The sequence below is a fragment of the Actinopolymorpha cephalotaxi genome (assembly GCF_013408535.1).
GTDB lineage: Bacteria > Actinomycetota > Actinomycetes > Propionibacteriales > Actinopolymorphaceae > Actinopolymorpha > Actinopolymorpha cephalotaxi.
Genome location: NZ_JACBZA010000001.1, coordinates 3,441,954 through 4,364,699, shown reverse-complemented (window position 1 = coordinate 4,364,699; position 922,746 = coordinate 3,441,954). Strand labels below are relative to the sequence as shown.

Genomic DNA, 922,746 nt, shown 5'->3' with positions numbered 1-922,746 from the left:
GAACGATTGCCGGAGGTACGCCGAGGGTTGTTCGGCCGGGGTGTGGTCGGGGTCGGCGAACGCGGGTACGAGCGGCTGGCCGCCCTGCCGCGGGTGATGGCCGACGACCTGGCCATGTCCCAGGCGTTCGCTCCCGGGGAGCGGACGGTGGTGCCGGACGCGAAGGTCGTCGTCCACCCGCCCGGCACCTGGCAGGACCTGGTGCGGCGGCGGGTGCGTGCGGCCACCGGGGTGACGCAACTGGAGAGCCTCGGCCTGGACCAGGCCGGGGGATCGGCCCGCACGCGGTATGCCGACCTGCTCGGCATGGCTCGACGGGAACCCCACCTGGTCGGTCCGCTCGGGGTGTTCGTCACCGTGGCGCTGGTCGCCAAGTGGCGCGCCCGCACGGCCGACACTTCCGTGTGGCTGCGCGACGAGAGCAGCCGCGCCTGACGGCCCGCGCGCCCGACGGAGCGTAGACCGCCTACCAGCCGCGGATCCACTCCCGGCGGCGCGTCCACAGCACCCGCCACAGGTCGGAGTCGACGGTCGGGCGGCCCTGGCGTTCCGGCCGCGCCCGCGTCACCCGGCTGAGCACGGCGCGCAGGCCCACCCCGGTCAGCAGCAGTGCGAGTCCGATGCGGCGCAGACCGCGGGGCAGGTGCCTGCGGACGATGGTCGCCTTACCGGTGAACAGCATCAGGTGCTTGCCCGCGCCGGAGGACGAGGCCCCACCCGGGTGCTGGTACACCGCCCGCCCGGTCACCGTCGGCCGGTAGCCCAGCCGGGCGGCGCGCAGGCACAGGTCGACCTCCTCGCCGTACATGAAGAACGCGGTGTCGAGCCCTCCCGTGCGTTCCCACAGTTCGTGGTCGACGAGCATCAGCGCGCCGGCGACGATCGGCACCTGGCGGACCTCGTCCGGCGCCGACCACGGCTGCGGCGTCTCGGGGTCGAACACGGTGCTCCCCGGCCGCAGGGTGGTCGCCAGCGTGGCGAAGCAGAACAGCGACCACAGCGTGGGCCGCCCCCACCACGACCGCGGGTCGTCGGTGCCGTCGGCCTGCACGCAGCGACCGCCGACGATGCCGGCGCGGGGGCTGCTTCGCGCGGCGTCCAGGAGGGCCTCGACGCAGCCCGGTGCGAGCTCGGCGTCGGGGTTGAGGAACAACAGCCGGCGCCCGCGAGCACGTGCCGCGCCGGCATGGCAGCCGAACGCGAAGCCGCCGTTGCGTCCGCTCTCGACGACGGTCGCGTCCGGGACCGCCGCGCGGGCCGCGTCCGCGGTGCCGTCACCGGAGTCGTTGTCGACGATGATCAGCTCGGTGGGTACGGCCGGAAGGGCCTTCCGCAGGGCCTCCGCGCAGCCCGCGATGTGTTCGGCGTTCCGGTACGTCACCACGATCACCGAGACGCCGGTCTCGCGCAGAGTCGTCCCGTCGTCCTCGTCGGTGACGAAACGCGTTGCCGCGCAGGGTTTTCGGTGTAGCTCGGACGTCATGATGCCCCCCGGGTGATGAGTACTCGCTCATGCTAGGAGAGGCGATAGCTGCCCGGGCGTGATTCCCGGACGACCCCGATGCGGCGGGCGAGCACCTCGAACGGGTTCCGCGGTTCGTCGGCCGAACGCCCGAAGACGTGCACGTGGACATGAGGCGTTTCCTGGCCCGCGCGAGCCCCGTCGTTGAGGAAGCAGCTCAGCCCGGTCGCGCCGAACCTGTCGCCGAAGTGGGCGCGCACCTCGCGCAGGCGTTCGGCGTACGACACGACCTCGGCCGGCCGCAGCGAGGCCGGACTCACCACGTGGCGCATCGGGAGGACGAGGACGTTCGCCTCCGTGAGTGGCGCGCGCGGCCGGATCACGCGTACGCCGTCCGCCCGCCATAGCTCCTGGTCGCGGGCAACCTCGGGTCCGCAGCCGTCACAGCCCGCCGGGTTCGGGTCGCTGTCGGGGCGGGGCGCACCATCGGCGTGGGCCGCGAACGCGCCGGCCAGCCGGCGGTCGAGCCGCGTCCGCTCGGAGGGCCGCATGGCCGCGGGGCGTGCGTGCACCGGCTGCGCCATCACCCGGACGGGCTTCACCCGCTCGTTCGGCGTACGCCCGAAGACGTGGATCGCCGGCTGCCCCCACTCCGCGCGCGGCTCACCGATCCCGTCACCGGCCGGGACCCACGACCAGGCGAAGCTCACCCCGAACCCGTCACACCCGAGCACCGCGCGCAGACCCGCGCAGGTGGTTCGGTAAGTGTGGAGCAGGTCGGCCGCGACCTGCGGGTCGTCGATCGCAGCGCCGACGTTCAGCCGCAGCGCCACGTGCCCATCGGTGAGCGCGTGCCCGGGCCGCAGGATCTGCCAGTACGCCGACTCCGCCAGCACCGCGTGGTCCGTCACCATGCTCACCGTAGGCGGTCCAGGGGATAGCGGCCCATCAGTGCGTCCCTGCGGGCCGCCTTGTCCGCGGCCCACTCGGGTTGCCAACTCGCTCCGGCGAAGTGGACGACCTGTTGAGTCGACGTGACCCACACCCGGCCGTGGGTCCTCATCACCTGGGTGAGGAGGCCGAAGGTGTCCCAGAACATCCCTCCGCGAACGCACTGGGTCATCGCCGGCGAGAGGCCCAGCAGCTCGACCGTCGTGCGGAACGGTGCGTCGTTGCGTACCAGCACACAGAACGGATGGACGCGGTCGCCGTAGTCGACGTCGAACTCGTACGGCTCGCCCCAGTCACCGCCGGCGAACCGCACCGACTCCCGAATCCGGCTCCTGCCCATCGGCGGACCGGCGCGATGGTGGAAGACGGTACCGTCCTCGTTCGCCCAGACGGCTTCGACGGCGAACGCGCCGGGATTCGCGGCGAGTTCGCGCGCCATGGCGCCGACGGTGTCGTCGGTGACGAAGCACACGTCGCTGTCGGCGAAGAGGTACGCGTCGCAGTCGGGTTCGGCGAGCACGGCGGCGCGGAGGACCTCGCCGTGGGTGTTGACGGAGGCGTCGAGCGACCAGCCGGAGGCGCGGATGCGGACGCCGAGCGCCCTGGCCCAGTCCAGCCGGTGCACGTCGCCCGACTCGTTGTCGAGCACAAGGACCGCCAGCTCGGAGCGGTCGGGATGGTGGGCGAGCAGCGACCGCAGGAACAGGTCGGCGTACTCGGTGGTGCCGTGGTTGACGGTGACGACCTGGACGCGCATGGTCGCGAAACTACGGTGTTCCCGACGAGCGCTGCCAGCGATTTCTACGCGTGGGGTCGCTGGTGGAGGACGGCGCGGTGCCGGGTGACCGGCGGGTTGGCCAGTGACCGCTTGGCCGACGTCGCCGGCTGGCCGGCGTTCGCCACCGACCACAGGTGAGCCGACAGCCAGTCCAGGGAGGGCGGCATCTCGCCCTTCCAGGCGCCGAAGTTGTGTCCGCCCGAAGTGAGGATGATCGACGACGCCCGCATGGGCGGCTTGACCATCGACAGGAACTTACGGGTGTCCGGCAGCACCTGGGTCTCGGTCCGGCTGGTCGTGACCAGAACCGAGACCGGCGGCGCCGGCCGGTGGCGCAGCATCCACTCGGGATCGTTCATGTGCTGCAGGTGCCGATTGCCGCCGAACAGATCCCCGGTGGTGAAGTCCATGATCGCGTGGTAGTAGCCGGACAGCGACACCGCCGAAGTGAACCGGTGCGGGTAGTTCATCGCCAGCTTCACCGCACAGAAGCCGCCGGTGGAGTCGCCCATCAGTCCCCATCCCGCGCCCGGCCGGTCGACGCGGAACTTCGCCGAGATCGCGTCGGTGAGGTCGCGCGCGAGGAACGTCTCCGCCTTGGGGCCGTGGGCGACGTCGGTGCACTCGGTGTCCCGCGGCGGGGTGACCGTCTCGTTCGTCATCACCAGCACCATGGGCTTTGCCCGGTGGTGCTTGATCTGCGACTCCATCGCCCATGGATAGTTCATCCGCATGATCAGGTTGGACGCGGTGCTCGGGTAACCGGGCATGACGACCAGGCCGGGCATCCGCCTGTGGGCGTAGGCGGGGGAGAAGTACGCCGGTGGGAGATAGACGAACGCCTGCGAGCTCAGTCCCGACTTGGCGCCCCGCACCGTGGTGTCGAGGATCTCTCCGGACGTCCTGGCCGTCGCCGCCGGAAGGATGCCCGAGTGGATCTGTACGGAGTCGTACGGCTTGCCCTGCTGGCCCTTTCCGTTCGTGACGGGCGGCTGGGGGTCGACACCCTTGACCACCACGTTGTCGGCGTTGTTGGCCGTCCCCGTGATGTCGGACACGGAGGTGTAGAACTGGAAGTTGTCGTTCACGGCCACCGCGACCATCGCGAGCGCGGCAAGTTGGGCGGCGACCAGCACGCCCAGCCGGGCGAGCAGCGGACCAGGGCCGCGGCCACTGATCCGGCTCAGCGCCCACAGGGCGAGGCCGATCACGACGAGCCCGAACGCCACGCACAACGCGAGGAACCCACTGCTGGTCAGCCCCATGACGATCTCCGTTTCCGCGGCGCGGGGTGCGCCACCACTTCAACGGACATACGCGGTCCCCGGCTCCCGGGTTGGTCCATTCTTGACCGTTCGCTGACCGGTGCCGTGGAGGCTCCTCGCCGGGGTTCGGAACGCGGGCCGGCGCTTTGTCGTTTCGGGAAGGTAGCGGGAAGACGCGCCGGGAGAGCCTTTGCCGTTCGCAGACGGAGGGGCTGACCTATCGTGGCTCGCAGAAGGGCACCGCAGGGACGCCGACCGAAGGGGAGCCGCCGGCATGGGGAAGACGCAGACAGCGAAGGGCGAGGCGTGGCCGAGCCTGCGCGTGGACGACTGGACCGCCACCCGCGACACCCTGCACATGTGGACGCAGATCGTGGGCAAGATCAGGTTGACACAGGCGCCGTTGCTGAACCACTGGTGGCAGGTGACGTTGTACGTCAGCCCGCGCGGGCTGACCACCGGCAGCATTCCGTACGGTGACAGGCTCTTCGACATCGAGTTCGACTTCTGCGACCACCAGCTGGTGATCCGGTCCAGTGACGGCCGGGCCGAGAACGTCACCCTGGAGCCGAAGTCGGTCGCCGACTTCTATGGCGAGACCATGCGGGCCCTTGGCCGGCTGGGCTTCGACATCCAGATTCAGGCCCGGCCCAACGAGGTCGAGCCCGCGATCCCGTTCGCCGAGGACACCCAGCACGCCGCCTACGACGCGGACGCGGTCCACCTGTTCTGGCGCCAGCTCGTCCAGGCGAACCGGGTCATCGGGGAGTTCAGGTCCCACTTCGTCGGCAAGGTGAGCCCGGTGCACTTCTTCTGGGGCGCGCTGGACCTGGCCTGCACCCGCTTCTCCGGGCGCCCCGCACCCGAGCATCCCGGCGGTGCGCCCAACTGCGGCGACTGGGTGATGGTGGAGGGCTACTCCCGCGAGCTCAGCAGCTGCGGCTTCTGGCCCGGCGGCGGTGAGGAAGGCGCCTTCTACGCGTACGCCTATCCCGAGCCGGACGGCTTCGCGGACTATCCCGTCGAGCCGGAAGCGGCGCAGTACAACGCGCAGTTCGGCCAGTTCCTGTTGCCGTACGAGGCGGTGCGGACCGCCGACGACCCCGACGAGACGCTGCTGCGCTTCCTGCACACGACCTACGCGGCGGCGGCCGAACGCGGCAACTGGGACCGCGCAGCCCTCGAGGCCGACCCCTCCCGCTGGGACGACTACCGCTAGGCAAACGTCATCGGTCGGTGAGCCCCTGGTTAGACTTGGTCAATCCAAGGTTCAGGAGTTGATCGGGTTATGGGCTGCGACCCGGCTGAGGACGACGTGAACGGTCGTCGCACTGCAGGGCCGCAGGCTTGGCGCATCCACGGCGAGCGCACGATCTATGACAACGAGTGGGTCCGGCTGGATCTGGTGGATGTAGAGCCCCCCGGAGTGCGGCGGTTCGAACATCACGTGGTTCGGCTCGGTCGTGCGGCGGTCGCCGTTGTCGTGGACGACGACGATCGGGTCCTCATGCTGTGGCGCTACCGGTTCGTCATCGGGCGATGGGGTTGGGAGCTGCCTGGTGGGCTGGTAGACGAAGGTGAGGACGCGAAGGACGCCGCGGCGCGGGAGGTCGAAGAGGAGACCGGGTGGCGGCCACACTCACTCGAGCATGCGATCTCATACCAGCCTGTCGTCGGAATGGTCGACGCCACTCATGAAATCTTCATCGGGCGGGGAGCGACCTTCGTCGGGGACCCTGTCGACCCAGAGGAAGCCGGGCTGGTGACATGGATACCGCTGGCAGATGTCGGGGAACTGATGACGCGTGGCGAACTGCTCGGCTCGGGCACGCTGATCGGCCTACTGCACTTGATGGCACTTCGGCATAGCTAGGTGTTGTGGCTCATGAGGTTGTTGACGGTGGTCGGGGTGTGAGGGAGGGGTAGATCGCCGGTCGGCAGGATGGAAGTGCGACCAACCGTCCTCCGAAAGGGATCTACCCCTCGTGTCCCACGCTAGCGCCCCGTTGACTGCTGCCGGCCGGCTGCGTCTTGTCACCCGCTGCCAGACCCGCCCGATCGCCCACGTGGCCGCCGAGGCCGGCGTGTCGCGGCAGTGTCTGTCGAAGTGGGTGAACCGCTACCGGGCCAGCGGCGACGCCGGTCTGCTCGACCGGTCCTCCGCGCCGCATTCCTCCCCGTCCCAGACCCCGGATGGGGTGGTGGAGCTGATCGAGACCTGGCGCCGGGAGCACAAGTGGTCCGCCCGCAAGATCGCCGCCGAGCTCGCCCACCGCGGCCACCGGGTCTCTGTCGCCACCGTGGGCCGGTGGCTGGCCCGCCTGGGTCTCAACCGGCGCCGCGACCTGGACCCCACTGGCGCGTCGAACCGGCGGCCGGAGCGGATCACCGCCCGCTATCCGGGGCACATGGTGCACCTGGACGTGAAGAAGGTCGGCCGGATCCCCGACGGCGGCGGCTGGCGGGCCCACGGACGCGGCAGCGACGCTGACCGAGCCGCCCAGCGCGCCAAGGCCAAGAAGAAGGGCGCAGCCAAGGCTGGCTACGTCTACCTGCACTCGGCGGTGGACGGGTTCTCCCGACTGGCCTACACCGAACACCTGACCGATGAGACCGCGAAGACGTCGATCGGCTTCTTCCACCGGGCCCGTGCGTTCTTCGCCGACCACGGCATCGTCCGGATCACTCGCCTGGTCACAGACAACGGTGCGAACTACCGGGCCGGGGCGTTCGTGCGGACCGCGACAGCATTCGCCTCACGTCACCAGCGCACCCGCCCCTACACACCACGCCACAACGGCAAAGTCGAGAGATACCAGCGCACCCTCGCCGAAGAACTCCTCTACGCCCGGGTGTGGACCAGCGAAACCCAACGCGCACAGGCGATCCAGGTGTGGAACATCCACTACAACTACCATCGAGCCCACACCGCCGCCGGCGACCAACCACCCGCCTCACGCCTCCGGCAGACCGTCACCAACGTCATGACCCGCAACAGCTAGGGTCAGGATGCGGTAACGGTGAGACGGTCGATCCGGCGGCGGTGGCGGACCGACCCGGTACGGCTGGTGACGAGCCGGGCCACGGACAGGTGATCGGCTGCATCGTCATACTCCCCGCGAGCCATGTGCGCTTGCGCCAGATCGCACCGCAGCCCGGCTTGCGCTCGTGTGAACGACGGGTCAAGACCACTGAGCGCGTTGTACAGGTCCGCTACGGCATGGTCGTCGCCGATGAGAGCCAATGCGTTTCCGCGCCAACGCGTGAGGTGGCTCGCGTTCAGGAAAATGCTTGGTACGTCTTCGTCACGTGCATCCTCGCCGGGCGGCAGCAGGTGGTCTGCCCGATCCAATGCCCGTAGGCAGTCGTCCCGCATCCCTGCATGCGCACACAGTTCTGCTTCTGCCGCTGCGACCCACGCCATCAGCTTGCCCGAGGCAGCTCCGGCCCCGACGCGCGCGGCCTCACGTACCAACTCCACTCCCAGCCCGGGTTCTCCCGCCTCAGCGAGGACATACGCCTGCTCACCCATCGCATAGGCCAGGTGCTCTGGCGCGTCAGCGTCCCGAGCAGCGTTCTTGGCTAGTTCGTACTGCCGCCAGGCTCGGTCCGCAGCACCGGCGTCCAAGGCCTGCCAAGCTGCGAGGGTCGAAGCGCTGCCAAGCGCGAGGGCCAGCGGCTTTCGGGAGGCAGGCAGGACCGAGAAAATCAATGCGTCCTGGATCATCGCGAGGTGCGACTGCATCTGATCGACGAGTTGAGCAGCGCCGAGTTGCCTGTCCAAGCCGCGCAGGAGCTCAGTCTGGGCCATGAAAGTCGCCACGACATCGCTGCCGAGACCCCGGGAAGTTCGCACCCTGCTCGCGAGATCTTGGTATCCGTCCGCCCAGGGGAGGGGGGAGGATGATTCGTCGCTGGGGGAGGCCAGCTCGTTGTCGGTGAGTCCCAGAAGGCGCCGCAGAATCCCGGCGTACGGCGGGGATATGCGGCGCCGCCCGTTTTCCCACTCGGACACGTACACCCGAAGACTGGCCGTCGCAGCAATCTGGATCGCGTGGCGTCGTGCGTAGGACTCCATACCTGCGATGAGTCGGCTCTGGGACCAGCCTCGGGCGAGTCGTGCCTGCTTCAGCGCGGATGTGGTCATCGGTCCTCTCGCGTGAGCGCGAACAGGTTTCCGCCAGGAGTTGTAGGCGCCCTAACACGAGGAGGTTAACACCCGTTAACTCCCGTTCGCGCCGCACTTCCGGTTGGCTCAGAGGTGAGACGTCGGGCGCGACAAACCGCGTCCGTAAGCACACCAAGGAGGGAGCGGTCGATGCGCCTAACTACCTCGACCTCGCTGCCAGATGACTGGCAGTACCGTCCGTGTCTTGGTACACCGATGGAGTTGTGGTTCGGCCCAGAAGATGATTCCACTGAAGAAGTAGGTGAACAGGTCAGACGGGAGAAGATCGCGGCGGACTTGTGTGCCGGGTGCCCGTTCAATGCTCAGTGTCTCGCAGCCGAGCTGTCGCGCCCCGCATCCCACCAATGGGGCGTACGGGGCGGACTGACAGCCCGGCAGCGGAAAGCGATGGTGCATGCCCGCCGGCGCGCGGAGGTCAGTACCACGGCTGCGTGACGGGCTTCGCCGAGAGTCAGGGACCGGTGGTGCCGTCGACGCGTTCGCGGAGGAGGTCGGCGTGCCCGTTGTGCCGGGCGTACTCCTCGATCATGTGGACGTGGAGCCAGCGCACGGACGCGCGTTGCCCGTCCCACATCTGCACGGTGAACTCGTCGTCCAGGCTCATCGTCGCGACGACCTCGCGGCTGGCCGCCATCTGCGCCAGCAGGGTGGCGTAGTCGGCCTCGGCGTTCTCCGGCGTGGCGGCGTCGAAGTCCGCGCCGCCGGAGGGATGGACGCGGGGTACGTCCCGGCCGGCGAGCAACCGCTGGAACCACGAGCTCTCGACCTGGGCGACGTGCCGGATCAGCCCGAGCAGGGAGAGGTTCGAGGGCGGTACGACCTGCCTGGCGAGCTCCTCACCGGTGAGGCCGGCGCACTTCGCCAACAGCGTGCTGCGATGCCACTCCAGCCGGCCTTCGAGGATGGTTCGCTCGTCACCCAGCAGGGGATCGGAGTGTCCGTGCCGGGTCACCTCGGGTGCGGTCCACATCCGGACCATGGTGCCGGGTGACGCGCGGTCGCGCCAACTTCTGGGACAGAGCCGTTGATCACCGCACCGCACTCGCGCCGACTGCTCGGAATGTGCATGGAAATACGTGTTTCGTGCATGGCGACAGTTCGGACTCTGCGAAAGGCTTCGTGGGAAGAGACCTGGATTCCGGACGCCGTACGACGGCAGACGACGGCAGAGGACGGCAAGGAACATGGACATGGAGACGGCGCTGAGCGAGCTCGGCGTGACCGACGACCTGCTCGACGCGAAGACGAAGGCCCAGCTCGACAACGACGGGTTCGCGCCACTTCCGGGGATCCTGTCACCGGAGCAGGTGGCGGCGTTCGGGGAGCGGCTGGCCGAGCTGTCCCGCATCGAGGGGAGCCGCGCGGGTGCGGAGGTGCACCAGGAGGCCGGCACCGACCGGCTGTCGGACCTGGTGAACAAGGACCCGATGTTCGAGGTGTGCTTCACCCATCCGGTGGTGCTCGCGGCCATCCGCCATGTGCTCGGTGAGTTCAAGCTTTCCTCGCTGAACAGCCGGGCGGCGCTGCCCGGCCGGGGTCACCAGGGCCTGCACGCGGACTGGGGTGTTCTGCAGGAGGGACAGGGCTACCAGGTCTGCAACTCGATCTGGCTGCTCGACGACTTCACCGCCGACAACGGCGCGACCCGGGTGGTGCCCGGCTCACACCTCAAGCGTGGCGTCGGGCCGGCCGACGAACTCGACGGCGACCCGCAGGCCACCCACCCGGACGAGATCCAGCTGATCGCACCGGCCGGCACCGTGGTGGTGTTCAACAGCCACCTCTGGCACGGCGGTACGCGCAACAACAGCGACCGCCCCCGCCGCGCGCTGCACTCCTACTTCACCAGACGCGACCAGCCGCAACAGCTCGACCAGGCCGAGTACCTACGCGTCCGCACGCGCGACCGGCTCAGCCCCGCCGCTCTGCACGTCCTCGGTGTCCTGGACGAGTTCGGGGCGCGCTCATGACGAAGGCGATCTCGCCGGTGCGCGCGGACGGGCAACCTGACCTTGACGACTGGATCGAACGCTTCCACCGCGACGGGTTCCTGGTGGTCGAGAACGCCCTGCCGGACGATCTCGTGCGCGAGCTTCGTACCGACCTCGACGACGCGATCGGCGCGGAACCCAACGACGCCGGGCAGGTCGAGATCCAGGTGCGGATGTTCGAACGCAGCAAGGCGAATCTGCGGCTGTTCGACCACGAGCCGATCGTCACGTTCGCCGAGCAGCTCATCGGGCGTGACCGCCCGGGCGCCGGTCCGGACAACGTCCACGTCGTACACAACAACGCGTTCCGTACACCGACGCAGGCAGGCATCTCCACCTGGCACCAGGACGACCCGCCGCACTACCTCGTGACCCACGGCGAGCCGCCGGCCAACGTGCGCCTGCCCGTACTCCTGTTCACCTGCAACTACTACCTCACCGACGTGACCGAGCTACGGCACGGCCCGACGCAGTTCGTGCCCGGCTCGCACCTGTTCGGCGCCCACTGCCCGCCCACGCTGGAGAACACGCGGTGGGAGCAGGACGTGGTGACGGCGTACGGCAGGGCGGGTACGGCGATCATGTTCAGCTGCAACGTCTGGCATCGTGGCCATCCCAACGTCAGCGAGCGGACCCGCTATGTCAGCCAGGTCTCGTACGCACACCGCCTGATCGGGCATCGCTACTTCCCGTTCATGAACTACGTGATGCCCGAGCACGTGTACGCCGGGGCCGACCCGCGGCTGCGACGGCTGCTCGGCTTCCTGCCCACAGGCGCGTACGGATAGTCAGCGACCGAACCGGACCGACTCGTGCACGACCATGCCGGTCGCTCCGCTCGCGTCACGGGCGCTGCTGAGCCAGCGGGTCTCGTACGACGGGCCGTTGGCGACCCGGCTGCCCCACCGCTCCCAGGGGTCAGGGAACCGGTCCGCGTCCAGCGGCTCGCCCTCGTGCAGGACCCGCAGCGGTTCGAGGTTGACCGGACCGCCCGGTGCGGGGACGGTCCAGGCGTCCAGGCCGTCGGCGGGCCCGTCGGTCCGCGGCGCGCCGTCGATGACGAGCTCGACCGGATCCCCACCGATCGGATCCCCACCGACCGGACCTGCGCCCACCCGCCACTCGGTGACCCGCGTCCATCGCAGGCCGTTCGACCGGTCGACGGTGTTGAACACGATCGTCCGCCCGGGCAGATGGATCCGGCCCCACCGCAGCCAGCGCAGCCCGAGCAACCGGGGCGGCAGCCGGAGCCACACCCAGTCGGAGTACCCCGTCCCGACGAGTCGTGCGGCCCCGGCGTCGGCGCCCGGGTCCGGACCGGCACCCTCCCAGGAAGCCTCGGCCCGCGCGTACGGCACGGCGACGTGCCAGTGCATTCGTGGGCTGATCTGTGGGTCGGAAGGGTGCCAGGCGGGCACCGGCGCATGGTGGACCAGCCTCAGGGTGCGCCCGTCCCGGGTGGCGATGGAGTACTCCATCCCGCCGTCCCTGCGCCGTCTCGGTGAGCCGGCGATCGGGCGTCCGCGCAGCACCTCCCGGCCGCCGCCGGCGGGATAGCGTTCGACCACGGCGTAGGGCGTGTGCACCCCGGCGACGCGCAGCCACGCCAGGTGCGCGACCAGCACGTCGCCGTCGTCGCTGACCACATCCGCGTGCAGCTTGCGGAGGAGAAATCCCCGGCGCACCAGCATGCGGCTCGCGGACGTCCCGGTCAACGCGCGGCTCACGGCAGTCGCCCCCGAAGCGAGATCCGCCGCGAGCCCGGCAGCACCGACGCCGGTGCGGTCGCGTTCCTGTTCCTCGTCAGATTCGGCCACGTCAACCCCCAGCCCCCGGTTGAACCACGTACGGGACCGACCGCACTACGCCGGTCCTGCACGTAGTTCACTGTCGTCGCAGGGGCGAATCAAGGCCCCTGGGCCAGTGTTCGCGCGGTCAGCGTGCGACGGGCTCCGAACCGGTCGCGTAGTACGCCTTGCAGACACCGTCGCTGTCGTAGGCGGTGGCGATCTCCAGCAGCCGGGTGCCGTGCCGCACGGTCAGCAGCGGTGAGCTGTAGTTGGGGCAGTAGTTGTCGTACGGGTCGGGCACGCTCACCGGCGCCGGGATCGCCCGCCACGGCCCGGCCGGTCCGTGGTCGCTGACGAAGACCGTGTGCCCGTTGCCCTCGGCGACGGTGCCGTCGGCGGCGTAGAGGATCTGCCCGGTCAGGAACAGCCGGCCGTCACGGCCGCGGCCCGGCTCCCATGTGATCGTCGGGGTGTGCCGGAAGTACGTGCCGTCGGTCGCCCGGACGGTCGGGCCGAGGTCGCTCGGGTCGCCCCACCGGGCTCCGTCGGGCGACTCGCGGTAGTGCACCTTGCAGTCGTACGACGGTCCGCACACCTCGTAGGTCATCAGGTAGTGACCACCGGCGATCCGCCGGACGATGGACATTCCGGGACGCGCGGCCGGGTCGCTGCTCGCCACCACCGGCACGCGGCCGGTCCAGTGCACGCCGTCGGCCGACGACTGCGCGACCAGCAACTGGCTGTGCGCGGGCTGGTCGGTCTCGTCGGAGTAGAACACCATGAGCCGGCCGTCCCGGGTCACGGTGAACTCCGGCTCCCACAGGCCACCGGTGTTCTGGGCGACCACCGGGGTGGCGAGGTGGGACCACGTACGGCCGTGGTCGCGGCTTGCCCAGACCTGGATGCTCATCTGCCGCGGGTTGGTGGACTGCCCGGCCGAGGACGCCCACAGCAGGGTGCCGGCGGCGAGGTCACCGACCCGCCGCGGCAGTTCGTACAACGTCGCGCAGCACAGCCCCTTGCCGTTCGCGCTGGCTGGGTCGGCGACCGTGCCGATCTGCTCGAACGACCGGCCCTCGTCCTTGCTGGCGTAGATGGCACCCAGCCCGGTGTTGCCGTCGAACGTCACCACGCTGCCCAGGATGGTGCCGTTGGCGGGTCCGGAGTGCTGGAGGCGGACCAGGCGGGGGTAGAGGCCGACGTTCGGGCGAAGAAGTGTGCCCGAGGCGCCGTTCGCTTCAGTGGCGCGAGTTGCCGCCTGCGCGGCGGGACCGGTCGTCGTACTCACAACTGCTCCTGCGACGAGCACCGCGAGCGCGGTCAGCAGGAGCCAGCCCCTGCGGCGTCGATGTGCGGCCATCCCGAAGCCTCCGTTCTCGGTGGTGTACACCCCGTGTGCGGGCGGCTACCCACCCTGTCACGGAGGACGGCCGCCTGTGACGGACGAAGTCCAGGACTGGTCGGACATGCGACACCGGTGGGATTCGCGTGCTGGGATTGGGCGATGGACACACCGGTTGCGGGCGTACGAGGAAACGCGGTGCGGGAACTGGCGCTGGCCGACAGCGAGGTGGAGTTCTACCACCAGTACGGCTACCTCCCACTGCCCGGTCTCGTCGACCCGGCCGCGGTCGAGGCGCTGCGGACCGAGACCCTCGACGTCCTGGAAGCGAACGGCGTCTCCCGCGCCTCGCTGGAGCGGGCCAGCGGGATCGGCGACAAGCTGCGGCAGTGCTCCACCTACGTCGCCGGATCGGGGCTGGACGAACTCATCAACTGCCCGGCGACCCTGGCCGTCGCCTCGCGCCTGATCGGTGGCCGCGCGGTGCGCTATCTCCCGTTCACCGCGGTCAAGGCCGGAGGAGGCGGCGGGACCTTCCATCTGCACCAGGACAACAGCTACACCCGGCACGACCCGGCGATGGGGTCGATCAACATCTGGGTCGCGCTCGACGACATGACCCCGGACAACGGCTGCCTGCAGGTCGTGCCGCGATCACACCTGGGGGAGCAGTTGCAGGCGCGCGGCAGCGACGACGGCGACTCGCACCGTCAGGTGGACGTCGACCCGGCCACGGCTCTGCCGGTCCGGATGCGGGCCGGTGATGCGGTCGCGTTCTCCCGTTGGACCGTGCACGGCTCCGGGCCCAACCACACCGACCTCCCGCGGGTGGCGTACGCGCTGCAGTACCACCGCGAGGACGTGCGGTGGCTGGACGCGCAGACCGGTGAGTGGCACCTGCTGACCGACACCCCGCGGACGAACACCGAACCCGTTGCCCGCCTGGACGGCCGCACGACCTGACGTTCGCGAGTTCCAGGGCTTCTTGCCTGCCTGTGGATTGTGGGAACGGGGAAACGCGGAAACCTCCTACGCTGGCTGCTCGCACCGAGTGACAGGACGAGCACGCGAGGGAGTTTGATGGCGGATGACCGGGAGGGCATACGCCCCCGCCTTCTGCAGACACGGCCGATGCCGGCTACTAGCGATGGCATCCAAGTGGCCGGTAGGTGGCGATCTGTTGGGGCCGCGGTCCTTGCGGTAGTACTTTCCGCCGCGATCAGCAGCTGCGCGCTGTTGGGATACCCGGCCGTCGAACTCGGTCATGACCCGAAGCTGGACGCCGGACTGGGCAGGCTCTCCGACAATGCCACCGGAGCACGGCTCGCCGACCTGACCGACTTCGAGTGGGACATCGTGTACGTCTTCGGAGAAGGCGATCCCGCTGACGAGATCAACCACGCGGCGGGGATGAAGATCGTGCGGCGGGGCCGGTTCGTCGAGGACTCGGTGTGCCTGTTCATCTTCAAGCTCGATGGCAAGGTCGTACGACACCTTCGCGCACCCCAGATCGTGCATCCCGGGATGGGAGATAGGGACGTACGTGTGGAACCAGCCCGGACGTCCCCGAAGCCGGTCAGCCTGGAACTCGTCTACCCGGACAGGTGAAGGTGATCGGGAGCCCTACGCGTTCGGCGCGCGACGTGCGCGGGAGATCCGGCCGGCGGTGTCGTTCATCGAGGCCAGCTTGTCGATCAGTGCACCGGTCCGTGTCGCCGCCGCCTGCTGCAGTGCGATGAAGCGCGTCGGATCCCACGAGGAAGCCGCTTGGGCACGGGCGTTCTCCCGCACCGTCGCGGCCAGCGCGTCCCATCCGCGGTTGACGGCGACCACCACGGCCGCGGACAGGTCCTCGGCCGGAAGGCGTACTGCCTTCTGGCTGAGGTCGACGCCCGCAATCCGGCCTTCCGACGTCACCGTCGCACGAACGAGGCCGTCGTCGTCGGCGCCCTCGGCGGACACCACCTCGGCCTCGGCCCCGTCCTGCCCAATGGCGCGCAGGTGCGTGGCCACGGCGTCGCGGGCGATGTCCAGCACTCCGCCGAAGTCCCGCGCGGTCACGTGGGGCTGATCTGTCATCGAACGACCTCCGGACGGTTCAGCCGAGCAGGGCCTCGATGACCTTGCTGAGCGCGAAGTTGATGGCCAGCCCGCACAGCTTCTTGGCCACCGGAATCCACAACAGGGAGGCGCCGAACGTGGCGACGGCCGCGGCGATCGCCTCGGCGATCTGGATGACCAGCAAGGTCAGCTGGACGATCACGGCGATCTTCAGTGCGAGGACGAGCCCGGCCGCGACGAACATCGCCGGACCGATCAGCGTCGCCCCCTGACTGCCGTCCTTCAGCACCATCGGACCGCGGTCGGGATGGGTGAACTGCTGGGAGAACGCGTCGACGTCTCGTCCCTTGTTCTGGCTGGTGACGGCCTGGAACGGCGAGGTCGTACGACCGTGCGTGGCGGAGGCCTGGGAGCCGAAGCCCACCCAGGCACCGCCCAGGTCGAACATCTTCACCTCGTCGGACTTGGGCCAGATGTAGCCCAGCTCGTTGAGGAAGTCGGCTCCCCAGCCGGGCAGCATCAGCGGCGACCCGGCCATCAGACCTGCACCCCGCCGAGCGTTTCGTCCAGGTCGGACAGGGCCTTCGCGTTGCCGTGTTCGGTCCGCTCGTTGTTGTCGCCGGCGTACTTGAGTCTCTCGCCGAACCCGATGATGTCGTCGTGGGAGCTGGTGAACGACTCGTCGGCCAACGCGAAGACGGCCCCGTAGGCCGCGCCGATCAACCCACCCACCAGGTCGTCGCCGAAGATGTCACCCATGCCTTCGGACTTCTGCTTGAGGGCTGCCCAGGCCGCGTGGCCGTCGTCGCCGACCCGCATCAGGTCCTTGCCGCTGTTGCGCAGCGCCTCCGGGTCGTTCTGGCGTTCGTCGGACATGCTCTACCCCTCCTCGGCCTGGCGACGGAGCTGCGCGATGGCGTCGTCGTAGCGCTCGGTGAGCGACGCCACGTGCTCGGTGAGTACGTTCTGCACCTGGTCGAGGTCCTCGGCGATCACCCGCGGGTCGACGACGGTGTCCTGGCCGGTCGTCTGAGCGGCTTTGGAGCGCAGGTCGTCCAGCGCGGCGTTGATCGACTCGGTGAACTGCTGCCCGAGCTGGTCCGGTGCGCTACGTAACGCTCGTGGATCGAGATTGATCGACTCGAGTCGACCACCGACACCGACGGTCGCCACGATCCGTCCGTCCGCGGCCTCGCCCACTCCGCGGAGCTCCTCGCCTGCGCCCTCTTCGGAGTCGGTCTCGGGCGCATGGCCGGCCAGCAGGTCGTCCAGCTGCTCACGCGCGGAGGCAAAGCCCTGATCGAACTCGCCCTGGTCGGTGAGTTCGACCTCGTCGTCGTCCAGGGGACGGCTCATGTGGTGCCCCTCCTCCCGCTCCGCTCAGTCGGCGTCGGAATCCCACACGAGCCTGAAGTCCAGCCCGGTCAGATCGAGGGCGCGCAGATCGCGGACCACGGGTTCGGTGTAGAAGACGGAGAGGGTCTGCTGCGGGACCCTGAACACGGCACGCTCGGGGATCAGGTCGGGGGAGAAGACGTACTTCTCGATCGTCATGATCCGCCCGCTGCTGGGAAACCGCACGATCCCCGATCGTTCCTCGTCGACCGCGTCGAGGACGTCGACGGCGTTGAAGCACACGACCTTCGCGTCGTCGCACGTCAGTGGCAGGAGCTCACCGAAGGGGGCAAGGACGGGCCCGGCGAGATCGATCGCCCGGTCGCGCAGCATCAGCGCCCAACTGGCGAACCAGGGAAAGTCCGCCCGCAGCAGCGGCTCACCGGTGTCGACGTCGGTGGTGAGAATCCGCACCGGAATCGGCGTCCACGCGTCGCCCTGCCGTGCGCCCTCGAGGTCGGCCAGCCGTTCGAGATCGTCGTCGTCGACGGGTGCGAGGTGGTCGTACTCGCCGACGGGGTACAACTCGAACACTCTCACAGCGGATCTCCATCTCCTGCTCACGGCCAGATTCCCTTGTCGAGCTGGGCGCGGACGTAGTCTAGGACATCGGCCGCCTCGTCAGCGGTCTTGCAGGGCTTGAGCAATTTGTAGAGCGCTTCGTAGTAGGCATCCCGGTGAGTCGCCTGGTGTGGTGACTTTCCCAACGGGTTCGGATACTTCACCGGGTCCCGGCCGTGGGGGAGCCAGCTCCCGTTCACCGGCTCGTCCAGGTGGATGTTGAACTTCTTCAGAATGCCCTGTGAGAGCTTCGCGAAGGGCCTCGTGGCGCCCTTGGGTACCAGGTGCGCCGCATCCTCGACGAGCTTGCCGTTCACCTTGAGCCCGTGGCGTCCGGCCACCTCCAGGTTGTGGCCGAGGTTCTTCGACGACGGCTTCGCCGCCAGCCGCAGCAGATCCGCGGCTGCACGCGTGATACGTGCTCGTTTCGCGGCTGCGACAAGCGCTGCCTTCGGTACGGTCGCCATCCCCCTGCCCCCATGTCACCGGTGCCTGTTCCGATTGATCTTGGGATCGATCGAGTGTGGCAGGTTTTGCAGGTACCGCGGGGAACGCCTGTGGACAACCTCGGCCGAGCCCGGCCGGTGTCTCTCGGGAGCCGTCGGCGTACGTCAGTGGTCGGAGGAGGGCTCGAGCCGTGCGGACGGTCGCTGGTACAACGCGCCGGACCTGCGCGGCGGCGTGACGACGGTGCCGACGCGGGCGAAGCCCCGCCGCTCGTAGTAGCGCTGGAGTCCCGCGTTGTGCCGGTGTACGTCGACCCGCAGCCACGACTTCCCAGCCTGGGCGGCCTGGTCGGCGGCCCAGGCCAGCAGGCGGTCGCCCAGGTGGCGGCCGGTGACCCGGCCCGCGATCGCGAACCGGTAGATGTAGAGCGCGTCGCTTGGGCCTCCGGGCCAGCCGTGGGCGAAGTCGGCGTCGGCGTGCGGGCTGAGCGTGATGGTCGCGACGTACCCCTGGTCGTCGGAGCCGAGGTAGAGGTGGCCGCCGGCGACGTACCCCTCGATCCGCCGGGCCCGCCAGCCGCCGTCGCGTTCGAACCGCGCCGGCCACTGCTCGACACCCTGCTCGGCGAGGCGTTCGGCGGCCTCGGTCAGCAGCGCGAACACCGCGGGCAGGTCAGCCTCGGTCGCCCGCCGCATCGCCGGCAGCGGGGCGGCGTCGGGCTCGGGCTCGGGCTGGGAGTCGGACTCGGTGTCGGGGCTCATGGCCGTAGGAGCCTGCCCGTCAGACCTCCCGCTCAATCCCGGCGCTCGACCTCCTCGAAGAGCCGGACGAGCGCGCTGGTGTCGAGTGCCCCGAGGCCGGCCGCGCGGCCCTCCTCGTTCAGGCCCACCACGGCCCGCGCGACCGGCGCGGTGATGCCGGCCTCCTCGATCACGGCCAGCCCGAGCCGGTTGTCCTTGGCGAGCAGGTCGACGGTGAACGCGGGAGCCCAGTCCCGGTTGGCGATCTTGGGCGCGATCTCCCGGAACAGGTTGCTCACCGACGCCGCCCCTGAGTCGGCGAGCGTGGAGTAGTACGTCTGCGGGTCCAGGCCCAGGCGTTCGGCCGCCGCCATCGTCTCGGCGGTGATCGCGTTGATGGCGCCGAACATCAGGTTGTTGAGCAGCTTGAGGGTGCTGCCGGCGCCGGCGTCGCCGACCCGGATCACCCGGGCCGCCACCTGTTCCAGCACCGGACGGGCGAGCGCCAGGTCGGCCTCCGTTCCACCGACGGGGAGGGTCCACGCGCCGCACCGGTGCGGGCGGCCCAGCACCGGCGCGTCCAAGTAGCCGACGCCGGCCTCGGCGGCCGCGGTCGCCATCACCCTCGCCGTCCCGGGGTCGACGGTGCTCAGGTCGGCGACCACCCGCGGGAGGGTGGCCGCCGCGAGGACGCCGCGCTCTCCGGTGATCACGGTCCGCACCACGTCCGGGCCCGGCAGCGACAACAGGACGACGTCGGCCTCGGCGGCGAGCTCGGCCACATCCCTCGCGACGGCGGAGCCAGCCGCCTCCTGCCGTCGTACGCTCGCCTCGTCGACGTCCCACACCACCAGCCGGTGGTGCTGCCGGAGTACGTCGGCCATGGCCGCGCCCATCGTGCCGGTGCCGACGATCCCCACGGTGCCGACCCTGCCGACCCTGCCGACCCCGCCTGCGCTGTCCGCACTGCCTGTCTCCTGGACCATGCCGCGTCCTCCTCGTCGAACGTCCGCGAACCGCGGCCACTATGGTGCACGAAGTCCCGGTGAGGAGGATCAGGTGCAACACGTACGCCTGGAGTACGGCGACGGCCACCTCGACGTCGACCTGCCCGACCACGCCACGGTGGTGCGGTCCGGCGGCGCGGCGCACGAGCCGGCCGGCCTCGCGGACCCGGTCGCCGCGACCCGCGAGGCGGTCCGGAACCCGCAGGGCAGCGAGCCGCTGGCGGCGCTGGTCAGGCCCGGCTCGCGGGTGACCATCGCGTTCCCCGACCGGGTGAAGGGCGGCGCGCACGCCACCGCCCACCGCAAGGTCGCGATCCCGGTGGTGGTCGAGGAGCTCGAACGCGCGGGCGTACGCCGACGCGACATCACCCTGGTCTGCGCGACGGGACTGCACCGCAAGAACACTCGGGAGGAGTTCGCGGCCTACCTGGGCCAGGACGTGCTCGATCTCTTCGAGCCCGGTCAGATCGTCAACCACGACGCCGAGGACCCCGACGGCATCGTCGCCCTCGAACCCTCCGCGCTCGGCGACGTGGTCGAGGTCAACCGCCGCGTCGTCGAGTCCGACCTGACCGTCCTGATCAGCCATGCCGCGGGCAATCCGTACGGCGGGTTCTCAGGCGGCTACAAGATGCCCGCCACCGGGCTGACCACCTGGCGGTCCATCCGCTGCCACCATACGCCGGCCAGCCTGCACCGCGACGACTTCGTGCCGATCTCGCCGCACAGCCACTTCCGGCACCAGCTCGCCGCGATCGGGAAGCGGATCGAGGAGGCGCTGCCACAGCCGTTCTTCACTGTCGACGCCGTGCTGAACGCCCGGTCCGAACAGGTCGCGGTCCTCGCCGGCGCCATCCCCGCCGTGGAGAAGGCGTCCTGGCCGCCCGCCACCCGCCGGACCGAGCTGACCCTGCCCGGCGAGCCCGCCGACGTACTCCTCCTCGGGATGCCGCGCAGTTTCCACTACGGCAACGGCATGGGGTCCAACCCGGTGCTGATGATGCAGGCGATCGGCGCGTCCGTCGCCCGTGCCAAGGCGGCCTTGACACCAGCTCCGGTGGTGATCGCCGCGTCGGTGTGTGACGGGTGGTTCAACGACGCCGAGTTCCCTTCGTACGAACGCACCTACGAGCTACTGCAGACCGTGCAGCGGCCCGCCGACCTGGCGAAGTACGAGGACGAGCTCTGCACCGACGCGGGCTACCTCGACCGTTACCGCAACGCGTACGGCTACCACCCGTTCCACGCGTTCTCGATGGCCTACATGGGCGGGCTGGCACGGGAGTACGCACAGGCGGTCTACGTCGCGGGCGCGGTCAGTCCTGGTCACGCCCGGGGTATGGGAGCGATCCCGGTGTCCACCGTCGACGAGGCGCTGGCGCAGGCGCGCCGGCACGTCGGAGCCGACCCTCGTGTGCTGGTCGTGCCGAGTTTGTCCAAGCCCGCTTACCACCTGCGCAGCGAACGGCAGACCGGCTGACCGGCTGACCCGCCGCCCGCTGCGCTCAGGGCGAACCGGTCACGCCCTGAGCAGGGCGTTCATCGTCTTGGAGTGCAGCGGCGAGGTCACCGCGCCGTCGACCAGCGGGTCCTTGGTCCGCGTCATCCACTCCGCCAGCTTGGCCGACAGTTCGGCCACGACGCCGGCGTGGTCCGGATCGCCCACCAGGTTGGTGAGCTCGGCCGGATCCGCCGCCAGGTCGTACAACTCCAGCGACGGGTGGTAGGACGCCGGGCCCTCGGTCTGCACCTTCGGCCGGCACCGCCGCATCCAGCCCTGGCTGGGATCCATGAACGCGGGTGCGGAGCTGAAGTTGGCGATCAGCTTGTGGCGTTCGGTTCTGATGCAGCGGCGCGGGTCGTAGTAGTCGTGGTAGGTCATCTCCCCGAAGATCTCCTGCCGCCGCGGGTGCTCCTCGCCGTTCAGCAGCGGAAGGAAACTGCGCCCGTGCACCTCGTCGCCGGCCGCGGAGCCGACGGCTGCCAGCAGCGTGGGCAGCAGGTCGACGTGGGACACCAGCGCGTCGTGCACCTGCCCGCCGGTCCAGCCGCCGTCGGGGTAGCGGATGATCAGCGCGGTCTCCAGCCCCGGGTCGTACAGCGAGCACTTGGCCCGGGGGAGGGCGAGCCCGTGGTCGGTGGTGAAGACCATGATCGTGTTGCCGGTCGCGCCCAGCCGGTCCAGCTCGGCCAGCACCCGCCCGGCGGCCTCGTCCATGTGCCGGACCGCGCCCTGCAGTTCGGCGAGCTCGGTGCGTGCGGACGGAGTGTCCTGGAGGTACGCCGGGATCGCCACGCCCAGGCTGTCGTCCGGCTCCAGGTGGTTGCCGAGGAAGCCCATCACCCCGGGCTCGTCGCGGTCCCCGGGCATCCGGTGCGGCTCGAGGAACCCGACCTGCAGGTAGAAGGGCCGGTCACCCTCGACGAGCTGCCCCAGGTGGTCGACCGCGGCCTTCGACACCGGCTCCGCCCGGGTCATGCCGGCGTCCACGTGGTCGAAGCCGAGCCGGGCGGCGAGCTCCTCGTCGGTCCGGGCCCGCGACTCGTGCTGCACGCCGATCAGCGCGGTCCGGTACCCCTGGTCGCGCAACAGGCCGCCCAGGTGGCGTTCGCCGGGGTGCAGGTCCCAGGCGAAGTCCTGGTGCGTCAGCCCGAGCACGCCGTTGACGTGCGGGTAGCGGCCGGTGAACAGCGAGGCCCGCGACGGGCTGCACTGCGGCGCGGTGGTGAACGACCGGTCGAAGCGCACGCCGTCCGCGGCCAGCGCGTCCAGATGCGGGGTGGCGACGGTCTCGTTGCCGTAGCAGCCGAGGAACCGGCCGAGGTCGTGACAGTGCATCACGACGACGTTGGGACGGCTGGAATCGTGCAGCGTGGACTCGTGCCGGGCGGGGCCGGACTGGGGCATCGAAGATCTCCTTCGCCGGAAACGCGTTCCGAGTGGCTTCGACGCCCCAGTCTGCCCGGCTGTGTTCGGTGGTCGCCGAGCGGCCTACGTGGTCCTACTGAGCCAGGTGCTCAAAGTCGATGGCGAGGCAGTTCACCTCGTCCACCGGCCGGTGTTCGGGAAGCTGCGCCACCAGCACGCCGCCGGCCTGCTCGAACGGCACCTCTCCGCCGCCGAGCAGCCGCACCGAGCGGGCCCGGTCGTCCGGACGGAGACTGTGGATCACCGTACGGCCGTCCTCCGGCCACCGCATCTGGAACGCGTAGAGCGTGTTTCCCTTACGGGTGAAGCGGAGGTCGGTGCTCGCCCACTCCACCGCGTCCTCGCGGAAGCCCTCGATCCGGACCGCGCTGCCGCCTTCGCCGGACACCCGGAACGGCCGGGTGCCGTAGATGCCCTCACCGCACACGTCGATCCAGCGCCCCATGGACGTGAGGAGGTACGTGCACTCGTCGTCGAGGGTGCCGTCGGGCCGCTGCGGGATGTTCAGCAGCAGGTTGCCGTTCTTGGACACGATGTCCACCAGCAGCTCGACCACGTGGCCCGCGGTCTTGTAGACGTCGCGGACGTTGTAGAACCAGTCGCCCACCGAGGTGTCGGTCTGCCAGGGCTCGGGTTTGATGTCGGGTTCCTGGCTGCGCTCGATGTCCATGACGCCGACGGAGTAGATCTCCTGGCGGCGGTCCTTCTGGTTGTAGACCGCCTGGTTTACTCCACCGTTGCGGGCAGCACTTGCGTTGTAGAGATAGGAGATCGCCTCCAGGCCGATGTCGTAGCCGTTCTTCTCGCCGAACGGCACCGGCCCGTCGGAGTACAGCAGCTCCGGCTGGTAGAGGTCGATGATCTCCTTCATCACTTCCAGCCAGTGCTGGTGCCACTTCTTGTTTCCCGTGTACCAGTTGGCGATGTCGAGCTCGCCGGCGCGGGCCGGGTCGTAGTGCTCGCGGTTGGGCAGGTAGAGCTCCTCGTACGCCGGGTCGTTGCCGTCGTAGGGCACTCCGGCGTACGGGCCGGCCTTGTCCGCGCCCTTGTTGGTGTTGGACCACGAGAACGCCGCACCATGGTGTTCGGTGAGCCCGAACTTCAGGCCCCGTGCGTCCGCGGCGTCCTTCCACAGCTTGGTGATGTCCTTCTTCGGGCCCATCCGCACCGAGTTCCACCGGTGGATTCGCGAGTCGTAGTTGAAGAAGTTGTCATGGTGGGTGGCCTGGCCGACGAAGTACTTCGCGCCCGCCGCGGCGTAGAGGTCCATCAGGCCCTCGGGGTCGAAGTTCTCCGCCTTCCACCGCGCCACGATGTCCTTGTAGCCGACCTTGGACGGGTGGCCGTACGTCCGCAGGTGGTGGCGGTACTGGTCGTGGCACTCGATGTACATGTTCCGCGCGTACCAGTCGCCGTACATCGGGACCGACTGGGCGCCCCAGTGCGACCAGATGCCGAGCTTGGCGTCACGGAACCAGTCCGGGCACTCGAACTGACGGAGGGAGTCGAAGGTGGCCGCGAAGGGCGCGGCGGTGCTGTCGGTGGACATCGCGGAACGGCGCTCCTACCTACGGCCGGAAAGATCGGATGTTTCGTAACCGTAACGGCGCCGGGGAGTCTGTCAAGAGGTCTGCGCGCGGTTCGCGTCGAGCACCTGGCGCAGCCAGATCTCGGTCGAGCGGACGTGCAGCAGGGCCGCGGCCTGTGCGGACGCGCTGTCCCGGACCTGGAGTGCGGCGTAGATGCGTTCGTGTTCGGCCATGGTGCGCTCGGAGGCGTCGGCCTCGAGGATGTCGCGCCACACTCTGGCGCGCAGTGACCGGCTGGACACTCCCCGCACCATCGACGCCAGCGTCTCGTTGCCGGACGCCTCGCCCACCAGGTCGTGGAACTCCGCGTCGAAACGTACGAACTCCTCGTGGCCGTTGGCCTGGCGCATCCGGCCCAGGCTGTCGCCGATCTGCTGCAGCTGGTTGGCGGTGGCCCGGTCCGCCGCCAGCGCGGTGACCGCGGGCTCGAGCACGCGCCGGACCTCGATGAGCTCCAGTGCGGAGTCGTCCCGCATCAGCTCGACCGCGAACCCGATGCCGTCAAGGAGAAGTTGCGGTCGCAGACTCGTGACGTAGGTGCCGTCACCGCGGCGTACGTCGAGAACCCTGGCGGTGACCAGCGCGCGCACCGCCTCCCGCGTACTGCTGCGGGAGACGCCGAGCCGCTCGGCCAGGGTCCCCTCGGGAGGAAGGCGGGAGCCCGGTCCGAGTTCGCCGCCGATGATGAGTTGGCGAACCTTCTCGATCGCCGCCTCCGTCACCGGAGCTGCCACCGGATGATCCTTTCGCCTGGGCCCGCGGACGCGGACCTGATCTCCCCCCATATTTCTCGCATGCGCGCGGGGGTCAACACAAGACTTATCTTTGCGCATCCGCTGCACCAGACTCAGGGGCCATGGACGAGCTTGAGTACGCGGGCACTCCCATCCTCATCGTGATCAGCGGTCCCGCCGGTTTCGGGAAGACGACCCTCGCGCACGCGGTCGCGCGGTCGGTCGGCTGCCCGGCGATCTGCCGGGACGAGATCAAGGAGGGCATGGTGCACGCCCACCCCGAGTTCGACGGGGCCACGGTTGGAGATCCACTGACCCAGCGGACCTTCCCGCTGTTCTTCGAGGTTCTCGAACTCCTGTTGAAGTCCGGCGTCACCCTGGTCGCGGAGGCGGCCTTCCAGGACTGGAACTGGAAGCGCGGGCTGGAGCCCCTGCAGGAGATCGCGGACATCCGCATCGTGCAGTGCACGGCCGACATCGAGGCCGCCCACGCCAGGAACCTTCGCCGGTTCGCCGAGACCCCGACCCGCCGCGCGCACGCGGACGCGCAGGGGCCGCAGACGCTGGAGGAGGCGAGGACGCACTACGAGTCGTTCGTACGACTGTCCCTGCCGGTGCCGACGATCACGGTGGACACCACCGACGGCTACGACCCGGCTCTGGAGGAGGTCGTCGCGTTCGTCGGCCGGTGAGGGGAGCGGTTCCCACCCTGGGTTTGCCCGGTCAGAAGCGGTAGCGCGTCCGGCTGTAGACCAGGCCCTCGCCGAACGCGAACCCTGGTCCCATGGACAGCGGCTACGGCTGCAGGTGAAAGTGCGGGACCGGACAGCATGAGGACCTCCCGGCAGATGTGAGGTTGATGGGTGCCCACACCTGCCAGGAGGTCCGCGTGCGGCCTGCTGGCTAGCGCTCTGCTGACCGAGTTGACTCGGCCTGGGACGACTCCACGTGTCGTCGATCATGGCCGGAGGCTGCGCCATGATGCGGCGTGGTTCCAGAAGTGGATGACATCATCGTCCGCCCGGGTTTGTCGCTACCGACCTTCCCCTTGTGCGGGGATACCTTGTGCGGGGATACCTTGTGCGGGGATGGTTGACCTGTCCACCCGGTCGCCTCCCTGCCTGGACCAGACGCCCCCGGCGAACATGTTGTCGGAGGGACGATCGACTGCCTGTCCGTGCATCCGCTGACTGGCGTGGGCGAGCAGTTCGTGGGTGTGTTGCCCCGGACGACGGAGTTGCTCAACGTGACCGCGCCGGCGCCGGCCTCGTTGTCGATTCCCCCGGGTGCATTGTTGGAGGTGTTGTTGTTCACCACGCTCTGGATGAGCGACACCGTTCCGGGGCTGAGGTTGGCGATCCCGCCGCCGACGTTGTCGGCCACGTTGCTGTTGACCGTGGTTCGAGTGACCGTGAGCCTCCCGTCGTTGGCCAGACCTCCGCCCTTCTGGCCGGCATGGTTGTCGGTGACAACGGTGTCCGTGAGACTCATCGTGCCGTCGTTTGCAGCACCCCCGCCGTTTACCAGGGCGAAGTTGTTCTGAATACGGCTACGCGAAACGGTGACGATGGTGCCGGAAACCCCGCCGAGCCCGCCGGAGAAGTTGCCCCTGTTGTTCTGGATGGTCACTCTGGTCAGGTTGGTTGTACCACTGAATACCGCGACCGCCCCTCCAAACCCCCCTGGAGAGGCGCTTGCGTCGCCTCCCGCGAGTGTCACTCGATCGAGGTTGAAGGTGCTGTTGACGGTGAAGAGACGGAAGGGACTCGCGCTCGGATCACGCTGTATCGTGCTACCGAACCCGTGAATGGTCAGCGGCACGCTGATCTCCGGAAGGGCCCCCGTGGAGTCGTTCAATATGTAGTTGCACCCGGCGGCCAGATTGAGCGTGTCACCTGGCGCGGCATTGTTGATGGCGTCTATCAGCGCGGCGCTGTCGCATGACACGTCCGTCGTCGTGTCTGCGTTGGCCACCACCGGCACCGCTGCGGCAGCCAGACCGAGAACGCCGGCCACAGCCGCATGGCGAATGCGTATCTTGCGCATTTTCCCCCCTGATTGGTTTGACGCAGACGTCGGCGGAGAGGTCGGTCGTCCGGATCCATGCGACGTCCAGCCAGGCTGGAAACCGTAATCTCGTCCCGATGTCTGCTGCTGATTTGATTTCACCAAAAGAGAAACTCTTCGGTCTTGCCCTGTGGGGGAGTACCCGGACACCCGAAGTCTTACTCGCAGGCTTGGCTGAGGATTAAGACGAAGAATATTGGATTCGGGGCGACGTGTAATCAGAGCATCCAACCAGAATGGCGCGGCGCGAAGGGCGCGCCGGCCTCTACGAGCTTCTCATTCGTGCGGTCGTGGCGATTCGTTCTGAGCGCCATCGGATCGGACACTGCGGACCGACACGCCAACGCTTTCCGAATATGTCCATCCCGTATACCGCCTGCCCCTGGTGTGAATGAGTGGCCTGACCTGTCATGTCCCACCTGGGGTGAACGCGGCCTCGTGTCCTCCGGGTGGCCGGCCGAGCGTGCTCGGAGTGGCATTGAGCGACTGATGTCCGATAGCCCAGGCGCCTTCTACGGGTAGCGGCGTTGCTGCGTAGCTCCCGAGAGATCGTCGACCGGCTTCGACCGGGCTGCGTGGCGATTGGCGAACTCCGGGCCCGCCGCCATCAGTAACGCGACCTCCTCGCGTTCTGCGAATGCAGGCACCTACCTGACGGCTGGTAACGCTGATCGGGAGCATGGCGCCGCCTTTGCGAAACCTCCGTCATGCAAACGACACCGACACGACGCATGCAATGGCCGCATCCGCACTCGACCACCCCTTTCGCAATTCGGCACCAGAACCGTCGTTGAACCTCCCGAGGCGCCGAGGGTTTGCGACGACCTAAGGAATCTCCGGTGCGGGCGTGGCACGGCGCGGCCCGGGGTGCCGAGGCACTACGAGTTCGGGGTGTGCACGCAGACGCCCGGGACGGTGCCAACGTCGGCGGGCTACGCGATGTACGTCGAGCACGACCTGTCGGCGCTCGAATCCGCGGACACCGCGATCATCCCGGGGTGTAAGCCGGTGGAGGAGCCGCTGTCGGACCCCGTGCGCTCGGCACTGCTGGCAGCACACGCCCGTGGGGCGCGGCTGGCCACGATCTGCACGGGAGTGTTCGCGCTGGCGCGCACCGGGCTGCTGGACGGCCGCTCGGCCACCACGCACTGGGCGAACGCCGGCTGGCGCGGGAGTTCCCGCGGATCCAGGTGCAGCCGGACGTGCTCTACGTCGACCACGGTGACGTCGCCACCAGCGCCGGTGCGGGTGCGGGCGTCGACCTGTGTCTTCATCTCGTACGCCGGGACCACGGCGCGGCGTACGCGGCGCGCTGCTCGCGCGGCTGGCCGCGCACCTCAGCGTCTCGCCGCGCACCCTGGCGCGGCGGTTCGCCGACCGGCTCGGCACCAGCCCGGGAGCGTGGCTGCTGTCCCAGCGGGTGGTACGCGCACTGCTGGAGGAGACCGACCTGCCGGTGGAGACGATCGCCACCCGCGTCGGCCTCACCTCGGCGGTCAACCTGCGCCGCCGGTTCCGCGACCAGGTGGGTACGACACCCGGTGGCTACTGGCGGGCGTTCCGCGTGCCGTAATGATCTTCAGTCGCCGGTCGTCCCGTCGACGAGCTCGCGGATGATGTCGATGTGCCCGTTGTGGCGGGCGTTCTCCTCGACCAGGTGGTTCAGGATCCAGCGCAGGTTGAACTCCCGCCCGTCGCGGAACTTCTGGGCGGCCACCATGTCGAGGTCCCAGCCGGCGATCAGCGCGTCGTGCTCGCGGGCCATCGCCTCGTAGTCGGCGATCACCTCGGCCAGCGGCATGGTGAGCCGGTAGTGGAACTCCCGGTCGGGGTCCTCGTCGGTCCAGGGTCCCTCGTCCTCGTGGCCGAGCAGTCGGCACTGGATCCAGGAGTACTCCACCCAGCGCAGGTGACTGATCACCCCGGAGACCGTCATCAGTGGCGAGGTCGGCAGCGGCGCCTTCGCGGCGTCGGCGTCGGAGAGGCCCTCGGCTTTCGCGATCGCGGTCTTGCGGGTGTAGTCGAGCATGGTCAGCAGCACCGAGCGCTCGTCGAGGGCAGGGGGTGTGTCGTCCCGTGTAGTCGTCATGCGCTGATCCTGCCTGCTGCCACCGACACCGGACAAACCGGTTTCCTCTTGTATCAGTCAGTTGACACAAGTGCCTCGGTGAGGGTTATGCTCCGCTTGTATCAGGTCGTTGACACAAGGAGAGCTGCCGTGGCCGGTGGTTTCGTATTCGCCCTTCCGCTGCTGGCGTTGGTGGCCTGTCTGGCCGTGGTCTGGTGGGTGGTGCCGCGCCGCCGGGCGCTGGTAGCTGTCGACGAGGCGGCACATCCGGGACTCGCACGCCTTCGCCGCTCCACGTTGGTCGGACGCCTGCTGGCCTTGGTGGCCGGTGCGACCGCCGCGGTGGTGACGGCCTCGACGGGTGGGCTGGGCCGCGGGTTTGCTCTCGCCCCCGCTGCGTTCGCCGCTGTTCTGATCGTCGGGGTGCTGGCCGCCGACCTCGCTGCCCGCGACGACGCTCGCACGCCGGGGACGGCCGGTCTGGAAGTCCGGCGGGTGCGCGACCTCCTGGCCCCGGGGCTGGTGCGGCTCGCCGCCACTGTGGGTGTGGTGCTGGCGGTGTTCCTCGGCTGGGCAGGAGTGGTGGCGGTGCCTGATGATCTCGGCCGGGCCGGCCGTGCGCTGACCTACAACTGCGTCGAGGGGTGCGATTTCGGGACGCTGAGTCCCTGGCCGGGTTCGTACTACTCGGTCCCGATGGCTGCCGCGTTGCTGGGGGTGCTCCTGCTCGCCGGGATCGCGGTCGGTGTGACGGTACGACGGCCGCGCAACGGTGCCTCGCCGGAGATCGTCGCGGTCGACGACGTGGTCCGCAGGCGTTCGGTCGAGTCCGCACTCGCAGCGGTGGGTGTCGCGTTCACCGGCAGCCTCGCGGGTACTGCACTGCTGTCGGGTGTCCGGCTGGCAGGCCTGGGGCCGGACCGCGGTCCGGTCGCACTGCAGGTCGCGGGCTGGGTCCTGCTCCTGGCCGGCCTGGCCGCGCTGGTGTGCCTGGTGTGGTGCCTGGTCGTGCTCCTGCTTCCCGGCGCGAGTGCGGGTGCGAAGCCGTCCGGCCGTTCCCTGGCCGCCGAGCCGGAGCGTGCGCACGGATGACCGTCGAGCTACGCGTGGATGGGAACGATCCCACACCGCCGTACGAACAACTACGCCGTCAGCTGGCCACCCTGATCGAGGCCGGCACACTCGCCGACGGGACTCGGCTGCCACCGGTGCGCCAGCTCGCCGCGGACCTGGCACTGGCCACCGGCACCGTCGCCCGTACGTATCGCGAACTGGAGAAGGCGGGGCTGGTCCGGTCGCGCCGCGCCGCCGGTACGACGGTCACCGCTCGGCGCTCGGAGCTGTCCGGAGCGGGTCGGCGGGCTCGGCTGCAAGAGGTGGCGTCGGCCGCAGTCGCGCAGGCCCGCCACCTCGGGGCGAGCGATGCCGAACTGCGCAAGGCGATCGACGCAGCGCTTCGCCGAGCGCCGGGGTAGAAGCCAACGCTCACAACAAAACTGATCGACCGGCCACGGCGTTCCACCTAGGGTGTGCGGGTGCCTCACTACACACACGTACTCGGATGGCTGCTGGGCCTGGAAGGCATCGCTCTCCTGCGCGCCCAGGCCGGTGACGACCTGGGGCCGGACACCGGGTTCGTGCAGGCGCGCCTTGACGAGATCCGCGAGATCCTCGCCGACCCGGACCTGTCTGCGCGGCCCGGCGGGACGGTCGGTGAGATCGGCACCCGCGACGGCTACGCCGAGTGGGTCCACTCCTACGACGACGGCGACAACCCGCTGATCGCGCGGGAGGAGCCGGTGGTGCGTCCGTTGCTGGACGCGCTGAAGGTCGGCCGAGTGCTGGACGCCGCCTGCGGGACCGGGCGGCATTCGCAGTACCTTGCCGAGCTCGGCCACGAGGTGGTCGGGGTCGACTCCTCGCCGGAAATGCTCGCGCGTGCCCGGGCGAAGATCCCGGCCGGCGACTTCCGGCAAGCCGACCTTGACGACGTGCCTTTCCCCGACGGGAGTTTCGACTCCGTCGTCTGCTCGTTGGCGCTGACCCACCAGCCGCGGTTGGAGCCGGCGCTGGAGGAGTTCGCACGGGTCGTGCGGCCCGGCGGCCAGGTGGTCCTGTCCGACATCCACTGGCTGTCGCTCTACCTCGGCGGAGTTGCGGCGGTCGCCGGACCGGACGGAGTGCTGGCGATGCCCGCCAGCCGGTTCCTGCCGTCGGACTACCTCACGGCCGCACTCGCGTCCGGTTTCACGGTCCGCGCCTGTCACGAACCCCGGTGGGGAGACGTTCCGGGCGGGCACGGTGGTTCGGACGCGCAGCGCTACTGCCCCGAGGCGGCGCGAGCGGCGGCCCGCGACACCCCGGCCCTGATCGTGTGGCACCTGGAGCGGGCCGCGTGACCACGGGATCCGAGGAGCCTCGGTTGGTCGAGTTCACCGACGACGCGCTGTCGACCGGGCAGGCGGCGCTCGTCACCTTCCTGTCGGAGAAGGGGATCCGCGGCCGCGAAGCGCTGAGCCGTTCTCCGCTGAGGCTTCGGGACGAGGTGTGATGCGTAAGCCGGATGTGGACCTTCGAGCGCTGAACGCGTTGCTGGTCGGGATCTTCGGATCGCAGCAGGAGCTCAGCTGCCGGCGTACGCCGACCGGATCCTCCACCCAGGTCTACCGGATCGACCGGGGTGCGGAGACCTTCTATGCGCGGATCGCGGAGGAGGAGCAAGCCAGCCTTGCGCCGGAGGCCGAACTCCATCGCGCCCTCCTAGCGGCCGGGGTACGGGTCCCCGCGGTGGTGCACTACGAGCCGTTCGACCAGTCGCTGGCCCGCTCGGTCATGGTGACCACGGAGGTGCCCGGTTCGCCGCTGAGCGCCTCCGGTGACAGCTCGACCTTGGCGGAGATCGGCCGGGCGGCGGGCCGCGACCTGGCCCGGATCCACGGCGTTCCGGTGCACGGTTTCGGCTGGGTTCGCCGCGAGCACGACCAGCCCGGCTGGCCGCTACGTGGAGAGCATCGCACGTACGCCGAGTACGTCGACCCGCCGGCAGTCGCCGCGCCGCTCACCGGGGTCGGGCTGTCCGCCGGCCAGGTGCGTACCGTCGAACGGTTGCTGCAGGAAGCTGTCGAGTCCGGGCCCGCCGGGGGAGTCGGATCGGTGGCGCACGGAGACTTCGACGCCGGTCACATCTTCGAGCAGGACGGCACCTATACGGGGCTGATCGACTTCGGGGAGATCCGGGGCACCGACTACGCCTTCGACTTCGCGACGATCTGCCTGAACGTCGAGGAGTTCCCACCGGCGGCACAGCTCCTCCGCCTTGTGGAGCAGGGGTACGCCGAGGTGCGCGCGCTCCCTGACGACCATCCTCGCCGGCTCTACCTGGCCTGCGTTCTCAGCGCCGCGCATCGGCTGTCCACCTGGTACAAGCGTGACGGCGAGCGCGCCTTCGACGGGTGGTTCTTCCGGTGGATCCGGGACAGCCTCGTCGGCATGCTCGAGTCGGGACGACTGCCAACCGCGGGTTGACAGAGAACCTAACCGCCAGGCGCGCGGGCTTCGAGACCTACGTCGCGACCTTCGTGAGGAACGACAACGCCACCTGGGCGACCTCTTCCCAGCCGTGGTCGATCACCAGGGAGTGGCCGCGTTCGGGTAGTTCGGCGTATTCGGTGGTGCCGGGATTCCTGTTCTGCAGCTTGAGGATGGCCTTCTGAATCGCCGGCGGCGTGGTGTTGTCGCCCACTCCGGCGATGATCAGCAGCGGGCCGCGGGCCGGATTTCTGGAGTCGACCTTCGCCTCGGTGAACGGATTGAGGTTGGCGGTCGCGGCCTGGAACAACGGAGTACCCGGGGCAGGCACGTGATACTCGTCGTACAGCCGCCGGGCCTCGTCCTCGTCGACGTGGTTGGCCCAGCCGAACCGAAACTGCTCGAAGGTGAGACTGACGGCTTTCCTGCGGTTGCGAGGATCGCGCAGCACGGGGGAGGCCGACTTGAGCGACTCCCTCGGCAGCGGCAGGACGCCGCGGAACGGCGCGCTGTCGATCGCGACCGCGCCGTCGGCGGCGCCCACTCCGGCGATCTTCATCGTGATCAGCCCGCCGAAGGAGTGGCCGACGACGGCAGGCCTGCGGTCGAGCTTCGCGATGGCTTCCAGGTAGTGGTCGGTGACCTGCTGAACCGTCTTGCGGGCGAACACCTCGGGACTGCGGCGGGCTTCCTGTACGGTCTCCGGGTCGTCGGGCCAGCCCGGGGCGAGGCCGACGTAGCCGTTCTCCTCGAACAGTGCCTTCCACCGGTCCCAGCTGCTGGGCAGCAGCCACAGGCCGTGGACGAAGACGACGGGCTTCGCGCCGGACGCGTTGGCCCGGTCGATCGCGTTCTGCTCGTGTGCGGTCAGCATCAGGAATGCTCCCGTCTCCCGGCGAACCCCACAGGTGGTCCCGATACCAGGTGGGTGTCGCGCTCCTGCCCGCACAGTAGTCGAGGCCGTCAGCGCCGGACATCGTTCAGGTTCATCCGCGCCGACCCTCGGTCAGGTCCGCGTGGACGTGGCCGTCGTCGGCGCGCGCAGTGCCTGGTCGAGCCAGCCGAACACCGGCGCGAGACTGTCCGGCGCGGACCATCCGTTGATCGTGGCGAGTAGCTGGAGGTACCGCTCGCGACGCGGATCGTTCACCGCCTCCAGCCAGCGCAGCAGCTCACCGCGAACGTCGGTCCCGCCGGTCCCGTCGGCGTCGTCGATACCGAAAGCGCGTGCCCACCGCTCGACCACCTCCGCGACCACCGGCGCTGCCTGCGGCGAGGTGGGATCGATGCCGGTACGCACGGCGGCACCCACGAGCTCCTGAATCACCGCACCGAGGTCCGGTCGTACGCCGGCGTCGGCGTTCCGCGACCGCTCGGCCGCATGGTGCTCGGCCAGCAGGCGCAGCCCGGCCCGGAACGCCGCGTCGCTCGTCTGCTCCGCCAGCTCCACCCACGCCTCGACCTGCGCGGGCTCGGGGTCCTCGGGCAGGCGCGGAGTCATCGTGCCCATGGCCGCCCCGAACTCGTGCCCGGTGCCCAGGCCGCCGAAGGTGGAGTCGAGGAACTCCTCGATCAGTCGCCGGCGTTCGTCCTCGGTGAGTTCGGCCAACCTGTGCATGAGATTCGTCTCCTCCGGAGTGGAGCCCCGCCTGGCCACCGTCGTCAGCACCGCCTGCCGCAGGCGCAGCAACCGGATCTGCGCGGCGAGCGCGTCGGCGTGGGCCGCGGCGATCTCTCGAAGCGAGACCTCCTGCTCCACGACTCTGCGGATCGTGTGCAGGTCCAGCCCGAGGGCGCGCAGGGTCCGGACGAGTTCCAGTCGCGCGAGGGCGTCGGCGTCGTATCGGCGGTAGCCGGCAGGGCTACGGTCGGTCGGCGGCACGATCCCGCGATCCGCGTAGAACCGGATGGCCTTGACCGTGAGCCCGGTCAGCCGCGCCAGTTCGCCGATCGTGTAGAGCATGCCGTCGTTCATGACCCGACCTTGGTGCCTCCTCCTACGGGAGGGTCAAGCGCGCCGCTTCTGCCGGGGCGGGCGGTGGAAGAGCACCAGGTCCCGGACGTACGCCGGAAGGGCGCGCCACGGAAGGTCGTACTCCTCCCCGGAGTCGGCGAGGACCAGGGTCCTCTCGTCCCGTACCGCGCACATGACGGCGACCCCGCTGCCGGTGGCGAGCTCGACCAGGACGTCGGTCCGGTCGGGAAACGCCGGCGCGGGGCGTACGACGATCTGGTGGGTCACTCCGGCGAGCTCGAGCCGTCGGGAGATCTCCGCCGACAGCCGGTCGATCCGCCGGGCCAGCCGACGTCGGTCCGCGCGCTCGTGGCTTTCGGTCATTGCTGGGCCTCCGCCGCGACACGTGGGACAGGGCGTGGCCGGGGACGTCCGACCACGAAGGTCCGACCCTATCCCGCGAAGGCCCGCACTCGCTGACGCGCGGCGACGGGCCGCGGGCCGTTGTCCCACACCACCAGCACGCACGGTCGACCGCGGATACTGCCCGCGGGTTCGCGTCCGAGTCGGGCCACTTCGCTACTTATGGTCTTGACCGATATGCCGGTCCGGCTGACACTGATCATCGGTTCGCCGGGGGGACCCTGCCAGTGACGGGCGAAGGAGTCGATCGGACATGACAGCAGCACGCGCGGGCGGACCCGAACGCAGAACCCTGCTGAAGTGGGGCGGCGGCACCGCCCTGGGAAGCTGGCTGCTGTCCGGGTGCGACCTGCTGTCCACCGACCCGACGGGCAAGAAGCCGAGCGGCTCGAAGGGCGCGGCGGGTTCGGGCAGCAGCGCCAAGGAGGCGCCTTCGCTGGCGGCGAAGGTCAAGCAGGGCAAGCTGCCTCCGCTCGCGCAGCGCCTGCCGAAGAAGCCGGCGGTCGTCAAGCCGCTGGAGCAACTCGGCAACTACGGCGGCACGATCCGGATGGCCACCACGGTGCAGTCCGGTGCGCACTTCCTCATCATCGCGCGGGAGGGCCTGGTCGAGTGGGCTCCCGGCTCGACCGACGTCGTGCCCGGCCTGGCCGAGTCGTGGGACATCACCGAGAACGGCAGGGTCTACACGTTCCACCTCCGCGAGGGCGCGAAGTGGTCCGACGGTCATCCGTTCACCGCCGACGACCTCGTCTTCTTCTACGAGTCGATCCTGTCCAACAAGGAACTCACGCCCGTCTTCCCGACCTGGCTCACCATCAACGGCAAACCGGGCGTGATCTCCAAGGTCGACGACCACACGGTGAAGTTCGCCTTCGACGGACCGCACGGACTTCTCCTTCGCCAGATGGCGTTCCGGGGTGCGTTCCAGGGCAGTCTGCTGACACCGAAGCACTACCTCAGCCAGTTCCACGTCGACCACACACCGAAGGCCCAGGTCGACAAGCTGGTGAAGGCGGCCGGGCTGAAGACGTGGGTGGACCTGTTCGCCGCGAAGGCGTCGCCGGGTGACAATCCCGACCGGCCGGCGATGGGGCCGTGGAAGCTCACCCACGCGCTCACCGCCAGCGACAACCGCTTCGTCGCCGAACGCAACCCGTACTACTGGAAGGTCGACACCAAGGGCCGCCAGCTGCCCTACGTCGACACCATCACCCAGGCCGAGCTGAGTCCGGAAACCATTGCGCTGCGGGCGATCGGCGGTGAACTGGACATCCAGTTCGAGACGCTCAACGTGCGCGACCTGCCGGTGCTCGCCGACTCCGCGAAGAAGAACGGCTTCCGGCTGCTGCGGTGGGCCAGCGACGCGCCGTGGATCGCGATGTACATGAACCAGAGCGACAAGGACCCGGTGCTGCGCGGGCTGATGCAGAACGTCAACTTCCGTGCCGGGCTGTCCCACGCGCTCAACCGCGACGAGATGAACAAGATCCTCTACGCGGGTGCGGGCGGGACGCGGCAGCCGTGCGCGGTGCCGCAGGACGACTACTACATCAAGGGTTCCGGCAACCGCTTCACCGCGTACGACGTCGGCAAGGCCAACGCCTACCTCGACAAGGCCGGGTTGACGAAGCGGGGCGGCGACGGATTCCGGCTGCGACCCGACGGTGAGCCGCTGGAGCTTTCCATCACCACGTTCACCTTCGAGTACGGCGGGACGGCCGACGCCTCGGACGCGTACGAGATCGTCAAGGCCAACTGGCAGAAGGTCGGGGTGCGGACCAACTTCCAGACCGTCAACGGGCCCCTGTGGTCCGAACGCGCCACCGGCAACCTGCTCGACATCCCCGGCTACACCGTCGCCGGTCTGCTGTGGGACGTGGACCCGGTCTGGTATGTGCCCACGTCGAGAGCGTCCTACTGGGCGCCGGCCTACGGCGAGTGGTACGAGACCGGCGGCAAGAGCGGAGTGGAGCCGCCGCCGCACATCCGCCGCCTGCAACGGCTCTACGACCAGATGGCCGGGGAGGTCGACGACCAGAAGCGGCTCACGATCGGCCGGCAGATCCTCAGGACGCACGACGAGAACGTCTTCATGATCGGTACGGTCACCGCGCCGTTCGCCCCGGTCGTGGTCAGCTCCGACCTGGTGAACGTGCTCAGCGACGCGGTGCTGAGCTACCGGTTGCAGTTCATGGCGACCAGCGCGATGGAGCAGATGGCGTACAAGAACCCCGACGACCACTGAAACCTGGACGACCACTGATGCGGCCGCACGCGAAGCGGGCAACGGGCTGATGTCGTACCTGTGGTACTGGCCGGACGGAGGCTGGGACTTCGCGGCCTGGAAGGCGCGCCAGTCCTGGGAGCCGGTGGTCAGTGAGCAGTCCGGCGCTGCCGATCCGCTGCCGCTGCTGCCCGACTGCGCACCGGAGGAGCGGCTCGAGCGGTGGGAGCGGGCGCGGTCCGGCTGGCAGGCCGTGTCCGCGCAGATGCTGGGCTCGGTGACCGACGTCCCGCCCGCAACCATGGTGTGGGAGCACCTTGGCGACGAGTTCGTGGTCTCGCCGCCGGCGCCAGGTCACGCGTACGCGATGCGCAGGCTGCGCTACTCGCTGACCGACGAGGAGTGGGGCTACGCCTGGCTGCTCACGCCGTCGGATGCGGCCGCGCCCCGGCCCGCCGTCATCGCCCTGCACCAGACCACGGCGTCCGGCAAGGCGGAGGTGGTCGGCCTGGAGACGACCGGCGACGTGAGCCACGTGCAGTACGCCGCCGAACTCGCCGCCCGGGGATTCGTCGTCCTCGCGCCGGACGCGATCGCGTTCGGGGAACGCCAGGCCGGCCACGCCAACGCGCGCTACCGGTCGGCCGCGGAGTTCTTCGCCGCCCACCCCGACGGCTCGGTGATGGCGAAGATGGCCTTCGACGTGTCCCGGGCGGTCGACCTGCTCCACCTGCTGCCGCAGGCGGACGCGAGCAGGATCGGCTGCATCGGTCACTCCCACGGCGCGTACGGGACGTTGTTCGCCATGCTGGCCGAGCCGCGGATCGCGGCCGGTGTCGTCAGCTGCGGACTGAACTTGCTCCGGCGGGATCCGTCGCCACACCGCTGGTGGAGCCAGACCGCACTGATCCCGCGGCTCGGCCTCTACGCCCCGGCCGTCGAGCAGACCCCGCTGGACTTCCACCACTGGCTGGCGCTGGTGGCGCCCAGGCCGCTGATGGTCGTGGCCGGCACGCGGGACGCGATCTTCCCCGACCTCGAGGAGGCGCGATGGCTGGACGGGGTGCGCGAGGTGTACGCGGCGTACGGGGCGGAAAGTTCGTTCGTCCCCTGGGTTTTCGACGGCCCGCACACCTTCCCGCCCGCCGCCCGGCACCAGGCGTACCGCATGCTCACCGACGCACTCGGCCCCACCGACCGGCGGGTGTGACGAGATGGCGACTGGCCGGAGTCGGACATTCGGGTGCCGCTTCCGGAATACGGCCGCGAGCCGCCGGTGTTGCACCCGCCGATGACCGGACGGTACTTCTGGCGGCGCCTGCACGTCGATCTGCGACGGCAGGCCAGCTGTGCGTGTCGGTACTGCCCAGCGCTGTAGTACGCGCCTGCCCGCGATCCCGCCATCTCTTTCCGCCTTTACTTCCGGAGGCTCCGCACCATGGTCGACTCGGCCACCGAAACCCGCGCGCCCAGACGGCGCATCTCCGTACCCTTCTGGGCGCAGGTCCTGCTCGGCCTGGCGCTCGGCCTGATCCTCGGCGGCATCGCCCGCGGGTTCCAGGTCAACTGGCTCGCGGAGACCCTGACCCAGATCGGTTCGATCTTCGTGCAGTTGCTGAAGATCACCGTCGTACCCCTGATCTTCACCGCGATCGTCGCGAGCATCGCCAACCTCCGCGAGGTCCGCAACGCCGCCCGGCTGGCCGGGCAGACCCTGCTGTGGTTCATGATCACCTCCCTCATCGCGGTGGTCATCGGGATGACGATCGGCCTGATCACCAACCCCGGCGCCAACAGCGGGCTGACCCCGGCAGGAGCGTCCTACAAGGGCGGAAGCGGCACCTGGCTGGACTTCCTGAGCGGCCTGGTCCCGGCCAACATCTTCGGCCTCACCGCGAGCACCGAGACCGGTGACGGCGGAACCACCACGTCGCTGGACTTCAACGTCCTGCAGCTGGTCGTGGTCGCGGCCGCCATCGGCATCGCCGCGCTGAAGGTGGGCGACAAGGCCGAGCCGTTCCTGGCGTTCAACCGTTCGGCTCTGGAGATCGTGCAGAAGGTGCTGTGGTGGATCATCCGCCTCGCGCCGCTCGGCACGCTCGGCCTGATCGGCAAGGCGATCGCGACGTACGGCTGGAACCTCCTCGCCCCGCTGGCGGTGTTCACCGTCGACGTGTACGTCGGTTGCGCACTGGTGCTGTTCGGCGTGTACGCGATCCTCGCCCGGGCACACGGGCTTTCGCCGCTGAAGTTCTTCTCCGGCGCATGGCCCGCGATCCAGCTGGCCTTCGTGTCCCGGTCGTCTGTGGGAACGATGCCACTGACCCGCCAGGTCGCCATCCGCAACCTCGGCGTGCCCGAGTCGTACGCGTCGTTCGCGGTGCCGTTCGGCGCGACCACCAAGATGGACGGCTGCGCGGCGATCTACCCCGCGCTCGCGGCCATCACGGTGGCGCAGATCTTCGGTGTGCCGCTGGGCATCAAGGAGTACCTCCTGATCGCGTTCGTCTCGGTGTTCGGCTCCGCCGCCACCGCCGGGCTCACCGGCGCGATCGTGATGCTGACGCTCACGCTGTCGACGCTCGGCCTGCCCCTCGAAGGCGTCGGCCTGCTCATCGCCATCGACCCGATCCTGGACATGATGCGGACCGCGACCAACGTCGCCGGACAGGCGCTGGTGCCGACCCTGGTGGCCAAGCGGGAAGGCATCCTGGACGAGGCGATCTACAACTCCGAGCGCGTCGACCTGGTCAACGAGCCGGACGAGCCGCAGCCGGAGCGGGAGCGCGTGCCCGCGACGGCCTGACCCGCTACTGCGACCGCGCGAAGTCGCGGCAACTCACGGCGACGCCCCTGACCTCTCCGGAGGTCGGGGGCATCGCCGCTTCTTTGGGAGGCCGGGTTAGTCGCTGCACAGGAAGGTCGTCGTACGTGCCCGTGGCAGGCGCGTCACGGTCGATGCCCACGCGGGAGAACGACACGTGGTCGAGGGGACGGTCCCGGCCAGGGAGGTTGCGCGCGGATGAACGATCACCTAGCTTCGTGATGATCGTTTGCTCGGCGCCACTCGTACGGCTCGGACGTTCAGCGTCCCTTTCAAAGGAGAAGGCATGCCGCAGGATCCCTCGTCCCCGTTCACCGGCCGGCTGAGCCGACGCGCCCTGCTGGCGGTCTCCGGCGGTGCCGCCGCGGCAGTCTTCATGGGTGACACCGCCAACGCGGAGTCTCGCGGATACCAGAACCCCGTCGAGCCGACGAACCATCCCGACCCGGCGGTGCTGTTCGCCGACGGCGCCTTCTACCTGTACTCCACCGCCGGCAGGATGGGCGCGATGCCGGTGCTGACCTCGCCCGACCTGGTCGACTGGACAGAGGTCGGCAACGGGATGCCGGTGATCGCGAGTTGGTCGGTGTCCGGCCGGCACTGGGCGCCGGAAGTGATGCGGGTAGGGGATCGTTACCACTCCTACTACACCGCCCGCCGGGCCGACAACGGACAGCAGGCGGTGTCGGTGTCGGTTTCGGACTCACCCGCCGGTCCGTTCGTCGACCACCGCTCCGCGCCGCTGGTCGGCCAGGCCGACGAGGGCGGCAGCATCGACGCGTCGCCGTTCCGCGACACCGACGGATCGCTGTGGCTGTTGTGGAAGAACGACGGCAACGCGGTCGGCCTCCCGTCGTACATCTACCTGCAGAGGCTGACCGACGGCGGCCTGGAGCTCCAGGGCGAGCCGCAGCGGATCATCGGCATGGACCAGCCGTACGAGAAGTACACGATCGAGGGCGCTTCGGTGATCGTGTACCAGGGCGCCTACTACTGCTTCTACTCCACGGGTGAGTACTGGAACGACAGCTACGGCGTCTGCTGGGCAACGGCTCCGAAGGTCACCGGACCCTGGACCAAGCAGGGCAACGGGCCGATCCTGTCGGGCAACGACGTGGCGTCCGGGCCCGGGCATGGCATGCCGATCAAGGTCGGGCCGCACTGGTGGTACGTCTACCACGCCTGGGAGCCCGACGGTCAGCCCTCCGGTCGGCTCGTCTGGTTGTCCTGGTTGAAGTTCGGCGACGACGGGCCGGTCATCGACGGACCGCGCGTGGAGAACCCGTTCGGCCCCGCCGTCCCCCGCCGCAGTTGACCCTTCAGCCTGGCCTGACCTTCGCACCACCGGCTGTGCGGCGTGCGGCGCGGCGGGCGACGTAACGCTCGATCTTCTGCGCCTTGCCGCAGTCGTTCATGTCGCACCAGCGGCGGCTGTGGTTCTTCGAGGTGTCCAGGAACAGCCAGGGGCAGCGCGCACAACGCGAGACCCGGTGCAGTTCGTCGCCCACCAGCAGGTCGGCCGCGGCGACCGCGACCGGGTGCAGGATCACAGCCAGGTCGTCCGACGCCGGCCACGCCCATCGCAGCAGGGGTGACGCGGGGCGCGGGCCGGAGCGGCCGCGGCCGCGGTCGTGGTCGTGGTCGTGGTCGTGGTCGGCCAGGGTGGCTGCCGCCATCGCTTCGGTGACGAACGGGCGTAGCCGGGTCCAGTCCTTCGCGGTCCGCGTGGCGCCGGGCCCGTCCTCGGCGATGCGGCCGAACAGGTCGTTGAGGGTGTCGCGGAGGTCGTGTGCGCGCTCGACGGTTCGCGCGGCGTAGCCGGTCTCGCGCCGCGCCAGCCGGCGCAGTCGGCCGGCCTGGGTGTCGCTGATCGTCTCGACCCTGGTCGACCACGCCACCAGGTCGTCGTAGGTCGCGGCGTGGTCGTGCCGCTCCGGCCCGAGCGGGTCGTCGACGGTGTTGGCGAAGTCCAGCGCGAGGTGGCCGCCGATGATCGGCAGCTCCCTCGGGCGGGACAGCTGGGTCGTAGGTGTTTCCATCAAAGTCAGTTTTACCAGTTGCGAGCCGGACGTGCACCTGGCATGTTTCCAGTGTGACTGATTTAGCCGGTAACACCCGGGTCCAGAGCCGCGGCGAGGAGACCGGGTCCGCTGCGGCCGTCGTGGTCCTGTGCGGGGTGCAGTTCGTCGACGTGCTCGGTGTGACGGTCGTGGTGACGGCGCTGCCACGGATGCTGGCCGACCTCGGTGGGACGGCCGCGGCGGGCACCCTCGTCGTCACGGCGTACGCGATGTTCTTCGGCGGCCTGCTGATGGTGGCCTCGCGGGTCGGTGACCGCCTCGGCCACCGCCGGGTGGTCCTCGGGGCGCTCGCGTTGTTCGCCGTCGCGTCCGTTCTGGGCGCGCTGGCGGAGTCGGTGTGGATGCTCGCCTCGGCGCGGGCGTTGCAGGGCGCCGCGGCCGCCGCGTCGGTTCCGTGCGCGCTGAGGCTGCTGACGACGGTCGTGCCCGAGGGGCCGGTACGCCGGCGCGCGGTCGCCGGGTGGAGTGCGGCCGGTGCCACCGCCGGGGCGTCGGGGTTCTTCGTCGGCGGGGTGCTGACCGAGATCGTGTCCTGGCGGGCGGTGTTCTGGCTGGACATCGTGCTCGCCGCCGTACTGGCCGCCGCCATTATGGGAACGATCCCACGCGACCACGCCGACGCCTCGGGAGTACGCGTCGGCTGGCGGTCGTCACTGCTGCTCATCGGGGGAGCGATGGGAGTCGTGGCCGGTACGACGATGCTCGGTGAGGACACGTGGCGCGTGCTCGGCACCGTGGTGACCGCCCTGGGCCTCTTGGCAACCGGGGGTTTCGTGATGCTCGAACGCCGGTCCCGCCATCCCCTGGTGGAGCGTGCGGCCTGGCGCACTCGCGGACTGCGCTGGGGTGCGTTCGGGTCGTTCTTTGCCACCGCGACGACGAGTTCGTCGGTGATCGTGGCCACGTTGTATCTGCAGGACAAGCTGGGATTGACACCGCTGCGTGCGGCCATGTTGCTGGTGTCGTTCAGCATTCTCGCCGTGGTCGGCTCGGCGCTCGCACCCCGCCTGGTCGCGATGCTCGGCTGGAGTCGCAGCATGGGTGCCGGCCTCGGGATCATCGCCGCGGGCACGCTTGTGTACGCCGTCTGGCCGCAGGTGGCCGGGATCGGTCTCGCCGCCGCGGCCGGCGGTCTGGGGATCGGGATCACCTCGGTGGCCGCGAACGACATGGGCACCACCGTCGACGTACACCTGAAGGGAACCGCGGCCGGGGTGCTCAACACCGCCGCCCAGCTCGGCGCCGCGGTCGGCGTGGCCGCGATCGGGCTGGTCGCCACCGCCACACAGCCGAGGGTCGCGTGGCTGGTGGTGGTGGCATTCGCGGCGGGTGCGGCCGTTGCCGCGGCCGCCAGTAGGGTCGGCGATCGTGAACGAGATCCTGCCCGGCGGGTTCCACTCCGCCCCCGTCCGTAGGGGCGAGGTCGTCGAGCGGCGCGCCGGACCCTGGACGCGCAAGGTGCACGCCCTGCTGCGCCACCTGCGGCAGGCCGGGTTCGCCCAGGTGCCCACGCCGGTCGCGATCAGCGAGGACGGCCGGGCCGAGACCCTCCGCTTCGTCGAGGGTGCTGGCGGCACCTATCCACTGAACGACGTCCAGCGCTCCGACGAGGCGCTTGTCAACGTCGCGTTGGCAGTCCGCGCGATGCACGAGGCGACGGACGGATTCGTCCCGCCCGACGAGGGTTCCTGGCAGGTTCGTACCAGCGTTCCCACCGAGATCGACTGCATCGGCCACAACGACCTGGGGCCGTACAACATCGTCTATCGAGGCGCCGAGGTCGCCGCCGTCATCGACTGGGACTTCGCCGGCCCGTCGTCGCGGGCCTGGGATCTCTGCTACGCCGCGCACCGCTTCGTACCGCTGTCCGCCCCACGCTCCGCGCGCGCGTTCGGATGGGGTCCGGTGCCGGACCAGGCGGCGCGGCTGCGGACGTTCGCGGCGGCGTACGGCGGAGACATCCCGCCCGCCCAGCTGCTGGACCTGCTGGTCGTCCGGCTGGGGTCGATCGCCGCCACGATCGAACGCGAGGTGCGGGCCGGCAATCCCGCGTACGACCGGCACCGCGACGAGCGGCACACCGACGGCTACCGCGAGGACATCGCGTACATCCTGGCCAACCGTGCGACGCTGCTCGGCTGACCGGGGGGCCCCGGGAAGCTGCCCGGAGGAGTCTGGCCGTATTCGGCGGCCGGACCCGTTCTCCTTGACCGCTCCTCACGGGCCGGGGTTACGTGGACGCGCGGCGTCCGTCCGCGACCCAGCAATTCCAGGAGGCCAGCGATGCACGACGCGATCGACCTGCGCGACCTCGCCGAGTGGGAGCTCCGCCAACTCCGCGAGACCGGGTTCGACGTGGGCGAGGAGGAGCGCCGGCTGGCCGAACTCGCCGACGGCAGCGCGGCCGAACTCGGCGCGCTGCTGGACGACCTGGCGAAGAAGGAGGCCACCGGCGACCGCGCCGGGTGGTCCTACGTCGAGCCCACCGACTGGGACGAGCTGACCGCGACGCTCACTCAGCCGAAGCCGTCCGCGCCGCCCACCGGTGACGACCTCGCCAACCGCATCCACGGCGCGTGGCTGGGACGGGTCGCCGGAAACATGCTGGGTAAGCCGGTCGAGTCCGGTGACCACTGGACGCCCGAGCACCTGCGCTCCTACCTCGAGCTCGCCAACGCGTGGCCGCTGGAGGACTACATCCCGCTGATGGATCCGGTGCCCGAGGGATACCGGATCCTGCCGAACGCCTCCCAGACCACGCGCGGGAACGTGCACGGCAGCTCACGCGACGACGACGTGGACTACACGGTGCTCGGGCTGCACCTTCTCGAACAACATGGCATCGATCTCACACCGCACCACGTGGCGGACGCGTGGCGCCTGCTGCTGCCGCTGCACCAGACCTACACCGCCGAACGCGTGGCCTACCGCAACCTGGCGATCGGCCTGCGCGCACCGACGACGGCCGTCTACCGCAACCCGTACCGCGAGTGGATCGGCGCGCAGATCCGCGGCGACGCGTTCGGCTACGTGTTCCCCGGTGACCCCGCGTCGGCGGCCCGGCTCGCCTACCAGGACGCCGTGCTGTCCCACGTCGCGAACGGTGTGTACGGCGAGATGTGGGCGGCGGCGGTGGTGGCCGCCGCGTTCACCGCGGGCTCGGCCCGGGAGGCGCTGGAGGTGTCGTGCGGCGTGGTGCCGCCGGAGTCCCGGCTGGCCGAGGCGTTGCGCGACGTGCTGGACCTGCACGCCCGCGGGCTGACCTGGGAGGCCGCACGCGCCGAGATCGGGCAGCGGTACGGCCACTACGGCTGGGTGCACACGATCAACAACGCCGCCGTGGTCGCCGCCGGGCTGCTGTGGGGCGACGGCGACTTCACCCGGACGATCGCGCTGACCGTGCTCGGCGGCTGGGACACCGACTCCAACGGAGCGACCGCGGGGTCCGTGGCCGGCGCCCTGGTGGGTGCCGCCGCGATCCCGGCGCACTGGGTCGATCCGCTGGAGGACCGGTTGCGCAGTGCGCTGTTCGGCTTCGACGGGTCGCGCATCTCCGACCTCGCCGCGCGTACGACCCGGCTGGCCGAACGCTTCCGCGCCGGTTGAGTGTGAGCTGACAACGGGCTGTGCGGGGGGTACGGGAGGACACGACGTTGGCATCGACAAGTGCACCCAGTCGCCGGGACGTCCTGCGCCTGTCCGCCGTCACGGCGGTCGCCGCCACCCTCTCCGCCTGCTCGTCGGCGGGGGAGGGCGGCGGCTCGGGCGGAGCCGGCGACAAGGCGGCCGGGAAGACCCCGGCGGCGGCAGGTAAGGGCTCGTTGACAAAGCCGCCGAAGGTTCCGGGCACGCTGAAGGAGGCCCCGGCGCTGGCGAAGCGGGTGCGGGCCGGCGACCTGCCACCGCTGGCGAAACGCCTTCCCGAGCAGCCCTACGTAGTACCCCACCGGTGGTTGTCGCCGGGGAAGTACGGCGGTGGCCTGCTGATGATCGGCACCAGCACCGAGGACGGGTCGAACAAGGAGTTCATGTACGGCCACTCGCTGCTGCGGTGGCTCAACGACGGGCTCGACATCGGCCCGGGTCTGGTGCACAGCTGGGAGCCGAACGCCGATTCCACCGAGTGGACCCTGCACTTCCGCAGGGGCATGCGCTGGTCCGACGGCGAGCCGTGGACGACCGCCGACATCATGTACTGGTGGCAGGACCTGGTGCTGAACAAGGAGCACCCGGAGGTGCCGCCGGACGACGTGCGGTCGGGCACGGACACGCTGGCGAAGTTCACCGCGCCCGATGACCACACGCTGGTGCTCACCTTCGACGCGCCCGCACCCGTCCTGCCCGAACGCCTTGCCGCGTGGGTGAACCGTGGCAACGGTGCCACCTGGATGCAGCCCAGGCATTACGTCTCGCGGTTCCACCCGAAGTACAACAAGGCGATCACCGGCAAGGCGTGGTTCAACACCCACGACGACAAGGCCAACTGGGCCACCAACCCGGACTGCCCGACGATGACCGGGTGGCGGCTCGCGACCTACCGCGAGGGCCGCGCGGTGACGTTCGAACGCAACCCCTACTACTGGGCCGTCGCGCCCGACGGCTGCCAGCTTCCCTACCTGGACACGCTCACGTTCACCACCGTGGTCGACCCGCAGGTGCGCAAGCTGCAGGTGACGGAGGGAAAGGTCGACTACTGTCACGGGCCGTTCGTGGGCATCGGCCTGCCGGACGTGTCGTCGCTGAAGCAGTCGTCGAAGCGCAGCGGGATGCAGGTCCACCTGTGGAACTCCGGTTCGGGCACCGGCACGTTGTTCTTCTTCAACTACGACCATCCCGACGAGAAGCTGCGCACGCTGATCCGCAAGCCCGCGTTCCGGCAGGCGCTGTCCCACGCCTACGACCGGGAGGAGGTACGCAAGTCCGTCTACTTCAACACCGGCGAGAAGACCACCGGCACGACCCACCCGACGGCGTACGAGTACCTCGTCGACGACACCGGGCGGAAGACCTACGCACGCTGGCGTGACTCCTATCTGACGTACGACCCGGAGAAGGCGAAGTCGATGCTGGACGAGCTCGGCGTCGTCGACCGGGACGGCGACGGCAAGCGGGAGTTGCCCGACGGCTCCCGGCTGCGGATCACCCTGGACTATCCCGCGGACACCGACCGGACCAACATCGTCAAGAACGACGTGATCAAGAAGAACTGGCGCGCCGTCGGTGTCGACACCGAGCTGAACCCCGTCCCTCCCACGACGTTCGGGGAGCGGTGGGACGCGGGACGGCTGATGTCGTACACCACCTGGGAGGTCAGTGACACCCCGCTGATCTATCCGGCCCCTGTGGTACCGGTCCCACCCGCGCACTGGGCACCACTGCATGCGCAGGGTTTCGCCCTGCAGACAGCGGATCCGGGCAAGCTGAAGGCGCAGGCGGGCGAGGATCCGTGGAAGCGGCAACCACCCTGGCTGCTGGCCGAGCCGGACACCCCGATCGACCGGCTGTGGAAGCTGTACCGCAAGGGCCGGGTCGAGACCGACCGGATGAACCAGGTCCGGCTCCTGTGGGAGATCTACAAGGTGCACATCGAGGACGGGCCGTTCCTGATGGGCTGCGTGGCCGACGCGCCCCAGGTGACCGTCGTGCACAAGGACCTGCGCAACGTGCCGGCCCGGGAGAGCCTCGCCGCCGGCGGCTGGGTGAACGCCTGGACCCACCCGACCCCGGCGGTCTACGACCCCGAGGCCTTCTACTGGGCCAACCCCGACCAGCACACCTGAACCCATCCAGGCTTGGCTGTCCAGCAGATTCGGCCGGTCGCCGTCGTACAGGACGCGGGTGCGAGGGTAATCGCCGGTTTCGCATCGCACCTGCGCCCGCTATGGTGTGGGTGTGACAGCGTTCCGGATCAGTGAGGCCGCCGAGCTTCTCGGCGTCAGCAACGACACCGTACGTCGCTGGGTGGACGCCGGCCGGCTCGCCGCCGACCGCGACGGGCAGGGGCACCGGGTGGTGGCCGGGCAGGACCTGGCCGCGTTCGCCCGCGCGCAGGCCGGTGAGCCGGACGCCGACGGCACCGGGTTCTCCTCCGCCCGCAACCGGCTGCGCGGCATCGTCACCGCCGTCGCGAAGGACACCGTGATGGCCCAGGTCGACATCCAGGCCGGGCCGTTCCGGGTGGTCTCGCTGATGAGCCGGGAGGCGGTGGACGAGCTGGGCCTGGAGGTGGGTTCGGTCGCGGTCGCGGTGATCAAGTCCACGAACGTCGTGGTCGAACGCGGGGGCAGGTCATGAGTGCACGGTTGCGTACCTCCATGGCTGCCGTCGTCGCGGCGACGCTGCTCGCTGTCGCCGGTTGCGGGAGTACGACGAACTCCGCCGGCGACGACTCCGCCAACAAGGTCGGCAAGAGCACCACCAGCGCGGCCACGAAGTCCGGCACGCCGAAGGTCTCCGGGACGATCACGGTGTTCGCCGCGGCCTCGCTGACCGAGTCGTTCACCACCCTGGGCAAGGAGTTCGAGGCGGCTCATCCCGGCGTGACGGTCCGGCTCAGCTTCGGCGGCAGCTCCGCCCTGGCCACCCAGATCAACCAGGGCGCGCCCGCGGACGTTTTCGCCTCCGCCGCACCGGCCAACATGGACAATGTCACGAAGCAGGGCCACGCGGCCGGCAGCCCGACGACCTTCGTTCGCAACCAGCTGGTGATCGCGGTGCCGAAGGGAAACCCCCAGCAGGTAAAGGGATTGGATGATCTGACCAAGCCGGGGACGAAGGTCGCGCTGTGCGCGGAGCAGGTGCCCTGCGGAGCGGCGGCGAAGAAGGCGTTGGCCGCCGCGCACGTCAAGCTCACCCCGGTGACGCTCGAGCCCGATGTCAAGGGCGCCCTGACAAAGGTAAGGATCCGCGAGGTCGACGCCGCCCTCGTCTACCGCACGGACGTACGGTCGGCCGCCTCCGACGTCGACGGCATCGAGTTTCCCGAGTCGGCCAAGGCGATCAACGCCTACCCGATCGTCGTACTGAAGACCGGCCGGAACGCGAACGGCGGTAGGGCCTTCACCGACTTCGTGTTGTCCGCTCGTGGACAGTCCGTCCTCACCCGCGCGGGGTTCCAGACTCCGTAAAGTCCTTCCGCATGACTGCATTCGGTTCCGGCTTCGTTTCCGGCAGGGAGCTCAGTGCGCGGTTCTACCACGAGGCGGTGCGCCCGGTCCTGGACGCGCGGTTCCCCGGACTGCCGCACAGCGCGGCGCTTCTCGGCCGGGGCTCGGAGGTGCTGGGCTTCGACGACGAAATGTCGGCGGACCACGACTGGGATGCGCGGGTTCTCCTCTTCCTGCGGGAGGAGGACCACGCCCGGCACGGCGAACCAGTCGAGGACGCCCTGCGGAGCGCACTGCCCGCTCGCTTCGGAGATCGCCCGACGAAGTACGAGCTCCATACTCTGCGCGGCTACGTCCTTACCCACCTGGGGTTCGACCTCGGCGACGAGCTCACGGCGCACGACTGGCTCACCTTTCCCGAGGACCGGCTCCGGATGCTCACCGCCGGCGCCGTCCACCACGACGACATCGGCCTGCAGGCAGTCCGTGACCGGTTCGCCTACTACCCGCACGACGTCTGGCTCTACCTCCTGCTGGCCGGCTGGTGGCGGGTGCACCCGGAGGCCAACCTGGTGGGCCGAACCGGCTTCGCGGGTGACGAACTCGGGTCGGCGCTCATCGGTGCGCAACTGGTGCACGACCTGATGTCCCTGTGTTTCCTGATGGAACGCCAGTACGCGCCGTACTCCAAGTGGTTCGGCACCGCCTTCTCCCGGCTGGCCTGCGGCGCCGACCTGTCTCCCGTACTCACCCGTGCTCTTCGAGCCGAGGCCTGGCCCGAACGCGAGGAGGCGCTGGCGGTGGCGTACGAGAAGGTCGCGGCCCTGCACAACGCGCTCGGCGTCACCGATCCCGTTGCCACCGAGGTGCACCGGCTGTGGAACCGTCCGTTCAAGGTCGTCTGGGGAGACTTCCCGGGTGCGCTGCGCGCGCAGATCCGGGACCCGGCGGTGGAACGCATCGCGCGACGGTGGCCGGTCGGGCGGATCGACCAGGTGCGGGACCTGCTGCCGGTGGCGCGCCGTCGGCAGGAGTTGCTGCGCCTGTACGACGAACCCGACGCGGGGTAAGTCGTTCGCGCCCGCGGACGAGTGCGGCGTAGGGTCGCGCAGATGAGCGAACTGGTCCCGGTGCTGTGGATCTGCGGACCGCCCGGAGTGGGCAAGTCGGCGGTCGGCTGTGACCTCTACACCCAGCTGGTCGGCGCCGGCGTGCACGTGGGTTATGTCGACCTGGATCAGCTCGGCATGTGTTACCCCGAACCCGCGAACGATCCCGGTCGGCACCGGATGCAGGCAGCCAACCTCGCCGCGGTGGTGGCCACCTACACGGCCGCCGGCGCCGCATGCGTGGTCGTCTCCGGTCTTCTCGACCCGCATCACGACGAACCGGTGAGCCCGTTGCCGCGATCGGCGGTGACCGTGTGCCGGCTGCGCGCCGATGCCGACGTACTCCGTGCGCGGTTCGCCGGCCGGGGCGCTCAGGTGGAGCTGGTGGAGGAGGTGCTGCGGGAGGCCGCGGCGCTGGATGGCAGCGACGTCGCCGACGTGTGCGTGGACACCACCGGCCTGCCCGTCGACGAGGTGGTACGCCAGGTGCGGACGCATCTGGGAGAGTGGCCAGCCCCCGACGCAAGGGCATCGCGTGCCGACCTTGCGCCCCGGCGGATCAGCCACGCACCCGGCCCGGTCCTGTGGGTGTGCGGCGCCACCGGGGTCGGCAAGTCAACCGTGGGTTGGCAGCTGTTCGAGCACGCCCGAGCCACAGGCGTACCCGCGGCGTTCGTCGACCTCGACCAGCTCGGCCACCTCCGGGTCGGCGGCACGGGGCCGGCCGTCCACCAGGTCAGGGCGGACAATCTCGCGGCGGTGTGGGACACCTTCCACGCCAACGGCGCGCGGTGCCTGGTCGTCAACGGCCCGGTCGACGACCCGGATGCCGTACGCACGTACGCGAACGCGCTGCCGGCCGCGACTCTGACCGTCTGCCGGCTGCACGCCGGCCGGGAGGAACTCACCCGCCGGATCCAGGCGCGCGGCCAGGGCGGCAGCTGGTGGCAGCCTGGCGATCCGCTGAGAGGACAGCCGGACTCGGTGCTGCGGCAGGTGGCGGCCGACGCGGCAAGGGTCGCGACGGGCCTGGAGCAAGCCGAGGTTGGCGACCACCGGATCGACACCGACGGGCGTACGGTCGACGAAGTGGTGCAAGCCGTCCTTGCCTCGACCGGCGGCCGGCCGGCTACGGCGTGACCGTCTGCTTGTCCCTGGCGGCGGTGATGCTGGACACCGCGACCGCCGCCACCATCAGCGCCGAACCCAGCAGCAGCCACCGGGTTGGCATCGGCTCGGACGGCACCAGGGCGTCCAGCACGATGCCGCAGACCAGCTGTCCGGACAGGGCTGCCAGCACCGTCCGGAGCACGCCGATGGAGCGGGCGGCGATCATGTTCGCCCCGGTGACCACGAGCGCGAGCACGCCACCGAGGTAGGCCCACCAGGTCGCAGGCCACCCGGCGAACGGCAGCGCCCCCGCGGCAGCGAGTACCCCGGCACCCAGTCCGAGTGCGAGCGTTCCCACCGTCGCGTTCACCAGGGACGCCGCACCCACGTTGCGGGCGACCGCCGCCAGCCTGGCGTTCAGAGCGGCCTGCACCGACCGGCCCATGCCGAGGACCAGGACGAACGCCATCACTCCGAGCGCCACGCCGGCCGCCGCATGACCGACCTGCGCGACGGCCACGGCGACGACAGCCAGTGCGGCCCCGGCCACCCGCCCGGCACTCACCGGCAGCCGGGCCGCGGAGCCGAGCCCGGCACGGTCGGCGGCGAGTCCGCCCACCCCGGTGCCACAGACCGACACGACGGTGAACAACGCCACGCCGAGGATCGGCGCCGCGAACGCCGTACCGGCGACCGAGACCGCTCCGATGGCGCCGCCCAGGTAGCTCCACCACGGCAGTCGTTCGCGAAGGACGCGGCGCAACGACGTTCGTACGGCCGGGGAGGCGACGGCGATCAACAGCAGGAGCGCGGTGGCGAGTCCGTTGCTCACCAGCGCCGCTGTCACCGGCGTGCCGAGGCCGGTGGCCAGCCGTCCGTTCACCAGCGCCTGCGCGGCCGAGGCGGCGCCTCCGGTGACCGCGACGGCGACCGCACCTGCCTGGCCGACGACACCGGACAGCAGTCGCCGGTCGGGTGCGGATCCGTCGGACGGCGCGCTCGTGTTCGGCGGGCAGGCGGAGGACGTCACCCCCACTCGAAACCGGGCCCCTGCGGTGCGAGCGCGCAGCCGTTCTCGAGTCGTGGGTACGCCGTCGGCGAGGACTGCAGGCCGGTTTCCAGCCAGATCGCCGTCGGTGCGCACAGCAGCAGGCTCAGCGCCGCGGGCCCGCCGCCGTGCGAGGCGTACGGGACGCCGAACGCCGAGGCCAGCGCCCCGACCGCACGGATCTCGGTCGGCCCGCCCGCCCGGCGAAGGTCGGGCTGCACGATGTCGCAGCCACGGCGTTCGAAGAATTCGCGGAACTGGCCGGCACCGTAGAGGTTCTCACCGGCGGCGACCGGGATGCGCAGTCGGCTGGTGAGTTCTGCGTAGCCCGCGAAGTCCTGTGCGGGCAGGGGTTCCTCGAACCACGTCACGCCCAGCTCGCCGAACGCCTCGCCTCGGCGCAGCGCCTCGCTGAGTGTCAACACCTGGTTGGCATCGACCATCAGCGCGACGTCGGGGCCGATCTCGGACCGGACCGCCTCGATCCGGCGTACGTCGTCGTCCAGATCCCCGGCGCCCACCTTGATCTTCACACCGCGAAAGCCCTGCGCGACCGCCGCACCACACTGTTGCCGGAGTTCGTCGAGGTCGTAGTTGGACCAGCCGACCATCGCGTACGCGGGAACGCGGTCGCGGTGCGCGCCCCACAGCTGGTACGTCGGCACGCCGTGGGCCTTGCCCAGCAGGTCCCACAAGGCGACGTCGATCGCGCTGATGCCGAACGTCGCGAACCCCGCCGTGCCGTGGTACTCGGTCTCCACCTTCAGCGACTCGACGATCGCGGGGATCTGGGTGGCGTCCCGACTCACCACCAGCGGAGCCAGCACCTCGTCGATGTAGACCGACAACGCCTTCGGCGCCCCGTCGATCCGCCCGAACGACGACGAGCCACGTCCGACCAGGCCGTCCTCGGACTCGACCTCGACGTCCACCGAGCCGCCACCGGTCAGGGTCTGCAAGGCGTCCCTGATCGGCCGGGCCGCGTGCGGGCGCACCGAGTAGGTCGTACGTACTTCCTTCACCCGCATGGGCTTTCCTTCCCCCCGGATCGTCTCGACTCGTTGCGTTGCGCTCCGCAGTCCCCGCGTACTCACCAGTCGGAGACGGAGTTGTCCTCGCGGTGGAGGATGTGCGGACCCGCGAGCTGGTAGGGCTCGGCGAGCGCGGCCTCGTCGTTCAGCTCCACGCCGAGGCCGGGGGAGCCGCCGCTGTAGAGGTTGCCGCCCTCCAGCCGCATGTCGGTGGTCACGATGTCGGCGAGGATGTCCGGCCGCCAGGTGAGCTCCTGGACGGCGAACAGCGGTGTGGACAGGTCGAAGTGCAGGCAAGCCGCGGTTGACACCGGCCCGAGCGGGTTGTGCGGGACCTGTTCGATGTAGTGGGCCTCGCACCAGCCGGCGACCTTGCGGGCCTCGGTGAGCCCGCCGCAGATGCACAGATCCACCCGGCAGTAGTCCATCAGGTCGCGTTCGATCAGATCGCGCCAGTCCCACTTGCTCGGCAGCTGCTCGCCGGTGGCGATCGGCACCGAGATGTGATGGCGCAGGTAGGCGAACTCGGCGGGGTTCTCCGCCCGCAGCGGGTCCTCGATGAAGAACGGCCGCATGGGCTGGAGTTCTCGCGCCAGTTCGATGGCGTACGGCGGGGTGGTGCGCTGGTGGAAGTCGACGCAGATCTCGATCTCCGGGCCGACCGCGTCCCGCAGTGCGCCGAACGCCTCCACGGTCCACCGCACCGCGCGGGACTGTTCGTAGATGCCCTCGGCGCCTTGCCGGCTGCCCTCGCCGGCCCCGAACCGGATGAACTGCCAGCCCTGCTCGACTTGGCCCTTGGCGTAGTCGACCATCGCGTCGATGGCACCGCGCGGGCCGTGGCCGACGCCGGGTTGCTGCACGTGGCAGTAGCAGCGCGCGTAGTCGCGGGTACGCCCGCCCAGCAGGTCGTAGACGGGGACGCCGAGCACCTTGCCGCGCAGGTCCCACAACGCGATGTCGATGGCCGCGACCGCGGCGGAGTGGACGTGCCCACCGCGGAAGAAGTGGCCGCGCCACAACGTCTGCCAGATGTGCTCGATCCGGGTCGGGTCCATGCCGCGGAGGATCGGTGTGAAGCTCTCGACCATGCCGCGTACGGCCAGCTCACGACCCGTGACGCCGGCCTCACCGAGGCCGGTCACACCCTCGTCGGTGTAGATCTTCACGAACGTGTAGTTGCGGGTCGGGCGCTCGCGGTCGTGGACGAGGAAGGTCTTGACGTCCGTGATCTTCATGAGTCTCCTCATGGACAGACGGTCCGGCGGGACCGGCGCCCACCGTGATCTTTCACTCGATCCTAGGGCGAACCAGGCGCGGCCCGACCGGCGGGCAAGCGCTGTCCGCTAACGGACAACTATCCGGTGGGCGTGTTCACGCGGGCAGGTTGCTCGCGGACGGCCGGTCGACGGCGCGTCCGGCCGCTGTTCAGGCGGGCAGTTATCACGTTGGGGTCCCAGCCGCATGCAGGCGCAAGTTGATCTTGCCTGAGATAGTTCGCGCTTTGAAACGTTGCACAGGACGCTGCTAGCGTGCCGCGGTCCGGAAACGGCCTAGGAGGACTATGAGTTCAGATACATCCGCCAGTCCGACCGTGGAAGAAGAGCAACCATCGGGGGTGTTGCGCAGAGCGATCGCCGCGTCGGCCATCGGGAACGGAACCGAGTGGTTCGACTACGGCATCTATTCGTACGGCGTCATCTACATCTCGGCCGCGTTCTTTCCGGGTGACACCCAGAACGCGACGCTGTTTGCTCTGCTGACGTTCGCGGTGTCGTTCCTGGTTCGCCCACTGGGCGGTCTGATCTGGGGACCGCTGGGGGACCGGCTCGGCCGCAAGCACGTTCTTGCGCTGACGATCCTGCTGATGTCGGGTGCGACGCTGGGCGTCGGGCTCATTCCGAGCTACCACTCCATCGGCCTGTGGGCGCCGGCGCTGCTGGTGATCCTGCGGATGGTCCAGGGGTTCTCCACCGGTGGCGAGTACGGCGGTGCGGCGACGTTCATGGCGGAGTACGCACCGAGCCGGCGTCGCGGCTTCTTCGGCAGCTTCCTGGAGTTCGGGACGCTGGCGGGCTTCTCGCTCGGTGCCCTGCTGATGCTCGGCTGCTCGCTGGCACTTGGCGACGACACCATGCACGCGTGGGGCTGGCGGCTGCCGTTCCTCGTGGCGGCACCGCTCGGTCTGATCGGCGTCTACCTGCGCTCCAAGCTGGAGGACACTCCGGTGTTCCAGGAGCTGGAGGCGTCGGGTGAGAAGGAGAAGATCCGCCACCCGTTCCGGAGCCTGATCACGGAGTACTGGCGGCCCATCCTGCAGCTCGGCGGTCTGGTCATCGCGCTGAACGTCGTCAACTACACCTTGCTGACGTACATGCCGACCTACCTCAAGACCGAGATCGGGCTGAGCGCGAACTGGTCACTGATCGTCCCGATCATCGGCATGCTGGCGATGATGGTGTTCGTGCCGTTCGCCGGTGCGTTCTCCGACCGCTTCGGCCGCAAGCCGATGTGGTGGCTCTCGCTCGGCGGACTGTTCATCGCCGTCGTGCCGATGTTCTTGCTGATGGCGACGAACGTGGTGGGTGCGGTGATCGGGTTCGCCGTCCTCGGCCTGCTCTACGTCCCGCAGCTGGCGACGATCTCCGCGACGTTCCCGGCGATGTTCCCGACGCACATCCGGTACGCCGGGTTCGCCATCGCCTACAACGTCTCGACGTCGTTGTTCGGCGGTACGGCACCGGCTGTCAACGACTGGCTGACGGCGAAGACCGGTGTCGCGCTGACGCCGGCGTTCTACATGATGGCTGCCTGTGCGATCGGTGCCATCTCGCTGATCCGGATCCCGGAGACCAGCCGGTGCCCGATCAACGGCACCGAGGTGCCCGGCACCGAGGACGCGCCGCCGCCGGTGGCGCTGGACCCGGAGCCGGTCGGCGCCGCGCCCGCCGCGGCCCGCACCACCTGAGTGCCAGGCCAGGCATGCTCGGCTGATCCGGCCTGCTGAAGTCAGTTCCTGCCCCGACGCCATTGGCGTCGGGGCAGGACTGCGTCGATGGCACACTGTCCGGCCAAGTCGAGGGGAGGGGGTGACCGTCAGGGGCGCACCGCAGTTGACGTCGCTTCTAGTGCCCCGCGTGGTTAGTTGTTTGACGGTGTGAGAGCTGTGACGATGGTGTCATGGCGAATCGTGCTGCTCCGGCGCTGATGCTGGGTGAGGGCGACCGGGAGCAACTGAGACGGTGGGTGCGGTCCTCTTCGGTTCGGGCCGGTATCGCGCAGCGGGCGCGGATCGTGTTGCTGGCGGCGGAGGAGCGACGAACACGGCGATCGCCGAGCAGGTCGGGGTGTCCCGCCCGACCGTGATCGCCTGGCGAAATCGTTACCAGAGCAAGGGTCTGGACGGACTCTTGGACGCCCAGCGGTCCGGTCGGCCTCGCCACATCGACCGGGCGAAGGTGATCGCGGTGACGTTGACGCCGCCGCCGAAGAAGTACGGCGTGAGCCACTGGTCGAGCCGGCTGCTGGCCCGCCATCTCGGCATCTCCGACCACGCAGTGGCCACGATCTGGCGCGAGTACGGGGTGCAGCCGTGGCGGGCAAGGTCGTTCCGGTTCTCCACCGACCCGCACCTGGAAGCCAAGGTCGTCGACGTCGTAGGGCTGTATCTGGATCCGCCCGGCGGCGCGATCGTGTTGTCGGTGGATGAGAAGTCCGAGATCCAGGCCCTGGACCGCACCGCGCCGGTGTTGCCGATGCAGCCGCACCTGATCGAAGCCTGTTCCCACGACTACGTCCGCCACGGCACCTCGACCCTGTTCGCCGCGCTGGAGGTCGCCACCGGCAAGGTGACCGCCGCCTGCAAGCCGCGGCACCGGCACAGCGAGTTCCTCGCCTTCCTCAAACAGATCGCCCGCGCCTACCCCGACACCAGCGACGACACCGGCGACAGCACCGGCGAGGGCGCCGGCCTGCACCTGATCATGGACAACTACGCAGCCCACAAACACCCAAGGTCCGCGACTGGCTGGCCGCCAACCCCCGAATCCAGGTCCACTTCACCCCCATCCACGCGTCCTGGATGAACCTGGTCGAGTGCTGGTTCTCCATGGCCGAACGCCAGGCCATCCACCGCGGCACCTACCGCAGCGTGCACGACCTCAACACCAAGCTCCGCGCCTACGTCGACGGCTGGAACGAACGCGCACACCCCTTCACCTGGACCAAGACCGCGCAGCAGATCCTGACCAAGGCGAACCGTAAGAAAACCTCAAACGCAGAGCACTAGCGAACCCATCCACCACTACAGAGTCGGGGCGGGGTCAATTCCCTGTGCGGAGTCTGTGATCGGCGTATAGATAGCCGGATTCGCTCTTGGTCCCGGAGGCCGACTCCTCTTCTGGACTGGGAGCTGATTGCAGTGCCATAACGGATATCATCAGCACGGGGAGGTACATCATGCCTATGAACGGAGCGTTCGGCTCCATCAGTGCGAGAGTAGCTAAAGCGACAACGATTCCATAACCGGTGGCCATTTGAGGCCCGCACATGAGTGGGCGGCGCAGCAGAAGGACTACTAGACGGGCTAGCAGAACGAGGGCCAGCAGGCCACCGACAACTCCAGTCCCGAGCGCGAAGAATAGTGGCGTTGTATGCGCGGTCAAGCCGTAGCTAGCATAGAAGTTTGATATTCCCGGCCCAAAGACCGAGTGCGCGGCAATCACCCGAAGCGACTCGATGTTGACTTCCAATCGGCCATTGGTGATGCCTCCCACGTAGGTGGAACTACCGCCGATCGTGCCGCCGGAAAACCGGGCGATGGTGTAGAGCTCAACGCCTACTCTCGACGCCATCCACAAACCCGCGCCCAGTAGCAGTCCGCCAACTACGACATGGGCCGGCCGCAACGTGCGGGGGCCTACCGCAAGCGCGGCCAAGCCTAGACCGGCTGCAGCCATGCCACCACGTCCGCCGCTGAGCACCAGTCCTGCAGTGGACACCGCTAGCCCGACGAACGCCAGCCAGCGCCTACTTCCCTTGTTTTCTCGGTTCACGACGAGTACGCAGCAGATCACCGCAGCAATCGCCAGCGCGTCACCCATGTACACCGTCGTACTGGCGAGTCCCGGTTTCCGCATGATGTCACCAGAGGACGCTGCAGGATTCGGCAAACCTAGCGCCTGCAGTACGACCACCAAACCACTGATTGTTGCACCGACCGCGAAGCCCATCAGTATATGGCGGTGCAGCACGCGCCGGTGGGCGATCACCCAGCTGGCTAATACCGACAGGACCATCGTGTAACCGCTAACAACGCCTATCTGGTCATCGCGGACCAGGGACATGCCCAGCAACAGCAACGCGAGGGCAGCCAGTGGTATGACCCATGAATGGATCACCTTCGCGGAGGGCTCGTTGGTGTCGCGACGCGCTCGGAGCAGCAAAACCCCGAGCATGGTGATTCGCATCAGGTCGAACGCGGCTGGTGGAACACCCTGAACGGTCCAGATTGGTAGCGCCAAACCCCATAGCCATGCCAGTGCTGGCAATGGTAACGCCAGAAACAGGTACAGGCCCATCACTCCGAGCGGTACCAATACGGCAACAGGAGCGGGCAATGCCGCCATCAGCCCGCCCGCAAGCCCTATTGCAAGCACAACAAGGATGGGGAACCGGATCTCGGACCAGTTGGCGGCCAGTCGGCCGAGGGCAGCAGACGTCATTCTTCGAGCCTAATGGACAACCCCTGAGCACGGGTGAAGACCTCGAGCTCCCAGCAGCTGTAGGTTGGGTTGGTTGGTCGTTCGCCTAAAGGATGGGAGTTGCGTTTGCTTTCTCTTGGGCGTCGTAGCGAGACAACCGATTGTGGGTGAACTAGCGCAGCGGTTCTAACTCTGACTCGCATTGGGGATATTGTTAGCATGGGTATACCGTGGTGTGTACTGGCTCGATGCGACGTAACGCTCGTCCGGCGACGGTGAAGCGACCAAGCCGGGGACGCGTGGATGCCCGCCCGCCACCGAGTCAGCCTATTCAAGGCATGCCGGAGTGGGCAGGGCGCTTCGAAAATCGAACGTTGTGATCGAAGACCGTCCTCGTCGAACGACACGTGCGCATGCACCTCCCGCTTTCGCGTCAATCCTTACCTCGCGCGCAAGCTGCAAGGATCGGTTAGTCGATGGATGCCAACTCAATTACATCACGAACTGGGCCAACGAGCCTAGTAAACGTGTAGTTCCAGCCATCGATCTTGGCTAGGGTGTAGCCAGCTGCGCGCAACTGGGCTGCCGCCCTAACTGTTCTTTTGAGAGGCTGCGGTTGGTCGAACTCCACGCACACGACGCTGGGCGAAATGCCATCACGAAGAAGTGATTCAATAACCTCATACTCGGCTCCCTCGATATCCATCTTAAGAAGGTCTATGTGATCATCTCGCAGTTCCGTCATTAGAGATCTTACAGTCTTGACTGGAGCTTCGAACCACGTGCTGGTTTCCTGCAGATTTACCGCTGAATGTGATACATGGCGTGTGTCTTTTGGTGCATAGAACCGCAAGACTCCATCATAGGACCACACGCCAACCGGAATGAAGGAGAAGGACGCATCAGTTGGCGCAACTTGCCGCACATGTTCAATCGCTCTGGGAGTAGGGTCGAGTGTGACGACTCGACATCCAGCCTTATGTAGCGCTAGGTCGAACGTAATGTCCTCGCCTGCCCCTGCGCAGTAGGCGACGGTGCCCGGGCGCAAAAGTGATCGAGGAACCCACCAGCCTCCATAAGTACTTCCGAGTCGTATTAGACGGTCGCCAGTTGCCGGGCGCAGCCAGAAGGCAAGTCCGCCTCGAGCAAGGCGATTTCTCGCGCGGCTAATTAGTCCGTTCATTGGTTGCCGGCATCCCCTTTTCATTCCTGTCTTCAGATTCTTATCTGACGCTCCCCTGGGCGAGGCCGTGAGTGCGCAGCTGAAACCTGCACGTGAAGGGCTGGATAGGCGATGGTTTGGAATCCCTGCAGTGCCGTCTGGTGCAAGGGTCAACCACGCACGGGGCAACGCGGATGCATCGGTGTGCGAGGCCGTTGACCGCGAGAAGGTCATACGTAATCCGTCTCGAGGGGTGCACGAAGGGATGGGCCGGTGCTCTGAAGCTTTAAAACAGCCACCCACGATATTACGAACGTGGCCAGCGCCCCTGCCAGGGAAGCTATGGCTGCCCCCGCTCCACCCCTGCCGGACGTCAAGCAGAAGACTCCCAGGAGCGTGAGAACTCCTGCAACTTGTGCCCAGGTATACGCACTCAGCGTGCCGGATGCCTTCAGCGCGGCCCCGAGGCACTGAGCGCCGATTCGCACGACGGCGGCCAAGAGAAGAATTGTCAGTGGCTTCAACGCCCCCAGAAACTCCTGGCCGTACAGGAGTTCGATCGCTGGACCAGCCATCGGAACCAGCGCAAGAGAGGCCAGGAGCCCGGCGCCCATACCGCCCGCAACAGCCTTTGCCAGGGCGGGGCGAGAGAACTGTCCCGCGCTGAACCTCGGGAAGAGTACCTGGTCGAGGCTGGTGCCAATCATGAGTACGACCGCTGCGATCGAGGTCGCGACTGAGTAGACACCGAGGACGGCCGGGGCAAGGAACAGCCCTAGCAAGAGCTGGTCCAGTTGTGGACCGATCCGCTGGGGCAGCGTTGCGAGCACTAGCCGCCGCCCGTAGGAAATCGTTACCCGTTCCTCGTCGGGCGCAAGTCGTGCTCGACCATCACGCCGAGCCAGGACTACAAGAACCAGCGACAGCAGAAGTCCACCGACCAGGTACGCCACCAGCGTGGAGAGCACAGTGAGAGTACCGCTCGCCCAGAGCAACGCTGTGCCGAGGGCGTAGGTAACCGGCCGCATGAGGCGTACCAAGTTCCACGCCACTATGCGCTGGCCGGCACGCAGGGGAACGATGCTGAGGAGAGTGAACGTGTTCAGCGGAACGACCATTGTCGCCGCGGCAACGTACACCCACGTGATGGCGCTGTCGGGTTGCACGATGTAGTACGCGGCTCCCAGAAGGACGAGGCACCCGAGGGCGGCCTGTACGACTGCGTCGCGCGCTACCGCCGCTCTGAGGGTCCACGCGCGTGACGACGAACCACCGGACTGAAAGATTACGGCCTCGTCGGCGCCGACCAGCGACATTGTTGCCACCGCTTGGGACCACACCAGCAGGGACACGAGCATCCCACGATCCTCGGGCCCAAGGCCCCGGGAGGTGACGACGCTGCTTACGATTCCGAGAAGCATCGTAAGGGCATTGACCGCGCCTGTGCCCACTAGTGCTCGGGCGGCGCTCGATTTCGTAAGGCTGATCAGCCTCGCGTCACCGAACGCACCAACGCCGCGACCGTCGGGTGCGCGATGAGCGCCATAGACTCTCGCGCGCTGATGGTCCCGGTCGCTCGTCTCCCGATCAGGCACTGCCGACCTCCCGGCACACGCGTTCCACGACCTGCGCCTGATGCTCAGGCGTGTACAGGCGCGTCACGGTGTCCAGAGCCTTCTCCCGTACATCGACGACACGTGGGTCGTTCTTCCTCTCGATGCATTGGAGTATTGCCCTGGCCAGATCGGCTGGGTCGTCCTTCGTGAAGAACTCCCCGGTTACCCCAGGCATGATCGCTTCCACCTCGGGCATGTGGTCGTCGAGGTTGGAATGCGCGACCACTGGAACCCGCGCCAGCAGGCTCTGGATGACGGCCAGGCCAGCTCGGCCCGGCAAAACGCACACGTCGGCACGTTCATAGGCCTCGTCCAGGAGCTTCTGGTCGTAGATGGGCCCATGGAACTTCGCGTCCACTCCGAGGTCGCTCGCGAGCTTCTTGAGCCGCTCTTCCTCCGGCCCGTCGCCGATCAGGTTGATGGTTGTTCTCGAACCCTGCGCGTCCAACAGGCGGGCAGCCTGCAGCAGCACCTCGACACCCCGCTCCTTGATGAGGCGGGATACGAGGATCACCTCTGTCGAGGATCCCGGCCGAGAGGATGTCTCACTTTTTCCGACAGCTTCGCGCCGAGGACGCCCGACGCTGTTGTACACGACTGTCATTCGCTCTCGGGGAAAACCCATCTTGACGCCGATGTCCGCGGCGCGGTGCCCGTACAGAAGCAACCGGTCCGCGAGACGGTAGAACGAGACGCGGACGAGCCTTTTCAGGCCTGTCTCCTCCGCCAACCAGCCCTGTGTCCAGAAGAGCACTGGTCGGTTAAGGGCGCGTGCGAGCAGGGCCGCGATCCAGGTCGAGAGGTAGTAGGCGCTCCCCACGAAGATGACCACATCGGGCCTGGAGCGGAGGAGGTTGCTGATCAGCCCAGACTGCCAGACCCAGTTGCCGTGGGAATGGTTGCGGAGCCGCACGAACTCCTTGAGGTCTCCCTGCCCCGCGGTCAGGACGGACTCCGTGCCCTCGGTGTCGGCCCAGAAGGAGAAGCGGAACGCGTCCGACCGTTCGAGTTCATGGAACACCGGCAACCGGTAGTGCGCTACGCACAAACTCACAATCGCCACGTGTGGGGATCGGCTGCTCATGATTCCCGGCCCTCACGTCCGCTCATCGAGGGCGCGACTTGGCCATAGAAGTCCAGCACTCTTCTTAGTGACGTCTGTGCTTCGAACCGGTCGATGGTTACTTCGATGTTCTGGTTCCGCCTCTCGGCGGGGGTGTCGAGGGCATCGACGATGGCTTTCGCCATGGCTCCTTCGTCCCCCTGGGGAACGGTGTATCCGAGCATCGGAGGCTCCAGCACCTCCACCAGTGACACCAGTTCGTAGACGACCACGACCGCTCCGAGCGCGGCCGCCTCTATGACGGAGTTCGGCAGACCGTCCGTCCTGCCGGGCGAGACCACGACAGCCGCTTCGGCGAAGAGCCGCCATAGGTCCTTTTGCGGAACCTGCTCCATCAGGGTCACCGAACTGCCGAACGAGACGGCCTTCTGTGCAGCCTGCTGGTTCCTGCCGAGGCCGATGCAGACGACCCGGGCGTCGGGACGTAGCTCGAGCACCCGGGGGATGGCGTCGACGAACGTCTCGTAGTCGATATAGGAGCGTGCGCCTCGGGGAAAGACCACCAAGGGGGCACGGTCCCCTTTGGAGGAGGTCGAGGACGCAGCCAGCGCGGCGCGCAAATCTGCGGTAGCGAGCCCCATGTTCCCGGGCACGACGAGACTCGGGGTCGTCTCGGGAAGTCCGAACTCCTTTGCGAGACGTACATCCGCGTGATTGTCCGCCATGAAGCCGTCGCAGGACCGCAACGCGTGGCGGGCGTGGTCGAGAACCGACCCCTTCGCCTGTCCCTGGAAGTCCTGCCCCCACGTACTCACGATCGTAGGGGCATCCAACCGCGTCATGGTGGCGGCGATTCCCTCGAACGGTACCCGCAGCGCGTGAACGAGTGCAGGGCGCTGCCTGGATGCCAGCCTGGCGAGACGGCGGGACAGCCTGCGAGTCGCCCACAGGTCGAGGGTGTTTTCAACTCGGTGCGCGCTACCCCCGGCACCCGCGTCCGCGCGGCGAGCGTTGGCCGAACGAGCGAGGAGCCTGCGAGAAATGGCCTCGAGGCCGCGCCTGCCGGTCCCTTCCAGGAGCAGACTGCGGCTCCGGTTCCACAGGTCGGTCGGTTCCACGAGCTCGAATCCCGCGCACGACGACGCCCAGGTTGACCGTTGTGTAGCGTCGAGCCGGCGGGTGGAGAACGCGAGACCGGTGACGCCCGCTCTGGTCAGATGCATTGCCCATCGCACCGCGTGGACGCTTCGGGCGTCGACAACCAGCCAGACCGGGCTCGGCGCAGACGGCGTAGTACTCACTTCGGGCCCCTGGCGCTGCGCAGGCCAGACCACGTGCCGTGTCGGGCGCAGGTGGACAGGATCCACATCGACGTGCGATGTGCGCAGTCCTCGACGGCGTACTCGAATGGAATCTGGTGGGTGTTGGGCTGCCGTGCCACTTCCATCTGAAGCTGGATTGCGTGCCTGACGTCAGCGGATGACAGTCCGGTCATCACGATCGAGCCGGCGTCGAGCGCTTCGGGTCGTTCGATGGATTCCCGCAGGGTCACTGCCGGGAAGCCCAGGATCGCCGACTCTTCCGAGATCGTCCCGGAGTCGGAGAGCACGCACGCCGCGTTGGTCTGGAGCTTCACGTAGTCGAGGAAGCCGAAGGGCTCGTGGAAATCCACACCTTCCGGCGCGTCCCACTCGGCGAGGTTCTCGAGCCGCTTGCGCGTGCGCGGGTGAGTGGACACGAGCACCGGCAGCTTCCAGTGGTCGCGGACATCCACGATGCACTCCAGGAGCATGCGAATCCGCTCCGGGTCGTCGACGTTCTCTTCGCGGTGCGCGCTGACGAGGAAGTAGCCGCCGTCGTGAAGTCCCAGTCGGGCTACCACGTCGGACGCCTCGATCCGAGGGCGGTAGTGGTCCAGGACCTCACGCATTGGCGAACCGGTCAGCAGGATTCGCCTCGGCTGGAGGCCTTCAGCAAGGAGGTTCCGCCGGGCGTGCTCGGTGTAGACGAGGTTGAAGTCGGCCACGTGGTCGACGAGCCGCCGGTTGGTCTCCTCCGGGACGTTTTCATCGAAGCACCGGTTGCCCGCCTCCATGTGGTAGACGGGGATGTGCATTCGCTTGGCCATCAGTGCCGCGATGCAGCTGTTCGTGTCGCCCAGGATGAGCACGGCGTCCGGCCGCTCGGCGCGGAGCACCTCCTCAGTTTTGATCAGCGTCTCGCCCAGGACGTGGCCAAGCGACGAGGTGTCGACGTCGAGGTAGTGATCGGGAGCGCGCAACTCCAGGTCGTCGAAGAACACCTGGTTGAGGGCGTAGTCGTAGTTCTGGCCGGTGTGGACGAGAACGTGGTCCATCGTCCGGTCCAGCGTGGCGATCACTCGGGAGAGCCGGATGATCTCCGGGCGGGTGCCCACGATCGTCATGACCTTCGTCATCCGCGCTTCTCCTCGGCTCCGGGAGCCACCGGCTCGGCGTATGTGTCGGGGTTGTTCGGGTCGAAGACCGAGTTCGTCCAGAACAGCGTCACGAGTTCGCCACCGCCGATGTTAGTGATGTTGTGCACCCACATCGTGGGCATGTCGATGGCAGCAGGGGAGTCGCCTGACACGCGGAAACGGACGACCTCGTCGGAGAAGAGACGCCGCAGTGCGATCTCGGCCTCACCGCGGAGTACGACGAACCGCTCGACCTTGCCGAGGTGGAAGTGCTCCCCGCGAGTGATTCCCGGCACCGTGCTCGAGACGAAGGTCTGACCTGCTCCGCCGTGCGCTCGTACGCACTCCACGAGCTCGCCACGGGCGTCGGCCCGCTTCGGGAACCTGATCGGGTAGTGATCGGGGAACAGCGCCGCGCGGTAGGTGTTGAACAGGTCCACGTCGAACTTGTTGGCCAGCGGCGGAATGTCGCCCGTGCTGTAGAGCGTATGGAACTCCCGCAGGGTGGCCAGGACCCCGCTGACGCGGTGTGGCTCACCCACCGGGGTCAGTTCCTCGGCAGCATCAGTCGGACCACAGGCGTCGACGAGGACGCGGGCGGCGTCCTGCGCGTGCAGCAAGGAGACCTCGCGATCGTTGACCTCCGGCGTCCGACCACTTGCGACCTCGTGGCAGAAGGTTGCCACGAAGGAGTTGTAGTGCGGCCGGCCGTGCTCACCGAAGAGATTCGGCAGCCGTACATCGACGATGCCCGCACCGGCCTCGGACGCCGCCTTCCTCAGCGTGTCCGCCGCGGCAGACTTGCCGTCGCCGTAAGACGTTCCGTTGCCTGCCTGGATGCTGTTCGCGTAGACCACCCGCACCGGGCGCTCGGCACGGATGACCGCATCCCCCACGGCCCGGGCCAGTTCGACGTTGCCGTCACGGAGGTCCTCGGTTTCCGACCTGTTGATCCCGGCCAGGTGGATCACCGCGTCGGCGTCGCGAACGACCTTCGCGAGGCCTGGCATCGCCGACCGGTTCACAGGCACGACCTCGTGCTCGGTGAGTGCCCGTAGGCGGCTGCGGACATGCCAGCCGAGGAAGCCATCGGCTCCGGTCACCGCAACCTTCATGCCGCCGCCCCCTGGAGTACGCGCTGCATCTCGGGCAGGGTCAGCAGAAGGGTCTGCACCTCGTCGACATCGAGCCGGCGGGTGTTGTGCGATGTGTAGTCGTCTGTCTCCCGCTCCTCTGGCATCCCCTCGTCGAAGAAGAGTTCGTACTGCAGGGAACGCGCGTCCAGCGGCACGCGGAAGTAGTCGCCCTTGTCCAAGGCGCGCACCCGCTCCTCACGGCTCAGCAGGGTCTCGTACATCTTTTCTCCGTGACGGGTGCCGATCACCCGTATCTCGGGCTCGTCGACCTTCAGGAGCTTGGCCACGGCGCGAGCCAGGACCTCGACGGTGCAGGCCGGCGCCTTACGGACGAAGAGATCGCCGTTGTCGGCGTTGGCGAAGGCGTACTCCACCAGCTCCACGGACTCCTCCAGGCTCATCAGGAACCGCGTCATCTGCGGCTCGGTGATCGTGAGCGGCTGGCCGTTGCGGAGCTGTTCGACGAAGAGCGGGATCACCGACCCCCGGGAGTACATCACGTTCCCGTAGCGGGTCACCGAGATAGTTGTATCCGAGCCTGCGCTGTTGCGGGCTGCAGCCTGCGCGACCTTTTCCATCAGCGCCTTCGACATGCCCATCGCGTTGACCGGGTAGACGGCCTTGTCCGTGCTCAGGCAGACGACTGACCTGACCCCCCCTGCGGTCGCGGCCTCGACGACGTTGGAGCTGCCCAGGATGTTGGTGCGCACTGCCTGGGTGGGGAAGAACTCGCAGCTCGGTACCTGCTTCAGTGCGGCGGCGTGGAAGACGAAGTCGGCCCCGCGCACCGCGTCCCGCACGCTGTCGAAGTCCCGGACGTCTCCAAGGAAGAACCGCAGTCGGTCGTCCGAAAGCCGGCGGCGCATGTCGTCCTGCTTCGCCTCGTCGCGGCTCAGCACCCGGACCTCGTGCACTCCGGTACGCAGCAACCTGCGCACCATGGTCGACCCGAACGAACCGGTACCACCCGTCACGAGTACACATCCGGAGTCCACCGGTGACTGCGCTTGCTGCCGGCCCTCGTTGAGGTCGGTCACGACCCTGCCCCCTTCGAACTCACTGCTTCTGCTGTCCGAACTTCACCGGCGCGCACTGCCGCCACGGCTGCCGCGAGCTCCTGCCAACCCTCCGGACCGACGGGAGGACGCCAGCCCTTCGCTGTCAGCCACCCACTGTCTTGGTCCTGGCCGAACCACACCATCTCGAGTCGTCGAGCCTGGCCTGCGATCTGGAGATGATGTGTTCCAGCCCATCTGGCTGCGAGGACCAGGCTGCGGGCAACACTGGTTGGAACGTGACGCGGCTCTCGACCCCCCAGGATTCGGAGCAGCTCTCCCGTAGTTAGCCCTTCCCACGGCTGCAGGATGATTTCCGGCGGCGTGTCCGTACAGGTGGCGACGAACGCGACGGCTGCACCGACGTTGTCCACTTGGACCTGCGGTGTTGGATTCTCGCCCTTCCCAGCCACGGAGGTGGCCTTGGAGGACGCCAACCGGGCCAGGCGTCGTGTGACCGAGCGGTTGGGTCCATGGACTGAGGTCGGCCGGAAGAGCACCGTGGATGGTCCGGAGTCCATGCGCTCCAGGGTCTCTTCAGCTAGCGCCTTCGACCGGGAGTACGCAGAGAAGGGATACCGCAGCGTCGACTCGTCCAGCCGACGGGTTCTTCCTTGGACGGCGGCCGAACTTACGTGGACGAACCGTTTCGTTCCAGCGGCGCGGCAGGCGAGGTGTACAAGTATTGGGAGGAGCGCATTTGCCCCGCACAGCGCAGGCCAGTCCGCCCCCGTCGCGTCAGCGATTCCGGCAGCGTTGACCACGCAGTCCGCGCCGGCGACTGTCTGGCTGAGTTCCTCAGTCAGGTCATCTCGGAGAGATGCCTGCATGAGCAGAGCTTCGCAGTTGGCACCGCTGAAGGCCACTCGGGGCGCTGCCACTTCGCGGACATCGAATCCTGACCTGCGTAGTTGTGACGAAATCGCAGCGCCGACAAAGCCACTCGCGCCGATCACGGCTACCTCAGCCATACCAACTCTCCCGGGTCGTCCGCTTGAGAATGTTTGGACGACGATCTGCGCAGGCCCTGGCAAGGATGTCCGCCAGGCGTGCGGCTCCAACAGATCGGGACAGGTTGCGGTTGTAGTACGCGAGACCATTGCGACCCATGACCGCGCGCTTCTCCTTTGAAGCAGCTGCCATTCCGGCGATCGCGCCCGCCAACGCGGATGGTCGGTCCGGCTCCACTGCGATCCCGGCGTGGGCCTGCGCTACGAGCTGTGCGGCTGCACCAGGCGCAGCACAGATGATCGGAGCACCACACGCCATTGACGCTTGGAGCTTGCTGGGCAGAGTCGTGGCCAGAAACGAGTCACCCCGCAATGACACGAGCTGCGCGTCCGCCGAGGCGATGACCCCGGCCATGTCAGCCGTAGTCCGTGGAGGACAGAATCGGACTGAATGCTCTAGGCCAAGTTCGGCGACCCGGCGGCGCAGTCCCGGCTCCGCAACACCCCGGCCGACGAAAGTCAGCCGCACGTCATCGCGGTCACGCAAAGCGTTCATCGCCTCGATGGCATTTTCGAGGCCTTGAACCTCGCCAATGCCGCCCGCGTACATGAGTTCGAATCGCGAGGAGTCACTGTTCGAGCGCGGTGCTGGTTTGAAAACACTTTCGTCCACCCAGTTGTAGACGGTGGCGACTTTGTGCTCGTCCACACCTCGCGCCCGGAGCAGGTCGCTCATGGCTGGTGAGATGCCCACGACAGCGCTGGCGCGGCGGTAGATACCGTTGCAATAGCGCGAAAGCTGGCGGGCCATGAAGTGGTTTCCGCGTGGGTTGCTCACGAACCCACTCGCAGTTACCGAGTCTGGCCACAGGTCCTGCACGTACAAGACGAATGGCACCCCCGCAAGCGCGTTGAGGACGACTGCGGGAATGGCTACCGTCGCCGGCGTGCAGTAGACGAGGCAAACGTCGCACCCGGCCAGTGCTGCGGTAAAAGCTGTCGTGGAAGCGGCGAAGGACATGTAGCTCGCGATCCGCTTCGCGGCGCTGTCGTCATGGCTCGGGTAGTGCAACACCCTCGTCAGGCGAACCCCGTCGACCGTCTCGCGCCGGAGTGGTCTGCGAGGTCGGGGATCAAGGAAGCGACCGGTTGGGTAGTTCGGGAACGAGGTCAGGGCGGTCACCTCATGGCCCGCGTCAACTAGTGCGTTTGCAACTGCGGTCGGATGCGCCGCGGCGCCAGGCTCGGGGCTGTACCACTGGGTGATGAATCCGATCCTCACTCGCTCACCCATTCATGCGTGGCCGGATGCGGACGAGGCTGGACGGTTCGGCCGGCCCTCGATGGATTTCTGGGCGCCACGACGGCGCCCTCGGCGGCGTGCCTCCGGCCGGGCGCCTGGAGTCGGGCTGATGCTGAGTCCCCGTGGATGGTCTGAGGCAGCAACAGATAGCACCCGGCGCCGATCGCCAGAAGAAGCACACCAACAATTGGTCCGACAGTCTCGGTGACCAATGCCGCGGCGCAACACCCAACCGCAGCGAAGGCCGACACCATCGCGGACCGTGCGTGGCTCCATCCGCCGGCCACGAGCCGCTGATATATGTGGTCTCGATGCGCCTGCTTCCACGGCTGACCGGACGCGACGCGTCTCGTCAAGGTCCAGCTCGTGTCGACGACATACACCAGCAGCGGTGCCAACGCCGACCAGAGCGGTACGCCTGCAGCGGCTGCCCACAGAGCAAGACCCGCAAGCGCCATCCCGATGGCGTAACTCCCTACGTCGCCGAGGAAGACGCGAGCTTTGGGAAAGTTCCAGGGCAGGAAGCCTGCAGCCGCCCCGGCGACGGCGAGGCCGAGCGTCGTCAGGTTGTCGACACTCCAGTGCCAGCCAACGTACGCATACCAGGCGCCGGCCACTATGGCGTTGAGCGCGGAGATCCCGTTCACGCCGTCCATGAAGTTGAAGGCGTTGGTGAAGCCCGCCAGCCAGATCGTAGCTACTGCGGCGGCGAGAACGAGGCTGATCCCGCTCAGGGCAGTCCTGGTCTCAAGCATCCACAGCGCAAGGCTCAACCCCAGCACCAGTTGGATTCCGAGCCGGGGCAAAGCTCCCAGCGTCCACATGTCGTCCGCCAGCCCGAGTGCCGCGGACAGAGCCAGCGCCATCACGACAACGGACCATGGGACGGGCGCCGCAGCCAGATACCCAGCTACGATCCCGAGCCAGATGCCGGCGACGACCGCGAGCCCGCCTCCGCGGGCGGTCGGCATGGCATGCGATGAGCGGTTGTTGGGTATATCGACGACGTACCGTCGAAGCACGGGCAATAGGACGCCCTGCAACCCTAGGCTTGCGAAGGCAGCCGCCAGCACTACTGCCGGCATGGTCACGGAGGTCCTCCCTCGGTGCAGGTTCAGTGGCTGATCGCCCGAGGGGCACAGCCAGACGTGTGACGATCAAGATTCGTCAGGCAGATTCGCGCTCAGGTACGGCTCCTCCTCCAAGTCGGCAGTTCCTCGGATTCAGACTGCCGTGGTCTGCCAGGCTGTCCCGAGCGCGGAGAACGTACGGGTTGATGGGCGACCTCACCGACCATGTGCGCGCAGATGTCCCTCAGCGCGTCGGTCACCTGACCACGCCTCGACCACAGGTCCACGGAGTAGACGTCGGCGGGCCGTACGGCCGGTACGGAGATGTGCGACACCAGCGGATGCACGGGACGATGGTCTGGCTCGCCGTCCCCGAAGAGCTCCTCGTGCAGCTTCTCGCCTTCGCGCAGGCCCGTGTATACGACCTCGATCTGCTTGCCGGACATGTCGATCAGGTTGCGGGCGACGTCATCGATGGAGACCGGCTTGCCCATGTCGAGCACGAGGGCTTCACCGTCACGCCCGATCGCAGCCGCCTGGATCACCAGCTGGACGGCTTCCTGCACGGTCATGAAGTAGCGCGTCACCTTGGGATCGGTCACTGTAACCGGCCCACCGGCCTCGATCTGGGACGTGAACGCCGTCAATACCGAACCCCGGCTGCCGAGTACGTTGCCGAACCGCACACTGAGAAAGGTGCCGCTGGCCTCGCGCGCGACTGTGGCCGTGAGTCCCTCCGCCAGGCGCTTCGTGTAGCCGAGAACGCTGCAGGGGTTGGCGGCCTTGTCCGTGGAGATGTTCACGAACCGGCTCACACCTGTGCGTTTGGCAGCCTCGAGCACCGCATGGGTGCCCCAGACGTTGGTCCTCACCGCCTCAGCCGGGTACTGCTCCAGCATCGACAGGTGCTTGAGCGCCGCGGCGTGGAACACGACATCCGGACGTCGTTCCTCGAATACCTGAAGGATCCGTTCGGTGTCTCGGATGTCGGCCAGCACCAGGTCGGGGGAGTCGAGCATCGCGCGTCCATGAATCGACAACTGGACGGCGTGCAGAGCCGACTCGTCCCGGTCGAGCATGAGGAGTTCGGCCGGTGCATACCTCCAGATCTGCCGGCAGAGCTCTGACCCGATCGACCCGCCGGCGCCCGTCACCAGCACGACCCGTCCGGTCAGGTAGTCCGCAACAGATGCCACATCGGTGTCGATCTGGTGCCGGCCGAGTAGGTCGCTCATCTGTAGGTCGCGGATATCGGACACCGCGACCCGCCGGTCCAGCAGTTCGCCGAGGCTCGGCAGCACCTTCAGATCGATGTTGAGACTTGCCGCGCGGCGCTCCATGGTTCGCAGCAGTTCGGCACTCGCGCTAGGAATCGCGACGACGAGCGTTCGGCATCCGGTCTCCGCGACCGCCCGCGGAAGGTCCTCGCCGGTGCCCAAAACCGGAATGCCACGCACCCGGCGATGTCGCAAGTTGAGTCGGTCGTCGAGTAGGCCGACCGGCCACCAGCCGGCGCTGGGGTCCCGGAGCATCGAGTCGACGAGCTGACGGCCACCATCACCGGCGCCGAAGATCAGGACCGGCGTCATTCCGTCGGTCCGTTCCGCTGTGCGGTACTCGTGTTCATGCAACCGTCGCCAGGTGGCGCGCAGCCAGGCCACCAGGGCCATCGCCATGAACGACGCGCCGACCGGAACCGTCCGAGGCACCAGCGGCGGCGAGAGTAGTGCGTTGAGTACCGCGGCCACTAGCCCGACGGACACGGTTACCCCGCCAAGAAGGATCATCTCCTCGAAGCTGCCGACCGCGGCTCGCCCGTGGTGCAGCCGCACCACCCAGCCGAAGCTGACCTGCAACACGGCGGCGATCAGCCCAAGTGCGAGCGCACCCATCCACGGTGTCACACCGCCGGGCGCTCCGACGCTCGCGCGCAGGACCGAGAACGTTGCCATCGCCAACAGCCAGGCGACGCCATCGCACAGAGCCAGCACCACGAGTCGGTGGCGACGCAAGACGGGCTCGACACGGCCCGTCACCCGCACTCTCCCCAAGACATCACGGTTGTTCCCCCCGGAACCTCTGCGCGGAGCACGACCGCTCACGATTGCGGCCAAGTGGCAGTATGAAGGCATATTAATCTGGATGGCAAGGCATGATGGGAGCCACGCCTCGGGCCTCGTCGCCGCGCGGGACAGCGCCGGCCATGGACGAGCAGTGGACCGAGGAGACCGGCGACAACGAAAGTGACTCAGTGAACCTGCGCGACTACCTCAAGGTGCTCCGCCGCCGCTGGCGGTGGCTGATCCCCGGCGTCCTCGTCGCCGTTGTTGCCGCGGCCGTCGTCACCTTCCTCACGACTCCGCAGTACGCCTCCACGATCCGCCTGTTCGTCTCCACGCCCGAGACGAACACCACCGCTGCGTATCAGGGCGGGCTGTTCTCGGAGCAGCGGGCCGCGTCCTACGCCGACCTGCTGACCGGCCCGGAGGTTGCGGAGCGAGTCGTGCACGCGCTCGGTCTGCACGAGAGCCCGTCCGCACTTCAAAAGCACGTTACCGCCAGTGTCGTACCGAACACGGTTATCCTTTCCGTGACCGTGACCGACCCGAGCCCTGGCCGGGCAGAGCGAATCGCGAAGGCGTACGCCGACCAGTTCAAGACCTTCGTCGAGCAGATTGAGGCTCCGTCGAAGAAGTCCGGCTCGCCGATCACGACGAGCGTCCTCGGCACGCCGGACACCACGAGCAGCCCTGTTTCGCCGCAGCCGGTGCGGAACCTAGGGCTCGCAGCGGTCCTCGGACTCCTGCTCGGAATCGGCGCCGCCGCTCTGCGGGAAAGCCTCGACACCTCGGTGCGCCAGGCGGAGGAACTCGCAGCTCTGGCCGCTGCGCCGGTGCTGGGTTCGGTCGGCTTCGATCCGAACGTGGACAAGAGGTACACCATCGCCTCCGCCGGGCGCTCTGCGCCGCGGGTCGAGCAGTTCCGTGTCCTGCGGACCAGCCTTACGTTCGTCGACGTGGACCAGCCGAGCAAGGTGTTCGTCATCACTAGTGCGGTCGAAGGTGATGGTAAGACCACCACCGCGTCCGATCTCGCGATCTCGCTGGCCCAATCCGGTAAGCACGTCCTCCTGGTCGACGGCGACCTGCGCCGTCCGAAAGTAGCTTCCACGTTGGGATTGGAGCAGGCAGTTGGCTTGACCACGGTCCTCATTGGTCAGGCGGCACTGTCCGATGCCATTCAGGAGTGGGGCGACGCGGGCCTTGCGGTTCTTGCCAGTGGGGGTCTGCCACCGGACCCGGTCCAACTGTTCCAGTCCCGGGCGATGTCAGACGTACTCAGAGATCTGCGTCGGGCGTTTGACGTCGTGCTCATCGACGCGCCGCCTCTGTTGCCGGTCGCCGACGCGACCATCCTTGCCAGCCAGGCCGACGGAGCCCTCATGGTCGTCCGGTACGGCAGGACCACCCGAGAGCAGGTACGTGCCGGGGTGGAACGCCTCACCTCCGTGCATGGCAGGCTCACCGGCACCATCCTGAACTGGTGTCCGCGAAGCGAAGCCAGCATGACGTACACCTATCACCCCGACGCGGTCCCGGACTCAACTCTCGTCCAGCCGGGGGCCGCCGGTCCACCCTCCAACGGCGGTGCGGCCCCGCACGCCAACGACGCCGCGCACACCAACGGCGCGGCCCGGTACAACCAGGGTGCGGTCGAACCGGCCGGCACCTACGAGGGTCGGCGCCGCGCCAACCGTCTGAGCTGATCGCGGACCGGCGCCTATGAAGGTACTGATCGTCGGGGGCGGGATCGGCGGACTGACCGCTGCGCTGAGCCTGCACGCGGCAGGTGTCGACTGCGAGGTCGTCGAGTCCGTTGTGGTTCCCCGGCCGCTCGGCGTGGGCATCAACCTTCAGCCACACGCCGTCCGCGAGCTCGTCGAACTCGGCCTGGGCGAGGCGCTTGCCGACCTCGGCATCCCGACCAGCCGGATGGTGTACACCGACCGGTTCGGCGGCACGATCGTGGCGATCCCTCGGGGGCGGTTCGCAGGTTACGACTGGCCGCAGTACTCCATCCACCGCGGTGAGCTGCAGATGATGCTCCTCGAACGCGTACGCGAACGCCTGGGCGGCATCTCGACCGGGCTGGTCCTGGAGGACTTCGAGCAGGGCGACGCCGGCGTCACGGCTCTGCTGCGTGACGTACGGACGGGGGAGCGGGTGCCGCGGACGGGCGACGTCCTCGTCGGCGCGGACGGCCTCCACTCGACCGTCCGCGCGCAGCTGCACCCCGGCGACGGGCCGCTGCTGTGGAGCGGGATCCGGGTGTGGCGAGGGACGGTGGAGGGTGAGTCGTACCTCAACGGCGCCACGATGCTCGTCGCCGGCTCCAACCGGTCGGTGAAGTTCGTGGTCTACCCCGTGTCGGCCCGCGCCGCTCGGGCCCAGGGGAGAGCGCTGCTCAACTGGGTGGCCGAGGTGACGCTCGCCGCCCCGGGCCCGGTCCCGGACGCGGACCTGTCCCGGCGAGGACGGCTGGAGGACGTACTCCCGCACTTCGGCGGCTGGCGGCTTACCAGCCCGGACATCGCCTCGATCATCTCAGGTACGGAACGGATCCTGGAGCACCCGATGGTGGACAAGGACCCCTTGCCCAGCTGGGGGACCGGCCGGGTCACGCTGCTCGGGGACGCCGCGCACCCGATGTACCCCGTGGGCTCCAACGGCGGCTCGCAGGCCGTGGTGGACGCCCGGGTGCTGGCGAGGGAGCTGGCTGTGGCCGCCGACCCGGTTGCTGGGCTGGCGGCGTACGAAGCCGAGCGCAGACCGGCCACCTCCGAACTCGTGCTCGCCCAGCGCGAGCTGCCCATGGAGGCGACCATCGCGCTGGTCACCGAACGCGCGCCCGAGGGGTTCGACGACATCACCGACGTGCTGACTCCGGACGAGCTCGGCACCATGCGCGAGGCGCAGCGGCGGCTCAGCGACATGGACGTACACGCGCTCAACAGCCGTCCGTCGTGGAACGTCGTACGGCAGAATGTGTGAGGGTCGATCCGCCGTCCGGAGTCGACGGGGGATCAGCGACTAAGGTCAGCTTCCGTGATCTCCATAGTCATCCCCTTTGTCCGCGCGTCAGCCGAGCAGAGCCCGAACATCAGGGCGGACAATCACTTGGCGACCTATTACCGGGCAATGGTGGTGACGTTCGCGTCGGTGCGGCGCTGGAATCCGGACGTCGATCTGATCCTTGTGACCAACCATACGGCGCCCGAGGAGTTCGCACGGCAGTTGCATGGCCTCGGCGTATCGGAGCAGTTGGAGCCATTCGCTCACGAGCCACCTGCGGGGTTCAACAGGAGTTTCGCGGCGTCGCTCTACATGCTCGACGCGCTGGGCCAGCCAGCCGCGGCCAAGCAGGTTCTCTATGTCGATCCGGACGTGCTGTGCGTCCGGCCTCTGGGTGACATGCGTGCGGCGTGTGGGGATGCGGTCGGAGCGCTCCCGTTGAGCTATCCCGTGGACCATGATGTGAACGGGTTGACGCGAAGGCAGGCCGCCGAACTGCACACCGAGCTCGGTGAGGCGACAGACTCTCCTCCCCAGCACTTCGGTGGCGAGTGTTACGTCGTGCCTGCCGGGCTCGCTCCGACTCTGATCGATCGCGCCGAGTCGGCATGGCGGCTATCGCTGGATCGTTACGAGCGCCACGAGTCGAGGTTCACGACCGAGGAGCACATCATGGCTTTCGCATTGCGGGGTGTGCCCGTAGTGAATCTGTCGCCGTTTGTGCGTCGGATCTGGACTGCGGCCCGTCACCGCACGGTCGATGGCTGTGAGCCCGAGTTGACGCTTTGGCATCTGCCCGCCGAGAAGGATCGCGGGTTCGCCGAGATGTATTCGTTGGCGACGGACCGCGACTCGTGGTTCTGGCGCGCGGGTGCAGATGAGTTCACGCAGCGTGCAGCGCGATCGATGGGATTGTCGAACCGCCGCCCATCGAGGTTCGTCCGCGACCTGGCTGGAGCGGTGTACTCCCGCGTCCGCAGGTAGATCACGCCTCTGTGGACGCTCGTCCAGCTCGAGTGGTTGAAATGCGTGGACCTGGCGCGGGTCAGAGCCAGCCGGCGTCGTGGGCGGCGCGGAACGCCTCGGCCCGGGTGCGTACGCCGAGCTTGGTGACCGCCGCGGCGAGGTAGTTGCGGACTGTGCCGTGGGAGAGGTTCATCCGGCGGGCCACGACCGTGAGCGGGGTGTCGTACTCCGCGAGGCGAAGCACCTCCAGCTCACGTGGGCTCAACGGGCATTCGGGGGCACTGAGCGCGTCGGCGGCCAGCGCCGGATCGACGTACCGGCCGCCGGCCGCCACCCGCCGGATCACCTCGGCGAGCGCACCACCGGGAGATCCCTTGGGCAGAAAGCCTTTCGCGCCGGCGGCGAGTGCCTTCTGCAGATGTGGTGGACGGCCGCGGCCGGTGAGGATGACCACCTCGCAGGACGGGAGGACGCGCCGAAGCTCGGCGGTGACCTCCAGCCCGTCCAGGCCCGGCATCTGCAGGTCGACCACGGCGACGTCGGGCCGGTGCGCCCGGGCCGCCTCGACCGCTGCGGTGCCGTCGGGTGCCTGGGCGACCACGTCCAGGTCGGGCTCGAGGTCGAGCAGCGCAGCGAGCGCGGTACGGATGAGTTCCTCGTCGTCGGCGAGGAGTACCCGGATCACTGGCCGGCCGGCGTGGTCGTCGTTGCCGGCCCGGTCGCCTCGGCAGGCAGGGGCGCTGTCGGCACGGTTGCGGTGAGCGTGAACACGTCGTTCACCTCCTCGACGTGCAGCGAACCGCCGAGGTCCGCGAGCCGGTCGGCCACCCCGCGCAGGCCGAAGCTGTGCCGGTCGGGGCCGGACCGGTCCGCGCCGTCGTTGGAGACGGTGAGCGTCGCCTGGTTCGCGGCACGGGCGATCTCGATCGTGGCCCAGGTGGCCCGGCTGTGCCGGAGCACGTTCGTACCCGCCTCCCGCAGGGTGAGGGCGAACGCGGTGGCGACTTCGACCGGCAGCTCGCCGGCGGAGTTCGTTGCCGTACAACGGATTCCGGACGAACGCAAGACCGCGTTGACAGCGGTCAGCTGATCGGACAGGTCGACGGTTCGGTAGCCGTGCACGGCTTCACGTACCTCCGACAACGCTGTGGCGGCGAGATGTTGCACCTGCGCCGATTCCTCGGCCGCCCGGCCGGGATCGGTGCCGGCCAGCCGGGCGGCGAGCTCGGCCTTCAACGCGATCACGGCGAGCCGGTGGCCGAGCAGGTCGTGCACGTCGCGGGCGAACCGCAGGCGTTCCTCGGTCACCGCAAGCCGAGCTTGCGCGTCGCGCCCTGCTCGTGCCTGCAGGAGCAGGCTCCACAACCAGAGCTGCAGCCCGCTCAGAGCCGCGACGGACACCGCGAGCGAGACGGTCACCACCAGGAACGCCCACACCGCGGAACCCGTCGCCAACGCCACCGCGGTCGCGCAGCCGAGCACCGCGACCGTCACCGCCAGCGCGTACCGCCGGCTGGTGAGCATCGGCGAGAAGCCGGCGATCGTCCCGCCGAACCACGCCCAGGTCAGCCACTCGCTGCCGCCGACAGGGGCGACCAATGGCACCGACCCCACACAGGCGGCGCCGAACGCGACCAGCAGCCACCGGCGGGTACGGGCGGCCAGCCACGGTGTCGCGGTGGCGTAGAGGCAACCGGCCAGCGTGATCCCGAACGCGGTGGTGCCCACGGCGCCGAGGACGGCCCACGTCGGGCGCTGCTCCCTGATGACGGCGAGGTACGGCATCGTCATGCAGGCCAGCCAGCCCGCGGCGAGCGACCCGACGGTGGCCCACCGGGCCCGCCGCAGCGGAGGGTCCGCGGCGTCGGCGGGCTCGCCCGCGGCGGTCGTGCTCAGCGTGGTCACCTCTCAGATCCTAGGGTCGCGGACCACCCGATCGCCCCGTCCGGCGCCGGAGCCGCGACAGGACGTGGGAAGTGCACGGGCAGCCGATGACAATCCGCATCTGGGGACTGCGCCCGCCCGGCTCCACGCTCGACCCATGACGACACAACAGCTCACCAACACCGCTCCGCCCCGGCGCCGGGACCGTCCACTGTGGATCGCCGGTCGGCACTACCTCGAGATGGTGGTGGCCATGGTCGCCGGCATGATGCTGCTCGGCCCGGTCTGGACGACCGCGACGGTCGTTCTCGGTGGCCGGGAGATCCTCGGCCGGGTTGACGCCGGTGCCCTGGTGATGGCGACCAACATGGCCATCGGGATGGCGATCTGGATGCGGTACCGGGGGCACGGCTGGGTCCCGATCGCGCAGATGAGCGCGGCGATGTACGTGCCGTTCCTGGCGTTCCTCGTGCCGTACTGGCTCGACGCCGTCTCCGGCGACGTCGTGATGCTCGGCGGCCACGTGCTGATGCTGCCGGCGATGGCGGTGGCGATGCTCGCCCGGCCGGGGGAGTACACGCGCCATCACCACCGTCGGGTACCGGCTGCCGAACCGAGCGGTGGGCTGCGGCGCGGGCTGCGGCGCGTCGGCGCCGCGGTCGCGCACCGGTGGCCGAGCCTGCTCGGCCTGGTGGTAGCCGTGGGCGCCTGGGTGGACAACCCGATGCCGGACTTCATGTGGGTGATGCTGGTCCTGCCCGTCGCGTACATCGTGATCGGGTTCTGGCGCCGGCAGTTCGGAGACCGCCGAGTGCTCGCGATCCAGCTCGGTGGACTGGTCCTCTACGTGGTTCTCTTCCTCGCCGCGCTCGGCGCCCACGAGCGGCTCGCCGCCATCCTCGTCGGCAGCGGCTGGTTGGTCCACGCCGGTTGGGACGTCGCCCACCACCGCGCGAGGTCCGTGGTGCCGCGGGCGTACGCCGAGGCGTGCGCGGTCTTCGACGGCGTCATCGGGCTCACCATCATCCTCGCGCTGTGGCCGCGATGAGAACGACGCCATGTCGTCAGTGCTGAACGATGTTGAACGACGCTGAAAGACTTTGAACGGTGGTGGACAATGCTGGACGTGCCGGACCGGCTGCGGACAGTGATCTGGACACCGTCCGACCGGCAACAGAGGATGCGTGGAACCGCCCGCGTTCCGCTCGCGTGTGTTCCGCCCAACCTCTGTGCCGGAAGGGACCAGGATGGTCGCGCCCCACATTCGCGCGGTCCCGCGCACGGCTCGGCCGCGCCGGCTGCGGTCACCCCTGCTTCTCGCGGTGTCGCTGCTGCTGGCGCTCTCCGGCGCGGCCTGCGCGAGTGGCTCCGATGACTCGACCGGCGGCGACGGCAAGCTCACCATCACCGTCGAAGGACCGAACCAGTGGAACGACAGCGGTTCGTCGTTCGGTAAACCCTGGGAAGATCTGGTCGCGGCCTTCGAGAAGGCCGAGCCCGACATCAAGGTGAAGACCGTCGTCCTTCCCCTGAACAGTTTCAGCCAGACGATCTCGACCCACCTCGCCGCCGGGACCGCGCCCGAACTCGTCTTCAACCAGGCACCGCACCAGCCCTACATGGTGACCTCGCTGGACGACTACCTGAAGAAGCCGAACCCCTACATCAAGAGTGGCCCGGGCAGTCGACGCTGGCTGGACGTCTTCCGGAAGCGGTACTACGGAATCGGCAACCCGGCCAGCCGAAACGCGGACGGACACGTGGAGTTCGTCCCGTTCAACCTGGTCGGCACCGGCATCTTCTACAACCGTGAGGCCTTCGACAAGGCCGGGCTCAAGGCACCCGTACGGACCTTCGAGGACCTGGTCGGCGCGTGTGGACGGCTGAAAGCCGCGGGATACACGCCACTTGCGATGGACCGCTCAGACCTCGGCCCGGGCTGGACCATGGCCACGATCAGCGGGATGCTCCTCGACAGCTGGGTCGACAAGCTGAACGTCTACACCGTGGACGGTAAACCGGGTAAGGCCGCCTCCTCCACCGGTGCGCCGGTCGTGGCCGGGAAGTCGATGGCGAAGGCGGTGCTGACCGGAGAACTCACCACGAAGACGCCGCCGGTGGTGGAGTCCCACAGGCTTATCAAGCGGATGTGGGACGCCTGCGTGGACAAGGACTGGTCCGGCAACACCGAGGGGCTCAACGGAGCGGTCGTCGGCCTGCGCGACTTCGCATCCGGGAAGGCCGGCATGGCATGGGGCGTGAACTTCGGGGTGAGCGCGCTGAAGGACGTGAAGTTTCCCTTCGCCAGCATGCCCTTTCCGCAGGTCACCAGGGAGTCGACCCCGCTGGCGACGGGAGCGCCGGCCCGCTTCGGAGCCGGAGTCGGCGGCACGAGCTACATGATCCCGTCGACCATCAAGGGCGACAAGCTGGCCGCGGCGATCAAGTTCCTGCAGTTCGTCAGTACGCCTGCGAACATCCAGCCCTGGCTGTCGCGGACCGGGGGCATCTCCGCGGTCGAGGGTGCCGGCGGTGCGGCGGCCACGAAGGCTTTCGCCGACGGCACCTGGGGCGACTCGATCCCGTTGGCCGTGCCGGGCGGGCCACCGGGGGTGACCACCCTCAGCCTGTACGAAGGCTGGCTGCTGGGCACGAAATCCCTGTCCCAGCAGGAGTCCTACCTGCAGGACATGTGGACCAAGGGGCAGCGGCAGGCCGTCAAGGACAACAAATGGGACAAGGAGCCGTGGGCGAAATAGCGACCGCGGCGGTCGAGGACCGGCGCGGCGCGCAGGGCCGTGGACGCCGGCTGGGTCCGGACAGCCGGACCGGTCGGCACGGTCAGGACGGTCGCCGGCGACGGCGTACCCGCTTCCCGTGGTACGCCTACCTCGCGCTCACGCCGCTGTTCGCGACTCTCGCCCTCTTCGCGTACTACCCGGCGGCCAGCGGTATCTGGCACTCGTTCTACGAGTGGCGCCCCGGGTTCGACTCACCGTTCGTCGGGCTAGGCAACTACGCCACCATGATGGCCGACGACCTGTGGTGGAAGTCGTTCCGCAATCTCGGCTTCATCTTCGTGTTCGGTGTCACCATCGCCTGGGCGCTTCCACTGCTGGCAGCCGAGCTGATCATCAGTCTGGACAGCAAACGCGCGCAGTTCACCTTCCGCACGTTGCTGATCGCGCCGATGGCGTTCCCGGGTGTGGTCACGGTGTTGTTGTGGGCGGCGATGTACGAGCCGGGTAACGGTGTGATCAACCGCGTGTTGCGCGGCACTGGTCTGGGCTTCCTGGCGCAGAACTGGGTCGGCGACCCGAAGTACGCGCTGTTGTCCCTGCTGTTCATCGGCTTCCCCTTCGTGGCCGGCCTGCCGTTCCTGGTCTTCCTCACGACATTGCAGAACGTCTCCGCGGAGATCTTCGAGGCAGCCGAACTCGACGGCTGTGGCCGGCTGCGCCGACTCGTCGCGATCGACCTGCCGCTGATGACCGGGCAGTTGAAGCTGCTGGTGTTCCTGGCCACGATCGGGGTTCTGCAGTACGGCTTCGCGGCGTACCTGCTCACCGGGGGAGGACCCGACAACGCCACCCAGGTGCCGGTCCTGCGGATGCTGGGCGTGGCGTTCCAGGGCAGCCAGTGGGGCTACGCCGCGGCACTGTCCACCACGCTGTTCGCGATGACCATCGCGCTGAGCGTCGTGATCGTGTTCGTACGCAGGAGGGGCGACGCCGATGTCCGTCCGCTCTAGACGTCACCGCCGGCGCCGGCAGGCCGCGATCAAGGCCGTGCTCAGCCTGATCGTGTTCGTGGGGCTGTTCCCGTTCCTGTTCATGGCGGTCACGTCCTTCAAGACCAACCAGCAGTACTACGAGTCCTGGTGGCTTCCGACCCTCCCGCTGCACCTGGAGAACTACACCCGGGCCTGGACCCAGGTCCGGCCGTACTTCGTGACGTCGGTGGTCGTGGCGGCGGCGGCCATCGTCGGTGCGCTCGTCCTGTGCACGGTCGCGGCGTTCGTCTTCGCGCGGTATCGGTTCTTCGGCCGCAACGTGCTGTTCGGGCTGGTCGCCGCCCTGCTCATGGTGCCGGGCATCGCGAGCCTGATCCCGATGTTCGTGCTGATGCGTGACCTCGGCCTGCTGAACACCCGGGTCGTCCTGGTGATACCCCACCTGGTCGGCGGAGCGGTCCTCGGAACCCTGCTGATGAAGACGTTCGTCGAGCAGTTGCCGCAGGAGTTGTTCGATGCGGCCCGGGTCGACGGTGCCGGAGGGCCACGCCTGTTCGTCTCGATCGCCCTGCCGCTGTCACTTCCGGTGGTCGGAACCATCGCGCTGGTCACGGTGATCGGCGTCTGGAACGACTTCTTCTGGCCACTGCTCACCGTCACCGAGAACGAACTGCGCACCGTGTCCGCCGGGCTGCAGTTCTTCCAGACCCAGAACGCCACGGAGTACGGCCCGTTGTTCGCGGGGTACGCGATCGCGAGCATTCCGTTGCTGGTGCTGTTCGTCTTCTTGTCCAAGTACTTCCTCGCCGGCCTGCAGGGCGGACTGCCCGGAGCGGGCGGCAACAAGTGAGGTCGACCGAAGCGGTGACGCCTGGTGCGCCACCGAGGACAACCCTGTGGAGGTCCGCGATGCCCGGGCGGTTACGCAGCCGGAGCCTGTTCATCCTCGCATCCGCGCTCGCCGGACTCCTGGCGGTCGCCATGGGCGTCCCGGCGGCCGCGGTCGCCTCACCCGGGGCCGGTACGGCCGGGACGGCCGAGATGGCCAAGCAGGTGAACGCCGCGCGGGCGAACGCGACGGACGGCATCACGGCGGTGTCGGCCCACGACACGACTGTCGAGGTCAGTGGGGCGGGGACGGAGGCCGCTGCCCAGGTGGCGATCTACGTGCTCGGCGCCGAGGCGGACGCGGCCGACTACGCCGACGGCGAGGTGGTGGCGCGGACGACCTCCGGCGCCGACGGCAGCTTCACCGCCTCCTTCCCGCGTACCGACTCGGCAGGACACGACCGGCTGTACGACCAGTACGTCGCGGTGGCCGGGTCGGGCGCGGACGCGAAGGCCGTCGGCGGCCCGAGGTATGTCGACCGGCTCGACTTCACTCCCGCACGCGACTTCGACTATCCGAACGCGGCCAGCAAGAAGGGCCTGCAGGTCGAGATGACCGACGACGCGGAGGAGCTCGGCGTCCAGCACGCCGGCATCAACGTGGCGTTCAACGAGCTGATGCGCAACGGGCCGGGCGGTGACCCGTCGAAGGTGGTGGCGTTCGAGTCCGGAGGACGGACGTTCTACTTCGACGCGGACGCGGTCGCCCGGCTCGACGGGCAGATCAAACCCCTGTCGGACAACGGGATCCTTGTCAACCTGATCTTGATTCTCTACCAGAGCGGCGACCCGAACTCCGCCTGGCCGATCCTGCACGACCCGGACGCCGCGGTCGGGTCCGGCACGGTCTACGCGTTCAACACCCGTACGGCAGAGGGTGTGGCGTACTTCACCGCGGCCATGGAGTTCCTCGCCGACCGCTACACCCGCGCGGACCAGGCACACGGTCGGGCCGTCGGGTACATCGTCGGCAACGAGGTGGACGCCCAGTGGGTGTGGGCGAACTCAGGCGACAAGCCGCTGAGCGAGTTCCTCACGACGTACGCCCGGGCGGTGCGGATCGCCTGGCAGGCGACGCGGAAGTACTGGCCCGGCGCCCGTACCTACGTCTCGCTCACGCACTGCTGGATGACCGTGTGCGGCGCCAATCCCGACCCCGCGAACCCGACGAGGTTCTATGCCGGCAAGGACGTCATCGATCAGCTGAACGCGCTCACCAAGCGCACCGGTGACGTGGGCTGGAACGTCGCCTACCACCCGTACCCGCAGGACCTGTTCAACCCCGCGTTCTGGAACGACCAGGCGGCGACCCCGAGCTTCGACACCGAGCAGATCACGTTCAGGAACATCGAGGTACTTCCGGACTACCTCGCCCAGGACGACCTCACCTACGCGGGGACGAAGCGGCGGATCATCCTGTCCGAGCAGGGCTGCAACACCCCGGGCGACACCCCGGACGCCGAACGCCTGCAGGCCGCATGCTACGCGTACGCCTACTACAAGATCCGCTTTCTGGACGGCATCGACGCGTTCATCCTGCACCGGCACGTCGACCACCAGCAGGAGGGCGGGCTCCGGCTCGGCCTGTGGACCTGGGACGTCGACCGGTCCGAGGCGGCGATGCCCGGCCGGCACAAGGTCAGCTACGACGTGTTCGCCGGCATCGACACCGCGCGGTCGCTGGAGGTCACCGACTTCGCGAAGTCCGTGATCGGCATCCAGGACTGGGCCGACGTCATCCCCGGCTTCGATCCGGACAGGCTCACCGAGCGCACGCCGCCCACCCAGGTCGGCACCGGTGTCGGTGCGAGGCCGGTACGGCCGCACGTCCTCGCCGACTTCGAGAACGGTCCCGACGGCTGGCGCGTCTCCGACAACGCTTCCGCCGTGGAGACGGTGGCCGGCGGCTACCACGGACGGCGGGCACTGCGGGTGCGGTTCGACGCGGCCTCGCTGCCCGCCTGGTCCAGGGACGCCAAGACCTGGAAGGGCGCCGACGTCGTTCTCCCCAAGCCGGTGGACGCGAGCGCGACGCCGCACCTGAGTCTCGCCGTACGCGTGCCCAAGCCGGCGGCAGGGGAGTTCAAGGCCGGCAACGTCTTCTACGCCAAGGTGCGCGCGTACGCGGCCGACGGGCAGGTGGCGTACGGTCTGGCCCGGCTCGACCCGCAGCTCGGCTGGAACGTGCTGTCCCTGAACCTGTCCGGTTGGAAGGAGCGATCCCAGCTCGCCCGGCTGAAGGTGTGGGTACGCGGCTCCACCGACGACGACTGGCGGGGCAGCTTCGACCTGGACGACGTGGCGTTGTCGGGCGAGGTGGCTGCGGGCGCGGCGATCCCGAACGTCGACGTCTCGGCGACGCTCGCCGAACACCATCCGGTCGGTTCGAAGCTGTCGGTCTCGGTGACCAACAACGACGTACGCCCGCTGGCAGGCAAGCTCACCTTGCGCCCCTGTGACGGCGTGGCCGCCACACCGGACACGCTGGACGTCGACGGCATCGGGACCGGCGATGAGAGGACGTACGACACCACCGTGACGGCCTTCGACCCGGCCGACGCCGACCACCCGGTGATCTGCGCGGCGTACGACGGACTGGTGCTGCCGGTGGAGTTCACGGTGCCGCCCGCCACGCCCACGTCGCTGTTCACCTTCGACGACGGGGTTCAGGGTTGGCAGGCAGGAGGGAACGTGACGTCGGTGGCGAGCGTGGGCGGCTTCGCCAACGGGCCCGGCTCTCCCCACGGCGGGGCCGGCGCGCTGGAGGCCACCGGAGCCGCGGCGCCTGCCTCGGCGACGAGGACCGTCGCCGTCGATCCGGCGAACCCGCTCGACCTGTCCGCCGCGAGGACCGTCGTCGCCTGGGTGGACTCCTACGGCGGCGCACCCGGAGCAACCGGCTACGAGGCCACGCTGACCCTCGTCGGCGGGACCGAGCGCCGGTCGGCGACGCTCACCACCTTCACCCCGGACAGGTGGAACGAGCTACGGGTGGACGTCGGCGACTGGTCGCCGCGCAACAAGGTGACCCGGATCGAGGTGAGCTTCCGGGCGATCGGGTCGGACACCCCGTGGAGTGCGAGGTTCCAGGTCGACGACGTGGCCTACCTCGACTGACGGTGACGCGGCACTCGGGCGAGAGTTCGCCTACACGCCGGTTCTCTCGTAATGGCCTTCGTAGCCCGCCTGCTGGGGAATCCGGGCCTGCTCGTGTTCTTCGCCAAGCTCGTAGCTGCGCAGGCCGTTTCCCAGCGCGAAGAAGGTGGGGGCCCACTCACCGACGAAGATCCCCCACCGGTCGGCCCGGTCGACGCCGGCGTGTTCCTTCCGGTTCGAGACCAGCCAGGATGCGACCGAAAGCCCGATACTGGCGAAGCCGGCGATGTATGCGTGCTCCGACCTGATTCCGACCTCGTGCAGCTTTCGTAGCATGGGACCTCCTCTGTACGCAGCATCGGCAGGGCCAACCGGACGGTCGGCGTTCACCCGAGACCGGCGAAACCCGCCGACGGGCGCGCCGCCGGACACGTCGACGTTCGCAGCGTAGGCACGGTAGGTCGGTGCGGGCAGGAGACCGGTGGCCCATGCGGGCTAGGACCCATGCGGTCCCCCGACCGACGGAGAACCGCAGCCCTGATCCGCGGGACGGACCCCTACGTGAGCAGGAGGACGGCGTACGCCGCGAGCCAGTGCTCGACCATGTAGTCGCTCCCGGCGACGTGCGGCAGCGCGGCGTCGGCGTGGCGCCGCATCGCCGTGAGCGCGACGCCCACCCGCGGGTCGTTCTCCGGAAGGGACTCCGCGATCCGGCGCCAGCACCACGCGCGGCTCGCGTTCAGGCCGTGCAGGTGCGCGATCTGGCCGTCACTGGCGTCGGACACGATCGCCGGGGTGAACAGGGCCGACGGACGTCCGTCGGCGAGCCCGGGCAGGAACCGCTCCAGCCAGGCAGGGAACTCCTCCGCCGGCACCAGCTGAGCCATGAGTTCGGCCTCGGTCAGCGCGGGGGAGAGGAAGTCGGTGCCGGACGGCTCCCACGCGCCCGGGTAGTCGCGGTCGTCACCGAACCACCGGTGCGTGGCCGCGACGAGTGCGTCCAGCAGGTCGGAGTCGCCGTCGGCCGCGCGGGCTCGGGCGTACGGCAGGGTCAGGGACACCGCGAACGCGCTGTTGGTGTGCATGCCGTACCGCACCGGATACGTCGCATTGGGCAGCCAGCGAAGGAAGTTCCCGGTCAGCGTCTCGGCGAGCGGGGTGAAGCGTTCCGCCCACCGCCTGGCGTCCGGGTCGTCCCAGCCGGCCAGCTCGTGCGCGAGCCGCAGCGCCCATCCCCACCCGTAGGGGCGCTCCCGGCGGCCGCCCACCCGGTCGACCATGAACGCGGCCTCGGCGGCCAGGCCGTCGGCGCTGAGGTGACTGTCGAGGGCGGACCGGATCTCCGCCTCCGGCAGCGGGCCGACCGGTGCGCCCTGGTTGGCCGTCGTGAGCAGTCGTACGAGCAGCCAGTACATCTCCACGCACGAGTGCCAGTCGAAGCTGCCGTAGAACACCGGATGCTGTGCGCGCGGCCGGTGCGGGAAGTCGCCCGGCTCCCGCATCGTGTGCGGGACGGCGTACGGGAACTCCCGGTCGATGTTGTCCAGCGCCACCCGCGCGTAGCCGGCGGCGTTCGCCTCCAGCAACGCCCGCTGGTCCAGCCGTTCGCGCCACTCCTCGCCCACCGGGCATCGCTCCTCTGCGCTCGACGTCGACCGGGACGTCCCGACCCTACTCAGTGACCGGGGGGTACTCCGGTGCCGGCGGCGTGCCGGTGTAGCGGTGGCCGGGGCCCAGGTAGCTCATGGTCACCGCGCGGCGCGGGTCGCCGGAGGTGTTCGCCGCGCTGCCGTGCAGCAGCAGGCTGTGGAAGAACAACGCGGAGCCGCGCCGCATCGGCACCGGCACCAGCGCCGCCTCGTCGTAGTGCTCGGCCGGCACCACGAAGTCGTCCTGGGTCTGCACGTGCGGCAGCGCCCCGCGCCGGTGACTGCCGGGCACGACGGTCAGGCAGCCGTTGTCCAGGGTGGCGTCGTCGAACGGGATCCAGCACGACCACAGGGACATCGGCGCGATCGGCCAGTACGGCGAGTCCTGGTGCTGCCCCTTCTCCGAGCCGACCGCCGCGGGTTTCATCAGTGCGGTGGCGCGGAACAGCCGCGGCGGCTCACCGACCAGCGCCCGGACGAACCGCAGCACCCTCTCGCTGGTGATCAGCCCGTGCAGCAGGTCGTCGTGGAACAGCCCGTCCACCTTGCGGATGTCGCCGCCGTCCGCGCGCACCTCACCGGACCGGTCCAGCGCGGGCTCCCGCTGCAGTCTGATGCCGTCCGGAGCCGCCAGCCGGCCACTGGCTACTCGTTGAGGCGGGCGCCGAAGCGCGCGCAGTCGTCCTCGCCGACCAGGTCCTCGACCAGGAAGAACCCGTCGCGCCCGGCGTGCTCGCCCACTCCGCGCCGCTCGGCGTCCAGGTCGCTCACCATCGCCGTACCTCCCCGTCGTCGCAGGCTACGTTCGTGCGGTCTCGTCGAGCAGTTCGTCGATGAGGTACGGACGGTTGTCGGCCACCGAACGCCAGACCGCCTCGCCCATCGCCACCGCCAGCGCACCCTCGCGGCTGCCGGCCGGGATGCGCAGGTCCAGCGACTCCTTCGACGGGCCGAGCAGCAGGTCCCGCCGGATCAGCGGGTCCGCACCGCCGTGCCCGCCCTCGCCGCCGGCGATGTCGTACCGCCGTGCCGATTCGAACATCGGGTAGTGCACGATCTGCCCGGACTCGGGCGTCTCGCCCTTCCCGTCCCGGAAGTCGACGCTGCACGCCTCCAGCCGCCCGTGGGTGCCGTTGATCGCCAGCCGGTAGCCCTCCCAGGCGCCGGAGAACAGCACCGAGTAGCTCAGGCTCGCGCCGGAGCGGTAGCGGACGACCGCGGAGTAGGTGTCCTCGATGTCGATGGCCTCGTCGTAGATCCAGTTCTGCCGGCCGGGTGGGTACTGCACGGTGTACGGAAGGCCGCCGAGGCCGGTGCGCGGCTTGAGGTGGTCGTCCTCGGGGACGTCGCCGTCGCCCTGCCAGCGTTGGTGGTACGGGCATCCGCGGCGCGGGTCGTCGGTTTCGTCTCCGTCCACGCTGCCGGTCTCCGGACGGTGCGGGCTGTTCGGCCCGTAGTAGTTGAGCGCACCGTAGGCGAACACCTGCTGGGGCACGTCGCCGACCAGCCAGTTGACCATGTCGAAGTGGTGGCAGGCCTTGTGGATCGACAGCCCGCCGGAGATCCGGCGCTCGCGGTTCCACCGGTGGAAGTAGCTCGAACCGTGGTAGGTGTCCACGCTCCACGTCAGCTCGACACTGGTCACCCGGCCCACGGCACCGTCAAGCAGCAGTTGCTTCAGCTGCCGGTTGCGTTCGGTGTAACGGAGGTTGTGCGCCACCCGGATCGACCCGCGGCTTGCGCGTTCGGCGGCGAGCATCTCCCGCACCTGCGCGCAGCTTGCCGCCATCGGCTTCTCGGTGATGACGTCGCGGTCGCGGCGCAGCGCGGCGATCGCGTAGATGGCGTGGGTGGCGTCGGGGGAGGTGACGAGCACGACGTCCGGGTCGGCCTCGTCCACCATCCGGTCGAAGTCGGCCGGGGCGTAGTACGGGACGTTCGTGGCGGTCAGCTCGCCGAACGCGCGGACCCGCTCGGCGTCCACGTCGAGGATCGCCACCAGCTCGCCGTGCTCGGACAGGTCGGACAGGTCGGAAAGATCGGAAAGCTCCGACGGCTCGGCCGGCCGGGTGCCGCCGGCGTCCAGGCCGAGCAGGGGCAGCGCGAAGAGCGACAGTCCGCGGTTGGACAAGCCGCAGAGGGCATATCTCGTACGGCCGGAACGCCGGCCCGCTCGGTCCGCCGGGGTGCCGCTCATCGGACGGCCCCGAGGTGCCGGGAGAAGAACGCCACGGACCGGTTGCCGCCCCAGCCGTGCCCGCCGGGGAACAGGTCGAGCTCGAGCAGGTCCACCGCACCCGCCGCGCGGTAGGTCTCGCGTACCCGCTCGTGGCAGGCCATCGCCGACTCCAGCCGGAAACACTCGTCGTAGGCACCGATGTCAACCAGCAGTGGACGCGGTGCAAGCAGTCCTTGCAGGTCCGGCAGGTCGACGAGAGTGAAGAGGCCGGGGGTGATCTGGGAGCCGCAGTAGTTCAGGTCGCGGAACGCGAAGACGGAGAACAGGTCGCTGTAGCAGATGATCTCCGCCGCGCGCAGGCGTTCGTCGGTGAGCGCGCTCCACAACGTCATCGTGCCGCCGCCGGACAGTCCCATCACGCCCAGCCGGTCCGGGTCCACGAACGGCAGCGTGGCCACGTGGTCGACCAGGCTCCGCCCGTGGGCGAGGTTGATGCCGAGCGGGGTCATACCGAGCATCGTCGCCTGCAGGTAGTAGAGGTTGCACCAGTCCCGGTCGCCGGCCACGTCGTGGTGGTGCGGCTTGCGCCGATCGTCCTGGTCGCCGTACCCCATCCAGTCGATCCCGAAGGTGACGAACCCGTCCTCGGCCATCCGGCGGCCGTAGGAGGTGTGCGTGTCCAGGTCTGCGTCGCGGTACTCCGGGGAGGAGGCGTTGCCCATGATGACCTCCTTGCCGCCGGCGGAGTGGCCGTGCCAGCACAGCAGCGCCGGACGTTGTTCGTCCGGCGCGAGGTCGGCGGGGCGGTTGACGTAGGCGTAGGCCTCCAGGTGTTCGCTCACCGACAACAGCCAGCGCTGGGTGACCACCGGGCCGTCCTGCCACTCGGCCACCAGGTCGGCCCGCGGCTGGGAGGGCGCCGCCGGTGGGCGGCCGAGAGTGGCCAGCACCTCCGGCAGAGCCCGCGCCCGCCAGGCGGCGACGTCCTCGCCGGGCCGGTAGGCGTGCTTGGGGTGGTTGTGGTCGGCGAGGGTCCGGAACATCTCGTACGGGCTGGTGTTGCCAGGCTTGCCTGGTCCGTGCTGCATGTCCTGGGACGCTAGTGCAGGCGCCGGTGGCCCGTCCACGCTCACCGGGCGGGGTGCCCGGGGTCGGCCGTACCCGCGAATGCGGCCAACGCCCGGCCTCTACGCCATTCCGGCACGCCGCGGGGTAAAAAGGGCGGCCCAGTTTGTTGAGCTCTCAGCACTTGAAAGTTCAGTTCATAAAGCCAGGTCATCACTTGAATTCAATGCTGTCCGAAGCTGGCCACCGAGCTAGCCGTGCAATGCATCACGTCGTACGCTCAACGCCTCCGACGGCGGATTCGTGTGTGTCGCGTCAACCGTATTTCCATCAGTAGAAAAACGAACTGCCCGATTAAGTGGTTGGTCGGTACGGTTCGGCGCTTTCGAAAGGCTGGTGAAGATGGCGTCCTTGACCAGAAGGGCACTGCTCAAAGGTGCTGTAGGGGCTGGAGCCGCCGTTGCCGGCGGCTCCGTTCTGGGTGGTTGCGGGCAGGCGCCGAACCAGAATCGGGGGGCGAAGAAGGTCCTCAATTTCTGGGCATTCACCGACACGCGCATCGCGTGGCAGAAGAAAGCGTTCGAGCGGTACAAGAAAGAGAAGAATCCGGACTTCGAGATCAACTGGCTCATCCTGCCGTTCACGCAGATGCACGACCAGTTGCTCATCACCGCCCAGGCCGGATCCGGCGGTCCTGACATGGCCGACGTCGAAATCAGTCAGTTCCCCCGTTTCATCAAAGGGAGCGTGCTGTTCGTCGATCTGGGCGCAAAGCTGCGGCAGATGGGTGAATGGGACAACCTCTACCATCCGTCCGCGACCGACCCGTGGACCTGGCGGGGCCGCACCTACGGCATCGGCAACGAGCTCAACGCCTGCCTGCTCAGCTATCGCCACGACGTGTGGAAGAAGGCGAAGGTCGACACCAACGTCACCACCTGGGAGCACTTCGTCGAGGAGGCGAAGCGTTTCCACCGCGACACCGGCAGCTACCTGATCGACCAGGCCTACCTCGACTGGAGCCAGTGGTGGATGCAGACGCTGCAGCAACGCGGCGGCTTCTTCCGCCCGAACGGCGCACCCGCACTGGACACCCCCGAGGGCATCCGCACGCTGGCGTGGATGCAGAACGCGATGAAGGACGGCTGGTCGACCCTGCGCCCGGCCGGCCAGTCGTACAACGTCGCGCTCGAGCAGGGCAAGATCGCCTCCCTGCTCGGCCCCTCCTGGCAGTTCAGCGGGTTCGTCCAGCAGAACATCCCGCAGACCAAGGGCAAGTGGCACCTGATGCCGTTCCCGCGATGGGAGGCCGGCGGCGCGCGCACCGCGACCTGGGGCGGCACCGGAGTGACGGTGCTGAAGACCGGGAAGTACCCCGAGGAGGCCCGCGACTTCGTGCTGTGGGAGCACACCAACTCCCAGGCGCTGCTCACCGACTTCGGCATCCGCCAGGTGTGGCCGACCTACAAGCCCGCGTTCAAGGACAAGCGGCTGTCCGAGCCACTGCCGTTCTTCGACAACCAGCGGGTGGGCGCCATGATCCAGGCGGTGTCGCCGGAGATCCCCACCGCCTACATGTCGCCGTACTGGCCGGAGACGACCAGCACCTTCGTACGGGTGGGCCTCACCCCGCCGATGCAGAACCTGCGGATGGCTCCGCGGTCGGCGCTGACCAAGGCGCAGCGCGAGTCGATCGACACCATCAACTTCGTGACCGCGTGAGGGTCGTGGATGCCGTGAGAGAAGGAGAGGTTGCCTGATGGCGACGTCGACGTTGGGCGCGCGCCTGTCCGCGCCGCTGGAACCGGCGCGAACCTGGTGGTGGCAACGGCAGCGGAAGGTGTCGCCCTACCTGTTCATCGCACCGTTCTTCCTGCTGTTCCTGGTGTTCGGCCTGTATCCGATCATCTACTCGTTCATCCTGAGCTTCACCAAGGGCTTCGGGTTCGAGAACCGCACGTTCGTGGGCCTGGGCAACTACATCCACCTGATGTCGGACCCGCGGTTCCTGATGGCGCTGCGCAACACCACGATCTACGCACTCGGCAGCGTCGTGCTGATCGGCGGCCTGTCGCTGCTGATCGCGCTCGCCATCAACTCCAAGTCGGTGAAGTGGAAGACCTTCTACCGAACGGCGTTCTTCTTCCCGGTGCTGACGTCGGAAGTGGTCATCACCGTCATCGCCGCGCGCATCCTGGACGAGCAGTTCGGCCTGCTCAACGCCGCACTCGGCTGGTTCGGGGTCGGCCCGTTCGCCTGGCTGACCGATCCGAAGCTGGTGATGTTCGCGATCGTGCTGATCGGCGTGTGGACGTGGACCGGCATCAACGCGCTGTACTGGATGGCCGGCCTGAACGGCATCGACGAGGACTTCTACGAGGCGGCCGCGATCGACGGGGCCAGCAGCTGGCAGGCGTTCCGCCACATCACCATGCCGCTGCTGCGGCCGATCGCGTTGTTCGTCGTCCTGCAGGCGATCATCGGTTCGTACAACCTGTTCGCGCTGCCGTTCCTGCTCACCAACGGCGGGCCCTCCGACGCCTCGCTCACGGTGACGCTCTACATCTACAACCAGGGCTTCCAGTTCTTCAACGTCGGCTACGCGAGCGCGATCGCCTACGTGATGACGTTCTTCCTGCTGATCGTGTCGTTGGTCAACATCAAGGTCTTCCGCGGTAGGTCCGCGCCCGGCGAGTGAGGTGAAGTAAGTGGCAGTCATTCACAAGGCCTATACCAAGGTATCCGCGCGCTCACAGGCCGACACCGCGCCCATGGCGGGGACGAAGCGGCGCTGGCCGATGGTGTCGTTCGTCGTCGTCAACGTGCTGTTGCTCATCGGCGTCCTGGTCGAGGTGTTGCCCTACCTCTACATGGCCTTCAGCGCGTTCAAGAGCAACGCGGAGATCTTCGGCGTCCCGCTCACCCTGTGGCCGCGGACGTGGACGTTCACCAACCTGGCGCAGCTGTTCCAGGGCTTCCCGGTGGCGCGGTGGATGCTGAACACCGCGATCGTGGCGGTGGTGGGCACGTTCCTCGCGGTGATGCTCGCCTCGCTCGCGGGGTTCGCGTTCGCCAAGCACGACTTCAGGTTCAAGACCCCACTGCTGTTCCTGATGCTGGCCACCATCCTGCTGCCCAGCCAGGTGCTGCTGGTCCCGCAGTTCCAGATCATGCGGACGCTGGACTGGTTCAACACCTACCAGGGCCTGATCATCCCGCGGGCGGTGACGGCGTTCGGGATCATCCTGATGCGGCAGTACACCCTGTCGATCCCGAACGAGCTGCTGGACGCGGCCCGGGTGGACGGCGCGACCGAGTTCGGCATCTGGTGGCGGGTGGTCGTGCCGCTGGTGCGGCCCGGCCTGGCGGTGCTCGGCATCCTGACGTTCCTCGGACTCTGGAACGACTACTTCTGGCCGCTCATCATCACCACCGACCCGAAGATGTTCGTCATGAACCTCGGCATCTCCTCGCTGATCGGGCCGTACGACTTCCGCTACGGGATGTTGCTGTCCGGCGCGCTACTGGCGTCCCTGCCGGTGATCCTGGTGTTCATCTTCTTCCAGAAGCAGTTCGTCGCCGGGCTGACGAGGGGCGCCCTGAAGTAGGCATTCCGGCGCGAAGCGTGCGATCTCGTCGTACGTTGTGAGTCGTACGTTCGGAGTCGTCCGCTTCGTCCCCAGGAGCAGCCCATGACGGCGAACCCGCGAGGTATCGCACTCGACCCGGCAGCGCAGGCGTTCGCCGAGGCGACCGACGCGCCGCCCTACCTCTACGAGCTGCCGCCCGAGGATGGCCGGGCAGCGGTGGACGAGGTGCAGTCCGGTGACGGCGTCGAAGCGCCCGAGGTGGACGAGCAGTGGGTGACCGCACCCGGCGGGCCGACCGGGTCCGTGCGGGTGCGGGTCGTCCGCCCACCGCGGGCGCGTGGCCTGCTGCCGGTGATCGTCTACGTGCACGGTGCCGGCTGGGTGTTCGGCAACGCGCACACCCACGACCGGCTGGTCCGCGAGCTCGCCACCCAGGCGCACGCCGCGGTGGTGTTCCCGGAGTACGACAGGTCACCGGAAGTGCGCTACCCGGTCGCGCTGGAGCAGTGCTACGCGGCGGCGCAGTGGGTCTGCGCGCAGGGCGCCCTGCAGGGACTGGACTCCTCCCACATCGCGGTTGCCGGCGACTCCGTGGGTGGAAACCTGGCGATCGCCCTTACCCTGTTGGCGAAAGAGCGCGGGGACGTGCGGTTCGCCGCACAGGTGGAGTTCTACCCCGTGACCGACGCGGCGTTCGGCACCTCCTCCTACGAGGAGTTCGCCGAGGGCTACTTCCTGCGCCGGGACGCGATGCGGTGGTTCTGGGACCAGTACACCACCGACGAGGGCGAGCGCGCGCTGGCCACGGTGTCCCCGCTGCGCGCCGGCCCGGACGACCTTCGCGACCTGCCGCCGGCGCTGGTGATCACCGCGGAGGCCGACGTGCTCCGCGACGAGGGCGAGGCGTTCGCGGTCAGGTTGCGCCAGGCGGGGGTGTCCACGACCGCGGTGCGGTACGCCGGGGTGATCCACGACTTCGTGATGCTGGACGCGCTGCGCGACACCGGAGCCGCCCGGGCCGCGGTGACGCAGGCGGCGACGTGGCTGCGGGAACACCTGAAGGCCTGACCGGGGGACAGCTCAGGCCCTCAGGTTGCGCGGGCCGCGCGGTCGTAGGCGGCGCGAGGGATCTGGGTGGCGAGCTTGCCGCCGCTGACGTCGATCAGCGTGCCGGTGACGTACCCCGCCTGGTCGGAGGCGAGGAAGCAGACCAGGTTGGCGATGTCGTCCGGCGTACCCCAGCGGCGGATCGTCAGCAGGTCCAGCAGCCGGTCCTGTTCGTCCGGTGAGCGTTCGGCGAAGTGGTTCATCTGCGTGGGCACCATGCCCGGGGCGTAGGCGTTCGCGGTGATGTTCCAGGGGCCGAGCTCGCCGGCGAGGGCGCGGGTGAAGTGCGCGACCGCCGCCTTCGCCGAGGCGTACGCCGAACCGCCCGCGGTGGGCACGATCGCGGCGAACGACGAGACGTTGATGATGCGCCCGGACCGCTGCTCCTTCATCACCGGCACCACGGCCTTGCACATCAGGAACGTCCCGGTCAGGTTGACGTCCTGGCAGCGGCGCCAGCTCTCCTCCGACAGGACGTCGACGGGCCCGCCCGCGACGATGCCGGCGTTGTTGACCAGGATGTCGATGCGGCCGTGCCGGCGTACGGTCTCCTCGACGACCTCCTGGATGCGGGCCGAGTCGGTGACGTCGCAGACGAACTGGCTCGCGGGCACGCTGCTCTCGGCGTCGAGTTCGGCGCCGAGGGAGTCCAGGTCGTCGGGGTGGACGTCCAGCGCCACCGTGGTGACCCCTTCGGCGGCCAGCCGGCGCACGAGTTCACGGCCGATTCCACGCCCGGCCCCGGTGACGATGGCTACCCGTCCGCTGAGATCGATGTGCATGGACGCCAGCCAACCACGGCATCGGACGGTCGGGCGGCGAGCTGTCCGGCCATGGTCTGCGCCGTCTCGCCCACCGGTCGGGTCGGCTCGTCCGGGCTCAGCGCACGCCGCGTGGGCGGAACTGGATGCTGATCCGCGGCCCGACCGCTCCCTTGCTCTTGGGTACGCAGTGCTCCCAGGTGCGCTGGCAGGAGCCACCCATCACGATCAGGTCGCCGTGGCCGAGCGGATGGCGGATCGTCTCCCCGCCGTCGCGCGGCCGCAGCAGCAGGGAGCGCGGGGCGCCGAGGGAGAGGATCGCCACCATGGTGTCGTCGGTGCTGCCGCGGCCGATCCGGTCACCGTGCCAGGCGACGCTGTCACTGCCGTCGCGGTAGAGACACAGGCCGGCGGTACGGAACGGCTCGCCCAGCTCCTCGGCGTAGTAGCTGTCAAGGGCGGCTTTCGCCTGATCGAGCAGCGGGTCGGGAAGGGGAACGTCCTCGTCGTAGAAGCACAGCAGCCGCGGGACGTCGACCACCCGGTCGTACATCTGCCGCTTCTCGGCGTACCACGGGACGATCTGCGAAAGCCGCTCGAACAGCTCGTCCGAACCGCGCACCCAACCGGGCCGCAGGTCGATCCAGGCTCCGTAACTGAGCGGCACCCGGCGGACGGCGCCGGCGAGCTCGGCCAGGCCCGGCTCGTCGGCGAAGTCCAGCAGGGAGCCCTGGAACGCCGAAGTCACAGCCCCGACCCTACCCGATGCTTCGAACAGGCGTTCGCCGCACACCCGATCACGAACGTCCGCGCTGAACTGCACCAGGGAATTGTCGCGCCGTCGCGGTCGACGGTTCAATGGCGGTCACGTGACAGCGAGTTCATGGAAGGGGGCGGGGGATGAGCCGGCATCGGTTCCACGGTGACCCGGCCCGCTTCGAGGTGGTCGCCGCGTACGTCGGTGAGCGGTTCCCGACCGCGAAGTACGTCGCGGACGTGGCCGGTGGCCAGGGGATGCTGGCGCGGCTGCTGCGCAAGCGGTTCGGCATGGAGTGCGAGGTGGTGGACCCGCGCGGCTGGACGCTGAAGGGCGTGCCCGGCCGGGCGGAGGAGTACTCCGCGGGGATGGCCGACTTCTACGACGTCGTGGTCGGGCTGCATCCGGACGAGGCGCTGCGGGAGGTGGTCGACTCGGCCGTCACCCGTCCTGTCCTGGTGGTGCCGTGCTGCAACTTCTGGGATCGCTCCCACAAGTTGGGCCAGGCCGAACTGCTGGCCGCCGTCGCCGGGCACCACCGCGGGCTGGGTGGCGTGTGCGAGTCCGTACGCCTGGACTTCCGCGGCCCGAAGAACCTCGGCCTCGTCCTCGAACCGCCTGTGCCTGACCTGTGAGTTTCGCGTATGCCCGAATTGTCTTGTGCGACTGTCCTTCCGGCGGCCAGGATCGGCTGGTGACCGCAGAACGCAGGTTCGCCGACCCCGAACACCTGGCAGCGCTCGCCCGCGCGGCGTTCGGCCACGGCCGCCGGTTGGTCGCCACCGAACCCCTGGCCGGTGGCACCAAGAAGGGCGTGTACCGCCTCGCGTTCGACGACGACAGCACGGCGATTGTCTACAGCTGGGACCCGGACTCGCACGCCTCCGGCTTCGAGTTGTTCGAGGCCGCGCGCGCCCACCTGGACGCGGTGGGGGTGCGCAGCCCGCAGGTCTACCTCGCGGACCGAAGCCGGGCGCACTTCCCGGCGGACGTCGCGGTCGTCGAGGATCTCCAGGGGCCGAACCTGGAAACCCTGCTGGCAAGCGATCCGGCGGCGGCGAGCGCGGTCATGGACCGGCTGAATGCCGCGCTCGGCCGGATGCACGCCGACCTCGGACCGGCGTACGGCAAGGTCGCCTTGGTCGACGCCGGCGATCGACCGATCGGTTCCTCGTGTGAGCAGGTCGTCCTCGACAACGCGCTCGCCGATCTCGCCGGCGCCGCGTCCCGTGACCGGCGCGTGGCGAAGGCGCACGACGAGTTCGCCGACGTCCTGCGGCTGCTGGCGAGTGCTGTCGGCTCTCGTACCGCGTACGGCCTCATCCACGGTGAGCTGGGACCGGATCACGTCCTGGTCGACTCCGACGGTGCCCCGGTCCTCATCGACATCGAGGGCCTGATGTTCTTCGACGTCGAATGGGAGCACGCCTTCCTGCGGATCCGCTTCGGTAAGCACTACGCGGCCCTTCGCCGGGAGGACCTGGACAGGCAGCGGCTCGCGCTCTATCGGCTTGCTATGCACCTGTCGCTCGTCGCGAAGCCGCTGCTCATGCTCGACACCGACTTCCCCGACCACGAGGGCACGCGGATGATCGCCGAGGCGAACCTCGTGCAGGCGTTCGGCTTCCTGAGCTGACGGTCTGTCGGCCGGACAGTGAAACGGCCGAACGTGGACGTGGATCGGCCGAGGGCTGTCGTGGGTGCCGATTCACAATTACAGTCCGGACCGAAAACTTTGACTGGTTTCCCGTCGTACGCACTGCGCGGACGCCACCTCGTTCGGATCGGACTGGAGGGCAACCGATGACGACGCCCGAACGCGCACCCGAGGGCATCTCCAGGCGACGACTGCTCGGTGCGGCCGGGGCAGCCGGTGTCGGCGCGGTCGCGGCAGCGCTTCCGGCCGGCGCGAGGCCCGCGCACGCGTCGGCAGCAGCGCCTCAGGTCGCGCCGACGATCACCGACCTCGGCCCGGCGTCCGAGGTCACCGTCCTCAACGGATCCGAGCCGATCGGCGACCGCATCTACGTCAACACCGGCGGGGTCAGCCCGACCGTCGTCGGCGCGTACGACCCGGCACAGAAGCGGGTCACCCAGCGGTACACGTTGCCAACCGGGCAGGGCGCGTGGGCGACGACCGCCGTGGGCGCCGACCTCTACGTCGGCACGTACGCACCTGGCGACCTCTACCGCGTGGACACGACCGGCACGTCGGTCACGAAGGTCGCCGACGTCCGGCCGGACGACTTCATCTGGGCGCTGGACACCTCACCGGACGGCAAGGTCTACGGCGGGACGTACCCGCGCGGCCGGGTCTTCGAGTACGACCCCGCGACCGGCGCGAAGCGCGACTACGGAACGGCGGTGCCGGGCGAACAGTACGTCCGCAGCATCGCCGTCGACGACACCACGATCTACGCCGGCGTCGGGGCGCACGCACATCTGATGGCCATCGACCGGGTGACCGGTGCCGGCAGGGACATCCTGCCTCCGGAGTTCGCCGACCGTACGTTCGTCGCGACCCTCGCGTTGGAGGACGGCCTCCTCGCGGCCGGACTGTCCGCGACCGGCACGATGCTGCTGATCGACACCGCCGACCCCACGCACTACGAGGTCGTGCAGGCGCCGAACGACTCCTACATCACCGCCATCACCATCGACGCGGCGAACAACGACGTCTACTTCGGCACCCGCCCGTCCGGCACGCTCTACAAGTACGACCGGGACACCGGCTCGCTCACCTCGCTGCTGGTTCCCTACGACGGCGCGTACTTCGGCCGGATCGTCCTCGACGGACGCGTTCTGCGCGGCATCCTCACCAGCAACGTGGTGAGCTACGACCTCGACACGGGGGAGTACGACGGGGTCGACATCACCCAGGCGGGCATGCCGCCGGCACCCGAACTCGCGATGGCGATCGCCACCGACGGGCCCCGCGTCTACGTCAGCGGCAAGGCCGGAGTCCAGGTGCACGACCTGGCGACGGGCACGTCGAAGCGGGTGTTCCTGCCCGGTGAGGCGAAGGCGATGACGCCTGTGCGCGGGCAGGTGTGGCTGTCGGTCTACACGCTGGCCTACCTGTTCCGGATGTCGCCCGGCGCAGGGCCCGTCCGGGTGACGACCCTCGGCAACGACCAGACCCGTCCCCTGGACGCGACGTACTCACCGAGCGACGGGCTGCTCGCGGTCGGAACCCAACCGGAGTACGGCAGGTACGGCGGCGCGCTCGGCCTCTACGATCCTGTCGGCGGGCACCTGTCGGTGTACCGCGGCGTCGTGCCCGACCAGTCGGTGCGGTCGGTCGCGATCAAGGACGGAACGGTCTTCCTGGGCAGCAGTATCCGCAACGGGCTTGGCACGACGCCGCGGGCGCCGGAGGCGAAGCTCGCGGCGTTCGACCTGGCCTCCCGCTCCGTCACGTACGAGCTCGTTCCCGTGCCCGGCGCCAGGGAGATCGTCGACCTGGTGGCCACCGGAGACCGGGTGTACGGCGTGACCGACACCGGGCTGATGTTCGAGTACGACCCGCGGCGTCGGCAGGTGCTGCGGACCGCGCAGGTGGCCACCGGCGCACCGGCACTGGTGCTGGTCGGGCGGACCATCTACGGAGCCGACATCCGCCACGTGTTCCGGGTCGACCGGTCCACCCTTGCGACCATGACGGTGGTCGACGACCTGCACACCGAAAGCTACAGCGGCGCGATGATCGCGGCCGCACCCGACGGCTCCGCGTTGTACGCACTGCGCGGACGCAACCTCGTCCGGATCGGACTGGAAGGCTCTCGATGACCACGCCCGAACGCAAACACGACGGCATCTCCAGGCGACGACTACTCGGTGCGGCCGGGGCGTCCGGGGTCGGCGCGGTCGTGGCGTCGCTTCCGGCCGGTGCGATGCCCGCACACGCCACCTCGACTGCACAGCTGGGGGCCTCGCCGATGATCACCGACCTCGGCCCGGCGGTGCTGGGCGCTCCGATCGTCGGGGCGACGGTCGCCGGTGACAGTGGCTTCGTGGTGACCCGCGGCCTCGAGCCACCGATTCTCGCCGAGTACGACCTGCGCACCGGGAAGGTGGTTGCCAACCACGAGTTGACAACCGGACTCGGCGGCTGGGGCACGGCGGCGGTCGGCGGATCGGTGTACGCGGGGATGTACTCCGTCGCGGACATCCACCGGCTGAACCTCGCCACCGGTGTGGTGGAACGCCTTGGCCGGTTGGGGAACGAGCAGTACGCGTTCGACCTGACCGCCTCGCCGAGCGGGAAGATCTATGCAGGTACGTTCCCGGGCGGCAGGGTCTATGAGATCGATCCCACGGGCTCCGGTAGCCCTGTCTTCCGCGACCTCGGTCAGGCGGCGCCAGGTCTGCAGTACGTCCGCTGTGTCGCGGTCGGTTCGGACGGCACCGTGTACGCCGGGACCGGCACGTCCGCCCGGCTGGTCGCGATCGACCCGGTGACCGGCACCCGGACCGACATCCTGCCGGAGTCGTTGCACAGTGAGTCGTTCGTCTACGACGTCGTGGTCGGCGCCGACCACGTGGTGGCCGGCACCGAGCCCCACGGTCAGCTCGTCGTGATCGACCGTGCCGACCCCGCGCACCACACCGTCGTCTCCACCGGTGAACGCACGATCGACGCGATCACCATCGACGGCGACACCGTGTACTTCACCGCCCGCCCGAGCGGCGCGCTCTACGCGTACCGGCTGGACACGGGCACGCTCACCCGGCTCGCCGTCGCTGTCGCCGCGGAGGAGACGCGTGGTGTGTTCGTCCGCGACGGTGTGGTGCGCGGCGCCTCCGGTGCCGGGCTGTGGTGGACGTACGACGCTGCCGGGGCTGCCAACGGTGGCGGGGTGAACGTCGTCGACCTCGTTGACGTCGGCCTGAGGCCCGGGCCCGAGCCGCCGCAGTCGGTGTCGTACGTCGACGACGACGGGCCGGGCCAGGTGCTCGTCGGTGGCAACTTCGGCTTGCAGGTGCACGATCTGTCCCGGGACACGAGCCGGCGGCTGCGGGTGGACGGTGAGGCGAAGTCGATGGCCCCCGTACGCGACCGGACCGTGATGGCGATCTATCCGGGCGCGCTGGTCGACGCGTACGACCACCGCTCGGCGAGTGTCGTCAGGATCGGCGAGATCGGCGGCCTGGCCAACCGGCCCCGCTCGATGCGTCTGCATCCGCCCGGTCGGCTGCTGCTGATCGGCGTACGCAATGAGTACGGCATACCCGGTGGTGCGCTCGCCGTCGTCGACGTGCGCTCGGGTGGGATCGATCGGTACGACGACCTCGCCGCCGGGCAGTCGGTCGGTGCGGTGGCGAGCCATCGCGACCTCGCCTATCTCGGCACCGACACCCGGGTGGACGGTGCGCCGCCGGTGGCGAAGGAGGCGGTGCTGCTCGGCTTCGACCTGACGTCCCGCCAGGTGGTGTGGACATGGACCGCGGTGCCCGGCGCCACCGGGTACGTCAGCCTGGTGCACCATCACGGGCTGCTGTACGGCGTCACGGCGCAGGGCGTGTTGCTGGTGGCGGATCCGGTCGCCCGCACAGTGGTCGGTTCGGGCCGGATACCGGCCGGGGGTCCTGGTTACCTCGCGGTGCGGGCCGGCTCCGTGCTCTCGGTGACCACCCAGGTGCTGGCCCGGGTGAACCCCGACGCCACCACGACGACGTTGGTGTCCGGACTCGCGGGGGACTGGTACAACGAACCGCAACTCGCGGTTGACGAGGACTCCGGCGACGTCTTCACCGTGCGCGGCCGCAACCTCGTGCGCATTCACTTCCCTTCCTGATGTACGACTGGCCGGCTGGTGCCGCTCCATCAGCGGTACCAGCTGACAACCATGTCTTGACGGGCGGCGGCAGGTCGTCCTGGGCCTTCATCTGACCTGGTGCACGGCTCGATGAGTTGGACAAGAATTCCTCGATTTTCGTTGTGAGTAAGCGATTTCCCGCTAGAGAAAGCCGATCTTGTCCGGTAGACTCGAACACATGAGCGATGACGGTGAGTGCTTCGACGGCCACCCGGGTGAGGACCTGGGTGGCCGTCGGGTGCTGCCTGCGGGGTTTGAGGATTTGCCGGGTGGGCCGGAGTTGGCGGTGGCGATCGCTTCGGTCGACCTGGCCGCGTGCAACGGGTGGGAGCTGGAGGAGTACGTCAAGGGGACCCGGCGGCTGGTTTGCTGGGCGGAGTCCCGCTGTCTGACGGGGGTGAACGAGCTTGCCCACGCCGATCCGGGTATGCGTACCGATGCGGCCGGGCGCAGGTTCACCGCGGACTCGATGACTCCTGTGCTCCTGGAGCCGTTGCTGGGGTGGACCGCCTACCGCGCGTCCCAGTACGTGGCGATCGCGACCACCCTGCCCAGGCTGCCGCGGGTGGATGAGGCTCTGGCAGGCGGACTTCTGGAGTTCGACGAGGTCCGCGTCATCGTGGACCGGATCACCGACGCCAAACCCGACCTGTGGGATGGGATCGAGGCCGCCCTTTTTCCCAAAGTCCTCGAACTACGCGGCGGGCTGCTACGGGCCAAGGTCGAGGCCGAGACCCTCAAGGCCGACCCCGACGCCGCGGCGAAACGGCACAAGGCCAAGAGGTCGGACCGTGACGTGGCGATCTGGCCGTCCGTCGACGGTGTCGCCGACCTCGGCATCCGAGGACTGTCCGCGGACCAGGCCGCGGAGGCGTACGGCAACATCGACGCCATCGCGCGTGCGGTGAAGTCCGGCGGCGACCCTCGCAAACTCGGCCAACTCCGTGCCGACGTCGCTGCCTCCCTGCTCACCGGCATGGCCGACATCGTCGACTGCTCCGCCCCCACAGCCACCGACAACCACACCGACCAAGACCGGGCGCAAGACGAGGCCGCGCAGGACCCAGGCGGCCCAGGAAGAGTCCGAGCAGACCGAGGACGAGCAGGGTTCGTGTGCCGTTCACCGGTATCCCGACCACGACCTGCACCGCGCCGCCTGTGACTGCGGTGACTGCGCTCCCGCCGGGACCGCGAACGCCACAGCCGACTACACCCCCTGCAACTGCTCCACCGTGCACGACACCGCCGCACACGAAGCCGGTGAGGAAGCAGCCGGAAAGGGACCAGCCACCGAGGAGGCGACCGCCGCCGACAGTGCCGCTCCGGCCGCCGGTCAACAAGCGGCGGGGCAGATCCCCGAGCAGAACCGCCGACCCGACGAGCCGGTCGACCCGCCCGTGGACGATCCGACAGCACCACCACGGCCGCCCTGGTCGTCCTCGCAGCCGAGCTGGGGGCCGATACGAACGCGCTCGAAGGTCCAAATGAACATCCCACTCACCACGCTGATGGGACTCTCGACCCGGCCCGGTGAGCTCGGCGGGTTCGGCCCGATCATCACCGAGATCGCCGAACGCATCGTGGCGAACAACCTCACCAACCCCGAAGCCCGCTTCAGTGTCGGGGTCACCCACCCCGTCACCGGACGGTTACTTCACCTGCATCCGATCCCGGCGAGGTTCCTGCGCGGACTACAGGCCGAGCTCGTCCATGCCCGCGACCAGCGCTGCGTGTGGACCACCTGCCGAAGACCCGCCGCGACCTGTCACCTCGACCACAACACCGAGTACGCCGACGGCGGAGAAACCTCCGTCGACAACATCGCGCCACTGTGCCCACGCCACCACAAGGCCAAAACCGAACGCGACTGGAAACTCCAGCAGACCGGCCCCGGCGAGCACACCCTCACCGACCCGTTCGGACGCCAGTACGTCAGCGGAGCACCCTCCCTCACCGACCCGGTGGTGCCGGCCGAGCCGGAACCCGCCACCGCCGGAGCACTGCTGGCCGAGGATGACCTGCCACCGTTCTGACAGCACGCCCGGGCAGTCCCGGGTAACCAGACGGATTCAGGCCTGGTCGAGTGCGAGCAAGGCTTCCACGACGGCGGGCAGGTCCGGGCCGGTGACGTCGGGGGAGAGGAAGACGGCGGGGAACGGCGTACCGGACCGGTCGATCCATGCGCTGGTCAGCCCGGCGCGAGCGGCGCCGTCGGTGTCCCACGGATGAACGGCGATCAGTGCCGCGCGGTCAGCGGGCACGCCGCACTCGCCGACCGCCCAGAGGTACGGCTCGGGGGCGGGCTTCCAGCGGCGCGGCTCGCTCACCGACAGCCGGCGTTCGAACAGGTCCAGGACGCCGGCTCGCTCGAACGCACCGCGCGACAGTTCCGCCGACCCGTTCGTGAGCGTCACCAGCCGCACCCCGGCCCCGTGCAGGCGGCGCAGCCCGGCCGGAACGTCCGGATGTACGTCGAGAGCAGGGAAGCCGGACAGAACCTCCGCCACCGCCTCCTCGCGTTTCGCCTCGTCGGCGAAGCCGGCGCCGAGACCCGCCAACGCGGTACGCAAGGCCGCCTTGGCGACGTCGGCGAAGTCCGCGTACGCACCCACACTGGTGAGCGCGAACCCGTCGCGCAGGGTCGCGGCGAACCACGAGTCCAGCAGGTGGCGCGGTGCGCTCACCGACTCGAGCCGGTCCCGCAGCGGGGAGAGGTCTGTCAACGTCTCGTTGACATCGAACACGACGAGCTCGGGGCGGTGCGGCACGTCAACTCCTCGATGAGCGCGGGCTCCTCAGGAAGCGAAGGAGTCCAGCAGCGGGCGGTGGCCGGCGATCGCGTCGTCCAGCAGCGCCTTCGCCACCTGTGGGCTCGGCACCAGTGGGTCCAACGCCAGCGCCTGCACAGCCAATTCCCGGGATCCCTCGATCGCCGCCCGAACCGTGAGTTCCTGCTGGAGGCTGCGCTCGGTGAGGACGGCCGCCAGCGCGGGCGGGAGGTCACCCACCGCCAGCGGGGTCACGCCGGCCGCGCGGACCACCGCGGGCACCTCGACGACGGCCTCGCTCGGGAGGTTCGCGATCGCGCCCGCGTTCGGGACGTTGACGGCAAGCTCGAGGAGCTCGCGACCGGTGAACAGCGCCTCGGCGATCGCGACCAGTCGTTCGGCCTCCTGACCCTCCGACACCGCGTCCAGCGGCATCGCGCCGGACGCCTGCGCGTGCAACTTGTCCCACAGGTCGGACTTCTCGTCGATGTAGGAGCGGGTGGCGTCAAGGCCGGGTTGCAGCCCCCACGGCAGCTCGCCGGACGGGCTCGCCGCCTCACCGCGCAGGTACCACCCGAAGAACTCCGCCACGTGCCGGTCACCGGGCGCGGGATACAGGCCGAAGACGTCCAGCAGGTCCGCCGTCACCGGTTCGCCCAGCGGGTGGTCCCGGTCGCCCTTCGCGGCGACCTCCTCGACCATCGTCCGCAACCGGGGAAGGAGGTCCTCCCGGCCGTGGCGGAGTTCCAGCAACCAGCACAGGTGGTTGAGCCCGGCGAAGACCGCGGTGACCTCCTCCCGCGGCACCCCGAGCACCCGGGCCAGCATGGACCGGGTGTGCATCGTGCCGTGGCACAGGCCGATGGTGCGCGGGTGCGCCCAGCCGGTGATCGCCCGTACGTTGGCGGTCAGCGGGTTGGCGTAGTTGACCAGCCAGGCGTCCGGAGCGAGGTCGGCCACGTCCTGGCCGATCCGCACCAGCTCGGGCACCTGCCGGAACGCGCGCAGCACCCCGCCCGGCCCCACCGTGTCGCCGACCGTCTGCCGGATGCCGTACCGCAGCGGGATGTCCAGGTCGGCCCGCCATCCGTCCGCACCGCCGACCGCGATGGTGGTGGCGACCAGCGTGGCTCCGGCAAGCGCCTCCCGCCGGTCGACGTGCGCCTCGACGGTGAGCCGGGCCCCGCGTTCGGCGGCGATGCGCCGGCCGAGCCGGGCCATCGTGGTGGCCGCGTCCTCCTCGATGTCGACCAGGTGCACCTCGGCGCCGTCGAACACCGGCGAGGCAGCGAGGTCGGCCAGCAGGCCGGGTGTGAACACCGTGCTGCCGGCGCCGATCAGCACGACCTTGATCCCCGACATGGACGACGCCACCCGCCTCACTTGATCCCGGCCTACTTGATTCCGGTCAGCACGAACGCGTTCACGATCCGCCGCTGGAAGAACAAGAAGACCACACAGACCGGAACGACCGCCATCGTGGCCGCCGCCATCACCAGGTCCGAGCGCTGCGCGTGCTGGCTGTTGAAGTACGTCAGCGCCAGCGGGACGACCATCTTGTCCTGGTCGTTGATCACGATCAGCGGCCACAGGTAGTCGTTCCACGAACCGAGGAAGGTGAAGATGCCGAGTGCCGCCAGGGCGGGTCCGGTCAGCGGCAGGATCACCCGCCAGTAGATCGCGAACTCGCCCGCGCCGTCGAGCCGGGCCGCGTCCACCAGGTCGTCCGGGATCGCCGCGATGAACTGCCGCATCAAGAAGATGCCGAACGCGCTCACGATGCTGCCGACCACCAGCGCCCACAGGGTGTTCAGCAGGTGCAGGAAGTTCATCACGAGGTAGCTCGGGATCAGCAGGACCGGCGCCGGGATCATCATCGTGGACAGCAGCACGACGAAGAGGACGTTCTTTCCGGGGAAGGCGAACTTCGCGAAGATGTAGCCCGCGATCGAGCTTGTGAACAACGTCAGGGCGGTCACCGCCACCGCCACCAGCAGGCTGTTGCGATACCAGATGAGGTACGGCGAGTTCTGCAACACGAACGCGAAGTTCGCGAACGTCGGGTGCTCGGGCAACAGGCTCGGCGGGACCTGGATGATCTCCTGCGCAGTCTTCAGCGAGTTGCTCACCATCAGCACGAACGGCGCGACGAACCCGATCGCCGCGATGCTCAGCACGACGTACAGCACGATCTGCCCGGGTCCGCCGAAGCGGCGACGGGGCCGCCCGCCCCGGGCCGCCGCGGACGTGGAAGCCGGGGTGGGCGACGCCGCCGGGACGCGGCTGGTCAGCGGACTCGCCATCAGTACTCCCAACGGGAACGCAGGATGCGCATCTGGACCAGCGCGATGACGAGGATGATCAGCATCAGGATCAGCGACATCGCCGTCGCGTACCCCAGCTGGAAGTCGCCGAAGGCACGTTGGTAGATGTGCAGGACGACGGTCTCACTCGACCGCAGCGGCCCGCCGGCGGTCATCACCTGGATACGGGTGAACTCCTGCAGGTAGCCGATCGTGGTCAGGCAGAAGACGAACACGAACGTACGCTGCAACAACGGAAGCGTCACGTGCCGGAAGCGGGACACCACCCCGGCGCCGTCCACCTTCGCCACGTCGTAGAAGTCCAGCGGGATCGCCTGCAGCCCGGCCAGGAACACGATCACGTTGAACCCCAGGTCCTGCCACACCGAGGTGACCATCACCGACCACAACGCGGTGCCCGGGTCGCCGAGCCAGGACTTCCCGGACAGCCCGAGCAGGTTGAGCACCGCGTTCAGCCAGCCCGCCTGCGGGTCGTAGATCGGCACCCACACAAGGGATGCGGCCACCGCGGACGCGATCGCGGGAAGGAAGAAGACCGTGCGGAACAACGCCCGCAGCCGGGTGATGTGGTTGAGGGCGAGCGCGACTGCCAGCGAGAGCACGATGTTCAGCGGTACGGCGACCAGCGCGTACTTCCCGGTGACGGCGAGAGAGTTGAGGAACGCCGGATCGTCGGTGAAAGCGTAGGTGAAGTTGCGCAGGCCGATGAACGGAGAGACCGGCGCGAGCTGGTTGTACCTGTGCAGGCTGAGCCAGACCGCGATGCCGATCGGGACCAGCGAGAAGACCGCGAACAACGCGAGGATGGGCGCGAGCCAGCCGTACACGAAGGCAAGCTGGCGCCGCCGCCCGGGCAGGCTGGTCGTTGTACGCGAAGCCGCCGGGGGTGTGGTGGTGGGCGTGGTCGTGGCCGCCATGTCAGGGCCCGATCTTCTCGTCGATCATCAGGTTGATCTGCTTCTCCGCCTCGGCGATCGCGGTCACCGGGTCCTGCCGGTGCAGTTCGACGCTGACGAACGCGTCGTGGATGTAGGTCCAGAACTCGTCCCGGTCGTGCACCCGGCCGACCCACCTCCCGTGCGGCAGGACGCCGAACGGCACCTTCAGGTAGGGCGCCTTGGCCAGCATCTGCTTGTCGTCCTGCAACTCCTTCAGCGCCGGGACGGTGGCGGAGGTGAGGTTCCAGATCCGGGCGTTGTCCGGGCGGGCCATGAAGCCGACGAACTTCCACGCCGCCTCGCGTACCTTCGGGTCCGCCTTCGCGTTGACCACCTCGCCCCAGCCGGACTCGGCGGCGAACTTCAGCGTGTCACCGGCGTAGGGCGGCTCGGCGATGTAGGCGAGGTCGGTGAACTTCGGGAAGTCCGCGCGCCCGGACGCCACCACCCACGGGCCCTGGTGGGCCATCGCCGCGCGGCCGCGGAAGAACATCGTGTACGGGTCGCCGGTGTACCACGTGGTGTTGTCCACCTTGTGTTTGGTGACGAGTTCGGTCTCGTCAATCCACGCTTTACGCGCCTGCGGGCTGTGGAAGTCGACGTGCACGCCGTCGTCGGCCCAGAAGTCGCCGCCGAGCTGCAGGATCATCGACAGGAAGGTGAACGTGATGGAGTCGTTGCCGGTGAAGGCGTACCCCACCTGGTCGGCGCGTCCCTTCGAGTCGATCCTCGTCAGCCGTTCGCCGGCCTCCACCAGGTCGGCCCAGGTCGCGGGCGGCTCGGTGATGCCGGCCTTCCGGGCCAGCTTCGGGTTGTAGAGGATGCCGCCGTTCTCCAGGTTGTACTCGTGTGGAACGCCGTACAGCTTTCCCCTGTGGGTGTAGGCGCCGACCGCCGCGGGCCAGAACCTCGACGTCGGCTCGCTGCCGGACAGAGAGGACGGAACCTCGTCCAGCAGTTGGTTCACGGCGTACTCGGTGACCCAGGTGCCGAACATCTGCTGGATGTCGGCGACGTTGCGGGCGCGGTAGGCGGCCTGCAGCTTGCGGGCCAGCACGTCGTACGGGAAGTACTGGTAGACGATGTGGATGCCGGGGTTCTCGGCCTCGAACCGCTTGATCATCGTGGTGTTGGCGGTGACGAAGCTCGGGTTGTTGTGGCTCCACCAGGTGACGTTGAGCTTGCCGTCGACCGGCTTGGACACCACGGTCCCCTCGGGGGCCGAACCCGAGGAACACCCGGCCAGCACGGAGCCGGCTGCGACCGCCGACAGGCCCGCCGCGGAACGGCCGAGGAAACCCCTGCGGCTCAACGTCATCTGGGAAACCGTCCCTGCGAACGAGCACCACTGCCGACGTCTGCGCAACGTATTCACCGCACCTGCCCGGGTCAAGCCGGTGTGTCCGCCATCTGCCACCGCCTGCCGTACCCGGTCACCGGGCCCGCTGCCGCCCGACCGCGCGCAGGCGGTTCGGTTACGCTTCGCCGATGCCCGAACCCACCGAGGTCCTCGTCGTCGGCGAGCTCAACGTCGACGTGATCGTGTCCGGCGCCGACGCCGTCCCGACGTTCGGCCAGCACGAGCAGATCGTGGACGAGTGCCGGGTGACGCTGGGGTCGTCGTCGGCGATCTTCGCCTGTGGCGTACGCCGGCTCGGGCACGCCACCACGATGGTCGGCGTGGTAGGGGCGGACATGTTCGGCGAGGTCGTACGAGACGCCCTGCGTGAACGGGACGTGGACACCTCCGCGGTCGTGGTCGACCCGGGCACACCCACCGGTGTCACGGTGATCCTCAACACCGGCGCCGACCGGGCGCTGCTGACCGCGCCAGGCAGCATCGGGGCCACCCGGCGCGCGCACGTGCCGGCGGAGCTCCTGCACGGCGCCCGGCACCTGCACGTGGGCAGCGTGTTCCTGCAAAGGGACCTGCGCCCGGAGCTCCCGGCGCTGTTCGACGACGCCCGCGCCGCCGGGCTGACCACGTCGTTCGACCCGAACTGGGACCCCGCGCAACGCTGGACCGACCTGTTGCCACTGCTGGGCCACGTCGACGTGGTGTTCGTGAACGAGGCCGAGGCGGAGCACCTCACCGGCGGGCTGCCGGCGTTCCGCGCGGCGTACGCGCTCAGCGACCTGATGCGACCGGGCGGGACGATCGTCGTCAAGCGCGGCGAGCACGGCGCGCTGGCGGTCCGCGACGGCAAGGACACGGCGGTTCCGGCGTACGACATGAACGTCGTCGACACCACCGGCGCCGGTGACTCCTTCGACGCGGGATTCGTGCACGGCCTGCTGAACGGCGCCGAGCTGGGGGAGTGCCTCGCGCTGGGCGCCGGGTGTGGCTCGCTGTCCACCCGGACAGCCGGTGGGACCGACGCCCAGCCCGACGCCGGTGAGCTCACGGCGCTTCTGGGTCAGGTCGCCTACGGAGCCTGAGGGGCCGACAGGTAGTCGCTCGCGACCTTCTCCAGTACGGCTTCGTCGCCGGCGTAGATGCCCTCGGGCCGCGGCCAGTGCACCACCACGTCGGTGAAGCCGCACTCGGCGGCCCGGCCGGTCGCGTCGGCGAACGACTCCACGCTGGACAGCGCGAAGCGGTCGTCGCTGTCCAGGGACAGGTAGCGGTCGACCGTGGCCGGGTCACGGCCGCTCTCGGCGAGGATGTTGTCGAAGCGGTCGGCCAGCTCCGCGACCCCCCGCCACCACTGCGACGGGCCGCCCTGACCGCCCTTGCCGTAGGTGATCCAGCCCTGGCCGTACCGCGCCGCGAGCCGCATCGACCTGGGGCCGTTCGCGGCGACGAGGAGCGGAAGCCTCGGGTCGTGCAGGCTGCCGGGTCTCGTGCGCGCGTTCACGGCCGTGAAGTAGTCGCCCGTGTAGCTGACGTCGTCCTCGGTCAGCAGCCGATCCAGCAACTCCAGGAACTCTCCCAGCCGCGCGACCAGCTGGGGCGGGGACAAGGTGTCGTGGCCGAGCACGGTGGCGTCGAAGCCGGTGCCGCCGGAGCCGAGGCCGAGGAGGAACCGGCCCGCGCTGATGTCGTCCAAGCCGAGGACGTCGCGCAGGAACGGCACCGGATGCCGGTAGTTGGGGGAGGCGACGTAGGTCCCGAGCCTGATCCGCGAGGTCACCATCGCTGCGGCGGTCAGGGTCGGGACGGTGCCGAACCACGGCCCGTCGGCCAGGCTCCGCCAGGCGAGGTGGTCATAGGTCCAGGCGTGGTCGAATCCGTACTCTTCGGCACGTCTCCACCGCGGGGCGGCCTCGGACCAGCGGTGTTCGGGCAGGATCACGATGCCGTGGCGCATGAGGCCCCACTGTAGGGGACAACGTGACAGTCATTCGGCCACGTTGAGACATGGCCTTGTCACTCAGCGCGCCGGTCCCTAGATTGATCACCTTCCATGGCCGAGGTGTCCCTCCTCGTGTCCTGAGTGCTCCACCTACCGGTGTCTTGAGGTACGCATGCGACGCAAACTTCAAGCAGGACTCGTGGTTCCGCTCGTCGCGGCGCTGGCCGCCGTCGTCGGTCCGTCCGCATCCGGGTCGCTGACACAGGCGAGCGACCCGCGCGAGGACAACCTGCCCACCCCCGCCTCGGTGCTCGGCTTCGAGCCCTGCACCGACTACAAGCTGGCCACCTACGAACAGATCACCGGCTACTTCGGTGCGCTCGACAAGGCCAGCGACCGGCTGCAGATGATGAACATCGGCAAGACCTCCGAGGGCCGCGACCAGGTACTGGGCATCGTGTCCGCGCCGGACAACCTCACCCCGGACAACCTGAAGAAGTACCGCGACATCGCCGAACGCCTGGCACACGCCCGCGGGCTCACCGACGCGCAGGCCAAGGACCTCGCCGCGGAGGGCAAGACCGTCGCCTGGGTCGACTTCGGCATCCACTCCACCGAGGTCGCGCCGACTCAGACCGCGCCGAAGTTCGCCTACGACCTGGTGCGCAGCGAGACCGCGGAGGCGAAGTCGATCCGCGACAACGTCATCACGTTGTTCAATCCGAACGTCAACCCGGACGGGACGACGCACGTCTCCAAGTGGTACATGGACCACGTGGGCGGGCCCTACCAGGACTCGAGCTACCCGGAGCTGTACCAGAAGTACGCCGGCCACGACGACAACCGCGACTGGTTCATGTTCAACCTGCAGGAGACCCGCAACCAGGGCAACGTCCTGTGGCACCAGTGGTACCCGCAGATGGTCTACAACACCCACCAGACGGCGGCCTACCCGGCGCGGATCTTCATCCCGCCGTTCAAGGACCCGAGCAACCCAAACATCCCGGCCGAGGTGATCCGCGGCATCAACCTGATGGGCGACGCGATGACCCAGCGGCTGGACCGCGAGGGCAAGGTCGGCGCGGTGTCCCGCCAGCAGTACGACCAGTGGTGGAACGGCGGACTGCGTTCGGTGCCGGCGTTCCACAACCAGATCGGCCTGCTCAGCGAGACCGCGCACGCCTCGGCGACGCCGAAGTTCGAGGACCCGGCGAAGTTCCCGAAGGAGTTCCCCTACCAGGGTGTGTCGACGTCGGAGCCGTCGGCGTTCTACCCGAGCCCCTACAAGGGCGGCTGGTGGCACCTGAAGGACAGCTGTTCCTACATCGAGTCGACCGGCTGGGCCTACCTCAACACCGCGGCCACCGACCGGGAGGGCTGGCTGTACGGCGCCTACCGGATGGGGAAGCAGGCCATCGAGGCGGGCGGCAACGTCGCGTACGTCATCCCGGCCGACCAGACCGACTTCGCCACCGCGGCCAAGATGGTGAACGTCCTGCGCTGGGGCGACGTCGAGGTCGAGCAGGCGGAGAAGGCGTTCAGCGTCGGCGACCGCAGCTACCCCGCGGGCAGCTACATCGTGCGGGAGGCGCAGCCGTTCCGGCCCTACGTCACCGACCTGTTCAACCCGCAGACCTATCCCGACCGGCGCAACCCCGACGGCACACCGGAACGCCCGTACGACATGGCCGGCTGGACGCTGCCGTACCAGATGGGCGTCGACGTCGACAAGGTCGACGCGAGGATCGACGTGCCGTCCCGGCAGGTGACGTGGGCGAACGTGCCCGCGCCGAGGATGCCGAGCAGCACGCCGGGCTACGCGTACGCCCTCGACCCGCGGGTCAACGACTCCTACACCGCCGCGATGAACCTGCTGCGCTCCAACGAGAAGGTGACCCGCACGACCGAGGCGGTGCAGACCGACCAGGGCAGCTGGCCGGCGGGCACGTTCCTGGTCCCGGCCGGCCGTTCGAGCGAGGCGAAGGTGCGCGGTCAGGCCCGCGGCCTCGGGCTGACGGTGGCCGGCGTCGACACCGCGCCCGCGAAGACCGTCCCGGTCACCCGGCCCCGGGTCGGGCTCTACCACGGCTGGGGCGGCAACTCCGACGAGGGCTGGACCCGTTACGTGCTGGAGCAGTTCAGGTTCCCGTACGCCCAGGTGCACGACGCCGACGTACGCGCGGGCTCGCTGGCGGACAAGTACGACGTGCTGGTGCTGCCGGACGCGACGTACTCCCGGATGCTAAACGGCCTGCGCGCGGGTTCCCTTCCGGCCGAGTACACCGGCGGCATGACGGCCGCGGGGGTGGCCAACCTGAAGAAGTTCGTCGAGGACGGCGGGACGCTCGTCACCGTCAACGACGCCGCCCAGCTGCCGATCCAGGCGTTCGGCGACTTCCCGGTCACCGACGTCACCGAGGGAGTGCCGTCCACGAAGTACTACTCGCCGGGTTCGGTGGTGGCGACGAACGTGCAGCCCACCACGCCGGTGACCTGGGGACTGCCGGAGAAGCTGGACGCGTACTCCTCGACCAGCCCGGCGTTCACGGTCACCGGTGACGCCGGATCGGTCAGCACGCCGGTGACCTACCCGCAGGAGAAGATTCTGCGCAGCGGCTGGCTGCTCGGTGAGGATCTGATCGCCGGCAAGGCGGCCGTGGCCGACGTGACGTACGGCAAGGGGCGCGTGGTCCTGCTCGGCACCAGCGTGCAGCACCGGGCGCAGGCGCACGGCTCGTACAAGCTGCTGTTCAACTCCCTGCTGCTGGGAGGGGAACGCTGACCGCGAGAGGTCGCTGAGCCCACGTGGCTCACGTGCCTGGATTCCGGGCCTGGTCCCCGTGCTCCGTGGCGGTCGCCGCGGTGCACGGGGACCTTCGCGTTCTCGGTGCCTGCGGGTGATGTCGGCGCGTCCGGGTAGGTTGGCCCGAACGTCATGGACGCGGTACGTCACGCAAGCAGGAGGTGCGCATGGCTGGAGAAGGCGGTTGGACCGAGGGGGAACCACCGCGGCAGTTGCGGATGCTCTGGCCTGCCGGGCAGTTACCCGGTGCCGAGGCCGGCCGGCTGCCGGACGGGTACGTCCTCCGCCACGGCCATCCTGACCAGGACGTTCCCGCGTTCCGGGAGCTGATGGCACGGGTCGAGCTCGGCACCTGGGACGACGGCAAGCTCGGCGAGACGCTGGAGACCGTCGTCCCCGACGGCTGGCACCTGGTGGTGCACGCGCCGACCGGCACGGTCGTCGCGACCGGCATGTCGCAGCGCAGGCCGGTGCCCGACCTCTATCCGAACGGCCACGAGGTCGGCTGGATCGCCGCGCATCCGGACCACCGCGGTCGCGGACTCGGACGCGCGGTCACCGCCGCCGCGACCGCACGCCTGGTCGAGGTCGGCGCGAAGTGCGTCTATCTGCAGACCGACGACCACCGCCTTCCGGCGCTGCACACCTACCTCCGGCTCGGCTTCCGTCCGCACCTGTGGGCGGCCGGGATGGTCGAGCGGTGGCGGGAGATCTGCGAACGCCTGGGAGCGCCGCTCCAGCCCGCCGAGTGGCCGGTCGAGGGCTGACCCGTGCCGAACGCGCGTGGCCGGGCCCGGCTCACCGAACTCCCCCTGGGTGCGATCCGGCCCCGCGGCTGGCTCGCCGACCAACTGCGGCTACAGGCCGACGGCCAGACCGGGCGGCTGGAGGACGTCTGGCCCGACGTCGGACCGGACAGCGCCTGGCTCGGCGGTGACGGCGAGGGCTGGGAGCGCGGGCCCTACTACCTCGACGGGCTGATACCGCTGGCGTACGTCCTGGACGACGCCGAGCTGAAGGCCAGGGCACAGAAGTGGATCGAGGCGATCCTGGCGAGTCAGCGCGACGACGGTTCCTTCGGCCCATCGGGTGACGACGACTGGTGGCCGCGGATGGTGGCGCTGAAGGTCCTCACGCAATACGGCGACGCGACCGGTGACGACCGCGTGCCGCCGTTCCTGCACAGGTACTTCACGTTCCAGGCGCGGGCACTGCCGGAGCGTCCGCTGCACGGCTGGGGACGCGCGCGCGGCGCGGACAACGTGCTGTCCGTCATGTGGCTGTACGACCGGACGGGGGAGGAGTGGCTGCTCGACCTGGGCCGGCTGCTGGCGGCCCAGACCCACGACTGGGCGACGTTCCTCACCCGCGACCTGCCCGCCGGGCCCGCTCCGGCGTTCCGCCACCTGACCCACGGGGTCAACGTCGCGATGGGGCTGAAGACGCCGGCCGTCGGCGCGCTGGTCGACGGTGGCGAGGATGCCGCTCGCCGGAGTGCGGAGCAGACGCGGGACATGCTGGCCAACCTGATGCGGCTGCACGGGCTCGTGCACGGCTGCTTCTCCGGCGATGAGTGGCTCGGCGGCCGCGAGCCGCACCACGGCGTGGAGACCTGCCTGGTGGTCGAGCTGATGTTCAGCCTCGAGCAGGTGGTGCGGATCCTCGGTGACGGCAGCCACGCCGACCTGCTGGAGCAGACCGCGTTCAACCTGCTCGCGGCCTCCAGCGACCCGCGGATGCTCGCGCACCAGTACCACCAGCAGGCCAACCAGGTGCTGGTCTCCTTCGCCGACCGCGACTGGAGCTTCAGCGGGCCCGACGCCAACGTCTTCGGCCTCGAACCCCACTTCGGCTGCTGCACCGCGAACCTCCACCAGGGCTGGCCGAAGTTCGTCCGGTCGCTGTGGATGCTGGGCGACGACCAGACCCTGGCCGCGGTCTCCTACGCGCCCTGCCAGGTCGACGCGGAGGTGGCCGGCCATCCGGTGCGGCTGGACGTCCGTACCAGCTACCCCTTCGACGAGGTGGTGGAGATCGGGGTGAGTACGCCGGTGGCGCGGGAGTTCGCGCTGCGGCTGCGGATCCCTGGCTGGTGCCGGGATCCGAGCCTGACCGTGGCGGAGGAGCCGATGCCGGTCACGCCGGACGAGGACGGCTACGTCACCGTGCGGCGGGCGTGGGCCGACGGCGACGTGGTCCGCCTCCGGTTGCCGATGCGGGTGCGGACCGTGCCGCGGGACAACGGCGCGGTCGGCTTCCGGCTCGGCCCGCTGGTGCTGGTGCACGCGATCGGTGAGATCTGGCGTCCCGTGCCCGACCATGCCGGGCTCGCCGAGTGGGAGATCATGCCCCGTACGTTCTGGAACCTCGGTGCCTGCGTGGACGACCCCGCCGGCACCAACGGCATCGACTCCTGGCCGGTCGAGCGCCGGCCGGTCGGCGCGGTGCCGTTCGCCGCGGACGCGGCTCCGGTGGTGGTGCACGGACGTGGCGCCCCGCTGCGGCAGTGGCGGATGCGGGCCAACTCCGCCGGCCCGCCACCGGCCGGCCCGGTGCCCACCCGGGCGCCGGTGATGGAGCTGCGGCTGCTGCCCTACGGCTCGGCCCGGCTCCGGGTGGCCGAGCTGCCCACCGTCACCGTGACGCCCGAGCCCACCGACGACTGAACCCAACCGGGCCCGACCGTCAGGGTGCCGCGAGGAGCGGTTGCAGCAGCGGCGACGTCCGCATGGCACTGGCCAGGGCGGGCGCGAGCTGGCGGGCGAACGTCGCGGTGAGGTGGGAGTGGTCCAGGTAGGCCAGTGTCCCGTCCCACACCGCCGGGCAGCGCCCGCCCGGACACAGGGCGCCGTTCAGGTCCACCACCGTGGTGCGCGGGTACCACCCGGCCCGGAGCAGGTTCGCGGCCGGGTCGGGCAGCACCGCCTTCGACGCGCCGAACGCACACGCGTCCCAGTCGTCCAGATGCGCCGACACGCAGGTGGGGATGTCCTTGCCCGGGTAGGGCGTGTCCCGCAGATACACCATCGGCACGCCGAGCACCTTGATCGCGTCCAGGGTGGGTGCCCAGGCGGTCTTCAGGACGTCCGGGGCAGTGGCGTACCGGCCCAGTTGCGCGAGGACCACGGCGTCCGGCCGCACCTCGTGCATCCGCCGGAACGCCGACCGCCGCCACACGTCGCACGCGTCGTACGCCCGGCCGGTCTTGGGGTTCCTCACTCCGTGCAGCATCGCCGCCGGGCAGCCCTGCTTGGTCAGCACCAGCAGCCGCCACCGGTGCGCACGGGCGATGATGTCCAACGTCGGCACCCACTCGAAGGCGTGGGAGTCGCCGAGGAGCACGACCGTGTACCGGAATCGCTGCGCGCCGTACCAGCAGCCGGTGGCGGTACGGACCGACGGCCCCGCCAGGCACTTCTCCGAGCGCTCACCCCAGTCCTCGCGTGCCTGGGCAGGCCCCGGCGTGACCGGGCCGGACTGCCGGACCCCGGCGCTGAGCTTCGCCGGCCGGGCCGGGAGCACCCGCTGGGCTTCCAGTTGCGCGTCGACGGCCGGTGCCAGCGCGTTGACCGCCGTGTTCGTCAGGTGGGAGCCGTCCCGGTACAGCAACGTCGTTCCGCGCACGACCGGGCACTTCGGCCCGGGTGGGCACAGGAAGTTGTTGACGTCGACCAGGTGTACGCCGGGCTGCCGGCCGGCCCGGATCGCCTCCGCCAGCGGGTCCGGACGCAGTGCGTCCGCGCGCGGGAACGCGCACCGGTCCCAGCGGTCGAGCGTGCCGGACACGCAGGACGGCACGTCCTCGGCCGGAAACGGTGTGTCCCGCAGGTAGACCAGCGGCATGTCGAGGGCGCGCAGCGGCTTCAGGGTCCTGGCCCAACCGCGCAGGAGCCGGTCGCGGTCGGTGGTGTAGCGGTTCAGAGTGGCGAGGAAGACCAGCTTGGGACGAGGCCCCTGCCGCAACCGCTTCAGCGCATGATCCCGCCAGGTGTCGCACTCGTGGAACGTCTGCCCCAGTTGGGGACTCGACACCGAGATGGTCGGCAGGGGACAGCCCGACTTGTTGTACACCTCCACGGCCCAGTGGTGCTCGGCCGCGATCGCGGCCACCGCGCCGTACCACTGCCCGGCGTGGGAGTCCCCGATCAGCACGACCCGGCCGTCGGCGTCCGCCGGGCCGAGGAGGCAGGGCGGTTCGGTGATCTCCTTCGGTGCCAGGATGCACCGTCGCGGATAGTGCTGGTTGTCGGTGCGCGCCCGGCCGGGTGAGGGACGGGTCGGTCCGCCGGTGCGATCCGAGCCGGACGACTCGAACGGGTCCGCGGACAGGTCCGGCCCACTCAGCCGCAGGCCGGTGCGCGGCGCCGCGGCGGCCACCGGCGTGTTCGTCAACGTGTGCAGGGCGGTGGCGCCCAGCAGCAGCGCCATGCACACCGGCAGGACCGTCGCGGTGAGGCCGACGGACAGGCCGCGCCCGGGCCGGGCGGTGACGACGGGGGAGAAGCGGATCGGCGTCTCCAGCAGCCTCAGGCCGGCCGCCGCGGGGATCGCCGAGGCCGCCACCACCGCGAGCCGGACCGGCCAGGTCAGTGGGCCGGTGACCGCCTGGACGAGGACGAGCACTGGCCAGTGCCACAGGTACAGCGAGTACGACAGCCGTCCGGCGTACCGCATCGGCCGGGTGGCCAGCGCCCGGCCCGGACCGAAGCGACCCGACCCCGGCGTCCCCATCCCGGCGGCGATCACTGCGACCGCGCCCAGGGTCGGCACGAGCGCGCCGGTCCCGGGCCAGTTGGTCGTGCCGGCGACGGTGACCACGGACCAGCCGATCGCGGCCACCCCGGCCCAGCCGACCAGCGCCGGCAGGGGGAACGGCAGCGACCGGCCGTGGCGGACGAGCAGGGCCAGCCCGGCGCCGAGCGCGAACTGCCACGCCCGGGCCGGAGTTCCCATGTAGGCAAGGGGTCCCGTCGAGTGCGTCCACACCAGCGAGACCGCGAACGACCCGGCCGCGACGAGGACGGTCACCACCGCGACCATCGTCCGTACGCCCCGGACGCCGCGCCCGGTCCGGCGGGCGAACCAGCCGGCGCCGATCAGCAACGCCGGCCACAGCAGGTAGAACTGCTCCTCGACCGACAGCGACCAGTAGTGCAGCAGGGGGCTGGCCTCCCGGCCGGCCGCCAGGTAGTTGGTCTCGGTGCCGACGAAGTGCCAGTTCACGACGTACGCCGCCGAGGCGAGCGCGTCGTGGGCCACGTCGACCACCCGCAACGGCGGAAGCACCAGCCAGGACACCACCGCGACCACGACGATCACCAGCGCGGCGCCGGGCAGGATGCGGCGGGCGCGCCGGGCGTAGAACTTGCGCAGCGACACGCGTCCGGTGCTCTCGAGTTCGGCGAGGAGCAGCCCGCCGATGAGGAACCCGGAGATGACGAAGAAGACGTCCACTCCGACGAAGCCGCCGGCGAGGTGCGGGACGCCGGCGTGGAAGAGCAGGACCGCGGCGACGGCAACCGCGCGCAGCCCCTCGATGTCGGGCCGGAAACGGGGGGATTTCACGGGGCTCCTCGAAGGTGCGGTCAGCGCCGCCACGGCAGCATCGGATCGATCCAGCCGGAGGCGAGCAGGGCCACGGCGAGCAGAAGTACGGTGATCGCCACCGCCTCCGGCCAGGCAAGGCTGGCCGAGGTGGGCGGGTCGTCCGAAACGTCGACCGGCCGGAGGTCCTGCGTACGGTCCGCCAGGTGGCCCTGCGTACGGTCCATCAGGTGGTCCGGCATGCGGTCGGCACTCATTCGGCGGTCCTGTCCACGGTCACGGCGCCGGTCACGGTGCTGTGAGCGGTCAGCACGGGCGCCGACCGCCGAGCAGACGGTGCGGCAGCCACCCGGCGGCCGGCGGGCTGTCCGGTCAGCAACCGGATGCCGTCCAGCACCAGGGGGACGACGAGGTAGGTGTAGCCGGCGACGAACGCGGCCATCAGCCAGAAGGCGTCCAGCCCGTACGTCATGACGCCCGCGACGATCCCCACCCACGCGGCGATCGTGTAGCCGCCGAGCCACACCACGGCGACGATGGTGATGGTCCTCGCCAGCCGGGCACCACTGCCGCCACCGTTGCCACCGCCGCCACCGCTGCCACCGCTGCCGGCGCCGCCCGCGCCGAGAGACCCCGTCGGCACCCAGCCGGCCGTACGCCCGCGCAGGACGTGCCAGATCGCGACCGCGTGGGCGAAGCTGTAGACCATCTGGACCCGCAGCACCTCGAACCTCCACCGCGAGCGGAACACCACCGGCAGCAGCACCAGCCACACCCAGGCGGCCGGCAACAGGACGAGGAAGTGGCTCGCGCGGATGTCCTCGGGGTAGCCGAACTCCATCACCAGGCCCGGAAGGTGCAGCAGGAAGACGTTCACCGCGGTGGAGACGTAGTAGAGGAAGCCGCTCCAGAAACAGGCCCGCTGCCGCCAGGTGAGCGAAAGGCTGTGGAAGTCCTTGCTGGCCAGCAGGCTCATCGACCCGGTGCACCAGCGGTACTGCTGGTTGCAGAAGCCGGCCAGGTCGTCCGGGCACATCCCGCGGGCGATCTGCACGGGCACGTAGCGGGTGACGTACCCGCCGGACAGCAGCTTCACGCCGGTGTGCACGTCCTCGGAGTGCTCGATCAGCGCGAAGCCGCCGACCTCGGCCAGCGCCGAGCGCCGGTACACCGCGCAGGTGCCCACGCAGATCGGCGCGCCGGCCGCGTCACGGGAGGGCTGCACCCAACGGTAGAAGAGTTCCTGGGTGGCGCCCGCGGTCCGCTGCAGCCAGCCCATCTCCGGCCTGGTCTCGAAACACTGCGGCGACTGGGCGATCCCCACCTTCGGGTCGTCCAGGTAGGGCACGAGGTGGAAGAGGTAGTCCGGGCGCGGGCAGAAGTCCGCGTCGAACACCGCGATCAGGTCACCGTCGCTGTGGTCGAAACCGAACCGGAGGTTGCCGGCCTTCTTCCACTGACCCCGGTCGGGACGGCTGAGGTAGGTGAAGCCGGCGGCGAGGGCGGCACGTTCGACCTCCTCGCGGGCACTGTCGTCCAGGACGTACACCCGCAGCGTCCCCGGCCAGGACATCGCGGCGACGTGCGCGTAGGTGTTGGCGAGCACCTCCAGCGGTTCTCCCGCGGTCGGCAGGAACACGTCCACGGACGGGATCCGGGCGGGGTTCCACAGTCCGGTGAGGCTTTGGTGGGAGACCCGGGATATCCGGCGGGTGTTCTGCCCCGAACGCAGGGAGATCACCGTGCAGACGGCGTTCAGCGCGAGTACGCACAGAAACGGCGCGAGAATCCACTGGTGGGTGGAGAACCTGAAAAGGCTGATCGACGCACACGCGAAAGCGCCGGTCATCACCAGCAGAACCCATCTGCGTTGCGGACCGAGATATGCGTAGAGTTCGGCGTCGGAGGGTGCGGTGGGCAGGAAGAGTTCTCCTCCGGTCGGCTTTGTCTGGCGAACCGGAGCGAGCAAGGCTGGCACGACGGTGGTTTCCCCTTGTGTGATTGGGACACGCGCCGCCTCTGCACATCCCCCTGGCGGCGGCAACTGCTCGGGCTGAAGCCCCGCGCGTGAGAGACGCAAGCGGTCGCAGAACGCGACCGCAAGGCCCTCACGCGTGAGAGACGTTAGCCGCAGGCCACCGCGAAGTGCGGAATTTTGTCCGGCTTTTCGTCACACAATTAACCACCGGGAAATGAGGATTTTCTCATCCTCGCGCGAATCCCCTGGTCAGGCGGACCGATCTCTCGGACCGATCTCTCGGGCCGATCTCTCAGACCGTGAGGGACAGCCAGACGTCCGGCGGAATCTGCGGCTTTCCCGGCACCGGGCGGCGCTCCTCGGTCCACCTGTCTCCGGCCACCTCGGTCGCGATCCGCCGCCAGAACCTCGCCGCCCCGGGGTTCTCCTCCTGGAACGGGATCTCCCACCTGCCGGGGTGCAGGCGCAGCAGTTCGAGCGCGACGTCGTGACCCACCCCACGGCGGCGTACCGCCCGGACGACGAAGAACTCGCCCATCAGCCGGCTGTCGTCCTTCAACCCGCGTACCAGCGCGAACCCGGCCGGTGCGCTGCCGTGCAGGACGAGGTAGCCGCACCTGTCCGGGTCGTCGAAGTAGTCGGGAACCCGGGTCCACTTGAACAGGCCCGCGGCGTCGGGCATCGTGCCGCGGAACTCCGACAGGTCGTGCGCGTACAACTGCCACAACCGGTCGATCAGGGGCCGGTCCGCGTCCGTCATCCGGTGCAACGAGGTGGTGGTGTCGGTCACCGGGTCACCATACGAAAGCTTTCCCGGTCGCGGGTGCCGGCCTCGACGTCGGTCCCGGGTGTCGTCGGCACCGACGGTGTGTCGGCGGTCGCTGCTATACCAGGGTCGCCATGGTTCGCCGGCCATGGTTCTCCTGCCGATCACGGAGGAACCGATGAACGGACCGCCGGACACGCCGCCCACCGAAGGGGACTCCGTCGACCGGGCGCTCGCCGCGCTCGGGCCCAACCTGCCGGTCGCGCTCGGCCGGGTGCGCCGGCATCGCCGCCTGGCCGGAGGCGCTTCCGGTTCGGCCGTCCACCTGCTGTCCCTGGACGGCGGCCGGGAGGTCGTCCTCAAGGTGACCGGCGGTGGTGACCGCGCCCGACGGGAGCTCGGCTTCTACCGCGAGGTGGCCGACAGGCTGCCGGTGCGCACGCCGCGGTTGCTCGCCGGTGCCGAGACGCCGGATGGGCGGACCGTGCTGCTGCTCACTCACGCGCGCCCCGCGCCGCCGCCGGACCGGTGGTCCGCGCGCGACTGGGACGACGCGGCGGCCCAGCTCGGCGCGCTGCATCGGCCGGAGGTCCTGGAGAGTGCCGCCGGAGGTGGCCGGCTGACCCGCGGCGACGTCGGCGGCGCGGCCGCGGCTGCCCACGGTGTCCGTGCGGCCTGGCGGCGGCTGGGCCGGGAGCGGCTCGCCGAGCCGTTGCTGGACCAGGCCGCCGAGTTCGACGCCGCGCTGTCCCGGCTGCCGGCCTGTCTGTGCCACGGCGACTGGCATGCCGACAACCTGCTGCGCGACGCCGATGGCGAGTTCGTGTGGATCGACTGGCAGGAGGTCGGCCTGGGCCACGGGCCGGGAGACCTGGCGTTGCTGTGGCAGCGTGCGGAGTTCGACGGCGCCGAGCCGCCGCGGGAGGCCATGCTCGCCGCCTACGCGCGGGCGCGCGGCATCCCGCTCGACGCGACGCTTCGGTCGGCGACGGTGGCCGCAGAGCTCCGGATGGTTCTGTACGGCTGGCCGGACCACCTGGGGGGCGTCGACGTGTCCCGCCGCGACATCGTCCTCGGCCGGTTGACCCGGCTCGCCGAGGAGTGGGAGACGCTCGCCCCGGTCACGGCGACGCCGGCTCGGCCGCGGCGCGGTGGCGGAGCAGGCGTACCTCCGGAAAGTCCTTCGGGTGCGGGGCGGTGAGCAGCGGCCGGGTGGAGCCGTGCACCACGTGGTCGAGGAACGCCACCAGGTAGGCGTTCTGCACCTCCAGTGCGCGGTCGCCGTCTATGGACCCCAGCGCCAGCAGCGCGTGCAGTGGCCACGCGAGGTAGTACGCCCCGTAGTCGGTGAAGTTGAAGTGCCGCGCACCGGTGATCGAGTACGCATACTCCTCGCCCGTGCTCGCCGCCAGCAGCGAATGCGCGGCCGCCAGATCGCCGCGGTCGCCGCTGCTCGCGGCCGAGCAGGTGCCGGTGATGCAGGAGTTCTCGCTGCCGAGGAGCATCAGCGGCGCCCGCAGCCCGGTGTGCACGACGGGGCCGAACTCCCTGCCGTCGAGGTCGACCGCTCCCGCGCAGGCTGCGTCGGCTCGGCAGGCCTCCAGCGACGCCGCCCCGCCGAAGGAGTGCCCGGCGTAGGCGACCCGGCCGGTGTCCACGTGCCCGCGGAGGTCAAGGTCGCCGCCAGGCCTGTCCATGGCGCGGTCGAGGGCGGCCACCCGGCGGGCGGCAAACTGCGCGTCGGCCGCCCACACGCCGACGATCCTGTTCGCCGCGGCGACGGCCCGCGCGGAGCCGCCCTCCAGGTCGTTCGGGTTCCCCGCGTCGGTCGACCTCACCGGCCTGCCGTGCACGACGGTGAGGTTGGCGCTGTAGGTCGGTGTGACGCCCGCGACGAGGTAGCCGTGGCTCGCGAGGTTCTCCGCGAGAGTGGTGTACTGCGGCGCGGCGAAGCCCAGGCCGGGCTCGAGCACGACCACCGGGAACCTCCCGTTCGCGACCGGTTCGCCTTCGCGCGCATGGATCCGGAGCTTGCCGAAGCTGCTCTCGCCGACCCCGACGAGACCCGGGAAGTGCAGGTTGCTCCACGCGCCTGGCGCGTAGCCGGCGTGGTGCCCTCGCCAGGCGTCCGCCCGGGAGACGGGGTACCACAGCCAGACCGACAGTTCGCGGGCCGCACCGGGGTGTGGTGCGAGCGGGTCGGCCCGCCCGGCGTCGGTCCAGTCGTAGGTCACGCGTCCGACGGCGTACCTCCCGGTGGGTGCGGGAAGGGTCACCGGCCGGGCGCCGCGGACCGCGACGTAGCCGACGTACGCCGCGCAGATCACCACCACGGCGAGGAGGACGGTGACTACGACGGTGAGCGCCCGGCGGAGTGGCCCACGCCGGCGTCGTTCAGCCCTGGCCATGACCGCTCCGTCGGTTCGGCGTGGCGGCTCGCAGGCCCCGCACGCAGGACGTCGCCGCCACCACCAGCGTGAGCGCCATCCCGGCGCCGTAGGCGAGGAGCGGCCCGGGCAGCCCGCCCGGCGCGGAGGGTCCGGTGACAGCCGGGACGACCACGGCGGCCAGGCCGCTGCCGGCCGCGGCGGCCATCGAGACGACGGCGACCGCGCCCGCGACCACGGCCGCCACGAGCGGCCGCCCGGTCACCGGCGTACGCCGGAACGCCGCCGCCGGTCCGGACGCCGCCGTGAGGGCTGCCACGGCACCGACCGCGGTCAACGCGAGAAACCACGTCGTGCCGATCCCCACCCCTGGCCGGGGAGAGTGCGGCACGAGCCGGGTGACCGCCACCGCGACGGCGAGGAAGCCCGCGGCCGCGACGACGGGTACGCCCAGGGCGGCGACGGTCCGGACGCGGCGGCGGCCGGCGCGCACGACAGCACCCGCCAGCGGCAGCCCGCCCAGCACCAGCGCCACCGTCGACGCCGCCGCGCAGGCGACGTACACCGCGCGCAGTCCACCGCCGGCGCCGCCGGGCACGGAGTCGTCGTGCAGTTGGCCGAAGACGACGGTGCCGGCGGTGAGCGTGACCCAGGCGAACAACGTCATGGTGACGCTGGCCCGCATCCGGGCGGCGCGGTCGTGCAGGTGCGCGGCCGGCCGGATCCACGCGGACGCCGCCGCCGGAAGAACGTCCAGGACCTGGCGGAGGTGAACGCCGGTGTCCTCCAGGAGCGCCGCGAACTCCTCGCCGTACCTCTCGCGCCAGGCCGGGGGATACAGCGCGACCAGCGCCCTCGGCCTCACCGCGCTTCGGCCGTTCGCAGCCGGCGGGTGCCCAGGTCGGCGACCAGCCGCATCTGGCGTAGCTGCTCGGTGAGCGCCTCCGCCCCGGTGGCGGTGAGGCGGTAGGGGCGGCGCCGGGCCTGGGCCGGCAGCGCCTCGATCAGGCCGCCTTCCTCCAGCCGGGCGAGTACGCCGTACAGCGTGCCCGGTCCCAGCGTCACGCCCACCCGCTCGGCGATGTCCTGGGTGATCGCGTACCCGTGCTTCTCGCCTCCGGCGAGGCTGGTCAGCACGAGTACCCCCGCGTCGGTCTCCGGCGCCACCGTTCCTCCTCCGCCGTCCACGGACCCTTTACTACGCCGTACGATACATCGGCTGACGTAGTAGTCCAGTGGTTCGGCGGTTACGGTGACGCCCGCGAGTCCCGAGAGGATCCGGCCCGGGTCCGCCTATCCGGCCGGGGCGCTCGCGCGCACCCGGGCCGCCAGCCGGTCGCGGGTCTCGGTGAGCCGGGCGATCTCGGCGTCCAGCGCGGCCAGCCGGCGTTCGGCGATCCCGGCCCGCTCGCTGGTCTCCGCGGTCGCCGCGCACCGCTTCGGCAGACCGTCGGTCGCCGCCTCGTCCAGCCAGTCCCCGCAGCCGCGCACGTCCTCCACGGTCAGGCCCAGGGCGAGCAGTTCCCGGACGAGCCGCACCCGGGACACGTCGCGGTGGGTGTACTCGCGGTATCCCGCCACCGTCCGGGTCGGTTCGGGGAGTAGTCCGCGTTGCTCGTAGAACCGCAGTGCCCGTGCGGTGGTGCCCGCCGCCGCGGCCGCGTCGCCGATTCGCATGTCGCCTCCGTCGAGTTCGTGGGCCCGCGGGCGTCTCACAACGCCACGACCACCGTGCCCAGGTGTTTGCCGGCTGCCGCGTCGTACAACGCCCGCGGGGCGTTTTCGATGCCCTGGATCCGAACGTGGGGGAAGGTGATGTCCCCGGTGCGCAGCCATCCGGCGAACTTCTCGGCCCATTCCGCCCGTACCGACGGCGTGGTGTCCAGCCCGCTGAACCCCTGGATCCGCAGCCGCCTGAGGATCACCGCGAACGAGTCGATCTCGACCGGTGCGTGCGGGCTGGGCCGGTCCGGGGAGAGCTGCGAGGACAGCGCGCCGACCAGGACCAACCGCGCTCCCGGACGGGCCGCCGCCACCGCCGCCCGCAGTTGCTCGCCGCCCACGTTGTCGAAGAAGACGTCGATTCCGTCCGGCGCGGCCTTGGCCAGTTGGTCGGCGATCGGGTCCTGCTCCGGGCCCCGGAGCAGGACGGCGTCGTAGCCCAGGTCCGCGACGAGCCGGTCGGCCTTCGCCCGCGTACTCGTACTGCCGACGACCCGGCCAGCGCCGAGCAGCCGGGCGAGCTGACCGGCCATCGAGCCCAGCGAGCCGGCCGCGCCGGAGACGAACACCGTGTCGCCGGGGCGTACGCCGGCCGCGTCGGTGAGCGCGCCGTAGGCCGTCGATCCCTGCGACAGGTGGGCGATCGGATCGGGGAGCACGTCATCCAGGGGAGCGCATTCGGACGCGGCCACGACCGCGTACTCCCGCCACCCCTGCGCGTGCGAGACCAGGTCTCCCGGGCGCAGCGTGGAGCCGGCCGGTGCGGAGACCACCTCCCCGATCGCCCCGCCGAACAACGTGTCACCCGGGCGCAGCGGCGTCAGTGGCGCGTCCGGCACGCCGTCGCCCATCACCGTGCGCAGGGCGGGAAAGACGTGGAAGAACCGGTTGCGCAGCAGCACCTCGCCGGCGCCGGGGACCGGGGTGGCAGTCTCCACGACGGACAGGTTCTCCGGGCGCGGAAGTGTGTCGGGTACGGAGACGAGCCGGACCTCGCGCGACGTCCGCGGCGGCGTGGGCGCGGGCCGGGTGTCCGTGGTGTGGGTGTCCGACGTGGGCTGGGGGCTGGTCACGGAGGCTCCTCGGTGTGCGGGTGGCAGGCGCCGGCGAGCGGGTGATCACCCGGCGCGCCGCGACGCTAATCCCTGACCCGCACGTCAAGGTCAAGCCCGATCCGGCCGAACCCCTACTTTCGCGGTTCCACCTCGACGTCGCGGAGGCTGTGCCGGAAGGAGAGTTGGCGTCCGTCGTCGCGGATGCCCCCGTCCCGGCGCCAGCCCATCGACTCGTAGAACGCCTGGCCGCGGGCATAGCCGGTGACCGTCCACAGCACTGCCTCCCGGTAGCCGGACTCCGCCAGCGACCTGAGCGCAGTGAGCATCAGCGCGGTCCCGACGCCGGCGCGCCAGCAGGTGGGGTCGACGGCGATCGTGTCGAGTTCGCCGAGGTGGGGGTCGATCGGGTCGCGGCTGGGACCGGCTCCGGCCAGCCCGACGATCCGCCCCGCTCTCGTTGCGTTCGCGCCCGCGTCCTCGTCCGGGTCCTCGGTGATCTCCGCCACCCACCAGCGGGTCCGGCCATCGGTGAGGTCGTGCTCCCAGCGTCGGATCCGGGCTTCGTCGAGGCTGATCCTCCCCATCAGGTGCCCGAACCCGGCGTTCCACGACTCGACGTAGATCCGGGTCACCCGCGCCGCGTCCTCGCCGCGCGCTTCGCGGATGCCGATCACCATCCGGTCAGTCATCCGGTCAGTGTGCCGAGGTGGCGGATCATCCGCCACTTTCGAACGCTCGCGTCGGCGCCGGGGTGGGCGCACACTGTGCGCATGCCGGACCAGGACCGAGCAGGCACGGGGCATCCGCGCGACGACACCGCAAGGCGCGCCCCGAGGCGTAGCACGAGGCGCGCTCTGCTGTCGGCCGTCGCCGCCGCCGTGCTGGTGGTCCCCGGCGTCGGCGTCACCGCCGCGGCCGCCGGCGACGCGCGTGACCGGGCCAGGAGCGCCCGGCACTACCCGAGCCTGGGGCTGGACCTCGTCCCCGCGCCGGCTGGAACCGTTCCCACACTGTCCGCCGGCGACGCGGTTCAGGCGTACGAACAAAGCCAGGGGCGGTCGACCTGGCAACCACCCCGGCGGCCGCGCACAGAAATGATGCTCGCCAGCACGACAGGTTCGGTCGGCATCGGGGATCCGGGCCGGCCGGCCGACCCGTTCACCCGGCGGCTGGTGTGGGAACTCACCTGGCGGGACATCGACGCGACCCTGCACGGCCCGGTGTCCCTGACCAGGGCCGAACGCGAGGCGATCCGGGCGCGGATGCGGTTCGACGGAATCGCCGTCGTGGACGCCACGACGGGCGAGGTTCTGTTCCTCTTCGAGGAAGGGCACGACCGGGGTCGGCCGGTCTGATCGAGGTGATCGCCTTCACGGGCGGGAGATCGGCGTGTTACCTGTCGGACACAGGTGACCCCGAAAGTTGGTCTTGCATCGCCCGCATCCGCAGCCCTCGAAGGAGATCCATGCCACCCACCCCACCGACCGACGCCGAGTTGGACGTGATGATCCGGGCCCGACTCGCGTCGCTGGGAATCGACCTCGACCAGCTTCCGGCCGGCACCGACCCGGACCCGCGGACCGGCGCACCCGGCCGCGACGCCGCACTGGCGTCGTTGCGTTCGTTCGTCCGGGGGACCGTCGGAACTCTTGCCGGCTACCAGCTTCCGGCACCGGCCGGCGCCGACGCGGACACCGCGAAAGCGCTGTCGCAGCAGCACGCGCCGATGCTCTATCCCTCGATCAGCACCGAATGGCGGCAGTGATGGCGAACGAACCCGTCGACCGGCGCGTGGATCGCCGGGTGTTCCTTGCCCGCTCCGCCGCCCTGGCCGCTGCCGGTACGGCCGGCGCGATGGGCGCGGTCGCCCTGCCCTCGACCGCCGGCGCGGCGACCACTACCGCAACGACGGCCGCGACAGCCCTGACCAGCAGACCGGGCCGGCGCGATCCGGACCTCGACCAGCCGAACGCCTACGTCCGGCCGCGTCCGGAGGCGATGGCCGACCCGACCGAGCTCACCCTGGCCGAGGCGGCCTGGATGATCAGGGAGCGTCGGCTCACCCCGGAGCGGCTGCTGGAGGCCTACCTCGCCCGGATCGGCACCTACGACGCGACCTACCAGGCGTTCAACGTCGTCCTGGTCGGCCAGGCGATGGCGGCCGCGCGGGCCGCGGGAAGGTCGCGGCACCTCGGGCCGCTGCACGGCATTCCGCTGGCCATCAAGGACAACTACTACACGCGAGGCGTGCACACGACGGCGAACTCCTACCTGTTCGAGGACTTCGTTCCGCCGTACGACGCGACGCCGGTGGCCCGGCTGACCGGCAACGGCGCGATCGTGCTGGGCAAGACCCAGATGGGTCCGCTGGCGACCACCCGGGCGACCACTCCGGCGGGTGTGGTCACCACCGTCAACGCCTGGGCGCCGGCCAACCCGCGCGTCGATCCCGGCGGCTCCTCCACCGGCACCGCGACCGCGGTCGCCGGGCGGATGGCGACCGCGGGTACGGGCACCCAGACCGGCGGCTCCATCACCGCGCCGTCCAATGCGCAGAACCTCACCGGCCTCAAGCCGACCATGGGCAGGGTGTCCCTGCACGGCATCATCCCGCTCACCTACACCCGCGACCATCCCGGACCGCTGGCGCGGGACGCGAAGGACGCGGCCATCATGCTCACCGCGATGGCGGGGGAGGACCCGCAGGACCCGCGTACGCAGGGACTTCCGCCGGTGCCCGACCTGATCACCGCCGCCACCCCCGTACGCCGCGCAGGCAAGGTGAGCTTGCGGTGGCAGACGAGGATCGGCATCCTGCCCGGCTTCGCCGACGGGAGCTCGGAGACGGCACAGGCGCGCAAGGCGTACTTGACGAAGCTGGCATCGATCCCAGGTGCGCGGCTGGTGGACGTGCCGTTCCCCGACGAGTGGGACCTGCTCACCGGCAACGAGTTCAACAACGTCCGGTTGCCCGAACGCAGTGAGCCGTTCATGCCCTACCTGCGTGAGAACCTGCAGGGCTTCGGGGTCTCGGTGCTGGGCTGGCTGCAGGGCGCGCTGCTGGGCGGGAACGAGTTCCTCACCGGCCAGCGGGCCAAACTTCTCCTGCTGGAACGCGTTCTGGACCAGATCTTCGACCACTGCGACGTGGTGGTGCAGACCGGCCCGGTGCCGTTCGACATCCTCGGCCTGCCCGAGATCGCGTTCCCGATCGGGTTCACCGGCGCGGGGTTGCCGATCGGGACCATCCTCGGCGGACTGCCCTACGGCGAGGACCGGCTGGTGTCGGTCGTCGCGGCCTACCAGGCCGTCACCGACTGGCAGTGGCGGCGCCCCGCGGATCCGCCGACGACGACCGCGGACGCCCGGCGCGGCGAAACCCTGGCCGGCCGGGGAGTGGTCCGGGCCGGTGCCGCCGACCCGGCGCGAGGCCGGATCGGCGCCGACGAGGTGGCCGCCACCATGCAGTGACCTCGCACGCTGCAGACGTCACGAACGAGGGATCGACAGCTTGCCCTCCACGACCTCGACGGCCACCTCCGTGAGTTTGCGGCGGTGGCCGCGGGCGTATCCGCGCAGAACCGTGAACGCGCCGGCCACGTCGATCCGATGGCGTTCGGCGATCACTCCCTTGGCCTGTTCGATGACGATGCGGCTGTTCAGCGCGGCCTGCAGCTGCCCGACGAGGACGTCGTTGTGGCGGACGGCGCGTTCCTGCAGGATGCCGATGGTGGCGATGTCGGCCAGCGCCTGGCCGATGCGAAGCTCGTCCGACTCCAGCGGCCCGGCCTGTTCGTTGAACAGGTTCAGCGCGCCGATCGTCTCCTCGCGCAGTCGCAGGGGCACCGCGTGCACCGCGTGGTAACCGGCGGCCGACGCCTGCTCGGCGAACCGCGGCCACCTGCTCTCCCCGGTCAGGTCCGGGACGGCCACCTGCCGGCTCGTACGGAAACAGTCCATGCACGGGCCCTGTTCGGCCTGCAGCTGGAAGAGTTCGAGCAGGCGGGCCTGCGCACTCGAGGAGGACACGAGGTGGAGGGTGCCGCGATGGTCGGACAGCATCAGCCCGGCGGCGTCGACCGGCAGCAGGTGCACACACTCGTCGGTGAGCCGGTGGAGCAGTTCGATGACGTCGTAGTCGTCGACGAGGGAGTCGGCGAGCGTCACCAGGACCTCGGCCAGCTCGCGCGCTCGGCTGCGATGCACGTCACTCACGGCGTTGACACCTCCCTCGGGTCCGTTCGTCATGATGGTCCTCCTGCGAACCGCAGTCGTCGTTCGACGACGTCGCGGGCGACCTCGTCGATGGGGCGTTCGTTGGCGAATGCGTAGGCCCGGAGCATGGCCAGGGCCTGCTCGGCGGAGACATTCGCCTGCGCCAGGATCACGCCTGTCGCCTGGTGGATCTCCGCCCGGTGCAGGGGGAGGTCGGTGAGTCCGTACATCACCTCGGCGTCGTGGCCGAGCGGTCCCCCATGGTCCTCGCCGCGCCGGTCGAGCAGCGTCCACATGGCCGCGTCGGCCATCCGCAGCGCGTTCGTCAGGGCTCTCAGCGGCAGCCCACCGGGAACGAGGCTGTAGAGGTCCATCACGCCGACCTTGATCGCGCCGAGTTGCAGGGGGAGTACGTACAGGCCACGGGCGGCGGTGCGCTGGGCGTGCAGCGAGAACACCGGCCAGCGGCGGTCGATCCGCTCCTGCAGGTCCGGGATGATGACCGGACGGCCGGACGCGAAGGCCTCCATGCACGGCCCCTCGCCGAGGGTGAACTGCAGCTCGTCGATGCGCCCGGCGACCTCGTCGCTGGCACAGACCGGTTCCTGGCGGTCCAGGGCGGTCATCATGGTGATGGCCGCACCGTCGATCGGCAGCGCCTCGACACCCGCCTGGCACACCCGAAGCGGCGCCGCGCCGCCACCTTCTGCGACGATCGCCGCCAGGGCGTCGCCCAACGGGTCGTCAGCCATCGCCGACATCCGGGCCGACGCCCAGGCGGACGGCTGCTTGGGTGCGAACAACCAGATGCCGGCTCATGCATCGCCCTTCTCCCCTGGGACAGGAACGGGCCGCACTCGTCGGTTCCCCCGCAGGTCGGATCGACGCACCGATGCAGTCACGGTCTCAGGTGCACCAGAGTACGCAGATCGGGGTTTGACACAACCCGCGTGGCCCGTCGTCGAGCACGGCGCGGCAGACCCGGAGGTGACCGGTCCCTGGGCGCGACCGCGTCGCGAACCGGACTTCCGGTCCCGGACTGAGAACCCCTCGACCGCCGGTGTCAGCGCTACGTTGACGCGGGCAGGAGGCGCCGCACTCAGCACCGCGGCGTAGGTGTCACCGACGAGGAAGGTTCGCGTTCATGGGTCTGGAGTCGTTCGAGCTCGGCGGCCGGGTCGCCCTGGTCACCGGCGGGAACCGCGGTCTGGGGCTGGTGATGGCCAGGGCGCTGGCCGGCGCCGGCGCGGACGTCGCCGTCGTCAGCCGGCAGCAGGCCCAGGCGGAGAAGGCGGCGGCCGACATCGGTCAGGAGACCGGACGGCGCACGCTCGGCATCGGCGCCGACGTCACCAGGGCGGCCGACGTGAACGACGCCGTGGCCGCGACGGTGGAGGAGTTCGGGCACCTCGACATCCTGGTCAACAACGCCGGGGTGAACATCCGCAAGCCGGTGGAGGAGTTCGACGAGGAGAGCTGGGACCTCGTGCAGGCCACCAACCTCAAGGCCCCCTACCTGTGTGCCCGGGCGGTCTCCCCGCACATGAAGGCGCAGGGGTACGGGCGGGTGATCAACGTCGGCTCCATGCTCGGCGTGTCCGCGCTGCCGGACCGGTCGGCGTACTGCTCCAGCAAGGCCGCGGTCATGCAGCTGACCAAGGTGCTCGCGCTGGAGTGGGCCGGCCACGGCATCACCGTGAACGCGTTGTGCCCGGGGCCGTTCGCCACCGACCTCAACATCCCGGTGATCGAGAACCCCGAGACCAACAAGTACTTCGTCGACCGGATCCCCTTGGGGCGTTGGGGAAACCCGGAGGAGCTCGCCGGCGCGGCGATCTTCCTGGCCTCGGCGGCGTCCAGTTTCATGACCGGCTCGACGCTGGTCGTCGACGGCGGCTGGACCGCCCAGTGAACGCCACGGAGGGCACCGGCACCGGCACCGCGCCGCTTCGGGTCGGCCTGTCGGTGTACGGAACGACGTACAGCATGGGCCTGCATCCCAAGGCGGGCCGGACACCGGTCACCGCGCGGGACGTGATGGACCAGGCGGTGCGGTTCGGCCTGGCGGGAGTGGAGCTGCCCGCGACCATGCTGGCCGACAGCCCCGAGGACCTGGGGGAGTACGCCGCCGAGCACGGGTTGTTCGTCACCGTCGACACCGCCGGGTTCGACCCGGAGGCGCTGGGCCGGGTGTTCGAGCTGGCCGTACGCGTCGGCGCCCCGGTCGTGCGTACCGTCATCGGCGGAGCGAAGATCGGCGGCGACCGGCGCCCGCTCGCCGGCCGCTGGCAAGCGTTCCTTGACGACGTGTCGGTCAAGCTGCACGCGGCCACCGAACTCGCCGAGCAGGCAGGTGTCACCCTGGCCGTGGAGAACCACCAGGACCTCGCGTCGGAGGAGCTTCTCGGCCTGTGCGAGTCGATCGCCTCGGCCCACTTCGGGATCAACCTCGACACCGGCAACCCGCTGGCCACCGCGGAGGAGCCGATCGACTACTTCCGCCGGGTCGCGCCGTACGTGAAGAACGTGCACCTGAAGGACTACTGGACCTGGCTCAGCGAGGAGGGCTACCGCCTGGTGCGGTGCCCGCTCGGCCAGGGGCTGACCGACTTCCCGGCCCTGCTCGGCATGCTCGCCGAGCACGCGCCCGGAGTGAGCATGGCGATCGAGCTGGGTGCGCTGGAGGCCCGCCACATCCGGGTCCTCGCGGCGGACTTCTGGCCGGACTACCCGCCGCGGACGTCGGCGCAACTGGCGCAGGCGCTGGGTGTCGTGCAGGCGAACGCACGGCCTTCGGGTGGCGACTGGCGTACGCCGTTCGAGCGGGGTGAGCCGGTGGAGGAGATCGTGGCGTACGAGGAACGCCAACTGCTGCAGAGCATCGCCTACGTGCGCACCCTGCAGGACTGGCACGGAGGGCAGAAGTGACCGCCGAACAGACCCCCCAGGCCCAGAGCCAGAACCCGAACGAGGACCTCGCCGGAAGGGCGGCGCTGGTGACGGGGTCGAGCCGCGGACTCGGCCGGCACTACGCCCTGCACCTGGCCCGGCTCGGCGCGGACGTCGTCATCCACGACGTGGACGCCCGCGCGGCGGCGGAGTTCGGCGAGGCGGAGTCCGGTGAGGCGGTCGCCGAGGAGGTGCGTGCCCTCGGCCGGCGGTCGGTGTTCGTGCCCGCGGACCTGACCGACCCGGCCGCCGCCGAACGTCTCGTGGCGCGAAGCGTCGAGGAGCTCGGCCGGCTGGACATCGTGGTGAACAACGCCGGCGGCGACATCGGCGCCACCGGTCCGCGCCCGGACCCCAACGACGCCCTCGATATCGACCCCGAGGACATCCGCGCGGTCGTCGAACGCAACGTGCTCACCACGATGTACACCTGCAAGTTCGCCGGCCGGCACATGCGGGAACGGCGTACCGGCAAGATCGTCAACGTGGGTTCGGTCGCCGGGCACGTTCCCGCCCGCAACGGCATCATCTACGCCGCGGCCAAGGCCGCCAACTCCCACTACACCCGCTGCCTGGCCGAGGAGCTCCGGCCCTTCGACGTCAACGTCAACTGCATCGCGCCCGCGCCGACCTACACCGGCCGGTTCCTCGCCACCAGGAACGTCGCGGACCAGAGCGACCGGTCGCGTCTGCAACAGGTCGCCCAGCCCGACGACATGGCCTCGATCGTGGTGTTCCTGGTGAGTGCGGCCTCCGATCACCTCACCGGGGAGACCATCGTCTGCTGGTGACCGGAGCCGGGGTCGACGTCACCGGCGCCGGTCCGCCCCCGGCCCGCCCGCAGCGACATGAGGACCCCGGCGACCACCCACACCAGGACCACGACCGCCGCGGTGTCGGTCAGCACGTCCGGGTGCATGATCGACTGCCCGCGCAGCGCCTGCCAGGTGAGCAGGGCCAGCTCCGCGACATACGCCGCGACGATCACCACGAGCAGCCGCAGCCGGACGGTCGGCACCCGCAGCACAGGCAGGCCACGGGCCAGGAACTCCAGCGCCAGCGCGGCCAGCGGGATCAGCTGCAGCGCGTGCATGCCGACGAAGTGCGGGATTCGCAGGTCGCCGCCGACGGTGCTCCAGCCGAGCAGCGGGAGCCCGGCGCCGCCGTCGGCGAGCCCGACGGTGTGCGCGCCCATGATGTCGGAGTCCGACGCGAGCTGCTGCGCGGTCGGCACCACCATCAGGAAGCCGATCGCCATGCCCAACAGGGCGACGAGCGCGCCGGCCCGAACGGCCAGGGCGCGGGCGCGGTCCTGGCCGGGGTTGCGGAACAGGATCACGCAGACGACCAGCGTGGCCACCCACACGAAGACGATCGAGATGCCCATCGCCTTCCACAGCGCGGCGTTCAGCGGAGTGGTCTCGTTGAAGTGGCTCGTCGTACCCCGCAGAACCTGGCCGACGATGACCACCATCTCCACGGCCAGACCGGTGGCCGCGACGGTGCCCATCCACCAGGCCGTCCGGCGCAGGTGCCGGAGCTGGGAGATCAGCCACGCCCAGGTGACGGAGTAGATCAGGATCGAGACCGCGAACTTCGTCGGCTTGGCCCAGATGGGCATGCCGGTAATTACGCGGTCGTCGGCGAACAGGCCGACGACGCCGACGACACCGACGACCGCCATGGCGACGGCCAGGAGCATCAGCGGGCGGTGCCACCGCAACGCCTGCGAGAAAGTCACGCCGGCGAGGCGGTCGCGGCGCTCGCGGCGTTCTCGGTGGTCGGGTGTCGGTGCGGATCGTTCGGGTACGGCAGTCATGGAGTTCCCCCGGTTCGGATGGTGCGCGCTCGGCGCGGTCAGCGCGGTGGTGTGCGGTAGCGGCTGCCGGAAACGTGTTCCTGCGCGAGCCGGCGCAGGGCGGCGAGAAGTGCGTCGCCGAGGACGGTGCCGACCAGCGCGGTCTCCACGAGTTCGTCCTCGTCCTCGATCCCGGCGAGGACGTCGAGGTCGTTGGAGGCGGTGAGCTCGGCGGCGTCGGCGTAGCCGTCCAGCGCGGCGATCACCCGGTGGTGCCCCAGCCGGTCGAACCTCGCGAGCACCTCGGCGGCGGCGGCCCTGGCCGGGCTGGTCTCGTCGACGCGCCAGCCGCGGCGCTCGAGCAGGTCGTCCACCGTCTTCGCCGCCTGGGCGTGCTCCTCGTCCCGGTCGGCGCCGCCGGAGTCACCGGTCGCCTGGATGTCGCCGAGCGAACCGATGGTGGCGCCGAGCTTCTGCCGGACGGTCCTGTCCGGTGCGTCGATCACCGAGAGCACGACGCGGGCGGTGGCGATGGACATGCCGCCCACGTCGGTCAGGGCCCGGATCAGGGTCAGCCGCCGGACGTGGGACTGGTCGTAGCTGGCCTGGTTGGGCGGGGCGACCTGCCCGGCGGGGAGCAGGCCCTCCCGCAGGTAGTACTTGATCGTCGGGACCGGTACCCCGCTCGTTCGGCTCAGCTCTGCCATCCGCATGCAGATAGCGTAACTATCCGATAGTGCCGGTGCCTATAGTTTCCCGAGATCTCCTCGGATCAGTCCTCGTCAGTTCTCGTCAGTCCTCGGCCAGCGCGTCGCGCCGGCGGCGGGCCGTGCTGGCGGCGCGGCCGGCCTTGGTGAGGGCGCGTTCCAGCGAGCCGGTCCGGTGCTCGGCGCGTTCCAGCTCCGCCCGGACCTTCTCCAGCTCGTCGGTCAGGCGTTCGACCGCGGTACGCATGTCCTCCACGTGATGCTCGTTGGCGTCCAGCTCGGCCTCGGCCTGCTCGCGGGCCTTCTCGGCCTCGGCCAGCTCCGCCTCCGCCCGTTCCAGCTTCTCCCGGGCCTCCTTGCGCCGGCGTTCCTCCGCACGCTTGTCGGCCTGGGTCTGCTTCTTCGCGGTCTTCGCGGTCTTGGTGGTCTTCGTGGTCTGCCGGCCGTTCGTCCGGCGGTCCCGCGCGGTGCTGATCGGGGTCACCTCGGCCGGCTCGCCGGACTCGTCGACCACGCCGAACCCCACGTGCCGCAGCGCGCTGGTCAGCCGGCCCGTACCCAGCAGCCGCGCGGCGTCGGTGTCGACCGAGGCCGCGTCGAGGGTCTCCGCGAGCCGGTCGCCCACCGTGTCGGTCACCTTGCGGCCGGACTTCCTCGCGAGGTCGCGGGCGGCCCGGCCGAGGTCGCGGACGAGGGAGATCCGCTGGGAGGTGAGCTCCCGCATCCGGTCGCCGTCGCGGGAGGCGTGCGCGTCGCGCAGGTCGTCACCGAGTTGTACGAGCTCGTCGATGCGGTCGGCCTCGGCGCGTACGAGCTGGTTGGCGAGCCAAGCGGCGAGCGTAGGTTTCTTCAGCTCCCTGATCGCCTTGCCCGCCGCGGCGTCGCCGTCGGCCCTGGCCTGGTCGGCCAGCTTGTTGCGGGCCGAGGTGAAGTCCTCCGGTGCCAGGCCGTACAACTCCCGCGCCGCTTCGTCGAGGTCCACTCCCACATCATGGCGCGGACGGCGTACCGGCGGCACGACGCGGACGCCGACACCCGGGCAGGGGGAGGATTTTCGCATTCGGGCTCTGTTCACACCCGCGGGCTGAACAATGGCTCCGCACCGCGTGGCCTGAGGGGCCGGGCGACCAGGCCGGCCGGCTCGCGGGAAGGGAGACCGCCATGTCGGTCCAGGATTCCGGGCAGGCGTCGCGCCGCGAGTTCGTCCAGGCCGGTCCGCTCGGCAGCGAAGTGCTTCCGTCCGCCGACCGCGACAACCTCGTCGCACCGGACGCGACGCCGGCGCACGCGCTTCCGAAGAACACCGAGGTGGAGACGGTCCTCGCCAGGGTCGAGGACCTGATCGGCCGCGGCCATCTCGGCGCGGCGCTGAAGGCGGCCGCCGGCCTGCCCTCGGGTGGGGTGCTGGCCCCGCACTACGAGTTCCTGCGGCAGGAGAAGCTCGCCCGGGCGCACGTGGGCATCGCCGACAGGTACTTCCTGCGCGGTGACGCCGCCAATGCCCGGATCTTCTACGAGCGCGCGGTCAGCCCGCAGACGTCCGACCCGACCGTACGCACCACCATTCAGTTGGCCGGTCAGGTCTTCGACGAGCTGGGAGCCCGGCGGGCGGCTCTCCTGGACCGGCTGACCGCGAGCATCGGCAAGGACGACTACGCCACCTGGTGTGCCGACCACAGCGATCTCACCCGGCTCACCCTGCTCGACGTGGCCGCGCTGCGGGAACGCATCTCGCCCGACTTCCGCCTCGAACCGGCGCTGGGTGAGCGGCCGCCGATCGACCCGGATCCGGGCTACGTCGACCCGCTGCCGGCCGAGAGCGAGCTCGTCGACTTCGAGCCCGCCGTACCCGCGACCGTCTTCAGCGCCCCCTCGACCGGCGCGGTGTCGGTGGACGTCGGCCCGCGGGCCGCCGACGGCCGGCTGCGGGCGTCGGTGGCGATGCCGCTGATCGCCGGCGTGTTCACCGCGAAGGCCCGGCTGCTCGCCCTGGACGCGCGGCTCACCCCCACCGGCCAGTCGCCCGCGTCGGTTCCGTTGTTTCGCTACGAACACCTGCGTGACCAGGCCGCGCGGATCGCCGACCGGGTGCGGCAGGTGGAGTCGCGGATGCTGCCGATCCAGTTCGAGCTGGACGACTTCGCGCAGGTGGTCGACGCCGTACGCCGTCCGCTGGCCGAGCAGGAGGCGGAGCTGGTCGCGATCAACCAGCGGATCGCCGACCTGACCCAGGGGATGGCGGCACTCGCCCAGGCGGAGAAGGCGGTCGACCAGGTGGTGGTCGCGCTGGACGCCGTGGAGGACCAGTGCGACTGCGACTGGTGGTGCTGGCTGACCGCCTCGTTGTGCTTCCTCTTCGCGGCGGCGATCGTGGTCGCGACGAGCATCGTCGCGGCCCCGCTGACCCCGCTGGAGCTGGGCTTCTTCCTGGCGCTCGCGATACCTCTCGACGTCTTCGTCGGCGACTCCCTCGTGCTCGCCGGGGTGAACACGATCAACTGCGACAACGTCGGCGAGATCACCACCGAGTACAGGACGACCCTGGCCGCCATCCGGCAGGGCATCACCCAGACCCAGGCGGAGCTCTCGCACGCGCTGACCACCCGGGACGCGCTCGTCGCGCAGATCAACGCGTTGTCGGACCAGCTGTCCGCGGTGTACGCGAGCAACGCGGCCCGGCTGCTGGACGCCAAGACGCTGGACGCCATCCAGTCGCAGTACAACGCGATCCGCCAGTCGCTGCTCACCCGCGCCCAGGCCGTGGCCAAGCTCGCCGAGGACGCGTTCAACTTCGAGCGCGACGCCGACGTGCACGTCGTCCAGGACGCCTACTACGACGACGCCCGCAAGGGCTACACCTCGGCCGAAAGCCTGCTGCACGACCTCGGCGGGTTCGACTACATCGACCTCACCGGCCGTACGCAGAAGGCGATACAGCTCAGCCACACGGTGTCCCTGGCGCGCCACTACCCGATCAGCTTCGTCGCCCTGCGGACGACCGGAAAGACGAGGTTCACCACCAAGCTCGCGGAGTTCGACCGGTGGTACCCCGGCACCTACCAGCAACGGATCAAGGAGGTCGGCGTCGAGGTCCTGGTCGACGGAAAGGCCCACCCCGCGCGCGGGTACCTCTCCAACGACGGCGTCTCGCTGGTGCGCTTCGTCGACTCCGGGAACAAGCGCCCGGTCGACGACGTGCAGGTGTTCGCCGAACCCGATCCCGACCTCGTACGCCTGTGCTACAAGAGGTTCCGGCGTCAGCGGCACGTCGACACGATGGCGTTCCCGGCGTTCTCGTCCTACCTGCACCGGGACCGGATGCGGCAGCTCCAGGCACGCGAGCGCAACTTCTTCGAGAACGTCGGCCTGGAGAGCAGCTGGGTGCTCGAGCTGCTGCCCGACCAGCCGTTCGACCTGTCCCGGGTCACCGACGTGCGGGTGTCGTTCCAGTACGAAGCGATGTTCGACGACAATCTCAAGCGGGTGCTGGAGAAGAAGCGCTACGCCGGGCGGAAGGAGACCGCCGCACTGTCGGCCCGCAAGCTGGGCGAGGCACGCGGTACGCCGCCCGACTTCACCGGCACCTTCGGGTGGAAGGTGGGCCCGGACCTGTTCGAGGCGTCGGTCCTGGAACGCACGATCGTCAACGTCGGTTTCCTGGTCTCGGCCAAGGGGCTGTCCTCGCTGCCGGGCAAGGCGACCCTGGAGATCTCCTACGAGGGCGCCGCGCCGGTCCAGGTGGTGACGAACGACAGCGGTGTGGTGGCCACGGCGTCCGGAACTCCGGCCGGTTCCGGCCTTGCTGCCCTGGAGACGATGGCGCACGGCAGGCCGATCACCGGATCATGGACCGGGCGCGTTGTGGACCTGCCGGCCGGCGTCTCGCCCGGCGACGTCGACGACGTGCTGTTGCTGCTGAACTACGAGTACGCCACCTGACCGCACAGCCGAAGGGAACCCCGGGCGATGAGAAGCGAACCCGAACGCTGGCGGACCGACTACGCCCGGGACGGCTACCTCGTCGTCGAGGACTGTCTTGACAAGGAGACGTTGACAGCGTTGCGGGAAGCCGTCGGCCGGATCGTCGACGACCCCGACGCCCTGCCGCCGCACCTGCGCGGGCACGTGCAGCTGGAACGCGAGTACGCCCGCCCCGACGGCGCCGAGGACCGCGACGTGGCCCGGCTCGGCCGGGCGGTGCGGCTGGTGATGGAGCTACCGGAGTTCGAGCCGGTGTTCGCCGAACTCATCCGCCACGAACCGCTGCTGGACGTCCTGCAGGCGTTGTTCGACAGCACGGAGTTCCACTTCCACAACTACAAGTGCGTCAACAAGGCGCCCGGCGCCAGCGGTGCCTTCGTCTGGCACCGCGACCTTCCGTACCTCTACCACTCCACCCCCAACCTGCTCACCGCGATGCTGTGCCTGGACGACATGACCGAGGAGAACGGCGCCACGGTCGTCCTGCCCGGCAGTCACCTGCTGGCCGACGAGAACGTCGCGGTGGGCGACCAGAACATCCGTGAGGAGGACCTGCCGCCCGACCTCGAACGCCGGACGGTCACCTGCCCGGCCGGCTCGGCGGTGATCTTCCACGTCAACATCCTGCACGGGGGCGGCGCCAACCGGTCGAGCTCGCCGCGGCGCAACGTCATCGGCATCTGGGCCGGGCCGGACACCTATCCGACCGGCTCGGCCCGCTACGCCTACCAGGGGCTGTATCCGCGCAGCCAGGACCCGGCCCGGCGGCGGCAGCTGTCGATGGCGCTGGGCGATGCCGATGCCAGGGTCAGCCCGCTCCGAGCAGCGGCAGGCACGGGGTGAGGCCCTCGATGCTCACCGGAACCTTCCGGTGGCGTTCCCAGCCGTCCCGTGTCAACCGCAGCCTGCGCTCGATGCCGAGCTTCCCGCCGACCGCGTGCCGCTGGGTCCCGTCGTCGGCGTAGCCGAGCTTGCGGGACACCGCGTACGACGTCGCGTTGTGGTCGAAGGCACCGGACAGGGCTTCGTCCGCGCCGAGCCCGGTGAACGCCAGGTCGAGCACCGCCGCGCGCATCTCGGTGCCGATGCCCTGTCCCTGGTGGCGGCGGCCCAGCCAGGATCCGGTGCTGACCGTCCTCGTGACGGCGAAGTCGGAGGCGCCGATCGTCTGCAGGCCCACGACCCGGCCCTCGCTGAAGACCGTGAGGTTGAGCGACCAGGACTGCGGTGTCCAGCCGCCGAGTCGCAGCCAGTGGTGCAGGATGACGCCGCGGGCGACGTCCGCCGGCGGCCGGTCGGTCCAGGGCACGAGGAACGGCATCACGGCCGGGTCGTGGATGCCCTCGGCAGCCTCGTCGGCCAGGTCGGCGAGCTCTTCGGGCGTGGGCAGCCGCAACTCCAGCCGGGGCGTCGTGAGGCGCAGTCCCACCAGGGGAAAGTGATCAACGAGCATGCCCTCGATTCTGGTCGCCGAACGACCGGCGCGGCATCCCGTTTTCCGCGTACGCTTCCGTCCACCCGATCTCCCGGTGACCTCACCTGATCCTCGAGGAGCGCCATGTCCGAGACCGCCGACCCCGGCGACGCCGCCCGGACTGAGCCTGGTCGGCTGGCTGGTGGCGTCGGCGCTGATGTGGCAGCCGCCGTCCACCGAGCACCCAATCGAGTGAGGTCGCGACGGCGCGGACACACTGCGTGCGGTGGGTATATTCGGCGGGGATACTCGCGGGGGATCGGTGTGCTGAACCCAGGGATGTGCGCATGGCGGAGTACGACGGACGTGGCATCCACGGGCACACCGTCGAGGTGATCGGCCGCCGGATCCTCACCGGCGAGATCGCCGAGGGCGCGACCATCGACGGTGTCGCCCTGGAGTCCGAGCTCGGCATCAGCCGCACCGTCGTCCGCGAGGTGTTCCGGGTGCTGGGCGCCAAGGGCCTGGTCACCGCACGGCAGAAGCGGGGCACCTACGTCCGGCCGCGTGCCGACTGGAACCTCCTGGACGCCGACATCCTGCGCTGGCAGTTCTCCGGCCGCTCCGACATGGCGTTCTTCTCCAACCTGCACGAGATCCGCGGCATCGTCGAACCCGCGGGCGCTCGGCTCGCCGCCGAACGCCGTACCGACGAGGACCTCGCCGCGCTGGACGCGGCGCTGGCCGCGATGGCGGCCGCCGGCGACGATCCGGACGCGATGACCAGGGCCGACCTCGCCTTCCACCGTGCCCTGCTGGCGGCCGCGCACAACGAACTGCTGGAACGCATGGAGGTCGTGATCGAGGTCGGCCTGTCCGTCCGCGACCGGCACATGCACGGGTCCGGCGCTGCGGAGGACTCCGTGCCGGTGCACCGGTCGGTGCTGGCCGCGGTCCGGCGGGGGAGCCCGGAGCGCGCCGAACGCGAGATGCGCGCGCTGCTCACCCGGGCGGTGGACGACCTGTCCCATCTTCGGCGTACCCGCCGGGGAGCCTGACCTCAGCGGATTCCCGCGCTGCCCGCGCCGAGGTTGACCTCGTAGATGTGTTTCTGGCTGAAGAAGTAGACCGCCACCATCGGCAGGGTGAGGAAGAGCGCGCCCACCATCACCAGGTTGTACGGCGGGGTCTGGGCGTTGGTGGACGTGCCGGACAGGAACTGCACGCCGAGTGCCAACGGGTACCTGCTCTCGGTGTTGAGGTAGATCAGCGGGCCGAAGAACGACCCCCACGACGCCGAGAAGCTGAACACCCCGACCGCCACGATCACCGGCCGCATCAGTGGCAGCACGATCCGGGCGAAGATGCCGAAGTGGCCGAGGCCGTCGACCTGCGCGGCCTCGTCGAGCTCACGCGGGATGCGGGTGATGAACTGCCGCATCAGGAAGATGTTGTACGCCCCGCCGAAGAGGTTCGGCACGATCAGCGGCAGCAGGGTGTCGATCCAGCCCAGCCCGCGGAACAACACGAACTGCGGGATGATCGTCACCTCCATCGGCACCATCATCGTGGACAGCAACACCACGAACAGCGCCGAACGCCCGGGCGCCCGCAGCCGGGCGAACGCGTAGGCCACCATCGCGCTGACGAACATCTGTCCCAGACAGGCGAACGTCACGATGACCAGGCTGTTGAGGATCCACCGGGCCATGTCGGCGTCGGAGCCCAGCACGCGCACGAAGTTGTCGAGGTGGAACTCCCGCGGCAGCAGGGTGAACGCCACCTTCTGCACGGTCACGTCGGAGGACAGCGCGATCGACACCATGAACACGAACGGCGCGGACAGCACCGCCGACACGACGGTGAGGACGCCGTACGACACCGCCGCCTCCCGCCGGCCGTGACTGCCGACCGGCCTGCTCCGCCGTCCCCGGCCCGCGTCCTCCGGAAGGGCTGTCTCCGCGAGTGCCGGCGCGGTCATCGGTGTACCTCCGACTCGTAGAAGACCCAGCGCGAGGACGACCGGAACACCACCGCCGTGCAGACCATGATGACCGCGAACAGCAACCAGGACAGGGCCGAGGCGTACCCCATCCGGTAGTTCTTGAAGCCCTCCTCGAAGATGTACGGCACGAGCGTCTCGCTGGCGTTGTTCGGACCGCCGCCGGTGAGGATGTAGACCTGGCTGAACACCTGGAACGCGCCGATCAGCCCCATCACGACGTTGAACAGGATGACCGGCGACAGCATCGGCAGCACGATCCGGAAGAAGCGCTGGCGTGGGCCGGCGCCGTCGATGGTGGCGGCCTCGAGGAGTTCGGACGGGATGCCCTGCATGGTCGCCAGCAGCAGCACGACGCCGGTGCCCACGCCCCACAGGGACATCAGCACCAGCGCCGGGATGACCCACGCCTCCTCCAGCAACCACGCCGGGCCGTGTACGCCGACGAGCGCAAGCGCGCGGTTGACCAGCCCGGCGTCGGGAGCGAGCACCCAGCCGAACAACATCGCACTCGCCACCAGCGGCACCAGGGCCGGCAGGTAGACGATCGTCCGGTAGATCCGCATCCCCGGAACCGGCTTGTTCAGCAGGGCCGCGAGCGCGACGGAGGCCAGCGTCGACAGCGGGACAGCGAGGAACGTGTAGTACGCGGTGTTACGCAGAACCTTCCAGAACAACGGGTCCTGGGTGAACATCCGCACGTAGTTGGCCAGGCCCACCCAGTGCGGCGGGGTCAGCAGGTCGTAGTCGGTCAGGCTCAGGTAGGCCGAGGCGAGCAGCGGCCCGGCGAGGAAGACCACGAACCCGACCAGCCAGGGCGAGACCATCAGGTAGAACCACAGCGCCTCGCGGCGGCGTTGCGTCCACCGCGGGCGGGAGACGGTGTTGGTGCTCACCGAGCGCTCCACCGACAGCTCAGCCGCCCTGCTTCATGACCGGCCCGAGCCGCTGCTGGATGGTGGCCAGGGCCTTCTCCGGCGTGACCTTGTTGTTCATCATCAGCTCGATGTTGTCGGTGAAGACCTTGAGCATCTCGTTCCACTGCGGGGTGAGCGGCGGCACGAAGATCGCCTCGGCCGAGTCTCCGAACGCGTCCATGTTGACGTCGCGCTTGGCCCACTTCGGCTTGAGGAACGCGTCGCTGCGCTGGACGAGCACGTTGGCCGGCGCGTCCTCGGCGTTGTCGATGATCGGCCGCTGACCCTCCTGCCCGGCCATGAACTCGATCACCTTCCACGCGTCGGCCGCGTGCTTGGAGCTGCGGGACACCGCGAGGCCGTTGAAGAAGGCACTGGTGGCGGGCTTCTTGCCGTGCCAGAGCGGGGAGATGTCCCAGTCGAGGCCCTTGACGCTGTTGGCCGCGGAGATGTTCCAGAACCCGGTGATCTCCATGGCGAGCTTGCCCTGCGCGAACAGCTGGTCGGGCCCGACGCCCTGCCCGTAGTTGGCGAAGTCGCGGGGCGTGGGGGAGACCTTCTCCTTCCAGGCAAGGTCGTTGTACCACTTCATGGCCGCGACGTTCTCCGGTGTGTTCACCACCGGCGCGCCCTTGTCGTCCAGGATCCGCCCGCCATTCTGGTACATGAACGTCATCCAGTACGGCCACCAGGAGATGGTGGCGAAGCCCCACTGCTTCACCTTGCCGCTCTCGCGGACGGTGAGCTTGCGCGAGGCCGCCAGCAGGTCGTCCCAGGACCAGTCGGCGGTCGGGTACTTCACACCGGCCTGGTCGAACAGCTTCTTGTTGTAATAGAGAACCATCGCGCCGGAACGATCCGGGATGGCGTACTGCTTGCCGTCGTACTGGAAGATCTTCGGCACCGTCGGCCCGAACATCCGCGTCAGGTCCAGCTTGCTCGCCTGCACCTTGTCGTCCAGCGGCAGGATCTGGTTCTTGGTCGCGAACGCGGACGTCTGCTCGGCGAGTTCGAGGATGTCCGGGCCCTTGCCGCCGGCGATGGCGGTGGAGATCTTCTGTGAGTAGTCCTCGCCGCCCGGGGCCATCTGCAGCTTCACGGTGATGTTCGGGTACTTCTTGTGCGCCAGGGCGAGCCGCTGCTCGTAGACCTTCTTGTCCACGTCGCCGCCCCACGCGCTCATGGTCAGCGTCACCGGGCCGGCGGACGGCTTGTCGGAGCCGGATGAGCCGCAGGCGGCGACCATCGGGACGGCCGCGACCGTGCAGGCGAGAGCGACCGCGACCGAGCGCAGCTTCCGAGCAGAGGGCATGGGGTGCCTACCGATCCGTGTGATCGCAGCCGACCGTGTGATCGCCACCGGGTGATCGCCGTGGGGTGATCATCCATGGGCGAGCACACATTAAGTCATATTTCATCCTCCTGTAAACGGCGCACTGCAGAGCGTCCTGATGTGGAAGCGGGAGCGGCCGGTCAGGCGTCCGAACCGGTCTGGCGGCTGATCTCCCAGTGGTGCCCGGACGGGTCGGCGACGCGTCCCACCCGCCAGCCGTGGTCCTCGTGCACCTCGGCGATCGTGGTGGCGCCGGCGGCGACCGCCTGACCGAAGAGCCGGTCCGGGTCGGCGACGGTGAGAATCATCCGCACCGGCCCGCCGGACCCGTGCGGCATGCTCGCCGTCGGGCTGTTCTCGGGGTCGTCCTGGATCCAGAACGCCGCGCCGTCGACCGCCAGCTGTGCGACCACCGGCCGGCCGTCCTCGCCGTCGAGCCGGTAGAGCTCGACCGCACCGAACGCGGCCCGGTAGAAGTCGACCGCCGCCTGCCCGTCGCTGACGGCCAGCCACGGCGCGATGCCGGTGCGGGTCGAGTCAGTGCCGCCAGTGCCGCCAGTGCCGGCGGCGCTCTCGGTGCTGTCGTTGCTCATCGCGCGGGTCCCTTCGAAGGCGTGTGGGGTGACCATAGGGTGCCCGGGTGGAGTACGGCGAGAGTGCGACAGGTCCGGCGTACGGCGGTGAACGGGCGGACGTGCTCGACGACCTGGCCGGGTTGCTGGCAGGTCGGGAGGTTCCCCACACGTTGCGGGTCGCCGTGGACGGCCCGGACGCCGCCGGCAAGACGCGGTTGACAGCGGACCTGGCGGCCGCGCTGGCGGCCCGGCACCCCGCCGTCCCGGTCGTCCGGGTGAGCATGGACGACTTCCACCGGCCGAGGGTGCAGCGGCAGCAACGTGGACCTCTGTCCCCGGAGGGGTACTACCTGGACGCCTTCGACCACGAGGCGTTCGTCACCGGCGTACTCCGTCCGCTCGGGCCTGGCGGCGACGGGTGGTACCGCACCGCCGCGCACGACCTGGCGACCGACCGGCCCGTCGACGAGCCACCGCGCCGGGCCGAACCCGGATCGGTCCTGCTCGTCGACGGCGTCTTCCTCCTCCGCCCCGAGCTGCGGGACCACTGGGACTGCGCGATCTACCTCCACGTGGAACCGGCCGAAACGCTGCGCCGCGCGCAGGTGCGCGACGAGCGGGTGTTCGGCTCGCGGGAGGCGGTCCGCGAGCGGTACGCCGCGCGCTACCTGCCCGGCCAGGAGCTCTACCGCGCGCGGGGACGGCCGCTCGAACGCGCCGACGTCGTCCTCGACCTGACCGATCCGCTGCGCCCCGCGGTCCTGCGCCGGCCGGAGCGAGGCTGACCTCCGCCGCACTACGCGGGCGGCACAGGTGGCGCGGTCAGCGCGGCCGGCAGCAGGTCGGTCGCGCGCAGGTCGTCGTACAGGCTCACCGCCGCCGATCCCGGAGCATCGGGTACGTCCGGGTGGCCGGCCACCTCGGCCAGCCAGGGCAGCGACTCGAACGCCACCACCACGCGGACCGTACGCAGCTCCGCCCACGCCCGCGCCTCGTCCAGGTGCTGCCCGGTGAACTCCCGCAGCGCGCCGAGGTACTCCGCGAACAGGTCCGGCTCGCTCAGCCCGGTCAGCGCGGCCAGCGACCCCAGGACGGTCGCGATATCGGTGAACCGCGGCCTGATCGCCATGGTCTCCAGGTCGAACACCACCAGCGTCCGCGCGTCACCCGCCCCGGACCAGCCCACCTGCTGGAAGCCCAGCTCGCCGTGGTTGAGCGCCGTCGGGCAGGTCGCCACCTGCCCGGCCGCCAGCCGGTACGCCCGCATCCACCGGTCCACCTCGACCGGCGGCGTCGTCCGGTGGTCGTCGGCGAGCCGGCACAGCGCCGCCTCGACCAGGGCATCGAACCGCGCCTGCGGAAGTCCGGAACCGGCCTCGAACAGTCGCAGGGGCGGCCGGTCCACGGCGTTCACCCGGGCGATCAGGGAGAGGAGGTCGCCGGCCTCGGCGGGCTCGATGCCGACAGTCGGGAGGAACTCCAGTACGACGACCGCCCCTCCGCGTGGCGCTGCCAGCAGCCGCGGAGTCGGCACGCCGTGCCCCGCCAGGTACTCGTACCGCGCGCCCTCACCGACGACCGCTTCGACCCCTCCGAGACCGCTGGCCCCGGCCTGCTCGCCACCGGCCCGCGTGACGAAGACCGTCGTGTCCCGGCTCTCGCCCACCACGTCGGTGTAGCGCAGTGTGAGGATGCGCGAGTTCGAGCCCTTGTGCAGGCCGCGCCGCTCGTACGACTCCCAGGCGCGCGCCCCGTCGGCCGTGCCGAAGCCGGGCAGGGCGGGTGCGAGGTCGTCCCAGGTCAGGTCGTACGGCAGCGGGCACGGCCGGGGAGCGACCGGTCGCGGGGAGAGTTCTGCCGGAGTGAGTCCGCGCGGCCGCCGGTCCACCACGCGTGCTCAGCCGGAGCGGTCGGAGTGGCCGGAGCGGCCGGTGCCGGACCGGCCGCGGCGGAGAGCCCGGCGCCACCAGGCCGGACGGCTGTCCGCCGTACGCGCACCGGTCCCGAACCGCCCCCGGCGCGCCCTCGCCGGCGCCTGCCCGGCCGGGTCGGGGTCACGGGCGGGATCAGGGTCGGAATCGCCGATGTGAGGGATGTCTCTTTTTTGCGCCGCCCGCTCGGCCCGCCAGCGTTCCACCACCTGGTCGGCGTTGGCCGGACGAACCGGGATGGGCGGACCGAGTGGTGCCCGCAACCAGGCGACGATCCGGAGGTTGAGGTCGGCCACGGCCTCGCGTACGTCACGCTCCGTACGCAACTTGCGGACCGTCTCGGGCAGCCGCTCGACCTCCTTGCGCAGCTGGAGGGGCAGCGGCAGCAGGTCCTCGGTCGAGTGCCCTTCCTTGTGCAGATGGCGCATCACCCACACTTCGTCGTAGGGCTTGTCCAGGTCTGCGAGCGGTTTGCCCGTCCCGGGCAGGTTGTCGAACTCGCCACGCTCTGTCGCCTCGCGGATCTGCTGATCCACCCACGACTCGAAGCCGGTCCCCGGCGGCTTGCGCTTGGTCATGGGGTCGATTGTCCTGCGGCCGGACGGCAGTCCGCCACCTCCGAACAGGGGCCGAGAGACACGATCTTGGGTCTGGAAGCGGAGGCGTGCGACGAACGGATCACCGGCGTGCTAGTCTCATGGCTTGAGTTGCAGTTGTGGTACCCATGAACGTTTACGCGCTCGTCGGTTGCGACCGCCGGGCGCTTTGTTTTCCGGACTTACTCCGGAGGGGCACTCGTAGCGGCGACTCCGATCCGCACACACGGTGTGGATTCGGCAACGCATCCCTGAAGGAGCAAGCATGGCGACTGGCACGGTCAAGTGGTTCAACTCGGAAAAGGGCTTCGGCTTCATCGAGCAGGACGGCGGCGGCGCCGACGTTTTCGCTCACTACTCGAACATCCAGTCCACGGGTTACCGTGAGCTGTTCGAGGGCCAGAAGGTGGAGTTCGACGTCACGCAGGGCCAGAAGGGCCCGCAGGCGGAGAACATCCGTCCGGTCTGAGCCGGAGCTGAAGGCAACGCCTCTTCCGAGCGTTGACCGTTAGGGGACTGAGCCCGCACCCACGTGGTGCGGGCTTTTTCCTTGCCCGCATCCGTTTTCCCGCCCGCGTACGCTCCCTGCGCGCCCGTTCCCTTCGCGTGCGAGATTCCACATCTGCGGGATGATGGCTGCCGCGGGTCCCAGCCGATCTTGGAGGTGGCGATGCCCGACGCATGGGGGATCGAGAGCCGGTACGTCGATGCGACGGACAAGGAACAACAGGTCCCTCCGGAGGTCGTCGAGCGCCTGCGGGAGATCATCGGCACTCCGACCGGGGACGCCGGGCCGCTCATCGTCGGTGAGGATGAGCAGACCCACATCGGACCCGGCGAGGTCGTGCTGGAGGACGGCCGTACCTTCGCGGTGCGGACCGGGACGCCCGCCGGCCTTCCCCTCGGCTACCACACGTTGGTCGACCCGTCCGGGACCGAACGCCGGCTGATCGTCACCCCCCGCCGCTGCCACCTTCCGGAAGGCCGGCGGTCCTGGGGATGGGCCACCCAGCTGTACGCCACCCGGTCGAGGCAGAGCTGGGGAATGGGCGACCTCGCCGACCTGGCCCGGCTGGCCCGCTGGTCCCGGCAGCGTGGTGCGGGCTTCCTGCTCGTCAACCCGATCGGCGCCGTCGCGCCGTCCCTGCCGCAGCAGCCCAGCCCGTACTTCCCGGCGAGCCGCAGGTTCCGCAACCCCCTCTACCTCCGCGTCGAGGAAGTCCCCGGCGCCGAGCTCGCGGCCGACGACGTACGCCGCGCCGCCACCGCCGGGCAGGCGCTGAACGACCGCCGCACCATCGACCGGGACGCGGTGTGGGAGCTCAAGCAGTCCGCACTGGAGGCCATCTGGCGGGCCGGCGGGGCGAGTGCCGCGTTCGATCAGTGGTACGCCCACCAGCCGGACTCGCTGCGGCAGTTCGCCACCTGGTCGGTGCTGGTCGAGCGGCACGGCGCCGACTGGCAGGAGTGGCCGGCCGAGCTGTCCCGTCCGCAGGGGCCTGCGGTCGCCGAAGCCGGGAAGCAGAACGCCGACCGGGTGCGCTTCCACGCCTGGCTGCAGTGGCTGGTGGAGAATCAGCTCGCCGCCGCCGGGCGCGACCTCGCGGTGATGCAGGACCTGCCGATCGGGTTCGACCCGCACGGCTTCGACGCCTGGGAGTGGCAGGACCTGGTGGCGCTGGAGGCGTCGGTCGGCGCCCCGCCGGACGAGTTCAACCAGCTCGGCCAGGACTGGGGGCTGCCGCCGTTCATCCCGTGGCGGCTGCGGGCGGCCGGCTACCAGCCGTTCATCGACACGATCAGGGCCGGCATGTCCGCGGGCGGCGGGCTGCGGGTCGACCACGTGATGGGGCTGTTCCGGCTGTGGTGGATCCCCGACGACAGCGGACCGGCCGGCGGCGCCTACGTGCGTTACCCTACCCGCGACCTGCTCTCGCTGGTGGCGCTGGAGAGTGTCCGCGCCGGTGCCGCCGTGGTCGGTGAGGACCTCGGGACGGTCGAGGAGGGTGTGCGCGAGGAGCTGTCCGAACGCGACATCCTGTCGTACCGCCTGCTGTGGTTCGAGGAGGACGACCCGACCACCTGGCCGAGCAAGTCGATGGCCGCGGTCACCACGCACGACCTGCCCACGGTCGCCGGACTCTGGGACGGCAGCGACCTGGAGAGCCAGCGGCGCCTGGGCCAGCAGCCGAACGAGGAGAGCACGGCCGCGATCCGCGACCGGCTGGCCAGGACCGGTGGGCTGGACGAGGCCGCCGACTCCGGCGCCGCCGTGGTCGCGGCGTACGAACTTCTCGCCCGGGCACCCGCCACACTGCTCACCGCGACCCTTGACGACGCGCTGGTGGAGCCCGAACGCCCGAACATGCCGGGCGCCGACGAGGACCGCGACAACTGGTCGCTGGCCCTGCCGGCCACCCTGGAGGACCTCGAGTCGCACCCGACGGGCGACCGCATCGCCGGGATCCTCTCCGCCGGCGTCGGTGACACCGTGGCCACCTGAGTCGACGAGCGGCCGGTGGTTACCCGGGCTCGTGCCGGGTAGGCGCATGGCGCGTCCACCCAGCCACCCGCCCCGACAGGAGGTCGCAGTGTCGGGAACCCCGCCCAGCGACAGCGGACCGCTCGACCGGCCGGCGCCCGGCCCGTCCGCGCGGGCCGAAGGCGGCGACATCGCATCCGCCCGCCCGCCCTACGACGGCACCGGCCGGTCGATCCTCGCGGGTGTGCTGATCGGGATGGGCGTCGCGGCGTTCGTCGACGAGACGCTCTTCCACCAACTGCTGCACTGGCACCACTTCTACGACCGCTCCACCCCGACCGCCGGGCTGGTCTCCGACGGCTACTTCCACGCGGCCGGGTGGCTGGCGATCGTCGGCGGGCTGTTCATGTACGCCGACCTGCACCGGCGGCAGGCGACGGTGCCGAAGCGGGTGTGGGCCGGCGGCCTGCTCGGCTGGGGCGGCTTCCAGGTGTACGACGGGCTGTTCCAGCACAAGGTGCTCGGCCTGCACCAGATCCGGTACGGCGTCGAGACGCTGCCGTACGACCTGGTCTGGAACCTCACCGGCATCCTCGGCATCCTCGTCGGGCTGGTCCTGCTCCGCGGTGCGCCGCGCGCGATCGCCGACCGATGAGCGGGCACGCGATGAGCGGGACCTGGCCGGCGCTGGTCCCGCTGGTCGCCGGCGCCGTCGCGTACGGCAGGGCGGCCGGCTGCGGGCTCGCGGCGTCCGGTGGCCGTGGTGGCGTACGGCGGCGGCCATGGCGGGGCTGGCCGGCCTGCTCGCCACCATGACCCCGGTGCTGACACTTACCCCGTTGACCCCGCTGATGCCGCCGGAGGCGACGTTCCCGGCGCACGTGGTGCGGCACCTGGTCCTCGCCATGCTCGCGCCGCTGCTGCTGGCGCTGTCCGCCCCGGTGACGCTCGCGCTGCGAACGCTCACCGCGGAGGCGCGGTTGTTGCTGCTCGCCGTCCTGCACAGCCGGGTCGTGCGCGTCCTCACCCGGGCGCCGGTCGTGCTCGTGCTCGAGGTCGGCGGGATGTACGCGTACTACCTCACCCCGCTGTTCGCCGCGGCCGGCCGGCAGTCTGCCCTCGGCCTGCTGGTCGACGTCCACATGGTGCTGGCCGGATGCCTGCTGGCGTGGTACGTCGCGGGCCGTGACCCGATGCCCGCCGGCCCTCCACGCGTACCGCCGCGGTCGTGCTGCTGCTCGCCGCCGGCAGTCACGACGTACTCGCCAAACTGATGTATGCCGAGACGTTGCCGCGTGCTGCCGGCGACGCCGAGCAGGTGCGGCTCGGTGCGCAGGTGATGTTCTACGGCGGGGACGTGGTGGAGGTGTCGCTGGCGGTGGCGTTGCTCGCCGGGTGGTACGCCCGAGGTGGCCGCCGGTTGCGGGCGGAGCCGGCGGGCGGCCGGTCAGGCGTCGGCGGGTTCGGTTCTGGTCGGCGCGGAACGCAGCGCGTCGTCCAGGGTGGGGTAGACGTCGAACACCCGGTCCAGGCCGGTGATGTGCAGAGCCCGGCGCGGACCGCGGGCGGGTGCGGCCAGGCGCAGCGTGACGTCCAGTGCCTCGGCGCGGCGCTGGACGGCGAGGAGCGTGCCCAGGCCGGTGGAGTCGAGGAACGGCACCGCGCTCAGGTCGACCACCACGACCGGCGGGCCCTGGTGGATGAGCGGCAGCAGATCCGAACGGACCTGCGGGGCCGTGGCCACGTCGACGTCACCGGTCAGGGTGACGACGAGATGGCGGCCGGTGTCGGCGGTCCAGGAGATCTCGACGGCTGGAACGAGGGTTCCGGCCGCGGGGAGGTTCTCACGGAGGTTCCCCGAGAAGGTGTCGGAGAAGTTGCCGGAGACGTTGTCAGAGAGCTTGTCGGAGAGGTTGTGAGGGGGGCTGCCCGGAACGACGTCCGGAGAATCGCAGCGTGGTTGGAGGGTCGGAGTCGGCTTGGTCATGGCCGTCCTTCGGCAGGGGTGCACGGATGCGGCCTTTCGGCCACCGGCTGTTTTCCCAACCACCAGCCACTGTAGCGCCGAACTCAGCGTTCGAAAGGCCGGGGAGGAACGGGCGGCTTCCCGCTGACCCGGTTGATGAGGTCGGTGGCCACGTCGCGTAGCCGCCGGTTGTTGTTCTGCGAGTGCCTGCGGAGGATGTCGAACGCCTGGTTGGCGTCGCAGCGTTGCTGTCCCATCACGATGCCGACGGCCTGGTCGATGTAGGTACGGGAGACCAGGGCCTGTTCCAGCTGGGAGGTGAGGTCGGCCTGTTCGGTGTGACGCACGGTGAGCGCCAGCGCGGTCGACGCCTGCGCGGCGAACGTCTCCGCCCGGGCGCGCTGGTCGCCGTCGAACGCGTGCGGCTCCTCGAACACGTACAGGTTGAGCGCGCCGAGGGTCTCGTCGTCCACGGACAGGGGGAGGCTGAGGGAGCAACGGACGCCGAGTTCGGCCGCGGCCGGGTTGTACTTCGGCCAGGTCATGTCGGCCGACTGGTCCCGCACCTCGATGATGTCGCCGGTGTTCAGCGTGTCGATGCACGGGCCCTCGTGGAAGTCGTACTGCTTCTGGTCGACCAGAGCGGCCCGGTCGTCGCTGGTGGCCACGGTGACCGGCTCCCCGTCCTGGTGCACGGTGATGCCGCACGAAGCGGGCGGATTCGTGATCGCGGAGGCCAGTGAGGCCACTTTCCCGAGGAACTCCTCCAGCCGTGGGCCGGCCAGCAGCAGAGTCTGCAGGGAGCCCAGCAGGCCGCTCAGGTCGACCGTGGGCGGGTTGGGCTGCGCGCGCTGAGTCATCGGTGTCGGTCTCCTCACGTCTGGTTGACAGCGGGCGGAGGCGACCGGTCGCACCTACGGGACCGCCGGGCGCCCACCGTACGTGAATCGGCGCGAACCTGCCGGGGAGCCTCCGCGGACGATCATCGCGGGCGGCGCACAGGAACCTACGGCGTGGCTGCCGGGTCCAGGACCACCGTGTCACCTATCGTGATCGACCCCGCCGCGGCGACCGTGGCGAGTACGCCCAGGCAGTTGTCGTGTGCGGCCGCGATCGCGCGCAGCACGTCGGAGGAGTGCGGGAGCGAGGGCTGGGCCGCGTTGACCATGACGCAGCGTTCGCAGGACCGTACGAACGTGAGCCCCACGGTGCCGATCCTGGCCTCGCGGCCCGACCAGCCGTCCTCGAGGAACGGCGGGCAGCCCGGAGGTGTCCGGACCAGCAGGTTGGGCCGGAAGCGCCGCTCGTCCACCGGGACGTCGGGCACGGCGGCCCGGATCCAGTCCAGCGTCGCGGTGGTGAGGACGCTGACCGGCAGCTCGTCGAAGTGGGAGATCTCACCCTCGCGGGCCAGTTCGACGTCGTCCCGGTTCAGGTAGGTGCGCAGGAACTGGTTCGCGTCCGGGACCGGCGTGCCGTCCACGTCGAGCAGGACGGGTTCGTCGGCGCCGGGAGACAGCCGCGAGCCCAGCTGGAGCAGGCCGTCCATCCTCGTGAACCGCCGGGTGTTCTTGCCCGACCCGAACTTGCCCCGGGCGTCGCGGACGGCGAACCGGCGGTCACCGACCAGCCCGCGCGCCTCGACGTCGGCCTGGCGCAGGGATTCACCGCCGACCGACTTGATCGGATACCGCCAGACGCGTTCGATGACGCCGATCTCCTCCACGCCGCGACCGTAGCGTGTTCGCGAGGGAGAAACGCCTTACTCGCTGGGCTGGCTGAACATCCAGCGGTGACCTTCGGGGTCGGCGGCCCGGTAGAGGATCCCGTGCCCGGTGTCCGCGACCTCCGACAGCATCGTGGCCCCGCCGGCCTTGGCCCGCTCGAAGTGCGCGCGCACGTCGTCGACCTGGACGAACACGCCGTTCACGATGTACGGGGTGTCCATCCAGCGCCGGGCGGCCTCGCAGGTCCGCACGTGCGTGGCGGGACTTTCGTAGCCGTTGCCGAAGTCGACGAGCATGATGGCGCCGTCGCCGTCCTCGCCGCCCCCGCCGCCCCCGCCGCAGCCGAGTTCGGCGTGGGTGATGCGGCCGTCGTCGTCGGTGAACCGGAAGTGCTCGGTGAAGCCGAACGCGGTGGTGAGGAACTCGATCGCGGCGGTCGCGTTCTCGTAGGCGAGCATCGGAACGACGGTGGGGAGCTTCGTCTCGGTCATGCGGCGCAGCTTGCCAATTGTTATCGGAAAGTGCAACTATTTCGCCGTGGGAAAGGATATGGAGACGCGGGTGGACGAGGCGTTCGGCGCCCTGGCCGACCCGACCCGGCGCCGCGTGGTCGAGCTGCTCGGCGCGAAGCCCTACCGCGCCGGCGAGCTGGCCCGCGAGCTCGGCACGTCCGCGCCGGTGATGAGCCGGCACCTGCGGGTCCTGTTGCGGGCCGGCCTGGTGACCGACGAGCGGCCACCCGACGACGCCCGCGCGCGGATCTTCTCCCTCCGTGCCGACCAGCTCGCCGCGGTGTCGGCCTGGCTGGACCAGGTGCAGGCCCACTGGACCGAGCAGCTCGGCTCGTTCCGCCGTCACGTCGAACGCCGGAGCCGCTCGTGAGCCGTTCCACGAACGACACGTCCGCGCAGGCCAGCGTGGAGGTCGACGTCGACCGGTTCACCGCGTTCGCCGTGTTCACCGAGGAGATCGACCTGTGGTGGGTACGCGGGCCGATCAACCACCACGACAGCTCCCGGCTCGCCGAGCTGCGGATGGAGCCCGGCGTCGGCGGCCGCGTACTCGAAATCTACGACGAGCCGGCCGGAGACGTGCTGGAGACCGACCGGATCACGGTCTGGGAGCCGGGCGCCCGGCTGGTGCTGCGGGGCAGCGTGCAGGACACCGAGACCGACGTGCGGTTCGAGCCGACCGGGACCGGCGGCACCCGCGTCCGGGTCTCGCAGTACCTCCGTCCCGGCGGTGACCCGGCGACCGTCGGGTTCGGCTGGGCCAACATGCTCCGCACCTTCCGGGCGTGGAGCCGGCGCCGCCACACCGCGCCGCGTACGCCTCGCGAGGTCGGCCGGTTGGGGCTGGCGCTGTACTACGAGGACCCGCCGGCGGCGGCGCGCTGGCTGCGCGAGGTGTTCGGGCTGGGCTCCTGGGACGTGGACCGGGCGCCGGAGGAGGGCGAACGCCCGGGCTGGATCGACTTCCACGTGGGCGACAGCCTGGTGATGCTCTTCCGGCAGGAGGGCACCGAACCCGTCCCGGCTCGGCGTACGCACGTTCCGTGGGTGCACGTGGACGACCTCGATGCCCATTTCGCCCACGTCAGGGACCACGGGGCGCGGATCGTCAGCGCGATCAGTTCACACGCGGCCCGAAGCTACGTCGCCGAGGACCTCGAAGGGCACCAGTGGGTCTTCGTGCAGGCCCGGCCCACCCAGCGCTGACCGGCGCAGCGCTGCGCCCCGAGAAGGCGACGGCCCGCCGTCGCATGGTTCGGGACCGGCCGAAGGGTCGGCTGTCTACAGTCCTCAGGTGAGTTCGACCGAATCCTCCAGCGTCCCGTCCACGTCCCGAACCTCGACCTGGCTGCCGGTGGTCGCCGCGGCGACCACCGTGGTGTTGTGGGCCTCGGCGTTCGTCGCGATCCGCCACGTCGGCGCCGAACTGTCGCCCGGAGCACTGTCCCTCGGGCGGCTGCTCGTCGGAAGCGTCGTGCTGGGCGTGGTGATGCTGACCCGGCCTGCCCCCTGGCCCGCGCGGTCGCTGTGGCCCCGGCTGGTGGTGTGCGGCGTGTTGTGGTTCGGCGTCTACAACGTCGCGCTGAACGCGGCCGAACGCCGGGTCGACGCGGGCACCGCGGCGATGGTGGTCAACGTCGGGCCGATCCTGATCGCCCTGCTGGCCGGTGCGTTTCTCGGCGAGAGGTTCCCGGCCTCACTGCTGCTGGGCAGCGCGGTCGCGTTCGCCGGCGTGGCGGTGATCGGGGTGGCGACGTCCGCGGGGTCGGCCGCCGACACCGTCGGCGTGCTGTTGTGCCTGGTCGCCGCGGTCGCCTACGCCGTCGGGGTGGTGGCGCAGAAGCCCTTGCTCGCGCGCCTGCCGGCGTTGCAGGTGACCTGGCTGGCGTGCGTGATCGGGACGGTCGCCTGTCTGCCGTTCGGTCCGGAGCTGGTACGCGAGACCGCGGCGGCCCGGCCGTCCACTCTGGGCTGGGTGGTGTTCCTGGGGGCGTTCCCCACCGCGGTTGCGTTCACGACCTGGGCGTACGCCCTGTCGCGGACGAGCGCCGGCCGGATGGGCGCCACGACGTACCTCGTGCCGCCGGTGGCCATCCTGCTCGGCTGGCTGCTGCTCGGCGAGGCACCGGTGCCGTTGGCGTTCGCCGGGGGAGTGCTGTGCCTGGCCGGGGTGGCGCTCACCCGGCGCCGGGCGCGGACCCGGGCCGGGAACGGGGCCGGTCAGGCAGGCGTGGCTGTGGTGTCGACGTCGACGGGCTCGGAGGCGGGAGCGCCGGACGCGGCGGCAGCCTCGTCCCCGTACGACCGGAGGTGACGGAACATCACACCGGACACGACGGCGACCGCCGTCAGGACCACAGCACCCACGACCGCGGCGATCGCGAGGCCACCGGTGAACGCGCTGCGAGCTGACCCGAGGAGCGCGGCGGCCAGTGGCTCGGGCAGGCCGCCGGCGGTGACCACCGCGCCGGGCAGGCTCTCCCGCGCCGCGTCGGCCGCCGCGGCCGGGACGCCGGCGGGGACGTCGACCCGGGCGACGTAGAAGGCCGCGGCGATGCTGCCGAGTGTCGCCACGCCGAGTGCGACACCGAGTTCGCCGCTGGTCTCCGACATGCCGGACGCGGCGCCGGCCTTCGTGGGCGGCGCCGCGCCGACGATGAGGTTGACCCCGAGCGCGGACGGCGCGGCGATGCCGACACTGGTCAGCGCGAAGCCCACCAGCAAAGCGGCGAGTCCGTACGACCCGGCAGAACCACCGGCCGCCAGCGCGACCACCACCAGGCCCAGCGCCGCGAGGGCGAACCCACCCGCGGACACGACGGCCGGCCGGAACCTACGGGCCAGTTGCGGGGTGAGCATCGAGCTGATCGCCATCGCGACGTTCACCGGGACGGTGGCCAGGCCCGCGCGCAGCGGCGACATGCCGGCGACGAGCTGGAGGTACTGGCTGATCAGCAGGAACGTTCCGGCCATCACGATCGCGCCGCCGAAGTTCATGCAGAGCGCGGTGCTGAACCGGCGGGAGCGGAAGAGCTCCAGGTCCAGCAGCGGGTCGTCAAGGTGGACTTGACGCCGGCAGAAGAGTACGCCGAACACCAGGCCGACCAGGACCGCCAGCGCGGGACCGGTGTGCCAGCCGCCGTGGGCGAGTTCCTTCAGCCCATACACCGCGGGCAGCACAGTGGCCAGCGACAGGGCGACGCTCGCCAGGTCGATGCGGCCGGCCTGCTCGTCCCGGAACTCCGGCAGCAGCGCGGGCGCCGTCGCCAGCAGGAGCGCCATCACCGGAACGCCGAGCAGGAACGCCGAACCCCACCAGAAGTTTTGCAGGAGTACGCCGCCGACCAGCGGCCCGACGGTCATGCCGACCATGAAGCAGGTCATCCACACCGCGATCGCCACGCCGCGCTGGTGCTGGTCGCGGAACATCGTCCCGATCAGCGACAGCGTCGACGGCATCAGGGTGGCTCCGGCGACGCCGAGCAGGGCGCGGGTCGAGATGAGCATTTCCGCGGAGGTGGAGTACGCCGCGAGCACGGACGCGACCGCGAACGCCGTACCCCCGATCATCAACAGCCGCCGGCGGCCGATCCGGTCGCCGAGGGTGCCCATCGTGACGAGGAAGCCCGCGATCATGAAGCTGTAGACGTCCATGATCCACAACTGCTGGGTGGCCGTGGCGCCGAGATCCTCGCTCATGTGGGGGAGGGCGAGGTAGAGGACGCTCATGTCGAGTGAGAGCAGCAGTGTCGGCAGTGCCAGCACGGCCAGCCCGATCCACTCTCGTCGGCTCGCGCGGGGGCCAGGTGCGGTGGACTGCGATGTCACGACGTCCCTTTCGGTTGTCCTGCCGGCCGTGCTTCCCGGGGGTGCTTTCGTAGTGCCCGTGGTGCCGGGTGGTGCCGCCGCGCAGCGAGTACGACGGTAGGCCCAGGGGCCGGGCGGAGAACAACCGGATTGTGTCCTCGGAAGGGACTTCGTGACGGCCGGAAAGTCATCGCCCGGAAGTCATCCCCGGAACTTGTGCCGGCGGTGCCGGGGACGTTCCGGTGAACACGGACAGGCCTTGACGGTATATAACCGAGACGGCATATTAGTCGGCGCAGGAGGTTGCCGAGTGGCCGACGCGATGTCCGCGCCGCCGGTTGCGCACTTCCCCCGTACGTACCGTCCCCTTGTCGAGGAGTGATCGATGAACAGGTCGGCGTTTCGACCCAGCCCGCCTGCCCCGGTGGAGGCCAACCGTGAGGACGACCGCTGGACGGTCGTCCTCGTCCGCGAACTCCGCCACTCGCCCGAACGCGTGTGGGCGGCGCTGACCGAGCCGGACCAGTTGCGCGAGTGGGCGCCGTTCATTCCCGACCGCGACCTCGGCCGGCCCGGTGAGGCGACGCTGACGATGGTCGACGGTGCCACGTCGGAGGACCTCGTCTCGACCGTGCGCCGGTCCGAGCCGCCTCGGCTGCTCGAGTACACCTGGGGTTTCGACCTGTTGCGGTGGGAGCTCACCGCCCAGGGGACGGGCACCCTGCTGACGCTGCGGCACACGGTGGACGACCAGGAGATGCTGGCCCGGGTCGCCGCGGGCTGGCACCTGTGCCTCGACGTGGCCGAGCACCTGCTCGACGGAGATCCCGTAGGTCCGATCCGGGGCATGGAGGCGGTCGAGTTCGGCTGGAACGACCTTCACGACGCTTACGTACGGAAGCTGAAGAAGCGCTAGCCGACCTGAGCAGGAAGTGCCTCGTACGAGAGGAAGTGCCTCGTACGAACTGCGCAGTGCCAGGTTTCGTCCACAGGTAGCGGATCGGCGCTGTTTCGGGGTCCCTTTGTGGACAACGGGTTCCTGTCGGTGGTGGTCGGTAGCATTCGTGCATGAGTTCGACAGTGCAGGATCCTCCGGGCTGGGACGGCGGCATCGACGCCGAACAGCGGCTGGAGGCTGCGCTGCTCGAGGTTCACGCCGTTCTCGGTGACGCATTGGCCGCGCCGAAGTTGTCGTTGCGGGCCGAGCGGATGGGCCGGTTGTTCGACCTGCACAGCGCCGACGAGGCGATGATGTCCGCGCTGAAGCTGCAGCTGGTCCGCCAGGCCGAGGCCTGTGACATCGGCAAGACCACGGGTGCGGCGACCACGGCGGCGTGGCTGCGGAACGGCCGGCGGATGGGCAAGAACGACTCCTACGCCACCGTCGCGCTGGCCCGTGACCTGGACCGCACCATCACCCTCACCGCCCGCGCTCTTGCCCGCGGAGAGTTGTCGTTTCGGCATGCGCAGGTCATCGCCGGGGCCATCAAGGACCTGCCCAAGTGGGTCAGCCTCGAACAACGCGCGGCGGCCGAGGAGTACCTGATCGACGAAGCCAGGCGGCGTAACCCCGACGACGTGCGGATCCTCGGCCGCCACCTCCTCCAGGTCATCGCACCGCAGGAGTGGGAGGAGCGGCTGGGCAAGGAACTCGACGACGCCGAACGCGCTGCGGAACGCAGCCGGTCGCTGTTCTACCGGCCGAATGGTGTTCCGGGGTCGGAGACGGTGGTGATCAGGCTGCCGGTGCTGGAGATGGAACATCTCCGCAAGATCATCGAAGCGCTCGTCGCCTCCGACAAGCGTGCCGAACCCGACGACCGGCCGCTGGACCAACGCCGTGGGGACGCGTTCGCCCACCTCATCGCCGCGATGGCCGAGTGGGAGGCATCGCCCAACCGCGGCCGCGGGCGGGACTGCGTCACGGTGCTGATCCACCTGCAGCAACTCATGAACGGTGTCGGGTTCGGCAGCATCGACGACCTCAACCCCGTCCGCCCCATGCCGTGCGGCTGCCAAACCCCCGACGCGAAACGCCAGAACGCCAAGCGCAAGGCCCGCAAGAACGCCAAGCGCAGCGAGACTTCTGAGTCCGGCGAGTCCGGCGAGTCCGGCGAGTCCGGCGAGTCTGGGCGGGGCGCGAGTCGCGGCGGCACGACACCCGCCGAACCCGGCGAGCGTGCCGGCGATGCCGAGAGCGCCAAGCCCGACAAGGCCGAAACCACCAAGCCGGGTGAGAATTCTGACGGCACCGAGGCCGCGACGGCTGAAGGCGCCGAGCCCGGCAGCAACGGCGAACCCCGTGCAGACACCGGCAAGACGCCTGGCACCGACCTGCGCGAGGCCAAGGCCAGCGAGGACGCCGACGACACCGGGCCTGAAGCCCGGCCAGGCCAATGTGTCACCGACCCGGACGTGACGGGCGGCCCCGGCGAAACCTCCGAGCGTGCCGACGTCGGCGACCCGGATGTGACAAGAGACCCCGTCCAGCCCAACACCCACGCCGGCACCGGCGCACCGACGTCGGCTCCCGCAGGCACGGAGATCACGACGACCGCCTCGAGAGGTCAACCGGACAACGAGAAACCACCGCTTGGTCAGCCGGACCCGCCGGCCGGGGCGGCGGAGCGGATGTCCGCACCGCGAGAACCCGGCCAGCCCCCACAACCGAACACCGCCACCGGAACCGCCTCCCAATCTGAACCGGGTCACCGATGGGATCCGGAGCCCGAACACGACGGGGATCCGGAACCACATACCGGACCCGAGGACTGCGACCTCGGACCGGAAGCCGACGACGCCGAACCCGAAGAGGGCGCGGCGGGGCGGGAGGCTGCCCTCGACCCGGATGCCGCAACCGACCCCTACGACCGCGACGACCGCGACCAGCCCATTGATCCTCACGACGGGTGTCAGAAGTGCGGCGGTGGCGGATCGGCCCGCATCACAGGCCTACGCGGGGAGCCGGTCTCGGTCGCCACGATCCGGAGGATGGCGTGCGACGCGAACATCATCCCCGTCGTACTCGGCGGCAACGGAGAGGTCCTCGACGTCGGGATGGCTGACAGGTTCTTCACCGAAGCGCAACGCCGGGCCCTCGCCGTCCGCGACGGCTCCCACTGCCACTTCCCCGAATGCCGGGTCCCCGAGCGGCGCTGCGTCGCGCACCACATGACGGCCTGGGACGACTTCGGGCCGACCGACCTAGCGAACGGAGTCCTCTTGTGCAAGTCCCATCACACGTTCGTCCACCACAAGGGCTGGCAGGTACGGATGGGCAGCCACGGCCACCCCGAATACATCCCGCCCGAGTGGGTGGACGTCCACCAGAAAGTGCAACGACCGTGACAGCCGTCCGAGTACCGCGGAGTCGTCTGTCGTACCGCGTCGTTCCCGCGACCGGCGTGGTTCCGCCTATCGTGAGCCCATGTCGAAGTCGCAGGTCCTGGAAGTGGCCGGACGTGAGGTGACTGTCACCAACCCGGACAAGCTGGTCTTCCCTGCCGGCGGTCACACCAAGCTCGACCTGGTGCGCTACTACCTCGCCGTCGCCGACGGAGCCCTGCGCGGCATCGAGGGCAGGCCGATGATCCTGAAGCGGTTCGTGAAGGGCATCGAGCAGGAGGCGTTCTTCCAGAAGCGGGTGCCCGGCAACCGGCCGGACTGGTTGGAGGTGGCCGAGCTTCACTACGCCTCCGGGCGTTCGGCGGAGGAGGCCGTGGTGCGCGATGCCGCCGGCCTGGCGTGGGCGATCAACCTCGGTTGCGTCGACCTCAATCCTCATCCCGTACTCGCGGAGGACCTCGACCACCCCGACGAGCTGCGCATCGACCTCGACCCCGTTCCCGGCGTGGAGTGGAAGCAGATCCTCGACGTCGCGCTCGTCTCCCGGGAGGTGCTGGAGGACCACGGCCTCACCGCCTGGCCGAAGACCTCCGGTTCACGCGGCTTCCACATCTACGCGCGGATCGAACCTACCTGGACGTTCCGCGACGTACGCCTCGCCGCGGAGACCGTCGCCCGTGAGGTGGAGAACCGCGCGCCCGACCTCGCCACCAGCAAGTGGTGGAAGGAGGAACGCCAGGGCGTCTTCGTCGACTTCAACCAGAACGCCAAGGACCGCACGGTCGCGTCGGCGTACTCCGTGCGGCCGACGGCCGACGCCCGGGTGTCCACGCCGCTGCGGTGGGACGAGGTGCCCGACTGCCGGCCCGAGACGTTCACCCTGTCAAGCGTTCTCGAACGCTACGACGCGCTCGGCGACCCGTGGGAGGGCATCGGCACGGCCCACGGATCCCTGGAGCCCCTGCTCGACCTCGCCAGGCGACTCGGCCCCGCGGAGAAGCCGCCCAAGGGGACCGGCCGCCGGCAACAGACGATGCCGCTGGTCGAGATAGCCCGGGCGAAGACGAAGGAGGAGGCCCTCGAAGGGCTGGAACGCTGGAAGGCCAGGCACGAAGCCGTGGTCGGGCACCTGCAGGCCGCCGACATCCTGGTCGACGGTATGCGCGGACGAAGCTCGGTGTGGTACCGCATCCGGGTCAATCTCCAGCACGTGCCCGAGGCGCAGCGCCCACCGCAGGAACCCCTCGAGGTCGACTACGACCCGTGGGCGAACACCCCGTGGGCGCAGGAACGGGACAGCCGGTAGAGACCGGGCGGTACGCCCAGGCAGGCAGGCAGTACGGTCCGGGCAGTACGTCCGGCTCCGCACCACGGCGTACGGACATCCGCACCCGGAGCGGACACCGCGGGCGTCACACGTAGAGGCTCCCAGGTGCCCGCATGAGCGGCACCTCGGCCGTGACGCCGGGTCCAACGGCCGGAAAACCGCGGCCGCAGCGGGCAGGATGGCGGGCAGGTCGGCCATGCCCGGTAAGGCATTCCTGCCTGCGCGTAACGGTGGAAGCCCGGGACCCCGAAGGACCGATGGTGGCTCGCGGTGACGACTCCGGCCTCGGCGCGCGCGAGGATGGGGAAGAGAAGCGAGGTTGTACAGGTGACTCTCATCGCGAACGAGCGAGTACGGGGATCCTTGGAACGGATCGCCGAAACCGCCGCCGCGCTCACCCTTGCGGAGTATTCGGGCATCGTGCTGGTCGACGGCGAAACGCCCGAACTCGCGGTGTCGCGCGGCCGGCACCACGCGACGTACGACGCGCTGTTGCTCGGCGCGGAGTCGGGCGTGCTCCGCCGGGTACTCGACAACGACGGACCCACGCAGGTCACCGACGTCCACGCCCTGCCCGTGCCCCGGCAACGATCGCGCGGTCGCCGGCCGGCCGGAGCCGGCAAGGCCCGAGGAGCGGGAGGGGGCGGAGGTCAGCCGACGACGCCGACCGCCGGGTTGCTCGGCGACCGGATCCTGTCCCCGGAGTGCGGGGACCTGTGCGGGGCGCTGGTCGTGGCCGCCAAGCGCGGTGACGGCACCTTCTCCGCCGACGACGCGGCCGCGGTGACCGTGCTCGCCGACGCGGCCGGAGCGGCGATCGAGCAGGCCCGGATCGCGGCCCGCGAACGCCGACGCCAGCACTGGCTTTCCACCAGCGCCACCGTGACCAGCCTGCTGCTGAAGCACGTCGACCCGAAGGAAGCGCTGCGCGAGATCCTGCGGGGCGGCTTCCGGGAACTGTGCGGTGCCGACGTCTGCACGGTGATGTGCGCCGACCCGACCCGGCCGACCGTTCCCCTGATCATCGCCGTGGACGGCTTCGGCATGGACGACATCCCGGTGACCGAGATGTCGCCGGACAGCCTGACCGGCCGGGTGCTTCGTACCGGCGACGAGATCATCAGTGCCGACCTGTCCGCGGTCGAGGGGTACAACCCGCCGCCCCCGTGCGCCAGGCGGCTCGCCTCGATGGGGCCGGGGATGCTGCTGCCGTTGCAGGCCGGGGACCGGATTCTCGGTGTGCTGCAGGTCGGCTGGCACCGCGGCTCACCGCAGGGCCTGGCGGCGCTGGAGCAGGGTGAACAGGTCGAGCTGGTCCGCAGCTTCGCCCGTCAAGCCGCGCTTGCGCTGCTGCGCCTGCACTCGGAGGAGGACCGCGACCAGCTGCTGCTGTTGCGGGAACGCGACCGGATCGGTGCCGAGCTGTGCGGAGGCATGATCGAACGCCTGTCCCAGTCCGAGCTCGACCTGCACAGCGCGCTCGGCCTCACCCGGCAACCCGAGGTGCGCAGCCGGTTGCGGTCGGCCGTCGAGGCGATGGAGGACTCCGTACGGGCCATGCGGGAGACCGTGTTCCAGACCCAGGAGGAGTCGGACCCGGACGTGGCGTCGACCGCCTGGCAGCCGCTGCTGGACGAGATCGACTCCGCCTGCGCTGCGGCCGGTCTGCATCCCCGGCTGGTGCTCGCCGGGCGGCTGGACCGGACGAGCCTGGCCAGGTCGGTGGGCGGCGAACTCGCCGCCGCCGTGCAGCATTCGCTCGCGCTCACGCCCCACCTCTCGCCGACCGCGGTGGAGGTGTGCGTCGAGGTCACGGTGGACCACCTGGTGCTGACCGTCTCCGACCAGGCCCCGCCGGCGGCGGCGACCATCGAGGCCGAACGCATCTCCTGGCTGGAAGAACGCGCCCGGGAACGCGGCGGCCGGGTCGCGGTGTCGCAGAGCGAGCACAACACCCGCATCGAGTGGCACCTCTCCACCTGAGCGGGCCGCCGCATCCCCTGGGTGAATCCCGCATCCCGCCCGGCTCCGTTGCCGGACGGGTGCGGACGACCCCGCCCGCGAACCCTCAGGCGGGGTCGATCACGGACACAGCTCCGGAGCCGTGGGCGTGGGCCGGTTCGACGCCGGAGTACACCCGCCACAGCTGCGCGTACCGGCCGTCGGCTGCCACCAGCTCCTGGTGCGTACCGTCCTCCACCACCTGGCCGTGGTCGACCACGACGATCCGGTCGGCGCGTTCGGCGGTGGTCAGCCGGTGCGCGATCAGCAGCGTGGTCCGCTGCCGGGCCAGCGTCTCCGTCGCCTGGATGACGAGCGCCTCGGTGCCGGGGTCGAGGGCCGCGGTCGCCTCGTCCAGCAACAGGATGTCGGGGTCGACGAGGTACGCCCGGGCGAGTGCGAGCAGTTGCCGCTGCCCGGCGGACAGGTTGCGCCCGCGTTCGCCCACTGTGTGCAGGTAGCCGTCCCGCATCCGGGCGACCGCCTGGTGTGCGCCCACCGCGCGTGCCGCCGCCTCGACCTCGGCGTCGGTGGCCTCCGGCCGGCCGTACGCGATCGCGTCGCGGACGGTGCCGGGGAAGAGGAACGACTCCTGGGGTACGTAACCGAGCCGGTGGCGGTACCCGTCGAGGTCGAGTTCGCGAGCGTCGGTACCGTCCACGCGGACGGCACCCCCGGTCGGGTCGTAGAACCGCGCGACCAGCTTCACCAGCGTGGTCTTCCCGGCTCCGGTCTCGCCGACGAGGGCAACCGTCTCGCCCGCCCGCACCCGCAGGTTGATTCCCTGCAAGGCGTCGCCGGCTGCGTTCTGGTAGTGGAACCGCACGTCGTCGAAGACGATCTCGCCGGTGAGCCGGCCGACCTGCTTGGGGTGCTCGGCCTGCGGTGTCGTGGTGGGCGTACGCAGCAGCTCACCGATCCGGCGCAGGCCGACCCGCGCCTGCTGGTAGCCGTCGAAGACCTGGGAGAGCTGCTGGACGGGGGAGAAGAACAGGTCGAGGTAGAGCAGGTAGGCGATCAGCGCACCGGCGGTGAGGCTGCCGTTGTGCACCAGGCCGGCGCCGACACCGAGGACGACCGACGCCGCGGCCAGGTTGAGGAACTGCACGAACGGGAAGTACGTGCCGATGTAGCGCTGGGCCCGCAACCTGCTGACCCGGTAGGCGTCGCTCTTCTCCTCGAACCGGTTGGCGTTGTGTTCCTCGCGGCCGAACGCCTGCGCCACTCGCATGCCGGCGACGTTCTCCTGCAAGCTGGTGTTGACGACACTGATCCGCTCCCGCGCCTCCTGGTAGGCGACGGAGGACTTGGCCCGGAAGATCAGCGTGGCGATGATCAGCACCGGCATCAACGTGAGCACTGCGAGAGCGAGCTCCCAGTTGATCCACACCAGTGCGACCAGAACACCGACGAACTGCAGGATGGCCACCACCGCGGTCAGCAGCGAGGTCTGCAGGAACGACGAGAGCGCGTCGATGTCGGTGGTCATCCGGGTCATGATCCGGCCACCCATCTCGCGCTCGTAGTAGTCGAGCCCGAGCCGCTGCAGATGGGCGAACAGCTTGACCCGCAGGGAGTAGAGAACGCGTTCGCCGGTACGGCCGGCCACCCTGGTCTGGCCCATGTTGATCAGCCAGTCGGTGATCACGATGCCGAGCGCGACCGCCGCGGCCACCAGGACGACCGACACCGCCTGCCGTTGCACACCGGCGTCGACGCCGTGCCGGATCAGCAGCGGCAGGCACAGCGACGCGATCGCGTCCGCCGCCACGAGGATCAGCGCCAGCAGCAGCGGCCGGCTGAACGGCCGGAGCGTGCGCGGCAGCGTGAAGCCCGGGTCGGCCTGCTGCGCCTCCTCCGTGTCGACCTTTGGAACGTCGCGGGCCGGCGGCAGTTTCGCCACCTGGGCCAGCACTTCCGGGGTCGGCGGCATGCTGGCCAGCCAGCCACCGCCCATGCCCCCGCCACCCCCGCCGCGGCCTCCTCCGCCGCCGAAGCCGCCGCCGAGTCCGGTCGCCTCCTGCACCCGGGTCAGGTGGCTCGGGGTGCCGTCGTCGTTGCGGCGTACCCACAACTCCGGCGTGATGCCGTCGACCTGGCTGTCAACCTCGGCTTGCGGGGTGTCGATCTCGGCCTCGCCGGCCTCGATGCCCTCGGCATCCTCGCCCGGTCCGGACAGCAACAACCGGTAGAGCGCGCACCTGCCGGTGAGCTCCTCGTCGGTGCCGAAGTCGACGACGCGTCCCTCGTCGAGCACCGCGATCCGGTCGGCCAGCTGCAGGGTCGAACGCCGGTGGGCGATGATGATCGTGGTACGCCCGGCCATCACCTGGCGCAGGGTGGCGTGGATCTCCGCCTCGGTCTGGGAGTCGACCGCCGACGTCGCGTCGTCGAGCACCAGCAGGGTCGGGTCGCTGAGCAGCGCCCGGGCCAGCGCGACCCGCTGCCGCTGCCCGCCGGACAACGTGAGCCCGCGTTCGCCGACCACGGTGTCGTAGCTGTCCGGGAGCGCCTCGATGAAGTCGGTGGCCTCCGCGGCCCGGGCGGCGGCACGCACCTGTTCGTCGGTGGCGTCGGGGCGTCCGTAGGCGATGTTGGACCGCACGCTGTCGGAGAAAAGGAAGCTGTCCTCGAACACCAGGCCGATCCGGGCCCGCAGCGAGCTGAGGGTCAGGTCGCGGACGTCGTGCCCGTCGACCAGGACCGAGCCCTGCTGCACGTCGTAGAAGCGGGGCAGCAGTTGGGAGATCGTCGACTTGCCCGACCCCGCCGTACCCACCAGGGCCACCGTCTCCCCGGCGTTCACCTTCAGCGAAAGGCCGGACAGCACCGGGTCGGAGGCGAAGTAGCCGAACGACGCGTCGCGCAGCTCGACCGCGCCCGGACCCACCGGGAGGTCGATCGCGTCCGGCTTCTCGGTGATCATCGGCCGGGAGTCGATCACCTCGAACACCCGGATGACGCTGGCCCGGGCCTGCTGGCTCATGACCAGGAAGTTGGACAGCATCCGCACCGGTGCGACGAGCTGGCTCAGGTAGCTGGAGAACGCCAGGAAGGTGCCGAGGGTGATGTTGCCGCGTACGGCGAGATACCCGCCGAGGGCGAGGATGCCGACCTGGCCGAGCAGTGGAACCGCCTGCAGCGTGGGCCCGTAGCGGCTGGTCAGCCGGATCGCCCGCAACCGGGAGCCGAAGAGGTTGCGGGCCTGGCGTTCGAGCCGGCCGAGCTCGCGGCGTTCCTGCCCGAAGCCCTTGACGACCCGTACGCCGGTGACCGCGGAGTCGACGATGCCGGCCACCTCGGCCGCCTGCTGCTGGGCGTCCCACGTGGCCGGGAAGAGCCGGCTGCGGCTGTGGTAGCCGATCAGCAGCAACGCCGGCGCCACAGCGAGCGCGACCAGGGTGAGCAGCGGCGACAGCCACACCATGATGGACAGCGAGATGACGAACAGCAGGATGTTGCCCAGCATCATCGGCAGCATCTGCAGCAGGCCCTGCACCATCATGATGTCGCTGATCGACCGGCTGACCACCTGCCCGGTGTGCAGCTCGTCCTGGCGGGCGCCGTCCAGCCGCGACAGCGCGCGGAACAGGTCACCGCGGATCGTGTGCTGCACGTCGAGCGCCAACCGGCCGCCGAGGTAGCGGCGTACGAAACCCGCGCCGAACGTCGTCAGCCCCAGCGCGAGCATGACGCCGATCCACGGCAGCATCGGCGCGCTCCGCGCAATGATCACGTCATCGACGATCTCGCGCTGCACCAGCGGGACGAACGCGCTCGCGGCCATGGCCACGATCGCCCCGCCGAAGCTGGCGAACACCAGTGGCTTGGACCGCCAGCAGTAGCGGGCCAGGCGACGTACCCACCTGTCAGCGGACGACTCGCCGGGGGCTCCGGCCGGGACCGAGTGCCCGGGCTGGTCGGGCCGGCCGGGCTGGTTCGGCGGAGCGGGCTGTTCGTGCTGTTCGGGCTGATCGCCGGCGGAGGTGCGCCGGCCCGGCTGCGGGGAGCCGTTGGAGGAGCTTGTCGTGGCGGCGGTCATCTGGTGGCGGGCACCTCGGCTTCCGGCGACGGTGGGGTCTGGAGGTCTGTGGGTTCCTTCGGCGCACGGTCTTTCGGTGCGGTGCGGTCCTTCGGGGCTTGGTCCTTTGGTGCACGGTCCTTCCCGGCGGGGGAGTGCCGAGCCCAGCGCGCGTCCATCGCGTCGTCGACCTCGGCGAGCTGGCCGAGCAGGGCGTCCGGGGCGGAGATCTCCGCCAGCAGCGGGCGCAGCCGGTCGCCGTACGCGGTCTCGGCCCGGGCGAGTGCTTGCCGGCCCTCGTCGGTGAGGGCGAGGCGGACGACGCGACGGTCACCGGGTTCGCCACGTCGGGTGAGCAGTCCCGCGGCGACGAGGCCGTCGACGACGACGGTGATCGCGGGCTTGCTGGTCGCGAGGCGGGTGGCGATGTGGGTGGACCGCTCGGTCCCCCGGGACACCAGCTCCAGGATCCGGAACTGCGCCAGGCTCAGCCCGGCGTCCGCGCGTTCCAGCAACCGCGCCAATCGGACGACGGCCCGCACGGCACGCTCGACCGAAGGTTCGTCATCTTTCACAGTTAAGGAGGCTAACCGTTAGGACGGCGAATGTCCCACCCGTCCGGCCTGATCCGGCCAGTCCGGGACATCCCTCCCACCGCGCCACCCCTGTCAACCGGACGTTTCCCGGCCGCTCCGGGTGGACGCCGTGCTAATTTGGGCGAATGACCAAATCTGCGCAACGGCCCCTCGCGGGTGAGGCAGAGCCGTCATGAAGGTGCTCGACGCCCCGCAGCCGCCGAGCGGGCTGCGCCGGCTCTTCTTCCGGGCGCCCATCCACCTCTACCGCGCACACCTCGGCCGGCTGCTGGGCGGCAGGTTCATGCTGCTCACCCACACCGGCCGGGTGTCGGGAAACCCGCGCCAGGTGGTGATCGAGGCGATCGACCACGACCCGCGCGACGGGAGCTACGTCGGGCCGTCGGGGTACGGCCGGCGCTCGGACTGGTACCGCAACATCCTCGCCAACCCCGACGTGACCGTTCAGGTCGGCCGGCAGGTGCGGGCGATGACCGCGACCCCGCTGCCGCCCGCCGAGGGTGGCGAGATCATGGCCCGGTACGCCGTACGGTATCCGCGGCTCGCCCCCAGGCTGGCGCGGTTCATGGGGTTCGAGGTGGACGGCAGCAAGGACGACTACCGCGCTGTCGGTGAGCGAATCTCGTTCGTCCGCTTCACTCCTGCCCACCTATCATCGCCGGGTGACAAAGGGACCTGAGCTGAAGACCGAGCGGTTGCTGTTGCGCCGGTGGCGGGAGAGTGACCGCGCGCCGTTCGCGGCGATGAACGCCGACCCGGCCGTGATGGAGCACTTCGTCAGTCCGTTGAGCGAGGCCGACAGCGACGCCTTCGTCGACCGGATGGAGGCCGCCTTCGAGCGCGACGGCTACGGCTTGTGGGCCGTGGAGGTCCGCGAGACCGGCGACTTCGTCGGGTTCACGGGCCTGTCCCGCGTGACCTTCGACGCCCCGTTCGTCCCGGCGGTGGAGGTCGGCTGGCGGCTCGCCCACCACGCGTGGGGACGCGGGTTCGCACCCGAGGCGGCCAGGGCGGCGCTCGGGTTCGCCTTCGACACGGTCGGCCTGGCCGAGGTGGTGTCGTTCACCGCACCGGTCAACGAGCGTTCGCAGGCGGTGATGCGCAAGATCGGCATGCGCCGGGACCCGGACGGCGACTTCGACCACCCGCGCGTGCCGGAGGGACACCCGATCCGGCCGCACGTGCTGTGGCGCATCGGCGTGCACGACTGGCGTAGGGCGTGAGTGCCGCCGATGTGGCGGGCGTGACCGCGGGTCAGGTCGCCGAGGCGTTCGACCTGGGTACGCCGATCGAGGAGCTGGATCTCGTCCAGCACACGGTGTCCCGCACCTGGCGGCTGACCACGAGCGCCGGGCGCTTCCTGGTCAAGGAACTCTGGCCGGACGAGGACCAGCCGTGGGCGCACCAGCTCAACTGGCGAAGGGACTTCGAGGAACGCGTCGCGGCCGCGGGCATCCGGATCCCGTCCCCGGTGCCGCCACCGGCCAGGGCGTACGGCTGGACGTCGCGGGTCGCCGGTCGCGGCGCGTACCGCGTCACCGAGTGGGTCGAGCACCGCAAGGTCACCGCGGACGACGACCTGAGCGACTGGCTGGGGCGCACGCTCGCCGTCCTGCACAGCTTCGAGCCCTACCGCAGTGACACCGCCGATCCCGGTGAGCTGGAACCCTTCTACTACGTGCATCCGGCCGACCGGTGGCACGAGTGGGCCGCGCTGGCCCGGAGTCAGGGCCGCCCCTGGGCGGCGGAGTTCGGCGCACGGCTGGACGCTTATGTGCGCCGGACCGAACGCCTGCGCACGACATACTCAGGCATCGGCGACCACGTGCTCACCCACCGGGACATGGTTCCGTTCAACGTGCTGATGACGCCCACCGGTCCGGTACTCACCGACTGGGACGTGATCGGACCGGACAGCGCGAGCCTGGAGACCGGGTTCGCCGCGGTGACGTTCGCGTTCCGCGACCCCCGCCGCGTCCGCCGTGCGCTGGCCTCCTACACCGCGCACGGCGGCGTGCTCGTCGACGGCCTGGGCGAGGATCTGTTCGCGCACAAGCTCGGCAGCGAGCTCGGCCGGCTGGCGGTGCTGGTCGACCGCGTCGTCACCGGCGTTCCGCTGACCGGATGGATGACGCGGTACGCCGACCCGGACACGGGCGTGCGGGCGGCGATGGCGGAGGTGGCTGCGGCCGAGGAGAGGCTTCGCCGGCTGGCCGCGGACCTCGACCTCTGACCGGGACGGCACGCCCTCAGGGTTTGAGGGGCTCGCGTCGCAGCGACACCCGGCGGTGGGCGATCCGCCAGCCGTCCGGTGTACGCCGCAGCAGGTCGGCGTAGACACCGCTGCCGACGGATCCGTCGCGTCGTACGCCGAGGAACTTCGACCGCGCGGTGACCTCGCCGTCCTGCTCGGCCACGACCGTGTTCGTCACGTGGTGGGCAACGGGATTGCGGTCGCCGAGTTCCAGTGCCGAGGTGCGCATCGCCTCGACACCGTTGAGAACGGCACCGCCCATCGGGGTCAGGTCGTAAGCGACGTCGCCGGTGAACACCTCGCCGAGGCGGTCCAGCGCGCCGTCGTCGACAAGATGGCCGTGCTGGGCGATCAGTTCGTGGATGGCGAGCCGGTCCTCCGTGGTCAGGGTCATGGCCCGATCCTGCCCCGGTAAGCCGTACGGGATCGCTCCTGGGCGCCACCATGGCGCGCCGCATCGCCGACCGCTTCGGCGTCGGCAGGACGCTGGTGGCCGGGGCAGTCCCCATCCGCTGGTGCTCGCGACCCTCTGCGTCGCGCTGGGTACGGCACTCGGAGTGCGCGGCGGCCTGTGGATCGCGACGGTGGGCGCCACCGCCGGGGTGCTCTGGCTGCTGACCTCGCCGATCCCACGGCTGCGCCGGATCCAAGACGGTCATTGACGCGGTCGGGTCGACACGCCGGGGGACGTGGCCCGGTGGAAGAACCGCGCTCGCAGGGTGGTTGGCTCAAGGAGTCCGCCACCGATGTGGCGTGCCCCGCGACGGAAGGAGTTGCCGTGCCGAAGCCGCCCGTGCCCGCCGACATCGAGGAGATGCTGAAGAGGCCCAACCCCGCCGTGATGGCCACGGTGCGCCCGGACGGAACCCCGGTGTCGGTGGCCACCTGGTACATCTGGGACAACGGCCGGGTGCTGCTCAACCTGGACGCGACCCGCAAGCGCCTGGAGCATCTGCGCGCCGACCCGCGGGTCTCGCTGACCGTGCTGGACGGCGACTCGTGGTACCGCCACGTGAGCCTGCAGGGCACGGTGACGCTGGAGCCGGACCCGGAGCTGGCCGACATCGACCGGCTGTCCAAGCACTACGGCGGGAAGCAGTACCCCAACCGCGACAACCCCCGCGTGACGGCCTGGATGGACGTCGAGCAGTTCCACATCTGGGGTTTCTGACGATCCGGAGTTTCCGACCACCCTGGAAGACGAGAGCCCGAACACGCAGAACGCCCGGCGGTCGGTGACCGCCGGGCGTTCCTGCGTACGTCCGAAGGAAATCAGCCCAGAATCAGCGCAGGGAGAGCGCCCTCAGCGCGGTGTCGATCTCGGCCATCTGCTCCGCGGACAACGGACCGTGCTGAAGCGCGCCGGCGTTGTCCTGGGCCTGGGCCACCGTGCGGATGCCGGGAATCGGCACGAACGCCTCGCTGCGGGCGAGCAGCCAGCCGAGTGCGCCCTGGGCGAGGGTACGGCCGCCGGAAGTGAGCACGTCGCGGATGTGCTCCAGCGCTTCCAGCGTGCGCCCCTCCTTGCCCGCGAAGTCGAACCGCCGGCGTACGTCGTCGTCGGCGAACTTCGTGTCCCGGTTGAACTTTCCGGTCAGCGCGCCCATCGCCAGCGGCCCGCGGTTGATGCCGGCGAGGTTCTCCGCCTCGATCAGCTTCACCATCTCGGGGTTGTCGTCGATGACGTTCGCGTGCAGCTGGATCGCGGCGCAGTGCTCGCTGCGGGCGAACACCGCCGCCCGCTGCGGGTCGTCGGTGCTCCAGCCGAACGACCGGATCTTGCCGAGCTGGACCAGTTCCTCCAGCGTGGCCACGACGTCCTCGGCCTGCTCGAGGTCGTAGTCGCCGATGTGGAACTGGTAGAGGTCGATCACGTCGGTGTCCAGCCGGGCCAGGCTCTCGTCACACTGCTCCCGGATCGAGGCGGGGGACGCGTCCCGGCCGATGGCCTGCTGGGCACCCTCGTCGATCAGGTTGCCGAACTTCGTGGCGATCACCACGCGGTCCCGCTTACCGGCCAGTGCCCGGGCGAGGACGCGTTCGCTGTGGCCCGCGCCGTAGACGTTCGCGGTGTCGAAGAAGGTCACCCCGGCGTCCAGGGCGGCCTCGATGGCGGCCACCGACTCGTTGTCGTCGACCTTCCCCCAGCCGATCGGGTTGCCGTCGCGGAACGCCGGCCCGCCGATCGCCCAGCAGCCGAAGCCGATCGGGCTCACGGAGATGCCGGAGCGGCCGAGGGTACGTGCGGGGATCGTCATGTCGTCTCCATCGGTGCGGTGGTTCGTTGCTCGTGCGTGCGGGTTCGTTGCCTGCCTACCAGGTCATTGCCGATCCGGCACCGGTCCGAACCCGCGACGGCGTCCGTTCCCGGCCGTGCCGGACGTACGCCGTGCTCACCGGCAGCTTGACCGGCACCGGTCAGCTGTCCTCATCCGGCCGAACCTCCCGGCGCTCAGGGCTCGCGCCAGTTGGTCAGTCCGGCGCTAGCCTCGCCTACGCCCGGGGCCTCGACCTACCCGAGGAGTGTCAGTGGAACCACGACAGGCGCGCGGTGAACACGAGCACCACCACGAGCAGGACGGCGGCGAACCGGCCGACGGCACCATCAGCCGGCAGCAGTGGACCTGGTCGGTCCTGGCCGGGATGGCGTCCTATCTCGACGCCGGGTCGATCGTCGCCCTCGGCGCCGGGCTCGCGTTGTTCCAGAGCTACCTGCACCTGAGCAGCGGTGCGGTGGGAGCGCTGGCAGCGATCGGGCCGAACGCCATCGGCTGCGCGATCGGCGCGTTCATCGGCGGCCGGCTCGGTGACAAGCTCGGCCGCAAACGCATCTACAAGTACGACCTGCTGGTGTACGCACTCGGCATCGCGTGCATCGCGCTGGCGTTCAACGCACCGATGCTGTTCGTCGGGACGCTGGTGGTCGGCATCGCCGTCGGCGCGGACGTGCCCACCTCGCTCGCCCTGGTGGCGGAGTTCTCCCCGGCGAAGGCGCGTGGCAAGCTGCTCGGCTTCACCCAGGTCGCGTGGGGAGCCGGTCCGCTGGTCGTGCTGATCCTCGCGTACCTGCTGGCACCCCTCGAACTGCTGGGTATCCGGATCGTCTTCGCGCACCTGTTCGTCGTCGCGCTGGTCACCTGGGCGCTGCGCCGGCGGCTCACCGAGTCGCCGCGCTGGCAGTCGGCCTCCGAGGGCGCCAAGGACGGCAAGGACGGCAAGGCCAAACCGCAGGTGCCGCCGCACCACCGGGTGCGGGCGTTGTTCAGCGGCGCCAACCTGCGCGCGCTGGTGTGGACCGCGACGATCTACGTGTTCTGGAACATCGCCGCGGGCACGGGCGGGATCTTCACGCCGTACATCATCAAGACGCTGAACGCGGGCAGTCAGGCGGCCAGTGTCGCGTTGTCCGCGGTGGGTTTCGCCATCGGGATGATCGCCACGCCGTTGCTGTTCATGAAGTACGCCGACCACTCCCACCGGGTGCGGCGGATCATGTGGGGTGTGGGCGGCGTCATGCAGGTGGTGGCGTACGGCGCCTATCTGGTGTTCCCGTTCACTGTGACGGTGATCATCCTCAACATCGTGTTGTTCGCGGTGGGTGGTGCGCTGGCCGGCGAGGCGTTCTACAAGGTGTTCAGCCAGGAGCTGTTCCCGACCATGCTGCGGGGTACGGCGCAGGGCTTCACGTTCGGCGTCGCGCGTACCTGCCTGGGGGTGTGGAGCCTTTTCGTGCCCGCACTGGCGAGTGCGGGGATCCGGCCGGTCGCGGCGTTGCTGTCGCTGTTCTTGTTGATCAGTGCCGCCGTGGGGTTCTTCTTCATGCCCAACACGTCCGGGAAGTCCCTGGAACAGATCGAGTCCGAACGCTCGGCCATGTCCGGTTAGCGGCCGGGCCCGGTCGGGTCGTATCCACGCCCGCGTCCACCTCCGTGTCAAGGCGCGGTTGCGGTGCCGGGAAGGGCTGCGCTTTTTTACAATCGTCGCGCCGGTCCCGCGGTCGATGATGGGCGCATGACCTACCAGAACCTGTTGCCCAGGCTGATCGTTTCCGACGCGAACGCGGCCATCGACTTCTACCGCAAGGCGTTCGGCGCCGAGGAGATCGCCCGGTTCGCCGGCGACGACCAGAAGATCGTGCACGCCGAACTCCGGTTCGGTCCGGTGGCGATCACCCTCAAGGACGAGGAACCCGGCACGCCCGACGTGGGACCGGCCGCGCTGGACGGCTCGCCGGTGATCCTCACGCTGTACGTGTCCGACGCCGACGAGGTGTCCGCACGGTTGGAGGGCGCCGGCGCCACCGTGGTCCACCCCGTCGGGGACTCGCCGTACGGCCGGATGGGCCGGCTGCGGGACCCGTTCGGCCATGTGTGGATGCTCCACCAGGACGCACCTGCCCTCACCGGCTGACAGCTCGGGGCCTGTCCTGGCTCACACCTTCGGCGGCCCCGCGAGGATCGCGTCCTCGATCCGGGCGGGGTCGCCCGGCGCCAGCCAGCGTCCCCACCAGGTGGCGCCGGCGTCGGCGAGGGCGGCGATCCCGTCCGGATCGTCGACGCCGCTGACCTTCACGTCGAACCCCTCGTGGTTCCCGCGTTCGCGCGCGACGAACGCGAGCAGCTCCCGGACGTCCGCGGGAGTGATCGGCCCCTCGCTTGCCTGCGGTGGACCCTTGTAGGCGCAGCAGCCGTCCCAGCGGGCGATCCGGCGGCGAACGCCCGGAGCGAGCAGGTCGCCGCCGATCCAGATCGGGATGCGTGGCCGCTGGACCGGAACGGCGGCGTAGCGCAGACCGTCCACCCGGTAGTGCGCACCGTCGTGGTGAACGGGACGGCCGGTCCACAGGCCCGCGATGATCGCCAGCCCCTCGTCGACCCGTTCGGCCCGCTCGCGCGGGTGGACCGGCTCTCCGACCGCCCCGAAGCCGGGTTCGTTTCCGTCGCCGCTGCCGACCCCGAGGATCAGCCGGCCGCCGGACAGCACGTCCAGCGTGACCGCCTCACTGGCGAGCTTCCACGGCCGGCGCCGGGGGAGTGGCGTGACGGTCGTGCCGAGCCGGATCCGGCTCGTTGCCACCGCCATCGCGGCCAGGCAGACCCATGGATCGTAGGTCGGCACGTCCGTCCGCCCCTGGTAGACGAGATAGTCCTCCAGAAAGAACGCATCCCAGCCGGACCGCTCGGCCAGCGCCGCCAGCCGGGCGAGGCCGGCCGGGTCGAGTCCGGGCCCGGCCGCCCCTGTGGTCACCGAAAACTGCATGTGTTGAACGTAGCGGCCACGTCGTGCCGCCGCCGGTCCAGCTACGGCCAGCACCCTGGACAGGTGGAGAGCGGCCAACGAACAGTTGCAGCGTGACAGCTGACCGCATCGTCGACGTCCGTACGTCGTTCGTCCGCACCGAAAGCACCGACAGGTCCGAGCCCGTTCGCCACGACGGTGGTGACCGGGAGCCGGTCCGGCGCGACCACTGGCTGGGCGGCAAGGTCGCCAACCCGATGACGAAGTACGCGGAGTTCCGGGACAACCGCGACGCGGGGATCGGTGCCGCGGACGGTGGCACGGTCGTGGTGGAGGTCGAGTCGGAGTCCGGCGCGGTCGGTGTCGCCACGACGGCCGGACTGGCGACCGCGGCGGTGATCCGGCAGCACCTCGCCCGGCTGGTCCTCGGTGAACGCGCGAGCGCGCACTCCCGCACGTGGGACCGGATGTTTTCCAGCACCCTGCGGTACGGCCGGAAGGGCCTTGTGCTGCACGCGATCTCGGCGGTCGACCTGGCGATCTGGGACCTGCACGGCAAGGTGGCCGGCGAACCCGTGCACGCTCTGCTCGGTGGTCGGATCCGCGACGCCGTGCAGGTCTACGCGACGGGACCGCGGCCGGAAACCGCTGCCAGGTTGGGATTCGCGGGTGCGAAGCTGCCGTTGGTGTGGGGCCCGTCGGAGGGCGAGGCGGGCTTCCGGAACAACGTCGCGCTGGCCCGGGAGGCCCGCGACTCGGTTCCGGCCGACTTCCCGTTGATGTACGACTGCTGGATGGCGCTGGACGTCGACTACGCCGTCCGGCTCGCGCACGCGGTCGAGCCGCTCGGCTTCACCTGGATCGAGGAACCGCTGCCGCCCGACGACTACGCGGGCCTGCGCCGGATCCGGGACCGGATGCCGCCGGCGATGACGCTGAACACCGGCGAGCACGAGTACACCGCGAACGGTTTCCGGTTGCTGTGCGAGGCGGGGGTGGACGTGATCCAGCCCGACCTCGGCTGGTGCGGCGGGATGACGGAGGTGCTACGGATCGCGGCCGTCGCCCGCGTGTACGGCGTACGGGTGATACCGCACACGTGCGGGATGCCCAACTACCACTTCGTGGTGACCCAGCCGGGTGGCGACCTGGCGGAGTTCCCGGTGCTGTCCGCCGACGGTGAGCAGCTGGCACCCCAGCACGCGCCTCTGTTGCTCGGTGAGGACGTTCCTGACAAGGGCTGGTTGACAGTGGGTGAGAAGCCCGGTTTCGGGCTGGAGCTCGGTCCCGACGTGGAACTCGTTCCGGCCGTGCCCGACCTGCCCGGGGCGGCGCGATGACCAAGCCACGCGTCGGGGTGGTGGGCACCGGCTGGTGGGCCGGCACCGCACACCTTCCCGCGCTGGCCGGCCACCAGGGTTCCCAGCTGACCGCGATCTGCGAGCCGAAACCCGAACGGGCACGGGAGGTCGCCGCGCGGTTCGGCGTACGCCACGTCTTCGTCGACCTCGACGACCTGCTCGCCGCCGATGTCGTCGACGGCCTGGTGATCGCCACTCCGCACACCACCCACCACGCGCTCGCGAAGGCCGCGCTGGAGGCCGGTGTGCACGTACTGGTGGAGAAGCCGCTCACCACCAGCGCGCCGGACGCGTTCGAACTCGTCGACCTCGCGGAGTCCCGCGGGCTGCACCTCACCGTCGGCTACACCTACCACCACACTCCGGCCGCCGCGTTCGTGCGCGACGCGGTCCGGGAGGAGATCGGCGAACTCGTCTGCGTCGCCGCGCAGTTCACCTCCGCCACCCAGCCGTTGTTCGGCGGCGGCGACACCCCCGGCGAGGACCCGGACGAGGCGGACGTACCGCATCCGACGACCTACGCCGACCCGGCCAGGTCGGGCGGCGGCCAGGGCCACACCCAGGTGACCCACCTGATGGGCGCGGTCAACTGGACGACCGGCCGGGAGGTCGAGGAGGTGTTCTGTTACCAGGACAACCGCGGGCTGCCGGTCGACCTGGTGGACGTGATGGCGTTCCGGTTCGCCGGCGGTGGCCTGGGGACCGTCACCTCGACCGGGACCGCGGTGGACGGCCAGCCGCCCCGGCACCGCATCCACTACGACGGCACCCGCGGCACGGTGTTCCACGACCTCACCACCGGCGCGGCCACCCTGGTGCGCACCGGTGGGCAGCGGGTGGAGTGCCCGGCGCCCAGCGAGGGACCGGCGTATCCGGTGGGTGCGCCGGCGCGCGCGTTCGCCGAACTGCTCGCCGGGCGCGGTACCAACCGCGCACCCGGAGACGAGGCGGCCGCCACCGTGGCCTTCCTGGACGCGGCGTACCGTTCGGCGGCGACAGGGCGCGCCGAACGCGTGCCACGCCGAGGAGACGCCGCCCACTGACCACAGCCACCGAGCAGGCTCACCGAGCACGGCCGCACGGTCACTGGGCACGGCGTCCGGGACAGCCCTGGGAGCGACCATGTCCTACGCCGACGGCCGACGTCCGCACCACGACGGCTCCGAACGCTACGTCAGCGACGAGGCACCGAACGTCGGCGACACCGTGACGGTGTTCGTGCGTACGTCCGACAACGAACCGGCTGCCCCGGCTGCCCCGGCCGGCCCGGCCGAGCGCGTGCACGCCAGGGTCCTCCGCGACGGCGAACCGGCGTACGTCCAGGCCACGGTGGATCGTCGCGCCAACGGCGTGACCTGGTGGCGGGCGGACCTGCCCGTTGTCAACGAGACCTTGCGGTACCGCTTCTGGCTGGGCGACTCCCGTGGCCGCGGCCGCTGGCTGAACGGCCGCGGCACCAGCGTGCGCGACGTGGACGACAGCGCCGACTTCCGGATCAGTACGGCGTCGGCGCCACCGGCGTGGGCCGCGGACTCGGTGGCGTACCAGATCTTCCCCGACCGGTTCGCGCGGTCGGCCGCCGCGGACGGCCGGGAGCTGCCCGACTGGGCGGTCCCGGCGACCTGGGACACGCCTGTCCTGGCAAGGCATCCCGACGCCGTTCGGCAGGTGTACGGCGGGGACCTGGACGGCATCGCCGACCACCTCGACCATCTCGACGCGCTCGGGGTGAACCTGATCTACCTGACGCCGTTCTTCCCGGCCCGCTCCAACCACCGTTACGACGCGGCCGGCTTCGACCGGGTGGACCCGCTGCTCGGCGGTGACGCGGCGCTGGCCCGCCTCACCGAGGCCGCACACCGGCGGGGGATCCGGGTGATCGGCGACATCACCCTCAACCACGTGGGTGCCACGCATCCGTGGTTTCGTACGGCGATGGCCGAGCCGGGCAGCGTCGAGGACGGCTTTTTCCACATCGACCGCGCCACCGGCGGCTACGCCACGTTCGCCGGGGTCGAGTCGCTGCCCAAGCTCGACCACACCAGCGCGGAACTGCGTAGCCGCCTCTACGCCGGCCGCGGTTCGGTGGTCGACCGCTATCTGCGGGAGCCGTTCGGGCTGGACGGCTGGCGGGTCGACGTCGCGCACTCCGCCGGGAGGTACGGACGCACCGACCTGGGTGACCTGGTGGGCCGGACCACGCGGGCGACCGTCGAGGCCGCCCGCCCCGACGGGCTGCTGCTGGCCGAGGACCAGTTCGACGCCTCGGCCGCGCTGCAGGGGCCGGGCTGGCACGCGACGATGGACTACGCCGGGTTCACCCGGCCGGTGTGGTCGTGGCTGGTCGACGACATCGGCGAGGAGACGTTCTGGGGTACGCCGGGACCGGTGCCCGACTACGACGCGAGCGACCTCGCGGCGGTCATGGACACCTTCCACGCGGTGACGCCCTGGCGCAGCGTGCGCACCAACCTGACCCTGATCGACTGCCACGACACCGGACGTTTCCGCTCGTTCGCCGGACCGGAGCGCCAGCTCGTGGCGGCGGCGCTGATGATGACGCTGCCGGGGATACCGATGGTGTTCGCCGGGGACGAGGTGGGCGTGGAAGGTGACCACCTGGAGTCCGGGCGGGCGCCGTTCCCGTGGGAACGTTCCCAGTGGGACGACCGGACGTACGCCGCGTACCGCGAACTCGTGGCACTGCGGCGCTCGCACCGGGCGTTGCGGCACGGTGGCCTGCGCTGGCTGCACGCGGCCGGCGACGTGGTCCTTTTCGAACGCGAGAGCCTGGACGAGCGGTTGCTGGTCCAGGTCTCCCGCGCCGCGCACCGGCCGCTGACCGCACCGTTCACGGCAGTGGGACTGACGGGCGCTCCCGACGTCCGGGCCGGTGAGGCGTTGCCCGGCGACGGTCCCGCCCACCACGTCTGGCGGGTGGAGCCGTCCTAGATCGTGTTGTCGTAGTTCAGCCGGCGCGGTGTAGCTGCGTGGTGTAGCTGTGCCGAACGGCTGAGCCGGCCGGCGTTTCGCGGCACCGGGTTCGGTCCTTCGGCTGATCCGGCCGCCGGTGCACGCGACGACGATCGAACCCATGAACACTTCTGCGACGCAAGTGAGAGTTGACAGTCGACCGTCGCTGTGGGCGCGGTGGCCGGAATGGGTGGGGTGGGCCGCGGCGGGATGGTCGCTGGCGTACGGCCTGCTGGGGGTGTACTGGGCGCTCGGCGGTGCGGGCTTTCCGTTCGGCGCCGAGGCCGACCCCTACAGCGTGGGGGTCTCGCCGCTGGAGAACGCCCGGGCGCAGAGCCTGGCGCCGGTGATCGCCGTCGTCTGCCTGCTCGGCGCGGCCGGGGCGGTGGCGATGGCCCGGGTCCGGCGGCGGGGCGGGACGGGGGCTGGTGCGGTGGGTGCCGCAATGATCGGATTCGGCTGGGTGCTGGCGATCCTCCTCACGGTCGGCCTGCCCGACGTGCGGCCGCTGATGGGGGTGGCGAGGCTGCCGCTGCTCGCGGTGGGCGCACCGTTCGGCTGGCCCGAGGGAGTCAGCGTGTTCGGGCCGGGCATGTTCACCTGGCCGGTGCTGAACGAGCTGGTGCTGATGCTCGGCGGCCTCTGCTGGGCGGCCGCCACCCTCGTCTACCAGCGGCGCCGGCGGGACACCTGCGGGCACTGCGGCCGGGGGCGCGGCGCCGCCTCCTGGACGACGCCGGCTGCCGCTGCCCGCTGGGGCCGGTGGGCGGTGGGGATCGCGGTGGTCGTGCCGCTGTTCTACGCGGCCATCAGGTGGTCGTGGTTCCTGGGCATTCCGTTCGGCGTGACCACGGAGTTCCTGCGGGTGGAAGCCGTGGACACGCCGGACATCTGGCTGGCCGGGGCGATGGAGGGGACGCTGGCGATCGGTGGCGCCGTACTCACCCTCGGGCTGGCGCAGCGATGGGCTGAGATCTACCCCGGGTGGATCCCGTTCCTGCGCGGCAAACCGGTTCGGCCGCGCACCGCCGTCATCCCCGCCACCGCGGTCACCCTGCTCATCACCGCCGCGGGGCTGGGCAACCTCCGGGCGCTGGCCGACGGGGCGTACCCGGCCGGCGTGGGGGAGAACTGGGGGACGATCGCGCCCGGCCTGTTGTGGCCGCTGTGGGCGGCCGGCCTGGGCGCCGCCACCCTCGCCTACCACCTGCGCCGGCGTGGACGCTGCCGATCCTGCGGGGCCTGACCGGCCGACGGACACGGGCATACTTGCGCGATGCCAGCCGCCTCCCGTGCCTCGTACGCGTCGTTCACCGCCGGGGACGACCTGCTCCTGGAGTTCCGCAAGTGGCCCGCGTCCCTGCACTACCGGGTGAGGACGGTGTTCCTCGGCGCGGACGAGGACGGCGCCTGGATCGGCGGACGGAAGGGCCGCGGTGTGGACCGCGGGCCGGGGCGGCGCCCGAACGTCGTGTCGGAGGACTGGGTTTCGTTCCTGCCGTACGGGCAGGGCTGGGCGGCGCGGTGGTACGCCAGGCAGGCGGCCACCGGGCGGGCCTCGCGCTACTCCTGCTACGTCGACATCACCACCCCGGCGCACGTGGACCCGGACGAGCAGGGAGTGCCCTCCGTGCACCTGGTCGACCTGGACCTCGACGTCGTACGCACGTGGGACGGTGCCGTGGAGGTCCTGGACGTGGACGAGTTCGAGGAGCACCGCCTCGCGCTCGGCTACCCCGGGGCGGTCGTCAAGGACGCCTTGCGCTCGGCCGCGGAAGTGCGCCAGGCCATGGCCGCCGGCGCGCATCCCTTCGACGGGAAGCAGGCCGGCAGGAGAGTTTCGTCATACACGGCGTACGACGAATTTCGGCTGGGACACTCGGACGCACGGCTGTCACAACGACCTGGCTGAGGTTGGGATGCCCAGAATGCGTACGGTCTCCAGGCGAGTCCGGGCACTGTCAATCGCGGCTTGTCTTCCCGCCGTGGTGCTCGCCGGGGCGACGATCGCCCCGCCGGCGGCCGCGACACCCTCCACGGCGACACGCTCCGCGGTGCCCACGCCGGCGGCGACAGCCACGCCCACACCTCCCGCGGTGGCGGCGCCGAATGACTTCAACGGCGACGGCTTCGTCGATCTCGCCCTCGGCTCGTCGGCGACCGTCAGCGGTTTCCCGTTCGCCGGGCTGGTTCCGATCGTCTACGGCACCGGCAGCACTCTCGACCCCGCCAACCGGCAACTGGTCGACGAGTCGCTCGACTGGGTTCCGGGTTCCCCAGACCACGACGAGGCATTCGGGTCGACGCTCGCCTCGGCCGACTTCAACGGCGACGGGTTCGCCGACCTGGCGGTGTGCGCGCCCACCGAGGTCGGCCCCTCCTTCACCGGTATCGGCGCCCTCTACGTGCTGTTCGGCACCTCCACCGGTCTGCGGAGCGGCCTGCGTACCGTCTCGAACTGCGACGAGGTGACGACCGGAAAGTTCAACGGGGACGGGCTTCCAGACCTCGCGATTCTCGGTGACCAGCCGCACGTGATGTACGGCAACGCGGCCCTGGGACCCGGTGGCATCGGCATCCCGCTGCGAAGGTTCGGAGCCATCAGCGAGGAGTTGTTCGCGCGGTCCGCGCTCGCCTCCGGCGACATCGACCACGACGGCTATGCCGACGTCGTCTACGCCGTCTCCCGCTCGGGCGGGGTGGTCCTGCAGGTATACCGCGGCGGCACCGGCGGCCTCGGCACCACACCCTCGCAGCAGATCCCCACGTCGTTGTCCACGTCCGCCTCGATCGGGGACATCAACGGCGACGGCTACGCCGACCTGGCGGTGGGCAGCCCGTGGGACAGTGTGGGCGCGATCGCGCTGGCCGGGCAGGTGCGCGTGTGGTACGGCAGCGCGACCGGCCTCAACCTCACCCGCGGCGTCACGGTGATCAACCAGAACTCACCCGGGGTGCCGGGCGGCCCGGAGGCGGGCGACTACTTCGGCTTCAGCGTCGCCCTCGGCGACGCCACCGGCGACGGCAGGGCCGACCTCGCGATCGGCGTCCCGTTGGAGGACATCTACACGACCCCCGACGCGGGGTACGTCACGGTGATGCTCGGGGCGGCCGCCGGCCTGAACCTCGCCTCGTCCAAGGCGTTCCAGCAGGGCGCCGGAGGTGTGCCGGGCACTGTCGCGGCGAACAACGAGTTCGGCTGGGCGCTGATGTTCCGGGACTTCAACCGCGACAACCGCGCGGACCTCGCGATCACGGCGGTTGGCACGAACGCCAACCAGGGCCTCGCCCTGGTGCTGACCGGTTCGGCCACCGGGGTGGGGCGGGTCCGGTGTGTTCCGGTGCTGACGCCGCAGGTGCTGGGCTTCCGCGTGACGGCGCTGGCCTTCCTCGGCGTGTCGGTCTCCAGATAAGTCGTTCCAGATAACTGTCGGTCTCCGGACAACTGTCACAACGAGTTTGGTGGGGTTGAGATGCCCAGGATGCGTACGGTCTCCAGGCGAGCGCGGGCGGCGTCAATCGCGGCTTGCCTGCCCGCGGTGATACTCGCGGCGGCGACGATCGCCCCGCCGGCAGCGGGCTCGACGACCGCAGCCACGACGGCCGCCACACCAGCGGCGACACCCACGACCACACCGACGCCGCCTCCGGTGAAGACGGCCGCACCGAACGACTTCAACGGCGACGGGTTCATCGACCTCGCGCTCGGCTCGCAGGCGACCGTCTCCGGGTTCCCGTTCGCCGGCATGGTTCCGGTCGTCTACGGCACCGGCACCACCCTCAACCCGGCGAAGCGGCAGCGGATCGACGAGTCGCTCTCGTGGGTGCCGGGGGATCCGCAGCAGGACGAGGGTTTCGGGTCGGCGCTGGCCTCGGCCGACTTCAACGCCGACGGGTTCGCCGACCTCGCAGTCTGTGCGCCCACCGAGACGGAGAACGGATTCGGAGGAGTCGGGGCGCTCTACATCCTGTTCGGCAGATCGGTGGGGCTGCAGTTCGCCGTGCGTGCCGCCACGAACTGCGACGAGGTGGCGGCCGGGAACTTCAACGGGGACAAGTTTCCCGACCTCGCGATCCTCGGTGACCAGCCGCACGTGGTGTACGGCAGCGCGACGCTGAGCCAACCGGGTGGCCTCGTACTCCGGAACTTCGGGGTCGTCAGCGAGGAGTTGTTCGCGCGGACCGCGCTCGCGGCCGGCGACCTCAACCGCGACGGTTACTCCGACGTCGTTTACACCGTCTCGCGTACGCGGGGTGTGGTGCTGCAGGTCTACTTCGGCGGCGCCGGCGGCCTGGGCTCCACGTTCTCCCAGCAGATCGCCACGTCGCTGTCCACCTCGGCCTCGATCGGGGACATCAACGGCGACGGGTTCGGCGACCTGGCGGTGGGCAGTCCCGCGGACACGGTGGGCGGGTTCGACCTGGCCGGGCAGGTGCGCGTGTGGTTCGGCAGCGCGACCGGGCTCAACCTCACCCGCGGCGTCACGGTGATCAACCAGGACTCACCGGGTGTGCCGGGCGGCCCGGAGGCGGGTGACTACTTCGGCTTCAGCGTCGCGCTCGGCGACGCCACCGGCGACGGCAAGGCCGACCTGGCGATCGGGGTGCCGTTCGAGGACATCGGTACGACCCTCGACGCCGGCTACGCGACGGTGATCCTCGGTACCACCGCCGGCCTGAACCTCGCCTCGTCCAAGGCGTTCCAGCAGGGCACCGGAGGTGTCCCGGGCACCGCCGCGGAGGGCAACGAGTTCGGCTGGGCGACGGTGTTCCGGGATTTCAACCGGGACAACCGTGCCGACCTGGCCATCACGGCGGTCGGCACGAACGCCAACCAGGGACTGACGATGGTGCTGACCGGTACGGCCACCGGGGTGAACGGGCCAGGGGTGTTCCCGGTGCTGACGCCGCAGGTACTGGCGTTCCCGGTGCCGGCTCTGGCGTTCTTCGGCGTCTCACTGTCCAGGTAACGAGTCCGAAAGCACGGAAGCCACCACAGGTAACGAGGGTAGGAGATGCCCAGAGAACGTACGGACACACGGCGCATGCGCGTGGTGTCAATCGCGGCTTGCCTGCCGGTGCTGATCCTCGCACTGGCGGCGATCGCCCCGCCGGCCACAGCGACCCCAGGAACGGCCATGACTTCCGGGCCGGCGAGGACTTCCGGGCTGGCCGCGACACCCACACCCGCGGCGACGTCTCGGCCCACCGCGGTGGCTGTCCCGAACGACTTCAACGGTGACGGATTCGTCGACCTCGCGCTCGGCTCGCAGGCGACCGTCTCCGGCTTCCCGTTCGCCGGCATGGTTCCGATCGTCTACGGAACCGGTACGACGCTCAACCCGGCCAGGCGGCAGCGTATCGACGAGTCGCTGGCCTGGGTGCCGGGCACACCTGAGCAGGACGAGGGGTTCGGGTCCACGCTCGCCTCGGCCGACTTCAACGCCGACGGGTTCGCCGACCTGGCGGTGTGCGCGCCCACCGAGGCCGAGGGTTCCTTCGGCGGAGTCGGGGCGCTCTACATCCTGTTCGGCACCTCCTCGGGTCTGCAGCGGGCCTCGCGCGTCGTCTCCAACTGCGACGAGGTGGCGACCGGAAGGTTCAACGGGGACGGCTTCCCCGACCTCGCGATCCTCGGTGACCGGCCGCACGTGGTGTACGGAAGCGCGACGTTGAGCAACCCCGGCGGGATCGTGCTCCGGAACTTCGGGGTGGTGAACTCCGACCTGTTCGCGCGGGCCGCGCTCGCGGCCGGCGACCTGAACCGCGACGGCTACTCCGACGTCGTCTACACCGCGTCCCGCTCGCGGGGGGTGGTGCTGCAGGTCTACTTCGGCCGGGCCACCGGCCTCGGCACCAGCTTCTCCCAGCAGATCGCCACGTCGCTGTCCACGTCCGCCTCGATCGGGGACATCAACGGCGACGGCTACGGCGACCTGGCGGTGGGCAGTCCGTCCGCCGTCGTGAGCGGGCACGACCTGGCCGGGCTGGTCCGCGTGTGGTTCGGCAGTGCGTCCGGGCTCAACATCGGGCGCGGGGTGACGGTGATCAGCCAGGACACGGCCGGGATCCCGGGTGGGGCGGAGTCCGGTGACTACTTCGGCTACAGCGTCGCCCTCGGCGACGCGACCGGGGACGGCAGGGCCGACCTGGCGGTCGGGACGCCGTTCGAGGACATCGGCACCGCCCTGGACGCCGGCTACGCGACCGTGGTGCCCGGTGCCGCCGCCGGCCTGAACTTCGCCGGGTCCAAGGCGTACCAGCAGGGGACCGGTGGTGTGCCGGGCACGGTCCGGGCCGGCAACAGGTTCGGCTGGGCGATGGTGTTCCGGGACTTCAACCGGGACCGCCGTGCGGACCTCGCCATCACGGCGGTCGGTACGAACGCCAACCAGGGGCTGGCGATGGTCCTGACGGGGAGGGCCGCCGGGGTGGGCGGGTCCGGTGTGTTCCCGGTGCTGACCCCGCAGGTGCTGGCGTTCCCGGTGGTGGCCCGGGCGTTCCTCGGCACCTCGCTCTTCCGGTAGCGGCGGCCGTCCCCTCACTCGGCGGGCTCGAGGTGCCCGGCGCAGGTCTGTGGTTGCCCGGACGAGCGTGAGCCGTCCGGGCACACCACGTCCGACCACACCGTGTCGGTGAGGTCGGCGTCCTCGAGCCGGGCGCCGGTGAGGTCGGAGTCGACCAGCCGGGCGCCGGACAGGTCGGCGTCGCGCAGGTCCGCACCCGTCGCGTCCGTCCGGGCGAGCACCGCCTGGCTCAGGTCCGCGGCGGAAAGGCGCGCCCGGATCAGTCCCACCGCGGACAGGTTGGCGCCGTGCAGGGCGGCCCGGCGCAGATCCGCGGCGCCGAGGTCGACGCCTCGCAACGTCGCGGTCTCCAGGACGGAGTCGGTGAGGTCGGCGCCGGACAGGTCGACGTGACTGAGTCTCGTCGCGGCCAGGCTCGCCCGGTGCAGGTTGGCCCGGCCGAGGGTTGCCCGGCTCACGGCCTGGTCGTCGAGAGTGACACCTTCGAGGTTCGCGCAGCGCATCTTTCGGCGGCTGAGCGAGGAGCCGGACAGCGTTCTGCCGGACAGATCGGGGCCTGCCTGGGCGCGGGGACAGTTGCGCCCGTGGGTGTCGGACCCACAGGCCACGAGCCCTCCGAGCAGTGCCGCGAGTACGACACACAGCACCGCCGTACGCGTTCCCCCGTACCGCACCCGACCAGTATCGACGCCCCGCTCGGACCCGTCACAACCTCGCCACGAAACCGTCCACGGTCCCCACCACCTGGCGGAGGATGTCGGCCGAATTGACCGGATCGTGCTCGGTTTCCAGGCCGTGGTCGGCGCCGGGGATCTCCAGCACCTCCGCCTTCGTGGACCGGGCCAGGTCGCCGTTCCAGGTCGGGTCGCCGGTGCCGCCGACCAGCAGCGTCGGCGCGGTGGCCGTCGTCAGCGCTCCGGTGACGTACCGCTCGCCGCACAGTGGTGTCAGCCAGATCGCCGGGAGGTCTCGTTCGACCGCGACCGGAGCGGCGAACGTGCCGAGCGACTTGCCCACCAGCAGCAGGCGTTCGGCCTTCTCCCGGTCCAGCGCCGCGGTCGCCTGGTCGCACACCCATCCGGACACCGCCGCGCGGTCGGACAGGGCGGGCGGTTCCCACCACACCTCCTGCACCGTCCAGCCGTGGGCGTGCAGCACCCCGCGGGTGAAGTAGAGCAGCGGGTGGGCGGGGGTGTAGCGGGCACCGGGCAGGACGATCGCGACCCTGTTGGGGTCGGCCTCGTACCGGTTGTGGTCAGCCATGCCCCATTGTCGCCACGGCGGTCGCGTCGACCGGTCACTCTCGCCGGGCATCGGCGTATCCGAGTCCGGCCAGTTTGGCGGCGATGATCTTGTGGCGTACGCGGACGCGGCCTAGGTTCGCCAGGACCGCTCCGCGTCCTGCCCTGGAGGCTCCGTGTCCAGAACACCGTCCCGGTCGTCACACCTGCTGCCGCGGGTACTGGCGGCGGCCGGCACGCTCGCGCTCGGCTTGGGAGTCCTGACCGGCACCGCGGCGGCGGCGCCGCAGCCGGTCCGCGTCGCCCCCGCGCACCCGGCGGCCACGGGAGCCGCACCAGCCGCGGCCGTCTCGGCCGCCAGGCCCGGCGTCGCGCCCGTCGCCGCGCCGGTCTGCGGCACGCTGTGCGACGGTGCTCCGGTGAGCGAGGCACGCGAGGACCGGCTGGCCGACGGAACGACCATCTACGGACGCTCGATCGAGTTGCACCTGTCCGACCTGGACGCGATGGGCTGGGCGAGCATCAACAACGGCGACCCGACCGACGAGGTGTGGCTGGACCGGTCCTACGACGGTGGGAAGACGGTCACCGACACCAAGCTCGGCGACGCGACCATCCCCGCCGGCAGCCGCGGCACCACCACCGCGATGTTCAACGTGAACGACCGTGACAACCAGCGCGCCGGCGTACTCCGCGCCTGCGGCAAGGCCGGCAACCGCGACGACGTGGTGTGCACCGCCTGGACCGGCGTGGAGCGGCCGAACCTCGAAGGAACGCCCACCAAGCGGGCGGTGGAGGCGCTGGTCAAGCTCTACAACAAGGACACCGGGCTGTGGAAGACCACCGGCTGGTGGAACTCCGCGAACGCGCTGACCGCGGTGCTCGACTACGAGCTGGCCACCGGTGACCGCTCCTACGACTGGATCATCGCCAACACCTACGACAAGAACCTGCACGCCCAGCACGGCAACTTCACCAACGACTACATCGACGACACCGGCTGGTGGGCACTGGCCTGGATCAGGGCGTACGACCTGACCGGACAGCAGCGCTACCTGGACACGGCGAAGTTCGACGTCGACTACATGTGGAGCACCCACGACGACGTCTGCGGCGGCGGCGTGGTGTGGAACGTCAACCAGCGTTACAAGAACGCCGTCACCAACGAGCTGTTCGTCAAGGCGGCGGCGAGCCTGCACAACCGCATCCCCGGCGACACGCAGTATCTCGACCGGGCACTGAACATCTGGCAGTGGTTCAGGGCCAGCGGGATGATCAACGCCGACAACCTGATCAACGACGGCCTGAACGGCACGACCTGCCAGAACAACGGCGGTACGACCTGGACCTACAACCAGGGCATCGTTCTCGGTGCGCTGACCGAGCTCGCGGCGGCGACGAAGGACACCTCCTACCTCGCCCAGGCGCGCGTGCTCGCCGACGCCTCGACCGGTAGCGAGTACCTCAACCCGGGCGGTGTGCTGACCGAGCCGTGCGAGCCGAACGGCTGCGGCGGGGACGGACCGACGTTCAAGGGCGTCTACGTGCGCAACCTCGGCGAGCTGAACGCGGTGCTGCGCGGCCGGCCGTACCAGCGGTACCTGCAACGGCAGGCGACCGCGTCGTACCTGCGCGACCGCAACCGCTTCGACCAGTACGGCGTGCACTGGGCCGGTCCGATCGAGTCGATCAGCGCGGCCACCCAGCAGAGTGCGACCGAGGCACAGATCGCACCGCTGTGGGGGCGCGGGCCCAACCAGGGTTGACGATCCGGCCTACACGGCCTACACGGCCTACACGGCCCACTCCGGAACGCGTCCGGAGTGGGCCGGATCGAGAGACTGTTCAGTCGTCGAGGGTCTGGTAGACCGAGGTCCAGAAGTCGAGGTAGACCTCCGACAGTTGCGGGAACCCCGACCGCTGGGTCATCAGGATCGCGGTGAGGCCCTCGCGCGGGTCGGAGTACCACGACGTGCCGAGGCCGCCGTCCCAGCCGAACTGCCCGGGCACCGCCGACGGGGAGTCCCGGCGGGTCACCACGGCCAGGCCGAATCCCCAGCTCCTGCTGTCGAAGTAGCCCGGGAAGAAGCCCGACTCCTCTTTCACCCGCGGCGTGAGGTGGTCGGTGACCATCGCCTGGACGGTGGTACGGGACACGATGCGCTCGTTGCCGGACCGCCCGCCGGCCAGCATCATCTGACCGAACGCCGCGTAGTCGTCGACGGTGGAGACGAGCCCGCTGCCGCCGGCCTGGAACGCGGGCGGACTGGCCCACTGGCCACCGGCGGCCGGGTCGTACACCCGCAGCGCACCGGTCTCGGGGTCGGGCTCGTAGCTGGTGGCGAACCGGTTCAGCTTGTTCGCCGGGACGCTGAAGGCGGTGTCCTTCATGCCGAGGGGTTCGAAGATCCGGCGGCGGCAGAACGTCTCCAGCGACTGACCGGAGGCGCGTTCGATCAGTACGCCGAGGAGGTCGGCGCCGGTGTTGTACATCCACCGCTCGCCGGGCTGGTGCATCAGCGGCAACGTGGAGAACCGGCGCAGCCATTCGTTCGGCCCGGGCAGCGTGGCCGGCTGGGGCGGGCCGTCGCCGATGCCCGCCTCGGCGATCGCGTCCTGGATCGGGTAGGTGCCCGGCGGTGCGAAGAGAACCCCGAAGCCGAGCTGGAACGTCAGCAGGTCGCGCACGCTGATCGGCCGGGTCGCCGGAACCGTGTCGGTGACCGACCCGTCGAGCCGCCTGAGCACCTGGCGGTCGGCGAGCTCGGGCAGCAACGTGTCGACCGGGTCGTCAAGGCGGAGTTGGCACTCCTCGACCAGGATCATCGCGGCCACCGCGGTGACCGGCTTGGTCATCGAGGAGATCCGGAAGATCGTGTCCCGCGCCATGGGGCTACGGCCGTCCACCTCGGTGAGCCCGATCGTGTCGACGTGGGTCTCACCGCGCCTGCTGACCAGGGTGACCAGGCCGGGTGCGGTGCCGCGCGCGACGTGGGCGGCCATCGTGTCGTGCATCCGGGCCAGGCGTGCCTTGGACAGGTTTTCGGTACTCATGTGCGGCCTCCTCGTGCCATCTGCCGGACCATTGTGGTGGGTACGGCGCCGATGTGGCTACCGAAGCGCCGCCGACCGCTCAGCCTGATTCGCGGAAGGCCGGGTAGAGGGGCACCGCCGGCACGTTCGGCCAGCGTCGGCGCAGGGCGTCGGCAAGCTCTCCGAACCAGCCGGCCAGCGACTCGAGCGTCCGGAGCGGTGCGCACAGGTGAGGAAGATGTCGATCGTCGCGAGCACCCTTGCCCGCTTGGAGAATCCCATCCCGTGCGGGGAGTAGGTGCCGTCGTACTTCTGTGACTGGCCTGCCAGCTGGATGGTCTTCGCCGCGGCCGCGACGGTGCGGGCGGCGGCGAAGCCGACCTCGTCCAGCACCGCCGGACACCGCACCGCGAACTCCTTGCGGTACGCCACCTCGAGCCGGTCGCTGATCTCCTCCGGGAGCAGCGACCAGCAGGGGCAGCCCGGGAAAGGGAAGCGCAGGCACACCGCGTCCAGCAGCGCGTGCTGGAAGCAGGCGCTCTCGAAGTCGAAGAAGCGCACACCGGTGCGGTGGCCGTCGTCGGTCAGCCGGCAGTTCTGCGGGCAGCTGTCGCCACCGGAGAAGACGAGGTGGTCACCGGGCGCGGACAGCGTACGGAAGATCTCGTCGAGGTCGTCGTCGATGCCCACCGGGTCGGGCAGGCCGGGTGCCGACGCGGCGTAGGCGAGGAGCCGGTCCCGAGGCCCGGCGAGCGGGAAGCCGCCGCAGCTCACCAGGTCCAGTGCCGGGTCGACCGGATTCCGTCCATCTGCCGCCGACGTCGCGGTCCAGTTGGGGTTCGCAGGAGAGGACGCGCACCGGCGTGCCCGCGGAGCGCGACAGGAGGCGTTCGAGTTGGCCGACGGGAGGGGGAACGGTCACAGGCGGCACGGTCGGCGATCCTGCCACGATGCGGCCGGTCGGACGCCGCCTCGGCGAAGTGCTGGGCACATCCGGCCATCGGGAGCGCGTGGTGCGAGTTCGTGACCTGAGTTCGTGACATGAGTCCGCGGCCGGATCCTGCCAGGTCTGCCTACCGGTCGGACGGGCGGGCACTGTGATGTGACATGGTACTGCGGTGGCTGATCTTGGACCGCCCGCCGACGTGGTGATCGTCGGCGCCGGAGTGGTGGGCGCTGCCTGTGCCTACTACGCCGCTCGGGCGGGGCTGCGGGTGGCGGTGGTCGAGGCCGGCGCGATCGCCGGCGGCACCACCGGATCGGGCGAGGGCAACCTGCTGGTTTCGGACAAGGAGCCCGGCCCCGAACTCGACCTCGCGCTGGCGTCGTTGCGGCTGTGGCACGAGCTCGCCGAGGACCTCGCACCGGCCGACGTCGAGTACGAACCCAAGGGCGGGGTCGTCGTCGCCGAGGCGCCGGAGTCCCTTGCGGCGTTGACGAAACTGGCGGAAGCGCAACGTTCGTACGGAGTACGCGCCGAGCGGGTGGACGGCGCCGGCCTGGCCGAGCTCGAACCCCACCTCGCACCCGGTCTCGCCGGCGGGATGCACTACCCGCAGGACGCCCAGGTCCAGCCGATGCTGGCGGCCGCGTGCCTGCTGCGCCGGGCCCGCGAACTCGGCGCCCGGGTATACACCGGCGTCCGCGTCGTCGACGTTGTGGCCACGGACCAGGGTTCGGAGGGTCGGATCACCGGAGTCGTCACCTCCGCCGGGAGGCTGGCGGCCGGCGCCGTCGTCAACGCCGCCGGCACCTGGAGTGGCGAGGTGGCCCTGCTCGCGGGGGTCTCGCTGCCGATCCAGCCGCGCCGCGGTTTCATCCTGGTCACCGAGCCGCTGCCACCGCTCGTACGCCACAAGGTCTACGACGCGGGCTACGTGGCCAACGTGGCCAGCAGTTCGGCGGGACTGGAGACGTCCACGGTGGTGGAGGGGACCCGCGGCGGCACCATCCTGATCGGTGCGAGTCGCGAGCGGGTCGGCTTCGACCGTACGCTGTCGGTTCCGGTGCTGGCCCGGCTCGCCGCCCAGGCGGTGCGACTTTTCCCCTTCCTGGAACGGGTTTCGACCATCCGGGCGTACCGCGGTTTCCGGCCCTACCTGCCCGACCACCTGCCGGTCATCGGTCCGGACCCGCGGGTGGAGGGGCTCTTCCACGCCTGCGGGCACGAAGGCGCGGGGGTGGGCCTGGCGCCGGTCACCGGGTCGCTGGTCGCGGCGGCGCTCACCGGTGCCGAACCCGCGGTGGACCTCCGGCCGTTCCGGGCGGACCGGTTCGACGACCCGCCGACGCCCGCAGACCAGCAGCACGCGGAACAGCCGTACGCGGAACGGCCGGGGGAGGTACGCGGATGACCGGTGACAGCGGAGCGCGGGCAGCCGGTAAGTCCTCCGAGCACCTGGTCGTGGACGGGCAGTCGGTGGCGTTCGAGCACGGGCAGACCATCGCTGCCGCGCTGCTCGCGGCCGACCGGACGTCGTGGCGGACGACCCGTACGGGCCGGCCGCGCGGGATTTTCTGCGGCATCGGGGTCTGCTTCGACTGCCTGGTCACCACGAACGGCCGCCGGGTGCGCGCCTGCCTGGAACCTGCCCGCCCGGGCGACGTGGTGACGACCGGGCCGGTGAGCACCGACGTCACCGAGTCCCCGCGCGAGTCCCTGCGTGAGTCCCCGCGTGAGGTGCCGCACGAGCCAGCGGTCCGGACCGGGCCGGCGCTGCCCACCAGGTGTGACGCCGTGGTCGTCGGTGCGGGGCCGGCCGGCCTCACCGCCGCGAACGCGATGGCCGAGCACGGGCTGTCGGTCGTCCTGCTGGACGTCGGGGAGCGGCCCGGCGGGCAGTACTACCGGCACTGCGTCGGTGGCGGCTCGGGCGCGGCCGCGAGCCCGCGCTTCCGTACGCTGCGGGCCGAGTTGGACCGGCACGTGGTCGCCGGGCGGGTCGACTACCGGCCGCGTCACCAGGTGTGGACGCTGGAACGAACGACGCCGCCCATTCCCGCGCCTGCCGCCGCGCCGCCGGCCGACCCGGTGTGGACGGTGCACGCGGTGGCGGAGGGGCCCGAACCCAGCCCCGTCCAGGTGCTCGCGCCCGCGGTGGTGGTGGCCACCGGCGGGTACGACCGGCAACTTCCCTTCCCTGGTTGGGATCTGCCCGGTGTCGTGGCGGCCGGTGGTGCCCAGGCGCTGCTCAAGGGAAGCGGCGTCGCGCTCGGTGGTCCCGGTGGTCCCGGCGGCCGGGTGGTGGTCGCGGGCAGCGGGCCGTTCCTGTTGCCGGTGGCCACCGGGCTGGCGCAGGCCGGGGCGGAAGTCGCCGGGGTGTACGAGGCGAGCCGGGCACGCGACTACCTGCGCCATGCGCGGACGCTGGCGAGGCAGCCGGGCCGGTTCGGCGAGGCCGCCGGGTACGCCCGCGACCTGGCCCGGCATCGGGTCCCGTACCGCACCGGCCATGCGGTGGTCGCCGCACACGGGGACGAACGGCTCACCGGCGTCACGGTCGCCCGACTGGACGGGCAGCGTCGCCCGATCCCCGGCAGCGAACGGCGAGTCGAGTGCGGCACGCTCGCGGTCGGGTACGGCTTCACCCCGCAACTCGACCTGCTGGTCGAGGTCGGCTGCGACGTGTCGACGGGCACCGGCGGCTCCACTGCGGTGCTGGTGGACGCCGACCAGGCAACGACGTGCGCGGGGCTGTACTCCGCCGGTGAGACGACCGGCGTGGGCGGCGCGGCCCTGGCCCTGGCCGAGGGGGAGCTCGCCGGGCTCGCGGTGGTGGCGGCGACCGGCCGTCCGGTCGAGGAGCAGCGCAAGGCCGGGTTGACGCGGCGCAAGGACAGCTTGCGCGCCTTCGCCGACGTGCTCGACGCCGTACACCCCCTGCCCGTGGGCTGGTTGGACGACCTGCCCGACGAGACGGTCCTGTGCCGGTGCGAGGAGGTCCCGGTCGGGGCGGTCCGGGAGGCGGTCCGCGACCTCGGGGCCGGTGATCCCCGCTCCGCGAAACTCCTCACCCGGACCGGGATGGGCTGGTGCCAGGGACGCACCTGCGCGGCGGCCACCGCCGCTCTGGTCGGCCGGCTGACGGGTTCGCCGCCGGACGGCACGGACGCCGCCGCACTGGCCCGCCGGCCGGTCGCCCAGCCGGTGCCACTCGGCGTACTCGCCTCCCTCGCCGACCTCCCACCCACGCACGTCATGGACAGCGACGAACCCTCCGGAGGAACAGCCCGATGACCACGCCGACCCAGCCGCAGGCTCAGCCCACGATCCAGCCGCAGCTTCAGGCCGACCCGCCCAGCAAGCCCTGGCACGGCGTCCTGGTGGCGACCGCGCTGCCGTACCACGACGACCTGACCGTGGACCACGACCGGTACGCCGAGCACGTGCGCTGGCTGGTCGACAACGGCTGCGCCGGAGTGATCCCGAACGGCTCGTTGGGGGAGTACGCCTCCCTCACCGACGAGGAGCGTTCGGCGGTCCTGCGTACCGCGCTCAAGGCCGTGCCCGACGCGGCGGTGGTCCCCGGGGTGTCCGCCTACAGTGCGCAGGCCGCCCGGCGCTGGGCCGAGGACGCCGCGGAGGCGGGCGCGCCGGCCGTGCTGTGCCTGCCGCCGAACGCCTACCGTGCGGACGACCGGATCGTGCTGGCGCACTTCGCCGAGGTGGCCAAGGTGGGCCTGCCGGTCGTCGCGTACAACAACCCCTACGACACCAGGGTCGACCTCACCCCCGAACTCCTCGCCCGGCTGCACGGTGAGGGTCACATCGTCGCGGTGAAGGAGTTCAGCGGCGACGTGCGGCGGGCCTACCAGATCGCCGAGCTCGCACCCGACCTGGACCTGATCATCGGCGCCGACGACGTGGCGCTGGAGCTCGCCGTCGCCGGCGCGGTCGGCTGGATCGCGGGCTTCCCGAACACCTTCCCGGCCGAGTGTGTACGGATGTACGACGCGGCGCGGGCCGGTGACCTGGCCACCGCCCTGCCGCTGTACCGCACCCTGCATCCCTTGCTGCGCTGGGATTCGAAGGTCGAGTTCGTGCAGGCGATCAAGCTGTCCATGGACCTCGCGGGCCGTTACGGCGGACCGTGCCGGCACCCGCGGCTGGAGCTGACGGCCGAGCACGAGGCGGTCGTACGGGCCGCCACCGAGCAGGTGGTGGCCGCGTTCGGGGCCATGCCGTCGGGCGGGCCGCGACCATGAGGACCCGGCACGTCTTCCACGCCGTCGACTCCCACACCGAGGGGATGCCGACGCGGGTGATCACCGGGGGAGTGGGCGTGATCCCCGGGGCCACGATGGCAGCACGCCGGCTGCACTTCGTCGAGCACCTGGACCACCTGCGTACGTTGCTGATGTACGAGCCGCGCGGCCACAGCGCGATGAGCGGGGCGATCCTGCAGCCACCCACCCGGCCGGACGCCGACTTCGGCGTGCTCTTCATCGAGGTGTCCGGCTGCCTGCCGATGTGCGGGCACGGGACGATCGGGGTGGCCACCGTCCTGGTGGAGACCGGCATGGTCCCGGTGGTCGAGCCGGTCACGCAAGTACGCCTTGACACTCCGGCGGGGCTGGTGGTGGCCGAGGTCGCGGTGTCCGACGGTGTCGCCCGCGGTGTCACCCTGCGGAACGTCCCGGCGTACTCCGCCGGGCTGGACCTGTCGGTCAAGGTGCCGGGACTGGGCGAGGTGCCCTACGACCTGGCGTACGGCGGAAACTTCTACGCCATCGTGGAGACCGACCGCGTCGGGCTCGGCTTCGACCGCTCGAACAAGCAAGCGCTCCTTGACGCCGGGCTGGCGATCATGGCGGCGATCAACGAGGCCGCGCCGCCTCGCCACCCGGAGAACCCCGACATCGCCGGGTGCCACCACGTCTACCTCGCCGCACCCGGCTCGGACGCCCGCCGTTCCCGGCACGCGATGGCAATTCACCCGGGCTGGTTCGACCGTTCGCCCTGCGGCACCGGGACGTGTGCCCGGATGGCGCAGTTGCACGCCCGCGGCCTGCTCGAACTCGAACGCGACTTCGTCAACGAGTCGTTCATCGGTACGACGTTCGTCGGCCGGCTGCTGGCCGAGACCACTGTGGGCGACCTACCCGCGGTGGTGCCGACGGTGACCGGGCGGGCCTGGCTCACCGGTACCGCGCAGTACTTCCTCGACCCGGAGGATCCGTTCCCGCACGGGTTCTCACTGTGAACGCCGGGAACGCCGGGGACGTCGCCGGGAACGCCGCGAACGGGAACGCGCCGGATCTCCCGTCCCTGCGAGGATTCCGCAGTCTGCGGGACGAGGTGTCGGACGCCCTTCGGGCGGCGCTGGTGTCCGGCCAGATGCGCCCGGGCGTGGTCTACTCCGCGCCCGCGCTGGCCGCGCGGTTCGGGGTGTCCGCGACGCCGGTGCGGGAGGCGATGCTCGACCTTGCCCGCACCGGGCTGGTGGAAGTCGTACGAAACAAGGGGTTCCGGGTCACCGAGGTGTCCGACGCCGAACTGGACGACATCACCGAACTCCGCGGGCTGATCGAGGTGCCGACCGTCACGAGGCTCGCCGGCGAGGTCCCGGCGCAAGCGTACGCCGAACTCCGGCCGCTCGCCCAGGCGATCGTGGACGCCGCCCGGGCCGGTGACCTGATCGGCTACGTCGAGGCGGACCGGAGGTTCCACCTCGACCTGCTGCGGCTGGCCGGGAACGCCGCCCTCGTGGACACGGTGGCCGAACTCCGCGAACGCACCCGCCTGTTCGGGCTGGGCCGCCTCGCCGAACGCGGTGTGCTGGAGACCTCGGCCCGCGAACACCTCGCGCTGCTCGACCTGCTGGAGGCCGGCGACGCCGAGGCCGTACGGAAGTTGATGCGCCGGCATCTCGGTCATGTCCGCGGCACCTGGGCCGGCCGCGCCGAGTAGAGCCGGTCCTGGCCCGCCGGGGGAGCTTTGGGCTACCCGGCCCGCAGCGGTTAACCGCTCGCGCCGAGGTCGCAGCCGCTGCCAGTATCGGGGGATGGCATCCGAGCAGGACGGGCCGCACGCCGAGACGTTGCACGGACGCGGCGGCAACCGGCTGCTGTGGCCGGACCTTCCGGACGGGCTGCGTGCCGAGATCGAAAGCAGGCTTGGGAGTCCGGTCGTCGCGGCGGCCAGCAAGGCGGGCGGCTTCTCGCCCGGACTGGCCTCCGTGCTCCGGCTCGCCGACGGATCGCAGGTGTTCGCCAAGGCGGTCAGCTCGGCACCGAACCCGATCTCGCCGAGCATGCACCGCCGCGAGGCCACGATCGCGGGCCGGCTTCCCGCGTCGGCTCCCGTCCCGAGGCTGTTGTGGTCACACGACGACGGTGACTGGGTGGTGCTGGTGTTCGAGGCACTGACCGGTGTCCCGCCCACGCTGCCGTGGGTACCGGCCGAGCGCGACCGCGTACTCGCTGCCCTGACCGACCTCGGCGCCGCGTTGACCCCGGTGCCACCCGAGCTGGACCTACCCCCGGTCGACGTCCTGGACGAGGACTTCTCCGGCTGGCGCGGCCTGCTGGACCGGCCGGATCCGCGGCTGGCCGAGGTCGACCCGTGGGCCGCCGGGCGGCTCGCCGACCTGGCGGTGTGGGAGACCCGCTGGCAGGCGGCCGCGCAGGGCGACACCCTGCTGCACGGAGACCTCCGCGCGGACAACCTCCTCCTCACCGAGGATCGGGTCTACTTCGTCGACTGGCCGGCCGCGTTGGTCGGCGCCGCCTGGGTCGACCTCGTGCTGATGCTGCCGAGCATGGCCATGCAGGGTGCGGGTGATCCCGAGGAACTGCTGGCCGGCCACCCGCTGGCCCGGGACGCCGACAAGGACGCGGTCACCGCCGTGATCGCGGGGTTGGCGGGCTACTTCGTGTCGAGGTCCCTGCAGCCACCGCCGCCGGGAATCCCCACGGTCCGGGCGTTCCAGCGCGCGCAGGGCCTCGCGTGCCTGCACTGGCTGCGCCGGCGAGGGCTGTGACCGATCAGTTCCTGTTTCCGTGCCGGTTCTTCCACCACCAGTACGCGGTCAGCAACCGTGCTTCGAACATCACCGCGAAGAGCCCCAGGACGAGACCTACGACGAATCCCCACCAGATTCCGGTGACAGGGACCCTCAGCAGCAGCCAGGGGTCCTCGTGCGCGAAGCCGGTCCGGGCCCAGGCATAGAGCGAGCCGAGCACCCACAGGACGGCGGCCGCCAGCCTGGCCAGGGTGTCGGAATCCTCGGGGGTCATCGCCGGCGGACAGCTCATCGCGGTGTCTCTCGGTGTGCGGACGCGGGGAACCCGGTCCAGGTGCCGCTGTTATCGCCCAGGCCGGCCGGTGCTGTCAAGCAGGGGAGGCAGCCGGGGCACGGTCAGGCGGCGTGGCGGAGGTCCTTGCCTCGTGCGGCGAGGGCGGCCAGGCGTTCGTCGCGGAGCTTGTCGTGCCAGGTGTCGTCCAGCGGCTCGAGGGACTCCCGCCCGGTCGCCCACCGCAGCACCAGGTCGGCGAGCGCGGGGTTGCGGGACAACGCCGGCCCGTGGGCGTACGTCCCGATGAAGCCCTTCGTCCAGGCGCCCTCGGTGTGGCCGTCGTTGCCGACCCCGACCGAGACGGTGGCCAGCGGCCGCACCCCCGGACCGAGGTGGGTACGCCCGCCGTGGTTCTCGAACCCGGTGAGCAGCGGCAGGGCGAGGGCCGGGTCGACCGGGCCGGCGAGCTCGCCGACCGCCCGGCTCGGCCCGCGGTCCGAAGTCAGGTCGAACAGGTCCAGCCCGGCGTACTTCCGTCCCTGCGCCGCGAACGCCGAACCCACCAGTTGGTAGCCCGCGCACACCGCGAACACGATCGCGCCGTGCTCGACCGCCCGCCGCAGACCGCCGTCGTCGAGCATGCGTTCGGCGGCCAGCGTCTGCGGTGCGTCCTCCCCGCCCGCGAGCAGGTAGATGTCGGCCTCGGCCGGGATCGGTTCGTCGGTACGGATCTCCTCGGTCCGCACGGGAATCCCGCGCAGGCGGGCGCGCTGGGCGAGGATCAGCAGGTTGCCCCGGTCGCCGTACGTCGACAGCAGATCGGGGTACACCCACACGATCCGCAGCTCACTGTCAGTCGACACGATTCAGCTCCGCTCTGATCTGCTGGAAGGCGGTGTAGTTCGCGATCACCTCCGTGCGTCCGTCCGGCATCGCCGCGAGCGCGTCGGTGAAGGAGCGGACGTGCACGAAGTCGACGCCGTTCACGGCCAGCCGGACTCCGAGGTCGTACGCGCGGTCGCCGCTGATCAGCACCCGGCGCCCACGCAGGGGCGCGAAGTCCACGTCGAACAACCAGGACGTGTCCAGGCCGTCGGGGTCGCGGGCGTTGATGCACAGCAGGGTCGGCGCCTGCTCGGCCATGTCGAAGGCCTCCAGCCAGCCGGCCGGGTTCTTCGCCAGCAGCAGCCGGATGGCCTTGCCGTCGCGTTCCACGACCGCGTAGCGCCCGGCGACCGAGGTGACCTCCGCCAGCCTGGGCAGGGCGTCGTTCGGGCGTACGCCGAACCGCGCCGCGACCGCCAGCGCCATCGCCGCGTTCGCCCGGTTGACCCGGCCGGGCAACTGCAGCTTGACATCGTGGCGGTTGCCGTCCGGATCGATCACGGCCTCGCCGTCAAGCGTCCATTGCGCCTGCGGCCGGGCCAGCGCGCAACCGGTGCACCGCCAGTGGGTCGCCGTCCCGTCGGCGTGCGGGACGCGTTCGATGGCGCTGCCGCACTCCGGGCAGACCGCGGAGTCGTCGTGCCAGCGTTGGCCGGCGGCCACCCAGCTGACCTCCTCGGCCGCGTTCGCCGCCCACACCACCATCGGGTCGTCGGCGTTGGCCACGACATGCAGGTGACGCCCGCTCACCGTGTCCCGCCACAGCTTGGCGATCATCGCCACTTCCATGGCCCGGTCGAGTTGGTCCCGGGTGAGGTTGAGCATCGCCATCACCTGGGGCCGGGCGGCGTCACACACGTGCGGGAGGTAGTGCTCGTCCACCTCCAGGACGGCGTACTTCGTGTCCGGGGCCAGGGCCAGCGCGGACACGTGGCCGTTCGGCAGGTTGGCGCCGAACGGGTTGCTGGCCACCGGGCCGAGAACGCCGATGGCCGCCGCGGTGAGCCGGGTGGTGGTGGTCTTTCCGTTGGTGCCGGACACCACCGCGACCTGCCGGCCGGCCGCGAGCCGGTGGAGGAGGCGGGGATCGAGGCCGAGGCCGACGCGGCCGCCGATGACCGATCCGTCACCGCGTCCGGCGGCCCTGGAGACGGCGGCCACGCGACGGGTGACCCTGGCCGCGAACCTGGCCCGCACTGGCAACTGTGTGCTCACGACTGGTGACGCTAGTCGCACGGCACGTCCTCGGAGAGCCTTTTTCCGTTGCACACAAGGGCTCAACGGCCGCGATCACACGTTACCGATGACAAAAACCGGGAGCCCGCCGAACGCCGTTTCGTCGTGACAGATCCGCACGAGTCCGGTGGTGCATCGGGAACGAAGGCCGCGAACCGGACCGGGCTCAGGTGATGATTTTCGGCCTACTCCGGGTCGTCGAACACGCTGGCCTGCCCGCCGTCGTAGACGAGCAGCCCGTCGGAACGCACCCGCACGCCCGGACCGAGTTGGTGCGGGGCCACCGACCCGTCCGGGAACAGGTGCCGCACCCGCACGCCGCGCACCAGGTGGAGGAAGTCGGCGATCATCCGCCGGTGGCACCGCCACCACAGGCTCTCGCTGCACATGATCGCGGTCGGCCCGAAGCTGTCCTCGTCGCCGGCGGGGGCGTCCTGGAGGCCGGCGAGCAGGTCGTCGATGCCGGCCAGGAACTCGGGCGTGCGCATGTGCCCGGCGTACCCACGGAACGCGTCGTTTCGCCAGGCCGAGTCCGGCGAGTCGGCGGCCACCTTGCGGAAGCCGCCGAGCCGGCGGTCCCAGCGGTAGCCGATCCCGAGCTCGGGCAGGTGGCGTTCGAGCTCGGCCCGGGAGAACTGCGGGTTGCGGCGGCTGCCCGGCGCGGTCCGGACGTCCACCACCATGGAGATCCCGGCGCCACGCAGCAGCTCGACCGTGGCCTCGGCGCTGGCGGTGCCATGGCCGAAGGTGGTGACCGAAAGCGCCGGGATCGTCGCGGGTGCCGGCGTCGATGTCGTCGTCGGTGGTGTCGGTGGGCTCGTCGGGGTCATCGTCTCGTCGTCTCGCTCGGGGGACTGGCGCGGTGGAGCCGCCCGTGTGTACGGTGTGGTCGCGCGTCGGGGCGCATCCGGTCCGCGGGAAGGGCACAGCCCACCTGAGTTGGTCTCCCAGCCGAGGTTCCTCCTTTTCGGCCTGATCATGCGGACATCGGGCGTTCAGAGAAGGAGGCCGTCGTGCCTGCTCGTCCGCTCCCCGACAACCCCAGTCTCGAGCATCTCAGGAACCAGGCCAGGTCGCTGCAGCGCAGTGCGCGGGCCGGTGACGCCGAGGCGCTGGCGGTGTTCCAGGAGTTCGATCCCCGCCGTGACGTCTCCGGCGGATGCACCCTCAGCGACGCACAGCTCGTGGTCGCCCGCAGCTACGGATTCCCCAGCTGGCAACGGCTGCGGACCCATCTCGACGTGGTGGCGGAGTACTCGTACTGGCCGCGGCCGGTGGACGACACGGGTGACATCGGTGACATGGCTGACACGGCCGACGCCGACTTCCCGGACGGCCGGGACCTGCCTGCTCTGGCCGACCGCTTCCTCGACCTCGCCTGCCTCAACTACACCCGCGACACCCCGCACCGGCCGGCCCGGGCACGGGAGCTCCTGCGGGCCCACCCGGAGGTCGCGAGGTTCTCCCCGCACACGATGGCGGCCGCCGGCGACGCGGCCGGGCTGCGGGAGGCGCTGGAGCGGGATCGCTCCCAGGTCGACCAGGGCGGCGGCCCGTACGGCTGGCCGCCGCTCATGTACCTGACGTACGCCCGGCTCGACGCGGGCTCACCGGTCGAGGCGGCGGAGGTGCTGCTGGCCGCCGGCGCCGACCCGAACGCCGGCCGGCTGTGGCAGGGGATGACGTCGGCGTTCACCGCGCTCACCGGAGCGTTCGGCGGCGGCGAGCAGGGACAGCCGCCGCACCCGCGGGCGGTCGCCCTGGCCCGGGCGCTGCTGGCGGCCGGTGCGGACCCGAACGACAACCAGGCCTTGTACAACAGGCAGTTCACGCCTGAGAACGACCACCTGGAGGTGCTGTTCGAGTTCGGGCTGGGCAAGGAGTTCGACAGTCCGTGGCGCCGGCGGCTGAGCCACACCTACCCGTCGACCACGGCGATGGTGGAGGAGCAGCTTCGGGTGGCCGCCGACCACGGGTTCGCCGCCCGGGTCAGGTTGCTGCTGGACCACGGTGTCGCCGCCGACGGCCCTGGCTACCACCCGAACTACGGCGACCTCACCGCGTTGCAGCTGGCCACGCTGGCCGGCGAACGCGAGATCGCCCGGATGCTCCTCGACGCCGGCGCCGATCGCGGCCGGGTGAGCGCGGTGCAGGAGTTCGTGGGCGCGTGCGCGGCCGGTGACCGGGCCGAGGTGGAACGCCTGACCGCCGTCAACCCCGGCTTGCCCGCGCACGTGCGGGAGAAGTTCCCGGACGCCGGTGTTCTGGTGGCCCGCTCGGGCAGGGTCGAGGCGATGAGGCTCCTGCTGGAGCAGGGGTTCGACGTGAACGCCGGTGCACGCGGCGGGATGCTCGGACCACACCTGCGGCGCACCGCGCTGCACGAGGCAGCCAATGCAGGACACCTCCCGCTCGTACGGTTCCTGGTGGAGCAGGGCGCGGATCCCCACCTCCGCGACGCTTCCTTCGGCGGAACGCCGCTCGGCTGGGCCGAGCACGGCGGCCAGGAGGAGACCGCGGCGTACCTGCGCGGCCTCGCCTGACAGATCCTCGTACAACAAGGGCGGCCGGACCATTCCGGTCCGGCCGCCCCTGCTCACACTGTTTGGATCAGTCGACGTTCGGATCAGTCGACCTCGACCACCGCCTGGGCGAACTGCGCGGCGTACAGCCGGGCGTACGCACCGTCGGCGGCCAGCAGCTTCTCGTGGTTGCCCTGCTCGACGATCCGGCCGTTCTCCATCACCAGGATCACGTCGGCGTCGCGGATGGTGGACAACCGGTGGGCGATGACGAAGCTGGTACGCCCGGCCCGCAGCGACGTCATCGCGTGCTGGATGAGCACCTCGGTCCGGGTGTCCACCGACGAGGTGGCCTCGTCCAGCACCAGGATCGACGGCTCGGTGAGGAACGCGCGGGCGATGGTGATCAGCTGCTTCTCGCCGGCGCTGACGTTCCCGCCCTCCTCGTCCATCACCGTGTCGTACCCGTCCGGCAGGGTCCGGATGAACCGGTCGGCGTGGGTGGCCTGCGCGGCCGCCACCACCTGCTCCCGCGGCACGTCTCCGGCACCGTAGGCGATGTTGTCAGCGATCGTCCCGCCGAACAGCCAGGTGTCCTGCAGGACCATGCCGATCCGTGCGCGCAGGTCGTCCCGCGACATCTCGGTGACGTCCACCCCGTCGAGGGTGATCCGCCCGCCGGTCACCTCGTAGAACCGCATGAGCAGGTTGACGAGCGTCGTCTTGCCGGCGCCGGTCGGGCCGACGATGGCCACCGTGTGGCCGGGTTCGACCACCAGGGAGAGGTCCTCGATCAGCGGCTTGTCCGGGTCGTACCGGAACGACACGTGCTCGAAGGCGACCTTGCCGGTCACCTGCGCAGGCCGCCGCGAAGGCGACGGGTCGGCCTGCTGCTCCTCGGCGTCGAGCAGGTCGAAGACGCGCTCGGCCGAGGCGACGCCGGACTGCAGCAGGTTGGCCATCGAGGCGACCTGGGTGATCGGCTGGCTGAACTGCCGGGAGTACTGGATGAACGCCTGCACGTCGCCCAGCGACAGCGTCCCGGAGGCGACCCGCAGCCCGCCGATCACCGCGACCAGCACGTAGTTCAGGTTGCCGATGAACATCATCGCCGGCTGGATCGTGCCGGAGATGAACTGCGCCTTGAAGCTGGAGGTGAACAGCGCCTCGTTCTCCTCGGCGAAGGTCTGCGCGGCCTCCCGCTGCCGCCCGAACACCTTCACCAGCGCGTGCCCGGTGTACATCTCCTCGATGTGGGCGTTCAGCGTTCCCGTGGTCGCCCACTGCTTGATGAACTGCGGCTGGGCGCGCTTGCCGATCACCGCGACGACGAGCACCGACACGGGCACGGTGACCAGCGCGATGACCGCGAGGAGCGGTGAGATCCAGATCATCATCGCCAGCACGCCGATGATGGTGAGGACGGAGGTGACGATCTGGCTGAGCGCCTGTTGCAGCGTCTGGGCGATGTTGTCGATGTCGTTCGTCGTACGCGACAGGACCTCACCGCGCGGCTGCCGGTCGAAGTAGCCGAGCGGCAGCCGGGAGAGCTTGGTCTCGGCCTGCTCACGCAGCCGGAACGCCAGCTTCTGCACCACGACCGCTGTCAACCTGCCCTGGACAAGGGCGAACAGCGACGCCACCACGAAGATCCCCAGCGCGGCCATCAGGACCATGCCCACCGCGTTGAAGTCGATGCCCTGTCCGGGTACGACGTCGACCGTGCGGAGCAGGTCGGCGACGTCGCCCTGCCCGCGTGCGCGCAGGCCCTCGATCGCCTGTTCCTTGGTGATCCCGGCCGGAAGCTGGCGTCCGACCACCCCGGCGAAGATCAGGTTGGTGGCGTGGCCGAGGATCTTCGGCCCGAGCACCGACAGCCCGACGCTGATCGCGCCGAGCACGAGGACGCCGAGGACCACCGGACGCTCTGGTCGCATCATGGCGATCAGCCGCTTGCTGGAGCCGCGGAAGTTCATCGCCTTCTCGGTGGACATCCCGCCGCCCATCATCGGGCCGTGGCGACGGTCCGGCCCCATCCCGCGTTTGGGTGGGCTGGCCGGCTTCACCTGCGTGCTCATGCGGCCTCCTGCTCGGTGAGCTGGGAGAGCACGATCTCCCGGTAGGTCTGGTTGCCGTCCATCAGTTCGGTGTGGGTCCCGATCCCGACGACCCGGCCCTCGTCGAGGACGACGATCCGGTCGGCGTCGCGGATGGTGGACACCCGCTGGGCGACGATGACGATGGTGGCGTCACCGATCTCCCGGTGCAGGGCGGCCCGCAGGGCGGCGTCGGTGGCGTAGTCGAGAGCGGAGAACGAGTCGTCGAAGAGGTAGACCTCCGGGCGGGCCACCAGCAGCCGGGCGATCGCGAGCCGTTGCCGCTGCCCGCCGGACACGTTGCTGCCGCCCTGACCGATCGGCGCCTCGAGCTGTCCCTCCATCGCCTCCACGAAGTCGCGCGCCTGCGCGATGTCCAGGGCGTTCCACAGGTCCTCGTCGGTCGCGTCGGGGTTTCCGTAACGGAGGTTGGACGCGACGGTGCCGGAGAAGAGGTACGGCTTCTGCGGCACCAGGCCGACGGTGCGCGACAGCAGCGCCGGGTCGAGCTCGCGGACGTCGACGCCGTCGACCAGCACCTGGCCGCCGTCGGCGTCGAACAGGCGGGGTACGAGGTTGAGCAGGGTGGTCTTGCCCGCGCCCGTACTCCCGATGATGGCGGTGGTCTGGCCCGGCCGGGCGGTCACGTCGACACCGGCGAGGACGAGCGCCTCCGCGCCCGGGTAGCGGAAGTCCACACCCCGCAGGTCGAGCTGACCGTGCCCGTGGAGTCGGCGTACCGGCGAGGCCGCCGGCCGCACGCTGGTCTCGGTGTCGAGGACCTCGCTGATCCGCTCGGCACACACCGACGCCCGCGGGACCATGACGAACATGAACGTCGCCATCATCACCGACATCAGGATCTGCATCAGGTAGCTGAGGAACGCGGTCAGCGCGCCGATCTGCATCGAACCGCTGTCGATCCGGTGCGCACCGAACCACATGACGGCCACGCTGGAGAGGTTCATCACGACCATCACGATCGGGAACATGAACGCCATCAGCCGGCCGACGCCGAGGGAGACGTCCATCAGCGAGTTGTTGGCGACGGCGAAACGGGCCTGTTCGTGGCGGTCGCGGACGAACGCCCGGATCACCCGGATGCCGGTGATCTGCTCGCGCATCACGCGGTTCACGGTGTCAATGCGTTCTTGCATCGAACGGAACAGCGGGTGCATCCGACGGATGATCATGCTCACCGCGAGGATCAGCACCGGCACGACCACCAGCAGCAGCGCCGACAGGGGAACGTCCTGGTTCAGGGCCATCAGCACCCCGCCCACACACATGATGGGTGCGGACACCATCAGGGTGAGCGTCATCAGGACCAGCATCTGCACCTGCTGGACGTCGTTGGTGGTGCGGGTGATCAGCGACGGCGCCCCGAACTGCCCGACCTCGCGGACGGAGAACTGCTGCACCCGGTCGAAGATCGCGGCCCGGACGTCGCGGCCGAGGGCCATCGCCGTACGCGCACCGAAGTAGACCGCGGCCGCGGCGCACAGGATCTGCACCAGGGTCACCGCGAGCATGATGCCCCCGGTGGACATGATGTAGCCGGTGTCGCCCTTGACCACGCCGTTGTCGATGATGTCGGCGTTCAGGCTTGGTAGGTACAAGGTGGCGAGGGTCTGCACGAGCTGCAGCACCACGACCAGGGCGATGGGCCTGGTGTAGGGGCGCAGGTGGGCGCGCAGGAGACGGATGAGCACGCGGGCCTTCCTGGGGTCGGGTGGGTGCGGGTCGGGGAGTGACCGGGTCTCGGGCCGGATACCTGGCCGGTGCCGGGCGGGATCGGCGGCGGGCGCGCCCGGTGCGGTCGGTGTCGCCCCCGGCAATCTAGGTGGTCCCGGATCGCCCGTCGAGACGAATACCGAGCGTTGACACAGTACGGTCCGCCGCCGTCCACCCCGGCCTCACCGAGGATGAACCCGGCCGCTGAGAGAGCCCGCACAGATCACTGTCAGGCCGCCCTGTCAGCCCGCGCTGTCACCCCGCACCGTCAGCCCGCACCGTCAGCCCGCACCGTCAGCCCGCACCGTCAGGCCGGGTCGGTCCCGCCGTCCCGACCTCCGGTGAAGGCGGCCCGCCGGCCGGCCCGGCGCAGGGTCGCCAGCACCGGCCGCCCGGCGACCAGGACCAGGACGCCGCCCAGCAGCGCCCGCGCGGTGTCCCAGCCGAGGGAGGTGGTGGCGTAGAAGACGGCGTAGTGGTGCAGGTTGGTGCCGAGCGAGGCACCCGGCACGTACGACGCACCGTCGGGCAGGTACGCCGCGGCCGGCCAGAACCACAGGTTGAGCAGCGCGCCGTAGCCGAAGCCGCTCAGCCCGGCGTACGCCGCGAGCAGCCCGCGCTCGGCCCACCCGGAGGCGGCCGGCAGGCAGCCGGCGAGTAGCCCCACCCAGGCCAGCCCGATCATCTGGAACGGCAGCCACGGTCCGGCCCCGCCGGTGAGCAGGGAGGTGGCGAGCATGGCCACCACGCCGAGCGCGAAGCCGAAGCCCGGTCCGAACACCCGTCCGGCGACGACCAGCAGGAAGAACGCCGGGTCGAACCCTCCGGTGCCCGGGCTGAGCGTCTGCAGCCCGGCGCCCGCGGCGGCGAGCACGCCGAGCATCGCCACCGCCTTGACGTCCATGCCTCCGTCGCCGAGCTCGGCCCAGACCAGGCCGAGCAGCAGCGGCAGCAGGGCCACGAAGAGGTACGCCGCGTCCTGGCCGTGGGCCGCGCCGGTCCCGCCGGGCGTCACCGCCAGGAACGGCCAGCCGAAGCCGGCCAGGCCGACCACGGAGGCCAGCGCCAGCACCAGCGCGCTCCGGGGCCGCAGCCGGACCGGTGCGAAGGAGGTGCTGGCTGACATGTCGGCTCCCAGAGTGGGTCGTGCGTGGGCGGTGGGTCGTACGGCGGTGGGGCGTACGGCGGTATGGCGTACGGCAGGAGGGGCGGTTCTCACGCCGAGGACAGGAGTACGGCGGCAAGCAGGCCCGCGGCCGCGCCGAGCTCGACGACCGAGCCGAACACGTCTCCGGTCACCCCGCCGAGTCGGCGGACGACGTGCCGGCGCCAGGCCACGGCGGCGCCGAGCCCGACGGCCAGGGTGGCGACGAGCGCTCCGGCGAGCCGGGGCTGGTCCCACCCGAGCGGTAGCAGGCAGCCGGCGGCGACGGCCGAGGTCAGGAGGAGGTGGGCGGGCCGGGTCGTCGTACCGGCCACCAGCGCGCCGAACCCGCCGGGCCGCGCGGAGGCCACGCCCGCTCCGGTCGCCCACACCACGCCCAGGCGTCCCGCGCCCTCGGCCGCGGCGAGCGCGAGCAGGGCGGCCACCGGCGCCTGGTTCGCCAGTGCCGCCAGGGCGGCCACCTTCACCAGCAGCAGGAGTACAACGGTCACCACCCCGAACGGCCCGATGTCCGGCTGCCGCATGATCGCCAGCGCGCGGTCGGCCGGCGCGGAACTCCCCAGTCCGTCCACGGTGTCGGCCAGTCCGTCCAGGTGCAGGCCGCGGGTGACCAGCGCCAGCGTGGCGACGGCGAGTGCGGCGCCCAGCAGCGCGCCGGTGCCGTCGGGTACGAGTGCGGTGACGGCGAGCAGTGGGAGTCCGGCGAGTGCGCCGAGGAGGGCGCCGACGAACGGCAGCCAGCACACCGCCCGCCCAGCGGTGCCGCGGTCCACCGGCGTTCCGGTCCACCTGCCCGGCACGGGCACGGCGGTGAACATCGTCACCGCCAGCACCAGGCCGCGTCCTCTCGCCGCGCCCTCACGAGCACCTCCGCCCGCCCCCGCGAACGCATGGCCGCCCGCACCCTCGCCCGGCGCGGCGCTGTCCGCGCTCCTCACCGCAGCCGCTGGGGGATGCCGGCGGTGAGGAGCCACACCTCGTCGGACGCGGCGGCGATCCGGGCGTTCAGCACACCGAGCTCGTCGCGGAAGAGCCGGCCGGAGGAGGTGGCGGGCACGACCCCGCCGCCGACCTCGTTGCTGACCGCGACGACCGTACGGGTTGTCGATCCCCAGGCCGCGACCAGCGCGTCCACCTCCGCCGCCAGCACGGCGGCCGGGTCCCGCACCTCGTCGCCGGGCGGGCCGCCGGGGGAGTGGTGCTCGGTGCCGAAGCAGCCCGCCGCGTCCATCACGCCGGTCAGCCAGGTGGACAGGCAGTCGATCAGCAACGGTTCCGTACGCTCCGGGTCGTCGGCCTTCAGGTGCGCCACCAGGTCGGAGGTCTCGACCGTGGTCCAGTCCGGCGGCCGGCGTTCGCGGTGGGTGCGTACGCGCTCGGCCCACTCCGGGTCGCCGGCGGTGGGCCGCGGGCCGGTGGCGAGGTAGGTGACCGGCCCGCCCGCCCCGGCCAGCCGTTCGGCGGTCGTGGACTTGCCCGAGCGCGCTCCGCCCAGCACCAGGATCCGCCGCGGTCGCCGGGCGCTCCGAGCGTCCGCTCCGCCCGCGGCCACCTCGTCCAGGGTGGCGACCTCGCTCAGGACGACCGCCGCGGCCCGGACGACGGGCAGCGCCAGCACCGCGCCGGACCCTTCGCCGAGCCGCAGGTCCAGGTCGAGGACGGGCCGCAGCCCGAGCTCTGCCAGCGCCAGCCGTGCGGCTGGTTCGGCGGACACGTGACCGGCGACGAACGCGCCCACCGCGTCCGGCGCGAGCGCCCGGGCCACCAGCGCGGCGGCCCCCGCGGCGATGCCGTCCAGTACCACCGGCACCCGGGCGGCGGCCGCGCCCAGCAGGAAGCCGACGGTCGCGGCGTGTTCGAGGCCACCGAGTGCGGCGAGGACGCCCAGCGGGTCGGCCGGGTCGGGGCGGTGCAGGTCGAGGGCCCGGCCGACGACCGCGACCTTGGTCGCCCAGGTGGCGTCGTCGATCCCGGTACCGCGGCCGGTCACCAGCTCCGGCGTACCCCCGGTGAACGCCGCGACCAGGGCCGCCGCGGGAGTGGTGTTCGCGATGCCCATGTCGCCGGTCAGCAGACAGCGGCACCCCTGCGCCACCAGGTCGGCGGCGACGTCGATGCCGACCTCGACCGCCGCGACAGCCTCGGTCCGGCTCATGGCCGGCCGCTCGCTGAGGTCGTCGGTGCCCGCGCGTACCTTGCGGTCCAGCAGGCCCGGCGCCGGCGGGAGGTCGGCCGCCACCCCGACGTCGACGACCCGCACGCGCGCTCCGGCCTGCCGGGCGAGCGCGTTGACGACCGCGCCGCCGGACAGGAACGTCGACACCATCGCGGCGGTGATCTCCTGCGGCCACGGCGAGACGCCCTGCCGGTGGACGCCGTGGTCACCGGCGAAGACGGCGAGGCCGGCGGGCTCGGGTACCGGCGGCGGGCAGGTTCCGGCCAGCCCGGCTAGTTGTGCGCCGAGGTCCTCCACGACACCGAGTGCGCCGCGCGGCTTCGCCAGCGCGTCGTGCCGGGCGCGGGCCCGGGCCACCGCGCCGGCGTCCGGTGGACGGACGGCGCGCAGCGTACGGTCCAGCACCGAGCCGGAAGAGCCGACTGGGCCGACTGGTCCGACTGGGCCGATCGAGCCGTCGGAGTTCGACGGGCCGGCAGAGTTCACGGCAGCCACGAGTAGTCCCTCCACAGGAGTCCGCGCCCTGGATGGTCGTACCGACGAACGGAGTGTCCTGGCTCCCAGATCGTGGCTTCCGCTCCGGCCTTCCCACCGCTCGCGCGGCAGTGGCCTCTGCGTGGAGAGGTCGCTTCCTGGTGACAGTGGCGGGACCGCCCCGGATTCGCACCGGGTTCCTCCCTGTCGTCGGCGACCAGAATGGCACATGATCACGAACGGGCCGATGCGACCTGTCGGCCGGACGGACGGACGGTCGGCGGGGGAAACGGAGGCGGCGATGGAGTACACCACTCTCGGCGGGACCGGAGCGAGGGTCTCCCGGATCGGGTTCGGCGGCGCGACCCTCGGCCTGACGAACTACCTCGGACGGTTCGACCCCGACGACGCGGGCGACCGGTCGGCGATGTTCGCGGCGATCGAGGTGGCGCTGGACGGCGGCATCAACTACTACGACACCGCACCCGGCTACGGCGGCGGCGCGAGCGAGCGGGTGCTCGGCGAAGCCCTCCGCGGGGTGGACTCCAGCGGCGGCTGCCCGTTGTTCGTGGCCACCAAGGTGCCGTTCAGCATGGACAGTACGGATGCCACGCACGTGCGGGCGTCGCTGGAGGCCAGCCTGGAACGCCTCGGCCGGGACCATGTCGACCTGCTGCAGATCCACGGCGACTCGTTCACCACCGAGCAGACCGACGCCATCCTCGCACCCGGCGGCGTAATCGAACAGTTACATTCCGTCAAGTCTGAGGGCTTGACCAGGCATGTCGGCTTCACCACCGAGGACAACAACGACTCGGTCTACCGGCTGATCCGCAGCGGCCGGTTCGACACCGTGCAGGTCTGCTACAACCTCCTCTTCCAGCACCCGTACGACCCCACCCGGCCGTTCGGCAGCCTGCTCGAGGCCCGCCGGAACGGACTCGGCACGGTGACGATGCGCACCACCACCTCCGGGACGTTCCAGCGCTGGGTGGCGATGGTGAACCCCGCCGGCACCTTCGACTACTCGAGCGCGCTGGTGCAGTTCGTGCTGTCGAACCCGCACGTCGACGTGGCGCTGGTGGGGATGCGGGACCCGGACGTCGTACGCGCCAACCTCGCCGTCGCCGACGACCTCGCCGGACGGATCGACCTGACCGCGCTGCACGAGCGGTACGTGTGATGAAGTGACGCCATGGCAGTCTCGGCGACCTTGGCCATCAACCAGCTCACCTCCGAACGGCTGGCGGCCGGGCGGCCCGTCCTGCCCCTCGGGTTCGGTGAGGCCGGACTCCCGGTGCACCCGGACCTGGTGGCGGCGCTGACCGCGGCCGCGGCGGCCGGATCGTCGGGGAGCTACGGACCCGTCGCCGGACTTCCCGCGCTGCGCGAGGCCGCGGCGGGCTACTGGCGACGGCGGTGCCTGCCGACGACGGCCGCGCAGGTGGTCGCGGGCCCGGGCAGCAAGCCCCTGCTGTACGCCGTACTCCGGGCGCGCGCCGGCGGGGTCGCGCTGCCCCGGCCGAGCTGGGTGACCTACGCCGCACAGGCCCAGCTCCTCGGCCGCGAGGTGCACCACGTGCCGGCGCCCGACGGGCAGGGCGGCGTGCCCGACCCCGACCTGCTGGACGCGGCCGCCACCGCCGCGAGAGCCGCCGGCCGCCCGATCGGGCTGGTCGTGCTCACCCTGCCCGACAACCCGACCGGGACGCTGGCCGGCAGCGGCACGATCCGGGCCGTCGCCGACGTCGCCCGCCGGCACGACCTGCTGATCGTGTCCGACGAGATCTACCGCGACCTCGTCCACGACCCGATCCGGGAGTTCCTCAGCCCGGCCGAGCTGGCGCCCGAACGCACCGTCGTGACCACCGGCCTGAGCAAGAACCTCGCCCTCGGCGGCTGGCGGATCGGCGTCGCCCGGATGCCGGAGGGGCCGCTCGGCGACCGGCTCGGCGCCGAGGTGGCCGCCATCGCCAGCGAGGTGTGGTCCAGCCCGGCGAACCCGGTGCAGCAGGCGGCCGCGTGGGCGTTCGAGGAGCCCGACCAGCTCACCGAACGCATCGCCGCCAGCCGCTCCCTGCACGCCCGGGTGGCCCTCGCGGTCGCCGACCGGTTCGCCGCGGCGGGGGCGGCCGTGCACCCGCCGGCCGCGGCGTTCTACCTCTACCCGGACTTCTCCGCGTACGCCGGCCTGCTCGCCGAACGCTGGTCGGTCGGCACCGGCACCGAGCTCGCGGCCCTGCTCCTGGACTCCTTCGACGTGGCGACCCTGCCCGGTGCGGCGTTCGGCGACCCGGACGAGCGGCTGAGCCTGCGGGTCGCGACGAGCATGCTGTACGGCGAGGGCGAGCAGCGGGACAAGGCGCTCACCGCGGCCGACCCGGTGGCGCTGCCCTGGGTCGCGGACCGGCTCGACCGGCTGAGCGCCGCGCTCGGCCGGCTGCTCGACCGTGCCTGACCAGCTGTTCCTGACCAGCTGTGCTTGACCCACTGCGCCTGACCAGCTGCGGCGGATCCACCGCGGCCGATCCGCCTGCGGCCCTGATTCGTCTGATGGGTGGTCCCTCGGGGGTGGGCTGTGCGAGCCACGCGTGGCACGATGTCCTATGCGCTTCACCTACTCGGTGCGTACTCACGTCGGTCTGGTCCGCGGCAACAACGAGGACTCCGCGTTCGCCGGGCCACACCTGTTGCTGGTCGCGGACGGGGTCGGTGGGCACGCCGCGGGTGAGGTCGCCTCGGCGAGCGCGGCGCATCTGCTCGGCGCGCTGTCGCTGGTGCCCGACCCGGCGTCCGGCGAATCCACGACTTCCGGCGACGACCTTCCCGACGTCCTGCGCGCGTGGGTCGACCGCGCCCACCAGCTCCTCGTCGAGGGCGTCGCGGCCGACCTGGAGCGCGCCGGAATGGCCACCACCCTCACTGCCGTCCTGACCGACGGCCACATTTTCGCGATGGCGCATGCCGGCGACTCCCGGGCGTACGTCCTGCGCGACGAACGCCTGCGGCAGGTGTCCGTCGACCACACGCTGGTCCAGTCGCTGCTCGACCAGGGACGCATCACCCCGGCACAGGCCAAGGCTCATCCGTACCGCTCCGCCGTCACGCGGTTCGTCGACGGGGGCGACCGCCCGGACCCCGACATCGTGCTGCTCGACCTGCGGCCGGGTGACCGGCTGCTGCTGTGCAGCGACGGGCTCAGCGACTTCGTGGACGAGGACGAGGTCCGCTCGCTTCTGATGGGTGGGACCCCGGAGGAGGCCACCGACAAGCTTGTGCGGGCGGCGCTGATCGCCGGCGGCCGCGACAACGTCACCTGCGTGGTCGGCGACGTCCTCGACGGCGACCTGATGCCCTGGCACCGGCGGCCCTACTTCTGCCGGATGGAGGGCGCGGTCACCGACCTCGCCAACATCGTCGACCCGGCCGGTCACGGCCACGCGGCCTAGGTGGTGTCTCGATGACGCTGCAGGTGATCGGAGCCGGCTGGGCCCGTACGGGAACCACCTCCATGAAGCAGGCGCTGGAGACACTCGGGCTGCCCTGCCACCACATGCACGAGGTGTTCGACCACCCCGAGCAGGCCGACCTCTTCCGCGAGGCGGTCAAGGCCGGGCCCGACTTCGAGTGGGAGCGGATCTACGCCGGCTACTCGGCCACCGTCGACTGGCCGGGCAGCGTGTTCTGGCGCGAGCTCGTCGCCGCCTATCCCGAGGCGAAGGTCCTGCTCACACTGCGCGACCCGGAGCGGTGGTTCACCAGCTACCACGCCACCGTCTACCGGCCGATCGCCCTCGGCTTGGACGACCCGAGCGCGGAGAAGTGGAACGCCATGGCGCAGGAGGTGGTCGTCCAGCGCCTCCTCGCCGGCGAGCCGCACGACCGTGAGCGGCTGATCGCGGCGTTCGAACGCCACAACGAGGAGGTCCGGACGACGGTGCCGGCGGACCGGCTGCTCGTCCACCACGTCGGCGACGGCTGGGAGCCGTTGTGCGCGTTCCTCGACCTGCCGGTCCCCGCGGAGCCCTACCCGCACCTGAACGACAGCGGCAGCTGGGGAAAGCGGGCCGCCGAGTAGGGCCCGCTCCGAGCGTTCCTGCGAAGCGGTCTCACCGGTGCTAGCGTCCGATGGCCGCACCGGCGCGGCCGCAGCTGGCTGTGTCCTGCCGGTGACCGAACGACGCACTCTCCTGCGGGCCACTCGGCAACGGTGCGCGGGCAGATGGGCCGAGCGCCCGAACACCGGAGGTTCAGATGGGCACAGGCATCGTCATCGCCGTGATCGTGGTGGTCGCGCTGATCATCGTCGGCGTGGCCGTCGCGTTGCGCGCGCGGGCAAAGAAGCAGGAGGAACGCCGGATCGCGGCGCAGGAGGCCCGCGACCGTGCGGTGGAGATCAGCCGCCAGGCCGCGGTCCACGACCGGGAGGCCGGACAGCTGGGTGACCGCGCGCAGGAGGTCCGCACCGCCGCGGAGCAGCAGCTGGCCGAGGCCCAGCGGCTGGAGGAGGAGGCCCGGGTACGTGGGGAGCGCGCGCACACCACCCGCGCCGAGGCCGAGGAACACCTGCGCCGGGCCGACGAGATCGACCCCGACCTGCGCGACGAGGACCGTACGAACGACCGGGCTGACGACCGGACCGACGAGCGGGTTGGCGACCGCGCCGACGACCGCGCCGACGACCGGACCGGCACCCTCCCCGGCGGTGAGCACCAGCCGCACGGCGACCACGTGGCTGCCGGCCCCGTCGACGAGGGCGACCAGACAGTGACCGGCGACGAGCGTCACCGGGGTCCGCGCGGTTCCGTGGAGCACATGCGCGGAAGCGACTACGCGCAACCGGGCCACGCCGGCTCAGGTCATGACCAGGCGGGTCACGAGCAGGCTGGGTACGACCAGCCGGGTGGCGACCTGGCCGGGTACGACCAGGGTGCGTACGAGCAGGGTGGTCACGACCAGCCGGCCGCCGAGCGCCCCACCGCCCAGTACGGCGAGGAGCAGGCCCACGACCGGCCGGGTGACCAGCAGGCGTACGGCCAGAACCCCGACGAGCGGGCGTACGGCCAGAACCCCGACGAGCGGGCGTACGACCGGAACCCGGACGAGCGGGCGTACGGCGAGGCAGGCGACGTCGACTCCGACGGCCGCCGGGAGCGCCGGGCACCGCACCCCGACCAGCCCGCCTGAGGTTTCACCGGCCGGCGACGGCTTCAGGCTCTTCGCCGGCCACCCGCGTCCTCGCGCCGCTTCGTCGCGGCGCGAGGACGCAGCCGGATCGCTCGGTTACGGTGAGTCGTGAGCTGAGGTGATCCGGCCCGGCTCGCCACCCCGCCGGGTGAGGAGACCGGGATGAGCCGAGCAGATCCCGACGTTTCGGGCGCCTCGAGCGCGGGCGGCACCGGCCACACCGTGCTGGTGGCCATGGTCGCCGCCCTCGGTGGGTTCCTCTTCGGCTACGACACCGCGGTCATCAACGGCGCGGTCGCCGCGGTCCGGGACACCTTCCACGCCTCACCCGGTGTGCTGGGGTTCGCGGTGGCCGCCGCGCTGCTCGGCTCGGCGCTCGGTGCGTGGTTCGCCGGGCCGCTGGCCGGCCGGATGGGCCGGATCCGGGTGATGGTGATCGCGGCCGTGCTGTTCCTGGTGAGCGCCGTGGGGTCCGGGTTCTCGTTCTCGATCTGGGATCTCGCGGTCTGGCGGTTCGTCGGCGGCATGGGTGTGGGCGCGGCCTCGGTGATCGCACCGGCGTACATCGCGGAGATCTCACCCGCCCGGATCCGCGGCCGGCTCGGCTCCCTGCAGCAGCTGGCGATCGTGACCGGCATCTTCATGGCGTTGCTGGTCGACTTCGGGCTGGTCGCGGCGGCGGGCGGCGCGACCAGCGAGCTGTGGTTCGGGCTGGACGCGTGGCGCTGGATGTTCCTGTCCCTGATGATCCCCGCGCTGGCGTACGGCATCCTCGCGCTGCAGATCCCGGAGTCGCCGCGCTACCTCGTCGCCCGCAAACGGCTGACCGAGGCGCGGGAGGTCCTGGTGCAGTACGTCGGCGGCGACGTCGACGCGAAGATCGTGGACATCCAGCGCACCCTCGGCACGGACCGGCGGTCCCGGCTGGGCGACCTGCGCGGCCCGCGGCTCGGCCTGCTGCCGATCGTGTGGGTGGGGATCCTGCTGTCGGTGTTCCAGCAGTTCGTCGGCATCAACGTGATCTTCTACTACTCCTCGGTGCTGTGGCAGGCGGTCGGCTTCAGCGAGCAGGACTCGCTGGTCATCACGGTCATCACCTCGGTGACGAACATCGTCACCACCCTGATCGCGATCGCCACCATCGACCGGATCGGCCGCAAACCGCTGCTGCTGATCGGCTCGGCGGGGATGATCATCACCCTTGGTACGTTGGCGTTCGCGTTCGGGACCGCGCCCGTCGTGCACGGCAAGCCTGTGCTGGAAGGCGTGATGTCGCCGCTGGCACTGGTCGCGGCGAACATCTACGTCGTGTTCTTCGGCCTGAGCTGGGGGCCGGTGGTGTGGGTGCTGCTGGGGGAAATGTTCAACAACCGCATCCGTGCGCAGGCGCTGGCCGTCGCGGCCGCCGCGCAGTGGCTGGCGAACTTCGCGGTGTCGACGACCTTCCCGGTGCTGCAGCAGATCGGGCTGGGATTCGCGTACGGGCTCTACACGTTGTTCGCGATTCTGTCGTTCCTGTTCGTCGCGCGTGCCGTACGCGAGACCAAGGGCAGGGAGCTGGAGTCGATGTGACCTGCCGGCTCGCCTGCCCCGTTCAGGTTCCGTGGTTCAGGTCGCTCGCTTTCCTGCGGGGGTGGCGATTCCGGCGTCGAAGAGCGCGTTCGCGACCTTCTCCAGCAGCCGCCAGTCCTCCTCGAGCGGACGCCGCAGCGAAGGGCTTTCCAGAACGGTGTCCAGCGTGACGTACTCCGCGCCGAGGTCGACGAGGTCGGTCACGTCGGCCAGGATCTGCGCCATGGTGCCCTCGCCGGTCAGCCGGTCGGCGTCGTCGCGCCGGGTGTCACTCGGGTTGGCCCGGATCCGCACCGACAGCATCGGCACGTCGCGGCCGGCGGCGTCGGCCTCCTCCCGCAGGCCGGGCATTCCGGTCGTACGCAGCCAGCCGGGACGCGGGTTGATCGGGTGCCACGCGTCGCCGTAGGTCACCGCCCGCCGCAGGCCCGCCCGGCTGGCACCGCCCACCCAGATCGGCGGGTGCGGACGGCGTACCGGCGGCGGGCCGCTGTACACGTCGCGGAACGACACGAACTCGCCTTCGTACGTCGCGCGTTCGGATGTCCAGAGCGCCTTGACAGCGGCGAGGTACTCGTCGGTGACGTCACCGCGGCGCTTGAACGGCGGGGCGTTCAGGGCGGCGAACTCCGGCTCCGACCAGCCGACACCGACCCCGAGGATGACCCGCCCGTTGCTGAACTGGTCGATGGCGGTCGTCATCCGTGCTGTCAACAGCGGGTTGCGGTAGGGCGCGACCGCCACGGAGGTGCCGAGTTCGAGCTGCTCGGTGGCCCCGGCCAGCCAGGCCATCGCGGTGAACGGCTCGTAGAACGGCTCGGGATACAGGTCGGCGACGTCCTGGGTGACCGCCGCGTGGTCGGAGATCATCCCCAGCGAGAAGCCCGCACCCTCGGCGAACCTCGCCCAGCCGAGCAGCGCGTCCGGGTTGGTGCCGTCCCCGAAGTTGATGATGTTGACGCCGAGTTTCACCGGCCCTCACTCCTTGCCGCGAGCACTGCCAGGTACCGGTCGAAGGGTTCCCGCGCACCGTCGACGGGCTGGTGCTCGACGGTCTCCGGTGCGGCCTCCCGCAGGATCCCCTGCAGCCGGGTGAGGTCCGGTCGCGGCGTACCCCCGAAGTCCGGGACGTACTCTTTCGGTGCGGCGTACACGATCCTGGTCGCGCCGGCCACCAGCGCCGCGGTGTGGCACATCGCGCAAGGCTCGCAGCTGGACACCACGACCGCCCCGGTGAGGTCACCGTCGCCGAGCTTCCGGCCGGCGTCGCGTACCGCCTCGACCTCGGCGTGGGCGATCGGGTCGGAGTCGCGGACGGCGGTGTTGACGCCGGTGCCGAGCACCTTCCCGTCGCGGACCACGACGGCGGCGAACGGCAGCTGACCCGCGTCCGCGTTCGCCGTGGCCAGGGACAGGGCCTGGCGCAGATAGGGAAGCAGGTCGTCGTCGGACCCGTGCTGGGGTTGGCCTTGAGGTTGGCCGGGGGGAAGGTCAGGGAACGCCGGTGTCGTCGTCATGGGCCAGACGCTAAACCGTGACGTCGGTGAGAGGGTCAAGCCCGTTATCGGGGCTACCCTGTCCCGCATGCGCATCGGAGAACTGTCCAGGCGGAGCGGGGTCAGCGTGCGCGCCCTGCGCTACTACGAGGAACAGGGCCTGCTGGCGTCGCGGCGCTGCCCGAACGGCTATCGGGAGTACGACGAGTCGGCGGTCGCCCGGGTCGGCCAGATCCAGTTGCTGTACTCCGCGGGCCTGTGCAGCTCGAAGATCGTCGAGCTGTTGCCGTGCATCCGCTCCGACGGCGAACGCGTGATCCCCTCCGCCGGCCTGGTCGGCGACCTGCAGGTCGAGCGCACCCGCATCCTGCGCCGGATCGAGGAGATGGCCGCGTCGCTGCGCGTCCTGGACGGCGTGATCGCCGCCGCCGAGCCGAGCGAGCCCTCGCCCGTCGCGGCCTCGCCCGTCGCAGCCTCGCCTCTCACGGCCTCGCCTGTCGCGGCCTCGGCCGGCTGACTCACCGGCGTGACACGATTGAAGGACGGCCGGACGCTGCCCGCACCGCCGATCGGGTGATTCGCTCCGGATGTCGGGTCCGCGCCGGATGACGTACGACCGCTGACGACATCGCGTCGAGGGGGAGTCATGGGGGCAAACCACTGGGTGTTCGAGCCGGGCCACACCGGCGCGGAGTTCACCGCGAGGCACATGATGGTCGCCTACGTGCGGGGGCAGTTCAAGGACGTGCACGGGTCGGTCGTGGTCGACCCGGACCACCTCGACCGTACCCGGATCGAGGCGATGATCGACGCCACCAAGGTCTACACCGGTGAGCCGGCGAGGGACGCGCACCTGCGCAGCGCGGACTTCTTCGACGTCGAGAACCACCCGACCTGGACGTTCGTCGGAGGGAAGGTGGAGCGGATCGGCGCCTCGGCGTTCGAGGTGACCGGCGACCTCACGATCCGCGGCGTCACCAGACCGGTCACGTTGCACGTCACCTACCTCGGTCAGTGGGACACACCGTGGTGGGAGGACGGACGTGACCTCGGCCCGCGCCGCCGGGCCGGGTTCGTCGGGCGTACGAGCATCAACCGGCACGACTTCGGAGTCAGCTGGAACGACTCGGTGGACCGGGGCGGTGTGGTGGTGAGCGACGTGGTGGAGGTCACCGTGGACGTCGAGGCGGTACTCCAGCCCGAGCTCGCGGGCGTCTGAGCGTTTGAGCGTTTGAGCGTTTGGGGGTGGTCGGGCTCGACCGGGTCGCCGATGCCCAAACACCAATGCCCGTTGATGTCTGACCATCGTGCGAAGCTGGTGGCATGCCTGCTTACGTGATCTCCGAGGTCGACATCGTCGACCGGGCCGCCGCCGACCGCTATCGCACGCTCGCGGCCGAGTCCATCGCCCGCCACGGTGGCCGCTACGTCGTGCGGGGCGCCGAGCCGTTCGTACCCGAAGGAAAGTGGCCGGAGTCGGCGCGGGTGGTCGTGGTCGAGTTCGCCTCGATGGCGCGGGCACGGGAGTGGTACGACTCCGACGACTATGCCGAGGCGCTGGCGATCCGCCGGACCGCACTGGACCGCCGGTTGCTGTTCGTGGAGGGCGTGGAGGGCGTGTGATCGACTAGCCTGCACGCCATGCCGACTTCCATGCCGTACGTCGTCGCGGTCGACGCCGGTGGAACGCAAACCAGGGTTGGTTGTTTCGGTCTCGAGGGTTGGTTGCTGGCCCGGGCTGTCGGGGCAGGCGGGTCGCCCTCTCACAATCACGCCGCCGCCGAGAACGTCTGTTCCACGATCGCCGCGGCGGTGACCGAGGGCGGGCTCGCGGTCGAGGACGCGGTCGCGATGGCGGCAGGCGTGGCGGGGTACCCGATCGACGGTGAAGCGGACTGGATCGGCGCGTTCTTCGACGGATCCGCGCTGACCTGCCCGCGGCACGTGGTCAACGACGCGGTCATCGCGCATCGCGGCGCGCTCGCCGGAGCGCCGGGAGTCATCGTCGTCGGCGGCACCGGTTCGATGGTCGCGGCGATCACCGCCGACGGCACGGTGCTCGCGAGCGGCCGGTTCCAGCACTACGCCGGTGGTGCGCGGCACCTCGTCTTCGACGTGATGCACCGCATCCTGCTCGGCGAGTACGCCGACGCCGATCTGACATTCGTCGGGACGGTGCTGGCCTGGTGGGGCGCCCGCGACGTCGCGGACCTCCGGCGGATCGTTCTCGGGCTCGGCGGCCTGGACCACAACGACGTGAAGCGCCGCTACGGCGGACTGGCGCCCGCGGTCACCGCTGCCGCGGGCACCTCCCCGCTCGCCGACGCGGCGGTGACCCGGCTGGCCGAGAAGACCGCGGCCGGCGTCCGGCTGCTGGCTCCGTTGGTCAGCGACGTCGCCGTGCCGGTGGCGTTGGCGGGCGCGCTGGCCACCGCCCCCGAGTTCGCCGACCGGATCGGCCCGCTTCTCTCCGCTGATTCCGCGCCCACGGTCGGCGTCGTGACTGCCGCACTCGACCCGCTCGGCGGTGCGGCGCTGACGGCGTTGCAGTCCGTCGGCGTACCCGTCACGCCCGAGATCCTCGGCCGGCTTCAGGTCTCGACCGTTCATTGAATCGAGGTTGGCGGTCCCCTCGCGGGGGAGGGCGTGCCAGCTTTTTGTCCACAGGTGGCGGATCGGCTTGCCCTTGTGGACAACGGGTGAGGTGTCGGTGGCAGCCGGTAGAGTTCGAACATGCATTCGACGACGCAGGACCTTCCCGGCAGCGGTGGCAGTGGCACCGTCGCCCGGTTGAAGGCTGCGGTCGGCATGTTCCGCGCCGGACTCGACGACGCCCTGGCCACCCCCACCACCTACGTCGACGCCCGCGCCCTCGGTGAGCTGATCAGCGAACTCACCGTGGAGGAGTCCCGGTTCGACGCGCTGAAACTCGGATGGGTACGTCAGGCAGAGGCCTGCGACATCGGCAAGACCACCGGCGCGGCGACCACGGCGGCCTGGCTGCGCACCACGCAGCGGATGGGCATGAAGGACTCCTACGCGACCGTCAACCTGGCCCGCGACCTGGACCGGACCGTGACGTTGACTGCCCGCGCCATGGCACGCGGGGAGGTCTCCTTTCGGCACGCTCAGGTGATCGCCGCCGCGATCACCGATCTGCCCAAATGGATCAGCCTCGAACAACGGGTGAAGGCCGAGGAGTACCTGATCGACGAAGCCAGGCGGCGTAACCCCGACGACGTGCGGGTGCTGGGGCGGGCGCTGCTGCAGTACCTCGCACCGGAGGAGTGGGAGAGACGGCTGGGCAAGGAACTCGGCGATGAGGAACAGGCCGCGCAGTGTGCACGGTCCCTGAAATACGTCCCGAACGGCAGCCCGGGGTCGGAGACGGTGGTGATCAAGCTGCCGGTGCTGGAGATGGAACAACTCCGCAAGATCATCGAAATGCTCGTCGCCGCCGACAAGCGCGCCGAACCTGACGACCGGCCGCTGGACCAGCGGCGCGGGGACGCGTTCGCCGAACTCGTCGCCGCGATGGCCGAGTGGGAGGCATCCCCCAACCGCGGCCGCGGCCGGGACTGCGTCACCGTCCTGATCCACCTGCAGCAGCTGATGGCAGGTGTCGGGTTCGGCACGATCGACGACCTCAACCCCGTCCGCCCCATGCCCTGCGGCTGCCAGACCCCCGACGCCAAACGCCAAGCACAGCGCAAGGCCCGCAAGCGCGCCAGCACCAACGACGCCACCGCCGCGACGGGCACCAAGCCCAGCAAGAAGGCCGAGACTGCCCAGCCGGGTAAGAATCCTGGCGGCACTGAGGCCGCCATGCCTGAGGACGCCGAGCCCAGCAGTTGCGGCGAGCCCAGTGCAGACACAAAGCCCAGCGAGAACGCCGACGACACCGGTCCCGACGCCCGGTCTGGCCATGCAGTCACCAACCACGACGACGCCGACGACCCGGACGTCACGAGCGGCCCCACCGCCGAGCCTGCTGACGCCAGTGAACCCGGCGACCATTACGACGCCGGCGACCCGGACGTGACGAGCGACCCCGTCCAGATCAAAAGCGCGGCCGGCACCGGCGACCCGGCGGCGGCTCCCACTGGCGCGGAGACCACAGCGACCGCGCCGAAAGGTCAACCGGACAACGAGAAACCACCGCCCCGTCAGCCGGACCCGCCGACCGGGGTCGCGGAGCGGATACCCGCACCGCGAGAACCCGGCCAGCCCCCACAACCGAACACCGCCACCGGTACCGGCCCCGAAGCTGAGCCGGGACCCCGATGGGATCCGGAACCACATACCGGACCTGAGGACTGCGACCTCGGAGCGGATGCCGACAACGACGCCGAACCCGACGAGGGTGCGGCGGTGCCGGAGGCTGCCCTCGATCCCCACGACGGGTGTCAGAACTGCGGTGGCGGCGGTTCAGCTCGCATCACCGGACTGCGTGGTGAGCCGCTGTCGGTGGCGACGATCCGGAGGATGGCGTGCGACGCGAACATCATCCCCGTCGTACTCGGCGGCAACGGCGAGGTCCTCGACGTCGGAATGGCCGACAGGTTCTTCACCGAAGCCCAACGCCGCGCCCTCGCCGTCCGCGACGGGTCCCACTGTCACTTCCCCGAATGCCTGGTACCCGAACGACGCTGCATCGCGCACCACATGACGGCGTGGGACGACTTCGGCCCGACGGACCTCGACAACGGGGTGCTGTTGTGCCGGACGCATCACACCTTCGTGCACCACAAGGGCTGGCAGGTGCGGATGGGCAGCCACGGCCACCCGGAGTACATCCCGCCGGAGTGGGTGGACCCGCACCAGAACGTGCGACGGCCATGAGTCCCACGAGAGGCCAACGTGCGCGGTGCCGGATGGACGGAGAGGGCCGGCGGGTCACCGGGTGCCGGCCAGTGAGCGTTCTTGAGTGTCAAGAGGGGCTTGACGGCCTGGTGACGGACCGTCGAATCCTACGTCGTGGGCCGAGACGTCCTGCGGTCCGCGGCGTACAGCGCGAAGACGGCATCGTCGTGGACGCCCTCGCGGCCTTCCACCAGACCGGGCGAGGTGAACTCCCGGACGAACCCCATACCGATGCGTTCCATCACCGCACGCGACCGGAGATTGTGCCGTTCGGTGAACGCCACCACCTCGTCGGCGCCGAGTTGGTCGAACGCGAACGCCATCCCCGCCCGGCCGATCTCGCTCGCGTATCCCTGCCCGCGGAAACGGTCCCGCAGGTTCCAGCCCAGCTCGAGGCACTCCGTGCCGTCGACGACGGCTCGGGACAGCCCGCCCCGGCCGATCAGCTCGTCCCGCTTGGCCGGCCCATCGTCGGTGCGGGCGTACGCGACCCACTTGTGCACCCCGTCGCGTTCCCATGCCGCGCCCCACTCGGCCGCGTTGGCCCGCGCGGCCTCGATGGTCCACCGGCCGCCGTTCCACTCGGCGACCGCCGCGTCCTGGTGCATCGTCCACAGATCCTCGGCGTGCTCAGGGCCGACGGGTTCGAGCCGGAGCCGGTCGGTGAACCTGGTGCGAATCGCCTTCGCCACCACGTCCCGCAGCCGCCGGTCGCCGTCGGTACGGTCGACCATCATCAGATCGAGGTCGGCGGGTCCCACCCAGGCGTAGGCATCGTGCTTGCCCTCCTCCAACCGGGGAGAGGTGAGGTCTCCGTCCACCTCGACGAGATAGTCGAGCTCCCGGCGTACGACACCTTCGTGGGACCACTCCCAGTCGGCGACCACCGCTTCGACGCTCCGCAGCCGCCAGCCGGTCTCCTCCTCGACCTCCCGGGCCAGCGCCTGCTCCGGCGTCTCGCCGGCCTCGACGTGCCCGCCCACGACATCCCAGATCCCGGGCAGCAGCCGACGGTCCGGGCTCCGGCGCTGGGCGTAGACCCGGTGCTGGGAGTCACGGATGAGGGCGCCGACACAGGCAGGTTCACGCATCCCGCAAGGCTATCCAGCCACCGCCCGGCGAACGCAAGTCAACGACGTCGCGGACGCGTGCCATCAGCCGCGACCTCGAGACCACGGCGCCCGTCGAACCCGGCGTCGAACTTGGCGCAGCTACGGCACCCGCCACTCCGGCGCGGGCGTGCCCGTCGTCCTCTACTGTCGCGGCAGTGGGTGCGGCCGCAGTCCGCCGGCGCAGGACGTGGAGGGTGCCTGGTCGCGGCCGACGACGACGGACTGCCCGAGGTCGTTGTAGCCGGTACGCGAGTCCCACACGCCGGTGTTGGCGAGCTGGATCGCGTACGCCGCGTGGTAGCTCGTGTCGGTGCCAGGGAGCAGAGCCTGCGACCGCAGCCGGTGTTCGGGCGAGGGCAGGTCCAGGGACAGGGCGTACCGCCCCGGTGGGAGGCTTGCGCAGATCCGGGAGTTCAGCTGGATCGGCGTGCCCGGCTCCCAGCGGCGCGGGTCGGCCGGCAGCGGAACCTCGTAGGACCGGTGTGCGCCGGTGAGCACCAGGCGGACCGAACGCGGGTTGTACGGCGCGGCGAAACCGTCGTTGCGCAGGCCCAGATTGGCGGTGAACGAATGCCCCGGCCGCACGCCGTCGGAGAAGTCGCCGGTGGTGAGCCGCAGCCGGTAGCCCAGCCGCTGCCGGGCCTCCTCGATGTTCGCGCCCCAGCTGCCCAGCACGTCCTTGTTGTAGTCGGAGTTGAGGTAGCTGTAGTGGTAGCGCTCCATCTCCGCGACCGCACTGGGCCATTCCGAACGCGGCGGGTTGACGTTGCACGTCTCGCCACCGACCGGGACGAACCTCGAGTCCTGGGCGAGGTACTCCTGGTCCAGCGTGATCGGGTCGGACAGGAAGGTGCCGAAGTCGTCCGGGCTGGCGAGGAAGCAGTCGTTGTGGTGCCCGATGCGCGCGACGGGCGTGCCGTTGAACGCCTCCTCAGGCGTGAGTGCTCCATCCGCCCCGGTGGGCCGGTCGACCGTCTTCTGCTTCATCAGCATCGTGCGGACCTGGATGGTGCGGCTGGCCGGCAGCGCGCGCAGCAGGGCGAGGAACACCTCACGCCGGTTGGCCCAGTCCTGCGGCGTGACGTTCTCGGGGTGGAGGGGGTCGGCGACGAAGTGGTCGGTGTAGTAGCCCTCGCCCCACAACCCGATGAAGCCGGCCTGCACGGTGGCGATCACGTCGGCGTTCGCCCGCAGGACGGGCGCGAGCTGAGCGATGTGGCGCAGGACGCGATCCTTCGGGGCGTCGCCGTACGGCGGCTGGTAGGGCCAGTCGTCCTTCGGCTGCGCGTACGCGAACCGCACGATCACCTTGACGCCGGCCGCGCGGGCGGTGGCGAAGTCGGCCTGGACGCGGGCCAGGTAAGCCGGGTCGATCGTGTCGGTGCCCGCGAACTTCTCCAGGTAGAAGACCCGAAGGATCTGGGTGACGTGCTCGCGTTCGCGCCAGCCGCGCAGCGTGGCCAGGTCCAGCGGCTCGTACCCCGAACCATCGGCGCGGAAGTGCGTCTCGGTGTGGTGGTAGAAGCCGCGCTCGGGGTTCGCGATGGTCTGGTCGCTCGGCGCGTAGGTCCGCTCGGTGCGCTGCCCGTCGCCGGGACTGGAGTGACGAGTGGCCGCGGACGACGTGGAAGCCGGTGATGCGAACGCGGGCAGGGCGGGTAGCAGGGCCAGGCCGCACACGAGCGCGACGGTTGCGGACAGTCTCCTCGGCACGCGTGCCTCCTGCGAAGTCCTTGCGCGGCTGATGACTCCGCACGCTACCCACGCGACCGCCCTGATGACGGCAAGCGCATGCGCATTGGCCACAACCGGCTCCGCCGCGCGTGTTCGGCCCCACGGCGGGAATACCTCCTCGCTCGCACCCTTTGCAAGGTCACGGATGGCGCGAGACGATCACGCGAGCGCCACAGGGGGAGTGTGTCCGTCGTCGGCTCTTCGGCGCGGACGTACGTCGCCGGTCACGCGCCGTGCCGCTTCGTCGGTACGGCATGAGGAGGACAAGCATGGGGTTTCCACCCGTTCGAGGTCGGACGGCGCTGAGCGCGGTCGCGAGCCTGGTCGCCGCCGGACTGGTCGCTGCCGCCGGGCCGGCCACCGCCGCCACAGTGCCGGCCGCGCCCGCCAAGGTCACGCCCGCCACGGTCACATCCGCCCGGTCCGCGGACACGAGGGCGGACACGTCGCGAGGGACGCCGGTCGACCTGGGCGCGCTGTTCGTCGGCGCGCACCCCGACGACGAGTCCGGCGCGCTGTCCACGTTCGGGCAGTGGGGCGAGGACAACGGCGTACGCACCGGCGTCATCACGGTCACCCGGGGCGAGGGTGGCGGCAACGCGGTCGGCCCGGAGGAGGGCCCCGCGCTCGGCCTGATCCGCGAGGCGGAGGAACGCCGCGCGGTCGGCAAGGCCGGCGTCACCGACGTGTTCAACCTGGACAAGGTCGACTTCTTCTACACCGTGTCCGCACCGCTGACCGAGAAGCTGTGGGACCAGCAGGACGCGCTGGCGAAGGTGGTCCGGATCGTCCGCCAGACCAGGCCGGAGGTCCTCGTCACGATGGACCCCGCTCCCTCGCCCGGCAACCACGGCAACCACCAGGAGGCGGCCCGGCTGGCGATCGCGGCCTACCACGCCGCCGCCGACCCGAAGGCGTTCCCCGACCAGATCACCAAGGAGGGGCTGAAGCCGTTCGCGCCGGCGAAGGTGCTGCTGAGCCGGGCGCGCGGCACCGGGCCGGTCGGCCCGTCGTGCGTGAACACCTTCACCCCGGTCGACCCGTCCCAGGACATCTACGGCGTCTTCTCCGGCAACGTCTCCCGCGCGCAGGGCAAGACCTGGGCGCAGATCGAACGCGAAGCTCAGCGCGAGTACGCCTCGCAGGGCTGGGCAGGCTTCCCCGACCCGTCCTCCGACCCGGCGCAGCTGGGCTGTGACCGGTTCACCCAGGTCGCCTCGCGGGTGCCGTACCCGGAGGTGGGTACGGAAGCCGCGGCGCAGCCGGACGCGATCCTCGACGGCGCGCTGACCCGGCCCGACGGCACCGTCCCACTGGGCACGCAGCTGACGGTGGACAGCGACTTCGACGTACGCCCGGGCAAGCCCACCACGGTGAAGGTGCACGTCACCGCACCGCGCGGTGCGAACCTCGGCCAGTCCTCGGTGGCGCTGCGCGCGCCGGACGGCTGGAAGGTCGAGGGCGACGGCGCACTCGGCCGGGTGCGCCCCGGCGGTTCGGCGACCGTGACGTTCACGGTGACCCCGCCGGCGACCCAGCCCGAGGGCGACCCGGTCAGCGCGCGATCCCGGCTGGAGGCGTTCCTCACCACGATGGCCGGCACGGGGTACGCCGCGGCACAGGTCCAGCTGACCCCGGACGTCGCGACCCAGCAGCAGCTCCTGCCGCAGGTCTCCTCGTTCGAGGCGTGGGCCCGGCAGGTCGGCGCACCGCAACTGCGCGGCTTCGTCGTACCGGTCCTCACCATCCCGTCCGGCGGCGAGCGGGCGATCGACTACACCGTCACGAACAACTCCGACACCACCCGGTCCGGCACCGTCAAGGTGACCTTGCCGGACGGGTTCGCGGCGGACGCGGCGCAGAAGCCGTTCACCGACCTGGCCGCGGGCGCCAGCACGAAGGTGACGTTCCCCGTACGGAACACCGACGCCTCGCTGCCCACCTCCAACGCGGGTGGCACCCAGGGCGCGGCGCCCGGCGACTACGCGTACACCGTCACCACGACCACCGCGGACGGCGCCACCTCGGTGAGCAAGCCGGCGCTGGAACTCGTGCCGGCGACCACGGTCGAACCCGCCGCGGCCGCGCCCGCCGTGGACGGCAAGGTGAGCGCGGGGGAGTACCCCGGCGAGGCACTGGACATCTCCCGGCTGTGGGAGGGCTCGCCGTGTGACTCCGCCGCCGACTGCTCGGGCACCGCGCACGTCACCCGTTCGGGCGACACGCTCTACGTGGCCGTCCAGGTGCGCGACGAGACCAGGGGCACGCCGCTGGCGACCAGCGACTGCAAGCGGCACTGGCGTACCGACAGCGTCGAGATCGGCCTGGACCCGCGCGGCACCAGCGAGAACACCGCCTCGACGTTCAAGCTGGCCGTGCTGCCGTTCACCGCGGAGGGGCCGGCGTGCGCACTGCGCGACGCCGACAACCACCAGGGCCCGATCGCGCAGACGGCTCCGGGTGTGAAGTTCGCCAGTACGGTCAGCTCGCCCTACGCCGGATACACCGTGGAGGCCGCGATCCCGCTGACCGAACTCCCCGCCTCGGTCGACCCGGACAAGCTGGGCCTGAACGTGCTCGTCTACGACTCCGACACCCAGGACAAGACCGGCCAGACGCGGATCGGCTGGTCCACCTGGGGTGGCGTGCAGGGCGACCCCTACCGCTGGGGGCTGGCGCGACTCGCCGGCTACCAGCCGCCCGCGGACCGGCCGACGGCCGACCCGGTGGTGCCCAACACCGCGCTGCGCAGCGTGGAGTCGCCGCAGACGGTCGAGCAGTCGGTGCGGGTCAACGTGCCGCTGTCCGGCGGTACGGCCGCACCTCTCGCCGACAGCGGCTGGCTGGTCGGTGCCCGGTGGAGTCGTGGAACGGTGATCGCCGACCTGCGCAGCACCGGTGCCGGTGAGGCGCACGTGTTCGTGGTGGACGACAAGGGCACCGCCGGTAGCGCGGTCGTCTCGGTGAATGGCGCCGGGCGGACCGCGGTGAAGGTCCCGCTGGACCGTGCGCTGTCCGCGCACCCGCGGGTGCTGGCCGGCTGGGAGGCGACGTCGGGTGCCGGCACGCTCGCGTCGAGGGTGCCGCTGCGGAAGTAGCCGGGTTTCGGGGCCGGACCACGGTCCGGCCCCGAACCGGCATCGCAACCTGGTGTACCCGAATCCGCAAGTGGTTCCGCCCACGGCGTAGCCCGATCGCCGTCGGCGGAATCCGCTGGCGCATCCGCCGCGGGATCGGCCACGCTTCCCGGAACCGCGGTGTGCAGGGCCGGCGTTCCTCTCCGGTCGCCACGCGACGACGAGGAGGAGGCCCGATGCGGATCCTGGTCCTGGGCGGAACGGTGTTCCTGTCCGCGGCGGTGGCCGCCGAGGCGGTGGCGCGTGGCCACGAGGTGACCTGCGCGGCCCGCGGCACCAGTGGTGAGCCACCGGCCGGAACATCGTTCGTCCGCGTCGACCGCGACGACCCCGACGGGCTGGCCCCGCTGGCCGGCCGGGAGTTCGACGCGGTGGTCGACGTCGCCCGGCTGCCCAGTCAGGTCGCCCGGGCGGTGGCCGCGCTCGGCGACGGCGTACGCCACTGGACGTTCGTCTCCTCGATCAGCGTCTACACCGACAACTCCACTCCGAAGCAGAACCCGCACACCGGTCCCGTGCACGACCCGCTGCCCGACGACGCGGACGAGGGCGACGTGGCGAACTACGGGCCGGCGAAGGTCTCCTGCGAGCAGGCCGTGCTCGCCTCCCTCGGCGACCGGGCCAACGTCGTGCGCGCCGGGCTGATCGTCGGGCCGGGCGACCGGAGCGACCGGTTCACCTACTGGCCGGTGCGGCTGGCGCGGGGCGGCGAGGTGCTCGCGCCGGGGGCGCCCGACGAACCCGTGCAGGTGATCGACGTACGCGACCTCGCGGCCTGGATCGTCCGGTCCGCGGAGACCGGAGTGGTCGGCGTCTTCGACGCCACCGCTCCCGCCGTGGGGCGCGGTGAGTTCCTGGACCGCGTCGCGGCCGGGGTCGCCGACGCCATGATGAAGGCCGGAGCGGACGTGGACTCCGTCGCCGGCGCGGACACCGAGCCGAAGCTGACCTGGGTGGACCAGGAGTTCCTGACGGCGCAGAAGGTCGACCCGTGGGCGGGGCCGCGGTCGCTGCCGGTCTGGCTGCCGCTCCCGGAGTACGCCGGGATGCTCGATCACGACGTCAGCGAGACGCTGGCCGCCGGGCTGGCCGTCCGCGACCTCGCCCAGACCGCCCGCGACACCCTGACCTGGGCCCTGGAGACCGGCCTCGGCCAGGCCGGCTCGGCCGGCTCGGGCGACGCTGCCGGCTCGGCCGGCTCGGCCGGCTCGGGCGACGCTGCCGACTCGGCCGGCCTGCGCGCCGGGCTGACCGCGACGGAGGAGGCTGACGTCCTCGCCGCCTGGCACCGGCGTTGAGCAGGCCCGCACCGAGCAGGACCGCACCGAGCAGAACCGGCGTACGTGACAAACCCTGGCGCCGCCCACCCCCGACAACCTAGGGTCTCCCCATGAACTGGCCTCGTTGAGCTTCCAGCCGGTCCCGCCGCCGCGCGGCGGGGCTCGAACACTCGCCTGATCCACCGGCCGGCCAGGCCTGGCGGATCGGCCGGCTGTTCGTCGCGTTCTCCGCGCTGGACGACGCGATCTTCCTGTATCCGCTGTACACCCTGCTGTTCGCCGACACCGGGCTCTCCACCGGCGAGATCTCGTTCCTGCTCGGCCTGTGGGCAGGTGCCGCGTTCGTCCTCGAGGTGCCCTCCGGCGTCCTCGCGGACCGGCTGTCGCGCCGTCACCTGCTCGCCGTCGGCGCGGTGCTGCGCGCCGCCGGGTTCGCCCTGTGGATCTGTCTGCCGTCCTTCCCGGCCTTCTCGGTCGGCTTCGTGGCGTGGTCCGCGCAGGGCGCGCTGAAGTCCGGGACGCTGCAGGCGCTGGTGTACGACGAGCTTGCCGCGGCCGGCGCCGAGTCCACCTACGACCGGTTGCTCGGCCGGTCCGCCGCCGCCGAGGGGGCCGCCGGACTGGTCGCGACCGCGCTGGCGGCCCCGCTCTTCGCGTTCGGCGGCTACCAGGTGGTGGGGTGGGCCTCGGTGGCGATGGGGCTGGCGCAGGTGCCGGTGGCCCTGGCGTTCCCCGCCGTGCCCCGCACCGGCGTCGAGTCCGAGCCGACCGGCATGCGCGCGTACGTCGCGACGTTGCGGGCGGGCGTTGCCGAGGCGGTCCGCGACCCGGCCGTTCGCCGGCTCACGTTGCTGACCGGCCTGCTGCCCGGGCTGGTCGCCTTCGACGAGTACCTCCCGTTGCTGGCCCGGGCAGTCGGCGTTCCCGACCCGTACGTCCCGCTGCTGATGGTCGTGCCCGGGGTGGCCATGGTGGTGGCGGCGATGCAGGTCGCCGCCCGGAGGTGGCGGTACGTTGTCGCACCGGTCGCGCTGGCCGTGGCCGCCTTCCTCGTCGGCGCCGGGGCGGCCGCCACCTCCACGCTCGGAGTGGTCGCGATCGGTGCCGGCATCGGCGCCTTCCACCTGGCGAGGCTGCTGCTGGACGCGCGACTGCAGCACGCGATCACCGGGCCGGCCCGGGCCACCGTGACGTCGTTGTCCGGCGTGCTGTCCGAAGGTGCGGCCCTCGCGGTGTTCGCGGCGTTCGGCGTCGGCTCGGTGTGGCTGCCGATGGGCTGGCTGTTCGTCGCCGACGGGTTGCTGGTGGCGTTGTGCGCGGCGTACGTGACCGTTGATGTCGTACGCGGGAGAAGGGCGTGCGGCCCGGCACGGGTCAGGCCGGACCGTCGCCGTTTCCGCCGCTCACACCACCGCCCATACCGTCCATACCGTCCCCGCCGGCCGCGCCCTGGGGAGCGCGCGGGCGGAGGTCCCAGGCGGTGACGTCGACCACCCGGTCCGCGCGGTCGATCCCGGCCGCCACCAGGTCGGCGTTGCGCTGGTCGGAGCCGGTCGCGAACGCCTGTGCCACCGCCGGGCTCCGGCCGAACTCGCGGTGCCGGCGGAGCAGCCGGTCCATCCGGACGTCGTGCTCGGTGAGCACGAACCAGCACGCGTCCAGCAACGTACGGACCTGCCGCCACGGCCCGTCGGTGAGGAGCAGGTAGTTGCCCTCGGTCACCACCAGCGGCGTGTCCGCGGGAACCGGCAGCGAACCCGCCACCGGTTCCTCCAGGACGCGGGAGAACGCCGGCGCGTAGACCGTGCCCTCGGCCGGGTCACGCAGCCGGCGGAGCAGGGCGAGGTAGCCCGCGGCGTCGAAGGTGTCCGGCGCGCCCTTGCGGTCGGCCCGTCCGAGCCGTTCGAGTTCGGCCTGGGCGAGGTGGAAGCCGTCCATCGGCACGTACACCGCGGCCGGTGCGAGGTCGGCGACCAGGCGTTCGGCCAGGGTGGACTTCCCGGCGCCGGGCGCGCCGACGATGCCGAGAACCCGCCGCCGGCCGGAGGTGGCGAGCGTGCGTGCCTCGGCCAGCAGTTCGTCGTACGTCACCCGACCGACCCGCGCAACCGCCACACGGTGACGTGCCCGTCGACCGGGCCGCCCGCGCCGGCCGTGACCCGCAGCGTCCACGGCGGCGGCGCCTGCGGGTAGAAGCGGCAGGTGAGCGCCTGGCCGGCCGCGAACAGTTCGCCCACCGACCCGTCCACCAGGAACCGGAGCCGGACGCTCGCCGGACCCTCGGCGGCTCCGGCGTCCCTGCTTTCGCCGGCGTTCTCGCCGGGCGCGGACGCCACCGCGTCCGTGATCGCGAAGGTGCCCCGGTGTGACCTCGGGTCCCGGCTCGCCGAGTCCCGGTCGACGGCCACCGCACCCGCCTGCCAGTCGACCAGCAGGTCCAGGTGCTCGTCCTCATCGGCACTGCCGGCCACCAGCCGTACGCGGGTGGGTTCACGGTCGGTTCCGGACGTGGTGAGCTCGAGGTCGAGCTCGAACCGCGCGGGCACGTCCGGCACGTCCACGGAGGAGCCGGCCTCCAGTGGGCCCTCGACGGAGGCGATCGCGCCGTCGCGGAGCGCGGCGAGTTCGGCCGGCGGATGCCAGCGCGGCTCGCCCTCCTCGGTCACGGTAAGGACGCGGGGGAGGGTGAGCATCCCGGACCAGTCCGCCTCGATCGAGGCGGAGGCGTCGCGGCCCTCGGTGACCCAGCCCCACACCAGCACCCGCCCGTCCGGGGCGCGCATCACCGACGGGGCGTAGAAGTTCGGCCCCTGGTCGATCCGCACGGCCGGGTCGGGATCGGCGAGCCGGTCGGCCTCGTCCCGGCCTGTCAGCGCGAGCACGTGGGTGATGCCCTCGTCGCGGTCCCACGCACCGACGAGGAGTACGCCCCACTCACCGAGAGCGGCGTACTGCGGGCACTCCCACATCATCCCGGTGTCGTGGCCGGTGCCCTCGTCGGTACGCCGCCGGCTCGCGAACGGCCCGACGTAGGACCACTCCGCCAGGTCTGCCGACTCGTACAGCCTGGCCTGGCCGAGCGCACGGCCGTCGGCGTCGTCCCCGGCGAGCCCGGCGCCGACGAGCATGCACCAGCGGCCGTGGTGCCACCACACGAACGGGTCCCGGAACTGCACCGGCCGCTCCGAGGCGTCCGGCGCGTCGACCATCGGGATCGACCCGGTGAACTCGAAGCCGTCCGCCGACTCCGCCCGCCGTACCGGCTGGAACGGGTTCCCTGATTCGAACGCGGAGTAGAACGCGTACAGCCGGTCGTCCGCGGCCACGGTGTTGCCCGACCAGCAACCACCCTCGTCCGGCGTGCCGGGGCTGGGGGTGAGCGCGGGTCCGTGCAGCGTCCAGGTCACCAGGTCGGTGCTGGTCGCGTGGCCCCAGTGCACCGGCCCGGTGCGGGGAGTGTCGAAGACCTGCTGGAAGTAGAGGTGGAAGGCGCCCCGGTAGTGGACCGGGCCGTTCGGGTCGTTGACGTAGCCATCCACCGACCGCACGTGGAAGTGCGGCGCGTGGTGGTCGTGGGGAAGTGCCGGCACCGTGCCAACGATGGTGCCCGGAGATCGCCGCGGTCAACTTCGCGTCCGGCTTGTCGATCTGTCGTGGCTGAAGCCGGACATCGGCCTCGGCCGTGGCGGGTGGAGCGGCCATCCTGGTCGCGGACCTGCATTGGTACTCACCATTTCGTACCTCCGATCTCTGTACGCCCCAACTCCGTACGCGCATTCGTACGTACGCCCCCGAGGAGCCGGCATGTGGTCACGATCGAGGTTCTCTGCCGGAAGGTTCACGTGGCTCACCCGGCGCCCCCGTACAGCGTTGGCCGTTGCCCTGCTCGCGGTGGCCGGCCTGTTCGCCGGACTGGTTGCCGGGCCGATGGCGCCGGCCTACGCGAGTGGACTGCGCGGCGACTTCGTGGTGACACCGGACGGCAGCTACCTCGCCGTCGCGGGATACGACCGCACCCGTGGGGCCGACCAGCTCATCGTCTACACCCCGGCGTGGGGTGAGTCGACCAGGCAGAACCAGTGGGGTGCCGAGGCGGTGGTCGACGACGGCGTCGTCACGAAGCTCACCGCTCCCGGCGTCGGTGGAAACGCACCGATCCCCGCCGGTGGGTACACGCTGTCCGGGCACGGGCTGGCCGCCACCTGGATGGGCGCGCACCTGCGCGTCGGCATGCGGGTCGAACTCCGAAAGAACGCCATCATGGCCACCAGCCACACCGCCACCAGCACCGTCACCAAGGTCGACCCCGCGTCGCCGTGGGAGTTCCCCGGCGGCCGCGGACCCGACGAGCTGGTGGTCTACACCCCGGCGTACTCCGAACCGACCACCGGAACCAACCAGTACGGCGTGGAGGCGGTCGCCGAACGCGTGGGCTCCGGCTACCGCGTCACCGCCGTCGGCGGCAACGACTCCACCATTCCCGCCGACGGCATCGTCGTGTCCGGGCACGGCACGATGCTCGCCTGGATCCAGCAGAACGTCATCCCGGGCACGCTGCTCACGTTGTCGGGAACCACGGCGGGCGCCACCCTGTCGGCGACGATCGACGCCACGTCGTACCTCTACGCCGGGCAGCTCGCCGTCGACGCCGCCAAGGATCGGATCGACACCGCGCGGGCGTCCTTCGCCGACGCGCCGCTCGACCGGGCCGCCGACACGCTGGCCAAGGCACGCGCCCAGCTGGCCCAGGCCGGCGCGAAACACGAGGCCGGCGACGACCGGGGTGCGATCGAGACCGCCGACCAGGCCGCGTCGACCGCCGTCGAGGCCGGAGAGCTCACCGCCGAGTCCGACGCGGTGGAGGCGCGCGCCGTCTGGCACCGGCCGACCGAGACCGGCCCGGCAGCGGTCGACGCCACCGTCGCGGCGATGGCGAAGGCCGGCTTCAACCAGCTGTACCTGGAGACCTTCTGGGGCGGCCAGACGATCTACCCGAGCGCCTTCACCGACCAGAACCCCGCGTTCGCGGGCTGGGACCCGCTGGCGGCCTACGTCGCGGCGGCGAACCGGTACGGCGTCCACCTGCACCTGTGGATGCACAGCTTCTTCATCGGCTTCACCGGTGGTGACGCGGGGGCCGGGCCGGTCGTGCGCGACCATCCCGAGTGGCTGGTGAAGGACCGGGCGGGCCGAGTGGTCAGTACCACCGAGCCGGGCTACTACTTCCTCGACCCGGCGATCCCGGCCGCGCGGGCGTGGCTGCTGAAGGTGTTCACCGAGGCCGCGGGCAAGTACGACGTTCCGGGCGTACAGCTGGACTACATCCGCTACCCCTCCCAGGGGTCGAGTCCGGACCAGGTGTCGTCGTACAACGACCTGGCCCGGGCCCGGTTCGAGGAGCGCTACGGCGCCGATCCGGCCCAGCTGCACCCCGGTGACGCGCTCTACCAGACCTGGCTGGACTGGCAGACCGAACAGGTCACGACCTTCGTCCGGGAAGCACGAGCCGCGCTGCCGAAGGGCACGATCCTCTCCTCGGCGCTGGAGACGACCGACAACGCCGCCGACGTGGCGAAGTTCCACCAGGACTTCGCGTCCTGGGTGCGGGCGAGGCTCCTGGATGTCGTCGTACCGGAGGTGTACTCCGTCGGCACCGGCGACGTACGGGACCGGTCGGCGGAGTTCGTGGCGCAGGTCGGGACCGACGCGTTCACCTCGATCGGCATCGCGCCGTCGTTCCTCGCCGCGCCCGCGGAGTCGAGCGTCTGGCAGGTGGTCGCCGCCCGGCAGGCGGACGCGACCGGACAGGCGCACTTCGTCTGGCACTCCATGGACGCCGAACACCAGGCGGCGCTGGCCCGGTCGGTCTACCGGAGGGAGGCGTTCGACCCGCAGGCCGACCCGGTGGGCGGTGCCGCGGCGGAGGTCTCGGACCTGCTGCGCCGAGTGAACGGGGTCTACGCCGCCGCGGTCGACCGAGAAGACCGGGACCGGCTGGTCGCGACGCTCACCCAGCTACGGCGCGACCTCACCGCCCGCCGGATGGCGCCCGCGGCCGGTCACCTCGCCGTGGCCCGGCACGCGGTGGCCGCGGTGGACGTTCCGGCGCCGGTACGGGAACACCTGCGCGCCGACCTGGACCTCGTCCAGCGGATCCTGGACACGGCCCGCCCGGCCGGCTGGCCGACCGGGCGGTCCTGATCGGGCGGTCCTGATCGGGTGCCCTGGGGTCAGAGCCGTACGACCTGGCCGGAGGTGACGCTCTCGTGCACGGCGGCCACCACGGCGGTGACCGCGACGCCTTCGGCCAGGGTGGGTGCGGTCACCGGCTCGCCCCGTAGCAGGCCGGCGAAGTCGCGGGCGATCTCCGCGGCCACACCGACCAGCCGGCCGTCGCGCTCCACCGTGGAGTGGTGCAGCCACTGCAGTGACGGGCCCGCGAAGTGCACGCCCTCGTCGGATCCGTCCACCCGCACCGCGGCCCGGCTGCCGACGAGCTCGTACCGGAAGTCGAACACGCTGGGATAGGACTCGGGCAGCACCCAGTGCGACTGCAGCGCGAGGGTGGTGCCGTCGTCGAAGGTCACCAGCGCGTGGACGCCGTCGTAGGTGTCGATGCCGTCCCGGGCCAGCTCGCGCCGCAGGCCGGTCGCGTAGACGGAGCTGGGAGTACGCCCGGACAGCCACAGCGCCAGGTCGACCGTGTGCGGCATCAGGAACCACGCCGGGGTGGTTCGCGCGGCCCACGACAGCATCCGTTCCGGCACGAACCTGGTGTCGTTCAGGTGTGCGCACTGGAAGAGCACGTCGCCGACGGCGCCGTCGGTGATCTGGCGCCGGACGGTGACGAAGCGCGGGTTCCAGCGGTTCTCGAACGCCACCATCGCCGGGCCACCGCCGCCCTCCACCGCGGCCTCGATCTCCCTGGCCTGCTTGACGTCGGTGGCCAGCGGCTTCTCCACCAGCAGGCCGATCCCTGCGCGGGCGACGGCGACCGCCGCGTCCCGGTGCGCGAAGTCCGGGGTGGCCACCACGACGCCGGCGAGGTCGTGCGCGGCGAGCAGATCCTCGTGGCCCGCGTGGGCGGCGGCGCCGAGCTCGGCCGCCAGCTCGGCTCCGGCCGGCGTCGGGTCGGCGACCCCCACCACGCGCACGTCCGGGAGCTGACCGAGCGCCTGCGCGAACATCCGGCCCCGGATTCCCGCGCCCACCACCCCGATGTCAAGCACCACGTGCCTCCTCCGTTCGATGGGCCTGTCAACGCCCGCTGTCAACGCCCGCTGTCAACGCCCGCTGTCAACCCTGGCTTGTCAGGCCTCCGGGGAATCCCGGTCAGGTCCCGAGCAGCGTCGTCCGCTCCCGCGCCGGCCGCAAGCACCGCCGACCGCACCGGCCGGACCTGGCCGCACCGACCGATGGGAGGTCAGCGGGCCAGCAACTGGTAGGTGACGGCGAACAGCGCCGCCGCGAGGACGACACAGAAGACCAGCACCGGCACGGTCGGCACCTCCCGGCCCGGGCGGTGCAGGTGCGGGTCGTCGGCCAGGAAGCGCCCGAGCTCGCGGGCGAACTCCGCCGCAGTGCCCGGACGTTTGCCCGGGTCCCAGCTCAGCGAACGGGCGAGGAGCCGGTCGAGCTCGGCGGGCCGGCCGAGGCGGGCCGCCACGGGTGGCGGTTTGGTGTCGGCCCGGCGGTCCAGCACCGCCGCCGGACTGTGGTCGGAGAAGGCGGGCTGCCCGGTGAGCAGGTGGTAGGTGACCGCGGCCACGGCGTAGACGTCGGCCCGGCCGTCGAAGCCGTCGGTCTGGTGGATCTGCTCCGGCGCCATGTAGCTCGGGGTGCCGGTCGTGACGGTGAAACCGGAGGCCTCGGCGAGCACCTTCGCGCTTCCCAGGTCGGAGACCACGAGCCGAGGCGGCGTACTGCGGTCATCGATCAGCAGGTTGCTCGGTTTGACGTCGCGATGGACGATGCCGGCGTCGTGCAGCACCTGGACGGCCTCGCCGGCCGCCACGCCGTACGCCAGTGCCTCCCGCGTACTCAGTGAACCGATCCGCTCCGTGAGCGTGCCGCCGGGGATGTACTCCATCACGAAGTAGGGACGCGCCTCGTCGTCCTCGCTCTCCCCGACGTCGAAGACCCGCACCAGGCGGGGGTCGTCGACCCGGCGCAGCAGCCGCGCCTCCGCCAGGAACCGCTCCCGCACGTCCGCGTTGTTCGCCCAGTTCTCGGCGAGCACCTTGATCGCCACGTGCACCTCGAGGGCCGGGTCCTCGCCCAGCCACACGGTCGCGAACGCGCCGGAGCCGAGTACTCGCCGCATGCGGTAGCGCCCGACCTGCCTCATGGGGACAAGATTGTCCTATGAGCTCCTTCGCGGATCCGGCGCCGCTCTCCGAACTGGTGGCGCGGGCCCGTTCGGGCGACGCGGACGCGCTCGAGGAACTACTGGGCGCCATCCGCCCACTGCTCGTCCGGCGGTGCTCGCGCTTCCTGCCGCACCTCGACGATGCCGAGGAGGCCGCCCAGGACGCGCTGGTCTCGATCGCGCGGAACATCGGCGGCTTCACCGGCAGCGGCTCGTTCGAGGGCTGGATCACCGTGATCGCCTCCAACAGCGCCCGGATGACCTACCGGCGGCTGCGCCGGCGAGCGGACGAGAACGGCGCCGCCGAGCTTCCCGAGACGGCCGACCCGCGCACCACGAGCGTGGTGGCCGGAACCCGCCTCGACCTGATGGAGGCGCTCTCGGAGCTGGAACGACGCAAGCCGCAGGTGGTGGAGCCGTTCGTGCTGCGCGACCTCGGATCACTGCCGTACGAGGAGATCGCCGCGATCACCGGCACCTCGCTCGCCACGGTCCGCGACCGCATCCACGTGGCACGGAAGTTCATGCGGTCCGCGCTGACGGCCAGGCTGTGACCCGCTCATCACGTACCACTCTTCACATCCTTTTCCGGCCGACCGCCAACGAACTGAGCCGAGGGCGCATCGAAACGAGTGAACGGCGGGAACAAACCCGCCCAACTCCTCACGGGGGACACCATGAAGCTCGCCAACGCGGCGCTGGCCGTGCTCGCGGCTGTGATCACCGGCGTCGGTGGTGGTGCCGGCGCCGCCCAGGTCGCGAACGCCCACGACCAGAAGGCCGCTCATTCGCCGCCCTCGACCACACCGACACCATCGACACCGACTGCGCGGAAGACCACCACGCCGAAGCCGACGCAGTCGGCCACGCCGAAGCCGCAGGACGCCCTGTCGGAGGAGAACGTCGTCCGGGAACGCCTCTACTTCGACGTGACCGGCCACTCGTTCACCCGGACCGAACCGGACCCGGCGCAGACCCTGAGCCCCTGCACGGGCGAGAAGAAGTTTTCCGACGTACTGCCGAGCAGCGGAGTGACGAGGATCAGCTCACAACTCGTCGACCCCTTCCACACCGGTCACCAGGTCGTCGAACAGGTGGCCCAGACGCGGACCGCGCGCGAGGCGAGGGCTACCGCGGACAGGATCGTGACGCTGGTGGACGAATGTGCCGCGATCTCCGGTGGTGACTTCGGCTACGGGGCCGCGGTCACCGTGGAGTCGAAGCTGAACGTCACCTACTTCCCGGCGTACGACTCCGACACGCCCGCCGGTGGGTACATCGTCTTCTCCGTGGGCACCCGGGTCGGCTTCGTCGACGTCGCCGACAACGTGACCGAGGCCGAGGTCGACCACCTGGCGAAGGAGGCCGCGAACATCGCCGCGGACTGAGCGTTCCGGCACGAGCCGCTACCTCCGCCGGCGGAGCGGCGTTTCATCCGCTGGGGTGATGCGCCGCCCCGGCCGGGTGGACCATCCTCGGTGCACATTCTCGGTGCACATTTCTCGGTGCACATTGCCAACGAGGGCAGGAGGACGACCGCCGTGTACGACTACGTCATCGTCGGTGCCGGGTCCGCGGGATGCGTACTCGCCAATCGGCTGTCGGCCGACCCGGACGTGCGGGTGCTGCTGGTCGAGGCCGGCGGGTCCGACCGCCATCCGCTGTTCCGGGTGCCGAAGGGGTTCGGGAAGCTGATGGACGACCCCGGCAAGGCCTGGCACTACCAGACCCGGCCCTTCGGCCCGCGGGCCCGGCCCGAGGTGTGGCCCCGGGGAAAGGTCCTCGGCGGTTCGAGCTCGATCAACGGCCTGGTCTACAACCGCGGCGACCGCCACGACTGGGACAGTCTCGTCCGGCTCGGCATCCCCGGCTGGGGCTGGGACACGATGCTGCCCGTCTTCAGGGGCTTCGAGGACAACATCCTCGGTCCGTCGGACAGCCGGGGCGCGGGCGGGCCGCTCGGGGTGTCACCGCCCCGGCGGCCCGATCCGCTGTCGGTGGAGATGGTCGAGACCGGCCGGTCGGTCGGGCTCACGCCGGTGCGGGACGTCAACGACGTCGACGATGCGGCGGAGACCGGCGGCGAACGCATCGGGCACACCATGGCCACCATCCGCGACGGCCGCCGGGTCAGCGCGGCCACCGCGTTCCTCCGTCCCGTACGCCGCCGCTCCAACCTGACCGTGCGCACCCGGACGACGGTCACCGGCCTGCTGTTCGGCGGCGACAAGGTGGTCGGGGTGCGTGCCCGCGACGCCGCCGGGGCCACCGCCGAGTTCCGGGCTGCGCGTGAGGTGGTGCTGGCCCTGGGCAGCCTCGGTACGCCGAAGCTGCTCCAGCAGTCGGGGATCGGCCCGGCCGACGTGCTCCGTGCGGCCGGTGTCGACGTACGCCTGGACCGGGGGCTGGTCGGCGCGCGGATGCGCGAGCACAGGTGCCTGCCGCTGAAGTTCCGGCTCCGGGAGAACCTCGGCACCAACCGGATGCTGTCCTCACCGGCCCGGCAGGGGCTCACCGCGCTGAAATACCTGGTACGCCGGGACGGCCCGCTGGCCACACCGGCGTACGACGTGATCGCGTTCCTGAAGAGCCGGCCCGGCCTGGACCGTCCGGACGCCCAGGTGCTGACGGGGCCGTGGTCCGTCGCGACGTACCAGGCGGGAGAGGCGGTCACGGTCGAGCGCGAGCCCGGCCTGTCCGCCGTGGCGGAGATCCTGCGCCCGACCGCGGAGGGGAGCGTGCGCATCACCTCCGCCGACCCGGACGCGCCGATGGACGTCGACCCCCACTACCTGGGCTCGGAGCACGACCGCCGGATCGCCGTGGACGTCCTGGCCCGGATGCGGGAGTTCTTCGCGCACGAGCCGATCGCCGGGCGGCTGTCGGCGGAGACCTTCCCCGGTACGGGCGTACGCACCGACGAGGACGTCGTGGACACCATGCTGGACTCCGGCTACTGCGGCTACCACGCCATCGGCACGTGCGCGATGGGCCCGAACGACGAGGACGTCGTCGACTCCCGCCTGCGGGTCCGGGGAGTGGACAACCTTCGGGTCATGGACGCCTCGGTGCTCCCGGCCATGGTCTCGGGCAACCTGAACGGCCCGGTGATGGCGATGGCCTGGCACGCGGCCGACCTCATCCTCGACCGGGCGTGAGCCGGTCGGTCGCCACCCGGACGTAGGCCGGCGCGGTGGACGGCAGCACCTCCCGCACCAGACCGGCGGCGACGTCGAGTCCCTGGTCGCCGTTGGTGAGCACGACCACGCCGACGTCCGCGGCCGGCGAGCCGGCGGCGAACGCCTTGTAGCCGGGGTTGTCGCCCCACTGCCAGAACATCCGCTCCTTGGTGGGGCCACCTTCGAGGATCAGGCCCCAGCCCAGTCCCCAGGCGAGCGGCGGGTCCAGCCGTACGTGCGGCGCCAGCATCGACTCCACTCCCTCCGGCCGCAGCGGCCCCGCCGGAGCGGTGGGAGCTACGGCGACCGGAGAGACGGCGTCCGGCGTGAGAGTGACCGGAGAGGTGGTGGGGGAGAGGAAGCAGGCGAGGAACCGGGCGAGGTCGGTCGCGGTGGTGTGCAGGGACGAGGAAGCGACCGCCTCCTTCGGCTGCTGCCTGGCGAGGACCTCACGGGCCGCCGTGTGGCCGAGGGCCACCCGGTGCCCGAGCTCACCGTCCCTGAGTTCACCGTCCCCGAGGTTGCCGGACCAGGTGAGCGCGCTGTCGGTCATCCCCAGCGGCGTGAGGACGCGTTCGGCCAGGAACGTGCCCAGCGGCCGGCTGGTGAGGTGCTCGACCACCCGCCCGACCTGGACGTAGCCCTCGCCCGAGTAACCGAACCGGGCGCCGGGGGAGTGCGTCAGGGTGAGCGGACGTCCGGCCGGCCGCCAGTTCGGGTAGCCGGTGGTGTGCCCGAGCACCATCCGGGCGGTGATGCCGGCCGCGGCGGGTTCGTCCGGCAGGTACGGGGCGGGGAGGTAGGAGTCCAGCGGACGGTCGAGGTCGAGGCGGCCCTCCTGGACGAGGAGGAGGACGGCGTACGCGACCACCGGTTTGGTCAGCGACGCGGCCTCGAACACCGTGTCCGTACCGACCGGTGAGGGGGCCGAGAGGTCGGTGACGCCGTACGCCGAAGTCCAGACGGGCCCGGTGTGGTCGGCGAGCGCGATGCTCAGACCGGGGACCACGCCGGCTCCGACGGCAGCTCGGGCGAGTGCGTCGAGGCGACGGGAGATGGCGGTGGCGGGAGCGGGCTCGACCGAACCGACGGGCATACCGCCGATGCTCCCAGGGGCGGGCCGGCGTTCTCGGCCGACCCGCCCAGGGGATCCTGCTTCGAAGTGGTCGCGTCAGGCGCTGATCTTCTGGCGCTCGGTGGCGCCGCTGATCTGCACCTTGCGCGGCTTGGCCTGCTCGGCGACCGGCAGCTTCACGGTGAGTACGCCGGCTTCGTAGTCGGCTTCCATCCGGTCGGTGTCCAGCGTGTCGCCGAGGAACAGCTGCCTGGTGAAGGTGCCCTGCGGCCGCTCGGCCACCAGCGTCTCCACCTCCTCGCCCTGCGGGCCGTGCCGCTCGGCGCGCACGGTGAGGACGTTGCGTTCGACGGTGAGATCGACGTCCTCGACGCGTACGCCGGGGAGGTCGAAGTGAACGTAGAACGTGTCGCCCTCGCGGTAGGCGTCGATGGGGACGGCTGTCGGCCGGGCCGCGGAGGTCAGCAACTGCTGGCTGAGACGGTCGAGCTCCCGGAACGGGTCGGTACGCATCAACATCGTGACTCCCAGAAAGCGTTCAGAAACCTACGATCCTGATCTGTCTCGTCTATCTGATCTGTCTCGCAACAACTAGCTTGAGTCCGCTCGACTCAACTAGCTCCTTATTTAGCGCGCGTCCCGGAAGGCGTCAAGCGCGCCTCGCGGGGACGGCACTCGCTCGGGACTCGCTCGGCACTGGTTCGGCACTGGTTCGGCACTGGTTCGGTACTCGTTCGGGCTCATCCGAGTTCGGGGAGTCGCCACTACACTGCTCGCTGAGTTGGAGGGGAGTACTCCCACGCGGTGGTGTCGTCATCACGGCTCGTCCACGACGGGCCCGGGGCCACCGGTCCAGGACGCGGCGCGCCCGGGCGGAGGAGACCTCCGGCGTAGACGTCCGTCCATCGCCGGAGGTGTTGCGTGCACGTGCCGTTGTGGATCTGGGTGGTCACCGTTCTCGGGATCACCGCGATCATCGTCGCCGACCTGGTCTGGGCCGACCGCCGGCCGCACACGGTGAGCATGCGCGAGGCGACCCTGTGGGTCCTGCTGTACGTCGGTCTCGCCGGCGCGTTCTGTCTCGGCCTGCTGCTCACCGCGGGGTCCCGGCCGGCGGGTGAGTTCCTCGCCGGCTACATCACCGAGTACAGCCTCAGCGTGGACAACCTGTTCGTCTTCGTCATCCTGCTGTCCCGGTTCGCCGTACCCGCCGTCAGCCAGCACAAGGTCCTGCTCATCGGGATCGCGATCTCCCTGGTCCTGCGCGCGGCGTTCATCGCCGCCGGCACCGCCGCCGTGAACGCGTTCGAGTGGGTGTTCTACATCTTCGGCGCGCTGCTGATCTACACCGCGATCAAGCTGGCGGTGCAGGGCGAGGAGGAGGAGAACGACTTCCACGACAGCCGGATGGTCCGGCTGATGCGGCGGGTCGTACCCACCTCCGGGGAGTACGACGGGTCGAAGCTGACCACCCGGGTCGACGGCCGCCGGATGTTCACCCCGATGGTGGTGGTCGTCCTCGCCATCGGGGCCGCGAACGTCGTGTTCGCGCTCGACTCGATCCCCGCGATCTTCGGCCTGACCCAGGCGGGGTTCCTGGTGTTCACCGCCAACGCGTTCGCGCTGATGGGACTGCGCCAGCTGTACTTCCTGCTCGGCGGCCTGCTCGACCGGCTGATCTACCTCAGCTACGGCCTGGCTGTCGTCCTCGGCTTCATCGGCGTGAAGCTGATCCTGGAGGCGATGGAGAGCGAGGGGCTGAACGATCTCGGCCCGCTCCACCTGCCGCACATCGGGATCGTGGCGTCGCTGGCGTTCATCGCGGCCACGCTCACCGTGACCAGCGTGGCCAGTGTGGCGGGCTCGCGGGCGCGGACCCGCGAACCCGAGCCGGCGCGCTGGAACGACTGACCCGCCGGATTCCGGGGCCCCGGGGCCGGGTCCGCAACGATTACCTGCCCCGGACTGCATCCGCCGTCGCTCCCGTGGACGTAGGAGAGGGAAACCGATCCACGGCACGAAGGAGTGACCATGAGAAGGAGTCGGCTCGCCGCCGCTCTGGCTGGTTCGGCCGCGCTCGCGGCCCTGGGGTGGGGGACCCCCGCACACGCCGCCGAGACCTCGAAAGTCTCGGTCGTGCACGGCATCCCGGGTGCCACGGTCGACGTGTACGTCGACGGGAAGCGTGCCCTGGACGACTTCAAGCCCGGGACGGTCGCCGGCCCGCTGGACCTGCCGGCGGGCAAGCACGACCTCAAGGTGGTGGCCGGTGACGCCACCGACGGGAACGCCGACGCGATCGTCGAGGCCAACGGCGTCACGGTCCCGGCCCGGAAGAACATCAGCGTCGTCGCCCACCTGGACGCCGACGGCAAGCCCACGTTGACGCCGTACGTCAACGACGTGAGCAAGCTCGGCGCGGGCCACGCCCGCCTGGTCGTACGCCACGACGCCGCGGCCCCGGCCGTGGACGTGCGGGCGAACGGCAAGGTGGCGTTCTCCGACCTGGTGAACCCGAAGGAAGCCAAGGCCGACCTGCCGGCGGGCACGATCAAGGCCGACGTGGTGCTCGCGGGCACCGACACGGTGGCGATCGGCCCGGCCGACCTGAACCTGGCCGAGGGCACCTCGACGATCGTCTACGCCGTCGGCTCGGCGGAGAAGAAGGACCTGACGCTGGTGACACAGACGATCTCCGGTCTGCACTCGGCGCCGCACGGCGTCCCGGCCGGGTTCGGCACGCCGGCGCAGACCGCCGGTCCGGGCACGCTCCCGGTCGCCGCGGGTCTTGCCGGGGCGCTGGCCCTGGTGCTGCTGGGCGGCGGGACCGTCCGACTGGTGCGGGCGCGCCGGTAGTCGGCACATGAGGGCGGCGGGACCTGGCCGGTGCGGGCCGGGTCCCGCCGCCTCCGGCCGGAACCTGCGGGGCCCGCAGGTTCCGCTCAGGACTCCCAGCCCCGGCCGGTCCCCGGCCGTGGTGATCACACAGAAAGGCCCGAACCAGGCGTGGGAAGGTCGCGACACCGATCCCGTCCCGGGCCGGCGCCCCTGCTGGTCGCCGGTGTGTGCTGCCTGCTGGTCGCGCTCGGCCTGTGGTCGTGTTCCGCCTCCGGTGGGCAGAGCCGAACGAGTGCCGACGCCGCAGGCCAGGTGGCGACCGGCACCCCCTCCCCGGACGCTGCCCGCCCGGCCGGAGCGCCGGGCGTCCGGGCCACCCGTCCGGCCGCCGTGCCGGAGGCCGCTGCCACCGCGCGGGTCGCGCCGGTCCGTGTCCGGGCCGCCCCGGTGGGTGTCGACGCCCGGGTCGTCCGGGTGGGCGTGGACGATCGCACCGGTGAGATGGAGATTCCCAGAACTCCCGGGAAAGTAGGGTGGTACGAGTTCGGGCCCGGCCTCGAGTCCCCGACGGGAGCGGTGGTGATCGGCGGTCACGTGGACACCCTGCGCGGCGGTGCGGGACCGTTCGCCCGCCTCGGCGAGCTGCGGCCGGGTGCGAGGGTCACGATCGTGGGCGCCGACGACCGCAGCCGCACCTTCGAGGTGACCGACCGCGAGGAGTTCGTGAAGACCGACCTGCCGGTGGAGCGGATCTTCGCCCGTACCGGCCCGCCCGTCCTGCGGCTGATCACCTGCGCACAGTTCGACCCGGTGGCCCGGCACTACCGCGGCAACGTCGTTCTCACCACGGTGGAAGTACGCCGATGAGCGGTGACCGCGCCGTCCAGTCCGACCGCGACGGGCCCGACCACGGCGGGCCGGACCGCGGCGAGGCCGAGCTCGCGGCGCGGTTCGTCGCCGGCGACGAGTCCGCCCTGCGCGAGGCCTACAGCCGGTGGGGCGGAATGGTCTGGCGGCTCGGCATCCGCACCCTCCCGGCAGAGGTGGACGCCGACGACCTGACCCAGGCCACGTTCGTCGCGGCCTGGAAGGGCCGCGGCACCTTCGACCCCGCCCAGGGGCGGCTCGGGCCCTGGCTGCTCGGGATCGCCCGTCGCCAGCTCGCCGACCGGCTGCGGGTGCTGCACCGGGAGCGGCGTACGTTGCAGGCGGTGACGGCGACCGCTCCGGCCTCCGCGTACGACGGCAACGACGCCCATGCCGACCGGGTGCTGGACCGGCTGGTGGTCGCCGACTCCCTCGCGCGGCTCGGCGACGAGCAGCGCATGGTGGTGCGACTCGCGTTCTACGACGATCTCACCCACACCCAGATCGCCAGCCGGACCGGCCTGCCGCTCGGCACCGTCAAGTCGCACCTGCGACGCGGGATCGAACGCCTGCGGGAGCACTGGGAGGAGGTGGATCGTGCTGCACGTCGACCGTGAGCTGCTCACGCTGCTGGCACTCGGCGAGTCCGTCGACGACGAGACCGGCGCGCACCTCGGGCGCTGCGCCTCCTGCCGGGACGAGCTCGACTCCCTCCGTACGGTGGTCGGCCTCGGCCGGGAGGCGCCTCCCGAGGCCGAGACCGAGCAGCCGCCGGAGCGGGTGTGGGAGGCCATCGCCGCTGAGATCCACGCCGGTACGCCGGAGACGCCGGACGCGACCGCCCCGGCGGAGCAGCCGCGACCGCGGCGAGCGGCGAGGACCGGCTGGGCCGGTCGCCGCCGCGGCCTGGTGCTCGCCGCCGGTTCGGCTGCCGCCGGGCTGGTCGTCGGCGCGGTCGCCGCTCTCGGCATCTACGCCCGCGCCCAGGAGCCGCCCGCGCCGCAACTGGTCGCCTCCACCGCGATCCGGCCCGTCGGCGAGGCGGCGTCCCGTGCCGGTGGTTCGGCGGAGCTGGTCCGCCACGACAACCGGCTCAGCCTGCGGATCGACGCGCACGACCTCCCGCCGGTGAAGGGCTACTACGAGGTGTGGGCCTTCGTCCCCGGCACCACCACCATGCAGCCGATGGGCACCCTCGAACCCGGCCAGGTCACGACCCTGGCCGTGCCATCCGGCATGGACGTCGGCAGGTTCGCGGGGATCGACGTCTCCGCCGAGCCGTACGACGGCAATCCGGCGCACTCCGGAAAGTCGGTACTGCGCGGCCGGCTCACTCGCTAGGGAAGCGCCCCGGACCTGGCCTGGAAACCTTTTCGTACTTCTCCCGGCTTTCGCCCAATCCGCTTCCGCGCGTGCCTCGAACCATCTGCAGCGGGGCAGTCGTCGGGGGGCGACGGCGCGGCACGCGGGCCGGTCGAGGGGTGCGGCCCGCGTGCACGCGCGAGCAGCGCGCCGGAGCCAGGGGGCCTCACGGTCCGGGGACGCAGGGATGGCCGGGTCGGCCGGGGCGTCCCCGGACCAGCACCAAAGCAATAGGCAGCAGCACCAAGCACCGGCAACGGGGAGCAGCGGGGCCGTGGGTGGGCCGCGACGGGGGTGGCCCACCTCGCGACATCGCGGACATCGCGGACACTGCGTACGAGCCGACGTGATCGGATCAGGCTAGGCTCCCTCCAGTGATCGAACGACCGCGTGGGGGCGCTGTGGACGAGGAACACGGCCTGCGGCAACGACTCGACGCGTTCAGGATGCTGCATCGGGTCAGCCGGGAGCTCAGCTCCGCTCGTGACCTGTCCGCGACCCTTCAGTTCCTGGTGGACAGCGTGGTGAGCAGCCTCGGGTTCGGGGTGGCCGCCATCAACGTCGTCCACGACGACAGCCTGCGGGTGGCGGCGGTTGCCGGTCCGCCCGACGTCCGCGCGGCGCTGGAAGGTCAGAGCGGCCCGCGTGACGCGTGGGAGAGTCTGCTCGCCACCGCCGTGCCCTGGGGCACGCTGCGGTTCGTTCCGCACGGGGTGGAGGTGCCGTCGGAGGTGCCGGTGTGGGTCTCCGGCGACGCGAGCGCGGCGGAGACACCGGGAGCCTGGCACCCCGAGGACGCGCTGGTCGCCCCCTTGTACGCACCTGACGGTGAACTCGTCGGCGTCCTCAGCGTCGACCTGCCCACGGACGGCCGGGTCCCCGGCGAGCTGCAGCGGGAGCTGCTGGAGATGTTCGCCGCCCAGGCCGCCGTCGCCGTCGACAACGCCCGGCTGCACTCCGAGGTGCTGACCACGATGGAGCGGCTGGAGCAGGAGCACCGGGCCCTGCAGGTCAGCGAGGAGAGCTTCCGGCAGGTCTTCGAGAGCGCGCCGAGTGGGATGGCCGTGGTCAGCCTGGCCGCCGCGGACGAGGGTGCGCTGCGCCGGGTGAACGCCGCGCTGTGCCAGATGCTCGACTATTCCGGCCCGGAGCTGCGCCGGCTCGGGCTGGCCGAGGTCACCCATCCGAAGGACCGGCACCTGTGGTCGAACGCCCGCCGGACCTACCGCGGCGATCTGCGGATGGTGCGGCGCGACGGCCGGGTGGTCTGGGTGTCCACCAACTGCTCGGTGGTGGCCGACGCCACCGGCGTACCCGACTTCAAGCTCGTCCACCTCGAGGACGTCAGCGAACGCCACGACCGTGAGGAGCAGCTGGCCCACCTCGCCGCCCACGACCCGCTTACGGGCCTGTCCAACCGCGCCGAGCTGCGGTCCCGGCTGCACCAGCTGGTCGCCGAGCGCCGCGACGTGTGCGTGCTGTTCTGCGACATCGACCGGTTCAAGTACATCAACGACCAGTACGGCCACGAGGTCGGTGACGTGGTGCTGGTCGAGGTGGCGCGCCGGCTGCGTGCCCACGTCCGCAAGCACGACGTGGTGGCGCGGGTCGGCGGCGACGAGTTCGTCCTCGCGCTGCGCGACACGACCGAGCAGGAGGCGGCCGGCCTGGCGCGCCGGCTGGCCGCCGACGTCCGCCGCCCGGTCCGGTTCGGTCAGCGGGAGGTCCGGGTCGCGGTCAGCATCGGGCTCGGCGCGTCCACGGCCGGGACGAGCAGCGTGGACGAGTTGCTGCGTACGGCCGACCAGGCGATGTACCGCGTGAAGCTGCTGCACACCTACGGAGGCGTCGACGCGCCCGGCACGGACTCCATCCACGCTTCCGACGGCGACCGCCCGGCCGGCGACGGGTCCCCTTCCCTCGGCGTACGTGAGTACGACGCCGCCGCTCGGCAGGCGCCTGCCCCACCCACGGAGATCGCAGTACCCGCGACGACCGCCGTACCCGCGGCCCAGCAGGCTCCCGCGACGACCGTCACATCCGCGGCCCAGCAGGCTCCCGCGACGACCGTCGCATCCGCGGCCCAGCAGGCTCCCGCGACGACCGCCGCACCCGCGGCAAAGCAGGCTCCCGCGGCGGGCAAGGTCGTCGCGTTGGGCGGCCCCGTCGTTCGGGGCGGTGCGACCGGCCCGCGGACGGTGACTCCGGCGGTGGGCCCGGTCAGGGACGGCAGGGACGGCAGCGACGACAGGGACACAGTGGACGATCTTCGGCCTCGACCCAGTGCGGGTGCGTCGCTGCGGCAGTGAGATCGTTTCGGCGGTGATGGGACATACGCACGCCGTCTGTGGGATGGCCGTCGGTGCCGTGGCCCTGCCGCTGGTACCCCTCGACCGGATGGCCGGTCAGCTCGCCTGGGTCGCCTGTTGCGGCGGCATGGCGCTCCTTCCCGACCTGGACCATCACTCCTCCACCGTGACCCGGATGTGGGGTCCGCTGTCCCGCGCCCTCGGTGTCGTCGTCTGCTGGCTCGGGCGCGGACACCGCGGCGGCACCCACGACTTCCTCGTCGCGCCGCTGTTCTGTGCGCTGCTGGTCTTCCTGGCCGGGCTGAACCAGTGGGCCCTGATGGCCGTACTCGCCCTCGCCGTCGGGTTGGCCCTGCGGGCGTGCCACTTCGTGATTCCCGGCCAGTACGAGAAGTCCTGGCCGGTCAACCTGCTGGTCTCCGCCGGCGCCGGCTGGTGGCTGGTCCGCAACGGCGCGGCGGCCGACGCGACCTGGCTGCCGTTCGCCGCGATGGTCGGTGTGCTGGTGCACATCGGTGCGGACGCCCTCACCGTCGGATCGATCCCCAAGCCGTTCAGCTGGCTGGACGGGCGGCCCAACCGGATGGGGAGAGGCCCGCTGACCACCGGGCGGTGGTACGAACACGTGCTCGCGGTGGCCATGGTGGTGGTGACGTTCGCCGGGTTGTACACCCACGTGCCGCGCGTCACCGCGCTCGTGGACCGGATCGGCGGTTCGGTCGCCACGACGATCGGCGCGGCGCCGGGTCCCCGGTTGCCGGGTCCCCGAGCGCTGGGCCCCCAAGCGCCGGGTCCACAGTCGCCGGGTCGGCCAGAGTACGCCGGCGCAGCCAGGTGACCACGGCGGTCGCCGTCATCAGCACGCAGCCGAGGACGTACAGCGACCAGGGGCCCCACAGCCGTTCGAGCGCTCCACCGGCGGCGCTGCCGGCGGCGGCACCGAGCAGCGAGGCCGCGACCGTCGTCGTGTAGGCCCGCGCCAGCGCGCCGGGGGGAGCGAGGTCGTCGAGCACCGCCGAACTCGCGATCGCCACCGGCGCGTTCACCGCACCGACCAGGAACATCAGCGGAAGCATGCCGACCGGCGCCTGCACCAGCAGTCCCTGCAGGCCGATCGCCGCGCCGAGCACGAGCCGGCCGAGGACCAGTTGCCGTGCGTACGGCAGTCGGGACGGCCTGCCGCCGTAGACGACTCCGCCTCCCAGGTCGCCCAGGGACGAGGCGGAGAACAGCAGACCGGCCAGTGCCGGGGAGCCGGCCGCCACGCAGGCGGCCGGGACGCCGACGGTGAGCAGACCGTTCGCGAAGCCGCCTCCGGCGTTGGTGACGACGACGGTGGCCAGACCCGACCCGCGCCACGAGCGCCACGTTCGCGACGGGGACGGCGCCCGGGCCGGGGCCTGGGGCCGCGGCGCCGGCTGCCAGCGCCGGGAGGCCGCCGTCATGGCGAAGACCACACCGGCCATTCCCGCCAGACCGGCCGCGGACCACACCACGGCCTCCGGACCGGCCAGCAGCAGGAGCGCCGAGGCGAGCAGCGGCCCGGTCACCATCGCGACCTGGAACTGCGTGGCCACGAGGGCGTACGCGGTGGTTCTCGACTCCGGCGGCATCGGCAGGTCCGCGAGCAGGACCCGCAGGCTGCTCGTCGTGGCCGGGATCCCGGCGCCGGCGAGACCGGCACACAGACAGACCAGCGGCAGGGGTGCGTTCGCGTGCACCAGGGCAGTGAGCGCGGCCAGCGCGGCCACGCATCCGAGCCCGAACCCCACGAGCACCCGGGTCTGGCCGGCCCGGTCGATCAGCTGCCCCTGCGCCAGCAGGCCGAGCGCGTTGCCCGCGCTCAGCGAACCGGTGACGAGGCCGGCTGCCGCGAACGAGCCGGTCCCGGACCGGACGAGCATGAGCACGCCGAGGGACAGCATGCCGATGGGAAGCGCGCCGAGGAAGCCGGCGGTGAGCAGGACGGGGACGCTGGGCGTGCGAAGCACGCGAAGATACGGACGGAACACGACACCTCCAGGTGTGTGTCCCGCCCGTCGTCCCTGTGCGTGATGCTGTTCGGTTGTTCGGCTCAAAGCGAGCCGCAAGTTTGGTGAGCCGAACTAACCGTCCGGCTCGAAAATGATGCTAGCCCCATCCGGCCGTTACGTCGATGGGTTGTCCCTGACTTGCCGACAACCGACAGCCGGTACTTGGCGAGCGGTAGCCGGTGGGCCGCTGTGCACCCTCAGGCGACGACGAGTTCCACCCCGGCGCCGGTGCACTGCCGGGCGAGGTCGTCGTGGTGCCGGTCGGTGACGATCGCGTCCACCCGGTCCAGGTCGCAGACCTTCCGGAAGTCGTGAGCGCCGACCTTGGTGTGGTCCATCACCACGACCACCCGGCGGGCCTGGTCCATCACCGCGTTCTTCAGCTCGGCTTCGGCGACGTCGGACACGGTGAACCCGACCGTGGACAGCCCGGTCACCCCGATGAACGCGGTGTTGACGGTGAACTGCCGCACCGCCTCCAGGGCGAGCGGGCCGACGAAGCAGCCGCCGAGCGTGCGGTAGTGCCCGCCGAGCACGGTGTGCCGGATGGTGGGTACGTCGGCCAGCACCTGCGCCACACCGACCGCGTTGGTGAGCACGTTGACCTGCCGCGGGTGACGGCCCTCGGCCGGCTCACCCCGCTCGCTCGCCGGCCCGGTGAGGGCCAGCCGCAGCTCTTCGGTGAGCGCGAGGATCGTGGTGCCGCTGTCGAGGTAGACGGCGTCCCCGTCGGAGATCAGGCCCAGGCACGCCGTCGCGATGGCGCGCTTGCCCTCGACGTTGTGCCGGGCCCTGGTGGCCAGCTCCGGGTCGTAGGTCGGGCGGATCGCGAGCGCGCCGCCGTGCGTACGCCGGAGTTTGTGCTGGCGGTCCAGGTCGGCGATGTCCTTGCGGACGGTGGGTTCGGCGACTCCGAGCAGGTCGGCGAGCTCGGCCACCCGCACCCTGCCGCGGGACGCGACCAGCTCCAGGATGTGGGTACGGCGTTCCTCGGTGAACACCCTGCTGCCGGGCCCCGTCATCGCACCGGCCCGTGGGCGCGCAGGAAGTCGCGTACCCGCGGCACGTCGTCCTCGGTGGCGTCCTGGACGATGACCGGCACCCGGCGGGGGAGGGTCGCGTGCAGCGCGAGCACGAGGTCGTAGTCGAGCAGCCCGGTGCCGGCCGCGGCGTAGCCAGAGGTCACCACGTCCTTGGCGTGCAGGCACACGACCGAGTCGCCGAGGGCGTCGAACGCCGCGGTGAGGATGCGCTTCTGGTCACCGGCCGTGGCCGGGTCGAGAAGGTTCGCCGGGTCGAGCACGATGCCGACGAGGTGGGCGTCGGAGCCGAGCTCGGTCAGCAGCCGGCCCGCCCGGCCGGCGTCGGTGACGACGTTGCCGGGTTCGGGTTCCACCCCGAGCCGGACGCCGGCCCCTTCCGCGGCGGGCAGCAGGACGTCAAGCGTCTCGCGCAGGTCGTGCCAGGCCGCCGGCTCGTCGTTGCCCGGGTGCCGCCGCCAGATGTCGTCGGTGTCCCGGGTGCCCGTGCACAGGGTCACCACCTCCGCGCCGAGCTGTGCGGCGTACGGGATGAACGCGGCCGCGGCGGCGGTCCGCCGGCGCCGGGTGGCGACGTCGGGGTGGATCGTGTTGTACGTCGCGGACACGCCCCAGACGCGGACACCCGCGGCGGCGAAGTCTGCCCGGACCCGTGCGTGGTCGAGCGGCCCGTCCGGGTGGGTGGGGTCGGTCGGCGGATCCGGGATGGTCGGCCGGCCGAACGCGGAGAGGTTCAGCTGGGTCGTGGTGAAGCCGTGCTCTGCGACGGCGGCGGCGACCCCGGCCGCGGTCGGGCGGGAAAAGACCCGCGCGAAGATGCCCAGCTCGGCCGGCTCGCCGGCGGAGCGGCTCGCCGTGTCGGGGGCGGTTCCGCTCACGGGGTCACCTCCTTGCCGTCGGCGGCGGCGCTGTCCCGGACCGCCTCGATCAGCCGCAGCGCGGTCACCCCGTCCGCGCCGGAGGGGTCGACCGGCCCGTTCGTGGCGATCGCGGCGGCAAACGCCTCGAGCTGCAGCTGATACGGATCGGCGGCGCCGAACACCGGGACGCGGGTCTCGCCGTCGCGTTCCAGGTGTACCCGCACGGTGCTGGCCTGACGGAAGAACGGAAACGTGGACCGGATGCTGACCTGGCCGTACTCGCCGTGGAGGTCCATGCCCTCGGCGTAGTCCGCGTGGATGTCGGCGGTGATCTCGAACGACGCCAGCCCGCCGCCGGGCAGCCGCCCGGTCCCGTGCCAACTGCAGTCGCGTCCGTGGCCGGCGAACTGTGCCCGCACCGACGTGGGCACACCGGCGAGGTTGGCGAGGCCGTCGAAGACGTGCGCGCCGTGGGTGTTGAGCAGGTAGTGCGCCCGGTCGGCCTTGAACTCCGCCTCGGTCCGGCGTACGTCGTCGTCCACGACCATGGCGGGGAACAGCGCCGCCTCCGTCGGGGGACGGAGCCGGGACTGGATGCGGTACCAGCTGCTGACGCTGAGCAGGGCGCCGAGCCGGGGCACGGCCGCGCGGGCGTACGCGATTCCCGGGTCGTGCCGCCGCATCGCGCCGACCTGCAGCTTGAGCCCGCTGGCATCGGCCAGGTCGGCGAGCTCCGCGGCCTGGGCGCTGGTGGCCGCCGCGGGCTTCTCCACCAGGACGTGCGCTCCGGCGTTCAGCGCGGCGGTGACCACGGGGTGGTGGAACCGGTCGGGTACGGCGACCAGCACCGCGTCCGGGTGCGCCTGGCCGAGCAGCTCCTCCACGGTGGCGAAGGCGGGGACGTCGTACTTCGCCGCCACTCCCTGCGCCAGCTGAGGGCTGGTGTCCCCGACGCCGACCAAGGTGACCGCGCCGGTCTTGGCGATCGCGGGCAGGTGGACGGCCTGGCTGATCCGCCCGCATCCGATCACCCCGAGCCGCAGCGGCGGGCGGGGGGACCCGGAGGTGGCCGGGGGCGGCGGTGGTGCGGCGGGGCTCGACATCGGGGTACCCTTCGGTTCGGGTCGCTTCGATCGGCTTCGGTTACGAACTCGAACCGAGTCTAATCGAAGGTAGCAGGTGTCGACGACCCCCGCCGGACGAGGCGAAAGCCGCCCTCGTCGTCCCGCCCCCGCTCGCCGAAGGAGCTTCCGTGGAGGCCTACGTCTCACTCTGGTCCGCCGACCTGCTCGACCTCGGTGCCGCCGTCGACCGGCTCGCCGGCGTCGCCGACGGGTTCCACCTCGACGTGTTCGACGGGCACGCCGTGCCGGACCTGCTCTTCGGCCCCGACCTGGTGGCCGCGCTGCGCGACCGCACCGACGCGACGCTCGACGTGCACCTGATGGTCGCCCGCCCCGACGACTGGATCGACCGGTTCGCCGACGCGGGTGCGGACCTGATCACCGTGCACACCAGCGCCTGCCCCGACGTCCGTACGACTCTGCGGAGCATCCGGTCCCGCGGCGTGCGGGCCGGGCTCGGACTGGAGACACACGAACCCACCGGCCACGCCGTCGCGCACTTCGACGACGCCGACCGGGTGCTGGTGATGGGCACCGTGGTCGGGGTGAAGGGCTGCGAGCAGGACCCCGCGACACCGGCCCGGGTCGGGGACCTGGTCGCGGCACGTACGGCGGGTCGCGCCCAGGGCTCCGGCTCCGCGCCGCGGATCGTGGTCGACGGCGGCATCCGTCCGCACACCGTCCCCGCCCTGGCGCGGGCCGGTGCGGACGGCGTGGTGCCCGGCTCGCTGGTCTTCGGCGCCGGCGATCCCGCGTCGGCGGTGCGGTGGCTGCACGACCTGCCGGCCGGGACCGGCGACGAGGCCGGCGACCTGGCGGGTGCCACGAAATATTCACCCTCGGTGGGGGATGTGCCGTCGAGGGGGTAAAGGGACTCTCGGCCGAAGTCCACGGGGGTGCCGTGGTTTCTCGAAGAGAGGTGCACGATGGGGTCCAGGTCCCGGATGAAGGACATGCGCGGCGGCGTTCGCCGTCCGCGTCGCGCCCTGAAGGCGATGGGCATGGTGGCCGGTCTGATCTGCGTTGCCGCCGCCACCGCGGCGATGGCGCGCCGCTCGAAGCACTGAGCCGCCGGTCTACTCGGCGCGAGCCGCCGGCCCACCGGATCCGCCTCGGCGCGCCGGGCCGAGCGGGTCCGGTGATCGGCCCGGCGCCGTGCCGACCTGTGGCCGACCGGTCCTGACCGGTGGCTGACCGGTGGGTGCCGACCGGGTGAGGCTCGCGGCTCCGGGATTCGCCGAGGGTGCCAGTCCCCGACCCCGCCAGTGGTTCGGGACCTTCGGCGCACCTCGTTCGGCCGGAGACACCCGAATGCCTCACTGGACGTTCGCGGTCGGTGTCGGACACTGTTGATCGGCACAGATCGGCGGGCCCCGCTCGTTCGGGCCCGCTTCGCCATGTCCGGCAACCGGCAGCCCTGCCAGGAGGACTCGTCCGATGCGTACGCCCGCCCTTTCCCACGACGACCACACCGACGCAGGGGGCAGGCACGAGACGCCACCCGTCCTCGTCGTCGCCCACCGCGGCGCGTCGGGGGTGGCACCGGAGAACACCGTCGCGGCGATCCGCGCGGCCGCGCGGGAGGGTGCGGACTTCGCCGAGGTCGACGTGGTGCTGACCCGCGACGGAGTTCCGGTCCTGTTCCACGACAACACGTTGGTACGCACCACCGACGCCACCACGGTCTTCCCCGACCGGGCGCCCTGGCAGCCCGGCGACTTCACCCTTGCCGAACTGCGCCGGCTCGACGCCGGCTCGTGGTTCGCCGACAGCTTCGCCGGTGAACGCATCCCGACCCTCGCCGAGGCGCTGGCGGCGTTCGACGAGTACGGCATCGGCCTGTGGGCCGAGCTCAAAGGAGCGAACCGGCATCCGGACTTCGTGGCGGCGGTCACCGAGGTGCTCCGCACCATCCCTGGCGGCTGGCTGACCGCACCCGACCGGCACCGGCGGTTCGTCGCCACGTCGTTCTCCTTCGACCCGCTGGCGAAGTTCGCCGCCGAGATCGACCACGCGGTTCCGCTCGGCGGGATCGTCGAGGCGGTGCCCGGCGACGAGACCCTGCGCCAGGTCGGCGGCTGGATGGACTACTTCATCCCGAACTTCCGGCGGCTGCGTCCCGGTGACCTGGTGCGCATCCGGGCGGCCGGGATGCGGCCGGCGTTCTGGTGCCCGAACCACCCGGCGGCGGTCGCCTCGCTGGCCGCGCAGGGCGCGACCGCGGTGATCCAGAACTACCCCGGGGTGGCCCGGGCGGTGCTCGACGGGCAGCCGGCGTTCCCGGCGCAGACGGTGGTCGTCGAACGCGTCGCGGACGGCCCGGCGGACGCCTCTGCCGGGACCGCCGGCGGCGGCCGGTACGCCGTCCTGCGCAACCTGACCGGCGAGCCGGTGGATCTCGGCGGATGGTACGTACGCGACGATCCGGGCGTACGGCTGTCGATCGCGCCCGGCGTGACGATCCCGGCGCGCGGGACGCTGGAAGTGCACGCGGCGCCCGGCCAGGACGGTTCCCGCGACGGTGCCCACGACGGCGCCCGGGCTGCCCGGGATGGGTGGCAGGACGGGTCTGCCCGCTCTGCCGCCCAGCCCTCCGGGCCCGGTTTCGCCCGCGGCCGCAACAGCGTCGCCCTGCACCGGCCCGACGGGGTGGTGGTCGACGTCGCGGGCGACGAGCCGACCGCGTAAGGTATCCCCGGCTGCCGAGGGAGATCGAAGCCCGGCGGGCCGGCGACGCCTGTTGCCGGTTCGGTTCGCGCGGTCTGAGCGGGAGGTGACCGAAAGGTCATGTCGTGCCCGGATCGGGTGGCTCGCACCAAGGACACCGCTTCGGTGGTATCCCGGTGTCGAGGGGGTTCGGGGCTCTTGTATTCTCGGTTGTCGCTCGCCCCAATAGCTCAGTCGGTAGAGCGTCTCCATGGTAAGGAGAAGGTCTACGGTTCGATTCCGTATTGGGGCTCTGTGGCCGGAGCCGCCCGCTCGGGCGGCCAACCGGTCCGGCGGCGGTGTAGCTCAGACGGTAGAGCAAGCGGCTCATAATCGCTGTGTCGCCGGTTCGAGTCCGGCCACCGCTACGACCGCGGCCAGCCGGTGGGAGACCACCGGCGGGGCCGTTCTTGCATGACTGCGTACTATTGCAGGACCGACTGTCCCGACGGATCACAAGAGGCATCCCGTGGCTAGCAAGAGTTCCGACGTCCGCCCCAAGATCACCTTGGCGTGCACTGAGTGCCGGGAGCGCAACTACATTACGCGCAAGAACCGTCGTAACGACCCCGACCGGCTCGAGATGAAGAAGTTCTGCCCGCGCTGCCGGACCCACCGGGCGCACCGCGAGACTCGATAGGTTCTCGACGCTTCGCATCGATTGGGCCGCCCCACCGGAATGGTGGGAGCGGCCCTTTTCGCGTGCCCGAGGTGCGCACGGAGTGTGCCCGAAGGGGGACGTGGACGCCGCCCCGAGCGTGCCCGGGCGTGCGCCGAGACACCTGACCGGGCGCGCGGACTTCGGTCGGTCGGCTCCGGTACGGTCGCGTACATGCCCGTCGACTCCACGCTGGTCGGCCGAACCTACGCGACGAAGACGCCGTACGAAGTCGGCCGAGAGAAGATCCGCGAGTTCGCCGATGCGGTCGGCGACCCCAGTCCCGCCTACCGCGACCCCGACGCCGCCCGCGCGCTCGGCCATCCCGACGTGGTGGCCCCGCCGACCTTCCCGATCGTGGTGGCGTTCCAGCTGCTGAACGAGCTGTTCGCCGACCCCACCACCGGGCTCGCGCTGCACCGGGTCGTGCACGCCGACCAGAAGTTCGCCGCCGACCGGCCCATCCACCCCGGCGACGAACTGGTGGCCACGCTCACCATCGAGAACGTCCGCCAGGTCGCCGGCACCGATCTGATCCTCACCCGCACCGACATCCGGACCGCCGACGGCGCGCCCGTCTGCACCGCGCGCGCGAGCGTGGTCCACCGCGAGGAGGCCGCATGACCGCCGAACGCGTTCCGGCGTACGACGAGGTGGAGAAGGGCACCGAGCTGCCCTCGGTCAGTGTCCAGGTGCGCCGGGAGGATCTCGTCCGCTACGCCGGTGCCTCCGGAGACTTCAACCGGATCCACTGGAACCCCCGGGTGGCCCGCGAGGTCGGCCTGCCCGACGTGATCGCACACGGCATGCTCACGATGGGCGCCGGCGCCCGGGTGCTCACCGAGTGGGCGGTCGACCCGGCCCGGGTGGTGGAGTACTCCGTCCGGTTCACCCGTCCGGTGACCGTCCCCGACGACGACGAGGGCGTGACGGTGACGTTCGGCGGGAAGGTCGCCGACAAGCTGCCCGACCGCGTGGTGCGGGTCGACCTCACCGCCGTCGCCGCCGGCGAGAAGGTCTTCGGCGCCGCCCGGGCCATGGTCCGGCTGGACTGACCGTGCCCGACCACCTGCCCGTGCCCGAACGTACCAACGTCCCGCTCGCCGAGCTGACCACGCTCCGCCTCGGTGGCCCGGCCAAGCGCCTGGTCGAGGTCGACGACGAGGCCGCCCTGCTCGAGACGGTGCGTGCTGCCGACGCGACGGGCGAGCCGCTGCTGGTCCTCGGCGGCGGCAGCAACGTCGTGGTCGCCGACGAGGGCTTCCCGGGGACCGTTCTGCACGTGTGCACCCGGGGCGTACGAGTGGAGTCCCAGGACGCCTGCGGCGGCGCCGTCGTACGGGTCGCGGCGGGGGAGAGCTGGGACGGCTTGGTCGCCCGCGCCGTCGCCGAGGGATGGGTGGGCGTCGAGGCGCTGTCGGGAATTCCCGGCCTGGTCGGGGCCGCGCCGATCCAGAACGTCGGCGCCTACAGCCAGGAGGTTGCCCAGACCCTCGCGCAGGTGCGGGTGTGGGACCGGGAGGACGCAGCCGTACGCACGTTCGCCGCGCAGGAGTGCGGCTTCGGCTACCGCGCCAGCAGGTTCAAGCGGTCACCGCAGCGGTACGTCGTCCTCGAGGTGGCGTTCCAGTTCCGGCTGGGGGAGCTGGGCGCGCCGGTGCAGTACGCCGAGCTCGCCCGCACCCTCGGGGTCGAGGCCGGCACGCGGGCACCGTCCGCGGATGTCCGGGCCGCGGTGCTTCGCCTGCGGGCGGGCAAGGGCATGGTGCTCGACGCCGCCGACCACGACACCTGGAGCGCGGGGTCGTTCTTCACCAACCCGGTGATCCCGGCGGAGGCGGCGGCCGGGCTGCCCGCGCTGGCGCCCCGCTTCCCGGCAGGCGACGGGCAGGTCAAGACGAGTGCCGCCTGGCTGATCGAGCATGCCGGGTTCGGCAAGGGGTACGGCACCGGACCGGCCCGGCTGTCGAGCAAGCACACGCTGGCCCTCACCAACACTGGTTCCGCCTCCACCGCCGACCTGCTGGCGCTGGCCCGGGAGATCCGGTCGGGCGTCCTCGGCAGGTTCGGCGTCGACCTCGTGAACGAACCCGTCCTGGTCGGCTGCGAGCTGTAGACCGCGGTCCGACTGTGATCGGGGCACCCGGTCACAGGCCGAGGGCCGCCCGCAGGTCCGCCCGGCGCAGCTGGTCCGCGCACCAGGCGAAGTGCCCGTCGCCGCCGTCCGGGTCGTAGGCGTTCGCGCCGGCGATCGCGTAGCAGGCGCGGTAGAGGTGCAGCAGCGAAGGCGGGTAGCCGAACTCCGCGACGATCCATCCGCTCAGGGTCCGGTCGATCTCCGCGGCCCGCGGGCTGTACATGTCGAAGAAACCCGCGGCCAGGCCGGCGTCGAACGCCGGGTCGCCTGCCGTGGTCAGGAAACCCCAGTCCAGGACGCTGGCCACCCGCAGGCCGCCTTCGCCCACGGGCTCGACCAGGACGTTCGGTGGGCACAGGTCGCCGTGCACGATCGCCGTCTCGCCGTCGGGCAGAGCTCGAAGTCCGGCTCGGACCCGCTCCAGCAGCGTGTCGAACGCGGGCACCGCCGACCGCAGCACGGTCCCGTACGCCTCGGCCCTGCGGTCGACCAGCGCGCGCAGCGCGGTCGGCCAGGACGAGCCGGCGTCGCGGTAGAAGGCGGCCGGCTCGGCCATCACCGGCAACGCCCGGGCCGACGGGCCACCCTTGGTGTCCCGCAGGGCGGCGAGTACGTCGACGAACGTACGCAGCGCCGCCTCGGTCGGGCCGTGCGCCGTCACGAACTCCGACAACGTCCGGCCGTGCAGCCGGCGTTCGATCGTGACCGGCGTACCGTCGACGACCCGGACGGCGTGGATGCACGGCGTCGCGAACGGCAGACCGGCGGCGTCCAGGTCGGCGTAGAAGTCCCGCAGCCGGTGCAGGGCGGCCGGTGAGTGACGGAACCAGACCTTCGCCACCGTGTCGTCGTCCACGGCGTAGACGACGCCGTCCATGCCGGCGCCGAGGGTGTCGTCGACCGGGAGGCCGAGCGCCTGCAGCCGGTCGATCCACCACCACTGCGGCTCGCCGGCGTCGGACGGGGGAGCGCCGCCACCCGCCCGGATCTGCTCGCGTTCCGGCCGTTCCGAGACCTCCGGCCGTTCCGAGACCTCCGGCCGTTCCGAGACCTCCGGCCGTTCTGAGACCTCCGGCCGTTCCGAGACCTCCGGCCGCTCGCCGCCGGCGATCCCGTCCGCCGGTTCGGCCAGCCAGCGGTCCACGCCGCCCAGCAGCCGGTCCCGCACGGGTGCCGGCGCCCTCGAGGCACGCACCGACATCCGGGCCAGCTCGGCGAGTTCGGCGTCGGTGAAGCCGAGCCCTCTGGCGAGTTCGTACTGCCCGACCAGCCGCACCCCGAACAGCAGCGGGTCGTCGGCGCCCAGCGCGATCCGCGCCCCCGCGTCGAACAGCTTCCGCAGCGGCACCACGTCGGCCTCGGGGTAGACGCCCAGCGCGACGTTGGACGCCGGGCAGACCTCCAGCGGCACCCCGGCCTCGGCTACCCGGTCCAGCAGCGCGGGGTCCTCCACCGTGCGCACGCCGTGGCCCACCCGGGTCGCGCCGAGCAGGTCCAGGCACGTGCGCACGCTGTCCGGGCCGCACAGCTCACCGCCGTGCGGCATCGAGCCGAGTCCCGCCTCGGTCGCGATGGAGAACGCCCGGGCGAAGTCCTCGGTCCGCCCCCGGCGCTCGTCGTTGGACAGCCCGAACCCGACCACGCCGTGCCCGGCGTACTGCGCGGCCAGCCGGGCGAGCGTCCGCGCGTCCATCGGGTGCCGGGTGCGGTTGGCGGCGATCACCAGCCCGACGCCCACCCCGGTCCGGTCGGCGGCCTGGCGTACGGCGTCCAGGACGAGCTCGGTGAACGCGGTGATGCCGCCGAACCGGTTCGCGTAGCCGGAGGGGTCGACCTGGATCTCCAGCCAGCCCGACCCCTCGCGCGCCTCGTCCTCGACGGTCTCGCGCACCAGCCGGCGTACGTCGTCGGCGGTGACCAGCACCGACCGGGCGATGTCGTACAGCCGCTGGAAGCGGAACCAGCCCTTCTCGTCGGTGGCCAGCAACCGCGGCGGCCACTCGTCGCGCAACGCGTCGGGCAGGTGGAGGCCGTGCTGCCCGGCCAGCTCGACCAGCGTCCCGTGCCGCATCGACCCGGTGAAGTGCAGGTGCAGATGCGCCTTCGGCAGCGTGCCGAGCGGGCGTACGCCGGGGCGGGCTCCGCTCACCTCAGTTCTGCGCCTCGGACAGCAGCTTCTGGATCCGGGTGACGCCCTCCACCAGGTCGTCGTCGCCGAGCGCGTACGAGAACCGCAGGTAGCCCGGCGTGCCGAACGCCTCGCCCGGAACCACCGCGACCTCGACCTCCTCCAGGATGAGCTCGGCCAGCTCGGCGGAGGTGGCCGGCCGGCGGCCGCGGATCAGCTTGCCCAGCGCGCCCTTCACCGACGGGTAGGCGTAGAACGCGCCCTTCGGCGTGGGGCAGGTGAAGCCGGGCACCTCCGAGAGCAGCTCGACGATGGTGCGCCGGCGCCGGTCGAACGCGTCCCGCATCTCCGCCGCCGCCGAGAGGTCACCCGACACCGCGGCGAGTGCGGCTCGCTGCGCGACGTTGCTGACGTTGCCGGTCGCGTGGGACTGCAGGTTGACGCCGGCCTTCACCACGTCGGTGGGGCCGATCAGCCAGCCGACCCGCCAGCCGGTCATGGCGTACGTCTTGGCGACGCCGTTGACCACGATGCAGCGGTCGGCGAGCTCGGGCACCAGCACCGGCAGGGACGCGGACTTCTCGCCGTCATAGGTGAGGTGTTCGTAGATCTCGTCGGTGATCACCCACAGGCCGTTCTCGGCGGCCCAGCCGCCGATCTCGCGCAGCCGCTCGACGGGGTAGACCGCGCCACTGGGGTTGGAGGGCGAGCACATCAGCAGGACCTTGGTCCGCGGGGTGCGGGCGGCCTCCAGCTGTTCGACGGTGACGAGGTAGTCCTGGGTCTCGTCGGCGAGCACCGGCACCGCCACGCCGCCGGCGAGGCCGATCGACTCGGGGTAGGTGGTCCAGTACGGCGCGGGCAGCAGCACCTCGTCGCCCGGGTCCAGGAGCAGTGCGAACGCCTCGTAGATCGCCTGCTTGCCGCCGTTGGTGACGAGCACCTGGGCCGGCGTCACCTCATACCCGGAGTCGCGCTCGGTCTTCGCCGCGATCGCCTTGCGCAGCTCGGGCAGTCCGCCGGCGGGGGTGTAGCGGTGGTTGCGCGGATCGCGGCAGGCCTGGGCGGCCGCGTCGACGATGTAGTCGGGGGTGGGGAAGTCGGGCTCGCCGGCGCCGAACCCGATCACGGGACGCCCGGCCGCCTTCAGTGCCTTCGCCTTTCCGTCGACCGCCAGCGTGGCCGATTCGGCGATGGCCGCGACCCGGGCGGCGATCCTGGCCCGGTCGCTCGCGGGTGCTGCGAGGGACTCGTCCACGGCCGGCGTGGACTGCCCGCTCCTGGGGCTGGTCTCAGGGCTCGTCTCGGGGCTGGTCTCGGGGCTGGTCATGACAGTTATCGTGGCACCTCGCGGGCGTACGCGCGGTGGCGGGGCGAGGGTGTCGGCGAGTCTCCGCCGGATCGGGGGGGTGGTACAAACCGCCCGGGTCGGTTCGACCTTCGGCGCCGCCACCCCGTACACTCTTCCATCGGTGGTCTGAGGACCTCTCCGAAGCGTGCCCAGGACATTGTGCTGGCGCGCGCCACGTGGAGGCTTTCCGATCTCCGTAGGGCAGTGGCTCAATTGGTAGAGCACCGGTCTCCAAAACCGGCGGTTGGGGGTTCGAGTCCCTCCTGCCCTGCAGGCCTCGGCCGGTTGGCCGAAGTCGCGCGCGTCGCCCCCGGCGGACGATGCGTGGGTGGTAGCACTAACGGGGACGTTCGTTCGTTCCTCATGTAGTGCGACCGCCCAGCCCGGGCGGAGTGTCCGGCCGGGCCAGAGACCGGTGAGGACGAAAGTGACGGAGACCCGCGGATCCACCGCGACCCCGGAGCGTGCTCGCCCGGACAAGAAGGGCGAAAGCGGCGGTAGTCCCGTCGCACGCGTCAGCCTGTTCTACCGCCAGGTGGTTGCGGAGCTTCGCAAGGTCATCTGGCCCACGCGTGACCAGCTGACGACCTACTGGTCGGTGGTGCTGGTCTTCGTGCTCGTGGTGATCGCGATCGTCTCGCTGCTCGACCTGGGCATCGGCCAGCTGATGTTCAAGATCTTCGGCTGACGGCGCGTACGCCGCCCGAGAGCCCCGTACCACCGCCGGACGATCAAGAAATCGCTGAAGAAGACGGAGTACCAAGAGTGTCCGACCTCGACGACGAGATCCGCGACCTGCAGCGCGCGGATTCGGAGCAGGCAGCTGCCGACGCCGACACCCCGGCCGGCGAGCCTGCCGACGAGGCCTCGGCCGACTCCGAGCAGACCAGCCCCGAGACGAGCCCGGAGATCAGCTCCGAGGCCGGTGCCGACGAGAGCGACGCGGCCGAGGCCGGCGCCGGCGAGGCGACCGAGGACCTGACCGCCGACGACTCTGGCGACACCGCGGCCGAGCCCACCGAGGACGCCGAGCCCACCGCGGAGGACGCACTCGCGGAGTTCCAGGCGGCCCTGCGGTCCAAGCCCGGCGACTGGTTCGTGATCCACACCTATTCGGGCATGGAGAACCGCGTCAAGACCAACCTCGAGAACCGCATCCAGTCCCTCAACATGGAGGACTACATCTACGAGGTGGTCGTTCCCCAGGAGGAGCGCGCGGAGATCAAGAACGGCCAGCGGCGGATGGTGCGGCGCACCGTCCTCCCCGGCTACGTCCTGGTCCGGATGGACCTCACCGACGAGTCGTGGGCGGCCGTCCGGCACACTCCTTCGGTGACCGGCTTCGTCGGCCACGCCCACCAGCCGGTGCCGCTCGGCCTCGACGAGGTTGAGAAGATGCTGGCTCCGGAGGTCGAGGAGACCAAGGGGGAGCCGGACAAGAAGAAGAAGGCCGAGGTCGTCGACTTCGCGGTGGGCGACTCGGTCATGGTGGTCGATGGGCCGTTCGCGACCCTGCACGCGACGATCACCGAGCTCAACCCCGACGCACAGAGGGTCAAGGCCCTCGTCGAGATCTTCGGCCGGGAGACTCCGGTGGAGCTGTCGTTCACGCAGATCCAGAAGGTCTGACGGCCCGGCCGACCCTCGCCCGCTTTCACCACCCAAGAGGACCCGAACACCTATGCCTCCGAAGAAGAAGATCGCCTCCGTACTCAAGCTCCAGCTGCAGGCTGGCGCCGCCACCCCCGCCCCGCCGGTGGGTACGGTGCTCGGCCCGACCGGCATCAACATCATGGAGTTCACGAAGGCCTACAACGCCGCGACCGAGTCCCAGCGGGGCAACGTCATCCCCGCCGAGATCACGATCTACGAGGACCGGTCGTTCAGCTTCGTCACCCGGACCCCTCCGGCCGTGGAGCTGATCAAGAAGGCCATCAGCCTCGACAAGGGCTCGCCGACCCCGCACACCGCGAAGGTCGGCACCATCTCGCGCTCCCAGGTGCGCGAGATCGCCGAGATGAAGATGCCCGACCTGAACGCCAACGACATCGACGCCGCCATGAAGGTCGTCGAGGGTACGGCGCGGTCGATGGGCGTCACGGTCTCCGAGTAGCCCGTACGGCAGCCAGAACTATTCAGCCGGACTCCGGTCCGGTGTCCGTGGGAGGGCCCGCGCTGGCCCGCACCACGACTCCACCAGCGATCGCAAGGAGTGATCATGAAGCGCAGCAAGTCCTACCGCGCCGCGGCCGAGAAGGTCGACCAGGCCGCCCTGCACGACCCCCGCGAGGCGGTGGCGCTGGCCAAGCAGAACGCCGGCAAGAAGTTCGACGAGACCGTGGACGTCGCGATGCGTCTCGGTGTCGACCCCCGCAAGGCCGACCAGATGGTGCGCGGCACCGTCAACCTTCCGCACGGCACCGGCAAGACCGCTCGGGTCCTGGTCTTCGCCACCGGACAGAAGGCTGAGGACGCCATCGCCGCCGGCGCCGACCACGTGGGCTCCGACGACCTGATCGAGCGGATCCAGGGCGGCTGGCTCGACTTCGACGCCGTTGTCGCCACGCCGGACCTGATGGGCAAGGTCGGCCGGCTCGGCCGGGTGCTCGGCCCCCGCGGTCTGATGCCGAACCCGAAGACCGGCACCGTCACCCCGGACGTCACCAAGGCCGTGACCGACATCAAGGGCGGAAAGATCGAGTTCCGCGTGGACCGGCACTCCAACCTGCACTTCATCATCGGCAAGGCGTCCTTCACCGAGGACCAGCTGGCGGAGAACTACGGCGCCGCCCTCGACGAGGTGCTGCGGCTCAAGCCGTCGGCCTCGAAGGGCCGCTACATCCGCAAGGTCACGATGTCGACGACGATGGGCCCGGGTGTTCCGATCGACCCGGCCAAGACCGTCTCGACCGCTGAGGCCCAGGCCTGACGCTCGACCGTCCGGAACGCCCCCGCACCACTCGGTGCGGGGGCGTTCTGCTTTCACCGCACGACGTGCCGGAAGTCGTCGCCGTGCCGGGGCAACGCCCGGTGACATTTCTGCGTCAGACCTTCGTTCGGTGCTTCCGGGTGCTGATCACGCGCGGTTAGGATGTGGACGCCTCGTCCCGGACGGGTGACGAGGCGACGGGCTACGGGGGTACTCGGTCTTGCGGTTCACAGGTGGGCTGACCAACGGGCGTGCGGCGACCAGGATGGTCGCGGTCGCCGCGGGTGTCGTTCTCGGACTGTCGGTGACGGCGTGTGGTGGAGACTCTCCGCAGCCGACGACGTTGGACACCCCGACCGCCAAGCCCACCCCCTCGAAGTCGGCCACACCGACCCCGACGCCCTCGGACAGCCCGGCGAAGCCCGGCAGGATCGAGACGTTCGGGCCGACGCCTACCGGCCCGGACGCCGCCGCGGTCAAGGGCTTCGTGACGCAGTACGTCGGCGCGGTCAACAAGGCGATCGAGAACGGCAACGTCTCAAAGCTCCGCCAGATGTACACCAGCGGATGTCTGGACTGCGTGCAGCTCGTCGCCAGTATCAGGTCCACGTACAGCGGTGGCGGGAAGTTCGTCGGAGGTCTCTACACCCAGAACCACGTCGAGGTGTTCTCCGAATCCGGTGGGACCTACATGGTGCGCGTACGTTCCCTCTCCACCGCCTGGAAGCAGTACAACTCCGCCGGCTCGGTGATCAACCAGGGGCCGGCCGAGCGAGTGACGTACACATACGGCGTGCGGAAGATCAGCGGCAACTGGCAGTTGACAGCCGGGGGGAAGTCGCAATGAGGGCAACGAGGAGAGGCATCGGCGTCGCGCTGGGCAGTTTTCTCCTGCTGGCGTTCGGGCTGGTGGCCCCGGACGCGCACGCGGACATCCCGCGTGGGGACGTCGGCTGGCAGTACAGCGAGTCCGGGAAGGGCTACTACCAACCGCCCAAGGGCACGCCCACGCCTTCGCAACCACCCGGTCCGAACGACTGGGTGCAGGAGGTCCTGATCAACCAGCCGGCATGGGACTGCCAGGGTGCCGGGATCGGTGACTGCGACCCGCTGGCGATCTGGTGCAACCCGGACCTGTCACCGAATCCGCGAGAGCCGATCTACGTGCGCTCGGTCGTCCGCTATCAGTGGAAGGACCGCGGGGACCGCTCGAAGTGGCACGGGACGGCAGACTGCTACCCCACCCCGGAGTGGGTTCCGATCGAGCAACTCAGCTACGACTTCAAGTACGAGATCCAGCGCAACCTGCCCAAGCCGAAGATCTCACTGCATCCAGCTCCGAAGACTTTGGTCAACCTGCCGACGATCGTCTCCGTCGACGATCCCGGAACGCAGACCTTCGACATCACGGTCCCGCCATCGCAGGGACGCAGCTTCGAACTACACGGCCAGATCACCGCCACACCGGACTACACCTGGACCTTCGAGGACGGCAACGGAGCCAAGCACACCGTCAAGGGGGCGGGGCGAGAGTTCGACGGCACACTTCCATATGGCCACCCCGGCTACTACGTGACGAACACCTTCGGGATGGCCGGCCAGGGCAAGGTGCATCTGCAGGTGCGCTGGACGGGAACGGTCGTCGTGGACACCGTCCCGCCACAGCCGATCGTTCCGGTCACCTTCGACGTGGACGCGGGCGTGCAGGTGGTCGAGTCCCACCCGGTGCTCCGACGGTAGGTGGAGACGCGCCAGGATCGCCGATGGCCTGATGTCCCCAGCATCGGCTCGGTGATCGCGACCCTGGTCCTGTAGCGGGAAAGATCGCGTTCTTCCGGGGGAGAATCGAGCGATCCCCGGACCTGGGTGCGGACCGACACACGCCTGAGGGTGAGGCCGATTTGGCGGCCGGGGGAGGTGTCCCGTATTCTGGCCGCTGCCGAAGACCGCTGGTTTGCCTCCCTCCGGGGTGGCTGAAGGTCCCGCACGTCGGGCGGCCCGCGCAGGCGTCACGTGGTTACGAAGTCAAGATCAGGTTTCCGGGTCGCGGGTCCACCGCGAGCGGAGTCCTGGCCCTCGAGTTCGTGTTCGCCCCGTACGCATGCGTACGGGGCTTTTCGCATTGTGTGGGTTCCTTCGCGGGCCGCGGTCGCAGGCCCCCCGAGGAAGGAGATCCATGGCGAAGCCGGACAAGGCAACCGCCGTCGCAGAGCTCACGGACCAGTTCCGTGACTCCGCCGGCGCGGTCCTTACCGAGTATCGCGGACTCACCGTGAAGCAGCTGCAGGAACTGCGGCGCTCCATCGGTGACAACGCCAGTTACGCCGTGGTGAAGAACACGCTGACCAGGATCGCGGCGAAGGAGGCGGGAGTCGAGATCGCCGACGAGCTTCTCGTCGGTCCCTCGGCCATCGCGTTCATCAGCGGCGACCCGGTCGAGGTCGCCAAGGGTCTGCGTGACTTCGCCAAGGCCAACCCCAATCTCGTCATCAAGGGCGGTGTGCTCGAGGGCAAGTCCCTCGCCGTCGACGAGATCACCAGGCTCGCTGACCTCGAGTCCCGCGAGGTCCTGCTCGCGAAGCTCGCGGGCGCGATGCTGGCGTCGCTTTCGGGCGCCGCCTCGCTGTTCCAGGCCCCGCTGTCGCAGGCCGCCCGGCTCGCCGAGGCGCTGCGTCAGAAGGTCGAGGAGGAGGGTTCGGCCGCAGGTGCCGACACCGCCCCCGAGGCCGACGCCGAGGCCGCACCGGAAGCCAGCTCCGACGCGTCGGACGCCGGCGAGTCCAGCGAGTCCTGACCTGACCAGGTCTGACCGTCACCACTGCACGACACACGGAAGGTACGCCACTCATGGCTAAGCTCAGCAACGACGAGCTGCTCGACGCGTTCAAGGAGATGACGCTTCTCGAGCTCAGCGAGTTCGTGAAGCAGTTCGAGGACACCTTCGGCGTGACCGCGGCCGCTCCGGTCGCCGTCGCGGCGGGCCCGGCGGGCGGCGGCGCCGCTGCCGAGGCCGAGGAGGAGAAGGACGAGTTCGACGTCATCCTCGAGGCTGCGGGCGACAAGAAGATCCAGGTCATCAAGGAGGTGCGCACGCTCACCAGCCTCGGCCTGAAGGAGGCCAAGGACCTGGTCGAGGGCGCGCCGAAGCCCGTCCTGGAGAAGGCCAACAAGGAGACCGCGGAGAAGGCCAAGGAGTCCCTCGAGGCCGTTGGCGCCAAGGTCACCCTGAAGTAAGCGACGCATCGCACGCGGCCCACGCGGCCGCGGTCGTACGTCCGCGAAGAGGGCGGTCACCCCAATGGGGTGGCCGCCCTCTTCGCGTCCCCGGACCGGAAATTTTGTCGTCCGCGCGGCCGTAACCTCCCCAACTTCGGCTCGTTGAGGGGGGCGTGCGTATCGGTCGCCGCCACCGGGGGGTCTGCGGCGGCCGGTACGCGCCCCAGCCAGCAGTGAGGAGTTCTGGTGGGCGTCGAGATCCGTGTGGACGGGCTCACCAAGTCCTTCGGTGGGCAGCCGGTCTGGCGCGACGTCAGCCTGACGCTTCCGTCCGGTGAGATCAGCGTCCTGCTCGGGCCCTCCGGCACCGGGAAGTCGGTCTTCCTGAAGTGCCTGGTCGGGCTGCTCAAACCGGACCGGGGCCACATCCACATCGAGGGCCACGACATCGCCACCTGCCGGGAGCGGGAGCTGTACCGCGTCCGCCGGCTGTTCGGCGTCCTCTTCCAGGACGGCGCGTTGTTCGGCTCGATGAACCTCTACGACAACGTGGCGTTCCCGCTGCGCGAACACACCCGCAAGTCCGAGAACGAGATCCGTTCCATCGTGTTGTCGAAGATCGAGATGGTCGGGTTGCTCGGCGCCGAGCGCAAGCTGCCCGGCGAGATCTCCGGCGGGATGCGCAAGCGGGCCGGGCTGGCCAGGGCGCTCGTCCTGGATCCGGAGATCATCCTGTTCGACGAGCCCGACTCGGGCCTGGACCCGGTGCGGACGGCGTACCTCAACCAGCTGATCGTCGACCTCAACCAGCAGACCGGCGCGACGTTCCTCATCGTCACCCACGACATCAACACCGCCCGCACGGTGCCCGACAACATCGGGTTGCTCTACCACCGGCACCTCGCGATGTTCGGTCCGCGGGAGATGTGCCTGTGCTCGCAGGAGCCGGTCGTACGCCAGTTCCTCAACGCGCAGCGGGTGGGCCCGATCGGCATGTCGGAGGAGAAGGACGCCGACGAGCTCGCCGCCGAGGCCGCGGCCGGCGCCGAGCTGGCCGCGCTGCCGCCGATCCCGCTCCAGCTCGGGCCGTCCGACGGTGCACCGAGGCCCAGTCAGCGTCCGCCCGGCCAGTGGTGTGCCGCCAACGACGTGACCCCGCCGCCCGGGTCGTTCGAGGGGTGCGACCCGGGCGCGCCGGCGGTCACGGCGCCACCCGTACCGGCCACGTCGGATGGTGAGCCGGCGGCGCCGGCTGAGGCCGCCGCCGGGGCCGCCGGGGGAGACGGGCCATGAGCCGGCAGCTGACGGCACCGCTGCAGGCGAGCGGCCGGCTGTTCGCGTTCGGGCTGGACGTCGTACGCGGGCTGCCGCGGCGGCCGTTCCAGTGGCAGGAGTTCGTCCGCCAGGCGTGGTTCCTGGCCGGGGTCACGATCGTGCCGACGGCACTGGTGGCGATCCCGTTCGGCGCCGTCATCGCCTTGCAGGTGGGCGGCCTGATCAGGCAGTTCGGCGCCCAGTCGTTCGCGGGCGCGGCGATGGTGCTCGCGGTGGTGCGGGAGGCTGCGCCGATCGCGACCGCGCTGCTGATCGCCGGGGCGGGCGGGTCGGCGATCTGCGCCGACCTCGGCTCGCGCACGATCCGGGAGGAGATCGACGCGATGCGGGTGCTCGGCATCGACCCGCTGCACCGGCTGGTCGTACCCCGGGTGCTCGCCGCGATGTTCGTCGCCGTCTTCCTCAACGGCCTGGTGAGCGTGGTCGGCGTGATCGGCGGCTACGTGTTCAACGTCGTCCTGCAGGGCGGCACGCCGGGTTCCTACCTCGCGTCGTTCACCGCCCTGGCGCAGCTGCCGGACCTGTGGGCCGGTGAGGTCAAGGCGCTGGTGTTCGGTCTGGTCGCCGCGGTGGTCGCGTCGTACAAGGGCCTGAACGCCGGCGGCGGGCCCAAGGGTGTCGGCGACGCGGTCAACCAGACCGTGGTGATCACGTTCATGCTGTTGTTCTTCGCGAACTTCGTGATGCAGGCGGTCTACTTCCAGGTCGTCCCACCGAAGGGCGGCTGAGGTGGGAACCCCGTTGCGCGGCCTGGACACCCTGGGCGACCAGCTCGCCTTCTACCTGCGCGCGGCCGGATGGATTCCCGCGACCTGCCGCCGGTACCGCCGCGAGGTGTTGCGGTTGCTGGCCGAGGTGAGCTTCGGCACCGGGGCGCTGGCCGTCGTCGGCGGCACGGTCGGGGTGATCGCGTTCCTGGCGTTCTTCACCGGCACCGAGGTCGGCCTGCAGGGGTACGCCTCACTCGACCAGCTGGGCACCTCCGCCTACGCGGGCTTCGTCTCGGCGTACTTCAACACCCGCGAGATCGCCCCCCTGATCGCCGGCATCGCCCTGGCGGCGACGGTCGGCTGCGGCTTCACCGCCCAGCTCGGCGCGATGCGGGTCAGCGAGGAGGTCGACGCCCTGGAGGTGATGGCCGTCCCGTCGCTGCCGTTCCTCGTCAGCACCCGGATGGTCGCCGGGCTGCTCGCGGTCGTTCCGTTGTACGTCGTCGGGTTGTTCTCGTCGTACGCGGCGACCCGGCTCGTCGTCACGGCGGGCTACGGGCAGAGTGCCGGGACCTACGACCACTACTTCCGGCTCTTCCTGCCGCCGCACGACGTGCTCTGGTCGTTCGGCAAGGTGCTGATCTTCGCGGTGGTGATCATCGCGATCCACTGCTACCACGGCTACCACGCCACCGGCGGTCCGGCGGGAGTCGGCGTGGCGGTCGGCCGGGCGGTGCGTACGTCGATCGTGGTCATCAACGTCGTCGACCTGGCGCTGTCGATGGCGATCTGGGGCGCGAGCACGTCCGTACGGCTGGCGGGGTAGGCGATGGCCGGTCGGACGCGGTTGGCGCGAGTGGCCGGGCGGCTGCGTCGCTCGGAACGGCTCGGTCCGCGGGCGCTGGGGATCGTCTTCCTCGCCCTGCTGGTGGGGTTCGGCGGCCTGACGTACGCGTTCTTCACCCAGGCGTTCACCGACACCGCCGAGGTGACCCTGGAGACCGACCACGTGGGGCTGGAGCTGAACCGGCAGGCCGACGTGAAGGTCCGCGGCCTGATCGTGGGGGAGGTACGCCACGTCGCCTCCGACGGCCGGCGGGCCCGGGTCGACCTCGCGCTGGCGCCGGACAGCCTGGCCGCGATCCCCGCCAACGTGACCGCCCGGATCGTGCCGAAGACGCTGTTCGGGGAGAAGTACGTCGAACTCGTCCTGCCGCCCACGCCGGCGACGCGCAGGCTCGCGGCCGGCGACGTGATCGGGCCGGACCGGTCGAGCGTGGCGATCGAGCTCGCCGCCGTACTCGAGGACGTCTACCCGCTGCTGCGTACCCTCCGCCCGGCCCAGCTGAACGCGACGCTGGCGGCGCTCGCCACCGCGCTGGAGGGGCGCGGGGACCGGATCGGCGGCAACCTCACCCGGCTGAACGACTACCTCGGCAAGCTCGACCCGCACCTGCCGCAGCTCACCCACGACGTGTCCGCCCTCGCCGACGTCGCGGACGTCTACGCCGACGCCACCCCCGACCTGGTGCGGCTGCTGCGCAACGCCACCAAGACCGGGAACACCGTCGTGGTCAAGCAGCGGGTGCTGGAGGACTTCCTCACCGACCTCGCCGGCACCAGCGCGTCCACCCGGCGGTTCCTGGCCGACAACGAGGCCGGCCTGATCCGGGTCGGCGAGGTGAGCCGGCCCACACTGGACCTGCTGGCGACGTACTCCCCGGAGTACTCCTGCCTGCTGGAGGGCCTGGCGAACTGGGTGCCCCGCATCGACGACGCGTTCGGCGGCGGCGAGCACTATCCGGGCAGCGCGCCGTCGCTGCACATCACGCTGGAGCTCGTCGACCAGCACCGCGGGTACGGGCCGCGGGACCGGCCGGCCTACGACGACGACCGCGGGCCGGGCTGCCGTTCGCTGCCGGACCCGCCGTACTCCCAGGCCCATCCGGCGCCGGGCAGTGGCGTACGGGAGGGAGTCGAGGGGCCGGGTTCCAGCTCCGGCGCGACCGGCCCCGGCGCCGCTCCGGTGTTCGACCTGTCCAGCGGGTACGCCGGAACCGCGCGCGAACAACGGGTGGTGAACGCCCTGGTGGCACCGGTGCTGCGTACCCCGCCGGAGGACGTGCCCGACGTGACCACGCTGTTGTACGGCCCGCTGCTCCGCGGGACGCAGGTGAGTGTCGGATGAGCCGATCGTTCCCGCGCCGCGCGCGGATCCGCTCGAAGATGTCCGACCGGACGACGGCGGCCGCGGCGGCCAAGCTCGCCGTGTTCGTCACCGTGACCACGCTGGCCACCGCACTGCTGGCGGTCACCATCGCCAACGTCGGGCTCGGCGCCACCCGGGAGTACCACGCGGTGTTCACCGACGTGACCGGCGTGGAGAAGGGCGACGACGTACGCATCGCCGGCGTCCGGGTCGGCGAGGTGCGCGCGATCGACGTGCTGCCCGGGCGCGGCGGCGACGGCGCGCTGGCCCGGCTGACGTTCACCGTCGCCGCGGACCAGGTGCTCGCCCGCAGCGTCCTGGCGACCCTGCGGTTCCGCAACCTGGTCGGGCAGCGCTACGTCGCGTTGACGGAGGGAGCGGGCGGCGCCGCACCGCTGCCGGCGGGCGGCACCATCCCGGTCGCCCAGACCCGCCCTGCACTGGACCTGACCGTGCTCTTCGACGGCTTCAAGCCGCTGTTCGCCGCACTCTCGCCGCAGGACGTCAACCAGCTGGCGTACGAGATCATCCAGGTGCTGCAGGGCGAGGGCGGAACGGTGGAGAGCCTGCTCGCGCACACCGCGTCCCTCACCAGCACCCTCGCCGACCGGGACAAGGTGATCGGCGACCTGATCGACCACCTCGACACCGTGCTGGCCACCGTTGCGAAGCGCGACCAGAAGCTGTCCGACCTGGTGGTGCAGCTGCAGCGGTTCGTGTCCGGGCTGGCCGAGGACCGCAAGGCCATCGGCGACTCGCTGGGCTCGATCGTCGCGCTCAACCGGCAGACCGCGGGACTCCTGCGCGACGCCCGACCGGACCTGCGTACCGACGTCACCCAGCTCGGCCGGGTGGCGGGCACCCTGGACGACAACTCCGCCCTCGTGCAGCGCACCCTGCGGCGGATGCCCGGCAAGCTCGACCAGCTGACGAGGACCGCGACGTACGGCTCGTGGTTCAACTTCTACCTGTGCGACTTCGACGGCCGGATCGTGCTGCCGTCGGGTCAGGCGCTTCCGCGGGCTGGCCTGCACGTCACCGACGCGAGGTGTCAGCGATGAGGTGCCGGCGATGAGGTCACGGACGCCGCGCTACTACACCACCGTCGGCACGGTGGGCCTGCTCGTGCTCGCCGCGCTGGTCTACGTCGCGTTCCACGCCGCCGACCTGCCGCTGATCGGCGGTGGTACGACGTACGCCGCGCGGTTCGGGGAGGCCGGCGGGCTCCGGGCCGACGACGAGGTCCGGGTCGCGGGAGTGAAGGTCGGGCACGTCCGCGCGGTCGAACTCGCCGGGTCGCACGTGCGGGTGGAGTTCCGGATCACCGACGACCGGGTGCGGCTCGGGCGCGAGACCGGCGCGGCGATCCGGATCCGTACCCTCCTCGGCCGCAAGTACCTCTCCCTGGTGCCGTCGGGGCCGGGCAGGCTGGACCCGGCGACGGAGATCCCGCAGTCGCGCACGGTCTCGCCGTACGACGTGGTCGAGGCGTTCGGCGACCTCGCCACCACCACCGGCCGGATCGACACCGCCCAGCTCGCCACCGCGCTGGACACGCTGAGCACGACGTTCGCGGGCACGCCGGCAGAGGTCCGCGGCTCACTGGACGGCCTGTCCCGGCTGTCGCGCACCATCGCCTCGCGGGATGAGGAACTGCACCGGCTGCTCGCGCACGCCAACCAGGTGTCCCGGGTCCTCGCCGACCGGGACACCGAACTCGTCGCGCTGGTCCGCGACGGCGACCTGGTGCTGCGCGAGGTGCGCGCCCGGCGGGCGCTGATCCACCAGCTGCTGGTCACCGCGCAGGAGCTGTCGGCGCAGATCAGCGGCCTGGTGGCGGACAACCAGGCCCGGCTGGAGCCGGCGCTGAAGCGGCTGGCGTCCGTGGTCGGCATGCTCCGCGCCAACCAGGACAGCCTGGACCGGAGCATCCGGCTGCTGGCGCCGTTCCTGCGGGTGTTCACCAACACCCTGGGCACCGGGCCGTGGTTCGACACCTACATCCCCAACCTGGTGCCGCTTCCCGCCGCACCCCGGCTCCCCGGAGGCGGCCGATGATCCGCGTGCTCACCAGGCTGCGTGCCACAGTGCGGGCGGCAGTGCGGGCAACAGGGCGTACGACGGCGCGTACGGCGCGGACACCGAAGCGCGGGTGGGAGTGGACCCGGACCCGCGGCCGGGCCGTCGCCGTCGTACTCGCCCTGGCCGCCGTGGCCGGGCTCACCTACGCGGTGTGGCCGGAGTCGCCGCGCAGACACCTGGTGGCGCACTTCCCGCGTACGGTCGGCCTCTACGCCGGCTCCGACGTACGCATCCTCGGCGTTCCGGTGGGCCGGGTGGACCAGGTTCGCCCGGAGGGCACCTCGGTGCAGGTGACGATGTCGTACGACGCGAAGCAGAAGGTGCCCGCCGGCGCCCGGGCGGTGGTGATCTCGCCGTCGCTGGTCAGCGACCGGTACGTCCAGCTCACCCCGGTCTACCGTGGCGGCCCCACCCTTGCCGACGGCGCCGAGATCGCGCTCCCGCGCACCGCCGTACCCGTCGAGCTCGACCGCATCTACCGGAGCCTGGACGACCTGACGGTGGCCCTCGGCCCGAACGGTGCCAACCGGAACGGCTCGCTGTCTCGGCTGCTCACCGTCGGCGCGGACAACCTGCGCGGGCAGGGCGGGAAGGTGCACTCCACGATCGGCGACCTCGCCGACGCGACGCAGACGCTGTCCGGCGGGCGGCAGGACCTGTTCGCGACCGTACGGCAGCTGCAGAAGTTCACCGGCGCGCTGGCGGAGAGCGACACGCAGGTCCGGGCGTTCAACACCGACCTGGCCGGCGTCGCGGACCAGCTCGCGGGGGAGCGGGGCGACCTGCGGGCCGCCCTCGCCCAGCTCGCCGCCGCCCTCACCGACGTGGCGGCGTTCGTGCGGGACAACCGCGCCGAGGTGCGGGCCAACGTGCACGGGCTCACCGAGCTGTCGAAGACGCTCGTACGGCAACAGGACGCCCTGCGCGAGGTGCTGGACACCGCGCCGGTGGCCCTGTCCAACCTCGACCACACCTACAACCCGCGTACGGGCACGCTGGACACGCGCAACAACTTCGCCCAGACCGACGACCCCGGCGCCTACCTGTGCGCGCTGCTGCGCCAGTCCGGTCAGCCGAAATCGGTGTGCGACGACCTGACCAAGGTCCTCGACGACCTGCCGTTGCCGCAGGTGCCGGGCGGCCCGGCGGCAGACGGCACGGCCGGAACGGGCCCGGCGGGAACGGGCCCGGCCGGGCAGCCCGCGCCGGCCAGTGACCGCACCCTCGGCGGGATCCTCCGATGAGCGCCGCGCCCGCCGCCCCTGCCCGGCTCGGCCGGTCCGGAGGGTTCGCGACCGTACGCCGGACCGCCGTACTCCTTCTCGCCGGCGTCCTGCTCACCGGCTGCGGCTTCACCGTCTACGACCTGCCCCTTCCCGGGGGCGGGGCAGCGGGGGGAAACGCCTACGAGGTGACGGTGCGGTTCCGGGACGTGCTCGACCTGGTACCCCGCTCGGCGGTCAAGGTGGACGACGTCACGGTCGGCGAGGTGGAGAAGATCCACCTGGACGGCTACACCGCCGACGTGCGGCTCCGGCTCGCCCGGACGGTGCGGCTGCCCGACAACGCGACCGCGCGGATCCGCCAGACCAGCCTGCTCGGGGAGAAGTTCGTCTCCCTGTCGCCGCCCGCCGGCCAGGCCGGGTACGGACGGCTCGGCGACGGCGACGTGATCCCGCTCGCCCGCACCGGCCGCGACGTCGAGGTCGAGGAGGTGCTCTCGGCGCTGTCGCTGCTGCTCAACGGCGGCGGCGTGGCCCAGCTGAAGACCATCGAGGTCGAGCTGAACAAGGCGATGTCGGGCCGTGAACCGGACGTACGCCGGCTGCTGGCCAACCTGAACACCTTCCTCGGCCAACTCGACGCCCACAAGCAGGAGATCACCCGGGCGATCGAGAACCTGGACCGGCTGTCCGCGTCGCTGGCCGCGCAGAAGACGACGCTGGCCGCCGCGGTGGATCAGCTGCCGGCCGCCCTGAAGGTGCTCGCCGACCAGCGCCGGGACCTCACCCGGATGCTGGTGGAGCTGTCCCGGCTCGGCGACGTCGGCGCGCGGGTGATCGTCGCGTCCCGCGAGGACCTGCTGGCGAACCTGCGGGCGCTGGACCCGATCCTCACCGAGCTGGCCCGCGCGGGGGACAGCCTGCCGAAGTCGCTGCAACTGCTGTTCACCTATCCGTTCTCCGACGCGACGGCGAACGCGGTCGCAGGCGACTACACCAACCTCCAGCTCACCCTCGACCTCGACCTGCAGGACCTGCTGACCGGTCGTACGCCGCTGCCGGTGCCGCCGCTGCCGCCGCTGCCCCGCGTCCCGCTCCCCACGAAGGCGCCCACCGCCCTGCCGACCGTGCCGGTCCCGACGGCGCTGCCCACGGTCCCCCTGCCGACGGCGCTGCCGACCTCGCTGCCGACGTCCCTGCCGACGCTGCCGGCCCCGCACCCGAAGAGCCCGGCGCCGGGCTGCCTGCCCCCGCTGACCTGTGCGAACGGCGCCGCGTACGTCGCACCCGCCTACGACCCGAACCTCGGCCGCCTGCTGATCGGAGGTGTGCTGTGATCACCCGCACCGTCCGGATCCAGCTGGTGGTGTTCCTGGCGCTGACGCTGGTGGGCACTGCCGTAGCCGGCATCAGGTACGCCGGGCTCGGCCGGTCGCTGCTCGGCGGGACGTACGTCGTGCATGCCGACTTCGGCGACGCCGGCGGGATCTTCACCGGGGCGGAGGTCACCTACCGCGGCGTCGCCGTCGGCCGGGTCGACCGGCTGCGCCCCACCAGGTCCGGTGTCGACGTGGCGCTCACCCTCGACGCCGGCACCCGCGTACCCGCCGACACCCTCGCCGTGGTCGCCAACCGCTCGGCGATCGGCGAGCAGTACGTCGACCTGCAGCCCCGGCGGCGTGGGGAACCGTACCTGCGCGAGGGCACCCGAATAGCCCGCGCCGACACCCGCACGCCGCTGCCCACGACGACGTTGCTGCTCGACCTGGACCGGCTCGCGTCGTCGGTGCCGAAGAAGGATCTGGTCACGGTCCTGGACGAGCTCGGGACCGCGTTCGCCGGCACCGGCCCGGATCTCGGCCGGCTGGTCGACGCCGGCAACGCCCTGGTCGAGACCGCCGACGCCAACCTCGCCCAGACCGTCGACCTGATCGACCGCGGCGGAACCGTCCTCGACACCCAGCGGGACTCCGGCAGCGCGATCCGGAGCTTCGCCGGCGACCTCGCCGACCTGTCCGACACCCTGGTCGAGGCGGACCCGGACGTGCGGGAGGTGCTCGCCTCCGGCGTCCTGACCGCCGAGCAGGTGCAGGGGCTGGTGGACGAGAACGCCGGCGACGTGCCCGTACTCCTCGCCAACCTCGCGAGCACCGGGCAACTCGTCCGGGTCCGGCTGCGGGGGATCCAGCAGGCACTGATCCTCTACCCGTATGTCGTCCGCGGCGGCTACACCGTCGTCGCCCGCGACCCCGGCACGGACCACTACACCGCGCACTTCGGGCTCCAGCTCGCGACGTCGCCCGGGTCCTGCCGCAAGGGCTACCAGGGGACGAGGCGGCGAAGCCCGCAGGAGCTGGGGCCGACACCGGTGAACACCGACGCGCGGTGCACCGACCCCACGACCACCGAGCGCGGTGCCCAGAACGCTCCGGGAGCGAGCGGAGGTGGGCCGCAGGCTCCGCGGGCTCCGCAGCCGGGAGGACCGCAGTCAGGTGCCGGGCAGTCATTGGCCGGGCAGTCAGGTGCCGGGCAGTCAGGGTCCGGGCGGTCGGGGGTACGCCCGGCGGCGTACGACCCGTCGACCGGAGTGGTCCGGCTCCCAGGGGGAGAGCCGGCCCGGATCGGCTCACTCGGGGGAGAGCAACGTGCCTTCGGAAAGGAGTCGTGGAAGTGGCTGTTGATCGGACCGATGACGCGATGACGAACGTGCTGGACGAGACACCGGACGAAGCGGCCGACACCCGCCATACAGTCCACCCAGCCCACCCGGGCCACGACGGCCCGGCGGAGGGGAGCCGGACGGACGACGGCCCGGCGCGGCCGCGGTCACCCGGCCCGGCGCTCGCCGTACTGGCTGCGCTGCTCCTCGCCGGCCTGGTGGCCGCCGGCTTCCTCGGCCACCGGGTGCTCGCCGCCCGACAGGAGGACCGCTCCCGTGCGCAGGCGCTGCACACGGCCCGGCAGCTCGTGGCCGACTTCACCACCGTCGACTACCGGAAGTTCGACCGGCAGTCGGGAGAGGTGCTGAACCTCGCCGCGGGCGACTTCCACAGCCAGTACTCCCACGCGTCGAAACAGCTGCGGACCCTGGTCACCCAGAACCGCACCGTCTCGCGGGGGCAGATCCTCGAGGCCGGGATCACCAGCCTCGACCAGGACTCCGCCCGGGTGCTGGTCGTCGCCGACGCCGAGGTGACGCACGTCGGTGCCGACAGGCCCGAGCTCCGGACGTACCGCCTCCAGCTCGACCTCAGCCGGGAGAAGGCGGGCTGGCGGGTGGTCGAGCTGCAGTTCGTCGGCTGAGTGCCGAGGGGAGCGGGGGAGCGCGGGTGAGATCAGGGAACGGGGAGAGCGGGAGTACCGAACGATGAGCGTGGAAACGAACGTGACGGACCCGAACGCAGTCGACGTGAGCCCGCCCGAGCAGGCCGGGGCGCAACCCGGGGCCGAGGCAGCCGGCACCACGGCGGCCAGCGCGAAGGCGACGCGCCGCCGGCGCACCTGGCCGGTCGCCGTCCTCGCCGGCACCGTGGCCGTCGTACTCGCTGCCACCGCGGCTCTCGGCTACCGCGCGAAGGTGGCGGGCGAGGTGGAGTCCGCCCGGACCGGAGCCTCCGGCGCCGCCCGGACCGCGGCCCAGGTCGTACTCGGCTACGACTACCGCCACCTGGACGCGGACTTCGGCCGGTCCCGGGCCCTGCTGACCGGCGACTTCCGGGACAAGTACACCCAGACCGCCACGAGTCTGGTCAGGCCGACCGCGACGCAGACCCACGCGGTCGTGGTCGCGGAGGTCCGGTCGGTGTCGGTGGTGTCCGCCACCCCCGACCAGGTGGTCACGCTGCTGTACGTCAACCAGACCACGACCAGCAACCGCGCGGCCGAGCCCCGTACCGACCTCAACCGCGTCCGGATGACCATGCGCCGGGTGGGCGACCGGTGGCTGGTCAGCGGGATGAAGGGCCTGTGATCTGCCGGTTCGTCCCGGGAAAGATCACCGAACCCCACGTCACCTCCTTGACTCGGCCCCGTGCTCGGTCCATGCTTCCGGAGAGGCCGTGCGGGGGCTGGCCGCGCAAGAGGTTCGCCGATGGCGATGGAGCTTCGGCGGCAAATTCTCCGCGTAATCCGAGGTACTAGACAGCAGTGCGCCAGCGGGCTACACTGTCGCTTTGCCCTGCCTTCCGACCGTGCCTGGGTTCCCCCTGAGGTCGGTCCGGCATGTGAGAGACGAGTCCGCAAGCCTCGGAAGGACCCCTCTTGGCCGCTTCGCGTTCCACTGCGTCCACCACGTCCGCCCGCACGTCCACCTCCGATCGCGTCGCCGCGCCACATCGCGTCTCGTTCGCCAAGATCAAGGAGCCTGCCGAGGTTCCCGACCTGCTCGCGTTGCAGGTCGAGAGCTTCGACACCCTGGTCGGCAACGAGCGGTGGCAGGCCCGCTCGGAGAAGGCCCTTTCAGAGGGCCGTCACGACGTTCCCGACCGTTCCGGTCTGGAGGAGATCTTCGAGGAGATCTCTCCGATCGAGGACTTCTCGGGAACGATGTCCCTCTCGTTCCGTGATCACCGGTTCGAGCCGCCGAAGAACTCCGTCGACGAGTGCAAGGACCGCGACTTCACCTACGCGGCCCCGCTGTTCGTCACCGCGGAGTTCATGAACAACGAGACCGGCGAGATCAAGTCCCAGACGGTCTTCATGGGCGACTTCCCGCTCATGACCGACAAGGGAACGTTCGTGATCAACGGCACCGAGCGTGTCGTGGTCAGCCAGCTCGTGCGTTCGCCCGGTGTCTACTTCGAGCGCTCGCTCGACAAGACCAGCGACAAGGACGTCTTCACAGCCAAGATGATCCCCTCGCGGGGCGCCTGGCTGGAGTTCGAGGTCGACAAGCGGGACACCGTTGGTGTCCGGCTCGACCGTAAGCGCAAGCAGAACGTCACCGTCCTCCTCAAGGCGCTCGGCTGGACCGACGCGCAGATCCTGGAGGAGTTCGGCGACTACGAGTCGATGCGTCTCACGCTGGAGAAGGATCACACCTCCGGCCAGGACGACGCGCTGCTCGACATCTACCGCAAGTTGCGTCCCGGCGAGCCCCCCACGCGGGAGGCGGCGCAGGCGCTGCTGGAGAACTACTACTTCAACCCGAAGCGGTACGACCTCGCCAAGGTCGGCCGGCACAAGATCAACAAGAAGCTCGGGTTGACGCTGCCGCACGACCAGTCGGTGCTCACCATCGACGACATCGTGGCCGCGATCCGCTACCTTGTCGCGCTGCACGAGGGACGGACCGAGCTCGACGCGCCGCAGGGTCAGATCGTCGTCGAGGACGACGACATCGACCACTTCGGCAACCGCCGGGTGCGCACGGTCGGCGAGCTGATCCAGAACCAGCTCCGCACCGGCCTGGCCCGGATGGAGCGGGTGGTTCGCGAGCGGATGACGACCCAGGACGTCGAGGCGATCACGCCGCAGACCCTGATCAACATCCGTCCCGTGGTGGCGGCGCTGAAGGAGTTCTTCGGCACGTCCCAGTCCAGCCAGTTCATGGACCAGACCAACCCGGTCGCCGGGCTGACGCACAAGCGTCGCTTCTCGGCGCTGGGCCCCGGTGGTCTGTCCCGTGACCGGGCCGGCATGGAGGTCCGTGACGTCCACCACTCCCACTACGGCCGGATGTGCCCGGTGGAGACGCCGGAAGGGCCCAACATCGGCCTGATCGGTTCGCTCGCCACCTACGGCCGGGTCAACCCGTTCGGGTTCGTGGAGACGCCCTACCGCAAGGTCGCCGACGGCCGGGTCACCGACGAGGTGGAGTACCTCACCGCCGACGAGGAGGACCGCTACGTCATCGCCCAGGCCAACGCGGTGCTGAACGACGACGGAAGCTTCGCCGAGGACCGCGTGCTGGTCCGCAAGCGGCACGGTGAGGTCGACGCGATCGCCCGCGACGAGGTCCAGTACATGGACGTCTCGCCCCGGCAGATGGTGTCGGTCGCCACGGCGATGATCCCGTTCCTCGAGCACGACGACGCCAACCGCGCGCTGATGGGTTCCAACATGCAGCGCCAGGCGGTCCCGCTGATCCGTTCGGAGTCGCCGCTCGTCGGCACCGGAATGGAATACCGCGCCGCCGTCGACGCCGGTGACGTCGTGACCACCGAGAAGGCCGGTGTGGTCCGCGAGGCCTGCGCCGACTTCGTGGAGGTCGCGTGCGACGACGGTACGTACCAGACGTACCGGCTGGCGAAGTTCCGCCGGTCCAACGCGGGCACCAACATCAACCAGCGTCCGCTCGTCTCCGAGGGAGACCGGGTGGAGGTCGGTTCGGTGATCGCCGACGGACCGTGCACCGACAACGCCGAGATGGCGCTCGGTCGCAACCTTCTGGTCGCGTTCATGTCGTGGCAGGGCCACAACTACGAGGACGCGATCATCCTGTCCCAGCGGATCGTCCAGGAAGACGTCCTCACCTCGATCCACATCGATCGGCACGAGGTCGACGCCCGCGACACCAAGCTGGGGCCGGAGGAGATCACCCGGGACATCCCGAACGTCTCCGAGGAGATGCTGGCCGACCTCGACGAGCGGGGCATCATCCGGATCGGCGCCGAGGTCGTCCCCGGCGACATCATCGTCGGCAAGGTCACGCCCAAGGGCGAGACCGAGCTGACGCCGGAGGAGCGGTTGCTCCGGGCGATCTTCGGTGAGAAGGCCCGCGAGGTCCGCGACACGTCGCTGAAGGTTCCGCACGGCGAGAGCGGCACGGTCATCGGTGTCCGCGTCTTCGACCGCGAGGAAGGCGACGAGCTGCCGCCGGGCGTCAACCAGCTGGTCCGGGTCGACGTTGCCCAGAAGCGCAAGGTGCAGGATGGCGACAAGCTCGCCGGCCGGCATGGCAACAAGGGTGTGATCGCCAAGATCCTGCCCGTCGAGGACATGCCGTTCCTCGAGGACGGGACCCCCGTCGACATCATCCTGAACCCGCTCGGCGTGCCGGGCCGGATGAACGTCGGCCAGGTCCTCGAGACCCACCTCGGGTGGGTCGCGAAGGCCGGCTGGAAGGTCGACGGCGACGACGAGGAGTGGAAGACCCGGCTGTCCGGAATCGGTGCCGGCGAGGCGGATCCGGGCACCAACGTCGCGACTCCGGTCTTCGACGGTGCCCGCGAGGAGGAGATCACCGGCCTGCTCGCCTCGACGTTCCCCAACCGGGACGGCGTCCGGATGGTCGGCGCGGACGGCAAGGCGCCGTTGCTCGACGGCCGCAGCGGCGAGCCGTTCCCCGAGCCGGTGGCGGTCGGCTACATCTACATGCTGAAGCTCAACCACCTGGTCGACGACAAGATCCACTCGCGGTCGACCGGCCCCTACTCCATGATCACCCAGCAGCCGCTGGGTGGTAAGGCGCAGTTCGGTGGTCAGCGCTTCGGTGAGATGGAGGTCTGGGCCCTGGAGGCCTACGGCGCGGCGTTCGCGCTGCAGGAGCTCCTCACCATCAAGTCCGACGACGTGACAGGCCGGGTCAAGGTCTACGAAGCAGTCGTCAAGGGCGAGAACATCCCTGAACCGGGTATCCCGGAGTCGTTCAAGGTGCTCGTCAAGGAAATGCAGGCGCTCTGCCTCAACGTCGAAGTGCTCTCCAGCGACGGCATGGCCGTGGAGATGCGCGACAGCGAGGAAGACGTCTTCCGCGCCGCGGAGGAACTCGGAATCGACCTGACCCGGCAGGAGCCGAGCAGCGTCGAGGAAGTCTGAGGAAGTGTGGGTGCGGTCCGTTGATCCGGACCGCACCCGCTCACCCCGAATCTGAGTAGGCCTTCAACAACTAAGGGGTTCGAGAACACAGTGCTCGACGTCAACTTCTTCGACGAGCTTCGAATCGGCCTTGCGACGGTCGACGACATCCGGCAGTGGTCACACGGAGAGGTGAAGAAGCCGGAGACCATCAACTACCGCACGCTCAAGCCCGAGAAGGACGGCCTCTTCTGCGAGAAGATCTTCGGGCCGACCCGCGACTGGGAGTGCTACTGCGGTAAGTACAAGCGTGTCCGCTTCAAGGGCATCATCTGCGAGCGCTGCGGCGTCGAGGTCACCCGCACCAAGGTGCGCCGTGAGCGGATGGGCCACATCGAGCTGGCCGCGCCGGTCACCCACATCTGGTACTTCAAGGGCGTGCCGAGCCGCCTCGGCTACCTGCTCGACCTTGCCCCGAAGGACCTCGAGAAGGTCATCTACTTCGCGGCGTACATGATCACCCGGGTCGACGACGAGGCCCGGTCCCGCGACCTGCCCTCGCTGGAGGCGCGGATCGACGTCGAGCGCAAGCAGATCGAGCAGCGCCGCGACAACGACGTCGAGACCCGGATGAAGAAGCTGGAAGAGGACCTCGCCCAGCTCGAGGCCGAGGGCGCCAAGGCCGACGCGCGCCGCAAGGTCAAGGAGTCCGCCGAGCGTGAGATCCGGCAGACCCGCGACCGGAACCAGCGTGAGCTGGACCGGCTCGAGGAGGTCTGGACCCGGTTCAAGAACCTCAAGGTCCAAGACCTCGAGGGCGACGAGATCCTCTACCGCGAGATGCGGTCCCGGTTCGGCAAGTACTTCTCCGGCAACATGGGCGCCGCCGCGATCAAGGAACGTCTGGAGTCGTTCGACCTCCAGGCCGAGGCGGTCAACCTGCGGGAGATCATCCGCAGCGGAAAGGGACAGAAGAAGACCCGGGCGCTCAAGCGCCTCAAGGTCGTCTCGGCGTTCCTGACCACCAACAACAACCCGCTGGGCATGGTGCTCGACTGCGTCCCGGTCATCCCGCCGGACCTGCGCCCGATGGTGCAGCTCGACGGTGGCCGCTTCGCGACGAGCGACCTGAACGACCTCTACCGCCGGGTGATCAACCGGAACAACCGCCTCAAGCGGCTGCTCGACCTCGGCGCGCCCGAGATCATCGTCAACAACGAGAAGCGGATGCTGCAGGAGGCTGTCGACGCGCTGTTCGACAACGGCCGCCGCGGCCGTCCGGTCACCGGACCGGGCAACCGTCCGCTGAAGTCGCTGTCCGACATGCTCAAGGGCAAGCAGGGCCGGTTCCGCCAGAACCTCCTCGGCAAGCGCGTCGACTACTCCGGCCGTTCGGTCATCGTGGTCGGCCCGCAGCTGAAGCTGCACCAGTGCGGCCTGCCGAAGGGCATGGCGATCGAGCTCTTCAAGCCGTTCGTGATGAAGCGGCTGGTCGATCTCAACCACGCCCAGAACATCAAGAGCGCCAAGCGGATGGTCGAGCGTGCCCGCCCCGTGGTGTGGGACGTGCTCGAGGAGGTCATCGCAGAGCACCCGGTGCTGCTCAACCGGGCGCCGACGTTGCACCGGCTCGGCATCCAGGCGTTCGAGCCGCAGCTGATCGAGGGCAAGGCCATCCAGATCCACCCGCTCGTGTGTTCGGCGTTCAACGCCGACTTCGACGGTGACCAGATGGCGGTGCACCTGCCGCTGTCGGCCGAGGCGCAGGCCGAGGCCCGGATCCTGATGCTCTCGACCAACAACATCCTCAAGCCGGCCGACGGCCGGCCGGTGACGATGCCGACGCAGGACATGATCATCGGCATCTTCTTCCTCACCATGGCACGGGACAACATGCCCGGTGAGGGACGCGCGTTCGGTTCGGTGGCCGAGGCGCTGATGGCGTTCGAGCGGGGCGAGATCCAGATCCAGAGCAGGATCAAGATCCGGCTCAAGGACATCGTTCCGCCGCCCAGTGCCACCCTGCCCGAGGGCTGGGAGCCTGGTCAGCCGATCATCCTCGACACCACGCTCGGCCTGGCGCTGTTCAACGAGGTGCTGCCCGCCGACTACGCCTACGTCGACTACGAGGTCGGCAAGAAGCAGCTCGGCGTGATCGTCAACGACCTCGCGGAGCGCTACTCCAAGGTCGACGTGGCGGCGTGCCTGGACGGCCTGAAGGACGTCGGGTTCCGCTGGGCGACCCGTTCCGGCGTGACGATCTCCATCGGGGACGTCATCACGCCGGCGCGCAAGCCGGAGATCCTCGCGGGCTACGAGGAGAAGGACGCCCGGGTCCAGAAGCAGTTCGAGCGTGGCCTGATCACCGACGACGAGCGTCGCCAGGAGCTCATCGAGATCTGGACGCAGGCCACCAACGAGGTGCACCGCGAGATGGAGGAGGGGTTCGACAAGATCAACCCCATCTACATGATGGTGCACTCCGGTGCCCGCGGAAACATGATGCAGGTACGCCAGATCGCCGCGATGCGTGGCCTGGTGGCCAACCCCAAGGGTGAGATCATCCCGCGCCCGATCAAGTCCAACTACCGTGAAGGCCTGTCCGTGGTGGAGTTCTTCATCGCCACGCACGGCGCCCGCAAGGGTCTTGCCGACACGGCGCTGCGGACGGCGGACTCGGGTTACCTCACCCGGCGGCTGGTCGACGTGAGCCAGGACGTGATCGTCCGCGAGGACGACTGCGGCAGCGAGCGCGGCCTGATCAAGAAGATCGCCACCCGCCAGCCCGACGGGACCCTCCGCAAGGAGGAGAACGTCGAGACCTCGGTCTACGCGCGGGTGCTGGCCGAGGAGGCGACCGGTGCCGACGGCCAGGTCGCGGCTCCGGCCGGTACCGTCCTGGGCGACCAGGTGATCGAGCGGCTGGTCCAGGCCGGTGTCGAGCAGCTGCGGGTGCGCAGCGTCCTCACCTGCGACTCGCGGGTCGGCGCCTGTGCCGCCTGCTACGGCAGGTCGCTGGCCAGCGGCAAGCTCGTCGACATCGGCGAGGCGGTCGGCATCATCGCCGCCCAGTCGATCGGTGAGCCGGGTACCCAGCTGACCATGCGTACTTTCCACACCGGCGGTGTCGCGGGTGAGGACATCACGCACGGTCTGCCGCGTGTGGTCGAGCTGTTCGAGGCGCGCCAGCCCAAGGGGAAGGCGCCCATCTCGGAGGCCTCCGGCCGGGTCCGGATCGAGGACTCCGAGAAGAGCCGCAAGATCGTGGTCATCCCCGACGACGGCAGCGAGGAGACGGCCTACCCCGTCTCCAAGCGGTCCCGCCTGCTCGTCGAGGAAGGCACCCACGTCGAGGTGGGCCAGCAGCTCACGCACGGTACGCCCGACCCGCAGGACGTGCTCCGCGTCCTGGGTATGCGCGCCGTCCAGCAGCACCTCGTGGACGAGGTCCAGGAGGTCTACCGCTCGCAGGGTGTGGCAATCCACGACAAGCACATCGAGACGATCGTCCGGCAGATGCTGCGGCGGGTCACCGTGATCGAGTCGGGCGACTCCGACCTCCTTCCCGGCGAGCTGGCCGAGCGGATGCGGTTCGAAGAGGAGAACCGTCGCGTCGTCGCCGAAGGCGGCACGCCGGCCTCCGGTCGTCCGGTGCTCATGGGCATCACCAAGGCGTCGCTGGCGACCGACTCGTGGCTGTCGGCCGCGTCCTTCCAGGAGACCACCAAGGTCCTCACGGAGGCCGCGATCAACGGCAAGAGCGACTCGCTGCGGGGTCTGAAGGAGAACGTCATCATCGGAAAGCTCATCCCGGCTGGTACCGGCATGGACCGTTACCGCAACATCCGGGTCGAGCCGACCGAGGAGGCGAAGGCCGCGATGTACTCCATGGTGGGCTACGAGGGCTACGACGCCGACTACTCGTTCGGCGCGGGCTCCGGCGAGGCTGTCCGCCTGGAGGACTTCGACTTCGGCGGCTACACCAGCTGACGGTTCGATCCGTCCGATCCACCCGACTCGGCCCCTGCCGGCCGGGTCGGGTGGATCGGTCCGGGTACCGGCGGGGTCGGCCCGGTTGACCCGGGTTCGCCCGGACCGCAGCAGCAGAACCATCCAGCGTGACGTCGCGGGCGGCGTCCGGGCTCGGCGACGGGCCGGACGACCGCCCGCGACGCGCGTCCGGCGACGTGTCCGGCAGGCCGCCCCGACCGGTTGCAGCCGGTTCGGGCCCGGCCCGCGCTCCAGTCGGTCCGCCGGGGGAGCGAGGGCCTGTCCGCCGGGGAGCGGAGGACCGGTCTCCCGGGGGAGCAAGGGGCCGGTCGGCCCGGCGCGGCGCGTGACGCGTAACATTCCCGGGGTGTGTAGGGTGTGCGACGGGGCCGGGAACGATCCGTTTTGACCTTCCAGGGCCATGCGGGTAATGTTCGACCTCGTGCCTGGCTGTAGCTGGGCATTCATGTGTGCCCTTGACGGGTGTGCGTGAGGTCTTCAGATCCCGTCGTTCGAGGCGATCTCGGCGACTGGGCCCCGCGGCGACACACCCGACCGCGGGGGTCGCGCGGTGAGCCCAAGAGACGTCGCCGCCGCGAAGACAGTCACACCGGAGAGACAGTCCACCGAGCAGAAGAGGGAACGACGCGGTGCCCACGATCCAGCAGTTGGTCCGCAAGGGCCGCAAGGACAAGGTGTCCAAGAACAAGACGCCGGCGCTCAAGGGTTCGCCCCAGCGGCGTGGCGTGTGCATGCGCGTCTACACCACCACTCCCCGTAAGCCCAACTCCGCTCTGCGCAAGGTCGCCCGTGTGCGGCTGACCAGCCAGATCGAGGTCACGGCCTACATCCCCGGCGTCGGCCACAACCTCCAGGAGCACTCGATGGTGCTCGTGCGTGGTGGCCGGGTGGCGGACCTCCCCGGTGTCCGTTACAAGATCGTTCGCGGCTCTCTCGACACCCAGGGTGTGAAGGGTCGCAAGCAGGCCCGCAGCCTTTACGGCGCCAAGAAGGAGAAGAGCTAATGCCGCGCAAGGGTCCGGCTCCGAAGCGCCAGCCGATCGTCGACCCGGTCTACGCGTCGCCGCTGGTGAGTCAGCTGATCAGCAAGATTCTCCGGAGCGGCAAGAAGCAGCTCGCGCAGCGCATCGTCTACACCGCGCTCGAGGGCTGCCGCGAGAAGACCGGCACCGACCCGGTGATCACTCTCAAACGTGCGCTCGACAACGTGAAGCCGGCGCTCGAGGTCAAGAGCCGCCGCGTTGGTGGCGCGACCTACCAGGTGCCGATCGAGGTCCGCCCCGGCCGCTCGACGACGCTGGCCCTGCGCTGGCTGGTGAGCTATTCCCAGTCCCGGCGCGAGAAGGCCATGTCCGAGCGCCTGATGAACGAGATTCTGGACGCCTCCAACGGGCTCGGCGCGGCGGTCAAGCGTCGTGAGGACACCCACAAGATGGCGGAGTCCAACAAGGCGTTCGCGCACTACCGCTGGTAGACCAGGCGCCTGCTACGGGCAGGACGCGCCGACACCGGCCGCACCTGCTCCCATCTGCCGACTGAACTACCGAGACCCGAGAGAACCGACTGCCTGATGGCGACCAACCTTCGCACCGTTGATCTGGCCAAGGTCCGCAACATCGGAATCATGGCCCACATCGACGCGGGCAAGACCACCACCACCGAACGGATCCTGTTCTACACCGGCATCACGTACAAGATCGGTGAAGTCCACGAGGGCGCTGCCGTCATGGACTGGATGGAGCAGGAGCAGGAACGCGGCATCACGATCACGTCCGCCGCGACGACCTGTCACTGGAAAGACAACACGATCACGATCATCGACACCCCGGGACACGTCGACTTCACCGTCGAGGTGGAGCGCAACCTCCGGGTGCTGGACGGTGCGGTCGCGGTGTTCGACGGTGTTGCCGGCGTCGAGCCACAGTCTGAGACCGTGTGGCGGCAGGCGGACCGGTACAAGGTCCCGCGGATGTGCTTCGTCAACAAGCTGGACCGTGTGGGCGCGGAGTTCCACCGCTGCGTCGACATGATCGTCAACCGGCTGAACGCCGTCCCCGCCGTGCTGCAGCTCCCGCTGGGTGCGGAGGCCGACTTCATCGGGGTCATCGACCTCGTGGAGCAGCGCGCCCTCACCTGGCGCGGCGAGACGCAGAAGGGCGAGGACTACGCGATCGAGGAGATCCCGGCGTCCCACCAGGAGGCTGCAGCCACCTGGCGCGACCGCCTGATCGAGACCGTCGCCGAGGCCGACGACGAGATCATGGAGCTGTACCTCGAGGGCGAGGAGCCCTCGGTCCCGCAGCTCAAGGCGGCGATCCGCCGGGCGACCATCGCCGACAAGATCACCCCGGTGCTGTGCGGTACGGCGTTCAAGAACAAGGGCGTGCAGCCCCTGCTCGACGCCGTGATCGACTACCTCCCGTCGCCGCTCGACGTCGGCGCCGTCCAGGGGCACTCGCTCCGCGACGAGGCCGAGATCATCGAGCGCGAGCCCGACGAGGACGGCCCGCTGGCCGCGCTGGCGTTCAAGATCATGAGCGACCCGCACCTGGGCAAGCTCACCTACCTGCGCATCTACTCCGGCACGCTCACCGCCGGCACCCAGGTGCTGAACAGCACCAAGGACCGCAAGGAGCGGATCGGCAAGATCTACCGCATGCACGCCAACAAGCGTGAGGAGATCGAGAAGGCGTCGGCCGGGCAGATCGTCGCGGTGATGGGCCTGAAGCAGACCACCACCGGTGAGACGCTCTGTGGCCCGGAAGCTCCGGTCATCCTGGAATCGATGAATTTCCCGGCTCCGGTGATCTCGGTCGCGATCGAGCCGAAGACCAAGAGCGACCAGGAGAAGCTGTCAGGCGCCATCCAGCGGCTGGCCGAGGAGGACCCGACATTCCAGGTGCGCACCGACCAGGAGACCGGTCAGACGATCATCTCCGGCATGGGCGAGCTGCACCTGGACATCCTGGTCGACCGGATGAAGCGGGAGTTCCGCGTCGAGGCCAACGTCGGCAAGCCGCAGGTGGCCTACCGCGAGACGGTCCGCAACAAGGTCGAGAAGGTCGAGTACACCCACAAGAAGCAGACGGGTGGCTCGGGTCAGTTCGGCCGCGTCATCATCGACCTGGAGCCCACCGGCGGCGAAGGCGACGGCGGGTACGAGTTCGTCAACGCGGTCAGCGGTGGCCGGATCCCGCGGGAGTACATCCCCGCGGTCGACGAGGGCATCCAGGAGGCCATGGAGTTCGGCGTACTCGCCGGCTACCCCATGGTCGACATCAAGGTCACCCTGCAGGACGGCGCCTACCACGACGTCGACTCCTCCGAACTGGCCTTCAAGATCGCCGGCTCGATGGCGTTCAAGGAGGCGGCGCGGCGCGCCAAGCCCACCTTGCTCGAGCCGATCTTCAAGGTCGAGGTCACCACACCGGACGACTATCTCGGTGAAGTGATCGGTGACATCAACAGCCGTCGTGGGCACGTCCAGAAGATGGACGAGTTCAACGGCAACCGGGTCATCACGGCGCTTGTTCCGCTGTCGGAGACCTTCGGGTACGTTGGCGACCTGCGAAGCAAGACCCAGGGTCGCGCCGTGCCCCACATGGAGTTCCACTCCTACGCCGAGGTTCCCAGGACCGTGGCGGAAGAGATTGTGAAGAAGGTACGGGGCGAATAACCCGCCCACGCCATCAGTCCGTATAGTTCCGCGCCTAGTCCGAACGGCGTAGATAGCAAGAAACCAGGAGGAGCCCGAAGTGGCGAAGGCGAAGTTCGAGCGCACTAAGCCGCACGTCAACATCGGCACCATTGGGCACATCGACCACGGCAAGACGACTCTCACCGCGGCGATCACCAAGGTGCTGCACGAGAAGATGCCGGACGTCAATCCCTTCTACGCCTTCGACCAGATCGACAAGGCGCCGGAAGAGAAGCAGCGTGGCATCACGATCACGATTGCCCACGTCGAGTACCAGACGGAGAAGCGGCACTACGCTCACGTCGACTGCCCTGGTCACGCCGACTACATCAAGAACATGATCACCGGTGCGGCGCAGATGGACGGCGCGATCCTCGTGGTCGCGGCGACCGACGGCCCGATGCCGCAGACGCGTGAGCACGTGCTGCTCGCCCGTCAGGTCGGTGTTCCCTACATCGTGGTCGCCCTGAACAAGGCTGACATGGTGGAGGACGAGGAGATCCTGGAGCTCGTCGAGCTCGAGGTTCGTGAGCTCCTCTCGTCGCAGGAGTTCCCCGGCGACGACGCTCCCGTGGTGCGGGTCTCGGCGCTGAAGGCGCTCGAGGGCGACCCGGAGTGGGCCGACAAGATCATGGAGCTCATGGCGGCCGTCGACGAGTCGGTGCCCGAGCCCGAGCGTGAGATCGACCGGCCGTTCCTGATGCCGGTGGAGGACGTCTTCACCATCACCGGTCGCGGCACGGTCGTCACCGGCCGGGTGGAGCGCGGTGTCCTCAAGGTCAACGAGGAGGTCGCACTCGTCGGTATCCGTCCGGGTACCGCCCCCAAGTCGACGGTGACCGCGGTCGAGATGTTCCGCAAGATCCTCGATGAGGCGCGAGCCGGCGAGAACGTCGGCCTGCTCCTGCGCGGCATCAAGCGCGAGGACGTCGAGCGCGGCATGGTCATCACCAAGCCGGGGACCACGACTCCGCACACGGATTTCGAGGCCCAGGTCTACGTGCTCTCCAAGGAGGAGGGTGGCCGTCACAAGCCCTTCTTCAACAACTACCGCCCGCAGTTCTACTTCCGGACCACGGACGTCACTGGTGTCGTCCACCTTCCGGAAGGGACCGAGATGGTCATGCCGGGCGACAACACCGAGATGCGCGTCGAGCTGATCCAGCCCATCGCGATGGAGGAGCAGCTGCGCTTCGCCATCCGTGAGGGTGGCCGCACCGTCGGTGCGGGTCAGGTCACCAAGATCATCAAGTAGCACCACCAGTAAGCGGGGTGGACCGCTCCCCAGCGGCCCACCCCGCTTGCTGTGAGGCCCCGATTTGGTCAACAAACGGGGACTCTGGCATACTGCTGCAGTTGCCTACGGCTGGCCGCCGTGGCGTGTTCTGCTGGGAGTTCTCTCCTCGGACACAGCCGACACGGAGGTCTCGCCCCTAGAGGGTGCCTGGCACCTTGGTCGCAGCCCGACCGAGGTGACGTGGAAGTCGCAGGGCAATGTTCGCGCTCGGCAGGTCCGGGCCTTCGAGATTCCCCAAAGTGGGTCGCCTTTATGGGATTCATGCGGGCAGGGTGTGCGACACACCCGACCGCGGGGGTCGGAGGACCGGCAGTCGGCGCGGGCCGTAGGGCTCCACCCGGGAGCCTGGCGGCGCAGCATCGGGCCGCGGCCAACCGGAGCGAAGCCGGAAAGGCATCTCGGGGGCGAACGGCTCCCGGCGTACGAGAGAAGGACGCGAACCAGCCATGGCGGGACAGAAGATCCGCATCAGGCTCAAGGCCTACGACCACCAGGTCATCGACACATCGGCGCGCAAGATCGTCGACACGGTGACCAGGACTGGCGCCAAGATCGCCGGCCCGGTGCCGCTGCCCACCGAGAAGAACGTCTTCTGCGTCATCCGCTCGCCGCACAAGCACAAGGACAGTCGCGAGCACTTCGAGATGCGGACGCACAAGCGGCTCATCGACATCATCGACCCAACGCCGAAGACGGTCGACTCGCTGATGCGACTCGACCTTCCGGCCGGCGTCGACATCGAGATCAAGCTCTGAGGGACGCACCTATGAGCAGCGTGAACATTGTGAGCCAAGGCGCGGCCCGTGAGGTACGCGGCCTGTTGGGCGAGAAGATCGGCATGACGCAGGTCTGGGACGACCAGAACCGCCTCGTGCCGGTGACCGTGGTCAAGGCCGGCCCGTGTGTGGTCACCCAGGTGCGCACACCGGACCGGGACGGCTACGCGGCGGTCCAGATCGCGTACGGCGCGATCGACCCCCGCAAGGTCAACAAGCCCGAGCAGGGCCACTTCTCCAAGGCCGGTGTGACACCGCGCCGATACACGGTCGAGCTCCGTACGGCGAACGCGGCCTCCTTCGACACCGGCCAGGAGATCACGGCCGAGGTGTTCGAGGCGGGCGAGGACGTCGACGTGACGGCGACCAGCAAGGGGAAGGGTTTCGCGGGCGTCATGAAGCGGCACGGCTTCCACGGGCTGAAGGCGAGTCACGGTGTGGAGCGCAAGCACCGCTCCCCGGGCTCGATCGGCGCCTGCGCGACTCCCGGTCGCGTCTTCAAGGGCGTCCGGATGGCCGGCCGGATGGGCGGCGTCCGGGTGACCACCCAGAACGTCACCGTCCACGCGGTGGATGCCGAGAAGGGTCTGGTGCTCCTCAAGGGCGCCGTCCCCGGCGCCCGCGGTGGTCTGGTGCTCATCCGCAACGCGGCGAAGGGAGCGGCCAAGTGACGGCGACGAGCATCGATGTCGTCGACCACACCGGCGGCACGACCGGTTCGGTCGACCTGCCGGCGGAGATTTTCGACGTCCAGGTCAACGTGCCCCTGATCCACCAGGTCGTGGTGGCCCAGCAGGCGGCGGCCCGTCAGGGTACGCACGCCGCGAAGACCCGCGCGCAGGTGTCCGGTGGTGGCGCGAAGCCGTACCGCCAGAAGGGCACCGGCCGGGCCCGGCAGGGCTCGCGGCGGGCGCCGCAGTTCGCCGGCGGCGGTGTGGTCCACGGGCCGCAGCCGCGGTCGTACGACCAGCGCACGCCCAAGAAGATGAAGGTCGCCGCCCTGCGCGGTGCCCTGTCCGACCGGGCGCGTCATGGCCGTGTGCACGTGGTGAGCTCGCTGCTCGAGGGCGACGTTCCGTCCACGAAGGCGGCGGTGGCGGCGCTGGCGAAGATCGCCGGCGGGGCGCAGCTCCTGGTCGTGGTCGACCGCGAGGACGCGCTCACCTGGCACAGCCTGCGCAACGCGCCGAGCGTGCACCTGATCGTGCCGGACCAGCTCAACACCTACGACGTGCTCACGTCGGACGAGGTGGTCTTCACCAGCGAGGCGTACGCCACCTTCACCGGTGCGAACGCAGGGGACACCACGACTGACGCAGGGGAGGACTCGTGAGCAACCTGCACAAGGACCACCGCGACGTGCTTGTCGCGCCGGTGATCAGTGAGAAGAGCTACGGCCTCCTCGACCAGAACAAGTACACCTTCCTGGTGAGCCCGGGCGCCAACAAGACCCAGATCAAGATCGCGGTCGAGAAGGTGTTCGACGTGAAGGTGACCGAGGTCAACACGCTCAACCGGCAAGGCAAGCGCCGCCGTACCCGCTACGGCTGGGGTCAGCGGGCGAGCACCAAGCGAGCGATTGTCACCGTGGCCGACGGCCAGCGGATCGACATCTTCGGCGGACCGGTTTCGTAAGGCGAGGACTGACGAATGGCTATCCGTAAGTACAAGCCGACGACACCCGGTCGTCGTGGCGCGAGTGTCGCGGACTTCGCGGAGATCACGCGCACGACGCCCGAGAAGTCGCTGCTGCGCCCCCTTCCTAAGAAGGGCGGCCGCAACAACACCGGCCGGATCACGACCAGGCACCAGGGCGGCGGACACAAGCGCGCCTACCGCCTGATCGACTTCCGGCGCTACGACAAGGACGGCGTGCCGGCCAAGGTCGCGGAGATCGAGTACGACCCCAACCGCACCGCCCGGATCGCGCTGCTCCACTACGTGGACGGCGAAAAGCGCTACATCCTGGCTCCGGCCCGGCTCCAGCAGGGGCAGCGGGTCGAGAGTGGGGTGGGCGCCGACATCAAGCCCGGCAACAACCTGCCGCTGCGCAACATCCCGGTCGGCACCACGGTGCACGCGATCGAGCTGCGGCCCGGCGGGGGAGCCAAGATCGGTCGCTCCGCAGGTGCCAGCGTCCAGCTGGTGGCCCGCGAAGGTGCGATGGCGTCGCTTCGGATGCCCTCCGGTGAGATCCGGATGGTGGACGTGCGCTGCCGCGCCACCGTCGGCGAGGTCGGCAACGCCGAGCAGAGCAACATCTCGCTCGGCAAGGCCGGCCGTAACCGCTGGAAGGGCAAGCGGCCGTCGGTGCGCGGTGTCGTGATGAACCCCGTCGACCACCCGCTCGGTGGTGGCGAGGGCAAGACCTCCGGTGGCCGGCACCCGGTGTCGCCGTGGGGCAAGCCCGAGGGTCGCACCCGCCGCAACAAGCCAAGTGACCGTCTGATCGTCCGTCGCCGCAAGAGCGGCAAGCGGTAAGAGGGAGCCTGAACGATGCCACGCAGCCTCAAGAAGGGCCCCTTCGTCGACGACCACCTGATCAAGAAGGTGGACGCCCAGAACGACAAGGGGAGCAAGCAGGTCATCAAGACCTGGTCGCGCCGCTCGATGATCGTGCCGGCGATGCTGGGTCACACGATCGCCGTTCACGACGGACGTAAGCACGTGCCGGTCTTCGTGACCGAGGCGATGGTCGGGCACAAGCTCGGCGAGTTCGCCCCGACGCGGACGTTCCGCGGTCACGAGAAGGACGACCGAAGGAGCCGGCGCCGGTGACCGCCACAGTCAGGAGTGACGCCATGGAAGCGGCCGTGGAGGCCAGGGCCGTCGCGCGATTCGTCCGCATCACGCCGAGGAAGGCCCGCCGCGTCGTGGACCTCATCCGCGGCCACCGTGCCGAGGACGCGGTCAACCTGCTGCGCTTCGCGCCGCAGGCGGCCAGCGAGCCGGTGCTGAAGGTGCTGGAGAGTGCGATGGCGAACGCCGAGCACAACCTGCAGCTGAACCGCGGCACTCTGCGGGTCGTTCGGGCGTACGTCGACGAGGGCCCGACGATGAAGCGCTGGCGTGCCCGCGCTCAGGGAAGGCCCGGACCGCTGGAAAAGCGGACCTGTCACATCACCGTGGTCGTGGAGCCGACAGACGAGCAGCCGGCCGCCGGCCAGCAGAGGAACAGGAGGACCCGCTAGTGGGACAGAAGGTAAACCCGCACGGGTACCGCCTCGGGGTCACCACAGACCACAAGAGCCGGTGGTACGCCGACAAGCTGTACAAGTCCTACGTCGCCGAGGACGTGGCGATCCGGCGCCTGCTCACCAAGGGCATGGACCGGGCCGGCATCTCCAAGGTCGAGATCGAGCGCACCCGTGACCGGGTTCGCGTCGATATCTACACCGCGCGTCCGGGCATCGTGATCGGCCGGCGTGGTGTCGAGGCCGACCGCATCCGCGGCGAGCTGGAGAAGCTCACCGGCAAGCAGGTGCAGATGAACGTCCTCGAGGTGAAGAACCCCGAGGTCGACGCGCAGCTGGTCGCCCAGGGCGTCGCCGAGCAGCTGGCCAGCCGGGTCGCATTCCGGCGGGCCATGCGCAAGGCGCTGCAGAGCGCCAACAAGGCGGGCGCGCTGGGAATCAAGGTCCAGTGCTCGGGTCGCCTCGGCGGAGCCGAGATGTCGCGGTCGGAGTTCTACCGCGAGGGCCGGGTTCCGCTGCACACGCTGCGCGCCGACATCGACTACGGCTTCTACGAGGCCCGTACGACGTTCGGCCGGATCGGCGTGAAGGTCTGGATCTACAAGGGCGAGGTCCCGGTGTCCCGGGCCGAGCGCGAGCAGAAGCAGATGGAGGCCCGTAACGCGGCCCAGCGTCGTCCCGGCGGCGAGCGTCCGCCGCGTGGCGGCCGGCGTGGTGGCGCCGGTGGCGCCGGTGGCGAGCGGCGTGATCGTCGCGACAGCGGGCGGCAGCAGCAGCCCGCCGCGGCGAGCACCGAGGCGAGCGCCCCCGAGTCCGCGGGTGCGGCCTCCGGCACGACAAGTACCGGACAGGAGGGCTGACGATGCTGATCCCGCGGAAGGTCAAGCACCGCAAGCAGCACACCCCGAACCGGCGCGGCATGGCCAAGGGCGGCACGTCGGTGGCGTTCGGTGAGTACGGCATCCAGGCCCTGGAGAGCCACTTCGTCACCAACCGGCAGATCGAGGCGGCTCGTATCGCCATGACCCGGCACATCAAGCGTGGTGGCAAGGTGTGGATCAACATCTTCCCCGACCGCCCGCTGACCAAGAAGCCTGCCGAGACCCGGATGGGTTCCGGTAAGGGTTCGCCGGAGTGGTGGATCGCCAACATCAAGCCGGGCCGGGTGATGTTCGAGCTGGCTTACCCCAACGAGCAGGTCGCTCGTGAGGCACTGCAGCGGGCGATTCACAAGCTGCCCATGAAGTGCCGCATCGTGAAGCGTGAGGCAGGTGAAGGCTGATGGCCACGACATCGAAGGCCACTGAGCTGCGCAACCTCGGCGCGGACGAGTTGGCGGACAAGCTTCGCGAGGCGAAGGAAGAGTTGTTCAATCTCCGCTTCCAGGGTGCGACCGGCCAGCTGGAAAGCCATGGCCGGCTGCGTACCGTGCGGCGGGAGATCGCGCGGATCTACACGGTGATGCGGGAGCGCGAGCTCGGCATCACCTCCGCGGTCGAGTCCGATTCGACGGCGGAGGGAGCCGCATGAGCACGAACGAAGAGGTGGGATCGGTGTCCGCCGCGCAGACGGGTGCTACGACGACCGAGCAGAAGCGTGGCTTCCGCAAGACCCGTGAGGGCCTGGTCGTCAGCGACAAGATGGACAAGACCGTTGTGGTCGAGGTCGAGGACCGCGTGAAGCACGCCCTGTACGGCAAGGTCATGCGCCGGACCAACCGGCTCAAGGCCCACGACGAGGCGAACGCGTGCGGCGTCGGCGACCGGGTGCTCCTGATGGAGACCAGGCCGCTGTCGGCGACGAAGCGCTGGCGGATCGTCGAGATCCTCGAGAAGGCCAAGTAAGAGTTTCTAGCGGCATCATGCCCGCGAAGACCAGAGCCGATCGGCCACGCCGGTCGACGAAGAAGTTGGACAGCCGGCGGTGCCGGTTGGGTCGTCCGACAGGGAGACTGTGGTGATTCAGCAGGAGTCGCGACTAAAGGTCGCCGACAACACGGGAGCCAAGGAAATCTTGTGCATCCGCGTCCTCGGCGGCTCCGGTCGGCGGTACGCCGGGATCGGCGACGTCATCGTCGCCACTGTGAAGGACGCCATTCCCGGTGGCAACGTCAAGAAGGGCGAGGTCGTCAAGGCCGTCGTCGTGCGCACCGTGAAGGAGCGCCGGCGCCCGGACGGGTCCTACATCCGCTTCGACGAGAACGCCGCGGTTCTGCTGAGGAACGACGGCGAGCCCCGCGGGACCCGCATCTTCGGGCCGGTCGGGCGTGAACTTCGCGAGAAGCGCTACATGCGGATCATCTCGCTCGCTCCGGAGGTGCTCTAGACCATGGCGAATTCGCTGCACATCAAGAAGGGCGACCTCGTGCGGGTCACCGTCGGCCGCGACCGTGGGGTCGAGGGCAAGGTGATCGACGTGGACCCGGCCAAGGGCAGGGTCTTCGTCGAGGGCGCCAACCGCGTGAAGCGGCACACCAAGGTGGTCCAGGGCGGCGGTCGTCAGGGCACGACCGGCGGGATCGTGACGCAGGAGGCCTCCATTCCGGTCTCGAACGTCACCCTGCTGGTCGAGGTCGACGGCAAGAAGGTGCCGACTCGGGTGGGCTACGACCGGCGTGAGGTGGAGAAGACCCGCGCCGACGGTTCGACGTACAAGGCTTTCCGCAGCGTGCGTATCGCTCGGAAGACCGGCGAGGAGATCTGATGACCGCAGCGACCGAGGAGCGCGCACAGCCTCGCCTCAAGGTGCGCTACCGGAGCGAGATTGCCGCCGACCTGCGCAAGGAGTTCGGCTTCGCCAACCCCATGCAGGTCCCGACGGTGACCAAGGTCATCGTCAACATGGGTGTCGGTGACGCCGCGCGCGACTCCAAGCTGATCGACGGTGCGGTGCGCGACCTGACGGCGATCACCGGCCAGAAGCCGGCGGTCACCAAGGCCCGCAAGTCGATCGCGCAGTTCAAGCTGCGCGAGGGCATGCCGATCGGCACGCACGTGACGCTGCGCGGGGACCGGATGTGGGAGTTCCTGGACCGGCTGCTCTCGCTGGCCCTGCCCCGCATCCGTGACTTCCGGGGTCTGTCGCCCAGGCAGTTCGACGGCCGCGGCAACTACACGTTCGGCCTCACCGAGCAGGTGATGTTCCACGAGATCGACCCCGACCAGATCGACCGGTCGCGCGGAATGGACATCACCGTGGTGACGACCGCATCGAACGACCAGGAGGGGCGCGCTCTCCTCCGGCACCTCGGTTTCCCGTTCAAGGAGTCCTGACGTGGCTAAGACAGCCCTGATCAACAAGGCGAAGGCCAAGCCGAAGTTCGGCGTGCGCGCCTACACCCGTTGCCAGCGGTGCGGCCGGCCGCGTGCGGTCTTCCGCAAGTTCGGTCTCTGCCGGATCTGCGTGCGCGAGATGGGACACCGCGGCGAGCTGCCCGGTGTGACCAAGAGCAGCTGGTAAGCCGACCGCAGGCATCGCCTTCCCAACTAGTCACCTCAGGTCCGGAGCCCCGGAAACCGTGGTGAGAAAGTGGCCAGACCTATGAGCATGACCGACCCGATCGCAGACATGTTGACTCGTCTGCGCAACGCCAACCGGGCGTATCACGACACCACTTCGATGCCCTACAGCAAGCTCAAGGCGGGCATCGCCGAGATCCTCCAGCAGGAGGGTTACATCGCCGGCTGGCGGGTCGAGGAGCCGGAGGCCGGTGAGGTGGGCAAGACCCTCGTGCTGAAGCTGCGTTTCGGCCCCAGCCGGGAACGTTCCATCGCGGGTATCCGGCGGATCTCCAAGCCGGGCCTGCGGGTCTACGCGAAGTCGACCGGCCTGCCGAAGGTTCTCGGCGGACTCGGCATCGCGATCATTTCGACGTCGCAGGGGCTGCTGACAGACCGGCAGGCCACCCAGCGTCGCGTAGGCGGCGAAGTCGTCGCCTACGTGTGGTAACGGGAACGGGAAGGAGGAAGGACACCGCATGTCCCGCATCGGCAAGCTCCCCATCCCCGTGCCTTCGGGCGTCGACGTGGCGATCGATGGCCAGACGGTCACTGTGAAGGGGCCCAAGGGAACCCTGGCGCACACCGTCTCGGTGCCCATCACGGTCGTCCAGGACGACGGGCAGCTCGAGGTCAGGCGCCCGAACGACGAGCGCAAGAACAAGGAACTCCACGGGCTCAGCCGCACCCTGGTCTCGAACATGATCGTGGGTGTGACGCAGGGCTACGAGCGCAAGCTGGAGATCGTCGGCGTCGGCTACCGCGTCGTGCCCAAGGGCCCGACCCAGCTGGAGCTCTCGCTCGGTTACAGCCACTCGATCACGTTCGACGCCCCCGAAGGGATTTCCTTCGCGGTGGAGTCGGCCACGAAGTTCTCGGTCTCCGGGATCAACAAGCAGCAGGTCGGTGAGGTCGCCGCCAACATCCGCAAGCTGCGCAAGCCGGAGCCGTACAAGGGCAAGGGCATTCGTTACGCCGGCGAGCAGATTCGACGCAAGGTCGGAAAGGCGGGTAAGTAGGCGATGGCCGCCAGTCTCAGCAGCCACAGGACCGCCAACGCCAAGACGCGCGCGCGACTGCGCCGCCAGCTGCGGGTGCGGAAGAAGATCTTCGGCACGCCCGAGCGTCCCCGCCTGGTCGTCACCCGATCCGCTCGCCACGTGGTGGCGCAGATCGTGGATGACACCGTGGGCCGCACGCTGGCCTCGGCCTCCACTCTGGAAGCCGACCTGCGTGCCTCGGACGGCGACAAGACAGCGCGGGCCCGTCGGGTCGGCGCGCTGGTCGCCGACCGTGCCAAGGGCGCCGGCGTGTCAGCGGTGGTGTTCGACCGCGCCGGCAACCGGTATCAGGGGCGCGTCGCCGCGCTCGCGGACGGAGCCCGCGAAGCCGGGCTCGAGTTCTGACGTTCGACCAGGAGAAGAGAGGTAACCATGGCTGGACCCCAGCAGCGCCGCGGTAGCGGCACTGGTGACCGCCGGGACCGCCGGGACGAACGTCGGGGCGGTTCGGCGGCGGAGAAGACCGCGTACATCGAGCGGGTCGTCTCGATCAACCGTGTCGCCAAGGTCGTGAAGGGTGGCCGGCGCTTCAGCTTCACCGCGCTGGTCATCGTGGGCGACGGTGACGGCACCGTGGGCGTTGGCTACGGCAAGGCGAAGGAAGTGCCCTCCGCGATCGCCAAGGGCGTCGAGGAGGCCAAGAAGCACTTCTTCAAAGTCCCCCGTATCCAGGGCACCATCCCGCACCCCGTGCAGGGCGAGAAGGCGGCCGGTGTCGTCCTCCTTCGTCCGGCTTCGCCCGGTACCGGTGTGATCGCCGGCGGACCGGTGCGGGCCGTGCTGGAGTGCGCGGGCATCCACGACATTCTGTCCAAGTCCCTCGGGTCCTCCAACGCGATCAACATCGTCCACGCGACGGCGGAGGCGCTGCGGATGCTCGAGTCGCCGGAGCAGGTCGCGGCGCGCCGCGGGCTGCCGGTCGAGGACGTCGCTCCGGCCGCGTTGCTGCGGGCCCGGGCGGAGGTGAGCGCGTGATGGCGCAGCTCAAGGTCCGCCAGGTCCGATCGAAGATCGGCCGCAAGCAGAACCAGCGGGACACCCTCCGGTCGCTCGGGCTCAAGCGCCTGAACGACGTGGTGGTCAAGGAGGATCGTCCCGAGATCCGGGGCATGATCGCGACCGTTTCCCACCTGGTCGCGGTCGAGGAGGTCGACTGACGATGGCTAACCAGGCCAAGAACACCACGGCCGAGCGGGAGACGGGCGGCACGCCGCTGCGCGTCCACCACCTGCGGCCCGCGCCGGGTGCCAAGACCGCCCGTACCCGCGTGGGACGCGGTGAGGGCAGCAAGGGCAAGACCGCCGGGCGCGGCACCAAGGGCCGCAAGGCACGTGGCAGCGTTCCCGCGACGTTCGAGGGCGGCCAGATGCCGCTGCACATGCGGATGCCGAAGCTGAAGGGCTTCACGAACCCCTTCCGCACCGAGTACCAAGTGGTCAACCTGGACAAGATCAGCGCGCTCTACCCCGACGGCGGCAACGTCACCGTCGAGGCGCTGGTCGCCCATGGCGCGGTTCGGCCGGACCGCCCCGTCAAGGTGCTCGGCACCGGCGAGGCGTCGGCGGCGTTCGAGGTGACCGCCCACAGGTTCTCCCAGAGCGCCCGTGACAAGATCACCGCCGCGGGCGGAACGGTCACCGAGCTGTAGAAGTTCGTCACACACGCGACAAAGTGGGGCGCCGCTGGCGGTAAGGTTCCAAGGAACCCCGCCAGGGCGCCCCGTGCGGCGTCGCCGGCCCGAGCGGGCTGTATTGTCCGAGGGAACGTCAGGGCTCCGGGGCGGCGTCGCGTCGGTTCCCAGTGGTGTCCACCGATCACGAGGATCCGCCGTCAGGCGGTACGCAGGAGGACTGGGTGCTCACCGCGTTCGTCAACGCGTTCAAGACGCCGGACCTGCGCAAGAAGCTGCTGTTCACGCTCTTCATCGTCGCGTTGTTCCGGGTCGGTTCGGTGCTACCCACACCAGGGGTGGACGCCGCGGCCGTACGCCGTTGCCTGAATCCCGCGCTGTCGGGTGGCGGCAACAACATCTACGGGATGCTCAACCTCTTCTCCGGCGGCGCGCTGCTGCAGCTGTCGGTCTTCGCGCTCACGATCATGCCGTACATCACGGCGAGCATCATCATCCAGCTGCTCACGGTCGTCATCCCACGCCTGGAGACCCTCAAGAAGGAGGGGCACTCCGGTACGCAGAAGATCACGCAGTACACCCGTTATCTCACCATCGGCCTGGCCATCCTGCAGTCGACCACCATCGTGGCGCTGGCGCGGTCGGGCCGGATGTTCCAGGGCTGCAACGAGACGATCATCCCGAACGACAGCATCCTCACCCTGGTGACGATGGTGCTGACCATGACCGCCGGCACCGGCGTGATCATGTGGTTCGGCGAGCTGATCACCGACCGTGGCGTCGGCAACGGGATGTCGGTGCTGATCTTCGTGTCGATCGCGGCGGGCTTCCCGACCGCGCTGTGGGGGATCCGCCAGCAGAAGGGCTGGGTCACCTTCCTCGCGGTGATCGCGATCGGCCTGGTCATCATGGGTGCGGTCATCTATGTCGAGCAGGCCCAGCGCCGGATTCCGGTGCAGTACGCCAAGCGGATGCTCGGCCGGCGCGCCTACGGCGGCAGTTCGACGTACATCCCGCTCAAGGTCAACCAGGCCGGCGTCATCCCGGTGATCTTCGCGTCCAGCCTGCTGTACGTGCCGGTGCTCGCCGCGCAGTTCAACCCCAACGCGCCATGGGCGCAGTGGATCACCACCAACATCTCCCGGGGTGACCACCCGGCCTACATGCTCGGCTTCTTCCTGCTGATCGTGGCGTTCACGTACTTCTACGTGGGCATCACGTTCAACCCGACCGAGGTCGCGGACAACATGAAGAAGCACGGCGGCTTCATCCCTGGCATCCGTGCCGGCAAGCCCACCGAGGACTACCTGCAGTACGTGCTCTCGCGCATCACCGCACCGGGTTCGCTCTACCTCGGTGTGCTCGCGCTGATCCCGCTGATCGCGTTCGCGCTCATCGGGGCCAACCAGAACTTCCCGTTCGGCGGCACGTCCATCCTGATCGTGGTCGGGGTGGGTCTCGACACGGTGAAGCAGATCGAGAGCCAGCTCCAGCAGCGGCACTACGAAGGGTTCCTGCGTTGACGCGCCTGCTCATCATGGGTCCACCCGGAGCGGGCAAGGGCACCCAGGCGAAGAAGATCGCCGAACGACTGCACATTCCGGCCATCTCGACCGGCGACATCCTTCGGCAGAACGTGGAGGACCGCACGCTCCTCGGCCGGGAGGCGGCCCGCTACCTCGACGCGGGCGAGCTCGTCCCCGACGAGATCATCAACGGCATGGTGCGGGCCCGGCTGGACGAGCGGGACACCGAGAACGGCTTCCTGCTCGACGGCTACCCGCGCACCCTCGCCCAGGTGGGCACGCTCGACGACATCCTCGCCGACGAGGGGGTGTCGCTGGAGCGCGTGCTGGTGCTCACCGTCGACCCCGACGAGCTGGTCAAGCGGGTGCTCAACCGCGCCCAGGAGAGCGGCCGCAGCGACGACACCGAGGACGTCATCCGGCGCCGGCTGGAGGTCTACTCCGAGCAGACGGAGCCGCTGCTCGACGTGTACGCCGGCCGTGGGTTCCTGGTGCCGGTGAACGGCATGGGCGAGGTCAACGAGGTGACCGAACGGGTGCTGTCCGCGCTCGCCAAGTAAGCGGGGCGACAGGAGGCACCGTGTTCTCAGACCGCAGGCTGCACCTGAAGAAGCCGGCCGAGATCTCGCTCATGCGGGCGGCGGGCCTGGTGGTCGGGCAGACCCTGGAGGCGCTGCGCGCGGCGGTGGCGCCGGGCGTCACCACCGCAGACCTCGACGCGCTGGCCGAGGAGCGGATCCGGGCGGCCGGAGCGGTTCCGTCCTTCCTCGGCTATCACGGCTACCCGGCCTCGATCTGCACCTCGGTCAACGACGAGGTGGTGCACGGGATCCCCGGCGGCCGGACCCTGCGTGAGGGCGACCTCATCTCCATCGACTGCGGCGCGATCGTGGAGGGCTGGCACGGCGACGCGGCGATCACCGTCCCGGTGGGGGAGGTGGAGCCGCGACTGCTCGAGCTCGCCCGGATCTGCGAGGAGGCACTGTGGCGGGGACTCGCCGCGGTGCGCTCCGGGGGACGGCTCAGCGACGTCTCCGCCGCGGTGGAGACCCACGTACGCGGCAACGGCGACTACGGCATCGTCGAGGACTACGTCGGGCACGGCATCGGCACCCAGATGCACATGCCGCCCAACGTCCCCAACCTCGGCAAGCCCGGCAAGGGCCCGCGGCTGCAGCCGGGGCTGACGATCGCGGTGGAGCCGATGATCACCCTGGGCTCCCAGGACACCGACGTCCTCGACGACGACTGGACCGTGGTCACCCGCGACGGCGGCACGGCGGCGCACGTGGAGCACACGGTGGCGTTGACCGAGAGCGGCCCGTGGGTGCTCACCGCGCTGGACGGGGGAGCGGCGAAGTTCGCCGAGCTCGGAATTTCCGTCGGCGGGCACGGCCACCAGCCCGTCGGGTAGGAGCAGACTCCTGGGTACGCCGTACCAGCGGACCGGGTAGGAACGCTGGTGCGTCGGGTAGGGCAAACCCCACGTCGTCCCGGGGGAGTACTCCCTTCCCTCTGGGGGGTCATCCCGGATGCGGTCCCGGGTGTGGGCGGGCAGACTGTCCTCGTGCCATATGGACCGGACATGCGCGCCTCCGACGGCGACCGGGAGAAGATCGCCTCCCGACTGCGCGACGCGCACGCGGAGGGACGGCTGTCCCTCGGGGAGTTCCAGGACCGCCTGGACGCGCTCTACTCCGCGCAGACCTACGGCGAGCTCGAGCCACTCGTACGCGACCTCCCGGTGACCCGCACGCCGCGGACCCAGGCGGTCGTGCCGGACCGGTCGGGGCCGACGGCCGACCACCCCGCCCGCCCAGCCCGCCGGGACAAGACCATGGCGGCCATGTGGACCGTCTGGGCCGCGGCGGTCAGCGTCAACCTGGTGGTCTGGATGCTGGTGACGGTCACCAGCGGATGGACCTACTTCTGGCCGGCCTGGGTGGCCGGCCCGTGGGGCGCCGTCCTGGCCGCGATCACGGTGGGCCGGCGGTACTCCCGGGACTGACCGGCCGGGATCTTGCGCGGCCGCCGCGTCCTGCGTCCGGTCACCCAGCCCAGTCGCCCAGTCCAGACGTCGAGCCCAGCCGTCGTGGTCGAATCGACCCGGTTCGGGGGGATTTCGGAGGACGGCACGGCTCGCCCGGGCGTCGGTTCGATGCCGGTTTCGCATCCTGCCCACCCGTGACGTAAACTCTGACGTCGGTCTCTCCCTGCCCTGCGGCTGGTCGATTGTGCGTGGGCGGGCACAGACGCGGGTGGGCAGTGACCAGGACATACGCTGACCAGGACATACGCCCGCGACGTTCACACAAGCCAGGCGAAGTGCGGAGGACATGCCGAAAAAGGAAGGTGTCATCGAGATCGAGGGCACGGTTGTCGAGGCGCTCCCCAACGCGATGTTTCGCGTGGAGCTCCAGAACGGCCACAAGGTCCTCGCGCACATCAGCGGCAAGATGCGGCAGCACTACATCCGGATCCTCCCCGAGGACCGCGTGGTGGTGGAGCTCTCACCCTACGACCTGACTCGTGGACGGATCGTCTACCGCTACCGCTAGCAACAGCGGGGGTGCCGCCCCCGTGGAGCCGACATTCCCGTACGCGGGGCCAGCCCGCCGAGTGGACTGATGGGAGCAGCGCTCCCGTCCGGAGAAGAAGTCATGAAGGTCCAGCCCAGCGTCAAGAAGATCTGTGACAAGTGCAAAGTGATCCGGCGGCACGGCCGGGTCATGGTGATCTGCGAGAACCCGCGGCACAAGCAGCGCCAGGGCTGAGCTGAGCCTGGCGCGGTTCGCCAGCGGGTGCGGGTCACCTCACCCAACCCAAGCGTGACCGCTCATCGGTGCATCCGCACCGGTGTCACCCCCGGCGGAGGCCGGGGCCCGGTCGGAACGCCCGAGTCGGAACGGCTCGGCGGTCCAGGGCAGACCGGGACGCGGCACGTGAGCAGACCTCCGCAAACCGAAAGGAACCTGCCCCACATGGCACGACTCGTCGGTGTCGACCTCCCGCGCGACAAGCGCATCGAGGTCGCACTCACCTACATCTTCGGCATCGGTCGCACCCGCGCCCTGGCGACGCTGGACGGTACCGGGGTCAACCCCGACCTCCGCGTCCACCAGCTGGGCGACGAGGAGCTCGTGAAGCTCCGCGACTGGATCGAGGCGAACTACCGGACCGAGGGTGACCTCCGTCGTGAGGTCTCCGCCGACATCCGGCGCAAGATCGAGATCGGTTGTTACGAGGGCGTGCGGCACCGCCGCGGTCTCCCCGTACACGGTCAGCGCACGCGTACCAACGCGCGCACCCGTAAGGGCCCCAAGAAGACCGTCGCCGGGAAGAAGAAGGTCGGCCGGAAGTAGTCCGCCGGCCCCACCCAGCCCGCATCGTCAACCGAAACCGGGACGTCGTTCCCGCCTCGACTTCAGGAGTTTGCCGAGCTCATGCCTCCCAAGAGCAGGACCGCCGGCGCCGCCAAGAAGGTGCGCCGCAAGGAAAAGAAGAACATCGCCTTCGGGCACGCGCACGTGAAGAGCACGTTCAACAACACGATCGTGACCGTCACCGACCCCAACGGTTCGGTGATCGCCTGGGCCAGCGCCGGCACCGTGGGCTTCAAGGGCTCGCGCAAGTCGACGCCGTTCGCCGCGCAGATGGCCGCCGAGGCGGCCGCCCGCCGGGCGATGGAACACGGCATGAAGAAGGTCGACGTCTACGTCCGCGGACCGGGTTCCGGCCGCGAGACCGCGATCCGCTCCCTCACGGCCACCGGCCTCGAGGTGGGCACCATCCAGGACGTCACCCCCGTGCCTCACAACGGATGCCGGCCGCCGAAGCGGCGTCGCGTCTGATCCGGTCTGCGCGTATCACGAAGGAGTAGGACTCAACCATGGCCCGTTACACCGGACCGATGAGCAAGAAGTCGCGCCGACTCGGAACCGACCTCGTCGGCGGCGACAAGGCGTTCGAGCGCCGTCCGTACCCGCCCGGCCAGCACGGCCGCGGCCGCATCAAGGAGAGCGAGTACCTCCTGCAGCTGCGGGAGAAGCAGAAGGCCCGCTTCTCCTACGGCATTCTGGAGAAGCAGTTCAGCCGGTACTACGCGGAGGCCCACCGCCGCGCGGGCAAGACCGGTGACAACCTGCTCCAGCTGCTGGAGTGCCGGCTCGACAACGTGATCTACCGCTCCGGCATCGCCCGGACCCGGCGGCAGGCCCGGCAGCTGGTCGTACACGGCCACTTCCAGGTCAACGGCCAGAAGGTCAACGTGCCGAGTTACCAGGTCAGTGCACACGACGTGATCGACGTGCGAACGAAGTCGCGTGAGTCGACGCCGTTCGTGATCGCCCGCGAAACCCACGGCGAACGACCCGTTCCCGGCTGGCTGGAGGTTCTCCCCGGCAGCCTTCGGGTCCTCGTCCACCAGCTCCCGGTCCGGTCCCAGATCGACATCCCGGTCCAGGAGCAGCTGATCGTCGAGTACTACTCGAAGGTCTGATCCAACCCCCGGGGGCCACGTGCCCCCGGGGCATCACCCATTCGCGACGTCATATGGCGGATGTCGCGGAAAGGAACGAACATGCTCATCGCACAGCGCCCGTCCCTGACCGAGGAAGTCGTCGACGAACACCGTTCGCGGTTCGTCCTCGAGCCCCTCGAGCCCGGCTTCGGCTACACGCTCGGCAACTCCCTGCGGCGCACGCTGCTGTCGTCGATCCCCGGCGCGGCGGTCACCAGCGTCAAGATCGACGGTGTCCTGCACGAGTTCTCCACCATCCCCGGGGTGAAGGAGGACGTGACCGAGGTCGTCCTCAACCTCAAGGAGCTCGTCGTCTCCAGCGAGCACGACGAGCCGGTGACGATGTACCTCCGCAAGCAGGGCCCCGGTGACGTCACCGCGGCCGACATCGCGCCGCCGGCCGGTGTCGAGGTGCACAACCCGCAGCTGCAGATCGCCACGCTGAACAGCAAGGGCAAGCTGGAGATGGAGCTGGTCGTCGAGCGCGGCCGCGGCTACGTCTCCGCCGTTCAGAACAAGCGTGCGGACGCCGAGATCGGCCGGATCCCGGTCGACTCGATCTACTCGCCGGTCCTCAAGGTCACCTACAAGGTGGAGGCGACCCGGGTCGAGCAGCGCACCGACTTCGACCGGCTGATCGTCGACGTCGAGACCAAGCCGAGCATGCGCCCGCGCGACGCGGTGGCCAGCGCCGGCAAGACCCTGGTCGAGCTGTTCGGTCTGGCCCGGGAGCTGAACGTCGACGCGGAGGGCATCGACATCGGCCCGTCGCCGGTGGACGCCCAGCTCGCCGCCGACCTGGCGCTTCCGGTCGAGGACCTCAACCTCACCGTCCGGTCGTACAACTGCCTCAAGCGCGAGGGCATCCACACCGTGGGTGAGCTGATCTCGCGCAGCGAGCAGGACCTGCTGGACATCCGCAACTTCGGCGCCAAGTCCATCGACGAGGTGAAGCAGAAGCTGGTCGGCATGGGCCTGTCCCTCAAGGACAGCGCGCCCGGGTTCGACCCGACGGCGGCGGTCGACTCCTTCGACGAGGAGGAAGAGAGCTACGCCGAGACCGAGCAGTACTGACGTACGACGTACGCACGTACTGCCTGGTCGCAGTGACCCCACCCACCCGCGGGCGAGACCTCCGCGTACTCGCCCGCACTGCCACCGGTACCTGATCCGGCCGGTGCAGGAAGGAGAACCTGTTCGATGCCTACTCCCACCAAGGGCGCCCGTCTGGGCGGCAGCCCTTCGCACGAGCGGCTGATGCTGGCCAACCTCGCGACGGCGCTGTTCAGCCACGGCCGTATCACCACGACGGAGACCAAGGCCCGTCGGCTGCGCCCGTTCGCGGAGCGGCTGGTCACCAAGGCCAAGCGAGGTGACCTGCACGCGCGTCGGCAGGTGCACGCGGTGATCCGCGACAAGCAGGTCGTGCACACGCTGTTCGCCGAGATCGGCCCGGGCTTCGAGAGCCGTCCGGGCGGGTACACCCGCATCACCAAGATCGGCCCGCGCAAGGGCGACAACGCCCCGATGGCCGTGATCGAGCTGGTCGAGAGCGGCCCGCTCACCTCGACGTCGACCGGCGGCGGTAACCGCACCGCCGCGACGACGCCGGCTCCGGCCGCGGCTGCCACCGAGGAAGAGACCACGACCGAGGCGGAGGCCCCGGCGCAGGACACCTCGGCGGAGACCCCGGCGCAGGACTCGGCCGACTCCAGCGGCGCCGAGCAGGCCGGTGAGGGCGACCAGGACGGTAAGTCCTGACGGCCGACCGTCCGCCTACGCACGACGAGCCCGCTGTGCCTCCCACCCCGGAGGCCGGCGGGCTCGCGTGCCTTCCGGGCGAGCGGCGTGATCCTGGGGAGGGTGCAGAGCCGGGGGAGCGGGACGAGCGGGTCGTACGCCTGCGGCTGGACGTGGCCTACGACGGCACCGACTTCGCCGGCTGGGCCGCCCAGCCGGGTCAGCGCACCGTGCAGGGTGAGCTGGAGGAGGCGCTGGTGCGGGTGCTGCGCCTGCCCGGGCCGGCCGCCGTCACCTGCGCGGGCCGTACTGACGCCGGGGTGCACGCCCGCGGCCAGGTGTGTCACCTCGACGTACCCTCCACGTCCTTCGCGGCGGCGTCCGGCCGTTCCACCCGAAGCCCCGAGCGTGCGCTGACCACCCGGCTGCTCGGCGCTCTCCCGCCCGACGTCCGCGTCCGGGACGTGCGGGTGGCGCCACCCGGTTTCGACGCGCGCTTCTCCGCGCTGTGGCGCCGCTACGCCTACCGCGTCTGCGCCGACCCGGCAGCGGAGGACCCGGTGCGCCGGCACGAGGTGCTCCAGCACCACCGCCGGCCGCTGGACCTGGCCGCCATGAACGCCGCCGCCGGCCTGCTGCTCGGCGAGCACGACTTCGCGGCGTTCTGCCGGCGGAGGGAGGGCGCCACCACGATCCGGCGGCTGCTGGAGCTCGGGTGGGACCGCGAGCCGTCCGGGATGCTGGTCTGCCGGGTGGTGGCGGACGCGTTCTGCCACTCGATGGTCCGGGCGCTGGTGGGTGCCCTGCTCCGGGTGGGTGAGGGTGGGCGTCCGGCCGAGTGGCCGGCGCGGGTGCTGTCCGGGCGCGTCCGCGACTCCGGCGTACACGTCGTGCCCGCGCGTGGGCTGACGCTGGAGGAGGTCGGCTACCCGCCGGCCGCAGAACTCGCCGCCAGGGCGGAACAGGCCCGCCGAAGGAGGACACCGGCACCGTGAGCGACCACTACTTCGCCGCCACCCCGGTATCGAAGGCGACGCCCCGGACGGTGACGTTCTCGGCGTACGGACAGACCTACACGCTGGGGTCCTCCAGCGGTGTCTTCTCGGGGGACCGGCTCGACCTCGGGACCTCCGTGCTGTTGCGGGAGGCGCCGGCGCCCCCGCGGCCGGGCACCTTCCTCGACCTCGGCTGCGGCTGGGGGCCGATCGCGAGCGTGCTGGCGAACCAGGTTCCCGGCGCGACCGTGTGGGCGGTGGACGTCAACTCCCGGGCGCTCGACCTCACCCGCGACAACGCCGCCCGGCTGGGCGTGGCCGACCGGGTCCGGGTGGCCGTGCCCGAGGACGTACCCGACGACGTCCGTTTCGACCAGATCTGGTCCAACCCGCCGATCCGGATCGGCAAGCCGGCCCTGCACGAGTTGCTGGAACGCTGGCTGCCCCGGCTCGCCCCCGACGGGGTGGCCTGGCTGGTGGTGGGCCGCAACCTGGGCGCGGACTCGCTGCAGCGGTGGCTGACCGAGCAGGGCTGGCGGTGCGATCGGCACGCCAGCGCCAAGGGTTTCCGCGTGCTCACCGTACGACGTCCCGCCTGACAGCAAAGCCCGCCTGACGGCAACCGGAACGAACCCGGCGAACTCCGGCATCCGCGGAGCCGGGTGGCCCGACGCGAAAACGGGTTCGCTCCCGGCGGGGGCCACCCGTCACACTTGGGTCCCGTGGGACATGTGGATGTGGCCGGGATCAGGTACGAGCTCCCCGACGGCAGGGTGCTGCTGGACGACGTGTCGTTCCGCGTCGGCGAGGGCGCCAAGGTCGCCCTGGTCGGTGCGAACGGCTCGGGCAAGACCACGCTGCTCCGGATCGTCGCCGGTGACCTCGCCCCCCACGACGGCGCGGTGACCCGCGGCGGCGGCCTGGGCGTGATGCGGCAGTTCGTCGGCAGTGTGCGCGACGCCACCACCGTTGCCGAGTTGCTGCTGTCGGTGGCGCCGCCGCGGATCCGCGACGCCGCGGCCGCGGTCGACCGGGCCGAGCTGGCGATGATGGAACACGACGACGAGCGGACCCAGCTGCGGTACGCGCAGGTGCTGTCGGACTGGGCGGACGCCGGCGGGTACGACGCGGAGGTGCTGTGGGACGTCTGCTGCACCGAGGCGATCGGCCTGCCCTTCGACCGGGCGCGCTACCGCGAGGTGCGCACGCTGTCCGGTGGTGAGCAGAAGCGGCTGGTACTGGAGGCGCTGCTCCGCGGACCGGACGAGGTGCTGCTGCTCGACGAGCCGGACAACTACCTCGACGTACCCGCGAAGCGCTGGCTGGAGGAGCGGCTCAGGGAGAGCCAGAAGACCGTGCTGTACGTCTCCCACGACCGCGAGCTGCTGGCCAACACCGCAACCCGGGTGGTGACGGTCGAGCTGGGGGCGGCCGGCAACACCGCGTGGACGCACCCGCAGGGGTACGCGACCTACCACCAGGCACGGCGGGACCGGTTCGCCCGGCTGGAGGAGCTGCGCCGGCGCTGGGACGAGGAGCACCAGAAGCTCAAGGACCTGGTGGCGTTGTACAAACTCAAGGCCACGCTGAACGACGGCGCGGCGGCGGCGTACAAGGCGGCACAGACGCGGCTGCGGAAGTTCGAGGAGAAGGGGCCGCCGCAGGCGGTGCCGCGCGAGCAGAACGTCAAGGTCCGGTTGCGCGGGGGGCGTACCGGCAAACGGGCGGTGGTGTGCACCGACCTGGAGCTCACCGGTCTGATGAAGCCGTTCGACCTGGAGGTGTGGTACGGCGAACGCGTGGCCGTGCTGGGCTCCAACGGCTCGGGCAAGTCACACTTCCTGCGGCTGCTGGCCACCGGCGGCACCCTGCCCGAACGCGAGCACCTGCCGGTCGGCGACGCGGTCATCACCCCCGTTGCGCACAGCGGACGCGCGAAGCTCGGCGCCCGGGTGCGACCGGGCTGGTTCGCGCAGACGCACGAGCATCCCGAACTCGTGGGCCGAACCCTGCTGGAGATCCTGCACCGCGGGGACGAGCACCGTGCGGGAATGCCGCGGGAGGAGGCGGCCCGGGCGCTGGACCGGTACGAACTCGCCGAGGCGAGTGAGCAGACCTTCGACTCGCTGTCGGGCGGCCAGCAGGCACGCCTGCAGATCCTGCTGCTGGAGCTGTCCGGCGCGACGTTGCTGCTGCTGGACGAGCCGACCGACAACCTCGACGTGGCGTCGGCGGACGCGCTGGAGGAGGGGCTGGCGTCGTACGCGGGGACCGTGCTGGCGGTGACGCACGACCGGTGGTTCGCGCGCGGGTACGACCGGTTCCTGGTGTTCGGCGCCGACGGGGAGGTCTACGAGTCCGACGAGCCGGTGTGGGACGAGGGCCGGGTCCGCCGGGCGCGGTGACCCGGCCCGGGCGACACGGGCCCTTCCTCGGACGGGCCCTAGACCGGTTGGACGCTTTCCACCAGCAGGTCGGAGACGCAGAACCCGTCGGGGGAGAAGTCGTTCGTCCAGCCGTCGCGCAACAGCGTGTCGCGCAGGACGTCGGCCGACGCGCGGTAGTCGACCGCGACGGTCGAGGCGAGTGCCACCAGGGTCAGCTGCGGCAGTGTCGTGCGGACGATCGCGGCCAGCCCGTCGGTGACGAACGCGAGCGGAAACAACGCGGAGGCGATCGCGGTGGCCTCGCCGTTGCGGACGACGATCCACTCCTCGTCCGGTGGCTCGTAGGCGGTGAGGTTCAACCCGTACGCGCGTACCAGGGACCGAAAGGCCGATCCGGCGCTCTCTCGTCCCCAGGTGGGCAGCGGTGTCTGCCAGGGCGTGGTGCCTCGCCAGGGGCGGAGCACGGGGTCAAGGTCGATCATCGCAGGCGATGATTCCCCAGGTCGGGACGTGGAAACGAGCCGACGGACGCTTTCCGTCCGACAGCGACAGCCGGTGCTTCGGTACGCCATCGCCACGTGACCTCGCGTGTTCGCCCGATCCGTCCCGTCGGTCACCGCATCGACCTGTTACGTCGTTGCGTCGTCAGCGGCTCATCGGACTCGGCATCGGACTCGGCATCGGACTCGGCATCGGACTCGGTGTCGGGCTCGGCATCTGGCTCGGCATCTGGCTCGGTGTCGGACCGGGCGTACCACCGGCGTCGCCGACGGCACCCGGCAACGCGGCCGGGCTCAGGGTGAGCCGGATGATCCGGTCGTCGTCGGCCACCGGCTGGTTGCGTCCGTCCCGGTTGGACGTGGTGAGCCACACGCTGCCGTCGGGTGCGCGGATCGCCGCCCGCAGCCGGCCGTACTTCCCGACCAGCGCCGCCAGCGGCCGGCCCAGCACACCGGCCGCCGGCCGCCACCGGATGCTCGCCTCGCCCGTGCCCGCGCCGACGATACGGGTGCTGGCGAAGTCGATCGGGCGGCCCAGGTCCACGAGATAGATCCGCTGCCCGCGCAGGCAGGTGATCAGCGCGGCGTGCCCGAGGACGACGATGCCGTTGGTCACGCCCACCTCGGGCCGCCACACGGCGAGTGGGTTGGTCATGCCCGCCATCCGGCCCATGCCCTGCACCTTCGGCCAGCCGTAGTTGCGGCCCGGCTGGATGAGGTTGAGCTCGTCCCACATCGCCTCGCCGATCTCGGCGACGTACATCCGGCCGCTCGCGTCCCAGGCCATCCCCTCGGGGTTGCGGTGGCCGTAGGACCAGACCAGCGAGCCGGGGAACGGGTTGCCGGGCGGGGGCCTGCCGGCGGTGGTCATCCGCAGGATCTTCCCGCCGAGGTTGGCAACGTTCTGGGACGCGCCCGCCCGGGAGGCGTCGCCGGTACTGGCGTACAGATATCCGTCCGGGCCGAACGCCAGCCGGCCGCCGTTGTGGACGCCGGCCAGCGGGATGCCGGTGACGATCGCCTCCGGTTCGGGCCGGGGGCCGACGAGGCGCAGCCGGGCGATCCGGTTGTCCAGCTTCGTCGTGTAGTAGATGAACACCGTCCTGTCCCGGGCGAAGCGGGGGGACGCCGCGATGCCGAGCAGGCCGCCCTCGTTGTTGGCGTACACGCCCTCGATCGAGGTCAGCGGGCGGACGGTCAACTCACCGCTCGCGGCGCGCCCCGGTCCGACCCTGAGGATGCGGCGCTTGGCGCGTTCGGTGACCAGGGCGCTGCCGTCGGGCAGAAACGTGACTCCCCACGGAATGTCCAGCTGGGTGACGAGTGTCCGCTGGGACGCGATCAGGCTGTCGCCCCGCCCCACGTTTCGGGGAGCGCGCAGATACGCGAAGCTTGTCGGCTTCGGGCCGTTGAGCACGGTGGGGGTCGGCGAGGGCGCGGGAGAGGGTGCCGCGACCGGCAGCACCGCGCATGCGGTGACCAGGCCGGCCGGCACGACCAGGCCGGCGACCGCTCGGGTCGCGGTCGTCACAGGTGTCCCGGCGCGGCGACGACGAGCGGGGAGCACCGCCTCAGCCTAGTTGCCGAAGGTACGCGGACGGCGACCGTTCGTGTGCGCCCGGAGTGCGTACGGATCCGGGCGAGCGGGGTATCCTGCTCGCCGGAGCCGAGCCCGGGCGGCGGCCGGGGTCGTTCCCGAGCCCACTCTCGGGGCAGAACCGGACCCATTTTGACCAGTCCGCCGAGCCCCGAGTATTCTGGGCGGTCGTTGCGCCTGCTGGCTGCTGCCATGTGCGAGCGCACTCTCCGTTCCGGAGAAGTTCGACACCAGACCAGCCGTGTCGCCATGGCACGGCTCACCCCGACGATCAGCGAAGGTCGACGACTGTGCGCACCTACAGCCCCAAGCCCGGCGACGTCCCACGCGAGTGGCACGTCATCGACGCCTCCGACGTCGTCCTCGGCCGGCTCGCGAGCCAGGCGGCGACGCTGTTGCGCGGCAAGCACAAGCCGACCTTCGCGCCGCACGTGGACACCGGCGACTTCGTCGTCATCGTCAACGCGGAGAAGGTCGCGCTGTCCGGCAACAAGCGTGAGACCAAGTTCGCCTACCGGCACTCCGGTTACCCGGGCGGGCTCTCCGCGGTTCCTTATGGCGAACTGCTGGAGAAGGACCCCCGTAAGGCGATCGAGCGGGCGGTGTGGGGAATGCTTCCCAAGAACCGCCTGAGCCGGAAGCTGCTGAAGAAGCTCAAGGTCTACGCGGGCCCCAACCACCCGCACCAGGCCCAGCAGCCGCAGACCTACGCCATCACCCAGATCACCCAGATTTCGCAGTAACCGACTGCGCCGAAGTGAGGAATCCCGTGGCTGAGTCCACCACCACTGTCGAGGCCGAGGGCGCGACCGTCGAGGGCGCCGCCGGCCAGACCGAGGGCGACGCGACCGTCGCCTACAGCTCCGAGAGCGCACCCGAGGCCGCCTCGGCCGCGCCTCGCCCGGCTGCCATCGGCCCGGCCGCCGCGACCGGTCGTCGCAAGGAAGCCGTGGCGCGGGTGCGGGTCTTCCCCGGCAGTGGCCAGTGGCGGATCAACGGCAAGACGCTGGACCAGTACTTCCCCAACAAGGTCCACCAGCAGCACGTCAACGAGCCGTTCGTCCTGCTCGACCTGGACGGCCAGTACGACGTGATCGCCCGCATCGACGGCGGTGGGTTCACCGGCCAGGCCGGTGCGCTGCGGCTCGGCATCTCCCGGGCGCTGAACGAGGTCGACGCCGAGGCCAACCGCCCGCCGCTGAAGCGGGCCGGCATGCTGACGCGTGACCCGCGGGCCAAGGAGCGTCGCAAGGCCGGGCTGAAGAAGGCCCGCAAGGCTCCCCAGTACTCCAAGCGGTAAGTCCTCACCGTGGGCCGGCTGTTCGGCACCGACGGAGTGCGGGGGCTCGCCAACGGCGAGCTCACCGCCGAACTCGCTCTCGACCTGTCGGTCGCCGCGGCGCATGTGCTCGGCGAGGTCGGTGCGTTCGAGGGACACCGGCCTCGAGCAGTGGTCGGGCGTGATCCGCGTGCCTCCGGGGAGTTCCTGGAGGCCGCGGTCGTGGCCGGCCTGGCGGGCGCGGGCATCGATGTCGTACGTCTCGGCGTCGTCCCCACGCCCGCGGTCGCTCACCTGACCGACGCCATGGGCGTCGACGTCGGCGTGATGCTGTCCGCGTCGCACAACCCGATGCCGGACAACGGCGTGAAGTTCTTCTCCAAGGGCGGGCACAAACTCGACGACGCCCTCGAGGACCTCATCGAGGCCCGCCTGCGGGAGCCGTGGCAGCGGCCCACCGGCGCGGGCGTGGGCCGGGTCACCGACGACCGGGACGGGTTCGACGCTTACGTCGCCCACCTGGTGCGGTCGGTGCCCAACCGGTTCGACGGACTCCGGGTGGTGGTCGACTGCGCCAACGGGGCCGCCTACCGCACCGCTCCGGAGACTCTGGGCCGGCTCGGCGCGACGGTGATTCCCATCCACGCCGAGCCCGACGGCCTGAACATCAACGACGGATGCGGATCCACCCATCCGGAGTCGCTGATCGCCGCGGTCGCCGCACACGGCGCCGACGCCGGCATCGCCCACGACGGTGACGCCGACCGGTGCCTGGCGGTCGACCGGTTCGGCAACGTCGTCGACGGCGACCAGATCCTGGCGATCCTCGCCCTCGGCCTGCGCGACGCGGGCCGGCTCGCCTCCGGCACCGTGGTCGCCACGGTGTTGAGCAACCTCGGGTTCTCGCTGGCGATGCAGCGTGAGGGCATCGCGGTGGAGCAGACCAAGGTCGGCGACCGGTACGTCCTGGAAGCCATGAAGGCCGGCAAGTTCAACCTCGGCGGCGAGCAGTCAGGGCACGTCGTCCTGCTCGACCACGCCACCACCGGCGACGGTGTGCTGGCCGCGGCGCACCTGCTGGCGCGGATGTCGTCCACCGGCCGTCCGCTGGACGAGCTGGCCGCGGTGATGACCCGGCTTCCGCAGGTGATGGTCAACGTCCGCGGCGTCGACCGCACCAGGGCCGACGCCGATCCCGACGTGGCGGCCGCGGTGACCGCGGCGACCGCCGAGCTGGGGGAGACCGGCCGGGTCGTACTCCGGCCTTCGGGCACCGAGCCCGTGGTGCGGGTGATGGTCGAGGCGCCGACGTTCGACCACGCGCAGCAGGTGGCGGACGACCTCGCCCGAACCGTCCAGCGCGCGCTGGCGCTGTAACCCCGCGGAAGCACCACGCTCGACGGCCCGCAAGCGCTGAACGGCGTGGTCGTGGTCGAGCTGTGATGCGCTGACAAAACGCCGTTGCGGGGTGGGAGTGCTCGTGGCAGGCTCCCCGCGTGCGCGAAGACAACGACGTCCGGCAGCAGCCGACCCCCGACGTGGCCCCGCGGCCAGGCAACGAACCCGGGGCGAAGGTCGCCCCGAAGGTGACGATCTCCACCGTCGACCCTGCCGACGAGGCCGCGCTCGCGCGCTGGCACGCGGCGTTCCACACCGGCCTGGTGGCAGGCCTGCCGGACCCGCCCGCCTGGACCCTCCAGGAGGTCCTGGTCCTCTACCGCGCGCCCGACTCCAGCATGCGCAGGGAGGCGTTCGTCGCCGTCGACGACAGTGGCGAGGTCGTCGGTGCGGGCGAACTGACGTTCCCGTTGCGGGAGAACCCACGGCTGGCGATCTGCGAGATCGGCGTACCGCCGGAGCACCGGCGGCGAGGCGTGGGCAGCGCGCTGTACGGCCACGTGGTCGAGCGGGGGCACGCCGAGGGTCGCACCAGCCTGCTGACCGAGGTCAACGTCCCCGACGGCACGCCGCAGGAGGAGTGGCCGGGGGTGGCGTTCGCCCAGAAGGCCGGCTTCACCCTGCGCAACACCGAACTGCGGCGTCAGTTGCGACTGCCGGTCGAGCCGGTGCACCTGCGTACTCTCGCCGGCAAGGCCGCCCAGCGCGCGTCGGACTACCGCCTGGTGTCCTGGTCGGGTCCGTGTCCCGCGGAGTACGCCGAGCAGTACGCCGAGCTGAAGGGCCGGCTCTCGGCCGACGCACCGCTCGGTGACATGGACTACGAGCAGGAGGTCTGGGACGTCGCCCGGCTGCGGGAGACCGAGGACCGCGCGGTGGCACAGGGCCGGACGCTGCACACCACCGTCGCCGTCGCGCCGGACGGAACCCTCGCCGGCCACACCCAGCTCGCCGTACCCCGGCACGAGCCCGGACGCGCCTACCAGTGGGACACCCTGGTGCACGCCGCGCACCGCGGCCACCGGCTCGGCCTCGCGCTGAAGGTCGCCAACACCCAGGCGCTGTCCCAGGCACACCCGGAGGTGGCCCGCATCGACACCTGGAACGCCGTCCAGAACGGCCCGATGGTGGCGGTGAACGTCGAGCTCGGCTACCGGATCATGGACTACTGCCAGGAGTGGCAGCGCGACCTCCAGCCCCTGTAGCCCCTCGCGTCGTAGCCCCTAACGTCGTAGCCCCTCGCGTCGCGGCGGACGGGCCGCTCGCCTCGGCTGCTCAGATCTTGCGGAGCCGCACCCGGGTCACCGAGTGGTCGGCGCCCTTGTGCAGCACCAGCCTGGCCCGTCCCCTGGTGGGCTGGACGTTTCGCTCGAGGTTGGGCCCGTTGATGGTGTCCCACAACCGGCAGGCGCGCTCGACCGCCTCGGCGTGGCTGAGGTCGGCGTACCTGCGGAAGTACGACTCCTCCTCCCGGAACGCCGTCTCCCGCAGGGCCAGGAACCGCTTGACGTACCACTCCCGCACGTCGACGGGCGAGGCGTCGAGGTAGATCGAGAAGTCGAAGAAGTCGCTGACCGCGAGGCCGCGCCGGCCGTCCTCGTGCGCCCGCGCCGGCTGCAGGACGTTCAGGCCCTCGATGAGCAGGATGTCCGGTGCGTGCACCTCGAGGCGCTTGTCCGGAACGATGTCGTACTTCAGGTGGGAGTAGACCGGCGCGGTGACCACCGGGACGCCGGACTTCACCGCCACCACGAACCGCAGCAGCGCCCGCTGGTCGTAGGACTCGGGGAAGCCCTTGCGCTGCAGCAGGCCCCGGCGTTCCAGTTCGGCGTTCGGGAGCAGGAAGCCGTCCGTGGTGACCAGCGACACCCGCGGGTGGTCCGGCCAGCGGGCGAGCAGCTCGCGCAGCAGCCGGGCCACCGTGCTCTTGCCCACGGCGACCGAGCCGGCGATGCCGATGACGAACGGCGTACGCCCGGCCGCCGGGGCGGCACCACCGTTCGTGCCGGTTCCGCCGTTCACATCCGGCTCGCCCGGCTTGCCCGGATGTGGCGGCTCGCTGGTCAGGAACGTCTGGGTGGCCTGGTGCAGCGCACTCGTGGCCCGGACGTAGAGGTTGAGCAGCCGGGTGAGCGGGAGGTAGACCTCGCGGACCTCGGTCAGGTCGATCTCGTCGCTCAGGCCGCGCAGGCGTTCGACGTCCTCGGCGGTGAGGGGGAGCGGGGTGGAGGCGGCCAGCCGGGACCAGGCGGCCCGGTCGAGTTCGACGTACGGCGTGGTCGTGCCGTTCACGAGGCGGGCCTCCCGGATGCGCTGCATGTCCCCGATTCTTCCCTGACCTCCGTTCGGGCCGGTCACAGGCGGTGCTCGTAGGGCCTTCTCTTGCCCGATGGTCGCCCGGCGTTCACCCCTGGTGGCTACCCTGAGCTTCCATGTGCGGAATCGTCGGGTACGTAGGTTCGGGTTCGACCAAGGGTGTCGACGTCGTGGTCGAGGGCCTGCGGCGGCTGGAGTACCGCGGGTACGACTCAGCCGGGGTCGCGGTCGCCGACCGCGGCGGGGTGCGGGTCCGCAAGCGGGCCGGCAAGCTCGCCAACCTCCAGGCGGCGCTCAGCGAGGATCCCCTGCCGGCCAGTGGTACGGCGATGGGCCACACCCGCTGGGCCACCCACGGGGCGCCGACCGACCCCAACGCCCACCCGCACATCGACTGCGCGGGCCGGCTGGCGGTGGTCCACAACGGCATCATCGAGAACTTCGCGGCACTGCGTGCGGAGCTCGAGGCGCAGGGTCACCAGCTGACCTCCCAGACCGACACCGAGGCGGTCGCCCATCTGCTGGAGGACGCCTGGGAGGCCAGCGGCCACGACCTCGCCGAGGCGATGCGCCGCGTGTGCCGCCGGCTGGACGGCGCGTTCACGCTGGTCGCGGTGCACGCGGAGGCCCCGGACGTCGTGGTCGGCGCCCGCCGCAACTCCCCGCTGGTCGTGGGGCGCGGTGAGGGGGAGAACTTCCTCGCCTCCGACGTGGCGGCGTTCATCGAGCACACCCGCAACGCGGTCGAGCTGGGCCAGGACCAGGTGGTGACGATCACCGCCGACGCGGTGACCGTCACCGACTTCGCCGGCCAGCCGGCACCGACCCGCGACTACCACGTCGACTGGGACATCTCCGCCGCCGAGAAGGGCGGCCACGACTACTTCATGCTGAAGGAGATCGCCGAGCAGCCCAAGGCGGTCGCCGACACCCTGCTCGGCCGGCTCACGCCGCAGGGCCGGCTCCGGCTGGACGAGATGCGGCTGTCCCACGACGAGCTGCGCGAGATCGACAAGATCGTCATCATCGCCTGCGGCTCGGCGTTCTACGCCGGCCTCACCGCGAAGTACGCCATCGAGCACTGGACCCGCATCCCGTGCGAGGTGGAGCTGTCCAGCGAGTTCCGCTACCGCGACCCGATCCTCGACCGGGCCACGCTGGTGATCGCGATCTCGCAGTCCGGGGAGACGATGGACACCCTGATGGCGCTGCGGCACGCCCGTGAGCAGCGGGCCCGGGTGCTCGCGATCTGCAACACCAACGGCTCGACGATTCCGCGCGAGTCCGACGCCGTGCTCTACACCCACGCGGGCCCCGAGGTCGGGGTGGCCGCAACCAAGACGTTCCTCACGCAGGTTGTGGCCTGCTACCTCATCGGCCTGTACCTCGCGCAGGTGCGCGAGTCGAAGTTCGGGGACGAGGTGGCCGCCGAGGTCGACCAGCTGGACCAGATGCCCGAGGCGGTGCGAACCGTGCTGGGGACGATGTCCGACATCCGGGCGCTGGCCCGCGAGCTCGCCACGGCGAAGTCGGTGCTGTTCATCGGCCGGCACGTCGGTTATCCGGTGGCGCTGGAGGGTGCGCTGAAGCTCAAGGAGCTCGCCTACATGCACGCGGAGGCGTTCGCGGCGGGCGAGCTGAAGCACGGGCCGATCGCGCTGATCGAGGAGGGGCTGCCGGTCGTGGTGGTCGTACCCCCGCGTGGTCGCGACGTCCTGCACGACAAGATCGTCAGCAACGTTCAGGAGATCCGGGCCCGTGGCGCCCGCACCATCGTGCTCGCCGAGGAGGGCGACGAGTCCGTCGTCCCGTGGGCGGACACGCTGATCAGGCTGCCACGAGTGCCCACCCTGTTGCAGCCGCTGGTCGCGACGGTTCCGCTGCAGATCTTCGCCTGCGAGCTCGCGATGGCGCGGGGCAACGACGTCGACCAGCCGCGCAACCTCGCCAAGTCGGTGACGGTGGAGTAGGCGGGCCCGGCCTTCGGGGCTGGATCAGGCGGGGGGGGGGGCATCACTGTCAGATGCCGACGCCCACCAGGTGGCCGACGACGTAGGTGACCACCATCGCCAGCGCGCCGCCGACGACGGTGCGGATGGCGGCCCGGCGGGCCTTGGCGCCGCCGAGGCGGGCGCTCACGGTGCCGGTGACCACCAGTGCGACCACGACGGCGGCGAAGGTGACCGGCACCCGCAGGCTGGTGGGGGGAAGGATGATCGCCGCCATCGGCAGCAGGGCGCCGACGGTGAACGCGACGAACGACGCGAGGGCGGCGTGCCACGGGCTGGTGAGCTCGTCGGGGTCGATCCCGAACTCGATCTCCGCGTGCGCCCGGAGCGCGTCCCGCTCGGTGAGCTCCTCGGCGATCTTGCGGGCCAGCTCCGGTGAGATGCCCTTGGCCTCCCACATCCTGGCCAGCTCGTCCAGTTCCTGGTCGGGCATGTTGGCGAGCTCCCAGCGCTCCTTGTCCAGCAGCGCCTTCTCGGTGTCACGCTGAGTGCTCACCGAGACGTACTCACCCGCGGCCATGGAGAACGCCCCGGCCAGCAGACCGGCGATGCCGGCCACCAGGATCGCCGACACCTCGGCGGTGGCCGCGGCCACGCCCACGACGATGCCCGCGACGGAGACGATCCCGTCGTTGGCACCGAGGACGCCCGCACGCAGCCAGTTCAGCCTGTTCGAGACGCTGCCGATGCCCTGGCCCGCGTCGTTCTCGTGGATCTCCTCGGTGCCGGTTTCGGTCCGCGCGTCGCTCATGGGGGAACGCTAGCCAGTACGACCGACAGACGGTAGCGAGGACAGCCTCACCGACCCCGAGTCGCGCCGCCGCGGCCGGTGTGCACGTAACGTGACGAACCAGTCCTGTCGGGGACCCCTCGGGCGGACGGCGCCGCGCTACGGTTCGCGGGAGAGACCTCAGGCCGCCGGCCCGGCGGCCCGACCCCGGGGACCGGCGGATGAGCGGACCAGCCAGCCAGATCGCCGAGGCGCCGACGGCGGCGCCTCCCCGCCGGCTGGCCGCGATCTTCACCGCCCTGATGCTGGCCATGCTGCTGGCCGCCCTCGACCAGACCATCGTCGCCACCGCGCTGCCCACGATCGTGAGCGACCTGGGCGGGCTCACGCACCTGTCCTGGGTGGTCAGCGCGTACCTGCTGGCCTCGACGGTCTCCACGCCGCTGTGGGGGAAGCTCGGCGACCAGTACGGCCGCAAACGCCTCTTTCTGGCCGCGATCATCGTGTTCCTGGCCGGCTCGGTGCTGTGCGGACAGGCCCGCTCGATGGGCGAACTGATCGGTTTCCGCGCGGTGCAGGGTGTCGGCGGCGGCGGGCTGATCGTGTTGACGATGGCGCTGGTCGGCGACGTGGTGAGCCCTCGCGAGCGCGGCCGCTACCAGGGGATCTTCGGCGGGGTGTTCGGGATCGCGAGCATCGCCGGGCCGCTGCTCGGCGGCTTCTTCGTGACCAACCTCGGCTGGCGGTGGGTGTTCTACGTCAATCTGCCGCTGGGCGCGGTCGCGCTGGCCGTGGTCGCGGTGGTGCTCCCGGCCCGGCGGGCCGGTCTCGCGGGCGCGGGAGCGCGGCACCGGATCGACTACCTCGGCGCGCTGACCCTGGCCGGAGCCGCGACCTGCCTGGTGCTGGCCACGTCGTGGGGCGGTACGCAGTACGCCTGGACCTCGCCGGTGATCATCGGATTGTTCCTGGCCTCCGTCGCCTTCGTCGGTGCGTGGCTCGCGGTCGAACGCCGGGCGGCCGAGCCGGTGCTGAGTCCCCGGTTGCTGGCCCTGCCGGTCTTCCGGGTCGGCGCCGCGATCGGCTTCGTGGTGGGGTTCGTGATGTTCGGCGCGCTGGCGTTCCTGCCGCTGTTCCTGCAGGTGGTGCACCAGGTCAGCCCGACCCTGTCAGGGATCTACCTGCTGCCGATGGTGCTGGGGCTGCTGGCCACCTCGGTGGTCAGCGGGCTGGTGGTCAGCCGTACCGGCCACTACCGGATCTTCCCGCTGGTGGGTACGCCGACGATCGCGGCCGGGCTCTTCCTGTGCTCCCGGCTGGACGAGTACTCCACCACGCGGGCGATCACCGGCTCGCTGCTCGTGCTCGGCGCCGGACTGGGGCTGGTGATGCAGGTGCTGCTCACCGCCGTGCAGAACGCCGTCGACTACTCGGACCTCGGGGCGGCCACGTCGGGGGTGACGTTCTTCCGGTCGATCGGCGGCGCGTTCGGCACCGCGGTGTTCGGCGCGATCTTCTCCAACCAGCTGCTCGGCAACGTGGCCGGCGCGCTGCACGGCCGGCCGCTGCCCGGCGGGTTCGACCCGGCCACGATCGCCCGCGAACCGGCCCGGATGGCCGCGCTCCCGCCGGAGGTACGGGAGGCGCTGCTGCACGCGTACGCGGTGTCGATCCACTCGGTCTTCGTCTGGGCGACCCCGGTGGCGCTCGCGGCGTTCGTGCTGGCGTGGTTCCTGCGGGAGCTTCCGCTGCGGGCGACGGCCGCCACCACCTCCACCGCCGACTACGGCGAGGGCATGCCCGGCCGGACGACCGTGTGCACGTCGCAGGAGGAGATCGAACGCGCGCTCGGTCTGCTGGTACGCCGCGACGACCGGGCCCGCGGCCTGTACCAGCAGCTCGGGCAGGCGGCCGGGGTCGCACTGCCGGCCGGCTCGCTGTGGGCGCTGTGCCGGATCGCGCGGGCCGGCCCGGTGCGGGCCGCCGACCTGGCCGCGGTGGCGCGGGTACCGCCCGAGCGTGCCCGGCCGCACGTCGACACGCTGCTGGCCGCGGGGTACGTCACCCGCGAGGGCGACAGCCGGCTGGCGGTCACCCCGTCCGGGCTGGCGGCGGTCGACCAACTGGTGGCCACCCGCCGGGCCGCGCTCGGACGGCGGCTGTCCGGCTGGCGGCCCGAGGAGCATCCGGAGCTGTCGGCGTTGCTGCAGCGCCTGGCGTCCACGTCCCTGGGTGACGAGGCGGACCGTGAGGTGTTCGGTTCCGCCCGCCCGCCGACCCGCCGTGACCGGCGCCCGTGACCGGCGCCCGTGACCGGCGTCCGCGTCCGGTCCGGGAGGCGGCCCGCCTCACGCATCCGGTGGGAGCGATGCGCAAGGATGGACCGATGATCGTCGGGCTGGGAATCGACGTGGTCGACGTCGAGCGATTCGAGGCGACCCTGGACCGTACGCCCGGGTTGCGCACCCGGCTGTTCACCGAGGTCGAGCGCACCCGCCCGATCGCGGGGCTGGCCGCCCGGTTCGCGGCGAAGGAGGCGCTGGCCAAGGCGCTCGGCGCCCCGGTGGGCATGCGCTGGCACGACGCCGAGGTGGTCACCGACGACGACGGCCGGCCCTGGCTGGAGGTCCGCGGCACGGTGGCCACCCAGGCCGAGAAGCTGGGCGTCACCTCCATGCACCTGTCCATGTCGCACGACGCCGGGATCGCGTCCGCGGTCGTCGTACTCGAGAGGGGCTGACCACAGCCGATGCGCACCGCGCACACCGTCGTCCAGGTCAGGGCCGCCGAGGCCGCGCTGATGGCGACCGTTCCCGACGGCACGTTGATGGACCGCGCCGCAACCGGACTGGCGCACGCCTGTGTGGACTTCCTGGGCGGCACCTACGGCGCCGACGTCGTGATCGTGGCGGGGTCGGGCGCGAACGGCGGCGACGCGTTGTACGCCGGAGCCCGGCTCGCCCGGCGCGGCGCCCGGGTGGCCGCGATCCTGCTGAGCCCGGACAAGGCGCACGCCGGTGGCCTGGCCGCGCTGCGTTCGGCCGGCGGTCACGTCGTACCCGCGAACGAACGCGAGGACGCCGTGGCCCGCGCCGATCTGGTGCTGGACGGCATCGTCGGCATCGGGGGCAAGCCCGGCCTGCGCCCGGACGCGGTCGCGGTGATGGACCTGGTCCGGCGCCACGACGTACCCGTGGTCGCGGTCGACGTGCCGTCCGGCATCGACGTGGACACCGGCGAGACGCCCGAGCCACACGTGCGCGCCGACGTGACGGTGACGTTCGGCACCCACAAGGTGGGCCTGCTCGTCGACCCGGGCGCCTCCGCTGCCGGGGTGGTGCACCTGGTCGACATCGGGCTCGGCCCGTACCTCCCGGATCCGGTGGTGGAGTCACTGCAGGCCTCGGACGTGGCCGCCCTGCTGCCGGTGCCGGACCGCACCTCGCACAAGTACACCCGCGGCGTCCTGGGCGTGGTGGCCGGTTCCGAGCAGTACACCGGCGCGGCGGTGCTCGCGGTCAGCGGCGCCCTGGGCGGGCCGCTCGGCATGGTCCGCTACGTCGGCCCGGACGAACCCGCCCGGCTGGTCCGGGCCCGCTGGCCCGAGGTGGTGGCGGGTGAGGGCCGGGTGCAGGCCTGGGTGGTCGGGTCCGGCCTGGGCGAGGCACCCGAACGCGCCGAGGACGTCGCCCGCGCGCTGGCCGCGGACGTACCCGTGCTCGTCGACGCGGACGGGCTGCGGCACGTGCTCGGGCGGTGCGAGGGCGAGGTGCTGCTCACGCCGCACGAGGGCGAGCTCGCCCGGATGCTGGAGGTGGAGCGTACGGACGTCGCCGCCCGCCGGCTGCACTACGCGCGGGCGGCCGCCGACCGCTGGAACGCCACCGTGCTGCTCAAGGGCGCGACCACGGTGGTGGCGCCGCCGACCGGGCCGGTCCGGGTCAACTCGGTGAGCACGCCCTGGGTGGCGACCGCCGGGTCCGGCGACGTGCTGTCCGGCATCTGCGGTGCGCTGCTGGCCGGCGGGCTCTCACCGCTGGACGCGGGCAGCGTGGGCTGTTTCCTGCACGAGACGGCCGGCATCCTCGCCTCGCGCGGCGGCCCGATCGTCGCCGAGGACATCGCCGCCGCACTGCCGGACGCCTATCGGTTCGTACGGGGGGTCGGCGAGGGCGAGGACGCCGAGCGCGGCTGAGCCCGAAGGCGGACGGGAGGTGGCCCGCGCGAGAAACGTCCGCCAACACCGGCGAATGTTCACCGGTTCTGTCGGCAGACCGTAGTAATCTCCCGCGTGGTCACGTGCACACCGCGCGCGACCGGGCGAAAGGAATGCGGTCGTGCGTTCGCGTTCGTGGCACAGGCGTTCGTGGCATTGGCGTTCATGGCACAAAGCGGTGCTGTCCTCGGTGGTCGTGCTGGCGCTCGGACTCGCCGGCACCGCGTGCGGCGGCAACGGCGGCACCGACTCGTCGTCCGGCGGTGGCGGCGGGAAGACCGCCCGGCTCTACGTCGGCGGTGACGTCAACCTCCGGGACATGTGGCAGAAGTCCCTCATCCCGGCGTTCCGCAAGGACAATCCCGGCTACGACGTCAAGCTGACGTTCTCCGAGCACGGCGTCAACGACACCACGACGCTGGCCAAGCTCGGCGCCGCGGTCAAGGGCAAACAGGACCCCGGCTTCGACCTGGCCGAGAGCGGGTTCATCGGCACCGCCGCGCTGTCCGGCCTGCTCACCAAGGTGAGCACCAAGCAGGTGCCCAACCTGACCAACGTCGACGCGGGCCTGCTCACGCCGGTGAAGCAGTCGGCGGTTCCCTACCGCGGCTCGTCGGTGGTGCTCGCCTACAACGCCGAGCACGTGCCCGACCCGCCGAAGACCCTCGACGACCTGCTGGCCTGGATCAAGGCACACCCGGGGAAGTTCACCTACAACTCCCCGCCCACCGGCGGGTCCGGGCAGTCGTTCGTCACCACGGTGCTGGACAAGTACGTCCCCGCCGGTGACCGGCAGAAGATGGTCACCGACTACGTGCCCGACCTGGAGAAGGACTGGGACCGCGGGTTCGCGGAGCTGAAGGGCCTGAACGGCTCGATCTACCAGCACGTCTATCCCAACGGCAACCAGGACGTGCTCAACCTGCTGGCCAAGGGCCAGATCTGGGTCGCCCCGGTGTGGTCGGACATGGCGCTGTCGGGCAAGCAGACCGGGCTGCTGGGCAAGGAGATCAAGCTCGCCCAGATCAGTGAGCCGTCGTTCACCGGTGGCGCGGTCTACCTCGGCGTGGCCGCGAGCGCGCCCAACAAGGACGCGGCGTACAAGCTGCTCGACTGGCTGCTCGAGCCGGCCCAGCAGAAGAAGGTCGTCGACGTGCTGGCCGGCTACCCCGCGGTGTCGCTGGACAAGCTGCCCGCCGACGTGCGCTCGAAGTTCGCCGGCCTGGACACCCAGCACCTGCGCCAGACCTACTCCCAGAAGATGACCAACGACCTGAACAACCTCTGGCAGCAGAAGGTGCCGGGTTGAGCAACCGCCTGCGCGGCCTGCTGATGGCCGCACCGCCGGTGCTGGTGGTGGCGCTGTTCGTCGGCTTCCCGGTGGTGGCCGCGGCGATGTACACCCTCGGCCACACCGGCGGGCCCAACTCCGTCATCGCCTCGATCGCCCAGCGCCAGTACCCCGCCGACCACTGGTGGGGCACCACCGCCGCCTACTCCGAGGTGTTCGCGAGCGGGCAGTTCCGCCGCAGCGTGAGCGCCTCGGTGGTGGTCACGGTGGTGGCGGTGGTGGTGACCGTCGTGCTGGCGTGGGCGATCGGGCTGTACGTCCGGCTGTCCGGGAGCCGGCTGGCGAAGGTGTTCTCCGCTCTCGCGGTGGTGCCGTTGTTCATCCCGGTGGTGATCGCGTCGTACGCCATCCTCACCTTCTACGCCCAGGACGGCTTCCTGCGCACGGTCGCCCATCTGGTCGGCTGGGAGTCCGCGCCGACGCTGAGCTACACGATGGTGGCGGTGACGATCGGGCAGATCTGGGTCAGCCTGCCGTTCGGCGTGCTGATGATGACCTCGGGCCTGAACGCCGTACCCACCGTGCTCGTCGACGCCGCCCGCGACGCGGGTGCCACGCTGCCCCGCGCGGTGTGGTCGGTGATGTTGCCGATGAACGTCGTACCCACCGTCATCGTGGCGACGTTCACCGGCATCTCGGTGCTCGGCAGCTTCACCGTGCCCTACCTCACCGGGCCGTCGGCGCCGAACATGCTCGGGCCGCAGATGACGAACACGTTCGGGTCGTTCAACCAGCCCCAGCAGGCGCAGGTGATGGCGATGGTGGTGTTCGCGCTCGCGGCGGTGATCGGCGCGGTCTACGTGTGGGCCAACTTCCGTACCGCCAAGCGTTCGGGGGCGGTGCTGTGACGGCGCCGGAGGTCCCGGTCGTCCGTCCGGACGACCTCGACGCGCCGCCGGTGCCCGACGTCGCGCCGCCGGGCGGGCTGGTCGGCCGGGTGGTTGCCCGCGTCCTGCTGGCCGCGTTCGTGCTGGTGCTCGGCGTGTTCGTGATGGGGCCGCTGGTGTGGCTGGCCGTCCGGGCGTTCAGCGGTGCGTGGACGTTCCCTTCGCTGCTGCCGGGGGAGTGGACGCTGCACTGGTGGCGGCAGGTGCTGTCGGACCAGACACTCGGCAGTTCGATCCGGCTCAGCTTCACGTTCGCGCCGGTGGTGACGGTGGTGTCGGCGGTGATCTGCCTGCCGGCGGCGTACGCCTTCTCCCGCTACCAGTTCCCGGGCCGGCGGGTGCTGCTGATCTCGCTGTTCGCCACCAACGCGTTCCCCAAGATCGGGCTGTTCGTGTCCATCGCCGGGCTGTTCTACTCCCTGCACCTGATGGGCACGTTCGTCGGCGTCGTGGTGATCCAGGTGCTCGGCACGGTGGTGTTCATGACCTGGATCCCGGCGGCGGCGTTCGCGTCCGTGCCGCGCAGCCTGGAGGAGGCGGCCCGCGACGTCGGCGCCCGGCCGCTGACGGTGTTCTTCCGGGTGACGTTCCCGCTGGCCGCGCCGGGCATCCTGGTGGCGATGATCCTGTCGTTCCTCGCGTCCTTCGACGAGGCGCAGGGCACGTTCCTGGTCGGCGCGCCGACGTACGTCACCATGCCGACGGAGATGTACACCCTCGTCCTCAACTATCCCGAGCAGGCCGCGGCGGTCTTCTCCATCCTGTTGTCGATTCCCTCGGTGGTGCTCATGCTGCTGGTCCGCCGGCACGTGATGGGTGGGCATCTGGCCGAGGGCTTCCAGCTTCGTTAGGGGCAACGCCATGGCCGAACCCACCTCCGCGGTCAGCGACCGGCAGGGCCCGGACGACCCGGCGAACGCCGCGACGGGTGCCGCCGGCGCGACCGGCACGGCCGCGAGTGCTGGGGGCGCGGACCGCGACGCCGACGCCGGGCTGGTGCTGCACCAGGTGGCCAAGACGCTCGGCGGCCGGCTGATCGTGGACAACCTCGACCTGCGGGTGCGGCGCGGTGAGCTCGTCTGCCTGCTCGGCCCGTCCGGCTGCGGCAAGACGACCACGCTGCGGATGATCGGCGGCTTCCTGCGGCCCGACGCCGGCCAGGTGCTGATCGGTGGCCGCGGCTACACGACCACCCCGCCGGAGCGCCGCCCGACCGCGATGGTGTTCCAGAACTACGCGCTCTGGCCGCACATGAACGTCTTCAGGAACGTCGCCTTCGGGCTGCGGCTGCGCAAGCTGCCCAAAGCCGAGATCGCCGAACGCGTCGAGCGCACTCTCGCCCTGGTCAACCTGACCCACCACATCCGCAGCTTCCCGGCGCAGATCTCCGGCGGCGAGCAGCAGCGTGTCGCGCTGGCCCGGGCGCTCGTCCTGGAGCCGGAGGTGCTGCTGCTGGACGAGCCGCTGTCCAACCTGGACGCCAAGCTGCGGGTCAAGGTGCGCGAGGACATCAAGGAGATCCAGCAGCGGGTCGGCATCACGACGGTCTTCGTCACCCACGACCAGGACGAGGCGCTGTCCATCTCCGACCGGATCGCGGTGATGAACGCGGGGAGGATCGAGCAGTACGCCGGCGCGCACGACCTCTACCGCGAGCCGCGCACCCGGTTCGTGGCCGACTTCGTGGGGACGATGAACTTCTTCGAGGCGCGGGTGCGCGAGGCTCCGGCGGGCGGGGCAGGCGGGATCGGCCGGGTGGCCGGCCCGGGCGCCGTGGTGGAGGTCGGCGACGTCGCGGTGCCGTGCCAGGCGCCGTCCGCCCTCACCGAGCAGCCCGGCCTGGTCGGGGTCCGCCCGGAGGACGTGCGGGTCGGGCAGCCCGGCGGCGTGCCGGCCCGGGTGGTCCGGGAGGTGCCCCGTGGCCACTTCACCGAGTTCGTCCTCGAGCTCGGGCCGCTCACCCTGCGCGCCTTCGTCGGCGCGGACACCCCGGTCGGCCAGGAGACGGTGCCGGTGACGTTCGGGCGGGCGCTGGTCTACGCCGACGGGAAGCTGCGGTCCGAACGCCCGGTCGGCCGCGCGGACGGATAACGGTCGAGGTAACCCGGCAGGTCCACGGCGGGCGTCCGCACCCGGGTGGCGGCGAGGATCGCGTCCACCATCGCGAGCGTCACGGCGTCGGCGGCGGCCGCCTGCACCGCGGCCGCGCCACCGATCTCGGCCGCACCGGGCCAGGACTCCGGCGCGGCCGCGACCACGTCGGCCGTGCCCGTGGCGAGGGCGAAGATCGTGTCCCCGTCGACCAGGGTGTGCACCGGCCGGACCGACCGGGCCAGGCCGTCGTGGGCCGCCGCGGCCATCCGCTGCGTCTGCGGGTGGGTGAGCCGGGCGTTGGTGGCCACGACGGCGAGGGTGGTGTTCAGGACGTCCGGTTGCTCGGCCGGACCACCTCTCCGCGCCGCCGGGTCGGCCTGCGCCCGGGCGTGCTCCGCGGGCGACGGGACTCCGGGCCGCAGGGTCTCGTCGGTGACGTACTGCGCGGCCAGCAGCGCACCCGTGTCGTCCAGGCAGGGCGAACCGTAGGCGTTGGCCACCACCAGCGCGCCGACCACGATGCCGCCGGGCAGTCGCACGCTCGCCGTACCCACGCCGCCCTTGAGCCGGGGGAGGCTGAACGACGCGCCGGTGCCCGCGCCCACCGAGCCGGTGCGCACCACGCCGGCGGCGGCCTCGGTGGCGGCGGCGTAGCCGAGGTCGGCGTCCGGGCGGTTGCGGAGGTCCCCGCCCTTGCCCAGGTCGAAGACGATCGCGGCCGGGACCACCGGCACCACGGCTTCCGGGCCGATGGCCACGCCGCGGCCCTGCTCCTCACACCAGCGCTGCACGCCGGTGGCGGCGGCCAGCCCGAACGAGCTTCCGCCGGCCAGCGTCACCGCGTCCACGGTGTCGACCAGCGTCCCGGGTGCCAGCGCGTCCGTCTCGTGCGTACCCGGCCCGCCCCCGCGGACGTCGACCGCCCCGATGGTCCCGGACGGCGGGATCACCGCCGTGACGCCGGTCAGCCAGCCGCCACCGACCCGCTCGACCTGGCCCACCAGCACGTCCGGCACGTCTGTCAGCGCGCCGTACGGGTTGACCAGCACGTCCGCGATCTGCTGTTCGTCCACAAGGGCCGAGCTTAGGGGCTTCGGTCATGAATCCTGGCGTTCAGACCGGCTTCGACCAGGTCCGAGGGGGCCGTCCGGCCGCCCCCGGAGGCGCGGGACCGGCCGGCGGCCCGCCTGGGCCGTCCCCGGGAGTGCGCGGGCAGCGTGGCGACCCTGCCCGCACCGACCTTGGGGGTGCGGCCTGGAACACTGGAGCCGTCGTGAACGCGGTTCGCCGAAACGCGGGCCGCCGCCCGGGCAACAGGTCGAGCGCACAAGACGTCGAGAAAGACACCAGGCCAAGAAGGACGCCAGGTCGAACGAGCACCAGGTCGAACGGGCAGAGGGATGGACACAGGCAGAACGCACTCACCCCGCGTCGCCGCGGACCGGCAGGGCGCGGACGGCACCGCCGCGCGCGCTGCCAGCCCCGAGCACGGCAACGCCCCCGGCCGCGCCGAGGCACGGATCGACCTCGCCGCTATCCGCGCCAACGTCGAGGCGATCCTTGGCCGGGTCGGTGGCGCCGCCGTGCTGGCAGTGGTCAAGGCCGACGGTTACGGCCACGGCCTGGTGCCGGCGGCCCGGGCCGCGGTCGACGGCGGGGCCGGCTGGCTGGGCGTGGCCACGGTCGAGGAGGCGCTGGCTCTGCGGGCGGCCGGGCTGACCGCGCCGCGGATCCTGTCCTGGCTGGCCTCGCCCGGCGAGCGGTGGCGGCCGGCGCTGGCCGCGGACGTCGACGTCGCCGCCTACTCCGCCTGGCAGCTGAACGAGATCGCCGAGGCGGCCGAGCACACCGGCACCACCGCGCGGGTGCACCTGAAGATCGACAGCGGACTCAACCGCGGCGGCGCCGGCCCGAAGGACTGGCCGGCCCTGATCGACGCGGCGCTCAGTGCCGAGGCGGAGGGCACGGTCCGGGTCGCCGGGATCTGGTCCCACCTGGCCTGCGCCGACGAGCTCGGCCATCCGTCGGTCGACCGGCAGCTCGCGGTGTTCGAGGAGGCGCTGGCGTTCGCCGAGCGGGTGGGGGTCCGCCCCGAGGTACGCCACCTCGCCAACTCCGCCGCGACGCTCACCCGGTCCGACACCCACTTCGACCTCGTACGCCCCGGCCTCGCCGTCTACGGCCTGTCCCCGGTGCCCGAGGTGTCCTCGCCGGAGGAGCTCGGCCTGGTCCCCGCGATGTCGGTGCGGGCCCGGCTGGCCCTGGTCAAACGCGTGCCGGCCGGCGAGGGCGTGTCGTACGGCCACCGGTACGTCACTCCCGCCGAGACCACGCTCGGCCTGGTGCCGCTCGGGTACGCCGACGGGGTGCCGCGGGCGGCGAGCAACGTCGGGCCGGTGTGGGCCGGCGGGCGGCGGCGTACGATCGCCGGCACCGTGTGCATGGACCAGTTCGTTCTCGATCTCGGCGACGACGCCACCGTCGCCGGAGACGAGGTGGTGCTGTTCGGCGCGGGGACCTCCGGTGAGCCGACCGCCCAGGACTGGGCCGACGCCACCGGCACGATCTCCTGGGAGATCGTCACCCGCATCGGTGCCCGGGTGCCCCGGCACTACGTCGGGGGGAGGGCCTGATGGCAGGTGAGCTGAACCGCGTCGGCCGCGCCGTCGATCGCGCCGCTCAGGCGGGCAGGCTCGGGCGCCCCGCTCGGGGCTCCCGGATCTCGCAGGTCGCGAAGGCCGCCAGGGCAGCGCGGCCGGGCCGGTCGGACGGCGCCGGCCGGACCGACGCCGCGGATCGGATGGTCGAGCTGCTCGGTAGCCGCACCGGTGTTCTCGGTGCCGCCACCGGCATGCTGGCTGCCGGTGCCGCCGCCGGGATCGCGCTCGAACGCTACGTCGTGGGCCGGCGCCGCAGCGCCGACCTGCGCGACGACGGGCCGCTCGGCATCCGGCGCGGCGACCCGACGATCGTGAAGACCACCGACGGCCTGGAGCTGTACGCCGAGGTCGACGAGCCGAACCCCCGGGTGGCCGACCCGCTCACCGTGGTCTTCTGCCACGGGTACGCCCTCAACCTCGACTGCTGGCACTTCCAGCGGTCCGCGCTGGAGGGTGAGGCGCGGCTGGTGTTCTACGACCAGCGGTCCCACGGCCGCTCCGGCCGCTCGCCGAGCGACCTGTGCAACGTCGACCAGCTCGGCAAGGACCTCGGCGAGGTGCTCGCCGCCCTCGCCCCGGAGGGCCCCATCGTGCTGGTCGGCCACTCGATGGGCGGCATGTCGGTGCTGGCGCTGGCCGACCAGCACCCGGAGATCTTCGCCGAGCGGGTCGTCGGTGTCGCGTTGCTGGCCAGCAGCGCCGGCGGCCTGGACTCGGTGACGCTCGGGGTGCCGGGCCCGGTGGGACGGCTGGTGCACCGGCTGACCCCCGCCGCGGTGGCCGCGATGTCCCGGGCGCCCGGCCTGATCGAGCGGGGCCGCAAGGCCGGCAGCGACGTGGCGTACTTCCTCACCAAGCACTACTCCTTCGGCTCGAGGGTCTCCCGGGCGCGCGTGGAGTTCGTGGCGGAGATGCTCGCGGGTACGCCGATCGAGGTGGTGGCGGACTTCTACCCGGGGTTCGCCCAGCACGACAAGTTCCACGCGCTGGAGGCGCTGCACGGCGTGGAGACGCTGGTCATCGGCGGCCGCGAGGACCTGATCACTCCGGTGGAGCACAGCCGGGAGATCGCCGAGCGGCATCCCGCCGCGGAGTACATCGAGCTGTCCGACAGTGGGCACATGTTCCTGATCGAGCATCCGGACGTGGTCAACGCCGCGCTGCTGGACCTCCTCGGCCGGGCCGCCACGGCGGCGGGTTCGATGACGGAACGACCGGTGGACGAGACCGGCTGACCGGCTACTGGACCGGCCGGATCGAGGACGAGCGACCGTACGAACCAGAACCGTACGAACCAGAACCACCGTACGAACCAAGACGACCGAACGACCGAACGAGTGGACGAAGCGGAGCGCACACGGTGACCGACCTGCACGTCGTCGAGGCCAAGCCCACGGACGCGGCTGCCCTGGTGGGCGTCATCCACGCGGCGTTCGGCGCCCGGCCGCCGCTGAACCCACCCGGCACCGCGCTGCGGGAGACGGTGCGGACGGTGGAGGACGCGGTGCGTTCCTACGGCGGGCTGCTGGCCCAGGTCGACGGCCGCCCCGCCGGCGCGATGCTGCTCGCCGAGAACGACGGGTGGCTCGACCTGCGCCGGGTGTCGGTACACCCGAGGTTCCAGCACCGTGGCGTGGCCACCGCGATGGTCGGCTGCGCGGAGGAGGTCGCGGCCGACCACGGGCTCGCCGGCGTACGCCTGGTCGCCCGGGCGGAGCTGCCGGCCACGCTCACGTTCTGGCGGCACCGCGGTTACCTCGTGGCCGGCGAGGACGGGCCGAACATCCACCTGGCCAAGCGGCTGCCGGTGGAGGTGACCGCGGTCAGCGTCGAGGACACCCAGGAGGTCGGCCGGCGGCTCGCGACGATCCTGCGCGCCGGTGACCTGGTGCTGCTGACGGGTGAGCTCGGTGCCGGCAAGACGACGTTGACGCAGGGAATCGGCGCCGGGCTCGGGGTCCGCGGCCAGGTCACCTCGCCCACGTTCGTGATCTCGCGTGCGCACCCGTCGACGGTCGGCGGCCCGCCGCTGGTGCACGTCGACGCGTACCGGCTGGGCGGCGTGGCCGAACTCGACGACCTCGACCTGGACACCTCCGTGGACGACGCGGTCACGGTGGTCGAGTGGGGTGAGGGGCTCGCCGAGGGCCTGGCCGAGGACCGGTTGGAGGTCGTGGTCAGCCGGGGCGTGGGGGAGGACGCCACGAGCGAACGCGAGGACCGGTCCGCGGACGAGAGCGCCGGCGCGCCCGAACGCACACCCGACGGCGCACTCGACAGCGAACCCGAGGACGAACCAGAGGACGAACACGCGGATGTCCGGCAGGTCCGGGTCGTCCCGGTCGGCCGGCGCTGGCTGGACGTCGCGGTCCGCGACGCGCTCGCCGACGGTCTCGCGGCCGACGTCAGGTCCGTCCCGCACTGACCTTCGCCACCGGCCCGGGCTAGCCTGACCAACGTGCTGCTCCTCGCGTTCGACACGGCCACCCCGGCGATCACGGTCGCGCTCCACGACGGTACGTCGGTGGTGGCGACGTCAACGGTCGTGGACGCCATGCGTCACGGCGAGCTCCTCGCCCCCGGCATCGCGGCCGTACTCGACCAGGCCGGCGCGGACCGGACCGACCTCACCGACATCGCCGTCGGCGTCGGCCCCGGCCCGTTCACCGGGCTGCGGGTGGGGCTGGTGACGGCCCGGACGCTGGGGCATGTCCTGGACATTCCGGTGCACGGCGTGTGCACTCTCGACGTGCTCGCGGCAGCCGCCGAGATCGGCACCGGGCCGTTCTGCGTGGCGACGGACGCACGCCGCAAGGAGGTCTACTGGGGGAGGTACGCCGACCGGCACACCCGCGTCGACGGACCCCGGGTGGACCGGCCGGACGCCCTCGCCACCGCGGACCCCGTGGTGGGGCGTGGCGCGACGCTGTATCCCGCGGCGTTCCCGACGGCGGCCGGCCCGCTCGACCCCGACGCCGCGGTGCTCGCCGACCTGGTGGCCTCGGGTACGGCGAAGGTCGTACCCGCGACACCGATGTATCTGCGCCGCCCGGACGCGGTCGAGCCCCGCACCCGTGGCAAGCGCGTCCTGACCACCCGCGAGGAGCGGGTCCCGACATGATCGCCATCCGGCCGGCTCGTTTCGAGGACCTCGTGACGTTGCGCGCGCTGGAGACGGCCTGCTTCGGCCGGGACGCCTGGGGCGAACAGGCGCTGGAAGGCGAGCTCGCCGGGGTGCCCGACACCAGGTGCGTCCTCGTGGCCGAGGACGCCGGCCCTGCCCGCACCTCCGAGGACGGCCACGTCGTCTGCGACATCGACGCCGGCGACGACGTCCACGAAGTCAACGACGTCCACGAGGTCGACGACGTCCACGAAGTCGACGACGTCGACACCTGCTGGGGCACCGGGACCGGCACGGGCACCGGCGAGTCCGCGATCGCGGGGTACGCGTCCCTGCTCGCGGTCGCGGCCACGGCCGACGTACAACGCATCGCCGTACGACCGGATCGCCGCCGGGAGGGGATCGGGCGGGCGCTGCTGGACGCGCTGCTCGACCAGGCCCGGGAGCGTGGCTGCGCCGAGGCGCTGCTGGAGGTGCGCCACGACAACGCCGCGGCGCTGGCGATGTACGAGGCGATCGGCTTCGAGCAGATCGCCCGGCGGCGCGGCTACTACCACGGTGTGGCCGACGCCCTGGTGCTCCGGCTGGCCCCGCTGGAGCAGTAGCTCCGGGCCGTCGGCAACGCCCTCGTTTGCCGGTCCCGGACGATCTTGCCGCAATTTCTTGACGCGCCTGTGGTGGCCTCTTACGGTCGTGCGGGAAATCGATTGCTCGCACGCTTTCTCCGTGCGTTCGACGCCGGCGGCTCTTGGTGAGGCGCACCGCCGGTCGGGAGGGAAACCATGAACGACCGACTCGGCCTGAGCCGCCGCGCCCTGCTGCACCTGTCCGCGGTCGCGGCCGGCAGCGTGGTCCTCGCGGGATGTTCGGGCGGCGACAACCAGACGGAGGGCGGCGGCCCGAAGGGCGGCGCCAAGCCGACAGCGCAGGCCCGCAAGGGATCGCGCGTCAAGCCGGTCGCGGTGCCGGCGAAGCTGAAGGAGTCGCCCGAGCTCGCCAAGCTGGTGCAGGCCGGCAAGCTGCCCAAGCTCGAGGAACGACTGCCCAGGAAGCCCTACGTCGTACCGCACAACTGGCTGACGCCGGGGAAGTACGGCGGCGTGATCAGCACCGTCACCTCCGCCAGTGACTCCGGCACCCATGCGGAGTACATGTACGGCCACTCCCTGCTGCGCTACCTCAACGACGGCCAGGACATCGGCCCGGGCCTGGTGGAGTCGTGGGAGTCCAACGCCGACGCCAGCGAGTGGACGCTGCACTTCCGCGAGGGGCTGAAGTGGTCCGACGGCCAGCCGTGGTCGACCGACGACATCATGTTCTGGTGGAAGGACATGGTGCTCAACACCGAGCACAGCGAGGTCCCTCCGGACGAGGCACGCTCGGGCAAGGGCACCGTGATGACGATGACGGCGCCGGACGCGCTGACCATCTCGATGAAGTTCGACGCGCCCGCCCCGCTGACCGCCGACCGGCTGGCCATGTGGGTCAACCGCGGCAACGGCCCCGGCTGGATGGAGCCCAAGCACTACCTCAAGCAGTGGCACCCGAAGTACAACAAGTCGGTGGGGAAGGACTGGGCCACCGACAAGGGCCTGTTCGACCAGAAGCGGGCGTGGATCCGCAACCCCGACTGCCCGGTGATGACCGGCTGGAAGTGCCAGTCCTACAAGGACGGCCGCCGGGTCGTCTTCGAACGCAACCCGTACTACTGGTGCGTCGCGCCCGACGGCGCCCAGCTTCCCTACCTCGACGCGCTGAACTTCAACGTCGTCCAGAACCCCGAGGTGCAGAAGCTGCAGGCCGTGGAGGGGAAGCTGAACTTCCTCTTCGGCGGGTTCACCTCGCTGTTCCTCAGCGACATCTCCTCGCTCAAGCAGTCGCAGGCCAAGACCAAGCTCGCGGTGGTCCTGTGGGACGCAGGCGACGGCAGCGGTTCGCTGGTGTTCTTCAACCAGGACTACTACGAGCCGAAGATGCGCAAGCTGATCCGGACCGCCAAGTTCCGCCAGGCCCTGTCGCACGCCTACAACCGGGCCGAGGTGCAGAAGGCGGTCTACTACAACACCGGCGAGCTCACCACCGGGACGATGAGCCCGAAGGCGATCGAGTTCCACGTCAACGACGAGGGCAAGAAGGTCTACAGGTCCTGGCGGGACAGCTACATCAAGTACGACCCCGAGCTGGCCAAGAAGATCCTCGACGAGATCGGCGTGGTGGACAAGGACGGCGACGGCAAGCGGGAGATGCCCGACGGCTCCAAGCTCGTCGTACGACTGGACTACCAGGCCGACACCGCTCCGGAGCACCAGCACAAGAACAACCTGCTGAAGAAGGACTGGGACGCGATCGGGATCGACACCCGGCTCAACCCGGTCCCGCCGGACGGCTACGGCGACCAGTGGCGGTTCGGCAAGCTGATGACCAACACCACGTGGGAGACCGGCGACGGGCCCAACTGCCTGGTCTACCCGCAGTGGCTGGTGCCGATGGAGTCCTCGCGCTGGGCGCCGCTGCAGGGTGAGTTCTACAACCAGCGCGGTGGGCCGAACGAGAGGAAGCAGCTCGACGTCGACCCGTACAAGCGCACGCCGCCACGGATGGACGCCGAGCCGGGTGGCCCGGTCGCCCGGCTGTGGAAGATCTACGACCAGACCAAGATCGAGCCGGACGAGCTGAAGCGCCACCAGCTCGTCTGGGAGATGGTGAAGATCCACATCACCGACGGCCCGTACCTGCTGGGCGTCGTGGCGAACACGCCGTACATCCTGCTCGTGCACGCGGACATGAAGAACGTCCCCGCGCGGAACGAGCTGGCCATGGGCGGGTTCGCCGCACCCTGGATCCACCCGACGCCGGCGGTCTACGACCCGGAGACGTGGTTCTGGACCAACCCGGACCAGCACACGATCTGACCGTACGACGACAGCAACGAACGCCGACCGCGAGCTCGGCCCGCCACGGTGGCGGGCTAGGCTCGCGGTCGTGCGCTGGGTGAACCGTGGTGTGAACGAGGAGCGGGCCGGGGTGGTCGCGTGAGCGACGAGCCGTTGGTGCTGGGCATCGAAACGTCGTGCGATGAGACGGGTGTCGGAATCGTCCGGGGTGGCACCCTGCTCGCCGACGCGGTCGCCTCCAGTCTGGAGGAGCACGCGCGGTTCGGCGGCGTGGTGCCCGAGGTCGCCAGCCGGGCGCACCTGGAGGCGATGATCCCGTCGCTGGACCGTGCCTGCGAGACGGCCGGGGTCCGGCTCGCCGACGTGGACGCGATCTCGGTGACCAGCGGGCCCGGGCTCGCCGGAGCCCTCCTCGTCGGCGTCGCCGCCGCGAAGGCGCTGGCACTGGGGCTCGGCAAGCCGCTGTACGGCGTCAACCACCTGGCCGCCCACGTCGCCGTGGACACCCTCGAACACGGCCCGCTGCCCGAGCCGTGCGTGTCCCTGCTGGTGTCCGGCGGACACTCCTCGCTGCTGCTGGTCGAGGACGTCACCGACACCGTGGACCCGCTCGGCTCCACCATGGACGACGCGGCGGGCGAGGCGTTCGACAAGGTGGCCAGGCTGCTGGGGCTGCCGTTCCCGGGTGGGCCGTACGTCGACCGGGAGGCGAAGGCCGGCGACTCGGCGTACGTCCGGTTCCCGCGCGGGCTGACCGGTCAACGTGACCTTGCGCGGCACCGGTTCGACTTCTCCTTCTCCGGTCTGAAGACCGCCGTCGCCCGCTGGGTGGAGACCAGGGAGCGTGCCGGTGAGCCGGTGCCGGTGGCCGACGTGGCCGCGTCCTTCCAGGAGGCGGTGTGCGACGTGCTCACCCGCAAGGCGGTGGACGCCTGCCGCAGCAGGGGTGTGGACGACCTGCTGATCGGTGGCGGGGTCGCTGCCAACTCCAGGTTGCGGGCGATGGCGCAGGAGCGCTGCGACACGGCCGGGATCCGGCTGCGGGTGCCGCGACCCAAGCTGTGCACGGACAACGGAGCGATGGTGGCCGCGCTGGGCGCGCAGATGCTGGCCCGCGGGCGGACCGCGTCCCGGCTGGACCTGGTGGCCGACTCCTCGCTTCCGGTCACCACGATCGCCGGCTGACACCGGGTTCCCCTTCGTACGTTGGGTTCTGAATTAGTTCGAATTAGTTCGAACTAGTTTGGACCGGCCCGCAGTAGGACGAATCGGGTCGATCGTCACGGTCGAACCGGTCGCCGGTCGGCTTACCGGCTCGGTGTCAATGTCAGCTTGCGCCCGCTCGGTGCCGGGGAATTCCGGTCGCACGATTGGCGGGACGGGTGAGCGGATAGGAGGCGGGTAGGAACGCGCCACAGCTCACCGGAGCCGCCATGACCACTCGCACCGAGACGGGGTCCGGCGTCGTCCCCGGAGACGAGCCCGGCGGCCAGGAAGGCGGTTCCGGCCGGAGTCGGCTCAGAGGTCAGCTCACGGGTCAGCCCTCGGGCCGGCTCAACGGTGAGCTCACGAGTCAGCCCAGAAGCCAGCCCAGGAGCGAGCCCAGAAGTCAGCCCAGCGGGCGGCATCGCAGCGAGACCTCGACCAGGCCCGGAAACCGGACCCGTGCCCGGCCCGGCAGGCGGATGGTGTGGGTGCCCGGCGGCACGTTCGCGATGGGCAGCGACGACTTCTACCCCGAGGAGCGCCCCGTCCGCACCGTCGAGGTGGCCGGCTTCTGGATGGACGAGCACCCGGTCACGGTGGCGGAGTACCGCCGGTTCGTCCGGGCCACCGGCTACGTCACGGTCGCCGAACGCCACCTCGACGCAGGCCGCGCTTCCGGCAGCGCTTCCGGCGTGGACCCCCGGCCGGCGACGCCGGGCTCGCTGGTCTTCCGTCCCACGCCGGGGCCGGTGGACCTGTCCGACTGGGGTAGCTGGTGGTCCTACGTTCCGGGCGCGTGCTGGCGCCGGCCCGAGGGTCCGGTCAGCGCTCCGCACGGACGTGAGCGCCACCCGGTGACGCACGTCGCCTACGAGGACGCCGAGGCGTACGCCGCCTGGTCGGGCAAGCAGCTTCCGACCGAGACCGAGTGGGAGTACGCCGCGCGCGGCGGGCTGGACGGCGCGGTCTACGCCTGGGGCAACGACTTCAGCCCACGCGGGCGGCTGATGGCCAACGTCTGGCAGGGCGACTTCCCGTGGCGCCGCGCGGGGCTCGGTCCGTACCGGCGAACGTCACCGACCGGACTGTTCCCGGCCAACGGGTACGGACTGCTGGACATGACCGGCAACGTGTGGGAGTGGACCAGCGACCTCTACCACGCGCCGGAGCCGGACCGCGCGGCCAAGGCGGTCTGCGTACCGGTGCCACTCGTCGTACCACTCGACCGGTCGGGACCGCTGCCCCGGCAGCGCGCGGCCACCGACGACCCGTCGGGCACCGAACTGCCGGCGGACGGCAGCTACGACGTCGACCGGGTGGTGCGGGTGGTCAAGGGCGGCTCGTACCTGTGCTCGGCGACGTTCTGTCTGCGGTACCGCCCGGCGGCCAGGCAGCCGAGCGACTCCGTCACCGCGACCTGCCACGTCGGGTTCCGGTGCGTCGTCCACCCCCGCTGAGACGCACGTCGAGCGGATCCGGCCGGGGTCAGCCGAACCCGAGCACGAACAGGCCGAGCACACACGCGGCGATGAACGCGATGGTGGCGAGGTAGAGCCCGGCCACACCCGGCGTCGCGGTGTAGGGCCCCATCAGGTCACGGTCGCGCGAGATGCCGTACATGAACCCCAGCAGGGGAAGCAGGAGCACGGCGTTCAGCACCTGCGTCAGCACCAGGATCGGGATCAGCGGCGCGCCCGGCACCAGCACGACAGCCGCCGCCACACCGGTGACCAGCAGGTACGTCAGGTAGAACAGGGAGGCGTCGCGCATGCTGTCGTCCAGCGCGGCCTCGTACCCGGTGAACTCGCACACCGAGTACGCCGTCGACAGCGGCAGGATCGCCGCCGCGAGCAGGCCCGCGCCGATCAGTCCGATGCCGAACAGCCCGCTGGCGAGCTGACCGGCGACCGGTTCCAGCGCACGGGCGGCGTCCGCGGCGGTGTCGATCCGGACGCCCCTCGCGTGCAGGGTGCTCGCGCAGGCGACCACGACGAACGCGCCGATCACGCCGGTGAGCACCGCGCCGGTCACCACGTCGACCCGTTCGTAGCGCAGGTCGGCCGGCCGCAGCTTCTTGTCCACCGCGTAGGACTGGATGAAGCTCAGGCCCCACGGCGCGAGCGTGGTGCCGACCGTGGCGGTGGCGATCAGCAGCGCGTCCCGGTCGAACGGCATCGTCGGCACCACCATCCCGCGGGCGACCTGCCCCCAGTCCGGATGGCCGAGCAGGCCGGCCGCGACGTATGCCACGAACACCGTGGCCAGCGCCATCAGGATGTGCTCGACCCGGTGGAAGCTGCCGCGCAGGACGAGCAGCGACACCACGACGGCGGCCAGCGGGACGGAGACGTACCGGCTGACGCCGAACAGCTCGAAGCCGGCCGCGATCCCGGCGAACTCCGCGCAGGTCGTGCCGACGTTCGCCACCACCAGGGCGAGGACGGCGAGCCCGGCCGCGCGCACGCCGTACCGCTGGCGGATCAGGCCGGTCAGGCCCTGCCCGGTGACCACGCCCATCCGGGCGCCGAGGTTGTGGAAGACGACCAGCGCGACGGTGGACAGCAGGAGCACCCACAGCAGCTGGTAGCCGTGGTCGGCGCCGAGCACGGAGTACGTCGTGATGCCGGCCGGGTCGTCGTCGGACAGTCCGGCCAGCAGCCCGGGCCCGAGCACCGAGACCAGCGCCAGCATGCGTACCCGCCAGGCGGCCCGGGGCGGCGCGGCCCGGTCACCGACGCGGGGGGTCACGGCGCGCCGTCTTCCCGCGGCCCGCGCTGGTCGCCGTGGTCGCCGTGGTTGCGCTGGTCGCCGTGGTTGCCGTGGTTGCCGCCGGGTCGCCGGCCGAGGTGCCGCGGCCGGTGCGTACGCCAGCCGCGCAGCCGGAAGAACCGCCGCCTGGTCAGGGGAGACCGCGACCGCAGGACGTGGCGGTAGTGGTGTCCGGCCTCCTCGGGAAGCTGGTCGAGCACCCGGCCGGCGTCCTCGGAGCCGAGCGCGAGCATCAGCCGGCCGCCGACGTCGGGATGGGTGGCCGCGACCGCGTTCGCCGCGCGTTCGGGGCCGACGGTCCGCAGCACGTCGGTGGCGCTGTCCACGTCGAGCCGGGTGAGGAGTTCGGCCAGCCCGCGGGCGTCCAGGCGGTGCACCGCGGCAGCCGTGGTGGCGAGCTGGACGAGGTGCCCGCGGCTCGACGTCAGGTGCAGGTCGCGCCAGTCGACGGCGCGCTCGGGCAGCCGCTCGCCGAGGAGCCGCAGGCCGAGCCGGCGGCAGACCGCGCCCATCCCGACGTCGACGGCGGCGACCTCGAGGCGCTGGTCGGGCAGCCGGGTGAGCAGGACGTCGGCCACCCGGGCCAGCCGGTGCCCCACGACGTCGACGATCTGGGTGTCCAGGACGTCGCGTACCAGCAGGAGTTCGTCGTCGCCGAGCTCGAAGCCGTCGGCGTACGCGGAGATCGGTTCGGCGTCGCGCAACTGGACGCCCGACCGCTCGAACGACGCGACCTCGCTCCAGGGCACCAGGTGCGTGGCCCGGTGGCGGGTGCCGACCAGCAACCGGTGTACGACCGGATGCGGTGAGCCGATCCGCGCGGTGAGGTCGCGCAGGTGGCCGACGGTGGTGCCGTCGGCGGTCCGGACCGGCTGCCCCGTCTCGCCGGTGAGGGCCAGCATGAGCCGAGCGTAGGACAGCACGGACCCGTCGAGAACCCACGAACCGCCGCCTGCCCGCGCGTCGTTCAGTCGTTGTCGCCGGTCCCGCCGGTCCTACGACCGGGTCGCCGCCAGGGCCACCACCGGCGGCGCGATCGGGGTGAGCGGACGCGTTCGCCGGGGTCGGAGCCGGTACGGGTGGGCAGGCCGGCCGCCGCCCACGCCTTGGTGCCGCCACGCAGGGACACCGCCGGTCGGCCGAGGCGGGCCAGCCGCTCCGCACCCTGCCGCGACCGGGTGCCGAGCGAGCACACCGTCAGCACCTGGCCGGGTGGCAGCGTGTCGAGGACGAACGGCAGCCGGTCCAGCGGGACGTTCACCGCGCCCGCGACGTGGCCGGCGGCGTACTCCTGCGGGCTTCGTACGTCGACCACCGGATCGCCGGCCGCCCACAGCGCCCGCGCCACGGTCAGGTCGACCTCCTCCGCCTCCGGTGGAATCGCCGTCATCCGGCCATCCTCCCCGGCCACCGGTCAGGCCGACGTGAGACCCCGGGCGAACGCGCTCACCGGCCTGGTGGTCACAATCGACGGTGGCCACGAACTCACCCGATCGCCCAATGCCTGCCGTGGGTCAGGCGGGTCCTACGGAGGTTTGGCACCATGAGCGGATGCTGGCACGCCGATGGCGGGCAAGGACGGCTCGCGCCGTCGCGCTCGCGCTCCTGCTGATCATGTCCACCGCCTGTGGTGGAGCCGGTGACGACGGCGGCGGTGACGGGCCGGGGAGCGCGGGCCGGGGCGCCCGGGCCGACCCGAAGGCGACACCGGCGAGCAGCCCGAGCCGGCCCACCGCCACCCCCGCGCCGAGCCCGGACCGGAAGCTGTCCTGGGGCCCGACCGAGGCGGAGTGGCGCCGCGCCCAGCAGACCGTTGCCGGCATGACGGCCAGCCAGAAGGCCGGCCAGGTGATCGTGGCCGGCTTCCAGGGGACCGAGGCGCCGATCGAGTCGCTGCGCAGGTACCACGTCGGCGGCGTGATCGTGATGGGGTACAACGTCGATTCGGTCGCGCAGGTGAGCGCTGTCAACGCCGCCCTGCACGCCGAGGCCCGCAAGGAGGGCCGGGACTGGCCGCTGCTGGTCGGCGTGGACCAGGAAGGTGGGCTCGTCGCCAGAGTCAAGGCGCCGTTGACGGAGTTCCCCGCGTACATGACGCTCGGCGCCGCCCGCGACCCGAAGCTCGCCCGCCGCGTCGCCCGGGCCAGCGGGGAGGAGCTGCGCAAGCTCGGCTTCACCATGGTCTTCGCGCCGGACGCCGACGTGACCACCGGCCCGGACGACCCGACCATCGCCAGCCGCTCCGCAGGTGACGACCCCGAGGAGGTCGCCGCCATCGTCAAGGGATCCTTGCGGGGGTACGCCGACGCCGGGATCCTGTCCGTTCCCAAGCACTTTCCCGGGCACGGCAGCGTTCCCGCCGACAGCCACGTCAGCCTGCCCGTCCAGCACGCCTCCCTGGCCACGTTGAAGCGCCGCGACCTGGTGCCGTTCGCCATGGCGGTCAAGGACGGTGCGTCGGCGGTCATGGTCGCCCACATCGACGTACGCGCGGTCGATCCGGGCACGCCGGCGTCGGTGTCGAAGCCGATGATCGACGGCGTCCTGCGCAGACAGCTCGGCTTCCAGGGTGCGGTGTTCACCGACGCGCTGGAGATGGCCGCGGTGGCCGACAAGTACGGCAGCGCCGAGGCAGGCGTACGCGCCCTGCTCGCCGGCGCCGACGTGCTCCTGTTGCCGGCCAGTGCGGCGAAGACGCACGACGCGATCATGGCGGCGCTGCGTACGGGCCGGCTGCCGCAAGCGCGGCTTGACGAGGCTGCCGCGCGTTCGATCGCGTTGATGCTGCACGCGAGGTCGACCGCGCAGAAGACGCCGTCCCAGGTCGAGTTCGGCGGGGCGAAGGACCTCTCCTACGCCGCCTCGCTGCAGGGACTCACCGTGGTGTCGGGCAAGTGCGAAGGACGCCTGGTGGACAAGCGGATCAGCGTCGTCGGTGGCCGGTCCGAGGACCGTGCCCGGCTCACCGAGGCCGCCCGCAAGGCAGGCTTGACAGTGGGCGAGGGCGGCGACGTCGTACACCTGCTGAACCGCGGCGAGGCGGGCTCGGGCGCGGTGGTCGTCGCCCTGGACACCCCTTACGGCCTGGCGCGCAGCTCCGCGTCCACGGCGCGGATCGGGTTGTACGGGCGTACGCCGGAAGCGTTCCGCGCCTTGGTCGACGTGCTGACCGGCAAGGCCCGCGGCGGCGGCCGGCTTCCGGTGCACGCCGGGGACCTGCCCGCGCAGCACTGCCGCTAGCGCCGCATCGCTTTCCCGTACGCGATCCGGCCCGCGTCTCTGCAACGAGATCGCGGGCCGGAACGCGTGCGGGGGACGGGGGAGTGCGGGTCAGGACCGCAGCGCGGCCACCACGTCGATCTCCACCAGGATGTTGTTCAGCTGGGACCCCACCGTGGTGCGGACGGGGTAGGGCGCCTCGAGGAACGACTCGTACACCCGGTTGAAGTCCGCGAAGTCGGCCAGGTCGGCGAGGTGCACGGTGGCCTTCACCACGTCGTCGAAGGTGAGGCCGCGCTCGGCGAGCACCGCGGCGACGTTGCGCATCACCTGTGCGGTCTGCTCGGCGACACCGCCCTCCACGAGCTCGCCGGTCTTCGGGTCGGCCGGGCCGAAGCCCGCGGTGTAGAGGAAGCCGTTGGCCACGATGCCCTGGGAGTAGGCACCGGCCGGGTTGGGCGCCTGGTCGGTCCGGATCGCTTCCTTGGCCATGGAGGTCCTTCCACTCGGTCGGCTGCGGCCGGTACTGCCGCAAAACGACACTAACGGGTACGCCCGGCTCGCTCGCCCGGGGCGTCGGCACGCGTCCTCACGCGGCCGGGGGTTCCCCCGGAGGCGTCACCAGCGGCGTCACCAGCAGGGCGACGCTACCGCCGGCGGTCCTGGTCACCACCAGCGTCGCCGCGGCCGACCCCCGCGGGGCGAGGCGCTTGCGGAGGACGTCCGGGTCCACGTCCACGCCCCGCTTCTTCACGGTCAGGGCGCCGACGTCGCGGGCACGCAACGCGCGCCTGAGCACCTTCACGTCGTACGGCAGCACCTCCTCGATGCGGTACGCCGTGGCGAACGGCGTCGGCACCCATCGGGCGGAGGTGAGGTAGGCGATCTTCGGGTGCACCAGCGCCCCGTCCACCAGCGGCGCCACCGCGGTCACCAGGCCGGCGCGGATCACCGCGCCGTCGGGTTCGTAGAGGTAGCCGAGCGGTTCGCTGACCGGCGCATCGCCCGGATCGTCGGCGTCGGTGAGGGCGGTACCCGCCGGCAGCACGGTCGCGCGCCGGCGTACCGGCTCACCGGATCCCTCCGCCCGCGACCTCAGGGCACCCGACCACAGGGCCGCCTCCTTCACCTCGCGGCCCTCGCTGACCCACTCCGCCTCCACCTCGGCGGGAATCAGGGCGTGGGGGATGATCGGCGCCGTCTTGACGCAGGCGGTGCCGGTGAGCAGGTCGGTCACGAACGACCAGGGCGGTGAGTAGTCGGCCGGGTCGAAGACCCTGCCCCGGCCCGAGCGCCTGGCCGGGTCGGCCACCACCCCGGCGTAGGGGGAGCGGTCCACCTCGGTGACGTCGGCCACCTCGACCCGGGCGTGCGCCTGGACACTCCGGCCGGCCGGATCGCCGGAGCCGGCCGGAGTGGCCAGGTTGGCCAGGTCGGCAAGGTTGGCCCGCGCGATCTCGGCGGTCAGCGGGTCCCGGTCGAAGCCGGTCACGGCCAGGCCGGCCCGGGCCAGCGCCAGCAGGTCTCCGCCGATGCCGCAGCACAGGTCGGCCACCCGCGCGGGCTCGGCCCGTTCTGCGGCGCCACCCGCCGGGCCGCCCTCGTCGGCGCCGAGGACGGCGGCGATCCGCCCGGCCCGGTGGGCCGCGACCCCGGCGGTGGTCGCCTGCTCCAGCCCGTCGCGGGTGAAGAACATCCGGTCCGCGTCGGCTCCGAACTTGGTCCGGGCCCGCCGGCGCAGGGCGGCCTGGGTGAGCGCGGCGGCCACCAGGTCGGCGGGGTGGTCGCGGCGCAGCCGGGTGGCGAGGGTGATCGCGGCGCGCTCGTCGTAGGCCGCCTGCGCCTCGGCGAGCAGGTCCTGGCCGGCGGGTCCACGGAGCGCCCGGAACACCTCGAGGTCCATCGGCTCCTCCGCCCCTCCCGTCGGTCCGGCTCCTCCGGCCGCCGTCCGGAGGTCGCGGTTTCCGGGTCCGGTTCCGACCCGCCTGGCACTCAGGTTGACCGAGTGCTAACAACCGCATAGATTCGGCTTTGGCACTCTCGACCTTAGGGTGCCAGCAACAGCCCGCGACGAGGCGGCCGGCACCGCGACGACGGCTCGCCAGCGTCGCTCCACAGGTGAAAACAACTCACGAACTCGTGTTCACCGTGACATCCCGTGAAGGGGGAGGTCAGTAGTGTCGGTCTCCATCAAGCCGCTCGAGGACCGCATCGTCATCAAGACCCTCGACGCCGAAGAGACAACCGCGTCGGGTCTGGTGATTCCTGACACCGCGAAGGAGAAGCCCCAGGAGGGCGAAGTCGTCGCGGTCGGTCCGGGTCGCATCGACGACAACGGCAACCGGGTCCCGCTCGACGTTGCCGTCGGCAACAAGGTGATCTTCAGCAAGTACGGCGGCACCGAGGTGAAGTACAGCGGCGAGGAGTTCCTCATCCTCTCCGCGCGCGACGTGCTCGCCGTCGTCGAGAAGTAGCCAACACGCCGCCCGGCAGGAGGGTGGGCCACGCGCCCGGACCCCCGGCGGGCGCGACCCGCGACCACCTGGTCGCGACCGTGTGGTCGCGTCGCCACCACCCTCCTGCCGCCGGCTCGTGCCGCCCCGACCCGGTCCTCCCGGCCTGGTCGCAGGCGGCAACAGACGTACACGTTCGAGGGACGACTGACGACCGGCACCAGCCGGGCCCGGCCACCGCCGGAGGACCCGGTAGGGCGTCGTGGAAGGACATTTACACCCATGCCGAAGATCCTGGAGTTCGACGAGAACGCACGGCGCGCCCTCGAGCGCGGCGTCGACGCCCTCGCGAACACCGTGAAGGTGACGCTGGGCCCCAAGGGCCGCAACGTCGTCATCGACAAGAAGTGGGGCGCCCCCACCATCACCAACGATGGTGTGACGGTTGCCCGCGAGGTGGAGCTCGAGGACCCGTTCGAGAACCTCGGCGCCCAGCTCGTCAAGGAAGTCGCCACCAAGACCAACGACATCGCCGGTGACGGCACCACCACGGCGACCGTGCTCGCCCAGGCGATGGTGCACGTCGGGCTGCGGGCGGTCGCCGCCGGCGCCAACCCGATGTCGCTGAAGAAGGGCATCGACCGCGCGGTCGAGACGATCAACACCTTCCTCCTGGAAAAGGCCAAGTCGGTCGACACCCGGGAGGAGATGGCCCACGTGGCCACCATCTCCGCGCAGGACGCGCAGATCGGCCAGCTGATCGCCGAGTCCTTCGACAAGGTGGGCAAGGACGGTGTGATCACCGTCGAGGAGTCCAACACCCTGGGCACCGAGCTCGAGCTCACCGAGGGCATGCAGTTCGACAAGGGCTTCATCTCGCCGAACTTCGTGACCGACGCCGAGCGCCAGGAAGCCGTCCTGGACGACGCGTACATCCTGATCCACCAGGGCAAGATCTCCTCGATGTCCGACCTGCTCCCGCTGCTGGAGAAGGTCGTTCAGGCCGGCAAGCCGATGGTGATCATCGCCGAGGACGTCGAGGGCGAGGCCCTGGCCACCCTCGTGGTCAACAAGATCCGCGGCATCTTCAACTCGGTGGCCGTCAAGGCTCCCGGGTTCGGTGACCGCCGCAAGGCCATGCTCGAGGACCTCGCCGCCCTCACCGGCGGGCAGGTCGTCGCGCCCGAGATCGGGCTCAAGCTGGACCAGGTCGGCCTCGAGGTGCTCGGCACCGCGCGCCGGGTCACGGTGACCAAGGACGACACCACGGTCATCGACGGCGGCGGCTCGTCCGACGACGTGGCTGCCCGCGTCTCCCAGATCAGGGCCGAGATCGAGAACACCGACTCCGACTGGGACCGCGAGAAGCTGCAGGAGCGGCTCGCGAAGCTGGCCGGCGGCGTGTGCGTGATCAAGGTCGGCGCGGCCACCGAGGTCGAGCTCAAGGAGAAGAAGCACCGCATCGAGGACGCCGTGTCGGCGACCCGCGCGGCGATCGAGGAGGGCATCGTCACCGGCGGTGGCGCCGCCCTCGTGCACGCCGCCACGGCGCTGGACAACCTGTCCGAGCTGACCGGTGACGAGAAGATCGGCGTCGAGCTCGTACGCCAGGCGGTCCGCGAGCCGCTGCGCTGGATCGCCGAGAACGCCGGCGCCCAGGGCTACGTCGTCGTGGAGAAGGTCCGCGAGAACGGCCCCGGCAAGGGCTACAACGCCGCCACCGGCGAGTACGGCGACCTGGTTGGCCAGGGCGTCATCGACCCGGTGAAGGTGACCCGCTCGGCGCTGGCCAACGCGGCGTCCATCGCGGCGATGCTGCTCACCACCGAGACGCTCGTCGTCGACAAGCCGGAGGACTCCGAGGAGACCGCCGGACAGGGCCACGGCCACGGCCACGGTCACTGATCCGGCAGCCGGCTGACACCGGCCGGCTTCGGCGCAGGCCGCTGACTCCGGCGTACGCCGGACAGCACGCAGCACGCAGCACGCAGCAAGGCCGAGGGGCCGGGACTTCCTCCACGGAGGAGTCCCGGCCCTTCGGCCGTTTCCTGTGTGGGTTGGGGGACGGGAGTCAGTTCCCGGCCGCACCGGCGTCCCCCGCGTTCCCGCCGATCGCCACGTTCCCCGCGGCCATCGGGCCGAAGGTGGTCGGCAGCACCGGGCCCGCGCCTGCGTGGGGGATCGGGCGTACGGGCGTGGCGAGTTCGCACCGCCCGGAGAGCGTGCAGCGCACGAGTGCCGCGCGCGGCCCCTGGGTGACCCGGGCCAGGAACGCACCGTCCCCGCCGCCCTGGCCGTCCGGCTCCACGACCGGGTTGCCGGCCGAGGCCGCGTTCAGCCGGTGCTGTGCTCGTTGACCAGGACGCGGCGCACGTACGCATCGACCGCCTGGACCCCGCGGATGCGGTGCCAGGCGAGATAGGTGCGGGTCAGCGCGGACTGAACCAGGTCCTCGGCCTCGTGCAGGTTCCCGGTCAGCAGGTACGCCGTTCTCACCAGCGCGCGCTGGCGCGAGGCGACGTAGGCCTGGAACTCCTCCGTGACATCGGAGACATCGCAGACATCAGGCACCGGCGAACCCCCGTTCTGCTCGTGCCGGATGGATATCACGCTCATGTCGACCTCACGCCGACACTCGTACGGACCTCATACCGACACTGACGTCGCGGAGCCCGGATCCCTTGCATGCCTCCCGGCCGACGGTGCCCCGGCGCGTCCTGGTTGCCGACCCGCGCGAATCGCCCGAACCCGGAACGGGCGACAATAGGTCTGATGTCCACCCAGGTCACCCTCAGGTCGCTCGGCGTGCGGGTGTATCTGCCGTCCCTGCTCTACGGCGTCGGGCAGGGTGCGATCGCCCCGATCGTGGCGTTGTCCGCGCGCGACCTCGGCGCCTCGGTCGGCTCCGCCAGCCTGGTCGTGGCCGCCGCCGGCGTCGGTCAGCTCGTCGGGGACCTGCCGGCGGGAGCGCTGGCCGGACGGATCGGCGAACGCCGGGCGATGCTGGCCGCGTCCGCTCTGGTGGTCGGTGCGCTCGGCGCCTGCATGCTGGCGTCCACCGAGTGGCTGCTCGCGGTGGGCATCTTCTGTACCGGTCTCGCCGGCGCGGTGTGGGGCCTCGCGCGGCAGGCGTACCTCGCCGAGGTGGTGCCGTTCCACCTGCGCGCCCGGGCCATGTCGACACTCGGCGGGGTGCAGCGGATCGGGATGTTCATCGGGCCGTTCCTCGGCGCGCTCGCCGTCGGCGTGTGGGGAACGGACGGGGCGTACGGACTGCACGCCACCACTGCGGTGCTCGCCGGCCTTCTCCTGCTGGCCCTGCCCGAGCCCGCCCACGCGGGCAGAGCCGCGCCGGCCGGCGGCCCGGTCCGCACGATCGACGTGGCCCGCAGCCACGCGAGCGTCCTGCGCACGCTGGGCATGGGTGCCCTGCTGGTGGGTGCGGTCCGGGCATCCCGGCAGGTGGTCATCCCGCTGTGGGCGGACTCCATCGGCCTGGACGCCGCGTCCACCAGCGTGATCTTCGGGATCGCCGGCTCGGTGGACATGCTGTTGTTCTATCCGGCCGGACGGGTGATGGACCGAAAGGGCAGGGCGTTCGTGGCCGTGCCGTCGATGGTGATCCTTGGACTCGCGCACCTGCTGCTCCCGATGACCAACCACGCGGTGACGCTGGCCGGGGTCGCGGTGCTGATGGGATTCGGGAACGGCATCGGCAGCGGCATCATCATGACGCTCGGCGCCGACGTGTCCCCGCCGGTCGGGCGGACGGCGTTCCTCGGCGCCTGGCGGCTGTGCGCGGACGCCGGCAACAGCGCGGGGCCGCTGGTGATCGGCGCGGTGAGCGCCACGGTGGCGCTCGGCCCGGCCGTGCTCCTGATGGGCGGGGTGGGCCTGGTCGGGGCGGTGCTGATGGGCCGGTGGATTCCCCGGCACCCGCCCGGGCCCGCGCCCCAGCCGGTGCCGCACAGCCCCTGACGCCGGAACCCTGCCGGACCGCACTCGCCCCTGACGCCGGAACTCCGGGCGTACGGGAAATGCCGTACATGACACACCGGCCCCGCGTCGTGGGCCCACCCGGACGCCTCGCTAGCATGAAGGGACGTTCGCGACCGGAGGAAGCATGAATCTTGATCCCCGGGCAGAAGACGGCGACGTCACCGGCCCCTTCACCACCCTCGGCCTGACCTACGACGACGTCCTGCTGCTGCCAGGCGAGTCCGACGTCATCCCCAACGAGATCGACACCACCAGCCGGATCTCTCGCCGGATCAGTGTGCGGATCCCGTTGCTGTCCAGCCCGATGGACACCGTGACCGAGGCGCGGATGGCGATCGCCATGGCGCGCCAGGGCGGGATCGGCGTCCTGCACCGCAACTTCTCCGTCGAGGACCAGGCCCAGCAGGTCGACCTGGTCAAGCGTTCCGAGGCCGGCATGGTCGCCCAGCCGATCACCATCGGCGCGGACGCCACCATCGGCGAGGCGGACGCCATCTGCGGGCAGTACCGCATCTCCGGCGTGCCGGTCGTCGGCCCCGACCAGAAGCTGCTCGGCATCGTCACCAACCGCGACATGCGGTTCGAGACCGACCAGTCACGGCTGGTCCGCGACATCATGACCCCGATGCCGCTGGTCACCGGCGTGGTCGGCATCTCCGCCGACGAGGCGATGGGGCTGCTGCACAAGCACAAGATCGAGAAGCTTCCGCTGGTCGACGACGCCGGCCGGCTGCAGGGCCTGATCACCCTGAAGGACTTCGTCAAGCGCGACCAGTTCCCGCACGCCACCAAGGACGACACCGGCCGGCTGCGGGTGGCCGCGGCGGTCGGCTTCTTCGGCGACGGGTGGAAGCGGGCGATGACGCTGGTCGAGGCCGGCGTCGACCTGCTGATCGTGGACACCGCGCACGGCCACACCTCCGGCGTGCTCGACATGATCCGCCAGCTCAAGGCCGACCCGGCGGCGGCGCACGTGGACGTGATCGGCGGCAACGTCGCCACCCGGGCGGGCGCGCAGGCGATCGTGGACGCGGGCGCGGACGGCGTGCGGGTGGGCGTCGGGCCGGGCTCGATCTGTACGACCCGGGTGGTGGCCGGGGTCGGCGCGCCGCAGGTCACCGCGATCCACGAGGCGGCCCAGGCGGCCAAGCGGGCCGGCGTACCCGTGATCGGCGACGGCGGGCTGCAGTACTCCGGCGACATCGCCAAGGCGCTGGTGGCCGGGGCGGAGTCGGTGATGCTCGGCTCGCTGCTCGCCGGCTGCGAGGAGAGCCCGGGCGACCTGGTGTTCATCAACGGCAAGCAGTACAAGTCCTACCGCGGCATGGGGTCGCTGGCCGCGATGAGCTCCCGGGGCAAGAACCGCTCCTACTCCAAGGACCGCTACTTCCAGGGCGACGTACCCTCCGACGACCAGCTCGTCCCCGAGGGCATCGAGGGGCAGGTGCCCTACCGCGGGCAGCTCCGGGCCGTCGCGCACCAGCTGGTCGGCGGCCTGAAGCAGTCGATGTTCTACGTCGGCGCCCGGACGGTGCCCGAGCTGCAGGAGCGGGGGAGGTTCGTGCGGATCACTCCCGCCGGGCTGAAGGAGAGCCACCCGCACGACATCCGGATGACGGTCGAGGCGCCCAACTACTGGGGCCGCTGACCGATCCGGGGGGCCTGACCGCCGCCGCCGCGGCGTAGGGGAGAATCGGGGCCGTGACCGAGATCGAGATCGGCCGTGGCAAGCGCGGTCGCCGCGCATACTCCTTCGACGACATCGCGATCGTGCCCAGCCGGCGCACCCGCGACCCCGAGGAGGTGTCGACGGCCTGGCAGATCGACGCCTACCGCTTCGAGATGCCGGTGATCGCCGCGCCGATGGACTCGGTGGCCTCACCGAGCACGGTGATCGAGCTCGGCCGGCGCGGCGGGCTCGGCGTCCTCAACCTCGAGGGGCTGTGGACCCGCTACGAAGACCCCGAGCCGCTGCTCGCGGAGATCGCCGAGCTGGACCCGGACGCCGCCACCGCGCGGATGCAGCAGATCTACGACGAGCCGATCAAACCCGACCTGATCACCGCGCGGCTGGCCGAGATCCGCGCCGCCGGTGTCACCGTGGCCGGCGCGCTGTCGCCGCCGCGTACCAAGCAGCTGTGGAAGACCGTAGTCGACGCCGGCGTGGACATCTTCGTGATCCGCGGTACGACCGTCTCCGCCGAGCACGTCTCCTCCCAGATCGAGCCGCTCAACCTCAAGCAGTTCATCTACGAGCTGGACGTGCCCGTGGTGGTCGGCGGGTGTGCGACGTACCAGGCGGCGCTGCACCTGATGCGGACCGGCGCGGCCGGGGTGATGGTCGGCTTCGGCGGCGGTGCCGCGCACACCACTCGCAGCGTCCTCGGCGTCGCCGTACCCATGGCCTCCGCGGTGGCCGACGTCGCCGCGGCCCGCCGCGACTACCTCGACGAGTCCGGTGGCCGCTACGTCCACGTGATCGCCGACGGTTCGGTCGGCCGGTCCGGTGACCTCGCCAAGGCCGTCGCCTGCGGGGCGGACGCGGTGATGCTCGGCTCGCCGCTGGCCCGCGCGCAGGAGGCACCCGGGCACGGGTTCCACTGGGGCCTGGAGGCACACCACGGCGAACTGCCGCGGGGAGCCCGGGTGGAGGTGGGCACCATCGGCACGCTGGAGGAGATCCTCTTCGGGCCGTCCCGGCGTTCCGACGGCACCATGAACCTCGTCGGCGCACTGCGCCGGGCGATGGCGACCACGGGCTACACCGACCTCAAGGAGTTCCAGCGCATCGAGGTCGTCGTCCAGTAACCCACGAGCCCCACAAGCATGCGAGCCGCCCCCGACCTGAGCGATGGTCGGGGGCGGTGCTGCGTTCGCCTGGTGCCTCGTCCGCAGGCCGGACTCGTCGGGCAGCCGAAGTGTCTCCACACTTCCCGACCGGGACCAGGGCCGAGTTGGAAGCGTGAAGCCGTACGGTGGTTCCGGCCACCCGGTCTCTTCACACTTCCACCTCGGACCGCACCGTGAGCCTCAGTGCGCCGCCAGGCCGGGCATTCTTCCGCGGAAGAATGCGTCGCCTCCCTGCGCTGACCGGTGCCGGATTCTTCCGCGGAAGAATCCGGCACCCGGGAGGGCCGGGTCAGCGGTCGTCGGCGGAGGGACGGTTGTCCGGCTCGGAGGGAGCCGTACGCACGATCACCTCGACCTGGACCCGGACCGGCTCACCAGGTCCGGCACCGTCCGCCGACGGGGGCCGGTCGGCGTTCACCGTCGTGACCGCGCTGCCTGCCACCGCACCCGCCGCACCCGACGCACCGCCGGCCATTGCCGCTCCGGAGGTGCCGGCCGGAGCCGGCGAGCCGTTCCCGGTTCGGCCACCCGCCGCAACGCCGTTGGCGTGCATGGCCGCTTCCTCGCCGCCGTGCTCGCCGTCGTACTCACCCGAACGCTCGGCCAGGTGGCTGTGCGCGGCGTGGTGGTGGGCCGCCGCCTGCGTGCTGCGGAGGTGCCCACCGGCGTGTCCACCGGCGTGTCCACCGGCGTGTCCACCGGCGTGTCCACCGGCACGTGCGTACTCGCCCTCGTCGGCGTACTCCTCCTCGCGCGCCTGTTTGGCATGGGCGCCGTTGCGGCGCGGCGTAGCGTCCAGCCGCGCCACGTCGCCCTCGCCCTCGCGGGTGTCGGTTCCCCGGCGCCGGCGGCGGCGTTCCTTGAACTCCTCCACCAGCGTGTAGAGCGTCGGCACCAGCACCAGCGTCAGCAGGGTGGAGCTGACCAGGCCGCCGATCACCACGATCGCCAGCGGCTGGGAGATGAACACCCCGCCGCCGGTGAGGCCGAGCGACATCGGCACCAGGGCGCAGATGGTCGCCAGCGCGGTCATCAGGATCGGCCGCAGCCGCCGCCGGCCACCCTCGATCACCGCCTCCCGCACACTCATGCCTCGGTCGCGGTACTGGTTGATCAGGTCGATCAGCACGATCGCGTTGGTGACCACGATGCCGACCAGCATCAGCATGCCGATCAGGGCGGGTACGCCGAGCGCGGTGTCGGTCGCCAGCAGCAGCCCGAGCGCGCCGGTGGCCGCGAACGGCACCGACACCAACAGGATCAGCGGCTGCACGATGCTGCGGAAGGTCGCCACCATGACCAGGAAGACGATCGCGATCGCGGCGAGCATCGCGATCCCGAGCTGGCCGAACGCGTCGCTCTGCTCCGAGCTCACCCCACCGAGCTTGTAGCTCGCGCCACCTGTCAACTTCAGCTTGCCCAGGGCGGTTTTCAGGTCGGTGGACACCTTGCCCACGTTGGAGGTGTTCGGGGTGGCCGAGATGGTGGCGGTGCGCTGACCGTCGGTCCGGGTCAGCTGCGCGGCCTTGGCGACCTCGGACACCTTGGCCACCGAGTCCAGCCGCACGGTGGTCCCGAGCGGTGTGGGCAGCGGCAGCCGGCGCATGGCCGCGAGGTCCTTGGGCGTCGTGCCGGCGTACAGCATCACGTCGCTCTGCTCGGAGTCCAACGTGACGGTGCCCGCCTGCTGCCCCTCGAACGCCTGGCGTACCGCCTGCCCGATCTGGGCCTCGGACAGCCCGGCCGCGGCCGCCTTCGCCCGGTCGACCTCGACCTGGACGGTCGGCCGCTCCGAGCTGAGGTTGTTGCTCACGTCGGAGGCGCCGTCGACACCGCGGACGGCCTTCTCCACCTGTGCCGCGGCGGTCCGCAGCGCCCCGGTGGTGGGCGCGGTGACCTCGACCTCGAGGTTGCTGGAGCCGGGCGGACCGGACTGTGCGCCCTCGACGGTGACCGTCCCCACCCCGGTGAGGCGGTCGAGGTCCTTGCGCAGCCGGTCGCGGAACACCGTCTGGTCGAGGCCATCCTTCGTGGTGAGGGAGAACGTCGCCTGGTTGGTCCGGCCGCCGGTGGAGAAGCTGCCGAACTCCGCCGTACCCACGGTCGTCTGGTACGACTCCACCTCGTCCAGGCCGGCGATCACCTTCTCCACCTTCTTGGCCGCGGTGTCGGTGGCGGCCAGGGAGGAGGAGACCGGCATGGCCTGGTTGACGGTGACGGTGTTCTGCCCGCTGTCGTCGAGGAAGTTGGTCTTCAGCAGCGGTGCGGCGCCGATCGTCCCGGCGAACACGAGCACGCCGACCAGCAGGGTGACCACCTTGTGCCGGGTGGTCCAGCTGATCACCGGGACGTACGCCCGCTGCAGCGGGTTGCGGCGTTCCTTCGCCACCGCCTCGGCCCGCACTCGCTCCTCGTCGCTGGGGTCGACGTTCGGGCGGCGCAGGAACCAGTACGCGAGGACGGGGATGATCGTCAGCGACACCAGCAGCGACGCGGCCAGCGCGATGCTCACCGTGACGGCGAACGGCCGGAACAGCTCGCCGACCTGGCCGCCCACGAAGGCGATCGGGGCGAAGACGCCGACCGTGGTCACCGTGGACGCGGTGACCGCGCCGGCCACCTCGCGTACGGCGTCCAGGATCGCCCGGAGCTTGTCCTCGCCGTAGGCCAGGTGACGTTTGATGTTCTCGAGTACGACGATCGAGTCGTCGACCACGCGGCCGATGGCGACGGTGAGCGCGCCCAGCGTGAGGATGTTGAGGGAGTAGCCGCCGGCGTACAGCCCGAGCATCGCGACCAGCAGCGAGAACGGGATGGAGACGGCGGTGACCAGTGTCGACCGCAGCGACAGCAGAAAGACCAGGATCACCAGGACGGCGAACAGCAGGCCGATCGCGCCCTCGGTCGTGAGCCCGTCGATGGACTCCTCGATGAACGGCGCCTGGTCGAACACCACCGTCAGCTTGGCGTTGCCGCCGATGGAGGTGCGCAGCTCGTCCAGCCGGTCCTGGACCGCGTGGGAGACGGCGACGGTGTTGCCGTCGGCGGTCTTGGTGACCGCGATGCCGAGCGTGGGCCGGCCGTTGGTGCGGGTGATCGAACTCGTCGGTGCCAAGGTCTCCTTGACAGTGGCGACGTCGGAGAGCTTCACCGGTGTCGGCGCGGCCGGGGCCGCCTGACCGGCCGCACCCGCGGACCCGGCGGACCCGGTGGACCGGGAAGATCCGGTCGCGGAGCCGCCACCCGGCTGCCCACCGGAGGTCTGTCCGGCACCACCCGCACCCGCCGAACCACCCGCACCCGCCGAACCACCCGCACCCGCCGAGCCCCCGGCACCGGCGGCACCGCCGCCCGGCAGCACCGGCAGGTTGCGGATGTCCGCGACCGAGGTGAACGGCGACCCCACGGACACCGACAGCGAGCGATCTCCGGAGTCGAACTGCCCACCCGGCACGTTGACGCCGTTGGCCTGCAGCGCGCCGACCACGCCCTGCAGGGTGACCCCGCGCGCGGCCGACTTCTTGTCGTCGAGGGTGACCGACACCTGCCGGTCGCGCACCCCGGTCACCGTCACCTGGCGTACGTCGGTGAGCTTGTCCAGCTCCGGAACCACCCGGTCGTCCAGTGCGCGGGCGAGGTCCTGCTGGCTCTGGTCGGAGCTGACCGCGAGCAGGACCACGGGCAGGTCGTTGAAGCTGCCGGCCTGAACGGTCGGCTGGACGTCGTTGGGGAGCTGCCCGGACAGCCGGTTGATCGACTGCTGGATGTTCTGCACGGCCCGGCCGATGTCGGTGCCGTAGGTGAAGTCGGCCTGTACGAGGGAGAAGCCGTCGCTGGAGGTGGAGGTGGTCTTGTCCAGGCCGTCGACGCCGGCGACGGCGGACTCGATCGGCTTGGTGACCTCGCGTTCGACGATGTCCGGCGAGGCGCCCGGGTAGACGGTGCTGATGTAGGCGCCGGGGATCTCCAGGCTCGGGATCAGCTCCTGCTTCAGTGCGCCGGTGGCGACCAGGCCGAAGCCGAGGATGGCGATCGAGACCAGGGCGACGAGGCTCCGGTAGGCGAGACTCAGTCTGGCCAGTCTGGACATGGGTTCCCCTCGGACTAGCTGCCCCGGCGGGCGCGACGTGCTGGTGGGCGGCCGGTTCCGACCGTTGCCGAGAATACTTCGCCTCGAACGGAATATCGTCGTCAGACGAGCTATTTCAGGGTCTTACCGGAGAAGATCCTCCGTAGGGACGAGAAGGGGTACGCGGCGTGGAGGACAGGGCTGGGCTGATTGCCCGGATCGAGGCGGCCGAGGACGATTTCCGTCAGTCCCTGCTGCGACTGTGTGGGGCGGACCTGTTCTCGGTCGACCTTACGATGACCCAGCTGCGGGCACTTTTCGTTCTCGGCGCGTCCGGGGCGCTGTCGGCGCACGACCTCGCCGACGCGCTCGGCGTGGGGCCCACCACGCTCACCGGGATCGTCGACCGGCTGCAGGTACGCGGCCTGGTCCACCGCATTCAGGACGGCCACGACCGGCGGATCCGGCGGGTGGATCTCACCGACGCCGGGCGGACCCTGCTGGGGGACGTGGACGAGGTGCGCCGGGCGTACCAGCGCAGGATGTTCGCCCGGCTGGACGACGACGTTCTGTCCGGGATGGCCACCGCCGTGGAGGCGCTGGCCAGGGTCTGCGCCGAGGAGGTGGCCGCCGAGCGCGGCGCGGGCGGCGGTGACTCCGGCGGTGACCCTGATCACCCGCTCGCCCGGTCCGCACCATGATCCGCGCCATGATCGCCCCGCCCCCGCCTAGGCTGGCACCATGACTGAGCGGGAACTCACCTCCGGCCGGGTGGCCGAGCTGACCGGCCGGGTGTTCGCCACCTCGGGGGAGACCCTGGACGCCGTCTCGCCCCTGACCGGCAAGCCGCTGGGCCAGGTGCCGGTGTCGAGCACCGACGACGTGGCCGAGGCGTTCGCCCGGGCCCGCGCGGCGCAGGCGGAGTGGGCTCAGGTGCCGGTGGCCGAGCGCACCGACCTGCTGCTGCGGGTGCACGACCTGGTGCTCGACCGTCAGCGCGACCTCATGGATCTCGTCCAGTGGGAGTCCGGCAAGGCCCGCAAGCACGCGTTCGAGGAGCTGGCGGACGTCGCGAACACCGCGCGCTACTACGCCCGGGTCGCCCAGCAGCACCTGTTGCCGACCCGGCGGGCCGGCATGTTCCCGTTCCTCACCCGGGCCACCGAGCTGCGCCACCCGAAGGGGGTCGTCGGCGTCATCGCGCCCTGGAACTACCCGTTCACGCTGGCGATCTCCGACGCGCTGCCCGCGCTGGTCGCCGGCAACGCGGTGGTCACCAAGCCGGCCAGCCTCACCGCGCTGTGTGCGCTGGCCGCTGCCGAACTGGTCGCCGACGCCGGCCTGCCCCCCGACCTGTGGCAGGTGGTGGTGGGCGCGGGCTCCTCGATCGGGAACGCCCTGATCGACCACTCCGACTTCGTCTGCTTCACCGGCTCCACCGGGACCGGGCGCTCGGTGGCCGCCCGGTGTGGTGAGCGGCTGATCGGCGCCACCATGGAGCTGGGCGGCAAGAACGCCATGCTGGTTCTCGACGACGCCGACCCGGACGTGGCCGCCGAGGGCGCGGTACGCGGCTGCTTCTCCAACGCCGGCCAGCTGTGCATCTCGATCGAACGCCTCTACGTCGCGGCACCGGTGTACGACGAGTTCGTCGACCGCCTGGTGGCCCGGGTGGAGGCCATGCGGGTCGGCCCGGCGCTGGACTTCGGCCCGGACATGGGTTCGCTCATCTCCGCCGACCAGCTCCGCACCGTCACCGCGCACGTGGAGGACGCCAGGGCCAAGGGCGCGCGCGTCCTCACCGGTGGGGTCGCCCGGCCCGACCTGGGGCCCCACTTCTTCGCGCCCACCGTCCTCGCGGAGGTGACCCCGGAGATGACCTGCTTCGCCGAGGAGACGTTCGGCCCGGTGGTGTCGGTCTACCGCGTCGCCGACGAGGACGAGGCGGTGACGCGGGCCAACGACACGACGTTCGGGCTGAACGCCGCGGTCTACGGCCGCGACGTACGCCGGGCCTGCGCGGTCGGTGAACGCCTGCGCGCCGGCACGGTCAACGTCAACGAGGCCTACGCCGCGGCGTGGGGGAGCGTGGACGCGCCGATGGGCGGCATGGGCGACTCCGGGATGGGACGCCGGCACGGCGCCGAGGGGCTGCTGAAGTACACCGAGGCCCAGACCATCGCCGTGCAACGGATGCCGATGGCGCCGCCGGGCAGGGTGTCCCACGACGCGTTCGCCCGCGGGCTCACCGTCGGGTTGCGGGCGCTGCGGAAGGGGGGCCACAGGTGATGGGCCGCCGTCGGCGCCGCGACCCGCGGATGCCGCACTACGACGTCGTGGTGGTGGGTTCCGGGTTCGGTGGAAGTGTCGCCGCCCTCCGGCTCACGGAGAAGGGCTACCGGGTCGGCGTGCTCGAGGCGGGTGCGAGGTTCGCCGACGCGAGCACCGCCGACCACGGCGTCGAGGGCTCGCGCGGCGCCGGCGGGGGAGTCGCCGGAGCCCCGGAGGACGACGGCGTACGGAAGCTGCCGCGGACGTCCTGGCGACTCCGCGACTTCCTCTTCGCGCCCCGCCTCGGCTGCCTCGGCATCCAGCGAATCACCTTGCTGCGTGACGTTCTGGTGCTGTCCGGGGCGGGGGTCGGTGGTGGCTCACTGGTCTACGCCAACACGTTGTACGAACCCCTGGCGGAGTTCTACGACGACCCGCAGTGGCGCGGGCTGACCGACTGGCGGGCCGAGCTCGCTCCCCACTACGACCAGGCCAAGCGGATGCTCGGCGTCACCGTCAACCCCACCATGACGCCCTCCGACGTGGTGATGCGCAAGATCGCCGAGGAGATGGGCGTAGGGGACACCTTCCGGCAGACGCCGGTCGGGGTCTTCTTCGGCCGGCCGGGCACGCCGCCGGGCACCGAGGTCGACGACCCCTACTTCGGTGGCGCGGGGCCCCGCCGGCGTTCCTGCATCGAGTGCGGTGAGTGCATGACCGGCTGCCGGCACAACGCCAAGAACACCCTGACCACCAACTACCTCTACCTCGCCGAGGAGGCCGGCGCGAAGGTGCATCCGCTCACCACCGTGACGGCGGTACGCCCGTTGGCGGGCGGCGGGTACGCCGTGGACACCGAGCCGACGCGCGGCGGGCGGCCCCGCCGCGACCGGCTGCGCGGCGACCGGGCGCGGCAGACCTTCCACGCCGACCAGGTGGTGTTCGCCGCGGGCGCGCTCGGCACCCAGCGGCTCCTGCACCGGATGAAGGCCGAGGGCCGGCTGCCCCACCTCTCCGACAGGTTGGGCGTACTCACGCGGACCAACTCCGAGTCGATCCTGGGTGCGATCGCCAAGGGACGCGAGACCGACTACTCGCGCGGCGTCGCGATCTCCTCGTCGTTCCACCCCGATCCCCACACGCACATCGAGCCGGTGCGGTACGGCAAGGGCAGCAACGCGATGGGGCTGCTGCAGACGGTACTCACCGACGGCGGAGACGGCAGTGCCGGCAGTCGCCGCTGGGTGACGTGGCTGCGCCAGGCGGCCCGCCACCCGGGTGACCTGGCCCGGCTGGCCAACCTGCGGCACTGGTCCGAACGCACGGTCATCGCGCTGGTCATGCAGTCGCTGGACAACTCCCTGACCGTACGGCTGCGGCGCGGTGTCCTCGGCTGGCGGCTCACCTCCCGGCAGGGACACGGCGAGCCCAACCCGACCTGGATCCCGGTGGCCAACCAGGTGGTCCGCCGGCTGGCGGAGCTGGTGGGGGGTACGCCGGGCGGGACGCTCGGTGAGGTGGTCGACATGCCGATCACCGCGCACATCATCGGCGGGTGTGTGATCGGCGCGGACGCCGGCCGTGGTGTCGTGGACGGTTACCAACGGGTGTACGGGCACCCCGGGCTGCACGTGCTCGACGGAGCCGCGGTGTCGGCCAACCTCGGTGTCAACCCGTCCTTGACAATCACCGCGCAGGCGGAGCGGGCGGTGGCGTACTGGCCCAACCGCGGCGAGGCCGACCCGCGACCGGAGCTCGGTGGGGGCTACCAGCGGATCGAGCCGGTGGCACCGCGGCGCCCGGTCGTACCGGCGAGCGCGCCCGGTGCCCTGCGCCTCACCTCGCCGCGGGCAAGGCGAGGTTGACACCTGCCCGCGACGCCGAGATGTCTTACAGGCGTACGACGTCGAGATGCCTTACGTGCAGACGGATCCGGACTGCGCCGCGCCGTCGCCGCCCTTGCGCAGGGTGGACGCCGAGCTCATCACGTCGTTCATCAGGTCGAACAGGTCGCGGTAGGACTGGTCGGCACCCTTGATGTCCTCGTAGGAGATCTGCTCCTCGCCCACGGTGAGGTAGAGGTGGATCGCGTCCGGCGTGGGCGTGTGCAGCTTCTTCTTGTTCTCCTGCGCCGCCTTGGGCCGGGGGGCCTTCTCGGCCCGGTCGGCGGTCGCGGCGATCCGGGTCATCGTCGCCGACTTCACGCTGCACGTGAAGGGCTCCTTGCCCCGGCTGGTGAGGGTGGCGCTGCCGTCGGCTTCGACGACGAGCTTGTCGTTGAAGCCGGCGACGCCTCCCGTGCGGTGCAGGGAAAGCGAGGAGTTCATGGTGGGTCCCGGGGTCGGGTGCGCACTGTTGGTGGGCGTGGACGTTGCCTGTGCCTCCGTGGTCGGCGCTCGCTCGGTCCCGCATGCTGCCATGCCGAGAACGAGAACCCCCATGAGTGCGGCCAGCGGCGCACCGCGTCGAAGTACGGAAAGCATCATGCCGGTTCAGACGTCTCGTTTCTGGTACGGGTTCCGTTTCGGCGGCGCTGATCATCTGCCCGGACATGTTGCGGACAGGTCGAAGGACCCGGCTCCAGCAGGCGGGGAGCCGGGTCCTCCGGTGCGACGGTCCGCGAGGCCGCGAGCGGTGCCCGTCGCACTGACGGCGTTGTCCGGTTGCCCGGAGTCGCACCGTTCTGTGTGGATGAACGACCGAGTTCACATCCGGTTACGGCCTGGAACGCGGGAGTTGCCGGGCGAAGCGGTCAGTCCGGACGGGGTGCGGGGTCGGCCGTGACCGCGCGCAGGAACGGCCGGCTCAGCTCGCTGGCGCCGATCACCGCGACCAGGCCGCCGAGCACGGTGAGAGCGAGCGTCGTCAGCCCCTCGGGCCGTACCGGGTTGGCCAGCGCGAACGGCGCGGCCATCACCATCCCGGTCACCAGTGCGCCGCCGCCCATCACCACCAGCGGGATGAGCGTCTCGCGGCGCCTGGCGGCGTCCAGCACCTTCAGCGGCGTACCCGCCAACCGCAACAGTGCGAACGTCTGCCGCCGGTCCAGGATCGAGGAGACGCCGGTGATGCCCGCGCTGACCGTACCCAGCAGGAACGACGCGATCAGGACGGTGCGCGCGCCGGTCTGGATGTCGGCCAGCAGCTGCTCACCGCCGAGGTCGGCGTCCGCCGGGCTGGCGAACGGCCGGCCGGGCACCAGCCCGGCGAGCGACGTACGCACCTGGTCGGTTCGGTCCTGCCCACCGGGCACCCTGACGACCACCGAACGGTAGGCAGGTGCGCCGCTCCCGGACTTCACCGGATCGGCGAGCCGCACCCGAACGCCCGGAATGCCGGCCAGCCGCTCCCGGGCGCCGGCGACCACGGCGGACGCGTGCTGGGCCGGGACCCGGGCCCGCAGGTCATCGTCGTGGCCGAGCCCGCCCGGTCCGGGGTTCAGCAGCACGGTGAACCCGGCGACGAACCCGGTCAGCGCGATGCCGTTCACCGTTCGCCAGGCCGCGCGGGGGTCGTCCACGAGCCGGCGTCCCGCGAGCAGCCGGGCCGGCCGGCGAGCACCAGCGGCCGCGATCCGGCCGATCAGCCCGACCACCCAGGGCCCGACCAGGTTGAGGGTCCAGAACCCGACGGCGAGCATCACCACGATCACCGTGAAGACGGTGGCCATCGAGCCCTGCAGCAGCTTGCTGGCAAACAGGAATCCCAGCACCGCCGCCACGAACGCGAGGACCCGGACGGCGCGCAGGGCCGGAGGCGTCTGCCGCCGGGCGACACCCAGCGGACTGACGACGACCCGGCGCAGGCCCGCCACCGCGCTCACCCCGACCAGCACGACCACCGCCGCCACGACGGCGAGGATCAGCGGCACACCGACCCAGAGGTCGCCGGCCGCCCAGGTCCCGCCGGAGATCGAGATCCGGGTCAGTCCCGGGATCATCGCGACGTACAGCAGTGCTCCGGCGAGGGCGCCGGCGAACGCCGTCACCATCGACTCGGCCACCGTCATCGCCACCACCTGGCCCGGCGTGGCACCGACGAGCCGCAGGGCCGCGAGCCGCTGGTCACGACGGGCCACGGTGAGCCGGGCGGCGGCGCCACCGAAGACCAGCAGAGGTACGCCGAGCAGCACGGTGGCCAGCCCGGTGAGGATGCGGTAGAAGCCGGCGGCGTGGTTGGGCCGCCCGTCGTCGAAGGACGCGATCGGAGTCGGGCTGGAGGCGTCCGCAAGGTCGGTGCGGTCGCCGTGCATGGCCGGGTCGTCCGCGTGCCGGCCGACGACCGCGACGAGTTCGTCGCCGTGGACGAGTGCGTCGTCACCCAGCAGGCCGGTGGGAGTACGTGTGGGGAACCGGTCGGCGAGCCGGCCGGGCGGCAACGAGGCGGCCAGCCGGGCGAGCGCGGGTGACATCCAGACCTCGCCCGGTGCCGGGAAGCGGGGCATGCCGGGCGGTGCGGGCAGCGCGCCGGTGCCCGCGGAGGTGTCGGCGCCGCGGAGGGCGGCCAGGTCGACCACGGTCATCACCTGCCCGCGTACGTAGTCCAGGCTGGTGCCCTCCAGGGCCACGGCTCTCGCCGGCGCGGCGGCGTCGCCGGGATGGCGCCAGGCGTCCCGGTCCGCGCGGCCGGCGAACGCGACGTTGGCGGCGACGGCGGCGAGCAGCAACGCCGTGCACACCGCGACCGCGCCGGCCGTCAGGCCGACGGCGAGCAACCCGCGCCGGCCGCCGGCCCGCAGCAGGCGCAAGCTGAGGTTGACACTGGTCATCGGTACGCCCCCGTCCCGGAGCGGGCGCCCGCCGCCGAGCCGACCGGCGTCAGCAGCCGGCCGTCGCGTACTTCCACGACCCGGTCGCAGGCGGCGGCGACGTTCGGGTCGTGCGTCACGACCACCAGGGCGGCGCCGTTGGCCCGGCTGGTCGACACCAGCAGCCGCATGGTCTCCTCGCCGGTCGCCTGGTCCAGGGCGCCGGTGGGCTCGTCGGCGAACACGACGGCGGGTTCGATGACCAGGGCGCGGGCGAGGGCGACGCGTTGTGCCTGACCTCCGGAGAGCTCTCCCGGACGGCGTTTCTCCATGCCGGCCAGGCCGAGCGGCTCCAGCCAGGCGTGCGCGGTGGCGACCGCCGCCCGCCGGGGCGTTCCGCCGAGCATCAGCGGCAGGGCGATGTTCTCCTCGGCCGGCAGTTCGGGCAGCAACTGGGCGAACTGGAAGACGAACCCGAACCGCGTCCGCCGCAGTCGGCTTCGTTCGCGTTCGCTCATGCTGTCCACCCGCCGCTCGCCGGCCCCGCTCTCGCCGCCGCTTCTCCCGGTCCGGCCGGCGTCGTGCAGGACCACCTCCCCGGCGTCGGGCCGGATGATCCCGGCCAGGCAGTGCAACAGGGTGGACTTGCCCGAGCCGCTCGGGCCCATGATCGCCACCGACTCGGCCCGGCCCACGGTGAGGCTCACGTCGGCCAGGGCGACGGTCGTACCGAATCGCTTCTCCAGGCCGTGGCCGGACAGCGCCGGTACGAACGGCGGGTGTGGCGGCCTCTGCCGGCCGGTGCCGCCGGTGCCGCCGGGGATTTCGCCGGGGCCGGAGGACTGGTTCATCTGCATGCCGGCAAGTCTTTCGGCGGCGCGTACCCCGCCGCGTCGTCGGCAAGGTGCGTCTGGGTAGCGCCGGATGCGCGTACGGTCGCCCCGGTCGTCATACCTCCGGCGTACGGGATCGCGCTCCGCCCCGGACCACGCCGGAGCCGCACCGGAGCCACACCGGGCCGCCGATCACCTCGCACCCGTGATCGCCCGAGTGCCCCACTAGACTCGCGGAGGTCAGTACAGCCGGTGCAGCCGGCGCAGTCGATGCAGTTGGTGCACGCCCGTACGAAAGGCCATCGTGACCGATCACGACCTCGTTCTCGTCGTCGACTACGGCGCGCAGTACGCCCAGCTCATCGCCCGCCGGGTGCGCGAGGCGCGGGTCTACTCCGAGATCGTTCCGCACTCCACGCCGGTGGCGGACATCCTCGCCCGCAAGCCGAAGGCGATCATCCTGTCCGGTGGCCCGGCGTCGGTCTACGCACCCGGCGCGCCGCAGGTCGATCCGGCGCTGTTCGAGGCTGGGGTGCCGGCGTTCGGCATCTGCTACGGCTTCCAGGCGATGGCCCGCAGCCTCGGCGGGGAGGTGGCGCACACCGGTGCCCGCGAGTACGGCCGTACCCGCGTCGACGTCACCGAGCCCGGCACGCTGCTCGCGGACCTGCCGGCCGAGCACACGGTCTGGATGTCGCACGGCGACTCGGTGACCGCGGCGCCCGCGGGCTTCGACGTACTCGCCGCGACCGCGACCACGCCGGTGGCGGCGTTCGAGAACCTCCGCCGCGGCCAGGCCGGCGTGCAGTGGCACCCGGAGGTGCTGCACACCGAACACGGTCAGAAGGTGCTCGAGCACTTCCTGCTGGAGATCGCCGGCTGCCAGCCGACCTGGACGATGCTCAACATCATCGACGAGCAGGTCGAGCTGATCCGCCGGCAGGTGGGCGAGGGACGCGCACTGTGCGCGCTGTCCGGAGGCGTCGACTCGGCGGTCGCCGCCGCGATCGTGGAGCGCGCCATCGGCGACCGGCTCACCTGCGTGTACGTCGACCACGGGATGATGCGGCTCGGCGAGACCGAACAGGTCAAGCGGGACTTCGAGGCGGTGTTCAGCGACCTGGACGTGGTCGACGCCTCCGACCAGTTCCTCGGCGCGCTCGACGGCGTGGCCGACCCGGAGCAGAAACGCAAGATCATCGGCCGGGAGTTCATCCGTACGTTCGAGGCCGCCGAGGTGCGGGTGTTCGGCGACCTGTCCGAGGGCGAGGCCGCGGTGGCCTTCCTCGTGCAGGGCACGCTCTACCCCGACGTCGTAGAGTCCGGCGGCGGAGCGGGCACGTCCAACATCAAGTCCCACCACAACGTCGGCGGGCTTCCCGACGACCTGCGCTTCGAGCTGATCGAGCCGCTGCGCACGCTGTTCAAGGACGAGGTACGCGCGGTCGGCGAGCAGCTCGGCCTGCCCCCGTCGATGGTGTGGCGCCAGCCGTTCCCCGGCCCGGGCCTCGGCATCCGCATCATCGGCGAGGTCACCCGCGAGCGCCTGGACATCCTTCGCCGGGCGGACGCGATCGCCCGCGAGGAGCTCACGGCTGCGGGGCTGGACCGCGACATCTGGCAGTTCCCGGTCGTGCTGCTGGCCGACGTGCGCTCGGTCGGCGTGCAGGGCGACCAGCGCACCTACGGCCACCCGATCGTGCTGCGCCCGGTCACCAGCGAGGACGCGATGACCGCCGACTGGGCGCGGCTGCCGTGGGACCTGGTCGAGCGCGTCTCGACCCGGATCACCAACGAGGTCCTCGAGGTCAACCGGGTCGTGATCGACGTGACCAGCAAGCCGCCCGGCACCATCGAGTGGGAGTGAACGGCTAGGTGCGCGCGGTCTGGTACGACACCTTCGGCGGGCCGGTTTCCGTACGCGAGGTGTCTTCGCCGCGACCCGCGCCCCACGCCGCCGTGGTCGAGGTGGCCGCGACCGGGGTGTGCCGCAGCGACTGGCACGCCTGGCAGGGACACGACTCCGACGTACGCCTGCCGCACGTGGGCGGGCACGAGTTCGCGGGCGTGGTGGTCGAGGTCGGGGCGGACGTCCGTGGCTGGCGGCCGGGTCAGCGGGTGACCGCGCCGTTCGTGCACGCCTGCGGCACCTGCGCGCAGTGTGCCCGCGGCGACCACCAGATCTGCGCGCGGCAGACCCAGCCCGGATTCACCGGGTGGGGTTCGTTCGCCGAGTACGCCGTCGTCGACCACGCCGATGTCAACCTCGTGTTGCTTCCGGACGCGCTGGAGTTCACCACCGCGGCCGGGCTGGGCTGCCGGTTCGGTACGGCCTACCGGGCGGTGCTGCGTCAAGGCCGGGTTGGCGCGGGCGACTGGGTGGCCGTGCACGGGTGCGGAGGCGCCGGGCTGTCCGCGGTCGAGGTCGCGGTGGCGGCGGGCGCCAGGGTGGTCGCGGTGGACGTCTCGGCCGCGGCGCTCGACCTCGCCCGTGCCCTCGGTGCCGCGGAGGTGGTGGACGCCTCCGTCGACCCCGAACCCGCCGCGGTCGCCTCGGTGGTGCACGACCTGACCGGTGGAGGAGCACGGGTGTCGCTGGACTGCCTGGGCTCACCGCGCACGTGCGAGGCGTCGGTGCTCGGCCTGGCCCGGGGCGGCCGGCACGTCCAGGTGGGGTTGCTGCCCGGTGGCCCGACCCCGGTGCCGATGGACCGGGTGGTGGCGTACGAACTCGACGTCGTGGGCAGCCACGGCCTGGCCGCCCACGAGTATCCCGCCATGCTCGACCTGGTGGCGGCGGGCCGCCTGCGGCCGGACCGGCTGGTGGGCACGCTGATCGACCTCGCGGACGTGCCCCATGCGCTGGCGGCGATGAGTCCGGGCGGCGTGCCCGGCGACCTCCCCGGTGTCCCCGGCGTCTCCGGTGCGGGAATGACGGTGGCCGTACTCCACTGAGTGCCCGGGCTGCGTCCGGCTCGGTGCCGCGGATTCTTCCGCGGAAGAATCTCCTCGCGCCCGCGCGGCTCACGCGCTCGACCTCCGAGCCGGCCGGAGCGTGAAAACCCGCGGTGGTCAGGGCCGCCCGCGGTCTTCACGCTTCCGCGCGCGGTCGGTGGGGCCGGCCGGAGCGTGAAAACGCGCGGTGGCTTGAGCCGCCCGCGGTCTTCATGCTTCGGAACGGCGCCAGGCGGCCGGGCCACGGTGGGAGTCTCCGCATCGATTCTTCCGCGGAAGAATGCGTCCCGGCGTCGGACGCCGGGGGAGCGATGGCGGGCTGATGCCGCGCGGGGAACACTGGGGGCATGCCCGAAGACGCCAGCAGCACCCAGAGCCAGAGCGGGACGAGCCGGGACGGGGGACAGGGGACCTCGAGCCAGGCCGGCGCCGCGCAGTTCGGCCGGGAGGCCGGAGCCCGCGGTGAGTTCGTCCGGCAGGCCAACCGGTTCACCGGGCGGATCACCGCCGACGGGTCCTCCGGACTGCCCGCGGAGCCCGGACGCTACCGCCTGGTGTGGTCGAAGGCCTGCCCGTGGGCGCACCGGTCGGTGATCGTCCGCCGGCTGCTCGGTCTCGAGGACGCCATCTCGCTGGCGACCGTCGACCCAATCCGCGACGAACGCGGCTGGAGGTTCACCCTCGATCCGGACGGACGTGACCCGGTGCTCGGCATCGAGTTCCTCGCCGAGGCCTACCACGCCACCGACCCCGGATTCCAGGGCCGGGTGACGGTGCCCTGCCTGGTCGACGAGCGTTCCGGGCAGGTGGTGACCAACGACTATCCGCAGATCACCCTCGACTTCTCCACACAGTGGAAGGCCTTCCACCGGCCGGACGCGCCCGACCTCTATCCGCAGGACCTGCGGGCCGAGATCGACGAGGTGGCCGACCTGGTCTTCCACGACGTCAACAACGGCGTCTACAAGTGCGGCTTCGCCACGTCGCAGGAGGCGTACGAGGCGGCGTACGACCGGCTGTTCGCCAGGCTGGACTGGCTGGAGGACCGCCTGCGCGGCCAGCGTTACCTGTGCGGTGACCGGCTGACCGAGGCGGACGTACGACTGTTCACCACGCTGGTGCGTTTCGACGCCGTCTACCACGGCCACTTCAAGTGCAACCGGAACAAGCTCACCGAGATGCCGGTGCTGTGGGCGTACGCCCGCGACCTGTTCCAGACCCCGGGCTTCGGGGAGACCGTCGACTTCGACCAGATCAAGCGGCACTACTACGCCACCCACCACAAGATCAACCCGACCGGAGTCGTGCCCAAGGGGCCGGACCCGTCCGGCTGGGCGGAGCCGTCCGGGCGAGGCTGACGGCACCACGTCGGAACGCGACAACGCGGGCTCCTCGGCGAAGAGCCCGCGTTGTCGTCGTGCTGCTGGGGAAGCCGCCGGGGATGATGGGGAAGCTGGTGGGGTACCGGCGGTGGGGACCGCCGGTGGTCCGCTTGCTCGGCAGGTAGCCGGTGTGGCGGTCACGCCGTCGCCGGGTCCTCCTCGGGGACGATGATCCAGGCCGCGATGTAGAGCACGACGCCCGCGCCGCCGAGCAGGATCGAGGCCGCCAGCGCGAGCCGGATGATGACCGGGTCCAGTCCGGCGTAGCGCGCGATGCCGCCGCAGACACCGGCGATCATCCGCTCGTCCTTGGTCCGGACCAACTTCTTCTGAGTCGAGATCTCGTTCATGGGTCAACCCTCGCGGACCGGAGCGGGCGGGACGATCCGGAACGGTCCCGACCGCCCCCTGAGCCGACCCCGACCTCGTTCCGGGTGCGCTGCCGGGCCGCCGTCGGGGTCGGCCCGCGCGCTCAGTGCGTGCGCTGGGGACGGCGCTGCCGCCGGCTGCGCCGGATGGAGAGGAGGACGCCGAACAGCCCGGCGCCGATGAAGATGATCGGCATCAGCCAGCCGAGGTCCCGCAGCCCGATCCTGCCGGCCGAGACCAGCAGCCAGCTGAGTGCGATCCCACAGCACACCAGGCCGGCCACGAGGGAAACGACGTTGGTACTGCGCCGTCGAGGGTCAGCCACGGTTCACCTTCAGGTCTCCCGCTCCGAGATCGACCTCGAGCCACAGGTCGCCGCCGCCCTTGCCGTCGGTGCCCAGGTCGGTCGCCTTCAGGGTGTTGCCCGCACCCCCGAGGATCCGGTCGAATGCCCTCAGCCTGCCGAGCCCCACGTCCGCGTCGAGGTGTACGTCGACCCGGGGCGGCACCCTGACCACGAGCTCACCGGAGCCGAGGTCGACACTCGTGTGGACTTCCTGACCGTCCCGCAGGGGCAACCGGGTCAGGTCCAGCCGGACCTGACCGGTCGGGTAGTCGTAGCTGCGCCGGACCTGTTCCAGCGAAGTGGGCCGCACCCGGTGTTCGTGCGCGGTGGCGATGTCGTCGAAGTCGGCAGCGGTCACGGGTACCAGCGCGACGGCGAGGACCGTACCGACCGCGATCAGGCCGCGTGACCGCCCGAACCACGTGCCGACGATCAGCCCGAGACCGACCACCGCCAGCATCGCGGCGACGTACGCGCCGGCCGGGACGGTGACGGCGTACCCGCCGTCGGGCAGCCGGCTGTTCTCCTGCAGTCCGGCCAGTGCCGCGCAGACCAGCAGCGCGGTCAGCATCGTCACGAGGAACAGGACGAAGCGCCGCCGCCGCGGGGGAGCAGGGGGTGGTACGGCGGGGGTGCCGGACTCCGGCCGGGTCGCCGGACCCCCGCCCGGGCGGCCGTCGGCCTCGGTCGTTCCGCCGAGGCCGAGCGGGTCGGGCTGGTCCCAGAATCCGGGTGGCGTCGGCTGCGCGGCCCGCCACGAGCCGACCTGGAGCGGACGGGTGTGCGGGTCGTGGTCCTGCGGGCCCGGTGCCTCCGCCGGGTGACCGGGGGAGGCCTTCGATGCGGGCTCGCCGGCCGACGGCGATGGCGTGGTGGCCAGCGGCCGGGTGACGTGCGAGTCAGAGTCGTCGGCGGCGTCGGCAGTCTGCTCGGCGTGGGCGGCGTCGAGGTTGTCGGCGACCTCCGAGAGGGGCCGGGTCATCGCCGTGGTGGGCGCGTCCGCGGCCACCACGGGACGAGAAGCCTCCGTGACGGGCAGGCTCGCCGTCGCCGTCGCGGTCGCGTCGGCAGGTACGCCGCCACCCGGCGGGACGGGTCCGCTCGGCGGCGCTGCCGTGCCCGGTGCGGCGGCCTCAGCGGTGGCGTCGGGGGCCTGGGCGCGGTCGGACTGCCGGCGCAGCAGCGCGACCAGCCCGAGCACGCTGAGCACCAGCAGCGCGGGTACGTGCCAGGGGAGCCCCCACCAGGGAATGCTCACCACGACCAGGCCGATCACGACCAGACCGGCCACGAACACCGGACCGTCGGGCTTGCCGTCGCGGCGCCGGCCGAGCTGCTGCTCCAGGATCGAGCGTTCCTCGCCCACCCGGGGGATCAGCACCCAGCCCGCGGCGTACAGCAGCAGGCCGACCCCACCGAACGGCGCCAGCACCGCGAGCACCACCCGCAGCAGCACCGGGTCGACCTGGAGTTCGCGCCCGAGCCCGGCGCACACGCCGCCGACCACGCGGCCCTCGTCGCTGCGGTGCAGCCGGCGCAGGTCGCGCACCATGCCGTCGGTGCGCCGCGCGTCCCGGTCGTCACGTCCGAGCGACTCGCTCTCGTCGCGATCCTGGCCGCCGCCCTCGTCGTTCGGCGCCGTCCCGCCGGAAATGCCGGACCCGCCCGAGGCGTCCGAGGCGTACGAAGCGTCCGATGCGCCCGCCGTTCCCGATTCGCCCGGCTCGGTGGGCCCACCACGCTGACCGGATGCTCCGGCCCCGCCGGAAGCGCCGGCCGCGCCGGACGCGCCGGCAACGCCGTCACCGGGCGCGGGGTCTCCGCCTTCCGCGGGCGGAGTCGTGTCAGCCATCCTTAGATCCTTCGCCGTGACCGTCGCAGCCGCATCCGGGATGTCCCTGGGCTTGCCCCCTCGGACCTCCGGAGCCGACAGGGGGCGTCCCGGTGGCTCCGCGGGCCCGACTCGTGTGACCATCGTCGGGAGGACTGCCCGAGGAGGACCCCATCTTCACCGACCCGAGTGCCGGAACGCTCGGTACCCCCACCATGGCGGGCGTGCCCGACGCGCCACCTCGCTGTGTGCGGCGTACCGACGGAAAGGTCATGGGCGGGGTCGCCGGCGGGCTGGCCGACCATCTGGGGCTGCTGCCCATCCACGTACGACTGGGCTTCATCGGGCTGGCCATGATGGGTGGCTTCGGCCTCCTCCTGTACGCCGCGCTGTGGGTGGTCCTTCCCCAGGACACCGCCGTACGCACGGGTGAGCAGCCGGCCGGGGTCGAGGCGGCCACCCGGCAGGGCAAGCGCACCGAGGGACCACGCCGCCACCGCGTGCAGGACGCCGGGCAACTGGTCTCGATCGCCGTGCTGGCGATCGGCGTGATCGCGCTCTTCCCGCACCTGGGCGGGGTCTCCACGAAGGTGTTCTGGCCGCTGCTGGTCGGCGGCGGCGGCCTTGCGTTGCTGTGGCGGCAGGCGGACGAGTCGCAGCGGGTGCGCTGGACCTCCTCGGCGCCGACGAAGCTGCGCTGGCTGTGGCCGTTGTTCATGACCGGCGGCTGGGTCACCGTGCTGCGTACCGGCGTGGGTCTCCTCCTCGTCGTGGTGGCGCTGACCTGGGGTGTGTCCTCCGCCGCCGGGATGGACGCCGTCAACGCCGGGCTCCCGGTCCTCCTCGGCGCCGTGATCGGGCTCGTCCTCATCGCCGGTCCGTGGATGTGGCGGATGGTCGGCGACCTGTCCGAGGAACGCCGGGAACGGATCCGTTCACAGGAACGCGCCGACATGGCCGCGCACCTGCACGACTCGGTGCTCCAGACGCTCGCACTGATCCAGAAGCAGGCGCACGACCAGCGGGCCGTGGTCCGGCTCGCGCGGTCCCAGGAACGCGACCTGCGCCAGTGGCTGTACGGCGACCAGGAGGACGCCGACGCCACCCTGCGCAGCGAGTTGCGGCGGGCCGCGGCGGAGGTGGAGGACAACCACGGCGTCCCGGTCGAGGTGGTGATGGTGGGCGACGCGCCCCTCGACCCGGCGCTCACCGCGGTCGTCCGCGCCGCGGGGGAGGCGATGGTGAACGCCGCCAAGCACTCCGGCGCACCTAGGATCGACGTCTACGCCGAGGTGGAGGACGACCGCGTGGAGGTCTACGTCCGCGACCGCGGGGTGGGGTTCGACCCCGACCGGGTGGGCGAGGACCGGCTCGGTGTCCGCCGGAGCATCTACGAACGCATGGAACGCCACGGCGGCCGGGCGCAGGTGCGCAGCGGCCCGGGCGAGGGCACCGAGGTGCGCCTCGTCGTGGACGACCGCGACGTCCACGGTCCGTCCCCCGGTGAGGGACGCGCCCGCGGCCGGGTCCGTACCTGAGAAAGAGCCCGCCCGACAGCCCGCCCCGAGAGCCCGAATCGACCAGACCGGTCGAGGTGAGAGGAAGAACCGTGAGCACGAGCCCCGACAGCAGGCGCCGTATCGTCCTGGTCGACGACCACGCGATGTTCCGTACCGGCGTACGCACCGAGATCGGTGCCGCCGTGGACATCGTGGGGGAGGCCGGTGACGTCGACCAGGCGGTCAAGGTGATCCTCGAGACCAAGCCCGAGGTCGTCCTCCTCGACGTGCACCTTCCCGGCGGCGGTGGCGCCGAGGTGGCCCGCCGGGTGCTGGCCACCGAGCCGGACGTGCGCTTCCTCGCGCTGAGCGTGTCCGACGCCCCCGAGGACGTCATCGGGGTGATCCGGGCCGGCGCGCGTGGCTACGTCACCAAGACGATCACCGGCGAGGAGATCGTCGACGGGGTACGCCGGATCGCCGACGGGGACGCGGTCTTCTCGCCGCGGCTGGCGGGCTTCGTGCTGGACGCGTTCGCCGGCGCCGTCGACCCCGGCAGCATCGACGAGGAGCTCGACCGGCTGACCCAGCGGGAGCGCGAGGTGCTCCGGCTGATCGCCCGCGGCTATGCGTACAAGGAAGTGGCGAAGGAGCTCTTCATCTCGGTGAAGACGGTGGAGACCCACGTGTCCTCGGTGCTGCGCAAGCTGCAGTTGTCGAACCGCTACGAGCTGACCCGCTGGGCGACCGACCGCCGCCTGGTGTGACCCCGCGCCGACGGGCCGCTATTACTACCTGCTGTAGTATCGCGCACGCACGTCGCCGTCAGCGCAGGAAAGGCAGGCACCGCCACCGTGGAGTTCCTTCGTCATCTGCTCCTGTTCCTCCACTTCGTCGGACTGGCGAGCCTGCTCGGCGGGCTGCTGGTGCAGATGAAGGGGCCCGAACGCCGGATCCTGCCCGCGATCCTGCACGGAGCGCTGACCCAGCTGGTGACCGGCATCCTCCTGGTCGGCGTCATCCAGGGCGGCCTCGGCGAGCACGTCAACAACCCGAAGATCGGCGTGAAGCTGGTCGTCGTCCTGGTGATCACCGTGCTCGCCTGGGTCAACCGCAAGAAGCCGACGATCGCCGCCGGGTTGTTCTTCGGGCTCACCGCGCTGACACTGCTCAACGTCGCGGTCGCGGTCTTCTGGCGCTGACCGCGCCGGCCCTGGTGACCGCGCCGACCTCGCGTCGGCCGGCCGCCGCCGGTCGTCAGCCGGTCTCCACCACGAAGTAGCCCTCGGCGAGGTGGCCCTGCGGCAGTCCCGCCGCGGCGGCAACCCGGCCGAACCCCTCCCGCAGCCGCGGCTCGAGCTTGTCCGGCTCGGGGTGCTGGCTCCGGTGGGCGTACAGCGCCGCCATCTTCTGGTCGAACGTCTCGGTGATGTCGACGACGTGGTTGGTGGCCGGGTGGCCCGACAGCCACACCTCCCGGACCGTCCAGTCCGCCAGACCCTCCTCGGCGAGCTCGGGGAAGGCGTAGGGGTTGCGGGCCGCGGGGTAGACCGCGCGCACCGCCGCCTCGCCGGCCGCCAGGTGGTCGGGGTGGCTACGGGCGATGAACGACCAGTCGCGTTCGGGGCTCTGGGTGAGTACGCGGTCCGGGCGTACCTCGCGAATGACCCGGGTGAGCGCGCGAACGAGGTCGGCGTTCACCTCGAGTTCGCCGTCGACCAGACCCAGGAACCGTACGTCGTGCACGCCGACGCGCCGGGCGGCCTCGACCTGCTCGGCTCGCCGGATCGAAGGGATCTCCGAACGCGGCACGTCGTCCTCGAACCCGCCGGCCTGGCCGTCGGTGCAGATGCAGTAGACGACCTCCAGCCCGGCGGCGGTGAAACGGGCGATCGTGCCGGCCGCGCCGAAGTCGACGTCATCGGGGTGGGCCGTGATGACGAGTACGCGGCTGATCTGGGAGTCGGGGAGGACGAGGGTCACCTGCGAGAACCTACCAAGCCCGCGCCGGAACGTCCGACCGCACCGGGAGCGTGGTCGGCACCAGCGCGATCCGGTAGCCCACACCCCGGACCGACGCGACGGCCAGCTCCGAGGTGACGTCCTGCAGTCGCCTGCGCAGCCGTTTCACCGCGGAGGCGACCGCGTCGACGTCCCCGACGTAGGGGCGCCGCCACACCGTCTCGGTGAGTTCGGCGAACGTCCAGACGCGGTTGCCGGCCCCGGCCAGGGTGGCGAGCAGGTCGAACTGCCGGGCCGACAGCTCGATCGGCCGGGTGTGCCAGAACGCCTCGCGGACGTCGTGGTCCAGCCGCAGCGGGCCGAACTCGACCACTGGCTGAGCCTTCGATCCCGGCTCGCCGCCCGTTTCCGGTGGTAACCCCCGGCCGCGCGCGGCTCCGAAGGTGAACGGTCGCCGGGCGGGGTGCTCGCCGTGGTCGCCGTGCCTGTCGTGCCTGCCGTGCCTGTCGTGTTCGGCAAGTCCGTCGGATGGCCGGCGGCCCGAAAACTGTTCGGGGAGCACGCCGCCCGATGCGAGCACCCGCAGCGCGCTCTCGGTGTCGGCGACGACCAGGACTGCGGTGCCGGCGTCCACGCTGCGGATGATCGACGACCACTGGTCGGGGTCGAGGCCGACGCACAGGACGAGGCCGGTGCCCGGCGCCGAGGCGGCCCGCGCCTGCTCGGAGATCGCGTGGTCCGGTGACGCCGACGCGGGTGGGCGCCCGCCACCGTCCGTACCACTCAGGTCGCTCAGGTCACTCGGGTCGCGCACGTCACCGACGTAGCTCACGTCGACCGGTCCGGTCGCCTGACCGGTCGGGTCCGAGGCGTCGAGAAAGAGGTTCTGCACGTTGCTGCACCCCCCCGGGTGTCGGGTGCCACCGACCGGCAGGCGCAGCCGAAGAATCTTCGGATCACACCCCCGTCCGCAGAAGTCTGGCATGTACGGGTCTGCCTGCGTAAGGGAGGGAACGCGGTCAGTGACTCCCCGGCCTGCCGTACGGCGCGGAACGTGAGTACGCGGTATCACGCGGTCCCGGCCGGAAACGGCCGGGAACTGGTCGGCGACCCGGAAATGCCCCCCGAGCGACCCCAACGCGCCCTGTCCCGCCCGACCGTTCCCGAGTTCTCTGCGCAGGAACGCAGGTGCCCATGGCGGTCAACCCCGTCCGCCATGTCCTCCCTGACCCGTCCCACTTTCGGGCCGGACGCTCCCGAGTCCCCACCAAGGAGGGGTACGTGTTCAGACGTAGGGATCGAGCAGGCTCACCTCATCCGGTGAGCCGCCCGCCGGGCCGTCGCTCGGCCGCGCGACGGTCGCTGGTGTTCGCCACCGGTGCCGTACTCGCCGTACTGGCCGGGCTGTTGGCGCCGGCCGCCGCGGTGGCCGGACAGCCACCCACGGCGAAGGCGGCGAAACCCGCGCCGATCAGCAAGGCGGTCCAGAGCACGCTTGCGGCCAAGGGCTCGGCGGACGTGTGGCTGGTCTTCTCCCAGCGCGCGGACCTGAAGCAGGCCGCCAAGGTCAAGGACTGGGACGCCCGTGGCGCCGCGGTCGTGAAGGCGTTGCAGGCAACGGCGACGAAGAGCCAGGCGCGGGCGAAGAGCACGCTGAAGGCCAGGCGCGCCGACTACACGGCCTACTGGGCCGCCAACCGGATCCTGGTGCGCGGTGCGACGTCGAGCCTGACCCGCACCCTCGCCGCGCTGCCCGGCGTACAGAAGATCACCGAACCCCGGACCTGGAAGCTGCCGCCGGCCAAGAAGGTGAACGGCAAGAAGGTGGACGCCGTCGAGTGGGGTGTGGCGGCGATCAAGGCCGACAGGGTGTGGAGCGACTACGGCGTACGTGGTGAGGGCATCACGGTCGCCAACGTCGACACCGGTGTGCAGTACGACCACCCGGCGCTGGTCGGGAAGTACCGCGGCAACCGGGGAGACGGCACCTTCGACCACAACTACAACTGGTTCGACCCGGCCAACGTGTGCGGCAGCCCGTCGACCGCGCCGTGCGACAACGTCGGTCACGGCACCCACACGATGGGCACGATGGTCGGCGACGACGGCAACGGCAACGAGGTCGGCGTCGCGCCCGGTGCGAACTGGATCGCCGCCAAGGGGTGCGAGAGCGACTCCTGCTCCGACACCTCGTTGCTCGGCGCGGGTCAGTGGACGCTCGCGCCCACGGACCTGTCCGGTGCGAACCCGCGTCCGGACCTGCGCCCCAACGTCGTGAACAACTCCTGGGGCGGGTCGAACGGATCCGGCGTGGACCCGTGGTTCGACGAGATCGTCCAGGCGTGGACCGCGGGCGGCCAGTTCGCGGTGTTCTCCAACGGCAACGACGGACCCGGCTGTGACACCACCGGCTCGCCGGCGGACTCGCCGTACGCCTTCGGGGTCGGCGCGTTCAACGAGGCCGGCCAGATCGCCGACTTCTCCAGCCGCGGCCCGGGCGCGAACGGAGAGATCCGCCCCAACGTGTCCGCGCCCGGTGAGAACGTCCGGTCGTCGGTCCCCGGCAACGGCTACGACTACTACAGTGGTACGTCGATGGCGGCGCCGCACGTGGCCGGGACCGTCGCCCTGCTCTGGTCGGCCGCACCGGCACTCGCCGGCGACATCGACGCCACCCGCGCGCTGCTGAACGAAACCGCGGTCGACGTCGACGACCAGACCTGTGGCGGCACGGCCGGGAACAACAACGTCTGGGGCGAGGGCAAGGTCGACGCCCTGGCCGCGGTCGACGCCGCACCGCGCGGCGACACCGGAGTGCTCACCGGCACCGTCACCGCCGCCGACGGCGGAGCGCCGATCGCCGGTGCCACCGTGAAGGTGGAGGGGCCGCTGTCGCGGACGACCACCACCGGCGAGGACGGCACCTACCGGCTCACCCTGTCGGTCGGTGACTACACCGTCTCGGTGCACGCGTTCGGCTACGTCGACCAGACCGCGCAGGTGACGGTCGGCAAGGACGACACGACCACGAAGGACTTCGCCCTCGTCGCCGCGCCGTCGCACTCGCTCAGCGGCACGGTGACGGACGCGCGCGGCCAGCCGGTCGTGGGCGTCGAGGTCACCGTGGAGGGCACGCCGTTGCCGCCGGCCACCACCGACGAGCAGGGGCGCTACTCCTTCGACGCGGTGCCGGAAGGCAGCTACACGGTCACGGTCGCGGGTTCGGGCTGTATGGCGAAGGAGTCCGAGGACGTCACGGTCGACGGGGACAAGGTGGTCGACTTCCGGTTGGCCGACCGGACCGACGACTACGGCTACCGGTGCGTGGTCGAGTCCGCCGACTACATCGAGGGCGACACCAACGTCGGGCTGGTCGACGACGACGCCTCCATCCCGATCGAGCTGCCGTTCCGCGGCGTGCTCTACGGCGCGGGCTACACCGAGGCCTACGCCTCGACGAACGGTCACCTGACCTTCACCTCGCCGAGTGACTCTCTGGAGAACACCCAGATCCCCAACCGGGCCGAGCCGAACGCGGCGATCTACGCGTTCTGGGACGACCTGGTGCTCGACGACGAGGCGGGTCTGTACACGGGCACCTCCGGCTCGGCGCCGAACCGTACCTTCGTCGTGGAGTGGCGCAACGCGCTCATCTACGGCAGCGACACCGGGGCCCGGGTGGACGCCGAGATCGTCCTGCACGAGAACGGCGAGATCGTCCTCAACTGGCGCAACATCGACGAGAACGACCCGCTGGAGCGGGGCGCGTCGGCGACGACCGGCATCGAGGACGCCGACGGCACCGACGGGCTGCAGTACAGCTACAACTCACCTGTGCTGGCGAACGGCAAGTCCGTGCGGTACACCCTGCCGCCGAACGGATTCGTCACCGGCAAGGTGACCGACAGGAACGACGGCAACCCGGTCGCGAACGCGACCGTCGAGGTCCTGGACGGAGACACCGTCGTACGTCGGCTGAAGACCGACGCCGACGGGACGTACTTCGGCCAGGTCTGGGTCGGTGACTACACCCTGCGGGTGAGTGCCACCAACTACGTCTCGCAGACAGCCCAGGTGTCGGTCGCCGAGGGCCGGACCGTGAAGACGGAATTCGTCCTGCGAACGGCCCGGGCCGAGGTCGACTCACCCGACCTTTCGTGGGTCCTGCCCGAGGGGGTCACGCAGCAGGCCACCTTCACCATCTCCAACACCGGTTCGGCTCCGCTTGCGTGGGAGGCGCTGGAGAGCGGCGGCCAGCGGACGGCGGCCAAGGCGGCGAAGGTCGCCAAGGGCAAGGCGAAGCTGAGCGCTGCGGACAGGAACGCCAACGCGAGGACCGCGGTCGGGCGCTACACCAAGGCCGAGCGTGAACGGGCCCGGCCCACCGCCGCGGGCGACGTGCTCGCGTCGTGGCCAGTCCAGGGCGCGGACGTCGCCTGGGGCGTGGGATTCGACGGTGACGTCTGGATCTCCGACCCGCCGAACAAGACCAACAACGAGTTCACCACCGCCGGTGACCCCGTCAAGACGCTCACCGCCGACTGGGCCGGCGAGTGGAACGGCGACATGGCCTACGACACCCGGCGGGGCCGGATGTGCCAGGTCGACGTCGGTGGCGACAACGGCATCTACTGCTGGGACCGGGCCTCCGGTGAGGTGGAGTACTCACTCACCGGTTCGCCGTGGAGTGGCATCTCCCAGCGTGGGTTGGCCTACCGGGCCGACGACGACAGCTTCTACATCGGCGGATGGAACGAGGACGTCCTCTACCACGTCGCCGGGGCGTCGTCGGCCAACCCGGGCGAGGTGCTCGACCAGTGCGCCCTGCCGGACAGCTCGATGGCCGGCCTGGCGTGGAACTCCACCGCCGGGGTGTTGTGGGTGACCACCAACTCGCCCACCGACGACATCCTCGAGGTCGACCCGAACGACTGCAGCATCGTCACCACGCTCGGGTTCCCCGACGGTGACGGGTTCGTCGGCGCCGGCGCCGAGCTCGACTTCGCCGGAAACCTGTGGGTCACCTCGCAGGCGTCCAACAAGGCGTTCCTGGTCGAGACCGGGGTGCCGCAGGCCTCCGACGTGGCGTGGCTGTCGGAGGAGCCGTCGAAGGGCACCATCCCGGTCGGCGGCGAGCAGGACGTCACCGTCACCGTCGACACCACCGGACTGGAGCCGGGTGTCTACCGGGCGAACGTCATCCTGGACACCAACAGCGGACGGCAGCGGATCGTGCAGCTGCCGGTGCAGGTGGTGGTGTCGGGCTACTGGAAGGGCGTGAACGCGGGTGGCGCCGCCTACACCGACACCCAGGGCCTGCCGTGGGTGGCCGACCAGCAGTATCGCTCCGGCCGGTTCGGCTGGGTCGGTACGTCGACGGTGAACGCCGTCGGCCCACAGGTGGACATCCGGGGAACCGATGACGACCCGCTCTACCGCGACCAGCGGCAGGGGATGGAGGCCTATCGGTTCGACCGGCTGCCGGCCGGCAAGTACGAGGTCACGATGGACTTCGCCGAACTCACCCGCTCGCCGCGGGTGGACTGGCGGATGTTCGACGTGGACGTCGACGGCCAGTGGGCGCTGGTGGGCTACGACATCGCCGACGAGGTGGGCGGCCGCCGGGCCGACAGCCACTCGATCGTGGTGGACGTGCCCGACGGCGGAACGCTGCAGGTGACGTTCCACCCGCGGCGTTCGTACAAGCCGCCGGTGATCAACGCGCTGCGCGTGGTCCAGCGGCCCGACCTGTAGGCCGACGATCCGTCGACCTGCACGGCACAACTGAAAACTGCCTGACAGAAGGCGGGGGCGGCTCCGGGTTTCGTTACCGGGCCGCCCCTGGTCGTGGGTGAGTGCGCGCCGGTCGTCAACCACAGCTTGTCACTGCCCGTTCTGCCCCCTTTCTCGGCACCGTGTACCGCTGCGGAGGTTTGCGTGTTCGCTCCCTGAGGGAACGGGTTCGTTCCGACCGGCTCGTTTCGGGTCGTTGGTCCGGATCCCCTGGAGGGCTGAGTGTTCACGGGTGGGAGTAGAGGGCGGCGGCGCTCGCTGGTGCTGGTCGCCGGCGCGACGCTGGCCGTCGTTGCGGGACTACTGGCCCCCTCGACGGCGGCGGCGGTCGCGGGTCAGCCGGCGAAGCCCGGCCCGGGTGGCCCAGGCAGCTCGGGTGCCACCGGTGGCTCAGACGGTTCGGCGCCGATCGTCAAGTCGGTGCAGGATCGGCTGAAGTCCAAGGGCTCGGCCGATGTCTGGGTGGTGTTCGGCCAGCGTGCCGACCTCGACGGCGCGGCGAGGATCAAGGACTGGAACGCCCGCGGTGCCGCGGTGGTCAGGGCGCTGAAGGCAACGGCGAACCGGAGCCAGGCGCACGCCAGGGCGACTCTGCGGTCCGCGCACGCGGACTACACGGCGTTCTGGGCGACTAACCGCATCATGGTGCGGGGAGCCACGCCGGAGCTGACCCGGAAGCTGGCGGCGCTGCCGGAGGTGAGGCGGATCGCCGGAACGCGGGCGTTCAAGGTGCCGGCGCCGGCGAAGAAGCGCCCGGCCCGCGGCCGGATCTCCACCTCGGAGTGGAACATCGCCGCCATTCACGCCGACCGGGTGTGGCGCGACTTCGGGGACCGTGGTGAGGGGATCACGGTCGCGAGCATCGACAGCGGTGTGCAGTACGACCACCCGGCGCTGGTGAACCAGTACCGCGGCAACCTCGGCAACGGCAGGTTCGACCACAACTACAACTGGTACGACCCGTCGAACATCTGCGGAACCCCGTCCGCTCCGTGCGACAACGTGGGCCACGGGACCCACGTGATGGGCACCATGGTCGGCGACGACGGCGCCGGCAACCAGATCGGTGTCGCGCCGGGTGCCACCTGGATCACCGCCAAGGGGTGCGAGAGCGACTACTGCTCCGACTTCGCCCTGATCGCCTCCGGCCAGTGGATGCTCGCTCCCACCGACCTCGACGGCCAGGACCCGCGTCCGGAGCTGCGCCCGAACGTCGTGAACAACTCCTGGAGCACCGACAACGGTCCCGAGATCGACCCGGGGTACGACGAGGTCCTGCAGGCGTGGACAGCGTCCGGAATCTTCTCCACGTTCGCCAACGGCAACGCGGGACCGGAGTGCGACACCACCGGTTCCCCGGCGGACTCTCCGTACGCCTACGGGGTCGGATCGTTCAACCAGGCGGGCGCCATCTCGGTCTTCTCCAGCCGTGGACCCGCCGGCGACGCGATCCGGCCGAACCTCGCGGCGCCGGGGGAGGGCATCCGGTCCTCGTACCCGACGAACTCCTACGAGAACCTCAGCGGCACCTCGATGGCGGCCCCGCACGTCGCGGGAACGGCAGCACTGGTGCTGTCGGCGGCACCCGCACTGGTCGGTGACGTGGCTGCCACCCGGGCGGTGCTGAACGAGTCCGCCACCGACGTCGACGACGAGAGCTGTGGCGGGACGCCCGGGAACAACAACGTGTGGGGCGAGGGGAAGGTCGACGCCCTGGCCGCGGTCACCGCCGCGCCGCGCGGCGACACCGGTGTGCTGCGCGGTACGGTCACCTCCGCCGGCGACGGTACGCCGATCGCCGGCGCCACGATCCAGGTCGAGGGCCCACTGAGCCGGACGGTCACCACCGACCAGGACGGCAACTACCAGCTGACCCTCTCGGTGGGGGACTACACCGTCTCGGCACACGCGTTCGGCTACGTCGGCCGGAGCGCGCCGGTGACCGTGAGCCGGAACGAGACGACCACGCGGAACTTCGCGCTCATCGAAGGTTCGCCGCACTCCTTGTCCGGCACGGTCACCGACGACCGTGGCCGGCCGGTGACCGGCGCGCTCGTCGCCGTGGACGGCACGCCGTTGCCCGCGGTCACCACCGACGCCCGGGGGCGCTTCGCCTTCGACGCGGTGCCGGCGGACTCCTACACCGTGACCGTGTCCCCCAACGGCTGTCTGGCCGAACAGTCCAAGGACGTGGTGCTCGACTCCGACAAGGTGGTCGACTTCGAACTGGAGGGCCGGACGGACAGCTTCGGCTACCGGTGCGAGGTGGAGCCCGCGGACTACGTCGAGGGCGACACCGACATCGGGCTGACCGGCGACGAGGGGTACACCACGATCGACCTGCCCTTCCGGGCGCTGCTGTACGGAACCGCCTACCAGCAGGTGAACGTGACGGTCAACGGCTTCGTCAACTTCACCGATCCCGTCAACAACTACGCCAACGTCGCCGTCCCCAACCCGGACCAGCCGAACGCGGCGATCTACGCGTTCTGGGACGACCTCACTCTCGACGACCTGTCCGGTGTCTACACCGGGGTCAGCGGAACGGCGCCGAACCGGTCGTTCGTCATCGAATGGCGCAACGCCAACTTCTGGCTCACGGACCTGCGGATCGACGCGGAGATCGTCCTGCACGAGAACGGCGACATCGAGTTGGCCTGGCGCAACATCGACCCCACCGACGCGCAGGAACGCGGAAACTCCGCGACCACCGGGATCGAGAACGCCGACGGCACCGACGCGTTCCAGTACAGCTTCGACCGGCCGGTGCTGTCCGACACCCAGGCGGTGCGGTTCGTCCTGCCGCCGGCGGGGACGGTCACCGGGACGGTGACCGACAGGAACGACGGCAACCCGATCGCGAACGCGACGGTCGACGTGCTGCGGGCCGGCACCGTCGTCAAGCAGCTCACCACCGATCCCGACGGCGTGTACTTCGGCCAGCTCTTCGCGGGCGAGTACACCCTGCGGGCGACCGCGGAGAACTACGAGTCCGCCGAGGACACCGTCTCGATCAGCGACGGCGCGACCGAGACCAGGAACTTCTCCCTCGCCTCCGCGCGCGCGGAGGTGGAGTCTCCGGACCTGTCGTGGGTGTTGCCCGAAGGCGTGTCGCAGCACGCCACCTTCACGATCACCAACACCGGTTCGGCGCCGCTTGAGTGGGCGGCGCTGGAGGGCAGTGGCGGGCGCTCGGCCGCGAGGCCGGCGAAGGCCGCCAGGGCCAAGGTGAGCGCGAGCGACAGGAACGCCGCGGCCAGGACGGCGATCGGCCGCTACACCAGGGCCGAGCGGAAACGGGCCCGGCCCAGCGCCGCCGGTGACGTGCTCGCGTCCTGGCCGGTCCGGGACGTCGACCTCCCCTGGGGCGTGGGCTACGACGGTGACGTGTGGATCTCGGACCCGGCGCACATCACCAACCACGAGTTCACCACCGCCGGTACGCCGGTCAGGACCCTGCCGGCCCCCTGGGCAGGTGACTGGAACGCCGACATGGCCTACGACTCGCGGCGGGGCCGGATGTGCCAGGCAGACGTCGGCGGCGACAACGGCATCCACTGCTGGGACCGGGCCTCCGGTGAGGTGGACCACTCACTCACCGGTTCACCGTGGGGTGACATCCCCCAGCGTGGGTTGGCCTACCGGGCCGACGACGACAGCTTCTACATCGGTGGATGGAACGAGAACGTCATCTATCACGTCGCCGGTGAGTCCGACTCCAGGCCGGGCCGGCTGCTCGGTCGCTGTTCCCTGCCCGACTCGGGGATCGCCGGCCTGGCGTGGAACTCCACGGCCGAGGTGTTGTGGGTGACCACGAACTCGCCCACCGACGACATCTACGAGGTCGACCCGGACGACTGCGGTGTCATCACCACGCTCGGATTCCCCGAGAGGGGCGAGTTCAACGGCGCTGGTGCCGACCTCGACGCGGAGGGCAATCTGTGGGTCACCTCGCAGACGTCCAACACTGCGTACCTGCTCGAGACCGGGGTTCCGGAGGCCACCGACGTGCCGTGGCTGTCCGAGACCCCGGCCGGCGGCACGATCGCGGTCGGTGAGTCCCAGGACGTCACCGTCACGGTGGACACCACGGGCCTGGCGCCGGGGGTCTACCGGGCAACGCTCATGCTCGACACCAACAGCGGCCGGCAGCGGCTCGTGCCGGTGCCGGTGCAGGTGGTGGTGCCGGGCTACTGGAAGGGCGTCAATGCCGCCGATGGTGCCTACAGCGACACCCGGGGCCTGCCGTGGGTGGCTGATCAGCCCTACACCCCCGGCGGGTTCGGCTGGATCGGTGCGTCGACGGTGCACCGGACCAGTCATCGGGTGGACATCGCGGGCACCGGGGACGACCCGATGTACCGGAACTACCGCCAGGGGATGACCGACTACCGCTTCGACGATCTACCGGCCGGGAAGTACCAGGTGACGCTGGACTTCGCCGAGCTCGGCCGGTCGCCGCGGCCGAACACGCGGATGTTCGACGTGGACGTCGACGGTGAGCTGGTGCTGTTCGAGTACGACATCGCGGCCAGGGTCGGCGGCCGGCGCGCCGACAGTCACAGCTTCGTGGTCGACCTTCCGCGGGGCGGCACGTTGCAGGTGCACTTCCACGCCCGGCGCTCGTATCGGCCGCCGATCGTCAACGCCCTCCGGGTGGTGCAGCGGCCGGACCTGTAGCCAGGTTCCTGTCGTACAGAACCGAACAACGTCCGACACTGATCGGGGCGGCACCGAGTAACGGGCCGCCCGATTCCCAATCCTGTAGGGGATCTGACCGGTCGGTGGTCCCCTGCTCACGGGACCCGCCGGGACTGTGAACGCCTCGCCTCCTCCTTCACGCTGGCAGTGACTCGGGGGAGTGATGGGCGATGGCTGGAACGCGAGCTGCCGTGCGCCGGCGCGGTTTCGCCGGACGGATTTCCGCACTCGTGACCGGCCTCTCCGGCAGGCGAGCCATCGCCGGCTCCCTGACCGGCCGGGCCCCCACCATCCGGTTCCGGCGAACGGCGACCGCGGCGGGAGTCATCGTCGTCGGGCTCTCGCTGGTCAGATGCGCGCCGTCTGCGCCGGAGGACGTTTCGTCCGACCCGCGCCTTCCGTCCGCGAGTTCGGTTGCCCGGGGCACGCCGCCGAGCGGACTGCCCCAGCAGACGTCGTCACCGTCCGGTGCCGCCTCACCGGGTGCATCGGCCGGTGAGGCCGCCTCCCCGGTGCCCACCTCGAGCACGGGGACCACCCGGCCGACCCTGCCCGGTGACTCCACCGTCGGCACCCCGGACTCGCCGTCGACTCCGGGACACACCGTGGAGCCGGGCGTTCCGGGAAGTTCGGGAGATCCGGGTGCGACGGTGGGCCCGAAGGTTCTGTATCTCACGTTCGACGACGGTCCCAGTGAGTGGACGCCGAAGGTCCTGCAGGTGCTTGCCCGGCACAACGCGAAGGCGACGTTCTTCCAACTGGGCCAGCAGCAGAAGGAGTTTCCGGGGTTCGCCGATCAGGTGCGCAAGGCCGGGAACACGATCGGCAACCACACCTTCGACCACGCGTCCCTGCCGGCGAAGTCGTGGTCGGGGATGCGGGAGGAGATCGAGGGCGGTCCGGCCTCGAAGTGCCTGCGGCCGCCGTACGGCGCGGTGAACTCCGGCGTCCGCTCGGTCAGCGACGAGCTGAACCTTCGGGTCGTGCTGTGGGACGTCGACACCCTCGACTGGACCCGGCCCGGCTCGGCGGCGATCGAACGGCGGGTCGTGAAGGGTGCGCGTCCGGGCGCGATCGTGCTCATGCACGACGGCGGCGGCGACCGCCAGGAGACCGTCGACGCGCTGGACGGTGCCCTGAGCACGCTGGCCAAGCAGGGGTACGTGTTCCGCGCGCTCGACTGCTGACGCCGGATCGCCGCGCGTCGTGGGACGCCTTGCCCCGTTGGGTTTTGGGTTCATGATCTGAACGGATGGATGTCCGATCCCGGCCGTGACCGATCCTGGTCGCCCAGGGGTTGTCGACTGTCCGCCATCCGGCTCCGACGCTGTCCATGATGGGCCTTCCGGACCTGGCAGTGGCGAGGGTGTGTCCGCGCGCCTTCACTCGCCGGGTTCCCTGGCCGTGCCGAAGCGGAGCGCGGCTTCGTTCGCAAGGAAGGTGTGACCGATGGTGCATGGCAACGGCGTCAGCAGGCGCGGTTTTCTGTACGGTTCGGCGGTGGCCGCCGGGTCGCTCATGCTGGCCGCCTGCTCTGGCAACGACTCCACCGGCGGGAACGGTGGGTCGGGCAAGAAGGCCGCGGGCGGCGGAGGGGGTACCGGCTCGACTGCCAAGGGGTCGGTGAAGAAGCCGCTCGCCCCGCCGAAGAAGTTCTCCGAGGCGCCGATGCTGGCCGAACAGGTGAAGGCGGGCAAGCTCCCGCAGATCGACAAGCGGCTGCCCTCCTCGCCGTACGTCATTCCTCACCGCTGGGCCGAGCCGGGCAACTACGGCGGCCAGATGCAGATGGTCATCGACGCGAGCAACTCCGGTGCCATCAAGGAGTACATGTACGGCCACTCGTTGCTGCGGTTCCTCAACGACGGCCTGGACATCGGCCCCGGCCTGGTGGAGAGCTGGGAGTCCAACGCCGACGCCTCGGACTGGACGTTCCACTTCCGCAAGGGCCTGAAGTGGTCCGACGGTCAGCCGTGGACGACCGCCGACATCATGTACTGGTGGAACGACATGGTGCTCAACACCGAGCACCCGGAGGTGCCGCCGGACGACGTGCGGTCCGGCCGCAACACCATCGCCACGTTGACCGCCTCCGACGACTACACGTTGCGGATGAAGTTCGACGCACCCGCACCGATCACTCCGGAACGCCTCGCGGCCTGGGTCAACCGCGGTATCGGCCCGCAGTGGATGGCGCCCAAGCACGTGCTGAAGCAGTACCACCCCACGTACAACAAGAAGATCAAGGGCAAGGACTGGTACGTCAAGCACGACTTGCACCTGGACTGGCAGATCAACCCGGGCTCGCCGGTGATGACCGGCTGGTACACCAAGACCTACGACGAGGGCCGCAGCGTCGTCCTCGAACGCAACCCCTACTACTGGGTGGTCGACAAGGAGGGCAAGCAGCTGCCCTACCTCGACCAGGTCCGGTTCACCGTGGTGAAGGACCCGCAGGTCCAGAAGCTGCAGATGAGCAACGGCAGGTACGACTACGTGCACGGCGGCCACACGGCTCTCGTGCTCGGTGACATCTCCGGGCTCAAGCAGGCCGAGAAGCGCACGGGTGTCCAGGTCACCTTCTGGGACAGCGGATCAGGCACCGGTTCCATCTGCTTCCTCAACTACGACTACCCCGACGACAAGATGCGCGAGACGATCCGCAAGCCGGAGTTCCGGCAGGCGCTCTCCCACGCCATCAACCGGCCGGACGCCCGCAAGGCGATCTACTTCGACACCGGTGAGGTGACCACCGGAACGCTCAGCCCCAAGGGGCAGATGTTCACCATCAACGACGAGGCGAAGCAGCATTACACGCAATGGCGGGACGCGTACGTGAAGTACGACCCGGACAAGGCCAAGTCGATGCTGGACAAGCTTGGCCTGAAGGACAAGAACGGCGATGGCAAGCGGGAGTTGCCGGACGGCTCCAAGCTGCAGATCTCCCTGGACTACCCGGCCGACGCCAGCGCCGAGCACGTCCAGAAGAACAACCACCTCAAGCGGGACTGGGAGGCCGTCGGCATCAAGACGGTCATCAACCCCGTGCCGCCGGAGGCGTTCGGCGACCGCTGGGGCCGCGGTGAGCTGATGACCACCACCGCCTGGGAGGTGGGCGACTGTTCCCCGCTGATCTACCCGGGCTGGGTGATCCCGGTCGAGACCGGTCACTGGGCACCGCTGCACGGACAGGCGTTCATCATGCAGACCGGCGACCCGAAGAAGATGAAGGAACAGGCCAACCTCTCCCCGTGGAAGCGGACGCCGCCGTGGATGCTGGCGGAGAAGGGCGACCCGATCGACCGGCTGTGGAAGCTGTACGCGCAGGCCCGGGTCGAGCCGGACAACATGAAGCGGATCCAGATCATGTGGGAGGTGCAGAAGATCCACATCGACGAGGGACCGTTCTTCTTCGGCATCGTCGCCAACTACCCCCGCATCGTGCTGACCCGCAAGGGCCTGCACAACGTTCCGAAGAAGGAGAACCTCGCCCTCGGCGGATGGGTGAACCCGTGGATCCTGCCGTCCCCGGCGGTCTACGACCCGGAGCTGTACTTCTGGGACAAGCCGGAGGAGCACAAGGTGTGACGCGACGACGCTGACGCGCGGGACAGCCCGCCACTCCCACGGCCGGTGACGCCACCGGCCCGGGCGTGGCGGGCTGTCCTGTGTCGGTGGGGTGCCCGAGGATGGCGGCATGCTGATCCGCCACAGAGGGGCCGGGCCGATCGTTCACGAGTCCGCCTACGTCGCCCCCAACGCCACCCTGGTCGGCCGGGTCGTCGTCGGCCCGCGGGCCAGGATCATGTACGGCGCCGTGCTGGATGCCGAGGGTTCCTCGGTCGAGGTGGGGGAGTCCTGCGTCGTCGCCGAGCATGCTGTCCTGCGGGCCAGCGCGATCGGCGACGAGGAACGCCCGGTCCGGCTGGCCGACCACGTGTTCGTCGCTCCGCACGCGACCGTGCTGGGCTGCACGGTGGAACGCTGCTGCTATCTCGCCGCCAACGTCACGGTCCTGCACGGGGCCCGGCTGGGTCCGGGAGCGAGCATCGCGGTCGGCGCCCTCGTGCACGCGCGGACGGTCGTACCCGACGGGTTCTTCGTACCACCGCACACCCTAGCGGCCGGCGACCCCGCCCGGGTGATCACGCCCGACCAGCGGGACGAGGCCGCGGCCGCGGTGCGCGACGCCGACTTCGCCGCCGCGGCGTTCGGGGTGAGCGCCGAATGGGAGGACCGGGTACGACGGTACGAAGCGGCCGCCGAGGCACGCTCGGCGGAGTTCGCCGCCCACCTCGACGACGAGCCGTCGACACCGGACATGTCCGGCCTGTCGGGTGGCGGTGTCGGCGGGCACTCGTAGGCTGGGCCACACGATGAGCGCCCTGTCTTCGCACACCCACCCGATGACCGATTCCAACGAGGCTTCCGACGCGAAGTCCACCGGCGAGAGATCCGCCGCCGACCTCGGCCGAGCCGAAGGCCGCCGAGGCGGGCCCGGCTCGACCGCGCCCGGCGACGACGCGTCGACCCGCCGTCCCGGCCACGACCCGGAGACCCTGCTGGAGGGGCTCAACCCGTCCCAGCGGGCGGCGGTCGTGCACGAGGGACACCCGCTGCTCGTGGTGGCCGGCGCGGGGTCGGGCAAGACCCGGGTGCTCACTCGCCGGATCGGGTGGCTGCTGGCCGAGCGGGGCGCGCGGCCGAGTTCGGTGCTGGCGATCACCTTCACCAACAAGGCGGCGGGGGAGATGCGCGAACGCGTCGCCGAGCTGGTGGGGCCGCGGGCGGCGGGGGCGATGTGGGTCTCCACGTTCCACGCCTCCTGCGTGCGCATCCTGCGGCGGGAGATCAAGCGGTTCGGGATGTCCTCGTCGTTCTCGATCTACGACGACGCCGACTCGCGCCGGCTGATGACGCTGGTGTGCCGCGACCTCGACCTGGACTCCAAGCGCTACAACCCGCGCTCGGTGCTCAACTGGGTGTCCAACTGCAAGAACGAGCTGATCGACCACGAGGAGGCGGCGCGGCGCGCCGAGAACCACCTCGAGCGCACCTTCGCCGAGTGCTACGGGCTCTACCAACAGCGACTGCGCGAGTCCAGCGCCCTCGACTTCGACGACATCATCATGACCACTGTGCACCTGCTGCAGGCGTTCCCCGACGTCCGCGAGCACTACCGCCGCCGGTTCGCGCACGTCCTGGTCGACGAGTACCAGGACACCAACCACGCGCAGTACGTCCTGGTCCGCGAGCTGACCAGCGCCGACGGCGACGAGCCGCACGGCGAGCTGATGGTCGTGGGCGACGCCGACCAGTCGATCTACGGCTTCCGCGGCGCGACGATCCGTAACATCCTGCAGTTCGAGGAGGACTTCCCCGACGCCCAGGTGATCCTGCTGGAGCAGAACTACCGCTCCACCCAGACGATCCTGACCGCCGCCAACGCGGTGATCAGCCGCAACGCCGGCCGCAAGGCCAAGAACCTCTGGTCCGACGCCGGCTCCGGTGAGTCCGTGGTGGGCTACGTCGCCGAGGACGAGCACGACGAGGCGCAGTTCGTCGCCGAGGAGATCGACCGGCTGGGCGACCTGGGCGCGGCCCAGCCCAAGGACGTCGCGGTGTTCTACCGCACCAACGCACAGAGCCGGGTGTTCGAGGAGATCTTCATCCGCGTCGGCCTGCCCTACAAGGTCGTCGGCGGGGTCCGCTTCTACGAACGCCGGGAGGTGCGGGACGCGCTCGCCTACCTCCGGCTGCTCGCCAACCCCGAGGACACCGTGTCGTTGCGCCGGATCCTCAACGTCCCGAAGCGGGGGATCGGCGACCGCGCCGAGGCCTGCGTCGAGGCGTTCGCCCAGCGCGAGCGGACCACCTTCTGGCAGGCACTGCGCCGCACCGACGAGGTGCTGGGCCTGGCCACCCGGTCGGCCAACGCCATCCGCGGGTTCGTGACGATGATCGACGAGCTGGTGGCCGCGGTGGCGGAGGGGATGCCCCCCGCCGACCTGCTGGAGCAGGTGCTCCACCGCAGCGGCTACCTGAAGGAGCTGGAGAACTCTCCCGACCCCCAGGACGAGACCCGGGTGGAGAACCTCTCCGAGCTGGTGGCCGTGGCCCGGGAGTTCACCGAGGGAGCGGTGGCGGAGGGAGTGCCGGCCACCCTCGCCGACTTCCTCGAACGCGTCGCCTTGGTCGCCGACTCCGACCAGATTCCCGACGGCGAGGACAACGGCGGCGTGGTCACGCTGATGACCCTGCACACCGCGAAGGGGCTGGAGTTCCCGGTCGTCTTCCTCACCGGCCTGGAGGACGGGGTCTTCCCGCACCAGCGCTCACACAGCGACGCCAAGGAGCTGGAGGAGGAACGCCGGCTCGCCTACGTCGGCATCACCCGGGCGCGCAAGCGTCTCTACGTCTCCCGGGCCGTGGTCCGCAGTGCGTGGGGAGCGCCGCAGCACAACCCCGCGTCCCGCTTCCTCGACGAGATTCCGGCCGAGCTGGTGGACTGGCGGCGTACGGAGGCCGACCAGATCTCGTGGAGCTCGCAGTCGGTCAGCAGCCGACGTACCGACCGGCAGGCCGGCCGGACCGCCCAGCGGCCGATCGTCGCGTTGTCGGCCGGCGACCGGGTGGTGCACGACACCTTCGGCATGGGATCGGTGGTGGCCACCGCCGGCCAGGGCGACAACGCCGAGGCCACGGTCGACTTCGGGTCGGAGGGTGTCAAGCGGTTCCTGCTCCGCTACGCGCCACTGCAGAAGCTCTGACGTCGGACCAGCAGAAGGCCCCCGCTCCGACGTGAGGTCGAAGCAGGGGCCGACTGTGGCTTCTGGGGCCTACCGACGTCGAGCCGGCCGCCGGGTCAGAGAAGACCCTTCTGGCGCAGCCAGGGCATCGGGTCGATTGCCGTACCCCCGGCGGGGTGCACCTCGAAGTGCAGGTGTGGTCCGCTGGAGTTGCCGGTGCTCCCGACGTAGCCGATCAGCGTGCCGGCACGCACCGGGCCGCTCCGGAGGGCGATCCGCGACAGGTGGCAGTACCACGTCACGGTGCCGTCCTCGTGCCGCACCTGGATCCGGTTGCCGAACGCGCTGTACGCGCTCTCCCAGCCCGCGCCGATGATCTCGCCGTCGCCGACGGCGTAGACGGGCGTGCCGAGCGGCGACGCGAAGTCCAAGCCTGTGTGCAGGTGGCTCCACATGGAGCCGGCCCGGCCATAGCCCGCCGACAGGCGGAACTTGCGTACCGGCAGGGTCCACTCGATGGAGCGTTCCATCGTCTGCCGCCCCGAGGCTCCCGCCGCGGTGCGTTCGATCGACCGGATCTCCTGGCTGTGCTCCGCGGCCCAGGCCGCTCGCTCCTGGTCGGCGGCCGCTCGGGCGCGGTGCGCAGCGGCCAGGTCGGCGGCGTCCGCGGTGGGCTTGGCGGTGCGCTTGGACCGGTCGGATCGCCTGGCCGCGTCCTCACGGGCCTGCTCGACCTGGCTCACGCTCCGGGCGATGCTTGCCGGCAGCGCGCGTTGGACCGTGGTCTCGCCCCGCGCCAGCGCGTTCGAACCCACGAACACGGCGCCGGACGCGACGGCGAAGGTGGCGACGCCGGCGAGGACCGGGACGGTGGGGAAACTTCGCCCGGTCTCGGCCCGGCGGTGCCCGACCTGTCGTGTCCCCGGCTGGGTCTCGGCCTGAGTCCCGGACGAGGGAAGCCGGAGAGTCGAGGGGGTCTGGAGGACCGGAGCGGCGCCACGTGACCTCGCCGGGGTCACCGGACGGGAGGTCCGGGAAGCCGACGTGTCTCGCGACGGTCGAGTGCGGCCCGCCGATCGGTCACGGCGGTGCTTCGCGGTCTCGGCCACTAGTGAGCAACCTTCCTGAAGCGGGGTCTGCCGATCTCGAGTTCATCGTTCTTTCGGCAGCAAACGCGCCAGACGATAACGGATTGGTGTCAACGGGCCAAACAACTCGTACCGACCAGGCCGGAAACGGACCCCCGGATACTACAAGTCGGGCATTCCAGACAGCCCCGGGACACGCGGCGTGACCGGTCCGGCGCGGCAGGACACCCGGCGTCACCTGTCTGCCGGACGAGAAACACCGCGGGTCACCGGAATCCGGGTCCGATGCCATAAGTTCGGGGCAGAAGTTCGAGGCGGTCGCCGAGCCGGTTCCCGAGGCCTCGCCCCGGTCTTCCCGCGAGATCTCGCGGGAAGTTGGCGAGAATGTCGGCGCGGCGCCGGTGTGGTGCCGGCTGAGTCGAGAGGTGCGTGGGTGACGTGCAGGCAGAACAGGTGCGTTCGCCGATCCGGGTGGTCGTCGCCAAGCCCGGGCTGGACGGCCACGACCGGGGAGCGAAGGTCGTTGCCCGTGCGCTGCGCGACGCCGGCATGGAGGTCATCTACACTGGCCTGCACCAGACTCCGGAGCAGATCGTGGAGACCGCGATCCAGGAGGACGCCGACGGGATCGGCCTGTCCGTACTCTCCGGTGCGCACCTGACGCTGTTCCGGCGGCTGACGGATCTGCTGCGGGAGCGGGATGCCGACGACATCGTGGTGTTCGGCGGGGGGATCATCCCCGAGGCCGACATCGTGACGCTGGCGCGGATGGGAGTTGCCCGCGTCTTCACTCCCGGCGCGTCGACCCAGGAGATCGTGGGCTGGGTCAGCACCCACCTCGGCGACCAGGCCGAGGGCGCGGAGGCGTCGGTGGCACAGACCGCACAGGCCGCGCACACCGGAGAGAGCGCCCACACCGGCGAGAGCGTGGAGGGTACGGAGGCGTCGCCGGCCTGAGCGTCCTCCCGGCTCCCGCCCTTGTCCGCTGCCTTGTCCGCTGCCTGGACCGGCGTCTCGCCGGCGGCCTGGTTCGCAGGTCAGCGCCCGTGCGCGGGTGACGGGTGACGGCTCCTGCGCCGCGTGCCCCGCTCGCGGCGCGCCGACCCGGCGGCGTTAGGCTCGCGGCCGGGCCTTCGTACGGCCCGCCAGCCAAGGCGTCTGCGAACCGACCAGGAAGAGCGCGCTAGTGGACCTGATGGAATTCCAGGCGAAGGAACTCTTCGCCAAGCATGGCGTACCCGTCACACTCGGGCGGGTCGTCGAGACAGCGGGCGACGCCCGGCCGGCCGCCGAGGAACTCGGTGGGAAGGTCGTCGTCAAGGCCCAGGTGCTGACCGGCGGCCGGGGCAAGGCCGGCGGGGTCAAGCTCGCCACCGACCCCGACGACGCGGTGACCAAGGCCGAGGCGATCCTCGGTATGGACATCAAGGGCCACGTGGTCCGCCGCGTTCTGGTGGCACCGGCGGCGTCGATCGCCGAGGAGTACTACTTCTCGTTCCTCGTCGACCGGTCCAACCGTTCCTACCTCTGCATCGCCAGCGCCGAGGGTGGGGTGGAGATCGAGGAGGTCGCCCACACCAACCCCGACGCCGTGGCCAAGGTCGCGATCGACCCGGTGGCCGGCGTGGACGAGGCGAAGGCCCGCGAGATCGTCGCCGCGGCCAACTTCCCCGCCGACGTCGCCGAGGCCGCCGTGCCCGCGATCCTCGCGCTGTGGAAGGCGTTCGTCGCCGAGGACGCCACGCTCGTCGAGGTCAACCCCCTGGTGAAGCTGGCCGACGGCACCATCGAGGCGCTCGACGGCAAGGTCACCCTGGACGCCAACGCGTCGTTCCGGCACGAGGACCACGCCGCGTTCGAGGACAAGGCGGCCACCGACCCGCTGGAGCAGCGGGCCAAGGACAAGCACCTCAACTACGTCAAGCTGCAGGGTCAGGTCGGCATCATCGGCAACGGCGCTGGCCTGGTGATGAGCACGCTCGACGTGGTGGCCTACGCCGGTGAGGAGTTCGGCGGCGTGCAGCCGGCCAACTTCCTCGACATCGGTGGCGGCGCGTCCGCCGAGGTGATGGCCAACGGGCTGGAGATCGTCCTGTCCGACCCCGACGTCAACGCCGTCTTCGTCAACGTCTTCGGCGGGATCACCGCCTGTGACGCCGTGGCCAACGGCATCGTCGCGGCGTTCAAGCTGCTCGCCGACCGGGGTGAGGCGGTCTCCAAGCCGCTCGTCGTCCGTCTCGACGGCAACAACGCCGAGCTCGGCCGGCAGATCCTCGCCGACGCCGCGCTGGACGGCGTCGAGCAGGTCGACACGATGGATGGCGCCGCGCGTCGCGCGGCCGAACTGGCCGCGGCGCGGTAAGGAGACTTCACACATGGCGATCTTCCTCACCGAGAACAGCAGGGTCATCGTGCAGGGGATGACCGGCTCGGAGGGCATGAAGCACACGACGAAGATGCTGCGGGCCGGCACCAACGTCGTCGGGGGCACCAACCCGCGCAAGGCCGGCCAGAAGGTCGAGGTCGAGGGCCGATCGCTCCCGATCTTCGCCACCGTCGGCGAGGCGATGGAGCAGACCGGTGCCGACGTCAGCGTGGTGTTCGTCCCGCCGGCGTTCACCAAGGCCGCCGTCAACGAGGCCGTCGACGCGGAGATCCCGCTGGTCGTGGTGATCACCGAGGGCGTGCCGGTCCACGACACCGCGGACTTCTTCACCCGGGCGCAGGCCAAGGGTGGGCGTACCCGCATCGTCGGGCCGAACTGCCCGGGCGTCGCCTCGCCGGGCAAGTCCTACGCCGGCATCATCCCGGCCGACATCACCGGCCCGGGACGGATCGGGCTGGTGTCCAAGTCGGGCACGCTGACCTACCAGATGATGTACGAGCTGCGCGACCTCGGCTTCTCCACCGCGGTCGGCATCGGCGGTGACCCGATCATCGGGACGACCCACATCGACGCCCTGGCGGCATTCGAGGCCGACCCGGAGACCGAGGTCATCGTGATGATCGGTGAGATCGGCGGGGACGCGGAGGAGCGGGCCGCGGAGTTCATCAAGGCCAACGTCACCAAGCCGGTGGTCGGCTACGTCGCCGGCTTCACCGCGCCCGAGGGCAAGACGATGGGCCACGCCGGCGCGATCGTGTCCGGCTCGTCCGGCACCGCGCAGGCCAAGCAGGAAGCGCTCGAGGCCTGCGGTGTGCGGGTCGGCCGCACCCCCAGCGAGACCGCCCGGCTGGTACGCGAGGTCGTCGAGGGCCGCGGATAGCCCAGTCCCGCGCAGTCCCGCCCAATCCCGGCCTGACAGGTCGGGTACGCGAGGGCGAGAAACAAGACAGGCCAGGAACAACGACGAGGCGGGTCCCGGCCGGGACCCGCCTCGTCGGCTGTCGGCAGGGTCCGGCTTGCCGGCGCTCAGCCCGACCTCTCGTCGTCGTCGCTCAGCTGCCGCCGCTGGTCGCCAGCCGGTCGGCCGTCGCCATCAACGTGGCGGCCATCGGGTCGGCGCCGTAGCTGAAGTCCTGGCCGTCCTCGTGCCAGACGACCACCGACAGCTGAGCACCGGTGCGCACCAGCCCGACCACCTCGATCTGGCCGGTGCCGTCGCCGTTGTCGTGGCCGACCCACCACCAGCCGGCCTGGTCGCCGGCATCGGAGCTGGTCGGGCCGTGTGGCTGCCCCCAGCCGCAGGCGGTCAGCCAGCCGCGGAACGTGTCGTACGCCGAGACCGCGTCCGCGTCGGTCCCGAACCGGCCGACCACGTTGGTGCCGGTGACGGTGCCCTCGGCACCCCAGGTGAAGTCGCGGCGCACGGCCTGCACCGCGCCGAGCCCGGCGAGGTCGCCGGACTGGCAGTGCGCCGCCGCCGACCCCTCGGCCGCGCTGGTGCCGGCGTCGGCCCAGCTGGACCCGGAGTCGTTCACCGTCGGCATCTCCGCCGCGCTCAGCAGCGCGTCGGCGGTCAGCGGCGGGGCCGACGGGGCCGGAGGAGCGGTGGTCGGAGTGGGTTCGGGAATCACCGGCGGAGGGGCGGTGCCGGTGGAGGAGGCCGTGGGGACGGACGGAGGGGGCGTGGACGACCTGGTCACCGGCCCGTGCTGCCGGTGCTCGGGTGGTGCGTGGGTGGGCTTCGGCCGGGCGTAGCGGGACGCCGCGCCGCCGGCGGTGAGCCGGGCGCGCGGGGGTTCGGGGTCGATCCGCAGGGCGGTGCCGAGGATGCCGGTGGGCGTCGGCCGCGGCATCCCGGGCAGCGTGGCGGGCGGGTCGCTGACCGGGGTGAGGTGCTCGCTGGGGATGCCGGCGATCACGCTGTAGCCGAGCAGCCCGACCCCCGCGACGACGGCGATGCCGGTGCTCGCGGCGCGCTGGACGTGCCGCCGGACGCCGCGCCGGCGCAGCTGGCCGGGGTCCGCCCAGTCGACGATGCCGAGGTCGGAGCGCAACCGGGTCAGCTGGTCGTCGACCCGGTGGTCTGCGTCAGCGGGCATGCTCGGTCTCCTCCGTCGCACTCTCGGCCCGGGGATCGCTCTCGCGCAGAAGTGCGGCGAGTGCGGCGCGGCCCCGGGACAGTCTGGCCTTGACGGTGCCGCTCGGAACGCTCATCTCCCGTGCGACCTCCTCGACCGACATCCCGACCAGATGGTGGAGCACGATGGTGCGCCGCTGCGCCTCGGGGATCTCCTTGAGCGCGGCGACGAGTGCGACGTTGTCCGGACTGGGCTCGGGTGCGTGCGACGGCGGGCCGTGCCGGGCCATCGCGGCGACGCCGTTCTTGATCTTGCGCCATCTGCTGGCGGCGATCCGCCAGGCGACGGTGCGCAGCCAGGCCTCGGGGTTGGCGTGGGAGGCCACGTCCGTCCAGTGTTGCCAGGCTCGGGCGTACGCCTCTTGGACACAGTCTTGAGCATCTGCGAGGTTTCCGGTCATCGCGTACATCTGGTGGAGGAGTCGTTGCCGGGTGGCGTGGTAGAAGGCGTCGAAGTCGTCGGCTTCCGCCATGCGCCCTCCGCCACCCCCGCCGACTCTCTCCAGATGACACCGCACCCCGGCCGGTGGTTGCAGCGTTGGTGCCCTCGGATTGGGCAAACTTCGGCCGCGACCCACGGGTGTCAGGACGAACATAGTCAAACCGGTCCGGGTACGGCTCCGCATACCGGCCGATCGAGAAACATCTGTGACTTTTCCGGTGCGAATCCTCCCACGCCGTTTCGGATCTTTTGCCGGTGGTGTGCCCGTGCGGCGTGTCCGAGGCGGCACGAACCCGGCTCGGCTGGGACGATGTCTGCGATGACCGACCTGCTGGCGCGTTCAGTCGCGCGCGTACCAGGACGCCCACCCGGTGGTGGGCACCCCAGGCCGGCGCCCGTGGGGGCGCTCCTGGCGGCCGGCTGGGCGGTGCTCGCGGGGGCGTTGCCGTGTGCGGCGCTCGCCGTCGTGGGCTGGTTCGCCACGACCGGGGGCACCGCGTCGTGGGCCTTCCGGATCGGTGTGGACGCCTGGCTGGCGGCCCACTGGGTGCCGATCGCCTTGTCCGACGGCCGGTACGACCTCGCGCCGTGGGGCCTGACCGCGTTGCCCGTCCTGTTGCTGTGGCGGGCGGGCGGCTGGGTCGCCCGCACGGCCGAGCTGCGCGGCGCGCGCGACACCTGCCTGGGGGTGGGCTCCCTGGCGGTCGGCTACGGCGCGCTGGTGACGCTCGTAGCCCTGGCCACCCGCGCCGACGAGGCGGCACCCGACCTCGTTCGGGCGTTCGGCTACGCCACTGTGCTCGCCGCGGTGGTGGGTGGCGCCGGGACGATCCGGGAGACCGGTCACGCGAAGTCGTTCTGGGGGCGACTGCCCGAGGGGGTGCGGGCCGTGCTCTACGGCGGGACTGCCGGCCTGGTCGCACTGCTGACCTGTGGCACAGCGCTGGTCGCGGTGTCGCTGGCCGTGCACGCCGGCCGGGTCGCCGACCTCACCGGGTCGCTGGCACCCGGTCCGGTCGGTCTGGTGCTCCTGCTCGTGGCATGCCTGGCCTACCTCCCGAACGCCGCGGTGTTCGGTGCGGCGTACGCCCTCGGCCCGGGTTTCGCGGTCGGCACCGGCACGGTCGTCGCACCGTCGGGAGTCCTGCTCGGCACGCTGCCGGCGTTCCCCCTGCTCGGCGCTCTCCCGGTGACCACGACGCCACCCGGCTGGCTGGCGGCGGTGCTCGTGCTGCCGATCGCGGCCGGCGCGGTGGCGGGACTGGCGGCCGTACGGCGGTATCCGGAGTACGGCGTGGAGACCGCGGCGGCCCGGGCCGGACTGGCCGGGGTGGCCGGCGGGGTGATGTACACGCTGGTCGCCCTGCTGGCCGGCGGCTCGGTCGGGCCCGGGCGGCTGGCCGACGTCGGGGTGCCGGCGGCCCAGACGGCGCTGATAGCCGTCAGCACGCTCGGGATCGCCGGGGCGGTCGCGGTACTGGCGAGCAGGGCGGTGGCTCGGTGGAACCCGCGGCTCCCCGGCCGGTCGCGCGGTGACGCGGACGGCTCGGCCGCGGCCGGGGAGGACTGAGTGTCAGGACTGAGTTAGGACTGAGTTAGGACCGGGACGGCGGCGAGAGCCGGTCGAAGATGCTCTTCTCGAACGTCGTCTGGCAGTTCTGTCGCGCGGTCTGGGTGTTGGCGCCGGACACGCACTCCTGGTAGTCCACGATCTCGCTCCAGAAGACGGCCCACACCACCGACAGCACGAGGCCGATCGCCACCGCCACCACGCCGAGAACCAGCCCAGGTCCGGCGCCGGGGACCGCCCGGCCGGCCCGGCGCCCCTTGCGTCGTCCGGCCACCCCGAGCCCGATCGCCACACCGCCGGCGAAGATGCCGAGCGGGGGAACGAAGATGCTCGCCAGCAGGCCGAAGATGCCGAGCATCAGGGCGAAGCGACCGTAGACGTTCACCTGACGGCGCTGGTCCTCGGACTCGGCCGGTCCGTGCGTGCCGCCCGGTTGTCCGCCGGGACCGCCGGGACGACCGGGACCGCCGCTCCAGCCGCCGGTCGGGCCGCCCCAACCGCCCCCTGACGGGGAGCCACCCTGCTGAGCGCCGCCGGGACGGGCGCCCGCCGGGCCGTTCCCGCCCTCACCTCCGCCGCGACCACTACCGCTCCCGCCGCCGTGCCCCGAGCCGCTACCGGACTCGCCCGGGTTGTCGCCGGTCGGCATGATCCGCGCGTACGGCGTACCGCTGCGCGGCCGGCCGAAGACCCGCTCGGTGTCCGCGGGAGCGACGGTGCCCTCGGGCGGGATCGGGGCAAGTCCGGAGTCGCCGGATTCGTCCGCACCGGTGGTCGTACCTGTCCCGGCGCCCGGGCCGCCGCTCCTGCCCGTCGCCGTACCCGCCCGGGCACCCTCCAGGGGCGTGCCGGTCGATTCGTCCTCGCGACGGCCCTCGGGGGGATTGTCGGTACTGCTCACAGGGGCTTCTCCCGTCGTTCGCGCGTCTACCGCTATCGTGACGGAACGTCGGACTCGAAGCGAACGTGCCCCGGGTAGGTCGGCGGCGTCGTCCAGTTCGTGCGTCCGCGGCCGACCGACCAGCGAGGAGCTCATCCTGTCCGCCCGCCTCGTCGTCCTGCTCTCCGGCTCGGGAACCCTCCTGCAGGCTCTGCTCGACGCCACCCGCGATCCGGCGTACGGCGCCACGATCGTCGCCGTCGGCGCCGACCGCGACGGGATCGAGGGGCTGGCCCGCGCCGAGCGCGCGGGCGTTCCGACGTTCACGTTGCGGGTGCGCGACTTCCCCGACCGTGCCGACTGGGACGCGGCACTCACCGCGAAGGTGGCCGCCTTCGAACCCGACCTGGTGGTGTCGGCCGGTTTCCTCAAGCTGGTCGGCACGTCGTTCCTGACGGAGTTCGGCGGGAAGTACGTCAACAGCCACAACTCGCTGCTGCCGGCGTTCCCCGGAATGCACGGGCCGCGCGACGCCCTCGCCTACGGCGTCCGGCTGGCCGGCGCCACGTTGTTCGTCGTCGACGAGGGTGTCGACGCCGGTCCGATCATCGCCCAGGTCGCCGTGCCCGTGCGCGACGACGACACCGAGGAAACGCTGACCGAACGCATCAAGGTCGCAGAGCGCCGCCAGCTCGTCGACATCGTCGGCTCGATGGTGCGCGAGGGCTACACCGTCTCGGGCAGAAAGGTCACCATCCCGTGAACGACACCACCAGCACCACCACCGGGCCGGCCGCCGCCGACGAGGGCCGGCGTCCCATCCGCCGCGCGCTGGTCAGCGTCTATGACAAGTCCGGGTTGACAGAGCTGGCTCGCGGGCTGGCCGACGCCGGAGTGTCGATCGTGTCCACCGGCTCCACCGCCGCGACCATCGAGGCGGCCGGGATCGCGGTGACCCGGGTGGAGGAGCTGACCGGCTTCCCCGAGTGCCTGGACGGCCGCGTCAAGACGCTGCACCCGCGGGTGCACGCCGGCCTGCTGGCCGACACCCGTAACCCCGACCACGTGCGCCAGCTCGCCGACCTGAACGTCGAGGCGTTCGACCTGCTGGTGTCGAACCTCTATCCGTTCGCGGAGACGGTCGCCTCCGGCGCCGGTCCGGACGAGGTGGTCGAGCAGATCGACATCGGTGGCCCGGCCATGACCCGTGCGGCCGCCAAGAACCACGCCAGTGTCGCGGTGGTCACCTCTCCGCAGCGGTACGCCGACGTGCTGGCCGCGGTCGCCGCCGGCGGTTTCACCCTGGACCAGCGGCAGCGGCTCGCCGTCGAGGCGTTCGTGCACACCGCCACCTACGACGTGCAGGTCGCGTCCTGGCTCGGCAACATCGTGGCCCCCACCGACGAGGGCACCGGCTTCCCGGCGTGGTTCGGCGCCACCTGGAACCGCCAGGCGGTGCTGCGGTACGGCGAGAACCCCCACCAGCGCGCCGCGCTCTACTCCTCCGCCTCGACCGCGCCCGGCCTCGCCCAGGCCGAGCAGCTGCACGGCAAGGAGATGTCGTACAACAACTACGTCGACGCCGACGCGGCCCGGCGGGCGGCGTACGACTTCGCGGTCCCCGCGGTGGCGATCATCAAGCACGCCAACCCGTGCGGCATCGCGGTGGCCGCCGACCTGGCCGAGGCGCACGCGAAGGCACACGCCTGTGACCCGGTGTCGGCGTTCGGCGGGGTGATCGCGACCAACCGCCCGGTGACCGAGGCGATGGCCCGGCAGGTCGCGGAGGTGTTCACCGAGGTGGTGGTGGCGCCGGAGTTCGAGCCGGCGGCGCTGGAGATCCTCACCCGGAAGAAGAACATCCGGCTGCTGCGCTGCCCGGCGCCCACGGGCGCCGGGGTGGAGATCAGGCAGGTCTCCGGCGGTGCGCTGGTGCAGACGGTCGACGCGGTGGACGCCCCCGGCGACGACCTGCTCGGCTGGCGCCTGGTGGCCGGCGACCCGGTCGACGACTCGGTGCTCGCCGACCTGGTGTTCGCCTGGCGGGCGGTGCGGGCGGTCAAGTCCAACGCCATCCTGCTCGCCAGTGGCGAGGCGACCGTCGGCGTCGGCATGGGCCAGGTCAACCGGGTCGACTCCGCCCGGCTCGCGGTGGCGCGGGCCGGTGAGCGGGCAGCCGGATCGGTGGCCGCCTCGGACGCGTTCTTCCCGTTCGCCGACGGGCTGCAGGTGCTGCTGGACGCCGGCGTGCGCGCGGTCGTGGAGCCGGGTGGTTCGGTCCGCGACGACGAGGTGATCGCGGCGGCCCAGGCGGCCGGGGTGCCGTTGTACTTCACCGGAACCCGGCACTTCTTCCACTGAGCGCGTACGACCGAGGCGTTCTCCCCCGCGCGGGTGACACCGTGGCCCTTCGCGGGGGAGGGGTCGGGGCCTCAGGCCCCCTAGCGTCGGTGCCATGACGACTCCGGTGCTTCCCGGGAGTACGCCGAGGCTGACGGTGGCCCGTAAGGCCGCTGCCTACTTCGCCGCGCTGGCGATGCTTCCGTACTTCCTGCTCAAGATCTTCTGGGTACGCGACGGCCTGCGCGGTGGCGGTCTGCACACGGGAGTGTGGAAGGCGCTGGACTGGGCGGCGATCAACGCGATGACGGTGGCGATGGCCGGCGCCGCGATCCTGCTCGGGCTGGCGCTCGGGCAGCGGTGGGGTCTGCGGATCCCGGCGTGGCTGCTGCTGCTCCCCGCGTGGGTGGGGATGGGGTTCCTGTGCTCGATGCTCCCGTTGATTCCCGTCTTCGCCATGCTCCCGGACGTGGGCGCGGACCCGGCCGGGCCGAAGCTTCCGCTGGCGTCCTGGGAGGTCGAGATGATCTCGGTGTCCTTCGCCGGGTTCGGGCTCGGCCTGGCCGTGGCAATGCCGCTCTACGTGCGGGAACGCTGGCCGGCGTTGTTCCGGCGCGGGGACGGGCCGGAAGCCCGCTCCGCGGACGCCGCCGGGCCCGGGACGCCCGACCACACCGGTGAGCTGCGGGTGTCGCTGGCGAGGATCGCGGCGGGTGTCTGCGCGGTGCTCGCCGCCGCCCAGGCGTACTGGGCGTTCGGTGGAACGCTCGCACTCGACCCGCACGCGCTTGCCGCCCGTGACCTGCGCTGGTTCCTGCTCACCGGCAGCAACGCCTGCTGGGCACTCGTCGCCGCCTGGGGCGCCGGCCGGCTCGGGCGTCGCCGGAGCGGCCCGCCTTCCCGGGGAGCGCTGCTGTTCACCTGGGTGGCGTCGGGCGCGCTGTTCGCGTGGGGATCGTGGCGCGCGACGTTCGTGTTCGCGGTGCCGTCGGCGTACTCCGCTCCGGAGTTACCCGCCGTGCAGGCCCTGCAGAACCACCTCGGTGCACTCGCCGGGCTGGTGATCCTCGTCCTCCTGCTGCTCACCGTCGCCGGGCCCGTACACGCGGCCGGTCACCGGTCCGGCAGCCCCGGTGACGTCCCCGGCGCCGCGTAGCTCACACACGTGACCAAGGTGCCCGTCCAGCCCTCCCATCCAGGGGTATCCCGCGCATCCTTCCCGCCGCGTTGCCGGCTGCGCGGCGAGGTCGGCAGAGTGGGAACGTGACGACACTGCTGCTGGTCCATGGCGGCCTCTGGGAGGACATGGACGCCGAGCGGTTCTGGCACGAGCCCGGGATCGTCGCCGGTCTGGAGGAGCGCGGCTTCACCGTGCTCGCGCCGGACCGGCTCCCGCGGGCGCGCTCCTGGCCGGCCGAGGTCGAGCACCTGGTCCCGCTGCTGCCGCCGGGCCCGGTCTGTGTGGTGGCCGGGTCGAACGGTTGCTCGGTGGCCGTCCGGTTGGCGCTGACCTGTCCGGAGCGGGTGGACCGGCTGGTCCTGGCATGGCCCGCGACGGTCGGCGAGCCCGTGGTGGACGTACGCACCCGCCGCGGCCTGACCGAGCTCGGCGCGTCGCCGCGGATCATCGGCGACCTGCTCTCGGGCGAGGTCCTGCGCGGGGTCGCCGAGAGTGAGCTCACCGGGATGAAGCTGCCGGTCGGGGTGCTCCCTTCGGCACCGGAGAACCCCGTCCACCGGCGCCGTACGTCCCTTGCCCTGTGCTCCCTCCTGCCGCACCCGTCGGAGCTGCCGGGGACGCCGGAACCGGTACGCCGGGACTTCCGGCCGTACCTCGGCTCGTTCCTCGCCAGCGTCACCTCCTTCGCCTCCGAGGCGCTCTGACCCGGTCTCCGGGGTGCGCCGGCAGCCCGCCGGGCGGACCTGGCGTCCGCGACGCACCGGGGCCACCCGGGCGGTTGCGGGCAGCCGCCGCACCCGGGGCGAGTAGCCTGCCGTTCTGCGAGGAACCCACGGAGTCCCAGGAGAGTCCCAGGAGGGTGGTCATGGTCGACCAGCCAGGCGGCGAGGCAGCCCGGCCGACCTCGGCACCCCCTGTCGAGGCCGCCGGGGGAACGCCCGCCGACAGGCAGGCGTTCTGGAAACGTTGGGGTCGTCCACGGGGCCGCCCACTTCCACCGATTCGTCCCTGGCCGCGCCGGCAGTGGCCGCTGCTGGTGGTTCTCGCCGGGGTGGTCGCCTCCCTGGTGGTCGTGGTGGTGGTCGACTTCCGGCCCGGTACGGCACTGTTCGCCTGCTCGGTCCTGTTGGCGGCGGTGTTCCGGTTGGTGCTGACCACCAGGCGAGCCGGCCTGCTGGTGCTGCGGAGCCGGATGACCGACGTGGTGACGCTCGCGATCATGGGAGGTGCGGCTCTGGTGCTGGCGCTGGCCGTGCCGGACATCCGATGAGTCCCGAATGACCCCGAACAGCCGTGGGGACGGCTGCTCGGTTAGGCTTCGACAACTATCTCGACGCCAAGACATATCCCGAGAACGCCGAGAACGCTGAGTCCGACGCCGCACATCCGGGCGGCACTTCCAGGAGGCGAGCACACATGGCGCGTAACGGCAAGGTTGCTGTCGTCGGTGCGGGTTTCTACGGGTCGACGACCGCGCAGCGACTCGCCGAGTACGACATCTTCGACGAGGTCGTCCTCACCGACATTCTCGAGGGCCGGCCTGAGGGGCTGGCGCTCGACATCAACCAGTCCCGCGCGGTCGAGGGCTTCGAGACCAAGGTCACCGGCCAGACGACCGGTCGCGACGGCGGAGGCTACGAGGCGATCGCCGGCTCCGACATCGTGATCATCACCGCCGGCCTGCCGCGCAAGCCCGGCATGAGCCGGATGGACCTGATCGAGACCAACGCCAAGATCGTCCGGCAGGTCGCGGAGAACGTCGCCAAGCACGCGCCCAACGCGGTGGTCATCGTGGTGTCCAACCCGCTGGACGAGATGACCGCGCTGGCCCAGCTGGCCACGCAGTTCCCGCGCAACCGCGTGCTCGGCCAGGCCGGCATGCTCGACACGGCGCGGTTCACCAACAGCGTGGCGGAGAAGCTCGGCGTCCCGGTGGGCGCCGTGACCACGCTGACCCTCGGCTCCCACGGCGACACGATGGTGCCGGTCCCCAGCAAGTGCACCGTCGAGGTCGACGGCGCCACCAAGCCGCTGACCGAGCTGCTGTCCGCCGAGGACATCGAGGCGCTGGTGGATCGCACCCGCAACGGCGGGGCGGAGGTCGTCGCCCTGCTCAAGACCGGCTCGGCGTACTTCGCACCCTCGGCCGCGGCGGCCCGGATGGCCAAGGCGATCGCGGAGGACTCCGGTGCTGTCATGCCCGTGTGCGCATGGGTCGACGGTGAGTACGGCATCGACGGCGTCTACCTCGGCGTCCTCGGTGAGCTCGGCAGGTCCGGCGTACGCAAGGTCGTCGAGACCGACCTCACCGACAGCGAGCTGGCCGCGCTGAAGGAGGCGGCGGAAGCCGTCCGCAGCAAGCAGTCCGACGTCCAGAACCTCTAACCCCACCCTCGACGTGGGTGGCCGGCGGGGTTGCCCCCACCCCGATCCACGTCCTGGCCGGAGGAGCCCCCTTGTCAAAGATCAGCGTGAAGAACCCGATCGTCGAGCTTGACGGCGACGAGATGACCCGGGTCATCTGGAAGGACATCAAGGAGCAGCTGCTGCTGCCCTACGTCGACCTCCAGCTCGACTACTACGACCTCGGCATCGAACACCGCGACGCCACCGACGACCAGGTGACGGTCGACGCCGCGAACGCGATCAAGCAGCACGGCGTGGGCGTGAAGTGCGCCACGATCACCCCCGACGAGGCGCGGGTCGAGGAGTTCGGCCTGAAGAAGATGTGGCGTTCGCCGAACGGCACGATCCGCAACATCCTCGGCGGCGTCGTGTTCCGCGAGCCGATCATCATCGACAACGTTCCCCGCCTGGTGCCGGGCTGGACCAAGCCGATCATCATCGGCCGGCACGCCCACGGCGACCAGTACAAGGCCACCGACTTCGTGGTGCCGGGTCCGGGCAAGCTCACCGTGACCTACACCCCGGCCGACGGCAGCCAGCCGATGGAGTTCGAGGTCGCGGACTACCCCGGTGGCGGCGTCGCGATGGCGATGTACAACTACGACGACTCGATCCGCGACTTCGCCCGGGCCTCGCTGAACTACGGCCTGCAGCGCGGCTACCCGGTCTACCTGTCGACGAAGAACACCATCCTCAAGGCCTACGACGGCCGCTTCAAGGACCTGTTCGCCGAGGTCTTCGAGACGGAGTTCAAGGGCAAGTTCGAAGAGGCCGGCATCACCTACGAGCACCGGCTCATCGACGACATGGTGGCGCAGGCCCTGAAGTGGGAGGGCGGCTTCGTCTGGGCGGCCAAGAACTACGACGGTGACGTGCAGTCCGACACCGTCGCGCAGGGCTTCGGTTCGCTCGGCCTGATGACCAGCGTGCTGATGACCCCGGACGGCCGTACGGTCGAGGCCGAGGCGGCACACGGCACGGTGACGCGGCACTTCCGGCAGTGGCAGAAGGGCCAGAAGACGTCGACGAACCCGATCGCGTCGATCTTCGCCTGGACGCGGGGCCTGGCCCACCGCGGCAAGCTGGACGGCACGCCGGAGGTGTCGGCGTTCGCGCAGACGCTGGAGCAGGCCTGTGTGGAGACCGTCGAGGCCGGCAAGATGACCAAGGACCTCGCCCTGCTGGTCGGTGACGACACCGAGTGGCTGAGCACCGACGACTTCCTGGCCGCGCTGGCCGAGACGCTGAAGGCGAAGGTGGCCAAGCAGTAGGTCGTTCTTTCGTTCGGCCACGACGTACGTCGTGATCGTCGCCCACCCAGGTCGGCTCAGGCCGGTCGGGTGGGCGACGTCGTCCCGGCCGCGTTTCGTGATCGCCGTGCGCGGAAGGATGGATCCGTGGCCACCACACTCAACAAGAGCGCGTTCGAGCACGCCAGGCGGCTTGTTCGGGACGGGAAGTTCACCACCGACGAGCGGGACGACTGGAGCGAGCACCAGCCGTCCGCGGCGGACGAGAACGCCTATCTGGACAAGCACGGCTACGAGGAGTACGGCCTCTGGTACCTCGGCGTCGACGACGAGCAGAACCCCGAGACGAAGTCGCACTACAAGTTCCCGTACGGCGACTTTGCGAAGGTGCACCGCTGCGGGGTGATCAGCGCGGAGTCCCGGGCCGGCCAGAACGACTACGACGACATCGAGTCCGCCGCCCTGAAGCTGCGTGAGCTGATCGACGAGCAGTGACGCGATGGCGCTCGCCTACGTGTCCTGGACTCGGCCCGGGTCGCGCAGTGTGCAGCCGCCGGCGGTGGGTGGGCCCCTATCGGCTGGACACTTCGTGGTGGGCGTCGCGCAGGAATTCCGGTGTGATCTCCACGCCCCAGCCGGGCGCCGTCGACACCTTGACTCCGCCGTTCTCCAAGCGGAGTTCGGGTTCGTAGACACCGCGCGTCCACGGCGTGTCCTCGATGCCCCACTCGTGGAACTGGTGACAAGCCGGCATTGACGCGGCGAGGTGCAGCGTGAACACCTGTAGCATCGAGGTGTTCGAGCAGTGCGGCGTACACGGGATTCCCGCGTCCTCGGCCATTCTGGCCACGCGACGGGCCCGGGCGACGCCGCCGATGTAGCCGATGTCGGGCTGCACGATGTCCACCGCGTGCGACTCGATCATCCGGCGGAACTGCACCAGCGAGTTGTCCTGCTCGCCGCCGGCCACCGGGATGTCGAGGGCCGCCGCGACCTGCGCGGTGTTCTCCAGCAGGGGATACGGGCAGGGCTCCTCGAAGTGGCCGTAGCCGTGGTCCTCCAGGATCCGTCCCACCCGGATCGCGCGGGACACCGAGAAGCCGCTGTTGGCGTCGGCGTGGATGGTGAAGTCGTCGCCCATGACCTCGCGGATGTGCGGGATCAGCTTCTCGGTCCGGCCGGGGGAGGCGTCCCGGTCCGCGCCCATCACGTCGCCGATCCGGACCTTGGCGGCGCGGAAGCCGTACTCCTCGCGCAGCGCGGCTAGCCGCTCGGCCTCGGCCTCGGGGGTGATCGACCGGCTCATGCTGGAGGCGTACATGGGTACGAAGTCGCGCACCTGACCACCGAGCAGCTTGTGGACCGGCTGGCCGGTCACCTTGCCGAGAAGGTCCCACAGTGCGGTGTCGATGCCGCACAGCGCGCGGTAGAGGAAGGTCGAGGGAAACTTGTACTCCTTGCGCAGGCAGCGTTCCACCAGCGCCTCGAGGTCCCACGGGTCCTGGCCGAGGAAGTGCGGTGCGGCCATCTCGTGCAGCAGCCGTACGGACAGGCCGGGCCGGAACGGCGACGTCTGCCCGATCCCCTCCGCCCCGTCGTCGGTGCGGATGCGGACGATCGCGATCTGGTCGGCCAGGAACGTCTCGATGGTCTCGATCCTCATCGGACCATTCGAGCCGACGCGGACGGTCGTACGGAAGGCACTCGTCCCGGTCCGGTCGGCCGACCCCGGCGACGCCTCGGCGCCTGGCCCCCGCGGCCGGCGATTCTTCCGCGGAAGAATCGCCGCGAGTACGAGCCGGGAAGACGTGTGGGTGCTCTGGGCCCCACACGTCTTCCCAGTTCGTGGTTGCACGTCGCGCAGGGGCGTCGGCGGAATCGACCGGTGGAGCGTGAAGAGTGCGGGTGGCTCCGGCCACCCGGAGCGTTCACGCTTGCCTCGGACGGGTCGGCCGGCTCGGCAGTGTGAAGAGTGCGGGTGGCCCTGACCACCAGGAACTTTCACGCTCTTGCTCGCGGACCGAGCCGAGCCGATTCAGTACGGGATTCTTCCGCGGAAGAATCCCGCGCCGCCCGAGCCGCCCGCGCCGCCCGCGCGACGCCGGCCCGCGCGCCGCCGGCCGCGCTTCAGGCAGGTTGGACGTCGACGTCGAACGGGCGGCCGGTCAGGCCCCACGACGGGTCGAGGTCGATGCCCAGGGCGGTCAGGACGTGCGGGTGGATGTCGGCGTGGGCGAGTCCCTCCGGCGGTGTGGCCGGCACCGTGGGGCCGGATGCCGCGATCCAGGCCGTGCGTTCCTCGGGGGAGTCGCCACCGTGACCGCCCTCGTCGCGGTGCCCGTGGTCGGTCACCACGACGACCGTCCACTCCTCGGTGGCAGCTGTGGCCCGGGCCCGGATCGCGGCCAGGATCCGGCCCATCCGCGCGTCGGTGGCCTCGATGGCGTGGACGTACTCCGGGCCGGTGCCGAGTTCGTGCGCGACCGCGTCCGGCCCGACGAAGTACACGAACGCCGCGTGCACGTCCTGGCGGCCCAGCACCTCGACCGCGTCGTCGGCGAGCTGGTCCTCACACTGCTCCCAGGTCGCCAGGCCGTGGTGTTCGGTGCCGCCGGGCGGGATCAGCCGGCCGCCGGGGAAGATCGGGCCGCCGTGGTCGGTGGTCACCAGCGGCGGCCAGTCGGCCAGCGCGAAGGTGCGCGCTCCGGGCCGGGCGTGTTCGACCCGGGCCAGGAAGGTCGGATGGGCCGCCAGCTGGTTGCCGTGCAGGTCGTTGTCGAAGATGCGGTGCACCGGCGGGAGGACTCCGGTGGCCACCGTCGCCCAGACGGGGCCGGAGATGGTCGGCCCGCTGGGATCCACCTGGATCGGGGCGAGGAAACGTCGGCCGCGATGGCGTCCAGGTGTGGTGTGCGGGCGCGGCGCAGAACATCGAAACGTACGCCGTCCATCCCGAAGACGACGGCGCGGCGGGTGGTGGGAGAGCCGGCGAAGGAACCCGTTGTGTCCGGCGTGCCCGGCGTGTCCGGCATGGTCTGCTCCTGGAACTCGGCGAACTGCTGAGGGCAAGAGCCCGGGTCGGGCCTTGATCAGGGTAGATCCGCCGCGCAGCGGAAGCCGAGGTTGCCGCTGGAGCTGTCGGGGGTGTTGCTGGTGCGCGCGGCGACGCGGTAGCGGTTGCAGTAGGACGCGTGGCACAGGTAGCTGCCGCCGCGCATCACCCGGGTGTCACCCGCGGGTGGCCCGGCCGGGTCGACCCGCGTCTCCGGCCGCTCCTGCGCGTGCCAACTGGTGCTCCACCAGTCCGCGCACCACTCCCAGACGTTGCCGGCCACCTCGTACAGCCCGAAACCGTTCGGGGCGTACGACTTCACCGGCGCGGTCCCGGTGTGGCCGTCGTCGGCGGTGTCCACCCGCGGGAAGCGGCCCTGCCAGATGTTGCATCGCCAGCGGCCCCGCGGGGTGAGCTCGTCGCCCCAGGCGTAGCGCGCGCGGGCGAGCCCGCCACGGGCGGCGTACTCCCACTCGGCCTCGGTCGGCAGCCGCTTGCCGGCCCAGCGGGCGTAGGCGTTCGCGTCCTGCCAGGACACGTGCACCACCGGGTGCTGCGGACGGGTCCGGACGTCGCTGCCGGGACCTTCGGGCGTACGCCAGGTCGCCCCCTCCACCGCCAGCCACCACGGGGCGCCCGGCACGCCGGCGTCCTTGACGTGGGCGCGCTGACCCGGCCCGACGAACAGGTGGAAGACGAACGACCAGCCGTAGCGTTCGGCCTCGGTGACGTAGCCGGTGGCCCTGACGAACGCGCCGAACTGACGGTTGGTGACCGCGGTCTCGTCCAGACCGAACGCCGACACCCGCACCTGGCGGACCGGGCCCTCGCCGTCGTCGGGGAAGGCGTCCTCGTCGGCGCCGCCCATCGCGAACTCACCCGCCGGCAGGGAGATCATCCCGCGGGCCACCTCGCGCGGGTCCCGGTCGGGCACCTCGAAGGGCAGGTCGTACGGCGCGGCGGGGGACGGGCCCTGGTCGGAGGACGGACGGTGGCCGGGGGAGGAGTGGCCGGCGGCGGGGCTGCAGCAGTTCGGCATCGGCGCCTCGCTCAGCGGATCCGCCGGGCACCCTGGCTGGGCTCGGCCACGAACGACGACGGCGCGCCGAACCCCGCGGCCGCGAACGCCTCCGCCACCCGGCCCGCGACCGTGTCCGCGGCGTCGGCCTCGACCATCGCGATCACGCAGCCGCCGAACCCGCCGCCGGTCATCCGCGCCCCCAGCGCTCCGGCGTCCAGTGCCGCGTCGACGGCCTTGTCCAGCTCGGGCACGGTCACCTCGTAGTCGTCGCGCAGCGACTCGTGCGAGGCGGTGAGCAGCGGGCCGATGTCGCGGGGGCTGCCGGTACGCAGTCGCTCCACGGTGGCGAGGACGCGGGCGTTCTCGGTGACGACGTGGCGTACCCGCCGCGCCATCACGGTGTCGCCGAGGGAGTCCATCGCGGCCTGCAGGCCCTCGACGTCGCGCAGGGCGCGGACGCCGAGCTTCGCCGCGGCCTCCTCGCAGGTACGCCGGCGGGCGGCGTACTCCCCGTCGACCAGGCGGTGCGGCGCGCGGGTGTCCACGACCAGCAGCGCCAGCCCGTGCCCGCCGAGGTCGAACGGCACCTGCTCGGTGGCGGAGGTGCGGGTGTCCAGGAACAGCAGGTGCTCGCGGGTGCACAGCAGCGACGCGGACTGGTCCATGATCCCGCAGGGCATGCCCACGAAGTCGTTCTCGGCCCGCTGGGCCAGCCCGGCCAGGGCGGTCCGGTCGATCTTCACGCCGAACAGGTCGGTCACCGCGAGCGCGGTCGCGCACTCCAGGGCGGCAGAGGAGGACAGGCCGGCGCCGAGGGGTACGTCACCGTCGACCAGGATGTCCAGCCCGCCGACGTCGTGCCCGGCCTCGCGCAGCGACCACACCATCCCGGCGACGTAGGCGGCCCAGCCGTCCACCGCGCCGGGCTTCAGCGCGTCCAGGCGGACCTCCACCCGCCCGTCGGCCTGCCGGGACGCCATCCGGACCAGGCCGTCGGAGCGGGTCGCGGCGGCGGCCGCCACGCCTTGGGGCAACGCCAGCGGGAGGACGTACCCGTCGTTGTAGTCGGTGTGCTCCCCGATCAGGTTGACTCGCCCGGGTGCTGCCCAGATGCCGGCCGCCGAGCCGTCGAACACCGACTCGAACTCGGCGTCCAGTGTGGTGCGCGCGTTCATCGCGTACGTCCTCCGTCTGCTCCGTCGTGGTCAGGGCGCGGTCCGGGTGGTTCAGCTGCTCGCGTGCCGCTGCCGGTAGCTCCACGCGTCCGCGACCATCGAGTGCAGGTCGCGCCGGGGCTTCCAGCCCAGCTCGGCGGTGGCCCGGTCGTGCGAGGCGACCAGGGACGGCGGGTCGCCCGCGCGGCGCGGCGACTCCTCGACCGGCACCTCGTGCCCGGTGACCTCCCGGACCGCGGTCAGCACCTCGTGCACCGTCGAGCCGGTGCCGGTGCCGAGGTTGCAGATCAGGTGCCGCCCGGGGGTGGCCGCGGTCAGCGCGCGCAGGTGCGCGTCGGCCAGGTCGACGACGTGGAGGTAGTCGCGGACGGCGGTGCCGTCGCGGGTCGGGTAGTCGGTGCCGAACACCTGCGCGGCCGGGCGCTCGCCCGCGGCCACCGCGAGCAGGTTGGGGATCAGGTGGGTCTCCGGGTCGTGCCGCTCACCGTGGCCGGCGTACGCACCGGCGACGTTGAAGTAGCGCAGGCTGACCGCCGCGAGGTCGTACGCCTGCGCCTCGCTGGTCAGCATCGCGTCCACGGCCAGCTTGGACGCGCCGTAGGGGTTGGTCGGCTGCGGCGGGACGTCCTCGGTGATCGGCGTCGTCTCCGGCGCGCCGTAGGTGGCGGCGGTGGAGGAGAAGACGATCCGGCGTACGTCTGCCGCCCGCATCGCGTCCAGCAGGGCGAGGGTGCCGCAGACGTTCGTACGCCAGTACAGCTCGGGCCGGCGCACCGACTCCGACACCAGCGACTTCGCGGCGAAGTGCAGCACCCCGTCGAAGGACGGGTCCAGCACGTCGGCGGCGTCGGTGATCGCGCCCTGGTGGAAGGCCGCGCCCTCCGGCACACCGTCGCGGTGTCCGGTGGACAGGTCGTCCAGGACCGTCACCTCGTGCCCGGCCTCCAGGAGCAGCGTCGCGACGATCCCGCCGATGTAGCCGGCGCCGCCGGTGACCAGGAGCTTCATCCACGTCCTCCCTCGTCGACGAGGGCGCGCAGCCGGGCGGCGACGTCCTCGGGGCGTCCGTCGTTGATCCAGACGCCCATCGCGGACTCCGAGCCCGCCAGGTACTTCAGCTTGTTGGCGGCCCGGCGGACCGAGAACACCTGCAGGTGCAGGGCGGCCAGGTCGCGGTCCGCGTGCACCGGCGCCTGGTGCCACGCGGCGATGTACGGAAGGGGCAGGTCGGGCCCGCCCTCGGGCGCGAAGTAGCGGTCCAGCGCCCGCAGCACCCGGAGGTAGAGCGGGCCGAACTCGGCGCGCTCGTCCTCGTCCAGCGCGGCCAGGTCGGGCACCCGGCGGTGCGGGTGGAGGTGCACCTCGACCGGCCAGCGGGCGGCCGCCGGCACGAAGGCGGTCCAGTGCCTGGTCTGCGCGACCACCCGGACCTGTGCGGAGCGCTCGGCGGCCAGCACGTCGGCGAACAGGTTGCCGCCGGTGCGCTCGGCGTAGGAGCGGGCAGCCTCCAGCATCCGCCGGGTGCGCGGCGGCACGAACGGGTAGCCGTAGATCTGCCCGTGCGGGTGGTGCAGGGTGACGCCGATCTCCTCGCCGCGGTTCTCGAAGCAGAACACCTGCTCCACGCCGGGCAGGGTGGAAAGCTCGGCGGTCCGGTCGGCCCAGGCCTCCATGACGGTGCGGACCCGGGAGGGCGACAGCGCCCCGAACGCGCCGCCGTGCTCGGAGGTGAAGCACACCACCTCACAGCGCCCCACGCCCGGCCGGCGGGCGAACAGGTCGGCTCCGTCGGCCGCGTCGGCCCCGAGCTCACCGACACCGGCCGCCCCGGCCGCGCCGGGACCTCCCGAGAACGATGGGAAGCGGTTCTCGAAGACCGCCACGTCGTAGCTCTCGGCCGGAATCTCCGAGGGATGCCCCGGCCGGGACGGGCACAGCGGGCACTCGTCGGCCGGCGGCAGGAAGGTGCGGGACTGCCGGTGCGCGGCGACCGCCACCCACTCGTCGACCAGCGGGTCGTAGCGCAGCTCCGACGCGGGCGGGCGCGCCGGGAGGTCCCGGCTGTCCACGGCGTCGCGGACGGCGCTGTCGGACTCGTCGAAGTAGATCAGCTCTCGCCCGTCGGCCAACCGGGTCGCGGTTTTCTTCATGTCACGTCCGTCTCCGGGCCGCGCCGACTCCGCGCGGCCGTCGCCGACCGGCGTCTCGACCACAGCGCCCGCGGTGAGTTTCGTCCGGCGTACGCGCAACCGAGCGGGTGGCGCGCACGTCAGAGGAACCCTAGCGGGAACCACCGCGCCGTGATCGACCGAGCCGACCGCCGCGGGGTGCCCGGAGCGGCCGGCGAATGTCGGGGAAGGAAGTCGTTACTCTTGGGCGCATGGCGACAACCAGCGGTCCGGCTGGCCATAGCGCTCGTACCAGCCAAATCCGGCGTACGACGCGAAAACCGGCAGCCGGGCCCCTCCTGACCACCCGGTGACGCTTCCATGAACGCCGTTCTGGCCAACATCGGGCTGGCCCTGATCTTCGTCCTCATCGGCGGCGTCTTCGCCGCGGCCGAGATGGCGCTGGTGTCGTTGCGCGAGGGACAGGTCAAGTCCCTCGCCCAGCGCGGCCGGCGCGGCGAGGTGATCGCCCGGCTCACCGCCGACCCCAACCAGTTCCTGTCCGCCGTGCAGATCGGCGTGACCCTCTCCGGCTTCCTGGCCTCGGCGTTCGCCGGCGCCAACCTGTCCAAGTACCTCGCACCGGTGCTGGTGAACCTCGGCGTGCCTCCCGGCGCGTCCGAGCCGATCGCCCTGGTGCTGATCACGATCGCGGTGTCGTACGTCTCGATCGTGCTGGGCGAGCTGGCGGCCAAGCGGCTCGCGCTGCAGCGGGCCGAGGGGATCGCGTCCGCGCTGGCGCCGATGATCGCCTCCATCGCGACCCTCGCCCGGCCGGTCATCTGGTTCCTGTCCAAGTCGACCAACGTGGTGGTCCGCCTGCTCGGCGGCGATCCCAGCGTCGGCAGGGAACAGATGAGCGACGAGGAGCTGCGCGAGCTGGTGTCGGGACACCAGACGCTCGGCGAGGAGGAGCGGGCGATCGTCGACGAGGTGTTCGACGCGGGCACCCGGCAGCTGCGTGAGGTCATGTTGCCGCGTACGGAAACCGACTTCCTGGACGCGTCCACGCCGGTCTACAAGACGGTGAAGGAGGTCACCGCGAGCCCGCACTCGCGCTATCCCGTGGTGCGCGGGTCGACCGACGACGTGGTGGGCTTCGTGCACGTCCGCGATCTGCTCAACCCCGAGGTGGCCAACCGCTCGGTCCGGGTCGGCGACCTGGCCCGGGACGTTCTCTTCCTGCCCGGCACCAAGCGGGTCCTCCCCGCCCTGTCGGAGATGCGGTCGACCAGCCACCACCTGGCGATCGTGCTGGACGAGTACGGCGGCACCGCGGGCATCGTCACCCTCGAGGACCTGGTCGAGGAGCTCATCGGGGACATCCGTGACGAGTACGACACCGCCGCGGAGGCGGCGTCGCGCCGGCTGGTCTCCGGTGAGGTCGAGCTGGACGGCCGGATCGGGCTGGACGACGTGGCCGACGAGACCGGGGTGACCGTGCCGGACGGGCCGTACGAGACGGTGGCCGGCTTCGTGGTGTCACTGCTCGGGCACGTGCCGTCGGAGGGTGAGTCGGCGGAGTTCGACGGCCACGGGTTCACGGTGATCGAGATGGACGGGCGGCGGGTGGCGCGGCTGAGGTTCACTCCCCGGCCGCCGGAACGCCCCGCGGTCGAGGCGGCCGGCGACCAGGCGTCCTCCGGTGGCACCGGCGGCGCCCACAGCACGGGCAGCGTCGACGGTACGGACGAATCCGAGGGGTCGGGTGGTTCCAACGGCTCGGGCGGCTCGGGCGGCTCGGGCACCGTTGTGGGCGCCGATCACCGCTCCGGTGCGAACGGCTCCGGCGAGCGGTCCGAGCAGTCGGGGCGGGCCGCACCCTCCCGGCCGGCCGAACGGGCCTGAACCGGGGCGATCGGGCGTACCCGCCGATCGCGGTGATCAATCAGTATGCCGTACCCCCGCCCGGGTCCAGGTGTGGACGGCGGGTCGGGGCCCGGCGACAGGGCTGGCACAATTCAGAGCATGTCGCGACCGCGCGTGTTCTCGGGCATCCAGCCCACCGCCGACTCCTTCCACCTGGGCAACTACCTCGGGGCGGTCCGGCAGTGGGTGGGCATGCAGGACGAGCACGACGCCTTCTACTGCGTCGTCGACCTGCACGCGATCACGATGGGCCACGACCCGGCCAAGCTGAGGGAGCGCAGCCTGCGCTCGGCGGCCCAGCTGCTGGCCGCGGGCCTGGACCCGGAGCGCTGCACGCTGTTCGTGCAGAGCCACGTCGCCGAGCACACCCAGCTGGCCTGGATCCTCGGCTGCCTGACGGGGTTCGGTGAGGCCGGCCGGATGACGCAGTTCAAGGACAAGACGCAGAAGCAGGGCGTCGAGGGCGCCACGGTCGGGTTGTTCACCTACCCCGTGCTGATGGCCGCCGACATCCTGCTCTACCAGACCGACGCCGTGCCGGTCGGTGAGGACCAGCGCCAGCACCTCGAGCTCAGCCGCGACCTCGCGCAGCGCTTCAACGCAAGGTTCGGCAAGACCTTCCGGGTGCCCGAGCCGTTCATCCTGGCAGACACCGCCAAGATCTACGACCTGCAGGACCCCACCGCCAAGATGAGCAAGTCGTCCTCGTCGCCCAACGGCATCATCGACCTGCTGGACGACCCGAAGACCTCCGCCAAGCGGATCCGCAGCGCGGTCACCGACTCCGGCCGGGAGATCACCTTCGACCGGGAGAACAAGCCCGGGGTGTCCAACCTGCTCACGATCCTGTCCGCGCTCACCGGACGGCCCGTGCCCGAGCTGGTGGACGCCTACGCCGGCAAGGGGTACGGCGACCTCAAGCGCGACGTGGCCGACGCCGTGGTGGAGTTCGTGACGCCCTTCCGCGAGCGCACGCTGGCCCTGCTGGAGGACCCCGAGAGCCTGGACAACATCCTGGCCCGTGGGGCCGAGCGTGCCCGGACGGTCGCCGCGGAGACGCTGCGCGAAGTCGAGGACCGGCTCGGTTTCGTCGTGGCGAAACGATAGGCGGCGACTCCCGTGCGCACGATCGGTGTCGCGGTCGCGATCCCCGAACCCTACGGCGGAGAGCTGCAACGCTGGCGGGCCGCGTTCGGCGACCCGCTCGCCGACGCCATCCCCACCCACGTGACGTTGCTGCCGCCCACCCAGGTCGACAACGACGCCATGGACACGATGGACGCGATCGAACGCCACCTGCTGACGGTGGCGGAGTCCGCGCAGCCGTTCACGATGCGGCTGCGGGGGACCGCGACGTTCCGGCCGGTGTCGCCGGTGGTGTTCGTGGCGGTCGCGGAGGGCATCTCGTCCTGCGAGCTGCTGGCCGAGGGCGTGCGCAGCGGGCCGCTGCGGCGCGACCTCGCGTTCCCGTACCACCCGCACGTCACCGTCGCCCACGACCTGCCCCACCACGTGCTCGACAAGGCGTACGAGGCGCTGGACACCTACACCTGTGCCTTCACCGTGCAGACGTTCAGCCTGTTCGAGCACGGCACCGACCTGGTGTGGCGGCCACAGCGGGACTTCGCCCTGGGCGGGCCGCTGCCCGGGCCGGTGCCACCCGACGAGTCCTGAGGTGGCCCGTCCGCCTGCGTGAGGCGATTCGGCGCGGCGTAGGCGAAGGTCCCGTCTGATCGTCCCCGGCGGGGCACACTGATCTTGCCGTCCGGAGCGGGCAGCTTTCGGTCAGCCCGCTCACGGTGCCGGCAGGCCGCACGGGGAAGGGACGTCGGCATGAACGTTTCGCGGGTGCGGCAACGGCTGGACTACAAGGTGGCCCGGCTGCGGGTGCGCTCGAGGCTGGTCGACCACCTGGCCCGGGCGCTGGCCCACTACAACAAGGTGCTCGGGAGCCAGCTCGCCGCGTCGGCGACGTACTTCGCCTTCCTGTCCTTCTTTCCGCTGGTCGCGCTGGTGTTCGCCGCGGTCGGCTACGTGGTGGAGTACGTCCCCGGCGCGAGGGACGCGGTCACCTCGGCGATGTCGTCGGTGCTGCCCGGGATGATCGGCACCGGTAAGAACCAGCTCGACGTCGAGGCCATCGCGCGCAACAAGACGGGGGTGGGCATCATCGGCCTGGCGGTGCTGCTCTACTCCGGGCTGAACTGGATCTCCGCGCTGCGCACGTCCCTGCAGGCGGTGTTCGCGGCCGTCGCCGAGGACGGCCGCAACTTCGTGCTCAACAAGGTGTTCGACCTGGTCGTGCTGGTCGCGGCCGGCGCCGTCCTGCTGGTCTCGGTCGGGGTGAGCACGGCCGTCACGGCGTTCGCCGACTTCATCTTCACCCTCGCCCACCTGACCAGGGTTCCCGGAGTCGGCGTCTTGTTGTGGGCGGTGGCGGCGGCGGTCGGCGTGGCGGCGAGCTCGGTGCTGTTCTTCACGCTCTACCGGCTGCTGCCCCGGCACGACGTACCCGCTGCGAAGCTGTGGCGCGGCGCGCTGCTGGCCGCCCTCGGGTTCGAGGTCCTCAAGCAGATCGCGGGTCTGGTGCTCGGCACGGTGACCGGCAACCCGCTCTACGGCGCGTTCGCGGTCCTGGTCGCGCTGCTGGTGTGGATCAACTACTTCGACCGGCTGACCGTGCTCGGCGCCGCGTGGGCGGTCACCGGTGTGCCGGTGGAGAAGATGACCCATCCGGAGAAGGCCGGAGGGGTGCGGCGCGTACGCCCGCAGGGTGAGCGGCCGGGTGACGGTGCCGATGGGGGCGCGGGGCTCGCCCCGGCAGGGGGACGGGCCCGGCGAATCCGCCGCGGGCTGTCGGCGGCGTTCGGTGCGTTCGCGGGCGGCCTCACGGTCGGCTGGCTGGCCAGCCGGCGGCGGCGCCGCGAGGCCGAACCTCAGCGCCGGGAGCGTACGTAGCTGAAGACGCGCAGGCCCGCGAGCCCGAGGAACACCAGCAGCATCAGCCACAGCCAGACCGGCAGCCGCGGCCACGCGGACTCCGCCGTGGCGATGGTCACGCCCGGGTCGTCCGGCCCGCCCGCGCCGGGGGCGAGGGTGGGCCTCGTGCTGGGACTGGCCGCCGGGCCGGCCGGCCGGGTGGCACCGGGCTTCGGGGTCGCCGCACCGGGTGCTCGGGCGGCCGCGGCCCGGGCCACGTCGTCGCTGCTGACCAGGTTGCCGACGGGCTTCGCCTTGGCGCCGGCGGTGAAGCCCCAGTCCAGCAGGGTGGCAGCGCGGGTCCAGTACGGCGCCTTGGAGCGCATGATCACCACCACCAGCCGGCGGCCGTCCTGCTCCGCCGCGCCGACCAGCGTGCTGTGCGCCTGGGTGGTGTAGCCGTTCTTCACCCCGATCGCGCCGGGATAGTGGCCGAGGAGCTTGTTGAGGTTCTGGATCTGGAAGCTCTTCCTGCCCTTGCCCGGGAAGTTGTAGCGCAGGGTCGTGACGTAGCGGCGGAAGTCGGCGCGGGCCATGCCCGCGCGCGCGACCAGCGCCAGGTCGTACGCGGACGACACCTGGCCGGGTGCGTCCAGCCCGCTGGTGTTGACCGCGTGGGTGTCGAACGCACCGAGCCGGCGGGCCTCGGTGTTCATCATCTCGACAGCTGTGCGGGTGCCCCCGGCGGCGTTGCCCAGCGCACTGGCGGCGTCGTTGCCGGACGGCAGGAACATGCCGTAGAACAACTGGTCGATGGTGTACGCGCGGCCGTTCTCGATCCCGACCCGGCTGCCCTCGACCCGGGTGTCGGCGGGCACCGCGGTGTAGCGGGCGCGCTTGTCCAGCCGGGGCAGCAGAGTGACCGCGGTGAGGGTCTTGAGGGTGCTCGCCGGGGGAAGGCGGAGATGGGCGTTCTTGGACGCGAGGACCTGACCGGTGTCGAGGTCGGCCACGACGTAGGACGCGACGTCGACCTTCGGTGGCGCGGGCGTGGTGTTGCGGTCCACCACCACGCCACGGTGCCCGAGTGCTGCGCCGCCGACCGGCCCGGTGAACGGGTTGGTGGTGGGAACGGGCGTCGCGGTGGGGCCCGGCACGGGCGGTGGCTCCGTGGGCGTCGGCTTGGCCCCGGGCGCGCTGCCGGGCGCGTTGCCGGCCGCACCAGCGGGGACGACGGTCAGGCCGAGGGTGGTCGCCACACCGAGAACGAGGACGCAGACCAGGCGGGCGATCCGGGCGGCCGAACCGGCCCGGCCGATGGCACGCACCCGGCGCTCTGGGCGCACTGGTCCCACGGTCAGGCCGGCCCGTTCACGGGGGCTGGGATGATCGGCTGGGGGCATGGTTCGGACAGGGTAGTACCTGACGCTGGGGAAGGGAGCGTTCACCGGTGGGGATGTCAGCGGAGCGAGCGAACCCGAACGACGACACGGTGAACGGCACGGACGACGACGTGGACGACGACGTGGACGACGACACGGTGAACGGCGTGGCGGACGACGGGCGCGGAGCCGACGCCTTCCGGCTGCCGGGCGAACGCGAACTCACCGCCGCCGCGGAGCGGTTGCGCGGACAGGTCCGGCGTACTCCCGTGCTGGAGATCGGCGGCGCCCAGCTCGGCGTGCGCGCCCGGGTCCTTGTCAAGCTGGAGTTGCTTCAGCACACCGGTTCGTTCAAGGCCCGTGGCGCACTCAACACCCTCCTCGTCCGTCCGCACGCCGACGACGGTGTGGTGGCGGCCTCCGGCGGGAACCACGGCGCCGCGGTCGCCTGGGCGGCCGCCCGGGTGGGTGCACCCGCGCGGATCTTCGTCCCGGCCACGTCGCCGCCGGTGAAGGCCGAACGTGTCAGGTCGTACGGCGCGGAGGTGGTCGTCGTCGACGGCTACTACCCCGAGGCGTTCGCCGCCGCCGAGCGGTGGTCGGCCGGGCGTTCGGTGGTGCGGGTGCACGCGTACGACGCACCGGAGGTGGCGGCGGGTCAGGGCACGCTCGGCCTGGAGGCCGCCGAGCAGGTGCCGGACGTGTCCACCGTGCTGGTGTCCTGCGGCGGCGGAGGGTTGTACGCCGGAACCGCGCTGGCGCTGGCCGGCCGGGCGGTGGTGGTGCCGGTGGAGCCGGAGCGCTGCCCGTCGCTGTCGGCTGCGGTGGCGGCCGGGGGACCGGTGCCGGTCGAGGTCGGCGGCGTGGCCGCGGACAGCATGGGAGCCGGGATGGTCGGCCGGCACGGGTATGCCGTCGCCGCGCGCACCCACACCTCGCCGCTGCTGGTGTCCGACGAGGCGATCGCCGCCGCCCGGGCCTTCCTCTGGGAACGCTGCAGGGTCCTCGCCGAGCCCGGTGGGGCGACGGCGCTGGCGGCCCTGACGTCCGGCGTCTTCACGCCGGCGGCCGGGCAGACCGTGGTCGTGGTGGTGTCCGGCGGCAACACCACCGACGTGCCGACCTGAAATCAACCGGTCGGAGCTCGGCCGGTTGGAGTTCGACCGGTTGGAGTTCGACCGGTCGGGGCTCAGCGGCCGGCGGACACCTCGTCGCGGCCCTGACCGGGCCCCGCCTCGCCGGCCCGCTCCGCCTTCTCCGCTTTGAGAGCCTGCCAGCCGATCCGGCCCAGGACGACCGCTATCGCGAGGTTGACGACGATCAGCACCGTGTGGGCGACGTAGTAGCCCGTCGGGCGCCCCTCGGTCTTGGCCAGGTTGCGGATGAACGTGGCGTAGGTGACGACGTTCCAGCCCGCCACGCCGAGCAGCAGGGCGGAGATCTTCCTGGTGATACGCACCAGCCCAGTATGACCAGCCAACCTGGACGGGCAGGCCCGCGCCTGCCGGACACGCTGCCGCCGGGCTCACAGGTGCCGGGCTCACTGCTGGATGCCGAACGGCGGTTCGACGAGCTCCTTCACCCAGGCGATGAGGTTCTCCAGGTCGTCGGCGTCGGCGACCGGACGGCATCCGGTCCGGCGGAAGACCCACCGGCCGTCCCAGCGGTCACAGCGCAGGACGACCGAGATCTCCGGCAGCGAGGGGTAGGGAATCTCGATGCCGTACTGCCTGCCGGCCATGCCGACGCGGGGATGAGCGCGGTAGCCGGCGGACCTGAGGGCGATCCGCGCGGACTCGATCAGCTCCTCGCGTTGCCGGTCGTCCGACGGCGGGGCCTCTGTTGTCATGGGCTGCTTGCCTCCTTGTGATCGCGGGTGGGGCGCTGCTCAAGCATTCGGTGGGAGGGCGTGACCAGGCGAGGTCCTACGCCGGACCTGTGGCGGACCTGTGCCGGACCCGGATGGCACCTGGTGGACCTGTGCCGGACCTCGTTCGGGATCCGCGCGCTCGGCGTGGCCGTAGGTCGGTGCCTGCCGGTACAACTTCGGGAAGCGTTCGGGGGCGAGCGTTCCGACCGAGGGTGCCTGCCCACCAGGAGGAGTGGATGACGGGGAGACGAGACACCGCCCCTCGCACCATGCTGGAACACCTGATCCGCCAGCGGGACCAGACCTACGACGAGGTGGCCGGGGCGTTCGAGACGCTGGCCCGGCAGACCGGTGAACGCGGGGCGAGCATGTCCGCGCGTCACCTGCGCCGGCTCGCGTCCGGTCAGCGCACCGGCATGACGCCGGTCACCCGGCGGGTGCTGCAGGCGATGTTCGGCCGGTCCGCCGCGGAGCTGGTCGCGCCGTACGCCACGACCGGCCCGGCGCTCGGGACCGGGCCCACCGCGGCAGCCTGGCCGACGACCGGGACGGCGACCGGGACGGCCGAACCGGCGACAGGGCTCGGCGCCGGGCCCGGCCGCGCCGACGCCTTCGCGCAGGACCCCGGCGACCTGGACATCCTGGAGCGGTCCGCCCGGCGGGCGCGCGGGTTCGGGCTGCTGGTCGCCCGCACCTCCCTCGGCGAGGAGAGCCTGGGGCAGGTCTACGCCGAGGTGCGCCAGCTCACCTACGCCTACCAACAGCGGCCGCTGCCGCGGCTCCTGGGCACTCTCGCCACCACCCAGGACCTGCTGTTCACCCTGCTGGAGGGTCCGCAGCATCCCGCGCACGTACGCCGGCTGCACTTCGCCGCCGCCCTGGTGTCCGGGATGCTGGCCAAGCTCGCCCACGACCGGGTGGACGCGCCGAACGCGATGGCGCACGCGTACGCCGCGTTCGTGTGCGCCGACCTCGCCGACCACAACGGCCTGCGGGCCTGGGCACGTGGGCTGCAGTCGGTGGTGTCGTACTGGATCGGCCGCCCGCAGGACGCGATCCGCTACGCCCAGGCGGGTGCCGACTACGCCACCACCGACGGGACCGAGGTCTGGCTGCACGCGAGCGAGGCACGTGCCCTGGCCGTCCTCACCCGTGCGCGCCCGGCGGAAGGCCGGCAGGGGTTCTACTACGCCGCCGACGCCATGGCCTGGCTGCCCACCGACCTGCGCGAGCACGTCGAGGTGCTCCACCGCGACGCGTCGGCATGGGAGGACCCCGCTCGTGGATATCCTCGTCGCGGAGGCGAGAACCCATGACAGATCCCGCTGCGTCGAAAGCTTCCCCCTCGCGCCCGGCGCGGGTGGGGGAGTCCGGCCTGCCGATCAAGCCCGTCTACGGACCCGACGACCTCGCCGGGTGGACGCCCGCGAGCCGGTTGGGCGAGCCGGGCTCCTATCCGTACACCCGGGGTGTCTACCCGACGATGTACACCGGCCGCCCGTGGACGATGCGGCAGTACGCCGGCTTCGGCACCGCGGCGGAGTCCAACCGCCGTTACCACCAGCTGATCGAGGCGGGCACCGCCGGCCTGTCGGTGGCCTTCGACCTGCCCACCCAGATGGGGTACGACTCCGACGCGCCGATCGCGCACGGCGAGGTCGGCAAGGTCGGGGTGGCGATCGACTCCATCGAGGACATGCGGCTGCTCTTCGACGGCATCCCGCTGGACCAGGTGTCCACGTCGATGACGATCAACGCGCCGGCCGCGGTGCTCCTGCTGCTCTACCAACTCGTCGGCGAGGAACACGGAGTCGACCCCGGACGGCTGAGCGGGACCATCCAGAACGACGTGCTGAAGGAGTACATCGCCCGCGGCACCTACATCTATCCGCCCAAGGCCTCGCTGCGGTTGGTGTCGGACATCTTCGCCTACTGTCAAGCCGAGCTTGCGCGGTTCAACACGATCTCCATCTCCGGCTACCACATGGCCGAGGCGGGTGCCACGCCCGCGCAGGAGATCGCGTTCACGCTGGCGGACGGGATCGAGTACGTCCAGGCCGCGATCGACGCGGGCCTGGACGTGGACGAGTTCGCGCCGCGGCTGTCGTTCTTCTTCGTCGCCCGCACCACCCTGCTGGAGGAGGTGGCGAAGTTCCGCGCCGCCCGCAGGATCTGGGCGCAGGTGATGCGCGACCGGTTCGGCGCGCGCAACCCGAAGTCGCAGATGCTGCGGTTCCACACCCAGACCGCGGGAGTGCAGCTGACCGCGCAGCAGCCGGAGGTCAACCTGGTCAGGGTCGCCGTGCAGGGCCTCGCGGCGGTGCTGGGGGGTACGCAGTCGCTGCACACCAACGCCTACGACGAGGCGATCGCGCTGCCCAGTGAGAAGGCCGCCCGACTCGCGTTGCGCACCCAGCAGGTGCTGGCGTACGAGACCGACGTGACCGCGACCGTCGACCCGTTCGCCGGCTCCTACGCCGTTGAGGCGATGACCGACGAGGTGGAGCAGGCCGCGCGGTCGCTGATGGAGACGGTCGAGGACCTCGGTGGCGCGGTGGCCGCGATCGAGAAGGGTTACCAGAAAGCCGAGATCGAGCAGGCGGCGTACCAGATCACCCGCGACATCGACGGCGGCGAACGCGTCGTGGTGGGCGTCAACAAGTTCGTCGTTCCCGACGACGAGCGCTACGAGCCGCTGCGGGTCGATCCCGCCATCGAGGAGGGCCAGCGCGACCGGCTGGCCGCCCTGCGCGCGAACCGCGACGCCGCCGAGGTGCAAGCCCGCCTTGCGGAGCTTCGGTCGGCGGCCGAGGGGCCGGACAACGTGCTCTACCCGATGAAGCGGGCGCTGGCCGCCCGGGCGACCGTCGGCGAGGTGTGTGACGCGCTGCGGGAGGTGTGGGGCGTCTACACCCCGGCCGACGCGATCTGAGGCCGCGAAACCCCCGTCGCCAGTTGGGTTTTCGCTGCCCGCCCGGGCGGCGGCGGGGCGAGACTGAGGGTGAGGAGCCGGGAACCCTACGGTGAAAGCAGGGTGGGCGTGCGGGACAAATCGGGCGGGGTGGACAATCGCAAGGTGCCCCTCGACTCAGCTGTCGTTGCCGAGGTGGACCGGCTCGCCAAGACCTACACCGACGAGCTGATCGCCTTCCGACGTGATCTTCACACCCATCCCGAACCCGGCCGGGAAGAGTTCCGGACCACCCGGGTGGTCAGCGACCGCCTGGAAACGGCCGGCTTCGCTCCTGTCCGCCTGCCCGTGGGCACCGGGCTGCTGTGCGACGTCGGCGGCCCCGGCCTCGGGCCGGTCAAGGCCGCCTTGCGCGCCGACCTGGACGCGTTGCGGGTGGTGGACGAGAAGACCGTTCCCTATCGTTCCAGCCGTCCGGGCGTGTGCCACGCCTGCGGCCACGACGCACACACCGCGATCGTTCTCGGCGCCGGGCTGGTGCTCGGCGAACTCGCCACGGCCGGGCTGCTCGGCAACCGCGTGCGCCTGGTCTTCCAGCCCGCGGAGGAGATCATCCCCGGCGGCGCGCTGGACGTGCTCGCCACCGACGGCGCCCTGGCCGGGGTGGAGCAGATCTTCGCCGTGCACTGCGACCCGCGGCTGGAGGTGGGCACCGTCGGCCTGCGGGCCGGGCCGATCACCTCCGCCGCCGACCGGGTGCACGTACGCCTGACCGGCCCCGGCGGGCACACCGCCCGGCCCCACCTGTCCGCCGATCTCGTACACGCCCTGTCCACGTTGGTGAGCCAGCTTCCGCTGGCGCTGAGCCGGCGGGTCGACCCGCGCGGTGGGCTGACCCTGGTCTGGGGACGCATCCAGGCCGGCGCCGCGGCGAACGCGATCCCCATGGAGGGCGAGGCCGAGGGCACCCTGCGCTGCCTGGACGTCAGCGTCTGGGAGTCCGCCGCCGAACTCGTTCCGGTGCTCGCGCACCAGATCGTGGCGCCCTACGGCGTGAGCGTGCAGGCCGAGGTGCACCGCGGCGTACCACCTGTGGTCAACGACCCGTTCGCGATCGGCCTTCTCCAGCGGGCGGTGGAGGCGACGATGGGCCGCGACGCCGTGGGCACGACCGAGCAGAGCCTGGGCGGTGAGGACTTCGCGTGGTACCTCACCAGGACCCGGGGAGCCCTTGCCCGCCTGGGAGTTCGGCCGACCGGCAGCACCCGGCCGTTCGACATCCACCAGGGAACGTTCGACATCGACGAGCACGCCATCTCGGTCGGCGTACGCACTCTCGTCGGCGCAGCGCTGCTGGCCAACGACGACGACTGAGCCGGCGACCGAGCCGGCGATCGACGCCTCAACTCACAGAACCCGCGGCCCGGTTGGCGGTTCACGACCGGTGTAACAGCCTCATAACCGGCGAATGAACTCCGGCAAACGCGCCGACCCGGACGAGCTGTGCCGGACGAGACGGATTCGCCCGTATCGCCCATGGGGCGGAAGATGCTGCGGCCTTCGGCCAAGGTCACGGGAGGATCACATGGTCGGGATCCGAAGCCGCGGTTCTTCACCTTCTGTCGGCGCGCCTTATAGTCACCCATGCGCATCGCGCGGCGTCCTTCGTCGACGCCCGTTCGCGTGCGCGGGTACCCCACCCGATCGGGCACGCTGAGGAGGCGTAGTGACGAAGTACCTGAAGGGCCTCGCGGTCCTTGGCGCGGTGGCCCTGGTGGTCACCGGCTGTGGAAGCAAGCCGACCGAGAGCAACTCGGGTTCGGGCGGGAACGGCTCGAAGTCCAACACGGCGGCGAAGGACTTCCGCGCCTGCATGGTTTCCGACTCCGGCGGTTTCGACGACAAGTCGTTCAACCAGACGTCCTACCAGGGCTTCACGGACGCCGCGAAGGAACTGAACATCAAGACCTCGACCGCCGAGTCGAAGTCCGACAGCGACTACTCCAAGAACGTCGGCGGCATGGTCGACGCGAAGTGCAACGCGATCGTGACCGTGGGCTTCAAGCTCGGTGACCAGACGGCGAAGTCGGCCGCGGCCAACCCGAACATCAAGTGGGGCATCGTCGACTACGACATCGCCGCCACCGACCTGAAGAAGACCGGCCTGAAGGAGGTGCCGAAGAACGTCAAGTCGCTGCTCTTCGACACCGCCCAGTCCAGCTTCCTCGCGGGCTACCTCGCCGCCGGCATGACGAAGACCGGCAAGGTCGGCACGTTCGGCGGCCTGCCCATCCCGACCGTCACGATCTTCATGGACGGTTACTGGGAGGGCGTGCAGTACTACAACAAGGTCAAGAAGAAGAACGTCCAGGTTCTCGGCTGGAGCGAGCAGTCCCAGAAGGGCCTGTTCACCAACGACTTCGAGAACAAGGCGCAGGGCAAGAACACCGCCAGCAACCTGATCAGCCAGGGTGCCGACATCATCTTCCCGGTCGCCGGCCCCGCCGGTCTGGGTGGCCTGCAGGCCGCGAAGGCCTCCGGTGGCAAGGTGAACGCGATCTGGGTGGACACCGACGGCTGCAAGAGCGCCGCGGAGTACTGCGACGTGCTGCTCACCAGTGTCTACAAGGGCATGGACGTCGCGGTGAAGGATGTCGTGACGACCGCCGCCGACGACAAGTTCGACAGCACCGCCTACGTCGGGACGCTGAAGAACGACGGCACCGGCCTGTCGCCGTACCACCAGTGGGACAGCAAGATCCCGTCCGAGCTCAAGGACGAGGTCACGCAGCTGAAGCAGGACATCATCGACGGCAAGATCACGATCAAGTCGAAGGCGCAGCCGCAGTCGAAGTGACCGCGGCGCGACTCCTGTCAGCCGTGGGGGAGGGCCGGTGCACCGCACCGGCCCTCCCGCCGCACGGATGCGCATCTTCAGGCTGGAGCAGTGCATGAAGCTCGAACTCCGCGGGCTCACCAAACGGTTCGGGTCCCTCGTCGCCAACGACCACATCGACCTGACGTTCGAGTCCGGGCGGATCCACTGTCTGCTCGGCGAGAACGGCGCCGGGAAGAGCACGTTGATGAACATGCTCTTCGGGTTGCTGCGTCCCGACGAGGGCCAGGTGCTCGTGGACGACGCCCCGGTGGCGTTCGGCTCACCGGGTGAGGCGATCGCGGCCGGCATCGGGATGGTCCACCAGCACTTCATGCTGGTGCCCGTCTTCACCGTCGCCGAGAACGTCGTCCTGGGCCGCGAACGCACCCGGGGTTTGGGCCTGCTCGACCAGCGGGCGGCCCGCTCCCTGGTGCGCGACCTGTCCGAGCGGTACGGCCTGGCGGTGGACCCCGACGCCCGGGTGGAGGACCTGCCGGTCGGAGTCCAGCAGCGGGTGGAGATCCTCAAGGCGCTGGCCAACGAGGCCAGGGTGCTGATCCTCGACGAACCCACCGCGGTGCTCACCCCGCAGGAGATCGACGAGCTGATCGAGGTGATGCGTGCCCTGCGGGAGAACGGCACCACGGTCGTCTTCATCACCCACAAGCTCAAGGAGGTGCGGGCGATCGCCGACACCATCACGGTGATCCGCCGCGGCGCCGTGGTCGGCACGGTCGACCCGGACGCCTCCGAGGCCGAGCTCGCCGAGCTGATGGTCGGACGCCCGGTGCAACTCCAGGTTGACAAGGTGCCGGCCGCTCCCGCCGAGCCCAAGCTGACGGTGCAGGACCTGAGCGTCGTGGACGGCCAGGGCCTGGTCGCCGTCGACGACGTGTCGTTCGACGTGCGCGGCGGGGAGATCCTCGGCATCGCCGGCGTCCAGGGCAACGGCCAGACCGAGCTCGTCCAGGCACTGGTCGGGCTGGTCGACGTGGCCGCCGGCTCGGTCCGCCTGGGCGGCCGGGAGCTGGTCGGCACGTCACCGCGCCGGCACCTCGCCGCCGGGATCGGTTACATCCCCGAGGACCGCTCCCACGACGGGTTCGTCGGCTCGTTCTCGGTGGCGGAGAACCTCATCCTGGACCTCTTCCGCGGCGCGCCGTTCGCGCGCAGGGGCGCGCTGTCCCAGGCCGCCGTACGCGACAACGCCGACCACCGGGTCGAGGAGTTCGACGTCCGCACCCAGTCGGTGGACACGCCGGTGAGCGCCCTGTCCGGCGGCAACCAGCAGAAGGTCGTCCTGGCCCGGGAGCTGTCCCGCCCGCTGGAGCTGCTGATCGCCGCGCAGCCCACCCGCGGCCTGGACGTGGGGTCGATCGAGTTCGTCCACCGCCGCATCGTGGCCGAACGCGACCAGGGCACGGCGGTGGTGATCGTGTCCACGGAGTTGGAGGAGATCGTGGCGCTCGCGGACCGGATCGCGGTGATGTACCGCGGCAGGCTGGTCGGCATCGTCGGCCCCGACACGCCGTGGGACCAGCTGGGCTGCATGATGGCCGGCGTCCCGGTCGAGGAGGCCGCACAGCTGGCGCAGGCCAACCCGACCGCACTCGGAACGCTGGAGGACGCCTCGTGAGCGCCACCCGTCCGGCCTGGGCGCGCGAGCTCGTGGTGAGCGCCGCCGCGGTCGTGCTCGCCCTGGCGGTCGGCGCGGTGCTGATCATCGTCAGCAACGCCGAGGTCCTGTCCACCTGGACGTACTTCTTCTCCTACCCGCCCGACGCGCTGTCGGCGTCGTGGTCGGCGGTGGCGGACGCCTACGGCGCGTTGTTCTCCGGCGCGTTCGGCGGCTGGAAGCAACTCGCCGAGACGCTGGTGCAGGCGACCCCGTTGATCTGCGGCGGCCTCGGCGTCTCGCTGGCGTTCCGGGCCGGGCTGTTCAACATCGGCGCCCAGGGCCAGCTGATCATCGGCGCGCTCTGCGCCGCCTGGGTCGGCTTCACCCTGCACCTCCCGCCCGGCCTGCACGTGCTCGTCGCGCTCGTCGCCGGCGTGCTCGGCGGCGCGCTGTGGGGCGGCATCGTCGGTGTGCTGAAGGCCCGCACCGGGGCGCACGAGGTGATCCTCACGATCATGCTCAACTACGTCGCCCTCTACCTCCTGCAGTGGCTGCTCACCACGAACGCCTTCCAGCGCCCGGGCCGCAACGACCCGATCAGCCCGGTGGTGGACGGCTCCGCGCAGTTCCCGGCGATTCCGGGCACCCGGCTGCACCTGGGCTTCCTGGTCGCGCTGCTGGCCGCCGGCGCGGTGTGGTGGCTGCTCACCCGGTCGACCACGGGCTTCCAGCTGCGGGCGGTGGGCGCCAACGCTGACGCCGCCCGGACCGCCGGCATGAGCGTCGGTACGGCGTACACGCTGGCGATGCTCGGTGCCGGCGCGCTGGCCGGCCTGGCCGGCGTCCAGCAGGTGCTCGGCACCAACGCACCGCTGACGGACGGGATCGCCGGCACCGTCGGTTTCGACTCGATCACCGTCGCACTGCTGGGCCGGGCGTCGCCGGTCGGCACGGTCGTCGCCGGGCTGGTGTTCGGCGCGCTGAACGCCGGTGGCCTGCAGATGCAGCTGCAGACCCAGACACCGCTCACGCTGACCACCGTGCTGCAGGCAACGATCGTGTTGTTCATCGCCGCGCCGGCACTGGTCCGCGCGGTGTTCCGGATCCGGGGCGAGGGCGCGGGAGCCGTGCTCGCCAAGGGCTGGAACGCGTGAGGGACGAGGAGCCGACCCGATGACCACGACCCTCACCCGGCCGCAGGCGAACGCCGCGATCGAGTCCCCGGAGGAACGCCGCCGGCGGATCCGGACCGGCATCCTCGCGCTGGTGCTCGCCGCGCTCGGCGTACTCCTCGCGGTGTTCACCGCGCCGAAGACCGCGAAGTTCGGCCTGTCCGACCAGTTCGCGGCCGCGCAGCTGCCCGACATCTCCCTGCCCGCGCTGCCGGTGGCACTCGCGCTGGCGGCGTACGCGCTGGTGCTGGCACTGACCCAGCTGTTCCGCGGGGTGCGCGGCCGCTGGGCCAGGCTGTTGTGGGTGGGCTTCGCGCTCGCCCTGGTGGTGACGTTCCTGTGCTGGGCGGCGGCGGGCAAGACGTTCCCGCTCACCAACCAGCTGCAGGGGACGCTCAACCTCGCCACCCCGCTGATCCTCGGCGCGCTCGCCGGCGTGCTGTGCGAGCGCGCGGGCGTCATCAACGTCGCGATCGAGGGGCAGTTCCTCTCCGGGGCGTTCGCCGCCGCGGTGGTGACCTCGGCCACCGGCAGCTTCTGGGCCGGCGCGTTCGCGGCGATCCTCGCCGGGGTGCTGATCGCGGCGATGCTCGCGGTGTTCGCCATCCGCTACCGCGTCAACCAGGTGGTGCTGGGCGTGGTGCTGGTGGTGTTCGCCTCCGGCATCACCGGCTTCCTGTTCGACCAGTTCGTGAAGTCGGACTCCCAGCGCTACAACAACCCCGGCGTGCTGCCGAACGTCCCGATCCCCGTGCTGTCGGCGATCCCGGTGATCGGTCAGACGTTCTTCGCCCAGACCCTGCTGGTGTACGCGATGTACGTCGCGGTGGCGGTCGTCACCGTGGTGTTGTTCAAGACCCGCTGGGGACTGCGGGTCCGGTCGGTGGGTGAGCACCCGCGCGCCGCCGACACGGTGGGCATCAACGTGCTCCGCGTCCGCTACCAGGCGGTGCTGGCCGGCGGGATCGTGGCCGGCCTCGGTGGTGCGTTCTTCACCATCGGCTTCACCGGCAGCTTCGACAAGGACCTCACCGCGGGCCAGGGGTTCATCGCCCTGGCGGCGCTGATCATGGGCCGCTGGAACCCCCTCGGCGCGACGGTGGCGGCGTTGTTCTTCGGCTTCACCCAGCAGCTGCAGGGTCAGCTGCAGATCCTGCAGACACCCATCCCGGGGGAACTGCTGGTGATGGCGCCCTACCTCGCGACGGTGGTCGCGGTGGCCGGTGCGGTCGGCCGGGTGCGGCCCCCGAAGGCGGACGGCGAACCCTACGAGAAGGGCTAGGCCCGGCGGGAGCAGTCCCGGGCCGGGGTGTGCCGGACGGGTGTGCCGGAGGCCCGGCGCCGGGCATGAGTGGGGGACACGAGGACGTGGGTACGAACGTGGACGGTGACGTGAGCGGTGGCGTGAGCGGCGACCAGGTGGACTGGGCCGAGCTGCGGGCGGCGGCCCGGGAGGTGAGGGCCGGGGCGTACGTGCCCTACTCCCACTATCCGGTCGGCGCCGCGGCGCTCGTCGACGACGGCCGGGTGGTGGCCGGCTGCAACGTCGAGAACGCGTCGTACGGCATGACGTTGTGCGCGGAGTGCGGCCTGGTGTCCGCCCTGCACGCCTCCGGCGGCGGCCGGCTGGTCGCCTTCACCTGCTGCGACGGGCAGGGTGCCCTGCTGATGCCCTGTGGCCGGTGCCGCCAGCTGCTGTGGGAGCACGGCGGCCCGCGCTTGCTGGTGGACACCCCGCGCGGTGTGCTGCCGATGACCGAGGTCCTGCCCGACGCGTTCGGGCCGGACCACCTGACCGAGTACCAGAGCGGAACCGAGAGCGGAACCGCCGAAAGCGAGAGCCGCCCGTGACCGAACACTTCGACGCCGTCGACGTCATCCGCGCCAAGCGGGACGGCCACCGGCTCGCGGACGCGCAGATCGACTGGGTGGTGGACGCCTACACCCGCGGCGTGGTCGCCGACGAGCAGATGTCGGCGTTGCTGATGGCGATCCTGCTGCGTGGCATGGAGCCGGCCGAGATCGCCCGCTGGACCCAGGCGATGATCTCCTCCGGCGAGCGGCTGGACTTCGCCGGCGTCGGCCGCCCGACCGCCGACAAGCACTCCACCGGCGGCGTCGGCGACAAGATCACCCTGCCGCTGGCCGCCGTGGTCGCCGCCTGCGGGGTCGCCGTACCCCAGCTGTCCGGGCGCGGGCTCGGCCACACCGGCGGCACCCTGGACAAGCTGGAGTCGATCCCGGGCTGGCGGGCGTCGTTGTCCTACGACGAGATCGTGGCCCAGCTGCGCGACGTCGGCGCGGTGATCTGTGCGCCCACCGACACGCTGGCCCCCGCGGACCGCAAGCTGTACGCCCTGCGCGACGTCACCGGCACCGTCGAGTCGATCCCGCTGATCGCCAGCTCGATCATGAGCAAGAAGATCGCCGAGGGCACCGGCGCGCTCGTCCTGGACGTGAAGGTCGGCACCGGCGCGTTCATGAAAAACGCCGAGGACGCCCGCGAGCTGGCCGCCACGATGGTCGAGCTCGGCCGGTCCGCCGGGGTGCGGACCGTCGCGCTGCTCACCGACATGACCACCCCGCTCGGGCTGACCGCCGGGAACGCGCTGGAGGTACGCGAGTCGGTGGAGGTGCTGGCCGGCGGCGGGCCGCGCGACGTGGTGGAGCTCACCGTGGCGCTGGCCCGGGAGATGCTCACCGCCGCCGGCGCGGCCGGTGGTCCCGACCCGAGCGACGTCCTCAAGGACGGTACGGCGATGGACGTGTGGCGTTCGATGATCCGTGCGCAGGGCGGCGACCCGGACGCGGCCCTGCCGTGGGCCGCGCACACCCTCGACGTACCCGCGCCCGCGGACGGTGTGCTCGTACGACTGGACGCCTACCAGGTCGGGCTGGCCGCGTGGCGGCTCGGCGCCGGGCGGTCCCGCAAGGAGGACCCGGTCTCGGCCGGTGCCGGGGTCGTGCTGCACGCCAAGCCGGGTGCGCTGGTCCGCGCCGGGCAGCCGCTGCTCACCCTGCACGCCGACGACCCGGCGAAGTTCGCCCGGGCGCAGGAGGCCCTGGAGGGTGCGGTGGAGATCGCGCCGAGGGGTGCCCGCACCGGCCACCAGCTGATCCTCGGCCGGATCGACTGAACGGCCACCCGAGTCGCGCCGAGCAACCCGAGTCGCCCCGAGTCGCACCGAGTCGCACCGACCAACCCGAGCCGCCCGAGGAGACCATCCGACGATGAAGATCACTCCCGAGGAGATCGTCCGCGCACCGAAGGTGCTGCTGCACGACCATCTGGACGGAGGGCTGCGTCCGGCGACGGTGGCCGAGCTCGCCCGGGAGATCGGCCACCAGCTTCCGGCCGCGCCCGAGCGGCTCGGCGAGTGGTTCCGCGAGTCGGCCGACTCGGGTTCGCTGGAGCGCTACCTGGAGACCTTCGCCCACACCGTCGCCGTGATGCAGACCGCCGAGTCGCTGACCAGGGTGGCCACCGAGTGCGTGGAGGACCTCGCCGCCGACGGCATCGTGTACGCCGAGGTGCGCTACGCGCCGGAGCTGCACCTGTCCGGTGACCTCGACCTGGACGCCGTGGTGCGCGCGGTCGGGGCGGGCTTCGCCGAGGGGGAGCGGCGGGCGGCGCAGGCGGGCCGGCACATCGTCGTACGCCAGATCGTCACCGCGATGCGGCACGCCGCCCGGTCGATGGAGATCGCCGAACTCGCGGTCCGCTACCGCGACCAGGGCGTCGTCGGCTTCGACATCGCTGGCGCCGAGGCCGGCTACCCGCCCACCCGGCACCTGGACGCGTTCGAGTACCTCCAGCGGGAGAACGCGCACTTCACCATCCACGCCGGCGAGGGTTTCGGGCTGCCGTCGATCTGGCAGGCGATCCAGTGGTGCGGTGCGGACCGGCTGGGGCACGGCGTACGCATCGTCGACGACATCACCCACACCGCGGACGGCGACGTCCGGCTGGGCCGGCTCGCGGCGTACGTCCGGGACAAGCGCATCCCGCTGGAGATGTGCCCCTCGTCGAACGTGCAGACCGGTGCGGCGCCGTCGCTGGCCGAGCACCCGGCCGGGCTGCTGACCCGGTTGCGGTTCCGCGTCACGATCAACACCGACAACCGGCTGATGAGCGGTACGTCACTGTCGCGGGAGTTCGCCGGACTCGCCGACGCGTTCGGGTACGAGCTGGCGGATTTGCAGTGGTTCACCCTCAACGCCATGAAGAGCGCGTTCCTGCCGTTCGACCAGCGACTGGCCCTGATCAACAACGTGATCAAGCCTGGGTACGCCGCGCTCGGCGCGGAGCGGGCCTTTGCCCAGATGCACCAGGGGACCTTCTGACCTCGCCTCCACCTGTGCGTCCCGGGAAGGTTGGAGCATCCTGTGGGGGCACACCCAAGGCACGGGCCGGGCCTGCGAGGAGGTCGTGCCGTGGCCGACGAGCGAGGGCAGTCAGCGCTGGGCCCCGTGCTGCGCCGCTGGCGGGAGGCCCTCGAACGCTGGTGGAAGGGCGCGGACGGCCGCCGGGACCCGCTGGAGCGCTGGTGGGACACGGTGGACTCGGGCCAGCTGCCGGCCGGGCCGCCGATCGAACGCCTCGCCGCCGACCTGCGCCGGCTGGCGGGGGAGAGCGTCCGGCTGCACGCCGACCGCCGGGTCTCCGCGCGGGCGTTCCACCTGCACGTCACCGAACTCGCCTACGACGAGACGCTGCTGCTCGCCTGCGGCGCACTCGGGGTGGAGACCGGAGCCGCGACCGCGCCGCTGGGCAGCACCAGGCGGCTCGAGCTGGAGGTCGAACTCGCCCGCCGCGGCCTCCAGTGGTGAGTCACCCGGCTCGCGGACTCTGTGGCAGAAGCGTGAAGCCCAACGGTGGGCAGAACCACCGTCCGTCTCCACACTTCACCAGGACAAGCTGTTCCGATGGGGAAGCGTGAAGCTCCGTGGTGGTCATGACCACCTGGACCTTTCACGCTTCACTGCTCGCCGCCCGCCCGACAGGTGAGCACCCCGGTCTGTCGGCGAAGTGGTGCTCAGATGGGGCGGGGCCGATTCTTCCGCGGAAGAATCAGGCGTCGGCATTGGGGAGCAGGATCCACAGCGCGACGTAGGCGAGGATCTGCGGCCCCGGAAGGGCGCAGGACAGCACGAACAGCACCCGCACGACTCCGCGGGACAGTCCGAAGCGCTGCGCCAGGGCCGCGCAGACCCCGGCGATCATCCGACCCTGACGTGGGCGTTCCGGTGCTCCCATGAGCCGTCCTCCCGGTGGTGATCGGTTCGCGTGCCCGGCCATTGTGCGCGAAGCCCGCACCGATCGCACGTCGGTACGGGCTCCACTTCCATCAGGTGGGCGGCGTCAGGACCGCTGGTCCAGACGCGCGGTCAGGACGGGTACGACAGCCCGCCAGCCGGCCGCGGCCGGCTCGGTGTCGACGGTGGCCAACGCCTGCGCGGCGCCGGACCGGTCCTGGGCCAGGTCGAGCGCGCAGGACACCATGAACGCGCCGGCGGGGGAGGTCGGCCCGAGGAGTTCGGTGACGTCGCCCCAGCCGCCCCACGCGGCCAGCCGCAGCACCTCCGACCACGCGCTGACCAGCCGGTCGGCGGCGTCGGCGTCCATCTGCGGGCTCACCGAGTCGGCGAGCTCGACCAGGTCGAAGATGTTGTCGTCGTGCGGGGTGAAGCTCACGTCGTCGCGGGCCGCGACAGTGACGAGGTCGAGGCCGCTCACCTCACCGGCCGACCCCTGCGCGACGTCCGCCTGCATCCGGTCGACGTCGGTCCACACCGCCAGCCGGGCGCCGTCGGGTGAGGGCGTACCGAGGTAGTCGGGGTGGCCGCCGGTCAGCGCGGTGCCGCGCAGCGCGTAGAAGCCCTCGTCGGCGAGCCCGAACCACAGCGTCAGCGCCGGTGCGGCGTCCTCCAGCGGAACCGGCCCGTCGGAGGGGGCCGTGCCGTTCACCGCACCGCGTGCGCCGGCCAGCGTCGCGCCCGGCCCGCCGGTCCCCGCCGCCCCACGACCGGCCGGACCCTCGGGAAGCTTCGGTGTGGTCACCCGGCGGGACACCTCCGAGACGCACTCCGACCAGTTCGCGTCCAGCAGCTCGACGACGTGGTGGCGGTGGTGCGCGGCCCGGAACACCGAGAGGACCTCGTCACCGGAGGCCAGCTTGGAGATGTCCTCGTCGTCGTGCAGCGCCTGGGAGGCCTCGGTCTCGACGTCCATGTAGTCGAGCAGGTCGAGCATCAGCGCCAGCGTCGATCCCAGCCCGGCCTGCTCGTCGGCGCTGAGCTCGCCGTCGGCGATCTCCGGCAGCCGGGTCAGGTCGTAGACGCACAGCCGCCGGCTGTATTCCTCGGTGGTCCAGATCCGCAGCCCCTTGAAGTGGCTGCTCGGCGTCAGGTCGTTGGCCGCGCCGGAGTCGACGAACTCCACCAGGTCGTCCAGGCTGGTGAAGCCGTAGAGCTGCTTGTTGGCGCCGAGGAACCCCGCGGAGCCGTCGTCGGCGGTGTACCAGCCGGGCTGGTAGAGCGTGTAGCGCTTGCCGATGCCGAGCGTGAGTTCGAGGGGCACGAGCGGGTCGGCAACGAATTCTGTGGTCATTCCTCAGATCCCCATCGGGTGCCAGACGGTCTTGGTCTCCAGGAACGCCGTCATCCGGTCGATGCCGGGCGCGGCGGTCCAGTCCTGGGTGTGGTCGGTTACGCGGACCAGGCGCTTGAGGTTGTCGGCGGCGGCGCGTTCGAGTTCGGTGGCGAGCTCGCGATCCTCGGTGCCGGTGAGATCGAGGGCGTTGACGTCCGAGTGCGCGGCCAGCCACGGCGCCACCTCGGGCACCTTGCCGGTGAGGAGGTTGACCACGCCGCCGGGCAGGTCGCTGGTGGCCAGCACCTCGGTCAGGGTGACCGCCGGCAGCGGGCGGTCGGCGCTGGCGAGGACCACGCAGGTGTTGCCGGTGGTGATGACCGGAGCGAGGACGCTCACCAGTCCGAGCAGGCTGGACTGCTGGGGAGCGAGCACGGCGACGACGCCGGTCGGCTCGGGCATGGAAAAGTCGAAGTAGGGGCCGGCGACCGGGTTGGTGGAGCCGAGCACCTGGCCCACCTTGTCCGCCCACCCGGCGTACCACACCCAGCGGTCGATGCTCTCGTCCACGGCGGCCTCGGCCTCGGCCCGGCGCAGTCCCTCGCCGGCGGCCACCTCGTCCACGAACTGTGCCCGGCGGCCCTCCATCACCTCCGCCACGCGGTAAAGGATCTGGCCGCGGTTGTACGCCGTGCGCGCCGACCAGCCGCCGAACGCCTTCCGCGCGGCGACCACCGCGTCGCGGGCGTCCTTGCGGGACGCGAGCGCGGCGTTGGCGAGGAACTGTCCCTTGGCGTCGTGCACGACGTAGCTCCGCCCGGACTCGCTGCGCGGGAAGGCCCCGCCGACGTACAGCTTGTAGGTCTTGCGAACGGCGAGGCGTTCGGTCGGTCGCGTGCTGCTCATGCCGCCGCCCCCTTCAGGTAGGCGGCCAGGCCGTGCCGGCCGCCCTCGCGGCCGTGGCCGGACTCCTTGTAGCCGCCGAACGGCGAGGTCGGGTCGAACTTGTTGAAGGTGTTGGCCCACACCACCCCGGCGCGCAGCCGGTCGGCCATCCACAGGATGCGCGAGCCCTTCTCCGTCCACACCCCGGCGGACAGGCCGTACGGGGTGTTGTTGGCCTTCTCGACCGCCTCGGCGGGGGTGCGGAAGGTGAGGATCGACAGCACCGGCCCGAAGATCTCCTCCCGGGCGATGCGGTGGGCCTGGGTGACGCCGGTGAAGATCGTGGGCGCGAACCAGAAGCCCCGGTCGGGCAGCTCGCACGGCGCCGACCAGCGTTCGGCGCCCTCGGCCTCGCCCACCTCGCTGAGGGTGGCGATCCGGCGCAGCTGCTCGGCGGAGTTGATCGCGCCGACGTCGGTGTTCTTGTCCAGCGGGTCGCCGACCCGCAGGGTGGCCATCCGGCGCTTGAGCCGGTCGAGCACCTCGTCGTAGACGTTCTCCTGCACCAGCAGCCGCGAGCCCGCGCAGCAGACGTGGCCCTGGTTGAAGAAGATGCCGTTGACGATGCCCTCGACGGCCTGGTCGAGCGGCGCGTCGTCGAACACCACGTTGGCGGCCTTGCCGCCGAGCTCGAGGGTGACCTTCTTGGGGGTGCCGGCGACCGAGCGGGCGATCGCCTTGCCCACCTCGGTGGAGCCGGTGAACGCCACCTTGTCCACGCCGTCGTGCTCCACGATCGCCTGCCCGGTCGCGCCCGCGCCGGTGACGATGTTGACCACACCCGGCGGCAGGTCGGCCTGCTGGCAGATCTCGGCGAACTGCAGCGCGGTCAGCGGCGTCGTCTCGGCCGGCTTGAGGACGACGGTGTTGCCGCAGGCCAGCGCGGGGGCGATCTTCCACGCCAGCATCAGCAGCGGGAAGTTCCACGGGATGATCTGACCGGCGACGCCGACCGGCCGGGGATCGGCGCCGAAACCGGCGTGCTCCAGCTTGTCGGCCCAGCCGGCGTAGTAGAAGAAGTGCGCGGCCACCTGCGGGATGTCGACGTCGCGCGACTCCCGGATGGGCTTGCCGTTGTCCAGCGACTCCAGCACGGCGAGCTCGCGGGCGCGTTCCTGGATCAGCCGGGCGATCCGGAACAAAAACTTCCCGCGATCCCGGCCGGACATCGGGCCCCACACCGAGTCGTAGGCGGTACGGGCGGCGCGGACCGCGCGGTCGACGTCCTCCACCCCTGCCTCGGTGACCTCGGCCAGCACCTCCTCCGTCGCCGGGCTGACAGTCTTGAACATCCGCCCGTCGACGGTGGGCACGAACTCGCCGCCGACGAACAGGCCGTACGACGACCTGAGGTCGACGACGGACCGCGACTCCGGCGCCGGGGCGTACTCGAACTTGCCTGCGGACAACGGCTCTCCCTGCTTCCTGCTAGTCCAGCGTGAAGTAGTCGGGTCCGGCGTAGTGGCCGGTACGCAGCTTCGACCGCTGCATGAGCAGGTCGTTGAGCAGGCTGGAGGCGCCCAGCCGGAACCAGTCGGGGTCGAGCCAGTCCTCACCGGCGGTCTCGTTGACGAGCACGAGGTAGCGGATCGCGTCCTTGCTGGTGCGGATGCCGCCGGCCGGCTTCACCCCGACCTTACGGCCGGTCGCGGCCCGGAAGTCGCGGACCGCCTCCAGCATCACCAGCGTCACCGGCAGGGTGGCGGCCGGGCTGACCTTTCCGGTGCTGGTCTTGATGAAGTCGCCGCCGGCGAGCATGGCCAGCCAGGACGCCCGCCGGACGTTGTCGTACGTCGCGAGCTCGCCGGTCTCCAGGATCACCTTGAGGTGGGCGGATCCGCAGGCCTGTCTGACGGCGACGATCTCCTCGAACACCTCGGCGTACCGGCCGGAGAGGAACGCGCCGCGGTCGATCACCATGTCCACCTCGTCGGCGCCGGCGGCCACCGCGTCGGCGGTGTCGCGCAGCTTGACCTCGAGGCTGGAACGCCCGGACGGGAACGCCGTGGCCACGCTCGCCACCTTGACCGAACCGCCCGTCAACGCGTCCTTGGCGACCGGCACCATGTCGGGGTAGACGCAGATCGCGGCCACCGCCGGGCACTCCGGGTCGGCCGGGTCGGGCCGGCGGGCCTTGGCGCACAGGGCGCGCACCTTGCCCGGGGTGTCCTGGCCTTCCAGGGTGGTGAGGTCGATCATGGTGACGGCGAGGTCGAGGGCCCAGGCCTTCGCGGTGGTCTTGATCGACCGGGTGGCCAGGGTGGCCGCGCGGGCCTCCGCGCCCACCTGGTCGACGCCGGGCAGGCCGGCGAGGAACCGGCGCAGGCTGGCGTCGGAGGCGGTGATCTCGGCGACCTGGCCGGGCGGGATCGCGGCACCCGCCGAGCCCGACCCGTTGGTCGTGGCCGGGGGCTTCGCGGAGGCTGCCGTGGTCGTCACCGGGCCAGTGTAGGGCGTGCCCTCCGGCGTACGCCGGACGCGACTGAGGGCGTACGCGGGAGGCTGCTACCGCCGTCGGGCCGGAGCAGGCAGAATCACAGGTTCACGACGTCTGGAGGATCACCGGTGGCCGGGTTGACGCGCAGGGAAACCGATGGGTCGCGCACAGTGATCGAACGCTTCGCCCCGATCGGGGGGAGGGTGCTCGGCTACGTCACGCTGGCGATCGGCGTGCTGATCCTGGTCGACATCGTGGTGGAGTGGCGCACGCTGTCCGGGCTGAGCACCGCCGGCATCGTGGTCGCGGTCTGCGCGCTGGTCTGGCTCAGCCTGTGCCGGCCGGCGGTGGTCGCGTTCGAGCGCGAACTGGTGCTGCGCAACATCCTCAGCGACATCCGGATCCCCTGGCACCTGGTCGAGTCGGTCCAGGTCGCGCCGGTGCTCACCCTCCCGGTCGGTGACCGCACCTATCGCTCGTCGGCGGTCGGGGTGACCGGGGCGGACCGGCGGGCGATGCGCAAGTCCAGGCGCAACGCGGTGGAGGCCGCGATGTCCGGACGCCCGACGGGCGGTGAGACCCCCGGCCAGCCGGACGCCGCGAACCTGTCCGGACTGTCGCCGGCCAACTACGCCGTCCGCCGGCTGGAGATGCTGGCGAACAAGTACGCCGATGCGTCCCGGGGCTCGACCGAGGTCGTACGCCAGTGGCGGTGGCCGGAGTTCGCGGTGGTCGGCGCGGGCGTCGTCCTCGCCGTGGTCGCCAAGCTGGCGAGCTGACCCGCCCACCGCTTCTGCGGGCCGCGCCAGTTCACCGGGCCGCGTCAGCCGCCAGGTGGCGTCAGGCGACCAGGGTGGCGAGGTCGGCGAGCAGCGCCCGCATCCCGGCGTCGGCGTCGGCCCGGGCACGCGCCAGGTCGGCGCCCGGCTCGGCGACGACGACCTCGAGGTAGCACTTCAGCTTCGGCTCGGTCCCGCTCGGCCGGATCACCACCCGCGCGCCGCCGGCCAGGACGTACCTCACGCCGGGTGTCCCGGGCAGGCTGTCGGCCCCGGGCTCGGACAGGTCGTCCACCCGCTCGACGGGGCGGCCGCCGAGCACCTCCGGTGGGTGGGTGTGCAGCCGGTGCAGCGTCGCGTCGATCTGGCTCAGGTCGCTCACCCGGACCGAGTGCTGGGCGGTGACGTGCAGGCCGTACTCACGGGCGATGTCGTCCAGCAGGTCCAGGAGAGTACGCCCGGCCTGCTTCTGCGCGGCGACGAGTTCGGCGACGCGCAGCAGCGCGGTGATGCCGTCCTTGTCGGCCACCGCCGCCGGGTCGACGCAGTAGCCGAGCGCCTCCTCGTAGCCGAACGCGAGCCCGGGCACCCGGCCGATCCACTTGAAACCTGTGAGCGTCTCCGCGTACGGCTCGCCCCGGCGGGCGGCGACCACCCCCAGCAGCGACGAGGAGACGATCGTGGTCGCCAGCGTGCCCCGGGCACCGGAGTCGAGCAGGTGGACGGCGAGCAGGGCGCCCACCTCGTCGCCGGTGAGCATGCGGACGCCGTCCGCGGTGGGTACGCCGACCGCGCACCGGTCGGCGTCGGGGTCGTTGGCGAGCACCACGTCGGCGCCGGTCCGCCCGGCCAGTTCGAACGCGAGGTCCATCGCGCCCGGCTCCTCGGGGTTGGGGAACGCCACGGTCGGGAACGCCGGGTCCGGCTCGGCCTGCGCGGCGACGACCTCCGGCTCGGCGAAGCCGGCCCGGTCCAGGGCCGCGCGCACCACCGCGCCGCCGACGCCGTGCAGCGGCGTGTACGCGATCGAGACGTCGCGCGGGCCCGGGCCCAGCAGGCCGGCCGCCCGGTCGAGGTAGGCCTCGAGAATCTCCGGGCCGAGCGTCTCCCAGTTCTGCTCGCGCGGGACGTCGGCCAACGGGCCGACCGACGCGATGGCGGCGGCGATCTCGATGTCGGCGGGCGGGACGATCTGCGAGCCGTCACCGAGGTAGACCTTGTAGCCGTTGTCCTGCGGCGGGTTGTGGGACGCGGTGACCATCACCCCGGCCACGCAGCCCAGCTGCCTGATCGCGAACGCCAGCACCGGGGTGGGCAGGGGCTCGGGCAGGACCAGGGGACGCAACCCGGCACCGGCGAGGACGGCCGCGGTGTCGGCGGCGAAGATGTCGGAATTACGGCGGGCGTCGTACCCGATCACCACCGCGCCGTCGGTCGCGCCCTCGGTTCGGAGGTACGCCGCGAGCCCGGCGGCGGCCCGGATCACCACCGCGCGGTTCATCCGGTTGGGCCCGGCGCCCAGCGCACCACGCAGCCCGGCGGTGCCGAACGTCAGCGGCCCGGCGAACCGGTCGGCCAGCTCGGCGAGCGCCGAGAACCGGCTCCCGTCGTCCCCGTCACCGGCTCCGTCCCTGGCCCCGTCCCCGGCGTCGGCGGCCGCGATCAGCTCCGACAGCTCGGCGCGGGTCTGCGGGTCGGGATCCTCCGCCAGCCAGGCACGGGCCTGTTCGAGCAGGTCGGGACGGGTTTCGGTGGTGGGCACACATCCTCCTCGCGCCCGGCGACGCAAGGGGTGGGCCGCCGGAGCGCCCAAGCTATCCGATGGGTTCGCCGGTGGTTACGCCGTGCGGGCCGCCACGTCGGCACCGGATTCGCCGAGCTGCCCGGGACGGCCGGGCCCGCCGAGCTGCCCGGGCCCGCCGGAACGCGCTCCGGTCCCGCCCTGGGCCGGCCAGCGCAGGCTCGGGTCGCGCAGCAGCGCCTGCGCGGCGGCGCTGCACCGGCGGCCGGCGGCCACCGCGACCGCGGTCTGCCAGATCGGCACCGGCGCCTGCAGCGGGACGAACCGGGCCCGGGTCTGCTTGCCGGTGAAGCTGTGCGGGACCAGGGCGATACCGAGGCCGGCGCCCACGAAGTCCAGCAGCGAGTGGACGTCGTTGACCTCCAGCGCCACCCGGCGCTCGATCCGGGCGCCGGTCAGGGCATGGTCGGTGACGTCGCGGGTGATCCAGCCGGAGTGGAAGTCGACGAACGACTCGTCCTTGAGATCGGCGAGGGAGGCCTGCTCCCGCGCGGCGAGGCGGTGACCGGGTCCGCAGGCGAGCACCATCGGTTCGCTGGACAGGGGAGTGAGCACCACGCCGGCCGACTCGCCCGCGGGCGGCACGGACACGATCGCGACGTCCATGTCACCGGCGCGTACCTGCGCCAGCAACTCGTGGCTGCCGCCCTGGCGCAGCCGGATCTCCACGCCGGGATGCTCCTGGTGGAAACGTGCCAGCAGGTCGGGAACGCTCAGCGCGCCGAGGCACTGCAGCGTCCCGACGACGAGCCGGCCGCTCAGCAGTCCCTGGACGGCGGCCACCGCCTCCCGCGCGGCGGCCAGGTCGTTGAGGGTGTGCCGGGCCTCGACCAGCAGGGCCCGCCCGGCGTCGGTGAGGTCGACGTTGCGGGTGCTGCGGATGAACAGCTCGGCACCCAGCTCGCGTTCGAGCGTACGGATGGAGGCCGACAGACCGGACTGCGCGACGTGCAGGCGCTGGGCGGCGCGGGTGAAGTGGCGCTCCTCGGCGACCGTCACGAAGTACTCCAGCTGACGGATCTCCATACACACCTGCCCGGGGGGTCGAGGGGGACGTTCACGGTACGTGGGCGCAGAACCCTCGTCGGCGGTCCCGGCGGCTACCCCGTCGGCGACTCAGCGGCGACTCATCGTCACGACTGATCGACGAGATCGGTTTCTGCTGTTGGACAGCTTAATCGCTGCTCGGCATGGTGGGTGGTGCAGCGATCTGAGGAGGTCCCACCATGGAATACCGCACGCTCGGCAAGACCGGCACGCTCGTCTCCACCCTGTGCCTCGGCACGATGACGTTCGGCAGCGAGAGCGAGGAGTCCGTCTCGCACGCCCAGCTCGACCGGTTCGTCGAGGTCGGCGGCACGCTCGTCGACACCGCCAACGTCTACTCCGGCGGTGTCTCGGAGGAGATCATCGGGCGCTGGCTGGCCGCCCGGCCCGGTGCCAGGGAGCAGATCGTGCTCGCCACCAAGGGCCGCTTCAGCCGCGGCGGCAGTGGCAACGAGCTCGGGCTGTCCAGGCTCAGCCTCACCCGTGCGCTGGACGCGAGCCTGCGCAGGCTGGGAGTGGAGACGATCGACCTCTACCAGGCGCACGCGTGGGACCCGCTGACGCCGATCGAGGAGGCGCTGCGGTTCTTCGACGACGCCGTACGCGCCGGCAAGATCCACTACGTCGGGGTGTCCAACTTCCTCGGCTGGCAGCTGCAGAAGGCGTCCCTGCTCACCCAGGTCAACGGCCTCGCGCCGATCGTCACGCTGCAGCCGCAGTACAACCTCCTGCAGCGCAGCATCGAGCTGGAGCTGACCGACGTCTGCCGCAACGAGGGCATCGGGATCCTGCCGTGGTCGCCGCTGGCCGGCGGCTGGCTCACCGGCAAGTACCAGCGCGACTCCACCCCGAGCGGCGCCACCCGGCTTGGCGAGGACCCCGACCGCGGCATGGAGGCGTACGCCAAGCGCAACGCCGAGGAACGCACCTGGCGGGTGATCGACGCCGTACGCAAGGTCGCCGACGGCCGCGGCGTCTCGATGGCACAGGTCGCGCTGGCCTGGCTGGCGGACCGCCCGGCGGTGACTTCGGTCATCCTCGGCGCCCGGACGGTCGAGCAGCTCGACGACAACCTCGGCGCGGCCGGCCTGCACCTGTCGGAGGAGGAGACCGCGCTGCTCACCGAGGCCAGCGAGCCGATCGTGGACGACTACCCGTACGGCGTGGCGGGTGCCAACCAGCGCGACCGGAAGGCCTGAGCCCCCCGGGGCGGCCTTCCGGCCGGCCTCCCCCGGTCGGCTCGGAAGCTACTCGGCCTGGAGCCGGCTGAGGACGGAGGCGAGCAGGCCGCCCATCCGGGTGGCCGCCGCCCGTCCCGCCGCCAGCACCTCGGCGTGGTCGAGCGGAGCACCGGTCATCCCCGCCGCCAGGTTGGTGACGAGGGACAGGCCGAGCACCTCGGCGCCGGCCTCGCGGGCCGCGATCGCCTCCAGGGTGGTCGACATCCCGACGAGGTCGGCGCCGATCGTGCGCAGGTAGCGGATCTCGGCCGGCGTCTCGTAGTGCGGGCCGGGCAACTGGGCGTACACACCCTCGTCCAGCGTGGGCTCGACCTCCCGGCACAGCGCCCGCAGCCGGGCGGAGTACAGATCGGTGAGGTCGACGAAGTTCGCGCCCGTCAACGGCGACTTGCCGGTGAGGTTCAGGTGGTCGCCGATCAGGACGGGCGTGCCGGGGATCCACTCCGGCCGCAGGCCGCCGCAGCCGTTGGTGAGGACAACGGTCCGGCACCCGGCGGCCGCCGCGGTCCGCACCCCGTGGACGACCGCGTCCACGCCGTGCCCCTCGTACAGGTGCGTACGTCCGAGGAACACCAGGGCCCGCAGGTCACCGTCACCGATCCGCACGCTGCGCAGCGTCCCCCCGTGGCCCTCCACGGTGGGCGGCGCGAACCCGGGCAGGTCGGTGAAGGCGATCTCGCTCGCGGTCTCGCCGATCAGGTCGACCGCGGGGCGCCACCCCGAGCCCAGCACGACGGCCACGTCGTGGCGCGGAGCGTCGGTCACCTCGGCCAGCCGGGCCGCGGCGTCGCGGGCGGCGGCGTAGGGGCCGGCGTGCGGGTCGGGGAGTACGTCGTTCACGAGAGGCGACCCTAGGCCATGCCCCGGGCCGTCGCGCTCACTGGCCGATGCCGCGGCAGGGCCGGCGGCGAAGGGCGGCGGTGTAGTCGGCCGGCGCCCCGGCGAGGTCGGCGGCGTCGGCGAGGATGCCGAGGTAGCGGGCCGACGGCAGGCCGCCCTCGAACGCGTCCAGCACGTAGCTGGTGGCGGACGCACCGCCGTCCAGGGTCTGCACCCACACCCGCACCTTGCGGTAGAGCCCGAGGGTGGCGCCCTCGAACTCGTCCAGCCTGGCCTCGTCGGCGGGCGCGAGGTCGTACAACGCCACGAAGACCTCCGAGACCGGATCCTCCACCACCGTGGGCAGTGCGCCCTCCCAGCCGTGGTCCTCCCCGCCGAACGTCAGCCGCCAGCCGGTCATCCAGCCGGTGCCGCGAAGGGGAGAATGCGGGCATCGCACGGCCATCTCCTGGGGGCTGAGATTGGCCGCGTAGGCGGCGTACAGGGTCACGGATGCCGAGGGTACCGGGCGCGCGAAACGGCGTGGGGGAGAATAGGGCCCCGTGACTCGTGTCGTGATCGTCGGAGGCGGACCGGGTGGCTACGAAGCCGCCCTGGTCGCGGCCCAGCTCGGAGCCGAAGTGTGCGTCGTCGACCGGGACGGCCTGGGTGGCTCGGCCGTGCTCACCGACTGCGTGCCCAGCAAGACGCTGGTGGCGACCGCGGAGGTGATCAACCAGGTCCGCGAGTCCGGTGAGCTCGGTGTCCGGATCGGCCGGTCCGCGCCCGATCTGGGCGATGCGAGCGATGTGAGCACCGACATCGCCACGGTCAACGCCCGGGTGAAGGCCCTGGCCCACAACCAGTCCGAGGACGTCGGGCGCGGCCTGCAGCGCGAGGGTGTGCGGGTGGTGCGCGGATCTGGCCGGATGGCGGGCCCGGACCGGGTGGTGGCCACGCTGGCCGACGGGGGTACGGAGGAGCTGGCCGCCGACGTCGTACTCCTGTCCACCGGTGCCCGGCCGAGGATCCTGCCCGACGCCGAACCCGACGGCGAGCGGATCCTGACCTGGGACCAGGTGTACGAGCTGGACGAGCTGCCCGAGCGGCTGATCGTGGTCGGCTCGGGCGTCACCGGCGCGGAGTTCGCCGGCGCCTACAACGCCCTCGGTAGCGACGTGGTGCTCGTGTCCAGCCGCGACCGGGTGCTGCCCACCGAGGACGCCGACGCGGCCACCGTCATCGAGGACGTCTTCACCCGCCGCGGGATGACCGTGCTGTCGCGTTCCCGGGCGGAGCGGGTGGAGCGGCGCGGCGACGGGGTTGTGGTGACGCTCACCGACGGCCGGGTCGTGGAGGGTACGCACTGTCTGCTCGCCGTCGGCTCGATCCCGAACACCGCCGACCTCGGTCTGGACACGGCCGGGGTGGCCACCGACGAGCGCGGCTTCATCGAGGTGGACAAGGTGTCCCGGACCACCGCGCGGGGCGTCTACGCCGCGGGGGACTGCACCGGCGTGCTCATGCTCGCCTCGGTGGCGGCCATGCAGGGCCGGATCGCGATGGCGCACGCGCTCGGGGACGCGGTCTCGCCGCTGGACCTGGAGGAGGTCGCGGCGACCGTCTTCACCGCGCCGGAGATCGCCACCGTCGGCTGGTCACAGCAGGACCTCGACAGCGGGCGGGTCCAGGCCGTCGGGATCAAGCTGCCGCTGACCCGCAACCCGCGGGCGAAGATGCAGGGAATCCACGACGGGTTCATCAAGCTGATGTGCCGCCCGGGGACCGGGATCGTGGTGGGCGGAGTGGTCGTCGCGCCGCACGCCAGCGAGCTCATCCACCCGGTGTCGATGGCGGTGTCCTGCCGGCTGACCGTCGACCAGCTGGCGCACGCGTTCACCGTGTATCCGTCACTGAGCGGCTCGATCGCCGAGGCGGCCCGCCGGCTGCACGTGCGTGGGCAACAGGCGCCGCGTCAGGACAGCTGACGCGGCCGCGGGGACCACGCCCCGGCTCCTCGCCGGTGCGCCGGCACCGCGGCCGCGAACGAGATGAGATCGCCTTCTTCGATATCGGTGTTCCTGATCGGTTTCTCGGTCGGTGTTCTTGCGAATGTGGCGGTCGTGCCGGTCAGGTGCGCTCGTTCTTGCGGCGCATCATTCCCGAGCCGAGTACGGCCATTCCCAACAAGAACAACGCGGCGCCGCCGATGACGTTGCACAGGACGACCCGCAGGCTGTGGTCGGCGTTGTACATCACCCAGGGTGCGAGAATCGTCCACACGCCGAGCAGCGGCACCACCCAGCTCAGCCCGTGGGTCGAGCGGAACGACGCGGCGAAGCCGAGTGCGAGGGCAACCGCGGTGAGCCCGATGACCAGGTTGTTGACCGCGAGCGGCGTGGACATGGCGAATCCCGCGATCCACGGCGACAAGGCGACGAACAACCCGGCCAGCACGATCAGTCCGGCGCCCATCTGGACGGCGGGCTTCTGGCCAATTCTTTCGTAACGTCCCTGGAGTTCGGTTATATCCGGGTGCTCCTCAATAGGGAGCCGCTGGGACGACATTTCCGTACCTCCCGTCGAGGGAATTCGAGGGGAGAAAACACATCCCCCTCACTCGCCGAGCGTAACGCGAGGAGGGGGATTGTCGAACAGCCCGTCAATCGGGCCGCCGATATGTCACGAACTCAGAAACCGAAGTCTCCGCCGCCGAAGTCTCCGCCGCCGAAGTCGCCGCCTCCGTCACCACCACCGAAGTCGCCGCCGCCGTCGCCGCCGTCACCGCCATCTCCGCCGTCACCACCGTCGCCGTCGCCGAAGCCACCGTCGCCGTAGCCACCGTCGCCGTAGCCACCCCACATGCCGCCCATCATCGAGCCCATGAGGAACGCCGGCAGCAGGCCGGAGGTGGCGTAGCCGGCGAAGTAGCCCTGCATCGCCGGTGCGTAGGTCGGGCCGCCCTGCCAGTAGGGAACCCGCTCGCCGTCGACGGTGACCTTGCGGATGTCGGGCTCCGCACCCGCCTTGACCCGCTCGGCGTCGGCGGCACACACGGGCACCGTGCGGTAGGCGCCTCCGGCCGGTGCCCACTCCACGTCCTCGAAGGACGGGCCGTGCTGGGGGTTGAAGAAGCACGGCGGGCGCCGCTGCGGAAGCGGCTCGCCGTTGATCCGGGCCCGCACGCAGGCGACGGCGTACTTGCCGTCCTCCAGGATCGTGGTGATCTGCTTGATGTCCTCGGGCCGGGCGGCGGTGTCGACGGCCTTCTTCGCGACGTCGTACTGGTCCAGCGCGCGTTCGTAGTCCTGCCGGGTCGCCTCGTCGAGCTCGTGCCCGGCGACGTCGGTGTCCAGCCGCTGCAGCTCCTCGCCGAACTTCGTGACGTCCTCCTCGCCGAAGGACTTCACCTTGGCGAGCTCGGCCGACTCGACCTCCTGGCGCCGGGTCTGTGCGCGCCGGTTGGAGACGAACGCGACGACTCCGATCACGACGACGAGAATGATCAGGATCTCCACGGGGTGCCCTTTCTTAGGTTGCCCTCAGCGTAGGAGACGTCCGGGCGGGCGCGTGCGTTCCCGGTCCGTCCGTTCGATCCCGATCGCCCCTGCCCGCGATCGGTGGCGTCAGGGCTGCCGTCAGGGGTGGCGTCAATCCTTGATCTCGCAGAGCGCGGCGCCGGCCGTCACCGTGGCGCCGACCTGCGCGGACAGCCCGGCCACGGTGCCCGCCTTGTGCGCGTTGACCGGTTGTTCCATCTTCATCGCCTCGAGTACGACGATCAGCTCACCGGCCTGCACCGCCTGGCCCTCCTCGACCGCGACCTTCACCAGCGTCCCCTGCATGGGAGAGGTGAGGGTGTCACCGGAGGCGCCGGCACCGGTGCGGGTGCCGCCGCCCCGGCGCGGTGGCTTGCGGGTGCCGCCGGCGGGAGCCCCGCCGTTGGCGCCGAGCCCGGCCGGGAGCACGACCTCGAGCCGCTTGCCGTCCACCTCGACGGTGATGCGCTCGCGCTCGGGCGCCTCGGCGGCCTCGGTGGGGCCGTCGTAGGGGGCGATGTCGTTGTCGAACTCGGTCTCGATCCAGCGGGTGTGCACCGCGAACTTGCCGTCGGCCGCGGTGAACGCCGGCGACTCGAGCACCGCGCGGTGGAACGGCAGCACGGTGGGCATGCCGTCGGCGACGAACTCCGCGAGCGCCCGGCGGGACCGCGCCAGCGCGTGCCCGCGGTCGCGACCGGTGACGACCAGCTTGGCGATCAGCGAGTCGAACGCACCGGGCACCGTCTCGCCCTGGTCGTACCCCTCGTCCAGTCGTACGCCGGGACCCGACGGCGGGTGCCAGCGGGTCAGCGTGCCGGGTGCCGGCAGGAAGTTGCGGCCGGCGTCCTCGGCGTTGATCCGGAACTCGATCGAGTGCCCGCGTACGACCGGGTCGTCGTAGCCCAGCGGCTCACCCGCGGCGATCCGCAGCTGCTCGCGTACGAGGTCCAGCCCGGTGACCTCCTCCGAGACCGGGTGCTCGACCTGGAGCCGGGTGTTGACCTCGAGGAAGCTGATCGTGCCGTCCTGGCCGACCAGGAACTCGCAGGTGCCGGCGCCGACGTAGCCGGCCTCGCGCAGGATCGCCTTGCTGGCGGAGTAGAGCGTGTCCAGCTGCCCGGGGGACAGGAACGGCGCGGGCGCCTCCTCGACAAGCTTCTGGTGGCGGCGCTGCAGCGAGCAGTCACGGCTGGACACCACCACGACGTTGCCGTGGGTGTCGGCCAGGCACTGCGTCTCCACGTGCCGCGGCCGGTCGAGGTAGCGCTCCACGAAGCACTCGCCGCGCCCGAACGCCGAGACCGCCTCGCGCACGGCCGAGTCGAACAGCTCCGGAATCTCCTCCTCGGTGCGGGCCACCTTCAGGCCCCGGCCACCGCCGCCGTACGCCGCCTTGATCGCCACCGGCAGGCCGTGCTCGCGGGCGAACGCCAGCACCTCCTCGGCGTCGGCCACCGGGTCGGCGGTGCCGGGGACCAGCGGAGCGCCGACCTTCTGCGCGATGTGGCGGGCCTTGACCTTGTCGCCGAGGGCGTCGATCGCGGCCGGCGGGGGACCGATCCAGGTGAGGCCGGCGTCGGCGACCGCGGCGGCGAACCCGGCGTTCTCGGCGAGGAAGCCGTAGCCGGGGTGCACCGCGTCGGCACCGGCACGCCGGGCGACGTCGACCAGCTTGTCGATCGCGAGGTAGCTGTCCGCCGGGGTCGCGCCGTCCAGGGCGTACGCCTCGTCGGCGACGCGGACGTGCAGCGCGTCCCGGTCGGGATCGGCGTACACGGCGACGCTGGCCACGCCCGCGTCCCGGCACGCCCGCGCGATCCGGACGGCGATCTCGCCACGGTTGGCGATGAGCACCTTGCTGATGGTCGACACCCTGTGGTCCTCCCTCCGCGGGTCGCGGCCCGACGCGCGGCGCTCGCCGCCGTCGCCCCCTGCCCGCGCGACCCCATGACTTCCCGGAGTCTAGGGCGTTTCCCGTGGATCAGGCGGCGAAGGGCCGGGCGATCAGGAGGGTGACCAGCCGACCAGGACCGCGAACCGCAGGTGGGCGTACGGGCAGGCCGCGTCGGCGAAGCCGGCCTCGCGCAGCCAGTCCACCTGGTCGGCCGCCGTGGCCGGCCGGTCGAACGCCATCCGCGCCCGGGCGGCGGCGAGTTCGGCGGCGCCGGAGCCCCGGGCGCGGGCGTCGTCCTCCCACCAGCTGTCGTACAGCTCGTCCAGCCGGGGAGTGGGGCCGGCGACCTGCTCGGCGTTGACGAAGACGCCGCCGGGAGCGAGGACGGCGAGGACGCGGCGGTAGAGGTCGCGCTTGCCCTCGTCGTCGAGGTGGTGGATGGCCAGGGCGGAGATCACCGCGTCGTACGGGCCGTGGGGGAGCGGCTCGGCGAGGTCCTGGTGGCGGACCTGGTGGGCGACGTCTCGCGCGGACAGCGCGCTCGTGGCTTCGGCCAGCATGGGTGCGGCGTTGTCGATCAGGGTCAGGTGGGCGCGCGGCCGCACTCCGGCGATCAGCGCGGAGAACAGGCCCGTTCCGGCGCCGAGGTCGAGGATCCGCGGCGCCTTCGGCAGCCCGAGGGTGGCGAACCGCAGCGCCGTGCCGTAGAAGTCGTCGAAGCAGGGCACCAGCCGGCGCCGGGCACTGTCGTACGTCCCGGCGGCCGCGCCGAACGCCGCCTCGATCGTCTCGAACTCCGAGATGTGCGTCTCGTTCATCGGACGATCGTAGCGGCGGTCCGGCGTCCCTGCCTTCCGTCCTATGGCGTGAGCCGGACGCGGCGGAGCAGTTGGGCGTTCAGCGCCACCACGATCGTGGACACCGACATCAGTACGGCGCCGACCGCCGGGCTGAGGGTGACGCCCGCCCAGGCCAGCGCGCCCGCGGCCAGCGGGATCGCGACGACGTTGTAGCCGGCCGCCCAGCCGAGGTTCTGCACCATCTTGCGGTACGACGCACGGGACAGCCGGACCACGCCGGCCACCGCCCGCGGGTCGGAGGCGGCCAGCACCACCCCCGCGGACTCGATCGCCACGTCGGTTCCGGCCCCGATCGCGATGCCGACGTCGGCCGCGGCGAGCGCCGGTGCGTCGTTGACGCCGTCGCCCACCATGGCGACCGTCAGCCCGCGCTCCTGCAGACGGGCGACCGCGCGCTGCTTGTCGGCGGGGAGCACCTCGGCGAACACCTCGTCCTTGCCGGGAACGAAACCGAGATCCGCCGCGACCGCCTCTGCGACCGGACGGGCGTCGCCGGTCACCATGGCGATGGTGGTGACGCCGAGTTCGCGCAGGTGCGCGATCGCCTCGCGTGCCTCCGGTCGTACCTCGTCCTCCAGCGCCAGCGCGCCCAGCACCCGTGCGTCTCCGTCCTCGTCGGAGCGCACCAGGTGGAGAACGGCGGCGCCCCGGCTCTCCCAGCCGGCGACCGTGTCGCGCAGGTCGTCCGGAACCGGCGTACCGAACTCCCGCAGCAGCGCGGGTCCGCCGACGGCGTACGACCTGCCGTCAACCCTGGCTTGCACTCCACGGCCGGTCAGCGAACGGAAGTCGCTCGCCGTCGCCGGGGTGGTGCGTTCCTTCGCGGCATTGACGACCGCGCGCGCCAGCGGGTGCTCGCTGTCGGCCTCCACCGCCGCGGCCACCGCGAGCAGCCGGTCCTCCGTCAGCGGGGACTCGCCGGCCAGGGTGGCGGAGGTCGTGGCCACCGCGACGACCTTGTGCTGCCCCTTGGTCAGCGTGCCGGTCTTGTCGAACAGAACAGCGTCGACGGTACGCATCCGCTCCAGTGCCAACCTGTCCTTGACAAGGATGCCGGAGCGGGCGGCCAGCGCCGTGGACAACGCGATCACCAACGGGATGGCCAGGCCGAGCGCGTGCGGGCAGGCGATCACCAGCACGGTGACCGTGCGCACCACCGAGTTGTCCAGGTCGCCGAGCAGCCACCAGACCGCGAACGTGACGACGCCGGCAGTGACCGCGACGTAGAACAACAGCGCGGCGAACCGGTCGGCCAGCGCCTGCGCCCGGCCACCGGAGGTCTGCGCCTGGGCGACCATGCGGGCGATCCCGGCCAGCGCGGTGTCCTCGCCGACCGCCTGCACCTCCACCCGGACGGCGGAGTCGGTCGCCACGGTGCCGGCGACCACGCGGTCCCCGACCGTACGCGGAACCGGGCGGGACTCCCCGGTGATCATCGACTCGTCGACCTCGGCGGCGCCCTCGACCACGCGGCCGTCCGCGGGCACCCGTGCGCCCGGCCGGACGAGCACGACGTCGCCGACGGCCAGCGCGTCGACCGGCACCCGCTCGGTGCCGTCCGGTGTGATCCGCTCGGCGTCGTCGGGCAGCAGTTTCGCCAACGCCGCAAGGGCTCCCTGCGCCTGGCCGATCGCCTTCATCTCCTGCCAGTGGCCCAGCAGCATAATGGTGATCAGCGCTGCCAGCTCCCACCAGAACTCCAGGTCGAACCACCCGAGGCTGCTGGCCGCGGACGCGACGTAGGCGACGACGACCGCGAGCGAGATCAGCAGCATCATCCCCGGCGCCCGGTCGCGAAGCTCGGCGACGGCGCCCGCCAGGAACGGCCATCCGCCGTAGACGAACACGACCGTGCCCAGGACGGGACCGACCCAGGCGATCCCGGGGAAGTCCAGCGAGTAGCCGAACCACCGCATGACCATCTCGCTGGTCGCCACGATCGGCAGGGTCAGCAGCAGGCTCAGCCAGAACTTCCGGCGGAACATCTCCGGATCGTGGCCCGCGTGCTTGTCGTGCCCGGCGTGGTTGTCGTGCTTGCCGTGGTTGTCGTGCCCGGTCTGTTCGCCGTGCCCACCGTGCCCCATGTGGCTTTCATGCCCGCCTGGTGTGGCATGTGCGGCGCGGCCACCATCCACCGATCCCACCTTCTTCATGTCGCACACCATACCCCCCTACGGTATATGCGCAAGCGCCCGGCCGCACGGCTTCCTTGGCCTCTTCGCGGAGGCGCCCTTCGTGCGGCTGTTGGCGAGCTGGGGAGACTTACGGGTGTCATGGGCCCCGTAAGTCTCCCCAGCTCGCAGGTGCGGCTACGGGAACGCCGGTGACCGCGGCTCCCAGGCAAAGCGTGAAACGTCGCGGTGGTCGGAGCCGCCGCGAGGCTTCACGCTTCTGATCGCGGCGCCCGCATCTCGGCAACCGTGAAAACAGGCGGTGGTTCTGGCCACCGTGAAGCTTCACACTTGCCGGGGGCAGAACCGCATCGGCATTCTTCCGCGGAAGAATCCACCTGGCTCGTTCCTCGCCGACCGCTTCGCTCACTCGGCGCCGAGCCGCTCTGGCCCCGCTGGTCGCGTTCGGCTTCTCGTTCGCTGCGCGGGCGGCTCGTTCCTCGCCGACCGCTTCGCTCACTCGGCGCCGAGCCGCTGCAGGTCCTCCCGGCAGCGGCCCTCCACCTCCGCGAGTTCGGCGAGGGTGGTGTCGATGTCGCGACGGCGCTGCTCAAGCTCCCGGCGACGCGAGCCGATCTGCTCCAGCAGGTAACGCAACTGGCCCAGCTCGCCCGGCTCCGCGTCGTACATCCCGATGATCGTCTCGATCTCCCGCAGCGAGAACCCCAGCCGCCGGCCACGCAGCACCAGCCCCAGCCGCACCCGGTCCCGCGCATGGAAGATCCGCTGGCTGCCCCGCCGCTCCGGCGCAAGGAAACCCTTGTCCTCGTAGAAGCGGATCGTCCGCAGCGTCACGTCGTACTCCTCGGCGAGCTGCGTGATCGTCCAGGTCGCGGAGTCTGTTCCCGGCATGTCCTTCGTCCCCTTGCGCGGATCGACGGCATCGGCTTACGTTTACGTAAGCGTAAACCTGCGAGCTCCTGGGAGCCCACCATGACCTTCGAGCTCTCTCCCGAGCACGAGACCTTCCGCGCGGTGGTCGGCGACTTCGCCCGGGCCGAGATCGCCCCGCACGCCGCCCGGTGGGACGAAGCGCACCATTTCCCCGTCGAGGCCGTTGCCGCGATGGGGAAGCTCGGGTTGTTCGGCCTGGTGGTGCCGGAGGAGTACGGCGGAAGCGGCGCAGACTTCACCAGCCTGTGCGTGGCGATCGAGGAGATCGGCCGGGTCGACCAGTCGATGGGGCTCACCCTGGAGGCGGCGGTCGGGCTCGGCATCGGCCCGATCCTGGCGTGGGGCACCGACGAGCAGAAGGCCCGCTGGCTGCCCGACCTCGCCACCGGCCAGGCGCTCGCCGGCTTCGGCCTGACCGAGGCCGAGGCGGGTTCGGACGCCGGGGCCACCCGCACCCGGGCCCGCCTGGACGGTGACAGCTGGGTGATCGACGGCGGCAAGCAGTTCATCACCAACTCCGGGACGCCCCTCACGTCGCTGGTCACGGTGACCGCCCGCACCGGCCAGGCCGACGACGGCAGCCCGGAGATCTCCGCGATCATCGTCCCGTCCGGCACGCCCGGCTTCACCGTCGAGCCCGCCTACCGCAAGCTCGGCTGGCACGCCTCCGACACCCACCCGCTCTCCTTCGCCGACTGCCGCGTCCCGGCCGACCACCTGCTGGGCGAGCGTGGCTCCGGATTTCGGCAGTTCCTGGCGACGCTGGACGAGGGCCGGATCGCCATCGCCGCACTGGCCACCGGGCTCGCGCAAGGCTGTCTTGACGAGGCCACGGAGTACGCCAGGACGCGGATCGCGTTCGGCCGCCCGATCGGTGTCAACCAGGGCTTGTCGTTCCAGCTCGCCGACCTGCGGGTGGCGGTGGAGGCCAGCCGGCTGCTGACGTACAAGGCGGCGGCGATGAAGGACGCCGGGCGACCGGCCGCCGAGCTCAAGCAGGCGGCGGCGATGGCCAAGCTGTTCGCCACCGAGGCCGCGGTGACCGCGACCCGCACCGCCACCCAGGTGTTCGGCGGCTACGGCTTCATGGAGGAGTACCCCGTGGCCCGGTTCTACCGCGACGCGAAGATCCTGGAGATCGGCGAGGGGACCAGCGAGATCCAGCGCATGGTGATCGCCCGCTCGCTCGGCCTTCCGGTCGCCTGAAACATGCCCGGGCGCAGGTTCGGCAGGACACCCGGGGCATGGCCTAGCCTGCGGGGGATGGCTGTGCGAAGTCGGCAGAACGGGGAGTTGGCGTGAGTGATCAGCCCCTAGGACCGGGTGAGCCCGTCCGGCCGGGTGCGCCCGTACGCACGAGCGGCGCGCGCGAGTTGGCCGCCGCCCGTGAAGCCACCCTGCGGCCCACCGAGAAGGGCGCGGCCAAGCTCGCCGACCAGAACAAGCTCTACGTCCGGGAGCGGATCGCTCTGCTCGTCGACGAGGGCACCTTCGTCGAGGACGGCCAGCTCGCCAACGCGCTGGCCGACGCGCTGCCCGCCGACGGCGTGGTGACCGGGCGCGGGCTGGTCGACGGCCGGCCTGTGCTGGTGGTCGCCAACGACCCCACGGTGAAGGCCGGATCCTGGGGCGCGCGCACGGTCGAGAAGATCGTGCGGGTCACCGAGGTCGCCCTGCGCGACGAGCTGCCGATCTTCTGGCTGGTCGACTCCGCGGGTGCGCGCATCACCGACCAGGTGGAGCTGTTCCCCGGCCGCCGGGGCGCGGGGCGGATCTTCGCCAACCAGGTCGCACTGTCGGGCAAGGTCGCCCAGATCTGCTGCCTGTTCGGGCCGTCGGCGGCAGGAGGCGCGTACATCCCGTCGTTCTGCGACCTGGTGATCATGGTGGAGGCCAACGCCTCGATGTACCTCGGATCGCCGCGGATGGCGGAGATGGTCGTGGGGGAGAAGGTGTCGCTGCAGGAGATGGGTGGCGCGCGGATGCACACCACCGTCTCCGGGTGCGGCGACCTGCTCGCCGCCGACGACGAGGAGGCGATCGAGCTCGCCCGGGAGTACTTCTCCTACCTGCCGGCCACCTGGCGGGACCGGCCGCCGGAGTTCGACGCCCGCCCGCCGGCCCGGCCGTTCACCGCCGACCTGGTGCCCGCGCAGGACAGCGCGGGGTACGACATGCACGCGTTGCTGGACGCGTTGCTGGACGCCGACAGCTTCTTCGAGGTCAAGCCGCTCTACGCCGCCGAGCTCATCGTCGGGTTCGGCCGCCTGGAGGGACAGGTCGTCGGCATCGTCGCCAACAATCCCGCGGTGCGCGGCGGCGTGCTGTTCGTGGACAGCGCGGACAAGGCGGCCAGGTTCATCTGGCTGTGCGACGCGTTCAACGTTCCGCTGGTCTATCTCGCCGACGTGCCCGGCTTCATGATCGGCAGCGAGGTCGAACGCCAGGGCATCATCCGGGCCGGCGCGAAGATGATCACCGCGGTGGCCGACGCGACCGTCCCCACGGTGTCGGTGATCGTACGAAAGGCCTACGGAGCAGGGTTGTACGCCATGTGCGGGCCGGGCTTCTCCCCGGACGCGTGCATCGCGCTGCCGACGGCGAAGATCGCGGTGATGGGCCCGGAGGCGGCGATCAACGCGGTCTACTACAACCGCATCGCCCAGATCGAGGACCCGCGGGAGCGGGCCGCCTACGTCGAGCGGCTGCGGACGGAGTACGAACACGACATCGACATCCTCCGGCTGGCCGCGGATCTCGTGATCGACGCCATCGTCGAGCCCGCCGACCTGCGCGCGGAGATCATCGCCCGGCTGGCCGCGGCGCAGACGAAAGACCGGCGTACGCCGGACAAGCGGCGCGGCGTCCCGCCGATGTGACCACGCTGTCCGATCCCGGACGTCCGGCGGGATCGGTTCGGTGCGGACGTGAGCGGCGACAGGGCCGCTGACCTGGGCGGCCTCTGGCGGACGCCACGTCTCAGGCACTGGGACGCTGGACGAGCCCCGGGGCGGCTGCGGCAGGATGGTGCCGGACTGTCCCGACCCGGGCGTCCAGTCCGGCGTTCGATCCACCCGTTCGATCCACAACGGAGCGTGAAGATATGGCGACACCCCTCGCCCTGCAGTTGTACACCGTGCGCGACGCGATGGCCGCCGATCGCGGTGCCGCCCTGGCCAGGGCCGCGGAGCAGGGCTTCCGGGCCGTCGAGCCGTTCGGTATCGGAAACCCCCAGCGCCCGCTGGAGGAGCGGCTGGCCGACGCGCGGGAGTTCCGCTCGCAGCTGGACGCCAACGGCCTGAAGGTCGTCGCCGTCCACGGCTCGGTCTCCGCCGGCGATGAGGCCGACGGTGTCTACGACGAGCTGGAGATCCTCGGCACCGACCGGCTGGTCGCACCGGTGCCCGGCGCGGTCGCGGGTGTGGGTGGCGGCATGGGCAACGACGTGCTGGCCAAGGCCGACGGCGTGAAGCTGCTGGCCGAGGGCCTGAACGCCGCCGCCGAGCGGGCCGCCGCGCGCGGTGTCAAGGTCGGCTACCACAACCACGACTTCGAGTGGGAGCCCGTCGAGGACGGCACCCCGGCGTACGACATCCTCGTCGGCCACCTCGACCCGCGGGTGTTCCTGGAGGTGGACGTCTACTGGGCGCACACCGCCGGGCAGAACCCCGCCCAGGTCATCTCCTCCTACGTCGACCGCGTCTTCACCCTGCATGTCAAGGACGGCCCGGGTGTGCGCGGCCAGCTGCAGACGGCCGTCGGCCAGGGGGCTGTCGACAACCCCGCCGCGATCGCCGCCGGCACCAACGTGGGCTACCACGTCATCGAGCTCGACGAGGCGCCCGGCGACCCCTTCGACGTCTCCCGCACGGGTGCGGAGTGGCTGATCGAGCGCGGCCTGTCCAGCTGGAGCTGACCCATCCCACCGGCGCCGGGACGTGCCTGCCGGCGCGTCCTGGCCGCCGGTCGGTCCCCGATGTTCGTGACGGCACCGCTTCCGGCGGCGATCAACCGGTGAGTCGCCGAAGCGGTGCCGCCACCACGTGCGACGTCTGCCGAGACGCCGCGACAAGGAGGCACGTACGTGCAGTTGTTGCGACTTGGCGCCCCCGGCGCAGAGCGGCCCGCGGTCCGTACCGACGACGGCCGGCTCCTCGACCTGTCCCCGGTGACCAACGACATCGACGGGGCGTTCCTCGCCGGTGACGGCATCGCCACCGCCCGCGAGGCGGTGGCCTCCGACCGGCTGTCCCCGATCGACGACCCGGGAGACGGCAGCGGGCTGCGGGTCGGCCCGCCGATCGCCCGGCCGGGAGCGGTCCTGTGCATCGGCCAGAACTACGCCGCGCACGCGGCCGAGTCCGGTGACCCGCCGCCGAAGACGCCGATCCTGTTCTTCAAGCACCCCAACACCGTCGTCGGCCCGTACGACGACGTGGTGGTGCCGCGCGGTGCGACCCGGACCGACTGGGAGGTCGAGCTGGGTGTGGTGATCGGCAAGACCGCGCGCTACCTCGAGTCGCCGGAGGTCGCGCTGGAGCACGTGGCCGGCTACGTCGTGTCCAACGACGTGTCCGAGCGGGCCTTCCAGATCGAGCAGTCCGGCGGCCAGTGGTCCAAGGGCAAGTGCGCGGAGACGTTCAACCCGCTCGGGCCGTGGCTGGTGCCCGCGGACGACGTCGACCCGCAGAAGCTGCGGCTCGCCTCGTCGGTCAACGGCGAGGTCCGCCAGGACTCCACCACCGCCGACATGGTCTTCGACGTGGCCTACCTCGTCTGGCACCTGTCGCAGTACCTCGTGCTCGACCCGGGCGACCTGATCAACACCGGCACCCCGCAGGGCGTCGCGCTGTCCGGGCGCTTCCCCTACCTCGGCTCCGGTGACGTGATGGAGCTGGAGATCGACGGGCTGGGCCGGCAGCGGCAGCGGCTGGTCGACGCGTGACGAGTGGCGACGAGGGACGCGTGAGGACGAACGAGGGGAGCGGTTCGATGGGTGAGTTCGACGGATTGGTCGCCGCGGTCACCGGTGGCGCGTCCGGCATCGGGCTGGCCGCGGCGGGCCGGCTCGCCCGGCTGGGCGCCCAGGTCGCCTGCCTGGACCTCAAGCCCGACGACGTACCCGCACCGCTGGTCGGTGTGGCCTGCGACGTCACCGACGACGCGTCGGTCACCGAGGCGATCGCCTCGGTCGTGGACAGGTTCGGCAGGCTCGACGTGCTGGTCAACAACGCCGGCATCGGCGCGCAGGGCACCGTCGCGGACAACGACGACGCCGAGTGGCACCGGGTGTTCGACGTCAACGTGGTCGGCATCGCCCGGGTCAGCCGGGCGGCGCTTCCGCACCTGCGGCAGTCTCCGTCGGCGGCGATCGTCAACACCTGTTCGGTCGCGGCCACCGCGGGCATCCCGCAACGCGCGCTCTACAGCGCGTCCAAGGGAGCGGTGCGGGCGCTGACGTTCGCGATGGCGGCCGACCACATCGAGGACGGCATCCGGGTCAACTGCGTCCACCCCGGCACGGCGGACACCCCGTGGGTGGGCCGGCTGCTGGACAAGGCCGACGACCCCGACGCCGAGCGCAGGGCGCTGGAGGCCCGGCAGCCGATGGGCCGGCTGGTGTCGGCCGACGAGGTGGCGCAGGCGATCACCTATCTCGCCTCGCCGGGCGCCGGTGCCAGCACGGGCGTCGAGGTGTGTGTCGACGGTGGCATGCAGAACCTCCGGCTGCGCCCGAAGTCCTGAGTTCGACGGGCCTCACCCCAGGGGGGCCGGCCGCGTCAGTGAACGGTTCCAGAGTTCGGGCCAGGTGACGTCGAGGTCGCGCAGCAGGCTGCGCAGCAACGGCAGGGAGACTCCCACGACGTTGTGGTGGTCACCCTCCACCCGTTCGACGAACGCGCCACCGAGCCCGTCCACGGTGAACGCCCCGGCCACCGCCAGTGGCTCGCCGGTCGCGACGTACGCCTCGATCTCCTCGTCGGTGACGTCGGCGAACCACACCGTCGTGGAGGCGGTGCCCTGGGCGATCCGGCCGCTTTCGGTGGAGATCACACAGTGGCCGGTGTGCAGGACGCCGCTCCGGCCGCGCATGCGCAGCCAGCGGCTCCGGGCCTGCGCGGCGGTCTCTGGCTTGCCGAACGTCTCGCCGTCGAACTCGAGTACGGAGTCACAACCCAGGACCAGCGTGGACGTGGCCACCAGGCCGCCGGCCCCACCGGTGCCGGTCCCACCGGTGCCGGCCTCACCCCGGCCGAGGTCGGCGGCGACGGCCTCGGCCTTGCGGCGGGCGAGGACGAGTGCGTGCCCGGCGGTGTCGGTCGCGCCGGTGTCCACCGTCTCGTCCACGCCGGACACGATCACCTCGGGTTCTATCCCGGCGGCTCGCAGCGTGGCGAGCCGGGCCGGTGAAGCCGAGGCCAGAACCAGCCGGATCTTGCCGTACGAACTTGCGGTCATCGGCGCATTCTACGAAGGTGCCCGGCCCGGGCGGCCGCGGCAGGTGGAGGCCCGCCGTCGTGACTGCCCGCGGTTGTGAATGCCCCGGGTCGTGGCGATCATGGGCCGCTATCGGACCGGCGGCAAACCGAACCGAGCTTCGCGTCGGACCATCACCGCACGCTTCGAGCAGCTTTCGGCCCGCCGGGCGGGCGGCGCCCGCACCGGCCCCGCACCGGCATCAGTGTGAGCCGAGGTGAGCAGAAGTGAGCCGAGGTGAGCCGCAAAGGACCTGGGAGGAGAGCCCGTGGCAATCGAGTACGCCAGCCTGCCGACCGTTCTCGACCACGAACTCGCCCAGCGGAGCGAGTCGGGCTACGACGTGTCGGCGGTGACCGCACAACTGACCGGCCCGGCTCGGGAGGTGGCGCCCGACCGCGCCCGGTCCCTGCTCGAGGAGTTGGCGGTCGCGCCCGAAAGGCCGGACTGGCCCTACGTCGAGCCGTCCACCCTCCCCGAGATCCTCGCCGAACTTCCGTCCGCCACCGGCACGCCGGTCCGGACGATCGGCGCGGCCGATCTCCGGGACCGGATCCAGGCCGCCTGGCTGGGCCGGTGCGCGGGCAACTGCCTGGGCAAGCCCGTCGAGGACGGTGAGTTCTGGACGCCGGAGCGGCTGCGTTCCTACCTGGAGCTCACCGGCAACTATCCGGTCCGCGACTACGTGAGCCGGCTCCAGCCGATGCCGGACGGCTACGCGCTGCACCCGTCGTGGGCGGAGAGCACCAAGGGCCGGATCCGCTACGCCCCGCGCGACGACGACCTCGACTACACGCTGCTCGGCCTGCACCTGCTGGAGAGCAGGGGGTTCGGCTTCACCACCGCCGACGTGGGGGAGGAGTGGCTGCAGCGGTTGCCGTACCACCTCACCTACACCGCCGAACGCGTCACCTACCGCAACCTGGTGTGCGGCGTCGAACCGGTCCGAACGGCCGTGGTGGACAACCCCTACCGCGAGTGGATCGGTGCGCAGATCCGCGGCGACGTGTTCGGGTACGTCTGTGCCGGCCGGCCACGCGACGCGGCCGTCCTCGCGTTCACGGACGCCGCGCTGTCGCACGTGGCCAACGGCATCTACGGAGAGATGTGGGCGGCGGCCCTGGTGGCCGCGGCGTTCACGGCAGGCTCCCTGCGGGAGGCGGTCGAGGAGTCGATCCGGCACGTCCCGCGGCGTTCCCGGCTGGCCGAGGCCCTGCGGTGGGCGGTGGGGGCGCGCGACAGCTACACCGACTGGCACGACGCGGCCGCGGAGCTGCGGAAGCGGTACGGCCACTACCACTGGATCCACACCATCAACAACGCGGCGGTCTGCGCGCTCGCCCTGCTCTACGCCGGCGACGACTACGGCTCGGCGATCGGGCTGGCCGTCCAGGCCGGACTGGACACCGACTCCAACGGCGCGACGGTGGGGTCGGCCGCCGGGGCGTTCGCCGGGCGGGGCGGGATCCCGCGGCACTGGACCTCGCCGTTCGGCGACGTGCTGCGCAGCGCGCTGTACGGGTTCGACCGGAGCAGCATCCGCGACGTCGCCGAGCGCACGTTCACGCTGGCCCGCACCTACGCCGTCCGGCACCCCGCCGGTGTGGGCGGCTGAGCCGGATCGTGGGTGGGCCGAGGCGAGGTCCGTGACCCGGTGGTGAGCCGGGTCCGTGTGGTCGGCGAGGAATCGGCGGGCGAGCCTGGGTCAGGTGTGGTCGGCGAGGAGCCGGCGGGCGAGCCTGGGTCAGGTGTGGTCGGCGAGGAGCCGGCGGGCGAGCCTGGGTCAGGTGTGGTCGGCGAGGAGCCGGCGGGCGAGCCGGAGCAGGCCGGCGCGGGCGAGTGGTTCGTGCGGGTCGTCGGTGGCGTGGGCCGTCCGGTAGGTCCGGGGAGGTATGCCGTAGACCGTGCGGAAGCGTCTGGAGAAGTGGAACGGGCTGCTGAAGCCGCACGCGTTCGCGACCGCCGCGACGGTGAGGTTGCTGCGCTGGAGCAAAGTGGCGGCCCGGGCGAGGCGGACGAGTTCCATCGCGGCGACCGGGCCGACGGAGTACTCCGCCCGGAAGAGCCGGCTCAGGTGCCCGGGCGAGACGCCGGTGGCCGCGGCGAGCTCGCCGAGGGAGAGCGGGCGGGTGCCGTCGTCGCGCCAGGCGGCGGCCACCGAGTCGGCCAGCCTGCGCAGATGGGGCGACAGCCCGGCGTCGGCTGCCACGCCGTCGGGCACCGGCCCGCGCACGAACAGGTCCAGCAGCCAGCCCAGGACCTCCGCGGTCCGGGCGAGGTCGGGGTTCGGCGCGCCGCCCGCGAGCCACAGCGCGTACCCGCACAGGGCCGCCATCGGGTCCGCCGGTGACAGCGCCCTGGTGAGCGGCCAGCCTTCGGGGTCGCCCAGACTGCCCGCGTCGGCGACGCCGAAGTGTGCGTACGCATGGGCGGAGGGGTGTTCGGGATCCCAGCGGAAGTGGTCGCGCATGCCGGGCCGGGCGAGGAGCAGGGTGCCCGGGTGCAGGTCGATCCGGTGCTCACCGCACTGCCAGTGGGCGCTGCCGCGCAGCAGCCAGACGAACTCGAAGTCGACGAGGGTCCGGGGACCGAACGTCGTCCTCGGCGGGTACTCGGCGATCTCCGGGCCGGTCCGCAGGATCAGGATGGGTTGCGAGGCGTGCTGCGCCACGCTCAGCAGGGTAGGCCGTCGGCCGTCACCCGGTGGGGGCGCGGTCCTTGCCGTTCGGTGCCGGTCCTGTGCCGGCCCTGTGCCGGTCCTTGCTGACCGGTCCCGTGCGGGTCCGTGCCGGCGCCGCTGGTGCTGAGCGGCACCGGCACGACCGGCTTCAGGTGGGCAGCGTGGCGCGGACCCTGCGGGTGGCCTCGACCAGGTGCCGGAGGGCCGGCTCGACCTCGGCGTAGGTGCGGGTCTTCAGGCCGCAGTCGGGGTTGACCCACAGCCGGTCCGGCGGCACCGCCTCCAGCGCCAGCCGGAGCGCCTCCTCGATCTCGGCCACGGTGGGTATCCGCGGGCTGTGGATGTCGTACACCCCGGGGCCGATGCCGCGCCGGTAGCCGGCCTTGGCCAGGTCGGTGACGAGTTCCATCCGCGACCGTGCCGCCTCCACGCTGGTGACGTCGGCGTCCAGGGCGTCGATGGTGTCGACGATCTCGCCGAACTCGGAGTAGCACATGTGCGAGTGGATCTGCGTGCGTTCGCAGACGCCGGAGGTGGCCAGCCGGAACGCGCCGACCGCCCAGTCGACGTAGGCCGGCTGGTCCGCCGCCCGCAGCGGGAGCAGTTCCCGGAGAGCGGGCTCGTCGACCTGGATGTAGCGGATGCCGGCCGCCTCCAGGTCGCGGATCTCGTCGCGCAGGGCGAGCGCCACCTGCCGTGCGGTCTCGGCCTGTGGCTGGTCGTCGCGGACGAAGGACCAGGCCAGCATGGTGACCGGCCCTGTCAACATCCCCTTGACAGGCTTGTCCGTCCGGGACTGGGCGTATTTCGTCCACTCCACCGTCATCGGCTCCGGCCGGGACACGTCGGCGTGGAGGATCGGCGGGCGGACGTAGCGGGTGCCGTAGGACTGCACCCAGCCGTGGGAGGTACTGGCATATCCGGACAGGCGCTCGGCGAAGTACTGCACCATGTCGTTGCGTTCGGGCTCGCCGTGCACGAGCACGTCCAGGCCGATGTCCTCCTGCAGCGCGATGATCTCGTCGATCTCGGCCCGCATCCGGGTGTCGTAGGTGGCCTGGTCGATCCGGCCGGCGCGCAGGTCGGCCCGCGCCCGTCGGATCCGCGCGGTCTGCGGGAAGGAGCCGATCGTCGTGGTCGGCAGCGGCGGCAGCCCGCCGGTCTCGGCCTGCAGCCGGGCACGTTCGGCGTAGTCGCGCCGGTCGGTGCCCGTACCCAGGCTGGCGAGCCGGGCCCGGACCCGGCCGTCCACCGTGTCCGTGGCAGTGGCGATTGCCGCCGACGACTCGGCGAGTTCGCGTTCGACCCCGTGGTGTCCCTCGCGCAGGGCACGTCCGAGCAGGACCACCTCGTCGACCTTCTGCCGGGCGAAGGCGAGCCGGTCCCGCAGCCTGTCGGGGAGGTCGTCTTCCAGAGTGAGGTCGAGCGGAACGTGCAGCAACGAAGAGGAGGTGCCGACCACCAGGTCACCGACGGAGCCGAGCAGGGACGCCGCGACCGACATGGCGCGGGACAGGTCGGTACGCCAGATGTTCCGGCCGTCGACCAGCCCGGCCACCAGGGTGCGGTCACCGAGCCCGGCCGCGGCGATCCGGTCCGCGTCGGCCGCACCGGCCACGAGGTCGAGGGCGAGGCCGTCCACCCGGGTGCGAGCCAGGACGGGCAGGGCCGGGCCGATCGGGCCGAAGTACGTCGCCACCAGCAGCTTCGGCCGGTGTGCGGTCGATCCCAGCCGTTCGTACGCAGTCCTCAGTGCGGACAGCTCGGCTGCGTTGCGGTCGGCGGCGAGCACCGGCTCGTCCAGCTGGACCCATTCCACGCCGGCGTCGGCCAGCGCGTCCAGCAGTCCGACGTAGGCGTCCAGCAGGGGTTCGAGCAGGTCCAGCGGGCGGAAGTCCTTCGGCGCGTCGGCCGCGGGCTTCGCCAGCAGGAGAAAGCTCAGCGGGCCGAGCAGGACGGGCCGGGTGGTGACACCCAGCGCGGCCGCCTCGTGGTACTCCGCCACCGGCCGGGACCGCGCCCCGGCGGTGCGGAACGTGGTGTCCGGCCCGAGTTCGGGGACGAGGTAGTGGTAGTTGGTGTCGAACCACTTCGTCATCTCCAGCGGCGGTACGCCCTCGGCGCCGCGGGCCATCGCGAAGTACCGGTCCAGGCCCTGCAGCCCGGCGAACCGGCGGGGGACGGCGCCGAACAGTTCGGCGTGGTCGAGGACGTGGTCGTAGAGCGAGAACGTGTGCGACGGGACGAGATCGACGCCGGCGACGCGCAGGGTCTCCCACGTGTCGCGGCGCAGCGCGGCGGCGGCCTGGTCCAGCGCCGCGGCGTCGATCCGGCCGGCCCAGTAGTCCTCGGTGGCTCGCTTCAGCTCACGGCGTGCCCCGATCCGGGGGTAGCCGAGGACGGTCGTACGCACGGTTTCCATGGAGTCCTTCCCTCGGGAACTCGGACGGCCCGGGGCGGACGAGGTGAGGACAGGTCGAACGACTGGCGCCATGACGCCGGTCGTCCGATCGCCTTCCCTCGAGGCCACGGACCACCGTGGGCCGGGTGGCCCACGCACGGATGGCAGGTCTTCGGACTCGTGGGCGTACCGGCAGGGTCGTCGCCTACCGGTGGTTCCTACTGGCCGTCGCTTCCCAGGTGGCTGATGATGCCGCCCAGTGCGATCTCACGGCGTTCGTTCCCACTCACCGCTGCGGGGCAGTCCCGGACTCGCACCGGGTTCCCTCTTGCCTCACCGGACCGAGCGAGCAGACCGGTGAACCAACCGCACCGCCGACCTTAGCCCCCCGGGATCGGGTGGGCCGGGCACCCCGCCGGTGGGCCGGGTCCGGTCGCGGGGGGCCGGGCATGGCCTACCGCGGTGGTGTCTCCGGTAGCGTCGTCGCCGATGTGCGCGATGCCGACGCCGGTACCTGTGCGGGCCGTCGTCGGTCGCGTCGACGAATGCGTGGAAGGAGTCCGCGGGTGAAGATCACCGGCCTGACGACCTATCTCGTGGCGCCCCGGTGGTGCTTCCTGCGAATCGACACCGACGAGGGTGTGACGGGCTGGGGCGAGCCGATCGTCGAGGGCCGCGCGCACACCGTCGCGGCGGCGGTGGACGAGGCGGCCGACTACCTCGTCGGCCAGGACCCGCTGCGCATCGAGGAGCACTGGCAGGTGCTCAGCAAGGGCAACTTCTATCGCGGCGGCCCGGTGCTTTCCAGCGCGGTCGCCGGGATCGACCAGGCCCTGTGGGACATCGCCGGCAAGGTGTACGGCGTGCCGGTCTACCAGCTTCTGGGCGGCCACGTGCGCGACCGGATGCGGGTCTACGGCTGGATCGGCGGTGACCGCCCGGACGTGGTGGCCGACGCCGCGAAGAACATGCAGAACCAGGGCTTCACCGCGATCAAGATGAACGGTGGCGGGGAGATGCGCCGGGTGGACACCGCCGCGCAGTGTCTCGCCCTGGTCGACCGGGTGGCGGCGATCCGGGAGGCGTGCGGGCCGGAGTTCGACATCGCCATCGACTTCCACGGCCGGTTCACGATGGCCATGGCCCGGCGGACCCTGCCGCTGCTCGAGCCCTATCTGCCGTTCTTCGTCGAGGAGCCGCTGGTCCCGGAGCTGACCGACCAGATCGGCCAGATCTGTTCGTCCACGTCGATCCCGATCGCCACCGGGGAGAGGTTGTACTCCCGCTGGGACTTCAAGGACGTGCTGTCCGCGGGCATCGCGATCGCGCAGCCGGACCTCTCCCACGCGGGTGGGATTTCGGAGGTACGCAGGATCGCCGCGCAGGCAGAGGTGTACGACGTGGCCCTTGCGCCGCACTGTCCGCTCGGGCCGATCGCCCTGGCGGCCTCGCTCCAGGTCGACTTCGCCAGCCCCAACGCGCTGATCCAGGAGCAGAGCCTCGGCATCCACTACAACGAGGGCTCGGACCTGCTTGACTACCTCGTGGACACGTCGGTGTTCGGGTTCGCCGACGGCTACGTCACCCGGCCGACCAAGCCTGGGCTCGGCATCGAGGTGGACGAGAAGGAGGTCGCGCGGGCCGCGGAGGTGGGTCACCGGTGGCGTACGCCGACCTTCCGCCGCGACGACGGCTCGCTCGCCGAGTGGTGAGCCGGCCGCGTTCCACGACCTCATGAGGCCTCCTCGAGGTCGTCGTTCTCGGTGAGCGACGCCAGACAGGCCTCTCCGGCGGCGGCCTGTGCCCCTCGCTCGTCGTCGGACAGCTGGGTGTACCAGTCGAGGAAGCCGCGCACGTGGGTGGTGAACTCCTCCGTGTAGGCGGAGGAGGCAGCGGCCTCGGCCAGGCCCATCCGCCCGTGGCGTACGTCCTCGGCGAAGTCGCGCAGCACGGGACGGCTCCGGTCACCGGCGAGGATGTCGAGTGACCGACGGAGGAGACGCTCACGGCCGGGATCGTCGGCGAGCCGCCGAAGCTCTGCGAACTCCTTCTCGTAATACGACTCCGACGGCGGGCCCGGGTGCTCCTCAGAACCCATGGCCATGTGTATTCCAGTCACCAGTCGGGGGAGCCGTGGATAGCCCCGGACTCGCCGGTGGCTGCGGAAGGTGTTCTGCGACAAAGCGCAGTTCGGCGACGACACCACCAACCCCGAAGACTCCTGCTTCAAACACTGTCAGGTAGTCCGCGATCTTGTCCCACACTCGAATCATTCGGGTGGCCTGCAGGGCGATGATCGCAGCCGCTACTGCTGGTCCGAACCCGGTGCCGGCCGTGGCGCCGCCGGCAGCGGCGGCAATCGCCATGGTGAGCGCGAGGTCTATCAACGCTTGCAGCCCGGCGCCCAGGCCCTTGACGGCGTACCAGACCAGCAGGGTCAACCGCTCGTACTCTTTCGCGCACCGGTGCAGGGTGTTGCCCATCGCGTCGAGATGGCCTGTCAGGTCGTGGAAGTAGGCGAAGGCGGTGTCGGCGGCGCGGCCGTTCCAGGTTTGGTCCAGGACAGCGTTCCCACGTCGCAAGTTCGTGGCGATGGCCCGGTGAGTGTCACCCAGGATGCGCCAGAGGTCGGCACAGTCGGCGAAGTAGTTCCAGTCTCCGCCTAGACGTTTGACCACTTCCTGGAACGGATCGACCGCAAGAGTTCCGTAGACGATCTCAAGGATCCACGCCGACGGACTGACCAGGGACATGATCTGGTCCACAGAATCGAGGAGAGTCTCGGAGTATCCGTTGATGCCGTTCGGTGTGACGAGCATTGAGGTGGGCTCGACGGCATCGGAGAAGGTACCGCTGTGCGGCTTCGAAGCTGGATTGGAGTTCACGAGTGTGGCTCAGCGAGTCGCTGGGGGTAGGGCAGCGTCAAGCCGGGCAGCCGCCGCATCGTCGACCGTCCGATAGCTTGTCGCGGCTGAGTGAACCTGGGTACGCGCGGCGTCGAGCAGACGGGTCAGGGTGAGAGCGTGACTGGTCAACGCGTTGACCAGATCCTGGTGGGTTCCGCCGAAGATCAGGGCTGCACCCTGCGAGGCGGGCGGGATCTCGCCGTACCGTCGAAGGTGAGCGTGAAGTGCTTCGGCATCCTCACCTGCTCGCCTGAGCAGGTGAGCGAAGCCGTCCAGGTCGTCCGGGGCAACACTGAAGCTCATGGAACCTTCTTTCGGCGATGGGTTCTGGTTCGTGGAAGCCTACGAAGTCATGGCGCCTCCAATCCGGACAGCAACCTCGCTCTGTGGACAACGATGCCGATCGACTTGCTGTGGACAGGTTCTGACCAGGTCTGTGGACGACATGGACGTGTGTTGTCGCGAGATGACTAGGCTTCCCCGGAGCCAGCGACTAAATGGGGAGAGCGAGGGAGACGATGGGTGTCCTCACAGGCCTTCGTGAGGTACTCGACAGGTTTCTGTCGTTCTCGGACAGGGTTTTCCGGAACGGACGCATGCGCAAGAGCATCGCCGATGTCGAACGTGCCGAGGAGGAACGCGGCTCGGTGAAGTCTCCTCGCCGGAAAGCATCCCGGCGCGCACTTGGCATCCAGTCGGCGGACAGCCTCCGGCTTCACGTCATGACGCTCACGCTGGCCCTCGCGTTGGTCTCACTAGCTTCCGTGTACGCAAGGCTGAGGAACGGCGTTGACAACAAGGGGTCGTCGATCGCGGTGAGCGCTCTGGCACTGGTGGCCTGCTACTTCGGCTGGAAGGGTTGGTACAAGGCACAGTGGAAGTACCGGTGGTATCCGCTGTTCGCGGTAGCGGCGATAGTCCTCACCTACGTGCTCATGTACTCCGCCGCGTAAGAAGTGCGTAGGCGGTGGGTGTTCGACAAGGCACATTCGCTGCTGAGTAAGGTGCTTCGCACTCGCAGAATGCTCACCAGCATCGAGGAGCGTGAGTGGTTCGAGCGTGCCTGGCTGCCACAGGCGTCTACTTCGGCTGGACGGGCTGGTACAACGCGCAGTGGAAGTACCGCTGGTACCCGCTGTTCACCATCGTGGCTCTGGTCCTGACGTTCAGCACCCTGTACATCGTCCGGCCGGAAACCTTACGTGGCGATTCGTCTCAACGTAATGCTTGACAATTTCCTGTTGACGATGGGCAAGGTCTATCGATACGGCCGGATGCGCAGCAGCATCGAGGAGCTCGAACGAGCCGAACGGGAAAACGGCGAGGATCGGTCTCCCCGACGAGCCGCGTTCCGGCGAGGACTCGGATATCGCTCCTTCGACGACCTACGTTTCTTCGTGATGTACCCGACGGTTCTCGGGTTGCTGATCGCCGTAATCGGGATCTGGTTCAGGCTGCAGCGCGGTTTGGAAGCAGCGGACTGGGGTTTCGGGGTGATGACTCTGTTAGGGGGCCTCGCCTGCTATTTCGCGTGGACGGGCTGGTTCGCCGCGCAGTGGAAATACCGCTGGTATCCGTTGTTCGCCTTGCTGTCGGTGGTCCTGGAATTCGGTGTTCTGGCTCTGACGGCGAGGAGCGGCGCCAGTTAGCCGGCGCATTCGCCCCACGGCCCCGAGCCTGGACGGTCAGCGATGCCCGCATCCGCAAGATGCCGAGTCCGTGGCCGGCCCTACTCGGCGTCCTGTGCCTCGCTCAGGTCGAGGTCGCGGACGCAGAATCCGTGGTGCTCGAAGGTCTCGTTGAGCACCGTGCGCAGGCACTGCCGGACCGAACGGCCCCTGGCGTACGGCGGCCAGACATCGTCGTCGGGCACCGGCGCTCGCGCTGCGAGCTGCTCGGCGGTGACCTCGTCGAGCCAGGCCTCCAGCTCGGCGGCCTGTGCGTCCCGCACGCTCACGATCTCGTCGAGGGCCGGATCGAGCGAGAGATCAAGCCCGTGCGATCCACGGTAGGGCTCGACGGTCGTCCCGATGCCCATCGGCGTGAACAGTTCCGTCGACCCCAGGCAGCAGCGGCGGAACCACGAGTCGTGGACGAAGACCAGGTGGCGCATCGTCTGCAGCGCCGACCACTCGTCGTTCACGCTGCGGTGCTCGATGCCGGACGTACGGCGGATTCGCTCGATCGTGGCGGCCCAGCCGGCACGGAGCTGACGCGATGCCTCGCGCAGATCGGCAGGTTCCTCGGAGCGGATCAGCACCCGCACCGGATGACGCCGGTCGAGCTCTGCCTCGACGTACTCGGTGACCTCGACACCGTTCACCACGAGGTTGGTGATGAGCCCGTCGATCACCGCATCCTGCATGACGACGCCGATCAGGCGTGCCCCGGTCAGATCGCACTCACGGAACTCCGCACCGCGCAGATCCTCGTCGTCATACCGCGTCATGCTCCGCACACTAGGCCCGAGCACCGACAAGCCGGCTTCCGGCTTGATCTGGCCGCTTAGGTTGCTGCGGAACGGCGCGATGCGCGCCGCCGGGAATCAGAGGCGGGCGAGAGAGTCCCGCAGCGGGTCGAGGCCGAGCGAGCCGAGGTCGAGCGCCGCGCGGTGGAACTCCTTCAGGTCGAACGCCGAACCCTTGCGTGCCCTGGCGTCCTCACGAGCCGCGAGCCAGATCCGCTCACCCACCTTGTACGACGGTGCCTGTCCCGGCCAGCCGAGGTAGCGGTTCACCTCGAAGCGCAGGAAGTCCTCGTCGATCCGGGTGTGGGCCAGCATGAACTCCAGCGCCACGTCGGGTGTCCACCGCTCGCCGACCCGCCAGCCGGACGCGTTCGGCGGGATCGGGTAGCCCAGGTGCAGGCCGAGGTCGACCACCACCCGCGCGGCCCGGAACGCCTGCGCGTCCAGCATGCCGAGCTTCGCGCCGGGTTCGTCGAGGTAGCCGAGCTCGTCCATCAGGCGTTCGGCGTACAACGCCCAGCCCTCACCGTGCCCGGAGACCCAGCACAGCAGGCGCTGCCAGCGGTTGAGGAGGTCCTTGCGTACGACGGTCTGCGCGACCTGCAGGTGGTGACCGGGTACGCCCTCGTGGAAGACGGTGGTCACCTCCTTCCAGGTGGAGAACGTCGTGACGCCCTTGGGCACCGACCACCACATCCGGCCCGGGCGGGCGAGGTCCTCACTCGGCGCGGTGTAGTAGATGCTGCCGTCGCTGGTGGGCGCGATCCGGCACTCGATCCGGCGGATCTCCTCCGGGATGTCGAAGTGCACACCGGCGAGTTCGGAGACGGTGTGGTCGGCGAGCTCCTGCATCCATTCGCGGAAGGCGTCCTTGTTCGCGATCCGGCGCGCGGGGTCCGCCTCCAGCGCGGTCACGGCGTCCGCGACGGTGCCGCCGGAAACGATCCGGTCGGCGACACCACGCATGTCCGTCTCGATCCGGGTCAGCTCCTCCCAGCCCCACGCGTAGGTCTCCGCGAGATCGACCCGGGCACCCAGGAAGTACCGGGAGGCAAGGGCGTACTGCGACTCGCCCACCCCGTCGGTCGCGTGTCCCTTCGGCGCGAGCTCGTCGCGCAGGAAGCGTTCGAAGTCGGCCACCGCCTGCCTGGCCACCTCCGCGCCCCGGGCGAGATCGGCCCGTAGGCCCGCACCGACAGTGGACCCGGCGGCGACGCCGCCCTCGCCGTCAACCTCGGCTTGCGCGACCAGCGTGCCGAAGAAGTCGTCCTCGGGCGGCAGCCAGGACCGGCACTGGTCGGCACAGGCGTCGATCTGGCGACGGGCCGAGACCCGGCCGTCGGCGGCGGCCTCGGCGAGCGTGCGCCGGAAGCCGTCGAGCGCTTCGGGAACCCGCGCCAGCCGGGCCGCCACCGTCGCCCATGCCGCCTCACTGTCGGTGGGCATCAGGTCGAAGGCGCCGCGGACGTCCTGCAGCGGGCTCGCCACGACGTTGAGGTCGCTGGTGGTGACACCGGCGTCGTGGCGTTCGAGCTCGAGACCGAGGCGTTCGAGCATGGCCGCCCGGGCGACCGTCTCCCGCTCGTCCAGTGGCTCGGTCCGCTCGAGTTCGCGGACCGCCGCACGGGCCAGCTCGGCCCGCCGGTCGAAGCCCTCGGGGGAGTAGTCGGTGAGCTGGTCGTCGTACCCCGCGATGCCGGCGAACGTCGCGCTCACCGGATCGGCGGCGGCGTAGTCGTCGACGTACCTGTCGGCAATCTCGTCTGTGCGCCCCATGGGCCCTGAGCCTAAGGTGTCGAGCATCCTGGGGCACGGACCTGTGCCAGCGTTCCACTCGCATGTCCACCCGAGTCGCTATGGTCGACCGATGACGACGGACTGGCAGAGTGTCATCGCCTCCGGGCTGGAGATTCCAGAGGACGCGAACGTCGACGATCGGGTCTGCGAACTGATCGAAGCTCTGCGGTCGCCGGATCCGACGTTGAGGGACGACCAGGCGTACGTCGTACTGGCCAACTGGATTCTGCGGGGCGTCGTCGACGACATGCTCGTCGACATCGGTGAGCGGATGTCCAGCCGTTTTGCCGACGATGAGATACAGGCACGGACGTTCGCGCCGCTGATCCTGGTCGCTGCCGTCCGGCGCGACAGCATGCAGGACGTGCTCGACGCTCGGCTCGATCGCCGACCGGATCGAACACCGGGACCAGGCGACGGTCGAAGTCTGGCTTTCCAACAGCGTGCGGACTCTCCGTGCGCTGTACGTCCTGGCTGACCGCGGCATCCGGACCTATGTCAACGGCTCCTGGACAGCGCCACGACCGATCCCACACGACCAACTCGTGAAGGACTCCATCGCCGAGGTCCTTCGTATCGGGAACCCCAGCGCACCCTGACGGTCCGCGTTCAGGTGAGTGCTAACGGGGGAGGGCGCTGGCCCGCCAGGCGCCGGGACCGGGACGCATCGGCTGCGGAGACGTCCTGCGCCAGTACGCCGCCCACCCGGACTTCGCGCCGCGCCGTCCACGTTGCCTGTCGTCGGCAGCCGCCGCGGCCGCGGCCCGCTGCTTGGCGGTCACCACCGCCACCAGGGCGGCGAACTCCGCGGGCGTGGGGTTGCCCTTCACCACCCGCAGCACGGGCTCGGGCAGACCCGAGGAGTCCACCGAAGCCGCGCCAGGGTCAGGCGTACCGCTCGATTCACCGGTCATCGCGTGGTCCTCCTCCGCCTGCTCGTCGGTCCGCCAATGCGTCGAGATGTCAACGGCGCCTTTACACCGGGATACAGCGGGATCACAGCGGGATGTTGCCGTGCTTGCGCGGCGGCATGGTCTCCCGCTTGTTCCGCAGCAGCCGCAGCGCCCGGATGATCTCCACTCTGGTCTCGTGTGGGCGGATCACCGCGTCGACGTAGCCGCGCTCGGCCGCGACGTAGGGGTTGGCGAGGGTGTCCTCGTACTCCTGCACGAACTTCGCCCGCTGGGCGTCCGGATCCTCGGCCTTGGCCAGCTCCCTGCGGTAGAGAATCTCCACCGCGCCCTGCGCGCCCATCACCGCGATCTGCGCGGTCGGCCAGGCGAGGTTGACGTCCGCGCCGAGGTGCTTGGACCCCATCACGTCGTACGCGCCGCCGTAGGCCTTGCGGGTGATGACGGTGACCAGCGGCACGGTCGCCTCGGCGTAGGCGTAGATCAGCTTCGCGCCCCGGCGGATGATGCCGTTCCACTCCTGGTCGGTGCCCGGCAGGAAGCCGGGTACGTCGACGAAGGTGAGGATCGGGATGTTGAACGAGTCGCAGGTGCGCACGAACCGCGCCGCCTTCTCCGACGCGTCGATGTCCAGGCAGCCCGCGAACTGCAGCGGCTGGTTGCCGACGACACCGACGCTGCGCCCGTCGACCCGGCCGAAGCCGCAGACGACGTTGGGCGCGAACATCGGGTGCAGCTCGAGGAACTCACCGTCGTCGACGATGTGCTCGATCACGGTGTGCATGTCGTAGGGCTGGTTGGCCGAGTCGGGGATCAGCGTGTCCAGCTCGCGGTCGACGTCGGTCACCTCGGTCACCTCGGGCACCGCGGCGGCCGGCCCCTCGTCGTAGACCGGCGGCTCCTCGAGGTTGTTCTGCGGGAGGTACGACAACAGCGCCTTGACCCAGTCGACCGCGTCGCTCTCGTCGGTGGCGAGGTAGTGCGCGTTCCCGCTCTTGGTGTTGTGGGCAAGGGCCCCGCCCAGGTCCTCGAACGACACGTCCTCACCGGTGACGGTCTTGATCACGCCGGGCCCGGTGATGAACATGTGCGAGGTCTGGTCGACCATCACGGTCACGTCGGTGAGCGCGGGGGAGTAGACGTGCCCGCCCGCGCACGTGCCCATGATCATCGAGATCTGCGGGATCACCCCGGACGCGAGGGTGTTGCGGCGGAAGATCTCGCCGTACAGGCCGAGGGAGACCACGCCCTCCTGGATGCGGGCGCCGCTGCCCTCGTTGATCCCGATGATCGGGCAGCCGGTCTTGAGGGCGAGGTCCATCACCTTGACGATCTTCTCGCCGTACACCTCGCCGAGGCTGCCGCCGAAGACGGTGAAGTCCTGGCTGAACACGCACACCTGGCGGCCGGCGATCGTGCCGAACCCGCTCACCACGCCGTCGCCGTAGGGGCGGTTGCCGTCGAGGCCGAAGTTGGTGGACCGGTGCCGGGCGAACTCGTCGAGCTCGACGAAGGACCCCTCGTCGAGCAGCAGCTCGATTCGCTCGCGGGCGGTGAGCTTGCCGCGCGCGTGCTGGCGTTCGATCGCCCGCGCCGAGCCCGCGTGCACGGCCTGGTCGAGCCGGCGTTCGAGGTCGGCGAGCTTGCCGGCGGTCGAGTGGATGTCGATCGCGCCGTCGCGGTCGGCGTCCGCCGGGTCGCTGTCCCCGGCGCCCTGCTCGCGGGCCCCCTGCTCGCGGGCGCTGTCCGGTTGCCCGGCTGCCATCGATCCTCCCCAACCCCAGCTCTTTCGGTGCGGCCGAGACTCTACTCCGCCGTCGTCGCCCGGGCGGTGCTCCGGCTCGTGGCCAAACCCTGAAATGCCCCGCACAACCGGCCGACGTCGCGCAGGGCTACGCAGGACCGCACAGGACCGCGCAGGTCCGGCCAGGCCGACACCTACCCTCGGATACCACCCGGATGCGGAACGACAGCCTCCGAGCCGCCCGAAATCCGAGCCGCGCCGTGGCCGTTTCGTGGTCGTACCGGCGCGCCGAGAGGCTCACACGCGGGCCGACTACGCTTGCCAATATGCCCACGTCCCAGGCTTCCCGTGTCCATGCTCGTTTCGAGATGCCGGCCCCGCTGCGTGCCGACGTCCGTCTGCTGGGGGAGCTGCTCGGCACGGTGCTCAAGGAGTACGGCGGGCAGGACCTCCTCGACGACGTGGAGAAGCTCCGCGAGCTGACCATCGCCGTCCACGACGACGACCACGAGCGCGCCGACCAGGCCGCGGCGGCCTGCGAGGAGCTCGTGTCCTCCTGGGACATCGAACGGGCGGACAACGTCGCCCGGGCGTTCACCTGCTACTTCCACCTCACCAACCTGGCCGAGGAGTTCCAGCGGGTTCGCGCGCTGCGTGAGTACGACACCGGCGAGGCGCCGGTCCGCGACTCGGTCGCCGCCGCGGTCGCCGAGGTGACCGCGCAGTACGGCGAGGAGGAGGCGGTGGGCCTGCTGTCCGGGCTGGAGTTCCGCCCGGTCCTCACCGCGCACCCGACCGAGGCCCGCCGGCGTGCGGTGTCCTCGACGATCCGCCGCATCTCCACGCTGCTCGCCCAGCGCGACGACACCCGGCTCGGCGCGGGCGAGTTGGCCGAGAACGAACGCCGCCTGCTGGAGGAGATCGACGTCCTCTGGCGCACATCCCAGATCCGGGTGACCAAGCCCGGCCCGCTGGACGAGGTGCGCACGGCGATGACGGTGTTCGACGACACGCTGTTCCAGGTCCTGCCGCAGGTCTACCGCCAGCTCGACGACCAGATCGCGGGCGCCAGGGCGGGCACCCAGCCGCCGCGGGTGCCGGCGTTCGTCCGGCTGGGTTCGTGGATCGGCGGCGACCGGGACGGCAACCCGTTCGTCACCGCGGCGTTCACCCAGAAGGCGATGGCCATCCAGGCCGACCACGTGCTCCGTGCGCTCGAACGCGTCTGCGAGCGGCTGGGCCGGGCGCTGACCGCCGACGCCGAGACCACCCCGCCGGCCGCCGGCGTGCGCCGCATCCTCGCCGACGCCCGCGCCACCTTCCCCGACCTGGCCGAGGACGTCGCCACCCGCTCGCCGGGCGAGCCGCACCGGCAGGTGCTGCTGCTGGCCGCGCGCAAGCTCGCCGCGACCCGGCAGCGCGACGCCGACTTCGCCTACGCGGACGCCGGTGTGCTGCTGCGGGAGCTGCGGACCGTCCAGTCCTCCCTCGACGCGGCCGGTGCGCCGCGGCAGGCGTACGGCGAGCTGCAGCACCTGATCTGGCAGGTGGAGACGTTCGGCTTCCACCTGGCCGAGCTGGAGGTACGCCAGCACTCCAAGGTGCACGCGCGCGCCCTCGCCGAGCTGCGCGCCGGTGACGAGCTTTCGCCGGAGACCGAGGAGGTGCTCGCGGTCTTCCGGGTGATGGCGCAGATCCAGCAGCGGTTCGGCGCGGACGCGTGCCGGCGCTACGTCGTGTCGTTCACCCAGTCCGTCGACGACCTCGCCGCGGTGCCGGAGCTCGCGCGGTACGCGCTGGACGGGCGGCCGCTCGCCCTCGACGTCGTACCCCTCTTCGAGACCGAGGACGACCTGCGCGCCTCGATCGGCATCCTCGACCGGGCGCTGGAGCTGGAGCCGATCCGCAACCGGCTGGCCGAGACCGACCGCCGCTTCGAGGTGATGCTCGGCTACTCCGACTCCGCCAAGGACGCCGGCCCGCTGTCGGCGACGCTCGCGTTGTACGAGGCGCAGGCCGCGCTCGCCGCCTGGGCCGAACGCAACTCGATCAAACTCACCCTGTTCCACGGCCGCGGCGGAGCGCTCGGCCGCGGCGGCGGCCCGGCCAACCGCGCGGTGCTCGCACAGGCGCCGGGGTCGGTCAGCGGCCGGTTCAAGCTCACCGAACAGGGTGAGGTCATCTTCGCCCGGTACGGCGACCCGATCATCGCCCGCCGGCACATCGAGCAGGTCGCGGCGGCCACGCTGCTCGCCTCCACCCCCGCGATGGAGAAGCGCACCGCCAACGCCGCGGAGAAGTTCGCCGGACTGGCCGCGACGATGGACGACGCGGCCCGCGCCACCTACCACCGGCTGGTCCGCAGCGACGGGTTCGCCGAGTGGTTCGCCCGGGTCACGCCGGTGGAGGAGCTCGGCCAGTTGCCGATCGGCTCCCGGCCGGCGCGCCGCGGGCTCGCGCTGTCCTCGCTGGAGGACCTGCGGGCCATCCCGTGGGTGTTCGCCTGGACGCAGGCGCGGGTCAACCTCACCGGCTGGTACGGCGTGGGCGCCGGGCTGGAGGCGGTCGGTGACCTGGACGCGCTGCGGGAGGCGTACGCGCAGTGGCCGTTGTTCGCGGTGACGCTGGACAACGTCGAGATGTCGCTGGCCAAGACCGACGCCCGGATCGCCCGCGGCTACCTCGAGCTCGGCGACCGGCCCGACCTCGCCGAGCAGGTGCTGGCCGAACACGCCCGTACGACCGAGTGGGTGCTGAAGGTCGCCGGCCACGACCGCCTGCTGGAGAACCGCCGGGTGCTCGGCCGCGCGGTGGAGCTGCGCAACCCCTACGTGGACGCCTTGTCCTACTTGCAGTTGCGGGCGTTCCGGGCCCTGCGTACGCAGAAGCTGTCCGAGGGCGAGACCGAGCGGCTGCGGCGGCTCGTGCTCCTCACCGTGAACGGCGTGGCGGCCGGCCTGCAGAACACCGGCTGAGTCACGGCCCGGGCACGCAGCGAGGGTGCCAGGTTTCGGTCAGGGCTAGTGCTTGTTCGGCCGGCGGGTGCGTTGGTAGACATCAGACCTATCGACCACCCGTCGTCCGTCGCAGGAAGGCCGCGCCATGTCGGCACCGCAAGCATCAGTTGACAAGCTCCGGGCCCGCAGGTTCGGGCTCTTCGTGCACTGGGGTCTGTACGCCCTGCCCGGCCGGCACGAGTGGGTGAAGAAGCGCGAGCGGCTCACCGACGAGCAGTACCAGCCGTACTTCGACCACTTCGACCCCGACCTGTACGACCCTCGGGTGTGGGCGAAGGCCGCGGCCGAGGCCGGCATGAAGTACACCGTCCTCACCACCAAGCACCACGAGGGTTTCTGCCTGTGGGACTCCGGTCTCACCGACTACAAGGCGACCAACACCCCCGCCGCCCGCGACCTGGTGCGGCCGTTCGTGGACGCCTTCCGTGCCGAGGACCTCGGGGTCGGCTTCTACCACTCGCTGATCGACTGGCACCACCCCGAGTATCCCGTGGACACGCTGCACCCGCGGGTCGACGACGCCGACTTCCGCGCCTCGCAGGCGGGTAAACGCGACATCGAGAAGTACCGCCGCTACCTGCACGGCCAGGTCGAGGAACTCCTCACCCGGTACGGCGACATCGACGTGATGTGGTTCGACTTCTCCTACCCCGGCATGTCGGCGTACGACCTTCCCGGCAAGGGCCGCGACGACTGGGACTCCGAGGCACTGGTCAAACTGGTCCGCGGCCTGCAGCCGGACATCCTCATCAACAACCGGCTCGACTACCCCGGCGACTTCACCACGCCGGAACAGTTCCAGCCGGCCACCCCGCCCACCATCGACGGCCGCGAGGTCCCGTGGGAGGCCTGCCAGACGCTCAACGGCAGCTGGGGTTACGACCGGGACAACCTGGACTGGAAGTCGCCGGACCTGCTGGTGCGGATGCTGGTGGACTCGGTCTCCAAGGACGGCAACCTGCTGCTGAACGTCGGCCCCACCGGGCGCGGCGAGTTCGACGAGCGGGCCCTGGCGACGCTGACGGACATCGGCCGCTGGACCCGCCGGCACGGCCGGTCGATCTACGGCGCCGGACCGTCCGCGTTCACCCCGCCGCAGGACGGCCGCTACACCCAGCGCGGCGACCGGCTCTACCTGCACCTGTTCGGCTGGCCGTTCCGGCACGCGCACCTGCCCGGGCTCGCCGGCCGGATCAAGTACGCCCAGCTGCTGCACGACGCGTCGGAGGTGAAGTTCCGGGAGTACGCCGGGGAGGACACCGACTCCAACATCGGCGTGAAGGGCGTGCCCGATGGAACGGTGACGCTGGAGCTTCCGGTGCAGCGGCCGGACCAGCTCGTCCCCGTGGTGGAGATCTTCCTCAAGTAACCCGCGGCCCGAGCTGGGCACCCCGCTTCCGGTCCCGGCAAGCCGCCTAGGCTGGCGGGATGCCGTCCCCGTACGTCGACCTGGACCGGCCGCCCCTCGCGGCGGGCGGTCTGCGGGCGACGCTGGTCAGTCCCGGCCGGCTGGTCACCGACCTGCGGGTGGTCGCCGAGACCGGGTCCACCAACGCCGACGTCCGGGCGCTCGCCGTCGCCGGCGCGCCGGAGGGGACGCTGGTCGCCACCGACTACCAGAGCGCGGGCCGCGGCCGGCTCCTCCGGGAATGGACCTCTCCGCCCCGGTCCGGGCTGATGTTCTCGCTGCTGCTGCGCCCGGTCGAGGTGCCCGCCCAGCACTGGCCGTGGCTGCCGCTGCTCACCGGGTGCGCCGTGGTCGAGGCGCTGGAGTCGGCGGCCGGCGTACGTCCACGGCTGAAGTGGCCCAACGACGTACTCCTGGACGACCGCAAGGTGTGCGGCATCCTGCTCGAGCGGGTGGAGACCCCGACCGGCCCGGCCGCGGTGGTCGGTGTCGGGCTGAACGTCAGCACGACCGCCGCCGAGCTTCCCGGCAGCCACGCCACCTCGCTGCGCCTGGCGGGCGCGGCCACCACCGATCGCGGCACCCTGCTGGTCGCGGTCGTCCGGACGCTGGAGGCGCTGTACGCGGCGTGGCGGGCCGGTGGCGACGTGGCCGCCGACAGGCCCGACGATCTGCACGGCGGGCTCCGGGCCGCCTACCGCGCCCGTTGTGCGACGGTGGGCCGGGACGTACGGGTCCAGCTCGCACCGGACCGCTGGCTCGAGGGACGGGCGGTGGACGTGGACGAGGGAGGCCGGCTCGTCGTACGGACCACCGACGGTGACCACGCGCTCGGCGCCGGTGACGTGGTGCACGTGCGCTGACCGGTATCGGTCGGGCATGATCGGAGGTCAGGACCCATTCGGTCGGATCCTCATGGGTTCGGCCGAGTTCGTGAGCCCGGCCGACCGAGCAATCCGGAGGAAGCTCCGGTGCGTCCGGCAGGTCGGGTGAAGTGAGGAGCGGTGATGGGCATCCCGTCGAAGATGCTGGGCGACGGCGAGCAGGTCTACCTCAGCATGCGCACACACTGGAAGATCATGATCGGGCCGGTCGTGTTGTTCTTCCTCACGCTCGGCGCGGCCCTGGTGCTGGTCTCGCTGGTGCCCGGGGGTGCCTACCAGCCGTTCGTCCAGCTGTTCATCGTCGCCGCGGCCGTGGTGGGTGTGCTCGTCTACGCCGTCTGGCCGGCGCTCAACTGGCTCTCCTCCACCTACGCCGTCACCGACCGGCGGCTGATCACCCGTACCGGCGTCATCACCCGGAACGGGCGCGACATCCCGCTCACCCGGATCAACGACGTGTCCAGTGAACGCGGCCTCACTGACAGGATGCTCGGCTGCGGCACCCTCGTCGTCTGGTCGGCGGGAGAGCAGGGCCGGGTCACCCTGCCCGACGTGCCACACGTGGAGACGGTCCAGCGCACGTTGTCCGAGCTGGTCTTCGCCCGCGAGGACGACGATGACGAGACCCCGACCCGGCGGCAGCGGACACGCTCGGACGGGCCCCGTACCCGTCGCGACTACGAGCGGCCGTACTGACGTCTCCCGAGGCCGGGCTCCGGAGGTCCGCGGCACCTGGATGTTGGGACCCCGGAATCCTACGCTCGGCAATGTGACGAAGGACGGGGCAGCGCGGACCTGGCGAGTCCGCGGTTGGATACGCATCGCCGGCGTCGTCGCCATCGTCCTGTTGGGGATTCAGCAGGCTTCCGTCATTCACTTCGTGCGTGCCGGTCAGATGGACCCTCGGGAGATGGGCGATGGCTTCGTGTTCATCGGAATGGTGGCCCTTGTCGTCTGGTTCCTCGCGTTCAGGCCGAGAGTACGGATCGATGCCAACCGGATCGTCGAGATCCGCAACCCCCTCAGAACCACTCGGTTCAGTGCTGCCGACGTCGTGGAGTGCCGGCCGACAGATCTTGGGCTTCAGTTCCGCCTGCGCGATGGCTCGACGCCGTGGAGCATCGTGTTCCAGGCCACGGCGAGCTTCGGCGAGCCGCGATGGTTCGACGTGGCCGAGGCGGTCACCGGCAACCGCCCGACATTGCCCGACGGCGGCGAGGACAACGGGTAGGGACAGGCGTCACTTCCACCCGCTCGGCATTGTCGGCGCGCGGCGATGCGGACCCGCTTCCGCGGAAGAATCGCGGGCTCGCCCCCTAGGGCGTGTCCTGCGGATCTTGTGTCGGCTCGCGTGCCCCCGCATCCCGGCTGGCGGCGTTGTCGTCGTCGCGCGTAGAACACCGCTACGCGCTCCTCCTCCGCCTTGCCAGCCGGGCGCGGATGGCCCGCTCACCTTCGCCGCCTGATCCGCAGGACACGCCCTAGGCTTGCCGGCATGTCCTCGACGTCCAAGGGTGTCCAGGTCCGCCGGGTCGACGACGCGGGCCACGTGGCCGAGTTGTCCCTCGACCGACCCGAGGCGCTGAACGCCGTTTCGACCGCGCAGGCCGAGGCGATCATCCGGGCGGCCACGTCCCTGTCCGCCGACCGGCGGGTCCGGGCGGTCGTACTCTCCAGCGCCTGCGAGAAGGCGTTCTGCGTGGGCGCCGACCTCAAGGAGCGCAACGACTTCGACGACCAGGACCTCTGGCGCCAGCGACCGGTGATCCGCCGGCTGTTCGGGAGCATCCTCGACCTGCCGATGCCGGTGGTCGCCGCGGTCCACCGGTACGCCCTGGGCGGCGGGTTCGAGCTGGCTCTGTCGTGCGACCTCATCGTCGCCGACGAGACCGCGGTGTTCGGGTTGCCGGAGGTCTCGGTCGGGCTGGTCCCCGGCGGCGGTGGCACCCAACTGCTGGCCCGCCGGGTCGGCTGGTCCAGGGCGGCCGACCTGATCCTCACCGGCCGCCGGGTCGAGGCGGCCGAGGCGGACCGGCTCGGCGTGGCGGACCGGCTGGTGGCACCCGGCCGGGCCCGGCAGACGGCGCTGGACATCGCCACCCAGATCGCCGCCAACTCACCCGTCGGTGTCCGGCAGGCGAAGCAGGCACTGCGCCTCGGCGCCGACGCCGCCCTCGCCGCCGGGCTGGCGATCGAGGACGCCGCCTGGCGGGCCACCGCGTTCTCCCCGGACCGGAAGGAGGGCATCGCGGCGTTCAACGAGAAGCGTCCGCCGGTCTGGCCTGGGGAATGAGAGGGGCACCGGGGGAATGGGGAAGGCATGAAGGTCTATCGGGGCTGGGGTACCTGGGCGGAGGCCTCCCGCGTTCTGTCGCGGTACCTCCCGACCGGCACCACACCGCACCTTCGGCGAGCGGTCCGCTTCGCCGACCACTGGGGCGGCCGCCCCACCCGCTACGAGGTGGCGGAGCTGCTGGTCCGGGAGTTCGGTGTCACCGAACTCGGCCTGCTGACGGCCGGCCTTCTGCACCACCTGGCCGAGGACTATCCCTGCACGATGGAGCACGTCGAGGAACGCTTCGGTACGCGCGTGGCCGGACTGGTGGATTCCCCGATGGTGCGGCTGGCCGGGAGGTACGCCCTGGTGCAGCGGCTGCACACCTACCCGACGGTGGAGTCGCAGCGGGAGATCTACCACGAGACCTGTGAGCGGTTCATCCCGCTGGCGGTGGCCACCGAGCCGGTCTTCGACGAGTTGTTCTCCTCCTGGCAGCACGCGTACGCCTATCTCCGCCAGCCGGTGGACCATCTCGGCGCGGCGCAGCAGCTGGTCGCCGTGGTGCACCACGACCGGTACGACCCGTCCGGGCGGCCCGCGGTGGAGCACACCCGCGCGGTGGCCCGGCTCACCCGCGACGGCGGCGGCACCCCCGAACAGCAGCTCGCGGCGCTCCTGCACGACTGCGTGGAGGACACCGAGCTCAGCCTGGCCCAGCTGATCGACCTGGGTGTCCCGGCCGACGTGGTGGACATGGTGGACGCGCTCACCCGCCGGTCGGGGGAGTCGTACGAGGATCACCTCGACCGGCTGGTGGAGACGCCGCCCGCCATTCTGGTCAAGCGCGCCGACATCCGGCACAACCTCGGCCCGGCGCGGCTGGCCCGGCTCGACGACGCCGCCCAGGAGGCCGTGCGCCGGCGGTACGCGTACGCGCTCGTCCTGCTGGACCGGGCGAACGGCCCGGGGCCGACGTGGGAGGTGCCCAGCCCGGAACCCAGGTCCGAGAGCAGCCGCGGGAGCACCCGGGAGAGTACGCCCGGCGCCGCACCGGACGCGGGCCCGGACGCCGACCTGCCGGCGGGGCACCCGGGCATTCCCCGGCAGACGCGCGGCGAGGCGGACCCGGCCCGGGCGGACGCCGCCGCCGACTCCGACGAGGGGGCCTCGGTGATCCCCGAATCGGCGCCGGAGGCCTGAGCCAGCCGCGTGCGCCACACTGGTGGGGGAGGTGGCCACGATGCAGGTGCCCAGCCGGGTCTGGTTGCGGGAGGTCGGTCCGCGCGACGGGCTGCAGAACGAACCCCCCGTACCCACCGCGGGAAAGATCGAGCTCCTGGACGCGCTGTCGAAGACCGGCCTGAGCCGGATCGAGGCGGTCAGTTTCGTGCACCCGAAGGCCATTCCGCAGATGGGCGACGCGGCGCAGGTGTGGGCGGCCGCGGCGAAGAACCCGAACGTCACCTACTCCGCGCTGGTGCCCAACCTGGTCGGCGCCCGGCGGGCGGTCGAGGCGGGCTTCACCGAACTGGAGGTGGTGGTCTCCGCCTCCGACACGCACAACCGCGCCAACCTCAACCGCACCACCGCGGAGTCGCTCGCCGAGCTCGGTCCGCTGGTCGAGTACGTCCACGGCCAGGGCGCGCGGTGCCAGGTCATCGTCGCGACATCGTGGGGTTGTCCGTACGAAGGGGACATCCCGGTCGAGCAGACCGTCGGCGTGGCCCGCGCGGCGGTCGCGGCCGGCGCGGACTCCCTGGCGTACGGCGACACCACCGGCATGGCCACGCCCACCCGGGTCGAGGATCTCGTGGGCCGCACCCGGGAGGCTTTCCCGGACACCTCGCTGGCCCTGCACTTCCACAACACCCGGGGCACCGGCCTGGCCAACCTGCTGACCGCGCTGTGGCTCGGCGTGACCGACTTCGACGCCAGCGTCGGCGGCCTGGGCGGCTGCCCGTACGCGCCGGGGGCGAGCGGCAACATCGCCACCGAGGAGGTCGTGCACATGCTGGCGGACATGGGCGTGGAGACCGGGGTCGATCTCGACCTGCTGCTGGACGTCGCCGCGACGGCCGAACGCCTGGTCGGCCACCAGGTGCCGTCGCAGGTGCTGCGGGCGGGTCCGCGCAGTCGCACCGTCCCCACCCCGGCGAACCTCCGGCCGGGTCAGTAGCCCTGGTAGTGCGACTCCTCGGTGGTCGTCGGTGTCGGCGTCTGCGAGGGCACCGTGCCGAGGGTGGTGACCACCCACCAGGTGTACTTCCGGCCGTCGAAGTCGACCTTCGACCCGTTGCCGCCGACCGACCCGTCCACCCGGTCCGCGGCGTAGCGGTACAGCGGCCTGCCGTCCAGCGCCAGTTGACGGGTCCGGTCGGGGCGGCGGACCACACCGAACGTGCCGTTCACCCCGGCCACCTTCGAGGGGACGGTGACCCCCGCGGGGACGAGCACCGGCGGCCAGGCACGGGCGCAGGCCCCGACACAGCGGATCCTGGCGGCGGTGTCCAGGGAGTTCCGGTAGAGCGGGCGGCGGCCGGGACCCACGACCACGTCGCTGACGCCGGTCGCTCCCACCCCGTCCGCCTCCATCGTGCCGATCATGGGCGCGGGAGTGGCGGCCGGCGAGGGGGAACTGTCCGACGACGGCGAGGAACCCGAACACCCGCCGGCGAGCGCCGAGGCGGTCACGGTCACCACCGCTGCCACCGTCGTCGCCGTGGCCCTGCCCCGGACCGGCGCGGACCCGGAGCGGCCACGCGCGCTGGGAGGCGTCGACCTCATCACGCAGACCCCCTGCCACCCGGGCGCTCCGTAGGCGGGGCCCGCCAGGTCGCGCCGGTGACGACCTACCCAGGCGCCTCGGCGTGCTAACCAGGGCTCAGGGCAGGCCCGGAGGGACTGTTCCGAACGGCCGGGGCCGCGGCGGGATTCTTCCGCGGAAGAATCCCGCGACTCCGGACAGCCCGGTCCCGGGCCGGCTTCTCCGCGGATGAACCGGCCGGCACCTCGGACATCCCTCTCGATGGGTGACGGCCCACCGCAAGTCCACACAGAACGCCCACCCACAACCCCACCAGGAACGTCACGCCCGGAACTCGGCCCGGTCGAACGCGGTCCGCGGGCGGGTGAGCGGCGACGCGGTGTGGTTGCGGTCGTACGATCGGCCCCATGACACGGAGCGCGTCTGTGGTGGGCGAGCAGAGTGGGCGGCGCACCCTCAACCGGCCGCCGGGTGAGCCCGGCGCCGACAGTGAGCACACCGGCGTGAGCGGCACCCTGGTGAACGACGGCCCCGGCCGGCACGCCCTCCAGATCCTGCTGGCCGAGGACGATCCGGCGATCTCGGACCCGCTGGCCCGCGCGCTGCGCCGGGAAGGCTACGAGGTGGAGGTCACCGGCGCGGGGGAGCCGGCGCTGGCGATCCTGTCCGGCGGCTCGTTCGATCTTGTGGTGCTAGACCTCGGCCTGCCCGACGTCGACGGCCTGGAGGTGTGCCGCCGGCTGCGGGTGGACGGCAACCGCGTCCCCGTCCTCGTGCTGACCGCCCGTGCGGACGAGGTGGACACGGTGGTCGGCCTGGACGCCGGCGCCGACGACTACGTGACCAAGCCGTTCCGGCTGGCCGAGCTGCTGGCCCGGGTGCGCGCGCTGCTGCGGCGAGGCAAGCCGGAGGGCTGGTCGGACGGATCCGCCGAGGAGGGCGCCGGCGTACGCATCGACGCCGAGTCCCGCCGGGCCTGGCTGTCCGGTGAGGAGCTCCACCTGACCGCGAAGGAGTTCGACCTGCTGCGCGTCCTGGTCCGCGAGACCGGCCGGGTGGTGACCCGGGACCAGCTGATGCGCGAGGTCTGGGAGACCACCTGGTGGTCCTCGACCAAGACGCTGGACATGCACATCTCCTGGCTGCGCAGGAAGCTGGGCGACGACGCGTCGGACCCGAAGTTCATCACCACGGTGCGGGGCGTCGGCTTCCGCTTCGAACGCGGCTGAGCGGCCGAACGGCTGAGTGGCTGAGTAGGGCAGGGTCGGATGCGTCGCCGGTTGGTCATCACCACGGTCGTCATCGCCGTGGTCACGGCGACGTTGTTCGCGTTGCCGATCGCCGCGTTCAGGGGCCACTACTTCGGCGCCGGCTGGACCGAACGTCTGACCCTGGTCGCCTTCGGGGCGATCGCCGTGCTGGTCGCGATCGGCATCGGGGTCTGGCAGGCGCGCGGGATCTCGCGTTCGCTGGAGGAGCTCGCCGCCGCGGCCGAACGCCTGGGCTCGGGCGACCCGCGCCCCCACCGCCACCGGTACGGCCTGCCCGAACTCGACCGGGTGGCCGGCGCGCTGGAGAAGAGCGCCATCCGGATCACCGACCTGCTGGCCGCCGAACGCCAGCTGTCCCAGGACGCCTCCCACCAGCTGCGCTCGCCGCTGACCGCGTTGTCGATGCGGCTGGAGGAGATCCTCGCCACCAAGGACCCCGAGGTGGTACGCGAGGAGGCCGGCATCGCGCTCGGCCAGGTCGAACGCCTGTCCCACGTGGTGGATCGGCTGCTGTCGCAGAGCCGGGACACTCACGTCGCGCAGCGGACGCTGGTCGACGTCGACCATGTCGTACGCCAGCAGGTGGCGGAGTGGCGGCCGGCGTTCGACCGAGTGGGCCGGCGGATCGACGTGACCGGCGTGCCCGGCCTGACGGTGAACGCCACCCCCGGGACGCTGGGACACGTGCTGGCGACGTTGCTGGAGAACGCCCTGCACCACGGCGGCGGCACGGTCGTGGTCCGCCGCCGCACCACCGGCCCGCCGCCCAGTGGCTCGGTGGTGGTCGAGGTGTCCGACGCCGGGCCGGGCGTACCCGCGCAGCTCGGCCAGCGGGTCTTCGAACGCGCGGTCAGCGGCCGCAGCGGCACCGGGCTGGGACTCGCCCTGGCCCGCGACCTCGCCGAGGCCGGCGGTGGGCGGCTGGAGATGATCTCCCGCAGCCCCGCGGTGTTCGCGGTCTTCCTGCCGCGCGGCGGTGCCGGCCAGTCCAACAAACAGTCCAACCAGCAGGCCGGCAAGGCCGGTGAGCAGTCCGGCAGCCGGACCGGAGATCAGACCGGCGAGGACAGCCGCGGGTCGGGCTCGCCGTCGGCGTTCACCGCGACCGGCGCGCGGAAGACGAAGCGACGGTAGGACCAGAACCTCATCAGCGTGCCGAGGCCGATCCCCACCAGGTTGGCCACCAGGTTGGACAGCGGGTCGTGCAGGCCGAGCACGTAGTTGGCGAACCCGAGGATCGCCAGGTTGACCACGAGTGCCGCGAAGTTCAGCAGGAAGAACAACGCGTACTCATGGTGCGCGGCCCGGCGCGGACGGTCCTTCCAGGTCCAGTGCCGGTTGCCGAAGTACGCCACCAGGGTGGCGAGCACCACCGAGATCGTCCGGGCGGTCAGCGGCTTGTGCTCCAGCGGCCCGTGGTGGTCCAGGCCGTAGCGCAGCAGGTTGAACCCGCCCAGGTCGACGACGAACGCGACCGCGCCGACGGTGCCGAACTTCGCCAGCTCCTCGGCGAGCCGGCGAACCCGGGACTGGAGCGCGTCGAGCGGTTTCACCCGGGGGAGGTTACCGGCATCCACACCGCCCGCCCGGTCAGGGCACGCCCGGCGCCGCCCGGTAGCCTCGCGGACGTGTCCAACCTCGTGGGTGTCCCGACCGTAGGGATGATCGGCGGCGGCCAGCTGGCCCGGATGACGCACCAGGCCGGGATCGCGCTGGGGGTGACGTTCCGGGTGCTCGCGGAGGGCCCGGACGTGTCCGCCGCCCAGGTTGCCCGGCACGTCACGGTCGGCGACTATCGCGACCTGCGTACCCTTCGGGACTTCGCGGCCGGCTGCGACGCGATCACCTTCGACCACGAGCATGTGCCCACCGACCACCTGCACCGGCTGGTGGACGCCGGGGTGGCCGTACGACCCGGACCGCACGCGTTGCTGTACGCCCAGGACAAGGGCGCGATGCGCGAACGCCTGACCGCGCTCGGCGTGCCCTGCCCCCGCCACGCCACACCCAAGGGGCTGGCCGACCTGGAGGACGTCGCGGCCGAGCTCGGCGGCTGGCCGCTGGTGCTGAAGACGACCCGCGGCGGGTACGACGGCAAGGGCGTCTGGGTGGTCGACGACGCGCGCGCCGCCGAGGAGACGGGGGTCTTCGACGCCGGCATCCCCGTCCTCGCCGAGGAACGCGTCGACTACGCCCGGGAGCTTTCCGCGATCGTCGCCCGGTCCCCGTCCGGGCAGGCGATCGCCTACCCAGTGGTCGAGTCGGTGCAGCGCGACGGCATCTGCCACGAGGTGATCGCGCCCGCGCCGGGCCTGCCGGAGGAACTCGCCGTCCGCGCCCAGGGGATCGCGCTGCGGATCGCGGGCGAGCTGGACGTGGTGGGCCTGCTCGCCGTGGAGCTGTTCGAGACCCGCGACGGCCGCATCCTCGTCAACGAGCTGGCCATGCGCCCGCACAACACCGGCCACTGGAGCATCGAGGGCGCGGTCACCAGCCAGTTCGAGAACCACCTGCGCGCCGTCCTCGACCTGCCGCTGGGTTCACCCCAGGCGCGGGCACCCTGGACGGTGATGGTCAACATCCTCGGCGGCGCTTACCCCGACATGCACCGCGGCCTGCTGCACTGCCAGGCCCGCGATCCCGCGCTGCGGGTACATCTGTACGGCAAGGAGGTGCGTCCGGCCCGCAAGATCGGCCACGTGACCACCTTCGGCGACGACCTGGACGACGTACGCGCCCGTGCCCGGCACGCGGCCGCCTATCTCACGGGAGAGATCGATGAGTGAGGGAACGCCCGCGGACGCCCCGGCCGCCCGGCCGGTGCCGGCCGAGGAGGGCCCCGCGGTCGGGGTCCTGATGGGGTCTGACTCCGACTGGCCCACGATGGAGGCGGCCACCAAGGCGCTGGAGGAGTTCGGCGTCACGTACGAGGTGGACGTGGTCTCCGCGCACCGGATGGCGCGGGAGATGATCGACTACGGCGAGCGGGCCGCCGACCGTGGCCTGCGGGTGCTGATCGCCGGCGCCGGCGGCGCCGCGCACCTGCCGGGGATGCTGGCCAGCGTGACGCCGCTCCCGGTGATCGGCGTTCCGGTCGCGTTGAAGCACCTGGACGGACTGGACTCCCTGCTGTCGATCGTGCAGATGCCCGGCGGCGTGCCGGTGGCCACCGTCGCGGTGGGCAACGCCCGCAACGCCGGGCTGCTCGCCGTCCGGATCCTGGCCGCCGCCGACCCGGACCTGCGGGAGCAGATGAAGGCGTTCCAGGCCGACCTCGCCGACCAGGCACGGGCCAAGGGCGCGGCGCTGAAGTCCCGGCGCGGCCGCACCGTCGGCTTCCGCTGACCGTGCCACGCCGGCGGCCGGCACCGGTCAGCCGTCGGCCAGGTCGTTCGCGGCGTTGCGCCCGGCGGTCGCGGTTCGCCGGAGGAAGTCCGTGATCAGTTCCAGTTCCTCGTCGCTGTAGCCGGCGCACAGCTCGTCCATCGAGGTGTTCATCCCGGCGAGGTGCCGGTACAGCTCGGCGTTGCGGGTGCGCAACGGCCGGACGAGTACGGCGCGCCGGTCGGCCGCCTCCGGGTCGCGTTCGCGCACGACCCATCCGCCGCGCTGCAGTCGGTCGAGCACGCCCGTCATGGTGGCCGGGTGCAGGTCCGCGTGCCGCGCGAGGGCACTCGGGGTGAGCGGGCCGAGCCGGTTGAGGAGCTCCAGGCAGTCGTAGTCGACGTCCTTCAACGCGACCTGGCCGCCGACGTGCCGGTTGAAGACCGACAGTGCGCTGTTGAGTTCCCGCAAGGCCTCCTTGACGGCGTTCGTCAGCTTCCGGTGGCGTCCTCGTTCCGCCGCGGCCGAAGATCGTACGGAATTCATAGTGAATGCACCTCAAACCAATAGTACGATTTTCGTATCGTATTCCTCCCGGGGTCCATCGCGGTGGTCGCCGCCACGTTGGTGATGGGACTGGTCGCCTCGTAGGGCGGGACGCTTCCCGGGCCGTCGCTGCTGTACGTTCGTGCGGTCCGGCCCGCCCGAGACCGCCCGCCTCGACACCGCGGAGGAATCCCCATGTCGCCGAGCACGCTGACCCCCGTGACGCTCGGCGAGGGCGTCCGTACCGACGGACCGTCCGAGGGGCTGCAGGTTCGTGGCCACATGCTGCAGCACGAGGGCACCGGCGTGACCGAGGCCTGGGTGGAGGTCACCAACGGCGGCGACCGCGACGTCGTGGTCGACCGGCTGGACTCGCTGACGCTCGACCTGCCCGCGCCGCCCGCGGACGGCTACGAGCTGAGCTACTACACCAGCGGCTGGGGCCAGGAGTTCGGTCCAGTCGAGGAGCCCCTGCGCACGCCGCGGGTGCTGGAGTCCCTGGCCGGGCGGTCCTCGGCCACCACCCACCCCTGGTGCGCGCTGCGCGGCCCGGACGGCGTGGTCGTGGTGAGCGTCGCCTGGTCGGGCAACTGGGTCCTGCGGTTCGCCGAGGGAGCCGACGGCGGCGTACGCGTCACCGGCGGGCTGCACGACACCGGCTTCGCCAAGACGCTCGCGCCCGGGCAGAGCGTGCGCGGCCCCCGGGTGGTGGTGGCCACCGGCGCCGACCTCAACGACGCCTCGGTCCAGCTCGCCGAGGTGGGCCGGGTGCAGTGGTATCCCCGCAACGAGTTCGCCGAGTCGCTCCCGCTGGAGTGGAACCACTGGTGGAGCTATGAGGACCACAGCATCGACGAGGACGTCTTCCGCGCCAACGCCGACGTGGCCGCCGAGCTCGGGTTCGACATCTGCACGCTGGACGCCGGCTGGTTCGGGCCGTCCGACCCCGAGACCCACTGGGAGGACTACCGCGGCGACTGGCACCTGGTCAACGCCCGCCGCTTCCCGTCCGGGTTGCGGGCGCTCGCCGACCACGTGCACGGCAAGGGGATGCGGTTCGGGCTGTGGTGTGAGATCGAGGCGCTCGGCCCGAAGGCCGCGCTGGCGCAGGAGCGTCCCGAGCTGGTGGCCCGGCGGGAGGGCGAGCCGCTGGGCTACGTCTGCTTCGGCAGCCCCGCCGCGCAGGACTGGGCGTACGACACCCTCACCCGGCTGGTCGCCGAACACGGCGCCGACTGGATCAAGCTCGACTTCAACCTCGACCCCGGCCTCGGCTGCGACCGCACCGACCACGGCCACGGCGCCGGTGACGGCCTGTTCGAGCACTACACCGGCTACTACGCCGTGCTGGAACGGATGCGGGCCGAGCACCCCGAGGTGGTGCTGGAGAACTGCTCCTCCGGAGGCCTGCGCGTGGACCTCGGCCTCGCCCGGCAGACCCACCTGACGTTCCTCAGCGACCCGGACTGGCCCGAGCACGGCCTGCAACTGCTGTGGGGCGGGTCCACCATGCTGCACCCGTCCCGGATGCTGCACTGGGGCTGGTCGCAGTGGTGGAAGTCCGACCACCCGCACCAGAACTTCGACCCGGCCGCGCCGGAGCTGACCGGCGACCGGCTCGACTACTACCGCCGGATCGCCATGGTCGGCGCGTACGGCCTGTCCTGGAAGCTGCCCGAGACACCCGAGCACGTACGTGAACGGCTGCGGGCCCTGCACGAGGAGTACCGCCGGACGGTCGCGCCGTTCGTCGCGGAAGGGGAGCTGCGCCGGCTCACCGGGCAGCCGCAGCGCTTCGGCGGTGGGCAGCGGTGGGCCGGATTCCAGTACACCCTGCCCGCGCCCGCCACCGGCCCGGCCGACGTGACCGGCGACCTGACCGGGGAGGTGGCCGCGGGTGGCCCCGGTGCGGGCTCGGACGACCATCTGCTGCTGCTGTTCCGGCTGTCCGGCGGGGAGCCGACGCGCACGATCCGGCCGCTGGCGCTGGACCCGGAGGCGGAGTACGCCGTGGAGTGGACCGGTCCGGTCGACTCGGACGCCCCCGACAGTTCCGACCGGCGTACCGGCGCGGACCTGCTGGCGTCCGGGTGGACCGTGTCCCTGCCCGAGGAGGGGTCGGCCGTGGTCGTCCTGCGCCGCGTCCCGGCCGAGGGGGAGGAGCACCGATGACCCCGCCGGTGGTCGAGACGATCGACTTCTTCTACCTGTCGATGCCGCGGATCGAGGACATCGGCGACGGCAGCCAGGACATGCTGCTGGTCCGGGTGCGTGCCGGTGACCACACCGGCTGGGGCGAGTGCGAGGCGGCGCCGCTGCCCACCATCGCCGGCCTGGTCTGCCCGATGTCGCACAGCGCGTGCAAGCCGGTCGCCGCGTCGGTGCTCGGGCAGCGGCTGGACGGCCCGGCCGACATCGCGCGGATCAGCCGGGACGTCCGCGCCAACAGCCTCGACCTGCTGCAGGCCGCGCACGTGCTGTCCGGCATCGAGATCGCCCTGTGGGACCTGCTCGGGCGGCGGTTGGAGGTGCCCGTCCACACCCTGCTCGGCTACCCGCGGGCGTACCCGAAGACGGCGTACGCCTCGGCGCTGTTCGGCGACACCCCGGCGGAGACCGAGGCCAAGGCGGCGAAGGTGCGCGCGGACGGGTTCCGGGCGGCGAAGTTCGGCTGGGGACCCTACGGGCGCGGCGACGTCGCCGCGGACGCGGAGCAGGTACGCGCCGCCCGCGCCGGCCTCGGCCCGGACCGGCACCTGCTGGTGGACGCGGGCACCGTGTGGGGCGAGGACGTCGAGGCGGCGGCGGCCCGGCTGCCCGCGCTGGAGGAGTACGACGTCACCTGGCTGGAGGAGCCGTTCGAGACCGGTGCGCTGCGGGCGTACGCAGAACTCGCCCGGCGGTGCCGCGGAGTACGGCTGGCGGGAGGGGAGGGCGCGCACCATCCGCACCTCGCCCAGCACCTCGTCGACTACGGCGGCATCGGGTTCGTCCAGATCGACACCGGCCGGATCGGCGGCATCGGGCCCGCGCGCGAGGTCGCGGCGTACGCGGTCGAGGCCGGGGTGAGGTTCGTCAACCACACCTTCACCTCGCCGCTGGCGCTGTCGGCGTCCCTGCAGCCGTACGCCGGCCTCGCCGACCACGTGCTGTGCGAGTTTCCGGTCGAGGCGTCGGCGCTGGCCAGGGCCGCGACGACCACGCCGATCGTCCCCGACGCGGACGGGCAGGTGCACCTGCCGGACGGTCCCGGGCTCGGCCTGGACATCGACCCGGACGGCCTGCGGCCGTACCTTCGCGACGTGGAGATCATCGTCGACGGCACGACGCTCTACCGGACCCCCGACCTCAGATCCTGATGTCGAGGTCGGGCTCGCCCAGGTCGTCCGGCTCGGTCACGAGGTAGGCGGCCGCCGTCGGCAGCTGCTCGTGTGCCCTGCTCCGGCCGCGGAAGACCCATGCCCGCGCGCCGGTGCGGGACTCGGGCGGGTAGGAGCCGGGATCGTCGCCGAACACCTCCAGCCGCTGGCCGCCGACCAGGTCGCGAGGATGGTCGAGCACCCAGTCCTGCAGCAGCGCCCGGGCGGTCTCCTTCGGATCGCGGTCGGGAACCTGGGCGAGGTCACCGGTGTCGGTGATCCGCCACGCGTCACCGGTGTGCAGAGCGACTTCGTACGAATAGTGGTCGGCCATCGTTCACACCCATCCCCGGAGCTTCGAGACGCTGACGCGGATCGGCACGCTGAACTCCTGCGCGAGCGACTCGGGGGTCATGCCGATCGCCTCGATCCCGCGGGCGTACTTGCGGTTGTAGCGGTCCCGCTCCTCCTCCGTCGTCGGCTCCGCCGGCGCCCGGGCCTCGCCGGTCAGCACCACCACGTCGTTGCCCGCGGCGTTGCTCTCCAGGTGCAGGCCGACCCGCGGGTTGCGGGCGATGTGCCGCAGCTTCGGCTTGTCCGGCTGGCTGTGGATGAGGAGCTCCCCGTTGGTCCACAGGAACCACACCAGGGTCGGAACGGGGGTTCCGTCGGCGCTCACCGTGGTGAGCCAGATCAGCTCGTCGCGTTCGAGGCGCTCGGCGACGTGCGCGCCGAACTCCGTGGAGGGGTCGATCACCGTCATGAGGACCTCGCGTTCTTCCCGTCGCGCCGGGAGATCTCGACCGCCGCGCAGCGGTCCATCACCATGACCGTTCCGGTCGCCGTGGTGCGGGTGTAGGCGTCCTCGTCGAGGACGCCGAGCTGGAACCACACCGCCTTCGCGCCGATCGCGACCGCCTCGTCGGCGACCACGCCGGCGAGCTCGGATCGGACGAACACGTCGACGCAGTCGACCGGGAACGGGATGTCGGAGAGCTTGGCGTAGCCCTGCTCACCATGCACCGTCTCCGCGCGCGGATGCACCGGGACGATGCGCTTGCCGTGCTTCTGCAGGGTCTGGGCGACGCGGAAGGCGGCGCGTTCTGCGTTGGTGGACAGGCCGACGACGGCCCAGGTCTCACACTCGTCGAGGATCTCGTCGACGATCTTCGGATCTGTCCAGGGTTGCGTCACGCATCCGATCATGCCCGCTCGCGGCGGCTACGGCACGCGACCTGCCCGAACGGCGTGGACGGGGTGGACGAGCAACGCCGGCTGCCTGGTGGCAGCCGGCGTTCTCGGGTCTCCCGTGGACGTCGCTCAGGAGCGGCCGAGACCGCGGTAGCTCCACCCGGCGCGGCGCCAGGTCGGGCGGTCCAGGCAGTTCTGCCCGTCGATCACGTTGGGGGTGGCGACCGTCTTCGCCAGCACGGCCGGGTCGAGCTCGCGGAACTCCTGCCACGCGGTCAGGTGCAGCACGACGTGTGCGCCCTGGCAGGCGTCCATCACCGACTCGGCGTACCGCAGGGTCGGGAACGACCGGCGCGCGTTGTCCATCGCCTTCGGGTCGTAGACGCTCACCGCGGCGCCGTGCAGGTGGATCCGGCCGGCGACGTTGAGGGCGGGGGAGTCGCGGATGTCGTCGGTGTTGGGCTTGAACGCCGCGCCGAGCACGGCGACCCGCTTGCCGATCCACTGGTTGCCGAGCACGTCGGCGGTCACGTCGACGACCTTCTGCCGGCGGCGCATGTTGATCGCGTCCACCTCGCGCAGGAAGGTCAGCGCCTCCTCCGCGCCGAGCTCGCCGGCCCGGGCCATGAACGCGCGCAGGTCCTTGGGCAGACAGCCGCCGCCGTAGCCGAGGCCTGCGTTGAGGAACTGCCGCCCGATGCGCTCGTCGTGGCCGAGTGCGTCGGCGAGCAGCGTCACGTCGGCGCCGGTGGTGTCGCACAGCTCGGCCAGCGCGTTGATGTAGGAGATCTTGGTGGCCAGGAAGGAGTTGGCGCCCACCTTGGCCAGCTCCGCGGTGGCATAGTCGCAGACGACGACGGGGGACCCGCCGTCGATGACCGGCGCGAACACCTCCCGCAGCAGCTTCTCCGCGTGCTCGGACCGGACGCCGAACACCAGCCGGTTGGGGCGCAGGGTGTCCTCGACGGCCAGCCCCTCGCGGGTGAACTCCGGACTCCAGGCCAACTCGACGGGCACCGGCGGGGCCAGCTCGGCGATCCGGTCCGCCAGCCGGCCGGCGGTGCCCACCGGGACGGTGGACTTGCCGACGATCAGCGCCGGGCGGGTCAGCAGCGGGACCAGGTCCTCGATCGCCGCGTCGACGTAGGACATGTCCGCGGCGTACTCGCCGTCACGCTGCGGCGTCCCCACGCACAGGAAGTGCACGTCGCCGAACTCCGCCGCCTCCTGGTAGGAGGTGGTGAACCGGAGCCGGCCGGACTCCACGTGCTTGCGCAGCAGCGGCTCGAGCTCGGGCTCGAAGAACGGCACCCGGCCGTCGTTGAGCGAGGCCACCTTCGCCGGGTCGAAGTCGACGCCGAGGACATCGAAGCCGAGCTCGGCCATGCAGGCGGCGTGGGTCGCGCCGAGATAGCCGGTACCGATGACGGTGATGCGATAGGACACGAGTCGAGCCTCCAGCGTGCGGACTTCCCGGCGGTGGTCGCTCCGGGATGACGGCCGGCGTCGCGGCCGGGGTTGGCCTGGTGCGGCGGCTGCCGTGAGTCGGCGACCATGGACCCGCGACCGGCAGGCTACCGTACCCTGCCCGTATCGTCGGCTGCGTTTGGTAACGAACCCGTCGCACAGTGGTCTGACCCCGGATCGCCTGCTTTCCGTCCCCGGCCGCCGGGCGTATGTTACCTGACAGTAGTGTCGCTGCCCGACGGTCGCCGACGAAGCCCCGCGCGGTGACCGCCCGAGGAGGTAACCGTGAACGACGTCCCGCTCTTCGCCCCCACCGACGAGCACGAGGCCGTACGCGCCGCCTGCCGGGACATCTGCCGCGACAAGGTGGCACCGCACGCGGCCGACGTCGACCGGCTGGCCGCCTTCCCCGAGGCGGCGTACGACGCCCTGCGGGCCGCCGACTTCCACGCACCGCACATTCCGGAGATCTTCGGCGGCGTCGGCGCCGACGCGCTGGCCACCGCCATCGTGATCGAGGAGGTGGCCCGGGCCTGCGCGTCGAGCTCGCTGATCCCGGCGGTGAACAAGCTCGGCACGATGCCGCTGCTCCTCGCGGGCTCACCGGAGCTGAACAAGCGCTACCTCACCCCGGTCGCGGCGGGGGAGGCGATGTTCTCCTACTGCCTGTCCGAACCCGACGCCGGCAGCGACGCGGCGGCGATGCGCACCCGCGCGGTCCGCGACAGCGACGGCTGGCGGCTGAACGGCGTCAAGCGGTGGATCACCAACGCGGGCGTCTCCGACTACTACACCGTGTTCGCCAGCACCGACCCCGACAGCGGCGCCCGCGGCATCTCCGCGTTCGTGGTGGAGAAGACCGATCCCGGGGTGACCTTTGGCGCGCCGGAGAAGAAGCTCGGGATCAAGGGCTCGCCCACGTGCGAGGTCTACCTCGACGACGTACGCCTGCCCGCGGGCCGGCTCGTCGGCGTGGTGGGGGAGGGGTTCAAGCTGGCGCTGCGCACGCTGGACCACACCCGGGTGACGATCGCCGCGCAGGCGGTCGGGATCGCGCAGGGTGCGCTCGACTACGCGGTGGGCTACGTCAAGGAGCGGCGGCAGTTCGGGCAGGCGGTCGCGGACTTCCAGGGCGTGCAGTTCATGCTCGCGGACATGGCGACGAAGCTGGAGGCCGCCCGGCAGCTGACCTACGCCGCGGCCGCGCGGTCGGAGCGCACCGACCCGGACCTGACGTTCTTCGGCGCCGCGGCCAAGTGCTTCGCCTCCGACATGGCGATGGAGGTCACCACCGACGCGGTGCAGTTGCTCGGCGGCTACGGCTACGTGCAGGACTACCCCGTCGAGCGGATGATGCGGGACGCGAAGATCACCCAGATCTACGAGGGCACCAACCAGATCCAGCGGGTGGTGCTCGCCCGTCAGCTCCTCAAGGGGTGACGCGGCGCCGCGTCACCGGGGCATCCGGGAACGCAGTTGGGCCAGTGCCGCCGCCACCGACTCCGCCGGGTCCGACCCCGTGGCGACGGTGTTCAGCGCCTGGGCGGCGTCCTCGGGAAGGTTGGCGGCCAGGTCGCTCTTCAGCAGATCGGCCATCGGCAGGTCGGCCGGCATCAGCTCGTTCATCAGCTCCTGGGTCTGCGCGCTGACGTCGTCGGCGGCCTGCTGACTCGCCGCCGTGATCGCCTCGGCCAGGTCCTGCGAGGCCAGCCGCATCGCCCGCGGGTCGATCTGCACGTCGCAGACCCGTCCGGAGTTGTCGGCCTCGACCCGCACCCGGCCGTCGGCCGCCTCGCCGACTCCACGGATCTCGGCGATCCTCTCCTGCATGTCGCGCATCTTCGTCGCCGCCTGCATGAGGTGTTCGAGGTGGCGGTCGAGCTCGGGCATTCCGAAGCGGGTCATCGTGCTCCTCGGCTGCGGGGGCAGGGCGGCGTCGGTCGGTGTCGGTACGAGGTGAAGCGGTGTCGGAACGAGGTGAGGCGGTGGTTGGTCAGGCCCAGGTGATGTCGAGGTCGACGAAGGTGTCCTTCGTCGAGTCGACGCCGTACTGCTCGCCGGGCTCGTTCTTCACGTCCAGCTTGGTGAACTCGCCGTTGAAGGAGATGTTGGCGATGTTCCCGCCGAATCCCATCAGCAGCACCGCGGCGCCACCGACGGACGCCCCGGTGCCGAGGGCGTTGGCGATCGCGGTGGCGTACTTCACCGCCATCGCCGCCGGCCTGGTCAGCGGGAACGCCTCGGCGATCCAGCAGGCGATCATCACCGAGAGGCAGGCCGCGTCGAAGATGGCCATCGTGGCGAGGATGCCGTCGATCGCGGTGAGCGCGTCGCCCAGCTCCTTGGCCACGCCGCTCTCCCCGCCGGCGGCGTCCTTCGCCTGGGTGAGCTCGGTCTGGTAGTTGTTGATCCACGCGTCGAACGCGTCGCGTGCGTCGTCGGTCCAGACCTCGGGGCTGAGGTTCATCAGCTGGGGAATGTCGCCGGCGGCCGCGAGCTCGCTGCTGGCGGACTCCCACGCCGAGACCACCTTGTTGATCTCCTCGTCCTGCGGCTGGCAGAGCAACCAGATGGTCCCGCTGATCGCCGCGACGGCGCAGACCGGCGTCATCGACCACTTCAGGATCGCCCCGGCCAGCCAGGCGGGGTAGAGCCCGAAGCCGAGCGCGGCCGGAACGCCGGTGGCGGCGGTGACCGCCGACGGCTCCGCCTTCGGGGGCTCCACCTTCGGCTTGGGTGCGGACGCGCTGGTGGTGATGGTGTTGGCCGCCTCGGTGGAGTCGATCTTGTACGCCACCTTCGCCAGCCCGCCGATCGCGGCCTCGAGCTTGTGTACGCCGTCCTCGAGGTTGTCCCGCTGGCTGCGCCGGGCCTCGTCGTAGGAACTCTTCAGGAGCATGGTGGGGATGACGCCGAAGGCCATGCCTTCCAGGGCGGTGTACTTGTCGGCGTGGGAGAAGGCGGCCCGCACGTGGGGGAGCGCGTTGTCGGCCACCTTCTGCGCCGCGCGCTCGATGGCCTGCCTGCTCTGCTTCTTGTCGCCCACCGCTTCGCCCTCGTCTTTCGTCCCGGAGGTGCCCGCCGGGTAGCGTAGCGGCCGGCGTCCCACCGGCGCTGTGCGCTGTCCACAGGCAGGCGGGGACGCCACGGCCGGTGTGCCAGGATGTCGTCCGTGGACGCGACCGTGATCAGGATGAGCCGGGTGATGCCGCTGGCCGTCGGGCTGCTGGGCCTGCTCGTCGTCGGGTTGTGCGTCCCCCTCCTCGTGGTCGCCGCCGACCGGTTCCTCGTCCTCGCCGTGGTGCTCGGTGTGGTGCTGGCGGCGGTGACGTACGTCTGTGTGCGGCTGCTGCTGACCAGGTCGGAGCTGCGGGTGGGCGGCCACGGCGTGGAGGTACGCGGCCGTCGCCGGCGGGTCGTCTGGACGTGGGAGGAGGTGGCCGCCGTCGGCTTCCTCCGCTTTCGTGGCAACGAGTTCCTCGCGCTGCGCCCCGCGGGCGCTGTCAAGCCACGGTTGCGCTTCTTCCTCTATCCGACCTGGTCCGACCAGGTGAACGCGGTGGTCCTCGGTCGGCTCGACTACCTCCGGCTGCCGCGCGCGGAGATCCAGCAGGCGTTCGGCCCGTACGCCGGCGACCGCTGGACCAGCGACCTGCCCGCCGCCTGATCCCGACCTCGTCACCGACGTCACCGACGTCAGCGACATCGGTCAGCGGTCCAGCCGGTCGAGGGCGCGGCGGCCGGACGACATCAGCCCCTCCGCCCAGACGACGTCCGGGCAGATCCAGCGGTCGGCGCACACGACGCACCGCGCCTGCCGCAGGTGTGGCACCGGAAGCACCCGACAGATCCACCGCACGGTGAGCCGGGACCGGTCGGGCCGGTGGTTGCGTTCGATCTCCCGGGCCAGGGCCTCGACCCACTCCACGCCGTACTCGCTGGCGAGGGTGACCGAACGGATGAGGGAACGCGGGGACAACTGAGGTGTCCGCGGGGTCATGGGACGTCCTCCACGAGCGGCTTGGGGTGAGCTCGCTCCCGGTTGCGGGGCGAGGTCCCGAGCATGTCGGCGGGGGAGCGGACCAGGCGAGGGTCTTCGAGGGACATGCGACGGACCTGCGGCGGACGAAACGAGGGCCGGCCGAGGACCTGCGGTGGCGACGCGGTCAGTCGTTCGGGATCAGGCTGGGCGGGATCGGCCCGCCGTCACGCAGCGCGTGGAAGAGGTTGAGCGCCCGCTGGCGGTCCCAGCGGACCGCGCTTCCTACCGGAGTGCTCACCGACGTACTCGACACCGGAACGGTGAGGGTCGTGCCGCTGCCGGACGACAGCGACCGCATCGCCAGCCCGAACCGCGCCATGTCGACCACCGTCGTGCCCTCGCCGACGGTCAGTGCGTCGCCCGCGGACAGCCCGACCCGGGTGTAGCGGACCGGGTTGACCAGCGTGCCCGGGCTCGCGGTCTTCTTCACCACCGCGGACAGGAACTGCCGTTGACGCTCCACCCGACCCAGGTCGCCCTTCGGGTCGAAGTAGCGGGCGCGGACATAGCCCAGCGCGTTCGGGCCGTTGAGGTTCTGGCAGCCGGACGGCAGGTCGATGTGCGCCTTCTCGTCCTTGATCGACTTGGGCAGGCACATGGTGACGCCGCCGAGGCCCTCGACCACGCCGACGAAGCCGCCGAACCCGATCTCGACGTAGCTGTCCATCTTCAGGCCGGTGGCGCTCTCCACCGTCTCGGTGAGGAGCTTGGGCCCGCCGATGGAGAAGGCGGCGTTGATCTTGTTGCGGCCGTGCCCGGGGACCGGAACGTAGGAGTCGCGGGGCAGGGACACCAGCGTCGGCGAACCGGCGAGGCTCGGCACGTGCAGGATCATGATCGTGTCCGTGCGCTGACCGGCCGCGCGCCCGGTGCCCAGGGCGTTGCGCTGTTCGGCGGTGAGGCCCTGCCGGCTGTCGGAGCCGACCAGCAGGAAGTTGGTGCCCGAGCCGCTCGCGGGGCGTTCGCCGGCGGGTTCGTACGGCACCTTGGTGACCCGGCTCCAGGCGAGGATGGGTACGCCGATCAGGATGACCAGCCAGGCGACGAGCAGGAGGAGCAGGATCCGCCGCAGCCGGAATCCCGACCGGCGACGGCGTTGCTTCGGCTCGGGCAGCAGCCGGCCACCCGGGCCTCTGGGCGGAGGGGCGGCGCGGCCGCCGCCACGGGGACGCCCGCCGTACTCCCGTGCGCCCGGACGGTCCCGGTCGTCCCGCGGGTCGGCGTACTCGTTCCGGTAGTCGTTGCCGTAGTCGCCGCCCCGGTCGCTGCCACGGCCCTCGCCGTAGTCGTTGCCGGACCCTGAGTAGGCGGCGTACTCGCCGCGGCCGCCGCCGCGCTGCGCACGTGGCGGGGGGTTCTGGGGGCGCTGCCCGCGGCCGCGGTCGGGGCCGGAACGGGTGGGCATCGGCTGGGTGGGCTCCGGCGAGGGAGCCTCTCCCCGGCGGGCGCGGGAGCGGTTCTCACGCGCGGACCGCTCCCGGCCGGCCCCTTCGTAGAGCCAGCCGTAGTGTGCGGAGTCGCGACCCTCGTCGTCGGGTGGACCCGGTCGTTGCGGGCGGCCGCCGTCAGGCATGGAGGCACCGTACCCGCTGGGCCCGGATCCGGCACATCCGGCTCAGTTGGCGTCCCGCTCGGCGTGGCGGTGATGATCACGCCACCCGATGTGCTGGTATGCCGCCATGACGGGGTGGGACCAGCGGCGTGGGCCGCACTCGGGGGATGTCCGTGGTCGGCGGAGCGGCGCGCGACCCCCAACTTCTCGTACCCACCCGTCCTCCCGTACGACCGCGTCCTCGCGCGGCACGTCCTCCTCGGGCTCCGCCGGCGCCTCCCGCGGGCACCGGCCCGCCTCCGCCGGCCGGAACACCCCGCGGCCGTCCGCGCCCCCCAGGCCGTCGGGAGGCGGCCCGGGCGGACCGGACGACCCGCGAGGCGCCGAGAGCGGCCGGTGGTTCCGGCGGGCGGTCTGCCTGCTGCTGATGACGCTGGGGGCACCCGGATCGGCGCAGCTGGTCGCGGGCAACCGCGCCGTCGGCAGGTTCGCGCTGCGGGTGGCGGCGGCCGTACTCTCCGTCGCCGTACTCCTCGCACTGGTCGGGCTGGTCTCCCCGCGGCTGCTGATCTCCCTGATCTCCAACCCCGGCGTGCTCCGCTTCGGCCAGATCGCGCTGGTCGTCGTCGCCGTGGGCTGGCTGGCGCTGTTCGTGGACGCCTGGCGGCTCGGCCGTCCGCTCCGGATGCGGCAGAAGCAGCGGCTGACCTCGACCGTCACGATGGCGGCGGCGTCCGTACTCGCGGTGAGCCTGGTGCTCACCTCCGCCCACTACGTCGGGGTGGCCCGCGACTCCATCGCCCGGATCTTCGCCGGCACCACCACGACCGACCCGACCGCCGGGCGGTACAACCTGCTGCTGCTCGGAGCCGACGCCGGCAAGGACCGGGTGGGCCTGCGCCCGGACAGCATGACGCTGGTGTCCATCGACGAGCGGACCGGCCGGGCCGCGATGTTCAGCTTCCCCCGCAACCTCCAGCGGGTGCCGTTCCCGCCCGGCTCGGTGATGCACAAGCAGTTCCCGAACGGCTTCGACTGCGGCGACGAGTGCCTGCTGAACGCCGTCTACACCTGGGCCACCGACCACAAACAGCTGTTCCCCGGCGACCCGAACCCCGGGATCACCGCCACCGAGGACGCGATCCGGCAGATGACCGGGCTGAAGGTCAACTACTACGCCCTGATCGACATGGGCGGGTTCGAGCAGCTGGTCGACGCGGTCGGCGGCGTACGCGTGAACGTCCGGGCGGACGTACCGATCACCGGCCGGGACGGCACCGTACGCGGCGTCATCAAGGCGGGCGACCAGCGACTGGATGGCTACCACGCGTTGTGGTACTCCCGGTCACGGGCGACCACCAGCGACTACGACCGGATGGCCCGGCAGCGCTGTGTGATGGCCGCGATGCTGCACCAGCTCGACCCGGCCACCGTGCTGCTGAAGTTCCAGAGGATCGCCGAGGTGGGCCAGCAGGTCGTCTCCACCGACATCCCGGCCAGCGAGCTGGACACCATGGTCGACCTCGCGCTGAAGGCGAAGCGGCAGAAGATCGTCTCGGTGCAGTTCGTGCCGCCGCTGATCAAGACCGCGCGCCCGGACTTCTCGGTGATCAAGGAGAACGTCGGCGCCGCGATCAAGGCGTCCAAGGCGACGCCGAGCCCCGGTCCCACGGCGAATTCCGCGGGCAGGGCGAAGGCGAGCGGGGACCAGGGGGCGGGGTCGGGTTCCGGGTCGGGCGGTACCGGCGGCTCACGTAGCTCCGGTAGCTCCGGCTCCGGCAGTGGTTCGGACGCTGAGAAGAAGCAGGCCGTGCACGAGCTCGGCCAGGTCTGCTCCGCCGGCTGAGCGGCGGACCTCCGGGAGGGGCCCGGACGGCGCGAAGCCCCGGGACGGCCGTGGCGCGACGGCTCGGTAAGTTGGTCCCCCGCCGGTCCGCCCGGGGGCTTCGGCCGGCCCGGCTACCGCACTGATCTTCACGCCGTCGTTTCGAAAGGGCCGCCGTGACGGGAACACCCCAGCCCGTACCCCCTGAACCCCCCGAACCCGCCGGAACCCCCTGGCCGGGCGTCTCGGTGGTGATGCCGGTCCGCAACGAGGAGCGCCATCTGCGGACCGCCGTGGCGCAGGTCCTGTCCCAGGACTACCCGGGCCGGCTGGAGCTGGTGGTCGCCGTCGCCCCGTCCCGCGACCGCACCCAGCAGATCGCCGAGGAACTCGTCGCCGAGGACGCCCGCGTCCGGCTGGTGGAGAATCCTGCCGGCATAGCGCCGACCGGGCTGAACGCCGCGATCAGGGCGACGACGTACGAGGTCGTCGTCCGCGTCGACGGGCACGGCATCCTCTCCCCGGGCTACATCCGCCGGGCGGTGGAGCTGCTCGCCGAGACCGGGGCGGACAACGTGGGTGGGGTGATGGCGGCCGAGGGCGAGCCCGGCTTCGAGGAGGCGGCCGCCCGTGCCTACGTCAGCCCGATCGGGCTCGGCGGCGCCCGCTTCCATTCCGGCGGCGAGGCCGGCGAGGTCGACTCGGTCTACCTCGGCGTCTTCCGCCGGGAGACCCTCGAGCGGCTGGGCGGCTTCGACGACACCTTCGTTCGCGCCCAGGACTGGGAGCTCAACCACCGGATCCGCCAGGCCGGCGGGACGGTGTGGTTCAGTCCCGAGCTACGGGTCACCTACCACCCGCGGTCCAGGCTGTCGGACCTGGTGCGGCAGTTCTACCTCACCGGCAAGTGGCGCCGCGCGATCGGGCGTACCCACCCCGGCACGTTCAACTACCGCTACCTCGCCCCGCCGCTGGCCGTCCTCGGCTGCGGGCTCGGCCTCGTGCTCGGCCTGGCCGGCCTCGTCGCCGGCCTGCCGTGGCTGTTGCTCGGCTTCGTACTTCCCGTCGGCTACCTGCTCGCCGTGCTCGCCGCGTCCCTGGTCGAGGGGCGGGGGATGTCGCTGCGCGGGCGGGCATGGCTGCCAGTCGTGGTGGCCACCATGCACATGACCTGGGGAGCGGGTTTCCTGGTCAGCCCGCGTTCACTCGGCCGGCGTACGCCGCAGCCGACGAAGGTCTGAGGCTTTCGCCGGGCCCCGCCCGCGTCGCCGGGCCCCGGCCGCGTCGCCAGGCCCCGGCCGCGCCGACCCCCGTCAGCGGCTGGTGGCCGCGCTGTAGGCCTTGACCACCGTCTCGGCGTCGCCGTCCATCTTGATCTGGCCCTTGTCCAGCCAGATCACCCGGGTGCAGGTCTCGGTCACGACGTCCAGGCTGTGGCTGACCAGGAACACCGAGCCGGCCTCGTCACGCAGCTCGCGGATGCGCTCCTCGCTGCGCTTGCGGAACTCCGCGTCGCCGGTGGCCAGCGCCTCGTCGATCATCAGCACGTCGTGGCTCTTCACCGCCGCGATCGCGAACCGCAGCCGCTGCTGCATGCCGGAGGAGTACGTCTGCATGGGCAGATCGATGAACTCGCCGATGCCGGCGAACTCCACGATGTCGTCGTAGCGCTCCCTCGCCTGCTCCGGCGTGAGGCCCATGGCCAGGCAGCCGAGGATGACGTTGCGCTCGCCGCTCAGGCCGGTCATCAGCGCGGCGTTGACGCCGAGCAGGGTGGGCTGCCCGTCGGTGAACACCGCACCCTTGGTCGGTGGCAGCAGGCCGGCGATGGCGCGGAGCAGGGTGCTCTTGCCGGAGCCGTTGCGGCCGATCAGCCCGACGGACTCACCCCGGTGGACGGTGAACGTCACACCGCGGATGGCATGCACCTCGCGCAGCGCAGGAGAGCTCTGGCGGTTGAGGATCCGCTTGAACGCCGCGGGCGCGTTGCCCTTGCCCGCGGTCGCGCCGTACACGCGATAGGTGATGTGCAGGTCGTCGACGATCACCGTCGGCGCCACTTCGCGCGACGTGGGCTCGCGGCGCACGGTCCGGCCGTGTGCGTCGGTGATGTCGCCGGTCAGGTGCTCAGCCACGGCCGTACTTCTCCTCAGCTCCCCAGAAGTACCAGAACCCGACCACGAAGCCGACGACCGCCCAGGCGACGGCGAGCTGCCAGGCATGGTGCGGTGCGTCGTGCCGCTCGATGAACGCGTCCCGGACCAGCTCGATGTAGACCGACGCCGGGTTGGCCAGCATGATCTCCTGCATCAGGTGGTTGTGCACCCGCTGCGGGATCAGGAAGAACACGCCGGAGAAGTACAGCCAGACCCGGGTGATGAACGGCAGCAGCTGGCTGATGTCCGGGAGGGTGGCACCGATCCGGGCCATCGCCAGGCTCAGCCCGATGTTGAACATCGTCTGCAGCGCCAGTGCGGGGATGACCAGCAGCCACGACCAGGTGAGCGGCTCGCCGGTGGCCAGCACGATCAGGCACAGCACGACCATCGACACCAGCATCTGCTGCAGCTCGACGATCGTGGACGAGAACGGCAGCGTCGCCCGGGGGAAGTGCAGCGCCCGGATCATGGCGAGGTTCCCGGAGATCGCCCGCGCGCCGGACGTCACCGACCTGGTGCTGAACGACATCACGAAGACGCCGGTCACCAGGAACGCGGTGAAGTTGTCGATCTTGTGCGCGGTGTTGAACAGCAGGCCGAAGATCAGGTAGTAGACCGCCGCGTTCATCAGCGGCGTGAGGACCTGCCAGAGCTGTCCGAGCCGGGCGCCGGAGTACATCGTCACCGTCCGCGAGGTCGCGAACGCGGTGATGAAGTGCCGTCGCTGCCACAGCTGCCGGATGTAGTCACCCAGCGGCGGGCGGGCCGAACTCGGTGCCAGGCCGTACTGCGCCGCGAGTTCGGACGGCGACGGGGGGGTCGTGGTGGTGGTCACCGTTGCCTCCCGAAATGCACCGAACGCATGCCGCCGAGCGTACGACAACGCCGGCGGTCGGCCGGGTTCTGCCAGATCGTCATACCAGTGGAGGCCTTCCCAGGCGGGTCATGCGCCACACGGTGCGCCAGGCGATCGGTTTGCGGCGCCCGCACGGTGTGCGAAGGCCTTCCAGCAAGCCGGACGACCAGGCGCTCAGCCCCGAGATGGTACGCGTTCGAGCCAGGGTCAGTGCCACCCAGGTGGCCAGATAGGCGGCCGCGACGGGTTTGGGCAGGTTGCGCTTGGCCAGCCAGACGCGGTTGCGGGCGTTCAGCCGGAAGTACGCCGAGTGCCGCGCCGGCGACGTCGCCGGGTGACAAAGGACACAGTCGGCGTCGTAACGGATCCGCCAGCCGGCGTCCAGCGCCCGCCAGGCGAGGTCGGTCTCCTCGTGGGCGTAGAAGAACGCCGCCGGGAACGTTCCCACGTCGTCGAAGACCGCCTGCCGGATCGCCGCGGCGCCGCCCAGGAACGTGGTGACCTCCGAGGACTCGTTCGGGTCGCCCACGCGCACCCGCGGCACGTGCCGGCGCTGGGTCACCCCGGACTCGGGGTCGACGATGTGGAACGACACGATGCCGAGGCGGGGGTCCTCGGCGAACAGGTCACGCAGCCGCTCGGCCGTGGTCGGCCGGGGCAGCCACCCGTCGTCGTCGACGAACATCACGATGTCGGCGCTCGCCGCGGCCAGGCCCGCGTTGCGGCCGCCCGGGATGCCGGCGTTGGCCGGCAACGTCACCACCGTGACACCGTCCGGCACGTCCGGGGCGGGTACGCCGTTGGCGACGACCACGACCTCCACGGGTTCGCCGAGCTGGCCGGTGACGCTGGTGATCGCCCGGTGGAGCTCGGCCGGACGGTCGCCCATGGTCAGGAAGACGGCGGCGACCCGCAGGGGCTCCGGCGTACTGCCGAGCGGAGTACTGCCCAATGGGGTACTGCTCGGCGGGGTACTGCTCACGCGAGCCGCCGGGACACCAGGACACTCACCAGGTGCAGCACCACCTGGACCGCCGCGATCACCGCGACCGCCACGGTGAGCACGTGGGTGGCGAGGAGGTTGCCCAGCAGGGCGTCGACGACGGCGGCCACGACGATCACCAGGGACAGCTCGATGGCCAGGATGAGCCGGTAGAACTTCAGGACGAGGGCCACCCGCCGGGCCTTGGCCAGCGCCGACCCGCGTGGCTCCACCGCCTCCTCGGTCACCGTCTCCTGGCCCCTGCGGGCGCGGGCGATGTCGACCAGGTCGGTCTCGGCCTTGATCAGGACCGCGCCGAGGGCGGCCACCAGGCCGAGGACGGCGTACCCCGTCGGATGCACCTGCGCGGCCCGGAAACCCAGCCCGACGAGGAGCGCCGCCTCGCACATGTAGTGACCCACCCGGTCGAGGTAGACGCCGGTGGTGCTGGTGCGCCCGGTGTAGCGGGCGACCTCGCCGTCACTGCAGTCGAGCAGGAGGTAGAGCTGGACCAGGAGCGCCGCGAGGATCGCGCCCGGCAGGCCGGGGATCAGCAGCGCGAAACCGGCCGCGATGCCGGCCACGATCATCAGGCCGGTGAGCTGGTTGGGGGACAGGGGCGTGGCGAGGAACCCGCGGGTGGCGTACAGCGAGATCCGGCGCATGTAGAGCCGGCCCGCCCAGTGCTCGCCGCTGCGGCGATCGAGCAGGCCGGGCGGCTGCGCCTTGGCGCGCAGCTCGGCGATCGTCGGCAGGCTGGTCATGAGAGTCCGCTCTCCTCACCTTCGCGGCTTTCGTGCAGGTGCCGGGCGAACTCCCGCACGGCGGCCGCCACCCCTGCTTGGTCGAGGTCGCGGTGTTCCAGGATGGTGAACCTACCCGGACGGGTCTGCGGCGCCCTGGCCACGACCGCGGCGAACTCCTCCGAGCTGAAGCCCAGCCCGGCCGGGTCGACCGGCAGGCCGTGCCGCACCAGGCACCGGATGATCAGCTCACCCCGGGCCCGGCCGTCGGGATCGTCCCACAGCGAGGACGCGAACGCCGCGCCGACGCCGACCTGCTCTCCGTGCGCGCCCGAACGATCCGGAAAGAGCAGGTCGATCGCGTGCGAGATCTCGTGGCAGGCGCCGCTGCAGGGCCGGGTGGACCCGGCGACCACCATCGCCACGCCGGACAGCACCAGGCCCTCGGCGAGAACGCGGAGGAAGTCGTCGTCGGTCAGGGTCCCCGGGTGGTGCAGGACCGCCTCGGCGGAGGTGCGGGCCAGCGCGATCGCCAGCCCGTCCAGGGGTTCGCCGTGGAGTTCGTGGGCGAGCTCCCAGTCGGCGATCGCGGACAGGTTGGAGGCCACCTCGCCGATGCCGGCCCGGACCGACCGCGCCGGCGCCCGGCGTACGACGTCCAGGTCGACCACCACCGCCAGCGGCGCGGCGACGCCGTAGGAGCCGCGGCCGGCGTCGTTGTCCAGGATGCTGACCGGCGAGCCGATCCCGTCGTGGGCGAGGTTGGTGGCCACCGCGACCATCGGCAGGCCCACCCGGGTCGCGGCGAACTTCGTGGCGTCCAGCACCTTGCCGCCGCCGATGCCGACGATCGCGTCGTAGGACCCGCCGCGGACCCGGGCGGCGAGATCCTGCGCGGCGTCGACGGTCCCGTCGGTGACGGGGAAGAAGTCGGCCTCGCTGAGGTACGGGCGCACCTGGGCCGCCAGCGCCTCACCCGAGCGCGGGCCGACGGCGATGGCCACCCGGCCCGCGGCCGAGATGCGCTGGTCGGCGAGCAGGTCGGCGAGGTCGGCGATGGCGCCCCGGCGTACGTCGACGACGACCGGCGTGGGGATCATCCGGGCAAGCAGGGGCACTACCGCTCCAGCCTGGGATGGGTCGTGGTCTCGGCCGTGGCCTCGGTGGTGGTGTCGGCGATGGCCGCCAGCACCTGGGCCGAGCGGGCCAGGTCGGCGTGGTCGTCGATCTCCACCCACGGCAGGTCGCCGATCGGGGCGACGTCGACCCGGAAGCCCGCGTCGACGGCCGCCTGGTAGCCGTCCTCGTAGTAGAGGTTCGGGTCCTTGCGCCACGTCTCCTCGAGCGCGGCGGTGAGCGGCTCGGCCGCCCCGGGCCCGATCAGGCTCACCCCGATGTACTCCCCGGTCGCCGACGCCGGGTCGAGCTCCTTGGTGATCCGGGTGACGCCGCGGTCGGGCGACCAGATCACCTTCATCTCCTCCTCGGCCAGCGGCTTCACCGTGTCCAGGGCGAGCAGCAGGTCGGGGCCGGCGCCGGCGGCTCCGCTCCCGGCCGGGCTCGCCGCCGCGAGCAGGGCGTGCTCGACCTGCACCGGGTGCACCGTGTCGCCGTTCGCGAGCAGGCAGCCCTGGGAGAACAGGTGGCGTGCGCACCACAAGGAGTAGCAGTTGTTCCAGGTGGTGGCCCGGTCGTTGTGGATGAGGTCCAGCGTGACGCCGTGGGTGCGTTCGAGATGGTCCCGGCGGTCGTGGACGGCCTGCGCGGCGTACCCGACCACCACCGCCACGTCGGTCACCCCGATCCGGGCGAAGTTGGCGAGGATCGTGTCCAGCGGCGTGAGCGGGTAGTCGGCCTCCGGCCGATGTTCGCCCGCGAGCGGCACCAGGGCCTTGGGGAGGGTGTCGGTGTACGGGCGCAGTCGCCGGCCGGTGCCGGCGGCGAGGACCAGGCCGATCATCGGGCGACTCCAGCGGTGGCTTCGGCGGCCGGGACCCCGGTCGCGTCACGGTCACGGACCTGCGCCGCCGTGGCGATCACGCTCTCGGCGACGAACACCACCGCGAGCGCGACCGCGAGGACGGTGAGGCCCACCTGGAACACCGTCGCCCCGCCGAGGGCGAGCAGCGCGAGGACCAGCATCCGGCCGTCGTGCCCGCCGGTGACGACGGTGAGCCGGCGGCGGGGGTGCGTGCCGTCCTCGCTCAGGCGGTAGATGGTGTCGTAGTGGTGGAACGCGCACGCCGCGACGTAGCCGAACGCCGCGGGCAGTGCAGCCGGGGCGAGGGTGGCGGCGAGGACGATCGCCAGGGCGTACTCCGCGGCCCGGAACGTCGGCGGCAGCACCCAGTCGGCCCAGCCGTTGAGCGGTTGCCGGCTGGCGAACCCCACGATCAGGACGTACCACAGCACGCCGAGCAGCACCCAGCCCACGCCGACCGCCGGGATCACCGCGAGAGAGAACACCAGCACCAGCAGGGCGACGAGCGCGGCCAGTGGCGCGGGCAGCGAGCGGCCGGGGAGGGAGGTGTGCACGATCCAGCCGACCGGCCCGACGTCGACCAGTGCGCCCAGGGACAGCCCGGCCGACTTCGACCAGGGCCGGCGGACCCGCCGCAGGCTGCGCAGGAGCCGCCCGAGGAAGGCGTACGCCGCGGCGATCACCCCGACCGCGAGCAGTACCACGAACACCACCTGCGGGTTGGTGAACGCGACCAGCAGGCAGATCAGCGCCGAGCGTTCGCCCTGGGGCAGGACGATCCCGCGGCGCAGCCAGACCTTCCACCGGCTGCCACCGATGCGCGCCTGCACCTGGTCGGCCAGCGCCGGTGCGTCCTCGGCGGGGCCCGCGCTGACCTCCTCGTACGCCGCGTGCATCTGGTGCCGGACGGTCTGGAACGCCATCGCCGCCGCGGCCAGCCACCAGATGTGCGGGTCGCCGTCACGGGCCGCCCCGATCGCCAGCCCGGCGAACAGGGCGTACTCCTTCACCCGGTCGAAGGTGAGGTCCATCCGGGCGCCGAGCTTGCTGAACGAGACGGTGTAGCGGGCGAGGTCGCCGTCGATGCAGTCCAGCGAGAACGCCGCGTGGAACAGCAGCGCGCCCAGCACGTAGCTGGACCTGGTGCCGGTGGCGACCGTCGCCGCGGCGCCGAGGGCGACGATCAGCGACAGGATCGTGACGTGGTTGGGCCCGAGCCCGAGCCGGGCGAACCACCGGGCGGCGTACCCGGAGTAGCTGCGGACGAAGAACGTGGTGAACGCGGTGTCCTCGGCCTTGACCGCGCTCTTCAGCCGGTAGCTCTCCTCGTCGACCGCGCGGGCCCGGGCCTCCAGGGCCGCCCGCTCCTGCGGGGACTCGGCGATCCCGGCCACCAGCGGGGCGGGATCGGTCCTGGCCACGGTGACGCGGGCGGCGAGCGCGTCGGCGACCCGGGCGATGTCCACGGGTGGGGCGTCCGGGCGCGAGGAGCGCGAGGAGGTGGTGGGAGCCGTCGAGGCGGTCGTCCCGGTCGTCCCGGTTGTCACGGTCGTCGAGGTCCTCGCGGTGACGGCGGCCAGGGCGTCGAGCAGGTGCGGCCTGGCCGAGGGCGCCACGGCGAGGGTTCCGGGCCCGGCGATCGCTTCCGGCCGCGAGTCGCACACGGCCCGTCGCAGTGCGTGCAGGTGCCCCACGAACCGGCCGTCGACGAGGGCGACCCGTCCGGGTGGCGCGGAGGCCACCGCCGCCGGCAGGTGTGCGAGCGCGTCCACCTCGACCACGTCGTAACCCAGCGCACGCAGGTGGCGGGCGACGGGCAGGGGCCCCGGTCCGGCGGAGACGACGGGGCCGACGAGGAACGCGGTCGGCAGCGGGATCACCCCTGTCTGGTGGAGTCGGCTCATCCTAGAGCGTGTGCGTCGACCGGCCGTCTGCCCGTCGGTGCCCGTGGCGGGGCGCCCTGACGGTAGCCGCCCCGGCGGTTTCGCGCACCACCCACCACCCGCTCCCGCGGTCCCGGTGCGCGGTTGTTCACCCGCCGTTGCCGTCCGTACGGCCGGCGCGCGCTGATCGTTCCCGCAGGCCGCCGCGGGCGCGGGGGTGCCGCCCGGCCGTTCCTTAGAGGGTGATCATTAAAGGGAAAATTTGCACAGGAAATCGGCAGAGTCACTGTCATCGGGCCGTGACAGTCCGTACGATCACCAGCACGAACCGAGATGGCAGGTGGTTGCCCGGGCCGGGCGGGCCGCCTCCACAGATCCATCGACACAGAAGGCGGGTCCCCAGGACCCGCTGCGAAGGAGAGAAGAGGGAGGTCGATGTCGATGGCGACGTCATTCGTGGCGTCGACGGCGGTGTCGCCGCACCGGAGCGAGGCACCGGTTTTCGTACCCGGCTACGGATGGGTGCGGTGGTCGAAGGAACTCCTCGACGCCCAGGCCAGGTATCTGTTGTTGCTCCACCAACCCGACCAGGCGTGGACGAAACTCCGCCTCGTCGGCACCCGCCGCGTGGACGGGCCGCGCTGCCTGTACTGCGCCCAGGAGTGGACCTGTGCCGAGGCGGCGTGGGCGAGTTCCTGGTTGTCGCCGTTGGGGCGGCTGTGGCGCAACCCGCGCGAACGCGGCGGTAGACACCGCGCATCCGGGCCGCCCCGGGTGAGTGGCGTCGGGACCGGCCGCCGCGTCGTCTGGGACCGTTCCGCCTGACCGGCGAGAACCCGCCGCACCGAGCAGCACCGATCAGCACCGATCAGCACCGATCAGCGTCGTACGACAGCACGCATCACCTGAACCGCGAACCGTTTCACCGATTGCCGCATCACCTGAGGACGTCTGGATCGTCCGGGTCGCCCGTGGGGGGCGAAGGGGTGGCTCCGGGCGGTTCCGGATCGTTCCCCGGCGCCGGGAAGCACGCCTACTAAGGTGCAGCCATGACCTGGCTCGTCACCGGAGGCGCCGGCTTCATCGGCGCGCACGTCGTCCACGCACTTCATGCCGCGGGAGAACAGATCGTCGTGCTCGACGACCTGTCCACCGGGGTGCCCGCCCGGATCGCCGACCTCGACGACGTTCCGCTCGTCCGGGGTTCGGTGCAGGCGACCAGCCTGGTCGCCAAGCTGTTGCGGGAGTACGAGATCAGTGGCGTCGTGCACGTCGCCGCCAAGAAGCAGCCAGGTGAGTCGGTCGACAACCCGCTGCTCTACTACCGAGAGAACCTCGGCGGACTGGAGTCGCTGCTGCGGGCGATGACCGACGTCGGCGTGGACGCCCTGGTCTTCTCCTCCAGTGCCTCGACCTACGGCGACCAGGACACCGACGTCCTCACCGAGGACGCGACCTGCCGTCCGGTCTCTCCGTACGGCGAGACCAAGCTCGTTGGAGAGTGGCTGATCGCCGACGTGGCCCGGAGCGCCGGGCTGCGGCACATCAGCCTGCGCTACTTCAACGCCGCCGGTGCCGCCGCTCCCGAACTCGCCGACACCGGCGCGTTCAACCTCATCCCGATGGTGTTCGAACGCCTGACCGCCGGGCTGCCGCCGAAGATCTTCGGTGACGACTACCCGACCCCGGACGGCACCACCATCCGCGACTACATCCACGTCGGCGACATCGCCTCCGCACACGTCGCGGCGGCCCGGCACCTCACCGCCGGGCACCAGGCCCGCGAGGTGCTCAACGTCGGCACCGGCCAGGGGTCGTCCACCCGGGAGATCGTGGAGACCATCCTCGACGTGTCCGGTTACACCGACCTCAAGCCCGAGCTGCTCGCCCGCCGGCCCGGCGACCCCGCGGTGTCGATCGCGGGTGCCGACCGGATCCGGGAGGTGCTCGGCTGGTCGGCCGCACACGACATGCGGTCCACGGTGGCGGCGGCCTGGGAGGGGTGGCTGTTCCACCATCCGGAGGCCCGCCGCGACGGCGGCGCCGGGAGCGCGGGATGAGCGAGCCCGGGAGCGCGCAGGGGCAGGTTCTGTGGAGCCCCCCGGCCGACGTCCTTGACCGGACCAGGATCGGCGACTACCTGCGCTGGCTCGACCGCGAACGCTCGCTGCGGTTCGCCGACTACGCGTCCCTGTGGCGGTGGTCGGTGGACGACCTGCCCGCCTTCTGGGCGAGTGTGTGGGACTACTTCCAGGTGCGTGGCCGGCGCGGCGACACCGTCCTCGAAGGCGACGCCATGCCCGGCGCGCGGTGGTTCCCCGGCGCCCGGGTCAACTACGCCGAGCAGATGCTGGCCGGCCTACCCGCCGAGGGGCCGGTGGTGGTGGCCAGGTCGCAGACCAGGGAGCCGGTCGAGCTCACCGCGGCGCAGCTGCGTGCGGAGGTGGCCCGGGCGCGGGCCGGGCTCGTGCGCCTGGGCGTGGGACACGGCGACCGGGTCGCGGCGTACCTCCCGAACATCCCGGAGACCCTCGTCCTGCTGCTGGCCACCGCGAGCCTGGGTGCGGTGTTCTCCTCCTGCGCCCCGGAGTTCGGCACCCGCAGCGTCGTCGACCGGTGGAGCCAGATCGAGCCGAAGGTGCTGGTGGCCGTGGACGGCTACCGCTACGGCGCGAAGGACATCGACCGGACCGGCGAGCTGGCAGCCATCAGGGCCGCGCTGCCCACGCTCGCGCACGTGGTCGTGGTGCCCTACCTGTCCGAGGACGCCGCGCGGCGGACACCCGGCGCGTCCACCTGGGCGGACCTGCTGGCCGGCCCCGATCCGGGTGAGCCGGAGTTCGAGCCGGTGGCGTTCGACCATCCGCTGTATCTCCTGTACTCCTCGGGCACCACCGGGCTGCCCAAGCCGATCGTGCACGGGCACGGCGGCATCCTGCTCGAGCACCTGAAGACCCTCGCCCTGCACTTCGACCTGGGCCCGGGCGACCGGTTCTTCTGGTTCTCCACCACCGGCTGGATGATGTGGAACGTCCTGGTGTCCGGCCTGCTCGTCGGTGCCACCGTCGTCCTGGTCGACGGCAATCCCGCCCAGCCCGACCTCGGCCACCTGTGGCGGCTGGCCGACGAGTGCGGCGTGACGTTCTTCGGCACGAGCGCGCCGTTCCTGATGAGCTGCCGCCGGGCCGGGCTGCGGCCGGCCGACGTGGCCGACCTGTCCCGGATCCGCGGCCTGGGATCGACCGGCGCGCCGCTGCCGCCGGAGGGCTTCGGCTGGGTGTACGAGAACGTCAACCCCACCTTGCAGCTGCAGTCGTTCTCCGGCGGCACGGACCTGTGCACCGGATTCGTCGGTGGCTCGCCGCTGCTTCCGGTGTACGCGGGCGAGCTGTCCTGCGCGTGCCTGGGCGCGGCGGTCGCGGCGTACGACCCGGCCGGTCACCCGGTCGTCGGCCAGCTGGGCGAGCTCGTGATCGAGCGCCCGATGCCGTCCATGCCGGTGGGGTTCTGGGGCGACTCCGACGGCTCCCGCTACCGCGCCGCGTACTTCGCCGACTTCCCGGGCGTGTGGCGGCACGGCGACTGGGTGGAGATCACACCACGCGGCACCTGCGTGATCACCGGCCGCTCCGACGCGACGCTGAAGCGGGGCGGGGTACGCATGGGCACCGCGGAGTTCTACTCCGTGGTCGACGGGTTCCCCGAGATCACCGACAGCCTGGTCGTCCACCTGGAGAACGCCCGGCCCGGCGGAGCTTCCGGGGCCGCCGCGGATGCGGACGCGAGCGAGGAACTGCTGCTGTTCGTCGTCCTAGCCGAGGGGACCGAGCTGGACGACGACCTGCGCCGCCGGCTGGCCGCCGGCCTGCGCCGCGAGCTGTCGCCGCGGCACGTGCCGGACGAGATCGTCGCGGTGCGCGCGATCCCGCGGACGTTGTCCGGCAAGAAGCTGGAGGTGCCGGTCAAGCGGATCCTGGAGGGCCGGCCGGTCGAGGAGGCCGCGAGTACGGGTGCGCTGTCCGACCCGGGCGCACTCGCGGCGTTCGAGGCGTACGCCCGGAACCGCCGTCAGGCCCCCGAGTAGGCCACCGCCGCAAGCCTGGTCACCGACGCGGGCTCGTCACCGACCGGCCGCGCGGAGCCGGGTCACGGTGACCTTCTCCACCTCGCAGCGACGGTCGACCAGCGCGAGGTCGGGGTTGCGGACCAGGATCACCGAGCCCTGCTCGGCCAGCGGGGCGAGCAGCGCGTCCAGGCAGCCGTACGGATCGGCCGGGTTGGCGTCGGTGAGCAGCCGCCCGCCCGGCTCCAGGCCGATCTCCTCCGCGCGCCGGACGGCGGCGGCGAGGAGTTCCTCGCCGGTGAGGGTCGCGTCGGGTGTGACCAGGGCGGGCGCGTGCGGATCGACCGGGACGTACGCCGTGAACTGGTCGGCGTACCCCGGCACCTCCGCGCCGTAGTCCAGCACCCCCGCCGGCAGTGCCTGCGTGAACGGCCCGCCCAGCGGGCGCAGCGCGAGCGCCACCGTGTCGCGGGCACCGGCGGCGGGCCCGGCCGTCACCTCGGCCAGCCGGTCCGGTCCGGTGACCACCAGGTCGGCGTCGCCGCCGGCCTCATCGCCGAGGGCGACGGTGAGTCCGGCCGACCACGCGGCCAGCATCCACACCGCGGTCTGCCAGTGCGGCGGGAGCATGATCGCGACCCGGGCGCCCGGGTCGGTGCCCAGGCCGTCCTGGAGGAGGTTCGCGGTCTTGGCGACCCAGTTGTCCAGCGTCGCGAGGGACAGTTCGACGCGTTCGCCGGTGGCGTCGTCGTAGAAGGTGAGGAACGGCGTCGCCGGGTCGGCCGCCAGGGCCGCGGCCAGCGCGCGTGCGGGAGTGTTCGGGGTCGCCACCCGGCGAGCCTAGGCCAGTCCCGCGGATCCCGCCTGATCCGGCGGACGCCCCGGGCCACGGGGGTAACGAAGGCCCGCCGATCACGCACCGCCACGCTTCGCGACCATTCCGCCACGCCGGGCGGCGTGATCCGCCACGATGAGCATGAGTGTCCCGTAGGCTCGCGGTCATGCGGTACGCGGTCATCAACGCGGGGGGTACGGGCACACGGCTGTGGCCGCTGTCCCGCGCGAGCTTCCCCAAGCAGCTGCTGAGCGTCCGGGGCGGCAAGAGCCTGCTCCGGCTGGCATACGAGCGGCTGGAGGGGTTCGTCCCCACCGAGCGGATCTTCGTCTGCGCCGGCACCGCTCACCAGCAGGCGATCATGGACCACCTGCCGGAGCTTCCGGAGGAGAACTTCCTCGGTGAGCCGGTCGGCCGCGACACCGCCAACGCGATCGGCCTGGCCTGCGCGGTGATCGTCGAGCGTGACCCGGACGCGGTGGCCGCGTTCGTCACCTCCGACCACGTGATCGAACCCATCGAGTCGTTCCGCGAGGCGCTGGGCACCGCCTTCGACACGGTCGAGGCGCACCCGCACATGCTGGCGACGTTCGGCGTACCACCCACGTCGGCACACACCGGCCTCGGTTACATCGAGCGCGCCGACCCGCTGCCGGACGCGCCTCGCGGTGCCGGACCTGGCGGCGGGCCCGCGGTGTTCGGCGTCACCGCGTTCACCGAGAAGCCGGACGCCGCGACCGCGCAGGCCTACGTCGCCGGCGGGCGCCACCTGTGGAACTCCGGGATGTTCGTGTGGCGGGCCGACACCCTGCTCACCCAGCTGCACCGGCACCTGCCGGGCGCCTACGACGGCGTGACCCGGATCGCCAAGGCGTGGGACACCCCCGAGCGGACGACCGTCGCGGAGAAGGCCTACGCCGAGCTGCCCAAGATCAGCATCGACTACGCCGTGATGGAGCCGGCCGCGCGGGGCGAGGACGACGCCCGCGTCGTGGTGGTCCCGATGGCGGTGGACTGGATCGACGTCGGCGCCTGGCCGGCGCTGGCGCGCACGCTCGCGAACGACCCGGCGCACAACGCCAGTAACGCCGTCACGGTGCTGGTCGACTCCGAGGGCAACATCGTGGTCAGCGACGACCCCGAGCACCTGGTGGCGACCGTCGGACTGCGCGACACGATCGTCGTGCACACCCCGGACGTCACGATGGTCTGCCCGAAGAACGACGCCGAGCGGGTGAAGGATCTCGTGGCCCGGGTCCGCCAGACCCACGGCGACCGGTACGCCTGACGTCGCTCAGGGCCCCTGCGGCTCAGGGGAGTCGGCGGCCGGGAACTTCTTCATGAACTGCTCGATCGCCTGCCCGCTCACGCTCTCCGCGTACTGACGTCTCCCGGCGGTCGTCGACCAGTGGGTGAGAGCGACGTGCTCGCCCTCCGGGAACGCGCCCTCGCCCTTCTTCCACGGGGCGACGATGAGCTTCTTGGCGTTGTCGAACTCGCTGGACTCGTTACGCTTCGCGATGTTGCGTAGCGCGGCCACCTGCGCGGGGTCGTGCGCGATCGTGTCGTCGTACCAGACGACGGTGTAGCCGTGTTCGAGGTTGTGCACGAGCGTCTCGACGTCCGGCCGGTCCTTCGTGTCGTAGAACTTCCGCGAGAAGCTCGCCGGCTGTGCCCAGTGGGGTCCGGAAGTCGGGGGAATCGAGCGGTAGGCGATCGCCTCACCGTTCGGCCGGTGGTCGTTGACGCCGGAGGGGCGGTCGCTGCGTACAGCACTCAGCCCCGCCTGTGCGGCGGACACCCCGAGCGCCGGAAACCTCTTGCCGTCCCGGCGGTCCATCCAGTTGCCGACGGGCACCCAGGCCGCGGCCCCGACGAGGAGCACGCCCACGACCACGCAGACCGCGACGAGGGTGAGCCTCCTGCGACGCTCGCCGCTCTCGTGCTCCTGGCGTGCCTGCTCGAGCCGCCCGCGCCTGTCCGTCTGCTGGTCGTTCCTTGCCACGGCCGTCCTCTGTGTGTTCGTGCGCCGGTCGGGTGACGCTCGGTTCGCTCTGGGAGTGTACGAAACGTCTCGGACGAGGGCTCGGGCCTTCCGGCGCGGCCGGTACACGATCGGGTCCCGGCGTCCAGCAGACTGGACCCATGTCCGCGCCGACCGTCGCACGCACCCGCACGGTGGCGACCGAGACCCTGGTCGACCCGGTGCTGACGATGCGCGGCCTGCGGCGCGGCGGCGGCGACCCGGTGCACCGCACCGGCCCCGACGGCACGATCTGGCGCGGCACCCGCACCCCCGACGGCGTGGCCACGGTCGCGATCTCCGCCCGGCCCGCCGACGGCGCGATCGAGGGCCGGGCGTGGGGACCCGGCGCGGACTGGATCCTGGACCACCTGCCCGGACTGGTGGGCGCGGAGGACGACCCGGCCGGGTTCGAACCCGGACTCGCGCTGCTGGAACGCCTGCACCGCCGGTTCGCCGGCTGGCGGGTCTGCCGTACCGGCCTGGTGATGGAGTCCCTGACCCCCGCGATCCTGGAACAGAAGGTCACCTCCACCGAGGCGTGGCGGTCCTGGCGCGAACTCGTGTGGCGGTTCGGTGAGCGCGCGCCCGGCCCGGCGCCGTTCCCGCTGTGGGTGCAGCCGGACGCGCGCACGCTCGCCGGCCTGCCGCCGTGGGAATGGCACCGCGCGGGGGTCGGCCCGCAGCGGGCCGAGACCCTCGTCCGCTGCGCCCGGCTGGCCACCGCGCTGGAGCGGACGGTCGGACTGGACTTCGCCGAGGTCGAACGCCGGCTGCGCAGCGTTCCCGGCGTCGGGGTGTGGACGGCGGCGGAGGTGATGCAGCGGGCGCACGGGAACGCCGACGCGGTGTCGGTGGGCGACTTCCACATCGCGAAGTCGGTGGGCTGGGCGCTGGCCGGCGAACGCTACGACGACGAGACCATGCTGGCGGTGCTGGAACGCTGGCGCGGCCATCGCTACCGCGTCACCCGGCTGATCGAACTCGCCGGGATCACCGCACCACGCCGGGGCCCGCGGTTCTCCCCCCGCGACTACCGGGCGTTCTGAGCGCTCGCCCGGGCGGCGCCGATCGCCAGCGCCCCGACCGGTTCGGCGTCCGCGGGCAGCACCTGACGTACCGCGTCCCCGGCGATCTCGGCGGGCAGCCACTGGCAGGCGAGCCCCTCGACCGCGCAGGAACGCACCAGCCGCTCGCGCAGTCCGCCCGCTCCGAGCAGGGCGTCCGTGCGCGCCGGTTCGCCGTCGGCGCGGATGTGGACGACGACGAGGGCAGGTGCCGAGGAGGGCAGACCGAGCGCGTCCAGGATCGGCTTGAGCACCCGCGCCCCGGTCACCTCGACCGCACCCCAGCGCCCGTTGTCCCCTTGCTCGGCCGGCGTACCGATCACCTCGGACAGCGCCCGGCGTACCTGGTCGGCGTCCACCGCGACGTCGGCGAGCGGGCCGGTGCCGACCGGGAGCCGGAGCGCCTCCCGCCTGGCCTCCCGCGCGCCGAGCCGGAACATGTCGTCCTCGGCGGACCGGACCAGGGCGCGCACGCCCGGACCGTCGTCGTCGGTGACCAGCGCGGCGAGTCCGCGCACGACCGCCACCGGGACCTGCGCGCTCTTTCCCTTGACGAGTTCCGCCGCGCCGGCGATCTCGTCCGCGTGCGCGGGGGCGGTGACGACGAGTTCGTTGCCGTACGCGTCGACCCGGCCGCGGTGCTCGTCGACCACGCGTACGCCGGCGGCGCCGATGGCGAGGTCGGTCTGGCCGAGCCGCCAAGGCCGCCCGAACGTGTCGGTGACGACGACGCCGACGCGTACGCCGAGGCGTTCGGTCAGCCCGCGCCGCAGCCGGCGCGCCGAGTCGTCGGAGTCCAGCGGGAGCAGCAGCAGTTTGCCGGGCTCGACGTTGGACGCGTCCACCCCGGCGGCGGCCATCACGAACCCGTGCCGGGTCTGGACGATCTGGGTGGGCCCGCGTTCGGCGACGACCCGTACGGTCTCGGACCGGATCGCGGCGAACCGGTCGTCGCCCGCGACCACCCGGCCCTCGGCCTTGCTGACGATCTTGCTGGACACCACCAGCACGTCGCCGGCGCGGACGTCGGTGCTGTGCTCGGCGATCAGGGCGGCGAGATCGTCACCGGCCCGGACCTCGGGTATCCCGAGGACGGGAGTGACGAGGATCGAGCCGGTACGCGGGTCGTCGCTCACCGGCGGACCTCCTCGGCGAGTTCCAGGGCGACGGCGGCCATCGCGGCGGTGGCGGCGACGTCGGTCATCATCAACGGCACGGCACGGGCGGTGATGCCCGCCTCACGGATCCGGCCCACCGACTCCGCGTCGCGTTCGTCGACCAGCCAGCCGTCCAGCAGCCCGCCGTCGGCTCGGGCGCCCAGGTGCAGCGCGACGCCGGCCGCGGAGGTGTCCACGCCGATGGCCGGGAGCAGTTTGTCCGCCATCCCGCGTACGGGCGCGCCGCCCACGATCGGGGACAGCCCGACCACCGGCGCGGGGGCGGACCGGACGGCCTCGCGGACGCCGGGCACCGACAGGATCGGCCCGACGCTGACCACCGGGTTGGACGGCGGCAGCAGGAGCAGGTCGGCGCCGGCGATCGCCTCGAGTACGCCGGGAGCGGGGGCCGCGTCCCGCACTCCCTCGACGTCGACGGTGACCACCGGCAGGGACGCGTGGTGACGTACCCAGTACTCCTGGAAGTGCATCCGGCGCCGGCCCTCCGGCGAGTCCGGGTCCTCCACGACGACGTGGGTCTCCACCCGGTCGTCGGTCATCGGGATCAGGCGCACCGGCAGCCGCCAGCGCGCGGTCAGCGCGGCGGTCGCCTCGGAGAGGGTCCGGCCCTCGGCCAGCATCGCCGTCCGGACCAGGTGGGTCCCGATGTCGCGGTCGCCGAGCCCGAACCACGACGGCACCGAGTCGTACGCCCGGATCTCCTCCAGGGCGTTCCAGGATTCGTCCGCGCGGCCCCAGCCGCGGGCGTCGTCGTTGCCTCCGCCCAGGGTGTACATGACCGTGTCCAGGTCGGGTGAGACGCGCAGGCCGTAGAGGGTGAGGTCGTCACCGGTGTTGCCGATGACCGTGACCTCGGCGTCGGGGGAGTGGGCGAGCAGGCCGCGCAGGAAGCGCGCGGCGCCGATACCGCCGGCCAGAACCGTGATCCGCACGCCACCAGTGTGCCCCCTGTCCCTGGCCGGGCGGTCGCCGCGTCTTGTCCACAGGCCGGTCGGGACGGAACGGGCGATCTGCGCCATAGTGGTGCCGTCGCCGGGGGGCCCGCCGCGACCAGCCGCCTACAGGATCGGTCCTGGACTCACCACGTGGGTCCCCATGACAGGCCCACGTGTGGGAGGCTGCAGCCCGACATCCCACCCAGATTTGGGGGTAGCACGTGGTTACCGAGACGACCAAGCCGCAGCGTGAGCTGTTCGCATGGGTGCTGCTGGGCGCCGGCATCCTGGTCGGACTGGTGGCGGTGTCGCGACTCGGCATCGACAGCGGCTCCGGCTTCGCGCTGACGGCGTTCGCCTACCAGGGCCGCTTCGTCCAGCCGATACTCGTGGTCCTCCTTGTGCTCGCGGTGGTCCTCGTGACCCACCTCGGCGAGCCCACGCCGAAGGCCCGCGTCATCACCCTGATCGCGCTGGCGGTGCTGGCGATCCTGACCCTGCTCGGTCTGGTGACCTGGCTCGGCGGCATGGCGGCCGACATCCGCCTGCCCAACGGCGCGGGTGCCTTCGGCATCGACGGCAAGCTGGCCACCGCGGTGCAGCAGCTCGCCTACCTCGCGGTCGCGGGCGCCGCCCTCTTCTTCGTCTTCACCACGCTGAAGGCGCTGCCGCAGCCGGTGGGCAGCCTGACCGGCGGGACCGGTGGCAAGCGGGAGGGCCGCAAGAGCAAGCGCTCCGGGGACAAGGCCGGTGCCATCCTCGGGCAGTTCGGCGGCGGGCAGCGCGGCGGCGGACACGACCAGCGTGACGAGCAGCGGCAGGGTCAGTACGCCCAGCAGTCCTACGCGGGCGGCTACGACCAGTCCGGGTACGACCAGCAGGGTTACGACCAGGGCCAGTACGCCCAGCAGGGCTACGGCCACCAGGGGTACGACCAGGGTCACTACGCCCAGCAGTACGACGAGGGTCAGTACGCCCAGCAGGGCCAGTACGACCAGCAGGGCTACGACCAGGGTCACTACGGCCAGCAGCAGGGTTACGACCAGGGCCAGTACGGCCAGGGGTATGCCCAGCAGGGCTACGACCAGGGCCAGTACGGCCAGCCGGGTTACGACCAGTACGGCCAGCAGGGCCAGCACGGCCAGCCGGGTCACGACCAGGGCCAGTACGCCCAGCAGTACGAGCAGCAGCAGTACGGCCGGCCCGACCAGGGTCAGTACGCCCAGCCCGCTCAGTACGGCCAGCAGGGTTACGGCCAGGACCAGTACGCCCAGCAGGGGCAGTACGACCAAGGCCGGCAGGAGTACGGCCAGGGCGACTCTGCCCAGTACGGCCGGAACGACCACGACCAGCGTCGCGGCTTCGCCGAGTCCGGCGAAGCCGGGCAGCACGGCTCCTACGCGCCGTTCGGCCAGGACTCCGGTCGGGACTCCGGTCCTGACTCGGGCCACGACCTCGGTCAGCATTCCGGGACGAACCAGTCCCGCGACGAGTACGGCGACCGGGACGCTCGGGACGCCCACGACCAGCAGCCCGAGCAGGGCCGGCCCGACTACGACCCGCCCTCGGGCCGTGCGGCCCGGCGCGATCCGGACAGCACGCAGTTCTTCGGCCGTGACTACCCCGAGGCGACCGACGCCCCGGCCGGCCGGCCCGAGGAGCAGGGTGCCCGGCCGGCCGGGGCCGACGACGAGGACGACGACCACACCCGCGTCGTCCGGCTGGGCAACCTCGACGGGCCCGACGGCGAGCCGGGGCCGGACGAGGGACGACAGGGCCAGCAGGGCCCGGGCCGCGCCGACGAGGGCCGAGCCCGCGAGGAGCAGCAGAACTGGTGGTCGCAGCCGCCACGCTGAGGCGTGAGCGCGGCACCACCGCGAGCGAAACGATCGGGCCCGGCCAGAACCCAGCTTCTGGCCGGGCCCGATCGCGTTGTCGGCGATCGGAACCCTTGTGGGGTTGGGATTTTCTCCCCTCCGCACGTCCGATCGCCTTGCCCGGTTGAGGTTTCCGCCCTGCTCCGGGTGGCTATGTCCGCTTATAGCAGACCTCAAGTTGACGTAGCGGGATTTCCGGCATGTAATTTCAGCTGTGTCATTCCCGCCGTTCCGGGGAAGTACCAGAACGGTGTGACACGGAAGCACCACTCGGAGTTGGTGCGGGAACGGACGGCGACGTCGACCCGGTCTGCGCTGCGAGAAAACCGAGTAACTGGTCGGCAACGGGGATTGTGTGCTCACGGGGACGTGGGTCGAGGAGGCGAGGACCGTGGCAGAGCCCAGCCTGCTGTACGGCGGCGCCGAGGAAGAGCTCAGCTGGCAGGAACGCGCGCTGTGCGCGCAGACCGACCCGGAGGCGTTCTTTCCGGAAAAAGGTGGATCCACCCGCGAAGCAAAGCGGGTGTGCACGGTGTGCGAGGTCAGATCGGCGTGCCTGACCTACGCACTGGAGCATGATGAACGCTTCGGTATCTGGGGCGGCCTCTCCGAGCGGGAGCGCCGCCGGATGAAGAAACGCGCGGTCTGAGCGACCGGCTTCGGGCCGTTCGGCTCGGGGCCGCGGGCCGGCCGCCCGCGGCCCCGAGCCGTCAGAACCCTGTCCTGGTGGCTGTTCCGGGGCGTCCGCCGGCAGGCGGGTGCCCGGCCTGTCCCAGGCTGAGGCCGTTCGTCGGAAGCGTCGCGTAGTGTGTGGGCTTGCACCGAGCCCCCCACTCTGTGAGGTCCCGCTTTCCGCATGAGCGAGCGTTCAGGAGCCGAGGCGTCGTCGCGCCCGATCGTCACCGCCGTCGTCGTGTCCCACAACGGCGCGCCGTGGCTGCATGAGCTGATCGCGGGGATCCAGGCACAGACCCGTCCGGCGGACCGTGTGGTGACCGTCGACACCGGCAGCCTGGACGACTCCCGCGACCTACTGGTCGGCAAGCTGGCCGGCCCGGTGATCGACGCACCGGCCCGCACCGGCTTCGGCGCCGCCGTGGAGCGCGCCGTCAAGGCACTGCCGCCGGCACAGCCGGGCGAGTGGCTGTGGCTGCTGCACGACGACTGCGCGCCGGATCCCGGTGCGCTGGAGGCGCTGCTGCGCCAGGCCGGGGCCCGCCCCGAGGCCGCGGTTCTCGGTCCCAAGCTGCGCGACTGGCCCAGCGGCCGGCGACTGCTCGAGGTCGGGGTGACCATCGCCGGCAGCGGTGCCCGCGAGACCGGCCTGGAGTTCGGCGAGTACGACCAGGGCCAGCACGACGGCGTACGCGAGGTCCTGGCGGTCAGCACCGCCGGCATGTTCGTCCGCCGCGACGTGTTCGAGCACCTGGGCGGCTTCGATCCCCGACTGCCCCTCTTCCGCGACGACGTCGACTTCGGCTGGCGCGTCATCCGGGCGGGCCACCAGGTGCTGACCTGCCCCGACGCGGTCGTGCACCACGCCGAGGCGGGCCACCACCGGCACCGCCTGCTGGACGCGGTGCCCCACCGGCCGCGGCTGATCGACCGGCGCAACGCGATCTACACGCTGCTGGTCAACTCCGCGGCCTGGCGGGTTCCCTTCCTCCTCGTCCGGCTGGCCGTGGGCTCGCTGCTGCGGGTGCTCGGCCTGCTGGTCGCGAAGTGGCCCGACGCGGCCTACGACGAGTTCCGCGCCTTCGCCGGCGCCTACTCCCGGCCCGACCTGATCCTGCGGGCCCGGCGCCGGCGCGCCCGTACGGCCCGGGTCGGCAGCGGGGCCGTCCGCCGGTTGCTCCCACCGCCGTGGATCGGTCTGCAACACGCCTTCGACGGGCTGATGGCACTGGTCTCCGCCCGGTCCGGCACCCACGTCGGCACCGGCCGGCGGTCACGACGGGTGATCGAGACCGGCCCGGTCGCGGAGGAGACCGAGGAGCTCGACGACGACACCCCGGGCGTCTGGCGGTGGCTGGTCGCCCGCCCGGCGTTGCTGGTGGTGCTGGCAGTGACCGTGGTCACGCTGGTGGCGTGCCGCAATCTGCTCGGCGGCGGCGAGCTCGGCGGCGGCGCGCTGCTGCCCGCCCCCGACGGCGCGGCCGACCTGTGGCGCCGCGCGTACGAAGGCTGGCACCCGGTCGAGCTCGGCAGCGGCCGGGCCGCGCCGCCCTACCTCACCGTCCTCGCCCTGGTCAGCTCGCTGTTCCTCGGCAAGGCCTGGCTGGCCGTCGACGTGCTGCTGCTCGGTTCGGTGCCGCTGGCCGCGATCACCTGCTACCTGCTGATGCGTCCGGTGGTGGCGACCCGGCCGCTGCGCCTGTGGGCGACGGCGACGTACGCCCTGCTGCCGGTGGTGACCGGCGCCGTCGCGACCGGCCGGATCGGCACCTGCGTGGCGATCGTGGTGCTGCCGCTGGTGGCGCTGGCTGTGCTGCGGACGTACGGACCGGGGGTGACCGTCGGCACCTGGAGTGCCGCCTGGGCCGCCGGTCTGCTGCTCGCCGTCCTGACCGCGTTCGTCCCCGTGGGCTACGTCGCGGCACTGCTGCTGGGGCTGGTGGCGATCGCGCTGCCCACCCTGCGCAAGCCCGGAAGCGTGGGCCGGATCGTCGTGGCACTCGCGGTGCCGCCGGTGGCACTGTTGCCCTGGCTTCCGGTCGTGGCCCGCGACCCCGGCGTCCTGCTGGGCGAGGCCGGGCTGGCGGCGCCGGGTCTGGCCGATTCCCCGCTGGCTCCGCTGCGCCTGGCGTTCGGCAGCCCGGGCGGTCCCGGGGTGGCACCGGTGTGGATGTTCGGCCTCCTGTGCGTGGTGGCGCTGGTGGCGCTGCTGCGCCGTGACCGGGCCCGCGGCGTCCTCGCGGCCTGGGGGCTCAGCCTCGCCGGACTCGCACTCGGCCTGGTGCAGAGCCGGCTCACGGTCAGCACGGAGTGGGCACCTGTCGGGGTCCCGGCCTGGCCCGGCGTGGCATCGGTGCTCGTTCTGGCCGGCTGGATCCTCGCGATCGTGCACGGCGCCGACGGCGCCCGTCGCGTCTTCCGGCAGCGCAGCTTCTCCTGGCGCCAGCCCGGCATCGGGGTGGCGGTCGTGGTCGCGGTCCTCGCACCGGTCCTCGTCGCCGGGTGGTGGATCATCCGCGGCGCGGACGGCCCGATCGACCGGGATGCGGGACCCGCGCTTCCGGCCTACATGCGGGCCGCGCAGAAGTCCGCGGCCCAGCCCCGCGCGCTGGTCGTCCAGGCCGACGACGGCGCGGTGAGGTACGCACTGCTGCGCGGGGCGGCCGCACGCATCGGCGACGCCCAGACCGGTACACCCGCCCGCACGCTCGGCCGGCTGGACAGCACCGTCGGCGACCTGCTCGGCGACGCCGGGCGCGAGGCCACCGCTGCCCGGCTGGCCGCGTACGACATCGGATACGTCTACCTCCCTGCCCCCGCGGACGCCGCGTCGGCCGAACGCCTGGACGCGACGCCTGGTCTCGTCCGGTCCAGCGCACCCGACGGAGCCGCCGCCTGGAAGGTCGACCTCCCGGTCGGCCGGCTGCGCATCCTCGACCCGGGGGCTTCCGCCGGCGGCACCGAGGCTCCCGGCTCCGGCTCGGCCGCGACGTCGGCCAAGGTTGTCGGCGTCGACCCCGACGGCGCGGCGATCACGGTGCCGGAAGGGCCCGCGGGCCGGTTGCTGGTGCTCGCCGAGACCTACGACCGCTCCTGGCGGGCCAGCCTGGCCGGCGAGCAGCTGAAGCCGGTGCGCCATGACGGCTGGGCGCAGGCGTTCGAGCTGCCTGCGAGCGGCGGCCGGCTGGTTCTCGACGCCACGCCGAAGCTGCACGGCGAGCTCCTCGCCGTGCAGGGATTCCTGGTGCTGGTGTTCCTGATCCTCGCCCTGCCGACCCGCCAGCGGCGGGATCCGCTGCCGATGGAGCCGGCGGGCGGCCGGCGCGTCGGCGGTTCGTTCGGCACCGACGGCAGGCCCGGCAGGCGGTCGGCCGCTGCCGGCGTACCAGTCGGCCCAGTCGGCACTGCCTCGACGGGGGACACCCCGACTGGCAGGACCCAGACCGGGACCACCCGGGCCGGCAGCACCTCGAACGGTCCACGAGACCCCGACCGACCTCGTGAGGGGATTCGAAACCGATGAGCAACCCCTTCGTCCGGCTCGGCGCCGTCGTGGTCGCCGCGGCCGTGCTGGTCGGCGGCGCGACGCTGGCCACCCCGGCGCTGACCTCGGCCGACCAGCCGGCCCAGGCGGCCGGCCGGCCCACTCGGGTCCCACTCGACCGCGCGACCCTGGTGTGCCCGGAGTCGCGTTACGTGCGCTCGGAGAGCGCCACCGACGTGACCGCCGTGGCGGCACCGGGGCGGATCGACGCACCCGGCGTGAGCGCGGCGGCCGCCCGGCGTGCTGCCGACACCCCCGGCGAGCTCGCCGTCCTGCCCCTGGGCTCGACCACGCCGCTGACCTCGGTCGACCAGCGCGAACGCCTGGCCGCCTACGAGGTCCGCAAGAAGGACACACCGCCGCTGCTGGTGAGCGCGCAGGGCGCGGTGGCCCCCGGAGCCGCCGCCGGCCAGCTCACCCGGGCCGGATCCGGCCCGCTGCGTGGTCTGGCGGAGGCTCCGTGCACCCGGCCCGGCACGCAGTTCTGGTTCGTCGGCACCGGCAGCGCGCTGGGCCAGCACGGCCGCCTCTACCTCACCAACAGCGACGAGGGCTCGGCCCAGGTCGACCTGCGCCTGTACGACGAGAAGGGCCCGGTGGACGCCGACGCCGCCCGCGGGCTCACCGTGGCACCGGGCAAGCAGACCGTCGTCGAGCTGGACAAGCTGGCGCCCACCAGCAAGCGGCTCGCCGTCGCCGTGGTGGCTCAGCGCGGCCGGGTCGCCGCGGCGCTGCGCAACGACGCCCAGAACGCCGACACCGCGATGGGTGTCGACTGGATTCCCTCGGGGACGTCACCGGCCAAACAGGTCGTGGTGCCAGGCATCGCTCCCGGTGACGGCGAACGCGTCCTCAGCGTGGTGGCCCCGGCGGACTCCACCGCCAGCGTGAACCTCTCCGTGCTCGGCCCCGACGGCACCTTCCGCCCGTCCGGGCTCGGCGACCTGGAGGTCAAGCCGGGAACGGTCGCGGAGATCCCCCTGCAGGAGGCACTCCGCAAGCAGGCGGGCGCGGTGCGGGTGGAGTCCGACGTCCCGGTCACCGCCTCCGTCCGAAGCGTGTTCGGCTCCGGCTCGAACCCGCACGACGTGGCCTACTCCGCGGCGTCCACTCCGCTGTCCGGGCCGGCCGTGGTGCCGTCCACCGACACCGGCGAGGGCAGGTCCGCCAGCCTGCTGCTGTCCAGTCCCTCCCAGCAGGCGGTGAACGCCTCGGTGCGGCTGTACTCCGACGACGGTCGCGACGTGGGCTCGACGAAGGTGACGGTTCGTCCCGGCAGCACGGTGGAGACCAAGCTGGAGCCGAAGGAGGACGTCAGCCGCTACACCGTGGTGGTCACGCCCGACAGCGGCGGCCCGTTGTACGGAAGCAGGCTGCGGGTGGAGGACGACCCGGACGGGCCGATGGCGTCGTCGTGGACGCTGACCTCCGCCGAGTCGACTGTGGTACGCCCATCGGCCCGGTCCGACATCGGCGCGGGGATCGGGGTCCGGGAGACCGTCGACCCGATGTTCCAGTAGCTCGGCCGGGTGGGCGCCGGAGCGCTCCGGCGGCCGGCAGGCCCCGGGCATGCGCCCGAGCCCAGCCGCGCCCAGCTTCCAAGCCGGCGGGCCTACTCCTCGCCGTAGTCCGGGTCGATGTCGGCGGGCCCGAGCCCCAGGAGGTCGGCGACCTGTTCGACCACGACGTCGTGCACGAGTTCGGACAACTCCGTCATTCCGACCGCGCGGAGCTCGATCGGGCGGCGGTACACCACGATCCGGGCCGGTTCGTCGTGTTCGGACGACGCCAGCACCGCGCCGAGCGGGATGTCCACCAGCCCGTGGTCGCGGCGCGGGTCCGGCACGTCCTCGACCGCGAACTCCACGCCGTCCAACTCGGTGGCGAACCGGCGCTCGAGCTCCTCGACCGCATCCAGGACGAACTCGTCGAACCGCTCCGCGCGACTGCGGGCGATGGGGATGCCACCAGGCGCCAGCGGCCCGCGTACGGCGATCGGCCCTCGCATGCCCCGGCCGTGCCGGTCCCGGCGGCGTGTGGGCCGCCCGTTCGGCCCACCGGCCGTCGGTGCCGCGGACTCGGCCTCGGCGGCCGGCAGGGGAGACCCGGGTGGATCGGTGGGGGGAACTGATCGGCCGGCACCGGCGTCGCCTGGTGCTTCGGGTGCGCTCACGATCCGAGCTTAGGGCGTGCCCCGCGGACACGCCCCGGGGCGCACGGGTGGGCCTGGTTCGCCCGGGTCGACAGGGCGGTGGGACCCACCTCCGGTCCGGTACGACGGATGGTGACCGACCAGTGACCCGGCGGTGACCGGTGATACCCGGCCTGGTGTCTACCGGCGGCCGGCGACCGGCCCGCTTTGCCGGTCTGCGACAGGTATGAGCGTGTTAGGTGGCCCGCCGAGACGGCGGACCGGTACCATCCCACCTCGTGGGCACGCTCAGGAAATGTTCTCGTACGGCGTGCTCCCGCCCTGCCGTGACGACGCTCACGTATGTCTACGCCGACTCCACGGCCGTGCTCGGGCCCCTCGCCACCTACGCCGAGCCGCACTGTTACGACCTGTGTTCGGAGCACTCCGAGCGCCTCACCGTCCCCCGCGGCTGGGAGGTCATCCGGCTCGCTCCCGACCCGGAGTCGTTGCGGCCCTCCGCCGACGACCTCGAGGCGCTGGCCAACGCGGTCCGCGAGGCGGCCCGTCCGCGCGACGCCGCGCCGGAGCCGCCGGCCGAGCTGGGCCGGCGCGGCCACCTGCGCGTACTCCGCAATCCCGACAACAGCTGACCGCGCCCACGCCGGCACGGATCCTTTCCAGGACTTCGGAGGGTGACTTCGGAGGGTGATCGGCGCGCTACGCGTCCGGTGTCGGTGTGGCGGTTTATGGTGTCCGGGTGTCTGACCCGGAGAAGATCTTCAAGGCGTACGACATCCGCGGAGTCGTGCCGGACGACCTCGACGCCGACCTCGCCCGCACGATCGGCGAGGCCTACGTCGAGGTGCTCGACCTGCCGGCCGCCGTGGTGGTCGGCCGCGACATGCGGGTGGCCTCACCGGAGCTGGCCGAGGCGTTCGCCGCCGGCGTGACCAGCGGGGGCTGCGATGTCGTCGACATCGGTCTGGCCTCGACCGACGAGCTGTACTTCGCCAGCGGTCATCTCGACCTGCCCGGCGCGATGTTCACCGCGAGCCACAACCCGCCGGACTACGGCGGGATCAAGCTGTGCCGGGCCGGTGCGGCGCCGGTCGGGCAGGAGACCGGGCTGGCCAAGTTGAGGTCGCTGGTGGAGCGGGCCCGGCAGGCCGACCGGGCCGCCGACCGGGACGTCGTGCCGGCCGGGAAGGTCGAGCGCCGGGACCTGCTCTCCGCGTACGCCGCTCACCTGCGCGGGCTGGTCGACCTGTCCGGCATCCGGCGGCTCACGGTCGCGGTGGACGCCGGCAACGGCATGGCCGGGCTGACCGTGCCGGCGGTGTTCGAGGGGCTGCCGATCGACCTGGTGCCGATGTACTTCGAGCTGGACGGCACGTTCCCCCACCACGAGGCCAACCCGATCGAGCCGGCCAACCTGGTCGACCTGCAGGCGAAGGTGCGCGAGGTGGGCGCCGACATCGGCCTGGCCTTCGACGGGGACGCGGACCGCTGCTGGGTGATCGACGAAAGCTCCCGGTCGGTCTCGCCGTCGGCGATCACCGCCCTGATCGCCGTCCGCGAGCTGGCCCGGGAGCCGGGGGCGACCGTCATCCACAACCTGATCACGTCCCGGGCGGTCCCGGAGATCATCCGCGAGCACGGCGGCACGCCGGTGCGCGAACGCGTCGGCCACTCCTTCATCAAGGCCACGATGGCGCGCACGGGTGCGGTGTTCGGCGGCGAGCACTCCGCGCACTTCTACTTCCGGGACTTCTGGCGCGCCGACTCCGGCCTGCTCGCCGCCCTGCACACGCTGGCCGCGCTGGGGGAGCAGGACCGGCCGCTGTCGAAACTCCTCGCCGAGTACGACCGGTACGCTGCCTCCGGCGAGATCAACAGCCGGGTCGACGACCAGGCCGCCACGATGGCGCGGGTGAAGGCCGCCTACGCCGACCGGGTGGGCGTGACCGTCGACGAGTTGGATGGGCTTACGGTGGAGCACGCCGACTGGTGGTTCAACCTCCGCCCGTCCAACACCGAGCCGGTGCTCCGGCTCAACGCGGAGGCGGCCGACCAGGCGACGATGGAACGCCTGCGCGACGAGGTCCTCGGCCTCGTCCGCGGCACCGTGAACGCGTGAGGCCGCACCACCGAAGGCCGATCGCCCGAAGAGCGGCCACGCCGGCCATGCCCGTCATGCCGGCCCGCAGCACCCGAAGGGACCACAGGTGAATCTCAACCCCGCGCTGCTGGAGATCCTGGCCTGCCCGGCCTGTCGTTCCCCGCTGCACGCCGACGACGCCGCTTCGGAACTGGTGTGCACCAACGCCGCCTGCGCGCTGGCCTACCCCGTGCGGGACGACATCCCGGTGCTGCTGGTCGACGAGGCCCGCCGGCCCGACTCCGGTCCGAGCACGTCCGGGGGCGAGGCCGCCGGCGAGTCCGGTTCGGACGCCGGCCCCATCGACGGGAACTCCCCGACCGCCACCGACGCTTGAACCAACGTGAGCGCCGAACATTTCGACGACGGCCTCCTCGACGACGAGGTGGAGCTGGCCCGCGCCGACACCGCACTGCGTGAGCTGGCCGAGGCCGGTGCCCGGGTCCGCCGGGAGGCGGAGGCCGCCAAGGGTGTCGAGGACAGCCTTCGGGGCACGGGCCGACCGCGTGCGGTGGTCGCCGTCGGTGCCGACGCCCGCCTGCTGCGGGCGGTGCTGGAGCCGTGGTGCCCGGTGCCGTTCGTCGCCTGGCCCGGTCCGGGCCTGCCCGGGTGGGTGGGTGCGCTGGACCTCGTCGTGGTGCTCGCCCCCCGCGGCGGGGACGAGACGGCCTCGGCGGTGCGCGACGCCGTACGCCGGGGTACGACCGTCATCCTGGCCTGTCCGGGCGAGTCGGCGCTGGCCGAGGCGGGGCAGGGCCGCGACACCACCCTGATCCCCGCGCAGACCGGCGACCCGCTGGCGCTGGCGGTGGTCGTACTCCAGCTTCTGCACGTGGTCGAGCTAGGTCCGGAGGTGTCGGCGGAGTCGGTCGCCTCGGCGCTGGACGAGGTGGCGTCGCGTTGCTCGCCGCACGCCGACCTGGCCGCCAACCCCGCCAAAGACCTCGCCCTCGTGCTCGCCGACGCGCTGCCGCTCATCTGGGGCGGTTCCGTGCTCGCCGCGCGCGCCGCCCGCCGGGTGGTGGAGACGCTGCGCCGGGCATCCAACCGGCCGGCGCTGGCCGCCGACGCCGACCACCTGATGCCGGTCCTGGAGGGCGCGGAGCCGCGGGACCTGTTCGCCGACCCGTTCAGCGACCCGTTCGCCGAGGGGGGCACGGCCGCGCTGCGCCCGGCCCTGTTCGTGCTCGACGACGGTGCCGAGCAGCCCTCGATCCGGGAGGCCCGGGGCCGGCTGCTCGCCGCCGCGGAGTCCCGCGGCCTGCACGTGCGCACCCTGCGCTGGAACGAAGGACCGGAGGTGGCGAGGTACGCCGCCCTCCAGTCGCTCGGCACCTACGCCGCCGTGTATCTCGCGGTCGGCCTCGGCCGCTACTCCCCGCCCACCTGAACCCACCTGAGCCGGTCGGCACCTTCTCGGCCGGCCACTACCTGAGGACGTCATGCAGCTGCTCGACAACCCGATCCGCCCGTACGCCTGGGGTTCGCCGACCGCGATTCCCGCGATGCTCGGGGTCAAGCCGACCGGAGAGCCACAGGCCGAGTTGTGGATGGGCGCGCACCCGGGATCGCCGTCCGGTCTGGTCGGGAAGGAGCAGACGCTCCTCGACCTGATCAGTGCCGACCCGGAGGGCGAGCTCGGTTCGCCCTGCGTACGCGAGTTCGGGCCGCGGCTGCCGTTCCTGCTCAAGGTGCTGGCGGCGGAGGATCCCCTGTCGCTGCAGGCGCACCCAAATCCCGCGCAGGCGAAGGCGGGCTTCGAACGCGAGAACGCGGACGGCATCCCGATGTCGGCACCGCACCGCAACTACAAGGACGGCGACGCCAAGCCCGAGCTGATCTGTGCGCTCACCGACTTCGAGGCGCTGGTCGGGTTCCGGCCGCCGGCGGAGACGCTGGAGGTGGTCGGCGCGTTCGGCCTCCCCGAGCTCGAACCCCTCCTGGCCCAGCTGCGTGAGCAACCCGACGAGGAGGGGGTGCGGGCGGCGTTCACCATGCTGATGACGGCGCCGGCAGACCGCCGGCGGGCGGTGGTGGATGCCGTGGTCGCCGGCTGCGCCGGTCGCACCGAGCCGGCCGCCGACCTGGTTCGCCGACTGGGCGAGAAGCATCCCGGCGACCCCGGCGTGGTGGCCGCGCTGCTGCTCAACCACGTCCGGCTCGCCCCCGGTGAGGCGTTGTACCTCCCGGCGGGCAACCTGCACGCCTACGTCCACGGGGTCGGCGTGGAGATCCTCGCCAACTCCGACAACGTCCTGCGCGGCGGGCTGACCGGCAAGCACATCGACCTTCCCGAACTGCTGCGGATCCTGGACTTCACGCCCCGGCCGGCGGAGGTTCTCACGGCCGACGCCGAGGGCCGCTACGCGACGCCGGCCGACGAGTTCCGGCTGTCCCGGCACGTGGTCGCCGGCGGCACGGAAGTCACCCTGGACCCCGCCGGGCCGCAGATCCTGCTGTGCGTCGAGGGCACGGTCGCCGCCCGCGGTGAGGCCGGCAAGGTCGACCTCACGCCGGGCCGCTCGGCCTGGGCGGGCGCCGGCGAGGGCCCGGTCACCCTGGCCGGGGACGGCGTCGTGTTCCGGGCCACCGCCGGCATCGGCTGACGCCCGAAACCTCTAGCGCCGGGCGCCGACCGCCGTCCGGGTGCCGACCGCCGTCCTGGCGCGGGCGGCGGTCTGCCGGGCGATCTCGCGACTGTGCCCGGTGTGCGCCGCCGGGTCGAGAAGTGTCTCGATCCGGTCGTCGCTCAGCTGACCGTGCACCCGCGGGTCCCGCGCCACCGCCTCCGCCACCACGTCGGTGAACGTCCGGCCGGTGGTCGCCGCCACCCCGGCCGCGTGGTGAACGAGATCGTGCGCGTGCTGCCGGCCGAGCACGCCGGCGAGTGCCATCATCACGGCCTCGGCCATGATCGCCCCGCCGGTGAGCTCGAGGTTGCGCCTCATCCGGTCCGGGAACACCTGGAGTCCGCCGAGGACGTCGCGCAGCCGGACCAGGGCGTCGCCGGTGAGGACCAGGGACTGCTCAACCGCCTCGTCCATCATCGCCGCCCGCGCACCGTCGACCTCGTGCGGATGGATCATCGCCTCCATCGCCAGCGGCACCAGCGCCCGCAGCTGGGCGCCGATGGTGACGACGTCCATGCACAGCTTGGAGTTGCGTTTCTGCGGCATGGTCGAGCTGCCCACGTCGCCCGGCGGAAGAGTCTCGGCAAGCTCGCCGAACTCGGTGGCGGCGAGCCGCGCGACCTCCTCGGCGATCGCGGAGCCGGTCGCCGACAGCAACGCCAGAACGGAGACGAGCTCGGCGAACGGGTCGGCGATGCTTCGCGAGGGTACGGGCATGCTGTGCAGGCCGAGGCGACGGGCGAGCACGTCCTGGACCCTCGGACCCTGCGGTCCCATGGCGGCGAACGTGCCGGTGGCGCCGCCGGCCATCGCGACGAACAGCCGGTCGCCGAGCTGCTCCAGGCGTTCCAGGTGGCGCAGCAACGCGTCGATCCAGGCCGCCACCTTGAACCCGAACGTGATCGGCACCGCCTGCTGCGCGTGCGTACGGCCCGCCATCACGGTTTCGGCATGGGTCTCGGCGAGGTCGGCCGACGTGGCCAGCACGTCGAGCACCAGGCCGGTGACGATGGCGTGCGCGGCGCGGATGCCGAGCACGTCGCCGGTCTGCTGGATGTTCTGGGTGGTGGCCCCCCAGTGCACCCAGCCGCCGTGGGGTTCGCCGGTCACCCGGGACAGCTCACTGATGATCGGCATCATCAGGTGGCCGGTGCGAGCCTGCTCGGCGGCCAGCCGGCCCGGGTCCAGCAGCTCCATCCGGGCGCTCGCGGCGATGGCCTCGGCGGCGTCTCCCGGCACCAGGCCCACCTCGGCCTGCGCCCGCGCCAGCTCCGCCTCGACGTCCAGGTAGCGCTGACGGCGAGCGTCCAGGCCGAACACCGCCCGCACGCCGACGTCCGGCAGCCGAGCGTCGCTGATGCTTCCGTGCGCCAGTCGCATGGTGCCGCCTCTCGCCGACGTGCTCACCTGTGGCGGTGAGCTTAGGGTCCGTCCCGCCCCGCGGGACCGCCCGGTCGGTTACTGCCGGTTCGAGGGTGGGCGCGGACCGGATCAGCGGACCGGCTCGGCGGGACCGGCCCGGTGGACCGGCTCAGCAGGCAGGCTGCGGGCAGGGCAGGATAGGGATCTCCCATCAGCCGTCCGGACAGGAATCGTTCATGAGCGCAGAAGGCGGCTCCAAGGCCGTGATCGCGGCCCTGCTGGCCAACCTCGGGATCGCGGTCACGAAGTTCCTGGCCTTCCTGCTGACCGCGTCCTCGTCGATGCTCGCGGAGTCGATCCACTCCGTCGCCGACTCCGGCAACCAGCTGCTGTTGCTGCTCGGCAAGAAGCAGGCGCGGCGCGGGGCCTCGCCGCTGCACCCGTTCGGGCACGGCCGGGAGCGCTACATCTACGGCTTCATCGTGGCCGTCGTGCTGTTCACGGTCGGCGGGCTGTTCGCGCTGTACGAGGGCTGGCACAAGATCCAGGACCCGCACGGGATCGAGAGCTGGAAGTGGGTGCCGGTCGCCGTCCTCGTGGCCGCCCTGGTGATGGAGGGCTTCTCGTTCCGTACGGCGGTCCACGAGGCCAACCAGGTACGCGGCGACACGAGCTGGCCGGGGTTCATCCGCCGCGCCCGCAGCCCCGAGCTCCCGGTGATCCTCCTGGAGGACTCCGCGGCGCTGGTCGGCCTGGCCTTCGCGCTGGTCGGCGTACTCCTCACCCTGGCCACCGGCAACGGCGTGTGGGACGGCCTCGGGTCGATCGCGATCGGCCTCCTCCTGGTCTGCGTGGCGATCGTGCTGGCCGCGGAGATGAAGAGCCTGCTGGTCGGTGAGTCCGCGACCCGCGAGGACGTACGCCGGATCGAGCAGGCGCTGTCGGCCGAGCCGCTGGTGGACCGGATCATCCACATGAAGACGATGCACCTCGGCCCGGACGAGCTGCTGGTGGCGGCCAAGATCGCGGTCACCCCCACCGACTCCGCGGCCGAGGTCGCCCACGCGATCGACGCCGCCGAGGTGCGCATCCGGGACGCGGTGCCGATCGCCCGGGTGATCTACCTCGAACCCGACCTGGACCGGTCGCTGCAGCGCGAGTCGGAGGCCTGAGAGCCGCCCGCTGGTCAGCGCGGCCGCGGCCGGGGCGGCTGGAGCACCCCGCTGCGGCCGAGCCAGCGCAGCGCGCGTTCCTTGTCGATCTCGCCGGCCCGGGCCGCCGGGGTGGGCAGCCGGCCGAGGCGTTCACCCAGCTCCCGCACCGCCGCGCCGACGGCGGGTTCGGAGAACGCGCGCAGCGCGAACGCCACCGCGAGCGGGGTGACGTCGTACTTCTCCTCCAGCTGCGCGGCCAGCGCGATGGTGCGCAGGTCCTCCTCGGTGTACTGCCGGTGACCGGGCGCTCGCGGGCTCCTGGGCCGGGTCGGGCCCGGCGGCCGGCCGGGAGTCTGGCCCGGAGGCTGGCTCCGCGGCGGGACGGGGGTGAAGTCGGCGCCGTCGGGTCGCGGCCGCCACCACGAGTCGGCCCGCCCACGGGGGACCAGGCCCAGCCGCTCGCGGTAGCGCAGCATCCGGGGGGACATTCCGAGGGCCTGAGCTGCCTGGCTGATCCGCATGGTGCTCATTCTGACAAACTTGTGTCAAGAACGCGCGTGGTGCCTGCGGGGAAGCGACAAGGCCCCCTAGGCTCGGCGAACCGGGTTCCATCCGCTACGGAGGTGCAAAACGCCCATGACGTTCGACTTCAAGGTCAAGGATCTGGGTCTCGCCGAGTTCGGCCGCAAGGAGATCCGCCTGGCCGAGCACGAGATGCCCGGCCTGATGTCGCTGCGCGAGGAGTACGCCGCCGCGCAGCCGCTCGCCGGCGCCAGGATCATGGGCTCGCTGCACATGACCGTGCAGACCGCGGTGCTCATCGAGACGCTGACGGCCCTCGGCGCGCAGGTGCGCTGGGTGAGCTGCAACATCTTCTCCACCCAGGACCACGCCGCCGCGGCGATGGTGGTCGGCCCGAACGGCACTCCCGAGGACCCGCAGGGTGTCCCGGTGTTCGCCTGGAAGGGCGAGACGCTGGAGGAGTACTGGTGGTGCACCGAGCAGGCCCTCACCTGGCCCGCCGGTCCCGACGGTGAAGCCGGCCCGAACATGATCCTCGACGACGGTGGCGACGCGACGCTGCTCGTCCACAAGGGCGCGGAGTACGAGACCAACGGCGCGGTGCCGGACCCCTCCACGGCCGACACCGAGGAGTTCGCGATCGTCCTCGGCCTGCTGAAGAAGTCGTTCGAGGCCGACCCGAAGAAGTGGTCGACCATCGCCGACCGCATCCAGGGTGTCAGCGAGGAGACCACCACCGGCGTCCACCGGCTGTACGAGATGCACCGGGCCGGCACGCTGCGCTTCCCGGCGATCAACGTCAACGACTCGGTCACCAAGTCGAAGTTCGACAACAAGTACGGCATCCGCCACTCGCTCGTGGATGGCATCAACCGCGGCACCGACGTGCTGATCGGCGGCAAGGTCGCGGTCGTCGCGGGCTACGGCGACGTCGGCAAGGGCGCCGCCGAGTCCCTGCGTGGGCAGGGCGCCCGGGTGATCGTCACCGAGATCGACCCGATCTGCGCGCTGCAGGCGGCGATGGACGGCTACCAGGTCCTCACCCTGGAAGACGTGGTGGAGACCGCCGACATCTTCATCACCACCACCGGCAACTTCAACATCATCACCGCCGACCACATGAGCCGGATGAAGCACCAGGCCATCGTCGGCAACATCGGCCACTTCGACAACGAGATCGACATGGCCGGTCTGGCGAAGCTGCCCGGCATCGAGAAGATCGAGATCAAGCCGCAGGTGCACGAGTGGCGCTTCCCCGACGGCCACACGATCCTGGTGCTGTCGGAGGGCCGGCTGCTCAACCTCGGCAACGCCACCGGCCACCCGAGCTTCGTGATGTCGAACAGCTTCACCAACCAGGTGATCGCGCAGATCGAGCTGTTCACCAAGAAGGACGAGTACCCGATCGGCGTGTACGTCCTGCCCAAGCACCTGGACGAGAAGGTCGCCCGGCTGCACCTGGACGCCCTCGGCGTCAAGCTCACCGAGCTGACCAAGGAACAGGCCGCCTACATCGGCGTGGACGTGGCCGGGCCGTACAAGTCCGACCACTACCGCTACTGAGCAGGTAGCAGCACCAGGCGCATCGTCTGGTCGGCAACGCCCGGCGGGCGGTCTCCATCGCGAGGCCGCCCGCCGGGCGTTTCGCGTCCCGGACGGCGACTCGGCCCGGTGGGGGAGGCGGCCTGGTGCGGGGGAGGCGGCCGGCACTCGCGGTCAGCGCGGCGGTGCGAAGCCACCGGTGGCCGGCGGCTCCTCGGCAGACGGCGCGGCCGGCTGTTCGGTGGCAGGCTGCTGGGCGGCCTGCCGTTGGGTGGCCGGCGGTGCCGACTGCTGGGCGGCCTGCCGTTGGGTGGCCGGCGGTGCCGACTGCTGGGCGTACGACTGCTGGGCGTACGACTGCTGGGCGTACGACTGCTGGGCGTACGCCTGTTGGGCGTACGGCGACCGGTACGGAGACGGCTGGTCGCCGAACGCGCGGCGGCGGCGTTCGGCCAGCACGGCGGCGAGGTAGGCCCACGGCGGCAACCCGGCGGGCGGCGCGGGCGCGACGTACCTCGCGACCGACGTGGCCAGCTGCCCACCCAGCTCCTCACGGGCGGCGGGGGTGAGTTCGTGGTAGCGGCCGAGGAACGACCGGACGGACAGCGCCAACTGGTCGGGCAGCGTGGACAGCTCCAGCCGCGCCGACCATGCCTCCAGTCCGGGCGGCGGCTCCGGCACGGCCGAGGGTGCCGCCGGTGCCCGGTCGCGGAGGACGAGCGTGCCGGCCAGCATGTCGCCGACCCGCTTGCCGCCCGGGGAGAGCATCGCGGTGAGGAACCCCACGCAGCCGGACGTGACGAAGAAGTCGACGAACACCCCGCACAGCGCGCGGACGAACGCGTGCCGGAACCGCACCGGACCGCCGTCGTCGCGCACGACCCGCAGCCCGAGGGCGTACTTCCCGACGCTCTTGCCGCGGGTGAGGGTCTCGATCGTGGTGGTGTAGCCGACGAACGTGAGCACACCGCAGGCGACGACCAGCCCGCCGATCAGCGACTCGCTCGCGTCGTCGCCGGTGACCAGCGCCACCGGGATCATCAGCAGGCCGAAGAGGATCAGCTCCAGGAGCAGGTCGATACCCAGGGCCAGCGCCCGGGTCGCCGGCCGGGCCAGCCGCAGGTCGAGGACCACGGCCTCGCCGGTGACGGATTCGCTCACGGGTGGTCCCTTTCGGATCGGTGCCATTAGTGTGCCTTGCTGTGGACGTGGACGCGTACGCCGCCGCACACCAGGCGGAGTGGGACCGGCTGGAGGCCCTGGTCCGCCGCCGCGGCCGGCTCACCGGCGCGGAGGCCGACGAGCTGGTCACGCTCTACCAGCGGGTGGCGAGCCACCTGTCCGTCGTCCGGTCGAGCGCGCCCGACGTCGTACTCGTCGGCCGGCTGTCCGCGCTGGTCGCCCGGGCGCGCGCCGCGGTGACCGGTGCCCACACCCCCGCCTGGCGCGAGGTCGGGCGGTTCTTCACCGTGTCGTTCCCGGCGGCGCTCTACCGCTGTGCGCCCTGGTGGCTCGGCACGGCCGCGGCGTTCCTCGCCGTCTGCGCCGGCATCGGCTGGTGGGTCGCGACGCATCCGCTGGTACGCGCGGCGCTGCTGCCCCCGGCCGCGGTCGACCAGCTCGTCGACCACGAATTCGCCGACTACTACAGCTCGGCCCCGGCCGCGGAGTTCGCGTTCGGGGTGTGGACGAACAACGCCTGGGTGGCGGCCGGCAGCCTGGCCCTGGGTGTGCTGCTCGGCGTCCCGGTCGCCTACATCCTGTGGCAGAACGCCGCGAACGTCGGTGTGTCCGGCGGGCTGATGGTGGCCGCCGACCGGGGCGACGTGTTCTTCGGGCTGATCCTGCCGCACGGCCTGCTGGAGATCACCGCCGTCCTCGTGGCCGGTGGCGCGGGCATCCGGCTGGGGTGGACCGTCGTCGCGCCCGGTGCGCGCACTCGGATGCGGGCGCTGGCCGAGACCGGGCGGGAGACGGTCGGGATGGCTCTCGGGCTGGCCGCGGTGCTGCTGGTGTCCGGGGTGATCGAGGGGTTCGTCACGCCGTCCGGCCTGCCCACCTGGGCGCGGGTCGGCATCGGGGTGCTGGCCGAGGTGGCGTTCCTGACGTACGTCTTCTGGCTCGGCCGGCGGGCGGTGCTGGCGGGGGAGACCGGCGACGTCGCGGCGGACGAACGAGGCGACCTGCTGCCCACCTCCGCCTGACAACCTCCGCCTGACAACCTCCGCTTGACACCAGCTGCCGACACCGGCTGCCTGACAACCATTGCTTGACGACTGCCTCTTGGGCACCGGTTGCCCGGCTTCAGCCCTGGCTCACAGCCGGCCGGCCAGTTTCAGGGCGAGGTAGGTGTCGGCCAGCGCGGGCGCGATCTCCTCCGGTGGCCGGTCGACGACGGTCACGCCGAGGCGTTCCAGGGTCGAGGTGACCTGCCGGCGTTCGGCGTTGGCCTGCTCGGCCGCGGCCGCGGCGTACACCTCCCGCGCGTCGGCCCGTCCCCGCGCGAGCTCGGCCACCCGCGGGTCGGCCACGGCGGCGAGCAGCACCTCGTGCCGGCGGGTCAGGGTGCCGAGCACCGGCAGCCAGCCCTCCTCGACGACAGCGGTGTCCAGTCCGGTGAGCAGCACCACCAGTGACCGCTGGGTGGCCCGCAGCGCGATCGCGGCGGCGAGCCCGCGGTGGTCGGCCTCGACGAGCTCGCCGGCAAGCGGCGCCATCGCGGCGGTGAACCTCTGCAGGACCTCGCGCGGTGCCGCCCGGCGTACGTCCGCGCGGACCGTCCGGTCGTACGCCAGCAGGTCCACGCGGTCACCGGCCCTGGTCGCCAGCGCGGCCAGCAACAGGGCCGCGTCCATCGCGTGGTCCAGGCGGGGCGCGTCGCCGACCCGGCCGGCGGAGGTGCGGCCGGTGTCCAGGACGACGAGCACGTGCCGGTCGCGTTCGGGCCGCCAGGTGCGCACCACCACGCCGCCGCGCCGGGCGGTCGCCCGCCAGTCGACGGAGCGTACGTCGTCACCCACCACGTAGTCGCGCAGCGAGTCGAACTCCGTTCCCTGGCCGCGCACCTGCACGCTGGCCCGGCCGTCGAGTTCGCGCAGCCGGGCCAGCCGGGAGGGAAGGTGCTTGCGGCTCTCGAACGCCGGCAGCGACCGCACCGACCACGGAACCTCGTGCGAACCCTGACGGCCGGCCAGGCCGAGCGGCCCGAGCGAGCGTACGGTCACCCGGTCGGCGTGCTTGTCTCCCCGCCGGGTGGGGCGCAGGGTCGTGGTCACGCGGCGACGTTCGCCCGGGGACAGGTCGAGCGGATGCCGCTGGGTGACCGCACCCGCGGAGGGCGGCCAGGCGTCGCGGAGCACCCCGCGCACCGGCCGCCGGCCCGGGTTGGTGACCAGCAGGGACACCTGCGTCGACTCGCCCAGCCGGACTCCGCTCACCATGGCCGCCCCGATGCCCGCCTCGGTCCCCGCCTGTCTGCCGGTGTCGCCGACGACCTCCCGCCGGAACGTCAGCGTCCGCACCGCCCCGGCCAGCGCGACGTCGGCCAGGCAGAGCAGCAGGACGGCGGCGGTGACCATCGCGATGCCGGCCCGGGAGGGTACGGCGAACGCCACCACGAGCACCCCGGCGGCGGCCAGCAGCGCGGCGCGGTAGGTCAGCGTCATGGCTTCACCGGCGTCATGGCGTCATCGGTGTCATCGGCGTCATCAGGGTGACAGCCGCGGCTACCGGGGGACCGGCACGGTGGCCAGGATCCCGTCCAGCACCCCGTCCGCGGACACACCCTCCAGCTCCGCCTCCGGCCGCAGCTCCACCCGGTGGCGAAGCGTCGGCAGCGCCAGCGCCTTCACGTCGTCGGGCGTCACGTAGTCGCGGCCGGACAGCCAGGCCCAGGCGCGGGCCGCCCGCATCAGTGCGGTGGCGCCGCGCGGGGAGACGCCGAGTCGCAGCGACGGCGACTCGCGGGTGGCGCGGCACACGTCGACGACGTACCCCAGCACCTCCTCGCCGAGCGACACCGCGGCGACGGCGCCGCGCGCGGCGGCCAGGTCGTCCACCCCGGCCACCGGAGTAAGCCCGGCGCCGGCGAGGTTGCGCGGGTCGAACCCGTGCGCGTGCCGGCCGACGACCGCGACCTCCTCCTCCCGCGACGGGAGGTTGAGGTGCAGCTTGAGCAGGAACCGGTCCAGCTGGGCCTCGGGCAGCGGATAGGTGCCTTCGTACTCGATCGGGTTCTGCGTCGCCGCCACCAGGAACGGCTCGGGCAGCGGCCGGGCGATGCCCTCGACCGAGACCTGGTTCTCCTCCATCGCCTCCAGCAGCGCGGCCTGCGTCTTGGGCGGGGTGCGGTTGATCTCGTCGGCCAGCAGGAGGTGGGTGAAGACCGGCCCCTCCCGGAACTCGAACGCGGCCGTCCGCGCGTCGTAGACCAGTGAGCCCAGCACGTCGCCGGGCATCAGGTCGGGCGTGAACTGCACCCGCTTGCTGTCCAGGCGGAGCGCGGCGGCCAGGGATCGCACCAGCAGCGTCTTGGCGACGCCCGGCACCCCCTCCAGCAGTACGTGCCCGCGGCAGAGCAACGCGATCAGCAGCCCGGTGACGGCGGAGTCCTGCCCGACGACCGCCTTGGCCACCTCGGCACGGACCGCGAGGAGTGCCGCCCGGGCGTCGCTCGCGGGTGGTCCGGCGTCACCGGATTGGCCGGGCTGATCGGCATGGTCGGCGCGCCCGGTGTCGTCGGTCGCGGTCGCCTGGTCGGTCACGATCGGCGTACCTCCTGCTCCAGCGTGTCGAGTTCGGCGGCCAGCCGGACCAGGGCCGCGTCGTCCTCGGGGGTCTGCCCACCCGCGGCACATTCGGCGAGCAGGTGGCGTACCTGCGCGCCGTCGCGCCCGGTGCGGCCGGCGACGGCCGCGACCAGTGTCTCCGGTCCCTGCCCGGCGACCCGACCCGAGTCCCGGCCAGTGCCAGGACTGCCGGGGCTGCCGGGACTGCCAGGGCTGCCGGGGTGGGCGTGGCCGAGCAGCGGCGCCAGCCGGCCGGCGGTGGCCGCGCGGAGTGCGTCCGCGGCCCGGGCGCGGGCCCGGGCGCGGTGGTAGAGCCGGGCCCGCCCCTCGACCGCCTCCGACGCGCGGACCACGACGGGAAGGGGTTCGGGTACGACCGGGCCGAGGCGCCGGGCGGCGGCCAGCATGAGCAGGGCGACGGCGACCGCGGCCTGGCCGGCGCCGAACCGGATCCCGTCGGGCAGCAACGAGGTCAGGCTCCGCGGCTCGCGGCCTCCGGGGGCGCCCGGCGGCACCGCCGACGGATCGGCCGGCGACGGGACGTACCAGACCAGCTCGCGTTCGGCGCCGAGCAGGTTGAGGGCCAGCGCGGCGTTGCCGTCCTCGCCCAGCCGGGAGTTGGCGAACGAGGCGGCCGGGCCCACCACGTCGACGGTCCGGCCGCCGCCGACCCGGGCCGTCGGGCCGGGGTCGGTTCCGCGGCCGGGCGGCGCGGTCGGCTGGTGCGCGAGCCGGAGCAGACCGAAGCGGCTGCCGTCGCCGTAGCAGCCGACGGCGCTCGCGCCGGGCAGCGCGCGGTACATCGGCCCGTCGACGCGGACGGATCCGGCCCGGCGGGCGGCCCGCAGGTCGCATCCGGGAGTACGCGTGGCCGGGGCGATGGTGTCCCCGGCGCGTACGGCGTCCGGCGCCAGCACCCGCAGCGCCTGGTCACCGGGCGCGAACAGGACCAGGTGACCCGAGCCGGCCCGCACCAGCCGGTCCAGTTGCGCGGGGGCCAGCAGGTCGGGCTGGGCGACCACGAGCGTGCTGCCGCGGGTCGCCAGCCGGACCGCCCCGTCGAGGTGGTCCACCCGGCGCACCCGGACGCCGCGGTCGTCGAGCAGGACCGCCAGCGCCCGGCCGCCGGACTGACGTGCGGAGGCCGGGTCGAGGGAGCCACCCTCGGTGCGGCCGAGGACCACCGCGGAGAGCAGGCCGCCGAGGACGAGTACGCCGACGATCGCCAGCGTCCCCCGCGAGCGACGCCACCGCTGCCGGGCGGTGGGCTCGACGGACCGGCTTGCCGGAGCGCCGCGGCCCGGACTCGCGCCGGCTTCGGTCGACGCAGCGGGGAGTTTCGTGGGTGCGCTCACCGAGGTGCCCCACCCACCGGTACGGCGCCGGCAGCACCCGCCGGCCCGCGGATCCGGCGTACGGCGTCGTCGGCTGCCCGGATCTCGTCGTACGCCCGGGCCGTCGCGGTCCGCCCGCCGTAACAGACCTCGTCGAACTCCCGCGCGGCCGTCCGCAGCGACGCCGCGGCCGCCGGTGCGACCACCGAACCCTCCCGGGCCACCTCGTCCGCGGTCCGGCCCGGGCGTTCGTCGAGGAACGTCCGCTCCTCCAGTTCCCGTACCAGTGCCCGGAAGCCGTCCCGGATCGCGGCGTCGTGATCGCCACGATCCGCGGCCGCCTTCGCCGCGTCCCGGTGCTCGGCGGCCGAGCGGACCGTCCCGCCGAAGACCGCACCGCCGGCACGGGCGCGGGTGCGGGCCAGCGCGCCCACCCGGCGGCGGACCACGACCACCGCGAGCACGAGGACCACGGCCAGCGCGACCAGTCCCCACCAGCCGCCCGGGGACACCGCGGCGATCCGGGCGAAGACCTCGGCCAGCCAGTCCTGCGCCCGGACGAGGAAGCGGGACACCAGGCCTGGTTCGTCGCGGTGGTAGATGCCCTTGGTCAGCTCGTCCCTGGCCGCACGGGCGGCGCCGGCGCCCCCGACGTCGATCGGCGGCTCTGCCGGCAACCGCCCGGCCGGACCGCTCATCGGGTGGGACCCGTCATCTGGTGGCCCACGGCGACGGCGGCTCGACCCCCGGGATCGCCGGGAACGCCGTACCCGACGAGGAGCCCGATGAGCCGCCTGGCGAGGAGGCCGCGCCGCCCGCGCCGCCGACCGGATCCGCCGCGGCGTACTGGGCGAGGGTGATGTCCAGGCCCTCACTGCGCATCCGGGCGTCGACGTACACCAGCGCGTTGACCGCGGCGAGGAAGGCGATCTGCAGGACCGACGCCGCGAGGCCGCCGATGCCCGCCAGCACCAGCGCGAGGAACTCACCGCCGCGGAAGGAGTCGCCGAGCCCGGCACCGAGGCCGGTGGCGAGCAGGGTGAACGCCGTCTGGATCACCGACGACACCACCGAGGCGACCAGATTGGCGACGAACAGGATCCCGAACGTGCGGGGGGTGCGGCCGCGGACCAGGGCCCAGGAACGGCGGATCGCCGCCACCACGGGGATCCGGCGCTGGTCGGCGTACGGCTGCGTCGCGTCCACCGGCTGGGTCTCCAGCACCACCACCGCCGTGGACAGCGCGGTGCGGGTGGCGAACACGACGCCGAGGAAGATCAGCGCGCAGGTCAGCACGACTGCGGTGAGGATCCCGGCGACGAGGTGGGCGAGGAACGCCAGGACCACCACGACGACCGCGACCACGATCGCCACCACGAACACCGCCGCGATCAGGAACGTCACCGCCAGCAGCCGGAGGATGTGCGGCCGGCTCGCCCGCCACACCTCGCCGACGGTCGCGGGCCGGCCGAGCACCCCGCGGGCGACCGTGACCGTGATCATCCCGGTCAGCACCGACGTGGCCACCCAGCTCACCAGGACGAGGGCGATGCCGGTGGCGCCCATGCCGACCCACGTCCGGTCGCTGATCCGGGTCAGCTGGTCGGGGTTGGCCGCGGTGACGATCTCCCCGAACCCCACGAAAAGAGTCAGGAAGTACGCGGCGGTGAGGACGGCCATCACCGCCGTGGACAGTCCGAGCATGATCTTCGGGTAGCGCTGCACGGTGGTGAAGGCGCCGTCCAGCACCTCCCCGAAACCAAGAGGACGCAGGGGTACGACACCCGGCTTCGGCGCCTGTGGCGGAGCGGCGCCCCGCGAGGGACCACCGCCCCAGCGCGGCGGAGCGGCACCCCAGGCAGGGGCGGCCGGAGGGGGTCCCGGATCGCCCCAGCCATCGCCCCAGCCGGGCCGGCCGGCCGGCGGTTCGCCGGGGGGCCCGCCAGGTGGCGTTCCGGTGTCGGTCATCTGGCGCACCTCACGTCTGGGGTATCCCGCGGGTCGTGTCGAGCCATCGTGCCACGCGCAGTGGGACCATGGACTCATGAAAGGTCGCATTCTGGTCGTCGACGACGACATGGCCCTCGCCGAGATGCTCGGGATCGTGCTGCGCGCGGAGGGCCTCGACGCGGTGTTCTGCGAGTCCGGCGAAGGTGCGCTGGCGAAGGTGCGGGAGACCAAGCCCGACGTCGTGCTGCTCGACCTGATGCTGCCCGGCAAGGACGGCATCGAGGTGTGCCGGGAGATCCGGGCCGAGTCCGACGTGCCCATCGTGATGCTCACCGCCAAGACGGACACGGTCGACGTGGTCCTCGGCCTGGAGTCCGGCGCCGACGACTACGTCGTCAAGCCCTTCAAGCCCAAGGAGCTCGTGGCCCGGATCCGTGCCCGCCTCCGCCGGTCGGACCGGGCGGTGCCGGAGACGCTGCACATCGGCGACCTGGTGATCGACGTACCCGGCCACTCGGTCAAGCGGGGCACCGAGTCGCTCGCCCTGACCCCGTTGGAGTTCGACCTGCTGGTGTGCCTGGCCCGCAAGCCCTGGCAGGTCTTCGGCCGGGAGGAGCTGCTGGAGCAGGTGTGGGGCTACCGCCACGCCGCCGACACCCGGCTGGTCAACGTCCACGTGCAACGGCTGCGCAGCAAGATCGAGCAGGACCCCGAGCACCCGGAGATCGTGGTGACGGTCCGCGGCGTCGGCTACAAGGCGGGGCCCTCCTAAGGCCCTGTCCTGCAGGTTCGCACCAGGCCCCGGAGCCTTCGCCGAAGGCGTGTGCCGACGGGGCTGTCGGCGTCCGGACGTACGATCGGAGCGGTTCGCCGGCCACCGACGCCCCGGGTGCCGGGTGGACCACCTGTCACCGTGGCGCGTCCGTGTGTCACCGGTGACCCCCCGCCCGCACCCGCGCCACCTGCTCGGCGCAGCCCTTCGAGCCTCCCTGGACGCCCCGTATGCAGACCCTGGCCGGCATCCTCCGACCGGCGGCACGCCTCGCCCGCCGGCCGGTCGGTGTGTGGCGCCGTTCCCTGCACCTGCGGGTGGTCACCGGCACGCTGGTCCTGTCCGCGCTGGTCACCGTGTTCGTCGGGTGGATCCTGCTGCGCCAGGTGACCGACGGCGTGCTGCACGCCAAGGTGGTCGCCTCGGTGGGGGAGGCGTCCGCGGGCATCCGGTCGGCGCAGGCCGCGATCGACGCCGCCGAGCCGAGCGGGGACCCGAGCGAGCTCACCACCCAGCTGGCCCAGGACATCGCGCTGCGCGGCGCGTCCGGCGGGCTCTACGACGTGGTGCTCGACGTCCGGCCCGCCGAGGGTGGCTCGCAGACGGTGGCGCGTTCGACCCGGGCGACGGTGCTGCCCAGCAGCGTCCCCGCCGACCTGCGCGCCCAGGTCCGCGACGACAAGGTGGCCTACCGCTACACCATGATCCGGCGGGCGAACGAGCCGGACAGCCCGGGCGTCGCGGTCGGTTCCCAGCTGCTGGAGCCGCGCAGCGGAGCCACCCTCGACATCTACTACCTCTTCGACCTCCAGCAACAGCAGGACACCCTGAACCTCCTGCGCCGGTCGCTGGTCGCGGTCGGCGTGCTCATCGTCGTCCTGCTCGGTTGCGTGGCGTGGTTCGTCACCCGCCAGGTGGTGACGCCGGTCCGGCTGGCCCGACAGGTCGCCGAGCGCCTCGCCGCCGGCCTGCTCGACCAGCGGATGCGGGTACGCGGCGAGGACGACCTCGCCCGGCTGGCGGGCTCGTTCAACCAGATGGCGACCAGCCTCCAGCGCCAGATCCGCCAGCTGGAGGAGCTGTCCCGCGTCCAGCGCCGGTTCGTCTCCGACGTGTCCCACGAGCTGCGGACACCGCTCACCACGGTGCGGATGGCCGCCGACGTGCTGTACGAAGCGAGGAGGGAGTTCGGCCCCGGCGTGGGCCGGGCCAGCGAGCTGCTGCAGGCCGAGCTGGACCGGTTCGAGGCACTGCTCGGCGACCTGCTGGAGATCAGCCGGTTCGACGCCGGAGCGGCCGCGCTCGTCCTGGAGGACGCCGACCTGCGCGAGGTCGTCCGCCGGGTGGTCGACGCGGCCCGGCCGATCGCCGTGCGCAAGGGCAGCGGGCTCGACCTGCACCTGCCGCCCACGGCGGTCGTGGCGGAGATGGACTCCCGGCGCATCGAACGCGTGCTCCGCAACCTCGTCATCAACGCGCTCGAGTACGGCGAGGGCCGCGACGTCGTCGTACGCGTCGCCGGTGACGGTGAGGCCGCCGCGGTGTCCGTCCGCGACCACGGCATGGGCCTGAAGCCGGGGGAGTCGGCGATGGTGTTCGAACGCTTCTGGCGGGCCGACCCGGCCCGGGCACGCACCACCGGGGGCACCGGCCTGGGGCTCGCCATCGCGCTCGAGGACGTCCTCCTGCACGGCGGCTGGCTGCAGGCCTGGGGTGAGCCCGGCCGCGGCGCCCACTTCCGGCTCACGCTTCCGCGCACGGTCGGCGACGTGCTCGACCACTCACCGATCGCACTGGTTCCCGGAGAGGGCGGGCCACCGCGGCTCGCGCGGGCCGCCACCCCCAGAGCGCTGGGTACTGGCTCGCCCGCTCCGGCGCCGCCCTCGGCCGGTGCGTCGTCCGCCACGCCGCCGCCACCCAGCTCCTCGTCCTCCTCGTCGTCGGCACAGTCCGGTGGCACAGGGGGAGGTGCCCGGTGACAGCCGAGGTCGAGGTGCGCCGGCCGCACCGTCGCCGGCTCACCGTGGCGGGTGCGGTCGTGCTGGCCGTGGCGCTGGTCGCGCTGGTCGCTGGCTGTTCGACCGTCCCGAGCAGCGGCCCGGTGATGTTCGAGGGGATGGGCACCCAGTCCGCGACCCCGCCGTCGCTGCCCGTCCTGGTCAACGGTCCCGAGCCCGGCGACAGCCCCCAGCAGGTCGCCCGCGGCTTCCTCGACGCGATGGCGAGCTACCAGGCCGGCCAGCCGGTCGCCCGCAGATACCTCACGCCCGCGATGAGCGAACGCTGGCAGCCCGACCAGGTGCTCGTCTACGACAGCACTCCCGTACCCCTCACCGAGCCGAAGTCCGGCAAGGTGCTCATCGACGTGCGGAAGGTCGGCGGCCTCGGCGTCAACGGCGACTGGACGTCGGCCCGCTCGGGGGAGCGGCTGCGGCTCGACCTCGGGATGACGAAGGTGGCCGGACAGTGGCGGGTCGGCCGCCCGCCGAGCGGCCTGGTGATGTCGATCTACAACTTCCAGCGGGAGTACGAGTCCTACAACCTGTACTTCTTCGACCCCAACTTCGAGATCCTCGTCCCCGACCCGATCTACCTGCCGATCCGCAGCCACGTGGAGACCCTGCTGGTCAACGCGTTGCTGCGGGGACCGTCCGCGTGGCTGAAGCCCTCGGTGCGGACGGCGTTCCCCGAACGCACCACGCTCGCCGCCCCGTCGGTGACCGTCGACGGGAACGTCGCCACCGTCGATCTGGACCCGCGGGTCGACAGTCTGTACGAACCACAGCGGCGTTACCTCCTCGCCCAGCTGAGCTGGACCCTCGACCAGGTGCCCCAGGTCAAGAAGATCGAGGTGACGGCCGGCCGGGCGCCGTTCAGCATCGGCGGCAACGGCGGCTCCAACACCACCAGCGCCGACCAGTGGGCCACCTACGACCCCCGGGTGGCCGGAGCGGCCATGGGCGTCTACGCCCTCAACGACCGCAAGGTCGTCCTCGTCGGCTCCGACCGGACGGTGCCGGTGAGCAGCCTTGCCGGCCACCGGGTCGAGGCCCGCTCGATCGCGGTGGCGATCTTCGGCGAGCGCAGCTCACCGGGCCGACTCGGCCCGGAGGACCCGCGCGGGTCGGCCGACTGGCTGGCCGCGGTGTCCACCGACGGCCGGAAGGTCGACGTGTACGGCGCCAACCGCTCGGCCCCGCACACCATCTGGCGGGGGCGGGACATCCTGGAGCCGTCCTGGGACCGTACGGGCAAGCTGTGGATGGTCGACCGCAACCGCGGCCGCGCCCGGATCGAGGTCCTCGACGAACGCGACCGCCTCGGAACGGTCGACGCGCCCGGGCTCAACGGCAAGGACGTCCGCGCGCTGAAGATCTCCCGGGAAGGCTCCCGGGCGGCCGTGCTCGTCCAGCACGGCAACCGAACCGTCCTGCTGGTCGGCCGGGTGGAGCGCGGCGAGGGGCTGGCCATCCGCGGCCTGCGCGAGCTGCCGGTGGATCTCACCAGGATGACCGACCTTGCGTGGTCCCAGCTCGACGAGGTGACGGTGATCGGTTCGGAGGGGCAGGCCGCCTCCTCCCGCGCCCTGCAGGTGAGCGTGGACGGGTACTCCGAGACCCCGCTCACCGGCCCCGATTCCACCTCGCTGGCGGCGGCACCCGGCCAGGCGGTGGTGCTCGGCGGGAGCGACGGGGTGCTGCAACGGGAGGACAAGACGTACATGTGGAGCAACCAGGGGGCCGGCCGGTGCCCGGCCTACCCGGGATGACCCGCCGCCCGCCGCCCGCCGCGCGCCTTCTCGCCCACGCCGACCGGTTGGTCCGCGACGATCTCGCCGATCTGGTCCTCGGTTGCCGGTGTGTGGGCTGTGGCCGCCCGGGCCGGGCCCTGTGCGTGCGGTGCGCGCCCGCTCTGCGCACGCCCGCGTTCCGGACCGAGCCCGACCCCGTGCCGCCCGGGCTGCCGCCGGTCTGGGCGGTCGCGCCGTACGCCGGAGTGCCCAGGGCGGCACTTCTCGCGCACAAGGAACGCGGCCGGACCAGCCTCGCCGGGCCTCTCGGTGCGGCCCTGGCGACCGCGGTGGCCGCCGCCACACCGAGGCGGCCGGTGGTGCTGGTCCCGATTCCGTCCAGCGCCGCCGTCACCCGCCGCCGAGGCCACGACCCGCTCTCGCGCATCGTCGGCCGGGCGGCTCGTGCGGCCCGGCGGGCGGGGCTGGCGGTGACGGTGCGGTCCGCGCTGGCCGTCGGCCGCCGGGTGGCCGACCAGGCCGGCCTGGATGCCCGCGCCCGCCGCGCCAACCTCGCCGGCGCGTTCGTCGTACGGCCAAGGGCTCGCGACCTGCTCACCGGCCGGGCCGTCGTCGTGCTGGTCGACGACGTACTCACCACCGGCGCGACCCTCGCGGAGGCGACCAGAGTGCTGCGGGCCGCCGGCGTGCACGTCCGAGCGGCCGCCGTGGTGGCCGCGACCAGGCGGCGGCGGCCAACCCGGACCATCGGACCCGGCCCGGGCTGAGTGCGGTTTCCCACGCCGTTTCCCAGGGCGTGTCCTGGTCGCACTCCGCACCTCGTGACATACCCGTAGTTTCCCGGGTTCCGGGAAGCGGCCCGGGGCGCTAGCGTTTCGACATGGCACCCGCCCGGGTCCGTGGTTGCGCCGGACGACAGGTCGACTCGTCGGCCGCGTCCCGGCAAGCCGATGCCAGCCGCAGGCGAAACGGCCCACGTAAGGCGACTTCTCGTCGACCGATCACGGTGCGGCTTAGAAGTAAGCCCTGCCCCGCCGGGGGGTCAGATGCCCTCCGATACCGGGAGAAGGGGAGTAGTGGCATCCAGCAAACTTGCCGCCGCGAAACCCTCCGCAGGCGGATGTGGGGACGAAGACCAGGTCGGCCGGGCGGGTGCCTTCCGCACAATCACCTCTATCCCAACCAGATCCCATCCCAATCCCATCAAGTCCAGTCCAGATCGTCATATTCGCAACCTGGAGCGGGTATGACCTGAGCACGCCTTACCGGTCTTCCCACGGTGGGCCGGCGAGGTGCGAAACCCCGGAGCAGTACGACATTTGGGGAGGTTCACGTGGACGTTGTGGTCGTTGGTCGGCACTGCGCGGTGACCGATCGATTCCGTCGTCACGTCGAGGAGAAGCTGACGCGCCTGGAGCGGTTCACCGCCCGGGCCAGTCGGATCGAGATCGAGGTCTGCAAGGAGCGCACGCGCGCGGGAGAGTCCGAACGCGTCGAGCTCACCGTCTACTCGCGCGGCCCGCTGGTCCGCGCGGAGGCGTCCGCCGCGGACCGGTTCGCCGCTCTCGATCTGGCACTCGACAAGTTGCTCGCCCGGCTACGAAAGGCGGCCGACCGGCGACGGGTACACCACGGCTCCCGGACCCCCATGTCGGTGGCGGAGGCGACCGGCCCCGCCATGGAGCAGACGGCCGCGGTGCACGAGCTCAACGGCCGGCGTTCGGGGCGCCGATCTTCCGACGAGTACGACTCCGAGGAGGACTACACCCGTTACGCCGAACGCAACGGCGTGGGTGAGGCCGACGGGCGGCCCGGCACCGAGGTCGTCGCCGGAATCGAGGTGACCGGCGACGGACCGCTCGTCGTCCGGGTGAAGGAACACGCGGCGGTGCCGATGACCCTGGACCAGGCGCTGTACGAGATGGAGTTGGTCGGGCACGACTTCTACCTCTTCATCGACGCCGACAGCCACCACCCGAGCGTCGTCTACCGCCGCCGGGGTTACGACTACGGAGTGATCCGGCTGGAGGAGGAGAACGCCGCAGCGGCCGTCGCCGCGGCAGAACGCCGATCCTGAGGGCGCCGTAGTCGCCACGCGGATCACTTGGCCGGCCCCGGCACGCCGGGGCCGGCCGGGCGCGAGACAAGTGCCGCCGACGCAGCACGTGCCGCGCTCTTGGCCCAGACCCAGCCGAGAACACATGCGGAGTCCTGTGATGGACGGAACGTTCGTAGCAAATGGTGCTGAAAGTGCCGAGATGCCATGTCATCATGCGTCGGTGACCACCGCCGCACGCTTGGGCGCCGGGGCGGGGATACCGAGTCCTCTTCGGGTACTCCTCGTCGACGGCCAGGAGTTGCTCAGCAGGGGTCTACGGCTGCTGCTGGACCAGGAGCACGACATCGAGGTCGTCGGTGAGGCCGGCGACGGAAGGGCGGCGGAGCGAGTCGTCGCCGAACGCCTGCCCGACGTCGTACTCCTGCGGCGCGGGCACGCCTCCCGGGCGGTCGGTGAGGTGTGCCGCCGCCTCAAGTCGCTGCTCCCCACCACCCGCATCGTCCTGCTCACCGAGGGTGCGAAGCTGTCCGCGGCGGAGTTCGCCGAGGTCGCGGTGTCCACCGGGGCCGACGGGCAGGTGCCGCGGGACAGCCCGGTCGACGACGTGGCCGCGGTGATCCGGGCCGTGGCCAACCGCGACGCCGCCTGAGACCGGCTCCGGGCACGCCGTCCGAGCCGGTCCGGCACGTCGCCTGAGCCGGTTCGGACCAGGTGGCAGGTCGTTCGGTCTGGTCGGTTGTCGGTGGGGCGTGCCAGCATGTGCTGCCGTGGAACACCTCACCGTCGCCCAGGCCCGCCGGGTGGCTCTGGCCGCCCAGGGCTTCGCCGACCCCAGACCCCGCGGCGTTCCCGACGCCCGCTCCCTCGACCGCGTCCTGCGCCGAATCGGTCTGCTCCAGATCGACTCGGTCAACGTCGTGAGCAGGGCTCACTACCTCCCGTTGTGGAGCCGCCTGGGCGACTACCCCACCGGCCTGCTCGACCGGGCGACCGGCCGGGCACCGCGGCGGCTGTTCGAGTACTGGGCGCACGTGGCGTCACTGGTTCCGGTCTCCACCCAGCCCGCCCTGCGTTTCCGGATGGACCGTGCGAGCACCCAGGCCTGGGGAGCGGTGCGGCGCATCGCCGACGAGCAGCCCGGCTTCGTGCAGTGGGTCCACTCCGAGGTCCGCGACCGGGGCCCGCTCACCGCCCGGGAGATCGAGCACGACGTGCCCCGCCGCAAGGACCACTGGGGGTGGAACTGGAGCGCGGTCAAGACGGCGCTGGAGTGGTTGTTCTACTGCGGCGAGATCACCTCGGCGCGCCGCAACTCCGCGTTCGAGCGGGTCTACGACCTGCCCGAACGCGTCCTTCCGGCGGCGGTGATCGCCACGCCGACACCGTCGGTGGAGGAGGCCCACCGGGAGCTGGTCCGGATCGCCGCCCGCGCCTACGGCGTCGCCACCCTGCAGTGCCTGCGCGACTACTTCCGGCTGTCCGCTGCTGAGGCAGGGGTCGCCGTCGGCCAGCTCGTGGACGCCGGTGAGCTGCTGCCGGCAAGGGTGGAGGGCTGGAACCGCCCCGCCTACCTCCACGCGGAGGCGCGCCTGCCCCGTCGCGTCCGTGCCCGCGCCCTCGTCGGCCCGTTCGACTCGCTGGTCTTCGAACGCACCCGCACCGAGCAGCTGTTCGGCTTCCGCTACCGCATCGAGATCTACGTCCCGGCGCCGCAGCGCGTCTACGGCTACTACGTCCTGCCGTTCCTGCTGGGCGACCGGCTGGTGGCCCGGGTCGACCTCAAGGCCGACCGCGCGGCCGGGGTGCTGCGGGTGCGTTCCGCGCACGCCGAGGACCACGCGCCACCGGACGCCGCGCAGGAGCTCGCCGCGGAGCTGACCGCGATGGCCGCGTGGCTCGGGCTTTCCGACGTCGACGTCCACGAGCAGGGCGACCTGGCCGCGCCACTGCGCAAGGCACTGCTCGCCTGAAACCTTCCGCGGCGGCCGCGGACGGGCGTTCGACCGTACGGCAGTTTTCGGTCGCGGAATCTTCCCCCCGACTTCCCCCGCGCGTCGGGGTGGTGGCATGCTCGGACACGCACTCGGCGGGGCCACGTCGCGTGGCCGACCTCACGAGGGGGTGCCGGCGACGAAGGCCACCGGGAACACTTGGGGCGGCCGTCCGGCGTGGGTGACGGCCGCCCCTCGCAGCTCCTCGGTCCGCACCACCCGCTGTCGCCTCAGGGCGTCACCTCTTCGGTGAGCCGGTCGTAGCCCACCAGGTCGTCGAAGCTGCCGTCGCCGAGTCGTTCGGCCGCGCGCCACACTCCCGCCCGGCGGAAGCCGGCGCGTTCGGCGACCCGTTGCGAGGCGGTGTTGCCGGTGGCGGCTCGCAACGTCACCAGCCGCAGTCCGAGCCCACCGTCCTCGACCGGCACGGCCGCGTGCCGCACGATCAACCGGGTCGCCTCGGTGGCCACGCCGCTTCCACGCGCCGCGGGGTGAACCCAGTAGCCGACCTCGCCGCTGCCGGTGGTCCGGTCGATGTCCATCAGCCCGAACGAGCCCACGCACTCGCCCGTGCCGGGGTCGGCGGCCGCCCAGTAGATGCCGCGTCCGGCCGCGTGCTCCTCCTCCCGGCTCTGGATGTAGCCGAGGGCCGCCGCCACGGTGTAGGGGCGGGGGAGCGCGCCGAGCCAGTGCTGGGTCACCGGGTCCGAGCACGCGACGAGTACGGCGGGCACGTCGGCGTCGGTGAAGCGCCGCAGCACACATCGTTCGCCGGCCAGGGTGGGTACGGGATACCAGGGCGTGCCCGGCTCGCGCGGGTCACCCGAGCGCAGCGAGCCGATCCAGCCGTCGTACCTGCGTCCCCGCGCCACGCACAGGCCGCGGACCGTGCCCTCGACCCGGAAACCGCACCGCCAGGCGACCCGGCGGGATGGCCAGTTGCCGACCTGCGCCCGCCAGTGAACGACGTCGAGGTCCAGCCCGGTGGAAGCGAACGCCCACTCCAGGACGGCCCGTACGGCGGCCGTCATCACCCCGCGTCCGCGCGCGGACCGGCGCAGTCCGAAGCCCACCTCCGCGCCACCGGCCGCATCCAGGCGCAGGTCGACGGTTCCCAGGAACTCGTCCGTCCGGGCGTCGGCGACCGCGAGAGCGAGGTAGGACTCCTCCCGCCACCCGGCGGGCACCGCCTCCCGGACGTACCGCTCGGCGTGCGCGGCGGTGTAGGGGGACGGCACGGTGGTCCAGGCCTGGGTCTCCGGGTCGGTGCACTGGTCGAGCACGCCGGGGATGTCGTCGTCGGAGTGCGGGCGCAGGACGACCGGGCCGGCGGAAAGACGCACGGGATCCATGGCTGACGATCCTGGTGTAAAGAAGCCGGGAAGGGCAAAGTGGGGTAAGTCGGGGAAACGCGGTCCGGCGCGAACGCGGGCGGGTGCGGCACGGCGGCGGCCGTCGCCTACCGTGGCCGTGAGCGTCGCCTACCATGGCCGAAGGCGCGTCGCGGGTGTTGGAGGCAACACCTGCGACACAACCTCTGACGGAATGTAGTCGACACCGCAACGACGAGGAGTCAAGAGTCCGTGCCTGCCCTGCTCGACAAGATCCTGCGCGCCGGTGAGGGGAAGACCCTCCGGAAGCTGCAGTCGATCGCCAAACAGGTCAACTCCATCGAAGCGGACTTCCACTCGATGACGGACGCCGAGCTGCGCGGCATGACCGACGAGTTCCGCAGCCGGCTCGCGGACGGCGAGACGCTCGACGACATCCTGCCGGAGGCGTTCGCCGCCGTACGGGAAGCCGCCCAGCGCACCATCAAGCAGCGTCACTTCGACGTGCAGATCATGGGTGGCGCGGCGCTGCACCTCGGCAACATCGCCGAGATGAAGACCGGTGAGGGCAAGACGCTGGTCTCCACGCTGGCCGCCTATCTCAACGCGCTGCCCCGCGAGGGCGTGCACATCATCACCGTCAACGACTACCTCGCGCAGTACCAGGGCGAGATGATGGGCCGCATCCACCACTTCCTCGGACTGTCCGTGGGCGTGATCCTGGCGCACATGACCCCGGCCGAGCGCCGCGAGGCCTACGCGTGCGACATCACCTACGGCACCAACAACGAGTTCGGGTTCGACTACCTGCGCGACAACATGGCCTGGAGCCTGGACGAGTGCGTCCAGCGCGGCCACCACTTCGCGATCGTGGACGAGGTCGACTCGATCCTCATCGACGAGGCGCGCACGCCGCTGATCATCTCCGGTCCGGCCGAGCAGAGCTCGAAGTGGTACGAGGAGTTCGCCCGGCTGGTCAACCGGATGCGGGTCGACGTCGACTACGAGGTCGACATCAAGAAGCGCACGGTCGGCGTGCTGGAGCCGGGCATCGACAAGGTCGAGGACAACCTCGGCATCGACAACCTTTACGAGGCGGCCAACACCCCGCTGGTGCAGTTCCTCAACAACGCGATCCGCGCGAAGGAGCTGTTCACCCGGGACAAGGACTACGTCGTCGTCGACGGCGAGGTGCTGATCGTCGACGAGCACACCGGCCGCATGCTGCACGGCCGCCGCTACAACGAGGGCCTGCACCAGGCGATCGAGGCCAAGGAGGGCGCGCCGATCAAGGACGAGAACCAAACTCTCGCCACGATCACGCTGCAGAACTTCTTCCGCCTCTACGACAAGCTCTCCGGCATGACGGGTACCGCCATGACGGAGGCGTCGGAGTTCAACAAGATCTACGGCCTGGGCGTGGTGCCCATCCCGACCAACAAGCCGATGGTCCGGGCCGACCAGGGCGACCTCGTCTACCGCACGAAGGACGCGAAGTTCGGCGCGGTCGTGGACGACATCGCCGAGCGGCACTCCGAGGGCCAGCCGGTCCTCGTCGGCACCACCAGCGTCGAGCAGTCGGAGCTGTTGTCGTCGCTGCTGACGCGGCGGGGCGTCCCGCACGAGGTGCTGAACGCCAAGCACCACGCCCGGGAGGCTTCGATCGTGGCCCAGGCGGGGCGCAAGGGCGCGGTCACCGTGGCCACCAACATGGCGGGTCGCGGCACCGACATCATGCTCGGCGGCAACGCGGAGTTCCTCGCCGACGCCGAGCTGCGCGACCTCGACATCGACCCGGTGGAGCACGCGGAGCAGTACGAAAAGGCGTGGGGCCCGACCCTCGAGCGGCACCGGAAACTGGTGCAGGCGGAGCACGACGAGGTGACCGACGTCGGCGGCCTGTACGTCCTCGGCACCGAGCGGCACGAGTCCCGGCGCATCGACAACCAGCTGCGTGGCCGGTCCGGCCGGCAGGGCGACCCGGGGGAGAGCCGCTTCTACCTCTCCCTCGAGGACGAGCTGATGCGGCGGTTCAAGTCCGACTGGGTCGACTGGGTGCTCACCAGCCTGAAGATCCCCGACGACATGCCGATCGAGAACAAGCGGGTCACCGGCGCGATCGCCTCCGCGCAGGCGCAGGTCGAGTCGATGAACTTCGAGATCCGCAAGGACGTACTGAAGTACGACGACGTGCTCAACCGCCAGCGGCACGTGATCTACGACGAGCGCCGGCGGGTGCTCGAGGGTGAGGACGTCCACGACCAGGTGGGCCCGATGCTCGACGACACGGTCGAGGCCTACGTCACCGGCGCGACCGAGGGGTACGCCGAGGACTGGGACCTCGACCAGCTGTGGACCGACCTGAAGCAGATCTACCCGGTCGGGGTCAGCGTCGCCGACATCGAGGAGGACTGCGGCGGCCGCGGCGGGGTCAGCCGCGAGTTCCTGATCGAGCGACTGCGCGAGGACATCCACGAGGCCTACGCCCGCCGGGAGAGCGAGCTCGGCGCCGAGGTGCTGCGCGAGCTCGAACGCCGGGTCATCCTGTCGGTCCTGGACCGCAAGTGGCGTGAGCACCTCTACGAGATGGACTACCTCCGCGAGGGGATCGGGCTGCGGGCGATGGCCCAGCGCGACCCGCTGGTGGAGTACCAACGTGAGGGCTACGACCTGTTCATGGCCATGATGGACGCCATCAAGGAGGAGTCCGTCGGCTACCTGTTCAACCTCGAGGTGCAGGTCGCCGAGCCGACCGCGGAGGAGGTCGCCACCGAAGCGGAGGCGGCCGCGGAGGTCGAGGATCACCCGCAGGTGGTGGCTCGCGGCCTGTCCGCACCGCAGCGGCCGAGCCGGTTGAACTACACCGCGCCGACGGTGGACGGCGAGGGCGGCGTGGAACAACGCAGCGAGTCCGGCGGGAGGGTGACCGGCAACGGCTCCGGTGCGGACCTCGACTACGCCGGGACGCCGCGCAACGCGATGTGCCCCTGCGGCTCCGGCCGGAAGTACAAGCGCTGCCACGGTGACCCGAAGGCCCGCGCCCGGATGACCGACTGAGCCGACCGGCTCCGCGACGCTTCGACCGAACGCCGCGTACCCATCCACTCCGATTCGGAGTGCGGGGTACGCGGCGTTCGGCTTCGCCGGCGAGCACTGCGCCGCAGGCTTGACATCACCGGACATGGAACCGCCGGCCCCGATGCCTTTGGGTGGTTCCCCCGTGCATCGGAGCCGGCGGGCTCATGGGTGGTGCGACGGCTGGTCAGCCGAGCTGGAGCGCGGTGCACCGCCAGCGGCCGTCCAGTCCTTCCAGCCGGACGGCGACCGCGCGCGACCGTCCACCGTGGTTGACGTGTACGGCCACCTCGGCGACCCCGTCGCGGGGTTCGCAGACGTGCACCGAACGGACCATCGCCCGGCCGCGGTCGCAACGCGGGGCCGTGCCGGGCGGGCAGAGCGCCCGCACCCGGTCCAGGACGTCGTTGTAGACCCGGTGGTTGGTCCACCGCAGCAGCTGGCTGGCCGGCCGGTCACCGGCCAGCACCTCCACCAGTGCCTGGACGAACCGTCCCGACCACGACCGAGGGTCGGGCAGCGCCACCCGCGGGGTCTGCTGCGGGGCGAAGAACGGGTCGTCGCGCTCGCGGAGGGCGTTCTGGCCGCCGACGACACTGAGGTGGCGGGTCGCCGTGGCCGTCCGGTCGGCGACGGCCAGATCGAGCGCGAGCGACCCGTGGGTCAGTGGGCCGCCTGCCCGGTCGGCCGCGTGCTCGTCGTCGTAGGCGGGCTCGGTGGACGGGGTGGGAATCCGGCGGGGCAACGGCCGGACGGTCTCCCTCGCGGCCGGCAGGTGCTGCTGGGTTGCGATCATCGTGGGTCCCCCGATCGATGTGAGCGGTGTGGTGGTCGAGCCGCGGTCAGGACTGGGGCGGAGTGAGAATCTGACCTGGCTGGATCAGGTCGGGGTTGTCCCCGATGACCTGCCGGTTGGCGTCGTACCACCGGTGCCACTCGCGGTTGATCTCTGCGTTGCCGGCGTTCTCGGGCAGATGCTGCTTGGCGATGTTCCAGAGGTTGTCCCCGCGCTTGACGACGACCTGCTGCTGGGAGTCGGCGCCGCGCACCGGTGCCCGGGTGACCGGGTCGGCGGTCGCGGGCCGGTCGGGGTTGGGCAGCCCGGCCCGGTCGAACCCGATCCGGCCGGAGCTCACCGAGCTCGGGCGGTCGGGCATGGGGAGCTGGGCGTCGCGGATGTTCGTGCCGCCGGGGCGGTCGAGGTCGGGAAGCTGGATTCCGCCGGGAAGCTGGCTGTCGATGGTGCCGGGCCGGTCGAGCCCGGGCAGCATCTGCGCGGCCGCGGCGGCCTGGGTGGGCTGGTCGACCGTGGCGGCGTTGGCGGGCAGCGATCCGAGCACCGGCCCGGCGGCCACGGACAGGCCGAGGGCGACGCGAGCCGCCCGCCGGTAGAAGGCCGGGGTGACGCGTTCGGCCAGTGAGCCGCAGGCGGCGCCGATCGCGCCGGGCAGCGCCGACAGCGCCATCAGCACGGTGCCGAGCGCCAGCCAGGCGAAACAGGCCCAGGCGAGCACCGCGACGACGAAGACCAGAAGCGCGTCGAACGTCAGGGCGCCGTCTCGCACGGCCGTCAGGCTGCCGGCGGTGAGCCAGTGAAGGGCCCAGGCGCCGGCGAGGAAGGCGAGCAGCACGCCGATCGGCGAGACGACCCGGCGGACGATCCGCATGACTTGGCCTCCGAAGCATTCGTTTGCTTGCGTTTGCTTTCATACTCTGCGGTTCGCTGGGATGTCAACACGCTTGCCGGTGGCCGAGTTGAGGCCTGGTCGCGATCCACCTCGGCCATTGGGGCTCTGACCTGGGCGTTCGCCTGCCGATTCGGCTGACTGTGGCGCGGGTGCGGGCAGGGGATTGTTCGGAAAAAACACCCGGATCGGAGTGCCGCACCCTGCTGCGACCGCCTCCGCGAGCCTCGGTTCCATCCCACTGAGACGTCTTTGATGCCGTTTGCCTTCGTTTGCTTCTACTGAGCCGCGTTCACGTCGGACGGGAGATCAGGAGAGCCGGCCGGGTCGCGATCTTCACCGGCTGCCGAGGAAGTACGGTGGGGCGCGTGCGCTGGGAAAGTCTTTTCGCCGACCTCGACTCCCAGATGGAGGAGTTGGAGGCGGCCGAACTCGCGTCCGAGGTCGCCGACCGGACCCGCCGCGAGGTCGCGTTGTTCCGCCTGGTCGACCGGCTGCGACCCGCGTTCGGTCACCCGGTGACGGTCTTCACCCTCGGCGGCGGCAAGGTCGCCGGACACGTCTCGGGCGTGGGTGCGGACTGGCTGCTGGTCGCGGAGGACTTCCGCTTCGAGGTGCTGATGCCGCTGGACTCCATCACCGGCATCACCGGGCTCGGCAACCTCACCGCCGCGCCGGGAAGCGAGGGAAAGGTCGCGGCGCGACTGACGCTCGGCCACGCGTTGCGTGGTGTGGCGCGCGACCGGTCGTCGGTGGCGGTCTCGTTGCGCGACTCCACGACGGTCACCGGAACGATCGACCGGGTGGGTGCGGACTTCTTCGAGATGGCCGAGCACGGCCCGGCGGAGATTCGCCGCGCTCGCGACGTCAAGGGAGTGCGAACGGTGCCGTTCGGTGGGGTCTCGTTCGTACGGCGTTCGTGAGCAGCAGAACGGGTCCGCCTACACCTCTTCGGCCTTGCCGTAGGGATGAGTGGTGATGAAGTCGCGGGTCTCGGAGTACATCCGCTCGATGTAGGTCTCCAGGGCGGTCGACTCGACCCGCCACTGGCCCCGGCCGCCGATCTTGATCGCCGGAAGCTCGCCGCTGCGCACCAACGCGTAGGCCTGCGCGGACGAGATGTTGAGCACTTCGGCAACATCGGCCAGCTGCAGGAACCTTGTCGTGCCAGGCAACGCGTTCTCCTTCCGGGCTTGATGCCTTGTCAGTCTGCCACGTGTTTGCTTGCGGTTGCGTTCGGTTGTCCACAGGTCCATGGGAGCGTTCCCACTTCCCTTACCCCACTCCGTGGCGAACTGATCACGCCTGTGGTGGGTTCGGTCGACTTCTGCCCGGTTCAGGTCACCGTGCCCTGCCCGGAGGGGGGTTGGTCCGGGGTGCGTGGCGGCCACGAGCCCGGGGCTTGTCCACAGGTGCGCCCGTTTCGGGAGCAGGTGTGCCCGTACGTCCGGGACAATTGGTGTCGTACTGTTCTGGTCGGCGTCTCGCCGGCAGTCGACCGGCGACTGGTCGCCGGCCGGCGCCCGCACCAGCGTTCGCGTCCACCTGACGTCGCGGCACCCCATGACCCCGGAGGAACTCTTGTCGGATGCGCCGTCGCCCAAGGCCACTCGGCAGTCGCGGCCCCGGTGGCTCGACCCCAAGCTCTTTCTCGGCATCCTGCTGGTGCTCGCGTCCATGGCGCTCGGCGCGCGGGTGATCGCGCAGTCGGACAAGACCGCCGAGGTCTGGGCGGTGAAGGACGACGTGACTCTCGCGCCGACCACCACGCTCACCCAGAGCCAGCTGGTGGCCCGGAAGGTGCGTTTCACCAGCCAGACGGACGCCGACCGCTACGTCTCGGCGACCGCGCAGATCCCCGAGGGTGCCCGGATGGTCCGTGAGGTGGGGCCGGGTGAGTTCCTTCCCCGGGACGCCTGGACCGACCACGCCGACGAGCAGTTGCTGGACACCCCGATCCCGGTGACCGCGGCCGGCCTGCCCACGTCGATCCACAAGGGCGACCGGGTCGACATCTACGTCGTCCGCGCCAACGACGACAAGTTCCGTCCGGACAAGGGCATCCTTGCGGCCAGCAACGTCATCGTCGTCGACCTGCCCTCGGGCGGCGGATTCAGCGGTGGCGGCGACGCCAGCGCGACCGTCCGGGTGGCGCTCGACCAGATGAGCAAGGGGTTCACCCTCGACCAGTTCGTCGGCGACGTCTCCGGCGGCAGGGCCGTCCTCGTCAAGCACGTCGCACCGAAGAGGTGACATCGTGAGCCTTCCCGTTCTCACCGCCGTCACCGGCGCACAGTGGGAGTCCGACCTCGTTTCGGCGCTGGAGCGCAGCTCGCTCGGGCTGGACGTCGTCCGGCGCTGCGTCGACCTGCCCGACGTGCTCGCCACCGCCCAGTCCGGGCAGGCCCGCGCCGTGCTGTTGTCGGCCGACCTGCGCCGGCTCGACCGTGACGCCGTGGCCCGGCTGATGGCCGGGGGCGTCGCGGTGGTCGGCGTGGTGACGCCGGGCGACCTGGCGGGAGAGGACCGGCTGCGCCGGCTCGGCATCAGCCGGGTCGTCCCGGCCGACGCCCCCGCCGACGTACTCGCCGGAGCGGTGGCCGAGGCGGTCGAGGTCACCCAGACCGCCGGGCCGGTGCCGGTCGCGGAGTTCGCGATGTCCGACCCGCACCGGTCGATGCCGACCCTGCCCCCGGCGGAGGAGGTGCCGGCGTACGAAACCGGTACGGGCACCGGACAGATGCTGGCGGTCTGGGGACCCACCGGTGCGCCGGGCCGGACCTCCGTGGCGGTCACGCTGGCCACCGAGCTCTCACTGTTCGGCGTACCCACCGTGCTGGCCGACGCCGACGTCTACGGCGGCGTGGTGGCCCAGACCCTCGGCCTGCTCGACGAGGCCCCCGGCCTCGCCGCCGCCTGCCGGTCCGCCAACAACGGCACCCTCGACCTGCCCGCGCTCGCCCGGCACGCCCGGGAGGTGCTGCCCAGGCTGCGGGTGCTCACCGGCATCCAGCGTGCCGACCGCTGGCCGGAGCTGCGGGCCAGCGCACTGGAGCAGGTCTGGGACCTGTCCCGCCAGCTCGCCGCGGCCATCGTGGTCGACTGCGGGTTCAGCCTCGAACAGGACGAGGAGATCTCCTTCGACACCGCGGCGCCCCGCCGCAACGGCGCGACCCTCACCACCCTGGAGCTCTGCGACACCGTTGTCGCCGTCGGCGCCGCCGATCCGATCGGCCTGCAGCGGCTGATCCGGGGGATCGAGGAGCTGCGGGAGGCGGTGCCGGGCGCGGTGATCCGGGTGGTCGTCAACGGCGTACGCAAGGGGCCGGTCGGCGGTGACGCGGAGAGCCAGATCCGGGAGGCGCTGCGGCGCTACGTCGGCATCGACTCGGTGGTGTGCGTTCCCTACGACCGGGTTTCCTTCGACACCGCGCTCGCCCAGGGCCGCACCCTGTCGGAGGTGGCGGCCAAGTCGCCCGCCCGCGTCCCGCTGCGGGTGCTGGCCGCGGACCTGATGGGCATCACCATGCCCAAGCAGCGCCGGCGGGCGCGCAGGCGTTAGGCCGGCACGACCCGGGACAGGTCCCGAGCGCCGGCCCGCGTGCCGCGGCGGTCCGGCCCGCGATCGGGTCTGCCGGCGTGTCACGATGACCCGGTGGCACGCGGAGGAGCTTGACGAATCGGGAGGTACGCCGATGCCGGACCGGCTGAGCGCGCTCGACCTGTCGTTCCTCTACCTCGAGGAACCGACCACGCCGATGCACGTGGGCAGTGTCAGCGTGTTCGACACACCCGAGGACGGGTTCGGGTACGACACCCTGCTCTCGCTCGTCCGCGAACGCCTGGCCTACGTGCCGCGTTACCGGCAGCGGATCCGCCGCGTCCCCGGCAACCTCGCCAATCCGGTGTGGGTGGACGACGAGGACTTCGACCTCACCTACCACGTACGCCGGTCCGCGGTGCCCCGTCCGGGCACGCTCGACCGGCTGCACGAGCTGGTCGCCCGGCTGATGAGCCGGCCGCTGGACCGCGAGCGCCCGCTGTGGGAGATGTATCTCGTGGAGGGCCTGGAACACGGCAGGTTCGCGCTGGTGTCCAAGACCCACCAGGCCGTCATCGACGGGGTAAGCGCCGTCGACATCGGCCAGGTGGTGCTGGACCCGCAGCCGCAGGCGCCGGAGGCCCCGGCCGACAACTGGGTGCCGAGCCCGGAGCCGACGTCCCTGGAACTCCTCGCCGGGGCGGTGGCTTCCGCGGTGTCCCGGCCGACCGACCTGCTGGAGACCGCCCGGCACACCGTCGCCGAGTTGCCCCTGACCGGCGGGCGGCTGGTGCGCGGGGTGGGCAGCGCCGCCGGCAGCCTGGTCACCGCCCTCAGCACCGCCGCGTGGCCGGCGCCGGGCAGCCCGCTCAACGTGCCGATCAGCTCCCAGCGGCGGTTCACCACCGTGGACACCTCGCTGGACGACTACCGCGCGGTCCGCGCCCGGCTGGGCGGTGACGTCAACGACGTGGTCCTCGCCACCATCGCCGGTGCGCTGCGGTCGTGGCTGTTCACCAGGGGCGTGCGGGTGGCGCCGACCACGTCGGTGCGGGCCCTGGTGCCGATGAGCGTGCTCACCGGTGAGGGACAAAGCCGGGTGGCGGAGTACATCGTGGACCTTCCGGTCGGCGAGGGCAGTCCGGCCATGCGGTTGCACCAGGTGTCGTACGCCATGAAGGCCCACCAGGAGACGGGCCGGGCGGTGCGGGCGCGGGCGCTGGCGGGCATGGCGGGCTTCGCCCCGCCGACGCTGCACGCCATGGGTGCCCGGGTGGCGAGTTCGCTGTCCCGGCGTATTTTCAACCTGGTGGTCACGAACGTCCCGGGTCCGCAGAGCCCGCTGTACGTCGCGGGGACCCAGATGACCGGTACCTACCCTGTCGTCCCGCTGGCCAAGGGGCAGGCGCTGGCCATCGGCCTGACGTCGTACAACGGGGTCGTGTGCTTCGGCCTGAACGCCGACCGCGACGCGATGTCCGACCTGGACGTGCTCGCGCAGTGCATCCCCGATGCCCTGGCCGAGTTGATTGACCTGGTCGACACCGATGGCCTGGTTGAGCCCCCGCCAAGTCAGCCCGATCGTCGGCGGGGAAAGGCACACTGAAAGATGAGGACGCGGAGCCAGGGTGAGGAGGTCGCCATGAGTGGCCCACGACGCGGCTTGGTTCTCGGTGCCGGCGGCGTCCTCGGCGCGGCCTGGACGATCGGCGCACTCTGTGCGCTGGAGGAGGAAACCGGGATCAGGGCGACGAAGGTCGACCTCCTGCTCGGCACCTCCGCCGGTTCCGTGGTCGCGGCCCTGCTCGCCGCCGGAGTGACCCCTGAGGAGCAGCGAGCCCACCAGCGCGGTGAGGTGCTCGACGGGAGCCTGCTGAACGACGTCAACTTCGACTACGCGTTCGGCGGCCGCCCGCCCACGCCCTGGCCCGGGGTCGGCTCGGCTCGGCTGCTCGCCTCGGTGGTCCGTGACCGCCGGCTGCTCAGCGCGCCGGTCGTGCTGGCCGGCCTGGTGCCGCGCGGCCGCGGCTCGGTGGAGGAACTCCTCCGGCTGGTCGGGGGCATCGTCCCCGAATGGCCTCGCAAGCCGGACCTGAAGGTGGTCGCCATGGACTACCACGCCGGCGCCCGGGTCGCCCTGGGCGTCGACGCGGAGCACCCGACCACCCCGTCGGAGGCGGTGGCCGCCTCCTGCGCGATCCCCGGCTGGTTCGCACCGGTGGAGATCGGCGGCCGGGTGTACGTCGACGGCGGTACGTCCTCCATCGCCTCGGTCGACCTCGCGGTCGGGCACCGGCTCGACGAGGTGTTCGTCCTCGCGCCGCTGGCCTGGATGGCGTCCCCGGAGTCGATGGGACCGTCGATGTGGATGCTGCAGCACTGGCGGCGTTCGCTCACCCGCCAGCTCAACCGCGAGGTCGAGGCGCTGCGCGCCGACGGCGCCAAGGTCACCGTGATCGCCCCGTCCGCTGAGGACCTCACCAAGCTCGGCACCAACCCGATGGACGAGCACCGCCGGCTGGACGTGCTGGAGACCTCGATGCGCACCAGCCGGCTCGCGATGCAGGGCATGCGCCGCCGGCGGACCACCCGGTCCAACGGCCGCCCCGTCCGCAAGCACCGCGACCTGCAACGCCGCGCCGACGCGTCGGAGGCCAAGCGCCGCGACCGGTCCTGACCCGCTACGTTCGTCCGTACAACCCGGACAGACCCCGGGCGGACGGCGCAGAGGAAGGACGCAGCGCATGCGGGTGTACCTCGGAGTGACCCTCACCGAGTTGGCGGGCGCCGTCGCACAGGGCGGTTTCGGCCCGCCGCCGCTGGCCGCCGCCGCGGTCACCCCGGAGCTTCGGGAGTGGTACGCCGAAGGCGACCTGGAGGAGCTCGAGTACGCCGCGACGATGGCGGCCGCCCGGGAGTCGCTGCGCCGGCTGAGCCTCGACCCGGACACGCCGCGCCGCCGGGTGGTGGTGGCCGCCGACGCCGCGGACGGGCTGGTGCTTCCGGACCGGTCCGGTGACCGCGCGGCGGTCGTGGTGCAGGCGCCGATCCCGATGGACAAGGTGGCCGCCGTGCACGTCGACGACGTGGCGGCCGCGGAGGTCGTGGCCACGGCGGCCGAGGCGGTCGCCGCGGCCGACGCCGGGGACGAGGACGCCGGGTTCGCGGTGGACGAGGCCGAGGGCCGGGAGCTGTTGTGGTACGCCCGGCAGGAGATCGCCGGCCTGTTGCGGGAGTGACGCCGGCGCCGCGGGACGGACGTCCGTACGCCGGTCCTGCAGCCGTACAGCCGTACGCCGGTCAGTCCGTGGGGGACTCGTCCTCGACGTGCGCGCCCTCGGGCTCCTCGGCCGCGGCCGCCTTGACCACCGCCTCCAGCTTCGACCGGGCGCCGAGCTTCTCCAGCACCTTCCGCACGTGGCTGCGCACCGTGGGGTAGGCGATGTTGAGCCGGGCGGAGATCTCCCGGTTGTCCAGGCCCTTGGACATCATCGCGAGGATCTCGCGTTCGCGGGTGGTGAGGCTGGCCAGCGCCTGCGCCCGGTCGCTGCGTTCGCGGGTCGCCTCGCGGCTGCGGCTGAGGAGCTCGTGCAGCTTCGACGCGGGGATGAGCATCTCCCCGGCCGACGCCCGCAGCACCGCGTCCACGATCTCCTCACCGCTCGCGGTCTTGATGAGGTAGCCGGACGCCCCGGCCTCGATCGCGGCGATCATCGCCTGGTCGCTGTCGTCGGCGCTGACGAAGACCACCGCGGCCTCGGGGCGGTGCTGACGGATACCCGCGGCGGCGTCCACGCCGCTGCCGTCGGGCAGCCAGAAGTCGAGGACGGCGACGTCGATGCGTTCCTGCTCGGCCGAGCGGGCGGCGTCGGCGACCGTCGGGGCCCAGCCCTGCACGTGCAGGTCGGGGTGCTCGTCGAGCAACGCGGACAGGCCCTCCGCGACGACCTGGTGGTCTTCGACGATGAGGACCTGAACGGGCCCGGACTCCGGCTCGGCGTTCACCGGCCGTGCCTGGTTCGCGGCTTCGCGCTCACTGGTCGCCTCCGGTCATTCCCGCTTCCCGCGGGACCCAGAACTCCACGGTAGTCCCGGACCCGGGCGCGCTCTCCACCCGGCACCACCCGCCCGCGATCTCGGCCCGGTCGCGCATCAGGGTCAGTCCCAGATGCCCCGCTTTGGCTTCCGTTTCGAGCGGGTTGTACCCCACGCCGTTGTCGATGATCTCCACGAGTACGCCGTCCTCGACGTCGGAGAGCCGGACCCGGAGCTCCCCGGCCTGGGCGTGCTTGCGTACGTTCATCAACGCCTCCTGGGCGATCCGGTAGATCAGCACCCGGGTCTCCTGCGGCGGCTCCACCTCCATCCGGCTCTCCAGTACGCACCGCAGGCTGGTCTCGGCGCGCAGCTGCTCGAGGTAGACGTTCACCGCCGCCATCAGCCCCTCCTGCTCGAGGGCGGGCGGGCGGAAGTCGAAGATCATCCGGCGGAGCCGGTCGGCGGCCAGCCGGATCGTCTCCTCCAGCTTGGCCAGCACCCGCAGGTCCTCGGGGTCGCGCAACCGGCGGCGGAGCTGCTGCAGGCGCAGGGCCGCCGCGGTGATCACCTGCAGGCTGTCGTCGTGGATGCCGGCGGCGATCCTCAGCCGTTCGCGTTCCTGTGCGCCCACCAGGTCGACCAGGACGTGCCGGTGTTCCTGCCCGGCCGCGCGCAGGGCCTCCACGCTGCGTTCGAGGACGGCGCGCGATCCCGCCGACTCGGTCATGTCCCGTACGGACAGGATCACCCGCGGGCCGTCCTCGGTCCGGATCCAGGCGATGCTCACGTCGACGGGGAAGTCGGTGCCGTCCCGGCGCCGCCCGGTCAGCTCCATCCCCTCCGGTGCGGTGGGCTCGCCGGCCCGGTGCGGGGGTACGTCGGTCTCCCGGCGGTAGATCGTCACCGGGTGGTCGGGCAGGAGCACGTCGACCGACTGGTTCACCAGGTCCTCGCGGGCGAAGCCGAACATCTGCTCCGCCGCCGCGCTCACCAGCCGGATGACCCCGGAGCTGTCCACGATCAGGGTGGCGTCCGGTGAGGACTCGAACAGCTGCTGGTACTGCGCCTCGGCGAGGCTGAGGTCGGTGATGTCTCGCAGGAACACCGCGACGCCGCGATGTCCGTGCGCCATCGGGCTGGCCGACACCTCCACCCGGAACGTGTTGCCGTCCTTGCGGCGACCGGACGCGGTGAAGTGCACCTCGGCCTGTTCCTCGCCGCCGCCGCGGCCGAGCAGCCGGTGGATCACCTCGTCCGCCGGCTCGCCGTACCCCGACGCCGGAACGAGCTTGGTGATCGGCTCGCCGACGACCTCCATCCGGCGGTAGCCGAAGAGTTCCTGGACCCGGGCGTTGACGGTCTCGATGGTGCCGTCCGGGCCGACCAGGACCGCCGCCGCGCCCACCCGGTCCAGCAGCTGGCGCAGGGTGTTGGCGTTCTGCAGGGTGGCCGCGCCGGTACGGCGTTCGTTCTCCAGGTTGCGGCGCAGCACCTGGATGCACTCCCGTGCCAGCGGAACGGAGATGCTCAGCTGACCGCGGGACGCCCGGGTGATGGCGTCCAGGATCTCCTCGTCGGGGATGCCCTTGACGAGATACCCGCTGGCGCCGGCGGCGAGCACGTCCACCGCGCTGCCTGGATCCTCGTACGCCGACAGCACGAGCACCGCGGTGGTCGGGCTGCCGTCCAGGATCGACCGCACGCTGGCCTGCGCGGTGCCGCCGGGCATCCGGACGTCGAGCACCACGACCCGCGGCCGGTCCCGCAGGGCGAGGCGTACGGCGTCGGGATGGCTCACCGCCTGCCCGACCAGCTCCAGGTTGGGCTGTAGCGAGATCAGGTCGGCCAGCGCGTCGCGCAGCGCGCGGTCGTCGTCTGCGATGACGACCCGGACGGACTGCTCAGGCATCGCGGCCCCCGAAGGAGGCGATCGTGGCCTGCAGGCCGGACCGGCTCAACCGGGTGGGCATCCGGTCGCGCAACCAGGGCAGCGCGGCCGACAGCGGTTCGATCAGGACGCGGTAGTTCTCCTCCTCCATCCGGTCACCCGCCGCGACCGCGGCGGCGGCGTCCCACGCGGCGGCCCAGAACGCCCACTCGGTGCGCTGGTGGCGCTGAGCCGTGGCCATCGCGTCCCGCCGGGCCTGGACCGCGGCGTCCAGGATCGCCCGGCGTTCGGCCGGGGTCGTCCCGTGCCCGAGCGACGCCCACGCCAGCGCCCGCTCGGACCGGGACTGCCGCCGCCAGGCGGCCACCACCTCGTCGATCTGCGCACCGCCGACGCGGTTGAGGTGCGAGATCAGGTGGAGTACCCCGCGCGTGTTGGGCCCGAAGACGTCGGTCATGCCGACGCACCTCCCTCATGCCCGGTGCTGCTCCGTCAGCTCAGTACTTCAGGTCCGCGGGGAGCCGGTACCTCTTCTGCGGAGGCAACTGCACCTTGCCCTCGGACTTGTCGACGGTGACCGTGGCGGTTCCCGCGCCCTGGCTTCGTGCTCCGACGAGCTTGAAGACCACCTTGTTCTGTGCGTCCGCCGGGATCGTGTACGTGCCGGCGGCGAGCGCGGAACCCTTCTCGTTGACGCGGAACGCCGCGACGAGCTGGCCCTGCACGAAGACGTGGACCGCCTCGTTCGGTGCGAAGCCCTTCGCGTAGAAGTTCAGCATCGTGCCCGGCAGCCCGCCCCAGGTGCTGGTGCGCACGCTCGGCTGGTACTTCTGGGCGAGGAACCCGGTCTTGGTGGACGCGCGGGACTGCTCACCCACGAAGACCAGCGACTGCCGGCCGAACAGTCCGTACGGCACCTTGAAGCCGACTCCGCCGATGGTGCCGTTGTCCGCGGCCCGCATCGTCATCACCGGTGTGCCGTCCGGGCTGTTGAAGTAGCCGAGCACCCGCTCGTTCGGTGCGAAGCCCTTACCGGTCAGGTTGATCGTCTGGTTGGCCCTGGCCGAGAACGGCTTGGTCAGCACCATGGGGTACTGCCGCAGCAACTGGAACGGAGCCAGCGCCGTGGTCTTGCTCTTCGCGCCCACCAGGATCACGGTGTTCTGGCCGACCGCGCCCACACCGACGCGCAGCGAGGCGTGGGACAGCCGGCCCGCCGGGTCGGCGCGCAGCATGGAGCTGGGCACGCCGGAGATCCGGCCCCAGTAGACCCTGATGGGCTCGTTGGGTGCGAAGCCCTCGGCGTCAACCTGGAGTTGCGTTCCCGGTGTTCCCACCTCGTCGCTGAGCGACATCAGCCCGACGCCGGACTGCGCGGCGAGCTGGGCCTTGGCCACCTTGGTCGTGCTGCCGACCTGGGCCAGGGTGACGATCTGCTTGCCGCCCTGGTTGGCGACGCCGACCGGGTATGTGAAGTTGGCGTTGACCACGCCGTCACGGTTGGCCCGTGCGGAGGCCACCACCCTGCCCTTGTTCGCGGCCGTGGCGGCGGCCTTCGCCTTGCCCTTGCCGGTGGCCTTGGCCGGGCTCGTCCCGGTGGACAGCATGACGTCGACCCTGGCGCCCTTGTCGAAGCCCGAGCCGTTGACGCCCACCTGTCCGCCCGGCTTGGCCAGCGCGGGGTTGAGGACCGCGACCGGCCCGGCGCCGACGGGCACCTTGTGGCCGTTGAACCGTACGATCTTCGTCGGCTGGCGTACCTCGGGGACCTTCACCTCGGTGGTCCTGCCCGAGCCCTGACCGGTGAGGTCGACGGCGTCTCCCTTGCCGCCGGACGAGGGGAGGAAGGACCGCGCGATCGAGATGACGGCCAACGCGACGACCGTTACGACGAGGATCTGTTTCCAGGTCCATTTCGACATGTTCATCGTTCACTCCCGTTTCACCCCAGCGCCCCCCAGCAGGGCGGGTGGTCACTTGACGATCCGGTAGACGGAGAGGTGGATGTTGCCTCGGTTGAGGTCCCACACGCGTTCGCCGTGCTGGTCGATCGCGTCGAGCATCCACTGCTCCTGGCCACCGGTGTTGTTGCGTTCCATGGCCTGTCGCATCTTGTTGGACATGACGACGTAGTCGATGTTCGCCCAGTTCTTCCGGAACAACTTGTCGCGGACGGCCGGGTCCGAGGCCGCCTTGAAGTGTGAGTGCGCGCGCGGGAAGTACGGCGGCACGTCGTGCAGCGTGGTCCAGATGTCGTCGTCGATGATGATCCGGGCGTTCGCCGGGATGTTGGCCCGCACCCACGCCACCTGCTGGTTCTGCAGCGGTGTGACCTGCAGGTGGTAGAGGTCGTGGACCTGGATCTGGCCCTGCGTGTTGTGGGACAGGAAGTACCCGCCCGGGATGACCAGCGCCGCGGCCACGATCGCGGTGGTCGTGGCCACCTGCAGCGGGCGCGGAACTGCCTTCATCAGCGTGCCGAACACCAGTCCGGCGTTCATCGCCAGCACCGGGATCATCGGCACGATGTAGAAGTCCAGCAGCACGCTCCCACGCGCCATGTAGACGCCGTAGCCGAGCGCCATCAGCCCCGCCACGAGGTAGCCGGTGCGGGACTTGTCCCTCGACCACAGGATCAGCACGACCACGACCGCGATCACCCCGCCGATCAGGATGATCGGGTCGCGTGACATCCAGGAGTTCTCCAGCAACCGGACGAACAGCTCCCGCCCGGAGATGCCGGTCCGGTTGGACTGCCACCAGATCGTGTACAGCAAGGACACGTGCTTGGTCTGCGGGGTGTTCAGGTCGAAGTTCATCCCGGCCGGCAGCAGCTCGTTGCGCAGCGCGGCGAACAACAGGTAGAAGCCGACCGGTATGCCGGCGCCGAACCACCAGAAGCTGGTCTGGAACCTCCGGCTGCGGCTGTCCTTGGAGTACTTGTGGGCCATGTAGGCCAGCGCCGGAAGGAAGAAGACCGCGTTCTCCTTGGTGACCATCGCCAGGCCGAACGCCAGCCCGGCCGTGATCGCGGTGACCACCCGGTCGCCGTTGCGGGCGATGAGGTACACCGCCAGCAGCACCCAGACCACCATCAGGTTGTCCAGCAGGACCTGGCGCTGGTAGTACACCGCGAGCGGGGAGAAGTTGAAGACGAAGCAGGCGAGGAACGCCCCGGCCGAACTGTTGCAGAACCTCCGGACGATGCCGAACAACAGCCCGGTGCTGATCACGTGCGCGATCACCATCAGCACCCGCATCGTGTTGATCGGGTTGCCGAACGCCTCGAACTGGTTGGGCAGCACGTTGGCCCAGGCCGCCATCACCAGCCAGCCGAAGGGCGCGTGGTCGTAGAAGTAGGTGTACGGCGACAGTGCATGCTCGCGCAGGACCGCCCACGCCTGCTGGGTGTAGATGCCCTCGTCGGTGATGTACAGCGGATAGAGGAACGTGTGGTAGGCGTGCGTGATCGCCCCGCTCACCAGGGAGATCAGCAGCAACAGGTTCGGCCGCTGCCGCATGCGTTCCCGGAGCGCGGGGTTGGGGGTCGCCGTAGCGACGTCAGCTGCTGCCACTGCGCATCGCCTTCCTCGGGCTGTCGGCGGCCGGCATCTCGGCGGTCCGGGTGGCGCCCGGGTCACGCGAGCCCCGGACCGCGCCGGGGTTGCCGAACGCGTCCGCTGTGCCGGCGGGCCGGGTCCGGTCCGGGACGGCGCCGCGGTGGGCGCCGACGTGCTCGGTCTTCTCCCAGTCCCCGCGTCCGGCCAGCTGCCGGCGCAGCGCCCGCACCGAGGCGTACGCCATCACGAACTGGTACGGAATCCAGGTGAGGGCCATCTTCAGCGTCAGTGCCGGGCTCGGCTTCATGCCGTGTGCCTCGGTGAACTCGTGCAGGCCGACCACCGCGGTGAGGAAGTGCGCGGCCAGCAGCAGTACCGGCATGAAGGAGAGCAGCGCCACCCCGACCGGAGCGTGCAGGAACAGCATCATCCCGACCGCGAGCGGGGTGTAGACGCCGAGCATGGCCTGGGCGTACGGGAAGGCCAGGGTGTAGCAGGCAAGGAAGCGTTGACGCCGGGTGGGCAGCTTCTTCCAGGTGCCCTTGCGCAGCGTCTGCATGAACCCCTGGTTCCAGCGGGTGCGCTGCCGTACGAAGCTGCCGAGCGTCGGGGGAGTCTCCTCCTTGGTGACGTACCGGTCGTCGTAGATCACCCGGATCGGCTCACCCATCGCACAGACCCGCAGCCCGATCTCGGCATCCTCGGTGAGGTTGGTCTCGTCCCAGCCGCCGAGGTACTCCATCAGCTTCCGGTTGAAGAAGCAGGTGTTACCGCCGAGCGGGATCGAGCCGTGCTTCGCGTGGTGGTGCAGGCGGCTCTTGAACCAGAAGAAGTACTCCAGCACGTTGAACGTCGAGTACCAGTTCGAGCTGTAGTTCATCAGCTGTACGCCCGACTGCACCACGTTGACCCGTTCGCGCACCATCACGGTGTTGACCACCCGCAGGATGTCGGGGTGCATCTCGTCCTCGGCGTCGAAGATCGTCAGCACGTCACCGCGGGCCTGCCGCAGCGCGCAGTTGAGGCCGTGCGGCTTGTTGATCGGCTGGTCGTCGAAGACCACGAGCGAGGCGTTGTCGATGCCCTCGTAGCGCAGTTCCTCGATCTTGGCCTGGACGGCCGCGATGGTTCCGGTGTCGTCGGCGGAGCACACGACCAGCACCTGCAGCAGGTGCATGGGGTAGTTACTGTGCACGATCCGGTCGACGGTCGTCGCGATGACCTCTTCTTCGTGCCGAGCCGGAAGAATCGCGGTGAAGGACAGGGCCGGAGCGGCGAAATGTTCTGGGGCCGCGTTGCTTGCGTTCGGCGGCTGGTCCCAGGTGTAGATCATCAGGTACAAGGTGTGCGCCGCCTGGACGCTCAGCAGGAGAGAGATCCCCACCAGGCCCGCGAAGATGAACGACTCCATCCTTCTTGCCACCCCATATCCATGTCGCGCTGACGGCGAGGTTGATGCCCATCGCGGCCGCGATGCCGAAGGCGTTCCCGACCAGGTAGAAAATGCCGAGTCTGTCCAGTGCCCACACGACCGTGACGTTCACCGAGAGGGCGACCAGAGCGGTGGCGTTGAACTTCGTGAAACGAAGGAGGGACGCCTGCCTGGAGCCGAACGTCCAGACCTCGTTGAGTACGTAGTTGTTGGCGATGGCGAGTTCGGTGGCCATCACCGATGCCAGGACGAGCGGCAGGCGGAGGACGCCGTGGATGAGCTGCAGGGCAAGGGTGTTGACGCCCGCGCCCACCAGCCCGACGACGGAGAACCGCCAGACCCTCGGATCGAGGATCAGCCTGGCGGCGCGTCGCCAGCATCGCTGGTACGCACGCGTGAGAGAAAGCCCGTGGGCGCTCATGAGGCGCCGCCCCCCATGACGGTCCGCTTGGTTCGTCCATCGCAATCCTCCGTTGACGCAGCGCCACACACCTCCCCCGGCCATCCGCGATCGCCACCCCCCTTCGGGGGAGTCGGGGCCTCCCTCCTCCCGGTGACGGGCACCGCGAACGCCCACCAGGGCAGGAGAAGTCCGGACAAGGCCGCCTCCTGGGCATCGCCGCACCCGGACCGGCGGGGCCGGGCGAGGTAGCGGCGCAAGGCGTCGTTGACACCGGGCCGTGAGGGTTCGCGGCATTCGCGCAGCCGCGGGTGGCCGGGTGTCCGCCACCGCGGAAGCCGCCCGGCCGCGAGGTGCCGGGACGTACGCTGACGATCTGGCAACCGGGCGTACGGGGGACTACGGCGGCGGGGCTCGCATCCCCTGCACCGGCCGTACCGTGGAGGTAGGAGCGGCATCGCCTGGGGGCGGGAGGGGCCGATGACTGTCCGTCTGCTGATCGCGGAGGATCACGCCGTCGTGCGGCAGGGACTGATGATGTTCCTGAAGCTGGACGACGGCATCGAGGTGGTGGGGGAGGCGCGAAACGGACGGGAGGCCGTCGAGCTCGCACACAAGGTCACACCGGACGTCGTGCTGATGGACCTGCTGATGCCGGTGATGGACGGCATCAGTGCCACCGCGGCCATCCGGCGTGAACTGCCCGAGGTCGAGGTGGTCGCGCTGACCAGCTTCCTCGAGGACCACCTCGTGGTGGACGCGCTGCGTTCCGGCGCGATCGGCTACCTGCTCAAGGACACCGACGCCGACGGGCTGCGCCGTGCGGTGCGTGCGGCGGCCGCCGGACAGGTCCACCTGTCGCCGGCCGCGGCGGCCCGGCTGGTACGCGACATGCGGGTGACCAACGCGCCCGGACCGCTGACCCGGCGCGAGGTCGAGGTGCTGATCCTGCTGGCCCGCGGCCGGTCCAACAAGGAGGTCGCCCGCGAGCTGTCCATCGGGCAGCAGACGGTCAAGACGTACGTCAGCAGCATTCTTCGCAAGCTGGACGTGCAGAGCAGGACGCAGGCCGCGTTGTACGCGGTGCAGACCGGTCTGGTGTCCACCCACGAACTGGCGCAGGCGTGACCGGTCGCACGGCGGTCGGCGGAGTCAGCGGGGGCACCGGGGTCACCGGAGTCACGGGGGTCACCGGTGCCACGCCGGATGCGCCGCGGGCGGTGCCGGCCGGAACCGCGGCGGACGTGGCCGATGTCAACGACGCCTTGCTGCACGGGCAGCTCGACCGGGACTCGGTGCTGCGGCTGGTGGCCGGCGGTGTGCGCCGCGGCCTGGCCGCCGCGGCCTGTGTGGTCTCCACCCTGGAACGCGACGGCACCCTGGTGGTCCGGGCGGCCGACGGCCGGGTGCGCCCGGACCTGGTGGGCACCGGCATTCCGGTGGCGGACTCGCCGGCGGGCGAGGCGCTGCGCCGGCGGGAGGCGGTCGTCGCCGGACCCGGACCGACGACCGCCTGGCCGGGATCGGTGCCGGGCCCGGTGCTGGTGGTGCCGATACCGGGCCGGGAGCGCCCCGGCGGCGTGATCGAGGTGGCCGACGTCGAAAGCCCCGGCGGCGCCGGGGGCCGACGGTTCGGGGCCGATGACGTGCGCACGGTCGGACTGTTCGCCGGGGCAGCGGGAATGGCGGTCGAGCACGACCGGGGCTGCGCCGACCTGGAGCTGTCGGCGGCGGTGCTGGGCGCGCCGGGTGCCGACCCGCTGCCCCGGACGCTGCACCAGCTGAGCACGTCCGCCCTCTCCGGCACGGGTGGACTGGCGGCGGCGATCTACCTGCTGGATGACAACCTCACCTTGCGCCGGGCCGCCGGCGCCGGGCCGGCCGAGTTGCTGGAGGACGGCGCGTCCGGCGCGGCGCCGAACGTCGCCCAGGCCGCGGTGGCCTCCAGGGCGCCGATCGTGCACCAGCACGTCCAGCCCGAGGGCAGGCCAGGCGCGGACCGCCGGACGACGGCGCTGGTGTGTGTGCCCCTGATGTCGCGCGATGTCGTCCTCGGTGTGCTGTGCTGCCTTTGCCCGGCCGGTTCCTATCCGGGCCGCCGCGACCTCGCGTACCTGTCCATGGTGGCGGGTAAGGCCGCGATGACCGTGGACAGCTCGCATCTGGTTGCCTCCGCGCAGGAGAAGGCCGCGCAGGAGGAACGTCAACGGCTGGCGCGGGAGCTGCACGACTCGGTGTCGCAGGCGTTGTACGGCATCGCGCTCGGCGCCCGCACCGCGCGGGAGTCGATCGGTCAGGAGCCCGAGCGGATCGACCAGCCGCTCGCCTACGTCCTGCAGCTGGCGGAGGCCGGACTGGCCGACATGCGGGCACTGATCTTCGAGCTGCGTCCGCAGGCGCTCGCCGAGGAGGGCCTGGTGGCCGCGCTCGGCAAGCAGCTGGCGGCGTTCCGGGTGCGCCACGGTGTGCGGACGCGCGCCGTTCTGGGCAACGAGCCGGCCGGGGCGTTCAAGGTGAAACAGACGTTGTACCGCATCGCGCAGGAAGCGCTGCAGAACGCCGCGAAGCACGCCGACGCGAAGAACGTGCTCGTACGCCTGGACGCCAGTCCGACGGCGCTCACCCTGGAGGTGGCCGACGACGGCGTGGGGTTCGACCCGGGCGCCTCCTACCCGGGGCACCTCGGCCTGCGGTCGATGCGGGAACGGATCGCCGAGCTGGGCGGCACGCTGGAGATCCACAGCGCGCCGGGGGAGGGCACCCGGATCGTGGCTCGGGCACCGACCGGCCTGTGGCCCTGAGCGGTCGGCGAACCGCACAGACACAGAGGGCGGTCCCGGACGCATCTACGTCCGGGACCGCCCGGTTGTGCTACCTACTTCGCGTACCTACTGAGCCTTGAGGCCCTACCATTGACCGGTTCGGCCGTTCGGTACCGCGGAGGTCACCGCTTGTCGGCGGTGGGCACCTCCGCGAGCGGCGCCTGGTACTGCCGCAGCATCTGGAGCTTGGCCTTGTCCACGGTCTTCCAGTCGTTCTTCAGAACACCGCCGGTGTCACCGGAGTTGGCGTTCCACGACCAGTAGGTGTAGTTCAGGCCGTGCTTCTTGGCGAAGGCGACCGTGGCGTGCTGCCACTTGCCCTCGGCGGTCTTCGGGCTGACCGACTTGCCACCGAACTCGCCCAGCAGCAGCGGGGTCTTGTCCTTCAGGAACGCCCAGTGCTTCTCCCAGACACCCGGAAGGTTGTTCGGGTAGTTGGGCGCCGTGAACCACTTCTGCTGGTAGACACCGGGGCCGTAGTCGTGCGGCGCGTAGACCAGCTTGTCGTTCTCCTTGAGCCGGACCGGGTTCTGCTTCGCGCCGGCGAGGTTGCCGCCCCACCAGTAGTAGTCGTTCTTGTAGGACTCGACACCCTCGACGGCGATCAGCCAGTTCGGGTTGGCCTTGAGGACGGCGTTGCCTGCCCGCTCGGCGGCGAGCCGCCAGTCGGTGGTCTTCACGCCGGTGCCCCAGGTGGCCTGGCCACGCGGCTCGTTGTGCAGGTCGGCACCGATGACCAGCGGGTCACTCTTGTAGTGCTTGGCGAGCATCGTCCAGTCGTCGATCCAGCGCTTCTCGCTGACCTGCGGGGTGTACCACAGCTCGCTCTGCGCCTGCGCCGTCGGACGGTGCCGGTCGAGCAGGACCATGAGGCCGCGGTCGGTCGCGCCCTTCACGATCTTGTCCATCAGCGGAAGGCCCTTCAGCCCCTTGAGGTCCGGGTTCAGCTTGTAGTTGATCCCGGTGGGCTTGCTTTCCTTGTCGAACATCTGGTTGGTGTAGGGCAATCGGATGGTGTTGAAACCGGTGGACCGGATCTGGTCGAGCATGCTCTCCCAGTTACGGGCCCACAGACCGTGCGGCACGAACGTCTCCGTCTCGAAGCCGAACCAGTTGACGCCGGTCAGATTGACCTTCTTGCCACTGGCGTCGACGATGTTGGACCCGTTCGTGTGCAACGGTGTCTGGATCTTGGCGTTACCGCCTGCGGTGGCATCGTCGGCACCCGGTGCATTTCCGGGCTTCGGCGCGAACGCAGCGACCAGACCAACGATCAACGACACGATCACGGGGACCAACAATACGGCGACTCGACCACGCTTTGTGGTCTTTCGATAACGAGAACTAACCCAGGTTAGCATGCTCCTCCTTCAGAATTGCTGCCAGATCCTGCTCGACGAACCGCTTACTCACGTGTCGGTGGAATCCGGCTTCGAGGGTCTGTCTAACGGCGGCGATGTCGTCGTAGTTCGACAGCGCAACTAATCGGGTATTCGGTAGACGATGGCTCAGGTCATTGACGTTCGGGGCTTCTTTGCTCCCGGCCGACTCGGTGTTCGATGTGCTGTTCGACCCGCTGTACGCGCTGTACGCGCTGTACGTATCGATGTCGAACAGAAGTACGTCGGGTGCGCGTGGTGCCTGCACCAGTGCGAGTACTTCCTCGCTGTTGCCGGCAACCCCGAGCAGTTCGAGGTCTGGCTCGTCGGCCAGCAGGTCGACAAGTGCATCGACCAGTTCGCGATGATTGCCGACGACGACCACACGAGTTCTTCGAATGACTCCTCCCGGCAACGGCGATCCGAACGTTGAAAAACCTAGTGAGCGCGAGCAGCCGAGTCGTCGTACTACCGGTCGAACTTCTGGTCGCTCAAATGTGACCGGCGTCTAGTCCAGATGAATGTCGGTCAATTGCGCACGGCGGTTGATTCGATTGGCCGAGAGCGGAGTAGTTCGTTTGGACGACGCGGCCGCCTGCGCCCCGCGGGACCGGCGGAGCCGCGGTGGGGAAGGCCCGTCGTCCCGCTCCTGTGCCGGGGGTCCAGAACCGGCCCGGCGTGGACCCCCCGTGACCCGTTGACCTCACCGGGCTACGTAGGTAGCTTCCGCACATGGCCCCCGCCGACGTAGGAAGTTTTCGTCCCTCGTCCCGTCCTGCCCGCAGGTCCGTCCTGCTGGGCACCGCCGGTGCCGTCGCCGCGTTCGGCGCGCTGGGTGGCCGGGCCGCGGCTGCCACCCCGAGCGGGAGCACGCCGACACCGCTGACGCCGCCGGAGGAGCGGACCGGTCCCCGGGCGCAGGCCTGGATCCGCCGCGTCGTGGCCCGGATGTCGGTGGAGGAGAAGGTCGGCCAGCTGCTGGTGACGCATGTGTACGGCGCGGCCGCGGACAGCGCCGACGCCCGCAACACCGCGGAGTACGGCGTGGCCACGCCCGCGGAGGTGGTGGCGAAATATCACCTTGGCGGCGTCTGCTACTTCACCTGGTCGGGCAACGTCGGGCCGCTGCCCGGCGTCGCGGCGCTGTCCAACGGGCTCCAGGCCGCGGCGACCGGCACCGGCGCGGGCCTGCCGCTGCTGATCTCCACCGACCAGGAGCAGGGCACGATCGCCCGGATCGGCCCGCCGGCCACGCAGTTCCCCGGCAACATGGCGCTCGGCGCGGGCCGGGACGCCGCCGCGGCGCGGGAGGCCGCCGCGATCACCGGCGCCGAGCTCGCCGCGCTCGGGATCAACCACGACTACGCGCCGGACGCCGACGTGAACGTCGACCCGGGCAATCCGGTCATCGGCGTACGATCCTTCGGCTCCGACCCCGGGCTGGTCGCCGAACTTGCCGCCGCCCAGGTGCTCGGCTACCAGCGCGACGGCGGGGTCGCCGCCACCGCGAAACACTTCCCGGGCCACGGCGACACCAAGGTGGACAGCCACACCGGGATCCCGGAGATCCGGCACACCAGGCAGCAGTGGGAAAGCCTCGACGCGCCGCCGTTCCGCGCGGTGATCGAGGCGGGGATCGACTCGATCATGACCGGCCACCTGGTCTTTCCGGCGCTCGATCCTTCCGGTGACCCGGCGACACTGTCCCGCCCGATCGTGACCGGCCTGCTCCGGGAGGAGCTGGGCTTCACCGGCCTGGTGGTGACCGACGCCCTGGGCATGAAGGGCGTACGGGACAAGTACGGCGACGACCAGGTGGTGATCCTCGCGATCAACGCGGGGGTGGACATGCTGCTGCGACCGCCGGCCTTCGACCTGGCCCACCGGTCGCTGCTGGCGGCGGTGCGCTCCGGCCGGATCAGCCGGCACCGGCTGGACGAGGCGGTCGGCCGGATCATCCGGCTCAAGCTGGCCAACGGGATCGTCCACCACCCGGCCGTCGACGTGTCGGCGGTGGCGGACACCGTCGGTACGCCGGCACACCTGGACCGGGCCGACCGGATCACCGAGGCGACCACCACCGTGGTGAGGAACGCCGCCGGCCTGCTCCCGGCGCGGGTCGACCGGCGCCGGCTCCTGGTCGCCGGCGCCGGCGGCAGCGCGGTGCAGTACCTCGCCGGCGCACTGGCCGACCGCGGAGCGGAGACCCGGACCTTGTCCACGGGCACCCGTCCCACCGACGCCGCGATCGCCGGCGCGGTCGCCGCCGCCGACGACGCCGACCTGACGGTCGTACTCACCTCCAAGGCGTGGGACACCGACGTCACCGACCCGCAGGCCAGACAGCGCCTGCTGGTCGAGAAGCTCCTCGGCACCGGGCGGCCGATCGTGGTGGTCGCGGTCGCCGACCCCTACGACCTGGCGTACGCCGACCGCGCGCCGGCATGCGTGGCGGTGTACGCACCGAACGCCGTGACCATGCGCGCACTCGCCCGGGTGCTGTGCGGCGAGGTCGGCCCGCGCGGGCGGCTGCCGGTGGAGATCCCGGCCGCCGACGGCTCGGGCGTGCTGTATCCCTACGGCCACGGCCTCACCTGGTGAACGCCCGAACCGCAAGCACCAGCGACCACCGGATCCGCAACGAAACGGAGCACGCGATGACCAGCACCGGTTCACCGTCCCGGCGCACCCTCCTCGGTTCGGCCCTGGCCTCCGGCGCGGTGGTGACCACCGGTCTGCCGCTGTCCGGCTCGGCCGCCGCCGCCACCGAGCGCCCGGGCGACCGGCAGGCCGGCCGGGCCGCGGCTGATCGTGGTGACCAGCCGGCCACCGCCTCGGCTGCCGCGCGCACCGGCGGCCGGGTGTTCACCGGCGCGGAGGTCGCGGCCGCCGGCGACTGGGCGGTGCTGCGCGGCACCAAACTGGGCATCTTCTCCAACCCCACCGGCATCCTGCCCGACGCCCGCCACATCGTGGACGACCTCGCCGAGCACGACGACCTGACGATCGCCGGCGCGTTCGGACCCGAGCACGGCTTCCGCGGCAGCGCGCAGGCGGGCGGCTCGGAGGGCGACAGCCGTGACCCGCGGACCGGCGTACCCGTCTACGACGCGTACGGCGCCAACCAGGCGAAGCTCGGTCAGTTGTTCACCAAGGCCGGCGTGGAGACGCTGGTCTTCGACATCCAGGATGTCGGCGCGCGGTTCTACACCTACATCTGGACGATGTACAACTCGATGGCCGCGGCCGCCCGCCTGGGCATCAGGTACGTCGTACTCGACCGGCCGAACCCGATCGGCGGCCGGGTGGACGGCGCGATGATGACGCCGGACTACACCTCCGGCGTCGGCGCCAAGGAGATCGTGCAGCAGCACGGCATGTCGGTGGGTGAGCTCGCGCGGTTCTTCAACGGCGAGCTGCTGCCCGCCGAGGCGGGCCGCCCGGTCGACCTCGAGGTCGTGGAGGTCAGGGGCTGGCGGCCGGACTCGCGCGCACAGGAGTACGACCCGCTGTGGCCGCCGCCGTCGCCGAACGTCCCCACGCCGGACACCGCCCTCGCCTACGTCGGCACCTGTTTCTTCGAGGGCACCAACATCTCCGAGGGGCGCGGTACCACCCGCCCGTTCGAGCTGGTCGGCGCGCCGTACCTCGACTACCACTGGGGCGACCGGCTGAACACCCACGGACTTCCGGGTGTGGAGTTCCGCGAGGCGTACTTCGTGCCGACGTTCAACAAGTACGTCGGGGAGACCTGCGCGGGTGTGCAGGTGCACGTGACCGACGTACGCGCGTTCCAGCCGATCCCGGCCGCGGTGGCGATGCTGGTGGAGGCCCGCCGGTACGCGGACTTCCAGTGGCGCTACGACACCTACGACCCGAAACGGCCGTACTGGATCGACAAGCTGTCGGGGTCGCCGCGGCTGCGCACGATGATCGACGCCGGCGCGTCCGTGGCCGAGGTGGTGGGTGCGTGGAGTGCGGAGGTGAAGGAGTTCGACGCACGCCGTCGGCAGTACCTCCTGTATCCGGGACGACGGGCCTAGGGCAGGTCGGGCGATGGACGGGTGGAGAGGGCGGGCTAGCGTACGGGTGGTCACCGCGATCGCGTTGGTCGGCACGGTTCTCGTCGCCGTACTGGCTTCGATACCACCGCCCGCCCGCGCCGATGCACGCAGTCGTGGTTTCGACCATCCGTATGAAGGTTTCGCTCCTCCCGGCACCCGACTTCGTGCCGGCACACCGAAGGAGGCCGGTCTGGACGCCGCCGAACTCGCCACGATGGTGGAGGACCTGCGCGGATACCTCCGGCCGCAGGGCGACGGGCACCCGCTCTACCCGGGTGCGGTCGTCCTGGTCGCTCGCGAGGGCAAGGTCGTCGTGCACGAGGCGATGGGCCAGGCGGTGAAGTACGCCGACGCGTCCGGTGCCGAACTGCCCGCGGACCAGCAGGTGCCGATGAGACCGGACACGATTTTCGACCTGGCCAGCATCTCCAAGCTGTTCACGTCGATCGTGGTGATGCAGCAGGTCGAGGCCGGACGGGTAAACCTGGACGCGCCGGTTGCCAAGTACCTTCCGGAGTTCGCAACCTTCGGCAAGGAACCAATCACCGTACGCCAGTTGCTCACGCACACCTCCGGCCTGCCGTCATGGATGCGCCTGTGGCGGCCCTACCCCGACCGCGCGAGCCGGATCGCGGCAGTGCTCGCGGTCAAACCGAGCGCGCCGGCAGGAACGACGTACGTCTACTCCGATCTCAACCTCATCACCCTCGGCGTGCTGGTCGAGCGCGTCACCGGCCGCGGCCTCAACGAACTCGTGCGCGCCGGCATCACCGAACCACTCCACATGGTCGACACCGGCTACAACCCGCCGGCGGACAAGTTGAACCGGGTGGCGGCCACGGAGTTCGAGTCCGACCCCGACCGGGGCATGGTGCGGGGTAGCGTCCATGACGAGAACGCCTGGTCGCTGGGCGGTGTCGCCGGACATGCCGGGGTGTTCTCCACCGCGTCCGATCTCGCGATCCTCGCGCAGACGATGATGAACGGCGGCAAGTACGCAGGTCACCGTGTCCTCGAGGAGAAGACGGTCACGGCAATGCTCACCGACCTGAACGAAGGTTTCCCCGGTCACGCACACGGGCTCGGGTTCGAGCTCGACCAGCGGTTCTACATGGGTGCGTTGTCCTCACCGCGCACAGCGGGGCACACCGGGTTCACCGGGACGTCGGTGGTCATCGACATGTTGTCGCGTTCCATCGCCATCCTGACGACCAACCGGGTCCACCCGCGCAGGGAGTGGAGCAGCGTCAACGTCGCGCGCCGCACGGTCGCCGACCACGTGGCGCGGGCACTCGACGTCACGCCGCGACATGGTCGCACCGCGTGGTACGCCGGTCACGCCGACGACACCACGGCGACGCTGACGTTGCCGGTGACGTTGCGGGAGGAACGCACCAGACTTGGCTTCGACCTGTTCGTGGACACCGAAATCGCAGACGTCCTGACACTGGAGTTGTCCCGCGACGGTGGCGCTACGTGGTCGCCGCTGCCGTACGTCGTGTCGAGTCGCGGACGGATCGCTAACCATGACGGCTCTATCTCCGGATTCACCGGACGACATTGGCAGCAGGCGTACGCTGAGGTCGACGAATCGCCAGGTCAGGTCCAGCTTCGCTGGCGATACGTCACCGATCCGCTCTACCAGGGTCGCGGTGTCTACGTCGATGAGGTCCGGTTGGGTGACGCGCAGGGCACGCTGTTCAACGGGGAGCGGGAAGCCGATCGCTTCCTCGCGGACGGCTGGTCACAGGCAACGCGCTGAACCATTCGTCACCGACAGTGCACGCTAGCGACACCGCGGGGAACACGGACACTGGTCCGGCTTCCGGCTCGACGGGTGGTCGACGGCGATGGTGTGGTGGTCGGTGGTGAACCCCGGCCCGGCGTTCGGGAACGAGGTTCGTCCAGGTGGCGGTCGCGAGCGTGGCTGGACACGCGCTCCCAGGTTGCGAGGGTAAGTTACTTTCCATCATGGGCAAGAATTCGAAGATTCCTGAGGCCGACCCGGTGGCCGAGGGCGTCGTGATCCGGATCCGGGCCCTCGCTCCTTCGTTGTCACCGGCCGAACGCCGCGTGGCGAGCCTCGTCCTCGAGGATCCGGAGGGGGCGTCGGCCCGCACCATCACCGAGCTGGCCCGCGCGGCCGGCACGTCGGAGACGACGGTCATCAGGTTCTGCAAGGTTCTCGGACTACCCGGCTACCCGGAGCTGCGGCTTCGGCTGGCGGCGGAGTCGGCCCGGGAATCCGCTCGCGACGGCGACCGCGGCAGGGTCGTCGGCAGCGACATCGGTCCCGACGACTCGATGGCACAGATCGTGGAGAAGGTCGCGTTCGCCGACGCGCGTGCGGTGGAGGAGACCGCCCGCCAGCTCGACGTCGAGGTGGTGGAGACGGTGTCGGAGGTGCTCGCCGCCGCACGGCGCACCGAGCTCTTCGGTGTGGGCGCGAGCGCGTTCGTGGCCCTGGACTTCCAGCAGAAGCTGCACCGCATCGGCCGGCTGGCGTTCGCGTGGGTCGACACGCACGCCGCGCTGGCCAGCGCCGCCCTGCTCGGCCCGGGCGACGTCGCGGTCGGCATCTCCCACACCGGCATGACGGGCGACACGATCGAGGTGCTCGCCCAGGCACGCGACCGGGGCGCGACCACGGTGGCGCTGACCAACTTCCCGCGGTCCCCGATCGCGGACGTCGCCGACTACGTACTCACCACGGCGGCGCGGGAGACCACGTTCCGTTCCGGCGCCACCGCCAGCCGGATCGCCCAGCTCACCGTCGTGGACTGCCTGTTCGTCGCGGTGGCGAGGCGGCACTACGACAAGACGATGGGCGCACTCGAGGTGACCTTCGACGCGATCAGCGGACGCCGGGTCGCGGCTTCGCGCGGTCGGCGCTGATGGGAGAGTCGCGGAGCGAACCGCGTCAGGAGAAGGGAACCCCGCCGGTGATCGATGACTTCGTACGCGTGGAATCACCCACGGAGGCACGCAATCCGCGCACCACGCAGATCGACCGGGTGCCCACCCTCGCGGTGCTGGAACTCATCAACGACGAGGACCAGCAGGTGGCCGGCGCGGTCCGTGCGGTGCTGCCCCGCCTCGCGGCCGCGGTCGACCTCGCGGTGCAGGCACTACGCGAGGGGCGCCGCGTGCACTACGTCGGAGCCGGCACCTCCGGACGCCTCGGCGTACTCGACGCCGCCGAGCTGCCGCCGACGTTCAACGTGCCGAACGGCTGGTTCGTCACCCACGCCGCCGGCGGCCCGACCGCCCTGCTGCGGGCGATCGAGGGAGCAGAGGACGACGAGGAGGCCGGGGCGGCGGAGATCGCCGAGTCGGCGGTGGCCGGTGACGTGGTGGTCGGACTCGCCGCGAGCGGCCGGACGCCGTACGTCGTCGGCGCCCTGCGGGCCGCCCGCAGGCTCGGCGCGGCCACCGTCCTGGTGACCGCCAACCCGTCGGCCGCAGTGGGCGCGGAAGTCGACGCGTTCGTCGCGGTCGACACCGGCCCGGAGGTGATCGCCGGGTCGACGCGGATGAAGGCCGGCACCGCGCAGAAGCTGATCCTGAACGCCTTCTCCACCGCGGTGATGGTCCGGATGGGACGGACGTACTCCAACCTGATGGTCGACCTGATGGCCACGAACGCCAAGCTGCGCGGGCGAACGCTGGAGATCCTCGGCGAGGCGACGGGGGAGGACCAGCAGACCTGCGCCCGGGCACTCACCGACGCCGGCGGGGAGCTCAAGACCGCCCTGGTCGCGGTGCTCGGCGGGGTCGCGCCGACGGTGGCGCGGGCGGCGCTGGAACGCGCCGACGGGCACGTCCACGCAGCGCTCGCCGACGTGCGCCGGGTGTGAACACCTGTCCGGTTGTGGTCTTGCACCAGGGGTAGAGAACCACGCAGTGTGGAGGTTCCAGGTGCGTCTCCTACCTCGTCGACGCGCCCAGACGTGCCGGAGGTCCCTGTGCAGGCGATATGGAAGGGTTCGGTCTCTTTCGGCCTGGTGACGATCCCCGTCAAGGTATACGCGGCCACCCAGGAGAAGGATGTCGCGTTCCGTCAGGTTCACGCCACCGATGGTGGGCGCATCCGGTACCGCCGCATCTGCGAGGTCGACGGCGAGGAGGTGGCGTACTCCGACATCGCCAAGGGATACGAGCTTCCCGACGGTGAGATGGCGATCCTGACGGCGGACGACCTGGCCGACCTGCCGCTGCCGACCCGGCACGTGGTGGAGGTGCTGGAGTTCGTTCCGGCGGAGGAGATCGACCCGATCTACGTCTCCCGCAGCTACTACCTGCAGGCCGACGGGCCGGCCGCCAAACCGTACGTCCTGTTGCGCGACGCACTGCGCCGCACCGGCCAGACCGCCCTTGTCAAGGTGGCCTTGCGCAACCGGGAGGCCCTTGCGATGTTGCGTCCCAAGGAGGACGTGCTCGTTCTGCAGACGATGTTGTGGCCGGACGAGGTGCGCGACGCGTCGTTCGCCGCGCCGGCGTCGGAGGTGGAGGTCCGCCCGCAGGAGGTGGCGATGGCGGAGTCCTACATCCAGACGTTGGAGACCAGCTTCGATCCCGACCGTTACCACGACGAGTACCGCACCGCCCTCGAGGTCGTCCTGGAGGCCAAGGCGACCGGGCACGAGGTGGAGACCCCCTCGGCCGCGGCACCCGCCAAGGGCGAGGTGGTCGACCTGATGGCGGCGTTGCAGGCCAGCGTGGACGAGGCGCGCCGGCAACGCGGTGAGTCGACCGGCGGCGCGGCCGGGGCAGTGAAGTCGGTGAAGTCGGTGCAGTCGGGGAAGGCGGCGAAGAAGGCACCGGCCAAGAAGGCGGCGGCGAAGAAGACCACCGCCAAGAAGGCCGCGGCGAAGAAGACCGGCACGAAGAAGGCGGCCGCGAAGAAGCCGGCCGCCAAGACCGCGAAGACACCGGCGCGCAAGTCGGCGTAGGACCGAACCCTGGTTGGCCTGGTCGACCTGGTTGGCCTTGTTGGCCTGGCGAGCCCGGGGTTCAGGCCCGGCGGCGCAGGACGACCGCCCGGCCTGCCAGGCCCAGCCCGAACATCACCACGCCCGCGACCACCGACGTCCACGGCAGCGCCGCCACCAGCACCACGCAGCCGAGGAGGCCGAGCACGTTCAGCGCGCGTGGCCAGCGCCGCTGGTCGGCCGGCTGGGTGAACGCCGACGCGTTGGCGATCGCGTAGTAGACCAGTACGCCGAACGACGAGAAGCCGATCACGCCGCGCAGGTCCGCGGCGAGGACCAGCACGCAGACCACGGCCGCCACCGCGAGCTCGGCGTGGTGCGGGATCCGGTAGCGGGGGTGGACCGCGGCCAGCCACCCGGGCAGGTCGTGGTTGCGCGCCATCGCCAGGGTCGTGCGTCCCACGCCCGCGATCAGTGCGAGCAGCGCGCCGAGGCTCGCCAGTGCGCCCCCGATCCGGACCAGCGGCGCGAGCCCGCCCACCCCTGCCGCCTGCACCGTCGCCACGAGTGGTGCGGCCGCCCGGGCCAGCAGCTCCGGCCCGGCGGCGAACAGCGCGGACAGGCCGACCACGACGTAGATCACGACGGTGATCGCCAACGCCAGCGGGATCGCCCGCGGGATCGTCCGTGCCGGGTCGCGAACCTCCTCGCCCAGGGTGGCCACCCGGGCATAGCCGGCGAACGCGAAGAAGAGCAGTCCCGCGGCCTGCAGGATGCCGTACGCCCCACCGGCGGTCAGCGCGTCCCAGCCCCCCACCCGGTCCGGTGAGGCGTGCCCACCCAGCCAGATGCCGGCGACCAGCACCGTGAGGGTGGTCAGGGAGCACGCGACCAGCACCCGGGTGGCCTGGGCCGTACGCGTCACGCCGCGGTAGTTCAGGGTGGTCAGTCCGAGTACGCCGAGCACCGCGACGATCCGTTGCACCCACCACGGACCCGGCACCGCGTAAGCCGCGAACGTCAGTGCCATCGCCGCACACGACGCGGTCTTGCCGACCACGAAGCCCCAGCCGGCGACGAAGCCCCACCAGTGGCCGAGGCGTTCGCGTCCGTACACGTAGGTGCCGCCGGAGGTCGGGTAGGCGGCGGCGAGCTGGGCGGACGCGGTCGCGTTGCAGTACGCGATCACCGCCGCGACCACCAGGCCGACGATCAGTCCCGCACCGGCGGCGGCCGCGGCCGGCCCGAACGCGGCGAACACACCGGCGCCGATCATCGACCCCAGCCCGATCACGACCGCGTCGCCGACACCGAGCCGGCGCGCCAGCCGGTCGGGCCCCGCGGCGTTGCCCGAACCGCTCATCGGCGGAGTCCTCCGGAAAAGCTGGGCTGTGGGCTGATCGATTCTGCGGGGAACGATATCGGGCGGTGCGGTTCTTCGTCCCCGCGCCGACCGCGACCGGTGTCCGGGTGGGACGATGGCGCCGGGACCTCCCCGACCGGGAGGCCCACCCAGCCTTCTCCACGCCCACAAAGACGCGGGAGCCACCGATGGATGCCGTCACGCAGGTACCCCCGCCGGCCAACGAGCCGGTCAAGTCCTACGCCCCCGGGAGCGCCGAGCGCGCGAGCCTGTCCCGCCGGCTGGCGGAGCTGGCCGGCGACCAGACAGAGCTCACCGCCACCATCGGCGGGGTGACCCGCGCCGGCGGCGGCGACCCCGTTCCGGTGGTGATGCCGCACAACCACGCCCACGTGCTCGGCACGCTGCGCAACTCCACCGAGCAGGACGCCGAGGATGCGGTCAAGGCCACCCAGGACGCCGCGCACGAGTGGCGGACGATGTCCTTCGACGACCGCGCGGCGATCTTCCTCAAGGCCGCCGACCTGGCCGCCGGCCCGTGGCGGGACACGCTGAACGCCGCGACGATGCTGGGCCAGAGCAAGTCGGTCCAGCAGGCCGAGATCGACGCGGCCTGCGAGCTGATCGACTTCCTGCGGTTCAACGTGCACTTCGCCCGCCAGATCCACGCCGAGCAGCCGATCTCCTCACCCGGGGTGTGGAACCGGCTGGACTACCGGCCGCTGGAGGGCTTCGTCTACGCGGTCACGCCGTTCAACTTCACCGCGATCGCCGCCAACCTGCCGACCGCACCGGCCCTGATGGGCAACGTCGTCGTGTGGAAGCCGTCGCCCACCCAGACGTTCGCGGCGTACTTCACGATGCGGATGCTGGAGGAGGCGGGCCTGCCGCCCGGCGTGATCAACCTGCTGCCCGGTGACGGGCTGGCGGTGTCCCGGGTCGCGCTCGCCCACCCGAGTCTGGCCGGGATCCACTTCACCGGGTCGACGGCGACGTTCCGCACGTTGTGGCGCGGCGTCGGTGAGCACCTCGACCGCTACCACAACTACCCCCGGATCGTCGGCGAGACCGGCGGCAAGGACTTCATCCTGGCCCACGCCTCCGCCGACCCGGACGTGTTGCGGACCGCGCTCGTCCGCGGGGCCTTCGAGTACCAGGGGCAGAAGTGCTCGGCGGCCTCCCGGGCCTACGTGCCGCGCAGCGTGTGGAACCGGATCGCCGACGAGCTCGCCGCCGAGACCGATGCGCTGACGATGGGCGACGTCGCCGACCTGTCGAACTTCATGGGTGCGGTCATCGACGACCGGGCGTACGCCAAGCACGCCGCCGCGCTGGAGCGCGCCAAGGCGACCGACTCCGTCCACGTCGTCGCCGGCGGGACGCTCGACGACAGCGTGGGCTACTTCGTCCGGCCGACGATCCTGACCGGCGACGACCCCACCGACGAGATCTTCACCACGGAGTACTTCGGCCCGATCCTCGGTGTGCATGTGTACGAGGACAGCGCGTACGACCAGGTCATCGGGGCGCTGGACGCCGCGTCGCCGTACGGCCTCACCGGCGCGGTGATCGCCCAGGACCGCCGGGCGGTCGCCACCGCGGCGGAGCGGCTGCGCTACACCGCCGGGAACTTCTACGTGAACGACAAGCCGACCGGTGCGGTGGTGGGCCAGCAGCCGTTCGGAGGAGCGCGGGCCAGTGGGACCAACGACAAGGCGGGCTCGGTCTGGAACCTCGTCCGCTGGGTGAGCCCGCGGACGATCAAGGAGACCTTCGTGCCGCCCACCGACTTCCGCTACCCGCACCTGGGCTGAGCCGCGGGTCAGGCGACGCGCGGGGCTCTGCGTACCTTCTCGACCTCGACCTGCTCGCCGTCGGCGAACGTGGAGTCCACGAACAACGCCGTGCCGCAGATCACGCAGGCCCAGTCGGGGCAGGCCTCGCCGTGGCCGTCGTCGCACTGTGGCTGGACGAACAGCTCCAGCCGCCGGCAGGTCGGGCACTGGTAGGTCGTCTCGCGTGTCGTGTCGGTCATGACCGGGCCTCCCCACGTCGGTGGAATCCGGGCCGCCGGGAGCAGGTGCCTCCGGGCGGTACCGAACTCACGTTCGCAGCAAGGACCGGCAACGCCGAGCCGACACGCCGTACTGATCACGAACCGACGCTGCGTGACCGGCGCCGGGGGCGGCGGCTCAGCCCACCTCCGGCGGGTCAGCCCACCTCCGCCGGCGGTGCCCAGGTGAGCTCGATCCCGAGGTCGCGCAGCCAGGCGTCCACGTCGTGGCCGTGGCCGACGATTCCGGCGTACGCGGCGTAGGTCGACTCCAGCGCGCGTTCGGCGTCGGCCGGGCCGAGCAGGCCGGCCTGCACCGCGGCCACGAACTCGTCGGAGTCGACCACCCGGGCGCCGTCGCCGGTACGGACCAGGATGTCGAGGTAGTGGTCGACGGTGCGCCACACCGGTCCGTCGACGCTCGTGGCCATGACGTCGACGTAGTGGTTCTCGGACCGGACCAGCCCGGGGTGCGCCCGGAAGTCGCTGACCCGGATGCCCAGCCCGGGCAGGATCCACGACTGCACCCAGCAGATGGTGGGGTGGCCGGTCAGCGGCCGGGAGAAGTACAGCCCGAAGCCGGTGACCTCCCAGGCGTCGAGGGACCGCGAGACGCCCTCGCGGTCGACGTTGATGCCGGCCTCGACGTCGTAGGTCTCCACGTGCGGCGGATGGATCGACGCCGCCGGCTCCACGCCGTCGACCGCCCCGGTCTCCCCGGTCGCCCCGGACAACTGTGCCGCGGTCCCGGACGCCCGCGCCGTCACCGCTTGGCGGCCAGCCAGTCGCGGCCCAGATCCTCCATGCCGTCCAGGCCGGCCATCACCGCGGGCGCGGCGGCCTGCTCGATCTTCTTCCCGATGATCGGGACCGACGCCTTCAGGTCGGCGTCCACGATCTGCTTGGTGGACGAGCCGCCCGCGTCGGGCACCAGCCGGATCTTGCCCCGCATCGTGACCGGCGCGTTGGCGATGTCGACCTTCAGGTCGCCGGTACGGGACCCGTCCGGACCGGGCGGTCCCCAGTCGATCACCTCGTCCAGCTCGATCCGCTCCCCGACGAACTTGCGGACGAAGTCCGGCACCTTCGCGGGCAGCGACTGGTGGGTGGTCGAGCGGGCGCCGCCGCCGTCGCCGTCGCGTACGTCGATGTCGTAGCTCAGCGCGTGCGCCTTCTCCACCCGGTGCCGGATGAAGCTCTCGTTGGTCAGCATGGCGTACACGGTGTCCGGCGGAGCCGCGTAGCTGCATTCCCGATGAAGGTCCATGGTGAGATCCAACACGAAGATCGCCGCGTTTGCCGACATCGAATCCCATCGGAGGTCTGTCGAGCCCGTCCAGCCCGTCCAGGCCGCCCACCCCGCCGGGCCCCGTCGGGGGCCTTTGCCCGACCCGTACGCCCGTGACGCCCGTGACGCCCGTGACGCACCGGTCGCCGGATTCATCCCACCCCGTGCCTCCTCGCGTGGACCGTGCAGGGACCCGGGGGCAGGGATTAGGGTCGGAGAGGCCCGTACGACGGCGTACGGCCCCGGCGCCTGCCGTGGCTCCGGTGGACAGCTGGACCGAGGGACAAGGCGAGGTCATGACCGTCACCGGCAGCAAGTGGGACGACGCCAAGGACGCGATCCTGGCCGACGCCGCCAAGGTCGCCGAGCACAGTCGTTCGGCCGGAGCGCTACCACCTGACCAGGTGGAGCGGCTGCTGGCCATCTACTACCGTCACGTCTCCGCCGAGGACCTCCTCCACCGCGACCCGGTGGACGTCTACGGCACCGCGCGCAGCCACTACCGCCTGGCGCAGGAGCGCCCGCAGGGCACCGCCGCGGTCAACGTCTTCACCCCCACGGTCGAGGAGCACGGCTGGTCGTGCAGCCACACCGTGGTGGAGGTCGTCACCGACGACATGCCGTTCCTCGTCGACTCGGTGACGATGGAGCTGTCCCGGCGCAAGCACGGCATCCACCTCGTGGTCCACCCGCAGGTCACCGTGCACCGGGAGATCACCGGCGGGCTGCTCGGCGTCGAGGGCGGTTACAACGGAACGCCCGCGGCGGCGGCCGACCGCCGGGACCCCGACCTGGTGCCGGAGTCGTGGATCCACGTCGAGATCGACCGGGTGAGCGACCCCGGCGACCTGGTGCAGATCGAGGCCGACCTGCGCCGGGTCCTCAACGACGTCCGCGAGTCGGTGGAGGACTTCGACAAGCTGCGAGGCCGGGCACTGGAGGTGGTGGAGGACCTCGCCACCAACCCGCCGCCGCTGCCCGAGCAGGAGATCGCCGACACCCGCGAGCTGCTCACCTGGCTGGCCGACAACCACTTCACGTTCCTCGGCTACCGCGAGTACACCCTGCACGAGACACCGGACGGCGACTCGATCATGCGGGCCGTGCCCGGCAAGGGTCTCGGCATCCTGCGTTCGGACCCGCGCTCGACCCGGTCGTTTCGGCAGATGCCGTCGCAGGTGCGCACCAAGGCGAAGGAGAAGCGGCTCCTCATCCTCACCAAGGCCAACTCCCGCTCCACGGTGCACCGGCCGGCCTACCTCGACTACATCGGGATCAAGACCTTCGACGAGTCCGGTGAGGTGGTGGGCGAGCGCCGCTTCCTCGGGCTGTTCACCTCCGCGGTCTACACCCAGAGCGTGCGCCGCATCCCCGTCCTGCGCGCCCGTACGGCCGAGGTGATCGAGCGCTCCGGCTACTCCACCGACTCCCACTCCGGCAAGGTCCTGCTGGACATCCTGGAGACCTATCCGCGCGACGAGCTGTTCCAGGTGTCGGCCGAGGAGCTCCTCCCGACCGTGATGGCCGTCCTCTACCTCCAGGAGCGCCGCCGGCTGCGGCTGTTCGTACGCCGTGACGACTACGGCCGTTACGTCTCCTGCCTGGTCTACCTCCCGCGCGACCGGTTCTCCACCGATGTACGCCTGGAACTGCAGCGGCTGCTCCTCGCCGCCTACGGCGGGGAGACCATCGACTTCGCGCTGCGGCTGTCGGAGTCGGTGCTGGCCCGGCTGCACTTCGTGATCCGGATGCCGCGCGGCGCCACGATCCCCGACCTCGACGTTGCCGAGGTGGAGGAGCAGCTGTCCCAGGCCACCCGCACCTGGTCCGACGACTTCGCCGACGCGCTCAACGACCAGGTGGGCGAGGCGGAGGCCGCGCGGCTGCTGCATCGCTACGACGAGGCGTTCCCGGTCGCCTACCGCGACGACTTCCCGGCCCGCACCGGAGTGGCCGACCTGCTGCGGCTGGAGGAGCTGCCCGTCGAAGGGGGCCTGGGCCTGTCGCTGTACGAGCCGGTCGACGCCGCGCCGAACGAACGCCGGTTCAAGATCTACCGCACCGGCCAGAGCCTGTCGCTGTCCGACGTCCTGCCCCGCCTCACCCGGATGGGTGTGGAGGTCATCGACGAACGCCCGTACGAGATCGAGACCGCCGACCACCGCCGGGCCTGGATCTACGACTTCGGGCTCGTCTACGACGCCGCGGTCGTCGGCGCGCCGGCCGCCGCGATCCGGGAGCTGTTCCAGAACGCGTTCTCCGCGGTGTGGTCCGGCCGGGCCGAGAGCGACGGGTTCAACGCGCTGGTGCTGCGGGCCGGGCTGGACTGGCGGCAGGCGAGCATCCTGCGCGCGTACGCGAAGTACATGCGCCAGTCGGGGTCGACGTTCAGCCAGAGCTACATCGAGGACGCGCTCACCGCCAACGTCGACCTGGCCTGCCGGCTGGTCAGCCTGTTCGAGGCGCGCTTCGACCCGCGTGGCGACCAGGACCCGAAGGCGCGCGACGAGCAGGCCGGCAGGCTGGTCGAGCAGATCGAGGCGGGCCTGGACGACGTGGTGAGCCTGGACCACGACCGCATCCTGCGTTCCCTGCTCAACCTCGTCCGCACCACGCTGCGCACCAACTACTTCCAGCGGGACGCCGACGGTGAGCCCAAGCCGTACATCTCGTTCAAGCTCGACCCGCGCTCCAACCCCGAGCTGCCCGAGCCGCGGCCGCAGTACGAGATCTGGGTCTACTCCCCGCGGGTGGAGGGCGTTCACCTGCGGTTCGGCCCGGTGGCCCGCGGCGGGCTGCGCTGGTCCGACCGTCGTGAGGACTTCCGTACCGAGGTGCTCGGCCTGGCCAAGGCACAGATGGTGAAGAACACCGTGATCGTGCCGGTCGGCGCCAAGGGCGGGTTCTTCGCCAAGCAGCTGCCCGACCCGGGCGACCGCGACGCCTGGATGGCCGAGGGGGTCGCGTCCTACCGCACGTTCATCAGCGGGCTGCTGGACATCACCGACAACCTCCAGCGGGGCGAGGTGATCCCGCCGGAGGACGTCGTACGCCACGACGGCGACGACGCCTACCTCGTGGTCGCCGCCGACAAGGGCACCGCGAGCTTCTCCGACATCGCCAACGACGTGGCGAAGTCCTACGGCTTCTGGCTCGGCGACGCGTTCGCCTCCGGCGGCTCCGACGGCTACGACCACAAGGCGATGGGCATCACCGCCCGCGGTGCGTGGGAGTCGGTCAAGCGGCACTTCCGCGAGCTCGGCCGGGACTGCCAGAACGAGGACTTCACCTGTGTGGGCGTCGGCGACATGTCCGGTGACGTCTTCGGCAACGGCATGCTGTGCTCGCGGCACACCCGGCTGGTCGCGGCGTTCGACCACCGGCACATCTTCCTCGACCCCGATCCCGACCCCGACGCGTCCTACGACGAACGCCGGCGGCTGTTCGGCCTGCCGAGGTCGAGCTGGGCCGACTACGACCGCGACCTGATCAGCACCGGGGGAGGGGTCTACCGCCGGACGGCGAAGTCGATCCCCCTCAGCCCACAGGTCCGCGCCTCGCTCGGCATCGCCCGCAACGTCGACGCGCTCACCCCGAGCGAGCTGATCCGCGCCATCCTCACCGCGCCGGTCGACCTGCTGTGGAACGGCGGCATCGGCACCTACGTCAAGGCGTCCACCGAGACCCACGCCGACGCCGGCGACAAGGCCAACGACGCGGTGCGCGTCAACGGCCGGCAGCTGCGCGCCGCCTGTGTGGGGGAGGGCGGCAACCTCGGCCTCACCCAGCTCGGCCGGATCGAGTACGCCCAGCAGGGCGGCAAGCTCACCACGGACTTCATCGACAACTCCGCGGGCGTCGACACCTCCGACCACGAGGTCAACATCAAGGTCCTGCTGGACCGGCTGGTGCAGGAGGGCGACCTGACCGGCAAGCAGCGCAACGAGGTGCTGGCCGGGATGACCGACGAGGTGGCCCAGCTCGTCCTGGACGACAACTACCAGCAGAACGTCGCCCTGCAGAACGCCGCCGCCGGATCCAAGGCGCTGATGCACGTGCACGCCGACTGGATCCGCCGGCTGGAGAAGCTCGGCCTGATCGACCGGGAGCTCGAGTTCCTGCCCAACCCCAAGCAGTTCCGCGAACGCCAGGCGCAGGGCGGCGGGCTCACCGCACCCGAGCTCGCCGTGCTCTTCGCGTACACCAAGATCGTGCTGGCCAGCGAGCTGCTGGGGACGTCGCTGCCCGACGACCCCTACCTCAACGCCGAGCTGGCCGCCTACTTCCCCGAGCCGATCCGGGACCGCTTCCAGGACCAGATGGCCGACCACCCGCTGCGCCGGGAGATCATCACCACCCAGGTGGTCAACCGGATGGTCAACATGGCCGGGATGACGTTCTATCCCCGGCTGTCGCTGGAGACGGGCGCTCCGGCGGAGGAGCTGGCCCGCGCCCACGTCGCCGCCCGGGCCATCTTCGGCGCGGACGAGATCTTCGCCGAGATCCAGCGGCTGGACAACCGGATCGAGTCCGGGATGCAGGTGCGGATGCGGCTGGAGGCGCGCACGATCGCCGAACGCGCCAGCCGGTGGTTCGTACAGAACCGCCGCCCGCCGATGGACGTCGCGGCCACGATCGAGTTCTTCGCCGCGGGGATGCGGGAGCTGTCGGAGTCGCTGCCGGAGGTGCTGACCGGCCGCGAGCGGACGCTGTTCGAGGGCCGGCTGCACGGGTTCGTCGAGGCGGGGGTGCCGGAGGAGCTGGCCACCCGGGTCGCCGCACTGGCGCCGACGTACGCCGGCCTGGGCATCGTGGAGACCGCCAACCGCACCGGTGCCGACCTGATGGACGTGGCCCGGGTGCACTTCGTCCTCGGTGAACGCCTGGAGCTCGGCCGGTTGCTCGAACGCATCCTCGCCCTGCCCCGGCAGGACCGCTGGCAGACCACCGCCCGGGCGACGCTGCGCGACGACCTGCACAACGTGCACGCCCAGCTGACCATGGACGCGTTGTCGGTGACGCCGGGCGACGCCGAGCCGGAGGAGCGGGTGGACGCCTGGGCCGAACGCGACCAGGCGCTGGTCAGCCGCACCCGCTCGACCCTGGGCGAGATCGTGGAGGGCGACGTCGCCGACCTGGCGCGGCTGTCCGTCGGTCTCCGCGTCGTCCGCCGCCTCCTCCCGTCCGCCAACTAGGGGTGTTGTTCGCAACACCCTTGGAGCGACCACCCGGTTCCGGCTCGGATCCGTTGCGGCTCAGAGGGGCCCGAGCACGTCGCTCACGGTGGCGGGCAGTTCGAGAGCTTCCAGGACCGTGAGCAACTGGCGCTCCTCGTAGCGGAAGTGGCTCTCCATGATCGCGGCCACGCCTTCCAGGTGACGGTCGAGCTCCTCCGCCGGAGCGGATCGGTCGACTGCCGCGCGCAGTTCACCGAGAAGGTGAGCCATCATCGAGTGGTCCTGTTCGAGCGCGCGGAGAACGGGTGCCAGGTCGGGGTGCGCTTCCTCGATGGCAGGAAACAGTGCTCGATCCTCACCCCTGTGGTGGCCGTCGAGTGCGGCACAGAAGCCGTGGCAGTAAAGAAGCAGGTCGCGCCCGGCCTGCTCGGCCGGGCGCCCGGCGCGTACGGCCTCCTGCGTGACGCGCAGCGCCTCACGGATGCGTCGGTGGACGCGGCTTAGTTCGGTGCTCCAGGCGACGAGCCTGGTCGTCTCGCGCTCAGTCACGCGAGAACGAAGGGAGCGACGAGAGCATCGACAGTCCTTCGGTTCGGCGCCTCCATGCCTGACACGGCCTGCCACCGGCACGCGACGCTGCCACCGACCCTAGCCGACTCACCGGCCCGGAACGCCCGCCGGCGGACCAGGGGCGACCGGCCGGTGACCATTCGCGGTACGTCCGGAAGGCCTGTGGACAACCGTTCGCGGTCGAGATCGGTGCATGACACAATCCACGAGCGGCTTCGAGATCAAGGCCGCTGACCGGGATGTAGACGTGCTAGTGGCGCGGGGTGCAGGGAAGACATGAGTGCGGTCGACATCATCGACTCCGAGGTGCGCGAGAAGGTCCGCCGCGAAGGGCTCGACCCCCTCAAGGAGCCGGGCGCGATCCGCCGGATCATCGACCAGGTCATCCTTCGCTACGACGAGCGCACGCTGGTGGCCACACTGCCTCCGCTGGGCGACCAGCGTGAGGTGGCCCGCGAGGTGTTCAACGCCATCGCCGGGTTCGGCCCGCTGCAGAAGTATCTCGACGACCCCACCATCGAGGAGATCTGGATCAACCAGCCCTCGAAGGTGTTCATCGCCCGCAACGGCCGCTCCGAGCTCACCACCACGGTGCTCACCGCCGACGAGGTGCGCGACCTGGTCGAGCGGATGCTCAAGACCACCGGTCGACGGATCGACTTCTCCACCCCGTTCGTGGACGCGATGCTGCCCGACGGCAGCCGGCTGCACGTCGTGATCCCCGACATCACCCGCACGCACTGGGCGGTCAACATCCGCAAGTTCGTGGTCCGGGCCACCCACCTCGAGGACCTCGTCTCCCTCGGCACCCTCACCACTCAGGGCGCGCACTTCCTGGAGGCCTGCGTCGTCGCCGGGCTCAACGTCCTTGTTGCGGGTGGCACCCAGGCCGGCAAGACCACGTTGCTCAACTGCCTGGGCGCCGCGGTGCCGCCACGGGAGCGGATCGTCAGCTGCGAGGAGGTCTTCGAGCTGAAGATCCCGCTGCCCGACTGGGTGCCGATGCAGACCCGGCAGTCCAACCTCGAGGGCACCGGCGAGATCCGGTTGCGCAACCTCGTCAAGGAAGCCCTCCGGATGCGGCCCAGCCGGATCATCGTCGGCGAGGTCCGCGCCGAGGAGTGCCTCGACCTGCTGATCGCGCTCAACTCCGGGCTGCCGGGCATGTGCACCATCCACGCCAACTCCGCCCGCGAGGCGATCACCAAGATGTGCACGCTTCCGCTGCTTGCGGGGGAGAACATCGGCTCGCGGTTCGTCGTTCCGACCGTGGCCGGCGCGGTCGACATCGTGGTGCACACCCAGCTGATCGAGAGCGGCCGGCGGCGCGTACGCGAGATCTGCGCGGTGCCGGGCCGGGTCGAGGGCGACGTGGTGGAGCTGGAGCCGATCTTCGTCCTGCGCGGCGACCGGCTGGTCCGCGCCGACGGCTACCCACCGCACCCGGACCGCTTCGAGCGCATCGGTTACGACCTGTCCCGCCTGCTGGCGCCCCGCTTCGAGGGAGTCGCCTGATGGGAATCCTCCTCGGCCTGATGCTGGGGCTCGGCCTGGTGCTGATCATCAGGTCGTTCCTCAAGCCGACACCCAAGGCCGCCGCCAAGTCCGGACCCTCGCTCCGCGAGCGCCTGGAGGACCTGCTCGCCCAGGCCGGGATCGAGGCGGTCAGTCCGGGGCAGCTGCTCGGCGCCTGTCTCGGGGTGGGGATCTTCGTCTTCCTGGTCATGTTCGTCATCTCCGGCGCGTTCCCGGTGGCGCTCGCGTTCGCCTCGTTCGCCGGCTACGGCCCGCTGGCGCTGGTGCGATACCGGGCCCGGTCACGTCGGCAGGAGCTGCGCGAGCTGTGGCCCGACGTCGTGGACAACCTCGCCTCCAGCGTCCGGGCCGGGCTCTCCCTGGCGGAGGCACTCACCCAGATCGGGGTCCGCGGGCCGGAGGCGCTGCGCCGGCCGTTCCAGCGGTTCGCAGAGGACTACCGCGCCACCGGCCGCTTCAACGAATGCCTCGACCAGCTCAAGCGCAACCTCGCCGACCCGGTGGGTGACCGCATCGTGGAGTCGCTCCGGATCGCCCGCGAGGTCGGCGGCAGTGACCTGGGCCGGCTGCTGCGCACGCTCTCCTCGTTCCTGCGCGAGGACGTCCGCACCCGGGGTGAGCTGGAGTCACGCCAGTCCATGACCGTCAACAGCGCCCGGCTCGCGGTCGCCGCACCGTGGCTGGTGCTGGGCTTCATGTCGTTCCAGCGGGACGTCATCGCCCGCTACAACTCCCCGCTCGGCTTCTTCATCCTGGTCGTGGGCGCCGCGTTGTGCGCGGTCGCCTACCGGCTCATGCTGCGGATCGGCCGGCTGCCCGAAGAACAGCGGGTGCTGCGATGACGATCAGCTGGTACGGCGCACTGCTCGGTCTGCTCACCGGCTTCGGCCTGGTGCTGGCGATCGTCCGGCTGCCGGTGCTCCGCCGGCCGAAGCTCGACGACCGGCTGGCGCCCTACATCCGCGACGCGGCCGGACCCGCGGCCTACGACCTGTCCGACCGGGTGTTCACTCCGTTCCCCACCCTGGAACGCATCCTGCGGCCCTACTTCCGCAGAGGTGCCGGCCTGCTCGAACGCGTACTCGGCGGCGGTGCGGTGATCCGCCGCCGGCTCCAGCAGGCCGGGCTGGACATGCGGGTGGAGGACTTCCGGGTGGAGCAGCTGATCTGGGGAGCGGCCGGGTTCGCCGCCGCCCTGGCGATGTCGCTGCTGCTCCTGGTGAGCCGGGGGACCAACCCGATCCCGCTGCTGATCCTGTGCTTCGCCGCGTTCGTCATCGGCATCCTGTTGCGCGACCGGCGCCTGGTGGAGCAGGTGAAGAAGCGCGAGGTCCGGATGATGGCGGAGTTCCCGACCGTTGCCGACATGCTCGCGCTGTCGGTGACGGCGGGGGAGGGTCCGGTGGCCGCGCTCGAACGCGTGGCGAACGTCAGCAAGGGGGAGCTGGCCAGGGAGTTCCGGTTCGCGCTGTCCGAGGCGCGCACGGGCGCCACGCTGGTGCAGGCGCTGGAGTCGGTGGGCGACCGTACCAACGTCTCCATCCTGGCGAGGTTCGTCGACGGCATCGCCATCGCCGTCGAACGCGGCACCCCGCTGGCCGACGTGCTGCGCGCGCAGGCGGCCGATGTCCGCGAAGCCGGCAAGCGGGAGCTGATCGAGTCGGGCGGGCGCAAGGAGATCGGCATGATGGTGCCGATCGTGTTCCTCGTGCTGCCCGTGACCGTGCTGTTCGCATTTTTTCCGGGCGCCATCAGTCTTCAGATGGTGTCCCCATGAGAGAGGATCAGTAATGATCACCGTCAAGGAACAGCTCGCAGTGGTGCTCGTGCGCCTGCACGCCCGACTGCTGACCGGGGGACGTGAGCGCGGGGACTTGGTGGGCTTTGCTCTCATCACCGTCATGACCGCCGCTCTGGTCGCCGTGCTCTGGGCCTTCCTCGGCCCGCAGCTGCAGTCGATGCTGCAGGACGCCATCAACAAGGCGCGGGGTTCCATCCCCGGATGAGTACCCACGGGGGCCGCCGACGTGGCCTCGTCCTTCGGCCGGCCCTCTGCTCCGAACGCGGAGCCGCACCGGTGGAGTTCGTGCTGGTGATGATCGTGTTGTTGCCGCTGTTCCTCGGCGTGCTCCAGCTCGGTCTGTTCCTGCACGTCCGTAACACCCTCACCGCCTGCGCGCACGACGGTGCCCGCGAGGCCGCCAACTACGACGGGACGCCGGCGGAGGGTGTGGCGGTGACCCGCGACTGCATCTCCGGTGCGCTGTCGGCCGGGATGGCGGGCGCGGTGACGCCGGGCACGGCCAGTGCGGGCGGCCAGGAGGTGGTGCAGATGCGGGTGCGGGCCCGGATGCCCGCGATGGGTCTGTGGGGCCCGACGTTCGGCTTCACGGTGGCCGGGCACGCGGTGAAGGAGCCGACGCCATGACCTGGCGACTCCTCCGTACCATCCGCGCCGTCGCCTCCGCCCCCGCTGCCCTCGCCCGGCGACGGGCGTACGGCGAGGGCGGGAACGCCATCGTGGAGTTCTGCCTGATGGGAATCCTGTTCCTGATCCCGCTGGTCTACGTCCTGCTCGCGGTGTTCGACCTGCAGCGGGCGATGTACGGCGCGTCGGCCGCGGCCCGCGACGCCGGTCGCGCGTTCGTGCTGGCGCCCGACGTCGGCTCCGCGCAGTCCAGGGCACGGCAGGCCGCGCAGTTCGCCATGTCCGACCAGGGACTCGAACTCGGTTCCGGCTTCTCCTACCAGTGCGACGGCGGCTGCCTGACGGCCGGCTCCGCGGTGACCGTCCGGGTCAGCTACACCGTTCCGCTGCCGTTCATCCCGGACGTGATCGGCGGCCCGCTCGCGTCCATCCCCGTCAGCAGCACGCACCGCACGCCGTACGGCGACTACCGAGAGTCGAAGGGGTGACCCGGATGGCCCGACCGGCGTGGCTGTTCCGTCCCCGTCGTCGATCGCCCGCGGGTCCGGCTCGTCCGGCTCGTCCGGCTCGCACCCGACCGGACGAGCGCGGCTCGCTGCTCCCGTTGATCATCGGGTTCGGGATCATCATCATGTTGCTGTGCGCGGTCGTGTTCGACGCCGCCCAGGCCTTCGTCTACCGCCGGGCGCTCAGTGGTATCGCCGACGGTGCCGCGCTGGCCGCGACCAACGGTGTCGACAAGGCGGCCATCTACCGCGGTGGGGTGGGTGACCGCGTGGTGCTCAGCCGCCAGCTGGCCCAGGAGGAGGTCGACAGGTACGTCGCGGAGGGCGGATACCGCACCGTCGACTGCGGCGTGACCGCGATGACCGCCGCCGAGGTCACCGTCACCTGTGGCGGCACCGTGGTCCTGCCGATCACCAACTCCGTGTCCAGCGGGCAGGGCCGGATCGACATCACCGTACGCGCCAACGCCGAGACCTTCGCCACGCCGTAGCGGACCCGGCACCGCGCCACGCCGTGCGGCCGTGCGGTCAGGTGCCGCGGTCAGATGATGAAGCTCCGGAAGAGGGCCAGCTCGGCATAGCGGTTCACCGTCCCCGGCGGCGGGCCGCGGTATCCCGGCACCTCCCGCAGGTCGTAGGACAGGTCGGCGGGCCGGTTCAGCGGACGTCCCGGTCGCCCACCCGCCGCCGGTTCGCGGCGGTCCCGGTGGCATGAGGCTCGCGAGCCAGGGTGCGCACGTACGCGTGAGCCCGCCCGGCGCCGAACTCCCCGGCAGGTGCGCCGGCGGGCAGCGGGGCCGGCGGTCGCGCGGCGAGGAAGGTCAGCACGACCAGCACGCACAGCACCGGAACGGCCACGGGCTTCGACCTGATCCTGGACAGGGCAGACACATCACGAAAACCAGGGCGGTTCGGCTGTCCGCGCGTCCTCCCTTCGGCCGATCCCGGCGGTCGGATCGGGTAATCCATGCCCGAATCCGGCGTCACCGCCGGGCGCGTACGCTTGGGGACCGTGGCCGGACCCGACTTCGAAGCAGACATCAAGGCACTCGACTCGACGCTGCGCAGCATCGAGTCTGTGCTCGACCTCGACCAGCTGCGCCGGGAGATCGCCGAGCTGAGCGAGCAGGCGTCCGCGCCCAACCTGTGGGACGACCAGGCCAACGCGCAGCGGGTGACCACCCGGCTCGCGGCCCGCCAGGCAGACCTGGACCGGGTGACCAGCCAGCGGCAGCGGCTGGACGACTTGGCCGTGCTGGTCGAGCTGGCCGACGCCGAGGACGACTCGGCCACCCGCGCCGAGGCCGACAAGGAGCTCACCGACCTTCGCCGGGCCATCGACGCGCTGGAGGTCCGCACCCTCCTGTCCGGCGAGTACGACTCCCGTGAGGCGCTGGTGACCATCCGGTCCGGCGCGGGCGGGGTGGACGCCGCCGACTTCGCCGAGATGCTGATGCGGATGTACATCCGCTGGGCCGAGCGGCACAAGTACCCCAGCGAGGTCTACGACACGTCCTACGCCGAGGAGGCCGGCATCAAGTCGGCCACCTTCGCGGTGAAGGCTCCCTACGCCTACGGCACGCTCTCGGTCGAGCAGGGCACCCACCGGCTGGTCCGGATCTCGCCGTTCGACAACCAGGGCCGCAGGCAGACCTCGTTCGCCGGCGTCGAGGTCGTGCCGGTCCTCGAGCAGACCGACGAGGTGGACATCCCCGAGGAGGAGATCCGGATCGACGTCTACCGCTCGTCGGGTCCGGGCGGCCAGAGCGTCAACACCACCGACTCCGCGGTCCGCATCACCCACCTCCCGACCGGGCTCGTCGTCTCCTGCCAGAACGAGAAGAGCCAGATCCAGAACCGCGCCACCGCGATGACGATCCTCAAGGCGAAGCTGCTCGCCCTGCGCAAGGCGGAGGAGCGGGCCAAGATCGACGAGATGCGGGGCAACGTCACCAGCTCCTGGGGCGACCAGATGCGCAACTACGTCCTGCATCCGTACCAAATGGTGAAGGACCTGCGCACCGAGCAGGAGACCGGTAACCCGCAGGCGGTCTTCGACGGCGAGCTCGACGACTTCATCGAGGCCGGCATCCGCTGGCGCCGCACCAGCGGCGCGGCCGCCGCCACCGCCTGACCCGGGCCGTTCCGCGAGACCCCCGGGAGACCCCGGGAGTCACCGTCCCCGAATGGGCGCGGAGGGTGACATTTGCGGCTTGCTGGGGAGTCTGGCGATTGGGCAGGATTCGGGTCGTACACTCGACGACTGGTCGACCCAGGTCGGCCGCCCGACCAGGACCCGACCGACGCCAGTCCGAAAGCCCGACGAAACCCGACCCAGGTCAGGAAGCATGCCGTGATCCGCTTCGAGAACGTCAGCAAGGTCTACGACGGACAGACCCGGCCCGCGCTCGCCGACCTGTCCCTGGAGGTCGACAAGGGCGAGTTCGTGTTCCTGGTGGGACAGTCGGGCTCGGGCAAGTCGACGTTCCTCCGGCTCGCCCTGCGCGAGCTGCGGCCCTCCCGCGGCCGGGTGTTCGTGGCCGGCAAGGAGCTCAACCGGCTGTCGTCGTGGAAGGTCCCGCGGCTACGCCGCCAGATCGGCACGGTCTTCCAGGACTTCCGGCTGCTGCCCAACAAGACGATCTTCGACAACGTCGCGTTCGCGCTGCAGGTCATCGGCGGCTCGCGCTCCCAGATCGTCAAGGAGGTCCCGGTCGTCCTGGAGCTGGTCGGGCTGGACGGCAAGGAGAACCGCATGCCGGACGAGCTGTCCGGCGGTGAGCAGCAGCGGGTCGCGATCGCCCGGGCGTTCGTCAACCGGCCGAAGATCCTGATCGCCGACGAGCCGACCGGAAACCTCGACCCCTCGACGTCGGTCGGCATCATGAAGCTGCTGGACCGGATCAACCGCACCGGCACCACGGTCCTCATGGCCACCCACGACGCGTCGATCGTGGACCAGATGCGCAAGCGCGTCATCGAACTCGACGGCGGCAAGCTGGTCCGCGACCAGACCCGCGGCGTCTACGGCTACCAGACCTAGCCTCCGCCCGCCCCGACGTCATGACCCCGACACGCTAGGACACCATGCAGATCAGGTACGCCTTCTCCGAACTCGGCACGGGCCTTCGCCGCAACGTCACCATGACCGTGGCCGTCGTCGTCACCGTCTGGATCTCGCTCGTCCTCTTCGGGATGGGGATGCTCATCCGGTCCGAGGTCGGCATGGTCAAGGGCTTCTGGTACGACAAGGTGGAGATCGCGGTCTTCCTCTGCAACGGCGTGTCGTCCTCGCCGCAGTGTGCCGACGGCGCGGTCAGCGCCGGCCAGCGGTCGGAGATCAACAAGGCGCTCAGCTCCAGCCCCGAGGTCCGCAGGGTCTACCACGAGTCCCAGCAGCAGGCCTTCAAGCGCTACCAGGAGATCTACAAGGACTCCGCCACCTCCAAGGTGGTGCAGGTGAAGGACCTGCCGGAGTCGTTCCGGGTGAGCCTGAAGAACCCCCAGGAGTACCAGGGCGTGGTCTCGTCCGTGCAGGGCCTGCCCGGGGTTTTCAGCGTCCAGGACTCCCGCAAGCTGCTCGAACCCCTGTTCAAGGGGCTGAACGGCCTGCAGTGGATCTCGATCGGCCTCGCCGGCGGGTTGCTGGTGGCCGCGGTCCTGCAGATCGGCAACACCATCCGGCTCACGGTCTTCAGCCGACGACGTGAGATAGGCATCATGCGCCTCGTCGGCGCGTCGAACCTCTACATCCAGTTGCCGTTCATCGTGGAGAGCGTCGTCGCGGCGCTGGTGGGCGCCGCGCTGGCCTGCGGAACGCTCGCGCTGACGCCCATGCTCACTGCCCGGTTACGTACCGACATCCGTGCAATTCCCTGGATCGGGTGGGAGGAGACTCTTGCCACGATGCCGGTGTTGGTGGTGCTGGGTGCACTTTTGGCCATCGTCGCCTCGTTCGTGACACTGCGGAAATACCTCACGGTGTGATGGGTATCTCCTACTCTCGGTAGAACCTCCGAGAGAGAGGGGACCCTCCGTGTCCCGTCCGACCCCTTCGGTGCGCCTGCGCGCGGCATTCGTCGCGTTTGCGGTGGCGTGCCTGGCGGCGCTCCTCGCGTCCTCCGCGACCCTGAGTCCCGGCCTGCAGCGGGCGCAGGCCGGCCCCGACGACGACAGACGCCGGGTCGACCGCCAGCTGGAGGACGCCAAGGGCGACCTGGACGAGTCCTCGGCCGGGTTGCGCTCGGCGACGCTCGCCCTGGCGCAGGCGCAGGCCCGGTTGCGGACGGCGCAGACCCGGCTGGCCACCGTCCGGGGGCAGCTCGCCGCCGCCCAGGCGAAGGACGCCGCACTGGCCGCCGACCTGGGCCGGGCGCGTGCGGCGGTCGCCCGCAGCCGGTCGGAGCTGGCCCGGACCGAGGACGGCGTGCGCGCCCAGCGGGACGAGATCGGGTCGTTCGCGGCCGCGGCGTACCAACAACCCGGCGTGAGCGAGCTCACCGCGGTGCTCACCAGTGAGACCACCGGCGAGCTGCTCGACCGGGCGCAGCTGGTCAGCAGCGTGGCCGACTCCCAGCAGGGCGCCCTGAACCGGCTGAACGCCGCCCGGGCACAGCTGGCCGGCAAGCGCAACGTGCTGGCCGCCGCCGAGCGCGTGGTCGCCCGGAAACGGGACTCGGCCGCGGCCAACCTCGCGCGTGTACGTGAGCTGGAGCAGCAGGCCGCCTCGACGGCCGCGTCGATCGGGAGCCTGGTCGCCGAGCGCAGGTCCGCCCAGACCGCGGCCGAGCGCGCCAAATCCGACGACCTGCGGCGCTACCAGCAGCTGGTCGCCGAGCGAAGCCGCATCCAGGCGATGCTGGAGGAGCTGGCCCGCCAGGAGGCCAGGCAGGAACGCCAGCGCCAGGAGCGTCAGCGTCAGGAACGCCAGCGCCAGGAACGTCAGCGCAAGCGTCACGACGGCGGCGGGTCCGGCGGGGGCAACAGTGGCGGCGGTGGCGGCAACGGCGGTGGCGGCAACAGCGGTGGCGGCAACAGCGGTGGCGGCAACAGCGGTGGCGGGTCCGGCGAGGGGTCCGGCGGCGGCGGCAGCAGCACGCTGTCCCGGCCGGTGCAGGCCTCGATCACCTCGCCGTACGGCATGCGGTTCCACCCGATCCTGCACCGGTGGAAGCTGCACGACGGCACCGACTTCGGCGCGGCGTGCGGGACCCCGATCCACGCGGCGGCGAGCGGCCGGGTGATCGCCCGCTACTACAACGGCGCCTACGGCAACCGCGTGCTGGTCTCGCACGGGCGGATGCGGGGAGCGTCCATCGTCACCGCGTACAACCACATGTCGCGGTACGCCGTGAGCAACGGTGAGCGGGTCAGCCGCGGCGAGGTCGTCGGCTACGTCGGCACCACGGGCTACTCCACCGGCTGCCACCTGCACTTCATGGTCTATCGGAACGGATCCACGACGAATCCCATGAACTGGCTGTAACCGGACCCCGCTCCGCGCCCGGCGGGTCCCCAGCGGAAACGCGGTTGCGCCGGTCCGGGAAGATAGAGGGATGGCAAAGGAGCGCGGGCGCCGGGTGATCGCGCAGAATCGCAAGGCCCGGCACGACTACCACATCGACGACACGTTCGAGGCGGGTCTCGTCCTCACCGGCACGGAGGTGAAGGCCCTCCGCGCCGGCCGCGCTTCGCTGGTGGACGGGTACGCCGTCGTGATGAACGACGAGGTGTGGCTGCAGGGGGTGCACATCCCGGAGTACTCCCAGGGCACCTGGACCAACCACGCCCCCCGGCGCACCCGCAAGCTGCTCCTGCACCGCAAGGAGATCGCCGAGATCGGCGCGGCCACCCGGGAGAGCGGCATCACGATCGTCCCGTTGGCCCTGTACTTCAAGGACGGCAAGGCGAAGATCGAGATCGGCCTGGCCCGGGGCAAGCGGGAGTACGACAAACGGCAGACGCTCGCCAAGCGGGAGGCCGACCGCGACGCCGCCCGGCAAATGGCCGAGCACAACCGCAGCCACGGCAGCGTCTGACGCGGCCCCGGCGGCCGGCCGGCCGGGGGCCGGTCCGCTGTCAGCTGGTGAGGATCAGCAGCTTCCCGGTGGTCCGGCGCCCCTCCAGGTCCTCGTGCGCCTGCGCGGCGTCCGCCAGCGAGTAGCGTCCGCCGATCCGTACGTCCAACTGCCCCGCGCCGATCCAGCCGAACAGCTCCCCGGCCCGGTCGGCGAGCTCGGCGCGGTCCCGGGTGTAGTACGCCAGGCTCGGCCTGGTCAGGAACAACCCGCCCTTGGAGTTCAGCGTCTGCGGGTCGAACGCCGGCACCGGCCCGCTGGCCGCGCCGTACAGCACCATCAGCCCGCGCACCCGCAGCGCGTCCAGGCCGCGTTCGAACGTCGCCCTGCCCACCCCGTCGTACACCACGGGGAAGCCCTCGCCGTCGGTCAGCTCCCGGGCCCGGTCGGCGAAGTCGTCGTAGGACGTGACCTCGTCCGCGCCGGCGCCGCGGGCGAGTTCGGCCTTGTCCGCCGTGGAGGTGGTGGCGAGGACGCGTCCGCCCCGCAACTTGACGATCTGGGTGAGCAGCAGCCCGACCCCGCCCGCGGCGGCGTGCACGAGCGCCCAGTCGCCCTTGCCGACCGGGTAGGTCGAGGTGGCGAGGTAGTGCGCCGTCATCCCCTGCAGCATCGTCGCCGCGGCCACCTCGTCGGAGACGGAGTCCGGGACCGGGACGACCTCGGCCACCGGGACGCACACCTGCTCGGCGTAGGAGCCGGGCGCCTCCTTCCAGGCCACCCGGTCGCCCACCGCGAGCTCGCTCACGTCGGGACCGAGCCGGGCGATCGTTCCGGCGCCCTCGCTGCCGGCGACGAACGGAGTGGACATCGGGTACGCGCCGGAGCGTCGGTAGGTGTCGATGAAGTTGACGCCGGCCGCGGCCACGTCGACCAGCACCTCACCCGGCCCGGGCTCGGGGGTCGGTAGGTCCGCAACCTCGAGAACGTCCGGTCCGCCGGTTCGGGTCACCTGCACTGCTCGCACCCGGGACACCTCTTCCTGGTCGTCTTCTGGGTCGTCTTCTGGTCGTCGCGTGAGCTCGTCCCCCGGCCGTTCAGGCCCGACTTCCAACCTATGGGCACCTCGGGATTCCGCAAACCACAGACGTGATGAGTACGCCGACGCGGCCGGTTTGGGCCCACGTACTCACGCGGCCTTCCGTGGCCCGGGTGCAGGGTGGTTCCACGAGGCTTCCGACGAAAAGGGCTTCCGACGAAGACGGAGGACGCCGATGCGGGATGTGGTGCTGACGGCGGTGGTGTGCGGCGGCGCGGTCCTCTGCGTGCCGTACCTCCGGACGGTGCTGGCGGAGGCCGTCCACACCGGCCGGTGGTCGCCCGGAATCGACCAGGAGTGGCTGCTGGCCGTCGTGGTGCCGGTCTCCTGTGGCACCGCCGCCGCTCTCGTGCTGTGGGCGATGCGGACGGACCGCCCGGTGCTCGCCCCGCTCGTGGCCGGCACTGCCGTGCTGGTCGTGCACGTCGCCCTGGCACGCACGCTCTTCCTCCTCGCCGGCGCGCTCGGCCTGACGCCGGGCTGCGCGCTGGCCACCTTCGCCGCCCTCGTCGGCGGCTGGGCCGGCTGGGCGGGTGCCTCGGGCCGCCCGTGGCCGCCCCGCGTCGCCGGTCTGATGGTGCTGGCCGGGCTGGGTGTGGTGGCGGTGGTCGAGCACGTGTTCGCCGACCGACTGGACGTGGCGGTGAAGCGGCAGGAGATCCGCGCCACCGGGCTGCGCCCGCTGCTGATCGACGACCCGGCCTGGCGCCTGGACTACGTCTACGTGGCGCCCGACGGGCGTTCGATCAGCGTGGGGTACGACAACGCGGCCGCCGACAACTCCCTCTCGGTCGAGCTGACGCCGCTGGACCACGCCCCCGTGCGCGATCTCGTACCCGCCCAGTCGGAGCGGGAACTCGTCCCGGCCGGAGCGGTCCGGCCCGCGCTGCGGCGGCTCGGCGGGGTCTCCTCGCCGCGCTACCTCACCCGGGTGGGCAGCCAGTGGGTACGCCTGGAGTTCGACCACGGCGAGGTCGGTGCGGCGGAGGCGGCGCGCCTGGTGGCCGGGATGCGGGCCGTCGACCCCGGCGAGCTCGCCGACCGGGACGCCGGTGCGGCGACCTGGTGGCGGGCCGCCCGCGCCGCGGCCGGCGACGGCGAGTCCGCCGGCCGGTGGTTTCCCGGACTTCGGCGACGGGGCCGGGTCGTCGGCTGAACGGATCGGCGGTTGATGGCAGGATCGCGGCGTGACCGCCGACGCCACGACAGGCTCCGCGACGGGCTCGCCGCTGCTGCGAGCCGCGCACGGACTCGCCGCCGACCTGCTCGCCCCGAACGCCGCCGACGTGGACACCACCACGGTGCCGCGCTCGCACCTGGACGCGCTCGGCCGGGCGGGCCTGCTCGGCCTGGCCGCTCCGGTCGCCGACGGCGGAAGTGCTGCCCCGCCCCGGTTGCAGCGCCGGATCCAGGAGGTGCTGGCCGGTGCGGACGCGGCGACCTGGTTCGTCGGCGCCCAGCACCACGGTCCGGTCCGGCTGCTCGCCGACAGCGACGCTCCGGCCCGGGCCGACCTGCTGCCCCGGCTGGCCCGGGGCGAACTCGTGGCGGGTACGGCGTTCGCGCACCTGCGCCGCTGGCCGGACCGCCCGGTGGAGGCCGAACGCGTCGCCGGCGGCTGGCGGTTCCACGGTGTCGCGCCGTGGTACACCGGCTGGGACCTCAACGACGTCTTCTCCCTCGGCGGCGCGACCGCGGACGGGGAGGTGGTGTTCGGCATCGTGCCCGCACGGCCGGGGGACGAGCTGACCGCCTCCGAGCCGTTGCGGCTGGCGGCGATGACCGCGACGCGTACGGTCCGGCTGCGGTTCGACGGGCTGTTCGTACCCGACTCCCATGTGGTGGCGCGGCAACCGGTCGACCGCTGGCTGCACACCGACCGGCGCAACACCGTGATGCCCAACCCGGCCGCGTTCGGCCTGGTCACGACCGCCGTCCGACGGCTTCGCGAGGTCGCCGAGCAGACCGGGCTGACCCCGGCCGGCCGGGCCGCCGACCGGTTCGCCGAACGACTGGAACGGCTGCGGGAGCGCACCGACCGGCTCTTCGACGACGTACCCCCCGACGACCAACACGACGTCCGGCTGGCCACCAGGGCGGAGGTCGGCACGTTGCTGGTGGACGCGACCACGGCGCTGGTCGTCGCCGGCGGCGGCAGGTCGATGACGCTGACCGACCCGGCCCAGCGGCTGGCCCGGGAGGCGGCGTTCCTGCTGGTGCAGGCGCAGACCCGGCCCGCGCGCGAGGAGCAGCTGCGGCACTGGGCCGACGGTCCGGCCGGTGAACTGCACGCGGCACCGACTGGCGCCGGCGATGTCGGTGGATCAACCTAAGCTGACGGTCCACTCGCGAGAACGGAGAGGACATGCGGCTCCCCAGGTCCCTGCCCGGGAACGACCCGGTCACCCCGCCGATGTTCGGCGGCTGGTTGCGGCACCTGCGCCCGCGTTCCCGCGAGAACGTCCTCGACCGCACGAAGGCCCTCGCGGGCGCGTTCCAGTTGATCGGCTGGCAGAACAGCCTGCGGGCGGTTCGCTACGCCGTCCGGCGCACCTGGCTCGACCGGCAGCTGGAGCAGCCGTCGCGCACTCCGCCGCGCGTGCCGGGGCGGCTGACCGGTGCGGAGCCGGTGGCCGGGGGAGCGCGGTTCACGTTCGCGCCGACGCAGGGCATGGATGACGACCTCACCCTGGAGGTGCGGTTCCTCGCCGCCGGCGGCGTCTTCGTCGGCTGGGACGGCGCCCGGCCCACGCCGTCCTACGCCCTGGCCGACTTCGGGTCCGGGCAGGCGCCCGCGGCTTCGCAGGACACCACGCTCGCCCGCGAGGGTGACGACTGGAAGGTCGGCACCGGCGAGCTGAGCGTCACCGTCCATCCCGCGGGCGGGCTCACGTTCCGGTCCGGCGGCGACGGGCACGCCCCACCGCTGCGCCAGGATCTGCCACCCCGCTGGGACGGTTCCGCCTGGACCCACCGCAGCACGCTGGACAGCGACGCCGCGGTGCTCGGGCTCGGCGGCCGCAGCGCGCCACTCGACCGGCGTGGCGGCACCTACCGGCTGTGGAACTCCGACCCCGGCGGCACCTACACCCTGGGCGACGATCCGCTGTCCCTGTCGATCCCGGTCCACCTCGTCGTCGCCGACGCGGGCACGCACCTCGCGTTCCACGACACCAGCTTCGACGGCACCGTCGAGGTGGGCGAGCAGGTCGTCACCCGCCTGTCCGACGGCCCGCTGCGCTACTACGTCTTCCCGGGTCCGCCGGCGCGGGCGCTGGACGCCTACACCGCGCTCACCGGGCGGCCGGCGTTGCCGCCGCGCTGGGCACTGGGTTACCACCAGAGCCGCTGGGGGTACGGCAGCGAGTCCGCGGTACGCCGGATCGTCGGGCAGTTCGCCGAACGCGACCTGCCGCTGTCGGTGATCTGGCTGGACATCGACCACCTCGTCGACAACCGGCCGTTCAACGTCGACCCGCAGCGTTATCCCGACCTCAGCACCCTCACCGCGGACCTGGCCGAGCGCGGCATCCACTTGGTGGCCATCGCCGATCCCGGTGTCGCCACGGACCGGCGCGACCCCGTGTTCGCCGGCGGTCTCGCGGCCGACGTGTTCTGCCGGGACGAGCGCGGCGGGCTCGCGACCGGAGTGGTGTGGCCGGGCACCACGGTCTTTCCCGACTTCACCGCCTCCCGGACCCGCGAGTGGTGGAGCCGGCTCTACCAGACCTACGTCAGCGCCGGCGTCGCCGGTTTCTGGCACGACATGAACGAGCCGTCGTCGTTCGCGGCGTGGGGCGACGGGACGCTTCCGCTGTCCACCCGGCACGACCTCGACGGGCGTGGCGGCGACCACCGCGAGGCGCACAACGTCTACGCCCTGCTGCTCAACCACGCGGGGTTCGACGGCGTGCGGCGGCTGCGGCCGGACCGGCGGCCCTACCTCCTGTCGCGGTCGGGTTTCGCGGGCCTGCAGCGCTACGCCGGCACCTGGTCCGGCGACATCGGCACGGCCTGGGAGGGCCTGCGGATCAGTCTCAGCTTCACTCTCGGGCTGGGCTGTTCGGGGATGCCGTACTCCGGTCCCGACATCGGCGGCTTCGACGCGCACCCGTCGGCGGAGCTGTACGTCCGCTGGTTCCAGCTCGCCTCGTATCTCCCGTTCTTCCGGGTGCACTGCGCCGCGTCGCTGCCGCACCGGGAGCCGTGGGCGTTCGGGCCGGAGGTGCTCGGGCAGGTGCGGCCCGCGCTGACCGAGCGATACGCCCTGCTGCCGTACTGGTACACCCTCGCGTTCGTCGCGCACCGCACCGGCACGCCCTATGCCCGGCCGATGTTCTGGGCCGACCCGGCCGACGCCGCGCTGCGCTGGGAGGACGACCAGTTCCTGCTGGGTGACGCGCTGCTGGTGGCGCCGGTGCTGGCCGAGGGCGTCCGCGAGCGGACCGTACGCCTGCCCGCCGGGCGGTGGTACGACCGGCGCACCGGGATCGCCCACGACGGACCCGGGCACGTGACCGTGCCGGCGCCGCTGGACTCCACGCCGGTGCTCGTCCGGGCGGGCGCGGTGCTTCCGGTGGAGCGCGCGGGTTCGATCGTGCTGGAGGTCTACCCGCCCGGCCCCGACGACGAAGCAGGCCAGGACGACGACGGCGCGGCCGGCGCCGATGACGACCTAGCCCCGGGCGGGATGCTGGTCACCGATGCCGGTGACGGGTTCGCCGAGCCGGTGGAGGAACGCTTCACCCTCGGCCGCGACGACGACGGCCGGCTCGAGGTGCGCTACTCCGGACCGGCCGGCTCCCTGCCGTACGACGTGGACTGGCGGGTGGCCCCCGGCCGGCCGTGACCTTAGGAGAGCTGGCGGAGGCGGATGGTCTCCGGCATCTCCCGCAGCACCTGAGCCACCTTGTCCGCGGCCGGCGCGCCGATGTCGGTGATGACGTAGCCGACCTCGCCGCGGGTGCCGAGGAACTGTCCCTCGATGTTCACACCGTGCTCGGCGAGGACGCCGTTGATGGTGGCGAGAACGCCCGGCGTGTTCACGTGGACGTGCGCGAGCCGGTGGGCGCCGACTCGCTCGGGCAGGGCGAGCTCCGGGAGGTTCACGCTCAGGGACGTGTTGCCGTCGTCGGCGTAGTGGCGCAGCTTGGACGCCACGAATCGGCCGATGTCCTGCTGCGCCTCCTCGGTGGACCCGCCGACGTGGGGGGTGAGGATGACGTTGGACAGTCCGCGCAGCTCCGACTCGAACGCCTCACCGCGGCGCTTCGGCTCACGCGGGAACACGTCCACGGCCGCGCCGGCGAGATGGCCGGACTCGATGTGCCGGCGCAGCGCGCCGTGGTCGACGAGGAAGCCGCGGGAGAGGTTGAGGAAGATCGCGCCGGGACGCATCCGGGCGAACTCCGCCTCGCCGAACATCCCGCTGTTGCCGGGCCGCCCGTCGACGTGCAGCGTCACGATGTCGACCGACTCCAGTAGCTCCTCGATCGAGGAGCAGCGGACCGCGTTGCCGAGGGCCAGCTTGTCGTTGATGTCGTAGAAGTACACCGACATGCCGAGTGTCTCGGCCAGCACCGACAGCTGGCTGCCGATGTTGCCGTACCCCACGATGCCGAGCCGGCGGCCGCGCACCTCGTGGCTGCCGGCGGCCGACTTGTCCCAGATCCCCGCGTGCATGTCCCGGCTCTTGTCGGTGAGCCGCCGGGTGAGCGCGATGATCTCGGCGATGGCGAGCTCGACGACGCTGCGGGTGTTGGAGAACGGCGCGTTGAACACCGCCACCCCGCGCCGGGTCGCCGCCGGGAGGTCGATCTGGTTGGTTCCGATGCAGAACGCGCCCACCGCGAGGAGGTTGCCGGCGTGGTCGAGCACCTTGTCGGTGAGCTGGGTGGTCGATCGGATGCCGAGCAGGTGTACGTCACCGACACGTGCGGCCAGCTCGTCCTCGCCGAGTGCGCCGTCGTGGGTCTCCACGTGGAAGCCGGCCGAGGAGAGCAGCTCGGTGGCATCGGGGTGGATGTTCTCCAGCAGCAGGACGTTGATCTTGTCGTCTCCGGTCGGGGCCATGGCAAAGATGGTGCCCCCTTCGCCTCGAGCGGGCACACCCGGGTCCAGGGTGCGGTATGCCCGGGGGCGGTGCTGGTACGGATCCGGGACCAAGGCCCTCATATCGGGTGGTGGCCCCGGGCGCTCCTGACTGGTCCTAGCGGCTCGTGACCGGCGATCGCTCCCCCCGGTCCTGGTCCCGGTCCTGGCCCCGGTCGGAGGCCTCGTCCTGCTCCCTGGCCCGGTCGGTGACCTGCTCCCTGGTCTGGTCGCCGGCCGGCCGGTTCGGAATCCGGATGGACGCGGCCGCCGCCAGGAAGCACAGCAGGCCGGCGCCGGTGAACGCGACGGTGTAGCTGCCCAGGTCGTCGCGGATCACGCCCGCGGCGGTCGCGGCGATCGCCGCGCCGATCTGGTGGCAGGCGAAGACCCAGCCGAACACGATCGGCCCGGCGGTGCCGAAGTGCGTACGGCACAGGGCGATCGTCGGCGGCACCGTCGCCACCCAGTCCAGCCCGTAGAACACGATGAAGATCAGCAGGCTCGGGTGCGGCTCGGCGGCGAGCAGCGACGGGAGCAGCAGCAGGGAGCCGCCGCGCAGCGCGTAGTACAACCCGAGCAGCAGCGCCGCCGGAACCCGGTCGGTGAGCCAGCCGGAGGCGACCGTCCCGATCACGTCCAGCACTCCCACCAGGGCCAGCAACGAGGCGGCCACCGGCTCGGACATGCCGTGGTCGTGGGCGGCCGGGATCAGGTGGATCTGGATCAGCCCGTTGGTCGACATGCCGCAGATCGCGAAGCCCACCGCGAGCAGCCAGAACACCCGGGTGCGGGCGGCGGCGGACAGCGTGGCCGGGGCGCGGCCGGCAGCGGGGTGCGCGGTGGGTTCGGAGGCAGCAGAAGGGGCGGAGGGGTCCTCACCGGTCGCGCCGTACGGTGCGAGGCCGACGTCGCTCGGCCGGTCCCGCAGGAACACCACGACCAGCGGGACGACCGCCAGGGCGGCGATCGTCACCGTCCAGGACGCGCTGCGCCAGCCGGAGCCGACGGCGAGAGTGGCGAGTACGGGCAGGAACACCAGCCGGCCGGTCGCGCCACCGGAGGTGAGTACGCCGGTCACCAGGCCTCGGTGCCGTACGAACCACCGCCCGGTGATCGTGGCCACGAAGCCAAGCGCCATCGCGCCGGTGCCCAGGCCGACGAGTACGCCCCACAGCAGGACCAGCTGCCAGCTGGCGGTCATGACGGTCGTCAGGCCGCTGCCCACCACGATCAGCGTGAGCGCGCCGACCAGGACGCGGCGGATCCCGAACCGCTCCATCAGCGCCGCAGCGAACGGCGCGGTCAGGCCGTAGAGGAGGAGGTTGACCGAGATCGCGAGCGAGATCGTGCTGCGCGACCAGCCGAACTCCTCCTGCAGGGGAGTGACCAGGACGCCCGGGGTGGCACCGAATCCGGCGGCGGCGACCAGGGTGAGCAGCGAGACGCCGGCGACGAGCCAGGCACGGTGGAGGCGGGGCGGCCGGGTGGACATCGGCGCGGTGGACGTGTGCACGGGGACCAGTCTTCGGATCCCAGCGGGCCAGAACGAGTGGCCTGGAGGCCAACATGTGCAAGGATCGGGCCATGCCGTTTCCCGCCGATGATCCGCGGCACCGGCTCGCGGTGCTGGCCCTGCCCGCCATCGTGCCGTTCGACCTGGGCACGGCGACCGAGGTCTTCCGTTCCGCCCGCGACGGCGACAACCGGCGGCACTACGTCGTCCGGGTCGGTACGCCCGACGGCGCGGCGGTCCGGACGGCCGCCGGCTTCGACGTGGCACCCGATCACGGCCCGGAGCTGCTGGCCGAGGCGGACACCGTGGTGGTGCCCGGCGTGCACGGCGGGCCGGCGACGACCGGCGGCACGCTGGACCCGCTGGTCGCCGAGGCGCTGCGGGACGTGGTGGCGACCGGGCGGCGGCTGGTGTCGATCTGCACCGGTGCGTTCGTCCTGGCCGCGGCCGGCGTCCTGGACGGCCGCCCCGCGACGACCCACTGGGCGCACGCCGAGCGGTTCCGGCAGCTGTACCCCAAGGTCCGGCTCGACCCGGACGTGCTGTTCGTCGACGACGGCCAGGTGCTCACCTCGGCCGGGGTGGGTGCCGGTCTCGATCTGTGCCTGCACATCATCCGCCGCGACCATGGCGCCGAGGTGGCCAACAGCACGGCCCGCCGCTGTGTGGTGCCGCCCTGGCGCGACGGCGGCCAGTCGCAGTACATCGAACGCCCGGTTCCCTCACCGGCCGGCACCACCACCGAACCCACCCGCCGGTGGATGCTGGACCACCTGGCCGACCCGCTCGACCTGCGGGCGCTGGCCGGGCACGGGCGGATGAGCGTACGGACGTTCACCCGTCGGTTCCGGGAGGAGACGGGCCTGAGCCCGGGCACCTGGCTGGGCCGGCAGCGCATCGAGCACGCCCGGCACCTGCTGGAGTCCACCGATCTGCCGGTCGACGGGGTGGCCCGGGCCGCGGGGTTCGCGACCACCGCGTCGCTGCGCCAGCACCTGCACGCGGTCGTCGGCGTCTCGCCGCTGGCGTACCGGCGGACGTTCCGCGGCGCGTCCGAGCACTGAGCCACCGAGCCTTCGCCCTCGCCGCATCCCACGCCCCGCACCGAGCGCGGGCCGCTGTCAACCGGCGCTTGTCACCGTACGCGACCGCAGCGAACTCGCCCGTACGTGCAGCTCGGTGGGCAGCACGGTCACCGACGGCGGCCGGGACGGATCCTCCACCCGGCGGAGCAACAGGTCGGCGGCGGTGCGCCCGATCTCGTACGTGGGCTGGGTGATCGTGGACAGCGGCGGCCGGATCAGCGTCGCGCACGGCACGTCGTCGAACCCGAAGATTCCCACGTCGGCGGGCACCCGCAGGCCACGGTCCACCAGGCACGCCAGCGCCCCGACGGTGAGCAGGTTGTTGGTGGCGAACACCGCGTCCGGGCGCGGCGTGTGGTCGAGGAGCTCGCCCATGGCGGCGTACCCGCCCTGCTCGCGGAAGTCGGTGTGGCGTACCAGCCGTGGATCCGGCTTCCGGCCGGCCGCCCGCAGCGCGCGGCGGTAACCCGCCAGGCGTTCCTCGGCGGTGCTGACGCCACGTGGTCCGGTGATGCAGGCCACCCGGGTGAAGCCCTCCTCGAGCAGGTGGGCGGTGGCGAGTTCGGCGGCGCTGGTGTTGTCCACCGTCACCGTGTCCACCTCGACCTCCTCCGCCCGCCGGTCGATCGCCACGATCGGGACACCGGCCGACACCAGCCGGGTCAGGTGACCGGGCTGGTTGGTCGGCGAGACAATCACTCCGGCCATCTGCTCGGCCAGGATCGCGGCGATGTAGTCGGCCTCCTTGGCCGGGCTCTCGTCGCTGTTGCAGAGCACCACGGAGTACCTCGCCTGCTGGGCGACGTCCTCGACCCCGCGTACCAGCGCGGTGAAGAACGGGTTGTTGATGTCGGAGACGAGCACCGCCCACAGGTGGGTCTGGCTGCGGCGCAGGCTGCGGGCGAGCGCGTTGGGCCGGTAGTCGAGCTCGGTCGCGGCGGAACGCACCCGGTCGGCCAGTTGTGCGTCGACGGTCTGCTTGCCGTTGAGCACCCGGGAGACGGTGGACGCGGAGACGCCCGCGTGGCGAGCGACGTCGTAGATCGTGGCCATGGTGGTGGTTCAGCGTAGGACACAGCAGAGCGCTCCCGTCCGTCCCGGTCGGAGAGAGCGCCCCGCGTCTGCGTGCCCGCCCGCGTCAGATCATCCGGCGGGCGAGGTTCTCCTTCTGCGAGGGGCCGTCGGCGGAGCCGGCGATCCACGGGCCGTCGGGGTAGAGGTGGAGTACGCCGTCCTCCACCCAGGTGTAGCGGCCGGCCAGGATCTGCCTGGCCAGGGCGTCGTCGCTGTCGTCGGAGTTGATCCACAGCCGGCGGAACAGCTCCCGGATCCGCGTCCGCGCCTGGACGCAGAACGCCTCTGCCAGTTCGTAGGCCGCCTCGCCCCGCTCGGGGTCCTCCTGCCGCAGCCGCTCCGCGCGTACGCAGGCCGCGGTCATGGCGAACAGCTCCGCACCGATGTCGACCACCCGGGCGAGGAATCCCTGCCGCTGTTCGAGTTTGGCCTGCCAGCGCGCCATGCCGTAGAAGGTGTTGCGGGCCAGCTTGCGCGAGGCACGCTCCACGAACCGCAGGTGTGGCGCCAGGTCGCCGAACTCCGCGTACGACGACGGCCGGTGTCCCTTGCCGGTGACCAGCCGCGGCAGCCAGCGGCCGTAGAAGCCGCTCGCCCTGGCCGCTGCCCGCGCCTTCGCGCCGGTGTCGGCCTGCACGTCGGCCAGCGCACCGGCGGCCTGCAGGTGGGTGTCGACCGCCTCGCGGGCGATCATCAGGTGCATGATCTCGGTCGAGCCCTCGAAGATGCGGTTGATCCGCATGTCCCGCATCATCTGCTCCACCGGCGCGGCCCGCTCACCGCGCGCTGCGAGTGACTCCGCGCTCTCGTAGCCGCGGCCGCCCCGGATCTGGACGAGCTCGTCGATCATCTGCCAGGACTTCTCGCTGGCGTACAGCTTGGCCAGCGCCGCCTCCAGCCGGATGTCGAGCGTCCCCTCGTCGGCCATGCCGGCGGACAGTTCGAGGATGCTCTCCAGCGCGAACGACGTGGCCGCGATGAAGGAGATCTTGTGCGCGATGGCCGCGTGCCGGCCGATCGGGCGACCCCACTGTTCGCGTTCGGCGGACCACTCGCGGGCGATCTTCAGCGCCCACTTGCCCGCGCCCGCGCACATAGCGGGGATCGACAGCCGGCCGGCGTTCAGCGTCGTCAGCGCGATCTTCAGGCCCATGCCCTCCTCGGCGAGCCGGTTGGCCGCCGGGACCCGGACCTGGTGGAAGCGGGTGACGCCGTTCTCGATGCCCCGCAGGCCCATGAAGGCGTTGCGGTTCTCGACCGTGATGCCGGGGCTGTTCGCCTCGACCACGAACGCGGTGATGCCGCCGCGGTGGCCTTCCGAGCGCGGCACCCGCGCCATCACCACCACGAGTTCGGCGACGACACCGTTCGTCGTCCACAGCTTCACGCCGTCCAGGACGTACTCCGAGCCGTCCGCGCTCGGCACGGCCGCCATCGCCAGCCGGGCCGGGTCGGAGCCGACGTCGGGTTCGGTGAGCAGGAACGCGCTGATCGCACCGCGGGCACAGCGGGGGAGGTACTCCCGCTTCTGCTCCTCGGTGCCGAACATCTTCACCGGTTCGGGCACGCCGATCGACTGGTGCGCCGACAGCAGCGCGCCGATGCTCGGGTGGACCGAGCTGGCCAGCATCAGGCCGGCGCCGTAGTCGGCCATCGACAGGCCGAGGCCGCCGTACTCCTGCGGGATCTTCATCCCGAACGCGCCCAGGGCGGCGAAGCCCTTGGCGTACTCGTCGGGGATGCGGGACTCGCGTTCGATGACCTGGCCGTCCAGCGTCTCGCAGTAGGCACGCAGGCGGGCCAGGAACTCCCGGCCGCGGAGGATCTTGTCGGCGGGAGGACGTGGGGCGGGATGGATCAGGTCGAGGCGGAGCTGCCCGAGGTAGAGGTCCTTGGCGAAGCTCGGCTTGACCCAGGAAGCCTCGCGGGCCGCCTCGGCGACAGCGCGAGCTTCCACTTCGGTGACGCGGCCGGTCTGGCTCATGGCTCACCCTTTCGCCGGTACTACCGGCCAGTGTTACTCGCCAGTAAGAGGCGTGCCAGGGGAACCGGAAAAGGGACCGACAGCTTGGGTGAGTGGTCCGAAAGGTGACGTTGACAGCGGTTGGCCCCGGTCGCGTACGGTCCACAAAGCCTGTGTACACAGGGAAAACCACCCGAAGTGACCGAGCGGCGAGTGCGGTGCGGAGCCGCCGGCCGGCTGTCAGGCGCCGGTTGACGTCCACTCCCGGCTCGGTGGCCGGGGCGGTAGGGGACGCCGGTCCATCCGGGGCACGACGCGGTGCACGGTCGCCAGGGTCAGCGCCATCACCAGGCAGGCGGTGCCGCTGATGGCGGCCGCACTTCCGGCGTACGCCACGAAAAGCCGCCGCCGGGTCAGCCCGTCGATGTTCGCGTGCAGCCCGGGGTCGGCGACTGCCACGGCGAAGATGCCGCCGGCCACCAGGGCCACGCCGGCCACCGCGAGCAGGGAGACGGCGTACGGATGCGCCTCACGGGTGGTGGCCCGGGCGAACCTGGACTGGGCGAGTACCAGGCAGAACCCGCCACCTGCCGCCCAGCCGCCGACGATCAACAGGGCCGCCACGGCGTCGCTGGGCCGGTGCCACCCGGCGGACAGCGTGGCCACCGCCGTCAGCGCGGAGTAGCCGGCGCCGAGCACGGCGGCCGTGCCGCGCAGGGCGGGCGGCAGCACCAGGACGAACGCGACAGCCACCGACGCGGCGACCGTGGTGTGCCCGCTCGGCAGGCTGTTCAGCCCGGCCGCCGTCTCGCCCTTGACGCCGAGGTCGGGGCGATGGATCACCACGTGCTTGAGCACCTGGGTGGTGAGGTTGGCGCCGGCGACCACGAGGGTGGCCACCAGCGCGAGCAGTACCCGGCGTCTGGCCAGCGCGATGAACCCGATCAGCAGGGTCGCGGCCGCGAGGGACGCCACCGAGACCACGTCCAGCACGCGGGTTACCAGCGTGTGCACGTGGGTCTGGCCGACGACGTTGCCCGCGAGCGCCACCGAGTCCAGCAACTGGCCGTGGTGGGTGCGGACGAAGATCCACCACACGGCCGCCAGGGCGACGACGAACGCGACGGTCAGGGAGAACAGCCAGGACGCGGTGACTCCACGGGAGCGGCTCGGCATGCGATCACGGTAACCGCTCACCCTGGGTGCCCGGTCGCTTCCCGGTGGCCTCATCCCCGACGGGCGGACGGCGCTCGTTCAACGCCGCGTCGACCCGGGCATGTCTCACATAACGGGCGGCCGGCGCTCCCTGTGGAATGCGGATGACCTACGCGGGCGTTGGGCAGTACAGTGGTGCGGGTCGGTCGGGTACGCCCGATCCGGCGCAGCGGTACAACCTTGACAACTCAACATGGGGGTGAACGGTTTCGACTTCGTGCGATCGCTTCAGGGGAAGCGGGCCGAGGACCCAGGGTTGTCTCGTTAACGATCCCTGGAAACCAATAAGTGCCGATTCCAAGCGCACTAACTTCGCTCTCGCCGCCTGAGGCGAGCTGACGAAGGGTCAACCCGGGAGTGCCTTCGGCCCGGGATCTGATCTCATCAAGAGGGCTCACCTGTACGGACCGGCCACTGGGCCGTACGGGAAAATGAACGGTGGCTGGGCCCGTCGGCGACTTGCCTGTGAGAGCGCCGGGGCCGAGTAGAACGTCTAACAGGATGCGCCCGGAGAAGCCCTGAAACATCGACGAAGGACGCGGGTTCGATTCCCGCCACCTCCACCAACAGCAAAGCCCCTGGCCAGAGCCCTCTGGCCAGGGGCTTTCGCATGCCCGCGAGTGAATGGCGAGCCGAGGCTCGGCTACTGGCCCGGACGTCGCTTCCGGGTCATTGCCATGTGCGTCTCGTCGGCTGTGGGCGCGCGGGTCGGTAGCGGCAGGAACGACGAACGGTCGGTCCGGATGCCGTCCAGGAACAGGGCGAGATAGCGGGTGTAGAGCTCAGGCTCGATCCCTCGGCTGCTCTCCATGATCGCGGACAGCCCGAGCTGGACGAAGATCAGGTCCGACTGGTCGAGATCGGGACGTACCACACCTTGGCCCTTCGCGCGCTCGACCAATTGGTGAATCAGTGGGGCGATGCGGTCGCGGGCGTCGCTGACGCGGTCAAGACCAAGGGCGGCGTCGTTCATGATCTGGTTGAGCCCGCGGTCGCCGAACTGCATGTGCAGCGAGCGCTCCAGGAACGTGACCAGGCCGGCCCAGGCGTCCGGGTTCTCCAGTGCCTCGTTGGCCGCCTCCGCGATGTCGCGCAGCCCGTCCTCGAAGAGGGCGTCGATGATCTCTTCCTTGTTCGCGAAGCGGCGGTAGGCGGTTCCGACGCCGACGCCGGCGTGGTGAGCGATGTCGTTGAGGGTGACGTCGAGTCCCCGCGAGGCGAAGAGTTCCCGGGCGGCGGCAAGGAGTCGCTCACGGTTGAGCGCGGCGTCCCTGCGCAGCGGGCGTTCCTTGGCCTCGGTCACGCGGTCAGCGTACCAGCTAAACGGATTGACGATATCCGCTTAGCTGGCTATCGTGAGCACAAGTGGATAGGTCATATCCGGATGTGGTTCCGGGCCCCAGGGCAGCGTCGCGCGACAGAAGGAGCAGCACGATGGAGGTGACAGCGACCATCGACGACACCGCGGCTCGGACCCGTCAGCGCAACTCCGGTTTTGCCTTGGCGGCAGCCGTGCTCGGTTTCTTCGTCGTCACCCTCGACGCGGTGGTGGTCAATGTCGCGCTTCCCTCGATTCGCACGGGTCTGGGTGGCGGCATCTCGGGTCTGCAGTGGGTGGTGGACGGCTACACCCTGATGTTCGCCACTCTGCTGCTGTCCTCCGGGTCCTTGGCGGATCGCATCGGCGCACGCCGGTCCTTCGGGCTGGGGATCGGCCTCTTCGTCCTCGCGTCGGTCGCTTGCGGAGCGGCGCCCACCCTTGGCCTGCTGATCGTGGCGCGGTTCGTGCAGGGGACGGCCGCGGCCATTCTCATGCCGGCGTCTCTGACGCTGATCAGTCAGGCGTACGACGACAAGCTGCGCCGCGGGCGCGCCGTCGGCATCTGGGCGCTGGGTGGAGCCGTCGCGTCGAGCTCGGGCCCGCTGCTCGGCGGAATCCTGACGCTGGTCGACTGGCGGCTGATCTTCTACATCAACGTTCCTGCGGGCGTACTGGCCCTCTGGCTGTTGCGCCGCACGGAGCACTCCAGACGACACGCTGTGCCGTTCGACTGGATCGGCCAGGGCGCCGCTGTCGTGGCGATGGCGGCTTTGACGTTCGGGGCCATCGAAGCGGGTGCGGCGGGGCTGACCGACCCCTTGGTCCTGGCCGCGTTCGCCGTCGCGGTCCTCGGCGTTGCCTCGTTCGTGGTGTCGCAGTCCCGGGTGAAGCACCCCATGGTCCCGCTCACCCTGTTCGGCTCACGGACCTTCCGCATCGCACTCGGCACCGGATTCGCGTTCATGGTCGGCTACTACGGTCTGCCGTTCATGGTCAGCCTCTACCTGCAGGGCCCCCGCGGACTGACGTCCTTGGGGACCGGTCTCGTCTTCGCGCCGATGATGGTGATCGGTCTGATACTGACACCGTTCTCGGCTCGGATCGTGGAACGCTTCGGCGCTCGTCTGCCGGTCTGCCTCGGGTTGCTGGCCATGACCGTCGGCCTCGGCGTCTTCGCCTTGCTGCCTGCCTCGACGCCCCTCGCAGTGCTGTCGCTCGTGATGGTGCTGGTCGGAATGGGCGGGCCGCTCACCATGCCGCCGATGACGGCGGTCCTGCTCAATCACGTGCCACCACGAACGACCGGTGTGGCCAGCGGTGTCTTCAACACCAGTCGCCAGCTCGGCGGAGCCATGGCGGTGGCGGTGTTCGGCGCACTGCTCGCGAACAGCGCGTCCTTCATGAACGGCCTGCGCGACAGCCTGCTGCTCGCCGCGGCAGTGCTGCTGGTCACCGCGATCGCCGGCAGCCGGCTGCCGCGGCACCAGACGTCACGAAGGTCAACAACCAAAGGAGATTCCCTGTGAAGTACACCCGAAGCGGCGGTAAGACGGCAGCCGGACCGCAGGCGCAGTTCACCGGCACCGTCCAGGTCGATAGCGTCCGAACCCCCGATCAGCAGACGGCGATCGGCTGCGCGCACGTGCGGTTCTCCCCGGGCGCGCGCACCGCGTGGCACCACCACCCCAAGGGCCAGACCCTCTACGTCACCGACGGAATCGGCCTGGTCGCCACCCGCGAAGGCGGCGTGCAGGAGATCCGACCCGGCGATGTCGTCTACATCGAGCCGGGCGAGGAACACTGGCACGGTGCGACCCCCGATCGGTACATGGCACACATCGCCATGCAGGAGGCCGACGAGAACGGACAGGTCGTGACCTGGCTGGAGCACGTCACGGACGAGGAGTACGGCGCCTGAGGCCGGCAATCCGGGCGCGGCATCGCGAGAGCGGCCTTGCCGCTTCAGCGACGCCCATACGTTCATCCGCCAGAATCGAGTCAAGGACCCTGCTCAGGGAGGCGCCGTGGCAATGTCGGCCGATCGGTCCGCGTTCGCTCTTGACGACGACGCCGATGAGGCCACCGCGATCGCCGCTCACCAGGAAGGCCTGCGCGTCGTGCGCGGAGGGCTTCGGCGCGTCTGGATAGACGCCATCTCCGACAGTCCGTGGCCTCAGCAGGCGCAAGACGCCCTCCGCGCCCTGCTCGACCTTGCCGAACTTCATCACACCAGTGACACAGGCATCGAGGTCAATGTCGGCGATGACGACCAGTTCGACCTGGTGGTGGCCCTGTCACCGTTCACAATCAATGCGGAGGGCTGGGCTGAGTCCGGCAAGCAGATCTACAGCGCGAGCGACACAGGAACTGGCCTGTGGATGGCGCTGACACCGAGGGAACACAGCGAACTCCGTGAGCGGCTCCTCACCCTCGGCGCCGACCCCAACGCCATAATCCCCCAGCCGCCGAGAAAGCGCCCTTGATGGACGTTCAGTCTGACCCCGGCGCGACCCCAACAACCTGCCACGCCGGGCGACGACGAGCACCTGCTCGACGAGCACCCAGAGTGCAAAGCAGTTCGCATGCCCGTACGGGAGTTCCGGTCCATACTGGTCCGCCATGGATCTGGACGAGTACCAGCGCGGCGCTCTGCGTACCGCCGCGCCGCGGGACAAGAAGAACGAGCTTCTCCACCTGGTGCTCGGACTGGTCGGTGAGTCGGGCGAGATCGCCGAGAAGTTCAAGAAGTGGGTACGCGACCTCGACAGCGACGAGTCGCGGATCGACCGTGACCACATCGCCAAGGAACTCGGCGACGTGCTGTGGTACGTCGCGGTGCTCGCCGACTACCTCGACCTGTCGCTCGACGACATCGCGACGGGCAACCTCGCCAAGCTGGCCAGCCGCCAGGACCGCGGCGTCCTGGGTGGTAGTGGCGACAACCGCTGAGCGCTGCTCGGTGTGGCCACGCCGCGGCTGATCACGCAGCGGTTGATCACACCGTGTCGGGAGCGGGTGGTGCCTGCACCTGCGGACGCGCCAGGTGCCGGCGTACGGCCGGCGACAGCAGCATCGCCAGCTGCGCGGCGGAGGTGTGCGACGGGCGTACATGACCGAGGCCGCGGCGCAGCCGGCGGCGGCGGCGAAGCTGAGCATCTGTAGCCAGCCGGCGGCGAAGTCGAGGGCGCGGTCCGGCTGGATCAGCCGGGACACGAATCCGGGGGAGGCGAGTCCTCCGACAAGGAAGAACGCGCTCGCCGCGACGACGACCAGCGGGACGAACCGCCACCAGACCAGCGCCACCATCACGGCGAGCGCGAGGTCGATGAACGGGCCGGGCCCGTCATAGCCGGGAGCTTCGTCACCGATGGCGGCCAGGACCAGGGCTGCGCAGGTGGCGATCAGGAGCAGCTGGTGCCGGCCGTGGGTACGGCCGATCGCGGTCCAGGTTGCCCAGGTGCGTGGGGATGACTGCGCCGAATCCAACGGTCGGTGATCGTCGCGCGGTGTCTGGACTGTCACGTCACAGCCTCCTTCTGCGGTGGCGAGGAAGTGGCTGCGGACGGGATCGAACCGCCGCTCCAGCGTGCCTGGCGGGTTCGTGGCCGCTCATCGGTTCGAAGTTGCGACGTCCTCTCCACAACCGCGCACCTCGTGGCCCAGGCCCGGCCCCACCCGGCCGCGCTCGGCGGGGCAGTGGTGGACGTCGGCGGCGCGCGAGCGTTGCGTCCGTACGCCTGTCCCTCATCCCGCTGATGTAGGACCGGTTCAGCTCAGGGATGACGCGCACGGGGCCGATTCGGGTGAGCATGGGTACCGATCCGGAGGAGGCGACGATGGCACCAGTGCGCGCGGAGGCTTCGGTCTCCACCCACGACGACCGCGACGACCGCGACGACCGCGACGACACAGCGGCGCAACGCGGCCTTGACGCTCTCCTCGTTCTGGGCCCGCTGGTGACGAACGTCGGCGGCGTGCTCGCGGTGGCAGCCCACAACGGCACCTCGGGAGTGCTCGGCGGACCCGGGACCCTGCTTCTGCTCGCCGGCCCTGCCCTGCTGTGGTGGCGACGGCGACAACCGACGCTCGTGCTCGCGGGATGCGTGGCCGTTACCTGGGCCTACCTGCTCGGCGGATTCCCCGACGGGCCGGTCTACGGGCCGTTGATCGTGGCGGTGATCAGCGCCACGATCAACGGCGCCAGGCTCGCGGCGTACGCCGTCGTGGTGGGCACTCTGCTCACCCGACTGGGCGTCGTCGTGCTGTCCGGCGCCGCCTCCTCGTCCCTGGTTTCCACCACCGGACTGGCGGCCTGGCTGGCCTTCCTGCTTGCGGTCGGCGAGTTGCTCCGGCACCGCCAGGAACTCGCCCGGGCCCGGCACCAGCGCCTGCTGATGACGATCGCGGCGCAGGCGGACCAGGCTCGCCGCGAAGCCGTCGAGCAGCGGCTGCGGCTGGCCGGGGAAGTTCACGACGTCCTTGGCCACCAGCTGTCGTTGATCAACATCCAGTCCAACGCCGGCCTGCATCTCCACGCGACGCAGCGCGACGGAGTCGCCGACGCGCTGCGGACCGTGCAGCAGGCGAGTCGCCAGGCTCTGGAGGACGTACAGGCGTTCCTCGACAGCCTGCATGACCCGGACGAGCGCCTCACCCACGCCCCTGCGCCCTCACTCGGCGAGCCCGAGAGCCTGGTTTCCGCCGCGCGCGCAGGGGGCCTCGACGTACGGGTCGAGGTGACGGGCACCCCACGGAGAGCTCCCGCCCCGCACGATCTGGCTGCCAGCCGGGTGGTGCTGGAGGCCCTGACGAACGTCCTCAAGCACGCCGGCCCGGTCCCGACCTGGGTTCGGATCGACTACGGCACGGATCTGCTCACCGTACGGGTCGACAATGCCGGCCCACAGCTTCCCCCGTCCGCGCGCCTGCCGCGAGGCGGCCACGGGATCGCAGGCATGCGGGCCCGTCTCGAAACCCTTGCGGGCACGCTGAAAGCAGGCCCTGCCGACGGGTTCGCCTGGTCGGTGCTCGCCGAACTCCCGCTGAGGATGGAGCGCTCGTGACCCGTGTCCTGTTGGTCGACGACCAGCCACTCGTACGGGGCGGGTTCGCCGCCATCCTCGACGGGGAGGGCGACATCGCGATCGTCGGCGAGGCCGGCGACGGAACGGAGGCGCTCGAGCAGGTCCGCGCCACCGACCCGGACGTCGTCCTGATGGACATCCGGATGCCCGGGCTCGACGGCCTCGAGGCCACCAGGGCGCTCACCGCGGACCCGGCCACGGCCCACGTGAGGATCATCATCCTCACCACGTTCGAGCTGGACGAGTACGTCTTCGAGGCGCTGAGGTCCGGGGCGTGCGGCTTCCTGCTCAAGCACAGCAGACCGCAGGACCTGGTCGATGCTGTGCGCGTCGCGGCCGCCGGCGACTCGATCCTGTCTCCCAGTGTGACCCGCCGGCTCATCGCGGAGTACGCCCGACGGTCCAGGCCACCCCGTCCCGACCATGGCTACCGCGGTGACGAGCTCACCGACCGGGAGCGTGAGGTGGCGATCCTGGTCGCCCGCGGTATGGACAACGAAGCGATCGCGGGTCACCTGTTCCTGAGCGAAGCCACGGTGCGCAGCCATGTCAGCCGCGCCATGACCAAGCTGGACCTGCGCAGCCGGGCGCAGCTGGTGATCTTCGCGTACGAGACCGGACTGGTCACAGCGGGCTGGAACCACGACAACTGACACCGCCGTACGACGCCCCAACGGGCCAAGTCTTCGCTGACCAAGGGGAACACATGACCGGTGAGCCGGCCAGGCCGGGAAAGGCCCGCAAGGCGTGGTTGACGTTCGTCGTCGCCGTCGTCTTCGGCGCGGTGCTCGTCAGCCCCTACCTGCTCCTGGACATCGACAACAGCCGCCTGGACGTCTACGGCGAGGGCCACTACGCCCTCCTTGTCGCGCACATCTTCACCGCGCTCGTCGCCCTCGTCCTGGGCCCGCTCCAGTTCGTGCCCGCCATCCGGGCACGCAGACGGGTCCATCGCACGATCGGCCGCGGCTACCTGCTCGCCGGAGTTCTTCCCTCGGCGCTCGCCGCCGTACCCGTGGCCCTGCTGTCCGGTCGCATCGTCACCCAGATCGGCCTGACCGTCCCCGCCGTCCTCTGGCTCGTCACCGGCGCGCTCGCCTACCGTGCGGTTCGCCACGGCGACTACCGCGGCCATCGGAACTGGATGATGCGCAACTACGCCCTCACGTTCCTCGCCGTCACCTCACGCGTCCTCGTCCCGCTGCTGCTCATTGCCCAGATCCCCTTCAGCACCGGCGCGGGCTCCATCGCGGACAAGGCCTCGGGCACCATCCCTGTCGGCCAGGCTCTCGGCTGGATCGTCAATCTCCTCGTGGTGGAAGTCCTCATCAGACGGCGCCGATCGGGCGCGGGCATGCCCCGGCCGGACACGCTGGTCCGCACGCCGGGAGTGGCCGATTGACGGCGGATTCCGGCCCGATATTCGGGCGGCGTCAGGACGAGGCCTGCAGCAGGGTGGCGGCGCACTCGGCGGCGAGATCCTCGGCGTGGCGGGGGATTCGCTGCCCGGAGCGGTAGTACCGGCGTACGACGGAGTACGGCAGATCCACGATCGCCATCCGTAGCAACTCCTTGTCGCGGTCGGAGGTCCGGCCGAGTCCACGGCCGATCTCACCGACGGCGCGGGCCACCCGGCGGTTGCCGCGGCGGTGCCGCTCGCGGTCCTCCTCGGGCCACTCCGGCGCGTCGAAGTCGTCGGCGGCGTACAGCAGGATCGTCGCATCGGCGGGATTCGCCCGGCTCCAGGCGACGATGTGGCGAGCGGCGGACCGCGCGGCAGTGAGTGGGGTGTCCTGCTCGACCGCGACCAGGAAACCCGCCTGGAACCTTTCCAGGGAACGCAACCACAGCGCCGCGAGCAGCGCCGGACGGCCCGGGAAGCGGTGGTAGACCGAGCCGCTGGGCGCTCCGGCCGCGCGGGCGACCGCCGCCACCGTGACCGCGCGCGGGCCCGCGTCGGCGACCAGGGTGGCCGCGGCGTCCAGCAACCCGTCGACGTCGTGCCGTGGTGGTCTTCCCATGGGGTGAGTGTAGGAGCGGCGGCCGTCTGGTGACGCGGGACGGTGAGGACACCGATTTCTGGGCAAGCCGACGACGGGAAGACTTTGGTTGTACGAACGACCGCTTGGGTCGGCCGTGCGCGTAGCTTGAGATCTACCTTGATTCGTCTTGTGGGTAAGGGGTTTCCCGCACGCCTGAGCCGATCTTGCCCGGTAAACTCGAACACGTGAGCGACGGCAGTGAGTACTGTGGCGGCGACCTGGGCGATGGTCCGGGTCGTCGCCGGGTGCTGCCTGCCGGGTTTGCTGATGTGGCGGGTGGGCCGCGGCTTGCGGTGTTGCTGGCTTCGGTGGATCGCGGGGTGTGTAACGGGTTTGAGGTGGAGGAGCGGGCCAGGGCGTGGCGGCGGTTGATCGGCTGGGCGGAGGCCGAGTGTCTGTCGGAGGTGAACGAGCTGGCCTACGCCTACCCCGGTATGCCCGACGAGCCGGCGCAGCGCAGTGCCGAGATGGACCCGATGACCCAGGCCGTCCTGGAACCTTTGCTGCGGTGGTCGGGCTACCACGCCAGCTGGTATTTGGCGCTGGCCCTCACCCTGCCCCGTCTGCCGCGTGTGCGTGCGGCGCTGGCGTCCGGCGGGCTGGAGCTGCCCGACGTGCGGGCGATCGTGGACCGGATCACCGACGCCAAACCAGACCTGTGGGATGCGATCGAGGACGCGATCTTCCCCAAGGTGCTCGAACTTCGGGGCGGATTGTTGCGGGCGAAGGTGGAGGCGGAGGTCGTGAAAGCCGATCCCGAGGCTGCTGGCAAGCGGCACCGGGAAGCACGGACGGGGCGGAACGTCGCGATCTGGCCCGCCGTGGACGGTGTCGCCGACCTGGCGATCCGTGGCCTGTCCGCTGACCAGGCCGCGGAGGCGTACGGCTACATCGACGCGATCGCCCGCGCGGTGAAGTCCGCCGGTGACCCGCGCAAGCTGAGCCAACTACGCGCGGACGTCGCCTTCTCCCTGCTCAGCGGTGCCGCCGACCTCGTTGACTGCTCCGCCCCCACAGCCACCCCCGACCAGGGCGAGAGTACGCAGACGAAGCCGGCGGCACAGAACACAGCGGCGCAAGGCGAGTCTGAGCAGGACGACCTTGAGCAGGACGACCTCGAGCAGGACGACCTCGAGCAGGACGACCTCGAGCAGGACGACTTTGGGCAGCGGCCTGCAGAAAGCGACTTTCCACAGGAGTGGGCCGACGGCGAGCAGGTCGACACCGAGCAGGTGGACACCGAGCAGGTCGAAGACGAGCCGCCGGCCCAAGACGACATACGGCCCGCGAGGGCGAACGCGCCGGCGCAGGAGGAGACCGAGCGGGCGCAAAGCCAGACCGAGCCCGAGCCCGAGCCCGAGCCCGAGCCCAAGCCCGAGACCGAGACCGAAACCGAGCTGGCGCGGGGCGACACTGACCAGGGTAGGGAGGGGCACTGTGCTGTGCACCGGTTCCCCGACCACGACCTGCACGACAGCTGGTGTGAGTGTGGGAACTGTTCTCCGGCACCGGTGGCCAGCTGCACCGTGTGTGGTGCGGCCGCGACGAACGGCGTCCGAGTCCACGACACCGCCGCCCACGACACCGCCGCCCACGAGGCCGCCGCCCGCACCGCCGAGCCGCCGGGTAACCCCGACCCACCGGATCCACCTGATCCGCCGGGCCGGCCTGATCCGCCGACAGGCAACTCCACACCGCCACCGCCGTGGACCTCTTCGCAGCCGAGCTGGGGTCCGATACGAACGCGCTCGAAGATCCAGCTGAACATGCCGTTGACCACGCTCATGGGACTGTCCACCCGTCCCGGGGAACTCGGCGGAGTCGGACCGATCATCACCGAGGTGGCTCGCCGGATCGTGGCGAACCACCTCGACAACCCCGAAGCCCGCTTCAGCGTCGGGGTGACCCATCCGGTCACCGGACGGTTACTGCACCTGCATCCGATACCGGCGAGGTTCCTGCGCGGACTGCAGGCAGAGCTCGTCCATGCCCGCGACCAGCGCTGTGTGTGGACCACCTGCCGCAGACCCGCCGCGACCTGCCACCTCGACCACAACACCGAGTACGCCGACGGCGGAGAAACCTCCGTGGACAACATCGCGCCGCTGTGCCCGCGCCACCACAAGGCGAAAACCGAACGGGACTGGAAGCTGAAGCAGGCCGGGCCAGGAGAGCACACCCTGACCGACCCGTTCGGCCGGAAGTACCACAGCGGAGCACCCTCCCTCACCGACCCGGAACCAGCCGATCCGGAAACTGCCACCCCTACCGCCTCCGCCGCCCCCGCCGGCGCACGGTCGGCCGAGGACGACCTACCGCCGTTCTGAGATCAGTCCCGGTCGGCGAGTGTTTTGGAGACATCCCTCCAAAGTGACATCTGTTTTGGAGTACGCTCTCCAAAACGGTTCCGAATGTTGGAGGAGACGACATGAGGTTGCCGCAGGTGTGGGGTGCCCGGCCGGAGGAGATGGTCGCGGAGTACCCATGCGACGAGTACTTCGACGGTCCTACGACTGCGTATTTCCGGGCTGTGACGGCACGCGCCGACGTACCCACGGTCTTTCGCTGGCTGTGTCAACTGAAGGTTGCGCCCTACAGCTACGACCTGGTGGACAACCGCGGCCGGCGGAGCCCACGTCAGCTCACGCCCGGGGCCGAACACCTCGAGGTCGGCCAGCGATTCGTGCGGATCTTCACCCTGGCCGAGTTCACCTACGACCAGCACCTCACGCTGCTGCTGACCGACCGGGCAGGACGCCGCGCGTTCGGCGAGCTGGCGATCACGTACACGGTGAGACCGGACCCGCACGCGTCGCCGGGGCAGGACAAGACCCGGCTGGTGGCAAAGCTCGTCCTGCCACCCGCACGACACCCCGCCGCACGGCTACGCCAGTCCCTGCTGGGTTGGGGCGACCTGGTGATGATGCGGGCCGAACTGCTCAACCTCGCCCACCTCGCCGAACGCACCGCGCGAAGCCGGCCGTTGACCGGTCAGGCGCGCCCTGGTGCCTGACGGCTCTGGGCGGCTCCGCGCGGCTCCGGGCGGTGCGTTCGGCGACGGGCTGCTCGCCTACCCGATGACCTGGTAGCGGACGAGCAGACTTCCGCTCGGTGAGGTCGTGCTCTCGATCGACTCGAGCCGAATCGCCGGCAGGCCTTCGAGAAGCCGCTGCCCGCTGCCCGCGATCGCCGGTGCGATCACCAGCCTGAGCTCGTCGACGACGCCCGAGGCCAGCAGTGCCCGGGCGACCGAGATGCTCGCGTGTACGCCGATCTCGGCACCGGGCTGGTTCTTCAGCTTCCGTACGAACTCGACCAGGTCGCCGTCGATCACGTTCGAGTTGGCCCAGTCCCGATCGAGCGGGGTGGAGGTGGCGACGTACTTCTCGACTCCGTTGATGAACGTCGCGAACGGCTCGATGTCGCTGTCCGGCCAGAACCCGGCCCACACCTCGTAGCTGCGCCGGCCGAGAACGACCGAGTCCTGCCCCTTGATCACCGCGGCGAGGTTGGCGTCCATCTCGTCGTCCCAGGTGGTGATGAAGTCGTCGGGACTCTCCGCGACTCCGTCGAGGGACAACAGTTCGTACACGACGACCTTGCGCACTTCAACTCCTCGGATTGGCGTGGACCTTCGGCATGGACCTGCTGCCTGGACGACTGCGCTCGCGACCGTAACTCATCGGTGCGCTCCTCATGCGTCGCCGATCGGACAGGCTCGGGACGGCTCGCCACCCGGGTCGGGGAGTTTCAGGAAGGGCGCCGGGGCGCGCGGTGCACGCGGCGCCGGCGGCTCGGCCGGTCGTGAGCCGGTTGCCGGGCTAGTCGTCGGCGAGCTGCCGGGCGATGGTGTCCGACCAGGCGTCGACGTCCTTCCAGTCGCGGAAGTCGCCGTACTTCCCGCGGATGCCCCGGTAGAGCACCCGGCCGGCCCGCGACAGATGCCCCGGCTCGATCGCGCCGGCGAAGACGTGGTGGTCACGCGGACCGATCGTGTCCCTGAACTGCCCGACCACCTTGGGTGCCTCGCCCGCGAGCATGCCGGCGAACCGGAAGCCCTGCTCCGCCGCGGCCGGGCCGAGACCCACGCTGAACAACCACACCGGCCGCCGGACGAGCGCAGCCGTGTTACGTCGTACGTACGCCTGGGCCTCGGTCGGCCAGGCGCCGCCGTACAACCCGCACCCGAGCACCGCCGCGTCGTATCCGTCGGCATCGGGCGCCCGGCCCACCTGGTGCACCTCGACCTGGTTGCCGTACTCGTCCAGACTTGCCGCGATGCGCTCGGCGATGCCGCGGGTCGAGCCGTTTCTGCTCGCGTACGCCATCAGGACCACAGCCATGGTGCGAATCCCCTGTCGCCGAGCCGGTCAGGAGGAAGGCTCGCCGGACGGCGGCCGTCCGGTCGGTGACCCGTCGGTCGGCGACCCGTCCGCGCCGAGTTCGCGGGCGAGCTCGTGTGCCCACGAGTCGATCGCCTGCTCGTCCCGGTAGTCGGCGGCCCCGCGGCGCCCCATCCGCCGGGCCAGGCCGAAGAACCCGCGCGCGTCCTCGCGCAGCCGGCCGCCGAACGTCCGGTGGCCGCGGGCGTGCACCTTCTCCGCCGCGGCCCGGGCCGTGTCCACCGGCGGGATGTCGCGTTCCTCCGCCGACCGGTCCAGTGGGCCGCTGCTGAACACCCACACCGGATGGCCGGCCAGGTCGTCCCCGAACCGGTCGGCGAACTCGCGGGCGTCGTGTTCCCAGCGCCCGGCGTAGATCGCGCTGCCGAGCACGCAGGCGTCGTACCCCCTGACGGTGTGCACCGCCTTCGCCGGGGCGACCTGCACGTCCAGCCCGGCCGAGATCAGGTCCGCGCCGATCCGCTCGGCGATGCCGGCGGTCGCGCGGTTCCTTGTCGCGTACGCCACGAGCACGCGCGTCGTCACCATGCACCTCCCCGCAGGTCACTCACGCGGCGCCCGGCACACCCTCGTACCTCGGCGCCTTCGACCATGGGATCCCGCGCCCGTACGACCGGGACAGGGGCGGAGGTCCCGTCGGCGGCCCGCCAGGGCACGACCCGGACGGGGCGGGTTCATCCCCGGCGGGTGGTGTCGGAGCGGACCGCACTGGTCAGCCTGCTGATGCGGGACCAGTGACCAGTCCGGCACGGCCCGGCCGAGGGGAGCGCAGTGATGCCGTCCGACCCGAGCGCCGCCGGCTCCGCCCCCAACGGCTCGCCACCGGCTCCGGAAGCCCTGCCGACGCAGGAAGCCCTGCCGACGGGGGAACCGCTGCCGCCCCCGGAACCGCCGCAGACTCTGGAACCCCCGCAGGCCCTGGAGCCGCCGGAGGTGACCGCCCCGGCGCCGGAGGCTCGATCGCCCCGGCCGGGCGAGGGCGGGCGATCCGGTCCGCGGCACAGTCGAACCAGTCGCGGACCCAGTCCCAGAACCGGTCGCGGGACGAGTCGCGGCGTGGCCACCGTCCTGGTCGCCCTGGGGGACAGCTGGGGCGCCGTCCTCTTCCTCGGCTGTACGAGTGTCCTGCTCGGCGCCGCGGTGGTCGCCTGGCCGCACGTGAGTCCGGACGCCTGGCCGAGCCCCACCACGAGGATGATCGGCGTCCTGCTCGGCGCCCAGATCCTGCTGTACGGCCTGTGCCACCTGCTGCGGGCGATGGCGGCGCCCGACGTGGACGGCGGCCGCCGGGTCCTGGTGGCGCTGCTCGGCATCGAGGCCCTGGTCGTGGGGGTCCTGCTGGTCCGAGGCGTCGGTGGCGTCCGCGGCACCGTGGCCATGCTCGGTCTGATGGCCGGGTTGTTCTGGCTGGTGGCGGGGGTGATCGCGGCCCTGTCGGAGTTCGTCGGCCGGGCCCGGCCCGGGCGCGGCCCGGCCATGCTGGGCGGCCTGCTGGGGATCGGGGCGAGCATCGCGGTCCTGTCGTACCCCGAGGCGTCCCTCACGGTGGCCGCGACCGTCCTCGGCGGCTACGCGGTCGTCCTCGGCGCGCTGACCATCGTGCAGGCGTTCCAGGTACGGCAGACGGCGACCGACCGGCCCGCCGGCCGGGACCGGGGCCGGGCCGGCCGTGGCGCCGCGGCAGGAGGCTGAACCGGCTCGTACGCCGCGTGCCGACTACACCGGCGCGGTGTACGGCTCCCTGCTCGCCGGCTCGGTCGTGGCCGGCGCCGGGGCAGGCGACCACCCGGTGGCCCCGCTGGACCTCGGCATCGCCGTCCTCGCCACCGGGGTGGTGTTCTGGCTGGCGCACGTCTACGCGCGCCTCATGGGCAGCACCGACCAGCCCGACCTGCCGATGGCACGCGTCCGGGCGGTCGCCAGGCACGAGTGGCCGATCGTGCAGGCGGCGTTCCCGCCGTCGGTGCCGGCCTTCGCGGGCGCCCTGCTGGGCTGGCCGGCGAACCTGACCAGCTGGCTGGCGCTCGCGGTCGCGGTCGCCGGCGGGGTGCTCTGGGCGGTGGTCGCCACCGTCCGGGCCGGCGCGGGCCGCTCGGTGATCGTGTTGTCGGCGTTCGTCAACCTCGTGCTGGGGCTGGCCATCGTCGGCGTGAAGAGCCTGGTCCTGCACTGACGTCCAGTGCAGGACCAGGCTCCGCGGCGCGGGTCGGCAGGCTCGGGCTCAGGCGGGCGCCGACCTGCCCTGCCCGGGAATGCGGCCCCGGCCACGGGCGGCCTGGGCCTCGCCGACGAGTTCGGGGAGCTTGCGGACGCTGAACGCCGCGAAGATCTCCGTCACGCCGTACAGGATCATGCCGATCCCGACCAGGTTGACCAGGAGCAGCACCTCGCGACCGGGCGAGCTGATCGCCCACATGCCCAGCACGATCTCCAGAGCGCCGAGGATGAGCCCCGCCCACCACATGCGCCGCCCGACCGAGGCCAGGCTGGCGACGAGGGTGAAGATCCCGCTCAGCACGAGGTACCACGCCACGAACACCGAGAGGACGAACAGCGTCTTTCCCGGCCACACGAAGGTCGCCACCCCGGCCGCGATGCCGAGGACGCCGCCCACGATCCACAGCCAGCGCCAGTTGTCCGCGCGTGAGGCGTGCATGAACTGCGAGATCCCGCCGAGGATGAACGCGATGCCGACGAGGATGGCCAGCGTCGCGATCGCCGCCGGGCGCAGGCTGAGCACGAACATGCCGTACAACGTCCACAGCACGCCGACGGCGAGGTAGAGCCACCACAGCCTGCTGACCGACTCCGCCACTTCCATCGCCGGCGCCTCGCCCATCCGGGCCTCCCGGGCCTCCCGGGTGCCCATGTCCTCAGCTCGGGTTCCTTGCGGTGTCTGTTCGGGAATCTGCGCGCCCTGTGCCGTGGGAGCCCCGCGCTGGGGGCGCTGGGGCGTCTCTGGGGATTCGCCTGACATCTCCACCCCTTGGTTCGGGTCCGGCTGTGCCGTGGCACACCTGGACGGCCTTCCGCTTCGCACGCCGGTCCGGCGTACAGGTGAACGATGTCTCCCACGATCTGTCCGCGGCTCATCCTGATCGGGTGAAGCTCACGGCTCGCGTGGTGCCGGCGCGTACCCCGGGCGAACTCCTGGCCAACTTCCGCCGTCCGCCTGTGTCGCGAATGGTCGGAGCGGGACCGATCGAGTTGGATGGGGCGCATGGGTAGGTCCACCGCACTCGTCCTGTCCGCCGCGTTGGTCGCGCCGATGCTCGGTGCCGCGCTCACCACCGGCTCCGCCGCCGCCGCACCGAACTCCGCGCCGAACGCCGCACCGCGTCCCACGGCTGCCGGCCGCCACGACCCGGCAGTCGGTACGCCACGCCTGCTCGGGGTGCGGACCGTGCCGAAGGGGCTGGTCGTCGGCGGCCTGTCCGTCGGCGAGCTCTCCGGCATCGACCGCGACCCGCGTACCGGTGAGTGGTACCTCCTGTCCGACGACTCCGAGGAAGGCCCGGCGCGCTGGTTCACCGCCAGGTTCGAGGTGTCCGGCGCCGGAGTGGGGGAGATCCGGTTCACCGGCGCCACCGCGCTGGAACGCACCGACGGCTCGACCTTCCCGCCGTTCGCCACCCCCGACCCCGAGGTGGCCGACCCGGAGTCGATCCGCGTCGACCCCCGCGACCACAGCCTGTACTGGACCAGCGAGGGCAAACGGGTGGTGCCCACCGACGGGTCCGCGCCCGCGCTGATCGACCCGTGGATCCGGCAGGCGAGGCCGGCCGGTGAGTTCGTACGCCAGTTCGCCGGGCCGGCCGATCTCGCGATGCACGCCGACGAGGTCGGGCCACGGGCGAACGCGACGTTCGAGGGAATGACCCTCACCACCGACGGCCGCCGGCTGGTGACGTCGATGGAGGGTCCGCTCTACCAGGACGGCCCGCTACCGACCGTCGACCACGGCGCCCTCACCCGGCTGACGTGGTACGACAAGCGGACCGGCCGGCCGTTCCGCCAGCTGGCGTACCCCCTCGACCCGATCCCGGTGGCGCCGAACCCGCCCACCGCGTCGGCCGACAACGGCGTCAGCGAACTGCTGGCGGTCGACCGGCACCACTACCTCGTCCTGGAACGCTCCTACGCCTCCGGCGTGGGCAACAGCATCCGGCTGTACGAGATCGACGACCGTGGCGCGTCGAACGTGCTACGGCGGAAGAGCCTCGCCGACGGCGGTTACCGGCCGGTGCGCAAGCGCCTGGTGGCCGACTTCGCGGACTTCGCCGACGCCGGCCTCCCGCACGTGGACAACCTGGAGGGCATGGCCTGGGGGCCACGACTGCCCAGTGGGGAACGCACGCTGGTGTTCGTGTCCGACGACAACTACAACCCCAGCCAGGTGACCCAGGTGGTCGCGCTCGCCGTGCGCTGACCGCGGGACCGCCGACCGCGGGCGGTCAGCTCGCCGCCAGCGCGTGCGCCAGCCGCCGCAGGCGTTCGCTGTCGAGTACGCCGGGAGCCACCGCGGCGAGCTCGCGCAGCGAGAGGTGTCCGAGGGTGGCGACCCTCGGGTTGTCCAGCAGACCCGGCACGGCCGACTCCATCGAGGCCACCGTGTCCGGGTCGGCCAGCAGCTCGGCCACCGGGGTGGTGAGCGTGTGCTGCCCCGCGGGGAACTCCTCCGGGTCCGGCAGCGGCGTCGTCGCCCTCCGCACCTGCTCACGCTGGCGGCGCAGCAGCAGGTGCTCCGGCCCGACGTCGCCGGTGAGCGGCAGGCCCAGTCGGGTGAACTGTTCCGGCGGCGCCTCCTCCGCCCGCATCAGCTCCACCATCAGCCCGGCCAGCCGGGTCTCCACCTCGTCGTCGACCAGCGGGTCGTCCTGGTGCGGGTCGTTGTCGAGGTCGAACAGCATCGAGCCGTGCAGGTGGGTGTTGGCCAGCGGCTGGCCGGGCACACGGAGCACCGGGCAGCCCTTGGTGAACCCGAACGGCGGGCCGAGCTCCGCGTCGCGCAGCTCGTCGACGCCGAAGCGCTCGCGCATGTGCGTGGGCATCAGGGTGTAGGCGTACAACGGGCCGTTGGCCGGATCGGCACACGCCCGCATGTAGACGTGACGCCCGTCGGTGAGGTTGACGTGGCCGCCGAAGGTGCCGAACAGTCCTGCCTCCCGCACCGGTGTGTCGTCGGCGACGGTCGCCCGCAGCGGCACACCGTGCATGTCCGGCGGGCGCTCCACCCCGAAGTGGTCCAGCAGAGTGGGCGCGATGTCGATCGTCTGCACCAGGCTCGACCGGCGCTGCCCGGCCGCGTGCGGTGCGCGCGGATCCCATACGAACAAGGGGTTGTGGATGTTCTCGTCGTACCACGGCTGGGCGTTCTTGCCCCACCAGCCGTGCTCGCCGAGCAGGAAGCCGTGGTCGGTGGCCACGATCAGCATCGTGTCCGACCACAGGTCGTGGGCGTCCATCGCGTCCAGCACCCGGCCCAGCGAGTGGTCGCACATGCTGAGCAGCGAGGCGTACTCGAACCGCACGTGCTCGACCACCTCGGGCCGTTCGGTCACCCGCTTGTAGTCGGGCCAGTCGTGGTGCGGCCCGGCGTAGGCGTGCGGGTAGAGATCCTTGTACTGCTTGTACGTGAAGAACGGCTCGTGCGGGTCGAACGTCTCCAGGTGCAGGAACCAGTTGTCCTGCGCGTGGTTGGTGTCGAGGAACTCGATCCCCGCGTCGAAGGTGCGGCTCTGCGGGTGGTCCTCCTCCTGGCGCAGGTGCTCGCGGTTGATCCAGTCCTGCCGCCACGTCGGGCCGCGGCCGATCTTGGGGCTGTCGGGGACGTGCGGGTCGGCGACCTGCCCCTTCCACGCGTCGCCCTCCTGGCCGCGGAAGAACTCCCAGGAGTCGTAGCGGCCGTGGTAGGTCGCCCCGCCGTCCTCCCAGTAGTGCTGGTGGTCGCTGGTCAGATGGGTGTAGACGCCGTGCTCGCTCAGCAGTTGCGGCATCGAGTCGTCGAAGGGCTCCAGCGGACCCCAGTCGCGGTGCAGGAAGTTGTAGCGCCCGGTGTGCAGCTCGCGGCGGGCCGGTATGCACGGCATGCTCCCGCCGTAGCACCGGTCGAACGTCGCGGACCGGTCCGCCAGCCGGGCGAAGTTGGGCGCGTGCACCCAGTCGTTGCCGTAGGGCGGCAGGAAGCGCCGGTTGAGCGTGTCGAAGAGCACCAGGATCGCCTTCACCGGACCTTCCTACCAGCCGGCACGGACAACACGCCCGCCGCGGCCGGACCCGGCACTCTCGACGGGCGGAAGGGTCAGGCGGCGTCGACGTACTCGCGTTCCCGTTCCGGCACCAGCGCCTCCCTCTCCGGCCGCGACTGCCCCGGCAGCTCCGGCTCCGGCTTCCGGCGCAGGGCCACCTCGACCCGCGACCGGGTGCCCCAGCCGGTGGAGCGCAGAGTGATCAGGGACCAGAACCGCAGCGGCAGCATCACCAGCAGGTTGACGTAGCCGTACAACGGCGACGTCGCGAACGTCAGGAACCGCGACCAGACGCTCTGGTCCGCACGCCGTACGTCGAAGTAGCGCACCGACCGCGCCAGCGACATCAGCCCCACGAACCACAGGTAGTGCAGGACGAGGACCTCGCCGGTCAGCACCGTGTGCAGCACCAGCACGTACAGCAGGATCGAGGAGAAGACCGCCCACTGCGCGAGCTCGAGCAGGGTGAGCCACCACGCCGGCCTGGTGGGGGACAGGTTGCCGAGCACCCACAGCGACTCGCGGAAGAACGACCTGCCCCACCGGGCCTGCTGGCGGACGAAGTGGTTGAAACGCTCGGGTACGGCGGTGTGCGCGATCGCCGACTCCACGAACACCACCCGGCCCTCGCTCAGGCAGTAGTTCGTCATCCTCCGGTCGTCGCCGGTGATCGCGGGCTTGCCCAGGAACTCCTGGGTGAGGAAGTCGTCGAGATGCCGGAGTACGACGTCCGCCCGGTAGAACGCGAGGATCCCGCACACGCACAGCACCGACCCGAACCGCGAGTACGCGGCCCGCTCACCGAGGAAGGCGTTCGCGTACCTCACGTCCTGCATCCGGGTCAGCACGTTGTGGTCGTGGTTGAGGGGGAGGACCAGCCCGGTGGTGGCGGTGACCCGCCGCAGCCCGAACGGCCGCAGGCCCTCGTGCACCGCGGTGGGTTCCAGCACCGAGTCGGAGTCGACGCACACGAAGATGTCCACTTCCCCGGCCATCGCCCGGAAGCCGACGGCGAGCCCGTGCCGCTTGCCGAGGTTCTCCGGCTGGCGGAACACGCTGATCCGGTCGTGGACCGCGGCGTACCCTCTGGCCACCTCGAACGCGGCCGGGTCCTGGGAGGCATCGTCGACGACCACGATGCGGCGCAGGGGGTACGTCTGGGACAGCAGCGAGTCCAGGCACGAGCGGAGCAGGTCCGGGTCCTCGTTGTAGATCGTGACGATCGCGCCGATCCGGCGGCGCGGGTTCGGATTCGGCCACCGCCTCGCCGGCAGCAGGGACAGCAGCAGTTTGGTACCGAGGATGCTGAAGACGGCGAAGCCGTACACGCTCGCCAGACCGTGGTGCAGCCAGCGGGACATGGTCAACGCAGCGGCGGCGCAGAAGATCAGCAAAGCGGTGACGGTCATGCGACGTACGGTGGTGCGAACTACAGGCATGCAGGCGTTTCCTAGCTGTAGAGAGCAGGCGGCAGCGCCGCCGGAGCTCGAGCACCGCCCCCCGCGGTGATCGTGCCGGTGTGGCCGTGTGCCGGTGTGGCCGTCGGGCGCCGCGGTCGATGTGGGTCGACGGGCGCGCTGTCGAGGCGACCGGTCAGGGACCCGACGGCGGCTCGGCGGTCCCGGCCGGAGACACAGCGTGGTGCCTCCGCCTGCCGCTCAGGCGTCGGGTCGTGGAGGTCTGCCGCGGTACTCGCCGCGGAGAGAGGGCGCCGTGAGGGCGCCGGGCAAGTGGTTCGTTCTCGTCGGGTCGGCTAGCCGTAGGCGTGGGAGGTCCCACCGTCGGCCCACAGGTATCGGCGCGCACCTACCTCCGGGTGCGGCCGGCCTGCACGGCTCGGTTGCGAGCCACGCGCTGGTGGCGGATCTGGTCTTACCGGTATCACCTTCATCGCCGCCCTTCCTATCAGGGCTCGCGGCCGTTCGCAGGGGCGCGGTGACGGTTCGGCCCGAACGTGCGCGGTGACGATGCCCGGCGTCACTGTCCGGCACGTGTTGGGCGGCGCGTCCCGGGAAGGTCAGGTCCCACAGACGCGACGACCCGGTGACGCCCGGCCCGACCCAGCTCGTCCGCGACGCGTGCCTGGCCGAGGAGGCCGGCTTCGACTTCGCGGTGATGAGCGACCACTACTTCCCCTGGCTGGACGCGCAGGGTCACTCCGCGTACGCGTGGTCGGTGCTGGGCGCGGTCGCCCAGGCCACCTCGCGGATCCCGCTGATGACGTACGTCACCTGCCCGATCCGGCATTACCACCCGGCGCGGGCGTCGTGCAGAAGGCCGCCACAGTCGCGCTGCTCTGCGAGGGGCGGTTCACCCTCGGCCTCGGCGCGGGGGAGAACCTCAACGAGCACGTCGTGGGCGGTGGCTGGCCGCCGGTCGACGTACGCCACGAGATGCTCACCGAGGCGATCGAGATCATCCTTCGGGAGCTGTGAGCCGCCCCGGACTACCGCGAGCCGGGCTGGTCGGGCTGGTCGGTGCTGTCCAGCGGCGTCCAGCCCAGCACCTCCCGCGCCCGGGCCATCGGGACCAGCCGCTCCGCGCCGTCGCCGCTGATCGCGAACGGCTCGAACCCGTGGCCGCGCCGGTCCAGTGCCGCCAGCAGGGCGCGGGCGACGTCCCGGGCGGAGGTGCAGATCAGCCGGGCGCGTGGATGGTCCGTACGCGGGAAGTCGGCGTCGGCGACCGGATGGCACAGCCGCAGCGCCACCACGCTCATGCCGTACACCTCGACCGCGTTCCGGCAGACCTCCTCGCCCAGCCGCTTGGCCAGGCCGTAGAAGTCGGTCCCGTCCGGCGGGGTGGACTCGTCGGGGTAGCGCTCGCGCCCGGGCACGCCCGGGCTGATCGAGGTGTCGTTCTCCGGTCCGCCTTCCGGTCCGTCTTGTGCGCTCGGGTCGTCCACGGCCGGCTCGGCGTACACCGACATGCTGCTGGTGTAGACCGCGTGCGTGACACCGGCCTCGTGGGCGGCCCGCAACGCGACGTGCAGGCCGGGCACCGCGACCTCCAGGTGCATGCGGGCGTTGTCGATGCTGCCCCACCCGGCCATCGGCCCCATCGCCATGAACATCACCGCGTCGACACCCTCGACGGCGCGGGTCACCGCCGTCACGTCCCGCAGGTCGCCCGCGACGTACTCGACGTCGACGTCGCTGCGCGGCGGCTTCAGGTCGAACACGCGCAGGTCGTGCCGCTCGGCGAGCCGGGGCAGGACCAGCCCGCCCACCAGACCGGAACCGCCGATGACGAGTACCCGCATGCGGACCTCCCCGTAGTCGGAGCCCCGGAGGCCAGGAGTCCCGGAGCCCGACGCCTCGAGCCGGCGTCCCCCGCATCATCGCGGTTCCGCGGGGCCGGCGCGACCGGGGGTGGCGGCCGATTCCGCCACCTGTGTAGCGGAGCGAGCCGGGGTGGTGAAGACCATCGGGTCGTTCGTTCCGGAGTGGACCGGCTCGGCCGGTCCCAGCTCCGCGCCCCAAGCTCGACCTGCGCGACCGGGCGCAGGCGGTCATCTTCGCGTACGAGAGCGGCCTGATCACGGTCGGTGCGGACCGGGACCACCGGTAAACCTGCGGCGGGCCAGGTCCGGACAGCACGGACAGTAGGAACATCCGGGATGACGTGCGGCTTCGGCGGGCATGAGTCGTCCGGTAAGGGACGCGCCGCAGGACCCTGGAAAGTCTTCCCAGCCGGCTCGCCTACTCTGGGGAGGCGTCGCGGCTGGCGCGGCGACGGGGGCGAGGTATGCCACCGTTCGCTCCGTTCCGCAACTGTGCGGTCCCACTCGGCGGCTGGCACGTCGGTGACGTCGGAATGGAAGGAACGACCAGCGGATGGTTCGATCCCGGCGGATCGTGCTCGCAACCCTGGCCGCGCTGACGGCGCTGACCGGCGCCGGACCCGCCATCACCCCGGCCGGCGCGACCAACACCCGACCCGATCTTCCGGGCACGGCGGCCTGGCAGCAGGCCTCCTTCGGCGGACGACCACTGCCCAGTCTCACCGGCACGTCGCCGGCCTCGGTCGCCGCGTACTTCGCCGGGCTCCCCACCGCCGAGCGGAAGGGACTGGCCACGCGTTATCCCGCGGTGGTCGGCAACATGGACGGCGCACCACCTGCCCTGCGGTACGCCGCGAACCGGCACGAGGTCGCCAGGTCCGGTGTCTGGCGGGGCGTGCTGGACCTGCGCGACCGGCAGATCCTCGCGCTCGACCCCCGCGAACGCGGCCTCGCCGTCGAGGTGTTCGGTGACCTCGCGACCGCGGACCGGGTGGCCGTGCTGGTGCCCGGTGCGGGTGCGGACCTGTACCACCTGGACGAGCCGGGCGGAATCGCCGCCGGCGCCCGCGCGATGCGTGCGGAGGCCGAACGCCAGGAACCCGGCACCCGGTTGGCGGTGATCGCGTGGGCCGGATACGCCACCCCGGTCGACGCCGGCGCGGCCGCGATGCAGGGCAGCCTGGCCCGCGTCGGCGCGGCCCGGCTGCAGCGGTTCCTTGCCGGCCTGTCGGCGTACACCTCAGCCCCGGTCGGGCTCTTCTGCCACAGCTACGGCTCCGTGGTCTGCGGCCTCAGCGACCTGCCCCGTCAGGTGGACGACATCGCGGTGTTCGGCAGCCCGGGGGTGCGCCACCGCACCGCGTCCGGCCTGTCGCACACCGCCCGGGTCTGGGCCGGACTCGCCGCCGGCGACCCGATCCGGTACGTCCCGTTCGTACGCGTCGGCGACTACGGCCACGGCCCGAGCCCGGTGAGCCCGGCGTTCGGCGCCAAGGTCTTCGCCACCACCGGCGCCCGCGGCCACGGCGGCTACCTCATGCCCGGCACCGAGTCCCTGCGCAACCTGGTGCGGATCGCGCTTGGCCGCGACGGTGCGGTCACACCGGGACCACACTCGCGTCCACCCGAGTAGCCCAGGGTCGGTTGGGGGAGCGGTCAGGGACTTACCCCGATGGGCGATGCCCCGCGCAGGGCAATCATCGACCCCATGAACGCTGGAACAGGCCTCTCCTCGCCGCAGGGCTCACCGCAGTACGGCTCTTCGCAGTACGGCTCTCCGCCGCACACGTCGCCGACGGGATCGCTGCGGATCGGCGACGCCGAACGCGACCGGGCCGTGGAGATGCTGCAGGCGGCCTACGCCGAGGGCCGGATCGACCACTCCGAACTCGACCTGCGGGTGGGCGGCGCGCTGGCTGCCGTGGACCGCGCCGAACTCGCCCACGCACTGCGCGGGCTTCCGCTGCCGGCCTCGAGCCCGTCGAGCACACCGAGCGCGCCGCGGGCACCGCACGCGCCGACCGGGCGCCCGGGTGCGGCGCCGAGCGGGTCGGACCGCTCAATGGCGCTGCTCGCCCACTGGGCGGGCGTACCCACGCTGTTCGTCGTACCCCTCGTCATCACCGCGACCGCGGGCCAGCGCTCGGCGTTCGTGCGCGAACAGGCCATCGAGGCGACCAACTTCCAGCTCAGCTTCCTCGGCGCGTGCATCGCGCTCGGGATCCTGAGCAGCATCACCTTCGGGCTCGCCGCCATAGCCCTCGCCCCGCTGGTCCTGGCCTGGCTCCTGCTGTCGGGCATCGCGGGGATGTCGGCGCTGTGCGGCAACCGCTGGCGCTACCCCTGGTCGATTCGCCTGCTCAAGTAGCTCGAGCAGCGCACGAAGGGCTCACGTCCGTACGGCCTGCAATCCGTACGGCCTGGGTGGGAGAGGGGGACCCACCCCGTAGGGTCGACGGGTGATGCGCGCACCCGCACCGCCGCCGGAGGTACGCCGGGCCCGCCTCGCGGTGGCCGTGACGTTCCTCGTCCACGCGGCCGTCTTCGCCACCTGGGCCCCCCGGATCCCGTCCATCAAGCAGGCTCTCCACCTCGACAACGGCGCCCTCGGCATCGCCCTCGGCGGCCTCGCGGTCGGCCTGCTGGTGGGCACGAGACTGACCGGCCGGATGGAGCGGGCGGGCCGCACCGGCCTGGCGATGCGCATCCTCGTGCCGGTGCAGGCCGTCGCGCTGGTCGGCCCCGCGTTCGCCACCGACCTGGTGACGCTGACCGCCGCGCTGGCCGTGCTGGGCCTGATCGGCGGGATGCTGGACGTCGCGATGAACGCGCACGCCGTGGCGGTCGAGCGGTTGTACGGCCGGCCGATCATGTCCGGCTTCCACGGCCTGTGGAGTCTCGGCTCGATGGCGGGTTCGGCGATCGCCGCGCTGGTGGCGCGGGAGGGCGTGGACGTCCGGGTGCACTTCATCGTGGCCGGGGTGGTGTGCGCGGTGGCCAGCGCGCCGTTCCTCGCCCGTCTGCTGCGCCCCGAACAGGAGGCGGCGGTCACCGGCCACCACGTGGAGGTGCCCGGCGGGCGGCGGCCCCCGGTCCGCGTCGTCGTGGTGGTGATGATGGCGGCGATGGGGTTCGGGTCGTTCCTCGGCGAGGGGGCGATCGCCGACTGGAGCGCGGTCTACCTGAACGAGAGCCTCGGTGCCTCCGTCGGGCTCGCGGCGCTCGGGCTGTCGGTGTTCTCCGGTGCGATGACGGCGTCCCGGCTGATCGCGGACCGGGTGGGCGCGAAGTACGGCCCGGTGGTGGTGGCGCGCGCCGGCGCCGCGCTGGGTGCGCTGGGGTACGTCATCTTCCTGCTCGCGCCCGGGCCGGCGGTGGCGCTGGTGGGCTTCGCCGTCGCCGGGTTCGGGATCGGGCCGGCGGTGCCGGTGGTGTTCAGTGCCGCCGGCAACACGGGAACGAAGAACCGCGTGTCGGTCCTCGGCCCGGTGGTGTCGGCGGGCTACCTGGGCGCGGTGCTCGGCCCGGTCGCGATCGGCGCCGTCGCCCACCGGGTCGGGCTGGAGTGGGCGCTGGTCATCCCGCTCGCCTTCGTGGCGCTCATCTTCGTCGCCGCCGGGCTGCTGCGCGGCGCCGCCGGTGGCAAGTCCGACGGCGAGGAGGACGGCAAGCAGGGCGGTGAGCGGGCCGGGACGCGGACCGGCGGCGAAACCGCCGCCCGCGCCCACGGCCCGGCCAACATCGACGGCTGACATCGACGGCTGACAGACGGCGACTGACAGACGCCCCGCTCGTTACCGCCCTGCCTCCGCCCACTGGGAGACGGCGCCCTGGTGCAGTTCGGCGTAGACCTGGTCCCGCAGCCGGTTGGCGTCGGCGTCGGTGAGCGTGCAGTCCAGTGCCCGCACCACCAGCCGGACCAGCACGTTCCGCTGGCCCGGGGCGATCCCCAGCCGGGTCCGCGCTGCCGCGGGCAGGTCGTCGTACGACGTCTCCGACAGCACCTCGACGGTCTCCACGACGTCGGCGTCTGTTCCCAGAGCCGCGCGCACCCGGTCGCCGAGCAGTTCGGCCGAGGTGTCCACGCCGGCGTCCACCACGACGGACAGGTCGCGGCGTACCGGAGGCTGGTGGGAGACCGGCCGGTACTCCGTACGATCCAGCATCTGCGCGGCCACCCGGGGATCGGCCGAGCGCAGCAGCCGGATGTCGGGGATGCCCTTGCCGAGCATCAGCAGCCGGTCCAGGCCGAGCCCCATCGCCAGGCCGGTCCAGGTGGGTACGGGCAACCCGGCGCCGGCCAGCACTCCGGGCGCGGCCAGGCCGCACTCGCCGATCTCCACCCAGCGGCCCTGCCACCACACGTCGATCTGGCGGCCGTGCTCGGTGTAGGGGTGCACCTTCGGTTCGGTACGCCAGCGGCTGCCCGGCAGCGCCGTCTCCACCACCAGCCCGATCTGCTCGGTGAGGTCCTCCTCGGTGCAGGGCCGGTGCCGGCGTACCCGCCACAGGTCGAGCTGGTGCGGCGTACCCGTGTGCTGCCAGTCGATGCTGTCCCGCCGGTAACACATGCCGGGGCAGACCAGCAGCACGTCGGTGGGTGAGGTCCCGGCCTCGGCAGTGACCCCGGCGGCGAGCCGGCGCAGCGCTCCGGGGATCGACGCGCTGCTGTGGCTGCGCAGCACGTGCTCGGCGTCGACGTAGCGGGTGTAGTGCGCCTCGCGCGTCACGGCGTCGGCGGCGTACCCCAGGTGGTCGTAGTTGTCGGCGAGGGAGACGACGGGAGAGGACCGGACGACGCGGACCTCGGCGTCCCAGGCCGAACCCAGGGCGGCGGCCAGGTCGCCGACCACGAGCTGCAGGGCGTGCGGGCCCTGGGCCGGGTCGGACAGGTCGCGGATCGAGAGACAGGCCCGCAGCTGCGCGGGCGTGAGGACAGCAGACATCGAAGACATCGGAGTACTCCTCGAAGGATCGTGCGCGATGGGTGGGACGGGGTGAAGGGACTCGCACACCCCGACCGGCTCGCTGCGGATCCACCGAGGAGAACGCCGCCGACGGCGCCCAGGTGGTTCGCGTTCAGGTCCTCAGATGATCAGAACGCGGCACCCGGGCATACCCGGCACTCCACCCCGACGGCACCGCGGTGCCGGCCGGGGCGGCGAAATCGCCGCCCGGGTACGCCCATGCCGGCAACCGTACGCGCCGGGCGCCACCCACCGCCATCCCCTTGGGCCGAACCTGAGGAGGCCGCCTCATCCTCAGGTCGGACACCGGGCCGGGCAAACTCCACCCGCCGGGCCACGTCGCCGGGTTGGCCACCGCCTACGGTGGGGGACGGCCAGCAGGCCAGGATTGGCAACCAAGGTGTCGGGAGGCATCCGTGGGACGGATCGAGGCGAGGAACCTCACCAAGATCTACGGCGGCAAACGCGCGGTGGACGACCTGTCGTTCAGCGTCGAGCCCGGCGTGGTGACCGGCTTCCTCGGCCCCAACGGAGCGGGTAAGTCCACCACCATGCGGCTGATGCTCGGCCTGGACCACGGCGGCGGGCAGACGCGCTTCGACGGGCAGCCGTACTCCCGGATCACCCACCCGATGCGGCACGTCGGCGCGGTGCTGGAGGCGAAGGCGTTCCACCCGACCCGGACCGCCCGCAACCACCTGACGATGCTGGCGGCCGCCAACGGCATTCCCCGGCAGCGGGTCGACGTCGTCCTCGACCACGTCGGGCTGACCGACGTCGCGGGCCACAGGCCGAAGACGTTCTCCCTCGGGATGGGGCAGCGCCTCGGCCTGGCCAGCGCGCTGCTCGGCGACCCGCACACGCTGATCCTGGACGAGCCGGCCAACGGCCTGGACCCGCAGGGCATCACCTGGCTGCGCAACTTCCTGAAGTCCTTCGCCTCCACCGGGCGCACGGTGTTCGTCTCCAGCCACCTGCTGGCCGAGATGGGGCTGATGGCCGACCGGCTGGTGGTGATCGGCCGCGGCCGGCTGATCGCCTCCGGCGAGGTCCAGGACTTCGTACGCAAGGCCTCCCACACCGCCGTGCTCGTCCGCACGCCGCAGGCCGACCGGCTGACCGAGGCGCTGCGCGCGCAACAGGTGTGGGCCGAGCCCCAGGGCGACGGCAGCCTGGTGGTCAACGGCCTGGACCAGGCCAAGGTGGGCGAGCTCGCGTTCTCCGCCGGCGTGGTCCTGCACGAGCTCACCACCCGGACCGCCACGCTGGAGGAGGCCTTCCTGGAGGCGACCGGCGGTTCGGAGGAGTACGTCGCCCAACTCGGCCAGGCGACCGCCGAGGACGTGGCCGCCGCCCGCCGCGGGCAGCCCGCCGCCTCCGCTCCCTCGTCCGTCACCTCGTCCTCGGGAGAGTCTCGATGATCGACGCCCTGCGGTTCGAGTGGATCCGGATCCGCACCATCCGCTCCACCTACTGGCTCACCGCGCTCGCCCTGGTGCTGAGCGCCGCCGTCGCCGGCCTGATCGGGTACTTCTCACGGGAGAACCCGATCAGCGACCAGATGGCCGGAGTGATCCTCACCGGCGGGTCGGCGTTCAGCCCGCTGCCCTTCACGGCGGTCTTCATGGGGATCATCGGGGTCTTCGCGTTCGGTCACGAGTACCGCCACGGGACGATCCTGCCCACGCTCACCGCGGTGCCCCGGCGTGGTTCGCTGGTCCTGGCCAAGGCCGCGGTGCTGATCGGCTGGTCGCTGGTGGTGGCCGTGGTCAGCGTGGGCCTGAACTGGGGAGTGGCCCGGGTGCTGTCGGGCCAGTCGCTGCCGCTGTTCGACGCGCCGGTCGGCCCGGCACTGGGCGGCTACCTCGGCTTCGTCGTGCTGTGGGGGCTGCTCGGCCTCGGCCTGGGCGGCCTGCTGCGCAGCCTGCCGGCGGCGATGGTGCTGATCTTCGTCGTCCCGCTGGTGGTGGAGCCGCTGCTCACCGCGCTCACCATGATCCCCGCGCTGGAGTCCGTCCGGGAGTACGTGCACTATCTGCCGTTCACGGCCGGGAACGCCATGTCCCAGACCGTGAGCGACCTCGGCGCCGACAGGCCGCGGAACTCCGACCTGCCGACCCGCCTGGTCAGCAGCCTCACGTTCACCGCCTGGGTCGCTCTCGTACTCGGCGCGGCGACGGCGCTGTTCCACAAACGCGACGCCTAGGTTCTGCCCTGGAACCGAACCGCCCTCGCCGTGTGCCCGGCCGCCATCCGGGCCTAAGGTAAGACGATCGGCCATATCTGGACAGTGACGTCCGGATGGCATTTCGTGATCATGAGGAGCGGACGTGACTTCGGTGCCGAGTGCTTCGTACTCCATCACCGTGCGGCTCGAGGTGCCCGCCGGCGGCCGGGCGGTCAGTGAGCTCACGGCCGCAGTCGAGCACGCCGGCGGCACCATCACCGCCCTCGATGTCACCGCCTCCGGGCACGAACGGCTGCAGATCGACGTCACCTGCGCCGCCACCGACACCGCGCACGCCGACCGGCTGGTCGAGGTGCTGCGCGAGGTCGCCGGCGTCGCGATCCACAAGGTGTCCGACCGCACCTTCCTCATGCACCTCGGCGGCAAGATCGAGATGCAGGCCAAGCACCCGATCCGCAACCGCGACGACCTGTCGATGATCTACACCCCCGGCGTGGCCCGGGTGTCGATGGCGATCGCGGCCAACCCCGAAGACGCCCGCCGGCTCACGATCAAGCGCAACTCCGTCGCCGTGGTCAGCGACGGTTCCGCGGTGCTCGGCCTGGGCAACATCGGCCCGCACGCCGCGCTGCCGGTGATGGAGGGCAAGGCGGCGCTGTTCAAGCGGTTCGCCGGCATCGACGCCTGGCCGCTGTGCCTGGACACCCAGGACGTCGACACGATCGTCGAGGTCGTCCGCAGCATCGCGCCCGGGTTCGCCGGGATCAACCTGGAGGACATCTCCGCCCCGCGCTGCTTCGAGGTCGAACGCCGGCTGCGCGAGCTCCTCGACATCCCGGTGTTCCACGACGACCAGCACGGCACCGCGATCGTCGTCCTGGCCGCGCTGACCAACGCCCTGCGGATCGTCGGCAAGGACCTCGCGCACGTCCGGATCGTGATGTCCGGCGCGGGCGCTGCCGGGAGCGCCATCCTGCGGCTGCTGCTGGCCGCCGGCGCCAAGGACGTGCTGGTCGCCGACATCGAGGGCGTGATACACGCCGACCGCGAGGGCCTGTCGCCGGAGCTGCGCTGGATCGCCGAGCAGACCAACCATGCGCACTACGTGGGCGACCTGCACGGCGCGGTCGTCGGGGCCGACGTGTTCGTCGGTGTCTCCGCCCCCAACGTCCTGGCCGGAGCCGACGTCGCGACGATGAACAAGGGCGCGATCGTGTTCGCGCTGGCCAACCCCGACCCGGAGGTCGACCCGGCGGAGGCGCGCGAGCACGCCAGCGTCGTGGCCACCGGCCGCAGCGACTACCCCAACCAGATCAACAACGTGCTGGCGTTCCCCGGCGTCTTCCGCGGCCTGCTCGACGCCCAGAGCCACCACGTCGACGAGAGCATGTTGCTGGCCGCCGCGCACGCGATCGCCAACGTCGTCACCGAGGAACAGCTCAACGCCAACTACGTGATCCCGAGCGTCTTCCATCCGGACGTGCACGGTGCGGTCGCGGCCGCGGTGCGCGACGCGGTGGCCGCCTCCGGCCGCTGATGCGCCGGCTCACGGGGGTGGCCGGCGCGGCGTGGTGGGTGGCGTTCGCGCTGGCGTGTGTGCTCAACCTGTACGGGCTGTACGCACCCAGCGAGCCCGGCCCGGACCTGACGTTCGCCTATGCCGACAAGGTGGCGCATTTCGCGACCTTTGCCTCGGTGGCGTTCACCGGCGCCATGGTGGGCGTTCCGGTGCGCTGGCTGGCCGGGATCCTCGCCCTGCACGCGGTTAGCAGCGAGATCGTCCAGGGCACCCTGATGGCTCACCGGGAGGGCGACCCGTTCGACGTACTCGCCGATCTGGCCGGGGTCACGGCCGGCCTGGCCCTCGCCGCCGCCGGCCGCCACTTCGCAGTCAGGAAGGATCGGGCTGCCGGGGAGGATCTGTCGGCCCGGGACGGCGGAGACGCTCGTACGACGGCACCGGACGCGGGATCATGAGGACATGAGCGGGGACTACTACACCGGGCAGTTGCTGGTCGCGACGCCCGCGCTGACCGACTCCAACTTTGCCCGTGGTGTCGTCCTGGTCCTCGACCACGACCACGACGGCGCGCTCGGGGTGCTGGTCAACCGGCCCAGCGAGCTGCCCGTCACCTCCGTACTCGCCCAATGGAACGACCTGGTCTGCCCGCCGGACGTGCTCTTCCACGGCGGTCCGGTGGCCACCGACTCCGCGCTGGCGCTGGCGGAGGTGCCCGCCGACGGCGAGGCCGAGCCCCTCGGGTGGCGGCGGCTGCACGGGCACCTCGGCCTGGTCGACCTGGACACCCCTCCGGAGCTGCTGGCCGGCGGGGTTCGCAGCATGCGGATGTTCGCCGGGTACGCGGGATGGTCACCCGGTCAGCTGGAGACCGAGGTCAAGGAGGGCGGGTGGTACGTCGTGGACGCCGAGCCGGGCGATGCGTTCACCACCGACCCCGAAGGGCTGTGGCGGCGGGTGCTGCGCCGGCAACCGGACGAGCTCGCCCTGGTGGCGACGTTCCCCGAGGACCCGTCCCTGAACTGACCGGCCGCCGGGCCGTGTGCCCGGGGTGGGTGAACGTCTAGACTTCGCCGAGTGAGTACGCAACTCAGCCCCGGTGCGCAGACCGTCGAGGACACCCGCACGGTGCCCTCCCACGGCGACGACGGCGATCACGAGCGGTTCTCCCATTACGTCCCCAAGGAGAAGCTTGTCGAGGCCATGGTCACGGGCACGGCCGTGATCGCGCTGTGCGGCAAGGTCTGGGTGCCCAGCCGCGACCCGGAGAGGTTCCCCGTCTGCCCGGAGTGCAAGGAGATCTGGGAAGGTCTCCCGCCCGGCGGCGGTGACGGCGAGGGCAACGACTGATCCGCTGACCCGTCCGCGACCGGCTGGGTGGTCTACGCCTGCTGTTCTCAGCTGGCTTCGGACCACTGGCGACGGCGTTCCCGGTCGGCGCAGACCGCCTCCCAGGCGTTCCGTCTGGCGATGCCGGCGTCGGCCGCGAGCAGTGCGGCGAGCCGGACCACCACCGACCGTGCTCCCCGCACCAGGGGAGGCGGACCGGGCTGCGCGTACGCCGCGACCGAATCGGGGGACGGTGCCCGGCTGCTCATGCTGGCTCCTCGCTGCTCCGGCCGGCGGGCGGCCGCCGGACGCGGATCCGGGGTGTTCTCCCCATGAGGATGCGCGGGCCGTGTTGCGTGCTGGTTGCCGGCAGGTCAATGCCGGTCGACGGTTGTCGGGCTTCACCGGATGACCGGTGCGCCCGCCTCCCGGCGCTACGACGCTCCGTCGCTACGACGGACGCTCCGTCGCTACGGCTGGTCGGGCGCGCGGGTGGCTGCCCGGGCGGAGGACGGCGTGCCGGCCGACTGGGGAGCCGAGCGTTGCGGGGGCGGCGTGTGCCGGCGCCTCGCCCGACCGGCGTTCACGGCGAGTTCGACGACGTCGTTCCACTGCTGGCGGCGCTGGAGATCTGCGCACACCGCCTCCCAGGCGTTGCGCTGCCCGAGGTCGGCGTCCAGGCCGGGCACCCGGGAGGCCACCTGGCCGACGAACCTGCGGGCGGTTTCCACCAGGCCTCGCTGGGGAATCGGAACCTGCCGACCGTCCGGAGTGGACCCGCCGCCATCGACCATCGCTGCTCCTCTTCGACCCCGTTCGACCCTGTCCGACCCTGCCGACGGTGCCGGCGCGCGCCCCGATGACGAGGCGTACCGGCACCTGGCGCTGCGGTCGATATTCCCCACTTGGAGTTTGCCGATGGTTACGGATTGGTCAAGCCTGGGTGGGAGACACGCTCACGGTTCGGTGACCGTTCGATAACGGGAGAAGGCCGCCCTACCCGTCGAAACCGGGACGATCGGGCTGTCGCGACACGCCGTTCGTCCTATCACCTGGGCCGTTGTCCCGATGCGTGTGGGCCTGACCCGAAACGACCGGCGATCAAGCTAATGTCGCGGGTCGGAGTTCGTCCATGCGGAAGGGAAGATGTGAGCACGCCCGCCTCGACGACCGACACCCGTCACGTAGCCCCCGGCACCGGAAACCCCGGAGTGGCCGGCGCCGGAGCCGCCAGCACCGTCGGACCCTGGGGCCGGCTGCGCGCCTGGCAGCAGGAGGCGTTCGACGCCTACAACGCCCGCCATCCGCGTGACTACCTCGCGGTCGCGACCCCGGGAGCGGGCAAGACGGCGTTCGCCCTCACGATCGCCGCGGACCTGCTCGCCCGGCGGGTCGTGGAGAAGGTCATCGTGGTCACCCCGACCGACCACCTCAAGCGCCAGTGGGCCGACGCGGCCGCCCGCGGCGACATCGCCCTGGACCCGGCGTTCGCCGGTCGCGGCGGGCGCACCAGCCGGGACTTCCACGGTGTCGTGGTCACCTACGCCGGGGTGGCGGCGGCGACCCAGGCGCTGCGGGTGCGCTGCGAGCGGTTCAAGACGATGGTGATCCTGGACGAGATCCACCACGCGGGCGACGCGCTCACCTGGGGGGAGTCGGTCCGCGAGGCGTTCGAGCCGGCCACCCGGCGCCTGTCGCTCACCGGTACGCCGTTTCGCAGCGACACCAACCCCATCCCGTTCGTCACCTACGCACCGGACACCGAGGGCGTCCCGCGCAGCGAGGCCGACTACGGCTACGGCTACGGCCGCGCCCTGGCCGACGGCGTGGTCCGGCCGGTGCTGTTCCTGGCGTACTCCGGTGACATGCGCTGGCGCACCAGCGCCGGCGACGAGATGCACGTACGACTCGGCACCCCGCTCACCAAGGACCTGGCGGCCCAGGCGTGGCGGACCGCGCTGGACCCGGCCGGCGACTGGATCCAGACCGTCCTGCGGGCCGCGGACACCCGGCTCACCGAGGTGCGCCGGCACGTACCCGACGCCGGTGGCCTGGTGATCGCCACCGACCAGGAGACCGCCCGCGCGTACGCCAAGATCCTCGGCCAGGTCTCCGGTGAGAAGCCCACCGTCGTCCTGTCCGACGAATCCACGGCGAGCAAGCGGATCGGGCAGTTCGCCGAGAACGACAGCCGCTGGATGGTCGCCGTCCGGATGGTGAGCGAGGGCGTCGACGTGCCCCGGCTGGCGGTCGGGGTGTACGCCACCGCCACCCAGACGCCGTTGTTCTTCGCCCAGGCGGTGGGACGTTTCGTCCGGGCCCGGCGGCGGGGCGAGACCGCGTCGCTGTTCCTGCCGACGGTGCCGATCCTGCTGCAGTACGCCGCGGAGATGGAGGTTCTGCGCGACCACGCGCTGGGCCGGGCGGTCAAGGACGAGGACGACATCTTCGCCGCGGAGGAGGACCTGCTGGCCGAGGCGGCCCGCGGCGAGACCGGCGCCGACATGCTCGAGGACCAGCGCTACCAGGCGATCGGGTCGGAGGCGGCGTTCGACCGGCTGGTGTACGACGGCAACGAGTTCGGCGGTGAGCTGGGCGAGGACGAGACGGAGTTCCTCGGCATCCCCGGCCTGCTCGAACCCGACCAGATGCGTGAGCTGCTGCGCCGGCGGCGTACGGGCAACGACTCCGACGCGCCGACGTCGGCGACCAGGGCCGGCTCGGCTTCCTCGGCGTCCTCGTCCGGGGCTGTCGGTTCGGTGCCGCCGCCGGTCGCGGAGGAGTCCGCGGGCGGCTCCGGAGCACCGGACGGTGCGACGTACCAGCGGCTGGGGGTGCTGCGCCGGGAGCTCAACGGCCTGGTCGCCGCCTGGCACCACCGGACCGGCCAGCCGCACGGCGCCGTGCACGCCGAGCTGCGCCGGGTGTGCGGCGGCCCGCTGGCGGTGCAGGCCACCGCCGAACAGCTCCAGGCCCGCATCGACACGGTCCGGGACTGGGCGGTCAAGCGGTCCTGAGTTCCGCCGGCCCGGGCCGAGTACTCAGCCCGGGGCGCCCTCGGCGGCCCGGGACAGCAGCGGCACCACTCGGGGCCGCACCTGTGTCGCCAGCGCGATTACCGTCGAGATCCGCACGATGCCGTCGAACGCGAGCACCTCGTCGATCACCCGCTGCAGGTCGGCGTTGGACCGCGCCACCAGCCGGGCCAGCATGTCGGCGGGCCCGGTGATCGTGTGCGCCTCGAGCACCTCCGGGATGCCGGCGAGGTGCCGGGCCACCGCCTCGTGGCCGGCGCCCTGGCGCAGCTCCAGCGAGGCGAACGCCGTCACGCCGTACCCCAGGGCGGCCGGCTCCACCTCCGGTCCCCAGCCGCGGACGACGCCGGTGCGCGCGAGCCGGTCCAGGCGCGCCTGAACGGTGCCGCGGGCCACCCCGAGCCGGCGCGAGGCCTCCAGCACGCCGATCCTCGGCTCGGCCGCGAACAACCGGACGATCCGGGCGTCCAGCTCGTCCACCGGTGCTGACGGCGCGGCCGGCGAGCCGGGTCCCGGGCCTGACGACGGGGTGGCCGGCGGGGTGGATGAGTGGGTGGGTGGCTGCGGCGACGGGCCCACGGGTGACCTCCGGCACGTGTACGTCCAAAGCCCTGAGCAAACTGGGCACTCTGCCGGTGAACTCTGCCAGTCTGCTGGGCATCCTGTACAGCATGTCGGCGAGCTGTTGCACAGACTGTCGGATTGGGCGACGCTCCGGCAAAGCGGTGGGACGACCGAGGAGACCGACATGCAGCCGAACACCACGCTGACCCCCGAGGAGCAGGCGGCCGACCTCCGGTTCGACCAGCTCCGCCAGCTTGTCGGGCTGGTCGACTACGACGCGACGAAGGACCCGTTCCCGGTCACCGGCATGGACGCGGTGGTCTTCTGGGTCGGCAACGCGACCCAGGCCGCGGCGTACTACCAACTGGCGTTCGGGATGGAGCTGGTCGCCTACGCGGGGCCGGAGACCGGGATGCGCGACCGGAAGTCGTACGTGCTGAAGTCCGGCTCGGCCCGGTTCGTGCTCGAGGGCGGGGCGGCACCCGACAGCCCGGTGCTCGACCACCACCGCGCCCACGGGGACGGTGTCGTCGACCTCGCACTGGAAGTCCCGGACGTGGACAAGTGCGTCGCGCACGCCCGCGCCCAAGGGGCCACGATCCTGGTGGAGCCCTACGACGAGACCGACGAGCACGGGACGGTGCGCCGGGCGGCCATCGCGACCTACGGCGAGACCCGGCACAGCCTGGTGGACCGCTCCGGCTACACCGGCCCCTACCTTCCCGGCTACGTCGCCCGGCAGACCACCGTGGCCCGGCCGCAGGGGCATCCGCGCCGGATCTTCCAGGCGGTCGACCACTGCGTCGGCAACGTCGAGCTCGGCCGGATGGACGAGTGGGTCGCGTTCTACAACCGGGTGATGGGCTTCGTGAACATGGCCGAGTTCGTCGGCGACGACATCGCCACCGACTACTCGGCGCTGATGAGCAAGGTCGTCGCCAACGGCAACCACCGGGTGAAGTTCCCGCTGAACGAGCCGGCGGTGGGCAAGCGGAAGAGCCAGATCGACGAGTACCTCGAGTTCTACGCCGGGGCCGGCTGCCAGCACATCGCCCTGGCCACCAACGACATCCTCCAGGCGGTGGACATCCTGCGCGCCAACGGCGTGGAGTTCCTGTCCACACCGGACTCCTACTACGAGGACCCCGAGCTGCGCGCCCGCATCGGCGAGGTACGGGTGCCCGTGGAGGAGCTCAAGCGGCGCGGCATCCTCGTCGACCGGGACGAGGACGGCTACCTCCTGCAGATCTTCTGCTCGCCGCTGGGTGACCGGCCGACGGTGTTCTACGAGCTGATCGAACGCCACGGGTCGCTCGGGTTCGGCAAGGGCAACTTCAAGGCGCTGTTCGAGGCGATCGAACGCGAGCAGGAGCGGCGCGGCAACCTGTGACCGCTCGGCCTACCGTAGGGGCATGGCGGAAACCTCTGATGACCTGATCACCGCCCTGCGGGCCGAGCTTCCCGGCGAGGCGGTGGTCACCGACCCGGACCGGCTGACGTCCTACCAGCACGACATGGCGACGTTCTGCCCGTACGGCACACCCGCGGCCGTCGTGCTCGCACGGTCCACCGAGCACGTGCAGCACGTCCTGCGGGTCGCGTCCCGTCTCGGCGTCCCGGTCGTGCCCCAGGGGTCGCGCACCGGGCTGTCCGGCGGTGCCAACGCGATCGACGGCTGCGTGGTGTTGTCGTTGGAGAAGATGGCCGCGATCCGCGAGATCGACGCGCCGAACCGGATCGCGGTGGTCGAGCCCGGCGTTCTCAACTCCACCCTGTCGGCGGCGGTCGCCGAACACGGGCTGTTCTACCCGCCCGACCCGTCCAGCTGGGAGATCTCCACCCTCGGCGGCAACGTGGCCACCAACGCCGGCGGGCTGTGCTGTGTGAAGTACGGCGTCACCGCCGACTTCGTCCGCGGCCTGGAGGTGGTGCTCGCCGACGGCGAGGTGCTGCGCACCGGACGCCGGACCGCCAAGGGCGTGGCGGGCTACGACCTCACCCGGCTGTTCGTGGGCTCGGAGGGCACGCTCGGCGTCGTCACCGAGGTGACGCTGGCGCTGCGGCCGACCGGGCGGGAGCCCCGCACCGTGGCGGGCCTGTTCCCCACGGTCGCGCAGGCCGGTGACGCGGTGGCCCGGGTGGTCGCCGCGGGGCTGGTGCCGAGCCTGCTGGAGTTCATGGACCAGACGTCGCTGCGGGCCTGTAACGACCACCTCAACATGGGTATGCCCGACAACGCCGCCGCGATGCTGATCGCGCAGTCCGACGCCGACCCCGACCGGGCCGTGGCCGACATCGGCGCCATCTCCGCGATCTTCACCGAGGCCGGCGGCTTCGACGTGGTGGAGGCGGACGACCTGGCGGAGGGGGAGCTGCTACTGGCCGCGCGCCGCAACTCCCACTACGCCCTGGAGGCGCTGGGCACCGGGCTGACCGACGACGTGTGCGTTCCGCTGACCCGGCTGGCCGACTACATCCACCGGGTGGAGAAGGTGGCCGCCGAGGCCGACCTCACCATCGCCACCGTGGGCCATGCCGGTGACGGCAACCTGCACCCCAGCGTGATCTTCGACGAGTCCGACGCCGACCAGGTGCGCCGCGCCAACTGGGCGTTCGACGAGATCATGCGGATCGGCCTGGAGATGGGCGGCACGGTGACCGGCGAGCACGGCATCGGAGTGCTGAAGCGCGACTGGCTGGCCCGTGAGCTCGGGCCGGTCGGGGAGCGCGTGCACCGCGACCTGAAACGGCTCTTCGACCCGGCCGGAATTCTCAACCCCGGAAAGGTGCTCAGCGCCTGAGCGGCGGCCGGTCGGGTGGCGATTTATCGAAACGCTTTCTGCGTTCACTTTTCGAAGTGAAACCCGGCCGCCATCGGCCATTGTCCACAAATTGCGATTGACTGGTCGCTATTTGTATCCGATACCGGTCGAAGACAGCGCTGCTGAGTCTTTCCCGCGAACGCAACAGAACCATTTCGTTGCCGTTTCCATCTGGTGCCGGTACCCGCTTGGCCGTAGCCTGCTGGGCACACGTCACCCGCTGACTGCGCGAGGGACCCGGTTTTCCCGTGCGGGAAGGGATTCAAGCGATGTCTGAATTCGGTGCCGGGCGCTCGTCGCGCCGGCAGTTCTTGTTCAACGCCGCGATGGCAGCCGCGGCTGTGGGAGTCGGCGGCACGTTGGCCGGTTGTGGTCAGGGCGGAAGCGGCGCCGGCGGCGGTGGCGGGGGAGGAAAGGGCGGTGGCCGGTCCGGAAAGCAGGGCGAGACGCTTTTCATCGCCGGCTTCCAGTGGGGACCGCCCACCCAGTTCAACCCGCTGGGGCAGAACACCGGTTGGCCGTGCGGGCAGAACAACATGCAGCTCGTCTACGAGACGCTGGTGCGGTTCAACCTGCTGAACGGAAAACTCGAACCAGGGTTGGGCAAAGAGCTGCAAACGCCTGACGACACCACGATCGTCGTTCCGCTGCAGGACGGAACCAAGTGGCAGGACGGGAAACCGCTCACCGCCGACGACGTGGTGTTCACCTTCGAGCTGGCGAAGCGGCACAGCGAGCTTTCCTACGCGTCGTTCTGGGACTACGTCGACAAGATCGAGGCGAGCGACCCGCAGACGGTCAAGGTCACCGTCGGCAAGAAGCCGTTCAACCCCGCGATGGTGAAGAACAGCCTGGCGTCGACGTACATCCTTCCCAAGCACGTGTGGGAGCCCCTGGAGAAGCAGGGCAAGCCGATGGGGCAGTTCGAGAACACCAAGCCGGTCGGCTCCGGGCCCTACAAGGTGGACTCCTACAACCAGCAGCAGATCAGCCTCACCCGCCAGGACAGCTACTGGGGCAAGACCGCGTTCGGCGGCGCGCCGAAGCCGAAGTACATCGTGCACCCCATCTTCAAGGGCAACCAGGACGGCGACCTGCGCTTCCAGCGCGGCGGTGTCGACGTCATGCAGCAGTTCACCCCGCAGATCTGGAAGATGTGGGAGGACAAGAAACTCGCGGTGTCCACGTGGTACAAGAAGGAGCCCTACCACGTGCCCGGTGGTATCCCGATGCTTGTCATCAACACCACCAAGAAGGGCCTGGACAATCCCGCGGTGCGCCGGGCGCTGGCGTTCGCCATCAACTACCAGGACATCGCCGACAAGGCCATGTCGAGGTATTCGCAGCCGGCGAGCTCCAGTGTCATCCTGCCCACCGGTGGTGAGTCGAAGTACTTCGACAAGCAGGCGGTGGCGACCAACGGCTGGAAGTACGACCCCGAACAGTCCAAGAAGATTCTCGAGGGCGAACTCAAGGCCAAGAAGGGGTCGGACGGCATCTACGTCCTGCCCGACGGCACCCGGCTCGGCCCGTGGACGGCGCAGACGCCCACCGGCTGGAGCGACTGGCAGAGCGCGCTGCGCATCATGGCCGGAAACGCCAAGGCGGCCGGCATCGACATCACCACGAAGTTCCCGCAGGCGCCCAACGTGACCACCTCGGTCCAGGCGGGCGACTTCGACCTGGCCTGCTGGGGTGTGGCCTCCACCAGCGCGGCGACGCCGTGGCAGCGGTTCCGTGACGTGCTCGACGAGCGTGGTGTCGCCAAGCTCGGCCAGCCGGCGTTCTGGAACTACGGCCGGTTCAAGGACCCCACGGTCGCCGGACTGCTCGACCAGGCGGCCGGGGCCACCGACGACGCGACCGCCAAGGCGGCGTACGGAAAGCTCGACGAGATCTTCATGAAGAACGCGCCGATGATCCCGTTGATGTACCGCCCGCTGGAGTTCTACGAGTTCAACGAGACCAACTGGAAGAACTTCCCGAACGAGAAGAACGCCTACGCTCCGCCGATGTTCCAGGGCGCAGGAGTGTCCTGGCTGTTCAAGATCAAGCACGCGTCGGAGAGCTGAACCCCCTCTGGCCCGGACGCCGCATGCACGACGTGCACGCGGCGTCCGGGCCGGCACACCGTCGGCGGAACGTGAGGGAAGTGAATGCGGCTACGCAAGTACCTCGTCGGCAAATCGCTGTGGTATCTCGGCGCGCTGCTGGTCGCGCTGGTGCTGAACTTCCTGCTCCCGCGGCTCGTTCCCGGAAACCCGGTGGACGCGATCGTCGCCCAGCTCGGGCGTTCGGGAACGCAGGCTGACTCGCTGCAGCGGATCCACGAGCACTACGTCAAGGAGTTCGGCCTCGACCAGTCGATGCTGGCGCAGTTCTTCACCTATCTGGGCAACCTCGCCCACTTCGACCTGGGCACGTCGTTCGCGCAGTACCCCGCCCACGTCGACGGACTGATCAGCCAGGCGCTGCCGTGGACGATCGGCCTGCAGTTGCCGGCCATCCTGATCGGCTGGCTGGTCGGCAACGCACTCGGCGCGCTGGCGGCGTTCAAGGGCGGATGGTTCGACCGGGGCGCCTTCCTGAGTTCGCTGTTCCTGTCCAGCATGCCGTACTACTGCCTGGCGATCCTGCTGCTCTACCTGTGCGCGGTGGCGTTACCGCTGCTGCCACCCGGTGGGGGCTACGAGCCGGGCAGTTCGCCGGAGCTGAGTGTGACGTTCATGGTCGACGTGATGCGGCACTACTGGCTGCCGTTCCTGTCGCTGGTGCTGATCTTCGTCGGTGGGCAGGCCGTCGGCATGCGGTCGATGGCGATCTACGAGCTGAACTCCGACTACGTGAACTACGGCCGGGGACTCGGCCTGCCGGACAAGCGGATCGTGCGCTACATCTTCCGCAACGCGATGCTGCCGCAGGTGACCGGCCTCGCCCTGTCCATCGGCACCCTGGTGGGCGGCGCCCTCATCACCGAGATCGTGTTCTCCTACCCCGGGATCGGCTCGCTGCTGTTCGCCGCGATCGGGCAGAACGACTATCCGGTCATCCAGGCGATCACCCTGATCATCCTGGTGGCGGTGTTGTTGTCGAACTTCCTCGTCGAGATCGCCTACGGGTTCGTCGACCCGCGGATCCGGGCGTCGCAGGCAGGTGAGCGCTGATGCGGATGGCACGCTTCACCCCACGGTTCTGGGTCTCGGCGGTGGTCTTCGCCCTCGTCGTGGCGTTCGCGGTCCTGGGGCCGCTCGTCTTCGGCGCGAACCCCGGCAAGGACGTCGGCGGACTGTACGACCCGCCGTCGGGCACCGCCTGGCTCGGCACCGACGACCTCGGCCACGACGTCTTCACCAACCTGATGCTCGGCACCCGGACCTCGCTGATCATCGGCTTGGTGGCGGGGCTGGTGGCCACGCTCATCGGCGTCGTCGTGGGCCTGCTCGCGGGCTACCACGGCGGGGTGGTGGAGGAGGCGCTGATGGGCGTCACCAACGTCGCCCTGGCCATCCCCGCGATCGTCGTCCTCATCCTGTTGTCGGTCGCGATCGACTTCCGTTCGATCGTGGCGATGGCGGTGGTCATCGCCATCACCAGCTGGCCCTGGACGGCACGGGCGGTGCGTGCGCAGGCGAGCAGTGTGCGTACGCGCGAACACCTCGACGTGGCCAGGCTGTCCGGTGCTCGTACGTTCGACATCCTGATCTGGGACGTCCTGCCGTACCTCATGTCCTACATCGCGATGGCGTTCGTGCTGCAGGTGTCCGGCGCGATCCTCGCCGAGGCCGGCCTGTCCCTCCTGGGCCTCGGCCCGAGTGGGAGCGTCTCGCTCGGCATCATGCTCAACTGGGCACTGGTCGGTGAGTCGTTGCTGAACGGCGCCTGGTGGGCGTTCCTGCCGCCGACGATCCTGTTGACGCTGATCGCGTTCGCCCTGCTGATGTTGCAGTCCAGCCTGGACGAGGTGTTCAACCCGCGGCTGCGGCGTGGCCGCAGGCAGCGCGGTGCGGCCGCCGGCGCCGGCGCCGGAGCGGCGGTGTCCCTGGTCACCAGCGGCACCATCGCGGCCGAGACCCTGGACGTCGGGGCGGCGGGTGACCCCCTGCCCGAACCCGGTGCGGGCGAACGCACCGTCGGCTCCGGTCCGGACCGTACGAGCGAAAGGTCGGGTAGCGCATGACCGGGGTGACGACCACCACGACCAGCACCGGCGCCCTGCTGCGGGCCGAGCGGCTGCGGGCCGCGTACAACGTCGAGGGCGGCCAGGTGGTCGCGGTCGACGACGTGTCGGTCGAGGTGCGCAAGGGCGAGGTGCTCGGGGTGGCCGGTGAGTCCGGCTGCGGCAAGAGCACCCTCGGCGCGATCCTGTCGCTGACCGTCCGGCCGCCGCTGTACGTGCTGAGCGGTTCGCTGGAGGTCGACGGCAGGCAGCTCGACCTCGGCCCGGACCGCAGGCCGCCGCGGTCGTGGCGGGGTGAGGTGGTCTCGCTGCTGCCACAGGGCGCGATGAACTCCCTCAGCCCGACGGTGCGGATCCGGGACTTCGCCTACGACGTGATCCGGGCCCACCAGCCGGGCGTTCGGCGGGACACCGCGATCGAACGGGCGCGGCAGCGACTGGAACAACTCGACCTGCCCGCCCGCGTCCTCGACTACTACCCCCACCAGCTCAGCGGCGGGATGAAGCAGCGGGTCGTCACGGTGATCTCCACCCTGTTGAACCCGCGGTTGCTGATCGCCGACGAGCCGACGTCGGCGCTGGACGTGTCCTCCCAGCGGATCCTGATCGAGATGCTGCGGGAGATGTTGAAGCAGGACATCATCGGCGGCGTCATCTTCATCACCCACGACCTGCCGGTGCTGAACACGATCGCCGACCGGATCGCAGTGATGTACGCCGGGAAGATCGCCGAGGTCAGCCCCGCGACCGAGCTCATCAACCGGCCCCGCCACCCCTACAGCGCGTCGCTGCTGTCGTCGGTGCTGGTGCCCGAGCCGCACATGCGGCAGACGAGGGTGCGCGGCATTCCCGGCGCGCCGCCGAGCCTGGCGCGCCCGCCGGCCGCGTGCCGGTTCCATCCCCGATGCCCGCTGGTGATGGACATCTGCCGTACGGAGGAACCCCCGCAGGTCGGTGACGAGCGCCGGCACTCGCTGTGCTGGTGGGCCGAACAGCACCCCGGCCAGACCGTGGAGGTGGGTCGATGAGCGAACAGCCCCAGAACGGCGCCGGGCCGCTGGTCGAGGCGAAGTCGCTGTCCCGCGTCTTCGGCCACGGCGAGAAGGCCGTCCGGGCCGTCGACGACGTGTCGTTCACGCTGGGACGCCAGGAGGTGGTGTCCATCGTGGGGGAGAGCGGCAGCGGGAAGTCGACGCTGGCCCGGCTGGTGCTGCGGCTGCTGGACCCGACGTCGGGGACGCTGCACCTGTCCGGCCGGGACGTGACCTCACTGAAGGGGCGCGACCTGCAGGCGTACTGGCGGGACGTGCAGGCGGTCTTCCAGGACCCGTTCAGCTCGTTCAACCAGTTCTTCACCGTACGTCGGCTGCTCAACCGGTCGCTGCGGCTCGCCGCCGCCGGGTCGGCCGAGCGGGGCGAGACGCTGATGGCCCAGGCGCTGGACCACGTGGGGCTGTCCGCGGACGTGCTCGACAAGTGGCCGCACCAACTGTCCGGTGGCCAGCGGCAGCGGGTGATGATCGCGCGGGCGCTGATGTTGCAGCCCCGTATCCTGGTCGCCGACGAGGCCACCTCGATGCTGGACGCGTCGCTGCGGGCGAACATCCTGAACGTCCTCGCCGACCTGCGCCGCGACTACGACATGACGATCCTGTTCATCACCCACGACATCGGCCAGGCGTGCTACGTGAGCGACCGGGTGCTGGTGATGAGCCAGGGCCAGGTCGTCGAGCAGGGTCCCACCGACGAGGTCATCTTCAACCCGCGGCACGAGTACACCCAGCGGCTGCTCGCCGACGTACCCCGGCTGCACGAGAACATCCTCGACTGAACCCGCCGACCCGCCGACCCTGTCGTACGTCCCGCTGTCAACGTGCCCTTGACAGCGGGACGTACGTCTTTCAGGTGCGGGTGTTTGCACGCGGTGCGGTTCAGGAACCGGCGCGGACGGTGTAGCCGCCGGCGACAACCGGGTAACGAGGGGTCCCCGGGAAATCGGCGTCGATGTCCTTGCACCCCGTCGGCTGCCACCGTGCCGTTCGGGAGCAGGTGACGGAACCAGAGCCGGCCCCTGGGGGACCCGTCGGTCCCCGTCGCCGCGATCGCGAACCACACCGGATGGCCCACGGTGTTGGGCTCGTCGAGGATCAGTTCCCCGACACCGGCCACCGCCGAGGGTGTGGACCGCACCGTTCGTTCGGCAGGTGGGTGGCCGGGAACCGGCCGGGCCTGCGCGACGCACGGTGCGACCAGCGTCCCCGCCGCCGCGAGGGCCGCCAGCGCCGCGGCCCGAGCTTTCCATCCGGACATGTCGTTCCTCCTGGGAGTCCGCTTTCCTGTCGGCTGCCGTACCAGCCTCGGCCCTCCCGTCGGACGGGATCATCTGCCGATCGGGCGAGACCTGTGCCGCACCGGCACACTTTCCTCCACCGATTTCCTCCACCGATTGGCTGAGAGAGCGGCGGGCAGCGGGCCACGAGGCACCGTGTCGGCGAGGTGGGGGACGGGCCGGGGGAACCCCTGTCAGGGTGGGGGCAACCCCACCTTGACGGTGCCGAAACTCCACCACCACAAGGGGTATCTGCCACATCGTGACCGGCGGCGACTCTTCGTAGCGTCACTGACGTGCGAACTCTGCTGCCTCCACTGCTCGCCGCGACCGTCCTGCTGGGCCTCACACCCGCGGGAAGTGCCGTCGCCGCCACTGACACCCACACGGCCCTCCCGCCGTTGCAGTACGCCGCCCGCACCGTCGACGGTCACCGGTTCCTCGCCTACGACCCGCGCGGCGACGGCCGGGTCGTCGAGGTGCTCGGCGATCTGGCCACCGCCGACCAGGTGGCCGTCCTCGTCCCCGGCGCCGGCCACCGGCTGGGCAACTACCTCACCGGCGGTGCCCGGCCCACGCCTCGCGGAGCGGGCCGGGCTCTGCTGGCCGAGCTGTACCGGCAGTCGCCCGGCACCGGCTCGGCCGTGGTCGTCTGGCTGGGTTACGACACCCCCGAAGGCGTCGACGTCGCCTCCGCCCGCTCCGAACGCGCGGAGGCCGGCGCCCGGGACCTGATCCGCTTCCTGCGGGAGGACCTGGCGCGCCGGGTGTCCCCGGGCACCCGGATCACCCTGGTCGGCCACAGCTACGGGTCGGTGGTGATCGGCCGGGCCGCACCCGCGGTGCACGTCGACGACATCGTGGTCGTGGGCAGCCCCGGAATGGACGCGGGCAGCCGGGCCGGTCTGCGCACCACCGCGCGGGTGTGGGCAGCGCGGGCGCCGGGCGACCCGATCCGGTTCGCTCCGCCGCTGCGGGTGGGTGGCTTCGGCCACGACGCGGACCCCACCGCCCCGGGCTTCGGTGCCCGCACGTTCGGCGTCGGCACCGCTCGCGGGCACGCCGACTACTTCACTCGCGGAACCGAGTCGCTGGCCAACATCGCCCGCATCGTCCGCGGCCGGACCGGCGAGGTGACCCGATGACCGCCCTGACGCCCACCACGATTCCGGTCCCCGCACCGGCTCCGGTTCGCCGCACGCGCAGCGGGCCGTGGCAGGCGTTCGTCGAGACCGTGGCCGCCCGTACGCCCGCGACCCGCGACCGGGCGCTGGACGCCTACCGCGCCCTGGCCACGCTCGGCGTGGTGACCGGCCACTGGCTGGTCGGCGCGCTGGTCGCCCAGCCCGACGGCACGCTGCGGATCGCCAGCCCGCTGCGCGACCTGGGCGCGCTGGCGCCGGCCAGTTGGGTGCTGCAGATGCTGGGGCTGTTCTTCCTGGTCGGCGGGCACTCCGCGGTGTCGAGCCTGGCCCGGTCCTCCGAACGCGGCGAGCCGTACGCTGGCTGGCTGCGCCGCCGGTTCGCGCGGCTGACCCGGCCGGTGCTCGCCGCGACCGCGCTGTCGGCCGGTTGCCTGGCCGTCCTCGGCGCGGTCGGAGTACCCGAGGGAACCCTGCGTACGTGGGTCGTCCTGCTGGTCCAGCCGTTCTGGTTCGTCGCCGTCTACGCGTTGCTGACGATGCTCACGGGGTACGCCGTGGCGGCCGACCGGCGGTGGGGCGGATGGGCGGCGCTGCCGCTGCTGGCGTTCGTGGCCGCCGGTGACCTGGCGAGGTACGGCCCGTGGAGCGACGCGATGCCCGGCTGGATCGGGATGGTGAACCTGGTGCCGGGCTGGCTGTTCGCGTACCAGCTCGGCGTCTCCTGGTCACGCGGTCGGCTCGGGCGGCCGGTCGCCTGGCTGCTGCTGGTGGGCGGCGCGAGCCTGTTCGCCCTGCTGCTGTTGGTGTTCCACTACCCGGCCAGCATGGTCGGGGTGCCGGGTGCGGCCCGCTCCAACGCGCACCCGCCGTCGTTGCTGGTGCCCGCACTGGCGGCGTTCCAGTCCGGCGCGGCCCTGCTGCTGCACGGCCCGGTCACCCGGCTGATGCGCCGGCCCGGTCTGTGGGCGGGCGTCGCCGCGGTGAACCTGGCCGCGATGACCATCTTCTGCTGGCACCAGGTGCCGATGGTGCTGGTGTCCCTGGCCGGGAAGTCGGCGATCGGCGCGGTGCCGGGACTGACCACCTCACCGGACCAGCTGTCGTGGGTGCTCGCCAGGCTGGCATGGCTTCCGGTGATGGCGGTGGTGCTGGTCGCGGTGGTCGCGGTGACGCGGAGGTTCGAGGCGCCGCTGGGCCTTCGGGCTCCGCTGGCACGGGTGGTCGCGGCGGTGGTCACCGCCGCCGCCGTGGGCTTCTTCGTCACGCTGCACTGAGTACGGGCGCGGCATGCGCGGCTTGCGGGGCTACGGGGTGGCCGGACGGACCTGCCCGGTCACCTCTCCCAGTCCCAGCCGGCCGCCACCCGGCGCCGGTGCGGTGGCCCGGATGGTCACCACGTCATCGTCTCGCAGGAACGTGCGCGTGGAGCCGTCCGCCAGCGTGAGCGGTCGCGTGCCCCCGGCCGAGGCCTCCATCAGGCAGCCGTACTCGCCCTCACCCGGCCCGGACACCGTGCCGGAGGCGAGCAGGTCGCCGGTGCGCAGTGTCGCGCCGTTGGAGGTGAGGTGGGCGAGCATCTGCGCCGGCGTCCAGTACATGTCGGCGTAGCGGGGGCGGGCGACCACCTGGTCGTTGATCGACACCTCGAGGTCGAGGTCGAGCCCGAAGTCGTTCGTACCGCGCAGGTGCGGCAGCGGCGCGGGGTCCTGGGCCGGCGGCGCCACCGTCGCGGCGTCCAGCGCGGCCAGCGGGACCACCCACGGCGAGACGGAGGTCCGGAACGACTTGCCGAGGAACGGCCCGAGCGGCCGGGCCTCCCACGCCTGCAGGTCGCGCGCCGACCAGTCGTTGACCAGGACCACGCCGAAGACGTACTCGCGTACCTCGTCCACACTCACCCGCTGCCCCGCGACGGTGGGGGTGCCCACCACGAAACCCACCTCCGCCTCCAGGTCGAGTCGGGTCGACGGGCCGAACGACGGAGACGTCTCGCCCGGGGCCAGATGCTGCCCGCACGGCCGCGTCACCGGCGTTCCGGAGACCGCGACCGTGCCGGCCCGGCCGTGGTAGCCGATCGGCAGGTGGTGCCAGTTGGGGGTCAGCGGCGGCTCGTTCGGGCGGAGCAGCCGGCCGAGGCGGGTGGCGTGGTGTTCGGAGGCGTAGAAGTCGACGTAGTCCGCGACCTCGAACGGCAGGTGCAGCCGCACCTGGTCCGCCGGGACGAGTTCGGGTTCGACCAGGGAGCGGAACGCCTCGTCGGTCAGGCGTTCGGTCACCCAGTGCCGGACGGCGTGCCAGGCCCGGGCGCCCAGCGCCATGAAGGGGTTCAGCGTCGGGGCGGTGAACACCCCGGCGAAGTCGGCGTACTCGCTGGCCGCGAGCGGTGCGAGGTCGAGAACGTGGTTGCCGATGGCCACGCCCACCCGCGGATCCTCGTCGGGGAGGGAGAAGACGCCGTACGGCAGGTTGTGCACCGTGAACGGCGAACCCGCGGGGACCGGCACCCAACTCGTCGTGGCCACGGGTCAATCCTGCAGGACCCGCAGGCGCAGCAGGTCGGCCAGGGGATCGGACACGCTGCACGACCCGAACGAGGTGAACCACCGCCGGGCCGAGGCCGCCGCCCGGTCCTCCAGCGCGCGCACCTGGCCGGCCACGTGGTCGGCGTCCCGGTCCGACAGCGCCTCGACCAGCGCCGGCTCGTCCGCCCCGTCCAGGGCGAACCGGGTGGCGAGCAGGACGTTGAGGAAGCCGTGGTGCTCGGCGCCGCCCGCGGAGCCGCGGACCGCGTGGTGCAGCCCGGCCGTGCACTTGAACGGAAGCTCGCGGTCCAGGCAGGCGAGGACTGCCCGGGCCAGTGCCACCTCGCCGGGGAACGTCTCGGCATCCACGCCGCCGGTGCGGAACTTCGCCCGGTGGCCGTACTCCGCGAGCGCGTCGAGGGCGTCCAGAGCGCCGTCCCAGCCACCGTCCCCGCCACCGGCGCGGGGCACCTCGACCGCGACCGCCACCTCGTCGGGAAGGTCGGCGGCGGCCAGCGCGCGGTCCATCCGGGCGACGTTGCGGGCCAGGCCTGCCGTGTGCAAAGACTCGTCCCGCAGCGCCACCTCCACCGAGACCACCCGGGCCCGGTCGGTGCGGCCGGCCCAGCGGAGGGCGGGTTCGATCGCGCCGGCGCCGCCGCCGACCACCAGCCCCAGCGACAGCGGCTCCGCGAGCGGCGGACCGTCGTCCAGCGCGGCGAGCAGCTCCGGCAGGGTCGCGTCGGGGCACAGGAACGGCCCGACCAGCCCGGCGTACCACTCCTCGCGCCGGGCGAGGTTGGCGGCCAGCGCGGCGGCGAGCGGCTCACTCGCGGGCGGGAACACCGCGGCGTCGTCGATCAGCCCGGCACACGACGGCGGGACGGTCCGGCTGCGCGGAGTAGTCATCCCCTCGCACTTTAGGCCATCCGCCGAACCGGGACGGCTGACTCGTACAGGGGAAAGCGGTCCCGCGGGCGCTTCCTGGTTTGATGTGCCCGTGACCACGAGTACGGTGCGAACCTCCGGCTGGCGTGGAGGCAGGACGCACCGCCTCTACAGCGTGGTCGTCTTCATCGTGCTCGCCTCCGTCGACAACGTGGCCGCCGTCCTGGTGCCGCCGCTCTACAGCCCGATCGCCCGGGACCTGGAGGTGCGGGAGAGCGCGGTCGGCCTGGTCACCGCGGTGAGCTTCCTGGTGGCCGCGATCGCCGCCGTGGCCTGGGCGTACGCCGGGGACCGGACCCGCCGAAAACCGATGCTGATGATCGGCACGCTGGTGTGGGCGGCCGGGACCAGTGGCACCGCGCTGGCCGGCAACTACGCGGAGTTCTTCGTCGCCCAGATGGTCGCCGCCGTCGGCCTCGGCGCGGTCGCCTCGGTCGGCTTCTCCGTGGTCAGCGACCTGATCGCGCCCAGACGCCGCGGCCTGGTGATGAGCTTCTGGGGGCTGTCACAGGGCCTCGGCACCCTGGTCGGCACCCTGCTCGCCGGGGTACTCGGGGCCGCGGACTGGCGCCGGCCGTTCCTCGTGCTCACCGTCGTCGGGCTGGTCGCGGCGGTGGCGTACCTCTTCACGTACGACGTCCGGCGCGGCCAGAGCGAGCCGGAGCTCGCGGCGATCTTCGCCGAGGGGGGCGACTACGGCCACCGGATCAGCCGGGCCGACCTGCCCGGCATCCTCGCCCGGCGGACCAACGTGTGGCTGGTGATGCAGGGCTTCACCGCGCAGTTCGTCTTCGGATCGCTGGTGTGGCTGCCGCGGCTGTTCCAGGCCAAGGCGCAGGCGGCCGGGCACTCCGAGGAGATCTCCATCGTCATCGGCAGCCTGTTCGCCACTCTCTTCCAGCTCGGCGGTGTGCTCTCCATCGTCGGCGGCCTGGTCGGCGACCGGCTGCAGCGGCGGACCCCGCGCGGGCGGGCGATGGTCGCCGCCGTCGGCATCCTCGGCGGCATCCCGTTCTACGTCGTGCTGTTCTTCCTACCGCTGCACCTCGACGTCTCCGACACCGCCGGTACGGGCACGGTCGTCGCGGCGGTGCTCGCCAGCGTGGTCACCGAGCCGACGGTGACGGTCAGCTTCGCGATGGCGCTGCTCGCCCTCGCGCTGACCTCCGCCAACTCACCGAACTGGTTCGCGCTGCTGGCCGACGTCAACCCGCCCGAGCACCGCGGCACCGTCTACAGCGCGGGCAACCTCGTCAACGGCGTCGGCCGGGCGCTCGGCAACGGACTGGTCGGGGTGAGCTTCCGGGCGCTGGCCGTGGGCTTCCCGCCGCCGCTGAACTACGCGGTCGGGCTGGCGGTGTTCCAGCTGTTCTTCGTACCCACCGGGGCGATGTACTGGCTGGCGTCGCGGACGTCCCCGCGCGACCTGGCGGAGGTACGCGAGACACTGCGGGCGCGGGTGGCGGCCGAGACCGCGCCGTCGGGCACAAATCCGGCCACGGCCACCGGCCCGCCGGAGGAATCGGGGCGCGACACCCGGGAGTGATCGGCCTAAGGTCGGGGCACAAACCTGTGGGAACGCCAGGCCAAAGCGCGCCACCAGCCGCGGCGGCCCGGCCGGAAGGAGCCCGACGATGACCTACTACCGCAGGGTTGGCGAGGTCCCGCCCAAGCGGCACACGCAGTTCCGGCGGCCCGACGGCGGCCTCTACCGCGAGGAGCTGATGGGTGAGGAGGGCTTCACCTCCGACTCGTCGCTGCTCTACCACGCGGGCGTGCCGTCGGCCATCGTCGACTCCCGGGTGTGGGAGCTGCCCGACCTCGCCACCAAAGCCAACCACCCGCTGACGCCGCGGCACCTGAAGCTGCACGGGTTGTTCGCCGACCTGGACTGGAAGTCCCAGGACGCCGTAACCGGCCGCCGGCTGCTGCTGGGCAACGCCGACGTCCGGCTGTCCTACGTCTGGGCCGGTGAGGAGTCGCCGTACTACCGCAACGCGATCGGCGACGAGTGCGTGTACGTCGAGTCCGGAACGGCTCGGGTGGAGACGGTGTTCGGCGTGCTCGAGGCCCGGCCAGGCGACTATGTCCTGCTGCCGCGGGCGACCACGCACCGGTGGATCCCGACCGGCGACACCCCGCTGCAGGCGTACTGCATCGAGGCCAACTCCCACATCTCCCCGCCCAAGCGGTACCTCTCGCGCTACGGCCAGTTCCTGGAGCACTCGCCCTACTGCGAACGCGACCTGCACGGACCCGAGGAGCCGTACGTCCGCGAGGGCGAGGACGTCGAGGTCCTGGTGAAGCACCGCGGCCAGGGGCCCGCGGGCATCGTCGGCACCCGGATGGTCTACGCCACCCACCCGTTCGACGTGGTGGGCTGGGACGGCTGTCTGTACCCCTACACGTTCAACGTCTCCGACTTCGAGCCGATCACCGGCCGGGTCCACCAGCCGCCTCCGGTGCACCAGGTCTTCGAGGGCACCAACTTCGTGGTCTGCAACTTCTGCCCCCGCAAGGTCGACTACCACCCGCTGGCGATCCCGGTGCCCTACTACCACTCCAACGTCGACAGCGACGAGGTGATGTTCTACTGCGGCGGCGACTACGAGGCGCGCAAGGGTTCCGGGATCGGGCTGGGCTCGATCTCCCTGCATCCCGGCGGGTACGCCCACGGGCCGCAGCCGAGCGCGATCGAGGCGGCGCTGGGTGCGGAGTACTTCGACGAGCTCGCGGTCATGGTCGACACCTTCCGCCCGCTGGAGCTCGGCGAGGCCGGCATCGCCAGCGACGACGGCGTGTACGCCTGGACCTGGGCCGGCCGCCGCGCCACCTGAGTCGCTGCCGAGGCGCTGTCAGGCGGCGATTGACATCACCCCCGGGTGTCAATCGCCGGTTGACGACTCCGTCAGCTGACCGGTTCGCGGGTCGTCCGGTGGTGCCGCGAACCCCGCATCGACGTCACGCTCGCGCCGGCGAGGATGAGGTCGGAAGCGGTCAGCAGCACCCGGGACACCAGCGCGAGGACGAGCGCGTCGGCCGGGGCCAGCACGGGTGCGAGCGTCGCGACCAGGACCGCCTCGCGCACGCCGAGCCCGGCCGGGGTGACCACCACCAGGAACCCCACGCACCAGGCGAGGGCGAAGCCGCCCACCGCCAGCGGAACTGCCGCCACCGGGTCGGCGCCGAGCCCGACGGCGAGGATCCACGCGTGCAGGCCGTTCAGCAACCACTGGACCACGCCGGTCGCCGCCACCAGCGCCGTCGTACGTCCGGTGAGCGGGCGCTCCATCGCGGGCCGGCGCACGAGTTTCAGCAGGCGGGTGAGCAGCGGATCGAGGACCCGCGGGTGCAGCAGGGCGAGGAGGAGAGGAGTGAGCAGGAACGCCCACCGGTAGTCCCGGGTCTGCGCACCGGCCGCGAACGGCAGCGTCCCGGTGGCGACCAGCAGACCGGTGGTGAGGCTGAACAGCATCGTGAGGACGAACGCCGTGGCGGTCCGGCGCCGTGGGACGCCGTGGTCGCGGCCGAGCTCCATCTGCGCGAGCATCGGCCACACCGAACCCGGCAGGTGCTTGCCGAGCTGGCTGACGAACAGCACCCGCGCGGCCACCCGGGCCGGCAGCCGCGAGCCCAGCCCGGCCAGCAGCAGCCGCCACATCACCATCGCGCAGGTCAGGGCGAGGATCGCCGGCGCCAGCGCGGCGAGCACCAGCAGCGGGTGCAGCCGGCCCAGCGCGGAGGTGACCTCGGCCCACCGGGTGGCGACGGCGAGGACGCCGAAGGTCACCGCGATCGCCGCGAAACCCAGGCGCACCGCCCTGCCGTTGATCACCCGGAGTGCTGACGTAGTGACGACACGGAGCGAGAACACGGACGGAAGCGTACGGCACGGCGTACTCACTGTTAGTGTCGTTCTCCGTGCGGGTGGTGATGTTCGGGACGTACGACACACGTAGTCATCCGCGCGTCGGCATCCTCGCCGAAGGCCTGCGCCGGCACGGGGCAGAGGTCGCCGAGTGCAACGCGCCCCTGGGCATCGACACCGCCGGCCGGGTGGAGATCCTTCGCCGCCCGTGGCTGGTGGCCTCGCTGGCCGTCCGCGTCCTGAGCGCCTGGCGCCACCTGGTGGCGGGTGCCCGTGAGCTTCCACCCCCGGACGTGGTGCTGGTGGGCTACCTCGGCCACTTCGACGTGCTGCTGGCCCGGGTGTTGTTCCGGCGTACGACGATCGTGCTCGACCATCTCGTCTTCGCCGCCGACACCGCCCGCGACCGCGGCGAGACCGGCGGCGTCAAGCTGACCCTGCTCCGAGCGCTCGACCGGGCGGCGTTGTCCTGCGCGGACGTGATCGTCGTCGACACCGAGGAACACCGGGAGCTGGTGCCCTCGCGCCGGCGGCACCGGGCGGTCGTGGTGCCGGTGGGCGTGGGGGAGGAGTGGTTCGCCGCGGCCCGAACCCCCGGTAGTGGGGGCCCGATCGCCGACGCTCCCGCGACGAACGGGCGGCCCGGGCAGTACGGCCTGAACGGCCGCCGGGACGACCTCCGTGCGGCGACGGCGGTGGGGGCACGCCGTGCGGAACCCCTGCGGGTGGTGTTCTTCGGCGTCTTCACGCCACTTCAGGGCGCGCCGCTGATCGGCACCGCGATCGGGCTGCTGGCCAGCGAGCCGATCGAGGTCACGATGATCGGCCACGGGCAGGACCTCGATCGCACCAGGGCGGCCGCGGCGGGCGACCCGCGGGTGCGCTGGCTGGGCTGGGTGCCGCCGGCGGAGCTGCCGAAGCTCGTCGCCGAGCACGACGTGTGTCTCGGCATCTTCGGCACCGGGCCCAAGGCGCTGCGGGTCGTTCCCAACAAGGTCTTCCAGGGCGCGGCCGCCGGCTGTGTGGTGGTGACCTCGGACACGGCGCCGCAGCGGCGGGCGTTCGGTGACGCCGTCGTGTACGTCCCGCCCGGGAGCGCGACCGCGCTGGCGACGGCGCTGCGCCGCCTGCGGCGCGACCCGCAGAGGGTCGCCGCGTTGCGGGCCGCGGCCGGCCGGGTCGCCCGCGAGCACTTCGCTCCCGAGGAGGTCGTCCGGCCGCTGCTCGACCGCCTGGTCGCGCCGGTTCCCGCGTCCGGCCGCGTCCGCGTACCGCGGTCCTCCCCGGCGCCCGTGGCTACTGCCGTTCTTCCTCCGCTCAGCCCGAACGCCTGGCTGCGCTGGGATCTCGTCTCCCGGATGCTGCCGTCCGAGTCCGAGTCCGGTTCCCGGTCCGCGTCGGTGCTGGAGGTCGGCTGTGGACAGGGAGCTTTCGGCGCCCGGCTCGCGCAGCGGTACGACTACCTCGGCCTGGAGCCCGACCCGGACTCGTGCGCGGTCGCCCGGGCCCGGCTCGCGGAGGCGGGCGGGCGCGGTGAGGTCCGCAACGGCGACCTGTCGGCCCTGCGGGACGGCGAGGAGTTCGACCTGGTGTGCGCGTTCGAGGTGATCGAGCACCTCGAACACGACGAGAAGGCGCTGGCCGAGTGGGCCGGCCGGCTCCGCCCGGGCGGCTGGCTGCTGCTGAGCACCCCGGCGTTCCAGCACCGGTACGGCCCCGCGGACGCCACGGCCGGGCACTTCCGCCGCTACGAACCCGGCGACCTGGCACGGATCCTGCGCGAGGTCGGCCTGGAGCGGGTGGAGGTGCGCCAGTTCGGCGGCCCGCTGGGTTACGCCCTGGAGGCGGCACGCAACCAGGTCGGCCGCCGCCGGCAGCGGCAGATGGTGTCGATGGCCGAACACGCCAACGAGAGCGGACGCCTCCTGCAACCGAGGTCGCCGTTGTACGGCGCGGTCACGGAGTACGCCACCCTGCCGTTCCGCCTGCTGCAGCGCGGCCTTCCCGGGCACGGGCCGGATCTGGTCGCCCGCGCCCGGCGCCCGGACTGAGCGCCGAGCGGCGCGTCCTGCCTGGCGGCCCCACGCCGGAGAACCTCCCGTGCATGCGCCGTTCGTCGCGCATTCGTACGGCTTGTCCGAACTCTCGCGTACGCTACGTTTCGCCACCTCGGGACCACCACGAAGACAGTCCCGCGTCGCCCGGCGACCACACCCGTCAGCCCGCCGGCCGCACCTCGCGAAGGAGACCTCGTGCCCCAGCACACCCACGCAGAGCGCACTCTCGTCGGCCGACGCGGCGTCCTCGCCGGCGGTGCCGCCGCCGTCCTGGCCGCCGCGGGATTCCGGGCCGGGCCCGCATGGGCCGACGGCGTCGACGCCGCCCGTCCGGCCGACGGCAGCCACCGGCTCACCGTGATGGGCACGACCGACCTGCACGGCAACGTCTTCAACTGGGACTACTACGCCGACCACGAGTTCGGCAGCGACACCAACCCCGACGACATCGGCCTGGCCAAGGTGTCCAGCCTGGTCAACGCCGTCCGCGAGAAGCGCGGCCGCGGCAACACCCTGCTGATCGACGCGGGCGACACCATCCAGGGCACCCCGCTGGCCTACTACTACGCGCGCATCGAGCCGATCTCGAAGACCCGCGTCCACCCGATGGCCGCGGCGATGAACGCCATCGGCTACGACGCCGCGGCGCTCGGCAACCACGAGTTCAACTACGGCATCCCGCTGCTGCGCACGTTCGAGGAGCAGCTCGACTTCCCGCTGCTCGGCGCCAACGCGCTGAACGCGAGCACCGGCCGGCCGGCGTTCCAGCCGTACGTCATCAAGCTGGTGCGGTTCCGGGGCATGCGCCCGGTGCGGGTCGGCATCCTCGGCCTCACCAACCCCGGCATCGCGATCTGGGACAAGGCCAACGTCGAGGGCCGGATGACGTTCCCCGGCCTGGTCGAGCAGGCGAAGGTCTGGGTGCCGAAGATGCGCCGGGCCGGCTGTGACGTCGTGATCGTGTCCGCGCACTCCGGCGCCGACACATCCTCCTCCTACGGCGACGCCCTGCCCTGGCCGGAGAACGCCTCCACCCTCGTGGCCGAGCAGGTGCCCGGCATCGACGCCATCCTGGTCGGGCACGCCCACGTGGAGATCCCGGAGCGGTTCGTCACCAACAAGGAGACCGGGGCGCAGGTCGTCCTCACCGAGCCCTCCTACTGGGGACGCCGGCTGAGCCTGATCGAGCTCGACCTGCGCTGGTCCGCGCAGCGCGGCTGGCAGGTGGTGGGCCGTGGTTCGCAGGTGCTCAACTCCAACACCGTCCCCGAGGACGACGAGATCGTGGCGCTGCTCAAGGCCGACCACGACGACGTGATCACCTACGTCAACTCGCCGATCGGCACGTCCAAGGTGGCGATGTCGGCGTCGACCGCGCGGTACGAGGACACTCCGGCGCTGGACTTCGTCAACTACGTCCAGGCGGACGCGGTCAAGAAGGCGCTCGCGGGCTCCGCCGCGGCCGACCTGCCGGTGCTGTCGATCGCCGCGCCGTTCAACAAGGACGCGGAGATCCCGGCCGGTCAGGTGTCGGTGCGCGACGTCGCGGGCCTCTACATCTTCGACAACACCCTGCTCGCGGTGCGCTTCACCGGCGCCCAGCTGAAGGCCTACCTCGAGCAGTCCGCGGCCTACTTCAAGCAGGTCGACGGCGTGGGCCCGTTCGCGCCCGACGACGTGACGAACGCGCCGACGCCGACCTCGCCCAAGGGCACGCCCGACTACAACTACGACGTCGTGGCCGGGCTGGACGCGCCGTTGACGTACGACATCGACATCGCCAAGCCCGTCGGTGAGCGGATCACCGGGCTCAGCTACGCCGGCGCGCCGGTGGCCGCCGACCAGGAGTTCGCGCTCGCCGTCAACAACTACCGCCAGTCCGGCGGCGGCAACTTCCCGGGCGTGAAGACCGCCGAGGTGCTCTACAACGCCCAGGTGGAGATCCGGCAGCTGCTGATCAACTGGGTGACCGCGGCCGGTGAGATCGACCCGACGGTCTTCTTCTCCCGTGACTGGCAGCTGGTGGCCAACGGGACACCGGTGATCATTCAGCCGTAAACCGGGCCCAATCGCGCCCGAACCACGCGGGCCCTCCGGGAGATCCCAGGGTGATGCCGGAGAGCCCGCGGGCGGTTCAGGGCAGAGGATGAGCACATGTCGAACCGCACCAAGTACGTCATCGGCGGCGTCCTCGTCGCCCTCCTCGGTTGGTGGCTGCTGCCCAACTGGCTGGCTGCCCTGCTGATAGTCGCGGTGGTCGCCGCACCGGTCGTCGGATACCTCATGCTGGACGACTCCCAGCGGCGCCGCCTGCACCGGCTGCGCAACCGGAACCAGCTGCACCGCTGACCTCCGTACGACCTGGACGGCGTAGGTCCTGCACGGCGTACGTCCTACACGGCGTAGGTCCCGCGGGCGGGCCGGGTGGCCGCGACGATCGCGTCGGCCAGCCGGTCGGCGTCCTCGACCGGCAGCCCGGCGACGGTGATCCGTACGCCGGGCCGACTTCGCACCCGGAAGCCCGCGCCCGGGGCCACCACCCACCCCTCCTCCAGCAGCCGCGCACAGACACCGGTCTCGTCCTCGACGGGAACCCACACGTTCAGGCCCGAGCGGCCGTGTGCGGCGACCCCGCGCCGGGTGAGCGCGGCGACCAGGGCGTCCCTGCGTTCGTCGTAGAGCGCACCGGCGCGCGTCACCTGTTCGGCGACCGACTCGTCCTCCCACAGGGCGACGACGAGGTTCTGCAGGATCGTCGACACCCATCGCATCACCACCGCCTGGCGGCCCTCGACCCGGCCGATCGTCTCGCTGTCCCCGGCGAGGACGGCGCAGCGCAGGTCGGGCCCGTACGGCTTGGAGACCGACCGCACCATCGCCCAGTGCGCCGTCGCGCCGGCCAGCGGCCGAAGCGGCTCGGCGGCGAGTTCGGCGGCGTGGTCGTCCTCGACGACCAGCACCTCGCGGTGCCGGTCCAGAATCCCGCGCAGCCGGGCCGCTCTGCGCTCACTCACCTGGGAGCCGAACGGGTTCTGCGCCCTGCTGGTGACCACCAGCGCCCGGGCGCCACGCCGCAGCGCCTGCTCCACGCCGTCGGGGTCGGGGCCGTCGTCGTCGACCGGCACGGGCACGACCGGTAGCCCCATCGCGGCCAGCAGGTCGAACAGGTTCGCCCATCCGGGGTCCTCCACCGCCACCGGGTCGCCGGGGGACAGGTGCGCGTCGAGGACGCGTTCGACGGCGGCCAGGCAGCCACTGGTGATGGTGAGGTCGTCGGCGGGCACCCCGTCGGCGACCAGCCTGCGCCGGGCCAGTTCGGCGAGCTCGGGCCGCACGCCCGAACCCGAGCCGTAGGTCACCGGGCCGGCCGGGATCCGCCGCAGGGGCGAACGCAGCGACGGCAGCAGCGCCGGGTCGGGCCCGCCGACGGAGAGGTTCCGGGCGCCCGCGGGCACGGGAAGCCGGGTCCGGGACCGGCTGGCGACGGCGGGAACCGGGCGGACTCGCGTACCGCGCCGGCCGTCGGTCTCGATCACGCCCCGCTGGCGCAGCGTGCGGTAGGCCGCGGCGACGGTGCCCGGGCTCACGTCCAGTTCCTGTGCCAGCACGCGGACGGCGGGCAGCCTGGTCCCCGGGGTCAGGTCGCCGGAGCGGACCCCGGACTCCACGCTGGCGGCAATTGCGCTCGACGTCGCGCCGACGATGCCATATCGTGAGGACACAATCCTAAGTTTGTACTAAAACAAACCTGCTGGCAAGTGCCGAGCCCCGGGGAACGCGTTCCACGGATCCGGCCGCCCAGCAGCGGAAGTACGAACACCGACACGTCCCACGGGAGCCCCGCGATGGTCGAGACCTCCGCCGCCGAATCCACCCACGAGACCACGCCCGCGCCCGCCGACCGGTGGTACGAGGCGCCCGTGTTGTCCGGCGACCACGTACGGCTGGAGCCGATGTCCCTCGCCCACGCCGAGGGGCTCGCGGCCGCCGCCGACGACCAGGTCTTCCAGCACCTGCGGATCACCCGGGTGCCGAGGAACCGCGAGGAGGGCGAGGCGTTCGTCCGCGCGGTCCTCGCGCAACGGGACAAGCGGGTGCTCCTTCCGTGGACCCAGCTCGACGCGGTGACGGGTGAGGTGGCGGGCACCACGTCGTACTACGAGATCGACCCCGACCTGCGCACGGTCGCCATCGGCCACACCTGGCTCGGCCGGCGCTGGTGGCGTACCGGCGTCAACACCGAGGCGAAGCTGCTGCTGCTGCGCCGGGCGTTCGACGACCTCGGCGCGGTGCGGGTGGTCTGGCACACCGACATCCGCAACGACCGCTCCCAGGCCGCGATCGCCCGGCTCGGCGCCCGGCGCGAAGGAGTGTTGCGCAAGCACAGGTTGCGCCGGGACGGGAGCTGGCGCGACACCGTGCAGTTCGCGATGACCGACGACGACTGGCCGGACGTACGCGAACGGCTGTCCGCCCGGCTGCGTCCCGCCGGACGCCCGGTCGACCCGACCGCGACGACATGACCTCGGCCGCGACGACCTGACCGCGACCGAACATCCGGAGGTGATCCCGCAATGCTGATCCACCCGTGGGACGAGGCGGACGAGGACGAGTGGCGCGGCTTCCTGGCCGAGCACGACTTCGGTCAGCTGGTCGCCGGCGGCCGTGACCGCGACCTGCCCGTGGTCGTACCTACCCACTTCCTCTTCGACGGAGACCGGACGGTCTGGCTGCACCTGGCCCGGCCCAACCCTGTGTGGGCACCGCTGGCCGAGCACCCGCGCGCCGTGCTGACCGTGGTCGACGACTACGTGTACTCGCCCGCCCGCTGGCAGGCCCCGCCGGGAACGCCGGTCGAACACGGCGTACCGACGTCGTTCTACGCCACGGTCCAACTGGCCTGCGACGTACGCGTCGTCGACGACCCGGAGGAGAAGGCGACCGCCCTCAACCGGCAGCTGGACCACTTCGAGCCCGGGTCGGGCCGCGTACCCGTTCCCACCGAGGCCGACCGGCGGCTGCTGTCCGGACTGCGGGTGCTGGAGCTCACCGTCACCGGGGTACGCGCGAAGTTCAAGTACGCGGGCAACAAGGAGGCGGAGCACCGCGAGGAGATCGCCGCCGGGCTGGCCGCGCGAGGCGGGCGTTCCGACGACCGGGCCAGGGCGCACCTGCTGCGCCGGCTGGAGCAGTCCGCCGGGCCGGCCGCTCAGCGGTAGGAAGCGGCCGGTCCGGCCGGAGGAGTCGGCCTGCCCGGCCGTTCAGCGGTAGGAGGCGGCCTGCAGCTCGAACAGCTCCGCATACAACCCGCGGCGGGCCACCAGCTCCGCGTGCGTTCCGGACTCCACGATCCGGCCCCGGTCGAGGACCACGATCAGGTCGGCCATCCGTACGGTCGAGAACCGGTGTGACACCAGCACGGTCACCGCACCGGTCGACCTTCGCAGCTCACGGGCGGCGACGGTCCAGCGCTCGTACAGCCGGTGTTCGGTCTCGGCGTCCAGCGCGGCGGTGGGCTCGTCCAGCAGCAACAGCAGCGGCGCCTGGCGCATCATGCCCCGGCCGACGGCGAGCTTCTGCCACTGCCCGCCGGACAGGTCGACTCCGCCCGGCCACTGGGCGCCGAGCTGGGTGGCCGGTCCGGCCGGCAGGGTGGCGGGCAGGTCGCCGGCGCCGGCCCGATCCAGCGCGGCCGCCACCGCCGCGCCGTCGTCCACCGCGGTCAGGTCGCCGATCCCGACGGTCTCGCGTACGGAGAACTCCCAGCGCGCGTGGTCCTGGAACGCCGCCGACACCCGCAGCCGCCAGCGTTCGGGGTCGAGGGTGGCGAGGTCCGCGCCGTCCACCTCGATCCGGCCCGCCGTCGGCACGTAGAGCCCGGCGAGCAGCTTGACCAACGTGGTCTTGCCCGCGCCGTTGTCCCCGACCACCGCGACGGTCGAGCCGGCCGGCAGGTGCAGGTCGAGGTCGTGGAGGACGTCGGTGTCGCGGTGCGGATAGCGGTAACTCAGCCCGCGAAGGTGAATGCCGGAGGTGAGCCGCGACGGCAACGGCACGGTCGCGTCGACGGACCGCCGAGCACGGTGGGCGATGTCCTCGAGGTAGACGAATCTGCTGGCCGCGGTGAGCGTCCGGGCCGTCCACTGGACGATCTCCGCGGAGTTGCCGACCAGGCCGAGCACCTGTCCGGCGAGCACGGCGGTGAGGAGTACGTCGCCGACGCTGTTGTGCGCGCGCACCGCCTGGTCGACGACGAACACGATCGACCCGAAGTAGCCCACCAGGAACGCGAGCTGGGCGCCGAGTCCGATCAGCTGCCCCCTGACCTGCAGCCGCCGGTGGATGGCCTGGACCTTCCGGTGCTCGGCGTGGAACCCGGCGAGGATCCGGTCACCCAGCCGGAACAGCCTTGTTTCCTTGGCGGATCCGCTGGCGGTGGCCAGCTCCCACAGGTCGTTCGCGCGGCGGGCGGGCTCGGCGGCGAGCTCGTTGCCGAGGTTGAACAACCCGCTGGTGTGCCGGCTCAGCAACAACATCGGCAGGCCGAACAGCGGAAGCGCGAGCAGCAGCGGATGCACGCTCACCAGCAGGATCGCCGTCGTCACCACCCGGACCGCGGCGTTGGCCGCGTTGACCAGCGACGGGATCGCCTCGCCGAACTCCCAGCTGTCGTCGACGAGGATCTCCAGCTGGGTGAGGTGCGCGGGCGTCTCGTGGATCTCCAGGGTGGGAGTGCGTGCCACGGTGAGTGCGAGCCGGCGTTCGACCAGGTGGTGGGCGCGTTCGTTGAGCGCCATCCGGACCCGCGTGCCGGCGTAGTCCAGGGCCGCGCCGCCGACGACGGAGCCGGTGAGCGCGAGCGCGGCGAGGACCGTACGCGCGACGTCGTGCGCGGTGATGCCGTCGAGCAGCAGCTTGAGCCACCAGCCGAACAGCGCCGCCACCAGGGCCTGCAGGGTGAACAGGCCGAACGCGAGGACGGATCTTCGCGGGTCGGCCGCCCACGCCAGGCCGAGCATCACCCGGGCGGTGCGAAGTCGACCGGCCGGGGGAGCGGCGAGGTCGCCGGTGGGCTCGTCGGGCTCGTCGGGGTCAGGCATCGCCGGCCGCCGTCTTCTCGTTGGTGTGCTGCGCCCCGTCGGTGTAGCGGAGTGCCTGCGTACGGAACAACGCGGCGTAACGACCGTCAGCGGCCAGGAGTTCGTCGTGGTTGCCGTCCTCCACGATGCGCCCGCCGTCCAGCACCACGATCCGGTCGGCACGGCGTACGGTCGAGAACCGGTGGCTGATCACGATCGCGGTGAGGCCGGAGGTGAGGTCGAGGAACCGGTCGTACAGATCGGCCTCCGCCCGCACGTCGAGGTGCGCCGTCGGCTCGTCCAGCACCAGTACCCGGGCACCGGCGCTCACCGCGGCCATCGCCCGGGCCAGCGCGATCCGCTGCCACTGCCCGCCGGACAGGTCGACGCCGCCGGTGTGCCGCCGGGACAGGTAGCTGTCCAGCCCTGCGGGCAGGCCGTCGAGGATCTGCTCCGCGCCGGCCCGTCGTGCCGCCGCGCGGATCCGGGCGTCCACGGCTGTCACGTCGGGATCGGTGAGGGTCTCCACCGCGCCGAAGCCGATGTTGTCCCGTGCGGGCAGCGGGTAGTGCACGAAGTCCTGGAAGATCGCCGCCACCGAACGCCGCCACGAGACCGGGTCCAACTCGGCCAGGTCGGCCCCGTCCACCCGGATCCGGCCGGCCTGGGGCACGGACAACCCGGTGAGCAACTTTGTCAACGTCGTCTTGCCGGCGCCGTTCAGCCCCACGACGGCCAGCGAGCGGCCCGCCTCGATGGTGAGGTCGAGGTCGGTGAACACCGGGCGTTCCCGGCCCGGGTAGCCGAAGTGCACCGCTTCGAAGCTGATCTCCCGGGTGGGCAGGCCGCGCGCGGTGCGGGTGGGCACCGTCGCGGGCACGCGGGTGGCCGCCAGGCGTTCGTGGGCGAGGACGTCGGGCACCGGTATGGCGCCGTTGTCGATCCACACGTCGCCCTGCTGGGAGGCGAGCTGGGACATGCCGAGCATCGACTGCACCAGTACGGCGAGCGACCCGGCCGCCAGCCCGCCGTCCAGGGCGGAGCGGGCGGCGAGGACGACGACCACGGCGTTGGCCAGCAGGGCCAGGCCGAACAGCGTGCCCGACACGCGGTAACCGACCCGTCGGGTACGCCACAGCTCCTCCATCACCTGCTGCCACTCCGCGCCGAAGCGGTGCACCAGCCACTCGGCGAGGCCGAAGATCCGGAGCTCCTTCGCCCACTCCGGCATCATCGCCAGCCGCTTGAGGTAGCCGGCCCGCCGCAGCGGCTCCACCCAGAACGGGTTCGCACGGTAGGAGTCGGCCCGCAGGTGGTGGCCGAGGACGATCCACAAGGGGGCGAGCACCACGGCGGCGACCGGCCAGACGTAGGCGGCGACGGCGGCCGCGGCCAGGCCCTGCGCCTGGCCGGACCACTTCGTGGACAGCCCGCTGACAAGCTCGCCCGGTCCGAAACGGGCGATCCGCACCGCCCGGTCGGTGGCCGCGGCCAGCACCGGATCCTCGAAAAGATCCAACCGGGGTACGCCGAGGGTGGTGGCCATCACCCGGCTCAGGAGGTACTCGTCGAACCTGCGGTACAGCTCGTTGGAGACCAGCTCACGCACCATCCGGACGACCTCCTGGGCGAGGAGGAGACCGCCGACCAGGACCAGGGTGGTGATGATCCGGCGCCCGTCGGCTGAGGAGAACCCACCGCGCACGGCGGCCGGCAGCAGGTCGACCAGCCGGCCGACCAGCAGCGCGAACACCGACGGCAGCGCCCCACCCAGGACGGCCAGCGCGGCCATCAGGCCGGTCCAGCCGGGGAACGCCCGGACGAGAACGCCGAGTGCCGCCCGCCGGGCGGATCGCCGGTGGGCGGTGTCGGACTGGCCGACGGAATCGTCGGAGATGCCGGGGGAAACGATGGGAGGAAGGATCGCATTGCGCACTGATGTCCGGCACGTGGTTTTTGCTCACCGGAGCGTGAGCGGACCGGTGGGTGCGATGCCGCGGCGAGGTCGCCGGTCCGGTGGGGGTTGGCGGACAATGACTGTGACGGCAAGACTGTGCGGGAGCCGGTGGCCGCCTCGTATGGCGTGCTCCGGGCGGGCGGACAACGGGGTGAAGGGGACGAGATGTCGAATCGCGCGTGGTGGATCATCGGGGGAGTGGGCGTGGCCTTCGTGGGCTGGCTTCTGCTGCCCTGGTGGGCGGCCCTGCTGATCGTGCTGGCGGTGGTCGGCGCTCCGGTCGCCGGTTACCTCATGCTCGACCCGTCGCAGCGGCGGCGGCTGGCCCGGATCCGGGAGCGCCGGCAGCTGGGCCGGTGACGGCCCGGCCTGGAGCGGCTTCTTCCCCGCCCGCTCGTCCGGCGGGGTTCCTGGCCGGCTACCCGGCCGATCTGGCGGAGTGGGAACGCGACGACCGGCCGGCGGCACACGGCTTCACCCATCCCTGGCGTTCGCGGGTGGGTGCCGGCAACGGTGAGACGTTCTTCGACGCCCTCGTGCACGCCCATCTTCGGCCGGACGCCACCGTGCTGGACGTCGGATGCGGCCACGGCGCGTACAGCTGCAGGCTGGCCTCCGCCGCCCGGCGGGTCGTCGGTGTCGACCGCGACCCGGGCGTCGTCGCGCTGGCTCGTGAGCTGGCCGCCGAACGCGGGATCGCGAACGCGGAGTTCCGTACGCTCGCCGCCGAGCCGGATGCGGAGCTCGATCTGCCGGAGGACCCGGTCGACCTGTTCGTGTGCCGCCGCGGGCCGGTGCTCGAACGCTGGTTGCCCTGGGCGCTGCGGCTGGCGCGACCGGGCGCGGTGGCACTGGGCATCCATCCCACCGGGGCTGCCGGTGCCGTACCGCCGTGGAACTCCCGGCTGCCCGAACCACTGCGGATCGGGCAGGTCTTCGACTACGCGACGGTTCGCTCCTGGGTGACCCGCGCGCTCGACCCGGCATCGGGCGACGGCACCAACCCGGCGGCGTCGCGCGCGGCCCTGACCGGCTGCTGGTGGCTGGACGTCGCCGAGACCTTCGACGACCCAGAGCAGCTGTACCGCAAGCTGGTAAGCAATTCCGGCGTCTCGTACGCCGATGTCAAGGAGTCGTTGACAGCGCTGCTGGCCGACCAAGGTGGGTCGGTCGAGCTACGGCACTGTCGGCTGGTCTGGCAGGTCGTCTTCGGCTCTCGTTGAGGTTGCAGCGCTTGAGATCATCTGTCGGTCGGCTACCTCGTCGCTTTGAAGGTGTCCATCCACCTGCGGTCTATGGACAGGCAGGTCAGGGCTGCGTAGAGCGGATCTACCCTGTCGTCGAAGCAGTCCCGGATGGTGGACCACTCGTAGCCGTCCCATGGCCGGATACTCAAAGCGGCTGTCTCATCCTCGGTCGCCCCGGTCGCGTCCAGGTTGACCTTGCGGTGACCGTCCGCAGGACGTCCTACAGGGTCGTCCGGCCGGGGTCGTTTGTAGGCCTCCAAGTCCCGGAGGCTCCACTCCTCTCCCTTCTCACGGGTGAGTCGACGCACGTACTGGTCCACCAGGTAGAGGTAGGGAGAGAAGCCGCCGAGCGTGATCATCCCTTCAAGCTCGAACTTGTCGTTGCTCTCCAGACGCTGCTCCCACATGTGTTGCACGTCGGGACGCTGGCCCCAGGAAGCCTTTGCCCATCTGAACTCCACCACCGTGGTCTCCGATCATCCTCACTCGGACCTACGAGTACACCGCGGACCGCGCTCACTGGGTCGGCACGAGGCCGCAGCCTAGCCGCTGGTGGCATCACTATCCTGCGTCGACGGAACGGGGCGATCGAGGGCGGAGGGTTTGGCCGCTGTCCTCGGACGGTCCGGGAAAGCGGGGCCATTGCCTGCCCGGTGCGGTTGGCTCCATGACTGATCTGCGCCTGGTGTTCGCCGTACGGGACGGACAGGATGGAGCCGTTCCGCTGCCGTGCGAACGCGCATGACGTAGGGAAGGACCCGCCCGTGACCAGTGCCGGCCAGATCTCGACCGTCGTCAACGACACGACCACCGACCTCGACCTGGATCCGGACATCCCGCTGGTCACCGTGTTGCGCAACGACCTCGGGCTGCGCGGCGTCCGGCAGGGCTGCGCGATCGGGGAGTGCGGTGCGTGTGTGGTTCTGGTCGACGGACGTGCCGAACGTTCCTGCCAGCTTCCGCTGTCCGCGGTGGCCGGCCGGCGGGTCACCACCCCGGAGGGACTGGGTACTCCCGACCGCCCGCACCCGATCCAGCAGGCGTTCCTCGACCGGCAGGCCGCCCAGTGTGGCTACTGCCTGAACGGCATCATCATGTCCACCGCCGCCCTGCTCGACGGCGCGACGCCCGGCGGCGAGCCGTCGACGTCCGGTGGTTCCTCGCCACACCGCACGGAGGGCCAGATCCAGGCCGCGCTGGCCGAGCACCTGTGCCGGTGCGGCACGCATCACCGGATCCTGCGTACGATCCGCGAACTCGCCGGCCACGAGCAGTCCTCGTCCCCACCACCGGTCCGGGTGGACGACGGGGCGGACGGCCGGGGCGCGCCGGAGGTGGCGGCCGACGTCCGCGCCGACCCGGCGGAGGAGGTTCCCGCCGAGCCCGGCCGCCCAACCGAACCGCCGGCTGCGCGCACCGAGCCGCTGCCCGGTGCGCTGGCGACTGCGCCGAACGTCGAGGACTGGCTGCGCCCCCTGCCCGACGGACGGATCGAGGTCCGCAGTGGCCGGGCCGAGCTGGGACAGGGTGTACGCACCGCACTGGCCCAGATCGTCGCGGCCGAACTCGGCGTACCGCTGGATCGCCTCGTCGTCCGCTCGGCGGCCACCGACGGCACGCCCGACGAGGGCTACACCGCGGGCAGCAACTCCCTGGAGGCCGGCGGAACGGCGCTGGCCCGGGCCGCCGTGGCGTACCGCCGGCTGGCGGCCGAGGGCGACGATCCGCCGACAGGCCCGATCCGGCCGGACGACCAGCCGCGGTGGGCGAGCGGACCGGTGGGGGAGGCGGCGCCGCGCAGCGACCTGCCGGCCAAGCTGACCGGTGCGCCCGCGTACGTCCACGACCTCGCTCTGCCCGGCATGCTGTACGCCCGGGCACTTCTGCCGCCGCGCGAGGACGCCCGGCCGGTCGCCGTCGACCTCTCGGCCGCGAGGGACCTGCCCGGGGTGGAGGCGGTCCTGCACGACGGCCGGCTGCTGCTCGTGGTGGCCACCCGGGAGGAGGTCGCGGTCCGGGCGGTACGCCGGATCGCCCGGACCACCCGCTGGGAGTACGACCACCCCGGCACCGGACCGGCGGCCCGGACCGAAGCACCCGTGCGCACGCCGGTCGTCGAGGAGCCCGGAGCCGAACAGGCGCTGGCTTCGGGGCGAGTGGTCCGGGCCTCCTACGCCAAGCCGTACGAGGCGCACGCCTCCGTCGCCCCGTCGAGCGCGGTCGCCCTGGTCGAGCCTGAGCGCACTGACCCCACCGACCACCCTGACCGCACCGTCCGCACCACGGTGTGGACGCACAGCCAGGGCGTCTATCCGCTGCGCCGCGAGCTCGCCGCCGCGTTCGGCCTGCCCGAGGACGCGCTGACCGTCCGGCACGTGGACGGCCCCGGGTGTTACGGGCACAACGGCGCCGACGACGCGGCCGGGTTCGCGGTGGCCGCGGCCCGTGCCGTGCCCGGCCGGCCGGTGCGGTTCCAGTACGCCGTGCAGGACGAGTTCGGCTGGGAGCCGTACGGCCCGCCGATGTCGGCCGACCTGGCGGCGAGCCTGGACGCCGACGGCCGCGTCACCGCCTGGCGGCACCGCATCCGCACCGACGCGCACACCGCGCGCCCGCACGGCACCGGCGACCGGCTGGTGGTGTCCTGGCTGCGCGCGAACGCCGGCCCGCGGCCGTGGTCGGGTGGCGGCGAGGGCGGGGTGCGCAGTGCCGAACCGCTGTACGAGCTCGGCGCCCGCGACATCGTGGGCGAGTACGCCCCCGGGCCGCTGCGTACGTCGGCGTTGCGTTCCCTCGGCGGCTACTTCAACACCTTCGCCATCGAGTCGTTCATGGACGAGCTGGCCGAGGCCGCCGGCGCGGACCCGGTCGCGTTCCGGCTCGCCCACCTGCGCGACGAGCGGGCCCGGGCGGTGCTGGAGGCGGCCGCCGCGCACGCCGGCTGGCGGGAGCGGGTCGGGCCGACTGGTCAGGGCGGTCAGAACGGGTGCGGCCAGGGCGTGGCGGTGACGAGGTACAAGGGCAGCAAGGCCTACGTCGCCCAGGTGGCCGAGGTCGACGTGGACGCCGCCACCGGGATGGTCGCGGTCCGCCGGGTCGTGGTCGCCTGCGACGCCGGCGTGGTGGTCAACCCCGACGGGCTGCGCAACCAGCTGGAGGGCGGCGTGCTGCAGGGCCTGAGCCGCGCGTTGTACGAGCAGGTACGCCACGGCGCCGACGGGGTGGAGAGCCTGGACTGGACGACGTACCCGGTGCTGCGGTTCGCCGACGTGCCCGCGCTGGAGGTCGTGCTCCTCGACCGGCCCGGCCTTCCGCCCCTCGGCGCGGGCGAGGCGTCCACCCCGCCCACTCCCGCGGCGCTGGCCAACGCGGTCGACGACGCGGTGGGCATCCGGGTGCGCGAACTGCCGCTCACGCCGGACCGGCTGCGCGCCCGGCTGGAGGAGCTCACGGACGCCGAGCAGGCCAGGGTCCGGATCTGAGGCGCGAGGCTACTCGCGGACGATCGGGGCGCCCACCAGCTCACACCCCGCGGCGCGCATCTCCTCCACGGCGGCCCGGGTCATCTCGGCGGTCAGCCCGGCGGTGAGGTCCAGCAGCACGCGCGCGCTGATGCCCTGCTTGGTCGCGTCGAGCGCGGTCAGCCGTACGCAGTACTCGGTGGTCAGCCCGGCGATGTCCACCTCGGTGACGTCGTGGTCGCGCAGCCAGTCGGCCAGCATCACGCCGTTCTTGGCCTTGCCCTCGAAGCCGGAGTACGCCGCGCCGTGCTCGCCCTTGTCGAAGACCGCGTCGAAGGGCTGCGGGTCGAGGTTGGGGTGGAAGCCCGCGCCGTCGGTGCCGGCGACACAGTGCGGCGGCCAGGAGTCGCGGTAGTCGGGCTGGGCGGAGAAGTGCGGGCCCGGGTCGACGTGGTGGTCGCGAACGGCCACGACGTAGTCGTAGGCCTTGTCCCGCTGGTCGGCCTGCTGCCAGGTGTGCAGGATCTCGCCCAGCTTGAAGGCGATCTCGGCGCCGCCCTTCACGCCGAGACTGCCGCCCTCACAGAAGTCGTTCTGCACGTCCACGACGATCAGCGCATGGCTCATCGTGTTCCTCCTTGGCGGCTGGTGTCCCCGGTCGGCCCCGGGTGCTCGGAGTGCTCCCTGTGCTCGGCGTGCCCCGCGTGCTCGGCGTCGTCGTACGTCGTCGGCAGCACCGGCTCCCCCCGCGACAGCTTCAGCGCGGTCGGCGGCAGCTCCGCCCGGGACCGCAGGTGGCGCTCGCGGGCCGCGGCGATCGGCTCCCGGCCGACGATCTTCCCCTCGGTGACCAGCGGGACCAGCAGCGGGCGGCCGCCGTCGACCGTGCACTCGGGGTGCGTGCACACCACCTCGGCGACGGCGGTCCCGTCCTCCAGCCGGCGGTGTGCCCACTTGCGTCCCTTGTGGGTGGGCTTCCCCGTGGACAGCTTTGCCACGCCCTCCATCGGCGAGTCGGGCTCGGGGCCGACGGAGCGGGCGACCAGCTTGTAGACGAGTTCGGCGGTGGGGTGCCCACTGCCGACGACCAGGGCTGTGCCGACGCCGTACCGGTCGACGGGGGCGGCGACCAGGCCGGCGATGGCGTACTCGTCCAGGTCGCCGCTGACCAGGATGCGGGTGTTGGTGGCGCCGAGCGCGTCGAGTTCGGCGCGTACGTCGTGGGCGAGGACGGCGAGGTCACCGGAGTCGATCCGGACCGCGCCCAGCCCGGGACCGGCCACCTCGACCGCGGTCCGCACCGCCTCCCGTACGCCGAAGGTGTCCACCAGCAGCGTGGTGTCCACGCCGAGTGCGGCGACCTGCGCGGCGAACGCCTCCTCCTCGGAGTCGTGCAGCAGGGTGAACGCGTGCGCGCTGGTGCCACCGGTCGGCAGGTCGTAGCAGCGGCCGGCGGCGAGGTTGGAGGTGCTGGCGAACCCCGCGACGTAGGCCGCCCGGGCCGACGCCACGGCCGCGCGCTCGTGAGTGCGCCGGGATCCCATCTCCACGATCGGGCGGCTCCCGGCGGCGGCGGTCATCCGGGACGCCGCCGAGGCGATCGCGCTGTCGTGGTTGTAGACGGAGAGTACGAGCGTCTCCAGCAGGACCGCCTCGGCGAAGGTCCCCTCGACCACCAGGATCGGCGATCCGGGGAAGTAGCACTCGCCCTCGGCGTAGCCCCAGATGTCGCCCCGGAAGCGATAGTCGCGCAGCCAGTCGGCGGTGAGGTCGTCCACGATGCCCCGCCTGCGCAGGAAGACGACCGTCTCCTCGTCGAAGCGGAACCGCTCCAGTGCGTCCAGTAGCCGGCCGGTGCCCGCGACCACGCCGTACCGCCGCCCGTGCGGCAGCCGGCGGGCGAACACCTCGAACACCGCCCGCCGGTGCGCGGTGCCGTCGGCGAGCGCGGCGCGCAGCATGGTGAGTTCGTACTGGTCGGTCAGCAGTGCGGTGGTCGGCCCGGTGTCGGACCCGGTGTCGGACCCGGTGGGCACTGCGGGAGGAAAGGCCTCGGGCGCCGCGTCCATGGCCCGAAGCCTAGACCCGCCGCTCCTTCGGTGGCGGACTGCACGATTTTCGGGGGGTGCGTGCCGAACGGTCCGGCCGCCGGATGCCACGATGGGACCTGTGAGCGGTACCGCACCTGTGGAGCTCGAGCGCCCCGAGACCGACGACGTCGTCCTTCCGGACACGCCGTGGATCACGATCGTCTGGAACGACCCGATCAACCTCATGTCGTACGTCACCTACGTCTTCCAGACCTACTTCAGCTACCCGCGCAAGAAGGCCGAGAAGCTCATGATGGACGTCCACAAGCGGGGGAAGGCCATCGTGTCCAGCGGTTCGCGCGAGGAGATGGAACGCGACGTCGAGGCCATGCACTCCTACGGTCTGTGGGCCACGCTGGAGAAGAGCGGCAAGGGTGGCAGAGGCGGCAGAGGCGGCGACGGAAAGAGCGGCGACGTATGACCAGTGGCTTCCGGTCCCGGCGCGGGGTGATCACCGCGACCCTCGCGGCCGAGGAGGTGCAGCTCGTCCGCGGGCTGATCGGTGAGCTGGTCGAGCTGGTACGCAGCGAGACGCCGATCTCGGCCCCGCCACCCGAGGACTCCCTCGCGGCACTGGTCGGGCACCTCGGATCGACCGAGCCGCCCGAGGACGAGGTGCTCGCGCGGCTGTTCCCCACCGCCTACGCGGACGACGAGGAGGCGGCCGGCGACTTCCGGCGGTTCACCGAGTTCGGCCTGCGCGACGGCAAGGTGAAGAGCGCCGAGACCGTGCTCGAGTCGCTGGGCGACCCGGAGTTCTCCGACCAGGTGACGGTCTCGCTGAACGCCGAGGAGGCGCAGTGCTGGCTGCGTACCCTCACCGACCTGCGGCTCGCCCTCGGCACCCGGCTCGGGGTGGAGGAGGACGACGAGGACCGCTGGGCGTCGCTGCCCGAGGAGGACCGCCGCCGGCAGGTGTACGGCGTGTACGTCTGGCTGGGCTGGCTGCAGGAGTCCCTGGTCTCCGCCCTGTGGTGACCGGCCCTGTGGTGACCGGCCCTGTGTGACCGGCCCTGTGGTGACCGGCCCTGTGTGACCGGCCCTGTGGTGACCGGAACGGTGCAGTGACCACTCGGTAGGCTCGGGCCCGTGCTCACGATCGACCAGGAGACCCGCGACGCGATCGTCGCCCATGCGCGTGCCGACCACCCCGACGAGGCCTGTGGCGTCGTCGCCGGACCGATCGGTTCGGACCGGCCCGAGCGCTACGTGGCGATGATCAACGCCGAGCGCTCCCCGACGTTCTTCCAGTTCGACCCGCAGGAGCAGTTCCGGGTCTGGCGGGACATGGACGACCGGGACGAGGAACCGGTGGTGATCTACCACTCGCACACCGCCACCGAGGCCTATCCGTCCCGTACGGACATCGGCTACGCCTCGGAGCCGCAGGCGCACTACGTGCTGGTGTCGACCCGGGAGTGCGGGTCGGACGAGGGCCCGGTGGAGTTCCGGTCGTACCGGATCGTGGACGGCAAGGTCACCGAGGAGGAGGTCCGGGTGGTCCCGGCGTACGACCGTGACCCCGAGCCCGGCCGCACCGCCTGACCGCGCCCCCGGTTCCGGGTCCGGTTCAGGACACCTCGCCCCGGATGCCGGTGCTGGGCGAAACCGGGCGGCTCCGCCCCACCGGCAGGCCCGTAAGCTGAGCGGCGTGGAGCTCTTCCTGCTCGCCCACTCGGCGCCGGCGCTGGTCTACGACTGTTCGCCCGCCTGAGCCTGCCCGCACGTCCTCTCCTCTGATCCCGTGTGGATCTCCTCGGATCCTCCTCGGATCCCCCGGACCCCTTTCGGAGCTCCGAGGAATCTCCGCGCCGGCGCGCGTGTTGAGAGCAGCAGCCCGACAGATCAGCCAGACCCTCGCGACGAGACACGACCGAAGGAGCACGTACCGATGGCTATCGAGGTTCGCATCCCGACGATCCTGCGCCCGCACACCGGCGGGTCGAAGACCGTGGAGGGCGCCGGCGCGACCCTGAGCGAGCTGTTCGACGACCTGGAGGCACGTCACTCCGGGCTGAAGGACCGGCTGGTCCAGAACGACGACCTGCGCAAGTTCGTCAACGTCTACGTCAACGACGAGGACGTCCGCTTCCAGGGCGGGCTGAACGCCCCCGTGTCCGACGGGGATGTCGTCACCGTGCTGCCCGCGGTCGCCGGCGGCTGAACGGACGGGAGCCGGGATGCGTTTCGCGTCACTGCTGGATTCGGTGGGGCAGACCCCGCTCGTGGGGCTGCCGCGCCTGTCGCCGAGCCCCGAGGTTCGCCTGTGGGCGAAGCTCGAGGACCGCAACCCCACTGGTTCGGTGAAGGACCGCGCCGCCCTGAAGATGATCGAGGCGGCGGAGAAGGACGGCCTGATCCGCCCCGGCGCGACGCTGCTCGAACCCACCTCCGGAAACACCGGAATCTCGCTGGCGATGGCGGCCAAGCTCAAGGGCTACCGCCTGGTCTGCGTGATGCCGGAGAACACCTCCGAGGAGCGGCGCCAGCTGCTGCGGATGTGGGGCGCGGAGATCGTCTCCTCCCCGGCGGCAGGCGGATCGAACGAGGCCGTACGCGTGGCCAAGGCGCTGTCGGAGGACCACCCCGACTGGGTGATGCTCTACCAGTACGGCAACCCCGCCAACGCCCTCGCCCACTACGAGGGGACCGCGCCGGAGATCCTCGCCGACCTGCCGAGCGTCACCCACGTGGTGGCCGGTCTCGGCACCACGGGGACCCTGATGGGTGTCGGCCGGTTCTTCCACGAGCACAAGCCCGACGTCACCGTGGTCGCCGCCGAGCCGCGCTACGGCGAGCTGGTCTACGGCCTGCGCAACATCGACGAGGGCTTCGTGCCGGAGCTGTACGACGCGAAGCTGATCGACTCCCGCTTCTCGGTCGGGCCGCGGGACGCGGTACGCCGGGTGCGTGAGCTGCTGGACGCGGAGGGGATCTTCGCCGGCATCTCCACCGGTGCCGTACTCCACGCGGCGATCGCCCAGGCGCACCAGGCGGTCAAGGCCGGCCGGAGCGCCGACATCGTGGTGATCATCGCCGACGGGGGCTGGAAGTACCTCTCCACCGGCGCCTACGAGGGCACCCTGGACGCCGCCGAGGAGTCGCTGGACAGCCAGCTGTGGGCCTAGAGCAGCGTGTCCTGCGCTCCAGCTCACGCCGGGCCGCGCTCTGTACGGCGTTCGGGCCGGAAAAAGGTGAAACTGCCTGAATCCGGCTGCAACCACCCATCGGCCTCGGGGGTCTGCCACATGACGCGCCCGGGACGGCGACCACGGGGAAACTCGGGGGGCGCCGAGCACAGGAGGCCAGGGGTGGAGCGCGCGTCGGCAGGTCCGGAGGGGGGTCCGGCCCGGTCGGCGCGACGGTGCTCGGTGTCGCCGATGGTGGGGTGCTGTCGGGGGTGTCCGGCGCCAGGGTGCGCGCTCGCGGGGGGCGAGCCGCACCCCGGTGCCGGACACACCCGTGCCGATCTTCGTTTCCGTCTCCGGACACGTCTGCGTACACGTCCGCCTACGCAGCCGGGTACTCACGTCACACCTCCGGTCACTCTTCGAACGCCTGTCGGGTTCGCCCCGTAGGCTGACGGCCGTGTCAGATGCGCCGATCGGGATCTTCGACTCCGGGTTCGGTGGGCTCACCGTGGCCCGCGCCCTGCTCGACCAGCTCCCGCACGAACCCGTTCTCTATCTCGCCGACACCGCGCGGTACCCCTACGGCCAGAAGAGCATCGCCGACGTACGCAAATACGCCCTGGAGTGCCTGGACCATCTGGTCGACCAGGGCGTCAAGCTGCTCGTCATCGCCTGCAACTCCGCCAGCGCCGCCGTGCTCCGCGACGCCCGCGAGCGCTACTCCGTACCCGTCGTCGAGGTGATCTTCCCGGCGGCCCGGAGGGCGGTGGCCGCCACCAGGTCCGGCCAGGTGGGGGTGATCTGCACCCGGGCGACCGCGACGTCGCTGGCGTACGACGACGCGTTCGCGGCGGCGCCGCACATCACCCTGCACACCCAGGCCTGCCCGCGGTTCGTGGAGTTCGTCGAACGCGGCCTCACCGCCGGCCCGGAGCTGCTGGCCGTGGCGCACGACTACCTCGACCCGCTGACCAAGGCCGGAATCGACACTCTCGTCCTGGGCTGCACGCACTACCCCCTGCTCACGGGCGTGATCTCCTACGTCATGGGACCGGAGGTCACGCTGGTGTCCAGCGCGGAGGAGACCGCGAAGGACGTCTTCGCGAAGCTGGTCCGCAGCGGCGGCGAACGCAGCCCGGAGCTGGCGCCGCCGCGGCACCGATTCCTGACCACCGGCGACCCGGACGCCTTCATGCAGATCGGGGGGCGGTTCCTGGGACCGGAGATCACGTTCGTGGAGGAGATGGCGTGAGGCTCACCGTTCTGGGGTGTTCGGGTTCGTTTCCCGGGCCGGGCTCGCCCGCGTCCGGTTACCTCGTGGAGGCGCCGCACGAGGGGCGTACGTTCCGGCTCGTCCTGGACCTGGGCAACGGCGCGTTCGGTGCCCTGCAGCGGTACGTCCCCGACTACGACGTGGACGCCGTGGGGGTGACGCACCTGCATCCCGACCACTGCGTCGACCTGTGTTCCTACTACGTCGCCTGCCGCTACCACCCGCGCGGCCGCCGCGGCCGGGTGCCGGTCTACGGGCCGTACGGCACCGCCGACCGGCTGGCGGTGATGTACGGCCTGCCGCTGGACCCGGGGATGCGGGACGTCTTCGACTTCCGTGCCTGGGTGGACGTCGAGCCGACCAAGATCGGACCGTTCGTGGTGTCGGTGGCCCCGGCGCGGCACCCGGTCGAGGCGTACGCCGTGCGGCTGGACCACGACGGCCGGTCGCTGGTCTACACCGGCGACACCGGGCCGAGTCCCGAGGTCGCGGAGCTGGCCGCGGGCGCAGACCTCCTGCTCAGCGAGGCGACGTTCCTGCACGGTGCGGACAATCCGCCCGACCTGCACCTCACCGGGCGGCAGGCGGGGGAGCACGCCCAGGCGGCCGGTGCGGGACGGCTGGTGCTGACCCACGTCCCGCCGTGGTACGACGGGCAGCGGATGCTCACCGACGCCCGCGCCGCCTACGCAGGCCCGCTGGAGCTGGCCAGGCCAGGCGCGGTGTACGACATCTGAGGCGGACATCCGAGCTGCGTCCCGGGCGGCGCCCGGGCGACATCGGGAGCGTGCGCGTCGCGGCCCGCGAAGACTGTCGGCCCGGGTCGGTAGGGTCTGGCCCATGACGAGCATGACGAGAGTTGACGGCCGTTCCGCCGAGCAGTTGCGACCGGTCTCGATCACCCGGGGCTGGCTCGACCACGCCGAGGGGTCGGTCCTGGTCGAGTTCGGGCGCACCCGGGTCCTGTGCGCGGCCAGCGTCACCGAGGGCGTGCCCCGCTGGCGGCGCGACTCCGGCGAGGGCTGGGTCACGGCCGAATACGCCATGCTGCCCCGCGCGACCAACACCCGCAGCGCGCGTGAGTCGGTCAAGGGCAAGATCGGCGGCCGCACGATGGAGATCTCCCGCCTGGTCGGGCGTTCCCTGCGGGCCGTGATCGACCACGCCGCCCTGGGCGAGAACACCATCGTGCTCGACTGCGACGTGCTGCAGGCCGACGGCGGTACCCGCACCGCGGCGATCACCGGGGCCTACGTCGCCCTGGTCGACGCGGTGCGGCACCTGGAGCGCAAGGGCGCGCTGAAGGGGCAGGCGCTGATCGACTCGGTGAGCGCGGTGTCGGTGGGTGTCGTGGGTGGTGTGCCGATGCTCGACCTGTGTTACGAGGAGGACGTCCGCGCCGACACCGACATGAACGTCGTGATGACCGGTGACGGGCGCTACGTCGAGGTGCAGGGCACGGCCGAGCGGGAGCCGTTCGACCGCAAGCTGCTCGACGGACTGCTGGAGCTGTCGGCCATCGGGTGCGCCGAGCTCACCCGAGCCCAGTCGGAGGCGCTCGCCTTCGATCTGCCCGGCGGGTCGGCGCGGTGAGGCGGCGGTGACGGCGACCGGAACCGCCATGGGCAACGGCACCCGGCGGCAGATCGTGCTGGCCACGCACAACCGCAAGAAGCTGGCCGAGCTCGACCGGATCCTGAGCCTCCAGCTACCCGACGTCGAGGTGCTCAGCCTGGACGACGTGGCCTCCTACGACGAGCCCGCCGAGACCGAGCCCACCTTCGCCGGCAACGCGTTGCTGAAGGCCCGCGCCGCGTTCGCCCATTCGGGGTTGCCCGCGGTCGCCGACGACAGCGGCCTGTGCGTCGACGCGCTCAACGGCATGCCGGGCGTGCTCTCGGCCCGGTGGTCGGGCGTGGACAAGGACGACGCCCGCAACAACGCGTTGCTGCTGGCGCAGCTGGCCGACGTGCCCGCCCAGCGCCGGGGCGCGGCGTTCGTCGCCTGTGTGGCGCTGGTCCTGCCCGGCGGCCAGGAGCACGTGGTCGAGGGCCGGGTCGCCGGCACCGTCGCCACCGAGCCACGCGCCGACGGCGGGTTCGGCTACGACCCGCTGTTCGTGCCCGAGGGCGGCACCCGCACGTTCGCGCAGATGTCGGGGGAGGAGAAGGACGCGGTGAGCCACCGCGGCCGGGCGCTGCGCGAGCTGGTCCCGCTGCTGGCGGTCCACCTGCCCGACCCGGCCGGCGCGTAGTCCGGCCGGCGCGGGTATCCAGCCTGCGAAGTTGTTCAGCCGGTAGGGGAGTCACCCGGCGAGCCGGTGCGGACGCGCCCCGTGCGGTCGGCACCCGCGCGGATGCGGAGCAGGATCCACAGCGCCTCGACACCGTCCCGCCAGGTGAGCTTCTTGCCCTCGGCGCGGCTGCGCGCGGTGTAGGAGATCGGCACCTCGTAGGGCCGGTAGCCGGCGCGCAGCAGTTTGCCGGTCACCTCGGCCTCCATGCCGAAGCCCGCGGAGCGAACCCCGAGCCGACGGTAGAGCTCCAGCGGCATCAGCTTGAAGCAGGTCTCCAGGTCGCGGATGTAGCAGTTGAACAACATGTTCGCGAACGTCGTCACGGCCCGGTTGCCGAGCACGAACCAGAACGAGAACGACGTGTGACTGCTGAAGGTGCGGGTGCCGTAGACCACCTCGGCCTCCCCGTCGACGACCGGGCGCAGGAGGCTCGGGATGTCGTTCGGGTCGTACTCCAGGTCGGCGTCGCAGATGGTCAGGTGTGTCCCGGAGGCGATCGCCGCCGCGGTCGCGATGGCCGCGCCCTTGCCGCGGTTCACCTCGTGACGGTGGACCACCACCCGGGGGTCGTCCACCGCGGCGAGCAGGTCGGCGGTGCCGTCGGTGCTGCCGTCGTCGACGACGACGACCTCGACGTCACAGGGGTAGTCGACGTCGAGGATCCGCTTGCGGACCAGATCGAACGTCGCCACCTCGTTGTAGACAGGGACGAGGATCGAGAGCTTCACGGGGGCTTCTCCACGCGGGCCAGGGCCGGGTACGCACGGCGTACTCGACGGGATGCGACGGATGCGACGGGATGCGACGGGGCAGGCGGGTGTGGCAGTGCGACGGGGACCGGGACGTCGGGGAAGCGTTCGCGGGAGAAACCATGCCTGCTGGTGCGAGAGAAGGGACTCGAACCCTCACGCCCAAAGGCACCGGATCCTAAGTCCGGCGCGTCTGCCAATTCCGCCACTCTCGCCTGCCGGCCCACCCGCGGCGGCCCAGTCTACGGGCCGGCCCCGGGTGGACCGGGTAGGCCTCACACTCCGAGTTCGCGTCGCAGCCGGGCGACGTGACCGGTCGCCTTGACGGCGTACTGCGCGATCTCGATCCGGCCCTCCTCGTCGACGACGAAGGTCGAGCGGATCACGCCGGTGATGGTGCGGCCGTAGGACTGCTTCTCGCCGTAGGCTCCCCACGCCTGCAGCATGGTCTTGTCCGGATCGGACAACAGCGGGAACGTCAGGCCCTCCTTGGCCACGAACTTCGCCAGCTTGGCCGGGGCGTCCGGGGAGATGCCGAGCACGGTGTAGCCGGCGGCTGCCAGCGACTGCAGGGAGTCGCGGAAGTCGCAGGCCTGGGTGGTGCAGCCGGGGGTCATCGCGGCGGGGTAGGCGTACACGATCACCTTCTGGCCGCGCAGGTCCGACAGCGTGACCGGCTTGCCGTCGGCGTCGTCGAGGGTGAAGTTGGGTGCGGTGTCGCCGGGGTTGAGTCGGGGAGCGGGTGCCACAGGTCCTCCTGGTCGGCGTACGGACGGACCTGCCGACGCTAGTTGCAAATCATTCGCATGTAAGAATGCGAGGCGCAACTCAAGGGGCGGCAGGTTGCCTCATCATCCCCCAGCCGAGAGGAGGATCCCGGTGCACGTGCCCGACGGATTTCTGGACGCGCCGACGTCGATCGCCACCGGCGCCGTCGCCGCGACCGCGGTGGCGGTCTCCCTCCGCCGTGCCCGGCACGAGCTGGACGACAAGACCGCGCCGCTCACCGGGCTGGTCGCCGCGTTCGTGTTCGCGGTCCAGATGCTCAACTTCCCGGTCGGCGCCGGCACCAGCGGGCACCTGCTCGGCGGGGCGCTGGCCGCGATACTCGTCGGGCCGTGGACGGCGGTTCTGTGCATGACCGTGGTCCTGCTCGTCCAGGGGCTCTTCTTCGCCGACGGCGGCATCACCGCTCTCGGCACCAACATCACGCTGATGGGCATCGTCACCGTGGTCGTCGGCTGGGCGCTGTTCCGGCTCACGCTGCGGTTCCTGCCGCGCCGCCCGGCCTCGGCGGCACCCGCGGCGTTCGTCGCCGCGCTGGTCTCGGTGCCGGTGGCCGCGTTGTGCTTCGTCGGCCTGTACGCGGTCGGCGGCACCGCCGACATCTCGCTCAAGGCCGTCTTCGCCGCCATGGTCGGCTGGCACGTGCTGATCGGGCTCGGTGAGGCGGCGATCACCGCGCTCACGGTCGGCAGCGTCATCGCCGTCCGCCCCGACCTGGTGCACGGCGCTCGCCCGCTGCTCGCGGCCCGTGAGCTCACGGTGCGGGAGCCGCGCCCGCTCGTCACGAAGGGGGACCGGCCGGCATGAGCACACCCGACAGCCAGCACGACAGCCGGCACGACAGCCGGCACGACGAGAAGGACGGCGACCGGTCCGTCGGCAGGCGGCGGCCCCGCACCCGAGTGGTCGCGCTGGTGGGTCTGCTCGTCGTGCTCGCCCTCGCCGGCGGGGTCAGCTACTACGCCTCGGCCAGCCCGGACGGGCTGAACAAGGTCGCCGAGGACCACGGCTTCGCCTCCACCGCGAAGGACAGCCCGACCCGGCACTCGCCGTTCGCCGACTACGGCGTCCGCGGCATCACCGACGGCCGGGTCTCCACCGCGGTGGCTGGGGTGGCCGGCGTGGCCATCGTGCTGGCCCTGGGCACCGGAGTCGCGCTGGCCGTCCGCCGCCGCGACCGGCGCGCCGCATCCGACGGGAGGCGCTGACGTGGCCTCGGGCCACACCCACCTGCTGCACCTGCACGGCCACTCGCCGGTGCACCGGTTGCCCGCGCACTGCAAGCTGCTCGCGCTGGTGACGTTCGTCCTCGTCGTGGTGGCCACGCCGCGTACCGCGTTCTGGGCGTTCGCCGGCTACGCCGTCCTGCTGCTCGCCGTCGCCGCCGTCGGCCGGGTGCCGCTCGGTTTCCTGGCCCGGCGGGTCGTGGTGGAGACGCCGGTGATCGTGTTCGCCGTACTCCTGCCGTTCATCGCCCAGGGGCCGCGGGTGGACGTGGCGGGGCTGGCGCTGTCCCAGTCCGGCCTGTGGTCGGCGTGGAACGTCCTCGCCAAGGCGACCCTCGGCGTCGTCGGCTCGATCCTGCTGGCCGCCACCACCGACCAGCGCGACCTGCTGGCCGGCCTGCAGCGGCTGCGGCTGCCCAACCAGCTGGTCCAGATCGCGACGTTCATGGTGGGCTACCTCGACGTGATCACCGGTCAGCTGGGCCGGATGCGGATCGCCCGGGCTGCCCGCGGCTTCGAGCCCCGGGGGCTTCGGTCCTGGCCGGTCCTGGCCCGGTCGGCGGGCACGCTGTTCATCCGTTCCTACGAACGCGGCGAGCGGGTCCACCTGGCGATGCTGTCGCGGGGGTACGCCGGCTCCCTGCCGGTCCTGTCCGAGGACCGCACCCCACCGGCGGCCTGGGCCGCGGTGGCTGCCCTACCGCTGTGCGCGCTCCTCCTGGCTGTTGGTGCATGGTGGACCTCGTGACGACGACACCCCGGGCCACGCGGCCGGCGACCCACCCGGCCACCCGGCCGGTGCTGGCGGTCAGTGGGCTGGCGTTCGCCTATCCCGACGGTCACCAGGCGTTGTACGGCGTCGACCTCACCGTGCACGCCGGCGAGCGGGTCGCCATGCTCGGGCCCAACGGCGCGGGCAAGACGACGCTGGTGCACCACCTGAACGGCATCCTCGAGGCCGGGCGGGGTTCGGTGCACGTCGACGGGCTGCTCGTCGGCAGGCCGACGCTGACCGAGGTACGCCGCCGGGTGGGCGTGGTGTTCCAGGATCCCGACGACCAGTTGTTCATGCCCACGGTGCGCGACGACGTGGCGTTCGGCCCGGCCAACCTCGGCCTGCGCGGCGCGGAACTCGCCACCCGGGTGGAGGAGGCGCTGGCCGCGGTGGGGATGGGTGACCACGCCGATCGTCCGCCGCACCACCTGTCGTTCGGGCAGCGGCGCCGGGTGGCGGTGGCGACGGTGCTGGCGATGCGGCCGTCGGTGCTCGTCCTGGACGAGCCGTCCAGCAACCTCGACCCGGCCAGCCGCCGCGAGCTCGCCGAGATCCTCACCGGCCTGGACGTCACGGTGCTCATGGTCACCCACGACCTGCCGTACGCGCTGCAGTTGTGCGACCGCGCGGTGATCCTGGACGAGGGCACGATCGTCGCCGACGGGGCGACGGTCGACCTGCTCGCCGACGCGGACCTGATGGCCGCGCACCGGCTGGAGCTTCCGTTCGGGTTCGACCCGGTACGTGCCAACGTCGCGCGAGCGGGGTAGCCATCTGGAAGACTGGCATGATCTCCGGTAGGTGTTCGGAGATCTGCAGGTGGAACCACCGCGGGGCCGACGTGATCGGAAAGGACCACCAGTGAGCGATTCGACCAGACCGGCGCTTCCTGACCAGCGGGCTGTCAGCAACGGCACCCACCGTGCCCATTCGGGCCCACGCACCGCGGCGCAGATCGAGGCCGACCTCGCGGCGACCCGCGACTCCCTGGCCAACACCGTCGACCTGCTGAGCTCACGGGTGCAGCCCAAGGCGCTGGCCGCCCGGGTCACGGCCAAGGCCAAGAGCTTCGTCGTCAACCCCGACGGGAGCCCGCGCACCGAGCGGCTGCTCACGATCGGCGGCGGCGTGGCCGGCGCGGTGGGGGCGCTGACCCTGCTCCGCTACGTCGTTCGCAAGCGTGGCTGATCCGGTCACGGCCACCTGACGACCACCTGGCGATCACCCGTCCATCGACTGCCGGCCACCCGCCGACCAGGGCCGGATGGCTCGACGATCCCGTGGTGACCATGGCTCCGGTGCCGTCCCCCGTGGCGTCTGCGGGGGCGGCGCCGTAACCTCTCATGACGTGACTGACTCCCACGCCGCGCGGCTGCAGGCCGAGAAACTGCCCATCCGCATGCTCCACGACCGGGTCCTCGTCTCGATGGACTCCGACAGCGGCGAGCGCCGGTCCTCGGCGGGCATCGTGATCCCGGCCACCGCCCAGATGGGCAAGCGGCTTGCCTGGGCGCGGGTGGTGGCGATCGGCCCGCACGTGCGCACGATCGTGGTCGGTGACCGGGTGCTGTTCGATCCGGAGGAGCGCGCGGAGATCGAGGTCCGGGCCGAGGCGTACGTCCTGCTGCGGGAGCGCGACATCCACGCCGTCGCCTCCGAACGCCTCGAGGACGACTCCACCGGCCTCTACCTCTGACCGCCTCGCGCAACCGGCCGCCGCGATGCCCGACCAACCGGACCAGCCCGATCAGCACGGCCGGCCCGACCCGTCCGGCGATCAGCGGGGCCGCTCCGGCCGGCGACCAGGTGAGCGGATCGTCCGGCGCGGCGAGACGATCGTCGGCGAGGTGGCGCACCGTTCGCGGGAGTCGGTGCGTGCCCGTGCGGGACGGCTACGCCGGGCCCTCGTGCCGATCATCCAGTCGGCCGCCGCGGCCGGCATCGCGTGGGTCATCGCCACCAAGCTGATCGGGCACCAGCAGCCGTTCTTCGCCCCGATCGCGGCGGTCCTGTCCCTCGGCGTGGCGCTCGGGCAGCGGCTGCGCCGCGCGTTCGAGCTCGTGGTCGGGGTCGCGCTCGGCGTGCTCGTCGCCGAACTCCTCATCGGGGTGATCGGCCGGGGTGGGTGGCAGATCGCCCTGGTCGTGTTCCTCGCCATGTGCACCGCGGTGCTCGCCGGCGGCGGGCCCGTCCTGGTCAACCAGGGTGCGGCGTCGGCCATCCTGATCGTCGCCCTGGTACCCGCGAGCGCGGCCGCCACCTCGTCCGCCCCGACGGCGCGGTTCGTCGACGCGCTCGTCGGCGGCACGGTCGGTCTGCTCGTCAACGCGCTGCTGCTGCCGATGAATCCCATCCTGCTGGCCCGCCGGGCCGCCAACAGCGTGCTCGACGAGCTCGCCGACGTCCTGGGCGAGATCGCCGCGGTGCTGACCGACCGGGATGCCGAACGTGCCCTGGAGACGCTTCGCCGCGCCCGCAGGATCGAGGGGCCGATCGAGGAGTTGCGGGACGCCGTGGGTGCCGGCAGCGAGATCGCCCGCATCGCCCCGGTGCGTTGGCGTACCCGCGGTCATCTGATGCAGTACGTCGACGCGGTCGATCACCTCGACCACGCCGTACGCAACGTTCGGGTGCTGGCCCGCCGGGCGGTGGTGGCGATCCAGCAGAACGAGCAGGTCGACCCGGGCCTGCCGGTGGCGATCCGCCGGCTGGCCGAGACGACCCGCACGCTGCGCAACGAACTGGCCAAGGGTGCGGACACCCGGGCCACGCAACGCGGGCTGGTGGACGCGGTCGAGCTCGCCACCGCCTCGGTCGGGACCGGCTTCTCCGGCAACGTGATGGTGGCGCAGATCCGTTCGGCCGCGCATGACCTGATGCGCGCCGCCGGGCTGGAGTCCGACGAGGTGGACGAGGCGTTCGGCCGCCGCCCGCCGCCGGAGTCGGCCGAGTCGACGGACTAGTCGAACTAGTCGGACGACCCGGGGGAGCCGGGGGAGCCGGGCGGGCCGGAGGCCGGTGAGGGGTGCGCGTGCCCGGTGGTGCGCCGTCCGGTCCGGGGAGTGGGATGTTGCGAGGATCCCGCCCCGGCGCCGTTGGAGCCGGGGGACGGGGTGGCCGAGCCGTTCGCGGTCGCGGTGCCGTTCGCGGTCGGGCTCGGGCTCGGGGTCGCGGTCGGGCTCGCGGACCTGGCGGGCGGGTCCATCCGGGCGGACAGCCCGTGACGTCGGCTCAAAGCCAGCAGACTCCGCCCGGCGTACAGGCGCAGCGGCCGGCCGTGCGCGTAGTCGTAGGCCTGGGGTTCCAGCCCGGCCGTGGTGAGCAGCAGGCCCTCGGCGGCGTGGTGACGGCGTACGGCCGATCCCAGTGCGCGTACCTCCGCGGTGTCGATCCTTCCGCCGCGCCGGCGCACGTGGACGACGGCCTGTTCGGTGCGCCCCCCGGTGGTACGCCGGGCCAGGTAGCTGCCGGAGTCCTGGGAGAGCTGCGTGAGCTGGTAGCCCATCCGCTCCAGCAGCCGCTCCATCAACCGCTCGAACTCCTCCGGTGGCGCGGCCAGCAGGTTCGGTCCCTTGGTCGAGGCGACGACGAGGTGTGGGTCGGCCAGTTCGTACGGCAGGACCGGGGAGACGGCGCTGAGCTCGTCCGGGAAGTCCGACACCCGCGCGCCGAACCGGCCACGGACCTCGCCCAGCGGATCGTCCAGGTCGTCCAGGGAAAGGCGCGCGAACTGCCGGCGGGACGCGCTCAGGCTGATCAGGCAGACCGGCTCCTTCGGCTCCTTCGGATCCGCGGACCTCTTCGCAGCCTTCTCCGCCCTGGCCGGCGCCTTCTCCGGCGCCCGCTCTGCCGCCTTCTCTGTCGCCTTCTCTGGCGACCGCTCGGGCGGGTGCCCGGGGCCGCGGTCGGCGCCGGGGGCGACCACGCCGTTGAAGACCACGGTCTGCACCAGGTCGCCCGGGTCGGCGGACAGGGCGACGTGCACGGCCCGGATCGCCAACTGCGCACAGACAGCGTCGTACACCTTGCGTACCTCCGAGATCGGACGCCACCGGTGCACTCCGACCGACTTCGTGGACGGGTTGTAGCGGAACTCCCGTTCGCGAGGCACCACGTCGACGCCGGGAAGCCGCCACTCCACCAGCAGCAGCCGCGACTCGGGCACGTAGCCGAACCGGTGACCGCGCGGGAAGCCGGCCGGGCGGGACGCGAACGGCGCGAAGATCCTGGCGTAGTAGTCGCAGACCGCCTCCGGGTCGCCGGTGAGTACCCGGTCGCGGAAGCGGTCGATGCCGGCGTTGTGGGCGAGAACCCGCCGCCGGTCGGGTGCGCTGGCTTCGTGGTGTGCTCTGGCGCGTTCCTCGATCCGGGCCAGGCGAGCGGCCTCCTGCTCGCGGTAGCGCTCCAGCGCGGAGGTGTACGCCTGCTCCGCCGCCGCCAGCGCCACCTGCCGGCGGGACTCCTTGGTGAGCAACCGGCGCAGCCGCCCGGTCCGGGGAGCGAAGTCGGCCCAGGTGGGTACCGGTGCGGGTACGGCGTCCGCCCCGAGGTCGAGGAACCGAACCCGCTCCTTCTGGGCCTCGAAGTCCAGCGGTGCCACCGCGCGCGGCATCGTGGCGCGCAGGACGAACCCGAGCTTCTGGACGCGTTGCTCGACTCCCTCGGTGCGCACCGCCGCGTCCTCGCGCATCCGCTGCTCGTCCAGCTCGGCCCGCAGCCGCTCCCGCGCGGACGCGGCACGTCGGGTACGCCAGTTGCTGGGTCGCCGAAACTGGGGTCGTTGGCGTGGCACGGCGCGCTCCCTCGTCAGTGGGTCCTACCTCGCGGTGCGGGTGTCAGGCTGAGCCGAGGGTCCGGGCGGCGGTCGCCTGGTGTCGTCTGGTCCTTCGCGGGGTCGCTGCCGCTTCCGATCACGCAGGGTCCATACCTTGTAACACCCGACCCGGAACCTGGCAAAGGTCTGTCACAGTGCTCAGTCCGGCCTGACCTTCGCGGCCGTACGGCGCACGAGTGCGGGACCGACCGGGTGCGCTGTCCGGTTTGGATCTCTTCTGCCCGAATCCGCGCGGCCGCTCGGACTCCCGGGAGGCGACGGTTCCCGTCCGTACGCCGTCCGCCGGGCACTCCCGGGGCGGTACGACGCGGTGGAAAGTTGGCCGAACTGGCCATGCGGGGGGATGGCGGGCAGGGGAGGGGGCGGTGCGAAGTCAGGGGCGGGGCCGAGTCGGGGTCAGCGGCAGTGCTCGGTGAACTTCACCATCGTGAAGCGGACCGGCTGCCCGTGCAGCCTGGTGCCGGCGGCCGGCGACTGCGCGCAGATCCGCCAGTTGCTCTCCAGCAGCGCCGCCCGGCCCGCACCGGTGCCGTCCACCTCCTCGATGCCGGTGTCGGGCGGAAGGGCCGCACGGGCCACCGCGAGCGAACGGCCGCGGAAGTCCGCCATCGTCGTACTCACCCGTATCGGCCGGCGGCCCTGGTCGCCGGCCGGGCAGCGTTCCTCCAGGCGTACGGCGCCAAGGTCGATCGGGGAGTCCTTGGCCCACCGGCCCGGTGCGGGCGCCTGGCCGCAGACGCGCCAGGACCGGTCCAGGATCTGGTGGCGCCCGCGGCCGAGTGCGTCGTGGGAGGTGAGGTTCTCGAACCCGGCGCCCCGGGCCGCTTCCTGTGCCGACTGCAGCCCCATGCCGACGAGGTTGGGCAGCAGCGTGCCCGACGAGCCGGGGCCGGCCCTGTGGGCGCGATGGGCCGGGGTGGCGCCTGCGGCGGACTTCGTGCCGTCAGCCGGCTCGTGACGGCGGGCGTCGCGAGGTGCGTTCGTCGCCGCCGACGACGTGGGCGTCTGCCCCGGGCCGGGTGCGGCGGGCCGGTCGTCGGCGCAGGAGGTGAGAACCGCGCAGAGGATCAAGGCGCCCGCCGCGGCCGCGAGGGTGATCCCGGTACGCCGCGGGGTGCGCGTCCGGGCGAGCGTACGAAGCCGCGGCGGATCCGTCGGCGACGTGCTTGCCGGCCTGCCGGTCATGGTCGCCCCCTCCCCGCCGGAACGGGCCCGAAAACCGGGCAGAGCAATGGTGGGTTGACATGGGTGCCGGTGTCGATCCGCCGATCCTCTCGGTTCCGCCGATTACCGCGAATTACCGCCGATTCATTCCGATTCCTCTCTCTACGGACCGGAGAAGGGTCACCGGGAAACCGTAAAAGGGTGGTGGTTCGGGGCGGGTGTCGACACGTACCATCAGCGCGTGGAATTCGCCCTGCACAACCGCAGCCGGTTCGGTGTGCTCGTGCGCATTCTCGGGGTCGCGGCCGCCTGTTATGCGAGCAGTTGGCTCGGTGTGCACAGCCCACTCGGTGGCGGTGTCGCCAGCCCCCTGTGGCCGCCGACAGGGGTGGGCCTGGTCGCGTTGCTCGTGCTCGGCCCGCGGGTCTGGCCCGGGATCACCATCGGCGCCATGGCCATGGCGATCTCTCCGGAGGCAGCCCTGCCCGCGGTAGCCGCGATCACCATCGGCGCGACCCTGACGTCCGTGCTCGGCTACCTGCTGCTGGACGCGGCGGGCTTCCGGCCGGAGTTGCCCAGACTGCGCGACGTGCTCGTCCTGGTGGTGCTCGGGGGAATCGCCCCGACGGTGGTGGGCGCGACCGTGGTGGTCTGCTCCCTGCAGGCGAGTGGTGCGCTGACGGCCGACTTCGGCACGATCTGGTTGATCGAGTGGATCGGTGACGCCCTCGGCGTGCTCGTGGTCGCGCCGTTCCTGCTGATGGTGCTTCGCCTCCGCTGGCCCCAGGTGTTCCGGCCCGCACGCTGGCTCGAGGCGACGGTGCTGTTCGCGGCCATGGTGACCCTGTTGGTGCTGACCTTGCGGGCCGACGAGCAGTTGCTGTTTCTCACGTTCCCGTTCGTGGTGTGGGCGGCGTGGCGTTTCCAGTTGGCGGCGGCGACGGCATGCGCGCTGGTGGCGACCACCCTGGCGTTCTATGCGGCCTCGCGGGGAATGGGTGCGTTCGCGTTCCACAGCGACCTGTCCAACATCCTCACGCTGCAGTCGTTCGCCGCGGTGGCGGCGCTGACCGCACTCGTCCTCTCGGTGACCGTCGCCGCCCGCAACGAGGCGCGTGCCCACGTGGAGGAGGTCGCCGTCCAGCTCGCCGCGGCCGTCCACCAGCTCGACCGGCGGCTGCGGGTGCAGCCGGGGGCCGACCGGCCGGCGAGTCCGGAGCGCGGAAACCCGGACCCGGCCCAGCCGAAAACGACCTAGCCCATGCATTGTCGGGTGGCACGGAATCTTTCCACGGAAAAGTGCGGCAGTGGGGAAGTCTGTCCCCGAATACGGACTGACAACCATGAGGTCCCGCGCCGGAGGAGCCGAATTGTCGACGACCGATGGGCGTACGATGAGGTGCCGTGACGAGTGATTTCCGAAACCGTGAATACGCCACCACCGCTGCCCTGATCATCGGGCTGGCGGCGATTTACTATGCGGTCGGAAATGTCGGGCTGCTGCAGCACATCGGCGCCGGGCCCACCCGGCTCCTGTGGCCGCCGACGGGTGTCTCACTGGCCGCGCTGCTCATCTTCGGCACCCGGGTCCTCCCAGGCATCGCCCTCGGTTCGTTCCTGGTCAACCTCCTCGGGCTGGACCGCCCTGCGCTGGTGGCCGTGGCGACCGCGCTGGCGATGACGGTCGGCATGTGGTGTGGCTACCGGCTGCTGCGCCGCGCCGGCTTCCGGCTGGAGCTGGACCGGATGAAGGACCTCGCCTCCCTGGTGGTGTACGGCGCGCTGGCCGCCACCATCGTCAGCACGACGATCGCCATCGGCGTCCAGGTGCTGGCCGGGCTCGAACAGCCCGGCAACTTCTGGACCCGCCTGCTGCTGAGCTGGATCAGTTCCGCGATGGGCGTCCTGGTCGTCACGCCGTTCCTGCTCGTGCTGCGCCGGGTGCACGTGCCGCGCGACGTGCGCCCCCTCCGCGTCCTCGAGGCGGCCGCCGTGCTGGCCGGAGCCATCGTCGTGATGCTCGTCGCCACCCGTACGACCACCGAACTTCTGTTCCTGGTCTTCCCGTTCCTGATCTGGGCGGCGCTGAGATTCCAGCTCGCCGGCGCCACCACGGCGATCCTGGTGGTGTCGACGATGGCGGTCATCGGCGCCGTCAACGGGTCGGGACCGTTCGAGGGCCAGGACGTCTACTCCAACCTGGTCACCATCCAGGCGTTCGACGGATCCACCGCGCTCACCGCGCTGGTCCTCGCGGTCACCACCACCGAGCGAAACCTCGCCCACAACGACGTGGAGCAGGCGGCCACCCAGCTCGCGTCGGTGGTGAGCCAGCTCGACCGGAGCCTGCGGCCCCGGCCGGTGCCGTTGGCGCGCAACTTCACCGAGCAGGGCGACGGCGAGCACCGGGTGGTACGCGAACGCGTGGAGGGCAGCGGAGCGGGACCGGCCTGAGCGCCGTCACTCCGGCCGGCGGTCAGTGTGGACGGGCGAGCCGATCGCGGTGCGGTCGGTGACGCAGAACTCGTTGTCCTCCGGGTCGGCCAGCACCGTGTGCCCGTCGTACTCCTGGCGTACCGAGGCGCCCAGCGCGACCAGTCGGGCGACCTCGGTGCGCCGGTCGGTGGAAGCCACGTCGACATGGAGCCTGTTCTTGCCCGACTTGGATTCGGGAACCTCGGTGAAGAAGAACGTCGGACCCGGGCCGTCCAGCGCGACCGACGGATCGGTCTCGGGAGTGAGCCCGAGACCTGCCAGGCGTTCGATCTCCTCCTCGTCGTAGGCCCGAACGGCGTAGTCGTCCAGGACCTGCGCCCAGAACCGCGCCAGTGAAGGTGCGTGCCTGCAGTCGACGACGATCTCGCGCAACCATGCCATGAGGCCACAGCATGGCCGCACCGACCGGCCGAAGGCCAGCCGTTTCACCGGAGCGGCCCTCCGGAGCGCGCCACCCGCTGAGCGCGCCCCGCGGCGAACCGGCACGGCCTGACGTTCATCGAAGTGTCGACGTGAATTGACGGTCGAGTCGTGCCGGCGTTCTCAGAAGTTCGTTATCGGTGTGATATCGGCACGAGTTCGGGATGTGACGCTGGGTTGCAGTTCGGTTGCGCTATCAGTGAGGTACGAAGAATTAGCGTTGTGTGATGGTAGGCGTGGTGTTGTCGACTGTGTTGGCGGCGGCGACCCCGTCGCGATAAATCATGACTCCGGCAGTAAGGCTGAGGGCCAGCAGAAAGAGCAGAACCAGCCCCCAGGGTGTCCCACCCTGCCGACGACCGTAGATGCTCATGCGCTGATCATGGCAGTCGAACGCCTGCCGGGTAGGGGATTTCGGGCAATCGAGACTGTCCGACCGGAGCTGCTGGCCGGGCCACCCGGGCCCGCCCCGACGGCTCGTTCCCGCTCGTCACCGGCTGTAGCCTGGCGACCTCGCGTTCACCCCGCCAGGTCGTCACGCAGGTCGGGGCGAAAGGGAAATATCAATGGTAATCAGCGGAATTATCACCGCGGTCATCGTGGGCGCCGTCATCGGTGCTCTGGGCCGGTTGGTAGTGCCGGGAAAACAGAAGATGGGCTGTCTGCTCACGATCGCCATCGGAATTGTCGCGGCGCTGCTCGGCACCTGGGTCGCCGGTCTGCTGGGAGTGAGTCAGACCGCGGGTATCGACTGGATCCAGCTCGCCTTCCAGGTCGGCTTCGCCGCCGTCGGCGTGGTGATCGTGGCCGGAGTGACCGACCGCCACGGCTAGGACGGGCCCTCGAGCCCCTGAGCCTCGCCAAGGCCGGCCGCCCGGGCGTTGAGGTAGCGCTGCTCCGGGATGCTGGTGGTCAGCCGGGCCGCGAGCACGTAGGTGGCCCGGGCCTCGTCGTACCGGCCCTCCAGTTCCAGCAGGTGAGCATGCACGGCGTGCAGGCGATGGTGGTGACGCAGCCGCCGGTCGGAGAGCAGCGGCTCGATCATCCGCAGGGCCGCGCCCGGACCGGACACCTCCGCCACCGCGACGGCGTGGTTGAGCGTGACCACCGGGCCGGGTGTGAGGTCGTGCAGCATGGCGTACAGCGCCTCGATCTGCGGCCAGTCGGTCTCGGCCGCGGTCCGTGCCTCAGCGTGCACGGCCGCGATCGCCGCCTGTAGTTGGTACGGACCCACCGGACCGCTCGGCAGCGCCGCCTCCACCAGCCGGACTCCCTCGCCGATCAGATCCTGGTCCCACAGCGAGCGGTCCTGCTCGGCCAGCGGCACGAGTGAACCGTCGGGGCGGCTACGGGCGGCCCGACGGGCGTCGGTGAGCAGCATCAGCGCCAGCAGCCCGCTCACCTCGCCGGCCGCCGGCAGGTGACGGCGCAGTTGACGGGTCAGCCGGATCGCCTCCTCCGCGAGGGAGGTGTCGGTCAGGCTGGTCCCGAAAGTGGCGGTGTGCCCCTCGGTGAAGATCAGGTACAGCACGTGGGCGACCACGGCCACCCGCTCGGGCAGCTCGTCGGCTGCGGGCACGGTGAACCGCGCGCCGACCTGCCGTAGCCGGGCCTTCGCCCGGCTGATCCGCTGGGCCATGGTGGCCTCGGGCACCAGGAACGCGCGGGCGATCTGCGCCGTGCTCAGCCCGCCGACCGCCCGCAACGTCAACGACACCTGGGACGGCCGGGGCAGGGCCGGGTGGCAGCACAACAACAGGAGCGTCAACGAATCGTCCCGTTCGCTGCCGGCCGGGGCGTCGGCGGCCGGGGCGACGAACGCCCGCGCCGGGGTGCGCCGGGCGACCAGATCCTCCCGGTCGGCCCGGGCCTGGTCGGCCCGCCAGTGGTCGACCAGCCGCCGGGAGGCGACCCTGACCAGCCAGCCCCTCGGGTTGTCCGGCATGCCGTCGGCCGGCCACTGCCGGGCCGCCGCGAGCAACGCCTCCTGCACCGCGTCCTCGGCGGTGTCGAAGTCGCCGTAGCGGCGGACCAGCGCGGCGAGGACGTGCGGCGCGCACTCGCGCCACACGTCCTCGAAGTCGGTCACTGGTCGTCGCCGCCGGCCCACATCGCCGGGCGGAGTTCGACGTGACTGCCGGGCCCGGCGAACTGCGCGGCGAGCTCTTCCGCGCGCTGCCGGGTCGCGCAGTCGATCAGAAAGAAGCCGGCCAGCTGTTCCTTGGTCTCCGCGAACGGGCCGTCGGTGACCAGGGGCCCGTCCGGGGTCCACCTGTGCACCGTGGACGACGCGGGGTCGGCCAGCGCCTCGGCGGTCACCAGCTCCCCGGACGCCGAGATCTCCTCCAGCATGGCCTCGAACGAGCGGTCGCCCTGCTCGTGGTGCTCCTTCGAGAGCGCCCGTCCTTCGGCGGTGTAGAGCGAGGTCGGGTGGCCCCAGGGCTCGGGGTTGGAGTGGATCAGGATCACGTACTTCATCGGAAAGTCCTCGTTTCGGGCTCTGTGCCGTCGTAGGGAGATTCTGCGATGCGGGCAGGTGCGGTGGTGCCGCGACCCTGCCTGCTGACCGGGACGTCGGAGCCGTCGACGCGTCCTCGACACCGCCGGCCGCGTCGTTCCCCGCGAAAAGAGTCTGCGAGCGGTGTCGAGGTGGCGGCCGCGGCTCCGACGTCTCGGGCGGCAAGGGCATCCCGTCCTGCCGGCCGACCCCGTACGGAGGAGAAGATCCGATGACCGCTCAGGCGCCCGTTCAACTGTCCGTCATGACCGCCGACACCCTGTTGCTCTCCCTGGCCGCGCAGCAGCGCCGGATTCTGGGCATCCTCGACGGCCTGTCCGAGGACTCCCTCCGCCGGCCGGTCCTGCCGTCGGGCTGGTCCTGCGCCGGCATGGTCTCGCACCTGACCGCCATGACGCGGTTCTGGTTCGTCGCGGTGATGACCGGTGTCCGCACCGAGCCGGACGTGGACGACGACTTCCACGTGCCGCCGTCGGTTTCGGCGGCGAGCGTCCTCGACACGTACCGGCGGGTGTGCACGGAGGCCATCGCCGCCGTCCGCGAGCTGCCGCTGGACACCCCACCGGCATGGTGGCCCGAGGGCGTGTTCGGCGACTGGCGCCTGAACAACTTCCTCGAGGTGCTGGACCACGTCCTGGTCGAGACGGCCGCTCACGCGGGCCATCTCGACGCCGCGCGCGAACTCCTCGACGGCCGTACGTGGGACTGGGAGCACGGCCGGCTGGCCGACCCGCGCTGACCCTCAGCTTGTCAGGCGCTGCTTGCGCCCACTTCCGTACGACACCACCCGACCACTGTCAAGCGTCAGTTGACAGGCGCTCGTTCGTCTTCCCGTGGAGGGGCGTACGGGCCCGGCTTCTTCGTGAGGCGTGCACGTCACATGCCGACGCGGCCGGCGTAGTACCAGGCGGCGTAGAAGAGGAGGGCGACGAGTACGACGAGGACGATGACGCTCGCCCACGCCCGGCCGGTGGAGTGCTGATCGAACGTCCTCATGGCGGTGAGTATGATCCACATCACATATTCGTGGGAAGAGATCGGGCGCCGCGTCGATCGTGGCGGAGGCCGGAAGCGGACTCGGCGCCCCGCCACGAGAAGGCCGCCGTCGCGCACATCGCGTGGCCCCTCTTCGCCGCCTCGTCGTCGGCGTCGGTCCACTCACCGTCGGGGAGGCCGAGCCACTGACGCAGGCCGTGGCCGTGCGCGGCGAGCATCCTGGTGTGGAGCCGTCCGCGAGCCATCGCGTGGAGCATCAGGTCAACGGTGTCGTCGACGCGAGCGGCCGGGACGGGTTCGAGGTGGCCGGTGCCGATGCCGGCGTAGAGGATCTCGGCGATGCGGTGACGGGTGAGCATGCGGGGAGAGGCGAAGTGGCGGGACCGGTACAGCCGATCCTGGACGTCCTCCCGGGACTCGGCGGGGTGGGCGGCGAGGATGGTGTCCGCCCCGTCGGCACGTTCGCCATGGCGTACCCGGTCCGGTCCCTCGAGCATGGGCGCCAGCAGCTTGTCGTCGACCGGTGCGCGCCAGGTGCCGTCGCCTGAGTAGATCCCGCCGTACGGCGTCTGGCGTACGTGCTGGTGGATGGCGTCGACCGCCCCCTCCAGTTGCTGCCGACGCTGCCCGGTGGGTACTTCGTAGCCGTCGACCGCCTGCTTGCCGTATCTCCGCTGCTGTCCCACCGCCACATTGTGGATCGAACAGAGGTTCGAGGCGACCGCCGGTCGCGGGGAGGGAGGGACCTCGGCCCTACGACGCCTCCGGATCGGTGGCGAGGAAGTGTCGATATCCGGACGCCGGCCCCGACGTTCGAGATGAACGACCAGAACCCGACCGGAACACGACTAGGAAAGAGGCGTGACCATGGGTATGCCGGTAGTGCACTTCGAGATCATCGGGGCCGACCCCGCGACGCTACGCGACTACTACGCCGACTTGTTCGGCTGGGAGTTCAGCACCGGTGACGCGACCACGGAGCAGGTCTCCCAGCCGGGCAACTACCACTTCGTGGACGGCGGCAGCACCGGCGACGGGCCCGGCATCAACGGCGGCGTCGGTGGTGGTAGCGGCTTCGAGCCCCGGGTTCTGTTCTACGTGGGGGTGCCGGACGTCGAGGACGCGCTCTGCAGGGCCGAGAGCCTGGGTGGCAGGCGCCTGCTGGGCCCTGAGCCGACGTCCGGTGGGTTCGCCGTCGGGCGGTTCAGCGACCCCGAGGGCAACGTCGTCGGCGTGGCCGGGCCGGTGGGCTGACGTCAGCCGGTGGTACGCCGCGTGCTGCCGTCGGCGAGGGTCACGGTGTAGGTCCACGCCCCGTGCAACTCCGGGTTGTCGGCGCTGACCTCGCCGCCAGGCCACCAGGCGGCAAACCGGCCGCCGTGGACAGAGGCCTCGACGTCGAGCCCTGAGGGGGTGTGCACGGTGACGCCGGTGACTTCGCTGCCCACATAGCCCTGGACCCAGGTGAACCAGCCCTCCTTGTCGAACCACCCCTCGTGGGTTGCGCCCTGCATGCTCGTGGTTTCGTCGATGCCGCCACGAGGGAGCGTCGGGGCCTCGCCGGCGTCCGGGCCCTGCCCGAAGAAGTTCCCCTCGTGGCCGGAGCGCTGCTGCCCGACGAGGTCGTTGGGCATCAGGCAGGTTCCCTCGCCCTTGGGGCCGGCGATGAGCACGTAGGTCCATTCGCCACGTCGCTCCGCGATCAGAGCTCTGTCTGCCTCGATGGGCATCGCGAGGGCATCGCGGCAGGTGACGGCGGCCGAGGCCGCGGACGTTCCTGCGAGCGGCTCGGGCGTCGGGGTCCACGAGGCGTAGGCAGAGCCGCCGCCGAGCAGCAGTGCGGCGCCCGCTGCGCCGGCAGCGCCGGCCAGACCTACCGGCACCAGCAGTCGACTCCGGCGCCGGCGCGGCCGATCGGGCTCCACCGGAACGACAGCATCGCCAGGGGTGGCCAGGATGCGCGCCAACGTCGCGTCGGAGCGTTCGCGCTCCGCCTCGGTCAGGACAGTCTCCGGCGCGGGGTCGAGGTCGCGCAGGGCGGCGGTGATCATCTGGCTGTTCATCGTGGTCCCCTGTCGAAAGCGGTGTGGCCAGGCAGACGGTCGCCGGCGGTGGTGGAGCCGACGTGGCTCCGCAGGGCGCGCCGGGCGCGGGACACCCGCAGGCGGAAGGCGGTGGACGAGATGCCCAGCACGGCGGCTGCCTCGGGCGCTGTGAGCCCGTCGAGGGCGGAGAGTGTGATCGCCTCTTGGTGTGACGCGCTCAGGAGCGGCCAGGCGGCGGCAATGTCGACCCGGTGAGCAACCAGGTCGGGGTGATGGCCCTTCTCGCCGGGACCGTGCCAGATCTGGGCCAGACGGGTCGCGACGGCATCGTGCCTGTCGTCGCGGCGCCGGGTGTTCTGCAGAGTCTTGCGAGCCACGCCGAAGAGCCAGGCGCGCGCTGCCGGCAGCTCGGTGGGGGCATCGTCGAGACGGCGCCACGCGACGAGCATGACGTCACCGACCACATCCTCGGCGTGGGTCGGATGTACGCGTCTGCGCACGAACCGAAGCAGGTCGACGTACGTCGCCTCGTAGATCTCGCGGAAGCGTTGTTCACGCTCCCGCGGCGACGAAGTGCTGGGCTCCATACCCCGTTCCTGTCCGAGGAGGCACAAGTGTGTCGCGGGAGTTCGGTGGAGGCGACCGCGCACATCCACAACGGGCACAAGGTACCGCCCGTGCGTACGTCACTGTCCTCCAGCGAGTTCAGCCATCCGAACAGTTGTCGAGGTCTGTCGGAACGTCCCCTGGTCGCAGGTCCGCTCGAATACGCAGCATGGGTACGGCGTGCCGCCAGCGCCGGCCCGCGTCGGTGGCGGTGTCGGCGCTGATCTCCACCACGACCAGCGGGTCGACCTGCACGTAGTCGGTCGGAGCCGAACGCCAGTTGACGGTCAGCCGTGCCGGCCACGGGTGGCCGTCGATTGGGGCGGCCAGCAGCGGGGCGACTGCGCCGGCCTGGGCGTCGGTTAGCCGGGTCGTCCGCCCCGCGTAGTGGAGCATGCCGGTGTCGGAGGCGTACCTCCCCAGCAGCAGCGCCTCGGGTCGAAGCAGGTTTCCGGTCACCCCGCCGACGATGGCCTCGGTGGACTGCCGGGCCTTGTACTTCAGCCACTCCCGCGCTCCCGGCACGTAGAGGCCGTCCGCGGGTTTGATCACCAGTCCCTCGACCCCGGCGACGGCCATCGTGTCGTACCACTCCTGCGCGACGTCCGGATCGCGCGTGTGCGGCGCGATCGTGAGCGGCGACCGGGCCGGAACCCGCTCGAACAGCCGTTCCAGCACCACCCGGCGTTCCCGGAGGGGCCGACGGCGAAGGTCACCGTCGCGAGCGGTTTCCAGTACGTCGAACACCACCAGGTGACACGCGTGGGTGGTGGCGAGCTCGGCGGCCAGGCGGCGTCCTGCGTAGCGGTGCTGAAGGGCCGCGAAGTCCAGCCGGCCACCGCGCCAGCAGACGATCTCGCCGTCCACGACGGTGCCGGCGGGCAGGTGGGCGTACAACGCGCCGACGATCTCCGGGAACGCCGGGCCCAGGGGAGTGCCACGCCGGGAATGGACCGTCACGGATGAGTCGGTCCCGATTGTGGCCAGCGCACGGTACCCGTCGAACTTCGGTTCGTAACGCCACCCGCCTGCCCGTGGTGGAGGTAACCGCTCGATGCTCTTGGCGAGCATGGGCTCGATCGGCCCGGTGGTACGCACGACGGAGACCTCGGGATGACGCCGGATTCCCTTCCCACGCTACGAGCACGGTCGGTGGGCGCGGACCGCGGCGTGCGGCCCACGCGAGCTAGCGTGGAGGCAAGCCCAGCCTTCGGGAGAATCCATGCCGAAGCGGACAGATCTGCTGGTCGTCGGTGCAGGGCCCTACGCCTACTCGGCCGCCGCCTGTGCGCGTGCCAACGGGATCGAGACCCACATCGTCGGCCGTTCGATGGCCTTCTGGCAGGAGCAGATGCCGGCGGAGATGTTCCTGCGGTCGGGTCCGGACTGGCACCTCGACGCGGAAGGCGCCTACACCTTCGAGGCCTTCTTCGAGGACCGGAGAATGCGGCCCGAGGATTTCGACCCGATTCCGGTCGCCGTCTTCGTCGACTACGCCGAATGGTTCCGTCAGCAGTTGTCGCTCGAGGTCGACGAACGGTTGGTCAAAGACCCGACCACACAGAACGGAGCCTTCGTCGCAACCATGGAGGACGGTTCGACGATCACCGCGGAGAAGGTCGTAGCCGCTCCGGGCGTTTCCTACTTCGCCAATTTCCCGCGCTGGGCCACCGACGTGCCGGCGCCGCTGCGATCACACACGAGCGAGCTTGTCAGCTTCGACAATCTCGCCGGCGCCCGTGTCGTCATCATCGGAGGGCGGCAGAGCGCCTACGAGTGGGCGGCGTTGCTGGCCGACCACGGCGCCGAGCAGGTGCACGTCGTACACCGGCATCCCACTCCCGCGTTCGCCAAGGTCAGTTGGGCTTTCGTGAACCCGTACGTCGAGCAGACCCTGGCGCAGCGGGGGTGGTGGCGGCGACTGCCCGCAGAAGAACGACAGCGGATCAATGGCGAGTTCTGGCGTGCGGGCCGTCTCACTCTCGAACCCTGGCTGGTCCCACGCCTGGCCCCGAAGGTTGTCACGAGCCATCCCGACTGCGCGGTTGTCGACGTTACCTCTGATGATCAGGCTGTACGACTGCGGCTCTCGGACCGGACGACGCTGGTCGCGGACCAGGTGATCTTCGCCTGCGGCTACAAGGCGGATCTCGATCGGGTTCCCTATCTGCGCAGCGTCTCGCACCAGGTGAGCACCACCGACGGTTTCCCCGACCTGACCGAAGGGTTCGAGACGTCGTTGCCGGGCCTGCACGTGATCGGGTTCGCCTCGACCCGCGACTTCGGGCCCTTCTACGGATTCACCAAAGGCTGCCCGTCGTCGGCGCGGATCGCAGTGGACGAACTGATGCGCCGCGCCGCCTAATCGACCAGTCGCTTCGCCCATCTGTCGGTCACGGGTCCACCAGGGTGGGGATGTGACCTCGACCTGCGCAGCAGGTCGACGAAGCGCATCCTGTGTCATCCTCGCCGCGTAATCGACGACTTGCCGAGGAGTACTTGCACGAGTAGCTGAGGTGGGCAAGGGCATCGCTCCTGGGCAAGTGGGACGGACGTTCCGAGTACGACGTGCGCCGCCCGGTGAGCAAGACAGGGACCAATCTGCTCGGCTGGTCAAGCACCTGACGCTGTCCGAAGCGGGGTACTTCGGGGCGATCTTCGGTCGTCCGTCCCCCGAGCCGATCCCGAGCTTCGATGACCCGGACTCCACAACCGCGACTACATGTGGGTCGGGTGCAGACGAGTCGCGTGCCAGGTGATTGCCGGCTGCATGCGCGTTTGCCAGTACGCCGACGCGACCATCGACAAGTTGCCGATCAACGCACCGGGCAGGTGCCCTGGTGGCCGCAGCCAGACGTGAAGCTGTTCGACGTTCTGGCCTCTTGGGGAGCGCGGGCGACGCTCGGGAACGGGCCGTGGCCAGCCCACATCGACCAGGAGTTCGACGCGAGCCGGCCCGGCTGGCCGATTTCCTGGCCTTTTGCCTCGGGCTGACGCCAACGTCAGGTTCGCCTAGGCACACTCCCCAGAAAGGCTTTGTGGCCGTAGGGCCTAGTACTCCAAGCGCGTCAGTCCTCTGGAGTTAGCGTGTGATGGTGACTCAGACCCAGGTGCCCAAGAAGAAATCCAAGCTGTGGGCATTGATCGTCGGGATTAGCGTGATTGTTGGAATCGCAGCTAGTGTATTAGGGGTCTGGGGAGCTATACCTCACCCGCCACCAAGTATTAGCGGCTCGATTGGCGATCGGGCATCATCCGACCGCTTCTTGAACTTCCTGGATCAACATAGAGACTCTACGGTCTTTCTAGACGATGTCACATGTCCAGACCCAGAGGGACCAGGGACAGGAGGATCGGTATGCACCCCTGGGGACAAGGATATGACTATCGACCTTGAGGGAAACGGTTCAGTGGTTGTCTATATGGATACCGCCGGCTCGGAAGCGACCCTGCAAAGAGATCGCTTCTACAACCTGATCATCCATGGGAATTTCCACGTTTCTGAGCCAAATACAACGAGCATGTACACGACCACTTATAGCCTGAGGGGAAAATAGGTGGACCTCGCCCTTCCGCTATCTGCAGCGCAGGTTCGAACGACTTCTGTAGGTTTCGCAGTTCACGATACCCACTCGGAAGTCGGCAGCGGGGACCATCAACGACTCTTGCGCGGTAGCGTCGTAGATGATGAGGAGTCCGTTCGATACGCCGAGAAAGAGCAGTCGATGGTTCTCGTGAGCTCTGGCAAAGGCAAGATCGGTCGGCGACCGCGTTGCCGGTACGAAGTTTGTTGGCATCGCTCGGACTGAGAAGAAGACGAGGCTGCCACTCTCCGGCGGTTTGATCCAATCGCCGCGCTTGACGCTGTTCGCATAGTAGTTGGCATACAGTCCCACGCCAGTAGAAAGGAAAAGCCAGGTAATCCCGGCCGCAACGGCCGCGGCCGCAACGGCTGCGCCGTCTTCCTTCCAGTCCTTGCTCTTAACTCCGGCATAGAAAGCGATTACCACGGCGAGCAATACGCCTCCGGTTAGGAATCCCAGGTTCAAACTTGCTATTAGCCATGCGACGGCCGCTACGACAACTAGTATGATCAGGGCTACATTTAACCGTCTCCGTGGCAGTGCACGCATCTGATTCAATAGATACCTTATACCCAAGGCTAGAAAAGGCGCTATCAGAATGAAAAGCAACGCCAGCGCCGCGGCACCACCCAAAGTCTTGCCATACTGTAACCCGACATCGGCGGGAGTCAGTCCTAGCTCTGAGTAGAAGCGATCGTAGGCAGTTGCGAGCACGCCATAGACGACAAGCCCCGTCACGACGACGGTCGCGCTGAGGATTCCAGGTGCATATTTCCATAGTCGTTCCCTGGAAGTTTTCTCGTCTTGGTTTGTTGACAACGAACCCACCCCTACTACTAAAGGGCCCGCCAATTTGGCACTGCCTTAGTTCCGCTCAGGCGGAGGGGCCGTGGTGCGGTCGGCGGTGACAACAGTATTGGCGTGGAACCGTGGTCTCGTCAGTAGGTTGCAAATGTGCGTGGCTTCTCATTGTCTTTGACGCCGCCACCAACGGCCGCAGATCGGTGGGGACGGGCGACCATCGTCTGGGATGTGGGTCGACCTGGAGGCGGGTACGGTCGAGGTCGGGGAGTCGTGGTGCGACTTGGGGGCCGGGAGGGCGGGGGAGCGCTTCGCCGACGAACCGGTCTTGTGTCGGCAGGCAGCGTCCGTGACCTGCCGGACACGTATCGCGATCTTCGCGAGCAATCCGACACGGCCGGGCTACTTGGTGCATCACGGGTCGCGATGGGCTCGCAGGCACGGGTACGGCGGCGGTGGTGGTCATGGGGCAGATCAGCTGCCGTGCCGTGGGACGAGAAAGGCGGTTGACCTGCATCTCTGCTGGTCAACCGCCCGCTGTGCGCCGCCAGGGACTCGAACCCCGAACCCGCTGATTAAGAGTCAGCTGCTCTGCCAGTTGAGCTAGCGGCGCGTGGCATCGGAGATGTTAGCAGTGTGGGTCCCGGCGGGCGAATTGCGGGTTCGGTCCCACCGCTGGAGGACGGCCTGGGCGGCGTTGTGCCCGCCGATCCCGCTGACCGCCCCGCCGCGCCGGGCGCCGCTGCCGCAGATCAGGAGATTCGGTACGTCCGTCTCGACCCCCCACGTACCCTCCTCGTCGCGCGTCTCCGCCCACGGCCAGGCGAGGTCCCCGTGGAAGATGTGCCCGCCCGGCATTCCCACCGAGGCCTCGACGTCGAGCGGCGTCTTCGCCTCCACGCAGGGCCGCCCGTCCCGGTCGGTGGCCAGGCAGTCCTCGATCGGCTCGGCGAGGTGGGCGTTCAGGCCGGCCAGGTAGGCCGCCGCGGCGGCGTCCCGCGACGCGGCGTGGTCCGCCTCGCTGCCGCCGAACAGCCGGGCCGGCGCGTGTACGCCGAACAACGTGAGCGTGTGCCAGCCCCGTTCGGCGAGGTCGGGCGCGAGGATCGTCGGGTCGGTGAGGGTGTGGCAGTAGATCTCACCCGGCGGACGGGTGGGCAGCCGGCCTCCGGCTGCCTCGTCGTACGCCCGCTGTAGTTCGGCGTACCCCTCGTCGATGTGGAACGTCCCGGCGTACGCCTGCCGCGGGTCGGCGCCCGAACGCAGCTTCGGCAGCCGGGTCAGCAGCAGGTTGAGCTTGAGCTGGGCGCCCTCGGGCACCTCGGCAGGCGTACGCCCCCGCAGCCGGTCCAGGGTGGCGGGCGCACACCCGGCCAGGACGTACGACGCGGCGACGGCGTGCTCGCCGTCCTCGTCGGTGAAGGCCACTCGCGCCGACGTGCCGTCGACCTCGACCGCGGTGACCTCGGTGCCGGTACGCAACGTCGCACCCGCCTGCCGTGCGGCGGTGGCGAGCGCGCCGGAGACCGCGCCCATCCCGCCCACCGGCACACGCCACTCACCGGTGCCGTTGCCGATCAGGTGGTAGAGGAAGCAGCGGTTCTGCCGCAGCGACGGGTCGTGCGCGTGGGTGAACGTCCCGATCACCCCGTCGGTGAGGACGACGCCGCGTACGAGATCGTCGGCGAAGGTCTGCTCGACCACCTCGCCGAGCGGCCGGTCCACGAACCGGTCCCACGCCCGCGCGCCGATCTCGTTGCGGGCCTCGGCGGCGGGCCGCAGCGGCTCCAGCAGGGTGGGGGCCAGCGCTTCGGCCACGCCCTCCAGTTCGCCGTAGAACCCCCGCCACGCGGCGTACTCCCGGTCCGACCCGGTCAGCGACCGGAACGACTCCTCGGTCGCCGGCCCCGGCTCGCGCTCCACCATCAGGCCGGTGGGGGTGCCGTCGCGGACCACCGGGGTGTACGACGCGACCGAACGGGACCGCAGGTCGAGCCGCAGGTCCAGGTCGGCGACGATCCGGTCGGGGAGCAGGCTCACGAGGTAGGAGTACCGCGACAGCCGGGCGTCCTGGCCCGCGAACGGCCGCTCGCTCACCGCGGCGCCACCGAGGTGGTCCAGTCGCTCCAGGACGATCACCGACAGGCCTGCGCGGGCGAGGTAGGCCGCCGCGACCAGGGCGTTGTGGCCGCCTCCGACCACGGCGACGTCGTACGACTCCATGCCCCGAAGACTAGGACAGACCCCAGGCGGTCAGGAAACGATCTTGATCGCGCTGCCGAACCCCGTGCCCATCGTGAACTGCAGCGTGATGTGCAGCAGGCCCATCCCCTCGAGCTGACGCGCCCGGTGCAGCGGGCCGACGTCCAGCGGGCGCATGCCGCCCATCTCGACCAGGCGGGCGATCGTCGCCTTGGCGTCCGCGTCGTCCCCGGCGATCAGCACGTCCAGCGGCAGCCCGCCGGCCCGGCCGGTCAGCAGCGTGCCGGCGAACGTCGTGTTGAACGCCTTGATCACCTTCGTGCTGTCCGGAGCCAGCTTCGCGATCTCCTCCGCGGCGGAGGTGTCCGGCGGCACGCTCAGCCCGTCGTAGGCGGCGTTCACCGGGTTGGTGACGTCGACGAGGACCCGGCCCGGCAGCTGGTCGGCGTAGGCGCGGATCATCCGGGCGACCCCGACGTACGGGACGGCGAGGATCACCACGTCACCCATCAGCTTGTCGCCGACGGCTCCGGCGGAGACCCGGCCGTCGCTGGCGCTGCGGAGTTCGTCCACCAGGGTGGCCGCGTGGCCGGCGTCCCGGTCCAGGATGTGCACCTCGTGGCCGCCGGCGAGGAGTCTGGTGGCGATACCGCGGCTCATGCTGCCCGCGCCGAGGATGGTGACCTGCACTGTGCGCCTCCCGTCCGGCTGAGCTGGCTGCGCCCTGCGCCCCTCGCGGTACGGGATACCCCGCGCGCCGTCCTCCAGAACGGCCGAGCCCGATGCCGGGCAGCGGGTCTCGCCAGTCAGGACTCGCCGGGCGAGGTCGTACGACACGACGCCGCAAAGGCCGATGCGGAGCTTCGCGTACGTCCAGCCGACCTAGTGGCGGCGGAGCAATCGGACCGGGCGTGAGCGGGGCCGGGCAATCACCCAAGCCCGGTTCGTGAAAATCCGTTCACCGTCCGCGGGCGAACGCCCGCAGCAGACGGCGGCGCTGGTGGCGGTCCCACGCGTGCCGGAAGAGGCCTGGACCCCGGTGGTGGTGATGGTGGTGAAGCATCTGCGCCCCCTTCGTTCTGGGGTATTCATAGCCGCCACCAGTCATCAGGACGTGAAAGTCCAGGTCAGGCGCCTTGGTCGCAGAAGCCGCACGGAAACGAGAGAGGGCCGCTGCCCGCACGAGGCGGGGCAGCGGCCCTACGAGGATGGGGTGAGTGACGGGACTTGAACCCGCGACACCTGGGATCACAACCCAGTGCTCTACCAGCTGAGCTACACCCACCACGCCACAGGGAGACTATCCGGACGGAGTGGTCCCCCTACGAACGACAGCCGCGAATTCCTCCGCGGCGCCACGAGTATAGCGATCCGGTCGGCGGCCCCTGCACCGAGATCAGGTCAGCGATCAGGTCACCGGTCAGCGCCCCGATCAGGTCACCGCGTCGGTGGCCGGTCCGGACTGGGTGGGGTGGCCGAGGATCCCGTCCGCGATCGCCTTCGCGGTGGCGGTGTCCGGCCCCGGCTGCGGCACGAACACCGCGGCGCGGTAGTAGCGGAGCTCGTCGATCGACTCGCGGATGTCGGCGAGGGCCCGGTGGTTGCCGACCTTGCCGGGGCTGGCGAAGTAGGCGCGGGGATACCAGCGGCGGGCGAGTTCCTTGATCGAGGACACGTCCACGATGCGGTAGTGCAGGTGCTGTTCGAGCGTGGGCATGTCGCGGGCGAGGAACGCCCGGTCGGTGGCCACGGTGTTGCCGGCCAGCGGGGCCTTGTTGCCCTCGGGCGCGTAGGTGCGGACGTAGGACAGCACCCGCTCCTCGGCCTCCGCGAGGGACACTCCGCCGGCGAGCTCGTCCAGCAGCCCCGAGGACGTGTGCATGGTGCGCACGACGTCCCGCATCTGGTCCAGCGCCGGCTGGGGCGGTTTGATCACCAGGTCAACGCCGTCGCCGAGGACGTTGAGCTGCCCGTCGGTGACGAGCGCGGCCACCTCGACGAGTGCGTCGGCTCCGAGGTCGAGCCCTGTCATCTCACAGTCGATCCACACCAAGCGGTCGTACATGACTGTCAAGCCTAGGCGGTCCCGCCTCGGTCACGCCGACCGGCGGAAGCCTCGCCGGGCCCGGAGGTAGTCGGCCACCACGAAATCGCCCAACCGGTCCAGATCGGGCGTGAACACCCGGCCGCCGTTTCGCCTGGCCACCGCGTCCATGAACCGGGCCAGCCCCTCGTCCTCGCCGAGCATGAACAGGTTCAGCGTCGCGCCGTACCTCGTCAGCGCGTCCACCTCGGTGATCGTCGCCCGCAGCGTCTCGTGGGTGGTCGGCCAGGAGAAGAACGGCTCACCGTCCGGCTCCAGGTGGGCGGTCGGCTCGCCGTCGGTGACCACGAGGATCACCGGCTCGGCGTCGGGGTGCCGGCGTACGTGGCGGCCGGCCAGCATCAGCGCGTGCTGGAGGTTGGTGCCCTGGATCCAGTCCGGTTCGATCTCGGCGAGCTGGACGGGGGACAGCCGGCGGGCCACCCGGTCGAAGCCGATGATCTCCAGCGCGTCCTGCCGGAACCTGGTGGCGACCAGGTGTGACAGGGCGAGCGCGGTCTGTTTCATCGGGCCCCAGCGGCCCTCCTGGATCATGGAGTACGACAGGTCGACACACAGCGCGACCGCCGCCGAGGACCGGCGTTCGGTCTCGGCGATCTCGAAGTCCTCCACGAACAGGGACAGCGGCGGACGGCGGCGTTCGGCGGCCGAGCGCAGCACGGCGTTGTGGACGGTACGGGTGGCGTCGATGGGGTGCTCGTCGCCGAACCTCCACTCCCGGCTGGCTCCGGTCGGCTCGTCCGCGGCGCCGGTGCGGTGGTCGTCGTGGTCGCCGCGCCCGCTGGTGGACAGCTCCTGGAACACCCGCCGCAGCGCCGCCTCGCCCAGCCGGCGCAGCGCCTTCGGGGTGAGCCGCAGCCCGTCGGCGCCGCGGGAGACGTAGCCCTGGCGCTCGAGTTCGCGTTCCAGCTCCCGCAGGGCACGGATGTCGACCGCGGCCTCCGGGCCGAGCTGGCGTTCCAGCGCCTCGACGTCGACGTCGTCCAGGGTGGCGCCGGGGTGTTCCTGGCCGAGTTGTTCGGTGAGCGCCTCCAGGTCGGCCAGGTCGGCCACCGCCTCGACCGCCTCGCCGTACCCGAGCGGCTGCTGGCCGCGCATCTGGGCGCGCGACTGCCAGTCCAGGCCGGGCCGCAGCGCGTGCAGGTTGTCGTGCAGCTGGCCGAGCTGGCTGGCGAGGTCGGGGTCGCCGAGCGCCTGGCTCATCAGCTGGGCCAGCTCGTCGCGCTGCTGCGGCGACAGCGACCGCATCAGGCGTTCGGCGGCGGCGGCGCGCCGGGCCAGCAGGTCGATCAGCTCGTCGGTGTCGGCGGGGTTCTCGGGAAAGAACTCCCCGTGCCGCTGCATGAACTCGGCGAACCGGTCGGTGGTGTCCTCGCCACGGGAGTGCGCGGCCAGCAGCTGGTTGAGGTCGGCGAGCATGTCGCGGACCGCCTGGCTGGCGGCCGGGTCCTGCCCGGACAACGCCTGCTTCATCCCGGCGAACTGCGCGTCCAGGATGTCCCGGCGGAGCATCTGCTGGATCTGCTCGTACGCCTGCCGGCCTTCCTCCGACTGCCATTCGTACGCCGAGAGGTCGCGGACGGCACGGGCCACGTCGTCGGGGAGGGTGTCCAGCTCCATCTCCCGCATCCGCGCGTCGTCGCCGGGGTCGCGGGCCAGCGTGTCCTTCTCCGCGGCCAGCGCCTGGTCGAGCATCTGGCGTACGCGGTCCAGCGTGCCCGCGAGGTTGCCGCGCCGGCGTGCCTCCTGCCGGCGGCGCCGTGCCGCGGCTTGCAGGTCGTTCAGCCCGCGCCGGCCCTGGGTGCCCTGCCGCAGCAGGTCACGCAGCGCCTCCCGCAGGCTGCCGCCGGCGAGGACGTCGCGGCCGAGCTGGTCCAGCGCCTCGCGGACGTCGTACGGCGATGCGAGGGGGTCCGGGCCGTTGTCCCAGGGCCCGTAGCGGAACTTCCGTGCGCTCACCGCGCCGCCCTCCTGGAGTGCCTGTGCCTGTGCCGACCGGGGCCGGACGGATCGAACGGATCGAACGGGTCGAACGGATCAAGCGGGTTGAGCGGCTGGTCAGGCGCCGTAGTAGGTCACCCCGTCCACGGTCTCCTTCGCCAGCCGCCGGGTGAGGTGCAGGCCCTCCAGCACGAACTCCACCGCCGAGGCGACCTCACCGGGGGACGGTGCGTCGCCGAGGTCGAGGCGTTCCAGCACCTTCGCCAGGCCGGGGATGGTGCCGAGCTGGTCGAGCAGCTCGTCGCCGCGGGTGAGCTCACCGGTCTCCACCGTCGTGCCCTCGGCGAACCGGTTGCTGAACCCGCCGAGGTCGAGGCCACGTAGCCGCTCGCGGAACGTCTCCGCCAGCGCCACCCGCAGCAGGTGGCCGAAGATCTCCTGTTCGCGGCCCTCCTCGCCCATCTCGAACTCCACCTTGCCGCGCAGGGTGGGCAGCACGCCGGGCACGTCGCACACCCGCGCGACCGGGCCGGGCTCGCCGGTGAGGGCGGACCGGCGCAGTGCGGAGGCGCCGACGGTCTCCGCCGCGGTGATCGCGAACCGGGCGGACACCCCGGACCGCTGGTCGATCGAGGGCGACTCCCGCAGGCCGCGGGTCAGCCGGGCCACCACCTCCAGCAGGAAGTCCGGCACCGGCGCGGCCAGCTCCGCCTCCTGGCGGATCAGGACCAGCTCCTCGCTCACCTCCTGCGGGTAGTGCGTACGGATCTCGGCCCCGAAGCGGTCCTTCAGCGGGGTGATGATCCGGCCGCGGTTGGTGTAGTCCTCGGGGTTGGCGGAGGCGATCAGCAGCACGTCCAACGGAAGCCGCAGGAGGTAGCCGCGCACCTGGATGTCGCGTTCCTCCAGCACGTTGAACAGCGCCACCTGGATGCGTTCGGCCAGGTCGGGCAGCTCGTTGAGGGCGAAGATGCCGCGGTTGGTGCGGGGGACCAGTCCGTAGTGGACGGTCTCGGGGTCCCCGAGCGTGCGGCCCTCGGCGACCTTCACCGGGTCGACGTCGCCGACCAGGTCGCCGACGCTGGTGTCGGGGGTGGCGAGCTTCTCGCCGTACCTCTCCTCGCGGTGCTTCCACGCCACCGGCAGCTCGTCACCGAGCTCGTCGGCCAGCCGCCGGCACCGGGTGCAGGTGGGGGAGTACGGATGGTCGTTGATCTCGCAGCCGTCGACCACCGGCGTCCACTCGTCGAGCAGGCCGACGAGGGTGCGCATCAGGCGGGTCTTGCCCTGGCCGCGTTCACCGAGGAGTACGAGGTCGTGCCCGGCGAGCAGGGCGCGTTCGAGCTGGGGGAGGACCGTGTCGTCGAAGCCCACGATGCCGGGGAACGCCGGGGCGCCGGAGCGGAGAGCGGCGACGAGGTTGGTGCGGAGCTCTTCCTTGACGCTGCGGTGCAGGTGCGGTGTGGCGCGCAGGGCGCCGAGTGTGGTGGGTCGGGTCACGGAGTCGACCGTACGCCCGAAGCCCAACTTTCGGGCGACCCCGCCGCCCTACAGGTCGCCGGCGAGCGGGCTCACCCGGACCTCGACCCGGTTCTTGCCCTGCCGCTTGGCCCGCAGCAGCGCCTCGTCGGCGGCGGCCAGCAGCTGGGTGCGGGTGGCGCCGTGCCAGGACTGCGCGAGGCCCGCGGTGATCCGGATCCGGCGGTCGTGCGGCAGGCAGTTCCACACCCGTCCCTCGATCCGCCGGCGGAGCGCGTCCACCACGTCGAACGCCTGGTCGGCGCCCCGGCTCGGCAGCACGATCACGAACTCCTCCCCGCCGAACCTGGCCAGCGCGTCGTCGGGGGACAGCGCCGCGCGCATCTCCTGCGCCAGTTCCCGCAGCAGGTCGTCGCCCACCAGGTGTGACAACTCGTCGTTGACACTCTTGAAGTCGTCGACGTCGACGAACGCGACCGCCAGCGGGTGACCGGTCGCCGCGGACTCCACCAGCAGCTCCGGCAGCCGGATCTCGATCAGCCGCCGGTTGCCGAGCCCGGTCAGCGGGTCGGTGAGGTACGCCGCGGCCCTGCGGCGCAGCTCGTCACGCAACCGCTCGGCGGACAGCCGCTCGTCGAAGGAGGTGACGCGGGCCCGGCGTTCGTTCCAGCGGTCGCGGACCAGCCGGGACGTCAGCCGGGCGTACGCCTGGCCGGTGTGACCCGGACCGTGCACGCGGCGCAGCAGTTCGGCGTACTCCCAGTAGGCGCGTACGGCGACGACGTTCAGCCGGGGCAGCGTGTCACCCACCGCGCAGGCCTGCGAGGCGCACTCCAGCGCCTGCTCGGTCTCGCCCTCGTTGGCGTGCGCGCGGGCCAGCCCGAGGTAACCGACGATGGTGGCCTCCTGGCGTTCGGTCGCGGCGACGGCCACCAGGTGGGCGTCCAGCTCCGGAATCACCTCCGCGCCCGCGCCGAGCATCGCCCGCGCCGCGCCGGCCTGCACGACCACCTCGCGCGGCCAGTACGACCGGTCGATCGCGTCCATGCCCGACGGCGCCGCCTCGAACGCGGCCAGCGTCGCGCGGTAGTGCGCGCCGGCGGCGTCGGCCTCGCCGATGAGCTCGAGCTCGCAGGCCCAGTTGAGCTCCAGCCAGCCGCTGTTGTACGCGTACAGCGTCGCCAGCATGGCGTCGGACAGCGCGGTGGACACCTCGCGCAGCCGTTCCAGCCAGGTGACGGCGAGCTCGTACAGGTCCAGCCGGGCGAGGGCGAGCACCGCCGCGTTGATGGCGTGCCCGATCGCGTAGCCGGGCTCGGAGATCTCCTCCAGCAACACCACGGCGCGGGCGAGCTCGTCGTAGGCGGGTTCGAACCGGCTGCGCAGCAACAGCGCCATGCCGCGCAGCGCGTGCCCGAACGCCTCCCAGGTCCGGTCGTCGCGCGGCTCGGCCAGCCGGATCATCTCGGTCGCCGCGGCGTCGGCGTGGTCGAGTTCGCCGAGTTCGTGGTGGGCGGCGAAGCGGACGAACCGCAGCCACTGCGCGCGCTCGTGCGCGTGCCCGCGCCGGGCGTCGGCCAGCAGGTCGTCCAGCTCGGCCAGCACCTCGCGGGCGGACCCGGACTGCGCGCGGATCAGCAGCCCGGTCACGTCCGTGAGCTCGGGCGGGCGCGCGCGCATCTGCCGACCGCCCAGGTGGGCGCCCGGCGGGGCACCAGGTCGCGCCCCCGGTGGGGCGCCGTCCCGCGCCGCGTGGCGGTGGTGTGAGTGGTTCATCTGTGCGTCCCCGTCCCGCAGCCGCTCCGGCCGGTCCGGAACGTCAACGACGAGACGGTCGGGATGGTCACGGTCCCTCCGCGGAGAATGTCCGGCACCGCTCCTACAGCGATGGCCGGTGGCGGCCAGTGAGGTACGACGCACCGGCAGCGTAAGCCACCGATCCCGCGGGTACACCGCGGGTCCGCCTCCCCGGGCCTCCCGCGCACCGTCCAGGGGCCCTGTCCCGGCGGCCCTGTCCCGGCGGCCGGCGGAGTAGGCCGCGGCTCTCCGGGTACATCCTGGACGTGTCCCGGGCGAGGGGGTGCCCGCCCATGAGAACGATCCGGCGACCTCGGCCCGCTCGGCCCGCCGCGTCCTGGTTCGTCGCGCTCGTCGCGACCGTCGTGCTTGCGACCGCCGCGGCCGGATGTACCGGCAGCCCGCCCGGCACCTCCCGGGAGAGTCCCGGCGCGTCGAGTACCGGGGCGGCCGCGCCCGGCGGTGAGGCGCAGGCGCTGCAGCGCGACTACGAGGCCGTCGTACGCCACACCCTCATCTCCGTCGTACAGCTCAACGTCAGTGGTGGCGGCCTCGGGTCCGGCATCATCTACGACAGGCAGGGCCACATCGTCACCAACGCACACGTGCTGGGCCGGGCCACCACGGTGCAGGTTCTGCTCGCCACCGGGGGAGCGCCGCTGACCGCGCACCTGGTCGCGGCCTACACGCCGAGCGACCTCGCGGTGGTCAGGCTGGACCGGGCGCCACGGCTGGCGCCTGCCGCGTTCGCCGACTCCAGCAAGCTGCGGGTGGGCCAGATCGTGCTGGCGATGGGCAACCCGCTCGGCCTGTCCGGCAGCGTCACCAGCGGCATCATCTCCGCCGTCGGGCGCACCGTGCCCGAGTCGGCGCGCGACGGCGTGCCGGGTACGACGATCACGAGCATGATCCAGACGTCCGCACCGATCAACCCCGGCAACAGCGGCGGCGCCCTGGTCGACCTGGCCGGAAAGGTGGTCGGCATCCCCACCCTCGCCGCCACCGACCCGCAGGGCGAGGGCGGCGGCGCCGCGGCCGGGATCGGGTTCGCCATTCCGAGCAACACCGTGACCCGGATCGCCGGCCAGATCATCAGGCACGGCCGGGTGGTGAACTCCGGCCGGGCGGCGCTCGGCGTGACCGGCGCGACGGTCACCGACCCTCAGGGCACACCGGTCGGCGTCGGTGTCGTGTCGGTGCGCACCGGCAGCGGCGCGGCGAACGCCGGCATCCTGCGCGGCGACGTCATCACCGCCGTCAACGCGGTGAAGACGCCGACGAGCGCGGCGCTGAGCGAGGTCATCGCCCAGCACCGGCCCGGCCAGCTGGTCACCGTCTCCATCCGCCGCCAGGAGAAGGACGCGACGGTGAAGGTGAAACTCGGTCTGCTCTGAGTGGTCCTCAGCTCTGCGCCGTTCTCAACTTTGGGCCGTCGTCGACTCCGCCCGCGCGGTGAGGCCGCGCCGCTCCAGCTGGAGGTAGCGGCGAGTGAGGGAGTTGGTGAACAACCCGACCACCTTGGCGCCCGGACCGTTCTGGTCGATGGTGAGCCGGACCGTCGCGGTCTGTGCGCCGCCGACGGACGGCGTGACGTAGTGGCCGCCGGTGGTGGTGATGCCGGGGGAGCGGCTGACCCAGACGAACGACGAACCCTCGGCGAGCTCGGTCACCTCCCAGGTCATCTCCGGGAACTTCGGCTGCTTGACCACGGCGCGTTCGCCGACGGCCAGCGGACCGGTGCCGAGCCGGCGTACCGATGTCATCGACTCGCTCCACTCCGGCCAGCGCTCGACGTCGACCAGCAGGTTCCAGACCTGTTCGACCGGTGCGGCGACCTCGAACTCGACCTCGTCATGCATGACTTCCTCCAGGGAGCCACGAGCCGCGGGCCTCCACGGTTCGTCGTGGCCGCGGCACAGCGGGACTGCACATCGTTCTTCCATCGTCATATGTACCATCTGGTACATGCCGAAGGACAGTCAACCGGACAACAGATCCGAACGTCGATCCCGAGGACGGCCGGCCCGGCCCGCTCGGGAGCGGTTGCTGGACGAGGTGGTCGCGCACTTCGCCCGGCACGGCGTCGGCGACTTCAGCCTGCGCGGCCTCGCTGCCGAACTCGGCACCAGCCACCGCATGCTCATCTACCACTTCGGCTCCAAGGACGGCCTGCTCGTGGAGGTGGTCCGTCGGGTCGAGGCCGAGCAGCGCGCGGCGATGGCGCAGCTCAACCTGGACTCCGGCCACAGCGCCGCGGACCTGGCCCGGGAGTTCCACCGCCACCTGTCCGCCGCCGAGCACTGGCCCGCCCGGCTGTTCTTCGAACTGACCGGGCAGGCCCTCGTCGGCAACCCGCACGCCGTACCGCTGCTGGAGGGCATCGTCGACGACTGGCTGCCACCGCTCACCGAGCTCAGCCGGCGTACCGGCCGGTCGGAGGAGGAGGCGCGGGCACACGCACGCCTCGCGCTGGCCGTCGCCCGCGGTCTGCTGTTCGACCTGCTCGTCACCGGTGACCGGGAGGCGGTGGACGCGGCGGCGGAGGCGTTCCTCGTGTCCTACGAGACCGTCAGCCCTTCAGGCCGGTCAGCGCGATCCCCTGGATGAACCTGCGCTGGGCGAGGAAGAACACCACGATCACCGGCAGCGCGATCATGAACGCGTACGCCGCCTGGGGGCCGAGCTCGGTCTGGTAGAGGCTGGTGCGGAAGTAGTGCATGCCGAGGGAGAGCGTGTAGAACCGGAACCGCCAACGGCAACACGATGCTCGCGAAGATCCGCAGCTCCGAGGCGCCGTCGATCCGGGCCGCCTCGGTCATCTCCACCGGGATCCGCAGGAAGAACTGCCGCAGCATGAAGATGTAGAACGGCACACCGAAGAAGCTCGGCACCGTCAGCGGCAGGTAGGTGTTCACCCAACCCAGGTTGGCGAACATGATGTACTGCGAGATCATCGTCACTTCGTACGGCAGCAACATCGTGGAGATGACGAGCACGAACACCACATTGCGCCCGCGCCAGCGGATGTGGGAGAAGCCGTACGCCACCAGCGCGCTCGACACCCTGCTGGTCCGCGACCGGCGCCGGGCCGAGGACGTCACCGACCCCGGCGTGCAGTGGTGTCCGGCAGTCGCGCCGGTGATCGCGCATCGCGTCCTCGTCTCGTCCTCTCCGGTTGAGGTCGCCGCTCACCGGACTGCCTGCCACGTCAAGGATTCCTGTACGCCCTGAGCGGATTCGCTCAGGGCGTACACACGGTGATGCCACCCGCTTCTTCGGTGAAAGTGGTGGCAACGAAGGGCATCACGTCCAGGAGGCATCCGTGAATCCGTCCATGACCGACGCGGCCCCCAGCGGCCACGGTTTCGACGACCAGCTGGCGGCCAGGCTGCTGCACCACCGAATCGTCCTGCTCGGCTCGGAGGTCGACGAGGTGAGCGCCAACCGGGTGTGCGCGCAGTTGCTGCTGCTGTCCGCCCAGGACCCGCGTACCGACATCAGCCTCTACATCCACAGCCCCGGCGGTGGGGTGTACGCCGGGATGGCGATCTACGACACGATGCGGCTGATCCCGAACGACGTGTCCACACTGGCGATGGGCTTCGCCGCCAGCATGGGGCAGTTCCTGCTGTGCGGGGGTACGAAGGGCAAGCGGTACGCCCTGCCACACGCCCGGATCATGATGCACCAGGGTTCGGCCGGCATCGGCGGAACGGCCGCGGACATCGCTATCCAGGCCGACAACCTGGAGCACTCCAGGGGCCAGATGGAGCGCCTGCTCGCCGCCAACACCGGTCAGCCGGTGGAGCGCATCCGCGAGGACAGTGAGCGGGACCGGTGGTTCTCCGCCGAGGAGGCCCGCGAGTACGGCATGGTGGACGCGGTCGTGGACTCACTGGACCGCATCGGCCACGGAATCTCCCACCGGGCGGGGGTCTGAGCCATGGCCCACTACACGATCCCCAACGTCATCGAGCGCACGCACACCGGTGAACGCGCCACCGACCTGTTCAGCCGGCTGCTGTCGGAGCGGATCATCTTCCTCGGCACCGAGATCGACGCCGACGTGGCGAACGTCGTGATGGCACAGCTGATCCACCTGGAGGCGGCCAGTCCGTCGCAGGACATCTCGTTGTACATCAACTCACCTGGCGGCTCGTTCAGCGCGCTGATGGGCATCTACGACACGATGCAGTTCGTCCTGCCGGACGTGTCGACGATGTGCCTGGGCCAGGCGAGCTCGGCGGCGACGGTGTTACTGGCGGGTGGCGCACCAGGCAAGCGGCTCGCCCTGCGCCACTCCCGGATCGCCCTGCACCAGCCCGCGACGAGAGGGCAGGGTGCGCTGTCGGACCTGCAGCTGCAGGCCGCCGAGGTGGCTCGCGTACGCACTCTCATGCTGGAGGTGCTCAACCGGCACACCGGCCGCAGCATCGAGGCGCTGCGGGCCGACACCGACCGCGAACGCGTCTTCGACGCCGAGGAGGCCAGGGCGTACGGACTGATCGACGAGGTGCTCGTCTACCGGGGTGACGATCCCGACTCGCTGTGAGCCCGGACATGGACTGTCCACCAGCCGTCGGGACCGATGTCAAGCCGCACTTGACGCGTGGTGGGCTGCGCCCGCCGATCGCCGGACGTGGCGTCGGCGGGCGCGCCGCGGTCAGATGCGCGGTCAGGGGTGGTGTCGTGCGGGTGGGCGCGGGTGCGGCTACGGTCGGACAGGTGGGACGGACCCGGCGCTACGCTCGGGGAGACCCGCGCGATCCAGACGTACGACAGGCCAGATTCGTCACCGGCCAGATCGTCTCAGGCCAGTAGCAGCACCACAGGAGGTCGCATCGTGAGCAGCCCGGACGTGCCGGACCGTACCCCCGCGGGCGAGGAGATTCCCGACCCGGACTTCACCGGTGAGGACAACCTCGACCTGCCCGACTCCGAGATTCCGGACGCCGATCTCGACGCCGACCTCGACCTCCCGGACGCGGGCGACGTCCCGCAGGACCCGACGGAGGGTGAGCCGGACGTTCTGCTCGAGCCCGACGTCGAGGCCGCCCGCGACGTGGCCGGCGACGCGGGCTACGACCCGCTGGTCACCGACGAGCTGCGCCCGGAGTCCGACGTCACCGAGTTCGAGCCGCCGGACCGGCTCAGCCGCGAAACCCAGCGGCGCCCCACCGACGATGACGACGAGCGCGGGGACACCCTCGACCAGCGCCTCGCGGCGGAGATTCCGGATCCGGCGATGGAGATCGATGACGACGACCGGTGAGGAGCGCGCGGGCCTGACCGGCCGGAGCCGGCCGGCACAGGGAGCGGGCCGATGACCACCGAGGTCGTCGACGCGGTGGTCGTCGGTGCCGGGCCGAACGGCCTGGTGGCCGCCAACGTCCTCGCCGATGCCGGCTGGGACGTCCTGGTGCTGGAGGCGACCCCGGAGCCCGGGGGAGCGGTGCGCACCGCGGAGTTCGTCCGGCCCGGCTTCCACAGCGACCTGTGCAGCGCCTTCTACCCGCTGGGCGCGGTGTCCCCGGTGTTCGCCGACCTCGACCTGGAACTGCACGGCCTGCGCTGGCGGCACGCGCCCGCGGTGCTCGCGCACGTCCTGCCCGACGACCGGGCCGCGGTCCTGCACCGCGATCCGGAGGCGACCGCGGCCTCGCTGGCGGCGTTCGCGCCCGGCGACGGGCCGGCCTGGCTGGCGGAGTTCGAGCGCTGGCAGCGGATCAGCACCGACCTGATCACCGCGCTGCTGCGGCCGTTCCCGCCCGTACGCGCCGGCAGCCGCCTGCTGCGCAGGCTCGGCACCGCGGACGCGCTGCGGATGGCGCGGTTGCTGACGCTGCCCGCTCGCACCCTCGGCGAGGAGACGTTCGACGGCGAGGGCGCCCGGGTGCTCCTCGCGGGCAACGCCCTGCACACCGACCTCGGCCCCGACCACGCCGGCAGCGGTGTCTTCGGCTGGCTGCTGTCCATGCTCGGGCAGGACGTCGGGTTCCCGGTGCCCGAGGGCGGCGCCGGTGAGCTGACGCGGGCGCTGGTGCACCGCCTCACCTCGCTCGGCGGCCGCATCGTCTGCGACACCTCGGTCAGTCAGGTGGTCGTCGCCGGCGGGCGCGCTCTCGGCGTACGAACCGCCGACGGCGGGCTGGTCCGGGCACGCCGCGGCGTACTCGCCGACGTACCCGCCCCAATCCTCTATCACCAACTCGTCGGCGCGGAGCACCTGCCGGCCCGGCTGCTGTCGGATCTGGAGCGGTTTCACTGGGACAACGCGACCGTCAAGGTCGACTGGGCCCTGTCGGGGCCTGTCCCCTGGACCGCCGCCGAGGTACGCGGCGCGGGGACGGTGCACCTCGGCGGTGACCTGGACGCGCTGGTGGAGTACGGCTCGGACCTGTCCCGGTCACGGGTGCCGAGCACACCGTTCATGCTGCTGGGGCAGATGGGGGTCGCCGACCCGACACGGTCCCCGGCGGGTACGGAGACGGTGTGGGCGTACACCCACGTACCCCGCGGTGAACGCTGGGACGCCACGCGGTGCGAACGCTACGCCGACAGCATGCAGGCCGTGATCGAACGCCACGCGCCGGGCTTCGGCGACCTCGTGCTCGGCCGGCACGTGGCCGGCCCGCCCGACCTGGAGGCGCACAACCCCAGTCTGGTGGAGGGGGCGATCAACGCCGGGACGGCGGCCATCCACCAGGAGCTGATCTTCCGGCCGACGCCGGGCCTGGCCCGCGCCGACACCCCGGTGGACAAGCTGTATCTCGCCGGCGCGTCCGCGCACCCGGGCGGCGCGGTGCACGGTGCACCCGGAGCCAACGCCGCCCGGGCCGCGCTGGCCCGGGCGGGTCTGGCCGGCGACGTGTACGCCGCGGCCATCAGGCTCGGTCACCGCGCTGTCTACGGCTCGGGCTACGGCGTGGGCTGACGGCCCGTGCGGACCCGGCCCTCGACGTAGGAGGCCAGCCGGGCCAGTGACTCCTTGTTGCGCGGGGTGAGGAGCAGGCTCTGCGCGACCTTGGGCAGGTGCTGCGCGGGTCCGCGGTGGAGCTCCTCGGTCATCCGGAGCTCGGTGCGGGCCGGGCCGAGCGAGGTGAGGTGGAACCGCACGTGCGCGGCGCCCGCGGGGTAGACGCGGGCCTCCAGCTCCAGGAACTGTCCGGGCTCGCAGCTCAGCACCTTGGTGTCGTCCTGGATGACCAGCGGCCAGGACCCGACGCTGTGGTGGATCTTCGTGTCCGGCGCGGGCCAGCCGGCGTCGACGGCCCGGATGTGGGAGGCGCCCACCAGCCAGGCGGCGTACGTCCACCCGTCGGCAAGCACGTCCCACACCTGGTCGGCCGGTGCGGCGATCGACCGCGTGACCTCGCTGCTCATCGGGGCTCCCTCGTGCGTCTCGTGGCGTGTTGTGATCGTGCAGTGGTCGTGCAGTGGCGTGTTCTGCGCGCCTTCTGCCCCATCCTGCCCGCTCGGGGCAGTTGAGGCATTTCGCGCACGGACGCCGCGCCGACAACCCGCTCCGGCAGCCCGGAGGTCGGTGGGCCGGTTCCGGTCAGGGAGGCTGGCGTCGGCATCTTCCGGGTAGCCGGAATGTCTCGCTCCCCCCTCTTGGGCATGCTGAAGACATGCGCTGCCTCCTCATCGACGACAGCCCGCGTTACCTGCGGGCCGCGCGTGCCCTCCTCGAACGCGAGGGCGTCGCCGTCGTCGGCATGGCCCAGACCGGTGAGGAGGCGCTCGCCCGGGTGGCCGAACTCCGTCCGGACGTGACCCTGGTGGACATCAACCTGAGCGGGGAGAGTGGCTTCGACCTGGCTCGTCGGCTGACGTCGGGCCAACACCACGACGGCCGCCCCCAGGTGATCCTGATCTCCAGCCACAGCGCGGACGACTTCGAGGACCTGATCGAGTCCAGTCCGGCCGCGGGTTTCCTGGACAAGTCGAACCTCAGCGCGGCGGCGATCGCCTCCCTGGTCGGAGCGGACTGAGCCCATCGCGGCCGACCCGCGACCGTTCCGCGTTGGTGTCAACCGGAACTTGCACCCGCCTACGACCCGCCCTGCGAACCCGAGCCCTCGAGGAACGTCAGCACCGCCAGCACCCGGCGGTGGTCGTCGCCGGTCTCCGGGAGACGCAGCTTCGTCAGAATGTGCTGGACGTGCTTTTCCACCGTTCCCTCGGTGACCCACAGATGCCGGGCGATCCCGGCGTTCGAACGCCCTTCGGCCATCAGGGCGAGAACCTCGCGTTCGCGACTGCTGAGGACGTCCAGCGGGTCGTCCCGGCGGCGGGCGGAGACGAGTTCGTGCACGAGGGTGGGGTCGACAACCGAACCCCCCTTGACGATTCGCCGCAGGGTCTCGGTGAACTCGCCGACGTCGGTGACCCGGGTTTTCAGCAGGTAGCCGATGCTTTGCCCGGTGGCGAGGAGTTCCGTCGCGTGCTCCACCTCGACATATGCTGAGAGCACCAGAATCCCGATCTGCGGAAACTCCTCGCGGATCGTCCGGGCAGCCTCCAGCCCCTCGTTGGTGTGGGTGGGCGGCATCCGGATGTCGACCACCACCAGATCAGGAAGAGTTTCGCGAACCATCGTGAGTAGGTCAGTAGCATCACCGGCCTGGCCGACGACCTCGAAGCCCTGGCGGCCCAGCAGGCTCGCCATTCCCTCGCGCAGCAACAGGTCGTCGTCGGCGAGCACCACCCGGCCCATGGCGGCACCGCTGTCAACGGCGGCTTGCTCTGGGCGCTGCCGTGGCGGACGGTCCTGTGCCACCTGGCGCGGTGGGCGCCCGCTCGTGCCGGGGGAGTTCGTGGTGATGCCTCCGAAGATGTACGCAATCGCTCGGTGCGCCGCGCCGGAAGGGCCCGCGGCGAAGTGCCGCGGAGGCCTTAAGGCGAGGCACTCGTTCAGCCTACGTGCGACAGCGAGCAGCTGACCTGATGGCGCACCTGCGGCGAGGGCTGACCGGCCGGCTGGTGGCCGCGAGCTGTGTGCTCGCGGTGCTGCTCGGCTCGGTGTTCGCCGTTCTGCTGCTGGCGGTTTCGGACCAGCGCGACGCGGCCGCGCTGTCGCGGCGTTCCCAGCAGGTCCTGACCACGGCGAACCGCATGCAGGCGCTCGTCCTGGACGTGGAGACCGGCGAACGCGGCTACCTCCTCACCGGCGACCCGCGTTTCCTGCAACCGTGGAGCGCGGCCCGGGCACAGATCCCGCCGGTGGGCGTGCGGTTGACCGACCTCATCATCAACCCGGCCCGGGAGCGGATGGCCCACCAGATCATCCACTCGACCCGGTCGTACGTACGTGACTACTCGGTGCCCCTGGTCGCGCTCGCCACCCGTGACCCGAAGGCCGCCCGCAGCCTGTCCCACACGCTGGAGGGCAAACGGCGGGTCGACGTGATCCGTGCCCAGATCGACCGGTTGTCCGCCTCCGCCCGTGCGGCCACCGTTGCCCGGCAGGAGCGGGCCGCCGCGGCCGCTCGCCGGGCGGAGGTCGCGTCCGTCGTCGGAATGGCCGGCTCCGTGCTGCTGGTCGCGCTCCTCGCGGCGTACCTCACCAGGTCGATCGTCCGTCCGGTGCGGCGGGCCGCGACGATGGCGGGCGAGCTCGCCGCAGGCGACCTGAGCGCCCGGCTGCCCGAGACGGGAGCAGGGGAGATCCGCACCCTGGAACACTCGTTCAACACGATGGGCGAGTCGCTGGAACGCAACCGGGACGAGCTGGCCAAGCTGGTGGAGGAGCAGACGGCCTTGCGCCGGCTGTCCACCCTCGTGGCCCGCGCCGTCCCGCCGGCCACCACGTTCGCCACCGTGACCGAGGAGATCGGGGAGCTGTTCGAGGCCGACGGCACCGCGATGGTGCGGTACGAGGCGGACGGCACCGCGACCGCGGTCGCGCTGTGGGGACAGCGGGACTCCTCCCTGCCCGAGGTCGGTTCGCGAGCGGAACTGGGGGAGCGGACCGTCCCGGCGCAGGTACGCCGCACCGGCCGCCATGCCCGGCTGGACAGCTACGCGGGCTCGCGGGACAAGGACCGCGGGCCGCGTGAGCTCGGGGTGCGTTCGGCGGTGGCCGCGCCGATCGAGGTGCAGGGCAGGCTGTGGGGAGCGCTGACCGCGTTCTCCACCAAGGAAAGGCCACTGCCCAGGGACGCCGAGGCGCGCTTCGCCGACTTCACCGAGGTCGTCGCCCTCGCGATCGCCAACGCACAGGCGCGGTCTGAGCTCGCGGCGTCCAGAGCACGCGTGGTCGCGGCCACCGACCGAGCACGCCGGCGGATCGAACGCGACCTGCACGACGGCGCCCAGCAGCGCCTGGTGTCGTTGTTGTTGGACCTGCGCGGCATCGAGGCGGACATCCCCGACGACCAGGTGCGGGCAGATGTGGCCGAGGTGGCCACCGGGCTCACCGACGCCGTCGAGGAGCTCCGCGAGATGGCCCGCGGCATCCACCCGGCGATCCTGTCCGAGGCCGGCCTGGGGCCCGCGCTGAAGGCGCTGGCCAGAAGGTCCGCCGTTCCGGTCGAGCTCGGGCTCGGTGTCAAGACGAGGTTGCCTCAGCCGATCGAGGTCGCGGCGTACTACGTCGTCGCCGAGGCGCTGACGAACGCCGCGAAGCACGCGCAGGCCTCGCACGTGGAGGTCACCACGTCCGAACGCGACGGCCGGGTGTGCGTCGACGTGGAAGACGACGGGGTCGGCGGCGCGAGCTTCGGCGACGGCTCCGGCCTGGTCGGTCTCACCGACCGGGTCGAGGCGCTCGGCGGCGTGCTCAAGGTGACCAGCCCGACGGGCAGGGGAACCCGGATCCACGCCGAGCTCCCGGTGGGATCCGGCCAGGCCACGTCCTGACCCCTCATGGGGGGGGCCGGAAGTCCCGGGTCCCCCACGCCGGACCCTCACATTCCACCCAATCGTGACGGGCGCGTTCCGCCCATTCCGCACGTACCGGCAGATCGTGGCTCGCGCCTACCAGCCAGCAGGTACGCCAACCTGCCAGAAGGCCCACCCGGCGGATGGCGGCTCGCCGTGACGACTCGGGGCCCTGCCTCGGCCGATGCTTGCAAGTGACGGAGCTCACCTGCGGATCAGGATTCGAAAGGTCGAGGACATGGGAACTTCCCAGCGCACCAGCACCGCGGTGGCGACGCGGACCACGACCCCCGCGACGTTGCCGGCGCACAGGAACGTCACCCGGTCCACCCGCCGGCGGTGCACCCTTCCGCCGGCCCGCGGGTCCGTCGCTCCGCTGCCGACCACCGTGCCCGCGCTGGAGACCTCGGCGCTGCGGCCGATCACCTCGTTCCGCTCCTCCACGTTCGACTCCACCTACTCCTCCATCGACTCCTCGTCGGTGGCGTCCCTGGGCGCGGAGTGGTGGCGGCGGGCGGTTGTGTATCAGGTGTATGTGCGGAGTTTTTGTGATGGTGATGGTGATGGGGTGGGGGATCTGGCGGGTGTGGTGGGGAAGTTGCCGTATCTGGCGGGTCTGGGTGTGGACGGGTTGTGGCTGAACCCGTTCTACGCCTCTCCGGGGCATGACCACGGCTATGACGTGGCCGACCACTGCGCGGTCGACCCGGCGTACGGGTCGTTGGAGGGGTTCGACGAGCTCGTCGCCACCGCGCACGGGCACGGGATCCGGGTGATCCTGGACGTGGTGCCCAACCACGCCTCGATCGCCCACCCCTGGTTTGCTGCCGCCCTCGCCGCCGGGCCGGGCAGCCCGCAGCGGGGCCGGTTCCACTTCGCCGACGGCCAAGGACCCGACGGGAACGAGCCGCCGAACAACTGGCGGTCCATCTTCGGCGGCCCGGCCTGGACCCGGATCAGCGAACCCGACGGCACACCGGGGCAGTGGTACCTGCACACCTTCGCCGCCGAACAACCCGACTGGAACTGGACCCACGCGGATGTTCCGGCGCTGTTCGAGCGGGTGCTGTCGTTCTGGCTGGACCGCGGCGTCGACGGATTCCGCGTCGACGTCGCCCAGGGCCTGCACAAGTTGGCCGGCCTGCCCGACCACCCCGACGCCTGGGCTGACGAGGCCACCGGGGACCCGGTCAACCCGAACGCGTGGAACCAGCCGGCCGTGCACCAGGTGTGGCGTTCGTGGCGCAGGCTCGTGGAGGACTACACCGCCCGTGACGGGCGGGACCGGCTGCTGATCGGAGAGGTCGGGCTGACCGACCCCGCCGCCGTCGCCGACTACACCCGCCCCGGCGAACTCCACCACACCTTCTGCTTCCCCTTCGCCCACGCCACCTTCGACGCCGACACCTACCGCCACGTCATCACCACCGCACTCGCCCACCACCCCGACGGCGTGGCCTGGGTCGCGAACAACCACGACCTCCCCCGCGCCGTCACCCGCCACACCCCCACCCCCAGGGACCGCGACGGCGACGGCGACGGCGACGGTGAGGAGTTGCCGGCCGGTGCGGACCCCGCCCAGATCGGGCTCGCCCGGGCACGGGCCGCCGCCGCGCTCATGCTCGCGCTGCCCGGCGCGGTCTACCTCTACCAAGGCGAAGAACTCGGACTGCCCGACGTCGCCGACCTACCGGTCACCGTCCTCAAAGACCCCATGTACCACCGCTCCGGCGGGACCCGGCCCGGCCGCGACGGCTGCCGCGTCCCCCTGCCCTGGACCACCAGCCCCGACCACCACCACGGCTTCTCCCCACCCGCCACCACCACCCCCGCCTGGCTACCCCAACCCCCCACCTGGGCCGACCTCGCCGCCGACACCCAACACCACACCACCACCTCCACCCTCAACCTCTACCGCCAAGCACTCGCCCTACGCCGCACCATCCCCGACCTCGCCACCACCACCCTCACCCTCCACACCGACACCCCACCCGGGCTCCTCGCCCTGTCCCGCGGCACCCACCTCACCACCTACACCAACACCACCCACCACCCCATCCCCACACCACACCCCCACCCCGGCCAACCCATCCTCACCACCCACCCCACCCCCCACCCCACCGACACCATCCCCCCCAACACCACCGTCTGGTACCACCACGACACCCCCGCCGACGCCGCCTCCACCGCCGACGACGCGGTCACCGAAGCGATCTGAGGGAGCCCGCCATGACGCACATCCAGCAAGCGGTCGAACTCTCCCAGGCCGAATGCCTGCACCTGCTGAACGAGACGTACGTGGGCCGGGTCGTCCACACCCACAACGCGTTGCCGGAGGTCGAGCCGGTGTCTTACGTGATGGTGGGCACGGCCGCCCTGGTGCGCACGGCACCGGGCTCCCCGCTGGCGAACACCCTCGACCAGATGATCGTGGCGTTCGAGGTGGACAGCGTGAGTTCGGACCTGCGTGACGGCTGGACCGTGACCGGAGTGGGCTCGGCCGACCTGGTGACCGACCCGCAGCAGTACCTCACCGGCCGCTCGCTGCCCCCGGCATGGACGCACGGCGACGAGACGTCGGCGTTCGTCCGGATCCGACTGCAGCTGGTCCACGGCCGCCGTCTCAGCACACGACCGGCACCCGTGCCGGCAGGTGCGGACGGGGTGGACTCCGCCCCGGCGGCCTGGCTGTGGACCGAACTGGCGTAGGGCTTCGGGAGCCGTCACCTATGCCTGTCGGCCCGAACCGACCGCCGGAACCGCGGACCCTGACGGCGTGACCGGCGGCGGTCGCGAGGTGGCCGAGACATGACACCGTCCGGCGCGCCGACCCTGCCGTACGTCGCAATCCCTTGCACAGCAGACGAAACCAGACCAATAATCCGGGGCACCTGCGGCGAGGGAGACCACGATGCCCCACGACTTCGGTGGACCGGTCGGCAAGCCCAGCCGGCGTACGGTGCTGTACGCCTCGGCACTGACGGCGGTGACGGCACTGACCGGCGCGTGCAGTTCGAGCACGAAGTCCGGCGAGGGAGGCAAGCCTCGCCCCGCGGGAACCAGCGCCTCGACCAAGGGATCCGAGCGCAAGCCGGTTCCGGTGCCGAGCAAGCTGCGGGAGTCCCCGGCGCTGGCCGCCCAGGTGAAGAGCGGTGCGCTGCCGCCGCTGAAGCAACGCATCCCGGAGAAGCCGTACGTCATTCCGCACCGGTGGTGCACCGAGGGCAAGTACGGCGGGACGATGTACGCGCTCACCGACGCCTCCGACAGCGGGATCATCAACGAGCACCTGTACGGCCGCTCGCCGTTGCGCTGGCTCAACGACGGCCTGGACATCGGGCCCGGTCTGATCGAGTCGTGGGAGTCCGACGACGACGCCTCGACCTGGACCCTGCACCTGCGCAAGGGCCTGAAGTGGTCCGACGGCCAGCCACTCACCGCGGGCGACGCGTTGTACTGGTGGAAGGACATGGTTGTCGACGAGGTGCACCCCGCGCTCCCGCCGGACTCCGGCCGGTCGGGCTCGGGCACGGCGATGAACCTCACCGCGCCGGACGACCAGACACTCGTCCTCACCTTCGACAGTCCGACCCCGCTCACTCCCGCCCTGCTGGCCAACGGTGTGGACACCGGTGACTGGTTCCTGCCGAAGCACTACCTGAAGCAGTGGCATCCCCGCTACAACAAGGCGGTCACGGCGAAGAACTGGTTCGAGAAACACGACCAGCACCTCAACTGGGTGATCGACCCGAAGTGCCCGACGCTGACCGGCTGGCGGACCAAGACCTACTCCGAGGGACGCCGGGTCGTGCTGGAACGCAATCCGTACTACTGGTGCGTCGACCGGTCCGGTGCGCAGTTGCCGTACGTCGACGAGATGGTGTTCAACGTCGTCCAGGAGCCGGAGGTGCGCAAGCTGCAGATCCAGGAGGGCAAGCTGGACTACGTGCACGGGGCGTTCGTGCCGATCGGGCTGGGCGACATCTCCGGCATGAAGCAGACGCAGAACCGGCACAACATGAACGTCTACCTGTGGGACAGCGGTTCGGGCACCGGCTCGGTGTTCTTCTTCAACTACGACTATCCCGAGCCGAAGATGCGCGAGCTCATCCGCAACCCGAAGTTTCGCCAGGCGCTGTCGTTCGCCTTCGATCGTTCCGAGGCGCAGAAGGCGGTCTACTTCAACACGGGGGAGAAGACCACCGGCACCTACAGCCCCAAGGCCCAGGAGTACCAGGGCGAGCAGGGCAGGAAGGTCTACCACCAGTGGCGGGACGCCTACGTCAAACATGATCCTGAGCGGGCGAAGCGGATGCTGGACGAGCTCGGCGCGAAGATGGGTTCGGACGGGAAGCGCAGGATGCCCGGTGGTGAGGACGACCTGGTGGTCCGCATCGACGTGCCCGCCGACGTGAGCGCCGAACACCGGAAGAAGAACGACCTCCTCAAGCGGGACTGGGAGGCGGTCGGTGTCACAGTGAAGATCAACCCGATGGCGCCGGAAAGCTTCGGCGACGCGTGGAACAACGGCCGGCTGATGGCGCAGAGTTCGTGGGAGGTCGGTGACGGACCCGACCACATCACCGGCCCCTGGTGGTTCGTCCCGATCGAGCCAGCCCGGTGGGCGCCGCTGCACGGGCAGATGTGGACGCTGCGGGGCACCGGGAAGGAGAAGCAGCAGCTGAACGTCGATCCCTGGAAGCGCACGCCCCCTCGCGTCGACGCCGAGCCCGGTAGCCCGATCGCGAAGCTGTGGGACGGCTACGCCAAGGCGAAAGGCGAGGTTGACGGTGTGGCGCGGACGAAGATCGTGTGGGACATGATCAAGATCCACATCCAGGACGGGCCGTTCTTCATGGGCACCGTGGCCAACTATCCGCAGGTGACGATGAGCAAGCGCGACCTTCGCAACGTGCCGACCCGCGAGCAGCTCGCGCAGGGCGGGATGGTCAACACCTGGGCGCACCCCACGCCCGCGGTGTACGACCCGGAGGTCTACTTCTGGGACGACCCCGCCAAACACACCTGACGGCTCAGGACTCGCGTACGACGTCGCTCGGCGCCTTGTCCGGCCGCAGCCCACGCCAGGCGGGGTGGCGCAGCCGGCCGTCGCGGGTCCATTCCGCGAAGCGGACCTCGCCCACGAGCTTCGGCGTGACCCACCGCGCGTCCCGGCTGTCCTTCGCCGGCATCGTCCCGGCGAACGGCGACGTCCGGCGTTCGATCCGGCGGGTGCGGTCGGCGAGGTCGGCCAGCATCTCGTCGGTGAAGCCGGTGCCGACCTGACCGACGTACTCCAGTCCGTCCGGGCCGGGAACTCCCAGCAGCAGCGACCCGATGGTGCCGGCCCGCCGGCCCTGCCCCGGCTGCCAGCCGCCGACCACGACCTCCTGGGTACGCGAGTGCTTCACCTTGACCCAGTCCCGCGACCGCCGGCCGGGTTCGTAGCGCGACGTCAGCCGCTTGGCGACCACGCCCTCCAGGGCCTGCTTCTTCGACTCGGCCATCAGCTTCCGTCCGCCGCCGCCGGTGTAGGGCGGGGTGTCCCAGTGCGGACCGCGAAGCTCCAGTGACTCCAGGAGTTCCCTGCGCTGCTCGTACGTCAGGCCGACCGTGCTGCGGCCGTCGAGGTGCAGCAGGTCGAAGATCAGGTACGTCACCGGCGACTGGTCGCGCAACCGGCGCACCTGGGCGGCGTCTCGTACGTGCATCCGCTGTTGCAGGGCGGCGAAGGAGATTCGGCCGGTCTTCGCGTCGAACGCGACGATCTCCCCGTCCAGCACGGCCGGCAACGATCCCAGCGACTCCTGCAGCTCCGCCAGCTCGGGATAGGTGCCGGTGACGTCGAGGTCGTTGCGGGTCTTCAGCCGTACCTTCGTGCCGTCGGCGTAGGCGACCGCGCGCAGGCCGTCCCACTTCATCTCGTAGCCGAACTTCTCGTCGTCGCGGCTCGGCGGCAGCTCGCCCAGGGTCGCCAGCATCGGGCGTATGAGTTCGGGCAACGGCTCCGCACCCGACGTGTTCGCCGAGGTGGCCTTCCTTCCGGGCGTGGACGTACTGCTCGCCGGCGACTGCTTCTTCGCGGACGCCTTCTTTGTGGCGGTCTTCTTCGTCGACTTCTTCGCGGGGGCCGCCTTCGAGTCCGGGTCGGCGTTCTCGTCGGGGGAGTAGTCCATCCGGTGGATGAGCCAGTTCTCGCCCGTCCTGATGAGTACGAAACGGCCCTGGGACCGGTCGCCGTGGGTGCCGTGCAGGACGACCTTCACCTCGCGGTCGGTCCACTTCTCACACTCGTACGTGCCTCGGTCCCAGATCTCCACCGTGCCTCCGCCGTACTCGCCCTTGGCGATCTCGCCGGCGAAGTCGGCGTACTCCAGCGGGTGGTCCTCGGTGTGCACCGCGAGGTGGTTCTTCTTCGGGTCGTCCGGCAGGCCCTTGGGCAGCGCCCAGGAGACGAGTACGCCGTCGCGCTCGAGCCGGAAGTCCCAGTGCAGGCGGCGGGCGTGGTGCTCCTGGATCACGAACGTGTCGTCGTTGCCCTCCGGCAGCGGGCCTTCTGCGGGCACCGGCTCGGCGGTGCGATCGGCGCTGCGCTTGCTGCGGTAGGCGTCCAACTTGTCGGGCACGTGTCCTGTTCTACCCCGGTGCGCCGGGCGACGCGAGCAGTCCGCTCGGGCCTTCCGCGAGAGTCCGCGCCTCTCCGGTCTGCGTACATCAAAAGAATTTTTACACTGGTTGTACTTTCGGTGCGCCGGGTGTTTGCTGGAAGGGAGAAGCGCAGTTCGAACGATGATCCGGAACGTAAGGAGCACGTGATGGCGAAGACCATGCCGACATCCGTGGCGCCCATGCCACCGGTGGACGGCCTCCCCGTCGAGCGATCCGACCCGTTCGACCCACCCGCGGTTCTCGCGGCCTTACGCGAGGAACGCCCGATCAGCCGGTTGCGCTACCCCGACGGCTCGCAGGGCTGGCTGGTGACGAGCTATCCGCTCGCACGTGCGGTGCTGGCCGACCCGAGGTTCAGCCGGCGGCGGGAGCTGCAGCGTGCCCCGCGCCGGATCGCCTTCGAGGAGGAGCACCCCGGCCCGTCCGAGCCGGGCTTCTTCATCGGCATGGACCCACCCGAGCACACCCGCTACCGGCGCCAGTTGACCGCCCACTTCACCGTCCGGCGGATGCGGGACCTGGAGGACAGGATCGCCCGCATCACCTCCGAGCACCTGGACGCGATGGAACGCCACGGTTCGCCGGCCGACCTGGTGGCGGAGTTCGCGCTGCCGATCCCGTCGCTGGTGATCTGCGAACTGCTCGGCGTTCCGTACACCGACCGGGAGAAGTTCCAGCACGACACCAGGGTGCTGCTGCACCTGGAGTCCAGCTTCCAGGAGGCGATGGGCGCACTGGTCTCGCTGCGGGAGTACCTCCACGGGCTGGTCGTACGCAAGCGGTCAGCGCCCGCCGACGACCTGATCAGCACGCTGATCGCCGACGGTGCCCTGAACGACGAGGAGATCGCCGGGGTCGCCGTGCTGTTGCTGATCGCCGGGCACGAGACCACTGCCAACATGCTGGGGCTGGGTACGTTCGCGTTGCTGCGCCACCCCGACCAGCTCGCGGCGCTGCGCGCGGATCCCGCACTGGTGGAGAACGCCGTGGAGGAGTTGCTGCGCTACCTCACCATCGTGCACATCGGGCCCACGCGGGCCGCGCTGGAGGACGTCGAGCTCGGCGGTGAACTGGTGCGGTCCGGCGAGGTCGTCACCCTGTCGCTGCCGGCCGCCAACCGCGACCCGGAACGCTTCGACGAACCCGACGAACTCGACCTGCGCCGTTCCGCCACCGGGCACCTGGCGTTCGGGCACGGCATCCACCAGTGCCTCGGCCAGCAGCTGGCGCGGATCGAGATGCGGACCGGGTTCAACCAGCTGCTGGCGCGGTTCCCGAATCTCCGGCTGGCGGTGGAGCCGGAGGACGTGCAGCTGCGAACCGACATGGCCATCTACGGCGTACACAGCCTGCCGGTGGCGTGGTAGCCGCGCGGTTCGGTCCGAGCGGTTGGGTCGCTACGGTGGGCGGCACGCAGGTCTGCGGGTAGCGGTTCGCCGGGTAGCGGTTCGCCGGGTACGGGAGGTGACGGATGAGGATCAATGTCGACCGGGACATCTGTTGTGGTGCTGGGATGTGCGTACTGACCGCGCCCGACATCTTCGACCAGAGCGACGAGGACGGACTGGTGGTGCTGCGCCGCCAGCCCGAGGCCGCCGAGGCCGACGTCGCGCGGGAGGCGACGCAGTTGTGCCCGACCGGTGCGATCAGCGTCGCCGACGAAGGATGAGCGGCCAGGGCTGACGGCGTGGAGCTGACGGTCAGGCGTTGACGAGGGGGCGGCGCATGCGTCGCCCCTTCGTTGTTCTTCTCCGTCGGCCGCCAGCCGCCGTCGCCGTGACCAGGTTTTTGTCCACAGGTGGCGGATCGGCTTGCGCTTGTGGACAAAGGGTGAGCTGTCGGTGGCAGCCTGTAGAGTTCGAACATGCATTCGACGATGCAGGAACCTCCGGGCTGGGACGGCGGCACCGACGCCGAACAACGCCTGGAGGCTGCGCTCGTTCAGGTCCGCACCGTCGTCGGTGACGCGCTGGCCGCGCCGATGCTGTCCTTGCGGCCGGAGAGGCTGGGCCGGCTGCTGGAGCTGCACGGCGTCGACGAGGCGATGATGGCCGCGCTGAAGCTGGCGATGGTGGCCAGGGCAGATGCCTGCGACGCCGCCAAGACGACCGGCGCGGTGAGCACCAGGGTGTGGCTGCGTACCACCCAGCGGATGTCGGTCAAAGATGCCAGTGCGACGGTGAATCTGGCCAGAGACCTCGACCGCACCGTGACCCTGACTGCCCGGGCCCTCGGGCGTGGGGACATCTCGTTTCGGCATGCGCAGGTGATCGCGTTCGCGATCAAGGACCTGCCCACCTGGGTCAGCCCCGACCAGCTCGTCGAGGCGGAGAAATTCCTGATCGCCGAGTCGAAGCGGCGTAACCCCGACGACGTGCGGGTGCTGGGACGGCACCTGCTGCAGGCGATCGCACCCGAAGAATGGGAGCGGCGGCTGGGTGAACAGCTGGCCAAGGAAGAAGCCGCCGCCGAACGCAAACGGTCGCTGTGTTTCATGGCCAATGGGATCCCCGGTTCGGAGACCGTGGTGATCAAGTTGCCGGTGGTGGAGATGGAACAACTCCGCAAGATCATCGAGGCGCTGGTCGCCGCGGACACCCGCCCCGACGACCGCCCCCTGGACCAAAAGCGCGGGGACGTGTTCGCCGACCTCGTCACCCAGTGGGCGCAGCAGCAGGCATCGCCCAACCGCGGCCGCGGACGGGACTGCGTCACCGTCCTGATCCACCTGCACCAACTCATGAACGGTATCGGGTTCGGCACCATCGACGACCTCAACCCCGTCCGCCCCATGCCCTGCGGCTGCCAGACCCCCGACGCCAAACGTCAGAACGCCAAGCGCAAGGCCCGCGAGCACACCAAGCGCAACAAGAGCTCTGCGTCGGAAGGTCCCAGGTCGAGCACGACTCCCTGCGACACAACGGACGCCGGCCCCGGCGAGCGTGCCGGCGATGGCGAGAGCGTCAAGCCCGACAAGGCCGAGACCACCAAGCCGGGTAGGAATCCCGGCAGCAACGGGGCCGTCACGTCTGAGGACGCCGAGCCCAGCAGGAACGGCGAACCCAGCAACGCCAATCGCAGTGAGAACGCCGACGACACCGGGACGGACGCCCAGCCGGGCCGGGCAGTCACCGACCCGGACGACCCGGACGACCCGGGCGACCCGGCCGGCACCGGCGAGGGTGCGGTGCCGACCGGTACCAGCGCTCCGGAGGCGGCTCCCACTGCCGCGGAGACCACAGCGACCGCCCTGGAACGTGAACCGGACAACGAGAAACCACCAGCCGACCAGCCGGACCCGCCGGCCGGGGTCGCGGAGCGGATACCCGCACCGCGAGAACCCGGCCAGCCCCCACAACCGAACACCGCCACCGGAATCCAACCCGAATCGGGAATTGAACCCGACCCGGAAACTGAGCCGGGACCTGGATCCGATCCGGGACCAGACACCGGACCCGAGAACTGCGACCTCGTGGCAGAAGAAGACGACGCCGACGACGACGAACCCGAGGAGGGTGCGGCGGGGCCGGAGGCTGCCTTCGACCCCACGACGGGTGCAGCAAGTGCGGTGGTGGCGGATCGGCTCGCATCACCGGACTGCGCGGAGAGCCGCTCTCGGTGGCCACGATTCGGCGGATGGCGTGCGACGCGAACATCATCCCGGTCGTCCTCGGCGGCAACGGCGAGGTCCTCGATGTCGGGATGGCCGACCGGTTCTTCACCGAAGCCCAACGCCGCGCCCTCGCGGTCCGTGACGGGTCCCACTGCCACTTCCCTGAATGCCAGGTCCCCGAACGACTCTGCGTCGCCCACCACATGACGGCTTGGGACGACTTCGGGCCGACCGACCTCGCGAACGGAGTCCTCTTGTGCAAGTCGCACCACACCTTCGTCCACCACAAGGGCTGGACCGTCCGCATGGGCGACCACGGCCACCCCGAGTACGTTCCTCCGGAGTGGGTGGACGTGCGACAACGAATCATCCGCCCGTGACCGCCACCGACGCCGGACGACGCTGTCTCTACGTTCGACGGTGTGTCCACGTACGACGCCGTCCCCGCGCCCGACGGTCAGGGGGAGGCGCGTCAGGAGTAGGCACGTTGCATCAGTCCGTGCAGGACTTCACGGGTGCCGGCGGCGAAGCTCAGGTTGCCGTGCTGAGTCGACCAGATGAGCTGCCAGGTCACGGTCAGCGCGTGCCCGTGGACGAGGTGTCCGAGATCGTCGCCGGTCAGCATGTGCCCGTACCCCTCCAGGAACGCATCGCGCAGGTCGGGCCGCCCCTGCCACGGTCCGAAGAACAGCTTGCCGAGGTCGGCCACCCACGCATCCGGGCGAGCCCACTCGAAGTCGATGGCGTACAGATTCCTGCCGTCCAGGAGCCAGTTGCGCGGACTGTAGTCACGGTGGCACGGCACAGTGGGTGGGCTCGGGAGCCCTTGCAGGCAACGGATCTCCGAGCGTGCGAAGGCCGTCTCCGCCGGGTCGAGGAGCCCGTCGGAACGCGCGAGCCACTCCTCCAGCTCGGCTTCCTTCGCGGCCGCGTAGTCCGGATCCGGCGTGAACTCCTCCGCGTCGTGCAGGCGGCGCAGCAGCGTTCCGCCCAGGCGGTGCAGGCCGGGAGTGTGGTCGGGCACGACCCTCCCCGGTACCGCCGACAGCACCAGCGTGCGCCGTTCGTCGTCGTACGCGTGCAGTTCGGGAGCGTTCGGCCGCAACGCGGGCACCCATCGGAGGTACGCGGAAAGCTCCCGGTCGTACTGCTCACGGCGCTGATGGCGCTTCGCGAACCACCGGCGGCCGGACGCGTCACCGATCTCGAGGACCGTGGCACCGCGATGCGGCCAGCTGTGCTCGCGCACGACGGTGCACGGACCGAGGACGGCCTCGACATAGGAAAGATCGATCGCCGCGGGTGTGTCGGTCATGGGAGACCTCGCAGTAGGGGAGGGAAGCGCGGACAAGGAGGACGGGAGTGGGCCACGTGCGACCACAGATGCGCGGGACGAGGTGGGCCGGCAGGGGATGCCGCCGAACGAACGGGGCAGAGAAGTGGCCGCAGAACGAGTTGGCCGCGGCGAAGTGGCCGCAGAACGAAGTGGCCGCAGAAGGGGTGCGCCAGAAGCGGTGGGCCCGAAGAGTGCACCAGAAGGGCCGGCCGCAGAGGAGGTGCGCCGGAAGAGAGGTGGCGCGGAGAGAGATGCGTCCCAGTGGAGTCGCCTACCGGCGGTCGCAGCCTGATGTTAGGGCGTTCACCAGCTCGCCGACAACACCGCCGCCGCGACAGCCGCGACAGCCGGAACAGCCGGAACAACTGTGACAGGGACTTCGATCATTTGCGGGACAACGCGATCATGCCGGGTCGATCATGGTGGGACGTCCTTCTCGGTGACGGAACTCCCGCCTGGTTGAGGACAGCCACTCGATCTTCTCCCCTGGCTAGCTCAACGGAAGAGCGGGCGATCCGGCAAGATCGTCCTGTCGCGGTTCGACTCCGTGGCCAGGGTCTCTCGGCAACCGCGGGGTCCCTCCGGGACGGACGAGCCGGCGTCACACCTGCCGGTGACACATCTGCCGGTGACACAGGGTGGTCACCAGGGGAACTGCGCGTGCCTTTCCGGCCCGCCGTGCCAGTCGTGCGCGCAACTCAACCGTCGGCGGGGGAACATGAACCCTGACGTCGCCGCGACGCTGGGACACTCGTGCCCGGACCCTGAGGAGCCTGACCTGACCATGACCGTGCACGAATCCGACAACCCGACCAGCTTCGCCGATCTCGGCCTGCGTCCGGAGCTCCTCCACGAGCTGACCAGCCTGGGGTACGAGGAGCCGACGCCGATCCAGCTCGCGGCGATCCCACCGATGCTGGCCGGACGGGACGTCCTCGGGCAGGCGGCGACGGGCACGGGCAAGACGGCTGCGTTCGCGCTGCCGACCCTGCAGCGAATGCCCGGAAGTGATCGCGGCACGGCGCCCACCGCGCTCGTCCTGGTCCCCACGCGGGAGCTCGCCGTGCAGGTGTCGGAGGCGTTCCACCGGTACGGCCGGGGCATCGGCATCCGGGTGCTGCCCATCTACGGCGGTCAGCCGATCGGCCGGCAGCTGCGCTCGCTGTCCCAGGGCGTCGACGTCGTGGTCGCGACGCCGGGCCGCGCCCTCGACCACATCGGTCGCGGCACTCTCCACCTGGACGGCCTGACCACGGTGATCCTGGACGAGGCCGACGAGATGCTCGACATGGGGTTCGCCGAGGACATCGAGGCGATCCTGCAGGAGACGCCGGCCGAACGCCAGACGGTGTTGTTCTCGGCGACGATGCCGCCCCGCATCGGCGGAATGGTCAAGCGCCACCTGCGCGACCCGGAGCGGATCGAGATCGCGCGGCACAAGCCGGAGCCCGGCGAGGCGCCGCTGGTACGCCAGGTCGCCTACGTCATTCCGCGGGCGCACAAGCCGGCGGCGCTGGGCCGGGTCCTCGACGTCGAGTCGCCGACCGCGTCGCTGGTCTTCTGCCGTACGCGCGAGGAGGTCGACCAGCTCGCCGAGACGCTGAACGGCCGGGGCTACCGCGCGGAAGCCCTGCACGGCGGCATGAGCCAGGAGCAGCGCGACCGGGTGATGGGCCGCCTGCGCAGCCGTACCGCCGACCTGCTGGTGGCCACCGACGTCGCGGCCCGCGGCCTGGACATCGACCACCTCAGCCACGTCGTCAACTACGACGTGCCGTCCGCGCCGGAGTCCTACGTCCACCGGATCGGCCGGGTGGGACGGGCTGGCCGGGAAGGCGTGGCGATCACGCTGGCCGCGCCGCGCGAGCACCGGATGCTGAAGACGATCGAACGCGTGACCGGCCGCAAGATCGCCGTCGAGAAGATGCCGACGGTCGCCGACCTGCAGGCTCGCCGGCTGGAACTCACCCGGGCCGCGCTGCAGGAAAGCCTGATCGAGGACGACCTGGAGCACTTCCGCGTCGTGGTGGAGACCCTCACCGACGAGTTCGACGTGATGGAGGTGGCGCTGGCCGCGGTCAAGCTGGCGCACGAGGCCATCGGCGGCAGGATCGACGAGGACGAGCCGGAGATCCCGAACGCGACCCCGGAGTCCGAGGGCGACCGGCGCAGGGGAGACGGCGGGCGCCCCCAGAGCGGCCGTGCACGGGGCCGTGGCGGAGCTGGCATGACCCGGCTGTTCGTCGGCCTCGGCCGGCGCGCGGGAGTGCGGCCCCAGGACCTGGTGGGAGCGATCGCCAACGAGTCCAGCCTGCGTGGCCGGGAGATCGGTGCGATCGAGATCACCGACAATTTCTCGCTGGTGGAGGTACCGGAGACCGCGGCCAACGAGGTCATCGCCGCGCTGCGGTCCACGACCGTGAAGGGCCGGAAGGTCAACGCACGCAGGGAACGCTCTCGCTAGCACCGGTCCCGCGAAGGCCTGGTCGGTTCCACCGGGTGGCGTGACCACATCCACCGACCGCACCCACCGGCCGCATCCACCGACCGGACCCGACCCGGCCGGAACCGGCTCACCCCGGCGCCGCCCCGACCCTGACGGGGTTCGTACGTCAGGAATCGGACAGGCCTGCCCGCCCACACCCTGCTAGCGTCCAAGGAACGGTTCCGGCCCGCCTGGTGACCACCGCATCGCGAAGGGGCGCGAGGTAGCGCCGAGCCGCGACAGCCGATCCGACGACACTTCAGGGTGGGGATGCGGGATGCCGGCGACGACGACGGTCGGAGTCATCGGGTGCGGACAGGTCAGCCACATGTACCTCCCGGTCCTGGGCCGGATGCCGGGGGTCGAGGTCGCCGCGGTGGCCGACGTCGACCAGGAGCGGGCGAGGCAGGTCGCCACGAAGTACGACGTGCCGCAGGCGACGAACCCGCGGTCGGTGCTTGACAACGCCGACGTCGAGGTGGTCGTCAACCTCACCCCGATCGCGGTGCATGTCGAGGTGAGCAGGGCGGCGTTGACAGCGGGCAAGCACCTGTGGTCGGAGAAGCCGCTCGCCCCCACGCTGGATCAGGCGCGGGAGCTCCTCGCGGCCGCCGAGCAGCGCGGGCTGGCGGTGGGATGCGCTCCGGACACCCTGCTGGGCTCGGGATTCCAGGCCGCGCGGGCCGCCCTGGCCGACGGCGCGGTCGGCTCGCCATTGTCGGCGAGCGGGCTGATGTTTCGTGGGGCGATGGGCGGGGCGAGCTTCTACACCGAGGGCGCGACACCGATCCTGGACATGGCGCCGTACTACTTCTCCGCGCTGGTCAACCTGTTCGGCCCCGCGGTGCGGGTGAGCGGCGCGGCCCACATGCTCGGCGCGGGGGAGCAGCCGACCCGGCCGCCGGCCGGCGCGGCGATCGCCACCGCCGCGGTGGTGGAGTTCGAGAACGGGCTGCTGGCGAACACCGCGCTGGTGTGGGGCACCGACCATCCACGCGAGGTTCCGGTGCTCACCGTCTACGGCAGCGACGGCGAACTCGCCGCGCCGAACCCGAACAACTTCGGCGACCCCGCGTACGTTCGGCGGTACGGCGAGGACTGGCAGGAGGTTCCGGGCAGCCGGCAGCCGGCCGACCTCCCGCACAACCTGCGCGGGCTCGGCGTCGGTGAGCTGGCGGCCGCGGTGCGGGCCGGCCGCGCACCCCGCGCCGGCGGCGACATCGCCTGCCACGTGGTCGAGCTGATCACCGGCCTGGTCCACTCGGCGCGCACAGGTGAGCGGGTGGAGCTGACCACGACGTGCACGCCGGCGCCGCCGCTGCCGGCGGAGGAGCGAGCGGCCCTGCTGGGCCAGGACAGCTCCTGACATCTACTGACAGCTGCTGGCATCTGCTGACAGCTGCTGCCGGCGAGCCGGTGCCGGAACGACAGGCAGGCAAGGGTTTTCGGGATGATCCGCAGTTGTGCCGGGTTGCCCGAGGGACATTCGAGGTGCATGGAGGAGGCGGGATGAAGGTCGACCTGGGCTGTGGCCAGATCACGTGGCGAGGTGTCCCGGAGGAGAAGGTGCTCGCCGACATCGCCGAGGCCGGTTACGCCGGTGCGCCGCTGAGCGCCCACGGCGGACGTACGGCCGAACAGATCGCGCAGATCTGGGGCGGATACGGCCTGGCGCCCGCGCCCGGCTACTTCGGCGGCGACTTCTGGGAGGCGGACCGGCACGACGAGTACGTCGCCCAGGCGGGCGAGCACGCAAGGATCGCCAGCGACCTCGGGGTGCACGAGGTCTACGTCTCCGCGGGCGGGTTCAACACCACCACCCGGTCCGGTCGCACCCGCCGGGACGTCGCCGCGCACGCGGGCCCGGACGATGCCCTGCCGGAGAAGGAGTTCGGCCAGTTGGTGCGGACCGTGGACGCGATCGCCCGCGCGACGCTGGAGTACGGCGTGCGGTCCTGCTACCACAACCACGTCGGCACTTTCGTGGAGACCGAGGACGAGATCGAGCGGCTGCTGGCCGCGGTCGATCCGGAGGTGCTGTTCCTCGGCCCCGACACCGGCCACCTCGCCTGGGCGGGCGTCGACGTGGTGGAGTTCACCCGCCGGCACGCCGAGCGGATCAAGACCGCGCACCTGAAGGACATCGACGTCGCCGTACGAGACCGCGGCCGCGAGGCCGGCTGGGACTACTCCACGTTCGAGAAGCACGCGATCTGGGCCGAGGTGGGACACGGCGAGGTCGACTTCGCCACGATGTTCTCCCTGCTGGACCAGGCCGGCTTCGCCGGCTGGCTGATCGTGGAGACCGACGTCACCCAGCGCGAGACGCCGTTGGAGAGTGCCCGGATCAGCCGGGACAACCTCCGCGCCCTGGGCGTCTGACCGAAGGGCACTCGTCAAGCCGACATTGATGACAAGGCGCCGTTGACGACAAGGCGACGTCGACGACAGGACGATGTGACGGGCCCGGGTGGTCGTCAGGCCTGACGACCACCCGGGCCCCGTGTACGGGCTGATTCGGCTACTGCCTCGGCTACTGCCTCGGCTACTGCCTCGGCTCGGGCACGTACCGCAGCAGGCGGTTCGCGTGCCGGATCAGGTAGATGTTGCCGTAGCCGTCCTCGGCCAGGTTGAACGCCTCGATGGACGAGCTGAGCACCGTGACCGCACCGCTACGCGGGTCCAGCCGGAAGAAGTACTTCTGCCGGATGGCGCCGTAGATGTAGCCGTCCTTGGCGGTGATCAGAGTCCCGTCGTACGCCGTGATCCGGGTGTTCGGGTCGTACGTCAGGTCGGGGAAGGCGTTGCGGCCGCGCGCGAACGTCCGGCTGTCGGGGTCGAACTGGAAGATGTGGTTCTGCGCGAGCAACCACACCTTGCCGTCCGGTGCGGTGGTCAGCCCGGTGATCGCCCGGATCCCGCGTACCGGCAGGTCGTACGTCGTGGCCTTCTCGGTCGCCGGGTCGAACACCAGCAGCTTCGCCTCCGCCTGGGTCGGGTCGGCGCCGAGGCCGCCCCACACCAGCGAGCCACCGAAGATCAGCCCGCGCGAGGCGGTGAGGCTCACCAGGCTCTGCTCGGGTACGACGTTCTTGTACACCGTGCAGCTGCCGTCGGCGGGATCGAACACGCTGAGCGCACCGGCGTTACGGCCGTAGATCGCCATCGTCCCGGCCCACACCTTGCCGTACGCGCCGAGCATGCCGTAGGGGCGGTCCTGTTCCTCGTGCAGCTCACAGTCGGTGCGGGGCCCCTTGCCCGCGGCCGCGGTGGCCGGGTCGAACGACTTGATGAACGCACCCGGATACACGCCCTGGTAGATCCGGTCGCCGAGCACCGTCATGCCCTCGGCCTGGCCGTAGCCCGCGCTGTTGGGCACCAGGATCTGCTGGTCCTGCCGCATCGGGCTGTAGACCCCGAGGCCGCCGACGAGGTAGCCGGCGTTGTAGATCTTCCCGTCCGGCCCGCCGACAATGGTCTCGATGTCGGCCACGGCCTTGGGCAGCGCGGCGACCTGGGTGATGGTGAGCTTGCCGGTCGGGATGTTGTACCTCGCGACGTACCCGCTGGAGTTCGTACCCACCAGCGTGTCGCCCGGATAAGCGTCCTGGTCGGCGAGGTGCAGCACCGTCCACTGGCGGGCCCAGATTCCCGTGTTGGCCTTGAGATCCGTCTCGGTTCCGGACGCGATGTCGTAGCTGAACAACGCGCCGCTCTTGGCGTAGTAGACCTTTCCGTCCACCGCGTTGGAGACACCGGGGAACGACAGCCCCGGGATGTCCGTCACCACCTCGCCGTGGATCGCGCCGTCGGCACCGACCGAGGCCTTCAGCACCACGAGGTGGTCGTCGCCGTGGTCGTCGGTCACCCGGGCGAACGCGTGGCCGTCGTCGGCGGTGAGGTTGTAGACCCAGGGGTACTTCGCGTAGCTGCTCGGCAGGAGTTCCACGCAGTCACCCACGCCGTCGGCCCGGCAGGCCACGATGTGCGAGCTCCCGCCGGTGCCGGCGTAGACGATGCCGGTGGTCTGGTCGTAGCCGATGCTGCGGACGTACTGGATGCCGGGCAGGATCGGCCGCGGGCCGATCTGGGTGTATCCCTTGCCCGGCGTGTACTTCCACACCCCGCCGGAGGGGAAGCTGCCGCCGTAGACGCTGCCGTCGGGCGCGCCGGTCACGCCGTAGAGGAAGCCGTCGCCGGGCACCGGTTCACCGAGGTCGACCACCTGGTCCGCACCCGGGGTGTAGGAGTACAGATGGCCGTTGACGCCCGGGTCGGCGTAGTTGTACGCGCCGATGTAGACCGTGCCGTCCGGCGTGGAGGTGGCGTTCCACGCACCCATGGCCTTCGGGATCGGGATGTCCAGGGTGACCTCGGTGGTCACCAGGTCGATGCCGACGAGATGGGCGTCGAAGCCGTGTCCCCCGGTGAGGGTCGTGTAGGCGGTGTCGCGGCCGTGGCCGTCGGTGCTGTACGCCGTGCCGTTGGCGGTCGCGTTCACCTTGACCTGGTTGCCGAGGTCGGTGAACCGCGCCGACACCAGCACGTCGTCCACGAAGGTCTCGCCGGTGGTCGCGACGACGATCCGGGCGGACTTCGCGGCCGCCGGCGCCTTCGCGTCGGCGCGCATCGTGGCCGGCTGCTCGTTCGCGGAAGCTCGGGCGGACCAGACCTCACCGACCGTGCCGCCCGCGGAGTCGAGGTAGCGCAGGCCGATCGCCGCGCCGCCGTGCGCCGCCCGCACCGTGGCGAACGCGGTGTACGTCGTACCCGCCCGTACGTCGACCGGTGCGCTCGCCAGCGCGGGCATCACGCAGGCGCGGGCGGGAGTCAGCCGGGCGGACGCGGTGCCGGACTTGGGGAACTGCGACACGACCGTGACGGTGCCCTCGCACGCCGGGCCGGCATCGTCGCCGTGCCGGCCGGACTGCACCGTCCATCCGGTCAGCCCGGACTCGAAACTGTGGTTGGGGATCAGCAGATCCCCGTCGGCGACGGGTTCGCTCGCCGCGGCTTCGCTCGCCGCGGTTTTGCCGGCGGCGGGATCGGGCGCGCTCACCGGACCCACGGTCGTCGGACTTCGGCCGGTTGCACCGGCGGCCCCGGCGGTACCAGCGAGCACGGACGTGAACAGCAACGCGGCCGCGCCGGTGAGCGCGACCACGGACGGGACCTGACGAATGGCTCGGCGCATCGGCACTCCTGCACAGTTCGCCCCCGGCTTTCGGGCTGGCGTCGGGCATCGGGCCGTTCGAAGTTTCGGACCCGACCTAAAAGAACGCCCTCACGCTAGGCGGCGGCACGGGCAACTGTCGACAGGTCGCGGGCGGACATCACTGGCCTGATCCGGACTTCGCGCCAGGGGCGGGCTGCTCGTTCGGCGGGAGGTGATGGTCGCACTGAGGGGGTGAGCTTCGGAGCGGACCCGGTCGGCGTCACCGACGGATGCCGACGGATGCCGACGGATGCCGACGGATGCCGACGGATGCCGACGGATGCCGACGGATGCCGACGGCGCCAGGGTCAGCCTCGACGGCCGGGAATCCGATCCTTGGCGTCGTAGTCCTGCCGGGCCTGTTCCACGCTGTCCAGGTTGACCGACCAGTGGGCGAGTGCTGCGAACAGCGGCGCCAGACTGCGTCCGAGTTCGCTGATCTCGTACTCCACCCGAGGCGGAACCTCGGGGTGGTACGTGCGTACGACGAGCCCGTCGCGTTCCAGCTGTCGCAACCGCTCGGTCAGCACCTTGGGCGTGATGGTGGCGATCCGCCGCTGGAGTTCCACGAACCGATGCCGCCCGTGTTCGTTGAGTGTCCAGAGGATCGGAGTGGTCCAGCGGCTGAAGACGATGTCGACCACGGGAGCGATCGGGCAGGCCTGCTCCGGGGCGACGTCGACGGGAGCCGCCGGAGCCTTGTTGCTGGTCACGTCGGGCCTCTCCCTCCAGTACTTTCCTCTAGGTACCTACTATCCCGGCGATGCTAGCTTCCGTTGAACCCACCCAGGGACTCGACAACCAGAGACTCGACGAAACGGGAGCGAACATGATCGTGGTGACCGGAGCCACGGGCAACGTAGGACGGCCACTGGTGCAGGCACTCGTGGCCGCCGGCGAACAGGTGACGGCGGTCTCCCGCCGGATCTCGGTGGCCGACATCCCGCCGGGGGTGCGGCACCTCCAGGCCGACCTGCTCGACCCGGGTGGACTCGTGCCGGTGTTCGACAACGCCGAAGCGCTGTTCCTGGTGACCTCCGGCGACTTCCTCGCGGCCGGCGGCAGCGCAGGGGCCGTCCTCGACGTCGCTCGGGCCGGAGGAGTACGCCGGGTCGTTCTGCTGTCCTCGCAGGGCGTCGCCACCGGAAGGCATCCCTCGGCCCTGGAGGATCCCGTCACGCGGTCGGAGCTGGAATGGACCCTGTTGCGGCCTGGCGGGTTCGACTCCAACACCCTGCGGTGGGCGGAGACAATCCGCACGCAACGGATGGTTGCCGCACCGTTCGGCGATGTCGCCCTGCCGACCATCGACCCGGCCGACATCGCCGAGGTGGCCGCCGTGGCCCTGCGAGGCCCCGGCCACGTCGGCAGGGCCTACGAACTGACCGGACCGGAGCCGGTCTCACCTCGGCAACAGGCAGCGGCGATCGCCGACGCACTGGGCGAACCGGTCCGGTTCGTCGACCAAACCCACGCGGAGGCTCGGGAGCAGCTGCTGCGGTTCATGCCCGAGCCGGTCGTGGAGGCCACTCTCGACATCCTGGGCAACCCCACCAGCGGTGAGCAGCGGGTCAGTCCCGACGTCGAGCGGATTCTCGGTCGCCGGCCGCGCACCTTCGCCGAGTGGGCAGCACGTAACATCGCCGCCTTCAAGTAAGGCCGGCACCCGACAGTGGCGAACCGAAGCTCAGCGGGCGCCGTTGACGTCGAGGCTGCCGTCGGCGCCGCGGTGGGCGTGGGCGTAGCCGTCGTGGTCGTCGTGGTCGTCGTCGCCGAAGATGGCGCTCCTGACCTGGCGGCTGGTGCGGTCCAGGTCGTCGAGGACGTCGCTGAGCCGTTGGCGTACGACCGGTTCGGAACTCAGGCCGCCGGCGCTGCGCAACCGCAGGCTGACGCCGAACAACTGCTGGACGATCACGTCCCGCATCTCCAGCGCGATGCGGTCGCGTTCCTCCAGTACGGCAAGGTGTTCGCGGTCTCCCTGCGTACGCACCCGTTGCAGTGCGAGCGCGGCCACGTCGGCGAAGATCTGTATCCGCACGGCCTCCTCGCGGGCGAGGGGAGCCTGGGGTGAGCCCCGGCGCCAGGCGACGAACAACGTGCCCAGCACCTCGCCGTCGGTGGTGAGCGGGAGCATCATGCCCAGGCCCACCGCCGCGAGAGCGTTGTGCCATGCGGCGGGTGGGTCGTGCCCGGGTTCGTTCGGATAGTCGTCACTGACGACGGGTTCGCCGGTGTCGAGCACCCGGGCCAGCAGACCGGCCCGCGGGATGCGCAGGTCGGGCGGTGCGGGCACCAGGCCGCCGCCCTCGAAGACCACGACGAACACCGAGCCGGGGTCGGTCGGGTCCGCGAGCAGCACGCCGGCGACGTCCGCGCCGGACACCTCCCGCAGGTGGTCCACCAGCAGCCGCATCGCCTCGTCGCGGTCCACCTCGCCCAGCAGCAGCCGGGCCATCTCGGCTGCGGCTTCCAGCCAGCGTTCGCGCCGGTTGCGAGCCTCCTGTGCCTCGACGCGGAGCAGGACCAGGGCGGTGTGGTTGGCGAACGTACGCACGAGTTCACCCTCGCGGGCGGCGACCGGTGCGGCGGGGGAGTCCCGGCGCCAGCCGACGAACAGCACCCCGAACTGCTGACCGGGCGCCGCGAGCGGCAGGACCATGGTCAGCCCCAGAACCGACAGGTCCTCGTGCGGGTCGGGGCCCGGGTCGAAGCGCGGGTCGTCCAGGAGGCGGTCGGTGACGATCGGCTCGCCGCTGTCGAGCACGGCGGCCGCGAGCCCCCGACGGGGGACGCGGGTGCCGGGGGCCGGCAGGTCGGCCAGGCCGGCGGCCGCCTGGTAGACGAGTTGGTCCGGGTCGGCCGGATCGACCAGGATCACCGCGGCGTACTCCGCGCCGGAGATCTCCCGGAACCGCCGGGTCGCGAGCCGGGTCGTGGCGGCGAGGTCCACCTCGTCCAGCAGCAGGGAGGTCAGTTCCGAACAACCCTCCAGCCACCGCTGCCTGCGCTGCTCCTGGCCCAGCAACCGGTGGTTCTCGATCGCCAGCGCGGCGGCGCTGCCCAGTGCGACGACGGTCTGTTCGTCGGCCGCTGTGAAGTCCTGCCCGTCCGCCTTGTCGGCGAGGTAGAGGTGACCGTATGCCGCGTCGCGCAGATGCACCGGGACGGCGAGCAGCGTGGCGGCCAGCTCGTGGTGTGGCAGGTGATGCGCAGTGGGATGGTCGCGCAGCGAGTTCAGCCGGACCGGCTGCTCGGATTCCAGCAGTAATTCCAGCAGGCCGTGCAGGCGGGGCAGCCCGGCGACCTCGCTGCTCTCCTCGTCGGTGAGCCCGCAGGTCACGAGCTCACGGACATTCCAGTCGGACTCGGTGACCAGCAGGGCGCCACTGCGGGCACTCACCAGCTCACACGCCGTGGAGACGATCTGCTGGAGTGTCTCGGTGAGGTCCTGTCCGGCGTCTTCGGGTCCGCTGTCTTCGTGGCCGGGCGACGAGGGGGACGCCGGGCCGAAACGGTCGGCGTTCGATGCCATGGCTTCGATCGTAGGCGGCTGTCAACCGGGACCGACCGGCCGAAACCGGGGTGATCACCCCAGCTTCGGCCGAGGAGTCCGCAGACTTGTTTCGGTGAACCGATGTCTCCGGTGCATCTTCCTGCTAGCTGGTAACGGTGTCGTCGTCAGGACGTCCAGGTGGCAAGGGCAGTCGGTGATCGGACGTACGCGGAGAAGTCGCGCGGTTCACGGCCCAGCGCGCGTTGAACACCGTCTGTCAACCCCGCGTTGCGCCCGTCGAGCACCTCACCGAACAGCCCCGACAGCAAAGCGGCGAACTCCGCCGGCACACCCTCCTCGACGAGGCCGGCGGCGAACTGCTCGACGGTGACCGGCGCGTAGGTCACCTCACGTCCGGACGCGGCGGAGATCTCCGCCGCGACCTCGGCGAAGCGCAGCGACCGCGGCCCGGTCACCTCGTACACCTGTCCCTCGTGGCCCGGCTCGGTGAGGGCGGCGACCGCCACGTCGGCCACGTCGTCGGCGTCGACGAACGGCTCGGCGACGTCCCCCGCGGGGAAGGGAAGTACGCCCGCGCGCACGGCGTCGGCCAGGAAGCCCTCGCTGAAGTTCTGCGCGAAGAAGCTGGATCGTACGACCGTCCAGGAAGCGGACTCGCCACACGCGTCCCGCAGGGCCCGTTCGGTGCGTTGTGCTTCGGGTTCGCCGCGTCCGCTGAGCAGGACCAGCCGGCGCACACCGTGGTCGACGGCCAGCCGGGCGAACGCGCCCACCGTCTCCGCCGCGCCGGGAAAGCCGAGATCGGGGACGTACGCGACGTAGGCCGCGGACACGCCCTCGATCGCCGCGGGCCAGGTGCCGGGATCCTCCCAGTCGAAGGATGGCTGCGCGGACCGGGATCCGATCCGGACGGAGGCGCCACGGGCGGCCAGCAGTCGCGCGACCCGGGCACCGGTCTTTCCCGTACCGGCCAGGACGAGGGTGGTGCCCGCCGCGCCCAGGTTCGGGTGCGCCGGCGCCGGCATCTGGTGCTGGAACTGATCCTGGTGCTGGTCCTCGTGCTGGTCCACATTCTGCGGGGTCTGTGTCATGGCTCCAGCCAACAGCCACCGAGCTGGACGAGCCATGGTCGAGAAGCTCGATTCCATACGCGTACGTCCACACCGGACGTTCGCGCCTAGACTCCCGGACATGGACCCGCTCGCCGGACTGCTGTCCGGTCCCCGCGCACGGCAGGCGTTCCTGCTGCGTGCGCTGCTCGACCCGCCGTGGTCGATGCGCATTCAGGACCAGGCGCCGCTGACCCTGGTGGTGATGGTGCGCGGCGACGCCTGGGTCGTTCCCGACGCGGGGGAGCGGTGCCCGCTGCGTGCGGGTGACGTCGCGCTGTTCCGGGGACCCGAGCCGTACGTCGTCGCCGACCATCCGGACACGCCGCCGCAGGTGGTCATCCACCCCGGCCAGCGCTGCACCACGCCGACCGGGGAGAGCATGTCCGAGGCGATGGACCTCGGCGTGCGGAGCTGGGGAACCAACCCGCAAGGCCAGGTTGCCATGCTCGTCGGCACCTACCCCGAGGTCGGCGCGGTCGGTGCCCTGCTGCTGGAAGCCCTTCCGGCGTTGGTGGTTCTGCCCGGTGCGGCGTGGGACTCACCGCTGGTGCCGCTGCTCGGTACCGAGACCCAACGCGAGGATCCGGGGCAGGAGGTCGTGCTCGACCGGCTGCTCGACCTGCTGGTGGTGATGTCGCTGCGGACGTGGTTCGCACGCCCCGACACCGCCACCCCGCCGTGGTACGCCGCGCACGACGATCCCGTTGTCGGGCGGGCGTTGCGACTGTTGCAGAACGCGCCGGCCCGGCCGTGGACCGTGGCCCGGCTGGCCGCCGAGTGCGGTGTGTCGCGGGCGGGCCTGGCGCGCAGGTTCACCGAGCTCGTGGGCGAGCCGCCGATGGCGTTCCTGGCCGGCTGGCGGCTGGCGCTCGCGGCGGACCTGCTGACCGAGCCGGGCGCCACGGTCGGGTCGGTGGCGACCAGGGTGGGGTACGCCAGCCCGTTCGCGCTCAGCGCCGCGTTCAAGCGGGTGCGCGGGATGAGCCCCCGCGAGCACCAGCAGGGGGCGTCAAGTACGCCTTGACGACGGTCATCGCCCGGTCCGGCCCCTGGTCCGGCGGCTGGTTCGACGCCCGGTCAGCCGGGTGGCGGCCCGGCTGCCGAGGCGGGCGGCGAGAGTTCCCACGGCACCTGCGACCAGAGCGGTCCCGGCCAGTGCGGCGGCCCGGGCGAGCGGGCTCGGGGTGCGCGGCCGGTCACCCGGCTCCAGGTCGTTCCGGCCCGCCTCGGCGCCCACGCCGGCGGCGGCAGAGGAGGGGGAGTGCCGCCGGCCGGGCAGCCCGCGGGCGAGGAGTTCGGCCAGGTGGACTCCCTCGCGTCCGCCGCTGTCGAGTTCGTGCAGTTGGGTACGGCAGCTGAAGCCGTCCGCCAGGATCGCGGTTCCGGGTTCGGCGCCGCGTGCCGACGGCAACAGCACGCTCTCCGCACAGGCCTGGCTGACCTCCAGGTGCCCGGCCTCGAACCCGAAGTTTCCGGCCAGTCCGCAGCACCCGGAGTCCAGCCGCTCGGCGCGCGCACCGGCGCGGGAGAGGAGTTCGGCGTCGGCGTCCCAGCCGAGGACGGCGTGCTGGTGACAGTGCACCTGGGCGAGCGCGTGCACGCCGTCCAGGGACGGCGGAGTCCAGTCTGGCGTGTGCTCGGTGAGGAGCTCGGCCAGCGTCAATGTCTGCTTGCGCAGCCGTTCGACGTCGTCGTCGGAGCCCAGCAGGTCGGCCGCGTCGGAGCGGAAAACCGTTGTGCAGCTGGGTTCCAGGCCGACCACGAACCCGCCGGAGCGCAGGTGCTCCGCCAGCGCGTCGATCGTACGCCGCAGCACCTTCTTCGCCGTGGCGAGCTGTCCGGTGGAGATCCAGGTGAGGCCGCAGCACAGCGTCTGCTCCGGCATCCGCACCTCCCAGCCGGCGTCCTCCAGCAACTCCACCGCGGCGCGGCCGATGTGCGGGTGGAAGGTGTTGGTGAACGTGTCCGGCCACAGCATCACCGTGCCGCGGCTCCCTGCAGGACGTGAACCAGGGCGCGAGCCCCTGGCCCCACCCGCCCGATCGGTGCCGCGGCGCCGCCACCACTGCCGCAGCGTCTCGCCCGCGAACAACGGAATCTCCCGGTGCTCCAGCCCGGCCGCGGCGGTCGCCAGCCGGGGCAACAGGGGCGCGTGGGTGAAGGCGTTCACCACCCGGCCCAGCCGCGCGCCGGTGACGCCGGCCGCGACGACCGGAAGCCAGCCGAGCGCGTAGTGCGCACGGGGGCGCAGCCGGCCTTCGTAGTGGTGCGCGAGAAACTCCGCCTTGTAGGTCGCCATGTCGACGTTGGCCGGGCAGTCGCTCTTGCAGCCCTTGCAGGCAAGGCAGAGGTCCAGCGCGTCGCGTACGGCGGTGGAGCGCCAGCCGTCCACGACGGGGGAGTCGTGGTGTCCGGCAAGCATCTCGAACAGCAGCCGCGAGCGGCCGCGGGTGGAGTGCTCCTCCTCCATCGTCGCCTGGTACGACGGGCACATCACCGCACCGCCCTCGTGCGAGTGCTGCCGGCACTTGCCCACGCCGACGCAGCGGTTGACGGCCTGCACGAACGACCCGCCGGTCTCGGGGTAGTGGAAGTACGCCTCCCCGTCGTGGTGCGGTGTCCACGACGCGCCCAGCCGGAGGTTCTCGTCCAGCCGGTGCGGAGCGACGACCTTGCCGGGGTTCATCCGGTCGTCCGGGTCGAAGATCGCCTTCAGCTCTCCGAACGCCCGGATGATGTCCGGCCCGAACATCCGGGGCAGCAGCTCGCCGCGGGTCTGCCCGTCGCCGTGCTCGCCGGAGAAGGAGCCGCCGTAGGACGCCACCAGGTCGGCGGCGCTCTCCAGGAACCGGCGGTACGTCGCCACGCCTTCGGCGTCGGTCAGCCCGAACGGGATCCTGGTGTGCACGCAGCCCTGACCGAAGTGGCCGTACAGGCTGGGCGCGGTCTCGTCGGCGTACCCGAACTCCTCGAACAGCCGTTCCAGGTCGCGCAGGTAGTCACCGAGCCGTTCGGGTGCGACGGCGGAGTCCTCCCAGCCCTCCCAGGTCTCCCGGTGGCCGGGCACGTGTGCGGTGGCGCCGAGGCCGGCCTCGCGTACCCGCCAGAGCTCGTCCTCGCGTTCGGGCCTGTCCAGGAAGGCGACGTCGGGGTCGTCACCGGACTTCCCCAGCGCGGTCAGCATCCGGTGCGCCGCCCGCTCGCACTCCTCGCTGGTCTCCGCGCCGAACTGCACCATCAGGAAGCCGGAACCCTCGGGTAGCTCCTCCCGGGCGAGCGGGTTGAGGTGCTTGATCTTCTCGTCGGTGAGCAGGCGTTCGTCCAGGCCCTCCAGCGCGATCGGCTCGTGGGGGAGTACGGCGGGTACGGCGTCACCGGCCGCGGCGATCCCGTCGAAGCCGAGCACCACGAGGGTGCGGGCGGGGAGTACGGGAATCAGTTCGAGCTCGGCCCGCAGCACCGTCACCAGCGTGGACTCGCTGCCGACGAGCAGCCCGGCGACGTCGAAGTTGTGCTCGGGCAGCAGGGAGTCGAGGTTGTAGCCGGACACGCGGCGCGGGATGTCGGGGTAGCGGGCGCGGATCTCCTCGGCGTACCGCTCGCGCAGTCTGCGCAGGGAGCGGTAGACGGCGGCGCGCCGGTCGCCGCGGCGTTCGATCGCGGCGTACTCCTCGTCGTCGGTCTCACCGCACCAGAAGCGGGTGCCGTCGTGGAGCAGCACCTCCAGCCCGGCGATGTTGTCCACCACCTTGCCCGCCCGCTGCGCCGTCGCGCCGCAGGAGTTGTTGCCGATCATCCCGCCGATCGTGCAGTTGGGGTGGGTGGCCGGCTCCGGGCCATATCGCAGGCCGTGGCGCTCGAGCCGGCCGTTGAGGACGTCCAGCACGATGCCGGGTTCGACCACGCAGGTCCGTCGCTCGGTGTCGACGTGCAGTAACCGGTTGCAGTACTTCGCCCAGTCGATCATCACCGCCTCGTTGGTGCACTGCCCGGCCAGGCTGGTACCCCCGCCCCGGGACAGCAGCGGGGCGCCGTGCTCGCGGCACACGGCCACCGCCTCGACCCCGGCCTCGACCGAGCGGGGCACGACCACCCCGATCGGCACCTGCCGGAAGTTGGAGGCGTCGGTGGAGTAGGCGGCGCGGGTGCCCTCGTCGAACCGCACCTCGCCGTCGACCCTCGACTCGAGGTCCCGCCGCAGCTCGGTCACGTCGACGTGTGGGCGGCGTGGGGCGTGGAGTACGGGCGCGGGCAGGTCGACCTCGGTCACGAGCGGAGCTTCCTCTCCAGGACGGTGATTTCTGTGGGCGGACGGTGATTCCTCTGGGCGGACGATGATTCCTGTGGGATTCCTGCATACTCGCAATACTTGCGAGATTGCAAGTAATGCCGATGGGTGGTACGCCTGGAGAGTGCCCACGAAGACGGCTCTGACCGATCGGGGCCGCCCGGAGAAGAAAAGATCAATGTGGAGGTTTCGGATGCATGTGGCGTGGGGAGGGGTCACAGTCCAGCCCCGAACCCCGGCATGGACGAGGAGGTCACCCATGGCCACGAGCACCACGGCCCTCTCCGCGGTACCGGCCCGCAGCCGATCCGCCCGCTCTTCCGACCTTTCCCCGAGCGAGAGCATCCGCCAGGCGCGTACGGCGCTCGCCACGACCCCTCCGCCCGACTCCGACGTCCGCTCCGAGTCCAGCTCCGAAGCCCGCTCCGAGTCCAGAAACGACGCGGACCGCAGGAACGCCCGCGACGGAAGCCGTTCCCAGCTGGTGCTCGACCACATCGGCCTGGCCAGGAATCTCGCGTCCCGTTACGCGGGACGCGGCGAGCCGCTCGAGGAACTGCACCAGGTCGCCATGGTCGGGCTCGTCCTGTCCGCCGACCGGTTCGACCCCGAGCGGGGCACCAGCTTCAGCACGTTCGCCGTACCCACGATTCTGGGTGAGCTTCGCCGCCACTTCCGCGACCACTGCTGGTCGGTACGCATTCCGCGCCGGCTGCACGACCTGCACCGTGCCGTACGCCAGGCCAACGAGGACATGTCCAACTCGCTGCGCCGTCCGCCGACGGTGAGCGAGCTGGCGAAGGAACTCGACGTCAGGCAGGAGGACATCCTCCAGGCCCAGGAGAGCGCCGGCGCCTACTCCGCGTTGTCGCTGGAGAGCCCGGTCGACAGCGGCGAGCCCGACGCCGACACCCTGGGTGACCTGATCGGCCACGACGACAGCAACGTGGAGTTCATCGAGAACCGCGAGGCTGTCCGCCGGGTGATTCCGCACGTGCCGGAGCGGGAACGCCAGATTCTGTACCTCACCTACTTCCGCGAGCGGACGCAGGCCCAGATCGCCGCCGAGTTCGGCATCTCGCAGATGCAGGTCTCCCGGCTGCTGGCCACCACGCTGTCCAACATCCGGTCCGCGGTGATCGAGGACAGGGGCGCACCCACCAACTGGCCGACACCGCGCCAGAAGGCGAGCTGACGCCAGACACGCGCACTCCGGACCGGGACGCACCGAACGCACCAGACAGGAGGAAAAACATGGCCGAGACAGTCGCCAACCACATCCTTGCCCGGCTTCGGGAATGGGGTGTCGAGCAGGTTTTCGCATACCCTGGCGACGGCATCAACGGCCTGGTGGCGGCGTTCGGTGAGTCCGACAACCAGCCGCGGTTCGTGCAGTCGCGGCACGAGGAGATGTCGGCGTTCGAGGCCGTGGGCTACGCGAAGTTCAGCGGCCAGGTCGGCGTGTGCATGGCGACCAGTGGGCCGGGCGCCATCCACCTGCTGAACGGCCTGTACGACGCGAAGCTCGATCACGTGCCGGTCGTCGCGGTCGTCGGGCAGACCGCCCGCAGCGCCATGGGCGGCAGCTACCAGCAGGAGGTCGACCTGCAGAGTCTGTTCAAGGACGTGGCCAGTGAGTACCTCGTCGAGGTCAACGTCCCCGAACAGCTCCCCAACGCCCTCGACCGCGCGATCCGCACCGCACTGGTACGCCGGGCGCCCACTGCGCTGATCATCCCGGCCGACCTGCAGGAGGAGGAGTACTCCCCGCCCGAGCACGTGTTCAAGCAGGTGCCCTCCAGCCCTCCCGCCGAGCTGCGGTCGACGGCGGTGCCGCCGGAGGCGGAGATCGCCCGCGCCGCGGAGGTGCTCAACGCGGGTACGAAGGTCGCGATCCTGGTCGGCCAGGGTGCCCGCGGCGCAGCCGAGGAGGTACGCCAGGTTGCCGAGGTCACCGGCGCCGGCGTCGCGAAAGCCCTGCTGGGCAAGGACGTTCTCGCCGACGATCTGCCGTACGTCACCGGCTCGATCGGCCTGCTCGGCACCCGCCCGAGCTATGAGCTGATGCGCGACTGCGACACCCTGCTGATCGTCGGGTCGAGCTTCCCGTACACGCAGTTCCTGCCGGACTTCGGCCAGGCCCGCGCGGTGCAGATCGACCTCGACCCGGGCCTGATCGGGATGCGTTACCCCACCGAGGTCAACCTGCTCGGCGACACCCGCGGCACGCTTGCCGCCCTACTGCCCCGGCTGACCCGCAAGGACGACCGGTCCTGGCGGGAGACCGTGGAGAAGAACGTCACCCGCTGGTGGGAGACGGTCGAGCACCAGGCGATGCTGGACGCCAAGCCGGTCAACCCGATGCGGATCGTGTGGGAGCTGTCCCAGCGCATCCCCGAGAACGCCATCGTGACGTCGGACTCCGGCTCCGCCGCCAACTGGTACGCCCGCGACCTGCGCATCCGCGGGGACATCCGGGGCTCGCTGTCCGGCAACCTGGCCACCATGGGCCCGGGTGTGCCGTACGCGATCGGCGCGAAGTTCGCCCACCCCGACCGGCCGGTGGTCGCCCTGGTCGGTGACGGCGCGATGCAGATGAACGGCATGGCGGAGCTGCTCACGATCTCGCGCTACTACCGGCTGTGGTCCGACCCGAGGTGCGTGATCTGCGTCTTCCACAACAACGACCTCAACCAGGTCACCTGGGAGCTGCGGGCGATGGGCGGCGAGCCGAAGTTCGAGGAGTCGCAGGCGCTGCCGGAGGTGTCGTACGCCGACTTCGCCGCCGGCATCGGCCTGGACGCCGTCACGGTCGACCACCCCGACCAGCTCGGCCCGGCCTGGGAGCGCGCGCTGAACGCGGACCGGCCGGCAGTGCTCGACGTCCGCTGTGACCCGGAGGTGCCGCCGATCCCGCCGCACGCCACCTGGGAGCAGATGAAGGCGACGGCGCAGTCGGTGCTGAAGGGGGACCCGAACGCCTGGCACCTGATGGTGCAGGGCGCCAAGACCAAGGCGCAGGAGTTGCGCCGCGGGCGCTGAGGCGTCGAGGGGTCGAGACGTCGAGGCGGGTGGGTTCCGCCAGGCCCCGACAACGCTTACCCGTCTGGTGTGGCGTACGCGTACGCGGCCGGCTGCGTGGTAGGTAAGCCTGGTGCGGCCGGAAAGGTCGCGGAATGGGAGAACACACCATGTCGCTGTGGACGCGAATGCGTGACCGAGTGAAACGGGACCGATCAGGACGCCACCTGGGCGAGGCGGACGCGCCGTCGGACGCCGGTCCGGGCAGCTCGCGGGCCACCGGTGGCGGACCGGAGGCCGCGGGACCCGAACCCACCGGCTCGACCGGCACCGGCTCGACCGGCTCCGGCACGACCGGCACCGCGCAGAGTGAGACCTACGTCGGCCGCGTGGGCGGGGACGACGACGCAGGTGCCGCGCAGGAGTCCGGCGCCGAACGCCGTGCGCAGGCAGAAGATCCCACAGAGCCGCGTCCCAACTGACCGATCGCGAAGTCGGCCGAAAGCCCGTCCGCTGGTCGGTTCTGTCCCGGAAAGACCGCCCAACGAAGTGCGGTTTTCCTTGTTTTAGGGACATTGTTCGACACTTGTGGGTACGAGGCAGGCAGTGATTGACACCGGCGAAGGCGGGCTGTCAACATCACGGCTTGGGCCAGACTCCCAATCGTTGACACGACCACATCGGGGACTGAAGGGTCGTCTGTCACGACCGGGCGGGTCCAAGGACCAATCCGCTCAAGCGCCCGCCCCCCGGGCCGCCGACCGCGTGTGAGGACGCCCCGTGACTCCTTCTCCTTCGTACCGAAGTGTCCCCGAAAGACGATCCGTGCGCCGCACCCGCTCCGTCGCACTCGCGTGCACCGCGGTCTTCGTCACGTTCATGACCAGTTGTGGCGGCCCGTCCCAGGAGCCGACGACCACGACGAAGAGCAACCCGGGTGGGCGTCCCGGCGCGGTCGACCCCGGCCTCGGCGCGGGCGGTGGCGACGAGTGGAAGAAGGCCACCGGAAGCCGGATCCGGGTCAACCAGGTCGGTTACCTCCCCACCGGACCCAAGGGCGCCACGGCGGTCACCCGGTCCAACGAGCCGCTCTCGTGGCAACTGCGCGACGCGTCCGGCCGGGTGGTGGCCGACGGGCGCTCGACGCCGCGCGGAACCGACCAGGCGTCGGGGCAGAACGTCCAGACCGTCGACTTCACCCGCTATGACCGGCCGGGCCGGGGCTACACGCTCCGGATGGACGGCCAGACCAGCCTGCCGTTCGACATCTCCGCGCAGGACTACGCGAAGCTGCGCCACAGTGCCCTGCGCTTCTTCTACTACCAGCGCAGCGGCACCCCGATTCTGGCCTCCCTGGTCGGCAAGAAGTACGCCCGGCCGGCCGGTCACGTCGGCGTGGGCGCCAACGGCAACGACGCGGACGTGCCCTGTCAACCCGGGGTTTGCAACTACCGCCTGGACGTGCGCGGTGGGTGGTACGACGCCGCCGACCACGGGAAGTACGTCGTCAACGGCGGGTTGGCGGTGTCGCAGCTGTTCGGCGCCTGGGAGCGCGCGAACCACTCCCGCACCGGCAACCCCAAGGCGCTCGGCGACGGCACGTTGAGCATCCCCGAGAACCACAACGGCGTGCCGGACGTCCTGGACGAGGCACGGTGGGAGATGGAGTTCCTGCTCCGCATGCAGGTTCCGTCCGGGAAGCCGCTGGCGGGGATGGCGCACCACAAGATGCACGACAAGGCGTGGACCGGTCTGCCGATGGCGCCGCAGGACGACCCGCAGCCGCGTGAGCTGCACCGGCCCTCGACCGCCGCGACGCTGAACCTCGCGGCCGCCGGCGCCCAGTGCGCCCGCGTCTTCGCGCCGTACGACAAGGCGTTCGCCAACCGCTGCCTCGGTGCGGCGAAGACCGCGTGGGCGGCGGCGAAGCGGCACCCCAAGCTGTACGCGCCGGACAGCGACAGCACCGGCGGTGGTGCCTACGGCGACACCAACGTGACCGACGAGTTCTACTGGGCCGCCACCGAACTCGCCCTCACCACCGGCGAGCGGCCCTACCTCGCCGCGCTGCGCGCCTCGCCGCTGCACACGGCGCCGGTGTTCACTCCCGTCGGCTTCGGCTGGCAGTCGGTGGGCCCGGTCGCCCGGCTCGACCTCGCGACGGTGCCGGGGAAGGTCCCGGCCGCCGAACGTAGGGCTGCCCGGGCGTCGGTGATCCGGGCCGCGAACGGCTACCTCGCCACCCAGCGCCGGCAGGCGTACGGGCTTCCGATGCCAGGCGGGCCGGAGTACTACGGCTGGGGCTCGAACTCCAACGTGCTCAACAACCTGGCCGTCCTGTCCACGGCGTACGACCTCACCGGGAAGGACATCTACCGCACGGGTGCCCTGCAGGGGATGGACTACCTTCTCGGGCGCAACGCGCTGAACCAGTCCTACGTCACCGGTTACGGCAAGAAGGTCTCCCACAACCTGCACAGCAGGACCTTCGCGCACGAGCTGGACAAGAAGCTGCCGCCGCCGCCGCCGGGCTTCCTCGCCGGCGGGCCGAATGCCGCCCTGCAGGACCCGGTGGCGCAGAAGCGGCTGGCAGGCTGCAAGCCGCAGCTGTGCTACGTCGACGACATCCAGTCCTACGCCACCAACGAGTACGCCATCAACTGGAACTCCGCGCTGGTGTGGATGTCGTCGTTCGCGGCCGACCAGGGAGCCGGCGCCGGGCGCGGCCGGGTGTGACGGAGCTGAGGCGCACGCCTCCGGGCCGGCACCTGTGGGTGAGGTGCCGGCCCGGAGTGGCGTGGCCCCTGTTCCAGGGCCCTTATTCCAGGGCGATGTAGAGCCGCTTGCCGGTCGGGGCGTACCCGACCCGCTCGTACACCCGCCAGGAGTCGTCACCGGACGCCTCGAGCCAGGCGCCGGTGGCACCCGTTTCGAACACCCGCCGGGTGACCAGCGCGGTGAGCGCGCCGGCGATGCCACGTCGCCGGTACGGTTCCCGGACCGCGATGCCGGTCACCTCGGACAGGCCGACGGCCGGTGCGGTCGCCAGGGCGCCGCCGACGTAGCTGCCGTCGAGGTCCCGGGCGTACACCAGCACCCCACCGTCGCGCTGGGCCTGGTGGATGCGGGCGACGTCGTCCGGGCCGGCCACGTCGGCTGATCCGAACGCCGCGTTCTGCGCGGTGACGACCCCCGCGCGTTCCTCGTCGGTGGTGGGCTCACCGAACTCCACCCCGGCCGGCTCGGCCGCGGTCCGCAGGGTGCGGGGTGAGCAGGTGAGGTACTCGTTGCGGGCCTCCACGGTGAACCCCGCGTCGAGCAGGAGGCGTTCGAGACCGGGCGCGCAGCTGGTGACGTACTCCAGCCGGGGCAGGCGTTCGACGCTCCCGAAGGCGGCCACGAGTTCGGCCACGTCGTTCGCGGTGATGGCGGCACCGGGCAACGGCGTTGCGTAGTTGACGAAACGGCTGTCGGTGGTGGGGTCCCAGCCGATGACGAACGGGCCGGTGCGGACCGTCGCCGGGCGCCGGGACAGGTTGAGTACGACAGAACTCTGGACGATGGTGTCCATGATCAGGTGTGACCTCGGGTCAGCTGAGGGCGGATGCGGGCAGCACGAAGCCGCGTGAGGCCGCGCGGAGAGTACGCCGCAACGCCAGGCCCAGAGGTTGGACGGCTGGGCCTACGGCTGGGCGTACGGGCGGCCGCGGCGGGTCGCCGAGATCACAGGCATCATCCAAGGTCTGAGGAGATCTGAGCTCTGAGGAGATCAGAGGAACGGTCCGCGTCGGACACGGACCGGCGTAACCCTGCCACCGAGATCGACCGAAGGTCAACCGGAATACGGGCGGGCCGGGTCACGCATCAACGCCGACGTGACCGCTGCTTCGACCTGGGCGGCCGCTCGTCCTCGTCCTCGGCCTCGCTGTCGTCCTCCTCGCCCCGGTCCTCCTCGTCCTCGTCTTCCTCGTCGTTCTCGTCGCCCCGGTCCTCGTCCTCATCCTCGAGTTCGTCCTCGTCGAGGTCGCGGTCCTCCTGGTCGCGGTCCTCGTCCTCGTCGCGGTCCCGGTCGCGCTCTTCCTCCTCCTCGCGCATCACCTCGTCGTGGTCGCGGACGAGTTCGCCGTCGCGGATCTCACCGCGCCAGCCCTCCTCCTCGGGGTCGGCCTCCACCGTCACGTAGTGCCGGAACTTCTTGAAGTCCAGCCGGGCGCGGCGACCCGGCGCCCGCCACAGGTTCGCGGTCTTCTCGAAGAACCCGTGCGGGTGGTACTCGAGGAGCAGCAGGACCTGGGTGAGGTTGTCCTCCAGCTGGTGGAAGCTGACCGCGCCGTTCACCACGGTCTGGCCCTCCGACCGCCACACGATCCGGTCGTCGGGGATCTGCTCGCTGGTCGTGGCGTTCCAGCTCCGGTTGGACCAGGCGATCTTCCCCTTCCAGGAACTCTTCGTCTCGTCCTCCTTGTCGAAGTCCACGCTCTGCAGGCCCTTGGTCCACTTGGGGAAGTCCTGGAACTGCGTCCAGGTGTTGTAGGCGACCCGCGCGGACACCGGCACGTAGAGGTCCTCGACGATGTTCATGTACTTCCCGCCGGAGGAGGACTTGCTCTTGCCACCGCCGAAGATGCCCTTCACCTTGTCCTTCAGCCCCTGCACACCGGCCTTCGCGGCCGCCTTGCCCGGCGAGGAACCGCTCAGTGTCTCCTTCACCACTCGCCCGACCATGCTGCCTCCGTCGTCGTCTCCGTCGGCGATCCCGGTGAGGTTCTTCGTCGCGTCGCCCACCTTGTCACCGAGATTCCCCAGTACCTTCTCGGCTTTCGCCGCCGCGAACCCCTGCGCGGCCTCGAGGAGGCGTTGCGTGGCGGGGTTGCGGCCGGCGGCCTTGCGGATCCCGCCACCGATGTCGGAGAGGCTCACCTTGTCCGGGCGCGCTCGCCCGATTCCTGCCTGGCTCATCTGCTTCCCCCTCCCGACGTACTGCGGCTGCCGGATCGACCACCGGATCGACCACCGGGTCGCCCGCTGCCGGAGCGCTCGCCCTTGCCGCTGCTTCGGCCGCCTCGCTCGGAGCCGCTGCTTCCGCCGCGGCTCGACGCGGGCCGGCGCCCCTCTCCGGTGCGTCCTTCGCTCGTACGTCCCTTACCCGTACGCCTTTCTCCCGTACGCCCTTCTCCCGTACGTTTGGCGCCGGCGCGCCCTTCGCCGCCGCGCCCGCGGGCAGTGCCGGCCTTGCGCCCACCGCGACGGCCCTCGGCGGACTCCTCCTCCTCGTCCTCCTCGGGTTCCTCGGCTTCGTCCCGGTCCTCGTCCTCGCGCCCCCGGCCCTTACCGTCCCCGGACGGCTTGCCGCTCAGGCCCGCCGTGCGTTCCTCCAGAGAGTCGGCCAGCCGGTCCAGCGGCCTGGTGAGGCTGGCCATCGCGGCGGCGCGACCGGTCGACGCCAGCTCACCGGTCACCTCGTCCTTGATCCGGCCGAACTGCGGCGACTCCGAGAGCCGTTCGAAGGCCTCCTGGCCGAGTGCCCGCAGGTCGAGCCGCTTGCCGATCAGAGCCGAGCCCAGCAACAGGGCGAACCGGGCCTTCTTGCGCCGGCCCAGCACGTAGCCTCCGACCACGGCCAGAGCGATCTTCGTCGAGTTGTTCATCTCCCCCTCCTCGTGACGCCGGCCTGCTTCCCCCGGCCGGGCGCCGTCATCGGTTACCGCGCCGCTGAACCTCCTGTGCCTCCTCCAACCGGTCGAGAATCCCGTCCTCGGCGGCCTCGAACTCCTCCTCGGTGAGCAGCCCGGCGTCGTAGGCGTCGGACAGGTCGGCCAGCTCACCGCGGATGCGGGCGACGTCGTAGTACTCCTGCTCGCCCAGGTCGAGGATCTGCTCGGCGATCCAGCCCACGCCGCGTACGGGTGCCAGCGGCAACGTGAGCAGCCCGGTGACCAGTCCCATGGGCTACGCCTCCCCTCCCGGCACCGGCTTTCCCGACATCGGCTCGGTCGTGAGGTCCGGTGTGGTGACGAAGCTGTACGGCGGAAGGGGCCCGGAGCGTTGCAACCGGATCGCCGGACCCCATGCGGCGTCGAGGTGGTCCGCGGTCTCGGCGAACTCCTCCGCGCGGTCGTCGTCCACGAGAAAGCTCTCGTTGACAGCCGCTCCGCGAACCTTGGAACCGGTCAGGTGGCTGACGGCGAGCGGGCCGAGTGCTGCGAGGAGCAGTTCCTCCAGTGCGCGTTCACGGTCCTCGATCGCGGCCGCCACCGCCTCCCCGAGCTGGATCTGCTCGTCCACGCTGCCGGCGCGGGACCGCAGCCTGCGCACCGTCGGGTCGTTCTCAGCGACCGACCGGATCAGCTCGTCCTCGTCGCAGAACACCTTGACGTTGATCTCCGTCCGCCGGGTGAGGCTGTCGAGGGTCGCGAGGTGCGCGTCGTCCTCGTCGGCGAGCTCGTCACGCAGGCTGTCCTCGTCGGTGGCGACCACCCCGAACCGCATCGGCAGAACGGTTCCCTGCCGGCCGAGCCGGTCGAGGACTCCCTGGTGGGCCTGCACATCCCGGCGTTTGGCGCGCAGTCCGGGAGGGGCGTCGCTGACCACGGCCACGACCCGGCCGGCCCGCAGTCTCCGCAGCGGGGCGGGCGGATCGCCCACGCCGCCGAGCTCGCCCAGGTCACAGGGATGGTCGGCGGCCACGATGCCGTACACGTAGACCGCTGCGACGGTGTGCTCGCTCTGCCCGGTGTGCTCGCCCTGCCCGGTCTGCTCGCGCTGCTCAGGCTGCCTCGTCTGTCCTGCCATGGTGCCCCCTTCACCTCACTCCGTCGTGCCTCACTCCGTCGTGCCTCACTCCGTCGTGCCTCACTCCGTCGTGCCTCACTCCGTCGTGCCTCACTCAGAACGGGACCGCGACCGCGAACGCGCCTGGCGGGCACGGCTGCTGGTGGCGCGTTCCTTCCGCCGTCCGCCTCGTTCTTCCTTGTCCTGTTGGTCTTCCTCGTCGCTGTCGTCGTCGCCGCCCTTGTGGAACACCTCGCTGACCGACTCGGCGGCCCCACCCAGTGCGCCCTTCACCTTGCGGCCGGCGCCCTTCTCCTCCATGTCGCCGATGAACTCCGGCAGCGTGCGGGAGTTGCCGCTCTGGGCGAGGTCGACGCGGTTCACCGCCTCGGCGAAGCGCAGATAGGTGTCCACGCTGGCGATGACGATCCGGATGTCGATGGTGAGCAGTTCGATACCCACCAGCGACACCCTGATGTAGGCGTCGATCACCAGGCCCTTGTCCAGGATGAGTTCGAGGACGTCGTACAGACTGCTGGAGCTTCCTCGCTGCGCGAGGTTGCCCGAGCCCTGCCAGGGGCTGACTGTCATCGTTGCCATCTTCCTTCTGTGACGGGGCTTCCTTCTGTGACTGGACTTCTTTCTGCGGCGGGCCGGCCGCCGGGGAACGGATCGACGTGAGCCGGGAACGGCGACAGGTCCTCCCGGTGCCGGCGGCGCCCGGACACGAACTCGGTGAGTTCGCCCACCTGGCGTTCCAGCGCCATCAGCGATCGGCCGAGGCGCTCCACCTGCGTCGAGGTCAGTTCGCCGGCGTCCATCCGCCGCAGCGCCTGACGTTCGAGCAGTTGGCGTACGACATCGACCACGAACACCACCAGGCCGGCGACGCCCGCCTCGCGGTCACCTTCGTCCGCGCCCGTGCTCGTCGTGGTTCCGGGCAGGTCCGCGGCCGTACGAACAGCACGCGGTGCGGGTGAGCTGTCAGCCTTCGGCCGATACGCCGCACCGGTGCGTGGTCGTTCGGTTGGTCGTTGTTCTGCGGGCGGTTGTTCCGCGCGTGGCGTGGGTACGCCACCGCCGTGGACCGGCTTCGGCGAACTCGCCGCCCCGGTGGGCACCTCCGCCGGCTGCGAGCGTTCGGCAGCGTGCTCGGCCGCGCGTTCGAGGGTGTGCACCGAGGCCAGCAGCAGGCGCAGATCCAGCCGGACGAGATCCACGTCGGCGAGGGTGATCAGCACGCTGCCGTCGACACAGGCCCCCGAGTCCAGCAAGCGGTCCAGCACGTCGACCAGCGAGCCGTCGTCGAGCGCCAGCCGGTGTTCGCCGCCACTCATCGCGAGGCTCCCGTCGTCGAGGGGGAGGACGTTCGCGGCCGGTTCGTACCGGACGGCATCCGGACGAAGTGGTACGGCGGCCACGGCCCGGACACCTCCACCCGCAGGCCGTCGGCGGCGTACTGCCGTGCCACCTCCCGCAGCGCGGTGTCGAACTCCTCCTGCCTGGTGTGGGAGACGAGGTAGACGCCGTCGAACGCCAGGTCGGTGTGGGCGGCGGGCTGCCCAGTGGGATGGCCGGCGGAGGGTCCGGTGGAGGGCTCGGTGGGGTGCCCCACCCGGGCCGAACCGCGGACGACCACATCGCGGGCGTAACCGGCCAGCGCGTCCTCGAGTGCGGGGGCGACGGCGGCGCGGATCCGGCCGGCCGCCTCCCGGGCCGCGGCGGCCTCCCGGCGCCGCACCATCCAGGTGGTCCCGGTCGCCGGCTCGTCCAGGTAGGCGGGCACCTGGTCGGTGCGTTCGGCGGGGGACTCGACGTACGCCTTGACACCCCATTCGCTCGCCCCGTCGAGCCGTTCCAGCTCCGCGGACAGCTGGTCGACCTCTGTCAACGCGACCTTGCGGGCGGCGTCCCGGCTGGGGTAGAGGGCGCCGAAACGGAACGGAAGCACGGTCCTGCTCCGCGCCAGTTCCTCGACCACCCGCTCGTGGGCGCCGACCGCCGCACGCAGCCAGCCGTGGGCGCTCAGATCAGGGTCCTGGTCGCTGGTCCGGAACCCGGCGAGGGGGACCTTCGACGCCGCGACGGCCAGGTCTCCGGCGTCGAGGAGTTCGACCGGCGCGCCCTCCACTCCTGCCGGGAGTTCGGCCGGTACGGGCAGCGAGCGGCCCGCGGTGCGGTCGTCCCTGCGCAGGATCGCGTACACGTACCACGCCGTCTCGGTGGGCGCCGGGCTCGCGTCGGCCGGTCGGCCCTCGCCGGCGGACCGTCGTTCGCCGGAGGACGCCTGGAGTTCGGTGACGGCCTCGCGGGCACGCGGCACCTGACCGGGTTCGAATCCGGCCGTCGGCTCCTCCGGTGGGAACGATCCCACACCGAGCACCGAACGCACCGCCAGGCGGTAATGCTCGACGAGCTGGTCGACGAGTTCGTCCCGCACCAGCTCACGGGCGCGCTGGGACGCCTCGTCGAGCAGCGAGGCCACCTCGTCCGGCGTCGGCCGGCCGGCGAGCAGGTTCCGGGCGGCGGCGCTCATCGGCGTGCGCCGCTCTCGGTCGTGGTGGACCCGACGGCGGGCTCGCCCCGCCCTTCACCGGCGGGCAGCTCGGCGGCCCGCATCCGGTCCTCCATCTGCTCGATGCGTTCGCGGAGCTCGCGGTTCTCCTGCTCCAGGCGGGAGTTGCCGGTCAGGAACGGGTCGGAGGACCACCAGTCGATCCCCATGTCGCGCGCGGTGTCGACCGAGGCGATGAGCAGCCGCACCTTCAGGGTGAGGAGTTCGATGTCGAGAATGTTCACCTGGATGTCGCCGGCGATCACCACGCCTTTGTCCAGAACGCGTTCGAGAATGTCGGCGAGAGAGTCGCTGGACCGGGACACCGGGGTTGCTCCCGTCGTCCGGTATTGCGGGTATTGGGAGCGCTGGGAATTCTGCGGCCGGGCGGTCACATTTCACCTGCCTGGTTACGCGGGTATCTGCGCTGCCGTCGATACGCCGTGATGTTTCCGTCCGAGTCCGTGCGGGCTTCGTAACTCGCCAGAATGCTGGTGGTGTCCGGAACGCGAGGGACCTCGATGATCTCCACCTGGAAAACCCAGCCGTCGCCGTCGCTTTCCAACCGGGAGACCCCGGCAGCTTCGCAGTTGGTCAACGCGGACAACTGCTCCATGGCGGTACGCGAGACCCGCATGGGATCCGTCCCCCGTTTGCTGCTCAGGTCACGGCTGGGGCGGTCGCGCCGGTCACTCCCGTCCCCTCGGCCCCCACGGTCGGCGCGGTCAGGGGAGTCGCCACGAGTGGTCCGCCGCGGACGTTCGGGGCGGCCGTCGTCACGAGTACGCCGGGAAGCGCGATCGCTGCCGCGCCTGCGTTCGTCGGTCATTCGCGTGATTTCTCTTCCTTGCGCCCGAATTCCACAGTCGCGGTGACGCGCAATCGTCCACGTCCGGGCGCGCGATGCGCGGATTCCTAACTGCCACGCTACGCAGTGACCCCGAAAGATACGAGGTTGCCGGCGCCCAGTGTTCCGCCTTTCGGCAAAGGGAAATCGGCGCCATGTCGAAGAATTTCGACGAAGAGAATTCGAAAGCCGACGAGTGTGCTGCGGGGTGGCGAACCGGGAACTGCCGGTGCCGGTCAGCCGGGTGCGGCCAGCCCCGGCGTACCGGCCCGGATCGCCTTGACAGGGTTCGGGCGGCGACCATAGTTTCGCGAGGATCCGCACCGTATGCGCAGGCAGCGGACGACGACCCAGGAGACCACCGAAGTTCCGGCAGCGCCGCCCCAGACGACGCTGGGGGCGCGGGCCGCCGGAGCGGAGAGGCAGTGCGCGGATGACCGCGGAGACCTTGGACTGGCCCGTCCTCAACCGATACGACGTAGCTCACTCGCTCCGGGTCGCACTGCCGCTGGGCGGCATCGGCACCGGCACGGTCAGCCTCGGTGGGCGTGGTGACCTGCGCGACTGGGAGGTGGTCAACCGTCCCGCCAAGGGGTTCGCGCCGAAGTGGAGCTTCTTCGCGGTGCGGACGGCACCCGCGGGCGGCGGCGCTCCGGACGCGGTGGTGGCACGGGCGCTGGAAGGACCGATCGACCTCGTGCTGTACGAGGGTGGACACGGGTCCGGCGTGCCCAACCACGGCCTGCCGAGGTTCCGGCGGTCGGAGTTCCTCGCGGCCTACCCGTTCGGTCAGGTGGTCCTGGAAGACCCCGACGTGCCCGCCGACGTGCGGGTGCAGGCGTTCAACCCGCTGGTGCCCACCGACGCCGAGGCGAGCGGCCTGCCGGTGGCCGTACTCCGGTACGCCGTGACGAACACCGCCGCCCACGCGCTGGAAGTGTCCGTGGCGGGCAGCGTGTCGAACTTCGTCGGCACCGACGGAACCGAGGGTGTGGCCAAGGACAACCGCAACACCGTACGCCGGGAGGACTTCGGCACCGGCGTACTCCTCACCTCCGACGGGGTGCCCCGCGAAGCGGAGCAGTGGGGCTCGCTGGCCCTGGTGGCGCTCGGCGAGGACGACGTGACCACCCGCACCGCGTGGGCCGACCACAGCTGGGGTGGGGAGCTGCTGGACTTCTGGGACGACTTCACCGCCGACGGCCGGCTGGAGGAACGCGCCGGCGGCACCGACACCCCGACGGCATCGGTCGCCGCGACCCGGACGCTCGCGCCGGGGGAGACGCACACGTTCACGTTCCTGCTCGGCTGGCACTTCCCGAACCGCCGCAACTGGGACCGCACCGAGACCGTGGGCAACCACTACGCGACGAAGTACGCCGACGCGTGGCAGGTGGTCACCGACACCGTGTCCGCGCTGCCCGAGCTCGAACGCCGGACCCGGACGTTCGTCGAGGATGTCGTCGACTCCGACCTGCCGGCCGCGGTCCGGGAGGCCGCGCTGGCCAACCTGTCCACGTTGCGCACCCAGACCTGCTTCCGCACCGCCGACGGCCGCTTCTTCGGCTGGGAAGGGTGCAGCGACGACGTGGGGTGCTGTGCCGGCAGCTGCACCCACGTGTGGAACTACGAACAGGCGACACCGTTCCTGTTCGGTGCGCTGGCGACCTCGCTGCGGGAGGTGGAGCTGGCGTACGCGACCGGTGCGGACGGGCGGATGCCGTTCCGTATCCCGCTGCCGCTGGACCGCGCCGGGACCGACCCCGGCCCGGCCGCCGCCGACGGGCAGATGGGCTGCCTGGTCAAGCTCTACCGCGAGTGGCGGATGTCCGGGGACGACGAGCTGCTGCGCGCCCTGTGGCCGGCTGCCAAGCGCGCGTTGACGTTCGCCTGGATCCCCGGCGGCTGGGACGCCGACCGCGACGGGGTGATGGAGGGCTCTCAGCACAACACGATGGACGTGGAGTACTTCGGCCCCAACCCCGAGGTGGGGGTGTGGTACCTCGCCGCCCTGCGTGCCTGTGAGGAGCTGGCGACCTACCTGGACGACAAGGACTTCGCCGCGACGTGCGCCGACCTGTTCGCCCGCGGCAGTGCCTGGCTGGACGAGAACCTCTTCAACGGCGAGTACTACCGGCACGAGATCCGCCCGCCCGGCTCGGAGGACGCGATCGCGCCGGGCCTGCGGCTGAAGGGCATCGGTGCCCGCGATCTTGTCAACCCAGAGTTGCAGATCGGGGACGGCTGCCTGGCCGACCAGCTGGTGGGGCAGAAGCTCGCCCATCTGTACGGCCTGGGTGACCTGCTCGATCCGGCACACGTCCGGACGACGTTCGCGAGCATCCTGCGGCACAACCGGCGCGACACCATGGCCGGCCACTTCAACCCCATGCGCAGCTACACCCTCGGCGACGAGGCGGGCCTGGTGGTCGCGGCGTACCCGCACGGAAACCGTCCGGAGCGGCCGTTCCCGTACTTCGACGAGGTGTGGAGCGGGCTGGAGTACACCGCCGCCGTCGGGATGATCTGCGTCGGCATGGTGGACGAGGGCGTCGGCGTGATCGAGACCACCCGGAGCCGCTACGACGGCCGGCGCCGCAACCCCTTCGACGAGGCGGAGTGCGGTCACCACTACGTCCGGGCGATGGCGAGCTGGGGTGCGGTGCCTGCGCTGACCGGCTTCGGCTACGACGGTGTGCGCCGGGTGCTGACGTTCGCCGCCGTGGACGAGGCCGCCGACGGGGTGCGGTGGTTCTGGTCGAACGGCTGGGCCTGGGGTGTCGTCGAGCAGGCCCGTGCCGCCGATGCCGGCTCGGGGGTGGACGTACGCCTGAACGTACGCGAGGGCAGTCTTCGGGTGCGTGAGCTGGCCCTGACCGGACTGGGGTCGGCCGACCTGGGTGAGCGCACGCTCGGGCCGGGGGAGCAGGTCACGGTGCGGGTTCGGACCGCGTGAGCCGCATTCGCACCCGGTTGGCATGATCGGTTGCGCGGACCGCCCGCGCGGATGGTGAATCGAGGTCTGGCATGGACGGCAACGATGTCAGGGATGTCAATGTCAGGGATGTCAAGGAAGCCTTGCCCCGATCGGCTCCGGAGGCCCAGGGCATCCCGTCCGGGGCGCTACTCGACTTCGTGACGGCCCTGGAGGAACGTGTCGACGCCGTACACGGCTTCGTGCTCGTGCGCCACGGACACGTGGTGGCACAGGGCTCGTGGGCGCCGTATCCGCTGAACGGGTCGCGGATGGTGTTCTCCCTCAGCAAGAGCTTCACCTCCAGCGCGGTCGGGCTGGCGGTGGACCAGGGCCTGCTGTCCGTGGACGACCCGGTGCTGAAGTTCTTCCCCGACGATGCGCCGGAGGAGGTTTCGGACCACCTGGACCGGATGTGCGTACGCCACCTGCTGACGATGACCACCGGCCACGCCGCCGACACCGCCGTCGTCCGCACGACCGGAGAACGCAACTGGGTAAGGGGAATTCTCGCCAAGCCGGTCGAGCACGAGCCCGGAACCCACTTCTGCTACAACAGCGGGGCGAGCTACCTCCTGTCCGCCATCGTGCAGCAGGTGACCGGCTCGATGTTGCTTGACTACCTTCGGCCGCGGTTGCTCGAGCCGCTGGGCATCACCGACGCGACGTGGCAGACCTGCCCGCGCGGGATCAACACCGGCGGCTGGGGGCTGACCCTGCGGGTGGGCGAGATCGCGCGATTCGGGCAGCTCTATCTCCAGCAGGGTAAGTGGAACGACCGGCAGCTGATCCCGCGGGAGTGGGTGGCCGAGGCGACCTCCCGGCAGGTGGGCAACGACGGCGAGCCGGAGATCGACTGGCGGCAGGGATACGGCTACCAGTTCTGGCGTTGCCGCAACGGCGCCTACCGCGGCGACGGTGCGTTCGGTCAGTACTGCCTGGTGATGCCCGAGCAGGACGCGGTGCTGGCGATGATCGGCGGGATGACGAACATGCAGGGCCCGCTGGACCTGGTGTGGGAGCACCTGCTGCCGGCGATGGGAGCCGAGCCGCTGCCGGCCGACGACGACAGCCACGAGCGGCTGGAACGCCGGCTGGCCACCCTGGCGCTGCCGGAGCCCTCCGGTCGCTCGACCTCGCCCAGGGCGGCCAGGTTCTCCGGGCAGACCTACCGCGTCCGGATCGGCGACCACAGCGGGGAGGACCCGGCCCTGGCGCTGCGCCTGCCGGTTCGGGCGGCCCAGACGATCAGCTTCGACGTCGGCGGCGACGGCACCTGCAGGCTCAGGTTGCGCGACGGTGGCGGCGAGCACGAGGTGGCCGGCGGGGCGAACGAGTGGCTGGCCGGCACCACCACCCTGGTGCGCGACGACCCCGACCGGGTGCTCGTCCGGGCGACCTGGACCGACGAGGACACCTGCCAGCTGCGGATCTGCTTCGTGGGTACGCCGTTCATCCGTACCCACGCACTGAGGTTCGAGGGTGACAAGGTGACGTTGACGACGTTCGACAACGTGCTCCCCGCGCCGTCACCGGTGGTCGCTCAGCTCGACTGACCACGCCTGGCCCGGCCTTCCGGTCTTCGGGCCGCAGGGTCGGCGCCGGAGTGAGGGTGGTCCCGGGCATGATGGCGACGTGGAGCTTCGTACCGTCCTCCGGCACCGCCTGGCCACCCAGCGGGTGACCGGCCCTCCGCTGCCCACGGCCGCCGACGTGGTGCGCCTGCTGACGTGCGTGCAGGCGCAGGAGCGCGAGCACGCCTGCTTCTCGCTCGCGTTGCGAAGCCGGGCGACCACGCTGGAGGAAGTGCGCGCCGAGCTCGACTCGGGTGCGTTCGTGCGCACGCACATCCTGCGGCCGACCTGGCACTTCGTCGCCGCGGAGGACCTGCGCTGGCTGCTCGACCTCACCTCGCCGCGGGTGGAACGCGTGGTCGCCCTCCAGCTGCGGCGGTCGTCACTGGACGAGCGGCACGTCGGACGGGCACTGGAGGTCCTCGCCGACGCGCTCGGCGGCCGCAACTTCCTTACCCGCAAGGAGATCGGCGATCGGTTCGCCGCGGCCGGACTGCCGGGATCCGGCCAGGACCTCGGCAACCTGGTGATGGTGGCGGAGCTTCGAGGGCTGGTGTGCAGCGGGCCGATCCGTGGAGTCCAGCACACCTACGCGCTGGTGGACGAGGTGGTCGCGCCGACGCCCGCACGAACGCGCGAGGAGGCCCTGGCCGAGCTGGCCCGGCGGTTCTTCGGCGGTCACGGACCCTCCTCGATCAGGGACCTCACCCGCTGGGCCTCGCTGACGGTCACCGACGCCAGGGCAGCGTTGGCCGAGGTGGGCAACGGGCTGGAACGCGTCGACGTCGACGGCGTGCCGCACTGGTACGACCCCGCCCTGGTGGCTGAGCTACCCGAGCGGCAGGCGGCGCCGGTGCCGCGCCGCGCACACCTGTTCCCGACGTACGACGAAGCGGTGCTGACCTATCCCGCGGTCAACTTCCCGCCGCCGCAGGGGTCCGAGCCACCCGCACCCGACCAGTGGGTGGGCACTGTCGTCGTGGACGACCACCGGGTCGGTACGTGGAAGCGTGCCGTCGGCCGGAACGCCGTCACCGTCGAGTCCCGGCTGGCCGGCAGCCTCGACGACGAGCAGCGCGGCCTGGTCGACGAAGCCACCGAACGCCTCGGCCATTTCCACGGCCTGCCCGTCCGGCACCTCGCCGCCCGATCGTAGGGCCCCGGGCCTTGTGCAAGGTGAACTTGTCAGTTCGAGGTGTGCGGCTCGGACGGCGCGGCGCCGGGTGCCTGCGGTGCGGGATGTGGCTGGACGTCCGGCTGGTGGCCGGCGGTTGGTACCTGACCGGGCTGCTGGTAGCCCTGCTGCAGGTGAGCCGGCTGCGCCTGGCCGGACTGGCCCTGGGGGAGGGCGCCGGATCGGGCCTGGTCGGAGGAGTCGTCGTCGCGCAGCTCATGGCGGAAGATCCGCAGCGACTGCGCGAGTCCCTTGGCCGTCTGGGGCAATCTGGTCGCTCCGAACAACAGGACGAGTACGACACCGATGATCAAGAGTTCCGGTGCGCCGAGGCTGCCCATGACTACTCCTTAACTGGAAACCCCACCGAGCATAGGTCGCCGGGCATACCCGATCACCGAGCGGCAGCCCGGCTTTGCCGACCCTTGAGGTCGTCATGGCATCTGCTGTCCGAACTGCACCCGATTGCCCACGTCCCGACCGGTGCTCACCCGTCGGTCAGCAGAGCCTAGATCTGTTTCCTGGGAGCCTGACCCGCACCGTTCAGCGGGTGGCCGGCACATGCCGCGTCCGCCGCGGCCCGCGAGCTGAGCTGCTCGGTGGCGACAAGTCGGAGGAGCGCGTGCTGTTGGCGGGCGCAGGCGCGTTCGGGATAACGGATCGGGTCGTACGCCGAGGGCGCCTGCAGCAGACCGGCGAGCAGGGCGGCCTGCCCCCAGCTGAGCTGTGACGGCGCGCGCCCGAAGTAGCCCTCGCTGGCCGCGTCCAGGCCCCAGTAGCCGTGCCCGAAGTACACCACCGACGCGTACATCCGCAGGATCTGGTCCTTGTCGAAGCGGCTGTAGAGCTTGACCGCGAGCACCGCCTGTTCGGCTTTTCGTCCGACCCCGTCGGAGGATCCTCCGGCGTACAACTGCTTGACCAGTTGCTGTTCCAGGGTGGCGCCGCCCACGTCTCCGCGGCCGCTCACCCTGGCCGCGGCCACCCGGGCGACCGAGACGGGATCGACGCCCACGTCGGAGTAGAAGCGGGAGTTCTCGGTGGCGACCAGCGCTGCGGCGAAGCGTGGCGGCACCGCGGCGGACGGGCCGGAGATGTGGTGGGCCGAGGCGAAGTCGGCCGCGCGTTGTTCTGCGTCGCCGACTCCGGGCGTGACCGCCAGGGCGACCGCGACGGCCACCACCGCCAGCGAGAGGGGCAGTGCCACCAGGCGACCCAGCCGACCCAGGCGGCCCGGCCGGCGCCGCCGTTTCCGTACGTTCACACAAGGACTCTAGATGCCCAACCTGGACGAGGCAGCCGGTCGCGGAGTCGCTCAATCGCCCCGGGATGGCATCGGGGTCGGGACGCGCCGGCCGGACTCGTACGACGAAATCGCCGCCTGGGCGAGCTGGAGCGCCCGCCGGCCAGCGGTGGCCGGCACCGGGGGCGGCGCACCCTCGCGGAAGGCGGCCAGCAACTCCGCCACGTGCCGGTCGAAGGTGGCGTGGAAGCTGCGCGCCTCGTCGTTGAAGTAGCCGGCCTCCCAGACGGTCCGGGTCTCCTCACCGGCCCGGGAGAGCGTGAACCGCCGGACCGTGTCGTCCACCACCGCCCGGCCGAGGGTCCCGTTCACCTCCACCTGCTGGGTGCCGGGGTAGGCGTACGACGAGTCGTAGCTGCCCAGCAGGGTGCCGACCGCACCGGAGGTGAACGTCAGCGCGATCGCGACGGTGCTGAAGGCGCCGTAGGTCGCGTTGCCCATCTGCGCCATCACCGACTTGATCGGCCCGCCCAGGTGCTCCAACAGGTCGAAACCGTGACACTGGGTCTCGATCAGGTTCGCGTGCGGTGACCTCCCGTGGTTCGCCTCGCCGCCGAACCGCCAGGTGAGGAACGTGAGCCGGCCGAGTTCGCCCGCGTCGATCGCCGCCCTGGCGCGCAGGAACGGCTCGGCGTACCGGTGGTTGAAGTTGATCGCGAAGAAGCTGCCGCTGTCGGCCGCGGCCGCCAGCAGCCGGTCGGCTTCGTCGAGGTCGAACACCAGCGGCTTCTCCACCAGCAGGTTCGCTCCCGCCCGGAGTAGCCGCAGGGTCACCTCGAAGTGGTCCTCGTTCGGCAGGCAGACCGACACCAGGTCCGGCCCGGCCTCCTCCAGCAGCCGGCCGAGATCGGTGTACGGGGTTGTGTCGTACTCCTTCGCCCGCGCGGTGGTCCGCTCCGGCGAGCGGCCGAGGACGCCGACGAGTTCGGTGTCGCTGCGGCCGGCGAAGATCCGCGCGTGCTGAGCTCCCCAACCACCCGCGCCGACGACCGCCACCCGGACCAGCTCGGTCCTACGTCCGGTCACGTCGCCGGCTCCTGGACTATGACGACCTTGCCGGTCTGCCCGGACAGGAACAGCTCGAACGCGTGCGGGAGGTCACCGGGCGGGAACGTGTGCGTGATCACCCGGCCGATGAGGTCGCGGTTCTCGACCAGCAGCCGGTGGTTGTCCGGCATCTCGTCGTACCGGAAGTACTCGCTGCCGAGGACGGCGCGTTCGGGGGAGATGAGGTCGCGGGAGACGTTCAGCGTCAGTCCCTCGCCGTGGCCGACGCAGATCAGCGCACCGCGCTTGGCCAGTGCGGAGATCGCCGTCTGACGTGCCGAGCCACGACCGGAGGAGTCGAACGCGACGTCCGGCGCGATCTTCCTCAGCGCGGCCTCGTCATTGGCGTCCAGCGCGGTCACACCGAACGACTCCGCGAACTTCCGCCGCCAAGGGCTGACGTCGCTGACGTAGATCGGAAAGTCAACGCCGTAACGGATCCGGGCCATCACCACCAGGCCCAGCCCGATCGGCCCGGCACCCGCGACGTAGACGCTCTGGATGTCCTCGCGTACCAACTCGGCCCGGCGCAACGCGTGCCCGCTGGTGCCCATCACGTCGAGGAGCATCGTCGCCTCGGCCAGTGGGATGGAGTCGTCGACGGCGAAGAAGTTCGTCTCGTGGGTGAGCAGGAACGGGCCGTACCCGCCGTCGGTGTTCTGGCCGACGTCGGCGCGCTTGGCGAAGCACTGGTTGGTCGCTCCGGCCCGGCAGCTGCGGCATTCCCCGCAGTAGTCCATGAGGTAGACGGCGCCATGGGTGCCGATCTCGGTGCTGGTGCCCGGGCCGGTGGCCACGACGACACCGGCGGCCTCGTGGCCGGGCACGATGGGACTGCCGTTGACGTACTCGCCCCGGTCGGTCCCGCAGATCGCGTTGGCGCCGACCGCGAGCAGCAGCTCCCCGTCGCCGGGGTCGCGGTAGGTGTGTGGCTCGAACTCGATGACTCCGTTGCCGCGGAAACGCGGCACGACTCTGTGGTGCGGCACGGGTTCGAATGTACGCAGGGCAAGGGCGGGAGGGCGCTTCTCGCGGTGTGCACTTCTGGCCGAGCCCGGACGGCCGTCACCCACGAGTGGTTCGGTGAAAGCCGAGCCTGTCAGCCGCCGTAGTAGTCCGCGACGGCGGTGAAGGCCGCCTTCGGTTCCCAGGCCAGGCCCGGGTAGGTCTCGCCGTCGCGGCCCTCCAGGACCTTGACGATGGCGGGACTGGCCAGGTCCAGGTCGTCGCGTGGGTCGCCGTCGGGGCGGTGCGGATGGCTTTCGAGTGCGAAGAGGAAGACGAAGGTGGCATCGACGCCGGCGGTGTCGAAGATCTCCAGCAACTCGCGCAGATACCGGGCCTGACCCGCCTCGTCGCGGGCGTACTCGCCGTTCAGCCGAAGGAGAGCGCCGGTGGTCCTGTCATACTCGGCGATCTCCATGAAGCGGGCGCCCAGATCGCCGGCACCACGAAAGCAGGCTGACCCGAACTCAGTGATCGCGACCGGTTTTCCCTGCGCCACAAGCGCTCGCACACCGTCGGCGAACTGGTCCGCCACCTCGGGGGAGCGGTAGAGGTCCGCGCCCACGATGTCGAAGGGCGCCCAGTCGACGCGTTCGAGCGGGATGGCGGCGTAGGTGATTCTTCCTGTGAAGCGTTCGCGGACGACTTTCACGGTTTGGCGGAGGAAGTCGTTCACGCCGGCGCTGAGGGTGGCGATCCGCTCGGGCATGCGGTCCCGGTCACCGAGCAGTCCCTCGAGGCGTTCCTCGACGGTGCCACCGGGAAGGAACCCGGGATTCATCAGGCTCAACTCGGCCCCCGCGACGAAGACCACCTCACCTCCCCGCTGTCGGATCCGTTCGGCGCGCTCCGCACAGTCGGCGAAGAGGGCGAGCATCCGGTCCGCGGTGAGTTCGAGCGGGTACGGCGAGAACCACACCTCCAGACCGAGGTCGGCGGCATGCTTCGCCGCCAGGTCCAGCCGCTCCGGATCGCCGCCGATGATCCGCACGGCGGTGCAGTGCAGGTCGTCACGGATGATGCCGAGTTCACGCCTGACGATCTCGGGGTCGAAGTGCTTCCGGGAGGTGCCGCCGTTCCGGATGAAGCCGGTGTCGTAGCTGATTCCTCTTGCCCGCATGGGACTACTACCTTCCTGCTGGTTCGGTCCGCGGACGCTCCCGCCGAAGGGAATCCGCATGGCGTCAGGACGACCCTAGCTTAAAAGTGCGTGTACGCAAGATTGCGCGTACGCATCGAGGGTGTGGAATGCTGGGGCCGTGACAGATCGACGGACGGGCCTGCGCGAGCAGAAGAAGCAGGCGACCCGGGAGGCCCTGCGCGCCGCGGCGCTACGACTGGCGGTGGAGCGCGGACCGGACAACGTCCGGGTGGACGACATCGCCGAGGCGGCCGGGGTCTCGCCGAGGACGTACAACAACTACTTCTCCAGCAGGGACCAGGCGATCATCGCGGCGGTCACCGCCGAACGCGAGGCCCGGGTCGCCGCGGCGGTGACGGCTCGGCTGGCCGACGCGTCGCTCGCCGAGGCGGTGGTCGCGGCCGTGGTCGAGCAGTACACAGCCCCGGACGACCGGGCGCGCGGTGCGATGTTGCTGATCACCGGCCGCTCCAGCCTTCGGAACGCGTTCGTGGAGTCCGCGGCCGCGATGGAGGATCCGCTCGCCGCCGTGTTCGCGGAGCAGTTGAAAGGAGACGACGACCTCAGCGCCCAGGTGCTGGCCGCGAGCGTCTCCGCCGCCGTTCGGGTCGCTCTCCGGCGCTGGTTGCGAGCGGCCACCGAGTCCACTTCGTCCGGCGGACTCGTTGTACCGTCCGGCTCGCTGCCCGACTTGCTACGCGCCGCACTCGCGCCACTCGTGCCCGCCCTCGACGCAGTGGGGAAGGGACCACGTCCGCGCCGCCGTCGGTAACCTGCCTACGTCCGGTCGGAGGCTGCTCAACGGTGACGGATGAGTTGGAAGAAGTCTCGGGACGAAGATCATCGTCGCGTCTACCATGACGCATGGGTGCGCGTTGGTCCGAAGTGAAGTGGGCCTTCCGATGGGTTTTCGGTAAGCCACGCCGAGCTCTTCGGTGGCTCTGCTGGATGGCCGTGATGTGCACGGGATGGGGTATAGCCAACGCCTACTCGTGGCCCTGGTGGCACTACCTCCTTGGCGGGGTGCTCTTTTTCGTCGGGACGTTCGGTGCGGACCAGATCATTCATTCTCGCCCTCCGGTCCCCAGCAGGGGCAAACACAGGCAGGGCGGGAGGAGCACCACCCCGTCCGAACCGCCGGCCGGCGTGGCCGCCGCGGATGAGCTGGAAGAAGACGCGGGCCGGAGATGATCTTCGCGGCTACCATGACGCATGGGCGGGATGTGGTCCAACGGGGAGCGGTCCTTCAGATGGATTTTCAGTACGCCGCGCCGTGCTCTCGGCTGGCTCTGCTGGGTGGGCGTGTGGTGCGTCGGGTTGTTCGTTTTCGTGTCGCCCTGGCCTTGGTGGCATTACCCCGTCGGCATGCTGGTCTGGACCATCAGCTGGACCAAGTTGATGCTCTTCGTGCCAATACCCCCTCCTGCTCCCGGTCCGAGCGGGGGGAGACATCGGCGGGAGGAGGAGCCCAAGTCGGTGATCGAAACCACGTCGGGACCACCTCCGCCTTCCGCTGAACCCCGCCGTACGACGGAGGCCAACTAATCGGTTGGCGGCCGACGGGGCGGTGGGTACGGTCGCGCAATGGACCGGATCCTCGGCTACACCAGATCGAACCAGCGCAGCTGGGACGAGATCGCACCGGCTCGGCCGGCTCAACCGGCCGCGTTCTTTCTCGACGGCGGCAGCACCCTCGACAACTTCGAGCCGGGACTCCTCCCGGACGTCGCCGGCAAACGGATGCTGCACCTCGCCTGCGCCAACGGCAACGACTCGATCTCGTGGGCGTTCCGCGGCGCGTCGGTGACCGGCATCGACATCAGCCACGTGGGGATCGAGAACGCGAACGCCCTTGCACAGCAGACCGGAGCGAACGCGCGGTTCGTCGTCGCGGACCTGTACGAGTTGCCTGCGGACCTGCGGGACTTCGACGTCATCTACGCGAGCTGGGGAGTGGTGTGCTGGCTGCCCGACCTCGACCGGTGGGCAGCGACAGTCATGGAGCGGCTGAGTCCGGGTGGCACGTTCCTGTTGTGCGAACACCATCCCGTGTGGGAGGTGCTCGGAGTCCGGGCCGGGGGAGTCGAGGTGACCGTTGACTACTTCGGCCGCGGCAACCCGACGCAACAGACGTACGACCAGGCCAAGCGTCCCGCCGGGTCCACACCGGACACGAAGTTCGACGCGTTCGTGTGGCCGGTCAGTGACGTCGTCATGAGCCTGATGCGTGCCGGTCTGCACATCGAGGAGTTCTTCGAGGCGCCCGTCGCGCAGATGTACGAAGGCCTGGGCGACACGGCCACCCGTGTGCCCGCCGTCTACGTGGTCAGGGCCGTCAAAGGCTGACGTGGCCCACCGGCGTACGTGACCCTCAGGGCCTCGGACGTTTGTCCGGTGCGAACGTCTCGAACGCCGCGACCACCTCGGCGGTGGAGCCGTCGGTGAGTGCCGGCTCGCACACCTGCCAGCAGGAGAGGTCACGACGCCAGAGAACACCACGGGGTTCGGCCATGGGCTCCGCCACCGAAGGTGCCGGCCACGCCATGACGACATCCCGGCCGTACCTCGGTGAGGTGGCGGAGGTGTTGCCGACATCCCAGCGGTCGATGTCGTTCCAGGGCAGGTGAATTCGATGGCCGCGATACTGCAGGTCGATGCCGGCGGGCGACAGCTTCAGGTGGTACGGGTCCCGCCAGATCCGGTGGACGTGGATCCCGACCGCCATCGCGGCGAGCCCGCAGACGCCGAGTATGACGGCCGGCGCCAACGGCCCGCCGAGCACGCGCAGGATGACAGCGGCGCAGAAGCCGACCGAGCCGACGGCGACGGTCACGACCGACCGTGAGCGTATCCCCGGGCGGAGCCCGAAGGCAGTCCGAACGTTCCCCTCGCGCATGCCTCACGTTATATCGCACGTGAGGGGCCGAGCTTGTCCACCGGACCGGCAGCTGTGTCTGTCGAAACGCGACCAAAATGTGAGAGGCTGCTCACCGATTCGGCGAGTGCAGGACATCACGGGAGGTGCACGTGGCCGACGTATCGAACAACACGAAGAAGTTGCAGGAGCTGGCCAAGGCTCTCGGGGACACCGACTTCGATCACGAGGTCAACCCCAGGATCAAAGCGTTGAAGATCGAAGATATCGCGTTTCCGCTCTTCTCCGGTCTCGGCGACAGCTACGAGCAGACCAGGCAGTCCGCCGAGGACGCGGCGAAGGCGCTGGGTGAGGTGCTCAAGGCTCTCGGGGGCACCGTCAAGTCCGTCGCCGACTACTACCAGCGGATGGAAGAGCAGCACGGGAAGGACTTCGACACCGCTGACACCAAGTTGAGACACTGACGGGGGAAGTGTTCAATGTCCGAAGGCACATACGGCACCGGAGACGTTCTTTCGAACCTCGGGCTCGCAGTTGCCGTCGTCGGATCCGGCACCGCTCTGGCGATGGTGTCGGAACAGTCCGGTGCGGGCCCGCTCGTCATCATCCTGGCTTCGGGTGTGTTCGCCCTGAACCTCAAGCTGCCGTTCCCGTTCGACGAGGCGACCGAGAAGTGGAACGCCCTGGAGACCTACTTCATCGATCTCAAGGGTGACCTCGACGACCTGGTCAACGAGAAGTTCAACAAGAGTCTCGGCGGCGTGGACGTCATGTGGGAAGGCCCCGCCGCGGACGCGTTCGTCAACTACTTCAAGTCGAAGATCCTGACGACCGTCGACGCAATGAAGAACTTCGCCGACACCGCCGGCCAGGTCACCTCCGCCGTGAGCCAGGCACTGGGCCCCGCGGTCATCTCCTACTTCGCCGCCACTGCCGCGGCGATCATCGGCTGTATCGCCGCGAAGGCCGCCGAGGCCATCCCGTACGCGGGAATGGCCATCGCCGTCGGCCTTCGGTGGGCCGTCATCGGCATCTGGGCGGGTTACCTCGTGGACATGGTCAAGGACATGCTGTCCACGATGTCCCAGCTCGCCGCGCAGAAGGGCACGCTCACCAACGCCTACCAGGAGCTCGTCGCCGCTCTCGGGACGGAGAAGAAGAAGCTGGACACCGGCTCGCTGGAAGCCAAGCGCCGCGAGCTCGACTCCGTCATAAAGGACCCCTCGGGTTGGAACAAGCCGTGATGTCCACGTGTGCGAATCCAGCCGACCACGAGGGTGACATCGCCCGCCGGCGAAGGGATGCCAGACGTGTCCGAGCATGAGGCGCACGCGTCCGCCGCGGCGCAGCTGGGGATCGCGATGACCGGAGATCTTCGCCGCGACCTGGAAGCGGTTCAGGCCCGGGTCGACCAGGTCCTCGCAGCGGTCGGCCGGGCTCAGGAGCAGACGTTCGAGGCGACCGACGAGTCGGGGACCGTCTCGGCCGGTGTTTCCGGAAGCGGTGAGCTCGTCGGCGTCGAGATCACTCCGCAGGCGATGAGGGACCTCGACGCCACCGAGCTCGCCGCCGCCTGCAGGGAGGCGATCCAGAACGCCCGCCTGGGCATGGCCGCGGGCATGATGTCGGCGTTGAAGGAGACGGCGGGCTTCGACCTGGAGGAAGCGCCGGACCCGGCCGACCCTCGCGAGGCATGGCGACAGGCGACGAAGGAGTCCGGATGGACGAGCTGAACCTCGAAGCGGTCATGAACGAGCTCGGCCGGTCGATCACCGAGGCGACCGAGCAACTCGAGGAGCACCGCTCCAGGTCCTTCGAGGGGACGGCCGCCGACGGCCTGGTGAAGGCGGTGGTGACGAACGGCCAACTCGAGCTCGACATCCACCTGCTCGCCAAACGACGGCTCGACCGGGAGGATCTGGCGGCCGCCGTCGTGCAGGCGGTGCAGGACGCCGACCGTCAGGCGCGACAGTTCACCGTCACGACGTCCTTGCAGGGACGGGCCGAGACGGTGACCGGCGGCAGCTCCTTCGACTCGATGTTCCGGGACGTCATGGAACGCTTCTCCCGGCCCTGAGCGACACAGGCGAACGCTTCCGACGAAGGGGCACTGACGTGTCTGGTGAAGAGCATGGCCGAGTGTGCCGGCTTGCGAGGGCGGTCCTGGCAGGCGTGTGCGCGCTCGTCGTCGCGGCGTCGACCGCGAGCGTCGCGGCTGCCGACCGGACGGACCGAGCCGAGAAGGTGGCGTCCGTCGACGGGCACCCGGTGAGCCGTGACGAACTGCTCTTCCACATGCGCCGGCTCGCTCCGGCAGTGCAGAACGAGCTGCACCACAAGTACCACCTGAAGGGCACGGTCGACTGGGATGCGCGGGTGGGAGACCGATCTGCCCTCGAGCGGCTCACTTCCCGTGCGCTGGAAGAGATCCGGCGCGAGAGGGCGACCATTCTCCTCGCGGACAGGTACGGACTCGACGTACCGGTCGGCTACCAGGCTTTCCAGGCCGAGCTCGCGGCCGAGAACCACCGGCGGGCCGAAGCCGCCGCGACGGGCCGGCCCGTCCACGGCCCGCGGAGGTTCACAGCGGAGGAGTACTACTCGCACCGGCTCACCGAGGTCAGGACCGCGCTGAAGAAGCGTCTGGCCGCGAAGCCCGGCGGCCCGCTCGGGGTGAGTGACGCCGACGTACGGCATGCCTACGATGCCGACCGCAGGGCCTGGAGCGCCAACGCGACCACCTACCGCTACACCCGGCTGGTGGTCGCGGTGCCGAAGGGCGCGTCGGCGGAGGCCACGGCCCGCCTGAAGCGCGAGGTGACCACCTCCGGCCACCTCGCCGACTCCGCCGGGAAGCTGCGCGGCGCCGAGCTCACCACCGGCACGTTCCACGGGCGTTCGGCCGGGCCGAGCGCGCACGACCAGGAACTCGCCGGGGTGCTGGGACGGCTCGCGCCGGGCCGGATCTCCGCGCCGGTCACCGGTGCGAACCAGCTCACGTTCTACGAGCTCCGCAGCCGGACCGTCGACGAGAAGGCCGCGCTGAAGGCGTACTCCCCGCGCATCCGGCAGTCCCTGGTGGACCGGAAGTTCGCGGCGCTCCTCCGGCAACAGGAGAAGAACACGAAGGTCGAGGCCGACAACACCGCGATCGCCGCCGTCGACAAGCCGGCCTTGACAGCCGCCGCGGACCGGGCGGACACCTCCGGCGGCCAGAGGAACTGGCCCGGCAACTCACCGAACAGAACTGGCGGGACTGACTACTTCCTCGATGCCACGCATGGTTCGGACACCGCCACCGGAACCTCGCCGACGACGGCGTGGCGCAGTCTGGCCACGGCGAACGCGAAAACCTTCCGGCCCGGTGACCGCATCCTGCTCAGGGCGGGCGAGCAGTGGAACGACGAACAGCTGTGGCCCAAGGGATCCGGCAGCACAGGTAAGCCGATCACCATCTCGGCGTACGGCGATCCGGAGGCCGGCAGGCCCTACATCGCCACGAACGGGAACGTTCCCAGCCCGCTGCGGGCCGATGGTACGAAGAACCCCCAGACGGTCGGCCTGACCGGCGCCATCGTGCTGCGCAACCAGCAGTACTACGAGATCAACAACGTCGAGCTCTCCAACGACGACGACTTCGCCACCGACATCACCGAAGGCGCCTACGTCCGCGACGGCATCATGGTGTCGATCAACGCCGACCTGCTTCCGGCCGGCGCGGACAGCATCATGGACCACTTCCGGATCTCCGACGTGTACGTCCACAACCTCGACGGGCCGAGCTACTGGCAGCGCATCCACTACGGCGCCGTCAACTTCCAGGTGTTCGGCGCCCGCAGCTACAAGGACTACGCTCCCGGCGGCTACCACTTCAAGGACGTCCGGATCGAGAACAACACGTTCGAGAACGTCGAGCTGCACGCCATCCAGTTCGCGTTCAACTGGTTCGCCGCCGACGGAGCCGACGCGGGGCAGTACGACGAGAACGGGAAGTTCCACGAGGGCTGGGAACAGCTCTGGGTGCGCACCCGTGACCTCTACAGCCGAGACGTCTACATCGGCCACAACTACGCCGAGAGCATCGGCCAGGGCGCGATCCAGCTCGCCAACACCAAGAACATGACGGTCGAGTACAACGAGGTGAACGGTTTCCTGGAGCGCTACGGCTCGGTGTCGGTGGCGCTCTACCTGTGGGCCGGCGCGGATTCGGTCATGCAGTACAACGAGGTCTACGGCGGCCCCCACAACGAGTTCGACGGCACACCGTGGGACCTCGAGTACACGAACTTCAACGTCACCTACCAGTTCAACTACTCACACGACAACCCCGCGGGCTGGATGTCGTACATGGGCAACAGCTCGAACTCGGTCGCGCGGTACAACCTGAGCGTGAACGACAACGGCGTGCTGGTGAAGAACATGCTGTCGACGAACTACTCGCCGACCTACTTCGCCAACAACACCTTCGTCTACGACGGCGCCGACCTCGACTACTTCCACGACGAGACGTTCCTGAGCACGGTCTACTTCCTGAACAACGTCTTCTACAACTCCTCGAAGTCCACACAGACGCCGTGGTACCGCCGCACCGGCGCCCTGCGGCACGCGGTGTTCTCCCACAACGACTACTACGAGGCGAGCGGCACCCATTCGGCCCAGGAGCCGGCCGACCCGAGCGGGCTGCGGGCCGACCCGATGTTCGTCGGCCGCCCGGACGACTACGTCACCGGTGCGGGCGTGGAGCGGATCCGCCAGGCGGCGGCGCACTTCCGGCTGCGGTCGGGCTCGCCACTGGTCGACGCCGGCCGCTACAACCCCCACCTGGGTACGCAGGACTTCCTCGGCACCCACGTCTACTACGGCGACGCACCGGACATCGGCATCGCCGAGAGCCGGGTGGGGGAGAGGGTCGACAACCCGGTCGACCACGACCCGATCGAGGACGAGCCCGGCGACGGCCGGACCAACCTGGCGCTGGGCAGGCCGGTCGAGGCGAGCTCCACCCATCCCGGCGGGAACGGGACGCTGGTCGCCGCGAACCTCACCGACGGCGACGACACGACCCGCTGGGCCGCCGCCGACGACGCGGCGTACCCGATCACCCTCGACATCGACCTCGGTGCGGACACCACCTTCGACGAGGTCTACCTGGACGAGTACACCGACGCGGGCACCAACCCGCGGGTGCGGACGTACGAACTGCAGCGGTGGGACGCCGGCGCCGGCACCTGGGTGACGTTCGCGAGTCGTGACGACGGCATCGGCCACGACCGCACCGTGAGCGGCTTCGGCAGCGTCACCACCTCCCGGCTCCGGGTGGCGCTCACGGGCCGGATCTCCACCGAGGTCTACACGCCGACGATGACCGAAATCGCGGTCTACCGAACGGGCGGGTAGCCGGTTCGGACCGGTCCACATGCCCACCGGGCTCGACGGCTGATGGTGATCTCCTAAGGTGGGATGCCGAACGCAACGAGTCGACCCCGAGGTTTTCACCTGACCATGGACATTGCAACGGCACCGTACGTTCTGACAAGCCTGACCAACCTGACCGGCCAGGCCGGCCTCGTGCAGGACTGGCTGCACGACAACATGGCCGCGCTGGTGGGTGTCCCGCTGCGGATCCTGCTCATCATCGTGGTGGCGGCGCTGTTGCGCACCGTCGCCAAACGTGCCATCACCAGGGTGGTCGAGCGGTTCATCGAGTCGCCGGAGGAGGAGTCGGCACCGGAGGACGAGGGAGGGCGCTCGCGCGGCTCCGGAGTGTTGTGGCGGGACCGCTCCCGGGCCTCCGAACGCCGCCGCCAACGGGCCCAGACCATCGGGTCCGTACTCGCCAACATCGCCGCCATCGTGATCGTGGTGACCGCGATGGCGATGGTCCTCGACCAGCTCGGCATCGCGCTCGGCCCGCTGCTCGCCAGTGCCGGTGTCGTCGGGCTGGCCATCGGGTTCGGCGCGCAGAGCCTGGTGGCCGACTACCTGTCCGGCATGCTGATCATGGTCGAGGACCAGTACGGCGTCGGTGACGTGGTCGACCTCGGCGAGGCGGTCGGTGACGTCGAGGAGGTCGGGCTGCGGCTGACCCGGGTCCGCGACCTGCACGGTGGGCTGTGGCACGTACGCAACGGCGAGATCCTGCGGGTGAAGAACGACAGCCAGGGCTGGGCCCGCGCGGTGCTCGACGTCTCGGTCGCCCGGGACGCCGACATCGACGAGGTACGCCGGATCCTGGAGGAGACCGGCAGAAGGATGCGTGCGGAGCCCGCGTACCACCGGATCCTGCTGGAGGACCCCTCGGTGTGGGGCGTGCAGTCCGTCGGGGCCGACGGCGTCGACGTACGCGTGGCGGTCAAGACGGTCCCGCTGCAGCAGTGGGCCGTCTCGCGCGAGTTCCGCGAGCGGATCAAGAAGGCGCTGGACGCCGCCGGCATCGACATCCCGTTCCCCCAGCGCACCATCTGGATCCGCAACGAGGACGGCACCGGCAGCCTCGACCTCGGCCACGACGCCGGCACACCGGCAAGGACAGGCTCCCGCAGCGGCTGAGGCCGCGGCCGAGGCAGCGGCTGAGGCAGCGGTCGACCTCGGCCACCATGAATCACTCGGACGGTGTCTCGCCGGTGTAGATGACCTCACGTGCGACGTCGCGCAACTTGACGTTGCGCTGCTGGGACGCCTGCCGGAGCAGGGTGAAGGCCGCGTCGCTGGTGACGTGGTGCCGCTCCATCAGGATGCCCAGCGCCTCCCCGATCGTCGCCCGGGTCTCCAGCGCCTCGCGGAGGTGGTCGGCCTGGCGGGTCGCGGCGATGGCGACGCCCGCGTGGGACGCGAAGATCCGGCCGATCACTTCCGAACGGTCGGTGAACGCGTTGGCCCGGTCGGCGTACAGGTTGAGTGCGCCGAAGGTGTCGTCGCGGGCGAACAGCCGGAAGGACAACATGGCGCTGACGCCGAGACGCAGGGCCTCGGGGCCGAACCTCGGCCACCGCTCGTCGGTGGCGAGGTCGTTGGCCAGCTGGACCTCTCCTCCGCGCACGGACGCGACACAGGGGCCCTCGTCCAGGCGGTACTGCGCCTCGTCCACCGCGTAGATGTAGTCGGCGGTCGCGACCGGGGTGTCGATCCGGCCGCGTGCGTGCCGCATCGTGATGCCGGCGGCCGTCGCCCCGGGAACGGAGTCGACGGCGGCCTTGACGACGAGAGCGAGAGTCGACTCCTCGGAGTCTTCCGCCCAGAGGTTCTGGGCAAGCTCTGCGAAGGTCCGGGCCAGGCGCTCGCCGTCGGAGGACTGGATCAATCTCATCGCCGCCTTCGGGTCCGGGTGCGCCCGCCTCGTCAGGCGCACGCAAAGGTGTCGACCACGGGATTATCGGGTGTGCCCTCCTGCGGGGACAGAGGTGGGTCCTCTTCCTGCCACCTCTCGTCACGCTCGGCGGCCGGACGAACTTCGATGATCTTTTTTGTTTCGTCCTACGGTTGGGGCCGGCCCACCCGGGTAGGCCGACGATGGTTGGACAGCTAGCCGCACCTTGGCCGCAATCTCGATTCAGGTGAGGCTAGCTGTGACCGGTCATCTCATCCCCCTTCCCCGCGCCGATTCCGTCGGCCGTTCCTCCCGTCGTCCCACGTCCGGCCCACTGGTGGCGGGTCCCCAGCCGGTGAGTACGTCGGCACTGGACGTCACCTGGGACGCGGACAGCCACGGCCACACCGTGGTGAGCGTCACCGGCGACGTCACCGTCGGCAACGCCCGGCAGTTCAAGCGCCAGTTGCAGTGGCTGCTGCTGGCGCAGCCGCCGGTGCTGCTGCTGAGACTCAACAACGCCCGCTTCGTCGGCCAGTTCGGCGTCGAGTGCCTGGCCGCGGCCCAACGGTGTGCGGGCCGGCTGGGTGTCGACATGCGGGTGGCCGCCCCCGCGAGCGGTGCTGGCCGAGTGCTCCACCTGACCGATCCCGCCGATCCGCTGCTGTCCTGAACCGGCCTCGACGGCCGCGGTCGGGATCCGTACCGGTTCCCTGATCGGGCAGCCGACCTGGCCCCCGTCGACTGCCCGTACATCCTGCGGGCGAGGAGAAAGAGAACATGCCCAAGCGAGGAACAGCCATGCCGGGCGGCCGCAGCAACTCCGCGCGTCCGGCGAAGGCCTGGACGCGGTGGCACGACCAGGCTGCCTGTGCGGATCTGTCGAGCCGTCTGTTCTACGGCCACGAGTCCGAGAGCCCGGCCGAACGCGCGGTCAGGGAGCAGACGGCGCTGGAGGTGTGCGAGACGTGCCCGGTCCGGGACCAGTGCCGGACGCACGCCATGAACCTTCCGGAGATGTACGGGGTGTGGGGCGGCACCACCGAGGCGCACCGCAAGGGGGCCAGGCGCTGGTCGCGGGACCAGCGGTTCGACGAAGCCCGGTGCGCCTCCTGACAAGCATGGTGAACCGGTCCCGGAACGTGTCCGTGTGGGCGCGTTCGGTAATTCTCCCTGCTCGAAGGCGGTTATGTAGTCCGGCCGCCTGGGTAACGATCCTTTAGCCAAGATCAACCCTGGGACGTCGTGACCTCGTCCGTTCTCGTCGGTCCTCGTCGTTCGCCGTCCGGGTGGTCGCACCGGCTCGACGAAGGATCGATGTGCCCACTCCAGAGGCGTCCGTGCTGGACAAGGCGGCGGGTGAGAACTTCCCCGTCGCGCTGCGGGTGCTTCCGGTCCGGGTCCGGCGGCAGCTGAACGCGCTCTACTGCTACGCCCGGTACGTCGACGACCTCGGGGACGAGGCGCCCGGCGACCGGACGGTGGCGCTGCTGGAGGTCGCGGCACAGGTACGCCGGTTGTACGACGATGCCGACGGTGCCGATGGTGCATCCGTCACCGACCCGGTGGTCGCCGGGCTGTGGCCCATGGTCGCCGAGCTCGGCGTACCCGCCGATCCGTTCCTGCGGCTGGTGGAAGCCAACCTCGTGGACCAGCAGGTGACGCGGTACACCTTCACGGAGTTGCTGGACTACTGCCGGCTGTCGGCGAACCCGGTGGGCGAGGTCGTACTCCACATCTTCGGTGCCGCGACGCCGGAACGGATCGAGATGTCGGACCACCTGTGCACCGGGCTCCAGCTGGTGGAGCACTGGCAGGACGTCGCCGAGGACCGCCGGCGTGGACGGGTCTACCTCCCGCAGGAGGACCTGCGGCTGTTCGGTGTCCGCGAGCAGGACCTGGACGCGCCCCGGGCGAGTGAGGCGGTCCGGGCGTTGCTGGCGTTCGAGACCGGGCGCGCGCTGGCCTGCCTGGAGGCGGGCGCGCTGCTGTTGCCGAGCCTGCGCGGCTGGGCCCGGCTCGCGGTGTCCGGCTACCTCGCCGGTGGCCGGGCCGCGGCGGCCGCGATCGCCCGGGCCGGATACGACACGTTGTCCGCGACACCGCGGGCCGGCCGCCGGCAGGTGGCGGCGGCCTGGCTGCGGGCGAGCGTACGGAGCCCCGGATGACGGAGCCCCGGATGACTGAGCCCCGGATGAGCGACGTCGCGAACGCCTACGACGTCTGCGAGCAGATCACCCGCCACGAGGCCCGGAACTTCTCGTACGGCATCAGGCTGCTTCCGCCGCCGAAGCGGCGGGCGCTCAGCGCGGTGTACGCCACGGCCCGGCGAATCGACGACATCGGCGACGGCGACCTGCCCGCCGAGGAGAAGCTGCTGCGCCTCACCGAGGTCCGCAAGGCCCTCGCGAACCTCGGCGGGGACGAGCCGGCCCGGTCGGATCCGGTGCTGCTGGCCCTCGCCGACGCCGCGGCCCGCTTCCCGATTCCGCTGGACGCCTTCGACGAGCTCGTGGCCGGCTGCGAGGAGGACAGCCGCGGCACGCGGTACGCCACGTTCGACGACCTCCTCGGCTACTGCCGCTGCGTCGCGGGCTCGGTCGGCCGGCTGTCGACCGGCGTCTACGCACCGGCCGACCTCGCCCACGCCATGCCGCTCGCCGACACGCTGGGCATCGCGCTGCAGATCACCAACGTCCTGCGGGACCTGCGCGAGGACCGGCAGCTCGGCCGGGTCTATCTTCCCCAGGAGGATCTGCGGCGCTTCGGCTGTTCGCTGGAGCTTGACCCGTCCGGCCGGCTGGCCGATCCGCCGGACCGCCTCGCGGCCCTGGTGCGCTTCGAGGCTGACCGGGCCGAGACGTGGTACCACCAGGGGTTGGCGCTGCTGCCGCTGCTGGACCGGCGGGCGGCGGCGTGCACCGCCGCGATGGCCGGCATCTACCGCCGCCTGCTCCGCCGGATGGCACACGATCCCGAGACCGTCCGCGCGGCCCGGCTGTCGCTGGACCCGCGGGAGAAGGTCGCAGTCGCCGTGCGCGCGCTCGTCCTAAGGTCCGCATGACGTGTCGTCAGCAGCCCTGAGAGGCCACTCCGGCGGGGGCGGGTTCGGCACGGAACTCCGGCGCGACCTGCTGGGAACGCCGGGCGAGCAGGAGCACACCGCCGGCGACCAGCAGGATCATCGTCGCCTGCAGCGTGGTGACCAGCGGCCCACCGGCGATGTCCTCACCGAGCCAGGTGGCGCCGAAGGCGACCGCCACGATCGGGTCCCCGACGGTGATGACCGCCGACGCCAGCGCGCCGATCAGCCCACTCTGGAAGGCGTTCTGGTTCAGCAGGAAGCCGGCCACGCCGATGAGGGCGACCCCGTACAACTGCCACCGCGACAGAACCAGACCCGGCTGGGAGAGGTCGGCGGTGGAGGAGAGTTCGCGGACCAGGCCGGCGGTGACGCCGTAACAGATCGCGGTGGCGATCGCCAACGGCATCGCCCGCTGGTCGCTGCGTACGACCGTGGCCGCCACCAGGCAGGCCGCGACGAGGCCGACCAGCACGATGCCGAGCGGGACGACGGCGGAGTTGCCCATCGGCTCGGCCGGCTTGCCTGCGGACGCCTCGCTGGGTGATGCCAGCAGCAGGAAGCCGGTGAGGCCCACGATCGCCACCAGCGCGCCCAGCATCAGCCGGGCGTCCGGCCGCTGCCGGCGCATCGCGTAGGCGAACGCGATGTAGAACAACGTGCCGGTGACCAGCAGCGGCTGGACCAGCGCGAGCGGCGCGAAGCGCAGGGCGACCACCTGCAGCGCGAAGCCGCCGATCGCGAAGACCACGCCGGCACGGAACGCCCGGAGCCGGATGAGGTCGAGCAGCAGCCGGGGGCGCAGCGCGCCGCGTTGTGGTGCCTGGTGTGCCGAGTGGTGCTGGAGCACGCCGGCGGCGCCGTAGGCCGCCGCACCCGTCACCGCGCACAGGATGCCGATCAGGGTGCCTAGCATCAGCCGGCAGCTCCCACCGCGACGGAGGGTCCGTGTGGAGTCTCGGTGGCCGCCATGAAGCTGGTGCGCAAGGCGTCCTTGACAACGCCGCGGTCCAGACCCAGGCCGCGGTCGAGGAGTACTCCCACACCGGCCACCGTGCCGGAGCCGACCACCCCGACGGTCAGCGGCACGCCGGAGGTCAGCGGAAGAACCGGGCACACGGCGCGGACGTCCGCGCCGGCGAAGGTCCGCGGCCCCCGCGCGCCGGGCATGTAGGACACGATGGTGTTGAAGAAGTTCCTGTTGTACGTCGCCCGCGCGAAACCGCGGTGCAGCGGCCGGGGGAGTTGCCCGGCCGCCCACATCACCATCGCCGAGGCGGTCACCTCGCCCTGCCGGTCGTGCAGCCGTACGCCGGTGCGTACTCTCGCCGTCCGCTGGGCGAGGTCGAGCGGGCCCGTCGGCAGGTCGACGGCGAGGGCGCCGGTCCAGTTGCCGGAGATGCGGTCGAGCTTCGGTGGCCGCGTCGCCACCGGGAACATCGCCCGCAGCGGGCGGCCGGGGGTCAGCAGCCCTGCCGGGCGGAGAATCCGGTCGAGCGCGTCGGCCACCAGTGCGAGGATCGCCTCGTGCGGCTGGGCGTCGCAGGCGGTGGCGAGGTCGCGGATCCGCTGCCACGGCACCGCGACCGTGACCAGGTCCCGCTCACCGGTCGGCCTTGTCTGGTTGAGGGGGTGGCGTGGGGCGAGCCCACGGCCGGCCAGTCGGCCCACGCCCCGCAGGATCTGTCCCGCGTCGACCCGGGCCGTACGCCGGCGGGCCGCGGGACGGCGTTCGCTCAGCCGGTCACCCGGCACGGGGTCGAGGAGCCGGTCGAGCAGGCCGAGTGCGGAGATGCCGTCACCCTGGGCGTGGTGCAGTTTGACCGCGAAGGTGCTCCGCCCGTCCGCCTGCCCACTCACGAGCAGGCCCCGCCAGGCCGGGGCGCCGGCCGGCATCGTACGGGACCAGAAATCGCTCACGGCCCCGCTCACGTCCTCGTCGTCGGTGCGAGCTTCCACCCGCTGCTCCTCGACGTGGCTCCAGGCGTCGACCGAATCCCTCAACAGCCAGCCCAGCGGGCGGCGCACGAGGACGCGGCGCATCGGCGGCAGTCCACCCGTCCGTGCCTGCATGGTCCGGCGGATCTGCGCGGCGGTGACCGCCCGTCCGCCGGGCAGGGGTGCGAGTTCGAGGACCGCGCCCAGCTCCTGGGCGTACGGGCCGGTCTCGACGTGGGCGAAGAACGCGTCCGCCGGCCGCATCGGCCAGGGGCGCCCGGCAAGGTCGGGTTGACGCCCGGCAAGGTCGGGTTGACGCCCGGCAAGGTCGGGTTGACGCCCGGCAAGGTCGGGTTGACGCCCGGCAAGGGTGGGTTGACGGGGTGCCGCGAGCGCGCGCAGGCCCGACTCGAGGTCGTAGCGCTCCAGGTGCCGCGAGGTCGCGTCGCGGAGCTTCCGCAGCGGGCCGCGGTCCTCGATCAGCGACCGTACGTAGGCCTGGAGCATCGGGAGGTCGGGGCACAGGTCGGTGAGGCCCGCGACCACCATCAGGTTGGCGTTCGCCACGCCGTGCGCGGCGATCGGTGAGGTCGTCACCACCGGCAGCGCACTGGCCATCCCCTCCAGGGCGGTCGCCCCGCCGGCGTTGGTCACCAGCAGGTCCGCCGCCCGCATGAGCGTGGGCATCTGGTCGGTCCAGCCGAGGGGCAGCAGGCGCTCCCGGGGCAGGCCGAGCCGTTCGAGGCGTCCGCGCGTCTGCTCGTTGCGCCCGCAGGCCACCACGACGCAGATCTTGTCCGACGCGCCCAGCAGCGCCGCCACCGTGGCGTCCGCGTCGCCGAAGGAGTAGGCGCCGCATGACAAAAGAACGACGAAGGCGTCCGCCGGGAGATCCATTCGCCGCCTGGCCTCCGACTGGTCGCCGGGGGCGAACGCGCGGACGACCGGCGGCGCGCAGACCTCGACCGCCACCTCCGGTTCCGCGCAGCGGGCCAAGGCCACCGCGGTCTCGTGCACGACGAAGTTGGCGTCGAGTTCGGGGTAGATCCAGAACGGGTGCGGCGCGAAGTCGGAAACCCAGCACCCGGTGCGGACGCCGAGCCCGCGGTGACGGCGCAGCCAGGCCAGCCCGGAACTGCCCAGCGGATAGGTGGAGAGCACCAGGTCCGGCTCGAAGCGGTCGATCTCGGTGCGCAGCCGCCGCCCTGCCCAGGAGCCGGTGAACCGCTTGGACGCCTGGGCGAACCAACGGTGCCGCCACTCGCTGGCGTAGAAGAACTCGTACAGCCACGGGGTGCGCTCGACGTTGGAGACGTAGATGGACCGGAACAACCGGCCGACGCCCGGGCCCATCACGTCCAGCGTGTCGACCCGGTGGCACTCGCTCCCCGGCCACAGCCGCTCGACCGTCTCCTCGAGGGCGCGGGCGGTGGAGTTGTGGCCGCCGCCCATGTCGGCCGAGACGAGCAGCACCCGGTGCGGGCCCTCGCCGACCGGGCCCGCGCCGCTCCGGACGCCGGTTCTGGCATCAGTCCGGGCATCAGTCCGGGCACGACCGTCCGAGCGGGCCGGGGGATGGCTCATTGTGGGTCGATACCCATCAAGGGAGGATCCGCAACACCGTGCCGGCGTCACCGGTGCAGGCATCGCAGCGTCACCGGTGCGGGTACTACGGAGGCCCCGTGACCGATCGATCTGGGTCGTTGCGAATTGTGCACGTCGTCGGGGGTAGGCCAGCGTTGAACAGCCAACCGGCGCCGGTGGGATTCCCGCGAGCCCCCCGGCCGGCGGTTAGTCGCGTCAACCCGGCGTTGCACCTGCCGGGTTGACCGGGGGTAGGGCGAGCGAACGTGCTCGCCGGCGAGGGGTGGGGAGTCCGGAAGCGTGGCTGCCCACCCCTCGTACCTGCGTCAAGCGAACCTTGACGGGCCTGGGCGCGGAGGCTGGGCGTCGCGGCCGGTCAGGCGGCGGCCGACCCCGCGATCGGCCGGCGAACGATGAACCAGTAACACAGTCCGGCCAGGGCGGCCACCACGCCGCCGGTGTAGAAGGCCGGCGACCACGAGTCCGTACGGTCGACGATCAGCCCGGCCACCAGCGGCGAGAACGCGCCGCCGAAGTAGCCGCCGAAGTTCTGGATCGCGCCGACCGAGGCGACCTGGTGCTGGGGTGCCACGTCACCGGGTATCGCCCACGCCGAACCGGTGATGGCCGAGATGAAGCACAGCGCGAGAGTGAGCAGGACCAACGTCGGCGCGAGGCCGTGCGCGCTGGGAACCAGCATCACGGACGCGCCGGCCAGCAGCGCACAGGCGAGGATGAGCATCCGGCGTACCTTCAGCGGTGAGCCGACGCCCCGCGCGATCAGCCGGGTAGTGAGAAATCCGCCACCCACGTCGCCGACCACGCCACCGAGCCACGGGATGCTCGCGTACAGACCGAGCTTGGCCAGGTCGATGCCCTGGGTGCGAACGAGATACAGCGGCAGGAACGCGAGGAAGATGTTCCAGATCCAGATCGTGCAGAAGAAGCCGAGGATCATGCCCCACACGGTCCGCTGGGTGAACAGCCGCGGCCAGGAGACGGCCTCTGCTTCCTGCTCGGCCGGGGCGTCCTGGGCCTCGGCGTCGGCCTGGATGAGGTCGCGTTCCTCCGCGGACAGCCGGCGGCTGCCGTCGGGGTCGCGGTATCCGATCCAGAACGCCACGACGAAGATCAGGCCGAGTACGCCGGTCACCACGAACAGCGCCCGCCATCCCCAGTGCACCATGACCGGGACCAGCAGCAGCGGCGCGAGTGCCGGGCCCCACTTCGACGAGGAGTCCCAGATCCCGGTCGCCGTTCCACGTTCGCGCCTGGGGAACCACCTGGTGGTGATCTTCGCCGACGCGGGGAAACAGGGCGCCTCGCCGACCCCGAGGACGAGCCGCGCCGCCAGGAACTGCGGCAGTCGGTAACAGAGACCGGTCGCGAGGGTCGCGAGGCTCCACAGGGTGACCGCGACGGTGTAGACGCGGCGGCTGCCCAGCCGGTCGATCAGGTGACCGGCCGGGAGTTGCATCACGGCGTACGTCCAGGAGAACACCGACGCCATCAGGCCGATGTCGGCCGCCGACAGGTCCAGCTCCTTCATCATCTGCGGCGTGGCGAGGGAGAAGGGTGCTTCTGCCAGTCATGCGCCACCTTCCATGTCCCCGGGAAGTCCCCGGAGACGGGTCGCTGACCGGTTCCCGGACCGCTGGAGTCCAAACGGGGTGGACGGCGTTGGGTGACGTCCGATTCCGGCGATCGGTGCGGTGTGGCCGACGCCGCCGTTGATGCCGGCTCGCAGGTCGCGCAGGATGCGGTCGATCAGCCGGGACACCTGCATCTGGCTGACCCCGATGACGTCGGCGATCTCCTGCTGGGTGCGTTGTTCGAAGAAGCGCAGCCGTAGGATCTTCTTGTCCCTCGGGTTCAGCCGGGAGACGACAGGACGGAGGACGGTTCTCGCCTCGGCAGCGGCGAGGTCGTCCACGGCGGAGACCAGCCGGTCGCCGAGCGTCGAACCGTCCGAGCCGGGGTCGTGTCCCAGCGGGCGGTCCAGCGAGGCGGGAGTGAAGCAGCCGTACGCGGTGAGGGACTCGACCACCTCGCCGAGGTCGGCACCGAGATGTTCGGCGATCTCTCTCGGGCGAGGTGAGCGCCCGAGCCGGTTGGACAGTTCCTCCTCTGCGGCGCGGATCCGCGGTTGCAGGTCCTGCAGGCGCCGCGGCGGCCGGACCGTCCAGCCGCGGTCGCGGAAGTAGCGCTTCAGGGTGCCGTTGATGCTCGGAACGGCAAAGGCCAGGAAACTCTCGCCGCGACCCACGTCGTAGCTGTGTGCCACCTGCACCAGGGCCGTGCACGCCACCTGTTCGAGGTCGTCGTCGGCGATGCCCCGGCCGCGGAACCTTCTCGCGAGCGTACGTGCGAGGTCGAGATGCATGCAGACGACCTGCTCGAGCACCTGTCTTCGCAGCGCCTGCGAGGCATCCTCGGCCGCGAGCCGGTGGTAAAGACGCGCGGTCTCGGCCGCACGCGGGTCGCCGGCCCGGCCATGACCCGGCTCGTCGGCGGAGCCCGTTCCGGGCTGGCCCATGGGCATCGTCACACGCTAACGGACAGCTGCGTACTCGCAACTGTTGCGCAAACCCGGGTGATTCAGCCGACCCGGTAGCTCTCGGCGTCGGACTCCCTGAACTCCAGGCCGTTGCCCGGGTCGTCGCCGGGATGAAGGGCCCCGTCGTGTGCCGTCACCGGTCCGGCGAAGAACCTCGACTCGATCCGGACATGGTCGTGGAAGTACTCCACGTGCCGCAGGTGCGGCGTCGCCGCCGCGGCCGCGAGGTGCAGGGCCGGCGCGCAGTGGGCCGAGACCGGAAGATGGTGGGCCGCGGCGACGGCGGCGATCCGCTGCCACTCGGTGATTCCGCCGCACCGGCTGACGTCCACCTGCAGGCAGTCGACGGCGCCGGCCGCGCACATCCGCTCGAAGTAGGTGAGGTCGTAGCCGTACTCACCGGCCGTCACGTCGGGCCGCACGTGGTCGCGTACCCGCCGCAGCCCGTCGAGGTCGTCGGAGGTGACCGGCTCCTCGAACCACGTGACCCCGAGATCCTCGGCCGTGGCGGCGAGACGTGTGGCCTGCTTGGGAGTGAACGCGCCGTTGGCGTCGACGAAGAGTTCGACGTCCTCGCCGAGGGCCTGCCGGGCCAGCCGCATCCGGGCGAGGTCGCGGGCGGGGTTCGCGCCCCAGGACTCGCCGATCTTGATCTTGGCGTACGAGACACCGAGCTCCAGCCACTCCTCGCACTGCCGCGCCAGTTGGTTGTCGTCGTACGTCGTGAAGCCGCCGCTGCCGTAGACGCGTACGGGAGCAGTGCGTTCGGCGCCCAGCAGCCGGTGCAGGGGGAGTCCCAGCACCCTCGCCCGCAGGTCCCACCACGCGGTGTCGACCGCGGCGATCGCCAGCGAGACCAGCCCCGGGCGACCGGCGTTGCGTACGGCCGCCACCATCGCGTGGTAGCCGGACTGGACGTCGAGACAGCTTCGGCCACGCACCAGCTCGGCGAGCTCCCCGCGGATCACCTCGGCGGCTGCCGGCGGGCCGTAGGTCCAGCCGATGCCGGTGTGGCCTCCGCCGGTGAGCCGGACCAGCACCATGGTGGTCGAGTCCCAGGTGAGCGTGCCGTCGCCCTCGGGGGCGTCGGTGGGGACGGTGTAGACGCGCGTCCCGACCTCGGTCACGGGTACGTCCGTAGCGGCAGGCATGCACGTCTCCTTTCCAGGCGGGCTCACCCCCGCGTGTGGTCGGTGGTCGGCCGCGAAGTACCCACTCGGGTGCGAGCCCATGCGCCCACGGCCGGAGACGGCCGGGCGTACACACGAACAGCAGACGGCTCACCCGGTCGTAGCCTGAGCCGTCAAGTCCGGGTTGCGCGCGGCGACGGCTGACGCCGCTCACCCCTGCCGCTGCGCCACGTCGCGGCCAGCGTCGCGAGGCCGAGGACGGAGACGAACCCGAGCCCGCCGATGGACAGGATCGTGAACAGCCGGAGCTGGTCGGCGGTGGGCTGCGGCAGGTAGCCCGTCTGCATGAAGCTGCTCGCCGACACCCCGGTCAGCACCAGTGTCAGGGCGAGTGCGATCGAGTGCATCGAGTCCCACAGGGCGTGCAGGATCGCCACCCAGAGGTACGTGAAGGGCAGCGCGCCGCGAAGGTAGCGAACATGGCCGGTGCGGGCCACGTGGAAGAGCACTCCACCGAGGATGGCGGTCCACAACCCGTGCCCGACCGGCGCCAGAACGCCCCGCAGGAGTTCGGTCTGGACAAGGTCGGGCAGGGACAGTCCTTTCTCGGTGATCATCGCGTTGAAGGCGTACCCCGCGCTCTCGAACGCCGCGAACCCGAATCCCACCGCCGCGCCCAGTACAACTCCGTCACGGGTGTGCCTGCGCGTCATGTGGCGGGTGACGAAGACGAGCGCGGCGAGCTTGGCCCCCTCCTCGATCAGGCCGACGCCTAGGAACAGCAGTGGCGAGGGATGGAGGACGTACGACTCCAGCAACGACGCGCCGAAGACACCGAGGAGCCCGCCGAGCACGAACGCCGTGACCACCAGTTCGGTGGTCACGTCCTCGTCCCGCCAGCGTTCGAACGCCCACGCGACGAACGACACCGGGACCAGGAAGCTGCCGAGCAACACGACCGTGGGAACCAGGTTGGCGTTCGACGTCAACAGGGTCACCATGACGGCGATCAGCCAGAGCAGGAGACCGGTGAAGAAGATCCGCAGGTAGAGCCTGCGCGGCCGGCTACGCGTACGCACACTTGTCGAGACCATGAACCCTCCAGCGGCATCCTCGGATCGGCTGGTGATGCCCCCCTCCAGGATCATGAAACGGGCTTGACGGCGACCTTCGCAACCGGTGGCGGCCTCGAGGACCCCAGGACGTAGTTTTCGGCGCTCTGAGTGTGGGTACAGCGCACCGGTGGCAACCAGAGACGTCGGCCCCGAGCCGCCCGCGTCCCGTGTCAACGTTGCGTTGCGGCCGGTCGCGACGCCGCTGCCGGCCGGCTTCCTCGGCCTGGCGATGGCGAGCGTGCTGCTCACGTCGCTCGAACTCGGGTGGATCCCGCCGGCCGAGGGGCACGCGGTGGCGTACGGCCTGCTTCTGATCGTCGTGCCTTTGCAGTTCGTCGGCTCCCTGGTCTCCTACCTCGCACGCGACCCGGTGGCCTGCACCGCACTCGGTGTGCTGGCCGGTACGTGGGCCGCCGTCGCCGTGGACATGCTCACGACGCCGCCCGGTGCGACGAGTGCCGGTCTGGGCGTCCAGCTGGTGGGTGGCTGCGTGCTGTTGTGGGTCCCCGCCCTGGTCGGGCTGCCGGACAAGGTCCTCCCGAGCCTCGTGCTCGTGCTCGCCGGTCTGCGGTTCCTGCTCACCGGGATCTACCAGCTGACCGCGTCCCAGACGTGGAAGACGGTCACCGGAATCCTCGGCCTGGTGGTCTGTGCCGGTGCGGTCTACTGCGCGTTCGCCGCGCTCCACCAGGACGCCAGAGGGCGTGGCACGCCACCCCTGCTGCGCCGCGGAGGTGCCCGTACAGCCACGGCGGTGACCGCAGGGGTCGACGTCGAGCAGGTCGCGAAGGAACCGGGCGTACGCAAACAGCTGTGAAGCCGGAGCGGGTCACCGATCCTGCGCGACGGCCCGGTCGATCCGGTCCGCCAACGTCCGCGCGAACTCCTCCGCACGGGCGAGCTGGACGCGCAACCTGGTGACGCTTTCCTGGCTTGCGGTTTCGTACTCACGCAGTCGCCTGAGCAGGTCGTTTCGTTCGTACGTCTCGATGGGGGAGTCGCTGTCGAGTCTGTCGGTGACCTCGAGCAGGTCGCGCATCTGGTCCAGGGTGAAGCCGAGTGGCTTCATCCGGCGGATGACCATCAGCCGTTGGACGTCACGCTCGGTGTAGAGGCGGAAACCGCCCTGGGACCGCGCCGATGGTACGACGAGGCCGGCCTCCTCGTAGTGGCGGATCGTTCGCAGCGAAAGCTCGGTGCGCGCGGCGACCTCGCCGATCTGCATATGGTCAGAACCCAACGCGGCGGCCCTTCTCGTCTCGGTTGCCCGGGGACCGGGCCCACCGGATCTCTACCCTAACGTCAGGGTAGAGTTGCTCCCCGAGGGCCTGGGGAGGCTCTGCAGCCCGAAGCTCCTGGCTGTCCATGCCACCTGGCATCTCCGGGGCCGACGCCGCCCCCGGCCTGTTCGCCGGATCGATTCCCGCTCTGCCGAGTGCGCTGTGGAATCCGGCGTGGTCCCGCAGACTTTCTCGCGTGTGCCCTGCGAGGGCGTGCGCCCAAGCACGACAGGTAGGAACCCTTGCCGACGCCCGTGTCCGTTTCCCTGCCCAAGCTTGCCCGGCCTACCTGGCTGTCGTCCCCGAAGGTGCTCCGCACCGAGGTGCTGGCCGGCCTGGTCGTCGGGCTGGCGCTGATACCGGAGGCCATCTCCTTCTCGGTGATCGCCGGGGTCGACCCGAAGGTAGGACTGTTCGCGGCGTGCACCATGGCGATGGTGATCGCCTTCGTCGGCGGCCGTCCGGCGATGATCTCCGCGTCCACCGGTGCGGTCGCGCTGGTCGTCGCTCCCGTCGCGCGTCAACACGGCCTTGACTACCTGATCGCGACCGTGATTCTCGCCGGCATCTTCCAGGTCGCGCTGGGCGCGCTCGGTGTGGCCAGGCTGATGCGGTTCGTTCCACGATCGGTGATGGTCGGTTTCGTCAACGCGCTAGGCATCCTGCTCTTCACCGCACAGCTTCCGAACCTGCACGGCGTTCCGTGGGCCGTCTATCCGCTGGTCGTCGCCGGCCTGGTGCTGATGGTGTTGTTCCCCAAGGTGACCAGGGTGGTGCCCGCCCCGCTGGTGTCGATCATCGTGCTGACCGTCGTTACAGTCGCCGCGGGCATCGCGGTTCCCACGGTCGGTGACAAGGGCAAGCTCCCGTCCGCCCTTCCAGGGTTGGGGATTCCGGACGTGCCGTTCACCACGCACACGCTGTCGGTCATCGCGCCGTTCGCATTGGCGATGGCGGTGGTCGGACTGATGGAGACGTTGATGACCGCGAAGCTGGTCGACGACATCACCGACACCCGCTCCAACAAGACCCGCGAGTCGGTCGGTCAGGGGATCGCCAACGTGGTCACCGGTTTCTTCGGCGGCATGGGCGGTTGCGCGATGATCGGGCAGACGATGATCAACGTCAAGAACGGCGCGCGTACTCGCTTGTCCACCTTCCTCGCCGGCTTCTTCCTGCTGATTCTGTGCATCGTGCTGGGGCCGGTCGTGTCCACGATCCCGATGGCCGCACTGGTGGCCGTGATGGTGCTGGTCGCCGTCGGCACGTTCGACTGGCATTCCATCAAGCCCGCGACGCTTCGGCGGATGCCGCTGGGCGAGACCATCGTCATGGCCCTGACCGTCGCGGTCGTGGTGATGACCCACAACCTGTCCATCGGCGTCGCCGTCGGCACCCTCACCGCGATGGTGATCTTCGCCCGCCGGGTCGCACACATCGCCCGGGTCACCTCGGCCACCGACCCCGAAGGCAAACAGGTCATCTACTCCGTGACCGGTGAACTGTTCTTCGGGTCCAGCAACGACCTGGTCTCCCAGTTCGACTACAACCACGACCCCGACGATGTCGTGATCGACCTGTCCGAAACCCACGTCTGGGACGCGTCCTCGGTCGCCGCGCTGGACGCGATCGAGACGAAGTACGCCCAGCGCGGGAAGACCGTTACGATCACCGGCCTGAACGCGCCGAGCGCCAGAATCCACCGCGCCCTCAGCGGAGAACTCAGCAGTCACTGATCCCGACGTCGCGCGCCGGTCTACCCGTCGGCCCGGCTTCCGATCCCTCCGGCCCCGGGCCCCGGTGGGATCAGAAGCCGGGCCACCGGCTTCTGCGGCACCGACTTCTAGGGGCGGCGCCAGTCGTTGCCCTGCAGGTGCGAACCCGCCTGCGGCCCCATCAGCAGCATCCCGCCGTCGACCGCCCACGAGGCGCCGTTGACGTACGCGGAGGCCGGGCTTGCGAGGAACGCCGCGACCGCCGCGATCTCCCGGGCGTCACCGGGCCGCCCCACCGGAATGCCGGGACGATCGGCCTGGTGGGGGTCCTCGTTCTCCTGGCCGGTCATCGGCGTGGCGATCTCGCCGGGGGCGATGGAGTTGGCGGTGATGCCGTGCTCGGCAAGCTCCAGGGCGAGCACCTGGGTGAGCATCCCCAGCCCGCCCTTGGCGGCGCAGTACGGCGCCGAGCCGACCCGGGGCGCACGCTCGTGCACGCTGGTGATGTTGATGATCCGGCCGCCGAGCCCGGCGCCGACCATGCGGCGAGCGGCGCGCTGGGCGCACAGGAACGCCCCGTCGAGGTTGATGGCGAGAATGTCCCGCCACTGTTCGAAGTCCAGATCCAGGAACGGTGTCGAGGTGCCGGTTCCTGAGTTGTTGACGAGTACGCCGATGCCACCGAGCTCGTCCATCAACCCGTCGACCACCCCGGGCACGGTGCTCGCCTCGGACAGGTCGAGGTGCGCGACCGGGGCACGCCGGCCCGCATCACGTACCTTCTTCGCCGTGTCCTCCGCGCCGGCCTTGTCGGTGTTCCAGGTGACGCCGACGTCGTAACCGTCATGGGCCAGGGCGACCGCGCAGGCCTCACCGATGCCGGAGTCGGAGCCGGTGACGATCGCGATCCTGGGGAAATTCTCATAACGCGGTGGCATGGCATCCCTCTACCCCTCGCCCTGCCCCGCACACGTACTGGCGCATTCCGGCCACCGGCTCTGCCGGCGGAGGCAAGGGACCATGCCGGACCCCGGCGTGCTCGCTTTCGGTGACGGAGTGATACCTTTCGGTACGCGGTTGAGCTCCCAGCCGCCCTGGCGTTCTTCAAGCCATTACCAAGGGCGGCATTTCATGGGGACCCTGTTCCGCACCCCTCCGACGGAGAATCTGCGGCGCCTGGTGGGCGCCTTCGAGGAACTGCGGGGCGCCCAGGCCCCGGCCCTCGGACTTCATGGGCTGGAAGCGGTTGCCGAGGTCGCCGTCCGCGCGGTGAGCGGAGCCACCTGGGCCAGCGTCACCCTCGCAAACTCGGACAGCTTCTGGACGACTGCCGCCACCCACCAGCACGCCATCCAGGCCGACGAGGTGCAGTACGCCCTCGGATCCGGCCCCTGTGTGGACGCCATCGTCGACGGCATGGCGTACCGACTCGAAGACGTCGCGCGGGACCGCCGCTGGCCCGGCTTCGGCCGACGCGCCGCGGGCGACCTGTCTGTCGCCAGCATGCTCAGCTGCCCCGTGGTGCTCATGCCCGTGCCCGACTCCGACCTGCGGGCGAGCCTGAACGTGTACTCCGATCGGCGCGACGGCTTCGACAACGAGGCGGTCGAGTTCCTGATGCTGCTGGCCGGGTACGGCGATCTGGTCGCGACCGCCGTCGACGACCGGGACCGGGCACGTCACCTGGAACAGGCCCTCTCGTCCAACCGGGACATCGGCATCGCCATCGGCGTACTCATGGCCACCTACAAGATCACCCGTGACCGGGCGTTCGACATGCTGAAGGCCGTCAGCCAGCACACCAACCGGAAGATGCGAGACCTCGCCACCGAGGTCGCCGAGACCGGCATGCTGGCCGACGCGGGGCTGGGCGAGTAACCGCTCTCCCGTCCGGCCTGGACCCGACCTAAGCCCGAACGGCGAAGATGCGGTCGACGTAGACGTACGCGACAGCCGAGGAGTTCGGCGGCGAGATCCAGGCGTACCGCGGATTGGCCGCGTCGTACTGGTAGACGCCTGGCAGCTCGAGCTCGTGGTACTCGCCGTCGGCCACCTCGGACACCTTGATCGTTCGTTCGTTTCCGAACGGCGGGTACACCCCTGCCACCATCGCGGCTGCGTCGGGTGCGGCCGATCCGGTGTCGGCCCGGACGGTGACGTACACCTTCCAGGATCCGTTGGTCGGCAGGGATTCGAGGGCGAGCTGGACGCCCCAGTCGGGCCGGTTGCCGGGCATCCGCACGGTGTAGCCGTTGGAGGCGCCGGGGTCGTCGAGGATGGTGATGACCGGCGCGTACAGCCGCAGCGCGGGTTCCTGGTAGTCGGCCCAGTCCTCCGGAGGAAGGCCCGCGACGGTCGCGGGCGGGGTCGCCGGCGCGGTGGCGATCCGAAGCTGGCGCAGCAGGTCCTCAGGTGTGCCGCCGCCCTCGCTGTACCGGGTGAGCCCGGCGGCGTGTATCTCGTCCTCGAATCGGTCGAGCCGGTTCGCCGTGTCGGGGTCCCAGTCGATCCCGCGTTCTCGGGCGGTCCGCTGGAACTCCGCGATCCGCATGAGGATCACGTAGTCCACGTTGAGCCGTACGGCCAGCAGGTGCTTGTGGAAGTCGGCACTCTCGCGTACGGCCGATTCCGCCTGTGCCATCAGGTGGTCGGCGGCCACCATCGTGTCGAAGTTGAGGTACGGCGAGGAGACCGAGGCGCTGAAGGTCAGGCGGGCGCCGGTGTCCTCCACCGACTGCCGCAGCAGCCGCATGTAACGGTGGACGAGCGCCGCGGCCGGACCGTAGTAGCCGTTCAGGAACTCGCGGATCAGCCCGTCCGCGTCCTGGTGCGGGTCCCAGAGCAGCCGGCCCAGCACCCAGGTGCGGAGGTGGACGAACTCGCTCCCGATCGCGTTGTAGGCGTGCTCGCCGAAGTATCCCTGTACCTGCGGGCGCCCGGCCATCGTCCGGATCCCGTCGGCCATCGCCCAGTAGTCGGGGAAGGGCTGGATGTAGGACGCGAAGTCGACGAGGTAGTCCCACACGACGATGTTGTTCGCGAGCCGGCACCAGGTCTGGATCTGCCGGCCGATCTCGAGGTTGTCGTCGGCGAACAGCGAGTGCGCGAAGTTCGCCTGGATCGGCGCGACGGTCAACACGACGGCGTCGTCGACCTTGATGCCGGTCGGGGGAGTGAAGCTGAACCAGTACGCCTGGGTGCTGATGCGTGCCTGCGGAATCTGCTTCCGCACGCGGGTCACCACATCGTTGGCCAGATCCACCACCGCGGCGGACAGCGCGCCGCCGTGCTGGTCGACGAAGGTCTTGCTCGCGGGGTCGGGCTGCCAGTCGGCGTCCTGCTGGTCGAAGCCGATGGAGGGATCGAGCCCGTCGGCGATGCGCTTGCGGATCGCGGCGACCAGGTTGTCCGCCGCCATCTGACGCGTGCGTTCGTCCATCGCCAGGATCTGGCCGCCGGACCACAGCGACTGGTCGGGGACCATCGTCCGCCACGTTCCGCCGAAGGGGCTGGCCGGCCAGTACGTCGACCAGGTGTCAAGCGGGGTTGGGATGTCCGCGTCGTCCCAACCGCGGTTGCCGTTCAGCAGGTTGTGGTGCCGGTACGCGGGGTCCGCGGCGTCACCTGCGTACATCTGGCGGTAGGTGAACCGTGGCGTCTGGTCGCCGTTGAGTTGGGCGGTGGCGACGTCGAGAGTGCGGGCGTGGGGGACGGTCGTGAAGTCGGCGGAGAACCAACGCACTCCGAGGACGCGGTCGAGCAGCCAGTAGACGCCGTAGAGGGTTCCCCGGGAGTTGACGCCGGCGATCAGAGCGGTCCGTCCGCGCGTCCGCAGGGCGAAGCCGTCCTCTCCCACGTTGGCCGGGTCGAGACTCCCGAAGCGACGTAGGAGCGGGTTCCTCCGCCCGACGACGAGAAGCTCCGGGTTGGCCGGCGGGTCGTCGGACACGACCACCGGGAAGCGGGCCGAGGTGATCGCGTTCAGGTAGTGGGCCAGCTCGTCGGCGGCGTGCCGCACCGTGGCGTCCTCGCCTGCGCCGCAGTAGATCTGGTAACGCGTGTGGCCGTTGTCCGCGAGCCGGATCCGCCGGTCCTCCGCCGAGGCGGGAGCCGCCCAGGCGAGCCCTGATCCGCCGGTGAGAGCAGCACCGGCGACTGCGCCTCCGGCCGCGACAACGCTCCTACGGGTGGGTCGAGATCTGTGCGTATCACCGTTGCCGCTCATGGATGTCTCCAGCGATTAGTGCGGAGTGAAACCGGCGGTGGAACCAGTGAGAACCCTGCTGGGGCTGGTGATTCGGGTGACTTGAGAACGCGGCCACAAGCTAGGCCGGACCTCGCGGAGTGTCAAGGAAACGTCACACTCGCGGACATGTCCACTCGCGGTCACCCCGCGCTCGCCGACTTCGTTTGCCTACGGTGGGTCCGACCTGATCCACTTGCGTGTTGGTCGCGGATCCCTTGGGGGTGCTGATGGGCGTACGTGAGGAGCGAGCCGCACGGGCGGAGGTGCGACTGGCACAGGCACGACAGGTCCTGGACGAGCTCAACTTTCTTGATCGGTGGAGGACGGTCGGTGATCCGGTCGTGGTCGGTTCGGTCGCGCTGGGTGCCGTCGTACGGCCCGACGTGGATCTGGAGATCTACACCGGCAGCCCGTCGATCCGGGACGGCTTCGGTGTGGTGGCCGACCTCGCGGAACAGCCGAAGGTTCGGGCCATGCGCTACAAGGACGAGCGCGACCGACCTTCGCGGGGTCTGTACTGGAGACTGGACTACGAGCTGACGCCCGAGGAGACCTGGCATGTCGACATGTGGTTGTTTCCCAGCGGACCCGCCCACGGGTCCTCGACTGAGCTGACCGAGGCGGTGGCGGGCGCACTGACCGAGGGCCGGCGCGACGCGGTGCTGGCGATCAAGGAGGAGGCAGTCGGCCGGGGTACCCGAGCCCACGGACACTGGGTGTACCAGGCCGTCATCGACGAGGGTGTGGCCTCCTACGCCGAGTACGTCGAATGGCTGGGGGACAGGGACGTCTGGGAACACACCGACTGGCGACCGAAGCCGGCCTGACGTAGGGAGCACGATGAACTCGCCCGGGCCGGGAACGCCGGCGCTCGTCGGAGATCCGGGTCAGCGGCTCGCATATGGACAGTGAGGAGAGCTGATGCCCTGGGCGAGCAACTGGGACGAACGCGTTGCCGGCACTGCGTGTGAGCTGTGCGACGAGGGACGCCCCGAGGAGACGAAGACAGGGACACGGATCCTTGCCAGTGCAGTCGCGGACACGTACCTGATGCGCCGTGCACTGGTACGTGGTTACGCGGTCGTCGTCTGGCGTGGCCGGCACGTCGTCGAGCCCACGGAGCTGTCTCCCAGTGAGGCCGCCCAGTATGGCCGCGACGTCCTGCGCGTCGGCCACGCCATCCAGCGGTGCTTTCGTCCGCTGAAGCTGAACTACCTGACCATGGGGAACTGGACGCCCCACCTGCACACGCACGTGACCGCCCGCTACATCGATGACCCCGCACCCGGTGATCCGCTTCCCGCCGGAAGGAGCGAACTCCTCCCCGAGGACCAATGGCGGGAGGACGCGACAGCGTTACGAGCACTCCTCACCGACTCCGCAACCACCTGACAGCCCCGTGTGGCCGGTCACAGGCCGAGCTCCGCTGTTCGTTCGCGTAGCGCCCGCAGGTCATCGGCGACGGCGCGGAGGGTGTCGATGGCCCAAGGCGTGGTTCGCCCGCCGCGATCGGTGGTGAACTGGAGTTCGGCGAGGGTGCCGACGCGTGCGAACCCGCCGAGCAGGTCGATGTCGCCGGCTGCCAGCGGACCGCCGGCTTCGAGGTACGTGTGCCAGAACGCCGCCGGGTCGGGCGCCTGGATCGCGAGAGCCGCTTCGTACGCAAGGACGTCGACGTGGCAGCTCTCCCAGTCGATGACCGCGACGAGTTGGTCCCGGTCGAAGATCTGGTTGCGCGGGTTGAAGTCACCGTGCACGACGCCACGTCGCAGCGGTCGGCCCGAGGCTCGAAGATTCGCCAACCAGGCTTCGAGTTCCGCTGCCTCATCGTCGAGATACCGGAACAGCTCGCCCACCTCCGTGGTGCACGGCAGGTCTTGCCGCAGGACCGGCCGCACGGTCGACCACATTGTCGGTTGGTCGACCGCGGTACGAACGTCGGCGGCCGATCCGACGGTGAGATTCGTTCCAGTGCGGTGGATCCGGGCCAAGGTCGCGGCGGCCTGCTGCCAACGGATGCTTGCCTCGACCTTCGTACCAAGGACTCCGTGGACGTACGGGAAGAGCGACAGAGCCTGACCCTGCCAGATTTGAAGCGTCTCGCCGTTCACTCCTGGCAGCGGGGGTACGACCTCCCGTACCTCGTGACGGAGCAGGCCGAGCACGGCATGCTCGTAGGCCACCCGCTTCTGGCTGAGTTCGGATCGGCTCACCCGCAGCACGTACGTTCCGTCGCGCGACTCGACTCGCCATGACTGGTTCATGAGCCCTTCGGTCATGAACGTGGGAAGCGCGTTCACGACGTGGCCGAAGCAGGCCAAGGCAGCGTCCGCGATCTCGGACCGCAGCAGCCACAGCGCTTCCCACTGGTTGCCGTCCCACACCCTGGTGTCGTCGGCCGACAGCTCACCGACGGCGGGCGAGGGTGCCTCGGATCCCACCTGACGTTCACCTCGCTCCCGACCGGGTTCTGCGCGGGTACAAGCCTTGCCCACGTCGGCGTACGCCTCAACCGAGTTTCAGATCAGCGAGGCTCGTTTCGCGGCGATCACTGCGCGGGAGGTGTCCGATCGTGGACACGCGTCGGCCTTGGATTCTTGGCAGCCTGACTCGCTAGCGTCGCCGGCATGTTGATGACGATGCCCGATACGCCATACGCGATTGAGCTTCGAAGTCCCGTCCGGTACGGAATGGTCCCCGGACTTCCCGTCTGGCAGGGCGCGCTCCACCTGGACCTGCTGATGCCCACACCGCGGCCCTCGACCCGAGCACCTACGGTCGTGTATCTCCATGGCGGCGGCTGGCGAGACGGGTATCGGTCGCACGGCCTCTATCCATGGCACAGCCCGCTACTTGCCGTGCACGGCTTCGTCGTCGCCAACGTGAGCTACCGGCTGAGTGGCCAGGCGCCGTTCCCTGCGCAGATCCATGACGTCAAGGTTGCTGTCCGGTGGCTTCGGGCGAACGCGTCCGACTACGGCATCGACCCGGACCGGGTAGGGATCTGGGGCGACTCCGCTGGTGGACAGCTTGCTGCGTTGGCCGCCACCACGGCCGAGCGAGAAGACCTGGAAGGTAACTGCGGCTCACCAGGATGGCCGAGCGCCGTTCAGGCGGCGGTGGTGCGCTGTGCCCCGAGCGACTTCCTCACACTGCCGCAGGAAGACTGGCAGGACGAAGTGCTGGACCCGTTTTTCGGCGGGCCGTTGGCGAAGACCGCAGACCTGCGCCGACTGGCGAGTCCCGCAGCCCAGGTGCGTAAGGGCGTTCCACCGTTTCTGGTCGTCCACGGAACCGACGACGAGACGGTGCCGTTCGACCAGGCGGAGTCCCTGGTCCGCGCCCTTCGTGCGCAGGAGGGTGAGGTCGAGTTCCACGCGATGGAGGGCGTTCACCACAACCTGCACGCCGATGTCGACCTGCCATGGGGATCCGAGCCGTGGGCCGAACTCGGCATGCAGGCGTTGGACTTCTTCGACCGCACTCTCAAGCGCTGAGCTCGACCGAGGATGCCGGCACACGGGACCTTCGCTAAGGTGCCGGACGTGGCCTGATCTCTCGCGCAGCTTGCGATTCACCAGTACGGCGTTCGCCGACTCGGCCCGCGCTGTCTTTCCTCGCGCTCAACTCAGGGTGGAGAGATCACTATGAACGATGCTGTCACCGCACGCGTCAAGGGCTCGTTGCGCACGATGGTCGACTTCGACTGTCCGACGTGTGACGCCGATGCTCAGGTTCAGGCGGTCGCTGCGGATCACCTCACCTGCCGTACGTGCGGGGCGAGTCGTCCCTTCCGGCTGGGGCGGCTCCACCTCGTCACCGGCAGTCCTGGCACGGGCAAGTCGACCGTCGGCCGGGTGCTGGCGACGCGCTCGCCGACCGACCTCGTCGTACTGGACACCGATCTCACTGTCCGGCCCGAGCACGACAGTTCGGAGGGGGCCTGGCTCGGATTCATCGACACGTGGTTGCGCACGGCGGTCGGGGTTGCGCAGGGAGGCCACAGCCTCGTGCTTGTCGGCTACTCGATGCCGCACCAGTGGGAGCAGCAACCTCTACGGCACTTCCTCGGCCCGATCGACTACGTTGCGCTCGTCTGCTCCGACCGCGAGCTCGATCGCCGCCTTCGCGAACGCTCGTGGATGGGGTCGCAGCCCGGCGAACGCGCAGGGCTCATCGAGTTGAACCGCACGTTTCGCAGTCGTACCGACATGACCTTGATCGAGACCGACCAGCGGTCACCGGAGGCCGTCGCAGACCGGATCCTGTCGTTGAACTGCCTCAGGTCGCGTCCCAGAGACGGCGGTAGTAGCTGATCCGATCCTCGTCACGATCGATGCCGTACGCGTCCAACAACTCGTCCTCGTAGGCGGGGGAGTAGTTCCAGGGCAGGCTGTAGGTGGCGATGGCGAGGTCGGCCCATCGGTCGGCGACACCGAGGCTGCCCAGGTCGACGTGTCCGGCACAGGTCCCGTCCGGACCGATCAGGGTGTTGGGAACACACGCGTCGCCATGGCAGACGACCAGGGCGTCCTCGTCAGGCGCGATGTCGGCCAACACCAGGTTGTCGGGGTCGGCGATCTGGGTGCACCGATCACGGATCCGCCAGGACCAAGGGCATTCCGACACCGGAAGTCGCTCGTGAAGCATCCGAAGCCCGCTCCCGATGGCACGGGCGGCGCGCCGCGGTTCGGCCTTCCACCGAGGTGCGACAGCCGACAGGGCCGGAATCCCCAACGTGTGCAACCAACCTGAGGAGTCGCTGTCCCGGCCGTGGCCCAGCACCTCCGGCACGACGGTGTAGCGCCCGGCCCAGGCGAACTTCCGCGCCTCGCGTTCGAGGTCGATCTCAGGGTGGTCCGGTGCCCACTTGACGTACTCCGTGTGGTCGGCGCGGTCCAGCCGGAACGTCTGACCGCCGAGATCGTTTCGCCAGGCCAGCCGGATCGGGTCGCCTGCTGCGATGGTCGCCACCACGGGTGGTACGTCCGCGACGTCGACGCGCTGATGGGGATCGGAGAACCACCGGACGGGAGTGTCAGCCATGCCCGAGTCTCTCAGCGACGTGCGGCCGCATGTCACAAACGGAGGCCTTTCGTTGTCCTGGGTGCTGATACCGAGCCGACCCCGAAGAGAGTGCGAAGGACGGATGCGATGACGAGGCTGGTGCTGGTTCATGGGGCATGGCACGGCGCGTGGGCCTGGGACAAGGTGACAACCTGGCTCGAACCACACGGTGTGGAGTGCTGTGCGATCTCCCTGCCCGGCTCGGAGGGGCCTTCCCTGCACAACGCGAACGGCCAGGCGGTCACCCTGGTTGACCAGGCAAGAACGCTGATCGAGACGCTTCGGTCAGCGCGGCCGGCTGTGGTGGTCGCGCACAGCCACGGCGGGCTGGTGGTCCAGGAGGCGGCGGCGATGGACCGCGATCTGGTCTCGGCGGTGATCGCCATCGACGCGTGGTTCGCCGAGCGTGATGAAGCGTTCATGGAGACGGTGCCGGACGGAATGAGGCAGTGGCTCCGGTCAGCCGTACGGCAGACCAACGGAATGACGGTCATCCCTCCTCCACCGCCTGCGGCATTTGGTATCAACGACGCCTCGCTGGCGGCGGAGGTGCGATCCAGGTTGGCCGAGCAGCCGCTGGGCACCTTCGACGCGCCCTCGTCCGGGTTCAACTTCGCGCAGGCCGGCATCCCGGGCGTGGCCATCGTGTGCGAGCCCAGGACCCTTCCGTTCGACCGGCTTGCCGAACGTCACGGATTCTCCATCCGATCCATCACATCCGGTCACAACGTGATGCTGCTCGAACCGCGTCGCCTGGCCTCAGTTCTCCTGCAGAGCGTTCGCCACCTCGACTTCATCGCCGGTACGAGTGGCGAGCGCGTCCGAAGAACGCCCGTTCCCAGATCCGACGTGGGCCCGCGTGGGAAGCATGTAAGCCGCCAGGCTCGACCATGAGGGAAACCAACCCCGCAAGGGGAAACGCCCCGGCCGGCCGCATTCTGGACTGGGCGGCTGCCGCGATGGGCGCCGGGGCAAGCATCGCCGAGACCCGCACGCTCCACGACGACCAGGGCCCGTGGCGGCTGAGCGTCGTCAGCTGCGGTCGTACGACAGAGGTGGTGCTGCGCGCACCGACCCCGCGGATCGATGCCGCAGGGATCGCAACCGGCGCGACGGCGCTTGCGTTGGCCGCACAGCACGGTCTGCCGGCTCCGCGACTGCTCGCCGCGGACCTCGACGGTTCGGCTTCCGGTGTACCGGCGACGCTCGAAACCGCCGCCGCGGGAACCACAGCTTGGTCGTCCCCGCCTTCGGTGGAACGGCTACGAAGCACGGGCGCGGCGCTGGCTCTCGTGCACTCGGTCGCGATGACTCCGTGCGAACACCTGCCGTTCCGGCCGAGGCCGATCGCCGTGGACGACTTCGCCGCCGACCGGCGCGCGGGCCGAATGCCGACGACACCGCTGCTGCGGACCGCGGACGATCTGATCACCGCGCACGGACTGCCGTCGGGCGAACCCGTCTTCCTCCACGGTGACGTCTGGCCGGGCAACCTGGTCTGGACCCGCGACGACATCGTGACGCTGATCGACTGGAAGACGGCGGGGGTCGGTGCGCCAGGAGTCGACCTGGGCGAACTCCGCAAGCAGGTGGCGATCACGTTCGGCCCGGATGCACCTGCGCATGTCCTCGACGGTTGGGAAGGCCACTCCGGCGTCAGACCGCGATACGTCGCCTACTGGGACGCCGTCGCCGCGCTGAACACCCCCACCGAGCTCATCGGAGCGCCCACGCACCGCCGTGACGCATTCCTGCGGATGGCCCTGTCGAAGCTTGGTTAGAGCCGCAGCTGTCGGCCTCGCCTTCTGCGGTCGTCACTCGGCGCGGGTGCCGGAGAAGGGGAACGTCCCACCGCCGGCGATCGTCACCGATCCGGTGAACGTGTCGCCGTCGATCGAGGCGGCCACGTCGAGGTCGAACCTCGCCGGCTCAGTCATCTCCGCGGTGAACTCCAGCCGACCATCGGGGTCGACGGTCCCCGACACGATCGGAGCGGTCACCCCCAGCATGGTGTCGAACATCGTCCCGGACACCGTGCCGTCCGCGGTCTTCAGATCTAGGACGATCTCCTTGCTACCGGCCGGGTGGACGAACATGATGCTCCATAGGCCGTCCGCCCCGACCTTGCCGCTGCTCGGCCGGTCGGTGGCGACGCGAACATCCGTGGTCTGCGGCGGCAGCACCTGCTCGCCCAGCACCGGCTGGCTGGGCTTCACCGCGACGCCGGCGGAGTTCAGGAAACCGGCCATCATCCGGTAGTAGCCGACGAGGAAGAGCAGTTCGAGAATCTCGTCGTCGTCACGCGTTGCCGCCAGCGCGGTCCAGGTCGCGTCGGAGACGAACGCGTCCTTGCACAGTTCGTCGGTGGCCCGGAGGACCGCGTCGTCCTCGGGCTCCCAGGTCGCGGTGGGTTCGGAGAGGGCGTTGATCTCGTCGGCGGTGGCGCCGGCGCCGAGTGCGGCGGGTACGTGGTTGGCCCATTCGTACGGCGCATCGCAGTGCAGCGCCACCCGGAGGATGGCGAGTTCGCGGATGCGGGGATGCAGTCTGCCCTGGCTGAGCAGATAGGCGCCGAGGTCGGATGACGCCCTCGTCAACTCGGGGTTGCGTGCGAGCACCTGGATGACAGTGTCGGCGCCGAGCTTCGCCAGCTTGCGTTGTTCCGGCTCCAGCTCCTCGATCGGAAGTGGCCGGATCCGAGGGGTGGTGGCGTACGGCATGACTGATCTCCTTGTGAGCTTAGGGTTTCTCGTGCCGTTCGATGGCGTCGAGCGCCTTCTTGGCGTCGTCCTTGCTGAGCAGGGGTCGGGAGTAGAGGTCGATCAGGGCACGCGCGACGAGGTCGTCGCCTTCGGGGCTCTGCACGTCGACGCCGATCGCGCGGGACACGTGTTCGTGCAGCACCGTGAGCGAAAGCGCCATCGCCGTGTGCACCGCCGCCCGAACCCTGGGACTGGCGCTCGGCTGGTCGGTCCGTGCCTGGTCCAGATCGGTGTGCCACCGCGTGCCGAGTTCGACCATCTCGTCGAACACCGGTGCGGCGCCGCCCTCGACCAGGGCGCGTGCGAGGTATGCCTGGTAGGCCGCACCCGCGATCCGGGCCGCCGCGACATAGCTGCCGCCCTCGGGTTCCGCGCCGGCGCGCACCTGGTCGCTGAGGCGATGGATCACCTGCGCGAGGTGTGCGTCGCAGGCCTCCCGCAGTGCCTGCTTCGAGCCGAAGTGATGCCGCACCAGACCCAGCGAGACGCCGGCTGTCTCGGCGATACCGCGGATCGTCGCGCGCTCGAAGCCGTACTCCCCGAAGTGCCGCATCGCGGCGTCGCGGATCCGGGCCCGCGCGGTGAGGTCGTCCGGGTCAGGGCTGGGCTGCGTCACAGGTAACCTTCCACTGCCGAGACTGTACGTGCGTACAGTCGACTATACACGTGTACAGTCATGCGAGATCAAGATCTGCGACGTCGCTGGATTACTCCGCTACCCGACCGTGGCGGCAATCTCCGTTGCGGCACGGGTCACGTGAACCTAGTCTCGGCCGGCATGGTCGACCTACGAGTGATCGGCGAGTCGCATGGCGGACTGCAGTCCCCGCTCAGTGAGGGCAAGGTGCGCGCGCTCGGCCGACGGATGCGGCTGGGTGCCGGCCAGCGCGTTCTCGACGTCGGCGCCGGAACCGGTGCCCTGACCGTGCTGTTCGCGAAGGAGTTCGGTTGCCAGATACGCGCCGTCGAAAGCTGCGCGGAGTTCGTTGCGGCAGGAACCGAACGCGCGCGCCGGGCAGGTGTCGAGGAGTTGGTCGAGTACGTCACGTGTGACGCGGCCGAGTTGGCCCTTGAAGCCGAGGCCTACGACGCCGCCCTGTGCATCGGTGCCGCCTGGGTCCTCGGTGGTTTCGTGAAGACCGCCGAGGCGCTGCGCGCGACGGTACGACCTAGGGCGTGTCTCCCGAATGTCGGCCTTCCGGGCTGCGATGGTTGACCGATGTCGCGTTCAGCCGTGCTGTCCGATGCCCAGTGGGAGCTGATCGAGCCCTTGATGCCGTCCTCGGACGGCAAGCGGGGCAACAGGTTTCGGGACCACCGCAGGATCGTCGAGGGTGTCGTGTACCGGTTCCGGACCGGCATCGCCTGGCGTGACCTGCCGGAGCGGTTCGGGCCGTGGCAGACGGTCTGGAAGCGGCATCGCCGGTTCTGCGGCGACGGCACTTGGGACCGGATCCACACCGCGCTGCTCGCGCACGCCGACGCGGCCGGTGACATCGACTGGTCGGTCAGCGTGGACTCGACGATCAACCGCGCGCACCAGCACGGCACCAACCTGACCAGGCCCGCCACTGGCACAGGGGGAACTGTCGAATCACACGAATCTGCGGATCGAGCCGGCTGACCACGCCATCGGCCGCTCCCGCGGAGGCCTGAGCACGAAGATTCACCACTTGTGCGACGGCAAGGGCCGCCCGCTCGTGCTGCTGCTCGGGCCCGGCCAGGCCAACGACTCGCCGATGTTCGCGAACCTGCTCAAGGCGATTCGCGTACCCAGGCAGGGTCGAGGGCGCCCGCGGACCCGACCCGACGCGGTCCTGGCGGACAAGGCGTACTCCTCCCGCGGCAACCGGGCGCTGCTGCGCTCCCGTGGCATCACCGCCGTGATCGCCGAACCGTCCGACCAGACAGGAAACCGCAAACGCAAGGGCTCCAAGGGTGGCCGACCACCGACGTTCGACGCCGAGGCGTACAAGGGGCGCAACGTCATCGAGCGTTCTTTCAACGTCCTGAAGCAGTGGCGAGGCTTGGCCACCAGGTACGACAAGCTCGCCCTGACCTACCGCGGCGGCGTCGTACTCGGCGCGATCATCACCTGGCTACGCGAACTGGGAGACACGCCCTAGTGGCCATGTCGCGATCGGCGATGTCTTCGTGCCGGCCGACCAGGGGGCCCACGGCCAGGGCGCACCCACTCTCCGCGGGATGCTCGAGACGCTCCTGGAACTCGGGCTGGTGCCGATCAGCATGGCGCAGTCCTCGTACGACGACTGGGACGACTATCACTCGCGAATGATGGGGGCCGTCGAGGACTGGCTCGACGCCAACCCGAACCATTCGGACGCCGCCGCGCTTCGCAGCGGGCGGATCGACGGCCTGCGCGGTGCGCTCGAACAACGCGAGGCTTCCTGGGCCCTCGTGGCCGGCCGGAAAAGCCACACCGGTGGCGCCAGGTGGCGATAATCCGATGCGGCGGGTTCGGTCGGCGTGATAGATCACGACGATGACGTACGACATTCGCCCGGTCGAGTCGGAGCAGGAACTCATCGAGGCCTTCGACGTCCTGGGCGCGCAGTTTCCGAAGCCGTTCACCCACGAAGACCGCCGGTTCACCGATCTTGCCCGCCGGTTCCCGCAGGACCGTTCGCTGATGCTGGTCGTCGAGGACGGAGGACTCCTCGTCGGTGGCGCACTCGCCTTCCGGGGAGGCGAAGCCGGCCCTGGTTGCGACGTGACACTTCGGACCATCGCGCTCGTTGCCGAACACCGGGGGAGCGGACTCGGACGCCGGCTCGTCGAATGCATCGAGCAGGAGGCAACCAGGCTTGGTGTCCGCGGGATCGGCCTGGGTGCCGACGAGGCGGTCGGCTTCTACCAACACCTCGGCTATCGCGGTAAGGGCGGGATGTACAAGGCACTCCCGCTGTCGTCGACCCACGGCGACCCGGATGCCCGCCACCGTGCTCTGAAGGAACTGCGCGAACGTCGCGCCGCGCGACGGCGCTCGCACTGATCGCCTTGTGGTGGAGGGAAACCGAGGCGCGGTCGGCTCCTCCCGCCGACCGCGCGTGGGTTGTCTACCTCAACGGCTGACGGCCTTCTCGAGCTCGGCCTTGCTCATGTGTGACCGGCCGGGAACGCCCTGCCGTTTGGCGTCCGCGTACAGCTGCGCCTTCGTACGCCCACCTGGCCCGTGACCGGACCGGCGCCCTCCACGCTGACCGGAGGAGATGTCCTTCGTGGACGTGGAGCTTTTCTGCCTGGCCTCACCGGTTCGCGCCCGCTCCTTGTTGACCGTACGTGCCGCGATCTCCTCCGCGCGCTTTTCGGAACGTCCTTCCTGCAGTTGGGCGCTCTTGATGTGTTCGTACTGCCTTTCTCGCTTGCTGCCCCACTCCTGCCGAGGCATGATCACGCCTCCATCCGGATCTCCCGACGCTACGAGGATCTCTTTCCACGCTAGCTCTGACGGGGTTGTGCGATCCCGGACTTCGATCACATTGGCGGCACTTCGGGCGCCTCGTCACGTGCCCTACCCAGGGTGAGAGAGCCCATCGGCAGGGACGTACCGTCGATGAGCCCCGGCTCCCCGGCTTCCACGACAGCGGGTGGCGGGCACGTTGCAGGCCGCCGCGATGCAGGGCGTGGCAGCTGAGGAGACGGTGGAATGAGGTCGACGGTATGACGCAGCCCGAGCCAGGGGAGCGGCCCGAGCAACCGGGACCCGTCCCGACCGGACTCCTGTCCGCACACGCGGCCCGCGTCGGCCCACCGGGGCGGGAGCTGCTGCCCGCGACCACCCTGAAACTCTTCGCCGGCAGTGTTCTGGTCGCGGTGGGAGCGCCAGGGCACGGGCACACCGCACTCGCACTGGCCCTCGCCGGCCGGGTACGCCTCGACGAGGGCAGCATCGACCTGGACGGGGAGACCGACCCGAGGGTGTTGCAGCGCGCGGTCGCTCTGGTCGACGTCCCGGGAGTCAGCGAGCCGGACGGTAACGTGCCGTTGCGGACGATCGTGGGCGAGGAGCTGGCCACCGCGGGACTGCCCGCGTCCCGCGCCGACGTCCGTGCGTGGCTGGCCGAACGCAATCTCGACGGACTCGCGGGCAGGAAGTTCGAGGAGGTGCCCGCGGCGAGCCGGACCCCGATCCTGGCCGAGCTCGCGGCGCGCCGTCCCGGCGTGCGGTTCCTGGTCGCCACGTTGCCCGAACGCCACGGCCACGGTCCGGACACGTGGGCCGCCCAGGCCGAGCGGCTGACCGCCGCCGGGATCGGCGTACTGATCACCGCGACGCACGTCGCCGCCACCACCCTCACGGGGCTGGACGCACCGACCATCCACATCGGAGACGAGGACCTCGCATGACCCCCTGGCGGATCGCGCTCACCGAGCTGCGCCGGCTCACGTCCTCGCGCATGGCGGTCGCCACCGTCGCGGCGCTGGCGGTCATCCCGGCGATCTACGCGGGGCTGTACCTGTACGGCAACCACGACCCGTACGGCAACATGCGCAACGTCCCCGCGGCACTGGTGATGAACGACACCGGCGGCACCGAGCATGGCAAGCCGCGGCACGCCGGGCGCGACGTCGCCGACGAGCTGGTGTCGTCGCGCTCGTTCGACTGGCACCAGGTGACCGCGTCCGAGGCTGCGGCCGGAGTACAGGACGGTACGTACGACTTCGCGCTCACCATTCCGGCCGACTTCACCAAGTCGCTGACGAGCTCCGCGCGGTACGACCCGAAGCGGGCACAGCTGCGGCTGACCACCAACGACGCGAACTCCTACCTGTCCACCACCGTGGCCAACACGGTCGTCGAACGCGTCCGCGCCGCGATCGCCAAGCGTGTCTCCACCCAGGCCGCCGCGAACTTCCTCCTCGGCCTCGGGCAGATCCGCGGCAACCTCGTCCAGGCCGCCGACGGGGCCACGAAGCTCGCCAAGGGTGCGAGCGCCGCGGCCGACGGCGCCGACAAACTGCACGCGGGCACCGGCAAGTTGCGCACCGGTTCGGCCGACCTCGCGGCGGGTGCGGGCAAGGTCTCCAAGGGGGCGGGCGACCTCGCCGACGGTGCCGGACGGCTCAGCGCCGGCGCCGACGACCTCGCGACCGGCCTGGGCACCCTTCAGCGAAGGACCTCCGGCCTGCCCGCGCAGACGAGGGCTCTCGCCTCGGGTGCCCGCCAGGTCGCGGACGGCAACGCCCAGATCGCGAAGAAGGGCGACACCATCGCGACCGCGGCCGACACGGGCCTGCGCCGTTACCTGGACGCCCGTGAGCAACTGCAGCAGGAGCTGGACCGGCAGGGACTCACCGCCGACCAACAGGCGCCCATCCTCGCCGCCTACGACACTGCCAAGAAGCCCTTGACAGACGCCAACGACACGATCCGGCAAACGTCAGGCCAGCTTGACACCCTCGCGTCCGGTGCCCGCAAGGTCGCCGACGGCAACGCCGCCCTGGCCGCGGGGACGCCCGCGCTGGCGAGCGGGATCAGCCGGGCGCACGCCGGCGCGGCCGACCTCGCTGACGGGGCAACCCAACTGGGCAAAGGCGCGACAGCGTTGAGTACCGGCGCGAAGAGGGTGGCGACCGGAGCCGATCAGCTCGCCGCCGGCATCGGCCGGGCCGACGACGCGGCCGCGAAACTCGAGGCTGGACTGGGCACCCTGCGCAAGGGCGCGGTCAGCCTGCGTGACGGGCTTCGCGACGGAGTGAAACAGATCCCGGCCCTCGACGGCTCCGACCGCGCGGGTGTGGCCCGTACCATCGGCGATCCGGTCGCGGTCGTGAACACCGCACAGACCAAGGCGAGCAACTACGGCGCCGGCCTGGCGCCGTTCTTCATGAGCCTGGCGACCTGGATCGGCGCGTACGTCCTCTTCCTGCAGGTCCGGGCGTTGTCCCGTCGCGCGCTCGCCACCAACCAGCCGTCCTGGCGGGTCGCGGTCGGCGGGTGGCTCCCGGCGGTGCTCATCGGCGTCGCGCAGGTCACCGTCATGTCGGTCGTGGTGATGGCCGGCGTGGGGATCGTGCCCGCGGAACCCGTTGCCATGCTGGGGTTCCTGCTGCTGGCGACCGCGACGTTCACCGCGATCCTGCATGCCCTGAACGCCTGGCTCGGCGTCACCGGACAGTTCCTGGGACTTGTGCTGATGGTGCTGCAACTCATCACCGCCGGTGGCACGTTCCCCTGGCAGACGATCCCGGAACCCCTGCACTGGCTGCACCGGGTGCTGCCGATGTCGTACGCCGTCGACGGCCTGCGGCAGCTGATGTACGGAGGCCTGACCCGCCTTGCCTGGCAGGACGTACTCGTACTGGCGATCTACCTCGCCGCCGCGCTCGCCGTCGGCAGCGTGGCCGCGCATCGCCAGCGGGTGTGGACACCCCAACGCATCAAGCCCGAGGTCGTCCTCTGACGACCCGGGCAGCTCATCGTCTCAGTTTGCGGGCGACCTGCTCGGGTAGGCGAAAACTGTGAATGCGTTCTCATCTGCGCCAGTGCTGCCGCGTCCGCGCGGACCTCTGTCCGCCGCCGTGATCGACGCCCTGTCCACCGGTTCGCCTTCCGGTCCGACCGATTCGACCGATTCGACCGATCCCGCCGATCAAGCCGTATTCGGCCGGGCCGACACGATGCTCGCCGCGGACGTCGCCGACGCCGACCCGTACGGCGACGACCTTCAGCTCGCCCTCTACACCTGCTACGAGTTGCACTACCGGTCGTTCGGCGGTGTGGACGAGGGGTGGGAGTGGAACCCTGCGCTGCTGGGTCTTCGCAACCAACTCGAGGCGGTCTTTCTCGGCGCGCTCCGCCGTGACGCCGTACGCCACACCGACGTCGACGAGGCGCTCGAACCCCTGCTGGTCGAACCGGTGGACGCGGACGGGATCTCGCACTTCCTCCGCAAGCACGGTGAGCTGTCCCACCTGCGTGACCACATCGCGATGCGTGCTGCCTACCACCTCAAGGAGGCCGACCCGCACGCGTGGGTCATCCCACGACTGCAGGGCGTTGCCAAGGCGTCGCTGGTGGCGGTGGAGTTCGACGAGTTCGGCGCCGGACGTGCCGACCGCGCACACTCCCGGCTCTTCGCCGATCTCATGGACGGCCTCGGACTCGACACCAGGTACGGGCACTACCTCGACCGGACGCCCGCCGTGATGCTGGCGGTGGTCAACCTGATGTCCATGCTGGGCCTGCACAGGTCCCTGCGCGGCGCGCTGGTCGGCCACCTCGCAGCGGCGGAGATCACCACCTCGCCGAGCGCCCGGCGGATCACCCAGGCGCTGGATCGGCTGGGGACGCCGGATGGCTGCCGGGTCTTCTACGACGAGCACATCGAGGCCGACGCGGTGCACGAGCAGGTCATGCGTCACGACGTCATCGGCGACCTGATCTCCCGCGAGCCCGAGCTGACCGAGGACGTGATCTTCGGCATCGACGCCACCGAGTTCCTCGAGGAGGCCGTGGCGACGGAGGTGCTGCGGGCGTGGCGGGCCGGCCGGTCTGCCCTGCGTGACCCGGGTGACTCCGCCCTGTGTGACCCGGCGGCCTGAGTCCCGAGTCCGTCCCGGCAAGCAGTCGCAGGCCAGCGGTATTACGTCAGCCGTTCGTCAGTCGTCGTCTGCCCGGTCCCGCGCGCGGATCCGCCGCCGGTGGCTGGTGTCGCACAGCGGGTAGGTGCGACTGCGCCGGCAGGTGCACACCGCCACGACGAACCGGTCCGACCTGACGGTCCCGCCGTCATGAACGAGCTCGACCGGCCCTTCCACCATCATCGGGCCGGACGGCACGATGCGGACCACGTGTCCGGGTCGGCTCTTCCGGTCTCGCTCGGGGTTTCGCTCAACGGGTGCCACGGATCACGACCAGTTCCTTCGGGGTAACGGAATGCTTCGGCGGGAACGATGCCCCGCGGCCTGCCAACGTGGGTCAGCTCGCGCCGGAACGCCTTGGTTCGCTCATGGGGCAGGTACCCCGGTAGCTCGACGGTATGAGTGGCACCCGCGGCCACTTTTCGTCCGTCCGGTGCACAGACGCGGAATCGGCGGCCTTCGCGTGTGCGAAGGCCGCCGACTCGACCGGCAGAGGCTGGGACTGATGTCAGGCAGCCGCCGCAGCGCTCGAACGCCGCCGCAGTAGGACGGTGCCGAGAGCGGCAGCCGCAGCCAGCGCACCGCTGCCACCAGCGGCGAGGCCGCTGTTGGTCCCGGAGGCGCCGCCGTCACCGCCGGCCACCGGACCCCGCGGGGCCACCGGGGCGCTCTCCTCAGCGCACTGGGCAACACGCGCCGTCGGAACGACGTCGGCGCACAGGGAGATGGACCCCGCTGCCGAAGCCGACGCGGAGTGGTCCTGCGCCGCGGACTGGGAGACGGCCACATCGCCACAGGTGATGACGGTCGTCTCCTGGACCAGGAAGTTCTTGCCGTCCTTCTTGTACTGCTTCTCGCTCTTGTAGTGGCCGTCGTACTCGTCGGATCCCTTGCGGTCCTCGCGGCCGCTACCCGGCTCCGACCAGCCGTCTTCGCCGCCGTCACGACCCAGGGTCGTGGCATCAGGACGCTCGCCGTTGACGCAGATCACCTTGAGGTACTTGGGCCCGCCGTGCTCGGAATCACCGTGCTCCGACGACGCCGTTGACGCCGAAGCGAGGCCGGGCGTGGCGAGAAGAATCGCTGCGCTGGCCGCCGCGACACCGGTGGCCGCCCGGACCAGGAATTTGCTCGACATAGCAACTCCCATCGAGTGCTGGAATATCTGGAATACCTACGCACCTAGTTCTCCTCAGGCATCTCTCAGCAAACGATTGGCTTTCTCGTATGTCTGGATCCGGAGAGGGGTCGGCGGAATTTCAAATGGTTCTTCGATGCCTTTTCACAGCACGCAAATCAGCTGTGCTGTCAGCCATTATCGAGCGCTACGTTCTGTCGTGCGCGACGGCGCCACGGTAATTACTCGTCAATTCCGGGGCCACCCGTTGGAAAGCGACCGACTCGGGCAGAAAAGCGCCGAGTGTGTGGGTGCCTGTGGACGTACGCCACGACTTACAGCTGCCAAAAAGAGTTACAGCTGCCAGAAATCAGGAGTCAGTCAGATGTTCGCCATGCTCATGCGCAGACGGTGGCTCGGCCGGACCACCGTGCTCGGCGCGGCCGTTCTTCTCGCGGGCCTGGGTGCCGTCGCCTACGCCGCGATCCCCGACGCCGACGGCACGATCCACGGCTGTTATCGCACCAACCAGGGCACTCTCCGGGTCATCGACCCGTCGGCCGGCGACGCGTGCGGGCCGAACGAGACCGCCCTCGACTGGAGCCAGACCGGCCCCCAGGGACCGCAGGGGCCGCAGGGACCTCAGGGGCCGCAGGGGCCGGCGGGACCCGAGGGCTCCGGACACGCCTTCACGGCGACCTCGGGCGGACCCGTTCCCATCGACGGGCCGACCGTGGTGGTCACGCTGAACGGCCTGCCCGCGGGCACCTACCTGGTGTGGTCGCCGATCGAGGTGGTGGGGGACACCGACAGCGGCACGAACAACACCTGCCTGTTCGTGGTGAACGGCAGCACGCTCGTGGTCGGAGACGGCGACACGTTCATGTACGACGCCAAGGACCCGGGCTTCGGGCGGGCGGACAATTTCGCGATCATCACCGTGCCCACCGATGACAGCTCCATCGCCACCCGGTGCGACGCGAACACCGACGGAGCGCAGGAGTTCGGTCGTACGACAGCACTCAAGGTCGGAGCGGTCAACTGAGGCGCGTCACCTCCCGCCAGCGTGCACAGGTGGCGGCCCACTCCAGAAGGCGCGGCTTCATCAGCGCCACGCACTCGGGGTGAAGGTCGGCCAGGTTGTGCCGCTCGCCCGGATCGGTGGCCAGGTCGAAGAGTCCTTCGCCGACGGCCACCGGGGCGGCCATGCTCTCTCGTGCGTCGAGCAGGACTTTCCAGCGTCCGTGCCGGGCCGCCAGCTGGCCTTCGTACTCCCAGAAGAGCCATCGCTCCGGTTCGGCCTGCGGGCTCGCACCGGATTGGGCTGAACCCTCCGTGCGGGCCGGAGCCGCCCGGCGCAGCCTGGTCAGGACGGACCGGCCGTCGAGGTCGGTCCGCGTGGGAGAGTGCCCGTCGACCGCTTCCAACACGGTGGGTACGACGTCCATCATCGCGCCGGGGCCGGTCAGGTCCGCGCCCGCGGGCAGCTGTGCCGGCCAGGAGACGATGCCCGGCACCCGGATGCCGCCCTCGAACAGCGAACCCTTGTGGCCGCGGAGACCTCCCGCGGACCCGCCGGTGTAGGAGACCTCCTCGCCGTTGAGCCAGTTGCGTTCCTCGACCGACGGGCCGTTGTCGGAGGAGAAGAACACGAGGGTGTTCTCCCGCAGGCCGAGGCGGTCCAGCGTGTGCAGGATGTGCGCGATCCCGTCGTCCATCGCCTTGATCATCGCGGCTATCTGCTGCCGGTCCAGGGGGAGGTGCGCGAACGCGTTCATGTACTCCGCCGGCGCGTGCAGCGGATAGTGCGGTGCGTTGAACGGCACGTAGCAGAAGAAGGGACGATCCGCGTGCTGCGCGATGTAGTCGGCGGCACGGTCGGCGATGACGGTGGTGAGATACTCGCCGTTCAGCCACACCTCCTGCTCGTCGTCCCACAGGTCGTGCAGGGGTGCGTGGTTGCCCCAGTAGAAGATGTGGGAGTAGTAGTCGACGCAGCCGGCGCGGAAGCCGAAGTGATGATCGAAGCCGCGGTGCAGCGGGCCGTAGCTCGCCTCCGCACCCAGGTGCCACTTGCCGAAGACGCCGGTGGCGTAGCCGCGGTCGCGGAGTTCGCCTGCCAGGGTCTGCTGCGGCGGTAGTCCGGGCGTACGCCGAGAGCCACCGAGAATGGCCTCGACGCCTGTGTGTGCGGGGTAGCGGCCGGTCAGCAGGCTTGCCCGCGACGGTGAGCAGACCGGTGAGTTGGAGTACCACTCGGGCAGCCGAACCCCGCTTGCCGCCAGGGCATCCAGCGCGGGGGTGTCCAGGTCGGCCGCGCCGAAGCAGCCCAGGTCGCCCCACCCGAGGTCGTCGGCGTACAGGACGACGATGTTCGGCGCGGTATGAGACGTCATCACACCCTCACGCTCCCGACGGCCGGTCGGCCAGCCGGGGTGCGTTCTCCACGTCCGGGCGCAACGACGCGTACGCGGTGGCGACGATGCCGATGACGGCGATCACGGCCGCGTAGACCACCACCGGCCACACGCTGTCGAACGCGGCGGTGAGAGCCGCGGCGATCAGCGGCGCGAAGCCACCGCCGAGCGTGTTGGAGATCTGGTAGCCGATGTTGACGCCCGTGGTGCGCGCCTCCACGTCGAACATCTCGGCCAGCATCGTCTGCAGTGTTCCCTGCATCGCCACACCGGGGATGACGAAGCCGACCACCATGCCCAGCCAGATGAGCGCCGCCACGTCCGTCTGGTAAAGCGCGAACGTCGGGTAGATCAGCAGCGCGAAACCGACACACGCGCCGATGTAGGTCCTGCGACGTCCGATCCGGTCCGAGAGCATTCCCCACAGCGGTGCGACGAAGATCTGCAGGGCGCCGACGATCATCGTGCCGATGAAGCCGACCTGGGCCTGGGTGCCCTTGGACACCATGTAGGCAAGGCCGAACGTGAGGATGACGTAGCCGGCGATGCTCTGCGGCAGGCCGATGAGGATGCCGAGCAGGGCGTTCTTCGGGTGCCGGAAGACCTCCTTCAGCGGAAGCTCGCGCTTCGCCTGATTCCCCGGCTCTGCCTGCTTCGCCTGTGCGGCCTTGAGGTTCGCGTGCTCCTTGAACTCCTCCGACTCCTCCAGCCGGGAGCGGAGTACGACGGCGACGACGGCGAGCACCAGCGCGAAGAGGAACGGGATTCGCCATCCCCAGGTCATGAAGAACTGTTCGGAGCCGATTCCCAGTGCGGCCATGAACCCGGCCGAGGCGACGTTCGCGACCCCCGCACCGCTGATCAGCAGGGCGCCGAACAGTCCGCGCCGGCCCACCGGGGCGTGCTCGATGACGAGGGACGCGGCTCCGCCCATCTCACCGCCCACGAACAGGCCCTGCAGCATCCGGAAGAACAGCAGCAGGATCGGCGCCGCGATGCCGATGCTGTCGGCGGAGGGGATCAGGCCGATGGCGGCGGTGACGATGCCCATCCCGACGACCGTCATCATCAACGCCTTCTTGCGTCCCATCCGGTCGCCCACGTGACCGAACAGCACTCCGCCGATCGGGCGCAGGAGGAAGCCGAACGCGAAGGTGGCAAAGGACTCCAGCGTGCCCACCGTGGCGGTGGATTCGGGGAAGAACACCGTGGGGAAGACGGTGGCGGAGGCGAGTCCGTAGAGGTAGTAGTCGTAGTACTCCATCAGCGTGCCGATGGCCCCGCCCGCGACCATGCGCCGCTGCCTGGGTGGTACGCCGACGGCGCGCCGCTCGGTCTGCTGCTCGTCCGTGCGCGGCGTCGGTTCCATGGAGGTCTCCTTGTCGCGGGGGTCCGGTCTGCTTTCAGGCGTGATCCCCTTGTGTACTCCCTCCCACCGACAGGTGATCACCGCACCCCGGCCCAGCCGGCACATCACCCCTTGCACCCCGGTCCACCGGGCGCGTCCGGTGGCGCCTGTCCCCGCTCGGGTCTAGGTTGCGCAGGCAACGTTCCACTCCTGATGGGAAACCACTGTGTTCGGGAAGTTCGGGAAGTCCTGGCGTCACCCCTCCCGCCGGTTCGCCGTCACCGCGGCCGTGCTCGCCGTCCTGTCACTCGCCGGTGGAGGCGTCGCGGTCGCGGCGTCCACCGAGCCCGCCATCAAGACCTTCACCCCGCGCTCGGAGCGCCAGATCACCAACATCGACGTGCTCCGTCAGCAGATCCGCAACTACTACGGCGACCCGAACGGCACCGGCGTCGCCGCGAACGACGGCAACTACGCCAAGGAGGCCGAGTCCGTCGCGGCCAGGGGCGAGCGCTACCTGAGCCGGCCGCATCGTACGCACGGGACGAAGGCCATCGTCCTCGACGTCGACGACACCACGCTGTCGACCTGGAACTACGAGATCTTCAGCAACTGGGCGTACAACCCGGCCACCAACGCGACGTTCGTCACCGAGCAGCGCTTCCCCGCGGTCTTCGGCATGGTCGACCTCGTCCGCACCGCCGAGCGTGAGGGCTACGCCGTGTTCTACCTGACCGGACGTCCGGCCGCACAGGAGGACGCCACGCTGGGCAACCTCACCGCCGACGGGATCGGGGTGGACGCGGGCTACCCCAAGCCCACCGACCTCAGCGCCGACGAGGACGGGCTGTTCACCAAGCCGGCCGTCGCGAACTACCCCGACTACCTGCGGACGGCCTGCGCCGGTGACCCCAACGGATCCTGTACGACAATCCATTACAAGTCCGCCACCCGCAGGCACATCGAGTCGCTCGGCTACGACATCGTGGCGAACTTCGGCGACCAGTACAGCGACCTGAAGGGCGGCTACGCAGACCGGACCTTCAAGCTGCCGAACCCGAACTACTACCTGCCCTGATCGAGTTTCGCCGTACGGCAGAACGGCTGAACGCGCACAGCATTGCCCGGCCGGGACACATCCGCCCGGCCGGGCTGTCCGCCACGGACAGGTAGCGCATCAGCTCCTCGACGGCTCCCGGCATCAGGTCCGGCGCGGCCCGCAGCTCGGCCGGCTGCTCGGGGTGCTCCGGGAGCGACGATGCTCCGAAGGCCGACTGGCAGGCCATGGCAAAATCAGCCGGGTGCAGGTCGGGATACTCGGACCCTTCGAGGTTCGTACGGACGACGGCGCCCTGGCCGACGTGCCCGGCGCCCGGTTGCGCGCGCTGATGATCGCCCTCGCCCTCGAGCCGGGGCGTGCGGTCCCGAAGGCCACCCTCGTCGACTGGATCTGGGGTGAGCACCCGCCCGCCGACGCGGCGAACGCCCTGCAGCGGTTGGCGTCCCGGCTGCGGAAGGCACTGCCGGCCGGGTCCGTCGAGGGGCAGCCGGACGGCTACCGGCTGCTGGTCGAAGCCGATGACGTCGACGCCGTACGATTCGAACGCCTCCTCGCCGGTGCCCGCGCCGAGGACGACCTACGGCGGCTGCGCGAGGCCCTTGCACTGTGGCGGGGCGCGGCCATGCAGGACGTCGCGTTGCCCGACAGCGGGGCGTTCGACGCGGCGGTCACCCGGCTGGAAGGTCTCCGGCTGGCGGCGATGGAGGATCGTTACGACGCGGAGACCCGCCTCGGCCACGGCGCGGACCTGGTCACCGAGCTCACCGACCTGGTGGCCGCTCACCCGGTGCGCGAACGTCTCGTCGCCGCCCTGATGCGAGCCCTCGTCGCCACCGGCCGGGACACCGAGGCGCTGCGGCTCTTTGAACGTACGAGAGAAGCCCTGGCCGACGAGCTCGGCGCCGACCCCTCACCGGAGCTGTCCGCGGTGCACGTCGCCGTGCTGCGAGGCGAGCTGGGCGGCCGGGAGCCGGCGCGACGGGAACAACCTGTCAAGACCAACTTGCGCGCAGAGCTGACCAGCTACGTCGGCAAGGACGCCGACGTCACCGCGGTCCGCGAGCTCCTCGCCGAGCACCGACTCACCACGCTGATCGGCCCCGGCGGTTCGGGCAAGACCAGGTTGGCGACCGAGACCGCCCGCACAGTGGTCGGTGACCTTCCGGACGGAGCCTGGCTGGTCGAACTCGCGGCCATCGGCGCCGAGGGTGACGTGGCGCAAGCCACGCTTGACGCGCTCCGGCTGCGGGACGCGTTGCTCGGCGAGTCACCGGACGCGGAGCCGACGGACCGGGTGGTCGCCGCGCTCCGCGATCGGGCGATGGTGCTGGTGCTGGACAACTGCGAGCACGTGATCGAGTCCGCGGCGACGTTCGCCCATCGGGTCCTGGGGGAGTGCCGGCGGCTGCGGATCCTGGCGACCAGCAGGGAACCCCTCGGCATCACCGGGGAGGCATTGTGGCCGGTCGCGCCCCTGGTGCTCCCGGCGGAGGGCGCCGCCGCGAGCGAGATCGAGTCCGCACCGGCCATCCAGTTGCTGCGGGACCGGGCCGGCGCCGTACGCAAGGACCTCGCGAGCGAAGCGGCCGACGCCCACACGCTGGCCACCCTGGCGCGCGTGTGCCGGGCGCTGGACGGAATGCCGCTGGCGATCGAGCTCGCCGCGGCCAGGCTGCGCACCATGTCCCTCGATCAGCTAGCCAACCGGCTCGACGACCGGTTCCGCCTGCTGACCGGCGGCAGCCGGACCGCACTGCCCCGGCACCGGACGCTGCGCGCGGTGGTCGACTGGAGCTGGGAGCTGCTCACCGATGCCGAACGCGCGGTCCTGCGCAGGCTCTCGGTGTTCTCCGGTGGCGCGAGCCTGGAGGCCGCCGAGGGGGTCTGCGCCGGTGTCGCGGGCCAGGCGGTTGAGTCGGGCCAGGTGCTGGAGCTGCTGACCGCCCTGGTGGAGAAGTCGCTGGTGGTCACCGAGGGCGAGGGGGCTCCGCGCTATCGCATGCTCGGCACGATCAAGGAGTACGCCGAACAGCGGCTCGCGGAGGCGCGGGAGTCGGAGCCGGCCCGCCGCGCGCACCTGGCGTACTTCACCGAACTCGCCGAGACCGCCGAGCCGCACCTGCGCCGCTCCGAGCAGGTGGAATGGCTTGCGGTGCTGGAGTCCGAGCACGACAACATCGCCGCCGCGATGCGGGCCGCACTCGCGGCCGGCGAGGCGCAGGGGGCGATGCGGCTCACCGCCGCCGCCGGGTGGTACTGGATGCTCGGCGGGCACCGGGCCGAAGGCATCGAGCTGTCCACCGCGGCGGCCGGCATGTCCGGCGAGGTCGCCGACCACATCCGGGCGACGGCGTACGCGTTCGCCGCGTACTTCGTCACCGCCGGGCAGGCGTCGGAGTACGAGGCCCGGGAGTGGATCCATCAGGCGTACGAACTCAGTCAGCGCGTTGAAATCCCGCACCCGGCGCTGGGGTTCGTCGCGGTGCTGGAACGCATGCTGGTGGCACCGGGCGACTTCCTGCCGGCGTTCGACCCGCTGCTCGTCGCCGACGACCCGTGGACCCGTGCGAACGCGAGGCTGACCCGCGGCCGGATGCGGATCCTGCTCGGTCACGACGAACGCGACGCGGACGCCGACATCGAGACCGCGCTCGCGGAGTTCGGTGCGATCGGTGAACGCTGGGGCGTCTCGTTCGCGCTGACCGCGCTGGCCGACCGGCTCGCGGTGCGGGGAGAGTTCGACCGCGCGTGCCGGCACTACGATCAGGCGGTCGAGGCCGTCACCGCGGTCGGCGCCATCGAGGACGCGCTCCGGATCCGGTCGCAGCAGGCGCAGGTGTACTGGCTGGCCGGTGACCATGAGGCGAGTGCGTTGGCCATGGCCGAGGCGCAGCAGTACGCGGACCGGATCGTCTGGCCGGATGCGCTTGCCCAACTGGCGTTCGTGAAGGCGGAGCTCGCCCGGTGGCAAGGCGACGTTGACGAGGCGTACGCGCAACTCACCCGGGCCGGGGCGGTGCTGGGAGACGGGGCGGAGTACATCAAGGGAGTCACTCACGACCTGCTCGGCTACCTCAGCGAGGACCTCGACCAGGCCCGTGAACACCGCGTCGCGGCGTTCGAGGCGGTGTCGGAGCAGGGCAACGCGCCCCTGATCGCGCGGGTACTCGTCGGGATCGCGGACCTGGCACTGCGCCAGGACCAGTACGACCAGGCCGCACGGTTGCTCGCGGCGAGCACGAGCGTGCGCGGGCTGGCCGATCGCTCCCTGCCGGACGTCGCGCGGATCGAGCAGGAGGCCCGGCGCCACCTCGGCGACGCGAGGTTCACCGAGGCGACGCAGGAGGGGGCTGAGGCGGACTGGCGCTATCTCGCCGCCGTCACGCTCGCCCCCTGAACGTCGACACGCCCAGTGGTTTGAGCGCGGCCGATCTCGGGACCACCTTCGCCCCCCGCCGAAACGGGTTCTCCGCTAGTCGCTGACCTCGACGCACAGCCGACCGCTGACTCGCTCGGAGCACTGGTCGTTCGAGCTGGCCGACACGTATCGGTAAGCGACCAGCCCGGCGCCCGCGACGGCGACCAGGGCGACGACCGCCACCACCTTTGCCCGGACACTCATGGCCTGCTCTCCTCCGGGTTGCCGAGTGGGCCGTCGGCTGTCACCCAGCGGCCGAAGTCATCGTCGAAGTACTGAATCTCGATAATGCCGATCATGGGCTACCGACGGCTCCGGAGAGCGTGGATCATCTCGTCCATGCGCGGAAAGAACCCGTCCAGCAGCGCACCGACGTTCAGCACCCCGTAGACCAGTGCCTTCTCCAGCTCGCCGGCCTGAGCGAATTGCTGAGCCTTGTCGAAGTACGGCTCAGCTTCGGGCGGGTAGTCGTTGCGGCCCTCGCGGAGGTTGATTGCCGTGATCTGGTGTTCGAGGCTTTGCAGCGTCTTGCTCAGCCCGATCATCATGTAGACGACTGCGGTGTCGGTACTGCCGGCTTCGACCGCCTCCAGCGCCTTCCTGGTGTAGTCGTCGCGCGCCCCCATGGTCCAGCCCTCGCCTGGCTGTTCGTCGTGCTCGTTCATGCGCGTCGTCCTCACTCGGTCGTCCAGTTCATCAGGTGATATCCAGCCGCCGTCTGGGTCGGGGTTGGTGATGAGCACGCGCCGTGCTGTCTGTCCGCGCGCCCACTCGATCGCTTCGTCTCGGCGCACATAGTCGATCTCACCGATCGACTCTCCGGTGGCATCGTCCTGCCACGACGCGCCCCAGGTCGACCCACTCGGATCCGGACCGTGGTAGTTGATCCAGATCGTTCCGCGTGGAGTGTCCATGACCCCTATCTATCCCCGAGGCGGCGAGTCGATGCCACGGCCACGCAGGTAGCGCGGTCGGAACAGCGTGCATTTGGGTGACGCGTCGTGGGCGAGGCGGTGACGCGAAGTTCACCGAGGCGACGCGGGAGGGGTCTGAGGCGGACTGGCGAGCTCGCCGCCGTCACGCTCGCTTCCTGAACGTCGAGCGCGCCCACACGTACCCGACGATCGCGATCCCGGCGCACCAGGCGACGGCGACGACCGTGGTGCCGGCCGACGGTGCGCCGTTCAGCAACCCACGCAGGGTTTCGATGATCGGCGTGAACGGCTGGTACTCCGCGAACTGCCGTACGCCAGGCCCCATCTTGTCCGCCGGCACGATCGCGCTGCTGAAGAACGGCAGCATCACCAGTGGCACCGACGCCAGGCCCGCCGTCTCCGGGGACTTCGCCGCCAGCCCGAGGGCGATCGTGAGCCAGCCGGCCGCGAGTCCCAGCAGTACGACGATGCCGACCGCTCCGAGCCAGTCGAGCATCCCTGCCGAGGGACGGAAACCCAGCGCGAACGCCACCCCGACCAGGGCCGCGACGGCCACCAGGTTGGTCAGCACACTGGCGACGACGTGCCCGGTGAGCACCGCGCCACGGGAGACGTCCATGACCTTGAACCGGTTGATGATGCCCTTTGTCATGTCGGCGTTGACAGCCGTGGCCACCGATCCCAGTCCGTAGCAGACGGCCAGCAGCATCAGGCCGGGCGTCGCGTAGTCCACGTAGTCCACGCCGACGCTGAACGCGTCACCGAGCATGTAGACGAACATCAGCATCACCACGACCGGCATCAGGATCGCGTTGAACACCGTCATCGGGTTCCGGGCGACGTGCTTGAAGTTGCGGCGCAACATCACCATCGAATGGGACTTCATTTCGCGACCACCTCCGTGGCGTGGCCCGTCAGGGCGAGGAAAACGTCGTCGAGGTCGGGGGTGTGGACGGAGAGCTCCTCGGCACCGAGGGAGTACTCGTCGAGCCGGTCCAGCAGCGCACGCACGGACCTGGTGCCGCCGTCGCTGGGTACGCGGAGTGCCAGGGCCTCCTCGTCCCGGAGGGAGTCGGTGAGGACCAGCGCGGCCGCGTCGAGTTCAGCGGCGGTGGCGAACCGGAGCCGGACGTGGGTACCCGGGAGCCGGCGCTTGAGCTCGTCGGGCGAGCCCTGGGCGACGATGCGACCCTGGTCGAGCACCGCGATCCGGTCGGCGAGCTGGTCGGCCTCGTCGAGGTACTGCGTGGTGAGGAAGATCGTCACGCCGTCGGCGACCAGCTCACGGATGATCGACCACATGGTGCGCCGGCTGCGCGGGTCCAGACCCGTCGTCGGCTCGTCCAGGAAGATGATCCGCGGGTTGCCGACGAGCGTCATCGCCAGGTCGAGCTTGCGGCGCATGCCGCCGGAGTACGCCGACACCGGCTTGCGCGCGGCCTCCACGAGATCGAAACGCTCCAGCAGAGAGGCGACGGTCCGTCTGCCCTCCCCGGCGCGGACCGGGGCGAGGTCCACCATCAGCTGGAGGTTCTCCTGCCCGGTCAGCAACTCGTCCACCGCCGCGAACTGACCGGTGACCCCGATCGCCCCGCGTACGGCCTTCGCCTCCGTCGCCACGTCGTGACCGGCGACGCGGACCGTGCCGCCATCGGCCCTGATCAACGTCGTCAGGACGTTCACCGCCGTGGTCTTGCCGGCGCCGTTCGGGCCGAGGAGGGAAAAGATCGTTCCAGAAGGGACGTCGAGGTCGATGCCGTCGAGCACGACCTTGTCCTTGTACGCCTTGCGCAGTCCGGAGACCGCGATCGCTGAACTCGTCATGCGGTGACTCTCGCCGCGCGCCCTGACACGGACCTGACCTCGCCCTGACACGGGCCGCCGACGCCGCGTCAGCCCGGTTTCGGCGCGAGGAGTGTTCGTTCTGACGCGGTCCGCACGGGTGTCTCAGTGGCCGGAATGGGACACGGCGATCGTCGTGCATCAGCGCTGATCGTCTCTATTCTTCTCGGCATCAGGTAAGACCTTTGTCAGAACTTTGACTTCAGCGGCCTCGATCCGCACCAACGAGAACGGGTGGTGATACGCATGGTCCGTCGGCCGGCGACCCAGGACATTCCAGCCGGTAGCCAGCGGGAAGGTCTGACGCGCCGGGCGCTCCTGTACCGGTCCGGTGTCGTGGCGGCGGTCTTCACCGTCGGTGCCTGCAGTTCCGGCTCGGGTGAGCAGGCGGGGCCGAAGAAGGGGACGACGTCATCCGGAAGCCCGAATCGCAAGGGGTCGGCACGTAAGCCGCTCGCGGCCCCGGCGTCGTTCAAGGAGGCACCCTCGCTTGCCGCGCAGGTGAAACAGGGCACGCTGCCACCGGTGGAGAAGCGGCTGCCGGACAAGCCCTACGTCGTTCCGCACAACTGGCTGGACTCGGGCAAGTACGGCGGCGACCTGCGGTTGATGCTGCCTGCCACCGACGACGGCCAGTTGAAGCAGTACATGTACGGCCACTCCCCGTTGCGCTGGCTCAACGACGGCCTCGACATCGGACCGGGTCTGGTGGAGAGCTGGGAGGCCAACGCCGACGCATCCTTGTGGACGCTGCACTTCCGCAAGGGGTTGAAGTGGTCCGACGGCCAGCCGTGGACCACCGCGGACGTGATGTTCTGGTGGGAGGACATGATCCTCAACAAGGAGCACTCGGAGGTTCCGCCGGACGAGGCGAAGTCGGGCAAGGGCACGGTCATGAAGATGACCGCGCCCGACGACTACACGATCGAGATGAAGTTCGACGCACCCGCACCGCTCACCGCGGACCGGCTCGCCATGCGGGTCAAGCGTGGTGCCGGCCCCACGTGGATGGAGCCGAAGCACTACCTCAAGCAGTTCCACCCGAAGTACAACCCGTCCGTGGACAAGAACTGGGCCACCGCCGACGGCGAGTTCGAGAAGAAGCGCAACTGGCAGACCAACCCGGACAATCCGACCATGACCGGCTGGCGGCTGAAGTCGTACAAGGAAGGCCGCCAGGTCACCTGGGAACGCAACCCCTACTACTGGTGCGTCGACCGGCAGGGCAACCAGCTTCCCTTCATCGACACGCTCACGGCCAGCGCCGTGCAGAACACCGAGGTCGCCAAGCTGCAGATCCAGCAGGGCAAGCTCGACTTCCTCGTCGGCTCGTTCATGGGCGTGGTGCTGAGCGACATCTCGGGGCTGAAGTCCGCGCAAGCGAAGAGCAAGGTCGAGCCTATCCTGTGGGACACCGGCGACGGCACGGGCGCGGCCGTGTTCTTCAACTACGACTACTACGAGGAGAACATTCGCAAGCTCATCCGCGAGCCGAAGTTCCGGCAGGCGCTCTCACACGCCACCAACCGCGACGACGCCCAGAAGTCGATCTACTTCAACACCGGCCAGAAGACCACCGGCACGATGAGCGTCAAGGCGATCGAGTACCACGTCAGCGACCAGGGCGAGCAGATCTACCAGCAGTGGCGCGACAGCTACGTGAAGTACGACCCGGAGAAGGCCAAGGCCCTGCTGGACGAGCTCGGCGTGGTGGACAAGGACGGCGACGGCAAGCGGGAGGCGCCGGACGGCAGCAAACTGATCATCCGGCTGCAGTACGGCTCCGACGTCGGCAGCCAGTACAGGAAGAACAACGACCTGCTGGAGCGGGACTGGAAGGCGATCGGGCTCGACGCCCGTCAGTACCCCATCGCGCCCGAGGCCTACGGCACCGAGTGGAACGACGGCAAGCTGATGTCGAACTCGGGCTGGGGTGTCGGTGACGGCCCGAACTGCCTGGTCTACCCGCAGTGGCTGGTGCCGCTGGAGCCGAGCAGGTGGGCGCCGCTGGAGGGCCAGTACTACAACGTACGAGGCACTCCCGAGGAAGGTACGGAAGAGAACGTCGACCCGTACAAGCGGACACCGCCCCGGATGGCGCCCGAGCCGGGCGGGCCGGTCGATCGCCTCTGGAAGCTGTACGACAAGAGCAAGACCGAGGCCGACGAGCTGGCACGGCACCGACTGGTGTGGGAGATCACGAAGATCCACATCAAGGAGGGGCCGTTCTTCCAGGGCTCGGTGTCGAACGCGCCCGAGGTCGTACTCGTCCACAAGGACCTGAAGAACGTTCCCCGTAAGGAGAACCTCGCCCAGGGCGGGTTCACCGCCCCGTCGATCCACCCGACGCCGGCGGTGTACGACCCGGAGGCGATGTTCTGGTCCAACCCCGAGCAGCACAAGGGCTGACCGGGCCGGGCTGCCCACCGGCCCTGTGTCAACCGCAGGTTGCGCGCACCGCGCGAGCTGTCAACGGCACAGGGCCGGGAGGTCGTCACGAAGAAGCCGGTCGAGGTGGGCCAGCTTCTTCGTGACACTCCCCGGGCCGAACAGCCCGCCACGGGGGACACCCTGCTGGTTGCTGTCGGCGGAGTTGGCGTAGCCGAGGCGGGAGTCTGCACGCAGATAGGGGAGAACCTCCGTGCAGTTGGCCCGCTCGGCCTCGGCGATCCGGGTCAGCTCGTCGACGACCGCGTGACGCTGCGGACCCTCGGTCGCCTCGGCGAGCCGCGCCCTTGCCAGGTAGAACTCCCCGACGTGGATGGCGCTGTGCACGCAGGCGAGCAGGCTGACGGCGACGCCGATCTCGCGGTCGAGGTCGACCCGATCCCCGGTGGCCACCAGGCCGGTGGCGGCTCGTAGCTCCGCGACGCCGCGAGCCCAGGGTTCGGCCAGCCGGCGCAACTGCGCAAGCGTGGCTTGCGGTCCCCACGGCTCGGTCCAGGACAGGTCGTTGTGGAACTGCCGCTGGGCACCGTGCCAGGGCTGGTAGGCGGGGTCGAGGAACAGCGGGTGGGCCGGGCCGGACTGGATCGGCCCGAGCGCCATCGGACTGGACAGTGGATACTCCCGGATCGCCTGGCTGAACAGCTGCCAGGCATCCAGGACGCGGTCGGCGGCCGCGGCACCGAAGTCGCGGACGGCGATGCGCCGCAGCAGCGTGTCCGGATCGTGCGGGCCGTCCCAGACCGCCCAGTGGAGCAGGTCGCCTGCGCGGCTGGGTAGGAAGCCGTAGTGCATCCAGTTGACCATGACACCGGAGGTGTGCGGCAGGGCCGCGATCCGGTTGTAGCGTTCGACCCACTGCGCGAAGGCCGGGATGTACGGAGTGGTGATGAACTCGAGCGCGATCGCGTGCTCGGTCTTGGTCCACAGCCGCAACCCGTGTCGCCGCGCGAGATCGTGCTGCGTGGCGAACCGGTCGGAGGGACCCAGGATGCTGATCGGATAGTCGTACGCCGGGATGGACTGTGCGCCGACGGAGACCCGGCCCTCCTTGGCGAACTCGGTGAGCAGCGTGGTGTCCGAGGGAAGTCGCGGGATGAGCCGGGACTGCGTCGGGTCGGCCGCCGACCACCAGTTGGTCGCGCTGTAGGGCCAGGCGGCGACGGTGACCGCCGGGTCGGCCGCGTGGGCCGCTTCGGTGATCATGGCCACCAGCCGGGCCACGACGTCGGCCGCCGGGTGGGACCGGCAGCGCGGGCAGTCGTCGATCCGCGTGTGGCAGTGCAGGAATCCCTCGCCGCCGATGTTGAGGACGAGTGAGCCCAGCAGCGGCACCGCGGTCACCAGGTCGGTGATGCCGGAGCGGATGTGCTGCTGTACTTCGGGAACCGCGGCGCAGCAGACCGCGGTACCGCCGTACGCCTCGAACGTCGAGCCACGGACGCCGGGATGGCGTTCGAAGAACTCGTCCGGCTGCGGGTGGCTTTCCAGGTACACATGAACGCGGATGCCGTACCTCGCCGCGCGGTCCACCAGATCTGCGAGACGTTGCTGACGTTCGGCGACGCCGTCGTTGAGCTCGGGATAGACGGCGGAGTGGCCGAGCTCCTCCAGCTCCGCCAGGATCCAGATGCCGTTGCAGCCGGCGCGGGAGATCCGGGCCAGCACCTCGTCGCTGTAGGCGTCGGCGGAGCCGGTGAGCTCGCGCCGGGTTCCGAACGGCGCACACGTGATCCGGTCCGTCCACCGCGGGCTGCGGACGTGCCGCCCGAGCGGGAGGATCGGCGCGCGCCGCAGCCGCATCAGTGCCTCGGCATAGTGCAGGCCACGCATGAGTCCGAGCTCGGTGCCGGCGGTGAGGGTGACGGCCTGCTCGGTCACGTCCAGCTCGAACGCCTCGGCGCCGGGCAGGTCCGCGGTGGGATCGACCGCCAGCCGGAACGGTTTGCCGCCACGCAATGGGCATTCCATCGCGATCCGCAGGAAGTCGCCGAACTCCGCGACCGCCCTGCCCACCAGCGATCCGGCGTCCGGTGCGCTAGATGTGCCCGGTGTGCTCGGTGCGCTCGGTGCGCTCGGCGCCGCCCAGCCGTCGTCGAGCGCGATCTCACCGTCGGTGGGTACGACGTCGCGCCGTCGCACCGAACGGGTGAACAGCGGCCCGGTGAGCTGGTCGGCGAACGCGAACCGCTCCTCGCCTACAGCCGGGTGACCACCTGCTCCCTCGACCCGGAACGCGAGGCTGAGGCCGGTGACCGGCGCGGCGTCCTGGTCGAGCACCATCCCGCCACCGTAGGAGGGCGTGGTGGTGCCGTAGTCCAGGTTCATCGGGTTCTCGAACGTCGGCGGCTCCGCGTTCTCGACCTCCGACCAGCCGGGTGCGTAGCCGAAGTGGATGCGTACCTCCGGCCGGTCGGGCAGCACGGTCGCGGTGCCGAACCACTCGTAGCCGCCGGAGTCCGCCGCGGCGAGCTGGACCTGGAGATACAGCTCGCCACCGGCCGGCGCCGAAGGGTTCGGCGGCAGCTCGATCCAGGTCCACCGCTCGAACCACGGGCCGACGTCCTCCGCGGCGATGACACCTTCGGCGAGGTCGGCGCGGCCCCAGGCGCTGCCGAGCCGGTAGTGCAGGGGACCGGTGCCTTCGACGCGGCGCAGCTTGACCGCCACCCGGGCCGGCACGACTCCGAGTGGCACGGTGATCTGCTGGGTGACCGACGTACCCGGTGTCAACCGCCAGCTGACAGCGGCGTCCGACACCGGGTCGTAGTCGTGGGCCGACAGCGCGCCACCGGTGACCGCGCCCGGTGCGGCAGCGGCAGCGGCCGCACCGGGCGGGTCCGGCGTGACGTCCATGAAGAGTGCCTACCTCGTTCCGCCGCGATCGTACTCCGGCCTGAACGGGTGCCGGACGATCTCGTCGATGCGCAGCCGCGGGCCCAGCCCGGGATCGTCGGTCACCTGCCACATGCCGTTCTCCACCTTGGGCGGATTCTCGGCGTAGCGGTCCCAGAACTTCAGCTGCGCCGGCGTCAGCATGGACTCCGAGATCATGAAGTTGGGCAGGGTGGCCGCGAGGTGCCAGGTCGCGGCGCTGGTGAGCGGGCCGAACGGGTTGTGGAACGCGACCGATATCCCGTGCGTCTCGGCCACCGTCGCGATCCGCTTGGCCGCCGTGATGCCGCCGCAGAACGCGACGTCGGGCTGCACGATCGACAGCGCGTGCTGTTCGAGGAACGGCGCGGAGCCGTAGGGACCGGCCCACCGCTCGCCGGAGGCGATCGGGGTGGTGGAGCGGCGGGTGACCTCGGCCAGCCAGTCCGGTCGCTCGGGCGGGGTGGGCTCCTCGATGAACGTGAGCTGGTACGGCGCCAGCTCCTCACACAGCCGTACGGCGTTCGCGACGTTGAGCCGGCCGTGGCAGTCCAGCATCAGGTGCACGTCCGGGCCGACCGCCTCCCGGGCGGCCTGGAAGTACTCGCCGACCCGCTGCCAGATGGAGGTGGGGAGCAGCTCGGTCTCGGTCGTCCGGGCCGGGATCGAGGCCGGCACCTTGTGGTGCACGCTGGTCACCTGCGAGTAGAACCCGGGCAAGGTCGTCTTGACAGCGGTGAAACCCTTGTCCACCCGGTCCTTCACCTCTGCCGCGAACGTCTCGGGGCTCTCGGTGGCCCGGGCGTGGGTGTAGACCGGGACGGCGTCGCGAAACTTCCCGCCCAGCAGCCGGTGCACGGGTACGCCGAGACTGCGGGCGTTGAGGTCCCACAGCGCCATGTCCAGCGCCGCGATGCCGATCGTGAGCAGCGTGCCGCCCAGGAACGAGTCGCGGTACATCCGCTCGAAGTGCGCCTCGATCCGGGTCGGGTCCTCACCGACGAGGTACTCGCCGAGCTCCTCGATCAGCGCGGCGACCGTGCGGGTGCGCCGGCGCATCGCCACCTCGGCCTGGCCGACCACACCGTCGTCGGTCTCCACCTGTACGTAGATCGCGTTGTAGTAGCCGAACTCGGCAATCCACTGCCGGACCCCTGTCACCTTCATGTGTGCCTCCCAGGCGCGGCCGTGGCCGCCAGTTTCTCCGGCTTGTCACTCGCGTCGAGAATCTCCGCGAGGCGTTCCTCCTGCGATGGGGTCAGGTCCAGCAGGGGTGCCCGGCAGTGCCCGCCGGGCAGGCCGCGCAGCCTGAGAATCCCGCGGTAGATGGCCAGGTCGCCCACCGGTCCGAGCAGTTGCTCGGTGTACAGCCGCCTGATCGGCAGGATGCGTGCCCAGGCCTGCCGGGCGGCCGCCAGGTCCGCGCGGCCGATGGCGTCGAACAGTGCGAGAGCGTCGGCGGCGACGACGTTGAGGATGCCGCTGATCCAGCCGTCCGCGCCGCCGGCGAGCGCCTCCAGAGGTGCGGTGAAGCTGCCGTAGAGGATCCGGAACGCCTCGTCCGGCACCGCCGCCCGCGCCTCGTGCACCTGGTGGACGCTGGGGAAGGTGCTCTTCACCGCCGTGATCGCGCCGTCACCGAACAGCGCGGCCAGGTCGGCGGCCCGCAGCTCCGGCGCACCGGAGTTCGCCGGGTTGTTGTACGCCATCACCGGGATCGGGGACGCCGCACCGACGGAACGCAGGTGCCGCATCACCTCGTCCCGGGTGGGCTTCTGGAAGTACGGAAGGATCACGATCGCGCCGTCGGCACCGCGGCCGGCGGCGGCCCGGGTGAGCTCGATCGTCTCCTGGGTGGCGTACGCGCCGGTGCCCGCGACGACCGGCACCCGGCCCCGCACCGTCCTCACCGCGACCTGGACCAGCCGATCGCGTTCCGCGGGGGAGAGCCCGATGAACTCCCCGCTGGTCCCGCCGACCACGACGCCGTGCACGCCCTCGCTCACCAGCCGCTCGATGTGCTCGGCCGTGGCCACCTCGTCCAACGCGCCGTCGGCGTCGAACATGGTGAGCACCGCCGGCATGACTCCGCCCCACGACTCCTGGTCGCGGGGCGGACCGGACGGCGGTGCACCGGAAGTCGGTGCGCGATTCTCAGACGAGACCACCAGACGTACCTCCCTAACCTTCGGACAAGCAACCTAAGTCCTAGGTGGCCGGAGAGCAAGGATCTTGCGCAAGGTCGGTCAACGTGGCGGAGCGCCAGTGGGCTCGTTGACACTAACCGGGCCCGGTTCTACTGTCTGGCGACGAACTTCTGCCACTTTCGTTGCCGCGAACATGACGGGACCCACGCCGCACCGACGGGGCGAGGCCGGGTAATGTCGTGGCTCACCCAGCGCCGGCTCGCAGACATTCTCGGCCTGCCCTCTGGCGGGTCCAACCTAGGTCAGTTGTGAGGTGCATGGTGCGTGTGGGATGGATCGGCATCGGCCTGATGGGCCTGCCGATGTGCCGGCGGGTGCTCGAGGCCGGACACCAGGTCGCGGTCCTGCGACGAGGGGCCGAGGCGGTCGCGTCCCTCGCCACGTCCGGAGCCGAGGTTCGTGACCAGGTAGGCGACGTGGCCGCGGGCGCCGACGTCGTGGTGACCGTGCTGCCGACGCCCGCCGAGGTACGCGAGGTCTACCTCGGCGAGGGCGGGATCCTCGCGCACGCCGAACCCGGCACGGTCTGCGTCGACATGACCACCTCCTCGCCGGCCCTCGCCCGGGAGCTGGCCGAGGCCGGGGCCGCGCGGGACGTGACGGTCCTCGACGCGCCGGTCAGCGGCGGACCCTTCGGCGCCGAGAGCGGTCAGCTGTCGGTGATGGTCGGTGGCGACGAGGTACCCGTCGGCCACATCCGCCCGATCCTGGACTGCGTGGGCGCCACGGTCGTGCACCACGGCCCGGCCGGCGCGGGGCAACTGGCGAAGCTGGTCAACCAGGTGCTCGTCGCCGGGGTCACCCAGGCGACCTGCGAGGCGTTCGCCCTGGCCGGCGCCGGTGGGCTGGACCTCGGCCGGGTTCTCCAGTCCCTGCAGGCAGGAGCGGCCGGCTCACCGCTGACCGCGTTCCTCTGGGGCAAGCTCGCTGTCGGTGACGCCGCGCCCGGGTTCAAGCTCGGCCACCTGCTGAAGGATCTGAACCTCGCCCTCGACGAGGCACGCGAGCTCCGGCTCGAGTTGGCCGGCACCGCGCACGTGCAGGCGAGCGCCACGGCGCTGGCCGGGCGGCACGGCGCGGACGGCACGCAACTGCTCGCCGACGCGGTCACGCCGGGCACCTTCAACTGATCCGATGGACGACTCGCGACAGTCTTGCGGACGTGATCGACGAGTGCTTTAGTTAGGACCTATGTCTCAGATGCTCCTGAAACATCCGTGACTGGATGCAGGCAGGAGCAGCAGAGCGGAACGCGTCGCCGGCGCAGCCGGTGACGCCACCTTCGACATCGCACGCCAACCGGGGGCGTCTCGGTCACCGGCCGATCGTGGGCCGGATCCTCGAGACGAGTGAATCCAAGCTGACTGGTTTCGGCACGAGGAGAACTCCATGAACGCTGTCATCGGACGCCGGGCCCTGCTGCGAGGCGCGGCTGTCGCCGCGGCCGCCGGGGCCCTCCCACTCGCGGGCTGCACGACGACGAAGAGCCCGTCCACAACGGCGGCGTCGGGAAACAAGGTCAAGCTGCCGACCTACGTCGCGCAGACGGCCGTCAAGTACGACTTGCCCGCCGGCCCGAACGGCGCGCCGCCGCCGGTGCTGTTCACGTACCCGCAGAACCCGCCCAGCGCCACCAAGGGAACGCCGGCCAAGGGTGGGTCGATCGAGATCCTCTCTTCCACCGACGCCGTTCCGCCGCCGGTCGGCAAGAACACGATGTGGCAGACGCTGAACAAGGAACTCGGCGCGGAGCTGAAGTTCGACTGGTCGGTGGGTGGCTACGCCCAGAAGTTCGCGACCGCACTGGCCGGCGGGGAGCTGCGCGAGATCTCGGTCATCGACGCGTACGAGACGCCGCACCTGCCGCAGGTCCTGGAGGCGAAGTTCGAGGACCTCACCCCCTTCCTGGCCGGTGACAAGGTCAAGGCCTACCCGAACCTCGCGAACAACCCGACCGACACCTGGCGGATGTCGGTGTTCGCCGGGAAGATCTACTCGGTGCCGGCCTACCAGTGGCCCAACTCCGTGTTCAACATGATGATCATCCGCTCCGACCTCGCCAAGGCCAAGGGAGTCGACCCGCAGCCCAAGAGCGGCGAGGAGTTCCTCTCGCTGTGCAAGGAGTTCGCCGACCCGGCCCGCAACCAGTGGGTGCTCGCCCTGCCCGGCACCACGCTGTCGTTCGTGCTGGCCTGTCTCGGCGCTCCGAACCGCTGGCGGGTCGGCAAGGACGGCAAGTGGACCCGCGACTACGAGACGCCGGAGTACAAGCAGGCGCTGGGCATCGTCGCCGACCTGTGGAAGAAGCAGTACTTCCACCCGGACTCGTTCTCGCCGACCTTCGACGACAGCGTGCCGTTCTGCACCGGCAAGATCGTGATGGAGCAGGGCTTCCCGGGGATCTGGGGCTGGTACATGCAGAACAAGAAGAAGCAGTACCCCGACCTCGAGATCGCGCCGGTGCGGCCGTTCAAGTGGGGCGGCGGCGGAACGGCCGGCACGTTCCAGAACGCCGACCGCCCGAACAGCGCAGGGATCCGCAAGGGCACCTCACCGGCTCGTGTCAAGGAGCTGTTGCGGGTGCTGGACTGGCTGTCCGCACCCGTCGGCAGCAAGGAGTACCTCCTCGCCGCCTACGGCGTGGAGGGTGTCGACTACAACATGACCAAGGAAGGGCCGGTGATGACCGAGCGTGGCAACAACGAGTCGAACATCCGGGTCCAGTCCTTCGCCGGTCCTCCGCAGGTGCTGAACCTCGCGCCGGGACCCGGAGTCCACGACGCGCTCGTCGGCATGCACGACTACTTCAAGGCGACCGGGCCGACCTCGGTCCCCAACCCCGGGCTCGTCCTCTACTCCGACGCCGACTCCTCCAAGGGCGCCACGCTGACCACGAACATGACCAACCTGGCGAACGACATCATCCAGGGGCACCAGCCGATCTCGGCCTGGGCAGACGGCGTCAAGACCTGGCGAAGCAACGGCGGCGACCAGATCCGCAAGGAGTACGAGAAGAGCTATGCCGCAGAGCACTGAGCGAACGAACGACACCGTGGCCGATCACCCCGAGGGGAGCACCGGTTCGCCGGCGGAGCCGGACTCCGCCGGCGCCGGCGGCCTGCTGTGGTCGATCGGTGACCCGGCCCGCGGCGAGGCGCAGTTCAGCCAGCTGTGGGAGAGCCTGGACTCCCCGGACGAGATCCGTTTCGTGATCGGCGAGTCCGACCCGGGCCGGGACTGGCCGCGTTTCCACCCCGGCCCGTACAACGGCGCGGCCGGGTTCCGGGAGCTGACGGCCACGGTCGAGTTCGAGGGTGCCCAGGACCTGGGCGACGGTTGGCATTCGCTGGAGCTGAAGGGGTTCGCGCACGTCGGGCCGTGCCCCGACCTGCTGGTGGAGGTGAACGGGCACCGCGCCTTCGTCGCCGTACGCCCGAGCCGCTCGACGCGCGGGTACTTCCCGGGCATCACCGGGCCGATCGCCGGACCGTTCGCGACCGAACTGGCGATTCCGCCCGGCACCCTGCGCCCGGGCCGGAACGTGATCAGCCTGACCTCCACCTCCGAGCGGCCCGACCCGGTGGAGCTGGCGGCGAACCGGCACTACGTGAACGGCGGCGGCGGCGAGTTGCACTGGGCCGGCGTGGCGTTGCGCAGGCGGCCGTCCGCACCCGAGGCGGCGATCACTGTCGTCCCGCTGCCGTTGTATCTCGAGGACCCGGCAGGCGGGCTGAAGGAGTTGGTCGACCTGATGGTCGTCGGCGCCCCCGACCTGCGGTCGGCGACGGCCACTGTCACTGTCGGCGGCCACCGCTTCGAGCTGCCCGACCCGGCGGACGGCCGCGAGTTCGGCGACCTGGTGGTGCGGCTCGAGGTGCCGGAGTGGGAGGGCGAGGCGCCGGTCGAGGTGATGCTCGACCTGCCCGGAGGTCCGCTCACGTACGACAACCCGCTGCGTCCGGCCCGCAAGTGGACCGTGCACGTCGTCCCGCACGTTCACCTCGATGTCGGCTACACCGACTACCAGGCAAGCGTTCTGGAGGTGCACAGCAGCAACATCGACGGCGCGCTGGACATCGTGAAGGACAACCCGGACTACGCGTTCTCCGCGGACGGGAGCCTGGTCGCACAGGAGTTCCTGCGCACCCGCAGCGCCGGTCAGGGCGAGGACCTGATCAGGGCGATGCGCGACGGGCAGGTCGGGATCAGCGCCTGGTGGGCACAGCTGCTGACCGGGCTGGCCAGCCTGGAGGAGCTCTACCGCGGCCTGTACCTCGCCGCGCGGCTCGACCGCGAGCACGGCGTACCGCTGCGGTACGCCAACCTCACCGACGTCCCGTCGTACAGCTGGGCGGTGCCCTCGGTGCTCGCGGCCGCCGGCGTCGAGGCGTTCATGGGAATCCCCAACCACGCCCGCGCCGGGAACGAAGAGAGCGACATCGTCCACCTGCAGTCGCCGATGCGCTGGGAGGGACCCGACGGCGCGGCGATGGTGACCTTCTTCGCCGACCACTACCTCCAGCTGCGGTTGCTGGCCGGGGAGTTCCTGTCCGTCGCCGGCATCTCCGACGGGCTGTGCCGGTTCCTCGACCGCTACGAGCGCGACGACTACCTGCCGCACGACGTCCCGGTCGTGGGCACGCACTCCGACAACAACGAGATCTCCGACGGGTACGCCGACGTGGTGACCCGGTGGAACGAACGGTTCGCGTGGCCCCGGCTGCGCTTCTCCACCATCGGCGACTACCTGGAATCCGTTCAGCCGTTGGCGGATCGCCTTCCGGCGCTGCACGGCGACGGCGGGAGCTACTGGGAGGACGGCGCCGGCGCCCACGCACAGATCATCACCAGCTTCCGCCGGACGCAGGCGCTGCTACCGGCGGTGGAGGCGCTGACCGCGCTGGTCACCGGTCAGGACGGCCGGTTCGCGGCGGACACCGCCGCGCTGGACCGCGCGTGGGAGGGACAGCTTCTCGGCAGTGAGCACACCTGGGCATCCAGCCACGCCACCCAGCGGCCGCACTCGGCGAAGAACGCGGACCAGATCGCGTGGAAGGTGGCCCGCATCGAGCAGGGACGCTGGCTGGCCCTGGACGAGGGCCGGCGCGCGCTGAGCCACTTCGGCGCGGCGTTCGGTCTCCCCGACAGCAGGTCCCTGCTGGTGTTCAACGCGGCCAGCTGGTCGCGTGACCTCGAGGTGGACGTCGATCTCCCGGTAGCGGAAACCCTTGGCTCGCTGGGCTTCGAGGAACTCGACGAGCCGCGGGACGGGCAGCAGACCAGGCGCTACCGGGTGCAGGACGTGCCCGCGTTCGGGTATCGGCTGCTCCCGATCGTGCCGCTGCCGGAGCCGGTGCCAGACCCGGTGTCGGTGTCGGACGCGGCAGCGTGGGACGAGCAGGTGCCGGAGGTGCTGGTCACCCCGCACTACGAGGTCGCGATCGAACCGCTGACCGGCCGGGTGACCGGCCTGCGGCACCGCGGCCTGGACCGCGAGCTGCTCGACCCCGGCACCGGCTGGGGACTCGGTGAGCTGCTGTACGTCGCGGGCGGCGGGACCGAGCAGGGTCGCGGTATGAACGCCGAGTCCACCCAGCTGACCATGAACGACCCGTACTTCCCCGCACCCGAGCTGACCGTCATCCCGTCCGAGACCCGCAAGGCGAGCTTGCGCCGGACACAGCACGGGTGGACGTTGGTCACCGAGGGCAGCGCGCCGAGCATCCCTGGTCTGCGTACCGAGATCCGCTTCCACGAGGACACCGACCGGGTGGACGTCACGGTGACGTTCGACAAGGAACCGGTGCTGGCGAAGGAGTCGGTGTACGTCGCGTTCCCGTTCGCGGTCGCCGACCCGGTGGTGCACTACGACCGGCAGCAGGGCTGGGTCGACCCGGCCCGCGACCACTACCCGGGCGCCTGCAACGAGTGGTTCACCACCCAGAACGCGGTCACCGTGACCGACCCGGACCTCACCGTCACCTGGACGTCGGCCGACGCCCCGCTGTTCACCGTCGGCGACATCGTCCGTGCCACCTGGCCGCGCACCTTCACCGCGGGCAACGGCACGCTGTGTTCCTGGGTGATGAACAACTACTGGCGTACCAACACCCCGGCCAGCCAGTCCGGGCGCGTCGAGCTGCACTACTCGTTCCGCGCCGACCGGAACCTCGACCTGGCCGCCGCCGGGCGGTTCGGCCGCGACCGGCGGCTGCCGGCCCTGACGACCGAGGTTCAGCAGGGCTATCCGCGCGAGCCGAACCGGCCACCGGACACGGGTCAACTGTTCCGGACGGAGCTGCCCGACCACCTGGTCGCCACGGCGTACGTCGGCCGGTGGGAGGCAGACCTGCTGGTGCGGGTGCAGGAGGTCGCCGGGCGCGGTGGGACCGGCACGCTGTGGCACCCGAACCCCGGCCCGGCGGCGACCGCGCACCGCTGCACCGCGGTCGAGCAGCCGGTCGAGCAACTTCCGGTTGACACCGACGGGAAGATCACCCTCGACCTCGGGCCGCACGAGGTCGTCACCATCGCACTGGGACACGTTCCGGGGAGGCAGTCATGAAGGCAGCGATTCTCGGAGCGGGCCGGATGGGGGAGACGGTCATCGGGCACCTGCTCGACGATCCGATCCTGACCGGTCTGATCGCGTACGACGTGCGCGCCGAGCGGACCGCGGAACTCGCCGCCCGCTACCCGATCGAGGTCACCACCGAGCTGCGCCGCGTGCTGGACGACCCGCAGGTGCGGGTGGTGTTCGTCACCGCGTCCAACGACGCGCACGCCGAGCTCTCCCTGGCCGCGCTGGCGGCCGGCAAGGCGGTGATGTGCGAGAAGCCGATGGCGGCCCGGTTGGAGGACGCGGCGGCGATGGCGCGCACCGCGCACGAGACCGCAGGCTTCCTGCAGGTCGGTTTCGAGCTGCGCTACTCCCGCCTCTACACCACGGTGAAACAGTGGATCGACGAAGGGCTGCTCGGCGACGTCCTCGCCGTCAACTGCACCTACGTCCCCGGTGAGTTCTGGGGGCGGGACAGCTGGCGCACCCAGGCGACCTCCGGCGGGATGTTCGGCGAGAAGCTGTCGCACTACGTCGATCTGCCGCGCTGGTGGACCGGTTCGGAGGTGACCGAGGTCTACTCCGCGTCGGCGCCGAACGCCGTGCCGTACTTCCAGGTCCGGGACAACTACCAGACCACCTGCCGGTTCGGCACCGGGGCGGTGGGCCACCTGTCGTTCCTGATGGCGCTGGCGTCCACCACCACCGACCTCGACCCCTTGCAGGACATGCTCACCCAGCAACGCGGTGACGGCCACGAGCTGCGTTACCTCGTCCAGGGCACCAAGGGTGCCGCCGAGACCGACATCTTCGGCCGGTCCATCAAACGCTGGGCGTTCGAGGAAACCCGGCGGGGCCTGGACAGCTCGCTGGTCGAGCAGCTCACCTGGGCGCTGGCCGACGACCACACCTACCTGCACAACACGACCGAGCAGGCCCGGGACGTGGTCCGGCGGGTGCGCGACGGACGTCCGCCGAGCATTGCCCCGGACGACGCGTTGCAGACGATGTTCGTCTGCGCCGCGGCCGAACTGTCCAGCGACGAGGGCCGGCCGGTACGGCTCGAGGACATCGCGGCGCTCGGCAACGCAGGAAAGCAATCTCTGGAAGGAACGACCTGATGACCCAAGCGGAGCAGCGGATCTACCTCGTCGGTGCGGGCCAGATCGCCCGCCTGCACGCCACCGTGGCGGGCAAGCTCCCCGTGCCGGTCGCCCTGTCGGTCGCGGACCCCGACCCGGGGAGCCGGGCCACCTTCGCCGAGTCGTTCCCCGGGGCCCGCGTCCATCCCGACGCCGCGACGATGCTGGCCGAGCCGGCCCGCGACGACGACATCGTGGTCGTGGCCACCCCTCCTTATGCGCACGCGGCGATGACCGCGCTGGCGCTGGAGAGCGGCCGGCACGTGCTGTGTGAGAAGCCGCTGGCCAAGGACTTCGCCGAGGCGGAGAGCATGGTCGGCCTCGCCCGGGCCAAGGGTCTGCTCCTCGCCGACTGCGCCGCCCGCTTCCGCGACATCGCCACCACCCGCGCGCTGCGCGACGTCGTCCCGCGGCTCGGGCCACCGCACCGGATGCGCTACGTGCACCGGCAGCGGCGGTCCCGCACCGCCATCGACTCCGACAGCCCGCCGTGGTTCCTCGACCGCAGCAGGACCGGCGGCGGCATCCTGATGGACTGGGGACCGTACGACCTCACCCTGCTGGACGACCTGCTCGCGCCGGTCAGCGTCGAGGTCCGCGACGCCTGGCTGGCCAACCCGCGCACCGCGCTGAACCTCCCACCGGGCACGGTCTTCGACGTCGAGACCCAGGTGGGCGCCACCCTGGTCTACGAGCTCGCCGGCGGCGAGCGGGTGCACGTCGACTACGAACACGCCGCCTGCACCCACGGGCTCGAACGGCGCGAAGCCGAGCTGGACGGCCTGGACGGGTCCGCGCACTGGGACTGGCTGGCCGGAATCTTCGGAGCCGGCCCGCCCACGATCGCGCTCGGCCGGGATCAGGCCGGCGCGCCGGCCACCGACCAGATCGAGGTGACCGGCGTGGAGAAGCCGTACGACATCACCCACAAGCTGCTCGCGTCCTTCTCCCGGCTCGTACGCGGAGAGGTCGCCGCCGCCCCCGACGTGCTGCTGGCCGAGGACGCGCTGTTCGTGTTCGGGTGCCTGCGGGCCATCTACGACTGTGCGGCGACCGGGACGGCGCAGCGCGTCGAGCGCGCGGCCACCACGGCCACCACGGCCACCGCGGGAGGCGTGCGATGAGGACACCCTGCTTCGCGATGGACACGCACTTCCGCACGTCGCTGGGCGACTACAGCTGGGACGCGCGGTTCGGCATGCTCGCCGAGCTGGGCTACGACGGCATCCAGATCCTCGTCGGCGAGCCGGACCTGGCCTACGCCTGGGACGAGCTGGCGCGCCTGAAGGAGCTCACCGGCACGTACGGCGTGCGGTCGGTCGCCGTGCACGGCGTCCTCGATCTCGCGCAGCGCGCCCCCAGGCACACGAGGTTCCTCGAGGTCGTTCCCGAGCTGCCGCCGGGCACCCGGCTGGAGGTGTCGCTCAACTCCAGCGACGAGGCGGACTTCGATCCGGCCTCGCCGGCGGCGGCCGCCGCCCTGCAGGAGCTGCTCGACGCCACCGCCGGCAACGAGTTGCAGGTCGCGTTGTACCACCACGTACGGCACTCGCCGAAGGTGTGGCTGCACCGCGTCGACCAGGCGGTCGAGCTGGTGAGACACATCGACCATCCCCGGCTGGGCGTGGTGTTCTGCGGCTGGCACTGGTACGCCGGGGACCAGGCCGATCTGCGGGGCCGCCTCGCCGACGCCGCGCCCTACCTGCAGTCGGTGAACCTGAGCGGGAGCAGCCTGGTGGTCAACGGAGACCAGGAGCGCTACACGATCGAGACCATCGACCGCGGCAGCCTGGACAACTTCGCCGTGCTCGGACTGTTGCGCAGCGTCGGCTACCAGGGCCCGGTCGGCTTCCAGGGCTTCTCCATCGGTGGCGACGTCTACACCCAGCTGCGACACAACATCGAGACGCTTCGGGACATGGAGCGCCGGCTCGACGAGCACCCGGAGTGGGCGGAGATCCGATGGGCACACTGACCGCGTCGCCGCGACCCGCCACCGGCGGCGGAAGGAAGCAGGCGCTGAAGTCGCGCCTGCGCCGCGACTGGCCGCTGCTCGCCTTCGGCCTGCCCGGCCTCCTTCTCCTGGTGTTGTTCCAGTACATCCCGCTGCTGGGCAACGTCATCGCGTTCAAGGACTACCAGCCCTACATCGGCATCCTGCAGTCGCCGTGGGTCGGCCTGTCGAACTTCTCGGTCGTCTTCAACGGCGATCCGGCGTTCCTCAACGCGCTGGTCAACACGCTGGAGATCTTCGTCATCCAGACGATCTTCGTGTTCCCGGCCCCGATCTGCCTGGCGCTGTTGCTCAACAGCCTGCTGTCCGAACGCATCAAGCAGGCGGTGCAGTCGGTGCTGTACCTACCGCACTTCCTGTCCTGGGTGGTCGTGGTGGCGATGTTCCAGAGCATTCTGGGCGGCGCCGGACTCCTCAACAACTGGATGCGTTCCCAGGGAGAGCATCCGCTGAACATCATCGGCAACCCCGAGCTGTTCAAGTGGCTGATCACCTCCCAGGTGATCTGGAAGGACACCGGCTGGGCAATGATCCTCTTCCTGGCCGCGCTGTCCGCGATCAACATCAGCCTGTACGAGGCCGCCGCCGTCGACGGCGCCTCCCGGCTGCGGCAGATCTGGCACATCACCTTGCCCGGCATCAAGGGTGTCGTCATCCTGCTGCTGATTCTGCGCCTGGGCAGCGTGCTGTCGGTGGGCTTCGAGCAGATCGTCCTGCAGCAGGGTCCGGTCGGCATCAATGCCAGTCAGGTGCTCGACACCTACGTCTACACCAACGGCGTACTCGACGGGGCCTGGGGCGTGGCCACAGCTGTCGGGTTGGTCAAGGGCGTGCTGGGCGTGGTGCTGGTGCTCGGTGCGAACAAGGTGGCCCACCTGTTCGGCGAACGAGGGGTCTACGAGGGATGAGGGTCCACCATGGCTAGCAACCGCGTCGTCACCCGCGCGGCCGGCCGCCGCGACCTGAGCCGGCCGGGGTCGTCCGGGCGGAAGCGGCGCTCCGGTCCGCCGGGACTCACGCCGCCCGGACCGACGGCACGCGCGAGCAAGGGCGTCTTCCTGTTCGTCTGCTGCTCGGTCATCATCATCCCGCTGATCTCGGTGATCGCGACCAGCCTGGCCGACGAGAAGCAGATCAACGCGTCGGGCGGGTTCGTGCTCTGGCCGAGCCATCCCACCCTGCAGGCCTACACGACGGTGTTCGAGAACCCGGTGGTGCTGCACTCGGCATTCGTGTCGATCTGCATCACGCTGGTGGGCACGACGCTCTCGCTGGCGTGCACGTCGCTGCTCGCCTACTCGCTGTCGCGTCCGGGAACGCTGGCGCACAAGCCGGTGCTACTGATGGTGCTGTTCACGCTGCTGTTCTCTCCCGGCATCATCCCCAGCTACCTGATGGTGAAGGAGCTGGGACTGCTCAACTCCTACTGGGCGCTGCTCCTGCCGGTGATGCTGGACGGCTTCAACGTCATCGTCATGCGTGCCTTCTTCCTGGAGTTGCCGCAGGAGATCCTGGACGCCGCACGGGTGGACGGCGCGGGGGAGCTGCAGACGTTCTGGCGGATCGTGCTGCCGTTGTCCAAGCCGGTGCTCGCCGTGGTCGGGTTGTTCTCGGCGGTGGGCTACTGGAACAACTTCTTCACCGCACTCCTCTACATCAGCGACACCACGAAGTGGCCGCTGCAGCTCGTCCTGAACACCTATGTGGTGAAGCAGAACTCGCTGAACCTCAAGTTCATCCCCGGGCACGCACCGCCGCCGCCGGAGTCGATCCAGATGGCGATCCTGGTGATCGCGATCGTGCCCATCCTGGTCGCGTACCCGTTCATCCAGCGCCACTTCAAGAAGGGCGTGCTGGTGGGGTCGGTCAAGGGATGAACCCCGAATCGTCGAAGGCCATCAGTCGAAGCCCATCAAGGGAGCGAGCATGACCGGCAAGGTCGGCATCGGAATCATCGGTTCGCAGTTCGAGGCCGAGGCCCTCGCGGCCTCGGTCGGCATGGGGCGTCACGGGCGGGTGGTGGCGGTCGCCTCACCCACGCCCGGGAACGCGGCCGAACTCGCGCGCCGCCACGACGTCGAGCAGAGTTACCTGGACTACCACGAGCTCATCGACGATCCGAACGTCGACCTGGTGGTGATCGCCGCACCCAACCACCTGCACGCGCAGATGGCCATCGACGCGGCCGGCGCGGGCAAGCACGTCGTCGTGGAGAAGCCGATGGCCCTCACGGTCGCCGACTGCGACCGGATGATCGACGCCTGCGCGAGCGCCGGGGTGCACCTGTTCTACGCCGAGGAACTGTTCTTCACCCCCAAGTACGTCAAGGCCAAGCAGATGGCCGAGGAGGGCGCGTTCGGCGACGTGTTCCTGGTGAAGCAGTCGGAGATGCACTCCGGCCCGCACGGCGACTGGTTCTGGGACACCGAACGCTCCGGTGGCGGGGTGTTCATGGACATGGGCTGCCACGGTCTGTCGTTCTGTCACTGGTTCCTCGGCCGGCCCGAGCCGACCGCGATCACCGCGCACATGGGCACCTACGTCCACAAGGACAGGACGAACGCGGAGGACCACTCGTTCGCCATCGTCGAGTTCGCCAACGGCGCCATCGGTCACGTGGAGAACAGCTGGGCCCGGCTCGGCGGGATGGACGACCGCATCGAGGTCTACGGCAGTGAGGGCGTGAGCTACGCCAACCTGCACATGGGAAACGCGCTGCCGACGTACTCCGAGAACGGCTACGGCTACGCGGTGGAGAAGGCCCCGTCCACCAAGGGGTGGAGCTATCCGATCTACGAGGAGCTGTGGAACTACGGCTTCCCGCAGGAGATGGACCACTTCTGCGCCTGCGTGCTCGGGCTCGAACAGCCGCGGGCGACCGGCGAGGACGGGCGGCTCGCGCTCCAGCTGATCTACGCCGGTTACCAGTCGGCGGGTATCGGTCAGCGGGTCACGCTCCCGTTCGACCCCGGTCCGGCGAAGCGGCCGATCGATCTGTGGACCACCCCGGTGAAAGCACTCGAATGATGCGACTCGTCGACGCGCACGTCCACGTCGGCCGGCAGAAGTACCCGCCGGTCGAGGACTGTCTGACGGCCATGACCCGTGCCGGGGTCGGGCAGGCGGTGCTCGTGCAGTACGTCGGCAACACCGACAACCGCTACCTGCACGAGTGTCGGACCAGGCATCCCGGCCGGTTCGCGCTGGTCGGGATGGTCGACCCGGAGCGTCCGGACGCGCCGGACCAGGTGGACCGGCTGGCGGCCGCGGGCTTCGCCGGCGTGCGGTTGTGGGCCACCACCCGCTCACCCGGCGCCGACCCCCTCGCGGTCTGGCGCGCCCTCGACCGCAACCACCTGGTGGCCAGCGTCCGCGGGCCGTTCGCCGACATCGCGCACCCTGACTTCGCCGCACTGCTCGACGAGGTGCCCGGTCTCGTGGTGCGGATGGAGCACCTGGGGTTCTTCCGGTACGGCGTCGACGCCGGCTTCGACGCGTTCCTGCGGCTCGCCGACCGGCCCGGGGTCTGCACCATGTGGTCGGGCTACCACGCCTACAGCAGCGCCGGCCACCCCTACCCGGACGCGACGCCGTACCTCCGCGCGTCGCTGGCGGCCTACGGTCCGGAACGCGTCATGTGGAGCGGTGACTGGAACCGCGACCGGACGGCGACCGATGACGAGTACGACGCGGCGGTGGAGCACGTCACCGAACACCTGGACTTCCTGACCGAGGCCGACCGCGAGTGGATCCTCGGCCGTACCGCCGCCACGGTGTTCGGCCTGGAGGGCGCGCCGTGACCACCACACCTCGGATCACGCCCAGGATCGGCCTGATCGGCCCCGGCGCCGTGGCCGAACTGCACGCCGACGCGATCCGTGCCGCCGGCGGGACGCTGGCCGCCGTCGCCGGGCACACGCTGCCGAGTACGCAGGACTTCGCGGCACGGCACGGAATCCGCGCCGTGCACACCGATGTCAACCAGATGTTGCGTACCGAAAGTCTCGACGCCGTGGTGGTCGCGTCTCCGAGCGACCTGCACGTCAAGCACACCTTGACAGCACTCGAGCACGGACTCGACGTGCTGTGCGAGGTCCCGCTGGCGACGTCGCTCGCCGACGGCCGGGAGGTGGTGGCAGCCGCCGAACGCCACGGCCGGCAGGTCATGGTGGCCCACACACTGCGGTTCATGCGGCCACACCGTGAGGTTCGGCGGCTGGTCTCCACCGGGCAACTGACCATCACCCAGCTGGTCGCGAGGCGGCTGCAACTGCGCCAGCGTGACGTCGGCTGGACCGGCCGCCCACGAGACTGGGTGGACGACGTTCTCTGGCACCACGCCGCCCACCTGGTCGACCTCGCCGCCTGGCTGCTCGACGACTCACCGGAGGCGGTGTACGGGGGAGTGGGACAGCCGTGGGACGGCAACGGCCGGCCGATGGACGTCGCGGCGGTCCTGCGGACCCGCGACAGCCGGCTCGCCTCGCTGGCGCTGTCCTACCACTCCCGCGAGTCGGTGAACGACGTACTCCTGATCTCGCCCGAGCAGACACTGGTCATCGCCGACGGCAGGCTCCGGCGCGGAGCGGAGCTGCTCGTCGACAGCGGGGACCTCGCGGCCGCCGAACGCGCGGCGGTCGCCGCGCAGGACGCCCACTTCCTCGAAGTGGTGGGGCAGGGACGCGAGCCGGAACCATCGGCCGAGGATGTGCTGGCCGTCCTCGAGGTGCTCGACAAACTCGCGCCGCAACCTTCCGTTGTCAAGACCTAGGACAGATATGCTCACTCCACGTACACGCGCCGAGAGAGGCGGTCCGACATGAGCGCGCGTCCTCAGGAAGCGGGCAGCAGCGAGGTTCGCGCGCCCGCGGGCCGCCGCCGGGGTAGTGACCGGGTGCTGCTGGGCGCCCAGGTCGCCGACGGCCTCACCGACTACATCCGGCGCGAGGGCCTGGTCGCCGGGGACCCGCTGCCGTCGGAGGCGGTGCTCGCCGACGAGTACGGCGTGAGCCAGCGCGTCGTCCGCGACGCGCTGCGGCAGCTCGGCCAGCAGGGCGTGCTGCGCACCCAGCAGGGCAAGCGTGCCGTGGTCAGCGACCTGCGGCCGGTGGCCGTGCACGGCTACTTCAAGCTCGCCACCGGCATGGACAAACACGCCATCGGGGAGCTGCTCGAACTCCGCCAGGCGCTGGAGACCAAGGCCGCGGGGTTGGCCGCCACCCGCATCAACGAGAGCCGGCTCGCCGAGCTGGAGGAGATCCTCGGCAAGACCACGGCCTGCGGCGACGACCTCGCCGCCCGGGTGGAGCTCGACCTCACGTTCCACCAGATGATCGTCCGCGCCTCGGAGAACCGCTTCTTCACCGCCATCCACGAGGCGCTCGCCGACGCCCTCGCTTCGGAACGCCGCCGGGGCGCGGCGCTCACCGAGTCCGCTGTGGGGCACCACGAGGAGAGTGACGCCGAGCACCGGACCATCATGTACGCGCTGAGTTCAGCCGACCTGATGCTTGCCGAGCAGGCCATGCGTACCCACCTGGAGCGCGTCGCCCGCCGCTACGAACAGGCAGGATGACGCATGGCCCGCTGGGTCACGGTCAGCGCCGTCTCCGCCCCGGCCTGGAATCCCGGCCCGGATCTGGATGCCGCCCGGGCCGCCGAGCTCATCGCCGACGGCCTGGTGCGGCGCCTCGCCGCGGTCCTGCCGGACCGACCCGATCTCGTTCTGCTGTCCGAGTACTGCGACGAGTGGGTCACCGACGCCCCGATGGACTACTACCGGGCCAGGGGAGACCGGGTCCGTGACCGCCTCGCCGAGGTGGCCCGCGAGCACGGCTGCCACATCGGCTACTCCGCGGTTCGGCAGGCAGCGGACGGCCGCTGGCACAACTCGCTCCAGCTGATCGACCGGACCGGAGCGGTCGGCGGGACGTACGACAAGTTCCATCTCACGATCGGCGAACACGACGAGCTCGGGCTCACCCACGGCGACGCCGCCCCGGTGTTCGACCTCGACATCGGGCGGGTCGCCTGCGTGATCTGCTTCGACCTCAACTTCGACCAGCTGCGCGAGCGCTACGCGGCGGCCCGGCCCGACCTGGTGCTGTTCAGTTCGATGTTCCACGGCAGTTTCCTGCAGACCCAGTGGGCGTACTCCAGCCGCGCCTGGCTGGTGGCGGCCGTCCGCCCGCCTGCACCGTGCGGGATCGTCTCGCCCGTGGGAGAACCGGTCGCGGCCAGCACCAACTACGTCGACCACGTGACGCACCGGATCAACCTCGACAGGGTCGTCGCCCACCTCGACTTCAACAGCGACCGGCTCGCCGAACTCAAGCGCCGCTACGGCCGCGGCGTCCGCATCCACGACCCGGGCCTGCTCGGGTCCGTACTCGTCACCAGTGAGTGCGACGTGCCGGCGGAGGAGATGGCCGCCGAGGTCGGCCTGGAGTTACTGGACGACTACCTGACGCGTTGCCGGTCCCATCGTGACGCCGCGTCGGCGCGGCAGTCGAACGGGTGACCTGACCCACGGATCCACCCGATTTTTTACCCGACAGGGGTTCCGAATGGGGTGCCGCATGGTCGCAGAACGTACATAAACCGTGGTGGTGTGGCCGAAACCGGAAAACGAACGCCAACCCAAGGTGACATCCCTATTCTTCTCGTCACCCCGGTGAAGTCGGCCAGTACGGCGCCTTCACCGTTTTCTAGCCGCAGCGTTGGGATCCGGTGGTGAAACGCATGGTCCGTCGAACAGCGACCAACAACTCCGCAGACGAGAACGAGCAGGGAGGGTTGACGCGACGGGCGCTTCTGTACGGGTCCGCGGTCACGGCAGCGGCCCTGACCCTCGCCGGCTGTAACTCAGGTTCCGGTGGGCAGGAGGGACGGAAGAAGACCGCCGCCCAGGCCGGAAGCGCGAACCGCAAGGGCTCGGCCCGCAAGCCGCTCGCGGCCCCGGCGTCGTTCAAGGAAGCTCCCTCGCTGGCCGCGCAGGTGAAGCAGGGGAAGTTGCCGCCCGTGGAGAAGCGGCTCCCGGACAACCCCTACGTCGTCCCGCACAACTGGCTGGAGCCCGGCAAGTACGGCGGCAACCTGAGGATGATGATCCCTGCCACCGACGACGGGCAGCTGAAGGAGTACATGTACGGCCACTCCCCGCTGCGGTGGCTCAACGACGGCCTCGACATCGGCCCCGGCCTGGTGGAGAGCTGGTCGTCCAACGCCGACGCATCCGAGTGGACGCTGCACTTCCGCAAGGGCCTCAAGTGGTCCGACGGCCAGCCGTGGACCACCGCGGACGTGATGTTCTGGTGGGAGGACATGGTCCTCAACGAACAGCACTCCGAGGTGCCGCCGGACGAGGCGAAGTCGGGCAAGGGAACGGTCATGAAGATGACCGCACCCGACGACTACACGATCGTGATGAAGTTCGACGCGCCCGCACCGCTGACCGCGGACCGCCTTGCCATGTGGGTCAACCGTGGCATCGGACCCGGTTGGATGGAGCCCAAGCACTACATGAAGCAGTTCCACCCGAAGTACAACAAGTCGGTCGGCAAGAACTGGGCCACCGCCGACGGTGAGTTCGAGAAGAAGCGCAACTGGCAGATCAACCCGGACAGCCCGACCATGACCGGCTGGCGGCTGAAGTCGTACAAGGAAGGACGGCAGTCCGGCTGGGAGCGCAACCCGTACTACTGGTGCGTCGACCGGCAGGGCAACCAGCTTCCCTACGTCGACACGCTCACGGCCTCCGCGGTGCAGAACCAGGAGGTCGCCAAGCTGCAGATCCAGCAGGGCAAGATCGACTACCTGCTGGGTGGGTTCATGGGCGTGTCGCTGAGCGACGTGTCGGGCCTGAAGGCGGCGCAGTCCGCGAGCAAGACCGTACCGATCCTGTGGGACGCGGGAGACGGCACGGGAGCGGCGTTCTTCTTCAACTACGACTACTACGACGAGAAGCTCCGCAAGCTGATCCGCGAGCCGAAGTTCCGCCAGGCACTCTCCTTCGCGTTCAACCGCGAGGACGCCCAGAAGACCATCTACTTCAACACCGGTGAGAAGACCACCGGCACGATGAGCACCAAGGCCATCGAGTACCACGTCAACGACGAGGGCAAGCAGGTCTACAAGCAGTGGCGTGACAGCTACGTCAAGCACGACCCGGAGAAGGCGAAGGCGATCCTCGACGCACTCGGCGTGGTGGACAAGGACGGCGACGGCAAGCGGGAGGCGCCGGACGGCAGCAAGCTGATCGTTCGCCTGCAGTACGCCTCGAACGTCGGCAGCGACTACAAGAAGCTGAACGAGCTGCTGGTGCGGGACTGGAAGGCGATCGGGATCGACGCCCGCCAGTTCCCGATCTCCCCGGAGGCGTACGGCACCGAGTGGAACACCGGCAAGCTGATGTCCAACTCGGGCTGGGGCGTCGGCGACGGCCCGAACTGCCTGGTCTACCCGCAGTGGCTGGTGCCGCTGGAGCCGAGCCGCTGGGCCCCGCTGGAGGGTCAGTTCTACAACGTGCGTGGCACCCCGGACGAGCACAAGCAGAAGAACGTCGACCCGTTCAAGCGGACACCACCCCGGATGGAGCCGGAGGCGGGCGGTCCGGTCGAACGACTCTGGAAGCTGTACGACCAGAGCAAGACCACGGTCGACGAGATGGGCCGGCACCGCCTGGTGTGGGAGATGACGAAGATCCACGTCAAGGAGGGGCCGTTCTTCCAGGGCTCGGTGTCGAACGCGCCCTCGGTCATGCTCGCGCACCAGGAGCTGAAGAACGTTCCTCGTAAGGAGAATCTCGGCCAGGGCGGCTTCACCGCTCCGTGGATCCACCCGACCCCTGCGGTCTACGACCCCGAGACGGTGTTCTGGTCCGACCCTGAGAAGCACTAGGTCGGCAGCGCATCAGTGGCCGGTGCCCTCGGACCTGTGGTCCGCGGTCACCGGCCACGGCTGCCTTTCGTCCCACCGAGGCGCTGAGCGAGTACCGCGGCCTGGCTGTGCTCGACGTCCTTCGTCGCCGTCAGGAGTGTCACCGGGGTTCTACGTGCGAGTTTCCGGAGCCGGTCGAGCACAGCGTCGCGCTCGGGCTCGGACAACTCAGCGGAGTAGCGACGCGTGAACTCCTCGAACTTCCCCGGTTGGTGGCCGTACCACTTACGCAGCTGAGTGGACGGTGCGATCTCCTTCTCCCACGAATCCAGTGCGGCCGCCTCCTTGGTAAGGCCCCGCGGCCAGACCCGGTCGACGAGAACCCGCGTGCCGTCCTCGGGGGAGGGTGGGTCGTAGACCCGCCGAAGCCGCACTCTGATCGTCACGATCCTCACCTCCTGCGCAAACCTGTGCATGACCGGCTGGTTGGCCAGGATGTCCCCGTGTTCAGGATCGCTCGCCTCGGGCCGAAACGGAAACGGCGTCGGCCGGCGACCGTCACAGTGGTCACCGACCGACGCCGTTGCGCGGCCCGGCTGGGCCCGGCTGGGTTGTGTGCCCAGCCGGGCCGAGTTCCCTACGGGGTGGCGCCCGCAGGCTTGTGCGCGTTCCACCAGTCATCCTGCGAGGCGTCGCCGCCGGCGTAGTGCACCGTCGTCGTGGCGAGCTTCCAGATGCCCCGACCGTAGGTGGCGGCGTACAGGTGGTCGTCACCTGCCGGCCCCGGCTCGAGGTCGTTCACGACGGTCGCCGGCAGGCCGGTTCCGAGCTTGGCCCAGTTGCCGTCCGCATCGCGGAGGAAGGCGCCGAGGTCCGTGCCGAGAGCGACCCTGCCGTCGCCGACGAACTTCACGGTGCTGGCGGGTACGTCGGGAAGGCTGGTCGAGGCGTCGCTGCCGTTGGACCAGTCGTGCCACGTCACGCCGTCGGTGGACTCGAACAGGTGCCCGATGCCCGCGCCGGGTCCCTCGACCCAGCGCCGCGAGAAGCCGTTGAACGCCAGCAGGTAGTGAACTTGCCCGGCTTCACGGTAGACGTCCGCGCCGGAGATCATCCGGTTCGGCAGCGTACCGACGACCTTGCCGCCCGCGTCGACGACCTTGGCGTCGGTGGTGGTCAGGATCTTCCAGCCGTGGTTGCCGGAGCCCCCGAGCGCCGCGGCGTCGGCCCTGCCGAACGCGTAGCCACTCTCGAACGCGCCGCCGGGGCTGCACGAGCCGCAGAACGGCACGATCGCGTCACCGTGGTCGGAGGCGACCGCCGTCGCGGTGCGCGCAGCGGTGCCGGCCGCGTTCGTGCCCAGGTCGACGAGCTTCTGCCAGTCCTGGCCGGAGGCGATGTTGAAACCCTTGGTGTTCAGCCAGACACGCTGCCCGCCCGCCAGCCAGTTGTCGATGTGCTCGTGGTCGGCGGCGAACGGCGCGGTGAACCGGGCCGTCGTCTCCGGAGGCGCGATGCTGCGCGTGTGCGCCTTGCTGAGGTCGGTGAACGAGTCCGTCCCGGTCGCGGCGGCGCACACGTTGGTCACCCGCATCGCCAGATCGACGTACTCCTGGACGATCCGGCAGCCGTCGTTCGGGTCGACGAGGACGTCGCCGCCGTCGCCGCCGAAGTTGGAGCCCATCGTCTTCTCGGAGGAGGCGCCGGTGAACAGGATCGAGCCACCGTTGTCCTGGAGGCCGCCGCTGACCACGACACCGTTGTGATCGTAGGACCTGGTGCCCATGATGGCGGCCGCCTTGGCGGGGTCGACCTTGCCGATGCCGACGGCGTAGTACTGCAGGAAGTCCGGCGTGCCGCTCTGCGGAGCGCTGAGGCTCTGCCAGTCCGTCGCGTGGCCCTCGCCGTTGGCTCGGCCGCTGACCGGGCGGGTGTAGAGACCGCCGTCGTTGCCGACGTAGAGCCGGCCGTTCGCGATCGCGACCGCGTGCTGGTCGGAGTGCGTGGTGCTCGGGCAGCCGAGCTGGTCGGCGTTCGCGTCGCTGCCCCAGCAGGAGAAGAAGAAGTTCCAGTACGGGCCGGGGGTGGTCCAGCTCGCTCCGGAGTTCTTCGTCTCGTAGACCTCCTCCAGCCCCGCGAACACGTGGTCGTCATTGGTCGGGTCGACGGCGAGGAACTGGTTGTACCAGGCCTGCACGCCCGGCTGGTAGCCCGGATTCACCGCGCCGGCGTGCTTGACGGTCGGGTCCAGCGCGGAGCCGGCCTGTGCCAGCTTTTGGGAGTCGGCGATCTTCGACCAGGGTCCGGACACCGAGCCGCTGTTCGAGACGTAGATGCCGCCGAGCTCGGAGTAGCTGTTGCCCTGGCTGGCGTGGTCGGGGTTGTGCACGAGCGCGTACAGCTTCTTCTTACCCCAGGCGAAGGTGGTCCGCCCGATGTCCTTCGGGTTGATCGAGCCGGTCACGTTCGACTTCGCGAACGTCCACGACTGCGTGCCCGCGTCGTAGCGCCCGTCGTACCACCCGTTGTCGGTGCCGCCGGCGACCCAGCCGAAGGCGGCGACCAGGTGGCTGTCGTTCGTGGGGTCGATGGCGACGTCGGTGACGTAGTTGTCGGTGCTGTGCGTGCCGGTGGGAGTGTCTGAGGGCAGTGCACTCGGGTTGGGCACGAACACCGGCTTCCAGGTGGCGTTCAGGTCGGTGGTCGAGTGGCGCCACAGCCCGAAGCTGGACGGGGCGTACGCCCAGGTGCCGGCCTTGTTGAACCGGATCTGCTGGATGACGGCGCCGTCGAAGAGGTTCTTCCGCGTGCCGGTCTGGCCGGGCGCGGCGTCCCCGTCGGCGAGGTGGGTCCAGACCGGCGTGGTGCTCGCGTGCTGGGCGACCCAGACGCCGTCACCGGCGTAGGTGGTCGCGCCGGTCGATCCGTCGCCGGTGGCGTACCAGAGCTCGTCCCGGGAGGCGACGTAGGCGAGCGCGCCGCTCGACAGCGCGGGCACTCCGCCGCTGACGTCGGAGATGGACGTCCACGGGCCGTTCTGGGCGACGTTCCTGCGGTAGACACCGCCGCTGGCACCTGCTGCGAACAGGTAGTCGCCCCCGGCCGCGAGTGCCTGCACCCGACCGGTCACGAAGCCGCCGCCCGCAGTCGTGTTGGCGTAGTAGTCGCGGTAGCGCTGGTCGTCGGAGTTGTAGGGTACGTTGCTGACCTCGTCCCACGCTCCACCCGTCGACGTCATGCCGTGGACGTGGTCGACCGCCGCGGTGTAGCCGCCCTGGAGCGCGAAGCCCGGGGCGTTGCGTGCGTCGTTGAACTGGGCGAGGGCGCTGGTGATCTCCTTCGTCTCGCCACCGGCGCCGTCGGCTTCGTCGACGCCCTGAATTTCGTGCAGGTACTCCTTCGCTACGTGGGGTAGCGCTGTTCGATGCGTGGTCTCGCCTGTGCCTTGCGGGGTGGCGGTGGTACTCATTGCGACCACCGTTGCTGAGACGGCAGCGATCGCTGCGCAGGTCAGAACAAGTGGGCGACGAGGCCGACGGAGAGGTACTCCGGACACGTCTGCTCCTCGAGAGCAAGAAGGGTGGGGTGCGGCGCTTGGGTGCTGGCCCCCGTGGTTCGGTTAGTTTGTACACGCAAACGGGGCTAATGTCATGCGACCTCGCTGAAGGCCCGCGTTCACCGGAGGTGGCGATGCGGCTCAGGACGTGACGAAGTACTGCTCCGGCGCGGTCGGGCCCGGGGTCGGGTAGCGCCAGGACGCGATCATCGACTTCGGCACGTTGTGGAAGTTCCTTCGCTTGATGCCGAACGTCCCGACCGGGAGGACGGTGCCCAGCACCCAGAACTCCTCCGCGGCGATCCGCAGGATCTCCATGAACAGTTCACGTCTGCGGTTCTCGTCGACGGTCTCCCCGATCCGGTCGTACAGGCTCATCTGGCGGCGTGCGGCCTCGGGCGGCTTCTCACCGCTCCGTCCGCGGCTGGTGTACCAGGTCGACCACAGGAGTGCGAAGTTGGACTCGTTGTTCGCCGGGAAATACCACCGCGGATCCACGATGCCGTCCCGCAGGCCGCCGTCGCCGGTCCACACGCTCGCCTCGTGTTTGTTCGCCGCCTTGCGCGTGTAGTACAGCGAACGGTCGATCGAGTAGAGGTTCAGCTTCACCCCGACGCGTTCCCAGTAGCCGCGGACGAGTTGGAGTGCGTCGATCTGGGTCGGCTCCTCGGTGATCACGTCGATGTTGAACGTCAGCCGCTTTCCGTCCGGCCGCAGCCTGAACCCCTCCGGGTCACGGCGGGTGTAACCGGCCTTGTCCAGGTGCCGGTCGGCCAGCTTCGGGTCGTACGCGGTGTACTGCGTGGCGAGCTGCTCGAGGTAGAACTCCGACTCCTTGCGGGGTGCTGCCTGCCAGGGTTCGCCCTGCCGCTGGTAGACCGCCGCGATGATCTCCTTGCGGTTGATCGCGTAGGACAGGCCGATCCGGAAGTCGCGGTTCTGGAACACCTCCCGGAGCTTTCGGTCCGGGTGGTTGAGGTTGAACGCGATGACGGTCTTGTTCATCGTCGAGTCCAGACCCTCGACGAACTCGTACTCACCGCGTTCCCGGTTGGACGCGAGCACCGGCTTGTTCTTCGGCGTTCCGAGGTTGGGGTTGTAGAACGTCGGACTGAGGAGCTCGAACTCCCCGTCCATCGCCCGCAACAGCGCGGCCTCCTGGTCACTGATCACGGTCCGGACGATGCGGTCCAGGTAGGGAAGCTGGCGTCCCTGCGGATCGGTCTTCCAGTAGTACGGGTTGCGTTCGAGGATCATCCGGTTGCCCTGCTGGGTGACGCTGGTGGTGTGCCACGCCGTCAGCAGCGGGACCTGCGGCTGCCAGATGTCGCCGATCCACCCCTGTGAGCCGCCCTTCTGGGCGAAGAGCTGGTACCAGTGCTCGGTCTTCTCCTTCTTCAGCAGCTCACCGATGTCCTTGTTGTACTTGGGATGGAACTGGCGGAAGTAGTGCTTGGCGCAGATCGTCAGCACGTGTGCGCCGTTGGACGCCAACTGCTCCAGGAACAGTCCGTTCGGCCTGGTGAAGACGAACCGGAACGTGTGCTCGTCGAGGACGTCCAGGTGTGCCGGCCGGTCGGCGGTGACGAAGAAGTTCGGCGGTGCGGAGAACAGCTCGTTGTTGAGCACCACATCCTCGTAGGCGAAGGCGATGTCCTCGGTGGTGAAGGGCTCTCCGTCCGACCACTTCATGCCCCGGCGCAGGTGGAAGGTGTACTCCCGGCCGTCGCCGCGGATCTCCCACGAACGAACGACGTTCGGGATCACCTTCTTCCAGTCCGCGCTCCACCGGACCAGCCACTCGTAGTAGACCTCCGCACCGCCACCTGCCGGGGGGCTGTCACCGAACAGGTCCCACTGACCGCCGTACGTGCCGATCCGCTCGTGCGGTGGGACCACCAGCGGATCGGTGGGCAGTCGCTGCTTCAGGGGTGGGAGGTCTCCGGCCTTGACCCGCTTGCTGAGCTCGGGCGCCTCCTTGGCGGTGGAGGAACCTTCGCCGCCGGTGCCGCCGGCTCGCTTCGCCTGCGGCTTGGTGGACAACATGTCGCAGCCGGCCGTGAACGCGGCGGTGGCCATGACGCCGCCCGCACGCAGCAGGTGCCGCCGGGACGGGTTCAGTGGGAGAGCGATCCCCTGCTCGGGTGGTGCGGTCGGTTCGACGGCGTCGTCGGAGCGATCTGCGCGCATGGAAACCGCCTTCCTTTTCAGGGAGGCTAGGTCGCTCAGGTGGGCGCGTACACGGCTCGGTGCGGCCACCTTCGGAAAATTCCAACACGGTTGCGGTGCCGTGACCGTCCTTGTCTCACACCGTTTCTCGACCGTTGGTACGGCCGATCTCATCGCCGTCGTCGACCGCGGCCGGCTCGTCGAGGTCGGTGACCACAGCAACTGATGGCTTCGCAGGGTGTGTACGCCGAGCTCTACACCCTGCAAGCCCGTTCATACCTCTATCCGGGCTCCTCGTCGGGAATCCGGGTGATGAAGTCGGAGAGCATCATCCGCGGTGTGTCGAGCGTGTTCGGCGCGGCGACGTGCAGCATGTCCTGGTTCATCAGTACGACGTCGCCGGGGCGACCGCACAGCTCGACGACGCGAAGGTGGGTGCCTTCGACGACGTCTCCCTCGTCGAGGTATCGGCGAAGCTGCTGCTCGCCGGTGACCGGTTCCCGCCAAAGGTCGGCGAACCAGCTGTGCCGCTCCGCAAGTACGGCCTTCATGGTGCTCGTCTTCATGAACCCACCTGCCTGTCGGCAGAGCTCCCAGGTGAGATGGTGCGAGCCGGCCATGACCAGCGTTCCGCCGCCGCGGGGACGAACCTCGTTTAGGAAGGTGAAGGCGACGACTCCAGGGATCGGTCCGGTGGACCACTGCGTGGAGTCGACGTGCCAGTTCCTGGCCGGGATCGCCCACTGTGCCTGCAGATTCGGGAAGGTGACCAGCGGGTGGCCCCAGTGCGCGGGCGGTTTCCACGCCGTACCCAGCAGGTCGGTCACGGGCTCGGACAGGTGCTCGCTCAGGCCGTCGAAGGCACCGGCGCGCATCAGCGTCTTGAAGCCGACGCGGCCCTCGATGGCACTCCACGTCGTGGGGTCGTCGTGCCGGCGCCCGTGCATGATCGACAGAAAGGCCCACAGGCGGTCGCGCATCGCCAGGGCCGTGGTGGCGGGCACCGCCTGGGGGAGTGGCAGCAGTCCGTCCGACTCGAACCGTGCCGTCTGCTCGTCAGTCAACATCGCTCTCGTCTCCTGGCCGGGCCGGAGCGGCGACGTGACCCTCGGGAAGACAGCGAGTCACGTCACCAGATCCGGCGTACTGAATCTGGCGAGTGACTTCGGGTGTCTGCCCGAAGGTGACGCCGACGTTACCTCTGGAAGCTTTGCTGCCGCTACCCGATTATCATCTCCCCGTCGTTCGGAATCCGCTTCCGGCCACCGCCCGGTGTCGACTCGCACTTGCTGCGCCCACGGGCGCCAGGGCTGCCGGCGCTGCAGATGTGGGGACCTCGTGGGGAGTGGTCGACACGGCATGGTGGAGAGTGGGTTGAAAGCTCCTTACACAGAAGGGAGTACGCCCATGAAGATCAACCGATCCTCGTTCGCCGGGATCCTCGCGTCGGGCGTGGCGGTGGTGGCGCTCACCACCGGTGGCGTCGCGGCGGCAGGCAGCCCGGCCGTAGCGGCCGACAGGACACAGACGACCCAGATCGTGCAGACCGCGCAGTCGCGGCAGGGTGGGGCGCCGGACGACATGCACGGCATGCACTCCATGCACGGCATGTTCGAACGGATGCTGCACGGTGAGTTCGTGCTGGCCAAGCCAGGAGGTGGCCGCCAGACCGTACTGATCCAGCGGGGCGCGGTGCAGAGTGTGAGCACGGACAACATCTCGTTGCGCAGCAGCGACGGTTTCAAGGGGACCTACACCGTCGGCGCCGACGCCACAGTCAACGCCGGCCGCAACGGCCTCGGCTCGATCAAGGACGGTGCGCAGGTGGTCGTGGTCGCGACCGGAAGCATGCAGAACGCCACCGCGGTGCACGTGTTCGACGTCTCGCTGATGAAGTCACATCACGGCATGGGACAGATGCCTCGCTGATACCAGAGATCAAGGGGAGTTGAGCCGGTCATATTTGCGGGGCGCGGTCGTTCGCCGCGATGTGCACGAGCATCATGCGTGGGGTGTCCGAGACGTTCGGGGCAGGGGCGTGAAGTGAGCGGGAGTTCATGAGGATCACGTCTCCCGGTTCACCGGTCAGCTCTGCCACGTGCAGCGGTACCCCGTCGACGACCGCGCCGTCGTGAAGGTATCGCCGACGTCGATCGTCAACAGTGCCTTGCGTCCAAAGGTCCCGTAGCCACTCGTCCTGGGACGCCAGACGTGCCTTGAGCTCTGAGGACCGCAGCCGTGCGTCCGGACCGACCGCGGCGACGGTCTGGCGGACGAGCCGATGTGACCCCGCAACCACGACGGTGCCGCCACCGCCGGGACGCACCGGTGCCAGGAACGTGAAGATCGTTACTGCCTGGATGTCGTCAGTGCTGCCGAGGCCGTCGGTGTGCCAGCTCGTGTATGGCACGTCCCACGAGTCGCCGGACTGTGGGAACGTCACCAGCGGTCGCCCCCACCTCCGCGGGCGTTGCCAGTTTTCCGCCCCGAGAAGGTCGTCCAGTGCGTTGCACACGGCGGTCGAACCCATTGGGTCGAACGTCCCGGATGGCCTGAGCGGCTGGAGGTGCCACGCCTTCTCGAGCGTCCAGGTGGCCGGATCGTCGCGGCTGATGGCGTACTTGCGGGCCAGGAAGTCCCATACCTGCTCACACATCGTCGTGACCTCGGGCACCGGGATTGCCTGGCGGAGCCGGATGATGCCGAGCCGGTCGAACTGTTGCCGTTGGGCGGGTGAGAGCACTGCCCCTCCTTCGCCGACCAAGAGTCGTGACAGGCGGCCAACGCCACGACGGTAACGCAAGGCCGCCGCACCGTGGGCTCACTACGCAGGCCGCCGCATCAACAGCCCGTAGGTGGCGCTCAACGACTCGGTTGCGGCCCTCGCAGGGGTCGCAGTTTGAACATCAGGATGCCGAGATACTTGTTCAGCAGCGCCTGCTTGTGGGGATAGCGCTCGGCGGCTTCGGCAGGCATCCGCGGCTCGACCGCGGCTTCGATCCACAGCCCAGCCGCGCTGAAGGTGTTCAGCAGGTCCGACATCGTGTACGGCCGCTTGGTGAGGGTGACCCCCTCATCCCAGTTGCGGTGCCGGTAGGTGAACGATTCGGTGGCGAAGTACTCCTCTCCCAGGGAGGTGCCGTTCTGCTCCGCTCGTTCGATCGCGTACCGGATCGGCTGGGTACGGGTGAGCAGGATGAAGCCGTCCTCGGCCAACATCCCGCGCGCGGTCCGCAACGCCCGGACCGGGTCCGCGGCGTACCCGAAGGACTGCAGGAACAGGATCCGGTCGAACAGCCGGCCGGCGAGGCCCGGCACCGCCGCCAGGTCGGAGAGATCACCCTCGACGAGCTCGACGCCCGGCGGCGGCGCGATGAAGTTCCCGCTGATGTCGACGCCGACCGATGCGGCGGCTCCGTCTTCAGCCAACTGAGCGATCTTCGCCCCGTTGCCGCAACCCGCGTCCAGGACGGCGAGTCCGGTGACGTCGCCGAGGAGAGAGCGCTGCGCCGGCCACTCGACGAGCCGGTCCAGCGAGTCCTCACGGGCGCGCGCCTGCTCGAAGCCCGACGAGAGTGTCTGCCACGGACGGCTCGAGTCGCCGCCGCCTGCGTCAGCAGTGCCTGTACCTGAGTTCTCCTGAACCATGAGCGAATAATGCCGGATGAGCCAGGGCGTGTGGGTGCGGGTCGTTCAGGACGACTCGACGGTGCCGAGGGAATACGCCGCGGCGTACTCCTCGATCGTCATGCCCATCAGCACGACGTCGTGATATTCCCCGGCGAAGTACTGCGACCTCCGGCGTCTGCCTTCCTCGACGAACCCGAGCTTCTGGTGCAGGTTCAGCGAGGCCGTGTTGTACGCGTAGACCTCGACGTCGCATTTCTGAAAGCGGCGCTCGCCGAACATGTAGCGCAGCAGCAGGACGATGGTTTCGCTGGCGTAGCCGCGCCGCTGGAAGTCGGTCCCGATCGCGATGCCGTAGGAGAAGACCCCGGAGTTCTTGTCGATCCCGTTCGTACCGAACCAGCCGACGAGCCGTCGGTCGGCAAGCGACTCGATGCCGGCACCGAACTCGTCGTCGTTGGGAGTGCCGACGCCGGACTCCAGGTAGTGGCGGTAGCCGGCCTTCGAACGCGGCGGGTGCAGCCGGTCGTTGTTCCGCATGAACGTGGAGTCCTGGTCGAACTCCATCAAAAGCTCGGACTCCTCGGGCTCGATGCCTCGCACCCGCACGCGTTCACCAACCCAGATGGACTCCACCCGCCGGACCGTAGCAGCGGCCCATGTTCGGAGGCGACCGAAATTCGGGGGAGCGAACGGCGGGTACGGACAGCTCGTGTCTGACTTACGCTGCGACGGATGAACGAGTCGTTGACGCCAAACGCCTGGCTGACGACGACCGGGTCGGCGCCTGGATCGCCATCCGCCGGGCCGCGACAGCTCTGGCCGAGGTCGCCACCGAACGCTGGGGCGAGCGGGCCGGGTCCTTTGGACGGTACTGGACGCACTTCGAGGCCCGGGCGGATCGGCACGGCGGTGCGGCGTTCGCGAAGCAGCTTCTCACCGCGGCGTACGCTCAGCCACATCTTGCTCTGGAGGTTCCGGAGTGGCTCGCCGACCGGATCGCGCTGTCCTACAGGGCGCGCATCCTGATAGGGGAGAACATCACGCCGGAGCAGAACGCGCGCGACAACCTGCTCGCCTACCCGGGGATGTACCTTCAGCCGAGGCAGACTTCGTTGCCTTCGGGGTCAGCGAAGATCCACGGGTGGTCCGGGTCCGCGCGGCGGCCACCGGCGGCGAGCACGGCGGCGATCCGGGCCTCAGCCTGTTCGGGAGGCACTTTGATGTCGACGTGGATCCGGTTCCGCTCGCGTCGCGGCTCCTTCATCTGCTGGAACCAGAACGACGGTCCGCGACCTCGGGGATCCACGACGTCCTCGTCGGTGTCGCGACGGAACTCATAGCCGAGCGCTTCCCGCCAGAACGGCATCACGTCGGGGATCGAGAGCGCGTCGACCGAAACCTGGAGGTGCTGCGTGCGCGCCGGGTCGGCCGGTATGCCCAACTCCCGCGCAGCCACGGAGATCTGTCGAGCGATCTCCACGTGCCGCGCTCCGATGCCGGCGAAGAATCTCCCCGAGGTGATCGTGGTCAGGCGTACGGTCACACCGTCTGGCCGGAGGTCGACATCGGGCAGATGGTCGGCGTCGATGGCGGGCAGGTCGGCCATCGCCTGGATCAGCCGGGCGCCGATCGCGAAGGAGTCCGTAGGAAAGAACGTCTGGATTCCGTCACCGACGAACCGCCAGTCGTCGACGCCTTCGCAGGCATAGAACTCCTCCGGGCCCATCCACCCAGGTCGCTCCCACGGCGCGGTCGCTTCCAGCGGGTCAGCCATGTCGTACCTCCCAGCTAAGGTGCACCGATGCTGCCACAGCCAACGTCGCGGCGGTAGAGACTTCACGTCCGTCGTCGCCGGGTGGTGTTGACGTCGGGGGAGCGGCATGGTTGCATACCCGCAACGTGTCGAGGGACGCGTCGAGACTCGCCGGAAGGCTGGAAGCCACCCTCCTTGTCCATGGATCAGCGTGGGATCACACTGCCGCTCTGAGCCGCCCGTGCGAGTCCGGGTAGGAGAGCGAGTAGATGTGAGATACCTGCCGGACAATCCCAATCTCGACTTCCTTCGCCAAGAAGCGAAGGGTCTCCTCGGCGCCATGCGCGAGACCGACCCGAAGGCCGTGCTCTCCGACGCGCAACGAGCCGTCGCCGACCAGTACGGCTTTCGCACCTGGCCGGACCTCAAGGCCGAGGTCGAACGCCGCCGTTCCATGCCGCCGGCCGCGGACCCAGCGCTCGCCCGTGATCTTGCCGCGGCGTTCGACCTGGGTGATGTCAAAGCGCCGTTGACACCGATCTCCTACGCGTTCATGGGGCGACGGTGGCGGCTGGAGACGGACCGGGGCGTGTGGCAGGCGGGGCCTGTCGTCGAATGGATGGGAAACGATCACGTCGCTCGGGCCACCGAACTGCGGGAACGAGCCCGGGCCGCCGGTGTGCTCGCGCCCAAACCTGTCCGCGCCGCCGACGGTGAGTTCGTGAAGCGCGTACACGGGAAGAAGTGGCGGGTCGACGAGTGGATGGAGCTCGGCCCCGAAGTCCTGCAACCGGTCCGCTCGTCTGTCGCGCGGCAGGTCGGTCGATCTCTCGCGACGGTGCACGAGGTGGCGATGCCCACCGGGCACGTCTTCAGGCCGGGCGAACCGGGGCACCTGACGTACCGGCACACGGATGCTCAGTGGGATGAGCTCATCGCAGGGACGTCGGCGGCGGGCAAGCCCTGGGCGGACGACCTGATCCACCTTCGGGAAGGCGCGTTGCGTGCACTGGAGGCGGTGCCGTTCCGGCAGGCCGCCGAACCTCTGGTGATCAGCATCGCCGACCTCAACATCGACGGGGTACGGATGGATGCACGCGACGAACTCGTGCTGATCCACTGGGATTTCGCGGGTCCGCACAGTCCGGAGTGGGAGCTTGCCTACGTCCTCACCCACTGGGCGATCTATGGTCCCGCCAGTCCGGGCGCGGCGCGTGCTCTCGTTGCCGGATACCGCGATCGTGCCGGCAGCGTGCCGACACTCGACCTGTCGTCGTTCTGGCTCACGATCACGGCGCACCTCAACTGGACCTACAACCAGTTCTGTACGGCGCGAACCTCCGTCGGCGACGAGCAGAGAGCCTACGTCGAGGGTGAGGTGCGGGACCTGATCGAGAACCCCTTCAGCGTGACGAAGATCGAGCAGCTCCTTGAGGACCTGGCGCGGGATCCGGCCTGGTGAAGGTGACCGCGTAGCCGGCAAGTTTGCCGAGCATCCGGTAGATGTGCCAGAGGCAGTCGCCGAGCATGATGTCGTAGTTGGCCTGTCCGAACTGCTCGATGTAGCGGTCGGGTTGTCGCAACAGACACGCGGCTGCGGCGTCGGGGACCCGGCGTGCGACCTGGCGATCGCGTGGACGATGCTTTCCGGGCCGAGCAGGAAGGCGTTTCGCGACACGCTGTCGGTCAGTCCCGAAACCTGGGCGCGCGGGCGTGGCTGGGCACTGTGGAAGGCCCTCGCCGGTTACGCCGGAGCCGTGCGCTCCGGCGATTCGGAGCCGGCTGACGTGCGCCATACGCTCGACGAGATCCTCACCGAGTACCAACAGTCCAGCTGAGACCTGTGTCAGCTCGCCAGGCTCAGTCGCCGATGACGCAGAAGAGGTTGCCGTCCGGGTCGGCGAGCACGACGAAGTCGGCATTCTCGGGATAGACCCAGTCGGGTTTGGTCGCGCCCAACGCCAGCAGCCGGTCGACTTCCGCCCGCTGCTGCCCGGGCTCCGCCCACAGGTCGAGATGCGTGCGGTCCGTCTCGTCCAGGTGCAGCCGGACGCCCTTGCCGGCAGGGTCGGCGAGGAAGTCCGGATTACTGGCCTGCGGCTGGTACCCGAGCGCCTGGGACCAGAATCCCGAGGCCCGGTGACGGTCCGACACTTTCAGAACGATCGCTCCGATGTTCACCATCGCCACATCGTGCCGCACCCCACCGACAGGCTGGTGTCACACCGTGCCTCTCCCGTACGTCCTTGGAGGGGAGCCTCTAGCCGACCTGGGCAGCGACCGGACGGGGTATGGGTCATGATCGAGGAACCGCAGCCGGACACCTGGGCCGTCGACGGAGAACTGCACGACAGCGGCCGGTGAGGAGCACCATGCATCCGTTCGGGAAGGCCATGCAGGCACACGACGTCGAGAGCGCTGTTGCCCTGCTCGCCCAGGACGTGGAGTTTCGCAGTCCCGTCGTCTTCGCGCCGTACCGCGGCCGGGACGCGGTCGCACCTCTGCTGTACGCCGTGGCGGAGGTTCTGCAGGACTTCCGCTACACGCGGGAGATCGGTGCGGGCTCTCAGGAGGTCGCCCTCGTCTTCCAGGCACGTGCGGGTGATCGGGAACTCGAAGGATGCGACTTCCTGCACCTCGACGAGGCCGGAGCGATCGACGAACTGTTCGTCATGATCCGGCCGATGTCCGGCCTGGACGCGCTGGCGGAACAGATGCGAGCGATGCTCGAACGCCGAGCCCCCGGCTCGCGGTGAGGCCGCGGGACCTGTCGGCCGGGCTACGCGCCCTTCGTGTTCCAGATGTCGCGGTGCAGCCGCCACACACCTTTGCTTCTCTTCCACGCGACGACGTACTTCACCACGGCCGTCCCGCCGCTGAGCGTCAGTGTGGCCTCGCCGACCTCGCAACCGGTGCGGCTGGACTGTTCGTAGTCGAGCGTGTGGAGCCGGACGTCGGTGAGCCCCGCCTGCTGTGTGATCGCCGTCCACATCTGCTTGATCCCGGAGCGTCCCCTGACCACCGGACCGTCGGGCGGAAGCGCGATCGCGTCGGAGGTGTAGAGCGAGGCCAGCAGGTCCATGTCCGCGTCACGTACGGCCTGCTCGAACTGTCGGTTGACCGCGCTGATGTCCTTGAGGCTCATCGCCACCTCCCGGGTGCGGGTCCGGCGCGGATAACGCTCGGTCTGCTTGGCAGTATGCGAAACGCGGACAGGCTCGTCGAGGGATCTTTTCCGCACTGCTAACGTCCGGACATGGTTGATTCACCAATCAGGGTTGGCTTCGTCGGCGCCGGCGCCAACACCCGCCATCGGCATATCCCGGGTTTCCAGGCGCTGCCGGGAGTCGAACTCGTCGCGGTGGCGAACCGGACCCGCGAGTCCGGAGAGAAGGTCGCTGGGGAGTACGCCATCCAGCGCGTGGAGGACGACTGGCGGCACCTCGTCGAGGCGCCCGACATCGACGCGGTCTGTATCGGCACCTGGCCAAACCTGCACCGTGACGTCACGGTGGCTGCACTGCGGGCCGGCAAGCACGTGCTGTGCGAGGCGCGGATGGCCAGGAACGCCGACGAGGGTCGCGAGATGCTGGCCGCCGCACGCGAGGCGCCTGATGTCGTCGCCCAGGTGGTGCCGTCCCCGTTCACGTTGGAGTTCGACTCGACGCTGGCGTCGATGGTCGGCGACGGCCACCTCGGTGACGTGCTGGCCGTCGAGGTCCACGTGGGCCAGTCCTTCGTCGACAAAACGGCACCCCTGCACTGGCGTCAGGACGCCGGGATCAGCGGCAACAACATCCTGACCATGGGCATCTGGTACGAGGCGATGATGCGGTGGCTTGGCACGGCCAGGCGCGTGTCGGCCATGGCCACGACGGCCGTTCCCCGGCGCAGGGACGATGACGGGAACTGGCACGAGGTCAAGGTGCCCGACCACGTGGACATTCTCGCGACGCTGGGCATCGGCGGGGTTGCTCACCTGCGGTTCAGCAGCGTGACCGGACTCGCTCCGCGGACGGAGCTGTGGATCTTCGGATCCGAGGGCACCCTGCGCTTCGAACCGGATTCCGGACGTCTCACCGCCGGACGGCGAGGTGACCAGGAGTTGAGCGAGGTCGCCGTGCCGGCCGAACGCCGGGTCGGATGGCGGGTGGAGGAGGAGTTCGTCAATGCCGTCCGGGGACGCGAGGAAGTCAGGCGTACGACGTTCGAGGACGGCGTTCGCTACATGGAGTTCACTGATGCGGTCAGCCGTAGCGCGGCGACGGGACAGACGGTCGACGTCGCCGACCTCTGACGATCAGGGAAGGCGGGCGTCCTCGAGGGTGACGACATGCGGTGCGCCGACGACCCGCACCGAGACCCGCGACCCGACCGGCGGCGCCTCGTCGCCCAGAACCCGAGCGGACACCTCGACGGGGCCGGCGGAGTCCTCGAGTGGATCGTCGAGGCGCAGCACGACGAGGGCGTCGTGGCCGTAGAACACCGTACGAGTCACCTCGGCGACGCGCCCGGACGCGTCGGGTTCGCCCAGGCGTAGTTGCTCCGGCCGGAGAAGGACCTCGCAGGGACCCGAGCCGGCCGCGTCGGGCACCGGCAGTGCGCCGAGGGCACAGGTGACGACACCGTTGTCCAGTACGCCCGGTAGGAAGCAGGCCTCGCCGAGCGACACCGCCGAACGGCGGTCCAGGGGTGCCCGGTAGACGTCCGCGGGCGGGCCGACCTGCGTCAGCCGGCCGTCATGCATGATCGCCACCTGGTCGGCGAACGACAGCGCCTCCGCCCGGTCGTGCGTCACGAGTACGACGGTGGCCCGCTCGTGCGCGAGCGCGGCGGCGACGGCCTCACGGGTTGCCATGCGCAGCTCGGGGTCGAGGGCCGAGAACGGCTCGTCGAGCAGGACGATCGACGGCCGGCGCGCGAGGGCCCGGGCCAGTGCGACGCGCTGCTGTTGGCCGCCGGAGAGCTGGTCGGGACGCCGCCGTGCGAGGTCGCCCGACAGGCCGACCAGCTCGAGCAGATCACCCACACCGGCCCTGGTACGGCGTTCCCGGCGCGGCAGGCCGTAGGAGATGTTGGCGGCGACGTCGAGGTGCGGGAAGAGGTTGCCCTCCTGCGCGACGTAGCCGAGTCCGCGTTTCTCCGGAGCCACCCACACACCGGGGCCGGCCACGACGTGGTCACCGACCCGGACCTCGCCGGAGTCGGGACGCATGAAGCCTGCGACGACTCGCAGCAGGGTCGTCTTGCCGCATCCTGACGGGCCGAGTACCGCCGTCGTGGTGCCGGCGGCCACCTCGAGGTCGATGCCGTGCAGCACCGGCGTACTCGAGTGGGAAGCGGTGATTCCGGAGAGCTGGAGAGTCCTCACGTGCGCGATTCCTCGTTCCGACCGTGGAGCAGCAGGTAGGTGAGCGGCGCGGAGAGCACGACGAGCGCCGCGGCGTACGGCGCGGCGGCGGCGTAGTCGAGCGAGGCGCTCGCGTGCCAGAACGCCGTGGCGAGCGTGTGCGTGCCGGTGGGTGCGAGCAGGAGCGTGGCCGTCAGCTCGGTGGTGACGGCGATGAACACCAGCGCGAACCCTGCCATCGTGCCACGCAGCATGAGCGGCAGTTGGACCCGCAGGAACGCCCGTACGGGGTTGTCGCCGAGTGTGCGGGCGGCGTCGCCGAGTTCGGGCGGCACCGCCGCGATGGCGGCGCGGGTGGCGACCATGGCGCGGGGGAGGAAGAGGATGGCGTACGCCACGACGAGGACCGTGGTGGTCTGGTACAGCGGGCGTACGAAACCGATCGTCAGCGTGATCAGCGCCAACGCCACGACGACACCGGGAAGCGACGCCGCGACGTAGGTGACGCGCTCGACGGCCACCGCGAACCACGACCGGCTCCGGGCGATCAGCCACGCCGCCGGGACCGTCGCCACCGTGGTGACGACCGCGGCGATCAGGCCGAGGCTCAGCGTCGACCACAGCGTCGGGCCGAGGTTGGCCGGCTCGGACGCCTGGTCGGCCCGGGAGAGCCACTTGCCGAGACTCCACGCCGGGACTCCCAGGGCGAGTGCGGTGAGAGCGACCAGCCCGAACAGGGCGAGCGGTGTGGCGCGGCCGAGGTGTTCGCGGGTCACCCGCCGGACCGCCCCCGAGCCCACGCGCGTGTGGCGTACCCGGCCCCGGGCGAGCAGCTCCAGCGTGAGGACCGTGCCCGCGATGCCCATCAGGACGACGGCGAGGACGCTCCCCGAGCGGCTGTCGAAGGCCACCTGGAACTGGTCGAGGATCGCGGTCGTGAAGGTTGGGAACCGGAGCATCTCCAGGGCGCCGTACTCCGCCAGCAGGTGCAGCGCCACCAGCAGCACGCCGCCCAGCAGCGCCGGACGGATCTGTGCCAGCCCGACCCGTGCGAAGGTGCGCCACGGTCCGTGCCCGAGCGCCCGCGCGGCGTCCTCCAGACCCTGGTCGAGGGTACGCAGCAGCGCGGCGACCGGCAGGAACACGAACGGGAAGTACGACAGGGAGGTCACGATGACGGCCCCGGCGAGGCCCTCGAACCCCGGCACGAGCGCGGACCAGGCGAAGCTGTTGACGAAGGAGGGCACGGCGAGCGGCGCGACGAGTGCGATCCGCCAGAACGCCGTACCCGGCAGTGCCGTCCGCTCGACGAGCCACGCGGCGCCGACGCCGAGCACGGTCGAGATCACGCACGTCAGCACGAGCAGCGACACGGTGTTGACGAGGAGTTCGCCGATCCTGGGCCGCCAGATGAGCGCGAACGCGTCGCCCGCGCCGGACTCGAACGCCTTGAGCACGACGACGACCAGCGGCAGTGCGCACACGAGCGCGACGACCAGCGCCGCCGCTCGCAGCGGCAGCGAGTCGCCGGGGGCCCGGTGTCCGCGGCCCGGTCCGGGTCGACGTCCGGACCGACGTCCGTCTCCGACCGGGGGAGGGCCTTGCGCGGAAGGGGCCGTACGCGTCTGCGCGGTCGTCACCTAGAGGATCCCGGCCTTCGTCATGAGGCTGATGACCTTGGGCCCGTTGAGCTTGAACGGGTCGACCTTGGGAGCCTGGAGCGAGTCGAGCGGCGGAAGCTTGGGGTCCGACGCGGCGCCCTTGCCGACGGCGTACTCCTTGGAGTCGGTCGTTCCCAGCGCCTTCTGGCCTTCCTTGCTGGTGATGAACGCGAGGAACTTCTGTGCGTCGGCCGCGTGCTTGCTGCTCTTGAGGACGGCGCCACCGGAGAGGCTGACGAACGCGCCCGGGTCCTCGTTCCTGAAGTAGTGCAGCTTCGTGTTGCCGCTGCTCTCCTTGTCCAGAGCCTGGTCGCGGTACCAGTAGTAGTGGTAGATGACGCCCATCGCGGACTGGCCGGCGTTGACGGCCTTCATCGTCGCGATGTTGTTCTGGTAGATCTTCGCGCCCGACTTCAGGCCGGACAGCCACTGGGAGGTCCTGGCCTCGCCCTCGGTGGCGAGCATGGCCGAGATGATCGCCTGGAAGTCCGCACCGCCGGCGGCCGCACCCCACTTCCCGGCGTACTCCGGCTTGGCGAGGTCCATCAGGGACTTCGGCAGCTGCGCTTCGGAGATCTTCTTCGGGTTGTAGACGAGCACGGTCGAGCGGGCCGCGATGCCGACCCAGTTCTTCGAGGAGGGGTGGTACTGGTCGCCGACCTGGGCCAGGGTGGAGGCCTTCACCGGCGCGAGCAGGCCGGCGTTCTGGACCGTCGTCATGGCGGGGGAGTTCTCGGTGAGGAAGACGTCGGCCGGCGAGCCGGTTCCCTCCTGCACGATCTGCGCGCCCATCGAGGAGTCGTCGCCGTAGCGGATCTGGACCTTGATCCCGGTCCTGTCCTGGAACTCCCGCCCCCACTCCTCGGTGAGGTTCTCGTGCTGGGCGCTGTAGATCGTCAACTTCGACTTGTCGAGATCCCCGGTGGCCTCGAGGCTCTTGCTGCAGGCCGACAGGCCGAGGGCGGTCACGGTCGCCACGACGGCGGCGAGGATCATGGTGCGTCGGCGCGTCACGAGGGAAACTCCTGGTGGCTCGAACGTTGGGCCGTGCGGCCCGGAGCGTGCAGCCGGTCGTGGGTGGGTGGCAAGGTCTCGACTCCGATGGCAAGCCCAGGAAAGGCTAACCTGGCTGACGGCAGGTTAACTGAGCCGACCCGAGGTGGCCGCAGTCGGCCCCGGGATTTGATTTAGGGTTGCCTAACCTATTTACTACCTCGCGTGACCGCGAGCTCCGTGCCCCTGGCCCCGTCACCGACCATGCCCTGGGTGTCCCGGCTCGGAGCGCATGGCGACCGGCCAGCACTGCGGACCGCCGAAGGCTCCGTCACCTACGCCGACCTCGCCCGCCGGGTGGACGGCCTCGCCGCGCGGCTCGACGGTCCGCGCCGCCTCGTGAAGGTCGAGGGACGATCCACGGTGGACACCGTTGTCGGCTACCTCGCGGCTCAGACCGCCGGCCACGTCGTCCTGCTCGTCGCACCCGGCGACCCCGCCGCCCGGCTGCGCGAGGCCTACCGCCCCGACGTCGTGCTGGACCCGGCCGGTGGGATCGAGGTCGTCCGGGAGACGTCGGCTCACCAACTACATCCCGACCTCGCCCTCCTGCTCAGCACGAGCGGTTCCACGGGGTCGGCCAAGCTCGTCCGCCTGTCCGCCGACAACCTCACCGCCAACGCCGCACAGATCACCGCCACTCTCGGCGTACGCCCCGACGACTGCGCGGCACTCACCCTGCCGATCACCTACTGTTACGGCCTGTCGGTGCTGCACACCCACCTGGCCGCGGGTGCGAGCCTGCTGCTCACCGACCTGTCCGTCGTCGACGACTGCTTCTGGCAGCTCTTCCGTACGGCCGGGGCCACGACCCTTCCCGGCGTTCCGCACACGTTCGAACTCCTCGAGCGCAGCGGCTTCGCCGACCGGGACGTGCCGGGGCTGCGGTACGTCACCCAGGCCGGAGGCCGGATGGAGCCCGACCGCGTCCGGCGGTTCGCCGAGCTCGGACAGGCGCGGGGATGGGATCTGGTCGTGATGTACGGCCAGTCCGAGGCGACGGCCCGGATGACCTGTCTTCCTCCCGACCTCGCCGCCGAGCACCCGGACACGGTCGGGAACCCCGTACCCGGCGCCACGATCGACGTGGCGGACGGCGAGATCGTGTTTCGCGGGCCCAACGTCATGCTCGGGTACGCCGAGGAGCCCGCCGACCTCGCGCTCGGCCGGACCGTCGACGAGCTGCGCACCGGCGATCTCGGCGAACTGACTCGCGAGGGTCTGGTACGCGTCCTCGGCCGGCGTGCGCGTTTCGTCAAGGTCCTCGGGCACCGCATCGACCTCGACGCGCTCGAGAGCCGCCTCCGCGCGGATGGTCACGACGTACGGACCACCGGACGCGACGGCCTGATCGTCGTCGCCTGCGAGGTCGCAGCGGCACCTGCCCGGGAGTCGCTACGGCGCCAGGCGATCCGCGCATGCGGCGTTCCGCGGGAGGCCCTGCGAGTCGTCTTCGTCAGGGACCAGCCGCTGCTCGCCACCGGCAAGCCCGACTACCCGGCGCTCCTCGCGCTGGCCTGCCCGGCCCCGGTCGAGGAGGCGGTCGCGCGCGCCGAGGAGACGGGTGGGCGCGCGGTCGCCGCTCTCTACGGCCGGTTGCTCCAGCACGACGTCGACGACGAGGCGACCTTCGTCTCCCTCGGCGGCGACTCCCTCTCCTACGTGGAGGTGTCGATCCGGCTGGAGGAGCTGCTCGGACACCTCCCGCCGAACTGGCACGTGACCCCGGTGCGTGACCTGGAAGTCCTGGCGGGGCAGGGGAGGGGCCGCCGGCGCGGACCGGCAGCACTCGTCTCGCGCACGACGTGGCGGCCGACGTGGCGGCCGACGTGGCGCACGATGGAGACGAGTGTCTGGCTGCGCGCCCTCGCGATCGTCTGCATCGTCGGCACCCACGCCGGCGTCTTCCTGCTCCAGGGCACCGCCAACGCTCTGCTCGTCATCGCCGGCTACCAGGTCGCGCGCTTCCAGCTGGCCGACCCCGGACGACGGCGCCGGGCCCGCCGGGTCCTCGGGGCGGCGGTGCGGATCGCCGTTCCCAGCCTCGTGGTCATCGTCGGCGCGCACGTGCTCGGCGGCTACTACGAGACGCGGAACCTGTTCCTCGCCAACTGGATCTTCGGGGAACAACAGCTCGGTCCGCCGTGGCGGTTCTGGTTCGTCGAGGCGATGATCGTCGCGCTGCTCGTGGTCGCCGCCGCCAACGCCTCGAGCCGGATCGCCGCCCTGGACCGGCGCCATCCCTTCGGTCTGCCGCTCGCGCTGACCACGGCCGCGTTCGTGCTCTTCCGGCTGCCGATCCTGCCGTTGCACATTCCCCGCATGCAGGGATCGGCGCCGGTCGTGCTGTATCTCTTCCTTCTCGGCTGGACGCTGGCCCGGGTGGCGACGCCGGCCCAGAAGCGCCTGATGACCGTGCTCGTGATCGCGATGATCGGCACGTTCTCGTTCAACCCCGCGCGGGACGGCCTGACGATCGCGTGCGTGCTGCTGATGCTCTGGCGGCCGGTGACCCGGGTGCCCGCCGTACTCGTACCGATCGTCCAGATCCTCGCGGCAGCTTCGCTGTACATCTACGTCATCCACTGGCAGGCACTCGACCTGCTGCGGGGACAGCCGGTCGCGGCGTTCGCCGGCTCCCTCACGCTGGGGCTTGCCTACTGGTGGATCTGGACGCGCCCCGTCGTCGCGACGTGGCGCGTCGCGACGCGGCGCATCCCCAGGAACTGGTCGCGGCAGAGCAGGCCGGCTACCTGAAGGAGCTTCACGACTGCCATTCCCGGGTGAACGGGATGCTGACGGCGGCATCGGCTGCCACGTCGTACCGGAAGCCCTTGTCGAAGTCCTCCGGGTCGACATACCCACGAATCGTGGTGATGTCACCGATGTCCAGCACCACCGTGGTGTCACTCGTGAAGGGCACACCCTCGATGCGGTAGACGGCGTTGCGCGCATTGGCGTCAGCGGTGGCACGGGAGTTGACGGTGAAGCTCGACGAGTTCGACTCCGGCCGCCAGGCGGGGGAGGACGTGTCCTCGAAGTCGCCGTTCTCGATGGTGGTCCCCGAGATGGCCACGTCGTCGAACATCGCCGCGACGGCGAAGTTGCTGACGGCCTTCTTGCTGACCAGGCGCAGTGTGAGTACGGCAGTGCTCTTGCCTGTCAGGTGTCCGGTGACGTCGGCAGTGAGTTCTCGCCACTGGCTCGCACCGGCGACGTCCTGCTCGGCCACGACCGCACCGTCGATCAGCACCTGCAGGAAGAGGTAACCGGCGGTAGCCCCGGCGAAGTCGTCGTTCACCTTGACCGACAGCTGATGTGAGGTCGCCTGGCTGACCTCGATCTGCTGGCTCAGCGCCCCGAAGTCACCAGCCTTGGAGGGAGTCCTGGACGGGTAGGCGATCCTCGCGTACGTGGACTGGGGCACGGTGACGTAGGCGTAGCTACCGTCGAGCTTCAAGCCGGCCGGGACTCCGGCGTCGAGCTTCACGGTGAGCTGGTTGCGGAACGACAGGTCGCGGGTGAAGTCCCGCAAGGTACCCGTCGCGGCGGCCGGGCCCTGCATCTGTGGCAACGGTCCCAGGAAGCTCGCCCCGTGGGTCCAGGCGTACACAGGCTCCGAGCCATGGGTGGAGTAGAAGCCGAAGGAACCCCGGAACCTGAGCTCCTTGCGGTTGTCGAGATCGATCTTCAGCATCACTTCGGTCCGCAGCGAGCTGACGATGTGGTCGACGCGGCCGTTGGTCAGCTCCACGCGTATCGCCGTCACCTCGTGCGGGGCAATCGTGCCGTCAATGGCTCGCACCGGCAGTGCCGAGACCGAGCGCACCACCCGGCGGTCGACGTACGGCTCGACCAGAGAGACGAACTGGCTGGTGAGCTGTTGCCCCGCGGAGGCCTGCCGGTGCGCTATGAGGTAGCGCAGCTTCGCCGGATTGCCCGGCTTGTTGCGGGGCGGTGTTCCGTCGCAGATCGCCACGTCGTCCACGTCGGACAGCATGGTCAGTCGCAGATGGAGGTTCGGGGCGGGGTCGTGCACTCCCCAGGTGTCCTTGACCTTCCAGTCGATGCTGAACGGCCCGGTGGGGTGGGTGTCGCGGGACACGTTGTCCAGCCAGTCGAAGCCGCTGGCGTTGCTGCGGAACGGCGCGTCATCGGACGGCATGGGTACGTCCGGCCCGGCATAGGTGCCCGTGGGCTGCCGGGTCAGTGTGAGTCCCTCGGCCGTCGCGGGGCCCTCCGCGGCGTGGAACGAGAAGTGGTGGTCCGTGCCGCCGACAGCCCGGAAGACGTCCACTGCGTAGAAGTCGGTGTCGTCGACCTTCACCATCGCCGAGACCCGACGGTAGGTGCTGGTCTGGGTGTACGCCGCCGGCGCCGAGGTGTCGCTCACCTGGACGCGGTCACCGGCTGCGAAGCCGTGCGGTGTGCCCACCCATTGCTCGGTCTGT

General features: G+C 70.9%; 832 protein-coding genes, 6 tRNA genes, 1 other RNA gene, 12 pseudogenes and 2 riboswitches (2 of these 853 running past the window's edge). Of the genes and pseudogenes, 504 read left to right on the top strand and 347 right to left on the bottom strand.

The window, feature by feature from the left end; genetic code table 11:
* Positions 1-435: the 3' portion of a glycosyltransferase gene (locus FHR37_RS19295; RefSeq protein WP_092885134.1), read on the top strand. The gene continues 390 nt to the left of window position 1, outside the view; the window shows 435 of its 825 coding nt (coding positions 391-825); its start codon lies off the left edge, out of view; its stop codon occupies positions 433-435.
* A gap of 31 nt (positions 436-466) precedes the next feature.
* Here the strand turns inward: FHR37_RS19295 and FHR37_RS19290 are convergent, their stop codons facing one another.
* The 4 genes from FHR37_RS19290 to FHR37_RS19275 are packed head-to-tail and all read right to left on the bottom strand — an operon-like array spanning position 467 to position 4,456.
* The gene (locus FHR37_RS19290; protein ID WP_092885132.1) at positions 467-1,483 is read right to left on the bottom strand and encodes a glycosyltransferase family 2 protein; all 1,017 of its coding nucleotides are present in this window, start codon (positions 1,481-1,483) and stop codon (positions 467-469) included.
* 32 nt (positions 1,484-1,515) lie between these two features.
* Positions 1,516-2,376: an HIT family protein gene (locus FHR37_RS19285; protein ID WP_092885129.1), complete on the bottom strand. Its 861-nt coding sequence runs from the start codon at positions 2,374-2,376 to the stop codon at positions 1,516-1,518.
* A 2-nt stretch (positions 2,377-2,378) separates the two neighbouring features.
* On the bottom strand, positions 2,379-3,170 hold the full coding sequence (locus tag FHR37_RS19280; protein WP_092885127.1) for a glycosyltransferase family 2 protein: 792 nt from the start codon (positions 3,168-3,170) through the stop codon (positions 2,379-2,381).
* 44 nt (positions 3,171-3,214) lie between these two features.
* On the bottom strand, positions 3,215-4,456 hold the full coding sequence (locus FHR37_RS19275) for an alpha/beta hydrolase (RefSeq protein WP_092885125.1): 1,242 nt from the start codon (positions 4,454-4,456) through the stop codon (positions 3,215-3,217).
* A gap of 274 nt (positions 4,457-4,730) precedes the next feature.
* On the opposite strand from FHR37_RS19275, the gene FHR37_RS19270 reads away from it, so the two are divergent.
* From FHR37_RS19270 to FHR37_RS19260, 3 genes are all read left to right on the top strand, one after another.
* Positions 4,731-5,675, top strand: coding sequence for a DUF5996 family protein (locus FHR37_RS19270; protein ID WP_092885123.1), 945 nt, complete (start codon positions 4,731-4,733; stop codon positions 5,673-5,675).
* Positions 5,676-5,771: 96 nt separating this feature from the next.
* Positions 5,772-6,329, top strand: a complete 558-nt coding sequence (locus FHR37_RS32600) for an NUDIX hydrolase (RefSeq protein ID WP_237768921.1) — start codon at positions 5,772-5,774, stop codon at positions 6,327-6,329.
* Positions 6,330-6,441: 112 nt separating this feature from the next.
* Positions 6,442-7,458 (top strand): IS481 family transposase, encoded by a 1,017-nt coding sequence (locus FHR37_RS19260; protein WP_179770980.1) that lies wholly within the window; start codon positions 6,442-6,444, stop codon positions 7,456-7,458.
* A 2-nt stretch (positions 7,459-7,460) separates the two neighbouring features.
* Here FHR37_RS19260 and FHR37_RS19255 read toward each other — a convergent pair whose 3' ends face one another.
* Positions 7,461-8,603, bottom strand: a complete 1,143-nt coding sequence (locus FHR37_RS19255; protein WP_092880870.1) for a helix-turn-helix domain-containing protein — start codon at positions 8,601-8,603, stop codon at positions 7,461-7,463.
* 171 nt (positions 8,604-8,774) lie between these two features.
* Here FHR37_RS19255 and FHR37_RS33490 point away from each other — a divergent pair, with 171 nt between their 5' ends.
* The gene (locus FHR37_RS33490) at positions 8,775-9,080 is read left to right on the top strand and encodes a WhiB family transcriptional regulator (protein ID WP_092880897.1); all 306 of its coding nucleotides are present in this window, start codon (positions 8,775-8,777) and stop codon (positions 9,078-9,080) included.
* 16 nt (positions 9,081-9,096) lie between these two features.
* On the opposite strand, the gene FHR37_RS19245 is transcribed toward FHR37_RS33490, so the two are convergent.
* Entirely contained in the window at positions 9,097-9,615 is a 519-nt protein-coding gene (locus FHR37_RS19245) for a DinB family protein (RefSeq protein ID WP_092881763.1), read from the bottom strand.
* A gap of 220 nt (positions 9,616-9,835) precedes the next feature.
* Between FHR37_RS19245 and FHR37_RS19240 the strand changes: the two genes are divergently transcribed.
* Positions 9,836-10,615 carry a phytanoyl-CoA dioxygenase family protein gene (locus tag FHR37_RS19240; protein ID WP_237768560.1) on the top strand — a complete coding sequence of 260 codons (780 nt, stop codon included), beginning with the start codon at positions 9,836-9,838 and terminating at the stop codon, positions 10,613-10,615.
* On the top strand, positions 10,612-11,424 hold the full coding sequence (locus FHR37_RS19235; protein ID WP_092880901.1) for a phytanoyl-CoA dioxygenase family protein: 813 nt from the start codon (positions 10,612-10,614) through the stop codon (positions 11,422-11,424). Before FHR37_RS19240 ends, FHR37_RS19235 begins: the two co-directional genes overlap by 4 nt.
* Here FHR37_RS19235 and FHR37_RS19230 read toward each other — a convergent pair whose 3' ends face one another.
* Entirely contained in the window at positions 11,425-12,453 is a 1,029-nt protein-coding gene (locus FHR37_RS19230; RefSeq protein ID WP_092880903.1) for a hypothetical protein, read from the bottom strand.
* A 118-nt stretch (positions 12,454-12,571) separates the two neighbouring features.
* Complete coding sequence (locus FHR37_RS19225) at positions 12,572-13,786, bottom strand: sialidase family protein (RefSeq protein ID WP_092880905.1); 1,215 nt, start codon at positions 13,784-13,786, stop codon at positions 12,572-12,574.
* A gap of 144 nt (positions 13,787-13,930) precedes the next feature.
* Here FHR37_RS19225 and FHR37_RS19220 point away from each other — a divergent pair, with 144 nt between their 5' ends.
* Positions 13,931-14,731, top strand: a complete 801-nt coding sequence (locus FHR37_RS19220; protein ID WP_175542328.1) for a phytanoyl-CoA dioxygenase family protein — start codon at positions 13,931-13,933, stop codon at positions 14,729-14,731.
* A gap of 273 nt (positions 14,732-15,004) precedes the next feature.
* A complete protein-coding gene (locus FHR37_RS19215) occupies positions 15,005-15,376 on the top strand; it encodes a hypothetical protein (RefSeq protein ID WP_092880909.1) in 372 nt (123 codons plus the stop codon).
* Positions 15,377-15,391: 15 nt separating this feature from the next.
* Here the strand turns inward: FHR37_RS19215 and FHR37_RS19210 are convergent, their stop codons facing one another.
* From FHR37_RS19210 to FHR37_RS19175, 8 genes are all read right to left on the bottom strand, one after another.
* Positions 15,392-15,847, bottom strand: coding sequence for a YbaB/EbfC family nucleoid-associated protein (locus FHR37_RS19210; RefSeq protein WP_139238809.1), 456 nt, complete (start codon positions 15,845-15,847; stop codon positions 15,392-15,394).
* Positions 15,848-15,866: 19 nt separating this feature from the next.
* Positions 15,867-16,367: a WXG100-like domain-containing protein gene (locus tag FHR37_RS19205; RefSeq protein WP_092880913.1), complete on the bottom strand. Its 501-nt coding sequence runs from the start codon at positions 16,365-16,367 to the stop codon at positions 15,867-15,869.
* A complete protein-coding gene (locus tag FHR37_RS19200; protein ID WP_092880915.1) occupies positions 16,367-16,705 on the bottom strand; it encodes a hypothetical protein in 339 nt (112 codons plus the stop codon). Before FHR37_RS19200 ends, FHR37_RS19205 begins: the two co-directional genes overlap by 1 nt.
* Positions 16,706-16,708: 3 nt before the next feature.
* A complete protein-coding gene (locus tag FHR37_RS19195) occupies positions 16,709-17,185 on the bottom strand; it encodes a YbaB/EbfC family nucleoid-associated protein (RefSeq protein WP_092880917.1) in 477 nt (158 codons plus the stop codon).
* Positions 17,186-17,209: 24 nt separating this feature from the next.
* Positions 17,210-17,764, bottom strand: coding sequence for an imm11 family protein (locus tag FHR37_RS19190; RefSeq protein ID WP_139238810.1), 555 nt, complete (start codon positions 17,762-17,764; stop codon positions 17,210-17,212).
* Between the two features lie 20 nt (positions 17,765-17,784).
* Positions 17,785-18,252 (bottom strand): AHH domain-containing protein, encoded by a 468-nt coding sequence (locus FHR37_RS19185; protein ID WP_092880921.1) that lies wholly within the window; start codon positions 18,250-18,252, stop codon positions 17,785-17,787.
* Positions 18,253-18,396: 144 nt separating this feature from the next.
* Positions 18,397-18,993: a GNAT family N-acetyltransferase gene (locus FHR37_RS19180; RefSeq protein ID WP_092880923.1), complete on the bottom strand. Its 597-nt coding sequence runs from the start codon at positions 18,991-18,993 to the stop codon at positions 18,397-18,399.
* A gap of 32 nt (positions 18,994-19,025) precedes the next feature.
* Entirely contained in the window at positions 19,026-19,958 is a 933-nt protein-coding gene (locus FHR37_RS19175; RefSeq protein WP_092881765.1) for an NAD(P)-dependent oxidoreductase, read from the bottom strand.
* 73 nt (positions 19,959-20,031) lie between these two features.
* Between FHR37_RS19175 and FHR37_RS19170 the strand changes: the two genes are divergently transcribed.
* On the top strand, positions 20,032-21,459 hold the full coding sequence (locus FHR37_RS19170) for a lactate racemase domain-containing protein (protein ID WP_175542329.1): 1,428 nt from the start codon (positions 20,032-20,034) through the stop codon (positions 21,457-21,459).
* A gap of 39 nt (positions 21,460-21,498) precedes the next feature.
* Here the strand turns inward: FHR37_RS19170 and FHR37_RS19165 are convergent, their stop codons facing one another.
* The 3 genes from FHR37_RS19165 to FHR37_RS19155 form a co-directional block, all read right to left on the bottom strand.
* A complete protein-coding gene (locus tag FHR37_RS19165; RefSeq protein WP_092880927.1) occupies positions 21,499-22,887 on the bottom strand; it encodes a sulfatase family protein in 1,389 nt (462 codons plus the stop codon).
* Between the two features lie 94 nt (positions 22,888-22,981).
* Positions 22,982-24,457 (bottom strand): alpha-L-fucosidase, encoded by a 1,476-nt coding sequence (locus FHR37_RS19160; protein ID WP_092880929.1) that lies wholly within the window; start codon positions 24,455-24,457, stop codon positions 22,982-22,984.
* Between the two features lie 72 nt (positions 24,458-24,529).
* Positions 24,530-25,231, bottom strand: coding sequence for a FadR/GntR family transcriptional regulator (locus FHR37_RS19155; RefSeq protein WP_237768561.1), 702 nt, complete (start codon positions 25,229-25,231; stop codon positions 24,530-24,532).
* A 122-nt stretch (positions 25,232-25,353) separates the two neighbouring features.
* Here FHR37_RS19155 and FHR37_RS19150 point away from each other — a divergent pair, with 122 nt between their 5' ends.
* On the top strand, positions 25,354-25,923 hold the full coding sequence (locus FHR37_RS19150) for an AAA family ATPase (protein ID WP_092880933.1): 570 nt from the start codon (positions 25,354-25,356) through the stop codon (positions 25,921-25,923).
* 211 nt (positions 25,924-26,134) lie between these two features.
* Here the strand turns inward: FHR37_RS19150 and FHR37_RS19145 are convergent, their stop codons facing one another.
* Complete coding sequence (locus FHR37_RS19145) at positions 26,135-27,277, bottom strand: right-handed parallel beta-helix repeat-containing protein (RefSeq protein WP_139238811.1); 1,143 nt, start codon at positions 27,275-27,277, stop codon at positions 26,135-26,137.
* Positions 27,278-27,764: 487 nt separating this feature from the next.
* A pseudogene (locus tag FHR37_RS33485) lies at positions 27,765-27,956 on the bottom strand (IS30 family transposase); the annotation flags it as partial.
* Between the two features lie 281 nt (positions 27,957-28,237).
* Between FHR37_RS33485 and FHR37_RS33480 the strand changes: the two are divergent.
* Positions 28,238-28,393 (top strand): annotated as a pseudogene (locus FHR37_RS33480) (AraC family transcriptional regulator); the annotation flags it as partial.
* 169 nt (positions 28,394-28,562) lie between these two features.
* Positions 28,563-28,871: a helix-turn-helix domain-containing protein gene (locus FHR37_RS30975; RefSeq protein WP_202884541.1), complete on the top strand. Its 309-nt coding sequence runs from the start codon at positions 28,563-28,565 to the stop codon at positions 28,869-28,871.
* A 6-nt stretch (positions 28,872-28,877) separates the two neighbouring features.
* Here the strand turns inward: FHR37_RS30975 and FHR37_RS19135 are convergent, their stop codons facing one another.
* Positions 28,878-29,387, bottom strand: a complete 510-nt coding sequence (locus tag FHR37_RS19135) for a DinB family protein (protein ID WP_092880937.1) — start codon at positions 29,385-29,387, stop codon at positions 28,878-28,880.
* A 129-nt stretch (positions 29,388-29,516) separates the two neighbouring features.
* Between FHR37_RS19135 and FHR37_RS19130 the strand changes: the two genes are divergently transcribed.
* The 5 genes from FHR37_RS19130 to FHR37_RS19110 are packed head-to-tail and all read left to right on the top strand — an operon-like array spanning position 29,517 to position 32,891.
* Positions 29,517-30,458, top strand: a complete 942-nt coding sequence (locus tag FHR37_RS19130; RefSeq protein WP_092880939.1) for a hypothetical protein — start codon at positions 29,517-29,519, stop codon at positions 30,456-30,458.
* Positions 30,455-30,841, top strand: coding sequence for a GntR family transcriptional regulator (locus FHR37_RS19125; RefSeq protein ID WP_092880941.1), 387 nt, complete (start codon positions 30,455-30,457; stop codon positions 30,839-30,841). The genes FHR37_RS19130 and FHR37_RS19125 overlap by 4 nt, the downstream gene beginning before the upstream one ends.
* A 60-nt stretch (positions 30,842-30,901) precedes the next feature.
* Entirely contained in the window at positions 30,902-31,765 is an 864-nt protein-coding gene (locus FHR37_RS19120) for a class I SAM-dependent methyltransferase (RefSeq protein ID WP_092881767.1), read from the top strand.
* Between the two features lie 23 nt (positions 31,766-31,788).
* On the top strand, positions 31,789-31,917 hold the full coding sequence (locus FHR37_RS32595) for a hypothetical protein (RefSeq protein WP_269091002.1): 129 nt from the start codon (positions 31,789-31,791) through the stop codon (positions 31,915-31,917).
* Entirely contained in the window at positions 31,917-32,891 is a 975-nt protein-coding gene (locus FHR37_RS19110; RefSeq protein WP_092880943.1) for a phosphotransferase family protein, read from the top strand. Before FHR37_RS32595 ends, FHR37_RS19110 begins: the two co-directional genes overlap by 1 nt.
* Positions 32,892-32,928: 37 nt before the next feature.
* On the opposite strand, the gene FHR37_RS19105 is transcribed toward FHR37_RS19110, so the two are convergent.
* The 3 genes from FHR37_RS19105 to FHR37_RS19095 form a co-directional block, all read right to left on the bottom strand.
* Positions 32,929-33,768: an alpha/beta hydrolase gene (locus FHR37_RS19105; protein ID WP_092880945.1), complete on the bottom strand. Its 840-nt coding sequence runs from the start codon at positions 33,766-33,768 to the stop codon at positions 32,929-32,931.
* 132 nt (positions 33,769-33,900) lie between these two features.
* The gene (locus FHR37_RS19100) at positions 33,901-34,869 is read right to left on the bottom strand and encodes a MerR family transcriptional regulator (protein ID WP_092880947.1); all 969 of its coding nucleotides are present in this window, start codon (positions 34,867-34,869) and stop codon (positions 33,901-33,903) included.
* 33 nt (positions 34,870-34,902) lie between these two features.
* Positions 34,903-35,232 (bottom strand): hypothetical protein, encoded by a 330-nt coding sequence (locus FHR37_RS19095; protein WP_092880949.1) that lies wholly within the window; start codon positions 35,230-35,232, stop codon positions 34,903-34,905.
* A gap of 292 nt (positions 35,233-35,524) precedes the next feature.
* On the opposite strand from FHR37_RS19095, the gene FHR37_RS19090 reads away from it, so the two are divergent.
* The 5 genes from FHR37_RS19090 (at position 35,525) to FHR37_RS19075 (ending at position 41,637) form a co-directional block, all read left to right on the top strand.
* Positions 35,525-37,519, top strand: a complete 1,995-nt coding sequence (locus tag FHR37_RS19090; protein WP_092880951.1) for an ABC transporter substrate-binding protein — start codon at positions 35,525-35,527, stop codon at positions 37,517-37,519.
* A 49-nt stretch (positions 37,520-37,568) separates the two neighbouring features.
* Entirely contained in the window at positions 37,569-38,708 is a 1,140-nt protein-coding gene (locus tag FHR37_RS19085; protein ID WP_092880953.1) for an alpha/beta hydrolase family protein, read from the top strand.
* 81 nt (positions 38,709-38,789) lie between these two features.
* Complete coding sequence (locus tag FHR37_RS33475) at positions 38,790-38,876, top strand: putative leader peptide (protein WP_378079817.1); 87 nt, start codon at positions 38,790-38,792, stop codon at positions 38,874-38,876.
* Between the two features lie 60 nt (positions 38,877-38,936).
* The gene (locus tag FHR37_RS19080; RefSeq protein WP_092880955.1) at positions 38,937-40,304 is read left to right on the top strand and encodes a dicarboxylate/amino acid:cation symporter; all 1,368 of its coding nucleotides are present in this window, start codon (positions 38,937-38,939) and stop codon (positions 40,302-40,304) included.
* A gap of 304 nt (positions 40,305-40,608) precedes the next feature.
* Positions 40,609-41,637, top strand: coding sequence for a glycoside hydrolase family 43 protein (locus tag FHR37_RS19075; RefSeq protein WP_092880957.1), 1,029 nt, complete (start codon positions 40,609-40,611; stop codon positions 41,635-41,637).
* A gap of 4 nt (positions 41,638-41,641) precedes the next feature.
* Here the strand turns inward: FHR37_RS19075 and FHR37_RS31820 are convergent, their stop codons facing one another.
* Positions 41,642-42,361, bottom strand: coding sequence for a CGNR zinc finger domain-containing protein (locus FHR37_RS31820; RefSeq protein ID WP_092880959.1), 720 nt, complete (start codon positions 42,359-42,361; stop codon positions 41,642-41,644).
* A 53-nt stretch (positions 42,362-42,414) separates the two neighbouring features.
* Here FHR37_RS31820 and FHR37_RS19065 point away from each other — a divergent pair, with 53 nt between their 5' ends.
* The 8 genes from FHR37_RS19065 to FHR37_RS19030 all read left to right on the top strand — a co-directional run bounded on the left by FHR37_RS19065 (position 42,415) and on the right by FHR37_RS19030 (position 51,758).
* Positions 42,415-43,818 (top strand): MFS transporter, encoded by a 1,404-nt coding sequence (locus FHR37_RS19065; protein ID WP_175542331.1) that lies wholly within the window; start codon positions 42,415-42,417, stop codon positions 43,816-43,818.
* The gene (locus FHR37_RS19060; RefSeq protein WP_092880963.1) at positions 43,772-44,545 is read left to right on the top strand and encodes a phosphotransferase; all 774 of its coding nucleotides are present in this window, start codon (positions 43,772-43,774) and stop codon (positions 44,543-44,545) included. The genes FHR37_RS19065 and FHR37_RS19060 overlap by 47 nt, the downstream gene beginning before the upstream one ends.
* A gap of 141 nt (positions 44,546-44,686) precedes the next feature.
* Positions 44,687-46,009, top strand: a complete 1,323-nt coding sequence (locus tag FHR37_RS19055; protein ID WP_092880965.1) for an ADP-ribosylglycohydrolase family protein — start codon at positions 44,687-44,689, stop codon at positions 46,007-46,009.
* A 47-nt stretch (positions 46,010-46,056) separates the two neighbouring features.
* Entirely contained in the window at positions 46,057-48,183 is a 2,127-nt protein-coding gene (locus FHR37_RS19050; protein WP_092881769.1) for an ABC transporter substrate-binding protein, read from the top strand.
* A 112-nt stretch (positions 48,184-48,295) separates the two neighbouring features.
* On the top strand, positions 48,296-48,697 hold the full coding sequence (locus tag FHR37_RS19045; protein WP_092881771.1) for a TOBE domain-containing protein: 402 nt from the start codon (positions 48,296-48,298) through the stop codon (positions 48,695-48,697).
* Between the two features lie 20 nt (positions 48,698-48,717).
* Entirely contained in the window at positions 48,718-49,530 is an 813-nt protein-coding gene (gene modA / locus FHR37_RS19040) for a molybdate ABC transporter substrate-binding protein (protein WP_202817894.1), read from the top strand.
* Positions 49,531-49,541: 11 nt separating this feature from the next.
* Positions 49,542-50,579, top strand: a complete 1,038-nt coding sequence (locus tag FHR37_RS19035; protein WP_092880969.1) for a DUF4037 domain-containing protein — start codon at positions 49,542-49,544, stop codon at positions 50,577-50,579.
* A 42-nt stretch (positions 50,580-50,621) separates the two neighbouring features.
* Positions 50,622-51,758, top strand: coding sequence for an AAA family ATPase (locus tag FHR37_RS19030; RefSeq protein ID WP_092880971.1), 1,137 nt, complete (start codon positions 50,622-50,624; stop codon positions 51,756-51,758).
* Here FHR37_RS19030 and FHR37_RS19025 read toward each other — a convergent pair.
* The 3 genes from FHR37_RS19025 to FHR37_RS19015 form a co-directional block, all read right to left on the bottom strand.
* Positions 51,748-52,758, bottom strand: coding sequence for a DMT family transporter (locus FHR37_RS19025; protein ID WP_175542332.1), 1,011 nt, complete (start codon positions 52,756-52,758; stop codon positions 51,748-51,750). The two genes, FHR37_RS19030 and FHR37_RS19025, sit on opposite strands and share 11 nt — an antisense overlap.
* Positions 52,755-53,804: a mandelate racemase/muconate lactonizing enzyme family protein gene (locus FHR37_RS19020; protein ID WP_092880975.1), complete on the bottom strand. Its 1,050-nt coding sequence runs from the start codon at positions 53,802-53,804 to the stop codon at positions 52,755-52,757. The genes FHR37_RS19025 and FHR37_RS19020 overlap by 4 nt, the downstream gene beginning before the upstream one ends.
* 62 nt (positions 53,805-53,866) lie before the next feature.
* Entirely contained in the window at positions 53,867-55,045 is a 1,179-nt protein-coding gene (locus FHR37_RS19015; RefSeq protein ID WP_175542333.1) for a mandelate racemase/muconate lactonizing enzyme family protein, read from the bottom strand.
* A 380-nt stretch (positions 55,046-55,425) separates the two neighbouring features.
* Here FHR37_RS19015 and FHR37_RS19010 point away from each other — a divergent pair, with 380 nt between their 5' ends.
* Positions 55,426-56,775, top strand: coding sequence for an MFS transporter (locus tag FHR37_RS19010; RefSeq protein ID WP_237768563.1), 1,350 nt, complete (start codon positions 55,426-55,428; stop codon positions 56,773-56,775).
* A 212-nt stretch (positions 56,776-56,987) separates the two neighbouring features.
* Positions 56,988-58,095, top strand: a pseudogene (locus FHR37_RS19005) (IS630 family transposase).
* Between the two features lie 34 nt (positions 58,096-58,129).
* Here the strand turns inward: FHR37_RS19005 and FHR37_RS19000 are convergent.
* The 12 genes from FHR37_RS19000 to FHR37_RS18945 form a co-directional block, all read right to left on the bottom strand.
* Positions 58,130-59,530 (bottom strand): hypothetical protein, encoded by a 1,401-nt coding sequence (locus tag FHR37_RS19000; RefSeq protein ID WP_139238812.1) that lies wholly within the window; start codon positions 59,528-59,530, stop codon positions 58,130-58,132.
* A 448-nt stretch (positions 59,531-59,978) separates the two neighbouring features.
* Positions 59,979-60,692 carry an FkbM family methyltransferase gene (locus tag FHR37_RS33470; RefSeq protein WP_092880981.1) on the bottom strand — a complete coding sequence of 238 codons (714 nt, stop codon included), beginning with the start codon at positions 60,690-60,692 and terminating at the stop codon, positions 59,979-59,981.
* A 209-nt stretch (positions 60,693-60,901) separates the two neighbouring features.
* Positions 60,902-62,122, bottom strand: coding sequence for a lipopolysaccharide biosynthesis protein (locus FHR37_RS18990; protein ID WP_092880983.1), 1,221 nt, complete (start codon positions 62,120-62,122; stop codon positions 60,902-60,904).
* 136 nt (positions 62,123-62,258) lie between these two features.
* A complete protein-coding gene (locus FHR37_RS33205; protein WP_175542336.1) occupies positions 62,259-63,308 on the bottom strand; it encodes a glycosyltransferase family 4 protein in 1,050 nt (349 codons plus the stop codon).
* Between the two features lie 59 nt (positions 63,309-63,367).
* On the bottom strand, positions 63,368-64,573 hold the full coding sequence (locus tag FHR37_RS18980) for a glycosyltransferase (protein WP_092880987.1): 1,206 nt from the start codon (positions 64,571-64,573) through the stop codon (positions 63,368-63,370).
* A gap of 74 nt (positions 64,574-64,647) precedes the next feature.
* Positions 64,648-65,775, bottom strand: coding sequence for a non-hydrolyzing UDP-N-acetylglucosamine 2-epimerase (gene wecB, locus FHR37_RS18975; RefSeq protein ID WP_237768612.1), 1,128 nt, complete (start codon positions 65,773-65,775; stop codon positions 64,648-64,650).
* 8 nt (positions 65,776-65,783) lie between these two features.
* On the bottom strand, positions 65,784-66,890 hold the full coding sequence (locus FHR37_RS18970) for a polysaccharide biosynthesis C-terminal domain-containing protein (RefSeq protein WP_202817895.1): 1,107 nt from the start codon (positions 66,888-66,890) through the stop codon (positions 65,784-65,786).
* A gap of 8 nt (positions 66,891-66,898) precedes the next feature.
* Positions 66,899-67,960 carry a polysaccharide biosynthesis protein gene (locus FHR37_RS18965; RefSeq protein WP_275936390.1) on the bottom strand — a complete coding sequence of 354 codons (1,062 nt, stop codon included), beginning with the start codon at positions 67,958-67,960 and terminating at the stop codon, positions 66,899-66,901.
* Positions 67,957-68,949 (bottom strand): NAD-dependent epimerase/dehydratase family protein, encoded by a 993-nt coding sequence (locus FHR37_RS18960; protein WP_175542337.1) that lies wholly within the window; start codon positions 68,947-68,949, stop codon positions 67,957-67,959. The genes FHR37_RS18965 and FHR37_RS18960 overlap by 4 nt, the downstream gene beginning before the upstream one ends.
* Positions 68,942-70,222 (bottom strand): glycosyltransferase family 4 protein, encoded by a 1,281-nt coding sequence (locus FHR37_RS18955; RefSeq protein WP_092880995.1) that lies wholly within the window; start codon positions 70,220-70,222, stop codon positions 68,942-68,944. Before FHR37_RS18955 ends, FHR37_RS18960 begins: the two co-directional genes overlap by 8 nt.
* On the bottom strand, positions 70,207-71,316 hold the full coding sequence (locus tag FHR37_RS18950; RefSeq protein WP_237768613.1) for an MraY family glycosyltransferase: 1,110 nt from the start codon (positions 71,314-71,316) through the stop codon (positions 70,207-70,209). The genes FHR37_RS18955 and FHR37_RS18950 overlap by 16 nt, the downstream gene beginning before the upstream one ends.
* Positions 71,317-71,414: 98 nt before the next feature.
* Positions 71,415-73,337 carry a polysaccharide biosynthesis protein gene (locus FHR37_RS18945; protein WP_237768565.1) on the bottom strand — a complete coding sequence of 641 codons (1,923 nt, stop codon included), beginning with the start codon at positions 73,335-73,337 and terminating at the stop codon, positions 71,415-71,417.
* Between the two features lie 167 nt (positions 73,338-73,504).
* On the opposite strand from FHR37_RS18945, the gene FHR37_RS18940 reads away from it, so the two are divergent.
* Genes FHR37_RS18940 through FHR37_RS18930 form a run of 3 tightly spaced genes read left to right on the top strand, consistent with a single transcriptional unit; the run spans position 73,505 to position 77,357 of the window.
* The gene (locus FHR37_RS18940) at positions 73,505-75,067 is read left to right on the top strand and encodes a polysaccharide biosynthesis tyrosine autokinase (protein ID WP_175542339.1); all 1,563 of its coding nucleotides are present in this window, start codon (positions 73,505-73,507) and stop codon (positions 75,065-75,067) included.
* Positions 75,068-75,083: 16 nt separating this feature from the next.
* A complete protein-coding gene (locus FHR37_RS18935) occupies positions 75,084-76,352 on the top strand; it encodes a flavin-dependent oxidoreductase (RefSeq protein ID WP_092881002.1) in 1,269 nt (422 codons plus the stop codon).
* Between the two features lie 54 nt (positions 76,353-76,406).
* On the top strand, positions 76,407-77,357 hold the full coding sequence (locus FHR37_RS18930) for a hypothetical protein (RefSeq protein WP_092881004.1): 951 nt from the start codon (positions 76,407-76,409) through the stop codon (positions 77,355-77,357).
* Positions 77,358-77,418: 61 nt separating this feature from the next.
* On the opposite strand, the gene FHR37_RS18925 is transcribed toward FHR37_RS18930, so the two are convergent.
* The gene (locus FHR37_RS18925; RefSeq protein ID WP_092881006.1) at positions 77,419-78,024 is read right to left on the bottom strand and encodes a response regulator transcription factor; all 606 of its coding nucleotides are present in this window, start codon (positions 78,022-78,024) and stop codon (positions 77,419-77,421) included.
* A complete protein-coding gene (locus FHR37_RS18920) occupies positions 78,021-79,244 on the bottom strand; it encodes a sensor histidine kinase (protein ID WP_237768566.1) in 1,224 nt (407 codons plus the stop codon). Before FHR37_RS18920 ends, FHR37_RS18925 begins: the two co-directional genes overlap by 4 nt.
* A 136-nt stretch (positions 79,245-79,380) precedes the next feature.
* Here FHR37_RS18920 and FHR37_RS30965 point away from each other — a divergent pair, with 136 nt between their 5' ends.
* The 5 genes from FHR37_RS30965 (at position 79,381) to FHR37_RS18895 (ending at position 86,961) form a co-directional block, all read left to right on the top strand.
* A complete protein-coding gene (locus FHR37_RS30965; RefSeq protein ID WP_202817896.1) occupies positions 79,381-80,271 on the top strand; it encodes a hypothetical protein in 891 nt (296 codons plus the stop codon).
* 199 nt (positions 80,272-80,470) lie between these two features.
* Entirely contained in the window at positions 80,471-81,982 is a 1,512-nt protein-coding gene (locus FHR37_RS18910) for an ABC transporter substrate-binding protein (protein ID WP_092881008.1), read from the top strand.
* Positions 81,970-82,974, top strand: a complete 1,005-nt coding sequence (locus FHR37_RS18905; protein ID WP_237768567.1) for a carbohydrate ABC transporter permease — start codon at positions 81,970-81,972, stop codon at positions 82,972-82,974. Before FHR37_RS18910 ends, FHR37_RS18905 begins: the two co-directional genes overlap by 13 nt.
* Complete coding sequence (locus FHR37_RS18900; protein WP_237768568.1) at positions 82,958-83,806, top strand: carbohydrate ABC transporter permease; 849 nt, start codon at positions 82,958-82,960, stop codon at positions 83,804-83,806. The genes FHR37_RS18905 and FHR37_RS18900 overlap by 17 nt, the downstream gene beginning before the upstream one ends.
* A 59-nt stretch (positions 83,807-83,865) precedes the next feature.
* Positions 83,866-86,961, top strand: coding sequence for a DUF5722 domain-containing protein (locus FHR37_RS18895; protein ID WP_092881010.1), 3,096 nt, complete (start codon positions 83,866-83,868; stop codon positions 86,959-86,961).
* 30 nt (positions 86,962-86,991) lie between these two features.
* Here FHR37_RS18895 and FHR37_RS18890 read toward each other — a convergent pair whose 3' ends face one another.
* The 6 genes from FHR37_RS18890 to FHR37_RS18870 form a co-directional block, all read right to left on the bottom strand.
* Positions 86,992-87,276, bottom strand: coding sequence for a hypothetical protein (locus FHR37_RS18890; RefSeq protein WP_202817897.1), 285 nt, complete (start codon positions 87,274-87,276; stop codon positions 86,992-86,994).
* 221 nt (positions 87,277-87,497) lie between these two features.
* Positions 87,498-88,565: a DUF2891 domain-containing protein gene (locus FHR37_RS18885; RefSeq protein WP_202817898.1), complete on the bottom strand. Its 1,068-nt coding sequence runs from the start codon at positions 88,563-88,565 to the stop codon at positions 87,498-87,500.
* Positions 88,566-88,611: 46 nt separating this feature from the next.
* The gene (locus FHR37_RS18880) at positions 88,612-89,163 is read right to left on the bottom strand and encodes a phytanoyl-CoA dioxygenase family protein (RefSeq protein ID WP_330831753.1); all 552 of its coding nucleotides are present in this window, start codon (positions 89,161-89,163) and stop codon (positions 88,612-88,614) included.
* Between the two features lie 71 nt (positions 89,164-89,234).
* The gene (locus FHR37_RS32590; protein WP_269086060.1) at positions 89,235-89,363 is read right to left on the bottom strand and encodes a hypothetical protein; all 129 of its coding nucleotides are present in this window, start codon (positions 89,361-89,363) and stop codon (positions 89,235-89,237) included.
* A gap of 25 nt (positions 89,364-89,388) precedes the next feature.
* Positions 89,389-90,720, bottom strand: a complete 1,332-nt coding sequence (locus FHR37_RS18875; protein ID WP_175542340.1) for a Gfo/Idh/MocA family protein — start codon at positions 90,718-90,720, stop codon at positions 89,389-89,391.
* A gap of 62 nt (positions 90,721-90,782) precedes the next feature.
* Positions 90,783-91,856 carry an alpha/beta hydrolase family protein gene (locus FHR37_RS18870; RefSeq protein ID WP_092881016.1) on the bottom strand — a complete coding sequence of 358 codons (1,074 nt, stop codon included), beginning with the start codon at positions 91,854-91,856 and terminating at the stop codon, positions 90,783-90,785.
* A 379-nt stretch (positions 91,857-92,235) separates the two neighbouring features.
* Here FHR37_RS18870 and FHR37_RS18865 point away from each other — a divergent pair, with 379 nt between their 5' ends.
* The 4 genes from FHR37_RS18865 (at position 92,236) to FHR37_RS18850 (ending at position 96,491) form a co-directional block, all read left to right on the top strand.
* Positions 92,236-93,555 (top strand): ABC transporter substrate-binding protein, encoded by a 1,320-nt coding sequence (locus tag FHR37_RS18865; RefSeq protein WP_092881785.1) that lies wholly within the window; start codon positions 92,236-92,238, stop codon positions 93,553-93,555.
* A 37-nt stretch (positions 93,556-93,592) separates the two neighbouring features.
* Positions 93,593-94,531, top strand: a complete 939-nt coding sequence (locus FHR37_RS18860; RefSeq protein ID WP_092881018.1) for a carbohydrate ABC transporter permease — start codon at positions 93,593-93,595, stop codon at positions 94,529-94,531.
* 73 nt (positions 94,532-94,604) lie between these two features.
* Positions 94,605-95,441: a carbohydrate ABC transporter permease gene (locus FHR37_RS18855; RefSeq protein ID WP_092881020.1), complete on the top strand. Its 837-nt coding sequence runs from the start codon at positions 94,605-94,607 to the stop codon at positions 95,439-95,441.
* Positions 95,442-95,525: 84 nt separating this feature from the next.
* On the top strand, positions 95,526-96,491 hold the full coding sequence (locus FHR37_RS18850; protein WP_092881022.1) for an alpha/beta hydrolase: 966 nt from the start codon (positions 95,526-95,528) through the stop codon (positions 96,489-96,491).
* A 20-nt stretch (positions 96,492-96,511) separates the two neighbouring features.
* On the opposite strand, the gene FHR37_RS18845 is transcribed toward FHR37_RS18850, so the two are convergent.
* Entirely contained in the window at positions 96,512-97,312 is an 801-nt protein-coding gene (locus FHR37_RS18845; RefSeq protein ID WP_092881024.1) for an SDR family NAD(P)-dependent oxidoreductase, read from the bottom strand.
* Positions 97,313-97,409: 97 nt separating this feature from the next.
* Positions 97,410-98,039 carry an alpha-ketoglutarate-dependent dioxygenase AlkB gene (locus FHR37_RS18840; RefSeq protein WP_092881026.1) on the bottom strand — a complete coding sequence of 210 codons (630 nt, stop codon included), beginning with the start codon at positions 98,037-98,039 and terminating at the stop codon, positions 97,410-97,412.
* Positions 98,040-98,191: 152 nt separating this feature from the next.
* Here FHR37_RS18840 and FHR37_RS18835 point away from each other — a divergent pair, with 152 nt between their 5' ends.
* From FHR37_RS18835 to FHR37_RS18810, 6 genes are all read left to right on the top strand, one after another.
* A complete protein-coding gene (locus tag FHR37_RS18835; protein WP_092881028.1) occupies positions 98,192-98,683 on the top strand; it encodes a hypothetical protein in 492 nt (163 codons plus the stop codon).
* 59 nt (positions 98,684-98,742) lie between these two features.
* Entirely contained in the window at positions 98,743-99,684 is a 942-nt protein-coding gene (locus FHR37_RS18830; protein ID WP_092881030.1) for a phosphotransferase family protein, read from the top strand.
* A gap of 167 nt (positions 99,685-99,851) precedes the next feature.
* The gene (locus FHR37_RS18825) at positions 99,852-101,837 is read left to right on the top strand and encodes a PQQ-binding-like beta-propeller repeat protein (protein ID WP_092881032.1); all 1,986 of its coding nucleotides are present in this window, start codon (positions 99,852-99,854) and stop codon (positions 101,835-101,837) included.
* On the top strand, positions 101,834-103,846 hold the full coding sequence (locus FHR37_RS18820; protein WP_092881034.1) for an SMP-30/gluconolactonase/LRE family protein: 2,013 nt from the start codon (positions 101,834-101,836) through the stop codon (positions 103,844-103,846). Before FHR37_RS18825 ends, FHR37_RS18820 begins: the two co-directional genes overlap by 4 nt.
* 199 nt (positions 103,847-104,045) lie before the next feature.
* On the top strand, positions 104,046-105,029 hold the full coding sequence (locus tag FHR37_RS18815; RefSeq protein WP_139238815.1) for a DUF222 domain-containing protein: 984 nt from the start codon (positions 104,046-104,048) through the stop codon (positions 105,027-105,029).
* 322 nt (positions 105,030-105,351) lie between these two features.
* Entirely contained in the window at positions 105,352-105,900 is a 549-nt protein-coding gene (locus FHR37_RS18810; protein WP_092881036.1) for an HNH endonuclease signature motif containing protein, read from the top strand.
* A gap of 36 nt (positions 105,901-105,936) precedes the next feature.
* Here the strand turns inward: FHR37_RS18810 and FHR37_RS18805 are convergent, their stop codons facing one another.
* Genes FHR37_RS18805 through FHR37_RS18785 form a run of 5 tightly spaced genes read right to left on the bottom strand, consistent with a single transcriptional unit; the run spans position 105,937 to position 111,215 of the window.
* The gene (locus FHR37_RS18805; protein WP_092881038.1) at positions 105,937-106,635 is read right to left on the bottom strand and encodes a haloacid dehalogenase type II; all 699 of its coding nucleotides are present in this window, start codon (positions 106,633-106,635) and stop codon (positions 105,937-105,939) included.
* Between the two features lie 27 nt (positions 106,636-106,662).
* Entirely contained in the window at positions 106,663-108,009 is a 1,347-nt protein-coding gene (locus FHR37_RS18800; protein WP_092881040.1) for a family 4 glycosyl hydrolase, read from the bottom strand.
* 20 nt (positions 108,010-108,029) lie between these two features.
* Positions 108,030-108,938, bottom strand: a complete 909-nt coding sequence (locus FHR37_RS18795; RefSeq protein WP_092881042.1) for a carbohydrate ABC transporter permease — start codon at positions 108,936-108,938, stop codon at positions 108,030-108,032.
* On the bottom strand, positions 108,938-109,876 hold the full coding sequence (locus FHR37_RS18790; RefSeq protein ID WP_092881044.1) for a carbohydrate ABC transporter permease: 939 nt from the start codon (positions 109,874-109,876) through the stop codon (positions 108,938-108,940). Before FHR37_RS18790 ends, FHR37_RS18795 begins: the two co-directional genes overlap by 1 nt.
* A gap of 1 nt (position 109,877) precedes the next feature.
* Positions 109,878-111,215, bottom strand: a complete 1,338-nt coding sequence (locus FHR37_RS18785; protein WP_092881046.1) for an ABC transporter substrate-binding protein — start codon at positions 111,213-111,215, stop codon at positions 109,878-109,880.
* 170 nt (positions 111,216-111,385) lie between these two features.
* Between FHR37_RS18785 and FHR37_RS18780 the strand changes: the two genes are divergently transcribed.
* A complete protein-coding gene (locus FHR37_RS18780) occupies positions 111,386-112,336 on the top strand; it encodes a carbohydrate kinase family protein (protein ID WP_092881047.1) in 951 nt (316 codons plus the stop codon).
* On the opposite strand, the gene FHR37_RS18775 is transcribed toward FHR37_RS18780, so the two are convergent.
* On the bottom strand, positions 112,324-113,208 hold the full coding sequence (locus FHR37_RS18775) for an LLM class flavin-dependent oxidoreductase (RefSeq protein ID WP_092881049.1): 885 nt from the start codon (positions 113,206-113,208) through the stop codon (positions 112,324-112,326). The genes FHR37_RS18780 and FHR37_RS18775 overlap by 13 nt on opposite strands.
* 157 nt (positions 113,209-113,365) lie before the next feature.
* Here FHR37_RS18775 and FHR37_RS18770 point away from each other — a divergent pair, with 157 nt between their 5' ends.
* The 3 genes from FHR37_RS18770 (at position 113,366) to FHR37_RS18760 (ending at position 118,662) form a co-directional block, all read left to right on the top strand.
* The gene (locus tag FHR37_RS18770) at positions 113,366-115,975 is read left to right on the top strand and encodes a M14 family metallopeptidase (protein ID WP_092881051.1); all 2,610 of its coding nucleotides are present in this window, start codon (positions 113,366-113,368) and stop codon (positions 115,973-115,975) included.
* A gap of 188 nt (positions 115,976-116,163) precedes the next feature.
* Positions 116,164-116,763, top strand: coding sequence for a GNAT family N-acetyltransferase (locus FHR37_RS18765; RefSeq protein ID WP_092881053.1), 600 nt, complete (start codon positions 116,164-116,166; stop codon positions 116,761-116,763).
* A 3-nt stretch (positions 116,764-116,766) separates the two neighbouring features.
* Complete coding sequence (locus tag FHR37_RS18760) at positions 116,767-118,662, top strand: beta-L-arabinofuranosidase domain-containing protein (RefSeq protein ID WP_092881055.1); 1,896 nt, start codon at positions 116,767-116,769, stop codon at positions 118,660-118,662.
* A gap of 19 nt (positions 118,663-118,681) precedes the next feature.
* Here FHR37_RS18760 and FHR37_RS18755 read toward each other — a convergent pair whose 3' ends face one another.
* The 4 genes from FHR37_RS18755 to FHR37_RS18740 form a co-directional block, all read right to left on the bottom strand.
* The gene (locus tag FHR37_RS18755) at positions 118,682-121,561 is read right to left on the bottom strand and encodes an acyltransferase family protein (RefSeq protein WP_175542342.1); all 2,880 of its coding nucleotides are present in this window, start codon (positions 121,559-121,561) and stop codon (positions 118,682-118,684) included.
* Positions 121,562-121,581: 20 nt separating this feature from the next.
* Entirely contained in the window at positions 121,582-121,797 is a 216-nt protein-coding gene (locus FHR37_RS18750) for a hypothetical protein (protein WP_092881059.1), read from the bottom strand.
* The gene (locus FHR37_RS18745) at positions 121,794-123,518 is read right to left on the bottom strand and encodes a glycosyltransferase family 2 protein (protein ID WP_202817900.1); all 1,725 of its coding nucleotides are present in this window, start codon (positions 123,516-123,518) and stop codon (positions 121,794-121,796) included. Before FHR37_RS18745 ends, FHR37_RS18750 begins: the two co-directional genes overlap by 4 nt.
* A 292-nt stretch (positions 123,519-123,810) precedes the next feature.
* The gene (locus FHR37_RS18740; protein ID WP_237768569.1) at positions 123,811-124,308 is read right to left on the bottom strand and encodes a GNAT family N-acetyltransferase; all 498 of its coding nucleotides are present in this window, start codon (positions 124,306-124,308) and stop codon (positions 123,811-123,813) included.
* 154 nt (positions 124,309-124,462) lie between these two features.
* Here FHR37_RS18740 and FHR37_RS18735 point away from each other — a divergent pair, with 154 nt between their 5' ends.
* Positions 124,463-125,485 (top strand): phosphotransferase family protein, encoded by a 1,023-nt coding sequence (locus FHR37_RS18735; protein ID WP_175542343.1) that lies wholly within the window; start codon positions 124,463-124,465, stop codon positions 125,483-125,485.
* Here the strand turns inward: FHR37_RS18735 and FHR37_RS18730 are convergent.
* The 6 genes from FHR37_RS18730 to FHR37_RS18705 all read right to left on the bottom strand — a co-directional run bounded on the left by FHR37_RS18730 (position 125,406) and on the right by FHR37_RS18705 (position 130,137).
* Positions 125,406-126,692 carry an alpha/beta hydrolase gene (locus FHR37_RS18730; RefSeq protein ID WP_092881063.1) on the bottom strand — a complete coding sequence of 429 codons (1,287 nt, stop codon included), beginning with the start codon at positions 126,690-126,692 and terminating at the stop codon, positions 125,406-125,408. The two genes, FHR37_RS18735 and FHR37_RS18730, sit on opposite strands and share 80 nt — an antisense overlap.
* Positions 126,679-127,536, bottom strand: a complete 858-nt coding sequence (locus tag FHR37_RS18725; RefSeq protein ID WP_092881065.1) for a hypothetical protein — start codon at positions 127,534-127,536, stop codon at positions 126,679-126,681. Before FHR37_RS18725 ends, FHR37_RS18730 begins: the two co-directional genes overlap by 14 nt.
* Positions 127,533-127,838: a PadR family transcriptional regulator gene (locus tag FHR37_RS18720; RefSeq protein ID WP_092881067.1), complete on the bottom strand. Its 306-nt coding sequence runs from the start codon at positions 127,836-127,838 to the stop codon at positions 127,533-127,535. Before FHR37_RS18720 ends, FHR37_RS18725 begins: the two co-directional genes overlap by 4 nt.
* Before the next feature lie 126 nt (positions 127,839-127,964).
* A complete protein-coding gene (locus FHR37_RS18715; protein WP_092881069.1) occupies positions 127,965-128,348 on the bottom strand; it encodes a MerR family transcriptional regulator in 384 nt (127 codons plus the stop codon).
* Between the two features lie 35 nt (positions 128,349-128,383).
* Positions 128,384-129,466 (bottom strand): MDR family NADP-dependent oxidoreductase, encoded by a 1,083-nt coding sequence (locus FHR37_RS18710; protein ID WP_092881071.1) that lies wholly within the window; start codon positions 129,464-129,466, stop codon positions 128,384-128,386.
* A 113-nt stretch (positions 129,467-129,579) separates the two neighbouring features.
* Positions 129,580-130,137: a GNAT family N-acetyltransferase gene (locus FHR37_RS18705; protein ID WP_175542344.1), complete on the bottom strand. Its 558-nt coding sequence runs from the start codon at positions 130,135-130,137 to the stop codon at positions 129,580-129,582.
* Between the two features lie 81 nt (positions 130,138-130,218).
* Here FHR37_RS18705 and FHR37_RS18700 point away from each other — a divergent pair, with 81 nt between their 5' ends.
* From FHR37_RS18700 to FHR37_RS18690, 3 genes are all read left to right on the top strand, one after another.
* A complete protein-coding gene (locus FHR37_RS18700) occupies positions 130,219-130,803 on the top strand; it encodes a hypothetical protein (protein WP_139238816.1) in 585 nt (194 codons plus the stop codon).
* A 110-nt stretch (positions 130,804-130,913) separates the two neighbouring features.
* Positions 130,914-131,213 (top strand): hypothetical protein, encoded by a 300-nt coding sequence (locus tag FHR37_RS18695; RefSeq protein WP_092881077.1) that lies wholly within the window; start codon positions 130,914-130,916, stop codon positions 131,211-131,213.
* Complete coding sequence (locus FHR37_RS18690; RefSeq protein ID WP_237768570.1) at positions 131,213-132,919, top strand: amidase; 1,707 nt, start codon at positions 131,213-131,215, stop codon at positions 132,917-132,919. Before FHR37_RS18695 ends, FHR37_RS18690 begins: the two co-directional genes overlap by 1 nt.
* Positions 132,920-132,937: 18 nt before the next feature.
* On the opposite strand, the gene FHR37_RS18685 is transcribed toward FHR37_RS18690, so the two are convergent.
* Entirely contained in the window at positions 132,938-133,696 is a 759-nt protein-coding gene (locus FHR37_RS18685; RefSeq protein WP_092881081.1) for a GAF and ANTAR domain-containing protein, read from the bottom strand.
* Positions 133,693-134,415, bottom strand: coding sequence for a GAF and ANTAR domain-containing protein (locus FHR37_RS18680; protein WP_175542345.1), 723 nt, complete (start codon positions 134,413-134,415; stop codon positions 133,693-133,695). The genes FHR37_RS18685 and FHR37_RS18680 overlap by 4 nt, the downstream gene beginning before the upstream one ends.
* Before the next feature lie 392 nt (positions 134,416-134,807).
* Here FHR37_RS18680 and FHR37_RS18675 point away from each other — a divergent pair, with 392 nt between their 5' ends.
* From FHR37_RS18675 to FHR37_RS18665, 3 genes are read left to right on the top strand one after another with little or no spacing between them, the layout of a single operon-like run.
* Positions 134,808-135,575 carry an SDR family NAD(P)-dependent oxidoreductase gene (locus FHR37_RS18675; protein WP_092881085.1) on the top strand — a complete coding sequence of 256 codons (768 nt, stop codon included), beginning with the start codon at positions 134,808-134,810 and terminating at the stop codon, positions 135,573-135,575.
* The gene (locus FHR37_RS18670) at positions 135,572-136,591 is read left to right on the top strand and encodes a sugar phosphate isomerase/epimerase family protein (protein WP_237768571.1); all 1,020 of its coding nucleotides are present in this window, start codon (positions 135,572-135,574) and stop codon (positions 136,589-136,591) included. The genes FHR37_RS18675 and FHR37_RS18670 overlap by 4 nt, the downstream gene beginning before the upstream one ends.
* Positions 136,588-137,403 carry an SDR family NAD(P)-dependent oxidoreductase gene (locus FHR37_RS18665; RefSeq protein WP_092881087.1) on the top strand — a complete coding sequence of 272 codons (816 nt, stop codon included), beginning with the start codon at positions 136,588-136,590 and terminating at the stop codon, positions 137,401-137,403. Before FHR37_RS18670 ends, FHR37_RS18665 begins: the two co-directional genes overlap by 4 nt.
* Here FHR37_RS18665 and FHR37_RS18660 read toward each other — a convergent pair.
* From FHR37_RS18660 to FHR37_RS18650, 3 genes are all read right to left on the bottom strand, one after another.
* Entirely contained in the window at positions 137,370-138,431 is a 1,062-nt protein-coding gene (locus FHR37_RS18660) for a hypothetical protein (protein WP_175542346.1), read from the bottom strand. The two genes, FHR37_RS18665 and FHR37_RS18660, sit on opposite strands and share 34 nt — an antisense overlap.
* 38 nt (positions 138,432-138,469) lie before the next feature.
* Entirely contained in the window at positions 138,470-139,123 is a 654-nt protein-coding gene (locus tag FHR37_RS18655; protein ID WP_092881089.1) for a MerR family transcriptional regulator, read from the bottom strand.
* Positions 139,124-139,202: 79 nt separating this feature from the next.
* Positions 139,203-140,099: a hypothetical protein gene (locus FHR37_RS18650; RefSeq protein WP_092881091.1), complete on the bottom strand. Its 897-nt coding sequence runs from the start codon at positions 140,097-140,099 to the stop codon at positions 139,203-139,205.
* A 179-nt stretch (positions 140,100-140,278) separates the two neighbouring features.
* On the opposite strand from FHR37_RS18650, the gene FHR37_RS18645 reads away from it, so the two are divergent.
* A complete protein-coding gene (locus FHR37_RS18645) occupies positions 140,279-143,056 on the top strand; it encodes a Tc toxin subunit A-related protein (RefSeq protein WP_092881093.1) in 2,778 nt (925 codons plus the stop codon).
* Positions 143,057-143,083: 27 nt separating this feature from the next.
* The gene (locus FHR37_RS18640) at positions 143,084-143,941 is read left to right on the top strand and encodes a phytanoyl-CoA dioxygenase family protein (RefSeq protein ID WP_092881096.1); all 858 of its coding nucleotides are present in this window, start codon (positions 143,084-143,086) and stop codon (positions 143,939-143,941) included.
* Here the strand turns inward: FHR37_RS18640 and FHR37_RS18635 are convergent.
* A complete protein-coding gene (locus tag FHR37_RS18635) occupies positions 143,907-144,551 on the bottom strand; it encodes a GNAT family N-acetyltransferase (RefSeq protein ID WP_092881098.1) in 645 nt (214 codons plus the stop codon). The two genes, FHR37_RS18640 and FHR37_RS18635, sit on opposite strands and share 35 nt — an antisense overlap.
* Positions 144,552-144,859: 308 nt before the next feature.
* On the opposite strand from FHR37_RS18635, the gene FHR37_RS18630 reads away from it, so the two are divergent.
* Positions 144,860-145,570, top strand: coding sequence for a FadR/GntR family transcriptional regulator (locus FHR37_RS18630; protein WP_092881100.1), 711 nt, complete (start codon positions 144,860-144,862; stop codon positions 145,568-145,570).
* A gap of 2 nt (positions 145,571-145,572) precedes the next feature.
* Here FHR37_RS18630 and FHR37_RS18625 read toward each other — a convergent pair whose 3' ends face one another.
* From FHR37_RS18625 to FHR37_RS18610, 4 genes are all read right to left on the bottom strand, one after another.
* Positions 145,573-146,493, bottom strand: coding sequence for a carbohydrate ABC transporter permease (locus FHR37_RS18625; RefSeq protein ID WP_092881102.1), 921 nt, complete (start codon positions 146,491-146,493; stop codon positions 145,573-145,575).
* Entirely contained in the window at positions 146,490-147,410 is a 921-nt protein-coding gene (locus FHR37_RS18620) for a carbohydrate ABC transporter permease (RefSeq protein ID WP_237768572.1), read from the bottom strand. The genes FHR37_RS18625 and FHR37_RS18620 overlap by 4 nt, the downstream gene beginning before the upstream one ends.
* 19 nt (positions 147,411-147,429) lie before the next feature.
* Positions 147,430-148,743 (bottom strand): ABC transporter substrate-binding protein, encoded by a 1,314-nt coding sequence (locus FHR37_RS18615; protein WP_092881104.1) that lies wholly within the window; start codon positions 148,741-148,743, stop codon positions 147,430-147,432.
* 161 nt (positions 148,744-148,904) lie between these two features.
* Positions 148,905-149,357 carry a VOC family protein gene (locus FHR37_RS18610; protein ID WP_092881797.1) on the bottom strand — a complete coding sequence of 151 codons (453 nt, stop codon included), beginning with the start codon at positions 149,355-149,357 and terminating at the stop codon, positions 148,905-148,907.
* Positions 149,358-149,404: 47 nt separating this feature from the next.
* On the opposite strand from FHR37_RS18610, the gene FHR37_RS18605 reads away from it, so the two are divergent.
* The gene (locus FHR37_RS18605; protein WP_237768573.1) at positions 149,405-150,124 is read left to right on the top strand and encodes a nucleoside/nucleotide kinase family protein; all 720 of its coding nucleotides are present in this window, start codon (positions 149,405-149,407) and stop codon (positions 150,122-150,124) included.
* An 11-nt stretch (positions 150,125-150,135) separates the two neighbouring features.
* Here FHR37_RS18605 and FHR37_RS18600 read toward each other — a convergent pair whose 3' ends face one another.
* A complete protein-coding gene (locus tag FHR37_RS18600) occupies positions 150,136-151,230 on the bottom strand; it encodes a phosphotransferase (protein WP_092881106.1) in 1,095 nt (364 codons plus the stop codon).
* A 6-nt stretch (positions 151,231-151,236) separates the two neighbouring features.
* A complete protein-coding gene (locus tag FHR37_RS18595) occupies positions 151,237-151,848 on the bottom strand; it encodes a DnaJ family domain-containing protein (protein WP_092881108.1) in 612 nt (203 codons plus the stop codon).
* 283 nt (positions 151,849-152,131) lie between these two features.
* Between FHR37_RS18595 and FHR37_RS18590 the strand changes: the two genes are divergently transcribed.
* The 5 genes from FHR37_RS18590 to FHR37_RS18575 all read left to right on the top strand — a co-directional run bounded on the left by FHR37_RS18590 (position 152,132) and on the right by FHR37_RS18575 (position 155,622).
* Positions 152,132-152,335 (top strand): cold-shock protein, encoded by a 204-nt coding sequence (locus tag FHR37_RS18590; RefSeq protein WP_092653593.1) that lies wholly within the window; start codon positions 152,132-152,134, stop codon positions 152,333-152,335.
* Positions 152,336-152,536: 201 nt separating this feature from the next.
* Entirely contained in the window at positions 152,537-154,369 is a 1,833-nt protein-coding gene (gene malQ, locus FHR37_RS18585; RefSeq protein WP_092881801.1) for a 4-alpha-glucanotransferase, read from the top strand.
* Positions 154,370-154,457: 88 nt separating this feature from the next.
* Positions 154,458-155,003: a DUF2243 domain-containing protein gene (locus FHR37_RS18580; RefSeq protein WP_237768574.1), complete on the top strand. Its 546-nt coding sequence runs from the start codon at positions 154,458-154,460 to the stop codon at positions 155,001-155,003.
* Between the two features lie 11 nt (positions 155,004-155,014).
* Positions 155,015-155,164 carry a hypothetical protein gene (locus FHR37_RS31810; protein ID WP_237768575.1) on the top strand — a complete coding sequence of 50 codons (150 nt, stop codon included), beginning with the start codon at positions 155,015-155,017 and terminating at the stop codon, positions 155,162-155,164.
* The gene (locus FHR37_RS18575; RefSeq protein ID WP_237768576.1) at positions 155,131-155,622 is read left to right on the top strand and encodes a cytochrome c oxidase assembly protein; all 492 of its coding nucleotides are present in this window, start codon (positions 155,131-155,133) and stop codon (positions 155,620-155,622) included. Before FHR37_RS31810 ends, FHR37_RS18575 begins: the two co-directional genes overlap by 34 nt.
* Positions 155,623-155,795: 173 nt before the next feature.
* Here the strand turns inward: FHR37_RS18575 and FHR37_RS18570 are convergent, their stop codons facing one another.
* From FHR37_RS18570 to FHR37_RS18555, 4 genes are all read right to left on the bottom strand, one after another.
* Complete coding sequence (locus FHR37_RS18570; protein WP_092881114.1) at positions 155,796-156,335, bottom strand: STAS domain-containing protein; 540 nt, start codon at positions 156,333-156,335, stop codon at positions 155,796-155,798.
* 83 nt (positions 156,336-156,418) lie between these two features.
* The gene (locus FHR37_RS18565; RefSeq protein ID WP_092881116.1) at positions 156,419-157,174 is read right to left on the bottom strand and encodes a GAF and ANTAR domain-containing protein; all 756 of its coding nucleotides are present in this window, start codon (positions 157,172-157,174) and stop codon (positions 156,419-156,421) included.
* 146 nt (positions 157,175-157,320) lie between these two features.
* Complete coding sequence (locus tag FHR37_RS18560) at positions 157,321-158,040, bottom strand: MOSC domain-containing protein (protein WP_092881118.1); 720 nt, start codon at positions 158,038-158,040, stop codon at positions 157,321-157,323.
* Positions 158,041-158,076: 36 nt separating this feature from the next.
* Positions 158,077-158,532: a VOC family protein gene (locus FHR37_RS18555; protein WP_092881120.1), complete on the bottom strand. Its 456-nt coding sequence runs from the start codon at positions 158,530-158,532 to the stop codon at positions 158,077-158,079.
* Between the two features lie 46 nt (positions 158,533-158,578).
* On the opposite strand from FHR37_RS18555, the gene FHR37_RS18550 reads away from it, so the two are divergent.
* The 3 genes from FHR37_RS18550 to FHR37_RS18540 all read left to right on the top strand — a co-directional run bounded on the left by FHR37_RS18550 (position 158,579) and on the right by FHR37_RS18540 (position 160,867).
* On the top strand, positions 158,579-158,923 hold the full coding sequence (locus tag FHR37_RS18550; protein WP_237768577.1) for an ArsR/SmtB family transcription factor: 345 nt from the start codon (positions 158,579-158,581) through the stop codon (positions 158,921-158,923).
* Positions 158,920-159,759, top strand: coding sequence for a VOC family protein (locus FHR37_RS33200; RefSeq protein WP_092881124.1), 840 nt, complete (start codon positions 158,920-158,922; stop codon positions 159,757-159,759). Before FHR37_RS18550 ends, FHR37_RS33200 begins: the two co-directional genes overlap by 4 nt.
* Before the next feature lie 88 nt (positions 159,760-159,847).
* A complete protein-coding gene (locus FHR37_RS18540; protein ID WP_092881126.1) occupies positions 159,848-160,867 on the top strand; it encodes a DMT family transporter in 1,020 nt (339 codons plus the stop codon).
* On the opposite strand, the gene FHR37_RS18535 is transcribed toward FHR37_RS18540, so the two are convergent.
* Positions 160,774-162,381 (bottom strand): MFS transporter, encoded by a 1,608-nt coding sequence (locus tag FHR37_RS18535; protein ID WP_092881128.1) that lies wholly within the window; start codon positions 162,379-162,381, stop codon positions 160,774-160,776. The genes FHR37_RS18540 and FHR37_RS18535 overlap by 94 nt on opposite strands.
* A 364-nt stretch (positions 162,382-162,745) precedes the next feature.
* Here FHR37_RS18535 and FHR37_RS18530 point away from each other — a divergent pair, with 364 nt between their 5' ends.
* From FHR37_RS18530 to FHR37_RS18515, 4 genes are all read left to right on the top strand, one after another.
* Positions 162,746-163,276: an SRPBCC family protein gene (locus FHR37_RS18530; protein WP_092881130.1), complete on the top strand. Its 531-nt coding sequence runs from the start codon at positions 162,746-162,748 to the stop codon at positions 163,274-163,276.
* Positions 163,277-163,428: 152 nt separating this feature from the next.
* Complete coding sequence (locus FHR37_RS18525; protein ID WP_179771010.1) at positions 163,429-165,708, top strand: HNH endonuclease signature motif containing protein; 2,280 nt, start codon at positions 163,429-163,431, stop codon at positions 165,706-165,708.
* Between the two features lie 79 nt (positions 165,709-165,787).
* Positions 165,788-167,011 (top strand): non-homologous end-joining DNA ligase, encoded by a 1,224-nt coding sequence (ligD, locus tag FHR37_RS18520; protein ID WP_092884321.1) that lies wholly within the window; start codon positions 165,788-165,790, stop codon positions 167,009-167,011.
* 348 nt (positions 167,012-167,359) lie between these two features.
* The gene (locus tag FHR37_RS18515) at positions 167,360-169,015 is read left to right on the top strand and encodes a GAF domain-containing protein (RefSeq protein WP_175542581.1); all 1,656 of its coding nucleotides are present in this window, start codon (positions 167,360-167,362) and stop codon (positions 169,013-169,015) included.
* Positions 169,016-169,100: 85 nt separating this feature from the next.
* Here the strand turns inward: FHR37_RS18515 and FHR37_RS33600 are convergent.
* From FHR37_RS33600 to FHR37_RS18505, 3 genes and pseudogenes are all read right to left on the bottom strand, one after another.
* Positions 169,101-169,310: pseudogene (locus tag FHR37_RS33600) on the bottom strand (hypothetical protein); the annotation flags it as partial.
* A gap of 75 nt (positions 169,311-169,385) precedes the next feature.
* Positions 169,386-173,075: pseudogene (locus FHR37_RS18510) on the bottom strand (ABC transporter ATP-binding protein); the annotation flags it as partial.
* The gene (locus tag FHR37_RS18505) at positions 173,072-173,629 is read right to left on the bottom strand and encodes a MarR family winged helix-turn-helix transcriptional regulator (RefSeq protein WP_092884315.1); all 558 of its coding nucleotides are present in this window, start codon (positions 173,627-173,629) and stop codon (positions 173,072-173,074) included. The pseudogene FHR37_RS18510 and the gene FHR37_RS18505, both read right to left, overlap by 4 nt.
* 193 nt (positions 173,630-173,822) lie before the next feature.
* Between FHR37_RS18505 and FHR37_RS18500 the strand changes: the two genes are divergently transcribed.
* From FHR37_RS18500 to FHR37_RS18490, 3 genes are read left to right on the top strand one after another with little or no spacing between them, the layout of a single operon-like run.
* Positions 173,823-174,329: a nitroreductase family deazaflavin-dependent oxidoreductase gene (locus tag FHR37_RS18500; RefSeq protein ID WP_092884313.1), complete on the top strand. Its 507-nt coding sequence runs from the start codon at positions 173,823-173,825 to the stop codon at positions 174,327-174,329.
* Positions 174,313-174,873 (top strand): GNAT family N-acetyltransferase, encoded by a 561-nt coding sequence (locus tag FHR37_RS18495; RefSeq protein WP_202818149.1) that lies wholly within the window; start codon positions 174,313-174,315, stop codon positions 174,871-174,873. Before FHR37_RS18500 ends, FHR37_RS18495 begins: the two co-directional genes overlap by 17 nt.
* Complete coding sequence (locus FHR37_RS18490) at positions 174,870-175,883, top strand: protein kinase family protein (RefSeq protein ID WP_092884311.1); 1,014 nt, start codon at positions 174,870-174,872, stop codon at positions 175,881-175,883. Before FHR37_RS18495 ends, FHR37_RS18490 begins: the two co-directional genes overlap by 4 nt.
* A gap of 16 nt (positions 175,884-175,899) precedes the next feature.
* Here FHR37_RS18490 and FHR37_RS18485 read toward each other — a convergent pair whose 3' ends face one another.
* The gene (locus FHR37_RS18485; RefSeq protein WP_092884309.1) at positions 175,900-176,298 is read right to left on the bottom strand and encodes a nuclear transport factor 2 family protein; all 399 of its coding nucleotides are present in this window, start codon (positions 176,296-176,298) and stop codon (positions 175,900-175,902) included.
* A 121-nt stretch (positions 176,299-176,419) separates the two neighbouring features.
* On the opposite strand from FHR37_RS18485, the gene FHR37_RS18480 reads away from it, so the two are divergent.
* Both FHR37_RS18480 and FHR37_RS18475 read left to right on the top strand, forming a co-directional pair.
* Positions 176,420-176,566 carry a hypothetical protein gene (locus FHR37_RS18480; RefSeq protein WP_175542580.1) on the top strand — a complete coding sequence of 49 codons (147 nt, stop codon included), beginning with the start codon at positions 176,420-176,422 and terminating at the stop codon, positions 176,564-176,566.
* A 116-nt stretch (positions 176,567-176,682) separates the two neighbouring features.
* Entirely contained in the window at positions 176,683-177,075 is a 393-nt protein-coding gene (locus FHR37_RS18475; protein ID WP_092884307.1) for a PPOX class F420-dependent oxidoreductase, read from the top strand.
* Between the two features lie 112 nt (positions 177,076-177,187).
* Here FHR37_RS18475 and FHR37_RS18470 read toward each other — a convergent pair whose 3' ends face one another.
* Complete coding sequence (locus tag FHR37_RS18470) at positions 177,188-178,162, bottom strand: aldo/keto reductase (RefSeq protein WP_092884305.1); 975 nt, start codon at positions 178,160-178,162, stop codon at positions 177,188-177,190.
* A gap of 271 nt (positions 178,163-178,433) precedes the next feature.
* Here FHR37_RS18470 and FHR37_RS18465 point away from each other — a divergent pair, with 271 nt between their 5' ends.
* Both FHR37_RS18465 and FHR37_RS18460 read left to right on the top strand, forming a co-directional pair.
* Positions 178,434-179,789 (top strand): MFS transporter, encoded by a 1,356-nt coding sequence (locus tag FHR37_RS18465; RefSeq protein ID WP_202818148.1) that lies wholly within the window; start codon positions 178,434-178,436, stop codon positions 179,787-179,789.
* A gap of 126 nt (positions 179,790-179,915) precedes the next feature.
* Complete coding sequence (locus FHR37_RS18460; protein WP_092884303.1) at positions 179,916-180,314, top strand: VOC family protein; 399 nt, start codon at positions 179,916-179,918, stop codon at positions 180,312-180,314.
* A 21-nt stretch (positions 180,315-180,335) separates the two neighbouring features.
* On the opposite strand, the gene FHR37_RS18455 is transcribed toward FHR37_RS18460, so the two are convergent.
* Positions 180,336-181,163 carry an LLM class flavin-dependent oxidoreductase gene (locus FHR37_RS18455; protein ID WP_092884301.1) on the bottom strand — a complete coding sequence of 276 codons (828 nt, stop codon included), beginning with the start codon at positions 181,161-181,163 and terminating at the stop codon, positions 180,336-180,338.
* A gap of 92 nt (positions 181,164-181,255) precedes the next feature.
* Between FHR37_RS18455 and rhmD the strand changes: the two genes are divergently transcribed.
* The 8 genes from rhmD (at position 181,256) to FHR37_RS18415 (ending at position 192,003) form a co-directional block, all read left to right on the top strand.
* Positions 181,256-182,482, top strand: a complete 1,227-nt coding sequence (gene rhmD, locus FHR37_RS18450) for an L-rhamnonate dehydratase (RefSeq protein ID WP_175542579.1) — start codon at positions 181,256-181,258, stop codon at positions 182,480-182,482.
* Positions 182,479-183,546: a Gfo/Idh/MocA family protein gene (locus FHR37_RS18445; RefSeq protein WP_092884297.1), complete on the top strand. Its 1,068-nt coding sequence runs from the start codon at positions 182,479-182,481 to the stop codon at positions 183,544-183,546. Before rhmD ends, FHR37_RS18445 begins: the two co-directional genes overlap by 4 nt.
* A 79-nt stretch (positions 183,547-183,625) precedes the next feature.
* Entirely contained in the window at positions 183,626-185,455 is a 1,830-nt protein-coding gene (locus FHR37_RS18440; RefSeq protein WP_092884295.1) for a glycoside hydrolase family 13 protein, read from the top strand.
* Between the two features lie 142 nt (positions 185,456-185,597).
* A complete protein-coding gene (locus tag FHR37_RS18435) occupies positions 185,598-186,722 on the top strand; it encodes a hypothetical protein (RefSeq protein WP_139239021.1) in 1,125 nt (374 codons plus the stop codon).
* A gap of 30 nt (positions 186,723-186,752) precedes the next feature.
* The gene (locus FHR37_RS18430) at positions 186,753-187,388 is read left to right on the top strand and encodes a DUF402 domain-containing protein (RefSeq protein WP_092884291.1); all 636 of its coding nucleotides are present in this window, start codon (positions 186,753-186,755) and stop codon (positions 187,386-187,388) included.
* Between the two features lie 184 nt (positions 187,389-187,572).
* Positions 187,573-188,889, top strand: a complete 1,317-nt coding sequence (locus tag FHR37_RS18425) for an FG-GAP-like repeat-containing protein (RefSeq protein WP_175542578.1) — start codon at positions 187,573-187,575, stop codon at positions 188,887-188,889.
* A 237-nt stretch (positions 188,890-189,126) separates the two neighbouring features.
* The gene (locus FHR37_RS18420) at positions 189,127-190,446 is read left to right on the top strand and encodes an FG-GAP-like repeat-containing protein (protein ID WP_175542577.1); all 1,320 of its coding nucleotides are present in this window, start codon (positions 189,127-189,129) and stop codon (positions 190,444-190,446) included.
* A 168-nt stretch (positions 190,447-190,614) separates the two neighbouring features.
* Positions 190,615-192,003, top strand: coding sequence for an FG-GAP-like repeat-containing protein (locus FHR37_RS18415; RefSeq protein ID WP_175542576.1), 1,389 nt, complete (start codon positions 190,615-190,617; stop codon positions 192,001-192,003).
* A gap of 14 nt (positions 192,004-192,017) precedes the next feature.
* On the opposite strand, the gene FHR37_RS18410 is transcribed toward FHR37_RS18415, so the two are convergent.
* Both FHR37_RS18410 and FHR37_RS18405 read right to left on the bottom strand, forming a co-directional pair.
* Entirely contained in the window at positions 192,018-192,677 is a 660-nt protein-coding gene (locus FHR37_RS18410) for a pentapeptide repeat-containing protein (protein WP_092884283.1), read from the bottom strand.
* 31 nt (positions 192,678-192,708) lie between these two features.
* Positions 192,709-193,266, bottom strand: a complete 558-nt coding sequence (locus tag FHR37_RS18405; RefSeq protein ID WP_092884281.1) for an alpha/beta fold hydrolase — start codon at positions 193,264-193,266, stop codon at positions 192,709-192,711.
* Positions 193,267-193,420: 154 nt separating this feature from the next.
* Between FHR37_RS18405 and FHR37_RS18400 the strand changes: the two genes are divergently transcribed.
* Positions 193,421-195,010, top strand: coding sequence for a glycoside hydrolase family 76 protein (locus FHR37_RS18400; protein ID WP_237768869.1), 1,590 nt, complete (start codon positions 193,421-193,423; stop codon positions 195,008-195,010).
* 79 nt (positions 195,011-195,089) lie between these two features.
* Here FHR37_RS18400 and FHR37_RS18395 read toward each other — a convergent pair whose 3' ends face one another.
* Positions 195,090-196,298, bottom strand: coding sequence for a serine hydrolase domain-containing protein (locus FHR37_RS18395; protein ID WP_092884279.1), 1,209 nt, complete (start codon positions 196,296-196,298; stop codon positions 195,090-195,092).
* Between the two features lie 57 nt (positions 196,299-196,355).
* Positions 196,356-197,051, bottom strand: coding sequence for a hypothetical protein (locus FHR37_RS18390; protein WP_092884277.1), 696 nt, complete (start codon positions 197,049-197,051; stop codon positions 196,356-196,358).
* A 344-nt stretch (positions 197,052-197,395) separates the two neighbouring features.
* Between FHR37_RS18390 and FHR37_RS18385 the strand changes: the two genes are divergently transcribed.
* The 6 genes from FHR37_RS18385 (at position 197,396) to FHR37_RS18360 (ending at position 204,259) form a co-directional block, all read left to right on the top strand.
* A complete protein-coding gene (locus tag FHR37_RS18385; protein ID WP_092884275.1) occupies positions 197,396-198,631 on the top strand; it encodes an NAD(P)/FAD-dependent oxidoreductase in 1,236 nt (411 codons plus the stop codon).
* Complete coding sequence (locus FHR37_RS18380) at positions 198,628-200,514, top strand: 2Fe-2S iron-sulfur cluster-binding protein (RefSeq protein ID WP_092884273.1); 1,887 nt, start codon at positions 198,628-198,630, stop codon at positions 200,512-200,514. Before FHR37_RS18385 ends, FHR37_RS18380 begins: the two co-directional genes overlap by 4 nt.
* Positions 200,511-201,482, top strand: a complete 972-nt coding sequence (locus tag FHR37_RS18375) for a dihydrodipicolinate synthase family protein (protein WP_092884271.1) — start codon at positions 200,511-200,513, stop codon at positions 201,480-201,482. The genes FHR37_RS18380 and FHR37_RS18375 overlap by 4 nt, the downstream gene beginning before the upstream one ends.
* Positions 201,479-202,480: a proline racemase family protein gene (locus FHR37_RS18370; protein ID WP_092884269.1), complete on the top strand. Its 1,002-nt coding sequence runs from the start codon at positions 201,479-201,481 to the stop codon at positions 202,478-202,480. Before FHR37_RS18375 ends, FHR37_RS18370 begins: the two co-directional genes overlap by 4 nt.
* The gene (locus FHR37_RS18365; protein WP_237768868.1) at positions 202,477-203,187 is read left to right on the top strand and encodes a GntR family transcriptional regulator; all 711 of its coding nucleotides are present in this window, start codon (positions 202,477-202,479) and stop codon (positions 203,185-203,187) included. The genes FHR37_RS18370 and FHR37_RS18365 overlap by 4 nt, the downstream gene beginning before the upstream one ends.
* A gap of 94 nt (positions 203,188-203,281) precedes the next feature.
* A complete protein-coding gene (locus tag FHR37_RS18360; protein WP_092884267.1) occupies positions 203,282-204,259 on the top strand; it encodes a phosphotransferase family protein in 978 nt (325 codons plus the stop codon).
* 4 nt (positions 204,260-204,263) lie between these two features.
* On the opposite strand, the gene FHR37_RS18355 is transcribed toward FHR37_RS18360, so the two are convergent.
* The 4 genes from FHR37_RS18355 to FHR37_RS18340 all read right to left on the bottom strand — a co-directional run bounded on the left by FHR37_RS18355 (position 204,264) and on the right by FHR37_RS18340 (position 207,466).
* On the bottom strand, positions 204,264-204,515 hold the full coding sequence (locus tag FHR37_RS18355) for a hypothetical protein (RefSeq protein WP_092884266.1): 252 nt from the start codon (positions 204,513-204,515) through the stop codon (positions 204,264-204,266).
* 122 nt (positions 204,516-204,637) lie between these two features.
* On the bottom strand, positions 204,638-205,378 hold the full coding sequence (locus FHR37_RS18350) for a type 1 glutamine amidotransferase (RefSeq protein ID WP_092884264.1): 741 nt from the start codon (positions 205,376-205,378) through the stop codon (positions 204,638-204,640).
* Complete coding sequence (locus FHR37_RS18345; protein ID WP_237768867.1) at positions 205,368-206,615, bottom strand: Mur ligase family protein; 1,248 nt, start codon at positions 206,613-206,615, stop codon at positions 205,368-205,370. Before FHR37_RS18345 ends, FHR37_RS18350 begins: the two co-directional genes overlap by 11 nt.
* A 206-nt stretch (positions 206,616-206,821) precedes the next feature.
* Complete coding sequence (locus tag FHR37_RS18340) at positions 206,822-207,466, bottom strand: DUF488 domain-containing protein (protein WP_175542575.1); 645 nt, start codon at positions 207,464-207,466, stop codon at positions 206,822-206,824.
* Positions 207,467-207,649: 183 nt separating this feature from the next.
* On the opposite strand from FHR37_RS18340, the gene FHR37_RS33195 reads away from it, so the two are divergent.
* The gene (locus FHR37_RS33195) at positions 207,650-209,179 is read left to right on the top strand and encodes an ankyrin repeat domain-containing protein (protein ID WP_092884262.1); all 1,530 of its coding nucleotides are present in this window, start codon (positions 207,650-207,652) and stop codon (positions 209,177-209,179) included.
* A gap of 83 nt (positions 209,180-209,262) precedes the next feature.
* Here the strand turns inward: FHR37_RS33195 and FHR37_RS18330 are convergent, their stop codons facing one another.
* The 5 genes from FHR37_RS18330 to cobT all read right to left on the bottom strand — a co-directional run bounded on the left by FHR37_RS18330 (position 209,263) and on the right by cobT (position 216,734).
* Entirely contained in the window at positions 209,263-211,236 is a 1,974-nt protein-coding gene (locus FHR37_RS18330) for an ABC transporter ATP-binding protein (protein WP_092884260.1), read from the bottom strand.
* Complete coding sequence (locus tag FHR37_RS18325; protein WP_092884258.1) at positions 211,233-212,966, bottom strand: ABC transporter ATP-binding protein; 1,734 nt, start codon at positions 212,964-212,966, stop codon at positions 211,233-211,235. Before FHR37_RS18325 ends, FHR37_RS18330 begins: the two co-directional genes overlap by 4 nt.
* Positions 212,967-213,295: 329 nt before the next feature.
* Entirely contained in the window at positions 213,296-214,114 is an 819-nt protein-coding gene (locus tag FHR37_RS18320) for an ECF transporter S component (RefSeq protein ID WP_092884256.1), read from the bottom strand.
* Positions 214,115-214,203: 89 nt separating this feature from the next.
* Positions 214,204-215,091, bottom strand: coding sequence for an adenosylcobinamide-GDP ribazoletransferase (locus FHR37_RS18315; RefSeq protein ID WP_202818147.1), 888 nt, complete (start codon positions 215,089-215,091; stop codon positions 214,204-214,206).
* On the bottom strand, positions 215,088-216,734 hold the full coding sequence (gene cobT / locus FHR37_RS18310) for a nicotinate-nucleotide--dimethylbenzimidazole phosphoribosyltransferase (protein WP_092884254.1): 1,647 nt from the start codon (positions 216,732-216,734) through the stop codon (positions 215,088-215,090). Before cobT ends, FHR37_RS18315 begins: the two co-directional genes overlap by 4 nt.
* Positions 216,735-216,856: 122 nt before the next feature.
* Positions 216,857-217,039: riboswitch (cobalamin riboswitch) on the bottom strand.
* Positions 217,040-217,104: 65 nt separating this feature from the next.
* On the opposite strand from cobT, the gene FHR37_RS18305 reads away from it, so the two are divergent.
* The 6 genes from FHR37_RS18305 to FHR37_RS18280 all read left to right on the top strand — a co-directional run bounded on the left by FHR37_RS18305 (position 217,105) and on the right by FHR37_RS18280 (position 223,562).
* The gene (locus FHR37_RS18305) at positions 217,105-217,986 is read left to right on the top strand and encodes an aldo/keto reductase (protein WP_175542574.1); all 882 of its coding nucleotides are present in this window, start codon (positions 217,105-217,107) and stop codon (positions 217,984-217,986) included.
* Between the two features lie 12 nt (positions 217,987-217,998).
* Positions 217,999-219,261: a pyridoxal phosphate-dependent aminotransferase gene (locus FHR37_RS18300; RefSeq protein WP_092884250.1), complete on the top strand. Its 1,263-nt coding sequence runs from the start codon at positions 217,999-218,001 to the stop codon at positions 219,259-219,261.
* 148 nt (positions 219,262-219,409) lie between these two features.
* Positions 219,410-220,252, top strand: a complete 843-nt coding sequence (locus tag FHR37_RS18295) for a PP2C family protein-serine/threonine phosphatase (protein ID WP_092884248.1) — start codon at positions 219,410-219,412, stop codon at positions 220,250-220,252.
* 11 nt (positions 220,253-220,263) lie between these two features.
* Complete coding sequence (locus FHR37_RS18290; RefSeq protein ID WP_092884246.1) at positions 220,264-220,881, top strand: sulfotransferase family protein; 618 nt, start codon at positions 220,264-220,266, stop codon at positions 220,879-220,881.
* 176 nt (positions 220,882-221,057) lie between these two features.
* A complete protein-coding gene (locus FHR37_RS18285) occupies positions 221,058-221,990 on the top strand; it encodes a hypothetical protein (protein WP_092884244.1) in 933 nt (310 codons plus the stop codon).
* A gap of 162 nt (positions 221,991-222,152) precedes the next feature.
* Complete coding sequence (locus FHR37_RS18280) at positions 222,153-223,562, top strand: sugar porter family MFS transporter (RefSeq protein WP_092884242.1); 1,410 nt, start codon at positions 222,153-222,155, stop codon at positions 223,560-223,562.
* A gap of 36 nt (positions 223,563-223,598) precedes the next feature.
* On the opposite strand, the gene FHR37_RS18275 is transcribed toward FHR37_RS18280, so the two are convergent.
* Positions 223,599-224,534 (bottom strand): TIGR03619 family F420-dependent LLM class oxidoreductase, encoded by a 936-nt coding sequence (locus FHR37_RS18275; RefSeq protein ID WP_092884240.1) that lies wholly within the window; start codon positions 224,532-224,534, stop codon positions 223,599-223,601.
* Positions 224,531-225,079, bottom strand: a complete 549-nt coding sequence (locus FHR37_RS18270) for a nucleoside deaminase (RefSeq protein WP_175542573.1) — start codon at positions 225,077-225,079, stop codon at positions 224,531-224,533. The genes FHR37_RS18275 and FHR37_RS18270 overlap by 4 nt, the downstream gene beginning before the upstream one ends.
* Before the next feature lie 67 nt (positions 225,080-225,146).
* On the opposite strand from FHR37_RS18270, the gene FHR37_RS18265 reads away from it, so the two are divergent.
* From FHR37_RS18265 to FHR37_RS18245, 5 genes are all read left to right on the top strand, one after another.
* Positions 225,147-225,575 (top strand): MerR family transcriptional regulator, encoded by a 429-nt coding sequence (locus FHR37_RS18265; protein ID WP_092884238.1) that lies wholly within the window; start codon positions 225,147-225,149, stop codon positions 225,573-225,575.
* A 129-nt stretch (positions 225,576-225,704) separates the two neighbouring features.
* The gene (locus FHR37_RS18260; RefSeq protein ID WP_092884236.1) at positions 225,705-226,277 is read left to right on the top strand and encodes a YceI family protein; all 573 of its coding nucleotides are present in this window, start codon (positions 225,705-225,707) and stop codon (positions 226,275-226,277) included.
* A 104-nt stretch (positions 226,278-226,381) separates the two neighbouring features.
* The gene (locus tag FHR37_RS18255; RefSeq protein ID WP_092884234.1) at positions 226,382-226,681 is read left to right on the top strand and encodes a DUF1330 domain-containing protein; all 300 of its coding nucleotides are present in this window, start codon (positions 226,382-226,384) and stop codon (positions 226,679-226,681) included.
* 18 nt (positions 226,682-226,699) lie between these two features.
* The gene (locus FHR37_RS18250; protein ID WP_139239018.1) at positions 226,700-227,671 is read left to right on the top strand and encodes a BadF/BadG/BcrA/BcrD ATPase family protein; all 972 of its coding nucleotides are present in this window, start codon (positions 226,700-226,702) and stop codon (positions 227,669-227,671) included.
* A 120-nt stretch (positions 227,672-227,791) separates the two neighbouring features.
* Entirely contained in the window at positions 227,792-229,900 is a 2,109-nt protein-coding gene (locus FHR37_RS18245; protein WP_092884230.1) for an HNH endonuclease signature motif containing protein, read from the top strand.
* A gap of 128 nt (positions 229,901-230,028) precedes the next feature.
* On the opposite strand, the gene FHR37_RS18240 is transcribed toward FHR37_RS18245, so the two are convergent.
* Together FHR37_RS18240 and FHR37_RS18235 are read right to left on the bottom strand one after the other, a co-directional pair.
* Entirely contained in the window at positions 230,029-231,012 is a 984-nt protein-coding gene (locus tag FHR37_RS18240) for a GNAT family N-acetyltransferase (protein ID WP_092884228.1), read from the bottom strand.
* A gap of 162 nt (positions 231,013-231,174) precedes the next feature.
* The gene (locus tag FHR37_RS18235) at positions 231,175-232,746 is read right to left on the bottom strand and encodes a DUF4832 domain-containing protein (protein ID WP_237768866.1); all 1,572 of its coding nucleotides are present in this window, start codon (positions 232,744-232,746) and stop codon (positions 231,175-231,177) included.
* 290 nt (positions 232,747-233,036) lie between these two features.
* Between FHR37_RS18235 and FHR37_RS18230 the strand changes: the two genes are divergently transcribed.
* The 3 genes from FHR37_RS18230 (at position 233,037) to FHR37_RS18220 (ending at position 238,668) form a co-directional block, all read left to right on the top strand.
* Positions 233,037-235,865, top strand: coding sequence for a sugar-binding protein (locus tag FHR37_RS18230; protein ID WP_092884224.1), 2,829 nt, complete (start codon positions 233,037-233,039; stop codon positions 235,863-235,865).
* A 215-nt stretch (positions 235,866-236,080) separates the two neighbouring features.
* Positions 236,081-237,202 carry an NAD-dependent epimerase/dehydratase family protein gene (locus FHR37_RS18225; RefSeq protein WP_092884222.1) on the top strand — a complete coding sequence of 374 codons (1,122 nt, stop codon included), beginning with the start codon at positions 236,081-236,083 and terminating at the stop codon, positions 237,200-237,202.
* Positions 237,203-237,387: 185 nt separating this feature from the next.
* Complete coding sequence (locus tag FHR37_RS18220) at positions 237,388-238,668, top strand: MFS transporter (protein ID WP_092884220.1); 1,281 nt, start codon at positions 237,388-237,390, stop codon at positions 238,666-238,668.
* Here FHR37_RS18220 and FHR37_RS18215 read toward each other — a convergent pair.
* Positions 238,559-239,275 (bottom strand): nucleoside/nucleotide kinase family protein, encoded by a 717-nt coding sequence (locus FHR37_RS18215; protein ID WP_092884576.1) that lies wholly within the window; start codon positions 239,273-239,275, stop codon positions 238,559-238,561. The two genes, FHR37_RS18220 and FHR37_RS18215, sit on opposite strands and share 110 nt — an antisense overlap.
* On the bottom strand, positions 239,272-240,774 hold the full coding sequence (locus FHR37_RS33190) for a glycoside hydrolase family 32 protein (protein WP_139239017.1): 1,503 nt from the start codon (positions 240,772-240,774) through the stop codon (positions 239,272-239,274). Before FHR37_RS33190 ends, FHR37_RS18215 begins: the two co-directional genes overlap by 4 nt.
* Positions 240,775-241,054: 280 nt before the next feature.
* On the opposite strand from FHR37_RS33190, the gene FHR37_RS18205 reads away from it, so the two are divergent.
* Positions 241,055-243,385, top strand: a complete 2,331-nt coding sequence (locus FHR37_RS18205; protein ID WP_175542572.1) for a glycoside hydrolase family 10 protein — start codon at positions 241,055-241,057, stop codon at positions 243,383-243,385.
* Positions 243,386-243,414: 29 nt separating this feature from the next.
* Here FHR37_RS18205 and FHR37_RS18200 read toward each other — a convergent pair whose 3' ends face one another.
* On the bottom strand, positions 243,415-244,416 hold the full coding sequence (locus FHR37_RS18200; RefSeq protein ID WP_092884214.1) for a Gfo/Idh/MocA family protein: 1,002 nt from the start codon (positions 244,414-244,416) through the stop codon (positions 243,415-243,417).
* Between the two features lie 191 nt (positions 244,417-244,607).
* Complete coding sequence (locus FHR37_RS18195; protein ID WP_092884212.1) at positions 244,608-245,531, bottom strand: serine/threonine-protein kinase; 924 nt, start codon at positions 245,529-245,531, stop codon at positions 244,608-244,610.
* 17 nt (positions 245,532-245,548) lie between these two features.
* Between FHR37_RS18195 and FHR37_RS18190 the strand changes: the two genes are divergently transcribed.
* From FHR37_RS18190 to FHR37_RS33185, 3 genes are all read left to right on the top strand, one after another.
* Positions 245,549-246,106, top strand: a complete 558-nt coding sequence (locus FHR37_RS18190) for an RNA polymerase sigma factor (protein ID WP_092884210.1) — start codon at positions 245,549-245,551, stop codon at positions 246,104-246,106.
* A 123-nt stretch (positions 246,107-246,229) separates the two neighbouring features.
* Positions 246,230-246,940 carry a hypothetical protein gene (locus FHR37_RS18185; RefSeq protein WP_092884574.1) on the top strand — a complete coding sequence of 237 codons (711 nt, stop codon included), beginning with the start codon at positions 246,230-246,232 and terminating at the stop codon, positions 246,938-246,940.
* A 153-nt stretch (positions 246,941-247,093) separates the two neighbouring features.
* A complete protein-coding gene (locus FHR37_RS33185; RefSeq protein WP_092884208.1) occupies positions 247,094-248,710 on the top strand; it encodes a GMC family oxidoreductase in 1,617 nt (538 codons plus the stop codon).
* On the opposite strand, the gene FHR37_RS18175 is transcribed toward FHR37_RS33185, so the two are convergent.
* A complete protein-coding gene (locus FHR37_RS18175; protein ID WP_092884206.1) occupies positions 248,691-249,827 on the bottom strand; it encodes a serine hydrolase domain-containing protein in 1,137 nt (378 codons plus the stop codon). The genes FHR37_RS33185 and FHR37_RS18175 overlap by 20 nt on opposite strands.
* A 75-nt stretch (positions 249,828-249,902) precedes the next feature.
* Positions 249,903-250,325 (bottom strand): Hsp20/alpha crystallin family protein, encoded by a 423-nt coding sequence (locus FHR37_RS18170; protein ID WP_092884204.1) that lies wholly within the window; start codon positions 250,323-250,325, stop codon positions 249,903-249,905.
* A 402-nt stretch (positions 250,326-250,727) separates the two neighbouring features.
* On the opposite strand from FHR37_RS18170, the gene FHR37_RS18165 reads away from it, so the two are divergent.
* From FHR37_RS18165 to FHR37_RS33180, 7 genes and pseudogenes are all read left to right on the top strand, one after another.
* Complete coding sequence (locus FHR37_RS18165) at positions 250,728-251,717, top strand: TerC/Alx family metal homeostasis membrane protein (protein ID WP_092884201.1); 990 nt, start codon at positions 250,728-250,730, stop codon at positions 251,715-251,717.
* A 120-nt stretch (positions 251,718-251,837) separates the two neighbouring features.
* Positions 251,838-252,662 (top strand): DUF4397 domain-containing protein, encoded by an 825-nt coding sequence (locus FHR37_RS18160; RefSeq protein WP_092884199.1) that lies wholly within the window; start codon positions 251,838-251,840, stop codon positions 252,660-252,662.
* Between the two features lie 150 nt (positions 252,663-252,812).
* Positions 252,813-253,511: a class F sortase gene (locus tag FHR37_RS32570; RefSeq protein ID WP_175542571.1), complete on the top strand. Its 699-nt coding sequence runs from the start codon at positions 252,813-252,815 to the stop codon at positions 253,509-253,511.
* Positions 253,508-254,128, top strand: coding sequence for an RNA polymerase sigma factor (locus FHR37_RS18150; RefSeq protein WP_092884195.1), 621 nt, complete (start codon positions 253,508-253,510; stop codon positions 254,126-254,128). Before FHR37_RS32570 ends, FHR37_RS18150 begins: the two co-directional genes overlap by 4 nt.
* Positions 254,109-254,852, top strand: coding sequence for an anti-sigma factor (locus FHR37_RS18145; RefSeq protein WP_175542570.1), 744 nt, complete (start codon positions 254,109-254,111; stop codon positions 254,850-254,852). Before FHR37_RS18150 ends, FHR37_RS18145 begins: the two co-directional genes overlap by 20 nt.
* 395 nt (positions 254,853-255,247) lie before the next feature.
* Positions 255,248-257,182, top strand: coding sequence for a diguanylate cyclase domain-containing protein (locus tag FHR37_RS18140; RefSeq protein WP_139239016.1), 1,935 nt, complete (start codon positions 255,248-255,250; stop codon positions 257,180-257,182).
* Positions 257,183-257,198: 16 nt separating this feature from the next.
* Positions 257,199-257,522, top strand: a pseudogene (locus FHR37_RS33180) (metal-dependent hydrolase); the annotation flags it as partial.
* A gap of 346 nt (positions 257,523-257,868) precedes the next feature.
* Here FHR37_RS33180 and FHR37_RS32565 read toward each other — a convergent pair.
* From FHR37_RS32565 to FHR37_RS18120, 4 genes are all read right to left on the bottom strand, one after another.
* Positions 257,869-259,173, bottom strand: coding sequence for an MFS transporter (locus FHR37_RS32565; protein ID WP_139239014.1), 1,305 nt, complete (start codon positions 259,171-259,173; stop codon positions 257,869-257,871).
* Between the two features lie 239 nt (positions 259,174-259,412).
* Positions 259,413-260,237: a DeoR/GlpR family DNA-binding transcription regulator gene (locus FHR37_RS18130; protein ID WP_092884185.1), complete on the bottom strand. Its 825-nt coding sequence runs from the start codon at positions 260,235-260,237 to the stop codon at positions 259,413-259,415.
* Positions 260,234-261,133, bottom strand: a complete 900-nt coding sequence (locus FHR37_RS18125) for a sugar phosphate isomerase/epimerase family protein (RefSeq protein WP_139239013.1) — start codon at positions 261,131-261,133, stop codon at positions 260,234-260,236. Before FHR37_RS18125 ends, FHR37_RS18130 begins: the two co-directional genes overlap by 4 nt.
* Positions 261,130-262,218 carry a Gfo/Idh/MocA family protein gene (locus tag FHR37_RS18120; RefSeq protein ID WP_092884184.1) on the bottom strand — a complete coding sequence of 363 codons (1,089 nt, stop codon included), beginning with the start codon at positions 262,216-262,218 and terminating at the stop codon, positions 261,130-261,132. The genes FHR37_RS18125 and FHR37_RS18120 overlap by 4 nt, the downstream gene beginning before the upstream one ends.
* A gap of 149 nt (positions 262,219-262,367) precedes the next feature.
* On the opposite strand from FHR37_RS18120, the gene FHR37_RS18115 reads away from it, so the two are divergent.
* The 9 genes from FHR37_RS18115 to FHR37_RS18075 all read left to right on the top strand — a co-directional run bounded on the left by FHR37_RS18115 (position 262,368) and on the right by FHR37_RS18075 (position 267,719).
* Positions 262,368-263,108, top strand: a complete 741-nt coding sequence (locus FHR37_RS18115; RefSeq protein ID WP_092884182.1) for a ribulose-phosphate 3-epimerase — start codon at positions 262,368-262,370, stop codon at positions 263,106-263,108.
* Between the two features lie 57 nt (positions 263,109-263,165).
* Complete coding sequence (locus tag FHR37_RS18110) at positions 263,166-263,306, top strand: hypothetical protein (protein WP_175542569.1); 141 nt, start codon at positions 263,166-263,168, stop codon at positions 263,304-263,306.
* A 370-nt stretch (positions 263,307-263,676) separates the two neighbouring features.
* Positions 263,677-264,927, top strand: a complete 1,251-nt coding sequence (locus tag FHR37_RS18105; protein ID WP_092884180.1) for a glycerophosphodiester phosphodiesterase family protein — start codon at positions 263,677-263,679, stop codon at positions 264,925-264,927.
* Positions 264,928-265,125: 198 nt separating this feature from the next.
* A tRNA-Thr gene (locus tag FHR37_RS18100) sits at positions 265,126-265,198 on the top strand.
* A gap of 42 nt (positions 265,199-265,240) precedes the next feature.
* A tRNA-Met gene (locus FHR37_RS18095) sits at positions 265,241-265,313 on the top strand.
* Positions 265,314-265,414: 101 nt separating this feature from the next.
* Positions 265,415-265,585: a 50S ribosomal protein L33 gene (gene rpmG / locus FHR37_RS31760; RefSeq protein ID WP_092884178.1), complete on the top strand. Its 171-nt coding sequence runs from the start codon at positions 265,415-265,417 to the stop codon at positions 265,583-265,585.
* A 192-nt stretch (positions 265,586-265,777) separates the two neighbouring features.
* A complete protein-coding gene (locus FHR37_RS18085; RefSeq protein ID WP_092884176.1) occupies positions 265,778-266,227 on the top strand; it encodes an FAS1-like dehydratase domain-containing protein in 450 nt (149 codons plus the stop codon).
* A complete protein-coding gene (locus tag FHR37_RS18080; protein ID WP_092884174.1) occupies positions 266,224-266,658 on the top strand; it encodes a MaoC/PaaZ C-terminal domain-containing protein in 435 nt (144 codons plus the stop codon). The genes FHR37_RS18085 and FHR37_RS18080 overlap by 4 nt, the downstream gene beginning before the upstream one ends.
* A 2-nt stretch (positions 266,659-266,660) precedes the next feature.
* Entirely contained in the window at positions 266,661-267,719 is a 1,059-nt protein-coding gene (locus FHR37_RS18075; protein ID WP_330831749.1) for a UDP-N-acetylmuramate dehydrogenase, read from the top strand.
* 31 nt (positions 267,720-267,750) lie between these two features.
* Here FHR37_RS18075 and FHR37_RS33175 read toward each other — a convergent pair whose 3' ends face one another.
* Together FHR37_RS33175 and FHR37_RS18065 are read right to left on the bottom strand one after the other, a co-directional pair.
* Positions 267,751-269,889, bottom strand: a complete 2,139-nt coding sequence (locus tag FHR37_RS33175) for an adenosine deaminase (protein WP_092884172.1) — start codon at positions 269,887-269,889, stop codon at positions 267,751-267,753.
* 1 nt (position 269,890) lies between these two features.
* Positions 269,891-271,198, bottom strand: coding sequence for a pyridoxal phosphate-dependent aminotransferase (locus FHR37_RS18065; protein ID WP_092884170.1), 1,308 nt, complete (start codon positions 271,196-271,198; stop codon positions 269,891-269,893).
* 219 nt (positions 271,199-271,417) lie between these two features.
* Here FHR37_RS18065 and FHR37_RS18060 point away from each other — a divergent pair.
* The 61 genes from FHR37_RS18060 (at position 271,418) to FHR37_RS17760 (ending at position 323,008) form a co-directional block, all read left to right on the top strand.
* A tRNA-Trp gene (locus FHR37_RS18060) sits at positions 271,418-271,490 on the top strand.
* A gap of 156 nt (positions 271,491-271,646) precedes the next feature.
* Positions 271,647-271,907, top strand: coding sequence for a preprotein translocase subunit SecE (gene secE, locus FHR37_RS31755; protein ID WP_092884168.1), 261 nt, complete (start codon positions 271,647-271,649; stop codon positions 271,905-271,907).
* A gap of 77 nt (positions 271,908-271,984) precedes the next feature.
* Positions 271,985-272,848, top strand: a complete 864-nt coding sequence (gene nusG / locus FHR37_RS18050; RefSeq protein WP_092884166.1) for a transcription termination/antitermination protein NusG — start codon at positions 271,985-271,987, stop codon at positions 272,846-272,848.
* A 52-nt stretch (positions 272,849-272,900) separates the two neighbouring features.
* Complete coding sequence (gene rplK / locus FHR37_RS18045) at positions 272,901-273,332, top strand: 50S ribosomal protein L11 (protein WP_092884164.1); 432 nt, start codon at positions 272,901-272,903, stop codon at positions 273,330-273,332.
* 105 nt (positions 273,333-273,437) lie between these two features.
* Positions 273,438-274,148 (top strand): 50S ribosomal protein L1, encoded by a 711-nt coding sequence (gene rplA, locus FHR37_RS18040; RefSeq protein WP_092884568.1) that lies wholly within the window; start codon positions 273,438-273,440, stop codon positions 274,146-274,148.
* Positions 274,149-274,368: 220 nt separating this feature from the next.
* The gene (locus FHR37_RS18035) at positions 274,369-274,995 is read left to right on the top strand and encodes a hypothetical protein (RefSeq protein WP_092884162.1); all 627 of its coding nucleotides are present in this window, start codon (positions 274,369-274,371) and stop codon (positions 274,993-274,995) included.
* On the top strand, positions 274,992-275,888 hold the full coding sequence (locus FHR37_RS18030) for a hypothetical protein (protein ID WP_092884161.1): 897 nt from the start codon (positions 274,992-274,994) through the stop codon (positions 275,886-275,888). Before FHR37_RS18035 ends, FHR37_RS18030 begins: the two co-directional genes overlap by 4 nt.
* Positions 275,889-276,324: 436 nt before the next feature.
* On the top strand, positions 276,325-276,942 hold the full coding sequence (gene rplJ, locus FHR37_RS18025) for a 50S ribosomal protein L10 (protein WP_092884160.1): 618 nt from the start codon (positions 276,325-276,327) through the stop codon (positions 276,940-276,942).
* Positions 276,943-276,995: 53 nt separating this feature from the next.
* Positions 276,996-277,382 (top strand): 50S ribosomal protein L7/L12, encoded by a 387-nt coding sequence (gene rplL / locus FHR37_RS18020; RefSeq protein WP_092884159.1) that lies wholly within the window; start codon positions 276,996-276,998, stop codon positions 277,380-277,382.
* Positions 277,383-277,610: 228 nt separating this feature from the next.
* Positions 277,611-278,657, top strand: a complete 1,047-nt coding sequence (locus tag FHR37_RS18015) for an ABC transporter ATP-binding protein (protein ID WP_092884158.1) — start codon at positions 277,611-277,613, stop codon at positions 278,655-278,657.
* Entirely contained in the window at positions 278,654-279,427 is a 774-nt protein-coding gene (locus FHR37_RS18010) for an MlaE family ABC transporter permease (RefSeq protein WP_092884157.1), read from the top strand. Before FHR37_RS18015 ends, FHR37_RS18010 begins: the two co-directional genes overlap by 4 nt.
* Before the next feature lies 1 nt (position 279,428).
* Complete coding sequence (locus tag FHR37_RS18005; protein ID WP_092884156.1) at positions 279,429-280,235, top strand: MlaE family ABC transporter permease; 807 nt, start codon at positions 279,429-279,431, stop codon at positions 280,233-280,235.
* Positions 280,236-280,238: 3 nt separating this feature from the next.
* On the top strand, positions 280,239-281,597 hold the full coding sequence (locus FHR37_RS18000; RefSeq protein ID WP_092884155.1) for an MCE family protein: 1,359 nt from the start codon (positions 280,239-280,241) through the stop codon (positions 281,595-281,597).
* Entirely contained in the window at positions 281,594-282,679 is a 1,086-nt protein-coding gene (locus FHR37_RS17995) for an MCE family protein (RefSeq protein WP_202818145.1), read from the top strand. Before FHR37_RS18000 ends, FHR37_RS17995 begins: the two co-directional genes overlap by 4 nt.
* 10 nt (positions 282,680-282,689) lie before the next feature.
* Entirely contained in the window at positions 282,690-283,676 is a 987-nt protein-coding gene (locus FHR37_RS17990) for an MCE family protein (RefSeq protein WP_092884565.1), read from the top strand.
* Positions 283,673-284,944, top strand: coding sequence for an MCE family protein (locus FHR37_RS17985; protein ID WP_092884154.1), 1,272 nt, complete (start codon positions 283,673-283,675; stop codon positions 284,942-284,944). The genes FHR37_RS17990 and FHR37_RS17985 overlap by 4 nt, the downstream gene beginning before the upstream one ends.
* The gene (locus FHR37_RS17980; RefSeq protein ID WP_092884153.1) at positions 284,941-286,260 is read left to right on the top strand and encodes an MCE family protein; all 1,320 of its coding nucleotides are present in this window, start codon (positions 284,941-284,943) and stop codon (positions 286,258-286,260) included. The genes FHR37_RS17985 and FHR37_RS17980 overlap by 4 nt, the downstream gene beginning before the upstream one ends.
* Positions 286,257-287,624 (top strand): MCE family protein, encoded by a 1,368-nt coding sequence (locus FHR37_RS17975; RefSeq protein WP_092884152.1) that lies wholly within the window; start codon positions 286,257-286,259, stop codon positions 287,622-287,624. The genes FHR37_RS17980 and FHR37_RS17975 overlap by 4 nt, the downstream gene beginning before the upstream one ends.
* A complete protein-coding gene (locus FHR37_RS17970) occupies positions 287,594-288,226 on the top strand; it encodes a hypothetical protein (protein WP_139239012.1) in 633 nt (210 codons plus the stop codon). The genes FHR37_RS17975 and FHR37_RS17970 overlap by 31 nt, the downstream gene beginning before the upstream one ends.
* Before the next feature lie 64 nt (positions 288,227-288,290).
* Positions 288,291-288,893 carry a hypothetical protein gene (locus FHR37_RS17965; protein ID WP_092884150.1) on the top strand — a complete coding sequence of 201 codons (603 nt, stop codon included), beginning with the start codon at positions 288,291-288,293 and terminating at the stop codon, positions 288,891-288,893.
* A gap of 290 nt (positions 288,894-289,183) precedes the next feature.
* The gene (gene rpoB, locus FHR37_RS17960) at positions 289,184-292,681 is read left to right on the top strand and encodes a DNA-directed RNA polymerase subunit beta (protein WP_092884149.1); all 3,498 of its coding nucleotides are present in this window, start codon (positions 289,184-289,186) and stop codon (positions 292,679-292,681) included.
* Positions 292,682-292,771: 90 nt separating this feature from the next.
* The gene (locus FHR37_RS17955) at positions 292,772-296,650 is read left to right on the top strand and encodes a DNA-directed RNA polymerase subunit beta' (protein WP_092884148.1); all 3,879 of its coding nucleotides are present in this window, start codon (positions 292,772-292,774) and stop codon (positions 296,648-296,650) included.
* Between the two features lie 650 nt (positions 296,651-297,300).
* Positions 297,301-297,675 carry a 30S ribosomal protein S12 gene (gene rpsL, locus FHR37_RS17950; RefSeq protein ID WP_092653795.1) on the top strand — a complete coding sequence of 125 codons (375 nt, stop codon included), beginning with the start codon at positions 297,301-297,303 and terminating at the stop codon, positions 297,673-297,675.
* A complete protein-coding gene (gene rpsG, locus FHR37_RS17945; RefSeq protein ID WP_092884147.1) occupies positions 297,675-298,145 on the top strand; it encodes a 30S ribosomal protein S7 in 471 nt (156 codons plus the stop codon). The genes rpsL and rpsG overlap by 1 nt, the downstream gene beginning before the upstream one ends.
* Positions 298,146-298,241: 96 nt before the next feature.
* Positions 298,242-300,347 (top strand): elongation factor G, encoded by a 2,106-nt coding sequence (fusA, locus tag FHR37_RS17940; protein WP_092884146.1) that lies wholly within the window; start codon positions 298,242-298,244, stop codon positions 300,345-300,347.
* A gap of 79 nt (positions 300,348-300,426) precedes the next feature.
* Positions 300,427-301,623 carry an elongation factor Tu gene (gene tuf, locus FHR37_RS17935; protein ID WP_092884145.1) on the top strand — a complete coding sequence of 399 codons (1,197 nt, stop codon included), beginning with the start codon at positions 300,427-300,429 and terminating at the stop codon, positions 301,621-301,623.
* A 488-nt stretch (positions 301,624-302,111) separates the two neighbouring features.
* Entirely contained in the window at positions 302,112-302,420 is a 309-nt protein-coding gene (gene rpsJ / locus FHR37_RS17930) for a 30S ribosomal protein S10 (protein WP_020575534.1), read from the top strand.
* 11 nt (positions 302,421-302,431) lie between these two features.
* Positions 302,432-303,112 (top strand): 50S ribosomal protein L3, encoded by a 681-nt coding sequence (gene rplC / locus FHR37_RS17925; RefSeq protein ID WP_092884144.1) that lies wholly within the window; start codon positions 302,432-302,434, stop codon positions 303,110-303,112.
* Complete coding sequence (gene rplD / locus FHR37_RS17920; RefSeq protein WP_092884143.1) at positions 303,109-303,774, top strand: 50S ribosomal protein L4; 666 nt, start codon at positions 303,109-303,111, stop codon at positions 303,772-303,774. Before rplC ends, rplD begins: the two co-directional genes overlap by 4 nt.
* Complete coding sequence (gene rplW, locus FHR37_RS17915; protein ID WP_092884142.1) at positions 303,771-304,076, top strand: 50S ribosomal protein L23; 306 nt, start codon at positions 303,771-303,773, stop codon at positions 304,074-304,076. Before rplD ends, rplW begins: the two co-directional genes overlap by 4 nt.
* Before the next feature lie 15 nt (positions 304,077-304,091).
* Positions 304,092-304,922 carry a 50S ribosomal protein L2 gene (rplB, locus tag FHR37_RS17910; protein ID WP_092884141.1) on the top strand — a complete coding sequence of 277 codons (831 nt, stop codon included), beginning with the start codon at positions 304,092-304,094 and terminating at the stop codon, positions 304,920-304,922.
* 15 nt (positions 304,923-304,937) lie between these two features.
* Positions 304,938-305,219 carry a 30S ribosomal protein S19 gene (gene rpsS, locus FHR37_RS17905; RefSeq protein ID WP_092653811.1) on the top strand — a complete coding sequence of 94 codons (282 nt, stop codon included), beginning with the start codon at positions 304,938-304,940 and terminating at the stop codon, positions 305,217-305,219.
* Positions 305,216-305,632: a 50S ribosomal protein L22 gene (gene rplV, locus FHR37_RS17900; protein ID WP_456237022.1), complete on the top strand. Its 417-nt coding sequence runs from the start codon at positions 305,216-305,218 to the stop codon at positions 305,630-305,632. The genes rpsS and rplV overlap by 4 nt, the downstream gene beginning before the upstream one ends.
* A complete protein-coding gene (rpsC, locus tag FHR37_RS17895; protein WP_092884140.1) occupies positions 305,632-306,495 on the top strand; it encodes a 30S ribosomal protein S3 in 864 nt (287 codons plus the stop codon). The genes rplV and rpsC overlap by 1 nt, the downstream gene beginning before the upstream one ends.
* Positions 306,496-306,497: 2 nt before the next feature.
* The gene (gene rplP, locus FHR37_RS17890) at positions 306,498-306,917 is read left to right on the top strand and encodes a 50S ribosomal protein L16 (RefSeq protein ID WP_092884139.1); all 420 of its coding nucleotides are present in this window, start codon (positions 306,498-306,500) and stop codon (positions 306,915-306,917) included.
* A complete protein-coding gene (gene rpmC / locus FHR37_RS17885; protein ID WP_092884138.1) occupies positions 306,917-307,165 on the top strand; it encodes a 50S ribosomal protein L29 in 249 nt (82 codons plus the stop codon). Before rplP ends, rpmC begins: the two co-directional genes overlap by 1 nt.
* A complete protein-coding gene (gene rpsQ, locus FHR37_RS17880; RefSeq protein ID WP_202884540.1) occupies positions 307,162-307,479 on the top strand; it encodes a 30S ribosomal protein S17 in 318 nt (105 codons plus the stop codon). The genes rpmC and rpsQ overlap by 4 nt, the downstream gene beginning before the upstream one ends.
* Before the next feature lie 112 nt (positions 307,480-307,591).
* On the top strand, positions 307,592-307,960 hold the full coding sequence (gene rplN, locus FHR37_RS17875) for a 50S ribosomal protein L14 (RefSeq protein WP_092653819.1): 369 nt from the start codon (positions 307,592-307,594) through the stop codon (positions 307,958-307,960).
* 3 nt (positions 307,961-307,963) lie between these two features.
* Positions 307,964-308,338, top strand: coding sequence for a 50S ribosomal protein L24 (gene rplX / locus FHR37_RS17870; protein WP_092884137.1), 375 nt, complete (start codon positions 307,964-307,966; stop codon positions 308,336-308,338).
* Complete coding sequence (gene rplE, locus FHR37_RS17865) at positions 308,338-308,907, top strand: 50S ribosomal protein L5 (protein WP_092884136.1); 570 nt, start codon at positions 308,338-308,340, stop codon at positions 308,905-308,907. Before rplX ends, rplE begins: the two co-directional genes overlap by 1 nt.
* A gap of 1 nt (position 308,908) precedes the next feature.
* A complete protein-coding gene (locus FHR37_RS17860) occupies positions 308,909-309,094 on the top strand; it encodes a type Z 30S ribosomal protein S14 (protein WP_092884135.1) in 186 nt (61 codons plus the stop codon).
* A gap of 81 nt (positions 309,095-309,175) precedes the next feature.
* Positions 309,176-309,583 (top strand): 30S ribosomal protein S8, encoded by a 408-nt coding sequence (gene rpsH / locus FHR37_RS17855; protein WP_092884134.1) that lies wholly within the window; start codon positions 309,176-309,178, stop codon positions 309,581-309,583.
* Positions 309,584-309,611: 28 nt separating this feature from the next.
* Positions 309,612-310,151, top strand: coding sequence for a 50S ribosomal protein L6 (gene rplF, locus FHR37_RS17850; protein ID WP_092884133.1), 540 nt, complete (start codon positions 309,612-309,614; stop codon positions 310,149-310,151).
* 3 nt (positions 310,152-310,154) lie between these two features.
* The gene (gene rplR, locus FHR37_RS17845) at positions 310,155-310,538 is read left to right on the top strand and encodes a 50S ribosomal protein L18 (protein ID WP_092884132.1); all 384 of its coding nucleotides are present in this window, start codon (positions 310,155-310,157) and stop codon (positions 310,536-310,538) included.
* Positions 310,539-310,565: 27 nt separating this feature from the next.
* Positions 310,566-311,168 (top strand): 30S ribosomal protein S5, encoded by a 603-nt coding sequence (gene rpsE, locus FHR37_RS17840; RefSeq protein ID WP_092884131.1) that lies wholly within the window; start codon positions 310,566-310,568, stop codon positions 311,166-311,168.
* Positions 311,168-311,350: a 50S ribosomal protein L30 gene (gene rpmD / locus FHR37_RS17835; protein WP_092884130.1), complete on the top strand. Its 183-nt coding sequence runs from the start codon at positions 311,168-311,170 to the stop codon at positions 311,348-311,350. Before rpsE ends, rpmD begins: the two co-directional genes overlap by 1 nt.
* A 2-nt stretch (positions 311,351-311,352) precedes the next feature.
* Entirely contained in the window at positions 311,353-311,841 is a 489-nt protein-coding gene (gene rplO / locus FHR37_RS17830) for a 50S ribosomal protein L15 (RefSeq protein ID WP_092884129.1), read from the top strand.
* Between the two features lie 206 nt (positions 311,842-312,047).
* Positions 312,048-313,346 (top strand): preprotein translocase subunit SecY, encoded by a 1,299-nt coding sequence (secY, locus tag FHR37_RS17825; RefSeq protein ID WP_092884561.1) that lies wholly within the window; start codon positions 312,048-312,050, stop codon positions 313,344-313,346.
* On the top strand, positions 313,343-313,909 hold the full coding sequence (locus tag FHR37_RS17820) for an adenylate kinase (protein WP_092884128.1): 567 nt from the start codon (positions 313,343-313,345) through the stop codon (positions 313,907-313,909). Before secY ends, FHR37_RS17820 begins: the two co-directional genes overlap by 4 nt.
* 20 nt (positions 313,910-313,929) lie before the next feature.
* Entirely contained in the window at positions 313,930-314,763 is an 834-nt protein-coding gene (map, locus tag FHR37_RS17815; protein ID WP_092884127.1) for a type I methionyl aminopeptidase, read from the top strand.
* A gap of 153 nt (positions 314,764-314,916) precedes the next feature.
* On the top strand, positions 314,917-315,357 hold the full coding sequence (locus FHR37_RS17810; protein ID WP_237768864.1) for a DUF1707 SHOCT-like domain-containing protein: 441 nt from the start codon (positions 314,917-314,919) through the stop codon (positions 315,355-315,357).
* Positions 315,358-315,685: 328 nt separating this feature from the next.
* On the top strand, positions 315,686-315,907 hold the full coding sequence (infA, locus tag FHR37_RS17805; protein WP_092653844.1) for a translation initiation factor IF-1: 222 nt from the start codon (positions 315,686-315,688) through the stop codon (positions 315,905-315,907).
* A 102-nt stretch (positions 315,908-316,009) separates the two neighbouring features.
* Positions 316,010-316,123 (top strand): 50S ribosomal protein L36, encoded by a 114-nt coding sequence (gene rpmJ, locus FHR37_RS17800; RefSeq protein WP_020575560.1) that lies wholly within the window; start codon positions 316,010-316,012, stop codon positions 316,121-316,123.
* Between the two features lie 207 nt (positions 316,124-316,330).
* The gene (gene rpsM, locus FHR37_RS17795) at positions 316,331-316,711 is read left to right on the top strand and encodes a 30S ribosomal protein S13 (protein WP_092884125.1); all 381 of its coding nucleotides are present in this window, start codon (positions 316,331-316,333) and stop codon (positions 316,709-316,711) included.
* Between the two features lie 81 nt (positions 316,712-316,792).
* Complete coding sequence (gene rpsK, locus FHR37_RS17790; protein WP_092884124.1) at positions 316,793-317,200, top strand: 30S ribosomal protein S11; 408 nt, start codon at positions 316,793-316,795, stop codon at positions 317,198-317,200.
* Between the two features lie 38 nt (positions 317,201-317,238).
* Positions 317,239-317,847: a 30S ribosomal protein S4 gene (gene rpsD / locus FHR37_RS17785; protein ID WP_092884123.1), complete on the top strand. Its 609-nt coding sequence runs from the start codon at positions 317,239-317,241 to the stop codon at positions 317,845-317,847.
* A gap of 81 nt (positions 317,848-317,928) precedes the next feature.
* Positions 317,929-318,942: a DNA-directed RNA polymerase subunit alpha gene (locus FHR37_RS17780; RefSeq protein ID WP_092884122.1), complete on the top strand. Its 1,014-nt coding sequence runs from the start codon at positions 317,929-317,931 to the stop codon at positions 318,940-318,942.
* Positions 318,943-319,068: 126 nt separating this feature from the next.
* Positions 319,069-319,629, top strand: a complete 561-nt coding sequence (gene rplQ, locus FHR37_RS17775; protein WP_092884121.1) for a 50S ribosomal protein L17 — start codon at positions 319,069-319,071, stop codon at positions 319,627-319,629.
* Between the two features lie 35 nt (positions 319,630-319,664).
* The gene (gene truA / locus FHR37_RS17770) at positions 319,665-320,603 is read left to right on the top strand and encodes a tRNA pseudouridine(38-40) synthase TruA (RefSeq protein WP_092884120.1); all 939 of its coding nucleotides are present in this window, start codon (positions 319,665-319,667) and stop codon (positions 320,601-320,603) included.
* Positions 320,600-321,202, top strand: coding sequence for a class I SAM-dependent methyltransferase (locus tag FHR37_RS17765; RefSeq protein ID WP_092884119.1), 603 nt, complete (start codon positions 320,600-320,602; stop codon positions 321,200-321,202). The genes truA and FHR37_RS17765 overlap by 4 nt, the downstream gene beginning before the upstream one ends.
* Before the next feature lie 123 nt (positions 321,203-321,325).
* Positions 321,326-323,008, top strand: a complete 1,683-nt coding sequence (locus tag FHR37_RS17760) for an ABC-F family ATP-binding cassette domain-containing protein (protein WP_092884118.1) — start codon at positions 321,326-321,328, stop codon at positions 323,006-323,008.
* 38 nt (positions 323,009-323,046) lie between these two features.
* On the opposite strand, the gene FHR37_RS17755 is transcribed toward FHR37_RS17760, so the two are convergent.
* A complete protein-coding gene (locus FHR37_RS17755) occupies positions 323,047-323,472 on the bottom strand; it encodes a hypothetical protein (RefSeq protein ID WP_092884117.1) in 426 nt (141 codons plus the stop codon).
* A 163-nt stretch (positions 323,473-323,635) separates the two neighbouring features.
* On the bottom strand, positions 323,636-325,021 hold the full coding sequence (locus FHR37_RS17750; protein WP_092884116.1) for a PQQ-dependent sugar dehydrogenase: 1,386 nt from the start codon (positions 325,019-325,021) through the stop codon (positions 323,636-323,638).
* Positions 325,022-325,377: 356 nt separating this feature from the next.
* On the opposite strand from FHR37_RS17750, the gene rplM reads away from it, so the two are divergent.
* The 4 genes from rplM to FHR37_RS17730 all read left to right on the top strand — a co-directional run bounded on the left by rplM (position 325,378) and on the right by FHR37_RS17730 (position 328,969).
* Positions 325,378-325,830, top strand: coding sequence for a 50S ribosomal protein L13 (gene rplM, locus FHR37_RS17745; RefSeq protein WP_092884115.1), 453 nt, complete (start codon positions 325,378-325,380; stop codon positions 325,828-325,830).
* A 26-nt stretch (positions 325,831-325,856) separates the two neighbouring features.
* Positions 325,857-326,387 (top strand): 30S ribosomal protein S9, encoded by a 531-nt coding sequence (gene rpsI / locus FHR37_RS17740; protein ID WP_092884114.1) that lies wholly within the window; start codon positions 325,857-325,859, stop codon positions 326,385-326,387.
* Between the two features lie 9 nt (positions 326,388-326,396).
* Complete coding sequence (gene glmM, locus FHR37_RS17735; RefSeq protein WP_092884113.1) at positions 326,397-327,743, top strand: phosphoglucosamine mutase; 1,347 nt, start codon at positions 326,397-326,399, stop codon at positions 327,741-327,743.
* Positions 327,744-327,862: 119 nt separating this feature from the next.
* Positions 327,863-328,969: a GNAT family N-acetyltransferase gene (locus FHR37_RS17730; protein ID WP_237768863.1), complete on the top strand. Its 1,107-nt coding sequence runs from the start codon at positions 327,863-327,865 to the stop codon at positions 328,967-328,969.
* Between the two features lie 70 nt (positions 328,970-329,039).
* On the opposite strand, the gene coaA is transcribed toward FHR37_RS17730, so the two are convergent.
* Positions 329,040-330,083: a type I pantothenate kinase gene (gene coaA, locus FHR37_RS17725; RefSeq protein WP_092884112.1), complete on the bottom strand. Its 1,044-nt coding sequence runs from the start codon at positions 330,081-330,083 to the stop codon at positions 329,040-329,042.
* 113 nt (positions 330,084-330,196) lie between these two features.
* Here coaA and glmS point away from each other — a divergent pair, with 113 nt between their 5' ends.
* Entirely contained in the window at positions 330,197-332,050 is a 1,854-nt protein-coding gene (gene glmS, locus FHR37_RS17720) for a glutamine--fructose-6-phosphate transaminase (isomerizing) (RefSeq protein ID WP_092884111.1), read from the top strand.
* A gap of 49 nt (positions 332,051-332,099) precedes the next feature.
* Here the strand turns inward: glmS and FHR37_RS17715 are convergent, their stop codons facing one another.
* A complete protein-coding gene (locus tag FHR37_RS17715; protein ID WP_179771009.1) occupies positions 332,100-332,840 on the bottom strand; it encodes a VIT1/CCC1 transporter family protein in 741 nt (246 codons plus the stop codon).
* A 200-nt stretch (positions 332,841-333,040) separates the two neighbouring features.
* On the opposite strand from FHR37_RS17715, the gene FHR37_RS17710 reads away from it, so the two are divergent.
* The 7 genes from FHR37_RS17710 (at position 333,041) to FHR37_RS17680 (ending at position 341,364) form a co-directional block, all read left to right on the top strand.
* A complete protein-coding gene (locus FHR37_RS17710) occupies positions 333,041-335,119 on the top strand; it encodes an MFS transporter (protein ID WP_092880710.1) in 2,079 nt (692 codons plus the stop codon).
* Positions 335,120-335,205: 86 nt separating this feature from the next.
* Positions 335,206-335,559 carry a holo-ACP synthase gene (locus tag FHR37_RS17705; protein WP_092880864.1) on the top strand — a complete coding sequence of 118 codons (354 nt, stop codon included), beginning with the start codon at positions 335,206-335,208 and terminating at the stop codon, positions 335,557-335,559.
* Positions 335,560-335,568: 9 nt separating this feature from the next.
* Entirely contained in the window at positions 335,569-337,014 is a 1,446-nt protein-coding gene (locus FHR37_RS17700) for an NAD(P)H-hydrate dehydratase (protein ID WP_092880708.1), read from the top strand.
* 199 nt (positions 337,015-337,213) lie between these two features.
* Positions 337,214-338,344, top strand: coding sequence for an extracellular solute-binding protein (locus tag FHR37_RS17695; protein ID WP_092880706.1), 1,131 nt, complete (start codon positions 337,214-337,216; stop codon positions 338,342-338,344).
* Positions 338,341-339,234, top strand: a complete 894-nt coding sequence (locus FHR37_RS17690; protein ID WP_202817873.1) for an ABC transporter permease — start codon at positions 338,341-338,343, stop codon at positions 339,232-339,234. The genes FHR37_RS17695 and FHR37_RS17690 overlap by 4 nt, the downstream gene beginning before the upstream one ends.
* Entirely contained in the window at positions 339,231-340,124 is an 894-nt protein-coding gene (locus FHR37_RS17685; RefSeq protein ID WP_202817872.1) for an ABC transporter permease, read from the top strand. Before FHR37_RS17690 ends, FHR37_RS17685 begins: the two co-directional genes overlap by 4 nt.
* A 10-nt stretch (positions 340,125-340,134) precedes the next feature.
* Positions 340,135-341,364, top strand: a complete 1,230-nt coding sequence (locus FHR37_RS17680; RefSeq protein ID WP_092880704.1) for an ABC transporter ATP-binding protein — start codon at positions 340,135-340,137, stop codon at positions 341,362-341,364.
* On the opposite strand, the gene FHR37_RS17675 is transcribed toward FHR37_RS17680, so the two are convergent.
* A complete protein-coding gene (locus tag FHR37_RS17675; RefSeq protein WP_237768553.1) occupies positions 341,310-342,440 on the bottom strand; it encodes a P1 family peptidase in 1,131 nt (376 codons plus the stop codon). The two genes, FHR37_RS17680 and FHR37_RS17675, sit on opposite strands and share 55 nt — an antisense overlap.
* A 327-nt stretch (positions 342,441-342,767) precedes the next feature.
* On the opposite strand from FHR37_RS17675, the gene alr reads away from it, so the two are divergent.
* From alr to FHR37_RS17635, 8 genes are all read left to right on the top strand, one after another.
* A complete protein-coding gene (gene alr, locus FHR37_RS17670) occupies positions 342,768-344,000 on the top strand; it encodes an alanine racemase (RefSeq protein WP_092880702.1) in 1,233 nt (410 codons plus the stop codon).
* On the top strand, positions 344,000-345,262 hold the full coding sequence (locus FHR37_RS17665; RefSeq protein WP_237768552.1) for an alpha/beta fold hydrolase: 1,263 nt from the start codon (positions 344,000-344,002) through the stop codon (positions 345,260-345,262). The genes alr and FHR37_RS17665 overlap by 1 nt, the downstream gene beginning before the upstream one ends.
* Before the next feature lie 125 nt (positions 345,263-345,387).
* Positions 345,388-346,452 carry a tRNA (adenosine(37)-N6)-threonylcarbamoyltransferase complex ATPase subunit type 1 TsaE gene (tsaE, locus tag FHR37_RS32550; protein WP_092880700.1) on the top strand — a complete coding sequence of 355 codons (1,065 nt, stop codon included), beginning with the start codon at positions 345,388-345,390 and terminating at the stop codon, positions 346,450-346,452.
* A 33-nt stretch (positions 346,453-346,485) separates the two neighbouring features.
* On the top strand, positions 346,486-347,148 hold the full coding sequence (gene tsaB / locus FHR37_RS17655) for a tRNA (adenosine(37)-N6)-threonylcarbamoyltransferase complex dimerization subunit type 1 TsaB (RefSeq protein ID WP_092880698.1): 663 nt from the start codon (positions 346,486-346,488) through the stop codon (positions 347,146-347,148).
* Positions 347,145-347,756 carry a ribosomal protein S18-alanine N-acetyltransferase gene (gene rimI, locus FHR37_RS17650; protein ID WP_139238802.1) on the top strand — a complete coding sequence of 204 codons (612 nt, stop codon included), beginning with the start codon at positions 347,145-347,147 and terminating at the stop codon, positions 347,754-347,756. The genes tsaB and rimI overlap by 4 nt, the downstream gene beginning before the upstream one ends.
* A 177-nt stretch (positions 347,757-347,933) precedes the next feature.
* On the top strand, positions 347,934-350,063 hold the full coding sequence (locus FHR37_RS17645) for an ABC transporter substrate-binding protein (RefSeq protein ID WP_092880696.1): 2,130 nt from the start codon (positions 347,934-347,936) through the stop codon (positions 350,061-350,063).
* Between the two features lie 120 nt (positions 350,064-350,183).
* Entirely contained in the window at positions 350,184-351,230 is a 1,047-nt protein-coding gene (gene tsaD / locus FHR37_RS17640) for a tRNA (adenosine(37)-N6)-threonylcarbamoyltransferase complex transferase subunit TsaD (RefSeq protein WP_092880694.1), read from the top strand.
* Positions 351,231-351,478: 248 nt separating this feature from the next.
* Complete coding sequence (locus tag FHR37_RS17635; protein ID WP_237768551.1) at positions 351,479-352,708, top strand: formylglycine-generating enzyme family protein; 1,230 nt, start codon at positions 351,479-351,481, stop codon at positions 352,706-352,708.
* A 28-nt stretch (positions 352,709-352,736) separates the two neighbouring features.
* Here the strand turns inward: FHR37_RS17635 and FHR37_RS17630 are convergent, their stop codons facing one another.
* The 3 genes from FHR37_RS17630 to FHR37_RS17620 all read right to left on the bottom strand — a co-directional run bounded on the left by FHR37_RS17630 (position 352,737) and on the right by FHR37_RS17620 (position 355,410).
* Complete coding sequence (locus tag FHR37_RS17630) at positions 352,737-353,999, bottom strand: NRAMP family divalent metal transporter (protein WP_202817871.1); 1,263 nt, start codon at positions 353,997-353,999, stop codon at positions 352,737-352,739.
* The gene (locus FHR37_RS17625) at positions 353,996-354,922 is read right to left on the bottom strand and encodes a magnesium transporter (protein ID WP_175542317.1); all 927 of its coding nucleotides are present in this window, start codon (positions 354,920-354,922) and stop codon (positions 353,996-353,998) included. The genes FHR37_RS17630 and FHR37_RS17625 overlap by 4 nt, the downstream gene beginning before the upstream one ends.
* A 65-nt stretch (positions 354,923-354,987) precedes the next feature.
* On the bottom strand, positions 354,988-355,410 hold the full coding sequence (locus FHR37_RS17620; protein WP_092880690.1) for a rhodanese-like domain-containing protein: 423 nt from the start codon (positions 355,408-355,410) through the stop codon (positions 354,988-354,990).
* A 161-nt stretch (positions 355,411-355,571) separates the two neighbouring features.
* Between FHR37_RS17620 and FHR37_RS17615 the strand changes: the two genes are divergently transcribed.
* Entirely contained in the window at positions 355,572-357,260 is a 1,689-nt protein-coding gene (locus FHR37_RS17615) for a glycoside hydrolase family 3 protein (protein WP_139238801.1), read from the top strand.
* A gap of 90 nt (positions 357,261-357,350) precedes the next feature.
* On the opposite strand, the gene FHR37_RS17610 is transcribed toward FHR37_RS17615, so the two are convergent.
* On the bottom strand, positions 357,351-357,731 hold the full coding sequence (locus tag FHR37_RS17610; RefSeq protein ID WP_092880686.1) for a Rid family detoxifying hydrolase: 381 nt from the start codon (positions 357,729-357,731) through the stop codon (positions 357,351-357,353).
* Between the two features lie 97 nt (positions 357,732-357,828).
* Positions 357,829-359,142, bottom strand: coding sequence for a THUMP-like domain-containing protein (locus FHR37_RS17605; RefSeq protein WP_175542316.1), 1,314 nt, complete (start codon positions 359,140-359,142; stop codon positions 357,829-357,831).
* Between the two features lie 274 nt (positions 359,143-359,416).
* Between FHR37_RS17605 and groES the strand changes: the two genes are divergently transcribed.
* Both groES and groL read left to right on the top strand, forming a co-directional pair.
* Entirely contained in the window at positions 359,417-359,713 is a 297-nt protein-coding gene (gene groES / locus FHR37_RS17600; protein ID WP_092653901.1) for a co-chaperone GroES, read from the top strand.
* A gap of 261 nt (positions 359,714-359,974) precedes the next feature.
* Positions 359,975-361,597 (top strand): chaperonin GroEL, encoded by a 1,623-nt coding sequence (gene groL, locus FHR37_RS17595; protein WP_092880684.1) that lies wholly within the window; start codon positions 359,975-359,977, stop codon positions 361,595-361,597.
* Between the two features lie 166 nt (positions 361,598-361,763).
* Here groL and FHR37_RS17590 read toward each other — a convergent pair whose 3' ends face one another.
* Complete coding sequence (locus tag FHR37_RS17590) at positions 361,764-362,000, bottom strand: hypothetical protein (protein WP_092880682.1); 237 nt, start codon at positions 361,998-362,000, stop codon at positions 361,764-361,766.
* A gap of 26 nt (positions 362,001-362,026) precedes the next feature.
* Positions 362,027-362,308 carry a sigma factor gene (locus FHR37_RS17585; protein ID WP_092880680.1) on the bottom strand — a complete coding sequence of 94 codons (282 nt, stop codon included), beginning with the start codon at positions 362,306-362,308 and terminating at the stop codon, positions 362,027-362,029.
* A 156-nt stretch (positions 362,309-362,464) separates the two neighbouring features.
* Here FHR37_RS17585 and FHR37_RS17580 point away from each other — a divergent pair, with 156 nt between their 5' ends.
* The 3 genes from FHR37_RS17580 (at position 362,465) to FHR37_RS17570 (ending at position 366,499) form a co-directional block, all read left to right on the top strand.
* Positions 362,465-363,670, top strand: a complete 1,206-nt coding sequence (locus tag FHR37_RS17580; protein ID WP_092880678.1) for an MFS transporter — start codon at positions 362,465-362,467, stop codon at positions 363,668-363,670.
* Positions 363,671-363,815: 145 nt separating this feature from the next.
* Positions 363,816-365,339 carry an IMP dehydrogenase gene (gene guaB / locus FHR37_RS17575; RefSeq protein WP_092880676.1) on the top strand — a complete coding sequence of 508 codons (1,524 nt, stop codon included), beginning with the start codon at positions 363,816-363,818 and terminating at the stop codon, positions 365,337-365,339.
* Positions 365,340-365,392: 53 nt separating this feature from the next.
* Complete coding sequence (locus FHR37_RS17570) at positions 365,393-366,499, top strand: GuaB3 family IMP dehydrogenase-related protein (RefSeq protein WP_092880674.1); 1,107 nt, start codon at positions 365,393-365,395, stop codon at positions 366,497-366,499.
* Positions 366,500-366,830: 331 nt separating this feature from the next.
* On the opposite strand, the gene FHR37_RS17565 is transcribed toward FHR37_RS17570, so the two are convergent.
* Positions 366,831-370,631: an efflux RND transporter permease subunit gene (locus FHR37_RS17565; RefSeq protein ID WP_139238800.1), complete on the bottom strand. Its 3,801-nt coding sequence runs from the start codon at positions 370,629-370,631 to the stop codon at positions 366,831-366,833.
* A 167-nt stretch (positions 370,632-370,798) separates the two neighbouring features.
* Between FHR37_RS17565 and FHR37_RS33465 the strand changes: the two genes are divergently transcribed.
* Genes FHR37_RS33465 through FHR37_RS17550 form a run of 3 tightly spaced genes read left to right on the top strand, consistent with a single transcriptional unit; the run spans position 370,799 to position 374,746 of the window.
* Complete coding sequence (locus FHR37_RS33465) at positions 370,799-371,311, top strand: MarR family winged helix-turn-helix transcriptional regulator (protein WP_092880672.1); 513 nt, start codon at positions 370,799-370,801, stop codon at positions 371,309-371,311.
* 40 nt (positions 371,312-371,351) lie between these two features.
* Complete coding sequence (locus FHR37_RS17555; protein WP_092880670.1) at positions 371,352-372,899, top strand: succinic semialdehyde dehydrogenase; 1,548 nt, start codon at positions 371,352-371,354, stop codon at positions 372,897-372,899.
* On the top strand, positions 372,899-374,746 hold the full coding sequence (locus tag FHR37_RS17550) for a GMC family oxidoreductase (RefSeq protein WP_275936389.1): 1,848 nt from the start codon (positions 372,899-372,901) through the stop codon (positions 374,744-374,746). The genes FHR37_RS17555 and FHR37_RS17550 overlap by 1 nt, the downstream gene beginning before the upstream one ends.
* A 51-nt stretch (positions 374,747-374,797) precedes the next feature.
* Here the strand turns inward: FHR37_RS17550 and FHR37_RS17545 are convergent, their stop codons facing one another.
* The 3 genes from FHR37_RS17545 to FHR37_RS17535 form a co-directional block, all read right to left on the bottom strand.
* Positions 374,798-375,208 (bottom strand): hypothetical protein, encoded by a 411-nt coding sequence (locus FHR37_RS17545; RefSeq protein ID WP_092880668.1) that lies wholly within the window; start codon positions 375,206-375,208, stop codon positions 374,798-374,800.
* A gap of 425 nt (positions 375,209-375,633) precedes the next feature.
* The gene (locus tag FHR37_RS17540) at positions 375,634-377,649 is read right to left on the bottom strand and encodes an FtsX-like permease family protein (protein WP_092880666.1); all 2,016 of its coding nucleotides are present in this window, start codon (positions 377,647-377,649) and stop codon (positions 375,634-375,636) included.
* Entirely contained in the window at positions 377,646-378,485 is an 840-nt protein-coding gene (locus FHR37_RS17535; RefSeq protein WP_237768550.1) for an ABC transporter ATP-binding protein, read from the bottom strand. The genes FHR37_RS17540 and FHR37_RS17535 overlap by 4 nt, the downstream gene beginning before the upstream one ends.
* Before the next feature lie 277 nt (positions 378,486-378,762).
* On the opposite strand from FHR37_RS17535, the gene guaA reads away from it, so the two are divergent.
* The 3 genes from guaA to FHR37_RS17520 all read left to right on the top strand — a co-directional run bounded on the left by guaA (position 378,763) and on the right by FHR37_RS17520 (position 382,774).
* Positions 378,763-380,328 (top strand): glutamine-hydrolyzing GMP synthase, encoded by a 1,566-nt coding sequence (guaA, locus tag FHR37_RS17530; RefSeq protein WP_092880664.1) that lies wholly within the window; start codon positions 378,763-378,765, stop codon positions 380,326-380,328.
* Positions 380,329-380,336: 8 nt separating this feature from the next.
* The gene (locus FHR37_RS33165) at positions 380,337-381,416 is read left to right on the top strand and encodes an alcohol dehydrogenase catalytic domain-containing protein (RefSeq protein ID WP_092880662.1); all 1,080 of its coding nucleotides are present in this window, start codon (positions 380,337-380,339) and stop codon (positions 381,414-381,416) included.
* Positions 381,417-381,763: 347 nt separating this feature from the next.
* A complete protein-coding gene (locus tag FHR37_RS17520; protein ID WP_092880660.1) occupies positions 381,764-382,774 on the top strand; it encodes a glutathione S-transferase family protein in 1,011 nt (336 codons plus the stop codon).
* Positions 382,775-382,935: 161 nt separating this feature from the next.
* On the opposite strand, the gene FHR37_RS17515 is transcribed toward FHR37_RS17520, so the two are convergent.
* The 3 genes from FHR37_RS17515 to FHR37_RS17505 form a co-directional block, all read right to left on the bottom strand.
* The gene (locus FHR37_RS17515) at positions 382,936-383,148 is read right to left on the bottom strand and encodes a PspC domain-containing protein (protein ID WP_092880658.1); all 213 of its coding nucleotides are present in this window, start codon (positions 383,146-383,148) and stop codon (positions 382,936-382,938) included.
* Positions 383,149-383,270: 122 nt separating this feature from the next.
* Positions 383,271-383,492 (bottom strand): hypothetical protein, encoded by a 222-nt coding sequence (locus tag FHR37_RS17510; protein ID WP_139238799.1) that lies wholly within the window; start codon positions 383,490-383,492, stop codon positions 383,271-383,273.
* Entirely contained in the window at positions 383,485-385,365 is a 1,881-nt protein-coding gene (locus tag FHR37_RS17505) for a PspC domain-containing protein (RefSeq protein ID WP_092880654.1), read from the bottom strand. The genes FHR37_RS17510 and FHR37_RS17505 overlap by 8 nt, the downstream gene beginning before the upstream one ends.
* Before the next feature lie 194 nt (positions 385,366-385,559).
* Between FHR37_RS17505 and FHR37_RS17500 the strand changes: the two genes are divergently transcribed.
* The 3 genes from FHR37_RS17500 to FHR37_RS17490 all read left to right on the top strand — a co-directional run bounded on the left by FHR37_RS17500 (position 385,560) and on the right by FHR37_RS17490 (position 388,045).
* Positions 385,560-386,882, top strand: coding sequence for an ATP-binding protein (locus tag FHR37_RS17500; protein WP_092880652.1), 1,323 nt, complete (start codon positions 385,560-385,562; stop codon positions 386,880-386,882).
* 71 nt (positions 386,883-386,953) lie between these two features.
* The gene (locus FHR37_RS17495; RefSeq protein ID WP_269086058.1) at positions 386,954-387,610 is read left to right on the top strand and encodes a LuxR C-terminal-related transcriptional regulator; all 657 of its coding nucleotides are present in this window, start codon (positions 386,954-386,956) and stop codon (positions 387,608-387,610) included.
* A gap of 87 nt (positions 387,611-387,697) precedes the next feature.
* Positions 387,698-388,045, top strand: a complete 348-nt coding sequence (locus tag FHR37_RS17490; RefSeq protein ID WP_092880648.1) for a hypothetical protein — start codon at positions 387,698-387,700, stop codon at positions 388,043-388,045.
* A 55-nt stretch (positions 388,046-388,100) separates the two neighbouring features.
* Here the strand turns inward: FHR37_RS17490 and FHR37_RS17485 are convergent, their stop codons facing one another.
* On the bottom strand, positions 388,101-388,826 hold the full coding sequence (locus FHR37_RS17485; RefSeq protein ID WP_092880646.1) for a PIG-L deacetylase family protein: 726 nt from the start codon (positions 388,824-388,826) through the stop codon (positions 388,101-388,103).
* Positions 388,827-388,836: 10 nt separating this feature from the next.
* Positions 388,837-389,697, bottom strand: a complete 861-nt coding sequence (locus tag FHR37_RS17480) for a winged helix-turn-helix domain-containing protein (protein ID WP_175542315.1) — start codon at positions 389,695-389,697, stop codon at positions 388,837-388,839.
* Between the two features lie 428 nt (positions 389,698-390,125).
* On the opposite strand from FHR37_RS17480, the gene FHR37_RS17475 reads away from it, so the two are divergent.
* From FHR37_RS17475 to pcrA, 6 genes are all read left to right on the top strand, one after another.
* Positions 390,126-394,559 carry a S8 family serine peptidase gene (locus FHR37_RS17475; RefSeq protein ID WP_175542314.1) on the top strand — a complete coding sequence of 1,478 codons (4,434 nt, stop codon included), beginning with the start codon at positions 390,126-390,128 and terminating at the stop codon, positions 394,557-394,559.
* Positions 394,560-395,018: 459 nt separating this feature from the next.
* On the top strand, positions 395,019-399,278 hold the full coding sequence (locus tag FHR37_RS17470; protein WP_139238798.1) for a carboxypeptidase regulatory-like domain-containing protein: 4,260 nt from the start codon (positions 395,019-395,021) through the stop codon (positions 399,276-399,278).
* Between the two features lie 251 nt (positions 399,279-399,529).
* Entirely contained in the window at positions 399,530-400,486 is a 957-nt protein-coding gene (locus tag FHR37_RS17465) for a polysaccharide deacetylase family protein (protein ID WP_237768549.1), read from the top strand.
* A gap of 262 nt (positions 400,487-400,748) precedes the next feature.
* On the top strand, positions 400,749-402,887 hold the full coding sequence (locus FHR37_RS17460; protein WP_092880636.1) for an ABC transporter substrate-binding protein: 2,139 nt from the start codon (positions 400,749-400,751) through the stop codon (positions 402,885-402,887).
* Positions 402,888-402,996: 109 nt separating this feature from the next.
* Entirely contained in the window at positions 402,997-403,662 is a 666-nt protein-coding gene (locus FHR37_RS17455) for a gamma carbonic anhydrase family protein (RefSeq protein ID WP_092880634.1), read from the top strand.
* 43 nt (positions 403,663-403,705) lie between these two features.
* Positions 403,706-406,069: a DNA helicase PcrA gene (gene pcrA, locus FHR37_RS17450; protein WP_175542313.1), complete on the top strand. Its 2,364-nt coding sequence runs from the start codon at positions 403,706-403,708 to the stop codon at positions 406,067-406,069.
* A 95-nt stretch (positions 406,070-406,164) separates the two neighbouring features.
* Here pcrA and FHR37_RS33160 read toward each other — a convergent pair whose 3' ends face one another.
* Positions 406,165-406,869, bottom strand: coding sequence for a M23 family metallopeptidase (locus FHR37_RS33160; protein ID WP_139238797.1), 705 nt, complete (start codon positions 406,867-406,869; stop codon positions 406,165-406,167).
* 705 nt (positions 406,870-407,574) lie between these two features.
* Here FHR37_RS33160 and FHR37_RS17440 point away from each other — a divergent pair.
* The 3 genes from FHR37_RS17440 to sucD all read left to right on the top strand — a co-directional run bounded on the left by FHR37_RS17440 (position 407,575) and on the right by sucD (position 410,402).
* Complete coding sequence (locus FHR37_RS17440; protein WP_237768548.1) at positions 407,575-408,093, top strand: cobalamin B12-binding domain-containing protein; 519 nt, start codon at positions 407,575-407,577, stop codon at positions 408,091-408,093.
* A gap of 229 nt (positions 408,094-408,322) precedes the next feature.
* Positions 408,323-409,498: an ADP-forming succinate--CoA ligase subunit beta gene (gene sucC, locus FHR37_RS17435; RefSeq protein WP_092880630.1), complete on the top strand. Its 1,176-nt coding sequence runs from the start codon at positions 408,323-408,325 to the stop codon at positions 409,496-409,498.
* A gap of 13 nt (positions 409,499-409,511) precedes the next feature.
* Positions 409,512-410,402 carry a succinate--CoA ligase subunit alpha gene (gene sucD, locus FHR37_RS17430; protein ID WP_092880841.1) on the top strand — a complete coding sequence of 297 codons (891 nt, stop codon included), beginning with the start codon at positions 409,512-409,514 and terminating at the stop codon, positions 410,400-410,402.
* Positions 410,403-410,574: 172 nt separating this feature from the next.
* Here the strand turns inward: sucD and FHR37_RS17425 are convergent, their stop codons facing one another.
* Both FHR37_RS17425 and FHR37_RS17420 read right to left on the bottom strand, forming a co-directional pair.
* Entirely contained in the window at positions 410,575-411,621 is a 1,047-nt protein-coding gene (locus FHR37_RS17425) for a hypothetical protein (RefSeq protein ID WP_092880628.1), read from the bottom strand.
* Positions 411,611-412,132: a SigE family RNA polymerase sigma factor gene (locus FHR37_RS17420; RefSeq protein WP_092880626.1), complete on the bottom strand. Its 522-nt coding sequence runs from the start codon at positions 412,130-412,132 to the stop codon at positions 411,611-411,613. The genes FHR37_RS17425 and FHR37_RS17420 overlap by 11 nt, the downstream gene beginning before the upstream one ends.
* A 288-nt stretch (positions 412,133-412,420) precedes the next feature.
* On the opposite strand from FHR37_RS17420, the gene FHR37_RS17415 reads away from it, so the two are divergent.
* Positions 412,421-413,671 carry a cell division protein PerM gene (locus FHR37_RS17415; protein WP_139238796.1) on the top strand — a complete coding sequence of 417 codons (1,251 nt, stop codon included), beginning with the start codon at positions 412,421-412,423 and terminating at the stop codon, positions 413,669-413,671.
* Positions 413,672-413,696: 25 nt separating this feature from the next.
* Here FHR37_RS17415 and FHR37_RS30955 read toward each other — a convergent pair whose 3' ends face one another.
* Positions 413,697-414,572 carry a hypothetical protein gene (locus tag FHR37_RS30955; RefSeq protein ID WP_202817870.1) on the bottom strand — a complete coding sequence of 292 codons (876 nt, stop codon included), beginning with the start codon at positions 414,570-414,572 and terminating at the stop codon, positions 413,697-413,699.
* A gap of 136 nt (positions 414,573-414,708) precedes the next feature.
* Here FHR37_RS30955 and purN point away from each other — a divergent pair, with 136 nt between their 5' ends.
* The 8 genes from purN (at position 414,709) to FHR37_RS17370 (ending at position 422,222) form a co-directional block, all read left to right on the top strand.
* Entirely contained in the window at positions 414,709-415,314 is a 606-nt protein-coding gene (purN, locus tag FHR37_RS30950; protein WP_202817887.1) for a phosphoribosylglycinamide formyltransferase, read from the top strand.
* Positions 415,311-416,912 (top strand): bifunctional phosphoribosylaminoimidazolecarboxamide formyltransferase/IMP cyclohydrolase, encoded by a 1,602-nt coding sequence (gene purH / locus FHR37_RS17400; RefSeq protein ID WP_092880618.1) that lies wholly within the window; start codon positions 415,311-415,313, stop codon positions 416,910-416,912. The genes purN and purH overlap by 4 nt, the downstream gene beginning before the upstream one ends.
* Before the next feature lie 94 nt (positions 416,913-417,006).
* Positions 417,007-418,047, top strand: a complete 1,041-nt coding sequence (locus FHR37_RS17395) for a hypothetical protein (protein WP_139238795.1) — start codon at positions 417,007-417,009, stop codon at positions 418,045-418,047.
* 107 nt (positions 418,048-418,154) lie between these two features.
* Entirely contained in the window at positions 418,155-418,775 is a 621-nt protein-coding gene (locus tag FHR37_RS17390) for an alpha/beta hydrolase (RefSeq protein WP_202817869.1), read from the top strand.
* A 161-nt stretch (positions 418,776-418,936) separates the two neighbouring features.
* Entirely contained in the window at positions 418,937-419,341 is a 405-nt protein-coding gene (locus FHR37_RS17385) for a DUF3017 domain-containing protein (protein WP_092880837.1), read from the top strand.
* A 146-nt stretch (positions 419,342-419,487) separates the two neighbouring features.
* Complete coding sequence (locus tag FHR37_RS17380) at positions 419,488-420,456, top strand: malate dehydrogenase (RefSeq protein WP_092880614.1); 969 nt, start codon at positions 419,488-419,490, stop codon at positions 420,454-420,456.
* A gap of 71 nt (positions 420,457-420,527) precedes the next feature.
* Complete coding sequence (locus FHR37_RS17375) at positions 420,528-421,748, top strand: NADP-dependent isocitrate dehydrogenase (protein ID WP_092880612.1); 1,221 nt, start codon at positions 420,528-420,530, stop codon at positions 421,746-421,748.
* A 126-nt stretch (positions 421,749-421,874) separates the two neighbouring features.
* Positions 421,875-422,222: a hypothetical protein gene (locus tag FHR37_RS17370; protein ID WP_092880610.1), complete on the top strand. Its 348-nt coding sequence runs from the start codon at positions 421,875-421,877 to the stop codon at positions 422,220-422,222.
* Positions 422,223-422,298: 76 nt separating this feature from the next.
* Here the strand turns inward: FHR37_RS17370 and FHR37_RS17365 are convergent, their stop codons facing one another.
* The 6 genes from FHR37_RS17365 to galT all read right to left on the bottom strand — a co-directional run bounded on the left by FHR37_RS17365 (position 422,299) and on the right by galT (position 429,125).
* A complete protein-coding gene (locus FHR37_RS17365) occupies positions 422,299-423,582 on the bottom strand; it encodes a mandelate racemase/muconate lactonizing enzyme family protein (protein ID WP_269086057.1) in 1,284 nt (427 codons plus the stop codon).
* A 272-nt stretch (positions 423,583-423,854) separates the two neighbouring features.
* The gene (locus tag FHR37_RS17360) at positions 423,855-424,589 is read right to left on the bottom strand and encodes an alkaline phosphatase family protein (RefSeq protein WP_092880606.1); all 735 of its coding nucleotides are present in this window, start codon (positions 424,587-424,589) and stop codon (positions 423,855-423,857) included.
* A 227-nt stretch (positions 424,590-424,816) separates the two neighbouring features.
* Positions 424,817-425,818 carry a formylglycine-generating enzyme family protein gene (locus FHR37_RS17355; RefSeq protein ID WP_092880604.1) on the bottom strand — a complete coding sequence of 334 codons (1,002 nt, stop codon included), beginning with the start codon at positions 425,816-425,818 and terminating at the stop codon, positions 424,817-424,819.
* A gap of 11 nt (positions 425,819-425,829) precedes the next feature.
* Entirely contained in the window at positions 425,830-426,975 is a 1,146-nt protein-coding gene (gene galK, locus FHR37_RS17350; protein WP_092880602.1) for a galactokinase, read from the bottom strand.
* Between the two features lie 51 nt (positions 426,976-427,026).
* Complete coding sequence (gene galE / locus FHR37_RS17345; RefSeq protein ID WP_092880600.1) at positions 427,027-427,983, bottom strand: UDP-glucose 4-epimerase GalE; 957 nt, start codon at positions 427,981-427,983, stop codon at positions 427,027-427,029.
* Positions 427,980-429,125: a galactose-1-phosphate uridylyltransferase gene (gene galT, locus FHR37_RS17340; RefSeq protein ID WP_092880835.1), complete on the bottom strand. Its 1,146-nt coding sequence runs from the start codon at positions 429,123-429,125 to the stop codon at positions 427,980-427,982. Before galT ends, galE (FHR37_RS17345) begins: the two co-directional genes overlap by 4 nt.
* A 339-nt stretch (positions 429,126-429,464) precedes the next feature.
* Here galT and FHR37_RS17335 point away from each other — a divergent pair.
* The 4 genes and pseudogenes from FHR37_RS17335 to FHR37_RS17320 all read left to right on the top strand — a co-directional run.
* A pseudogene (locus tag FHR37_RS17335) lies at positions 429,465-430,769 on the top strand (hemolysin family protein); the annotation flags it as partial.
* Between the two features lie 342 nt (positions 430,770-431,111).
* Positions 431,112-432,119 (top strand): tryptophan--tRNA ligase, encoded by a 1,008-nt coding sequence (trpS, locus tag FHR37_RS17330; RefSeq protein WP_092880598.1) that lies wholly within the window; start codon positions 431,112-431,114, stop codon positions 432,117-432,119.
* A 12-nt stretch (positions 432,120-432,131) separates the two neighbouring features.
* Positions 432,132-432,686, top strand: coding sequence for a 2'-5' RNA ligase family protein (locus FHR37_RS17325; RefSeq protein ID WP_092880596.1), 555 nt, complete (start codon positions 432,132-432,134; stop codon positions 432,684-432,686).
* A 159-nt stretch (positions 432,687-432,845) separates the two neighbouring features.
* Positions 432,846-433,970, top strand: coding sequence for a YihY/virulence factor BrkB family protein (locus FHR37_RS17320; RefSeq protein ID WP_092880594.1), 1,125 nt, complete (start codon positions 432,846-432,848; stop codon positions 433,968-433,970).
* Here FHR37_RS17320 and FHR37_RS17315 read toward each other — a convergent pair.
* A complete protein-coding gene (locus tag FHR37_RS17315; protein ID WP_175542312.1) occupies positions 433,949-435,277 on the bottom strand; it encodes a D-alanyl-D-alanine carboxypeptidase family protein in 1,329 nt (442 codons plus the stop codon). The genes FHR37_RS17320 and FHR37_RS17315 overlap by 22 nt on opposite strands.
* A gap of 110 nt (positions 435,278-435,387) precedes the next feature.
* Here FHR37_RS17315 and FHR37_RS17310 point away from each other — a divergent pair, with 110 nt between their 5' ends.
* Entirely contained in the window at positions 435,388-436,440 is a 1,053-nt protein-coding gene (locus FHR37_RS17310) for a serine/threonine dehydratase (RefSeq protein WP_092880590.1), read from the top strand.
* 62 nt (positions 436,441-436,502) lie between these two features.
* On the opposite strand, the gene FHR37_RS17305 is transcribed toward FHR37_RS17310, so the two are convergent.
* Both FHR37_RS17305 and FHR37_RS17300 read right to left on the bottom strand, forming a co-directional pair.
* Entirely contained in the window at positions 436,503-436,772 is a 270-nt protein-coding gene (locus tag FHR37_RS17305; protein WP_092880588.1) for an SCO4848 family membrane protein, read from the bottom strand.
* An 81-nt stretch (positions 436,773-436,853) separates the two neighbouring features.
* Positions 436,854-437,162, bottom strand: a complete 309-nt coding sequence (locus tag FHR37_RS17300; protein ID WP_092880586.1) for a hypothetical protein — start codon at positions 437,160-437,162, stop codon at positions 436,854-436,856.
* 257 nt (positions 437,163-437,419) lie between these two features.
* Between FHR37_RS17300 and FHR37_RS17295 the strand changes: the two genes are divergently transcribed.
* From FHR37_RS17295 to FHR37_RS17245, 11 genes are all read left to right on the top strand, one after another.
* Positions 437,420-438,499: an XRE family transcriptional regulator gene (locus FHR37_RS17295; RefSeq protein ID WP_139238793.1), complete on the top strand. Its 1,080-nt coding sequence runs from the start codon at positions 437,420-437,422 to the stop codon at positions 438,497-438,499.
* A complete protein-coding gene (locus tag FHR37_RS17290; protein ID WP_092880582.1) occupies positions 438,496-440,115 on the top strand; it encodes an acyl-CoA mutase large subunit family protein in 1,620 nt (539 codons plus the stop codon). Before FHR37_RS17295 ends, FHR37_RS17290 begins: the two co-directional genes overlap by 4 nt.
* 144 nt (positions 440,116-440,259) lie before the next feature.
* Entirely contained in the window at positions 440,260-441,468 is a 1,209-nt protein-coding gene (locus FHR37_RS17285; protein ID WP_179771048.1) for an amidohydrolase, read from the top strand.
* A 352-nt stretch (positions 441,469-441,820) separates the two neighbouring features.
* Positions 441,821-442,951: a BMP family lipoprotein gene (locus FHR37_RS17280; RefSeq protein ID WP_092880578.1), complete on the top strand. Its 1,131-nt coding sequence runs from the start codon at positions 441,821-441,823 to the stop codon at positions 442,949-442,951.
* Positions 442,952-443,045: 94 nt separating this feature from the next.
* Complete coding sequence (locus tag FHR37_RS17275; RefSeq protein WP_092880833.1) at positions 443,046-444,608, top strand: ABC transporter ATP-binding protein; 1,563 nt, start codon at positions 443,046-443,048, stop codon at positions 444,606-444,608.
* Positions 444,605-445,744: an ABC transporter permease gene (locus tag FHR37_RS17270; RefSeq protein WP_092880576.1), complete on the top strand. Its 1,140-nt coding sequence runs from the start codon at positions 444,605-444,607 to the stop codon at positions 445,742-445,744. Before FHR37_RS17275 ends, FHR37_RS17270 begins: the two co-directional genes overlap by 4 nt.
* Positions 445,745-445,763: 19 nt before the next feature.
* Positions 445,764-447,044, top strand: a complete 1,281-nt coding sequence (locus FHR37_RS17265) for an ABC transporter permease (RefSeq protein ID WP_092880574.1) — start codon at positions 445,764-445,766, stop codon at positions 447,042-447,044.
* Between the two features lie 65 nt (positions 447,045-447,109).
* Positions 447,110-447,613, top strand: coding sequence for a cytidine deaminase (locus FHR37_RS17260; protein ID WP_092880572.1), 504 nt, complete (start codon positions 447,110-447,112; stop codon positions 447,611-447,613).
* Positions 447,610-448,899 (top strand): thymidine phosphorylase, encoded by a 1,290-nt coding sequence (locus FHR37_RS17255; RefSeq protein ID WP_092880570.1) that lies wholly within the window; start codon positions 447,610-447,612, stop codon positions 448,897-448,899. The genes FHR37_RS17260 and FHR37_RS17255 overlap by 4 nt, the downstream gene beginning before the upstream one ends.
* Positions 448,900-448,993: 94 nt before the next feature.
* Positions 448,994-450,106: an adenosine deaminase gene (locus FHR37_RS17250; RefSeq protein ID WP_092880568.1), complete on the top strand. Its 1,113-nt coding sequence runs from the start codon at positions 448,994-448,996 to the stop codon at positions 450,104-450,106.
* A gap of 90 nt (positions 450,107-450,196) precedes the next feature.
* A complete protein-coding gene (locus FHR37_RS17245; protein WP_092880566.1) occupies positions 450,197-450,592 on the top strand; it encodes a hypothetical protein in 396 nt (131 codons plus the stop codon).
* Positions 450,593-450,833: 241 nt separating this feature from the next.
* Here the strand turns inward: FHR37_RS17245 and FHR37_RS17240 are convergent, their stop codons facing one another.
* From FHR37_RS17240 to deoC, 5 genes are all read right to left on the bottom strand, one after another.
* The gene (locus tag FHR37_RS17240) at positions 450,834-451,019 is read right to left on the bottom strand and encodes a PspC domain-containing protein (protein WP_092880564.1); all 186 of its coding nucleotides are present in this window, start codon (positions 451,017-451,019) and stop codon (positions 450,834-450,836) included.
* Between the two features lie 105 nt (positions 451,020-451,124).
* Positions 451,125-452,372: a hypothetical protein gene (locus FHR37_RS17235; RefSeq protein ID WP_092880562.1), complete on the bottom strand. Its 1,248-nt coding sequence runs from the start codon at positions 452,370-452,372 to the stop codon at positions 451,125-451,127.
* Positions 452,373-452,375: 3 nt separating this feature from the next.
* Positions 452,376-453,260, bottom strand: coding sequence for an aldehyde dehydrogenase family protein (locus tag FHR37_RS17230; protein ID WP_092880560.1), 885 nt, complete (start codon positions 453,258-453,260; stop codon positions 452,376-452,378).
* Positions 453,257-454,708, bottom strand: a complete 1,452-nt coding sequence (locus FHR37_RS17225; RefSeq protein WP_092880558.1) for an aldehyde dehydrogenase family protein — start codon at positions 454,706-454,708, stop codon at positions 453,257-453,259. Before FHR37_RS17225 ends, FHR37_RS17230 begins: the two co-directional genes overlap by 4 nt.
* A 19-nt stretch (positions 454,709-454,727) precedes the next feature.
* A complete protein-coding gene (gene deoC / locus FHR37_RS17220) occupies positions 454,728-455,738 on the bottom strand; it encodes a deoxyribose-phosphate aldolase (protein WP_237768546.1) in 1,011 nt (336 codons plus the stop codon).
* A 126-nt stretch (positions 455,739-455,864) separates the two neighbouring features.
* Here deoC and FHR37_RS17215 point away from each other — a divergent pair, with 126 nt between their 5' ends.
* The gene (locus tag FHR37_RS17215) at positions 455,865-456,515 is read left to right on the top strand and encodes a hypothetical protein (protein ID WP_139238792.1); all 651 of its coding nucleotides are present in this window, start codon (positions 455,865-455,867) and stop codon (positions 456,513-456,515) included.
* A gap of 61 nt (positions 456,516-456,576) precedes the next feature.
* Here FHR37_RS17215 and FHR37_RS17210 read toward each other — a convergent pair whose 3' ends face one another.
* Positions 456,577-458,277, bottom strand: a complete 1,701-nt coding sequence (locus FHR37_RS17210) for a phospho-sugar mutase (protein ID WP_092880554.1) — start codon at positions 458,275-458,277, stop codon at positions 456,577-456,579.
* 75 nt (positions 458,278-458,352) lie between these two features.
* A complete protein-coding gene (locus FHR37_RS17205) occupies positions 458,353-459,342 on the bottom strand; it encodes a LysR family transcriptional regulator (RefSeq protein ID WP_092880552.1) in 990 nt (329 codons plus the stop codon).
* Positions 459,343-459,542: 200 nt separating this feature from the next.
* Between FHR37_RS17205 and FHR37_RS17200 the strand changes: the two genes are divergently transcribed.
* Positions 459,543-460,562, top strand: a complete 1,020-nt coding sequence (locus FHR37_RS17200) for an aldo/keto reductase (protein WP_092880550.1) — start codon at positions 459,543-459,545, stop codon at positions 460,560-460,562.
* A gap of 48 nt (positions 460,563-460,610) precedes the next feature.
* On the opposite strand, the gene FHR37_RS17195 is transcribed toward FHR37_RS17200, so the two are convergent.
* Positions 460,611-461,444 (bottom strand): purine-nucleoside phosphorylase, encoded by an 834-nt coding sequence (locus FHR37_RS17195; RefSeq protein WP_092880548.1) that lies wholly within the window; start codon positions 461,442-461,444, stop codon positions 460,611-460,613.
* Positions 461,445-461,481: 37 nt separating this feature from the next.
* Positions 461,482-461,934 (bottom strand): gamma-glutamylcyclotransferase family protein, encoded by a 453-nt coding sequence (locus FHR37_RS17190; protein WP_092880546.1) that lies wholly within the window; start codon positions 461,932-461,934, stop codon positions 461,482-461,484.
* 52 nt (positions 461,935-461,986) lie between these two features.
* On the opposite strand from FHR37_RS17190, the gene FHR37_RS17185 reads away from it, so the two are divergent.
* Entirely contained in the window at positions 461,987-463,411 is a 1,425-nt protein-coding gene (locus tag FHR37_RS17185) for an NAD(P)H-quinone dehydrogenase (protein ID WP_092880544.1), read from the top strand.
* Positions 463,412-463,553: 142 nt separating this feature from the next.
* Here FHR37_RS17185 and FHR37_RS17180 read toward each other — a convergent pair whose 3' ends face one another.
* From FHR37_RS17180 to FHR37_RS17155, 6 genes are all read right to left on the bottom strand, one after another.
* Positions 463,554-463,898: an SPW repeat protein gene (locus tag FHR37_RS17180; RefSeq protein WP_237768545.1), complete on the bottom strand. Its 345-nt coding sequence runs from the start codon at positions 463,896-463,898 to the stop codon at positions 463,554-463,556.
* 215 nt (positions 463,899-464,113) lie between these two features.
* Complete coding sequence (locus FHR37_RS17175) at positions 464,114-464,941, bottom strand: hypothetical protein (protein WP_092880540.1); 828 nt, start codon at positions 464,939-464,941, stop codon at positions 464,114-464,116.
* Positions 464,942-465,073: 132 nt separating this feature from the next.
* Entirely contained in the window at positions 465,074-466,837 is a 1,764-nt protein-coding gene (locus FHR37_RS17170; RefSeq protein ID WP_237768544.1) for an acetyl/propionyl/methylcrotonyl-CoA carboxylase subunit alpha, read from the bottom strand.
* 132 nt (positions 466,838-466,969) lie between these two features.
* On the bottom strand, positions 466,970-467,677 hold the full coding sequence (locus FHR37_RS17165) for a class I SAM-dependent methyltransferase (protein WP_092880538.1): 708 nt from the start codon (positions 467,675-467,677) through the stop codon (positions 466,970-466,972).
* A gap of 41 nt (positions 467,678-467,718) precedes the next feature.
* Entirely contained in the window at positions 467,719-469,872 is a 2,154-nt protein-coding gene (locus FHR37_RS17160) for a heavy metal translocating P-type ATPase (RefSeq protein WP_237768543.1), read from the bottom strand.
* 474 nt (positions 469,873-470,346) lie between these two features.
* On the bottom strand, positions 470,347-470,742 hold the full coding sequence (locus tag FHR37_RS17155) for a MerR family transcriptional regulator (RefSeq protein WP_092880534.1): 396 nt from the start codon (positions 470,740-470,742) through the stop codon (positions 470,347-470,349).
* 81 nt (positions 470,743-470,823) lie between these two features.
* Here FHR37_RS17155 and FHR37_RS17150 point away from each other — a divergent pair, with 81 nt between their 5' ends.
* From FHR37_RS17150 to FHR37_RS17130, 5 genes are all read left to right on the top strand, one after another.
* Positions 470,824-471,990, top strand: coding sequence for an acyl-CoA dehydrogenase family protein (locus FHR37_RS17150; protein ID WP_092880532.1), 1,167 nt, complete (start codon positions 470,824-470,826; stop codon positions 471,988-471,990).
* Positions 471,991-472,082: 92 nt separating this feature from the next.
* Complete coding sequence (locus FHR37_RS17145; protein ID WP_092880530.1) at positions 472,083-473,663, top strand: acyl-CoA carboxylase subunit beta; 1,581 nt, start codon at positions 472,083-472,085, stop codon at positions 473,661-473,663.
* A 224-nt stretch (positions 473,664-473,887) separates the two neighbouring features.
* The gene (locus FHR37_RS17140) at positions 473,888-474,700 is read left to right on the top strand and encodes a sugar phosphate isomerase/epimerase family protein (RefSeq protein WP_092880528.1); all 813 of its coding nucleotides are present in this window, start codon (positions 473,888-473,890) and stop codon (positions 474,698-474,700) included.
* A 168-nt stretch (positions 474,701-474,868) separates the two neighbouring features.
* Positions 474,869-475,729, top strand: a complete 861-nt coding sequence (locus tag FHR37_RS17135) for a fumarylacetoacetate hydrolase family protein (RefSeq protein ID WP_092880526.1) — start codon at positions 474,869-474,871, stop codon at positions 475,727-475,729.
* A 47-nt stretch (positions 475,730-475,776) separates the two neighbouring features.
* On the top strand, positions 475,777-476,529 hold the full coding sequence (locus FHR37_RS17130; protein ID WP_092880524.1) for an SDR family NAD(P)-dependent oxidoreductase: 753 nt from the start codon (positions 475,777-475,779) through the stop codon (positions 476,527-476,529).
* 12 nt (positions 476,530-476,541) lie between these two features.
* Here FHR37_RS17130 and FHR37_RS17125 read toward each other — a convergent pair whose 3' ends face one another.
* Complete coding sequence (locus tag FHR37_RS17125; RefSeq protein ID WP_092880522.1) at positions 476,542-477,243, bottom strand: Maf family protein; 702 nt, start codon at positions 477,241-477,243, stop codon at positions 476,542-476,544.
* Positions 477,244-477,529: 286 nt separating this feature from the next.
* Here FHR37_RS17125 and FHR37_RS17120 point away from each other — a divergent pair, with 286 nt between their 5' ends.
* Complete coding sequence (locus FHR37_RS17120) at positions 477,530-478,876, top strand: ADP-ribosylglycohydrolase family protein (protein ID WP_202817868.1); 1,347 nt, start codon at positions 477,530-477,532, stop codon at positions 478,874-478,876.
* A gap of 168 nt (positions 478,877-479,044) precedes the next feature.
* On the opposite strand, the gene FHR37_RS17115 is transcribed toward FHR37_RS17120, so the two are convergent.
* On the bottom strand, positions 479,045-479,932 hold the full coding sequence (locus FHR37_RS17115) for a helix-turn-helix transcriptional regulator (RefSeq protein ID WP_092880520.1): 888 nt from the start codon (positions 479,930-479,932) through the stop codon (positions 479,045-479,047).
* A 157-nt stretch (positions 479,933-480,089) separates the two neighbouring features.
* The gene (gene metE / locus FHR37_RS17110; RefSeq protein WP_092880518.1) at positions 480,090-482,363 is read right to left on the bottom strand and encodes a 5-methyltetrahydropteroyltriglutamate--homocysteine S-methyltransferase; all 2,274 of its coding nucleotides are present in this window, start codon (positions 482,361-482,363) and stop codon (positions 480,090-480,092) included.
* 125 nt (positions 482,364-482,488) lie between these two features.
* Positions 482,489-482,724: riboswitch (cobalamin riboswitch) on the bottom strand.
* Between the two features lie 184 nt (positions 482,725-482,908).
* Here metE and dgoD point away from each other — a divergent pair.
* Entirely contained in the window at positions 482,909-484,054 is a 1,146-nt protein-coding gene (dgoD, locus tag FHR37_RS17105) for a galactonate dehydratase (RefSeq protein ID WP_092880516.1), read from the top strand.
* A gap of 20 nt (positions 484,055-484,074) precedes the next feature.
* Here the strand turns inward: dgoD and FHR37_RS17100 are convergent, their stop codons facing one another.
* Together FHR37_RS17100 and FHR37_RS17095 are read right to left on the bottom strand one after the other, a co-directional pair.
* The gene (locus tag FHR37_RS17100) at positions 484,075-484,440 is read right to left on the bottom strand and encodes a hypothetical protein (protein WP_092880514.1); all 366 of its coding nucleotides are present in this window, start codon (positions 484,438-484,440) and stop codon (positions 484,075-484,077) included.
* Positions 484,430-485,227, bottom strand: coding sequence for a hypothetical protein (locus FHR37_RS17095; RefSeq protein ID WP_139238791.1), 798 nt, complete (start codon positions 485,225-485,227; stop codon positions 484,430-484,432). Before FHR37_RS17095 ends, FHR37_RS17100 begins: the two co-directional genes overlap by 11 nt.
* Before the next feature lie 539 nt (positions 485,228-485,766).
* Here FHR37_RS17095 and FHR37_RS17090 point away from each other — a divergent pair.
* Together FHR37_RS17090 and FHR37_RS17085 are read left to right on the top strand one after the other, a co-directional pair.
* Positions 485,767-486,201, top strand: coding sequence for a hypothetical protein (locus FHR37_RS17090; RefSeq protein ID WP_139238790.1), 435 nt, complete (start codon positions 485,767-485,769; stop codon positions 486,199-486,201).
* 288 nt (positions 486,202-486,489) lie between these two features.
* Positions 486,490-486,897, top strand: a complete 408-nt coding sequence (locus FHR37_RS17085; protein WP_139238789.1) for a hypothetical protein — start codon at positions 486,490-486,492, stop codon at positions 486,895-486,897.
* An 80-nt stretch (positions 486,898-486,977) separates the two neighbouring features.
* Here FHR37_RS17085 and FHR37_RS17080 read toward each other — a convergent pair whose 3' ends face one another.
* Together FHR37_RS17080 and FHR37_RS17075 are read right to left on the bottom strand one after the other, a co-directional pair.
* Positions 486,978-487,697 (bottom strand): DinB family protein, encoded by a 720-nt coding sequence (locus FHR37_RS17080; RefSeq protein ID WP_092880506.1) that lies wholly within the window; start codon positions 487,695-487,697, stop codon positions 486,978-486,980.
* Between the two features lie 96 nt (positions 487,698-487,793).
* Complete coding sequence (locus tag FHR37_RS17075; protein ID WP_092880504.1) at positions 487,794-489,491, bottom strand: DUF885 domain-containing protein; 1,698 nt, start codon at positions 489,489-489,491, stop codon at positions 487,794-487,796.
* Between the two features lie 91 nt (positions 489,492-489,582).
* On the opposite strand from FHR37_RS17075, the gene FHR37_RS17070 reads away from it, so the two are divergent.
* A complete protein-coding gene (locus FHR37_RS17070) occupies positions 489,583-489,990 on the top strand; it encodes a hypothetical protein (protein WP_092880502.1) in 408 nt (135 codons plus the stop codon).
* Positions 489,991-490,132: 142 nt separating this feature from the next.
* Here FHR37_RS17070 and FHR37_RS17065 read toward each other — a convergent pair whose 3' ends face one another.
* Both FHR37_RS17065 and FHR37_RS17060 read right to left on the bottom strand, forming a co-directional pair.
* Positions 490,133-490,426 (bottom strand): acyl-CoA carboxylase subunit epsilon, encoded by a 294-nt coding sequence (locus tag FHR37_RS17065; RefSeq protein WP_092880500.1) that lies wholly within the window; start codon positions 490,424-490,426, stop codon positions 490,133-490,135.
* Positions 490,427-490,508: 82 nt separating this feature from the next.
* A complete protein-coding gene (locus FHR37_RS17060; protein ID WP_092880498.1) occupies positions 490,509-492,188 on the bottom strand; it encodes an acyl-CoA carboxylase subunit beta in 1,680 nt (559 codons plus the stop codon).
* 305 nt (positions 492,189-492,493) lie between these two features.
* Here FHR37_RS17060 and FHR37_RS17055 point away from each other — a divergent pair, with 305 nt between their 5' ends.
* From FHR37_RS17055 to FHR37_RS17020, 8 genes are all read left to right on the top strand, one after another.
* Entirely contained in the window at positions 492,494-495,142 is a 2,649-nt protein-coding gene (locus FHR37_RS17055; protein ID WP_092880496.1) for a phosphoenolpyruvate carboxylase, read from the top strand.
* A 127-nt stretch (positions 495,143-495,269) separates the two neighbouring features.
* A complete protein-coding gene (locus FHR37_RS17050; protein ID WP_092880494.1) occupies positions 495,270-496,553 on the top strand; it encodes an alpha-L-fucosidase in 1,284 nt (427 codons plus the stop codon).
* 59 nt (positions 496,554-496,612) lie between these two features.
* A complete protein-coding gene (locus FHR37_RS17045) occupies positions 496,613-497,455 on the top strand; it encodes a biotin--[acetyl-CoA-carboxylase] ligase (protein WP_092880492.1) in 843 nt (280 codons plus the stop codon).
* Positions 497,456-497,599: 144 nt separating this feature from the next.
* On the top strand, positions 497,600-498,172 hold the full coding sequence (locus tag FHR37_RS17040) for a PH domain-containing protein (protein ID WP_092880490.1): 573 nt from the start codon (positions 497,600-497,602) through the stop codon (positions 498,170-498,172).
* A gap of 73 nt (positions 498,173-498,245) precedes the next feature.
* On the top strand, positions 498,246-498,707 hold the full coding sequence (locus tag FHR37_RS17035) for a PH domain-containing protein (protein ID WP_092880488.1): 462 nt from the start codon (positions 498,246-498,248) through the stop codon (positions 498,705-498,707).
* A 264-nt stretch (positions 498,708-498,971) separates the two neighbouring features.
* Positions 498,972-499,769, top strand: a complete 798-nt coding sequence (locus tag FHR37_RS17030; protein ID WP_092880486.1) for an enoyl-CoA hydratase/isomerase family protein — start codon at positions 498,972-498,974, stop codon at positions 499,767-499,769.
* A 27-nt stretch (positions 499,770-499,796) separates the two neighbouring features.
* Positions 499,797-500,954 (top strand): HD domain-containing protein, encoded by a 1,158-nt coding sequence (locus tag FHR37_RS17025; RefSeq protein WP_092880484.1) that lies wholly within the window; start codon positions 499,797-499,799, stop codon positions 500,952-500,954.
* A 40-nt stretch (positions 500,955-500,994) separates the two neighbouring features.
* Positions 500,995-501,930: a hydroxymethylglutaryl-CoA lyase gene (locus FHR37_RS17020; RefSeq protein WP_092880824.1), complete on the top strand. Its 936-nt coding sequence runs from the start codon at positions 500,995-500,997 to the stop codon at positions 501,928-501,930.
* Here FHR37_RS17020 and FHR37_RS17015 read toward each other — a convergent pair.
* Entirely contained in the window at positions 501,924-502,358 is a 435-nt protein-coding gene (locus FHR37_RS17015) for a COG4315 family predicted lipoprotein (protein ID WP_092880482.1), read from the bottom strand. The two genes, FHR37_RS17020 and FHR37_RS17015, sit on opposite strands and share 7 nt — an antisense overlap.
* Here FHR37_RS17015 and FHR37_RS17010 point away from each other — a divergent pair.
* From FHR37_RS17010 to FHR37_RS17000, 3 genes are all read left to right on the top strand, one after another.
* Positions 502,357-502,572, top strand: a complete 216-nt coding sequence (locus FHR37_RS17010) for a hypothetical protein (protein ID WP_175542310.1) — start codon at positions 502,357-502,359, stop codon at positions 502,570-502,572. The two genes, FHR37_RS17015 and FHR37_RS17010, sit on opposite strands and share 2 nt — an antisense overlap.
* A 353-nt stretch (positions 502,573-502,925) precedes the next feature.
* On the top strand, positions 502,926-503,747 hold the full coding sequence (locus FHR37_RS17005; protein ID WP_092880478.1) for a response regulator transcription factor: 822 nt from the start codon (positions 502,926-502,928) through the stop codon (positions 503,745-503,747).
* Positions 503,748-503,786: 39 nt separating this feature from the next.
* Positions 503,787-504,923 carry a HAMP domain-containing sensor histidine kinase gene (locus FHR37_RS17000; RefSeq protein ID WP_092880476.1) on the top strand — a complete coding sequence of 379 codons (1,137 nt, stop codon included), beginning with the start codon at positions 503,787-503,789 and terminating at the stop codon, positions 504,921-504,923.
* Here the strand turns inward: FHR37_RS17000 and FHR37_RS16995 are convergent.
* Entirely contained in the window at positions 504,842-505,342 is a 501-nt protein-coding gene (locus tag FHR37_RS16995; protein WP_092880474.1) for a GtrA family protein, read from the bottom strand. The genes FHR37_RS17000 and FHR37_RS16995 overlap by 82 nt on opposite strands.
* A gap of 108 nt (positions 505,343-505,450) precedes the next feature.
* On the opposite strand from FHR37_RS16995, the gene FHR37_RS16990 reads away from it, so the two are divergent.
* Both FHR37_RS16990 and purE read left to right on the top strand, forming a co-directional pair.
* Positions 505,451-506,575, top strand: a complete 1,125-nt coding sequence (locus FHR37_RS16990; protein WP_202884536.1) for a 5-(carboxyamino)imidazole ribonucleotide synthase — start codon at positions 505,451-505,453, stop codon at positions 506,573-506,575.
* On the top strand, positions 506,568-507,134 hold the full coding sequence (purE, locus tag FHR37_RS16985) for a 5-(carboxyamino)imidazole ribonucleotide mutase (RefSeq protein ID WP_092880472.1): 567 nt from the start codon (positions 506,568-506,570) through the stop codon (positions 507,132-507,134). The genes FHR37_RS16990 and purE overlap by 8 nt, the downstream gene beginning before the upstream one ends.
* Before the next feature lie 27 nt (positions 507,135-507,161).
* On the opposite strand, the gene FHR37_RS16980 is transcribed toward purE, so the two are convergent.
* Positions 507,162-507,659 carry a MarR family transcriptional regulator gene (locus FHR37_RS16980; protein WP_092880470.1) on the bottom strand — a complete coding sequence of 166 codons (498 nt, stop codon included), beginning with the start codon at positions 507,657-507,659 and terminating at the stop codon, positions 507,162-507,164.
* A gap of 195 nt (positions 507,660-507,854) precedes the next feature.
* Between FHR37_RS16980 and FHR37_RS16975 the strand changes: the two genes are divergently transcribed.
* Entirely contained in the window at positions 507,855-509,831 is a 1,977-nt protein-coding gene (locus tag FHR37_RS16975; RefSeq protein ID WP_092880468.1) for an alpha-galactosidase, read from the top strand.
* Positions 509,828-511,018 carry a mandelate racemase/muconate lactonizing enzyme family protein gene (locus tag FHR37_RS16970; RefSeq protein ID WP_092880466.1) on the top strand — a complete coding sequence of 397 codons (1,191 nt, stop codon included), beginning with the start codon at positions 509,828-509,830 and terminating at the stop codon, positions 511,016-511,018. Before FHR37_RS16975 ends, FHR37_RS16970 begins: the two co-directional genes overlap by 4 nt.
* Here FHR37_RS16970 and FHR37_RS16965 read toward each other — a convergent pair.
* The 4 genes from FHR37_RS16965 to FHR37_RS16950 all read right to left on the bottom strand — a co-directional run bounded on the left by FHR37_RS16965 (position 511,008) and on the right by FHR37_RS16950 (position 513,655).
* A complete protein-coding gene (locus FHR37_RS16965) occupies positions 511,008-511,352 on the bottom strand; it encodes a hypothetical protein (protein ID WP_092880464.1) in 345 nt (114 codons plus the stop codon). The two genes, FHR37_RS16970 and FHR37_RS16965, sit on opposite strands and share 11 nt — an antisense overlap.
* A gap of 3 nt (positions 511,353-511,355) precedes the next feature.
* The gene (locus FHR37_RS16960; protein ID WP_092880462.1) at positions 511,356-511,781 is read right to left on the bottom strand and encodes a TIGR03667 family PPOX class F420-dependent oxidoreductase; all 426 of its coding nucleotides are present in this window, start codon (positions 511,779-511,781) and stop codon (positions 511,356-511,358) included.
* Positions 511,778-512,212 (bottom strand): CoA-binding protein, encoded by a 435-nt coding sequence (locus tag FHR37_RS16955; protein ID WP_237768542.1) that lies wholly within the window; start codon positions 512,210-512,212, stop codon positions 511,778-511,780. The genes FHR37_RS16960 and FHR37_RS16955 overlap by 4 nt, the downstream gene beginning before the upstream one ends.
* A gap of 126 nt (positions 512,213-512,338) precedes the next feature.
* A complete protein-coding gene (locus FHR37_RS16950; RefSeq protein ID WP_092880458.1) occupies positions 512,339-513,655 on the bottom strand; it encodes a UDP-glucose dehydrogenase family protein in 1,317 nt (438 codons plus the stop codon).
* Between the two features lie 306 nt (positions 513,656-513,961).
* Between FHR37_RS16950 and FHR37_RS16945 the strand changes: the two genes are divergently transcribed.
* Complete coding sequence (locus tag FHR37_RS16945) at positions 513,962-515,116, top strand: acyl-CoA dehydrogenase family protein (RefSeq protein ID WP_092880456.1); 1,155 nt, start codon at positions 513,962-513,964, stop codon at positions 515,114-515,116.
* 12 nt (positions 515,117-515,128) lie between these two features.
* On the opposite strand, the gene FHR37_RS16940 is transcribed toward FHR37_RS16945, so the two are convergent.
* The gene (locus FHR37_RS16940; RefSeq protein WP_092880454.1) at positions 515,129-515,581 is read right to left on the bottom strand and encodes a YbaB/EbfC family nucleoid-associated protein; all 453 of its coding nucleotides are present in this window, start codon (positions 515,579-515,581) and stop codon (positions 515,129-515,131) included.
* 88 nt (positions 515,582-515,669) lie between these two features.
* Entirely contained in the window at positions 515,670-516,722 is a 1,053-nt protein-coding gene (locus FHR37_RS16935; RefSeq protein ID WP_092880452.1) for a hypothetical protein, read from the bottom strand.
* A gap of 126 nt (positions 516,723-516,848) precedes the next feature.
* On the opposite strand from FHR37_RS16935, the gene FHR37_RS16930 reads away from it, so the two are divergent.
* Positions 516,849-517,343 (top strand): hypothetical protein, encoded by a 495-nt coding sequence (locus tag FHR37_RS16930; RefSeq protein WP_092880450.1) that lies wholly within the window; start codon positions 516,849-516,851, stop codon positions 517,341-517,343.
* A gap of 42 nt (positions 517,344-517,385) precedes the next feature.
* On the opposite strand, the gene FHR37_RS16925 is transcribed toward FHR37_RS16930, so the two are convergent.
* Together FHR37_RS16925 and FHR37_RS16920 are read right to left on the bottom strand one after the other, a co-directional pair.
* The gene (locus FHR37_RS16925) at positions 517,386-517,676 is read right to left on the bottom strand and encodes a hypothetical protein (RefSeq protein WP_092880448.1); all 291 of its coding nucleotides are present in this window, start codon (positions 517,674-517,676) and stop codon (positions 517,386-517,388) included.
* Positions 517,677-517,842: 166 nt separating this feature from the next.
* The gene (locus tag FHR37_RS16920) at positions 517,843-519,291 is read right to left on the bottom strand and encodes an LCP family protein (RefSeq protein ID WP_237768541.1); all 1,449 of its coding nucleotides are present in this window, start codon (positions 519,289-519,291) and stop codon (positions 517,843-517,845) included.
* Between the two features lie 406 nt (positions 519,292-519,697).
* Between FHR37_RS16920 and FHR37_RS16915 the strand changes: the two genes are divergently transcribed.
* Positions 519,698-521,116: an LCP family protein gene (locus FHR37_RS16915; RefSeq protein ID WP_092880446.1), complete on the top strand. Its 1,419-nt coding sequence runs from the start codon at positions 519,698-519,700 to the stop codon at positions 521,114-521,116.
* A gap of 155 nt (positions 521,117-521,271) precedes the next feature.
* Positions 521,272-522,336 (top strand): glycosyltransferase family 2 protein, encoded by a 1,065-nt coding sequence (locus tag FHR37_RS16910; RefSeq protein WP_269086055.1) that lies wholly within the window; start codon positions 521,272-521,274, stop codon positions 522,334-522,336.
* A gap of 72 nt (positions 522,337-522,408) precedes the next feature.
* Here FHR37_RS16910 and FHR37_RS16905 read toward each other — a convergent pair whose 3' ends face one another.
* The 7 genes from FHR37_RS16905 to FHR37_RS16875 all read right to left on the bottom strand — a co-directional run bounded on the left by FHR37_RS16905 (position 522,409) and on the right by FHR37_RS16875 (position 529,720).
* The gene (locus FHR37_RS16905; RefSeq protein ID WP_237768540.1) at positions 522,409-523,230 is read right to left on the bottom strand and encodes an ABC transporter ATP-binding protein; all 822 of its coding nucleotides are present in this window, start codon (positions 523,228-523,230) and stop codon (positions 522,409-522,411) included.
* Positions 523,223-524,089, bottom strand: a complete 867-nt coding sequence (locus tag FHR37_RS16900) for an ABC transporter permease (protein ID WP_092880444.1) — start codon at positions 524,087-524,089, stop codon at positions 523,223-523,225. The genes FHR37_RS16905 and FHR37_RS16900 overlap by 8 nt, the downstream gene beginning before the upstream one ends.
* A 79-nt stretch (positions 524,090-524,168) precedes the next feature.
* On the bottom strand, positions 524,169-525,062 hold the full coding sequence (locus tag FHR37_RS16895) for a glycosyltransferase family 2 protein (RefSeq protein WP_237768539.1): 894 nt from the start codon (positions 525,060-525,062) through the stop codon (positions 524,169-524,171).
* A 26-nt stretch (positions 525,063-525,088) separates the two neighbouring features.
* Positions 525,089-525,856 carry a CDP-alcohol phosphatidyltransferase family protein gene (locus FHR37_RS16890; RefSeq protein ID WP_092880442.1) on the bottom strand — a complete coding sequence of 256 codons (768 nt, stop codon included), beginning with the start codon at positions 525,854-525,856 and terminating at the stop codon, positions 525,089-525,091.
* Positions 525,853-526,935: an iron-containing alcohol dehydrogenase family protein gene (locus FHR37_RS16885; protein WP_202817866.1), complete on the bottom strand. Its 1,083-nt coding sequence runs from the start codon at positions 526,933-526,935 to the stop codon at positions 525,853-525,855. Before FHR37_RS16885 ends, FHR37_RS16890 begins: the two co-directional genes overlap by 4 nt.
* A gap of 17 nt (positions 526,936-526,952) precedes the next feature.
* Positions 526,953-527,795 carry a phosphocholine cytidylyltransferase family protein gene (locus FHR37_RS16880; RefSeq protein ID WP_092880438.1) on the bottom strand — a complete coding sequence of 281 codons (843 nt, stop codon included), beginning with the start codon at positions 527,793-527,795 and terminating at the stop codon, positions 526,953-526,955.
* A complete protein-coding gene (locus tag FHR37_RS16875; RefSeq protein WP_175542309.1) occupies positions 527,792-529,720 on the bottom strand; it encodes a DUF5941 domain-containing protein in 1,929 nt (642 codons plus the stop codon). The genes FHR37_RS16880 and FHR37_RS16875 overlap by 4 nt, the downstream gene beginning before the upstream one ends.
* Before the next feature lie 420 nt (positions 529,721-530,140).
* Here FHR37_RS16875 and FHR37_RS16870 point away from each other — a divergent pair, with 420 nt between their 5' ends.
* The 3 genes from FHR37_RS16870 (at position 530,141) to FHR37_RS16860 (ending at position 533,783) form a co-directional block, all read left to right on the top strand.
* Positions 530,141-530,524, top strand: coding sequence for a hypothetical protein (locus tag FHR37_RS16870; RefSeq protein ID WP_139238785.1), 384 nt, complete (start codon positions 530,141-530,143; stop codon positions 530,522-530,524).
* 224 nt (positions 530,525-530,748) lie between these two features.
* The gene (galE, locus tag FHR37_RS16865; RefSeq protein ID WP_092880432.1) at positions 530,749-531,759 is read left to right on the top strand and encodes a UDP-glucose 4-epimerase GalE; all 1,011 of its coding nucleotides are present in this window, start codon (positions 530,749-530,751) and stop codon (positions 531,757-531,759) included.
* Positions 531,756-533,783, top strand: a complete 2,028-nt coding sequence (locus FHR37_RS16860; RefSeq protein ID WP_092880430.1) for an acetoacetate--CoA ligase — start codon at positions 531,756-531,758, stop codon at positions 533,781-533,783. The genes galE (FHR37_RS16865) and FHR37_RS16860 overlap by 4 nt, the downstream gene beginning before the upstream one ends.
* Before the next feature lie 36 nt (positions 533,784-533,819).
* On the opposite strand, the gene FHR37_RS16855 is transcribed toward FHR37_RS16860, so the two are convergent.
* A complete protein-coding gene (locus FHR37_RS16855) occupies positions 533,820-534,593 on the bottom strand; it encodes a TIGR03089 family protein (RefSeq protein ID WP_092880428.1) in 774 nt (257 codons plus the stop codon).
* A 170-nt stretch (positions 534,594-534,763) separates the two neighbouring features.
* Between FHR37_RS16855 and FHR37_RS16850 the strand changes: the two genes are divergently transcribed.
* Positions 534,764-535,885 (top strand): mannose-1-phosphate guanylyltransferase, encoded by a 1,122-nt coding sequence (locus tag FHR37_RS16850; protein WP_092880426.1) that lies wholly within the window; start codon positions 534,764-534,766, stop codon positions 535,883-535,885.
* A gap of 6 nt (positions 535,886-535,891) precedes the next feature.
* Here the strand turns inward: FHR37_RS16850 and FHR37_RS16845 are convergent, their stop codons facing one another.
* Positions 535,892-536,602, bottom strand: a complete 711-nt coding sequence (locus FHR37_RS16845) for a DUF3105 domain-containing protein (protein WP_092880424.1) — start codon at positions 536,600-536,602, stop codon at positions 535,892-535,894.
* Positions 536,603-536,742: 140 nt separating this feature from the next.
* Here FHR37_RS16845 and FHR37_RS16840 point away from each other — a divergent pair, with 140 nt between their 5' ends.
* Positions 536,743-537,669 (top strand): DNA-3-methyladenine glycosylase family protein, encoded by a 927-nt coding sequence (locus FHR37_RS16840; protein ID WP_139238784.1) that lies wholly within the window; start codon positions 536,743-536,745, stop codon positions 537,667-537,669.
* Here the strand turns inward: FHR37_RS16840 and FHR37_RS16835 are convergent.
* Entirely contained in the window at positions 537,654-538,823 is a 1,170-nt protein-coding gene (locus tag FHR37_RS16835; protein ID WP_092880422.1) for a coenzyme F420-0:L-glutamate ligase, read from the bottom strand. The genes FHR37_RS16840 and FHR37_RS16835 overlap by 16 nt on opposite strands.
* Positions 538,820-539,797, bottom strand: coding sequence for a 2-phospho-L-lactate transferase (gene cofD, locus FHR37_RS16830; RefSeq protein ID WP_092880421.1), 978 nt, complete (start codon positions 539,795-539,797; stop codon positions 538,820-538,822). Before cofD ends, FHR37_RS16835 begins: the two co-directional genes overlap by 4 nt.
* Positions 539,798-540,021: 224 nt before the next feature.
* Between cofD and FHR37_RS16825 the strand changes: the two genes are divergently transcribed.
* The 4 genes from FHR37_RS16825 to FHR37_RS16810 all read left to right on the top strand — a co-directional run bounded on the left by FHR37_RS16825 (position 540,022) and on the right by FHR37_RS16810 (position 547,416).
* Positions 540,022-541,656 carry a hypothetical protein gene (locus tag FHR37_RS16825; protein WP_175542308.1) on the top strand — a complete coding sequence of 545 codons (1,635 nt, stop codon included), beginning with the start codon at positions 540,022-540,024 and terminating at the stop codon, positions 541,654-541,656.
* Between the two features lie 412 nt (positions 541,657-542,068).
* Positions 542,069-542,326, top strand: coding sequence for a WhiB family transcriptional regulator (locus FHR37_RS16820; RefSeq protein ID WP_092880810.1), 258 nt, complete (start codon positions 542,069-542,071; stop codon positions 542,324-542,326).
* A gap of 207 nt (positions 542,327-542,533) precedes the next feature.
* Positions 542,534-545,875, top strand: a complete 3,342-nt coding sequence (locus FHR37_RS16815) for a glycosyltransferase family 2 protein (RefSeq protein WP_092880419.1) — start codon at positions 542,534-542,536, stop codon at positions 545,873-545,875.
* Positions 545,872-547,416 carry a DUF5719 family protein gene (locus tag FHR37_RS16810; RefSeq protein WP_092880417.1) on the top strand — a complete coding sequence of 515 codons (1,545 nt, stop codon included), beginning with the start codon at positions 545,872-545,874 and terminating at the stop codon, positions 547,414-547,416. The genes FHR37_RS16815 and FHR37_RS16810 overlap by 4 nt, the downstream gene beginning before the upstream one ends.
* A 92-nt stretch (positions 547,417-547,508) precedes the next feature.
* On the opposite strand, the gene FHR37_RS16805 is transcribed toward FHR37_RS16810, so the two are convergent.
* Positions 547,509-548,069 carry a metallopeptidase family protein gene (locus FHR37_RS16805; RefSeq protein ID WP_237768538.1) on the bottom strand — a complete coding sequence of 187 codons (561 nt, stop codon included), beginning with the start codon at positions 548,067-548,069 and terminating at the stop codon, positions 547,509-547,511.
* A gap of 257 nt (positions 548,070-548,326) precedes the next feature.
* Between FHR37_RS16805 and FHR37_RS16800 the strand changes: the two genes are divergently transcribed.
* From FHR37_RS16800 to manA, 5 genes are all read left to right on the top strand, one after another.
* Complete coding sequence (locus FHR37_RS16800) at positions 548,327-548,680, top strand: DUF3499 domain-containing protein (protein ID WP_202817865.1); 354 nt, start codon at positions 548,327-548,329, stop codon at positions 548,678-548,680.
* 107 nt (positions 548,681-548,787) lie between these two features.
* Positions 548,788-550,167 carry a phosphomannomutase/phosphoglucomutase gene (locus tag FHR37_RS16795; RefSeq protein ID WP_092880389.1) on the top strand — a complete coding sequence of 460 codons (1,380 nt, stop codon included), beginning with the start codon at positions 548,788-548,790 and terminating at the stop codon, positions 550,165-550,167.
* An 88-nt stretch (positions 550,168-550,255) separates the two neighbouring features.
* Complete coding sequence (locus FHR37_RS33595; protein ID WP_092880386.1) at positions 550,256-550,525, top strand: Trm112 family protein; 270 nt, start codon at positions 550,256-550,258, stop codon at positions 550,523-550,525.
* 6 nt (positions 550,526-550,531) lie between these two features.
* Positions 550,532-551,578 (top strand): SIS domain-containing protein, encoded by a 1,047-nt coding sequence (locus FHR37_RS16785; protein ID WP_092880384.1) that lies wholly within the window; start codon positions 550,532-550,534, stop codon positions 551,576-551,578.
* A gap of 52 nt (positions 551,579-551,630) precedes the next feature.
* Positions 551,631-552,794, top strand: coding sequence for a mannose-6-phosphate isomerase, class I (manA, locus tag FHR37_RS16780; RefSeq protein WP_092880383.1), 1,164 nt, complete (start codon positions 551,631-551,633; stop codon positions 552,792-552,794).
* A 12-nt stretch (positions 552,795-552,806) separates the two neighbouring features.
* Here the strand turns inward: manA and FHR37_RS16775 are convergent, their stop codons facing one another.
* A complete protein-coding gene (locus tag FHR37_RS16775) occupies positions 552,807-554,198 on the bottom strand; it encodes a class-II fumarase/aspartase family protein (protein ID WP_092880381.1) in 1,392 nt (463 codons plus the stop codon).
* A 218-nt stretch (positions 554,199-554,416) separates the two neighbouring features.
* Here FHR37_RS16775 and FHR37_RS16770 point away from each other — a divergent pair, with 218 nt between their 5' ends.
* Positions 554,417-555,352 carry a cation diffusion facilitator family transporter gene (locus tag FHR37_RS16770; RefSeq protein ID WP_092880379.1) on the top strand — a complete coding sequence of 312 codons (936 nt, stop codon included), beginning with the start codon at positions 554,417-554,419 and terminating at the stop codon, positions 555,350-555,352.
* A gap of 14 nt (positions 555,353-555,366) precedes the next feature.
* Here the strand turns inward: FHR37_RS16770 and FHR37_RS31720 are convergent, their stop codons facing one another.
* The gene (locus FHR37_RS31720; protein WP_237768536.1) at positions 555,367-555,864 is read right to left on the bottom strand and encodes a MerR family transcriptional regulator; all 498 of its coding nucleotides are present in this window, start codon (positions 555,862-555,864) and stop codon (positions 555,367-555,369) included.
* A gap of 106 nt (positions 555,865-555,970) precedes the next feature.
* On the opposite strand from FHR37_RS31720, the gene ahcY reads away from it, so the two are divergent.
* Positions 555,971-557,419 carry an adenosylhomocysteinase gene (gene ahcY, locus FHR37_RS16760; protein WP_092880377.1) on the top strand — a complete coding sequence of 483 codons (1,449 nt, stop codon included), beginning with the start codon at positions 555,971-555,973 and terminating at the stop codon, positions 557,417-557,419.
* Positions 557,420-557,572: 153 nt separating this feature from the next.
* On the opposite strand, the gene FHR37_RS16755 is transcribed toward ahcY, so the two are convergent.
* Positions 557,573-558,559, bottom strand: coding sequence for an RDD family protein (locus FHR37_RS16755; RefSeq protein WP_202817864.1), 987 nt, complete (start codon positions 558,557-558,559; stop codon positions 557,573-557,575).
* Positions 558,560-558,600: 41 nt separating this feature from the next.
* Between FHR37_RS16755 and FHR37_RS16750 the strand changes: the two genes are divergently transcribed.
* Positions 558,601-559,602, top strand: coding sequence for a stage II sporulation protein M (locus FHR37_RS16750; protein ID WP_092880373.1), 1,002 nt, complete (start codon positions 558,601-558,603; stop codon positions 559,600-559,602).
* Between the two features lie 111 nt (positions 559,603-559,713).
* Here the strand turns inward: FHR37_RS16750 and FHR37_RS16745 are convergent, their stop codons facing one another.
* The 5 genes from FHR37_RS16745 to FHR37_RS16725 are packed head-to-tail and all read right to left on the bottom strand — an operon-like array spanning position 559,714 to position 565,487.
* Positions 559,714-561,063 carry a DUF58 domain-containing protein gene (locus FHR37_RS16745; RefSeq protein ID WP_092880371.1) on the bottom strand — a complete coding sequence of 450 codons (1,350 nt, stop codon included), beginning with the start codon at positions 561,061-561,063 and terminating at the stop codon, positions 559,714-559,716.
* Between the two features lie 60 nt (positions 561,064-561,123).
* Entirely contained in the window at positions 561,124-562,161 is a 1,038-nt protein-coding gene (locus tag FHR37_RS16740) for an AAA family ATPase (protein ID WP_092880369.1), read from the bottom strand.
* Positions 562,158-563,540: a DUF4350 domain-containing protein gene (locus FHR37_RS16735; RefSeq protein WP_092880367.1), complete on the bottom strand. Its 1,383-nt coding sequence runs from the start codon at positions 563,538-563,540 to the stop codon at positions 562,158-562,160. Before FHR37_RS16735 ends, FHR37_RS16740 begins: the two co-directional genes overlap by 4 nt.
* Entirely contained in the window at positions 563,537-564,217 is a 681-nt protein-coding gene (locus FHR37_RS16730) for a DUF4129 domain-containing protein (protein ID WP_092880365.1), read from the bottom strand. The genes FHR37_RS16735 and FHR37_RS16730 overlap by 4 nt, the downstream gene beginning before the upstream one ends.
* Before the next feature lie 13 nt (positions 564,218-564,230).
* Complete coding sequence (locus FHR37_RS16725) at positions 564,231-565,487, bottom strand: hypothetical protein (protein ID WP_139238783.1); 1,257 nt, start codon at positions 565,485-565,487, stop codon at positions 564,231-564,233.
* Between the two features lie 76 nt (positions 565,488-565,563).
* On the opposite strand from FHR37_RS16725, the gene mtrA reads away from it, so the two are divergent.
* The 7 genes from mtrA to FHR37_RS16690 all read left to right on the top strand — a co-directional run bounded on the left by mtrA (position 565,564) and on the right by FHR37_RS16690 (position 574,021).
* Positions 565,564-566,241 (top strand): MtrAB system response regulator MtrA, encoded by a 678-nt coding sequence (mtrA, locus tag FHR37_RS16720; protein WP_092880361.1) that lies wholly within the window; start codon positions 565,564-565,566, stop codon positions 566,239-566,241.
* A gap of 230 nt (positions 566,242-566,471) precedes the next feature.
* Positions 566,472-568,220 (top strand): MtrAB system histidine kinase MtrB, encoded by a 1,749-nt coding sequence (gene mtrB / locus FHR37_RS16715; protein ID WP_092880359.1) that lies wholly within the window; start codon positions 566,472-566,474, stop codon positions 568,218-568,220.
* Complete coding sequence (locus FHR37_RS16710) at positions 568,217-570,010, top strand: LpqB family beta-propeller domain-containing protein (RefSeq protein ID WP_092880357.1); 1,794 nt, start codon at positions 568,217-568,219, stop codon at positions 570,008-570,010. Before mtrB ends, FHR37_RS16710 begins: the two co-directional genes overlap by 4 nt.
* Complete coding sequence (locus FHR37_RS16705; RefSeq protein WP_092880806.1) at positions 570,007-570,759, top strand: ComF family protein; 753 nt, start codon at positions 570,007-570,009, stop codon at positions 570,757-570,759. The genes FHR37_RS16710 and FHR37_RS16705 overlap by 4 nt, the downstream gene beginning before the upstream one ends.
* 512 nt (positions 570,760-571,271) lie before the next feature.
* A complete protein-coding gene (gene hpf / locus FHR37_RS16700) occupies positions 571,272-572,069 on the top strand; it encodes a ribosome hibernation-promoting factor, HPF/YfiA family (RefSeq protein WP_378079780.1) in 798 nt (265 codons plus the stop codon).
* Positions 572,070-572,271: 202 nt separating this feature from the next.
* The gene (locus FHR37_RS16695; protein WP_175542307.1) at positions 572,272-572,700 is read left to right on the top strand and encodes a response regulator; all 429 of its coding nucleotides are present in this window, start codon (positions 572,272-572,274) and stop codon (positions 572,698-572,700) included.
* A gap of 118 nt (positions 572,701-572,818) precedes the next feature.
* Positions 572,819-574,021, top strand: a complete 1,203-nt coding sequence (locus FHR37_RS16690; RefSeq protein WP_092880352.1) for a winged helix-turn-helix domain-containing protein — start codon at positions 572,819-572,821, stop codon at positions 574,019-574,021.
* Between the two features lie 251 nt (positions 574,022-574,272).
* Here the strand turns inward: FHR37_RS16690 and FHR37_RS16685 are convergent, their stop codons facing one another.
* A complete protein-coding gene (locus tag FHR37_RS16685) occupies positions 574,273-575,394 on the bottom strand; it encodes a GNAT family N-acetyltransferase (protein WP_092880350.1) in 1,122 nt (373 codons plus the stop codon).
* A 231-nt stretch (positions 575,395-575,625) separates the two neighbouring features.
* On the opposite strand from FHR37_RS16685, the gene secA reads away from it, so the two are divergent.
* The gene (gene secA, locus FHR37_RS16680) at positions 575,626-578,430 is read left to right on the top strand and encodes a preprotein translocase subunit SecA (RefSeq protein ID WP_092880348.1); all 2,805 of its coding nucleotides are present in this window, start codon (positions 575,626-575,628) and stop codon (positions 578,428-578,430) included.
* 205 nt (positions 578,431-578,635) lie between these two features.
* On the opposite strand, the gene FHR37_RS16675 is transcribed toward secA, so the two are convergent.
* Entirely contained in the window at positions 578,636-579,244 is a 609-nt protein-coding gene (locus FHR37_RS16675; RefSeq protein ID WP_092880346.1) for an Rv3235 family protein, read from the bottom strand.
* Between the two features lie 46 nt (positions 579,245-579,290).
* The gene (locus FHR37_RS16670) at positions 579,291-580,115 is read right to left on the bottom strand and encodes a LysM peptidoglycan-binding domain-containing protein (protein WP_092880344.1); all 825 of its coding nucleotides are present in this window, start codon (positions 580,113-580,115) and stop codon (positions 579,291-579,293) included.
* Positions 580,116-580,501: 386 nt separating this feature from the next.
* On the opposite strand from FHR37_RS16670, the gene FHR37_RS16665 reads away from it, so the two are divergent.
* Positions 580,502-581,056 carry a hypothetical protein gene (locus FHR37_RS16665; protein WP_092880342.1) on the top strand — a complete coding sequence of 185 codons (555 nt, stop codon included), beginning with the start codon at positions 580,502-580,504 and terminating at the stop codon, positions 581,054-581,056.
* 18 nt (positions 581,057-581,074) lie between these two features.
* Here the strand turns inward: FHR37_RS16665 and FHR37_RS16660 are convergent, their stop codons facing one another.
* Positions 581,075-581,308, bottom strand: coding sequence for a helix-turn-helix domain-containing protein (locus FHR37_RS16660; protein ID WP_237768535.1), 234 nt, complete (start codon positions 581,306-581,308; stop codon positions 581,075-581,077).
* A gap of 406 nt (positions 581,309-581,714) precedes the next feature.
* Here FHR37_RS16660 and FHR37_RS16655 point away from each other — a divergent pair, with 406 nt between their 5' ends.
* From FHR37_RS16655 to FHR37_RS16635, 5 genes are all read left to right on the top strand, one after another.
* The gene (locus FHR37_RS16655; RefSeq protein ID WP_139238782.1) at positions 581,715-582,386 is read left to right on the top strand and encodes a hypothetical protein; all 672 of its coding nucleotides are present in this window, start codon (positions 581,715-581,717) and stop codon (positions 582,384-582,386) included.
* A gap of 4 nt (positions 582,387-582,390) precedes the next feature.
* The gene (locus FHR37_RS16650; RefSeq protein ID WP_092880334.1) at positions 582,391-583,695 is read left to right on the top strand and encodes an AAA family ATPase; all 1,305 of its coding nucleotides are present in this window, start codon (positions 582,391-582,393) and stop codon (positions 583,693-583,695) included.
* Between the two features lie 133 nt (positions 583,696-583,828).
* Positions 583,829-585,280 carry a WS/DGAT/MGAT family O-acyltransferase gene (locus tag FHR37_RS16645; protein WP_092880331.1) on the top strand — a complete coding sequence of 484 codons (1,452 nt, stop codon included), beginning with the start codon at positions 583,829-583,831 and terminating at the stop codon, positions 585,278-585,280.
* Between the two features lie 36 nt (positions 585,281-585,316).
* Positions 585,317-586,351 (top strand): patatin-like phospholipase family protein, encoded by a 1,035-nt coding sequence (locus tag FHR37_RS16640; protein WP_175542306.1) that lies wholly within the window; start codon positions 585,317-585,319, stop codon positions 586,349-586,351.
* Positions 586,352-586,418: 67 nt separating this feature from the next.
* Positions 586,419-586,913, top strand: coding sequence for a DUF6912 family protein (locus FHR37_RS16635; protein ID WP_092880326.1), 495 nt, complete (start codon positions 586,419-586,421; stop codon positions 586,911-586,913).
* 61 nt (positions 586,914-586,974) lie between these two features.
* Here FHR37_RS16635 and FHR37_RS33155 read toward each other — a convergent pair whose 3' ends face one another.
* From FHR37_RS33155 to FHR37_RS31715, 7 genes and pseudogenes are all read right to left on the bottom strand, one after another.
* Positions 586,975-587,679, bottom strand: a complete 705-nt coding sequence (locus tag FHR37_RS33155; protein WP_092880323.1) for a response regulator — start codon at positions 587,677-587,679, stop codon at positions 586,975-586,977.
* A 28-nt stretch (positions 587,680-587,707) separates the two neighbouring features.
* Positions 587,708-589,621 carry a PAS domain S-box protein gene (locus FHR37_RS16625; RefSeq protein ID WP_092880320.1) on the bottom strand — a complete coding sequence of 638 codons (1,914 nt, stop codon included), beginning with the start codon at positions 589,619-589,621 and terminating at the stop codon, positions 587,708-587,710.
* Positions 589,614-590,057 carry a hypothetical protein gene (locus FHR37_RS16620; protein WP_092880317.1) on the bottom strand — a complete coding sequence of 148 codons (444 nt, stop codon included), beginning with the start codon at positions 590,055-590,057 and terminating at the stop codon, positions 589,614-589,616. Before FHR37_RS16620 ends, FHR37_RS16625 begins: the two co-directional genes overlap by 8 nt.
* Before the next feature lie 40 nt (positions 590,058-590,097).
* Positions 590,098-591,528, bottom strand: coding sequence for a hypothetical protein (locus tag FHR37_RS16615; RefSeq protein ID WP_139238781.1), 1,431 nt, complete (start codon positions 591,526-591,528; stop codon positions 590,098-590,100).
* A 45-nt stretch (positions 591,529-591,573) separates the two neighbouring features.
* Positions 591,574-593,175: an ArnT family glycosyltransferase gene (locus FHR37_RS16610; protein ID WP_237768533.1), complete on the bottom strand. Its 1,602-nt coding sequence runs from the start codon at positions 593,173-593,175 to the stop codon at positions 591,574-591,576.
* Positions 593,162-594,571, bottom strand: coding sequence for a glycosyltransferase (locus FHR37_RS16605; RefSeq protein WP_092880308.1), 1,410 nt, complete (start codon positions 594,569-594,571; stop codon positions 593,162-593,164). Before FHR37_RS16605 ends, FHR37_RS16610 begins: the two co-directional genes overlap by 14 nt.
* A 25-nt stretch (positions 594,572-594,596) precedes the next feature.
* A pseudogene (locus FHR37_RS31715) lies at positions 594,597-595,013 on the bottom strand (GtrA family protein); the annotation flags it as partial.
* A gap of 459 nt (positions 595,014-595,472) precedes the next feature.
* Here FHR37_RS31715 and FHR37_RS16600 point away from each other — a divergent pair.
* Together FHR37_RS16600 and FHR37_RS16595 are read left to right on the top strand one after the other, a co-directional pair.
* Complete coding sequence (locus tag FHR37_RS16600; protein ID WP_092880305.1) at positions 595,473-596,120, top strand: response regulator; 648 nt, start codon at positions 595,473-595,475, stop codon at positions 596,118-596,120.
* A complete protein-coding gene (locus FHR37_RS16595) occupies positions 596,117-597,793 on the top strand; it encodes a sensor histidine kinase (RefSeq protein ID WP_092880302.1) in 1,677 nt (558 codons plus the stop codon). Before FHR37_RS16600 ends, FHR37_RS16595 begins: the two co-directional genes overlap by 4 nt.
* 143 nt (positions 597,794-597,936) lie before the next feature.
* Here the strand turns inward: FHR37_RS16595 and FHR37_RS16590 are convergent, their stop codons facing one another.
* Positions 597,937-599,103 carry a glycoside hydrolase family 5 protein gene (locus FHR37_RS16590; protein WP_237768532.1) on the bottom strand — a complete coding sequence of 389 codons (1,167 nt, stop codon included), beginning with the start codon at positions 599,101-599,103 and terminating at the stop codon, positions 597,937-597,939.
* Positions 599,104-599,158: 55 nt separating this feature from the next.
* A complete protein-coding gene (locus tag FHR37_RS16585) occupies positions 599,159-599,578 on the bottom strand; it encodes a response regulator (protein ID WP_092880296.1) in 420 nt (139 codons plus the stop codon).
* Positions 599,579-599,925: 347 nt separating this feature from the next.
* On the opposite strand from FHR37_RS16585, the gene FHR37_RS16580 reads away from it, so the two are divergent.
* From FHR37_RS16580 to ku, 6 genes are all read left to right on the top strand, one after another.
* Positions 599,926-601,794: a glycoside hydrolase family 3 protein gene (locus FHR37_RS16580; RefSeq protein WP_092880293.1), complete on the top strand. Its 1,869-nt coding sequence runs from the start codon at positions 599,926-599,928 to the stop codon at positions 601,792-601,794.
* A 56-nt stretch (positions 601,795-601,850) separates the two neighbouring features.
* Positions 601,851-603,236, top strand: coding sequence for an exo-beta-N-acetylmuramidase NamZ family protein (locus FHR37_RS16575; RefSeq protein WP_092880804.1), 1,386 nt, complete (start codon positions 601,851-601,853; stop codon positions 603,234-603,236).
* 46 nt (positions 603,237-603,282) lie between these two features.
* The gene (locus FHR37_RS16570) at positions 603,283-605,019 is read left to right on the top strand and encodes a serine hydrolase (RefSeq protein ID WP_330831746.1); all 1,737 of its coding nucleotides are present in this window, start codon (positions 603,283-603,285) and stop codon (positions 605,017-605,019) included.
* Positions 605,020-605,228: 209 nt separating this feature from the next.
* Complete coding sequence (locus FHR37_RS16565; RefSeq protein ID WP_092880287.1) at positions 605,229-606,152, top strand: MurR/RpiR family transcriptional regulator; 924 nt, start codon at positions 605,229-605,231, stop codon at positions 606,150-606,152.
* Between the two features lie 47 nt (positions 606,153-606,199).
* Complete coding sequence (gene murQ, locus FHR37_RS16560) at positions 606,200-607,114, top strand: N-acetylmuramic acid 6-phosphate etherase (protein WP_237768531.1); 915 nt, start codon at positions 606,200-606,202, stop codon at positions 607,112-607,114.
* A 147-nt stretch (positions 607,115-607,261) separates the two neighbouring features.
* Positions 607,262-608,209, top strand: coding sequence for a non-homologous end joining protein Ku (gene ku, locus FHR37_RS16555; RefSeq protein ID WP_237768530.1), 948 nt, complete (start codon positions 607,262-607,264; stop codon positions 608,207-608,209).
* A 61-nt stretch (positions 608,210-608,270) separates the two neighbouring features.
* On the opposite strand, the gene FHR37_RS16550 is transcribed toward ku, so the two are convergent.
* The gene (locus FHR37_RS16550) at positions 608,271-609,551 is read right to left on the bottom strand and encodes an APC family permease (protein ID WP_092880279.1); all 1,281 of its coding nucleotides are present in this window, start codon (positions 609,549-609,551) and stop codon (positions 608,271-608,273) included.
* A gap of 188 nt (positions 609,552-609,739) precedes the next feature.
* Between FHR37_RS16550 and pruA the strand changes: the two genes are divergently transcribed.
* On the top strand, positions 609,740-611,365 hold the full coding sequence (gene pruA, locus FHR37_RS16545) for an L-glutamate gamma-semialdehyde dehydrogenase (RefSeq protein WP_092880802.1): 1,626 nt from the start codon (positions 609,740-609,742) through the stop codon (positions 611,363-611,365).
* A gap of 8 nt (positions 611,366-611,373) precedes the next feature.
* Here the strand turns inward: pruA and FHR37_RS16540 are convergent, their stop codons facing one another.
* From FHR37_RS16540 to FHR37_RS16530, 3 genes are all read right to left on the bottom strand, one after another.
* Positions 611,374-611,586 carry a hypothetical protein gene (locus FHR37_RS16540; protein WP_092880276.1) on the bottom strand — a complete coding sequence of 71 codons (213 nt, stop codon included), beginning with the start codon at positions 611,584-611,586 and terminating at the stop codon, positions 611,374-611,376.
* 176 nt (positions 611,587-611,762) lie between these two features.
* A complete protein-coding gene (locus FHR37_RS16535) occupies positions 611,763-612,338 on the bottom strand; it encodes a DUF402 domain-containing protein (RefSeq protein ID WP_139238779.1) in 576 nt (191 codons plus the stop codon).
* A gap of 29 nt (positions 612,339-612,367) precedes the next feature.
* Positions 612,368-612,910, bottom strand: a complete 543-nt coding sequence (locus FHR37_RS16530; RefSeq protein WP_175542305.1) for a DUF2505 domain-containing protein — start codon at positions 612,908-612,910, stop codon at positions 612,368-612,370.
* Between the two features lie 278 nt (positions 612,911-613,188).
* Here FHR37_RS16530 and FHR37_RS16525 point away from each other — a divergent pair, with 278 nt between their 5' ends.
* Positions 613,189-618,087, top strand: coding sequence for an NAD-glutamate dehydrogenase (locus FHR37_RS16525; RefSeq protein WP_092880798.1), 4,899 nt, complete (start codon positions 613,189-613,191; stop codon positions 618,085-618,087).
* Positions 618,088-618,147: 60 nt separating this feature from the next.
* On the opposite strand, the gene FHR37_RS16520 is transcribed toward FHR37_RS16525, so the two are convergent.
* Positions 618,148-618,618: a hemerythrin domain-containing protein gene (locus FHR37_RS16520; protein ID WP_092880270.1), complete on the bottom strand. Its 471-nt coding sequence runs from the start codon at positions 618,616-618,618 to the stop codon at positions 618,148-618,150.
* A 297-nt stretch (positions 618,619-618,915) separates the two neighbouring features.
* Between FHR37_RS16520 and FHR37_RS16515 the strand changes: the two genes are divergently transcribed.
* Genes FHR37_RS16515 through FHR37_RS16485 form a run of 7 tightly spaced genes read left to right on the top strand, consistent with a single transcriptional unit; the run spans position 618,916 to position 623,600 of the window.
* Entirely contained in the window at positions 618,916-620,154 is a 1,239-nt protein-coding gene (locus tag FHR37_RS16515) for a CpaF family protein (RefSeq protein ID WP_092880267.1), read from the top strand.
* Positions 620,154-621,017 (top strand): type II secretion system F family protein, encoded by an 864-nt coding sequence (locus tag FHR37_RS16510; protein WP_092880265.1) that lies wholly within the window; start codon positions 620,154-620,156, stop codon positions 621,015-621,017. The genes FHR37_RS16515 and FHR37_RS16510 overlap by 1 nt, the downstream gene beginning before the upstream one ends.
* Positions 621,014-621,952, top strand: a complete 939-nt coding sequence (locus FHR37_RS16505) for a type II secretion system F family protein (protein WP_092880262.1) — start codon at positions 621,014-621,016, stop codon at positions 621,950-621,952. The genes FHR37_RS16510 and FHR37_RS16505 overlap by 4 nt, the downstream gene beginning before the upstream one ends.
* A 13-nt stretch (positions 621,953-621,965) precedes the next feature.
* Complete coding sequence (locus FHR37_RS16500) at positions 621,966-622,181, top strand: hypothetical protein (RefSeq protein ID WP_202884532.1); 216 nt, start codon at positions 621,966-621,968, stop codon at positions 622,179-622,181.
* Positions 622,178-622,603: a TadE family protein gene (locus FHR37_RS16495; protein WP_092880260.1), complete on the top strand. Its 426-nt coding sequence runs from the start codon at positions 622,178-622,180 to the stop codon at positions 622,601-622,603. The genes FHR37_RS16500 and FHR37_RS16495 overlap by 4 nt, the downstream gene beginning before the upstream one ends.
* The gene (locus tag FHR37_RS16490; protein ID WP_092880257.1) at positions 622,600-623,091 is read left to right on the top strand and encodes a hypothetical protein; all 492 of its coding nucleotides are present in this window, start codon (positions 622,600-622,602) and stop codon (positions 623,089-623,091) included. The genes FHR37_RS16495 and FHR37_RS16490 overlap by 4 nt, the downstream gene beginning before the upstream one ends.
* A gap of 5 nt (positions 623,092-623,096) precedes the next feature.
* Positions 623,097-623,600 (top strand): pilus assembly protein TadG-related protein, encoded by a 504-nt coding sequence (locus tag FHR37_RS16485; RefSeq protein ID WP_139238778.1) that lies wholly within the window; start codon positions 623,097-623,099, stop codon positions 623,598-623,600.
* A 166-nt stretch (positions 623,601-623,766) separates the two neighbouring features.
* On the opposite strand, the gene FHR37_RS16480 is transcribed toward FHR37_RS16485, so the two are convergent.
* The gene (locus tag FHR37_RS16480; protein ID WP_092880252.1) at positions 623,767-623,967 is read right to left on the bottom strand and encodes a hypothetical protein; all 201 of its coding nucleotides are present in this window, start codon (positions 623,965-623,967) and stop codon (positions 623,767-623,769) included.
* Positions 623,968-624,121: 154 nt separating this feature from the next.
* On the opposite strand from FHR37_RS16480, the gene prfB reads away from it, so the two are divergent.
* From prfB to smpB, 5 genes are all read left to right on the top strand, one after another.
* Complete coding sequence (prfB, locus tag FHR37_RS16475; protein ID WP_092880794.1) at positions 624,122-625,243, top strand: peptide chain release factor 2; 1,122 nt, start codon at positions 624,122-624,124, stop codon at positions 625,241-625,243.
* 219 nt (positions 625,244-625,462) lie between these two features.
* Positions 625,463-626,152: a cell division ATP-binding protein FtsE gene (gene ftsE / locus FHR37_RS16470; protein ID WP_092880249.1), complete on the top strand. Its 690-nt coding sequence runs from the start codon at positions 625,463-625,465 to the stop codon at positions 626,150-626,152.
* 44 nt (positions 626,153-626,196) lie between these two features.
* Positions 626,197-627,096 carry a permease-like cell division protein FtsX gene (gene ftsX / locus FHR37_RS16465; RefSeq protein WP_092880246.1) on the top strand — a complete coding sequence of 300 codons (900 nt, stop codon included), beginning with the start codon at positions 626,197-626,199 and terminating at the stop codon, positions 627,094-627,096.
* A 49-nt stretch (positions 627,097-627,145) separates the two neighbouring features.
* A complete protein-coding gene (locus FHR37_RS33150) occupies positions 627,146-628,594 on the top strand; it encodes a M23 family metallopeptidase (protein ID WP_139238777.1) in 1,449 nt (482 codons plus the stop codon).
* 70 nt (positions 628,595-628,664) lie between these two features.
* Positions 628,665-629,147: an SsrA-binding protein SmpB gene (smpB, locus tag FHR37_RS16455; protein WP_092880239.1), complete on the top strand. Its 483-nt coding sequence runs from the start codon at positions 628,665-628,667 to the stop codon at positions 629,145-629,147.
* Positions 629,148-629,187: 40 nt separating this feature from the next.
* Here the strand turns inward: smpB and FHR37_RS16450 are convergent, their stop codons facing one another.
* Positions 629,188-630,153, bottom strand: a complete 966-nt coding sequence (locus tag FHR37_RS16450; RefSeq protein ID WP_092880792.1) for a quinone oxidoreductase family protein — start codon at positions 630,151-630,153, stop codon at positions 629,188-629,190.
* 247 nt (positions 630,154-630,400) lie between these two features.
* Between FHR37_RS16450 and FHR37_RS16445 the strand changes: the two genes are divergently transcribed.
* Genes FHR37_RS16445 through FHR37_RS16435 form a run of 3 tightly spaced genes read left to right on the top strand, consistent with a single transcriptional unit; the run spans position 630,401 to position 635,074 of the window.
* Positions 630,401-631,381 carry a hypothetical protein gene (locus FHR37_RS16445; RefSeq protein ID WP_092880236.1) on the top strand — a complete coding sequence of 327 codons (981 nt, stop codon included), beginning with the start codon at positions 630,401-630,403 and terminating at the stop codon, positions 631,379-631,381.
* A gap of 31 nt (positions 631,382-631,412) precedes the next feature.
* Complete coding sequence (locus FHR37_RS16440; protein WP_092880233.1) at positions 631,413-632,558, top strand: acyl-CoA dehydrogenase family protein; 1,146 nt, start codon at positions 631,413-631,415, stop codon at positions 632,556-632,558.
* Between the two features lie 32 nt (positions 632,559-632,590).
* Positions 632,591-635,074 (top strand): glycoside hydrolase family 31 protein, encoded by a 2,484-nt coding sequence (locus FHR37_RS16435; RefSeq protein WP_092880230.1) that lies wholly within the window; start codon positions 632,591-632,593, stop codon positions 635,072-635,074.
* Positions 635,075-635,076: 2 nt separating this feature from the next.
* Here FHR37_RS16435 and serA read toward each other — a convergent pair whose 3' ends face one another.
* Positions 635,077-636,297, bottom strand: coding sequence for a phosphoglycerate dehydrogenase (serA, locus tag FHR37_RS16430; RefSeq protein WP_175542304.1), 1,221 nt, complete (start codon positions 636,295-636,297; stop codon positions 635,077-635,079).
* A gap of 136 nt (positions 636,298-636,433) precedes the next feature.
* Entirely contained in the window at positions 636,434-637,831 is a 1,398-nt protein-coding gene (locus tag FHR37_RS16425; RefSeq protein ID WP_237768529.1) for an MFS transporter, read from the bottom strand.
* Between the two features lie 71 nt (positions 637,832-637,902).
* Between FHR37_RS16425 and FHR37_RS16420 the strand changes: the two genes are divergently transcribed.
* Positions 637,903-638,895, top strand: coding sequence for a GlxA family transcriptional regulator (locus tag FHR37_RS16420; RefSeq protein ID WP_202817863.1), 993 nt, complete (start codon positions 637,903-637,905; stop codon positions 638,893-638,895).
* Positions 638,896-638,952: 57 nt separating this feature from the next.
* Here the strand turns inward: FHR37_RS16420 and FHR37_RS16415 are convergent, their stop codons facing one another.
* The 3 genes from FHR37_RS16415 to FHR37_RS16405 all read right to left on the bottom strand — a co-directional run bounded on the left by FHR37_RS16415 (position 638,953) and on the right by FHR37_RS16405 (position 643,129).
* Entirely contained in the window at positions 638,953-639,969 is a 1,017-nt protein-coding gene (locus tag FHR37_RS16415) for a LacI family DNA-binding transcriptional regulator (RefSeq protein ID WP_092880224.1), read from the bottom strand.
* A gap of 85 nt (positions 639,970-640,054) precedes the next feature.
* The gene (locus FHR37_RS16410) at positions 640,055-641,974 is read right to left on the bottom strand and encodes an acyl-CoA dehydrogenase family protein (RefSeq protein WP_092880221.1); all 1,920 of its coding nucleotides are present in this window, start codon (positions 641,972-641,974) and stop codon (positions 640,055-640,057) included.
* 219 nt (positions 641,975-642,193) lie between these two features.
* A complete protein-coding gene (locus FHR37_RS16405; RefSeq protein WP_092880218.1) occupies positions 642,194-643,129 on the bottom strand; it encodes a phosphatase PAP2 family protein in 936 nt (311 codons plus the stop codon).
* Between the two features lie 234 nt (positions 643,130-643,363).
* On the opposite strand from FHR37_RS16405, the gene ssrA reads away from it, so the two are divergent.
* Positions 643,364-643,734, top strand: a transfer-messenger RNA (tmRNA) gene (gene ssrA / locus FHR37_RS16400).
* 77 nt (positions 643,735-643,811) lie between these two features.
* On the opposite strand, the gene FHR37_RS16395 is transcribed toward ssrA, so the two are convergent.
* Entirely contained in the window at positions 643,812-644,471 is a 660-nt protein-coding gene (locus FHR37_RS16395; protein WP_092880215.1) for a TetR/AcrR family transcriptional regulator, read from the bottom strand.
* 131 nt (positions 644,472-644,602) lie between these two features.
* Here FHR37_RS16395 and FHR37_RS16390 point away from each other — a divergent pair, with 131 nt between their 5' ends.
* The 8 genes from FHR37_RS16390 (at position 644,603) to FHR37_RS16355 (ending at position 650,975) form a co-directional block, all read left to right on the top strand.
* Entirely contained in the window at positions 644,603-646,015 is a 1,413-nt protein-coding gene (locus tag FHR37_RS16390; protein WP_092880212.1) for an MFS transporter, read from the top strand.
* A complete protein-coding gene (locus FHR37_RS31705) occupies positions 646,012-646,407 on the top strand; it encodes a (R)-mandelonitrile lyase (RefSeq protein ID WP_092880209.1) in 396 nt (131 codons plus the stop codon). The genes FHR37_RS16390 and FHR37_RS31705 overlap by 4 nt, the downstream gene beginning before the upstream one ends.
* A gap of 106 nt (positions 646,408-646,513) precedes the next feature.
* On the top strand, positions 646,514-646,972 hold the full coding sequence (locus FHR37_RS16380) for a hypothetical protein (protein WP_139238776.1): 459 nt from the start codon (positions 646,514-646,516) through the stop codon (positions 646,970-646,972).
* A gap of 136 nt (positions 646,973-647,108) precedes the next feature.
* Positions 647,109-647,438, top strand: coding sequence for a nucleoside triphosphate pyrophosphohydrolase family protein (locus FHR37_RS16375; protein ID WP_092880203.1), 330 nt, complete (start codon positions 647,109-647,111; stop codon positions 647,436-647,438).
* Between the two features lie 160 nt (positions 647,439-647,598).
* Complete coding sequence (locus FHR37_RS16370; RefSeq protein ID WP_175542303.1) at positions 647,599-647,838, top strand: hypothetical protein; 240 nt, start codon at positions 647,599-647,601, stop codon at positions 647,836-647,838.
* A gap of 487 nt (positions 647,839-648,325) precedes the next feature.
* On the top strand, positions 648,326-649,552 hold the full coding sequence (locus FHR37_RS16365) for a sensor histidine kinase (protein WP_175542302.1): 1,227 nt from the start codon (positions 648,326-648,328) through the stop codon (positions 649,550-649,552).
* Complete coding sequence (locus tag FHR37_RS16360; protein ID WP_092880197.1) at positions 649,549-650,226, top strand: response regulator; 678 nt, start codon at positions 649,549-649,551, stop codon at positions 650,224-650,226. Before FHR37_RS16365 ends, FHR37_RS16360 begins: the two co-directional genes overlap by 4 nt.
* Positions 650,227-650,279: 53 nt before the next feature.
* The gene (locus FHR37_RS16355; protein ID WP_092880194.1) at positions 650,280-650,975 is read left to right on the top strand and encodes a DUF2306 domain-containing protein; all 696 of its coding nucleotides are present in this window, start codon (positions 650,280-650,282) and stop codon (positions 650,973-650,975) included.
* A gap of 31 nt (positions 650,976-651,006) precedes the next feature.
* Here FHR37_RS16355 and FHR37_RS16350 read toward each other — a convergent pair whose 3' ends face one another.
* Positions 651,007-651,594: a TetR/AcrR family transcriptional regulator gene (locus FHR37_RS16350; RefSeq protein ID WP_092880191.1), complete on the bottom strand. Its 588-nt coding sequence runs from the start codon at positions 651,592-651,594 to the stop codon at positions 651,007-651,009.
* Positions 651,595-651,800: 206 nt separating this feature from the next.
* On the opposite strand from FHR37_RS16350, the gene FHR37_RS31700 reads away from it, so the two are divergent.
* Positions 651,801-653,942, top strand: coding sequence for an HNH endonuclease signature motif containing protein (locus FHR37_RS31700; RefSeq protein ID WP_330831744.1), 2,142 nt, complete (start codon positions 651,801-651,803; stop codon positions 653,940-653,942).
* A 101-nt stretch (positions 653,943-654,043) separates the two neighbouring features.
* Complete coding sequence (locus FHR37_RS16340; RefSeq protein WP_092879965.1) at positions 654,044-654,628, top strand: hypothetical protein; 585 nt, start codon at positions 654,044-654,046, stop codon at positions 654,626-654,628.
* Positions 654,629-654,685: 57 nt separating this feature from the next.
* Here FHR37_RS16340 and FHR37_RS16335 read toward each other — a convergent pair whose 3' ends face one another.
* The 3 genes from FHR37_RS16335 to FHR37_RS16325 form a co-directional block, all read right to left on the bottom strand.
* Positions 654,686-655,222, bottom strand: a complete 537-nt coding sequence (locus tag FHR37_RS16335) for a dihydrofolate reductase family protein (RefSeq protein ID WP_092879962.1) — start codon at positions 655,220-655,222, stop codon at positions 654,686-654,688.
* Positions 655,223-655,436: 214 nt separating this feature from the next.
* The gene (locus FHR37_RS16330) at positions 655,437-655,958 is read right to left on the bottom strand and encodes a flavodoxin domain-containing protein (RefSeq protein WP_092879959.1); all 522 of its coding nucleotides are present in this window, start codon (positions 655,956-655,958) and stop codon (positions 655,437-655,439) included.
* Positions 655,959-655,985: 27 nt separating this feature from the next.
* Positions 655,986-656,546: a flavodoxin domain-containing protein gene (locus tag FHR37_RS16325; RefSeq protein WP_092879956.1), complete on the bottom strand. Its 561-nt coding sequence runs from the start codon at positions 656,544-656,546 to the stop codon at positions 655,986-655,988.
* Positions 656,547-656,609: 63 nt separating this feature from the next.
* Between FHR37_RS16325 and FHR37_RS16320 the strand changes: the two genes are divergently transcribed.
* The 3 genes from FHR37_RS16320 to FHR37_RS16310 all read left to right on the top strand — a co-directional run bounded on the left by FHR37_RS16320 (position 656,610) and on the right by FHR37_RS16310 (position 658,191).
* Entirely contained in the window at positions 656,610-656,756 is a 147-nt protein-coding gene (locus tag FHR37_RS16320) for a hypothetical protein (protein ID WP_175542296.1), read from the top strand.
* Positions 656,757-657,074: 318 nt separating this feature from the next.
* A complete protein-coding gene (locus tag FHR37_RS32535) occupies positions 657,075-657,710 on the top strand; it encodes a DUF308 domain-containing protein (protein WP_175542295.1) in 636 nt (211 codons plus the stop codon).
* Between the two features lie 37 nt (positions 657,711-657,747).
* Positions 657,748-658,191, top strand: coding sequence for a hypothetical protein (locus tag FHR37_RS16310; RefSeq protein WP_202817860.1), 444 nt, complete (start codon positions 657,748-657,750; stop codon positions 658,189-658,191).
* Between the two features lie 48 nt (positions 658,192-658,239).
* Here the strand turns inward: FHR37_RS16310 and FHR37_RS16305 are convergent, their stop codons facing one another.
* Positions 658,240-658,887 (bottom strand): HdeD family acid-resistance protein, encoded by a 648-nt coding sequence (locus FHR37_RS16305; protein WP_237768519.1) that lies wholly within the window; start codon positions 658,885-658,887, stop codon positions 658,240-658,242.
* 351 nt (positions 658,888-659,238) lie between these two features.
* Between FHR37_RS16305 and FHR37_RS16300 the strand changes: the two genes are divergently transcribed.
* Positions 659,239-660,447, top strand: coding sequence for an esterase-like activity of phytase family protein (locus FHR37_RS16300; protein WP_202817859.1), 1,209 nt, complete (start codon positions 659,239-659,241; stop codon positions 660,445-660,447).
* Positions 660,448-660,472: 25 nt separating this feature from the next.
* Here the strand turns inward: FHR37_RS16300 and FHR37_RS16295 are convergent, their stop codons facing one another.
* Together FHR37_RS16295 and FHR37_RS16290 are read right to left on the bottom strand one after the other, a co-directional pair.
* Positions 660,473-662,245 (bottom strand): sulfatase, encoded by a 1,773-nt coding sequence (locus tag FHR37_RS16295; protein ID WP_092879948.1) that lies wholly within the window; start codon positions 662,243-662,245, stop codon positions 660,473-660,475.
* Positions 662,246-662,319: 74 nt separating this feature from the next.
* Positions 662,320-663,675, bottom strand: coding sequence for a glycosyltransferase (locus tag FHR37_RS16290; protein WP_175542294.1), 1,356 nt, complete (start codon positions 663,673-663,675; stop codon positions 662,320-662,322).
* 634 nt (positions 663,676-664,309) lie between these two features.
* On the opposite strand from FHR37_RS16290, the pseudogene FHR37_RS32530 reads away from it, so the two are divergent.
* Both FHR37_RS32530 and FHR37_RS32525 read left to right on the top strand, forming a co-directional pair.
* Positions 664,310-664,471, top strand: a pseudogene (locus FHR37_RS32530) (LLM class flavin-dependent oxidoreductase); the annotation flags it as partial.
* Positions 664,472-664,533: 62 nt separating this feature from the next.
* A complete protein-coding gene (locus FHR37_RS32525) occupies positions 664,534-664,701 on the top strand; it encodes an LLM class flavin-dependent oxidoreductase (protein ID WP_269086052.1) in 168 nt (55 codons plus the stop codon).
* A gap of 11 nt (positions 664,702-664,712) precedes the next feature.
* Here the strand turns inward: FHR37_RS32525 and FHR37_RS16280 are convergent, their stop codons facing one another.
* Positions 664,713-665,528, bottom strand: a complete 816-nt coding sequence (locus FHR37_RS16280; protein WP_092879942.1) for an NAD-dependent epimerase/dehydratase family protein — start codon at positions 665,526-665,528, stop codon at positions 664,713-664,715.
* A 574-nt stretch (positions 665,529-666,102) separates the two neighbouring features.
* On the opposite strand from FHR37_RS16280, the gene FHR37_RS16275 reads away from it, so the two are divergent.
* The 3 genes from FHR37_RS16275 (at position 666,103) to FHR37_RS16265 (ending at position 669,301) form a co-directional block, all read left to right on the top strand.
* Positions 666,103-667,182, top strand: a complete 1,080-nt coding sequence (locus FHR37_RS16275) for an alpha/beta hydrolase (RefSeq protein WP_092879939.1) — start codon at positions 666,103-666,105, stop codon at positions 667,180-667,182.
* Positions 667,183-667,257: 75 nt separating this feature from the next.
* Complete coding sequence (locus tag FHR37_RS16270) at positions 667,258-667,917, top strand: DUF1707 and DUF4870 domain-containing protein (RefSeq protein ID WP_092879936.1); 660 nt, start codon at positions 667,258-667,260, stop codon at positions 667,915-667,917.
* Between the two features lie 94 nt (positions 667,918-668,011).
* The gene (locus tag FHR37_RS16265) at positions 668,012-669,301 is read left to right on the top strand and encodes an MFS transporter (protein WP_092879933.1); all 1,290 of its coding nucleotides are present in this window, start codon (positions 668,012-668,014) and stop codon (positions 669,299-669,301) included.
* Positions 669,302-669,343: 42 nt separating this feature from the next.
* Here FHR37_RS16265 and srmL read toward each other — a convergent pair whose 3' ends face one another.
* A complete protein-coding gene (gene srmL / locus FHR37_RS16260; RefSeq protein WP_092879931.1) occupies positions 669,344-670,495 on the bottom strand; it encodes a PheS-related mystery ligase SrmL in 1,152 nt (383 codons plus the stop codon).
* A gap of 437 nt (positions 670,496-670,932) precedes the next feature.
* Here srmL and FHR37_RS16255 point away from each other — a divergent pair, with 437 nt between their 5' ends.
* From FHR37_RS16255 to FHR37_RS16230, 6 genes are all read left to right on the top strand, one after another.
* Positions 670,933-671,937, top strand: a complete 1,005-nt coding sequence (locus FHR37_RS16255) for an ATP-binding cassette domain-containing protein (RefSeq protein WP_092879928.1) — start codon at positions 670,933-670,935, stop codon at positions 671,935-671,937.
* The gene (locus FHR37_RS16250) at positions 671,934-672,722 is read left to right on the top strand and encodes an ABC transporter permease (RefSeq protein WP_092879925.1); all 789 of its coding nucleotides are present in this window, start codon (positions 671,934-671,936) and stop codon (positions 672,720-672,722) included. The genes FHR37_RS16255 and FHR37_RS16250 overlap by 4 nt, the downstream gene beginning before the upstream one ends.
* Positions 672,723-672,846: 124 nt before the next feature.
* Positions 672,847-674,241, top strand: coding sequence for an NAD-dependent malic enzyme (locus FHR37_RS16245; protein WP_092879922.1), 1,395 nt, complete (start codon positions 672,847-672,849; stop codon positions 674,239-674,241).
* Positions 674,241-674,681 carry a VanZ family protein gene (locus tag FHR37_RS16240; protein ID WP_092879919.1) on the top strand — a complete coding sequence of 147 codons (441 nt, stop codon included), beginning with the start codon at positions 674,241-674,243 and terminating at the stop codon, positions 674,679-674,681. Before FHR37_RS16245 ends, FHR37_RS16240 begins: the two co-directional genes overlap by 1 nt.
* Positions 674,682-674,685: 4 nt before the next feature.
* Positions 674,686-675,249: a YqgE/AlgH family protein gene (locus FHR37_RS16235; RefSeq protein WP_092879916.1), complete on the top strand. Its 564-nt coding sequence runs from the start codon at positions 674,686-674,688 to the stop codon at positions 675,247-675,249.
* A gap of 51 nt (positions 675,250-675,300) precedes the next feature.
* Positions 675,301-675,573, top strand: coding sequence for a DUF3039 domain-containing protein (locus FHR37_RS16230; protein ID WP_092879913.1), 273 nt, complete (start codon positions 675,301-675,303; stop codon positions 675,571-675,573).
* A 47-nt stretch (positions 675,574-675,620) separates the two neighbouring features.
* Here FHR37_RS16230 and FHR37_RS16225 read toward each other — a convergent pair whose 3' ends face one another.
* Positions 675,621-675,821 (bottom strand): hypothetical protein, encoded by a 201-nt coding sequence (locus FHR37_RS16225; protein WP_092879910.1) that lies wholly within the window; start codon positions 675,819-675,821, stop codon positions 675,621-675,623.
* A gap of 201 nt (positions 675,822-676,022) precedes the next feature.
* Complete coding sequence (locus FHR37_RS16220; protein WP_092879908.1) at positions 676,023-676,346, bottom strand: hypothetical protein; 324 nt, start codon at positions 676,344-676,346, stop codon at positions 676,023-676,025.
* A gap of 354 nt (positions 676,347-676,700) precedes the next feature.
* Here FHR37_RS16220 and FHR37_RS16215 point away from each other — a divergent pair, with 354 nt between their 5' ends.
* Positions 676,701-678,569, top strand: a complete 1,869-nt coding sequence (locus FHR37_RS16215; protein WP_456237021.1) for a DEAD/DEAH box helicase — start codon at positions 676,701-676,703, stop codon at positions 678,567-678,569.
* A 24-nt stretch (positions 678,570-678,593) separates the two neighbouring features.
* On the opposite strand, the gene FHR37_RS31695 is transcribed toward FHR37_RS16215, so the two are convergent.
* Positions 678,594-679,067, bottom strand: coding sequence for an Lrp/AsnC family transcriptional regulator (locus tag FHR37_RS31695; RefSeq protein WP_237768518.1), 474 nt, complete (start codon positions 679,065-679,067; stop codon positions 678,594-678,596).
* Positions 679,068-679,335: 268 nt separating this feature from the next.
* Between FHR37_RS31695 and hppD the strand changes: the two genes are divergently transcribed.
* From hppD to FHR37_RS16165, 9 genes are all read left to right on the top strand, one after another.
* Positions 679,336-680,541, top strand: coding sequence for a 4-hydroxyphenylpyruvate dioxygenase (gene hppD / locus FHR37_RS16205; RefSeq protein WP_092879902.1), 1,206 nt, complete (start codon positions 679,336-679,338; stop codon positions 680,539-680,541).
* A 22-nt stretch (positions 680,542-680,563) separates the two neighbouring features.
* The gene (locus tag FHR37_RS16200; protein WP_092879899.1) at positions 680,564-681,952 is read left to right on the top strand and encodes an FAD-binding oxidoreductase; all 1,389 of its coding nucleotides are present in this window, start codon (positions 680,564-680,566) and stop codon (positions 681,950-681,952) included.
* A 290-nt stretch (positions 681,953-682,242) separates the two neighbouring features.
* Positions 682,243-684,045 carry an ABC transporter substrate-binding protein gene (locus FHR37_RS16195; RefSeq protein ID WP_238344795.1) on the top strand — a complete coding sequence of 601 codons (1,803 nt, stop codon included), beginning with the start codon at positions 682,243-682,245 and terminating at the stop codon, positions 684,043-684,045.
* Between the two features lie 84 nt (positions 684,046-684,129).
* Entirely contained in the window at positions 684,130-685,137 is a 1,008-nt protein-coding gene (locus tag FHR37_RS16190) for an ABC transporter permease (RefSeq protein ID WP_092879896.1), read from the top strand.
* On the top strand, positions 685,137-686,150 hold the full coding sequence (locus tag FHR37_RS16185) for an ABC transporter permease (protein WP_092879893.1): 1,014 nt from the start codon (positions 685,137-685,139) through the stop codon (positions 686,148-686,150). Before FHR37_RS16190 ends, FHR37_RS16185 begins: the two co-directional genes overlap by 1 nt.
* Entirely contained in the window at positions 686,147-687,178 is a 1,032-nt protein-coding gene (locus FHR37_RS16180) for an ABC transporter ATP-binding protein (protein WP_092879890.1), read from the top strand. The genes FHR37_RS16185 and FHR37_RS16180 overlap by 4 nt, the downstream gene beginning before the upstream one ends.
* Complete coding sequence (locus FHR37_RS16175; protein WP_092879887.1) at positions 687,175-687,981, top strand: ABC transporter ATP-binding protein; 807 nt, start codon at positions 687,175-687,177, stop codon at positions 687,979-687,981. The genes FHR37_RS16180 and FHR37_RS16175 overlap by 4 nt, the downstream gene beginning before the upstream one ends.
* Positions 687,982-688,775: 794 nt before the next feature.
* Complete coding sequence (locus tag FHR37_RS16170) at positions 688,776-689,624, top strand: alpha/beta hydrolase (protein ID WP_092879884.1); 849 nt, start codon at positions 688,776-688,778, stop codon at positions 689,622-689,624.
* Positions 689,621-690,898 (top strand): acyltransferase family protein, encoded by a 1,278-nt coding sequence (locus FHR37_RS16165; RefSeq protein ID WP_175542293.1) that lies wholly within the window; start codon positions 689,621-689,623, stop codon positions 690,896-690,898. Before FHR37_RS16170 ends, FHR37_RS16165 begins: the two co-directional genes overlap by 4 nt.
* Positions 690,899-690,928: 30 nt before the next feature.
* On the opposite strand, the gene fahA is transcribed toward FHR37_RS16165, so the two are convergent.
* Both fahA and FHR37_RS16155 read right to left on the bottom strand, forming a co-directional pair.
* Positions 690,929-692,146 carry a fumarylacetoacetase gene (gene fahA / locus FHR37_RS16160; RefSeq protein ID WP_175542292.1) on the bottom strand — a complete coding sequence of 406 codons (1,218 nt, stop codon included), beginning with the start codon at positions 692,144-692,146 and terminating at the stop codon, positions 690,929-690,931.
* A gap of 3 nt (positions 692,147-692,149) precedes the next feature.
* Positions 692,150-693,055 carry a hypothetical protein gene (locus FHR37_RS16155; RefSeq protein ID WP_092879881.1) on the bottom strand — a complete coding sequence of 302 codons (906 nt, stop codon included), beginning with the start codon at positions 693,053-693,055 and terminating at the stop codon, positions 692,150-692,152.
* Between the two features lie 91 nt (positions 693,056-693,146).
* Here FHR37_RS16155 and FHR37_RS16150 point away from each other — a divergent pair, with 91 nt between their 5' ends.
* Together FHR37_RS16150 and FHR37_RS16145 are read left to right on the top strand one after the other, a co-directional pair.
* On the top strand, positions 693,147-694,640 hold the full coding sequence (locus FHR37_RS16150) for an MFS transporter (protein ID WP_175542291.1): 1,494 nt from the start codon (positions 693,147-693,149) through the stop codon (positions 694,638-694,640).
* 88 nt (positions 694,641-694,728) lie between these two features.
* Positions 694,729-695,931, top strand: coding sequence for a homogentisate 1,2-dioxygenase (locus FHR37_RS16145; protein ID WP_092879875.1), 1,203 nt, complete (start codon positions 694,729-694,731; stop codon positions 695,929-695,931).
* 71 nt (positions 695,932-696,002) lie between these two features.
* Here the strand turns inward: FHR37_RS16145 and FHR37_RS16140 are convergent, their stop codons facing one another.
* A complete protein-coding gene (locus FHR37_RS16140) occupies positions 696,003-696,968 on the bottom strand; it encodes a lysylphosphatidylglycerol synthase domain-containing protein (protein ID WP_175542290.1) in 966 nt (321 codons plus the stop codon).
* Between the two features lie 35 nt (positions 696,969-697,003).
* On the opposite strand from FHR37_RS16140, the gene FHR37_RS30945 reads away from it, so the two are divergent.
* The 3 genes from FHR37_RS30945 to FHR37_RS16120 all read left to right on the top strand — a co-directional run bounded on the left by FHR37_RS30945 (position 697,004) and on the right by FHR37_RS16120 (position 701,368).
* Positions 697,004-699,013 (top strand): methyltransferase domain-containing protein, encoded by a 2,010-nt coding sequence (locus tag FHR37_RS30945; RefSeq protein WP_202817858.1) that lies wholly within the window; start codon positions 697,004-697,006, stop codon positions 699,011-699,013.
* 201 nt (positions 699,014-699,214) lie between these two features.
* Positions 699,215-701,077 carry a bifunctional metallophosphatase/5'-nucleotidase gene (locus FHR37_RS16125; protein ID WP_237768517.1) on the top strand — a complete coding sequence of 621 codons (1,863 nt, stop codon included), beginning with the start codon at positions 699,215-699,217 and terminating at the stop codon, positions 701,075-701,077.
* Between the two features lie 96 nt (positions 701,078-701,173).
* Positions 701,174-701,368, top strand: a complete 195-nt coding sequence (locus FHR37_RS16120; RefSeq protein WP_092879872.1) for a hypothetical protein — start codon at positions 701,174-701,176, stop codon at positions 701,366-701,368.
* Between the two features lie 44 nt (positions 701,369-701,412).
* Here FHR37_RS16120 and FHR37_RS16115 read toward each other — a convergent pair whose 3' ends face one another.
* Entirely contained in the window at positions 701,413-702,741 is a 1,329-nt protein-coding gene (locus tag FHR37_RS16115; protein WP_092879869.1) for an aminotransferase class I/II-fold pyridoxal phosphate-dependent enzyme, read from the bottom strand.
* Between the two features lie 123 nt (positions 702,742-702,864).
* On the opposite strand from FHR37_RS16115, the gene FHR37_RS16110 reads away from it, so the two are divergent.
* Both FHR37_RS16110 and FHR37_RS16105 read left to right on the top strand, forming a co-directional pair.
* A complete protein-coding gene (locus FHR37_RS16110) occupies positions 702,865-703,542 on the top strand; it encodes a GNAT family N-acetyltransferase (protein WP_092879866.1) in 678 nt (225 codons plus the stop codon).
* 51 nt (positions 703,543-703,593) lie between these two features.
* On the top strand, positions 703,594-704,238 hold the full coding sequence (locus tag FHR37_RS16105) for an FMN-binding negative transcriptional regulator (protein ID WP_092879864.1): 645 nt from the start codon (positions 703,594-703,596) through the stop codon (positions 704,236-704,238).
* Between the two features lie 42 nt (positions 704,239-704,280).
* Here the strand turns inward: FHR37_RS16105 and FHR37_RS16100 are convergent, their stop codons facing one another.
* Together FHR37_RS16100 and FHR37_RS16095 are read right to left on the bottom strand one after the other, a co-directional pair.
* Positions 704,281-706,119, bottom strand: coding sequence for an ABC transporter ATP-binding protein (locus tag FHR37_RS16100; protein WP_092879861.1), 1,839 nt, complete (start codon positions 706,117-706,119; stop codon positions 704,281-704,283).
* Entirely contained in the window at positions 706,112-708,034 is a 1,923-nt protein-coding gene (locus FHR37_RS16095; RefSeq protein ID WP_237768516.1) for an ATP-binding cassette domain-containing protein, read from the bottom strand. The genes FHR37_RS16100 and FHR37_RS16095 overlap by 8 nt, the downstream gene beginning before the upstream one ends.
* 186 nt (positions 708,035-708,220) lie before the next feature.
* Between FHR37_RS16095 and FHR37_RS16090 the strand changes: the two genes are divergently transcribed.
* Both FHR37_RS16090 and FHR37_RS16085 read left to right on the top strand, forming a co-directional pair.
* Positions 708,221-708,415: a hypothetical protein gene (locus FHR37_RS16090; RefSeq protein ID WP_092880748.1), complete on the top strand. Its 195-nt coding sequence runs from the start codon at positions 708,221-708,223 to the stop codon at positions 708,413-708,415.
* On the top strand, positions 708,412-709,278 hold the full coding sequence (locus FHR37_RS16085) for a class I SAM-dependent methyltransferase (RefSeq protein ID WP_202817857.1): 867 nt from the start codon (positions 708,412-708,414) through the stop codon (positions 709,276-709,278). The genes FHR37_RS16090 and FHR37_RS16085 overlap by 4 nt, the downstream gene beginning before the upstream one ends.
* 32 nt (positions 709,279-709,310) lie before the next feature.
* Here the strand turns inward: FHR37_RS16085 and FHR37_RS16080 are convergent, their stop codons facing one another.
* Positions 709,311-709,766, bottom strand: coding sequence for a hypothetical protein (locus FHR37_RS16080; protein ID WP_139238763.1), 456 nt, complete (start codon positions 709,764-709,766; stop codon positions 709,311-709,313).
* Between the two features lie 300 nt (positions 709,767-710,066).
* On the opposite strand from FHR37_RS16080, the gene FHR37_RS16075 reads away from it, so the two are divergent.
* Positions 710,067-712,784, top strand: coding sequence for a molybdopterin cofactor-binding domain-containing protein (locus FHR37_RS16075; protein ID WP_179771008.1), 2,718 nt, complete (start codon positions 710,067-710,069; stop codon positions 712,782-712,784).
* Positions 712,785-712,793: 9 nt separating this feature from the next.
* Here the strand turns inward: FHR37_RS16075 and FHR37_RS16070 are convergent, their stop codons facing one another.
* Both FHR37_RS16070 and FHR37_RS16065 read right to left on the bottom strand, forming a co-directional pair.
* The gene (locus FHR37_RS16070) at positions 712,794-713,390 is read right to left on the bottom strand and encodes an isochorismatase family protein (RefSeq protein ID WP_092879852.1); all 597 of its coding nucleotides are present in this window, start codon (positions 713,388-713,390) and stop codon (positions 712,794-712,796) included.
* On the bottom strand, positions 713,387-714,724 hold the full coding sequence (locus FHR37_RS16065) for a nicotinate phosphoribosyltransferase (RefSeq protein ID WP_237768555.1): 1,338 nt from the start codon (positions 714,722-714,724) through the stop codon (positions 713,387-713,389). Before FHR37_RS16065 ends, FHR37_RS16070 begins: the two co-directional genes overlap by 4 nt.
* A 199-nt stretch (positions 714,725-714,923) precedes the next feature.
* Between FHR37_RS16065 and clpS the strand changes: the two genes are divergently transcribed.
* From clpS to rdgB, 9 genes are all read left to right on the top strand, one after another.
* Complete coding sequence (gene clpS / locus FHR37_RS16060) at positions 714,924-715,274, top strand: ATP-dependent Clp protease adapter ClpS (protein ID WP_092879846.1); 351 nt, start codon at positions 714,924-714,926, stop codon at positions 715,272-715,274.
* Entirely contained in the window at positions 715,271-715,831 is a 561-nt protein-coding gene (locus tag FHR37_RS16055) for a DUF2017 domain-containing protein (RefSeq protein WP_092879843.1), read from the top strand. The genes clpS and FHR37_RS16055 overlap by 4 nt, the downstream gene beginning before the upstream one ends.
* 111 nt (positions 715,832-715,942) lie before the next feature.
* Positions 715,943-716,398, top strand: coding sequence for a Mov34/MPN/PAD-1 family protein (locus FHR37_RS16050; protein ID WP_092879840.1), 456 nt, complete (start codon positions 715,943-715,945; stop codon positions 716,396-716,398).
* Between the two features lie 346 nt (positions 716,399-716,744).
* Positions 716,745-717,017, top strand: coding sequence for a MoaD family protein (locus FHR37_RS16045; protein WP_092879837.1), 273 nt, complete (start codon positions 716,745-716,747; stop codon positions 717,015-717,017).
* Between the two features lie 16 nt (positions 717,018-717,033).
* Positions 717,034-717,981, top strand: a complete 948-nt coding sequence (locus FHR37_RS16040; protein WP_092879834.1) for a PLP-dependent cysteine synthase family protein — start codon at positions 717,034-717,036, stop codon at positions 717,979-717,981.
* A gap of 460 nt (positions 717,982-718,441) precedes the next feature.
* Positions 718,442-719,236, top strand: a complete 795-nt coding sequence (murI, locus tag FHR37_RS16035; RefSeq protein ID WP_092880744.1) for a glutamate racemase — start codon at positions 718,442-718,444, stop codon at positions 719,234-719,236.
* Positions 719,233-719,994, top strand: a complete 762-nt coding sequence (locus FHR37_RS16030; RefSeq protein WP_092879831.1) for an MBL fold metallo-hydrolase — start codon at positions 719,233-719,235, stop codon at positions 719,992-719,994. The genes murI and FHR37_RS16030 overlap by 4 nt, the downstream gene beginning before the upstream one ends.
* Before the next feature lie 112 nt (positions 719,995-720,106).
* On the top strand, positions 720,107-720,850 hold the full coding sequence (gene rph / locus FHR37_RS16025) for a ribonuclease PH (RefSeq protein ID WP_092879828.1): 744 nt from the start codon (positions 720,107-720,109) through the stop codon (positions 720,848-720,850).
* A gap of 28 nt (positions 720,851-720,878) precedes the next feature.
* The gene (rdgB, locus tag FHR37_RS16020; RefSeq protein WP_092880742.1) at positions 720,879-721,511 is read left to right on the top strand and encodes an RdgB/HAM1 family non-canonical purine NTP pyrophosphatase; all 633 of its coding nucleotides are present in this window, start codon (positions 720,879-720,881) and stop codon (positions 721,509-721,511) included.
* A 35-nt stretch (positions 721,512-721,546) separates the two neighbouring features.
* Here rdgB and FHR37_RS16015 read toward each other — a convergent pair whose 3' ends face one another.
* From FHR37_RS16015 to bcp, 3 genes are all read right to left on the bottom strand, one after another.
* On the bottom strand, positions 721,547-722,281 hold the full coding sequence (locus FHR37_RS16015) for a glycosyltransferase family 2 protein (protein WP_092879825.1): 735 nt from the start codon (positions 722,279-722,281) through the stop codon (positions 721,547-721,549).
* Positions 722,282-722,432: 151 nt separating this feature from the next.
* Positions 722,433-722,517: transfer RNA gene (locus FHR37_RS16010), tRNA-Leu, on the bottom strand.
* A 60-nt stretch (positions 722,518-722,577) separates the two neighbouring features.
* The gene (bcp, locus tag FHR37_RS16005; protein ID WP_092879823.1) at positions 722,578-723,051 is read right to left on the bottom strand and encodes a thioredoxin-dependent thiol peroxidase; all 474 of its coding nucleotides are present in this window, start codon (positions 723,049-723,051) and stop codon (positions 722,578-722,580) included.
* Between the two features lie 136 nt (positions 723,052-723,187).
* Between bcp and FHR37_RS16000 the strand changes: the two genes are divergently transcribed.
* From FHR37_RS16000 to FHR37_RS15970, 7 genes are all read left to right on the top strand, one after another.
* A complete protein-coding gene (locus tag FHR37_RS16000; protein WP_237768515.1) occupies positions 723,188-723,895 on the top strand; it encodes an energy-coupling factor ABC transporter permease in 708 nt (235 codons plus the stop codon).
* Entirely contained in the window at positions 723,892-724,296 is a 405-nt protein-coding gene (locus tag FHR37_RS15995; RefSeq protein WP_175542288.1) for a PDGLE domain-containing protein, read from the top strand. The genes FHR37_RS16000 and FHR37_RS15995 overlap by 4 nt, the downstream gene beginning before the upstream one ends.
* 1 nt (position 724,297) lies before the next feature.
* Complete coding sequence (cbiQ, locus tag FHR37_RS15990; protein WP_092879820.1) at positions 724,298-725,062, top strand: cobalt ECF transporter T component CbiQ; 765 nt, start codon at positions 724,298-724,300, stop codon at positions 725,060-725,062.
* Entirely contained in the window at positions 725,059-725,859 is an 801-nt protein-coding gene (locus FHR37_RS15985; RefSeq protein ID WP_237768514.1) for an energy-coupling factor ABC transporter ATP-binding protein, read from the top strand. The genes cbiQ and FHR37_RS15985 overlap by 4 nt, the downstream gene beginning before the upstream one ends.
* Positions 725,860-725,950: 91 nt before the next feature.
* Positions 725,951-726,277: a DUF3618 domain-containing protein gene (locus FHR37_RS32515; RefSeq protein WP_092879815.1), complete on the top strand. Its 327-nt coding sequence runs from the start codon at positions 725,951-725,953 to the stop codon at positions 726,275-726,277.
* 211 nt (positions 726,278-726,488) lie between these two features.
* On the top strand, positions 726,489-726,785 hold the full coding sequence (locus FHR37_RS15975; protein ID WP_237768554.1) for a GroES family chaperonin: 297 nt from the start codon (positions 726,489-726,491) through the stop codon (positions 726,783-726,785).
* A 25-nt stretch (positions 726,786-726,810) separates the two neighbouring features.
* The gene (locus tag FHR37_RS15970) at positions 726,811-728,052 is read left to right on the top strand and encodes an FUSC family protein (protein WP_092879809.1); all 1,242 of its coding nucleotides are present in this window, start codon (positions 726,811-726,813) and stop codon (positions 728,050-728,052) included.
* A gap of 5 nt (positions 728,053-728,057) precedes the next feature.
* On the opposite strand, the gene FHR37_RS32510 is transcribed toward FHR37_RS15970, so the two are convergent.
* Both FHR37_RS32510 and FHR37_RS30940 read right to left on the bottom strand, forming a co-directional pair.
* Positions 728,058-729,881: a restriction endonuclease gene (locus tag FHR37_RS32510; RefSeq protein WP_139238762.1), complete on the bottom strand. Its 1,824-nt coding sequence runs from the start codon at positions 729,879-729,881 to the stop codon at positions 728,058-728,060.
* Between the two features lie 438 nt (positions 729,882-730,319).
* Positions 730,320-731,108, bottom strand: a complete 789-nt coding sequence (locus FHR37_RS30940; RefSeq protein WP_202817855.1) for a PASTA domain-containing protein — start codon at positions 731,106-731,108, stop codon at positions 730,320-730,322.
* A 220-nt stretch (positions 731,109-731,328) separates the two neighbouring features.
* On the opposite strand from FHR37_RS30940, the gene FHR37_RS15955 reads away from it, so the two are divergent.
* Positions 731,329-732,345: an MASE1 domain-containing protein gene (locus tag FHR37_RS15955; protein WP_175542287.1), complete on the top strand. Its 1,017-nt coding sequence runs from the start codon at positions 731,329-731,331 to the stop codon at positions 732,343-732,345.
* Positions 732,346-732,491: 146 nt separating this feature from the next.
* Positions 732,492-733,541 carry an MASE1 domain-containing protein gene (locus FHR37_RS15950; protein ID WP_175542286.1) on the top strand — a complete coding sequence of 350 codons (1,050 nt, stop codon included), beginning with the start codon at positions 732,492-732,494 and terminating at the stop codon, positions 733,539-733,541.
* Between the two features lie 6 nt (positions 733,542-733,547).
* Here FHR37_RS15950 and FHR37_RS15945 read toward each other — a convergent pair whose 3' ends face one another.
* Together FHR37_RS15945 and FHR37_RS15940 are read right to left on the bottom strand one after the other, a co-directional pair.
* Entirely contained in the window at positions 733,548-733,964 is a 417-nt protein-coding gene (locus FHR37_RS15945) for a VOC family protein (RefSeq protein ID WP_092879800.1), read from the bottom strand.
* Positions 733,965-734,217: 253 nt separating this feature from the next.
* On the bottom strand, positions 734,218-734,376 hold the full coding sequence (locus tag FHR37_RS15940) for a hypothetical protein (RefSeq protein ID WP_175542285.1): 159 nt from the start codon (positions 734,374-734,376) through the stop codon (positions 734,218-734,220).
* A 193-nt stretch (positions 734,377-734,569) separates the two neighbouring features.
* On the opposite strand from FHR37_RS15940, the gene FHR37_RS15935 reads away from it, so the two are divergent.
* Complete coding sequence (locus FHR37_RS15935) at positions 734,570-734,836, top strand: GlsB/YeaQ/YmgE family stress response membrane protein (RefSeq protein ID WP_092879797.1); 267 nt, start codon at positions 734,570-734,572, stop codon at positions 734,834-734,836.
* Here the strand turns inward: FHR37_RS15935 and FHR37_RS31680 are convergent.
* On the bottom strand, positions 734,833-736,092 hold the full coding sequence (locus tag FHR37_RS31680) for an RNA polymerase sigma factor (RefSeq protein ID WP_237768512.1): 1,260 nt from the start codon (positions 736,090-736,092) through the stop codon (positions 734,833-734,835). The genes FHR37_RS15935 and FHR37_RS31680 overlap by 4 nt on opposite strands.
* Positions 736,089-736,481: a YciI family protein gene (locus tag FHR37_RS31675; RefSeq protein ID WP_237768511.1), complete on the bottom strand. Its 393-nt coding sequence runs from the start codon at positions 736,479-736,481 to the stop codon at positions 736,089-736,091. Before FHR37_RS31675 ends, FHR37_RS31680 begins: the two co-directional genes overlap by 4 nt.
* Positions 736,482-736,765: 284 nt before the next feature.
* On the opposite strand from FHR37_RS31675, the gene FHR37_RS15925 reads away from it, so the two are divergent.
* Positions 736,766-737,260 carry a mycothiol transferase gene (locus tag FHR37_RS15925; protein WP_202817854.1) on the top strand — a complete coding sequence of 165 codons (495 nt, stop codon included), beginning with the start codon at positions 736,766-736,768 and terminating at the stop codon, positions 737,258-737,260.
* Between the two features lie 277 nt (positions 737,261-737,537).
* Here the strand turns inward: FHR37_RS15925 and FHR37_RS15920 are convergent, their stop codons facing one another.
* Positions 737,538-738,203, bottom strand: coding sequence for a hypothetical protein (locus FHR37_RS15920; RefSeq protein ID WP_175542284.1), 666 nt, complete (start codon positions 738,201-738,203; stop codon positions 737,538-737,540).
* A 181-nt stretch (positions 738,204-738,384) separates the two neighbouring features.
* Here FHR37_RS15920 and FHR37_RS15915 point away from each other — a divergent pair, with 181 nt between their 5' ends.
* Positions 738,385-738,771 (top strand): VOC family protein, encoded by a 387-nt coding sequence (locus FHR37_RS15915; RefSeq protein WP_092879789.1) that lies wholly within the window; start codon positions 738,385-738,387, stop codon positions 738,769-738,771.
* A 2-nt stretch (positions 738,772-738,773) separates the two neighbouring features.
* Here FHR37_RS15915 and FHR37_RS15910 read toward each other — a convergent pair whose 3' ends face one another.
* The 3 genes from FHR37_RS15910 to FHR37_RS15900 form a co-directional block, all read right to left on the bottom strand.
* Positions 738,774-739,568, bottom strand: a complete 795-nt coding sequence (locus FHR37_RS15910; RefSeq protein ID WP_139238761.1) for a hypothetical protein — start codon at positions 739,566-739,568, stop codon at positions 738,774-738,776.
* 8 nt (positions 739,569-739,576) lie between these two features.
* Entirely contained in the window at positions 739,577-740,149 is a 573-nt protein-coding gene (locus tag FHR37_RS15905; protein WP_092879783.1) for an RNA polymerase sigma factor, read from the bottom strand.
* Positions 740,150-740,267: 118 nt separating this feature from the next.
* Complete coding sequence (locus FHR37_RS15900) at positions 740,268-741,266, bottom strand: ATP-dependent DNA ligase (RefSeq protein ID WP_202817853.1); 999 nt, start codon at positions 741,264-741,266, stop codon at positions 740,268-740,270.
* A 124-nt stretch (positions 741,267-741,390) separates the two neighbouring features.
* On the opposite strand from FHR37_RS15900, the gene FHR37_RS15895 reads away from it, so the two are divergent.
* Together FHR37_RS15895 and FHR37_RS31670 are read left to right on the top strand one after the other, a co-directional pair.
* The gene (locus tag FHR37_RS15895) at positions 741,391-742,533 is read left to right on the top strand and encodes an NAD(P)-binding domain-containing protein (RefSeq protein WP_092879780.1); all 1,143 of its coding nucleotides are present in this window, start codon (positions 741,391-741,393) and stop codon (positions 742,531-742,533) included.
* A gap of 730 nt (positions 742,534-743,263) precedes the next feature.
* On the top strand, positions 743,264-743,725 hold the full coding sequence (locus FHR37_RS31670; protein ID WP_139238760.1) for a hypothetical protein: 462 nt from the start codon (positions 743,264-743,266) through the stop codon (positions 743,723-743,725).
* 18 nt (positions 743,726-743,743) lie between these two features.
* Here the strand turns inward: FHR37_RS31670 and FHR37_RS15890 are convergent, their stop codons facing one another.
* From FHR37_RS15890 to FHR37_RS15850, 9 genes are all read right to left on the bottom strand, one after another.
* Complete coding sequence (locus FHR37_RS15890; protein ID WP_139238759.1) at positions 743,744-744,571, bottom strand: hypothetical protein; 828 nt, start codon at positions 744,569-744,571, stop codon at positions 743,744-743,746.
* A gap of 522 nt (positions 744,572-745,093) precedes the next feature.
* Positions 745,094-745,166, bottom strand: a tRNA-Lys gene (locus FHR37_RS15885).
* On the bottom strand, positions 745,157-746,776 hold the full coding sequence (locus FHR37_RS15880; RefSeq protein ID WP_092879777.1) for a phytoene desaturase family protein: 1,620 nt from the start codon (positions 746,774-746,776) through the stop codon (positions 745,157-745,159). The genes FHR37_RS15885 and FHR37_RS15880 overlap by 10 nt, the downstream gene beginning before the upstream one ends.
* A gap of 30 nt (positions 746,777-746,806) precedes the next feature.
* Positions 746,807-747,445, bottom strand: coding sequence for an NADPH-dependent F420 reductase (locus FHR37_RS15875; protein ID WP_092879774.1), 639 nt, complete (start codon positions 747,443-747,445; stop codon positions 746,807-746,809).
* Between the two features lie 519 nt (positions 747,446-747,964).
* Positions 747,965-748,040, bottom strand: a tRNA-His gene (locus FHR37_RS15870).
* Positions 748,041-748,187: 147 nt separating this feature from the next.
* Positions 748,188-748,820 carry an oligoribonuclease gene (gene orn / locus FHR37_RS15865; RefSeq protein WP_092879771.1) on the bottom strand — a complete coding sequence of 211 codons (633 nt, stop codon included), beginning with the start codon at positions 748,818-748,820 and terminating at the stop codon, positions 748,188-748,190.
* A 30-nt stretch (positions 748,821-748,850) separates the two neighbouring features.
* Entirely contained in the window at positions 748,851-750,818 is a 1,968-nt protein-coding gene (locus FHR37_RS15860; protein ID WP_092879768.1) for a vWA domain-containing protein, read from the bottom strand.
* A gap of 99 nt (positions 750,819-750,917) precedes the next feature.
* A complete protein-coding gene (locus tag FHR37_RS15855) occupies positions 750,918-752,300 on the bottom strand; it encodes a sigma 54-interacting transcriptional regulator (protein WP_175542283.1) in 1,383 nt (460 codons plus the stop codon).
* Positions 752,301-752,348: 48 nt separating this feature from the next.
* Positions 752,349-754,055, bottom strand: a complete 1,707-nt coding sequence (locus FHR37_RS15850; RefSeq protein ID WP_092879762.1) for a GGDEF domain-containing protein — start codon at positions 754,053-754,055, stop codon at positions 752,349-752,351.
* A gap of 314 nt (positions 754,056-754,369) precedes the next feature.
* Between FHR37_RS15850 and FHR37_RS15845 the strand changes: the two genes are divergently transcribed.
* Complete coding sequence (locus FHR37_RS15845) at positions 754,370-755,470, top strand: S1C family serine protease (protein WP_092879759.1); 1,101 nt, start codon at positions 754,370-754,372, stop codon at positions 755,468-755,470.
* A 24-nt stretch (positions 755,471-755,494) separates the two neighbouring features.
* On the opposite strand, the gene FHR37_RS15840 is transcribed toward FHR37_RS15845, so the two are convergent.
* Entirely contained in the window at positions 755,495-755,935 is a 441-nt protein-coding gene (locus FHR37_RS15840) for an SRPBCC family protein (RefSeq protein ID WP_092879756.1), read from the bottom strand.
* A 106-nt stretch (positions 755,936-756,041) separates the two neighbouring features.
* Here FHR37_RS15840 and FHR37_RS15835 point away from each other — a divergent pair, with 106 nt between their 5' ends.
* On the top strand, positions 756,042-756,683 hold the full coding sequence (locus FHR37_RS15835; RefSeq protein ID WP_092879753.1) for a TetR/AcrR family transcriptional regulator: 642 nt from the start codon (positions 756,042-756,044) through the stop codon (positions 756,681-756,683).
* On the opposite strand, the gene FHR37_RS31665 is transcribed toward FHR37_RS15835, so the two are convergent.
* Positions 756,646-756,795: a hypothetical protein gene (locus FHR37_RS31665; protein ID WP_237768510.1), complete on the bottom strand. Its 150-nt coding sequence runs from the start codon at positions 756,793-756,795 to the stop codon at positions 756,646-756,648. The genes FHR37_RS15835 and FHR37_RS31665 overlap by 38 nt on opposite strands.
* A gap of 76 nt (positions 756,796-756,871) precedes the next feature.
* A pseudogene (locus FHR37_RS33460) lies at positions 756,872-757,072 on the bottom strand (carbohydrate ABC transporter permease); the annotation flags it as partial.
* On the opposite strand from FHR37_RS33460, the gene FHR37_RS30935 reads away from it, so the two are divergent.
* From FHR37_RS30935 to FHR37_RS15810, 5 genes are all read left to right on the top strand, one after another.
* Positions 757,011-757,307, top strand: a complete 297-nt coding sequence (locus tag FHR37_RS30935) for a hypothetical protein (protein ID WP_202817892.1) — start codon at positions 757,011-757,013, stop codon at positions 757,305-757,307. The pseudogene FHR37_RS33460 and the gene FHR37_RS30935 overlap by 62 nt on opposite strands.
* Before the next feature lie 91 nt (positions 757,308-757,398).
* On the top strand, positions 757,399-758,016 hold the full coding sequence (locus FHR37_RS15825) for a ClpP family protease (RefSeq protein WP_269086051.1): 618 nt from the start codon (positions 757,399-757,401) through the stop codon (positions 758,014-758,016).
* Between the two features lie 3 nt (positions 758,017-758,019).
* Positions 758,020-758,628, top strand: a complete 609-nt coding sequence (locus tag FHR37_RS15820; protein ID WP_092879744.1) for a ClpP family protease — start codon at positions 758,020-758,022, stop codon at positions 758,626-758,628.
* 291 nt (positions 758,629-758,919) lie between these two features.
* Positions 758,920-759,348 carry a hypothetical protein gene (locus FHR37_RS15815; protein WP_092879741.1) on the top strand — a complete coding sequence of 143 codons (429 nt, stop codon included), beginning with the start codon at positions 758,920-758,922 and terminating at the stop codon, positions 759,346-759,348.
* A gap of 51 nt (positions 759,349-759,399) precedes the next feature.
* Entirely contained in the window at positions 759,400-761,010 is a 1,611-nt protein-coding gene (locus tag FHR37_RS15810) for a phytoene desaturase family protein (protein WP_092879738.1), read from the top strand.
* On the opposite strand, the gene FHR37_RS15805 is transcribed toward FHR37_RS15810, so the two are convergent.
* Complete coding sequence (locus tag FHR37_RS15805; protein ID WP_092879735.1) at positions 760,995-761,459, bottom strand: SRPBCC family protein; 465 nt, start codon at positions 761,457-761,459, stop codon at positions 760,995-760,997. The genes FHR37_RS15810 and FHR37_RS15805 overlap by 16 nt on opposite strands.
* Positions 761,460-761,707: 248 nt before the next feature.
* Between FHR37_RS15805 and FHR37_RS15800 the strand changes: the two genes are divergently transcribed.
* Complete coding sequence (locus FHR37_RS15800; protein WP_092879732.1) at positions 761,708-762,070, top strand: response regulator transcription factor; 363 nt, start codon at positions 761,708-761,710, stop codon at positions 762,068-762,070.
* A 59-nt stretch (positions 762,071-762,129) separates the two neighbouring features.
* Here FHR37_RS15800 and FHR37_RS15795 read toward each other — a convergent pair whose 3' ends face one another.
* Positions 762,130-762,795, bottom strand: coding sequence for a response regulator transcription factor (locus FHR37_RS15795; protein WP_092879729.1), 666 nt, complete (start codon positions 762,793-762,795; stop codon positions 762,130-762,132).
* Positions 762,796-763,025: 230 nt separating this feature from the next.
* Between FHR37_RS15795 and FHR37_RS15790 the strand changes: the two genes are divergently transcribed.
* The gene (locus tag FHR37_RS15790; protein ID WP_092879726.1) at positions 763,026-764,939 is read left to right on the top strand and encodes a CHASE3 domain-containing protein; all 1,914 of its coding nucleotides are present in this window, start codon (positions 763,026-763,028) and stop codon (positions 764,937-764,939) included.
* A 225-nt stretch (positions 764,940-765,164) separates the two neighbouring features.
* On the opposite strand, the gene FHR37_RS31660 is transcribed toward FHR37_RS15790, so the two are convergent.
* Positions 765,165-765,416 carry a hypothetical protein gene (locus FHR37_RS31660; protein WP_237768509.1) on the bottom strand — a complete coding sequence of 84 codons (252 nt, stop codon included), beginning with the start codon at positions 765,414-765,416 and terminating at the stop codon, positions 765,165-765,167.
* Here FHR37_RS31660 and FHR37_RS15785 point away from each other — a divergent pair.
* The 3 genes from FHR37_RS15785 to FHR37_RS15775 all read left to right on the top strand — a co-directional run bounded on the left by FHR37_RS15785 (position 765,349) and on the right by FHR37_RS15775 (position 769,989).
* Positions 765,349-767,178 (top strand): alpha-amylase family glycosyl hydrolase, encoded by a 1,830-nt coding sequence (locus FHR37_RS15785; RefSeq protein WP_456237029.1) that lies wholly within the window; start codon positions 765,349-765,351, stop codon positions 767,176-767,178. The genes FHR37_RS31660 and FHR37_RS15785 overlap by 68 nt on opposite strands.
* Before the next feature lie 11 nt (positions 767,179-767,189).
* The gene (locus tag FHR37_RS15780) at positions 767,190-767,669 is read left to right on the top strand and encodes a pyridoxamine 5'-phosphate oxidase family protein (RefSeq protein ID WP_092889107.1); all 480 of its coding nucleotides are present in this window, start codon (positions 767,190-767,192) and stop codon (positions 767,667-767,669) included.
* Positions 767,670-767,871: 202 nt separating this feature from the next.
* Positions 767,872-769,989: an ABC transporter substrate-binding protein gene (locus FHR37_RS15775; RefSeq protein WP_092889110.1), complete on the top strand. Its 2,118-nt coding sequence runs from the start codon at positions 767,872-767,874 to the stop codon at positions 769,987-769,989.
* Between the two features lie 4 nt (positions 769,990-769,993).
* On the opposite strand, the gene ligD (FHR37_RS31655) is transcribed toward FHR37_RS15775, so the two are convergent.
* Entirely contained in the window at positions 769,994-771,586 is a 1,593-nt protein-coding gene (gene ligD, locus FHR37_RS31655; RefSeq protein WP_139239193.1) for a non-homologous end-joining DNA ligase, read from the bottom strand.
* A gap of 189 nt (positions 771,587-771,775) precedes the next feature.
* Here ligD (FHR37_RS31655) and FHR37_RS15765 point away from each other — a divergent pair, with 189 nt between their 5' ends.
* From FHR37_RS15765 to FHR37_RS15750, 4 genes are all read left to right on the top strand, one after another.
* Positions 771,776-772,996, top strand: coding sequence for a cytochrome P450 (locus FHR37_RS15765; RefSeq protein WP_237769085.1), 1,221 nt, complete (start codon positions 771,776-771,778; stop codon positions 772,994-772,996).
* 104 nt (positions 772,997-773,100) lie between these two features.
* Entirely contained in the window at positions 773,101-773,298 is a 198-nt protein-coding gene (locus FHR37_RS15760) for a ferredoxin (protein ID WP_092889112.1), read from the top strand.
* A gap of 195 nt (positions 773,299-773,493) precedes the next feature.
* Positions 773,494-775,449 carry a DUF222 domain-containing protein gene (locus FHR37_RS15755; RefSeq protein ID WP_092889115.1) on the top strand — a complete coding sequence of 652 codons (1,956 nt, stop codon included), beginning with the start codon at positions 773,494-773,496 and terminating at the stop codon, positions 775,447-775,449.
* The gene (locus tag FHR37_RS15750; RefSeq protein ID WP_175542794.1) at positions 775,446-775,622 is read left to right on the top strand and encodes a hypothetical protein; all 177 of its coding nucleotides are present in this window, start codon (positions 775,446-775,448) and stop codon (positions 775,620-775,622) included. Before FHR37_RS15755 ends, FHR37_RS15750 begins: the two co-directional genes overlap by 4 nt.
* Before the next feature lie 92 nt (positions 775,623-775,714).
* Here FHR37_RS15750 and FHR37_RS15745 read toward each other — a convergent pair whose 3' ends face one another.
* Positions 775,715-776,557, bottom strand: coding sequence for a phosphotransferase enzyme family protein (locus tag FHR37_RS15745; RefSeq protein WP_092889118.1), 843 nt, complete (start codon positions 776,555-776,557; stop codon positions 775,715-775,717).
* 805 nt (positions 776,558-777,362) lie between these two features.
* Between FHR37_RS15745 and FHR37_RS15740 the strand changes: the two genes are divergently transcribed.
* The 3 genes from FHR37_RS15740 to FHR37_RS15730 all read left to right on the top strand — a co-directional run bounded on the left by FHR37_RS15740 (position 777,363) and on the right by FHR37_RS15730 (position 781,445).
* On the top strand, positions 777,363-779,042 hold the full coding sequence (locus FHR37_RS15740) for a DEAD/DEAH box helicase (RefSeq protein ID WP_092889121.1): 1,680 nt from the start codon (positions 777,363-777,365) through the stop codon (positions 779,040-779,042).
* Positions 779,043-779,340: 298 nt separating this feature from the next.
* A complete protein-coding gene (locus FHR37_RS15735; protein WP_092889124.1) occupies positions 779,341-780,429 on the top strand; it encodes a Gfo/Idh/MocA family protein in 1,089 nt (362 codons plus the stop codon).
* A gap of 143 nt (positions 780,430-780,572) precedes the next feature.
* Positions 780,573-781,445 carry a sugar phosphate isomerase/epimerase family protein gene (locus FHR37_RS15730; protein ID WP_092889127.1) on the top strand — a complete coding sequence of 291 codons (873 nt, stop codon included), beginning with the start codon at positions 780,573-780,575 and terminating at the stop codon, positions 781,443-781,445.
* A gap of 163 nt (positions 781,446-781,608) precedes the next feature.
* On the opposite strand, the gene FHR37_RS15725 is transcribed toward FHR37_RS15730, so the two are convergent.
* Positions 781,609-784,122: a hypothetical protein gene (locus tag FHR37_RS15725; protein WP_175542795.1), complete on the bottom strand. Its 2,514-nt coding sequence runs from the start codon at positions 784,120-784,122 to the stop codon at positions 781,609-781,611.
* 464 nt (positions 784,123-784,586) lie between these two features.
* Positions 784,587-784,991, bottom strand: coding sequence for a winged helix-turn-helix transcriptional regulator (locus FHR37_RS15720; protein WP_092889132.1), 405 nt, complete (start codon positions 784,989-784,991; stop codon positions 784,587-784,589).
* Positions 784,992-785,041: 50 nt separating this feature from the next.
* On the opposite strand from FHR37_RS15720, the gene FHR37_RS15715 reads away from it, so the two are divergent.
* Complete coding sequence (locus FHR37_RS15715) at positions 785,042-785,935, top strand: NAD(P)H-binding protein (RefSeq protein WP_237769086.1); 894 nt, start codon at positions 785,042-785,044, stop codon at positions 785,933-785,935.
* Positions 785,936-785,965: 30 nt separating this feature from the next.
* Here the strand turns inward: FHR37_RS15715 and FHR37_RS15710 are convergent, their stop codons facing one another.
* On the bottom strand, positions 785,966-787,813 hold the full coding sequence (locus tag FHR37_RS15710) for a sensor histidine kinase (protein ID WP_092889139.1): 1,848 nt from the start codon (positions 787,811-787,813) through the stop codon (positions 785,966-785,968).
* Positions 787,814-787,959: 146 nt separating this feature from the next.
* Complete coding sequence (locus tag FHR37_RS15705; protein ID WP_237769087.1) at positions 787,960-788,886, bottom strand: Rossmann-fold NAD(P)-binding domain-containing protein; 927 nt, start codon at positions 788,884-788,886, stop codon at positions 787,960-787,962.
* A 100-nt stretch (positions 788,887-788,986) separates the two neighbouring features.
* Between FHR37_RS15705 and FHR37_RS15700 the strand changes: the two genes are divergently transcribed.
* Complete coding sequence (locus FHR37_RS15700; protein ID WP_092889142.1) at positions 788,987-789,931, top strand: AraC family transcriptional regulator; 945 nt, start codon at positions 788,987-788,989, stop codon at positions 789,929-789,931.
* Between the two features lie 6 nt (positions 789,932-789,937).
* Here the strand turns inward: FHR37_RS15700 and FHR37_RS15695 are convergent, their stop codons facing one another.
* Positions 789,938-793,177 carry an FAD-binding and (Fe-S)-binding domain-containing protein gene (locus FHR37_RS15695; RefSeq protein ID WP_237769088.1) on the bottom strand — a complete coding sequence of 1,080 codons (3,240 nt, stop codon included), beginning with the start codon at positions 793,175-793,177 and terminating at the stop codon, positions 789,938-789,940.
* 277 nt (positions 793,178-793,454) lie between these two features.
* Here FHR37_RS15695 and FHR37_RS15690 point away from each other — a divergent pair, with 277 nt between their 5' ends.
* From FHR37_RS15690 to FHR37_RS15675, 4 genes are all read left to right on the top strand, one after another.
* On the top strand, positions 793,455-794,390 hold the full coding sequence (locus tag FHR37_RS15690) for a SigB/SigF/SigG family RNA polymerase sigma factor (RefSeq protein ID WP_175542796.1): 936 nt from the start codon (positions 793,455-793,457) through the stop codon (positions 794,388-794,390).
* Positions 794,391-794,449: 59 nt separating this feature from the next.
* Entirely contained in the window at positions 794,450-796,237 is a 1,788-nt protein-coding gene (locus tag FHR37_RS15685; RefSeq protein WP_092889145.1) for a thiamine pyrophosphate-requiring protein, read from the top strand.
* Positions 796,238-796,404: 167 nt separating this feature from the next.
* Complete coding sequence (locus FHR37_RS15680; RefSeq protein WP_092889148.1) at positions 796,405-796,698, top strand: hypothetical protein; 294 nt, start codon at positions 796,405-796,407, stop codon at positions 796,696-796,698.
* A 343-nt stretch (positions 796,699-797,041) separates the two neighbouring features.
* Complete coding sequence (locus FHR37_RS15675) at positions 797,042-798,952, top strand: glycoside hydrolase family 9 protein (RefSeq protein ID WP_237769089.1); 1,911 nt, start codon at positions 797,042-797,044, stop codon at positions 798,950-798,952.
* An 82-nt stretch (positions 798,953-799,034) separates the two neighbouring features.
* On the opposite strand, the gene FHR37_RS15670 is transcribed toward FHR37_RS15675, so the two are convergent.
* The 5 genes from FHR37_RS15670 to FHR37_RS15650 all read right to left on the bottom strand — a co-directional run bounded on the left by FHR37_RS15670 (position 799,035) and on the right by FHR37_RS15650 (position 803,008).
* The gene (locus FHR37_RS15670) at positions 799,035-799,787 is read right to left on the bottom strand and encodes a GNAT family N-acetyltransferase (protein ID WP_092889151.1); all 753 of its coding nucleotides are present in this window, start codon (positions 799,785-799,787) and stop codon (positions 799,035-799,037) included.
* A 293-nt stretch (positions 799,788-800,080) separates the two neighbouring features.
* Positions 800,081-801,175: an SRPBCC family protein gene (locus FHR37_RS15665; protein WP_139239196.1), complete on the bottom strand. Its 1,095-nt coding sequence runs from the start codon at positions 801,173-801,175 to the stop codon at positions 800,081-800,083.
* Positions 801,172-801,864, bottom strand: a complete 693-nt coding sequence (locus tag FHR37_RS15660; RefSeq protein ID WP_092889157.1) for a hypothetical protein — start codon at positions 801,862-801,864, stop codon at positions 801,172-801,174. Before FHR37_RS15660 ends, FHR37_RS15665 begins: the two co-directional genes overlap by 4 nt.
* Before the next feature lie 46 nt (positions 801,865-801,910).
* Positions 801,911-802,162, bottom strand: coding sequence for a gas vesicle protein GvpG (locus FHR37_RS15655; RefSeq protein WP_092889160.1), 252 nt, complete (start codon positions 802,160-802,162; stop codon positions 801,911-801,913).
* A gap of 3 nt (positions 802,163-802,165) precedes the next feature.
* Positions 802,166-803,008 (bottom strand): GvpL/GvpF family gas vesicle protein, encoded by an 843-nt coding sequence (locus FHR37_RS15650; protein WP_092889163.1) that lies wholly within the window; start codon positions 803,006-803,008, stop codon positions 802,166-802,168.
* On the opposite strand from FHR37_RS15650, the pseudogene FHR37_RS33455 reads away from it, so the two are divergent.
* A pseudogene (locus FHR37_RS33455) lies at positions 802,952-803,068 on the top strand (hypothetical protein); the annotation flags it as partial. The gene FHR37_RS15650 and the pseudogene FHR37_RS33455 overlap by 57 nt on opposite strands.
* A 30-nt stretch (positions 803,069-803,098) precedes the next feature.
* On the opposite strand, the gene gvpJ (FHR37_RS15645) reads toward FHR37_RS33455, so the two are convergent.
* The 5 genes from gvpJ (FHR37_RS15645) to gvpO all read right to left on the bottom strand — a co-directional run bounded on the left by gvpJ (FHR37_RS15645) (position 803,099) and on the right by gvpO (position 806,370).
* The gene (gene gvpJ / locus FHR37_RS15645; protein WP_092889166.1) at positions 803,099-803,578 is read right to left on the bottom strand and encodes a gas vesicle protein GvpJ; all 480 of its coding nucleotides are present in this window, start codon (positions 803,576-803,578) and stop codon (positions 803,099-803,101) included.
* On the bottom strand, positions 803,575-804,324 hold the full coding sequence (gene gvpJ / locus FHR37_RS15640; RefSeq protein ID WP_092889169.1) for a gas vesicle protein GvpJ: 750 nt from the start codon (positions 804,322-804,324) through the stop codon (positions 803,575-803,577). Before gvpJ (FHR37_RS15640) ends, gvpJ (FHR37_RS15645) begins: the two co-directional genes overlap by 4 nt.
* Positions 804,321-805,523, bottom strand: coding sequence for a GvpL/GvpF family gas vesicle protein (locus FHR37_RS15635; protein WP_092889172.1), 1,203 nt, complete (start codon positions 805,521-805,523; stop codon positions 804,321-804,323). Before FHR37_RS15635 ends, gvpJ (FHR37_RS15640) begins: the two co-directional genes overlap by 4 nt.
* Complete coding sequence (locus FHR37_RS33590) at positions 805,520-805,867, bottom strand: gas vesicle protein (protein WP_092889175.1); 348 nt, start codon at positions 805,865-805,867, stop codon at positions 805,520-805,522. Before FHR37_RS33590 ends, FHR37_RS15635 begins: the two co-directional genes overlap by 4 nt.
* 65 nt (positions 805,868-805,932) lie before the next feature.
* On the bottom strand, positions 805,933-806,370 hold the full coding sequence (gvpO, locus tag FHR37_RS32505) for a gas vesicle protein GvpO (RefSeq protein WP_092889178.1): 438 nt from the start codon (positions 806,368-806,370) through the stop codon (positions 805,933-805,935).
* 451 nt (positions 806,371-806,821) lie between these two features.
* On the opposite strand from gvpO, the gene FHR37_RS15620 reads away from it, so the two are divergent.
* From FHR37_RS15620 to FHR37_RS15610, 3 genes are all read left to right on the top strand, one after another.
* Positions 806,822-809,344 carry a GH116 family glycosyl-hydrolase gene (locus FHR37_RS15620; RefSeq protein ID WP_092889181.1) on the top strand — a complete coding sequence of 841 codons (2,523 nt, stop codon included), beginning with the start codon at positions 806,822-806,824 and terminating at the stop codon, positions 809,342-809,344.
* 71 nt (positions 809,345-809,415) lie between these two features.
* Entirely contained in the window at positions 809,416-810,918 is a 1,503-nt protein-coding gene (locus FHR37_RS15615; RefSeq protein ID WP_092889184.1) for a serine hydrolase domain-containing protein, read from the top strand.
* 79 nt (positions 810,919-810,997) lie between these two features.
* Positions 810,998-812,092, top strand: coding sequence for a winged helix DNA-binding domain-containing protein (locus FHR37_RS15610; RefSeq protein WP_092889187.1), 1,095 nt, complete (start codon positions 810,998-811,000; stop codon positions 812,090-812,092).
* A 29-nt stretch (positions 812,093-812,121) separates the two neighbouring features.
* On the opposite strand, the gene FHR37_RS15605 is transcribed toward FHR37_RS15610, so the two are convergent.
* The 5 genes from FHR37_RS15605 to FHR37_RS15585 form a co-directional block, all read right to left on the bottom strand.
* Positions 812,122-812,451, bottom strand: coding sequence for a twin-arginine translocase TatA/TatE family subunit (locus FHR37_RS15605; RefSeq protein WP_092889190.1), 330 nt, complete (start codon positions 812,449-812,451; stop codon positions 812,122-812,124).
* 167 nt (positions 812,452-812,618) lie between these two features.
* Positions 812,619-813,317, bottom strand: a complete 699-nt coding sequence (locus tag FHR37_RS15600) for a biosynthetic peptidoglycan transglycosylase (protein WP_175542798.1) — start codon at positions 813,315-813,317, stop codon at positions 812,619-812,621.
* A gap of 108 nt (positions 813,318-813,425) precedes the next feature.
* Complete coding sequence (locus tag FHR37_RS15595; protein ID WP_092889196.1) at positions 813,426-814,439, bottom strand: Gfo/Idh/MocA family protein; 1,014 nt, start codon at positions 814,437-814,439, stop codon at positions 813,426-813,428.
* Positions 814,436-815,449 (bottom strand): alcohol dehydrogenase catalytic domain-containing protein, encoded by a 1,014-nt coding sequence (locus FHR37_RS15590; protein ID WP_237769091.1) that lies wholly within the window; start codon positions 815,447-815,449, stop codon positions 814,436-814,438. Before FHR37_RS15590 ends, FHR37_RS15595 begins: the two co-directional genes overlap by 4 nt.
* 110 nt (positions 815,450-815,559) lie before the next feature.
* On the bottom strand, positions 815,560-816,585 hold the full coding sequence (locus FHR37_RS15585; protein ID WP_092889202.1) for a hypothetical protein: 1,026 nt from the start codon (positions 816,583-816,585) through the stop codon (positions 815,560-815,562).
* A 139-nt stretch (positions 816,586-816,724) separates the two neighbouring features.
* Here FHR37_RS15585 and FHR37_RS15580 point away from each other — a divergent pair, with 139 nt between their 5' ends.
* Positions 816,725-817,378, top strand: a complete 654-nt coding sequence (locus FHR37_RS15580) for a TetR/AcrR family transcriptional regulator (protein ID WP_092889205.1) — start codon at positions 816,725-816,727, stop codon at positions 817,376-817,378.
* 812 nt (positions 817,379-818,190) lie between these two features.
* Complete coding sequence (locus FHR37_RS15575; RefSeq protein ID WP_092889207.1) at positions 818,191-818,952, top strand: class I SAM-dependent methyltransferase; 762 nt, start codon at positions 818,191-818,193, stop codon at positions 818,950-818,952.
* 25 nt (positions 818,953-818,977) lie between these two features.
* Here the strand turns inward: FHR37_RS15575 and FHR37_RS15570 are convergent, their stop codons facing one another.
* Positions 818,978-819,439, bottom strand: a complete 462-nt coding sequence (locus FHR37_RS15570) for a hypothetical protein (protein WP_092889210.1) — start codon at positions 819,437-819,439, stop codon at positions 818,978-818,980.
* 194 nt (positions 819,440-819,633) lie between these two features.
* Between FHR37_RS15570 and FHR37_RS15565 the strand changes: the two genes are divergently transcribed.
* The 6 genes from FHR37_RS15565 to FHR37_RS15540 all read left to right on the top strand — a co-directional run bounded on the left by FHR37_RS15565 (position 819,634) and on the right by FHR37_RS15540 (position 826,030).
* Positions 819,634-819,945: a hypothetical protein gene (locus tag FHR37_RS15565; RefSeq protein ID WP_139239197.1), complete on the top strand. Its 312-nt coding sequence runs from the start codon at positions 819,634-819,636 to the stop codon at positions 819,943-819,945.
* A gap of 15 nt (positions 819,946-819,960) precedes the next feature.
* Positions 819,961-820,725 (top strand): hypothetical protein, encoded by a 765-nt coding sequence (locus FHR37_RS15560; protein WP_092889215.1) that lies wholly within the window; start codon positions 819,961-819,963, stop codon positions 820,723-820,725.
* 66 nt (positions 820,726-820,791) lie between these two features.
* Positions 820,792-821,214: a YbaB/EbfC family nucleoid-associated protein gene (locus tag FHR37_RS15555; RefSeq protein ID WP_175542799.1), complete on the top strand. Its 423-nt coding sequence runs from the start codon at positions 820,792-820,794 to the stop codon at positions 821,212-821,214.
* Complete coding sequence (locus tag FHR37_RS15550; RefSeq protein WP_175542800.1) at positions 821,202-821,558, top strand: YbaB/EbfC family nucleoid-associated protein; 357 nt, start codon at positions 821,202-821,204, stop codon at positions 821,556-821,558. Before FHR37_RS15555 ends, FHR37_RS15550 begins: the two co-directional genes overlap by 13 nt.
* Before the next feature lie 95 nt (positions 821,559-821,653).
* Positions 821,654-824,878, top strand: coding sequence for a discoidin domain-containing protein (locus FHR37_RS33145; RefSeq protein WP_092889224.1), 3,225 nt, complete (start codon positions 821,654-821,656; stop codon positions 824,876-824,878).
* Positions 824,879-824,983: 105 nt separating this feature from the next.
* Positions 824,984-826,030: a mechanosensitive ion channel family protein gene (locus FHR37_RS15540; protein WP_092889227.1), complete on the top strand. Its 1,047-nt coding sequence runs from the start codon at positions 824,984-824,986 to the stop codon at positions 826,028-826,030.
* A gap of 52 nt (positions 826,031-826,082) precedes the next feature.
* On the opposite strand, the gene FHR37_RS15535 is transcribed toward FHR37_RS15540, so the two are convergent.
* Positions 826,083-826,787 (bottom strand): GAF and ANTAR domain-containing protein, encoded by a 705-nt coding sequence (locus tag FHR37_RS15535; protein WP_139239199.1) that lies wholly within the window; start codon positions 826,785-826,787, stop codon positions 826,083-826,085.
* Between the two features lie 355 nt (positions 826,788-827,142).
* Between FHR37_RS15535 and FHR37_RS15530 the strand changes: the two genes are divergently transcribed.
* From FHR37_RS15530 to FHR37_RS15515, 4 genes are all read left to right on the top strand, one after another.
* Positions 827,143-827,460, top strand: coding sequence for an STAS domain-containing protein (locus FHR37_RS15530; protein ID WP_139239200.1), 318 nt, complete (start codon positions 827,143-827,145; stop codon positions 827,458-827,460).
* Positions 827,461-827,567: 107 nt separating this feature from the next.
* Positions 827,568-827,903, top strand: a complete 336-nt coding sequence (locus tag FHR37_RS15525; RefSeq protein ID WP_237769092.1) for a WhiB family transcriptional regulator — start codon at positions 827,568-827,570, stop codon at positions 827,901-827,903.
* A 203-nt stretch (positions 827,904-828,106) separates the two neighbouring features.
* A complete protein-coding gene (gene hpnC, locus FHR37_RS15520; RefSeq protein ID WP_092889239.1) occupies positions 828,107-828,955 on the top strand; it encodes a squalene synthase HpnC in 849 nt (282 codons plus the stop codon).
* Between the two features lie 11 nt (positions 828,956-828,966).
* Entirely contained in the window at positions 828,967-829,851 is an 885-nt protein-coding gene (locus FHR37_RS15515; protein ID WP_202818380.1) for a squalene/phytoene synthase family protein, read from the top strand.
* 7 nt (positions 829,852-829,858) lie between these two features.
* Here FHR37_RS15515 and FHR37_RS15510 read toward each other — a convergent pair whose 3' ends face one another.
* The 6 genes from FHR37_RS15510 to FHR37_RS15485 form a co-directional block, all read right to left on the bottom strand.
* Positions 829,859-830,785: a DMT family transporter gene (locus FHR37_RS15510; protein WP_092889245.1), complete on the bottom strand. Its 927-nt coding sequence runs from the start codon at positions 830,783-830,785 to the stop codon at positions 829,859-829,861.
* Positions 830,785-833,391: a wax ester/triacylglycerol synthase domain-containing protein gene (locus tag FHR37_RS15505; RefSeq protein WP_175542801.1), complete on the bottom strand. Its 2,607-nt coding sequence runs from the start codon at positions 833,389-833,391 to the stop codon at positions 830,785-830,787. The genes FHR37_RS15510 and FHR37_RS15505 overlap by 1 nt, the downstream gene beginning before the upstream one ends.
* Before the next feature lie 376 nt (positions 833,392-833,767).
* On the bottom strand, positions 833,768-834,979 hold the full coding sequence (locus FHR37_RS15500; RefSeq protein ID WP_269086107.1) for an MFS transporter: 1,212 nt from the start codon (positions 834,977-834,979) through the stop codon (positions 833,768-833,770).
* Positions 834,980-835,933 (bottom strand): sigma-70 family RNA polymerase sigma factor, encoded by a 954-nt coding sequence (locus tag FHR37_RS15495; RefSeq protein ID WP_237769095.1) that lies wholly within the window; start codon positions 835,931-835,933, stop codon positions 834,980-834,982.
* Positions 835,934-835,989: 56 nt separating this feature from the next.
* The gene (locus FHR37_RS15490) at positions 835,990-837,099 is read right to left on the bottom strand and encodes an enolase C-terminal domain-like protein (RefSeq protein WP_092889257.1); all 1,110 of its coding nucleotides are present in this window, start codon (positions 837,097-837,099) and stop codon (positions 835,990-835,992) included.
* Between the two features lie 152 nt (positions 837,100-837,251).
* The gene (locus FHR37_RS15485) at positions 837,252-838,172 is read right to left on the bottom strand and encodes a PrsW family intramembrane metalloprotease (RefSeq protein WP_092889322.1); all 921 of its coding nucleotides are present in this window, start codon (positions 838,170-838,172) and stop codon (positions 837,252-837,254) included.
* 148 nt (positions 838,173-838,320) lie between these two features.
* Between FHR37_RS15485 and FHR37_RS15480 the strand changes: the two genes are divergently transcribed.
* Positions 838,321-839,010, top strand: coding sequence for an acetate uptake transporter family protein (locus tag FHR37_RS15480; protein ID WP_139239201.1), 690 nt, complete (start codon positions 838,321-838,323; stop codon positions 839,008-839,010).
* Between the two features lie 12 nt (positions 839,011-839,022).
* Here the strand turns inward: FHR37_RS15480 and FHR37_RS15475 are convergent, their stop codons facing one another.
* Positions 839,023-839,433: a MerR family transcriptional regulator gene (locus FHR37_RS15475; RefSeq protein WP_092889263.1), complete on the bottom strand. Its 411-nt coding sequence runs from the start codon at positions 839,431-839,433 to the stop codon at positions 839,023-839,025.
* 294 nt (positions 839,434-839,727) lie between these two features.
* Here FHR37_RS15475 and FHR37_RS15470 point away from each other — a divergent pair, with 294 nt between their 5' ends.
* Positions 839,728-841,209, top strand: a complete 1,482-nt coding sequence (locus FHR37_RS15470) for a SulP family inorganic anion transporter (RefSeq protein WP_202818381.1) — start codon at positions 839,728-839,730, stop codon at positions 841,207-841,209.
* Positions 841,210-841,316: 107 nt separating this feature from the next.
* On the opposite strand, the gene FHR37_RS15465 is transcribed toward FHR37_RS15470, so the two are convergent.
* Complete coding sequence (locus FHR37_RS15465; RefSeq protein WP_092889269.1) at positions 841,317-842,126, bottom strand: SDR family oxidoreductase; 810 nt, start codon at positions 842,124-842,126, stop codon at positions 841,317-841,319.
* Between the two features lie 193 nt (positions 842,127-842,319).
* On the opposite strand from FHR37_RS15465, the gene FHR37_RS15460 reads away from it, so the two are divergent.
* On the top strand, positions 842,320-843,066 hold the full coding sequence (locus FHR37_RS15460; protein WP_175542802.1) for a GAF and ANTAR domain-containing protein: 747 nt from the start codon (positions 842,320-842,322) through the stop codon (positions 843,064-843,066).
* A 28-nt stretch (positions 843,067-843,094) separates the two neighbouring features.
* Here FHR37_RS15460 and FHR37_RS15455 read toward each other — a convergent pair whose 3' ends face one another.
* Complete coding sequence (locus FHR37_RS15455; protein ID WP_092889274.1) at positions 843,095-845,413, bottom strand: DUF4838 domain-containing protein; 2,319 nt, start codon at positions 845,411-845,413, stop codon at positions 843,095-843,097.
* Positions 845,414-845,634: 221 nt separating this feature from the next.
* On the opposite strand from FHR37_RS15455, the gene FHR37_RS15450 reads away from it, so the two are divergent.
* Positions 845,635-846,261, top strand: coding sequence for a hypothetical protein (locus FHR37_RS15450; protein WP_139239202.1), 627 nt, complete (start codon positions 845,635-845,637; stop codon positions 846,259-846,261).
* 94 nt (positions 846,262-846,355) lie between these two features.
* Positions 846,356-846,826, top strand: a complete 471-nt coding sequence (locus tag FHR37_RS15445; protein WP_092889280.1) for an HIT family protein — start codon at positions 846,356-846,358, stop codon at positions 846,824-846,826.
* A gap of 17 nt (positions 846,827-846,843) precedes the next feature.
* Here the strand turns inward: FHR37_RS15445 and FHR37_RS15440 are convergent, their stop codons facing one another.
* Entirely contained in the window at positions 846,844-847,875 is a 1,032-nt protein-coding gene (locus FHR37_RS15440) for a phosphotransferase (RefSeq protein WP_092889283.1), read from the bottom strand.
* 186 nt (positions 847,876-848,061) lie between these two features.
* Between FHR37_RS15440 and FHR37_RS15435 the strand changes: the two genes are divergently transcribed.
* On the top strand, positions 848,062-848,931 hold the full coding sequence (locus FHR37_RS15435; RefSeq protein WP_092889286.1) for an alpha/beta hydrolase: 870 nt from the start codon (positions 848,062-848,064) through the stop codon (positions 848,929-848,931).
* 150 nt (positions 848,932-849,081) lie between these two features.
* Entirely contained in the window at positions 849,082-849,750 is a 669-nt protein-coding gene (locus tag FHR37_RS15430) for an AAA family ATPase (protein WP_092889289.1), read from the top strand.
* Here FHR37_RS15430 and FHR37_RS15425 read toward each other — a convergent pair.
* Positions 849,716-850,480, bottom strand: a complete 765-nt coding sequence (locus FHR37_RS15425; protein ID WP_092889292.1) for an aminoglycoside 3'-phosphotransferase — start codon at positions 850,478-850,480, stop codon at positions 849,716-849,718. The two genes, FHR37_RS15430 and FHR37_RS15425, sit on opposite strands and share 35 nt — an antisense overlap.
* On the opposite strand from FHR37_RS15425, the gene FHR37_RS15420 reads away from it, so the two are divergent.
* Complete coding sequence (locus tag FHR37_RS15420; protein ID WP_092889325.1) at positions 850,442-851,395, top strand: alpha/beta fold hydrolase; 954 nt, start codon at positions 850,442-850,444, stop codon at positions 851,393-851,395. The two genes, FHR37_RS15425 and FHR37_RS15420, sit on opposite strands and share 39 nt — an antisense overlap.
* A complete protein-coding gene (locus FHR37_RS15415) occupies positions 851,392-852,282 on the top strand; it encodes an aminoglycoside phosphotransferase family protein (RefSeq protein ID WP_202818382.1) in 891 nt (296 codons plus the stop codon). The genes FHR37_RS15420 and FHR37_RS15415 overlap by 4 nt, the downstream gene beginning before the upstream one ends.
* A gap of 33 nt (positions 852,283-852,315) precedes the next feature.
* On the opposite strand, the gene FHR37_RS15410 is transcribed toward FHR37_RS15415, so the two are convergent.
* Together FHR37_RS15410 and FHR37_RS15405 are read right to left on the bottom strand one after the other, a co-directional pair.
* Positions 852,316-853,221: a carboxymuconolactone decarboxylase family protein gene (locus FHR37_RS15410; RefSeq protein WP_092889298.1), complete on the bottom strand. Its 906-nt coding sequence runs from the start codon at positions 853,219-853,221 to the stop codon at positions 852,316-852,318.
* A gap of 19 nt (positions 853,222-853,240) precedes the next feature.
* A complete protein-coding gene (locus tag FHR37_RS15405; RefSeq protein ID WP_237769096.1) occupies positions 853,241-853,879 on the bottom strand; it encodes a TetR/AcrR family transcriptional regulator in 639 nt (212 codons plus the stop codon).
* A gap of 177 nt (positions 853,880-854,056) precedes the next feature.
* Here FHR37_RS15405 and FHR37_RS15400 point away from each other — a divergent pair, with 177 nt between their 5' ends.
* From FHR37_RS15400 to FHR37_RS15385, 4 genes and pseudogenes are all read left to right on the top strand, one after another.
* Positions 854,057-854,479, top strand: coding sequence for an SAM-dependent methyltransferase (locus tag FHR37_RS15400; RefSeq protein WP_175542805.1), 423 nt, complete (start codon positions 854,057-854,059; stop codon positions 854,477-854,479).
* 3 nt (positions 854,480-854,482) lie between these two features.
* Positions 854,483-855,389, top strand: a pseudogene (locus FHR37_RS15395) (IS5 family transposase).
* 79 nt (positions 855,390-855,468) lie between these two features.
* Positions 855,469-855,726 (top strand): hypothetical protein, encoded by a 258-nt coding sequence (locus FHR37_RS15390; protein WP_139239145.1) that lies wholly within the window; start codon positions 855,469-855,471, stop codon positions 855,724-855,726.
* A 40-nt stretch (positions 855,727-855,766) separates the two neighbouring features.
* Entirely contained in the window at positions 855,767-856,276 is a 510-nt protein-coding gene (locus FHR37_RS15385) for a GNAT family N-acetyltransferase (RefSeq protein WP_092888096.1), read from the top strand.
* 69 nt (positions 856,277-856,345) lie between these two features.
* Here FHR37_RS15385 and FHR37_RS15380 read toward each other — a convergent pair whose 3' ends face one another.
* Entirely contained in the window at positions 856,346-856,672 is a 327-nt protein-coding gene (locus FHR37_RS15380) for a plasmid stabilization protein (RefSeq protein ID WP_092888129.1), read from the bottom strand.
* Positions 856,673-856,944: 272 nt separating this feature from the next.
* On the opposite strand from FHR37_RS15380, the gene FHR37_RS15375 reads away from it, so the two are divergent.
* The 3 genes from FHR37_RS15375 to FHR37_RS15365 all read left to right on the top strand — a co-directional run bounded on the left by FHR37_RS15375 (position 856,945) and on the right by FHR37_RS15365 (position 860,829).
* The gene (locus FHR37_RS15375) at positions 856,945-857,631 is read left to right on the top strand and encodes an ATP-binding cassette domain-containing protein (RefSeq protein ID WP_092888093.1); all 687 of its coding nucleotides are present in this window, start codon (positions 856,945-856,947) and stop codon (positions 857,629-857,631) included.
* Positions 857,628-859,688, top strand: a complete 2,061-nt coding sequence (locus FHR37_RS15370; protein WP_092888090.1) for a YhgE/Pip domain-containing protein — start codon at positions 857,628-857,630, stop codon at positions 859,686-859,688. The genes FHR37_RS15375 and FHR37_RS15370 overlap by 4 nt, the downstream gene beginning before the upstream one ends.
* Positions 859,689-859,905: 217 nt before the next feature.
* Positions 859,906-860,829 (top strand): iron-containing redox enzyme family protein, encoded by a 924-nt coding sequence (locus FHR37_RS15365; RefSeq protein ID WP_237769051.1) that lies wholly within the window; start codon positions 859,906-859,908, stop codon positions 860,827-860,829.
* 57 nt (positions 860,830-860,886) lie between these two features.
* Here the strand turns inward: FHR37_RS15365 and FHR37_RS15360 are convergent, their stop codons facing one another.
* Entirely contained in the window at positions 860,887-861,132 is a 246-nt protein-coding gene (locus FHR37_RS15360) for a CDGSH iron-sulfur domain-containing protein (RefSeq protein WP_237769050.1), read from the bottom strand.
* 244 nt (positions 861,133-861,376) lie between these two features.
* Positions 861,377-862,006 (bottom strand): hypothetical protein, encoded by a 630-nt coding sequence (locus FHR37_RS15355; RefSeq protein WP_092888084.1) that lies wholly within the window; start codon positions 862,004-862,006, stop codon positions 861,377-861,379.
* Positions 862,007-862,370: 364 nt separating this feature from the next.
* On the opposite strand from FHR37_RS15355, the gene FHR37_RS30915 reads away from it, so the two are divergent.
* Positions 862,371-863,030, top strand: coding sequence for a hypothetical protein (locus FHR37_RS30915; RefSeq protein WP_092888081.1), 660 nt, complete (start codon positions 862,371-862,373; stop codon positions 863,028-863,030).
* Here the strand turns inward: FHR37_RS30915 and FHR37_RS15345 are convergent.
* Together FHR37_RS15345 and FHR37_RS15340 are read right to left on the bottom strand one after the other, a co-directional pair.
* Positions 863,023-864,381 (bottom strand): sulfatase-like hydrolase/transferase, encoded by a 1,359-nt coding sequence (locus FHR37_RS15345; RefSeq protein WP_092888078.1) that lies wholly within the window; start codon positions 864,379-864,381, stop codon positions 863,023-863,025. The genes FHR37_RS30915 and FHR37_RS15345 overlap by 8 nt on opposite strands.
* A gap of 7 nt (positions 864,382-864,388) precedes the next feature.
* Complete coding sequence (locus FHR37_RS15340; protein ID WP_092888075.1) at positions 864,389-865,771, bottom strand: MFS transporter; 1,383 nt, start codon at positions 865,769-865,771, stop codon at positions 864,389-864,391.
* Between the two features lie 205 nt (positions 865,772-865,976).
* Between FHR37_RS15340 and FHR37_RS15335 the strand changes: the two genes are divergently transcribed.
* On the top strand, positions 865,977-866,828 hold the full coding sequence (locus FHR37_RS15335) for an HAD family acid phosphatase (protein ID WP_092888072.1): 852 nt from the start codon (positions 865,977-865,979) through the stop codon (positions 866,826-866,828).
* On the opposite strand, the gene FHR37_RS15330 is transcribed toward FHR37_RS15335, so the two are convergent.
* Positions 866,794-867,036, bottom strand: a complete 243-nt coding sequence (locus tag FHR37_RS15330) for a hypothetical protein (protein ID WP_092888069.1) — start codon at positions 867,034-867,036, stop codon at positions 866,794-866,796. The two genes, FHR37_RS15335 and FHR37_RS15330, sit on opposite strands and share 35 nt — an antisense overlap.
* A gap of 15 nt (positions 867,037-867,051) precedes the next feature.
* Here FHR37_RS15330 and FHR37_RS15325 point away from each other — a divergent pair, with 15 nt between their 5' ends.
* A complete protein-coding gene (locus FHR37_RS15325; RefSeq protein ID WP_092888066.1) occupies positions 867,052-870,207 on the top strand; it encodes a BTAD domain-containing putative transcriptional regulator in 3,156 nt (1,051 codons plus the stop codon).
* Positions 870,208-870,282: 75 nt separating this feature from the next.
* Here FHR37_RS15325 and FHR37_RS15320 read toward each other — a convergent pair whose 3' ends face one another.
* From FHR37_RS15320 to FHR37_RS15305, 4 genes are all read right to left on the bottom strand, one after another.
* Complete coding sequence (locus FHR37_RS15320) at positions 870,283-870,432, bottom strand: hypothetical protein (protein ID WP_175542769.1); 150 nt, start codon at positions 870,430-870,432, stop codon at positions 870,283-870,285.
* Positions 870,433-870,530: 98 nt separating this feature from the next.
* The gene (locus FHR37_RS15315) at positions 870,531-871,142 is read right to left on the bottom strand and encodes a hypothetical protein (RefSeq protein WP_092888063.1); all 612 of its coding nucleotides are present in this window, start codon (positions 871,140-871,142) and stop codon (positions 870,531-870,533) included.
* Positions 871,143-871,305: 163 nt separating this feature from the next.
* Positions 871,306-872,049: an ABC transporter permease gene (locus FHR37_RS15310; protein ID WP_092888060.1), complete on the bottom strand. Its 744-nt coding sequence runs from the start codon at positions 872,047-872,049 to the stop codon at positions 871,306-871,308.
* Positions 872,046-872,987, bottom strand: a complete 942-nt coding sequence (locus FHR37_RS15305; protein ID WP_092888057.1) for an ATP-binding cassette domain-containing protein — start codon at positions 872,985-872,987, stop codon at positions 872,046-872,048. The genes FHR37_RS15310 and FHR37_RS15305 overlap by 4 nt, the downstream gene beginning before the upstream one ends.
* Positions 872,988-873,251: 264 nt before the next feature.
* On the opposite strand from FHR37_RS15305, the gene FHR37_RS15300 reads away from it, so the two are divergent.
* Entirely contained in the window at positions 873,252-875,414 is a 2,163-nt protein-coding gene (locus FHR37_RS15300) for an ABC transporter substrate-binding protein (RefSeq protein WP_092888054.1), read from the top strand.
* A 60-nt stretch (positions 875,415-875,474) separates the two neighbouring features.
* Here the strand turns inward: FHR37_RS15300 and FHR37_RS15295 are convergent, their stop codons facing one another.
* From FHR37_RS15295 to FHR37_RS15285, 3 genes are read right to left on the bottom strand one after another with little or no spacing between them, the layout of a single operon-like run.
* A complete protein-coding gene (locus tag FHR37_RS15295) occupies positions 875,475-878,306 on the bottom strand; it encodes a glycoside hydrolase family 10 protein (protein ID WP_092888051.1) in 2,832 nt (943 codons plus the stop codon).
* A 9-nt stretch (positions 878,307-878,315) separates the two neighbouring features.
* Positions 878,316-879,491, bottom strand: coding sequence for a mandelate racemase/muconate lactonizing enzyme family protein (locus FHR37_RS15290; protein ID WP_092888048.1), 1,176 nt, complete (start codon positions 879,489-879,491; stop codon positions 878,316-878,318).
* Positions 879,488-880,492 (bottom strand): dihydrodipicolinate synthase family protein, encoded by a 1,005-nt coding sequence (locus tag FHR37_RS15285; RefSeq protein WP_139239144.1) that lies wholly within the window; start codon positions 880,490-880,492, stop codon positions 879,488-879,490. The genes FHR37_RS15290 and FHR37_RS15285 overlap by 4 nt, the downstream gene beginning before the upstream one ends.
* A 296-nt stretch (positions 880,493-880,788) precedes the next feature.
* On the opposite strand from FHR37_RS15285, the gene FHR37_RS15280 reads away from it, so the two are divergent.
* From FHR37_RS15280 to FHR37_RS15215, 14 genes are all read left to right on the top strand, one after another.
* The gene (locus tag FHR37_RS15280; RefSeq protein ID WP_092888042.1) at positions 880,789-881,661 is read left to right on the top strand and encodes an NAD(P)-dependent oxidoreductase; all 873 of its coding nucleotides are present in this window, start codon (positions 880,789-880,791) and stop codon (positions 881,659-881,661) included.
* 259 nt (positions 881,662-881,920) lie between these two features.
* Positions 881,921-883,567 carry a type 2 periplasmic-binding domain-containing protein gene (locus FHR37_RS15275; protein ID WP_092888039.1) on the top strand — a complete coding sequence of 549 codons (1,647 nt, stop codon included), beginning with the start codon at positions 881,921-881,923 and terminating at the stop codon, positions 883,565-883,567.
* A complete protein-coding gene (locus FHR37_RS15270) occupies positions 883,551-887,096 on the top strand; it encodes a glycoside hydrolase family 38 N-terminal domain-containing protein (protein WP_092888036.1) in 3,546 nt (1,181 codons plus the stop codon). The genes FHR37_RS15275 and FHR37_RS15270 overlap by 17 nt, the downstream gene beginning before the upstream one ends.
* Positions 887,093-888,211: a Gfo/Idh/MocA family protein gene (locus FHR37_RS15265; RefSeq protein WP_092888033.1), complete on the top strand. Its 1,119-nt coding sequence runs from the start codon at positions 887,093-887,095 to the stop codon at positions 888,209-888,211. The genes FHR37_RS15270 and FHR37_RS15265 overlap by 4 nt, the downstream gene beginning before the upstream one ends.
* Positions 888,211-889,356: a Gfo/Idh/MocA family protein gene (locus tag FHR37_RS15260; RefSeq protein ID WP_092888030.1), complete on the top strand. Its 1,146-nt coding sequence runs from the start codon at positions 888,211-888,213 to the stop codon at positions 889,354-889,356. The genes FHR37_RS15265 and FHR37_RS15260 overlap by 1 nt, the downstream gene beginning before the upstream one ends.
* Positions 889,353-890,207 (top strand): sugar phosphate isomerase/epimerase family protein, encoded by an 855-nt coding sequence (locus tag FHR37_RS15255; RefSeq protein ID WP_139239143.1) that lies wholly within the window; start codon positions 889,353-889,355, stop codon positions 890,205-890,207. The genes FHR37_RS15260 and FHR37_RS15255 overlap by 4 nt, the downstream gene beginning before the upstream one ends.
* Positions 890,195-891,154, top strand: a complete 960-nt coding sequence (locus tag FHR37_RS15250; RefSeq protein WP_092888023.1) for an ABC transporter permease subunit — start codon at positions 890,195-890,197, stop codon at positions 891,152-891,154. The genes FHR37_RS15255 and FHR37_RS15250 overlap by 13 nt, the downstream gene beginning before the upstream one ends.
* A 9-nt stretch (positions 891,155-891,163) precedes the next feature.
* Entirely contained in the window at positions 891,164-892,123 is a 960-nt protein-coding gene (locus FHR37_RS15245; protein ID WP_092888020.1) for a carbohydrate ABC transporter permease, read from the top strand.
* Between the two features lie 49 nt (positions 892,124-892,172).
* Complete coding sequence (locus FHR37_RS15240; RefSeq protein ID WP_092888017.1) at positions 892,173-893,273, top strand: Gfo/Idh/MocA family protein; 1,101 nt, start codon at positions 892,173-892,175, stop codon at positions 893,271-893,273.
* Positions 893,270-894,046, top strand: a complete 777-nt coding sequence (locus FHR37_RS15235; protein WP_092888014.1) for an amidohydrolase family protein — start codon at positions 893,270-893,272, stop codon at positions 894,044-894,046. Before FHR37_RS15240 ends, FHR37_RS15235 begins: the two co-directional genes overlap by 4 nt.
* A complete protein-coding gene (locus tag FHR37_RS15230; RefSeq protein WP_175542768.1) occupies positions 894,043-895,017 on the top strand; it encodes a Gfo/Idh/MocA family protein in 975 nt (324 codons plus the stop codon). Before FHR37_RS15235 ends, FHR37_RS15230 begins: the two co-directional genes overlap by 4 nt.
* 48 nt (positions 895,018-895,065) lie before the next feature.
* Positions 895,066-895,821 (top strand): FadR/GntR family transcriptional regulator, encoded by a 756-nt coding sequence (locus tag FHR37_RS15225; protein WP_092888008.1) that lies wholly within the window; start codon positions 895,066-895,068, stop codon positions 895,819-895,821.
* A gap of 3 nt (positions 895,822-895,824) precedes the next feature.
* Positions 895,825-896,766, top strand: coding sequence for a carbon-nitrogen hydrolase family protein (locus tag FHR37_RS15220; protein ID WP_092888005.1), 942 nt, complete (start codon positions 895,825-895,827; stop codon positions 896,764-896,766).
* A gap of 221 nt (positions 896,767-896,987) precedes the next feature.
* On the top strand, positions 896,988-899,144 hold the full coding sequence (locus FHR37_RS15215; RefSeq protein ID WP_092888001.1) for an ABC transporter substrate-binding protein: 2,157 nt from the start codon (positions 896,988-896,990) through the stop codon (positions 899,142-899,144).
* 47 nt (positions 899,145-899,191) lie between these two features.
* Here FHR37_RS15215 and FHR37_RS15210 read toward each other — a convergent pair whose 3' ends face one another.
* The 4 genes from FHR37_RS15210 to FHR37_RS15195 all read right to left on the bottom strand — a co-directional run bounded on the left by FHR37_RS15210 (position 899,192) and on the right by FHR37_RS15195 (position 905,915).
* Positions 899,192-899,569, bottom strand: coding sequence for a DUF488 domain-containing protein (locus FHR37_RS15210; RefSeq protein ID WP_237769049.1), 378 nt, complete (start codon positions 899,567-899,569; stop codon positions 899,192-899,194).
* 191 nt (positions 899,570-899,760) lie between these two features.
* Positions 899,761-902,592, bottom strand: coding sequence for a hypothetical protein (locus tag FHR37_RS15205; protein ID WP_092887995.1), 2,832 nt, complete (start codon positions 902,590-902,592; stop codon positions 899,761-899,763).
* Between the two features lie 228 nt (positions 902,593-902,820).
* Positions 902,821-904,869 (bottom strand): ABC transporter substrate-binding protein, encoded by a 2,049-nt coding sequence (locus FHR37_RS15200; protein WP_092887992.1) that lies wholly within the window; start codon positions 904,867-904,869, stop codon positions 902,821-902,823.
* A 260-nt stretch (positions 904,870-905,129) separates the two neighbouring features.
* Positions 905,130-905,915: a phytanoyl-CoA dioxygenase family protein gene (locus tag FHR37_RS15195; RefSeq protein WP_092887989.1), complete on the bottom strand. Its 786-nt coding sequence runs from the start codon at positions 905,913-905,915 to the stop codon at positions 905,130-905,132.
* A 340-nt stretch (positions 905,916-906,255) separates the two neighbouring features.
* On the opposite strand from FHR37_RS15195, the gene FHR37_RS15190 reads away from it, so the two are divergent.
* A complete protein-coding gene (locus FHR37_RS15190; protein WP_175542767.1) occupies positions 906,256-906,777 on the top strand; it encodes a hypothetical protein in 522 nt (173 codons plus the stop codon).
* A 28-nt stretch (positions 906,778-906,805) separates the two neighbouring features.
* Here the strand turns inward: FHR37_RS15190 and FHR37_RS15185 are convergent, their stop codons facing one another.
* The 4 genes from FHR37_RS15185 to FHR37_RS15170 all read right to left on the bottom strand — a co-directional run bounded on the left by FHR37_RS15185 (position 906,806) and on the right by FHR37_RS15170 (position 910,252).
* Positions 906,806-907,591, bottom strand: a complete 786-nt coding sequence (locus tag FHR37_RS15185) for a phytanoyl-CoA dioxygenase family protein (protein ID WP_092887983.1) — start codon at positions 907,589-907,591, stop codon at positions 906,806-906,808.
* A 119-nt stretch (positions 907,592-907,710) separates the two neighbouring features.
* The gene (locus FHR37_RS15180) at positions 907,711-908,496 is read right to left on the bottom strand and encodes a class I SAM-dependent methyltransferase (RefSeq protein WP_092887980.1); all 786 of its coding nucleotides are present in this window, start codon (positions 908,494-908,496) and stop codon (positions 907,711-907,713) included.
* Positions 908,497-908,541: 45 nt separating this feature from the next.
* Complete coding sequence (locus tag FHR37_RS15175; protein WP_092887977.1) at positions 908,542-909,111, bottom strand: GNAT family N-acetyltransferase; 570 nt, start codon at positions 909,109-909,111, stop codon at positions 908,542-908,544.
* Between the two features lie 460 nt (positions 909,112-909,571).
* A complete protein-coding gene (locus FHR37_RS15170; protein WP_202818335.1) occupies positions 909,572-910,252 on the bottom strand; it encodes a VOC family protein in 681 nt (226 codons plus the stop codon).
* A gap of 250 nt (positions 910,253-910,502) precedes the next feature.
* Here FHR37_RS15170 and FHR37_RS15165 point away from each other — a divergent pair, with 250 nt between their 5' ends.
* Positions 910,503-911,693 (top strand): aminoglycoside phosphotransferase/kinase family protein, encoded by a 1,191-nt coding sequence (locus FHR37_RS15165; protein WP_175542766.1) that lies wholly within the window; start codon positions 910,503-910,505, stop codon positions 911,691-911,693.
* 43 nt (positions 911,694-911,736) lie between these two features.
* Positions 911,737-912,069 (top strand): hypothetical protein, encoded by a 333-nt coding sequence (locus FHR37_RS15160; RefSeq protein WP_237769048.1) that lies wholly within the window; start codon positions 911,737-911,739, stop codon positions 912,067-912,069.
* Between the two features lie 22 nt (positions 912,070-912,091).
* Here FHR37_RS15160 and FHR37_RS15155 read toward each other — a convergent pair whose 3' ends face one another.
* Positions 912,092-912,415, bottom strand: a complete 324-nt coding sequence (locus FHR37_RS15155; protein ID WP_092887971.1) for a VOC family protein — start codon at positions 912,413-912,415, stop codon at positions 912,092-912,094.
* A gap of 188 nt (positions 912,416-912,603) precedes the next feature.
* On the opposite strand from FHR37_RS15155, the gene FHR37_RS15150 reads away from it, so the two are divergent.
* The gene (locus FHR37_RS15150) at positions 912,604-912,987 is read left to right on the top strand and encodes a nuclear transport factor 2 family protein (protein ID WP_092887968.1); all 384 of its coding nucleotides are present in this window, start codon (positions 912,604-912,606) and stop codon (positions 912,985-912,987) included.
* Between the two features lie 23 nt (positions 912,988-913,010).
* Here FHR37_RS15150 and FHR37_RS15145 read toward each other — a convergent pair whose 3' ends face one another.
* A complete protein-coding gene (locus tag FHR37_RS15145) occupies positions 913,011-913,376 on the bottom strand; it encodes a YybH family protein (RefSeq protein WP_139239141.1) in 366 nt (121 codons plus the stop codon).
* 111 nt (positions 913,377-913,487) lie between these two features.
* On the opposite strand from FHR37_RS15145, the gene FHR37_RS15140 reads away from it, so the two are divergent.
* Entirely contained in the window at positions 913,488-914,528 is a 1,041-nt protein-coding gene (locus FHR37_RS15140) for a Gfo/Idh/MocA family protein (RefSeq protein ID WP_092887962.1), read from the top strand.
* A 3-nt stretch (positions 914,529-914,531) separates the two neighbouring features.
* Here the strand turns inward: FHR37_RS15140 and FHR37_RS15135 are convergent, their stop codons facing one another.
* The 3 genes from FHR37_RS15135 to FHR37_RS15125 form a co-directional block, all read right to left on the bottom strand.
* A complete protein-coding gene (locus FHR37_RS15135) occupies positions 914,532-915,602 on the bottom strand; it encodes an ABC transporter ATP-binding protein (protein WP_092887958.1) in 1,071 nt (356 codons plus the stop codon).
* Positions 915,599-917,065 carry an ABC transporter permease gene (locus FHR37_RS15130; protein WP_237769047.1) on the bottom strand — a complete coding sequence of 489 codons (1,467 nt, stop codon included), beginning with the start codon at positions 917,063-917,065 and terminating at the stop codon, positions 915,599-915,601. Before FHR37_RS15130 ends, FHR37_RS15135 begins: the two co-directional genes overlap by 4 nt.
* A 156-nt stretch (positions 917,066-917,221) precedes the next feature.
* The gene (locus FHR37_RS15125) at positions 917,222-918,256 is read right to left on the bottom strand and encodes an iron ABC transporter substrate-binding protein (RefSeq protein ID WP_237769046.1); all 1,035 of its coding nucleotides are present in this window, start codon (positions 918,254-918,256) and stop codon (positions 917,222-917,224) included.
* Between the two features lie 204 nt (positions 918,257-918,460).
* Here FHR37_RS15125 and FHR37_RS15120 point away from each other — a divergent pair, with 204 nt between their 5' ends.
* Positions 918,461-921,052, top strand: coding sequence for an AMP-binding protein (locus FHR37_RS15120; protein ID WP_092887949.1), 2,592 nt, complete (start codon positions 918,461-918,463; stop codon positions 921,050-921,052).
* A gap of 7 nt (positions 921,053-921,059) precedes the next feature.
* Here FHR37_RS15120 and FHR37_RS15115 read toward each other — a convergent pair whose 3' ends face one another.
* On the bottom strand, positions 921,060-922,746 hold the 3' portion of the coding sequence (locus tag FHR37_RS15115) for a heparinase II/III domain-containing protein (protein WP_092887946.1). 2,021 nt of this gene lie beyond the right edge of the window; 1,687 of the gene's 3,708 nt are visible here — the last part of the coding sequence; its start codon lies off the right edge, out of view — the gene reads right to left on this strand; the stop codon is at positions 921,060-921,062.

Coding starts and splice junctions, on each gene's coding strand:
- FHR37_RS19290 (WP_092885132.1), bottom strand. CDS start 1,483: ATGACGTCCGAGCTACACCGAAAACCCTGCGCGGCAACGCGTTTCGTC.
- FHR37_RS19285 (WP_092885129.1), bottom strand. CDS start 2,376: ATGGTGACGGACCACGCGGTGCTGGCGGAGTCGGCGTACTGGCAGATC.
- FHR37_RS19280 (WP_092885127.1), bottom strand. CDS start 3,170: ATGCGCGTCCAGGTCGTCACCGTCAACCACGGCACCACCGAGTACGCC.
- FHR37_RS19275 (WP_092885125.1), bottom strand. CDS start 4,456: ATGGGGCTGACCAGCAGTGGGTTCCTCGCGTTGTGCGTGGCGTTCGGG.
- FHR37_RS19270 (WP_092885123.1), top strand. CDS start 4,731: ATGGGGAAGACGCAGACAGCGAAGGGCGAGGCGTGGCCGAGCCTGCGC.
- FHR37_RS19255 (WP_092880870.1), bottom strand. CDS start 8,603: ATGACCACATCCGCGCTGAAGCAGGCACGACTCGCCCGAGGCTGGTCC.
- FHR37_RS33490 (WP_092880897.1), top strand. CDS start 8,775: ATGCGCCTAACTACCTCGACCTCGCTGCCAGATGACTGGCAGTACCGT.
- FHR37_RS19245 (WP_092881763.1), bottom strand. CDS start 9,615: ATGTGGACCGCACCCGAGGTGACCCGGCACGGACACTCCGATCCCCTG.
- FHR37_RS19240 (WP_237768560.1), top strand. CDS start 9,836: ATGGAGACGGCGCTGAGCGAGCTCGGCGTGACCGACGACCTGCTCGAC.
- FHR37_RS19235 (WP_092880901.1), top strand. CDS start 10,612: ATGACGAAGGCGATCTCGCCGGTGCGCGCGGACGGGCAACCTGACCTT.
- FHR37_RS19225 (WP_092880905.1), bottom strand. CDS start 13,786: ATGGCCGCACATCGACGCCGCAGGGGCTGGCTCCTGCTGACCGCGCTC.
- FHR37_RS19220 (WP_175542328.1), top strand. CDS start 13,931: ATGGACACACCGGTTGCGGGCGTACGAGGAAACGCGGTGCGGGAACTG.
- FHR37_RS19210 (WP_139238809.1), bottom strand. CDS start 15,847: ATGACAGATCAGCCCCACGTGACCGCGCGGGACTTCGGCGGAGTGCTG.
- FHR37_RS19205 (WP_092880913.1), bottom strand. CDS start 16,367: ATGGCCGGGTCGCCGCTGATGCTGCCCGGCTGGGGAGCCGACTTCCTC.
- FHR37_RS19200 (WP_092880915.1), bottom strand. CDS start 16,705: ATGTCCGACGAACGCCAGAACGACCCGGAGGCGCTGCGCAACAGCGGC.
- FHR37_RS19195 (WP_092880917.1), bottom strand. CDS start 17,185: ATGAGCCGTCCCCTGGACGACGACGAGGTCGAACTCACCGACCAGGGC.
- FHR37_RS19185 (WP_092880921.1), bottom strand. CDS start 18,252: ATGGCGACCGTACCGAAGGCAGCGCTTGTCGCAGCCGCGAAACGAGCA.
- FHR37_RS19180 (WP_092880923.1), bottom strand. CDS start 18,993: ATGAGCCCCGACACCGAGTCCGACTCCCAGCCCGAGCCCGAGCCCGAC.
- FHR37_RS19175 (WP_092881765.1), bottom strand. CDS start 19,958: ATGGTCCAGGAGACAGGCAGTGCGGACAGCGCAGGCGGGGTCGGCAGG.
- FHR37_RS19165 (WP_092880927.1), bottom strand. CDS start 22,887: ATGCCCCAGTCCGGCCCCGCCCGGCACGAGTCCACGCTGCACGATTCC.
- FHR37_RS19160 (WP_092880929.1), bottom strand. CDS start 24,457: ATGTCCACCGACAGCACCGCCGCGCCCTTCGCGGCCACCTTCGACTCC.
- FHR37_RS19150 (WP_092880933.1), top strand. CDS start 25,354: ATGGACGAGCTTGAGTACGCGGGCACTCCCATCCTCATCGTGATCAGC.
- FHR37_RS19145 (WP_139238811.1), bottom strand. CDS start 27,277: ATGCGCAAGATACGCATTCGCCATGCGGCTGTGGCCGGCGTTCTCGGT.
- FHR37_RS19135 (WP_092880937.1), bottom strand. CDS start 29,387: ATGACGACTACACGGGACGACACACCCCCTGCCCTCGACGAGCGCTCG.
- FHR37_RS19125 (WP_092880941.1), top strand. CDS start 30,455: ATGACCGTCGAGCTACGCGTGGATGGGAACGATCCCACACCGCCGTAC.
- FHR37_RS19110 (WP_092880943.1), top strand. CDS start 31,917: ATGCGTAAGCCGGATGTGGACCTTCGAGCGCTGAACGCGTTGCTGGTC.
- FHR37_RS19105 (WP_092880945.1), bottom strand. CDS start 33,768: ATGCTGACCGCACACGAGCAGAACGCGATCGACCGGGCCAACGCGTCC.
- FHR37_RS19100 (WP_092880947.1), bottom strand. CDS start 34,869: ATGAACGACGGCATGCTCTACACGATCGGCGAACTGGCGCGGCTGACC.
- FHR37_RS19095 (WP_092880949.1), bottom strand. CDS start 35,232: ATGACCGAAAGCCACGAGCGCGCGGACCGACGTCGGCTGGCCCGGCGG.
- FHR37_RS19090 (WP_092880951.1), top strand. CDS start 35,525: ATGACAGCAGCACGCGCGGGCGGACCCGAACGCAGAACCCTGCTGAAG.
- FHR37_RS19085 (WP_092880953.1), top strand. CDS start 37,569: ATGTCGTACCTGTGGTACTGGCCGGACGGAGGCTGGGACTTCGCGGCC.
- FHR37_RS33475 (WP_378079817.1), top strand. CDS start 38,790: ATGACCGGACGGTACTTCTGGCGGCGCCTGCACGTCGATCTGCGACGG.
- FHR37_RS19080 (WP_092880955.1), top strand. CDS start 38,937: ATGGTCGACTCGGCCACCGAAACCCGCGCGCCCAGACGGCGCATCTCC.
- FHR37_RS19075 (WP_092880957.1), top strand. CDS start 40,609: ATGCCGCAGGATCCCTCGTCCCCGTTCACCGGCCGGCTGAGCCGACGC.
- FHR37_RS31820 (WP_092880959.1), bottom strand. CDS start 42,361: ATGGAAACACCTACGACCCAGCTGTCCCGCCCGAGGGAGCTGCCGATC.
- FHR37_RS19055 (WP_092880965.1), top strand. CDS start 44,687: ATGCACGACGCGATCGACCTGCGCGACCTCGCCGAGTGGGAGCTCCGC.
- modA (WP_202817894.1), top strand. CDS start 48,718: ATGGCTGCCGTCGTCGCGGCGACGCTGCTCGCTGTCGCCGGTTGCGGG.
- FHR37_RS19035 (WP_092880969.1), top strand. CDS start 49,542: ATGACTGCATTCGGTTCCGGCTTCGTTTCCGGCAGGGAGCTCAGTGCG.
- FHR37_RS19030 (WP_092880971.1), top strand. CDS start 50,622: ATGAGCGAACTGGTCCCGGTGCTGTGGATCTGCGGACCGCCCGGAGTG.
- FHR37_RS19020 (WP_092880975.1), bottom strand. CDS start 53,804: ATGCGGGTGAAGGAAGTACGTACGACCTACTCGGTGCGCCCGCACGCG.
- FHR37_RS19015 (WP_175542333.1), bottom strand. CDS start 55,045: ATGAAGATCACGGACGTCAAGACCTTCCTCGTCCACGACCGCGAGCGC.
- FHR37_RS19000 (WP_139238812.1), bottom strand. CDS start 59,530: ATGACGTCTGCTGCCCTCGGCCGACTGGCCGCCAACTGGTCCGAGATC.
- FHR37_RS33470 (WP_092880981.1), bottom strand. CDS start 60,692: ATGAACGGACTAATTAGCCGCGCGAGAAATCGCCTTGCTCGAGGCGGA.
- FHR37_RS18980 (WP_092880987.1), bottom strand. CDS start 64,573: ATGCATCTGACCAGAGCGGGCGTCACCGGTCTCGCGTTCTCCACCCGC.
- wecB (WP_237768612.1), bottom strand. CDS start 65,775: ATGACGATCGTGGGCACCCGCCCGGAGATCATCCGGCTCTCCCGAGTG.
- FHR37_RS18960 (WP_175542337.1), bottom strand. CDS start 68,949: ATGGCTGAGGTAGCCGTGATCGGCGCGAGTGGCTTTGTCGGCGCTGCG.
- FHR37_RS18955 (WP_092880995.1), bottom strand. CDS start 70,222: ATGGGTGAGCGAGTGAGGATCGGATTCATCACCCAGTGGTACAGCCCC.
- FHR37_RS18950 (WP_237768613.1), bottom strand. CDS start 71,316: ATGCCGGCAGTAGTGCTGGCGGCTGCCTTCGCAAGCCTAGGGTTGCAG.
- FHR37_RS18940 (WP_175542339.1), top strand. CDS start 73,505: ATGGACGAGCAGTGGACCGAGGAGACCGGCGACAACGAAAGTGACTCA.
- FHR37_RS18935 (WP_092881002.1), top strand. CDS start 75,084: ATGAAGGTACTGATCGTCGGGGGCGGGATCGGCGGACTGACCGCTGCG.
- FHR37_RS30965 (WP_202817896.1), top strand. CDS start 79,381: ATGACGACACAACAGCTCACCAACACCGCTCCGCCCCGGCGCCGGGAC.
- FHR37_RS18910 (WP_092881008.1), top strand. CDS start 80,471: ATGGTCGCGCCCCACATTCGCGCGGTCCCGCGCACGGCTCGGCCGCGC.
- FHR37_RS18900 (WP_237768568.1), top strand. CDS start 82,958: ATGTCCGTCCGCTCTAGACGTCACCGCCGGCGCCGGCAGGCCGCGATC.
- FHR37_RS18895 (WP_092881010.1), top strand. CDS start 83,866: ATGCCCGGGCGGTTACGCAGCCGGAGCCTGTTCATCCTCGCATCCGCG.
- FHR37_RS18890 (WP_202817897.1), bottom strand. CDS start 87,276: ATGCTACGAAAGCTGCACGAGGTCGGAATCAGGTCGGAGCACGCATAC.
- FHR37_RS32590 (WP_269086060.1), bottom strand. CDS start 89,363: ATGGTGAGCGACCTGGACGCCGAGCGGCGCGGAGTGGGCGAGCACGCC.
- FHR37_RS18870 (WP_092881016.1), bottom strand. CDS start 91,856: ATGCAGCACGGACCAGGCAAGCCTGGCAACACCAGCCCGTACGAGATG.
- FHR37_RS18865 (WP_092881785.1), top strand. CDS start 92,236: ATGGCGTCCTTGACCAGAAGGGCACTGCTCAAAGGTGCTGTAGGGGCT.
- FHR37_RS18860 (WP_092881018.1), top strand. CDS start 93,593: ATGGCGACGTCGACGTTGGGCGCGCGCCTGTCCGCGCCGCTGGAACCG.
- FHR37_RS18855 (WP_092881020.1), top strand. CDS start 94,605: ATGGCGGGGACGAAGCGGCGCTGGCCGATGGTGTCGTTCGTCGTCGTC.
- FHR37_RS18850 (WP_092881022.1), top strand. CDS start 95,526: ATGACGGCGAACCCGCGAGGTATCGCACTCGACCCGGCAGCGCAGGCG.
- FHR37_RS18845 (WP_092881024.1), bottom strand. CDS start 97,312: ATGCACATCGATCTCAGCGGACGGGTAGCCATCGTCACCGGGGCCGGG.
- FHR37_RS18835 (WP_092881028.1), top strand. CDS start 98,192: ATGAGCCGGCATCGGTTCCACGGTGACCCGGCCCGCTTCGAGGTGGTC.
- FHR37_RS18825 (WP_092881032.1), top strand. CDS start 99,852: ATGACGACGCCCGAACGCGCACCCGAGGGCATCTCCAGGCGACGACTG.
- FHR37_RS18820 (WP_092881034.1), top strand. CDS start 101,834: ATGACCACGCCCGAACGCAAACACGACGGCATCTCCAGGCGACGACTA.
- FHR37_RS18815 (WP_139238815.1), top strand. CDS start 104,046: ATGAGCGATGACGGTGAGTGCTTCGACGGCCACCCGGGTGAGGACCTG.
- FHR37_RS18810 (WP_092881036.1), top strand. CDS start 105,352: ATGAACATCCCACTCACCACGCTGATGGGACTCTCGACCCGGCCCGGT.
- FHR37_RS18795 (WP_092881042.1), bottom strand. CDS start 108,938: ATGGCGAGTCCGCTGACCAGCCGCGTCCCGGCGGCGTCGCCCACCCCG.
- FHR37_RS18790 (WP_092881044.1), bottom strand. CDS start 109,876: ATGGCGGCCACGACCACGCCCACCACCACACCCCCGGCGGCTTCGCGT.
- FHR37_RS18785 (WP_092881046.1), bottom strand. CDS start 111,215: ATGACGTTGAGCCGCAGGGGTTTCCTCGGCCGTTCCGCGGCGGGCCTG.
- FHR37_RS18780 (WP_092881047.1), top strand. CDS start 111,386: ATGCCCGAACCCACCGAGGTCCTCGTCGTCGGCGAGCTCAACGTCGAC.
- FHR37_RS18775 (WP_092881049.1), bottom strand. CDS start 113,208: ATGCGCCACGGCATCGTGATCCTGCCCGAACACCGCTGGTCCGAGGCC.
- FHR37_RS18770 (WP_092881051.1), top strand. CDS start 113,366: ATGCGACGCAAACTTCAAGCAGGACTCGTGGTTCCGCTCGTCGCGGCG.
- FHR37_RS18765 (WP_092881053.1), top strand. CDS start 116,164: ATGGCTGGAGAAGGCGGTTGGACCGAGGGGGAACCACCGCGGCAGTTG.
- FHR37_RS18750 (WP_092881059.1), bottom strand. CDS start 121,797: ATGAGTGCCGACCGCATGCCGGACCACCTGATGGACCGTACGCAGGGC.
- FHR37_RS18735 (WP_175542343.1), top strand. CDS start 124,463: ATGAACGGACCGCCGGACACGCCGCCCACCGAAGGGGACTCCGTCGAC.
- FHR37_RS18730 (WP_092881063.1), bottom strand. CDS start 126,692: ATGGCCAGGGCTGAACGACGCCGGCGTGGGCCACTCCGCCGGGCGCTC.
- FHR37_RS18715 (WP_092881069.1), bottom strand. CDS start 128,348: ATGCGAATCGGCGACGCGGCCGCGGCGGCGGGCACCACCGCACGGGCA.
- FHR37_RS18705 (WP_175542344.1), bottom strand. CDS start 130,137: ATGACTGACCGGATGGTGATCGGCATCCGCGAAGCGCGCGGCGAGGAC.
- FHR37_RS18700 (WP_139238816.1), top strand. CDS start 130,219: ATGCCGGACCAGGACCGAGCAGGCACGGGGCATCCGCGCGACGACACC.
- FHR37_RS18695 (WP_092881077.1), top strand. CDS start 130,914: ATGCCACCCACCCCACCGACCGACGCCGAGTTGGACGTGATGATCCGG.
- FHR37_RS18690 (WP_237768570.1), top strand. CDS start 131,213: ATGGCGAACGAACCCGTCGACCGGCGCGTGGATCGCCGGGTGTTCCTT.
- FHR37_RS18685 (WP_092881081.1), bottom strand. CDS start 133,696: ATGACGAACGGACCCGAGGGAGGTGTCAACGCCGTGAGTGACGTGCAT.
- FHR37_RS18680 (WP_175542345.1), bottom strand. CDS start 134,415: ATGGCTGACGACCCGTTGGGCGACGCCCTGGCGGCGATCGTCGCAGAA.
- FHR37_RS18675 (WP_092881085.1), top strand. CDS start 134,808: ATGGGTCTGGAGTCGTTCGAGCTCGGCGGCCGGGTCGCCCTGGTCACC.
- FHR37_RS18660 (WP_175542346.1), bottom strand. CDS start 138,431: ATGACTGCCGTACCCGAACGATCCGCACCGACACCCGACCACCGAGAA.
- FHR37_RS18655 (WP_092881089.1), bottom strand. CDS start 139,123: ATGCGGATGGCAGAGCTGAGCCGAACGAGCGGGGTACCGGTCCCGACG.
- FHR37_RS18645 (WP_092881093.1), top strand. CDS start 140,279: ATGTCGGTCCAGGATTCCGGGCAGGCGTCGCGCCGCGAGTTCGTCCAG.
- FHR37_RS18640 (WP_092881096.1), top strand. CDS start 143,084: ATGAGAAGCGAACCCGAACGCTGGCGGACCGACTACGCCCGGGACGGC.
- FHR37_RS18635 (WP_092881098.1), bottom strand. CDS start 144,551: ATGCTCGTTGATCACTTTCCCCTGGTGGGACTGCGCCTCACGACGCCC.
- FHR37_RS18630 (WP_092881100.1), top strand. CDS start 144,860: ATGGCGGAGTACGACGGACGTGGCATCCACGGGCACACCGTCGAGGTG.
- FHR37_RS18625 (WP_092881102.1), bottom strand. CDS start 146,493: ATGACCGCGCCGGCACTCGCGGAGACAGCCCTTCCGGAGGACGCGGGC.
- FHR37_RS18615 (WP_092881104.1), bottom strand. CDS start 148,743: ATGCCCTCTGCTCGGAAGCTGCGCTCGGTCGCGGTCGCTCTCGCCTGC.
- FHR37_RS18610 (WP_092881797.1), bottom strand. CDS start 149,357: ATGAGCAACGACAGCACCGAGAGCGCCGCCGGCACTGGCGGCACTGGC.
- FHR37_RS18595 (WP_092881108.1), bottom strand. CDS start 151,848: ATGACCAAGCGCAAGCCGCCGGGGACCGGCTTCGAGTCGTGGGTGGAT.
- FHR37_RS18590 (WP_092653593.1), top strand. CDS start 152,132: ATGGCGACTGGCACGGTCAAGTGGTTCAACTCGGAAAAGGGCTTCGGC.
- malQ (WP_092881801.1), top strand. CDS start 152,537: ATGCCCGACGCATGGGGGATCGAGAGCCGGTACGTCGATGCGACGGAC.
- FHR37_RS31810 (WP_237768575.1), top strand. CDS start 155,015: ATGAGCGGGACCTGGCCGGCGCTGGTCCCGCTGGTCGCCGGCGCCGTC.
- FHR37_RS18575 (WP_237768576.1), top strand. CDS start 155,131: ATGGCGGGGCTGGCCGGCCTGCTCGCCACCATGACCCCGGTGCTGACA.
- FHR37_RS18570 (WP_092881114.1), bottom strand. CDS start 156,335: ATGACCAAGCCGACTCCGACCCTCCAACCACGCTGCGATTCTCCGGAC.
- FHR37_RS18565 (WP_092881116.1), bottom strand. CDS start 157,174: ATGACTCAGCGCGCGCAGCCCAACCCGCCCACGGTCGACCTGAGCGGC.
- FHR37_RS18555 (WP_092881120.1), bottom strand. CDS start 158,532: ATGACCGAGACGAAGCTCCCCACCGTCGTTCCGATGCTCGCCTACGAG.
- FHR37_RS18530 (WP_092881130.1), top strand. CDS start 162,746: ATGAACAGGTCGGCGTTTCGACCCAGCCCGCCTGCCCCGGTGGAGGCC.
- FHR37_RS18525 (WP_179771010.1), top strand. CDS start 163,429: ATGAGTTCGACAGTGCAGGATCCTCCGGGCTGGGACGGCGGCATCGAC.
- ligD (WP_092884321.1), top strand. CDS start 165,788: ATGTCGAAGTCGCAGGTCCTGGAAGTGGCCGGACGTGAGGTGACTGTC.
- FHR37_RS18500 (WP_092884313.1), top strand. CDS start 173,823: ATGAAGGTGCTCGACGCCCCGCAGCCGCCGAGCGGGCTGCGCCGGCTC.
- FHR37_RS18485 (WP_092884309.1), bottom strand. CDS start 176,298: ATGACCCTGACCACGGAGGACCGGCTCGCCATCCACGAACTGATCGCC.
- FHR37_RS18470 (WP_092884305.1), bottom strand. CDS start 178,162: ATGACGATCCCCGCACGTACCCTCGGCCGCTCCGGCATCTCCGTGAGC.
- FHR37_RS18460 (WP_092884303.1), top strand. CDS start 179,916: ATGACCTACCAGAACCTGTTGCCCAGGCTGATCGTTTCCGACGCGAAC.
- FHR37_RS18455 (WP_092884301.1), bottom strand. CDS start 181,163: ATGCAGTTTTCGGTGACCACAGGGGCGGCCGGGCCCGGACTCGACCCG.
- FHR37_RS18445 (WP_092884297.1), top strand. CDS start 182,479: ATGACCAAGCCACGCGTCGGGGTGGTGGGCACCGGCTGGTGGGCCGGC.
- FHR37_RS18440 (WP_092884295.1), top strand. CDS start 183,626: ATGTCCTACGCCGACGGCCGACGTCCGCACCACGACGGCTCCGAACGC.
- FHR37_RS18435 (WP_139239021.1), top strand. CDS start 185,598: ATGAACACTTCTGCGACGCAAGTGAGAGTTGACAGTCGACCGTCGCTG.
- FHR37_RS18430 (WP_092884291.1), top strand. CDS start 186,753: ATGCCAGCCGCCTCCCGTGCCTCGTACGCGTCGTTCACCGCCGGGGAC.
- FHR37_RS18415 (WP_175542576.1), top strand. CDS start 190,615: ATGACTTCCGGGCCGGCGAGGACTTCCGGGCTGGCCGCGACACCCACA.
- FHR37_RS18405 (WP_092884281.1), bottom strand. CDS start 193,266: ATGGCTGACCACAACCGGTACGAGGCCGACCCCAACAGGGTCGCGATC.
- FHR37_RS18395 (WP_092884279.1), bottom strand. CDS start 196,298: ATGAGTACCGAAAACCTGTCCAAGGCACGCCTGGCCCGGATGCACGAC.
- FHR37_RS18380 (WP_092884273.1), top strand. CDS start 198,628: ATGACCGGTGACAGCGGAGCGCGGGCAGCCGGTAAGTCCTCCGAGCAC.
- FHR37_RS18375 (WP_092884271.1), top strand. CDS start 200,511: ATGACCACGCCGACCCAGCCGCAGGCTCAGCCCACGATCCAGCCGCAG.
- FHR37_RS18370 (WP_092884269.1), top strand. CDS start 201,479: ATGAGGACCCGGCACGTCTTCCACGCCGTCGACTCCCACACCGAGGGG.
- FHR37_RS18360 (WP_092884267.1), top strand. CDS start 203,282: ATGGCATCCGAGCAGGACGGGCCGCACGCCGAGACGTTGCACGGACGC.
- FHR37_RS18355 (WP_092884266.1), bottom strand. CDS start 204,515: ATGACCCCCGAGGATTCCGACACCCTGGCCAGGCTGGCGGCCGCCGTC.
- FHR37_RS18340 (WP_175542575.1), bottom strand. CDS start 207,466: ATGACCCCGACGAGCCCACCGACACCACCGACGACGACATCGACGCCG.
- FHR37_RS18330 (WP_092884260.1), bottom strand. CDS start 211,236: ATGAGCACGCAGGTGAAGCCGGCCAGCCCACCCAAACGCGGGATGGGG.
- FHR37_RS18320 (WP_092884256.1), bottom strand. CDS start 214,114: ATGTCAGCCAGCACCTCCTTCGCACCGGTCCGGCTGCGGCCCCGGAGC.
- FHR37_RS18305 (WP_175542574.1), top strand. CDS start 217,105: ATGGAGTACACCACTCTCGGCGGGACCGGAGCGAGGGTCTCCCGGATC.
- FHR37_RS18300 (WP_092884250.1), top strand. CDS start 217,999: ATGGCAGTCTCGGCGACCTTGGCCATCAACCAGCTCACCTCCGAACGG.
- FHR37_RS18295 (WP_092884248.1), top strand. CDS start 219,410: ATGCGCTTCACCTACTCGGTGCGTACTCACGTCGGTCTGGTCCGCGGC.
- FHR37_RS18290 (WP_092884246.1), top strand. CDS start 220,264: ATGACGCTGCAGGTGATCGGAGCCGGCTGGGCCCGTACGGGAACCACC.
- FHR37_RS18285 (WP_092884244.1), top strand. CDS start 221,058: ATGGGCACAGGCATCGTCATCGCCGTGATCGTGGTGGTCGCGCTGATC.
- FHR37_RS18280 (WP_092884242.1), top strand. CDS start 222,153: ATGAGCCGAGCAGATCCCGACGTTTCGGGCGCCTCGAGCGCGGGCGGC.
- FHR37_RS18270 (WP_175542573.1), bottom strand. CDS start 225,079: ATGACGACGACACCGGCGTTCCCTGACCTTCCCCCCGGCCAACCTCAA.
- FHR37_RS18265 (WP_092884238.1), top strand. CDS start 225,147: ATGCGCATCGGAGAACTGTCCAGGCGGAGCGGGGTCAGCGTGCGCGCC.
- FHR37_RS18260 (WP_092884236.1), top strand. CDS start 225,705: ATGGGGGCAAACCACTGGGTGTTCGAGCCGGGCCACACCGGCGCGGAG.
- FHR37_RS18255 (WP_092884234.1), top strand. CDS start 226,382: ATGCCTGCTTACGTGATCTCCGAGGTCGACATCGTCGACCGGGCCGCC.
- FHR37_RS18250 (WP_139239018.1), top strand. CDS start 226,700: ATGCCGACTTCCATGCCGTACGTCGTCGCGGTCGACGCCGGTGGAACG.
- FHR37_RS18245 (WP_092884230.1), top strand. CDS start 227,792: ATGCATTCGACGACGCAGGACCTTCCCGGCAGCGGTGGCAGTGGCACC.
- FHR37_RS18240 (WP_092884228.1), bottom strand. CDS start 231,012: ATGCGTGAACCTGCCTGTGTCGGCGCCCTCATCCGTGACTCCCAGCAC.
- FHR37_RS18230 (WP_092884224.1), top strand. CDS start 233,037: ATGGGGTTTCCACCCGTTCGAGGTCGGACGGCGCTGAGCGCGGTCGCG.
- FHR37_RS18225 (WP_092884222.1), top strand. CDS start 236,081: ATGCGGATCCTGGTCCTGGGCGGAACGGTGTTCCTGTCCGCGGCGGTG.
- FHR37_RS18195 (WP_092884212.1), bottom strand. CDS start 245,531: ATGAGGCAGGTCGGGCGCTACCGCATGCGGCGAGTACTCGGCTCCGGC.
- FHR37_RS18190 (WP_092884210.1), top strand. CDS start 245,549: ATGAGCTCCTTCGCGGATCCGGCGCCGCTCTCCGAACTGGTGGCGCGG.
- FHR37_RS18185 (WP_092884574.1), top strand. CDS start 246,230: ATGAAGCTCGCCAACGCGGCGCTGGCCGTGCTCGCGGCTGTGATCACC.
- FHR37_RS18175 (WP_092884206.1), bottom strand. CDS start 249,827: ATGCCCGTCGGTTCGGTCGAGCCCGCTCCCGCCACCGCCATCTCCCGT.
- FHR37_RS18170 (WP_092884204.1), bottom strand. CDS start 250,325: ATGTTGATGCGTACCGACCCGTTCCGGGAGCTCGACCGTCTCAGCCAG.
- FHR37_RS18160 (WP_092884199.1), top strand. CDS start 251,838: ATGAGAAGGAGTCGGCTCGCCGCCGCTCTGGCTGGTTCGGCCGCGCTC.
- FHR37_RS18150 (WP_092884195.1), top strand. CDS start 253,508: ATGAGCGGTGACCGCGCCGTCCAGTCCGACCGCGACGGGCCCGACCAC.
- FHR37_RS18130 (WP_092884185.1), bottom strand. CDS start 260,237: ATGACGGGGCCCGGCAGCAGGGTGTTCACCGAGGAACGCCGTACCCAC.
- FHR37_RS18120 (WP_092884184.1), bottom strand. CDS start 262,218: ATGTCGAGCCCCGCCGCACCACCGCCGCCCCCGGCCACCTCCGGGTCC.
- FHR37_RS18110 (WP_175542569.1), top strand. CDS start 263,166: ATGGGGTCCAGGTCCCGGATGAAGGACATGCGCGGCGGCGTTCGCCGT.
- FHR37_RS18105 (WP_092884180.1), top strand. CDS start 263,677: ATGCGTACGCCCGCCCTTTCCCACGACGACCACACCGACGCAGGGGGC.
- FHR37_RS18085 (WP_092884176.1), top strand. CDS start 265,778: ATGCCCGTCGACTCCACGCTGGTCGGCCGAACCTACGCGACGAAGACG.
- FHR37_RS18080 (WP_092884174.1), top strand. CDS start 266,224: ATGACCGCCGAACGCGTTCCGGCGTACGACGAGGTGGAGAAGGGCACC.
- FHR37_RS18065 (WP_092884170.1), bottom strand. CDS start 271,198: ATGACCAGCCCCGAGACCAGCCCCGAGACGAGCCCTGAGACCAGCCCC.
- rplK (WP_092884164.1), top strand. CDS start 272,901: ATGCCTCCGAAGAAGAAGATCGCCTCCGTACTCAAGCTCCAGCTGCAG.
- rplA (WP_092884568.1), top strand. CDS start 273,438: ATGAAGCGCAGCAAGTCCTACCGCGCCGCGGCCGAGAAGGTCGACCAG.
- FHR37_RS18030 (WP_092884161.1), top strand. CDS start 274,992: ATGAGGGCAACGAGGAGAGGCATCGGCGTCGCGCTGGGCAGTTTTCTC.
- rplJ (WP_092884160.1), top strand. CDS start 276,325: ATGGCGAAGCCGGACAAGGCAACCGCCGTCGCAGAGCTCACGGACCAG.
- rplL (WP_092884159.1), top strand. CDS start 276,996: ATGGCTAAGCTCAGCAACGACGAGCTGCTCGACGCGTTCAAGGAGATG.
- FHR37_RS18010 (WP_092884157.1), top strand. CDS start 278,654: ATGAGCCGGCAGCTGACGGCACCGCTGCAGGCGAGCGGCCGGCTGTTC.
- FHR37_RS18000 (WP_092884155.1), top strand. CDS start 280,239: ATGGCCGGTCGGACGCGGTTGGCGCGAGTGGCCGGGCGGCTGCGTCGC.
- FHR37_RS17995 (WP_202818145.1), top strand. CDS start 281,594: ATGAGCCGATCGTTCCCGCGCCGCGCGCGGATCCGCTCGAAGATGTCC.
- FHR37_RS17990 (WP_092884565.1), top strand. CDS start 282,690: ATGAGGTCACGGACGCCGCGCTACTACACCACCGTCGGCACGGTGGGC.
- FHR37_RS17985 (WP_092884154.1), top strand. CDS start 283,673: ATGATCCGCGTGCTCACCAGGCTGCGTGCCACAGTGCGGGCGGCAGTG.
- FHR37_RS17980 (WP_092884153.1), top strand. CDS start 284,941: ATGAGCGCCGCGCCCGCCGCCCCTGCCCGGCTCGGCCGGTCCGGAGGG.
- FHR37_RS17965 (WP_092884150.1), top strand. CDS start 288,291: ATGAGCGTGGAAACGAACGTGACGGACCCGAACGCAGTCGACGTGAGC.
- rpsG (WP_092884147.1), top strand. CDS start 297,675: ATGCCGCGCAAGGGTCCGGCTCCGAAGCGCCAGCCGATCGTCGACCCG.
- fusA (WP_092884146.1), top strand. CDS start 298,242: ATGGCGACCAACCTTCGCACCGTTGATCTGGCCAAGGTCCGCAACATC.
- rpsJ (WP_020575534.1), top strand. CDS start 302,112: ATGGCGGGACAGAAGATCCGCATCAGGCTCAAGGCCTACGACCACCAG.
- rplC (WP_092884144.1), top strand. CDS start 302,432: ATGAGCAGCGTGAACATTGTGAGCCAAGGCGCGGCCCGTGAGGTACGC.
- rplB (WP_092884141.1), top strand. CDS start 304,092: ATGGCTATCCGTAAGTACAAGCCGACGACACCCGGTCGTCGTGGCGCG.
- rpsS (WP_092653811.1), top strand. CDS start 304,938: ATGCCACGCAGCCTCAAGAAGGGCCCCTTCGTCGACGACCACCTGATC.
- rplP (WP_092884139.1), top strand. CDS start 306,498: ATGCTGATCCCGCGGAAGGTCAAGCACCGCAAGCAGCACACCCCGAAC.
- rpmC (WP_092884138.1), top strand. CDS start 306,917: ATGGCCACGACATCGAAGGCCACTGAGCTGCGCAACCTCGGCGCGGAC.
- rpsQ (WP_202884540.1), top strand. CDS start 307,162: ATGAGCACGAACGAAGAGGTGGGATCGGTGTCCGCCGCGCAGACGGGT.
- rplX (WP_092884137.1), top strand. CDS start 307,964: ATGGCGAATTCGCTGCACATCAAGAAGGGCGACCTCGTGCGGGTCACC.
- rplE (WP_092884136.1), top strand. CDS start 308,338: ATGACCGCAGCGACCGAGGAGCGCGCACAGCCTCGCCTCAAGGTGCGC.
- rpsH (WP_092884134.1), top strand. CDS start 309,176: ATGAGCATGACCGACCCGATCGCAGACATGTTGACTCGTCTGCGCAAC.
- rplF (WP_092884133.1), top strand. CDS start 309,612: ATGTCCCGCATCGGCAAGCTCCCCATCCCCGTGCCTTCGGGCGTCGAC.
- rplR (WP_092884132.1), top strand. CDS start 310,155: ATGGCCGCCAGTCTCAGCAGCCACAGGACCGCCAACGCCAAGACGCGC.
- rpsE (WP_092884131.1), top strand. CDS start 310,566: ATGGCTGGACCCCAGCAGCGCCGCGGTAGCGGCACTGGTGACCGCCGG.
- rpmD (WP_092884130.1), top strand. CDS start 311,168: ATGGCGCAGCTCAAGGTCCGCCAGGTCCGATCGAAGATCGGCCGCAAG.
- rplO (WP_092884129.1), top strand. CDS start 311,353: ATGGCTAACCAGGCCAAGAACACCACGGCCGAGCGGGAGACGGGCGGC.
- infA (WP_092653844.1), top strand. CDS start 315,686: ATGCCGAAAAAGGAAGGTGTCATCGAGATCGAGGGCACGGTTGTCGAG.
- rpmJ (WP_020575560.1), top strand. CDS start 316,010: ATGAAGGTCCAGCCCAGCGTCAAGAAGATCTGTGACAAGTGCAAAGTG.
- rpsM (WP_092884125.1), top strand. CDS start 316,331: ATGGCACGACTCGTCGGTGTCGACCTCCCGCGCGACAAGCGCATCGAG.
- rpsK (WP_092884124.1), top strand. CDS start 316,793: ATGCCTCCCAAGAGCAGGACCGCCGGCGCCGCCAAGAAGGTGCGCCGC.
- rpsD (WP_092884123.1), top strand. CDS start 317,239: ATGGCCCGTTACACCGGACCGATGAGCAAGAAGTCGCGCCGACTCGGA.
- FHR37_RS17780 (WP_092884122.1), top strand. CDS start 317,929: ATGCTCATCGCACAGCGCCCGTCCCTGACCGAGGAAGTCGTCGACGAA.
- rplQ (WP_092884121.1), top strand. CDS start 319,069: ATGCCTACTCCCACCAAGGGCGCCCGTCTGGGCGGCAGCCCTTCGCAC.
- FHR37_RS17755 (WP_092884117.1), bottom strand. CDS start 323,472: ATGATCGACCTTGACCCCGTGCTCCGCCCCTGGCGAGGCACCACGCCC.
- coaA (WP_092884112.1), bottom strand. CDS start 330,083: ATGCAGCGCATCCGGGAGGCCCGCCTCGTGAACGGCACGACCACGCCG.
- glmS (WP_092884111.1), top strand. CDS start 330,197: ATGTGCGGAATCGTCGGGTACGTAGGTTCGGGTTCGACCAAGGGTGTC.
- FHR37_RS17715 (WP_179771009.1), bottom strand. CDS start 332,840: ATGAGCGACGCGCGGACCGAAACCGGCACCGAGGAGATCCACGAGAAC.
- FHR37_RS17710 (WP_092880710.1), top strand. CDS start 333,041: ATGAGCGGACCAGCCAGCCAGATCGCCGAGGCGCCGACGGCGGCGCCT.
- FHR37_RS17705 (WP_092880864.1), top strand. CDS start 335,206: ATGATCGTCGGGCTGGGAATCGACGTGGTCGACGTCGAGCGATTCGAG.
- FHR37_RS17700 (WP_092880708.1), top strand. CDS start 335,569: ATGCGCACCGCGCACACCGTCGTCCAGGTCAGGGCCGCCGAGGCCGCG.
- FHR37_RS17680 (WP_092880704.1), top strand. CDS start 340,135: ATGGCCGAACCCACCTCCGCGGTCAGCGACCGGCAGGGCCCGGACGAC.
- alr (WP_092880702.1), top strand. CDS start 342,768: ATGGACACAGGCAGAACGCACTCACCCCGCGTCGCCGCGGACCGGCAG.
- FHR37_RS17665 (WP_237768552.1), top strand. CDS start 344,000: ATGGCAGGTGAGCTGAACCGCGTCGGCCGCGCCGTCGATCGCGCCGCT.
- rimI (WP_139238802.1), top strand. CDS start 347,145: ATGATCGCCATCCGGCCGGCTCGTTTCGAGGACCTCGTGACGTTGCGC.
- FHR37_RS17645 (WP_092880696.1), top strand. CDS start 347,934: ATGAACGACCGACTCGGCCTGAGCCGCCGCGCCCTGCTGCACCTGTCC.
- FHR37_RS17635 (WP_237768551.1), top strand. CDS start 351,479: ATGACCACTCGCACCGAGACGGGGTCCGGCGTCGTCCCCGGAGACGAG.
- FHR37_RS17625 (WP_175542317.1), bottom strand. CDS start 354,922: ATGCTGGCCCTCACCGGCGAGACGGGGCAGCCGGTCCGGACCGCCGAC.
- FHR37_RS17620 (WP_092880690.1), bottom strand. CDS start 355,410: ATGACGGCGATTCCACCGGAGGCGGAGGAGGTCGACCTGACCGTGGCG.
- FHR37_RS17615 (WP_139238801.1), top strand. CDS start 355,572: ATGCTGGCACGCCGATGGCGGGCAAGGACGGCTCGCGCCGTCGCGCTC.
- FHR37_RS17610 (WP_092880686.1), bottom strand. CDS start 357,731: ATGGCCAAGGAAGCGATCCGGACCGACCAGGCGCCCAACCCGGCCGGT.
- FHR37_RS17605 (WP_175542316.1), bottom strand. CDS start 359,142: ATGGACCTCGAGGTGTTCCGGGCGCTCCGTGGACCCGCCGGCCAGGAC.
- groL (WP_092880684.1), top strand. CDS start 359,975: ATGCCGAAGATCCTGGAGTTCGACGAGAACGCACGGCGCGCCCTCGAG.
- FHR37_RS17585 (WP_092880680.1), bottom strand. CDS start 362,308: ATGAGCGTGATATCCATCCGGCACGAGCAGAACGGGGGTTCGCCGGTG.
- FHR37_RS17580 (WP_092880678.1), top strand. CDS start 362,465: ATGTCCACCCAGGTCACCCTCAGGTCGCTCGGCGTGCGGGTGTATCTG.
- guaB (WP_092880676.1), top strand. CDS start 363,816: ATGAATCTTGATCCCCGGGCAGAAGACGGCGACGTCACCGGCCCCTTC.
- FHR37_RS17565 (WP_139238800.1), bottom strand. CDS start 370,631: ATGTCCAGACTGGCCAGACTGAGTCTCGCCTACCGGAGCCTCGTCGCC.
- FHR37_RS17555 (WP_092880670.1), top strand. CDS start 371,352: ATGACTGAGCGGGAACTCACCTCCGGCCGGGTGGCCGAGCTGACCGGC.
- FHR37_RS17550 (WP_275936389.1), top strand. CDS start 372,899: ATGGGCCGCCGTCGGCGCCGCGACCCGCGGATGCCGCACTACGACGTC.
- FHR37_RS17545 (WP_092880668.1), bottom strand. CDS start 375,208: ATGAACTCCTCGCTTTCCCTGCACCGCACGGGAGGCGTCGCCGGCTTC.
- FHR37_RS17540 (WP_092880666.1), bottom strand. CDS start 377,649: ATGACCAGTGTCAACCTCAGCTTGCGCCTGCTGCGGGCCGGCGGCCGG.
- FHR37_RS17535 (WP_237768550.1), bottom strand. CDS start 378,485: ATGCAGATGAACCAGTCCTCCGGCCCCGGCGAAATCCCCGGCGGCACC.
- FHR37_RS17520 (WP_092880660.1), top strand. CDS start 381,764: ATGCCCGAAGACGCCAGCAGCACCCAGAGCCAGAGCGGGACGAGCCGG.
- FHR37_RS17515 (WP_092880658.1), bottom strand. CDS start 383,148: ATGAACGAGATCTCGACTCAGAAGAAGTTGGTCCGGACCAAGGACGAG.
- FHR37_RS17505 (WP_092880654.1), bottom strand. CDS start 385,365: ATGGCTGACACGACTCCGCCCGCGGAAGGCGGAGACCCCGCGCCCGGT.
- FHR37_RS17500 (WP_092880652.1), top strand. CDS start 385,560: ATGGCGGGCGTGCCCGACGCGCCACCTCGCTGTGTGCGGCGTACCGAC.
- FHR37_RS17460 (WP_092880636.1), top strand. CDS start 400,749: ATGGTGCATGGCAACGGCGTCAGCAGGCGCGGTTTTCTGTACGGTTCG.
- FHR37_RS17455 (WP_092880634.1), top strand. CDS start 402,997: ATGCTGATCCGCCACAGAGGGGCCGGGCCGATCGTTCACGAGTCCGCC.
- pcrA (WP_175542313.1), top strand. CDS start 403,706: ATGACCGATTCCAACGAGGCTTCCGACGCGAAGTCCACCGGCGAGAGA.
- sucD (WP_092880841.1), top strand. CDS start 409,512: ATGGCGATCTTCCTCACCGAGAACAGCAGGGTCATCGTGCAGGGGATG.
- FHR37_RS17425 (WP_092880628.1), bottom strand. CDS start 411,621: ATGCCCGCTGACGCAGACCACCGGGTCGACGACCAGCTGACCCGGTTG.
- FHR37_RS17420 (WP_092880626.1), bottom strand. CDS start 412,132: ATGGCGGAAGCCGACGACTTCGACGCCTTCTACCACGCCACCCGGCAA.
- FHR37_RS17415 (WP_139238796.1), top strand. CDS start 412,421: ATGACCGACCTGCTGGCGCGTTCAGTCGCGCGCGTACCAGGACGCCCA.
- FHR37_RS17395 (WP_139238795.1), top strand. CDS start 417,007: ATGACGACTCCGGTGCTTCCCGGGAGTACGCCGAGGCTGACGGTGGCC.
- FHR37_RS17385 (WP_092880837.1), top strand. CDS start 418,937: ATGGTCGACCAGCCAGGCGGCGAGGCAGCCCGGCCGACCTCGGCACCC.
- FHR37_RS17380 (WP_092880614.1), top strand. CDS start 419,488: ATGGCGCGTAACGGCAAGGTTGCTGTCGTCGGTGCGGGTTTCTACGGG.
- FHR37_RS17355 (WP_092880604.1), bottom strand. CDS start 425,818: ATGCCGAACTGCTGCAGCCCCGCCGCCGGCCACTCCTCCCCCGGCCAC.
- galK (WP_092880602.1), bottom strand. CDS start 426,975: ATGAACGCGCGCACCACACTGGACGCCGAGTTCGAGTCGGTGTTCGAC.
- galE (WP_092880600.1), bottom strand. CDS start 427,983: ATGAAGCTCCTGGTCACCGGCGGCGCCGGCTACATCGGCGGGATCGTC.
- galT (WP_092880835.1), bottom strand. CDS start 429,125: ATGAAGAAAACCGCGACCCGGTTGGCCGACGGGCGAGAGCTGATCTAC.
- trpS (WP_092880598.1), top strand. CDS start 431,112: ATGTCGCGACCGCGCGTGTTCTCGGGCATCCAGCCCACCGCCGACTCC.
- FHR37_RS17320 (WP_092880594.1), top strand. CDS start 432,846: ATGAACGTTTCGCGGGTGCGGCAACGGCTGGACTACAAGGTGGCCCGG.
- FHR37_RS17310 (WP_092880590.1), top strand. CDS start 435,388: ATGTCAGCGGAGCGAGCGAACCCGAACGACGACACGGTGAACGGCACG.
- FHR37_RS17300 (WP_092880586.1), bottom strand. CDS start 437,162: ATGACAACAGAGGCCCCGCCGTCGGACGACCGGCAACGCGAGGAGCTG.
- FHR37_RS17295 (WP_139238793.1), top strand. CDS start 437,420: ATGACGGGGAGACGAGACACCGCCCCTCGCACCATGCTGGAACACCTG.
- FHR37_RS17290 (WP_092880582.1), top strand. CDS start 438,496: ATGACAGATCCCGCTGCGTCGAAAGCTTCCCCCTCGCGCCCGGCGCGG.
- FHR37_RS17275 (WP_092880833.1), top strand. CDS start 443,046: ATGAAGCTCGAACTCCGCGGGCTCACCAAACGGTTCGGGTCCCTCGTC.
- FHR37_RS17265 (WP_092880574.1), top strand. CDS start 445,764: ATGACCACGACCCTCACCCGGCCGCAGGCGAACGCCGCGATCGAGTCC.
- FHR37_RS17260 (WP_092880572.1), top strand. CDS start 447,110: ATGAGTGGGGGACACGAGGACGTGGGTACGAACGTGGACGGTGACGTG.
- FHR37_RS17250 (WP_092880568.1), top strand. CDS start 448,994: ATGAAGATCACTCCCGAGGAGATCGTCCGCGCACCGAAGGTGCTGCTG.
- FHR37_RS17240 (WP_092880564.1), bottom strand. CDS start 451,019: ATGGGAGCACCGGAACGCCCACGTCAGGGTCGGATGATCGCCGGGGTC.
- FHR37_RS17235 (WP_092880562.1), bottom strand. CDS start 452,372: ATGACCACAGAATTCGTTGCCGACCCGCTCGTGCCCCTCGAACTCACG.
- FHR37_RS17230 (WP_092880560.1), bottom strand. CDS start 453,260: ATGAGCAGCACGCGACCGACCGAACGCCTCGCCGTTCGCAAGACCTAC.
- FHR37_RS17205 (WP_092880552.1), bottom strand. CDS start 459,342: ATGGAGATCCGTCAGCTGGAGTACTTCGTGACGGTCGCCGAGGAGCGC.
- FHR37_RS17200 (WP_092880550.1), top strand. CDS start 459,543: ATGGAATACCGCACGCTCGGCAAGACCGGCACGCTCGTCTCCACCCTG.
- FHR37_RS17180 (WP_237768545.1), bottom strand. CDS start 463,898: ATGGGCGCCGGACTGATCGTGCTGGCCGGGTTGTTCGTCGCCTTGTCG.
- FHR37_RS17165 (WP_092880538.1), bottom strand. CDS start 467,677: ATGAACGAGACGCACATCTCGGAGTTCGAGACGATCGAGGCGGCGTTC.
- FHR37_RS17160 (WP_237768543.1), bottom strand. CDS start 469,872: ATGAAGAAGGTGGGATCGGTGGATGGTGGCCGCGCCGCACATGCCACA.
- FHR37_RS17155 (WP_092880534.1), bottom strand. CDS start 470,742: ATGCCGGGAACAGACTCCGCGACCTGGACGATCACGCAGCTCGCCGAG.
- FHR37_RS17150 (WP_092880532.1), top strand. CDS start 470,824: ATGACCTTCGAGCTCTCTCCCGAGCACGAGACCTTCCGCGCGGTGGTC.
- FHR37_RS17140 (WP_092880528.1), top strand. CDS start 473,888: ATGGCGACACCCCTCGCCCTGCAGTTGTACACCGTGCGCGACGCGATG.
- FHR37_RS17130 (WP_092880524.1), top strand. CDS start 475,777: ATGGGTGAGTTCGACGGATTGGTCGCCGCGGTCACCGGTGGCGCGTCC.
- FHR37_RS17125 (WP_092880522.1), bottom strand. CDS start 477,243: ATGACCGCAAGTTCGTACGGCAAGATCCGGCTGGTTCTGGCCTCGGCT.
- metE (WP_092880518.1), bottom strand. CDS start 482,363: ATGGAAACCGTGCGTACGACCGTCCTCGGCTACCCCCGGATCGGGGCA.
- FHR37_RS17100 (WP_092880514.1), bottom strand. CDS start 484,440: ATGGGTTCTGAGGAGCACCCGGGCCCGCCGTCGGAGTCGTATTACGAG.
- FHR37_RS17090 (WP_139238790.1), top strand. CDS start 485,767: ATGGGTGTCCTCACAGGCCTTCGTGAGGTACTCGACAGGTTTCTGTCG.
- FHR37_RS17080 (WP_092880506.1), bottom strand. CDS start 487,697: ATGACGCGGTATGACGACGAGGATCTGCGCGGTGCGGAGTTCCGTGAG.
- FHR37_RS17075 (WP_092880504.1), bottom strand. CDS start 489,491: ATGGGGCGCACAGACGAGATTGCCGACAGGTACGTCGACGACTACGCC.
- FHR37_RS17070 (WP_092880502.1), top strand. CDS start 489,583: ATGACGACGGACTGGCAGAGTGTCATCGCCTCCGGGCTGGAGATTCCA.
- FHR37_RS17065 (WP_092880500.1), bottom strand. CDS start 490,426: ATGACCGGTGAATCGAGCGGTACGCCTGACCCTGGCGCGGCTTCGGTG.
- FHR37_RS17060 (WP_092880498.1), bottom strand. CDS start 492,188: ATGGCAGCCGGGCAACCGGACAGCGCCCGCGAGCAGGGGGCCCGCGAG.
- FHR37_RS17055 (WP_092880496.1), top strand. CDS start 492,494: ATGCCCACGTCCCAGGCTTCCCGTGTCCATGCTCGTTTCGAGATGCCG.
- FHR37_RS17050 (WP_092880494.1), top strand. CDS start 495,270: ATGTCGGCACCGCAAGCATCAGTTGACAAGCTCCGGGCCCGCAGGTTC.
- FHR37_RS17045 (WP_092880492.1), top strand. CDS start 496,613: ATGCCGTCCCCGTACGTCGACCTGGACCGGCCGCCCCTCGCGGCGGGC.
- FHR37_RS17040 (WP_092880490.1), top strand. CDS start 497,600: ATGGGCATCCCGTCGAAGATGCTGGGCGACGGCGAGCAGGTCTACCTC.
- FHR37_RS17030 (WP_092880486.1), top strand. CDS start 498,972: ATGTCCTCGACGTCCAAGGGTGTCCAGGTCCGCCGGGTCGACGACGCG.
- FHR37_RS17025 (WP_092880484.1), top strand. CDS start 499,797: ATGAAGGTCTATCGGGGCTGGGGTACCTGGGCGGAGGCCTCCCGCGTT.
- FHR37_RS17020 (WP_092880824.1), top strand. CDS start 500,995: ATGCAGGTGCCCAGCCGGGTCTGGTTGCGGGAGGTCGGTCCGCGCGAC.
- FHR37_RS17010 (WP_175542310.1), top strand. CDS start 502,357: ATGGGCGCGGGAGTGGCGGCCGGCGAGGGGGAACTGTCCGACGACGGC.
- FHR37_RS17015 (WP_092880482.1), bottom strand. CDS start 502,358: ATGATCGGCACGATGGAGGCGGACGGGGTGGGAGCGACCGGCGTCAGC.
- FHR37_RS17005 (WP_092880478.1), top strand. CDS start 502,926: ATGACACGGAGCGCGTCTGTGGTGGGCGAGCAGAGTGGGCGGCGCACC.
- FHR37_RS17000 (WP_092880476.1), top strand. CDS start 503,787: ATGCGTCGCCGGTTGGTCATCACCACGGTCGTCATCGCCGTGGTCACG.
- FHR37_RS16990 (WP_202884536.1), top strand. CDS start 505,451: ATGATCGGCGGCGGCCAGCTGGCCCGGATGACGCACCAGGCCGGGATC.
- purE (WP_092880472.1), top strand. CDS start 506,568: ATGAGTGAGGGAACGCCCGCGGACGCCCCGGCCGCCCGGCCGGTGCCG.
- FHR37_RS16980 (WP_092880470.1), bottom strand. CDS start 507,659: ATGAATTCCGTACGATCTTCGGCCGCGGCGGAACGAGGACGCCACCGG.
- FHR37_RS16975 (WP_092880468.1), top strand. CDS start 507,855: ATGTCGCCGAGCACGCTGACCCCCGTGACGCTCGGCGAGGGCGTCCGT.
- FHR37_RS16970 (WP_092880466.1), top strand. CDS start 509,828: ATGACCCCGCCGGTGGTCGAGACGATCGACTTCTTCTACCTGTCGATG.
- FHR37_RS16965 (WP_092880464.1), bottom strand. CDS start 511,352: ATGGCCGACCACTATTCGTACGAAGTCGCTCTGCACACCGGTGACGCG.
- FHR37_RS16960 (WP_092880462.1), bottom strand. CDS start 511,781: ATGACGGTGATCGACCCCTCCACGGAGTTCGGCGCGCACGTCGCCGAG.
- FHR37_RS16940 (WP_092880454.1), bottom strand. CDS start 515,581: ATGACCCGCTTCGGAATGCCCGAGCTCGACCGCCACCTCGAACACCTC.
- FHR37_RS16925 (WP_092880448.1), bottom strand. CDS start 517,676: ATGACCCCGCGGACACCTCAGTTGTCCCCGCGTTCCCTCATCCGTTCG.
- FHR37_RS16920 (WP_237768541.1), bottom strand. CDS start 519,291: ATGCCTGACGGCGGCCGCCCGCAACGACCGGGTCCACCCGACGACGAG.
- FHR37_RS16915 (WP_092880446.1), top strand. CDS start 519,698: ATGACGCTGGGGGCACCCGGATCGGCGCAGCTGGTCGCGGGCAACCGC.
- FHR37_RS16890 (WP_092880442.1), bottom strand. CDS start 525,856: ATGACCAGCCTGCCGACGATCGCCGAGCTGCGCGCCAAGGCGCAGCCG.
- FHR37_RS16885 (WP_202817866.1), bottom strand. CDS start 526,935: ATGATCCCCACGCCGGTCGTCGTCGACGTACGCCGGGGCGCCATCGCC.
- FHR37_RS16880 (WP_092880438.1), bottom strand. CDS start 527,795: ATGATCGGCCTGGTCCTCGCCGCCGGCACCGGCCGGCGACTGCGCCCG.
- FHR37_RS16875 (WP_175542309.1), bottom strand. CDS start 529,720: ATGAGCCGACTCCACCAGACAGGGGTGATCCCGCTGCCGACCGCGTTC.
- FHR37_RS16870 (WP_139238785.1), top strand. CDS start 530,141: ATGGCGACGTCATTCGTGGCGTCGACGGCGGTGTCGCCGCACCGGAGC.
- galE (WP_092880432.1), top strand. CDS start 530,749: ATGACCTGGCTCGTCACCGGAGGCGCCGGCTTCATCGGCGCGCACGTC.
- FHR37_RS16860 (WP_092880430.1), top strand. CDS start 531,756: ATGAGCGAGCCCGGGAGCGCGCAGGGGCAGGTTCTGTGGAGCCCCCCG.
- FHR37_RS16850 (WP_092880426.1), top strand. CDS start 534,764: ATGCGGTACGCGGTCATCAACGCGGGGGGTACGGGCACACGGCTGTGG.
- FHR37_RS16840 (WP_139238784.1), top strand. CDS start 536,743: ATGTCCGCGCCGACCGTCGCACGCACCCGCACGGTGGCGACCGAGACC.
- FHR37_RS16815 (WP_092880419.1), top strand. CDS start 542,534: ATGAGCGAGCGTTCAGGAGCCGAGGCGTCGTCGCGCCCGATCGTCACC.
- FHR37_RS16810 (WP_092880417.1), top strand. CDS start 545,872: ATGAGCAACCCCTTCGTCCGGCTCGGCGCCGTCGTGGTCGCCGCGGCC.
- manA (WP_092880383.1), top strand. CDS start 551,631: ATGCAGCTGCTCGACAACCCGATCCGCCCGTACGCCTGGGGTTCGCCG.
- FHR37_RS16775 (WP_092880381.1), bottom strand. CDS start 554,198: ATGCGACTGGCGCACGGAAGCATCAGCGACGCTCGGCTGCCGGACGTC.
- FHR37_RS16770 (WP_092880379.1), top strand. CDS start 554,417: ATGAGCGCAGAAGGCGGCTCCAAGGCCGTGATCGCGGCCCTGCTGGCC.
- FHR37_RS31720 (WP_237768536.1), bottom strand. CDS start 555,864: ATGAGCACCATGCGGATCAGCCAGGCAGCTCAGGCCCTCGGAATGTCC.
- ahcY (WP_092880377.1), top strand. CDS start 555,971: ATGACGTTCGACTTCAAGGTCAAGGATCTGGGTCTCGCCGAGTTCGGC.
- FHR37_RS16745 (WP_092880371.1), bottom strand. CDS start 561,063: ATGACGCTGACCTACCGCGCCGCGCTGCTGGCCGCCGCCGGGGTGCTC.
- FHR37_RS16730 (WP_092880365.1), bottom strand. CDS start 564,217: ATGAGCGGTCCGGCCGGGCGGTTGCCGGCAGAGCCGCCGATCGACGTC.
- FHR37_RS16725 (WP_139238783.1), bottom strand. CDS start 565,487: ATGACCGACACCGGAACGCCACCTGGCGGGCCCCCCGGCGAACCGCCG.
- mtrA (WP_092880361.1), top strand. CDS start 565,564: ATGAAAGGTCGCATTCTGGTCGTCGACGACGACATGGCCCTCGCCGAG.
- mtrB (WP_092880359.1), top strand. CDS start 566,472: ATGCAGACCCTGGCCGGCATCCTCCGACCGGCGGCACGCCTCGCCCGC.
- FHR37_RS16705 (WP_092880806.1), top strand. CDS start 570,007: ATGACCCGCCGCCCGCCGCCCGCCGCGCGCCTTCTCGCCCACGCCGAC.
- FHR37_RS16685 (WP_092880350.1), bottom strand. CDS start 575,394: ATGGATCCCGTGCGTCTTTCCGCCGGCCCGGTCGTCCTGCGCCCGCAC.
- FHR37_RS16675 (WP_092880346.1), bottom strand. CDS start 579,244: ATGATCGCAACCCAGCAGCACCTGCCGGCCGCGAGGGAGACCGTCCGG.
- FHR37_RS16670 (WP_092880344.1), bottom strand. CDS start 580,115: ATGCGGATCGTCCGCCGGGTCGTCTCGCCGATCGGCGTGCTGCTCGCC.
- FHR37_RS16645 (WP_092880331.1), top strand. CDS start 583,829: ATGCCGGACCGGCTGAGCGCGCTCGACCTGTCGTTCCTCTACCTCGAG.
- FHR37_RS16640 (WP_175542306.1), top strand. CDS start 585,317: ATGAGTGGCCCACGACGCGGCTTGGTTCTCGGTGCCGGCGGCGTCCTC.
- FHR37_RS16635 (WP_092880326.1), top strand. CDS start 586,419: ATGCGGGTGTACCTCGGAGTGACCCTCACCGAGTTGGCGGGCGCCGTC.
- FHR37_RS16625 (WP_092880320.1), bottom strand. CDS start 589,621: ATGCCTGAGCAGTCCGTCCGGGTCGTCATCGCAGACGACGACCGCGCG.
- FHR37_RS16620 (WP_092880317.1), bottom strand. CDS start 590,057: ATGACCGACGTCTTCGGGCCCAACACGCGCGGGGTACTCCACCTGATC.
- FHR37_RS16615 (WP_139238781.1), bottom strand. CDS start 591,528: ATGAACATGTCGAAATGGACCTGGAAACAGATCCTCGTCGTAACGGTC.
- FHR37_RS16605 (WP_092880308.1), bottom strand. CDS start 594,571: ATGGAGTCGTTCATCTTCGCGGGCCTGGTGGGGATCTCTCTCCTGCTG.
- FHR37_RS16600 (WP_092880305.1), top strand. CDS start 595,473: ATGACTGTCCGTCTGCTGATCGCGGAGGATCACGCCGTCGTGCGGCAG.
- FHR37_RS16580 (WP_092880293.1), top strand. CDS start 599,926: ATGGCCCCCGCCGACGTAGGAAGTTTTCGTCCCTCGTCCCGTCCTGCC.
- FHR37_RS16575 (WP_092880804.1), top strand. CDS start 601,851: ATGACCAGCACCGGTTCACCGTCCCGGCGCACCCTCCTCGGTTCGGCC.
- FHR37_RS16565 (WP_092880287.1), top strand. CDS start 605,229: ATGGGCAAGAATTCGAAGATTCCTGAGGCCGACCCGGTGGCCGAGGGC.
- FHR37_RS16550 (WP_092880279.1), bottom strand. CDS start 609,551: ATGAGCGGTTCGGGCAACGCCGCGGGGCCCGACCGGCTGGCGCGCCGG.
- pruA (WP_092880802.1), top strand. CDS start 609,740: ATGGATGCCGTCACGCAGGTACCCCCGCCGGCCAACGAGCCGGTCAAG.
- FHR37_RS16540 (WP_092880276.1), bottom strand. CDS start 611,586: ATGACCGACACGACACGCGAGACGACCTACCAGTGCCCGACCTGCCGG.
- FHR37_RS16530 (WP_175542305.1), bottom strand. CDS start 612,910: ATGTCGGCAAACGCGGCGATCTTCGTGTTGGATCTCACCATGGACCTT.
- FHR37_RS16525 (WP_092880798.1), top strand. CDS start 613,189: ATGACCGTCACCGGCAGCAAGTGGGACGACGCCAAGGACGCGATCCTG.
- FHR37_RS16515 (WP_092880267.1), top strand. CDS start 618,916: ATGAGTGCGGTCGACATCATCGACTCCGAGGTGCGCGAGAAGGTCCGC.
- FHR37_RS16510 (WP_092880265.1), top strand. CDS start 620,154: ATGGGAATCCTCCTCGGCCTGATGCTGGGGCTCGGCCTGGTGCTGATC.
- FHR37_RS16505 (WP_092880262.1), top strand. CDS start 621,014: ATGACGATCAGCTGGTACGGCGCACTGCTCGGTCTGCTCACCGGCTTC.
- FHR37_RS16500 (WP_202884532.1), top strand. CDS start 621,966: ATGATCACCGTCAAGGAACAGCTCGCAGTGGTGCTCGTGCGCCTGCAC.
- FHR37_RS16495 (WP_092880260.1), top strand. CDS start 622,178: ATGAGTACCCACGGGGGCCGCCGACGTGGCCTCGTCCTTCGGCCGGCC.
- FHR37_RS16490 (WP_092880257.1), top strand. CDS start 622,600: ATGACCTGGCGACTCCTCCGTACCATCCGCGCCGTCGCCTCCGCCCCC.
- FHR37_RS16485 (WP_139238778.1), top strand. CDS start 623,097: ATGGCCCGACCGGCGTGGCTGTTCCGTCCCCGTCGTCGATCGCCCGCG.
- ftsX (WP_092880246.1), top strand. CDS start 626,197: ATGCAGATCAGGTACGCCTTCTCCGAACTCGGCACGGGCCTTCGCCGC.
- smpB (WP_092880239.1), top strand. CDS start 628,665: ATGGCAAAGGAGCGCGGGCGCCGGGTGATCGCGCAGAATCGCAAGGCC.
- FHR37_RS16445 (WP_092880236.1), top strand. CDS start 630,401: ATGCGGGATGTGGTGCTGACGGCGGTGGTGTGCGGCGGCGCGGTCCTC.
- FHR37_RS16435 (WP_092880230.1), top strand. CDS start 632,591: ATGCGGCTCCCCAGGTCCCTGCCCGGGAACGACCCGGTCACCCCGCCG.
- serA (WP_175542304.1), bottom strand. CDS start 636,297: ATGGCCCCGACCGGAGACGACAAGATCAACGTCCTGCTGCTGGAGAAC.
- FHR37_RS16420 (WP_202817863.1), top strand. CDS start 637,903: ATGCCGTTTCCCGCCGATGATCCGCGGCACCGGCTCGCGGTGCTGGCC.
- FHR37_RS16415 (WP_092880224.1), bottom strand. CDS start 639,969: ATGGCCACGATCTACGACGTCGCTCGCCACGCGGGCGTCTCCGCGTCC.
- FHR37_RS16410 (WP_092880221.1), bottom strand. CDS start 641,974: ATGAGCCAGACCGGCCGCGTCACCGAAGTGGAAGCTCGCGCTGTCGCC.
- FHR37_RS16405 (WP_092880218.1), bottom strand. CDS start 643,129: ATGCCGAGCCGCTCCCGTGGAGTCACCGCGTCCTGGCTGTTCTCCCTG.
- FHR37_RS16390 (WP_092880212.1), top strand. CDS start 644,603: ATGGAGGTGACAGCGACCATCGACGACACCGCGGCTCGGACCCGTCAG.
- FHR37_RS16375 (WP_092880203.1), top strand. CDS start 647,109: ATGGATCTGGACGAGTACCAGCGCGGCGCTCTGCGTACCGCCGCGCCG.
- FHR37_RS16370 (WP_175542303.1), top strand. CDS start 647,599: ATGACCGAGGCCGCGGCGCAGCCGGCGGCGGCGGCGAAGCTGAGCATC.
- FHR37_RS16365 (WP_175542302.1), top strand. CDS start 648,326: ATGGCACCAGTGCGCGCGGAGGCTTCGGTCTCCACCCACGACGACCGC.
- FHR37_RS16355 (WP_092880194.1), top strand. CDS start 650,280: ATGACCGGTGAGCCGGCCAGGCCGGGAAAGGCCCGCAAGGCGTGGTTG.
- FHR37_RS16350 (WP_092880191.1), bottom strand. CDS start 651,594: ATGGGAAGACCACCACGGCACGACGTCGACGGGTTGCTGGACGCCGCG.
- FHR37_RS16340 (WP_092879965.1), top strand. CDS start 654,044: ATGAGGTTGCCGCAGGTGTGGGGTGCCCGGCCGGAGGAGATGGTCGCG.
- FHR37_RS16330 (WP_092879959.1), bottom strand. CDS start 655,958: ATGGCTGTGGTCCTGATGGCGTACGCGAGCAGAAACGGCTCGACCCGC.
- FHR37_RS16325 (WP_092879956.1), bottom strand. CDS start 656,546: ATGGTGACGACGCGCGTGCTCGTGGCGTACGCGACAAGGAACCGCGCG.
- FHR37_RS16320 (WP_175542296.1), top strand. CDS start 656,610: ATGGGATCCCGCGCCCGTACGACCGGGACAGGGGCGGAGGTCCCGTCG.
- FHR37_RS16305 (WP_237768519.1), bottom strand. CDS start 658,887: ATGGGCACCCGGGAGGCCCGGGAGGCCCGGATGGGCGAGGCGCCGGCG.
- FHR37_RS16300 (WP_202817859.1), top strand. CDS start 659,239: ATGGGTAGGTCCACCGCACTCGTCCTGTCCGCCGCGTTGGTCGCGCCG.
- FHR37_RS16290 (WP_175542294.1), bottom strand. CDS start 663,675: ATGACCGTCACCGCTTTGCTGATCTTCTGCGCCGCCGCTGCGTTGACC.
- FHR37_RS16280 (WP_092879942.1), bottom strand. CDS start 665,528: ATGCGGGTACTCGTCATCGGCGGTTCCGGTCTGGTGGGCGGGCTGGTC.
- FHR37_RS16275 (WP_092879939.1), top strand. CDS start 666,103: ATGGTTCGATCCCGGCGGATCGTGCTCGCAACCCTGGCCGCGCTGACG.
- FHR37_RS16270 (WP_092879936.1), top strand. CDS start 667,258: ATGAACGCTGGAACAGGCCTCTCCTCGCCGCAGGGCTCACCGCAGTAC.
- FHR37_RS16265 (WP_092879933.1), top strand. CDS start 668,012: ATGCGCGCACCCGCACCGCCGCCGGAGGTACGCCGGGCCCGCCTCGCG.
- srmL (WP_092879931.1), bottom strand. CDS start 670,495: ATGTCTGCTGTCCTCACGCCCGCGCAGCTGCGGGCCTGTCTCTCGATC.
- FHR37_RS16250 (WP_092879925.1), top strand. CDS start 671,934: ATGATCGACGCCCTGCGGTTCGAGTGGATCCGGATCCGCACCATCCGC.
- FHR37_RS16240 (WP_092879919.1), top strand. CDS start 674,241: ATGCGCCGGCTCACGGGGGTGGCCGGCGCGGCGTGGTGGGTGGCGTTC.
- FHR37_RS16235 (WP_092879916.1), top strand. CDS start 674,686: ATGAGCGGGGACTACTACACCGGGCAGTTGCTGGTCGCGACGCCCGCG.
- FHR37_RS16225 (WP_092879910.1), bottom strand. CDS start 675,821: ATGAGCAGCCGGGCACCGTCCCCCGATTCGGTCGCGGCGTACGCGCAG.
- FHR37_RS16220 (WP_092879908.1), bottom strand. CDS start 676,346: ATGGTCGATGGCGGCGGGTCCACTCCGGACGGTCGGCAGGTTCCGATT.
- hppD (WP_092879902.1), top strand. CDS start 679,336: ATGCAGCCGAACACCACGCTGACCCCCGAGGAGCAGGCGGCCGACCTC.
- FHR37_RS16200 (WP_092879899.1), top strand. CDS start 680,564: ATGGCGGAAACCTCTGATGACCTGATCACCGCCCTGCGGGCCGAGCTT.
- FHR37_RS16195 (WP_238344795.1), top strand. CDS start 682,243: ATGTCTGAATTCGGTGCCGGGCGCTCGTCGCGCCGGCAGTTCTTGTTC.
- FHR37_RS16190 (WP_092879896.1), top strand. CDS start 684,130: ATGCGGCTACGCAAGTACCTCGTCGGCAAATCGCTGTGGTATCTCGGC.
- FHR37_RS16185 (WP_092879893.1), top strand. CDS start 685,137: ATGCGGATGGCACGCTTCACCCCACGGTTCTGGGTCTCGGCGGTGGTC.
- FHR37_RS16180 (WP_092879890.1), top strand. CDS start 686,147: ATGACCGGGGTGACGACCACCACGACCAGCACCGGCGCCCTGCTGCGG.
- FHR37_RS16175 (WP_092879887.1), top strand. CDS start 687,175: ATGAGCGAACAGCCCCAGAACGGCGCCGGGCCGCTGGTCGAGGCGAAG.
- FHR37_RS16165 (WP_175542293.1), top strand. CDS start 689,621: ATGACCGCCCTGACGCCCACCACGATTCCGGTCCCCGCACCGGCTCCG.
- FHR37_RS16155 (WP_092879881.1), bottom strand. CDS start 693,055: ATGACTACTCCGCGCAGCCGGACCGTCCCGCCGTCGTGTGCCGGGCTG.
- FHR37_RS16145 (WP_092879875.1), top strand. CDS start 694,729: ATGACCTACTACCGCAGGGTTGGCGAGGTCCCGCCCAAGCGGCACACG.
- FHR37_RS16120 (WP_092879872.1), top strand. CDS start 701,174: ATGTCGAACCGCACCAAGTACGTCATCGGCGGCGTCCTCGTCGCCCTC.
- FHR37_RS16110 (WP_092879866.1), top strand. CDS start 702,865: ATGGTCGAGACCTCCGCCGCCGAATCCACCCACGAGACCACGCCCGCG.
- FHR37_RS16105 (WP_092879864.1), top strand. CDS start 703,594: ATGCTGATCCACCCGTGGGACGAGGCGGACGAGGACGAGTGGCGCGGC.
- FHR37_RS16100 (WP_092879861.1), bottom strand. CDS start 706,119: ATGCCTGACCCCGACGAGCCCGACGAGCCCACCGGCGACCTCGCCGCT.
- FHR37_RS16090 (WP_092880748.1), top strand. CDS start 708,221: ATGTCGAATCGCGCGTGGTGGATCATCGGGGGAGTGGGCGTGGCCTTC.
- FHR37_RS16070 (WP_092879852.1), bottom strand. CDS start 713,390: ATGAGCCATGCGCTGATCGTCGTGGACGTGCAGAACGACTTCTGTGAG.
- FHR37_RS16065 (WP_237768555.1), bottom strand. CDS start 714,724: ATGCTGCGCGCCGCGCTCGCCGACGGCACCGCGCACCGGCGGGCGGTG.
- clpS (WP_092879846.1), top strand. CDS start 714,924: ATGGGACCTGTGAGCGGTACCGCACCTGTGGAGCTCGAGCGCCCCGAG.
- FHR37_RS16055 (WP_092879843.1), top strand. CDS start 715,271: ATGACCAGTGGCTTCCGGTCCCGGCGCGGGGTGATCACCGCGACCCTC.
- FHR37_RS16045 (WP_092879837.1), top strand. CDS start 716,745: ATGGCTATCGAGGTTCGCATCCCGACGATCCTGCGCCCGCACACCGGC.
- FHR37_RS16040 (WP_092879834.1), top strand. CDS start 717,034: ATGCGTTTCGCGTCACTGCTGGATTCGGTGGGGCAGACCCCGCTCGTG.
- rph (WP_092879828.1), top strand. CDS start 720,107: ATGACGAGAGTTGACGGCCGTTCCGCCGAGCAGTTGCGACCGGTCTCG.
- rdgB (WP_092880742.1), top strand. CDS start 720,879: ATGGGCAACGGCACCCGGCGGCAGATCGTGCTGGCCACGCACAACCGC.
- FHR37_RS15995 (WP_175542288.1), top strand. CDS start 723,892: ATGAGCACACCCGACAGCCAGCACGACAGCCGGCACGACAGCCGGCAC.
- FHR37_RS15975 (WP_237768554.1), top strand. CDS start 726,489: ATGCTCCACGACCGGGTCCTCGTCTCGATGGACTCCGACAGCGGCGAG.
- FHR37_RS15970 (WP_092879809.1), top strand. CDS start 726,811: ATGCCCGACCAACCGGACCAGCCCGATCAGCACGGCCGGCCCGACCCG.
- FHR37_RS30940 (WP_202817855.1), bottom strand. CDS start 731,108: ATGACCGGCAGGCCGGCAAGCACGTCGCCGACGGATCCGCCGCGGCTT.
- FHR37_RS15945 (WP_092879800.1), bottom strand. CDS start 733,964: ATGGCATGGTTGCGCGAGATCGTCGTCGACTGCAGGCACGCACCTTCA.
- FHR37_RS15940 (WP_175542285.1), bottom strand. CDS start 734,376: ATGAGCATCTACGGTCGTCGGCAGGGTGGGACACCCTGGGGGCTGGTT.
- FHR37_RS15935 (WP_092879797.1), top strand. CDS start 734,570: ATGGTAATCAGCGGAATTATCACCGCGGTCATCGTGGGCGCCGTCATC.
- FHR37_RS31675 (WP_237768511.1), bottom strand. CDS start 736,481: ATGAAGTACGTGATCCTGATCCACTCCAACCCCGAGCCCTGGGGCCAC.
- FHR37_RS15925 (WP_202817854.1), top strand. CDS start 736,766: ATGACCGCCGACACCCTGTTGCTCTCCCTGGCCGCGCAGCAGCGCCGG.
- FHR37_RS15915 (WP_092879789.1), top strand. CDS start 738,385: ATGGGTATGCCGGTAGTGCACTTCGAGATCATCGGGGCCGACCCCGCG.
- FHR37_RS15910 (WP_139238761.1), bottom strand. CDS start 739,568: ATGATCACCGCCGCCCTGCGCGACCTCGACCCCGCGCCGGAGACTGTC.
- FHR37_RS15905 (WP_092879783.1), bottom strand. CDS start 740,149: ATGGAGCCCAGCACTTCGTCGCCGCGGGAGCGTGAACAACGCTTCCGC.
- FHR37_RS15895 (WP_092879780.1), top strand. CDS start 741,391: ATGCCGAAGCGGACAGATCTGCTGGTCGTCGGTGCAGGGCCCTACGCC.
- FHR37_RS15880 (WP_092879777.1), bottom strand. CDS start 746,776: ATGGAGTCGTACGACGTCGCCGTGGTCGGAGGCGGCCACAACGCCCTG.
- orn (WP_092879771.1), bottom strand. CDS start 748,820: ATGTACGACCGCTTGGTGTGGATCGACTGTGAGATGACAGGGCTCGAC.
- FHR37_RS15850 (WP_092879762.1), bottom strand. CDS start 754,055: ATGAACCACTCACACCACCGCCACGCGGCGCGGGACGGCGCCCCACCG.
- FHR37_RS15845 (WP_092879759.1), top strand. CDS start 754,370: ATGAGAACGATCCGGCGACCTCGGCCCGCTCGGCCCGCCGCGTCCTGG.
- FHR37_RS15840 (WP_092879756.1), bottom strand. CDS start 755,935: ATGCATGACGAGGTCGAGTTCGAGGTCGCCGCACCGGTCGAACAGGTC.
- FHR37_RS15835 (WP_092879753.1), top strand. CDS start 756,042: ATGCCGAAGGACAGTCAACCGGACAACAGATCCGAACGTCGATCCCGA.
- FHR37_RS31665 (WP_237768510.1), bottom strand. CDS start 756,795: ATGCACTACTTCCGCACCAGCCTCTACCAGACCGAGCTCGGCCCCCAG.
- FHR37_RS30935 (WP_202817892.1), top strand. CDS start 757,011: ATGATGTACTGCGAGATCATCGTCACTTCGTACGGCAGCAACATCGTG.
- FHR37_RS15820 (WP_092879744.1), top strand. CDS start 758,020: ATGGCCCACTACACGATCCCCAACGTCATCGAGCGCACGCACACCGGT.
- FHR37_RS15810 (WP_092879738.1), top strand. CDS start 759,400: ATGACCACCGAGGTCGTCGACGCGGTGGTCGTCGGTGCCGGGCCGAAC.
- FHR37_RS15805 (WP_092879735.1), bottom strand. CDS start 761,459: ATGAGCAGCGAGGTCACGCGGTCGATCGCCGCACCGGCCGACCAGGTG.
- FHR37_RS15800 (WP_092879732.1), top strand. CDS start 761,708: ATGCGCTGCCTCCTCATCGACGACAGCCCGCGTTACCTGCGGGCCGCG.
- FHR37_RS15795 (WP_092879729.1), bottom strand. CDS start 762,795: ATGGGCCGGGTGGTGCTCGCCGACGACGACCTGTTGCTGCGCGAGGGA.
- FHR37_RS15790 (WP_092879726.1), top strand. CDS start 763,026: ATGGCGCACCTGCGGCGAGGGCTGACCGGCCGGCTGGTGGCCGCGAGC.
- FHR37_RS15780 (WP_092889107.1), top strand. CDS start 767,190: ATGACGCACATCCAGCAAGCGGTCGAACTCTCCCAGGCCGAATGCCTG.
- FHR37_RS15775 (WP_092889110.1), top strand. CDS start 767,872: ATGCCCCACGACTTCGGTGGACCGGTCGGCAAGCCCAGCCGGCGTACG.
- FHR37_RS15765 (WP_237769085.1), top strand. CDS start 771,776: ATGGCGAAGACCATGCCGACATCCGTGGCGCCCATGCCACCGGTGGAC.
- FHR37_RS15760 (WP_092889112.1), top strand. CDS start 773,101: ATGAGGATCAATGTCGACCGGGACATCTGTTGTGGTGCTGGGATGTGC.
- FHR37_RS15755 (WP_092889115.1), top strand. CDS start 773,494: ATGCATTCGACGATGCAGGAACCTCCGGGCTGGGACGGCGGCACCGAC.
- FHR37_RS15750 (WP_175542794.1), top strand. CDS start 775,446: ATGACGGCTTGGGACGACTTCGGGCCGACCGACCTCGCGAACGGAGTC.
- FHR37_RS15745 (WP_092889118.1), bottom strand. CDS start 776,557: ATGACCGACACACCCGCGGCGATCGATCTTTCCTATGTCGAGGCCGTC.
- FHR37_RS15740 (WP_092889121.1), top strand. CDS start 777,363: ATGACCGTGCACGAATCCGACAACCCGACCAGCTTCGCCGATCTCGGC.
- FHR37_RS15735 (WP_092889124.1), top strand. CDS start 779,341: ATGCCGGCGACGACGACGGTCGGAGTCATCGGGTGCGGACAGGTCAGC.
- FHR37_RS15730 (WP_092889127.1), top strand. CDS start 780,573: ATGAAGGTCGACCTGGGCTGTGGCCAGATCACGTGGCGAGGTGTCCCG.
- FHR37_RS15715 (WP_237769086.1), top strand. CDS start 785,042: ATGCTAGCTTCCGTTGAACCCACCCAGGGACTCGACAACCAGAGACTC.
- FHR37_RS15710 (WP_092889139.1), bottom strand. CDS start 787,813: ATGGCATCGAACGCCGACCGTTTCGGCCCGGCGTCCCCCTCGTCGCCC.
- FHR37_RS15705 (WP_237769087.1), bottom strand. CDS start 788,886: ATGACACAGACCCCGCAGAATGTGGACCAGCACGAGGACCAGCACCAG.
- FHR37_RS15700 (WP_092889142.1), top strand. CDS start 788,987: ATGGACCCGCTCGCCGGACTGCTGTCCGGTCCCCGCGCACGGCAGGCG.
- FHR37_RS15690 (WP_175542796.1), top strand. CDS start 793,455: ATGGCCACGAGCACCACGGCCCTCTCCGCGGTACCGGCCCGCAGCCGA.
- FHR37_RS15685 (WP_092889145.1), top strand. CDS start 794,450: ATGGCCGAGACAGTCGCCAACCACATCCTTGCCCGGCTTCGGGAATGG.
- FHR37_RS15680 (WP_092889148.1), top strand. CDS start 796,405: ATGCGTGACCGAGTGAAACGGGACCGATCAGGACGCCACCTGGGCGAG.
- FHR37_RS15670 (WP_092889151.1), bottom strand. CDS start 799,787: ATGGACACCATCGTCCAGAGTTCTGTCGTACTCAACCTGTCCCGGCGC.
- FHR37_RS15665 (WP_139239196.1), bottom strand. CDS start 801,175: ATGAGCCAGGCAGGAATCGGGCGAGCGCGCCCGGACAAGGTGAGCCTC.
- FHR37_RS15660 (WP_092889157.1), bottom strand. CDS start 801,864: ATGAACAACTCGACGAAGATCGCTCTGGCCGTGGTCGGAGGCTACGTG.
- FHR37_RS15655 (WP_092889160.1), bottom strand. CDS start 802,162: ATGGGACTGGTCACCGGGCTGCTCACGTTGCCGCTGGCACCCGTACGC.
- FHR37_RS15650 (WP_092889163.1), bottom strand. CDS start 803,008: ATGGCAGGACAGACGAGGCAGCCTGAGCAGCGCGAGCAGACCGGGCAG.
- gvpJ (WP_092889166.1), bottom strand. CDS start 803,578: ATGACAGTCAGCCCCTGGCAGGGCTCGGGCAACCTCGCGCAGCGAGGA.
- gvpJ (WP_092889169.1), bottom strand. CDS start 804,324: ATGAGTGGCGGCGAACACCGGCTGGCGCTCGACGACGGCTCGCTGGTC.
- FHR37_RS15635 (WP_092889172.1), bottom strand. CDS start 805,523: ATGAGCGCCGCCGCCCGGAACCTGCTCGCCGGCCGGCCGACGCCGGAC.
- gvpO (WP_092889178.1), bottom strand. CDS start 806,370: ATGACCGACGAACGCAGGCGCGGCAGCGATCGCGCTTCCCGGCGTACT.
- FHR37_RS15620 (WP_092889181.1), top strand. CDS start 806,822: ATGACCGCGGAGACCTTGGACTGGCCCGTCCTCAACCGATACGACGTA.
- FHR37_RS15615 (WP_092889184.1), top strand. CDS start 809,416: ATGGACGGCAACGATGTCAGGGATGTCAATGTCAGGGATGTCAAGGAA.
- FHR37_RS15605 (WP_092889190.1), bottom strand. CDS start 812,451: ATGGGCAGCCTCGGCGCACCGGAACTCTTGATCATCGGTGTCGTACTC.
- FHR37_RS15585 (WP_092889202.1), bottom strand. CDS start 816,585: ATGCGGGCAAGAGGAATCAGCTACGACACCGGCTTCATCCGGAACGGC.
- FHR37_RS15575 (WP_092889207.1), top strand. CDS start 818,191: ATGGACCGGATCCTCGGCTACACCAGATCGAACCAGCGCAGCTGGGAC.
- FHR37_RS15560 (WP_092889215.1), top strand. CDS start 819,961: ATGTCCGAAGGCACATACGGCACCGGAGACGTTCTTTCGAACCTCGGG.
- FHR37_RS15550 (WP_175542800.1), top strand. CDS start 821,202: ATGGACGAGCTGAACCTCGAAGCGGTCATGAACGAGCTCGGCCGGTCG.
- FHR37_RS15540 (WP_092889227.1), top strand. CDS start 824,984: ATGGACATTGCAACGGCACCGTACGTTCTGACAAGCCTGACCAACCTG.
- FHR37_RS15535 (WP_139239199.1), bottom strand. CDS start 826,787: ATGAGATTGATCCAGTCCTCCGACGGCGAGCGCCTGGCCCGGACCTTC.
- FHR37_RS15525 (WP_237769092.1), top strand. CDS start 827,568: ATGCCCAAGCGAGGAACAGCCATGCCGGGCGGCCGCAGCAACTCCGCG.
- FHR37_RS15515 (WP_202818380.1), top strand. CDS start 828,967: ATGACTGAGCCCCGGATGAGCGACGTCGCGAACGCCTACGACGTCTGC.
- FHR37_RS15510 (WP_092889245.1), bottom strand. CDS start 830,785: ATGCTAGGCACCCTGATCGGCATCCTGTGCGCGGTGACGGGTGCGGCG.
- FHR37_RS15505 (WP_175542801.1), bottom strand. CDS start 833,391: ATGAGCCATCCCCCGGCCCGCTCGGACGGTCGTGCCCGGACTGATGCC.
- FHR37_RS15495 (WP_237769095.1), bottom strand. CDS start 835,933: ATGCCCATGGGCCAGCCCGGAACGGGCTCCGCCGACGAGCCGGGTCAT.
- FHR37_RS15490 (WP_092889257.1), bottom strand. CDS start 837,099: ATGCCTGCCGCTACGGACGTACCCGTGACCGAGGTCGGGACGCGCGTC.
- FHR37_RS15485 (WP_092889322.1), bottom strand. CDS start 838,172: ATGGTCTCGACAAGTGTGCGTACGCGTAGCCGGCCGCGCAGGCTCTAC.
- FHR37_RS15465 (WP_092889269.1), bottom strand. CDS start 842,126: ATGCCACCGCGTTATGAGAATTTCCCCAGGATCGCGATCGTCACCGGC.
- FHR37_RS15460 (WP_175542802.1), top strand. CDS start 842,320: ATGGGGACCCTGTTCCGCACCCCTCCGACGGAGAATCTGCGGCGCCTG.
- FHR37_RS15455 (WP_092889274.1), bottom strand. CDS start 845,413: ATGAGCGGCAACGGTGATACGCACAGATCTCGACCCACCCGTAGGAGC.
- FHR37_RS15445 (WP_092889280.1), top strand. CDS start 846,356: ATGCCCTGGGCGAGCAACTGGGACGAACGCGTTGCCGGCACTGCGTGT.
- FHR37_RS15435 (WP_092889286.1), top strand. CDS start 848,062: ATGTTGATGACGATGCCCGATACGCCATACGCGATTGAGCTTCGAAGT.
- FHR37_RS15430 (WP_092889289.1), top strand. CDS start 849,082: ATGAACGATGCTGTCACCGCACGCGTCAAGGGCTCGTTGCGCACGATG.
- FHR37_RS15420 (WP_092889325.1), top strand. CDS start 850,442: ATGGGGATCGGAGAACCACCGGACGGGAGTGTCAGCCATGCCCGAGTC.
- FHR37_RS15425 (WP_092889292.1), bottom strand. CDS start 850,480: ATGGCTGACACTCCCGTCCGGTGGTTCTCCGATCCCCATCAGCGCGTC.
- FHR37_RS15415 (WP_202818382.1), top strand. CDS start 851,392: ATGAGGGAAACCAACCCCGCAAGGGGAAACGCCCCGGCCGGCCGCATT.
- FHR37_RS15410 (WP_092889298.1), bottom strand. CDS start 853,221: ATGCCGTACGCCACCACCCCTCGGATCCGGCCACTTCCGATCGAGGAG.
- FHR37_RS15390 (WP_139239145.1), top strand. CDS start 855,469: ATGCTCGAGACGCTCCTGGAACTCGGGCTGGTGCCGATCAGCATGGCG.
- FHR37_RS15385 (WP_092888096.1), top strand. CDS start 855,767: ATGACGTACGACATTCGCCCGGTCGAGTCGGAGCAGGAACTCATCGAG.
- FHR37_RS15380 (WP_092888129.1), bottom strand. CDS start 856,672: ATGCCTCGGCAGGAGTGGGGCAGCAAGCGAGAAAGGCAGTACGAACAC.
- FHR37_RS15375 (WP_092888093.1), top strand. CDS start 856,945: ATGACGCAGCCCGAGCCAGGGGAGCGGCCCGAGCAACCGGGACCCGTC.
- FHR37_RS15370 (WP_092888090.1), top strand. CDS start 857,628: ATGACCCCCTGGCGGATCGCGCTCACCGAGCTGCGCCGGCTCACGTCC.
- FHR37_RS15365 (WP_237769051.1), top strand. CDS start 859,906: ATGCTCGCCGCGGACGTCGCCGACGCCGACCCGTACGGCGACGACCTT.
- FHR37_RS15355 (WP_092888084.1), bottom strand. CDS start 862,006: ATGTCGAGCAAATTCCTGGTCCGGGCGGCCACCGGTGTCGCGGCGGCC.
- FHR37_RS30915 (WP_092888081.1), top strand. CDS start 862,371: ATGTTCGCCATGCTCATGCGCAGACGGTGGCTCGGCCGGACCACCGTG.
- FHR37_RS15345 (WP_092888078.1), bottom strand. CDS start 864,381: ATGACGTCTCATACCGCGCCGAACATCGTCGTCCTGTACGCCGACGAC.
- FHR37_RS15340 (WP_092888075.1), bottom strand. CDS start 865,771: ATGGAACCGACGCCGCGCACGGACGAGCAGCAGACCGAGCGGCGCGCC.
- FHR37_RS15330 (WP_092888069.1), bottom strand. CDS start 867,036: ATGGCCTGCCAGTCGGCCTTCGGAGCATCGTCGCTCCCGGAGCACCCC.
- FHR37_RS15320 (WP_175542769.1), bottom strand. CDS start 870,432: ATGAGTGTCCGGGCAAAGGTGGTGGCGGTCGTCGCCCTGGTCGCCGTC.
- FHR37_RS15315 (WP_092888063.1), bottom strand. CDS start 871,142: ATGGACACTCCACGCGGAACGATCTGGATCAACTACCACGGTCCGGAT.
- FHR37_RS15310 (WP_092888060.1), bottom strand. CDS start 872,049: ATGAAGTCCCATTCGATGGTGATGTTGCGCCGCAACTTCAAGCACGTC.
- FHR37_RS15305 (WP_092888057.1), bottom strand. CDS start 872,987: ATGACGAGTTCAGCGATCGCGGTCTCCGGACTGCGCAAGGCGTACAAG.
- FHR37_RS15300 (WP_092888054.1), top strand. CDS start 873,252: ATGGTCCGTCGGCCGGCGACCCAGGACATTCCAGCCGGTAGCCAGCGG.
- FHR37_RS15295 (WP_092888051.1), bottom strand. CDS start 878,306: ATGGACGTCACGCCGGACCCGCCCGGTGCGGCCGCTGCCGCTGCCGCA.
- FHR37_RS15290 (WP_092888048.1), bottom strand. CDS start 879,491: ATGAAGGTGACAGGGGTCCGGCAGTGGATTGCCGAGTTCGGCTACTAC.
- FHR37_RS15280 (WP_092888042.1), top strand. CDS start 880,789: ATGGTGCGTGTGGGATGGATCGGCATCGGCCTGATGGGCCTGCCGATG.
- FHR37_RS15275 (WP_092888039.1), top strand. CDS start 881,921: ATGAACGCTGTCATCGGACGCCGGGCCCTGCTGCGAGGCGCGGCTGTC.
- FHR37_RS15270 (WP_092888036.1), top strand. CDS start 883,551: ATGCCGCAGAGCACTGAGCGAACGAACGACACCGTGGCCGATCACCCC.
- FHR37_RS15265 (WP_092888033.1), top strand. CDS start 887,093: ATGAAGGCAGCGATTCTCGGAGCGGGCCGGATGGGGGAGACGGTCATC.
- FHR37_RS15260 (WP_092888030.1), top strand. CDS start 888,211: ATGACCCAAGCGGAGCAGCGGATCTACCTCGTCGGTGCGGGCCAGATC.
- FHR37_RS15255 (WP_139239143.1), top strand. CDS start 889,353: ATGAGGACACCCTGCTTCGCGATGGACACGCACTTCCGCACGTCGCTG.
- FHR37_RS15250 (WP_092888023.1), top strand. CDS start 890,195: ATGGGCACACTGACCGCGTCGCCGCGACCCGCCACCGGCGGCGGAAGG.
- FHR37_RS15245 (WP_092888020.1), top strand. CDS start 891,164: ATGGCTAGCAACCGCGTCGTCACCCGCGCGGCCGGCCGCCGCGACCTG.
- FHR37_RS15240 (WP_092888017.1), top strand. CDS start 892,173: ATGACCGGCAAGGTCGGCATCGGAATCATCGGTTCGCAGTTCGAGGCC.
- FHR37_RS15235 (WP_092888014.1), top strand. CDS start 893,270: ATGATGCGACTCGTCGACGCGCACGTCCACGTCGGCCGGCAGAAGTAC.
- FHR37_RS15225 (WP_092888008.1), top strand. CDS start 895,066: ATGAGCGCGCGTCCTCAGGAAGCGGGCAGCAGCGAGGTTCGCGCGCCC.
- FHR37_RS15220 (WP_092888005.1), top strand. CDS start 895,825: ATGGCCCGCTGGGTCACGGTCAGCGCCGTCTCCGCCCCGGCCTGGAAT.
- FHR37_RS15215 (WP_092888001.1), top strand. CDS start 896,988: ATGGTCCGTCGAACAGCGACCAACAACTCCGCAGACGAGAACGAGCAG.
- FHR37_RS15205 (WP_092887995.1), bottom strand. CDS start 902,592: ATGAGTACCACCGCCACCCCGCAAGGCACAGGCGAGACCACGCATCGA.
- FHR37_RS15200 (WP_092887992.1), bottom strand. CDS start 904,869: ATGCGCGCAGATCGCTCCGACGACGCCGTCGAACCGACCGCACCACCC.
- FHR37_RS15195 (WP_092887989.1), bottom strand. CDS start 905,915: ATGTTGACTGACGAGCAGACGGCACGGTTCGAGTCGGACGGACTGCTG.
- FHR37_RS15190 (WP_175542767.1), top strand. CDS start 906,256: ATGAAGATCAACCGATCCTCGTTCGCCGGGATCCTCGCGTCGGGCGTG.
- FHR37_RS15180 (WP_092887980.1), bottom strand. CDS start 908,496: ATGGTTCAGGAGAACTCAGGTACAGGCACTGCTGACGCAGGCGGCGGC.
- FHR37_RS15170 (WP_202818335.1), bottom strand. CDS start 910,252: ATGGCTGACCCGCTGGAAGCGACCGCGCCGTGGGAGCGACCTGGGTGG.
- FHR37_RS15155 (WP_092887971.1), bottom strand. CDS start 912,415: ATGGTGAACATCGGAGCGATCGTTCTGAAAGTGTCGGACCGTCACCGG.
- FHR37_RS15150 (WP_092887968.1), top strand. CDS start 912,604: ATGCATCCGTTCGGGAAGGCCATGCAGGCACACGACGTCGAGAGCGCT.
- FHR37_RS15145 (WP_139239141.1), bottom strand. CDS start 913,376: ATGAGCCTCAAGGACATCAGCGCGGTCAACCGACAGTTCGAGCAGGCC.
- FHR37_RS15140 (WP_092887962.1), top strand. CDS start 913,488: ATGGTTGATTCACCAATCAGGGTTGGCTTCGTCGGCGCCGGCGCCAAC.